We start from the raw sequence: 917,933 nt of genomic DNA on the forward strand, positions 1-917,933 counted from the left end.
CCGCATAGTCGACCAGCAGGCGGTTGACGTGGTGCTGCTTGGTCGAGGGACGCCCTGCCCGTTTCCCCACCGCGACGAGATTGGCGCCTGGCCGGGCGAGATCGAGGATCGCGCCAGAGGCAAGATCGTCATAGAGCACGACGTCGGCTTCGCGCAGCCGCGCGGCGCCCTTGAGCGTGAGAAGCTCGGGGTCGCCGGGCCCGGCGGAGATGAAGGAGACGAATCCGCTCACCGGTCCTCCGCGATCAGATGAAAGAAGGTGCCGGTGGCGTGGCCGCGCTGCGAGCCGGTCTCGGCGATGACTGCGCCAGTCGCATCATGCACGACCGCCAGCGGCGTATCAGGCTGGGCAAGAATGGTCGAATAGTGGAATTCGTGGCCGCGCAGGCGCGCGCCGGAGCGATGTCCCGGCATCGGCGCGGCGAGTTCGGCCAGACGATAACCGAGATGCATGCGGCGTTTGGCAAAGCTCGTCTCCAGGCCAAGCAGGCCTGTCATCTCGTGGCGGATTCCGTCCGCATCGGTCAAAGCGGTTCCCAGCACCATATAGCCCCCGCATTCGCCGTGCACCGGCCGCGTTTCGGCGAAGGCGCGCAGGCCGCTGCGAAAACGCGCATTGGCCGCGATCTTGCCGGCATGCAACTCGGGATAACCGCCGGGCAGCCAGCACACATCGGCGCTCGCGTCAGGCGCTTCATCGGAGAGCGGCGAGAATGTCGAGATCTCCGCGCCCGCCCGGCGCCAGGCTTCCAGCATATGCGGATAGACGAAGGAGAACGCCGCATCGCGGGCCAGCGCGATGCGCTGCCCCGGCGGTGTCACGTTCAGCCCATTCGCGGCAGGTTGCGGCGACCAGCTGGCAGCCGATCGCAGCACCGCATCGAGATCGACATGCTCGGCGACGAAGCGCGCGGCCTCGTCGATCAGCTTGCCGATCTCGCCCTGCTCTTCGGCCTGCACCAGGCCGAGATGTCGCTTCGGCAGGCTGATCTCGGCATGACGCGGCAGCGCGCCGAACACGGCAATGCCGGAATCGTTGAGCGCACGCCGCACGAGGTCTTCGTGGCGCGGGCTGGCAACGCGGTTGAGCACGACGCCCGCAAGGCGCACACCGGGGCGATAATCGCGAAGTCCCGCGGCGATCGCCGCCGCGGTCTGCGCCTGACCGGAAGGATCGATCACCAGCACCACCGGCCAGCCCAGCATCTCCGCAATGTCGGCGGTGGCACCGGTGCCGGAGACACCGCGCGCGGCGACGCCGTCGAACAGGCCCATCGATCCCTCGGCGAGCACGACATCGGCGTCCGCGCCGCGGCTGACGAGATGGGCGATGCCCCCGCGGTCCATCGCCCAGCTATCGACGTTGACGGAAGCGCGCCCCGTGGCGGCGGCGTGGAAGGCGGGATCGATGTAATCGGGACCGCTCTTGAAGCACTGCACGTTCAATCCGCGATTGCGCCAGGCGCGCGCGAGCGCCAGCGTCAGCGTGGTCTTGCCGACGCCGGAAGCCGGCGCGGAGATGACGAAGCCTGCCGCCATCACGAGGCCTCCGGAAAGCGTGGCTCGGCACCGACAGGCCGATAGCGACGATCGTAGTCGGCGGCATAGAGGCGGCTCTCGTCGAAATCCGCAGCGCCAAGCGTTCTGCCGACCAGAATGATCGCGGTGCGCTCCATCTCGGTGCCGACGGCAGCATCGAGCGTAGCAAGCGTGGCGCGGACGATGCGCTGGTCCGGCCAGCTCGCGCGCCAGACGATGGCGACCGGGCAATCCGCGCCATAACGCGGCGCGAGCTCGGCGACGACCTTGTCGAGCAGATGGATCGACAGATGGATCGCAAGCACCGCACCGGTCGCGGCGAATGCGGCGAGCTTCTCGCGCTCGGGCATCGCACTGGCGCGGCCGGGCGTGCGCGTCAGCACCACCGTCTGGGCGAGACCGGGCAGCGTCAGCTCAGCCTCCAGAGCGGCGGCGGCGGCGGAGAAGGACGGCACGCCAGGCGTCACGGTGAAAGGGATACCGAGTGCGCGCAGGCGGCGGAGCTGCTCGCCCATCGCCGACCAGATCGAGAGATCGCCGGAATGCAGGCGAGCGACGTCCTTGCCTTCGGCATGCGCGGCGGCGATCTCCGCGATGATCTCGTCGAGCGATAGCGGCGCGGTATTGACGATGCGCGCGCCCGGCGGGCAATGCGCCAGCACGCCTTCGGGGACCAGTGAGCCCGCATAGAGGCAGACCGGACAGGCCGCGATCAGGTCGCGGCCGCGCAACGTCAGCAAATCGGGCGCGCCCGGCCCTGCCCCGATGAAATGCACCGTCATGCGCCGTCTCCTTCCGCGATCGCGGCGGTCGCAGTGCGATCCCGCGAGACAACGCGTGTCGAGATCAGCCGTGCACGCGGCCCCGCCGCAGCGAGAGCTGCTGCTTCGGCGACCGATCCGATGCCGAACTTCTCCATCACGAGATTGGACCGGGTCGGCGTGGCTATCCTCGCCAACATGTCGGCCGGAACAGCCTTGATCGGCACGCCGCACTCAAGCGCGAGCTGCTTCAACGGCTCCGCGTCGGCCTTGTCGCTGACAGTTGCCATCGCAGTGAGGCCTTCGGGATCACCCGCAGCCAGCAGCGCTTCGCGCAGCGAAGCGAGAGTGACATCTCTCCTGAACCCAAACCCGGCCACCTTCATCGGACCGTACTCCACTGCACCACCGGCCGTGCCGCCTCCCAGGACCGATAACGGCCGAGCGGGCCAGCATAAGCGATGTCGACCCGCATCAGCTCGCCGCCGTGGCGCTGGTGCAGATCGCCGAGCAACGCTTCCGTCTCCAATGTGACCGAATGTGCAACCAGCCGTGTGCCCGGTGCAAGCCGCGACCAGATTGCATCGAACATCGCGATGTCGAGACCGCCGCCGATGAAGACCGCATCCGGTGCGTCCAGCGCAGCGAGCACTTCAGGCGCTTTCCCCGTCACAATGGTGATCCGGTGCACGAGCCCGAACGCAGCGGCATTCTTGCGGATATTCGCGACGCGATCCTCGCGCGGCTCGATTGCGGTCGCCGTCCCGCCGCACAGCGCCCACTCGACCGAGATCGACCCCGAACCGGCGCCGATATCCCACAGCCGTTCGCCCGGACGCGGCGCCAGCGCCGAGAGCGCGAGCGCACGCACCGGCCGCTTGGTGATCTGGCCGTCATGGACGAACAGATCGTCAGGACGCCCCGAGGCGTGGGGCATACCATGCGTGCCCTTCGCCTCAACGGCGACGGTGATCAGGTTTCCAGCGGGATCACCGGCGAAACCGTCGGCGCGATGTTCTTGGATGCTTTCGCGCGGACCACCGAGTGCGGCGAGCGTCCAGAAGGCCGAGGCGCCCCATCCGCGCTCGCTCAACCATTTTGCGAGATCGCTTGCCGCTTTCCCATCGCGCACGAGGCAGATGATGCGCGCCCCTCGCGCCAGATGCGGAACGAGACGTTCGAACGGTGCGGCGTGAAGCCCGAGGCAGACGGCGGATTCGAGCCGCCAGCCCAGCCGTGCGGCCGCAAGCGAGAAGGTCGACGGAGCGGAATGCGCGGTCCACTCGCCGGTCTGCAGCTTCTCGGCGAGACCAGCACCTGCGCCATGCCAGAACGGATCGCCGGAAGCGAGCACCACTGTCGGCCGGCCGCGGCTGCTCAGAACGACGTCGGCGTCGAACGGCACCGGCCACGGACGGCCGCGGCTGCCGACGCCGGCAAGCGCGAGATGCCGTGCACCACCGAAGACGGTTTCGGCCTCATTGAGCGCCTTTCGGCTTGCTTCGGACAGCCCGGCAAGGCCATCTTCGCCGATACCGATGATGGTCAGCCAGGGATCAGCCAAGGAATCAGCCATGACGCGCGCCCTCATTCTGGGCGGAACTGCCGATGCGAGCCTGCTCGCCGCGGCGATCGCGCGCGCAGGCATCGAGGCCATCTATTCCTATGGCGGCCGCACCCGCGCGCCTGCGGATCAGCCGCTGCCGACCCGCATCGGCGGCTTCGGCGGCGTGAGCGGGCTTGCCGACACCATCCGCAGCGAAGGCATTACGCATGTGATCGACGCGACGCATCCTTTCGCTGCGGAGATGAGCCGCAATGCGGTCGAGGCGTGCGCGGAAACCGATACGCCGCTGATCGCGCTGGAGCGCGCGCCTTGGACCGGGATGTCCGGCGACAATTGGATTGAGGTCGCGAATGTCAGCGCCGCGGCCGCGGCGCTGCCCGAGCCGCCCGCAAACGTGTTCCTCGCCATCGGCCGCCAGCATATCGCGCCGTTCGCGACGAAGCCGCAGCATGCCTACACGCTGCGTTTCGTCGATCCGCCGGAATCGCCGCTGCCCTTCGCCGCCGATGTGATCGTGTCGCGTGGACCGTTCACGTTGGACGGTGAATTGGAGATGATGCGCGAACGCGGCATCGGCTGGATCGTCGCCCGCAATTCCGGCGGCGATGGCGCGCGCGCCAAGATCGACGCGGCCCGCTTGCTCGGCCTGCCCGTGCTCATGATCTCGCGGCCAAAGCTGCCCGAGCGGCTGCGGGTCGAGAGCGTGGCCGAGATCATGCAATGGCTCGGTCATTCTACCCGCCTCGGCGCATAGACCCAGCGGCCGACGCGGCGCGTCTGCGAATTGCCGACGATCACCAGCGTGCGCATATCGGCCATCTCGGGCCGGGCTTCGTGCAGCGTGACAGTTTCGATCCTCTCGTCAGCTGTGCTGACCGCGCGCGCAAAAATCACGAGGCGCTCGCCGCAACCGGCGTCCTTCAGCACCGCGAGCGCGCGGCCAAATCCTTCGGGCCGACTTGCGGAGCGCGGATTGTACATCGCAATCGAAAAATCAGCTTCGGCGGCGAGCCGCAGGCGCTTCTCGATGACTGCCCACGGCTTGAGATTGTCGGAGAGATTGATGGCGCAGAAATCATGGCCGAGCGGCGCGCCCGCGCGCGCGGCAGCTGCCAGCATCGCCGTGATGCCAGGCAGCACGCGAATCGAAAGATTCCGCCATTGCGGCGCCTGTTCGAGCGCCTCAAACACGGCAGAGGCCATCGCGAAGACGCCGGGATCGCCGGAGGAGACGACGACGACCTGCCCGCCGTCTGCGGCAAGCCGCAGGGCTTCGCTCGCGCGCTGCAGCTCCTCGCGGTTATCCGAGGGATGCAGCTTGAGCCCAGCGCGCGCGGGCACGCGCGCGACATAGGGCGCATAGCCCAGAATATCGGTTGCGGAGGCCAGCGCAGCCGTGACCTCGGGCGTCACCAGAGCATCGCTGCCCGGCCCGAGGCCCGCGATGGTCAGCGTGCCCGTCATTCGGCGGCGTCCAGGTGCCGGCCCTTGCCGTGTACCAGCACGATCGCGAAGTAAGGACAGTCGGCGCCGTCGACCTCGGCAAGCCGCACCACGCGCTCGCCCGCCATGGTGCCGCACTCGACCAGCCAGGCATCATCGAGCCGGCCGGCTGAGCTGAGCGCGCGGCGCACCTTTGCGAGATTGCGCCCGGTCTTCATGACGACAACCGCATCGGAATCGCGCATGCGCCGCTCGAGCTCGTCCTCGGCCAGCGTTCCCATCAGCACGGTCGTCACGTCATCGCCGAGCGCGATCGGCTGCCCGACGCCGTTCCAGCAGCCGACCATGCCGGGAATGCCCGCAATCACCTCGATCTCGACACGGCCCTGCAGGCGTATGTGCAGATGCATGAAGGAGCCGTAGAAATAAGGGTCGCCCTCGCAGAGCACGACGACGTCGACCGCGCGCGAAAGCCGCGCCAGACGCTCCGCCCACTCGTCGTAGAAGCCCGCCAGCAGCTGCACGTACTCGGCGCTGTCGAAGGCGATCTCGGTGGTGACCGGATATTCCATGGGATATTCGGTGACATCGGCCGCCAGCATGCCCTCGACGATGCGCCGCGCCTGGCCCGGCCGGCCCTTCTTGCGGAAATAGGCGACGTGGCTTGCGGCGCGCACGGTGCGATTGGCGCGCACGCTCATCAGATCAGGATCGCCAGGGCCGAGACCGCAGCAGATGATGCGCCCCATCGCTATTCGCTCCGGCTCGCCAAGGCGTTCACGGCGGCAACGGTAATCGCGGAACCGCCGAGGCGGCCCTCGACCGTCAGCGCCGGCGCCGGCGGATCGGCCATCAGCGCGGCCTTGGATTCGGCAGCGCCGACGAATCCGACGGGACAGCCGATGATCGCCGCGGGCCGTGGGCAGTCACGGTTCTCCAGCATGTTGAGCAGATGAAACAGCGCGGTCGGCGCATTGCCGATCGCAACGATCGCACCATCGAGATGCGGCCGCCACAGCTCCAGCGCCGCGGCCGAACGCGTGTTGCGCATGGATTGCGCCAGCGCTGGAACGGCCTCGTCGCCGAGCGTGCAGATGACGGCATTGGCTGCCGGTAACCTCGCGCGCGTAATCCCTTCAGAGACCATGCGCGCATCGCACAGGATCGGCGCGCCTCGTTGCAGGGCGGCGCGCGCAGCGGTCGCCATGCCCTGCGTGAAGCGGATATGCGCCTCCAGGCCGACCATGCCGGCGGCATGGATCATCCGCACCACGATTTGTTCTTCGTCCGGCGTGAAGCGGGCAAGATCGGCCTCGGCGCGGATGGTCGCAAAGGACTGCCGGTAGATGGCCGCGCCGTCGGTCTCGTAAGTGTGCGGCATCAGTTTCCTCCCACGAGAATGGAGGGATCGCTGACGATGTCCGCGCCGTTCAGGCCGCGCAGCACCGGCTCGTCGCGGATCGAGCCGTCACGGACGAGATCGAAGCCGGCGCGGGTCGCCACCAGCGTGACCGCGGCCGTGCCGGAATGGGCACAGCCCTTGCCGCAGCCGGAGACGTGGAGCCGCGCATCGGAGGCGATGCGCGGGGCGAGCGCTGCTGCGAGCGCACGCGTATCGGCATGGGCTTCGCGGCAGCGCGGCGCGCCGCTGCAGGCGATGACGCGCAGCGCGGGATCAAAGGGCTCGGTGATCAGGCCCGGGGCGCTCGGCATCTCGCGCTCGCCTTCGCTCAGCACCATCCGCCAGGGCGTCATGCGCAGCGCATGTCCACAACCGGCGAACTGATGCAGCGTCGTATGCAGCATCTGCCCGAACGCGACGCCGACCATCGCGCCTTGCGGATAGTGCCCGGGACGCGAGGCGGCCATCACGGGCGCGGGCTCGGTCTCGCCGCGCAGCGATTGAGGCAATGCCGCGCCGGACGCGATGTGGGCCGCCATGCGCCCTCGCCCGCCTGTCGCGCCGCCGGAGACCAGGAACCAGCTTGCGAGCGCGAGCGCCGTGCTCACGGCTTCTCCGCGTGCGACGGAGCGGCCCAGCTTTGCGCCATCGGCCCGCACCAGGAGACGGCCTGTGCGATCGCGCTCGATGCGGATGTCGGCGGAATCGCCGGCGAGCACGCGCGAGGTCCCGTCATCGATGGCGAAGCCGAATTTCGTTGGAAGCGCGAGCGAATTATCCTCGAGCGCTTCTTCCAGCTCGGCGGCAAGCGATTGTGTCGCGTCGCCAGCGCGCCAGAACGGCGTGACGAGGATGTTGCGACGGGCTTCCGTGGCCGGATCGGGATCGAGCAGCGCCAATCGTGCAAGGCCGTCGATCAACGGTCGATGGCCTGCTTCACTGACGCCCCTGATCTGCAGATTGGCGCGGCTCGTCACGTCGATCAGACCATTGCCGTGTTGCCCGGCGAGCTCGGCAAGTCCGGAAATTTGCGGTGCTTCCAGCCGTCCACCGAACGGACGCACGCGCACCACGAGCCCGTCGCCCGAGAGCATCGGGCGCAGCGCGCCGGGACACCAGCCCTTGACCGTGGCCGCGCTCATGAGGCCTCCCGCAGCGCCGCGGCGATCGAATTGCGGCGCGTTTGCCAAAGCGCCGCATCGTGCAGGCGCGCAAAACAGGTTTCCATCGCGGCGAGCGCCGACGGATTTTCACGCGCCATGAAAGCGCGGACGTCATCATTGCCGAGCGTTGCATCGTAGTAGAGATCGAACAGATGCGGCGGCACGGTGCCGGCGAGATGCGCGAAAGCGGCCATGTGCTCCAGCGTCGCGGTGATTTCGGCGGCGCCGCGAAAGCCGTGACGCATCATGCCGGCGATCCAGGCCGGATTCGCGGCACGCGCACGGACGACACGCGCGATTTCCTCGGTCAGGGTGCGCGCATGCGGCTGCTCGGGACGCGTCGTGTCGAGGTGATAGAGCGCCGGCCCTGCCGCGCCGAGATGCGCGGCCGCGGCCGCAACGCCGGCTTCATGCGCGGCATAGTCGGCCGCGAGCAGCAGATCGGTCTCCGGCAAGTCCTGGACATGGACAAAGCCATCGGCCGCAGCGAGGCGCTGTTCGATGCCGGCGCGATTCGGCTGCATCTCGCCGTCGGCCGAGAACGCCCAGGACGATGCCGCCAGCCAGGCTTCACCGGCTGCCTCGCGGGTCTCCGGCGTGAAGGCATCAGGGATCGCGGATAGGCCCACGCCGTATTGTCCGGGGCGCGGCGCGAACACGCGGGAGGCGCGGTGGCGGTACGGATTCTCATCGCCCTCGTCCTCGCGCGCCGCAAGCGCTTCGGAGGCGGCCTCGAACAATTGCGCAAGGCCTGCGAAGACGTCGCGGAACAGGCCGGACACGCGCAGCGTCACGTCGATGCGGGGGCGGCCGAGCTCGGCCGGCGCGATGATGTCGTAACCGGTGACGCGGCCGGAGGCGTGATCCCAGCGCGGCGAAAGGCCGGCCAGATGCAGCGCCATCGCGAACTCCTCGCCCGCAGTGCGCATCGTTGCCGAACCCCAGAGATCGACGACGAGCCCCTTCGGCCAGTCGCCGTGATCCTGCAGATGGCGGCGCAGCAGCTCTTCGGCGAGTTTTATCCCCTGCGCATGTGCCGACGGCGTCGGCACGGAGCGCGGATCGACCGCAAAGAGATTGCGCCCGGTCGGCAGCACGTCTTGACGGCCGCGATAGGGCGAGCCCGACGGTCCCGGCGCAACGCGCTGGCCGGCAAGCGCGGCGCGCAGCGCTCCGCGCTCCGCCTCGCCGCAGGCGCCGCGGCCGAATACGTGCAGGCCGTCCCCGAATTGGCTTTCCTTGAGATCGCAGACGAAGCGATCAATCCGCGGAATGGCTTCGGCGGGCGCGGCCGAGGCATCCAAACCGAGATCGTCTTCGAGGCCTGCCACGCGCGCCTCGTCGCGGATCGCGGCAATCAGCCGTTGGCGGCGCGCGGGATCGAGACCATCAGCGGTCGAATATTCGTCGAGAAGTCGTTCGAGCCGGCGCAGGGCCTCCGGCACCGAGGATGTTTCCAGCGGCGGCGGCAGATGGCCGATGGTGACGGCGCCAATGCGCCGTTTCGCCTGCGCGGCCTCGCCGGGATCGTTGACGATGAAGGGATAGATGATTGGGAGATCGCCGATCAGGGCTTCCGGCCAGCAGTGCGATGACAGCGCCACGGATTTTCCGGGCAGCCATTCCAACGTGCCATGTGCGCCCATATGCACGACGGCATCGCAGGCCTGCTGCCGGAGCCAGAGATAGAACGCGACATAACCGTGGCGCGGCGTGCGGGCGAGATCGTGATAATCAATATCGCGCGTGGTCGCATCGCCGCGTTCCGGCTGAACCGCGATGATCGACTTGCCGCAAGCGACGGCCGCGAATTGAAACACGCCGTCCTGGCAGCTCGGATCATCCTCCGGCGCGCCCCAGGCTTGCGCGAGATCATCCTGCAAGACTTGCGGCAGGCGCGAAAGCGCCGCGCGGTAATCGGCAACGTCCCAGGTCAGTTGCCGCTTGAGCAGCGTCTCGCCAAGGGTGTGGACCGGCGCAACATCGAAGCCGGCCTCCGCGAGATCCGACACCAGCGCCTCGACCGAAGCCAGCGCATCGAGACCGACCGCATGCGCGATCTGATGCGGCCGGCCCGGATAATTGGAGAGCACGAGCGCAATGCGCTTCTCGGCTGCTGGCTTCTCCGCGAGGCCCCGCCAAGCCGCGACGCGCGCGGCGACGGCCGTCACGCGCCCTTCATCGGCGCCGTGCGCAAGACGCGAAAATTGCAGATCGGGGTCACGCATCCCCGCCGATTTGAAGCTCACCACGCCCGCGAACAGGCGGCCATCGACCTCGGGCAGCACCACATGCATCGCAAGGTCGCCGGGCGACAGGCCGCGCAGCGAGTCCACCCAGTCCTCGCGCCGCGCGGTGGAGAGCGCGACCTGAAACACCGGGCAGGATGCGGCGTCGAATGGTGTCGTGCCGTCGTCGCCCATGGCCGAGAACGCCGTTGCATTGACGATCGCCGCCGGAGGATTTTGCGCAAGATACGCGCGCAGCCAATCCGCAACGCCCGCAGCCTTCAGCGACGTGACGAACGCGCCACAAGTGTCAAATCCCTTCTGACGCAACGTCGCGATCAGGGCATCGACCGGGCCGGTGTCGGCAGCGGTGAGATAGGAGCGATAGAACGTCACCAGCGCGCGCGGCCTGCCCTCGCCGCCCACCGGCGCAGCAATGACACCACGCGCGGGATCGTAGAACCCCATCTCGGGCGCGGTCGTCTCGCCGATAACTGGCCCGGCATAGAGGCCCGAGGCCAGCGCGAGCTGTGCAATCGCGGCCTGCGCCGCGACCGGGCCGCCGGTGTCGCAGAGCACCTTGAGCCGGCGCAGCGTCGAGACCGGCAAGGTCGAGTATGCATCGAGCCGCGTGTCGTCACGGCCATCGGCCGGTAGCACGGCCAGCACAATGCCACGGTCCTTCGCAAGCTGTTGCAGGGCCGCAAGCCCATACGGCCAGTAGGACTCCCCGCCGATCAACCGCACCAGAATGCCGCGCGCCTGCGACAGCGTGCGCTCGATATAGGTGTCGACCGACAGCGGATGACGCAGCTCAGCAAGGTTCGCGAGCCGCAGCGTCGGCAGGTTCTCGCGGCCACGCCGCCAGCCGGCTGCGAACGCCGCGAGATCCGAATCCGAATACGAGAGCACCACGAGATCGGCCGGGTCCTGGCCGATATCCCTTGGCGTCGCGGTCTCCTCCAGACCGCGGCTCTCGCGGAAGACGACGTGCATCAGATACCTAGTCCTGCCTTGATGGCGGCCTCGTCGATATCGCCGTGCTCGCCGATCACGACGAGCTTCGACCGCCTGTGACCGGCACCCCACGGCTTGTCGAACTGGTGGCGCACGCGCTCGCCGACGGCCTGCAGCAGCAACCGCATCGGCTTGCCCGCGACCGCGATGTAACCCTTGGCCCGCAGCACGTTCTGCTCGCGTGCCAGCTTCTGGACGGATGCGACCAGCGCATCGACGTCGGCGACTTCAGGAAGGTCGACCACGACGGAGGCGAAGTCATCGTGCTCGTGCTCCTCCTCGCCGTCATGATGCGAGGGGCGCGCGGCGAGATCGTTCTCGGCGGCGGCGCCGAGACCGAGGATGACGCGCGCATCGATCGCGCCGTCGGTCACGGGGAGCATCGGCACGCGGCGTGGCATCTCGGCAATAATCGCCGCCTTGGCCGCTTCAAGCCCCGCCGCGCCCGCAAGATCGGCCTTGGTCAGCAGCACGATATCGGCGCAGGCGATCTGATCCTCGAACACCTCCGACAGCGGCGTCTCGTGATCGAGATTTTGGTCTGCCGCCCGCTGCGCTTCGACGGCATCAGGATCCGGCGCAAAGCGGCCGGCGGCGACGGCCTCGGCATCGGCAAGTGCGATCACACCGTCGACGGTGATGCGCGAGCGGATCTCCGGCCAGTCGAACGCCTTCAGCAGCGGCTTCGGCAGCGCCAGGCCCGAGGTCTCGATCAGGATGTGATCGGGCCGCACGGGCCGCGCCAGCAGTTTTTCCATGGTCGGGATGAAATCGTCGGCGACCGTGCAGCAGATGCAGCCATTGGCGAGCTCGATGATGTTCTCCTCCGGGCAATTGGCATCGGCGCAGGATTTCAATATCTCGCCGTCGACGCCCTCACTGCCGAACTCGTTCACGAGCACCGCGAGCTTCTTGCCGCCGGCATTGCTGAGCAGATGCTGGATCAGCGTCGTCTTGCCGGAGCCGAGAAAACCGGTGACCACCGTCACAGGGACTTTTGCGAGCGAGTTCATTCGGCGGCCTCCGGCACGACGGCAATGGGGGGAATGCGGGCAAGCGATTGCTTGCGGAATATTTCCGGCCGGCTGCGCCAGGGCACGAGACCATCCGGCGCCGCCGCATAAGCCGCGGCGCCCGCGACCACATCCCGCGCATTCGCATCCGACAGGCGGCCATAGACATACGACCAGCGGCCGGGCGCGCTGAGCGCGACCGAGCAGCCCTGATTGCAGGCCGACAGGCATTCGACGGGAACCACATTGACGCCCTCGGGCACGCCGGCGTCGAGGATCGCCCCATGCAGGCGCTTGCCGGGCGTCGCCTCGCCCTCGCCAGGCGTCTCGCCGGCACGGCAGGTGATGCAGACGTGAAGTGTGACGGTCATCGCCTCTTCCAGATAACAGCGGGAGGCGATGAGGCACACGGACCATTCTTCAGAAGGCCCGTTTCCCCGTCGCGGAACACCCCGTCCGCCGGTCCAAAACTCGTCCGCGCTGGCAGGTCTCCCGGCTTGCGGAGCAGGGTTTTGCCCTTCGATCCCCGCCTTCCCGATTCCCGCGGGAATCAGTGGCTTCGGGCATCTCTCCGGTCACGGTCGCGGGGGCGGCTGCATTTTGGACCCAAATCTTGCCGATTCGGACCCTATCGCATTCCCTCTTCGCCTGTCATAGGACAGGAACCAACGCCGGGCCACCATTTGCCGGTGGCCGCCACTTGTCAAGCCGAAGGACCGGGACCGATGACGCCTGAACCGGATACAAAAACGGCCGAGGAAACCGACGCCCGCCACGCCACGAAAATGGCGAAGAAGAAGGCCGCCCGCGACAAGATCATGGCGACCAAGAGCGGCGAAAAGGGCCTCATCATCGTCCACACCGGCGCCGGCAAGGGCAAGTCCTCCTCGGCCTTCGGCATGATCGTCCGCTGCGTCGCCCATGGCTTCCCCTGTGCGGTCGTGCAGTTCATCAAGGGCGCCTGGGATACCGGCGAGCGACGCCTGCTCACCGGCCATTTCGGCGACCTCTGCCAGTTCCACGCCATGGGCGAAGGTTTTACCTGGGAGACGCAGGACCGCGCCCGCGACATCGCCGCCGCGCGCGCCGGCTGGGAGAAGGCCAAGGAGCTGATCCTCGATGAGAGCTTGCGCATGGTCGTGCTCGACGAGATCAACATCGCGCTGCGCTACGACTATCTCGACATCGCCGAGGTCGTCGAGTTTCTGACCACCTCGAAGCCGCCGATGACGCATGTCGTCCTCACCGGGCGCAACGCCAAGGACGAGCTGATCGAGATCGCCGATCTCGTCACCGAGATGACGCTGGTCAAGCATCCCTTCCGCTCCGGCATCAAGGCGCAGGCCGGCGTCGAGTTCTGAGTTCGATGGCGCGCGCATTGATGATCCAGGGGGCCGGCTCGGACGTGGGCAAGTCGCTCATCGTCGCAGGCCTTGCGCGTGCCTTCACGCGGCGCGGCCTGCGCGTGCTGCCGTTCAAGCCGCAGAACATGTCGAACAACGCCGCCGTCACCATCGATGGCGGCGAGATCGGCCGCGCCCAGGCGCTGCAGGCGCTGGCAGCAGGCGTCGAACCGCACACCGACATGAACCCCGTGCTGCTCAAGCCCGAGACCGATGTCGGCGCGCAGGTGATCGTCCACGGAAAGCGCATCGCGACTGCGCGCGCGCGTGACTACGCCGCGATGAAGCCCTCGCTGATGGGCGCGGTGCTGGAGAGCTTTGAGCGGCTGAAGGCACGCGCCGATCTAGTGCTGGTGGAAGGCGCCGGCAGTCCGGCCGAGGTGAATTTGCGTAAGGCCGACATCGCCAATATGGGTTTTGCGCGCAAGGCCGACGTGCCGGTCGTGCTGATCGGCGACATCGACCGCGGCGGCGTCATCGCCCAGCTCGTCGGCATCAAGACGGTGATCGACCCCGACGATGCCGCGATAATCCGGGGTTTTGTCATCAACAAGTTCCGCGGCGATCCCACCCTGTTCGACGACGGCTACAGGCTGATCGAGCAAAAGACCGCGTGGCGCGGCCTTGGCGTGCTGCCCTGGTTCGCCCGCGCCGGCGAGCTGCCGGCCGAGGATGCGCAGGGCCTCAGCGATGCGCGCAAGCCGGGCCAATGCAAGATCGCCTGCCTCGCGCTGTCGCGGATCGCCAATTTCGACGATCTCGATCCACTCAAGCTCGAGCCGGGCGTCGATCTCGTGATGGTACGCCCCGGCGAAGCCATCCCCGGCGATGTCCGCCTCGTCATCATCCCCGGCTCAAAGTCCACCCGCGGCGATCTCGCCTTCCTGCGCGCGCAAGGCTGGGACATCGATCTGCTCGCGCATCACCGCAGGGGTGGCTATGTGCTCGGCCTCTGCGGCGGCTATCAGATGCTGGGACGCAGCGTCGCGGACCCACAGGGAATTGAAGGTCCCGCGGGCGACACGGCGGGGCTCGGGCTGCTGGATGTGGACACGGTGATGAGTCCGCAGAAGACGCTGACGCGGGTTACGGCTGTGCATGCCGCTACGGATCAGCCGATCGAGGCGTACGAAATTCACATCGGCCGTACCGATGGGCCCGATCGTGCGCGCCCGTTTGCGACACTGAACGGCGAGACCGAAGGCGCGATCTCGCGCGATGGCCGCGTGCAGGGCAGCTACCTGCACGGCCTGTTCACGTCGGATGATTTCCGCAAGGCGTACCTCGCAAAGCTCGACATTCCCGCTGGCAACGAGCCCTACCACGCCCGGGTCGAGAGTGCGCTCGATGCGCTCGCCGACCACATCGAAAAGCATCTCGACGTCGAAGGTCTGCTTGCGCTAGCGCGCTAGCACCTCGGCAAGGCGCATCCATTCGGCTTCGCTGCCGGGAAGCCCGAGCCGAAGCCATGTCGGCTTTTGCGCAAAGACGCGCGACCAGATCTGGCTTTGTGCCAGTCTGTCTTGCGCGGCGAGCGCGTCGGGTGTCTCGTAGAGACGGAACAGCGGCGTCCCCCCAAGCAGCATCCAGCCTTGCGCTTGCGCTATGGCATCGAGGCGAACACAGTCCCGGGCAAGTCGCGCTGACGTGGTCTCAGCCCAGGCGTCGTCGCGCAGCGCGCGACAGCCGATCGCGATCGCCGCTCCCGAAACCGGCCATGGACCCGACATCGACGCAAGCTTGCCAATGTCGGCGGCATTGCCGATCGCGAAGCCGAGCCGCAGGCCGGCAAGGCCATAGAACTTTCCGAACGAGCGCAGGATCAGCAGTCCCGGTCGATCGGCTTCCGATGCAAGCGACAGCTGCGAAACGGCGTCGACGAAGCTCTCGTCGATGACGAGGCGGCCGACGCGCGGCAGCAGTGCGAGCAGATCCTTTGGTGCACGATGCTGTCCGCCGGGGTTGTTGGGATTGACGATCACCGCAAGATCCGCGCCCGCCAGCGCGTCGAGTTCCCTGACCTCCTGGACATCCCAGCCTGCGGCCGACAGAACCCCTGCGTATTCATTGTACGTCGGTCCGAGGATGCGGGCGCGGCCGGTTCGTAACAGCCGCGGCAGCAATTGAATGGCAGCCTGCGCGCCGCCCATCGCAACGATCGGTGCGCTGGTGCGATAGGCATGCTGCGCCGCCTGATGCAGGGCGTTGATGTCGGATTGCGAGGGCAGCGCATTCCAATAGTGCGCATCGATCTCGCCGACGGGATAAGGCAGCCGGTTGATCCCTGTCGACAGATCGATCCAATCTTCCGCGCGTCCGCCGAAACGCTGCTGTGCCAGATCCAGATTTCCACCGTGCTCGCGCATGTCCCGTTCTTTCATGCGAAAGCCAGGATCGCAAGGGTGCCAGCGAGCAGCACCATGGCGCGGCGGTAGACCGTCAGTGCCTCGGCGATATCAGCGGCGCGCGGATCGCGCGCGCCCTCGTTGAGCCAAGGCTCGTCGGTCGCGCTGCCGTGATAGATGCGGGGGCCGCTGAGCCGGACGCCAAGCGCCCCCGCCATGGCCGCCTCCGGCCAGCCGGCATTGGGCGAGCGGTGACGCCGTGCGTCGCGCGTCATGCACGACAACGCCTCCGATCGCCGCGGCGCTAGCAGCACGAACAAAAATCCGGTCAGCCGCGCCGGAATGAAATTGGCGACATCGTCGATGCGCGCCGCCGCCCAGCCGAAGGCCTCGTGCCGCTCGTTGCGATGGCCGATCATGGAGTCCAGCGTGTTGATCGCCTTGTAGCCGAGGATGCCCGGCAGGCCGAACAACGCGCCCCAGAACACCGGCGCCACGATGCCGTCGGAGGCATTTTCCGCAAGGCTCTCGATCGCCGCGCGCGCGATGCCGGCTTCATCGAGCGCTGCGGGATCGCGGCCGACGATCCGCGAAACCGCGTCGCGCGCGGCGGCGATATCGCCAGCCAGCAATGGATTTGCGACGGCGGCCACGTGATCATGCAGCGAGCGCAGCGCAACCAGCGGCCAGGCCAGGATACCGACCAGCACGATTTGGATCCAACTCGAGGAAAGCAAGGCCTGAAGCGCGCAGCCGATCGCAACGGAAAATGCGATCACCAGGAGCGATCCGGCGACACCAGCAGCGCGGCGGAGCGCCGGCGGATCTGACCCGCGATTCCAGCCGCGATCAATTGCACCGATCAGCCGACCCAGCCAGGTCACGGGATGACCGATCCGCGCGAACAGCCAAGACGGCCAGCCCAGGAGGGCATCCACCGCCATCGCCACCACCATCGCGCCCGCAAAGCCCACACACGCCTCCTGTCCCGCCCCTGTTGCGCAAAGCGAAGGCAGAGTGCAAGCCCCCGCCCGGCTGATTTCGGCTTTGTCTTTGGCCGCGTTTGGTGATTAGTCAGGCTTACAGGAGACCTTTATGGCCGTCATCTTGATCACGGGCGGAGCGCGATCGGGCAAGAGCAAGCGTGCGGAAATGCGCACGCGCGCCTTCCCCGGGCGGCCCGTCTATGTCGCGACGGCTGAGGCGCTTGACAGCGAAATGGAAGCGCGGATCGCCAAGCACCGCGCGCGCCGCGGAACGGACTGGATCGAGCGCGAGGTGCCGCTCGATCTCGTCCCCGCGCTGATCGCGACCGACGGTGGCGGCGCAACGCTCGTGGACTGCCTGACGCTGTGGCTCTCCAACCTGATGCATGCCGAGCGCGACTGGGAGCGCGAAGTCGGAGAACTCGCCGCCGCCCTGCCCCGCCTGAAAAGCCCCGTCGTCTTCGTGACCAACGAAGTCGGTCTCGGCATCGTCCCCGACAACGCGCTGGCGCGCAGCTATCGCGACGCCGCCGGCATCATGAACCAGATCATCGCCGAAGCCGCCGACGAGGTCGAGTTCGTCGTCGCCGGTTTGCCCATGAAATTGAAATGATGCCGCGCTCCGAACTCTTCAAGGACATGGTCGCCGATCTCAGGATGGCGGCGTCGTTCGTCACGATCCTTCCCGTGGCATCGTCCAAGCCCGCGGCCGATGGCGCCGTCGCGCGTGCGACATGGGCGCTACCCGTGGCCGGACTGCTGGTCGGCCTTGCCGGCGCTTTCGTCTACAAGGTCGCCATCCGCTTCGGACTGACGCCGAACATTGCCGCCCTGCTCGCACTGGCCACGACCGCCCTCATCACCGGCGCGCTGCACGAAGACGGTCTTGCCGATACGGCCGATGGGCTCGGCGGCGGCCGCACGCGCGAGCGCAAGCTCGAGATCATGCGCGACAGCCGGATCGGGACCTACGGCGTCTGCGCGCTGATCCTGTCGTTCGGCCTGCGCTGGAGCGCACTCGCGGCGATCGCCGATCCCTTGCTGGTGGCATTTGCGCTTTGCGCCGCGCACGCCGCCGCCCGCGCGGGCGTGCCGGCCTTCATGTCACTGGTACCGCCAGCGCGGCCTGACGGGCTGTCGGCGAGCGCGGGATCGCCGCCGGGCCGCAGCGTCGCCATCGCCTTCGCTCTTGGAACGCTCGCGCTCGCTCTCGCGTTGGGGCCGGGCAAGGCGCTGGTCGGCCTGATCCTGCTGTCGCTCGCCGGCCTGTTGCTGGCGCGGCTTGCCGTGCGCCAGATCGGCGGGCAGACCGGCGACATCCTCGGTGCGTTCGAGCAGATCGGCGAGATTCTCATTCTGCTGGTCGCGGCATCCTTCCGGATGGGAGGCTGATCTCATGGTCGAGTTCGACGACACCTTCCGTCAGCACTTGCGCGAGCTGTTCGTGTGGCGCCGCGATGTCCGCCGCTTTCGAGCTGACCCGCTGCCGGCCGGCGCCATCGATCGCCTGATCGAGACCGCCTGCCTGTCGCCCTCGGTCGGCCTCAGCCAGCCCTGGCGCTTCGTCACCGTCGATGATGCTGCACGACGTCGCGCCATCATCGATGATTTCACGGCGTGCAACGCCGACGCACTGAATTGCTATTCCGGCGAACGCGCGGCCCGCTACGCCACGCTGAAACTGTCGGGCCTTGAGCAGGCCCCCGGTCACCTCGCCGTGTTCGCCGACAAGGCCAGCGACATCGGCCACGGCCTCGGCCGTGCGACCATGCCGGAGACGACCGAGTATTCCGTGGTCGCCGCCATCACCGCGATGTGGCTCGCCGCGCGCGCCGAGAGCATCGGCATCGGCTGGGTCTCGATCCTCAACCCGGATCGCATCCACGTCGTCCTCGACGTGCCCGATACCTGGAAGTTCATCGCCTATCTCTGCATCGGCTATCCGGAAGCCGAATGCGACCAGCCCGAGCTGGAGCAGGCGAAATGGGAGCACCGGCGCAGCGCGGACGAGTTTACGTTGCGGCGTTAAGCGGATCGCGCCTCAAGCTCGCCAGTCAGATACCAGCAGTCGATCCATCCTCTGTCATTGCGAGCGAAGCGAAGCAATCCAGGATCGCGAGGGCTCTTCGCAATGACGGCGGAGAGAGCGGCACAACCTTCCGCTACGACCTGCTCCTGCCGGCCACCGCCGCCACAGGCGCAGGTGGCTCCGGCTTCTGGAACATCAGCAGCGGGCGGAAGATGACGCGGCCATAGGCCTCGTAATGGTTCTGGGTCGAGACCGCCATCTTCAGTGGCGTCGCGTAATTTGCCTCGAAGGTCATGAACTGCGCATAGGTCCAGGAGAAACCGACGCCGACCGAGGCCATTTCGGTGACGCCGGGGAAGGTCGAATACACCGCACCCCAGTCGGTGAAGATGTAGGTGTCGAAACCCCTGAGCCATTGCGACCAGTTGTAGTGCAGCTCGGCGTTGAGATAATAGCCGCTGTCGCCGGAGGCCGCATTGGAGGGATAACCGCGTACGGTGGTGGGGCCGCCGATCGAGAAGATCTGATCGCCCGGCAGCAGCTTCTCCTGCGTGTACTGCCAGCTCGCCAGCACATTGGCGCTGAAGTTCTGGGGCCCTGCGGCGCTCGTCGCGATCAGCGAGCCGGTATAGGTGTTGAACGCGCGGTTGTTGCCGAGCACATAGTCATGCCACGCGACGTAGTTCACTGCCGGCGAGACCGTGATCGAATAGGTGTTGCCGGACTTGGTCACCGAGATTCCAGCCGTGGTCTTGTCGTAGTGGTCGTCGGTGACGGCGACCGTGGCAAAGCGGCTGACAGTCTTGCCCTCGGTCAAGGCCGCGTTGAGCAGCACCAGCCAGTCCTGCGTCACCCAGACCGGCTGGCTGAAATTGACAGCGGCCTGGCTCGAGCGACCGGTGACGTCGAGCGCGACGAACGGCCCCTGGACGATCTTGATCTTGCCTTCGGTATAGCTGACGCCGGCGCGGCCGCCCCAGGGATTGACCGGGATGCTGTAGGCGACATTGCCGTTGAGATTGCCGTCGGAGCGGACGCCGTAGAAGGTCAGGCGGTCGTCGACGCCGAACAATCCGTGGCGCTTGTAGAAGGCGCCGCCCTCCCAACGCCCGGTATTTTCGGAACCCTGATTGTCGGTGAAGAGCTGCAAGGTGTCGACCGGCGGCTCGATCACCGCGAACTGGAGGTCGGTGAGGCCGAAGCTCGTGCCGGGCTGCAGCAGCGCCTTGATCTGCACGTCGTTGGTCCGGTTGAACCAGATCACGTCGCGGTTGAGCTTTGGAACGTCGAGGACCTCGCCTTCGGGCTCCTTCACGCGATCGAGGATGTAATCGGTGCGAGTCTGCTTGTTGCCCTCGACGGTCGTCTTCTGCAGCCGTCCCTCGGTCAGCTTGACGCGGACGACGCCGCCCTTGGCATCCTGCTCGGGCAGGGTCGCGATGCCCGTGACGATGCCGCGCGCGGCATAGACCGCATTGATGTCGGCAACGAGCTGCAACAGCGAGGCGATGTCGACGTCCTTGCCGACATATCTCTTCGCGATCTCATCCAGCTCCGCCGGCGTGATGAACTTGGACTCGTCGAACGTGACCTTGCGCAGGCGAAATTTCGGCCCGCCTGGCTTCAGGAGCTGGGACTTTTCCCGCTCGCCGCCGATCACCGCCGGCCCGGTGAGCTTGGGCGGCGCGCTCTGCTGCTCGAGCTGCCGCCGCTGCCGGTCGACGTCGTTCTGGATCACGCCGGGATTGATCGACTGGGCGCGCGCAGAGGCGATGCAGCAAGCTGCAAGCCCGATCGCCAACGACGCCCCCAGAATCCGCATCCCGAATCCAATTACCATGCCTGTGCGAGACGGCCAACGGCCGGCTTTTCCGTTTCAACCGCCGCATCCTTCCAGCCCGGACGTCCCGCACGCTGCCCCTTCTGGCGCAGCTTGCGCATGTCGCTGAGCCCTTCGACGTTAACGGCGGGGCCGGAGCCGACGGCCTCGACCGGCCGTGGCGTCAGCAGCGCGTCGAGCCGCGCCTGGCCGGAGAGACCGAGCAGGTAGAAGGTCCCCCCATCCTTCTTCGCGAGCCAGGTCTCGATGCTCTCTTTGCCCTCGCCGTCGACCGAGATGTTGCGCGCCATGCTGGCACCGGTGAAGACATTGCAGCAGCTGTGGGTCGGGCCGTAATTGGTGACGGTCGCCGAGACGTCGCCGGTGTAGAACACCACATAGGCATTGCCGACATTGGCGTTGCCGAGCTGGCTCATCGTGAACACGCCGCCCGGCTGATACAGCTGCAGCGACGGCCAATTGGACGGCGCCGGCGTACGATTGTTCAGGAGTATCTGCTGGGTCGCCGTGGTGAGCATGAGTTGGCCCGGCACGTAGCCGTTCAGGATCGAGACGGCCGGCGCATCGGTCCAGAAGGTCGCGTCCACCACCCTGAACTGGTTGACGATGATGTGGTCGGGGTCGATCGAGATGTTGGCGGACTTCGCAACGCCGCCGTTGTAGCCGGTGACGTTCAGGATCAGCGGGACCGCCGGGTTCGAACGGATCTGCTCGCCCTTGACGTTGATCGTATCGGCCGCGAGGTCGAGCTCCCGCACGACGCTGACCCAGTTGATCGTCAAATCACCCGACGAGGTCATCTTGACGACGTCGCCGCTGATCCGGTCGAGCGAGACCGGTCCGACCACATCGAAATGCGTGTCGCCGTGGGCGGAGATCGATCCGCCGCGGAGCGAGCCCGTGTCGGACTTGATGTTGAGATCGCCGGCATCGCCCGGGATCCCCGTCGTGGTGAGCTGGCTGAAGACGACGTCGTTCACGGCATGCAGGGTCTGCGTGCCGCCGCTGATGGCGGTGCCGACGGTGATCCCTCCGGTCGTCGCGGTGACGTCGAGCGTGCCGCCAACGTTGAGATTATCCCAATGAACGACCGTGCCGCTGAGGACTGCATTGCCGGCGGTGGCCGTGAGGTTATGCCCGGTGTTCGCACCCGCCGCGATCAGTCTCGCCGAGCCGTGGGCCGAGACCGAGCCGAGCGTCGGCGCGCCGCCTGAAATCACGGTCTGCGCGAGGATGAAACCGTTGTCCGCGTTGACGTTGACGCTGCCGGCATCGCCATTGATGCCCGTCGCCGTCAACGCATTGAAGGTGACGTTGTCATGGGCGTGGATGGTCTGCGTGCCGCCGCTCTGCGCGGTCTGGAAGGTGATGCTGCCCTGCCCCGCGGTCGCGACCAGCGTCGTCCCGACATTGAGGACGTTCCAGTTGATCGGGCCGGCGGCAGTCAGCAGGCCCGAGCCCGTCGAAGCCGCGAGCGTGTTGCCGCTGATGGTCGTGGCCGCAACGAGGCTCGCGGAGCCATGGGCCGAAACCGAGCCCATCGTGGTCGCACCGCCCGAGGTCACCGTCTGCGCCAGGATGAAGCCAGTGTCGGCGGTGACGTTGATGCTGCCGGCATCGCCGTTGATGCCGGTCGCCGTCAGCGCGTTGAAGGTGACGTTGTCGCGGGCGCGAATGGTCAGCGTGCCGCCGCTCTGCGCGGTCTGGAAGGTGATGCCACCCTGGCTCGCCGTCGCACCCAGTGTCGTGCCGACGTTGAGGACGTTCCAGTTGATCGGGCCGGCGGCAGTCAGCAGGCCCGAGCCTGTTGAAGCCGCGAGCGTGTTGCCGCTGATGGTCGTGGCCGCAACGAGGCTCGCCGAGCCATGGGCCGAGACCGAGCCGTACGTGGTCACACCGCCCGACGTCACCGTCTGCGCCAGGATGAAGCCGGTGTCGGCGGTGACGTTGATGTTGCCGACGTCGCCGCTATTGCCGGTGGCCGCGAGCGACTTGAACGTCACATTCTGGGTCGCGTGGACCATCTGCGAACCGCTGCTGTCGGCTGTGCCGATGAGGATGCTGCCATTGTTCGCGACGGCGCGGAAAGATCCGCTCGCGCCGGTCGCCGTGCCCGCCAGCACCTGGTCGAGCCTCAGTCCGCCGGTGCCGATGATGTCCACACTGCCCTTCACCGCGGACAGCAGGCTCACCTCGGTGTCAGCGAGAACCTTGACGTAGATATCGCCGGCGCTCGCGCTCGCAGACAGCCGCGCGGCACTTAAGGTAAACCGCCCGGTCGCACTGCCGATGCCGTTCGATGCGCTCAGCGAGAGCTCGGCGCCCGCGCCGGAGGCGATGAACTTGGTCTGGCCGTCGCCATTGTCGATGATCGCACCGAGCGAGGCGACGCCGCCGGCGGTGACGATGATCGACGGGGCGTTCGAGGCGGCAGCGTAGGACAGCGAGGAGTTCAGCTGGCCGATCGTCGCATCGCCCGTGGTGGTCACCGAGATCAACCCGGGCGCGTTGATGGCCGAATAGGCGCCCATCGATAGCGTCGCGGCAACCAGCGTCACGCCGCCCGTGCTGCTGGTCGCAACCACCGGCGCCGCACTGGTGCCGGCCGCGAAGGTCATGCCGCGATTGGCGAGCAGCTGCATCAGGCCGTCGCTGGTGATGCCAGTATTGATGGTGAGCGCGCCGCGCGCCACGTTCAGCGTCAACGCGCCGCCGGCCGTCAGCGCCCCATAGGGGCCGCTGGTGCCGACCGCGAGATCGCCGGTGACCGCGAGGATGCTGACGTCGCCGACCGCCGAGCCGGTCACCGCGCCGGAGATGTTCACCTGCAGCGGCTGGAAGGCCCCGCCGTTGAAGCCGATGCTGCCGCCGGCGCGCAGGTCGAGGTCGGTGCCAAGGATGTGGATCGCGGAGCGGTCCGTGAAGCCGGCCTCGGCGTAGATGCTGCCGGTCGCGGCGAGGTGGATCGCATTGCCGGCGGCGATGTTGCCGAGGATGAGATCGCCGGTGGTCTGCTTCACATAGATGCCCTGCGCCGACGAGACCTGGTCGAGCTGGTCGTTGCCCGGATCGGCAAAAGCGATCTGAAGCGCGTTGGCGTTGGTCGCGGGATTGCTTCCGGCAGCGCCCGGCGCGCCGACATTGCCGTGCTCGGCGATCAGGGTCAGGTTGGCGATATCGCCCGAGATCACGGCCCCGCCCACATTGGCGGAGATGCTGGTCACGGCGTCGAGCTTGACGTCGCCGCGGCCGGTCACCTCGATGCCGTTGGTCTGCGCGGCCGTGACCGGGCCGTAATTGGCGGTGACGCCGCCGAGCGCGAGGCTGTTTTTGCTGCCGAGATAGACGTTGGTCAGCGCCTTGGCCGAGATCGCGATCGGGTTGTCGACGACGACGAGGTTCTGCTGCGACAGGCTGACCGTATAGGTTGTGACATGGGTCGTCGGATCCGTGACCGCGCCGACGGTGAGCTGGCCGGGGCCGGCGGTGGCCAGCAAACCCCTCTGCTCCGGCGTCAGCGACGAGGAATCGACGCTTGTGAAGGTGAAGGTCTGGGGCGCCGCCGAATTGCCGACCGAGCCGCGCGGCGCGTAGAGCATGATCTGGTTGGCGCTGACATTGGCGATGACGTTCTCGTCGATCGGCGGCGGTGCCGCACCGACGGCCGACGACGACACCGTGTAGGCGAGCTGGCTCTGGGTCCACTGCGAGCCCGCGGTGATGATGCTGTAGACCCGCTCGGTCGATGCGAGCGTGTAGCTGTAGTTTGCATTGTAAGCGCCAAGCGCCGTTTGCAACGCCGTGTTGCTCGGCATCCGCTGGCTGGTGGTCGCCACGCCGTCGAACAGCTTGGTGAACAGGGTTGCCGACAGCGAGCTGCCGAACACGGTCCCCAGCGGATCCGCGGGAGCGGCACCGAGCAATGTCGTCAGCGAGGTCTTGAGCTCGTCGGTGGTGATCTTGCCGAGCAGGAACTGATCCCTCAGGAACCGCGTCGTGGCCTCGGTCTTCATCTGCGTCGCGGTGACGTCGGCAGGGTCGATGCCGAGCTTGGCGGCCACCTGCGCCCGCAGCACCGTCTGCCCCACCGAGGTCGGGTTGTAGGTGCTGCCGTTCGTAAAGGCGATGTTCTTGAGCTGGAAATAGTCGTTGTAGGCCGACGTCACCATCGACTGATAGCTGTTGACGGCGTTGGTGGCGGCGTTGCCACTGACAAGGTCGAGGCTGGCCTGGACGTCCTGAAGATGCTGGCTCTGTGCCTGGGTCAGGCCGACCGCTGCCCGGCCGTTCAGGATGTTGGCCTGGTTGCCGTCGGAGCCGGCGGCCTCCAGGAACACCGGGCCACCGGTCGACTGGATCGTGCCTAGGCGGAGGTCGCCCTTGGACTGAATGATGTAGGTGCCGGTGGCCGAGGCGCTGTCGAGCACGCCGCCATCCACGCTGCCGCCCGCCTGAACCGTCCCCGTCGCCTGGATCACCAGCGGATTGATGTTGGTCAGGGTGGACGCGCCGTTGACCACCGCGCTCGTCGCGCCGATGGCACCGGAGGCGGAGTTGATCTCGATGTTCTTGCCGATCACGACGGGATTGGCGGGGTTGTAGGCGGAGGCCGAGTTGATGTCGCCGGTCGCCGACAGGAACACGTTGCCCTGCGGCGTGGCGCCTGCCGAATTCACCTTCACCTGGTTGATCGACAGCGAGCCGATGGCCGAAATCGCGATGTCGCGGTCGATCGAGCTGGCGGTCAGGCTGCCACCATAGATCTGCACCTGGACGGGCGTCCTGTTGGCGCCGAGCGTGCCGATGCCGCCGTCACCCCGAAGCGTCACGCTCGTACCCGAGATCACCGGGTTGTTGGCATTGGCGCCGACCGTGATGGACGAGTTGGCGCCGGTGGCGGCCAGCGTCGTCGTTCCCTGCTGGTTGTTGATCGACCCGTTGATGACGATGCCTGAGGTCGAATTGACCACGACGTCGCTGCTACTGCCACCGGTGAACTTGATGTTGATCGGGTTCGACGCCTTGACCGTGTTGGTCAGCGAGAGCGTCAAATGATCATAGATCGCCTGGTACCAGTTGTACTGGGCATCTGCGCCGCAGCACGCGTTGGAGTGGGTGTTGAGTCCAACGGGGCTCCCGTCCGGGTTCGTGCCCCCCGCCCAGTGATAGCTGCCGGTGGCGGTCGTGACCTTCTGGTAGTTGGTGCTCTGCGTGCCTGAAACCAGGCTGGTCGAGCGGGTCCAGCTCTCGCCGGTGGTCTGATTGGGCGTGAAGCTCCAGCCGTAGTCGAACTGCGTGCTGGTGGGTAGACGATCCAGCGTCGCGGTGTCGACCCATTGATAGAGCATGTTCTCCTTCGTCGCGTACTGGATACCCGCCGTACCGGTCCTCGCTGCAAGCATCGACGGGTCGATCGCGGCCGCAGTGACACTGTTGGTCTCGTACCGCGACACCTGCTGGCTGCTTGCAGCCTTGGGATCGTAGACCCACCACGTCGTCTTCCCCTTGAGCTGGTCGACGATCTCGACCACGCTCTGGGCAGTGACGCTGGTATTGATGGTGTTGGTGACGAGCTGGAGCCCGCTGGTGTTGTTGACGGTGACCGTGCCGGCGCCGCCTTTGATCTCGATGTTACCCTGGGTCTGTGTGCTGTCGGTCGAGGTCGAGATGATCTTGCCGTTGAGGTAGACGTAGCCGCCGGCGCCCTGCGCCACGCCATTCAGGATGAGCTGGTCGGTGAGAGCGTTGTACCTGACCCCGATCTTGGCGTCGCCGCTGGCCGACGCCGTCACGGAGCCCGAGATATCGTAATAGACGCCGTTGCGCGCATTGGCCTGGGCCGCGGCAAAGTCCGCGCCGCCGTTGCGGTTCTTGAGGCCGTTGCTGCCATAGATGGCATCGTACGCCGCGGCGCCGATGTCGACCGAGTAATTGCTGCTCGAGCCGGCCTGGATGGTGCCGTTGATGTTGATCACCGACGCCGAGATGATGACCGCCTGGCCGCTGATGGTCCGGGAGGCTGTCGCGGTGGCCGGCGAATTGGCGGTCTTCGGCGTGATCGCATCCGGCTGGATGTTGATCACCTGGAAGAAGCCCGAGCTGTCGCAGGCTGACGCACAGTTGAACGGCGTCTTGTACGGACCGCTATCGGTGTAAACGTTGCGGCCGTCATAAGTCGTTTTCTTCCACTGCGCGAGCACGACATTGGTCGAGTCCTGCGACTGCCCCTCGATGATCTTGAGGGTCGCGATGTCAGGCACGCTGCCGGCATCGGGAGTGCTGGTGTTCCCAGGCGTACCCCTGCCCACCGGCAGGAAGATCGATGAATAGAGCGAGGTGCCGTCGTAATACGTCATCAGCATGCGCGCGGTGAAGATCGTGCTGGCGTCGGCGTTGCCGACGGGTTGATACACGCCGTGGCTGCCGTCGGTGCAGCAGTAATAGAAATAGGGGTGATCGGTTCCCGAAGCGATATGCGGAGCGGTATAGTAGTCGCCGTAGGCGCCGAGATAGGTCGCCGCCGTCATCACCGCGGTCAGCGTGTCTTCCGGCCTGTTTTCAGTGGTGGCCCATTGCGAGGTGACGGCGCTGCCGCTGTCGTAGAAGCTCCCGATACCGCCGAGGAAGGTGAAGGTGCCTTTTGGCACCACGATCTGGACGGTCGCGGCACTGAGCGACTGCGATGCGACGACGCTGCCGAGATTGTTGATGATCTTGAGCAGGCCGTTCGCGTTGTTGACGGCGCCATTGAAATAGATGTCGGGCGTGCGGGTCAGCACGTTGCCGTTCTGGTCAATGCCTTGACCGGAGTCAGGATCCAGGCGGTTATAGGTGGCCGAGATGTCGATGACCGGTGTTGCGCTCGGCATCGCGGTGAAGGTCACATTGGAGTGCGAATCCGGGTCGACATGGTCGATCTGGCGGTAGGTGATGTTGCCTCCGCTCACGTCGGTGACCGTGAGGTTGCCGAGGCTCATGAAGTCGAGGCCCTTGTTCTCGATCTTGATCAAGGGCGAGCTGCGCGCAATCACCGCAGGCGCGGCCGGGTTCGTGCCGCTGTTTCCGGTCAGCTTCTGCGCCAGGATCGAGACGTTGCCGGCGGACACCAGCATGTCGCCGAACGCGAAGGCGTTGCCGGGTGCGTCGGAGGTGAACGGCGCCTGCTTGATCAGCGTGTCGATCTGGCGCTGGATGTCGCCGGTCGGATCGGTGCCGGACGGCGCCATCGTCGCGGGCGCCGTAGGCGTGGCCGCCGCGAGCTGGGAGCGTACTTGCGCCTCTGTCAGGCCCGTCAGCGACGCCAGCTGGTTGACCACCAGCTGGTACGGATTGAAGTTGCCGACCACAGTGTACTGGACCGTCTGGTGGTTCCAGCTCATCACCGGGCTGAAGTGATTGACGTCGGATACGGCCTCGAGGGTCAGCGCGGAGTAAGGGCTGGTCGTGCTCAGGGTCGGCGTGCTCGCGCCGAGCTCGATCGTGATGGTCACGTCGTTGTTGATGCCCGCCACCACCAGGCCGTTGAGCGCGACATCGCCGGTTCCGCTGGTGTGGCTGTGATTGTCGCTGTTCTTGGCGCTGAAGATGTCCAGATACGGATTGTAATTGCTGCCGTTGCCGGCGGCCGTGACCTGCCCTTGCGTTGCGCCCAGATAGATATTCCGCGCGCCGAGGATGCTCGAGGTCGGGGCCAGCGTCAGGCTCGTGCTGTCGTCGGCATTGGCCGTGCCGCGGTACAGCGTGGAGATCGGAATGGCGGTGTTGTTGTAGACGACCGTCGTCGCCGTCGCCTGCACGCTGCTGAAAACGAGGCCATCGCCGGACAGGCCGGCATACATGGTGATGTCACGCCAGGCCATGATCTTCGCGCCGGCGCCGACATTGACGGACTGGTTGGCGTGAACCCAGCTGTTGGTGCTGGCGCCGACGCCAGCGATCGCGCCATAGAGGCTGGCATTGGCGTTGGTCGCCGCCGCCATCTTCGCGGCCGTGCCAATATAGATCTTGCCGGCGCTGAACAGCTCGTGGGCGTTGATGTTGACCGCGAGCGTGGCGTTCGCCGTCATGTTGGATTCGGCGCCGCCGCCGGCGAAGAAGCTGGCGGTGGCAAGGCTCGCGGTGTCGTTGGTGTTCAGCGTGTTGTAGGCCTCGATGTTGATCACGGCCGTCGAGGTCCTGGGATCGTCGTTGAGGCTCAGCACCGTGCCGGCGCCGATATTGGTGGTGACGTTCTGCGTCACAAAGGACTCGCTGAGCGCGGCCGCCCCTGAGAACGAGCCGCCGGAACCCGAACGCGCGCCGCCGCCACCCTGGTTGACGATATCGTTGGCGATCACGACCATGTCGCCGGCCGCCGAATTGATGATCAGATGCGTCCCGATCTCGGCCGTGGTGGTGGAGTCGACGTCGTTCCGCGCCTTGCCGGCGGATACGCCGGCCGTGGACGCCTGATAGGCATCGCCGCTCGCCGCGTAATTCGTGGTGTGCTTGGCATTGATGCGGAGACCGCCGAAATAGAGCGTGTCATCAGCCGTGCCGCCGTCGAAGCGCGCGTTGGTCACGGCGGTCGAGCTGGTCGTTGCGACCGCGGCCGCGCCGGCATAGGTGCCGCCCGCGCCGACCGTCGCGTTGGAGACGTTGGTATCCGTGCCGGTGGCCGTGATCCGCAGGATACCGGTGTAATTGCCGTGATTCAGATTATCCATGTCGGCAGGCGCACCCAGATAGGCGTAGGTATGCGCGCTGGACGAGGTCTGCGCGACGGTGGCGCCGAGCGCCAGGAATCCGGTCGAAAGACCCGTCGCCTCGGCGTATTGGGCGCTGTCGTTTTCGGCCGCGATGCTCACATCGGCGTTGGGCAACGTAATCCCCGTCCCGCCATAGGCGCTCACGGTCGCGTTTTCCGACGCCTTGGCGTAGCTGCCCTGCGCGCCGATCAGCGAGCCGCCGCCGCCCGCGAGCGCCTTGGCCCACGTCGTCGTGCCGCTGGTCGGAACCAGCGCCATGGCGGTCACCGCAAGCGCACCACCCGAGAAGCTCGTGTTGTCGCCAACATCGGCAGTGACCGTGGCGCCGACCGTGGACTGGGCGATGGCGACGCCGACCGCGGCACCGCCGACCGAAACGCCGATCGCCTCGCTCGATAGATTGGGCGTGATCGAGGCCGACACCAGTGTGCCGACGCCGGTCGCGGATGTCGTGATCGAGGCACTGCTGCCGATCTCCGCCAGCACGGACGAGTTCTCGTGCGCCTCCGCATCCGCACCGACGCCCGCGACGATACCGCCGCCGAGCGCGGTGGCCGTCGTCGTCAGCGTGCCGGCACCGCTTGCGCCAACTGCCAGAGTCGCGACGTTGACGGTGGAGCCGTTCAGAACCCTCGCGGCGACCGAACTCGCTCGGCTTGCCGTCGCGACCGAAGCACCGACCGCCACGGCACCGCCGGTGACGCCACCGGTGAAGACGACCTGGGTCGTCGAATCCTGCGCCATGACGGCGGCGCCATTGCCGGTGCCGCCCGTGCCGGTGATCTGGCCGCCGAGCATGGCCACCACGGAGTTGCTGACATTGCCGACCGCGACAGCCGCCTGGGCGCCAAAGTAAAGCGCCGCACCGCCGGCGATGGCCTCGGTGTCGACGGTCTTGCCGGCATAAGGCCCGGTAGTCGCGTCCTTGACGACCGCCGCAACGGTGACAATCGGCGCCGAGACCGCCAAAGGCGTATCGGCGGCCACCAGCACGCCGGAGCCGTTGCGTCCGTAGTCACTCAGATTGGCGAGCACGGTGCTGTTGACGCTGGTGTAGCCGATGCCCGCACCGATGCCGACATTCTTGGCAAAGCCGGCGCCGAGCAGATACATCTTGGCCGCGTTGGCGCTGGTGGCGGCGACGTTGACCTGCGTGCCCGTGACGTTGCCGCCCGCGATCTGCGCGACGACGACGTCGTTGCCGCCGCTCAGCACATTGCTGACGTCGTAGGTCGAGCTGACATTGGCACTGTTCGGATTGCCGGCCGTGCCGCTGGCGACGGCGTTGCTCCCGTGGGTGTTGCTGGTGCCACTGTTGACCGACGCGATGGTGCCGCTGCCGCCCTGATTGAGCTGACCGGTCTGCTGGCCCTGGGTGTCGGCATCGGCGGTGTTGGTGCCGATGATGATGACGCCGACGGTCGCGCCGATGCCGACGCTGCCGCCGATGCCGGCGGTGACCGCGTAGGACAGCACCTCCTTAGTGCTGAGCGCATTGACGTTGATCGCGCCTGACGAGTTCAGATTGCTGTTCCAGCTCTCGGCAACGGTCCGGCTCTTGAACACGATGACGTTGGCTGCGGCGCCGACGCCGACGCCTCCCCCGCTGGCGCCGACCGCAAGTGCGCCTGCGATCTCCTTGATCGCCACGTCTTCGTTGGCGTTGATCGTCACCGCACCGGCCGTACCGCCCGTCACCCCCTGCAGCGTAGTGTCGTAGACGCCGGCGATGGTAGTGTTGTTGGCGACCTCAATGTTGGCCATGCCGGCGATAGCCGCCGTCCCGGTCGAGAGCGCGCCGCCGATCGCATAGGCCTCGAAACGGTTCTTGGTCTTGGCCTCGACGTCGAGCGCGCCGCTCAGATTGAGCGCGGTCGTGTGCGCCGCGCCGTTGCCCTGATAGCGGAACTCGTCGCCGACATAGGCCAGCGTCCGGTTCGAGGAGACCTGGACCAGGAACGCCGCGCCGATCGCGGCCTGGCTGCCATAGGCGCCGGAGCCGTTCGCGGAGAAGATGCCGGTGTTGTTGTTGGCGTTCACCGTCAGTGACGAAGCCGTCAGCGCGCCGCCGTCAACATAGGCTTCCGTGGTCGCCTGGAAGACGTTGAGCCCGACCGAGCCGGTGTTGAAACCGATCGCGATCGACGACGCATCCTGCTCCGCATTGGCCTTCACAGTGACGGCGCCGACCGTCTCGCTCGACGACTGCACGCCGCCGACAGTGGCATTCGTGATATAGGCCAAGGTCTCGCGCGACATCGTCGTCGAGATGATCGTCGCGCCACCGCCGCCACTGCTGCCGTAAGCGATGCCGGCGCCGAACGCGCCGGAATAGGAGAAGCTCGACGCGGCTACCTCGATCTGCGGCTTGAGCGTCGAGGAGGTCAGGCGCGTGTCGATGGCCGCGCTGTCGATATAGGCTCGCGTCGCCCCGCTCATCACATTGGTGATGGGGTTGATCATGATCGCGATGCTGGAACTCGCGGCAAGCGAGGCGACGTTGGTCACGACGGCCTGGTGCGAGCTCGCGACCACGGCAAGGCCGCGCACGGTGTCCTGGTTCTCGGAGAGGTCGGGCGTGGTGTCGGTCGGCGCATGGGCGGCGCCGAGATCGAACGCATGGACGAGCGTGCCGTTGTTGACCGACAGCGTATCGGACGAACTGGTTCCGAGCGCATCGACTTTGGTGTTGGCACCACTGATATAGGCTGCGGTGGTTCCGGTGATCTGGTTGGTCACCAGCGAACCCGCGCCGCCGGCCGCCCCCTTGCTGATCGACAAGGCACCGGCGAACACGGCCGCCTTGTCGTTGTTGCCGGCGATCACCCCGACATTGTTGGCGGCGGTGACGTCAGCGCCGTTGATGCCGTTGGTACCGGCGGCGGTGATGCTAGCCGTGACATTGGTCCCCATCAGATTGGTGGCGACCGAACCGGCCAGCCCGACCTGCGAGGACATCGCGACACCGACGGCGACCGTCGAGATGCTGGCATTCGAGTTCGCACCGACGGCAACGCTGCCCGAGGCCGTCAGCTTGGAGCCAGTGACGCCGGCACTGACATTGTTGGCGATGCTGCTGTAGACCAGCGCCAGGCCCGCGGCGCTGCCTTGCGACGCGGCGCCCGCAATGGCGGCGGTGCCGGTGATGCTGGAATTGTCGGTCGCGTTGACGGATATGTTGCGTCCGGTGACGGAGGATTGCGACGCGCTCGACAGGTTGTTGCCGATGGCGGCCGAAACGGTGTTGGCGATCGAGCTGATCGTTGTGCCGCCGACGCCGGCAAACTGGCCGGTCGCAAGGCCGAACCCGATCGTAACCGCCTGGATCTTCGAGGAATCGACCGCACTGACGCGGACATTGCCTGGGGCCGACATCAGCACGTTGGCTATGTAGGCCGAATGCGTGGTGGCGATGGTGTTGTAGACAATCGAGGCGCCCGCATTGTTCTTGCCGGCCTGGATGAGACCCGCAACGGAGACGATGCTAGCGCCGGGACCATTGCCCGTGCCGTCGTTGAGCGCGGCCGCGCTGAAGTCGATGCAGTTCTGCCCGCCCGTGCCGCCAGCGACCGTGCAGGTGTCGGTGGCGAGATGGTTGTTGTTCGACTTCTTGACGAGGTTGCCGAGCGCGGTGTCCAGCGCCGAGACGGCGCCGCTGTCCGCCAGCACCGTCACGCGCCCGACGTTGATGCTCACCGTCGCGCCGCTGTTGATGTAGGCCGTCGTGGTCGGCGAGATCTCGCTGACGACGATCGCGCCGGCAAGCCCGTTGGACCCCGCCCCGCCCGAGGCCGCGCCGGCCGCGATCACGCTGGCGCTGTCGGCCAGCACCAGCAGGGTGTCGTAGTTCGAGATCGAGGTGCTGCGGATATGCGCATCGGTCGCGTTGCCGCCGGTGGGATCGGCGATCGAAGCATAGGTCAGCCCGATGCCGACGCCAGCCTGGCCACCCGAGATATAGAGCGAGCCGCCACCGATCGCGATGTTCGTGGTCTGGTAGGCGTCGACCTCGAGCGCGCGGTTGACGCCGGAGGATTGGCCCGTGATCGTCGAACTCTCGATGTAGGCGTTGGCGCTGTCAGTGATGATGCCGACCGAGGCCGACAGCGACGCCGCATTGGATTTCGAGCCCGCCACGCCGAGGGCGACGACGGTCTCCCAGCCGCCATTGAGCGCCTGCACCGTCACCGAACTCTGGTTGTTCATGGTGGTGCCGTAGATATAGGCGAGCGTCGAATTGTTCGACATCGCCGCCGCGATCGCACCGCCGATCGCGGCCCCCGTGGCGGACCCTCCGGCCAGATTGAGCGCCGCAGAGCCGGAACCATTGTTGAGCATGGTGTCGTTGAGCGCCTGAACGATCGTGTTGGTCACCACCGCACCGATCGTGGTGTATTTGTTGACTGTCGTATTCTTGATGTAGGCGCTGGTAGCCAGCGAGACGTCGCTCACCGACGAGCTGCCGGCAAGATCGAGGCTGAAGCCGCTGGTGCTCGATCCCGAGGTCGAACCGATCTTGCCCGCCGCCGTCGTCACGCCGGCGGTGCCTCCGGTCGAGGCGGCGCCGGCAGCGCCTGCCTTGTCGGAGAAACTCGACGACGCCGGGTCGGAGACGGCTGCCGCGACGGCAGCAGCGGTGATGCGCCCCGAAGTGGTCGCGCTGAGTGTCAGATTGTCGACATTGACCGCCCCGCTTCCGCCGCTGGTGCCGGCGAACGGATCGTTGGCGCTGAACACGCCGGGCCGGATGTCGGAATGGTTGTCGCCGATATAGGCGGAGGTGTCGGTATTTGCGCCGAGATAGGCGACCGACAAGCCGACCGCCGAACCGCCGCTCCCGTTATAGCTCATCGCGCCGGACAGCGTCACGACCGACAAATCCTGCTGCGCCAGGATGCCGACGGTCGGTGCATAGACGGTCGCCTGGCTCGAGATCGACGCGTGCGTCGTGTTGTTCAGGAAACCGAGCGAAGTGATGCCGTTCAGCGCCAGCGTGCCGGCAGCCTTGCCGGACGACGGTGCGACGGCGACGAACTGGTCGGAAGTGATCGCGTTGACGGCGATGTCGTCCGCCGCACGCAGCGTCGCACGGTCCGAAACGCCGGCGATGGTATTGGTGTTGAACTGGACGAGATTGAGCGCTCCGCCGACCGAGGAGCCGCCCGAGGTGTTGCCGAACAGGAAGCCGAGCGTGCCGACATTGCCGGCGGCGTCGATCGACGCCGTGGTCGTGGTGGCCGCGATCTGGAGGCTGGCGTTGTAGGTATGGACGTCGCCATTGTCCATCCCGACCGACCAGCCGGTGCCACTGCCGCAGGCCGCGGTCGCGCAGGTTGCCGTCAGGCTCGCGCTGCCGGCCACCCACGCCGTGGTGTTGTTGTTCACGACGAAATGGTTCAGCGAGCCGGCGATGCCGATCGTGTCGCCGGCGTCCGCCGTGGCATTGGCGTAGCTGGTCAGGATGTTGCCGCCGACGCCGAGATTGCCGTTGAGGTGGCTCAGCACCGCGCCCAAACCATCCCACTTCAGCCAGGAAATGGTGATCGGCAGTTCGGTGGTGGCATCGACGGCGATGTTCGCCGCGTTGATCAGCGTGCCATTGCCGACATAGGCGTTCGAATTATGCGTGAAATTGCCCCAGGCGACGGCCGCGCTGATCGCGGTGCTCTCGCCGGACACCGGGTCCTTCGTGATCGCGCTGGACGTCGCATTGCTGCGAACGCCGCGATCAATGACATTGCTGGCAACGGCAACGTTGCCGCTGGCATAGATGCTCGGCGCGCCGCCGCTCGGATTCTGCGCGATCGCAGCGGTCGCGCTCTGGGTGCTGTTGGCCAGCGACAGCGCGCCTGCGACCTTGAAATCGAAGCTCAACGGCACCAGCGATCCCATGTGGTCCCTGATGATCGACGTCGGCGAGGTGACGGCGCGCAGTCCTCGTTCGATCGCCGCGATCAGTGCCGGCAGGCCGGCGATGGACGAAGCCATCGTGGAATTGAGCGTGGTGTCGGACGTCGCTTCGACCAGGACGGAGCCGTTCATCCGGTTGGCGGTATCGGTTCCGAGCGATGCGCCGAGCGTCGCGGTCGCGGACGTCGTGATGTCGCTGATGGCGAACGCGCCGCCGACAGCACCGCTCGCCCCCGTTCCGGGCGCCGCAACCGACGTTGCGCTGGTCGAGAACGAGTTGTTGTTGATCGCGCGCACCTTCAGGGTGCTGCCGCTCGTGTTCACCGTGCCGGCAGCAATATGCGCGCCGGTCTCGACGTTGGCGGTCGTCGTCACCGAGCCCTTGGAATAGGCCACCGTCGGGACGATCTGCGCGCTCGTCGATGCCGCGAGGGCAGAGACGGCGATGGTCGCATCGTTGAGCGCCTTGATCTCGAGGTTGCCGCCGGCGTTGATCGTCGCGCCCGAGGCGATGTTGGTGGTCACGTTGCCATCGATCTTACCGACGACCACACCGGCCGCGACCGGCGTGAGACTGCCGAGCAAGGTGGATGCGACCGCCGGATCCGACGCGGTCTCGGTGGCATGTGCGGAAATGGTGACGTCGCCGCGGCCGTTGATGTCGGCATGGCTGTTGATGTTGATCGTCGCGGTCGCGCTGGCCGCGACATAGCCGCCATTGAGCCCGAGCAGCGAGGCGGCGAGCGTCGAGCCGACGAGCGCGAGATCACCGACCGCAGAACCGTTCAGGAAACTCGACACGGCGGTCGAGGTCGCGGTGATCGAGACGGTACCACCGGTAATCTTGCCGTCGACCGTGATCGCCGTCGTGGCTGTGGCCTGACCGGACAGCTTGATGTCGCTCGCCGTTGCCGTCAGCGTGACGTTGCCGTCGGCGTAGCTGGTCCCACCGAAATTGACCGACTGCGCCAGGATCTGCGCACCATTCTTGATATCGATGTTCGGCGCGTCGATGATGACGTTGTTGGCGTTGCCGGTCGAATGGCCGGAGCCGTCGAGGCGGCGGGCATCGATCACCGCATGTGCGGCGAGCGTAATGGAATGATCGGCCTGAATGAGGTAATTGGCACCGGCGCTGAGCCCGGCGAGCGCAGCCGCGACGGAGCTGTTCGAAAGCGTCACGCCGGTGTCGCCCTGGGAGGCGTCGCCGACGACCAGGTCGGTCGGATCGATCAGCAGCGTGCCGGCCTTGCCGTTGGCCGCGCTGAGATTGACCTCGATGCCCCGGCCGATGTCGATGACGCCGTTCGCGCTGAAATCGACCAGACCTGCATTGCCGGTCTTCGCGCTGGCGTTGAACCTGGCCCCGCCCGTCACGGTCAGATTCTGCGCCGCCTTCAGACGGATCTCGCCGGCATCGCCGGTCTTGCTGGCGATATTCAGCCTGGCGTTCTTGCCGATATCGATGTTGTTGCCGGCCTGCACCGTGATGTTGCTCGGCGTCGAGGTCTTGCTGTGCGCGGTCAGGCGGCCGTTGACGCGAGCGTTGTTGACGGCGCCGATATGGATCGAACCGTTGCTGACGGTGATCGAGCTGGCGCTGCGCAGGCCCTTGGAATTGACGGATGCCGCGAACTTGGCGGCGTGGTCGAGATTGGCGATGTCGCGCTGGGTCGCGCCGCCAACGAAGACGTTCTGCCCGGTCAGACGCACGCCGTCCTGGGCATTGACCCGGCCGTAGATTCGGATGTTGCCGTCCGGCGAGACCGGGAACGAGCCCGCCATGAGATTGCCGACGGCCGTGCCGTTGATCGCGCCGCCGGGACCGATCAGGCTGTCGGTGAACTCCCGTGTCGGGGTCGAGACGTTGAGGCTGCCGACATTGACCACGCCGCTGCGGCCGACCACGAACCCCTTGGGGTCGGCGAAATAGACGTTACCGCCGATTGAGCCGTTCATGTAGGAGTTCAGCGTGCCGTTGACGTAGACCGGCGCGTCGCGAACGATGTTGACGAGATTTCGCGTCCCCGTCGGCAGTTGCAGGTTGACCGTATTGCCCTGCCCGACGCTGAACTGCGAGAAGGAGTTGAAGGCGTTGTTGCCCGAGACCGTCGACGTCGTGACGTTGGTGACGCTGCCGGAGGTCTGAAGGCTGGTCCCGGTGCGGCCGTCGGGAACGATGACGTTCGCCGTCTGCGCCTGAAGGCGGACGCTGAACACCGGCAGGAAGACCATCTGCATCGCGCAGAGCAGCGACATCGAACGGAACCGCGCCAGCCGGCGCAGCGTCGTCCGCTCGTCATCGTTTCGCGCCGCAGATGGTCCGCGCATGTCAGATCCTCGTCATCGGCATTGGCGCCGATCCACAACCGGGTGGGAGAATGTCGTGCGATCCCGACATCAGAACTGGCCGGGCGGCAGCTTGAAGATGTCGGGGCTCTTGGCGTCGGCCACGTAGAACAGCAGCAGGCTGGTCGGGGTCAGCACACGCTGGTTGTTCTCCTTGTTCTCGAACGTGCCCTGGAGGAGCAGGATCACCGAGCGATCCCTGGCGTCGCTGCCGCGGAACATCACGATGCCGCCGGCGACGGGCATGTTGACCGCGATGGAGTCGGGCTTGAAGCCTTCACCCATGAAATGGGCGCGCAGGATGTTGGCGTTGGAGAACAGCTTCTCCGGCGTGATCGCTGCGTCAGTCGCCTTCGACCAGACCGCGCCGACCTGAATCAGCGACTTCGACTTGTAGCCGAACACGTAGGAGAGCTCGGCGGTGCCGCCGTTCGGCAGCAACTCCGGAACGGACAGCAGAATGCTGTGCGTCAGCTCGGACGCGTTGTCCTGTGACTTGATGGCGTCGGGCTTGGCGTTGAAATCCTTCGTCATCGCCGCGCGCACATCGGCCTCGTTCATGCCGAACTTGGCGGAGCGGAAACCGTCAATCGCCTTGATCTTGTCGTCCGCGGCCGGTGTCTCGGCCGAATTCGCCCCGGCGGCGACGGGCGTGCCGGCTGCAGCGGGAGCGCCGGCCGCAGCCGCTCTGGGTGCCGGCGCAGCCTTCTGCTTCGGTACGGCGCCCTGGGCCGCGAGCGGTCCGGCAGCAATGACGGTGAGCAGGCCGACGACGGCCGGAATGAGATAGATTTTGCGCATCGAGAACCTTCGAAACAACTTGAAACAACGCTTCAAAAATCGGCAGCTGCGAAATCGCCTTCCGCGAACCGTCGTCGCAAACGAGACGGAAAATGTTGCAACGCGAAGGCGTTACAAGGCGTCACGAAGGAGACAACGCTCGAAACAGCGACTCTTTGGCAGCGTAGGAATACGGTATCGGGCTGCCAAACGCTGCGAATGAGCATTCATAAGCGCATTTTTTCATCAATTGTGGATGCCGGCCGTTCGCGCTAAGCATCCGCTCCGGGGCAAGCCACCATGCGAAGAGTTTCATGACCGAACGGCCTTCCGCTCTCGCGGTCGATCGCCGCGGGTTCATTCGCCTTGCGGGCGCAACCGCCGCGGGATGGGTTGCGCTCGGCGCAACGTCGGATCGCATGCGGATCGTCGGATCGCTGACCGCATTGCCGCTCGACGACGAGCTGACCCGGCGGAGCCTGATCGACAGCACGACCTCCCGCCTCGGTGGCCTCGTCGCCGGCTTGAGGCAGCGCGGCTGGGTCGAAGGCGTCAACTTCCGCCTCGAGCTCCGTTCGACCTTCGGCGCACCGGACCGGCTGAAGGCCGCGATTCAGGAATTGCTGGAGCTGAAGCCGGACGTGATCCTGACGGGGTCGACGGTCGAAACCGTGGCGGTCCTTGCCGCCACCAGGACCATCCCGATCGTCTTCGCGACCGCCAACGATCCCGTCGGCAATGGCTTCGTCGAAAGCCTTGCGCATCCCGGCGGCAACGTCACCGGCTTCACCAACAGCACCGCCGAGATGGGCGGCAAATGGCTGCAGCTGATCCGCGAGGCCGTGCCCGATCTTGCGCGCGTCGGTATCCTGTTCAACCCTTCGACCACCCCTCGCGGCGGGCGCTTCTTCCTCGACTCGATCGAGCAAGAGGCCGCCGAGTCCGGAGTGTCCGCAATCCCCGCCCCCGTCGACGCGCCGGCGGACATCGACGAAGCCGTCAGGCGCTTCTCCGAGCCGCCGAAGGCGGCGATGATTGCGCTGGTCGACAGCTTCCTGGTCGTCAACCGGAAGGCGGTCGTGGCGGCGGCCGCCAAGTATCGCGTGCCCACGATCTATCCGTTTCATTACTTCATGGACGCCGGCGGGTTGATGAGCTACGGGCCGACGCTGGAAGTGCGCTCGGCCGACTATGTCGATCTCATCCTGCGCGGCACCAAGGCCGGCGACCTGCCGGTGCAATCGCCGCGCAAATACGAGCTCTTGATCAACCGCACCGTCGCCCGCACGCTGGGATTGACCATACCATTCACGCTGCTCGCGCGCGCCGACGAGATCCGCGAGTGAACGAAACGGTCGACCAGGGACATTTGCGAACGCCTCCCGGCCGGCTGTTCCGCAAATATCTCTACTCGATCGTCGCCCTCGCCTTTGCCGCGCTCGCCATCAACACGGGCTTCGACGTCTGGTTCTCCTATCGCGAGCAGAAGCAGCTTCTGGCGGCGACCCAGCGCGAGCAGGCGGCGTCCGCTGCGATTCAGATCGGCCAATTCATCGGCCAGATCGAAAACCAGATCAGATGGCTCTCGCGCCTGCCGCCGGAGCTGTCGACCAACGAAGACGAACGCCTGAACGCCATCCGTCTCCTGCGCCTCTCCCCGGCGATCGCGGAAATCGCCGAGCTCGACTCGCACGGGCTTGAACAGATGCGTGTGTCCCGCCGTGTGGCAGACCGAATCGGCAGTAAAGCCGACCTCTCCGCCTCGCCCGCCTTTCGCGGAGCCAATGAAAGCCGGGCCTATTACGGGCCGGTCTACTTCTTCGGCGATACCGAACCCTTCATGACGCTCGCCACGCGGGGGATTGGCCGCAATCCCAATGTGATCGTCGCCGAGGTCAATTTGCGTTTCATTTGGGACCTCGTCGCCGGGATCAGGGTCGGCAACACCGGCAAGGCCTACGTGGTGGACCGCACGGGTATCTTGATCGCGCATCCCGATTTGTGGCGAGCCCTGCAACGCAGCGATCTCTCCGGCCATGCCGACGTCCGCGCCGCGCTCGACGGCGTGGGGCCGCCCTCCGGCGGCCTGATCAAGGAGGATCTGTCCGGCCAGCGCGTGCTGTCGACCTATGCGACGGTCCCCTCGCTCGGCTTGCTGGTGTTCGTCGAGCTGCCGCTCAGCGAGGCCTATGCGCCGATCTATGCGTCGATTGGCCGTTCGACCTTTCTCCTCGTCGTCCTGCTGGCCGGTGCGGTGCTGGTCTCTCTCTTTCTCAGCCGGCGCATGACGGGGCCGATCCAGCTGCTGACGCAGGGCGCACGGCGGATCGGGAGCGGCGATCTCGGCCTGCGGCTCGCGATCAAGACCGGCGACGAGCTGGAAGCGCTCGGCGACCAGTTCAACCGGATGGCCGCGCAACTGCGCTATTCCTACGCGACGCTGGAGCGCAAGGTGATCGAGCGCACCTCGGAGCTGGAGAAAGCGCGCGATCAGGCCCTTGCCGAGCACGATGCCGCCGAGCGCGCGCGCAGCGCGGCGGTGGCGGCCAATGAGACCAAATCGCGCTTCCTTGCCGTCGTCAGCCACGAGCTGCGCACGCCGCTGAACGGCGTCATGGGCGTGCTGCAGCTGCTCGACGACGGCAAACTCGGCGAGGCGCAGCGGCGCCACCTCACGACCGCGGCGGCATCGGGGGAGACGCTGATCGCGCTGGTCGATGCCATCCTGGAATATGCGCGCCTGGAGGCCAGCGCCGAAGCCCTGGAGCCGCGTAATTTCCACCTCGACCAGCTGATCGAAACGGCCGCCGACCTGATGCGGCCCCAGGCCTTCGGCAAGGGAGTGACCTTCGACCTTGCCTGCGATGCCTCGGTCAGGACCTCGGTGCACGGCGATCCTGTCAGGCTCAATCGAATCCTGCTCAATTTAATCGGCAACGCCATCAAGTTCACGCCATCAGGCGCGATCGCCGTCAACGCAGCCGCCGAGCGCCATGATGGTCATGTCCTGCTGCGCGTGACCGTTCGCGACACCGGCATCGGCATCGCCCCCGACATGCATGAGCGGATTTTTGAGGATTTCGTGCAGGCGGACGACAGCATCGCGCGGCGGTTCGGCGGCACCGGCCTCGGACTCGCGATCGCGCGGCGTCTCAGCCGTTTGATGCGCGGCGAGCTGACGGTGGAGAGCACGCCGGGCGCGGGTAGCACGTTCACACTCGAAGTGCCGCTCGATCCGGCCGTCAGCGGCATTGCCCAAGGTGCACTTCCGCCACCGTCGCGGCGCCTCCGCGTGCTGCTGGTCGACGACGACCCCATCAATTGCGAGGTCGGCGAAGCAATGCTGAATCGGCTCGGCCATCATGCCACGATCGCCAGAAACGGCGCCTCGGCCGTCGCACTCGCCCGCGATCACGCGTTCGACGTCATCCTGATGGACCTGCACATGCCCGACATGGACGGCGTCGAGGCGGCGTCGCGGATCGGCAAGCTCGGTCTGCCGAAAATGCCGCGCATCATCGCCGTCACCGCGGACGTGTCCTCCAGCGCACGCGAGCGGCTCGCCGACGCAGGCATTGTCCAGATCGTCAGCAAGCCGATCCTGATCAACGCGTTGCGCGAGGCGATCGAGGACGATCCGGAGGTCGCGCCGGCAGCCGTGCAACTCGCCGCGGGCGCCTTGATCGACCGGCACTATCTCGACGACCAGAAGGAGCTGCTCGGCGCCGCGCAAATCACAAAGCTCCACCACTTGCTGGAGGAGACCAGCGAAAAGCTGATCGACGACATCACCAAGGCTGCCGCGACCGGCGACCATAAACAGCTCGCCCGACACGCACATCAACTCGGCAGCGCCGCCGGCGCGCTCGGCCTCGTCCGCCTGTTCGAGCGCTGCCGCGAGATCGAGCTGGCGTCGCCTGCGATGTCGGCGCCTGAGTGCCAGAGTGCCGCGCGTGAGCTCGCTGCGCTGCGAGCAGCCTCGATGAGCGCGCTCGACGATCTGCTCCGGCCCGCCGAGCAGCGGTCGGTCAGCTAGATTTGCTCAGATCGAGCTCTTAGCGTTTTGCCCCCGAGCAGTCCAAGGCGGCTGAAATCGCACATTGACGTCTGAGAGTCCCCGGCGTTGAATGGAGTTTTCGACGTGGCGGAGGAGCTGCGGCGTCCCGTCGCCCGACAAGCGGTCGGTTAGCCGCTCCTGATCTTCGCCTTCGGGAAGTACAGTTTGGCTTCACCGACGCGCTGGGAGGTCGAGAGCCATGAGATTTCCAACTGCTCTATGCGTGGTCTCGTTGGCATTGCTCTCCGCGGCCGGGGCGCGAGCGCAAATCCAGGAGGGCCCGCCATCATGGGCCTACCCGGTCAACCCGCCCAATTTTCAACGCACGCCAGACGATGGCACGATCAGGCACGTTCCTGACAGCGCCGCCGGTTTTACGCTCACGCAAGTGCGCGATCTGTTCGCCGCGCCCGATTGGCATCCGGACGATCATCCACCAATGCCAGACATCGTGGCGAGGGGGAGAAAGCCGGAGGTGTTCGCGTGCGGCGTCTGCCACCGGGCAGACGGACCGGGCGGTCCTGAGAATGCCAGCCTATTTGGCCTCTCCGCGGAATACATCATTCAGCAAACGGCGGAGTTCAAGACGGGCCTGCGCACGAACTCGGTGCCTCGCGTCGCCACCGACCTGATGATCAAGTTGTCCAAAGCGGTGACCGATCAGGAACTCGCAGAGGCCGCAGCCTACTTCGCCTCCATCAAGCCCAGATCGAATATTGTCGTCGTAGAGGCCGAGGCGGTGCCAAAAACACAGGTGAGAGACCTGTTCCTGGCTCCGCTGGACGGCGCCGAGAAAGAGCCCATCGGCCAGCGCATCATCGAGATCCCGGAAAACGTTGAACACTTTGTCAGCCGAGACTCGCGCGCTCGTTTCATCGCCTACGTCCCGGTGGGCAGCGTCCAGAAAGGACGGACGCTGGCAACGAACAGCGATCCGCGCGTCCAGTGCGGGACCTGTCACGGTGCTGACCTCAGCGGGACTGCCATCGCGCCGGGGCTTGCGTCCCGTTCGCCCACCTACATGTTCCGGCAGCTCTATGACTTCAAATCGGGTGCGCGGAAGGGGGCCAATAGCGAACTCATGAAACCGGTTGTCGAGAATCTCGGCGTCGACGACATGATCGCGCTGGTCGCCTTTTCAGCGTCGCTCAAGCAATAACATTCTTCGGGGCTGTGCAGAGTGGGCCAGCCGGCGCGCTTCCTGCGCTCATGAGGGTCCGATTCTGGCCCAAAGCCACCCTAAGCGTTCGCTCCATGTCTGCGCGCGGACTTATTCCGGTTAACCGGCCAAGAAGGAGGTCAATCTCAACGACTCCGGTCGGTTCTTCAGCAGGTCGCCCGGCCGGCAATGTGCCGCCGGCCGAGCCAACACGCCACCCAAGGGATCAACTTCCTTCGTGTGGGACCTGTGACCATTGCGCTGTCACGAACCGGACGTTTTAACGACGAGCTTTATGTTCAGCAGGTTGACGCCCTTGAATGGGTTCGGCGCGCTTTCGATTGTTCCCGTGCCCGTGGCGTTCGCATAGGCACCTGTGCCCGACAGGATGGTGTATTCGCCCGTCGATTTGCCGTCTTTGGCCGAACCGGTGTAGCGCGCGGTAATCGAGCCTTCCTCGAATGTGTACGTGCTGTAGCCGAAGAAGGGGCCCGACCCTTTGAGCAGGTCCGAAGTATTGACGAACTCTTTCACTCCGATACGGCCATCGTTGAAGACGGCGACCCCAAAGAATTTGCCAGACACAACCGTCTGTCCCTCGACGTTTGCGGCCTCTATGACCTTGAGGTCGATCGGCTTCGTAACCAGCTTGAACTCAAGCACCCGCTCACCGGCTACGGCTGTTGACGCCGCGACGGCCAATGCCACGCCAGAAAGGAAAAGGGTGAGAGACTTCCGCATAGCTTCCTCCTGCGCTTGTTGAAATCAAGTCGAGAAGTGTGAGCTACTCATCGTGCCCGGCTCTTCGCGGTGGCACGGAAGAGAGCCCTCGGAACGCCCCGACAGCGGTTGAACTCTTTCTGTCCTGAGGCGCGAAGTCGGGACGCTAATATGAGTCCCAAGGCGCGGGAAGAAAGTTCAACTTTCCGGTGCGGTATAATCGTATCAAGCCACTGCGCGGACTCTCAGCAAAGGCACAACCATCATGGCCTTTGCTGGTAGCCGGACTTCATCCAGTCGTTCGCGGGAGAGCAATTCCGAGGAATCACTGTCAGCAACGTTGACAATAGAAGAACCCTTGCCGCTCACCCTTTCAAAGGAAATCCCCCGACTGTCCGCCGTGTAGCTCGCCTTCTTGACTCATCGCGAGAGATCGCTGCGAGCCGTTGCCCGGGCAGAGTCATGGCTTCCCGACCCAGCCTCAGCCCCCCTGCGCGCCGACTTCTTCATCGCGGCCAAACCGCTCAACGAGAAAGTCGATGAAGAGCCTGACCTTCACCGACAGGTGCCGCGTCGGCGGATAGACCGCATAGAGCGCGAGCGGCGGCGCAAAATAGTCTTCCAGGACTGCGCGCAGCTTGCCTGTCCGCAACGCGTCGGCAGCGATGAACTCCGGCAGCAGCGCGAGCCCCCTGCCCTTGATCGCGACGTCGCGCAGCACCTCGGCATTGTTCACGCACAGCGACCAGGCCGGCTGGATCCAGTGATCGCCGTCGGCGCTTGTTAGCTTCCACTGATTGCCGGTGAGCAGGTAGCCGTAGGTCAGCGAGGCGTGCTCGCGCAGATCCTGCGGGTGCTTTGGCGTGCCGTGACGTGCGAGATAGTCCGGCGAAGCGCAGATCATGCGCGCCACCGGCATGATTTTTCGCGCGATCAAGCTCGACGATTCCAGTTCCGCGATCCGCAAGGTCACGTCAAAACCGTCCTGGACGGGATCGAGCAGGTCGTCACTGAGCACGATCTGGAGCTGGAGCTCGCCATAGCGCGCCATGAAATCGGCGAGCACGGGCCCGAGCCGCATCGTGCCGAACGACATCGGCGCGTTGACGCGCAACAATCCGCGCGGCGCCGACTGCGCCTGCGTCACCGCCTGGTCGGCCGCCTCGACCTCCGAGAGGATGACGAGCGCGCGTTCGAAATAGCGCTGGCCGTTCTCGGTCGGGCTGGCATGCCGTGTGGTCCGGTTCAACAGCTGGACGCCGAGGCTCTCCTCGAGGTCGGCGATGTACTTGCTGATCGCCGAGCGCGACAGCCGCAGCTGCCGGCCAGCTTCCGCAAAGCTGCCGCTTTCCACCACCTTCACGAAGGCCCGGAGACTGCCGAGCTTATCCAAGGGCTGCTTCCGCCGATTGTTTCCAAATCATAGACATGGCCGTCATATTTGCATGGATTGTCTCCAATCCAAAGCGGAACGATATTTCCGGCCAGAGCAAGACGCTCCCCGAACTCTGGAGGACGACAATGTCTGGACTGCACCATGTCACCGCGATTGCCGGCGACCCCATCAGGAATTTCGGCTTCTACACGCGGGATCTCGGCCTGCGCTTCGTCAAGAAGACGGTCAATTTCGATGATCCCGGCACCTATCACTTCTATTATGGCGACGAGACCGGCCGCCCCGGCACCATCCTGACCTTCTTTCCGTGGGCGGGCGTTCCGGCCGGGCGCCGCGGCGTCGGCGAAACTCATCAGACCGCCTTCCGCGTGCCGCAGCGCTCGCTCGGCTACTGGACCCAGCGTTTCACCGAGAAGGGCATTGCCTACGAGGCGCTGGAGAAGCGCTTCGGCGAATCCGTGCTGCCGTTCACCGATCCCGATGGCATGGCGCTGGCGCTGGTCGCCATTCCCGGCGCCGAGAGCGAGCCCGGCTGGAGCAACGGCGACGTGCCGGCCGAGCACGCGATCCGCGGTTTCCATGGCGTGACCTTGCTGCTCGACAGCGCGGCGAAGACGGCCGCTGTCCTCACCGACGTGTTCGGCTTCAAGGAGACCGGCCGTGAAGGCTCGGTGATCCGCTTCAAGGCGCCCGACGATGTCGTGGGCAGCGTTGTCGACATCTACGAGGCCAAGGGCTTTTTGCGCGGCCATCAGGGCGGCGGCTCGGTGCATCACATCGCGTTCCGCGCGGCTGACGATGCCGAGCAGGGCAAGATGGCGCAAAGGCTCGTGAGCAATCACGGCCTGCATCCGACCGAGCAGAGGGACCGCAACTACTTCCGCTCGATCTACTTCCGCGAGCCCGGCGGCGTGCTGTTCGAGATCGCGACCGACATCCCCGGCTTCACCGTCGACGAACCCGTCGCGACGCTGGGACGTGACCTCAAGCTGCCTGTTTTCCTCGAAGCGCAGCGCAAGCAGATCGAGGGTGTTCTGCTGAATCTGGAAGAGACCGTGTCATGACCGAGACTGAATTCATCCATCGTTTCGAGCCCGCGGCCAGCGCGGGCTCTCCTCCGCTCCTCCTGTTGCACGGCACCGGCGGCGACGAGAACGACCTGCTCGGGCTCGGCAAGATGATCTCGCCGGGGTCCGCCCTGCTCTCGCCGCGCGGCCGCGTGCTCGAGCACGGCATGCCGCGCTTCTTCCGCCGTCTCGCCGAAGGTGTATTCGACGAGGACGACGTCCGCCGCCGCGCGAACGAGCTCGGCGAGTTCGTCAACGCGGCGCGGCAGCGCTACGGCATCGCCGCGCCGGTCGCCGTCGGCTTCTCCAATGGCGCCAACATCGCAGCCGCGCTGTTGCTGCTGAAGCCGGAGGTGCTTGCAGGCGCGATCCTGCTGCGCGCGATGGTGCCGCTGTCGGATCCGCCCAAGGCCGAGCTTGGTGGCAAGCCAGTCCTGCTGCTGTCCGGACAGGCTGATCCGATCGTGCCGGCCAGCAATTCGGCCAAGCTTGCGGCTCTGCTCTCGCAAGCAGGCGCGAGCGTGACCCACAGGGTCCTGCCGGCGGGCCATCAATTGTCGCAAGCCGATTTGACGCTCGCCCGCGACTGGATCGGCAACGTCGACGCCAAGGCAGCATGACCTGGCAGGCAGCGCATCGTTTCCAAACGGTGCGCCGCCGCCTTCACTCGAACCGCCCATCGTAGGTCGCACCCATACGGCCTTGATCGCGCCGAAGGGATGCTCGACTGTCTCACGTCGCGTCCGCATGGCGTCTGGAGTGGAATCCAGCCGCCTCTGAACTCTCAACAAGTGAGCATTTCGCTACTGGCAAACGCATTGCCTACGCGGTGGGCGTCGCGCCATGCGCTGAGTGCGATGGTACACCCCTTACGAAGTCTATGAATGCGCGCAACGGCGCCGGCACGAGACGTCGACCAGGATAGTAGAGAAAGGGCCCCGAAAAGCTCTGCCACCAGGGTTCGAGGACCGGCTCGAGCTGACCACTGGCGAGATGGGGACGAAGCCAGTCCTCGAAGAGGGTGACAATGCCGGTACCGGCGATGGCGGCGGCAACGGCGAGATCTGTCGCCGCCCCGACGCTGACCAGCAGCGGTCCTTTGGGTTCGACGCGAACGATTTCGCCCTCCCGTTCAAACTCCCACGGAGCCACCATCGCGCCGGACGAAAGACGACTGCCAAGGCAAGCGTGGTTGACGAGCTCGCGAGGATGATTGGGCCGGCCGTAGCGATCCAGGTAGCTTGGAGAGGCAGCGGTTGCAAAGCGCTGAACGCGAGGACCGATTGGAATCGCCATCATGTCCTGCTCCAGACGCTCGTCGTATCGGATGCCAGCATCACAACCAGCGGCCAGAACGTCGATAAAGCTATTCTCCGCAATCACTTCCAGCCGGATGTCAGGATAAGCGGCGAGGGAGATGACCTATGCCCAACACCGACCAAACTGCCAGCTTTGACCTCGGAGACCGCCGCGTGAAGCGGCTTGGCTACGGTGCCATGCAGCTTGCTGGCCCGCACGTGTTCGGTCCGCCCAGAGATCGCGCCGCCGCATTGGCTGTGCTGCGAGCGGCCATCGCGTCCGGCGTGAACCATATCGACACAGCCGACTTCTACGGCCCGCATGTCACAAACCAGTTGATCCGTGAGGCGCTGCACCCCTACCCCAAGGATCTCGTCATCGACACCAAAATCGGGGCTCGGCGTGGCGCGGACGCCTCATGGAATCCGGCCTTCTCGCGCGAAGAGCTCACCCAGGCGGTCCACGACAATCTGAAAAATCTCGGGGTCGACGCACTCGATGTCGTCAACTTTCGCGTCATGATCGACCGGCATGGCCCGGCCGAGGGCTCGATCGAAGCGCCGCTGAACGTCTTGGCCGATCTCCAACGTCAGGGCCTGATAAGGCATATTGGGCTGAGCAACGTGACCGCCACGCAGGTCGCGGAAGGACGCAAGATTTGCAAGATCGTCTGCGTGCAGAACCAATACAATCTGGCCCACAGGTCTGACGACTCCTTGATCGACGACCTTGCCCGGGACGGCACTGCCTACGTGCCGTTCTTTCCGCTCGGCGGGTTCACCCCCCTGCAATCGTCCACTCTAACCGATGTCGCTGCTCGCCTCGGTGCAACGCCTATGCAGGTCGCGCTTGCTTGGCTACTTCGTCGCTCACCTAACATCCTCCTTATCCCCGGCACTTCGTCCGTCGCGCATCTGCGCGAGAATCTCGCCGCGGCCGAACTCGATTTGCCGGATGATGCGATCGATGAGCTGAATGGCCTTGCCGGGAGCCCCGGTTGAGACGGTTTCCGGGCGCAGCATGGTGACAGTCCTGCCTCGTGCCAAACTGGGGCCGACCGTATGAAACTGGAAACGCAAGCGGGAAGTGGTCCTGCTGCTGGGCGGAACGGTGCCACCCGCGTCTCCCCCCGCTGTGGGCGGGGGGAGGTCGTTGCTCCCAGCGCAGCTCGCTCAGATGAGGAAGTCGGTCTGGTGCAGGCTCGCCGCCTGCACGCCGTCGAGCGTGATGGTATCGCTCGCCGACAGATGAATCACGGCGTCGCCGGCGGCATTGTCGCTGATCAGGCTCGACAGCGCCGCCCAATCCGCGAACCCGTAATCGTGCACATTGATCAAATCATGTTCGGTCACGGTGCTGCCGACCGCCTTGTTGCCCTGGTCGAAATCAGTGATCAGGTCATTGCCGGAGCCGGCGTTGAAGACGAAGGTGTCGCTGTTTCCTCCGCCCGAAAGCTGGTCATCGCCGGTGCCGCCGTTGAGGATATCCCTGCCGCCGGTGATCGAGCCCGGCGTCGCGGGGGCATAGACCTTCGCATCACCATACAGGAAATCATTGGTTGTCCCGCCCATGAGAATATCGTTACCGCCATGGGCATTGCCGGACATGGTCGGCGCATCACCGTAGAGCGAAGGGTGCGTAAGGTGGAGGGTGTCGGGGCTATCGGCCTTGAGCGTGAGAATGTCATCGCCCCCCTCGGCATTGTCGGTCAGCGAGGTCGCGGAATCTCCGTAGCCAAATCCACCGGTCCAGACGATGTCGGTGCCGAAGGTGAAGGTGATATTGTCGTTGCCGCCATGCGCATCACCGCTGATGGCGCCGATGGCGTCGCCGCTGGCTACCGCTGAGCCCTCCCTGGTGATCACGCTGATGTCGAGCGTGTCATTGCCGCCCTTCGCCGTGCCGCTCATGGAACCACCGGCATCGCCAGCATACACATTGTCGTAGTCTCGCCAACCCACCGCGCCGGTGATGGTGTCACTGCCGCCGTGCGAATTGCCCGACATGTCGCCGGCGACGTCGCCGAAAGCATGCACGTTGGTGTACATCGAGTCGGCCAGGACATTGATGGTGTCGTTGCCGCCGCGGGCGTCGTCAGTCATCGCCTGGGCATCGCCGGCCACGAGGGCTTCGTTCCAGCCGTAGTTGAAGTTGACCGTGAGCGAGTCGTTGCCGCCGTGGGACTGGCCATGCAGCGTCGTGCTGTCGTCGCCAAAGATCGTGACGTCTGCTTCGGGCTGGCTGATGGTCGCCGTCACGGTGTCGTTGCCACCCCAGGCGTCCGCGGTGGTCGGGAAGTTCGGATCGCCGTAGATGGTTTCGATTTGACCAAACTGGTCCAGCGTGACGTCGTAGGTATCGTTCGGCAGATGCTGCATGGCGTAACTCCCATTTCATTGTCGGAAACGGGCCTGACGCGTGCAGAATTTTCTTGCAAGACGCGTTGTTGACCACGCTTCACCGGCAGCGAATCTACCTTTGGTAGATGGCAGAGATTTGCAGGAATTCGGGAGAGAGTTTGATTGGGCGCATGGAACCGCGCTGACACCGCGAGGAACCTCGCCGCAGGTTGCGCATCCGTGAAACTCTGATGACCTGCAAAAGCGCGCTGGCGCACGCGAGCATGTCCGCCTGCTACGGCACCAGGCGGAACTTGCCTCCGTCCACCGTGATCAGGAAGGCGGAGCGCTCGTCGTACCCGTTGTGGTCGGTCGGACTCGTCGTCGACAGGCGTTGTCGAGATCGTGGTTTGCCCGACGGGTCAATGTCCAGCGCATTGCGCCAACCATCGAAGCTCGCAACACGCAAGCTATTGAAATCCCCGGCTGTTGTGCACCGGGTTGTTTTTCGGGCTCTTGTTTTGGACGTGCAAACGATTGGCCTCTCCCAATGGGGAGAGGCCAGATTGAAACGACAGGCTCGACTCGATCGAGCGCTCCTACTCCCAAGACCACGTCGAGAAATCGTTCTCGTATTGCGGGACGTCCTTCCAGACGCCCTTCAACTTCTTGTTGGTGATGGTGATGAGCTGCGGCTGGTACAGGTAGGCGGAGACGGCGTCGGTCGCGAGCATACGCTGGGCGTCGCCGAGCAGTTTTGCGCGGGCGGCCTCGTCCGGCGTCGATACGATCTGCTTGTAGAGTGCGTTGAACGCCTCGTTGTTGTAGCCGAGATAGTAGTCCGCCTCGGTGATCTTGACGAGATCGAACGGCTCGACATGGCTGATGATGGTGAGGTCGAAATTGTGCGGACCGTTGCCGGCGAACACCTGCGACAGCCATTGCGCCCATTCGACGTTCTCGATCTTGGCGACGATGCCGACCTTGGCGAGCTGGGCCGCGGCGATCTCGCCGCCCTGCCGCGCATAGGACGGCGGCGGCAGCTTGAGCGACACTTCGAGCGGCGTGGTGACGCCGGCTTCAGTGAGCAGCTTCTTGGCCTTCTCGGGGTCGTAGGGATTGATGCCGGTGGTGTCGACATAGCCGAGCGCCCCCGGCACATAGAAGCTGCCTATCGGCGTGCCGAAACCGTCGACGGCGCCGTCGATCATGGCCTTGCGGTCGATCGCGGCGAGGATGGCGCGGCGGACGCGGACGTCATCCAGCGGCTTCTTGCGGTGGTTGATCGCGACGATGGTCTTGGCCCTGGAGCCGCCGACCAATACCGTGAAGCGCGGATCGGCCTTGAACTGGGCAATGGTGCGCTGGGCCGAGACGCGCGGGAACGCATCGACGTCGCCCGAAAGCAGCGCCGCGGTCTGCGCGGCCGGATCGGAGATGAAGCGGATCGTCACCTTGGAGAGCTTGACCGCGGCGGCGTTGCGGTAGTCTGCCCATTTGGTCAAGGTGATCGAGGAGCCCTTGGCCCAGGCACCGAGCTGATAGGGCCCGGTGCCGACCGGCTGCGTGACGTTGGAGGCAGCGCTCTTCGGCTCGACGATCGAGCCGCCCGCCTGACCCAGCAGGAACGGCAGGTTCGGCTCGCCGTATTTCAAGGTGATCACGACCGTGTCGGCATCGGGCGCCTCGACCTTCTCGAAGGCCTGGTAGAGGCTCTTGTCCTTGTTGGTGCTGTTCGGCGCGGCGTTGCGCTCGAACGAGAACTTCACCGCGGCAGAATCGAATACCTCGCCGTTGTGGAATTTGACGCCCTTGCGCAGCTTGAACGTATAGGTCTTCAGGTCGGGCGAGGCTGTCCAGTTCTCCGCCAGCAAGGGCGAAACGGAGCCGTCCTCGTTGATCTTGGTCAGGGTCTCATAGATGTTGTAGAGCGTGACCTCGGCGATCGCGGCAGCGGCCGCATTGGTCGGATCGAGCCCCGGCGGCTCCAGCGCCATCGCCATGACGACGCTGTCCTTCTTGCTCTGCGCAAGCACCGGCAAAGGCGTTGCGACCAACGCGGCGGCAAATGCAACGATCGACAATTTCCTGAACATGCGTAACTCCCCGGCCAGTTCTGTTCTAAGCCTACGCCAATCCTGCTCCGGACACTAACCTTCCATGGCCGCCTGCGGCAACGCCATCACAGCCTCGGCCTTGTGGCAGGCGGCAAGGTGCCCCTCGCCCACCTTGCGTAACTCAGGCATGGCCTCGCGGCAATGCTGGTCAGCGAGCGGACAGCGCGCGACATAGGGGCATCCGGTCGCGGCCGCCGATTGCGAGGCGATCGCCTGGCCACCGCGCCGCCGCCGGCCGCCGCCGGCGCGCGCCCGCGGCACCGCCTCCAGCAGCGCCCGCGTATAGGGATGGGCGCAATGCTCGAACAGGTCTTCGGGCCGGCCCTGCTCGACGATCCGGCCGAGATACATCACCGCGACCTCGTCGCAAAGATAGTCGACGACGGCGAGGTCATGGCTGATCAGGATGTAGCTCAGGCCAAACTGCTCCTGCAGATCCTGCATCAGGTTCAGCACCTGCGCCTGCACGGAGACGTCGAGCGCGGAGACCGGCTCGTCGGCGACGATGAGCTTCGGCTGGGTGATCAGCGCACGTGCAATGGCGATGCGCTGGCGCTGGCCGCCGGAGAACTCGTGCGGATATTTCTCCATGTCGGCATCGCGCAAGCCGACCTGGCGCAGCACTGCGGCGACGCGCGCGCGAAAGGTGGTACGGTCGGCGTCTTCCAGCACGGTGAGCGGCTCGGCGACGATGCGGGCGACGGTCTGGCGCGGATCGAGCGATCCGTAGGGGTCCTGGAACACCATCTGGAAATCGCGCCGGGCGCGACGCAGTTCGTCGGCCGAGATGCGATTGAGATCACGGCCGAGCAGCGCGACCTGGCCCGACGTCGGCCGCTCCAGCGCCATCACCAGCCGCGCGAAGGTCGACTTGCCCGAGCCCGACTCGCCGACGACGCCGATGCTCTTGCCGGCGGCGACCTGCACGCTCACGCCATTGAGCGCGCGCACCTGCCCCGGCGGACGGAACAGGCTTTCCCTCGGCAGGGCGTAGCGCTGTTCGAGATCCTTCACGTCGAGAAGAGGCGCAGCGGTCATGCGGTCACCGCTCCAACGTTCTCAGCCATTGAGACATCCGTCCTGATGCAACGCACGAAGTGCCCGGGTCCGACGTCGACCATCCGCGGAAGCGCGGCGCGGCATTGATCGATCACGAACGGACATCGGTCGGAGAACGTGCACCCCGCCGCCAGATCTGCGAGCTCCGGCACGGTGCCCGATATCGTCTTCAGCCGCGTCCCCTTGCGCGCGCCGAGCTTCGGCCGGGCGCGAAACAGGCCCTGCGTATAGGGATGCCCCATCCGGCGAAACACCTCGTCGGTCGGCCCGCTCTCGACGACGGTGCCGCCATACATCACCATCATGCGCTGCACGTTCTCGGCGATGACGCCGAGATCGTGCGAGATCAGGATCATCGACATGCCGCGCTCCTCGACGAGATCGGCGATGAGGTCGAGGATCTGGCCCTGGATGGTGACGTCGAGCGCAGTGGTCGGCTCGTCCGCGATCAACAGATCCGGCTCGCAGGCGAGCGCCATGGCGATGGTGATGCGTTGGCGCTGGCCGCCAGAAAACTGATGCGGATAGGCATCGACGCGCCGCGCGGGATCGGGCAGCCCGACGCGGTCGAGCAAGGCGATCGCCTCCTTGCGCGCCTGCGCCGCCGAGTGCTTCTTGTGACGTCGCAGCGGCTCGGCGACCTGATGCCCGATCGTGTGCATCGGATTGAGCGCAGTCATCGGCTCCTGGAAGATCATACTGATGCGGTTGCCGCGCAGACGGCAATAATCCGCATCCGGCAATCGCGCGAGCTCGTTGCCGTCGAGCTTGATGCTGCCCGAGACCACGGCGCTATCGGGCAGCAGCCCCATCAGGGACATCGCCGTGACCGATTTGCCGCAGCCGGACTCGCCGACCAGCCCCAGTGTCTCGCCGCGCTTCAGGGCAAAGCTGACGCCGCGCACGGCCTGCGCCGGCCCGCGGCTGGTATTGAGGCGGACGCCAAGATTTTCAACCTCGATCAGCGGCATGACGCGTTGCTCGCCCATCGTCATCGCTCCCGTGCCAGTCTGGGATCGAGCAGGTCGCGCAATCCGTCACCGAGAAGATTGAGGCCGAGCACCGCGATCGCGATCGCAGCGCCCGGATAGACCGCGAGCATCGGCGACTGGAACAGCAGCGTCTGCGCATCGTTCAGCATCCGTCCCCAGGACGGCTGCGGCGGCTGCGTGCCGAGGCCGAGATAGGACAAAGCGGCTTCGGCGAGGATCGCGAGCGCGAACTGGATGGTGACCTGCACGATCAGGATCGACAGAATATTCGGCAGCACGTGCTCGATGGTGATGCGGAAGGCACCCTTGCCTGCCGCGCGCGCGGCCAGCACGAATTCGCGCGCCCAGATCGCGTTGGCGGAGCCGCGCGTCAGCCGGGTCAGCGTCGGGATCTGGAAAATGCCGATCGCGACGATCGAGGTGACCATCCCCGGCCCCACCACCGCGGCGAGCATGATCGCGGAGAGCACCGCCGGAAAGGCGAAGGTGAAGTCGGAGAAGCGCATGATGATCTCTTCGGTCCAGCCGCGCCGGGCCGAGGCGATCAGGCCCAGCGTGACGCCGAAACTTAGACCGATGCTGACGGCGATGACGCCGACCATGATGGTGGAGCGGGCGCCGGCGAGCAGCAGCGAGACGATGTCGCGGCCGAAGGAATCGGTGCCGAGCCAGTGCGCCGCCGAGGGCGGCCGCAGCTTCGAGGCGATGTCGATCTCGTAGGGCGACCACGGCGTCCACACCAGCGAGAGCAGCGCCGAGGCAAGCACCAGCAGGCTCAGCGAACTACCGAGCACGAAACTGCGATGGCGCAGCGCGCGGCCCCAGAAGGTCCTGGCCGGCAGGCGGCGTGTTGCGACCGGCGCGTCAATCGGAGTGGTCAGGGGGGTGCTCACAGGTCGTGGACCTTGATGCGGGGATCGATGAAGGCATAGAGCACGTCGACCACGAAATTGACGATGACGACCATGGTCGCCAGCAGCATCACGCAATTGCGCACCACGATCAGGTCGCGGTTGGCGATCGACTGGAAGATCAGCCGGCCGAGGCCCGGCAGATAGAACACGTTCTCGATCACGATAGTGCCGGCGAGCAGATTGGCGAATTGCAACCCCATGACCGTCATGACGGGGATCATCGCATTGCGCAGCACGTGGCTCCAAAGCACCTCGCGCTTGCCGAGCCCCTTCGCGCGGGCGGTGCGGACGAAGTCCTCGCGCAGCACTTCGAGGACGGCCGAGCGCGTGACACGCGCGAGGATCGCAGCCTGCACCACCGCGAGCGAGATCGCCGGCAGCAGCAGCGACTTGACGCCGAGCCAGATGCCTTCCTCCCAGCCGGAGAATCCCCCCGCCGAGAGCCATTGCAGCCGTACCGAGAACAGGAGAACCAGCAGGATCGCGAACCAGAAATTCGGCAACGCGATGCCGACCTGCGTCAGCGACATCACGCCGACGTCGCCGAGCTTGTTGTGGTTGGCGGCGGTGTAGATGCCGGCCGAGAGCGCCAGCGTCACCGTGATCGTCATCGCCATGATCGCGAGCGGAACGGTCAGCACCAGCCGCTCCGCGATCAGGCTGGCGACCGACGTGCCGTAGACATAGGAGTTGCCGAGATCGCCGACGAGGAGGCCCTTGATCCATTGCAGATAGCGAACCGCCAGCGGCTGGTCGAGCCCGAGCTTGACGGTGAGCGCACGCACTGCGTCTGGCGAGGCATCGGCGCCCATCAGCATCTGCGCGGCATTGCCGGGGAGCGCATCGAGCACCAGGAAAATGATCAGGGATGCGCCGACCAGCGTCGCCAGCAAGGTCAACAGACGTCGGAGGACAAATACGCTCATGCGCGCTCGGCTTCAGGGCTCAGCTGCGGCACGATCAACATGTCCGGGCGGCTGAGGCAAGCCTTTTGCACACAAGTCCTTTGCACCCGAGCCCTTTGCTGCATGCCCCTCTCCTCAAGCCGGCCAGCGGGACAGGAGGTCGTGCGAGGCTTCGAACAGTGCGCTGACACGCAGCAATTCCGCATCGGCACGGAAGCGGCCGACGAGCTGAAGCCCGATCGGCAGGCCGTCGCGGCCGAAGCCAGAGGGCAGGCTGACGGCGGGATGGCCGGTCATGTTGAACGGCATGGTCCAGGGGAACCAATGCGGCCGGACGCTGTCGAAATGCGCTCCGTCGATTTCGATGGTGCCGAACAGATCCTGCTTGATCGGCAGCGCGGTGCGCGTGAGCGTCGGCATCGCCAGGAAGTGTCCGCGCGCAAGCAGCGATTGCACGCGCCGAAACAGCGCGGTGCGCGCGAACATCGCCTCCTGATAGTCGACGCCGCTGACTTCGGTCGCAAGCGCGAGCTGCTTGAGGAAGGCCTCGCTCAGCTCGTCCTTGTGCTCGGCTGCGAGTTTTGCAAAGCGCGTGCGCCAGACCGTGTGGTTGATGGCGCGCCAGATCGGCTCGATGTCGAAACCGTCGCCGGAAAATTCCTCGAGCTCGGCGCCGAGCCCCGCCAGCCGGTCGAGGCTCGCCTTGAAGCTGGCTGCGACCTCGGCGGACACCGGACGGCCCGGCGGCGTCAGGCAGTACAGGATCCGCTGCCCGCGCAAATCGCCGCGCGGGGCGGCCGTGCCGATGAAATCGGGCACGGGAACGCCGATCGACCAGGGGTCGCAGGCATCGTCGCCTACCATCGCCTGCATCATCAACGCGGTGTCGGCGACGGTCCGCGTGGTCGGCGTGACATAGGTCTGGTTGCCGAACACATCCAGCGCCTGGCTGTGCGGGATCACACCGTTGCTCTGCTTCAAGCCGACCACGCCATTGCAGGCGGCGGGAATTCGCGTCGAGCCGCCGCCGTCGGTCGCGATCGCGAGCGGCGCGATGCCGCTGGCCACCGCCACCGCCGCGCCGCCGCTGGAGCCGCCGGAGGAACGGCACGCGTCCCAGGCATTGCGGGTGCGACCGAACAAAGGCGAATCCGTCAGGCACTTGCTGCCGAATTCCGGCGTCGTGGTCTTGCCGATCAGAATCGCGCCTTCGCTGCGCAGCCGCGCCACCGCGACGGCATCCTCGGTCGGCACATTGTCCTTGTAGGGAACGGCGCCAAAGGTGGTCTTGACGCCCTTGGTGTTGACGATGTCCTTGACGGTGACGGGGATGCCGTGGAGCAGGCCGAGCGGCTCGCCGGCCATTATTTTGCGCTCGGCGACGCGCGCCTGCGCCATCGCCTCGTCGCCACACAGCGTGATGAAACAGTTCAGCTCGGGCTGGAGCGCCTCGGCGCGCGCGAGCACGGCACTGATGATGTCGACGGGGGAAATCCGCTTTTCGGCGATGAGGCCGCGCAGTTCGGTTGCGGACAGCAGACAGGGATCGCCGTTCATCGTCACATCACGCTCCGAAGCGGGCCGTCGTTGGCCCAAAGCATTGACAGCGAGAATGACAGTTTTGTTAACTCGCCGTCCAATACGATTTTGGTCGCCAACCCATACGTTTTCGGTATGCCAATGGATCTACGCCGCCTCCGCTATTTCGTCGCTGTCGCCGAGACACGCAGCGTCGGCAAGGCCGCCGAGCGGCTACGGATGGCTCAGCCTCCGCTGTCCGTCCAGATCCGCAAGCTCGAGGCCGAGATCGGCGCGCCGCTGTTCCGCCGCGGCACCCGCGGCATGGACCTGACCGAGGCCGGCCAGGCGCTGCTGGCGCGTGCGAGCGAAGCTCTGGCGCTGGCCGTCGACGGCGCCGAAGCCGCGCGCGCGGTCGCCGCCGGCAAGCGCGGGCGGCTCTCGGTCGGCTACATGTTCGTCCTGGCGAATGCGATGCTGCCGCGGCTCATCCCTGAGCTGCGCCGCTCGGTTCCGGGCGTCGATCTCGACTTTGCCGAGCTCAGTGCATCGACGCGCGAGGCCAGACTGCTCGACCGCAGCGTCACGGTTGCGCTGTGCATGCCGGCCATCAACCATCCTGAGATCCAGGTGGCTCGGATCGGTGCGCAGCCATTTATGCTGGCAGTGCCGATCCGCTCGCCGCTCGCACGTCTCGGCGCCGTGCCGATGGCGCGGTTGCAGGGCCGTCCGCTGATCGCGTTGCCGCCTCCGGAGCAAGATCCCGCCTCCTCGGCGGTCGCGGCCCTGCTGCGCCGACATCAGATCGTGATGCCGATCGCGAGCCGGGTGGAGACGGTGCATTCGGCGATGAGCCTGGTGCTCGCCGGCGAAGGTCTTGCGATCGTGCCGGCCTGCGCCCAGCTCGGCGCGCCACGCGGCATCGTGTTCAGGCCGCTGCGCGATGCGGCCGATTCCATTGACATCGCGGTGTGCTGGCGGAGGGACTCCCAGAGCCCGCTGATCTCCAGGTTCATAAAATGCGCCGAGAAGGCCGTTGCGCGGATGTGAGGCGGCGCTACCAGCTCCAATTGATCTCACGGCTCCAGGGCGGATCGGCGCCCGGGCGGGTGCAGGTCAGGCCGGCGCAATTGGCGGCAAAGGACAGCGCCCGGCGGAGCTCGTCGACATTGATGTCTTTCAGTGCTTTCCGGGCAATGCGCTTCTGCTTGTGCAGGGCAAAGAGCAGCGCCGCCTGAAAACTGTCGCCCGCGCCGATCGTGTCGGCGACCTCGACCTTGGGCGCGGCGACCTCGATCTGCCCTGCCCCCGCGTGCCACGCGATCGCGCCGTTGTTGCCGCGGGTGATGACGACGAGGCTCGTGCCCTGCCCGAGCAGCGCATTCGCCCGCTGCTCGTAAGGCTCGTCGCCGAAGAGATAGGCGAAGTCGACGTCGGACATCTTGATGAGATCGGCGTGGCCAGCGAACTCGGCCATGCGCGCCATGTAAGCCGGCTTGTCCTTGACCAGATTGGGCCGGCAATTCGGATCGAAGGAGACCGTCGATGACGCCCGCGCGTCCGCGATCAGGGCTGTCGTCTCCGCCGCGCCCTGGTCGTTGACGAGCGTGGTCGAGCCGACATGAACGGCTTCCACATTCGCGAACGGAATCGTCCCGCGCTGGTAGGTCCAGTTCCGCGTCGCGGTTCCCGCGTCGTAAAAGGCGTAGTGCGTCTCGCCCGCGACGATGCGGACGAAAGCCAGCGTGGTCTGGTGATCACTGCGGGTGGCGAGATTGAGGTCGACGTTGGAGGCCGCCGCATGATCTGCGATCATCCGCCCGAACATATCGGTCGAGATGCCGCCGACGAATCCGGTGGGTGCGCCCAGCCGGGCCATGCCGATGGCAACGTTGAGACAGGAGCCGCCGACGGCCGGCATCACTGCCTCGCGTCCTTGCGCATTTCGCGTCGGCACGAAATCGATCAGCGCGTCACCGCAGGCAATCAGCATGTTCGTCAACCTCTCGCGATGTCGGCCATCGCCGCGCGGCTGCCGCGATCGACGTCGCGCAGGAGCTTATAGACCTCCCGTTTGCGGGTGTGAAACGCGGCCATGTCGGGCGCGGTCGGCTCGCTCTTCCGTCCCAGCGCCGACATCTTTGCCATGGTCTCGCCGATCGAGGCATAGGCGCCGCCGGCCACCGCCCCCAGCATCGCAGCCCCCAGCAGCACCGGCTCCCTGGTCTGAGGCAGCGCGACGGTGAGGCCTGTCGTATCCGCCATGATCTGCCGCACCAGCGGGCTGCGGCTCGCACCGCCCCCCATGATCATGATGCTGGAGCGAACGCCATGCGCGGCAAAAGCCTCGATCACCTCGGCGAGCCCATAAGCAAGCCCGCACAGGCCGGCGACGAACAGCCGCTCCATCGCGGCGATGTCGGTGTCGAGATCGAGGCCCGCGATCACCGCGCGCGTATCAGGGTCGGCATAGGGCGAGCGGTTGCCGATGAATTCGGGGAGAACATGGATGTCGCGGGCGAGCAGCGCGGCACGGCTGGCGCTGCCTGCGCGCGCGATGATGCGGCGCTCGAGGAAGTCGATGAGGTCGAGGCCCTCGCTGCGCGCCGCCGCGCTCGCCTCGGTGTGGCCCGGATGCGACTTGAGCAGATGGTCGATCGCCGCCCCCGCGGCCGACTGGCCGCCCTCGTTGAGCCAGAAATCAGGAACCATGCCGGAATAATAAGGCCCCCACACGCCGGGAACGAAGCACGGCTCCGTCGTCGTCGCCATGATGCAGGCCGACGTTCCCATGATGTAGGCAAGCCGGTCACTGACATCGCTCGCCCCGCCCGATCCGTCGCGGCCGCCGATCGCGCCAATGCCGCCGGCATGGGCATCGATCAGCGAAGCGCCGACCGGTATGCCCGGCGACAGGCCGAGCTCGGCAGCAGCTATACGGGTGAGCCCCGCACCGAGCCGCGTGCCGGGGGCGACGATCTCGGTGCCGATGCGGGCGTATTTCTCGTTGACGAAATCAGACAGGCCGATGCGCTTGAAGAATTGCGCGCTCCAGCCGCCGCGATCATGGGCGAGATAGTTCCATTTGCAGGTGACGGTGCAGGTCGAGCGCTGGAGCGAGCCGGTCGCGCGCCAGGTCAGATAATCCGCGAGATCGAAGAAGTGGCCCGCGGCGTCGAAGCTCGCGCGCAGATGCCGCTTCAGCCATAGCAGCTTCGGCATCTCCATCTCTGGCGAGATCGAGCCACCGACATAGCGCAGCACGGCGTCCTCGGTCTCGTTGATCAGCCGCGCCTCGGCGATGGCGCGATGATCCATCCAGACGATGACATTGCGTTGCTTGTCGCCGGATGCGCTGACCGTGAGCGGCTCGCCCTGCCTGTCGAGGACAACCAGCGAACAGGTCGCGTCAAAGCCGATGCCGCCGACGCTGTCGGGCGCGATGGCGGCTTCCGCCATCGCGGCCCGCACCGATGTCGCGCAGGCGTCCCAGATGTCCTGGGACGATTGCTCGACGATATCGCCGGCCTCGTGCCAGATCCGGATCGGATGCCGGGCGGTGGCCAAAAGCGTGCCGGCCTCGTCAAACACTCCGGCACGCGTGCTCGTGGTCCCCACGTCGACGCCGATATACGCTCGCGGCATTGTCGCTCCCGGTCGCTTTCCGTCAGCTTTGACGGTGAGCCTACCAGCAAGTATAGCCGCCATCCACCAGCACGATGCTGCCGGTCATCAGGCTCGCGGCCTCCGACGAGAGGAACAGCACGACCGAGGCGATCTCCTCGACCTGCCCCATCCGCGCCATCGGGGTTCCGCCGATCCAGGCGTCGTACATTTTGGCGTTACTCTTCACGAAAGCGTTGAGCGGCGTCTCGATATAGGTCGGCGCCACCGCATTGACGCGGATGCCGCGCGCGCCCCATTCGGCGGCCAGCGATTTGGTCAAATGATGCACCCCCGCCTTGGAGGCATTGTAGAAGCACTGCTCCTGCGGCTTGTTGACGATGAAGCCGGACATCGAGCCGACATTGACGATGGCGCCGCTTTTCGCCTTCAGCATGTGCTTGCCGAACTCGCGGCAGCACCAGAAGGTGCCGTTGAGATTGACGTCGATGACGTTGAGCCAGTGCTCGTCGGTCACGGTCTCCGCCGGGGTTTCGCTGCGGGCGATGCCGGCATTGTTGACGAGGATGTCGACCTTGCCATGGCGGGCGACAAGGTCGTTCGCGACCTCCGCCACGCGCTTGGTGTCGGTCACGTCCATGATCGCGGTCTCCACGTCAAAGCCCTTCGCCTTCAGGCTGGCCTTGGCGCTGTCGGCGACCTTGCTGTCGCGGTCGCCGATGATGACCCTGGCGCCGGCTTCGGCCAGCGCTTCCGCGCAACCAAGGCCGATGCCCTGCCCGCCGCCGGTGATGAACGCGGTCTTGCCGTTCAGCTTGAATTTTTCCAGGTACATGGTGATCTTTCCGTTTCTTGCCGTTTTCTTGTTAGTTCCGAAGCGCGTTGCCGCTCGAGTCGAAGCGATGAATGCGCGCGGGGTCCGGCACCAGCGACACATGGTCGCCGGCATGCAGGCTCAATTCACCGATATAGCGTGCGGTCAGCATCCCGAGCGGGCCGGCATCGACATAGAGGAAAGTGTCGCTGCCAAGATGCTCGGCCACCGCGATGGTCCCCTGCCAGCCTCCGGTGCCATCGCGGTCGATCTTGAGATGCTCCGGCCGGACGCCGATGGTGGCAGCACCACGTTGCAACGCGAGCTCGCCCGTGACGAAATTCATCTTGGGCGAACCTATGAAGCCGGCGACGAAGAGATTGGCCGGCCGCTCGTAGAGTTCCAGGGGCGAGCCATATTGCTCGATCTTGCCGCCGTTGAGCACGACGATCTTGTCGGCCATGGTCATGGCCTCGACCTGGTCGTGGGTGACGTAGATCGCGGTGGTGCCGAGCTGCTTCTGCAGCCGCGTCACCTCGATTCGCATCTGCACGCGCAGCGCCGCATCGAGGTTGGACAGGGGCTCGTCGAACAGGAACGCCTTGGGCTCGCGCACGATGGCGCGGCCAATCGCGACGCGCTGGCGCTGGCCGCCGGAGAGCTCGCGCGGCTTGCGATCGAGATAGGGCGTAAGGTTAAGCGTTGCGGCGGCGGCCTCGACCTTGCGGTTGATCTCGTCCTTGGCGAGGCCCGCCATCTTCAGGCCGAAACCGATATTGCCGCGCACGCTCATATGCGGATACAGCGCGTAGGACTGGAACACCATCGACAGCCCGCGCTTGGCGGGCGGCGTATCGACGACGTTCTTGCCGTCGATCAGGATCTTGCCGCCAGAGACGTCTTCGAGTCCGGCGATCAGCCGCAAGAGCGTGGTCTTGCCGCAGCCGGACGGACCGACAAACACCACGAAGGAGCCATCGGCAATCTCGAGATCGGCGCCCTTGATGATGTGCACGGGGCCGAAGGATTTCTGCACGTCCTGAAGTGTGATCTGACCCATGATCCGGCAGCCCCTCTACTTCACCGCGCCGAAGGTGAGCCCGCGCACGAGCTGCTTCTGGCTGAACCAACCGAGGACGAGAATGGGCGCGATCGCCAGCGTCGAGGCCGCCGACAGCTTTGCCCAGAACAGCCCTTCCGGGCTCGAATAGGAGGCGATGAACGTGGTGAGGGGCGCCGCGTTCGAGGTGGACAGGTTGAGCGTCCAGAACGCCTCGTTCCAGGCGAGGATCAGATTGAGCAGCATGGTGGAAGCCAGCCCCGGGATCGCCATCGGCGTCAGCACGTAGACGAGCTCGCGGCCGATGGTGGCGCCGTCCATGCGCGCGGCTTCAAGGATGTCGCGCGGGATCTCCTTGAAATAGGTGAACAGCATCCAGATCACGATCGGCAAGTTTCCGAGACACAGGATGAAGACGAGGCCGATGCGGGAATCGAGCAGGCCGAAGGTCTTGTAGATCAGGTAGATCGGCACCAGCACGCCGACCGGCGGCATCATCTTGGTCGAGAGCATCCAGAGCAGGATGTCCTTGGTGCGCTTGGTCGGCGAGAACGCCATCGACCAGGCCGCCGGGATCGCGATCAGAAGCGCAATCAGCGTCGAGCCGCCTGCGATGATGACCGAGTTCATGGCGTGGTGGAAATAGTCGCTGCGCTCCTGCACGGTCGCATAGTTTTCGGTAGTCCAGTGGAAGAACAGAAAGGATGGCGGGATGGCGAAGGCCTCCAGCTCGGTCTTGAAGCTCGCCAGCACCATCCAGAGAATCGGGAAGAAGATCAGGAAGCCGAACAGCCAGGCCACCGCCGTCGAGACCACCACCCGCCGCGTCGTCGCCATCCGTGCCATGCTTCAAGCCTCCAGATTGCGGCCGACGATGCGGACGAGGAAGAAGGCGACGACATTGGCGATCACCACCGCGACGAGGCCGCCCGCGGAGGCGCTGCCGACGTCGAACTGGATCAGCGCCTGCGAATAGATCAGGAAAGCGATGTTGGTGGTCGACAGCCCCGGGCCACCGCCCGTAGTGACATAAATTTCCGCAAAGACCGTGAGCAGGAAGATCGTCTCGATCAGGATCACCACGGTGATGGGCCGCGCCAAGTGCGGCAGCGTGATGTAGATGAAGGTCGAGACGGCGCTGGCGCCGTCCATCTCGGCGGCCTCCTTCTGCTCCTCGTCGAGCGACTGCAGCGCGGTGAGCAGGATCAGCGTCGCGAAGGGCAGCCATTGCCACGTCACGATCAGGATGACGGCAAACAGCGGCAAATCGTTGAACCAGTCGATCGGCGTCAGATGGAACAGCGAGGCGAGCCAGGCGAACAGGCCGGACACCGGGTGCATCAACAAATTCTTCCAGACCAGCGCGCTCACCGTCGGCATCACGAAGAACGGCGCGATCACCATCAGCCGCACGAAATTGCGGCCGATGACCGGCTGGTCCATCAAGAGCGCCAGGGGAATGCCGAGCAGGATCGTCAGCGCGAGCACGGAGCCGACCAGCACCAGCGTGTTCTGGAGCGAGGCCAGGAAGGCGGGATCGGTGAGGAAGTAGCGGAAGTTCTCCAGCCCGACGAATGATTCCGAGCCGGGATCGAGCAGGCTGTAATGCAGCGTCGAGAAATAGATCGTCAGCGCCAGCGGGACGATCATCCAGATGAACAGCAGCCCGACGGCCGGCGTCAGGAGCGAGCGCGCAAGAGTCTGCGTCTGCCGGGTTGCCATCAACGCTTCTCCACTGGCGGGAAGAAGGCGGCCATCCATGACGCTGGATGGCCGCAAGTCTGAGCTCAGGAGGAAGAGCTCGGGTTCACTTGATGTAGCCGGCGCGCTTCATCTCGCGCTCGGTCGCGGACTGCGCGGCGGTCAGCGCGGCATCGACCGTCATCGAGCCCGCAAGCGCGGCGGAGAATTGCTGGCCGACCTGGGTGCCGATGCCCTGGAATTCGGGGATCGCAGCGTATTGCACGCCGACATAAGGCACCGGCTTCACCGTCGGCTTGTTCGGATCGGCCGCGTCGATCGAGGCCAGCGTCAGCTTGGCGAACGGGGCGACCTTCAGATATTCATCGTTCTTGTAAAGCGAGGTCCGCGTGCCCGGCGGCACGTTGGCCCAGCCCTCCTTCGATGCCACGAGCTTGGTGTAGTCCTTGCTCGTCGCCCAGGCGATGAACTTCTCGGCGGCTTCCATCTTCTTGGATCCGGCGGGGATCGCGAGATTCCAGGCCCACAGCCAGTTGGCGTTCTTGCCGAGCCCGGTGTTGGGCGCGAGCGCAAAGCCGACCTTGTCGGCGACCTTGGAATCCTTCGGATTGGTGACGAAGGACGCCGCCACCGTGGCGTCGATCCACATCGCGCATTTGCCGGCGTTGAACAGCGCCAGATTCTCGTTGAAGCCGTTGGAGCTTGCGCCGGGAGGGCCGGCTTCCTTCATCAGATTGACGTAGGTCGTGAGCGTCGTCTTCCATTCCGGCGTGTTGAACTGCGGCTCCCATTTCTCATCGAACCAGCGCGCACCGTAGGAATTGGCCATCGCGGAGAGGAACGCCATGTTCTCGCCCCAGCCGGCCTTGCCGCGCAGGCAAATGCCATAGGTGCCGGCGCTCTTGTCGGTGAGCTTCTTCGCGGCATCGACTACGAAATCCCAGGTCGGCTTCTCCGGCATCTTCAGGCCGGCCTTGTCGAACAGATCGGTGCGATACATCACCATCGAGCTCTCGCCGTAGAACGGCGCGGCATAGAGCTTGCCGTCGGCGGTGACCGCGTCCTTGATCCTGGGCAAGAGGTCGGCGACGTCGTAATCGGCGCCGAGATTGGCGAGCGGCACCAGCCAGCCCTTCTTGGCCCAGATCGGCACCTCATAGGTGCCGATGGTGAGCACGTCGAACTGACCGCCCTTGGTGGCGATGTCGGTGGTGACGCGCTGACGCAGCACGTTCTCCTCCAACGTCACCCACTTCACGGCGATATCCGGGTACTTCTTGGTGAACTCGGCCGTCAGCCCCTGCATGCGGATCATGTCGCCATTGTTGACGGTGGCGATCGTCAGGGTCGTTTCGGCCATCGCGGGGACGGCCAACAACAGAACAGACGCGCCGCAGACGGCGCCCAAGACATGTTTCACGGTGACCTCCCTCAAACTCGCGTTTTGAGCATATGCCCACGCGTTGGGCGTATGTTCAACGCAAGGGAGGAGGATTGTCAAGCAGGCGCGAAGCCGTTTGCGCAACTTATGAGTGCTGCGGTGCGGGAGGGGTGGGAGGTCGTGCGTTGCAGAAGCGACGGTAGTTGTTCGGATCGAGCGCCGCGGCTTGCTTCACCTCTCCCGTTTGCGAGAGCGGGAGCCGTGTCCCTTTGCCGTGCGAAGCCCGCCTACCGCTCCAAAATCGCCCTTGCCGTCGTCTCGTCGGTAATCAGCCCGTTGATCAGCCCGCCGTTCAGCGCCGCCGCGATCGCCGGCACCTTGGCGGCACCGACCGCGGCGGCGATGGTCGTGGTCTTCGCCGGCACTTCCGGCGGGATGCTGGTGAGGCGCTTGTTGGTGCCGGCCTTGAGCAGGCGGCCCTTGGAATCATAGGCCCAGCCGGTGATCTCGCCGATGGCACCCAGCCGCATCATCTCGAACAATTCGTCGCGAGTGACGAAGCCGTCGACATGCACCTGCGCCTTTTGGTCCATCTGGCCGATACCGACGAGGCGCAAGTCCGCCTTGGCCGCGACCGCCTTCACCTTGGCGATCGGCTCGATGCGGACCATCTTGTTGCGCTCGTCCTCGGACGACATCAGGAACGGCAGCGGCATCGGATAGTGCCGCGCTCCCGTGCGGTCTGCGAGTCGGCCGACGGTGTCGTAAAAGCTCGCCGAACCGTCCGCGGAGATGGTGCCGACCAGCGAGACGATCTGATGATTGGGCCGGTCGATCGGGGTGACGCGCTCGACCGCAGCGCGCACCGCCCGGCCGGTGCCGAGCGCGACGATCACCGGCGTCTCCGAACGCAGCGTCGCATCGAGCAGATTGGCGCAGCGTTCGGCGATGCCTGCAGTGGCCTGCGGCGCGGCGGGATCAGCGGGCACCACCTCGCAATGAGCAAGGTCGAAACGCTCCTTCAGGCGCGCCGCAAGCTCCATGCAGGCGGCGATGGGATGTTCGAGCCGGAAGGTGATGAGGCGCTCGGCAAGGCACAGCGACACCAGCCGCTGCGCCGAGGCGCGCGAGACCTGCAGCATCTTTGCGATCTCGTCCTGGGTGTGACCGGCGATGAAATACAGCCAGCCGGCGCGCGCGGCATCGTCGAGTCGCGACTTGTCGTTCTCGGCGGCCATGCGGGCCTCACGCCTCCCAGAAATCGCTCATGCGCGCGAAGACCCGATCGGCCCCCGCCTCGGACAATATAGCCCGCCCGTCGCGTCCGCGGTAATGGCTGCCGCCGACAAATCCCCAGACGGTCATGCCGGCCGCCTTGCCGGCCTTGACGCCGCTGACGCTGTCCTCGATCACCAGCGTGCGCGCAGGTTGCACTCTCATCTTTTCTGCCGCGAGGAGAAAGAGGTCGGGCGCCGGCTTGCCATGCCGGACCATCTGCGCGGTGTAGAGCCGCTCGCCGAAATGCGCCCGCAGGCCTGTGACGTCGAGGGAGAGCGCGACGCGGTCGAGGTCGCTGGACGAGGCCACGCAAAACGGCACGGATAGGTCGGACATCACGCCGGCAATGCCGGGAATCGGCTCAAGCGAAGCTGCGAACGTCGACAGCACTTGCGACTTCAGGCGCGGCAGAAAGCCGTCGGGCACGATCTGCCCGAGATCGCGATAATGCTGCTCGATCGCCTTGGTGCTGCGCCCGAGAAAGAGCTCGAGCGCCTGCTCCTGGCTGAGCGCGATGCCGAACTCGGCCAGCACCTCGGACAGGCATCGGCAGCTCAACAGCTCGCTGTCGACGAGCACGCCGTCGCAATCGAAGATGATCAGATCGGGTCTTGGCTGGCCGCGGTCCATCCGGCCATACGATCATATACTCAAGCCATGAGCAATAGTTCACCGAGGGACCGGGCGCCGCGGGGGCGCGCCGGATGAGTGCGCGACCGGATTAGTGCGCGACCTGCCGGTAGATTGCCGGCAGCGCCGCGGGCAGCCGCTTGATGTTCCCGACGATGGCATAGCCGCCACGGCCGAACAGGGTCGGGAAATAGGATTGCGCGGTTGCGTCCACCGTGACGCCGAAGGCGGCGATGCCGAGCCGGCGCGCCTCCTGCACCGACTTGCGGGTGTCTTCGAGCGCGAAGCGGCCCTCGTAATGGTCGACATCGTTCGGCTTGCCATCGGTGAGGACGAGCAGCAGCTTCTTGCGCTGCGGCTGGCGGGCGAGCTCGGCCGCGGCGTGGCGCACCGCCGCGCCGATCCGCGTGTAATAGCCGGGCTTCAGCGCGCCGATGCGGCGCTCGACCGTCCCGCTCATCGGCTCGCCGAAGGCCTTGACCGTCTCGAGCCGCACCCAGGACCGCCGGCGCGAGGTGAAGGTGAGGATGCTGTGGTGATCGCCGCAGGCCGAAATCCCGTGGGTGAGCGCCAGCAGCGCCTCCTTCTCGACGTCGAGCACGCGATAGCCGTCGACCCAGGCATCCGTGGACAGCGAGACGTCGACGAGCAGCGTGACCGCGAGATCGTGCCCTTGCGGGCGCATCGCGACGTGGATGCGATCAAGACCGCTGCCGCCGCTGCCGGCGCGGAGGTCGCACCGCGCACGTACCAGCGCGTCGAGATCGAGGTCGTGTCCGTCGGCCTGAGCGCGCATCAATTCATGGCGCGGCCGCAACACCTCGAAGCGGCGGCGCACCTGGCGGATGTGCCGGCGCATGGCGTCGTCAGGCGTCCAGCTCTCACCGTGCTCGGAGGCCGCACCGGCCAGCACGCGGCAATGATCGGGCAGATAGGAGCCGCTGCGGTAATCCCATTCGGGATAGGTGAGGCCCGCGTTCAGCCGCGATGCATCGAGGGCTTCCGGCGGCAGGTCGAGGTCGAACTTGAACCGGCTCGCCGGCTTGCCGGTGCGGCGGCTGAGCGTGATCTCCTCGAGATCGTCGGCCGCCTTCTGCGCATCCTCGTCCTCACTGTCGTCGGCCGGACGGTCGACATTGACCATCTCGGCCATCGCGAGGATCTTCTCGAAGCGGTTGAGCACGAAAGGATCGCGGCGGCTGGCATTATCCTCACGCTCGCGGACGGCAAAGCGCTTGCGATTGTCCTGGGCCTCGGGCTCGGCGCCCGGCGCACATTCGTCCTCGCCCGCATGCGCGGGCGAGAGCTCGCGCGTCCAGCAATCCCCCCAGAGCGGGCACGGCAGGATCGAATGATAGCCCGGCGGCGCCTTGTCCGGCAGCGGGCCCGTCCCCATCATCGCCGGCCACAGTCTGCCCGCAGGGGCCTTTCCGGCGCCGAGCAAGGCCAAGACGATCTGCTCGACCTCCTGCTCGATGCGTGGCAAGGGGCGACGAGGCCGGGCCTCGGCGGTTGCCGCGGCGAGCTGAGCGTAATCGGCGACAAGCCCGGGGAATTGCGTGAGCACCCAGACCGCCGTCTCACTTGCCCGGCGCAACACCAGAAGATCCCGCCGCAGCGGATCGGCTTCCGTGATCGTCTCGATCGGTGCGGCTGCGAACCATGCCGCAAGCCAGCGATAGAGCGCCGCGTTCAACGCGCGGTCGGGAAAGATCGAGATTCGATCGGGCAGGAAAATGGTCGCGGCATCGCGACCCGGCTGCTCGAGGCGCTCGTCACCGAGGCCGATGCGCTGTCGCCAGCCGAGACGGTGCCCCGATTTTCGCGCGCCCGCGCTTGCGATCTGAACCCCAGTCTCGCCGCCGAGCGCGCGGAACATCACCGCGAGCCGGCCTCTCACCTCGGTCAGTGCAACGGCGTGATCATCGTGAACCGGATAGCTCGCGGTGCCGCCGACCATCCTGTGCCAGGCGCGGCCGACCGTCTCCTCCAGTTCGAGGAAGTCGAGCATGGGCGCGGCCTCACCCGATGACGGCGCGTGCGACGTCCAGCAGGGCAGCCTTCACGTCGGAATCGTCGGTCAGCGGTTCGATCATGCCGGCCAGCACGGCATCGGCAATCGGCGTGCCCGCGGCAATCAGGGTCGCGCAATAGACCACGAGCCGGGTCGAGACACCCTCTTCCAGATCGTGGCCCTTGAGCGCGCGCAGCCGGCCAGCCAGCCCCACCAGCGGCCGCACGCGCTCCGGCGACAGTCCGCTTTCGGCGGACACGACGGCGATCTCCTGCTCAGGCGGCAGGAAGCCGAATTCGATGGCGATGAAGCGCTGCCGCGTCGATGGCTTCAGCGCCTTCAGCAGCGTCTGGTAGCCGGGGTTGTAAGAGACCACGAGCATGAAGCTGTTCGGCGCCACCAGCTCCTCGCCGGTCCGCTCCAGGGGCAGGATACGGCGGTCGTCGGTCAGGGGATGCAGCACGACTGTGACGTCCTTGCGGGCTTCCACGACCTCGTCGAGATAGCAGATGCCGCCCTCGCGCACGGCGCGCGTCAGCGGACCATCGGTCCACACGGTGTCCCCGCCCCTGAGCAAATAGCGGCCGGTGAGATCGGCGGCGGTGAGATCGTCGTGACAGGCAACCGTGTGAAGCGGCAGGCCCAACCGCGCCGCCATATGCGCGACGAAGCGGGTCTTGCCGCAGCCGGTCGGCCCCTTGAGCAGAACCGGCAGACGACGCCGCCAGGCATGCTCGAAAAGCTCGCATTCGTTTCCGGATGGAACATAGGCCGGCAGCTCGGGCGCCGAGGTTACCGTGTGAAGGGCAGCTTTCATGATGTCTCTCCGGATTTTTCAGGAAGCAGGCGGCCGCGGCGAACCGCGGCCGCCCTTTCTCGTTTACTCGGCCGGCTGCAGCACGGCGGGAATGATCGCCTGCTTCTCGCGGCCCGGCACCAGCACGGCCCACACGAACATCAGCGCGGAGATCGCGACGAACACGCCGGAGCCGAGCCGGACCCAGTAGAACATCGCGAGCTGGTCCTGCACGTCCATGTAGCCCTGGCCGAGCACGCGCTGGAGATGGACCTGGACCACGCCGGCGAAGGTCAGCGCGAAGGTCATGGTCATCATGGCTGTGCACATGATCCAGAAGCTCGTCATGGAGAGCCATTGGTTATAGGGCGCGCGTCCCTTGATCTGCGGGATCGCATAGGCCATCACCGACAGGTTCAGCATCACATAGGCGCCGAAGAAGGCGAGATGGCCGTGCGCGGCGGTGACCTGGGTGCCGTGGGTGTAGTAGTTCACCGAGGACAGCGTGTGCAGGAAGCCCCAGACGCCGGCCCCTAGGAACGCCATCACCGAGCAGCCGACCGACCACAACAGCGCAGCACGGTTCGGATGCTTGCGGCCGGCCTTCCAGGTCATCTGCACGGTGAAGATCACCATGGTGAAGAACGGCGCGACTTCGAGCGTGGAGAACAGCGAGCCGATCCACTGCCAGTAACCGGGCGCGCCGATCCAGTAGAAGTGATGGCCGGTGCCGAGAATGCCGGAGAACAGGGCAAGGCCGATGATGACGTAGAGCCACTTCTCGACGACCTCACGATCGATGCCGTTAAGCTTGATCATGAGATAGGCGAGCACGGAGGCCATGATCAGCTCCCAGACGCCCTCGACCCAGAGATGGACGACGTACCACCAGTACATCTTGTCGACGGCAAGGTTCGCCGGGTTGTAGAAGGCGAACAGGAAGAAGATCGCAACGCCCCACAAGCCGAACAACAGGATGTTGGTGACCGTGGTCTTGCGGCCCTTCAGCGCCGTCATCGTGACGTTGAACAGGAACATCAGGCAGACGACGACGATGCCGACCTTGATGATGAAGGGCTGTTCGAGGAACTCACGGCCCTCGTGGTAGTGGAAGAGATAGCCGACCACGGCGACGCCGGCTGCGCCGAAGAACATCCAGAACTGGATCTTCGCCAGCAGCGGGCTATAGAGCTCATTCTCGGTCTCTTCCGGGAGCAGATAGTAGGTCGCGCCCATGAAGCCGATCAGCGACCACACGATCAGCGCGTTGGTGTGGATCATCCTGACGATGTTGAACGGCAGCAGCGTCGACAGCGTATTGGGTAGGACGTAGATGGTCCCGGCGAGCAGGCCGAACACGACCTGGGCCAGGAAGAGGGTCAGCGCGCCGTAGAAATACAGCATCGCGACTTTCTGGGTTTGGTACTTCATTTCGGGTTCTCTCTATCTTGAAAGAGGAAAGCTGTGCTCAGCCCGCCTTGTTCGGCGGCCAGCTCTGACGCTTGATCGTGCTGGTCCATTGCAGGAAGTCAGCGAGATCGTTGAGTTCCTGGTCGGTCAGGTTGAACTGCGGCATCTGCCGCCGGCCCTCCGCGCCCGAGGGCTGCGATTGCATCCAGGCCTTCAGCGTCTCGCGCGCGGCGGCCGGATCCTCGTTGCCGCCCCAGCGATCCCAGACGTTGCCGACCTCTGGGGCGAAATAGGCGCCCTCGCCCAGCAGCGTGTGGCAGTTGATGCAGGAGTTCTTCTCCCACACATGCTTGCCGCGGGCGACCGACGACGTCAGCGTCTTCGCGTCGGTCGAGGTCGTGGCCATGTAGTAATGGCTGTGCGCCGTCAGCCCTATGAAAATGGCGAAGAAGAAGGCCGAACCGCCGTAGAAGACATTTCGAGCGGCCGACTTGGTCAGGCGTTCAGCCATTGCCAATCCTTTCCGTTTGATTCCTGAGGAAGATGCGATCCTGCGCTTTATTGCCGATTGCCAGGGGGCACTCTTTGACGAAGCGCAAGCAGCGCGACGATGCGCAAGCGCCAGTCAGATCAAGGCAACGACGGCCGATGCGAGCCAGGCAAACAGCACCACGATGAAGACCCAGGCGCTGACGCTGCCGCGCCAAAGCGCCGGCGCTGAGCGAAGATCGAGGAAATCGAGCACGATACGGCGACCCTTGAGGGCGGCGAACGTCAGCAGCAGGGCATTGGCGAACAAGGCACGCGACACCAGCGGCGGGACCAGAATGGTCGCGAGCGCAAGGCCGATCAACACGATCCAGGTGATGTCGAGACGATCCGGAATCACGGGTGCACCAGATAGATGATGGGAAACATGACGATCCAGAGCAGGTCGACCATGTGCCAGAAAGCCGTTCCGGTCTCGACGCCCGCCGCTCGGGCACCCCGGGACACTACGGCCAGAATCACGATGCCGAGGCCGACATGCAGGAGATGGAAGCCGGTGAGGAGGAAGTACAGCGTGAAGAACGGGCTGGTCTCCAAGCCGTTTCCTAACGCGATCTCGCCGGCATATTCGAACAGCTTGACCGCGATGAAGACGACGCCAAGCGCCATGGCGCCGAACAGCCAGCCGCGCGCACGCCGGCTTTCGCCCGCCCGTGCAGCAGCCGCCCCGCGCGCGGCAGCCCAGCCGCTGGTCACGAGCACGATGGTGTTGATTCCGGCCAGCTGCGCATCGAGACTGGCCTGACCGGCCGCGAAGACCGCCGGGTGAAGCGCGCGCGCGATGACGAAAGCGCCAAGGAACAGGCCGAAGGCGGCGAGTTCGCTGAAGATCAGCACCCAGATCATGGGATCACCGGGAAGATCTTCCAGGATTCCCCAACCGGTTCCCTGTTGTTCGCAATCCGTTGCCGACATCTGGCTTCCGCATCAAGACGCCGAACAGATATCCCCCCGGCGCGATTCCAACTTTGTCCGGACAAATAGTGCAACCGGCCAGAGGCGGGTTTGCGCTATCGCAACCTCCCGCCCGCCTCACCGTCATAGGGTGGATGCATCCGGCGGTTCCGCAAAATGGCGAGCGATGCAATGAGCGATGCACAAATCGGGCTGATAACCGCGACCCCCATCATCATCGTGTTCGCCATCGCGCTGCGGCGAATGGGGGTGCTGTCGACCGTGGCGACCGTATCGGCGGTGACCCTCTCCGTCGCGATCGCGACGGTCCTGTTCACGACGCAATCACCGCTGCCGTAGCGCCGTAGGGTGGGCAAAGCGACCGCCGCAGGCGGACGCGTGCCCACCACTTCCCTTGATCGGAGACGAATGGTGGGCACGGCGCGTTGCGCCTTTGCCCACCCTACGGCATCGCCGTTGCGGCTACCGCCGCTGGTTATACACGTCGATACACACCGCCCCGAGCAGCACCAGGCCCTTGATCACCTGCTGGTAGTCGATGCCGATGCCGAGGATGGACATGCCGTTGTTCATCACGCCCATGATCATGGCGCCGACCACGGCGCCGCCGACGCGCCCGACCCCGCCATAGGCCGAGGCGCCGCCGATGAAGCAGGCGGCGATGACGTCGAGCTCGAAACCCAATCCCGCCTTCGGCGTCGCGGTGTTGAGGCGCGCGGCGAAGACGAGGCCGGCGAGCGCGGCCAGCACGCCCATGTTGACGAAGGTGAGGAAGGTCAGCCGTTCGGTCTTGACGCCCGACAGTTTTGCCGCCTTCGCATTGCCGCCGACCGCGTAGACTTGCCGGCCGATCACGGTGCGCCGGGTGACGAAGCCATAGAGCGCGATCAACGCGGTCATGATGACCAGCACGTTCGGCAGGCCGCGATGCGAGGCGATCAGATAGGTGAAATAGAGCACGGCGCAGGCGAGCAGAACGCTCTTCCCCAGGAAGAACGCGTAGGGCTCGACCTCGATGCCATGCGATTGCTCGCGCGAACGGCCCTTGGCACTGGCATAGACGAGCCCGAGCGCGAGCACGGCACCGATCAGCATGGAGGTCGGATGCAGCGTGCCGGCTTCGGGCAGCAGTTCCGGAATGAAGCCCGACGACAGCTTCTGGAAGGTCGCCGGGAACGGGCCGAGCGACTGCCCCTGCAGCACCGCGAGCGCGAGGCCCTTGAACACCAGCATGCCCGCCAGGGTCACGATGAAGGATGGAATGCCAAAGAAGGCCACCCAATAGCCCTGCGCCGCGCCGATCGCCGCCCCCAGCAACAGGCAGGCGATGAAGGCGAGCGTGTAGTCGATCTTGTAGGTCACCATCAGCACGGCGGCCACCGCGCCGACGAAGCCGGCGACCGAGCCGACCGACAGGTCGATATGGCCGGTGACGATGACCAGCAGCATGCCGAGCGCCATGATGACGATGTAGCTGTTCTGCAGCACCAGGTTGGTCAGATTGAGCGGCTGCAGCAGCGTGCCGCCGGTCATGACCTGGAAGAACAGCATGATCGCGATCAACGACATCAACATGCCGTAGTTGCGCAAATTGTTCTTGATGAAGCTGCCGTGCCGGCGCTCCTCGGGCAGCGATACCGTCTTGTCGGTCATGGCTGCATTCCTCCCATTTCCGCGGCCGCGGGCGCGGCGTTCCCAATGTTTCGTTCGTTGCGCATGATGGCGCGCATGATCTTTTCCTGCGTCGCGTCCGCACCCTTGAACTCGCCGACGAAGGCGCCGTCGTTCATGACGCAAATCCGGTCGCAGATGCCGAGCAGCTCGGGCATCTCCGAGGAGATCACCACGACGCCGCGGCCGGCTTCCGCCAGCTCGTTGATGATACAGTAAATCTCGTATTTGGCACCGACGTCGATGCCCCTTGTCGGCTCGTCCAGGATCAGCACCTTTGGGTCGGTCATCAGCCATTTCGACAGCACAACCTTCTGCTGGTTGCCGCCGGAGAGCTGGCCGGTCTCCTGGTAGACGTCGGAGCAGCGGATGCGCATGCGGGTGCGATAGTCGCTGGCGATCTTCAGCTCGGCGATGTCGTCGATCACGCGTTTAGGTGCGACCTGATCGAGGCTGGCGAGCGTGATGTTCTTGCGGACGTCGTCGGCCAGGATCAGGCCGAGCTGCTTGCGGTCCTCGGTGACGTAGGCAAGGCCGGCGTCGATCGCCGCCGCGACGCTCGGCAGCACCATGTCTCTGCCTTCGAGCCGGATGCTGCCGCTGATATTGGTGCCCCAGGAACGGCCGAACAGGCTCATGGCGAATTCAGTGCGGCCGGCGCCCATCAGTCCAGCAATGCCGACGACCTCGCCGCGCCTGACGCCGAAACGGACGTTCTTGATCACCTGCCGCTCGGGATGGATGGGGTGATAGACCGACCAGTTCGCGACGTCGAGCACAGGCTCGCCGATCTTCACGCTGCGCTCCGGGAAACGGTGAGCCATGTCGCGATTGACCATGCTGCGGATGATGCGGTCTTCCTGGATCGGCTCGGCGCGACAATCGATGCTGTCGACGGTGCGGCCGTCGCGGAGCACGGTGATGTGGTCGGCGACCTTGGCGACCTCGTTGAGCTTGTGCGAGATCAGGATCGAGCCGATGCCCTGCTCGCGGAACGCCATCAGGCGTTCGAGCAGCGCGGCGCTGTCGGCCTCGTTGAGGCTCGCGGTCGGCTCGTCCAGGATCAGCATCCGCACCCGCTTGGACAGCGCCTTCGCGATCTCGACAAGCTGCTGCTTGCCGACGCCGAGATCGGTGATCAGGGTGTCCGGGGATTCCTTCAGGCCGACCTGTGCCAGCAGATCACGTGTACGACGGTAGACCTTGTCGCGGTCGATGACGCCGAGCTTCGACGGCGGATGCGACAGGAAGATGTTCTCGGCGATCGACATCAGCGGGATCAGCGCCAGCTCCTGGTGGATGATGATGATGCCGAGCGCCTCGGAATCGTTGATGTCGCGGAAGCGCCGCTCCTCACCGTCGAAGACGATGGTGCCCTCGTAGCTGCCATGCGGGTAGACCCCGCTGAGCACCTTCATCAGCGTCGACTTTCCGGCGCCGTTCTCGCCGACGAGCGCGTGGATTTGCCCGGCGTGAACCGAGAAGTTGACGTCGCGCAGCGCCTGCACGCCGGCAAAGCTCTTGCTGACGTTGCGCATCTCCAGCATGGCGGTCATGGCGTCGTGTCCTTGGAAACTTTCGTGAATCCCTCCGCCGTCATTCCGGGGCGATGCGAAGCATCGAACCCGGAATCTCGAGGCTCCGGGGTCGCCCTTCGGGCGCCCCGGAACGACGGCACGAGAACTCTACTGGAACTGCGACTTCTTGTAGTAGCCGCTCTCAACCAGCACCTTCTCCCAATTGTCCTTGTAGACCACGACCGGCTTGAGCAGGTAGGACGGCACGGTCTTGACACCGTTCTCGTAGGTCTTGGTGTCGTTGACCGCGACCTGCTTGCCGGCCAGCGCGGCGTCGACCATGTCGGCGGTCACCTTGGCGAGGTCGCGGGTGTCCTTGAAGATGGTCGAGTACTGGTCGCCGCGCAGCATCGCCTTGATCGAGGGCACCTCGGCGTCCTGCCCCGAAATGATCGGCATCGGCTGATCGGCGCTGCCGTAGCCGACGCCCTTCAGCGAGGAGATGATGCCGATCGAGATGCCGTCATAGGGCGAGAGCACGGCGTTGATCTTCTTGTTGCCGTAGTAGGCGCTGAGCAGATTGTCCATGCGGGCCTGGGCAGTGGCGCCGTCCCAGCGGAGCGTCGCGACCTTGTCCATGCCCATCTGGCCCGAGGCGACGACGAGCTTGCCGCTGTCGATATAGGGCTTCAGCACGCTCATCGCCCCGTTGTAGAAGAAGTAGGCGTTGTTGTCGTCGGGCGAGCCGCCGAACAGCTCGATGTTGAACGGGCCCTTGCCGTCCTTCAGCCCGAGCCCCTGCTCGATCGACTGCGCCTGGAGCACGCCGACCTGGAAATTGTCGAAGGTCGCGTAATAGTCGACGTTCGGCGTGCCGCGGATCAGGCGGTCATAGGCGATCACGGTGATGCCTTTGGCCTTGGCCTGCTTGAGCACGTCGGACAGCGTGGTGCCGTCGATCGCGGCGATCACCAGGGCTTTCGCGCCCTTGGTCACCATGTTCTCGACCTGCGAGAGCTGGTTCGGGATATCATCCTCGGCATATTGCAAGTCGGTGTTGTAGCCGCGCTCCTTCAGCACCTTGACCATGTTGTTGCCGTCGTCGATCCAGCGCGCCGACGATTTGGTCGGCATCGCGATGCCGACGGTCGCCTTGTCTTGGGCGGAGGCGGTGAGGCCTGTGGCCATCGTCGCAGCGCCGGCCAGCGCCAGTGCGAGGAATGTCGTCTTCAGTTTCAGCATGTTTTACTCCCTTGGGTGTCAGACTGTTTCTTTATTTCGTCGAGAACGTCGTCGTGGGCTGCCTCCGGTCTCCTATGCGAGCTTGACGTCGGGCTCCGCGCGACCGCGCGCGGATGCCTCCAATAGAAACGTGCAACCGGCTTGCGGATCGGCGGCGCGCGCTGCCGCGTCCATATCCTGCCACGCTGACGTGACAAGGAGGCGCGACAGATCGGAACCGACGAAAGCCGGAGAGCTCGCCTGCTTCGCCGGCACGCTCAGTGAGCGCAGAGGCTCGCCTTGCGGAGAATAGACATCGATACGGCTCGCGCCCCAGCAGGCATTCCAGATCTTTCCGTCGGCATCGCACACCGAGCCATCGAGGCCGCCGATGCCGGTGTGGCGCAGCAGCACCTCCGGCTCGCCGCGCGGCAGGCCGGTCGCGGGATTGAGCGGGACTGCATAGAGCACGGCACGCGCAGTGTCGGTGAAATAGCCAATGGCGCCATCCGGCGAGAAGCAAATCGAGTTGGGAATGCTGATGCCGGGAAACAGCGTCGAGATCTTGCCGCGATGGAGCGCGTAGATCGCCCCCGCCTTCGGCTCGGCCTTCTTGCCCATGGTGCCGATCCAGAACGTGCCGGACTGGTGCACACGGCAATCATTGGAGCGCGTGGCAGGATTGTCCGCCTCGAGCGGACAGAACAGCGTCATGGCGCCGTCGGCAAGCTTGCGGATATACAGACCGTCCTCGGCGACGATCAACTGGCGCTCGGCATCGATGCGCCCGAGCGCGCTCGCCATCCGGCCGAGCGCATGGACGCGGATGCTGCCGCTGCCGAGTTGCGCCTCGAACAGCCGTCCTTCGCGGATGTCGAACCACCACGCCGTATCGGTGGTCACGTCATAGGTCGGGCCCTCGCCGAGATGGCAGGGATCGTCCGAGAGAACTGATGTCGGCACCTGTTCCATCATGACGTCCTCACACCGAAGCGATAGACCGTGTGGTGCCGATAGGCTCCGCCGGGATCGAGGCGCGGGCTCGGAAAATCCGGCCGGTTCGGCGCGTCAGGCCAGATGTGCGGCTCCAGGCACATGGCATCCGATTGCCGGATCAGCTTGCCGCCCTTCCCCGAAATCGTGCCATCGAGATAGTTGCCGGAATAAACCTGAACGCCGGGCTGATCGGTGAACAGCTCCATGACGCGCCCCGAGCGCGGTGCCTCCAGCCGGGCAGCAAGTGCGAGCTTGCCGTCGCGCGCGAGGCAGTAGGTGTGGTCGTAACCCCTGCCGCTCTGCAATTGCTCATCGCTCTGCCGGATGCGCTCGCCAACCTGCCGAGGCTCCCGGAAGTCGAACGGCGTGCCGGCCACCGCGCGCGGCGGTCCGGGCAGCGGAATGGCGGTGGGATCGATGGCGAGGAAATGTTCGGCGGCAACCGTCAGCCTGTGATCGAGAATGGGCGTGCCTGACGTTGCGCCTTCCAGATTGAAGAAGCTGTGGTTGGTCAGGTTGACGATGGTGGGACGGTCGGTCCGCGCCTCCATGCTCAACGACAATTCGGTCGGGCCGGTGACGCGATAGGTCAGGCGGACATCGAGCTGGCCGGGATAATTCTCCTCGCCATGCGGACTGACATAGGTCAGCGTCACCGCGGGCTCGGCGCCGTCGTCGATCTCCGCAATCTGCCAGAGCTTGCGGTCGAATCCATCGAGGCCGCCGTGCAGCGCGTTCGGCCCGTTGTTGACGGGAAGTTGCACCGTCTCGCCGTCGAGCGAGAACTGCCCCTTGGCAATGCGGTTGGCATAGCGGCCGACGGTGGCCCCAAGGAACTTTCGCTCCGCGAGATAGCCGGCGAACGCGTCATGGCCGAGCACGACGTCGTCATGACCGCCCTTCACATCCGGCGCAATCAGCGCCTGGATCACCGCGCCGTGGGTGATGATGCGCGCCTCGAAGTCGCCCTCGCCGCGCAGCACGATGCGCTCGACCTTGCGACCGTCAGGCAGTGTGCCGAAGATGTCTTTTGTGATTTTTGATGCGGCCATGTCTAATCCACAAACGGTTCGACGACGGTGCGCCTGCCGAGCAGGAAGGCGTCGGCAACGAGGCGAAGCGGCGTCAGATCGACGTCGCTTGCGCCGGTCGCCGCGAGCTCGACGAAGCGCCGGTAGAGCCCGCGATATTCCTCATCGGGCGCCTCGGCAAGCACCTTGCCGTCGACCTCCAACCGCGCGCCACCGCTGGACAAAGTCATCCGGCCCTGGTCGGTATCGACGAGGATATCCCAGCTCTGCGGTCCGGTCTGGCGGAAATCGAACTCGGCGGTGACAGCAAGGCCGTCGATGTCCGTCAGCGTCAGGTTCGCCGCAATCGGTGCCTGGCAATTGGCGGGAAACGCCAACTCGGCCGCGGTGACGAACACGGGCTTCGGCAGGATTTTGGTCAGGATCGACAGCGCGTTGATGCCGGGATCGAACACGCCGAGGCCGCCTGGTTCCCAGATCCAGCCCTGACCGGGATGCCAGACGCGAACATCCTCCTTCCAGCTGACGTGCACCGACTTGATGCGTCGCTCAGCGAGCCATTGCCGCGCGGGCTCGACCGCCGGCGCATGGCGCGAATGCCAGGTCGCAAACAGGGTGCGCTTTGCCTCTGCCGCCATCGCTACAAGCGGATCGAGCTCGGCGACACCGATGCCCGGCGGCTTCTCCAGCATGACATGCTTGCCGGCGGCGAGCGCCGCGGCAGCCTGCGCGCGACGCACCTGCGGCGGTGTGCAGAGCGAGACCGCATCGATCGGCGGTCCCTTTTCCAGCAGCTCCTCGATGGTCGCGAAATGCGGCAGTCCTGGCAGCGAGGCGTTACGGCTGGCAATGGCCGCCAGCGCCGCGCCCGGCACGGCGGCGATTGCGCCGACATGCTGGTCACGCGCGATCTTGCCGAAGCCGACGATGGCGATGCGAAGTTCCGTCACGATCCCTCTCCAGATTCCACGGAGGCCGGTGCGGTCTCGATGACCGTGCCCTCATGGCGATGCATGCCGTTATGAATGACGAAAATCATCGCCTCAGAGGCGGCCTCCGCATCGCCGGCCGCAATGGCATCGACGATCTTCTGGTGCCAGAGCAGCACCGTGTCGCGGTCTTCCAATTCGACCGGCGCACTCAGCAGGAACGAGGCGCGAAGCGCGGCCTCGATGACGTGACCGATCGAGCGCATGAACAGGTTGCCGGAGGCGCGCGCCACGGCGACGTGGAGTGCGAGGTCGGCATCGGCAAAGCCGACCGAATCGGACGCTTCGAGCCGCATGCGGTCCATGCTGCGCCGAAGCTCGGCCAGGTCCTCCTCCGACCGCTGCGCGGCCGCCAGCATCGCCGCGCGCGGCTCGACCGCGAGACGGATCTCGGCGAGGTCGTTGAGGAAACGCTTGTCGATGCCGGCGTCCAGATGCCAGGCCAGGACGTCGGCGTCGAACATGTTCCAGGCGGCGCGTTCGCGTACGACGGTGCCGACGCGCGCCTTGGTGGTCAGCAGGCCCTTGGCGACCAGGGTCTTCACGCTCTCCCGCAGCACCGGCCGCGACACGCCGAACATCGCGATCATCTCGGCATCACCAGGCAGGCGAGTACCCTCGGCGTAGCGGCCGGCGATGATGTCGATGCCGATCGAGCGGGCGACCTCCGCATGGTTGGAGTGAGCCCGCCGCGTCGGGATGACGACGATGCGCGATGTCATGTGGCGGCTCCTGCGCTCTTCGCCAGCGGCCGGCGCGCGAGCGCGACCAGTCCCTGCTGCAAGGCAACAAAGGCGAACAGCAAGATACCGGTCGCGATCTTGGTCCACCAGCTCGACAGCGTGCCGTCGAAATTGATGTAGGTCTGGATCAGGCCCTGGATCAGCACGCCGAGGAAAGTACCGATCACCGAGCCCTGCCCGCCCGTGAGCAGCGTGCCGCCGATCACGACGGCGGCGATGGTCTCGAGCTCGACGCCGACGGCGGAAAGCGAATAGCCGGCGCTGGTGTAGAACGAGAAGACAATGCCGGCGATGCCTGCGAGCAGGCTCGACAGCATGTAGATCTTCACCGTCATCTTGCCGACCGCAACGCCCATCAGGCTCGCGGTCGTCCGGCTGCCGCCGAGCGCATAGACGTTGGCGCCGAACCGGGTGAGATGCAGCAGCAAGGCTCCGCCGATCACGATCGCGAGCATGATGATCGCAATTGCCGTCAATCGCCCGCCACCCGGCAATCGCAAGGCGAAGTCCGACACGGTGGAATAGATCGGCGCGGTGATCGGTATGGATTCGGTGGAGAGCAGGAAGCTCGCTCCGCGCGCCAGGAACATGCCGGCGAGCGTCACGATGAAGGGTGGCAAATCAAAGACATGGATCACCGCGCCCATCGCCGCACCGAAGGCCGCCGAGAGTGCGAGGACGGCGACGAAAGCAACCAGCGGCGGCATGCCCCAGCGCTCGATCGCGAGCGCAACGAAGACCGTGGTGAAGCCGATCACCGAGCCGACCGAGAGATCGATGCCGCCGGAGATGATGACGAAGGTCATGCCGGCCGCGACGATGCCGAGGAAAGCGTTGTCGGTGAGGAGATTGCCGACGACGCGGGTCGAGGCGATGTTGGGAAACTGCACCGCGCAGGCTGCGAAGCCCGCGACCAGCACGATCGCCGTAATGAGGGCGGGCGGCAGACCTCTCATGCCTTCGTCCTCCGCAGCCGCGCAGAGATGCCGGCAAAGCCGGTCAGCTTCGGCGATTGCAACAACAGCACCGTGAGCACCACTACCGCCTTGACCAGCAGGTTGAACTCCGGCGGATAGCCGGACAAAAGGATGCCGGTGTTCATGGTCTGGATGATCAGCGCGCCGAGTACGGCCAGCACGAGGCTGAAGCGGCCGCCGAACAACGAGGTGCCGCCGATCACCACGGCCAGGATCGCATCGAGCTCGAGCCAGAGGCCGGCATTGTTCGCGTCTGCCCCCATGATGTCGGCCGCCGCGATCACGCCAGCCAGCGCGGCGCAGACGCCGCACCAGACATAGACCGACAGGATCATCGCACGGGTGCCGACGCCGGCAAGCTCGCTCGCCCGCGCGTTGCCGCCGGTCGCCTCGATCAGGAGCCCCAGCGCCGAGCCACGTACCACCGCGCCGGTGAGGATCAGCATGCCGAGCGTAATCACGACCGGTACCGGCAGGCCGAGCACCGAGCCATTGCCGAGCCAGACCAGATCCGGCGAGGAGAACGTCACGATGCGTCCCTCGGTGATGAGCTGGGCGATGCCGCGTCCGGCCACCATCAGGATCAACGTCGCCACGATCGGCTGCATGCCGAGTACCGCGACAAGGAAGCCGTTCCACAGCCCGCAAATCAGGCCCGCGCCGAGCGCTGCCGCCAGCACGACGGCCAGACTGTGAGTGTCGGCGAGGCTCGCCGCGATCGCGCCCGCGATCGCCATGACGGCGCCAACCGACAGATCGATGCCGCGCGTCGCGATCACCAGAACCATGCCGAGTGACAGCAGCGCCACCGGCGTGCCGCGGTTGAGCACGTCGATCAGGCTGCCGAACAGACGGCCGTCCTGGAGGCGCAGGTCGAAGAATTGCGGCGACACAACACGGTCGACCGCGAGGATGACGATCAATGCGAGGATCTGGGCAAGGCCGCGGCGCGGCAACAGCGCTGTCATGTGTGGGCCTCAAGCGCAACAGCGACGCTATCGGCGGCAATGGCCGCGAGAATGTTGCCGACGTCGACCGCGTCGCCCGCCAGCTCCTCGACATGGGCGCGGTCGCGCAGCACCACGACGCGGTCGGAATAGGTCACGATCTCATCGAGCTCGGAGGAGATCACGAGCAGCGACAAGCCGTCGTCGCAGAGCTCGCGGATCAGGCGGATGATCTCGGCATGCGCGCCGACGTCGATGCCGCGGGTCGGCTCGTCCAGCACCAGAAGCCGCGGCGAGGTCGCGAGCCAGCGCGCCAGCAGAACCTTCTGCTGATTGCCGCCGGACAACAGGCCGACGGGGCGCTCAGCATCGGGCGGACGGATGTCGAGCATCTTGACGTAGCGGCGCGCGATCTCGTCCTGCTCGCGGCGCGACAGCGGCCGATGCAGGCCGCGTTTGGCCTGGAGCGCGAGCACGATGTTCTCGCGCACCGTGAGCTCGGCAACGATGCCGTCGGTCTTGCGCTCCTCCGGGCAATAGCCGAAGCCGTGGCGTACGCCGTCGCGAGGCGACTGCAGCCGCACCGGCACACCTTCCACCCTCGCCTTCCCGCCATCGGCGCGCTCGGCGCCGAACACCAGCCGCGCCGTCTCGGTCCGGCCCGAGCCGAGCAGGCCGGCGAGACCGACGACCTCGCCATGGCGCAGCTCGAGATTGAACGGCGCGACATAGCCGGCCTTGCCGTAATTCTCGAAACTCGCGCAGATTTCGCGCACCTTGTGCTCGCCCACTGATGCGCGTGCGCTGGTGGTCTCGGCCAACTCGCGGCCGAGCATCAGCCGGATCAGCTCGAGGCGCGGCAGCGAGGCGGTCTCGCGCTCGCCGACGAGGCGACCGTTGCGCAGCACGGTGATGCGATCGGAGATCTCGTAGACCTGGTCGAGGAAGTGACTGACGAAGACGATGCCGATGCCGCGTTTCGCGAGCTGGCGCATGATGCCGAACAGGATCTCGACCTCGTGACGGTCGAGACTCGCGGTGGGCTCGTCCAGGATCAACACCCGCGCGGAGAGATCGACGGCGCGCGCGATCGCGGTGACGTGCTGCACGGCGACCGAATAGTTGCCGAGCGGCGCGGCGACGTCGATGTCGAGGCCAAACTCCGCAAGCAGCGCCTTGGCGCGGCGGCGCATCTCGCCCTCGCGCACGATGCCGAAGCGTATTGGCTGGCGATCGAGGAACAGGTTCTGCGCCACCGACAGGTTCGGCAGCAGATTGACCTCCTGGTAGACGGTGGCAATGCCCGCTGCCAGCGCTGCCTTGGCCGAGCGCGGCGCGACCTCTTCACCGCCGATCCTGACGATGCCGGCGTCGCGTGGGAATACGCCGGTGACGACCTTGATCAGCGTGGACTTGCCGGCGCCGTTCTCGCCGAGCAACGCATGGATCTCGCCGGCGCGCAGCGTGAAGTCGACCTCCTGCAGCGCGCGCACAGCGCCGAAGCTCTTGCTGATCCCGCGCACCTCAAGAAGGGGCAGAGCAGGATCGGGGCTGTTCTGCATGGCAAATTCGCTCCCACGGGTGCCCGCCATTGAAGCGGACACCCAGCCTAGTCGTTCGTGCAGCGGTTTCGAAGGGGGGCGACGGACCACCGGAAGCGGTCCGGCGCGGCGCCCGCCTCAGTAACCGAGGCCCTTCTTGCTGTCGTAGATCTTCTGCGGATCATCGGCGGCAGTATAGAGCTTGGACTCGGTCTGAATCCACTTCGGCGGAACCGTGCCCTTGCCCTTGAAGGCTGCGACGGCATCCAGTGCTGGGCCGGCCATGTTCGGCGTCAGCTCCACCGTGGCGTTCGCTTCGCCGGCAACCATCGCCTTGAAGATATCGGGGACCGCGTCGATCGAAACGGTGAGGATATCCTTGCCGGGCTTGAGGCCGGCTTCCTTCATCGCCTGAATCGCGCCCACCATCATGTCGTCGTTGTGGGCGTAGACCGCGCAGATGTTCTTGCCGCCGCCTTCGGCCTTGATGAAGCTTTCCATCACCTCCTTGCCCTTGGCGCGGGTGAAGTCGCCGGTCTGGCTGCGCACCACCTTCAGGTTCGCGTGCTTGGCGATGGCGGTGTCGAAGCCTTTCTTGCGGTTGGTGGCGACGCTGGCGCCGACGGTGCCCTGCAGCTCGACGATGTTGCAGGCCTTGGCGCCGACTGTCTTGGCCAGCCAGTCGCCGGCGACCTCGCCCTCATGCACGCTGTCCGAGGTGACCGCGGTGAGATAGAGCTCCTTGCCGGACGGATCGATGTCGCGGTCGAGCAGCACGACCGGGATCTTGGCTTCCTTGGCCTCCTTCAGCACCGAGTCCCAGCCGGTCGAGACCACGGGCGCGAGGAAGATCGCATCGACGTTCTGCGCGATGAAGGAGCGGATCGCCTTGATCTGGTTCTCCTGCTTCTGCTGCGCGTCGGCGATCTTGAGATTGACCTTGCGCTTGGCGGCCTCCTGCTTGGAGACCGACGTCTCGGCCGCGCGCCAGCCGGATTCCGATCCGATCTGCGAGAAGCCGATGGTGAGCTCGGCGGCATTCGCGGGCAGCGCGAGCAGCAAGGCGGCCGTGGCGCTGGCCGCAAAGAGGGCTTTGAGGATCATCAGGCGAGTCTCCCAAGATGTTATCCGGGGCGCCTATTGGTAACATGGCACCCGCAGGCCGGCCTTCGAGGCGGCGGGAGGGACTATTTCACGGAAGAAGAGTTCCGACTAGTCATATTATTTTACTATTTAGAGGAAATCGCGCCGAGCGGCGGCAGGCGGTTCTAAGACACGCCAAGCGCGATTTTGTTCCCCCGATGCAACGGGAAGATGAAGGAGGTTTGTAGGTGAGTCCAGCCACGGACAACCGTCATGGCCGGGCCTGTCCCGGCCATCCACGCCTTACCTCGCCTGACAAAGAACGTGGATGCCCGGGACAAGCCCGGGCATGACGGCCTCATAGACGTTCGCGTGGGAGGTCAGCTGCGAGACGTGAAGCGCTAAATCAGCTTCCGCTGCGCCAGGTTCTTCATCAACGCACCGATGCCGAAGGTCCAGGGCTCGCACTCGTCGCTGGTGCGCATGCGGTTGACGAGCTTGCCGAGCTGGGGCGCTGCGATCGTGACGATGTCGTCGCGCTTGTGGGTGAACCCCTGCCCCGGCGCATCGCGATCCTTGACCGGCGCGAACATCGTGCCGAGGAACAGCACAAAGCCATCAGGATATTGATGCACCTTGCCGATGGTCTGCTCGACCAGATCGGTCGGATCACGGCTGATCTTGCTGATCGAGGAATGGCCGTCGAGAACGAAGCCGTCCGCCCCCTTCACGTTCAGGCTGATGTCGAGCTTGCGCGCATCGTCGAGCGTAAAACTGTCGTCGAACAGGCGCAGCAGCGGTCCTATCGCGCAGGAGGCGTTGTTGTCCTTGGCCTTCGACAGCAGCAGCGCCGAGCGTCCTTCGAAGTCGCGCAGATTGACGTCGTTGCCGAGCGCGCCGCCGACGATCTTGCCGCGGCTCGACACGAACAGCACGAGCTCCGGCTCCGGATTGTTCCAGGTCGATTTCGGATGCAGGCCGGCATCCATGCCGGTGCCGACCGAGGACATGGTCGGCGCCTTGGTGAACACTTCGGCATCGGGACCGATGCCAACCTCGAGATATTGGCTCCAGGCGTTCTGGTCGATCAGCACCTGCTTCAGATGCATCGCCTGGTCGGAGCCAGGCTTGAGCTTCGACAAATCATCGCCGATCAGCCGCGTCACTTCCTTGCGGATCGCTTCGGCCGAGGCCGGATTGCCCTTTGCGCGCTCCTCAATCACGCGCTCCAGCATCGAGATGGCAAAAGTGACGCCGGCAGCCTTCAGCGTCTGCAGGTCCACGGGCGCAAGCAGCCAAGGTTTTTGGCGATCGCGCTGGTCCGGCGCCGTGTTGGCCACGATGGCGTCGAGATCGCCGATGCGCTCGCCCTTGGTCAGGCTCAGCGCCTTGGCCGGGTTGTCCTCTTCGCAGAGCGCGCTGATGGTCGGAAATCTTGCGGTGACGTCGAACACGCCGTCGCCACGGACGGCGACCACGGCCGGACCGTTCGCCTGCGGCAGCCAGACGCGGCCGGCGAGTGTGCCGCGTGTTCCGTCCTCAGGGAGAAGGTCTTTCACCGTCAATGTCGTCATGGCCGCGCCCTCGTTGTTTATCGGATCAGCCGCAGCCGATCACATTGGCGAAAACCAATAAACGTCTGGCGGGGGAAGTCCAGAGAGCGCGCCGCTCACTTGAACCAATGCACCAGTGCGATGCTGATGCCGAGCAGCAGCATCAGCGACAGCGTTACCGCGGCCGTCACCCGCCCGCCGACATTGGCGAGCACGCGTACGTCGACGCCGAGACCGAGAGCCGCCATCGACACCACGGTGAGAAAGCTCGTGATCTTGGTCACCGGACCAACCACCGTCCCCGGCACGATTTCGAGGGAACGCAAGGTCGCCAGCGCCAGAAAGCCGAGGATGAACCAGGGCACCAGGCGGAAGAAGCCAACATGGGTCTTCTTGGCATCGCTCTGCCAGCGCGAGGCGGCGAGCGACAGGCCGACCACGACCGGCCCGAGCATCAGCACACGCATCAGCTTCACGAGCGTGCCGATCTGTGTCGAGACGAGCCCGGCCGGGACCGTCGCGGCCAGCACCTGCGGCACCGCATAGACCGTGAGGCCGGCGAGGATGCCGTATTGCGTGGCAGACAATTGCAACAGCGGAATCAGCAGCGGCAGGCCGAGCACCATCATCACGCCAAGGATCGCTGTGAAGGAGATCGAGGATGCGATCTCGTCATTGTTGGCGCCGATGATCGGGGCCACGGCGGCAATCGCCGAATTGCCGCAGATCGAGTTGCCGCAGGCGATCAGGATCGACAACCGCGTCGACAGACCCAGCATCCGGCTGATGCCAAAGGAGACGCAGAGCGCAATCACCACGACCGCTGCGATCGACGCCAGCAGCGCGACGCCGGAGGCCGCGATGGCGGCGAAGCTGATCGAGGCGCCCAGCAGCATGACCGCGACTTCGAGGAGCTGTTTTGCGCTGAAGGCGATGCCGGCCTGCCAGCGCGGCGCGGGTTTCCAGAAGCTGCGCAGGGCCATCCCGAGCAGGATCGCCATCACCAGCGCCTCGACATAGGGATGCTCGAAAACGCCAAGCTCCGCCCTTTCGAGCAGGGCCGAGACACCGGCGACGGCGACACAGAGGAGGATGCCTGGAATCAGCGCGAAAATACGGCTCGCGGCGGTGGCCGGCTTGGCATCGGCCGGGCTGGATGCTTGATTCTGCGACACAAATCTCTCCCAGAGGAGAAAGATTTATACGCAGCGCCAGCTCAATGGGGAATAAGTTTTCGACATATCAGGGCCGAGGGAAGTTCTGTCCTAACCCGGAATAAACGGCCTCAGAAGATTAGGCTCTTGGCGAGCGAGGCCACACGGCTGAACCCGTCGTAAACGCCGGGTTCGAAGAACGCTGCACGCGCGAGCACGATTCCGGCCACGAGCGACCAGAACACCCCGGTGCCGACCCGCAACAGGAGCTTTGACGCGCGCGACTTCGGCTGGGCATCCGTCGCGGATACCAACTGCTCGCCAAAGGGCTCAAATCCAGTGCGTTCCATAGCAGGCCAATCCATCAATTCGTGGCTGAAATGTCGTCTTTTCGACCCCAAACAGCAATGGAAGCGATTGGCTTTTTTGGTCCCCCGCGGGGAAACTCCTTCCGCCGGAATGACCTCGGACAACCGCTTTCTTCTTCGGGCCTATTCGGACACCGCCCGCCCGGCTCAGAGGGCCAGATAACGCCGGCGGATGGCGTCGTTGGCCTTCAGCTCGTCGATTCCGGCGGCATAGACGATTTGGCCCTTGTCGATGACCGTGGCGTGGCTCGCGAGCCCCAGGCAGAAATGCATGTTCTGTTCGGCGATCAGCACGGTCGATCCGATGCTTCGAAGCTGCCGCAACAATTCGCCGATCCGCTGCACGATGATCGGCGCAAGCCCCTCGCTCGGCTCGTCCAGCAGCAACAGCGCAGGATTGCCCATCAGCGTGCGCGCGATGGCCAGCATCTGCTGCTCGCCGCCCGAGAGACGCCCGGCAATGCGATGGCGCAGCGGTTCCAGCAGCGGGAAGACCTCATAGATGCGCTTGATCGGCCATTCGTCCTGGCCCTCCGGCCCCCTCTTCTTCCCGATGACGAGATTGTCCTCGACCGTATGCTCCGGAAAGATCTGGCGGTCCTCCGGCACGAAGCCAAGACCGGCGCGCGCAATATGATGCGGCTTCCGGCCCGAGATCAGAGCACCGCGCAGGCTCACTTTGCCCCGTCGCGGCGGCGCCAGCCCCATGATCGCCTTCATGGTCGTCGATTTGCCGGCCCCGTTGCGGCCCAGGAGTGCCATGGTCTCGCCTTGCCGCACCGAGAGGCCGACACCGAACAGGATCTGGCTGGTGCCATAATAGACGTCGAGATCGGCGACCTCGATGACGACAGAGCTCATCCGGCCGCTCCTGCATGTTCGGTGCCGAGATAGGCTTCGATCACGGCGCTGTCGTTGCGGATCTCCTCGGGCGTGCCGGTGGCGAGGATGCGGCCGTAGCAGAGCACGACGATTTTTGGCGCAATCTTGAAGACGATGTCCATGTCGTGCTCGATGAAGACGACCGTGATTTTTTGCGTCTCCCAGAGCTCGCGCACCTTGTCGATCATGCGCCAGCGCTCCTCGGGGCCCATGCCGGCGGTGGGCTCGTCCAGCAGCAGCACCTTCGGTTCGAGCACCAGCGCCAGCGCAATGTCGAGCAGCTTTTGATCGCCATGTGACAGCGTCGCGGCCGTGCGATGGCGCTTGCCGGCAAGGCCCAGCAGCTCCATCACGTGCTCGGCGCGGTCGCGCGTCTCCGGCAGAGGAAAGCGCTTGTGCAGCACTGCCGAGGTGCGCTGGTCGGCACTGACGGCGGCTAACATGGTCTCCTGCACCGTCAGCGACTTGAAGATGCTCGCCACCTGGAAGGCGCGGCCGATGCCGTGACGGACGATCTCCGGCGGCGAGCGGCCGGCGAGGTCGACACCGTCGAGCAGCACCTGGCCGGTGTCAGGCTTCAACGCGCCGGTGATCAAATTGAAGAAGGTGCTCTTGCCCGCGCCGTTCGGACCGATCACCGCAGTGAGCGAACCGTCGGGGAAATCCAGCGAGACGTCGTTGGTCGCCTTCACGCCACCAAAGGATTTTGCGAGGTTGCGGATCTCCAGCATCGCTAGCGGCCCTCGCCTGCGTCACGCCGCTGCGAGAACCACTCGGCGACGAAATCCAGCAGGCCCTTGCGCAGGCCCAGCGCGAAGAACAGGATGACCACGCCGAGCACGATGCCGTGATACTCGGTGAACCGCGTCACGGTGTCGTTGAGCAGCAGCAGCAGCACGGTGCCGACCATCGGCCCCAAGAAGGTTGAAACGCCGCCGAGCATGTTGATGAAGATGCCTTCACCCGAGATGGTCCAATAGGCGAATTCCGGATAGGCGCCGGAAACGAACAGCGCCATCACCATGCCGCCCATCGCCGCGAACAGCGCCGCCAGCACGAACACGGTGAGCTTGGCGCGCCAGACGTCGATACCGAGAAAGCTCGCGCGCGCGGCATTGTCGCGGATCATCCGCAACGTGTAGCCGAACGGCGATTGCGCGATCTGCCGCATCGCGAGCAGCCCAAGGATCAACAGCGCGCAGCTCGCGATGTAGAGATGGACGTGGTTGGCCAGATCGATGCCGAGAAAGACGGGTCGCGGAATGCCGCCGCGCAGGCCCTGGTCACCGCCGGTGAACGAAGCCCAGGACAGGATGGTCGAGTGGATCAGCATCTGGAAGGCGAGCGTGACGAAGGCGAAATAGATCTCCTTCAGCCGCACGCAGATCGCGCCGATCACGGCCGCGATGAGCGCCGTGATCGCCAGCGTCGCAACGAAGGCGACCGGAATGGGCACGCCGAGCTTCTGCATGATCAGGCCGAAGCTGTAGGCGCCAAGGCCGAAGAACATGCCATGGCCGAACGAGGTCAGGCCGGTGTAGCCGACCAGGAGGTTGAGCGAGGTCGCGAACAGTCCGTAGGCGGAGCAGCGGATGACGAAATCGAGCAGCGCCTTGCTGCCCGTCAACAGCGGCAGGCTCGCCAGCACGGCAAAAGCGATCAGCGCGATCAGGACGTCGCGATAGCGTTGCAGCACCGAGCCACCGCGCACGGGTGCCAGCCCTTGCGCGTGTCCGGCCTCCAGCTCGGTCATGCCGCCTCCTTGCCGAACAGGCCGGTGGGTTTCGAGACCAGCACGATCACCATGAACAGATACATCAGGCCTTCCGTGAACAGCGGAAAGCCGAGCGAGCCGAACGAGCGGATCAGGCCGAGCAGCAACGCGCCGATCAGGGCGCCCAGGATCGAGCCCATGCCGCCGATCACGGTGACGATGAAGGATTCGATCAGCACCGAGAATCCCATCCCGGGCGTGAGCGAGCGCACCGGCGCGGCGAGCGCACCCGCGAGGCCCGCCAGCATGCCGCCGAGCGCGAACACGCCGCCATAGATCAGGCCCGTGTTGATGCCGAGCGCGGACACCATGCCGGGATTTTGCGCGGCGGCGCGGATCACCTTGCCGATGCGGCTGCGCGACAACCCGATGCCGAGCACGACAGCCGCAACGAGCGCAACGCCGATCAGCAGCAGATAATAAGGCGGCACCACGCCGCCGGCGATGAACAGCGGCATCACCTGGAACGCGGACGGCATGCCCATCGACTTGAATTCCGGCCCCCAGATCAGGCGCACGACATCGTCGAAGATCAGCACGAAGGCGTAGCAGACGAGGAGCTGCATCAAGACGTCCGCGCCATAGACGCGGCTCATGAAGACGCGCTCGAAGATCAATCCGAGAATGGCGGTGCCGGCCGCGCCCGCCAGCATCGCGAGCGCGAAGCTCCCGGTGAGCTGATAGGCGGTCATCGCGAAATAGGCGCCGAACATGTAGAAGGCGCCGTGGCTGAAATTGACCACCTTGAGCACGCCGAAAATCAGCGTCAGCCCGACCGCAACCAGGAACAGCAGCATGCCGATGATGAGGCCGCTGGTGGTCTGCGTCACCAGGCAGGCGGAGCTGGAGAGGCAGCCGGCAAGCGCGTCGAGATCCACGGGAGCACTTTCATTGCGGCGCGCCTGACACGGCGCGAAAATCAAACGAAAACGGCGAAGACGGTCGCCCGTCTCCGCCGCACATCAGATCAGGTGTAACCCTTGCTTTTCTTCCACTCGGCCTCCAACTCGAAGATCGTCTTCCAGTCGCCGGCCTTGACCTCCGGCACATACGGCTCCTGCGGGATCGTGGTGCCCCAGCCGATGGCGTAGCCGACCAGCGTGTGGTCGTCGCCGCGCATCGTCACGGTGCCGTCGGCACCGAACGGGCACTTGATGGCGAGGCCCTTCAATGCCTCCGCGATCTTCTTGCCGTCGGCGGAGTTCGCCTTCTTGGCGGCCTCGGCCAGGAACATCACGGCGGTCGCGTTCTGCCACGACCAGTTGGTCGGATACTCGTTATACTTCGCCTTGTAGGCATCGCCCCAGGCCGCGTTCTCCGGCGTGGTCGGAAAGGTCTTGATGTAGCGGTTGCCGGAGTGGATGCCCTTGGGCAGGTTCTTCACGACGGTGAGCGCGGTGTAGTCGGCCATGTTGACCGCGAACACCTCCATCTGGCTGAACATCGCGTAGATGTTGGCCTGGTCGATGTAGGAGGTGAGATCGCCGCCCCAGAGGCAGGAATAAAGCGCCTGCGGCTTGGCTTGGAGGATCTTCGTCACCACCTCGGTGTAGTCGGGCTGGAACAGCTTTGGCCAGGACTCGCTGATGATCTCCACATCAGGCGCGAAACGTTTCAGGTACAGCGTGAATTCGCCGGTGGTGTCGCGGCCGTAGGCATAGTCGGGCGAACAGGTCGCCCATTTCTTCAGGCCCTTGGCCTTGGCGATCGCGGCGGCGTAGCTGCCGCCGACGATGGAATCGTGGATGCCCTGGCGCACGCAGCGGAACGCATTCGGGATGTGCTGCTTCGGATCAGCCGTCAGCGAAGAGGCTTCCGAGCAGGTGTGGACGCAGAGCACGCCGAGATCGCGCGCGACCTCATGCACCGCGAAAGATCCGGAGGACGCCTCGCCGTCGAGCAGCAATTCGCAGCCGTCGGTGTTGACGAGCTCGCGCGCGACGCGGGCGGCTTCCTGCGGCTGGCCCTTGGAATCGCGGATCACCATTTCGATCTGCCGGCCGGCCAAGCCGCCGGCGGCGTTGACCTTCTCGACCTCGAGCATCACCGCATTGCGCGAGGACGTGCCGAGCTGCGCCACGCGGCCCGACAGGATCGTCGGCATGCCGATCTTGATGGTCTTGGCTTGCGCACGCGCCACCCAAGGCGCGGCAACACTCATCGCACCGGCGCCCATCAGCGCCAGCGTTGAACGGCGGCTGATGCCCGGCGTGCGGGTCCTCGTCATTTTTCCCTCCCTCTGTCGGGTCGGCGTGTCCTGATCCCTGTCGGAGATCGTCTCGTCTCCGTGCTCCCAAGGATTTCAGAGGGTGGGGGGTGACGTCAAGCCGAAGATGAATTACGAGTCAGAATTCATCGAGGGAGGAAGCGAGGCCGATGACCGGCCCAAGATCCGCAAAATGATCAATCTTTCGAGCTTCATCGCCTTTCATGCCCGGCGCACGCCGGACCGGCCCGCGCTGAAATATCGCGGCGAGGAGATCTCCTACGCGGCGCTCGATGCGCGTGTCCGAATGGTTGCAGGCTGGCTCGCCGCGCAGGGCATCAGCGCCGGCGACATCGTGGCGGTGCTGATGAAGAACAGCGCGGCGTTCCTGGAGCTGGTCTTCGCCACCAGCCATCTCGGCGCGGTGTTCTTGCCGATCAACTTCCGCCTCTCCCGCGAGGAGGTCGGCTACATCGCCGGCAATGCCGGCGCACGGCTTCTGATCGTCGACGAGGAATTGGCTGCGAATGCCGCGGGCACCGGGATTGCCGTGCTCGACGACGCCGCGCAGCAGAGCATGACGCATCTCGCAGGCGATGTGCCGCCCGCGCCGATCCATGGTCGCGCGCCATCCGACCTGATGCGGCTGATGTATACCTCGGGCACGACCGATCGTCCCAAGGGCGTGATGCTCTCTTACGATAATTTCTACTGGAAGTCGGCGGACCAGACGATCGCGCTGGGGCTCAGCGCCGAGACGCGACTGCTCGTCGTCGGCCCGCTCTATCACGTCGGCGCGCTCGACCTGCCCGGCCTCGCCGTGCTCTGGCATGGCGGCTTCATCCGCATCGAACGCAATTTCGAGCCGGAGACGACGCTCGCGGCGATCGCCGAGGACAAGCTCAACGCGGCATGGTTCGCGCCCGTGATGACCAGCGCGATGCTCACCTGCCCGACGCGTGAGCGCTACGACGTCTCCAGCCTGCAATGGGCCATCGGCGGCGGCGAGAAGACGCCGGAGCTGCGCATCCGCGCCTTCTCGCAACTTTTCCGCAATGCGCGCTACATCGATGCCTATGGCCTCACCGAGACCGTCGGCGGCGACACCTTCATGGAGGCCGGCCGCGAGATCGAGAAGATCGGCTCGACGGGGCGTGCGATTGCCCATGTCGAAATCGAGATCCGCGACGAGGACGGCAAGGTCTTGCCGGCGAACGTCAACGGCGAGATCTGCTTGCGCGGACCGAAAATCACGCGCGGCTACTGGAAGGATCCGGAGAAGACGGCGTCCGCCTTCTTCGGCGACTGGTTCCGCAGCGGCGACGTCGGCTATCTTGATGAGGATGGCTTCCTGTATCTGACCGACCGCAAGAAGGACATGATCATCTCCGGCGGCGAGAACATCGCCTCTTCCGAGGTCGAGCGCGTCATCTATGAAATGCCCGAAGTGCGCGAAGTCGCGGTGATCGGCCTGCGCGATGGGCGCTGGGGCGAACGGCCGGTCGCGATCGTCGTGCTGACCGAGGGCGCCAGGCTCGAGCTCCCTGCCCTCGCCGAGCATTGTCGCGCGCGGCTCGCGAGCTTCAAGGTGCCGAAAGAGCTGATCATTCGCGACAGCCTCCCGCGCAACCCGTCTGGAAAGATTCTCAAGCGCGTGCTGCGCGCCGAACTGGAGACCGTGGCATGACGCAAGGCCCCGCCACCGCGAAGATCACAAAGCTCAACCGCGTCGAGCGCAACGCCTGGACCAAGCAGAAGATCTTCGAGGCCGCCACCAAGGTCGTCGGCAAGCATGGCTATGCCGAAGCCTCCGTCGCCCGCATCACCGAACAGGCCGGCGTCGCGCAGGGCACTTTCTACAATCATTTCGAGAACCGCCAGGAGCTGCTCGACCAGCTGCTGCCGAAGATCGGCCTCGACATGGTCGAGTTCATCCGCGCCCGCACCGGCACTGCGGATGCGGCGCGGCAGGAGATCGAGCGCTTCGCCGCCTTCTTCGACTTCATCCGCGAGGTGCCGGAGTTTTTGCGCATCCTCAACGAGGCCGAATTCTTCGCACCCATCGGTTACCAGAAACATCTCGACAACATCTCGGTCGCCTATGTCCGCATCCTCCGCCGTGCGCGCCTTGCCGGCGGCATCGAGGATTTCAGCGACGACGAGTTCGAGGCGATCGTCCACATGCTGATGGGCGCGCGCGGCTATCTCAGCCGCCGCTACTCCTACTCGGCCGGCGGCGTCACCGCCGTGCCCGAGCACGTCATCTCCGCCTATCGCAAGCTGATGACGCGCGGCCTCTTCACCGCCTCCGGAGACCAGGACACGCCATGAACATCGAATCTCCGCACAGGCCGCTCGACCTCGCCTCGACCATCGCGGAAGGCGACATCCGCTGCCTCCTGATGGTGCTGGTGCATATGACCGGCGACGAGAAATGGCTCGCGGCGCCGTACTTGCCCAAGCGCGACATCCGCCTCATCCCCGATCCCGAGGCCGGCGTGCCCAAGGAGATCCAGGACGAAATCCGCGCCGCCGTGGTGAAGCTCTTCGCCGATGGTACGCCGAAGCCTGTCATCGCCGACCCTGGCGACGAGCTCCTGCTGAAGATGATGCGCGCCTGTCTCGGCGAGAATGTCGCGCCGGAATATGCCCCTCTGATGCGCGAGGAAATGGGCTTCGTATCGCGCGAGGCACGTTGGACCAAACGTCCTGCCGACGACAAGCTTGCCGACCAGCACGTGCTGATCGTCGGCGCTGGCGTCTGCGCCATTGCGCTCGGCGTGGCGCTCGGCCATCTCGGCATTCCCTACACCATCGTCGAGAAGAACGCCGAGCTCGGCGGCACCTGGTGGATCAACCGCTATCCCGGCTGCGGCGTCGACACGCCGAACCACTCCTATTCTTATTCCTTCGGCTCGGGGAATGCTTGGACGCGCTATTTCTGCCGGCGCGAGGAGCTGCTCGGATATCTCCAGAAAGTCGCCGACGAATACGGCATCCGCGAGCATCTGCGCGTCAACACCGAGCTGACCTCGTCGCGCTGGGACGAGGGCAAGCTGCGCTGGATCTCGACGCTCAAGACCGAGACCGGCGAGGAGACCTTCGAATCCACCGCGCTGGTCTCCGCCATCGGCCAGCTCAACGATCCCTCCCGCGCCCGCTTCAAAGGCGAGGAGGACTTCAAGGGAACGATCCTGCATTCGGCGCTGTGGTCGAGCGATATCAATCTCGACGGCAAGCATGTCGCCGTGATCGGCACCGGCGCAACCTCGATGCAGCTGGTGCCGTCGATCGCCGGCCGCGTCGCCTCGGTCGCCGTCTATCAGCGCAGCGCGCAATGGGCGCGGCCGGTGAAGGGTTATGCCGATCCGATCAGCGAGGGCGCGCGCTGGCTGCTGGCGCATCTGCCGTTCTATGTGCAGTGGTACCGCTTCAACATGTTCTGGCGCTATGGCGACGGCCTCTTGCCGTTCCTGCGCAAGGACCCGGCCTGGCCGCATCCGGAGCGCGCCGTCAACAAGGGCAACGACCGGCACCGCCAGGAGTTGACCGACTTCATCCTGTCGGAATTGCAGGGGCGGCCGGACCTGATCGAAAAATGCGTGCCGACCTATCCGCCCTACGGCAAGCGCATCCTGCTCGACAACAACTGGTTCAAGACGTTGACGCGGCCGAACGTGGAACTCGTCACCGACGCGATCGACCATTTCGATCGGGGCGGCATCGTCACCGCCGACGGCAGGCACCGCCCGGCCGATGTCATCGTGGTCGCGACCGGGTTCAAGGTGACGGAGATGGCGGCCCGCCTCAACATCAGCGGCCGCGACGGCAAGAATTTGCGCCAGGCATGGGCCAACGACAATCCGACGGCGTTTCTCGGCCTCACCGTGCCCGATTTCCCCAACTTCTTCTGCATGCTCGGCCCCAACTCCGGCCCCGCGCATGGCGGCAGCGTGATCTTCCAGTCGGAATGCCAGAGCCGCTACATCGCCGCCTGCCTAGCCGAAATGATCGAGCACGACGTCGCTGCCATCGACGTCCGCCCTGATGTGCTCGACGACTACGTCCGAAAGGTCGACACCGAGCACGAGACAATGATCTGGACCCATCCGGGCATGAGCACCTACTACCGCAATTCGAGTGGCCGCGTGTTTTCCGCGATGCCGTGGCGGTTCGTCGACTATTGGCGCATGACGCATGATCCGGATCTGGGGCAGTACAGGCTGACGAAAGCTTGAGGTCATTCGTCGGGACGAACTCAGGCTGAAGCTTGTCCCACATCGTCATTGCCAGCGCAGCGAAGCAATCCAGACCCTTTCCGCGGAGGGATTCTGGATTGCTTCGCTTGCGCTCGCAATGACGGCCTATTCAGGCCGCGAGCCCAGTCTCCACCGGCGCAAACTCCAGCCCGAGGCTCTCCGCCACCGCCTTGTTGGTGATGCGGCCGCGATGGACGTTCAGCCCGTTGCGCAAATGCGGGTTTTCCAGCACCGCGGCAAAGCCCTTGTTCGCGAGCATCAGGCCGAACGGCAGCGTCGCATTGTTCAGCGCCTGGCTCGACGTCACCGGTACCGCGCCCGGCATATTGGCGACGCAATAGTGCACGACGCCGTCGACCTCGTAGGTCGGGTCGCTGTGCGTGGTTGCGTGCGAAGTCTCGAAGCAGCCGCCCTGGTCGATCGCGACGTCGACCAGCACGGCGCCTGGCCGCATCGATTTCAGCATCGCGCGCGTGACCAGCTTGGGGGCGCTGGCGCCCGGCACCAGCACCGCGCCGATCACCACGTCGGCGGCGAACACCTCGTCCTCGACCGATTCGATGGTCGAGAAGCGGGTACGCACGCGTCCGGCAAAAAGATCGTCCAATTGGCGCAAGCGCGGGATCGAGCGGTCGATCACGGTGACTTCGGCACCGAGGCCCGCGGCCATGCGCGCCGCCTGCGTTCCGACCACGCCGCCGCCAAGCACGACGACGCGCGCCGGCTGCACGCCGGGCACGCCGCCCAGCAGCAGGCCGCGGCCGCCTGCCGAGCGCTTGAGCGCGGCGCCGGCGGCCTCGATGGCGAGGCGGCCGGCGACTTCGCTCATCGGGGCGAGCAGCGGGAGGTGACCGTTCGCGTCCGTGACGGTTTCATAGGCGATCGCGGTACAGCCGGAGGCAAGCAGGCCCTTGGCCTGCTCCGGATCCGGCGCAAGATGAAGATAAGTGAACAGGATCTGGCCTTCTCGGAGCTGGACCCACTCGCTCTTCTGCGGTTCCTTCACCTTCACGATCATGTCGGACTTGGCAAAGATATCGCGGGCGCTCTCGGCGATGGTGGCCCCTGCCCGCCGATACACCTCGTCGGGCGCGCCGATGCCGCCGCCGGCGCTGGTCTCGACCGTGACCTGGTGTCCGGCCGCGACATATTCGCGGACCGCGCCCGGGGTGAGCCCGACGCGATATTCCTGCACCTTGATCTCCTTGGGCACACCGACGCGCATCTTTTGGGCTCCTTTGCCAACGCCTTGATTCGGTTCCTCATCGTAGCGACGGGGCCGGTTTGGTTTCGTGCAAATATCCGCTAGTTTCGGCAGGCCCGCGCCGGTTTTCGGCGCCAAGCCGCCCTTTCACGCTGGAAACGAAACATTGGCCCTCGACCGGAAAGACCTCGCGATCCTCGCGGAACTCACGACCAATGCACGTGCCAGCCACACCGAGCTTGCCAACAAGGTAGGGCTCTCCAGCACGGCGCTGGCCCGGCGGCAGAAGGCACTGGAGGACGAGGGCTACATCCAGGCCTACCAGGCCGCACTCGATCTGGCCCAGTTCGGCCTCACCACCACCGTGCTGGTTCGCATCGCGCTGGAGAGCCAGAGCGACGACGCATTGAAGGCGTTCGAGGCCGAGGTGGTGAAATGCCCTTCCGTCGTGCGCTGCTTCCTGATGTCGGGAACCGACGACTACATCCTGATCGTGCTCGCACGCGACATTCAGGATTTCGAGCGCATCCACCGCACCGAGCTGTCCCGCCTGCCGCGCGTCGCACGCGTGCAATCGAGCTTTGCCCTACGCGACATCGTCAACCGTGCGGTGCCGACCGTGGTGTTCGGCGAAGCGAAGCGGTAGCCGGGGCCATCCCGCTCCACTGTCATAGAACTGTCATCGAATGTGCCGAGAGCTGTGCTTCTCGCACATTCGGGACAGACCATGGATTATTTCAAGCGCTTCAACTTCCTGTTCGCCGCACCAGTATTCGACGCCGACGATCTCGAAGGCGTCCGCTTCAACCAGATCATCGAGGAGATCCAGCGCTCCGGCTTCGAGGTGGTCCGGGCGCGCAAACTAGAAGATGCCGAGATGGCGGTGCAGACCGATGCCGCGATCGGGTGCATGGTGGTGGACTGGGGCAAGAAGGGCCTGGAGGGCAAGACCTCGGCGCTGATCAACCTGATGCGCCGCCGCGGCCTCGATTTCCCGATTATCCTGCTGATCCGGCGCAAGCGCTTCGAGGACCTGCCGGTCGAGGTGCTCGATTTCATCGACGGCTACGTCTTCCTGTCCGAGGAGACGCCGACCTTCATCGCCAAGAATCTGATCAGCCGGCTCAAACAATATGCCGAAACGCTGAAGACGCCGTTCTTCGGCGCCCTGGTCGACTATGCCGAGGAAGGCAACCAGCTCTGGACCTGCCCGGGGCATAATGGCGGCGTATTCTACAACCGCAGCCCGATCGGCCGGGTCTTCGTCGAGCATCTCGGCGAATCCGTGTTCCGCGACGACCTCGACAATTCCGTGCTCGATCTCGGCGACCTCCTCACCCATGAAGGGCCGGCGCTGAAGGCGCAGAAGGAAGCCGCGCAGATTTTTGGCGCGGAGAAGACCTATTTCGTGCTCAACGGCACCTCGACCTCGAACAAGGTCGCGCTCGGCGCCCTCGTTACCGACGGCGACCTCGTGCTGTTCGACCGCAACAATCACAAGGCCGCCCATCACGGCGCGCTGATGATCAACGGCGGCGTCCCGGTTTACGTGCCGACCATCCGCAACGCCTGGGGCCTGATCGGACCGATGCGCTGGGACGTGCTGGACGAGAAAACCTTGCGCGAGGCGATCCGCAATCACCCGCTGGTCACGGACAAGGAGGCTTGGCGCAAGGAGCGGCCGTTCCGCGTCGCCGTGGTCGAACAGTGCACCTATGATGGGACGATCCACAGCGCCGAGATGATCCTGAAGCGCATCGGCCATCTCTGCGAGTACATCCTGTTCGACGAGGCCTGGGCCGGATTCATGAAATTCCACCCGCTCTATGCCGGCCGTTTCGCCATGGGGCTGGCGAACCTTCCGCCGGAAGCACCGGGCATCATCGCGACGCAATCGACCCACAAGCAGCTTGCCAGCTTCTCGCAGGCCTCACAGATCCACATCAAGGACCGCCACATCCGCGGTCAGAAGCGGCGCGTCGAGCACCGCCGCTTCAACGAGAGCTTCATGCAGCACGCCTCCACGTCACCCTTCTATCCGCTGTTCGCCTCGCTCGACGTCGGCGCCCAGATGATGAAGGGCCGCTCAGGCGAAGTGCTGTGGGACGACACCATCCGCCTCGGCATCGAGCTGCGCAAGAAGATCCGCGCGATGCGCAGGGAGTTCGAAGAGAAGGAGCAGAACGCCGATTGGCGCTGGTTCTTCGAACCCTTCGTTCCCGACCGCGTCGCCATTCCCGATGTCGGCCGCCCCGGCGCCGTCCACAACGTCGCCTGGGAAACCCTCTCGACCGATGAACTCGCCACCAATCCCGCGCTGTGGCAGCTCTCTCCCGATACCAACTGGCACGGCTTCCCCGGCATGGCCGAGGGGTTTGCCATGACAGATCCGAACAAGCTGACGCTGCTCACCCCCGGCTTCGACCGCTCAGGTGCCTATGCCGAGCACGGCATCCCCGCCCCCGTTGTGGCGCAATATCTGCGCGAGAACCGCATCGTTCCCGAGAAGAACGACCTCAACTCCCTGCTCTTCCTGCTCACCCCCGGCGTCGAGGCGAGCAAGGCCGGCACGCTGATCTCCGGCCTGGTCGCCTTCAAGAAGCTGCACGATGACAATGCGCTGCTGTCCGACGTCATTCCGGAGTTCTACCAGCGGCGGCAGGCGCGCTATGCCGGCGTGCGCTTACGCGATCTCTGCGGCGAGATGCACCGGTTCTTCCGCACCGCCGACGTCAGCGCGCTTCAGGCGAAGCAGTTCATGCCCGAGCACATGCCTGAGATCGCGATGTCGCCTCGCGATGCTGCCCGCTATCTGTTCAAGAACGATGTCGACTACCTGCCGATCGAGGCCATCGCTGGCCGCATCGCGACCACGCCCTTCGTGGTCTATCCGCCAGGCATCGCCACCATCGTGCCCGGCGAGCGGTTGACCGAGCGGGCCAAGCCCATGGTGGATTATCTCAAGATGTTCGAAACCTGCTTCAACACGTTTCCGGGCTTCGACGTCGAGATCCAGGGCGTCTACAAGGAGATCGATGCCCAGGGGCGCATCGGGCTCTATACTTACGTCGTTGCCGAGTAGGTGCGAATGAACGAAACAGCTGCGCGCGCGAGCGACGAAGCCGTCCTGGTCAGGCCGTCACGCGACAGCGATGTCGAGGCAATGTTGGCGATCTACCGCCATCACGTCCGCAACGGCGTGGCGCGCGACATCGAGGGAACCGGCGCGCCCGAGCCGGACGATCTGCGCGACCGGCGCAAGAACCTCAAGCAGACCCGCCTGCCGCATCTGGTCGCAACGTTTCGCGGCGAGGTGGTCGGCTATGCCTATGCGGTGCTGTTCCGCAAGCGCCCGGCCTATCGCTACACGGCCAAGCATTCGATCTACGTCCACCACGAGCAACTCGGCCGCGGCGTCGGACGGTTGCTGCTGCAGGAATTGATCGATGCTTGTGCGGCGGCCGGCTTCCGCCAGATGATCGGCTATATCGACGCCGACAACGCGCCTTCGCTGGCGCTGCACGAGAAGTTCGGCTTCGCGCGCGCCGGCCTGCTTTGCGGCGTGGCCTATCGCCACGGCCGCTGGTCTGACACTGTCATGGTGCAGCGATCGCTCGGCGCGGGGACCACGGCGCCCCCGCCCGTCACGGCGCCGGGCCGGTAGACCTCAAGACGGAAAGTCGGCCGCTCGCACATGGATGCGGTCGGCATGCAGCGACCAGTGATGCAGGGCCTGGTCCTTGCAGAACCTGGCCTTCGCCCGCTCCCTGGCCTCGTCCTCGTCGGAGGCGTCGATTTCCAGCGTACCCTGGCAAATCTCGCTCTGCCGGCCGTACTCGCCGAGCACATCCTTCATGAACTTGACGACATAGGTTGACATGGGACCTCCCTGCTGCCCCGGCCGCACTCTAGTCCCATTTAAGCCGGACCGGGGAAGGAGATTTTGACGCGGATCAAAAGGCCGGCAAGGTTCCCGCCGCCCATTCCGGCGGCAGTCCGCCCTCATGTGGTTATATCGAGGAGCGACTCTGTCGTTTCCGCGTAAGCCTGAATGACTTTCGCATTGGCAATGAAGCTGTACTTGGCGGCCGCCAGCTGAACGAATTCGCTGGCGATATCGACATTCGGCGCTGCGACCAGCCCATCCTGGTTTGCGAAGGAAGCGCTTGGGTCTGATTGCGCGGTATAGCTCGGCGATACCGTCGACACCTTTGCGGTCGTGCCGCCCGGCGTCGAGCCGCTCGATTGGTCGACCTGATCGACGCGCAATGGCACGTAAGCCGCGGGAAACGTCGGAGCAATGCCCGGACTGCCTGTAACGGCCGACGGGCTCGACCCGCCCGAGGTCGGCAGCGGGCCGGTCGTTCGAACATTGGCGATGTTGCTCGCGGCCACGTTCACGCGCAAACTCGCCGCGGAAAGTCCGGATGTCGCAATCGAGAAGATGCTCATGGGCTTTCAACTACAGGACAAGTGATACGCGTTCACTTACCCGCTCGATAAGATGCGGCGCTTTGCCTTTCCGTCGTGGTAACCAATGATCGGAGCGCTGACCCTTCGCGCCCCTACCCCGGCGTCACGCCAAAAGCCTGCTTGAAGCGCTCCGCATAACGCGGCCAGACCTCGGGATTGATGATGCGTGGCGGGCGCTTGCCGTCGAGCGTGTCCAGCACCTGCTCGGCCGCGATCCGGCCCATGTTCTGCCGCGCCTCGATCGTGACGCCCGCGGTATGAGGGCTTGCCAGCACGTTGTCGAACTGGAGCAGCGGATGCTCCGGCGGCGGCGGCTCCTTGGACCAGACGTCGAGGCCGGCACCGGCGATGCGCTTGTCGCGCAGGGCCTGGAGCAGCGCATCCTCGTCATGGATGAAGCCGCGCGCCGTGGTGATGAAATACGCATGCGGCTGCATCAGCCCGAACTCGCGCGTGCTGATCATGTTGCGGCTGCCCTTGTCGAGCGGACAGGAGATCGAAACGAAATCGGCGCGGCGCAACAGCTCGTCGAGCTCGACCTTCTCGCCGCCCCGCTCCGCCATCACCTCGGCCGAGAGATACGGGTCATAGGCCAGCACCTTCATGCCGAGCAGGCCCTTGCACAGTGCGGCGATGCGGCGGCCGACATTGCCGAGGCCGATGATGCCGACGGTCTTGTGCTCAACCTCGTTGCCGACGAGGTCGTTGCGGTTGACGTCGCGCTCGCGGCGCAGGCGGCGGTCGGACTGGATGATGCGCTTGGACAAGGTCAGCATCATCGCCAGCGCGTGCTCGGCGACCGAATGGGCGTTGCCGCCGGACTGGTTGACTACGAGCACGCCCGCATCCGTGCAGGCCTCGACGTCGACAGGATCGAAGCCCGCGCCATTGCTGGAGACCAGCAGCAGGTTCGGCGTGCGCCTCAGGAAGGTGGCATCGACATGGAAATGAGGGGCGAGTTCGTCCCGGGCGGCGCCGATCTGGTAAACGTGCGCCGCATTCAGGATCGGCGCGTAGACATCTTCGGGGCTCCCGTTCTCGATGCGATCGAGCCGGACGTCGGGCCGCGCCTTCAGGATGTCGACATAGATCGGATTGGCCAAATAATTGGAGTAGAAGACGCGCTTGCTGTTGACGGACATCAGGACCCTTCCGGCTCTCCAGGGAGATCCGCAAGGTCGGCGCGATGCGCGCCCGTCCGTGCCCCCTCCCGTTTTCTCGTTGCCGCCGCTTATGACATGGCGGTGCCGACTACGACAGGCCGTTCAGCGCAGATCACGGTGCGGCCCGGACATGTTGACAATCCCGCCCGCTCCGTCAAGTTCGGCCGGTCGCGCGACGGAAAGAACCAAGAAGCATGCGCGGCCCAAGAAAATACGCCAAGGGAGAACGCAATGGCGATTGCGGAACAGCAGACGCAGGCGGGACAGGCGTCCAGCGACGGGAGCTGGCACGGCATCGTCCTGCAAACCCTGAAGCGGAACGAGATCAGCCTCATCCCTTACGTGCCCGACCGGGTGCTGACGCCCCTGATCAAGAACCTGCACGCCGATCCCTTCTTCACCACCTTCGCCACCGCCCGCGAGGAGGAAGCCGTCGGCATCGTCTCAGGCGCCTGGATGGGTGGGCGGCGCGGCGCAGTCCTGATGCAGACCTCCGGCTTTGCCACGCTCGCCAACGTGCTCGCCTCGCTCGCAGTGCCCTACCAGATCCCGCTGATCATGTTCGTGTCCGAGCGCGGCACGCTCGGCGAGTTCAATTACGGGCAATCGCTGGTTTGCCGCACCATGCGCCCGGTGCTGGATTCGCTGGCGCTGGAGCACCACACCATCACCCGGCTCGACGAGCTCGAATTCATCACCGACCGCTCGATCAAGCAGGCCGTCACGACACAGGCGCCGGTGGCGCTGATCCTCAACCCGCTGCTGACAGGCGGCAAGGTTTTCGACAAGTGAGCGGCACCATGAACACTGGCAACACCAAGGTGATGAACCGGTTCGATGTGACCTCGCGCCTGATCGGAAAGCTCGAGCACGAGGAAGCCGTGATCGGCGGCATCGGCAACACCAATTTCGACCTCTGGGCCGCCGGCCATCGTCCGCAGAATTTCTACATGCTGGGCAGCATGGGCCTCGCCTTCCCGATCGCGCTCGGCGTGGCGCTGGCGCAGCCCGACCGACGCGTCTTCGCGCTCGAAGGCGACGGCTCGCTGTTGATGCAGCTCGGCGCGCTCTCGACGATCGCGACGTTGAAGCCGAACAACCTCATCATGATCGTGATGGACAACGGCATCTATCAGATTACCGGCGCACAGCCGACGCCAGCGGCAAGCGTCGCGGACATCGTTGCCATCGCCGCAGGCTCCGGCCTCGCCAACAGCGCCTGGGCTGCAGACGAGGAGGATTTCGAGCGCCTGGTCGATGCGGCGATGTCCGCCGCCGCGCCGAGCCTGATCGCCGTCCGTATCGACGACAAGCCCGGCGTCGGCACCACAAGGCGCGATCCCGTACAAATCCGGGAGCGCTTCATGCACGGGCTTGGCGTGCGCGAGCCGCTTTAACATTTTGTCATTAACTACACAGCGATCTGATGGAGGGACTGTACCGGTCCGCTGCCAATCTGTGCTAAGCGAACCGGATGTCCATTTTGATACGTTCATTTGCCTGGCTGCTCGCGGCCGCCGTTACTTTCGCCACCCTCGGTCCCCCCGGCCTGCGGCCCCATTCCGACCTCGGCCAGGACGGCGAACATGCGCTCGCCTTCATCCTGGTGGGGCTGGCCTTCGGCCTCGCCTATCCGCGGCGGCGCCTGCCGGGCGCAGGAGCCGCGGTCGTCCTGATTGGCGTGCTCGAGCTGATGCAATTTTGGGCACCCGGACGCCACGCCCGGCTGGAGGACTTTCTGGTCGACGCGCTCACGGCCTGCTTCGGCTTTGCGCTCGCGGCGGTCACCGATTGGGCTATGACACGCTTTCGCGCAAGCGCCTCTGCAGCAAGCGAAGGCCCCGCGGAGTAGAACTCCGCAGGGCCCTTTCCCCTCCACGCCTGTGGCCGGCTTGGATCAGTCGATGATCTTGACCACCCGACGCGTGCGCGGCTCGACGATCACGCGGCGATCGTTCACGACCGCATAGCGATACTCGGTGTAGTTCGGTACGGGGCGGAGCACCACGGTCGGCGGAAGCGGCTCGCCTACCACGACGCGCTCCTCAACCACGACGGAATCGCTGCGAGGAATTCCGCCGAGGACCGCATTCGGAATCTCGAGGCCAGCGCCGACGGCCGCACCAACGGTGCCGCCAACCATGGCGCCGATCGGTCCGCCAATATCGCCGCCCGCACGCGCGCCGTCCCTGGCGCCTTGTTCGGTCGTCGACTGGGCAAAGGCTGCGCTCGACGCCAGCAGCGACGCTGCAGCCAACGTAATCGCAAGACGGGTTTTCATGTTGATTTGTCTCCAGTGATTGTCCTGCGCCTTCAACCACGGGGCCGGAGCATTGTTCCGGTTCCCCCGAAGCGAAGACGCCTCAAAAACTGGAGACTGTTACCGCGTAACAGTTCAGGCTGCGGCGATCTCGTGACCTGCCATCAGTTCCAGTGCCCGCACCATCGCGGAATGATCCCAGCCCTTGCCGCCATGCGCGGTACAGGCCGAGAACAATTGCTGCGCCACTGCCGTGCTCGGCAACGACAGGCCGAGCGTGCGCGCGCCTTCGAGCGCAAGATTGAGATCCTTCTGGTGCAGCTCGATGCGGAAGCCGGGATCGAAATTGCGCTTCACCATGCGCTCGCCATGCACTTCGAGGATGCGCGAAGAGGCAAAGCCGCCCATCAGCGCCTGCCGCACCAGCGCCGGATCGGCCCCGGCTTTCGATGCGAACAACAACGCCTCGCTCACCGCTTCGATCGTGAGCGCGACGATGATCTGGTTGGCGACCTTCGTCGTCTGCCCGTCGCCATTGGCGCCGACGCGGGTGACATTCTTGCCCATCTTGTCGAACACCGGCTTCATGGTGCCAAAGGCCCGCTCCGGCCCGCCGACCATGATGGTGAGGCTCGCCGCCTTGGCGCCGACCTCCCCGCCCGACACCGGCGCGTCGAGATAGTCCGCCCCGAGCGCCTCGATCTTCTTCGCGAACTCCTTCGTCGCCAGCGGCGAGATCGAGCTCATGTCGACGACGATCTTGCCCTTGGAGATGCCGCTCGCAACGCCGTCCTTGCCGAACAGCACCGCTTCCACATGCGGCGTATCCGGCACCATGATGATGACCGCATCCGCGCCCTCCGCGACTTCCTTGGCCGACTTGCAGGCAATGCCGCCGACCGCAATCAGCTCCGGCGCGACCGGCGCGACATCATGCAGGAGAACACGATGGCCTGCGCTAAGGAGATGGCCGGCCATCGGCCGTCCCATGGTGCCAAGTCCGATGAAGCCGATGTTGGTCATGTCTCATTCCTCCAGATTTGGGCCAAGTCGATCCACAAGCTCGGTGCACCTCTCCCGCTTGCGGGGGAGGTCGGCGCGTAGCGCCGGGTGGGGGCTCTATCCGCTTGGGGGCTTTCACCGCATCTCGATCGAATCTTTTCGCGGAGATACCCCCACCCCAGCCCTCCCCCGCAAGCGGGAGAGGGAGCGCACCGTCGCTGTGGGTGCATTCTCACGTCTCGAACGTCTGCGCCGCGTGCCACGAAAGCCCTTCCAGCGTCGTGGTGCGCGGCTTGTATTCGCAGCCGATCCAGCCGCGATAGCCGATCGCATCGAGGTGGCGGAACAGGAAGGGATAATTGATCTCGCCGGTGCCGGGCTCGTGGCGGCCCGGATTGTCGGCGAGCTGGATGTGGGCGATCTGGGGCAGATATTCCTGCATGGTGCGGGCGAGATCGCCCTCCATGATCTGCATGTGATAGATGTCGTACTGGACGAACAGATTGTTAGACCGCACCTCGGAGATCAGCTGTATCGCCTGCTCGGTGCCGTTGAGGAAGAAGCCGGGAATGTCGAGCGTGTTGATCGGCTCGACCAGCAGCTTGATGTTCTCGCGTGCCAGCGTGGAGGCGGCGAAGCGCAAATTTCCCACCAGCGTCTCGTTGAGTTCGCGCGGATCGGCATCGGCAGGCGCAATACCCACGAGGCAGTTGAGCTGCTCGCAATCGAGCGCCTTGGCATAGTCGATGGCGCGAAACACGCCGTCGCGGAATTCGGCGGTGCGATCGGGCAGGATCGCAATGCCGCGCTCGCCCCCGGCCCAGTTTCCGGCCGGCAGATTGTGCAGCACCTGGGTCAGGCCGTGGGCTTCCAGCTGCTCGCGCAGCTGCGCCTTGTCGAAATCATAGGGGAAGAGATACTCGACCCCGGAAAAGCCCGCCGCCTTCGCCGCTGCGAAGCGGTCCAGGAACGGCATCTCGTTGAAGAGCATGGTGAGGTTGGCAGCGAATTTCGGCATGATGAGGTCCTCTCCTATTCCGCCGGCTGCAGCACGCCTGGGCGCGCCCGCTCGACCTCGTCGAGCGGCAGGTCCAGCACCTCCTCGAACTCGACGATGTTGTCGATCTCCGTGCCCATCGCGATGTTGGTGACGCGTTCGAGGATGAACTCGACCACCACGGGCACGCGGTGCTTGGCCATCAATTCGCGCGCGGTCGCGAACGCGGCCTGCGCGTCCTTCGGATCGGTGACGCGGATCGCCTTGCAGCCGAGGCCTTCGGCGACCGCGACGTGGTCGACGCCGTAGACGCCGATCTCGGGCGCGTTGATGTTCTCGAAGGAGAGCTGAACGTGATAGTCCATCTCGAAGCCGCGCTGGGCCTGGCGGATCAAGCCGAGATAGGAATTGTTCACGACGACGTGGATATAGGGCAGATTGAACTGCGCCCCGACCGCGAGCTCCTCGATCAGGAACTGGAAGTCGTAATCGCCGGAGAGCGCGACGATGTCGCGATCCGGGCACGCGGCACGCACGCCGAGCGCGGCGGGCAGTGTCCAGCCGAGCGGCCCCGCCTGACCGGCATTGATCCAGTTGCGTGGGCGATAGACGCCGAGGAACTGCGCGCCGGCGATCTGCGACAGGCCGATCACGGTGACGTAGCAGGTGTCGCGACCAAACGCCTTGGTCATCTCCTCATAGACGCGCTGCGGCTTGATCGGGACGTTGTCGAAATGGCTCTTGCGCAGCATCGTCTTCTTGCGATCGCGGCAGGCCGCGGGCCACGCCTGGCGCTCGCGCAGCTTGCCTGACCGGCGCCACTCCCTGGCGACGGTGACGAACAGCTCGAGCGCAGCCTTCGCGTCCGAGACGATGCCGAGATCGGGATTGAACACGCGCCCGATCTGGGTCGGCTCGATGTCGACATGCACGAAGGTGCGGCCCTTGGTGTAGGTCTCGACCGAGCCGGTGTGGCGGTTGGCCCAGCGGTTGCCGATGCCGAGCACGAAGTCGGATTCGAGCATGGTGGCATTGCCGTAGCGGTGGCTGGTCTGAAGGCCGACCATGCCCGCCATCAGCACGTGATCGTCGGGTATCGCGCCCCACCCCATCAGCGTCGGGACAACAGGCACGTTGGCAATCTCGGCGAATTCGACCAGGAGATCGGAAGCGTCGGCATTGATGATGCCGCCGCCCGCGACGATCAGCGGCCGCTCGGCGGCGTTGAGCATCTCCAGCGCCTTCTCGACCTGCTTGCGCGTCGCGGTGGGCTTGTAGACCGGCAGCGGCTCATAGGTCTCATCGTCAAACTCGATCTCGGCCAGCTGCACGTCGAGCGGCATGTCGATCAGCACCGGCCCCGGCCGGCCCGAGCGCATCACGTGAAACGCCTGGCTGAACACGCGCGGCACCAGCGCCGGCTCGCGCACGGTCACCGCCCATTTGGTCACGGGCTTTGCGATCGACTCGATGTCGACGGCCTGAAAGTCTTCCTTGTAGAGCCGCGCGCGCGGCGCCTGCCCGGTGATGCAGAGGATCGGAATGGAATCGGCGATCGCCGAATAGAGCCCGGTGATCATGTCAGTGCCGGCCGGCCCCGAGGTTCCAATGCAGACCCCGATATTGCCGGCCTTCGCCCGCGTATAGCCCTCGGCCATATGCGAGGCGCCCTCGACATGCCGCGCCAGGATGTGCCGGATCGTGCCGCGCTTCTTCAGCGCCGAGTAAAGCGGATTGATCGCGGCCCCGGGAACGCCGAAGGCGGTGGAGATGCCTTCCTTCTCCAGAATTCGCACGGCAGCATCGATAGCTCGCATCTTCGCCATATCGGACCTCGCTCAAGTTGCGTCAGCGAGCGAGATCATCGGGTGCGCAGAAGCCGATCTCAACGAGATCGATTTTATTTTCCACGATGCGGCAGCCGCGGAAAAATAGCGGCGGTCTCAAACGGTTAGATCGAGAGTTGCATGAAAGCGGATCACTCGAACAGCGGCGCCAGTTCCATCTGCGGCACCAGCACCAGGCCCTTGTCGGTGATGCGAATTTCCGGAATGACCGATAGGGGAATCAAATTGAAGCCCATATAGGGGATGGTGCAGCCGGCCTCGGCCCATTCCTTCTTCAGCGCCTTGACCTCTTCGGCCACCTCCGTGACGCGCTTGTCCGAGAGAAGCCCCGCGATCGGCAGCGGAACCAGTGCCTTTACCTTGCCGTCGGCGACGACGCAGACGCCGCCCTGCTGGTCCTTGATGGCCGCGATCGCGACCTGCATATCGGGCTCGTTGGTACCGGCGACGATGATGTTGTGGCTGTCGTGTCCGACGCTGGAGGCGACCGCGCCGCGCTTGAGGCCAAAGTCCTTCAGCAGTCCGTAAGCGACGTTGCCGGCCGACTTGCCGTGGCGCTCGATGACTGTGACGAAGCACAGGCCGTAACGCGCGAACAGCGACGGCCAGTCCTTTGCTGGCTCGATCGCGACTTTGTCATGGATCAGCGTGATACCCGGCAACGCTGTTTTGATGGCATTGACGGTGCAGGCCTTCGCCGGCAGATCCGGCTTCAGCTTGACCTTCTCCGGCAGCTTCACGGTCGCGTAGGCTGCCTTTGGATATTGATAGCGGTGAGACAGCGCCTGATCGAGCAGCCCGGTGATCTCGCCGTTCTCGACCACGAGCTCGCCGCCATACCAGGTGCATTGTGGCTTGAGCTGGTCGTCCATCAGCACGAGATCGGCGCGGCGGCCGCCGCCGAGGCCACCGATGTCGCCGTCCATGCCGAAGCGCGTGGCGCCATGCAGCGAGCCCATCGACCAGGCCTGCTCCGGCGACATCCCCGCCTTCACGGCCTCGCGCACCACCCAGTCGAGACCGAACATCAGGAGATCGTCGGCGTCGCGGTCGTCGGTGCACACGGCCGTGCGCTTGTGCGAGGCGCCGAGCTCGGTGATGGTGCGGATCGCCTGTGGTAGCGAGTGCCAGGGCGTCGTCGGCGGACCACCGCGCAGGAATATCCAGACGCCGGCATCGAGCAGGTCGTCGGCGATGTCGCGGTCGATCGCCTCATGGGTATCCGTTACGCCGCTGGCCGCATAGGCCGCAACGAATTCGCGGCCGTAGACGTGGCCGGACACCGGACGTCCCCGCTTCAAGGCGGCAGCGAGGATGGCATGGCTGCGCTCGTCGCCCATCGTCACGGGCACGAAATCCATCTTTTCACCGAGCGCCACCGCCTCCGGCCAGCGGTCGAACAGACCGGCGATCTTGTCCGGTGTAAGGTCTCCTCCCGCCGTTTCGAGCTCGGCCGAAGTCGCAGGGACAGTCGACGGCACCGTCAAAAAGATCGAGAGCGGCGCCTCGCGCGCGTCTTCCAGCATCGCCTCCACGCCGGCGACATCCATGACGTTGCCGATCTCGTGGCTGTCGCAGAAGATCGTGGTGGTGCCGTTGAGCAGCGCGGCCTCCGCATAGGCGCAGGCCGTCACCATCGAGGATTCGATGTGGATGTGCGGATCGACCAGCCCGGGTGCGATGACGCCGCCAGCGGCATCGTAGAGCGCCACGTTGGGCCAGATCTTCGTTGCCGCGCCTGATGGCTTCACCGCCGCGATGCGCCCGCCGGTGATCCAGACCTCCCGACCGGGATGGATGCGTTCCGAATAGGTCGAGAGCACCCGCGCGCCGGAAATGACCAGATCTGGCGCGAGACGCGCGGACGCGACATCGGCGAGGCGCCGGGTCATCGCATGCAGCGGGGCGACGGTGAAGCGGGTGAGTTTGGTCATCGGGACCCTCGCGCGGCGTTACGGCCCGGCGATGGTTACGCGCTGCACCAAACCGGGCAAGTGCAAATATGACGGCACGCCCTGCTTACGCCTTGGGCGCCGCACCGCCTGCCGTTCCCGACCTGGCAGATCGGCGCGGGTTCCGCGTTCTCGCCGGCGGCGCCGCAGCGGGTTTGACCCGGATTCGCATCGACCGGCCCTTCGGCTCATCGATCTCGAACGAATTCGTCTTCCGCACCAGGTCGCTCAGCTTGCGGAAGCCGTAGGTCCTCGGATCGAAATCGGAAGCGAGATTGGCGAGCTGCCGTCCGACTTCACCGAGCGCGACCCAGCCGTCCTCGCTCTCCATCTGCGTGATGACCTTCTTGATGATGGGCGTGGCGGCATCGGGCGGCTGAAGCGGCGCTGAGCGTGAAGATGCGTCCTGGGCGGTCGCCGTGCCGGCAAGCAGGTTCTCCGTATAGACGAACCGTCGGCAGGCCTGCCTGAAGCTTTCGGGCGTCTTCTGCTCGCCGAACCCAAAGACATCGATGCCCTGCTCCCGGATGCGGGCCGCCAGACGGGTAAAGTCGCTGTCGGATGACACCAGGCAGAAGCCGTCGAACCGGCCGCTGTGAAGCAGGTCCATGGCGTCGATGACCAGCGTGATGTCCGACGCGTTCTTGCCCGTCGTATAGGCGAACTGCTGCTGCGGGATGATGGCGTGCTTCGACAGAATGTCGGCCCACCCCCTGGACCGCGCGTTGGAGAAGTCGCCGTAGATACGGCGGACGCTGGCCTCGCCGATCTTGGCGATCTCCTCGAACAGTCCGTCCGCGATTTTTGCCGACGCATTGTCGGCATCGATCAGGACGGCGAGACGGGGCGAACGAAGTTCTGACGGCATGGAATGTCCCCACGAGATGGACGCAGCATCACAAGATGCCAGCGCCGGGATGACTAATCTTCGGTCGCCTTGAACCGGCCCAGCCCCTTCAACACGAAGGGCGCCAGCAGCGCGATCAGTGCCAGCGCCAGCAGCGTCGCCGAGATCGGGCTCTGCAGCAGCGTCATGGGATCGCCGAGGCTGATCGCGAGCGCCCTGCGCAACTGGCTCTCGGCGATCGGGCCGAGGATCAGGCCGACCACGACGGGGGCGATCGGAAAATCGAACCGGCGCATCAAAAAGCCGAGCACGCCGAAACCGGCGAGCATGGACAACTCGACCACCGACGGTTTTGCGGCGATGGTGCCCATGGTCGCGAATACGAGGATGCCGGCATAGAGCCATGGCTGCGGGATCGCAAGCAGCCGCACCCACAGGCCGACCAGCGGCAGATTGAGCACCAATAGCATCACGTTGGCGATGAACAGGCTCGCGATCAGGCCCCACACGAGATCAGGCCGCTCGGCGAACAGCAGCGGTCCCGGGTTGAGGCCGTATTGCTGGAAGCCCGCCAGCATCATCGCGGCCGTCGCCGAGGTCGGCAGTCCCAGCGTCAAGAGCGGCACCAGCGTGCCGGCGGCGGAGGCGTTGTTGGCGGCTTCCGGCCCCGCGACGCCTTCGATCGCGCCCTTGCCGAACTCTTCGGGATGCTTTGTGAGACGCTTCTCGGTCGAATAGGACAGGAAGGTCGGGATCTCAGCGCCGCCCGCCGGCAGCGCGCCGATCGGAAAGCCGAACATGGTGCCGCGCAGCCACGGCTTCCACGAACGCTTCCAGTCTTCCTTTGTCATCCACAGCGAGCCGCGCACCGGCTCGAGCTTCTCCTCGCTGTGGTGGCGGCGCGAGGCGACATAGAGCGCCTCACCCACTGCGAACAGGCCGACCGCGAGCGTCGTCACCTCGACGCCGTCGAGCAGTTCAGGAACGCCGAACGCAAGCCGCGCCTGACCGGTCAGCTTGTCGATGCCGACGAGGCCAAGCGTCAGGCCGATGAACAGGCTGGTCAGGCCGCGGATCGGGGAATCGCCGAAGGTCGCCGACACCGTGACGAAGGCGACGCACATCAGCGCGAAGTAATCCTCAGGACCGAAGCGCACGGCGAAATCGACCAGCCACGGCGCGAGGAAGGCCAGGCCGATGGTGGCGATGGTTCCGGCGACAAAGGAGCCGATCGCGGATGTCGCAAGCGCCGGCCCGCCGCGGCCGGCCTTGGCCATCTTGTTGCCTTCGAGCGCGGTCGCCATCGAGGCGCTCTCGCCGGGCGTGTTGATCAGGATCGCGGTGGTGGAGCCGCCATACATGCCGCCATAATAGATGCCGGCGAACATGATCAGCGAGCCGCCGGGATCTAGCTTGTAGGTGACCGGCAACAGCAGCGCGACCGTCAGCGCCGGGCCGATGCCGGGCAGCACGCCCACGGCGGTGCCGAGGAATACACCGATCAGGGCATAGAGCAGGTTCATCGGCTGAATGGCGACGGCCATGCCGTGCGCCAGCGCCGCAAAAGTGTCCATCACAGCAGTCGCTCCAGCGGGCCGGTCGGAAGGCTCAGCGTCAACAACCGGTCGAACGCGAGATAGATCAGGATCGACATCACGAGGGCGATGATGCTGTCGACGAGGATGGCACGGCGGCCGAAGGCGGCCGATGTCGTCACGAACAGCGCCGACGTCGCCAGGATGAAGCCGCCGCCAAAGCCGATGATGGCGATCAGCAGCGCAAGACCGATGAGGATCAGAACCACGGGCACGGGATCGGCGCTCTCGCGCGCCGGCAAATTGCCGCGCAGCGCGTCGATGAAATTGCCGATCGCAAGCAGCGCAAGGCCGCTGGCGATCACGACAGGCATCGCCTCCGGCCCCATGCCGTACATCGCGGTGGAGGACAGGCCGCGCGCGTCGAAGACCAGCACCGCGGCGAGGCCTGCGAGCAGTGCAGCGATGACGATGCCGGCGCGATCGACGCGCCGCGGCGGCTGGGCCGGATCGCCCGAGGTCATGACTTGACCAGGCCGACCGATTTCAGCACGTCGGTGACCCGCACGGTTTCCTTCTTCAGGAAGTCGGCGAAGGCGTCACCGCCGAGATAGGCGTCTTCCCAGCCCTTCTGCTTGAGGATTTCCTTCCAGGCGTCCGACTTCACCATCTTCTCGACCGCATCGCTCAGGGTTTTGCGCTGCTCCGGCGTGATGCCGGGAGGCGCCACCACCGAGCGCCAGTTGGCGATCACGAGGTCGATGCCCTGCTCCTTGAAGGTCGGGATGTCGCTGCCCTGGATGCGCTTCTCCGAGGTCACGCCGATCGCGCGCAGCTTGCCGGACTTGATCTGCCCTTCATATTCGCTGAGGCCCGAAATGCCCGCGGTGACCTTGCCGCCGAGGATCGCCGCCAGCGACTCGCCGCCGCCGGAGAACGGGATGTAGTTGATCTTCTTGGCATCGGCACCGACCGCGCCGGCGAATAACGCCGCCATCACATGGTCGACGCCGCCGGCCGAGCCGCCGGCGAAAGTCACCTTGGCGATATCGGCCTTCACCGCGGCGGCCAGATCCTGCGCAGTCTTGATCGGCGAATTCGCGGGAACCACGATCACCTGGATTTCCTCGGTGAGGCGCGCGATCGGCGTCACCTGCTCCAGCGTCACCGGCGACTTGTTCATGGCGAGCGCGCCCACCATGACGAAGCCGTTGACCATCATCTGGTTGCCGTCGCCCTTGGCGCCGTTGACGAATTGCGCGATGCCGACGCTGCCGCCGGCGCCGGGAACGTTGGTGACCTGCACGCTGCGCGCGACGCCCGCGGCCACCAGCGCCTGCTGCATGGAGCGCGCGGTCTGGTCCCAGCCGCCGCCCGGGGCCGCCGGCGCCATCAGCTTGAGCTCGAGCTGCTGGGCAAGGGACGGCGTCGCTGCCGCAAGGGTCAGCGCGACGGCTGCGCCGGCAAGGCGCGCGGAAAATTGAAACATGAGGACGCTCTCCAGGCTCATGCGGACGTTTGCCGCATTGTGTCGTTTGGTCGCATATCAGCCAAAACGGCCGATGCTGTCCAGCGACAGTGCCCGGGTTCCCCAGTTAGCGCGGCGCCGGCATGACCCCGCCGAGCGCGACCGTCAGCTCGCCGGCGACCTCGCGCACGATTTGGCCGATTTCCGGCAGCCTGTCGTCGGTCAGGCGGCTGGTCATGCCCGAGACTGAAATCGCCGCGAGCGGCTCGGCACAGTCGTTGTAGACCACTGCGGCAATACAGCGCAGCCCCATGCAGGCCTCTTCATCGTCGAGCGCAAAACCCTGCTTGCGGATTTTTTCGAGCTCCTTGAACAGGTCGCTCGGCCGCACGATCGACTTCTCGGTCAGCCGGGGCATGCCGTGATGGCGGATGACGGCGCCGACGTCCTCATCGGAATAGGTTGCGAGCACGGCCTTGCCGACGCCCGACGTCACCATGGGGACGCGGCCGCCGACCAGGGTCAGCGAGCGCATGATCTCGCGGCTCTCCATGCGGGTCAGCACGATGATGAACTCGTCGTCGACCACGGCGAGATTGGCGGTCTCGCGGGTGAGATCGCGCAGCTTGCGCAAGTAAGGAATCGCCTGCGCGGAAAAATTGCGCCGCCGCGCAAAGCTCGCACCCACCGTGAAGGCGCGCGAGCCGACATGCCATTTTGATTGCGTGCGGTCGAACTGCACGAAGCGGCGGCTCTCCAGCGTCGCCAGCAGGCGGTGCACCGTGGAAGCCGACAGGCCGGTCCGCACCGCGAGATCGCTGAGGCGATAGCCTTCGTCGTCCTCGGCCAGCGTTTCGAGGATCGACAGCGCGCGATCGACGGACTGCACGCCGCCGTCGCGCGTGTCGTTGTCGGCCTCCGATGATCGAGGCTCGAGCGATTTGCGCCGGATCACGTTCTTGCTCATCGCGACCTGACAGTTGTCACCTCTCCCCGCGAGCGAGGAGAGGTGAAGTCTTCGTCTCAGAGCAGCCCTGCCCCGCGCGCCCATTTGTACTTGGCGCCGAGGACCTCGACCGGAAGCTCGGTCGAGTAGGCGTAGGCCGGGATGCCGTTCTGGTAGAGATATTCGGCGGCTTCCTCGACCTCGACGTCGCCCGCGAGCGAGGCGACGATCGGCTTCACGAAGCCCTTGGCCTCCATCTCCTTCTTCACCTCGACCATGTTGCGGGCGAACACCATCGGCGGCGTGACGATGGTGTGCCAGTAGCCGAGGATCAGCGAATGGATGCGCTCGTCCGAGAGGCCGAGCTTCACCGTGTTGACGTAGGTGATCGGAGGCTCGCCGCCGGTGATATCCACAGGATTTCCGGCAGCCCCGAACGGCGGGATGAACTTGCGGAAGGCCGCATCCAGATCCGCCGGCATCGACATCAGCGACAGGCCATTGTCGACGCAGGAGTCCGACAGCAGCACGCCGGAGCCGCCCGCACCGGTGATGATCAGCACGTTCTCGCCCTTCGGCGTCGGCAGCACCGGCACGCCGCGGGCGAATTCGAGCAGTTGCCGCAGCGAACGAGCGCGGATCACGCCGGACTGCGCCAGGACGTCCTCGTAGATCTTGTCGTTACCGGCGAGCGCGCCGGTATGCGACGAGGCCGCCTTGGCGCCCGCCGAGGTGCGGCCGGCCTTGAGCACGACGACCGGCTTCTTCTTGGAGACGCGCTTGGCGGCTTCCGCGAAGGCGCGGCCGTCCTTGAGGTCCTCGCAGTGCTGCGCGATCAAATTGGTGTTCGGATCCTGCTCGAAGAAGGCGAGCAGATCGTCCTCGTCGATATCGGACTTGTTGCCGAGGCCGACGATGGCCGAGACGCCCATCTTGGCCGAGCGCGAGAAGCCGATGATGGCCATGCCGATGCCGCCCGACTGCGACGACAGCGCCGCGTGGCCCTTGACGTCGTAGGCGGTGCAGAAGGTCGCGCAGAGATTGGCGGGCGTATAATAGAAGCCGTAGATGTTCGGCCCCATCAGGCGGATGTCGTATTTCTTGCCGACCTCGACGATCTCGGCCTGCAGCTCCGGCGCACCGGCTTCGGCGAAGCCCGACGGGATCAGCACCGCGCCCGGGATTTTCTTCTCGCCGCATTCGGTGAGCGCGGCCGCCACGAACTTCGCGGGGATCGCGAACACGGCCGTGTCGATCACGCCCGGCACGTCCTTGACGCTCTTATAGGCCTTGTAGCCGAGGATCTCGGCGGCCTTGGGATGGATCGGATAGATGTCGCCCTTGTAGCCGCCGTTGATGAGGTTCTTCATCACGGAGTTGCCGATCTTGCCGTCTTCGGCGGAGGCGCCGACCACGGCGACTGCCTTCGGCTGCATGATGCGGCTCATCGCCGCGACGATCTCCTCGGTCGGGCGCGGCTTCGGCTTCGGCACATAGGCGAAGTCGACGACGATGCGCACGTCGGCGGCGGTGGCGCCCTTCGCCGTCGCGAACACCGGATTGAGGTCGAGCTCGACGATTTCAGGGAAATCGGTCACGAGCTGCGAGACCTTGACGATGACATCGGCGAGCGCGTTGCGGTTCACCGGCTCGCCGCCGCGCACGCCCTTGAGGATCTCATGCGCCTGGATGCCGTCGAGCATCGAGAGCGCGTCTTCCTTGGTCGCGGGCGCGAGACGGAAGGTGATGTCCTTGAGCACTTCGACCAGCACGCCGCCGAGGCCGAAGGCGACCAGCTTGCCGAACGAACCATCGGTGATCGAGCCGACGATGACCTCGGTGCCGCCGGCCAGCATCTGCTGCACCTGGACGCCGTCGATCTTGGCGTCGGCCTTGTACTTCCTGGCGTTGCCCAGAATGGTCTCGTAGGCCTTTTCGGCATCTTCGGCGGTCTTGAGGCCGACGATGACGCCGCCCGCTTCGGTCTTGTGGAGAATGTCCGGCGAGACGATCTTCATCACCACCGGGAAGCCCATCGACGAGGCCATCTTGCCGGCCTCGCCCGCCGACTTCGCCACGCCCTCCTTCGGCACCGGAATGCCATAGGCGTCGCAGACCAGCTTGCCTTCCGGGGCCGTCAGGCTGGTGCGGTTGTCCGCCTTGACCTGGTCAAGCACCTTGCGGACGGCTTCTTTGGAATTGGACATGTGGCTTCTCCCTTGACCTCAGTTCGTTCTTTTCAAAGCGCGCGCGTGGTTTTGCGGCTGCCCGTGATGCTTGCCATTCGCCGCGCTCTGTTCCATTCCGCGGAACGGAGCGGCATAAGCGCCAGATTACTCCGCCGCCGTGGATCAAAAATGGCTGGCGATGGCATTTGGTATGCCAGAAGCCAACTTGTCAAGCTGCGGCATCGCTTAGAACGCCGCAAAAAATAGCCAGCTTGACATTCTGGCATGTGGTATGCCAAAAACTTTCCCGTTAATAATCCTGTAAAAGACGACTCCCACTGGAGGAGATTCGTCGTGTCACTGCGGAAACCAACCAAGGCGTTGCCGAACATGGCCGAGGCAGATATCGCAATCGTTCGTATTGCCCCGGAGAGCAGCTTCAAGAACAAGGCGTATGACGCCTTGAAGGAAGCCATCCTCAGGATGGACATCTATTCGACGCCCGAGCCGGTGATGCTCGACGAGCGCGCGCTGTCCGAACGTCTGGGTGTCAGCCGCACCCCGATCCGCGAAGCGATCGCGATGCTAGAGCAGGACGGTTTCGTGAAGACGGTGCCGCGCCGCGGCATCATGGTGGTGCGCCGGACCAAGAGCGAGATCGTCGACATGATCCGCGCCTGGGCGGCGCTGGAGAGCATGGCTGCGCGCCTCATCACCACCACTGCGCGCAAGAAGGACATCACGGCGCTGCGTGACTACTTCAAGGATTTCGGCAAGGACCGCCTGCCCGAGGATCACGTCGAGGAATATTCGCGCGCCAACATCGCCTTCCATCAGGCGCTGATCTCGCTGTCGGAATCGCCGGTGCTGGTCGATCTCACCAACGACCTGCTGCTGCACGTGCGCGGCTATCGCCAGCTGACCATCGGACGCAAGGACCGCACTGCGACCTCGCTGCCCGAGCATCTCGGCATGATCGAAGCACTGGAGGCACGCGACACCGAGCTCGCCGAAAAGCGTGCCCGCGACCACACTCTCGGCCTTGCCGCTTACGTCGAAGCGCACGGCCAGGAACTGTTTACGTAACCTAGCAACGTTCACCAGAAGGGCGAACAATTCGCCCCTCCAGGGAGACAAGGCCCATGCTGAATACCGCGACCAAGTCCGAGGCACCGGGCACCGAGCAGGAGCTGACGGATGGCTTTCATCTCGTCATCGACGCGCTCAAGCTGAACGGCATCAACACCATCTATAATGTGCCGGGCATCCCGATCACGGATTTGGGCCGCATGGCGCAGGCCGAGGGCATCCGCGTGATCTCGTTCCGCCACGAGCAGAACGCCGGTTACGCCGCAGGCATCGCCGGCTACCTCACCAAGAAGCCCGGCGTCTGCCTCACGGTCTCCGCGCCCGGCTTCCTCAACGGTCTCACGGCACTCGCCCACGCCACCACCAACTGCTACCCGATGATCCTGGTCTCGGGCTCTTCGGAGCGCGAGATCGTCGACCTGCAGCAGGGCGACTACGAAGAGATGGACCAGCTCGCGATTGCCAAGCCCCTGTGCAAGGCGGCCTATCGCGTGCTGCACGCCCAGGACATCGGCATCGGCCTGGCCCGCGCCATCCGCGCCGCGGTCTCGGGCCGTCCGGGCGGCGTCTATCTCGACCTGCCGGCCAAGCTGTTCGGCCAGGTGATGAGCGCCGATGCCGGCCAGAGGTCGCTGGTCAAGGTGATTGATGCTGCGCCCGCGCAGATCCCCTCGCCCGCTTCGGTCAAGCGTGCGCTCGACGTGCTCAAGGGTGCCAAGCGTCCGCTCATCATCCTCGGCAAGGGCGCGGCCTACGCGCAGGCCGACGAAGAGATCAAATCCTTCGTCGAGAAGAGCGGCGTGCCCTTCCTGCCGATGAGCATGGCCAAGGGCCTCCTGCCCGACACCCATCCGCAGTGCGCCGGTGCGGCCCGCTCGACCGTGCTGAAGGAATCCGACGTCGTCATGCTGATCGGTGCGCGGCTGAACTGGCTGCTCTCGCACGGCAAGGGCAAGAGCTGGGGCGAAGCGCCCAAGAAGTTCATCCAGGTCGATATCGAGCCGCGCGAGATGGACTCCAACGTCGAGATCGTCGCGCCCGTCGTCGGCGACATCGGCTCGGTCGTCTCCGCCTTCAACCAGGCGATGGCTTCCGGCTGGACCGCCCCGCCCGCCGAATGGACCAAGGCGATTTCGTCCAAGCGCGAAGAGAACGTCGCCAAGATGGCGCCGAAGCTCATGAACAACAAATCGCCGATGGACTATCACGGCGCGCTCGGCGTGCTGAAGAACGTCATCAAGGAGTACCCCGAGGCGATCCTCGTCAACGAAGGCGCCAACACGCTCGACCTCGCCCGCGGCGTCATCGACATGTACCGCCCTCGCAAGCGTCTCGACGTCGGCACCTGGGGCGTGATGGGCATCGGCATGGGCCAGGCGATTGCCGCCGCGCTCGAGACCGGTCACCCCGTGCTCGCAGTGGAAGGCGACTCGGCGTTCGGCTTCTCCGGCATGGAGGTCGAGACCATCTGCCGCTACAACCTGCCGATCTGCGTCGTCATCTTCAACAATGACGGCATCTATCGCGGCACCGACGTCAACGGCGCCAACGCCGATCCGGCGACGACGGTGTTCGTCAAGGGCGCGCGCTACGACAAGATGATGGAAGCCTTCGGCGGCGTCGGCGTGAATGCGACCTCGCCGGACGAGCTCAAGCGCGCCGTCAACGAAGCCATGAAGTCCGGCAAGCCGACGCTCATCAACGCGGTGATCGATCCGGCCGCGGGCTCGGAGAGCGGCCGCATAGGCAACCTCAATCCGCAGAGCGTTCTGCAGAAGAAGAAGTAAGTCCACCCCTCAACCCTTAATTCCCTGCGGTTGGCGGGGGCAGACACAGAGTACGGAGCAACACGATGACCAAAGCGCTTACGGGCGTTCGCATTCTCGACTTCACCCACGTTCAATCAGGACCGACCTGCACGCAGCTGCTCGCCTGGTTCGGCGCTGACGTGATCAAGGTGGAACGTCCGGGCGTGGGTGACATCACCCGCGGCCAGCTGCAGGACATCCCGAATGTGGACAGCCTGTATTTCACCATGCTCAACCACAACAAGCGCTCGATCACGCTCGACACCAAGAACCCCAAGGGCAAGGAAGTCCTCACCGAGCTGATCAAGAAGTGCGACGTGCTGGTGGAAAACTTCGGCCCCGGCGTGCTCGACCGCATGGGCTTCCCCTGGGAGAAGATCCAGGCCATCAACCCGAAGATGATCGTCGCCTCGATCAAGGGCTTCGGCCCCGGACCGTACGAAGACTGCAAGGTCTATGAGAACGTCGCCCAGTGCACCGGCGGCGCCGCCTCCACCACCGGCTTCCGCGACGGTCTTCCGCTCGTCACCGGCGCGCAGATCGGCGACAGCGGCACCGGCCTCCACCTCGCGCTCGGCATCGTCACCGCGCTCTACCAGCGCACCGTCACCGGCAAGGGCCAGAAGGTTACGGCTGCGATGCAGGACGGCGTACTCAACCTCGCCCGCGTCAAGCTGCGCGACCAGCAGCGCCTCGCCCATGGCCCGCTGAAGGAATACAGCCAGTACGGCGAAGGCATTCCGTTCGGCGACGCCGTGCCGCGCGCCGGCAATGATTCCGGCGGCGGCCAGCCCGGCCGCATCGTCAAGTGCAAAGGCTGGGAGACCGATCCCAACGCCTACCTCTATTTCATCACCCAGGCGCCGGTCTGGGAGAAGATCTGCGACGTGATCGGCGAACCCGGCTGGAAGACCCATCCCGACTACGCCAAGCCGCCGGCCCGGCTGTCGCGCCTCAACGAGATTTTTGCGCGCATCGAGCAGTGGACGATGACCAAGACCAAGTTCGAGGCGATGGAAATCCTCAACAAGGACGACATCCCCTGCGGCCCGATCCTGTCGATGAAGGAGATCATCGAGGACCAGTCGCTGCGCGCCACCGGTACCTTGGTCGAAGTCGACCACCCCACCCGCGGCAAGTACATTTCGGTCGGCAACCCGATCAAGCTGTCGGATAGCCCGAGCGACGTCGAGCGCTCCCCGCTGCTCGGCGAGCACACCGACGAGATCCTGCGCTCCGTGCTCGGCTTCAGCGACCACCAGGTCGCCGACATCCACAAGTCCGGCGCGCTCGACCCGCCGCAGAAGCAGGCCGCGGAGTAAGCAAGCTCGCTGCAAGCGCGAAAGGCCGCCGGTTTCGGCGGCCTTTTTGTTCGGGCCAAAGGAACCGAACCGCATACCGGCCGTTACTTCTTCGACCGGCATGCTCTCAGAAATGCGAACGTGCCGCCTCCACGGCGAGTGACCGAACCTCGCGCCAGACCCGCCCAACACTGAAGGATGATCCACCCTCCCGTTCGGAGGGTGACCAATCAATCCATATCGGCTTGCAGGCGGGAGGCGTCGCGTCAGGCGCTCCCGGGCTACGCCCATTGATCGAAGTGAGGTCGAAATGTTGAGAGATCAATCCTCTGATCGGGCCAAGCGCGAAGCCAACAAGGCGTTCAAGCCAGTCAAGACGCAGAAGCCGATGAACGACTATGCCAAGGACCAGCACTCCCTCAACGAGAACCGCGAGCGGCTCAAAGCGGAGCGATTGGCCCGCGAGGCGAAGTCGAAAGAGCAGCTTGAAAAAGAGCTGCTTGAAAAAGGCTTGCCCGAATAGGAAGCGTCTTGTCGCTGGTTACGATCTGCATCCGGCCGGCTGAAAACCGCCGTACGTTTTCCGGATCATGCTCTAGAGCATCGAGAGAAGGACGACGCCGTCCTCGAGCTCCCCGGACGCCAGCCGGGTCCGCGCGATGCGCTCAAACTCGGTGCGGTGCTTCTGAAGATAGCTGAAGGCCTGTTTCTGCGTTTGGAACGTGGTCGCGAGCCGGCACATCTGTCGGCCAGCGCCAAGCGCCAGAAAAAAGGTGATTGTGCCACCGCCGTCCGACTTGGCTCTAGGCACGACCCGCACTCTTCGGCATGTGACCGGTCCTCTCCAGATTTCATCGGTGGCGCTGCTGAAGTCGATTATTGCGGCGGCTTCCTCTTGCGCTTCGTCGGGGGCGATGCCGGCAACGATGCTCGAAGGGTCGCGTCGGCCGCTTCCTTGGCTTCGCGCAGTTCGCGCAGCCGCGCCATGTTCTTGCGAACGTCGACCGCCTGTTTTACGGCATCCGCCATGGCGCGCGCTCCTTCTTCAGCCGCCAATCGTTGGCGGTTGGAACGCGCGATACCTTCGGGTGACGGTTCTGCCGATTTCCTGGCGCTCATCCCTCACCCTGCTCCGAAAACAGACAAAACCCGCTCAATCCCTAGGATCGAGCGGGCAGCGTGGCCGTTTCAGTACATCCGTGAAACGGCACCAGGGAGCTCAGGCCAGCGAGAGATTCTCTGCGCTGACTTTGCCCCGCATCTTGTCGGTCTTGGCCTCGAAGTTGACCTTTTGGCCTTCAGCGAGACCCGCAAGACCAGCCCGCTCGACCGCGCTGATGTGAACGAACACATCTTGGCCGCCGTCGTCGGGCTGAATGAATCCAAAGCCTTTCTGGCCGTTGAACCACTTCACGGTACCTGTCGTCATTTTCTTCTCCAAAGCGCGCAAGCGCACATTCCGCGTGACGCTCACGCAGAACCAATTCAATTCGTCGATGTCTCTGGAAAAGGAGCCCGCGGGCGCATTCAACAAGGCACAGCGGCTGAACGAACAACTTTTAAGGTATACCTCACCGTCTCTACTTGCAAGGCTTGTCCAAGCTTAATTCCACCAGCACCTCGGCGGAACATTCCCAGGTTTGAGACGACTACGCGGGGCCTCCCTCTGGCGAAACGCTGAGGAGTTGAACGAGGAACGGCTGCGGAATTGTGGCTTCCGCTGACGAGGCGTAGACATTGGGGCTGATCTTGCTGCGCAGGATGGGAGGTCACCATGTCACTACTGGGCAAGGCCGCCGTCGCGATGTGGTGGAGCGTTCGCCCCGAACAGCGCAGCGAGTTCGGCGACTGGCATTCGCATGAGCACTTTCCGGAGCGGATGAGCATTCCCGGTTTCCGGCGCGGCTCGCGCTGGACCAGCACGACGGACGCAGAGGGCTTCTTCGTGCTCTACGAGCTCGAACAGTATGAGGTGCTCACGTCGAGCGGATATCTCGACCGGCTCAATGCGCCGACGCCGTGGTCGGCGAAGATGATGCCGCATCATCTCGGCATGGTCCGCAGCCAGTGCCGGGTGGCGTCGAGCTTCGGCGGCGGTGTGGCGACATCGCTGGCAACCATCAGGCTGTCGCCCCAGGCCGGACGGGAGACGGAGCTTCAAACGCGCCTCTCGGAAACGCTCAGCGCATTGGCGCTGCAGCCGGGGCTGACAGGCGCCCACCTCCTCTTCACCGACACGCCTCGCACGAGCGCGCCCACCACAGAGCAGCAGATCCGCGGCAGGGACGGCGCTGCCGACTGGATCGTCCTGCTGTCGGGTTACGATGCCGATGTGGTTGACGCCGGGGTCGCCGGCCAATTCTCGCCGTCGTCGCTTCACGCGGCGGGTGCTCGCGAGGATATCAAGATCGGCCGCTACAGGCTGACATTCACGATGACGCCACAGGATGTCGCAGCGATCTAGCAACCCGGCCAGAAGGACCGCCGACAAAAAAAACGAGATGCCATGTCGGATCGGCGGCTTCCCGGTCGTCCTCGTGACATGAAAGGGCCATAGACGCCAATCTCGGGCCCATCAATCACTGAGGATAACAACCATGCCCAGCACGATCCGCCTGCATCGCGTTCTCGCCACCAGCCCGCAAAAAGTCTATCGCGCTTTCCTGGAGGCCGATGCGATGGCGAAATGGCTGCCGCCGAATGGCTTTACCTGCACCGTGCATCATTTCGAGCCCAAGGTCGGGGGCACGTTCAAGATGTCGTTCCGGAATTTCACGACGGGCAACAGCCATTCGTTCGGCGGCGAATATGTCGAGCTCGTGCCCGGCGAACGTCTCCGCTACACCGACAGGTTCGACGACCCCAACCTGCCCGGCGAGATCGAGGTCACCGTGATCCTGAAGAAGGTCTCGGTCGGCACCGAGATCGACATCACGCAGGCCGGCATCCCCGACGTGATCCCGCCGGAGGCCTGCTATCTCGGCTGGCAGGAATCGCTGCGCAATCTGGCGAAGCTCGTCGAGCCCGAGATCAATCAGTAGCGGTGACGAAAGTATCGTAGTTGGTGTCGTAGGGTGGGCAACGGCGCACTTGCGCCGTGCCCACGATCTTTCTCGTACGGCGACAGACGCGTGGGCACGCTTCGCTCTGCCCACCCTACGGCACTGTTCGATCTGATGCGCCGCTCTACCCACGCGGTCATTCCGAGCGCAGCGAAGCAATGACGGACAATCGTCAAGCGCCCGCCTTCGCCTCCAGCCCGCCACCTGCCGTCCAGCGGTCCGGGTCGGGACTGTGCCCGATCAGCGCGAGGCCATAGGCGATCGACTCGAACTGATCGCCCGACATCAGCCGTTCGTTGCCGAACCGCTCGGCGAACAGTTTTCGGACGGCCGGCACGAAGGACGTGCCGCCGGTCAGGAACACCTTCTCCACCTCGCGCGCGGTGACGCCGGCTTGGGCCAGCACCTTGTCGACGGTGGCCCCCAGCCGGGCGATGTCATCTGCAATCCAGGATTCGAAATTTTTCCGCGTGATGGTCGATCCGATATCGACCCCGCCGCCCTTGAAGCGGAAATCCACCTCGTCCTGCGCCGACAGCGCAACCTTGGCATTTGACACTGCACGGTACAGCGAAAAGCCGAGGTCGAGATCGACGATGGTGATGAAATCCTCGAGCAGCTTCGGCTTCAGCGCGGTGCGTGCAAGCTCCCGCAGCTCACGCAGATCGCCGTTGCTCTTCATCATCGCGAGCTGATGCCAGCGCGCGAGGTTGGTGTAATGGCCGCTGGGGATCGGCAGCACCTTGTCGAACGAGCGGAAGCTGGAGCCCTTGCCGAGCCGCGGCGAGACGACGTGGTCGACGATGCGGTAGTCGAACGTGTCGCCGGCGATGCCGATGCCGGCGTGGCCGAGTGGCTCGGCGCGAAGGCTGCCGCCCGCGCGCGAGAAACGCATCACGGAGAAATCGCTGGTGCCGCCGCCGAAATCCGCGACCAGCACGGTGGCATCGCGCTCCAGACTCCGGGCAAAGGAGAACGCCGCGCCCACGGGCTCGTAGACGTAGCGCGCATGGCCGGCGCCCAGGCGCTCGAACGCGGCGCGGTAGCGCTGCATCGCCAGCGCCTCGTCGGGATTGCCGCCGGCAAAGCGCACGGGACGGCCGACCGTGATGGTCGAGGTCTCGAAGCCGAACCTGTCGCCGCCATGGCGCGCCAGCGTCCGCAGGAACGCCGCCAGAATATCCTCGAACTTGAAGCGTTGCCGGAACACTTGCGTGGTGTTGAAGCTGCTGCTCGCCGCGAACGTCTTGAACGACTGCAGGAAGCGGTAGACGTGGCGTCCTTCGAGGAACGTCTCGATCGCCCAGGGGCCGCCTTCGGCCTGGGCACCGGCGCCCGGCCGATCCTCCCAGAAGCACAAAGCCGACACGTAGACGCTGTGGCGCTGTCCGCCGTGATCGAAGCGGATGGCCTCGACCCGGCGGTCGTCCGCCGCAAGGGCGACGACCGTATTGCTGGTTCCAAAATCGATGCCGATCGAGACGGCGGGCGAGGCGCTCGACATGAACCACTCTGACAGATGATTGGAAGGGGGCAGACCACTAGCGGCTTTGACTTGCCCTGCCAAGCCTTGCCTGCAAAGCCTTGCCCTGCCAAGCCTTGCCCCGCAAAGCCTTGCCCTGCAAAGCCCTCGGCCATTGCGGCTCGCTTCAGGTTCGCGCGGTGGGCCCCGGTTTCCCCTTCAAGCGTATGGATATGCCTCTGGCAGGTACGCTTCGGCGTCCGGAGACGGCGTCTAAGCCGGAAAGCCCCGTTTGGAGGCCATTTAAGCCCGAACCGACCTCATTAACCCCGCATTATGCTGCAATGCGGGCCTTTGTATGCTGCTATGCAAACAAGCGCGTAGACAGTGGCATCTGGTATACATAGTTTCATCCCCAGACGAGACGCCAAGACTGATCGTCTCAAGAAAGGGAATTCCAATGTCCAAGACCGCTTCCGTCGCTTTCGCCCCCTCCTCCTCGCTGTTCAGCCGCTTCATGGCTGCGGTCGACCGTTTCCTGATGGCGAGCGCCGAGATCTCGAACCACAATGGCGACCTGCCGCGTTTCGGCCTGTAAGAAGGCCTTCCCCGCGCAGCCGAAACGGCGCGCGGCAGGCAACCGCAGACGATAGGTTTGATCAATGGCCCCCTCGTCGGGGCCATTTTCTTTTGGTCCCCGCTTCGGCCGCGAACACAACTGCGACGATTGGTCCGCCGATTTGGCCGGCCGTCCAATTGTGAGCCAGCTGGCATCTCGCATACCATTCGACAACCAAAACGATTGCACGACCAAGGTGCTAGATGGGGATGCAGAGCGCGGGACAGGAACGGCCAAGGACATGGCACGTTTGCCAATCAGGGCGGAGCCTTAGCCCAAAGGAGCGGATGTCGCGCCTTGTCCCCGCTCATAAACTTCTGGTTGGTGAGGCTGCAATGGGAGATCGACCGCAAAGGTGACCCCAAGCGTGTGAATCCAGATGGGCTGACGCGAGCTGGCAAAGAACGGCCGCGTTTCGACAGGGAGAGAAACGAGATGAAGTCATTCGTTCTGAATGTCGCTTTGGCGGCAATGGCGATGTCGTGCGCCGGCAGCACTGCAAGTTTTGCGGCCTGGGAGCCGGTTCGTCCGGTCGAGTTCATCGTGCCCGCGGGCACCGGCGGCGGCGCTGATCAGATGGCACGAACCATCCAGGGCATCGTCACCAAGCATAATCTCATGAAGCAGCCGCTGGTCGTCATCAACAAGGCCGGCGGTGCAGGCGGTGAAGGCTTTCTCGACGTGAAGACGTCGTCGGGCAATCCGCACAAGATCATCATCACGCTCTCGAACTTGTTCACGACGCCGCTGGCAACGGGGATTCCGTTCAACTGGAAGGATTTGACTCCGGTCGCGATGCTGGCGCTGGATGAATTCGTGCTCTGGGTGAATGCCGAAAAGCCGTACACCAGCGTCAAGGATTACGTCGACGCCGCAAAGAAGGCCCCAAGCGGCTCATTCAAGATGGGCGGCACCGGCTCGAAGCAGGAAGACCAGATCATTACGGTCGGCATCGAGAAGGCGATCGACGCGAAGTTCACCTACATCCCCTACAAGGGTGGCGGCGAGGTCGCGGTTCAGCTCGTCGGCAATCACGTCGATTCCACCGTCAACAATCCGATCGAGGCGGTCGCGCAATGGCGCGGCGGCAAGCTCCGTCCGCTCTGCGTCTTCGACGCCCAGCCGATGGCCTATGACGAGCCGATCGCAGAGGGCAAGGCCTGGAAGGATATTCCGACCTGCAAGTCGCAGGGCCTCGCGATGGAATATCTCATGCTGCGCGGCATCTTCATGTCGCCCAAGGCCACCAAGGATCAGGTCGAGTATTACGTTGAGCTGTTCAAGAAGGTTCGCGCCACGCCGGAATGGCAGGACTTCATGAAGAGCGGCGCCTTCAACACGACCTTCCTGACCGGGGCCGACTACGCCAAGTGGGTCGAGGCGGAGGAGAAGCGGCACGAGGGCTTGATGAAGGAAGCCGGTTTCCTCGCGCCGGGCAATTGATCCCGGGATTGACCCGCGACACCGATGACGGATGAGGACGCCGGTCGTCCTCCCGTCTGCTGCGAAACAGTCCGATTCCGCCTGGAGCTCCCATGACTGAACAATCCGAATCCGGCCCGACCCACAAGACGCTGGAGATCGGCATGGCGCTGTTGATCGGCGCCTTTGGTCTCGTCGTGATCTTCGGCAGCATCAAGGCCGGCATCAACTGGGGCGCGGAAGGCCCGCGTGCCGGATTCTTCCCGTTCTATGTCGGCGCCGCCATCGTCGGTGCGAGTGCCATCAACCTGTGGCACGCGCAGCGCGACGACGACGGCCGGCTGTTCGCGGCATGGGGACAGCTTCGCCAGGTCATGAGCGTCGTCGTGCCCACCGCGATCTATGTCGGTTCGATGCCGTTCATCGGCCTCTACATCGCCTCGATGGTCTTCATCGCCTGGTTCATGCGCTGGCTCGGCGGCTATCGCTGGCTGACGGTCATCGCGGTGGCAATCGGCATGCCGGTGGTGACCTATCTCGTTTTCGAGCGCTGGTTCCTGGTCCCGCTTCCCAAGGGGCCGTTCGAGGAGTGGCTCGGTCTGTAAGGGCCCACGCATTCATTCAATTGCTGCTGCAGGACGTATCGATATGGAAGAGTTGGCCAATCTATTTCACGGCTTCGCGGTCGCCCTGCAGCCCTACAACATCATGCTGATGATCATCGGCATCACGCTCGGGGTCATCATCGGCGTGCTGCCGGGGCTCGGGGGCGCCAACGGCGTGGCGATCCTGCTTCCCCTGACCTTCAGCATGCCGCCGACATCGGCGATCATCATGCTGTCATGCATCTATTGGGGCGCCTTGTTCGGCGGCGCCATCACCTCGATCCTGTTCAACATCCCCGGCGAGCCCTGGTCCGTGGCGACCACCTTCGACGGCTACCCGATGGCGCAGCAGGGCAAGCCCGGCGAAGCCCTGACGGCCGCCTTCACCTCCTCCTTCGTCGGCGCGCTGTTCGCCGTCATCATGATCACGCTGGTCGCGCCGCTGGTCGCGGGCTTTGCGCTGCGATTTGGTCCGGCGGAGAAGTTCGCGGTGTACTTCCTCGCCTTCTGCAGCTTCGTCGGCCTCAGCAAGGAGCCGCCGTTCAAGACCATCGCGGCGATGATGATGGGCTTCGCGCTCGCCGCGGTCGGCCTCGATTCGATCACCGGCCAGTTGCGGCTCACCTTCGGCGTCACCGAGTTGCTCAACGGATTCGACTTCCTGATCGCCGTGATCGGCCTGTTCGGGATCGGCGAGATCCTGCTGACCATGGAGGAAGGGCTCGCCTTCCGCGGCGGCAATGCCAGCATCAACCTTCGCGTCGTGCTTCAGACCTGGCGCGAGCTGCCGACCTACTGGATGACCTCGCTGCGCTCCTGCCTGATCGGCTGCTGGATGGGCGTCACGCCCGCCGGAGCGACGCCGGCATCCTTCATGAGCTACGGCATCGCCAAGCGGCTGGCGCGGCGCGGCAACAATTTCGGCAAGGGCGAGATCGAAGGCGTGATCGCGCCGGAGACGGCCGCGCATGCGGCGGGCACCTCGGCGCTGCTGCCGATGCTGTCGCTCGGCGTGCCCGGCTCGCCGACGGCTGCCGTGCTGCTCGGCGGCCTCCTGATCTGGGGCCTGCAGCCAGGTCCGATGCTGTTCGTCGAGCAGAAGGAATTCGTCTGGGGCCTGATCGCCTCGATGTATCTCGGCAATCTCGCCGGCCTCATCGTCGTGCTCACCTGCGTGCCGCTGTTCGCCGCGATCCTTCGCGTGCCGTTCGGCATCATCGCCCCGCTCATCCTGGTGCTGTGCGCGATCGGCGCCTATTCGGTGCACAACAGCACCTTCGACGTCATGCTGATGCTGGTGTTCGGCGTGCTCGGCTATCTCCTGAAGAAGTGCAACTACCCGCTCGCACCTCTCGTGCTCGCCATCGTGCTCGGCGACAAGGCCGAGGAAGCCTTCCGCCAATCGCTGCTGGGATCGCAGGGCTCGCTCGGCGTGTTCTTCTCCAACGGCCTCGTCAGCACCATCATGGCGCTCGGTCTGGTCGCACTGTTCTGGTCCGCGATCCAGGAAGGCTACAGCCGGCTGCGCATGTCGATGGCGTGAGGCGCGCGCGCCGGCGCAATCGGCGCCGGCGGCCGCCGCCGAAACCCGCCGCGCGGCCGAACTTCTGGAATACAGAATTCCAGGACTGAGCAGCCGCGCACCGATGTGCGAGGGGGCAGCGCGCTCCACCGACCCAGAAGCTGAAAATTGTGGATGCGCACGTTCCCGCAGCCGCTTGCGGCTTCGCCGCAACGCGGAAGACTTCTCACGAAATCAATGGGTTGATCGCAGGCCGGAAGCCGATTGAGCTTTACAATCGAGCAGCCATGGTGCATGTGAAGAATCCGCGATATTTCGCCGCACCCTCCAGTCCTTCGCTTGAATCTTGGCATAATGAATACCAGGATGCGAACCAGCGCACGCATAAAAATGATCGGCGCCTTCGGGAGGGTTTTTTATGACAGACATGGTGCAGTCAACAGCGGCCCCAAGCGTCGCGCGCGTCAGCGATGCCTATCGCTGGACGCAGTTGGCGGTTGGCGTCGCCGCGATGGTGATGATCGCCAATTATCAGTACGGCTGGACGTTCTTCGTCCCTGACATCCAGAAGAAGTTCGGCTGGGATCGCGCGTCGATCCAGTGGGCCTTTACGCTCTTTGTCCTGTTCGAGACCTGGCTGGTCCCGGTCGAAGGATGGTTCGTCGACAAATACGGTCCGCGCATCGTCGTGCTGGTCGGCGGCGTGCTCTGCGCCATCGGCTGGGCGATCAACGCCCAGGCCACCACGCTCAACGGCTACTATCTCGGCATGATCATCGCCGGCATCGGCGCCGGCGGCGTCTACGGCACCTGCGTCGGCAACGCGCTGAAGTGGTTTCCGGACAAGCGCGGTCTTGCGGCGGGCATCACGGCCGCGGGCTTCGGTGCGGGCTCCGCGCTCACCGTCGCGCCGATCCAGGCCATGATCAAGGACAGTGGATTCCAGACCACCTTCCTCTATTTCGGCCTCGGACAGGGCATCATCATCTGCATCCTCGCCTTCTTCCTGCTCGCGCCGAAAGCGGGTCAGGTGCCGAACGTGGTGGCCAATGCCAATCTGCTGCAGACCCGGCGCAACTACCAGCCGACCGAGGTGCTGCGTCAGCCGATCTTCTGGCTGATGTACTTCATGTTCGTGATCGTCGGCGCCGGCGGCTTGATGGTGACGGCCAACCTGAAGCCCATCGCGGCCGACTGGAAGGTCGACAACGTGCCGGTCACGCTGATGGCGGTGACGATGACGGCGGTGACCTTCGCGGCCACGATCGACCGCGTGCTCAACGGCCTGACGCGTCCGTTCTTCGGCTGGATCTCCGACATGATCGGCCGCGAGAACACGATGTTCATCGCCTTCGGCATGGAAGGTTTCGGCATCTGGATGCTCTACCTCTGGGGCCACGATCCGATCTGGTTCGTGCTGCTCTCGGGCTTCGTGTTCTTCGCCTGGGGTGAGATCTACTCGCTATTCCCCTCGACCTGCACCGACACGTTCGGCGCCAAGTTCGCGACCACCAATGCCGGCCTGCTCTACACTGCGAAGGGCACCGCCGCACTGCTGGTCCCGATCGGCAACTATATGCAGCAATCGTCGGGCACGTGGGACAGCGTGTTCATCATCGCGGCCGGCGCCAACATCCTGGCTTCGCTGCTCGCGATCGCGGTGCTCAAGCCGTGGCGCAAGGTCGTGGTCGCCAAATCGACCGTCTGACACGCTCCATCAAGCTCTTCGTCGAGCGGACGCCCGGCCTCACGGCCGGGCGTTTTCGTTTTGGCGACATCTTGCAGCGCCGGTCCCGCTCCAATGGAACCGCAGATTTTGTGACAATCCGCCGCAGATAGGGCTTGCATTCTGGAATATGGTATACCAAGCTCCGCGCCGCGCTTGCGACGATAAGCCACAACATTTGCGACACTGGGTCATCTTGCAATCCAAAGTCGTGATCAATCAGGCGCGTTGGGAGGTTCTTGATGATTTCCAGCACGGACGGCGCCGTCACGGCCGCGCCTCTTCGCACCGGTTTCCGTTGGCTCCAGCTCGTCATGGGCATCGTCTGCATGGCGATGATCGCCAACCTGCAATATGGCTGGACGCTGTTCGTCGATCCGATCGATGCGGCCCATCACTGGGGACGCGCCGCGATCCAGCTCGCCTTCACCGTCTTCGTCGTCACCGAGACCTGGCTGGTGCCGATCGAGGCCTGGTTCGTCGACAAATACGGCCCGCGCATCGTCGTCATGTTCGGCGGCGTGATGATCGCGCTGTCCTGGATTCTCAACTCCTATGCCGACAGTCTCACCTTGCTCTACGCGGCCGCGATCATCGGCGGCATGGGTGCGGGCGCGGTGTACGGCACCTGCGTCGGCAACGCGCTGAAATGGTTTCCCGACCGCCGGGGCCTTGCCGCCGGCGCGACCGCCGCGGGCTTCGGCGCGGGCGCCGCGCTCACCATCGTACCGATCGCGACCATGATCGCATCGAGCGGCTATCAGCACGCCTTCTTCACCTTCGGCATCGGCCAGGGCGTGATCGTGTTCGTGCTCGCCTTCTTCATCCAGCCGCCGCGGCTCTCGATCCCGCCGAAGAAGAAGCAGCTCAACCTGCCGCAGACCAAGATCGACTTCACCCCGCCGCAGGTGCTGCGCAGCCCTATTTTCTGGGTGATGTATCTCGTTTTCGTCATGGTCGCATCCGGCGGCCTGATGACCGCGGCGCAGATCGGCCCGATCGCGCACGACTTCAAGATCGCCGATACCCCGGTCACGCTGGCCGGCTTCCAGATGGCGGCACTGACCTTCGCGATCTCGCTCGACCGCATCCTCGACGGTTTCGGACGCCCCTTCTTCGGCTGGGTCTCCGACACGATCGGCCGCGAGCACACCATGTTCATCGCCTTCGGCACCGCGGCGCTGATGCTGCTGACGCTGTCGGCTTACGGTCATGTCCCGGTCGTGTTCGTGCTCGCGACCGCCGTGTATTTCGGCGTGTTCGGCGAGATCTACTCGCTGTTCCCGGCGACCTGCGGCGACACCTTCGGCTCGAAATTCGCGACCACCAACAACGGCATGCTCTACACCGCGAAGGGCACCGCCTCCCTGCTCGTCCCGCTCGCCAGCGTGATCTCGGCGACCTACGGCTGGAAGGCCGTGTTCGTGGTCGCGGTCGCCCTGAACGCGACGGCGGCGCTGACGGCGCTGTTCGTGATCAAGCCGATGCGCCGTTCCTTCATCCTCGGCAAGGAAGCCGAGAGCGCGAGCACAGCAACCGGCAGGGCCGAGACCACTGCAAAGACCGAGACGGCGTAGCCGCCACTGACATTGCAGGGATCAACAAGGGGCGCAGGGATGCGCCCCTTTCTTTTTCGCACCAAGCAAACGTCAGTATTGCTGTCGCAAGATTTTTCGGATCGCCCAAACCAGCGCTTGACGATTGGCATTATGTATACCACACTTCCTGCAACATTCACCCAGGGAGGTTGCAATGCTGGTCGGAGACATTCTGCGCAAGAAGACGCCGCGCGTTGTCACGGTGCGAATGAACGAGACGGTGGGTATCGCCGCCAAGCTGATGCGCGCCAACAACATCAGCGCTCTCGTGGTCAAGGACGTGGTCCGCTCCGAGGGCAATACCGCCGTCGGCATGTTCACCGAGCGTGACGTGGTGCGCGCCGTCGCCGAGCACGGCGCGAATGCCGTCAACGTCAAGGTCTCGCAGCTCGTCTCGGTGCAGCAGCTGGTGTCCTGCACCTCCAGCGATACGATCGAGCAGGTCCGGCATCTGATGAACCGGCATCACATCCGCCATTTGCCCGTCATCGACGATTACAGCCTCGTCTCCGTCATCAGCATGCGCGACATCGCAGCTGCCATGGACGAGGCCATCAACGGCACGCCGCAAGCGGCCGCCTAAAGCGACGCACACTTCCCCTGTGACTACCGGCCGGCTCGGACACGTTCGAGCCGGACCGGATCTTTCGTCCCAAAATTCCGGTCTCCCGCGAGGATTTCATGAAGATCTGCATCTACGGCGCCGGCGCAATCGGCGGATATCTCGGGGTTCAGCTTGCACGCGCAGGCGCCGATGTCAGCCTCATCGCGCGCGGCGCGCACCTTGCCGCAATGCGCGAGCGCGGCCTGACGCTGCTCGCGGGCGAGGAGAGGCACACCGTGCATCCGCGCTGCACCGACGATCCCGCCGAGCTCGGCGTGCAGGACTACATCATCATCACGCTGAAGGCGCATTCCATCACCGGCGTGATCGAGAAGATGCAGCCGCTGCTCGGGCAGCACACCCGCATCGTCACCGCCGTCAACGGCATCCCCTATTGGTACTTCTACAAGCATGGCGGTCAGTACGAGAATTCGACGCTGGAGAGCATCGACCCCGGCGGGCGGCAGTGGCGCGAGATCGGCGCCGAGCGCGCCATCGGCTGCATCGTCTATCCCGCCACCGAGATCGAGGCGCCAGGCGTGATCCGCCACGTCTACGGCAACAACTTCCCGCTCGGTGAGCCCTCCGGCGAGATCACGAGCGACGTGCAGCGCCTTGCCGATCTGTTCGTCGCGGCCGGGCTGAAGGCGCCGGTGCTCGACCGCATCCGCGACGAGATCTGGCTCAAGCTGTGGGGCAATGTCTGCTTCAACCCGATCAGCGCGCTGACCCATGCAACGCTCGACGTGATCTGCACCGATCCGTCCACGCGTGCGCTGTCACGCGCGATCATGGTGGAGACGCAAGCGATCGCCGAGACGTTTGGGGTCAAATTCCGCGTCGACGTCGAGCGCCGCATCGAGGGCGCCCGCAAGGTCGGCGCGCACAAGACCTCGATGCTGCAGGATCTCGAGCGCGGCCGCCCGATGGAGATCGACCCGCTCGTCACCGTGGTGCAGGAGATGGGCCGCATCACCGGCATCGCGACGCCCGCGCTCGATTCGGTGCTGGCGATGGTGACCCAGCGCGCCCGCATCGCCGGGCTCTATGACGGCGTCTCGACACCTTCAGATCCCCGCGCACTGGCGGTGGCGTGATGGCGGGCGAGATGAAGCAGTGGCTGCGCTTCCGGAATAATGGCGCGACCGGTTTCGGCACGCTGACGCCATCGGGCATCAGCGTGCACGAGGGCGAGATGTTCGGCCGCAACGCCGCGACCGGCAAGATTCTGGCGCTGTCGGAGGTCGAGCTGCTGGCGCCTTGCGCGCCCAGCAAGATCGTCGCGCTCTGGAATAATTTCCACGCGCTCGCCGCCAAGCTCAACCAGCCCGAGCCGCCGGAGCCGCTGTATCTGCTCAAGGCCACCACCACCATCACGACGCCCGGCGCCGTGATCCGCCGTCCCTCCTATTACGACGGCAAGACCACCTATGAAGGCGAGCTCGGCATCGTCATCGGCAAGACCTGCGCGCGTGTCTCCCCCAGCGAAGCCAACAGCTGCATCTTCGGCTATACCTGCGTCAACGACATCACCGCCAACGACATCCTGACCAGCGACCCCACCTTCCCGCAATGGGCCCGCGCCAAGGGCATCGACGATTACGGCCCGTTCGGCCCGGTCATCGCAACCGGCCTCGATCCGGCCAAGCTGATCGTCCGCACCATCCTCAACGGCGCGGAGCGGCAGAACTACCCGATCTCCGACATGATCTTCTCGGCGCAGGAGCTGGTCAGCAGGATCTCCCACGACATGACCCTGCTCCCCGGCGACCTCATCGCCGTCGGCACCTCGGTCGGCGTCGGCGTGATGAAGGAGCCGGTGAACACGGTCACCGTCGCGATCGACGGCATCGGCGAGCTCACCAACGAGTTTCGGCTGTAGCTGCAAACACCGGCCCGAAGCCCGGATGAGCGAAGCGATATCCGGGACGGCTCTTCGCTGTGGTCCCGCAAGTCGCTGCGCTCATGCGGGCTACTCACTTATTCTCGCTGCAGCGCGGCAAAATTGATCCGGCGCAAATCGCGCCGGCACGGCCGCCTTATCCTTCCCGGCAATCAGTTTCTGACGCCAGGGAGGACGCCATGACGAATGCAAGTAATGCACTTTTGTGGACGGCTCTGTACTTTGCTCTCGCGTTCGGTGCGATCTTCGCGGTCTGGTTCGCCGACAAGATGCGCTCGAACTTCCTCGAGAAATGATAGCGCGCACGGCGCAGCAGCCCGGATAAGCCAAGCGACATCGGGGACGACTCTTCGCATGGTCCCGCATGTCGCTCCGCTCGCGCGGGCTTCTAACGCTGCTCGATCCGCCATGGCCGGCCTTGTCCCGGCAAGCCGGGCATGACGCGTGTGCGGAACGTCTGTCCGGGAAAACCCGGCACCTTCCGCGCCGCCCCACCCATCGGCCAATGCAACCAGCCGTGGATCACGGCGCCCGAAACAGCCCACAAGCCTGCCCGCCCCTTGCGCTCGGTTCCGCTCTTGGCAATCATGGCGAAAATGTGTGCCGGCGTGTGGAATTCACGATGTGGCTGTTTTTCCTGATTGCCTGGTTCGGCCTGTTGGCCATCGTCGCGGTCGTCGCCCAGCAGGCGTTCGGTCACGACATCAGCCACCTGCCCGCTTGGTTCGCGGGCCTGCCGGTGCCGCAGCGCATCGCGACCGGAATATTCCCCGCCCTCGCGCTGACCCTGATCGGCGCTTCAGCCTGGCGGCTGTCGCGCCAGGACCGCAGCCTGAAGACGCTGCGTGACCGGCTGAAGAAAACCCGCGAGGACGTCGTCGTTGCCCACGCTCTGCAAAACCACTTGGATGCCACCGTCCAGCATTTGATCGAGAGCGACCCGAGGGAGGCGGTCTCTGCGCTGCACGACAAGCTGGGCGAGACCGAGCAGCGCGCGCTGCTCCAGCAGGGCCGCAACCAATCCACCGACATGCACGACCAGCTCGCCGAAATCCGCAGTCGCCAGCAGCACCTGCGCGACATGGTCGGCAAGGTCGCCGAGCAGCGCCGCGCGGTCGAGCCGGTCTTCACCGAGATCCGCGACCGCCAGAACCAGCTCGAACGCTCCCTGCACGATCTCGAGACCGACGACCGCAAGAACAACCTCGCCGATCGGCAGAGGGACATCGCGCGCGACGTGGCAGCGCTTCTGGGACGGGTGAACAGCGTCCAGGAGACATTTGCGACACTCAACCAGTACAAGGAGGATCTGGCGAAATCCCACGCCGAGCTGGTGCCGCTGCGTGCCTCGGACGCCGGCATCAACGCCCTGATCGGCGAGCTCAGCCTCGGCCACGAGCGCCTTGCCAAGACCATCGACGAGCTCGAGACCGGCGGCGAGACGCCGCTTGCCACGCGCGTCGAGACGTTGTCGAAGAACAAGATCGAGATCGAGCAGCGCCTCGCCCGCATCGACGACAGCTTCAACATTCTCAAAAGCATCCGGCTCGACTTCGAGGAGCTCGGCCAGCGCCAGGCGCAGCTCGAACGCTCGCTCGCCGATGTCGAAACGGACGCCGACGGCAAGACCCTTGCCGACCGCCAGAACGCGCTGAACGATTTCGTCCTGCAGTCACGCCAGCGCCTCGGCGCCCTGCAGGAGACGCTGGCGACGCTGAACGCCTTCAAGACGGAGCTGTCGAAGTCGCAGGCCGACCTCGTCCCGTTGAAGGCCCCAGTGTTCGGCATCGAGGCCTTGATCGCGGAGGTCGGTGCCACCCGCGATCTCCTCGCCAGGACCGTCGGCGAGATCGAGACGAATGGCGACGTCACCCTCGCCTCGCGTGTCGATGCGCTGACCCAAAGCAAGCGCGAGGTCGAAGACCGCCTCGCCCGCATCTTCGACAATTTCAACGCGCTCGATGCCTTGCGCAAGGACATCGGCGGCATCTTCTCGACGATCAGGAACAGTTTGAACCGGATCGGGTGAGAAGCCTGATAGCAGCACTCCGAAACATCCAGACACATCACATCTGCGCGCGTCAGAGATATGCCGCCAACATGTCGCGGGGGTGCCGCAACTTGGTCGCATTCGGACGTCCATCTCTGAGGCGTGTCTGGGGGGGCACGGCACTGCCGTGTTTGGACCAAACCTTCTAGGGGTATCAGCTGTGAAGAAGATTGTAATTGCTCTGGGTGCCACGCTTGCTCTGGTGACGGCTGCGAACGCTGCGGATCTGCCGCGCCGCCAGCCGGTACCTGTCTATCCGGCGGAGCAGGCGCCGATCGGCAAGATGCCGATTGGCAAGAGCCCGGTTGGAAAGGCCCCTATCGGCAAGGCGCCCGGCCCGGTCGCTGCGCGCTACTGACGCGCAACAGACCAAGCGCAAAACTGGCGTAAGCGGCCGACAGTCGAGGGGCACAGCGTGACGAACAAACCTGATCGATCGGGACCCTGCATCCTTGCGGGGTTCGCCCTCGCGGCCATGATCGCGTGTACGACGCCCTCGGCCTCCGCCCACGAAGCGAACAAGCGCGTTGCCGACGCCAACGCGCTTGCCACGAGCGACTCCACATCGCGGCCTCAGCCGCAGTCGACGCGGCGCTCCGTCGCGCGCGCGGAGAAAGGTCCCTACTACGTCGACTTCCGTGCGCGAACCGCCGCGAGCTGGGGCCACGCCTTCGTCTGGTACGGCAAGACCAGCGAGAAGGCGGTCGAGGTCGCCGGGCTCACGCCGGCCGGCGACACGCTCGCCTACGTGCTCGGCCACGTCACCTTCGTGCCGTCGGAAACCGGTGCGAGCTACGGCGATCTCGATCCGGAATATCTGACCGCGAGCTATCGCGTCTACCTGAACGAAGCCGACGCCAAGCGCGTGTTCGCCTACATCAAGAAGAAGCAGGCGAACTCGCCGGTCTGGAACGCCGAGACCATGAACTGCACCGGCTTCATCGGCGACATCGCCGAGTACATGGGCCTGGAAGTTCCCAATCGCTGGCAACGCCCGGAAAACTTCGTCAACCGCCTCAAGGAAATAAACGGCGGCCGCCAGATGGTGCGGCTGTCGGCAGAGTAGCCCGGCAGCCTGCACCACACGACGCCGTCATTGCGAGCGCAGCCCCTGCCCGTCGGGCAAAACACCCCGCCAAATCCTCCCTCTCGCCTGTCAAGCCCAGCCGCGTCAAATATTCCACTTTACCGAAATTCTGATTTGCCGTACAAGCAAGTCACCCTGGCCCGAGACAAGGGGCGGATCGCGATCGTCACGAACCGCGGACCGGGGTGCGATGGACGCGACGGCGTCGGGCGCGAGCAGCATTGCAGGGCGGGAAACCGTGAGCAAAGCGCTTTCCGCGCATACGACCCGGCGCCGACAGCGTCTTCGCATGGCTTCGGGCGTGAGCACACGCCAGCACTCGAAGTCCCAGCGAAGACGTGCGCGGACGGTCAAGTCGTGTGGTCCTGACGCCCGGGGTCTGTGCGTCAAGTCCTGCGGTGATGTGGCGGCCAACCGGCGCGCGCATCAATCACCCGCAAGGCGACGGGGGCAATAGTGCATCGCTCCCCGAGGAGAGCACGAAGTACGCCGTAAGCCATCGCGCAGGGAAGGCCGGGCGTTCGGCTCACCTGTGGTCCACCCCGTGTGCATCTTCGTAGCGCACGGACTTACGGGTGCCAGCCGGCGCCCGGCCTTCCCTGCGCCCTTGTCTTTCATGAGGGCAACGCGACGACGCAAAACTCGGGCGGAGATGCCGCGAGAGGGCGAAGGTGTGTCTAGTGTTTGAAGACCGGATCGAGGTTATCCGTGCCCCGGACGCAGCGCAGCGTCCCTTCGACGGTGCGCTGCAGAGCCGGGGCCCATCTTTCAGAGCCCTCGCTGAGCATGGGTCCCGCTCTGCGCCGCAACGTGAAGGACGTTGCAGCACATCCGGGACACGAGCCCCAGGATTATCCGCGCCACGGAATCCTCCCTCTCCCTGCATGCTCGCCCCGCCCCCACCGCACGCCCCGCTGATAGACTTTTACCACCCCCGGCGGCATCCTTCCGCCATCACCGACAACAGAGCCTGCGGGCCATCCTGGGGGAAACACAGCATGTTGCAGACACGGTTCACGAAACTCGTCGGCGTCGAGCACCCGATCGTCCAGGGCGGCATGCAATGGGTCGGCCGCGCCGAGCTGGTCGCCGCCGTTGCCAATGCCGGCGCGCTCGGCTTCATCACGGCGCTGACCCAGCCGACGCCGGAGGACCTGACCAAGGAGATCGCGCGCTGCCGCGACCTCACCGACAAGCCGTTCGGCGTCAACCTCACCATCCTGCCCGCGATCAAGCCGCCGCCTTATGCCGAATACCGCGCGGCCATCATCGAGAGCGGCATCAAGGTGGTCGAGACCGCCGGCAACAAGCCCCAGGAGCATGTCGATGAGTTCAGGAAGCACGGCGTCAAGGTCGTGCACAAATGCACCAGCGTCCGCCACGCGCTCTCGGCCGAACGCATGGGCGTCGACGCCATCTCGATCGACGGCTTCGAATGCGCCGGCCATCCCGGCGAGGACGACACGCCCGGCCTGATCCTGATCCCCGCCGCCGCCAACAAGATCAAGATCCCGATGATCGCCTCGGGCGGCTTTGCCGATGCCCGGGGCCTCGTCGCAGCGCTGGCGCTGGGCGCCGACGGCATCAACATGGGCACGCGCTTCATGGCGACCAGGGAGAGCCCGATCCACCAGCTCATCAAGGAGAAGATCGTCGCCAATGACGAGCGCGAGACCGAGCTGATCTTCCGCACCATGCGCAACACCTCGCGCGTCGCCAGGAACGAGATCTCGACCAAGGTCGTCGCGATGGAAAAGGAAGGCGCCAAGTTCGAGGACATCCGCGAGCTGGTCGCGGGTGCCCGCGGCAAGATGGTCTATGCGACCGGGAACTCCGACGAAGGCATCTGGTCGGCCGGCCAGGTGCAGGGCCTGATCCAGGACATCCCGACCTGCGCCGAACTCATCTCCCGCATCGTGCGCGAAGCGGAAGCGATCATCCGCAGCCGGCTCGAAGGCATGATCGTTCAGCCGCAACGCGAAGCCGCCGAATAATCACCGCAAGAAGCGAGAGCAATCCATGAAGGCTTACGTCTACGGCCCTGAGGGCGCTAGGATTTCCGACGTCGCTCAACCAAAACCGAAGGGCACGCAGGTGCTGGTGCGCGTCCGCGCCTGCGGGCTCAACCGCGCCGACACCGGCATGCGCAAGGGGCACGCCCACGGCGCGGCCGGCGGCGCCGGCACCGTGCTCGGCATGGAATGGGCCGGCGAGGTCGCCGAGCTCGGACCGGATGCCCAGGGCGTGAAGATCGGCGACCGCATCATGGGCTCGGGCGGCGCTGCGTTTGCCGAGTACACCCTCGCCGATCACGGCCGGCTGTTCCGCGCGCCCTCGAACATGAACTTCGAGGAAGCCGCCACCCTCCCCGTCGCGCTCGCGACCATGCACAACGCCGTCGTCACCGTCGGCGGCGTGCAGGCGGGCCAGAGCGTGCTGATCCAGGGCGCCAGCTCTGGTGTCGGCCTGATGGCGATGCAGATTGCAAAACTCAAGGGCGCAAAGCTCGTGATCGGCTCCTCGACCGATGCCACGCGCCGCGGCCGGCTGAAGGAGTACGGCGCCGACCTCGCCGTCGACAGCTCCGATCCGAAATGGGTCGAGGAGGTCCTGAAGGCGACGAACGGTGAAGGCGTCGACCTCATCGTCGACCAGGTCTCGGGCAAGGTGGCGAGCCAGAACCTCGCCGCGACCAAGGTGAAGGGCCGCATCGTCAATGTCGGCCGGCTCGGCGGCACCCATGCCGATTTCAACTTCGACCTGCATGCCGCGCGCCGCATCGACTATGTCGGCGTCACCTTCCGCACCCGCACCATCGAAGAGGTCCGCGAGATCTTCGAGGAGGTCAGGAAGGACATCTGGGGCGCGGTGGAATCGCGAAAACTGCAGCTGCCGATCGACAAGGTGTTCGCGTTCGACGACATCGACAAGGCGTTCGACCACATGGAGGCGAACAAGCACCTGGGGAAGATCGTGGTGACGGTGTGAGGGATACCGCGGTCCCGTAGGGTGGGCAAAGCGAAGCGTGCCCACGATCTGTATCCATCACTGACGAATGGTGGGCACGGCGCTTTGCGCCTTTGCCCACCCTACGAGACTAGGCACGACGCGGATTGCTCCTGCAAATCACTAGCGACTACTCCTGTGGATCATCACTTGATGTCCCGCGCTAGGCTGCTAAATCCCCCGCCATGACCTCCCAGCACAGCAAAACCTCGGTCGCCGCGATCTCCATCTTCGCCAGCGGCGGCATGGCGGCGGCCAAGTTCGCGGTCGGCATCGCGATCGGCTCGCTCGCGCTGATCTCCGAGGCCCTGCACTCCTCGATCGACCTGGTCGCGACCATCATCACCTGGGCTGTGGTGCGGGTGTCCGACAAGCCGGCCGACGAGGAGCACCATTACGGCCACGGCAAGCTGGAGAGCGTCTCGGCGCTCGGTGTGACCGCCCTGCTCTACGTGCTTGCCGGCGGCATCCTGGTCGAGGCCTACAGCCGGCTGCGCGAGGGAACCCCGCCGCCGACCATTTCGGCCGTGCCGTTCGTCGTGCTGGTGATCGACATCGTCGTCAATCTCTGGCGCGCCCGCGCCCTGCACCGCGCCGCGCGCGAGACCAGGAGCCAAGCGCTCGCCGCCGACGCGCTGCATTTCGCCTCCGACGTGATGGGCTCGTTCGCCGTGATCATCGGCCTGATCCTCGCCGCCCTCGGCTTCTGGTGGGGCGACGCGGCCGCTGCCGCCGCGGTTGCCGTGATGATCGCCCTGCTCGGCCTGCGCATGGCCGGCTCGACCGTGCAGACGCTGGTCGACCGCGCCCCGCAGGGTGCGCAGGAGAAGGCCACGGCCGCGATCCGCAGCGTCCCGGGCGTGATCGACGTCGAGCGGCTGCGCGTGCGCATGGTCGGCGCGACCACGTTCATCGACACCATCGCCAAGGTGCCGCGGACCTATCCGATCGACCGCGTCGAGGAGATCAAGCGCAGCGCGCAGGCCGCCGTGGACAAGGCATTCGGCGATGCCGACCTCACCTTCACCGCCGTCCCCGTCGCCCGCGACAACGAGACCGTGCGCGACCGCATCATGGTGATCGCGCATAATTCGGGCCTCGCCGTCCACCACGTCACGGTGCACGATCTCGGCGCCAAGCTGATCGTCAGCATCGACCTCGAGGTCGACGCCGGCATGCAGTTGGAGGCAGCCCATGACGTCGCCAACACGCTGGAGCGCAACATCCAGGAGGAGTTCGGCGCGGACGTCGAGGTCGACGTCCATATCGAGCCGCTGGAACCGGAACTGCCGTTCGGGGTCGATGCCGCGCCCGAACGCGTCCAGGCCATCGCCGCCGCGCTGACTGAATACGCCGCCGGCAGCGAGATAAACGACATCCATAATGTGCGTGTCCGCAACACCGACGCCGGCGAGATCGTCAATTTCCACTGCCGCGCCGCGCCGTCGATGAGCGTGATCAAGGTGCACGAGCACGTCGACGCCATCGAGCGCGCGCTGCGGCGCGCGTTCCCGAGCGTGAAGCGCGTGATCAGCCACGCCGAACCGCCGCGTGCGTGACTGGGAGCGCGCGAGGAGTCGCACGTTCTCGTTTCGGACTCCTCGCGCCCGTGCGTTTGCGGACGCGCGCTACGCAAACTGCGCACTGGATAAGAATAATTACGCGTTAACGATTCATTGACTCTCGACACCCCGCGAAAACTGGATTCAAATCGCTGTGATTCGGAAGCGATGTGGGGCTGCCTCCGAACTTCAGTTGCAAGCAGGTTTTTAGGGGGCCGAAGGCATGTCGCGTGCAGACGCCGCGAACGCGTGCGTCCAATCCGATTCGATCAAGGGATTGGCGCAATCGATCGCGAAACCTGCCTATCATCGGCTCTTGATTGCAGAGCCGGCGCTTCGTCGCGCCGTGCCGACGCTCATCATCGCGTTCCTGATCACGATCTGCCTCGGCGCGTTCGTGCAGGTCGTCGATCAGACGCGTCAGAAGCGGCTGGTGATCCGGCACGACATCTCGGCGCTGGCCGACCTGCTCGCCGAACGCATCGACCGCCTCACCTCGGCGCGACAGGAGCGGCTCAAGAACATCGAGAGCCTGCCGGCGCTGTTGCCGGATATGATCCCGTCCTGGGGCACGGCCTCGGGCCGCCACGTCATCGTCACCTCGGCCGGCGTCGATCGCCGTCTCCTCGCCCGCGTCCCGGTCGACAGTGACCCTTCCGGCAACGACCGCCTGCTCGATGCCATCACGACCGCACAATTGCTCGCGGCGCCGACGCGCGACGGCAACGTCTCCGACATGACGCTGCCGAGCGGCAACGCCGCGATGGCGACCTCGCGGCAGATCAAGTCGCTGCCCGGCTTCGTCACCGTGATCCAGGAGCGCAACGAGCCGATCTGGGGCTCCGACGCCGCGCTCTCGGTGACGCTGTCGGCGACGACCGGATTCGTCGTCCTGATCCTGGGCTTCGCCTTCCACTGGCAGTCCACCCGCGCCCGCGAAGGCGACCTCATCAACGACGCCGTGCGCGGCCGGATCGACACCGCCCTCAACCGCGGCCGTTGTGGGCTGTGGGACTGGGACCTGTCGCGCGGCCGGATATTCTGGTCGCAATCGATGTTCTCGATGCTGGGCCTCGACGGCCGCAACGAGCTCCTCACCTTCGGCGAGGTCAACGCGCTGGTGAAATCCGACGACATCGACCTGTTCGCGATCGCCGACCAGCTCATCTCCGAGAAGATCGACCACATCGACCAGACCTTCCGCATGCAGCATGTCGACGGCCACTGGATCTGGCTCCGCGTCCGCTGCGAGAAGACGCGCGGGGCGACCGATTCCAGCGTGCACCTGATCGGGATCGCCGTCGACATCACCGAGCAGAAGAGCCTCGCCGAGAGGACGGTGGAAGCCGACCTCCGCCTGCGCGACGCGATCGAGACAATTCCGGAGGCCTTCGTGCTGTGGGACGCGAGCGACCGCCTCGTGCTCTGCAACTCGCACTTCCAGCGCCTGCACAAGCTGCCCGACACCGCCGTGATCCCCGGCACCTCCTACGAGACCGTGCTCGAAGTCGGCCGCATGCCGGAGGTGCGCACCCGCCACAACGAGACCGCCGCCCAAGGCCCCGGCGCGCGCACCTTCGAAGCGCAGCTCGACGACGGCAGCTGGCTGCACATCAGCGAGCGCCGCACCAAGGACGGCGGCTACGTCTCGGTCGGCACCGACATTACCCGCATCAAGGAGCACGAGCAGAAGCTGGTCGACAACGATCTGCGCCTGCGCGCCACCGTCATCGACCTGAAGCGCTCCCAGGCGGCGCTGGAGCGCCAGGCGGTCGAGCTTGCCGACCTCGCCGAGAAGTACCAGCGCGAGAAGACCCGCGCCGAGGAAGCCAACCAGACCAAGTCGAAGTTCCTCGCCAATATGAGCCACGAGCTGCGCACGCCGCTGAATGCCATCATCGGCTTCTCCGAGATCATGGGCTCGGGCATGTTCGGCGAGCTCGGCAGCGAAAAGTACCAGGAATATTGCCAGGACATCCTGACCAGTGGCCACTATCTGCTCGAGGTCATCAACGACATCCTCGACATGTCCAAGATCGAGGCAGGCCGCATGAAGCTCGACATGGAAGAGCTCGACCTGGCGCAGACGCTCGCGGAATCCTTGCGGGTCGTCACCGGCCGTGCCCAGGACAAGCACCTGACGCTCGACGCCGACATCGCAAAATCCATCTCCGTCGTCGCCGACCGCCGCGCCACCAAGCAGATCATCGTCAACCTGCTCTCCAACGCGGTGAAGTTCACGCCGGACGGCGGACGCATCGTGGTGCGCAGCCGGCAGCTCGACGACCGGATCGTGCTGATGATCGCCGACACCGGCATCGGTATCGCGCCGCATTCGCTGGCGCGGCTCGGCCGCCCGTTCGAGCAGGTGGAGAGCCAGCTCACCAAGACCTATCACGGCTCGGGCCTCGGCCTCGCGATCGCCCGCTCGCTGGCGCAGCTCCATGGCGGCTCGATGCGGCTGCGCTCCAAGCTCGAGGTCGGCACCGTCGTGCGCGTGACCTTGCCACGCGACGCGATCAAGGCGGCGGCCGGGATATCGGCGGCAGCGTGATCCCTACAGCTGCAGCGACGGCGCGACTTCCCTCGCGACATTGACCAGCGCCGCGATCAGCGGCGTCATCGGATCGCGCTGCGGGATCACCATGCCGATGCTGTAATTGACGTCGGGATCGGTGATCGGGATCGAGCGCACCGTGTCGGACAGGCCGAGCGTCTCGGCGAGCTTGGCCGGCATCACGCTCGCCCAGCGTCCCGTCTTCACATGCGTGAACAGCACCAGCAGCGAATTCGAGGTCAGCGTCGGCGTCGCCTCCGCGCCGACGGAACGTAAGGCGCGATCGATGATGCGGCGGTTCTGCATGTCCGGCGTCAGCAGGCACAGCGGAACCTGCCCGACCTCGGTCCATGTCACCGTCTCGCGGTCACCGAACATGCCGTCCGGCGCAGTCAGAAGACGGTAGCTCTCATTGTAGAGCGGAATGGTGCGCACCTTGCCGATTGGCTCGTTCTCGATATAGGTCAGCCCCGCATCGACCTCGAGATTTTCGAGCAGCCCCAGCACCTCGGACGAGGTGGTGGACTGGATACGGAAGCGCACCTCGGGATGCCGGGCGCGAAACGGCGTCGTCAGCGCTGCGACCATGCCGAGCACGGTCGGGATCGCGGCGATGCGGATCTCGCCGGAGAGCTGATGCTTCAACCCGTTGATCTCGTCGCGCATCGCGCGGGCATCGCCGACGATCCGCCGCGCCCAGTCCAGCGCCCGCTCACCTTCGGGAGTGAACCCCTGGAAACGGGACCCGCGCTGCACCAGCATCACGCCGAGGATCTCCTCGAGCTGCTTGAGCCCGGTCGACATAGTCGGTTGCGTCACGCCGCAGACCTCCGCCGCGCGTCCGAAATGCCGCTCCTTCGCCAGCGCCAGCAATAGTTCAAGCTTGTCGATCAACCGGTCGTCCCCTCGGATTCCATCGTGGCATGCAAGCTAGCACGCCGGGCCTGCAGCAACACGCAAAAACCGGCAGCCGATACAACTTTCATTACCAATTCGCATCGGTCGATTGCGGTTGCAAATCGATCCGAATTCGCAATCGCAGCACGGGACAGCTTTATTGATCTGCGAATGATTCCAACTAGTTTGCACCGAGGAAACGCTCAGGTTGAGAACGAAGAATGACAGCGGTTTTTGAGCCTTGGAACGAGACGCGCGGCGCCGAAATCATCGCCGAACACGCCAACCAAGAGGGTGCGACGCTGGTCATCCTGCACGCGCTGCAAGAGGCGTTCGGCTACGTGCCGGAGGCCGCCATTCCCATGGTGGCGCAAGGGCTCAACCTGTCGCGCGCCGAAGTCCACGGCGTATTCACGTTCTATCATGATTTCCGCCACAAGCCGGCCGGCCGCCACGTGCTGAAGCTCTGCCGCGCGGAAGCCTGCCAGGCCGCGGGCGGCGATGTGCTGGCGGCGCGCGCCGAAGCAAAGCTCGGCGTGTCGCTCGGCAGCACCACGGCCGACGATCGCGTCACGCTGGAGCCGATCTACTGCCTCGGCCTGTGTGCGACCGCACCGTCCGCCATGCTCGACGGCCGCCTCATCGGCAGGCTCGATCAGAAGCGCCTCGATGCGTTGATTGTGGAGGCACAGCGATGAGCTTGCGTCTGTTCGTCTCACGCGACGCCGGCGCGATTGCCGTCGGTGCCGACGAAGTTGCTCTGGCGCTGGAGCAGGCTGCAGCCAAGCGCGGCGTGGCGATCGAGATCGTCAGGACCGGCTCGCGCGGTATGTACTGGCTGGAGCCGCTGGTCGAGGTAGCGACGCCGCAAGGCCGCATCGCGTTCGGCCCGGTCACTGAAGCCGATGTGCCGTCCCTGCTCGACGCGCTCGCGAGCAACACGCCGCATCTGTTGCGGCTGGGTGCGACCGAAGAGCTCCCCTGGCTGAAGCGTCAGACCCGCCTCACCTTCGCCCGCTGCGGCGTGATCGATCCGCGCTCGCTCGACGACTACCGCGCCCATGGTGGCTACAAGGGGCTGGAGCGGGCACTGTCGCTCGGCACGGATGCGATCCTCAACGAAGTCACGGCGTCGGGCTTGCGCGGCCGCGGCGGGGCCGGCTTTCCGACCGGCATCAAATGGAAGACGGTCACGCAGGCCAAGGCCGACCGCAAGTTCATCGTCTGCAACGCCGACGAGGGCGACAGCGGCACCTTCGCCGACCGCATGATCATGGAAGGTGATCCCTTCTTGGTGATCGAGGGCATGACCATCGCCGGCATCACCGTCGGCGCGACCAAGGGCTACATCTACATCCGCAGCGAATATCCGCATGCGGTGGAAGCGATGAACGCTGCGATCCGGGCTGCCAAGCGCGGCGGTTATCTCGGCGACAAGATCGGCGGATCCATCCACAGCTTCGACCTCGAAGTGCGGGTCGGCGCTGGCGCCTATGTCTGCGGCGAGGAAACCTCGCTGCTGGAGAGCCTCGAAGGCCGCCGCGGTATCGTGCGTGCAAAACCTCCGCTACCGGCGCATCACGGCCTGTTCGGCAAGCCGACCGTCATCAACAACGTGCTGTCGTTCGCGGCCGTCCCTTTCATCCTCGCCGAAGGCGCCAAGGCCTACGCGGATTACGGCATGGGCCGTTCGCGCGGCACGATGCCGATCCAGCTTGCCGGCAACATCCGCCAGGGCGGGCTGTTCGAGACCGCCTTCGGCGTGACGCTCGGCGAGCTCGTCGACGACATCGGCGGCGGCACGTTCACGGGCCGGCCGGTCCGCGCCGTGCAGGTCGGCGGTCCGCTCGGCGCCTATTTCCCTCGTGCCCTGTTCGACACGCCATTCGACTACGAGGCCTTCGCCGCGCGCGATGGCCTGATCGGCCATGGCGGCATCGTCGTGTTCGACGACAGCGTCGACATGCGCAAGCAAGCGCGCTTCGCGATGGAGTTCTGCGCCGTCGAATCCTGCGGCAAGTGCACGCCGTGCCGGATCGGCTCGACCCGCGGCGTCGAGACCATCGAGAAGATCATCAACGGCGAGCGCGTCAACGAAAACCTCGCGCTGGTCGAAGACCTCTGCAACACCATGAAATTCGGCTCGCTCTGCGCGCTCGGCGGCTTCACGCCCTACCCCGTGCTCAGCGCATTGAAGCACTTCCGGGAAGATTTCGCACCCGCACCGACCACGCTTCAAGCCGCGGAATAGGAGAACGACAATGTCTCTGATCGAAGAAATCGACTTCGGCACGCCGGCTTCCAAATCGGAAACGATGGTGACGCTGACCATCGATGGCAATGAGGTCACGGTGCCCGAGGGCACCTCGATCATGCGGGCCGCGATGGACGCGGGCCACCAGATCCCAAAGCTCTGTGCCACCGACATGGTCGACGCGTTCGGCTCCTGCCGTCTCTGTCTCGTCGAGATCGAGGGCCGCGCCGGAACGCCGGCCTCCTGCACCACGCCAGTGATGCCCGGCCTCGTCGTGCACACCCAGAGCGAGCGGCTGAAGAAGCTGCGCAAGGGTGTGATGGAGCTCTACATCTCCGACCATCCGCTCGACTGCCTCACCTGCGGCGCCAACGGCGACTGCGAGTTGCAGGATATGGCGGGCGCGGTCGGCCTGCGCGACGTGCGCTACGGCTATGACGGCGAGAACCACGTCTTCGCCAAATCGCGCGGCTGCTCCAACGACAATTGGATGCCCAAGGACGAGTCCAACCCCTATTTCACCTACGATCCCTCCAAGTGCATCGTCTGCTCGCGCTGCGTCCGCGCCTGCGAGGAGGTGCAAGGCACCTTCGCGCTGACTATCTCCGGCCGCGGCTTCGACAGCCGCGTCTCGCCGGGCATGAGCGAGAGCTTCCTCGGCTCCGAATGCGTCTCCTGCGGCGCCTGCGTGCAGGCCTGCCCGACTGCAACGCTGACCGAAAAGTCGGTGATCGAGATCGGCCAGCCCGAGCACTCCGTCGTCACCACCTGCGCCTATTGCGGCGTCGGCTGCACCTTCAAGGCCGAGATGCGCGGCGAGGAAGTCGTGCGCATGGTGCCCTACAAGGACGGCAAGGCCAATCGCGGCCATTCCTGCGTCAAGGGCCGCTTCGCCTGGGGCTACACCAACCACGGCGAACGCATCCTCAATCCGATGATCCGCGAACGGATCGAGGATCCCTGGCGCGAAGTGTCCTGGGACGAGGCGTTCTCGTTCGCGGCCGCCAAGATGCGCAGCATCCAGAAGACATACGGCCGCGATGCCATCGGCGGCATCACCTCGTCCCGCTGCACCAACGAAGAGACCTATCTGGTGCAGAAGCTGATCCGCGCCGGCTTCGGCAACAACAATGTCGACACCTGCGCCCGCGTCTGCCACTCGCCGACCGGCTACGGCCTCGCCACCACCTTCGGCACCTCCGCCGGCACGCAGGATTTCGACTCGGTCGAGGACACCGACGTCGTCCTCGTGATCGGTGCCAATCCGGCCTCCGCTCATCCCGTGTTCGCGTCCCGCCTGAAGAAGCGGTTGCGCCAGGGTGCCAAGCTGATCGTGATCGATCCGCGCCGCACCGAGATGGTGGAATCGCCGCATGTGAAGGCGCTGCACCTGCCCCTGATGCCGGGCACCAACGTCGCGGTCATGACCGCGCTGGCGCATGTCATCGTCACCGAAGGCCTCGTCAACGAAGCCTTCGTGCGCGAACGTTGCGACTGGAGCGAGTTCGAGGAGTGGGCGGCGTTCGTCGCGCAGCCCAAGAACAGCCCGGAAGCCACCGCGATCCTTACCGGCGTCAACCCGAAGGATCTGCGCGAAGCCGCGCGCACCTACGCCACCGGCGGCAACGGAGCGATCTATTACGGCCTCGGCGTCACCGAGCACAGCCAGGGCTCGACCACCGTGATCGCGATCGCGAATCTTGCGATGGTCACTGGCAATATCGGCCGTCCCGGCGTCGGCGTGAACCCGCTGCGCGGCCAGAACAACGTGCAGGGCTCCTGCGACATGGGCTCGTTCCCGCACGAGCTGCCCGGCTACCGCCACATCTCCGGTGACGCGGTGCGCGACCAGTTCGAGGCGCTGTGGAACGTCAAGCTCAACCCCGAGCCGGGCCTGCGCATTCCCAACATGTTCGATGCCGCGGTCGAAGGCACGTTCATGGGGATCTACGTGCAGGGCGAGGACATCCTCCAGTCCGATCCCAACACCAAGCACGTTGTGGCTGCACTGTCCGCGATGGAATGCGTCATCGTCCACGACCTCTTCCTCAACGAGACCGCGAACTACGCCCACGTCTTCCTGCCCGGCTCGAGCTTCCTCGAGAAGGACGGCACCTTCACCAACGCCGAGCGCCGCATCCAGCGCGTGCGCAAGGTGATGACGCCGAAGAACGGCATGGCCGACTGGGAGGTCACCATCGGCCTTGCCAGGGCGATGGGCTTCGAGATGAACTACAGCCACCCATCCGAGATCATGGACGAGATCGCGGCGCTGACGCCGACCTTCGCTGGCGTCTCCTACGCCAAGCTCGACGAGCTTGGTTCGGTGCAGTGGCCTTGCAACGAGAAGGCGCCGGAGGGTACGCCAGTGATGCATATCGACGGCTTCGTACGCGGCAAGGGCAAGTTCGTCGTCACCGAATATGTGGCCACCGACGAGCGTACCGGCCCGCGCTATCCGCTGCTGCTCACCACGGGCCGCATCCTCAGCCAGTACAATGTCGGCGCGCAGACGCGGCGCACCGAGAACGTGGTCTGGCACGCCGAGGATCGTCTCGAGATCCATCCGCACGATGCCGAACAGCGCGGCGTGCGCGACGGCGACTGGGTGCGGCTGAAGAGCCGCGCCGGCGAGACCACGCTGCGTGCGGAGATCACCGATCGCGTGGCGCCCGGCGTCGTCTACACCACCTTCCATCACCCGGACACCCAGGCCAACGTCATCACGACCGACTATTCGGACTGGGCGACCAACTGCCCCGAATACAAGGTCACGGCGGTCGAGGTCTCGCCCTCGAACGGCCCGTCCGACTGGCAGAAGGCCTATGACGCGCAGGCGCGGCAGTCCCGCCGCATCGCGCCAGCCGAGGCAGCGGAGTAACCGCATGCATGTAGCTGTCCAGGCGATTGATCGCGGAATCTGGCGCAACGGCGTCGCGTCCGAAGGAACGCGGTTCATTCCGGAGGAGACGCCGCTGGCGCTGACCTATAATGGCGGCACCTATGCCGTCATGATGGGGACGCCGCAGAACCTGGAAGATTTTGCCGTCGGCTTCAGCCTGAGCGAAGGCATCATCAAGTCGGTCGATGACATCAAATCGCTCGACGTCGTTCGCCTCGACGACGGCATCGAGCTCAGGATGTGGCTAACGGCGGAAGATGCGGCGCTCATCAGCGAGCGCCGCCGCCACATCGCGGGGCCCACCGGCTGCGGCATCTGCGGTATCGAGTCCATCGCTGAAGCCGTGCGCCCCGCGGCGGTCGTGCCGCAGGGGCAGAGCTTCACGCCGGAAGAGATCATGGCGGCGATGCAGGCGATCGCGCCGCTGCAATCGATCAATCTGCAGACCCGCGCGGTTCACGCCGCCGCGTTCTGGTCTACTACCGGCCACATCGTCGCGCTGCGCGAGGATGTCGGCCGCCACAATGCGCTGGACAAGCTCGCGGGCGCGCTGGCGCGCAGCCGCACGGATACGCGCGGCGGCATGGTGCTGCTGACGAGCCGCGTCTCGGTCGAGATGGTGCAGAAGGCCGCCGCGATCGGCGCGCCGGTGATGGTCGCGGTGTCCGCGCCCACCGCACTTGCAGTACGCACTGCGGAGGCCGCAGGCATCACGCTGATCGCCATTGCCCGCCAGGACGGGTTCGAAGTGTTTTCGCATGGTGACCGGGTCGCCGCTCGCCATGCCACGGAGGTTGCCGATGTCGCCTGACCGCCTGATCTACATGGCCAACCAGATCGGCAAGTTCTTCGAGAGCCAGGGCCACGGCAAGGCCGTGCCGGGGATTGCCGAGCACATCAAGAAGTTCTGGGATCCTCGGATGAAGCGCGCGATCTTCGCCCATCTCGACGCCGGCGGCGCGGGCCTGGAGCCTGACGTCCGCCAGGCGCTCAGCTCGTTGAAGGCGACGTCCCTTCCAGCAGCGCCCTGAACACGCGCCGCACCTCGCTCTGGGTCTCCTTCACACGCGCCTCCAGCGACGAGAAATCCGGCGCGTCGCCGGCGCGCGCCATCACACGCTGCAGATCGGTGCCGGCGGTTTCGGGCTTGAAGCGGTCGCTGACGCAAAGCCGCAGGATCTGCGTCAGGTCGTGATAGAGCCGCGCCGCGGCGCGCAAGATCTCGGTCTCCGATTGCGGAAGGACGCCGAGCCTGCATGCATTGTCCAGCACCTGCATCGTGCTGACGTCGAGGATCTCCGGCTTGTCGTGAGCGTGCACGAGCTGCAGATATTGCGCGATGAAGTCGATGTCGACCATGCCGCCGGCGGCATGTTTGAGGTCCCAGCAATCGGCCTCGCCCTTCTCCTGGGCGATGGCGCGCCGCATGTCGGCGACGTCGTTGGCGGTGATGGCGGAATCGCGGCGACGGGTCAGGACGTCGCGAATGACGTGTTCGATCCGTTCCCGGAATTCGGGCGAAGCCGACACCACGCGCGCCCGCGTCAGCGCCATATGCTCCCAGGTCCAGGCCTCGTTGGCCTGGTAATCCGCGAATGAGACCAGGCTCGAGGCGACGGGACCGGCGCGGCCTGAAGGACGCAGCCGCATGTCGATCTCGTAGAGCACGCCGTAATTGGTGCGCGTCGTGAACGCGCTGATCAGCCGCTGCGTGAAGCGCGCGAAGTAGTGCGCGCCCTGCAGCGATTTCGGTCCGTCCGAGTCCGGATTGTCGCTGTCGAAATCGTAGAGCAGGATCAGGTCGAGATCGGACGAGGCCGTCATCTCGCGGCTGCCGAGCCGGCCCATCGCGATGATCGCGGTCTCCTGTCCCTTGATCCGGCCATGCTGGGCCGCGAAGCGGTCGGCAACGAGGCCGTGCACGGTGTGGACGATGCCTTCGGCGACATCGGCAAAGGCCGTGCTGGCCTGCTGCGCCGACACGGTGCCGGAGAGGATGCGCGTGCCGATCAGGAACAGGCTCTCCTGCCCGAACAGGCGCAGGCGATCGAGGAACTCTTCGTATGAGCCAGCATCCTGCACGGTCGCAGCTAACCGTCCCGACAATTCCTGCCTGTCCGGCATGGCGCCGAAGAAGCGCGGATCGATCAGGCCATCCATGAGCTGCGGCTGCCGCGCCAGCATCTCGCCGAGCCGCGGCGCAGCGCCGAGCACCAGCGCCACCAGCGCGACGAGCTCGCGGTTCTGGCCGAGCAGCGTGATCAGCCGGCCACCGCGCTGGAGCGCCCCAAGGAATTGATCGAACGCCACGACGGCGCGATCCGGCTCCTCGGCATGGGCGAGGCCGTCGATCAGGGCCGGCACGAACTCGACGAAGGCGCTGCGCGTCGCCTCATTGCGGAACACGCGGTAGTCGCCGGTGATCCAGTCGCGCACCGTCTGCGCGACGGCGGCCGGCTTCTTGAACCCGAGCGTCGCCAGATGATGGAGCAGGCGCGGATCGTCGGGGCCTGCGCTGTAGTCGAGCGCGGGCAGCCTGGCCGTGCCGGTCGGATCGTCGCCTTCGAACAGCTTTTCGTAGTGCCCCTGCACGATCTTGAGCTGCCGCAGCAGCTCGCCCGCGAAGGCCTCGCGATCCGTATAGCCGAAGAAGCGCGCAAAACGCTCGACCGCGTCCTTGTCTTCGGGCAGCGCGTGGGTCTGCTCGTCGGCGATCATCTGGAGGCGATGCTCGACCCGGCGCAGGAATTCATACGCAATGGTCAACTCGTCGCGCGCAGCAGGGGTGATCCAGTTCCTGGACGCGAGAATGTCGAGCGCCCTCAGCGTCGGCCGCACCCGCAATTCCGGATGGCGGCCGCCGGCGATCAATTGCTGGGTCTGCGCGAAGAACTCGATCTCGCGGATGCCGCCGCGACCGACCTTGACATTGTGCCCTTCCACCGCGACCTCGCTCTGGCCGCGATAGGTCTGCATCTGCCGCTTCATGTCGTGGACGTCGGCGAGCGCGGCGAAGTCGAGATGCTTGCGCCAGACGAAAGGCGCGATCTCGGCCAGCAAGGCTTCACCCGCTTTGGCATCGCCGGCGCAGGCGCGCGCCTTGATCATCGCGGCGCGCTCCCAGGTGCGCCCTTCCCGCTCATAATAGTCCAGCGCGGCGTCCCTGGAGATCGCGACCTGCGTCGAGGATGGATCGGGACGCAGGCGCAGATCGACGCGGAACACATAGCCGTCATAGGTGCGCTGCTGCAGGATGCGCGCCATCCCCTGCGTGACCCGGACGAAGAACGGCTGCGGCTCGATATCGGGCGCGAGCGTCGTGGCATCAGGATCGAAGAACACGATGAGATCGATGTCGCTGGAATAGTTCAGCTCGCCCGCGCCCATCTTGCCCATGGCGAGCACGATCAGCCCGCAGCCTTCCTCGGGCGCCTCGGGATTGGGCGGCGTGAGCTTGCCACGTGCGGCTTCCTGCCGCAGCAGGTACTGGAGCGCCGCCTGCACCGAGGACACCGCGACGTCCGTGAGCGCCGCCGTCACCCGCATCACCGGCCAGACCCCGCCAATGTCGCACAAGGCGGTCAGGAGCGCGGCCTCGGCCTTCATGCGGCGAAGCAGCCGCATCACCTCGGCCTCGTCAGGGGCCGCGAGCACCGCCCCCCTCGCCTCCGCGATCAGGGCCGTCAGATGCGCATCCGGATCACATTCGAGCAACCGGATCAGGCGCAAGGCATCGGCGCGCACCAGATCGAACAGATAGGGCGAGAATTCCGCGATACCTGCCAGGATATCCTGCGCAAAGGGATGCGCCAGCAGCGTTTCGAGACGCGCCGATTGGGCCGGCTCGAGCTCGGACAGCCAGCTTTCAAGACGTCGTTCGTCGGTTGTGGAAGCGGCAATATGGGGAGCCTCCGCGAAGCGCGCGGCCAGCCTCTCACCATGCTTGTCCGCGTTTCCCGGCGCGGAGTGGTTCATGCCACCTTCTGTGGCACATCCGGTATTGGCGGAGCAACCCTGTCGCCGGCCCCGGCGCGCGCGGGCAGCACCAGCGTGGCGACGAGACCGGGCTGGGCATCGCCCAATTTCAACTCACCGCCGTGCAATGTCGCAACAGCAGAGGCGAGGCTGAGACCAAGGCCCGAGCCCGGCAGCGTGCGGCTCGCTTCCAGGCGAACGAATCGTTCGACAGCATGCGCGCGGTCGGCTTCGGGGATGCCGGGACCGCGATCGGTGACGCTGAGCAGCACCTTGTCGCCGTCGCGTCTGGCCTCGATCGTGATCGGCCTCGCGTCCATGCTGACCACGGTTCCACCGGTCTGTGCGACCGGCTTGCCGTATTTGATCGCATTCTCGACAAGATTGGCGAGCGCCTGGCTGATCAACTCGCGATTGGCGTGAACCGGTGTCGGCTCGCACCTGACCTTCAAGGTCATGCCGTCGTCCTCGGCCAGTGGCTCGTAGAGCTCGTGGATGCCGTTTGCGACATCGGCCGCATCGAAATCATCCATGTTGCCGCGCGCCTGCCCGGACTCCGCGCGCGCGATCATCAGCAGCGCGTTGAAGGTGCGGATCAGACCGTCGGATTCCTCGATGGTCCGCTCCAGCGCCGCGCGGTAATCGGCTTCGCAGCCCGATTTCGCCAGCGCCTCCTCGGCGCGGTTGCGCAAGCGCGTCAGCGGCGTCTTGAGGTCGTGGGCGATGTTGTCGGAGACCTCCTTCAAGCCAGCCATCAGCGCCTCGATCCGCTCCAGCATGGCATTGAGGTTTTCCGCGAGGCGGTCGAGCTCGTCGCCGCTACGCCCCACCGGTAGACGCCCGCTGAGATCGCCGGTCATGATGCGCTGCGCGGTCCCGGTCATCGCGTCGATGCGCCGGAGCACGCGGCGCGCGACGAAGATGCCGCCGCCGAGACCGAGCACGACGACGATCAGGATCGACCATTGCGCCGCCTTGGCGACGATGCCGAACAGGCGACGCCGCTCGGCGAGGTCGCGGCCGATCAGAAGCCGGAAGCCGTTTTCCAGTTCGGTGACGCGCACGAGCGCACGATGGTCGCGGTCATCGGCGTCCTCGATCCGCCGGTAGGCGGTCTCCGACCAGCCGCGCGTCGCCATCACGCCGGGTGCCAGCGAGCCGACATTGCCGGCGATCGCCTGCCCTGTGGGCGTCGTCACGAGATAGAGGTTGGCGCCCGGGCGTAGCGCCCGATATTCGATCGCGAGCACGAGGCCGCGCAGGCCGCGGCGGCCGTAGATCTCGGAGATCTCCGAGGTCTCGGCATTGACCGTCTGCGTGATTTCCTCGGTGATCAGCCGCCGCGTATTCCAGGCGAAATAGGCCAGCAGCGAGGCGGCGAACATCGCGAACAGCAGCAGATAGACCAGCGTCAGCCGGAACGCCGTGGTGCGGACGAGTTTACCGAATGCCGTCACGGATCATGTACCCGGCGCCGCGGATCGTGTGCAGCAGCGGCCGCTCAAAGCCCTTGTCGATCTTGGAGCGCAGCCGCGAAATGTGCACGTCGATCACGTTGGTCTGCGGATCGAAATGATAGTCCCAGACGTTCTCGAGCAGCATGGTGCGCGTCACCACCTGGCCGGCATGCTTCATCAGATATTCGAGCAGGCGGAATTCGCGCGGCTGCAGCGTCAGCTCGTCCTTGCCGCGGGCGACGCGGTGGGAGAGCCGGTCGAGCTCGAGATCGCCGACGCGGTAGAGCGTGTCCTCGGCAGGTCCCCCGCGGCGGCGCGACAGCACCTCGACCCGGGCCAGCAGCTCGGCGAAGGAATAGGGCTTTGGCAGATAGTCGTCGCCGCCGGCGCGCAGGCCCTTGATGCGGTCGTCGACCTGTCCGAGCGCGGACAAAATCAGCACCGGCGTGGTGTTGTCCTGCTCACGCAGCGCACCGATCAGCGACAGGCCGTCGCGCTTGGGCAGCATGCGGTCGACCACCAGCACGTCGTAATCGCCGTTCTCGGCCATGGCGAGGCCTTCCTCGCCGTCGGCGGCGTGGTCGGCAATGTGTCCGACCTCGCGAAACGCCTTCACGAGGTAGTCGGCGGATTCGCGGTCGTCTTCAATGATGAGGAGGCGCATCGTGCGTTCGGCGGCGGTCAAGGAGGTCAACCTTCTCTAAACATGGCGCGAGCGGCAATCGCATGCAAGCCGAGTGGGAGACTCTGGCATCGAGAAAAAGGCGGGCGGTGAAGCTGGGGGGACCTCACCGCCCTAGGCCTTCCGACGGAGGGGGGCGTAATTCCACCGGAAGGTAGAGAGGGGAAGCGAACGTTGCGCTGCTTCCCCGAAGGGCGCCGTCGGCGGGGGCGACTGATGCCGGCGACACCCTTCATCTCGTAGGCCTCCTGAAGCCTCAGCCCTTGGCGAGGGGCACCGCGACGAAGCGCGACTGGCCGCCGCTCTTCACGCGCATCAGGACGCTGTTCTTGTTGTCGGTCCGCGCCATGTTGATGGCGTCGCGGACTTCGCCGGCGGTGGCCACGCTCTTGCCGCCGACTTCGAGAATCACGTCGCCTTCCTTGAAACCGCGCTCGGCCGCGGCGCTCTTCGGATCGACCTCGGTGACCACGACGCCTTCCTTGCCGGCGCCGGCCACCGAATTGGCGGGGGCAACGGTCATGCCGAGCTTGGGCACGTCGGTGCCCTTGCTCGCACCCTTGCCGCTATCATTGTCGTTGTCGGCCTTGGCCTCGACCGTATTCGGCAGCTGGCCGAGCGTCATGTTCACGACCTTGTCCTGGCCCTTGTGCAGCACGTTGAGCTTCACGGTCGCGCCGGGCGCCATGCCACCGATGGTGCGGGCAAGCTCGCGGGCGTCCTTGACGGACTCGCCGTTGACCGCGGTGATCACGTCACCGGACTCGATGCCGGCCTTCGCGGCCGGACCGTTGGCCTGAGGCTCCGCCACCAGCGCGCCTTCAGCCTTCTTCATCCCGAGGCTGTCGGCGATGTCGGAGGTGACAGGCTGAATCTGCACACCGATCCAGCCGCGGCTGACCGAGCCCTTGTCCTTGAGCTGGGCGACCACGCTCTTGACGGTGCTCGCCGGAATTGAGAACGCGATGCCGACGCTGCCGCCGGAGGGCGAGTAGATCGCGGTGTTGACTCCCATCACCTCGCCGTTGGTGTCGAAAGCGGGACCGCCGGAATTGCCCTTGTTCACGGGCGCGTCGATCTGGATGAAATCGTCATACGGACCGTTGCCGATGTCGCGGCCGCTGGCCGAGACGATGCCGGCGGTCACGGTGCCGCCGAGACCGAAGGGATTGCCGACCGCGAGCACCCAGTCGCCGATGCGCGGCTTGGCGTCGGCGAGCTTGGCGAACGGGAAGTTCGAGCTGCCCTCGACCTTGATCAAAGCGAGGTCGGTGCGCTGGTCGGTGCCGATCACCTTGGCGGTGTAGGTCTTGCCGTCATCGGTGGTGACCTCGACCTTGTCGGCGCCGTCGACCACGTGGTTGTTGGTCACGGCAAAGCCGTCGGCCGAAATGAAGAAGCCGGAGCCCTGGCCCTGCACGACGCGGCCACGGCCGCCCTTCAGGCCCGGGAAACCATCCGGACCGCCGAAGCGGCGGAAGAAGCGCTCCATCGGCGAGCCCGGCTGGAACGGCGCGGAGGAATCATCGCCATCGTCGTTGCTCGCGGTCTTCTCCTTGATGTTGACCTTCACCGAGATCACCGACGGCTTCACACGCTCGACGATGTCGGCGAAACCGACTGGGCGTTCGACCTTGCGGACCTCGTTGTTGACCTGCGCATGCGCCGGGCTCGAGAACAGGTCGGCCGGCGAGGTCGAGGGGCTGAAGCCATAGACGGCGGCGCCGAGACCGGCGACGACCGAGGCCATCAGCGCGAACTTGCGCGCGGAAAACACCGACCGGCGCGGCTGCCGGTAGGACGGAAGGTTCGAGAGGTCGGGACGGTCGGTCATGCGGAGATCTCCAGGGCCTTGAAATCCATTTGGTGCCCGATGGCGGCACCTTACGGTCCTGAAGATGGGGGCTCCCGCCTTACCGTGCGCTGGCGGCGGGGTTAAACTTTTGTAATGAAGGGCTAGCTGCGATGCGGCAGTTCAGCGCACACCGAAAATTGTGGCCTCACAGGAACTTAACCGAGTTCCCGTGATGGCGTCGCAAGCGCGTTTTGGCGCGCTCAGCTTGCCCTGACGCTGACGATGAACTCGTCGACTTCGCGCTTCAGGGTCGCGGCCTGCTGCGACAGGTCGACCGCGGAATCCCGCGCCTCGGCGGCCATGCGGCCGGTCTGCGCGGAGGTCGAGGTGATCTGGACGATATGGTTGGAGACGTCGAGGGTTCCGTGCGCGGCGCTCTGGGCGCTGCGCGTGATCTCCTGCGTCGCGTTGCGCTGCTGGGCAGTGTCGACCTCGATGCCGGACATGATGGACGAGATCTCCGACAGCGTCTTGGAAATGCCGTCGATCGCGCCGCGCGTCTCCGCGGTGATGCCCTGTATGCTGGCGACATGAGAGGTGATCTCCTCCGTCGCCTTGCTGGTCTGATGCGCCAGATTCTTCACCTCGGAGGCGACCACCGCAAACCCCTTGCCGGCCTCCCCAGCCCGCGCCGCCTCGATGGTGGCGTTCAGCGCCAGCAGATTGGTCTGCGATGCGATCGCCTGCACGAGTTGCACGACCTCGCCGATCTTGTCGGCGGCATCGGACAGCGTGTGGATGGTGTCGCGGCTCTTCTCCGCCTGGGACGCCGCGCCCTCGGCGCGCTGCGTCGCGTCGGTGACGCGGCGGCTGATCGTGCCGATCGAGTTCGTCATCTCCTCGGCAGAACCGGCGACCGTCTGCACGCTGGCGCTGGCCTGGCCCGCCGCGCTCGCAACCGCATTGGCCTTGGTGCTGGTGTCGTTGGCGGTCCGCGACAGCGTCTCGGCGTTGCTCTTCAGATGCACCGCCGATGAGGCCACGCTGTCGACGACGCTGGCGACGAGGTCGTTGAAGCGCTTGATCCGGTCGTCCAGGAAATTCGATCGCTCGGCCTGGTGCTGGGCTTCGCGCAGCTGCTGCTCGGTGAGGTGGCGTCGCTCGAGCCCGTTGGTCTTGAAGACCTCCAGCGCACCGGCGAGCAGGCCGATCTCATTGGTGCGGCCGAGCCCCGGAACCGATGTTTGGAACTTCTGGTCCGCAACCTCGCGCATGGCATGCACGATCGCGGCCAGCGGACTGAGGATGCCATTGCGCACGGCGAACCAGGTGGTGAGGCAGATCGCGACGGCGACGACCGCGATCACGCCGCAGGCTATCAGGAAATAGGAGAACGCGGTCTGCGCCTGCTGGTAGATCTGCATGGCATGGTCGCGCGCGGGGCCGCTCAGTGCTGCGAAGTCCGCCGACAGGCTGGTGATCTCGTTGTTGAGATAGAGCACCGCGATGAAGCCGGTGCCGCCGCCGATGCCCAGCAGAAACAATAATGCAGCGACGACGGCGCCGACCAGGAAGCGGATCGTCAGATTGCTGTTCGCGAACATCGGGGGACTCAAAGGCTGGAATCGAATCTTGCGACAAGCTTCCAGACAAAGGTCAACAGAGCATGAAACAAGCTGCGCCCAGCGGCGTAAGTATCACTACGTAGGCTAGGACGACTTCGCATCATCGGACATCAACGCGGCGAGCCGCGCCTGTTCGTCCGCAGTGAGCGGCGGAGCAGGTATGTCTGCACCACTCCGCGAGCGACGGCGGATTTGCAGCCACAGCGCCAGGCCACCGCCGATCAGAAGCAGCGGCCCGAGCAGCCACAGCAGCAGGGTCTGACGTTCGAAGCGTGGCTTCAGCAGCACGAACTCGCCGTAGCGCGCGACCAGGAAGTCGAGCACCTGCGAGTTGCTGTCGCCGGCGCCGATGCGCTCGCGCACCAGGAGCCGCAGGTCGCGCGCCAGCGGCGCATCGGAATCGTCGATCGACTGGTTCTGGCAGACCATGCAGCGCAGCTCGCGCGACAGCTCCCGCGCGCGGGCTTCCTTGGCGGGATCCGGCATGATCTCATCGGGCTGCACGGCGTGGGCCGCAGGCAAGGCCAGCAGCATCAGCAGGACGAACGCGGCCATCATCCGGCGCATCGGATCACTCCGCCGGCTGGAGGCGCTGCTTGGCCCGCGCCGGCTTCGGCGCGCCGACCCGCAGCCGCCGGTCGGACAGCGACAGCACGCCGCCGAATGCCATCAGCACCGGCCCCCACCAGATCAGGAGCACCAGCGGCTTGTGATAGATGCGCACGGCGATGGCGCCCTCGGCATTGGCCTCGCCGAGCGAAATGTAGAGCTGGCTCGCGCCGCGCGTCAGCAGTGCGGCCTCGGTGGTCGAGGAGCCGCGGGTGGTGAAGCTGCGCTTGGAGGGCGTCATGACGCTGAGTGGCTTGCCATCGAGGCTGACGTTGAACTCGGCGATCATCTCGCGGTAGTTCGGGCCCTGACGCTGCAGCACCCCGTCGAGCTTCACGTCGAAGCCGGCGATGTGGGCGACGTCGTTCTGCTTCATGGTCGCGATATATTCGCTGTTCCAGGTGGTCTCGCAGACGATCCCGATCAGCGCGACGCCGAGGCCGGCATGCGCGAACGTCGTGCCCCAGGCCGAGCGCGGCAGGCCGCGCGCCCGGTGCAGCACCGTTGCAAACGGCAGCCGGACGAGCCCGGTCCGCTCGACGATGTCGGTGGCGGCACCGCCGATGACGAAGATGCCGAGCCCGATCGCGAGCGGCGCCAACGTGCTGCCGCCGCTGGCCCAGCCCCAGGCGATGGCGACGGCGACGAGCCCGGCGACGCCCGCCGCGAGCAGGCGCTGCGTGACGCCGAGCAGATCGCCGCGCTTCCACGCCAGCATCGGCCCGAACGGCACGGCAAGCAGCAACAGCGTAAACAGCGGCGCGAAGGTGAGGTTGTAGAAGGGCGCGCCGACCGACATCTTGAAGTCGGCGAGCATTTCCATCGCGAGCGGATAGAGCGTGCCGAACAGCACGACCGCGCAGGCCACGGTGAGCAGCAGATTGTTCAGCACCAGCGCGCCCTCGCGCGAGATCGGCGCGAACAGGCCGCCCTGCTTCAACGACGTGGCGCGGCCCGCGAACAGGGACAGGCTGCCGCCGATGAACAGGCAGAGGATCAGCAGAATGAACACGCCGCGGGTGGGATCGGTGGCGAAGGCGTGCACGGAGGTGATGACGCCCGAGCGCACCAGGAAGGTGCCGAGCAGCGACAGCGAGAAGGTCAGGATCGAGAGCAGGATGGTCCAGACCTTCAGCGCGTTGCGCTTCTCCATCACCAGGGCGGAATGGAGCAGCGCGGTGCCGGAGAGCCACGGCATCAGCGAGGCGTTCTCGACCGGATCCCAGAACCACCAGCCGCCCCAGCCGAGCTCGTAATAGGCCCAGTACGACCCCATGGCGATGCCGAGCGTGAGGAATATCCAGGCCACTAGCGTCCACGGCCGCACCCAGCGCGCCCAGGCTGCGTCGATCCGGCCCTCCATCAGCGCCGCGATCGCGAAGGAGAACGAGATCGAAAAGCCGACATAGCCGAGATAGAGCATCGGCGGATGCACGGCGAGGCCGATGTCCTGGAGCACCGGATTGAGATCGCGCCCCTCGATCGGCGGGGTGGCGATACGCAGGAACGGGTTCGACGTCACGAGGATGAACAGATAGAAGGCGCTGGCGACCCATGCCTGCACGGCAAGCACGTGCGCGCGCAGCGACAGCGGCAGATTATTGCCGAACGCCGCAACGAGCCCGCCGAACAACGCGAGGATCGACACCCACAACAGCATCGAGCCTTCATGGTTTCCCCACACGCCGGTGATCTTGTAGAGCAGCGGCTTCATCGAGTGGGAGTTCTCGTAGACGTTGGCGACGGAAAAGTCCGAGTTCACGTGCAGCATCACGAGAGCTACGAACGAGGCACCGACGAACAGGAGCTGCGCTAGCGCCGTGGATCGCGCCACATTCATGAGCGCGACATCGTTCAGGCGCGCGCCAATCAGGGGCACGATTGACTGGATCAGTGCGAGCCCAAGCGCCAGCACCAACGCGTAATGTCCGGATTCTGCGATCACCGCATTGCTCCCTGCGGATTGCCCTGTGCGGTCGTCGCCGCGGGCTTGCCCGCATCGGACGTCTTGCCGCTATCAGAGGGCTTGCCGCCGTAATCGTCCTTCCAGTGCCCCTGCTTCTTCAGGGCATCGGCAACGTCCTTGGGCATGTAGGTCTCGTCGTGCTTGGCCAGCACGGTATCAGCCTTGAACACGCCATGGGCGTCAAGCGCGCCCTCGGCGACGACGCCCTGCCCTTCGCGGAACAGGTCGGGCAGGATGCCCTTGTAGGCCACCGGCAGCTTGGCGTTGCCATCGGCAACCTCAAAGGTCACCGCGAGATTGTCGCCGCGCTGGAGCGAGCCGGGCTGTACCAGCCCGCCGAGGCGAAACCGCTTGCCGGGCTCGACGTGCTTCTCGGCGACCATGGTCGGCGTCGAGAAGAACACGATGGAGTCGCGAAGTGCGTTGAGCACCAGCGCGGCCGCGAGCGCGAGCACGACGAGCGAGCCGCCGATGATGGTCATACGTCGCTGCTTGCGCGTCATGGCGTATCCGTTCTCCGCGTCTCTTGTCCCGACATCGTCATCCGCCGAGCCCGAGAGTCCTGAGGCCTTCATCAAGTTGGCGCAGCCGCTCGGCGTCGCTGGCAACCGCCTGCCGGGCATCGGCCGATGCCCCCATGGCCTTGTCCCGCTCGCCCATCACGAGATAGGCGCGCACCAGCCGCAGCCATCCATCGACGTCGTCGCCGTTCTGCTTCAACCGGGTGGCCAGACGATCGACCATGCCGCGCACCATCGCGTTGCGATCGCCTTCGGCCATATCCTTGGACGCAGCAATCGTCTCGTCGGACAGCGCCGGCATCGTCCCGCCACCGACCCGCACCAGCGAGGACTGCACCAGGGCACGCCACGGCGCATCCGCGGGCGCTTTCGCAAGCAACGCGCGCCAGATCGTGGCTGCATCGTCCTTGCGGCCGTCCTGCTCGGCGGCAAGGCCGAGGAAGTAGTTCGCCTTGGGATCGTCCGCGTTCAGGGCGTGCGCACGCTCAAATTCCGCCTTGGCCTCGACGGTCACCACACCCCCGGCGGCAGCCGAGATCGCTTCGCCGAGATCGGACCGGCGTTCCGCGCTCTCGCCATTGTAGGTGAGCGAGTTGCGATAGGCGCGCACGGCATCGTCGAAACGGCCGAGCCGCTCCAACACCGGCGCAAGCACATTCCAGCCGCGCCCGTCGGTCGGATTCTTCTCCAGATGTTGCTGGACCTGCACGACGAGATTCTCGAGCGACTGCGCCACGCCGGACCCGGATCCACGCTCGCGCTGCGCCAGGGGAAAGTCCTGAAGCCGGGGCGAGCCGAGTGGCATGTAGACGCCGATCGCAACGAGCGGCAGGCCAGCGAGCGCCAGCACGGCCGCCGCGCGGCGCCATTTGAGATTCGATTTCGGCGCCACGACGGGCTCGCTGGCGGCCGCGGCGAGCAGCCTGCGGCTGATCTCGACGCGCGCAGCCTCGGCGTCCGGCGCAGGAATCAAGCCTGCGGCGAGATCACGCTCGATCTCGGCCAGCTGGTCCTTGTAAACCGCGACCTCGCTGCCCTGGTCTTGCGCGCGTCCATTGCGGCCAAGCGGCCAGAGCACGGCGAAAATCGCCGCGACCGTCATCAGCGCGAACACGAACCATAGCGTCATCTGGCAAGCTTCCGGCAGCGCACGAACCGCGCCCATAGGTGGCTTTACACCACGGCCGGATGATGCGGCAATTGACAATTGTCAATTTGGCGCGACCGCGCACGGTCTCGAAACGGTGAAAATCCAACGGCTTAGCCGATCTCGAAGTCCGTACTTTGCGCGGCGTCCTCACCGTGGCCGTTGAAGGCCCTCAGGAAGTATGTTCCCGGCTTGACTGCGTCCGGCAATCTGATGCGCAGCGCTCCGACGGGAACCGGGGATGCAACCCTCGTGATTGTCTCGGAGAGTTGCCGACCGCTTGCCTTCTCGACCAGCACCACTTTGGCGCCGACCATCAGTCTTTGATACTTGGCAACAATGATGCGGTTCTCAATTTCGATGGAGCTGATTACGGGTTTCATGCGCCCACAAATAGAAGTTCCCCGGACTTGCACGGGGACCGTACGGCGCACCACCGGCACCGTCAACCACAAATTGTGATCACGAAAATATGCGCTTAGGCTAGCTTGCGCGCGACGATTTACGCTCGCCGGTCGCTGCGTTCTCCGCGGCCCGGCTCATCAACGAGGCGTAATCATCGCCAAACAGCACCTGGCAGAAGCGAATCGCGGCCTGCACCTGCTGCTGCCGATAGGTGCGCACCTTGTGATCGGCGGCGCGCAGCGACTGCACCAATTGCTCGGTCGAGCGTTCGACATATTGCTGAAGGTCGGAATAGGTGCGCAGCGTCACCTCGTTGATCGCAAGCTCGCTCGCATAATTGCGGCAGGTCGCGACGAAATCGATCAGCGCCGCCGTTTCCTCCACCTCGGTGCTGTCGATCCGTGCGCCCGGCGGAATGTCTTTCTCGGGGCGCTGGCGCAGGATGCGGCGAACGCGGCCGGGAACGCTGTCGATCTCGGATTGCAGCGCATTGGAGATGTCGGCCCGGATCGAGGTCAATTGCTTGCCCCAGGCGGAATCGTTGCGCAGGTCGAGCTCGGTGCGCAGGCCGCGCACGCCGTCGTGCAGCGCCTTGAGGTTGCCGGCAACGTTGTCGAAATGGCCGCGCTTGATGTCCATGCGCAGGGTAGCGGCAACACAGGACAGGTCGTGCAGCGCGATCGTGACGGCAACGCCGTAAGGCGTCGCCGCGACGCGGATCTCGTCGTCGGACGCGGCAATCTTGATGGCGAGGCGGATGATCTGCCACGGGGCAGTCATCCGCTGCACCACGATCGACAGCGCGAAGGGCAGCATTTGCGGCGTCTGCAGGACCGGAATGTTGAGCGCCGACGTCACCGAGGCGATCTGCGGATCGCCGAAAGCGCGCAGAGTGCGCGGCAGCTTCTCGTTCAAGCCGGCGATGGCCTCCCGGACCTGAAGCACCGCTCCGATCGAATAGAGGTCCTCGATCACGTTGGGCGGGCCGACCCGGGCGAGCGCGCGCGACTTGTCGCCGCCGCCGGGACCGGTCAGCTCGAAAATGGCATCCGCAGCCACCCCCTGGAGCTTCTGCGCGAGGGCCTCGACCTGCCCCGCACTATCGGGGGGCATCCGCGCCAGCGCGGCCTCGAACTCGTTCACCTTGTCCGGTGCGCCGTCGCGGCCGAGCCATTGCCAGATCGGCTGCAGCGAAGTGCGGCGGATCTGGCCGACCCGCAGCGGGACGCCGGCCTCGATCAGGAACGGTTCCAGCGCCTGGAACAACAGCCGCGACAGATCGTCCGTGCGCGGCGGCGGGGCTTCATCGGCTTCCGACTTGCGGACGATCTTGCGCAACTGCTCGAGCACGAGGGTCGCGACAGCCCTATCCTGGCCGCGCTCGAGCGCGCGCTCGAACTCCCGCATCAGCAGCGCCTGCGCCTGCGGCGGGAGCTGCGCGAGATATTCCCTCAGCCGCTCGATCGATGTCTGGCTCATGCGCCCGGGTAATGCACGGTAAAATGGCGGACATGGGATGGGTCCGGCGCGATCATAGGAGGCCCCCACTTAAGAAGCCGTTTAGGACGTCGGAGCGAATCCCACAGGTTTGCTGCGGCCGGGCGTCGGTGAGGACGAATATCCCTGTCGGAACAACGGATTATACGCCCGGAAGGACCAGCTCGGCACGCAGGCCGCCGGTCGGCGCACCACCGAGCGAGAGGCTGCCGCCATAGAGCGCGGCGAGATCGACCACGATGGACAGGCCCAGCCCCGAGCCGGGCTTGGACTCGTCGAGCCGCTGGCCGCGCCGCGAGACCTGCGCCCGCTCGGCTTCCGACAGGCCGCGGCCGTCGTCATCGACGATGATCCGCAGCCGCGGACCCACCCCGGCCTGGTGCGGCGCTTCCACGAGGACCTCGATGAAGACGCGCGAGGCCGCCCATTTGCAGGCATTGTCGACGAGATTGCCGACCATCTCCTCCAGATCCTGCCGCTCGCCGCGAAATTTTGCCGACGGATCGGCCTTGGCGTCGACCATGATGCCACGGTCGCGATGGATCTTCTCCATGGTCCGCCGCAGCGCCTCGATGGCAGGCGCCACCTCCGTCACCGTCCCAACCACCGAGACCCGCGCCGCGATGCGCGCACGCTCCAGATGATGGGCGACCTGGTCGCGCATCACATCCGCCTGCTCCATCACCTTGGCCGCGAAGGGATCGGCGATGTGGGCGCCGGCCTCGTTGACGATGACCGAGAGCGGCGTCTTGATCGCATGGGCGAGATTGCCGACATGGGTGCGTGCGCGCTCGACGATTTCGCGATTGGCATCGATCAGCGCGTTGGTCTCGCGCGCCAGTGGCGCGATCTCGACCGGGAATTCGCCCTCGAGCCGCTCAGCCCGCCCAGAGCGGATATCGGCGATCGATTCCGAGATGCGCTTGAGCGGTGCGAGGCCGAAGCGGACCTGGAACACGGTCGTCAGCAGCAGCACGATGCCGAGCGCGGTGAAGGTGCCGCCGAGATAGTAGTCGAAACTGCGCGTCTCGTCGAAAATCTCGGTATCGTCGCCGGCGACGCTGACCAGAAATTTGCCGTCGGCGCCGAGATCGACGGGACGCTCGACCATGCGCAGATTCTGCCCCTCGGGCCCGTCGACATAGGCCAGCCGGATTCCGGCGGCGGTGAGCTCGGTGCCCTGCTCTTCCAGCTTCGGCAGCTTCTTGTCCCAGAGCGAGCGCGAGGAGCGCACCTCCGGCTTTTCGGTGTCGGTCCGCGTGATCTGCCAGTACCAGCCGGACAACGGCAGCTCGAACAGCGGCTCGCCGAGCGACTGGAACTGGCGGTCCGGCGGCTCGTCGGGGGTCGCGACCTCGGCGATGAGGGTGCGGAGATAGAGATTGAGCCGGCGGTCGAAGGCGCGCTCGGTGGCGTTCTTGTAGACCGACGACAGCACCACGCCGGTGATGGCCAGAATCACCACGAGCCAGGCGGTCGCCGACAGGAACAGGCGAGTCGCAAGCGAACTAGCGGCCATCGGAATGATCCGGGAAGGCGCAGGGTGGCGGGCGTCAGAACTCATGTCCCGGACCAAGGCCCCTGTCAGGCTGCCCGTCAAGCCCCGGAACGCCTCAGGCGGCCGGCGGGGTTAGGAGATAGCCGAGGCCGCGGACAGTCTGGATGATGTCGACGTCGAGCTTCTTGCGGATGCGGCCGACGAACACCTCGATCGTATTCGAGTCGCGGTCGAAGTCCTGGTCGTAGAGGTGCTCGACCAGCTCGGTGCGCGAGACCACCCGGCCGGAATGGTGCATCAGGTAGGCCAGAAGCCGATATTCGTGTGAGGTCATCTTGACGGGATTGCCTGACACGCTGACGCGGCCGGTCCTGGTGTCGAGCGTGACGGGGCCGCAGCTGAGCTCGCTCTGGGCATGGCCGGTCGAGCGGCGCAGCAGCGCGCGGATACGGGCCAGCACTTCCTCCAAATGGAACGGCTTTGCGACATAGTCGTCGGCGCCGGCATCGAAGCCCTGCACCTTGTCGCTCCAGCGGTCGCGTGCGGTGAGGATCAGGACCGGCATGGTGCGGCCGTTGCGGCGCCAGGCCTCCAGCACCGAGATGCCGTCCTTCTTCGGCAGGCCGATGTCGAGCACGACGGCATCATACGGCTCGTTATCGCCGAGATAGTGCCCCTCCTCTCCGTCGAAGGCGCGATCGACGACATAGCCGGCGTCGGTCAACGCCTTGGTGAGCTGGCGATTGAGATCGGGGTCGTCCTCAACAACGAGCAGGCGCACGCTTCTCTCCAGACATAGGCCGCATCAACACCGCCCCAGATGAGCAATTCCGGCGTGAACTGAATATGAACGCGGGGAACCGGGCGCGTTACTTTTTGGTCATATACGATGTGTCCGCAGCCCATGCGACTGCGCCCGCCATGCGACCGGACGAGCCGGCAACATGGCGGGCGCAGTGTGCCGCGTCCTGCGGCAGGTCGGAAGGTCCGCCCTTCCCGTGAATTCGGCCGTCAGGTCCGGAAGAACACGAACCAGATGACGGCGAGGATCAGGATCGCAAGCCCGGTCGAGATGGCGAGCAATGCGGCAACTGACGGCCCAGGTTCGCCCTGACGCGCCTCGGTTGGTGTTTCGACGATCTGACGCTGCTCTCGCGTGGTTGCCATGATGCCCTCAATCTCTGCGTGTCGCCTCCGATGACCGCGACCTTCTCGCAGCCGTGCATGCGGAGCCAACGCCCGATCCGATGTGATGTTCCGGCTTTTCCCACCCAATGGACCGCGACCCCACGCCCGGCGGCCGGTTAACGCAGTTGCAAGATTCAACGCCCGGCCTTGCTATGATTCGCTGTTTCCCGATGGTATCCTCATAAGTCTGTCCTTGTTGCGTTTGGAGTAGCCCATGGCCCCCCGCGCCAATTGGAAGGGTTTTCTGCGTTTGTCGCTCGTGACCTGTCCGGTCGCGCTCTATCCGGCCACTTCGGATACCGAGAAGGTCTCCTTCAACCAGATCAACCGCAAGACCGGCCACCGGATCAAGTATCTCAAGGTCGACGCCGAGACCGGCGACGAGGTGACGTCCGAGGACATCGTCAAGGGCTACAAGGTCGACACCGACACCTATATCGAAGTCACCAAGGACGAGCTCGACGACATCGCGCTCGATTCGACCCACACGATCGATATCGACGAGTTCGTGCCGAAGGCCGACATCGACAACCGCTATCTGATCCGCCCCTATTACCTCGTGCCCGACGGCAAGGTCGGCCATGACGCCTATGCGGTGATCCGCGAGACCATCCGCAGCATGGACAAGGTCGCGATCGGCCGCGTCGTGCTGACCAACCGCGAGCACATCATCGCGCTGGAGCCGCTCGAGAGCGGACTGATGGGCACGCTGCTGCGCTATCCCTACGAGGTCCGCAGCGAGACCGAATATTTCGACGACATCCAGGACGTGAAGCTGACCAGGGACATGCTCGACCTCGCCAAGCACATCGTCGAGAAGAAGTCCGGCGCGTTCGACCCCGAGCTGTTCGAGGACCATTACGAGACCGCGCTGATCGATCTCATCAACAAGAAGCGCAGCGGCGCCCCGATCACCGCCAAGGCCGCGCCGAAGAGCGGCGGCAACGTCATCAACTTGATGGACGCGCTGAAGAAGAGCATCGCGAGCGAGAAGGACGCCGCGCCTGCGGCGAAGGTCGCCAAAGAGACCGCGAAAGCCAAGAAGCCGAAGAAGCGCGTCGCGGGCCAGCGCGAGATGCTGCTGCCGATCGCCGGCAAGGGCGGCAAGGATGCTGCTGCGAAGACGGCGACCAGGGAAGCGACCAGGGAAACTTCGAAGAAGGCCGACAAGCCGGTGCGCGCGCCTGCTCGGGCGAAGAAGGCCGGCTAGCCGCATCCCCCCGCGATCGCGCCGTGATGCCACACCTCGCCGATCTGGCGGCCTGACATGCCCTGGTCGAGGGCGTTCGACGATCCCGTTCGCGTCAGCAACAAGCGCCAGCTGCTGACGCTTCAGGAGGCGGCCGACTACATCATGCGGCTGCCCGAGGACGTCCAGCACGAGCCGCGCTGGCAGACCGCCATCGAGACCTTGATCAAGGCGGCCGAGACCGGCGGCGGCTGGGTGATGTTCGCCCGCATCGCCATGTTGCGGGCGCTGAATGCGGACGACCGGCGCGGATGAGCGCCATGGTGTCCTCGCCGGCCCGTTGGCGAACAGGCTCAACAATTGGTTAAGCGGCGCCGCGATGACGCACTGACGGGCGCTGTGCCCGCGCAGCCCTGGGGTGGCTTGGCGATATCGATCCAGTTGCACGGATCGATGGAACCTTAATTTAATGAATGCCGTCGTATGAGCAGTGGCGCGCTCGCCCGGGCTTAATACTTTTGGCGCGCATGAAGACTTATTCGATCTATTTGCAAGTCCGATAGCGACGCGGCCATACGTTGGATCGGATGAACGGGAGTTGGCAATGCGTTTGCTTAGGTCCTTCCTTGCCGATGAGAATGGTGCAACCGCGATCGAGTACGGCCTCATTGCCGCAGGCATCGCGCTGGCGATCATAACGGCCGTGAACACCATGGGCGGCGCCCTCCTCAACAACAAGTTTGTCGCGATCAGCACGGGGATAAAGTAGCCCGCTCCCCGATTTGGCCGGCCAACATCGGCGATATCGCCACGGCATTCGACTTCCCCTGTCATTTCCAGACCGACGCGCCTGCAGCAGCGCGCCTGCGTGACGGCCCGCCGCAGCCCACCCATGTCCCGCGCGCGGGCCATGATCTGGGTCAACAGCATCAGGACGGCGACGTCTAAGCATGGAGGCCGGGTTTCCTCCCTGCCGGCCAGTCCATGCATCCAGACCTTCCGTACTCCCAATTGAAAATCCGCCGCGTCCGGCTCGATACCGGCCGCGAGAACGTTGTCGTCGTCTCCAGGCAGTCGAAGGCGCTGCGCGCGGAGATCTTCCGCGGCTTCAGCCGCGTCGAGCTGCGTCAGGGCAGCAAGGTCCTGCTGGCGACGTTGCTGATCACGGACGACGATACGCTGGTGGCCCCGGACGAGATCGGACTCTCTGAACCCGCGTTGCGGCGTTTCGGGCAAGGCGCCGGCACGCTGGTCACGGTGAGGCCCGCGGCGCCGCCGGAGAGCCTGGAAGCGGTGCGCGCGAAGATCCGCGGGCGAACCCTGAGCCCGGCCGAAATCGGCGCGATCATCAACGACCTCGCACATTATCGCTACTCGGACATGGAGATCGCCGCCTTCCTGATCGGATCGGCGAGCTTCATCACCAGCGACGAGTTGCTTGCCCTCACCGGGGCGATGGCGCAGGCCGGCACGCAATTGGTGTGGCCAACGCCTGTCGTCGTCGACAAGCATTGCATCGGTGGCATTCCCGGCAATCGCACCTCGATGGTCGTGGTGCCGATCGTCGCCGCCCATGGCCTGCCGATCCCGAAGACTTCTTCGCGCGCCATCACTTCGCCTGCCGGCACCGCCGACACGATGGAGGTGCTGGCGCGGGTGAATGTCGGCGTCGAGGAAATGAAGGCGATCGTCTCGGCCTGCAACGGCTGCCTGATCTGGGGCGGACACGTGAACCTGTCGCCGGCCGACGACGTCCTGATCTCGGTCGAGCGCCCGCTGAGCCTCGATACCCGCGAGCAGATGGTCGCCTCCATCATGTCCAAGAAGATCGCGGCAGGCTCGACGCATCTGTTGATCGACATTCCGGTCGGGCCGACCGCGAAGGTCACCAATGGCGTCGAGGCGATGCGGCTGCGCAAGCTGTTCGAATTCGTCGGCGACCGTTTCGGCCGCACGGTCGAGGTGATCACGACCGACGGAAGCCAGCCGATCGGCAACGGCATCGGGCCGGTGCTCGAGGCCAATGACGTCATGGCCGTGCTCGGCAACGACAAGGATGCGCCGCGCAACCTGCGCGAGAAATCGCTCCGGCTCGCCGCCCATCTGCTGGAATACGATCCGAAGCTGCGCGGCGGCGCCGGCTATGCGAGGGCGCGCGAACTGCTCGACAGCGGCGCGGCGCTGAAGCAGATGCAGAAGATCATCGACGCCCAGGGTCCGTCGACATGCAGCAGCGAGCTCGGATCGCTCAGCTTCGACGTCAAGGCGGCGCATGACGGCACCGTGTCCGCGATCGACTGCCTGCGTCTTAACCGCCTCGCCCGCACCGCCGGCGCGCCGCTCGACAAGGGCGCCGGTATCCGCCTGTTCAAGAAGATCGGCGATCGCGTCGAGCAGGGCGAGCCGCTCTATCGTGTCTACACGTTCGACCGCCCCGAGCATGATCTCGCCGCCGATGCCGCCACCGAGGAGACCGGGTTCGTCGTCAACGGTCATGACGCCCTGCAAGGCAAGTCGGCGCCGTGAGCACGATCGCGCTTCAGACCCTGCCCGGCGGCAGCGATACGGCAAAGCGCCTCGCGGCGCGGCTCGGGCTTGCCTGCAGCGAGATCGCCGTGCATCGTTTTCCGGACGGCGAGCTGCGCGTCGCCGTCGCGCCGGCGGCCGACATCACAATCCTCTATGCCCCGCTCGACCAACCCAACGACAAGCTGATCGCCCTGCTGTTCGCTGCGGAGGCGCTGCGACGCAACGGCGCGAAGCGGCTGGTGCTGGTCGCGCCCTATCTCTGCTACATGCGGCAGGATGCTGCATTTCATCCGGGCGAGGCCATCAGCCAGCGGGCCATGGGCAATCTGCTTGCAACGACCGTGGACCGTATCGTCACCGTGGATGCGCATTTGCACCGCACCCCCGATATCAGATCGGTCTTTCCGGGTATCGAAGCGGAGAACCTGTCCGCCATGCCAGCGATCGCGAACGCGCTGGCGACGAGCGGCATCGATCCCGCGACAATCGTGATCGGACCCGACAGGGAGTCCGAGCCCTGGGTGAACGACATCGCGAGCCGGCTGCGACTGCAGCACACGGTGGCGCAAAAGTCGCGGCACGGCGATCGTTCCGTGGCAATCAGTTTTGCCGATCCCGGCCTGCTCGCGGGACGGCCGGCGCTGCTGGTGGATGACATCGTCTCCTCCGGGACGACGCTGATGGCCGCGGCGAAGGCCCTGACGGCGATGGGCGCCACCGCCGTCGATGCGGTCATCACGCACGCGCTGTTTCCACCCGCGATGACCGTCGCGTTCGCCAGCGCCGGCATCCGGTCAATCCGCTCGACCGACAGCGTTCCGCATCCGACCAACGCGATTTCCCTCGACGAGAGTCTCGCGGCCGCCTTGCGGTCCGAGCTGACGACGACACTTCCTCCGGAGACGAGGCCATGAGCATCACCGTTCGATTTTGCGGCGCCGCCCGCACCGTGACCGGTTCGAGCTATCTGTTCCAGACCGCGACCGGCCGCTTCCTGGTCGATTGCGGCCTGTTCCAGGGCCAGAAGACGCTGAAGGAGCTCAACTACGGCGCCTTTCCGTTCCGCCCCGCCGATATCGATGCCGTGCTGCTCACGCACGCCCATATCGACCATAGCGGTCTCTTGCCGAAGCTCGTGCGCGCGGGATTCGACGGACCGATCCTGGCGACGCGCGGCACGATCGACCTCTGCTCCTACATGTTGCCAGACGCCGGCAGCATCCAGGAATCGGAAGTCACGCAGCTCAACCGTCGCAATGCCTCGCGCGGACGAAAGCAGGTCGCGCCGATCTACACGCAGGCCGATGCCATTGCATCGCTGCAATCGTTTCGCGCGGTCGACTATGAACGCTGGACCGACGTGATCCCGGGCGTCCGCGCGCGCTACTGGAACGCCGGCCATCTGCTCGGCTCGGCCTCGATCGAGCTCGAAATCGCCGAACGGGGCGCGCCACGTCCACTGCGCGTGCTGCTGTCCGGCGATGTCGGGCCGGAGGCCAAGCTGCTGCAGCCCGATCCCGAGGCGCCGGCCGATTTCGACTACGTCATCTCGGAATCGACCTACGGCGACCGGCTTCGCGAGGCCACCACACCTGAGCTCCGCCGCAAGCACCTCGCGGCCGAGGTGCGCGATGCCGCGACGGCCGGCGGCGCGCTGTTGATGCCTGCCTTCGCGGTCGAGCGCACCCAGGAGCTGATCGTCGATCTCGTCGACCTGATGGAGCACGGCGAGATTCCGACCGCACCAATCTTCCTCGATTCTCCGCTCGCGATCCGCGCCACCGAAGTGTTTCGCCGCCATGCCGAGAGCCTCGACCCGTCCGTCGATGCCGCGCGCCTGCTCAACTCGCCGCATCTCAAATTCACCGAGACCGCGGACGAAAGCAAGGCGATCATGCGCCTGTCCGGATTCCATATCATCATCGCCGCGAGCGGCATGTGCGACGCCGGCCGCATTCGCCATCATCTGAAGCGCTGGCTGTGGAACGAGCGCGCGACGGTGCTGCTCGCCGGCTTCCAGGCCAACGGCACGCTCGGCCGCTTCCTCCAGAACGGAGCCAAGGCCGTGCGGATCCAGGGCGAGGAGATCAAGGTCGCGGCTCGCATCCGCATGATCGACGAATATTCCGGCCATGCCGACGGCGCCGGCATCGCCAGCTGGATCGCGGCGCGCCGACCCATTTCCCGCGGGCTGTTCCTGGTCCATGGCGAGGAAGGCGCGATCGCGGGCCTCGCCGGACGCGTCGCCGAGCGCATCGTTCCGGCGGCCAGGGTCTACCAGCCGGTGCTCGACGATATCTACGAGCTCGCCGCGCCCGAACCGCGCGTGCTCGACGTCGATCACCGCCGGCGGCTCGCGCCGGAGGCCGTGACCCGTCTCGACTGGCACAACGAGATGTCGGAGCTCATGCTCGACATCAACGACAGGGTTGGGGCAGCCGCCGACGACCGCGCCCGCGGCGTCATCATCCGAAGGCTGCGCCGCGCGCTGGAGGAGAAGGCGTGACGGGACATGACGGCGCTGAAACGCGCCTCTCTCTTGTCCCGGACGCGCTGCAGCGTTCTTACGCTGCTGCGCAGAGCCGGGACCCAGACGGCTGCACATTCCGCCGGTGCATGGGCCCCGGCTCTGCAGCGCACCACGCCGCGGAGATGCGGCGCGCTGCGCTACGTCCGGGGCACGAGAACGCCGTTTGGCGATAGACATGGCTGCTCATCCTCGCGGCGCGTTTCGCCCGAGCTTTGCTATCCTCTTCCGCCCTTATCTCAGCAAGGGCGCGGGGAAGGCCGGGCGCCGGCTGGCACCCGAGGTCCCGCGTGTGCGAAAGAAACGCGCACGGGGTGGACGACAGGTGATGCCGGTCGCCCGGCCTTCCCTGCGCGATGGTTTTCACGGTGTCCTTCGTGCTCTCCCCGGGGAGCGATGCACTATTGCCCCCGTCGCCTTGCAGATGGCTGATGCACGCGCCCGGTCGGGCCGCCACATCACCGCAAGCCTTGACGCACAGACCCCGGGCGTCAGGACCACACGACTTCTCCGTCCGCGCACATCCCCATCCGCATCCCCGACGGCTGGCGTGCGCTCGCCATCGGGGCCGAACAAGGACGCTGTCAGCGCCGTGTCGTATCGCGCCTGTCGCTGCTCACGGTTTCCCGCCCTGCAGCCATCATCGCGCGCCGACGCCGTCGCGGCCACCGCATCCCGGCCCGCGTCTCGTGACGATCGCGAAACGCCCCTCGTGGCGGGCGGGATGTGTCGGCTTGTACGCCAAAGCAGAATTTCTGTAAATGCGAATATTTTGAGACGTAGCCATAGACCCACCGCTGGTGTGTTTTGCCCGACAGGCAACACACAAGCGATCGTAGCCCCCGATGCCGCGGAGCCGAATTCGAGCGCCGCTCCCACAGATGCATCTTCCCCGGATCCGGCTGCGGAACTTTGACCGCCATGTGAGTCCTGATAGTCTTCAGCACGGCGTGGCTCGACGAACCATGCTGTCAATCGATGGACCGGAGCTGTTGAAGATGCGGATGAGAAGCGTGACGCTCTTGGCACTCAGCCTCTTGCTTGCCGGCGTCTGGTCTCAGGACAGCGCGAGGGGACAGACCGCGCCGCCGGTTTCGCTTGCTCCGCCCAAGGCATCGCCGCCACGGGCGAATGCCAAAAATTCCCCGGCAGCGTCGGACAGGATCTCACCGACACCCCCGACTGGCGGACTTCCACAAGCGCCGAATTCTGCCGCCGACTATGACGGCTTCCGTGCCACCAGTGACGACAATGACACTCCGGATCGGACGACGCGACCGATCAGGTCGCGCGCGGCAAAGGGCTCCACGCCCAATCCGGATACGCAAGGCAACACGGCTCAGCAATTGATCGATCAGGAAGATGAGGCGTTGAAGCGCAAGCTGATGATCTGCCGAAACTGCAAGTAGGACGGAGCTTCCCGTCGGCCGGATGGAGCGAAAGCGAAATCCGGGGCCGGCGCAGCGGGTGCAGCTATCCCGGATTGCACTTCGCTCCCTCCGGGCTATGGCAGCGTGCTGCATAGCTGACCTACCGCCTCCTTCGCGTCCCGCACTTTACCCTCCCGCAATTTCCTGATCCTCTCTCTCCCCAACGCCGGACCAACCGGCCTGCCCAGGGAGAGACGCCATGAAGCTCGGCACCGCCATTGCGGAAATCATGCGGCGCGAGGGGATCGAGATCCTCTGCGGCTATCCCGTCAACCATCTGATCGAGCACGCCGCCAAGGCCGAGATCCGCCCTGTGATGGTGCGGCAGGAGCGCGTCGGCATCCACATGGCGGATGCGATCTCGCGGGTGACGTCGGGACGCAGCATCGGCGCGTTCTGCATGCAGCATGGGCCCGGCGCGGAGAACGCGATGGGCGGCGTCGCGCAATGCTTCGGCGAGTCCGTTCCCGTCCTGGTGTTGCCGATGGGCTATCAGCGCCGGCTGGCGCATATCGAGCCGAACTTCAATTCCAGCGAGGCGATGAAGCCCTTCGCGAAATCGTCCGAGCCGATCATTCTGGCGACCGAGGTCGCCAACATCTTCCGCCGCGCCTTCACCAAGCTGAAGAACGGCCGCGGCGGCCCCGTGATCGTCGAAATCCCCTCCGACATGTGGAACGAGGAGGTGCCGGAGCCGCTCGACTACACGCCGGTGCTGCGCACCCGCTACGGCGCCGACCCCGTGCATGTGAAGGAGGCCGCCTCCCTGCTCGTCAATGCGAAGCGGCCTGTGCTCTATGCCGGCCAGGGCGTGCATTACGCGCAGGCCTGGCCGCAACTGAAGCGGCTCGCGGAGCGGCTGGCGATTCCCGTCACCACCAGCTTAGGGGGCAAATCCTCGTTCCCGGAAACCCATCCGCTCTCGCTCGGCTCCGGCGGCCTCGCGGTGCCGCGCGCGGTGCCAAAATTCCTCGCCGAGGCCGACGTCATCCTCGGCATCGGCTGCTCGTTCACCGAAACGAACTTCGGCATCGCGATGCCGAAGGGCAAGACCATCATCCATTCCACGCTCGATCCCAATCATCTCAACAAGGATGTGGAAGCGAAAATCGGCCTCGTCGGCGACGCCGGGCTCGTGCTCGACGCGCTGCTGGAGGAGGTCGGCAAGTCCGTCACCGCGGACCGTGATGCCTCCGCGGTCGCGGCCGAGATCGCGGCCTCGCACAAGGAGTGGCTGGCGAAATGGATGCCGAAGCTCACCAGCAATGACGCCCCCTTGAGCCCCTATCGCGTGCTATGGGACCTGCAACACACCGTCGACATCGACAACACCATCATCACGCACGATGCCGGCAGTCCGCGCGACCAGCTCTCCCCGTTCTGGAAATCGACGAAACCCCTCACCTATCTCGGCTGGGGCAAGACGACGCAACTCGGCTACGGCCTTGGCCTTGCCATGGGCGCCAAGCTCGCAAAGCCCGACAAGCTCTGCATCAATGTCTGGGGCGATGCGGCGATCGGCTTCACCGGCATGGATTTCGAGACCGCAGTGCGCGAGCGCATCCCGATCATGTCGATCCTGCTCAATAATTTCTCGATGGCGATCGAGCTGAAGGTGATGCCGGTCTCGACCGAAAAATATCGCTCGACCGACATCTCCGGCGACTATGCCGCGATGGCGCGGGCCTTCGGGGGCTATGGCGAGCGGGTGACGAGGCCAGAGGACATCATCCCCGCGATCAAACGCGGCATCCAGAAGACGAAGGAAGGCATTCCGGTGCTGCTGGAGTTCATCACCAGCAAGGAGACGGAGGTGTCGCGGCCGGGGACGTGAGATGGGCCTCCGCCGCAACCGCTGGCTCAGGGCGCGGAAGATGTGATAATCCGGGCAGGTGCCGCGCGTGTCGCGGCATCGAGCCGGATCAGGAATGACGTCCCCTTCCAACGAAATCGAACAACTCGAGCGCCGATTGCTGTCGGCCGCAGCCGAGAACGCGCAGCTGCGCAGTGAGCTCGCGACTGCGCGGGATCGCCAAAGCGCCAGCGCCGAGATCCTGCGCACCATCGCGGCCTCGCCCTCCGATGCCCGGCCGGTCTTCGAGGCGATCGCGTCGAGTTCCAAGCGCTTGCTCGACGGCTTCTCCGCCACCGTGCTTCAATTCATCGGCGACGAGCTGCATCTCGTGGCGTTCACGCCGACCAGTCCGGAAGCGGACGAAGGGCTCAAGGCGTCGTTCCCGCGCAAGATCGCGGAGTTTCCGACCTTTGCGCTGGTGCGTGGCGGCGAGACGATCCAGTTTCCCGACAGCGAAGCCGCCGACGTGCCGCAGCTGAACCGCGATCTGGCGCGGCTGCGCGGCTTCCGCAGCGTGCTGTTCATGCCGCTGATGAACCGGGGCACCCCGGTCGGCATGATCAGCGTCACCCGCGCCCAGCCTGGCGCGTTCACGCCCGACCTCGTGCAGCTGCTCCAGACCCTTGCCGACCAGGCCGTGATCGCGATCGAGAATGCACGGCTGTTCAACACGACGCGCGAGGCACTGGAGCGCCAGACCGCCACGGCGGACATTTTGAAGGTGATGGCGGCCTCGCCCTCGGACGTGCAGCCGGTGTTCGAGGCCATTGCGGCCAACGCCAACCGGCTGATCGGTGGCTTCTCCACGGCCGTGCTGCGCTATGTCGACGGTGCTGCGCACCTTGCCGCCTTCACGCCGACAGATCCGGCCGGCGATCGTGTGCTGCAGGCCTCGTTCCCGGTGCCGTTCGCGCAGTTCCCGCCCTACCAGCTCGTGGCCAAGGGTGCGGCGGCGCAACTGCCCGACACCGAGCTCGAGCCGGCCGCCCGCGACATCGCCCGCGCCCGCGGCTATCGCAGCATGCTGTTCGCGCCGCTGATGAGCGAGGGCGAAGCGATCGGCATCATCATCACGACGCGCCGTGCGACCGGCGCCTTCACTGAGCATCATGTGCGGCTGCTGCAGACCTTCGCCGATCAGGCGGTGATCGCGATCAAGAATGTCAGCCTGTTCAATGCGACGCGGGAGGCGCTGGAGCGTCAGACCGCGACCGCCGACATCCTCAAGGTGATCGCGGCTTCGCCTGCCGACGTCACGCCGGTGTTCCAGGCCATCTCCGACAGCGCCAAGGCGCTGATCGGCGGACATTCCTCCGCCGTCACCCGCGTCATCGACGGCCTGCTGCACCTGGCGGCCTTCACCACCGACAACGAGGCCGGCAACGCGGATCTGCTCAGCTCATTCCCGGCGCCGCTGGCGGCATCCGGCATTCACAGCCGGGTGGCGACGAGCGGAAAGTTCGCATTCCGCAGCGACATGCAGAACGAAGGCGACCTCACGGACGCCATGAAGGAGCTCGCGCGCACCAGAGGCTATCGCAGCATCCTCGTGATCCCGATGCTGCGCGACGGCGTTGCGATCGGCACCATTGGCGTGACGCGGCCCGAGGCCGGTCCTTTCCCGGACAAGGCGATCGCCCTGCTCCAGACCTTTGCCGACCAGGCGGTGATCGCCATCGAGAACACGCGCCTGTTCAACGAGGTGCAGGCGCGGACGCACGAACTTGCAGAGTCACTGGAGCAGCAGACCGCGACATCGGAGGTGCTCAGCGTCATCAGCCGATCGGCCGGGGATCTCGCGCCGGTATTCGAGGCGATGCTCAGCAAGGCAATGCAGCTCTGCGGCGCCAGTTTCGGCGTGCTCAACACCTACGACGGCATGCAGTTCCGCACGGCCGCCACTTACGGCCTGCCGCCTGCCTACGATGAATTCCGGCGCAAGGCGCCCCTCAACTATGGTCCGGCCACTGCGCCGGCGCGTCTTTTGAAGGGCGAACCGTTCGTCGAAATCGTCGACCTGCTGGAGTCGGACGTCTATCGCAGCGGTGAGCCGAATCGTCGGGCGCTGGTCGATCTCGGCGGCGCCCGCTGCCTGCTCGCGGTGCCGTTGCTCCAGGACGAACGCGTGGTCGGCAACGTCATGATCTTCAGGCAGGAGAACCGACCCTTCTCGGAGAAGCAGATCACCTTGCTGAAGCAGTTCGCGGCGCAAGCCGTGATCGCCATCGAGAACGCGCGGCTGCTCGGTGAATTGCGTCAGCGCACCGAGAATTTGACCGAGTCGCTGCAACAACAGACGGCGACTGCCGACGTGCTCAAGGTTATCAGCCGCTCGGCGTTCGACTTGCAGGCCGTGCTCGATACGCTGGTCGAATCGGCCGCGCGACTATGCGAGGCCGATATGGCGGCGATTACCCGCAAATCCGGCAGCACCTATTTCCGGGCGGGCTCCTACGGCTTTCCAGCCAAATTCGTCGAATATGTAAGAGATCTTCCGGTCCGGCCGGATAGGCGTACCATCACGGGCAGGACTCTGCTCGGCGACAAGGTTGTTCATGTCACCGATGTGCTCGAGGACCCCGATTACTCCTTTGAAGGCCAGGAATTGAGCGGAAATCCGCGTAGCTTCCTGGGTGTACCCCTGCTTCGCGAAGGCAGCACTGTTGGCGCTATTGTTCTCGCACGTCGCGCGATCCGGCCGTTCAGCGAAAAGCAAATCGAACTCGTTACCAGTTTCGCCGACCAAGCCGTCATCGCGATCGAGAATGTGCGCCTCTTCGACGAAGTGCAGGACCGCACGCGGGAGCTTGCGAAGTCGCTCGACGATTTGCGCGCGGCGCAGGATCGGCTGGTCCAGACCGAGAAGCTCGCCTCCCTCGGCCAGCTCACCGCCGGCATCGCGCATGAGATCAAGAACCCGCTCAACTTCGTCAACAATTTTGCCTCGCTGTCCGCCGAGCTGACCGACGAACTGAACGAGGTGCTCGCGCCCGTGACGCTCGCCGGTGATGTCCGCAGCGAAGTCGACGAGCTCACAGGGCTTCTCAAGGACAATCTCGGGAAAATCGTCCAGCATGGACGGCGCGCCGATTCCATCGTCAAGAACATGCTGCTGCATTCGCGCGAGGGCGGCGGCGAGCATCGGTTGAGCGACGTCAACGCCGTAGTCGAGGAGAGCCTCAACCTCGCCTATCACGGCGCACGGGCCGAGAAGCCGCAGTTCGACGTGACGCTGAAGCGCGAGCTCGATCCGGCGGCAGGCTCGGCCGATGTGTTCCCGCAGGAGATCACCCGGGTGCTGCTGAACCTGATCGGAAACGGATTCCATGCGGTCGCCAGGCGCAAGGCGGAGACCGCGGCGACGGGTTACGAGCCGGTCGTGACCGCCGCGACCCGCGACCGCGGCGATCACGTCGAGATCCGCATCCGCGACAACGGCACGGGCATCCCGGACGAGGTGAAGGAGAAGATGTTCAATCCATTCTTCACCACCAAGCCGGCCGGTGAAGGCACCGGCCTCGGATTGTCGATGAGCCACGATATCGTGGTGAAGCAGCATGGCGGCACGATCGACGTCGCGACCACGCCCGGCGAGTTCACCGAATTCACGATTGTGCTGCCGCGCAAGAGCAGCTTTTCGGACAAGCCCTGAGGACAACTTCGCCCGGGAGGCGTTTTGATGAATCTGGCGCGGTTCATTCGGCGACAACTCCTCTCGCTATCCGGCGTCGGCCTCATGCTCGGTGCGCTGTTCTTCGCGGCTGCACTGACGCCGACGCTGATCCCCAGGAGCTATCTCACGCAAGGTGTCCTCGCCGGCGGCTGCTTTGCGATCGGCTATTTCGCCGGCGTGCTGTGGCGGCGGCTGTGGCACTATCTCGAGCTGCCCGAGCCTTCGGCGCGCGCCAGATCGATTGCGAATGCGCTGGCGGCAGTTGGTTGCCTGCTCGTCGTCATCGTCTTCCTGTGGCGCGCAGCCGAATGGCAGAACTCGATCCGCGCCGTGATGAAGATGGCGCCGGTCGAGACCGCGCATCCGCTCAAGGTCTGCGTCATCGCCCTGGTCAGTTTCGTCGTGCTGCTGGTGCTGGGACGGCTGTTCGCACTCCTCGCCCGCTTCCTCGCCACGCATACGAGGCGCGTCATTCCGCGGAAACTCGCCAACGTCATCGGCGTACTCGCCGCAGGCCTGCTGCTCTGGTCGATCGCCAGCAATGTCCTGATCAACACGGCGTTTCGCGCACTCGATTCGTCCTTCCGCGAGCTCGACGCCTTGCACGAGCCCGAGCGGCCGCAACCGACCGCCGCCGATCGGACGGGAAGCCCGGCGTCGCTGGTGAAGTGGAACGAGCTCGGACGCACGGGACGCCGGTTCATTGCCTCGGGTCCGAACGCAACCGAGATCAGTGCCGTCAGCGGAAGGCCGGCGCAGGACCCGGTCCGGGTCTATGTCGGCCTCGCCGGCGGCGCCACCGCGCAGGCGCGCGCCAGGCTTGCGCTCGAGGAGCTCAAGCGCCAGCGCGGTTTTGATCGCAAGATCCTGATCGTCGTCACGCCGACCGGCACCGGCTGGATCGACCCTGCTGCGATGGACACGGTCGAATATCTCCACCATGGCGACGTCGCCAGCGTTGCGATGCAGTACTCCTATCTCAACAGCCCGATGTCGCTGTTGTTTCAGCCCGAATACGGCGCGGAGGCGGCGCGCGCGCTGTTCGCGGAGATCTACGGCTATTGGACGACGCTGCCGAGGGACAAGCGGCCGAAGCTGTATCTGCACGGGCTCAGCCTCGGCGCCATGAATTCGGAGAAATCCGCGGAACTGTTCGAGATGATCGGCGATCCCATCGCCGGCGCGCTATGGAGCGGGGCGCCGTTCGAGAGCCGCCTGTGGCGCTCGATCACGGCGAACCGCAATCCGGGATCGCCGGCGTGGCTGCCGCAATTCCGCGACAACCGCTTCGTGCGCTTCATGAACCAGAACGGATCGACGGTTCCGGCAGACGCGCCGTGGGGTCCGATGCGCGTCGTCTACCTGCAATATGCCAGCGACGCGATCACCTTCTTCGCCTATCGCGATGCCTACCAGGCCCCGGCCTGGATGAGCGCGCCGCGCGGGCCGGACGTGTCCCCGGAGCTGCGATGGTATCCGATCGTGACGATGCTCCAGCTCGCCCTCGACATGGCGGTTGCGACCAACACGCCGATGGGCTTTGGCCATGTCTATGCGCCCGAGCATTATGTCGATGCCTGGATCGCGGTGACCGATGTCCATGACTGGTCCGCCGAGGGGCTGGCACAGCTCAAAGCGCAGCTTGCGGCGAAAGCCCGGAAGACGGGCGCGGGCAATATCGACGACGATTCCGACCGCGGCGGCTAGGCGCCTACTCCGCCATCTCCACCGGCTGCGCCGTGGCGGGACCGGCCAGCGGCCGCTCCTCCATCGCGATCAGGCACAGCGCGGCAATGGTCATCAGCGCGGTGGCGGCGCCGAACACGTAGCGGAACGCGTGGCGCATGTCCTCAGCGGGAATGGCGACGGCGCCCGCGGCGTGGTGCTCGCCGGCGAGCGGAACGTCGATGCCGAGCGCGATCAGCAGGATCGCGGCGAACGCGGCGACCGTGAACGAGGACATCAGCGAGCGGAAGAAGTTCATCGCGCCGGTGATGGTGCCGACCTGCGGGCGCGCCACCGAGTTCTGCAGCGAGACCACGCACACCGGGAAGGTGGTGCCGAGCCCGAGCGCGAACGCCGCCATCAGCGTGAGCAAGCCCCACAGCGGCAGAGTGGTGAGCGTGAGGCCGAGGCCGCACAGCGCGGCCCAGGACGTGCCGATGATGGCGACGCGCTTGTAGTGTTTTGCACGGGCCATGGTGCGGCCGGCGACGGCCGCGCCGACGGTCGAGACCGCCGCGAGCGGGATCAGCGCAAGGCCGGCCTCGCTTGCGGTGAGGTGGTAGACCGACTCGTAATAAAGCGGCAGCTGCACGGTGAGGCCGGTGATCGCACCGAGCCCGCAGCCGCCGGCGGTCAGCGCGAACGGCGCCACCGATCCGGTCAGCAGCTTCAACGGCAGGAACGGCTCGTCGGCCCGCCGGGCGTGCCACACGAAGCTGACGGCGAGCGCGACGGCGCCGCCCACCATCGCAAGCACGGTCGGCGACAGCCAGGGATAGCGCGTACCGCCCCAGGTCAGCACCAGCATGAAGACGACGGCGGACGCCATCAGCAAAACGCCGCCGAGCCAATCGACCTTGCGCTTGCGGTGGAACACCGGGATCTTCTTCATCTTCGGCAGCAGCATCACGATGGCCGCGGCCGCGAGCGGCAGGTTGATCCAGAAGATCATCGACCAATGCAGATGCTCGGCGAACACACCGCCGATGACCGGGCCCAAAATCCCGCCGACCATCCAGACGCTGGAGAAATAGGCCTGGTACTGGCCGCGCTCGCGCGGGGATACGACGTCGGAGATCACGGTCTGCACGACAGGCATGATGCCGCCGCCGCCGAGCCCCTGAAGGCCGCGCGCCAAAATCAGCATCGGCATGTTCGGCGCGATCGCGCACAGCACCGAGCCCGCCACGAACAGGCTGAGCGAGATGATGATCATGACGCGGCGGCCGTAGATGTCGCTGAGCGTGCCGAACACCGGCGCGACCGCGGTCGAGGCGAGCAGATAGGCGGTGATGACCCAGGAGAGATTGGAGACGTCCTGGAACTGGCGCCCGATGGTCGGCAGCGCGGTCGCCACGATGGTCTGGTCGAGCGCTGCCAGGAACATCGTCAGCATCAGGCTGATGACGATGGTGCGGACCTCGTCCTGTGACAGCGGCACCGGCGGCGCGATCGACGGCGCGTCATCGACGCTGATGACTTCGCTCGGAAGCCGGGACAGCTCCTCGGCGATATCGTCAGGCAAAGTCTGGATGTCGGCAGAACTGCTCTGCCGGTCGAACTTGTTCATCTCGCTCGGATGCCGTGTGGCGGCACAACGCCGCAAAGGATTCGTTCTATGCAGCCCAATGTAGACAGCAAAGTTTGTCCCGGGCAGGCACCGCGGCGCATGGGTGCATCCCGCCCCCGGGCCATCCCGAAGACGTGATCGCCGCGCAAGACCTGACGGCAGCTCAGTCCTTCGGACGTCGCTTCAGGCGGGCTCGTTTCGGCAGCAGCGCCGGCCATTGCACGATGTGGTCCTCGAGCTCCTCGTCCGGGATCTCGTCCTCGCTGCCTTCCACCCGTCCGCGCACGGAGACGCCGGCGTCATGCACCGTGTTTGGATCACCGGAGACCAGCGGATGCCACCAATAGAGATCGCGCCCTTCGGCGACCAGCTTGTAGCCGCAGCTCGGCGGCAGCCAGTTCAGGGTGCGGACATTGGCCGGCGTCAGGCGGACGCAGTCGGGAACCTTGTCGGAGCGATTCGGATAGTCCTTGCAGGCGCAGCTCATCCCATCGAGCAGCTTGCAGCCGATATGGGTGAAATAGATCTGCCCGGTGTCCTCGTCCTCGAGCTTGTTCAGGCAGCAGCGCCCGCAGCCGTCGCACAGGCTTTCCCATTCGCCCGCCGACATCTCTTCCAACGTCTTGGTTTTCCAGAAGAATCCTTCCTGGCCTGAAGGTCGTTTGGGAACTGCGGTCATGCGCCTCAACAAAAGTTCGAAAGAGCTACGGCTCGAGCCATCTAGGGCGTGCGGCCGGGGTGGTGCAAGCAACCGACCTTTGAGGCCCGTAATGATCCGGGGTCAATTAGGCCTGTTGTTCAAAATCGCGAGCGTGACCATTGGTTTATGGGCCCCGCTCGGCTAGAAGGAACAGCAAGCCCCTCGGATGCTGGCCGGGCGCCTTGGGTTTGCCGCAACATTCCCTCAAGACGTCTCGATGCCGCCCCCGGCCGGGTGCTTGAACGCTTTCGAACCAAGCCTCAAGGGTTCTAGGTGCGCCAGATCATACCACCGCATTGGAAGCAGAAGGTCCGGAATTTCTTCCTGGACCTCGATGCGCGCATCGACTCCTCGCTGTTCTCCTCGGCCAAGGGCATCCGCGAGCTCTACGAGCGCTACTCGACCTTCATGGACCGCTTCTATGTCGGGCGCTGGAAGCGCTGGGTGTTCATCGAGCCGCTGTCGGAGGCCGCCACCCTCGGCCTCGGCGGCCTGGTCGTGATGCTCACCCTCGCCATCCCCGCCTTCCGCGAGACCGCGGACGAGGACTGGCTGAAGAAGTCCGATCTCGCCGTGAGCTTCCTCGACCGCTACGGCAACCCGATCGGCAGCCGCGGCATCAAGCACAACGACTCGATCCCGCTGGAAGATTTCCCGGACGTGCTGATCAAGGCGACGCTGGCGACCGAGGACCGTCGCTTCTACGAGCATTTCGGCATCGACATCGCCGGCACCGCGCGCGCGCTCGTGACCAACGCGCAGGCCGGCGGCGTCCGCCAGGGCGGCTCCTCGATCACCCAGCAGCTCGCCAAGAACCTGTTCCTCAGCAACGAGCGCACCATCGAGCGCAAGGTCAACGAGGCCTTCCTCGCGGTCTGGCTGGAATGGCGCCTGACCAAGAACGAGATCCTCAAGCTCTATCTGGACCGCGCCTATATGGGCGGTGGCACCTTCGGCGTCGACGGCGCGGCACATTTCTACTTCAACAAGTCCGCGCGCGACGTGACGCTGGCGGAAGCTGCGATGCTCGCCGGCCTGTTCAAGGCCCCGACCAAATACGCCCCGCACATCAACCTGCCCGCCGCCCGCGCCCGCGCCAACGTCGTGCTCGACAACCTCGTCGATGCCGGCTTCATGACCGAGGGCCAGGTGTTCGGCGCCCGTCGCAATCCGGCCTTCGCGGTCGATCGCCGCGACGAGGCTTCGCCGAACTACTATCTCGACTACGCCTTCGACGAGATGCGCAAGCTGGTCGACACTTTCCCGAAGTCCTACACCGAGCGCGTCTTCGTGGTGCGCCTCGCCATCGACACCAACGTGCAGAAGGCCGCCGAAGACGCGGTCGAGAACCAGCTACGCCAGTTCGGCCGCGATTATCACGCAACGCAAGCGGCGACCGTGGTGTCCGATCTCGACGGCGGCATCCGCGCCATGGTCGGCGGCCGCGACTATGGCGCCAGCCAGTTCAACCGCGCCACCGACGCCTACCGCCAGCCGGGCTCCTCGTTCAAGCCCTACGTCTACACCACCGCGCTGCTGAACGGTTTTACGCCGAACTCGATCGTGGTCGACGGCCCGGTCTGCATCGGCAATTGGTGCCCGCAGAACTATGGCCATTCCTATTCCGGCTCGGTGACGCTGACGCAGGCGATCACGCGCTCGATCAACGTCGTGCCGGTGAAGCTGTCGATCGCGATCGGCCAGAAGGAGCAGCCGAAGGCGCCGAACCCGGCCAAGATCGGCCGCGCCAAGATCGTCGAAGTCGCGCGCCGCTTCGGCCTCAAGGCGCCGCTGCCCGACACGCCGTCGCTGCCGATCGGCTCGGACGAAGTCACCGTGCTCGAGCACGCGGTCGCCTACGCGACCTTCCCCAACCGCGGCAAGGCGGTGACGCCGCATTCGGTGCTCGAAGTGCGCACCGGCGCCGGCGACCTCGTCTGGCGCTGGGACCGCGACGGGCCGAAGCCGCGGCAGGCGATCCCCGCCTCCGTGGCCGCCGACATGGCGGGCATGATGAGCCACGTCGTCAGCGAAGGCACCGCGCGCCGTGCCGCGCTCGACGGCATTCCGACCGCGGGCAAGACCGGCACGACCAACGCGTATCGCGACGCCTGGTTCGTCGGCTACACCGGCAATTTCACCTGCGCGGTCTGGTACGGCAACGACGACTACTCGCCGACCAACCGCATGACCGGCGGCTCGCTGCCGGCGCAGACCTGGCACGACATCATGCTCGCGGCGCATCAGGGCGTCGAGGTCCGGGAGATCCCCGGCATCGGCATGGGCCAGAAGCTGCCGCCGCAGCATGTGAGCAACGCGCAGGCCAACGCGGCGCCGAAGGTGCTGGAGACCAAGCCGGGTCCGCCGCCGGTGCTGACCAAGCGCGGCGCCGACATCCTGGTGCGCGTCGAGAAGCTGCTGGATGACGCTGCCAAGACGGCGAAGAAATCGGCCGATGCCGACACCAAGGCGGCGAGGCCGCCCTCGGCGACGAGCGCGCTCGCCTTCCCGCAGAACTATGCGGAAGAGAATGCCAACGCCTCCGCCCCGCGCAAGAACTGATCGAAACAAGTGCGGCTGATCCTGATCACATTGACGGCCCTTCTGCTCGCGACGGTGGTCGGCTTGGGCGCGACCTGGATGACGACGACGCGCGGCACCGAGATCGGCGCGCTGACCATCGGCGCCTGGACCGCGCGCCCGCGCACCGGCACCGCCGACGTCGATCCCTATTCGCGCGCCACCATCGTGCGCAACGGCGAGCTGCCGATCGGCACCGGCGACGGCGTCGCCTTCACCGCCACCACCGACGACAAGAAGAAGGCGCTCGACGGCCGCTGCGACGTGATCGTCTCCGGCGTGACGCCGCCGGCGCGATTCTGGACGCTGACGCTGTACGACCGCAAGGGCCATCTCGTCGCCAATTCGCTTGCCCGCTACGGCTTCACCAGCCAGGAGATCGTGCGGCAGTCGGACGGTTCGTTCGAGATCCGCATCGCCTCGCGCTCGCGCGCCGGCAACTGGCTGCCGACCGGCGGCATCGAGCGCTACGCCCTGATGCTGCGGCTCTACGACACCCCGGTCGGCGTTGCCACGCGCACCCAGCGCGATGCGCCGATGCCCACCATCACGACGGCGGGCTGCTCATGATCCGCCTCTTGTTCACCGTCGTTGCCGGCGTGGTGCTGGGCCTCGTGGTCCACCTCGTCAGCGTGCTGGCGCTGCCGCGGATCGCGACGCAGGATGCCTATTCGCGACTGACGCCGATGACGAAGCTCAATGGCGTCAGCCAGCTTCCCCTCGCCGATCCGCAGACGTCACCGATGCCGTTCATGGACCCGGCCTTTGCGCTGGCGATCTGCCGGTATGACCTCACAAGCGGGCCGATCAAGCTGACGGTGCCGGTGAGCCAGGCCTACACCTCGGTGTCGTTCTACACCCGCAACGAGATCGCCTATTACGCCATCAACGACCGCTCGGCGGGCCGCAAGGTGATCGAGCTCGACCTGATGACGGAAGCGCAGCACAACGAGCTGCCCGAGGACGAAGAGGTCACCGCCGCCGACCGCCTGATCATCGATTCCCCCAGCACCACCGGCCTGATCGTGATGAAGGCGCTCGCCCCCGAGCCCGGCCTGATGCCGCAGGCGCAGGCGACGCTTGCGGCCGCGAGCTGCGGCCCGCAGACCGAGCCGCCGGCCAAGGCCGAGGCGCCGCGCGGCCGGCGCTGAGCGGGGCTGTTCAGGCGTTCGCAAAACAAAAGCGCGAAAACAACCCCATGCACAGTAGCGGATGCATCTCCTCAGATGCCGGAACTCGCCGTTTCGGCTTTCATCGCGGCCTGATGCATATCGATGACCGCCACCGCGATGAACGTAATCGCGACGCAGAAGGCGATGACGGCGAAGAACATGGTCGCACCGTAGTTGAGTGCGAATGTGCCGATATACGCGCTGACAATGGCCCCCGCTCGGCCGAAGCCGGCGGCCGCACCGACACCGGTCGACCGGACGTTGGTTGGATAGATGTGGGCCGCCAGCGCATAGAGAGAGCCCTGCGCGCCGAGCAGACAGAAGCCTTCGATGCACAAGAGAGCCATGAGCAGCGGCTGGGTTTCGGTCGATAGCGGTATCGATGCCAGGATCACTGCGCCGAAGGTTGCTGCGCCGGCAACAGTCAGGATCGCAACGCGCGTTCCATACCTGCCGATCGCCCAACCGGTGACGATGCAGCCACCGACGCCCCCGAAGTTGAACAGTGCCAGACCGAAGCTCGCCGTCTGCACGTCAAAACCCTTGCCGGTCAAAAGAGTGGGAGCCCACGCGTAGAGGACGTAGACCGGCAACAAACAGAAGAAGAACGCGATCCAGAGCGCCGTCGTCGTACGACGAAATCCGCCAGTGAACAATGCGGTGAGCGAAGCACGTTCGACACCGACGTCGCGCCGGTCGATGAAGGCTTTGGAAGCGGCAGCGGCCTGGTCCAGGATCCGAACGGATTTCGCCACCCTTTCCATGTCAGCGCCACGCGCCAATAGATATTGCGGCGATTCCGGCAGTGCGAACATCAGGACCGCTGCGACGATCACCGGCAACACGCCGCTGACCACGAAGAGCATGCGCCAACCATATTCGGGCTGCAGCTGAGCGGCGATCAGGCCACCAATCATGCCTCCGATGGGGATGCAGACAATGCCCAGCATCACGGAAAGACTGCGATTCCGCCTAGGCGTGAATTCTGCGGTCAACGCGGTCGCCGCCGGAAGGGCACCGCCAAGTCCAAGGCCCGCCAGGAAACGATACAAGCCGACCTCGCCGACACCATGAGCGACCGCAATCGCAAAGGTCGCCGCACCAAACAGGAAGACGGATGCGATGAGGGCAACCTTGCGTCCGAGCCAGTCGCCGACGACGCCCCCGATCGGCGTGCCGATCGTCATGCCCACGAAGCCCAACGCGAGGGCCGGAGCGAAATCGCTGCGCGTGACGCTCCACTCCTTGATCATCGATGGTATGGCGAAGCCGAGAATTTGATTGTCCAGACCGTCGAGGACGATGGCGAGAGCGCAGAGCAGGAGCACCTGCTTTCGCGAGGCGTTCCACGTCCCCTCCTCTGCGAGCGAACCGATGTCGATAACCCGCTGCTGCGGTGCGTCCAGGACCTGTGTCGTCACGTTCGTTCTCCCCCTTTTGTAAACGCTTTCGAATATCTCTGCTTGGGCGACCGCAACTCGGCCGCCCAATTCTCGCCAGGCAGTTTGGTCCGGGGCTCCAGTCAGGCAGCCGACGTCACGTCCGCCTCTTTCGCCTTCGACCGGGCGGCTTCCATTCGGGCCGCGCCCAACGTGTTGGCGAGCAGACACGCGATGGTCATCGGCCCGACGCCGCCCGGGACAGGCGTGATCGCGCCGGCGACCTCAATCGCCTCGTCGAAAGCGACATCGCCGACAAGCCTCTGGGTTCCTGAACCGGACTTGATGCGAGTGATGCCGACGTCGATGACCGTTGCGCCTGGCTTGATGAAATGACCGCGGATCAGGCCTGGAACGCCGGTTGCGACAACGAGGATGTCGGCTTGCCTGCAGCGCCGTTCCAGATCGGTGGTCCGAACGTGCGCGATGGAGACCGTGCACATCTCTTGCAACAGCAGCCGCGCCATCGGCCGGCCCACGACGTTCGATGCTCCCACAACCAGTGCTCCGAGGCCGGCGATGTTGTCGTGCACCGATTTGATCAAACGCAGGATGCCTAGAGGCGTGCACGGAACCAAGGCGCCTTCCATTCCGGCGGCCGTCCGCCCCACGTTCAACGGATTGAATCCATCGACATCCTTGTCGGGCCGGATAGCCGTCACGACGCGCGCGGCATCGATCTGAGGGGGCAACGGAAACTGAACCAATATCCCGCTCACCGCGGGATCGCGGTTCAACTGCTCGATCAAGTCGAGCAACAACCGCTCCGGCGTGTCCGCAGCGAGCACGAACCGGCGTGATCGCATGCCAACAGCTTCGGTCTGCCGCACCTTGTTCGAGACATAGACGTGGCTGGCGGGGTCGCCGCCGATCAGCACGACGGCCAACTCCGGGACCGCCGCGCCGCCGGCAACCAGGGCGGCGACGCCTTTGGCCACTTCATTCCGAACCTCGGCAGCGAGCGCCCTTCCATCGATGATGCGCGCGGACATGGGCAGGTCAGACCTTGGAGAGATCAGCGCGACGGTTGTCCTTCTTGTAGGGCGCCGGCGCCACCTTCGCGCGGATCTGCTTTTGCCGACGTCCGGGCTCGCCCCAGACCACGACGACCTCATTGCCAATCTCGGAATGATCGACGTCGATGGTGCAGAGCGACAACATTTCGCGGAAGAAGTAGCTATATCCCCGCGACGTCGTCACGCCGACGTCCTTTCCGCCACTCAGCACGCGGTCGGCGTACATGAAGCCGCGCTGGTCGCGAGGCATCTCCATGTACTGGTACGGGTCATGCTCCTTCTGAAAGAGGGAGGCGTGAACGTCGGCCACGTCGTCTCCGTTCCAGACGAGCGTGCGGATCACGCGCTTTGGATGGGCAACTTCGTCCTCGAGCGCCGCGCGTCCGATGAACTCATGATCGAACTTGATGTTCTTGGCCCAGCCCAGCTCGACCGGGCTCCGGTACCAGTCACGGACGTCGTCCGACTGGAAGCTGCCTGCGATGTTGAAGGTCGACGCGAACCCCGGCATCGCTGCGCGGAACTCATCCTGATACTCCTTCATGTCCTCGTCGAAGATCGCGGGCATGTAGTCGGTGACGATCGTCGGGAAGCAGGCCTCGAGATGGTTGATGAAGATCGCGCGGCCGCCTATCCGGCGCAGGCCGAACTCCTGGCCGGCAGCGACGATGGCGTCGTAGACGGCCGCCGCCTGCCCCATAGGCCCCTGAAGCTCGAAGCCGATCTCGCCAGACATGCCCTGTCGCAGCGCGAGCATCTTGCAACCGGCAATCTCGATCTCGCCCGAATGCATGAACTTGACGTCTCGCAGCGACTGCTTCGCGACTTTTTCAAGAAGCGCGAGCGACGTCGGCCCCTGGACTTGAAAATTGAACCAGTCATCGGCCGCGGACGTCACCCTGTAGTCGCCGTGCCGGCGGATGTAGTCGACCCAGAATGTGCCGCGACCGAACAACATGAACTCGTCTTCGGACAACCGCGTCAGGATGCCCTCGGCGATGACTTTTCCCTGCTTTGTCGTATGAACGACGTGCTTGGACTGACGGATGTCGAACTTCTGGAAGCTGTTGACGGAAGTATCCGAGAAAAGCTTCAGGGCGTCGGATCCCTTGAAGCGCCGCTCCCAGAGGAACGACCAGTCGCCGATCGCGCAGGTCTCCTTCCACGACATGCTCTCGTCGATCCAGTCCGTGTATTCGGGAAGGCCCCAACGCGAGGTGAAATAGCCTTCGGGTGTCTTGCGCATGCCCTTGGGGGTCAACATCGTCGTGCTCCGTTTCTCAATTAGAGAAGACGATCGTTCGATCGCCGTTGATGATGACGCGGTCCTCGAGGAAGAGATGGACCGCGCGCGAAAGGACACGCCGTTCGATGTCGCGCCCCTTCCGGACCAGATCGTCCGGCGTATCGCGGTGGCTGACCCGTTCGACGTCCTGTTCGATGATCGGCCCCTCGTCCAGATCGCTCGTCGCGAAATGCGCGGTCGCTCCGATCAGCTTCACGCCGCGCGCGTGCGCCTGGTGATAGGGTTTTGCGCCCTTGAACCCCGGCAGGAAGCTATGGTGGATGTTGATGCAACGGCCATGGAGATGGCGCGAGAGATCATCCGAGAGGATCTGCATGTAACGCGCGAGAACGACGAGATCGGCATTCGTCATCGCGACAAGCGCCTTGATCTGCGCTTCCTGCTCCATCTTGGTTTCCTTCGTAACCGGAAGGTGATGGAAAGGGATGTCGCCGACGAGACTGACGGCAAGGGCCGAACGCGGATGGTTGGAAACGATTCCGACGACGTCCATCTGAAGTTCGCCGAGCCTGTGGCGATAGAGGAGATCGCCCAGGCAGTGATCGAATTTGGAGACGAACAGGAGCACGCGCTTGCGTTCGGCCTGGGATCGGAGCTTCCACTCCATGCCGAACCTCCGGGCAATGACCTCAAGGCCTGCTCGCGCCTTCTGCGCGCCCCCTTCCGACAGTGTGACACCGACCCTCATGAAGAAGCGTTCGCTCATGATCTCGTCGACCTGCGCCGCCTCGATGATGTTGCCGCCGTTCTCGAACAGACAGCGCGAAACGTCGGCGACAATCCCCGGCACATCGCGGCACGACAGGGTCAGGATGTATTGAGAGCTTCCAGCAAGTTCAGGCTGCATCTACGGACGATTCCTCGCGCCACGCGCGGTCGTGGTCCGACGCACCGACGTGGTGAGCGGATGTGGGAAAGGTGAGAGTCTGACTGAGGCAGGGGACCGGACCAGCCTGTACGGCCGGCGACCTACGGCTTTGATTTCACTCCCAAAGTCGCCCCTGCGGGGGCGTTGCGGAGACCATCGCGCATAAAGCCGTCATTGAAAATCCGGCATTATTCAATACAAGCTATCAATGTGATGGATATCAGACGGCTCGACCTGAACCTTCTTCTGCTGCTCGACGGGCTCTTCCGCACCCAGAACCTGTCGGCGCTCTCCCGTGAGCTCGGAATGAGCCAGCCGATGGCCAGCACCGGTCTGCGAAAGCTGCGGGATTTCTTTGGCGATCCCCTGTTTCTCTCGACCGGGCGCGGCATGCGGCCAACGCCCTTCGCGGAATCAATCGCGGAGGCCGTGCGGACAGTGCTCTCCACCGTCGATCAGCAGATACTCCGCAAGCCGCGTTTCGTGCCGGAAGAGAGCGACCGCGTGTTCACGGTCACAACCTCGGATATTGGCGTCCTGATTTTCATCCCGCCGATCCTCCAACGCATTCGCAGCATGGCTCCCGGAGCGAGCTTGCGGTGCCTGCCGACGTCGCACGAGGATCTGGAAGACGCGCTCGAAAGCGGCGAGATCGATCTGGCGATAGGCTATTTTCCGGACCTCGTCGGTCCGAACATCGTGACAGAGGATCTGTTCGATCATCCCTTCACCAGCATCGTCCGAAAGGATCATCCAACGATCGGCGACACCCTCTCGCTCGAACAGTTTCTCGCCGCGGACCATATCGTCGTAAACCAGCAGGGGCGCAGTCAGGAGATCTTCGAAAGGCGCGTTCGCGAGCTCAAGCTGCAACGCCGCGTCGTGCTGCACCTGCCGCATTTCATGAGCGTGCCGCAATTGATTGCGACGAGCGACATGATCTCCACCGTGCCGTTCTCGCTCGGGGCCTGGTACGCGAACGCCGGGCTGAAGCTGCTGCCCCCGCCGGTCTCGATACCTCTCATCGAGCTGAAGCAGCACTGGCACCGGCGGATGGACAACGAACCCGCCGTGCGATGGCTTCAAACAATCGTGGCCGAGGAGCTCCGGGACCGCGACCCCGCGCTGGCGATGTCGGCCGATTATGCCAAGTCGCGCGCCAAAGCCGCGGCACCCGTCGCCGGGCGGTCTGCGACAACGATCGCCTCACGGCGGCGGTAACACCCCGCTGCCGAGCTGGACGATCTTCAACCCTCGCACGGTGGGACAGTGATCTCGTGCATCAGCGGGGAAAATGCAGTGAACGCGGTCTTGGCATTTAACGCTGCTGGAAAGATCAAGACCCTGAGCTGTGGTCCGCCAGCACCAACTCATGCGTCATGTCGTCTTTGACGCGGTGCGGCGCCGGCGACCATTTCATCCATATTCCGGTGCCAGACGCCAGTTCGCGGTGCGGGTGGCCGGTTCGTCGACCCAGGCTTCCCGCGCGAACCACGCGTGATCGGTGCGGCAGATCGGACACCGGGTGCGGGAGAAAAACACCGCGCGGCGTCCAAAGCTCTCGCGATCAGTCTTGATGCCGGTGGGAATCGCGTGTCCGGTTTGTGGACATTTGACCATGACCATTCCCATGTTGCCCTCCCTTGCGATTTGTCTTTGTTGTGGTTTGCAGAAAAGCACCGACCGGTTGGAATGCGCCTCTCGTCGGTGCGAGGCCTGATAGGCATCGCGCACCTTGTTGGTCGAGCATGGGGCAGTGGGGCGTGCTCGCTCAGTTGGGCGTGATCCAACCAGCCGGATCTCCTCTTCAAACGAATCCGAATGTGAAATTGAACGCGCTTTTAGCCGCCTGGGTGGAGGACCCTGGTGAAGTGCTTCCTGATCGGCTCACCCGTTTCCGTCGCGAGCTTCTGGGCAAGCCCCCACAACTCCCTGTTCTGGTCAGAGGCGGTGTCGAAAGCCTTGCGCGCGTGCGCCGCCGACAATGTATAGGCATCGGTCGCGGACTTGCTGCCGAACAGATGGACGAAGAAATCGAGCGCAGAAGCGGCATTGGCGTTTGAGATTTCGAACACCTTGAGCCCGTAGTCGGTCGTGCATCTCGCATTGCTCGAATAGGTCTCACGCAGCGTCTGCGTCATCTCTTCCGATGCGGCCTTGATCTTCTCGCAGCCTTCCCGTGCGCGGGCGAGGCCCTGCTCGGCAAGCTCGCGCCCCACGCCAGGCAACATGACCTTCGAGAAATCCAACCATGGCATCGCGAAAACGTTCGTTCCGTTCGGCGGCAGTTTCGTTTGGCTTTCAGTCACGCAACATTTCCTTTCTCAAGCGAAAGCATTCCTCGCAACGCTCGCTTGCGTCACGAGAGCTCACGCTCCGTGTTCGATCAGATTTTGGATGAGCCTTGATCCAGCCCCGACCCGGCACGACTTTGTGCTGCGAGAAGCGGGAAGTCGGTTCGGTTTGTGACTCTCGCTCAAACTTTTTTTGGGATTGTCAACACAGACGAAGGTATGTCGCGGAGTGACTGTGCATAACAGGGAAATCGCAAGGGGCAGGAAGTTCCTTCCTTAGCGAAGCCTTGCAAAGGAGCTTCGCGCTAGCTGCGTTGGGATGCGCTACGTTTGCGCAAGAACGGACATCACGCGACGTGCCGGCGACGGTAGCTTGCAAGCCTCGAGCCGCTACCCTTCTGCTTCACCCTGCCTATCGCTCACGGGCTACTTTCGGACCAAACGAAACCGGCGGAGTGTGCTGGCGGAGTTCCTGAACGGCCCCTTCAGTAGCTTGTGCTCATCATCGCGCCGATCGCGGTGAAGGGCATGGTTCGCGCAACTCTCTCACCGCAGCGTTTGCCGCGCCCCGGAAATTGGAACCCCTATGGTGTTACCCATACGCATTTTGCAATTGTGCCACACAGCGCTTGAATCTAAGTCCTGAATGATGGCGTAAGACAAAACGTCGCCTCGCGGCCGCGTGTGTTCGGAGTTTTATTTTTGAAACTGAGAGCTTACGCGGCTGGATTCGATTTCGGAGCGCGAGGCGTACGCGGTTTCAAACAAAGTTCGAGTTTGCCGTCCTGTGCCGCTCGAAATGCGGTTCGCGGTGGACTACGGTGACGCATCCCAGCGGAATTGGTAACCGACTTCTCGCAGCCCTACCGGTGGCAGATTTCGGTCTGCTTGCATCCGAGCTGGAGATGGTCGCGCTCGATCGGGACGCGGTCATCTCGCGGGCGGGTGACCAGACCGAGCACGTCCTCTTCCCTCATAGTGGGGCCATTTCGGTGATGATCGACATGGCGAACGGGCAGACGGTCGCCAGCGTTGCGATAGGGCGCGAGGGAGCAGTAGGCACCCTTTCCGTTCTGGGGCCGTCCCCTGCGGCCGTTACCGCCGTCGTTCGTGCAGCCGGCACCGCCTCGCGGATCCCCGTATCGCGATTCCACGCGGCTTTTAGCCGTAGCCCCGCGATCCGCCACGCTGTCCAGCTTCACTTCAAGGCGATGCTGATACAGCTACAAATCGGCGGAGCCTGCAATGCGCTGCATCCGGTCCAAGCCCGCATGGCACGCTGGCTGCTCCATCTTCACGACCGCGTCGACCACGACGTCCTCCCGCTCACGCAGGAGACGCTTTCGCAAATACTGGGTGTGCGACGGACGACGGTGACGCTCCTGATGCGCAATCTGCGTGCTTCCGGAGCGATCAGATCTGAACGGCGAGGCGAAATCGAGATCGACCCATCGCGGCTCGCAGCGGCGGCGTGCGAATGCCGCGACACCATGCGTCTCGAAGTCGACGATATCTTTTCTATCGATCCAGCCTGAACTCGCGTTTGGTTCTGCCGAGGCACATTTGAGCGTGACGATGACCGGTTTAGCCCGAAGTGCCGACGCCAAAGCGAGGATAGACATCCGGCGCCAGGGGCAGAGGTCGACAAGGCGCGCGGGCTGTTGCCGTCGCAGCGTCTGACTATCTCTCCTCGGTCGGATGCACCCATTTGTACGGCGTGATGCTTCGCGTGGCCGTCAGCTTGATCATGTGGACGGGCGGCGCGGAACGTCCCTTTCGGCATGACCGGCACTTGAGCGAGGCTTCCAGCTTCCAGATCGGCGTATCGCGGGGACGGCGGATTGCGTCGAGCGGCAGGCTCGCACGCGCCTTGCACCTGTTGCACTCGACCTCGAGCCAGCCCATGCCGCCGTTCAGGCATTGGCCGATCGTCGGCGAGGGCTGTGAGGGACCACCATAACCTTCCATGCGGACCGACCAGGCTTCGGCTTCGGCGCGGTCGGCCTCGCGAACGGCCTTTTTGGCCTCCTCGCGCGCGTGCTTGGCCGAAATTTCCGCACCCAGAATTCGGCCGCTCCAGATGACCTCGCGTGATTTGGTGCTCATGCCGTCATCAAAGCTGCGCCCGATGGCGCTGGCAAATTATCGATCGCTAGTAGGTTGAGCGCGCAATTCGATACTGCGGGTCGTGGGTGTGGAAAACTGAGGCTGAAGATCCCGTGGCGAAGCCGCGGCACCGGCGATGGCGGAGCGCCACCATCGAAAGTCGTCACGCCCGCGGGGGACAATCCGGCGTAGGGCTTCTATGCCGAAGCAAGTGGGCTCACGATGGCTGCTTGCCGGCATGGTCCCGCCGCGACCACAGCAGCGCCAGCGGCCCCAGCGCAATTCCGGCTGCCAGAACGATAAACACCAGCAGCCAGCCGTTCGCGCTCTGCGGACCGCCGGCCATGTCGAGTGCGACGCCGGTTCCCCATGCGCCGGCGGCTGACAAGCCGAAGCCGACCGTGGAATGCAGGGCCAGCGTTGCACCGCGATGCTCGGCGATTGCCGCGGCCGACATCCCTGCGGTCAACGCACCCGAATCTGCCGGCACCGTCAGGCCGTAGAGCATCAGCAGCAGCGCGAGCACCCATGCCGGCGCCGTTGCGTTGAGGCCGATCACGAGCGCGACGCTGGCTGACGCGATCATCACCACCGTGATGGCGCGATGCCGTCCGAACTTCAGGGCTGCCTCGTTGCCGAGGATGCTTGCGGGCATCGAGATCACCGCGAAGCAGAAGCTCATCAGCACGGGCGTCATCCAGGACGGCCCGCCCTGATGCGCAACGACGAAGGTCCAGAACCCGACCAGCCAGGTGCGAATGCCATAGAGCTCGAAGCAGTGCGCGCCGTAACCGAGGATGTAGCCGAGCGCCTCGCGATTGGCGAAGACAGGCGCGAAATTCAGCAGCCGCCCCGTCTTCGGGACAGGCCGGCGGCCCTCGATCAGGAGGCACGCAACCACCATCGCGATGGGGCCGACGCCGGTGACGTAGAACGCGGTCCGCCATCCCCAGCGATCGGCGAGGACTTGCGCAACCAGGAACGACAGGCCGACGCCGACCGAGAAGCTCGAGGTGTACAGCGTCACCGCCCGCGAGGTGTCGCCGGCAGGCAACCGGTCCGTCAGCGCCTTCAGCCCCGGCATGTAGGCGCCGGCGAAGCCCAATCCTGCGAGCGACCAGATCAGTGTGCCCGACCAGAACCCCTGGGCAAAAATGCCGAAGGCCATGGTCGCAAGTCCGCTAACGATGGAGCCCCACAGCAGCACGATCCGCGCGTCGATGCGATCGGTCAGCGTCGTCAGCACCGGCACCGCCAGCATGTAGCCGAACGCATAGCCGCTCGCCATCAGCCCGCCTTCGGCGGCAGACAGCCCCCACGCCGGCATCAGATGCTGCGCCAAATTCGCCGACAGCGTGACGTGCGGCAGCAGATTGCCGAGCTGGCCGATACACATCACCGCAATCAGCGCCCCCCCGCTCAAGCTCCGAATGCTCGCCTCCCCTCAGTCCCTATCTCGTCTGGTCTGCACGCAGCAACAGAAGCGCAAAAAACGCGGAGATAGAAGCCAGCGCGCTGATCCATAGCGCGCTGCTGCCAAAATGCTCCACCATCAGCCCGAGTGCGAGTGGCGCGAGCGCGCCGGTGGCCCGCGACGGCAACGAGATCATGCCGACCCGTCTGCCAAAGCCCGCCGGCCCGAACAACGCCAGGGGAAGCGTACCGCGGGCAATGGTGATGATGCCGTTGCCCGCGCCATAGAGCACCGTGAAAGTCGATGCGAGGAAGGGGCCGCCCGCGACCAATGCAACAACCCCGATCGGATTCATGAGCATGGCGAGCCGCGCCGACAACAGCGGATGAAACCGGCCGAGCCATCCTGCTTCCAGCAGGCGGGCACCGACCTGCGCGGGCCCGACCAGGGCTCCTGCGAGCAAGGCCTGCGCCGGCGTCGCGCCGAACGCGACCAGCATGGTCGGCAGAATGGCCGAGACACCCGAGCTGACGAAGCTTGCCGCCGCGAACATGTAAGCCAGCAGCACCATCGCGAACGTCTCGCTCTGCCGTCCGGATCTTTGGCTCGCGCCAGGATCCGATCGCGGCTGCTGGTCCAATGGAACGGCGCGCGGCAGCGACAGATTGAGCGGCAACGCCAGGCAGAGATGGATCGCCGCCCACACCTGGCAGGCGACGCGCCAGTCATACTCGGAGGCCAGCCACGTCGTGAGGGGCCAGCCAAGCGTGCTGGCGAAACCCGCGATCAGGGTGATGCCGGTGATGGTTCGCCGCGCGTTGCTGCCGTAGATGCGCGCAAGCGTCGCGAAGGCCGCTTCGTAAAGGCCCATGCCCATGCCGATCCCGAGCAACACCCAGGCCGCAACCAGCACCGCAATGCCATGAGCCACAGACAGGAGGAGCAAGCCTGCCACGAAGACGAGGTTCGAAACGGCAAGCAGACCGCGCCCTCCGAACGTATCGATGGCATGCCCCACGCGCGGCCCGAGCAGGCCGGAGACGACGAGCGCTCCCGACAGCGCGCCGAACACATAGGTCGGCGCAAGACCGAGATCGCGCGCAATCGGCGCGGCCAGGATGGCAGGGAGATAGTAGCTCGACGCCCACGCAATGGTCTGCGCGGTTCCGAGTGCGACGACAATGGCGAGCGGACCGGCCACCCGGTCCGCCGGGACCTGCGTCATGAGCAGCCGCACCCCGCGCGACCTGCCTTCTTGGCGGTTTCATCGTCAGCACAGCAGGCTGACGGCTCCTCCTTCGCCGGCCCGCCGCAGCATCCCGCTCCCGCCGTCTCGACACCGCCGCGCGTGCAGACGCCGGTCTCCGGCAGCACGAGCTCGACCCGTGCCGCAGCCGCCTTGTCGCCGGCGATGTCGGCGACGATCGAGCGGACCTGCTCGTATCCGGTCATCATCAGGAAGGTCGGCGCACGGCCGTAGGACTTCATGCCGGCGAGATAGAAGCCCGGCTCGTCATGCGCGAGCTCGCGCGCCCCGTGCGGCCGAACCGTGCCGCAGCTATGCTCGTTGGGATCGATCAGAGGCGCGAGCGCGGCCGGAGCCTCGATCGCCGGATCGAGCCGCAGCCGCAGCTCGGACAGGAACGAAAGATCGGGACGGAAGCCGGTAGAGACAATCAGTTCGTCCGCCACCACACTCTGCGCACCGCAGCAGCTGCCTGCCGAAATCCTGAGACGGCCTTCGGAGTCCGACAGATGCGTGACGCCGAAGCCTGTTTCGACCCTGATCTTTCCGGCAGCGACGAGCGCGGCGAAGGTGGAGCCCAGCTCGCCGCGCGCGGCAAGCTTGTCATTGCTGCCGCCCCCGAACGCCTTTGCGGGATCGGTGCCACGCAACAGCCATATCGCTTGCGTGCCTGATACCTCGCCCGCGAGCCGCACGAGATCGATCAGAGTGCCCAAAGCGGAATGGCCGGCACCGAGCACGGCAACGGTCTTGCCGGCATATCTGGCGCGCTCAGTGCCCTGCACATCCGGCATGCCATAGGCGATGCGGCCGGCGCGTTCGCGTTCGCCGATCGCGGGCAAACCGTTGCTGCCGGCGGGGTTGGGAGAGAACCACGTGCCTGACACGTCGATGACGGCATCGGCGCGAAGCACCTCGGGGCCTTTGCCATTCTGATAGCGAATTTCGAACGGCGCCTGCTCCCTGCCCTTCGTCTTCGCCTTGTCGAAGCCGGCGCGGCTGATCGCCGTGACCCGGCTCGACGTCCGGATCGCCTCACGCAGCGGCGTGCGCGTTGCGAGCGGGGTGAGATATCGGTCGATCAGCTCGCCGCCGGTCGGATAGGCGTGAGGGTCCGGTGAATTCCACCCCGTCGGCGCGAGCAGCCGCGCCGCCGCCTTGTCGACATTGTATTCCCACGGCGAGAACAGCTGGACATGCTGCCACTGACGGACCGCGTGGGCGGCTTCGGGCCCGGCCTCGAGCACGATCGGGGACATACCGCGCTCGAGCACATGCGCAGCTGCAGCGAGACCAACAGGCCCGGCTCCGATGATGGCAACCGTCTTGGCGTTCATTCCCACTTCTCCCATCTTTCTAGAATCATCGAATAATTGGCTCCGAAAAATCAGGCCGCCGTTTGTGTATTCTTGCATCCGACTTCGTCGGCGCAGCACTCCGAGGCCAGGAAATCCACCAAGCCCCGCATCGCGTCAAAGTTTGCGTGGCAGATCAGGGTCGTCGATTCCCTGACCTGGCTGACCAGCCCGACCGCAACCAGGGTCTTGATGTGATGCGACAGCGTCGAGGCCGGAATCTTCAGCTTGTCCTGCAGGCGGCCAACGGGCATGCCCGCGTGTCCGGCCCGGACCAGGGCCCGGTAGATTTGAAGCCGGGTTTGATTGCCCAGGGCCTCCAGACGTGCTGCTGCGTCGGCGATCTTCATGGTGCCAGGCTGCGCTCGTTCACGCCGGTCGTCAAACCATATTTCTAGAATATTCGAATTATCTTCCGACCGGCATGAATCAGATTCAGATTGACGGCCCGGCGATATTTCCATACATCTGGATATATGGAAAACGAAGAAGCCGTCCTCGCCCTCGCCGCACTGGCCCAACCGACCCGCCTGGAGGCATTCCAGACGCTGGTCAGGCACGAGCCCGAAGGCCTTGCAGCGGGCGACCTCGCCCGTCTGCTGGAAGTTCCCCAGAACACGCTGTCGGCGCATTTGGCGATCCTGACCCGGGCACGCCTCGTCTCCTCCGAGCGGCACAGCCGCTCGATCGTCTACCGCGCCAATCTCGGCGAATTCCGCGACGTCACGCTCTTCCTGCTGCGCGATTGCTGCGGCGGACGGCCGGAGGTCTGCGATCCCGTCGTCGAGACGCTGCAAGCCTGCTGCTCGCCAAAACGGAAGGAGCGAAGCCGTGCCTGACCAAATCTACAATGTGCTGTTTCTGTGCACCGGCAATTCGGCGCGATCCATCCTGGCCGAGTCGATCCTTTGGAAAGACGGCACCGGCCGCTTTCGGGCCTTCTCCGCCGGCAGCGCGCCAAAGGGCACGGTGCATCCGCTTGCGCTGCGCACGCTTGAGAGCACGGACTACCCCGTCGACGGGCTACGCTCGAAAAGCTGGCTGGAATTCGCGAGCGCCGATGCGCCCGTGATGGATTTCGTCTTCACCGTTTGTGACAACGCGGCCGGAGAAGCCTGCCCGATCTGGCCGGGCCAGCCGATGACGGCGCATTGGGGCATTGAGGACCCTGCCGCGACCGAAGGTTCCGAGCTGGAGAAGCAGGCGGCGTTCGTCACTGCGTTCCGACATCTCAAGAACCGGATCGACACCTTCGTGAACTTGCCGCTGAGGGGCATCGACAAGCTGTCGCTCGGCACCAGGCTGCGCGAGATCGGCCGCTCCGAGGGCGCGACGTCAGGCAGAAGCGACGTGGCGTGACAATGAGCATCTTCGAACGATACCTCACTCTGTGGGTTGCACTGTGCATCGTCGTCGGCGTCGCACTGGGACACGTCATGCCCGGTTTCTTCGGCGCGATCGCAGCCGCCGAGGTCGCCAAGGTCAACCTGCCGGTGGCGGTGCTGATCTGGCTGATGATCGTGCCCATGCTGCTGAAGATCGACTTCGGCGCGTTGGGCGAGGTGCGGAAGCATTGGCGCGGCGTCGGCGTCACCCTTTTCATCAATTGGGCCGTAAAACCGTTCTCGATGGCGCTGCTGGGCTCTTTCTTCATCGGCCACCTCTTCGCACCGTGGCTGCCGTCCGGCCAGATCTCGTCCTACATCGCCGGCTTGATCCTGCTGGCGGCGGCGCCTTGCACCGCGATGGTGTTCGTGTGGTCCAATTTGTGCGAGGGGGAGCCTCACTACACGCTGAGCCAGGTCGCCCTGAACGACGTGATCATGGTGTTCCTGTTCGCGCCGCTGGTGGGACTGCTGCTTGGCGTGGCCTCGATCAGTGTCCCCTGGGGCACGCTGCTGCTCTCCGTTCTGCTCTATATCGTGGTTCCCGTAATCGTTGCTCAGCTGTGGCGCAAGGTGCTGCTGCGCGGAGGCGACGACGGCTTCAACCGCGCCATGCGGATGCTGCAGCCTGTGTCGCTAGTTGCGCTCCTCGCCACATTGGTGCTGCTGTTCGGCTTCCAGGGCGAGCAGATCGTCCGGCAGCCACTCGTCATTGCCATCCTTGCCGTGCCGATTCTGGTGCAGGTCTATTTCAATGCGGGCCTCGCCTATTGGCTGAGCCGGCGGTTCGGCGTGGCCTGGTGCGTTGCGGCTCCGGCCGCTCTCATCGGCGCGAGCAACTTCTTCGAGCTGGCGGTCGCCGCCGCGATCAGCTTGTTCGGCCTCGACTCCGGCGCTGCGCTGGCGACCGTGGTCGGCGTTCTCGTCGAGGTCCCGGTGATGCTGTCCGTCGTCCGCATCGTCAAGGCGACAAGGGGCTGGTACGAGGCCGGCGCTGGCAAAGTCCCGACGGCCTTGGAAGCCCACCGGTGAGACATGGAGACCGACCATGAGCGTCACGATCTACCACAATCCCGACTGCGGTACCTCGCGCAACACGCTGGCGATGATCCGGCAGAGCGGCGCCGAGCCCATCGTCATCGAATATCTGAAGACGCCGCCGTCCCGCGAGAAGCTGCTCGAGCTCGTCAAGGCGATGGGCATTTCCGTCCGCGCGCTGCTGCGCGAGAAGGGCACGCCGTTTCGCAATCTCGGCCTCGATGATCCCAAATGGACCGATGACGAGCTGATCGATCAGATGCTCGCGCATCCCATCCTGATCAACCGCCCGATCGTGGTGACGGCGAAGGGCACGCGATTGTGCCGGCCCTCGGAAGCGGTCATCGATCTGCTGGATCATCCGGTCGGCCGGTTCGTGAAGGAAGACGGCGAAGTGGTCGGAGCGCGCTGAGCCGGCTCCGATGGCAGCAGCTGTCAGGCGACAGTAGGACGCAACTTCAAATCGCTTGCAGCGTTGAAGCCGCACCTCTCGAGAGCTATCGATCGGCAAGATCGATCCATCGGGAGGAACGCATGAGCACCATCACCGGCGGCTGTCACTGCGGCGCAATCCGTTACGAGGTCGAGGGCGACGCGATCGTGCATGCGCTGTGCCACTGCCGCGACTGCCGGCTTCACGCCGGCGCTCCGGTCGTCGGCTGGACGATGTATCCGGAGAGCGCTCTCAAGGTGACCAAGGGCGAGCCCAAGATCTACAATTCCTCGGAACACGGCCGGCGGCACTTTTGCGGCCATTGCGGCACCGGCCTGTTCTATGTCAATGCCGACATGCTGCCGGGGGTCATCGACATCCAGAGCGCGACTTACGATGATCCCGAGGCCGTGCCGGCGACGATGCACATCCAGGTCGCCGAGCGGCTTCGCTGGATGGAGCATGCGCACGAACTGCCGGCGTTCGAGCGCTATCCTCCCCAGCCCTAGCGGCGAGAGGCGATGCCGGCACAGCTTCGCATCAGCTCCTCGTGCTGGCCGTCTTGTCCAGCGCGGCACGCAGGCCATTCGCCAGCTTGACCGCGTCGTCGTTGGCCCAGAAATGCATGAAGAACAGCCGCGGCTGCTCGTCCAGCATGTGGCTGTGCAGCGCGGTCACCTCGATGCCGTGCGTGCGCAGCGCCACGATGACCGGGTTCACCTCGTCGCTGGTCAGGACGAAATCGCCGGTGATGGCGGCCTTGCCTCCTCCGGTCGGCTGGAAGTTGATGGCGATCGCAACGCCCATCGCACCGACGGGGGTCAGCAGCATGCCGTCCTCCGTGATCGGGTCGCGCCGCTTGACGTTGAACTGGTAGACGCCGCCGTTGGCCTGCCCCTTGACGCCGATGACCTGATCGAGCTTGGCGGTGTCGAGGTCGATGGCAGGCGGCGGGCCCGCCGGCGCCGCGACCGTCAAGGGAGTCTTGCTTTCGGCCAGCGCATCGTGGATCGCCGAGGCCAGCTTGACGGGATCGCCGTGTCCGGCGACGTGCATGTAAAACGTCGCCGGGCTCGCGCGCAGCAGATGATTGTGCACGGCGGTGATCTCCAGACCGCTCGCGATCATCTTCGCCATCACGGGATTGACCTCGGTCTCGAGGAGCACGAGATCGCCCATGACCATGGCACCGCCATGCGCGGGCTTGAACGCGAGCCAGCCGCCGAGCGCCAGCGCCGGCTTGATCGTCACCCCGTCCAGGGTCACGGTGAGATCGGTGCGGGGAAAGCCGTAGCGGTGGACGTCGTCCGCAACGGCGGGCTTGCGGCCCAGCGTCTCGTCAACCTTATTCCAATCGGGATCCTGCGCATGAGCGCCCGCGATGAGGCAGGCACTGACGCCGATCAGCGCCGAGATGATCTTTCGCATTGCTCTGCTCCTCAAGCTGGATTTCAGCCGTCAGCGTCTCACTTCTGCTCCTTGATCTGGCCGGCGCTGTCGACGACGAGCCGCACGTCCTTGCCGTTCTTCACGGCTTTTGCGGTCATGCCCTCGGCGGTCGATTTGATGTCGCTGACCTGCGTGTAGCCGGCCGCCTGGATTTTGGCGACGACCTCCTCTTGTGTCAGAGCGCGTGCGCTCGACAGCCCGCTGGCGATCGCCAGAAAGAGGATGGTGTGAAAGATGACCTTTGTCCGCATGACATTCTCCTGGCGTCTCCTGCCCCAGGGTCGTTTTCGGCGCGGCGCGACGGGACCACGCCAACGCGCTTCGGCGCCGCCGCTGCGCACGAATGGAAAATTACGATTTGTCTGATGAGATTGGGAAACGATGACATGCTGCGCCCTTGGTGATCAGGACGCGATGCTTGGGCATGTCGCCTCGCGGGGAGATCGCAAATCCCCGTCACGTCGAATAGAAACCCGGGTGGCCCAGCTGTCAACACGCGCATGGCCGAGGCGCGTCACGAAGAGTTCACTCGGAACGGAACCGCACCAACCGGCATCTTGAAACGACCGGACGATCTCATTAGGGTTCGTCACGTGGGGACGAAGCAGACTCCCCGTGAGACCCCGGTCCAAGCTCTGCGCAGCACGCCATTCGTGGAGCTTGCGCATGGACACCGAACGACACCCTTCCCCCCGCCAAACACTGGCCATCCTCTCACGCGGCGATGCCGCCGCGTGCCGCGACACGACGGCGCAAAACAGCCGCTTCGTCCGCGTCTTCGAGGCCCTCGCCGCCCTCGGCATCGACGCGCACCCCGTGATCTACGACGAAAGCTTCGCAGGTGCAGTCCGCGACCAATTGCTCGCGGCCGACGGCGTGCTGGTCTGGGTCGATCCGATCCACCAGGGCAAGACGCGCGCCGAGCTCGATCCCCTGCTGCGCGACGTCGCGGCGCAGGGACCGTGGGTGAGCGCCCATCCCGACGTGATCCTGAAGATGGGCGTCAAGGAGGTGCTTTACCGCACGCGTCACCTCGGCTGGGGCGCCGACACGCATCGCTATGACACCGCCGCGGCGTTCCGCGCCGAATTTCCCTCGCGCCTTCGGGCGGACGGCCCCCGCGTGCTCAAGCAAAATCGCGGCAATGGCGGCCAGGGCGTCTGGAAGGTCGAAGCGCTTCCGCACACGAACGAGACGGTTCGTGTACTCCATGCCCAGCGCGGGAGCCGGCCCGAGGACATCAGGTTCGACGAGCTGGTGGCGCGCTGCGCGCCGTATTTCGGATGGGGCGGCTGCATCATCGACCAGGCGTTTCAACCACGCCTGCCCGACGGGATGATCCGCTGCTACATGAGCGGCGCGAGGGTCGCGGGCTTTGGGCACCAATTGATCAAGGCCCTGATCCCGCCGCCGCCGGAAGGCCCCGACGCGCCCGAGGCGCAACCGGGGCCGCGCATCATGCACGGGCCTGATGCTCCGCCGTTCCAGGCGCTGCGAAGGTCGATGGAGGACGAATGGACGCCGCAGATGATGGAAACGCTCGGTATCGATGAATTGTCACTGCCGGTGATCTGGGATGCGGATTTCCTGTGCGGGCCGCCGGATGCGGCGGGCGCCGACACCTACGTGCTGTGCGAGATCAACGCGAGCTCCTGCTTTGCGATCCCCGAGGAAGCGCCAGCGGCGATCGCACGAACGGTGACGCACCGCCTGCTGCGGAGCCGGGAGGCACGGTCCGGCTGAGAGCCGGATGACGTCTCGCGATCCTATTCGGCGGCTTGCGGAGCGCGCATGCCGTTCTCCGTTTCAACGGCAGGCTGGTCGGCGAGCGCCGGTTGCTCGCCATCAGGCAGCCCCCGCCCCTTCACCAGCCCGAAGATCGCCGGGATCACGATCAGCGTCAGCAATGTCGACGAGATCATCCCGCCGATCATCGGCAGCGCGATGCGCTGCATGATTTCGGATCCCGCGCCGGTGCTCCACATGATCGGCAGCAGGCCCGCCATGATGGCGACCACCGTCATCATCTTGGGCCGGACGCGCTCGACCGCGCCCACCATGATGGCGTCATGGAGATCGCGCCGGGTGAAGACCCCGCCCTCGGCGTCGCGCCTCGCCTTCATCTCGGCCAGCGCGTGATCGAGGTAGATCAGCATCACGACCCCGGTCTCGGCAGCAACGCCGGCGAGCGCGATGAAGCCGACGGCGACCGCGACGGACAGGTTGAAGCCAAACCACCACATCATCCAGATGCCGCCGACCAGCGCGAAAGGCAGCGACAGCATCACGATCAGCGTCTCGGTCAACGCCCTGAAGTTCAGGTAGAGCAGCAGGAAGATGATCGTGAGCGTGACGGGCACGACGATCTTGAGGCGCGCCGCCGCGCGCTGGAGATATTCGTACTGGCCGCTCCAGACGACATAGGTGCCGGCGGGAAACTGGATGCTCTCCGTCACCGCGCGTTGCGCATCCGCGACGTAGCTGCCGATGTCGCGATCGCGGATGTCGACATAGATGTAGGTCGCCAGCTGGCCGTTCTCGGTCCGGATCGAGGTCGGCCCCCGCGCCGGCTCGACCTTGGCGACCTCGCCGAGCGGCACGGCACCGCCCGCCGGCATCGGCACCAGGATATCGCTCGCGATCGCCTTGGGATTGTCGCGCAGGTCACGCGGATAGCGCATGTTCACCGTGAAGCGCTGGCGGCCTTCCACGGTCGTCGTGACCGTCTGGCCGCCGAGCGCGGCCGCGATGGTGTCCTGAACGTCCTGGATCAAAATGCCGTAGCGCGCGAGCGCCTCGCGGTCCGGGACGATCTCGAGATAGTAGCCGCCGATACCGCGCTCGGCGTAGGCCGACGACGTGCCCGGGACAGTCTTGATCACCCGCTCGACCTGCCGCGCCAGCCGGTCGATCTCGACGAGGTCGGTGCCCATGACCTTGACGCCGACAGGCGTGCGGATGCCCGTCGACAACATGTCGATGCGGGCCTTGATCGGCATGGTCCAGGCGTTCGAGACGCCGGGGAACTGCAGCGCCTTGTCCATCTCCGCGATCAGGCTGTCGATGGTGACACCGGGACGCCACTGCTCTTTCGGCTTCAGATTGACCACCGTCTCGAACATTTCGGTCGGTGCCGGATCGGTCGCGGTCGCCGCCCGTCCCGCCTTGCCGTAGACGGAGGCGACCTCGGGGAACGACTTGATGATGCGATCCTGCGTCTGCATCAGCTCGGCCGCCTTGGTCACGGAGATGCCGGGCAGCGTCGTCGGCATGTAGAGCAACGTGCCCTCGTTCAGCGCCGGCATGAACTCGGTGCCGAGCTGCCGCGCCGGCCATGTCGTGACGGCGAGGATTGCGAGGCAGGCCAGGATCACTGGCGTCCTGGCGCGAAGCACGCCCTTGATCACGGGCCGGTAGATCCAGATCAGGAAACGATTGATGACATTTTTGCTCTCCGGGACGATCCGGCCGCGGACGAAGATCACCATCAGCGCCGGCACCAGCGTGACGGACAAGAGGGCAGCGGCGGCCATCGAGAAGGTCTTGGTGAACGCCAGCGGGCTGAACAGCCGCCCCTCCTGCGATTCCAGCGTGAAGATCGGCATGAACGACACGGTGATGATCAGCAGGCTGAAGAACAGCGCGGGGCCGACCTCCGCGGCGGCATCGATCAGGATCTGCACGCGGGACTGATCGGGCCTTGCCCGCTCGAGATGCTTGTGGGCGTTCTCGATCATGACGATCGCGGCATCGACCATGGCGCCGATCGCAATCGCGATGCCGCCAAGACTCATGATGTTGGAGCCGAGACCGAGCAGTTTCATGGCGCCGAATGCCATCAGCACGCCGACCGGCAGCATCAGGATCGCGACCAGCGCGCTGCGGACGTGCAGCAGGAACACCATGCAGACCAGCGCGACGACGATGCTCTCCTCGAACAGCGTGTGCTTGAGCGTGTCGATGGCCGCGTAGATCAGGTTCGAGCGATCGTAGACCGGGACGATTTCGACCGATTTCGGCAGGCTGCTCGCGATCTCCTTGAAGCGCTTCTTGACGTTCTCGATGACGTCGAGCGCGTTGACGCCGAAGCGCTGCAGCACGATGCCGCTGGCGACTTCGCCCTCGCCGTTCAGCTCGGTGATGCCCCTGCGCTCGTCCGGTCCGAGCTCGACATTGGCGACGTCGCGGAGCAGCACCGGCGTTCCGCCGGAGGTCTTCAGCACGATGTTGCCGAGATCGTTGATGCTCTTGATATAGCCCTTGCCGCGGATGACGTATTCGAACTCGGCGAGCTCGACGGTGCGCCCGCCGACATCGGCGTTGCTGGCGCGGATCGCCTCACGAATTTTTTGCATGCTGATGCCGCGATCGCGCATCCGCTGCGGGTCGAGCACCACGTTGTACTGCTTGACGAAGCCGCCGATGCTGGCGACCTCGGCGACGCCTTCGGCCTTGGCCAGCGCGAACTTCAGATTCCAGTCCTGGATCGTGCGGGTGTCCGCCAAGTTCAATTCCTTCGACAGGACCGCATACTGGTAGACCCAGCCGACGCCGGTGGCGTCGGGACCGATGGTCGGGGTGACGCCGGCAGGAAGCCGCGAAGCCGCGCCGTTCAAAAATTCCAGGACGCGCGAGCGCGCCCAATAGATGTCGGTGCCGTCCTCGAAGATCACGTAGACGAACGAGGCGCCGAAGAAGGAGAAGCCGCGCACGACTTTCGATTTCGGCACGGTCAGCATCGCCGTCGTCAAGGGATAGGTGACCTGGTCCTCGATCACCTGCGGCGCCTGGCCGGGATATTCGGTGTAGACGATGACCTGGGTGTCGGAGAGATCAGGGATCGCATCCAGCGGCAGATGGATCAGCGCATAGAGACCGGCGGCGGCCGCAAAACCGGTGCCGAACAGCACCAGCAGCAAATTGCGCGCCGACCAGGCGATGATGCGGGCGATCATTTGCGCTCTCCCGCCGCATGGCCCGCATCGGACGCCTGAGGCGCTCCTTCCGCAAAACCCTTGAGCGCGGCCTTCAGATTGCTTTCCGCATCGATCAGGAAGGTGGCGGATGTGACCACTGCCTCGCCGTCGGCAAGCCCGTCCCGCACCTCGATGTAGCCGCCGCCACGCCGGCCGAGCTTCACCTCGCGCGGCTCGAAGCGCCCTTTCCCCTTGTCGACGAGGACGGCCTGCCGCGCGCCGGTGTCGAGCACCGCGCTATCCGGTATCGCCAGCACGGGCGCGGCGTCGGCCGTGTCGATCTCGGCATCGACATACATGTCCGGCAGCAGCGCCGCATCGGGATTGGCAAGCTCGATCCGGACGCGAACGGTCCTTGTCTCCCGGTTCACCTGCGGATAGACCACGGCGATGTGGCCGCTGAAGATGCGGCCGGGAAAGCTCCGCGCGCGCACCGCCACGGACTGCCCCACCGCGATATGACCGAGATCGCGTTCGGCGATATCGACGAGGGCCCAGACGACCGAGGTGTCCGCAATCCGGAACAGCACGTCGCCGGGATTGGCGCGCATGCCTTCGATCGCGTTGCGCTCGAGCACGATGCCGTCGCGCGGCGCCGACCAATGGATGGTGACGGGCGCGAGGCGCGTCTTCTCCATCTCGGCGATGACCTGCTCGGGCACGTCGAGATTGACCAGCCGTTGCCGCGAGCCGCGGCCATACATCTCGACGCCGCCCACCGTCTTGGAGGTGATCGTCGCAAGATATTCCGCGGCCGCGGACGCAACCGCCGAACTGTAGATCTCCATCAGCGGCTGGCCCGCCTTCACGCGCGTGCCGGTGGTGACGTCGGCGACCTTCTGCACGAAGCTTTCGGCGCGCATCGCGATGACAGAGACGCGGCGCTCGTCGAGCTGGATCGTGCCGGGTGCCTTGACCGTGACGCGGATCGTCCGTCGCTCGACCGGCTCGGATTTCACGCCGGTGCGCTGGATCTTGCCCGGCGAGAGCTTGACCGTGCCGTCGTCGGCCTCGTCGCCTTCGTAGACGGGGACGTAGTTCATCCCCATCGGGTCCTTCTTCGGCACCGGCGAGGTGTCGGGCAGGCCCATGGGGTTGCGGTAGTACAGGATTTTTCGCGAGGAAGTCGCCTGCGGTGGCTTTGGTGCCGTCGCAGGCGCCTGACCGTCTTCATAGACCGGCAGATAATCCCGGCCACGGTCGTCCTGCTTCGGACTAGCGGACCAGAGTGGCGCGCCGCTGGGGTCACGATAGTAGAGCGGAGTTCGGTCCGCTTGAGCTGCAGCCGGGGTCGCCTCGGCATGAGCGGACCAGCGTCCGTGCGAGGACCAGTATGCGCCCACGGCCAGGCCACCGGCCAGCGCGAGAAGTGTCAGGAGACGCAGCGTCTTCATGGTGTGTCTTCGCGCGCTTGGCACGCGTCCATGTGAGGGGAAGGAGAAAATTCGGACGCCGCAAGCAGCGTCCGCACGCTCACTTGGTCGCCGTGACGATCACCTTGCCGGTGACGGTCTCGGACTCGCCCTGCACTTTCGCCGACAGCGTCACCTGATAGCGGCCGGCCATCGGCAGGTCCGTCCGGAAGGCGTAGACGCCCGGCTCCTGCGACGGAAGCGGCGCGACCGCCGATTCCATCTCGGCCATCCCGTCCGGGGCCATGTCGACGCGGGTCTTGAAGATGACGGCGTCCGCCACCGGCTTGCCGGTTTGCTTGTTGGTCAGGCGAATCGAGAGCGTGACGTCGTCGCCCTTCTTCATTTGCGCAGTGACGGGCTCGAAGGCGTAGTCACTGGGGCCCGCCATCGCGGCGGAGGCGGCAAGCGAAAGGGTGGCGGCGAGCGCCGCGGTGCTGAATTTGGAAAGCATTGTCCTGTCCTCATGATCTGATTTTTCGCCGTGGCGCATGAAGCGCGCACGTCAGTTGTCGTCGCGCGCAAACGTGCTGCGCGCGTTCGGCTGTTGCGAGATCAGATTCGAGGAGGTCGGAAGGGAGGACTGCTGCCGCGGACGGAGACGACCTGATCCTCGGGGATGGCGATCGTGCTCACCGCTACGGCGAAATGCCCGAAGACGACGGGCCTGATGGCATCGAGCGCGATGGTGCCGCCGACGCAGCAGAAACCCATCCCGCATTTGTAGCCGATAGTCTGGGAGGGCGTCCCCTTCATGTCGGGGGCAATCGTCCATCGCCATCCCGGCGTCGCTGCCCATCTGCATGGTCGCCGGCATATCGTCCGACGACATGGCAAGCCCGGATGCGGACGCGCCAACGGGCAGCATCGCCAGGGATATGGCGATTGCGAATGCCAGGATGGTACGGACGAGGCGCATCTTTATCGAGTTACCTTATCAAGGTCGCAGCGTAACTCTCGTAGCATATCCCAGTGCCGGTGGCGCTTGTTGATCCGGATCAAGCATTCGTGACCAGGGCCGGCCGGTACCGACCCTGCCGCCGGCCCGGGTCAGATCTTCGGGATCTTCGCGCGCTCGACCACGCCGGTCCATTTGGCGATCTCGGTCTCGATCAGCTTCTTCATCTCCTCCGGCGAGCTGCCGCGGACCTCGCCGCCGACGGCGGTCTCCAGACGCTGCCTGAGCTCGGGATCCCCGAGTGCGTCCAGCGTCGCGGCATTGAGCGCGGCGATGATGGCGGACGGCGTTCCCTTGGGCGCCAGCAGGCCAGCCCAGGTGCGCACGTCGTAGCCCTTGATGCCGGCTTCCTGCACGGTCGGGACATCGGGCAGCAACGCAGTGCGCGTCGGCGAGGTCACCGCCAGGCCACGGATCGCGCCGCTCTGGATCTGCGGGGCCAGCAGCACGGGCGTGCCGACGATGACGGGAACGTCACCACCGAGCAGCGCGGTGGTGGACTGCGAATCGCCGCGATACGGCACGTGCACGATCTCGATGCCGGCTGTGGCGTTGAGCAATTCTCCCGCAAGATGATGCGTGCTGCCGAAGCCGACCGATCCGAAGCTGAGTGAACCCGGCTTGGCCTTGGCCATGGCGATGAGCTCACCCAGCGATTTTGCGGGATAGTCGCTGCGCACGGCGATGACGAGCGCGTAGTAGACCAGCGTCGAAATCATCTCGAAGCTTTCGGCCGGCTGATAGGCGAGACTCTTGTAGGTCGCCGCGGAAATCGCGTGCGCACCGGTGACGAGGCCGAGCGTATAACCGTCGGGCGCCGCCTTGGCGACCGCATCCGCCGCGATGTTGCCGCCGGCGCCCGGCTTGGCCTCGACGATGATCGGCTGCCCGAGCTTCTTCGACAGCCCGTCGGCGATGATTCGCGACAACGTGTCGGCGGCGCCGCCGGCGGCAAAGCCATGCAGCAGGCGGATCGGACGCGACGGATAATTGTCCGCCCATGCAGGGGTCACCAGACAACCACCGAACAGAAAAATGGCCGCAGCAAGCCGCTTCATCCCTCGCATGGATGCTCTCCCTCAATTGTTATGTCGTTGGCCACAGCGCGTGCGGCGTCTTCAAGTCATGATCGCGCTAACGCGCGAACTCCGTGCATTCAGGCGACGGCGGCATACCCCAGACGTCACGCGGCAGCCCGACCCATATCTTCGGCCGCTGCGGGCGATCGCGATGCCAGGGACGCGGCTCGAAATAGCCGAGCTCCTCGTCCACCATCCGGTCGAGGTCATGAAACAACTCGACCAGATGCCCATCGGGATTGCGGTGATAGATCGCCGTGTTGTGCCCGGGGCCGTGACGCACCGGTCCCCAAAGCACCGGGAGCTTGTGACGCGCGAGATGGTCGCAGGCCCGATGCATGTGGTCGGGGCCCCGCAGTTCGAACGCAAAATGATGCAGACCGCGGCCAGGCGCGAGCGCAAAATTCAACGTGTGATGCTCGAAGCCGCTGCGCATGAAGACGAAGCGGTCCTCAATCCAGTCGGATACCCGCAGGCCCATCACCTTCGCGTAAAACTCCGAAGCGGCCTTGGGATCGGGCGTGCGAAGGGCGACATGGCCGAGCTTGGCGACAGCGAGGCCACCGATCCGCTCCTGCGCGGGCGTGGGCGTCCAGCTCTGGATCAGCTCGAAGCGCGTGCCCTCTGGATCCGTGAACGACAGCAGCCGGGACACACCCGGCAGGGGATCGCTCCGAAGCTCGGGCCGTAAGTCCGCCTGCTTCAGCGCGGCGCCCAGCGCCTCGATCTGGACCTCCGGGGAGATCTCAAAGGCGATGCTGCTCAGTGCGGCATCGCCGGGCTCGATCACGAGCGAGAGCTGCTCGGAATCGCTGGCGAGGAAAATGCGATTTCCATCGCGGGCAACGAGGCCAAGTCCGATCACGCCGCGATAATAGTCGAGCAGCCGCTCCGGATCGGGCGAGGTGAAGGTCGCGTGTCGCAGCCGGGTGAAGCGTGCAATGGGTGCTTGTGTCATCGTGCGGTCCATCCCCTCATGGAATCATGATGATCTTGCCGAGCGCGGAGCCCTGCTCCAGCAACGTATGCGCCTTGCTGACTTCGTCGAGCCTCAGTACCGCCGAGATCGCCGGCTTGATCGCATTGCGGCTCAAGGCCTCGATCACGCTGCGCATCAGGGCACGGCGTCCGTCACGATCGTGGTCGTAGATGTGGAAGGAGAAGCAGCGGATCGCCGGACAGATGTCGAGATGATCGCGCATCGCCGCCATCAGATTTTCTTCCGGCAAACCGGCGAAGGCGTTGTAGGACAGCAGCGTGCCCCATTTGCCGAGCGCGCCGAGATAAGAGGTGAACTCGGGCCCGCAGACGTGATCGAGAAAGAGGCCGACGCCCTCGCCATCCGTCAGTTCGCGGGTGCGCGCCACGACATCCTCGCTCCGGTAGAAGATGACGTGATCGGCGCCGTTCGCCTTGGCGAACGCGGCCTTCTCTTCAGTCGAGACCGTGCCGATGACGGTCATCCCGGCAAGCTTGGCCAGCTGCACCAGCGCCGTGCCGACGCCGCCGGCCGCGCCGATCACCAGCGCGCTTGCGGGCGCGCGCGGATGGCGGCACTCGTGCAGCAGTGCGTAAGCGACCTGGTAGTTCGACAAGCACACGGCCGCTTGCAGATCGACATTGTCCGGCAGCGCGTGAACGGCATCCGCGGGCGCGACCACGACGTCGGCATAGCAGCCGCCGCGCTGGGACAGATCGCGCGCGCTCAGCAGCACCTTCTGGCCGATGGCAAAGCCCTCGACGCCGGACCCGAGCGCGGAAATGCGCCCCGCGACGTCGTTGCCGGGATTGGCCGGCAGCGGCGGCATCCATTTGTAGACGCCGCGCCGGATCAGCACGTCGGGTTGACCGACCCCGAACGCCTCGGCCCGGATTTGCACCTGGCCGGCTCCGGGCAGAGGCACCGGAAGCTCGACCAATTCGAGTGCATCCGGCCCACCCGGCTGACGCACCAGCACCGCCCTCATGACTTCACGCGCTCCCTGGGACCATATTTTCGAAAATCATACCGTTTACGAAAATTATTGCAAGATGGTCGTTAGCGCGGCATGTTGAGGCATCGATTCAGCGACAGGTCCCATGCCCGAGAGCGCCGTCCGCCCCCGCAAGGAATTCGGCAAGACCATCGCCGCCGACATCACGCATCGGCTGCGCGAGGAGATCATTGCCTGCGCCCTTCCGCCCGGCGAGCCGCTGCGCTTCGACGTGCTGCGCGAACGCTTCGGCGCCAGTTTTACCACGCTGCGCGAGGCGCTGACCGCGCTCGCCGCCGAAGGCCTGGTCGATGCCCAGGAGCAGCGCGGCTTTCGCGTGGCGCCGGTCAGCCGCCAGGATCTGGTGGAGGTCACCGATGCAAGGGTGCTGATCGAGGTGGAATTGATCCGCCGCTCGATCGAGCGGGGCGATGACGATTGGGAAATCGCCGTGATCTCCACACTGCACCGATTGAAGCGGATCGAGCAGCGCGATCCCGAGCATCCCCTGCGCGATCCCGAGTGGAAGATCGCGCATCGCCAGTTCCACCAGGCGCTGGTCTCCGCCTGCGGCTCGGCGACGCTGCTCGCCATTCGCGCCGAGCTGTTCGACCGTGCCGAACGCTACCGGCATCTCTCCGCCAATTTCAGGCCGCGCCCGCGCGACAAGGCCGGCGAGCACCAGGCGATCATGCAGGCCGCCATCTCACGCAACGCGGATCTCGCCGTGCAGTTGATCGAGACCCATATCCGCTCGACCTCCGACAACGTCGCCAAATACGCCGGCCATCTGCTCGACGCCGAATAGGCGACCTGCATTTTCACGCGGCGGGCTTGCGCCCGGCCTAATTTTCGAAAATAATACATCAGATCGAAAATCAAAACCGTTAGGGCGAAATCATGAAGCTGCTGTCGTTCTTGGATGGAAATCGGGAAAGCTGGGGCGCCGTTGTCGAAAATCGCGTGGTGGATCTGGGCCGCGCCCTGCCCCAGTACCCCACGCTCGCGGACTTTCTCGGCAGCGATGACTACGCCAAGCGCGAGGCGATCGTCGCCGGGCACAAGCCCACGTTGGCGCTGAGCGACGTCAAATACCTGCCGGTGATCCCGCGGCCCGAGAAGATCGTCTGCGCCGTGCGCAATTATCTCGACCACCACAACGAAGCCGTGGCGTTCGGCATGAAGCGCGAGATCACGGAATTTCCGCCGATCTTCCTGCGGGTCTGGCGTTCCCAGGTTGCTCACAACGCGCCGGTGATCCGGCCGAAGGTCTCGGACAATTTCGATTGGGAGGGCGAGCTCGCCGTCGTCATCGGCAAGGGCGGCCGTCATATCAGCCAGACTGATGCATGGAATCATGTCGCGGGCTATTCGATCTACAACGACGTCAGCGTGCGCGACTGGCAGCGCCACGCCCAGCAGATCGCCTCCGGCAAGAACTTCGTCGGCACCGGCCCGTTCGGACCGTGGCTGGTCACGCCGGACGAGATCGGCGATCCCACGAAGCTCAAGCTGGAGACGCGCGTCAACGGCGCGACCGTGCAGTCCTCCGACACCTCGATGCTGATCTTCTCGATCCCGCGGCTGATCGAATATTGCTCGACGATCTTCGATCTCGTCCCCGGCGACGTCATCGCCACCGGCACGCCGGCCGGCGTCGGCTTCACCCGCAAGCCGCCGATCTTCCTCAAGCCCGGCGACGTGGTCGAGGTCGAGATCGAGAACATCGGCGTGCTCAGCAATCCCGTCGTGGACGAGGCCTAGCTTCAGCATGTCGTCCTACGATATTCGCAAGACCGCGCTCAGCGTCGAGACCATCTGGCATGAGCGCGGCCCACGACTGGAGAAGCCGCTGCTGGTCGGAACTGCCGTCGCGGTGATCTGCAATCCCTTCGCCGGCCGCTATGAGCCCGATCTGATGCCGTTCCAGGCGGCCTTGCGTGAGCTCGGACGCGAGCTCGCTGGCGCGCTGATCGCACAGCTCGGCGGTGCGCCGCGGATCGAAGCCTATGGCAAGGGCATCATCGTCGGCGAAGACGGCGAGCTCGAGCATGGCGCCGTCTGGCATGAAGCCGGCGGTCACGGCATGCGCGAGGTGCTGGGTCAACCCAAAGCAATCGTGCCGGCGGCGAAGACCATCGGCGGTCCGGGCACGCGCCTGATGGTGCCGCTCGGCCACATCCACGCCGCCTATGTCCGCAGCCATTTCGGCACCGCGGAGATGACGCTGTGGGACGCGCCGCGGCGCGACGAGATCGCCTTCGGCCTCGTGATGGCGACCGGCGGCCGCCCGCATGCCCGCATCGGCGGCCTCGAGGCGTCGGAGATCTCCGTGCATGACGGGCAGCGCTGAGCGCCGCCCGTCTCCGCGTCACAGGAAGCCGGTCGAGATCCACGGGATCGCCGCGACGATCAGCGTGCCGATCAGCAGGGCCACGATATAGCCGACGATCGGCTTGATACCCTCGTCGGGACTGATGCGGCTGATGGCGCAGGCCGCGTAATAGCCGACCCCGAATGGCGGGGCGAACAGGCCGATACCCATCGCGAGCACGACGACCATCGCGTAGTGCACTTCGTGCACGCCGACCTGGCGGGCGATCGGAAACAATAGCGGCCCGAACAGGACGATGGCGGGGATGCCTTCCAGCACGCTGCCCAGAATGACGAAGGCGAGGATCGTCACGCCGAGAAAGACAGGCGTTCCGCCCGGCAGCGCCGTCATGAACTTTGCAAGCGAGGCCGAGAAACCCGATTGCGTCAGAGCCCACGCCATCCCTGTCGCAGCGCCGATGATCAGCAGGATCGCGCCGGACAATGACGCGGTCTCCACCAGCATTGGGTAGAGGCGGCGCCAGGAGAACTGACGATAAATCAGGAGCCCGGTGAGCACCGAGTAGACGATGCCGATGGTCGAAACTTCGGTCGCGGTGGCGACGCCCTCGACCACCGCGGCGCGGATGACGAAGGGCAGCGCCATTGCCGGGATGGCAATGACGAAGGCGCGGGCGATCTCCCTCCCCGTGGCCCGCTTCACATGCGACAGGTCCTCGCCCCGGTATCGCCACCAGACCACGGCGCAGAGACCGATGGCGAGCACGATGCCGGGCAGCAGCCCCCCGGTGAACAACGCCGCGATCGACACGCCCGTCACCGAGCCGATGGTGATCAAGACGAGCGACGGCGGAATGGTCTCGGTCTGGGCCCCGGTCGCCGCGAGCAGCGCCACGAGATCACCGGGCCTGGCGCCGCGCTTGGTCATCTCCGGAAACAGCACCGGCGCCACGGCGGCCATGTCCGCCGCCTTCGAGCCGGAGATGCCCGACACCAGGTACATTGCGCCGACCAGCACATAATGCAGGCCGCCGCGCACGTGGCCGAGCAGGCTGGCGAGAAAGCCGACCATGGCCCGCGCCATGCCGGTCATCTCGATCAGCAGGCCGAGGAACACGAAGAGCGGCACGGCCAGCAGGATCAGATGGCTCATGCCTTCGTCCATGCGACCAATGATGACCGCATCGGGCGTGTTCGTCGTCAGCGCCAGATATCCGACGGTGGCAAGACCGAAGGCAAAGGCGATCGGCACCGCCGCCAGCACCATGGCGCCGACGATGACCACGAAGAAGATCAGCAGGTTGAGATTGCCGAGCGGTTTCAATACCGGCGCGATGAGGACGAGCGCGGCGATGATGCCGGCGACGAGCGCCCCAGCCGCGAGCAGGCTGCGCAGGCTCGAGATGCGGGCGAGCCGCAGGACCGCCGCGACCAGCATCAATCCGATGCCAACGGGTAACGCGGCAGCCCGCCAGCTGTTGACGATTTCGAGCGCCGGGGTCGTGACGAACACCTCGTCGGCCGCGAACTCGTAGGCAGGGTGGACCACCAGCAGCAGGAATGCCAGCGATGCCGCGGCGGCAACGACGTCCAGGAAGGCACGTGCGTCGGGACGGAGCATGCCGATGATGGCCGTCATCCGCATGTGCTCACCGCGCTGGAACGCGATCACCGATCCCAGCATGGCGAGCCACAGGAACAGGATGCCGGCAAGCTCATCCACCCAGATGATCGGAGCGTGAAAGACATATCGTCCGACGATGCCGGCCGACAAAACGACGATCTCGGCGAGCACCAGGAGCGCCGCCGGGATCGCAACCACATGACCAAGCACCCTGTTGGCCGCGACGGCCCAGCGGTGCACACCGGATTGAGGCGCCGCACCCGCGGCGCCCTGATCGATCCCAGGCATATGGTTGATCGCGGTCATGACAGCTTGCCCGCCGCTTTCTCGAGCTGAGTCCAGGCCTCATCGCCAAACTTGGCCCTCCAGTCGGCGTAAAAGCTGGTCTTCGCCAGGGCCTGGCGGAATGCGCCGCGGTCGACGTCGATGAACTGCATGCCCTTGGCGGTCAGGTCGGAGCGCAAGGACTCGCTGAGCTTGGCGACGTCCGCACGCTCGTCCTTGGCCGAGCGATCCAGCTCGCGTGTCACGATCTGCTGCACATCCTTCGGCAGCTTTTCGAAGGCGCGCTTGTTGCCGAGGATCCAGTAATTGTCCCAGACATGCCCGGTCAGGGAACAGGTCTTCTGCACCTCGTACAGCCGGGCCGTCGCGATGATCGGCAGCGGATTTTCCTGACCGTCGACCACCTTGGTCTGGAGCGCGGAGTAAACCTCGTTGAAATTGATCGGCGCGGGGCCTGCCCCGAGCGCCTGGAACAACGACGTCAGATTGGGAGCGGCCGGCACGCGCAGCTTGAAGTTCTTGAGATCGTCCGGCGTCCTGATCTCGCGGCCGGACGACGTGACGTGGCGGAAGCCGTTATCCCAGGGGCTCGACACCGCCATGATCGGCGTGCGCGCGATCTGCGCGCGGATATAGGCGCCGAGCTCGCCATCCATCGCCTTCCAGACCGCGTCATAGTTCGTGAAGAGAAAGCCGAGGTTGACGATGCCTGCGGCCGGCACCAGCGTCGCGAGGATCAGCGAGGACAGGTTGAAGAACTCGACGCCGCCGTTGCGGACCTGCGTCAACAGGTCGGTATCCGATCCGAGCTGGTTCGCCGGGAACAGATTGATCTCGAGCCGGCCGCTCGTCGCCTCGCGAATGCGGTCGGCAGCTTCCTTGGCGCGGATGTTGACGGGGTGCGTCGGATCCTGCCCCGTCGCAAGCTTGTAGGTGAATTCCGCGGCCGAGGCCGGGCGGGTGAGAATGGCACATAGCGGCACGGCGGCGCCGGCCATGAGCAACTTGCGGCGGCTGAGAGTTATCGGCTTGCGCAAGGTCATCGTTTCCTCCTGTCGAGCATGGATTGGTTGATCTAAAGGCGGCTCTTCACCGCCCGTGTTGCTGCTGGCCGGCTCTCGATGCGCCGGCATTGGACAGCAGCCGTCGTGCTTCGCAGCGGCGCTACGAAGCATGTCCGTCGTGGATCGGGAAGACGGGCTGCTAGCGCAGCCACTCCTTGATCTGCCGCTTCACTTCCGCCGTCGAGATGCCGTAGCGGTCGTGCAGCGTCGGCAGCGCGCCGGCGGCGAGAAACTCGTCGGGAAGTCCGATCTGCCGGAACGCGGGATGAACGCCCGCGCGCATCAGCAGCGTCGCCACGGCCTCGCCGAGCCCGCCGATCACGGTGTGATTCTCGGCGACGACGACGAGGCGGCCGGGCTTGCCCGCTTCGCGCAGGATCGCTTCGGTGTCGAGCGGCTTGATGGTCGGAACGTGCAGGACAGCCGCATCAATGCGGTCATCCGACAAGGCCTGGGCCGCCTCCAGCGCGCGCATGGTCATGATGCCCGAGGAGATGATCAGGACGTCGCCACCGTCACGAAGCAACGCAGCCTTGCCGAGCTCGAACCGGTAATTGTACTCGTCGAGCACCAGCGGCACCTGTCCGCGCAGCAGGCGCATATAGACCGGTCCGCGATGCGCGGCGATCGCCGGCACGACCTGCTCGATCTCGTGCGCATCGCAGGGATCGATCACCGTCATGTTCGGCATCGCGCGGAACAGGGCGAGATCCTCGGCCGCCTGGTGGCTGGGTCCATAGCCCGAGGTCAGGCCGGGCAGCGCGCAGGCGATCTTCACGTTGCGGTCTTCTTCCGCAATGGTCTGGTGGATGAAGTCGTAAGCCCGGCGCGACGCGAACACCGCGTAGGTCGTCGCGAACGGCATGAAGCCTTCGGCGGCGAGCCCCGAGGCTGCGGCGAACAGCAGCTGCTCGGCCATGCCCATCTGGTAGTAACGATCGGGAAAAGCCTGCGCGAAGATGTGCAGGTCGGTGTATTTGCCGAGATCGGCGGTCATGCCGACCACGTCCTCGCGGCTGCGGGCGAGCTCGACGAGCGCGTGGCCGAAGGGCGCGGGCTTGGTGCGCTGGCCCTCCGCTGCGATCGAGGCGATCATGGCCGACGTGGTCAGGCGCGGCTTTGCCGAGGGGGTCGATCCGGCGGACTTCATGGCTGGTCTCCCGCGTTCAGTGCAGACAGCGCGAGCTGCCATTCATGCGGCTCGACGCGAATGAAATGGTTCTTCTCACGCTGCTCCAGGAAGGGAACGCCCCTGCCCATCAACGTGTCGGCGACGATCATGCGAGGCTTCGGCTCGGCATGCGCCGTCGCGGCATCGAAAGCCCCCACCACTGCGTCGAGATCGTTGCCATCGACGCGCTGCACGAACCAGCCGAAGGCCTCGAGCTTATCGACCAGCGGCTCGAAGCCGAGCATCTGCTTGGAGGGACCGTCGGCCTGCTGATTGTTGACGTCGACGATTGCGATGATGTTGTCGAGCTTGTGATGGGCAGCAGACATGATGGCTTCCCATTTCGAGCCCTCGTCGAGCTCGCCGTCGGAGAACAGCGTGAAAATGCGCGCCGCCGATTTCTTGCGCTTCAGCCCGAGCGCCATGCCGACGGCAATGCCAAGGCCAAGGCCGAGCGAGCCGCCGGACATCTCCATGCCCGGGGTGTAGGAGGCCATGCCCGACATCGGCAGACGGCTCTCGTCGAAGCCATAGGTCGCGAGTTCCGCTTCCGGAATGATCCCGGCCTCGATCAGCGCCGCATAAAGTGCGATCGCATAGTGTCCGTTCGACAGCAGAAAGCGGTCGCGGCCTTCCCAGACCGGATCTTCAGCGCGAAAGCGCATCGCGTGGAAATAGGCCACCGCCAGCACGTCGGCGATGTCGAGCGCCTGGGCGATATAGCCCTGGCCCTGAACCTCGCCCATCAGCAAGGCGTTGCGGCGGATATTGCGGGCGCGCTGTGCCAGCGACGGTGCGTTCGGGAGTGTCGGTCTTGCCATGTATATCTCCTTCTCGCCTAGTGGATCAGCATGCCGCCGTTCACGTCGATGACCGCACCGGTGACGTAGGCCGACAGGTCCGAGGCGAGGAAGGTGTAGATGCCCGCGACGTCGGCGGCCTCGCCGAGGCGGCCGAGCGGTATGCCCTCGAGGATCTTCGTCCGCATCTCGTCGGTGAGCTTGCCCGCGGTGATATCGGTGCCGATCAGGCCCGGCGTCACGCAGTTGACGCGGATACCGTCGGGCCCGAATTCGCGGGCCATCGCCTTGGCGAGGCCGAGCACGCCGGCCTTGGCTGCCGAGTAATGCGGTCCGCCGAAGATGCCGCCGCCGCGCTGGGCGGAGACCGACGACATGCACGCGATCGACCCGCTCCTGCGCTTGCGCATATGCGGGATCACCGCCTGCGACAGGAACAGGATGCCCTTCAAATTGACGTCCTGGATACGGTCCCAATCTTCAGGGGTGATGTCGAGAAGCTTCACCGGCTGCGTCACGCCCGCATTGTTGATGAGGATGTCGATCTGACCGAATTTCGCGATGACCGCTTCAACGGTCTTGATGCAGGCCTGCTTGTCGGTGACGTCCAAGGCGAGGCCAAGATGCGGCTCGCCAGTGCCGGATTCGAGTCCGCGCGCGGCGGCTTCCGCGGCTGAACCGTCGATGTCGAGAATGGCGACCCGGGCGCCTTCGGCCGCAAAGCGGCGGGCCGTTGCAAGGCCGATGCCCCGCGGCGAGGCCGCTCCGGTGATGATGGCTGTCTTGCCGCGTAGCAGCATTGTGATCCTCCCTGAATGGCTGTTGCCGGCACCGACGGCGCCACTGTTCTTGACCCGTTGATTATGCCCCTGCCTCGTTTCCGACAAACGCGCTGTTGTCTTGCATAGGTGAATTTGGTTCACTCGTCGGATGCTGCTGTCCAGTATTATGATATCATCCATCCGCGCGTTCGAGGCGGCCGCACGCACCGGCTCGTTCCGGGATGCGGCGAACGAACTTCATTTGACGCCGAGCGCGGTGAGCCACGCCATCCGCAAGCTCGAAAGCGCGATGGGCACGATATTGTTCGAGCGGAGCGCCCGCGCCGTCCGTCTGACGCCGGCGGGCGAGAACCTGATGCGTCATGCCGGCGCCGCCTTCGACAATCTGCGCCGCGGGATCGAAGAGGTCGCGGGCCGCGGCCCGCAATTGCTGAGAGTGCACTGCGCGCCGAGCTTTGCCGCGCAGTGGCTCGCCCCGCGCCTTGCCCGCTTCATGGCCGCAGAGCCCCAGCTCGAGGTCCGGCTCGCCGCCAGCACGGAATATGCCCGGTTCAGCAACGACGATTTCGACATCGACATCGTCTACGGGCAGCCGAGAGCCGAGGGAGTCGAGGTCATTCCGCTCGGCGAAGAGACCGTGACGCCGCTCTGCACGCCCGAGCTCGCGAAGAAAATCCGCAAGCCGAAGGACCTGCTCGATCAGGTGCTGATCCGCTCGGAAGTGAAGCAGGTGCAGTGGCACCAATGGTTCACCGCCAACGGGCTCGAGGCGCCTGCCATTCATGGCATGCGCTTCGATCGCAGCTTCCTGGCGATTGCGATGGCGTCGAGCGGCCTCGGCGTGACGCTGGAGTCAACCCGGCTTGCCGAACGCGAGATCGCCACAAGGCGGCTGGTTGCCCCCCTCGCCGGACGCTCCGTCGACATCCGCTATATCGGCCACCATCTGGTGTTCCCGCGCGCGAGCCAGCAGCGGCGACCGATCCGCGTCTTCGCCGAGTGGATCACGCGGGAGGTCGCGGTTGCCGGCCCGGCTTCAAGCCGATCGAGAGTCAAGTCGACGGGCTGACGGCTCCGACCGCTCAATACGTGCCGCCGAAGCGTCTTTTCTGCTCAGCCCTTCGAAACCACCGCGCGCCCATAGGGCGGTTGTGCCTGGACCGGCGGATTGGCGGTCTGGGCGGCAAGCTCGCCGATCAGGCGGTCGGCGTCGGCGGCCATGCCGTCAGGGGCCTGGATCACCAGGCGTTCGAGCGCCCAGCGATAGGACGAGATGCGCTGCTCCAGGCATTGCTGCACCCACTGCACGATCAGCGAGTTCTCCTGCATGCGCGCGACCGCGTCGTCCCTCTCTCTCGGCGAGAGCGCGGAGACGCGCGCCATGCTGGCGTTGCGCTTCCTGTCGAGGTCGATGACGCGGATCGCGGATGCGAAGAACGGCTCGAAGCGGGTGATGTCGTTGCGGACGTCCTCGATCAGCTGCGCATAGCGCGAGGAATGCGAGCGGTGCGGCTCATCGATCAGCGTGCGGCCGTACATGGTGCGGTCGAACACGATCTTCTGCCGCCAGGGTGACGGCATCGCCTTGTAGTCGCCGAACACGCTCTTCCAGGCGGGGCGCGACAGCGGCGGCTCGATCATGGGATAGGCGAGGTCGCGCAGCTGGCGCTCCTCGTCGGTGAGCTGGAATTGCGAGGGTTTCAGACCGACGCTGGAGGTGACCTCCTCGCCGAGCCAGCGATGCATGTCGTCGCTGCGCATGTCGGCGCGGGTGCGGCCGAAATCGCCGCCGCTACAGGCACCGAGCGCAGCGCCAAGCATCGTGAGCAGCACGGCCGATCGGACAGACCGGATCTGGCGGATGGTGTCCGGCATTGCAAGAGCCCGGAATCAGCGACGGCGACGACGGCGCCCCGGCGCTGTGCCCTGCTCCGGCCCGTGATCGCCGCTGGTTTCGTCTGCCTCGCGCTCGATACGGATGACGGGAAGGATCAGGATCGTTCCCATGTCCGCGCGCGGAGCGACATCCCCCGACGAGCCCACCCGGCGACCGGCCGGAAATTCAATGATGGTCCCCATGTCAGCTCTCTTCAATTGCCGCGCGACCGAGCGCGCTCATGCAACATGCATTCATTAAGATCAGTTCATGGTTAACGGGGTGTAAACGTCGCGGTCGGACCGTAACCGCACGGGCCGCCCGCGACGTCCCGTTGCGGCACGAGATCGCTCCAAATCGAGCGTTCGGCTTCACGCCTCGTTTTCCTTAACGAGCCTTTAAAGGAGCCTGCGATAGGCTGGCGGGCAGTATCTCTTCCAGGTCGCGTATCTCTCCATGACCAAGTCGCTGTTTCCCGGATTCGACGGGCTGATGTCGCTCTCCCGTCGCGAAGGCGTCGATGTTCGGCCGACGCTGCTGCGCGTGCTGACCGACCTCTATGTGCAGACCCGCATCCACAGTGACGACGAGCAGCGCCAGTTCACCGAGCTTGCAACGCGGCTGATCGACCAGGTCGACGATGCGACCCGCGCGGCCATCAAGGCCAAGCTCGCGATCTATCCGTCGACGCCCGTCCCGGTTCTCCAGAAGCTCGGGCTGGTTGCCGCACATGAAGGCCGCAGGGTTCCACTGGCGCGTGAAATCCCCACGCCCGCACCCGCCCCCGCGCCGGCCCGCACGCCGACCGACGCCGAGCTGCGCATGGCCGCGAACATGGCGATGCAGCCGAAGGACGCCGCCGAGATCCACGACATGTTCTTCCGCGCCGGCGCCTCCGAGCGCGCGCTGATCCTGCACAACCTGGCGCAGACCCCGCTGAAGGCGGCGCCCCGCATTCCGACCGTGCGCGCCAAGCGCGCGATTCAGATCCTGGAGATGGCGGCGATCGCGGGCGACGTCGAGAATTTCACCCTCGAGCTCGGCGACAGCCTGATCCTGCCCTCGCGCGTCGCGGCCCAGATCGTCGACGATGCCGGCGGCGAGGCGCTCGCGGTCGCCGCGCGCGCGCTCGACATGCCGAGCCCCAACTTCCAGCGCATCCTGCTGTTCTTCAAGCCGGAGATCGGCACGTCCGTGAACGAGGTCTACCGGCTATCGCGGCTCTACGATCGTCTCAACGACCGCTCGGCGCTGGTGATGCTGGCAGCCTGGCGCGGCTCGACGCTCGCCGTCACCCGCGCAAAGTACCAGTCGTCACTGCATGACGGCGAACGCCAGCGCGCCCGCGCGGGCGCAAGCCAGACGCGGCCGGGCGTGCAGCCCGGCGCAATGCCGCCGCGCCGCACCGGCACCGACGGGTCGTCGGAGCGTTGAACAACTCGCGCTGAGGGAGATCCCGCGTCGTCCAAGCTCGTCATTGCGAGCGCAGCGCGCAGTCGTGCCCCGGACGCAGCGCAGCGCCCCTCCGGCGATGCGCTGCTGAGCCGGGGCCCATCTCTCCGCCTTCGTTGATGCAGCCTTATGGGTCTCGGCTCTGCACGGCAACGCTGGCGCGTCGCCGCTTGTCCGGGACACAGCTACGCCTTCGCAAGCTCGAGGAAATGCCGTCCGGCACGATCCTCGGTCTCGACGATCCAGGCGTCCGGATCGAAGCGGATTTCCTTCGTCAGCCGCTCCTCGATCGTGTGCTCGGGCAGAGGTTGCTGCGCGACCGGCACGAAGAAGCGATCGACGGGGCGGCCGTCGTCGTAAGAGGTCTGCGGCGCCGGCGCGTACAGCATCGCATGGCCGTCGAGCAGCGACACTTTCACGAACACCGCGCCCGCCTCCTCGGCACCGCGACGGCGCACCGCGCCGAACACGCCCTCGGTCTGGCACCGGCGCAGGTAAGCCGCCACCCATATGTTGGATTTCAAACGCATGAGTCGAACGATAGGCCAGCGTGACGCGCGCCGCCAGTCTCAGCGTCCGATTGTCACGCCTTGCTTACACCTTGCCCGCCGTTGATCTGGCGTGCGACGAGGTATGACAGCGGCATCGCAAGTGCGAATCCCACGGCGACCGCATAGGGGATGTTCCTGATCGCGTCGGCGGCGAAGCTCGGCACCATCAGCACGACGATCAGACTGACGCCCGCCAGCACCGTACCCAGCATGATCCAGACCAGAACCGAGACCTTGAACATGACAACCTCTCTTCTTCGTTGAAGATGAGCGATCATGTTCCCCGAAGCTGTCGGCCGTCATTGATCCCAAGCAAATCGCCCGCGCGCGGGCGCGGCGGCGCGCGATACCCGGAATTGATCGGCGTCAATGACAGCGGGCGGTGGGGTTATTCGACGGGATGGCCGATCGCGGCGCCGAGCTCGCGCAGCAGCCGGTCGGACAACTGGCCGGTGACCTGCATCTTGTGCTCGCGCTCGAACTTCTGGATCGCGGACTGGGTCTCGCCGCTCATCGTGCCCGTGATCTTCAAATTCCCGTAGCCATATTCGGACAGCGCGCGCTGAACGCCGGCGATACGCCGGGCGGCGGGGCTCTGCGGCACGGGAATCGGCGCGGGCGGACGCATGGCGGACGGCGGCGTCGAGGTCGTCGCCTTGACCAGATTGGTCATGGGATCACTGCCCGCGCGCGGCGTCGATGCGGTCGCCTCGACGGGTTTCTCCGGCGGCTTCTCGGCGGCTCGCTCGGCAGGTTTCGGCTCGGCGCGGAACTCCGTCGCGCGCGGCTCGAGCGGCGAGGTATCGGCGCCGACCGGGCGCGGCCGCGGCATTGGGTTCGACAGCGCCACGGAGGACGGTGCGGGAAGATTGATCACGGTGCCGAACATCGGCGCCGGATGGCGGCCGGTCTGCAGGAACAGCGCATTGGCAACGATCGCGCCGATCGCGGCGACGGCGACGAGACCGGCCAGCGTGTCCTTGGGGCTGTGCAGCAGCACGCGCATCACGAGGTTGCGCTCGGTCTCGACATCGACAACCGCGGCCTTGGCGCCACGGCGGCGCGGAGCGGCTTCGTCCTTGGTAGACTTCCTAGGCACTTTTCTTCACCAGAGCGGGTTGGTCCTGAGACTGGTCGTGAATTTGGTCCTGAAGATCCTGGCGCAGCACCGGCGTCAGCGTCGCGACCTTGCTTTCGACCGGCTTGACTTGCGGCGGCGTGTAGACGAGCGGCAGCCTGACGGTGACGGCTGTGCCCTCTCCCAAACTGCTTTGTACCGTCAATTCGCCGAGATGCAACGCCACGAGACTCTTCACGATCGAAAGTCCGAGGCCGGTTCCCTCGTGACGGCGCTGATAGGTCTTGCCCGCCTGGAAGAACGGCGCGCCGATGCGCTTGAGATCGTCGGGCGCGATGCCGACGCCGGTGTCGCTGATGCGCAGCGTCAGCTGCGAACCCAACACCGAAGCGGTCACGGAGACCTGACCGCCACGCTCGGTGAACTTGATGGCGTTGGCGACGAGATTGAGCACGATCTGCTTGAACGCCCTGGGATCGCCGGTCATGACGGGCAGATCCTGCGGCGCATCGGTGATGAGATCGATGCCGTTCTCCCGTGCCTTCAGCGCCAAGAGATTGCAGCAATGCAACAGCGAGGCCCGCGGCGCGAACGGCTCGGACGCGATCTCGAAATTGCCCGACTCCATCTTCGACATGTCCAGGATGCCGTTGACGACCGACAACAGGTGCTGGCCGGAATCGTTGATGAGCTGCGCGTATTCCTGGCGCTGGGCCGCACCCAGCATCAGGGTCTGCTCCTGCGCGATCATCTCGGAGAAGCCGATGATGGCGTTCAGCGGCGTGCGCAGCTCATGGCTCATGGTGGCGAGGAAGCGGGTCTTGGCGGCATCGGCAGCTTCCGCGGCGCTGCGCGCCTGATCCAGCGCCTGCTCGGACAGCTTGTGGTCGGTGACGTCGCGCATCACGGCGACGACCTCGGCCTCGCGCGTGACGTCACTGTGATAATTGTGGCCGATATCCCGGTCGAGCGGGCGGCAGCGCATCTCGACCCAGAGGAAATCGACCTGGCCGCGCTCCGAGCCGTCGGGCTCACGCCGCAGCCGGAACTCGATGCTGCGCACGTCGCCGCGCGCGGCATCGGAGAGCGCGGTGAGATAGGCCGGGCGATCGGCGACATGGACGCGGTCGAACAGGCCATGCCCCAGCAGTTGCGCCACCGGCATGCCGAGCATGGCTTCCGCCGCCGGCGAGATGAACTGCACCGCACCGTTGCGCTGATGCCGCGAGACGACGTCGCTCATGTTGCGGGCGAGCAGGCGATAGCGCTCCTCCTCGCGCGACAGCAGCGCAACGCTGGTGCGCGCCAGCGATTCCGCGCCGAAGGCAAGGCCGGCGGCATAGAGCGTCGCCGAGACGACGCCGCACGCCATCAGCACGCCGCGTTCAGCAGTGCTGGTGTCTGCAACCGGCAGCCAGCCGAGCTGGCCGACGAAAATCAGGAGTCCCGCACAGGACAGCGCGAGCAAGGAAGCAAAGGCCGCGACGCGGCGCGAGGCCGACAGCGCGGCTTCGAGGGGAACCACGACCAGCCAGACCGCGGCGAATGATTCGATGCCGCCCGTGGTGCCCGCGACCGCCATGATCAGGCCGGCGAGCGCCAGCGACGACAGCACATGGGCGCCTTCATAGCGGCCGGTGCGCGACAGGAACCAGGACAGCAGGATCGGCGCGATCAGCCAGGCGAACGCGGCGACCTCGACCGCGCTCGGCGCGCCGCGCATGGCGAGATAGACCGGGAATGCGGCAAAGGCGGCCAGGCTGCCGAGCAGCCGCGGCGCCATGAAGGCACGATGACGCGCCCGCATCAGCGCATCGTAACGCGCGGAGGGATGCAGCAGTGCATCGAGACAATCGCGGATGATACTCAAAACTGTCACGGGTCTCGCGCTTCGGCTCAATCGTCTTTGGAAGACGCGCCGCAACGCCTCCTTGTCGTTGAGCCACCGTGTCAGAGCGACCTTAAACGAGTGCTAAGGCGGCTCGGTGTGGGGCCGGACGCCGAGACATCGCGGGGCTTTTTAGACGATTTGGCGACGTCTTCGGCGAGGATGGTGAACACAGGGTTTCACACATCCCGGCATGGTTTCGAATTGGTGGATACGCATGCCAGCAGAATCACGGGCGCCGGCGTCAATCGAAAATTTACGACACCGTCGATCTCGAAGAATTTTGCGTAAATTTTCCGCGAATTAAGCTCAAGGCAATCACTTGCGATTTATCGAGAGTTGCTAGGTCGAAACGCGCGCGGACCATCGCCGCGGGCGGGATCTAACGAACAGGTCGATAAGATGCGCTTTCTGCTCCGCATCACATTCTGGCTCGGGCTGGTGCTGGTGCTCCTGCCCAGGGACAAGACGCCCGAATCGGAGAAGCTGCCCCAGATCGGTGCCGCCGACGCGGTGCAGGCTGCGACCGCGGCCGTCTCCGACATGACCCAGTTCTGCAAGCGCCAGCCGGCGGCCTGCGAGGTCGGCGGACAGGCCGCGACCATCATCGGCCAGCGCGCCCAGGACGGCGCGCGCAAGATCTACCAGATCATCAACGACAAGAAAGAACAGATCTCCAACGACAAGAACGAGAAGAACGACAAGAAGGCGCCCGACCATACCGGCTCGATCGCGATGGCCGGCGAAGGCGATGCCGCATCGACCGAGGCACCGCGCGATACCCTGAGCCAGGACGACCTCGCGCTGGAATGGCGCGGCCCGGCGGCGGCGAATTAGCGCCCAAACCCTATCGATTTCATCTCCTCGCATCCTTATATTGGCCCTAACGGGAACACGGGCCAACATGACGACGATCGACGAAATCAGGGACAATTTCGAGCTTCTGGACGAGTGGGACGACCGCTACCGGTACGTCATCGAGCTCGGCCGCACCCTGGAACCGATGCCCGAGGCGGAACACTCCGCCGAGAACAAGGTCAACGGCTGCGTCAGCCAGGTCTGGCTCCAGAAGCTGGTCGACCGCGGCCATGGCTCGCCGATCCTGAAATATCGCGGCGACAGCGACGCGCATATCGTGCGCGGGCTGGTCGCGATCGTGCTCTCGCTCTATTCCGGTCGCACGCCGCAGGAGATCATCGATACCGACGCGATCGCCGTGTTCAACGAGTTCGGCTTTCGCGATCATCTGACGCCGCAGCGCTCCAACGGCCTGCGCTCGATGGTCGAGCGCATCAAGACCGATGCGAAAGAGGCGCTCGCGGAAGCGTCGTAGCGATCTTCACGTGAGGAGCGCGTGCTTCGAGCCACGCAGCAAGAATTCGTAGGGTGGGCAAAGCGGAGCGTGCCCACGATCTGCGTGTGACTGGTTGAGAATTCGTGGGCACGTCGCGCAAGAGCGCGCCTTTGCCCACCCTTGTATTAGCGCGCCGGATTAGAATGGCCTGGTTCCGTGAGGAATGGCCCAGCCCGGGTGGCCGCCCGAGCTGGGCCGCCGATCGATCGGATCGATGCCCACCGAAGCCTTGAGGGCTGCGTTTTGTAGCAAGATCGCGGTCGGCACTTCATCGGGACCCGCATGGTTGAACGAACTTCAGGTTCGCATCACAAGGGAGGGTCGAGGAAGATGGCCAAACGTACACGATCTGTGCTGGAATCGATACCAGCAAAGATAAGCTCGACGTGGCGCTCGATGGCAGTTCGGAGGAGCTGCAGGTCAAGAACACGGCGGAAGGCCACCAGGAGCTGGTGGAGTGGCTGAAGCGCCACAAGGTCAAGCGGGTTGGGATCGAGGCAAGCGGTGGTTACGAGCAGGCGGCGGTCGCCGAACTGCGACGCCAGCGGTTTGTCGTCATCGTGTTTCAGCCGATCCAGGTCCGCGCCTATGCCACGTTCCATTTGCAACGGGCCAAGAACGACAAAATGGATGCCGCATTGATTGCGGCCTGCACCGCCGCGGTCAAGAAGATCCATCCCGCTCCAGACCCCCGGCTGCAGCCTTTTGCCGTGCATCTGACGATGATCGACCAGATCAAGGAGGACATCGCAAAGCTCAAGAATCGGCTGGAGAGCTGCCCTGACGAACGTATCCAGAAGTTCTGGAAGGAGCAGATCGCTCTGTTGGCCAAGCACAGACGAGCCGAGTTCAAGGCCCTGGTGGCAGCGATCCGCAAGCATCGCGATCTCGCCGCACGGCTCGATCTGATCTACAGCGTTGGCGGCAGCGGCTTGCCGACCGCGGTTGCCATCTTGATCAGGATGCCCGAGATCGGTCAGATCACCCGCGAGCAAGCCGCAGCCCTCACCGGGCTTGCGCCGTACGATGACGACAGCGGCAAGCATGTCGGCGCCCGCAGGATTGACGGCGGACGCCAGCGCTTGCGTCAGGCGCTCTACACCGCAGCTCTTCCGGCATCCTTCCGCTGGAATCCGCAGCTCATGGCCCTGTACAGCCGGCTGATCGCTGCCGGCAAGGGCCACAAGCGCGCGCTGGTCGCCTGTGCCAGGAAGCTGATCGTCATCATCAACGCCGTCGTCGCCCGCGGAACACCGTGGGTCGCCGAACCGCCCAGAACCGCGAGTGTGTCCGTCACCTGATCTCGTTTCTTTGTTCGATCAGGCGACCGTTTCTTCGTCCCGACCTGCCGTCAAGACGACGCCGCGCGCCGCGGCCGTCAAGGATGGCCGTCGCGCTCGTCTCACCTCACGTCGACTGCCGCCAGGCCACGCCTTGACGGCCGCAAGCACGGCGTCATGCTCGCGGAAATCGGGCGTGCTTTAATGGTTGCTACGAGAGCTGGCCGAGCGGACGAGCTACTTCCGCTTCCGCTGCTGCTGTCCGAGGCCCATCTGCTTGGCCAATTGCGAGCGCGCCACCGCATAGTTCGGCGCGACCATGGGGTAGTCGGCCGGCAGGCCCCATTTCTCGCGGTATTGCTCCGGCGTCATGTTGTACTGCGTGCGCAGATGGCGCTTCAGCGACTTGAAGCGCTTGCCGTCTTCCAGGCAGACCAGATAGTCGGGCGCGATCGACTTCTTCAGCGAGACGGCCGGCTTGGCCGGCTCGAGCGGCGCGGTCTCGGTGCGGCCTGACGACACCCGCACCAATGCGCCATGCACCTGGCTGATCAGGTTCGGAATCTCCGCCGCAGGCGTCGGATTGTTGCCGAGATAGGCCGACACGATGCTCGCCGTCAGCTCGATGAAATTCTTAGCCCCGGCATCCGACATGGGCCCGCCCTCTCTGCACCTTGCGCTTCACGGGATAGACGACGCCGAACCTTTCCGTGTCAACAATACGTTCGGCTGAAACAAGGGACTGACGAGGCGACGACGATTGCGGCGCTTGACTGCTGCGCGGCAGAGTTCAGGACCGCTGGTCGAGATGGGCACGCAACTCGTCGATCGACGCAAAGCGCATCATGCCCTCCGGCATCTGCGCTTCGATCGAGCCGTCGGAATAGAGCGAATAGGCCATGCCGTCGACGATGCCGGATTTGAGGACGGTCACGGGCGCCTGCTCGACGGGTGGTGGTGGGGGCGGCGGCTCGGGTGCAGGCGGCGGAGCGGCCTCCGCAAAGGTCGATGGCGAGCGCGGCGGCGGCCGGCGCAGGGCGGCCGGCGGCTCCGACGGACGCATGCGGTCCGGCTTCGGCCAGGCATCGTCAAAGCTTGCAGGCGGAGTATCCAGGGCCTCACCGGGCTCCGCAGGTAGCTGCGGCGGCGCGTCCTCGATGGCCTTCGCCTCCGCACGCTCCCGCTCCTTGCGCGAGGTCGAGGCGAACAACAGGTTGCGCCGGCGCGGCGCTTCCGGAGCCGCGGGCGGCGTTGGAGCTTCCGGCACCGGCGGAGCCTCGACGCGCGGACGCTCGCGCGCGGCAGCTTCGCTCTGCCACGGCGGCGGGCCTGCAGCAGGTGGCGGCGGCGGTGGCTGCTCGATCCTTCCTTCGGCCCTTCCCTCGATCCTTGCCGCCGCAGCGGCAGCCATCGACTCGGGCGCAGCGCCTGATGCGGCGAGGCCCGGCAGCACGGGCCTGACCCGAACCTCGGACGGCGCACCGGCCAGCCGACGCGCGAGGCCCTTCAGTTCCGTGACCACGACATAGAGGCCGGCCAGTAACATTCCGGAGCAGACGGCGATCGTGCCCGAGATTATGAGGGGGCTGCCGAGGCTGAACTCCCTGACGGAGAAGCCAAACAGGATCGAAAGGAAGCCCGCCACGACGGCGAAAATCCCCGCGATCAACAATGCCAGATTCATCGAACTCACCCCCGGTCGCCATCCACACGCGACAACCGCTACGCCACGATACCGTCATCCGGTGTTCCACGCCAACGAGGAATCGTCGGTAGCGTTCCTAAAGGGAAGGAAATCAGGGACTTATTCACATTCCCTTCAGCTACGGCTCGCTACTGCTTAGACTGCTCTCAAGTAACCGGAATTGCTGCGTCGCATCAGGAATTTAGCCATAATGCCCAATTACTTGGTAATGGAACTGCGCTATAGGGAGTCCGGGGAACAGGCCCGCGCGCACCAGCAGGGCCAAGAGGGGATTCCGGGGCACCGATAGCCATGACATCCATCACGACTTCGGCGATCGACACGCCTCTGCGGCGCTCGGTCGAACGGACTTGCGACGATCTCGCCATGCTGGTGCTGGCCGCGGTCGCGGTCGTTGCAGGCCTGACGTTCCGCGACTACGGCCTCGGCTGGGACGACTACACCCACGCTGAATATGCCGATTTGCTGCTGCGCATGTTCGGTTCCGGCTTCAAGGATACTGCGGCGCTCTCCTTCGCCAATCTCTACATGTATGGCGGCGGCTTCGACATGGTCGCGGCCCTCCTGCACAAAATCATTCCGCTGGAGCTGTTCGAGACGCGACGTCTGGTCGGCGCCATTGTCGGCGTGGTCGGACTTGCGGTGACGTGGCGGCTCGGCCGTCGCATCGGCGGGCCCCTTGCCGGTCTTGCCTCGCTGCTGCTGCTCGCGCTGTGCCCGATCTTCTACGGCCACATGTTCATGAATCCGAAGGATGCACCCTTCGCGGTGGCCATGATCATCCTGATGCTCGGCCTGGTCCGGCTCGCCGAGGAATATCCCAAGCCGTCGCCGCGCACGATCCTGATCGTCGGCCTGGGTGCCGGCCTTTCGCTGGGCTGCCGCGTTCTCGGCGGGCTCGCGCTGGTCTACGCCGTGCTCGGCTTCGTCCCGCTGTTCCTGGAGGAACTGCGCAGCGAGGGCCTGCGCGAGTCGGTCCGCCGCTTCGCCCATGTCGTCTATGTGCTGCTGCCCGGCTTGGCGTTCGGCTATCTCGTGATGGGCCTGATTTGGCCGTGGTCGATCATGGAGCCCGGCAATCCCTTCGAGGCGCTGACCTACTTCTCGCACTTCTTCGAGAAGCCGTGGAAGGAGATGTTCGACGGCGCGATCGTGTCCGTGCCGGACATGCCCTGGTCCTATCTGCCGACGCTGTTCGCGCTGCAGCTGCCCGAGGTGATGCTGGTGCTGATGGCCGGCGCCGTGGTCAGCACCTTCGCCATGCTGCCGCGAAGCGAGGTGCCGGCGCGGCGCAAGACCATCATGCTGATGCTGACGCTGGCTGCGACCCTGCCGCTCGCGATCGCGATGGTGAAGCGGCCGGCGCTGTACAACGGCATCCGCCATTTCGTGTTCGTGATCCCGCCAATGGCGGTGCTCGGCGGCGTCGCTTTCGCGTGGGCCATGGAGCGCCTGCGCGCCAATCACCGCACCTGGCAGCCGGTCGTGCTCGCCACGTTCTGCTTTGGCCTTGCGCTCTCGCTCGCCGAGATGATCCGGCTGCATCCCTATCAGTACACCCACTTCAACCATATCGCCGGCACCGTGCGCGGCGCCGACGACCGCTTCATGCTGGACTATTGGGGTCTCGCGCTGAAGCAGGCTTCGGATGAGCTGCGCGAGCAGATCGTCGAACGCCAGGAAGTGCCGCCGACCAATCGCAAATGGAAGGTCGCGGTCTGCGGTCCGCAGCGCCCCGCCCAGGTCGCGCTCGGGCCCGACTTCACCATCGGCTGGGATTCCAACGCGGCCGATTTCGCGATGACGCTCGGCGAGTTCTACTGCAAGGGCCTCACCGCGCCCGTGATGGTCGAGATCAAGCGCGACGACGTCGTGTTCGCCCGCGTCTACGACATCCGCGGCCGCAGCATTTCCAGCCTGCTCTCGATCCCGGCGCCGTAATAATTTTCTCTAGGGCGAAACCCGGATGAGCGAAAGCGACATCCGGGATTTCTCTCTGAGCGGCCCCCATGTCGCTCCGCTCATGCGGGCTGCGCTTGACTGCCGCGCGCTTGTCGCGCCTTGCTGCTTGCCACGAGCGGTACTACGCTCCCTCCCCGCAACAACGATGTTCGGAGAGATCAGCCATGTCGCCAGCGGAAGCGCGCCTGAAGGAAGTGCCGTCTGATATGACGGAGGCTGAGTGGCAGCAACGGGTCAATCTCGCCGCCTGCTACCGCCTTGTCGCGCTGTACGGCTGGGACGATCTGGTCGATACCCACATCTCCGCGCGGGTGCCCGGCCCCGACCATCATTTTCTCATCAACCCCTACGGGCTGATGTTCGACGAGATCACCGCCTCGAGCCTCGTCAAGGTCGATTTGCACGGCAACCAGCTCTCCGAGAGCGAATACAGCATCAACCCGGCGGGCTTCACCATCCATTCGGCGATCCACGAGGTGCGCGAGGACGCGATCTGCGTGCTGCATCTCCACACCCTCGACGGCACCGCGGTGTCGAGCAGCGCGGAGGGCCTCTTGCCGCTGAACCAGACCGCCCAGCTCGTCACCCACGACCTCGCCTATCACGACTATGAAGGCATCGCGCTCGATCACGACGAGCGGCCGCGGCTGCAGAAGGATCTCGGCGACCACAACCACATGCTGCTGCGCAATCACGGCACGCTCACCGTCGGCCGCTCGGTCGCCTCCGCCTTCGAGCGCATGTATCACCTCGAGCGCGCCTGCTCGATGCAGGTGCGCACGCGCGCGCTCGGCACGCCGGTCTATCCGGTCGACGATATTGCTATCGACAAGAACACCGAGCTGCTCGCCAACCGCGACCGCGCCGAGCTGCGCGCCACCAACCTCGTGTGGCCGCCGCTGCTGCGCAAGCTCGACCGCGAGCTTCCGGGCTACCGGTCTTGAGATTTTCGGGATTTGGTGTAGGGTAGCGCCCAACGAACCTCTACGCCTTTTGGAATGAAACGCCGCCCAATTCCGGGCGGCGTTTTTATTTTGGGGCGGTGGTCGCCACGACAACAGAGCCGTAGGGTGGGCAAAGCGGAGCGTGCCCACGTTCTTTCATAATCACTGAGAGATTGGTGGGCACGGCGCTGCGCGCCTTTGCCCACCCTAATGCAGCTCCCTACGGCCCCGTGCCCTACTTCACCTCCGCCAGCGCCGCGAGGATGCGGGCCCAGGAGCGGATGCCCTTCTGGAAGCTGCGAAGATCGTACTTCTCGTTCGGCGAATGGATGTTGTCGTCGTCCAATCCGAATCCGACCAGCAGCGAGTCGAGGCCAAGCGTGCGCTTGAAGTCGGCGACGATCGGGATCGAGGCGCCGGAGCCCATCAGCACGGTCTCCTTGCCCCATTCCTCCGTCAGCGCCTTGCTGGCGGCGGCGAGCGGCTTCATGTTCCAGTCGAGCGCGACAGCGGGCGCGGCGGAATGGTCGCCGAACTCGACCTTGCAGTCGCCGGGAATGCGCGCCGTCACGTAGTCGCGGAACGCCTTGCGGATCTTTTGCGGGTCCTGCCCCTCGACCAGGCGGAACGAGACCTTGGCCGAAGCATGCGACGGGATCACCGTCTTGGAGCCCTCGCCGATATAGCCGCCCCAGATGCCGTTGACGTCGCAGGTCGGGCGCGATGAGGCCTGCTCGATCAGCAGGCGTCCCTTCTCGCCAGCGGGGATCGACAGGCCGATCGGCTTGAGGAACATCTCCGGCGTCAGATTGAGCTTCTTCCACTGCTCCAGGATATCGGGCGGCAGGTCCTTCACGCCGTCGTAGAAGCCGGGAATGGTGATGCGGTTGTCGTCGTCGAACAGGCCGCCCAGAATTTTGGTGAGCACCCGGATCGGGTTCATCGCGCTGCCGCCGAACACGCCGGAATGCAAATCGCGATTGGCGGCGGTGATCTTCAGCTCTTCGTAGAGCAGGCCGCGCAGCGAGGTCGTGATCGCCGGCGTGTTGCGGTCCCACATGCCGGTGTCGCAGACCAGCACGTAGTCGGCCTTGAACTCGTCCTTGTTGGCCTCAATGAAGGGCACGAAATTCTTCGAGCCGACCTCCTCCTCGCCTTCGATCAGGAAGGTGATGTCGACCGGCAGCGAGCCCGTCACCTTCTTCCAGGCGCGGCAGGCTTCGACGAAGGTCATCACCTGGCCCTTGTCGTCCTCGGCGCCGCGCGCGACGATGATCTTGCGGCCGTCGGCATGATCGGTGACGACGGGCTCGAACGGCGGACGGTGCCAGAGATCGAGCGGGTCGACCGGCTGCACGTCGTAATGGCCGTAAAAGATCACATGCGGCCGTCCACCGGCACCGGTCTTGCCGACGATGGCGGGATGCCCGGCCGTCGGCCTCACTTCAGTGGCGACGCCGAGGCTCGCGATGTCCTTGGCGAGATGCTCGGCCGCCGCCTTGCAATCCCCGGCGAAGGCCGGATCGGCGGAGATCGACTTGATCCGGAGCAGCGCGAACAGGCGCTCCAGGCTGTTGTCGAAATCCTTGTCGATGTGGTCGAGCACGGATTGAAGCTGCGCATTGGCCATGGTTGTGGGTCCTGACATTCGAGTCTCAAGAGGTACCGGGTTTTAGCGCCGTCGCAGGCTCGGAGCCAGCCGCAACGGGCGGATGCCGGATGTGCCATGCAAGACTACCTGCAAGTACGGCGGTCGCGAGGAGATTGTTGCCCCAGGCCTGGAGGACAGTTGGAAACCACGGCAGCGCCAGCAGCATGAGAATGCCGGCCGCGCCGAGCGCGAGCCAGGTTCCGAGACGCACATTCGCCCGCTCGTCGAAGGCGGCGCGATGCATCAGCACCGTCATCGGGAAGAACAGCCACATGAAGTAGTATTGCCGTGCCAAAGGCGAGGCCACCGTGATCAGGCAGAACAGGATGGCGAGCTCCTCCGCATCCGAGCGCGCCGTTCGCCGTGCTTGCTGCGGCATGATCGCGACGAAGCCGAGCCCGAGCAAGGCCGACAGCACCAGCACGATCCAGTTCGCCGTCCTGTAGTCGACGTCGATGATGTTCATCGTGCGCGGCGGCTTGCCGGGATCCTCCAGATTGAAGTTGATCGGACGGACCAGGCGGTGCGTGACGGCGATGAGGGACTGGTTGACCCACGACCAGTTCTGCTCGTCACGCTGGCCAAAGCCCTTTTCCGAGCTCGTTCCGACCATGCCCTGATACCAGGTCGCAAGCTCGGCCGCGTTGCGCTCGAAGCCGCGGATCGGCGCCGGCACCACATAGAGAAGGATGCCGGTGAAGGCGACCGTGGCGGCAGCCGCCGCCCATTTCCGCCGCCAGACCAGATACGGCAGGACCGCGATCGGAAACACCTTGATGGCAGCGGCGAGCGCGAACATGAAGCCCGCAAGCCAGGGACGTTGGTGCCGCAAGCTCCAGAAACCGTAGAGCATCATGGCCAGCAGGACGAGGTTCGGCTGGCCGAGGTCGAACATGTCGAACACGAAGGGCACGGTGACGACGGCGGGCAGCGCCTCCAGCCAGCGGCCGGGGCTGCGCCCCGAGCCGGCCATGACCTGGGAGAACGTCCCGGTGTACCACCACGCTACGGCGTTCAGGATCGACAGGACGACATAGAGCGGGATCTTGCCGAACCAGCTCGGGATCGCCAGCAGGATCGCCGGCAACGGCGGATAGATGAACTCGAAGTACTCGACGGCCGTGGCGGGATAGAGTGGCTCACCCTGCAGGACCTGCTGCCCGGCCCACAGCCACAGCGGGTAATCCTTGGTCTTGCCGCTGCCGAAGATCTCGGGAACGAGCACGTCGGCGGCGAGCAGGACGCAGCAGAACAGAAACAGCAGATCCAGCGGCGCGCGCAGCGACAGGTGTCGGGGCGCGTCAGGCTTGGCTAACGGGGCGGGCGGGGTCACGGAGTGGTCCTGTGCGGCGGCGAACAGGACGTAGCAGACCGGCGCAGGCTTGGAGAGCCCCTCACCTGAAATTGTACCGGTGGTGGCCTCGGGCAACGGCAAGCGGAATTGCCCAAAGCGGCCTGCCTACCGCCGCAGCAATCCGCCGAGCGCGCCGCGAACCAGCGTACGGCCGATCGAGCCGCCGAGCTGGCCACCGACCGACTTGCCGATATTGGCGGCCATCCCGCCGATCACCTGGTTGGTGACCGATCGCGTCACGTCCCGCGCAATGACCTGGCCGGTCGACAGGCGGCCGCGCTTGACGTTGGTGCCGAAGATGGTGCCGACGATCGAGCCGATCTGGCCGAGAAGGCCGCCGCCATTTCCGCCAGCCGGGCCGTCCGCGGTGGCCGCCGTGCCGGCAATGCGCTTCTGGATCATCTCGTAGGCGGATTCTTCGTCGACGGCGGTGTCGTATTTGCCCTTCACCGGGCTCGCAGCCATGATCGCCTTGCGCTCGTCCGGCGTGATCGGCCCGATGCGAGCCGACGGCGGCCGGATCATCACCCGCTCCACCATCGCCGGCGTGCCGTTGCCCTCGAGGAAGGACACCAGCGCCTCGCCCTTGCCGAGCTCCATGATCACCTTGGCAGTGTCGAGCTTCGGGTTGGGCCGGAAGGTCTGGGCCGCAGCGGCGACCGCCTTCTGGTCCCGCGGGGTGAAGGCGCGCAGTGCGTGCTGCACCCGGTTGCCGAGCTGTCCGAGCACGCGGTCGGGGACGTCGACCGGGTTTTGCGTCACGAAGTAGACGCCGACGCCCTTGGAGCGGATCAGGCGGACCACCTGCTCGATCTTGTCCATCAGCGCCTTGGGCGCATCGTTGAACAGCAGATGCGCCTCGTCGAAGAAGAACACGAGCTTCGGCTTGGGCAGATCGCCGGCCTCGGGCAGCTCCTCGAAAAGCTCCGACAACATCCACAGCAGGAATGTCGCGTAAAGCCTGGGGTTCTGGAGCAGCTTGTCGGCCACCAGAATGTTGACCATGCCGCGGCCGTCGCGGTCGGTCTTCATGAAGTCCTTCAGCGTCAGCGCCGGCTCGCCGAAGAATTTGGTGCCGCCCTGGTTCTCCAGCACCAGCAGCTGGCGCTGGATGGTGCCGACGGTGGCCTTGGTGACGTTGCCGAACCCCTGCGCGGCCTTGCGGATGGCTGCGAGCGGATCCTCCTCCGCGTCCGCCCCCTTCTTCCCGCTATCGGGCACGATGGCATCGAGCAGCGCGCGCAGATCCTTCATGTCGATCAGGGTCAGCCCGGCGTCGTCGGCGACGCGGAAGGCAACGTTGAGCACGCCTTCCTGCACGTCGTTGAGGTCGAGCATGCGTGCGAGCAGAAGCGGCCCCATTTCCGTGACGGTCGCGCGCACCGGATGGCCCTGCTCGCCGAACACGTCCCAGAACACCGTCGAGAACTGATCGGGCTGGAAATTCAGCCCCATTCCGGAGGCGCGCTTGACGATGAAGTCTTTGGCTTCGCCGACCTCGGAGATGCCGGAGAGGTCGCCCTTGATGTCGGCGGCGAAGACCGGAACACCGGCGCGCGCAAATCCTTCCGCCATCACCTGCAGCGTCACAGTCTTACCGGTTCCGGTTGCACCTGTGACGAGGCCGTGGCGATTGGCGAGCGCCAGCGTCAGCCAGGCCTGCTCCTCTCCCTTGCCGACGAAGATCTTGTCGTCGGTATCGCCGAGCTTGCTGTCCTGTGCGGTCATTATTCTCTCTGATCTCTTCTTGCCGGGTTTCGCGTACCGAAACTCGAATGCTCCAGTTCCGTAGTTTAACGCATGTCGCGCACCGATTAAAACGGTTCAACGCGCTCCAAGCATGCGACATTGTCGGAAACAGACGGACGGTATCAGCCGAAAGTAGGAACGAGCTGTTCGCAACGCGGCAATTTTTCGCCGATTCCATCTCCGCTCTTGCACCGCTGCAACACCTTTCGCGCGTTCGAAGGTGAATCGCCACGGCGCGTGCGTTCATCGCTTGAATTTCACATCACACCGGCTCAAGATCATTTTCGAAAGAAATACTCCGGCAAGCAAACCGGCTGAGGGGCGGGCCTTATGGACGAGCTGATCGGGCGGCTGGCGACAAACGCCAGCATAGATAGTGCTGTCGCTGAAAAGAGCGTCGGCATTATCCTGGGCTTCCTCCGCAACGAGGGTCCTTCCGATAGCGTGCAGGCCCTGATCGACCAGATCCCTGGAGCGGAAGCCGCGATCGAGGCATCCAGGAGCGGCGGCGGACTGTCGCGGCTGATGGGCGGCGGCTTGATGGCGGTCGGCACGCGCCTGATGGGCCTGGGGCTCGGCATGTCCGAAATTCAAAACGTCGCCCGTGAACTTTTCCGCTTCGGCCGAGACAAAATCGGAGCAGATCAGATGGGCAAGATCGTTGCGGGGACGCCAGGCCTCAGCCAGTTCGCCTGAAGCTTTGGCAATTCATATCGAGTATCATGACATATCCGATCACCGAGATTGAGGGCCTGTCGGTCTTTGCCGCCAACAAGTTGAAGGCGCAAGGTATCCGCACCACCGACGGGCTGCTCGAGGCGGCCGGCACGGTGAAGGGCCGCAAAGCGCTTTCCGCCAAGACCGGCATCAGCGAGCAGCTGCTGCTGGAATGGGCCAACGTCTCCGACTACATGCGTATCCCCGGCATGGGCCGGGCCAAGGTCGGCCTGGTCCGCGCCGCCGGCGTCACCACCGTGCGCGAGCTCGCCTATCGGAATCCGGCAAGGCTCGCCCAGAGCATGCGCGACGCCAACGAGAAGAAGAAGCTGCTGCGCATCCTGCCTTCGGAGAAGTCGGTCGGCGACATCATCGCCAAGGCGAAGAAGCTGCCGCCGAAGATCACGTATTAGGGGTCTTTCGAGAACGGATTCCCGCGCCACCTTTTCGGTGTCGTCCCGGCGAACGCCGGGACCCATACCGCGGAATCTATCGGTCACAGACGGTGGCAGTACCGGACTACGAGTCTTCGCCAAACTTTACCCTGGGGGTATGGGTCCCGGCGTTCGCCGGGACGACAGCTGGGGTGATGCGCGAGAGTGCCACAATATCGATGCCGCCCGCCGACACCGCCATCCCGCCTTGACTCCCCCTCGCCGACCGCGCAAAGCCACCCACATGAATGCCTCGCCCTCCCCATCCGTCCCGCCGGCCGGCTCGGCCGGGCCAGATGCGCTGCGGAAACTGCTGGAACGACCGATCCCGGCGGTGATGGGCGTGCTCAACATCACCCCGGATTCCTTCTCCGACGGCGGCGAGTTCATCGGGCCCGAGCAGGCGCTCGCGCGGGCGCGGGCGATGATCGCGGATGGCGTCGACATCATCGATATCGGCGCCGAGTCCACCCGGCCCTACAAGGGTGCGAAGGCCGTCACGGCGGAAAGCGAGCTGGCCCGGCTCAAGCCGGTGCTGGCGGGCGTCGTGGCCCTCGGCGTGCCCGTGTCGATCGACAGCATGAAGGCGGAGGTGGTGGCCTATGCGCTCGACCAGGGCGCGGCGATCGCCAATGACGTCTGGGGTCTGCAACGCGACGCCGCGATGGCGCCGCTGGTGGCCGCAAGAGGCGTTCCCGTCATCGTCATGCACAACCGCGACGACGCCGATCCCGCCATCGACATCATCACGGACATGAAGACGTTCTTCCTGCGCTCGCTGGACATCGCCGCAAAGGCCGGCATCGCGCGCGAAAAAATCGTGCTCGATCCCGGCATCGGCTTCGGCAAGACCGCCGAGCAGAGCATGACCGCGCTGGCACGCTTGCGCGAATTCGAGATGTTCGGCCTGCCGATCCTCGTCGGTGCCTCGCGCAAACGCTTCATCGCCTCGGTGTCGCCGTCGGAGCCGAAGGAGCGGCTCGCCGGCTCGATCGCCGCGCATCTGATCGCCGCGCAACGCGGCGCGAAGATCATCCGGACTCATGACGTCGCCGAGACCCTGCAGGCGCTGCGGGTAGCGAACGCAATCGAGGGCAAGCAATGACCGATACGATCTTCGTCACCGGCCTGTCGATCCACGCCCGCCACGGCGTGATGGATCACGAGACCGAAGTCGGCCAGCGCTTCGTCATCGATCTCGAACTCTATACCGACCTGTCGGAGCCCTCGCGCAGCGACCGGCTCGCCGACACGGTGTCCTACGCCGACGTCGTGGCGACGACGACGGCGGCGTTCAAGAATACCAATTACAAGCTCCTGGAGCGCGCGGCCGGCGCGGTGGCCGACGCCATCCTGTCGCACTTCCCGCGCATCCGCGCCGTGAAGATCACCGTGCACAAGCCGCATGCGCCGATCGCCGCGATCTTCGACGACGTCGGCATCATGCTGACGCGCTCGCGGCACCCCTGATGGCAAGCGTGCTGATCGCACTCGGCGGCAATGTCGGCGATGTCCGCGCGACGTTCGCCAAGGCGATCGCCCATATCTGCGGCATGGCGCAAGCTGCGCTAATCGCGCGATCCTCGGATTATGCGACGCCGCCGTGGGGCGACGAGGAGCAGGCTCCCTTCATCAATGCCTGCATCGAGATCGAGACCGGCCTCGATCCGCACGCTCTGCTGTTCGTGCTGCAGAAGGTCGAGCAGAAATTCGGCCGCACGCGGGACAAGGAGCGGCGCTGGGGCCCGCGCACGCTCGATCTCGACATGATCGCCTATGACGATGTCAGCTTGCAGAAGCCGGATCTGACCCTGCCGCATCCGCGCCTGTTCGAGCGCGCTTTCGTGCTGGCACCGCTGGCCGAAATCGCGCCGGACCGCGTGATCTCGGGCATTCCAGTGCGTGACGGGCTCGCCAGCGTCTCGACGCAAGGCATTGAGCGGCTTCCGGATACCGGTTAACCAAAAACAACCGTTTGCAGGGGCGGCCCGCCGTGGCAATTTCGCCTGCGAATAACGATACGTTGGGAGCCCTTGGCCGCATGACCTCCGTGACCGACGACCTGCCGCTGGCGGCCGATTTTCCCAAGGCGAGCGTCGAGGACTGGCGCAAGCTGGTCGACGGCGTGCTGAAGGGCGCGCCGTTCGAGAAGCTGGTCGGCAAGACCTACGACGGAATCAAGATCGAACCGCTCTATCCGCGCGCCAAGGGCGTTGCGCCCGTGATGGGACGGCCGGCGGCGGCGCCCTGGCAAATCGTGCAGCGGATCGACCATCCCGATGCGGCGCTCGCGAATGCGCAGGCTTTGCAGGACCTGGAGAACGGCGCGACGGGGCTCGCGCTGGTGTTCGCCGGCGCCAATGGTGCTCGCGGTTTCGGTCTGGAACCGTCGGCCGAGGCCGTAGCAAAGGTGTTGAAGGACATCCATCTCGATGCCGGCATCGGCCTCGATCTCGAGATCGGTCCGCAATCGCGGATGGCCGCGATCCACGTCGCGGAATATGTGAAGAGCAATGGCCTCGATCCCGCCGCCTGCAATATTCGCTTCGGCCTCGATCCGCTCGCGGCCGGCGCGGTGTGGGGCCACAGCCCCTATACCTGGGAGGAGATCGCTCCCGCCGTCACCGGCGCGATCAAGGGCCTCGCCGGGCTCGGCTTCAAGGGACCGTTCGCGTCCGCCGACGGACGCGTGATCCACGATGCCGGCGGCTCCGAGGTGCAGGAGCTCGCCTTCGTGCTCGCCTGCGGCGTCGCTTATCTCCGCGCGATCGAAGGCGCCGGCATTCCGCTGGAAGCCGCGCAAGGCATGGTCTATGCGCGGCTTGCCGCGGATGCCGACCAGTTTTTGACCATGGCCAAATTCCGCGCGCTGCGGCTGTTGTGGGCGCGTATCGAAACAGCGTGCGGGCTGACGCCCAAGCCATTGTTCATCGCCGCCGATACGGCCTGGCGCATGCTGACGCAGCGCGATCCCTATGTGAACATGCTGCGGGCGACCATCGCGACATTCGCGGCAGGGCTTGCCGGTGCCAACGCGATCACCGTGCTGCCGCACACGCTGGCGCTCGGCCTGCCCGACCCGTTCGCACGCCGCGTGGCGCGCAACACGCAAGCCCTGCTGCTGGAAGAGAGCAACCTCGCCAAGGTCTCTGATCCCGCCGCCGGCGCAGGCGGCATCGAGACGCTGAGCGCGCAGCTTTGCGAGGCGGCCTGGGCGCTGTTCCAGGAGAGCGAGACAGCCGGCGGCGCCTTCGCCGCGCTTCAGCAAGGCGTATTCCAGAGCAAGGTCGCGGCCGCGCGAAAAGCGCGTGACGCCAACATCGCAAAGCGCCGCGACGTGCTGACCGGCGCCAGCGAGTTTCCGAACCTGCACGAGAGCGAAGCCACGGTGCTGAAGGCAACGCCGGTTGCGCTCGCGCCTTACGGGGAACAGAAATACAAGTTCGATGCGCTGCCGCCGATCCGGCTGGCGGAACCGTTCGAGGCGCTGCGCGACAAGTCGGATGCAGCACTCAAATCGCGTGGTGCGCGGCCAAAAGTGTTCCTGGCCAATCTCGGCACGGCCGCCGATTTCACGGCGCGCGCGACTTTCGCCAAGAGCTTCTTCGAGGCCGGCGGCATCCAGGCTGTCGACAGCGAGGGCTTTGCCGATCCGGCCAAGCTCGCCGCCGCCTTCAAGACTTCGGGCGCCGAGCTTGCCTGTCTTTGTTCCAGTGACAAGGTCTATGCGGAACACGCCGAAGCTGCAGCGAAGGCCCTGCAAACGGCCGGCGGGCGACATATCTATCTGGCAGGCCGCCCGAGCGAGACCGAGGCGGCGTTGCGGGCCGCCGGCGTCACGGGTTTTGTCTTCGCCGGAGGCGATGCGCTTGCCACGCTGCAAGACGCCTATCGACGGATGGAGCAGACATGACCGAACCAGGCAAACCAGTTCTCAGCGGCGGCTGCCAATGCGGGGCCGTGCGCTTTGGCGTCACGACGGCGCCAACCAGGATTTCGATCTGCCACTGCCGCATGTGCCAGAAGGCGGCCGGCGCGCCGTTCGCTTCCTTTGCCGACATCAACAAGACGGACTTTGCCTGGACCAAGGGGCAGCCGTCGTTCTTCCGCTCCTCCACCATCGCCGAGCGCGGCTTTTGCGCGGCCTGCGGCACGCCGCTGAGCTTCGGCCGCATCGGCGGCGACCGGATCGAGATCATGACCGGCGCGTTCGACCGTCCTGACCAGATCATTCCGACGCGACAGTTCGGCACAGAATCCCGTCTCGGCTGGGTGGTCGGCATCGCCAATTTGCCGAGCCAGACCACGCAACAGAATTACGGACCGGAGAAGATGGCAACCATCGTCAGCCATCAGCATCCGGATCATGATTGAGGATATGGTTGAAACCATGAGCCGCATTCCCAATTTCGCTGATGTCGCCTTCGAGCGCGCCACGACCGCCGCGCCGTCAGGCAGCGCCGAGCCGTGGCTGACGCCCGAGGGCATCTTAGTGAAGCCCGCTTATGGCGAGGCCGATCTCGCCGGGCTCGATTTCCTCGAGACCTATCCGGGCATCGCGCCGTTCCTGCGCGGCCCCTACCCGACCATGTATGTCAACCAGCCCTGGACGGTCCGGCAATATGCCGGCTTCTCCACGGCGGAGGATTCCAACGCGTTCTATCGCCGCAACCTGGCGGCCGGACAGAAGGGCCTCTCGGTCGCTTTCGACCTCGCCACCCATCGCGGCTACGACAGCGACCATCCGCGCGTCGGCGGCGATGTCGGCATGGCCGGCGTCGCCATCGATTCCATCTACGACATGCGCACGCTGTTCGCGGGGATTCCGCTCGACCGGATGAGCGTGTCCATGACCATGAACGGCGCGGTGCTGCCGATCCTCGCGCTCTACGTCGCGGCCGCCGAGGAACAGGGCGTGCCGCCGGAAAAGCTCTCAGGCACCATTCAGAACGACATTCTGAAAGAGTTCATGGTGCGCAACACCTACATCTACCCGCCCGCGCCCTCGATGCGGATCATCTCGGACATCTTCGCCTACACCTCGCAGAAGATGCCGAAATACAATTCGATCTCGATCTCCGGCTATCACATGCAGGAGGCCGGCGCGACGCAGGACCTCGAGCTCGCCTATACGCTCGCCGACGGCGTCGAATATCTGCGCGCCGGCCTTGCCGCGGGCCTGGATGTCGACCGCTTCGCGCCGCGGCTGTCGTTCTTCTGGGCGATCGGCATGAACTTCTTCATGGAAGTCGCCAAGCTGCGCGCCGCGCGCCTGCTCTGGGCAAAGCTTCTGAAGCCGTTCAACCCGAAGGACCCGCGCTCACTGTCGCTGCGCACGCATTCCCAGACCTCGGGCTGGTCGCTGACAGCGCAGGACGTCTTCAACAACGTGATGCGCACGACGGTGGAGGCGATGGCGGCGACACAAGGCCACACCCAGTCGCTGCACACCAACGCGCTCGACGAAGCGCTGGCGCTGCCGACCGATTTCTCGGCGCGCATCGCCCGCAACACCCAGCTGTTCCTGCAGCAGGAGAGCGGCACCACCCGCATCATCGACCCCTGGGGCGGCTCCTATTATGTCGAGCGTCTCACGCGCGACCTCGCGGCGAAAGCGTGGGGCCACATCCAGGAGGTCGAGGAGCTCGGCGGCATGGCGAAGGCGATCGAGGCCGGCCTGCCGAAGCTGCGCATCGAGGAAGCCTCGGCCAAGACGCAGGCCCGGATCGACGCCGGCAAGCAGGCGGTGATCGGCGTCAACAAGTACAAGCCCACCGACGAGGACAAAATCGAAATTCTGAAGGTCGACAACACCAATGTTCGTCGGCTGCAGATCGACAAGCTGACGCGGCTGAAGTCCGAGCGCAACCAGAACGACGTCGATGCCGCCCTCGCTGCGATCACGCGCTCGGCCGGCGAAGGCAACGGCAATCTGCTGGCGCTCGCGATCGACGCGGCGCGAGCGAAAGCAACCGTCGGCGAGATTTCGGACGCGATGGAGAAGGTGTTCGGCCGGCACCGCGCCGAGATCAAATCCATCACCGGCGTCTACAAGCGGGAGGCGTCCAGCATGGGCAATCAGGTCGAGAAGGTTCAGGCGCTGATCGATGCCTTCGAGGAAGCCGAGGGTCGCCGTCCGCGCATCCTCGTCGCCAAGATCGGCCAGGACGGCCACGACCGCGGCCAGAAGGTGATCGCGTCGGCATTCGCAGACATCGGCTTCGACGTCGACATCGGGCCGCTGTTTGCGACCGCCGACGAGGCCGCGCGACAGGCCGTCGAGAACGACGTGCACATCCTTGGCGTTTCCTCGCTCGCCGCGGCCCATCTCACCGCCGTGCCGGAGCTGAAGGCCGCGCTGAAGAAGCAGGGCCGCGACGACATCATGATCATCGTCGGCGGCGTGGTGCCGCCGCAGGACTACGACGCGCTCTATGCCGCCGGCGCCGAAGCGATCTTCCCGCCGGGCACCGTGATTGCGGACGCCGCCGAGGAGCTGATCCGCAAGCTGAATGCGCGGCTCGGGCATAGCGAGGCGGCGGAATAGCTTCGCCGTCTACTTCCCGACAAGAAGGAATTTGCGTGATGTTTTTCGCGCCCACGTTCATGCGCGCGCTCGCTGCTGCCGCAGTTTGCAGCGCATTGTTCGGTCCCGCCCACGCCGCCGACCCCAAGCCAGACGCCGTCATCAAGACCAAGAGCATCGAGGCCCGCGTGTTCCTCGACGACAAGATCAAGGCGGATGCGGCGCTGGCGGCGGATTGCCTGGCCGAGGGCAAGAAATGGCTCGACAAGAACGCCGCCGAAGCGGCCGCCTCGCGCAAAGCCGATCCGCAGTTCTTCAAGGACGGCGGCTGGGATTTCGAGCGCAAATATGAGATCCGCTCGGTCGTCGCCGACCGCTACGTCAGCATCCTCCGCAACGACTACATGAACACCCATGGCGCCCATCCCAATTCGAACGTGGATACGATCCTGTGGGACAAGGCCGACAACAAGCGCATCTCGATCCGCCCGCTCTTCACCGAGACCGCCGATAACGGGGCGACGATGAAGGCGATGGTGAAGGCCATCATCGCCTCGCTCCGCACCGAGAAGAAAAAGCGCGATGCCGGCGAGACCGCGACTGACGAATGGTTCAAGGGCGTCGCGCCGAGCCTGCTCAAGGTCGGTGCGGTGACGCTCGCGCCCTCGACCGAGGCGGGCAAGAGCTCCGGGCTGACCTTCCACTATCCGCCCTACGCCGTCGGCCCCTACGTCGAGGGCGAGTATGTCGCCTTCGTGCCGTGGGAAACGCTGAAGCCTTATTGGACCGCGGAAGGCGCGCGCATCTTCGGCGGCGCGCGGCCGAAGGGTGACGCCGAGGAGCCGTGAGCGGTCGCTAACTGGCCCGCGCCAGCGTCCGCGCAAGTGAGTCCGTCCAATCGGGAATCCAGGAGGCGAATAGCGCCTGCCAGCGATCGGCATCCGCCGGCTCGGTATCAAGGGAGACCGACCATTCGATGAGGGTACGATCGCCCTCGACGATCGGGCGCAGATGCATGGTGCCTTGATAGCGCGTCGGCGCCGGCGTCTGGCTTCCGTCATCTTGCGGATACGGCAGCGCTTCGAGACCGGCATAGGTCAGGGTATGCTGCCGGTCCGAGTGATCGACCAGGCGCTGGCGGATCCAGTTTCCGAGATAGCAGAAGCGTCTGACGGCGCCGACTTCATCGCCGCGCTTGTCGTCTTCGATCTCGCTCTCGCTCACGCCGTCGATGTAAGCGGGATAGTTGTTGAAGTCGCGGATCAGCGACCAGACTTCGTCCAGCGGGCGGTCCAGCACGGCGCTGTAATAAGCTTGGGTCATCGGTGGCTTGCCTTTGGATTTCGTTACGCGCAGAGGTTGGCGAATTGCGCGGGCAAAACCCACCCGATTTCCGACTGCCCATCCGATGGGCATGCTGTTTTCACACAACATGGCGATCTCGTTGGTAGCGCTACCTTGCGGGGGCGCTGCAAAGCCGACTAGAATGGCGCATTGAGAAGAGCACCCGACGTCACGGGCGCCGCTGGGAGGATTCAATGTCCAAGATTTCGCGCCGCACCTTTGCGGCTTCGACCGCCGCAGTTGCGGCATCCGCCGCTTTCGGCTTCAAGCCAGCGCTTGCGCAAGCCTATCCGGCCCGGCCGGTCACCGTGATCGTGCCATGGGGCGCGGGCGGCGGAACCGATGCGACCGCGCGCATCGTCGCAGCGCTGCTGGAAAAGGACCTCGGCCAGCCCTTCAACGTGGTCAACCGCACCGGCGGTTCCGGCGTGGTCGGCCATAGCGCGATCGCGACCGCACAGCCCGACGGCTACACCATCGGCATGCTCACCGTCGAAATCTCGATGATGCACTGGCAGGGCCTCACCGAGCTGACGCCGAAGAGTTACACGCCGCTGGCGCTGATGAACGAGGACCCCCCGGGCATCCAGGTCTCCTCCTCGTCGCCCTACAAGACGGTCAAGGAACTCGCCGAGGCGATCAAGGCGGCGCCTCCCGGCAAGTTCAAGGCCTCCGGCACCGGCCAGGGCGGCATCTGGCATCTGGCGCTGGTCGGCTGGATGCAGGCGATGGGCCTGCCCGCCAACCAGGTCGCCTGGGTGCCCTCGAACGGCGCGGCGCCTGCAATGCAGGATCTCGCCGCCGGCGGCCTCGACCTCACCACCTGCTCGGTGCCGGAGGCGCGCGCCATCATCGAGGCCGGCAAGGCCAGGAGCCTCGCCATCATGGCCCCCGCGCGCAACCCGATCTTCAAGGACGTGCCGACGCTGAAGGAAGCGATGGGCATCGACTATGCGACCGGCGCCTGGCGCGGCATCGGCGCCCCGAAGAACCTGCCGCCGGAGATCGCAACCAGGCTCACTGCGGCGCTGAAGAAGGTCTACGAGTCCGCTGAGTTCAAGGACTTCATGAGCAATCGCGGCTTCGGCACCGTGTGGGGCGATGCCGGCCAGTTCGCAGGCTTCATGGACAAGGGCGACGCCCAGATGGGCGAAGCGATGAAAGCGGCGGGCTTGAGCAAAGCGTGACGTTTCACATAGCTCACGCGTGAGATGACTTTGATTGATGGTCACGGCACTTCTTCAACCTCTCCCCGCTTGCGGGGAGAGGTCGGATCGCATCGCAGATGCGATCCGGGTGAGGGGGAGTCTCCGCAAATCCAATTCTCACCTCCCCCGCGGAGAGCCCCCCTCACCCCAACCCTCTCCCCGCAAGCGGGGCGAGGGAGAACATCGTACGTAGGACTTCTCCCATGCGTCTTCCCGACTCCGTTACGGGATCGTTTCTCGTCGTGCTTGGTGCTGCGGCTGCCTATGGCGGCTGGATCTTGCCGCCGGTGCCGGGCCAGCCGGTCGGCCCCAACGTGTTTCCGCTCGTGATCGGCAGCGGCCTTGCGCTGTGCGGGCTCGCGATCGTGTTCGGGATCGGCCATTCCTTCGAGGAGGAGGAAGAGCTGATCCCGCTGGAGGACGGCCAGGCGGCGGCCGCTCCACCGCCGCAAGGAAAACTCGAAGGCAAGCTCTACGGCCTGCGCGCCTTGCTGCCGCCGGCGCTGCTGCTGTTCTACGTCGTCGCCGCCGACCGGCTCGGCTTCATCATCACTGCGGCGATCATGGTCTATGTGACGTCCACCGCGCTCGGTGCGAAGTGGAAGCTGGCGCTGCCGCTTGCCGCGCTGTCGCCGTTCGCCATCCACCTCATCTTCGGCAAGCTGCTGCGCGTGCCGCTGCCTGCCGGCCTGCTGCCGACGCCCTGGTAATCCCCCATGCTCAAGACCCTGATTGAAGCATTCGCGCTGATCTCCACCTGGGAGGTCATCATCGCAATGTTCGCAGCCTCCGTGTACGGGCTCGTGATCGGCTCGCTGCCCGGCCTGTCGGCGACGATGGCGACCGCCCTGCTCGTCCCCGTCACCTTCTACCTCTCGCCGATCGCGGCGATCGCAACCATCGTCGCGGCGTCCTCGATGGCGATCTTCTCCGGCGACATTCCGGGCGCACTGCTGCGCATTCCCGGTACGCCTGCCTCGGCCGCCTATGCCGACGAGGCCTATGCCATGACGCGCAAGGGCCAGGCCGAGCTCGCACTCGGAGCCGGCGTCTGGTTCTCCGCCGTCGGCGGCATCGCCGGCGTGCTGTCGCTGATGATCCTGGCGCCGCCGCTCGCCGAGATCGCGTTGTCGTTCTCGACCTTCGAATATTTCTGGCTGGCTCTGCTCGGCCTGATGTGCGCCACCTTGGTGGCGCGCTCCTCCCCGGTGAAGGCGATCGCCGGCATGTTCCTCGGCCTGCTGGTGTCCTGCATCGGCATCGAGAATCCCGGCGGCGTGCCGCGCTTCACCTTTGGCCTCACCGATCTCTTCGGCGGCATCGAGCCGATCCCGGCGCTGGTCGGCGTGTTCGCGGTGGCGCAGGTGATGCGCGCGATGCTGACGCCGGAGCCGCCGCCGCTGCCGCGGCGAAAATTCGGAAGCATCATGGCGGGACAGTGGAGGCTGACCAAGCTGTATCACTGGCAGATGACGCGCGGGAACATCGTCGGCATCATCATCGGCGTGCTGCCCGGCGCCGGTGCCGACATGGCCGCCTGGGTCTCCTACGCGATGTCGAAGCGCTTCTCCAAGGAGCCGGAAAAATTCGGCACCGGCCATGTCGAGGGCCTGGTCGAGGCCGGCGCCAGCAACAATGCCAGCATCGCTTCGGGCTGGGTGCCCTCGCTGCTGTTCGGCATCCCCGGCGACACCATCGCCGCGATCGCGATCGGCGTGCTCTACATGAAGGGCCTCAATCCGGGCCCGACGCTGTTCACCGAGAAGGCGTCGAGCATGTACGCGATCTACCTGATGTTCATCATCGCGAACATCATGATGATCCCGCTCGGCATCGCCATGATCCGGGTCGCGGCCTACATCCTGCTGGCGCCGCGCTCCGCGATCATGCCGGTCATCATGCTGTGCTGCGCGGTCGGCTCGTTCGCGATCGGCAACAACATGTTCGGCGTCGTCACCGTCGCCGCCTTCGGCGTGATCGGCTACGTGATGGAGGCGAACGGCTATCCCGTCGCCGCCATGGTGCTCGGCATCGTCATGGGGACCATGGTCGAACAGGCCTTCGTCACCTCGCTGATCAAGTCCGACGGCAGTATCCTGCCGTTCTTCGAGCGCCCGGTCGCGGCGATCCTCGCCGCGATGGCGATCGGCGCCCTGCTGTGGCCGGTGATGGTGTGGGTCTGGCGCAAGATGAAACCGGTGCAGACGGCGGTGGCGACAAGCAGGTGATTCCGGGCGAGCGGCCCTCGCCTGCCCCGCCTCGGCGTTGTAAAGCAGGGCATGACTGAGAAGAAGGCCTCGCTGGACATCAAATCCCTCGCCCGCGACTTGCGCGCCGGCAGCCGCGCGGCGCTGGCGCGGGCCATCACGCTGGTGGAGAGCCGGCGCGGCGACCACCAGGCGCTGGCGCGCGAGCTGGTGCAGATGCTGCTGCCCGACACCGGCAAAGCGTTCCGCGTCGGCATCACGGGGTCGCCCGGCGTCGGCAAGTCCACCACCATCGATGTGCTCGGGACCTATCTGATCGAGCAGGGCCACAAGGTCGCGGTGCTCGCGGTCGACCCGTCCTCGGCACGCAGCGGCGGCTCGATCCTCGGCGACAAGACGCGAATGGCGCGGCTATCAGCATCCGACGATGCCTTCATCCGCCCCTCGCCGTCCTCGGGCACGCTCGGCGGCGTCGCGGCAAAAACGCGCGAGGCGATGCTGCTCTGCGAGGCGGCGGGCTTCGACGTCGTGCTGGTCGAGACCGTCGGGATCGGCCAGTCCGAGACCGCGGTCTGCGACATGACGGATTTCTTCCTCGCACTGATGCTGCCGGGAGGCGGCGACGAACTGCAAGGCATCAAGAAGGGCCTGGTCGAGCTCGCCGACATGATCGCGATCAACAAGGCCGACGGCGACAATCTCAAGCGCGCCAAGATCACCGCCGCCGATTATCGCGGCGCGCTGCATATTTTGGCGCCGCGGTCCGAACATTGGCACCCACCCGTCGTCACCTATTCGGCGCTGGCCGGCACCGGCATCACCGAGCTCTGGCAGAAGGTTCTGGACCATCGCAAGGCGATGAACGCGTCCGGCGATTTCGCCGCGCGGCGGCGTCAGCAGCAGGTGAAATGGATGTGGTCGATGCTGGAGCAACGGATGCTGGCGCGGCTGCGCAGCGAGGCCCCGGTTCGCAGCAAGGTCCGGAAGATCGAAACCGAGGTCGCCGACGGCCATCTCACGCCGGCCCTCGCCGCCGAGCAGATCCTGGAGTTGCTGCAATGAGCGAAAAGCTCCGCATTCTCCTCACCGGTTTCGGCCCGTTTCCCGGCGCGCCCTTTAACCCGACCCGGCCGCTGGTCGCGCGGCTCGCGCAACTGCGCCGTCCGGCCCTCGATGATGTCGCGCTCTCCAGCCACATCTTCCCGGTCACCTATGCCGCAGTCGACCGGCAATTGCCGGAGGTGCTCGCGAAGGTGAAGCCGGATGCGCTGTTGATGTTCGGCCTCGCCGCGCGCACGCCTTACCTGCGCATCGAGACCCGCGCCCGCAACGCCGTCACCATGCTCTGGCCCGATGCCGCCAACACCCGATCGAGCAAGCGCGGCATCGCCGGCGATGCCGACGCGATGAATTTCGGTCCGCACACGGCAAGGCTGCTGCGCGCCGCGCGCCTCACCGGCATCGATGCGCGCGCCTCGCGCGATGCCGGCGCCTATCTCTGCAACTATCTGAGCTGGCGCGCGATCGAGAATGTGAAGGCGGGCGGGCCGCAGCTTGCGGCGTTCATCCACATTCCCCTGCTCGCGCGCGGCGGTGCAGTGCGGCGCAAGGGCGCGCCGCGGATCACGCTGGACGAGCTGGTGGATGCGGGGGAAGCGATGCTGATGGAGATGGTGGCGTTGGCAAGGAAGGCAGGGAACAAGGCTTCGTAGGGTGGATTAGCGAAGCGTAATCCACCATTTTGGCTTCAGCACACACCGTAGTCGCGGTGAGATGGTGAGTTACGCCGCGCGGACTGCGCTTCGCGCAGCCGCGGGGCTAACCCACCCTACGGCACCGCCTCTGCGTAAACATTTAACCCTACCGCGAACTATCCTCACGACCCCGGTCGCCCTGCGCTACCTAGTCGGCGCGGACCCCCGCGTCCGCCGGAGGACGCGTCATGGACCTCAATCGCCGCCATCTCATCGGAGCTTCGACCGCAGGTATCGCGGGCGCCCTCGCCATGCCGGCCGACGCCGCGCGCGCGGCGCCGCTGACATCCCTGCTGGGCCGCGATGCCACGCAATACGGCGTGCGGCCCGGCAGCAGCGAGGATCAGACCCGCGCGCTGCAACGCGCGATCGATGAGGCCGCGCGGGCGCAGATGCCGCTGGCGTTTCCGCCCGGTATCTACCGCAGCGGGCTGCTCCGGCTGCCGAACGGCGCACAATTGATCGGCGTCCGCGGGGCGACAAAATTCGTCTTCACCGGCGGGGCATCGGCGATCCAGAGCGACGGTTCGGACTCCCTTGGCCTCACCGGCATCACTTTCGACGGCGGCAACATCCCGCTGCCGGCGCGGCGCGGGCTGATCAATGTCCTCGGCGGGCGCGATACGCGCATCACTGATTGCGAGATCACGAATTCAGGCGGCAGCGGCATCTGGCTCGAGCAGGTGTCCGGCGACATCTCCGGTAACATCTTCACTGACATCGCGGTGACCGCGGTGGTCTCGTTCGATGCCAGGGGCCTCAGCGTCTCCCGCAACACGATCATCGGCACCAACGACAACGGCATCGAGATCCTGCGCAGCGCGATCGGCGACGACGGCACGCTGGTTGCCGACAACCGCATCGAGAACATCAAGGCCGGCCCCGGCGGCTCCGGCCAGTACGGAAACGCCATCAATGCCTTCCGCGCCGGCAACGTGATCGTGCGCGGCAACCGCATCAGGAACTGCGATTACTCCGCCGTGCGCGGCAACTCCGCCTCGAACATCCAGATATCAGGCAACAGCGTCAGCGACGTGCGCGAGGTCGCGCTCTATTCGGAGTTTGCGTTCGAGGCCGCGGTGATCGCCAACAACACGGTCGACGGCGCGGCTGTCGGCGTCTCCGTCTGCAATTTCAACGAAGGCGGCCGCATCGCGGTGGTCCAGGGCAACATCATCCGCAACCTGATCCCGAAGCGCCCGATCGGCACCGCGCCCGACGACGACGCCGGCGTCGGCATCTACATCGAGGCGGATACCTCGGTGACCGGGAATTTGATCGAGAACGCGCCGTCCTACGGCATCGTCGCCGGCTGGGGCAAATATCTGCGCGACGTCGCGATCACGGGCAACGTGATCCGCAAGGCCCTCGCCGGCGTCGGCGTCTCCGTCGTGCCGGGCGCCGGCATGGCGCTGGTCAACAACAACATGATCTCCGAGACCCCGCGCGGCGCCGTGGTCGGCCTCGATCACGCGCGGGCCGTAACCTCGGATCTGTCAGCCGACGGCGCGCAACGATTTGCGCAGGTGGTGCTCGGCGGCAATGCAGTGCGAAGGTAGGCATCGGCCTGCAGCTGGGCCGTTCATCCTTCGAGGCTCCCCACGCGGCGCGTTGCGCCACGTGTCTCGCACCTCAGGATGACGGTGCAAGAGAGCCGGTTGCCTCTCCTCCATCCCCACCTTAACGGCTAGAACGCGTTCCTGAGCAGCGGGTACTTGGCTTCAAGGCCGTCGAGGCTAAAGGTGAATTCGACGACGCGCTCGGGGGCTGCGACGATTTCGGCGGCCGGCGGGGCGAACTGCGGCAGGAGCGATGCCATCGCAGCAGGCGCGGCGAGCGGTGACCTCACGGCAGGTGCGATCAGCGGCGCCCTCGCAGCCGGAGCCTTGAGCGGCGGCATCTCGGCAGGCGCGATGAACGACGCCATCGCAGCGGAGGCTGCGGGCGCGGCGAGTGGCGCGATCGGGGCTTCGGTGATCTCGGCGAGAACGTCCGGCTTCGGGTCGAGCCTGACCGGCACGGCGGTCTCGGGGGCGATGTGGACGGCCTTTGGGTGCAGGGTCTTGGGCTGCAAGATCTGCGCCTGCTGCTCGCGCGGAAACACACGGGGCATGGTCGCCGGCGACCAACCGAATGCCGGCGTCACGCTTGCAGCGGCCTCGGCGACGTCAGCACCGGTCGCAAGCGCGCGCCAGGTCTGGACCGCGCGCTTGGCTTCCTGGATATTTTCGAGGAATGCGATCTCTGAGTGATAACGGCGCCAGCGGCCGGTCTCGAACATTTCGGAGAGATGTTGCAGCCGCTGCTCGGCGAGAGCGCACCAGCGCGCCGCGACGTCGCGGCCAGCAACCACGGCACGCGCAGACGCGCAATCAGACTCTTGGCGATGTGTCATGAACCAGCCCGTCAGGGGAAAACACGGACGCGGGGGACGCAACGCACACGAATCAATTTAGACGCGACATGAATATTTTGTGGAAAAGTTTTGACTTGTCCAGCAACGACACGCCAGTCGTCGTCAATCACCGTAGTCGTGCGGAGATTTGCTGTGTTTTCGAGTCAAGCCTCGCACAAGCATAGCGGAGGTGCGACGCGCTGAGCGAACAGCCGACTCGAACACAGGGGCGTCCGATCAACCGCAAGCTGAACGAACGCGAAGGCTTCGAAGAACCGGATGCCCAAAAGAAAAGACCCGTCCGGGGGGACAACCGGACGGGTCAAGCCATATGGGCGCTTGGGGTGGATGGGCGCTCGCGCCTGATATGACTGATGGGGAGGGATGACCGCTCCCACATAATTTGGTCGTGGCAGCTGGCTGAACGTTCAATGCGGGGTTCGCTTTTTTGAGCTTGGACGTGCGCGCATCTTTGTCGCAGCCGCTATCGCGTCGCCGGCCTATCCGCCTGAGAAATCGTGGATTTATCGTCCGCACTCGACAGCGAGGGTTGTTCGATCGCGCGGGTGCCAGGCTCATCGCGACGCTTCCCGGCATCTTCACGTTTTGTTGTACCGGACGCAGCCGCGACCGGCGTCGCGCTGTCGGCGGGAACAGCCATGACCGCGGCAAACGCATCGGTCTGGCCGTCGCCGAAAAGCTCGTCACGCCCGGGGGAGCCGAGGTCGCGCGCGGTCTTCGCCAGCGTCATGCGCAGCGCCTCCGGCTTCAAGGTGTAATTGCGCTCGAGCAGCAACGCCGCGACGCCGGAGACATAGGCAGCCGAGAACGAGGTTCCCGACGTCATCTGGTACTTGCCGTCCGGCGCCGGCAGGAAGATGTCGACCCCGGGCGCCGAGACGGCGATGTAATTGCCGCGGTTGGATGCCGTAAACAGCCTGTCCTGCTGATCGGTCGCGCTGACCGCGATCACGTTGGGATTGGCGGCCGGATAGAGCGGCGGCGATTTTGCCCCGGCATTGCCGGCGGCGGCGATCAGCACGAGACCGCGCGCGGCGGTCGCCGCGATGGCGCGCTCGATCACGGCGTCCTTCGGACCGGCAAAGCTCATATTGACGATCTGCGCGCCGTGCTCGGCGGCGTAATTCAGCGACCGCAGGATGATGTAGGACGAACTCTCGGCGCCGCCATTGCTGCCACCGAAGGCACGGATCGCGATGATGCGCGCCTGGGGGGCGCTGCCCATCAGCCGGTCATGCGCCACGATGGCGCCGGCGATGCCGGTGCCGTGGACGTGCGGCCCCTCCGCGCTGCCGAGCGCATCGAAATTGTCGGCGACGGAATTGGCCAGCTCTGGATGCTTGGTGTCGATGCCGGAGTCGATCACGGCGACCGTGACGTTGGCGCCGTGCGCCAGCGTATGCGCCTGCGGCAGGCGGAGCTTTGTCAGTGCATATTGCGCAGGATCGCCTTCGCTGGGCGGCGTCGATTTCTGGTCCTGCAGCACATAGCGGAAGTTCGGCTGGAGCGAGCGCACGCTGCCGTCGGCCGCGAATTCGCGCCGCACCGCCTCGTACGGCCGGCCATCCGTGACACGAAACAGACCGAACGTAGCCCCGATCAGCGGGAAGCTCTCCGACGAGATCCGCGTCAAGCCGTGCCGGCGGGCCAACGCGTCAGCATCATCGGGCGACAATGTGCCGTCGATCTCGGCCACGAATTCGTTGGCGAAGCTGCGAAGATTGGCGGCGGCCGGCGTGGCGTTGCCGCGGCCCTTGCCGGCGCTCTTCTTGGCGGGTTTGCCCGAGCCACCGCCGCCGGCATTCGGCTGCGCCAGGCATTCGCCCTCGGCATCGCGATAGGGAGCGGTGCAGGCCGGATACAGGTTCGGCGAGTAGCGCGCATAGGGCAGCACCGTCGTCGTCGGCCGCAGGCGCGACGTCGTGGTGTGGGGAATGGTCGCCATCGTCCGCGGGCCGCGGTCGACGGACACCGCCCTGGCCGAGATGGTCGGAGCGATGCGCGGGGCGATGCTCGGAGAGATGGTCGGCGTTCGCATGGGCACGCTGATCGTCGGCGTGCGCATGATCGCCTGCGCCTGCGCAACCTCGACGCCGAGACAGGCGGCGATCAAAAGCGCCGCGCCGACCGATGAAGCGTAGGCCCCGGCGCGCACCCTGCTCTCGGACTTGCCTGTCATCGGATCAGCGGCGCGCTTAAGGCGCCGCGACGGCGAGGTTGACGAACTTCTCGCGCTGCATCTTGCCGAGCAGCGAGGCGAGTTCGTCCTGGCTCATCGCCTTGTCGAACTGGAGGCGGAACATGCCGCCCTTGGCATCGCCGATGATCGAGGCCTGATAGCTGTCGAGCAGCGCGGTGATGTCGGCGACGCGGGCCTCGGGCGTGAAGCGCACCAGCGCGCGCGCCGGCGGAACAGTCGTACCGAGTTCGCGTGTGATCGGACCGCTGGTCGAGAGCGAAGCGGTCTGGAAGGTCGCGGGCTGGTTCTTCATCAGCACGGCGCCGATGATTCCGGCTTGCAGCATCAGCGCGATGGCGCCGAGGCTCGCCGACCACGCCAGCGTGCGCGGCGACAGGCTCGCGAAGAAGGTCGAAATGCGCGCCGACAGCGGCAGCGAGCCGCTTGCCCGCGCAGGCTCGGCGTCGATCGAGGCGAACAGCTTCTGCAGCGCGCGCGCCGACGGAGCCCCCAAGCTCTCGTTCAGATGAATGGTCTCTTCGTACTCGCCGCGGATTGCCGCATATTGCCTGGCAAGCCCGGGATCGCGCGCCAGCGCTTCCTCGACCCGCCGCGCATCGCGTGCGTTCAGCGTGCCGGCCGCGTGCCACGGCAGCAGCAGTTCAATTTCACTGGGCTCTTGCTCCAGCATCTTCTTGCTCAAAGCCATCATGGCCAGCCTCGCTCAACGCCGGCTGCCTTCAGCAGTTCGGCCAGTTTCTTGCGCGCATAGAACAAGCGCGTCTTCACAGTGTTCTCCGGTATTCCGACGATTTCGGCCACCTCTTCCACGGACTTCTCGTGGTAGTAGACGAGATCGACGATTTCCCGATGGTCCGGCGAGAGGCCCGTCAGACACTCCCGCAACGCTTCACTGGTATCCTTTTTCTGCACCACCGTTTCCGGATTGTCGGACGTATCCTCGATCGCGTTGGCGGCGTCTTCGTCCAGCTCGAAATCCTTCCTGCGCCGGAGCGCAGACAGGGCCTTGAAACGGGTGATTGCCAGCAGCCAGGTAGAAACGGCGGATCGGCCCTCGAACTTGCCGGCTTGACGCCAGACGTCGAGAAACACCTCGCTGATGAGGTCTTCCGCCGCCTGCTCGTCCCGCACGAGCCTCAGCCCGAACCTGTAGACCCTGACATGGTGCCGCCCGTACAGCACCTGCATGGCGAGCCGGTCACCTTGGGCGATCCTGGCGATCAGGACCTCGTCCGAAGCCGCCTGTGTCACGCTCAATGCCCGTCTCGCAAAGTTGGTCGGGTCGGCGCGGCGGACGGTTCGACCGGGGGTGCAAAATTGTTCAGCGTACCGCAGTCATACGGTGGCCTATGTGACCTACCCCACATACGCGTATTTTTCTTGTCCCATCCGCGGCCGTCGGCCGCCTTCATCCAGATCGGTAACATAATACTGCGATACTTCCCTGCGGAATGCCTGTCCGGCACAGGCGGCCCGGCCTCGTCCGGTTCCATAGCAGCCCTGCACGACATATGTCTCGCCAAGCCCGGCTTAGGCTCGATCGCATCGCAAACGGATACCTGATCGCCGGCAAAATTTCTCCCGCCAGCCGACCGCCTTGTTCCGCGCTGCACGGTTCGGATTCGGTTTCCAAGGATACCAAACCTAAAGGCTTGCCACGTAGATTTTTACGCTGACATCACCATTGGCGGGACCATGAGCACGGCCGCGACGTCCTTTCCCGAGAGGAATGCCGCTGAGGTCGCGGATCTCGTGCTCACGCCCGAGGCGGCGGCTTCCGAAGTGCTGGCGCGCCGGGCCCGGCAGCGCCGCCAGATGTATATCGGCCAGGTGGCGAGCTATTCGCTGGGCGCCTCGGTCCTGCTGCTCTACGCCTATGGCGGCGCCGTCTCCATGGCCGTTCCATCGCTGTTCTGGCTCGGCGGCCTCCTGATCATCGGTACGTTCACCGTGCTCTCGGAAGCCGGCTTCGGCGACCGGTTCGAGGATCATTACCTCACCGTCTTCCAGATCTCGGCGCATATGGCGTTGCAGCTGCTGTTCCTGCTCGCAGTGCCGACGGTCGGGGTCGCGTTCATCGCCGTGCTGTTTCTGATCTTCGCGTTTGGCACGCTGCGGATGACCTCGAGCCAGGCGATGGTGACCTGGGGCCTTGCCACCTGCGGGCTCGCCCTGGTCTTCCTGGGCTCGGACCTGCCGATCGGACTGCCGGTTGAAACCCGCCTGGAGCGAACCGCATCGATGCTCTGCTTCGTGCTGGTGATCGGCCAGTGCGCCTTCCTCGGCCTGTTCGGCGCCACCCTGCGCAAGATCCTGTACCGGCGCAGCATCGAGCTGAAGGCCGCCTATCAGCGCATCGAGGAGCTGGCCGAGCTCGACGAGCTCACCGGCTCCTACAACCGCCGCTGCATCATGCGCCTGCTCGACGCCGAGATCGAAAAGTCGCGGCAGACATCGATGCCCTGCGCGATCGCACTGATCGATCTCGACTGGTTCAAGCGCATCAACGACGCCCACGGCCATCCCGTCGGCGACGAGGTGCTGCGCACCTTCGCGATCACCATGTTCGCCAACATCCGCCCGGCCGACTGCTTCGGCCGCTACGGCGGCGAGGAATTCCTCCTGCTGCTGCCGGACACGTCGGACGACGCCGCACAGCGCATGCTCGAGCGCTTGCGCGGTATCATCGCCGATCTCGACTGGAGCGCATTCTCCCTGAATATGCGGGTGACCATTTCCGCGGGCGTGGTGACGCTGCGCGACGTCGATACTGCCGACACGTTTCTCGCGCGCGCCGATCGCGCGCTCTATTCCGCCAAGGCGCAAGGGCGCAACCGCATTGCAACGAGCTGACCAATCCATTTTTTCCCGCTGCGACAGAACCCGCCGCCGGACCGAGCGCTCCAGGACAGGGCCATGAGATCCAGATCCGCAAAAACATCCGAGAATCTGCTCGAGGAACTGCAGGCTGCGCTCTCGCACGGCACGGTCGCGCGCCGGGTCGAGACGCTGCGCCGCGTCACCGATCTGTTCGTGGGCAATTCGGTGGACTATTCCGATGACCACATCCGCGTGTTCGACGACGTGTTCCAGTGCCTGATTGAGCAGATCGAGACGTCGGCCAAGGCGCTGCTCGCCGACCGCCTCGCACCGATCGCGGCCGCGCCACCGAAAATCATGCGCACGCTCGCGCTCGACGAAGTCATCGAGGTCTCCGGCCCCGTGCTGTCGAAATCGGAACGGCTGGACGAGACGACCCTGATCGAGATCGCGCGCACGAGGGGCCAAGCCCATCTCAAGGCGATCTCGCTGCGGCGGGTGCTGTCGGAAGCGCTGACCGACGTGCTGGTGACGCGCGGCAACGAGGACGTGGTGCAGTCGACCGTCGGCAATCCGGGCGCACGGCTCTCCGAGGGAAGCCTCACCGATCTCGTCACCCGCGCCGAACGCGACGACGACCTCGCCACCTGCATCGGTCAGCGGCCGGACCTGCCGCGCCATCACTATTTGAAGCTGGTTGCGAAGGCGTCCTTGAGCGTGCGCAGGAAGCTCGAGGCCGCGCATCCGGAGCTCGTGGACGAGGTGTCGAGCGTGGTGCAGGAAGTGGCCCAGAGGGTCCGCGCTGCCGCCATGACGAAGCAGACCGAGATGGCGCGCGCGCTGGTGAAGTCGCTGCACGAGGACGGCCGCCTCAACGAATTCCAGGTCACCAGTTTCGCCGAGCAGGGCAAGTTCGACGAAACCAATGCGGGGCTCGCGGCGCTCGCCGGCGTCGCGGTCGAGACCGCCGAGACCATGATGATCGAAAGCCGCACCGAGGGCGTGATGATCCTCGCCAAGGTCGCCGGCATGTCCTGGCCGAGCGTGCGGGCCATCATCGCGATGCGCGAGAAGCTCTCCGGCGGCTCGCAGACCGACATGCTGACGCTGCGCGACGTTTACGAGGCGCTGCGCTCATCGACCGCGCAGCAGGTGCTGCGCTTCCACCGCATGCAGCTGGGCACGACGCCGGCGGCGTGAGGCCCGGCGCGGTCAGTATCTCAGGACCCTCGCCCCGACCGCCGCGCCGATCGCCGTCACCAGCGCGGTCGCGAGCGTGTACCAGGTCGCGACGAACAGGGGCGAATCGTCGGTGCAGTGCGAGGCATAGAGCGTCGCGGCAAGGCCGGCCGACACCAGGCCGGCGAGCGCTCCGGCAAGCGCCGGGCGCGACGGCGCGCCATGGCGCAGGCCGAACAGCGCCCCCGCAAGCAGCGGCAGCGACATCGCCGGAATTGCGACCAGGCACACCCTGGAGTTCTTGCCCATCAAGCGCATCGTCATCGGCATGGCCGGCGCCATCATCGCCTCACTGCCGATCGCGACCGCGAGCAGCCCGACGGGAAGCAGCAGCAGCCAGCCCCAGCCGCGCAGCAGGGCCTCGGGACGCGACAGATGCAGGCTGACGATGATGGCGGGAATCGCGAGCGACAGCGTCACCGCGAACTTCATATCGAAGAACGGGTTGTGCATCGCGCTCATCACGTCGTGACGCACGCCGAGGAACGTCGCGAAGATCAGGATCGACAAGGGCGCGGCCACCAGGAGCGCCATGGTCAGCACCGCGCCGACGCGCGGCGCGCGATGCGCATTGTCGGCTGCGAGCGAACGGATGAGTTGATCGGTGTCCATGACTACTGGTCCCGCAGTTTAGTCGTCAGCGCCGCAAGTCCGCGATGCAGCGCGACGCGCACCGCGCCCTCGCTCATCGAAAACTTCGCCGCCGTATCCTTGATCGAGGCGCTCTCGACCGCGATCGACTGCAGCACGTCGCGCTGGCGCTGCGGCAGGGTGTTGAGCTGGGCTGCGACCTCGCCCGCGGAGGCGGTTTCCTCGGGCGCCTCGCCCGGCAGGGTTTCGGCGAAATCGTCGATATTGACGAAGACGCGCCTGCCGCGCCGGCGCAGCGAGTCGATCAGCTTGTTGCGGCCGATGGCAAACAGCCAGGGCGCGAAGGGGGCTTCGCTGTCCCAGGTGTGCCGCTTCAGATGCACCGCCAACAGAATCTCCTGCACGATATCCTCGGCCTGGTCGGGAGGCTGGCCTGCCCGTGCCAGGCCTCGCCTCGCTGCAGCGCGCAGCACCGGCGTGACCGCCCTCAACAGGCGATGATAGGCCGCATCATCGCCAGCCATGGCCGACCGCATCAGGCCGGTCCATTCGTCCTCACTTCCGCGCACGCGCGCCCCTCACCATGCAATTCGGCCGTCCGTTCAATTTGTTACGCGGGTTCGACGAAATCACGAATTCGTGATATGCCCTGGACCGCGCGACCGATCCGGCCGTAAACGTCTGCGACGGCTCATAACACCGATCGGCCCGTCCCGCACCCGGCGGCTGGCTTCAGGGGGTCCGGTCTGCCCCGGTTTTGCCCGTTGTGGCCCGAAGATTCCCATTTTCTGCCCCGCTGTCGTCACGCCCCGGGGTCTCTGTTCGTGTCCGGGACGGGCGGAATTGGGGAGATCATCACCATGATGAAAGCCAGCGGGCGCGCGGCCCTGATTGTTCTTGCCGGCCTTTTGTTGCTGTTCGGAGGCCTTGCACAGGCGGCCCCAAACTCGGCCACAAGCAATTCGGACAGCGCGGGCAAGCAGGCCGACGCGGCCAAGCCGAGCAAGCACCGGCGCCATGAGTCACGCCGCACCACCACCAGCGGCAAGACAGCACAGAAATCCGACGACAAGGCCGACAAGAACGCCGCTCCGGCCAAGGCCGACAACAAGGCCGACGAGACGAAGGCCGACAGCACGGCCGACAATAACGTCCCGGCCTCGACCCAGATGCCGCCAGCGGTCGCCAACGCCAATGCGCAGCTCGCCACCACCGACACCCCGACTGCGGCAGCGGCCTCGGCAATGACAGACCGCGCCAACACCAATGTCCAGGCAGCGGCCGATAATACCAACGCTGCGAACGCCGAGAGCCAGGTGGTCGCCCCCGATCAGCTCAACGACATCGACCGCGCCGCGCAACAGGACAACCCGCCCGCGCAGAAGGCGGTGATTGCCGCAACCGAGGCCCAGCCCCGGCCGGCACCGGTGATGGCAAGCACCCAGCAGAGCTCTGCCTGGGACCAGAGCTCCCTGATCGGCAAGATCTTCATCGGCGTCGGCACGCTGCTGACGCTGGCGTCCGCCGCCCGCATGTTCATGGCGTGATTGCGGGCCCGATCCTGGCCCGAGAGACCTCCCCGGAACGCGCATCTTGCTGCGTGTTCCGGCGGCCGTTAGCCCCTTGAAGCTCACCGCGCCAGCGGGCACATTGCCCGTCCAATCAAAAGCGTGGGTGGAGCATGAGCACGTTCGAACACATCATCGTCGAAAGCAAAGGCGCGGTCGGCATCATCAAGCTGAACCGGCCGAAGTTGCTCAACGCGCTCTCCTTCGGCGTCTTCCGCGAGATCGCAGCTGCCGTCGACGATCTCGAGGCCGATGACGCCATCGGCTGCATCGTCGTGACCGGCAGCGAGAAGGCCTTTGCCGCCGGCGCCGACATCAAGGAGATGCAGCCGAAGGGCTTCATCGACATGTTCTCCGAGGATTTCGCCGCGATCGGCGGCGACCGTATCGCGCGTTGCCGCAAGCCGACGGTTGCCGCGGTTGCCGGCTATGCGCTCGGCGGCGGCTGCGAGCTCGCCATGATGTGCGATTTCATCATCGCCGCCGACACCGCAAAGTTCGGCCAGCCCGAGATCACGCTCGGCACCATTCCCGGCATCGGCGGTACCCAGCGCCTGACACGCGCGATCGGCAAGTCCAAGGCGATGGACCTGTGCCTCACCGGCCGCATGATGGATGCGGCGGAAGCCGAGAGAAGCGGCCTCGTCAGCCGCATCGTGCCTGCCGACAAGCTGATGGACGAAGTGATGGCGGCGGCCGAGAAGATCGCCGCGATGTCGCGCCCTGCGGCCGCGATGGCCAAGGAAGCGGTGAACCGCGCCTTCGAGACCACGCTCGCCGAGGGCATGAGCGTCGAGCGCAACCTGTTCCACTCGACCTTCGCGCTGGAGGACCGCTCCGAGGGCATGGCGGCGTTCATCGAGAAGCGCAAGCCGGTGAACAAGAATCGGTAACGTCAGGGAACGGGTCAGGCTGGTGTAAGGCTCGGCCGCGTTCCCTCAGAACTCCTGTGACGCACCTGCAACAAGCACGGATTTCATGGGGGTTTCCCCCGCGGCAGTTTGCCTGCGGGACCTCGGCTGGTTAAACAGTTAAGAGGCCACCGTCGGCGGGGGCGGACAGCCGGGGTAAGCGGGATTACATGATTGGGCGTACCGCCAGAGCTGGTCGCGAGATGACGCGGCATCGATCGGGCGTGGGTCCTGTGCTTGCGACATGGACCACGCTGGCGCTGTGTTGCGCCCTGCCCTCCGCCGCCTGGGCCGAAGCCCTGCCGGAGGCGCTCGCCAAGGCCTACCAGACCAATCCACAGCTCAATGCCGAACGTGCGCGACAACGCGCCACGGACGAGAACGTGCCGCAGGCCCTCGCCGGTTACCGGCCGCAGATCGTGGCGAGCCTCAGCGCCGGCCTGCAATCGGTGCGCAATCTGCTGCCCGACAACACCATCCAGACCGGCAATTTGAAGCCATGGATCATCGGCGTCACCGTGACGCAGACCCTGTTCAACGGCTTCCGCACCGCCAACAACGTGCGGGCCGCCGAGCTCCAGGTGCAGTCGGGCCGCGAGGCGCTGCGCAATGTCGGCCAGGGCGTGCTGCTCGACGCGGTCACCGCCTACACCAACGTGCTCGCCAACCAGTCGCTGGTCGAAGCGCAGCGTTCCAACGTCGCCTTCCTGCGCGAGACGCTCTCGGTCACCCAGCGCCGTCTCAACGCCGGCGATGTCACGCCGACCGACAGCGCGCAGGCCGAAGCGCGCCTTAACCGCGGCCTTGCCGATCTCAACGCCGCCGAGGTCGCGCTTGCCGTCAGCCAAGCGACCTATGCGCAAGTGATCGGCAATGCGCCATCGCAGCTTCGGGCCGCCGAGGCCGTCGATCGCTATCTGCCGAAGAGCCGCGAAGACGCCATGACCATGGCAATCCGCCAGCATCCGGCGGTGATGGCCGCCAGCTTCGACGTCGATGTCGCCTCCACCAACATCCGCATCGCCGAAGGCTCATTGCTGCCGAGCGCCACCATCCAGGGCAACGCCAGCAAGAGCCGCAACAACGACCCGACGCTCGGCACCTTCGCCGAGGACCAGGCCTCGATCGTCGCCAATGTCACCGCGCCGATCTACGACGGCGGCCAGGCCGCCGCGCAGACCCGGCAGGCCAAGGAGATCACGGCGCAGAGCCGGCTCGTGCTCGACCAGGTCCGCAACCAGGCTCGCACGGCGGCAGTGAGCGCCTGGGTCGCCAATGAAGGCGCCAAGATCACCGTGTCGGCCTCGGAATCCGAAGTGAAGGCTGCGACCGTCGCACTCCAGGGCGTGCAGCGCGAGGCCGCCGGCGGACAACGCACCACGGTCGACGTCTTGAACTCGCAGGCCGATTTGATCCAGGCCAAGGCCCGCCTGATCGGCGCCAACCGCGACCGCGTCATCGCATCCTACACGCTGCTCAGCGCCATCGGCCATCTCGACGTCAAGACGCTCAGCCTGAACACGCCGGATTATTTGCCCGAGGTTCACTACCACCAGGTCCGCGACGCCTGGCACGGGCTGCGCACGCCGTCGGGGCAGTAGTTTCAATCTATCGGGCCGGTGCCCATGAAAAGCCGCCGCATCCATCTGACGGGCGCTTCGGGCTCCGGCGTGACGACGCTCGGCCGGGCGCTCGCGGGCCGGCTTCGTGACCGCGCCGCGCGAGATCCGGATGAAGCGATTGCGCGCCCGCGAGGCCGCCCATTTCGGCGCTGACGCCGTCGCGCCGGGCGGCTGGCGCCACGACGAGACCGAAGACTTCGTCGAATGGGCCTCTCATTACGAAGCGGGGGATCGCGAAGGTCGCAGTCTCGCCAAGCATGAAGCATGGCTCGCGGGCCTGCCCTGCCCGGTCGTGCGCGCGGACGGCTCACGTCTGCTTGCGGACATTGTCGAGCAGCTATGCAACGAAGCGCAGCTTCGATCCGGCTGATGTGGTACCGTCCCGGCACACTGCCAAATAAAACAACCAGGGAGAGAAACCGTGCTCGATCGACGCAGCGTCCTGCTTGCCTCCCTCGCCGCCGGAGTAGCCATGACCAACAGAGCCCACGCCCGCGCGGCGCAGCCTGCGACGCCGGTCAATTTCGACGTCCCCGCGCATGCCTGCGACTGCCACACTCACATTCATGGCGACGTCGAGAAGTTTCCGTTCTTCGCCGGGCGCGTCTACACGCCCGAGCCGGCAAGCCCCGAAGAAATGGCTGCACTGCACAAGGCGCTGCATATCGAGCGCGTGGTGATCGTCACCCCCAGCGTCTACGGCACCGACAATTCGTCGACCTTGTTCGGCATGAAGGCACGCGGCGCCAATGCGCGCGGCGTCGCCGTGATCGACGACAAGACGACCGAGGCACAGCTCGATGCGATGCAGGCGGACGGTTTCCGCGGCATGCGCTTCAATCTCGCAACCGGCGGCGTCAACGACCCCAATGTCGGCAGGTCACGCTTCACCACCGCCGTCGAGCGCATGAAGGCGCGCGGCTGGCACGTGCAGCTCTACACCACGCTTCCTATGATCTCGGCGATCAAGGACCTCGTCGAGACGGCGCCGGTACCTGTCGTGTTCGACCATTTCGGCGGGCTGGAAGCTTCGCTCGGCCTGGAGCAGCCGGGTTTCTCCGATCTCGCTGCGCTGGTGAAGTCCGGCAAGGCCTATGTGAAGATCTCCGGCGCCTACCGCTCGTCAAAGCTCGCGCCCGACTATCAGGACATGGCGCCTTATGCACGTGCGCTGATCGCGGCGAATCCGGACCGCATCGTCTGGGGCACCGACTGGCCGCATCCGGATTCGAGCCGTGTCGAGGGACGCAAGCCGACCGACATCGCGCCGCTCTATCAGATCGACGACGCCCGCCTGCTCAACCAGCTTCCGGTGTGGGCACCGGATGCCGATGTGCGCAAGAAGATCCTGGTCGACAACCCGGCACGACTCTACGGATTCTGACGGTCAGCGCGCGCGGCGCGAGAAGAACGAGATCAGGACCGGCAGCGTGACGAGGATCACGACCGGCGCCAGCATCATGCCGGTGACGACGACGACCGCGAGCGGCTTCTGCACCTGCGAGCCGATTCCTTCCGACAGCGCCGCCGGCAGCAGCCCGACGCCGGCGACGACGCAGGTCATCAGCACCGGCCGGAGCTGAAGCTCGCCGGTGCGCACCACCGCACTCATGCGGTCCATGCCCTCTTCGATGAGCTGGTTGAACTGCGACAGGATGATGATCCCGTCCATCACGGCGATGCCGAACAGCGCGATGAAGCCGATCGCCGCGGAAACGCTGAATGCCGTGCCCGATATCAAAAGTCCCAGCACGCCGCCGAAGATCGCCATCGGGATCACGCTCATCGCGAGCAGCGTGTCGGTCATCGAGCCGAAATTGAACCAGAGCAGCACGCCGATCAGCGCCAGCGAGATCGGCACCACGATCGACAGCCGCCGGATTGCGTCCTGAAGGTTGCCGAACTCGCCGACCCAGTCCATGTGCGAGCCGGGCGGCAGCTGCACCTGCTCGGCAATCTTCTGCTGCGCCTCGCGGATCGCACTGCCGAGGTCGCGCTCGCGCACCGAGAACTTGATCGGCAGATAGCGCTCCTGCTGCTCGCGATAGATGTAGGCCGCGCCCGAGACGAGGCTGATGGTGGCGACCTCGCTCAGGGGAATCTGCGTGACGGTGCCGTTCGGCCCGGGTGCGCCGATGCGCAAATTCTGGATCGCCTCGGCACTCCTGCGGTATTCCGGCGCGAGGCGGACGATGATCGGGAAGTGACGATCGGAGCCGGACTCGTAGAGATCGCCCGCCGTGTCGCCGCCGATCGCGACCTTGATCGTGGCGTTGATGTCGCCTGGCGCAAGGCCGTAGCGCGCGGCCTTGGCGCGGTCGATGTCGATCTGGACGGTCGGCTGGCCGAGCGAGGTGAACACCGCAAGGTCGGTGACGCCCTGCACCGTGGCCAGCACCGACTTGATCTTGTTGGCGGTGTCGGTCAGCGCCTGCAGGTCGCTGCCGAACAGCTTGATCGAGTTCTCGCCCTTCACGCCGGAGACGGCCTCGGAGACGTTGTCCTGGAGATATTGCGAGAAGTTGAACTCGACACCGGGGAAGCGATCGTCGAGCTGCTTGAGCAGTTGCGCGGTCAGCTCTTCCTTGTCGCGGGTCCCGGGCCACTGACTGATCGGCTTCAGCGGCGCGAAGAACTCGGCATTGAAGAAGCCGGCGGCGTCGGTGCCGTCGTCGGGACGGCCGTGTTGCGACACCACGGATTCCACCTCGGGCCGGGCGCGGATCACCTTGCGCATCTCGTTGACGTAGCTGTTGCCTTCCTGGAGCGAGATGGTCGGCGGCAGCGTGGCGCGAATCCAGAGATTGCCCTCTTCCAGCTTCGGCAGGAATTCGAGGCCGAGCATCCGGCTGAGCGCCACCGTCATCAGCACGAGGCCGACCGCACCGCCGAGCACGATGTTGCGGTTGGCGACCGCCCACTGCAGCAACGGCGAGTACAACCGGTGCAGGATCCGCATCACCCTGGTCTCGGTTTCCTCGACATGCGCGGGCAGGATGATCGCGGACAGCGCCGGCGTGACGGTGAAGGTCGCAAGCAGCCCGCCGGCCAGCGCATAGGCATAGGTGCGGGCCATCGGCCCGAAGATGTTGCCCTCGACGCCCGACAGCGTGAACAGCGGCAGGAAGGCCGCGATGATGATCGCCGCGGCGAAGAAGATCGAGCGCGAGACGTCGGCGGCCGCGCTGAGGATGGCGTGGCTCTTCATGCCGAACAGAGTCTCATTGGACATATGTTCGGTCTCGGACATCGGCGTCGTCTGGGTCAGACGGCGGAAGATCGCCTCCACCATGATGACGGTGGCATCGACGATCAGGCCGAAATCGATCGCGCCGACCGACAGCAAATTGGCCGATTCCCCCCGCAGCACCAGGATGATGACGGCGAAGAACAGCGCGAACGGAATGGTGGCGCCGACGATCAGCGCGCTGCGCAGGTCGCCGAGGAAGATCCACTGCAACAGCACGATCAAGAGAATGCCGACCACCATGTTGTGCAGCACGGTGTGGGTGGTGAGCTCGATCAGGTCGCCGCGGTCGTAGATGCGTTCGATGCGCACGCCGGGCGGCAGGATGCTGGAATTGTTGATGGTCTGAACGAGCTGGTGGACACGCTTGATGGTCGGCGAGCTCTGCTCGCCGCGGCGCATCAGGACGATGCCCTGCACGATGTCGTCGGACTCGTCGAGGCCGGCAATGCCGAGGCGCGGCTTCTGGCCGACGGTGACGGTGGCGACGTCCTTGACCAGCACCGGATTGCCGCCGGTCTGCGCCACCATGGTATTGGCGAGATCGTCGATCGACCGGATCAGGCCGACGCCGCGCACGACCGCCGATTGCTGGCCGATATTGACGGTATTGCCGCCGACATTGACGTTGGAATTGCCGACCGCCTGGAGCAATTGCGGCAGCGTCAGACCGTTGGCGACCAGCTTGTTGAAGTCGACCTGGAGCTCATAGGTCTTGCTCTTGCCGCCCCAGCCGGTGACGTCGATGACACCAGGCACGGCGCGGAAGCGGCGCTGCAGGATCCAGTCCTGGATGGTCTTGAGATCGAGCACGCTGTAGTTCGGCGGACCCACGAGACGGTAGCGGAAGATCTCGCCGATCGGGCTGAGCGGCGAGATCTGCGGCTGCACGTTGCCCGGCAGCGGCGCGAGCTGCGCCAGGCGGTTCAATACCTGCTGCAACGCCTCGTCATAGGTGTAGGCGAAGGAGAACTGGAGTTTGACGTCGGAGAGGCCGTAAAGCGAGATCGTGCGGATGGTCGTCAGGTTCTTCAGACCTGCGACCTGGGTCTCGATCGGGATCGTGATGTAGCGCTCGATCTCCTCCGCCGACAGCCCCGGGCTCTGCGTCACGATGTCGACCATCGGCGGGGTCGGATCGGGATAGGCCTCGATGTTGAGCTGGTTGAACGCGATGACGCCGCCGATCAGCACGGCGACGAACATCCCGACCATCAGGAAGCGCCGGTTGACGGCAAGGGCGACGAGACGATCCATCAGGTCTTCAATTTGTCTTCAGTTTTTTGGGTCGTCGATCAGCTGCCGGACGCCGCGCGGTCGATGAACAGGCTGCCTTTGGTGACGATCTGCTCGCCGGGTTTCAGATTGCTGGTGACCTCGACGAGGTTGCCGTTGATGAGGCCGATCTTGATCTGGCGCAGCTCGACCGACTTGTCCTCGCGCACGACCCAGATGCGGACCTTGTCGGCTTCATAGATCAACGCCTGCTTCGGCACAGCGGGCGCGGCGCGATCGCCGGCCGAGTAGATCGTGACGTTGGCGAACATCTCGGGCTTGAGCAGCCCGTCCTTGTTGTCGATGGTGGCGCGGACCTGCAGGCGGCGGGTGTTGGGGTCGATCGCGGCAGCGACGTAATTGATCTTGGCGGTCAAGGGGCGGCCCGGCAGCGCCATCACGTTGACGGTGATGTCCTGGCCGATGCAGACCGCGGCGGCGTCGCTCTCGCGCACGAAGGCGGTGAGCCAGACCGTGGAGAGATCGCCGACCACGAAGACTGGATCGCTGGCGCCGGAATTGACGTACTGGCCGGGGCCGATCTTGCGCTGCACGACCGTGCCGGAGATCGGCGAATAGATCGTGACTTCCGGATTGATGGCGCCTTTGTCCTGGAACGCCTTGATGGTCTCGTCGGTGAAGCCGAGGATGCGCAGCTTGTTGCGCGCGGCTTCCAGCGCGGTCCCCGAGGAGCGCATGTCGTTGCGCGCCTGAACCTGGGTCGCTTCGGCCTGCTGATAATCCTTCAGCGGAATGGCATGGCCCTCGTAGAGGTCCTTGGCGCGCTTGAACTGGATGTCGGAGAGCTCGAGCGCCGACTTCGCCTTGTTCTGCGAGGTCATCGCCGCGATGAAATCGTTCTGGGCCTGCACGGTGTCGGCGGCCTCGATCGTGAACAGCGGTTGGCCCTGCTTCAGCATCTCACCCGGCTTGGCCAGCAGCTTGGTGACGCGGCCGGCATAGGGCGAGAACACCGGTGTCGAGCGGTCCTCGTCGACGGCGACCTTGCCTTCCGTGACATATTCGGCGCGGAAGGCCTTGGCCTTGACCGGCTCGATCGTCAGCGTCGCCCATTCGGACGGCGTCGGCGTGAAGTTCTGCGCATTCCTGCGCGACTGGCTGGAGATCTCGGAGTGCTTCTTTTCCTTGGACCCGGAAGAGAGGAAGCCGTAGGCACCGGCGCCGACACCGGCAAGAGCTAGTAGAACTACGGATGTGATCACCCGTTGTTTTGTAAACACCTGCAATCGCTTGGTATTTTCAACTACCATGGAGCCCGGTCGTGTCTGCGACGATCTCGGCAGATGCCTGCCTTATCGGTTGCGCTAATAGTGCCGAATTGGGAGTTCAAACAACCTAAAAAACGCCGGGCGCCTTTCGGTTTGCGTTAAAATTTCGCGACATGTCAGCTTCACGTCAGCTTCGCGCCGGCCACTGTGCCGGATGACTGCCGAGCGGCATTGCCGGACGGCTCCATTGCGCCGGCGTCTTCGACAGCATCGCCGAATGGCGCACCGCCTTCAACATGCCGAAGCCAGATGGCACGCTCTCGATGAACGCAGCATGTACAGCGTCGCCCGTAAGATCCGGGGTGTTCAGTCCGCCATCGAGCCGGCCGAGATTCCAAAGCCAGCGCCCGGTCTGCGCCAGCGACACACGCACGTGCCAGCTGCCGCCTTCGCGCGCCTGACGCGCCTTGGCCATCATCGCGCCGAACGCCATCAGATAGCCGGTGGCGTGATCGAGCATCTGCGCCGGCAATTCCTTGGGGCCATCGAGACCGGCAGCGCGTCCCTCGGCGTGATTGAATCCGGTCGTGGTCTGCACGAGGGAATCGAAACCGCGCCGCTCGGCCCAGGGGCCGGCGTGGCCATAGGCCGACAGCGTCACATAGACGATGCCGGGATTGATCTGCGCTGCATCCTCGGGCGCAAAGCCGAGGGCGGCGAGCGCGCGCGGGCGATAGCCCTGCGAGAAGATGTCGGCGTCCCGCAACAGTTCGCGCAATTGCGCCCTGCCCGTCTCGCTTTTCAGTTCGATGAAGGTGGTGAGCTTGCCGCGGCCGGTGTCGATGGTGAGCCAGGGAATGGCGGGCAGCTCCGGCCCTGACACCAGCAGCACATCCGCACCATGCGCAGCGAGCGTGCGGCCGGCGACGGGCCCCGCGATGACTCGAGAGAGATCGAGCACGCGCAGGGCTGCAAGCGGACGATCGCCTTTTGGCCACGGCTTTGGCGGGGCCTCGCCGATCTTCTCGATCGAGAGCAGCGGCAACCCGGCGAGCGCACGCGCCTGCGGCAGCGCGGACCATTCGTCGTGGGAGCGCATGAGCGCGACGACGCCGCCCGCCGCGTAAGCCGCAGTCTCGAAATCCTCGCCCTTCCATTGCATCAGCGCGGCCTGCACCTTGTCGCGCTCCGCCTCGCAGCCGAGCACCTTGCAGACGGCGTCGCGATGATGCGGGAAATTGGTGTGGCAGCGAACGAAGCGATTGTCGCCGGTCCTGTAGACGCCGGCGATGGCGTCCCAGGCCGGGGGCGGCGGCTTGTCGTCGAGAAGCAGATAGCGCTCGGAGCGGCATTCGGCAACGGCGTGGCGCATGTCGACGGAGACATCCTGCGTCTGCCCGCAGCGCAGTCGCCAGATCTCCGCGGCGGCGAGGCCGGCCGCGGCGATGGTCGTCTGTCCGGCAATTGCGACGCGGAACGAGGACGGAAGCTGAGGCTCTTCGCCGCTCAGCCGTACGCGTTCGAGCGCTGGTGCATCGCCCCCGGCGGAGGTCCAGATGTCCTTGAGAATGTCGGCAGGGCTTTGCATGGCCGCTTCTCTCCCTTAGTTTTTCAAGCGACCATCCATTAGCCCATAAGGAAATGCAATGGCCGCCATCGACCCCCTTACCGCAGGCGCCGTGTTCATCGCAACGGCGGCCACAGACGCGGTCTATGTCATGTTCACCTCGGCCGTGATCGCGCGAAAACGCGTGCCGGCCGCGAACTGGAGTGCGGTCTGGTACCTGCTCTCCTCCTACGCCGTGATCAGCTACACCGAAAACGCCTTTTACGTTGCCTTCGCCGCGATCGGCTCCTGGGCCGGCGCTTATGCCTCGCTGACCTTCCTGCACCGCCCGCCCGGCGGCCCGCCGGTGGGCGCCGCGCCGGAGTGAGGAGGCCCCACCTCTCTCCACGTCATTGCGAGGAGCTCGCGACAAGATTGCGTGGCAATTTTGTGCTGATGCGACCAAGCCAGTCTATTTCCGCAGATGCATTTCCGGATTGCTTCGCTGCGCCCGCAATGACCATGTGGAGGCTTCTGGGCGTCTTCCGAAACAGCTACACTCCCGCGACCAACAAAAAGGAAACCCAACAATGGATCTCGGTCTCAAAGGCAAGAACGCCATCGTGCTCGGCGGCACGCGCGGCATCGGGCGGGCGATTGCGGAGACGCTCGCCGGTGAAGGCACCAATGTCGCGGTGTGCGCGCGCAATGCAGATCAGGTTGCGGCTACCGTTGCCGAGCTGAAGGCGAAGGGCGTCAACGCCACCGGCGGCCCGGTCGACGTGACCGACGGCGCAGCGCTGAAATCCTGGATCGAGGGTGCCGCAAAAGAGCTCGGCGGCGTCGACCTGTTGTTCTCCAACGCCGGCGCGATGGCGCAAGGCCACGATCCCGCATCGTGGGAGCAGAACTTCCGGCTCGACCTGCTTGGCGCCGTGCACGCGTTCGACGCCGCGCGGCCGTTCCTCGAAGCGAGCGGCGAGAGAAGCGGCGACGCCGCCTTCGTCATCATCTCCTCGATCTCGGCGGCGCAGGCGGACACGGCCAGTTCCTACGGCCCGATCAAGGCGGCGCTGATCCACATGGCCAAGGGGCTGGCGCGGCAATATGCAAAGAAGAAGATCCGCGTGAATGTCGTGTCGCCCGGCACGGTCTATTTCAAGGGCGGCGTCTGGGAGATGGTCGAGAAGAACATGCCCGAGCGTTACGCCGACGCGATGAAGCGCAATCCGACCGGCCGGATGGCCACGCCGCAGGAAATCGCGAGCGCCGCGGTGTTTCTGGCAAGCCCGGTGTCGGGGTTCACGACGGGATCGAATCTCGTCGTGGACGGCGCGATCTCGAACCGGGTGAATTTTTAAGGCGCGACGTCATCATCGAGGAGCTCGTAGGGTAAACAAAGCAAAGCGTGCCCACGTCTTCGCGACGAGCCGCAAAAGGAGGTGGGCACGGCGCTTACGCGCCTTTGCCCACCCTACGGCAGCCGTGCGTGTGGCAGCACTTCGCCCCACCCCTCAATGAAAATCCCGCGACGGCGGCAGGATGCGGACGTTGCGGGGGTGGCGGATTTTCTGCGCCGGCATGTCCGCAAGCGCGCGAGAGTCTTCGTTGAGCGGCTCGACCACGGTGGCACCTGCCGGCACCGGATGCTTGCGGCTCAGCGCGTCGTTGGCGAGGCCGACCAGATCATGCGAGCGATCGATCATGCGTTGGGCGATGAGATGCGTCACCTTCTCGGGACTGCTCTGGATATAGCCTTCGACCAGGATGAGGCGCGCGCCCATGACTTCTTTCCGGTACTGCTCCATGATCTTGGGCCACACCACGACATTGGCGATGCCGGTTTCGTCCTCCAGCGTCATGAACACGACGCCGCTGGCGCTGCCCGGCCGTTGCCGCACCAGCACCACGCCGGCGCAGCGGACGCGGCGACGCTCGTTCTCGTGACTGATATCCTTGCAGGCGACGACGCGCTCGCGCGAAAACATTTCGCGCAAGAATTCCATCGGGTGCCCCTTCAGCGATAGCCGGATGGTCTGGTAGTCCGCGACCACCTGCTCGGAACGCGGCATCACCGGCAGCGGTTGCGCGTGCTCGTCCGGCTGCTCGCGCGCGGTCGCCGCCTCGAACAGCGGCAGCGGCACGTCGTCGGGCAGCCGCCGCACCTGCCACAGCGCCTCGCGGCGGTCGAGCCCGAGCGAGCGAAACGCGTCGGCATCGGCCAGCAGGATCAGCGCGCGCTTGGGCAGGCCGGTGTCGCGGGCGAAATCCTCCAGCGAGGTAAAGGGGCGGCGGTTGCGGGCGGCGATGATGCGGTCGCCCCAGTCTTCCTGAGTGACATAGATCTTGCCTTGCCGCTTCGCCTGCTCCTTCTTGAGGGCCTCCTCATCGGGATCGAGCCAGTGGAAGCCGTCGATCTGGCGAAAGCCAAGGCGGACGGCACAATACCTGCCGTCAGTATTCTCCAGCGTGTTCTGCGCAAAACTACAGGACACGTCGATGTCGCGCACCTCGACGCCGTTCTTGCGGGCGTCGCTGACGATCTGTGCGGGCGCATAAAAGCCCATCGGCTGCGAGTTCAGGAGGCCACAGCAGAAAGCGTCGGGGTGATGATATTTCAGCCATGACGAGATGTAGACGAGCTGGGCGAAGCTCGCGGCGTGGCTCTCCGGGAAACCGTAGGAGCCAAAGCCCTTGATCTGGTCAAAGCAGCTTCTGGCAAAATTGGCATCGTAACCGCGCGCGACCATGTTGCCGATCAGCTTCTCCTCGTATTGGCCAATGGTGCCTACATTGCGGAAGGTCGCCATCGAGCGGCGCAGGCCGTTGGCTTCCTCGGACGTGAATTTTGCCGCCTCGATCGCGATGCGCATGGCCTGCTCCTGGAACAGAGGCACGCCCTTCGTCTTGTGCAGCACCTTGTAGAGTTCGTCCGCGGGACCATGCTCGGGCGATGGCGAGGGATAGGTCACCTTCTCCAGGCCGTTCCGCCGACGCAAATACGGATGCACCATGTCGCCCTGGATCGGACCCGGCCGCACGATCGCGACTTCGATGACGAGGTCGTAGAAGGTCCGCGGCTTCAGGCGCGGCAGCATGTTCATCTGGGCGCGGCTCTCGACCTGGAACACGCCGAGCGATTCCCCATCACACAGCATGTCGTAAACCTTGGGATCGTCCTGTGGAACGCTCGCCAGCACAAAACGCTCGCCTTTGTGGTCTGCGATCAGATCAAAACATTTCCGGATGCAGGTCAGCATGCCCAGCGCGAGCACGTCGACCTTCATCATGTTGAGCGCGTCGACGTCGTCCTTGTCCCACTCGATGAAGGTGCGGTCGTCCATCGCCGCGTTGCCGATGGGGACATAGGTGTCGAGCCGGTCCTGGGTCAGCACATAACCGCCGACATGCTGGGAGAGATGGCGGGGGAATTCGATCAGCTCGGTTGCAAGCTCGACTGCAAGGTTGATCATGGGATTTTGCGGATCGAGCCCGGCCTGCCTGACCTGCATATCGTTGAGGCCCTTGCCCCAACTGCCCCAGACGGTGTCGGCGAGCGCAGCGGTGACGTCCTCGGTCAGGCCCAGCGCCTTGCCGACGTCGCGGATGGCGCTGCGCGGGCGATAGTGGATGACCGTTGCGATGATCGCGGCACGATGGCGGCCGTAGCGGCGATAGACATACTGCATCACCTCCTCGCGCCGGGAATGCTCGAAATCGACGTCGATGTCAGGCGGCTCCAGGCGCTCCTTGGAGATGAAGCGCTCGAACAACAGATCGACCTTGGTCGGATCGACCGAGGTGATGCCGAGCACGTAGCACACGGCTGAGTTCGCTGCCGACCCCCGCCCCTGGCACAGGATGCTCTGGCTGCGCGCGTAATGCACGATGTCGTGCACGGTGAGGAAATAATGCGCGTATTTCAGCTCGGCGATCAGCGCGAGTTCTTTGTTCAACGTCGCGCGCAGCTTGTCGTCAATGTTCTCGATGCCGCCAAAGTATTTATCGACGCCCGCCCAGGTCAAATCCTCCAGATGTCCTTGCGCGGTCTTGCCCGGCGGCACCGGCTCATCCGGATACTGGTATTTGAGCTGGTCGAGCGAGAAGTCGATCTTCCCCGCAAAACGCATGGTCTCCGCGATCGCCTCGGGGACATCGCGGAACAGCCGCGCCATCTCCCTAGGTGTTTTCAGAAAACGCTCGGCATTGGCTTCCAGCTTACGCCCCACAGCCTCGATCGTGGTCTTTTCCCGGATGCAGGTCAGCACGTCCTGAAGCGGACGGCGGCCGGGATCGTGATAGAGCACCTCGTTGGTCGCGAGCAGCGGCACTTTTGCTTTGGCCGCGAGGTCATCGAGCCGTGCCAGGCGGCGCCGGTCGTCGCCGCGATAGACCAGGCTCGCTGCCAGCCACACGCCCTCGGCGCGGCTCGCCCTCAGCTTTGCAAGCACATCCAGCGCCTGCGCCGGCTCGAAGCGATGCGGCAACGTCAGGACCAAAAGCTGCCCCTCGGAGAATTCCAGGAGATCGGCAAAGGTGAGACGGCACTCGCCCTTCTCGATCCGCGTGATGTCGTCGCCGCGCTTGCCTTTGGTCAGGAGCTGGCACAGCCGGCCATAGGCGGCGCGGTCGCGCGGGTAGACAAAAATGTCGGGCGTGCCGTCGATGAAGACGATGCGCGCACCGATCAGCAGTTTCGGCTTGTGCAGCACCTTGTCATTGTCGAGCTCATTCCAGGCCCGCACCACGCCGGCGAGCGTGTTGTGGTCGGCGATTCCGATCGCGGGAATGCCGAGCTTGCTCGCCTGATGCACATAGGCGCGCGGATCCGAGCCGCCGCGCAGGAAGGAGAAATTGGTGGTGATGCCGATCTCGGCATAAGCGGGGCTATTCATGCGAAGAGACCGTGCACATACCAGCCGGGAGAAGCAGGCTCGCCGTCGCCGTCGAACACCTCCCCCTCGTAAAGTCCGTCGCGAAAAATCCAGAAGCGCAGGCCCTCGGCATCCTCGATGCGAAAGTAATCCCGGGTCAGCTGCTTGCCGTCCTGCCGCCACCATTCCATCGCGATACGCTCGGGTCCTTCCACCCGCACCACGGCATGCAGCGCGCGGCGCCAGGTGAACTGATGCGGCGGACCATCCGGCACGGCCGCGAATGGCACCTTGATCGGCTCCGGCTTGTCGAACAGCCTTAAGGGACGCAGCGGTGGCTCGCTTTCGGTCCGTGCCGGCCATTCGGCCTGCATGGCGGCGGCGAGATGATGCTGCGCCGGGGCGGCCAGCACCGCACATTCAGGGATATGGGTATCCTCAGGCAGGTGCACGACGACGCGCTTTCCGCCGATGCGCGCGGCAATGCGGTCGATCAGGGCGGCAAGCTCGTCATTGTCGTGGACATGGGCGTCGAGATCGCGCTGCTCCTGCACCACGATCTCGGTGCGGCTCGCCGACAGGCGAACCATATCGAAGCCAAAACCGGGATCGAGGGGATCGGCGAGCGCATCGAGACGCTCGCGGAACAGCCGGTCGATCACCGCGCTTCGCGTCACCGGACGTCCGGTCTCGACCATGATCGCGCGCACCACGCCGTCGGTGCGGAAGAACGCGGCTTCCAGCCGGCGCGCGCCCTTGCCCTGCTTCTCCATGGAGGCAATCAGCGTGTCCGCCAGCCGCGACAGCGTCATCGCGATCATGGTGTCGGTCGCGATCGGCTCGGCGAAACGCTTCTCCACGATATAATCAGGCAGCGGTTTTCGCGGATTGATCGGCGCATCGCCCTGCCCCAGCGCATGCGCCAGCAGCGTGGAGAACCGCGCTCCGAACCGCGCCGTGATCTCGCTCGGCGAGCGCGTGGCGACGTCGCCGATGGTCTTGAGGCCGGCGCGGCGCAGGCCGGTGGTGATGGCCTCGCCCGCACCGAGCGCGGACACCGGAAACCGGCTGATCGCCTCCGCCTCGCCGCCATCGGCAACGATGGTGCCCGTGGTCTGCCGCGTCAGCGTGCGCGCGCAGACCGAGGTGCCGGCGATTGCCGCGCTGACGGCAAAGCCTTGTCGGCCGAGCGCCCGAACCAGCGCTTGCAACAGCGCAGCCTCGCCGCCGAACAGATGCGCACAGCCGGTGATGTCGAGGAACAGCCCGTGCGGCGGATCGAGCGCGACCAGCGGCGTGAAGCGGTCGCACCAGTCGGCGATGTCGCTAAGCGTCTTCGCATCGGCCGCGACATCGGCGTCGAACACGCGCAAATCCGGGCACATCGCCCGCGCATTGGCGAGCGGCTGACCTACGTACAGGCCGAGACGCTCGGCAGCCTCGTCCAGCGCATGGATCACCAGCGCATTGTTGTCCTTGATGACGACGATGCTCGGCTCATTATTGGTTTTACCCAGCCCGGAGCTGTTGAAGAACCGCTGGATCCGGTCGATGGGCAGGCGTGGCAGCCACAGGCTGAGAATACGTCGACGGTTCACTGAACTGGCACTCATCACAATTCCATTCCATGATCCACCGGCCGCAGGGGCCATGACGATTACGCAAGAGTTCGGCATCGAAGCGCGGCGCGCCCCATGCGTCCCACACCGACCCCGGCGGCGAATGCGCCGCGCGCAGCATCCACCTGGTCTCCGCCGTCGAAGGCAGCGGCTGCGCCGCCATCCGCAGCATCAGGCCGGTGACGCCGGAGCCTTGCGCGGCCAGCGTCAGCTTGCGGCTCGCCACGAGATCGAACTGCCTGGTTTCGCCCCAGAGCTCGAGCACGACGGCGCCCAGCGCATCGCAGGCGAGCGCATCGGCCGAGGTACGCAGCGCGCTCTCGACATCGGCGGCGCGCACCATCACCACACGGCGCGGATCGAGGCCGAGCTCGGCGAGCCCGCTCATCGACAGCGCGCCTGCCTCTATCTCTGAAAAATCCTGCCGTACCCACAGCAGCGGCCGCTGCGCCGAGACGCGCCCGGCAAGCCCCATGACGAAGCCGGTCGCGGCCGTCCCCTGAGACCCAGTGCAAAACACCTCGTGGATCGCCGCGCGCGCGAGCCCGCCCTTCAGCGCGTTGTCGGCTTCGCTGTGACCGAGCGCGACGCGATCGTGCGGATGCACGACCGTCGCCGTCTCGATGCGCTCGATCTGGCCGCGCAAGGTCGCAAGCGCGCTTGTCCGTGCGCCGCTCATGCTCGCCGCTCCTTCAGGGGTGATTGCCGATGGCTCTCAAAAAGAGAACCAGCGGCTGGCTCATTTGTTCATGATATGTTCTAATATAAAGCTAACGGCGCGGAGAGAGTCAATCGAATTGGCGCGCAAGCGGATTCATGAGCTGAATCAAAGGGATTCCAAGATGGACGTACAACGCAAGCTGGAAATCCTGGCGGACGCCGCCAAATACGACGCGTCCTGCGCCTCCAGCGGCACGGAGAAGCGGGATTCCAGCGACGGCAAGGGCATGGGGTCGACCGCACCCGGCATGGGCATCTGCCATTCCTATGCGCCGGATGGACGCTGCATCTCGCTGCTCAAGGTGCTGCTGACCAACGCCTGCAATTACGATTGCCTCTATTGCGTCAACCGCGCCTCCTCGAACGTGCCGCGCGCCCGCTTCACCATCGACGAATTGGTCAAGCTGACGCTCGACTTCTACCGGCGCAATTACATCGAGGGCCTGTTTCTCTCCTCCGGCATCATCCGCAACCCCGACTACACCATGGAGCAAGTGGTGAGCGTCGCGCGAAAGCTGCGCGAGGAGCATCACTTCCGCGGCTATATCCATCTCAAGACCATTCCCGAGGCCGACGATGCGCTGATCGCGGAAGCCGGCAAATATGCCGATCGTCTCTCCATCAACATCGAGATGCCCGAGGAAACGAGCCTGCAGCAATTCGCGCCGGAGAAGGACGTGCGCGCGATCCGCCGCACCATGGGCCGGCTGCGGCTGAAGCTGGACGAGGCCGAGGAAGGCCGCAGCGCGAAGACCAAGGCAAAGCCGCAGCGCTTCGCGCCGGCGGGCCAAAGCACGCAGATGATCGTCGGTGCTGATGCAGCCTCCGACCACACCATTCTCCACACCAGCGCCAATCTCTACGGCGCCTACCGTCTGCGGCGCGTCTACTACTCCGCCTTCAGCCCGATCCCCGACGCCAGCCGCGCCTTGCCTCTGGTGCAGCCGCCGCTGCTGCGCGAGCACCGGCTCTACCAGGCCGACTGGCTGATGCGGTTCTACGGTTTCGACGTTGCGGAGATCGTCGACGACAGCGCGATGCTGCCGCTCGACATCGATCCGAAGCTGGCCTGGGCGCTGCGTCATCGCGACCGCTTCCCGCTCGACGTCAACCGCGCCAGCCGCGAGGAGCTGCTGCGCGTGCCGGGCTTCGGCACCAAGGCGGTCGAGCGCATCATTGCAACACGGCGCACCACCACGATCCGCCTCGCCGATCTCGCCCGCCTGCACGTGCCCCGCAACAAGGCGCTGCCGTTCATCGTCCTCAGCGATCACCGGCCCTCGCCGCACCGTCTTGATGCGGCCGGGCTGATCGAACGGTTCAAGCCGAAAGCAACGCAACTGGGATTTGGCTTCTGATGCAGTACATCACCCTCGACACCGAAACCCATTTCGACGGCTGGCGCAAAGCCGCGCGCAGCCTCGTGCTTCATCACGTGCAGCCCACCGATGTCACCTGGACCGTGCAGGGCGGCGAGGCGGAGTTGTTCGCGCCGCAAGCACCGTCTCCGATCCTCGAGGCGAACGAAGGCACCTTCAACGTATCAGGCAAATTCGTCGAGCTAGCCCAGGCCGCAATCCTGCACCGCGATATCCAGCGCTTTGCGATCCTCTATCGCCTGCTCTGGCGGCTGAAGGACAACCACGATCTCATCGAGGTCGCGACCGACCCTGACGTCGCGCAGGTCACGGCGATGGCTCGCGCGGTCCATCGCGACGAGCACAAGATGCACGCCTTCGTCCGCTTCCGCGAGATCGGACGCGAGCGCGCAGCACATTACGTCGCCTGGTTCGAGCCGGAGCATCACATCGTCGAGCTCGCCGCCCCGTTCTTCGCAAGACGCTTTGCCGACATGCCCTGGTCGATCCTGACGCCGGACCTCTGCGCGCATTGGGATGGCCACGCGCTCGCGTTCACGCCGGGCGTCAGCAAGAGCGAAGCACCGGGCGAAGACCGGCTGGAGGAAACCTGGCGGCGCTATTACGCCAGCATCTTCAATCCGGCCCGGCTCAAGGTGAAGGCGATGCAGGCCGAGATGCCGAAGAAATATTGGAGGAACCTGCCCGAGGCCTCGATCATTAAGCCCTTGATCGAGGACGCCGAACGCATGACCGGCGCCATGATCGCCAATGCGGCAACCGATCCGCACAAGCCTCAGAAGCGGCCGGAGGCTCCGATGAAACGCAAGCCAGCTGCCGACGATCTCGAAGCGCTCCGCGCGGAGGCCGCGCATTGCCGGGCCTGCCATCTCTACAAGGACGCGACCCAGACCGTGTTCGGCGAGGGCCCGAGATCCGCCAACATCATGCTGGTCGGCGAGCAGCCCGGCGACAAGGAAGACCTCGCCGGCCATCCGTTCGTCGGTCCGGCCGGCCAGATGCTCGACCGTGCGCTGGAGGAGGCCGGTGTCGACCGCAAGAAAGTTTATGTCACCAACGCGGTGAAGCACTTCAAATTCGTGCCGCGCGGAAAGATCCGCCTGCACCAGAAGCCGAATACGCCGGAGATCAAAGCGTGCCGGCAATGGTTCGAACGGGAAGTTTCGGCAATCCAGCCTGATCTGATCGTGGCGATGGGCGCCACCGCCGCGCAAAGCGTGTTCGGCAAGATCACTCCGATCGGCAAGACCCGCGGCCGGCTCATCGACCTTCCCGACGGACGCAAGGCTTTGGTGACGGTGCACCCGTCCTATCTGCTGCGGCTGCCCGATCCGGAAGCCAAGGTTCTGGAATATCAGCGCTTTGTCGACGATTTGAAGATCGTGGCCGGCTTGCAGAAGAAAGCCGCGCGGGCCGCCTAAATACTGGCAGGAAAACGGTTTTCAACCGCCGCTTGTCATCCAGCCTTCAAATCCATCGCGGACAATACCCTTACTTCAAAGTTAAGGGGCGTCCAGACATGACCGATGTTGCATTCGACCGCGCGGTAGCCGATCCCGCGCCGATCCAGCCGGCCTCGCGGCCAAATCTCGACAAGGGCTTCAATCCGCTGACGATGATCCTGTTCTTCGGCATCCTCGCCGCGGGGCTGCTGTTCGTCGCCTACAGCATCTATGTCGACGTCAACGCGACCGGCGCACGCGTGACGAGCTACCTGCCCTACATCCTGTTGTTCGTCGCGCTCCTGATCGCGCTCGGCTTCGAATTCGTCAACGGCTTCCACGACACCGCCAATGCGGTGGCGACCGTGATCTACACCCATTCGCTGCCGGCCGAAGTCGCGGTGATGTGGTCGGGCTTCTTCAACTTCCTCGGCGTGCTCATGTCCTCCGGCGCGGTCGCCTTCGGCATCGTCTCGCTGCTGCCGGTCGAGCTGATCCTGCAGGTCGGCTCCAGCGCCGGCTTCGCGATGGTGTTCGCGCTGCTGATCGCCGCGATCCTGTGGAATCTCGGCACCTGGTTCTTCGGCCTGCCCGCCTCCTCCTCGCACACGCTGATCGGCTCGATCATCGGCGTCGGCGTCGCCAACGCCGTCATGCGCGGCCGCGACGGCACCTCGGGCGTGGACTGGACCAAGGCGACCGAGATCGGCTACGCGCTGCTGCTGTCGCCGCTGTTCGGCTTCATCTGCGCCGCGACGCTGCTGCTGCTGCTCAAGTTCATCGTGCGCAACCCGGCCCTGTATGCTGCGCCCGAAGGCAACAAGGCGCCGCCGCTCTGGATCCGCGGCCTGCTGATCGCGACCTGCACCGGCGTCAGCTTCGCGCACGGTTCGAACGACGGCCAGAAGGGCATGGGCCTGATCATGCTGATCCTGATCGGTACCGTGCCGACCGCCTACGCGCTCAACCGCGCACTGCCGGAATCCCAGGTCGCCCAGTTCCAGAAGGTCTCGGATGCTGCTTCCAAGGTGATCGCGGCCAAGGGTGCCGGTCACTCGATCATCGGCGATCCCCGTCCTGCGGTGACCCAGTACATCACCTCGCACCACATCAGCGAAGGCACCTACCCCTCGCTGTCGGTGCTGGTGAAGGATGTCGGCGACCAGGTCGCGAAATACGGCTCGCTCAACAAGGTGCCGGCGGAAGTGGTCGGCAACACCCGTAACGACATGTACCTGACCTCGGAAGCGATCCGCTTCCTGATGAAGGACAAGGAAAACGAGCTCAACAAGGAAGAGGTCGCGACCTTGAACGCCTACAAGGGCGGGCTCGACAGCGCCACGAAGTTCATCCCGACCTGGGTGAAGGTCGCCGTCGCCATCGCGCTCGGCCTCGGCACCATGATCGGCTGGAAGCGCATCGTCATCACGGTCGGCGAGAAGATCGGCAAGAGCCATTTGACCTACGCACAAGGCGCCTCGGCCGAGCTGGTGGCCGCCGCTACGATCGGCGCCGCCGACGTGTTCGGCCTGCCGGTTTCGACCACGCATGTGCTGTCGTCGGGCGTCGCCGGCACCATGGCGGCCAACGGCTCGGGCTTGCAAATGGCGACCATCCGCAATTTGCTGATGGCCTGGGTGCTGACGCTGCCCTGCGCGATCATGCTGTCGGCCACGCTCTACGTGATCTTCTCGCGGATGTTCTGAGAAGAACGACACTCATCAACGCGAATGGCCGGGCTTGTCCCGGCCATTTGCATTCCAGGTTGTCATTCCGGGGTGGTCCGCAGGACCGAACCCGGAATCTCGAGATCCCGGGTTCGCCTCTGCGAGGCGCTCCGGGATGACGTCGGTAGTCACGCCGCCAGCGATTCCTCGACCAGCTTCACCCAGTAGGACGTGCCGAACACGATCGCCTCGTCGTTGAAATTGTAGGCGGGGTGATGCAGGCCGGCGCTGTCGCCGTTGCCGCAGAAGATGAAGGCGCCGGGTCGCGCTTCCAGCATGTAGGCGAAATCCTCGCCGCCCATCAGCGGCGGCATTTCGTGCACGTTGGCATCGCCAGCAACCTGCTTTGCAATGCGGCGCGCAACCTCGGTCTCCGCGGCGTGGTTGTTCACCACGGGGTAATTGCGGTGATAACGCAGGTCGATCTTCGCGCCGGTGATCTGCGCGACGCCCGCCACCACTTCATGCACGCGCTTCTCGACCAGCTTGCGCACCTCGGGCGAGAGCGTGCGGATGGTGCCCTTCAGTGTCGCGGTCTGCGGAATGACGTTGCGGGCGTTGCCGGCGTGGAATTCGCAAATCGAGATCACGGCCGATTCCAGCGGATCGACGCTGCGCGCGACGATCGACTGCAGCGCGGTAATCACCTGCGCACCGACCAGGACGGAATCCACGCATTTGTGCGGACGCGCAGCATGACCGCCGAGGCCCTCGATCATGATGTCGACCTCGTCGGTCGCCGCCATGATCGGGCCCGGCCGGATCGCGAACGAGCCGATCGGAATACCGGGGCCATTGTGCATGCCGTAGACCTGCTCGATGCCGAAGCGCTCCATCAGGCCGTCCTTGACCATGGCTGCGCCGCCGGCGCCGCCCTCCTCGGCGGGCTGGAAGATCACGACCGCATCGCCGGCGAAATTGCGGGTTTCGGCGAGGTAGCGGGCGGCCCCGAGCAGCATCGCGGTGTGGCCGTCATGGCCACAGGCGTGCATCTTGCCCGGGGTCTTGGAGGCGTAAGGCAGGTTGGTCTGCTCCTCGACGGGCAGCGCATCCATGTCGGCACGCAGGCCGATGGTCTTCAGCCCCTCGCCGGCCGGCTTGCTGCCCTTGATCACGCCGACCACGCCGGTCTGGCCGAGCCCGGTCACGACCTCGTCGCAGCCGAACTCACGCAGCCGGTCCGCAACGAATGCTGCAGTGCGATGAACATCGTACAGCAGCTCGGGATGCTCGTGGATGTCCCGGCGCCAGGCCTGAATATCGGGTTGAAGGTCGGCGACGCGGTTCACGATGGGCATGGAGGGTCTCGAGCTTTGTTGAAAATGCAGGACTGTCTACCATGCAAGCGCCAGTCCACCCAACTGCCGCGGGCCGAGGGTAACCCCTGTCCTCTCGTCATGGCCGGGCTTGGCGCCAGCTTGTCTTGGCCATCCACGTCTGACTATTAGGATAGAAAGTGCGTGGATGCCCGGGACAAGCCCGGACATGACGCGCTGGTTGGGTGGAAGCAGAATGCCGAGACGGCTCGAAGGTGAATTTGACTACATTGTCGTCGGAGCAGGTACGGCGGGCTGCATCGTCGCCAACCGGCTGTCGGCGGATCCCGGCAATCGCGTCCTCGTCCTCGAAGCTGGCGGCGACGACAACTGGATCTGGTTCCACATCCCGGTCGGCTATCTCTTTGCGATCGGCAATCCGCGCTCGGACTGGATGTTCAAGACCGAGGCCGAGCCCGGCCTGAACGGCCGTTCGCTCGCCTATCCGCGCGGCAAGGTGATCGGCGGCTGCTCGGCGATCAATGCCATGATCTCGATGCGCGGCCAGGCCGCCGATTATGATCACTGGCGGCAACTCGGCATGACCGGCTGGGGCTATGACGACGTGCTGCCGCTGTTCAAGAAGCTCGAGGATCACTTCCTCGGCGCCAGCGAGCATCACGGCGCCGGGGGCGGCTGGCGCATCGAGGCGCCGCGGCTGTCATGGGACGTTCTCGATGCCGTCGGGGATGCCGCCGAGGAGATGGGCATCAAGCGCATCCCGGATTTCAACACCGGCGACAATGAAGGCACCAGCTATTTCCACGTCAACCAGAAGCGCGGCCGGCGCTGGTCGTCGGCACGCGGCTTCCTCAAGCCCGCCTTGAGGCGCCCGAACCTGCGGCTCGAGAAGCATGTGCTGGTCGACCGCGTCATCATCGAGCGGGGCCGCGCCGTCGGCGTGCGCTTCATCCAGAACGGCGAGATGATCGAAGCGCGTGCGAAACGCGAAGTGATCCTGTCGGCCGGCTCGATCGGCTCGGTGCAGGTGCTGCATCGCTCCGGCATCGGCCCCGCCGACTGGCTGTCGCCGCTCGGCATCGACATCGTCATGGACAAGCCCGGTGTGGGGCGCAATCTGCAGGACCACCTCCAGCAGCGTGCGATCTACAAGGTCGAGGGCGTGCGCACGCTGAACGAGACCTATTACAATCTGTTCCGCCGCGGCCTGATGGGGCTCGACTACGCCTTCCGCCGCCGCGGTCCCCTGACCATGGCGCCGTCGCAGCTCGGCATCTTCACGCGCTCCGATGCGACACGCGCACGCGCCAACATCCAGTTCCACGTGCAACCGCTGTCGCTCGACAAGTTCGGTGATCCCCTGCACCGTTTCCCCGCCATCACGGTCAGCGCCTGCAATCTCCAGCCGACCTCGCGCGGCACCGTGCGGCTGCGTTCGGCGAGCCCCGACGAGAAGCCGATCATCGCGCCGAATTATCTGTCGACCGACGACGACCGCCAGGTCGGCGCCGACGCCATCCGCACCACGCGCCGCCTGATGCAGCAGAAGGCCCTGGCACGATATCGCCCGAGCGAATATCTGCCGGGTCCCTCCGTCGGCGATGACGACGCCTCGCTCGCAAAGGCTGCCGGCGATATCGGCACCACCATCTTCCACCCCGTCGGCACGGCGAAGATGGGCGCCGTAAGCGATCCGATGGCCGTGGTCGACGAGCGGCTGCGCTTCTATGGCCTCAGCGGCTTGCGCATTGTCGACGCCTCGATCATGCCGACCATCACGTCGGGCAACACCAACACGCCGACGGCGATGATCGCCGAGAAGGGCGCGGCGATGATCTTGGAGGATGCGAAGTAGCATCCTGTCGGCATGATCAATCCCCACCGCTTTTCAATCGGCCCTGCCGCCGCAGAGATCGCCATGCTGCAATGGGGCGAGAGCGGCAAGCCACCTGCCCTGCTCGTTCATGGCACCGGCTTCGTCGCCGACGTCTGGGACGAAGTCGCGCGCGAGCTTGCATCGACCTACACCGTCTATGCACTCGACCGCCGCGGCCACGGCGCCAGCCACAAGCCCGGCGTCTATCAGTTCCTGGACTATGCGGAGGATGTTTGCCGGGTGGTCGATGCGATCGGCTTGCGAGACGTCTACGGCATCGGCCACAGTGCGGGCGCGACCGATCTCCTGCTCGCGGCAAAACTCTTGCCCGGACGCTTCACACGCCTGTTCGTGATGGAGCCGACCATCATGGACCCGCGCGCGGCGCGCGCCGGAGGGTTGGACGAGGAATCCTTATCGCGAGTAGAGGGCACGCTACGTCGACGCGCCGAGTTCGACAGTGCCGATGCCGTCTTCGAACGCTATCGCACCGCGCCAGCGTTTGCAGATTGGACCGTGACCTCGCTTCGGGCCTATGTGCGCCACGGCTTCGTGCCGCTGGAGAATGGCCGGGTGCGGCTCTGCTGTACACCGGAGACCGAGGCGGCGATCCTGCGCCCGATCTACGAAGCGATGGCGCAGGTTTACGTTGGCGATGCCCGCGGTAATCCGTTTGGGTTGCTCGCCGAGATCGACTGTCCCGTGCGCGTCACGACCGCTGCGAAGTCGGGGCCGATCTATTGGGAGATGGCGCGGCGCGCGGTGGCGCTGATTCCGCAGGTCAGCACGATGGTGTTCGAGGACGCCGGGCATTGTGTGGCGCAGGAAGCGCCCACGGCCGTGGTGGAGGCTGTGCGAGAATTCGCGAAGTAGGTCTCGTGCCCCGGACGCGGCGCGCCACGCAGTGGTGCGCCGCTGAGCCGGGGCCCATCTCACCGCGTAACGTGAGGCCTTCCGGGTCCCGGCTCTGCAACGCATCACCAAGAGGTGCTGCGTTGCGTCCGGGACACGAGCCGCCCTCACGAAATCGTCATCACCTCCCGCGAATAAGTCCCCTCCTCCCCCAATCACCTCTCCGACGCCCAATTCCGGGCAAGCGGAGATGCGCGATGAGCGGACATGATCACGGCGACGACGGCGTCAGCCGCCGCAAGGTGCTGGAATGCATGACCTGGGCCGGCACCGGGGTGCTCTGGACGGTCACCGGCGGCGTGCCGCGCTCGCTCGGCATCATCGATTCCGCGCAGGCCGCGACCGCGGCCGTGCCCGGCATGAGCTTCCTCCAGATCAGCGACAGCCATGTCGGCTTCGACAAGCCGGCCAATCCCAACGCACTCGGCACGCTGGAGGAGGCTGTGGGCAAGATCAACGCGATGCCGGCCAAACCGTCCTTCATGATCCACACTGGCGACATCACCCATCTGTCCAAGGCCGCCGAATTCGACAATGCCGAGCGCATCATCTCGCAGAGCAAGCTCGACGTGCACTACGTACCGGGCGAACACGACTTCCTCGACGAGGAGGTGAAATTTTATCGCGAGCGTTACGGGCGCGGCACCAAGGGCCAGGGTTGGTACTCGTTCGACGCCGGCGGCGTGCACTTCATCGGCCTCGTCAACGTCGTCGACCTCAAGGCCGGGGGTCTTGGCAATCTCGGCGCCGAGCAGCTCGCCTGGCTCCAGGACGATCTGCGCGGCAAGTCGAAATCGACACCGATCGTGCTGTTCGCGCACATCCCGCTCTGGACCGTCTATCCGGAATGGGGCTGGGGCACCGAAGACGGCGGCCGCGCGCTGGAACAGGTGAAAGGCTTCGGCTCGGTCACCGTGCTGAACGGCCACATCCACCAGGTGATGCAGAAGGTCGAGGGTAACGTCACCTTCCACACCGCGCGCTCGACTGCTTTCCCGCAGCCAGCGCCGGGAGCTGCCCCCTCGCCCGGACCGATGAAGGTTGAGGACACAAAACTGCGCTCCATGCTCGGCGTTGCCAGCATCAACTTCAAGCAGAACGAGCAGCGGCTCGCGATCATCGACACGCCGCTCCAGGGCTAGGGTGGAAGCTGACAATGAAGACACTCAACCGCCGCGACTTCGGCGTCGATCTCGGACTTGCTCTGGCCGCGGCCATCCTGCTGCCCGCAACAAAGGCCCGTGCCGACGACATGGACATTCATATCGACAATTTCGTGTTCCAGCCGGCCGAGCTCAAGATCAAGACCGGCACCACCGTGACCTGGACCAACCGGGACGACATTCCGCACACCATCGTGTCGGTCGGCAAGTTCAGGTCCAAGACCCTGGACACCGACGACAAGTTCTCGTTCACCTTCATCAACGCGGGCGACTACAAATATTTTTGTTCGCTGCACCCGCATATGACGGGGATGATCAAGGTTGAGTAACGTCTCCAACCAAGGCATCAACGTCTTGCCCGGCCGGTGGTCCCACGCCGGCCGGGCTCCTGCGTCCCCGGCGACATCAGGCGAAACGGCAAAGCGAGCGGCGATGCCACCGACAAGCGACGATCCAGACAAGGCCCGGCGTTTTCGCGAAGCGGCGCTGCCCCATCTCGACGACGTCTACACGCTCGCGCGCTATCTGCTGCGCGACGCCTCCGATGCGGAAGATGCGGTGCAGGAGTGCTATCTGCGCGCGCTGAAGCACTTCGACAGCTATCGCGGGCCGGCGATGAAGCCATGGCTGTTCGCGATCCTGCGCAACGTCTGCAACGCAGAATACGCCCGTCGTGCGCACAGGCCCAGCGCGTTCGAGGATACGCCCGGCGCCGCCGAGCAGACGCCGATCTGGCAGGAGAGCGAGGCGAGCCCGGAGACCGAAGTGCTGCGCAGCCGCGATGCCGGCGCCATCCGCAAGCTGATCGAGGCGCTCGCCGAACCGTTCAAGGAAACCTTCGTGCTGCGCGAGATCAACAACCTGTCTTATCGTGAAATCGCAGAAGCCGTCGGCGCGCCCATCGGCACCGTGATGTCCCGCCTCGCTCGCGCCCGTGCCCTGCTGCGCGCGGCCTGGACGGCGGAAGAGGAGCAAGCGAAATGACCTGCGACGAAGCAAGGATCATGCTTCACGCGCTGCTGGACGGCGAGCTCGACGCCGGCCATGCGCGCGAGGTCGAAGCCCATATCGCGGGCTGCCCTGGGTGCGCTGCGGAATTGGCCGCACAGCGCGAAATGCAGCGCGTGCTTGCCGACACCGATTTGCGTTACGTCGCGCCCACCAGCCTGCGCAACAAGATCGAGGCCTCGCTGCCGAAGCCGCAGCCCCAGCCGAGCCGCCGCTCCGTGCTGCGCGGCTTTGCGATGGGCTCGGCGGTCTCCGCGCTCGCGGCAACCGGAATCGTCGCCATCGTGCTGCGCCAGGACGACCAGCAGCGCATCCTCTCGGAGGTCGTCTCCGCGCATCTGCGCTCGCTGCAGGCCGGCCACCTCACCGACGTGGTCTCGACCGACCAGCACACCGTCAAGCCGTGGTTCAACGGCAAGCTCGACGTCGCCCCGCCCGTGATCGACCTCACCGCGCAGGGTTTTAGGCTGGTCGGAGGCCGGCTCGACTATATCGACGCCCGCGCCATCGGCGCCGTCGTCTACAAGCGTCGCCAGCACGTGATCAACCTGTTCGTGGCACAGACATCGAGCACCGAGCACCAGCCGCCGAAGACCCAGACCATGCAGGGCTTCAATTGCCGCCGCTGGGGCGAGCGCGGCCTGAACTTCTGGGCCGTCAGCGACATCGGCGCCGACGAGCTCGCCGAGTTCGTCGACAAGTTCGAGGCGGCGATGAAGTCGAATGTGGAGGGATAGATTCGGCCCTACGACACGCCCATGGAATATTCGCTGTGCCGCTCTGCCAGATCAGAGAGACCGCGCAAGGTCGAAGGTGTGAACAGCTTGTGTACCGGGGTTCCGCAGAACGGACAGAAACTGAGAACGATGGCCGATGAGAGGGTGACGTTGGCAACATCACCCTCAATCCTTAGCCGCGCCCGCTGCGTCGACAGGAGATCTTCCCCGCTTTTCGTGACCGCGCGAGATTGAAGGTCAAATCGGAAGCCGCCGGGCTTTCGGGAAATGGCCACTGACATTCCACGCTCGCCTGCGTTCGCGACCAGATTTCCGAAGCCCTGACAACAAAACACCGAGCCGTCTCCAAATCGCCCTGCGCTTACCTATACTTGTTGGCGATCTCGACGATCGCAACTAAGCTTTGGCATTGAGCAAGTGAAATTTGGGCAGCCGATGGCCAAAAAAACTCAAGCCCATGCATCCTGGTGAAGTTCTGCGGGAAGAGTTTCTGATCCTGCTGGACATGTCCGCTGGCGCGCTCGCCAAGACCTGCGGCCTGCCGCGCACGCGAATCGGGCGGATTGCGAGTGAGCAGACTGGAATCACTGCCGACACCGCACTTCGGCTTGCGAAGGCGCTCGGCACGACGGCCGAGCTCTGGCTCAATCTTCAGAACGATTACGACATCCAGATCGCCAGGCGCGATCTCGGTAAGGCGCTCGATCGCATCGAGACAGTTAACAAGCCCAAGGCGGCCTGAGCGATCGACCTTACGCCGACCGTCGCACTGCGTTGTCCACCAACGTCTTGCCGAGCGACCAGATCGCGCCGGGGACCTTGTGGCTGCCGGCGATGACGTCGTCGAACGCCTTCTCGATCCAGCTGCAGTCTTCCTCGGTGATGGTGAGAGGCGGCAGCAGCTTGATGGTGTGGCTGCCGTGGCCGGCGACCTGGGTCAGGATCTTGTGATCCTTGAACAGCGGCACGGTGATGAGCTGGCAGAACAGGCCCTTGTTGGCCGTCTCCAGCACATTCCAGGAGGCGCGCAGACGCAGCGATTTCGGCGGGCCGAACTCGACGCCGATCATCAGGCCCTTGCCGCGCACTTCCTTCATCAGCTCATAGCCGGGCACCATGCGCGTCAGTGCGAGGCGCAGCTCGGCGCCGCGCTTGGCGGCAGACTCGATCAGCTTCTCGGATTCCATCACGTCCAGCGTGGCGATGCCCGCGGCCATCGCGAGGTCGTTCTTGGAGAAGGTGGAGCCGTGCACCACCGCGCGGTCCATCTGGTTGAAGATCTTGTCGAAGATGGCCTTGCGCGTCAGCACCGCGCCAACCGGCACGTGGCCACCCGACAGCGACTTCGACAGCAGCACCATGTCGGGCTCGACGTTCCAGTGCTCGACCGCGAGGAAACGGCCGGTGCGGCCCATGCCGGTCTGGATTTCGTCGGCGACGAACAGCGTGCCGTATTTCTTGCAGAGTGCGGCCGCGCCCGGCAGGAACTCGTCGGTGGGCATGTTGACGCCCTTGCCCTGGATCGGCTCGACCACGAAGGCTGCGACCTCACGCGAGGCAAGCGCCTTTTCCAGCGCGGCCAGATCGTTGAATGGGATCGAGGTGCAGCCGGGCAGCAGCGGCTCGAAGCCGGTGCGGAAATTCGAATCGCCCGTCAGCGACAGCGCGCCATAGGTCAGGCCATGATAGCCGTGGGCGCAGTAGACGATGCCCGGGCGGCCGGTGGCGCCGCGCGCGAACTTGATCGCAGCTTCGACGCATTCGGCGCCGGAATTGGCGAAGAACGCCTTGTCCAGATAGGGGACATATTTCAGCAGCCGCTCGGCGAGCACGCCGGCGAGCACGGAGACGTCGAACTGGACGAGGTTGGGCAGGTCGGCATCGAGCACGCTCTTGAGCGCGTCGCGCATGACCGGGTGATTGCGCCCGATCGCGAACACGCCAAAGCCGGACAGCAAGTCGAGATAGCGCGCGCCGTCGCGATCGTACAGATACTGCCCCTGCCCCTTCTGGAAGCCGACATCGTACCCGATGGTCTTGAGGACCCGAACGAACTGCTCGTTCAGATACCGATTATGCAGGGTGCTGCGCTGGGCCTGACGGTCCGCGAAAAGCTCAGACATGTCTGGATTTGGGCTGTGCATCCGTTACATACTTCGGTTGAGGGCCGTCTCGTCAACTGAAAAGGGACCGTTACTGAAAACGGTCTGTGCGGCCTTTTGCCCTTTTTCGGACCATCTTCGCAAGCACAGCTTTAGCCCATGTTGCACTGCCAAGGAACTATCATGCGTTTAGCCCTTTACACCGGACTAATACTGGCTGGCGGTTACACCTGCCTGACCCCGGCGCTCGCCGCCGATCCCACCGGCGACTGGCGGGTTGCCGACGGCGTCGCCAACATTCGCGTCGCCCAATGCAATGGCAGCATGTGGGGCGCCGTTTCCTGGGAAAAGCAGCCCGGCGGCCGCGACGAGAACAATCCGGATGCCTCGAAAAAGACCAGGCCGACACTGGGCATGGCGACGCTGATCGACATGAAGAAGAAGCCCGGCGCCGATCAGTGGGAAGGGCAGGTCTACAACGCCAAGGACGGCCAGCTCTATAGCGCGACCATCACGCCGGCCGGTGCCGACCAGCTCGAAATCAAGGGCTGCGTAATGGGCTTCCTCTGCGGCGGCGAGACCTGGACGCGAGTCGGACCGCCGATCCCCTCGAGCACCGCCAATGCCATGGCCAAGGGCGCGCCCAAGTCCACCGGCGCGGCACCGAAGGCTCAGGGCACGATGGGCGCGACAGCGGCGCCTGCTCCGGCTGCGGCGGCCCCGAAGAGCGCCACCGCCCCCGCAAAGCCGGGTCAGAAGGGTTCCGCCGACCCGGTCGGCGACATCTGCCTACTCCCTGAGATTGCGGGGTTTGCCCATTAGGGCCGGCTGGAACAGCAACACGGCGGCGAGCGTCGTCACCAGCGAAAGTGCCAATAGCTTGCCCATGCTGGACGTGCCGGGATGGCTCGACAGCCACAGGCTGCCGAACGCGGTCGCCGTCGTCAGTGCGCTGAAAAAGATCGCGCGCGTCAGGCTGGTCTGGAGCAGATTTGTCCTGCCCGAGCGCCAGGCCACGACATAGTAGATCTTGAAGGCGACGCCCACGCCGAGCAGCAGCGGGAACGCGACGATGTTGGCGAAGTTGAGCGGCAGGCCGATCAACACGCAGATCTCGAGCGTCACCGCGCCGGCAACCAGGAGCGGCACCAGCGTCATCAGCACGTCGACGAAGCGGCGCAGCGTGATCCACAGCAAGAGGCCGATCACCAGCAGCGCGTAGATGCCGGCGTGGATGAATGCCTTCACCACGGTGTCGCCGGATTTCAGGATCGAGACCGGCCCGCCGATCGCGGTCGGCTCGGCAACGAGCACCGCCGCCGCAAATCTGCGCAGCGTGTCGTTGTCGTTGGGATCGCCCTTGGGCAGCGCCTCGACGCGGATGATGCCGTCCTTGCTCTTCCAGGCGCTGACGAGATCGGATGGCAGTGAACTCAGGGTGACGGGCCCGGCCTGCATCGCGTTCCTGAGCTGGTCAAACACGACCTTCATCGGCGTGACGAACACGTCCTGCGCCTTGTTGCGCGTGGCCTCGTCGCCATTGGCGAGCTTTTCGAGCGCGTCTGCCAGACGGCGCGAGGCGATCGAGCCCGGCCCCTTCGCATCGCCCGCGGTCCGGCGCAGATTGTCGACCGAGGATTTCAGCGCCTCGACGTTTTCCTTGTCGGTCGGCGCCGCATCGATCTGATCAGGGTTGAGTGCGGGGTTCAGCACCTTGGCGCCCTGCGCGAGCAGCTTCAGCTTCGGCGGCTGATCCTGGGGCACGAAGCTGTTGAGCGACATCACCCGGAGCACCTCGGGGACCTTCTCGAGCTTCGCCTCGACCTGCCTTGCCTGCTCCTCGGACGTGGTCATCACGTTGATGGCATTGGCGCCGGTGTTGGGATCCTTGCGCAGGTCGAGGAAGGTCGCGATCGATTCCGCCCTCGGGTTGCGCAGGTTCATCGGATTGAAGTCGAACTTCATGAAATAGAGCAGCGGCAGCCCGGCGAGCGCCAGCAGCAGCGTGCCGCCCACGACCAGCACGCGGTGCTTCTCCAGAAAGTGATCGAGCGGCGCCAGGAAGGCGTAGCCGACCGGCTCCTTCTCGCCGGGCGGGTTCAGCAGCTTCAGCATGGCCGGCAGAACGGTGATCGAGGAGAGGAACGCCACCAGCATGCCGACGCCGGCGATCTGGCCCAGCTCCGCGATGCCCTTGTAGTCGGTCGGCATGAAGCAAAGGAAGCCAGCCGCAGTCGCCATCGCCGCGAGCGACAGCGGCACCGCCGAGCGCTTCGCCGCCAGCACCAGCGCGCCCGAAAGGTCGTTGTGCTTGAAGCGCTCCGAGCGGTAGCGGACGCTGTACTGGATGCCGAAATCGACGCCGAGGCCGACGAAGAGCACAGCGAACGCGATCGACAGCAGATTGAACGATCCGACCATCATCAGGCCGGCCGCGGTCGTCAGCGCGAGGCCGACGAAGAGATTGACGAACACCGCGAAGATGATCTTCGCCGAATGCAGCGCCAGCCACAGGATCAGCAGCACGACGAGAACCGTGCCGACGCCGTTGACGACGGCGCCTTCCTGAACCGTGGCGTATTCCTCGTTGGCGATCGGGATTGGGCCGGTCAGCCGCACCCGCGCCTGGTATTTGGTCGGAAAATCGAGATCGGCCGCGGCCTTGCGGATCGCGTCGGTGGCATCCTTGCCGGGCTCCAGCGCGTTGTAGTCGAGGATCGGCTTGAACTCGATGAAGGCGCGCTTGTCCGAATCCTTCAGCGGCTCGTCGCTGACGAGCTCGCGCCAGGAGAAGCTCGCATTGCCCTTGTTGAGCACGGTCTCGACCGTCTGCGCGATCAGGTTGAACGGACGCTCGGTGTTGTCGAGCTTGATCTGGCCGCGCTTGACGCCGGCAAGTCCCGTCTCCAGCGCGCCGGTCAGGCCGCGGATCGAGGGATCGCCAGCCATGATCTCGATCAGGGGCGCTGCAGATTCGAATTGGCTGGTGATCTTGCCGACCTCTTCGGTCGGCAGGAACAACAGTCCGTTCTTTTCGAAGAACTCGCCGCTGCCGAGTTGCTGCAGAGACTGGAAGTTGGTCTTGTCGTCCTTCAGCCTGGCATAGAGCGCGTCGGCCGCTGCGCTCGTCATCTCCGGGGTCCGGGCCTCGACCACAGCGAGGATCGTTTCGTTTTGATCGAACGCCTTGTCGAACTGCTGGTCACGCTTGCGCCAGTCGAGATTCTGGGAAATCAGCGAATTGATGTCGGTGTTGATGGCGAAGTGGCGCGCAGCGTAATAGCCCGCTCCCACCGACAGCAGGAGCCCGAGAACGACGACGAGGGAGGCAAACCGGGTGCAGGCCCTGACGATGGCAACGACTACGCTTTGCAGCACTTCTTTTCTTTCTGCGGTTAACAGCTTTGCCGGAAACGCCCGCTGTTTATCGGAGTTCCCGGGCGAAACCTATTGCTGTTTTGAGAGGCTCTCGCCGCCAGAAGGTTCGAGGTAAACGGCGGAAGACCGTGGCAAAATCATGCGGGGCGGTCGGTATAGCCGGGGAGTTGAGGCGGGAACGTGACAAGGGCTGGTCACTGATGTCGCTGGCTTGCATACACCCTCATCTCTACTATAATACCGTAAAATTGGCCTAGCGGGGAACCCGGGGCCATTCGGACTTTCCTTATCGCCGATTTTTTGACACAAAGTATTGCGCCTCCATGCGCCGGAGCCCCGACGGGGGTGGGTGGCTACCGCGTGCGCGGACCGATGGTGCGGATATTGCAACGCATTGGTCAGTATCGGGGTGCCGCCGGGAACTTGCGAAACGGATTGGTGCAACTTGCGTGATGGACGTCCAATGGAAGTTTATCTGGCGCAGCCGCGCGGCTTCTGCGCGGGCGTGGTGCGTGCGATCGAGATCGTGGAACGGGCGCTGGAGAAGTATGGCCCGCCCGTCTACGTGCGCCATGAGATCGTGCACAACAAATACGTCGTCGAGAGCCTGAAGAACAAAGGAGCCATCTTCGTCGAGGAGCTGTCCGAGGTCCCGCCGAAGGCGGTGACGGTCTTCAGCGCTCACGGCGTCGCCCGCAGCGTCGAGGAAGAGGCCGCCGCGCGCGACCTTCCCGTGCTCAATGCCACCTGCCCGCTGGTCACGAAAGTTCACAATCAGGGGAAGCGCTACATCACCAGGGGCCGCACACTTATCCTTATCGGCCATGCCGGCCACCCCGAGGTCGAGGGCACGATGGGCCAGGTTCCCGCCCCCGTGCTGCTTGTTCAAAGCGTTCAAGAGGTTACGGCATTGACGCTGCCGGCGGATACGCCAGTGGCCTACATCACCCAGACCACCCTGTCGGTCGACGACACCAAGGATATCATCGCGGCCCTTCAGACCCGCTTTACAGATATTCAAGGTCCGGATATCCGGGATATCTGCTATGCGACACAGAACCGCCAATCTGCGGTAAGGGACTTGAGCAAGCTGGTCGACGTGATCTTGGTGGTGGGCGCTGCCAATAGCTCGAATTCGAACCGGCTTCGCGAAATCGGCACCGAAGCCGGCGTCGCGAGTTATTTGATTGCCGACGGCAGCGAGCTCAATCCGGAGTGGTTGAAGAATGCCAGGACCGTCGGCATCACGGCCGGCGCTTCGGCGCCTGAGGTACTCGTGGATGACGTGATCGAAGCGATGCGGCGAATCGGACCGGTCAAGGTCCAGGTACTGCCGGGCCGCGAGGAAAACATCGAATTCCGGCTTCCGGCCCAACTGGCTGCGAGCTGACCCACCCGAATTCCAAGCCCAGAAAGAAACTTTGTAATGGCTATCCCCTTCTTCAAGGAAATGCGTATCGGCGGCTATCTGCTCAAGCAGAAAATGCTTGGCCGCAAACGCTATCCGCTCGTGCTGATGCTGGAGCCGCTGTTCCGCTGCAACCTCGCCTGCGTCGGCTGCGGCAAGATCGATTATCCGGATGCGATCCTCAACCGCCGCATGACCGCGCAGGAGTGCTGGGACGCGGCCGACGAGTGCGGCGCGCCGATGGTCGCCATTCCCGGCGGCGAGCCGCTGATCCACAAGGAGATCGGCGAGATCGTGCGCGGCCTCGTTGAGCGCAAGAAGTTCGTCTCGCTCTGCACCAACGCGCTGCTGCTTGAGAAGAAGCTCGACCTGTTCGAGCCCTCCCCTTACCTGTTCTTCTCCGTGCATCTCGACGGCCTGAAGGACCACCACGACAAGGCGGTGTCGCAGAAGGGCGTGTTCGACCGCGCCGTGTCCGCGATCAAGGCCGCCAAGGCGCGCGGCTTCACCGTCAACGTCAACGCCACCATCTTCGACGGCCATCCGGCCGAGGAGATCGCGAAGTTCCTCGACCTCACCGTCGAGCTCGGTGTCGGCGTCTCGATGTCGCCGGGCTACGCCTATGAGCGCGCGCCGGACCAGGAGCACTTCCTCAACCGCACCAAGACCAAGAAGCTGTTCCGCGACGTCTTTGCGATGGGCAAGGGCAAGAAGTGGAACTTCATGCATTCCGGCCTGTTCCTGGACTTCCTCGCCGGCAACCAGGAATACGAGTGCACGCCGTGGGGCATGCCCGCGCGCAACATCTTCGGCTGGCAGAAGCCCTGCTATCTGCTCGGTGAAGGCTACGCAAAAACCTTCAAGGAGCTGATGGACACCACCGACTGGGAAACCTACGGCACCGGCAAGTACGAGAAGTGCGCCGACTGTATGGCCCATTGCGGCTACGAGCCGACGGCGGCCACCGCAGCCCTCAACAACCCGCTGAAGGCGATGTGGGTGTCGCTGCGCGGCATCAGGACCTCCGGTCCGATGGCGCCGGAGATCGACATGAGCAAGCAGCGCCCGGCGCAGTACATCTTCTCGGCGGAAGTGCAGAAGCGCCTGTCGGAGATCCGCAAGGACGAGGCCGACGCTGCACAGGCCAAGGCGGCGCAGAAGGCTTCGACCGCGGCGTAAGCGGGACAATCAACTCTCACCACGAAGGCCCGGCCGCGATCGCGACCGGGCCTTCTCTTTTGTGGGTCGTTGTGCCGGCGGTCCGTGTCCCGGACGCACTGCAGCGCTCTTTGCGCTGCTGCGCAGAGCCGGGACCCAGCAGCCGCGTGCCGTGTCGATGCATGGGCCCCGGCTCTGCAGCGCATCGTCGAAGGGACGCTGCGCTGCGTCCGGGGCACGAGAGGAGATCGAGTCATTCTCCCTCGCCGTCATTGCGAGCGCAGCGAAGCAATCCAGAATCTTTCCGCGGAGACAGCCTGGATTGCTTCGCTGCGCTCGCAATGACGGAGTGTGCGGCAGCAGCTTGCTCTTGCCGTTCGCGCTCTCCATCGCAGACACACCTTCGCATTCCCGCGGCTTCTTTCGCCCGAGTTTTGCTGATCGTCGCCGCCCTCAACTGGACCAGAGGGCGCAGGGAAGGCCGGGCGCCGGCGGCACCCGCGGTCCGCGTGCATGGAAAACGCACACGGGGTGGACTACAGGTGTTGCCGGTCGCCCGGCCTTCCCTGCGCGGATGGTTTTAACGGTGTCCTTCGTGCTCTCCCCGGGGAGCGTTGCACTATTGCCCCCGTCACCTTGCAGCTGATCGATGTGCGCACCGGTTGGCCGCCACATCACCGCAAGCCTTGACGCCAGAACCCCGGGCGTCAGGACCACACGACTTCTCCGTCCGCGGACGGCCCTGCCTCAGTATCCGGGGCTCCATGTGCGTGCCCCCGACCATCAACAAGACCGCTGTGACCGCGCCGTGTCGTACCGCGTCGCGCATGACTCAACGGTCTCCCGCCCCTGTCATCGCCTTCCGCGCCGGCGCTACCGCGTCCACCGCACCCCGGCCCGCATCTCGTGACGATCGCGAAGCGCCCCTCTGGGAGGGCCGGGATGACCGCTAGATGCAACAAATCCGAAATTCTGGAAAGTGGAATACTTTTACGGGAAGGGATTGACGGGTGCTGGGGTGTTTTGCCCGACGGGTCATTTCGACCCGCCGCTTGCCGCGCCACTCGCCGCCATTCCACGCGCAGCACGAACCCAGCATCCATCGCGCGTGCCCTGCGGCCCTCCCGGATTCCGTCAGCAACTCGAAAAAACATCCCCCGACATCAATCGATAGGTTTCGCTTCGCTCTACCTATCCTCCCATCTAAGATCGCAGCAGGTTTCAATCCTGGAGTCCTGGCCTTGCGCGTCTTGTTTCTCATGCTGGCACTGCTGGTCGCAGGCCCATCCGCGAAATCCGATGCTCAGCCATTTCACGCAGGCGTCACGCGCATCACGGTGCAGGACACTATCCCCTTTGACGCATTGGTTGCGTATCCGACCGACGTGGCCGAACCTCCCTTTCAGGATGGCCCCCACATTGTTGCCGCTGGTCGTGACGCGCCGATAGCGGCCGGAGCACGTTTTCCGATCGTGCTTTTTTCGCACGGCGGAGGAGGAACGATCAAAGCGGGAGGCACTCCCCTGCCCTATGCCGATCTTTTGACGTCGTTGGCGCGAGAAGGTTTTGTCGTGGTCGCGCCGTTTCACCCGGGATCCAAGCGTCCTCGCGAGGCGCTCGAAGATCGACCACGCCAGATCCACAAGGCGCTCGATGCCATGTTGGCCGATCCCCGCTTCGCGACGCATGCCGATCCAACTCGCCTTGGCATGATGGGATTCTCTTACGGCGGCGCTGTCACACTGATCGTTGCGGGCGCAGCTCCCAGCCTGGCTCACTTGGCGACCTACTGCCGAGACCGCACAGACGACCCGTTGGCCTGCGACGGCGTCCCGACTGACGGCTCCCTGGCCAACGCCGTCGGCAGGAGATCGCCGGATGCGCTCGCCGTGAAAGCACTCGTGCTGTTGGAGCCGTGGGGCTCCTTGTTCGATCGGGACGGGTTAGCGTCGCTGGAAATGCCGACGTTGCTCTATCGTGCGGAGAGCAGTGCTCTCAAGGCTGACGGCAATATCCTCGCTCTTGCGGCGGGATTGCCTCGTCCGCCGCGGCAAGAGACCATACCGGGCGGCCATTTCATATTTTTCGGACCATGCCCTCCCGCGCTGGAAGCTGAGGCGCCCGCCGTCTGCAAGGATGCTCCCGGCGTCGACCGGGCAGCGGTCCACCGACGGATCAAGGTTGAGATCGGGGACTTCCTGCACCGGAATCTGTAGCTGGACAGGTCGAGCTTTTGGCGAAACCCACCCTCACCAATCGATGGGTTTCGCCGCAGCGAAACCCATCCTACGAGCCAAGAGTTTGCCGATGTTAGTAGCCGCCTATGAATTTGCTAAGGAGCGCTTGCCGGCGTCGCGCTTTCGAAGCGCAGCAAGAGCATTTTTCGCGATCTTGCCGGGGCCAATTGGAGGGGTCATTAACGCTCAATCGAATGCTCAGCCCCTTCCCGTCGGTCATGTGCAGGGAATAGGACATATCCTGACTTGCTCAGTTAGGCGGCGACAAGCTCAAACTGGTCGGGATATCGTCATGCGAGCAATAGCCGCCGCGCTGATCTCGTTTTCATTGCTTGCGTGCGGCATATCGCCTTGCGCCGCTCAGGAGGAGCAGAGCTTTCCCCATTTCATTTGGCAGGGAGATAAATCAACCGGGCTGGAAATCGCGGTGTCCAACGGCGAACCAACCCTTAATTTCTTTGATGTCGGCAACCTTTCGATGAACAGTCTCTATCTCGTTCAACAGGTTCTAGGTGACATCTCGCGAGCCGCCGGAAAGAAGGTCGATCGGAGCCTGGCGAGCGCTTCGATCGCAGTTTTTCATGGCACGAACGTATTCCTTCGCTTGAAGACTGACAGAGCCGCCTTCACGACCATGGGAATCCCGGAGGACGTTATTGATGATCTCAAGGGGCGAATTACTGATGACGCAAGGTGCCTCTCAAATGCTCGAACGGACGCCAAGGGCAATGTCATCTTCACTGTGATTCTCTTGTCCGAGAAATTCCATGATTGCCTGATCGGCGGGTTGTATTACTCATTTGGCGTCCGTGCGTCGAACGTCAGTATTGCGACGCTCCTTAGCGTTTGCATTCTATACGAGGGACGAAATCGCGGTCTTCGCGATCGCCAAAGTCTTTCCCGGGAAGCCCCGAAACTTCGCGATCTGTGCCTGGCCAAGGCTGAAGCGCACAGCCCGGATGGGTAGAGCGAAGCGAAGCGCATCCCACTTGTGTCGAGTTTCGCGAACCCGACATTTCTACTAATCGTCTCTGCTATGGTTTCGAGCCTCTCGTCGGGTGAGGCGCGCATCCGGGCAATCAATAGTCCCACGCGTGGAGACCTCGCGATAGATGAGCAGCCCAGCCCAAAGTTTCCGTTCACCCCACAGACTACTAAGGGCGGTTAGCAGTAGCAAAGTCAGTGTGTGCACCACGATCGTCGTGAGCAAGCGCTGCTGAACGAACACCCTGGTTTGCTCATCCCTGGGAAACATCTCCCAAGTCATGCGCTCCCAAAGGCCAACTCGGCGCGACGGTTTAAGACCTCGCATCCAAAGAGAGAGATGTGTGATCGCCAAAGTAATGAAGCAAGGAGATCAGCATGGTCCAGCCAGTCCGCGTCATTTGGCAAGCCTCTCCTGAAGCAATTGGCTGGGCGGCCTTCCCGAAGGACCCGCCCCACTCATCGAGATGCAAGCGGGGCACTCTCGAATAACCCGTCAGTCTCGTCGATGCTTATCCAAACACACTCGAAAACTCTGTGCAGGCTGAGAGCACGTGCCGACGGTTCAACCCGACATTTCCTGAACCGAGCGGTCCGCTGAACTTCACAAGGAGACGCTCCGGATGCTTTGGATTCGGTCTGGCATCCGTCGTCCATGACAAACGCCCAATTCTGGTCTTGATGGCTTCTTGACGTTCACAGGCTAGCGCAATCGAAGTGAACAGCGCACGCACGTCTTCGATGGACATATCCATTGCCGACGACTCTCCCAGATTGCACCAGAGCCGAAATCCTGGACCGAGAAACTCGACGTAAAAGCCATAGCCAGGGCCGACAAGTGAAATTCGCTGTTCTTTCATACGCGCTCTATGGGTCCATAGATTACGGCAAAACAAAAGGCCCGGTCACTCGACCGGGCCTTTTCATTATTCTCGGCTGGAAGCCCCCGCTCAGGCCGCCTTCGACACCATTACCTCGCTCTCGATCAGCTCCGTGCCGATCAGATAATCCCGGCAGCCCCGCAGGCTCCGCAGCGCGCGGTTGAAGTCGATGCCTGTCGAGACCAGCGCATGCAGGGTCGCCGGATTGCGCACGATGCCGCGCAGCACGGCGGCGAGGTCGATCTGGCCGTTCGGCTTGATCGCGGCACGGGCGAGCGCCGGCAGCGCGCGGTGGGCGGGGTCGCTGATGACGCGAACCGCGGCAAAGGGCAGCCCGGCTTCAGCGGCGTAGGCGGCCGCGATGTGGCTTTCCATGTCGACGGCAGAAGCCCCGGTCTCGGAATGCAGCGCCGCCTTGCAGGCGCGCTTGGTGACCACTTCCTCGGCACCGGCGAGGCTGCCACGCACCACGCGGCGGCGGCCCGAGGTCAGGCGGTCGATCAAATCGTCGCCGAGCGAGAGCCCTGCGGCCCAACGGGTGTCGCCGTCGAGCACCTCGGTCGCCAGCACGACGTCGCCGGAGCGCAGGCTCGGGTCGAGCCCGCCGGCCACGCCGAACGAGATCACGCCGCGAATCGTCTCTGGATCCACCACCGTCAGCAGCGCCCGCAACTGGGTCGGGCTGCTGGATGAACAAATAACGGCCATTCCCGGCCCGGCTGCGATGCGGGCCTCCTGAACCAGTCCGGTCACGATCAGTATCGGCCGCGGGTCGATGGCATTACCCACGGTAAAATAGTCCCCCGTCCCCAAAGTCACATTCCGACCCCTACCACCCTGCTGTTGGTGTTCCGCAAGTTCCGATACCGCGCCAGTGCCCACAACGGAAAGAACTTTGGGTAACCATGATACCGCAGATAGAACACGCGGGGGAAGCCTGTGGCGGTGTACCGCTGCTCGTCCCACAGTCCTTTTTTGTTCTGTGTTGCAATCAGGTACTCCACCCCGCGGGCGACGGCCGGGTGATCAACCTCGCCTGCCGCCATCAGGGCAAGCAAGGCCCATGCCGTTTGCGAGGCGGTCGAGGGGGCGGCCTCCCATCCCCGGTAGTCCAGCCGGTAGCTGACGGCGTCCTCGCCCCAGCCGCCGTCCTCGTTCTGGATCGAGGCCAGCCAGCCGGCGGCCTTCCGAATCATGGGGTCCTTGCGGTCGACCCCGGCCATGTTGAGGGCGCAGAGCACCGACCAGGTTCCATAGATGAAGTTCATGCCCCAGCGGCCGTACCAGGAGCCCTCGGGGTGCTGGGTCTTCCGCAAATAGGCGACCCCGTCAGCCACGTGCTTGCTGGTCTTCTCGGTCTCGCCGAGCTGGGCCAGCATCGAGATGCAGCGCGCCGTGACGTCCTCGGTCGGCGGGTCGAGCAGCGCGCCATGGTCCGAGAACGGGATGTTGTTGAGATAGTATTCGAGATTGTTGACGTCGAAGGCAGCCCAGCCGCCATCGTCGCTCTGCATGCCCTCGATCCACTCCCGGCCGCGATCGATCGCGGCGTCGTAGCCGGTCGCACCGTGCTCCCGGCGCATGCGGTCCATCGACATCACCACCACGGCGGTGTCGTCGAGATCGGGGTAATGCGCGTTGTTGTACTGGAAGGCCCAGCCGCCCGGACGCACGTCGGGCCGCTTCACCCCCCAGTCGCCCTTCACCTCGAGCTCCTGCTTCGGGATCAGCCAGTCGAGGCCCTGCTTGGCCGCCGGCACCGCCTTGTCGCCGCCAGCTTCCAGCAGCGCATGCGCCGTCAGCGTCGTGTCCCACACCGGCGAGACGCAGGGCTGGCAATAGGCTTCGTCGTCTTTGATCACGAGCAGCTTGTCGATGCCCCGGCGTGTGATCGCGCGCGGCGGGAAGTTCTCGTCCTTGCCGAGCGCGTCGTACATCATGACGATGTTGGCCATGGGCGGGTAGATCGCGCCCATGCCGTCCTCGCCGTTGAGCCGCTCCTCGGTGAAGGCGAGCGCCGCATCGATGGCGCGCTTGCGCAAGGCCTTCGGGAACATCGGCTCGATTACGCGCAGAATCGCGTCGAGCGAGCGAAACAGCACGAACCAGGCCATGCTCTGGTGCGGCGCCTTCGCGGTCATGCCGATCGAGCGCGGATCCTGCAGGAAGAGCTCGTCGATGCCGACGCCCTTCGGGTTCTTCGCGCGCGGCTTCAGCGCTGCGAGCACCATCAACGGCACCATGGTGGTGCGCGCCCAGTATGAGATCTTGTTGAGGTGGAACGGCGACCAGAACGGCAGCAGCACGATCTCGATCGGCAGCACCGGCACCGCGCGCCAACTCACCACGCCGTACATCGCAAGCAGGAAGCGCGTGAAGACGTTGCTGTTGACGGCGCCGCCGCGCGCGTGGATCGCCTCGCGCGCGCGCACCATGTGCGGGGCGTCGACGGAATCGCCGATCATCTTCAGCGCGAAATAGGCCTTCACGCTGGCGCTCATGTCGAACTCGCCGTCATGCACCAGCGGCCAGCCGCCATGGGCGCCCTGAATGCGGCGCAGGTAATTGGCGATCTTGGCTTCGAGCACGGCATCGACCGGCTCGGCGAGATAGTGGCGCAACAGGACGTATTCGGCCGGAATCGTGCAGTCGGCCTCGAGCTCGAACACCCAATGGCCGTCCGCCTGCTGGAAGTCGAGGACGCCCTGCGTCGCCGATGCAATGCTCGATTCCAGGATGCCCGATTGCAAGATGCCCGATTGAGGGGCTTCGCGGCTGGTCGCGTTCACGGAATCCATCTCGCTCGATTGCTCCGATAGTCGATTGAAATTGGCCGGGACGTCTGCCCGTCAGGGCCGCTTTGCGGCGAGAACCAGATCGGCGGCGCGATCACCGGACCGGACCGATCCCTCGATGGTTGCAGGCAATCCCGTAGCAGTCCAATCCCCCGCAAGGAACAGGTTTTTCAGCGCAGTGACCGGCCCCGGACGCAGGGCATTCTGCGCCGGCGTCGCCGCAAATGTGGCACGGCGCTCGCGCACGATCTGCCAAGGGGGCAATTGAGTGGACAGCTCGCCGGAAACGCCGCCGGCCTTGCAGACGTCGTTCCAGATCGTCTGCGCGAGTTCCTCACGCGGCATATCGACCAGACGGTCGCTGTTGCTGATGGTCACCGAGAACCGGTTCGGGAACGCGAACAGCCACTCCACGACGCCGCCGATCACGCCGAGGATGGGCGCCGAAGCCGGCGGCGGTGTGATCCGGAAATGCGCATTCACGATGGCGCGATATTCGGTCGGCGTCTTCACGCCCGGCAGCAGGTTCGCAGCAGCACGCGGCGGAACCGCCATCACGACGACATCGCCCTCCCCGATCTGAACGACATCCTCGCCGCCGAAATTCAGCGCACTGGCCTTGCCGTCAGTGCTCGTGAAGGACCGCAGCTCATGGCCGAGTTGAACGGTATGGCCACGGTCCTGCAGGAACTTCACGGCCGGCTCGATCAGAACGGCGCTGAGGCCGTCGCGCGCGATGAGGGGACGGCAGGCCTGTCCGCCGGCAAGCAGCGTCTCGCGCACGATGGCGCCGGCAAGCCCGGCCGAGCCCTCGGGCGGATCGACGTTGAGCGCCGCGAGCAGCAGCGGCTGCACCAGACGCTGATAGAGCACGCCTTCGCAAGGAATCGATTTGCCGACCAATGTGTCTTCCGACGCCCAGATCAGCGGCGCCAGCTTCAGATAATCGGTGAGGCCGGTGTCGGGCACGCGGCGGCCTTCGTCGAGCACCCAGGTCGGCAGACGACCATTGCCGAGATCGATCTGCCAGCGCTGCCCGGTCTTGATGTCGACGAAGGGAAACTGCGCACTGTCAGGGCCGACGAGGCCGGCCTCGCTGCCGATCGAACGCGCATAGGCGCGCGCATGGCTGTTGCCCGACAGCAGCAGATGATTGCCGTTGTCGATGGTGAGATTGGTGGCGCCGTCGAAATAGGAACGGCAACGGCCGCCGGCCTGCTGCGTCGCCTCGTGCACGGCGACCTTGAAGCCGGCATTGGCGAGCCGCACGGCGGCGGAGAGGCCGGAAATTCCGGCACCGATGATATGAGCTGTCTTTTGCATCAGATGAAAGCGTAGCGAAGCAGGATCAGGATACGTGTGACCTTCGACACACGCACCGGCTGGCGCGGCGCGTTGAAGCCGCGCGCAATCAGCAGATCCAGAATGGAATGATAGTATTTCGACATGATCCGCGGCGCGCGCACCGTGCGGCGCTTGTTGCGGTTCATGATCTCGTCCGACTTCTCGAAATGCGCCTTCGCACGCTGCGTCAGCGGCAGGCAGACCTTCGGCAGCGCGCGCTCGGCGATCACGCGGTTCGGATCGTCGGAGGTGATGCCGGCATGCAGCAGCGCCTCGCGCGGCAGATAGAGCCGGCCGAGGCCAGCGTCCTCGTCGATGTCGCGCAGGATATTGGTGAGCTGAAGCGCGCGGCCCAGATGATAGGCGAGCTGGATGCCGTCTTCCTCGGGCAGGCCGAACACCCGCACCGACAGCCGTCCGACGGCGCTGGCGACGCGATCGCAATACAGATCCAGCGTCGCCATGTCGGGCGCGCGGATGTCCTGCGGGACGTCCATCTCCATGCCGTCGACGATGGCGAGGAAATCCTCGCGCTTGAGGCCGAAGGTCTTCACCGAGCCGACGTAGTCCTTCAGCCGCGGCGGCGGATTGCCCTGATAGAGCGCGTCGATGTCGTTGCGCCATTCCTGAAGCGCGGCGAGCCGCTCCGTGCGCGGACCGTCGGAATCGGCGATGTCGTCGACCTGGCGGCAGAAGCTGTAGATCTGGAACATCGCTTCGCGCTGGTCATGCGGCAGGATGCGCATCGCGGCGTAGAACGAGCTGCCGGATGCGGTCGAGCCATAATTGGCGCCGGGCGAGGTCGCCTCAAGCGTCATGTGCAGTCCCCGGTCTGGAAATGGCCTTGCGTCCAATTGCGCGGCGGCCGACCTCGCCGATCATTCCGGCAAGGCTGAAGATGAGCAGTTCGAATTTGTTCAGGTGCACCCGCTCGCGCAGGGGATCGCGCACCTTCAAGAGGCGCACGATACGGTCGGCATAGGCCTGGATCACCGCGACGTCGACGCCGAGGCGGAAATCCCGGATCTCCGCAGCGAGCGCCCTGCCCTCGTCGAGCAGCACTTCATTGCGCACGGCCAGCGCCTGCAGGCAGGCCAGCATCGCCGGCGGCGACTGCGAAAGCCCGAGCTGCTCGACCGAAGCACCGTGTGCTGCCAGTGCATCGCGCGGCAGATAGACGCGGTTGAGCTCGCGAAAATCCTTGCCGCAATCCTGCAGGTGATTGTTGATCTGCAAGCCTGCACAGAGCGCATCCGATGCGGCCCAGGTCGAGGTGCTCTCGCCGTGGACATCGAGCATGAAGCGGCCGACCGGCATCGCCGAGTAACGGCAATAGTGGATGACCTCGTCCCAGTTCTCGTAGCGAAGCTTGGTCACGTCCATGCGGAAGGCGATGAGCACGTCGAGCGCATGGCGCGGCGCCATGCCGCGCTCGGCCAGTGCACGGCGCAAAATGACGGCCTCAGCCTGGGTGTCGCCCTTGCCGAGCAGTTCCGCCTCGAGCAGGTCGAGATAAGCGAGCTTCTGATCGGGCGGCAGGGTCGCGTGATCGGCAATGTCGTCGGCGGTGCGGACGAAATTGTAATACGCCAGGATCAGGGCGCGATGACGCGGATGAATGATCCAGGACGCGACGGGAAAATTCTCGTCGCGGTCACCTTTACCGGATCGCAATTCGCTCGCAGAGGTCATCGAGGGCTGGTTTACAATCGTTTGGACAGGAAGGGCTTCTTCGCTCGCGCGGGCTCATGCCGGCGATCCGCCGCGGCCCCCATATAGGGGAATACGGCCGCAAAACCAATCCTGTCTCTCGATGGCTGCCCTTCCGCGGATCGGGCCCGAAAAGGCGGCCCGGAGGCCGCCTTTTGTGGGCCAGTGGCCGAGCTTACTGGTTGTGGGTCTTCAGAACCTGGTCGCAGGCCTGCGAGATCTTGGCCCGGTTCTCCTTGAGGCAGGCCAGGATGGTGAAATCGCCCTGGTCGATGACCGGGCGGCAGAACTTCTGCACGTCGCGCGTGCAGGCCTTCTGCTCGGCGTCCGTGCCGCGCCCTGCCTGGGCAAAGGCCGCCGTCGAAAGGGATGCCGACAGCAGGGTGAGAGCGACGAGAAGCTTACGCATTGTATTCCTTCATTCTGACGGCAGAATCGCACCGGACCCGGACTGCACAGGGCGGAGGACCGGAACGGATTGTTCTGGTGGCAAGTCGCCGCGACAGGTGCGGCCTCAGAGAAGGCACAAGCACTGGCAAATGCGGCCAAATTGGCGCCACGCCCACCAAATCAGGTCTTCCCTGCGCCTTCATTGGCAGATGTAAGAGATTGATACTACGTCATAATTCGGAAGCACTGCGTTTTACTGCATACCTGTTGCAGAGCTGCATCTGTCCGCCCCGCCTTTCCCGCCGGAAACACGCAGAAACAGGGCAAATCGACCGGTCCGGGTCTGGCGAGAGGCGTCGTGAGCCGCCATCTCTGGCGGCCGGGCTTTGAACCTGACACTGGCTCGGAGCACTAAACTTTCGATGTGGCGAGACGTTATCACGCGTAAGCGGGCGTCGTTCCAAAACGGGATATTTGAGATGAAATTCTTTGGGCGATCTGGACTGGCAATCAAAGCGGCCGGCATCGGGGCGGCGCTGCTCTTCTCGGTTTCGGCAGGCCACGCTCAGTCGTCCGGCCCGTTTGCCGGTTTCGACGGCGCGTGGACCGGCACCGGCACGGTGTCGCTGTCCGACGGCTCCACCGAGCGGATTCGCTGCAAGGCCGACTACAAGGTCGCCGGCAGCGGCCTCAATTTGAAGCAGGCTCTGCACTGCGCCTCCGACAGCTACAAGTTCGACCTCACCAGCGACGTGACGAGCCAGGGCGAGCGCATCTCCGGAAATTGGAGCGAGTCCAGCCGCAACATCTTCGGCAATCTCCAGGGCACCGCCGGCGGTGGCCAGATCGACGTGTTCGTCGAGGCCAACGGCTTTGCCGCAAATCTGTCGCTGCGCACCAACGGCACCAAGCAGACGGTGCAGATCAGCTCCAAGGGCGAGATCCGCGGCGTCAACATCACGATGACGAAGGGCTGATTTCGTTCAGCTTGAATGGAATCATTAGTCGTCCGTGAAGAAGGACTAAGCCACTGATCGGGAATCTCGATTTGGGCTAAGGGGCATTTCCAGATTGCAAGGTTTTGATGCTTTGGGCGTCAGAACCTTGCGATTTGGTTTTCGTGGATTCCCTCGAAGCGGGAAGCATGATTCCTTGTCTGCATCGGAGGGAACGATGCGGCCGAAGAAGCACAAGACGACGGGATCGAACGATCTGTTCCGGGCTCGGCTCGACCAGATCATCAATATGAAGCACGAGCTGGTTCTGCTCGCCGGCAAGGTCGATTGGGACTGGATCGACGGCGAGATCGCGCCGCTCTACAGCGAGAACGGCAGGCCCGGGATCGAGACGCGCTTCATGATCGGTCTGCTGTTGCTCAAGCACATTTACGGGCTGTCCGATGAGGAGGTGTGCGAGCGCTGGGTCCATGACCCATACTTCCAGTTCTTCACCGGGGAAGAGTTCTTTCAGCACACGTTCCCGCACGAGCGCTCGGACCTGAGCCATTGGCGCAAGCGGCTTGGCGACAAGCTGGAGTTGCTGCTGGCCGAGAGCTTGCGGGTAGCGCACGAGGCCGGTGCATTACGCAGCCAGGACCTCAAGCGGGTTACGGTCGACACCACGGTGCAGCCGAAGGCCATCACCTTTCCGACCGATGCCAAGCTGCTGCATGCGGCCATCAAGGGGCTCAACCGCCTGGCGATCAGGCACGGCGTCAGGCTGCGGCAATCCTATGCTCGCATCGCCAAGGCCGCCGCGATGATGGCCGGCCGCTACGCCCATGCCAAACAGTTCAGGCGGCATCAGCGGCAGTTGCGTATCCTGCGTAGCCGGCTGGGCCGGATCATCCGCGACATCCGCCGCAAGATCGAAGGCCAGCCAGCACTGGAGCAGGCGTTCGCCCTCCCGCTCGGCCGGGCCACGCAGATCCGCTCGCAGCAGCAGCGCCAGCGCGGCTGGAAGCTCTATTCCTTCCATGCCCCGGAAGTGGAGTGCATCGGCAAGGGCAAGGCCAGCGCGCCTTACGAGTTCGGCGTGAAGGCCTCCATCGTCACCAACAACCGCCGGGCTCCCGGTGGCCTGTTCGTGCTGCACGCCAGCGCACTGCCCGACAACCCCTACGACGGTCACACCTTGCGGGACGTCATTGACCGCACCGAGACACTCACCGGCTGTCCGATCGAGCGGGCCTATGTCGACAAGGGATACCGCGGCCACGACGCACAAAATCCCCGTCGCGTCTTCATCTCCGGCCAGAAGCGCGGCGTTTTCGGTGTCATCAAGCGCGAGCTGCGCCGCCGCTCCGCCATCGAGCCCATCATCGGACACCTGAAGGCGGAAGGCCACCTCGGGCGCTGCTACCTCAAAGGCCGCGCCGGCGATGCCGCCAACGTCGTCCTCTCAGCCGTCGGACACAACTTCCGCCGCATCCTCGCCTGGCTGAGATATCTCTTGTGCCTGTTCCTGGCCCAGCTATGGCGCACGCTCGCCCGGCCAGCCTCGATCAATCCGGCTTCTTAACGGACGACTCATTAGCCCCCGGTTCTCGCGAGCCGGGGGCTTTTTGCTGGCATGAACTCACCCGGAACGGACTTGCCGAGATGGACCCGATACGCAGACATCTGCTCAAGGCCGCCGGGCTCTTCGTCGCCACTCGCGCCTTCGCCAATGATCAGCAGGGAGCGAACATGCAGCCTTCGTCCGTGAAGCCGCGTCACGTGCTCTGCTTCCTTGGAAAGAATGAAAGCCTGCTGCGACCGCCGAAGGCGGTGGCCGAGACGATCGCCGATTTGGGCTTCGAGATCGACCGCACCCATTCGCAAGCAAAGCCCGATCCGCACATGGAGCGGTCGTTCGGGGTGTGCTGGGACCGCGTCTTCCCGAAGGCATGGTCCGCATCCGACCAAGCGGCCGTGGCCAACCACAAATCAGTCCTCTACGTGCTGGGCCCGCCGATGGCTCAGCAGAAGACGGCCGCCTTTTCGGCCGCGGCCCTGCAGATCGTGGACGAGATGCTCGACGCGGGCGCCGTCGCGGCGAAGGGCGAGAGCGCCGGCGTCGCTCACGGCATCGCGCGGTGGCGAGGTCTCATGGATCAGGCGCGCAAGGGCGCCATAACCAGCCAGGGCCTCAGCATGACCCCCGCCGTCACCAAGGCCTGCCGCCTTGCCTTCGCCAAGCGCCCGCTCGCCGGTAACAGCTATTACGAGACCGTCGGCTATCACCTCGTCGGCCTGCCGGAGGTTTACGTCGCGAAACCGCGCGGCAACGAATGGTCCGCGGTGATGGCGATGGAGGAGATCGCCAACGCCATGGCCGAGCGCGGCATCGAGGCGACGCTGCGCGAGCGCAAGCTCACGCTCTCGCACGAGCAGGACTACGCCGAGGACGACTTCAAGTTCAATCCGTACGGGATCGTCCGGATCGAGGCGTGAGGCAGGGCAGCCTTAGCTGCCTCGCCGCTCAGATTGCCGGCTTGTCGGTCCCCTGCAGCTTGGCGTGCAGGTTGATCAGCCACATCGCGGTCGGCCGCAGGATGAAGAGGTCGGCGACCAGTGCCATCACCATCGAGAAGGCGCTGAGCCAGCCGAACAGCCGCAGCGACGGCAGGTCGGAGAACACGGTGACGACGAGGCCGCAGGCCAGCACCACCGTGGTCAGGATCAGCGCCGGGCCGACCAGCACGGTCGCCCGCTCCACCGCGAGCGCCGAGCCGACGCCCGGCTTGCTCTCGAGCCGGAGGCGGTTGAGGAAGTGGATGGTGGCGCTGAGGCCGAGACCGAACGAGACCGTAAGCGCGACGACGCTGGCGAATTGCAGGCCCTCGCCCATCGCCCACAGCACCGTTCCCGACATCACCACCGGGAAGATGCCCGGCAGGATGCAGGCGAACATCACCACCCAGGAGCGGAAGGCGAGGCCGATGAAGATCGCGACCAGCGCGAATTCGACGGTGAGCCCGCGGTTCAGCTTCTCGATCATGCTGGCCGAGTTGCGCGCCGCGATCGCGGCAAGGCCCGTCACCGCGACCTCGTAGCCCGGATGCTTCTTGCGGACGGCGTCGAGCTCGGCATCGAGCTTGTCGACGATCGGCAGGAGCTGGCTGGAATCCTTGTCCGGCACGCGGCCGGCGACCACGACCGCGTCCTGCTCGGCGTCAATGAAGCGCCGCACCAGATGCTCGGGAATGACGCTGACATATTCCTTCAGCGTCGCGACGTCGGCGCTGCCGGCCTTTTCCGCAAGCCAGCGGCGCAGGGTCTCGACCGACCAGACATTGCCGACACCGGCCGCCTTCTCCACGGTCGCATGCACGTCCGCGATGGTCTGCAGCGTCTCCGGCGAATAGAGCGATTCACCCTTGGGGAACTGGATCAGTACATTGACCGGGTTGGCGCCGGTGAGCTTGGCGTCGAGCCGGTTGCTGGCTGCGACCGCCTGACGCTTGTCCGGCACCTGGTCGGCAAGCCGGTAGCGCGGCTCCAGATTGGCGTAGATGACGCCGAGGCCGCCGACGAACAGCACTGCGATCAGGCTGAACAGGCCGGGCCGGCCCACCATCCGCACCGCGATCCAATAGCAGAAATTACGCAGCGCCTGGACGCCGGCATCCGCGCTCTGGAACTTGACCGCGAACGTCTTCTCGTTGCGCACGAGCAGCACGCCGAACACCGGCACCAGCGACAGCACCGCGACCAGCGCGATGATGGTGGCGGCGAGGCCCGCCTCACCGAACTTGCGGATCAGGTCCGAGTTGGAGAACTGCAGCGCGATGAAGGAAATGCCGGCGGTGCCGTGCGTCAGCACGCAGGCCGGGCCCACCACCAGCACCGCGTTCTTGAACGCGGTGAACTTGTCCTGGCCCGCGATCAGCCGGTCGCGCGCGGCGAAGGTGAGCTGCATCGAGTCCGAGAAGCTGATGACCATGATGAGCGGCGTCATCACGTTCAGGAACATGTTGAGATTGAAATTGGCCCAGCCGAGCGCGCCGAGCGCCAACAGGATCGCGATCATCGGCGGAAACGCCGCGGCGACCATGAACGAGATCTTGCGGAAGAAGATGATGGCGATGATGCAGCCGGCGAGAATGCCGAGGATGTTGTAGGTCAGCCCGTCGCGTTCGACGGCATTGCGGATCTCAAGCTGCATGACCGGCACGCCCGAGAGCTGCACGTTGAGACCGGTGTCGCTGAGATCCTCCTTCATCAGGGCGCGGATGTCGCCCACGGTCTTGGTCAGCTTGCTGGACGCCACCACCTCCGGATCGAGCGACAGCACGATCAGCGCCAGCGTGCCGTCTTCCGACAACAGCTTGCCGCGGATGATCTCGTTGTTTTTGACGGTCTCGATGAACTTGTCGTAGTCGGCGCCCTCGGGCAGTTCGGCCGGAAACAGCGCCGCCGGCAGCTTGCCCGGTGCCGGCGCCTGGCGTGCCGAGAAGAGCGAGACCAACCCGCGCGTGCCTTCGACCAGTTGCAGGTCGGTGACGAAGTCGCGCAGCTTCTCCAGATTGTTCCGGGCCAGCAGGTTCTTGCCCTCGACCACGACGAGGACGTCGAATTCCTCGGCCGGGAACTTCTTCGTGACCTCTTCATATTGATGGAATTCGCGACTGTCGGAGCGAAACAGCTGCGACAGCGAATCGTCGATCTTGATCCGGTGGATGCCGAACACGGCTCCGACGATCAGGACGAGCAGGACGATGCAGGAGACGATCGGCGCCCGGACGGCGATCAGCCCGATGCGCTCCAGCCCGAAGGCGATCGAGGACGTAGGTCCCTGCTCGACCTTGTCGACATGAACCTCATTCTCGCTGTGCTTTTCGAGCATGCCTTATCCAGTTCCTAAATCGGCTCGGGCTGAGAGCTTATTGCGCCCCGCGAACGGCTTGAAAACGCCATACCAATGGGAGGCTTGCCCTTTGAAAATGCGCGGAAAATCGCCGCGAGGGGTTTAGCAGGTGAACCGGTCTTTTCGCAAGCAGGCGAAGTGTGGCCGAATCGATCAAGAAGTGGCGATCTGGGCCGGGGATGCCCGTCATTCGGGCAATGCCGTGCCAATTCGACGCGGCGCGCGGTCCGCGCTCTCGTCCTTCAGCGCCACGCCGCTGACCTGCCGGGCCAGCCCCTCGCGGACCAGCCAGGCGATCTTGAAGGCGCCCTCGTCGTAGCTCAACCCGGCGTGATGGATATTGGACACGCAATTTCGCTCGGCGTCGGTGCGGCCGGGCTTCGGCGCAAAGGTCAGATAAGCGCCGAGGCTATCGGGCGCCGACAGGCCCGGCCGCTCGCCGATCAGCATCAAGGCCATGCGCGCACCGAGAATGGCGCCGATCTCGTCGCCGAGCGCGACGCGCGCGCCTGACGCGACGACGACATGGCCGACCGCGACGTCGTCCCCTTCCGCGAGCAGCGGCAGCAGGCGCCTCACCAGGGCCACCGCATGGGCGTGGACCGCCGCCGCGGACAGGCCGTCGCCAATCACGAGCGCAAGCCGGCACGGCGCCGAGGCCGCTCGCGCCAAAACCTCGGCCGAGCCAGGGTCGAGCCGCCGTCCCAGATCCGGCCGCCGCAGATAGTCCCTGCGGTCGACCGCCTGGCTCCTCACCTCGGTGACGGCAAGCCCCAGCGCGCCGAGATCGGCGACCATACGCGCTGCATCGAAGGCGGCATGCACGGCATCGCGGGCGCGGGCATGATCGAGCGTGAAATCGAGCAGCGCCTTGGTCGGCACGCTAGCGCCGCTGCGCCCGAGCGCCACGCGCGCGGGCGTGAACGCCCGCAGATCGAGGGTCGGACGGCGCGGCAGGGCCGGATCAGACATGTCGCATCATTCGGCGGGAACGGCGGCCTCGCGCAGCCGGATCGAGTAATTCGAGGCGTTCTGCCTGCCGCTGGAGGCCGCGCGCGCAAAGGTGATGAGATGGTGCGCGATCAGGGTGCATCCGATCAGGCCTTCGACATCGCCGCGCTTGAGGCGCCCCAGCGCGAACTTCCAGAACACGCGCTTGTAGTCACCGAGCACGCCGACCTTCCAGAAGATGTTGCGCAGCATGACGAGGCCACGCCTGATGTTGGCCCAGGTCTTCATCTCGTCCGGGGTCGGCACCTTGAGGCGGTGAACATAAACGTGGTCGCATTGATACTGGAAGCGCGCGTAGACCTTCTCGGGCGCATATGCGACCGCCATCGCGTGCTTCCAGGACGCGACGACCTCGTCATAGGGCAGCAGGAAGTCGACGTTGGAATCGCGGCCGTCGTCTTCGACCAGGCGCCCCTCGCGCTCCAGCCGGTCCCACAGCGGCGTCTTCGGCAGCGCCTGAAGCAGGTTGATCGTGAGCAGCGGAATCCGGGACTCCTCGACGAAGCCGAGCAGCGCCTCAGACGTATTCGGCTTGTCGGTGTCGAGTCCCATGATGATGCCGGAGACGACCTCCATGCCGTAGGAGTTGATGGTGCGCACGCCCTCCAGGATCGGGACCATCATGTTGTGGTCCTTCTGCATCGCCTTCAGCGCGTCGGGATCGGGCGTCTCGATTCCGCAGAAGATGGTGATGAAATAGGCCTCGCGCATCTTCTCGAGGATCTCGGGCCGCTTGGCGATGTTGAGCGTCGCCTCGCAGGCGAGCCGCACCACGTAGCCGGTCCGCTTCTGCCATTCGATCAGATGCGGCAGCAGATCCAGCGCCGCCTTGCGGTTGCCGATGAAATTGTCGTCGACGAAATAGACCGTGTCCGTCATGCCGCATTCGCGCAGGCGGTCGAGCTCGGCGATGATCTGCTCCGGCGCTTTGAGGCGTGGATTGCGGCCGTAGAGGCCGGGGATGTCGCAGAACTCGCACTGATAGGGACAGCCGCTGGAATACTGGATGCTGCCGAGCATGTATTTCTTCACGTCGGCAAGCTCGTAGGCCGGGATCGGAAACTCCGTCATCGGCACGCGGTCCTTGGTGGTGAGCACCACCTGTTCCTCAGGACGCGTGGTGTCGCGCGACAGGATCTCGATCAGCTGGTTGGTGGCATCGCCGAGCTCGCCGACATGGAGATAGTCGAAGGACGGATAATAGTCGGGACAGGCGCTGACGGAGGGACCGCCGAGCGCGACCGGCAGATCGAATTCATGAGCGCGGCGGCAGATGTCGTTCATCTGCTGGCGCTGGATGTGCATGCCGCTGACGAAGACCACCTCGGCCCACTCGAACTCCTCCCTGGTCGTGCGACGCAGGTTCTCGTCGACGAATTTGACCTGCCAATCCTGCGGCAGATAGGCCGAGATCAGCAGCAGCCCCTGCGGCGGCATGAAGGCACGGACACCATCGGTCAGGGGATAGGAATGCTCGAACGTCCCGAACGACGAGGTGTAGCGCGGAAACACACAGAGAATCCGCCGCGACGTTCCGTTACTTTCAGCTCGCATCAAAGCTCCCCCGCCACGCTCGACCTGGTTGCGGAAATAGCCAGCCAGACACATAGCGTAATGCTGCCGCCGGAATTTCTCAATATTGTGGCACAAGCATAATTCGGAGAGGGACCAATGGTTTCCTGAAGGCCTTAGGGAGCTTCCAGCCTCAGGCGATCAGCCGCGAGGCAAAATCGGGCAGCAGGCCTGCATCGCCGGCAAGTCGGAAATCGGCGCCAGTAATCCCTGCCTGCACCAGCCAGTCGTCGAATTCCGGCGCGCGGCGCAGACCGAAGACGTCCCGGACATAGAGCGCGTCGTGAAAAGACGTCGACTGGTAGTTCAACATGACGTCGTCGGCGCCGGGGACACCCATGATGAAGGTGACGCCGGCGGCTGCGAGCAGCGTCAGCAGATTGTCCATGTCGTCCTGGTCCGCCTCGGCGTGGTTGGTGTAGCAGATGTCGATCCCGAGCGGCAGGCCGAGCAATTTGCCGCAGAAATGATCCTCCAGCCCGGCGCGGATGATTTCCTTGCCATCATAGAGATATTCCGGGCCGATGAAGCCGACCACGCTGTTGACCAGCAGCGGGGCAAAGGCGCGGGCGACCGCATAGGCGCGCGCCTCGCAGGTCTGCTGGTCCACGCCGTGGTGGGCGCCCGCCGACAGCGCCGAGCCCTGGCCGGTCTCGAAATACATCACGTTCTGCCCGACCGTGCCGCGCCCCTGCGACAACCCGGCCTGCTGCGCCTCCTTCAGAAGCGCAAGGTCGATGCCGAAACTGCGATTGGCGGCCTCGGTGCCGGCGACCGACTGGAAGACGAGGTCGACCGGCACGCCCTGCCCGATCAGCGCCAGCGTCGTCGTGACATGGGTCAGCACGCAAGCTTGCGTCGGGATCTTCAGCCGCGTGATGATCTCGTCGAGCAGTCGCAGCAATTGCGCGATGACGGCCGGATCGTCGCTCGCGGGATTGATGCCGATGCAGGCATCGCCGGCACCCAGCAGGATGCCGTCGAGGATCGAGGCGGTGATACCCCTGGCATCGTCGAAGGGATGGTTGGGCTGCAGCCGCGTGCTCATCCGCCCCTTCAGGCCGATGGTGTTGCGGAAGGCGGTGGTGACCTCGCATTTCCGCGCCGCCAGGATCAGATCCTGATTGCGCATCAGCTTCGACACTGCGGCTGCCATCTCCGGGGTGATGCCGCCCGCCAGCTTGCGCAGGATTTCGGGCGTTGCGGCATCCGACAGCAGCCAGTCGCGGAAGGCACCAACCGTCAGCGACGCCACCGGCGCGAAGGCCTTCGCGTCATGGCTGTCGATGACGAGGCGGGTGACCTCGTCGGCCTCGTAGGGAATCACGGCTTCCTGCAGGAATTGGCCGAGCGGGACGTCGGCGAGCGCCATCCGCGCCGCGATCATCTGCTCGGCGGTGTCGGCTGCGATCCCGGCCAGCCGGTCGCCGGAGCGCGGCGGCGTCGCCCTGGCAAGCAGGTCGCGCAGGTCCGGGAAGGTGTGGGTCGTGGCGTCGATGGTATGGCGGTAGACCAAGGGTCTCTCCGGGGTGCGTCGGCCGGTGGCCGACCTAAGACTATCCTGAAACTCTACCTTCGGATCAAGACGCTGAAATAACTTGCCTTTCCTACGACCAAGGACGGAGGCAGCCAACGGCCGTGTTAACGCCGCATCCATCTTCGTTCTGCATAGTTTTGCATCAAATTCGAACCACCCCGCTCACCGGCCGCTTCAGGCCATTCCGGGCCCCTGAACACCATGACATCAGACCGATCTGGGAATGCCGCCAAGCTGGCTGGCCGTTTCACGCTTGCCACCAAGCTCTATGCGATCTTCGCGCTGTTCGCGCTGCTGACGGCTGCGATCGCGATGCTGTCCGACTACAACAGCCGCCGCGGCGCCGACCTGACCAGCGCGATCGAGACGGCGAACGCCGCAGCTCTGAACGTCGAGCGCGTCAACTCGCTGGTCTATGCGGTCGTGATGGAATCGCGCGGCGTCTACATGTCGACCGAGCCCGCCGTGGTGAAGAAATACGGCGAGGGCCTGCTCAAGTTCAACGCCCAGATCCTCGACGTCGTGAAGCGCTGGGAGACCATCGTCAAAGCCGACGATGCCGAGCAATTCGCCACCTTCAAGAAGCGCATCGAGCAGTTCGTCGAGTTCCGCAAGGAACTGGTGCGCCGCGGCGTCGAGATCAATGCGGCCGCGGGCCGCGAATGGGGCGACAACGATGCCAACCGCACCGTGCGCTCGGCGCTGAACAAGGATCTCGAGGCGCTGTCCAAGGTCTATGCCGAGCGCGCCAAACAGATCGCGCGCGAGACGGAGACCAATCGCACCCTCTCCTTCGTCCTGACCTGCCTCGGCGGCGTGGCGCTGGCCCTGGTCGTGATCGGCATCGTCATCATCGCCCGCTCGGTCGCCCGGCCGCTCGCCGCGATCACCGCGACCATCAAGCAGGTCGCCGACGGCACCGAGGATGTCGTGGTGCCGCACTCCGACCGCGCCGACGAGATCGGCGCGCTGGCACGCGCGATCCAGGTCTTCCAGGAGGCCATGGGCCGCAACCGCAACCTCGCCGCGCAGGTCTCGCAGGGCTCCGCCGCGCGCGAGGAGCGCGCGCGCCACATCGAACAGTCCGTCGAGGAGTTTCGCGGGGCGATCGGCGCGATCATGCGCGGCCTCAGCGACAACGCCTCGGTCATGCGCGAGACCGCGCAGACCATCACGCGCGTCACCGCGGATGCCTCCAGCCGCGCCGGCACGGCGGCCAATGCCACCGAGCAGGCCTCGCACAACGTCACGGCGGTGGCCGGCGCGGCCGAGGAACTGTCGGCCTCGGTCGTCGAGATCGGCCGCCAGGTGCGGCAGAGCGCCGGCGCGGTCGAGCAGACCGGCCAGCGCACCGAGAAGTCGATCTCCGAGATCGAGAGCCTCGCCGCGGCGACGCAGCGCATCGACGGCGTGCTCAATCTGATCCAGGCCATCGCCGAGCAGACCAATCTGCTGGCGCTGAACGCGACCATCGAGGCCGCGCGCGCCGGCGACGCCGGCCGCGGCTTTGCCGTGGTCGCTCATGAAGTGAAGACCCTCGCGGGCCAGACCGCCAAGGCCACCGCGGAGATCAGCGAGAACGTCTCGATGATCCAGGCCTCGACCCGCAACGCGGTCGATGCCGTGCGCGAGATCGGCGGCGCGGTGCGCGAGATCAACGAGGTCACCTCCGCAATCGCCGGCGCCATCGGCCAGCAGGACGCCGCCACGCGCGAGATCTCGTCCAACGCGCAAAGCGCGGCGCAGGGCAACGAGACGCTGGTCGCCAACATCACCTCGCTGCGCGACGCCATCGGCGAGACCGATACCGCCGCATCCTCGGTGTTGACGGCGGCGGGCAGCCTGACCGAGACCGCGGACACGCTGTCGCGCGAGGTGGAGAAGTTCTTCCAGAATTTGCGCGCGGGGTCGGGGGACGGCCGCATCGCCAGAGCGGGATGATCAAGGCGGGATGATTGGCGCGTCCGCCGCTGCAGGGGCCGCGGCGAGCCTGCTCCAGACAAAAGTGCGAAAACAACCCCATGCACAGTAGACGGGGTCAGCACTATCAATGGCCTGGCCTGCACGATGATTGCTGATTTTTCGAAGTCGTTCCCAAGCGGAAATGGACAGCGATGCTGAGCTTGTGCCCTTCGCCACGCCGGCGACGGCTCACAGCATCTAACAACGCCTAACGAGCTATCGGCCGGCCTCCACGCCATGTTGCAGAGCCAGACGAAGGAGTGTCCTGCCCCGCAGGCGCCGATCGCCTGAAGCCAGGAGGCACTCCGATGCCCATGTCATCCAATTTGCCATCCAATTCGTCATCCAAATCCGCAATCATCATCGACAGAGATCGGCGCGCGCTTCTCGGGACCGCTGCGATTGGAATTGCAGCGGCGATCTCCGCGAGCGTGTTTCCCTTTCACAGCGCGCTGGCGGCCGACGAGAGCGTCATTCGCCCGTTCCGTATCGACATTCCCGAGCAGGATCTCGTCGAGCTTCGCCGTCGTTTGCTGGCGACACGCTGGCCCGACCGCGAGACCGTTTCCGATCAGTCGCAGGGCATCCCGCTGGCGAAGCTCCAGTCGCTTGTGCACTATTGGGGCACGGGCTACGACTGGCGGAAGATCGAAGCGAAGATGAACGCGCTTCCGCAATTCGTCACTGCTATCGACGGGATCGACATTCATTTCATCCATGTCCGCTCCAGACATCCCAATGCGCTCCCTGTCGTGATCACCCATGGCTGGCCGGGATCGGTGTTCGAGCAGCTCAAGGTGATCGATCCGCTCACGGATCCAACGGCCCATGGCGGACGGCCTGAGGACGCGTTCGACGTGGTGATCCCCTCGATGCCCGGCTACGGATTCTCCGGCAAGCCGCGCGATACCGGCTGGGGCCCCGAGCACACCGCGCGCATCTGGGCAGATCTCATGAAGCGGCTGGGTTACACCCATTACGTCGCCCAGGGCGGCGATTGGGGTTCGCCCGTCTCCAGCGCGATGGCGCGGCTGGCGCCGGCAGGCTTGCTCGGCATTCACATCAACTTGCCGGCGATCGTCCCGCCCGACATCGCCGCGATCCTCGCCGCCGGCGGGCCTGCCCCGGCGGGACTGTCCGAGAAGGAACGCACCGCGTTCGAAGCATTCAGCGCGGCTGCCAGGATGGGCAACCGGTCGTATGCGGAGATGATGGGAACGAGGCCGCAGACGGTCGGCTACGGCTTGACGGATTCTCCTGCGGGGCTGGCAGCCTGGATGCTCGGTCATCCAGGGTTCTCGCATTGGAATTACGATGGCACCGACCCCGAGAAGTCCCGCGACGAGGTGCTGGACGACATCACGCTCTACTGGCTGACGAACAGCGCGGTTTCGTCGGCGCGACTTTACTGGGAATACAGCGGGCGCAGTCCCGCTCTCGCCGCCCCCGAGAAGACCGCGGAGATCTCGCTTCCCGTGGCCATCACCGTCTTTCCCGGCGAGAGCTATCAAGCCCCGGAGACCTGGGCCCGGCGCGCCTATCGCAACCTGACCTACTTCCATGAGGTCGACAAAGGCGGTCATTTTGCGGCCTGGGAGCAGCCTGAGCTTTTCTCCGCGGAGCTACGCGCCGCGTTCAAACCGCTTCGGCGCGCGAACTGACGCGCTCAGCGGCTCGACATGTCGATCAACGCGATTCCGCGAAAGCTTTTGCGGTTGCCAGATCGAGGCCGGAAGCCGGCGGCCGATTAGTCGATATAATTTGCTTGCATTCATCGATATGGGCCATGAATAGTGGCGGCCATGGCAAGCCAGGATTTCAACGATTTGCTGGCTTTCGTGGCCGTCGCCCGCGAGCGCAGCTTCACGAAGGCCGCGGCGAAACTGGGCGTGGTGCAATCGACGCTCAGCCATACGATCAAGCGCCTGGAATCGCAGATGGGGCTGCGGCTGCTCACGCGCACGACCCGAAGCGTCGGCCTGACCGAGGCGGGCGAGCGCCTTCAAAAATCAGTTGCGCCCCGCATCGAAGAGATCGAGCGCGATATCGCCGCGCTGATGTCGCTGCGTGACAAGCCGTCGGGCACGATCCGGATCACGCTCTCGGACCATGCGCTCGACACGGTCGTCTGGCCGAAGCTGTCGCCAGTCTTGGGAAAATACCCCGACCTCAAGGTCGAGTTCAGCCTCGACACGGCCTTCCGCAACATCGTCGAAGACGGCTTCGATGCGGGCATCCGCCTCGGCGAAAGCGTCGAGAAGGACATGATCGCGGTGCGCATCGGTCCGGACTGGCGGCTCGTCGCGGTCGCCTCGCCTGCCTATCTGAAGGAGCATCCGAAACCAAGACATCCGCAAGACCTGCTGAAGCACGTCTGCATCAAGCGGCGCGCGGCCGCAGGCGGCCACTACGTGTGGGAGTTCGCCAGGAACGGTCCCGACCTCCGGGTGCGCGTCGAGGGACAACTGACCTTCAACGATTCCCGGGCGATGATTGACGCCGCCCTCAAAGGTTTCGGCATCGCCTATGTCCCCGAGGACATGGTGACGCGGCATGTCCGATCCGGTGAGCTCGTCATCGTGCTCGACGACTGGTCGCCGAAATTCGACGGCTACTATATCTATTATCCGACCTCGCGGCAGAACTCGGCCGCATTCAAGGTGATCGTCGACGCGCTCCGCCATCACGAAGCGCGAGGAAGGCGCCGCTAGTTTGCCTCGGCGGCTTCATGCGCGGCGCGCTGGCGCCGCTGCCGCGTCGCTCAACGATTCGACTGGTATGACCGAGAGCCAATCAGCTCGCCGTCATTTCCCGTCGAGGAAAGCACGCACCTTGCTCACGGTCTGCGCCGGCTGCTCTTCCATGATCCAATGTCCGGAGCCGGTGACGATGCCGCCGTCAACCTTGGTGCCGACTTCGCGCATGATCGCCACTTGCTGATCGCCAAAGGACTTTTCAGCGCCGAGGGCCAGGATCGGTATGTTCAACTTGGTCCCGGCAAAAACCTTGTTGTCCGTGGCGTCTTTCCCGAACGCTGCGAACTGCTCGAAGGCGTAATGCATGTTGCCTGGCCGGGCGTAGAGTTTCGCATAATGGTTGCGGGTCGCTTCGTCGATTGCCTTGGGGTCGGCCGACAGCTCATTGTAGAACCGGTCGAGATAGATGCGCTCGCGGCCCTTGACCAGGCGGTCGACGTCAGGGCCGCGGAAGTTGAAATGCCACAGCATGGGGCTTTTCAGGATTTCGTCCCAGGGCCCGATGCCGGGCAGCGGCGCGTCGATGACGACCCATTTGGTGATGCGGTCGGGATGTTGCGCCGCGAGCGCATAGCCCACCATGTTGCCGATGTCGTGCGTCACCAGATCGGCTTTCTGGACGTTGAGCTTGTCCATGACCATGGCGATGTCGACGCCCTGGTTTTTCTTGTCGTAACCGGCTGCGGGTTGCGACGAGAGCCCCATGCCGCGCAGGTCCGGAACGATCACGGTGTGGTCCTTGTAAAGCGCCTTGGCGAGCGGCGCCCACATGTCGCCTGTATCGCCGAAGCCGTGCAGGAGCACGACCGCCGGTCCCTGTCCGCCAACGCGGACATGCAGGGTGACGCCGTTGACCGAGATGCGCTGGATTTTGAAATCCGCGGGAAAGGGCTCCACTGCGGCAAGCGCGGATGGGCCGCTGCAGATGATCAGGATCATCAAAATAGAGGCGAAGATTGCCGCAATGGATCGCGCGCCGGACGTCCGGCGGCTCGGGACGAAATTGCACATTGTTGACCTGCTCGCTCTTGTGCCGAGCGCAACAACGTCGGCAATGCACGCATTGAAGTGATCCCGTCATCCAAGCATACCATGCTACCTATGACCAGATACTTCCGCGCATTGGGCCAGTCCCGGAGAAACTGTCTGCCTATCCCATCACCCCCCCGCGCTTGATTAGCTCCTTGCCGACAGCAGCCAGATGCACCTGGTCCGGCCCGTCGCCGATGCGGATGAAGCGGGCGTAGACGTAAGCACGCGCCAGGAACGTGTCCTGCGAGACGCCAGCGGCGCCGTGGATCTGGATGGCACGGTCGATGACACGGGCGGCCATGCTGGGCACCACGATCTTGGCCGCCGCGATCAGGTCGCGCGCGGCCTTGTTGCCTTCGCGGTCCATCCTGTCGGCGGCTTGCAGCGTCAGGAGCCGCGCCTGCGCGATCTCGCAGAACGAGTTTGCGATGTCCTCGCGCACCGAGCCCTGCTCGGCAAGCGGCCTGCCGAAGGCCACGCGGGAGACGGCGCGCTGGCACATCAATTCGAGCGCACGCTGGGCGCAGCCGATCAGCCGCATGCAATGGTGGATGCGGCCGGGCCCGAGCCGCCCCTGCGCGATCTCGAAGCCGCGGCCCTCGCCGAGCAGCATGTTTTCCGCGGGCACGCGGACGTTCTCGTAGACGATCTCGGGGTGGCCGACCGGGGCGTCGTCATAACCATAGGTGAGCATGTCGCGGACGATGCGCACGCCCGGCGTGTTTCTGGGCACCAGGATCATGGATTGCTGGCGGTGACGGTCGGGATCGTCGGGCGCGGTCTTGCCCATCACGATCAGGATCTCGCAATCCTCGTTCATCGCGCCTGATGTGAACCATTTGCGGCCGTTGATGACGTAGTCGTCCCCGTCGCGCGTGATGGCACACTGGATGTTGGTGGCATCGCTGGAGGCGACCTGCGGCTCGGTCATCGAGAAGCCGGAGCGGATGCGCCCCTCCAGCAGCGGCTTCAGCCAGCGCTCCTGCTGCGCCCTGGTGCCGTAGTTGGCGAGCACCTCCATGTTGCCGACGTCGGGCGCCGAGCAGTTGAAGACCTCGGGCGCCCAGAGGATGCGGCCCATGATCTCCTTCACCGGCGCATATTCGAGATTGGTCAGACCCGGTCCGTGCTCGCCCGACAGGAACAGGTTCCAGAGCCCCTGCTCCCGCGCCAGCCGCTTCAGGTCCTGCAGGACGGCCGGCGTCCTGTAGCGCGCGGCCTCCGGCTTCACCTGCTCGTAATAGAGCTCCTCGACCGGCTCGACATGTGTCCGCATGAACTGCCGGACGCGCTCCTGGAGCTCCAGCGAACGGGCGGAGTGTTGAAAGTCCATTGGGTTCTCCTCTTCCCTTCTCCCCTTGTGGGAGAAGGTGGCGCGAAGCGCCGGATGAGGGGTTGTTTCAGCGAATGCCATTGTTAGAGGAGTGCGCGGAGATAGACCCCTCACCCGGCTTCGCTTCGCGAATCCACCCTCTCCCACAAGGGGAGAGGGTGCACCGTCTCTGCGGCTGCTCCTCACGTCCCCTTCAGCAATTCACTCGCCACCACCCAGTCGTTGCCGTCGAACTGGAGCATATAGCCATCCTTGATCGGGCGGAAATCCTGCGGCGTGGTATTGAGCGTGATGCCGGGCATCAGCAGCGACAGCGGCACGCTCTTCAGGTTCGCCGCCTGCGCCATGATGTTCTCGCGCGTCAGATTGTCCTTGCACTGCTTCAGCAGCACCACCAATGCCTCGGCGACGGTGTAGCCGTAGAGTCCGGCGACGTTGTTGACGTCGGCATTGGGCAGGCGCTTCTTCATGAAGTCGATATAGGCCGTCATCGCCGGATCGTTCTTCGGCGTCTCGACGAACGGTTTCAGCGACCCGAGCGAGAGCACGCCCTTGCCGGCCTCGAGACCCGCAGGGACCATCACGGTCGCCTTGTTGGCGCAGCCGGAGGCGAGGAAGCGCGTCGGCTGCCAGCCGACCTCGTGGGCTTTCCTGATCGCCTGCGCGCAGGCGCGCGGCGTCACCGAATAAATCATGAAGACGTCGGCCTTGGTGTTCGCCAGCGTCAGCACCTGGGAATCGACGGTGGGATCCGCGACCTCGAAGCTCGAGGCCATCGCGATCGCCTTGTCGGCGTCGGCGCCGAGCGCCTCCTTGACGCCGCGAAGATATTCCTTGCCGGCATCGTCGTTCTGGTAGAGCACGGCGAAGCGCGCGTTCGGGTTCTTGGCGCGGGCATAGGCGACGTCGATCGCGGCCTCGCTGGTGTAGTTCGGCGCCCAGGGCAGCGCCATCGACCAGGGCATGTTGGCCGGATCGTTCCATTTCGAGGCCGAGCTGATCAGAAAGAGCTGCGGCACCTTGTTGCTGTTGAGATATTTTGCGATCGCCGAGCTCGGCGCCGTGCCCATGGTCGCGAAGATGAAGGCGACGCCGTCGCCTTCGACGAGCCGCCGCGCCGCCTCCATGGTCTTGGGCGGCGAGAACGCGTCGTCCAGCGAGATCAAATTGAGCTTGCGGCCGCCAACCCCGCCCTTCTCGTTGACCTCGTCGAAATAGGCCGCGATCACCTTGCCCGTGATGCTGAGCGGCGAGGCCGGCCCGCTATAGGGCATGGTGTTGCCGATCTTGATCTCGGTGTCGCTGACGCCCGGACCGTAGGATTTTTGCGCGGAGACGGATGTGGACAGGCAGGCGGCAGCGAGCGCTGCGGCCAGGGCCAAGGCGGCTTTCATGGTATCTCCCCGGTGATCTCCGCGCGAGGCGGCCGCGCGGGTGCTGCTTTTTGTCAGCGCGTCAGATCAGCGGAGTTCCGCAAGATGGTCTTGCGTCGAGTTGCTGATGGCTCAGCCGCGCCGCTTCAAGCTGAAGCCCAGGCTGATCCAGCCCGCTCCCGCCATGATCAGGTCGATGCCGAGGAACAGGCCGAGGATATAGACGCTGTTCACCGGCCAGCGCGCGACGATCAGCAGGCCGAGCAGCAGCGTGATGACGGCCGACAGCGCCACCCAGACCCACGGGCTCTCGCGCTTCATGCTGAAGGCGAGAAACAGCCTGACGGCGCCCGAGGCGATCAGCGAGGCGCCGAGAAACAACGTCAGCAGGACCGCCGCGAACAGCGGATTCTCGAAGGTCAGGAAGCCCGCGATCACGTAGAGCACGCCGAGCAAGGCCCAGATCAGGAACTTGCCCCAGCTCTTCATCTGGAACGCGCCGATGATCTCGGTGACGCCCGCGACGATCATCATGGCGCCGACCACGATCACGCTCGCCACCGTCGCCATCACCATGCTGCCGAGCGCAATGAAGCCGGCGATGAGATAGACGACGCCGAGCGCGACGATCCAGCCCCATTTGGCATGCAGCGCCGCGATGCCGGAGCCGAGACTTGGGTGATGTGACGTGTCCGAAGCACTGGTCATGACGGCCACTCCTGCTTGCGTAGCCCGGGGGCACGCGCCAGAATAGCACGCATCGTGCCGGGACGACAGCCAGCAGAGCACCCGTACCGGCAGTAACATTGACGCAAATCAAGATCGACTGCGGCGCGTCAGCCGCGCGACCGCTCCATCTCGAGCTCGGCCTTGAGGTTGTCGAGATCGCGGTAGATCGAAGCAATCGCGAGCACGCGGCCGTCCTTGCGGTACTTCAACAGGCAGTCCTTGCCTCCGATGCTGCCGTCGATCGCGACCTCGTCAAAGCTCTCGGCGTGGCCGACATAGTTGATCGGCACGTCGTAGTGTTGCGACCAGAAGAACGGCACCGCGTCGAAGCGCTCGCGCTTGCCGAGCATGTTGCGCGCCGCGGTCTGGCCCTGGCGTTCGGCAACGACCCAATGTTCGACGCGGATGGTTTGCCGGGAATGCGGATCGGGCCAGCGCGCGATGTCGCCGGCCGCGAAAATGCCGGCGACACTGGTCTCGAGATATTCGCTCACGCTGACACCGCGATCCGCCGCAAGGCCGGCGTGCTCGGCCAGCGCAAGGCGCGGCTTGACGCCGATGCCGACCACGACGAGGTCGGCTTCGATGACAGCTCCACTCTTCAGCGTGGCGCGGGTGCCGTCGAGCTTTTCGACTGTGTCCTTGAGATGAAAGATCACGCCGTTCTCTTCATGGAGCGACCGCACGAAGTCGCCCATCTCGGAGCCGAGCACCTTCTGCATCGGCCGCTCTTCCGGCGCGACCACGTGCACCTCGATCTTGCGTGCCCGCAAGGACGCCGCGACTTCGAGGCCGATGAAACTGGCGCCGATTACCAAAGCGCGCCTGGCACTCTCCGCGGCCTTGATGATGGCGCGGCTGTCGGCGACGGAGCGCAAGGTGTGGACATGCGGCTGGTCGGCGCCCGGGATCTGCAGTTTGACGGGCTCGGCGCCGGTCGCGAGCAGCAGCCGGTCGAACGGAAGCCTGTCGCCATTGCCGAGCGTGACGTTGCGCGTCTTCGCATCGATGGCGGAGACGTCGGTGTTGAGCCTGAGATCGATGCCCGCGTCCTGATAATAGTCCTGACCCCGCAGCGGCAGCCAATCCTCCGGTGCGTTGCCCGCGAGATAATCCTTGGAGAGGTTGGGCCGGTCGACCGGCATCGCGCCGTCATCGCTGAGCATGGTGATGGCGCCGGCAAAGCCCTCGCGCCGGAGCGTCTCGGCGGCCGCGAAGCCGGCTGCGCCGCCGCCGACGATGACGAATTTCTCCGGTGTCGGCGCGTTGCGATGAGCGGTCGACGGCTTTGGCGCCTCGCGCTTGCGCCGAACGATGATGTCGTCCCGATCGCGCGCGACCTCCCACACCGCCAGCGCGTTCAGGGCCGGCGGGCGGGTGGCTTCGCCCGTGCGCAAGGAGAAGCAGGCGTGATGCCAGGGGCAGCGGATGGTGTCTCCCACCACCAGGCCCTCGGCGAGCGGCCCGTGGTAATGGCTGCAGGCCGGCTCGATCGCAAAGATCTCGCTGCCGGCCTGCACCAGCAGGACGTCCTCCTCGCCGACATGACCGAGCAGTTTGCCATCCCTGAACGCGGTCAGCGACACGCCTTTGCTCAGGTCGGGTCCGCTCGGCTTGTTGTCCTCGGTCATGGCGCCGTCTCCTTGAGCAGTCGCGGGTCAATCGTTCGAATTGGCGAGCCCCAACAGTTCCTGGCGCGTCAGCGCATTGTCGCGGAATACGCCCAGCATGCGGCTGGTGACGAGATCGGTCCCGGGCTTGTGCGCGCCGCGCGTCGTCATGCAGTGATGCGTCGCCTTGATGATGACGCCGACGCCTTCAGGCTTGAGCACGTCGTTGATGGTATTGGCGATCTGCGCGGTCATCTTCTCCTGGATCTGGAGGCGCTTCGCGTAGATGTCCACCACGCGCGCAAGCTTGCTGATGCCGACGACACGGCCCTGCGGGATATAGGCGACCCAGGCGCGGCCGACGATCGGCGCTATGTGGTGCTCGCAATGGCTCTCGAAGCGAACGCCGCGCAGCACGATCATCTCGTCATAGCCTTCGATCTCCTCGAAGGTCTTTTGCAGGATTTCCGTCGGATCCTGCGCATAGCCGGAAAAATACTCTTCGAAGGCACGTGCGACCCGGTCCGGCGTGTCACGCAGACCGTCGCGCGCGGGATCGTCACCGGCCCAACGGATCATGGTTCGGATCGCCTGCTCGACCTCCGGCCTGTCAGGCCGTTCGACCGGCGCCTGCGCCACCGCGACACGTTCCAGCTTGCGCACTTGTGACTTCATCGAGATCCTCCCCTGCAACGCGCCGCATACAGAAGCGGCTCCTCAGCTTGGACGGCTGCAGTCGCAAAAGGTTCCCAGGATCAGGAAAAATCGGAGGGATGGCAGACAAGCCGGCTGGCCGGGCGAGAAACGACCTTTATGAGGCCGCTTTCCGGACCTCGACCACCGCCTGCGCCCATTCGGCCGGCCGCTCCTGCGGCAGGTTATGGCCGGCATCGGCGAAGACACGCCGCTCGAATGGGCCCTCGAACTTGCGCGCGTGATGAGCGGTGCCGGGATTGACGCCGTCGCTGTCGCCGTCGATCGCGATGGTCGGGACGCGGATCGGCGGTTGGCCCGCGAGCTTCGCCTCGATCGCGGCATAGGCGGGGTCGCCCGCGACCAGCGCGTAGCGGTGGCGGTAGGAGTGGATCACGACATCGACGAAGTCAGGATTGTCGAACGACACCGCGCTCCGTTCGAACGTCGTGTCGTCGAACGCCCATTTCGGCGACCACATCGCCCAGAGCTGGCGGGCAAAGCCACGCCGGTTGCGCTCCAGCGCGCGGCGGCCGCGCTCGTTGTGAAAGAGATATTGATACCAGAGTGCCGCCTCTTCCGGCGGCGAGGCCGGCTCCATGGCGCGGGCGATGTTCTGGATGTTGTAGGAGTTGCCGGAGACGAGGCCGACCACGCGCTCCGGATAGAGCGCAGAGACCACGCAGGCCGCGCGCCCGCCCCAGTCATAGCCGCCGACGACGGCAAGCTTGATGCCGAGCGCGTCCATGAAGGCTAGCAGATCCGCGCCGAGCGCCGCCTGCTCGCCGGAGCGCGGCGTGTCCGCGAAGCGAAATCGCGTCGGCCCGTAGCCACGCAACCAGGGCACCAGCACCCGCGCGCCGGCCTCGGCAATGATCGGCGCGGTCTCGGCATAGGCGTTCACGTCATAGGGAAAGCCGTGGCCCATGATGCAGGGCCAGCCGTCGGGCGCACCGTATTCGCGATAGGCGATGTCGAGGATGTCCGTGGTGACGGTTTTTTGTTGCATGATTTGCTCACGGAGTTGTGCGGTCGTAGGCCGGATGAGCGAAGTGATATCCGGAATCTGGCGCGGCCGGCCACGGATGTCGCTACGCTTATCCGGGCTATAGGGCTATCTCTGCGGGCCTGATAGCGAGATGTCGCGCTCGGCGCGGAAGACATTGCTGTAGAGGTTGGCGATCCATTGCCGGCCGATCTCGGTCTTGTTGAGGTAACCGATCTCGGTCTGGATGTGCGGTGCGACGCTGTTCCAATAGAATTGTGGATAGCGGTTCACGATGTCGGCCGGTGAATCGTAGCCGAGCTGGCGATTGATGCCGACTTCCTCGAACTCGTAATAGAGCGCGTTGGCCTTGCGCAGATAGTTGGGATCGCCGAGCTGGCCGATGAAATCGGCGGCGCGCAGGATCGAGGCATCGACGTCATACTCATGGCCTTCCTGGGCCGGAAAGCGCGTTCCCTCGATAGCGCGGGCGATGCGTTCAGGATCGAGACCGGGAATGTGCTGCAGCCGCCGCGAGACATAGAGCTTCGAGCGGTCGACGTGATACATCATCAAGCTGGCGTCGGAGGCACCACGCGGCAACGAGATCTTGGTGTCGGCGGCATCGATGACGAAGCCGTCGATGTCATCCTCCTCAAACAGCCCGCGGACATAGCCGATATCGTGGGCGAGGCAGGCGATCAGGACATGGACGTAGTCCTCGGCCGTCAGGTGGGTATGGAGATTTCGGCCACTGAGGATCGAATGGCCCGCCAGCGTCACCAGCATCGTATGTTCGATATTATGGTAAAGGGCATCGCTGTTACCGATGCATTCCATCGCGGTGCGGGTTGCGCTCTCGACCATGCTTGCAGCGGTCTCGCCGTACCGACGCCGCATAAACGTACCCAGCAGCTTCTCCAGGGATTCAGCCGCCAGTCTCGGCAACGTCATCATGGATGCAGCCCCGCGTGTCGGTGGTGTCCCATGTCAGCTCCCGAAGTCTCGTTCTTGTCCTCGACGCAACGACCCAGCATAGCCCATCTTGGGCCGAGTGACCAAACCCCCGGGAACGCGATTACGGAAATATGTTACCGTTGTGCTATGCAAGATCGCGGTTGCGGTGAAGGCACGGCACACCCCGGCGGCGAGCCCGGCCGACGAGGCCGCGTTTATTCCACCATCACCACGTCCACGGCGACGCCGAGCTTCTGCTTCGGCGAGCCGACGATGATGCCGTCGACCGGCGAGACGTCCGAAAAGTCGCGCCCGACCGCAAGCACGATATGGTCGTTGGCAATCAGCAGATCGTTGGTCGGGTCGAAATCGACCCAGCCAAGCTCCGCCCCGCACCACAGCGACACCCAGGCATGGGTGGCATCGGCGCCTTGCAGGCGGGTCTGGCCCGGCGGCGGAATGGTGCGTAGGTAGCCGCTGACATAGGCCGCCGGCAGACCGAGCCCGCGTAGCCCTGCGATCATCACATGGGCAAAGTCCTGGCAGACGCCGTGTCGCTTGTCGAAGACCTCGTTCAGCGGCGTCGAGATCACCGTCGCCTTGGGGTCGTAGCGAAACTCGGTGCGGATGCGATGCATGAGATCGACCGCGCCCTCGAGGATGCCCGCGCCCGGCGCAAAGCTCATCCCCGCATAGGCGCTGACCGGACGCAGCACCGGCACCAGCGGGCTCCCGAAGACATAGCCGACCGGCGAGGACGGCCCGAGGCTGGTCGCCTCGAAGGCGATGTCGCGGATGCTCTCCCAGCTCGGGCTGCCCGCATCGCGCGTCGGCGGCTTACGTGACACGGAGACACGCGAACGCGAGTCGATCCGCAAATTGCGATGCGCCGCTTCGATCACCACACTCTCCGTCAGAGTGCCGAAGAAATCGCGCCGGACGTGGCGCTCGGCGGGACGCGGGCGGATATCGACCTTGTGCGAGATCAGCTCCTGGCCGCCGCCGCTCCTCGGCTCCAGCCGCAGCGTGCAGCGGGCGAAGCTGACCGGATTCTCGTACTCGTAGGTGGTGACGTGACGGATGTCGTAGATCACGCCAGCCCCGTCAGCTTTTCCGGCCGGGCGGCATTGGGGCCGTGCGGGAAGTAGTGCTGACCGATCGCCTCGGCGAGGCTGAGCAGGTCCTGCTCCAGCGCGAACAGCGACTTGACCTCGAGCTTCTCGGCCTCCGCGGTCGCCAGCATCGCCTGCATCGCCACCGCAAGGCGCTGCGGCTTCTCGATCAGGCCGTGCTCCTTCAGGCTCGGCAGCGCGGCGATGTGCTCGTTCAGCGTCGTCACCTGGAACGCCACCGAACGTGGATTGTAGCCGTCGAGCACGGCGAGGTCGCGCACCGGCGCCAGGATCGGCGCCAGCAGATAGCGCGAGCGATAGGTGATCTGGCAATCCACAAGCGTCAGCAGGATGTCGAGATCCTCATCGCCGGCCTCGTCATAGGCGAACTGGCGGGTGAAGCGCGTGGTGTTGATGGCGCGCTCGGTGCGGCGGCCGATGTCGAGAAAGCGCCAGCCGGCGGCGCGGTTCATGTTCTCCTGCGCCAGCCCTGCGAGGCTCGCGAGTTCCTGCAAGGTCAGCTCGGCCGCGCTCAGCACGCCGTCGTCGCCCTCGACCTGGTAGGCCAGGCGCTCGGCCATCTCGGTGATGACCTGCCAGGCATCGGGCGACAGCCGCTCGCGCAAGGAGGTCGCCGTGCGCTGCGCCGCGCGCACCAGCGACAACGCCGAGCCGAAACGTTCCGCGCTCTGCAACGCTTCGGCGGTGATCCGCCCGGGCGCGGCGCGCGAGGTTTGCGAGATCGCGCCCCAGGCCACCAGCAGGCGCTGGATGCGTTCGCCAGATTGCAGCGAGGCCGCGGTGCCCTTGTTGGGCCCGCTCGGCGAGCCCAAAGCGCGCACCAGCCGCAGCGTCGCCTCGGCGCGTTCGAGATAGCGGCCGAGCCAGAACAGATTGTCGGCGGCGCGGCTCGGCAGCACGCCGGCGATGCGGCGGATGCGGACCTTGTCGGTCGCCGGCAGCAGCGTCGCGGTCGAGACCTGCTTGTCGGAGACCACCCAGACGTCGGCGGCGCGCGCGCCGTCGCCCATCGACACCGCGCGCGCATCCGGCTGCTCGGCGATGCGACAGAAGCCGCCGGGCATGATGGCCCAGCCGTCGGGCGTCGCCGCCGCGAACACGCGCAGCACGAAGGGCCGCGGCGTGATCTGGCCCTGCTCCCACACCGGCATGGTCGACAGCCGCACCACCTCCTGGCCGACATAATCCATGCCGCGTGCGGCGATGGCGTCGATCAGGCGCTGGCGGTCGCTCGCATCCAGCTCGCTCGCGAGCACCGGTCCCGCGCTGTCGAAACCGGGCACGCCGCGCCGGTAGGCGCCTTCGATCGCGACCTCGTCGAGCCGCGACAGCACCTCCTCGCGCGCGCTGCGCTGGCCGCACCACCAGGTCGCGATGTGCGGCATCTTCAGCTCTTCGCCGAGCAGGCGGCGGCTGAGCGCCGGCAGGAAGCCGAGCAGCGCCCGCGCCTCCAGCACGCCCGAGCCCGGCATGTTGGCGACGACGACGCCGTCCTTGCGCAGCACGTCGATCAGGCCGGGCACGCCGAGATGCGAGGAGGCATCGAGCTCGAGCGGATCGAGCGAATTGGAATCGACCCGGCGCAAGAGCACGTCGAGCCGCTTCAGCCCGGCGACGGTTCGGATGTGGACGCGGTTGTCGCTGACCGCGAGATCGTCGCCCTCGACCAAGAGGAAGCCGAGATAGCGCGCCAACGTCGCATGCTCGAAATAGGTCTCGCTGAAGCTGCCGGGGGTGAGCACGCCGATCCGGGGCTCGTCGCGGTCGGCGCGCGCGCGCAGGCTGTCGCGAAACGCCTCGAAGAACGGCGCGACGCGCGGCACATTCATCGACTTGTAGAGGTCGGAGAAGGCGCGCGAGAGCACCAGACGGTTCTCCAGCGCGTAGCCCGCCCCCGACGGCGCCTGGGTGCGGTCGCCGAGCACCCACCAGCGGCCGTCGGGTCCGCGGCCGACGTCGGCGGCATAGATCGACAGATAGCGCCCGCCCGGCGGCGGCACGCCGCAGACGGGGCGGAGATATTCGGGACTGCCGGCAATCGCGGCCGCCGGCAGCGCGCCTTCCGCGACCAGCCGGCCCTCGCCATAGATGTCGCGCAGCACCAGTTCGAGCAGCTCGGCGCGCTGGGTGATGCCGGCGCAAAGCTGCTGCCAGTCGGCCTCGTCGATCAGGAGCGGCAGATGGCTGATCGACCACGGCCGGTCGGCGCTGTCGCCGGGCGCACGGTAGGTGACGCCGGCCTCGCGCAGATGGCGGTCGGCCATGCCGAAGCGACGCTCGATCTCGTCGGGCGCGAGCGCGCCGAAGGCATCGAAGAAGCGGCTCCAGACCGCACGCGGGGCGCCGTCGGGGCCCAGGAACTCGTCGGGGATGCCAGGCAAGCGGCGATAGTCGCGGACCCATTGGGCAAAGCGGCGCTGGCCCTCACGCTGGCCTTGCGCCCTACCCGCCTTGTCCTGCTCGGCTGCGCCCTCGCTCATGCGCCTCTCCCTGCCCCACCATCATACTCATTGCAGGAGCGGGGTCCGCAAGTCGAGGGTCAGCGGAAACTCATTTGTGCGTTCCTCGGGCGGCGGCTGGACCGGCCCCGGCGTATGGCCGTGGTCCTGGAAACGCGCCAGCCGCCGCGCCTCGGCCTCGTAGGTGTTGACCGGCTTGGTGTCGTAGCTGCGGCCGCCGGGATGGGCGACGTGGTAGACGCAGCCGCCGATCGAGCGGCCGTTCCAGGTATCAATGAGATCAAAGGTCAGGGGCGCATGCACCGGAATGGTCGGGTGCAGGCCGGAGGCCGGCTGCCAGGCCTTGAAGCGGACCCCGGCCACGGCCTCGGCGGAGCGGCCGGTCGAGGTCATCGGCAGGCGGCGGCCGTTGCAGGTGACGATGTGGCGGCCCTCGACAAAACCCTCCGCCTTGACCTGAAGCCGCTCGACCGATGAATCGACATAGCGCACGGTGCCGCCGGCCGAGCCCTCCTCGCCCAGCACGTGCCAGGGCTCCAGCGCCTGACGCAGCTCCAGCGTCACGCCGCCATGATGGACGCGGCCGAACGCGGGGAAGCGGAATTCGAGCTGGGCCAGATACCATTCCGGCTCGAACGGATAGCCGAACTGCTTCAGCTCGGTGAGAACGTCGAGAAAATCCTCCCAGATGAAATGCGGCAGCATGAAGCGGTCATGCAGCGCCGTGCCCCAGCGCACGAACTTGCCGGCCTGCGGCTCGCGCCACATCTTCGCGATCAGCGCGCGGATCAAGAGCTGCTGTGCCAGCGACATGCGCGGATCGGGCGGCATCTCGAGCGCGCGGAATTCGACGAGGCCGAGCCGGCCGGTCGAGCCCTCCGGCGAATAGAGCTTGTCGATGCAGATCTCGGCGCGATGGGTGTTGCCGGTGATGTCGACGAGCAGATGCCGGAACAGCCGGTCGACCAGCCATAGCGGCGTCTGGGTGCCCGGTGGCGGCACGTGCGCGAGCGCGATCTCGAGTTCGTAGATGCTGTCGTGGCGGGCTTCGTCGATGCGCGGCGCCTGGCTGGTCGGGCCGATGAACAGGCCGGAGAAGAAATAGGACAGCGACGGATGCCGCTGCCAGTGCAAGACCAGACTCTTGAGCAGATCAGGCCGGCGCAGGAACGGCGAGTCCTGCGGCGAGGAGCCGCCGACCACGACGTGGTTGCCCCCGCCGGTGCCGGTGTGGCGGCCGTCCACCAGGAAGCGGTTGGCGCCGAGGCGAATCTTGGCGGCATCCTCATAGAGCCCGACGGTGATGTCGACCGCCTCACGCCAATTCCTTGCCGGCTGGACGTTGACCTCGATCACGCCGGGATCGGGCGTCACCTTGATGACCTCGACCCGCGGATCGAAGGGCGGCGGATAGCCCTCGACATGGACCTGGAGCTGCATCTCTTCCGCCGTGGCTTCGAGCGCCGCGATCAGCTCGAGATAGTCTTCGATCCGCTCGACCGGCGGCATGAAGGCGCAGAGCACGCCGTCGCGGACTTCGATCGACAGCGCAGTACGCACCGGAACAGACGTGTTGAGATGCTCGGGCTCGACCCGCGGCGGCGATTCCGGGCGCGCCGGAAGGCTGAACACCGGCAGCTTGCCGCGCGCCTCCATCGGATCCCGCTCGATAATGTAGGGATATTGATTGGGCGGGACGTAGCCGAGCGAGCCGAGCGGCAAGCGCAGGCCGAGAGGCGAATCGCCGGGCATCAGGAACAGATGATTGCGCCGGAGAGCCCAACGCTCGCTGCGCCAGCGCGGCGACGCGTTCCAGCGCTGCACCGGCAGCACGAAGCCGCGCGGCGTGTTGAGGCCCTGCTCGAACACGCGCGCCATCCGCGCGCGCGCTTCCGGATCGGACAATTTGGAGTCGGACGGATCGACGTTGACGGGCAACTCGGCTTCCTTCTGGAGCCAGTAGGCAGTGTCCTCGTAAGCCGGGATGATGTAGCCGGGATCGAGCCCGAGCCGTGCCACCGTACCCTCCATGAAGGCCTCAGCATCCTTCGTCTCGGCGCGCCGCGGATTCCCGATCCTGGCGATCAGGTCGGCATTCTTCCAGATCGGCACCCCGTCCTTGCGCCAGTACAGGCCAAACGCCCAGCGCGGCAGGCTCTCGCCCGGATACCATTTGCCCTGGCCGTAATGCAGAAGGCCGCCGGACGCGAAGCGCGTGCGCAGGCGGCGGATCAGATCGTCGCCCAGCGCGCGCTTGGTCGGGCCGACGGCCTCCGTGTTCCACTCGGCAGCTTCGAGATCGTCGACCGAGACGAAGGTGGGCTCGCCCCCCATGGTGAGCCGCACGTCCTGCGCGGCGAGATCGCCGTCGACCTGCTCGCCGAGATCGTTGAGCCGCGCCCAGGATTCGTCGGAGAAAGGCTTGGTGATGCGCGGCGCCTCGCGAATGCGGCGCACGCTCATGTCGAAGGCGAACTCGACCTCGGCAAAGCCGGCGCTGCCGGAAATCGGCGCAGCCGAGCGGTAATGCGGCGTGGCGGCGACCGGGATGTGGCCCTCGCCCGCGAGCATGCCGGAGGTCGCGTCGAAACCGATCCAGCCGGCGCCGGGCAGATAGACCTCGGCCCAGGCGTGCAGGTCGGTGAAGTCGTTCTCCACTTCCGGCGGTCCCTCGATCGGATCGATGTCCGGGCGGATCTGGATGAGGTAGCCGGAGACGAAGCGCGCGGCGAGCCCGAGATGCCGGAAGGTCTGGATCAGGAGCCAGGCGGAGTCGCGGCAGGATCCGGCGCCCGAGGCGAGCGTCTCCTCCGGCGTCTGCACGCCCGGCTCCATGCGGATGATGTAGCGGACCTTCTTCTGAAGTTCGCGATTGAGCTCAACCAGGAAGTTGACGGTGTTCGGAGCGTCCTGCGGGATCGAATCGAGATATTTCGCAAACAGGCGATCGGGCTTGATGGTCTCCAGATAAGGCGCCAGTTCGGTCTTCAGGTCGTTCGGATAGTCGAACGGAAAGCTGTCGGCATAGGGCTCGACGAAGAAGTCGAACGGGTTGACCACGGTCATCTGCGCCGTGAAGTCGACCTCGATCTTCAATTCGGTCGTCTTCTCCGGGAAGACATAGCGGGCGAGCCAGTTGCCTTGCGGATCCTGCTGCCAGTTCACGAAATGGTTGGCTGGCGTGACCTTGAGCGAATAGCTCATGATCGGCGTGCGCGTATGCGGCGCCGGCCGCAGGCGGATGGTCTGCGGGCCGACGTCGATCGGGCGATCGTATTTGTAGTGCGTGACGTGGTGTAATGCGACGTAGATCGACACGGGGTGCGATGCTCCAGCAGCTTTTTTGAGCAGAACACCTGATGTCAGCGCGATCAAGCACTAACAACGGGCAGGGCGTGCCTAGGAAGTATCCCGTCAGCCCGGCGGGCGAACTACGATGTCGGAGTTTGGCGCTCTGAACCTTCCGCGACGCCATGGCCGGGCTTGTCCCGGCCATCCACGCCCTTCGCTGCAGTATCAAAGAACGTGGATGCCCGGGACAAGCCCGGGCATGACGACCTCTTGTGGGGCCACGCAATTACCCTCTTCGCGCGGCCCTACGCCGCCGACGTCAGCCGCTGCAAAAACTGCGTCACCTCGCGCCGGAGGGTCTCGACTTCGCCGTGGACGCGTTCGGAGGCGCTGTTGACGCGGCTGGCGACGCGCCCCGTATCGGCGGCGGCTTCGCTGATGCCTGACACGTTGGAGGACACTTGCGAGGTGCCGACTGATGCTTCCTGGACGTTGCGGGCGATCTCGCGGGTCGCGGTGCCCTGCTCCTCGATCGAGGCGGCGATGCTTGCGGTGATACCGTCGATCTCTGCGATGGTCTGCGCAATCGCCTCGACGGCTGCGACCGAGTTGGTGGTCGATTGCTGCATCTCGCCGACCTTGGCGCTGATCTCCTCGGTGGCCTTCGCGGTCTGGTTGGCGAGGCTCTTGACCTCGGAGGCCACGACGGCGAAGCCGCGGCCGGCCTCGCCTGCCCGCGCCGCCTCGATCGTGGCGTTGAGCGCCAGCAAATTGGTCTGCTCGGCAATTTCGCTGATCAGCTTGACGACGTCGCCGATCCGCAGCGCGGCATCCGCGAGGCTGCGAATCTCGCTGCCGGCACGATTGGCTTCATCGACGGCGCGCCCGGTGCTCGTGGTCGAGCCGGCCACCTGGCGGCTGATCTCGGCGATCGAGGATGCGAGCTGTTCCGCGGCGCTCGCCACCGTCGCAACGTTGTTCGACGCCTGATCGGACGCACTGCGCATGCCGGAGGTCTGACGGTTCGTCGTCTCCGCCGCCGCCGCCATCTGGCCGGCATCGGATTCGAGGTCGGTCGCGGCGCTCATCAGGCTGCCCGCGACTTCGTCGAGATGAGTGCCGAACTGCTTTGCGAGGCCGGCGATCTCGACCACGCGGCGACCGAGGCTGTCGGTGCCGGCATTGATGACGGTGGCCGAGCGGCGGAACGAACCGGGCAATCCGCGCGCGAGGATCTTGCGGAAATACTTGCCGCGGCTGGCATAGTCCATCGATGCCGAAGCCTCGCGGACGAAGGCGTCGGCGATGTCGAGCATGTCGTTGACCGACGTCTGGATGGCGCCGATCCGGCCGGCCTGGCGCTCGCTCAGGATCCGCGCTTCGAGATCGCCGCGCGCCGCCTTGCGGCAGACATCGGCGACCTCATCGACGGCCACCGCCGTGCGATGCTGACACCAGAGCGCGTAGCCGAGCAGCAGGATCGCCGCGCCGAGCGGCGCTGCACTGATGATTCCGGTCCAGCCGAGCAGCGAGAGGACGAACGCGATGCTGGCGAGAAGGCACGCGACTGCGGTCGCTCCCTGCGCCTTAGAGAGAGAGCACAAATTCATCGTAACCGACACCGTTTTGCTTGAGCAGACCGACCATCATTTCGAAGCTCGCACGCATGCCGTCCTTGGCATTGGCGTGGCGCGCCTCTTCCGCGCAGAGCGCCTTGTAGATCGGTTTGATTTTCTCGACCGGCGCCGGATCGGGCCTGCGTCGATTGGAATGATAGCCGATGATGTTGCCGTGATCGTCGAGCGTCGGGGTGACATGGGCGAACACCCAATAGTGGCTGCCATCTGCCGCTAGATTGACGACGTAGGCGAAGATTTCCTGCTTGGCCTGGAGCGTATCCCACAGCAGCTTGAAGACGCAGCGCGGCATGTCGGGATGGCGGATCAGGCTGTGGGGCGCGCCCATCAGCTGCTTCCAGGGGTATTTCGCCATGCGGAGAAAGACGTCATTGGCGTAGGTGATGCGGCCTTTGAGATCGGTCTTCGATACAATCAGCTCCTCCTCACCGAGGAGATTTTCCACCCCCGTGGGACGTATCGCTTGCATCGGTTCGATCCTTAAAGGCCGGCCCACCACGCTGTGGAGCCGCATCGCCCCCTGTCTACGGCAACAGTGTTAATCAGGTGTAAGCCGCGGATCCCTAGCGAAGGAACCTCGCCTCCGTATCATTACGTAGCGAACGATCGGTGCAATTCGCGCAACCACACGCGCCGCTCATCGGCCGCGCGTATCCCCCAATGACACGCAATTGCATGTGTGGTGCGCGAAGCGCGGCTACATCGTCGCGCCGAGCACCCAGGGCGCGAACTCGGCACCGCCGAAATCAAAGCTCTCGCTCTTGGTCGGCTGGCCCGAGGCCGTCTTGAGGATGAGATCGAAGATGCGCTGGCCGCATTGCTCGACGCTCTCCTCGCCTTCGAGGATGGTGCCGCAATTGACGTCCATGTCCTCTTCCATGCGCTTGTACATGGGCGTGTTGGTGGCGAGCTTGATCGAGGGCGCCGGCTTGCAGCCGAACACGCTGCCGCGGCCCGTGGTGAAGCAGACGAGATTGGCACCGCCGGCGACCTGCCCGGTTGCCGCGACAGGGTCGTAGCCGGGCGTGTCCATGAAGACGAAACCCTTCTTGGTGATGGGCTCGGCGTAACGCAGCACCTCGACGAGGTTGGTGGTGCCGGCCTTCGCCATCGCACCGAGCGATTTTTCAAGAATGGTGGTGAGGCCGCCGGCCTTGTTGCCGGGGCTCGGATTGGCGTTCATCTCGGCGCCTTCGCGCTCCGTGTATTCGTCCCACCAGCGCATCAGGTCTACCAGCTTCTCGCCGACCTCGCGGCTGACGGCGCGTCGCGTCAAGAGATGCTCGGCGCCGTAGGTCTCCGGCGTCTCCGACAGGATCACGGTGCCGCCGTGGCGCACGATGAGGTCGCTCGCAGCTCCGAGCGCGGGATTGGCCGATACGCCAGAATAGCCGTCCGAGCCGCCGCATTGCAGGGCCACGGTGAGCTCGCTCGCCGGCACCGTCTCGCGCTTAACCTTGTTGGCGTCAGCCAGCGCTTCGCGCACGAAGGCGATGCCTGCCTCCACGGTCTTGCGGGTACCGCCGACCTCCTGGATGTCCATCGCGCGCAGGCGTCCTGCGAGCTTCTGCTCCTCCATCAGACCACCGATCTGGTTCACCTCGCAGCCGAGGCCGAGCACGATGACGTGGGAGAAATTGACGTGGCGCGCATAGCCGCCGAGCGTGCGGCGGAGCAGCGCCAAGGGCTCGTTCTGCGTCATACCGCAGCCGGTCTTGTGAGTCAGCGCGACCACGCCGTCGACATTGGGGAAATCGGCCAGCGGATTGTCGCCGGTGAAGGGATTCTTCTTGAAGACGTCGGCGACGAGGCTTGCGACATGCGCGCTGCAATTCACCGAGGTGAGGATGCCGATATAGTTGCGCGTGGCGACGCGGCCGTCCGGGCGGCGGATGCCTTCGAAGGTCGCCGGCAGGTCGAAATTCGGCGTCGGCTTGACGTCGGCGCAATAGGCGTAGTCTTTTGAAAAGTCGCCCATGCCGATGTTCTGCACGTGCACGTGCTGGCCCGGCGCGATCGGAATGGTCGCAAAGCCGATGATCTGGCCGTAGCGGATGACGGGCTCGCCCACCGCGATCGGCTTGATCGCGACCTTGTGCCCGGAGGGGATGCGCTCGACCGTGGTCACGCCGTCGGCGACGACGGTGCCGGGGGGCAGGCTGGCACGCGCGATCACCACGCCATCATCGGGATGCAGGCGGATGACGGGGCTGATGGTCATGGATATCTCCTGTATCGAAATGATCGTGCCCCGGACGCAGCGCAGCGTGAAACGATGCGCTGCTGATCCGGGGTCTGGTTGTTACGTCATGCGCTTTGTTAGCGACTGGGTCCCGGCTCTGCGCTGCAGCGCTTTGCGCTGCAACGTGTCCGGGACACGAGATCAGGCCTTCCCGCCCGAATCCTTGCGGGTGGCATTGACCTGCATCTTGGCGTAGGTCGTCATCAGGCCGACCTCGTTCGAGAGCGTCACCAGCTTGAAGCCCATGTTGATGGCGCGCGCCGCGCCTTCGGCGCCGCTGCAATGGATGCCCGGGTTGAGGCCGCGCTTGCCGCATTCCTTGATGATCTTCTCGTAGATCGCGAGTATCTCGGGCTCGCTGCGGTCGAGCTTGGGCTCGAGGCCGTAGGAGAAGCCGAGATCGGACGGACCGATATAGACGCCGTCGATGCCTTCGACGTCGAGGATCGCTTCCATGTTCTCGACCGCGGTCTTGGTCTCCATCATCGGCAGCAGGATGGTGTCGGCATTCGCGGTCTTCTGGTACGAGCCCGCGGTGCCGTACATGCCGGCGCGGATCGGGCCGTTGGAGCGCACGCCCTGCGGCGGATATTTGGAATAGGAGACGAGGTTCCTGGCTTCCTGCGGCGTGTTGACCATCGGGCAAATCACGCCATAGGCGCCGCCGTCGAGCACCTTGCCGATGATGCCGGGCTCGTTCCAGGGCACGCGGACCATCGGCGTCACCGGATGCTTGTCCATGGCCTGGAAGCATTGCACCATCGACAGATAGTCCTGCACGCCATGCTGCATGTCGACGGTGACGCTGTCGAAGCCGCATTGCGCGATCATCTCGGCCGAGAAGCCGGAGGGTATAGCGAGCCACGCGTTGACCACGGCCTTGCCCGACTTCCAGATTTCCTTGACCTTGTTCGCCACGTTGCCTTCCTTCTTTGTTGTTTGGACCGTGTCATTTGGACCGTCGTCACCATGACGAGCGCCGCGACAGCACGACCCGCTGTTAGCGCGAACCGGGCCGCCGCGCTACGCTCGCAATGACGCAACGCCTATGCGGCCGCCTTCTGGCGCCGGGAATCGGCGCCTGATCGACCGCCAGCCTGGACCGCCATTTGCGCGAAAATGCGCATTCATGTCTATGGCTTGGAGCACCCGGACGGGCATATCTGCTGTCACTCCTCGGAACTTGCCTCCTCGGCGCCGCCGAGCTCTGCAAGACTCTGTTCGAGCGCGCCCAGCATATCCTGCAACTCAGCGAGCTTGCGCGCGCCAAAGCGCCGCGTGATCTCGGCATAGATCGCCTCCGAGGTCGGCGCCACCGAGGCCATCAGCTTCACGCCCTCTTTCGAGATCGAGACCATGCTGCGACGCTGGTCCGCCTTGGCGGTCTTGCGTTCGATCAGATTGCGCGCCTCGAGATCGCGCAGGATGCGCGACAGGCTCGGTCCCAGCAGGAACGCCGTGCGCGCGAGTTCCGTGACCTCGACGGCTTCAATGGCCGCCAGTGCACGCAGGATGCGCCATTGCTGCTCGGTCAAGCGGTGCTCGCGCAGCGAGGGACGAAACTGCCGCATCACCGCTTCGCGGGCCCGCAGCAGCGACATCGGCAGCGAGCGCGAGAAATCGCGCATCGGCACCTGTCTTGCGGTAGGTCCTGCGGCAGGCGCGCTTCCGTTGGCCGGATCAGCCGGTCTCTTCACCATGATGCCCTTTCAAACCGCAAAATGTTTGCAGTGCAGCAAGCCGAAATTGTGTTTGACGCATTCACTTAACATGTTAAGTATCTCCCGGCACCCCAATTTGTAAGATCACAAATGGCGCTTTCCAACGACGATATCCAAGCTTGCGCGAGGCGTCTGCACGAGGCGGAGAAGACCCGCGTGCAGATCCGGCAGCTGTCGCAGGATTTCCCCGGCATCACCATCAACGACGCCTACGCGATTCAGAGGGCCTGGGTCGACGTCAAGATCGCCGAGGGACGCATCGTCAAGGGCCACAAGATCGGCCTGACCTCGAAGGCGATGCAGAGCGCGCTCAATATCGACGAGCCCGATTCCGGCGTGCTGCTCGACGACATGTTCTTCGCCGATGGCGGGATCATTCCGACCGAGCGCTTCATCGCCACACGCGTCGAGGCCGAGCTCGCCTTCGTCATGAGCAAGCGGCTCGCGGGGCCGGGCTGCACGCTATTCGACGTACTCAACGCCACCGATTTCGTGGTGCCGGCACTTGAAATTCTGGACACCCGCATCGAGCGCGTCGATCCCAAGACCAAGGCGACGCGAAAGATCTTCGACACCATCGCCGACAATGCGGCGAATGCCGGCATCGTGCTCGGCGGGCGGCCGATCCGCCCGCTCGACGCAGACCTGCGCTGGATCGGCACGCTCTGCTTTCGAAACGGCCAGCTCGAAGAGACCGGCCTTGCCGCTGGCGTGCTCAATCATCCGGCGACCGCCGTCGCCTGGCTCGCCAACAAGATCGCGCCGCTCGGCCTTGCGCTCGAACCGGGTCAGGTCGTGCTTGCCGGCTCCTTCATCCGCCCGATCGAGACCCGCAAGGGCGACACAATTCAAGCCGATTATGGCGCCTACGGCTCGGTCAGCTGCTACTTCGCTTAGACGCATAAAAATACAGGGAGTGAAACCGCGGTGCCGCATTTCACGATTGAATATTCGGCCAATCTCGATGGCCGCCTCGATATCGCGGCGGTGTGCGAGATCGTGCGCAAGGCGGCGGTCGAGACCGGCATCTTCCCGCTCGGCGGCATCCGCGTCCGCGCCATCAGGTGCGAGCACTATGCGATCGCTGATAACAGGCAAGACTATGGCTTTCTCGACATGGTCCTGCGCATCGGCGAAGGCCGCGACCTTCCCACGCGCCAGAAAGCCGGCGAGCACGTCTTCCAGGCACTCTCCCGCCATCTCGATCCCGTCTTCGCTGCCAGCAAGTTCGCTTTGTCGTTCGACATGCAGATCAACGACAAGGACACCAGCTGGAAGCGCAACAACATCCACGACGCCCTGAAAGTGGAAGCCGCCCATGGATAAGCCCAGCCCGAAAGCCGATGTGTTCCAGGCCAACCGCGACCGCGTCGCGCCGCTGCTGAAGAAGCTGCGCACTGAGGGCATCGGTCACATGATCGACGGCAAGACCGTGGCCTCGATATCAGGCGAGACGTTCGAGACGAAGTCACCGGTCGACGGCACGACGCTCGCGGGCGTCGCGCGGGGCACTGCCGAGGACATCGACCGCGCCGCAACGGCCGCGGCGCTCGCCTTCAAGTCCTGGCGCGACATGGGCCCGGCGATGCGGAAGAAGCTGCTGCATCGCGTGGCCGACGCGATCGAGGACAATGCCGACGACATCGCGGTGCTCGAATGCATCGACACCGGCCAGGCCTATCGCTTCATGGCCAAGGCCGCGATCCGCGCCGCCGAGAATTTCCGCTTCTTCGCCGACAAATGCGCCGAGGCGCGCGACGGCCTCAGCACGCCGAGCGACGAGCACTGGAATATCTCGACGCGCGTGCCGATCGGCCCGGTCGGCGTGATCACGCCGTGGAATACGCCGTTCATGCTCTCGACCTGGAAGATCGCCCCTGCCCTCGCTGCCGGCTGCACGGTCGTGCACAAGCCGGCCGAGTGGTCGCCGGTCACCGCCAGCATCTTGTCGAGGCTCGTCAAGGAGGCCGGCGTTCCCGACGGCGTGCTCAACACCGTCCACGGTTTTGGTGAAGAGGCCGGCAAGACGCTGACCGAGCATCCCGCGATCAAGGCGATCGGCTTCGTCGGCGAAAGCGCGACCGGCTCGGCGATCATGGTGCAGGGTGCACCGACGCTGAAGCGCGTGCATTTCGAGCTCGGCGGCAAGAACCCCGTGATCGTGTTCGACGACGCCGATCTCGACCGCGCGCTCGATGCCGTCGTGTTCATGATCTACTCGCTCAACGGCGAGCGCTGCACGTCATCGAGCCGTCTCCTGGTTCAGGCCGGCATTGCGGACAAGTTCACCGAGAAGCTCACCGCGCGCGTGAAGGCGCTGAAGGTCGGCCATCCGCTCGATCCCTTAACCGAGATCGGACCGCTGATCCACGAACGCCATCTGGCAAAGGTGTGCTCCTATTTCGACGTCGCGCGCCAGGATGGCGCTGTGATCGCCGTCGGCGGCAAGGCCCATGACGGCCCGGGCGGCGGACATTATGTCGAGCCCACCTTGGTCACCGGCGCGCACGGCAAGATGCGGGTGGCGCAGGAGGAGGTGTTCGGCCCGTTCCTCACCGTGCTTCCCTTCAAGGACGAAGCTGAAGCCATCGCGATCGCCAACGACATCCGCTATGGCCTGACCGGCTATGTCTGGACCAACGATGTCGGCCGCGCACTGCGCGTCGCCGACGCGCTGGAGGCCGGCATGATCTGGCTGAACTCGGAAAATGTCCGCCATTTGCCGACGCCGTTCGGCGGCATGAAGGCCTCCGGCATCGGCCGCGACGGCGGCGACTACTCGTTCGATTTCTACATGGAAACCAAGCATGTCTCGCTGGCACGGGGCACGCACAAGATTCAGAAACTGGGAATTTGAGTCATTCCGGGGCGTGCGAAGCACGAGCCCGGAATCCATAACCACAAGCCGGGGTTATGGATCCCGGGCCTGGCCCTACGGGCCATCCCGGGATGACAAGCCGAAAGAGGGGAAACGCAAATGCCCGTACCGCAACACATCTTCGAGCCGCCGTTCAACATCATCCGCTCCAGCCACGTCGTGCTCGACGTGACCGATTTGAAGCTGAGCCGCGAGTTCTACGAGACTATTGTCGGTCTGCATGTTGAGGACGCCGACGACAAGGTCGTGTACCTGCGCGCCGCCGAGGAGCATCAGCATCACTCGCTGGTGCTGCGCAAGGCGGCGGTGCCCGCCTGCGCCCGGCTCGGCTTCAAGGTCGGCAACGACGGAGATCTCGACAAGGCCGCCGCGTTCCTGTCCGAGAACGGCCTTGCCTACGCCTTCGTCGACCAGCCGTTCCAGGGCCGGACCCTGCAGTTCACCGATCCCTTCGGCTTCCAGATCGAGCTCTATGCCTCGATGGACCGGCGGCCGCATCTGCTGCGCCGCTACGACCTCTACCGGGGCTGCCATCCGCAGCGGCTTGATCATTTCAACGTCTTCGCCGCCGAGGTGCAGGACACCGTGGAGTTCTACGCCCGGCTCGGCTTTCGCCTCACCGAATACGCCGAGGAGGATGGACCGAACGGGCGCATCGCCGCGGCCTGGATGCATCGCAAGGGCAATGTCCACGACTTCGCGATCACCAACGGCAAAGGTCCTCGCCTGCACCATTTCGCCTACTGGACGCCGACGGCGATGAACATCATCCATCTCTGCGACGTCATGGCGTCCCAAGGCTTTGTCAAGAACATCGAGCGCGGCCCCGGGCGCCACGGCATCTCGAACGCATTCTTCCTCTATGTCCGCGATCCCGACGGACACCGGCTCGAACTCTACACCAGCGACTATTTCACGGGGGATCACGACCACGAGCCGCTGCGCTGGTCGCTGCGCGATCCCCGCCGCCAGACGCTGTGGGGCGCCCCCGCGCCGCGCTCCTGGTTCGAGCAGGGCTCGCCGTTTAGCGGGCAGGCCGTGCGTGAGCCGAAGTTTGTCGCGGACGTGCTGGTGGCGGACTGATGCCCATGACCAGCCGAGCTTCTCTTCCTGTCGTCCCTGCGAACGCACTAGGGCATGCACATATCTGGTGCGGCGGATTGACTCGGGTTCGCCCTGGGGGTTCCAGAATCGGAGATCTATGTGATTCCTATTGCGGCACTCCATGGTTTGGACGGGGGTGCTGCGATGTTGTCACGGATTGACTGGACGCTGGGCCGGTTCGGGGATCGTCGTCTCGATAAAGGGGGGCGGCGCTCGCTGAACGCATGGTTGCGGGCAAAACTGTCTGCCTTCGGCAGCTCTCCAGGGGGAACCGCGCGCTGGAAGTGCGGTTCAACCGCTTTCTTGGCCATGACAAGGTGACGGTGGATCGGATCATCGAAAGCTGGAGCAATAGCACGGGCCCTGCCGTGGAAGGCCGCCACGTGCTGGCCATCCAGGACACCAGCGAGATCCACTTCAACACCACGCCGCAACGCCGGCGCGGGCTCGGAGAAATCGGCAAAGGCAATAACCACGGCGTGCTGCTGCACCCGCTGCTGGCTGTGGACGCCGACGACGGCAGCTGTCTTGGGCTTTTGAGCGGGCAGATATGGACGCGCGCAGGTCGCCGCACGACCTCGCATGATGATCGGGAATTATCGGACAAGGAATCGCAACGCTGGATATCGACTGCCGTGGCGGCAAGGCCGCTGCTCACCAAGGCCGCGGCGGTGACGGTGCTGGGTGACCGCGAGAGCGATATTTTTGCCCTTTATGCCAGCTCGGCCAAGCAACATTTCCACGTCATCGCGCGCAGCATGCATGATCGCAAGCTTGCCGACCGCAGCAGCCTGTATGAGGCCAGCGATGCCATGGCCGCGGTGGACCAGCGTATGATCCAACTGCCTGCGCGCGCCGCGCGGCCGGCTCGCCTGGCCCACCTCGAACTTCGCTTTGGCGCAATCGAGCTCGCCCGCCCGCAGAATAAGTTCTTGCACCATCTGCCGAAAAGCTTGCCGCTGGCGGTGGTCGATGTGCGCGAGATTAACGCCGAAACCGGCATAGAGCCGCTGCACTGGCGGCTTCTCACCTCTCACGAGGTCACCAGCATCGAGGACGCCTGGCGCATCGTCCAATGGTACAAGCAGCGCTGGATCATCGAGCAGTTCTTCCGCATCCTGAAGACACAAGGCCTCAAGCTCGAAGACAGTCAGATCGGATCCGCCGATCGGCTTCTCAAGCTGGTTGCGATCGCCGCCAAGGCGGCCGTCATCACCATCCAGCTTCTGCAGGCCCGCAATGGTGGTCGCCAGCCCATTCTCGCGGCCTTCGACAACGGCCAAATTGGCGCGCTCACAGCCCTCAACCGGCAACTCGAAGCCGCGAGCAAGCGACTAAAGAACCCACATCCGCCCGATAGTCTCGCTTGGGCCGCCTGGATCATCGGCCGTCTCGGCGGGTGGGATGGCTACCCATCGTCCAAGCCGCCGGGCCCGATCACCTTCAAAAACGGCCTCGAATACTTCAACGCCGTCGCAGCAGGATGGAGCCTCAGAGATATGTGCATGCCCTAGTGCGAACGCAGGGACCCATAACCACAGGGAGGAGTTTTGCGAAATTTGGTCGTTCGGGATCGTCACCGTGCGCTATCGATGGATCACGCGGTTTGGGTCCCTGCGTTCGCAGGGACGACAAGAGAGATAGACTGCCTATGAAACTCCCTCGCCTCGCTACCTATTCCGTCAAGGGCGATGCCCGTTATGGGGCCGTCCTCGAGGGCGGCATCGTCGACCTCTCCACACGTTACGCAAAACACTATCCGACGCTGCGCGAGGTGATCGCGGCCGGAAAGCTCGCGAGCCTCGCCGAGGAAGCCGCCAGCCGCGCGCCGGACCACGCGCTCGATGACATCACCTGGCTGCCGCCCGTGCCCGCGCCGGAAAAGATCATCTGCATCGGCGTCAACTATCCCGACCGCAACGCCGAATACAGGGATGGCCAGGACGCACCGAAATATCCGAGCATGTTCATGCGCTCGCCCCGCTCCTTCGTCGGCCACGAGACGCCGCTGGTGCGCCCGCGTGCGTCCGCGCAGCTCGATTATGAGGGCGAGATCGTGCTGGTGATCGGCAAGCAAGGGCGGCATATTCCGGAAAGCGCTGCGCTCGATCACATCGCCGCGCTGACGCTCTGCAACGAAGGCTCGGTGCGCGATTGGCTTCGGCATGCCAAGTTCAACGTGACACAGGGCAAGAACTTTGATTCCAGCGGCAGCCTCGGCCCATGGCTCGTGCCCTACCTGCAGGAATCGCAGATCGCCGATGTCAGGCTCACCACGCATGTCAACGGCGAGCTCAGGCAGGACGATCGCACCAGCCGGCTGATGTTCTCCTTCCGCTACCTCATCAACTATATCTCCACCTTCGCAACGCTCGTTCCCGGCGATATCATCGTCACGGGCACGCCGACCGGCGCCGGTGCCCGATTCGATCCGCCGCGTTACCTGAAGCCGGGCGATGTCATCGAGGTCGCGGCCGAAGGCATCGGCAGCTTGCGAAATGGCGTCGTCGACGAGGCCTAACAGGATTGGAATGATGCAATGACCACCCTCACCGGCGGCGAAGCGATCGTAAGCGGCCTGGTCGCCCATGGCGTCGACACCGTGTTCGGTCTACCCGGTGCGCAGGTCTACGGCCTGTTCGACGCCTTCCATCAGGCCCAGCTCAAGGTGATCGGCGCGCGGCACGAACAGGCCTGCGGCTACATGGCGTTCGGCTACGCGCGCTCCAGCGGCAGGCCCGGCGTGTTCAGCGTGGTGCCCGGCCCAGGCGTGCTCAATGCCAGCGCGGCGCTGCTCACCGCGTTCGGCTGCAACGAGCCGGTGCTGTGCGTCACCGGCCAGGTGCCGACGCAATTTCTGGGCAAGGGCCGCGGCCATCTGCACGAGATGCCGGACCAGCTTGCGACCTTGCGCACCTATGTGAAATGGGCCGACCGGATCGAATATCCCGGCAATGCGCCGACGGTCGTCGCGCGCGCCTTCCAGGAGATGATGTCGGGACGGCGTGGCCCGGCCTCGGTCGAGATGCCCTGGGACGTCTTCACCCAGCGCGCGGACACCGCCGCGGCGCAGGTGCTGGAGCCGCTGCCCGCCCCGCAGCCTGATCCCGATCTCGTGAAGCAGGCGGCCACGCAGATCAAGGCCAGCAAGGCGCCGATGATCTTCGTCGGCAGCGGCGCGATCGAGGCCGGCGAGGAGATCCTCGAGCTCGCTGAGATGATCGATGCCCCCGTCGTCGCCTTCCGCAGCGGCCGCGGCATCGTCTCCAACGCGCATGAGCTCGGCCTCACCATGGCCGCAGCCTACAAGCTGTGGCCGACAACCGACCTGATGATCGCAATCGGCACGCGCGCCGAGCTGCCGGCATCCGGCTTCCGCTGGCCCTATCAACCGAGCGGACTGAAATCCATTCGGATCGACATCGATCCGGTCGAGATGCGCCGGCTCGCCGCCGATGTCGCGATTGTCGCCGACGCCAGCGACGGGACCGCCGATCTCGCTGCAGCCGTGAAGAGGGCCGGCTATGCGAGGAGCCATGGCCGGCGCGGAGAGATCCGCGAGGCCACCGCGGCCGCGCAAGCGGAGATCCAGCGCATCCAGCCACAGATGGCGTATCTGAACATCCTGCGCGAGGTGCTGCCGGCGAACGCGATCGTCACAGATGAATTGTCGCAGTTCGGCTTCGCGTCCTGGTACGGCTTTCCGGTCTATGAGCCCCGCACCTTCATCACCTCGGGCTACCAGGGCACGCTCGGCTCGGGCTTTCCAACTGCGCTGGGGGCCAAGGTCGCCAATCCCGACAAGCCGGTGGTGGCCATCACCGGCGATGGCGGCTTCATGTTCGGCGTGCAGGAGCTTGCCACCGCCGTGCAATTCAACATCGGCGTGGTGACGCTGGTGTTCAACAACAACGCCTACGGCAATGTCCGCCGCGACCAGCGCGAACGTTTCGACGGCCGCGTGGTGGCATCCGATCTGGTCAACCCGGATTTCGTCAAGCTCGCGGAGTCCTTTGGCGTTGCCGCTGCGCGCGTCACAGCGCCCGATCAGTTCAAGGCGGCGATGGAAAAGGCGCTCAGCCATGGCGGGCCGTATCTGATCTCGGTCGAGGTGGCCAGGGATTCGGAAGTGAGCCCCTGGGCGTTCATCCACCCGCCGAAGCCGTAATTGCTGTCATTCCGGGATGCGCCGTAAGGCGCAGGCCCGGAATCCATACTCCCGATCGTTGTTATGGATTCCGGGCTCGCGCTACGCGCGCCCCGGAATGACGAAGACTACCGCGTCCTGCGAAACGTCAGATTGATCCGCTTCCGCCCGAGCAGCGCATGCTCGCCCTCCGCGAGCGGCGCAACGCCGTGATAGGCGAGCCGGCTGGCCCCGCCCCAGACCACGACGTCGCCATGCACCAGGCGGAAGCGGCGCGGCTTGTCGCTGCGGACGAGGCCACCGAACAGGAAGGTCGCGGGCAGGCCGAGCGAGACCGAGACGATCGGCGCCGCATAATCCAGCTCGTCCTTGTCCTGATGCAGCGACAGCCGCGTGCCGGGCTCGTAGCGGTTGACGAGGCAGGCATCGGGCGCGAAGTCTTGAAAGCCGCCCTGCTCCGCGGCGTGGCGCGCAAGATCGCGGAGCACCGGCGGCATTTCGGGCCATGGCGCGCCGGTGCGCGGATCGATGGGATCGTAGCGATAGCCGGTGTGGTCGGTGATCCAGCCACGCTCGCCGCAATTGGTCATCGCCACCGACATCAGATGGCCGCCGGGCGTGGTCATCCGGCGGAATGGCGATTGTGCCACGATGGCGCGCACGGCGGCGATCAGCCCGGTCTCGATCGGCTTGACGAAGCCGCGCAGCAGCACGGCGCCGTCCGCGATCTCCTCGCGCGACGGCTGCGCTTCGGCAACGCTATCGAACAAATCAGCCGTCAACGCTCCGCTCATTTGGCATCGTGAAAAATTACACCCAGTGTGTGGCGCTGGCCTGACCTGATCCGGCTGACGCCATGGCGCAGATTAACGCGGTAAGTGCCGCGTGTCCCCTGCACCGGGCGGTGATGCACAGCGAAGGCAACCGCATCACCCTGCGCCAGCGGCACGACCTCGGCGCGGGACTGCATGCGCGGCCGTTGCTCGGTCAACACGAATTCGCCGCCGGTGAAGTCGCGGCCCGGCTCGGAGAGCAGGATGGCGACCTGGAGCGGGAACACGTGCTCGCCATAGAGGTCCTGATGCAGGCAGTTGTAATCGCCCGCCTCATATTGCAGCAGCAGCGGCGTCGGCCGCGCCTGCCCCGCCTCGTGGCAGCGCTTGAGGAACGCGGCATGCGCTGTGGGATAGCGGATGTCGATCCCCATCGCCTCGTTCCAGCGATTGGCGACGCCTTGCAGATGCGCATAGAGCGCCGGGCGCAATTGCGCGATCAGATCGGGCAGCGGATAGGAGAAATATTTGTATTCGCCCCGGCCGAAGCCGTGACGGCCCATGACGATGCGGCTGCGGAAGTGCGTGTCGTCGGCGTAGAGCGCGGCAATCGCGCGGCACTGGTCCGGCGTCAGCAGGTGCTTGAGGACGGCGCAGCCCTGGGTGTCGAGTTCGGCCGTGATCTGCGGCCAGTCGAGGCCGTCGACGTGGGCGGTGAGGTCGGGAACGGAGGATTGGGCCGTTTTGCGTGCGGTCATTGTCATAACAATCACCCTGGCGGCCCGACGTTCACCCCGCCACCCGATTTCCGAGAACCGTCTCCGCGTCATTGCGAGCGAAGATCGATACCGAAGTCAAGCAGACCAGTTTCGTAGGGTGGGCAAAGGTGCTCTTGCGCCGTGCCCACGACTTCGTAAGACGTGGGCACGCTTTCGCTTTGCCCACCTTACGGGACCGTCGCTCGCGGACCTAGCCCCGCACCGGCAGTGTCACCACGTCATATCCATGCCTGATCGTCCGCTTCAGCACGGGATCCTCGAGCTCGAACTCGAAGCGCTCCGCTGGGCGGATGCCGCCCTTGGCTGCAAACGTGCCGCCGAACATGGCGCAACCGTCGGGGAATTTCCCTCCTTCGAAGCCGCGCGCGATGAGGTCCTTGACCGGCAGCATCGCGTCGAGCGTACCCTCCTGATAGAGCACGCGCTCGCCCTTGATGGTGGCGTAGGAGCGCAGGATCATCTTGTCCCAATGACCGATGACGTCCTCCAGCTCCCACAGCGTCAAGGCGATCGGCTTGTCGCACATCTGCTTGGACACCGTGACGTTGTAGGCCTCGACCTTGCGGTCGGTGTGGTCGGAGCCGCAGCCGACGAAGATGCGGCCCTGCCAGCCGATCAGCACGAACTCGACCTCGCCGGAGGAATCCCCGCCAGTGCATTCGATGCTGTCTTCCTGGGTCAGCCGCCGCGCCGAGGCGCGGTAGTAGATCGGCGTCGAGGCCGGCGGGGCGATGCCCATCTCCTGCAGCTCCTTGATGTGCTTGTCGCGCGCGACGGGGTCGCGGCCGGTCCACCCGGCGATGACCATCTGGTCGATCGCGAGCGTCAGCGGCGTGGTGGTATCCTGGGCATCGACGGTGAAAGTCAGGTCAAACACGAATGACGGCCTCCATGCCGGCAGCAAGTTCAAAAATACGATGGTCCGTTCCGCCCGCGCCCGCCAGCATCAGGCCGACCGGGACGTCGCCCTGGCGATGCGCCGGCAGCGAGATGGCGCAGCCGTCGATCATGTTGATCAGGGTGCAGTTGCGCAGCGCGCGCAGGTTTTCTCTGGTGAATGCCTTGTCGTCGGCGAGGTCGGCGATCTTCGGCGGCGTGTTGGGCGTGGTCGGCAGCACCAGCGCGTCATAGGGCGCGATGCGGGCGTTGACGCGGGCGATCAGCGAGCGGCGCTCGTTGAGGAGATCGATGTAATCGGCCGCGCTCTGCGCCTCGCCGCGCATGATCCGCACGGAGACGCGGGGATCATAGACATCGCCCTTGGAGGTGAGGAGATAGCGGTGCCAGGCGTAGCTCTCGGACGCGGCAAAGCCGCCCTTGGCGTTCATCGGGCCGATGTCGTGGAACTCCGCCATCTCGATGCGCTCGATGATGGCGCCATGATCGGAAAGCGTTTTCAGGGCGCGCTCGAACGTCTCGGCGACTTCAGCATCGAGGTCGTCGAGCGCGATTGTGGTCGGCACCGCCAGTCGCATGCCCTGGATCGGACGCGGCTTCAGCGGGGCGATCGGCTCGTTCGCGAGCACGGCGTCGAGTATGGCACAGCAACTGACTGATCGTGCCAGCGGCCCGATGCTGTCGAGCGAGAACGACAGCGGCACGGAGCCATCGAGCGGCACGCGCCGCTGCGTCGGCTTGTAGCCGACGATGCCGTTATAGGCCGCCGGAATCCGGCACGAGCCGCCGGTGTCGGTGCCGAGCGCGCCGTGGGCCATGCCATCGAGCACGGACACCGCCGCGCCGGCGGAGGAGCCGCCCGGCACATGGCCTTGGGCCCGGTTCCAGGCGCCCTTCGGCGTGCCGTAGTGCGGATTGATGCCGATGCCGGAATAGGCGAACTCGGTCATGTTGGTGCGCCCGATCACGACGAAGCCGGCCCTGCGCAGCCGCGCCACTGTCGCCGCATCCTGCTCGGCCGGCGGCGAATCGTCGAGCGCGCGGGAGCCGGCGCGTGTCACCTGGCCCTTGATGTCGAACAGATCCTTGATCGAGATCGGGATGCCGGCATAGCGCGATGGCGCCGCCTTGGCCTTGCGCAAGCCGTCCATCGCATCCGCCGCCGCGAGCGCGGCGTCCTTGTCGACATGGAGGAAGGTGCGCTGCCCCTCCCCGGCGGGATCGGCGATCCTGGCGATGCACGCCTCGACCAGCTTGCGGGCGGTGGTGCGGCCGCTTTCGAGGTCTTCGGCGAGCTTCGCCAGCGTCGGAAATTCGGGCATGTCTGTCTCACGGAATATTGTCGCGCGCAATCTATAGCGCTGCCTCAGTTCGACACAAGCATTGTGCGCATGATGGCATGCATGCGTATTGCTGGACCGTTGACGCACCATGGTCGATTGTCGCATCAAGCTTGAAACGGGCGGGCGTGAGCCTGCCTTATCAAGATTTGCTTTCTGGGAGGGCGTTCCGACATGGCCGAACCGCAGCGCGCGCGACCGAAACCGACGCCGGAAACCCAGCATTTCTGGGACGGCACCAAAGCGGGCGAATTGCGCCTGCAACGCTGCGACGCCTGCGCGCATGTCTACTTCCCGCCGCGCCCGTTCTGCCCGTCCTGCGCCTCGCGCAAGGTCAGCATCTTCAAGGCGAGCGGCAAGGGCTTCCTCTACAGCTACGTGATCAATCACCGTCCCGCCGCGCCCGGCTTCACGCCGCCATACGCGATCGCCGTGGTGGAGCTTGCCGAAGGGCCGCGGATGATGAGCAACATCATCGACTGTCCGCAGACGTCCGAGGCGCTCGAGCTCGACATGAAGCTCGAGGTCGCCTTCCAGGCGCTCGACGACAAGATCACCCTCCCCGTGTTTCGTCCGGCGAAGGGGTAAGCCATGCGCAAGAATCAGGTTGCCGTCGTCGGCGCGGCCGAGACCACCGAGCTTGGCGTCATCCCGAACGCCTCGCAGCTCCAGCTGCACGCGGATGCGGCGCTCAACGCGATCGCCGATGCCGGACTGAAGCTCTCCGACATCGACGGCTTTGCCACCGCGGTCGAGACGCCGCAGCAGGTCTGCCACTATCTCGGCATCAAGCCGACCTGGGTCGATGGCACCTCGGTCGGCGGCTGCTCGTTCATGCTGCACGTCCGCCATGCCGCGGCGGCGATCGAGGCGGGCTTGTGCAAGACCGTGCTGATCACCCATGCCGAGAGCGGCAAGTCGATGATCGGCAAGGCGCCGCGCTCGATCCCGGCGGACAGTCTGCAGGGCCAGTTCGAGGCGCCCTTCGGCGTCTACGGTCCGCCCAGCATGTTTCCGATCCCCGTGCTGCGGTTCATGAAGACCTACGGCGTCACGCACGAGCAGCTCGCCTCCGTGGCGGTGGTGCAGCGGGAATGGGCGGCGAAGAATCCGCGCGCGATGATGAAGGACCCGATCACGGTCGCCGACGTGCTCAATTCGCGCATGATCGCCTATCCGTTCCGCCTGCTGCAGTGCTGCCTCGTCACCGACGGCGGCGGCGCGCTGATCCTGACCTCGGCCGACCGCGCCAGGGATTTTCCGCGCAAGCCCGTCTACATCATGGGCACCGGCGAGAGCGTGGAAACGCCGATGGTCAGCCAGATGGAGACCTTCAACTCCTCGCGCGCGTTCAAGACCGCGGGCCCCCTCGCGTTCAAGGAGGCCGGCATCGCCCACGGGGACGTCGACCATCTCATGATCTACGATGCCTTCGCGCATCTGCCGCTGTTCGGCCTCGGCGATCTCGGATTCATGCCGCATGAGGAGACAGGCAAGTTCATCGCGGACGGCAACACGCGCCCGGGCGGCAAGCTGCCGCTCAACACCAATGGCGGCGGATTGAGCTATATGCATTCGGGCATGTACGGCATGTACGCGCTGCAGGAGAGCGTGCGGCAGATGCGCGGCATCGCGCCGGCACAGGTGCCGAATGCGAGGATTTCGGTGTGCCATGGCGTCGGCGGCATGTTCGCAGCGAGTGGCACGATCGTGTTTACGAACGAGAGGTAAGCGGCTGTCATTCCGGGGCGTCGCGTCAACGACGAGCTATGATGCGCAATTGCGCATCATAGCTCGCGCCAAGGGGCGCGCCCCGGAATGACGGCGGAAATTGGAACGGCAGCGGAGACCCCCCCATGAGCAAATCACTGCAAGACAAGGTCATCATCGTCACCGGCGCAGGCCGCGGCATCGGGCGCGAGATCGCGCTGCTCTGTGCGGCGGAGGGCGCCAAGGTCGTGGTCAACGATCCCGGCGGAGCCTCGGACGGCGCCGGCTCGAACGCTGCGCCTGCCGAGGAGGTGGTCGAGGAGATCAAGAAGCGCGGCGGCACGGCCGTCGCCAATTTCGAAAGCGTCGCGGAAGCCATCCCCGCCAGCAAGATCGTGAAGACCGCGACCGATCATTTCGGCCGGCTCGACGGCGTCGTCAACAATGCCGGCATTTTGCGCGACATGATCTTCCACAAGATGAGCGTGGAGGCGTTCGAGGCCGTCATCAAGGTGCATCTGATGGGCTCGTTCTATGTCAGCCACGCCGCGGCGCGGATCTTCCGCGAGCAGGAGTCGGGCTCCTTCGTGCACTTCACCTCGACCTCCGGCCTGATCGGCAATTTCGGCCAGGCCAACTACGCCGCCGCCAAGCTTGGCATCGTCGGGCTGTCCAAATCCATCGCTCTGGACATGGGCCGCTTCAATGTTCGTTCGAACTGCGTCTCGCCGTTCGCCTGGACGCGCATGATCGGCACCATCCCGACCGAGACTGAAGCGGAGAAGGCGCGGGTCGAAAAGATCAAGCAGATGGGGCCGGAGAAGATCGCGCCGCTCTGCGGCTATCTGATCTCCGATTCCGCCAAGGACGTCACCGGCCAGATCTTTGGCGTGCGCATGAACGAGATCTTCCTGTTCAGCCAGAACCGTCCGATCCGCTCGGTGCAGCGGAGCGAAGGCTGGACGCCGCAATCGATCGCGGAACACGGCATGCCGGCGCTGAAGGGCTCGTTCTACAAGCTCGACCGTTCCGCCGACATCTTCACCTGGGATCCCGTCTAGCCGCATTTCCGGCATTCCTGCCCTGCGATCTCCGGTTGTCTTGTCCGGAGATCGCCCCGGTTTACGCCTGATTGCGGGCGAATGGTCGCCTCCCAACGAAACTTTGGGAGGAAACCATGACAAGAATACTGACCAACTCCGACGACACGACTGCAGGCGGCGGTCTCGGCCGCCGCGCGCTGCTGCAGGGTGCAGCGACACTCGCCGCATCGACCCTGCTCGCCTCCAATGCCGACGCCCGCGACTTCGGCGCCAATGCCGAGCCGCAGCGCTATCCCGACCCCGACATCATCGCCATCGATCCCAAGCGCTTCAAGGCCAAGGTCGGCAACACCGCAATCAAGCGGCTCTACACCGGCTGCCTCTGGGCGGAAGGGCCGGCGTGGAATGCGCAGGGACAATATCTGGTCTGGAGCGATATCCCGGCCAACCGGCAGCTGCGCTATCTCGACGATGACGGCCATATCTCCGAGCAGTTCCATAAGCCGTCCAACGAGGCCAACGGCAATTCGTTCGACACCGAGGGCCGCCAGCTCAGCGCCGAGCGCACCCGCCTCGTCCGCTACGAGCATGACGGCTCGGTGACAGCGCTGGCCGAGCAGGCCGGTGGCAAGCCGCTCAACGGCCCGAACGATATGGTCGTGCATCCCAACGACAAGGCGATCTGGTTCACCGATCCCGGCTACGGCGCGATCAGCATCTACGAGGGCAAGCTCGCCAATACCGGCTCGCTGCAGCCGCACCAGAAGGAAGCCGTCTATCGCCTGGACACCCAGACCGGACAGGTGGCGAAGGTCGCGGACGAGCCGTTCAAGCCGAACGGCATCGCCTTCAGCCACGATTACAAGAAGCTCTATGTCTGCGACACCGGCATCACGCACTACCCTGAAGCCAAGAACGTGGTGTGGGCCTACGACATCGACGGGGCCAAGCTGTCGAACCCGAAGAAGCTGATCGACATGACGCTCGACGGCAAGTCGGGCTTCCCTGACGGCTTGCGCGTCGACACCGAGGGCAACATCTGGGTCGGCGCCGGCTGGGTCGGTCCCGGCTATGACGGCGTGCAGGTGTTCGCGCCGACCGACGGCGCGCGCATCGGGCAGATCCTGCTGCCCGAGACCTGCGCCAATGTCTGCTTCGGCGGCAAGAAGCGCAACCGCCTGTTCATGACCGCAAGCCAGTCGCTCTATGCGGTCTATGTGGAGACGCAAGGCGCGCATTTCTGTTGAGTGCCCCACTCTCTCCGCGTCATGGCCGGGCTTGACCCGGCCATCCACGCCTTACCGCGCGATGCCAAGAACGTGGATGCCCGGGACAAGCCCGGGCATGACGGCTGAGTATCGGGCAGCAACGTGGCCCGGTAGCTACCCCGTATTCCTCAGCCCCGCCGAAATGCCGTTGATCGTCAGTTGAATCCCGCGCAGCACCTGCTCGTCGGGGTTCTGCGCGCGATGCTCCTTCAAGAGCTCGACCTGCACGTGGTTGAGCGGGTCGAGATAGGGAAAGCGGTGGCGCACCGAGCGCTCCAGCAGCGGATTGCCCTGCAGCAGCCGGTCCTGCCCCATGATGTCCAGGAGCGTCTCGATGCAGGAATGCCATTCGCGGCGAATGCGGCCGAATATTTTTTCGCGCAAGGCTTCGTCGGGCACCAGCTCGGCATAGCGCGAGGCGATCGCGATCGAGCTTTTGGCGAGCACCATGTCCATGTTCGAGAGCAGCATGCGGAAGAACGGCCATTCCCTGTAGAGCTCCTTCAGGAACGGCATGCCCTTGTCGGGATGTTCAGTGATCCACTGCTCGACCGCGCTGCCAAAGCCGTACCAGCCCGGCAGCATCAGCCGGCACTGCGCCCATGAAAACACCCAGGGGATGGCGCGCAGATCCTCGATCGCCCGGGTCTTCTTGCGCGAGGCCGGACGGCTGCCGATGTTCAGCGTCGCGATCTCGTTGATGACGGTCGAGGACCAGAAATAATCGACGAAGCCGTCGGTCTCGTAGACGAGGCCGCGATAGGCTTTGAAGGCGAGGTTCGACAATTCGTCCATCGCGGTCAAATATTCGCGGCGCGGCGCGCTCTGGCGCGGATGCAAGAGACTTGCTTCAAGCGTCGCCGCCGCGAGGATTTCCAGATTGTTGCGGCCGACTTCGGCGTTGGAATATTTCGACGAGATGATCTCGCCCTGCTCGGTGATGCGGATCTGACCGTTCACGGCGCCGCCGGGCTGCGCGATGATGGCATCATAGCTCGGACCGCCGCCGCGGCCGACCGAGCCGCCGCGGCCATGGAACAGGCGCAGTCGCACGTGATGCCGCTCGAACACTTCGACGAGGTTGATCTCGGCCTTGTAGAGCTCCCAACCCGAGGTGACGAAGCCGCCGTCCTTGTTGCTGTCGGAATAGCCGAGCATGACCTCCTGCACGCTGCCGCGACTGTCGACCAGGCGGCGGTAATCGTGCAGCGACAGCATGCGGTCCATGATGCCGCTGGAGGCCTGCAGATCCTCGATGGTCTCGAACAGCGGCACGATGTTGATAGCGCTGCGGCCAGAGGGATGGACCAAGCCGACCTCCTTCAGGAGCACCGCGACCTCGAGCATGTCGGACATGCCCTTGCACATCGAGATGATGCATTGGGGAATGGCGTCCGAGCCGAACATCGCATGCGCTTCCGCGGCGGCATGGAAGACGTTGAGCTCGCCCATGGTCTCGTCGCTGTACTTGACGAAGGGCGAGACCAGCGCGCGCGTCGAGCGCAGCTCGTTGGTCAGCAGCGAGATGCGCGCCTCCTCGCCGAGCGCGAGATAGGACATGCCGGGATTGGCGGCGTCCATCAGCTCGGCGATGGTGCGTTCGTGCACCGCCGAGTTCTGGCGGATGTCGAGCCGGGCGAGATGGAAGCCGAAGCAGTCCACCGCGCGCCGCAGCAACCGCAGCCGGCCGCGGGCGATGACGCGGGCATTGTTGGAGATCAGCGAGCGGTGCAGCACGTCGAGATCGGCCTGCAGCTCCTTCACGCTCGCATATGGCGCGCCCTTGCCGACCGGCCGGCGCGTGATCTCGACCGCGAGCTTTTCCGCCGTCGCGGTCAGGCGCGCGTAGATGCCGGAGACTGCCAGACGATAAGGCTCGCCGCTCCGGTGCGGCGAGGTATCCGGCGAGCGTTCCGCCAGGTTGCGCAGCTCCTCGGAGACGTCGGCAAGATGCGCCGCGATCGACAATTCCGAGCCGAGCACGTGCAGCTCTTCCAGATAGAACTGCATTACCCGGCTCGACTGCAGCCGCAGCGTGCCGCGCATGACGTCGGCGGTGACGAAGGGATTGCCGTCGCGGTCGCCGCCGATCCAGCTGCCCATGCGCAGGAACGAGGCGAGCTCGGAAGCCGCCTGCTCGCCGCCCTCCTCCAGCCGGTCCTCGAGGGCGTTGACCAGCCGCGGCACCTCGCGCAGGAAGGTGTAGTCGTAGAACGACAGGCCGTTGGCGACCTCATCGAGCACGGTGAGCTTGGTGCGGCGCAAGAGATTGGTCTGCCAGAGCGTCAGCACCTCGCGGCGCAGCTGCTCGTCGCTGGCATCGGCCTCCTCCGCGGTCAGCGCCACGCGCTCGCGGCGGTCGAGCAGGCCGGCGACCTCCATCTCGCGGTCCATAGTGCTCTTGCGGCGGACTTCGGTCGGATGCGCGGTCAGAACCGGGCTGACCAGCGCGGACTTGAAGAAGCTGCGGAGCTGATCGGGCTTGATGCCGGCGTCCCTGGCATGGGCGAGCGTTTCCGCCAGCACGCCGGAGCTCTTGCCTGCGCTGCGAGCCCGCATCTGGCGGATGTTGTTCTGGTCCTCGGCGATGTTGGCGAGGTGGGAGAAATAGCTGAAGGCGCGGACGATCCGCACCGTCTCGGAGGTCGACATGCTGTCGAGGATCTGCTCGAGCTCGCGGCGGGCGAGCCGGTCCTCGTCGCGGTGGAAGCGGATCGAGGTCTGGCGGATGCGCTCGACCAGGTCGAACAATTCGGCGCCCTCCTGATCGCGCACGGTGTCGCCGAGGATGCGCCCGAGCAGGCGGATGTCGTCCCGCAGCCGCGCATCGGCCTCCAGCGCCTGGACGTCCTCGGGGCGGTTGGCGCGATGCTCGGCGCTGTCGGATGGTGCGGTCTGGAGGGACATGGCTCGCTCCTCTTCAAGAGCTCCTTGCGGCTCCTCAGTCCGGTGGAGTGTGCGATATTTTTCTACCGCAGTGCAAGACGAAGTTGGGGGCATTGCACACTGCCGGCCAAACTCGTGTCCCGGACGCGCTGCAACGCCTTAAGCGTTGCTGCGCAGAGCCGGGACCCAGAAAGCCGCACCGTCCCTGCCGCCTTCTGGGCCCCGGCTCTGCAGCGCACCACGCCGCGAAGGCGCGACGCGCTGCGCTGCGTCCGGGGCACGAGAGCTCTCTTCAACTGATAAAACACGCCTTCGCCTTCTCGCGGCGTATTCCGCCCGAGCTTTGCTGTCCGTTTCGCCCTCATCGAGAACAAAGGGCGCAGGGAAGGCCGGGCGCCGGCTGGCACCCAGGGTCCGCACGCGACAAGACGCACGCGGGGTGACCACAGGTGACGCCGGGACATCCCGGCCTTCCCTGCGCAATGGTTTTACGGCTTATGGCGCGCTCTCCCCGGGGAGCGATGCACTATTGCCCCCGTCGCCTTGCGGATCACTGATGTGCGCGCCCGGTCGGGCCGCTTCACCACCGCAAGCCTTGACGCACAGACCCCGGGCGTCAGGACCACACGCTTTTGCCGTCCGCGGACGTCCCTCCCCGGACAGTCGGAAGCTCGCGCGTGCTCGCTTCCAACGCCGTAAAGAAACGCTGTGACCGCGCCGTGTCGTGCCGCGGATCGCGATGGCTCGCAGGGGTCGCCCGCCCTGCCATCCCGTCACGCGCCGGCGCTGCCGCGTCCATCGCATCCCGGCCTACGTATCGTGACGATCGCGAAACGCCCCTTCGACGGGCCGGGATGGAATGCGGTTTAGCCGAAACGGAAAATTCGGTCAATCAGAATATTTTACAACCCCGTCCCTTGACCTGCATGTAGCGTGTTTTGCCCGTCGGGCAACGCGAGGGATTGGGGGCGGAGGGCCGCAACTGCCTGGACGCCGGGCTGCGGCTCGATAGGGGTTGAGCTCTGGCACTGCAAGCGGAAATGAAGACGACAGCCGCGCAGGTCTCCCTGGGGCCAGCAGCACACGTTCATGGGCGTATCGCATGCCGGGACATATTCCGCCGGAACGGCCGCACGAACATGGCGGCGAAGGCAAGAGCGACCAGCCGACCCGGTGTCGCCGAGCCCGGCTGCGTCGAGACCGCCAGCGGACTTGCAGCCACGACCGCCGTCAGGCCTTTCGACGCCTGGATCGTCAGCGCAGCCACCGACACGCCCGCGATCACATCCACGAAGTAATGCCCTCCGACCAGCGGGGTCGCGACGAGCATTCCCCCATTCAGCACCAGCAGGGCGGGACGCAGCCACCAAATGCTCCATAAGCTCCAGATGCTGAGAAGCGCCGTGGCAGCGTGAAAGCTCGGGAAAGTGAGGATGCCGCCGAGCTTCACGATGTTGAGAGCTCGCAACGCGCCATCGCGCAGCATAGGTATGTCGCTCGCCTGTCCTCCATATCCGTTCGCCTTGAACAGCTCGGTGTCGGAGGGCAGTCCGAACTCGAAATAGGTGCCGATCGCCGGAAGCAGGGAGGAGACGACAATCACCACGCACAACGCCAATGTCGACGCCATCACGAACTGCTGCAGACGGATATATTGACCCATCAACCCCAGTACGACCGGAACGCAGAAGGCCGGCACGAGGATCATTGCGTAGAAGAACTTGGCGTACAGCAGCAATTCCGGATGGGCCATCGCAAAATGGAAATATGCAGGCCAGTCCAGGCCGAGCAATCGGTCAAGCTCGGCAAATCTGGCGTCCTGCAGCGGCATCGCGGCGCCCAAGCCGATATACGACAGCGGCGCCGCACAGATCGTGACAAAACCCATCTGCGCAAATGCGAGCATGGTGAACGCCGGCCGCTCGCCCCAGCCCCACCGCATCAGCCACAACCCGGCAACCGCCAGCGCCGGCGCTGTGACGACCTCCGTCGTCATCAAGCCTTCCAGCGTGAAGGTTGTTACGGCAAGCCCGACGCAGAGCGCCAGCGCCCATCCAACCACAAGACTCCAGTTGACCAGTTGCAACCTGTTCGCGATCCGTCGTTCCGTGTGACCGACCAAGCGCAGCTGTTCCTTGACAGCACAATTTGCTCTCGCAAAAGGCGGCGCACTGAACATTCCAATCCCCATGCCAGCCCACGTGCAATTTCGGGTAATGCTCCCAGAAGTTTAGCGTCCACACCGTCCGGTTGCATCTCGCGACTGACGCCATCGTTATTATTGGTAAAAATTTTGTTTCCAAGCGTTGCTGGCAGCGTTCCGATAATGGGAATCGGCCTGGCGCAGGACGAGGCGCGGTCTCGGCGCTAGGGTCAAACGGAGTTGAGATACTGTTGAGGTGTCTGCTCAGGGGTCATCAGCCGACGACTCCACAAGCTATGCCGGCTTCCCCTCTACGCGCGGAGGCGGACATTGACGGATCCCCACCTCACGCCGGCACGATCATCTTGCCGATCGGCCACAGCGCGATGCCGGCGAGTTTCAAATGGGCCCAGGCGAAGGGGATGCCGATGATGGTGATCGCGAGCGCCATGCGGTCAATAAGTGGCCGAGCGCCAGCCACCAGCCGGCGAGCACGAACCAGATGTTGCCGATCAGCGCGTAGGATGGGTGGAGCCCTTGCGAAACCCATCATGCCTCGTCAACGGTCGGGTTGATGGGTTTCGCTCTCGCTCTACCATCCTACGAGCTCAATCTGTTCGCCGTCTCAATGGCCCTTGGTACAGCCGAATTTTGCAATCTTGGTACTGGTTTCATGACCAAGCGTAACGCATCTAACTGCTAGCGCCACGACCGAAGCGATCCCGATCGGCAGTTTCAGTGGGAGCCCCGGTCAATAGATCGCGGACACTTCCACACTGTCTGGCAGTTTTTGGATAGCCGTCGCGCTCACGCTGACTGCAATCGTTGCATCAGGAGACAATGACTGAGGAGATGATCCAATGAAGGCGATCGTTGTAACGGAACAGGCCGCGGGAACGGCGGGGATGAAGCTGGTGGACCGGCCCGAGCCGCAGGCTGCGATAAACGACGTCGTGGTTCAGGTTCATGCGTCGGGATTTGTCCCGACTGAGCTGACGTGGCCTTCGACCTGGACTGATCGCCTCGATCGCGACCGAACACCGTCGATCCCTGGACACGAGCTGGCCGGAGTGGTCACTGCTCTTGGCTATGGAACGACAGGGCTGGTGTTAGGACAGCGGGTGTTCGGCCTGGCGGACTGGTATCGCGACGGCACGCTGGCCGAGTATGTGGCAATCGAGGCGCGCAATCTTGCGCCGCTGCCGGGCGACGTCGACTTCACAGTGGGGGCGAGCCTGCCGATCTCGGGGCTGACCGCATGGCAAGGGCTGTTCCAGCATGGCCGTCTCAAATCGGGGCAGAGCATCCTGGCACACGGCGCGGCCGGCGCAGTCGGGTCGATGGTGACGCAACTCGCACGAGAGGCCGGCGCCTACGTCATCGGCACCGGACGCGCCGCCGACCGTCAGACGGTGCTCGACTTCGGCGCAAACGAGTTCGTCGACCTCGACAAGGACTCGCTGCAAGACGTCGGCAAGGTCGATCTGGTGTTCGATGTCATCGGCGGTGACATACAGAAGCGGTCGGTAGAACGCATTCGAGCCGGAGGAACACTGGTGACCATCGTCGGGCCGGCCGAGGCGCGGCCCTCCGATGGATTGGCGGTCGACTTCGTCGTCGAGTCGGATCGCGCCCAACTCAGTGAGATCGTCCAGCGGGTGCGGGATGGACGACTGCGGACGAACATCGGCAAGGTCTCGACCTTCGACGATGCGGTCGCCGCCTTAAATCCGACCGGGCGACGCAAGGGAAATACGATCATTCGCGTTCGTCCCTGAGGGAGCATGCTCATTGATGTCCGCAGCGCGTAGGATGGGGTGCACTTGCGAAACCCATCCTACGAGCCACGAGTTGGGCCTCACGCCGGCACGATCACCTTGCCGATCGGCCAGAGCGCGATGCCTGCGAGCTTGAGATGGGCCCAGGCGAAGGGGATGCCGATGATGGTGATCGCGAGCGCCAGTGCCGTCAATAAGTGGCCGAGCGCCAGCCACCAGCCGGCGAGCACGAACCAGATGATATTGCCGATCACGCCGAGCGGGCCCGTACCGATATCCTCGACACCGGTGACGTCGTAGCGGTTGACCGCCCGCGAACCGAACGGCAGCAGCGTGTAGACGGCGATGTTGAACGCCGCCCGCGCCCAGGGCAGGCCGATGATGGTGATCGCCATGATGACCGCGGCGATCACCCAGCCGAACGCCATCCAGGCGCCGCCGAAGAGGATCCAGAGGATGTTGAGCAGCATGGAAACGGGGGTCATGGGATGATCCGGGGGTGGATGATCCCGTGCATATAGGCATGAAATCTGTCTCTGCTAAGACGGCCCCGATTTCCGCTCCCCTCCAAGCTCATAATCCGTGACGCCGGCTGCGTTCGGCGCGCAGCGATGTGCCGACAAACCCAACATCCTCGATCCCGCGCGAGATCTCCTTTGAGCAGAGCCAAAGCGTCAGCGCGGCGGCGCCGATCGCGGCCAGCCCCGAGATGACAACAGGACTAGGGCAGAATGTGGCGAGTAAGTTGTCGAGCGGAACGGAGCCGGTGGGCCGGTGCGGGCTGCAAGACGATGCCAGGGCCCAACCGGACAGCATCACGGCGGCCGCGTTCACACCGGCCAAAATCGCCACGACGATCGCAAGGCCCTTCCTGACGGAGAGTGCGAGATCAATCGTCTTCACGACAGCGCAATACGCGGCCACGGCGACGAGAGCCGGGACCCATCCAGAACCCCCGGCTGCGATCGCCTGGGCCTGACCGCTCCAGGCCCACAGCGCAACGACGCACCCGAGCAGTGTCAGATTGACCTTCACGGCTTCGGGAAATTTGCAGCGAAGCACCCACACATTCGCTTTCTCGATCAGGTCCAGCACTGCGCAGGCGATCAGCCCGGCCGCAAAACCACCGAGATGCACGCCCCAGTCGATCCGCGAATTGCCGAGCGCAAACGCGACGTTCAATCCGATATTGATCGCGAAGAAGTCGAACCCGACCTCGAGCTTGCCGAGGATCCACAGGCAGAGCAGCGCGCCCAGGATGCCCGACGTGGCACCGGACGCGCCGACCGTCAAATAGGGCGTGGAATGGATACCGTTGCCGATGACGGCACCGAACACCATCGCGCAGAGATAGATGAGGAGGAAATAGGCCGGCCCGACCCGCCGCTCGAGATGGGCGCCCCACAGCACCAGGCACAACATGTTCATGGTGAGGTGGATGAAATTGACGTGCAAGAAGCCATAGGCGACGAGGCGCCAATATTCGTGCCGCGCGATCGCGGTCGCATACATGCCGCCGTAGCGATACAGCAACTCCGCCGGCGCCGCCGGACCACCCGCCTGGATGAAGCAGAAACCCGACGCGAGGACCGTCACCGTCATCAGCGTATAGACGGCGGCATGGGGGACTTCGAAAAAGCCAGGACTGGCACGGTATGAGGGCATGGACGATCGCAGGGGATTGGCGTGGGAACGCCAATCTAGCCGAGCCGCTCGATGATTGCTACTCCAACGCGTACCAGACGGCCCCGGCTACCGCCCCTCGAATTTGGGCTCGCGCTTCTCCATGAAGGCCTTCATGCCCTCGGCCATGTCCTGGGTTTTGAACAGCGGCAGGAGCTGGAGATAGACGTGGTGGACATGGTCGTGGAAATTCTCGTTGAGGCCCATCCGCATCATGCGCTTGGAGGCCTGCACCGCGAGCGGCGCGTTGGCGGCGATCTCGCGGGCGACCGCCGTGGCGCGGCTCATCAACTCGGCATCCGGCACGACCTCGTTGGCGAGGCCCCATTCCAGGCACTCGCGCGCGCCGAGCGTGCGGCCGGTGAAGATGAGCTCTGAAGCCTTGGCCCAGCCGAGCATGCGCGGCAATAGCCAGGTGCCGCCGGATTCCGGCACCACGCCGCGCTTGACGAAGGCGGCGGCGAGCTTGGCGGATTCCGCCATGATGCGGATGTCGCAGCCGAGCGCGGTGTCCATGCCGTAGCCGGCGGCGCCGCCGTTGACGGCGCAGATGGTCGGCTTGTCCATCGCCTGCAGCACCGTCGGCGGCGTGTTGCGCAGGTTGATCGTGGTCGGCGAGGACGCGGCGCTGAGGCCGTTGCCGTCACGCTCCTTGCGGAGGTCGAGGCCGGCGCAGAACGCCCTGCCCTTGCCGGTGAGGATCACGACGCGGACGTCCTTGTCCTCGTTGGCTTCGGTCAGGAGCCGCGCCAGATCGTTGAGCATCGGGCCGGAGATCGTGTTCATGCGCTCCGGCGCGTTCAGCGTGATGGTCGCGATGTGATCGGCGACTTCGTAGAGCACTTCGTTCGCGGCATCGGTCATGACAAATGTTTCCTCGTCCCTGATCTCGTAGGGTGGGCAAAGGCGCGCCTGCGCCGTGCCCACGATCTGTCAACGTATTCTGATCGAGATGGTGGGCACGCTCCGCTTTGCCCACCCTACGGGTCCTCGTCGAATTGTCAGATCTTCCGCCCCGCCTGCTCCCAATAGGGATCGCGCAGGCGGCGCTTGAAGATCTTGCCGGAATCCTCGCGCGGCAGGCCAGTGCGGATCTCGATGTGCTTGGGCACCTTGTAGTCGGCAAGATGCGCCTTCAGCGCGGCGCGAACACCTGCAGCATCCAGCGTGACGCCGGCTTGCGGCTCCACCACCGCCATCAGCGCCTCGCCGAACTCGGCATCGGGGATGCCGAACACGGCGCAATCATGCACGCCTGATACGGCGTGCAGCACGGACTCGATCTCGGCGGGGTAGATGTTGACGCCGCCCGAGATCACCATGTCGCGCTTGCGGTCGCAGATGAAGACGTAGCCGTCCGCGTCGATATAGCCGACGTCGCCCGAGGTGATGAAGCCGTCGCGGTCGATCTCGGCGCGCTTCTCCGGTTTGTTGTGGTAGGTGAAATCGGCGAGATCGGTCATGCGCGAATAGATCTCACCGATCTCGCCGACGCCGAGCACGCTTCCGTCCTCACCAAGGAAGCGCAGCTCGGCGCCGGGCGAGATTTTGCCGACGGTACCGGGCTTCTTCAGCGCGTCCTCGGAGGTCGCGAACGTCACCGCGCTGGATTCGGTCGAGCCGTAGAATTCGTAGATCACCGGCCCCCACCATTCGATCATGGCGCGCTTGACGTCGGCCGGACAGGGCGCGGCGGCATGGATGACGTGGCGCAAGGAAGAGACATCGTACTTCCTGCGCACCGCCTCCGGCAGCTTCATCAGGCGGATGAACATGGTCGGCACCATGAAGATCGTGTCGATTCTGTAGTGCTCGATCAGTTCGAGGAATTCCTCGGCCTCGAAGCGCGGCATCAGCACCAGCGCGCCGCCGAGCTTGCCGGCGCGGATGCCGAAGGAATTCGGCGCGGAGTGATAGAGCGGCCCCGGCAGGATCGCGCGGGCGCCGGGCTTGAGCCCGTAGATCATCGCGCGCATGCGCTCGCCGGCGGCCTGCTGCTCCGGCGTCGGCGCGTTGCGCCGCACGCCCTTGGGATGGCCTGTGGTGCCCGAGGTGTAGATCATGTTCATGGGCTGCGGCACCACGGGGCCGTCATAGGGCTGGAATTGCGCGAGCCAGGCTTCGAAATCGATGGCGAAGTCCGGCGTCTTCAGATGATCGGGATCGATCTTGTAGCTGGACAGGATCTCCGGCGGCGTCGGCACGCTGAGCACGGTGACGCCCTCAGGGATCGCATCGCGCAAGGCGTGCAGCATGTCGGCATGTCCGATCAGGACGGACGTGCCGGTGTCATCAAGGATGTAGGTGATCTCCTCCGGCTTGAAGTGCCAGTTGATCGGAACGCCATAGGCCCCGAGCCGCATCGCGGCGTAGGCGGCCTCTAGGAAGGCGATGTCGTTGCGCATCAGCATGCAGACGCAATCGCCTTGGCGGACACCGATCTTGGCGAGGCCTGAGGCGATGCGGTCGGCGCGGTTGGCGACCTCAGTGTGGGTTCGGCGGCGCTCGCCGGAGACGATGCCGAGGAATTGGGGCGTTTCGCTCATTGTTGTTTTCCGATCTTTCGTCGGGTTGAAGGGCATCGAACCAACCACGATCGTCATTCCGGGGCGCGCCTCTTGGCGCGAGCCCGGAATCCATACTCCCGATCGTGGTTATGGATTCCGGGCTCGATGCTTCGCATCGCCCCGGAATGACAGAAAGCTAATCCGCATACTTCGCCGCGCGCTTCTCCAGATTGGAGCGCACCGCCTCGGTCTGGTTCGCGCTGCCGATCAGCTTCTGCTGCTCGACCGACTCCGCGAGCAGCGCCGGACCCGGATCGACCGAGAGATTGTTCAGCAGTCGTTTTGCCGCGCGGATCGCATCGGGGCTCTTGCCGGCGATCTCGCGTGCGGTCTCCAGCGCCGCGGCGCGCGGGTCGTCGCAGATGCGCGTGGCGAGGCCGTATGTCATCGCCTCCTGCGCGGAGAAGATGCGCCCCGTATAGGTGAGATCGCGCAGGATGTCGTCGCGCACGAGGCTCGCAAGGATCGGCGTGCCCGCCATGTCAGGCACGAGGCCCCATTTGATCTCCATGATCGACATCCGCGCGTCCGCCGAGAGGAAGCGCATATCGGCGCCGAGCGAGAGCTGGAAGCCGCCGCCGAAGGCGACGCCGTGCACGGCCGCGATCACGGGAACCGGAAGCTGGCGCCAGCCCCACACCGCCTGTTGCGGGAAGTTCGCCTGGCCGTGCGTGCGCTTGGTGAGATCGCGATTTTCGCCACCCGGAATTCCGTTGCCGCCCTTCTCCTTCATGGCGGCAAAACGCCCCATGTCGAGCCCGGCGCAGAACGCGCGGCCTTCGCCTGAGAGCACGACGACGCGCACGCTCTTGTCCTTCGAAAGCCGGTCCGTTGCGGCGACAAGGGCCTCGAACATGGCCTGATCCAGCGCGTTCATCTTGTCCGCACGCACCAGGCGCACGTCGGCGACGCCTTCCGAGATCGAGATCGAGACGCGCTCTTCCATGGATGAATTCTCCCTTAGTTCTTGCCTGTTCTTGTTCAGTGCCGCTTTACAGGACGCCGGCGGCCGGATTTAGTCAATCGACCAATTAACTGACAATCCGTACGGGAGAAACAGCCATGTTCAAGGAAAATCTTCTCGCTGGACGGCGCATTCTCGTGACCGGCGGCGGCACAGGTCTCGGCAAGGCGATGGCAGCACGCTTCCTCCAGCTCGGCGCCGAGGTGCACATCTGCGGCCGGCGCAAGATCGTGTGCGACGAGACCGCAACCGAGCTGATGGATCTGTATGGCGGCCGCGTCACCAGCCACGGCGTCGACATCCGCAACGCGCTCGCGGTCGAGGAGATGGTGGAGACCATCTTCCGCGACGCGCCGCTGACCGACCTCATCAACAACGCCGCCGGCAATTTCATCTCGCGCAGCGAGGACCTGTCGCCGCGCGGCTTCGATGCCGTCGCCAACATCGTCATGCACGGCACGTTCTACGTGACGCAGGCGATCGGCAAGCGCTGGATCGCCTTGAAGCAGCCCGGCAACGTGGTCTCAATCACCACGACCTGGGTGCGTAACGGCTCGCCCTACGTCGTGCCGTCGGCGATGAGCAAGTCGGCGATCCATGCCATGACGATGTCGCTCGCGGCCGAATGGGGCCGCTACGGCATCCGCCTCAACACCATCGCGCCCGGCGAAATCCCGACCGAAGGCATGAGCAAGCGCATCAAGCCCGGCGACGAGGCCGGCGCGCGCACCAAGGCGATGAACCCGATGGGCCGCGTCGGCACCATGGAGGAACTGCAGAACGTCGCCGTGTTCCTGATCTCCGGCGGCTGCGACTGGATCAATGGCGAGACCATCGCCATGGACGGCGCGCAGGCGCTGGCGATGGGCGGCAATTTCTACCAGCTCCGCGACTGGAGCGACGACGACTGGAAAACCGCGCGCGAGAGCATCATGGCGCAGAACGAGAAGGATCGGGCGAAGCGGGGGTGATGTCGCGTTGCAACAGCGTGGGGGTGTAAGGGGCTGACGCTCTACCCTCACCCTCAACTGTCGTCCCCGCGAGGCGGGGACCCATAACCACAGGGAGAGGTGCGAGGCGAGGCTGGTCACTCCGAGTCTTCGCCAAATCCTTGCTGCGGCGTATGGGTCCCGGATCTGCGCGCGCTTGGGGCGCGCTTGTCCGGGACGACAACGGGGCCACCTTGTCTTCCCCCGCGGATGACGCCACACTCCCGGGCATAAGAACAAGACGCCACGGGAGAAACATGTCCACACAGCCATTGGCAACTCTTGCCGACATGGTGCGCGAACGCGCCAAGAGCCGCGGCAACGCCATCGCCTACGAGTTCGAGGGCCGCCTCACCAGCTTTGCCGAATTCGACGCGAGGACCAACAAGGTCGCCAACGCGCTGATTGCGATGGGCGTGAAGAAGGGTGACCGCATCGCCTATCTCGGCAAGAACAGCGACCTCTATTTTGAGCTGCTGATGGGCGCGATGAAGGCCGGCGTGGTGACGGCGCCGGTGAACTGGCGGCTCGCGGGGCCCGAGGTCGCCTTCATCGTCGAAGATTGCAAAACCACGGTGCTGTTCGTCGGGCCGGAGTTCATCACGCAGGTCCGCCAGATCAGGGATCAGCTGCCGGGCGTGCGCACGGTTATCACCACCGAAGGCGGCGCGCCGGAATGGCAGGACTTTGCGGCGTGGCGGGATGCGCAGAGCGGCGACGATCCCGGGGTGCCGATCGACACGAAAGACATCGCGATCCAGCTCTACACGTCCGGCACCACGGGCAAGCCGAAGGGTGCGATGCTGAGCCACGCCAACTTCCTCAACCTCGTGCAATCAGGCAATGCCGAGGACAAGCCGGAGTGGAACCGGTGGTCGACCGACGACGTCTCGCTGGTGGCCATGCCGGTCTTCCACATCGGCGGCTCCGGCTGGGGCGTGATGGGCCTCTATCACGGCGCCCGCGGCGTGATCGCGCGCGAGTTCGATCCGACCAAGGTTTTGGATTTCTTCGAGCTATCAGGCATCACAAAACTGTTCATGGTGCCGGCGGCGATGCAGTTCGTGGTGCGGCAGCCGCGCGCCAGGACGGTGGACTTTTCACGATTGAAATACATGCTCTATGGCGCCTCACCGATACCGGCGGCGCTGCTGAAGGAGTGCATCGAGGTCTTCAAATGCGGCTTCGTGCAGCTGTATGGGATGACCGAAACCACGGGCACCATCGTCGCGCTCCCGCCGGAGGATCATGTCGAGGGGCTGGAGCGGATGCGCTCGGCCGGCAAGGCGCTGCCGGGTATCGAGATCGCAATCCTCGACGTCGACGGCAAGCCGTTGCCGCCACGAGAGGTCGGCGAGATCGCGACGCGCTCGGGCTCCAACATGGCGGGCTACTGGAATTTGCCGGAGGCGACGGCGTCGACGCTGCGCAGCGACGGCTGGCTGCGCACCGGTGATGCCGGCTATATGGACGAGGACGGCTATCTCTACATCCACGACCGCATCAAGGACATGATCATCTCCGGCGGCGAGAACATCTACCCCGCCGAGGTCGAGAGCGCGCTGTGCGATCATCCCGACGTCGCCGAAGCCGCGGTGATCGGCGTGCCCGACGACAAATGGGGCGAGGCGGTGAAAGCGGTTGTCGTGATGAAGCCCGGCAAACAGGCGAGCGCCACCGACATCATCAACTTCACCCGGACGCGCATCGCCGGCTACAAGACGCCGAAGAGCGTGGAGTTCTTTCCGGCGCTGCCGAGGAATCCGAGCGGCAAGATTTTGCGGCGGCAATTGCGGGAGCCGTATTGGGCGGGGAAGGATAGAAGGGTGAATTGATCCCGCTGTCGTCCCGGACAAGCAAAGCGCAGATCCGGGACCCATAGCCCCAGGGAGAAGTTTGGCGACGACTCGGAGTTACCAGTTCGCGACAAACTTCTCCCTGAGGTTATGGGTCCCCGCGTACGCGGGGACGACTCGCGGAGAGAGAACGCGCGATAACAGTCAATGCTTCCCCGGCCCCATATAGCCGAACAGGAATCCCGCGACCTTCCGCATCTGGATCTCCTCGCTGCCTTCGGTGATCCGGTAGCGGCGGTGGTGGCGGTAGATGTGCTCGAACGGCTTGTGGCGTGAATAGCCCATGCCGCCGTGGACCTGCATGGCGCGGTCGGCGGATTCGCAGCAGAGGCGGTTTGCCCAGTAATTGCACATCGAGACGCGGTCGGAGAGCGTGCGCTCGATCTGCTCCTCGGTGAGCTGGTCCATCTCCCAGGCGGTCTTGCGGATCAGAAGGCGCAGCATCTCGGCTTGCGTGGCAAGCTCGACCAGCGGGAACTGGATCGCCTGGTTCTCGGCCAGCGCCCGGCCAAACGGTTTTCGCTCGCGCGCATACTTTACACTCTCGTTGATGCAATAGACGGCCGCGCCGAGCGAGCTCGCCGCCTGACGGATACGGTTCTGGTGGACAAAGCACTGCGCCAGCGACAGGCCGCGGCCGACCTCGCCGAACAGCGCGTCCTCCGGCACGAACACGTCGGTGAAGCTGACGCGCGGATGATCCGTCGGCATGTTGAAGGTCCACATGTACTCCTCGACCTTGACGCCGTGGCTTTTGGCCGGAACCAGGAAGCAGGTGATGCCGCGGGCATCGCCGTCATTGCCGCTGGTGCGCGCAAACAGCGCGCAGTGCGTCGCGACGTGCATGCCTGTGGTCCACATCTTCTCGCCGTTGATGATCCAGCCCTTGACGTTGTCGCGGGTCGCGGGCACCGCGCGCGTCTCCATGTGGGTGGCGTCGGAGCCGTGATGCGGCTCGGTGAGGCCGAAGGTGATGCGGTACTTGCCCTTGATCGAACCGTCGATCATCGCCTTCTGGTCGTCGCGGCCATAGCGGTCGAGCATGGTGACGACGGGGAAATTGCCGACGATGGAGTGCTCGTTCTGGAGATCGTTGTGCAGGCCGAGACCCTTCGCCGCAAAATGCTCGCGGATCACGGCCATCCAGAGGTTGGAGCCGTCCTTGCCGCCATACTGCCTGGATACCGGAAAGCGGAGATGCCCGGCGGCATCGGCGAGATCCTTGGCCTTGCGCAGCAGCGCCTCCCATTCATGGCGCGGCAGGCCGCCATTCTCGAAATCGGTGCGCGCCCATTCGCGGCGATGATCGAAGAAGCGGATGTTGTCGTCGGCCTCTTCCAGCGGCTTGATCTCGCGTTCGATGAAACGATCGAGCTCTGCGAGATAGGCGACGAGATCGGCAGGCAATGAGAAATCCACAGGTTCTCTCCCGGATTGATTTTATCGTTTTGCGTTAAGGCGCTAGGCGCGTTTCGGCTTCGTGCGATTAAGCTGAGAAGAGCGCGTGCAAGTCAAGCAAAGCGAGGCGTGTGACGCGCGCAAGGCGCATCAGCGCAATTCGATGGTGCTCCAGCGCCGACGCGCGGTAGTATGCGGTCAATATTCCTTGACGAGAAAATGCGGGAGCGCGCGATGGAGCTGAAATTCTCAAGAGTGGAACGCAAGGGGCCGGTCACGATCGTCACACTGTCGCGTCCCGAGGTCTACAACGCGCTGCACACCGACGCGCATTTCGAGCTGCAGAAGGTATTTGACGATTTCTCCGCGGATGCCGAGCAATGGGTCGCGATCGTCACCGGCGCCGGCGACAAGGCGTTCTGCGCCGGCAACGATCTGAAGTGGCAGGCGGCGGGGGGCAAGCGCGGCTGGGACAAGGGCGGCTTTGCCGGCCTCACCGCGCGCTTCGACTGCGACAAGCCTGTTATCGCAGCGGTGAACGGCGTCGCCATGGGCGGCGGCTTCGAGATCGCGCTGGCGTGCGACCTCATCATCGCCTCGGAGAATGCGACCTTCGCCCTGCCCGAGCCGCGCGTCGGCCTTGCCGCGCTCGCCGGCGGCCTGCACCGGCTGCCGCGGCAGATCGGGCTGAAGCGCGCCATGGGCATGATCCTCACCGCGCGCCATGTCAGCGCCAAGGAAGGTTTTGAGCTCGGCTTCGTCAACGAGGTCGTGCCGCAGGGCGAAGCGCTGTCGGGCGCGCTGCGCTGGGCGGACATGATCACCAAGAACTCGCCGATGTCGATCCGCGCGTCCAAGCAGGCGATCCAGAAGGGACTCGGCGTCTCGCTGGAGCAGGCGATCGAGGAACAGCGGGAGTATCCGGCGGTGAAGGCGATGGTGGCCTCGCAGGACTACATCGAAGGCCCGAAGGCGTTCTCGGAGAAGCGGCCGCCGAAATGGGTGGGGAAGTGACCGCGCTTTGCGCGGTCATTCCGGGGCGCGCCGACAGGCGCGAGCCCGGAATCCATCGGGCGGCAGAACGCGCGGATCAACGGATTCCGGGCTCGTCGCTACGCGACGCCCCGGAATGACGGGGCGCCGCCTACCCGCCCCGCCCCAGCTCACGCTTGTACGACGCGTAATTCGGCTGATCGACGGCGAGCTTGTCCATCGTGGTCGCCCACAGGTGCTCGGCAAGGCCCGGCGTTGCGAGGTCGACCTCGCCCTTGGCGATGCGCTCGGCGAGCGCGTGGTTGAGTTCGGTCACCGAGCCGTCGATGCCCAGCAGCGCGCGCAGGCGCGCCACTTCCTCAGCATCACTCCCCTCCTCCCGCGTCAGCTGTCGCGTGACGAGGTCGAGGATGTTGATGGCGACGCGCAGCTTGAAGGCCTGGTGACCGCTGATCAGCGGCGTGATGTCGTTGCGCAAGAAATCGGCGACCGATTTGGTCAGCTCGATCGGGGTCGGTTCGTCCTGCATGCGTCAGCTCCCGCGCGGCGCCAAGAGCCGCAACAGATCGATTTCGGTCTCGCTCGCGCGGCGGCCGATCATGGCGCGTTCCATGGAATGGTCAGGGCCCTCGCGAAAGCGCTGCATCATGCCGCCGCACATGATGCCCCAGCGCAGCGTGCCCATCACTTCCCAGAATTTGACGCGCACCTGATCGACCTTGCGGCCGGCAGCCTCGTAGCCCGCAAACAGCTCCTCGCGTGTGCCAAAACCGCCGACGGGCTTGTCGATCTCGCCGAAGCGCCAGGAGTTGACGCAGACCCAGCCGAGATCCTCCATGGGATCGCCGAGATGGGCGAGCTCCCAGTCGAGCACGGCGCGCACGCCATCGCGGCCGATGATGAGATTGCCGTTGCGGAAATCGCCGTGCACCAGCGTCTCCTCGGCCGACGGACCGGGATCGTTGTCGCGCAGCCAGCGCAGCGCCAGCTCGAATACCGGCTTGGGCCAGTTCAGGCTGCGATAGTCGCGCTCGAACTCGGAAATCTCCTGGGTCGCCGACCTGCTGCGCAGCTCGGGCAGCCTGTCCTTTGGCAGTCGATGCAGGCCTGCGAGAATGCCGCCGATCTGCCGCGCCAGATGCGGCCGCGCGGCCGCATATTCGTCATCGCGAAGAATCTTGCGCGCGATGGTCTCGCCCTCGATCCGCTGCATGATGAAGCCGGTGCCGAGATCATCTTCCGGCACGAGCACATGCATTACCCGCGGCGACGGCACGCCGGCCTCATAAGCGAGCTGCATCAGCTGCGCCTCAGCCGCAAGGCCCGCCGCGCGCGTCGGCGCTGCGCCATACCCCTTCGGCGAGCGGCGCAGGATTGCGCCGATCACGCCATCGGGATGCGTGATGTCGAAGCGCCAGGTTTCCTGGCTGGCACCGCCCGACAGTTTGGCCGCAGAGGTCGCGCCGGTCGCGCCGTTGCACCAGCGTTGGACGCTGCGCGAAAGCTCAGTCTCGATCATTTGCCTTTGAACTGCGCGGGACGCTTCTCCAGGAACGCGCCCACGCCCTCGCGGAAATCCTGGGTGTCGCCGGCGCGGAGCTGGCACTGGAATTCGAGGTTGAGCTGATCCTCGAAGGAATTTTCGGGACTGTCCCAATAGAGCTTGCGGATCAGCGACAGCGCCACCGTCGGGCCGCTGGCGAGATCGCGCGCGAGCTTCATCGCCTCCTCCATCAGCACACCGTCGTCATAGACGCGGTTGACGAGGCCCCATTCCAGCGCCTTCTCGGCCGGCAGCCGCTCGCCCATCAGCGACAATTCGATCGAGCGCGCCCGGCCGACGAGGCGCGGCAACAGCCAGGTCGAGCCGCAATCCGGCACGAGACCGATGCGGCGGAAAGCCTGCAGGAAGTACGAGGACCGCGCGCACAAAATCATGTCGCCGAGCAGCGCGAAGCTCATGCCGGCGCCCGCCGCCGGACCGTTGACCGCGGTGACGATCGGGCAATGCAGATTGCGAATGCAGCGCAGGAAGGGGTGAAAGCCGGTCTCCAGCGTCAGGCCGGCCTTGGTCTTCTTCGACTGGTTGTTGCGCCCTTGCAGATTGGCGCCGGTACAGAAGGCGCGGCCCGCGCCGGTCAGCACCACGCAGCGCACCTCATCCTTCTTCTCCTCGATCGCATCGAGCGCCTCGGCAAGACCGCCCAGCATATCCACGGAGACCGCGTTCATCACCTCCTGATGGTCGAGCCTGAGGACCGCGACCGAGCCATCGAAATCGAGCGTGACGTGTTTGAACTGCATGGTTTCCTCGTGAGTTGTGGCCTGCGTCAGTTTCGCAGACCGGAATTCGTTTTGTCGGGGCGCATATTTGATTTTTGGCGCGGTCTTGTCCATGGTGATCAGAGCATAGCAAGCAATCTTGCGCGCAGCGGCTGATGCGCCGCATCCCAAGATGTCTCGCCCAAAAACAGGAAACGCGGCATGAACCTTTTCGACCTCTCCGGCCGCGTCGCCGTGATCACCGGCGGTAATGGCGGTATCGGCCTCGGCATCGCGCGGGCGCTCGCCAGCCAGGGCTGCAATGTCTCGATCTGGGGCCGCAATGCCGACAAGAACAAGGCCGCGGCCGCGAGCATGGCGGGGCTATCAGGCAAGGTCGATGCCCGCGTCTGCGACGTCACCGATCCGGCCTCGGTCAACGCCGCGATGAAGGCGACGCTCGACATTTTCGGCCGGGTCGACGGCTGCTTCGCCAATGCCGGCATCGGCGGCGGCGGCCGGCGTTCCTTCATCGAGCGCACCGAGGAAGAATGGCGCACGATGTTTGCGACCAATCTCGACGGCGTGTTTCACGCGTTCCAGGCCGCGGCGAGACACATGACCGATCGCGCCAATGCCGGCGATCCCTTCGGCCGGCTGGTCGCGACCTCGAGCCTCGCCTCGATCTTCGGCACCGCGCGCAACGAGCATTATGCGGCAACCAAGGCCGCGATCAACGCGCTGGTGCGCGCGCTCGGCGTCGAGCTCGCCCGCCACGGCGTCACCGCGAATGCGATCCTGCCGGGCTGGATCAAGAGCGACATGACGTCGGGTCTCATGGCCAACGAAAAATTCGTCGCCAACGTGATGCCGCGGATTCCGGTGCGGCGCTTCGGCGAGGCATCCGATTTCGGCGGCATCGCGGTCTATCTGATGAGCAAGGCGTCGTCGTATCACACGGCCGATACGTTCGTGATCGACGGCGGCTATACGGCGTTCTGAGATTTCGCAGGGTGGGCGAAGGCGCTCTTGCGCCGTGCCCACCGTGAGCATTTTCGAATGTCGTGGTGGGCACGCTGCGCTTTGCCCACCCTACGGCTTCTCGTTTTGTCAGCGCAGAAGGGAATGGGCAAATGTTCTCACACATCATGATCGGCACCAACGACCTCGACAAGGCCAAGTCGTTCTACGACGACCTGCTGAGCACGCTCGAAGTGCGGCCGGCCAGGGTCGACGGCCACCGCATCTTCTACATCACCAAGACCGGCGTGTTCTCGGTGTCGAAGCCGATCAACGGCGAGCCGGCGACTTGCGCGAATGGCGGCACCATCGGCTTTGCCTGCAATTCACCGGAGCAGGTCGACAAATGGCATGCAGCCGGGATCGCGGCGGGCGCAAAATCGATCGAGGATCCGCCCGGCATCCGCCAGGGCCCCGGCGGCAAGCTCTATCTCGCCTATTTGCGCGACCTCGACGGCAACAAGATCTGCGCGATGCATCGGATGCCGAGCTGAGCTACACACTCGGTGTCGTCCCGGCGAAAGCCGGGACCCATAACCACAGGGAGAAATGAGGGCACGAAGCTCTCAACTCCGAGTCATCGCCAAACCACTCCCTGTGGCATCGCGACGAGCGCCAAGCGCTCGCGCGGAGGTCCCGGATCTGCGCTTCGCTTGTCCGGGACGACACCGGCGAGGGAGCGCCGCCCTCCACGCCATTCAAACAACATTTCAAACGACCCAGCGATATTCCATCGCGTGGCATGGCTGCGCGTGAAAAATGCGCGCTCGCACTTTGGCCGCGCTGCGACTATTCTCGTGACCAGAACGATCTCAGCGTCCCCGGGAGGAACAATGACAAAACACACCTATATTCCCCGCACCACCAACTACACCCTCAACCCCGGCGACGAGCTCAACGACCTCCGGATGTCGGACCAGGTCCGGCCGCTCTATGATCACGTCAAGAAGTTCATCCGCGACACCGTCGAACCGATGTCGATCGAGTTCGCCAAGGCGGGCGAAGGCAAGGAGGATCGCTGGAGCTTCACGCCGAAGCAGCTCGAGGTGCTGGAAAAGGCCAAGAACAAGGCCAAGCAGGAGGGCCTCTGGAACTTCTTCCTGCCCGACGATGAGACCGGCCAAGGCCTGAAGAATCTCGATTACGCCTATATCGCCTCCGAGCTCGGCAAGAGCCCGCTGGCGTCCGAGAGCATGAACTGCTCGGCGCCCGACACCGGCAACATGGAGGTGCTGGAGCGCGTCGGCACCAAGGAGCAGAAGGAGAAGTGGCTGAAGCCGCTGCTCAACGGCGAGATTCGCTCGGCCTATGTCATGACCGAGCCGAACGTCGCCTCCTCCGATGCAAAGAACATCTCGACGACTGCAAAGCTCGTCGGCGACGAATGGGTCATCAACGGCGAGAAGTATTACATTTCCGGCGTGGGCGATCCCCGCTGCAAGATCCTGATCGTGATGGTGAAGACCAATCCGGACGCGGCGCCGAGCAAGCAGCAGTCGCAGATCCTGGTGCCGCGCGACACGCCCGGCGTCGAGGTGCTCGGCCCGATGTACGTGTTCGGGCAGGACCACGCCCCGCGCGGCCACATGCACATGCGCTTCAACAATGTGCGCGTGCCCAAGGAGAACATGCTGCTCGGCGAAGGCCGCGGCTTCGAGATCTCGCAGCTCCGCCTCGGCCCCGGCCGCATCCATCACTGCATGCGCACCATCGGCAAGGCCGAGAAGGCGCTGGATCTGATGGTGCAGCGTGGCCTCACCCGCGAAGCCTTCGGCAAGAAGATCGCCCATCTCGGCGGCAACATGCAGATCATCGCCCAGGCGCGCTGCGAGATCGAGGCGATGCGGCTGATGGTGCTGAAGGCGGCCAAGGCGATGGACGTGCTCGGCAACAAGGAGGCCCGCGTCTGGGTCTCCATGGTCAAGGCCATGGTGCCGGAGCGCGCCTGCAAGATCATCGACCAGGCGATCCAGATGCACGGCGCTACCGGCATCTCGCACTGGACCCCGCTCGCCGAGATGTATCAGGACGTCCGCCATCTGCGCTTTGCGGATGGCCCGGACGAGGTGCACTGGATGGTTGTGGGACGCCACGAGCTGAGCATGGCGTGATCAGATGCCGTAGGGTGGGCAAAGGCGCTTCGCGCGCCGTGCCCACCATCTCTCTGTTGCAAGAAGTGCGTGGGCACGCTTTCGCTTTGCCCACCCTTGTATTAGCGCGCCGGATTAGAATGGCCTGGTTCCGTGAGGAATGGCCCAGCCCGGGTGGCCGCCCGAGCTGGGCCGCCGATCGATCGGATCGATGCCCACCGAAGCCTTGAGGGCTGCGTTTTGTAGCAAGATCGCGGTCGGCACTTCATCGGGACCCGCATGGTTGAACGAACTTCAGGTTCGCATCACAAGGGAGGGTCGAGGAAGATGGCCAAACGTAACACGATCTGTGCTGGAATCGATACCAGCAAAGATAAGCTCGACGTGGCGCTCGATGGCAGTTCGGAGGAGCTGCAGGTCAAGAACACGGCGGAAGGCCACCAGGAGCTGGTGGAGTGGCTGAAGCGCCACAAGGTCAAGCGGGTTGGGATCGAGGCAAGCGGTGGTTACGAGCAGGCGGCGGTCGCCGAACTGCGACGCCAGCGGTTTGTCGTCATCGTGTTTCAGCCGATCCAGGTCCGCGCCTATGCCACGTTCCATTTGCAACGGGCCAAGAACGACAAAATGGATGCCGCATTGATTGCGGCCTGCACCGCCGCGGTCAAGAAGATCCATCCCGCTCCAGACCCCCGGCTGCAGCCTTTTGCCGTGCATCTGACGATGATCGACCAGATCAAGGAGGACATCGCAAAGCTCAAGAATCGGCTGGAGAGCTGCCCTGACGAACGTATCCAGAAGTTCTGGAAGGAGCAGATCGCTCTGTTGGCCAAGCACAGACGAGCCGAGTTCAAGGCCCTGGTGGCAGCGATCCGCAAGCATCGCGATCTCGCCGCACGGCTCGATCTGATCTACAGCGTTGGCGGCAGCGGCTTGCCGACCGCGGTTGCCATCTTGATCAGGATGCCCGAGATCGGTCAGATCACCCGCGAGCAAGCCGCAGCCCTCACCGGGCTTGCGCCGTACGATGACGACAGCGGCAAGCATGTCGGCGCCCGCAGGATTGACGGCGGACGCCAGCGCTTGCGTCAGGCGCTCTACACCGCAGCTCTTCCGGCATCCTTCCGCTGGAATCCGCAGCTCATGGCCCTGTACAGCCGGCTGATCGCCGCCGGCAAGGGCCACAAGCGCGCGCTGGTCGCCTGTGCCAGGAAGCTGATCGTCATCATCAACGCCGTCGTCGCCCGCGGAACACCGTGGGTCGCCGAACCGCCTAGAACCGCGAGTGTGTCCGTCACCTGATCTCGTTTCTTTGTTCGATCAGGCGACCGTTTCTTCGTCCCGACCTGCCGTCAAGACGACGCCGCGCGTCGCGGCCGTCAAGGATGGCCGTCGCGCTCGTCTCACCTCACGTCGACTGCCGCCAGGCCACGCCTTGACGGCCGCAAGCACGGCGTCATGCTCGCGGAAATCGGGCGTGCTTTAATGGTTGCTACGGAAGATCGTAGGGCGGATTAGCGAAGCGTAATCCGCCGACTTTCGCGTGACGAAGATGGCGGATTACGCCTGCGGCTAATCCGCCCTACGCAGTGGACTCGCGGAGAGTGAGCACCGCCTACGTCGCCGCTTCGATCTTGTCCTGCGTCTTCGTCTCGAAATCGCTCGCATCGTGCCGCTCGTGCAGCTGGCTGGCGGGATCGCCCGAGACGCGGTTGACCATGCGGCCGCGCTTCACGGCGGGGCGCTGCGCGATCTGGTCGGTCCAGCGCTGCACGTTCTTGTAGTCCTGCACCGAGAGGAATTCGCCGGCGCCATAGACCAGCCCCTTGGCGAGCGCGCCGTACCAGGGCCACACCGCCATGTCGGCGATCGTATACTCCTTGCCCGCGAGATATTCGTTGTCGGCAAGGCGCCGGTCGAGCACGTCGAGCTGGCGCTTGGTCTCCATCGCGAAACGGTCGATGGCGTATTCGATCTTGGTCGGCGCATAGGCGTAGAAATGGCCAAAACCGCCGCCGAGATAGGGCGCGCTGCCCATCTGCCAGAACAGCCAGGACATCGCCTCGGTGCGGCTCTTGATGTCCTTCGGCAGGAAGGCGCCGAACTTCTCGGCGAGATAAAGCAGGATCGAGCCGGACTCGAACACCCGGATCGGCTCCGGACCGGAGCGGTCCATCAGCGCGGGGATCTTGGAGTTCGGGTTGATGTCGACGAAGCCGCTGCCGAACTGGTCGCCGTTGCCAATTCTGATCAGCCAGGCGTCGTATTCGGCCCCCTTGTGGCCGAGCGCCAGAAGTTCCTCCAGCATCACCGTGACCTTCACCCCGTTCGGCGTCGCCAGCGAATAGAGCTGGAAGGGATGCTTGCCGACCGGCAGCTCCTTGTCGTGGGTGGGACCGGCGATCGGGCGGTTGATGCTGGCGAACTGCCCGCCATTTTCCTTGTTCCAGGTCCAGACCTTGGGCGGCACGTAGGCGGGGGTGTCGGTCATGCGAGGGGCTCCGGCGGAAAGATGCGCCTGCATTAATTAGCCCGCGAATGGCCGATGACAAGCCCTCCGAGCTGCATTGCCGGGCGGGGCGTCTCACCGTTTCGTCATGGCAAGCTTCCTCCCCGTCATGCCGGGGCCGCAGGGGCGAGCCCGAAAATCCGTCGCGCCGCCGGGAACGCTCTGAAAAATGGATTCCGGGTTCTCGCTGACGCGAGCCCCGGAATGACGGCGTCACCCAGGACGCCGCGGCCTGCGGGTAGAGCGCGACGTCTACACACAAGATGCCTCGCCGAATCCGGCCTGTCATCGTGAGTGACGATCAGCTAGCGTCACCTTGCTTCGCGCACGAAAGCAACGAGAACGCGAAGGCCGCCGGGAGAGAGAGCCATGAAATCGCCGATCTGCGACATGCTGGGCATAGAATTCCCACTGCTGGCCTTCAGCCATTGCCGCGATGTCGTCGCCGCCGTCAGCCGCGCCGGCGGCTTCGGCGTGCTCGGCGCCACCGTGCACACGCCCGATACGCTCGAACGCGAGCTGAAGTGGATCGACGATCACGTCGACGGCAAGCCCTACGGCATCGACGTGCTGATCCCTGAGAACATCTCGACCGCGGGCGAGAAGGACGTCACCTGGAAGAGCCTGGAAGCGCGCGTGCCGCAGGAGCACCGAACCTACACGCGCGAGCTCCTGAAGAAGTACAATATCGAGCTGACGACCACGGAGGTCGCAGCCGATCAGCCGCAGCCGTTCGACGGAAAGACAGCGCTGCAGCTGCTCGAGGTGTCCTTCAATCATCCGATCCGCCTGATCGCCAATGCGCTGGGCGTGCCGCCGAAGGCCATGATCGAGATGGGCAAGAAGCACGGCGTCCCCGTTGCGGCGCTGGTCGGTGCCAAGGAGCACGCGCTGCGTCAGGTCGCGGCCGGCGTCGACATTCTCGTGGTGCAGGGCACCGAGGCCGGCGGCCATTGCGGCGAGGTCTCGACCATGGTGCTGGTGCCCGAGGTGATCAAGGCGATCAAGCCCATCCGCGACGTGCCGGTGCTGGCGGCCGGCGGCATCATGACGGGGCGGCAGATGGCGGCGTGCATGGCGATGGGCGCGGCCGGCGCCTGGACCGGTTCGGTGTGGCTTGCGACGGTGGAGGCCGAGACCACGGAGATCTTTCGCGAGAAGATGATCGCGGCCTCTTCCCGTGATGCAGTCCGCTCGAAAGGCCGCACCGGCAAGCCGGCGCGCCAGCTCCGCTCGGTCTGGACCGATGCCTGGGATCGCGCGCCGGACAGCCCTGGCGCACTGCCGATGCCGCTGCAAAGCGTCATCAGCCGCGACGCCTTCAACTCGATCGATCACGCGGCGGCGAGCGGTAACGCCAAGGCGCGCGACCTCGTCAGCTATTTCGTCGGCCAGGGCGTCGGGCTGGTCGACAGCGTGAAGTCGGCGGGCGCGGTGGTGCAGGAGTTCAAGGAAGATTTCGCCGAAGCCGTTGAGCACATGAACGCGCTGGTGGCGGAGTAGGTGTAGACCCTCATGGTGAGAAGGCGCGCAAGTGCCGTCTCGAACCATGAGAGCCCGCGGCCCATCCTTCGAGACACCTGCTTCGCAGGCTCCTCAGGATGAGGTCTGAGATGTCTGAGAGAGTGAAGAAGCAAGAACAATGGCGACCGTTTCCCCTGACCGCATCCCCGTCATCGTCGGCATCGGCGAGATCGTTGACCGTCCCAAGGAGATCACCGACGGCCTCGAGCCGCTCGACCTGCTGGAGCAGGCGCTGCGGCGCGCGGAAACAGATGCCGGCGCAAAGCTGCTGGGCGAGGTGCAGTCGCTCGATGTCGTCAACTTCCTGAGCTGGCGCTACCGCGATCCGGAGCAGCTGTTGGCGCAGCGCCTCGGCATCACGCCTTCGCATTGCTATTACGGCCCGGTCGGCGGCGAGAGCCCGATCCGCTACATCCACGAGGCGGCCAAGCGCATCGCACGCGGCGAATGCACCGTGGCCGCGGTCTGCGGTGCCGAGGCGCAGTCGACTGCAACCAAGGCCGAGCGCACTGGGGCAAAGCTGCCGTGGACGCCGTTCGCCCATGATGTCGAGGAGCCCAAGCGCGGTGCGGCGTTCCAGAAGCCGCTGGCGGTGAAGCTCGGCGTGTTCCGCCCCGTCACGGTCTATCCGTTCTACGAGGCCGCCTCCTCCGCGCATTGGGGCCAGACGCCGCGCGAGGCGATGGCGGAATCAGGCACGCTATGGTCGCGCTATTCGGAAGCCGCCGCGCAAAATCCCAATGCCTGGCTGAAGCGGCGTTATGCGCCGGAGGAGATCACGACGCCGACGGCGGACAACCGGCTGATCGCCTGGCCCTATAACAAGCTGATGGTCGCCAACCCCAGCGTCAACATGGGCGGTGCGCTGCTGGTCACCAGCCTCGCCAAGGCGCGTACGCTCGGTATCGCGGAGAGCAAGCTGGTCTATCCGCTCGGCGGGGCCTCGGCGGAAGAGCCGCGCGACTATCTCCTGCGCGACCAGTTCTACGAGAGCCATCCGCAGAACGCGGTGCTGAAAGCGGTGATGGACCTTGCCGGCGGCGATGGCAAAAACTTCGACGCCATCGAGCTCTATAGCTGCTTCCCCTGCGTGCCCAAGATGGCGCGGCGGACGCTTGGTCTCGGCGCCGACGTGCAGCCGACCGTGACCGGCGGCCTCACCTTCTTCGGCGCGCCGCTCAACACCTACATGACGCATGCGGCCTGCGCGATGGTGCGGCGTGTGCGTGACGGCGCAAAGCTTGGCCTGCTCTATGGCCAGGGCGGCTTCGTCACCAAGCATCACGCACTGGTGGTGGCGAAGGCGCCGCCGCGCGAGGCGCTGGCGCAGGAGACGAGCGTGCAAGGCGAGGCCGATCGCAACAAGCGCGCGGTGCCGGAGTTCATCACGGAGGCCTCGGGCAAGGGCAAGGTCGAGAGCTTTACGGTGCTCTACGGCCGCGGCGGCGAGGTCGAGCACGGCGTGGTGATGCTGCGGACGGAAGATGATAGGCGCACGCTGGCGCGGGTGCCGGCGAGCGATAGCGCGACGCTGGCGCATCTGCTGAACATGGATCGCACGCCGGTGGGATCGCTCGGGGAGATCGCCATGGCTGCGGACGGCGTGCCGGAGTGGCGCGTGGCGTGATCTCTCGTGTCCCGGACGCGGTGCGGCGCGAAGTGCCGCTCCGCAGAGCCGGGACCCAGAAAGCGACACTGTACTCTGAGGAGAGATGGGCCCCGGCTCTGCAGCGCATCACTGCGTGCTGCGCTGCGTCCGGGGCACGAGACCGCCCTACCCCTTCGGCGCCTGCTTTTCCGACGCGGTCGCCGGCTTGGCCTTGGCGCCGACCACGCGCACCGCATCGCCGTCCGAGAGGCCGTCCGGCGGCGCGGTGATGACGCGGTCGTCCGCTGATATGCCCGAGGCGAGTTCGATCTCGCGGCCGAGGTCGCGGGCGATGGTCACCGGCTTGAACAGCACCTTGTCATCAGTCCCGACGGTCGCGACGCGCAGCCCGTTGCTGTTGAAGATCAACGCGCTGGCGGGGATGCTGAGCGGCGCGGAATCGCGCTGGAGGTTGAGCTTGACGCTGGCATAGCCGCCGGGCATCAGCTCTCCGTTCGAATTGTCGAGCCCGAGTTGCATGCGCGTGGTGCCGGAGGCGACGTCGACGGCCTGCGAGGACGCCTCCACCGTCGCCTGGAACGTCCGGTTCGGATACTCCGGCAGCGCGATGGTGGCCTTGGCGCCGATCTTGATCGCCGGCACGTAGTTCTGGGGCACGTTGACGTAGACGCGCAGCTTGGTGATGTCGGAGATCACGAACATCGCCGGGCCCGAGCCGCCACCGGCATTGATCAACGCGCCGACATCGGTGTCGCGCGCGGTGACGACGCCGTCGAACGGCGCGGTGATCTTCTTGTAGCCGGCCAGCGCTTCCAGCCGCTCGACATTGGCTTTGCCCGAATTGACCGCGGCATTCTTGTTGGAGAGATCGGCGGTGCGCTCGTCGATCTCCTGCGCCGAGACGAAGTTGGAGGCGACCAGCGTCTTGCGCCGGTTCAGCGTCGCTTCCGACAGCCTGGCGCTGGCCTGCTGGCTGGCGAGGTCGGCTCTAGCCTGCAGCAGTTGCTGATCGAGGTCCGGCGCCTCGATCTCGGCGATCACCTGCCCGGCCTTGACGCGGGCACCGATATCGGCGCTCCAGCTCTTCAGATAGCCCGACACGCGGGCGAAGATCGGGGCGCGATAATAGGCTTCCAGCCGGCCCGGCAGATCGATGGTAGCATTGAGCGCCTTGGCGCTGGGCTGGGTTACCGCGACGCTGGGAACGGCCTGATCATCGGTCCATTCCTTCAATTGGGAGCCCTGCTCCTCGCGCGCGCGAATACCGGTGCCGACGACGAGGCCGGCCGCGATCAGCGCCACCACGCCGAAGATGCCCAGTTTCCGGTGCGACACCGGCGAGCGGGGTTCAGTGGGCGACATGCGAGGTCTCCAATGGGGCGGCGGCTTTGGCGCCTTGTTTCTTGTGGACCATGCTGAATACCACGGGAACGAACATCAGCGTGGCAAAGGTTGCAAAGATCAGGCCGCCGATCACGGCGCGGCCGAGCGGCGCATTCTGCTCGCCGCCCTCGCCCAGCCCCAGCGCCATCGGCGCCATGCCGATGATCATGGCGAGCGCGGTCATCAGTACCGGGCGGAACCGGACGAAGCCGGCTTCCAGCGCGGCGGCAATGGGATCACCGAGCTCCTCGTAGCGTTCGCGCGCGAAGGAGATCACGAGCACGCTGTTGGCGGTGGCAACGCCCATGCACATGATGGCGCCGGTGAGCGCGGGGACCGACAGCGTCGTCCCTGTCGCGAACAGCATCCAGACGATGCCGGCGAGCGCGGCCGGCAGCGCCGTGATGATCACGAACGGATCGGACCAGGACTGGAAGTTCACGACGATCAGGAAATAGATCAGCACGACGGCACCGAGCAGACCGAACAACAGGCCGGTGAAGGCGCTGTTCATGGTCTGCACCTGCCCGAGCAGCACTACCGAAGAGCCCTTCGGCACTTCCTTGGCAGTGTCGGCGATCACCTTGCGGATATCGGCGGCGACCGCGCCGAGATCGCGGCCCGAGGTCGTCGCAAAGATCTGCACCATCGACTGGATGTCGTATTGCGAGACAACCGCGCTCGAGCTCGAACGCCTGATGTCGGCGATGCCGCCGAGGATCGGCGACTGCGCATTGCCGGCCGCGGTGATCGGCAGCGTCTGCAGCGCGCTGAGCGAATCGATCTGGTACTGCGGCGTCTGCATCACGATCGAGTAGGACACGCCGTTCTCGGGGTTGAGATAGTAGGTCGGCGCCACCTGCGAGGAGCCGGCGAGATTGACCACGAGGCTGTTGGTGACGTCGCGCTCGGTCAGGCCGACATATTGCGCGCGGGTGCGGTCGACATCGATGTTGAAGGTCGGCGCGTTCGGCGACTGCTGGATCCGTGCATCGGCAACGCCTGGGATCCGGCGGACCTTGGCCAGCAGATTGTTGGCGTAAGCGAAATTGGCGGCGAGATTGGCGCCGCGGATCTGCAGGTCGATCGGCGCCGGCGCGCCGAAATTCAGGATCTGGCTGACGATGTCGGCGGGTAGGAACGCGAAGCTGACGCCGGGGAACAGTCGCGGCAGCTGCTCGCGCAGCACGCGTACGTGTTCCTCGGTCGGCTTGTGGCCTTCTCTCAGCTTGATCTGGATGTCGCCGTCCTGCGGGCCGATCACGCCGGTGTTGTTGTAGGTCATGTTGATGCCGGAGATCGGCATGCCGATGTTGTCGGTCATGGTCTCGATCTCGCCTGGGATCAGCTTGCGGACCGCTTTCTGCACGTCGGCGAGCTGGTTGGCGGTCTCCTCGACGCGGGTGCCGACCTGGGTGCGGACATGCATCAGGATGTTGCCGGCATCGACCGCGGGAAAGAAGTTGCGGCCGAGGAACGGCACCAGCGCGAAGGATGCGCCGACCACACAGAGGAAGCCGATCACGAACACCGCGCGGTGCGCCAGCGCCAGCCCGAGGAAGCCATGGTAGCCGCCGCGGATGCGCTCGAACCGTGCCTCGAAGCCACGCTGGAACCAGACGAGCGGATTGCGCGATTTCGGCGGCCCGCCCTCGTGATGGACATGCGCCTGCAACAGATAGTTCGCCATGGTCGGCACCAGCGTGCGCGACAGGATGAACGACCAGATCATCGCGAACATCACGGCTTCCGCCATCGGCACGAACAGGAAGCGCGCGACGCCCGAGAGGAAGAACATCGGCACGAACACGATGCAGATGCACAGCAGCGACACGAAGGCCGGCGTCACGATCTGGTTGGCGCCGTCGAGGATCGACTGCTCGACCGGCTTGCCCTGCTCCAGGTGGTAGTTGATGTTCTCGATCGTGACGGTGGCGTCGTCGACGAGGATGCCGACCGCGAGCGCGAGCCCGCCGAGCGTCATGATGTTGAGCGTTTCGCCGATCGCCGACAGCATGATGATGGCGCCCAGCACCGACAGCGGGATCGAGACCGCGATGATGATGGTCGAGCGCCAGCTGCCGAGGAACAACAGGATCATGACGCTGGTGAGCAGGGCCGCGATCACGCCTTCGACGGCGACGCCTTGAATCGCGCCGCGGACGAACACCGACTGGTCACCGATGAAGCCGATCTTGAGCGCGTCGGGGAGCTGGTCCTTGACGTCGATGACCTTCTGCTTGATGCCGGCGATGATGTCGAGCGTCGAGGTCGCGCCCGCCTTCAGCACCATCATCAGCACCGAGCGGTTCCCGTCGACATGGACGATGTTGGTCTGCGGCGGATTGCCGTCGCGCACGGTGGCGACGTCGCGCACATAGACCATGGCGCCGTTGACGGTCTTGATCGGGAGGTTACCGAGCTCGTCGATCCGAAGCGGCGAGTTGTTGAGCTGGATGTTGTACTCGAACTGCCCGATCTTCTGGGTGCCGACCGGCGTGATCAGGTTTTGCGCGGCGAGCGCATTGGCGACGTCCTGGCCGGACAGGCCGCGAGCCTGCAGCGCGGTGGGATCGAGGTCGATCTGGACCTGGCGCTGCTTGCCGCCGAATGGATAGGGGATCGCCGCGCCGGGCACGGTGACCAGCGGCGTGCGCAGATTGTTGATGCCGATATCGGCGAGGTTCTGCTCGGTCAGGCCGTCGCCCGACAGCGCCACCTGGATGATCGGCACGGTGGAGGCCGAGTAGTTCAGGATCAAGGGCGGCGTCGCGCCGGGCGGCATCTGCTTGATCAGCGTCTGCGAGATCGCGGTGACCTGGGCGTTGGCGGTACGGATGTCGACGTTGGGCTGGAAGAAGATCTTGATGATGCCAAAGCCGTTGTAGGAATTGGCCGTGATGTGCTCGATGTCGTTGACCGTCGTCGTCAGCGCGCGTTGGAACGGCGTGGTGATGCGGCCCGACATCTGGTCCGGCGGCAGGCCGGTGTACTGCCAGACCACGCCGATCACGGGAATGCGGATGTCCGGAAAGATGTCGGTCGGGGTCCGCAGCGCCGCGAGCGGTCCGATGATCAGCAGCAAGAGTGCCAGCACGACGAACGTATAGGGCCGGCTCAGGGCAATACGGACCAGAGCAATCATGCGCCAGGCAAATCCGGGTCAGATGAGAATACGGAATCTGCCCCCACGGCGATCCCCATTCCCCTTTACCCGAGCACCGCCGGAAACGCTAATAAGCAGAACTATCCTGCATTCACTTCCCTGCTACCGCACTGCGAAATCGACATCGCAGCTATGCGGCGGCCTGTCTCAGGCGGCGCGGACCGCGTTCAGGAACTTGCCGACCTCGAGCTTGAGGCGATTGGAGTCGCGGGACAGCATCTGCGCCGCCGACAACACCTGCGAGGACGACGCGCCGGTCTCGGCGGCCCCCCGCTCGACCTCGCCGACATTGGACGAGGCCTGCTGGGCGCCCTTGGCCGCCTGCTGCACGTTTCGTGTGATCTCCTGCGTCGCCGCCCCCTGTTCCTCCACCGCCGCGGCAATGGCCGCAGCGATTTCGGACAGCCGCGCGATGGTGCCGCCGATGTCGCGGATCGCCGCGACGGATTCCTGGGTCGCCGACTGAATGCCGGTGATCTGCTGCGCGATCTCACCGGTCGCCTTCGCGGTCTGCGCGGCAAGGGCCTTGACCTCGGAAGCCACCACCGCGAAGCCGCGACCGGACTCGCCGGCCCTCGCCGCCTCGATCGTTGCGTTGAGCGCGAGGAGATTGGTCTGCCCCGCGATCTGGTCGATCAGTTCGACGACGTCGCCAATCTTCGCGACCGCTCTCGACAATCCGTCGATATGCCCGTCGGTCAGCCGGACCTGATCAACGGCTTCGTTGGCCATTCGCGCCGAATCCTGCACCCGGCGGCTGATCTCGTTGACGGACGACGACAGCTGCTCGGTCGCCGACGCGACCGACTGGACGTTTGCGGAGGCTTCCTCCGAACCGTCGGCGACGGTGACGGCGAGCTTCTGCGCCCGCGCGGCCGTCACGTTCATCGCGCCGGCAGAGGCTTCCAGCTCGGTCGACGCCGAACTCACCGCGTCCACGATCTCGCCGACTGCAGTCTCGAATTGACCGGCAAGCCGGTGCATGTCGGCACGGCGCTGTTCGGCCGCGATCTGGTCCTGCCTGATCTTGGCGTCCGCGACCTCGTGCGCCTTCTGCTCGGCCTTGACCTTGAACGTCTCCACCGCGTGAGCCATGTCGCCTACCTCGTCCTTGCGGCCAAGCCCGGGGAGAACCACTGCGAAATTGCCGCCGGCCAATTCGTCCATCGCGGCCGTCAGTGCCGAGAGCGGACGCACGATCCTGGAAACCGCGACCCAGAAGCTCAGCAATGTGAGGCCGAGGCTCGCAAGCAGGATTGCAACGCTGATGATCAGGTTGGAGGCGCTCGCCTTCGCCTGTTCGGCGGCCTCCGTATCCGCCGCCGCGCCGATTGCATCCGCGAGCCCAAGAATGGAATTGATGGCCGTCGTCGCGCGGCTCACATAATCGCGGCCGCCGATCTTGTACTCGCCGCTCGGACCTGCGGCGAGGATTTCGGCACGCAGTGCGCCATAGGTCTGAAAGTAATCCTCATTCACCGACTTGATGGCTCGCGCGAGTGCTGCCGGAACGTCGGTGCGGTCGGCGATCGGGGCAACCGTCTCCCAGGCGAGCTCCACGTGGCCGCGGAAGGTCGCGATCCGGCCGATGCCGTCCGCGGCGAGCTTCGCGTGCGAACTGATCAACCCGCCGAGAAGCGCACGTTCGCGCCCGGCGTTTTCTGCCATCTCCGCTGTCAGGTGCCGAAGGCCGACGAGGCGTGCCATGGCCGCCGAAGGCGAACTGGTCAGCGTTTCCTGCGTCAGGCGCAGTCTGTTGGCGGCGACCTCGATCAGGTCGGTGATCGCCGGGGCAAAGGCCTTGACCACCTCGGTGTCCCGCTCCGACCCAGGCTTGGCCAGATTCGCATCGACCCTGCGGCGCAGGCTCTCGAAGCTTTGGAATGCCCGTTCGGCTTCCGAGATGCGTTGTTCAGCGCCCTTCATCGCCGTGACGCCACGCAAGCGCTGCACGGCATCGCGGAAGGCCCGATCCGACGTCGCGCGCACAGCATCGATTTCAGAGCGGCGATCGGCCGGAAGAACCTCGGGCGAATTCAGCGCCGCATTGGTCATGCCCCGCTCCTTCGCCCACTGCCCGGCGCTGTGCAGCAACGATTGCGAAATGCCGTTGAGGCCGACGAAGATCTCGGCCTCCTGACGGTCGTGGTAGGCGTGAATGGCCGTGTAGCCGGTGGCCGCCACTCCCATCAAGGCAAGCGCCGAAATGATGACCGGTAGGACCGTGCCAATTCTGAGATGCACCGCTGGCTTCCTTCTCCCGAGTGCCGCTTCCTCTGGACGAAGGAATCGACCCTCACGAGAGATACAAGAAGCCTGCAACGCGATGTTGTCTCACGTCAAAGTGCGGCCGCGCTGCCGGGGCGCCACCGCATATGCTTATCAAAACGTTGCCCGCGATAACGCGCGCGTGCAACGCTGGTACGTCGTGCTGTCCTCAGGCGGCGCGGACGGAGTTGAGGAACTTGCCGACCTCGAGCTTGAGACGATTGGAATCGCGGGACAGCATCTGCGCCGCCGACAGCACCTGCGAGGACGCCGAGCCGGTTTCGGAGGCGCCGCGCTGGACGTCGCCGACATTGGACGAGACCTGCTGGGTACCCTGGGCGGCCTGCTGAACGTTACGGGCAATTTCCTGGGTGGCCGCGCCCTGTTGCTCCACGGCCGCGGCGATCGTTGCGGCAATCTCCGACAAACGCGCGATCGTGCCGCTGATCTCGCCGATGGCACTGACCGAATCCTGCGTCGCCGCCTGAATGCCGCCGACCTGCTGGCCGATCTCTCCGGTGGCCTTCGCCGTCTGCTCGGCGAGCGCCTTGACCTCGGAAGCCACGACGGCGAAGCCGCGACCCGCCTCGCCGGCCCGCGCCGCCTCGATCGTGGCATTGAGCGCCAGCAAATTGGTCTGGCCGGCGATCGCATTGATGAGCTCGACGACGTCGCCGATCCGCGATGCGGCCCGCGACAATTCGCTGACACGTTCGGTGGTGGCATGCGCCTGGCTGACCGCCTCGCTCGCGATCCGGGAGGAGTCCTGCACCTGGCGGCCGATCTCGCGCACCGAGGACGACATCTCTTCGGCGGCCGACGCCACCGAGTGGACGTTGGTGGACGCTGCTTCCGAGCCGGATGCGACCACCGTGGCCAGCTCCTGCGCCCGGCCCGCGGTCGAGGACAGCGTCGAGGCTGACGCCTCGAGCTCGGTTGCGGCCGACGACACCGTCTCGACGATCTCGCCGATCGCGGCCTCGAAGCCGTCGGCAAGCTTGGTCATGTCGGCCTTGCGCTGCGTCTCGGCGCGGCGCTGCACCGCCTGCACCTCGTCGCGGCTGAACCGGATGATGGTCTGCACGGTCTGAAGGTTGCGCAGCGCCTCGCCGATCTCGTCGTCGCGCTCGATCACGATGCGGTTGTCGAGCTTGTCCTGCACGAGATTGACCAGGGTGTCGTTGAGCTGTTGCATCGGCCCCTGGATCGCACGCATGGTTGCAAGGCCCGCGAAACCGACGACGACGGCACCGACGACGGCCAGCGCCGACAGGATCAGGCTGGCCGAACCACCGGAAGCGAGCGCGCCGCCGATGCCGAGCCCGAGCATGAACAGCGCCTGGAGCGCCATGGTCGTGACGAGACGCGCCTTCAGCGTCCTCGTGAAGACGCTGAAACGGTCGAGCCACGAGCGGCGGCGGATGATGCCGGCGTCGACGCGATAACCATGCGCCTTCTTCTCGCGGATCGCGGCGTAGACCTCCTCGGCGAGCTTGCGCTGATCGGCCGGCAGTTTTGTGCGGATCGAGGTGTAACCCTTGAGCTGGCCGTTCTCCCGGATCGGCGAAGCAGTTGCCAGCACCCAGTAGAAGTCGCCGTTCTTGCGGCGATTCTTCACCGCGCCGAGCCAGGGCTTGCCGGCCTTCAGCGTGTTCCAGAGATTGTCGAACGCCTCCGGCGGCATGTCGGGGTGGCGAACGATATTGTGCGGCTGGCCCATCAGCTCGGCCGATGTGAACCCGGCCGCGGCGAGGAAGTCTTCGTTGAAGTAGGTGAGCTTGCCCTTGAGATCGGTGCGCGAAACGATCAGCGTCTCGTCGCTGACCGGATATTCGACATCAGTGACGGGAAAATTCTTGCGCATTGGGGCCCCCCAATGAATTGACTATTCGTTCATTCCAATTCGGACGGCCGCTGTTCGAGTCGTCTTGGCGTCATTCTCATAAAGCGAGTTTAACCAACGATGAAACGGAACCACCGTGCGTCTACGGGTGCTTCCCCTTGATGCTACCTGTAGGCAACATCATGCTACCGGCCGCAAAAAAGGAAACGAGCGGCGCTTTTGACGCCGCTCGTTCCTGGAGCGATAGCTGTGCGCGCGAACTTATGCCGCGCGGACGTTGGTCAGGAACTTGCTGACCTCATTCTTCAGCCGGCCCGAGTCGTTCGACAGCATTTGCGCCGCCGACAGCACTTGTGAGGACGCCGTGCCGGTCTCGGTCGCTCCGCGCTGCACGTCGGTGATGTTGGAGGAGACCTGCTGGGTACCTTGCGCGGCCTGCTGCACGTTGCGGGCGATCTCCTGGGTCGCCGCGCCCTGCTCTTCCACCGCCGCCGCAATCGCCGACGAGATTTCCGACAGGCGCTCGATGGTCGAGGAGATCTCCTTGATGGCGCCGACCGAGTCGTTGGTCGCCGCCTGGATGCCGGAGATCTGCTGGCCGATCTCGCCGGTGGCCTTCGCGGTCTGCTCGGCGAGCGCCTTCACCTCCGAGGCCACCACGGCGAAGCCGCGGCCGGCCTCGCCGGCACGTGCGGCCTCGATGGTCGCGTTCAGCGCCAGCAGGTTGGTCTGGCCGGCGATGGTGTTGATCAGCTCGACCACGTCGCCGATGCGGGACGCCGCCTTGGAAAGCTCGCTGACCCGCTCGGTGGTGGCGCGCGCCTGGCCGACGGCATCGCCCGCCATTCGCGCCGATTCCTGCACCTGACGGCTGATCTCGCCGACCGACGAAGCCATCTCCTCGGTCGCCGAGGCCACCGACTGCACGTTACCAGATGCCTGGTCGGATGCGGTGGCGACGACGGAGGCGAGCTCTTGCGCCCGCTCGGCGGTCGAGCTCAGCGATCCGGCCGAGCTTTCCAGCGCGCCGGATGCGGCGGACACCGTTTCCACGATGCCGCCCACCTGCGCTTCGAAGCTGTCGGCCAGCTCGTTCATGGTGCGCTTGCGTTCGCGATCGGCAGCGGCCTGGTCCTGGGCACGTTGCTCGATGCTGCGCTTGATGTCGTCCTGCATCGAGCTCAGCGACGTCGCGAGCCTGCCGACCTCGTCGGCCTGATCGATCTTGAGCTGCTGGTTGAAGTCGCCCTTGGCGATGCCGTCGGCGAAATTGGCGCAGTCCTGGATCGGCCGCGCGATCTTGCGTGCAGCGAACGAGATCAAGAAGATCGCCGCCAGCCCGATGACGAGGCCGACACCGAGCTGCCAGAACGTGCTCGACGTCGCGCGGGCACTGAGCGAGGCATCCAGCTGCCGTGCGGACGCCAGCACGACCTCGCGCGGGACCGAGATCACGACCGACCACGCATTCTCGGTGAGCCCGAAGCGGATCGGCGCATAGATATCGATGTTGGCGAACTTCGGATCGTCCTGCACTGCGCTTTTGCCGGCCTTGACGATGGCGAGGCTCTCGCTCCAGCGCGGATCGGCTGCCGAAGCGTTCTTGCCGATCACGTCCTGATTGGCGCTGTTGGCCACGATCAGGCCGGTATCGTTGAGGATCGCGACCTTGCCCTTGCCCTCGAACAGCGAGGCATTGATCTTGAGGGCCAGCTTCTGCACGAAGTCGAGATTGTAGTCGGCGCCGGCAACGCCGCGGAACTTGCCGCCGATCATGACCGGCACCGACATGGTCGCCAGGAAGACGGCCTTGCCCTGCACGATGTAGGGCAGCGGACCGAGGATGTTCTCCTTACCCGTCGTGTTCGGATTGATGTACCAGGCGCCCTTCACCAGACCGTTGGGATGCCGCTCGCTGCTGTCGTACTCGACCAGCGGCTGAACGGCGATGTCGCCGTTGGCATTGCGCGTCCAATAGGGCAGGAACCGGCCGGTATTGTCCGATCCAACCTCCTTGCGGCCCTTGAACGCCGCGTCATCGCCATCCAGCGCGCCGGGCTCCCAGGCAGAATAGGTACCGTTGAAAGCAGGATTGAGCTCGAGCACGTGGCGGAGCAGCGCGTTGAACTGAGCGCGCCGGGCTGCGATGGGGGTGCCGGTCTTCTCGTCTGCCAGCGTCGCGAACGCATGCGCGATGGTGCGCGCGGCATCAAATCCGACCTCCAACTCGGCCTTGATGGCGCTGGCTTCGGTGGCAGCGCGGTTCGTCAGGCTTTCCTTGGTCTGATTGTCGACCAGCTGCATGACCTCGTGGGTCACGTACTGGTTCATGCTCTGCGTGGAGAAGAGGCCGTAGCCGATCAGCACGACGCAGGTGACCGCGAGGCAGAGGCCGGCGATCAGGGCAATCTTCAACTGGATGGAGCGAATGGCAGAAAACGAAAACAGCTTCACGATGGGCCTCCGAAATGCTGCGAGGACTTTTAGTTCCCCGCGTTCGGAACCCGTAAAGATTTGGAACCGTATGACCCACGTGAAAAATAAGTCCGGGGCCGGGCGGTGCGCCAAAAGCAAAGAGCGGCGCCGATGACGCCGCTCTTGCGTAGTTTGATACCTGTCCGAAAGGATCAGGCCGCGCGCACGTTGGTCAGGAACTTGCTGACCTCATTCTTCAGCCGGCCCGAGTCGTTCGACAGCATTTGCGCCGCCGACAGCACTTGTGAGGACGCCGTGCCGGTCTCGGTCGCTCCGCGCTGCACGTCGGTGATGTTGGAGGAGACCTGTTGGGTACCTTGCGCGGCCTGCTGCACGTTGCGGGCGATCTCCTGCGTCGCCGCGCCCTGCTCTTCCACCGCCGCCGCAATCGCCGACGAGATCTCCGAGAGACGCTCGATGGTCGAGGAGATTTCCTTGATGGCGCCGACCGAGTCGTTGGTCGCCGCCTGGATGCCGGAGATCTGCTGACCGATTTCGCCGGTGGCTTTCGCGGTCTGCTCGGCGAGCGCCTTCACCTCGGAGGCCACCACGGCGAAGCCGCGGCCGGCCTCGCCGGCACGTGCGGCCTCGATGGTCGCGTTCAGCGCCAGCAGGTTGGTCTGGCCGGCGATGGTGTTGATCAGCTCGACCACGTCGCCGATGCGGGACGCCGCCTTGGAAAGCTCGCTGACCCGCTCGGTGGTGGCACGGGCCTGGCCGACGGCATCGCCCGCCATCCGCGCCGATTCCTGCACCTGACGGCTGATCTCGCCGACCGACGAAGCCATCTCCTCGGTCGCCGAGGCCACCGACTGCACGTTGGTCGAGGCTTCCTCCGAAGCGCTGGCAACGGTGGTTGCCAGCCTCTGGGAGCGGTCGGCGGTCGAGGTCAGTGTCGATGCGGAGGCCTCCAGCTGGGTCGAAGCCGACGACACGGTCTGGACGATCTCGCCGATCATGGTTTCGAATTCGCGGGTGATGTTGTCGACGCGGCGGCCGCGTTCGATCTTGGCTTCGGCATCCGTGGCCGCAGCCTCGTCGGCGGCTTTCTTGGCGATCAGCGCCTCCTTGAAGATCTGGAGCACGTCGGCCATGGCGCCGATCTCGGTCTTCTCGCCCCGGTGCGGGACTTCGGCGGAGAGGTCGCCCTTGCCCAGCGCCTGCATCGGCTCGATGATCGAGTTGATGCCCTTCGAGACGTCCTGGACGAGATAGAAGCCGACGCCGATGCCGATGATGACGGCGGCGCCGAGAATGATCGAGACCAGCATAAAAGCATAGGAGTAGCTGTCCGCGGCATCCTGAGCCGCCTGATCGCCACCCTTGGTGTTGAGCTCGATGTCCTTCATCAGGACCTCATCCGACGCAAGACCGATCTTGTTGACCGTCTTGCTGTTCAGTTCCTGGGCTTCGTGCGGGACCTTGCCGGCCTCCTTGCGCGAGAGCGCCATCACCTCCTCGGTGCCCTTCTTGTAGTCGTCCCAGAGTTTTGCCCACTGGTTGTAGAGCGCCCGCTCCTCTGGCGAGGTGATCATTGGCTCGTACCGGCCGCGGATCTTGGCGAGCGCCTCGATCACCGTCACACCCGTCTTCTCGTTGGCGAGCTTCTCGTCCAGCGTTTCGGAAAGCATGTGCTGGCGGACCACGTTGCGATAGGTGATGACGCTCGCACGAAGCTCGCCAAGCACCCGCACACTGGGCATCCAGCTCGTGGTGATGTCGATCGTGTTGGCATTCATCGACCGCATTTTCATGACGGCCAGGAGACCCATGCCGGCCATTGCGACCAGCAGGAACGCCACGACACTGATGATCTTGGCGCGGATGGAAATGGTGGCAAGCATAATCGGGTCTCTTTGTGCTGGCGCGGTGCGCGTCCGGAGGTATTACGAATCAACCAAAGGGAGCAGCACCAACATCCAACACCAGAGCACCTGCGCAGATGTTAACTACGACCCCGTACGAGTACGGAGCCTCAAAGAGATGAACACGTCGCTAAAAATGCTCTGCGCTCAGCGCATGAGCCTAAGCGCGTCGGAGAAAAATTCAGCGCCGCCGAAGTTTCCGGACTTCAGAGCGAGCAGCATGTCGGCTTGCGCGCCCACCGCATGCAGCACCGGGACACCTGCCGCGATTTCCACTCCGACGAGAAATCCGGGAATCTTCAACCGATCGACCACCGCACCGGAGGTCTCGCCGCCGGCAACGATCAGTCGCCGCACGCCTGATTTTACAAGGCTTTCCGCGATGTCGGCCATGGTCTGCTCGATCGCGTGGCCGGCCGCGTCGCGACCGTGCCGCGCCTGCAGTGCGGCGACCTGATCGGGCGTCGCGCTCGAGGCGATCAGCACCGGCCCCTCCGCAAGCCGCGGTCTCGCCCAGTCCAGCGCACGCTGCGCTTCGCCGCCCCCCGTAATGATACGGTCCGGATCGAGGTGAAGCACCGGCATGACGCGTTCGGCGTTGGCGATCTGCTGAAGCGTCGCCTGAGAGCAGCTCCCGGCGAGGCAGGCCGCCGGTCCGCCGACGGCAATGCCGGTCTCGCCGTTCGCCCCGGCCGATTTGACTTTACCCGTCGACACCAGCGCACGCGCGAGCCCGAGGCCGATGCCGGAGGCGCCGACCGACAGCCGATGTTCGGCGGCGACGAGGCCGATGGTCTCGAGGTCGCGGTCGAAGACCGCGTCGATGATCGCCGCGCCGATGCCCTTGCCCGCCAGCTCGGCCAGCCGCGCCCGCACGGCATCTGCGCCGCGCGTGACGGTGGCGAGGTCGACGAGACCGATCTGCGTCCTGCTCTGGCGCGCCAGCACGCGCACCAGGTTGGAATCGTGCATCGGGTTGAGCGGATGGTCCTTCAGCGGGCTCTCGTTGAGCGGCACCGCGCCGACGAAAAGGTTGCCCTGGTAGACGGTGCGGCCGGTCTCCGGGAAGGCCGGCGTCACCAGCACCGCACCTTCGCCGCCATCGGCACGCAGCGCGTCCATCACCGGGCCGATATTGCCGGCGTCGGTGGAATCGAAGGTCGAGCAGATCTTGAACAGCACGTGGCCGGCGCCGCGGCCGCGCAGCCACTGATCCGCCGCGCGCGAACGCGACACGGCAAGGCCGGCCTCGATCGAGCGGCTCTTCAGCGACACCACGACGGCATCGACCTCGGGCAGTGCGAGATCGTCCGCGGGCACGCCGATGGTCTGCACGGTGCGCAGGCCCGCGCGTGTCAGCGTGTTGGCGAGATCGGAAGCGCCGGTGTAATCGTCGGCGATGCAGCCCAACGCAAGTGTCACGGCTTCACTCCTGCATAAGGCTTGAACCAGGCAAGGCCGTCGGTGGTCTTGCCGCGCGGATTGTACTCGCAGCCGACGAAGCCGGCATAGCCGAGGCGGTCGAGCTCTTCGAACAGGAACGGATAGTTCAGCTCCTCCCCGTCAGGCTCGTTGCGCGAGGGGATGCTGGCGATCTGGATGTGGCCGACGATCGGCATCATCTCGCGCAGCCGCATCGTGACGTCGCCATGGATGATCTGGCAGTGATAGATGTCGAACTGGAGCTTGAGGTTCGGAAGCCTCAGCTCCTGGATCAGATCGCGCGCAAAGCCGAAATCGTTGAGGAAGTAGCCAGGCACGTTGCGCGCATTGATCGGCTCGAGCACGATATCGATGCCGTGCGGGGCGAAGAACTCCGCAGCCCATGCCACCGATTTGTAGAATGCCTCGATCGCGACGCGCTCGCCGCGGTTGGCGATGCCGGCCATCAGGTGCAGCCGCTTGACGCCGGTCGCCTTGGCGTAAGGCAGAGCGGTCTCCAGGCCCGCCTTGAGATCGGAGAAGCGCGAGGGGAGCGCCGCAAAGCCCTTCTCGCCGGCGTTCCAGTCGCCCGGCGGCAGGTTGAACAGCGCCTGGGTCAGGCCGTTGCGCTTGAGGCGGTCGCCGACCGCCTCGGCCGGATGCTCATAGGGAAAGAGAAACTCGACCGCGGTGAAGCCAGCCTGGGCTGCGGCATCGAAGCGATCGAGGAACGGCACCTCGGTGAACATCATCGAGAGATTGGCGGCGAAACGGGGCATTGGCGTCCTCTTCGTTACTTGTCGCCGGGCAGCTTGACGCCGGTGACCTGCGCATACATCCGCGCCACCGAGGCGTCGTCGTCCCGGCCCATGCCGGCGGCCGATGTCATCAGGAACATCTGGAGTGCGGCGGCGGAGACCGGCACCGGGAATCGCGCGCTGCGCGCCATGTCCTGGATGATGCCGAGGTCCTTGACGAATATCTCGACGGCGCTGCGCGGTGTGTAGTCGCCGTCGAGCACGTGCGGCATGCGGTTCTCGAACATCCAGGAATTGCCGGCGGAGGCCGTGATCACCTCATAGACCTTGCGGATGTCGAGGCCCTGCTTGGCGGCGAATGCCATCGCCTCCGAGGCGGCGGCGATGTGCACGCCGGCGAGCAGCTGGTTGATCATCTTGAAGGCGGCGCCCTGGCCGGCGGCATCGCCGAGCTCGTAGAGCTTTGCGGCCATGGCATCGAGCGCAGGCCGCGCCTTCGCGAACGCTGTGGGGCTGCCGGAGGCGAGGATCGTCAGCTCGCCTTGCGCGGCGCGCTGCGCTCCGCCGGAAATCGGTGCATCCAGATAATGCCGGCCGGTCGCCTCCAGCTGCTTGGCCAGGCGTCGTGCCACGTCGGGGTCCATCGTGGCGGAGGATACGAAGACGCTGCCTTCAGGCATGGTCTCGGCGGCCCCATCCTTGCCGAACAGGACGGCTTCCGTCTGCGCGGCATTGACGACGACGCTGACGACGATGTCCGCGCTCTTGGCCGCCTCGGCCGGCGTTTTGGCACCCGCGCCACCATCCTTGACGAAACGCGCCACCGCCTCGGCCGAAACGTCACAACCGGTGACGGCGTGGCCGGCGCGCTTCAGCGAGGTCGCCATGCCAAACCCCATCGAGCCGAGCCCGATGACCGCGATGCGCTGATTTTGTGACGTGGAGGCGGACATGCAACTAACCCTTGCGAACGTTTCCCGGACGGCCGGCTTTTGCGGCGGCTCGGCGAACCGATATCACGGCTTGGCCGCGCTGCCAAAGCGTGAGACAAGCGGGCATGACGGCCATGAAACCTGAAGCGAGCAACGAGACGCGGCTGCGCGAGGACATCTGCCGCTTCGGACGGTCCCTGTTCGAGCGCGGGCTGACGCCCGGCTCCTCCGGCAATATCAGCGTCAGGCTGGACGGCGGCGGCTGGCTGGTGACGCCGACCAATGCCTCGCTCGGTTTCCTCGATCCTGCGAAGCTGTCGCGGCTGGACGAGAGGGGCCGGCTGGTGTCGGGCGATGCCCCGACCAAGGAAGTTCCGCTGCACACCGCGCTCTATGACACGCGCGGCAGTGCCCGCGCCATCGTGCACCTGCACTCCACCCAGTCGGTTGCGCTCTCGATGCTGCCCGAGATCGACCCGCGCGCCGCGCTGCCGCCGATGACGGCCTATTATCTGATGAAATGCGGCGCCACCGCGCTCGTGCCGTACTACCGCCCCGGCGATCCCGCGGTCGCGGATGCGATCAAGGGCCTGGCGGGGAAATATTCATCGGTGCTGCTCGCCAATCACGGCCCGGTCGTTGCCGGCGACACGCTGGAAGCCGCGGTGTTCGCGACGGAGGAGCTGGAGGAGACGGCGAAGCTCTATCTGCTGCTGCGGGGGATGAACCCGCGCTATCTGTCACCGGAGCAGGTGGCGGATCTGGTGAAGGTGTTTGGGGTGACGTTGCCGGAGCATGGGCACGGTCATTGAACCACACCCACCGCCGTCATCCTGAGGTACGAGCCTTGCGATGCGATGCATCGCAAGGTGAAGCCTCGAAGGATGGGCTACGGGCGCTCGCGGCTCATTCTTCGAGGCGCGCAAGAGCGCGCACCTCAGGATGACGGCGGAGAGTGCGGCGACGGCGTCAACGCCTACAGCCCCAGATACGCCTTCCTCACGTCGGGATTGCCCCTGATCTCAGCCGCGGGCCCCTGCATCAGCACGCGGCCGGTTTGCAGGATGTAGGCGCGGTCGGCGATCTCCAGGCACTCGGCCATGCGCTGCTCGACGATCAGCACGGTCATGCCGGCGTCGCGGATGCGCTTCACCGCCTGGAAAATCTCGTCGACAAGCTTTGGCATGATGCCCTGCGAGGGCTCGTCCAGCATCAACAGACGCGGGCGCGTCATCAACGCGCGGCCGATCGCGAGCATCTGCTGCTCGCCGCCGCTTAGCGTTTCGGCGCGCTGCTCCAGGCGCTCGGCCAGGCGGGGAAACAGCTGGAAGACGAGATCGAGCGGCCCCTCGCGGTTCGCGTCACCGCGGTAGAGATAGCTGCCGAGACGCAGATTGTCGCGCACCGACAGGCGCGGGAACAGGCGGCGATTCTCCGGCACAAAGGCAATGCCGGTCGCCGTGATGTGGTGCTGCGCCATGCCGTCGAGGCGCTTGCCGTCGAACGTCACCGTGCCGGAACGCGGCCGCTCGGCGCCGGCGATGGATTTGAGCAGCGTCGATTTGCCCGCGCCGTTGGCGCCGGCGACGCAGACGATCTCGCCCTTCTGGACCTCGATCGAGATCGCGGAGATCGCGACCAGGCCCTGATAGGCGGTCGTGACTTCACGCACGCTGAGCATGACGATCTCCCAGATATGCGCTGATCACCTTGGGATCGCGAACGACATCGGCGGGCTTGCCCTCGACCAGCACCTTGCCGAGATCGAGCACGATGGCGCGATCGACCAAGGGCATCACGATCTCCATGACGTGCTCGACCATCAACACGGTGATGCCGGCATCGCGCACCTTGCGCACCAGCGCGACACCGGTCTGCGCTTCGGTCGGCGTCAGGCCGGTGAGGACTTCGTCGAGCAGCAGCAGTTTCGGTTCGGTCGCGAGCGCACGGGCGACTTCGAGACGGCGCTTCTCGGCGGGCACGAGGTCGCTGGCAAGCACGTCGGCGCGCGCGGCAAGGCCGGTGAACTCCAAGACCTCGTGCGCCTTGCGACGGGCCTCGCGCATCACGGTGTTGCGCACCAGCGCGCCGACGATGACATTGTCGATCACCGTCATGGTCTCAAAACTCTTGACGACCTGGAAGGTGCGGCCGACGCCGCGCTGGCAGCGTTCGGCCGCCGGCATGTGGGTGACGTCCTCGCCGTCGAAGAGAATCGAGCCTTGCGTCGGCGGCAGAACGCCTGCGATGAGATTGAACAGCGTCGACTTGCCGGCGCCGTTGGGGCCGATCAGGCCGACGATCTCGCCGCGGCCGACCGAGATCGAGACGTCGCTGTTGGCGACGAGGCCGCCGAACCGCTGCCAGACGCCGCGGGTTTCAAGAAGCGCGGTCATCGTGCGGCCCCCGTCTTCTTCCGGCGTGAAAACAGGCTGAGCAGTCCCCGCGGCAAGGCCAGCGAGATCAGGACGATCAGCGTGCCGTAGACGATGAGGTCGACACCGCGCCCGGAGCCGCCGAACTTGAAGCGGGTCAGCTCCGTCAGCGGGATCAGGATGGCGGCCCCTAACACCGGCCCCCACAGGGTGCCGATGCCGCCGAGCACGGCGGGCAGCGCCATCAAGAGCGAGAACTGGAAGCCCATGACGCTTTCAGGATCGATGTAGGAGACGAACTGGGCATAGAAGCTGCCACCCACCGCGACCAGGAAGGCGGAGACGGCGGCCGCGCCCATCTTGGAATTGAACACGTCGACACCGAGGCTCTCGGCCGCGTCCGGATTGTCCTTCACCGCACGCCACCAGAATCCCCATTTTGAGTTCTCCAGCCACCAGGTGACGAACCAGGCGAGGCAGCACAGCGCCAGCGCGAAATAGAAGTATGGCAGCTTGGTGCGCAGGAACTGGAATTTCAGCCAGCTGTCGCCGCGGATTGGAATGGTGATGCCCATCGCGGCGCCGGCCCATTCCCAGTTGTGGAACAGAAGCAAGCCGATCTCGGCGATGACGATGGTGGCGATCACGAAGTAATGGCCGCGCAGGCGGAAGAAGGGATAACCGAGCCCCATCGCGATCAGCGCCGACACGACGCCGCCCGCCAGCATGCCGAACCAGGGCAGCACGCCGAACTTCGTGAACAGCAGCTCGGTGGTGTAGGCGCCCAGGCCGAAATACAGCGCGTGCCCGAGCGAGATCTGCCCGCAATAGCCGGACAGGATGTTCCAGCTCTGCGACAGGCCCGCATACATCAGCGTCAGGATCAGGATGTTCTGGACGACGACGTCCTTCACGAACAATGGCGTCGCTGCGGCAATCGCGGCGAGCACCGCGGCGATGATGAGGTCGCGGCGGCGCCGCGCTGCAAAATCCTTGTCCATCAGATCGATCCGAACAGGCCGCGCGGCCGGATGAAGACGACCAGCAGATAGACCGCGTAGATGCCGACCGATTTCAGCGACGGCGGCAGCACCAGCGCGGTGGTCGCTTCGACGAGGCCGACGATGATGCCGCCGGCAAAGGCGCCGAACACGCTGCCGAAGCCGCCGAGCGCCACCGTGACATAGGCGATCAGCGCAAAGGACGCGCCGACATCGGGATAGATATAGAAGAAGCTCGCCATGATCGCGCCAGCGAGACCGACCAGCGCGGCACCAAGGCCCCAGCCGAACGCGAACACGCGGTTCTTGTCGATGCCGACCAGCGCGACCGCACCGGGATCTTCGCGGGTGGCTTCCAGCGCGCGGCCGAAATCGGTGCGATGGATGAAGAAGTAGAGGCCGGCAAAGGCGAGGATCGAGACCAGCGCACCGACCAGCTGCGGCTCCGGCAGGAAGATGCCGGCGACCGAGATGGTTTTGCCACCGAGCCAGGATTGCGGAATGCTGCGATAATCAGGCGTGAAGAAGAACTGCGCCAGGCCCCGCATCACGATGGCAAGGCCGAACGTGGTGAAGATCTGCACCATGCCGGCGTTGGCCTTGGCCCGCATGGCGAAGCGTACAATGAGCAAGTAGACCACCGCTCCGAAGATAAAGAGCGCCGCGGCGACCAACGGCGCCGAAAGCAAGGGGTCGATCGCGAAGAACGCGAACAGGAAGAAGGACAGGTACATCGCGATCATCAGGAACTCGCCATGAGCGAAGTTCGTGACGTCCATCAGGCCGAAGATCAGCGCGAGGCCGACCGCGATCAGTCCGTACAACAGCCCCATGAGGAGGCCGCTCGCGAGACTCTGGATAATGGCTTGCGCTGTCAAAAGTCTGTCCCCCGAAATAGATCCTCATCCCGAGGAGCGCGCTCAGGCGCGCGTCTCGAAGGATGGCCAGCCCTCGTCCTTCGAGACGCGGACTACGCCCGCTCCTCGGGATGAGGGCGGGAGCTGCATCCGAGCTCCCGCGTCCCAGTCTTACTTCATCGGCCAGACCGCCTCGGCGATCGCGGCCTGCGGGGGGAAGATCGTGACGAACTTGCCGCCGATATATTGCAGCAGCACCGGGTCCGCATCGTTGTTCTGGCCCATCTCGTCGAACTTGACGCGCTTCCAGGGCATGATGGTCTGCTCGCCCGGGATGTCGGTCGCGGCCAGCGCATCGCGGATCTTCTCGCCGTCGGTCGACTTGGCGCGGCTGATGGCGTCGGCGAGGATGATCAGGCCCATGAACTGGCGCGAGGTGAGGTCGTTGAAGTCCTTGCCCGACCGCGTCTTGAACATCTCGTTGATCTTGCCGACCATCGGGCGCTTCTGCGCGAGGTCGAGCGAGAAGGTGCCGCGCGAAATCACGCCTTCGAGCTTGTCGCCGACGGCATCATAGAGCGCCTTCTCGGAGAAGCCGGCGTCCTGCGCCACGATCGCATTCGGCTTGTAGCCGAGCTCGGCCATGGTCTTGACCAGGAGGATGCCGTCGGTGGTGTAGCTCGAGGGCATCAGCACGTCGGCATTCGCGGACTTGAGCTGCTGCACCTCGGCCGAGAGCGAGGGCGAGTTGGCGCGATACTTGATGTCGGTGACGATCTTGTAGGCGCGCTCGCCGGCGATCTTGGCCTGGGCGTTGCCGGAATCGGTGCCGAAAATGGTGTCCTCGTGGAACAGCGACAGCGTCTCGATCTTGGTGCCCTTCTTCTTCATGGCGTCGAAGAAGTCGAACATGGCGGCCGAATACATCTCGTCATGCGGCGCGGCGCGGAAATAGTACTTCAGGCCGCGGCGATGCAGGCTGGGCGAGGAATTGTCGGCGGACACAAACGGGACCTGGTAGCGCTCGCAGATCTGGCTCACCGTGACGGCGACGGCGCTCTGATAGGTCCCGATGATGGCTGAGACCTTCTCCTGCGTGATCAGGCGCTCGGCTTCGGCGCGGCCCTTCTGCGGATCGGCCTGGTGATCGGCGAACACGAGGCGGACCTTGGCGCCGCCGAGGCCCGGCAGGCCCTCCCCCTTCGCCAGCGGCAGGTCGAAATCGGTGTCCTTGTTGATGACCTCGAGCGCGGTCTCATAGGCCTTCTGCGCATCGACGCCCTGCTGCGCGCTGCCGCCGGAGAACGGATAGATGACGCCGATCACGACTTCGGAAGTCTGTGCGCGCGCCGCCAGCGGCACCAGTGCGGCAGTCGCGGTGGCTCCCAACAACACGTCGCGGCGAGTGATCGTCATGGCAAAGTCCCCTGTACTGAATTTCGGCTGATCGAATGAAGCGATTGATGGATGCAGTAAAGCCCTAACATGCAGCATACGCTGCCCATTAAATCACGGCCATGGTCCTGTTCTTGAGATCCGTCACCAGCATCAGGCCGGGCGAATGCGTGATCGCGAACGGGAGCTTGGCGGCGTTGATGACGGATTGCGGCGTCACGCCGCAGGCCCAGAACACCGGAATCTCGTCGTCGGCGACCGGCACCGGATCGCCGTAGTCCGGCTTGGCGATGTCCTTGATGCCGATCAGATGCGGATGGCCGAGATGGACGGGCGCGCCGTGCACGGCGGGATAGCGCGAGGTGATCTGCACCGCGCGGATCGCATCCGAAGGCTTGAACGGACGCATCGACACCACCATGGGGCCGGCGAACGGACCGGCCTCGCCGCAGGCGATGTTGGTACGATACATCGGCACGCGCACATTGCGCTCGATGTGCCGGATCGGCATGCCCTCGTCGAGCAAGGCTTCTTCGAACGAGAAGGAGCAGCCGAGCACGAAGGTCACGAGATCGTCGCGCCAATGCTTCGTCACATCGGTCGGCTCGTCGACGACCTCGCCGTCGCGCCAGACGCGGTAGCGCGGCACGTCGGTGCGGATGTCGAGATCGGCGCCGAGCGAAGGGATGTGCGGACTGCCGACATCGGACATGCCGATGATCGGGCACGGCTTCGGATTGAGCTGGCAGAAGCGATGAAAGGCGCTGGCATATTCCGCCGGCAGGATCGCCAGATTGCCCTGGACGAAGCCGGGGGCGACGCCTGCGGTGGAGGCGACCAGCCCTTGCCGGTAGGCAAGCCGCGCCTTGCGGCTCGGAAGGGCGTCGGGCGTTTCAGTTTGCTGCACTGCCACCAAAACAGTCATGTAATCGACCTGCCTATAAACTCGACAAAGACAGCCAACACCAAGCGTGCTATAAAGTCTAATCGTCCTTTCTAATCGATATCGATAAATCTATTTTATCGGCAAGGAAAATCCTTTCAATGCTGGACTTCAGGTCGATCGAGACTTTTCTCTGGGTCGTAAAGCTCGGCAGCTTCCGCGGCGCCGCAGCACGGCTCAATACGACCCAGCCGGCGATCTCCCAGCGCATCGCCCAGCTCGAGCGCGAGATGGGCGTCAAGCTGCTCAACCGCGACCACCGCGTCGCCTCGCCGACGCCGAGCGGCCGGCAGATGATGGTCTATGCGGAGAAGCTGATCGGCCTGCGCGCTCAGATGATGGCGGAGATCGGCGACCGCTCGGCGATGCGCGGCGTGATGCGGCTCGGCGTCGCTGAGACCATCGTGCACACCTGGCTGCCGCGCCTCGTGAAGAGCGTGAACCAGGTCTATCCGAATCTGTCGCTCGAGATCGAGGTCGACATCACGCCCAACCTCACCGCGCGCCTGCTCGCGCAGGAGATCGAGCTTGCCTTCGTGGTCGGACCGTTGTCGGCGTCGGGCGTGCATAATCGCGTGCTCGCAGATTACCCGATCGGCTTCCTCGCAAGCCCTTCGCTCGGCCTCGGCAAAGGCCGGGTGACACCGGCGGAGCTTGCGCGGTTTCCGATCATCACCTTCCCGCGCAAGACCAAGCCTTACGAGGTCGTGCGCGAGGTATTCGACCGGCCGGAGCTGCCGCCGATCCGGCTGCACGCGTCCGCATCGCTAGCGACCGTTATCCACATGGCGGTCGAAGGCCTCGGCGTCGCCGTGATCCCCGACGCGATCGTCGAGAACGAGCTCGCCGACGGGCGGTTACAGCTGCTCGACACCGATCTTGCGATCGCACCGCTGACGTTCACCGCTAGCTGGCTCGCCTCGCCCGACGTCGTCGCCGTGGAGCGCGTCGCCGAGCTTGCACGGCAGATTGCGCAGAGCAGCCTCGCAGTTGACGCGCCCGCGCTGGCGCGTCATTGAAAAAGGCGCCGGACAACCTTCAACGTCATTCCGGGGCGATGCGACAGCATCGAACCCGGAATCTCGAGATTCCGGGTTCGGCTCTTCGAGCCGCCCCGGAATGACAACTGAGAGACTGACCGCATGAGCCGAGCCGCCACCAATCTGCAAATCGATTCCGCCCGCCTCTGGGGCTCCATCCACGAGACCGCGCAATTCGGCGCGACGGCCAAAGGCGGTGTGCGGCGGCTAACGCTGAGCAGCGAAGACAAGCAGGTACGCGACTGGTTCCGCCAGGCCTGCGAGGACGCTGGTCTCGAAGTGCACACCGACGCACTCGGCTCACAATTCGGCCTGCGCAAGGGCCGCGACATGTCGAAGCCGCCCGTCGGCATCGGCTCGCATCTCGACACCCAGCCGACCGGCGGCAAGTATGACGGCATTCTGGGCACGCTCGGCGCGCTGGAGGTGATCCGCACGCTGAACGATGCCGGCATCGAGACCGAAGCGCCGATCTGCGTCGTGAACTGGACCAACGAGGAAGGCTCGCGCTTCGCGCCCGCGATGATGGCCTCCGCCGCCTATGTCGGCGACTTCACCACCGACGACATTTTGTCCCGCAAGGACGCCGAGGGCACGACCGTCGGCCAGGCGCTGGACAGCATCGGCTATCGCGGCGACAAGCCGGTCGGCTTCCAGAAGCTTGGCTGCTTCGTCGAATTGCACATCGAGCAAGGCCCGATCCTGGAGGCCGAGGGCAAGACCATCGGCGTGGTCGATTCCGGCCAGGGCGTGCTGTGGTATGACGGCAAGATTTCCGGTTTCGAGAGCCATGCCGGATCCACGCCGATGCCGCTGCGGCGCGACGCGCTGGCGACGCTGTCGGAGATCGTGCTGGCGATGGAATCCATCGCGAAGAAGCACGGACCGAATGCGGTCGGCACCATCGGCGAAGCCGTGATCGCAAACCCCTCGCGCAACGTCATTCCGGGCGAGATCGCCTTCACCATGGATTGCCGCAGCGCGGACGGCGCCATCATGGACGCGCTCGATCGCGATCTGCGCGCCGCAATTGCCGAGATCGCCGCGCGCCGCAAGGTCGAGGTCAAGATCGACCTGGTCTGGCGCAAGCCGCCGACGCATTTCGATCCCAAGCTGATCTCGGCGGTCGAGAACGCGGCAAAGACGCTCGGCTATTCCTCGCGCCGCATCACCTCCGGCGCCGGCCACGACGCCTGCAACCTCAACACGATCATGCCGGCGGCGATGGTGTTCGTGCCCTGCAAGGACGGCATCAGCCACAACGAGCTGGAGGATGCGACGCAGCCGGACTGCACCGCCGGCACCAACGTTCTCATGCATACCGTGCTGGCGATCGCCGGCGTCGCGTCCTGACCGGAGAGAGCCATGCGCGGAGTTTTCGTCGACGCCAATGAAGCGCTAGCCGTGATCATGGAACGGCTGGAGAAGCCCGGGGATCCCAAGGTGCGGATCCACCGGGATCCCGACATCAAGCCCGAGCAATATCCTGAGATCCTCGATGGCGCCGAGATCGCCATCGTCGATCACACCGCGCTGCCGACCGAGGTGGCGAAGAAGTGCGCGGGGCTGAAGCACGTCGTGTTCCTCGGCACCGGCGCGCGCAGCTACATGAACCCTGAGGAGCTGGCAGAACTCGGCATCTCCGTGCATCTGATCAAGGGCTATGGTGATACCGCGGTCGCCGAATCCGCAATCGCGCTGATGTGGGCGTCGGCCCGCGGCATCGCGATGATGGACCGCGAGATGCGCGTCGGCAACTGGCTGCGCGAAGACGGCATGCAGCTCACCGGCAAGACGCTCGGCCTGATCGGTTTCGGCGGCATCGCCGCCGAGGTCGCGCGCATTGCGTCCGGCGGCGGCATGAAGGTGATCGCCTGGAATCGCTCGCCGAAGAGCCATCCGGGCGTGGAATTCACCGATCTCGACAGCGTGCTGGCAAGGAGCGACGTCGTGTCGCTGCACCTGCTGCTCAACGACGAGACGCGCGGCATGATCACGCGCGAGAAGATCGCAAAAATGAAGCGTGGTGTCATCCTCATCAACACCGCCCGCGCCGCTGTCGTCGACGAAGCCGCCATGATCGACGCGCTGAAATCCGGCCACATCCGCCATGCCGGCCTCGACGTCTTCAACATCGAGCCGCTGCCTGGCGATCATCCGCTCACAAAACTGCCGAACGTGACGCTGTCGGCGCATTCGGCGTTCCGTACGCCGGAGGCGAGCGAGAACCTGATTGGCGCGGCGTGGGAGCACTGCCGCCGGATCGTGAATTCGTAGGGTGGGTTAGCCCTGCAGTAAGCGAAGCGCGTCTGCTTGGCGTAACCCACCTCTTTGGTTTCCGCGGAGACAGAAGTGGTGGGTTACGCCTTCGGCTAACCCACCCTACGCTCCCACCAAATCATGAGGGCAAGAGCAATAACAATGGCCGATTATCGCACCATCAAGGCAGAGCCGCTCACCAACGCCATTCGTGCCATCGTCAAGGCGGGCGGGTCTTCGGACCGCGAAGCCGAGCTCGTGGCCACCAATCTGGTCGAGGCCAACCTCAAGGGCCATGACTCCCACGGCGTCGGCATGATCCCGCGCTATGTCCAAAGCGTCACCAATGGCGGCCTCGCCGTCAACGCGCACGTCAAGATCGTGCTCGACACCGGTCCGCTCCTCACCCTCGACGGCCTCACCGGCTACGGCCAGGTGATCGGTCATGAAGCGATGGAGCTGGCAGCCGAACGCGCTAAGCGAAACGGCGTGTGCCTCGTCGGCCTCTCCAATTCGCATCACATCGGTCGCATCGGCCACTGGGCTGAGCAGTGCATCGACCACGGACTGGTCTCGATCCACTTCGTCAACGTCATTTCCCGCCCGATCGTGGCGCCCTGGGGCGGCAGCGATGCGCGCCACGGCACCAACCCGTTCTGCGTCGGCATCCCGCGCGCCGGCAAGGACCCGATCGTGCTCGACTTCGCCACCAGCAGGATCGCACAAGGCAAGACCCGCGTCGCCCACAACAAGGGCGTCGCGCTCGAGCCTGGCACCATCATCGACAATGAAGGCAAGCCCACCACCAACCCGCGCTACACCGTGATCCCGCCGCACGGCGCCATCCTCCCCTTCGGCGAGCACAAGGGCTCCGGCCTCGCGCTGGTCTGCGAAATCCTCGGCGGCGCGCTCTCCGGCGGGCAGGTGGTCAAGGGCCCCTCCGACGGCAAGTACAACGTCCTCAACGGCATGCTCTCGATCGTCATCGATCCCGGCAAGCTCGGCACCGGCGAAAACCTCGCGCGCGAAGTCGAGAGTTTTGTTGCCTGGCAAACCGGCTCGCCGCCTGCCCCCGGCGTCGACAAGGTCAGAATCGCCGGCGAGCCCGAGCGCGAGACCAAGAAGAAGCGCCTTGCCGAAGGCATTCCGGTCGATCCGACCACCTGGCAGGAGATCATCGAGGCCGGGAAGAAGTTCGGGCTGGATCAGACGGCGATCGAGGACATCGCTGGCTGATCGAGAATGAAATAGAAATCGTAGGGTGGGTTAGCCGCAGGCGTAACCCACCACCTTCTTCGCCGAGAGGTGGGTTACGCCAAGCAGATGCGCTTTGCGCATCTGCTTGGCTAACCCGCCCTGCGCATTCTCCGTCAATCCACCATATCCGCGACGGCCTTGCCGCAGGCCGTGGTGTCGGCGTTGCCGCCGAGGTCCTTGGTGCGGAGCGTGCGTTCGGCCAGCGTGCGCTCGATCGCCTCGACGATCGATTGGCCGGCTTCCTTCTCGCCGAGATGCTCGAGCATCATGGCGCCCGACCAGATCGCACCGATCGGGTTGGCGATGCCTTGGCCGGCGATATCAGGCGCCGAGCCGTGCACCGGCTCGAACACCGAGGGGAAATCGCCCTCGGGGTTGATGTTGCCTGACGGCGCGATGCCGATCGTGCCGGTGCAGGCCGGACCGAGGTCGGAGAGGATGTCGCCGAACAAATTGGAGCCGACCACGACGTCGAACCAATCCGGATGCAGCACGAAGTTCGCGGTGAGAATGTCGATGTGGTACTTGTCCCACTTCACACCCGGAAACTTCTTGGCCATCGCCTCCACGCGCTCGTCCCAATAGGGCATGGTGATGGAGATGCCGTTGGACTTGGTCGCCGAGGTCAAATGCTTCTTCGGCCGCGACTGCGCGAGCTCGAAGGCGAACTTCAGGATGCGGTCGACGCCGGTGCGGGTCATCACCGTCTGCTGGGTCACGAACTCGCGGTCGGTGTCGGGGAACATGCGGCCACCGACGGAGGAATATTCACCTTCGGTGTTCTCGCGCACCACCCAGAAATCGATATCGCCGGGCTTGCGGCCCGCCAGCGGCGACGGCACGCCGGGCATCAGCCGCACCGGGCGCAGGTTCACATACTGGTCGAACTCCCTGCGGAATTTGATCAGCGAGCCCCACAGCGAGACGTGGTCCGGAATCTTGGCCGGCCAGCCGACCGCACCGAAATAGATCGCATCGTGCTTGCCGATCTTGTCCTTCCAGTCATCGGGCATCATCTGGCCGTGCTTCTCGTAATAGTCCCACGACGAGAAGTCGAAATGGTCGAAATGCAGGGAGACCCCGTGCTTCTTCGCCGCCGATTCCAGGACGCGCAGGCCCTCAGGCATCACTTCCTTGCCGATGCCGTCACCGGGAATGACCGCGATCCGGTATTGTTTCTTGCTCATCGAGAACGTCCTTGGTTGGTCCGGCAGCCGCCGCCTTTTGACCGCACTGCAATGGACCAAACGCAGCGGCAGCGCAACGCTGCACTGCAATGTTGACCATGGCGCGGCCAAGCGCCTACTGATTTTATCCTGTTCCTATCCTGCGAGTAACCTCATGGATCTGCATCTGCGTGGCAAGCGCGTCCTGATCACGGGCGCGTCCAAGGGCATTGGCGCCGCAGCCGCCGAAGCGTTTGCCGAGGAAGGCGCACACCTCCTGCTCGCCGCCCGCGACGGCGACCAGCTCAAGGCGCTGGCCGAGCGCCTGCGCTCCGCCCACCAGATCGATGCCGCAACGAGCATCGTCGATCTTCGCAAGGCTGAGGATCTGGCGCGGCTCGCGAAGGAAGCGGCCGACATCGACGTGCTCGTCAACAATGCGGGCGACATCCCCGGCGGCTCGATCGACAAGATCGACGAGGCGACCTGGCGTCACGCCTGGGAATTGAAAGTGTTCGGCTATATCAACCTGACGCGGCAGATCTACGCGCAGATGAAGGCGAAGGGCGGCGGCGTCATCGTCAACGATATCGGCGCGGCCGGCGAAAAATTCGACGCCAACTACATCTGCGGCAGCGCCGGCAATGCCGCGCTGATGGCCTTCACCCGCGCGCTCGGGGGAAAAAGTCTCGCCGACAACATCCGCGTGGTCGGCATCAATCCCGGCCCCGTCGGCACCGATCGCCACGTCACCCTGCTGAAGACGCGGGCCAAGCACCAGTTCGGCGACGAGAACCGCTACAAGGAATCCCAATGAGCCTGCCGCTCGGCCGTCCCGCGCATGCGCGCGAGATCGGCGACCTCATGGCGTTCCTGGCGTCGGACCGCGCCGGGTATACGTCGGGTGTGATCTACACGGTCGACGGCGGCATCAGCGCTGGATGGGGTTAACTGACCTCGGGGACCGTCGTTCCGGGGCGATGCAAAGCATCGAACTATGGTGCGCGATTGCGCACCTGAGAACCTCGAGATTCCGGGTTCGCCCTTCGGGCGCACCGGAATGACAATCTAGAGCTAGGAGTACAATAATTGTCTCAAGACCTGATCCGTGAAACCGCCTGCGCCGTCGTCGACAAGCTGCGGTCCGGCGATGTCTCGCCGCTCGAACTGCTGGATGTCGTGGAGAAGCGCATCAGTGAAGTCGACGGCAAGGTGAACGCGCTGCCGATCCTGTGTTTCCAGCGCGCGCGGGACAGCGCCAAGGCCTTGATGCGGAAACCCGCCGGCGCGCGGGGGCTGCTCGCGGGCCTGCCGGTGCCGATCAAGGATCTGACCGACGTTGCGGGCGTACTGAACACGCAGGGCTCGCCGATCTTCAAGGACAATATCCCTGCCAAGTCCGACCTCATGGTCGAGAACCTCGAGGCCAACGGGGCGGTCGTCTACGCCAAATCCAACACGCCGGAATTCGGCGCCGGCGCCAACACCTTCAACGAGGTGTTCGGCGCGACCCTCAATCCCTGGGATACTTCAAAATCCGCGGCGGGCTCTTCCGGCGGCGCGGCCGTGGCGCTGGCCACCGGCATGGCCTGGCTGGCGCAGGGCTCCGACATGGGCGGCAGCTTGCGCAGCCCCGCGGCTTTCTGCGGCGTCGTCGGCATGCGCCCGAGCATCGGCCGCGTCGCGCATACCCCCAAATCCGGCATCGATCGCAATCTCGGCGTGGTCGGCCCGATGGCGCGCAACGTCGAGGATCTCGCGCTGCTGCTGGATGCGATGAGCGGCGACTACGCGGACGATCCGCTGTCGCTGCCGGCGCCCACGACCTCATTCCTGTCGGCGGCTCAGTCCGGCAAGAAGCCGAAGCGCATCGCCTATTCGCCCGATCTCGGCATTACGCCTGTCGATCCCGAGGTGAAGGCGATCACGCGAAAGGCGGCGGAACGCTTTGCCGAGGCCGGCGCCATCGTCGAGGAAGCGCATCCGGACTGGCGCGAGGCGCATGAATGCTTCCACGTGCTGCGCGCCTTCGATTTCGCGATCACCAAGGCCAATCTGCTGCGCACCAAGCGTGACCTGCTCAAGCCCGAGGTGATCTGGAACATCGAGGAAGGCCTCAAGCTCACGGTCGAGCAGCTCGAACGCGCCGAGGCCCAGCGCGTCGGCATGACTGCGCGGGCGGTCGAGTTCTTCAAGACCTACGATTTGTTGCTGACGCCCACCACGATCGTGCCGCCCTTCCCGATCGAACACCGCTATGTCGCCGAATGCGCCGGCAAGAGGTTCGACAATTACGTCGAGTGGCTCGGCATCGTCTACGCCATCACGCTCGCCTGCTGCCCCTCGCTGTCGTTGCCGTGCGGCTTCACGGCGTCTGGCCTGCCGGTCGGCGTGCAGGTCGTTGGCGCACCAAGGGGCGATGCGCAGGTGCTCGCGGGCGCGAAGGTGCTGGAGGATATTCTGGGCCTGCGCAACACGACGCCGATCGATCCGAAGGTGCAAAAGTAATCTCACTCTCGTGCCCCGGACGCAGCGCAGCGCCTCTTCGGCGGTGCGCTGCAGAGCCGGGGCCCATCCTTCCACGACTTCCCGTGCATCTTCTGGGTCCCGGCTCTGCGGCACAGCGCTGATGCGCTGCGCCTTGTCCGGGACACGAGATCCTCACGTTCGGCTCGTCGCCTCGAGGCTGCGGCTGTAGCGCGACATTGCGAAGCAGAAGATGAAATAGATCGCGGCGACGAAGATGTAGACCTCGACCGAGAACTGCTGCCAGGCGGGATCGATGATCGCCGTCTTCGCCGTCGTCAGCAGATCGAAGATGCCGATGATGAGGACGAGGCTGGTGTCCTTGAAGAAAGCGATGAAGGTGTTGACCAGCGGCGGAATGACATGACGGATCGCCTGCGGCAGGATGATCAGCCGGTTCTTGCGCCAATAGGACAGCCCCAGCGCATCGGCAGCCTCGTATTGCCCGCGCGGCACGGCCTGAAGGCCGCCGCGGATGACTTCGGCGAGATAGGCACCCGCAAACAGGATGATCGCGGTCTGTGCGCGGAGCAGCTTGTCGATATTGAATCCACTGGGCATGAACAGCGGAAACATCACGCTTGCCATGAACAGCAGGCTCACCAGCGGCACGCCGCGGATCAGCTCGACATAGAGCACGCTGAGCGAGCGGATCGCCGGCAGCTTCGAACGCCGGCCGAGCGCGACGAGAATGCCGAGCGGAAACCCGAATGCAAGGCCAAACGTCGCCAGGATCAGCGTGACCGGCAGGCCGCCCCAACGATCCTGCGAAACGAAGGAAAGGCCGAGCACGCCGCCCCACATCAGCACGCTGATCAGCGCGAGCGCTCCGATCCAGAGAAGGACCAGCTCGCGCCGCCACAAAGCGCGACGGGTGGAGAGGTAGAACAGCGCGATGAACAGCAATACCGACAGCGCCGGCCGCCACTGCTCGTCGAACGGATAGGTGCCGAACAGGATGAAGCGGTACTTTTCGGGAATGATCGCCCAGCAGGCGCCGAGGCCACGCACAGCGCGGCAGGCACTGGAATCGTTCGCCGGGGTCAGCCACACGGCATTGGCGATGCCCCACTGCACGAAACTGAAGATGCCCTTGGCGAGGATCGCCAGCAGCACGACGGTGAGGATACCGTTCGGGATCGACGAGAACAGATTGGTGCGCAGCCAGCGCAACGCCGGATTTCCCGTCTGCGGACGGCGGGCGGCGCGCGGCACTTCCGGCATGTCGGCGATCGCGGTCATGTTCAGCGCTCCACCAGCGCGATGCGCGAATTGTACCAGTTCATGAAGAAGCTGATGGAAAGGCTGATGGTCAGGAACACCGCCATGATTAGCGCGATCGCCTCGATCGCCTGCCCGGTCTGGTTCAGCGTGGTGTTGGCGATCGAGACCACGTCCTGGTAGCCGATCGCGACCGCGAGCGAGGAATTCTTGGTCAGGTTGAGATACTGGCTCGTCATCGGCGGCACGATGACGCGCAGCGCCTGCGGCAGGATGATCTGTCGCAGCATGAAGCTGCGGCGCAGGCCAAGCGCGTTGGCGGCATCCCACTGTCCGCGTGGCACCGACTGGATGCCGCTGCGCACGATCTCGGCAATGAAGGCCGAGGTGTAGGTGACGAGCGCGATCAGCAGCGCAAAATATTCCGGGGCAAGCGTCAGCCCGCCGACGAAATTGAAGCCGCGCAGCTCCGGCCATTCGATTGTCCAGGACACGCGAAGCAGTACTGACACCAGCACGGGCAACGCGAGGATGAAGCTCACCGCAAAGGGCCATACCGGCCGCGGCTTGCCGTCGCGCATCTGCTGCGCGATCAGCCATCGCCGGATGAGATAGACCACGGCAAGGCCGAACACCGCCGTGCCGAGCACCCAAAGCTGCGGCGGGCCAAGCGGAATGGCCGGCAGGATCAGGCCGCGATTTGACAGGAACACGCCCTCGATCGGCCGCCATGCCGCGCGCGCGGCCGGCAGCGCCTGCATCAGCACGTACCAGAACAGGAGCTGAAGCAGCAGCGGGATGTCGCGGAGCGTTTCGACATAGACGGCGGCGAGTCGTGACAGCAGCCAGTTGGCCGACAAGCGCGAGATGCCGATCAGCGTGCCCAGGATGGTCGCGAGCACGATGCCGATCACGGCGACGCGCAAGGTGTTGCCGACGCCGACGACGAAGGCCCAGAGATAGGTGTCTCTCGGATTATAGGCGAGCAGGCTGTCGGCGATCGGCATGCCGGCCTCGCGGCCGAGGAAGGCAAAGCCGGTGGTGATGCGGCGCGCCGAGAGGTTGGTGACGGTGTTGGACCAGAGAAACGCGATGACCGCGACCGCGATCCCGACCACCAGCACCTGCCAGAACAGGCCCTGCAGCTCGCGGCGTCCCCATGCGCCGAACAGGCGGCGGCGCGGCGGTCTCCGAGCGTCCGTGGTCACAGCGCAAAAATCCTTCTTGAAGAGCGACGATTTCCGGCCAGCGCACGTCAACTGTTGCACCAATCTATAATTCGTGCAACAAATGTTTCATGGCCGAGCCCGCGAAATCCTCGCCGCTGAGCGAACTGCGCATTGCATTGCCATCGCTGCCGATGCGGCTGCAGGAAGTCGGGCGCTTCGTCGCCGCCAACGATTACGACGCCACCACCCGCTCGATGCGCGACCTCGCGGCCGAAGCCGGCGCCGATCCCGCCGCGTTCACGCGGCTCGCCAAGGCGATCGGTTATTCGGGCTGGGACGAATTGCGCGCGGCGCTGACCGAGGCGCGGCGACCATCGCAGACTTCGCCCTTCTCCGGCCGCGCCAGAAGCCGCCGGCCCGGCCCAAATGCCGATGTCGCGCTGGTCACCGACAAGCTCGAGGCCGAGGCCGCCGGCCTGCCGCGCATTCCGGCGCAGCCGATTGCGGAGGCCGCGCGCTCCCTGCATGAGGCCAAGCGGATCTGGATCGCCGGCTATCGCAGCTGCCGCAGCGTTGCCGAGCTGTTGAACTACGAGCTGCGGCTGTTCCGCCCCGAGCAGGTGCAGCTCGTCGGCGTATCCGGTCCCGACGATCTCGATCTCGGCGCCTTCCGGCCAGGCGAGGCCGTCATCGTCATCGGCTTCCTGCCTTACACGCATGCGAGCGTCCGCGTCGCGCAAGCCGCCCATCACAGCGGCGCAACCCTGATTGCCATCGCGGACAGTCTCTCTGCGCCGATGGCCGAGGGCGCTGACCACGTGCTGCTGTTCGAGGCGGCCTCCTCTCCCGGTTTCTTCCCGAGTCTCACCGGCGCCATCGCGATCGCGCAGTCGCTCGCCGCGGTGACATTCTCGCTCGGCGGCGTGGCCGCGAAGAAGCGCCTGGAGACTACCGAGGCGCGGCTCACTGCTGCCTCCATCTACGTCTCAGAGAAAGGTTGATCCATGGCCGCTCGCACCAGCCGCGTGCTGCACCGCTCGCTCCGCGAGACGCCGCCCAAGGCGATCGGCGGCGAAGGCGTCTATCTCTTTGCCGAGGACGGACGCCGCGTGATCGACGCTTCCGGCGGCGCAGCGGTCTCCTGCCTCGGCCATCAGCATCCACGCGTGATCGCGGCGATGGCGAAGCAGGCCTCGACGCTGGCCTATGCGCATACTGCTTTCTTCTCGTCCGAGCCGGCCGAAGCGCTCGCCGAGACGCTGGTCGGCCACGAGCCCGGCGGTCTCGCTTACGCCTACTTCGTCAGCGGCGGGTCCGAGGCGATCGAAGCCAGCATCAAGCTCGCGCGGCAGTATTTCATCGAGCGCGGTGAGCCGCAGCGACAACATTTCATCGCACGGCGACAGAGCTACCACGGCAACACGCTGGGCGCCCTTGCGGCCGGCGGCAATGCCTGGCGCCGCGCGCCCTATGCGCCGCTGCTCTCGGCCGCCTTCAGTCATGTGACGCCGGCGTTTGCCTATCACGAGAAGCGCGACGGTGAATCCGATGCGCAGTTCGTGGCGCGCCTGGCGGCGGAGCTCGAAGCGGAATTTCAGCGGCTCGGTCCCAACACGGTCGCGGCGTTCCTCGCCGAGCCCGTCGTCGGCGCCACCGCCGGCGCGGTGACGGCACCGGACGGCTACTTCAGGGCGGTGCGTGAGATCTGCGACCGGCACGGCGCGCTGCTCGTCCTCGACGAAGTCATGTGCGGCATGGGCCGCACCGGCACCACGCATGCCTGGGAGCAGGAAGGGGTCGCGCCCGACATCCAGGCGATCGCCAAGGGCCTCGGTGGCGGCTACCAGCCGATTGGGGCGATGCTCGCGAGCGGCAGGATCATCGACACCATCCGCGCGGGCTCAGGTGCCTTTCAGCACGGCCACACCTATCTGGCACACCCCCTCGCCTGCGCCGCCGCACTGGCGGTGCAAGAGGTGATCCGCGAGGACGGCCTGCTCGAGCGCGTGAAGGAGCGCGGCAAGCAGCTCGAACAGCGCCTGACCGAGCGCTTCGGCAATCACCGCCATGTCGGCGATATCAGGGGCCGTGGCCTGTTCTGGGCGATCGAGCTCGTCGCCGATCGCGGCAGCCGCGCCTCGTTCGATCCCGCGCTCAAGCTCAATCAGAAGATCAAAGCGGAGGCCTTCGCCAATGGGCTCGGCTGCTATCCCGGCGGAGGCACCGTGGATGGCGTGCGCGGCGACCACGTGTTGCTGGCGCCGCCCTATATCGCCTCCGCAGAGGAGATCGACCTGATCGTCGACAAGCTCGGCACGGCCGTCGACAACGTGTTGCGTAGTGTCAATCACTGAGGGGAGTAGCATGATGAGGAAAGTGGTTATCGCAGCGAGCGTCCTCGCTGCATCGACGGTTGTCGCATCCGCCGCGACGCTCGATACGGTGAAGAGCCGTGGCACGCTGGTGTGCGGCGTCAGCGCCGGCTTTGCCGGCTTCTCGGCGCCCGACTCGCAAGGCAATTACAAAGGTCTCGACGTCGATTATTGCCGCGCGCTCGCTGCTGGCGTGCTCGGTGATGCCAGCAAGGTGCGCTACGTCTCGCTGACGGCGCAGAACCGCTTCACCGCCCTGCAATCGGGCGAGATCGACGTGCTCTACCGCAACTCGACGCAGACCTATCTGCGCGGTGTGACGCTGGGCCTGCGGCAGGGCCCGGTCAACTTCTACGACGGCCAGGGCTTTGTCGTGAAGAAGGACCTGGGCGTCAAGGACATCAAGGATCTCAAAGGCGCCACCGTCTGCGTGGCTCAAGGTACCACGCACGAAGTCACGCTCGGCGATTACGGCCGCGCCAACGGCATCGACTGGAAGCCGCTGGTATTCGACCGCGTCGACACCATGTACCAGACCTTCTTCGGCGGCCGCTGTGATGCCATGACCCAGGACGCCTCCGCACTCGCCGGCGCCGTGACCACCGCGGCGCCGAACCCGGCCGACTACGTCGTGCTGCCGCAGACGATCAGCAAGGAGCCGCTCGGGCCCTTCACCCGCAACGGCGACGAGGTCTGGAGCGACATCGTCACCTGGCTGCATTACGGCCTGATCGAGGCCGAGGAGCTCGGCGTGACGCAGGCCAATGTCGACGAGATGGCGAAGTCGCAGACGCCCGCGATCCAGCGCCTGCTGGGCGCCTCCGGCGACCTCGGCTCGCGGCTCGGGCTCGACAACAAATGGCTGGTCACCGCGATCAAGGTCACCGGCAATTACGGCGAGATCTACGAGCGCAATGTCGGCAAAGCAAGCCCGCTCAAGCTGGACCGCGGCCTCAATGGCCTCTGGAGCAAGGGCGGCTTGATGTACGCGGTGCCGTTCAAGTAGGGAGTTCACCTCTCCCCGCCTGCGGGGAGAGGTCGACCGCGCAGCGGTCGGGTGAGGGGGACTCTCCGCGAGTCCAACTCTCACCGTCCCCGCGGAGACTCCCCCCTCACCCCGCCCCTCTCCCCGCAAGCGGGGCGAGGGAGACGAGACATCCCATGCGCATCGCCCTGATCCACGCCCTCAAGCATTCCATCGCCCCGATCGAAGCCGCGTTTGCAAAAGCGTGGCCGGAGGCGCGGCTGATGAACCTGCTCGACGACAGCCTGTCGGCGGATCTTGCCCGGGACGGTGCGCTCAACGATGCCATGACCGATCGCTTCCTCGCACTCGGCGATTATGCGGCGGCGACCGGGGCGAACGGGATCCTGTTCACCTGCTCGGCCTTCGGCCCCTGTATCGAGGCGGTCGCACGCGCGCATGCGCCGATGCCGGTGCTCAAGCCCAACGAAGCCATGATCGAGCGCGCGGCGACGATGGGCAGGCGCATCGGCCTGTTGTCCACTTTCCCCCCGACCCTTGTGTCGATGCCGCCGGAGTTTCCGGCCTCCGTCCAAATCGTGTCGAAGCTTGCCGAGGGCGCGCTGGCGGCGCTCGACCGCGGGGACCGCGCCACCCACGACCGGCTGATCGTCGAAGCGTCAAAGGACCTGCGAGATTGCGACGTCATCGCGCTGGCGCAGTTCAGCATCGCAGCAACGGCACCGCTGGTCTCGGAAGCGACTGGCCGTCCCGTCGTGACCACGCCTGACAGCGCGGTCGACAAGCTGATGAAGCTGCTGAAAGCGAAGGCTTAGGCACCTGTCGCTTTCCGACGCCGCACGTCCTTGATGGCAGCGGCGAGCGCGGCCTTCGTTTCGCTGACGAAATCCTCGACCAGTTCCTCGCGGGTGGCATGCGCGGCCTCGCCGGTGAACAGGCCCTGCTCGGCCAGCATCACCACGCCGTGCAACGCCGCCCAGATCTTGAGCGCCTGGCGCTCGCGCAAATAGCCGACGGCGGGCACTTCCAGGGCTTCGATCACGAGCGAAAAGGTCTCGCGCGTAGCCTCGTGCAGCTCGCTGCCCTTGGCGGCCCATGCCACCGTGCGGGACGCGAACATCAGGCGGTAGATGCCGTTCCGTCGCAATCCGAATTCGAGCATGGCCTGCGCCAGCCGCGACAGTTTAGATTGCGTTGACGGTTTCGCCATCGCCTCCCGAAAGATCGCGCTGAGCTGCCGGAATGCCTCCGCCGTCACCGCCGCGAGCAATGCCTCGCGATCGGCGAAATGCCGGTACGGCGCCGGCTGCGAGACGCCGAGCTGCTTCGCCAGCGCCTTGATGCTGATCGCCTCGGCACCGCCCTGCTCCGCCTCACGCAATGCGGCCTTGATCAGAGCATCGCGAAGGTCGCCATGATGGTAGGTGTTCGCAGGCTTGCGGGCGAGTTGTGAGCGCATGGTGTGGCGAACCTATAAGTTTGCGCTTGACAGGGAAAGCCTGCCGCGAATGTAATAGCATATAACTTAAAGCCCACGGCAAATGCCGCGGACAAAAATCGACATGAGGAACGCGCCGCCCTGCGGGCCCCGCGCATACGACCGAGGATGCCGCCATGACAGAGCGACTGAGGGTTCACGTGGATCCCGACAAATGCCAGGGCCACGCGCGCTGCAAGGCACTCGCGCCGGAACTTTTCGAGCTGGACGAATACGGCAACGCCCACGAAGCCGGCGACGGCACGGTCCCGCCGGGACTCGAGGACAAGGCGTGGCTTGCCAAATCCAACTGCCCGGAAATCGCGATCGATGTGATCGAGGAGTAGTGCGGCCTCTGCCGCCCCGCGTCCTTTCAGCGAACACGAGCCAAGGGATTCCCTGCCATGTCCGACGCCAGTCCGCCCGCCGCCCATCCGCCCGTCACCGACTGGGTCCATGATTTCGACCATACCGATCCGCAATGGACGGAGGATCCCTTCCCGATCTGGGACGAGCTGCGCGCAGCGAGCCCGGTTGTGCACACCGAGCGTTTCCTCGGCTGCTACATGCCGACGACCTATGAGGCGGTACGCGAGATCGCCAACGACACCGAGCATTTCTCCTCGCGCCGCATCATCGTGCGCGACGTCCGTCCCGAGGTGGCGAGGAACGCCGCACCGCCGATCACTTCGGACCCCCCCGTGCACAAGCCGGCCAAGCAGCTGCTGCTGCCGCCTTTCACGCCGGACGCGATGAAGAAGCTGGAACCGCGGATGCGCGCGATCTGCAACGAGCTGATCGACGGCTTCATCGCCGATGGCAAGGTCGACGCCGCCGCACGCTACGCCAAATATATCCCGGTTCGGGCCATCGCCCACATGCTCGGCATCCCCGAGAGCGACAGCGATGTCTTCATCAACTGGATCCACATGATCCTCGAGCTGGGCATCAAGGACGAGAGCAAGCTGCTGCAGGCCGTGCAGGAGATGAGCGCCTATTTCAGGACGCATATCGAAGAGCGCAGATCGAGGCCGACCAGCGATCTCATCTCCTATCTGATGAACGCCAAGGACAAGGAAGGTCAGCCGCTGGAAGAGTCGCACGTGCTGGGCTCGCTGCGCCTGCTCCTGATCGCCGGCATCGACACCACCTGGAGCGCGATCGGTTCCTCGCTCTGGCACCTCGCTAAGACGCCGGGCGATCGCGAACGGCTGATCGCCGAGCCAGGACTGATCCCGATCGCAGTTGAGGAGCTGCTGCGCGCCTATTCGCCGGTGACGATGGCCCGCGAGGTGGTCAAGGAGACCACGATCTCGGGCTGCCCGGTCAAGGCGGGCAACATGGTGCTGCTGTCCTTCCCGGCCGCAAATCGCGACCCCAAGATGTTTCCGGACGCTGACAAAGTCGTGATCGACCGTCGCGAAAACCGGCACGCCGCCTTCGGCCTCGGCATTCACCGCTGCGTCGGTTCCAACCTGGCGCGCATGGAGATGCAGGTTGCGCTGGAGGAATGGCTAAAACGCATTCCAGATTTCCGACTCGATCCGGCAGGCGCCGTGACCTGGTCACAGGGCACGGTGCGGGGCCCCCGCCAGTTGCCATTCTTGCTCGGAAAGGCGATGTAGGCCTTTCCAGACAACGGAGAGGCCGGGCATGACCGAACAAGCAATCGAGCCGGCCTCCGACTACATCGACATCGCCGACGCCAAGCGGCGGATCAAGGCAATCTTCATCGGCTCCATCGGCAATCTGGTCGAATGGTACGATTTCTACGCCTATACGGCGTTCGCGCTCTATTTCGCTCCCGCCTTCTTCCCTGGCAACGACCCCGTCGTGCAGCAATTGAACGTCGCCGTCGTCTTTGCGGCGACGTTCCTGATGCGCCCCCTGGGCGGCTGGTTCTTCGGCTATCTCGCCGACCATTTCGGACGGCGCATCTCGCTCACGCTCTCTGTCGTCTTCATGTGCTTCGGTTCGCTGATCATCGCGCTGACGCCGACCTATGCCACGATCGGATTCGCCGCGCCGGTCATCCTCGCGCTTGCACGCGTCATCGAGGGCCTGAGCCTCGGCGGCGAATATGGCGCCAGCGCCACCTATCTCCGCGAGGTCGCAGATCCCAGGCACCGCGGCTTCTATTCGAGCTTTCAATACGTCACCCTGATCGGCGGCCAGCTCACCGCGATCATCGTGCTGCTGCTCCTGCAAAAGGTCTTCCTCACCCCACAGGAGCTGAAGGACTGGGGGTGGCGTATCCCCTTCGCGATCGGCGCAGCGCTGGCGATCTTCGCAGCGGTGATGCGGCGCGGCCTGCACGAGACGGAGGCGTTCGAGGAAGCCAGGAAGGTGGTGAAGCCGACCGGCTCGATCACCAATTTGCTGCGTTATCCGCGCGAGCTGCTGCTGGTGGTCGGCCTCACCGCCGGTGGCACCGCAGCGTTCTACACCTTCACCACCTACATGCAGACCTTCGTCAAGCTTTCGGTCGGGCTGACCGAGGACCAGACCACTTTCGTGATCTTCGGCACCTTGGTCTTCGCGACCATCCTCCAGCCGATCTACGGCGCGATCTCCGACAAGATCGGGCGCAAGCCGCTGCTGATCTTCTTCGGTGTCGCCGGCACGCTCGCGACCGTACCGCTGTTGATGACGCTGAAGGAGACCAAGTCGCCCTTCGTCGCGTTCGTCCTGATCTGCTGTGCCTGGCTGTTCGTCGCCGGTTACACCTCGATCAACGCCGTGGTGAAGGCCGAGCTGTTCCCGACCAATGTCCGCGCGCTCGGCGTCGGCCTGCCCTATGCCATCACGGTGTCGGTCTTCGGCGGCACCGCGCCGGCGATCGCGCTCTATTTCAAGAGCATCGGGCACGAGGAATGGTTCTACTTCTACCTCAGCGGCATCATCTGCCTGTCCTTGATCATCTATGCTACCATGCGCGACACCAAGCACACTTCGGCAATGCATCGGCACGAGTAGACCATGGCTGACGAGACGCCATCCGACAGCAAGCTGACGCGCACCAAGGAGAAATGGGCGCGCGAGGGCCGCTTCCTCACAGGGAAGATCACGCGGCCGGAGGACCAACGGCTGCCGCCCGGCCAGCACCTCACCAAGGACTGGCCTGTGCTCGATCTCGGAGTCGTGCCGCCGGTGTCACGCGAGCGCTGGCGGCTCGACGTCTACGGCGCGATCGAGAGCCCCGTGTTCTGGACCTTCGACGAATTCATCGCGCAGAAGCAGGCCCGGTTCACCTCCGACATCCATTGCGTCACCACCTGGTCGCGCTACGACAATGAGTGGGAAGGGCTTGCCACGCGTGATCTGCTCGCGGCCTGCCAGCCGCGCGAGGATGCACGCTTCGTGACGCTGCATTCCCATGACGGCTACACCACCAACCTCGCGCTGGAAGACTTTGCCGCCGAGGATGCGCTGCTCGCCCATAGCTGGTCCGGCCAGCCGCTGACGGAGGAGCATGGCGGCCCGGTGCGGCTGGTCGTGCCGCATCTCTATTTCTGGAAGAGCGCGAAATGGCTCCAGGCCATCGAATTCCTGACCGCGGACGCGCCGGGCTTCTGGGAGGTCCGCGGCTATCATAGTCGCGGCGACCCCTGGGCCGAGCAACGCTATTCCGACGATTAGAATTCAAGCAGGAACGAGGGGAAGCCCATGTCGACGGAGCGCTTTCAGTTCACGGGCGAAGGCGGACATCAGCTTGCCGCCGCGCTGGAGTTGCCGGACGGCGAGCCCGCGGCCTACGCGCTGTTTGCGCACTGCTTCACTTGCGGCAAGGATACGCTCGCCGCCAAGCGCATCTCGGTCGCGCTGGCAGCCAAAGGCATCGCGGTGCTGCGCTTCGACTTCACCGGGCTCGGCTCGAGCGAAGGCGATTTCGCCAATTCGACCTTTTCGTCCAACGTCGCCGATCTCGTCCGCGCAGCCGACCATCTGCGCAACGCCCGCAAGGCGCCGTCGCTCCTGATCGGCCACAGCCTCGGCGGCGCTGCGATCCTCGCGGCAGCCGGACATATCCCGGAAGCCAGGGCAGTTGTGACCATCGCGGCGCCATCCGATCCGGCGCACGTGACCGGCCTCTTCAGGGAGAATCTCGACAACATCCGCGCGCAGGGCGAGGTCGAGGTCTCGCTCGCAGGACGCCCGTTCCGGATCAAGCGCGAGTTCCTCGACGACATCGCCGAGCACGAGCTGATGAAGGACATCACGGGGCTGCACAAGGCGCTGCTGGTGATGCACTCGCCGGTCGACGACACCGTCGGCATCGACAATGCGACCAAGATCTTCGTTGCGGCCAGGCACCCCAAGAGCTTCGTCTCGCTCGACCATGCCGATCATCTGCTCGCCAAGCCCGCCGACGCGCTCTATGCGGCCGATCTGATCGCGGCCTGGTCGAGCCGCTACATCGACACGGCAAAGCCCGCGAAGGCGATGGATCTGCCTGAGGCGCCGCGCCAGGTCGTGGTCCGGGAGACCCGCAAGAGCAAGTTCAACCAGATCATCAGCGTCGGCCCGCATCAGCTTGTGGCAGACGAGCCGGTGGCTGCCGGCGGCGAGGACGCCGGCCCCGGGCCCTACGATTTCCTGCTCGCCGGCTTGGGCGCGTGCACTTCCATGACCATGCGTCTCTATGCCGACCGCAAATCGCTGCCGCTCGACCGCGTCACCGTTACGCTGAAGCATTCGAAAATCTACGCCAAGGATTGCGCGGAGTGCGACACGCGCGAGGGCATGCTCGACCAGATCGAGCGCGACATCGCAATCGACGGCGCGCTGGATGCCGAGCAGCGCAAGAAGCTGATGGAGATCGCCGACAAGTGCCCGGTGCATCGGACACTGACCTCGGAGATCCGCATCGTGACGAAGGCCGTGGGCTAGTGCGACTGCGCTAGAAGCACGATGCCATCGTCCGCAATGCCGCGCCGATCTCGTTCTCGCGCCAGGCCGCAAAACCGAGCAGCAGGCCATGATCCCGCGGCCGGTCCAGCGCAAGGCTGGACAGCGCCCGCGTTTCGACGCCCGCGGCAGCCAGTCGTTTGACTGCCGCCCGATCGGCGGTGCCGCGTTTGAGACGGGCGACGAGCTGGATGCCGCCCGCAGGCACTTCGACCGAGAGCATCTCGCCCAGATGGCGCTCCAGTCCTGCAACGAGGTGGTCGCGGCGCGCGTGATAGAGCCGGCGCATCCGGCGCAGATGCGCGAGGAAATGCCCGTCGGCGATGAACTCGGCCAGCGCTTCCTGGATGTGGCTCGCGGCAATCAACCCGATGTGCCGCTGCGCGATTTCCAACGTGCTGACCAATGCCGACGGCACGACGAGATAGCCGAGTCGGATATCCGATGTCATCACCTTCGAGAAGGTACCGACATAGAACACGCGGCCATGGGCATCGAGGCCTTGCAAGGCCGGCACCGGCCGGCTGTCATAGTGGAATTCGCCGTCATAATCGTCCTCCACGATCCAGGTCTTGCCGGGCCTGCACAGCCTGAGAAATTCGGTGCGGCGCGCCAGTGACATCAGCCGTCCGGTGGGATGCTGGTGCGATGGCGTCATGAAGATCAATTTCGGAGCCGCGAGACCCGGCATCCGCTGCATGCCCTCCGTGTCCAGCCTCATGCCGGTCACGCGCGCGCCGGAGGCGCGGAAAGCGGCGGCCGCGCCGGGATAGCCGGGATCCTCGACCCAGACCTCGTCGCCGGGGGAGATGAGAACTGCCGCGATCAAGGTCAGCGCGGCCTGCGCGCTCGGCAGGATCATGACCTGCTCTGCCGTGGCGCGAACGCCTCTGCTCGCGGCCAGATAATGCGCGAGCGCCTCGCGCAGGCGCGTTCGGTTGACGGGTCCGAGCTCGCGTTTGGCCGCACGCACGGCGCTGCGGCGCAGGCAGCGAGCCCAGATCTCGTTCGGAAACTCCCGCGCATCTCCAAGCCCTGGCCGCAACGGTCTGAGCGGCACCTGATAGGACATCGGCCAGTCGGTCTGCTTGAGCTGCGAGGCCCAGGGTGAAAGCCGCGGCTTGCCGGTGCGCACGCGCGCCGCAACGGCCTCCGCTCCTTGACGCCGTTCGCCGCCGTCGACGGTGACCACCGGACGGCGGCCGTGCGACGCCGCGAGATATCCCTCCGCGGCGAGCTGCTCGAACGCATAGGTGACGGTGTTGCGGGAAACGCCGAGATCGCTGGCGAGCCGGCGGCTTGAGGGGAGCGTGCGGCCTTTGCCGAGGCGGCCGGTCGCGATCAAGCCTCGGAGCTGGCTCGTCAGTTGAGCCACCAGCCCGTCGTCGCCGGCCCGCTTCAGGTCGATCAGGGCCGAGATCATATCGTCCGAAACTGGCACCTTGTTCCTTTCCGATCTGGCGCTTTTGTGGGTACCAGTGCGGATGCTATCGGCCGGACCGGACTGCTTCAAGGATCTTGCGATGAACTCCCTGTCCCCCCGCGCGGCCGTCGGCCTGTTCCTCATCGTCGTGCTGGCCTGGGGCGTGAACTGGTCGGTGACGAAGCAATTGGTGCAGCTCGTCCCGCCGCTGTGGAGCTCGGCGATCCGGAGCTGGATCGCGCTGGCAGGATTGTTTGTCATCCTCGGACTGAGCAACAATCTCGTGATTCCGGAGCGGCGCGACGTGCCGGTGGTCCTCAGCGTCGCGCTGCTGCACATGACGCTCTTCTCCATTCTGGTCGCGGCCGGCCTGCGCTTCCTGCCCGCGAGCAAGGGCATCGTGCTCGGCTACACCACGCCGCTCTGGGTCGCGATTGCGGCACCCCTGCTCGGGAAGGACATGCTGACCGCACCCAAGCTTGCCGGCGCCCTGCTCGGACTGATCGGCCTTGCCGTGATCCTGAATCCGTCCTCAATAGACTGGGGCAATGCCAACGTCGTGCTCGGCGCCGGCATGGTCATCCTGGCCGCGATCTCGTGGGCTGCGAACATCATCTATATCCGCGCGCATCGCTGGATCGCCTCCCCGCTCCAGCTCCTGTTTTGGCAAGTGCTCGTGGCCACGGTCGTGCTCTCGACCCTGGCGATGGTCATCGACGGGCTGCCACATGTGGAATGGTCGTGGCGGCTGGCTATGCTGTTCCTGTACTCCGGCCTGATCGGAACCGCGCTGGCCTATTGGGCGATGTCGATGGTCAACAAGAGCATCTCGGCGCTGACGACGTCGCTTGGCACCACCGGGACGCCGCTCGTCGGTATCGCCAGTGCGGCGATCCTGCTGGGCGAGCCCCTCGACTTGAGCCTCGCCGTCGCGGCCGGATTGATCGTCACCGGCATCGGACTTGCGACGCTCGGCGACCGGCTGTTGCGCGGTCAGGCCATCGCGAGCGGTTGAACCCGCAGCACGCCACGCAGACCCGCGGTCGTGCCGAGCAGGATGCCGGCGAGCGCGACGAACGAGCCCAGCGCCAGCGTCGACACGCCCGTGAGCCCCTGCCCGATCGAGCAGCCGAACGCCATCACGCCGCCGATGCCCATCAGCGCGGCGCCGCTGCCCGAGCGCAGCATGTGGCGCGGCGAGGAATAGCCTTCGAGCTTGAAGCGGCCGGTGGCGAGCGCGGTGATGAGGCTGCCGGCGAGGACGCCGGCGACCGTCGCAATGCCGAAATTGAGCGTCAGGCCGGTCGAGAGCATGGCGTATTGCAGCGCGTCCGCGATCGGCGCGATGAAGGTGAGCGAGGTCACCGGCACCGGATTGAAGTCGTCGGCACCGAGATAGCCGGTGACGAGCCAGCCCGCGGCAACGAGCAGGCCGACGATGATTCCCGCTGCGATCTGACCGGGCGAGCGGCGGAAGGCCGGATGCGCGAAGGCAAACAGGATCAGCACGACGACGAGCACGGCGGCAGCCAGCGCGCGCGAAAGAGCTTCAGCTGGGCCAAGCGTCGCCAGCAGCGACGGCAGCGAATTGGCGCTGACGGTGGTTTGCGAGGCCTGAACCAGCGCGATGCGCGCCGGTGCGATCAGACCCTTGAGGGTCATCTGCGCAGCGATGGCGAGCACGATCACGACGACGAAGGAGCGGAGATTGCCGCGGCCGAGCAGCACCAGGGCGCGCGAGCCGCAGCCGTTCGACAGCACCATGCCGTAACCAAACAGCACCCCGCCGAGGAACAGCACCGGCGCCGAGAACGTCTGCTGCAGGTAGATCGACTTGCCCAAATCGGCCATGCCGTTGCCGGCAAGGAACTGGCTGGCGGCGATCGCGACGGCGATCGCCAGCGCATAGGTCCGCGCCAGCCGCCCGTCTCCTTGCGCGAGCCAGCCGCGCATGCTGCTCATCAGGCAGAAGCCGCTGAGCAAACCGACGGCGCCGTAGACAAGGCCGATGGCGAGGCCGGCGAAGATGACGAGTGCTGCGGACGAATCCATGATTACGGCTTCAGGACCACGCGATCCCGCGAAGAGCCGGCGACCGCGACATACGCCTCCTTGGCGCGCTCCAGCGGATAGACGGCATTCGCCTTGATCGGGAACGGCTTCAGCTGGCCGCTTGCAAAGCCCGCGCCGAGATCGCGCAGCACCGCGCCAGTCGCGGCCGACGACAGGCCGAGCGTGTCGATGCCGACATAGGTGTGCTGGCCCCGGTAGAATTCGAGGATGTTGAACTGCACGATGCGGTCGATCGCGGCGATCAGGATCTGACGGCCACGCAATGCGAGCGACTTGTGCGCGGCCTGGAAATAGGGATCTCCGACGGTATTGAAGACGATGTCGGCGCCCTTGCCGCCGGTCAATTCGCGCACGCGCGTGGCGACGTCGGTCGCGGACGCGTCGATCACCTCGATGGGGGCATTGGTGTGGCCTTCGTAAGCCTCTGCCTTGCGTACCACGCCGATGACGCGCGCGCCCTGCCAGGTCGCGATCTGCACCGCGGCCTGGCCGACCTTGCCATTGACGCCGAACACCAAAACATTCTCGCCGTTCTTCGGCACGCCCGCGCGGCGAAAACCTTCCATCGCGGTAACGAAGGGCACGCCGATGCCGGCGGCCTCCTCCCAGGACACCGTCTTCGGCTTATCGACGACGGCGTCAGCTTCGACGACGAGATGGGTTGCGTGAGTGCCGTCGCGGCGGATGCCGAGATCCCCGGAGGAGCCGAACACCTCGCGGCCGACCGTGCCGGCCGGCCCGTCGATCACCACGCCGGAATAGTCGCGGCCCGGCGTGCGCGGGAATACGGCATAGGGCATCAACCCGGTCGCGGCCTTCACGTCGGAGGGATTGACGGCGGCGGCCTTCACCTCGATCAGGAGATCATTGGGGCCGCGCGTCAGCGTGTGACGCTCGACCACCGGCGCAACCGCCGCGGCGTTCTCGGCCTTGGCATTGAGGCGCACACAGCGCGCTTCGATGGTTTTGGTATCGGCTGGCGACATGAAAAGACCCGCGATTTCTCGCGGGCCTTGTCGCCTTTGGGGCCGATCAAGTCAATCGGTCAAGTCCGGTCAAATCAGTCCTTGGGCCGCTTATCGTAGAGGCGTTTGGCCTTGCCCAGCGAGCGTTCCAGCGTGGCGGGCGCGACCACCTGCACTCTGGAGGTGATGCCGATGGTGTTCTTGATGTGCGTCGAAATCCGGTCGGCATGGTCGAGAAGACCGCGGCCGTCCCAGCTTTCGGATCGCGCCTCCGCGATGATGGTCAGCTCGTCCATACGGCCTTCGCGGGTCAGTTCCAGGATGAAGTGGCCGCCGCACCAATCGGTCGCGAGCAGCACCTCCTCGATCTGGGTCGGGAACAGGTTGACGCCGCGCAGGATGATCATGTCGTCCGAGCGGCCCGTCACCTTCTCCATCCGCCGCATGCCCGGCCGCGCCGTACCCGGCAGCAGCCGCGTCAGGTCGCGGGTGCGATATCGGATCACCGGAAAGGCTTCCTTGGTGAGCGAGGTGAAGACCAACTCGCCCTTTTCCCCGTCGGGCAGCACGGCACCGGTCTCGGGATCGATCACCTCGGGGTAGAAATGATCCTCCCAGATGTGCAAGCCATCCTTGGTCTCGATGCATTCCTGGGCGACGCCGGGGCCGATCACTTCGGACAGACCATAGATATCGGTCGCGTCCATGTCGAAGGCCTCTTCGATCTCACCGCGCATCGCATTGGTCCAGGGCTCGGCGCCGAAGATGCCGACCTTGAGCGAGCATTGGCGCGGGTCGAGCTTCTGACGCTTGAACTCGTCGAGGATCGCCAGCATGTAGCTCGGCGTCACCGTGATGATGTCGGGCCTGAAATCGTTGATGAGCTGCACCTGCCGCTCGGTCATGCCGCCGGAGATCGGCACCACGGTGCAGCCGAGTTTTTCGGCGCCGTAATGCACGCCAAGGCCGCCGGTGAAGAGGCCATAGCCGTAGGCGTTGTGGATGATCATGCCGGTGCGGCCGCCGGCGGCGCGGATCGAGCGCGCCATCACGTCCGACCAGGTGTCGATGTCTCCTTGCGTATACCCCACCACGATCGGCTTGCCGGTCGTGCCGGAGGACGCATGCACGCGCACCAGCTTTTCGCGCGGCACGGCGAACATGTTGAAGGGATAGTTGTCGCGTAGATCCGTTTTCACCGTGAACGGGAATTTCGCGAGATCGGAGAGCTCGCGAAAATCGGACGGATGCACGCCGGCCTCGTCGAAGGCCTTGCGATAATGCGCCACGTTGTCATAGGCGTGCTTCAGCGACCAGGTCAGCCGCTGCTTCTGCAGCGCCATGATCTCGTCGCGCGAGGCGCGCTCATGCGCGTCCATCTCGGCGCTATAGGCGCTGCCGCCTTCCTTGAGTCTCGTCAAAGCCATCTTCGCTTCCCACCATTGATTAGTTTTTTCTTGATTGATTATTGGTTCTGCGTCGGCAGCCACGTGCCGGGAATGACACGCGAGTGTCCGCGGAATTCGGCGATGACGGTATCGCCTGCGGTAACTCGCACGTCATAGATGCCGGAGCGGCCGCCGCGGGTGACCTCGCACGCCTTCGCAACAAGGCGATCGCCGAGCCTGCCCGGCTTGATGAAGGTGATCTGCCCCTGCGCTGCGACCACGCGTTCGTTGTGCGAGTTGCAGGCAAAGGCGAAGGCGGAATCGGCGAGTGTGAAGATGAAGCCGCCATGGGCGATGCGCTGGCCGTTGACCATATCCGGCCGCACCGTCATCGCGAGCGTTGCATAGCCGGGGCCAATCTCCACGATCTCCATGCCGAGCCCTTTGGAGGCATCGTCCTCCGCCCACATCGCCTCAGCGCAGGCGCGGGCAACATCCTCGGGCGACAGGGCAGCTTTGACGTTCACGCGCTTCTCCCGGCCAGATGGTTTTCCATGATGTTCTGCTGGTTGGCCAAAACTGTCAAATAATGCGACGCATTTGCATCGCCGGCGTCTGAAGCACCTGCTCAGACATGGTCATAATCGACCACGACGCGCTCCGACGACGGTTTCGCCTGGCAGGTCAGGACGAACCCGGCCTTCAGCTCCCAGGGCTCCAGCGAATAGTTGATGTCCATCGGCGCCTCACCTTCGACCAGCTTGGCGCGGCAGGTCGAGCACATGCCGCCCTTGCAGGCGAAGGGCAGATCAACGCCGGCGCGTAGCGCCGCATCGAGGATCGCCTCGTCCTCGGCAACCGGAACGTCGCGGCGCTTGCCATCGATGATCAGCGAGGCGATTGCCTTCGGCGGCGCGTCGGGCGCGACCACCTTCTTCGGCCGCGGCTTGCCGCCGAACTCGGAGACGAAGCGCTCGACGTGGATACGCTCTTCCGCGATGCCGAGCTCGCGGCAGGTGGTCTCGATGTCCTCGCTCATGCCAAGAGGGCCACAGATGTAGAGATGGTCGACGCTAGCCGCCGGCACCAGCGAGCGCAGCAGCACCCTCACCTTGTCGCCGTCGAGCCGGCCATGCAGGATCGGGATGTCCTGCTCTTCGCCGGAGATAACGTGGAAGATGGAGAGGCGGTCGATGAAGCGGTCCTTGAGCTCCTCGAGCGCCTCGAGAAACATGATGTTGTCGGTCGTGCGGTTTCCGTAGAACAGGAAGAAGCGGCTGTCCGGCTCGCGCGCGAGCACGCCCTTCACGATCGATAGGATCGGCGTGATGCCGGAGCCTGCGGCGAAACCGACATGGATGCGTGCGCTATCCGCCGGCGGGACTGCACCGAAGCGCCCGGTCGGCGTCATCACGTCGAGCTCGTCGCCGCATTTGAGATCTTCGGCCGCCCAGTTCGAAAACGCGCCACCGTCGATCTTCTTCACGGCGATACGAATCTCGCCGTCATCAGGGCCGGAACAGATCGAATAGGAGCGGCGCACCTCCTCTCCGTCGAGCGTGGTGCGGAGCGTGAGGTACTGGCCGGGCGTGAAAGCGTAATCGCCGGCGAGATCGCCGGGGATGGCGAAGGTCATCGAGACGGCGTCGGACGCCTCGCGACGAAGGTCGCTGACGGCCAGGCGATGGAAGCGCGGTGCGGCTGCTGACATGATCAATGACACTTGAAATAGTCGAAGGGTTCGCGGCAGGACTTGCAGCGCCACAGCGCCTTGCAGGAGGTCGAGCCGAATTCAGACAGCAGCTCAGTGTTTTCCGAGCCGCATTGCGGGCAGCCCACCGCCTGTTCACCAAACAGCGCCCGGCGTGAGCTTGATGCCTGCGGCGGCGCGATGCCGTAGGCGCGCAGCTTTTGGCGGCCCTCCTCGCTCATCCAGTCGGTCGTCCAGGCCGGCGACAGCACGGTGCGGACTTTTGACCGGCGAAAACCGGCGCGCTCCAGCGCCAGCTCGATTTCCAGCGCGATCATGTTCATCGCCGGACAGCCGGAATAGGTCGGCGTGATCGCGACCTCGACGTGATCGCCGTCGAGGGAAACCTCGCGCAGCACGCCGAGATCGGCGATGGTCAGCACCGGAATTTCGGGATCGACCACGCTCGCCGCAGCGTCCCAGGCGCGCCGGCGCAGTTCGCTGTCACGATCGAGCAGGCTCACCATGTCAGGCCCGGAAAGGTGCGCTGCATCGATTGCAGCTCGGACAGGAGATGGCCGAGATGTTCGCTGTGCCGGCCCACGCGGCCGCCTTGCTGCATCCAGTCATTCTGCGGCAATACCAGCGTGGCTTCGCTGACGACATCGGAAAGCGTCTGCAACCAGCGACCACGCAAGGTGCCGGGATCGATCGCGATACCAGCATGGATCAGCGCGCGCTCGCCGTCGTCGACGGCAAACATCTCGCCGGTGAAGGCCCAGAGATGATCGATCGCGGCTTGCGCGCGGGCATGACTCTCATCGGTGCCGTCGCCGAGCCGGATGAGCCACTCCGAGGCGTGGCGCAAATGATAGGCGCTCTCCTTCTCCGACTTGGCGGCAATCGCTGCCAGTGTCGTGTCGCGCGAATTCATCATCGCGCGCCAGTAGAGGTCGGCGAACGCGGAATAGAAGAACTGCCGCACCAAAGTCTGGGAAAAATCGCCGTTGGGCTGCTCCACCAGCAGCAGATTGCGGTACTGCCTGACGTCGCGCAGATAAGCGAGCTTGTCCTCGTCGTTATCCCTGCCCTCGGCCTTGGCAGCGTAGGTGTAGAGTTCGCGCGCCTGACCGATCAGGTCGAGCGCGATGTTGGAGAGCGCCATATCCTCTTCCAGCATCGGCGCATGCCCGCACCATTCCGACAGCCTGTGGCCGAGGATCAGCGCATCGTCGGCGCGGCGCAGCGCGTAGAGCACCAGCGGCGTTTCGGAGACATCGATGTTGGCGACCGGCATCACATATGTCCCACTTCTTCCGGCACCTCGTAGAACGTCGGATGCCGGTAGATCTTCGATTCCGCCGGTTCGAACATCATGGCCTTCTCGGCGGGATCGCTCGCAGTGATCGCGGTCGACGGCACGACCCAGATCGACAGGCCCTCGCCGCGGCGGGTGTAGATGTCGCGGGCGGCTTGCAGCGCCATGGTGGCATCGCTCGCATGCAGCGATCCCACATGCTTGTGCGCGAGCCCATTGCGGCTACGAATGAAGACTTCCCACAGCGGCGTGTTCGGAGTGGCCATGTTGATCTCCCTATTCCGCGGCTTGTGCGGTCTGGCGATGCGTGCGCTTGGCGGCGTAGGCGGCGGCGGCTTCGCGTACCCAGGCCCCCTCCGCATGCGCCTTGCGGCGCGCGGCCATGCGGTCGCGATTGCAGGGGCCGTTGCCGGCGAGCACCTGCTTGAACTCGGTCCAGTCGATCTCGCTGTAACGCCAGTGCCCGTCGGCATCCTGAATCATGCCGGGATCGGGGATGGTGAGGCCGAGATATTGCGCCTGCGGCACCGTGGCATCGACGAACTTCTGGCGCAGCTCGTCGTTGGAGAAACGCTTGATCTTCCACTTGGTCGAGGTGTCGCTATGCTGGCTCGTGCTATCTGGCGGGCCGAACATCATCAGCACCGGCCACCACCAGCGGTTCAGCGCATCCTGCGCCATCGCCTTCTGCTCGTCCGAGCCGCGGCACAGCGTCAGCATGATCTCGTAGCCCTGGCGCTGATGGAACGACTCCTCCTTGCAGACCCGGATCATCGCGCGCGCATAGGGGCCGTAGGAGCAGCGGCACAGCGGGATCTGGTTCATGATCGCGGCGCCGTCGACCAGCCAGCCGATGGTGCCGATATCAGCCCAGGTCAGCGTCGGATAGTTGAAGATCGAGGAGTACTTGGCTTTGCCCGCGAGCATGGCATCGACCAGCTCCTCGCGCGATGAGCCGAGCGTCTCGGCCGCAGCATAGAGATAGAGCCCGTGGCCGCACTCGTCCTGCACCTTGGCGAGCAGCGCGGCCTTGCGGCGCAGGGTCGGCGCACGGGTGATCCAGCTGCCCTCAGGCAGCATGCCGACGATTTCGGAATGGGCGTGCTGGGAAATCTGGCGTGTGAGCGTCTTGCGATAGGCCGCCGGCATCCAGTCGTTCGGCTCGATGCGCTCCTCGGCATCGACGCGGGCCTGGAACTGCGCAGCCTTGGCTGCGTCCTCAAGACCGCGGTCGTCGGTCTCGGCCGTATTCAGCGCCTGGGTATACATGCGCATCCTCCCGATTTATTGGGAGGCAATATATAACAAAAGTTACGTCATGCAAGATATTTCTGTAACATAAAACTCAGGCCTCGAACCTCCTTTCCAGAAGCTTCCGCGCCGGCGGCAATGGCCCTTTCTCGTTGGTTCCATGTCCATCAAGCCATTGTTCGGAGGAGGCAAGCAGCGCGCGATAGATTTCGCCGCACAGGTTCCGTGCCGCCCTGCCCGGCCAGTTCGTCGGCAGCAGGATTTCGGGCAATAGCGGATCGCGCAGCACGACGCGGCGATAGTAGTGGATCAGGAGGATGCGCGCGGTAAACGCGTCGGCCTCGGACAAATCGGTGCCGCGGCCGATCGCGGCGCGCAGCGGCTCGAACGTCTTCATGAATTTCAGATAGGCATCCGCGGTGCGGTCCAGCGGCCAACTCGCACTGAGCAGGCGACGCCCGCTGTCATCCTCAGCCGAGACTTCGAGACGGATCGCGCCCCCGGCTTCATCCGGCACCGGCAGGCCCGACGGCGCGACCCAAACCCCCGGCAGCGGACTGCCGAAGCCGGCGTTACGGAGCGCTTCGCGCGAGACGTCGCGATCTCCGCCATTGCCGATCAGGAGCAGCTCGAAGCGTCCGGTCCAGTCGGATGGCGGCGGATCGTAGATGTGGCGTGTCGCGGCCTCGAAGGTCTGGCGGCCCTTCTCGGCAAGCCGATAGAAGCTGTTGCGGCCGACCTTTTCCCGCGTGAGCCAGCCATCGGCCGCAAGCCGCGACATCGTGGTGCGCACCACGCCGCTGTCGATGTCGAGACCGTCGAAGAATTCGAGCAGCGTGCCGAGCCACACCGAACCGCCGCGGGGCACGATGGCATCGCCGAACACGGTGATGACGATGGAGCCGGTGCGCGACGGTTCACGCTTGAGCTGGTCGATGATGCGGGAGAGCGGATGCGCCATGCGCGAGGCATAGCGCGTTTGATGCGGGCGCGACAATGGACGGGTGCGACGGCTTCTCTTCTCCTCCCCGCTTGCGTGGCCGCGACGAGCTTCGCTCGCGCTGAGAAGGTCGGGATGAGGGGGAGGTTCCGCGGGGACGGAGGGAGTCGGACTCGCGGCGTACTCACAGCGTCATGGCCGGGCCAGTCCCGGCCATCCACGAGCCTTTCACGCAGCACAAAGACGTGGATGCCCGGGACAAGCCCGGGCATGACGATCTCTGCTCAACGTTCAAATCCGATTGCCCTGCCGCACGCGGAAAGAGGCGATGATCACCGATGCGGATCGGGATAGGCCAAGCTGCGCCAGCCGCTGCGGTCGAATGGCCGCCACTGGCCTTCCTTTTGCGCGAGCCGGTCGGCCACGGCATAGACCGCGGCCGGGTGATGGCCCATGCCGCAATGGCTGCTCTCGATCTCGATGCTCTCGGTCTGCCCGCCCGATTTCTCCATGCAGCCCTGCCAGGCGCAGACGCCGTCAGTGCGGCTGAAGATGGCGGTGGTCGGCACCGGCGGTGGTGCCGCCAGATCGCCGCCGAACCGCGGATCGACCTCGTCCGACTTCCGACCGCTCGCCCATTCATAGACGCGCCAGGCATTGGTTGAACGGGGATCGCCGGCGAAGGGGCTACCAAGCGTGATCACCTGCCGCACGCGCTCGGGCATCATCTTGGCGAGCTGGCGCGCATAGAGGCCGCCAAGGCTCCAACCGACCAGGCTGATCTTGCGGCCATGGGTGTCGCTGAGCTCCTCGACCAGATCGACCATGGCATGCTGCACGCCCTCGCGAAGGCCATAGTTGCGGCCCTGGCGCCAGCCGCTCACCGCATATCCCTTACTGGTCAGAAACGTGCGCAACGCACGCGTGGATGCATCGGAGGCCACGAGGCCCGGCAGCACCAGCACCGGGTGCCCATCACCGCGCGGCGCAAGGCTCAGCAGCGGCAGCGCGCCGAGGAATGCGCCGAACTCGTGGATCGCGCGCCCTTCCATAAACATCAGAGTTCTCGACGGCGGACGCAGCGTCTGGGCAGTAGCGGTCATCAATGTTTCCCCTGAGAAGGCGCCGGGCGCGATACCGGCAAATGGGCATGAATTCCAATACGCCGGCTTCTTGATCGTTCCGCAGCGCAGCATGAATCAGCTAGGCGGCCGGTTCCGACATTCAAGCGGGAGAGTCGCGGGGCGACAATAGGCCCGCGCGTTAATGCTAACGTCCGTGGCGCAAAAGTCACAGCAATCGGAGCAGGAATTCTACGGAGTAGAGCGCGAGCCCGGCGAGCCCACCGATCAGCGAACCGTTGAAACGGATGTATTGCAGGTCGCGCCCGATGTTGATTTCGATCAGCGAAATCAACTGCGCCATATCCCATGCCTTGACCTGGTCGGAGATGAAGATGGAGACGCCACTCTTCTGGTCGGCGACGAAGCTGCGCAGCACCGTCACCAGCCCCTTGTTGATCTCGTCGCGCAGCTCGGCATCGCCGGCGAGCGCATCGCCGGCGGAAACGAACATGCCGGCGAGATGATGCTGTAGCACCTGCGTCTCGCCGCTCGCGCTGCGTTCGATGAAGGAGCGTGTGTTGGCCCAGACGGTGCGTGCGAGATCGGCAAGCTCGGGCCGCGCGAGGAGGTCGCGCTTCAAGCCGGCGATGCGGTCGATATAGGCCTGGTCAGTGCCGAGCCGGTCGACGAAGCTCAGCACCATGCGGTCGAACTCGCCGCGGAAGGGATGCTTGGGATCGCTGCGCACCTCGTTGAAGAAGGCGGTCGCGGACGCCACGATCTTGTTCACCAGAAACTTGTCGGCTCGGTAGAGCCGCAGCAGGGTCGGCAATTCCGCGCGCACCTTCTCGCGGATCATCCCCATCGTCTCTTTCTGGTTCAGCGTCTCGTGCATCACGCGCAGGAGATCGTCGAACAGGATCTGATGGCGCCCCTCCGCCACGAAACCGCGCAGCGTGCCGGCGGCGAGTGGCGCAAGGTCGATCGCCTGGAGCTGCGATGACATGCGGCGGATGATGAAGGTCATCAGACCCGAGCTCTCCGTCGCCGAGACGGCCTCCGGCAACAGGCGGAGCGCGAAGCGCGCGAGATCGTCGCTGCGCTTGCGGTCGCGCAGCCAGTCGGCGACGAAGGAGCCGAAATCGATCTCCTTCAGCTTGGCCTCGACCGGTCCCGCCTCGAGGAAATGCACCTGGATGAATTCGCCGAGCTTGTCGGCGATCCTGGCCTGGTTGCTCTGGATGATCGCGGTATGCGGGATCGGCAGGCCGAGCGGCCGCTTGAACAGCGCGACCACGGCATACCAGTCGGCGAGGCCGCCGATGGTCGCGGCTTCCGCGAAGGCGGCGATGAAGCCGAACACGGGATGCGCGTTCAGCAGCAACTTCGCGACGACGAACAGGGCAAGCGTCGAAGCCAGCACCAGCGTCGCCAGCGCTTTCACGCGGCGCAGCTCGGCCGCGCGTTCGGCATCGCCGGGAGTATCGAAGGAGAAGGCGGCGGGTGGGGTCATTGTAGATACTTAGCGTGTCGATCTCCGCGTGTCCCGGACGCGGTGCAGCGCAGAGCGATGCGCCGCAGAGCCGGGACCCAGCAAGCATCCGATGCAGGATGGCCCCCGGATCAGCAGTGCACCACACCCCTGGTCGATGCTTCGCATCGCCAGGGGCGGCTGCACTGCGTCCGGGGAACGCAAGAGGCAAAAACAAAGGCCCGCCGAAGCGGGCCTCAAATTGAGTTTTGACTCAGGGCGCCGGATCAGGCGGTCTTGTTGTAGACCTTGGCAAAATTGTCCTGAGCGGACTTCGCACCGTTGGCGGCGAGCTGGCCGAAATAGTCGGCGGTCGCCTTGGCGCGCGAGACGAACACTTCGCCGCGGGCGCGGAGCAGGCTCGACTGGATCTCGACGGCTTCGCTGACCGACTTGGCGGAAGCAAGCTTGTCGATGCTGGCGAAGAACGCCTGGGCGTCGTCATAGATCGCCTGCTGGATATTGCGGCTGATCTTGCCGGCCTCGGTGACGGACTCGGTCACCGCGTTCTCGACGGCGGCGGTCACGCGCTCGGAGCCAGCGAACACCTCTGCAGCACGGTCCTTGGCGGTGTTGGCGGTCTTCTTGACGAACTCGCGGGCGGCCTCGGGAACTTCCAGGTTCTGGATGTTCTTGAAAGCGTCCTTGAAGCCCTCGAAAGCGGTGTTGGTTTCAGTGGTCATGGGGTTCTCTCCATCCTCATTGGTTGAGCTATGGGCTCACCCCGTCCTCGATGGCCCGGGGCACGGCTTATATGGCATAGTTAATTGTGCGATGCAATATTATTATTGCACTGCGATATCACGAAACTGTGAACAGCCTTAACAGGAGGCATATGATGCCTCCCTGGCCAAGCAGGTTCCCGGAGAGCGGTCGGACCATCTCCCCAGTGCTGGAGACGGCGGTCCTAGTGCTGGACGGCGCCTGGGAGCCCGTAGGCCTCCATCTGGGCCTGGACCTGCGCGATGTTATGGCCGAGCACGACGATGTCGTGGGTCTTGCCGTCGACGTCCCGGACGTGATCTCGCAGCAACGCTTCGGCCTTGAAACCGAGGCTCTCGAACACGGCGATCGCGGCCTGCTGGTCGACCGTCATCTGAACCGAGAGTTTTTCCAGGCCCGCGCCGAGCGCGAGCGCGAAGGTCTCCTGCGACAGCGCCCGCCCTACCCCCTTCCCGCGCACATCGAGCGAGACGACCATGCGAATCTCGCCGACATGGGGCGACCAGGAGTGCGGATCGCGCACCAGCGTGCCGCAGCCGACGACCTTGCCGTCCCTGACCGCAAGCAGGCTCGTAATCGCGCCACGCTCGATCTCCTTGACCCAGGCCGACAGCACCTTCGGCTCGCTGATATTGCGCGGCAAAAACAACAAATCGTGGGTCGGCAGGCCCTTGCCGAAGGCGAGCACCGCGGCTTCATCCGCAGGCGACATCAAGCGAATCTCGATATCGCCGGCGTCGGTCTTGACGTGACGCGGATACGAACGCTGCTCGCTCATGTCGATCTCTTCCCTAGCCAGGAATCCAGTTTCGGCCATAGCCGCTTCACGGCGTTGGCTCCCGCGACGAGCGAGACGTGACCGCCCTTCAGCATCACCTCTTCCTTGTCCGCAGATCCGATCTTCGCGATCAGGTGCTTGGCGGCGTCATACGGCACGATGTGATCATGCTCGGCGACCGCATGCAGAATCGGCACCTTGATGTTGTCGAGCTTCGCAGGCCGGCCGCCGACCGACATGGTGTCGTTGAACAGCTTGTTGTCCCACATCAGGTCTTTGGTGATGGCGCGGAAATACTCGCCCGCCAGCGGCAGGGTGTCGGTCGCCCAACGGTCGAACATGCGGTAGGACTTGACGAACTCGTCGTTCCAGATGTTTTCCCAGAGCTGGATCTGGCTCACCGTGCGCGAGGCCGGACGCAGCATCTCGAACGAGGACAGGATCATCTCCGGCGGCACGTTGCCGACGCTGTCGACGAGGCGGTCGACGTCGAAATAGCGACGGTCGGAGAAATTCGAGAACAGCTTCATCTCGCGGAAGTCGATCGGCGTGGTGAAGCAGATCAAATTCTTCATCGGCCCATCCTTGTGGATCGCGCCGTAGAGCAGCGACAGCACGCCGCCGAAGCAATAGCCGATCACGGAGACGTCCTGCTCGCCGGAATCAGCTTGCACCCGGCGAACACAGTCCGGAATGAAGTCGAGGACATAGTCCTCCATCCGCAGACTCTTCTCCTCCGGCCGCGGCGCGCTCCAGTCGAGCATATAGACGTCGTAACCGCGCTTGAGCAGGAATTCGATAAAACTCTGGCCGGGGACGAGGTCGAGGATGTAGCCGCGGTTGGTGGTGGCCATCACGATCAGCACCGGCACGCGGTAGATCTCGTCCGACATGGGGCGATAATGATAGAGATTCATGGTGCCGCGCGAATGCAGCACGTCCTTGGGCGTCGATCCAAGTGATGGACCCGAGGTCGAGAAATATTCGACGCCCTTGATGCTGCGCTGGATGGCGCGCTGCACCTCGCTCTGGATGCGTTCCGGGATAGAAGCGAAATCAAGTCCGGGAGCTGCATTCATGCCTGCTCTCCGCCCTCAGACGGCGGGCGCTTGGTGCGCGGCGGCCGCAATGCGGAATCGCCCCCCTGAGACACGCCGGCACTTGCAGCCATCTGGTTCAGCAGCGACTTGATCTCACCGATCTGGACTTCGATAGCTTGCAGCCTTTCGGCAAGGCCTGTGACCTGCTCCCGACTCGGCAGGTTCATGGAGACCAAGTACTTCTCCATGAGTTCGCCGAGCTGCTTCTGAGCACCTGCAGCAACTCCCCCCGCACGGTTCATCGCCTGCGAAAACTCGGGCGACGACATGGCCTGGTTGGCGAAGGAGTTGAACCCCTTCTCCATCTCACCAACCATCTTTTGCCACATGGCGACCGGGTCACTGGTCTTGTCGGTCATCGGTGTCCTCCAGATGTCGAGAGCTTCGATGCTCTTCTTTTTCGCCATACCACACCGTTGCGCCGTGCCGGTCAACCGGCAAGCAGCGGCTCGGTGCCGCGCGCGGCTTTCATTGCAACGGGAAACCGTGCGATACAGCATCAGTCAAACGCTTGAGGGAACGCGCCCGTGAACGCCCATCAGCCGCCCCAGACAGTCCGCGCCAATGGCATCGAGATCTGCTACGAGATTTTTGGCAACGACAATGCCGAGCCGCTGCTGCTGATCATGGGATTAGGCGCCCAGATGATCCACTGGGACGATGCGTTCTGCGAGCAGCTTGCCGCACGCGGCTTCCGCGTGATCCGCTTCGACAATCGCGACATCGGCAAGTCGAGCCATCTGACGGGCGGCAAGCGGTTGACCCCGCTCGAGCTGCTTAAGCTGCGATTCTTCAGGATTCCCGTCGCGGCAACCTACAGGCTGATCGACATGGCCAAGGATACGATCGGGCTGATGGATGCGCTCGGCATCAAATCGGCGCATCTTGTCGGTGCCTCCATGGGCGGCATGATCGCGCAGGAGGTCACGCTGTCGTTCCCGCAGCGCGTGCGCTCGCTGACCTCGATCATGTCGACGACGGGCAGTCCGCGCGTGCCGCCGCCGACGCGCGAGGCGGCCGCAATGCTGATGGCGCCGCCGCCGCGCAGCAAGGAGGAGTTCATCGTCCGCTACGGCCAGACCTGGAAGGTGTTGCGCGCCGGGCATTTTCCGGAGGAGGAAGCGCTCGACCCGGAACGCGCCGAGCGCGTGTTCGCGCGCGGGCTCAATCCGGCCGGCGTCGGCCGCCAGCTCCGCGCGGTGCTCGCGTCCGGCAGCCGCAAGGAGCGGCTGCATGCCGTGCAGACGCCGACGCTCGTGATCCACGGTACCGTCGATCCCTTGGTGCGGCCTGAGGGCGGCAAGGACACGGCGGCGTCAATCCCGAACGCAAGATTGTTGATGATCGACGGTATGGGCCATGCACTGCCGATGCGGTTCTGGCCTGAGATCATCGGCGCCATCGACAAGTACGCGCATGGCGCGGCGGCGCAGGCAGCTTAACAGTTCTTCGCCATCCAGATCACATGGCGCGCACCGCCGCCCCTGCCGGTCGCGCGGACATTGACCTCGTTGACGTCGAAACCGGCGCTGCGAAGTCGCTTGGTGAAGGCCGGGTTGGGTCCCGACGACCAGACCGCGAGCATGCCGCCCGGCCGCAGCGCCGTCTTCGCCGCCTTCAGCCCGCTCGAACTATAGAGCGCATCATTGCCCTTGCGGGTCAGTCCCTCCGGCCCGTTGTCGACGTCGAGGAGAATGGCGTCGAAAGCCGACCGCTGCGCCCGGATGATTTCGCCGACATCGGTTTCCCGGATGCTCACCCGGGCATCATCGAGGCTCTCGCCGAACACTTCCGCCATCGGGCCCCGCGCCCAGACGACGACCGCCGGCACCAGCTCGGAGACCACGATCTTCGCCTTGGCGCCAAGCACCGCCAACGCCGCACGCAGCGTAAAGCCCATGCCCAATCCGCCGATCAGGACAACGGGCTTGGCGACCGTCTCGATCTGCTTCGCCGCGAGCGTTGCGAGCGCGGCTTCCGAACCCGACAGGCGGTTGTTCATCAGCTCGTTGGTGCCGAGCTTGATGGAGAACTCCTTACCTCGCCGCATCAGGCGAAGCTCTTCGTCGGAGCCGGGGATTTTGGCGGTGTCGATTTTTTCCCAGGGAATCATGAGGGACGTTTAGCATGATCGGGATTCGCAGGGTGGGTTAGCCGAAGGCGTAACCCACCTCTTTACTTTCCACGGGATCAGAAGCGGTGGATTACGCCGGCGGACTGCGCTGCGCGCAGCCGCGGGCTAATCCACCCTACGATCTCTGCCTACCCTCCCGCCCAGACGTCCAGCACATAGCGGTTCTTCGTCCCCATCTCCTCGATCCAGCGCGCACTGACGGCGGCGTCGCTGCCGCTCTTCTCGCGGTGGATCGCGACCAGTGCCGCTTTCACGTCCGGCTCCATCTTGCCGCCGTCGCCGCAGACATAGACGATCGCGCCCTGCTCGATCAGCGGCCAGACCTTGTCCTTCTGCGCGGCGAGCAGGTGCTGCACATAGGTCTTCGGTTCGTCCGCGCGCGAGAACGCAGTGAAGAGTTCCGTGATGCCGCTCGCCGCCAACGCCTTCAGCTCGTCCGCGTAGAGAAAATCCTGGTCGGGATGGCGGCAGCCGAAAAACAGCATCGCGGGTCCGAGGCTGGCGCCCTTCGCCTTGCGTGCGGCCCGTTCCTGAAGGAAGCCGCGGAACGGCGCAAGGCCCGTGCCGGGGCCGATCATGATGATAGGCACCAAGGGATCGTCGGGAAGCCGGAAGCCGGCCTTGGTCTCGCGTACGGTGGCGTAGATCGCATCGCCCGCGCGACGGTTGGCGAGATAGTTCGAACAGATGCCCTTGTAGGTGCCGCGGCCGGAGGCGGCCGGCCCTTCGACCACGCCGACCGTGACACTGCAGCGCGCCGGGTCGACCGACGGCGAGGACGAGATTGAGTAATAGCGCGGCGCCAGCAACGAGAGCATTTCGAGATAGACATGGAACGGCAACTCGCAGGCCGGATATTCGAGCAGAAGATCGAACACCGATTTGCGCCTGGCCAGGATCTCGCCCCGGTAACGCTCGAGCGGCTCAGCTTCCTCGCCGACGAAAGCCAGCAGCTTCGGCTTGGTGACCGGACAGCGGGTGTGCTCGGCCATGATCTGGATCTGCTTGCGCGTCGCCACCTGCTGCAGCTCGACGAACTCGCTGAGCAGGCGGCCGACGGACACGGCATCCCCCACCGGCAATTGCGCGCGGCGGCCCTCGGCGACCTGCAGCCTGATCTGATCGGCGGGCAGGAAGCCGAAGCGGCGCGCGACCGAATCCACTAGCGTGGGATCGTTGCGTGGCACGACACTCAAATGATCGCCGACGCGGTAGCTGGCGTTGGACGGCAGTTGCACCTCGATGTGGCGCGTCGAACGCTCGGAGGGCTTGGACCCGCCCTTGTTCTGAAGCTCGTCATTGACCAGCACTTTCATCGCCACCGCGCCGCCCTGGGCCACGATGGTGTTGACGGCGCTCACCGCCACCGGCTCGATCGCATAGAGCGGATCGTCCTCGGCGGTGCGGGTGAAGTTCCAGTCGATGCCGAATTCCTTGGTCGCGACCTGTGCCGCCGCCGGAAACCATTTCTGGAACTGGCCGTCGAGATCGCTGCGCGCATCGCCCTCGCCGCGCGGATAGACCGCGCGCGCGCCATGCGCCGACAATTGCTCGTCGATCAGACGCGGCACCGATTGATAGGTCGCGGCCCAGTCGCTGTTGCCGCAGCCGAACACGGCGTAGCGCACGCCGGCAAAGGCATCCTTCGGCAGGTCGCCGCCGAGCCATTTGACGAACTGCGTCGCGTTATCAGGCGGCGCGCCGTTATAGGAGGCGCAGATGATCAGAACGCCGCCCTCCTGCGGCAGCTTGCCGACGTAATCGTCGAGCGGGCCGAGATGCACGGCAAAGCCATTGATCTCGGCGAGATCAGCCATGCGCGTCGCCAGCTCCTCGGCGGTGCCGAGATTGGAGCCGTAAAGCACCAGCATCGGCGTGTTGTGGCCGGGCCGGGCGGTCGGCTGGCGCGGCGCCTTCGGCGCCGAAGTAGCGGCCGCGACTGGCCCGCCATAGGCGCCACGCTCGCGATCGACGCGCGGGCGCACCTTGATCTTGAAGCCTTCCGGCTTCATCGTCAGGGTTTCCTTCAGATGCATCTGGTAGCGCTGGTGGTCGATCAGCTTGAAGCGCTGCAGGATCATGCCGAGCGCGAGCGCGGCCTCGTGCATGGCAAAGCCGCGGCCAATGCAGGCGCGCTGGCCGTTGCCGAACGGCTTCCAGGCATTGACCGGCCGCTTGGCTTCCGCCTCGCGGCTGAAATTATCGGGATCGAACGCATCCGGATTCGGTCCCCAGACGCTGGGATCGCGATGCAGCGCGGTTACCAGAATGGTGGTGAAGGTGCCCTTGCGAAGCTTGTACTTGCCGCCGCCGAGCGTCTCGTCCTTGAGCGGCGAGATGCCATAGGCCGGCGCCGGCGGCCACAGCCGCAGCGCCTCTTTCAGGATCTGCGTGATGTAGGTGAGCTGCGTCACCTGCTGGTAGGTCGGCTTCGCGTTGACGTCGGGGCCGAAGACGCGGTCGACCTCGTCATAGGCCTTCTTGAGGATGTCCGGATGCTTGAGCAGCGCATAGAGCGTGTAGGACAACAGGCCGCTGGTGGTCTCGTGGCCGGCGATCAGGAACGTGTTGATCTGGTAGCGGATGTTGACGTCGTCGAGCTGCTCGCCGGTCGAACGATCGACGCCGGTCATCATCGCGGCGAGCATGTCCTTCTTGTCGTCGATCCCCTCCGCGCTCTTGCGGCGCTCGGCAATGATCTCGTCGACCATCTTGTTCATGAAGGCGACGTCTTCGGCGAGCGTCTTGCGCCGCTTCTGCATCCAGATCTGCTCGAACGGCAGGCCGCGTGTCATCATGATGGTTTCGAGCGAGCGCACCAGCGACTCGACGAAGGGATGGTAGTCGCGCCGGTAGAACGAATTGAAGCGATACTCGAAACCGCACAGGCCGATCGTATCCAGCGTCAGCGCCGTCATGTCGTGGACGACGTCGATCTCGTCGTCGGCGTTCAGCCGCTCCCATTTCTGGACGAGCTGCTCGGCGATATCGACCATGCTCGGATGGTAGGACTGCATGGCCCGGTTGCCGAACGGCTGGAGCAGGATGTTGTGCGCCTTGCTCCAATTCGGCTCTTTGGTGTCCGCCGTGAACAGCCCGTCGCCGCCAACCGCGCGTACGCGCCGCAGCGCACCGCGCACGGTCTTGTCGAAGCGCTTCTCATCAGACAGTTCATCGACGAGATCGTGGCCCGAGACGACCACGATCGGCGAGCCCATCATGTCGAGCCAAAAGATCGGACCGAGCTCCTTGGCGAGCCGCGTCAAATGCTGCACGGGGGCGGCCGAGTCCAGCGAAAGCATGTTGCCGACCACCGGCTTGGTCGGCGGATGCGGGATCGGGTCCAGACGGTTCTTGGATGACATTGACGTGCGTTTCCCCTGCCTTGCGTCATTCCGGGATGGTCCGAAGGACCAGACCCGGAATCTCGAGATCCCGGGTTCGACGCTACGCATCGCCCCAGGATGACGACTGCGTCGTCACCCAAACCGCCTTCTACGCCATTCGATCAGCTTGGCGCTGACCTCCTCCGGCTTCTCCTGCTGCGTCCAATGGCCACTGTCGCGGACCAGATATTTTTCGAGATCGGGGATCAGCTTGTCCATGCCATCGGCGGAAGACGGCGGCAACACCGCGTCGTTCTCGGCCATGATCATCAACGACGGCACCCGCACCGTATGATCGAGCCCTTCGGCGCGCGTCCAGTTGCGCGACATGTTGCGGTACCAGTTGATGCCTCCGGTAAAGCCGGTTCTGGTGAAATTGTCGACGAACACCTTCTTCTCTTCCGGCGACAGGATCGGCGTACGCGGATCATGCTTTGCGTCATAGCTGGCGATCATCTGCGGAAACGCCAGATTGACCCGCGGAGAAGCGCCGACGCCGGCAACCACCTCCTCTGCCGGCGCGTCGGCCGGGCGCGGCGCCGGCTTGCGCATGAACGCGTCAAAAGTCTGTTCGACGCGACTTCCGAAAATCCTGTCGGGCTCACGCGCCGGGTCCTGGAACTGCACGATGTACATCTTGTCGCCGAAGCGGGCGCGTAGGAGCTCGATCGGATCGGCCCAGGCACGGTTGGTATGCGGCGTGTTGATGCCGACCACGCCCGCCACCCGGTCGATGTGCCGCAACGGCATCTGCCAGACGATGAAGCCGCCCCAGTCGTGACCGACGAAGACCGCCTTGTCGATCTGCAAATGGTCGAGCAGCCCGACGAGATCACCGGTCAGGTGCTCGATGTCGTAATCCTCGACCGCCTCGGGCCGGTCGGTCGCGCCATAGCCGCGTTGGTCGGGCGCGATCACGCGGATGCCGGCCTCGCTCAGCGCTTTGATCTGGTGGCGCCAGGAGAAGGCCAGCTCGGGCCAGCCATGGCACAGCACGATCGGCGGCGTGTCCGTGATCGGGCCCGCCTCGTAATATCCCATGCGGATTCCGTTCGTGTGCACGAACTTGAGCTGTGGCATTTCAATCATCGAACCATTCCTATTCCGCAGCGCCCTTGATGTCGGTCGCCGGCGGCGCGTAGGCCGCCTCCAGCGCGGCGAACTCCTCCGGCAGCATGTCGCACATCACCTGCACATGTGGAATGATGTTGGCGCCGACGATGAAGCCGAAATCGAGCTGGTCGCGATAGCTCTGCACGGTAATGTTGAGCGCCTGCCCGTGCGTCGAGATCGACACCGGGAAGATGTGCAATAGCTCCGCCCCGGCAGCGTAAAGCGTCTGCCGCGGCCCCGGCACGTTGGACACGGTGATGTTGGCGGCTGGCGGCAGCACGTCCGACAGGTTCGAGCGGCTGTAGAGCAACGCCAGGATCTGCACCATGATCGGCGCGCCCAGCATCGAGATGTTGGAGACCTGGGGCATCAGCGCGCGCAAGGGGTGCGACATCTCCTTGGACTTGGTCGATTGCGCGATGATGGCTTCGAGCCGCGCCTTGGGATCGTCGATGTTGGTCGCGATCGCGCAGATCATGCCGAACACCTGGTTGTTGGCCTCGGTGTTGCCCTCCTCGCGCAGCGAGATCGGTACCGCCGCGGTCAGCGATTTCGCCGGCAGCGTGCTGTACTCCTTCAGGTAACGCCGGACCACGCCGGAGGCGAGCGCCAGCACGACGTCGTTTAGCTTGCCGCCGGCCTGCTTGGCCAGCGCCTTCGCGCGAGACAGCGGGATCGACACACCGGCGAAGCTTCGCTCCGACGAGATGGTCTTGTTCAGCATGGTCGGCGGCGACACCATGCTGGCAAGGCTCTCGCGCGATTTGGGATCGGCGACCTTGCCGAGCACATCGGAGACGCTCTTGACCATGGTCGGGATATTGCCCGCGAAGCGCACCGCGCTCTCGATCTGGTACATCGCGTTGTCGAACAGGATCGAGCCGATGTCGCTCTTGCCGGTGCGCGGCAATTGCAGGTTCTGGGCGGCCTTGCCGGCGTCGAGCGGCTGGTTGAAAAGCTGCTGGTAGGAATCCAGCAGGTTCGCCGCGATGTCGCGCGGCTCCTGTCCGGGCTTGCTGCCAGCCGCCGGCGGATCGACCTTCCGCGGGATCGGCGAGATGTCGTAGATCATGTTGGTCAGCGCCGCACCGGCACCGCCGTCGATGGCGGCATGGTGCATCTTGGAATAGAGCCCGACCTCGTTGTCCTTCATGCCCTCGAACACGTAGAACTCCCAGAGCGGGCGGGCGCGGTTCAACAGCTTGGCGTGCATCCAGCCGACGATGCGCTCCAGCGTGGCACGGTCGCGCGGCTGCGGCAGGCTGGCACGGAAGATGTGACGGTCGATGTCGAACTGATCGTCCTCGACCCAGGAGGGATGATCGATGTCGAGCGGCGCCTTCTCCAGCCGCGCCTTCAGGATCGGCACGATATGCAGGCGCGAGACGATCATCGCCTTGAAGTCTTCGAAGAAGTCGCCCTTGTAATCGTCGGGCAGGCGAAAGATCGCCATGCTCCCGACATGCATCGGCATCTCCGGCGTTTCCAGATAGAGAAACGACGCGTCCAGCGACGACAGCTTCTTACCGTCAGCCATAATTCCCTCCCGCAACAATTTTGACGGGCGCCTTCTGGCGCTTCTCGTCAGGCCGATATTGCCTGTTCCGGCGGGGCATATGCAATGGCAAACGGCCCGGCCCGGTCAAATGGCGAGAATTCCCCTTCCGGTTGCGCCAGCCGGTCCGCCACGGCCCATAGCGCCGCGGGGTTCACCCCGAGCCCGATATGGCTCGCCAGGAGCACTTCGATGTTCTCGGCACGGTCGGAGGGACGGAGCAGGCAGGTCCGCCAGTTCACGACGCCGTCGGCCCGCGAATAGATCGACGTCGCCGGCACCGGCAGATCGCCGGCGATCGCCTCGCGCGCCTCAGCAAGATCCTCGACCCGTTCGCCGGACAGCGCTTCGTAGAGCCGCGTCGCGTTGGTCGCCCGCACGTCATTGGCAAACGGGCTGCCGAGCGTGATGACATAGCGAACCATGTCGGGCGCCTGGAGCGCGAGATCGCGGGCATAGACGCCGCCGAGGCTCCATCCGACTAGGCTGACCTTGCGTCCGCTCGCAGCATGGATTTCGGCAAGACGGGCGCGCAGCGACTCCCGAATCCGCCCGAGGCCGCCGAGATTACGGCCCATCCGCCAAGCCTGTGCCTCATAGCCGAGCTCGCTGAGATAGCGCCGCATCGGGGCCATCGAGAGGTCGCTGGCGAGAAAGCCCGGCAGCGCCAGCACCGGATGGCCATCGCCCCTCGGCGCTCGCATCAGGATCGGCGACAGCAACAGGCTTGCATTGAACTCGAACAGGCCGCGCGCTTCTGCAAGCAGCAGGGCGAGGCCCGGCGGACGAAGCCCGCCCGGGGCCTGCCGCCCGTCTGGCCCGGACGGCATTATTTCTTCTTGTCGCTGCTGCGCGTGCCGCCGAGGCCCGCCATCGTGACGAACATGTCCTGAAACCGCTCCGCGATCTTGGGATCGAAGGTGAACCAGCTCTGGATCAGCGATTCCGGCGAGACCTTCTCGATGTTGCTGAGCACCTGCTGCTGCAGCTTGTCCATCACCGCCGTCTGCATCGGTCCCACGTCAGGCAAACCGAAGAACTGGCGGGCCTCGAGGGGGTGCAGTCGATTTCGATATTAACTTTCATGTCCCCTCCGGATGAGATTCGAGCGGCCTGCCGGCAGTATCGCCGCGAGTTGTGGTGCGACGCAAGCGGCCTGATGCAGGCGCGACATGCCGCGTCCCGCAATCGGCCGATATAGTCAACCAAAGTCGAAAGACGCGGTCCCCCATGCCAGGCGGCACGGTCAGCATTGCTGCACAGCGGTGCAACTTGGCGCGTTCCTTGCTGGAATGGCGCTTGCACCGGTCGAGAACTCTGGGCAACATGGATCAATCAGCCCTGCCGAACAATCAAAAATCATCGGCACGGCAGAGTGGAGAGGGTCAAGAATGTCAGTCGGTCGAAGTCTGTTTGCGGCGACGCTCGCCGGTACGCTTGCGTTGACGGTCGCGCCGGCGTCGAGCCAGACGCTGCGTTATGCCAACCAGGGTGACCTGAAATCCCTTGATCCCTATACGCTGAACGAAAGCACCACCCACGCCCATCTCGGTCACGTCTATCAAGGCCTCACCGCGCGCGACAAGGACCTCAAGATCATTCCGGCGCTGGCGGAAAGCTGGGAAACTCCGGAGCCGACCCGCTGGCGCTTCCATTTGCGCAAGGGCGTGAAATTCCATAACGGCGATCCCTTCACCGCCGACGACGTCGTGTTCTCCGCCGATCGCGTCCGCAAGAAGGGGTCCAATATGCAGACCCGCCTTGCGCCCGACGTCAAGGTCGTCAAGGTCGACGACTACACCGTCGACTTCGTCTTGCCATCGCCCAATCCCATCCTGCATAACTCGTGGGATGTCTGGTACATCATGGACAAGAAATGGGCCGAGGAGAACAACGTCGTCGATCCGACGCCGGTGGCGGCGACCACGCCGAGCTACGCCTCGCTCCACGAGAACGGCACCGGTCCGTTCACCATCGAAAGCCATCAGCCCGGCGTGAAGACGGTTTTCAAGGCCAACCCCAACTACTGGGGCAAGGTCGAGGGTAACCTGAAGGAGATCGTCTTCACCCCGATCGCTTCAGACGCAACCCGCGTCGCTGCGCTGCTCTCGGGCGAAGTCGACGTCATCGAGCCGGTGCCGATCCAGGACATCTCCCGCGTCGATTCCAGCCCCAACGCCCAGGTGCTGAAAGGGCCGGAGCTGCGCACCATCTTCATCGGCTTCGATCAGATGCGCGATGAGCTGCTCTACTCCAACATCAAGGGCAAGAACCCGTTCAAGGACGTCCGCGTCCGCGAAGCCTTCTACAAGGCGATCGACATCGAGCTGATCAAGAAGCGCGTGATGCGCGAGCTGTCGACACCATCGGCGCTGATGATCGCTCCGGAGTTGTTCGTGCTGTCCAAGGAGTTCACGCGGCCGAAATTCGACCCCGATGGAGCCAAGAACCTCCTGACCGAAGCCGGCTATCCCGATGGCTTCGAGGTCACGATGGATTGTCCGAACGACCGTTACGTCAACGACGCCGCGATCTGCCAGGCCGTCGTCGGCATGCTTGCCCGCATCGGCGTCAAGATCAACCTGCTGGCGCAGCCGAAAGCGCAGTACTTCGCCAAGGTGTTGAAGCAGGGCGGCTACCAGACCTCGTTCTACCTCCTGGGCTGGACGCCGAGCACGATGGACTCCCACAACGTGCTCTATGACATCATGGGCTGCCGCGACGACGCGAAATCCTCACGCGGCGAGGCCAATCTCGGCGGCTACTGCAACAAGGAGTTCGACGCCATCACCGACAAGGTGCTGGTCGAAACCGATACTGCCAAGCGCAACCAGCTGATCAAGCAGGCCTACGAAATCGGCAACAAGGACTGGTCCTACATCCCGCTGCACCAGCAGGCGCTGGCCTGGGGCGTGTCGAAGAAGGTCAACCTGCCGCAGCGCGCCGACAATCTGGTCATGTTCCATTGGGCGACCAAGAAGGAATAGCACCAGTTGAACACGAGGTCCCGGCGGCGTCAGGCATCCGGGACCTTTCCTTTTCCGGCTGACAAAGACGTCGACCGCACGCACACCCAAGGATAGTGGAAGGCATGCTCGCTTTCACTCTTCGCCGCGCCGTTCAGGCCATCGGCGTCATGTTCGCCGTCGGCATCATCGCCTTCTCGATGTTCCGTTTCGCCGGCGACCCCGTCAATCAGATCGTCTCGATCGACACATCGGCGGCCGAACGCGAAGCCGTGCGCAAGTCGCTCGGCCTCGACGATCCCGTGCCGGTGCAGTTCGTGCGTTATTTCGCCGACGCCGCGCAATTCAAGTTCGGCGTCTCCTACCAGTTCCGCCAGCCGGTCTCGACCCTGCTGATGGAACGCATGCCGGCCACGCTGGAACTTGCGATCTGCGCCACCGTGTTTGCAATGGTGTTCGGCATTCTGATGGGCGTCTATTCGGCGCTGAGGCGCGACACCGTGCTGGCCAAATTATTCCAGGCGGTTTCGCTGATCGGCATCTCATTGCCGACTTTCCTGATCGGCATTCTCCTGATCTATCTGTTCGCGGTGACATTGGGCTGGTTGCCCTCGTTCGGCCGCGGCGAGGTGGTCAAGCTCGGCTGGTGGAGCACGGGTCTGCTCACGCTGTCGGGATTGAAGGCATTGATCATGCCCTCGATCACGCTCGGCCTGTTCCAGATGACCCTGATCATGCGGCTGGTGCGCGCGGAGATGCTGGAAGTGCTGCGAACCGACTATATTCGTTTCGCCCGCGCCCGCGGGCTGACCACCCGCGCCATTCATTTCGGCCACGCGCTGAAGAACACGCTCATTCCCGTCATCACCGTGGCCGGCCTTCAGTTTGGCTCGGTTATTGCATTTTCGATCATCACCGAAACCGTGTTCCAATGGCCGGGCATGGGACTGCTGTTCGTGCAGGCCGTGCAAAACGTCGATATCCCGATCATGGCGGCCTATCTGCTGATGGTCTCCCTGATCTTCGTCACCATCAACCTGGTGGTCGACATTCTCTACACCGTAGTCGATCCGCGCCTGCGCGCGACCGTCGGCCGCGCTACATAAGGCCCCTGCATGTCCGACGCCGTCGCCTCCAATTCCGATAAGCAGAGCGCGCCGCCCGCGCATGCCGGTCGCAGCTGGCTCAGCCGCGCCCTCGACAGCGACATCTTCTACTCGTTCCGCCGCTCCAAGCTGACCATGGTGGCGGCGGCCATTACCGTGCTGCTCTTCCTGCTCGCGATCTTTGCATCGGCGCTCGCGGTGCAGAACCCGTTCGATCCGGCGCAGCTCCAGTTGATGAACTCGCGCATCTCGCCGCTCTGGACCGCCGACGGCCAAAGCCCGTTCCTGCTCGGCACCGACGAGCAGGGCCGCGACGTGTTCTCCGCCATCCTCTACGGGATGCGCATCTCGCTCGCCGTCGGCGTGGCCGGCGTGATCTTCGCCGGCGCGCTCGGTATCGCGCTCGGCCTGATCGCCGGCTATTTCGGCGGCGCGGTCGATGGCGTGATCATGCGGATCGCCGACGTGCAACTGACCTTTCCCGCCATTCTGATCGCGCTGCTGGTCAATGGCATTGCGAAATCGATCCTCGGCAACCGTCTGGATGCCACCAGCATGCTGGTGGTGCTGGTGATCTCGATCGGCCTCAGTTTCTGGGTCGGGTATGCAAGGACGGTGCGCGGCTCCGTGATGGTCGAGAAGAACAAGGACTACGTGGCCGCCGCGCAGCTGATCGGCCTGCCCGCGCCAAAGATCATGCTGCGGCACGTGCTGCCGAACACGATGGGCCCGATCCTGGTCATCGCCACCATCAACCTCGCACTGGCCATCATCACCGAGGCAACGCTGTCCTTCCTCGGCGTCGGCCTGCCCGACACCATGCCCTCGCTCGGCACGCTGATCCGCATCGGCAACAATTATCTGTTCGCGGGCGAATGGTGGATTGTCGCTTTCCCCGGCCTCGCGCTGGCCGGCTTGATCCTGTCGATCAACCTGCTCGGCGACTGGCTGCGCGACGCGCTCAACCCGAAGCTCCGATGAGCAAAACTTCGATAAGAGCGCCTCACCCATGACCGAGCCCATCCTCTCCGTTCGCAACCTTCAGGTGGAGTTCGCCTCCCGCCGCGGCACGCTGCGCGCCATCGACGGCGTCTCCTTCGACATCGCCAAGGGCGAGGTGCTGGGCGTGGTCGGCGAATCCGGCGCCGGAAAATCCGTGACCGGCCTCGCCGTGATCGGCCTGATCGACCCGCCCGGCCGGATCGCGGGCGGCGAGGTTCGCCTGGCCGGCCTGCGCATCGACAATTTGCCGCCGGAGGAGATGCGCCGCATCCGTGGCAAACGGATCGGCATGATCTTCCAGGACCCCCTCACCTCGCTCAATCCACTCTACCGGGTCGGTGACCAGATCATCGAGACGATCCGAACCCACCTGAACCTGTCCGAGACGGCCGCCCGCCGCCGCGCCATCGACCTGCTTGCCGAGGTCGGCATTCCCGCGCCGGAAAAGCGCATCGACGGCTACCCGCACGAATTCTCCGGCGGCATGCGCCAGCGCGTCGTGATTGCGCTGGCGATCTGCGCCGAGCCCGAGCTGATCATCGCGGACGAGCCGACCACCGCGCTCGACGTCTCCGTGCAGGCGCAGATCATCTCGCTGATCAAGCGGCTCGGACGCGACCACGGCACCGCCGTGATGCTGGTGACGCACGACATGGGCGTGATCGCGGAGACCTCCGACCGGGTCGCCGTGATGTATGCCGGCCGTGTCGCCGAGATCGGTCCGGTGCAGGATGTCGTCAGAAACCCGCTGCATCCCTATGCCAAGGGCTTGATGGGCGCGATCCCGACGCTGGCCGGCGACGACAAGCGTCTCATGCAGATTCCCGGCTCGATGCCGCGGCTGTCGGCGATCCCGCGCGGCTGCTCGTTCAACCCGCGCTGCGCCTTCGCGTTCGACCGCTGTCGTGTTGATCGACCGGAGCCGCTGCCGCGCGGTGCGCAATCGGTCGCCTGCCATCTCTATGACAGCGTGCCGGCGGAGAGCGCGGCATGAGCGCTTCCTTCGTCCAGGCCACAAATCTGCGCCGGGTGTTCGACGTCTCGAAACCCTGGCTCAACCGCATGCTCGAAGGCGGGCATCTCGAATATCTCAAGGCGGTCGATCACGTCACCTTCGACATCAGGAAGGGCGAGACGTTTGCGCTGGTCGGCGAGTCCGGCTCGGGCAAGACCACGGTGGCGCGGATGGTCGTGGGACTGCTGCCGCCGAGCTCCGGCGATGTCTTGATCGACGGCGTCTCGATGACGGATCCGCGGCAGGCGCCGGCGCGCAGGAAGCTGCGCCGCCGCATCCAGATGATCTTCCAGGACCCCTATGCGAGCCTGAACCCGCGCTTTCGCGTCGATGCCATCATCTCCGAGCCGATCCGCGCCTTCGACCTGATCCAGGGCGAGCGCGACATCCAGGCCCGCGTCGGCGAGCTGCTCAGCCTGGTCGGCCTGCATCCCGACGACCGGCTGAAGTTTCCGCACGAGTTCTCCGGCGGCCAGCGCCAGCGCATCGCGATCGCCCGGGCGCTCGCATCGGACGCCGAGTTCATCGTCTGCGACGAGCCGACTTCGGCGCTCGACGTCTCGGTGCAGGCGCAGATCCTGAACCTGATGCGCGACCTCCAGGACAAGTTCGGCCTGACCTACATGTTCATCAGCCACAACCTCGCCGTGGTCCGCCACATGGCGAGCCGCGTCGGCGTGATGTATCTCGGCCGCATCGTCGAGATCGCTGAAGGCAAGGAGTTGTTCGCACGTCCCCGCATGCCCTACACCAAGATGCTGCTGGGCGCCGTGCCTGATCTTGCCATGAGCGGCCGCCAGCGCATTCCGGTGAAGGGCGAGATCCCGAACCCGATCAATCCGCCGCCCGGCTGCGCCTTCAATCCGCGCTGCCCGCTGGCGTTCGATCTCTGCCGCAAGGAAACGCCGGAACTGATCGACGGCGTCGCCTGCCACGCCGTCAACACCGCGCCGGTCCCGGCGTGACGCGCGCGTGCCATGCCGGCAGCGCATTGGCGGCGCGACATCGCCTGTGATCAATTGCGCGCGCCGCAAATGAGGTAATCCATGGCCAGCATCGTCAATCCCGATCCGTTCACGACCCGCCCCGAGATCGAAGGCACGTTCGGGGTCGTCGCCACTACGCACTGGATCGCGACCGCCGTCGGCATGGCCATCCTGGAAAAGGGCGGCAACGCCTTCGACGCCGGCGTCGCTACCGCCTTCACGCTCCAGGTGGTCGAGCCGCATCTGAACGGCCCCGGCGGCGATGTCCCCATCATCGTCCACGACGTGAAGCGCGGCCGCACCGAGGTGATCTGCGGCCAGGGCCCGGCACCGGCACGCGCCACCATCGCGCATTACAAGAGCGAAGGCCTCGACATGGTGCCCGGCACCGGCCTGCTCGCGGCCTGCGTCGCCGGCACCTTCGAATCCTGGATGATGTTGCTGCGCGATTACGGCACGATGCGCGTGCGCGACGTGCTGGAACCCGCGATCGCCTATGCCCGCGACGGCTATCCGCTGGTCGAGCGCGCCTGCGCCACGATCCAGACCGTCGAGCAATTATTCCGCAAGCACTGGCCGACCTCCGCCGCGGTCTATCTCCCCAACGGCGAGGTGCCGAAGCCCGGCACACTATTTACCAACGAGACGCTGGCCGCGACCTACGCACGGATTCTCAGCGAAGCCGAGAGCGGCGGCGGTGGCCGCGACGCCGAGATCGAGCGCGCGCGCAAAGCCTGGTCGCAAGGCTTCGTCGCGGAAGCCATCGACAAATTCTGCCGCACCCAGGAGGTGATGGACGTCAGCGGCTCGCCGCATCGCGGCGTGCTTTCCGCCGACGACATGGCGCGCTGGCAGCCGACGGTCGAGGCGCCGCTCACCTACGACTATGGCCGCTACACCGTCTGCAAGGCCGGCGTCTGGAGCCAGGGTCCGGTGACGCTGCAACAGCTCGCACTGCTGAAGGGCTTTGCCCTCGACGGGCTCGACCCGACCGGGCCTGAGTTCATCCATCTCCAGATCGAATGCGCAAAACTCGCCTTTGCCGACCGCGAGAAATTCTACGGCGATCCCAAGTTCAGCGAGATCCCGATTACGACGCTGCTATCGGACGCCTATAACGACGAACGTCGTAAGCTAATTACCGAGAAGGCCTCGCTCGATCTCCGGCCCGGCGCGATCGAGGGCTTTGGCGGCGTCGTCAAGCTGCGCCGCGCTGAAGGCCAGCGCGAGGCCGTTGGCGCGCTAGGCGCCGGTGAACCAACCGTGGGGCGCTTCGGCGAGGTGCGCGGCGACACCGTGCATTTCGACATCATCGACAAAGCTGGCAACATGGTGTCTTCGACGCCGTCGGGCGGCTGGCTGCAATCCTCGCCCATCATTCCCGAGCTCGGCTTCTGTCTCGGCAGCCGCGCCCAGATGTTCGATTTGGAGGAGAACCAACCCGGTTCGCTCGCACCGGGCAAGCGGCCGCGCACAACGCTGTCGCCGACCATGGCGCTGCGCGACGGCGAGCCTTACCTCGCCTGGGGTTCGCCCGGCGGCGACCAGCAGGACCAGTGGATCACCCAATTCTTCCTACGCCACGTCCATTGCAATCTCAATCTCCAGGAAGCGATCGACGCGCCGGCCTGGCATTCCGAGCATTTCCCGATCTCGTTCTGGCCGCGTACCGCGCGCCCCGGCGTGCTCGTGGTGGAAAATCGCGTACCCAAGGCGACGATCGAGAACCTTCGTGAGCGCGGGCATATCGTGGAAGTCGGTCCCGACTGGTCCGAAGGCCGGCTCACCGCAGCCTCGCGCGTGGGTCGGCGCCGGCGCGCCGCCGCCAATCCGCGCGGCATGCAAGGTTACGCCGCGGGACGCTGAAGGCAGCACATGACCTGGTCGATCATCGCGCGAGACCCTTTCACCGGCCAGTTCGGCATCGCTGTTGCGACACGTTTTTTCGCCGTCGGCGCACGCGTGCCGTATATTGCCGCCGGCGTCGGCGCCATCGCGACGCAGGCCTTCGTCAATCCCTATTACGGCATCGACGGCGTCAAGCTGTTGCGGGAAGGCCTCAATGCGCGCGACGTGCTGGCCGCGCTACTCGCGACCGACGATGGCCGCGAGAGCCGTCAGATCCACATCATGGATGCGAGCGGCGAGATCGCCGCACATACCGGGCGCGACTGCGTCGACTGGTGCGGGCACATCGCAGGCAGCGGCTTTTCCATCGCCGGCAACATGCTGGCCGGCGCCGACGTGCTCGACGAGACCGCAAAGACCTATATCGCCAACGACAGCCTGCCCTTCCCGCGCCGCCTGCTCGCCGCGATGCGCGCCGGGGAAGCCGCCGGCGGCGACAAGCGCGGCAAGCAGTCTGCCGCGCTGTTGATTCACGGCGAGGAGGAATGGCCGGCGCTGGACATTCGCGCCGACGACCATCCCGATCCGCTCGGCGAACTCGAGCGACTCGAACACGTCAGCCACGAGCTCTGGGTGCATTTTCGCGATTCCATGCCGACGCGACGGAACCCGGCCGGCAATACCGACCGCGGCGTCATCGACGCCAGCATCCAAGCAGCGCGTGCAAGGCAATCATGAGCGCGAGCCCTCTCATCGAGATCAGGGACCTCCGCATCCGCTTCCACGGCGACGACGGCCGCATCACCCACGCGGTCGACAGTGTCGACCTCAGTGTCGCCAACGGCGCGACCCTCGGCCTCGTCGGCGAATCCGGCTGCGGCAAGAGCGTGACCTCGCTGGCGATCATGGGCCTGCTGCCGAAACAAAGCGCGGAGATATCGGGCGCGATCCGCTTCGACGGCCTCGACCTCCTGAAGACGCCGGACCAGACCCTGCGCAATCTGCGCGGCAACCGGCTCGCGATGATCTTCCAGGAACCGATGACCTCGCTCAATCCGAGCTTCACCATCGGCGACCAGATCATCGAGACCATTTTGCGCCACCGCGGCGGCTCGCGGAAAAGCGCGCGCGAGCGGGCGATCGAGCTGCTGCGCCGGGTCCACATCCCCTCGCCCGAGCGGCGCGTCGACGAATATCCGCACAAGCTCTCCGGCGGCATGCGCCAGCGCGTGATGATCGCGATGGCGCTGGCCTGCGACCCGCGCCTGCTGATCGCCGATGAGCCGACCACTGCGCTCGATGTCACCTTGCAGGCGCAAATCCTGGAGCTGATGCGGGAGTTGAAAGCGGCAAGCGGCGCCGCGATCATCCTGATCACGCACGATCTCGGCGTGGTCGCCGAGGTCTGCGACGAGGTCGCGGTGATGTATGCCGGCGAGATCGTCGAGCGCGCGCCGGTGGACGAATTGTTCTCGGCGCCGCAGCACCCCTACACCGTCGGCCTGCTCGGCTCGATCCCGCGACTCGACCATCGGGCCGAACAGCTTGCCACGATCGAGGGTATGGTGCCGAACATGGCGCAGCCGCCGGCAGGCTGCCGCTTCGCCGCGCGCTGCCCGTTCGTGCTGGACGCCTGCACCACGGCGCCGCCACCACTGATCGAAGTCAGCCCCGGCCACCTCTCGCGCTGCATCCGCGCGCCGCTCGAACGCCTGGTGTCGTGATGGCCACGTTCTCTCTTCCCGTTCCCCGGGGGCAGCGCAGCACAAGCGCAGCGCGGTGGTGCGCTGCTGAACCGGGGCCCATGTGGCGGCAGACTGGCTCCCGGTTCAGCGTCGCAACACTTCGCGTTGCGCCGCGCCCGGGACACGAGACTGAGTTTCGTCGGGATCACGAACGATGACCGCTCTGCTCGAGGTTACAGGCCTGGTCAAGCATTTCGTCGCCGAACGCTCGCTGTTCGGCCGGGCGCTGGCGCATGTCAAAGCCGTTGATGGCGTCTCCTTCTCGCTCGAGGCCGGCAAGACGCTGGCCCTGGTCGGCGAATCCGGTTGCGGCAAATCCACCGTCAGCCGCCTGGTGCTGCGGCTGATCGAGCCGGATGCGGGCACGATCCGGTTCGACGGCCGCGATCTTCTCTCGCTCGATCCCAATACGCTCCGCGCCTTCCGCCGCGAGGCCCAGATCATCTTTCAGGACCCCTATGCCTCGCTCAATCCGCGCATGACGGTCGGCCAGATCCTGACCGAACCGCTGGCATTGCACGATCTCGTGCCGCCTGTGCAGCGGCGCGCGCGCGTCGCGGAGTTGCTGCGGCTGGTCGGGCTGGAGCCGAGGCTGGCGCGGCGCTATCCGCACGAATTCTCCGGCGGCCAGCGCCAGCGCATCGCCATTGCTCGCGCGCTCGCGGTCGAGCCGAAGCTGATCATCTGCGACGAGCCGGTCTCGGCGCTGGACGTCTCGATCCGCTCGCAGATCCTCAATCTGCTGCGCGAGCTCCAGGACCGGCTCGGCCTCGCCTATATTTTCGTCTCGCACGACCTCGCCGTGGTCAAGCACATCGCCGACCACGTCGCGGTGATGAATCTCGGCCAGATCGTCGAGACGGCGGAGGCGGACGCGCTGTTCGCCTCGCCGCGCCACCCCTATAGCCGGGCGCTGTTGTCCGCGATCCCGCTGCCGCAGCCGAAGGTGAAGCGCGCGACCGTCCTGCTCGAGGGCGAGATCCCGAGCGCGCTCAACCCGCCTTCTGGCTGCCGCTTCCACACCCGCTGCCCGTTCGTGATCGAGCTCTGCCGCAACGAGGCGCCGGCACTTCTAGCTGACGGCACGGGCCACGCCGCCGCCTGCCACCGCACGGCGGAACTGCCGTCTGCCGACGCCATATTGCCGGCAGCCGGCGGGTTTTCGCCGGCGCTTGCAAAATTGGTCGCCGCCTTCAGCCAAAAGACGGAAGGCGCTGCCACCGCCGGGGTTGGTATACAAGGCACCGCGCCCACAACGACATAGCCGAAGCAATGGGGACTGTCCGATGAAGATGTTTCGCCTGGCCGCAACGGCCGCCGCCGTCCTGCTGTCGCTTGGAGCCGCGCAGGCCCAGACCACGCTGCGCATCGGCCTCGCCGAGGACCCTGACATCCTCGATCCCACGATGGCGCGCACCTATGTCGGCCGCATCGTGTTCTCCGCCTTCTGCGACAAGCTGTTCGACATCGACGAGAAGCTCAACATCGTGCCGCAGCTCGCGCTGTCGAGCGAAACCGCCGACGACGGCAAGGCGCTGGTCATCAAGCTGCGGCCCGGCGTGAAATTCCACGACGGCGAACCGTTCGACGCGGAAGCCGCCAAGTTCTCGCTGGAACGGCATCTGACGTTCCCCGGATCCTTCCGCAAACCCGAGCTCGCCTCGGTCGATCACATCGAAGTCGTCGATCCCCTCACGGTCAAGCTGGTGCTGAAGTCACCGTTCTCGCCGCTGCTCGCTCAGCTCACCGACCGCGCCGGGATGATGGTGTCGCCTAAGGCGGCGAAAGAGGCCGGCGACAAATTCGGCCTGCGCCCGGTCTGCGCCGGCCCGTATAAATTCGTCGAGCGCGTGCAGCAGGACCGCATCGTGTTCGAAAAGTTCGCGGACTATTGGAACAAGGACAACGTCTTCATCGACAAGATCGTGTTCCAGCCGATCGTCGATGCCACGGTGCGGCTTGCGAACTTGAAATCCGGCGGCCTCGATTTGATCGAGCGCGTGCTTGCCACCGACCTGAAGGAAGTCCGCGCGGATTCACGGCTGAAAGTCGCGACCGCCATCGAGCTCGGCTATCAGGGCATCACGCTCAACATCGGCAAGGACAAGGCCAAGGGGCCGCTCAGCCAATCCGCAAAGGTGCGGCAGGCGCTCGACCTTGCGATCGACCGCGACGCCATCAACCAGGTCGTATTCAACGGCGAGTTTCAGGTCGGCAATCAATGGGTCAACCCTGATCATCCCTACTATCAGAAATCCCTTCCGGTCCGTCCCCGCAATGTCGAGAAGGCCAAGGCGCTGCTGAAGGAAGCCGGCGCGACACCGCCGGTCAGCGTCGATTTCCTGGTGCCCAAGGGCGCGGAGACCGAGACGCCGGCGCAGGTGATCCAGTCGATGGCGGCCGAGGCTGGGTTCGACATGAAGATCCGCCTCACCGAATTCGCGACCGGGCTGAAGCAGGCCGAGGCCGGCGACTACCAGGCCTATATGCTCGCCTGGAGCGGGCGCGTCGATCCCGACGGCAACAGCTTCGTGTTCCTGCACAGCGGCGCGCCGCAGAATTACGGCGCGTGGAACAACCCGCAGGCCGACAAGGCACTGGAAGACGCGAGATCGGTCACCGATCCCGCCAAGCGCAAGGCCAGCTATGAGGCCCTGGCCAAGCTGGTCCAGGACGAAGAGCCGCTGCTGTACCTCTACCACCGCCGCATCATCATCGCGCACACGACCAAGCTCGAAGGCTACAAGCAGATGCCCGACGGCCTCGTGCGTGTCATCGGACTCAAGCTGAAGTGACGCCGCGAGAATGCTGAACTTCCTCGCCCGCCGCCTTGCGCAGATCGTGCCGACGCTGTTCTTCGTCTCGGTGCTGATCTTCTCGCTGCAGCAATTGCTGCCGGGCGATCCCGCGCTGGTGATGGCGGGCGAAGAGCGCGATCCCGCCGTGATCGAGCAGATCCGTCATCAGTACCGGCTCGATCAGCCGGTCCCGGTGCAGTACGCCTACTGGATCAAGGGCGTGCTCTCGGGCGATTTCGGCGAGTCGCTGCGCAACAAGATGCCGGTGCGCGAGCTGATCGCGCAGAAGCTGCCGGTGACGTTGCAGCTCGGCGGCATGGCGATCGTGATCGCGTTCCTGATCGGCATCCCCGCCGGCATCGTCGCGGCCGTGAAGAAGGGCTCGGCCTGGGACTACGGCGCGAACCTGTTTGCGCTGTGGGGCATCTCGACGCCGAACTTCTGGCTCGGGATCATGCTGATTTTCCTGTTCTCGATCGAGCTCGGCTGGCTGCCGGCGTCCGGCTACGTGCCGCTCACCGAGAACTGGCGCGCGAGCCTGGCGGCCACCATCATGCCGGCTTTCGTGCTCGGCAATGCCATTGCCGCGGTCCTGATGCGGCATACCCGCAGCGCCATGCTGCAGGTGCTGGAAAGCGACTACGTCCGCACCGCCCGGGCCAAGGGACTCCTGGAGCGCTCGGTGATCCTGAAGCACGCCATGCGCAACGCGCTGACGCCCGTCATCACGCTCGGCGCGCTCGAGCTCGGGACGCTGTTGTCCGGCGCAGTCCTGACCGAGCAGATCTTCTCCATCCCCGGCTTCGGCAAGCTGATCGTGGACGCCGTCTTCAACCGCGACTACGCCGTCGTGCAAGGCGTCGTGCTGGTGACGGCCACGATCTACATCACGCTGAATCTCGTTGCCGACATCGCCTATATCCTCGTCAATCCGCGGCTGCGGGGCTAGAGCATGACCGACGCCGCGCTGCCCGGCCCTCTCACGCAAGCCGACGAGCTGGATAGCCCGGCCCGCCGCGCGCGCCGGCGGCTGTTCAAGCGCAAGACGGCGATATTCGGGCTCGTCGTGCTCACGATGTTCATCGTGCTCGCCATGCTGGCCCCACTGATCGTGCCCTATGATCCCATCGCGACGAGCTGGAGCCTGGTGCGCAAGCCGCCCACCTCGGCGCACTGGTTCGGCACCGATGAGCTCGGCCGCGACATCTTCAGCCGGATCGTCTACGGCGCGCGCGCCTCGCTGCTCGCGGGCCTCATCTCGGTGGCGATCGCGCTCGGCATCGGCGTGCCGCTCGGTCTCGTCGCTGGCTATCGCGGTGGCTTCGTCGATGCGCTGATCAGCCGGATCACGGATGCGATGCTGGCCTGCCCGTTCCTGATCCTGGCGATCGCGCTGGCGGCGTTCCTCGGGCCGAGCCTCGGCAATGCCATGATTGCGATCGGCATCTCCGCAACACCGATCTTCACCCGCCTGACCCGCGGCCAGGTGCTCGTCGTCAAGGCCGAGGACTATGTCGAGGCCGCGCGCGCGCTCGGCAACCCGCCGTGGCGGATCGCGCTCTCGCATATCCTGCCGAACATCCTGCCCGCGCTGCTGGTGCAGGCGACACTGTCGATTGCCGCCGCCATCATCGCCGAAGCCGCGCTGTCGTTCCTCGGCCTCGGCCAGCAGCCGCCGGCGCCGTCCTGGGGCAGCATGCTCAACGCCGCGCAGCGCTTCCTGACCCAGGCACCGTGGATGGCGATCTGGCCGGGGCTTGCGATCTTCCTCGTGGTGCTGTCGCTGAACCTGCTCGGCGACGGCCTGCGCGACGCGCTCGACCCGCGGCAGCGCTAGATCACCGCTTCCCGCATCACGCGGCGGCAATCCATCTCGTATTCGAGATCGACCACCGGCGGGCGGGCGAAATGCCAGGTCAGGCCGGAGCGCAACGCGCCGCGGCGGACCAGTTCGTCGACGAGCGTATGGTGGAAATCGTGCACGGAATAGGCCTGCACCGCAGTGGTGTCGTTCCAGCCGAAGCCGAAAGCCGCCATCCGGCTTTCCATCTGCGACGTCGTGGTGAAGCGCACCTTCTCCCGCAGCCCCTCAGGGCTGAGGTCGCGATAGCGCACGGTGCGCTCGACATAGGTGCCGCTGCCCTCACGTGCCTCGGCGCCGCCTGATATCACGAAGGACGGCGCTTTCGAGCGGGTCGGACGCGTAAACGAGAACGCATAGAACGACGGCTCGGACGGCGGATCGATCTCGGGACAGACATTGCTGCGCGCCACCGGATTGGTGGTGCCGTCGAAGATGCCCCATTCGGACAGCGTCTTCACATAGTGCAGGTTGAACGCGCGAAAGCCCTCTTCGCTGAAGGCTGCCGGTGAACGCAGCTCGCAGGCACAGAATGCCGTCAACGGCCGCCCGGCCTCCTGGATGAATTTCGCCGCCAGCGCAAACCCTTCCGCGAGCGGGACCACACGGTCGAAGCGGACGCGTTCGATTTCGTAGCCGTCATCCGCGGCGGCGCCCGCCGAATACTGGAACACGGACGGAATGAAACGATAATTGCCGGCAGAGAAGTCACGCATCATGTCGAACCCCTATTCCAGTTGCATGCGAATGCCCTTGGCGCCGTTGAGCAGGCGCTTCAGGTGAAAGCCGGCCAGGGAATCGTCGGCGTGCATGCCGACCAGCGCGGCAAAGGCCGGCATGGCCGCGGCATCGCCGGCCTCCATCTTGGCGAAAGCCTCCGAATACAGTGCCGTTTCCGGCGCTTCGAACTTGCCCGGTGGCAGCGGCTCGAAGGCGCGCAACGGCTCGCTGCGTCCGCGCAGCATCAGCTCCCCCACGGGGCGGCCTTGAAAATTCTCGGCCGCCTCGGCGACGCTGGCGCTGACGCAAATGCGGGTGCCCAGATGCTTGTTGGCGGCCTCCAGCCGCGCCGCAATGTTGATGGAGTCCCCATAGGCGGTGTAGTCGAAGAAGCGATTGCCGCCGAAATTGCCGACCAGCGCTGGACCGGCGTGAATGCCGATGCGGGTGGCACCGAAGGACACACCCATGGCGCTCTGGCGCGCGCGAAAGTCCTGCGCCCAGGCGTCGAGCTCATGGGCGCAGGCGACCGCACGCGTGGCATAATCCGGCTGATCGCCGGGCGCATTGAAGAGCACCTGGATCGCATCGCCGATGATCTTTGCGACCGTGCCCTCATGGACGAAGACGATTTCGGTCATGCCGCCGACATACTCGTTGAGCAGCTTGCCCAACGTCTCGGGCGGCGCGCTCTCGACCAACGAGGTGAAGCCGGTAATATCGGTGAAGATGGTGGCGACATCGCGCCACTGAACTTCGATCCCCTCTCCGTCGCCGCTGGCGGCCAGACGCTTGGCGAGCTCGGGCGAGAAATGGCGCGACAGCGCGGCGTGGGCGCGCTCGGCTTCCATCTGGCGCCGCCGCACCTCGCGCAGCATCTCGATATGGCGGATGGTCTTCTCGATCGTGGCCTCCAGATCGGCGAAGTCGATCGGCTTGGTCAGGAAGTCGAACGCGCCGCGGTTCATGGCGGTGCGGATATTGCTCATGTCGCCATAGGCCGAGACGATGATGGTCGATTTCTTGTCCTCGGCCTCCTGGAGTTTCGCGAGCAGCGATAGCCCGTCCATCCTGGGCATGTTGATATCGGAGACCACCATGTCGACCTGCGGATTCTGCTCGAGCGAGGCCAGCGCCTCGAGACCGTCGCGAGCGAATATGATGGCGACCTGTCCGTCGCGGATCTGCCTGCGAAATTTTTGCAGGACCAGCGCCTCGAGATCCGGCTCGTCGTCGACGAAGAGGATGGTCGCGCTCATGCGGCTTGCTCGAGCCTCGTGTCGATCTCCTGCCGCAGCAAGGCAAAGTCGATCGGCTTGGTGAGGAGCCCGACGGCGCCGCGCTCGATCGCCTTTCGCCGCGTCTCGGCGTCGCCATAGGCCGTGATCATGATGACGGGAACGTCCGGATGCGCGGCACGCACCTTCGGCAGCATGTCGAGCCCGCTCATGCCGGGCATGTTGATGTCGGACAGGATCAGGATCAGCGAGGGATCGCGAACCTCGGCGGCCCGCTTGAGCGCATCGGGCGCGGAGGAGGCGAACTCCATCTGGAAGCGGCCGGCGCGCAGCTCGCGCCGGAATTGCTGCCGGAATAGCGCCTCGACGTCGGGCTCGTCATCGACGACCAGGATGTAAACGTTCACGACTTGCCTCCGGAAGTGCCCTCCGCCGCCATCGTACGCGGCAGGGTGATGATGAACTCGGTGAATACACCTTGCATGGTGTTCACGTCGATGGTGCCGCCGTGCTGCTTCACGACGATATCGTGGCTCATGGACAGGCCGAGCCCGGTGCCCTCGCCGACCGGCTTGGTGGTGAAGAAGGGGTTGAACATCTTCTCCTTCACCTCGGGCGGAATTCCGGTGCCATTGTCACGGATCCGGATCTCGACCCTGTCGCCGAGGTCCTTGGTTGCCGCGCTCAAGGTCGGCTCGAAGGCCTCACCCGCGCTCTCCTTGCGTTTGGCCGTGGCATAGAAGCCGTTCGAGATCAGGTTGAGGAAGACGCGCGTGATCTCCTGCGGATAGATCTCGACCATACCGGCAGCGGGATCGAACGTGCGCTGAAGCGTAACGTTGAAGGAGGGACGTTCGGCCCGCGCGCCGTGATAGGCGAGATTGAGGCTCTCCTCCACGACCGCATTGATGTCGACGGCTCGATGCTCGCCGGAACCTTCGCGCGAATGCAGCAGCATGTTCCTGACGATGGAATCGGCACGCTTGCCGTGCTGCACCACCTTCTCGAGATTGCTCCTGAGCATGCCAGTCAGCTCGTCGACCTCCTCCCTGGTCTTGCCGTCGAGCGCAGCCGATTGCAGGGCCTCCTTGAGCTCGTCGATCAGCTCGGTGGAGACCGCGGAGAAATTGTTGACGAAGTTGAGCGGATTCTTGATCTCGTGGGCGATGCCGGCGGTGAGCTGACCGAGCGAGGCAAGCTTCTCGGTCTGGATCAGGCGATCCTGGGCGGCGCGCAGATCGTCGAGGGATCGCGACAACTCTGTCGTGCGTTCCTGAACCTCCTCGAACAATCGAACATTTTCGATCGCGATAAGGGCTTGGTCTGCAAAGGTCGTGGCGAGTTCGATTTGCTTCTCGCTGAAGGGACGCACCATATGTCGCGTCAAGACGAACACGCCGATTGGCGATCCTTCTCGAAGCAGGGGGACACCGAGCATCGTACGCACATTGGACCGCCTTCGCGCGGATGAGGGTGCATAGTCCGGATCGGCCTGCACATCGGGGACGTGAACCGTCTTGGCTTCGAGCAGCGTACGCCCGACCACACTTCCCCGTTCTGGTAAAGAAGCAAAGGTCCGAAGCTTGCTTTCCTGCTCCGCATCGAGGCCGCAGCTTGCCGCCAAATAGAAAGCGCCATCGCGCGGTCGAAAGATCGTTCCCTCGTCGGCGTTACACAAGCGGGCGGCCGATCCGACGAGCGTATTCAGCACGGTTTGCAGATCGAACGCCGAGCGGCTGATGACCTTCAGCACGTCGGCGGTCGCCGTCTGCTGCTGGAGAGAGTCGCTCAATTCCGCTGTTCGCCGTTCGACCTTGTTTTCGAGATCGGCATAGGATTCCTGCAAGCGCGCGCCCATGTCGTTGAACTGGTCGGCGAGCCCTTCGAGCTCGTCGCCCGTCCGGATCGAGATGCGCTGGGAGAAGTCGCCACCGCCGATCCTTTCCGCGCCGCTGCGCAGCGCCTGGATCGGCCCGACCATGCGGCGCGCCAAAAATATCCCCGCAAGCACCGCGAAGATCGACGCCGCGAGCAGCACGATCGCAAGCCGCTGCAGCGAGGCGTAGAGCGATGCATAGGCCTCTTCGACCGGCAGCTCGACGAACATGGTCCAGTGCAACGGCTCGATCGGCGCCGATGCGGTCAAGACCTTCTGTCCCTGGATGTTGCGCGCTTCCTCGAGCGCGTTCGGCATGGTGCCGCCGGCAGCCTGGGCGGCGCGCACCTGCGCGAGGCCGGACATGTCGGTGTTGCGCAGCACGAGACTGATATCGGGATGCGCGATCAGGCGCCCTTCCGGACCGACGACATAGGCGTGCCCGTGCTGGCCGACCTTGATCTGCGAGACCACGTCCCAGATCAGCTTGAGATTGACCTCGGCAATGCTGACACCGGCATCCCTGCGCGCGCCGGCCAGGGCCAGCGTCATGTAGGGCTCGGACTCCCGGCGGAAATAGACCGGGCCGTAATAGACCTTGTGCGCGACCGCCTCGGTGAACTTCGGATCGTTGGATAGGTCGATCCCGCTCTCGATCGCGTCCATCGCCAGCCGCGAGACACGCAACCGTTCCTTGCCGGTCGAGTCCACCTGGGCAAGCTCGGTAATCCCGGGCACCTGGCGCAACAGCCGCAGCGCGTCGAACCGGCGCTGCTCGATCGAGCCCGCCGACCAGGGCAGTTGCGTGGTCCAGCCGAGCTGGCTCTCGATCTCCTTGACGAACTGGCCGATCTTGGCCGCGGCCGCCTCGGCCTGCTCATGCTGGACCCGGATCAGCGAAGCCTTGTGCTCGCGATAATAGAAGAAGACCTCGAACAGACCGTTGGCCAGCAGCGCGATGGCGACGACAGCCACGAACAGCGCGACATATTTGGTGAACAGCCGGGTCCTGATCCCTCGTCCCGTTCCCCCGCCGGCAGCGACGCCATCCGAGGCCACGCTCGGCAGCGTCCTGGCTTGCGGGGTGTCGGGATGGAGGGAAAGGCTCATCACCCGAAACCTAGCAAGAAGACGGGACCTTGTCTTTCGCAAGCGCGGGATAAGGCCCTCGCCCATCGAAACCGGCGCCCGGGCGCAACGAAAAAGGGCGGCAGCGGACCCGCCGCTGCCGCCCTCTGGATCGCTTGCGAGCCAGCGGCTTCAGGTCGGCCGCAGGGCCTTGGAGCCGAGGTCGAGCTCGTTGACCTGCTTGTTCCGCTCGGAATCGGCCGCCGCGCGATGGTCGGTCGCCAGCACCACGTAGACCGCGGGCAGCACGAACAGCGTGAACAGCGTGCCGATCGACATGCCGGCGACGACGACCAGGCCGATCGAGAAGCGGCTGGCCGCCCCCGCGCCGGTTGCGGTCAGGAGCGGGATCAGGCCGGTCACCATCGCGGCCGTCGTCATCAGGATCGGCCGCAGGCGGATGCGGGCTGACATTTCGATGGCAGAGCGGCGGTCGAGCCGCTCGTTGACCTGGAGCTCGTTGGCGAACTCCACCATCAGGATGCCGTGCTTGGTGATCAGGCCGACCAGGGTGAGCAGACCGACCTGGGTATAGATGTTCATGGTCGCCACGCCGAAGAACAGCGGGATCAGCGCACCGACGATCGCCATCGGCACCGAGATCATGATCACCAACGGGTCACGCAAGCTCTCGAACTGCGCAGCCAGCACCAGGAAGATGATGATCAGCGCGAAGCCGAAGGTGATCGCGAGCTGATTGCCTTCCTGCACGTACTGCCGGGAGTCCGCGAGATAGTCGTGGCTGAAGCCTTGCGGCAGCTTCTTGGCCTCGCTTTCGAGGAAGTCGACCGCCGCACCGACGGTCACGCCGGGCATCGGCACGGCCGAGAACGTCGCCGAATTGAGCTGGTTGTAGTGGGTCAGCGAATTCGGGGCGGTCTTGGTCTTGACTGAGACCACGGTCGACAGTGGCAGCTGCTGGCCCGTGTTGGTCGTCACGTAATAGCCACCGAGCGATTCCGGCGACAGCCGGCTGCTGCGCGGCACCTGCGGGATCACCTGATAGGAACGGCCCTCGAGATTGAAGCGGTTGATGTAGTTGCCGCCCAGCAGCACGGCCAGCGTGCTGCCGAGGTTCTGCATGTTGACGCCGAGATCCTGCGCCTTGGTACGGTCGATCGTGACCTCCACGTTCGGCTGGTTGTAGGCGAGATCGCTGTCGGAGACGATGAACATGCCGCTCTTGCGCGCAGAGTCCTTCAGCTTCTCCATCTGCTCGAAGACCGTCTGGAAACCCGCGGTGGAATTGATCACCATCTGCACCGGCAGACCGCCCGGTCCGCCCGGCAGCGGCGGCAGGTTGAACGCGAACGCCTGCACGCCCTCGATCTTGGAGAGTTCGGCCTGCACCAGCGGCTTCAGCTGGATCGCCGAACGTTTGCGCTCGTCCCAGGGCTTGAGCAGCATGCCGGCGATGCCGCCCTGCGGACCGTTGATGCCGTTCAGCACGAAGCGCAGATCGGTCTCGGGGAATTTCTCGAATTCCTTGTCGAGCTTCTCGCCATAGAAATCGACATAATCGATATTGGCGTATTTCGGCGCCTTGGTCACCGCGAACACGATGCCCTGGTCTTCTTCAGGCGCCAGCTCTTTCGAGGTGTGCATATAGAGGAAGCCGACGAGCCCGAGGATCGTGATCGCGAACAGGCCGGTAATCGCCTTGTAATCCAGCGAACGGTCGAGCCTGCGGCCGTACCATCGCGTCAGCGCGCCGAACACCTTGTTGACGAGCTTGGCGAAGCGGCCTTCTTCGGTGTTCTTGAGCAGCACCGAGCACATCATCGGCGACAGCGTCAGCGCGATCACGCCCGACACGATCACTGATCCCGCAAGCGTGAAAGCGAACTCGCGGAACAGCGAACCGGTGAGGCCGCCAAGGAAGCCGATCGGCGCGTACACCGCGGCGAGCGTGATGGTCATCGAGATGATCGGGCCGACGATTTCACGCGCCCCTTCCAGCGACGCCTGGACCGGCGTCTTGCCCTCCTCCAGATGGCGATGGATGTTCTCTACCACGACGATGGCGTCGTCGACCACGAGGCCGATCGCCAGCACCATCGCCAGCAGCGTCAGCAGGTTGAAGCTGAAGCCTAGCGCCAGCATCAGGGTGCAGACGCCGATCATCGACAGCGGAATCGTGACAACCGGAATGATGACCGAGCGGAGCGAGGCCAGGAACAGGAAGATGACCACGATCACGATGATCACGGCTTCGCCCAGCGTCTTCTCGACCTCGTCGATCGAGGACTGGATGAACTTGGTCGAATCGTAGGCAACCTTCATCTTCATCGACGGCGGCAGATTGCGCTCGAGCTCCGGGAACAGCGCGCGCACGCCCTTGACCAGAGTCAGCGGGTTGCCTTGCGGCGTCGCGTTCACGCCGATGAAGATCGCATGCTCGCCGTTGAAGGCGACGCTCGCATCCGTGCTCTGCGCGGCCAGCTCGACCGTGGCGATGTCCTCCATCCGGACGAAGCCGCCGTCCTTGGCCTTGACGATCATCTTCCGGAACTGGTTGACGTCAGTGAGGCTTGTGTTCGTGGAAATGTTGGAAACGATCAGATAGCCCTTGGTCTGCCCCGCCGCGGACTGGAAGTTGTTGGCCTGGATCGCCGCGGCGACGTCGGCCGGCGACACGTTGCGGCCCGCCATCTTCAAGGGATCGAGCCACAGCCGCATTGCAAAGGTCTGGCCGCCGAGAATGTCGGCCGAGGCGACGCCGTCGACCGTCGACAACACCGGCTGCACCACGCGCGTCAGATAATCCGAGATCGCCGAGCCCGACAGCTCTTCGGACGAAAAGCCGAGATACATCACGGCCGTGGTCTGGCCCGTGGTCTTGGTCACGATCGGGTCGTTGGATTCCTTCGGGATCAGATATTTGACCGAATTCGTCTTGGCCAGCACCTCGGTGAGCGCCTGGTTCGGATCGAAATTCAGCTTGATGTACACCTGGATCGTCGAGGTACCGAGCACCGAGGACGAGGTCATGTAGTCGACGCCTTCAGCCGAGGCGACGGCCTGCTCGATCGGCGTCGTGATGAAGCCCTGGATCAGGTCCGCGGACGCGCCGGGATAGACGGTCGTGATGTTGATGACCGTGTTCGAAAGCTTGGGATATTGCCGGATCGGCAGCACCATCGCCGCGCGCAGGCCGATCAGCAGGATCAGCAGGCTGACGACGACCGACAGGACCGGTCGCTTGATGAAAATGTCGGTGAAGCGCATCGCGGCGATCTCGATTTCTGTATCTCAAGGAAAGTGATCCGGCCGAGCCGGATCACTTGAATGCAGAGGGTCAGTAGCGCGGCGGCTGCGCCGGGATCTGCGGAGCCGGGTCGGTCGAAATCGACACCGCCGCGCCCGATTGCAGCTTGAGCTGGCCGACGGCGACGACCTTGTCGCCCGCCTTCACGCCCTTGATGATTTCGACGCGACCTTCGACCCGGTTGCCGGTCTGCACGAAGGTGCGCACCGCGGACAGGCTGGTCTTGCCGTCGGCTTCCTTCTTCTCGGTGATCACGAACACCGAGTCGCCGTACAGCGTGTAGTCGACCGCCGTCTCCGGAACGGTGATCACGGCCGGCTTGTCCGGCAGCACCACCGTGGTGGTCACGAACATGCCGGGCTTCAGGATCTTCTCCGGATTGGCGATCGTCGCCTGCACGCGGATATTGCGGGTGTCGGTCGAGATTTGCGGTTCGATCGTGGTGATCTTGCCTTCGAAGATGCGGCCCGGATAGGCATCGACCTTCAACTTGACAGTCTGGCCGACCTTGAGGCTGCCGGAATCCTTTTCCGTCACGGTGAAGTTGGCCCACAGCTCCGACAGATCGGTCAACGACACGATCGCCGTACCCGCCGTCAGATACTGACCGACCTCGACCTTGCGGACGCCGAGATCACCGGAGAACGGTGCGCGCACCAGCTTCTGCGAGATCAGCGCCTCGGTCTTGGCGATGCCGGCCTGCGCCTGGTCGTAGGCGGCCTGCGCGGTATCGACGGTCGCCTGCGGACCGAACTGGCGCGCGGCCAGCTGCTTGGCACGATCAAGCGACAGCTGCGCGACGGTCGCCTGGGCCTTGTAATTGGCAAGGTCGCCCTGCTCCGGCGCGTCGAACAGCTGGACCAGCGGCGTGCCGGCTTCGACGCGCGTGCCCGGCGCGAACTTGATCTCGGTGACGCGGCCGTTGACGTCGGCACTGACGTCGACCTGGTGCACGGCGACGAGGCCGCCGACCGCGGTGAGCAAGTTCGGCACCACCTCGGACTTGGCCTCTGCCGCGCTGACAGCGGTCGGCGGCGGCTTGTTGTTGGCGAAGAACTGCTTGATCATCTGGCCGCGGAAATAGTTGAACCAGACGAGGCCGCCGACCAGCACCGCCAGGAGCGTGCCGACGATGATGAACCAGAGCACCGGCCGGACCGGACGCTTGGGAGCCTTGTTGTCGATCGGTTCGCCCGAAATCTTGTGTTCGGTTACGATGTTCATGTCATGCACTCTCTGCAATCGCCGCCTTACCGGCATCCGCGGCCTGATTGTGGCCCAGATGCGAAGCAATTGCGGCGTCGTTAAGTCCGATACCCCTCAGGAGAAACTCACACAGCTGCCGCTCGAGGTCTTCAGCCTTGCCGTAAGCGAGGCAAGGCGTGGCGGGCAGCCTGGTCAGCGCCGCAGTCATCACCGAGTGATGCGCAAACCAGAACAGATTGAGCGGATCGCCGCTGCATAGCCGCGCGTCCCCGGCGGCAACGGCACGTTCGAGCGAGGAGACGAAGATCGCCCCGATCAGCGTCTCGATCTTGGCATACAGCAAACGGGCGAATTCGCCATCATCCAAGTGGCTGGTGGCCATCAGCCGCAGGCGCTGGGCCTCTTCCTGATCGGGACCATCAGCGATGTGCAGGAAATGCTCGACCATGCCGCGGATCACCTCGACCAGCGTGGCGGTCGAAGGCTCCCGCTCGAGAAGCTCGGTGAGCGCCGGGTCCGCCTCGCATTCGTCGCTGAGGATTTCGGCGTAGAGGGCCGCCTTGGACGGGAAATGCTTGAACAGCAACGCCTCGGAAATGGCAGCGGCGGCCGCCACGCTCTTGGTCGTGGTGCCGGTATAGCCATGTCGGGCAAAGCAGCGTTTCGCGGCTCCGAGGATCAATTGACGCCTCAGGTCGCTCGTCATACGCAATGAGCTCATGCTAGTGAGTAAGCACTCACCCACGCAAAAGTCAAGCACTATGTTGCATCGCAACCTGAGTGCGTCGTTAATTCAGTGGAAATTGCCCCCGCCTGCACGGTTTCCGTGCAGGACCTGGGCGCCGGTGGGAATGGGCAGGCCCGCCCTAGATTGGCTGGAAGCCGAGGTCGCCGCGGATCCGGTTGAGGATGTAAGTCCCATCCCGGCTTGGCAATATCCGCTCCAGGCTGGCGCTGTCGATCTTCATATTGGCAAAGCGAGGCCCGGCAGAGACGTCGTGAACGGCTTTGGCAAAGGCCTCGACCTCGGCCATGGTCGTGACCGCCCGACTATCCCCGATGCCGCAGGCCCTGGCGACGCCGACGAGGTCGGCGGCAGCGGAGGTGTGGCTGGTCTGGCCGCCCGTTTCGCCATAGGCCTCGTTGTCGAGAACTGCGATCGACAGGTTCGACGGCTTTTGCAGCCCGATGGTGGCCAGGCTGCCCATGCCCATCAGCATCTCGCCGTCGCCGGTGATGACCAATACCGGCAGTTTTGGCTGCGCCAGGGCGAGCCCCAGCCCGATCATCGCGGCGCCGCCCATGCCGCCCCAAAGGTAGAAATTGCGGGCGTGGTCGCCGGCCGCGCACATGTCGTTGGTCGAGGCCCCGAGGCCGCCGATCGCGACGACGTCCTTGCGGTTCGCGAGCAACGTGGACACCACCTGCCGACGGTCGAGGAGATTGTCCTTGCTCATTTGGTGAAAACCTTGGCGCCGATCAGGCGCTGCGACAGAAGGACGGCGGTAGGCGTGAGCGCGTTGTAGGCTTGCGACGCAGCGGCTTCGAGCACGGCCGGCACCTCGGCTGCGTTCGAGGCCCGCAGCACCTGGACACCCGACAGTTCGAACACGCCCTGCGTGGTCGATCCCATCGGCACCTGCCACGGATTGAACTCGCCCCACTCGCCGCGCATGGTCACCAGCGTGAGGAAGGGGAAGCGCAGGATCGGGATCAGCGACAGCATGTTGATGCAATTGCCGACGCCGCTCGACTGCATCAGCAAGACGCCGCGCTGTCCGCCGGCCCAGGCGCCGGCGAGAAGCGCCACGCCCTCCTCCTCCGTCGTGAGCGGAATGCCGCGCATGGTGGATGATGCCAGCACGCGCTGGATCAGCCTCGAATGGCCGGCATCCGGCACGTAAGGCACCTGCCTGATATCGAAGCGTTGCAAGGTCGCGAAAATATCGTCGGGCCAATTCGGCGCCGTGTCGGCAGCGTCAGCGCGTGCGTGCATTTTCCTGTCCGGTCGGCTAGCAAGGTGGGAAGACTGTAGACGCATGCATGCGCCGACCAGAACAACAAAAACGGCATAACGGCTTTAACCGGCGAGTATAACGGGATGAACGCAGATGCGAAGGCGCTGGCGGCAAGCTTCGACCTCGAGAAGCTGACGCCGGAATTTTACGACGACCCCTACCCGACCTATCGTGCACTGCGGGAGAACGAGCCGGTCAAGCGCCTGCCGAACGGCACCGTGTTCCTGACCCGTTATGACGATCTCGTCACCACCTACAAGAACACCAAGTCGTTCAGCTCGGACAAGAAGCGCGAGTTCGCGCCGAAATACGGCGACACCCCGCTCTACGAGCATCACACCACCAGCCTCGTCTTCAACGATCCCCCGGCGCATACCCGCGTACGTCGCCTGATCATGGGCGCGCTGTCGCCGCGCGCGATCGCCGGCATGGAGTCTGACATCATCAAGCTGGTGGACGGCTTGCTCGACGCCGTCGCGGCCAAAGGGGCTTGCGAGCTGATCGAGGATTTCGCGGCGTCCATCCCGATCGAGGTGATCGGCAATCTGCTCGACGTGCCTCATGAGGAACGCGGGCCGCTGCGCGACTGGTCGCTGGCGATCCTTGGTGCGCTCGAACCTGTGGTGTCGCCCGAGGTCGCCGCCCGCGGCAACAAGGCGGTGACGGATTTTCTCAGCTATCTTCAGACGCTGGTGGCACGCCGGCGCGACAAGCCGGGCAATCCCGAGCGCGATGTTCTGACGCGCCTGATCCAGGGTGAGGAGAATGGCGAGCGGCTGACCGAGAAGGAGCTGCTGCACAATTGCATCTTCCTGCTCAATGCCGGCCACGAGACCACCACCAATCTGATCGGCAACGGCCTCGTGGCGCTGGACCGCAATCGCGACCAGAAGCGGCGGCTGATCGGCAGTCCCGACATGATCAAGACCGCCGTCGAAGAGATGCTGCGCTACGAGAGCTCCAACCAGCTCGGCAACCGCATGACCACGGAAAAGGTCGAGCTCGGCGGCGTCACGCTCGATGCCGGCACGTCGGTGACGCTGTGCATCGGGGCGGCCAACCGCGATCCTGCGCAGTTTCCGGACCCTGAAAGCTTCGACATCGCGCGCACCCCGAACCGGCATCTCGCCTTCGCCACCGGCGCGCATCAATGCGCCGGCATGGCGCTGGCGCGGCTCGAAGGCGCGATTGCGATCTCGCGCTTCCTGGCGCGCTTCCCGGACTACGCCGTGAGCGGCCAGCCGGTGCGGGGCGGACGGGTGCGGTTTCGAGGCTTTTTGAGCGTGCCGTGTGCGCTTCGCTGAGGACTCGACACCAAAAACTGCGAAAACAACCCCATGCACAGTAGAGAACCCTCTGATACTTTTGGCAAATCAGATCGGGCTTCGCCACCGGAGGGGATGAAGACTTCCAAGGCGGCAAGTTGATACCCAGATCAAGCTGAGGCCGGCGGTGCAGTCGGTTGGCACCGCCCCGCGCAGCAATGGAGTGACGACAGATGAGCGCGTCGGTCATTGATTTCGTCGCAACGGAAGCACGCTTTGGGGCCCACAATTACGAGCCGATCGGGGTCGTCCTGTCGCGCGGCGAAGGTGTCTGGGTCTGGGATACCGAAGGCAACCGCTATCTCGATTGCCTCTCGGCCTATTCGGCGGTCAGCCAGGGCCACTGCCACCCCAAGATCCTGGCGGCGATGGTGGAACAGGCGCACAGGCTGACGCTGACCTCGCGGGCCTTCCACAACGACCAGCTCGCCCCCTTCTACGAAGAGATCGCGGCGCTCACCGGCTCCCACAAGGTGCTGCCGATGAACAGCGGCGCCGAGGCGGTCGAAAGCGCGATCAAGTCGGTGCGCAAATGGGGCTATGAGGTGAAGGGCGTGCCGGACGGCCACGCCGAGATCATCGTCTGCGCCAATAATTTCCACGGACGCACGCTGGGCATCGTCGGCTTTTCAACCGACCCCGACACGCGCGCACATTTCGGGCCGTTCGCGCCGGGCTTCAAGATCATCCCGTTCGGCGACGCCGCGGCACTGGCGGAGGCAATCACCCCAAACACGGTCGCCTTTCTGGTCGAGCCGATCCAGGGCGAAGCCGGTGTCATCCTTCCTCCGGCCGGCTATTTCAGTGAGGTGCGGGAGCTCTGCACCACCAACAACGTGATGCTGGTGCTCGATGAGATCCAGACCGGGCTCGGCCGCACCGGCAAGCTCCTCGCCGAACAGCACGAGGGAATCGAGGCGGACGTGACGCTGCTAGGCAAGGCCTTGTCCGGCGGCTTCTATCCGGTGTCGGCCGTGCTCTCGAACAACGACGTGCTCGGGACATTGAGGCCCGGCCAGCACGGTTCGACGTTCGGCGGCAATCCGCTTGCTTGCGCGGTGGCGCGCGCGGCGCTGCGCGTGCTGACCGAGGAAGGCATGATCGAGAACGCGGCCAGGCAGGGCGCGCGCTTTCTGGAAGGTTTGAAAGACATTCGTGCCAACACGATCCGCGAGGTGCGCGGACGCGGCTTGATGCTGGCGGTCGAACTGCATCCCGAGGCCGGCCGCGCCCGCCGCTACTGCGAGGCGCTTCAGGGCATGGGCATCCTCGCCAAGGATACCCACGAGCAAACGATCCGCATCGCTCCGCCGCTGGTGATCACAAGCGACCAGGTCGACTGGGCGCTGGAGCGGCTCGCCACCACCCTGACGCAGGATTTCTCCTGAGCGGCCTGCGTCGGAAGATCGCAATGCCGGCCGCGGCCAGCAACGAACGATTCCGCCAGCTGCGCGTTGAACGTCGTGGGCGATTACGAGCTGGGAGCGACAATCATGCTTCCGCATGGCGCTTGCCTTACGGCTGCTTTAGTTGGTGTCTCTGTGCTGGCGACGAGCGTCGGCGCGTTCGCCCAAGGACCCGGCCAGGGACATGGAAGGGGCGGACCTGCCGGTCCAGCCGCAGCGCCTGCACGGCCAGCAGCACCACCAGCCATGGCACGTCCGGCGGCGCCGCCAGCCATGGCACGTCCCGCCGCCCCGGCATTCCATCCACCGGCCATGCCGCAGCGACCGGCCATGGCGCCGCACCCGGCGCCCCACATCGCCGCACCGCCGCCGCGTCCGGGCCCCCGTTTTGCAGCACCACCGCCGCGAGCAGCCCCGCACGTGGCGGCGCCGCGACCTGAATTCCACCGGGCGCCGGCAGCACCACAACGTCCGGCCATGGCCTCGCGGCCGACGCCGCATATCGCCGCCCCCTCGCGCCCAAGCGCGCCATCGGCTGTGAGCGCGCGGCCGCCGCGACAGGAGCGGATGGAGCAGCGCGCGCAGCAACATCAGCAGCAGATCCAGCAGCGACAGCAAATCGTGCAGCAGCGGCAGCGCGAGACGCTCACACGTCAGAGCTCGGAACGGCAGAGCCGCATCGATCGGATGCAACAGCGCGTGCAGCAATTGCAGTCGCAGAAGCCGGAAGGCGTGCGGGCGCAACGTGCACAGGAGCGGACGCTGCAGACGCAGAACCGCCTGCTCCAGCGCGAACAGGGCATGCAGCAGCGCGATCAGGCGCGCCTGCAGCGGCTGGGCCCCGAGTCCACCACAGTTGGGCGAGCCGCCACTGCCGCCGCCGTGCAGGCGGCCGAGCGCGGGCGATTTGCCGAGCGCTTCCGCGAGCAGGCCCCTGCGCAAGCGCAGGCAGCGCTCACCACCCGCCAGAGCGGCTGGGCTCCCCGGCAGGCCTGGCGACACCGCCATCCCGCGGTGTTCGTGGCGTGGCTTGGGCCCGTGTTCTGGCCTTACGCTTACTCCGACATTTTCAACTACACGTTCTGGTCCTATGGCTACGAGCCCGGTTATTGGGCGTACGCCTATGACGACTTCGTCGACACCGTGTTCTGGGGTGGTGACGGCCCCTATTCCGCCTATGCCAGCACCAACCCGTATGACTATCCGCAAGCCGGTGGCGGCAGCCGCGCCCGTCCGCGCGCGAGCGTGAGCCCGCAAACGCTACAGCAATTGTGCGGTACACCGGACAAGGGCGTCACCGCCTGGCCGCTTGCCGATATCGCGAAAGCGGTGCGGCCGGCGCCGGAGCAACGCGCACTGCTCGACGAATTGAAAACCGCGGCGGCCAACGCTGCCGGCGTGTTCAAGGACTCCTGCGCGGAGACTTATGCATTGACTCCCCCTGGTCGCTTGCGCGCGATGATGAACCGCATCAGCGCGACGCTGGAAGCCGTCAAGATCGTGCGACCGGCACTGGAGAATTTTTACAACTCGCTCAGTGACGAGCAGCAGGCCAGCTTCAATGCGCTCGGTCCGAATATCGGCGAACACCCGCCGCAGCAGCAAGCCAACGTCGAGGGCTGCGGCGATCCGAAATCCGGCCTGACCCAGCTGCCGATCCAAAGGATCGAGGCTGTGCTCCACCCAGCCGGCAAGCAGAAGGAGGCGCTCGACCGCCTCAGTGAAGCGACAGCCAAAGGCGTTGAAGGCCTGCAAGCGGCTTGCCCGAACGATGTGCCGCTGACGCCGGTCGGACGGCTGGAGGCGATGCAGCACCGGCTCGAGGCGATGCTGACGGCCGCCAAGCTGGTAGAGCCTGCGCTGGACGAGTTCTATGCCACGCTGAGCAGCGAGCAGAAGGCGCGCTTCAACACGCTGCAACAGGTCGCGGGGCCGTGAGGACGGCATCGCGTTTTCTCGTTGCAATTTGCGCCGCGGTCGAACGAAGCGGGGTGACGTAATCGTCCTGCTTCAAAGCTCGACGAGACCATGCATGTCCCTACCGCGCACTCTCTGTGAGGGTGCAGCGGCCCGTAACGCAAGCGACAGCCTCGTTTCCGACCTCACGAGGAAATCGTCTTCCGCCCAGCCTAGTTCGCGCTTGGGATCGCGTTGCATTGCTGGAAGTGAGAAGACAACTCGAGATTAGCCAGATGATCCCAGTATTCCGCTTCTGCGAGCAGCTTCCATTTGTTCATGCTGTTGTACGCGGCCTGTTGGCGGCACAGTGAGCTCATCGCACGCAAACGCTGCACCTTATCCACTGCGGACCCTCCTTCACGCTTGCTTGTTTGCAAGCGCATTTGTGTTGTTACAGCTTCGCAGATCGAATTGACGGGTGATAGTCCCGTGTTTGACGGTGAATCAATGATAGCGCAATCGTCCGACTTTTCAGCGCTCGGCAAATTCGATCGCAAACCAGTTTGGCCCCGCGCATTGAATGAATTGCAGATTGTCCTTGGCGGTCTTTCGCCGCAATAAAGCATGCCGGTGCCTTCGGCAAAGCTCGCCAGCTATGTCATGCCGATCACGGCAATGGCCCCGACGGTTGCACGTCGGGGCCATTCAAGATCAACAGGCATGGGTACATCCGCCGTCCCTGCTGATCGTTGATGCCACTGATTACCGCATCCGATCTGGCACAGACTGTGGCGAGGCTGCGGCATCGGCATGATGACATTCTGCCTGAAAGCTGATGGTAGTCCACCACATCTTTGGTGGTACTCCGACCAGTTCGCTGCTTCGCCAGCGGGGCGAACTTGCGCTGGACGAGTTCTATGCGACGCCGACAGCGAGCAGAAGGCCCGCTTCAACGCGCTGCAACAGCTCGCAAGCCCGTATGGGCCGCACTCGTGGTAACTCTACACCACCGTCTTATGACGCGCGATGCAGGTCTGCAGCACCTCGCCCATTGGCTTGCTCCACCAGGCGTTGGAGAAGATCTCGATCTCGGAATAGCCAGCAAAGCCCTCCGCTTCGACCGCCGCACGCACTGATTTGATGTCGATGACGCCGTCGCCCATCATGCCGCGGTCGTTGAGGATGTCCTTTGTCGGCACCAGCCAGTCGCAGACATGGAACGCGAGCAGGCGATCCTTGCCGGCGCGCGCGATCTGGCTCATCAGCTCCGGGTCCCACCAGATGTGATAGACGTCGAGCGCGACGCCGAGCATGCCGCTGCGAGCGGGATCGAGCCGGTCGCAGATATCGAGCGCCTGCTTCGTGGTGTTAACGCAGGCGCGGTCGGCCGCGTAAGCCGGATGCAAGGGCTCGATCGCCAGCGGCAGGTTTGCCTGCCTGGCATAGTCGAGCATATCGGCGAGAGCTTCCTCGACCTGCCCGCGCGCCGCCGCGATGTCCTTCGACACCTCGCTGCCCGGCCTGGAATATTGCGGCAGGCCACCGACGACGAGGACGATGCAGGGCGCGCCCAGCGCCTTGGCTTCATCGACGCAGCGCCTGTTGTCGTCGCGCACCTCGCCTCTGCGCGATGCGTCCGAGGTGAACATGCCGCCGCGGCAATAGCCTGAGAGCTCGAGGCCGGCATCGCGCACCGCGCGCGCGGCGCGTTCGAGACCGACGGATGCGACCTGGTCGCGCCAGGGATCGATCGCGCGGATGCCTTGCTTTGCACAGGCGTTGATGATCTCGACCAGGTCACCCTGCTTGCGGACGGTCGCCGTGTTCAGCGACAGCCAGCGATGGTCGGACGAAAAATCGCGCATCAGGATTCGATACCGTGGGTGGCGAGCACGGTCTTCATCCGCTGCGTCGCGAGTTCAGGGTTGGCGAGCAGGCCGGCCTTGTCGGCCAGACGGAACAGCTCGGCCAGATGCAACGTGGAGCGCGTACTCTCCTGTCCCCCGACCATGGTGAAATGGTCCTGGTGGCCATTGAGATACGCCATGAATACCACGCCGGTCTTGTAGAACCGCGTCGGCGCCTTGAAGATGTGACGCGACAGCGGCACTGTCGGCCCCAGCACGTCATGGAAGCCGGCCTCGTCGCCAGCCGCCAGTCGCGACAGTGCGTAGGATGCCGCCGGCGCAATGGCGTCAAAAATACCAAGCAGCGCGTGCGAAAAACCCTGCTCGTCGCCGGCGATCAGCTCCGCATAATTGAAGTCGTCGCCGGTGTACATCTTGATGCGCTTGTCGAGGCGCCGGCGCATGTCGATCTCGCGCTGCTTGTCGAGCAGCGACACTTTTACGCCGTCGACCTTGGCGGCGTTGCCGTTGATGATGGCGACCGCAGTGTCCATCGCCTTGTCGAGATCCCCGGTGCCCCAATAACCCGTCAGCGCCGGATCGAACATGTCGCCGAGCCAGTGGATGATCACGGGCTGCGCTACCCCCGACAGCACGCGATTATAGACCTTGGCGTAGTCATCGGCGTTGCGGCCGAGTTTCGCCAGCGCGCGCGATGCCATCAGGATGATGCGGCCACCGACCTTCTCCACCGCCGAGATCTGTTCCTCGTAAGCGCGGATCACGTCGTCGAGGCTACTGGCATCCTCGACCGCGAGATGGTCCGTGCCCGCGCCGGAGAACACCAGCGCGTTGCGGCGCTTGGCGGCGGCGACCGAGCGCGTGATCAGCTCCAGCGAGGTCGGCCAGTCCAGCCCCATGCCGCGCTGAGCGGTGTCCATGGCTTCGGCAACGCCAAGACCGAGGTCCCAGACGTGCTCGCGGAAGGCGATGGTCCTGTCCCAGTCGACGGCAGCCGACAGCCAGGGATCGTTGTCCGCGAAGGGATCGACGACCGTGTGCACGGCCGAGAAGGCGATGCGGTTCAAGGGGCCTTCGAGCTTTGCGGGGAACGTGCGCGAGGCCGCGAGCCGGTAGGTCTCGATCGAGCGATCGGCCTTCGGCAATTTCAGCGACAATGATGACATGGGTTGGACGGGCTTGTTCATGATTTCGGACCTCTCCCCGTCATTGCGAGGAGCGGAGCAACGAAGCAATCCAGGCTCCTCTGCGGAAAGACTCTGGATTGCCTCGCTCCGCTCGCAACGACGGCTTGGCAGACATCGGGACTCTATCTATTCGATCTCACGCCTTGATCGGCGCGACGTCGATCCAACGCCGTTCCTTCCAGCTCTTGAGCGCGCATTCGGCAAGCTGCACGCCCTTGACACCTTCGAGCAGCGTGAACTTGTAGGGCGCGTCCTCGTAGACGTGGCGGATGAACATCTCCCACTGCTCCTTGAAGCCGTTGTCGTAGCTGACGTTGTCAGGCAGCTTCTGCCAGTCGCCGTAGAAATCGTGCAGCCGCTTCTCGTCGGGATTCCAGACCGGCCTCGGGGTAGCCTGCCGCGCCTGGATCATGCAGTCGCTGAGCCCGGCGACCGCCGAGCCATGCGTGCCGTCGACCTGGAAGGTGACGAGGTCGTCGCGATAGACGCGCGTCACCCAGGACATGTTGATGTGGGCGATGACACCGCCTTCGAGCTGGAAGGTCGCGTAAGCGGAATCATCCGCGGTCGCCTGGTACTTCTTGCCCTGCTCGTCGAAACGCTCGGGGATGTCGGTGTTACCGATGCAGACCACGCTCTGGACATTGCCGAAGAGGTTGTCGAGCACGTAGCGCCAGTGGCAGACCATGTCCAGAATGATACCGCCGCCGTCTTCGTCGCGATAGTTCCAGGACGGCCGCTGCGCTTCCTGCCAACCACCTTCGAACACCCAATAGCCGAACTCGCCGCGCACCGAGAGGATGCGGCCGAAGAAACCGGAATCGCGCAAAAAGGCGATCTTCTTCAGGCCTGGCAGGAACAGCTTGTCCTGCACCGTGCCGTGCTTGACACCCTTGGCATTGGCGAGCTTGACGACTTCGAGCGCCTCCTCGAAGTTCGTCGCGATCGGCTTCTCGCAATAGACGTGCTTGCCGGCATTGATCGCCTGGGTCAACAGGCCCGGGCGCGCCTGCGTGGTCGCGGCGTCGAAGAACATGGTGTCGTTCTTGTCGGCGAGCGCCGCATCGAGGTCGGTGGTCCAACGTGTAATGTTGTAGCGCTTGGCAAGCGCCTCGACCTTCTCGGCGCTGCGGCCGACCAGGATCGGATCGGGCATCACGCGGTCGCCGTTCTTCAGCCGTACACCGCCCTGCTCGCGGATCGCGACGATCGAGCGGATCAGATGCTGGTTGAGCCCCATGCGGCCGGTGACGCCGTTCATGATGAGGCCGAGGCGTTGGGTGGTCATGTCAAATGCTCCTGAAGTGATCTTGGCTGTTCGAGCGGGAGAAGCGCCGACCAGTCCGGATGGACCGACGTCGCAAAGCCCGTTGCATGAAGCGATCCCGTCAGGAGATCGCCGTCGTGAATGGAGAGCCGGATGCCCTGCCCGGTATCGGCGTAGAGATCGGGATCCGCGGCGGCGAACGCCTGCGCTTCAGCGAGAGGCGTGTCGCCAAAGCCGTCGACATAGTGATGGCCGTTGCGTTCGGCGTGGGTGACACCGAGGAAGGCGCCGAGCGCGAGGTCCTGCTGCACGGCGAGGCCGGCTTGGCAGGTGAGGTCCTCGCCGGTGACGAAGAACCTCTCGCCGTTCGCGCTCCATTTCGCGGCGCGCGTCGCGTTGATGATGGACTTGTAGAGCCCCTTGCAGGATTTCGAGGAAATGCCGCAATAGCCGAGCGCCCGCGCTGCCGGGAAGGCATCGTAGGAATCGTCGGCCTCGTCGATGATGAAACCGTGCGCGGCCAATGCGCCAAGCGGCGTTTGCCTCGTGATGTCGCGCGGCATCGGCTGCTCGACATAGAGCAAGCGCGTGGCGATCGGGCGTAGCGCTGCGTCGTGATCGAGCCGGTCCATCAGCGCCTGCAACGCAGCGAGGTCGGCATATTGCTCGTTGGCGTCGAGCGTCACCTTGTAGTCGTGTCCCAGCGTAGCGAGCTCCTTGCCGATGCGGGAGAGCCGCGCCGCGTCGGCTGCGGGATCGCCCGACAGCTTCAGCTTGAAGTATCGTGCACCGGAGTTCTCGCGGGCATCGGCGACGCCGCGCTCGCCTTCGACGGCATCATCAAGGCCTACGGTATGCCTGATGGCAACACGCTCCAGCGGTACCCGGCCGGAGAGAAAGGTGGTGATGTCCAATCCCACGAGGTCAGGTGAGAGTCGCGCATCGATGCCGGCGATGTTGCCGGCCATTCCATCGAAGAAGCTGGTTTCGGCGGCGCGCAGCAACGCATCGAGGATCGCCTTGTCGATCTCCGCCGGACCGTAAGCCGCGGCGAGCGGCGGAATGTTCTTTTTCGCACACGTCGCGACCTGCGCACCGATGCACGAGGCATGCAGATCGAACGCCGTCAAGAATCCGGTCCGTGCCAAATAGAGCCCGCGCGCAATCTCCAGCGAGCGGCGCAGGCCATCGACCGTCTGCGCCGGCGACAATTCCGGCCGCTTGTCGAACCATTTTGGCACCAGCAGCTCGGCGCTGGCGCCGACCGCGACGCCCCTGCCCTCGACCTCGATCTCGGCGCGCACGAACAGCTGCGGCGTCGCGTTGATCGTGATCGCGCCGAAGCGGAACGGCCGCGCGAACTGCACGGGACGTTCGAAGAAGGCGATGTCTCGCAGCTTCAGGCGCACGGGGATGGTCCTGGAAAGGTCGTCATGCCCAGGCTTGTCCCGGGCATCCACGTTCCTCGTCGCGCGGGGCAGGACGCGGATGGCCCGGACAAGCCCGGCCATGACGCTCTGGGAAGTAGAGCTTCTCCCATCGTCTCTAGTCCAATGCCCCTTGCGAGAAGAAATGCTTGCGGATGCGCTGCACGAGTTCGGTAAACACCGGATCGGCCATCACGTCGAGCGAGCGCGGGCGCGGCAGCGGCACGTCGTAGATCGCAGCGACCGCGCCGGGACGCTCGGTCATGACGAGGACGCGGTCGGCGAGGAACACGGCTTCCGGAATCGAATGCGTGATCAGCAGCACCGTCTTCCTGGTTTCGCGCTGAATCCGCATCAACTCGACATTCATGCGCTCGCGCGTCAGCGCGTCCAGCGCGCCGAACGGCTCGTCCATCAGCATGATCTTGGGGTCGTGCACCAGCGCGCGGCAGATCGAGGCACGTTGCTGCATGCCGCCGGAAAGCTGCCAGGGCAGCTTCTTCTCGAAGCCTTCGAGCCCGACGAGCTTCAACAGCGCCTTGGCACGGGCAAGATATTCGTCCCGCGGCAGCCGCTTCATGTCGATCGGCAGCATGACGTTGGACAGGATGTTGCGCCAGGGCAGCAGCAACGCGTTCTGGAAGACGATGCCGACATTGCCGTGCGGCGTCGTCACCTTCTCGCCCTCGACCAGGATCTCGCCCGCGGTCGGCGGCAGCAAGCCCGAGATCAGCTTGAGCAGCGTGGACTTGCCGCAGCCGGATGGCCCGACCACGACGAAGAACTCGCCGTCATTGATGTGGAAGTCGAGCGGACGCAGCGACGGCACATCGCCGTCGCGCGTCCGGTAGGTTTTGGACACGCCGGAGAGCTTGATGCCCGAGGCATCACCGGCCCGGTCGTTCACCAGTCTCAGATGCGCGGCCGGCTGGACGTCGATTGGTTTGGTCGCAGGGTTCATCGCAGCGCTCTCCCCCCGTCGTCCCTGCGAACGCAGGGACCCATACGCCGTGCCGGCGCGTCCGGGCACGCGGAGTGAGACCTTTCGTAACAATCGAGGCCGGTGGTAATGGGTCCCTGCGTTCGCAGGGACGAGGGCGAATATTGATCGCTCACGAGCCGCTCTTCGGCAGATAGTCGTTGGTGTAGAAGGCCTTCGGGTTGTCCTTGGCCTTGGCATCGAGGCCGCCATATTCGACCATCAGATTGACTGAGTCCGTCATGTTCTGGTCGGTGACCTGGAACGGCCGCTTGCTCTTGGTCTCCGCGGTCCGGTACAGCGGAATCGTCAGCTCAAAGCCCTGCGTCAGCGTGTCGATCTTGCCGCCCTTGGGGTTGGCATCGAGGATCGACTGTGCGGCGGCCTTCGGCTCCTTCTCGGCGGCTTCGACCGCCTTGGTCGTCGCCGACATGAAGCGGCGGACCAGATCGGCATTGGCTTTCACATAGTCGGCATTGGCAATGATGCCCGAGGAGACCATGTTGATCCCGTAGTCGGCGAACTTGATCGGGTAGACGTCCTTGCCGGTGGCGTCCTTGATCTTCATCGATTGGTCCATGACATAGCCGAGCAGCAGATCAGCCTGGCCGTTGATGACCGCGTTGAGCTTGGTCTGGCCGTCGCCTGCGACGGTCTGGAAGTCGCTCTCCTTCAGGCCTGTCTTCTTCAGGAACAGCGGCCAGATCTGGGTCATGGAATCGGCGGGCGTGATCGCCACCGTCTTGCCCTTGATGTCTTCGGGCTTTTTGATGTTCTTGTCAGCAAAACCCATGGCGGACATCGGTGAGGTCTGCAGCAGCACCCCGGTTGCAACGACAGGCGCGCCCTTGATGGCGGCGCGCATCATGGTGGGAACGTCGACATAGCCGAAATCGGCGGTCTTGGCGGCGACGGCCTGTGTGGTCGCAGCCGAGCCCCGGCCTTCCTGGATTTCGAGCTCGATGCCTTCGGCTGCGTAGATGCCCTTGGCCTTGCCGTAATAGAACGGCGCGTGCTCGCCGTAGACGTACCAGTTCAACATCAGCACGACCTTGTCGGCCGCCTGCGCCGGCACGGCCGCAAAAACCATCAGCGCCACTGATGCAGCCCCAATCAACCGCTTCATCGTCACTCTCCCTTGCCGTTGTTGTTTCGGCCGTTGGTGGCCGTTGTGCTTTAGTTAAGAGGCGAAAATCACGTCCTCGCGCTGGCTGACATGCCAGGGAATGACCAGCTTCTCGATCCGGTCGACGATCCAGAACAGGATCACGCCGAGCAGCGCGAGGATCACCAGGGCCGCGAACATCGTCGGCAGGTCGAACGTGCCGATCGAGCGTTGCATCACGTAGCCGATGCCGGAATTGGACCCAACGAACTCGCCGACGACGGCGCCGACCACCGCGAGCGTCACCGACACTTTGAGACCCGAGAAGATCGCCGGCAGCGCGTGCGGCAGATTCACCGCACAAAACACCTGGAAGCGGCTGCCCTGCATGGCGCGGGCGAGATCGACCATGTCAGGATCGACCGATTTGAAGCCCTGCACCGCCGAGACCACCACCGGGAAGAAGCCGAGCAGGAACGCCGAGATGACCTTTGGAATGATGCCGAAGCCGAACCAGACCACGAACAGCGGCGCGATCGCGATCTTGGGCACGGATTGCGAGAACACCAGCAGCGGATAGATGTAGCTCTCCACCGTCTTCGAACCCGCAATCAGCATCGCGACGGGAATGCCGAACAGAGCGGACAGCGCGAAACCGCAGACCGTCGCATAGGTTGTCGGCCAGGACTGGCGCAGCAATTCCGGCCAGTCGGTACGCAGCACCGCGACGACGTCGAGAGGCGACGGGATCTGGTAGGCAGGGATTCGGAACAGCCGGATGGCCAGATCCCAGGCCACGACGATGAAGACGAGGAACAAGAACGGCCGAACCCAGGCCGCATTCAGCACCTTGGAGATCGCATTTTGCGGCTTCGGCTCGGCCAATTTTCACTCCCGGCAGTCTTCTTCGTTGTGGAGAGAAATTAACCCGTTGGATAAATACTGTCCAGAGGATTTACTGTGACGTTTTGCGGCGGCGGTTCCCAGGTGCTTTGGAAATGGAACGGTCGCCTCCATGTCCCGGACGCGCTGCAGCGCTCTTGCGTTGCTGCGCAGAGCCGGGACCCAGGAGCCACGCGTCCCGTCGATCCATGGGCCCCGGCTCTGCAGCGCACCGCGAAGACGCGCTGCGCTGCGTCCGGGGCACGAGACCGCTCCACTCTCGACGTCATATCAGTGAAAGCGGGCAATAACGGCGGAGATTGAGAAAACGACGGACGATCCGTCCACCAATGCGCGGGACCAGACCGCCCTAAACCGTTTGCGCCACCGTGGCGCGCGACTTCGGCGCCTTCGCGATCTCGAACAGCGCGACCGACTGCCCGGTCAGCGCGGCCAGCACCAGGCCGACCATGTGCGCCAGCCGCTCGTCCTTGGCCTTTTTGTCCAGGAGGTCGCGGCCGAAGATCACGCTGAGGGTCGCCGAGTTCGAGAGATAGAAGAAGCAGAGCCCTGCGATCGAGATGTAGAGCTGCACCGGATCGACTGCGACTTGGAAATCGCCGCTGTCGACGCCGCGCCGGACCACGGTGCGGATCATCTCGACGAAGGGCGAGTGCATCGACTTGACCTTGGTCGAGCGCTTCAGGTGCTTTGCGCGCGCGAGGTTCTCGGTCTGAAGCAGCGACAGGAATTCGGGATTGCGCAGGAAGTAATTCCAGGTGAACTCGATCAGGCGCCGGATCGCCTCGGGCGGCTCGAGGTGCTCGAGATCGAGCCCGCGCTCCTCGCTGCGGATCTTGTCATAGGCGCCTTCGAGCACCGCGAGGTAAAGCTCGTCCTTGTTGCCGACGTGGTAGTAGAGCATGCGCTTGTTGGCGCCGGCCTTGGCCGCAATGCGGTCAACGCGCGCGCCGGCGAGCCCATGAGCGGAAAACTCCTGCTTGGCGGCTTCGAGAATGCGCAGCCGCATCCCCTCGGGATCGCGCTGCCATTTCAGAGTTCGCTTTGCCTTCGCCAAACCGGGTGCTCGCTGGGTGCTGTCGGTACGCGTGTAACACGCGGGCAGCCCGCCGCATAGTTTCGCGACAGTGAAAGCCAAGCAAGCCGGTTTCGTAGGGTGGGCAAAGGCGCTCTTGCGCCGTGCCCACGTCTTCGCATCAATTGGGCAAAGACGTGGGCACGCTTCGCTTTGCCCACCCTACGGGAGTCTTCGAACGGAGAAAGCGGCGCTTTCACTCCACCGGCTTCGGCGAGCGCTCCAGCAGGACCGTCTGAATGCCGCAGGTGCCGTTGCGCACCGTCATGATTCGCGTGCCGGGCTTGCGGCCGTTGCGGACCTCGGTGACGTCGAGGCCGGCGGCGATCAGGCGGGCGCGCGTGGCGTCGATGTCGGCGACCCGCCAGCTCAGGCCCCAGAGCCGGTCATGCGCAAGGTCGCCGCCGGCGACCGGCCGTCGGACCACCTCGACGATCAGATCGCCGCAGCGGAAGAACATCAGCTGGCCCCAATCCTGGTGCGAACGGTCGAGCGCCAAATCGAGCCCGAGCCGTGCGCCATAGAGCGCGGCAGCGCGTTCGGAATCCTCGGTGGTGACCACGACGTGGTCGAGTGCGTCGATCGGCGCGATGTCGGTCGCGGGGGAGAGCGGACGCTCGTCGGCCAGTTCGAGGAAGAACATGCGCACGCCGCGCGTGAGTTCCGTGGCGGCGCGCGTGCGCTTCCAGTGCAGGACGGCGCCCGACTCGTCATCGCTGCTTTCGACCTCGGCAACCGGATCCGGGCTCAAGGCCACCCGCTGCAGCCGCCGCTGCATCCTGCTCATGTCTGCGACACGAAAGCACAGGCTGGCGAGCACGCCCTCCTGGTCGTCGAGCAGCGCGCGCATGCGATCGGCCGTCACGCTGAAACCGCTCGGCGCCATCAATTCGATCGTCATGTTCTCGAGGGTGAACAACACGCGGTCGGCGCCCTCGCCGGAGTTCTGCCAGGCCGGCGCGCGGGCGAGCAGCGTCTGGTAGGCCGCCTTGGCTGCACCGATATCCCTGACCAGAGCGACGACGTGATCGAGGCCGGTGATCATATGTCCCCCTTTTGATCGACCCTTTTATTGACCTGGAACCAATGCGCCGAAACACGGCGTTTGTCCGGGCTTGGCATTGCCCGGTGATGGTCGTATTCCGGCCTCATGCTGACCTCAAGCGCTTGGGGCGGCAGATTTGCGAATAATTTCAGCGATCCCTGAGCGGAACCGGTGCTACAGTAAGCGCGCCGGCCTGGACCACAAAGCGCATGACGGACAAGCAATGCAGGCTCTCTTCATCGGACAGACCTATATCGACGTCGTCTTCATCACCGACCATATGCCGACCGGGGACGAGAAGCACGTGGCCTCGGACTACGCGGTCTCCTTCGGCGGCAACGCGGTGACGGCGGCGTTCTGCTGCGCCAAGCTCGGCATCGTGCCTGACCTGATCGCTACCGCGGCCAATGACTGGCTGGGGCGCATGTTCCAGGACATGTGCGCGAAATACGCGATCTCGCTGCACGGGCGGAAGGTGAACCAGTCCTCGCTCTCCTTCATCATGCCCAAGGACGGCAAGCGCGCCATCGTCCGCTGCCGCGACGACGAGCACATCCATCCCTTTCCGATGCTCAATCTCGGCGGCTGCCGCGCGCTGCACGTGGATGGTCATCAGCCGGATGCCGCGATCCACTACGCCAAGGTCTGCCGCGAGGCCGGCATCCTGACCTCGCTCGACGGCGGCGGCCTGCGCACCAACACGCATGAGCTGCTGGAATATATCGACGTTGCCATCGTCGCCGAGCGCCTGTGCGAGCAGATGGACCTGACGCCGGAGAAGATGCTCGACTATCTCAAGAGCCGCGGCTGCAAGATCGGCGGCATCACCATGGGCGAGAAGGGCCTGCTCTGGTACAACGAGACAGGTGCGGTCGAGATCATGCCGGCGATGCCGATCCCGCGCGAGCGCGTGATCGACACCAACGGCGCCGGCGACGTTTTCCACGGCGCCTATGTCTATTCCTACCTCGCTCATCCCGGCAAAAGCTGGCGCGAGCACTTTGATTTTGCCCGAGCCGCCTCGACCTTCAAGATCCAGCGCCTCGGCAACGAGGCCGGCTTGCCGACGCTCGTCGATATCGCCAAGGTTCGGCACGAGTTCGAGGTCAGGGTTTAGATCCAGATGGGGCGCGTTTTCGTCGCCGGCAGCATCAACATGGATGTGGTGGCGACCGCCGATCGCCACCCGCGCGTCGGCGAGACCGTCGCCGGCCGCGAGGTACTGTATTTTCCAGGCGGCAAGGGTGCGAACCAGGCGGTGGCGGCGTCACGGCTTGGCGCGCGGACCACGCTGATAGGGCGGCTGGGGAAGGATTCCTTTGGCGCTGAGCTAAAGACGTTCCTCGGCGCGCAAGGCATCGATCTCGGCTCGGTGCGCGACGCCGACACCCACACCGGCACTGCGATCATCACCGTCGCGGCCTCAGATAACACCATCGTCGTCATTCCCGGCAGCAATGCGAAGGTCGGCGCGGATGATGTGGCGGACGTGCCGCTGACGAAGGGTGATGTCGCGGTCAGCCAGTTCGAGATCCCGCTGCCGACGATCGCCGCGTTTTTCCGGCGCGCACGCGAGGCCGGCGTCGTGACCGTGCTCAACCCGGCGCCGGCGCAAAAGATGTCCGGTGAGCTGCTCGCGCTGGTCGACATCCTCGTGCTGAACGAGACCGAGCTCGGCTTCCTCGCCGGTGAGGAATTGTCCGACGGCGACGGGGCCGCGAAGATCTTCGATGTCGCGCGAAAACTTCAGGCGCGCGCGGACCAGAGCATCTGCGTCACGCTCGGCAGACGCGGCGTGCTTGCGCTTGCGGGGCGCGAAGAGGCCGCCGTGCCCGGGCGTGCCGTGAAGGCGGTCGATACCACCGGGGCCGGCGATTGTTTTGTCGGCGCGCTCGCCGCGCAACTGGCTGACGGTGTGCCCTTGCGTGCCGCCCTCGCCTTCGCCAACGCCGCCGCCTCGATCAGCGTGCAGCGCATGGGCGCGGGGCCGTCGATGCCGACGGCCAGGGAAGTTGCTGCTGTGTTGTCGGCGCCCTAAGCCAGCGCGCTCTTCAGGTCAAAGCTTTCGTCCGCAGCCTGCGCCGGCGTGATCGAGCGATTCATGCCCTGCAACCGCCGGCCGAACATGTGGTCACCGGCGCGGTTGATCGATTCGATGCCGAGCAGCGTCTCACCCTTGTAGCAGAACGCGGAGAACGCCCTGTTCGCGGCGCTGCCACGCAGCACGACGCGGTCGTAGCCGGTGGTGAGGCCTGAGATCTGGAGCTTGTCGTCGCCCTGGTCGCTCCAGAACCAGGGATGGCTGTCGTACGGCTTCTTGTCGCCGGTCAGCCGCGCGGCGAGGCAGCGGGCGTGGTCGGTGGCGTTCTGCACCGATTCCAGCCGCAGCGATCCGCCGAAGCGGGGGCTTGCGAACAGCGCGCAATCGCCGATCGCGGAGATGTCAGGGTCAGCCGTCGACAGATATTCGTCGACGATGATGCCGGCGGCGACCGGCAGCCCGGCCTCAGCCGCAAGCTCGATGTTCGGCAGCACGCCGACGCCGACCACGACGAGATCGGCGGGCAGATGCCGTCCGTCGCTCAGGGAGACCCCTGTGACCTTGCCGCCTTCTGCCTCGATCGAGGTCGCCTGCACGCCGAGATGGACGCGGATACCGGCCTCGCGATGGCGTTCCTGAAAATACTCCGACACCTCCGCCGTCACCGCACGCGCCATCACGCGCGGGGCAAGCTCGAGCACGTCGACCTCGAGGCCCTTGATCCGGGCGGTGGCCGCGAATTCGAGACCAATGAAACCGGCGCCGATCACCACGACCCGTGTCTTCGAGGGCATGATCGCACGCAGCGCATCGCTCTCGTCGAGGATGCGCAAATATTTCACGTCGGGCAGATTGGCGTTGGGCAGGTCGAGCAGCCGGTTGCGTGCGCCGGTGGCCAGCACGAGGTGAGCGTAGGCCAGCGTCTCGCCCGAGGCGAGCAGCACCTTGTGGCCGGCGCGATCGATCGACACTGCGCGGCCCGCGATCAGCTCGATCTTCTGGTCCTGATAAAATTTCTCCGGCCGGAACATCAGGCTCTCCGGCCCGGCCGAGCCCTTGATATAGGCCTTGGACAAGGGCGGCCGCTGATAGGGCAGATGCGCCTCGTCATTGATCAGGCAAATGCGCTGCGAAAAGCCCGCCTGGCGCAGCGATGCCGCGACCTGATAGCCGCCATGGCCGGCACCGACGATGATCACCGGACCGTCGCTCATTGGACAGCCCATTTCCGGAAGACACGAGCGTGACCCATGTCGTCTCCTCTCTCGCTGATTTTGGTTGCTGGCCTTACGAGGAGCCGGCGCTCGTGTCCGTCCCTTGGCGAAGGCGGCCCCATTTGAGCCTATCGTTTCGCCCCGCGCAAGGGCGGCGGTCGGGGATTGTCACTCCTCCGCTTCTGCGATTTAGTCGCACGAGCCACCTCATGCCGGGGATATTCCAGATGCCAGCTCCCATCTCCCTGCCCGATGATCCCGCCCTGCTGCGGATCGACGGCCCGATCGCGACCATCACGCTCAACCGTCCCGCCGCGTTCAACTCCATCAATCTCGCCATCGCGCAGAAGCTCGAGCAGCTCGCGGCCTATATCGAAGCCGCTGACGACATCAGGGTCGTCGTGCTCGAAGGCGAAGGCCGTGCCTTCTCGGCCGGCGGCGATCTGCAGACGATTGGTGCCGCCGCCGAAGCGGGCACGGTGACGCCCGTGGTCGGCGAGCTCTTGAAGCACTATCACGCCTTCATCGAGATCGTCAGGCGCATGCCGAAAATTTCGTTATCCAGCGTGCACGGCTCGGCGGCCGGCGCCGGCATGGGCCTCGCCCTTGTCACCGATCTCTGCATCGCCGCTGATGACGCCAAGTTCACACCCGCCTATGCCAAGATCGGAGTGTCGCCGGACGGCGGTTCGACGGTCGGCATCGTCGGCACGGTCGGCTCCCGCCGGGCGCTGCAGATCTTCCTGTCCGAGGACAACTTTACCGCGCAGCAGGCCTATGAATGGGGCCTCGTCGCCAAGATGGTCCCGGCGGCCGAACTGAAGGCGGCCACGCGAAAACTCGCCGAGCGTCTGGCGCAGAACCCGCCGGCTGCAATCGCCGGCACCAAATCGCTGGTCTATCAGGCCAACACCACGCCGGTGAAGCAGCAGCTCGATGCCGAGGAACACAAGATCATCATGGCGATGAACACGGAGGAATTTCGCAGCGCCGTGAAGAAATTCACGAGCAAGTCAAAGTGACGACACCAGCGCGTAAGTTCTACGGCCTTCGTCACGGCGCGACCGACTGGAATCGCGAGGGACGATTCCAGGGGCGGACCGACAATCCGCTGAATGAGGACGGCCTCCGGCAGGCGCACGAGGCCGTGGACATGCTGCGCGGCGCCGGCATCAGCCGAATCGTTGCAAGTCCCTTGGCCCGCGCAGCACGAACGGCCGAGATCATCGCGGCCGCGATCGCGGTGCCGCTGGCGATCGACGACGGCATCATCGAGTTCGACTTCGGAAGCTTTGAAGGCCTGCCTGTCCGCGACCTCATGATTAAGCACGGCGTCACGTCGGCGACGGGCCTCGTCTCGATCCTGCCGGCCGACGGCGAGAGCTGGGACGCCATGACGGAACGGTCGCTGGCTTGCGTCGCCGCGTGGCTCGACCGTCATCCCGGCGACGATCTCCTGTTCGTCTGCCATGACGCGGTGATGCAGGGAATGGCCAACGCGCTGTCCGGCAGCTACTTCAAGAACAGCCACGGCACGCCGTTTCGCTACGTCTGCGACGGCGCGCATTGGCGGGTCGAGCAAGTCGTTACTTTGGACAGATATAGCCCGTCCCCGCCGGCGACTTGAAGCAGCCGACCGATTCCGGCAGCACTTTCTGCGGCAGCCACAGCACCACGCTCGGGAAGTAGATCGCGAATGCGATCGTCCCCAGGAACACCAGATAGATCGGCAACGCAGCGCGTAGCGCTTTCGCGAAACTTATGCCGACGAATTTCGACGCCATCAGCAGCACCAGCCCGTAAGGCGGCGTGATCAGGCCGAAGGCGAGCGTGGCGATCAGCACCACGCCCAAATGGACGCTATTGATGTCACCGGCCTCCGTCAGTGTGTTGACCAGCGGCATGAAGATGATGATGGTCGGCACCGGTTCGATGAAGTCGCCGACGATGGTGAAAAGCAGCACCATCAGCAGCATGATCAGATGCGGATCGTTACCTGCCATCGAGGTGATGATTTCGGCGATGTAGCTCGCACCCCGCAGATAAGCGAGCATCCAGCCGAAGGCATTGGCTGCGCCGATGGTGACCAGCGGCAGCGAGAAGATTAGTCCGGCAATGCAGAAATCGTAAGGGATACTCTTGATGTGCCCGCGATTGAGCGCGGGGATCACGACCAGGACGATCCAGACCACGGCGACCACGCCGGCTTCGGTCGGCGTGAACCAGCCGGTCAGGATGCCACCGAGCAGGATCACCGGGATCATCAGCGGCAAGGCCGCATCGCCGGCCGCGAACACCACCTGCCGCAGCGGCGCGCGCGGCTTGCGCAGGCCGGAGGGGCCGAAGAAGTAGCAATAAAGCATCAGACCGAAGCCGATCATCAGGCCGGGCACCACGCCCGCCATGAACAGGCCGGCGATCGAGACGTTGCCGACCGCGCCATAGACGACGGCGGTAATGCTCGGCGGCACCAGCGCGGCGATTGTGGAGGCCGAGGCGATGATGGCGGCGATGAAGGCCGGATCATAGCCTTCGCGCTTCATCGGGCCGCCCAGCGCCCGGCTCATCACGGCGACGTCGGCGGTGGTCGAGCCCGACATTTCCGAGAAGAACATGCTGAAGACGACCACGACCTGCGACAGCCCGCCCCTGATGTGACCGACCAGCGATACCGAGAGATTGGCTATTCGCACCACCACATTCGCCGAACTCATGAGCTCGCCGACCAGCAGGAAGAACGGGATCGCCAGCAGCGCCTCGGAATCGACGCCGTCAAAGATCTTCTGGATGATGGCGGCGAGCGAGACGTCGGACAGGATCGCGCCGATGAAGACGCCGGCCATCAGCGAGAACGGCACCGGCACGCCGAGATAGCCGAACGACAGGAAGCAGACCGTCATCAACGCCAGGACAACAGGTGCGCTCATAGCTGCGCCCTCACCTGCGCGTCGGTGACGATGGGCGTTCCATCTTCCTCGGGCGGCTCGGGATGATCAAAGCCGTTGCGCAGGCCGTTGACCAGCTGCTCGATGGTGAACAGGCCGATCAGCACGCCCGAGAGCGGAATGATCGCGTAGAGCGAGGCGATCGGGGTGCCGGACGGCAACCGAAAGCTGCCGAAGCCGCGCAGATAATTCTGATAGCCGTACCAGATCAGGCAGAACGCAACCCCGAGCACGACGATGCGGATGATGACTTCGACGATCATGCGCGACGTTCCGTGCATCGCCTCGGAAATCGCGGTGAGATAGAGGTGGTCGTTGCGCCGGGTCGCAGCCGCCGTGCCGACAAAGATCGCGTAGATGAACAGCGTCGAGGTCACCTCCTGGAGCCACAGCCAGGGATGACCGATGGTCCGGGTGACGATGTCGGCGGTGACCGACAGCGAGAAGCCAAAGCAGAGCACGCCGCAGAGGATCATCAGCGCGAGCTCGAGCCAGTCGAGCCCGCGCCATTTCAGGTGGCGTTGGCGATGCACAAGCAGTTTGTCGGCGATGGCCATTAGTCCCCCGTCCCAAAGCTATCGGATGTGACAGCTGCGAAGCTGCCGATCACGCTCGGCCTGCATGGTTCGAGGCGCCCGCTTCACGGGCTCCTCACCATGAGGGTCTTAAAATCTCGCCGCGAAACGAGACCTCATCCTGAGGGCCCGCCGCAAGGCGGGCGTCTCGAAGGATGGCCGCAAGCGCCCTAGTTAATCGACCGGATCAAGTCCTTGACCTTCTCGGCGTGCGGGCCAAGCTCCTTGGCGAGCTTGTCGAGATAGGGATCGGCGACCGCCGTGAAGCTCTTCTTGTCGACGTTGTCGACGATCTTCACGCCCATCTTCTTCAGCTTTTCGGCCGCGGTGCGCTCCAGCTCGAACGCCTTCGCCGGCTCTTTGGTGCTGATCTCGTTGGCCGCGGTCTGCACCCAGCCCTTTTGCTCGGCCGAGAGGCTCTGCCAGAGCTTGTCGGAGATGAACACCAGCGCGTTGTTGGCCTCGTGCTCGGTGATGTTGAGGACCGGCGCGACCTCGTAATGCTTGTTGACGAGGTAGACGTTGATGCTGTTCTCGGCGACGTCGACGACGCCGGTCTGCAGGCTCGTGTAGACGCTGCCGAACGGCATGTGCACGGTCTGGGCACCGTAGGCCGGGAACATGGTGTCCTCGGTCGCCGTCGCCTGCACGCGGACCTTTGCGCCCTTGATATCAGCCACATTGCGGATCTCCCGCTTCGCGTACATGTGGCGCACGCCCTGCGAGCCGGTCGCGATCACATGCAGGCCCTGGGTGGTCTCGTCGATCATGGCCTTGAGCGCTTCGAACACGCGGGGATCCGCGAGGCCCTTGACCACGTGGTTCTCGTCGCGGAACAGATAGTGCAGCGACATCACACCGGCTTGCGGCGAGATCGTCGCGGTGTTCGCGGAGGAGATGATGGAGAATTCGACATCTCCGGCTTTCACGAGCTGGAGCACTTGCGGCTCCTGCCCGAGCTGCGCGCCCGGATACTGGTCGATGATCATGGTGCCTTTGCTCAACTCCTTGAGCTTTTCGGCAAAGATGTCGCCCGCGATGGAATAGCCGGTGTTGCGCGGCTGGTCGTAGGCGAAGCGATAGTGCTTCGCCTCCTGCGCCCCCGCCCCGGTCACGAACAGCACGGCGGCCGCAGCCGCCAACCCATGTAAGAATCCTGGCATGGATCGTGCAATCATCGTTTCCCCCTGTGTTATGCCCGCCGCTTGTGCGGTCTGAGCGTTCGTCGTTCGGTCAGCTTGTCTCGGTCTTCCCAGTCCTCTGCATGAAATCGAAGTCGCAGCCCTCGTCGGCCTGCATGATGGTCTCGTTGAACAGCCAGGCATAGCCGCGCCGCGCTTCATCGGGCGCAGCCGCCGGCTTCAATGCAGCGCGCCGGCGCTCCAGCTCGGCCGCATCGACCAGCAGCTCGATGCTGCGCTTGGCCACATCCAGGCTGATCATGTCGCCGTTCTTCACCAGCGCCAGCGGCCCGCCGACTGCGGATTCCGGGGTGATGTGCAGAACGATGGTGCCGAACGCGGTACCGCTCATGCGCGCATCCGAAATGCGCACCATGTCCTTGGTGCCGCCGCGCGCCAACTTCTTCGGGATCGGCAGGTAGCCCGCCTCCGGCATGCCCGGCGCGCCCTTCGGGCCGGCATTGCGCAGCACCAGCACGTCGTCAGCGGTCACGTCGAGATTGGGATCGTCGACCCGCAAGGTCATGTCCTCGACGGATTCGAACACGACGGCGCGGCCGGTGTGCTTCAACAGCTTGGGACTCGCGGCCGATTGCTTGATCACCGCGCCGCGCGGCGCGAGATTACCGTGCAGGACGGCGAGGCCACCTTCCGTCTTGATCGGATTGTCGCGCGGACGGATCGCATCCTGGCCCGGCACGTCCTCCGCATTGGCGACGACGTCGCGCAGCGTTTGGCCCGAGATCGTCTTGGCATCGAGATCGACGAGGTCGCCGAGTTGCGCCAGCAGCTTCGGCACGCCGCCGGCGTGATGGAAATGCTCCATATAGTGCTCGCCCGACGGCTTGAGGTCGACCAGCACCGGCACCTCCCGGCCGATCTGGTCGAACACTCCGAGATCGAGCCGATGCGGCGAGCGATGCGCCATCGCGGTCAGATGGATCAGGCCGTTGGTGGAGCCGCCAATCGCCTGGAGCACGACCTGCGCGTTCTTGAAAGACGCGGGTGTCAGAAGCTCGCTCGGCTTCGGCCCCTTGGTCTTGGCCATTTCGGCGGCAACCTTGCCGCTCGCTTCCGCAAGTCGGAAACGTTCGGCATGCGGCGCCGGGATCGTCGCGCTCATCGGCAGCGACAGGCCCATGGCTTCGATCATGCAGGCCATGGTCGAGGCCGTGCCCATCACCATGCAGGTGCCGACCGACGGCGCGAGGCGGCCGTTCACTGCTTCGATTTCGACATCGTCGATTTCGCCGGCGCGATACTTGCCCCAGAGACGGCGGCAATCGGTGCAGGCGCCCAGCACCTCGCCCTTGTGATGGCCGACCACCATCGGCCCGACCGGAATGACCACGGTCGGCAGGTCGGCGCTGATCGCGGCCATCACCTGCGCCGGAAGCGTCTTGTCGCAGCCGCCGATCACGATCACCGAATCCATCGGCTGGGCCCGGATCATCTCCTCGGTGTCCATCGCCATCAGGTTGCGTAGATACATCGAGGTCGGATGCGCAAAGCTCTCGGCGATCGAGATGGTCGGAAACACGAACGGCATCGCGCCCGACAGCATCACGCCGCGCTTGGCGGCTTCGATGATCTGCGGAACGTTGCCGTGACAGGGATTGTAGTCGCTATAGGTATTGGTGATGCCGACGATCGGACGCTCCAGCGCGTCGTCGGAATAGCCCATGGCCTTGATGAACGCCTTGCGCAGGAACAGCGAGAAGCCGGCATCGCCATAGCTCGTCAGACCCTTGCGCAACCCACTCATCATCATGCCACTCCTCAAGTTGCCATTGTGGTACAGCCTGAACGTGGATTGTCAATAAGCTTGGCCCATATTGTCGCATTTTCCGCCAATAAGCGCCCTCTTCGGCAGAAATTATTGACAATCTGTCCCTTGCCTGCTCCACAGGGCGAGCCGGCCAGACGCCGGGAGGCCGAAGGCATGTCCGACATTCGCACTGCAGACAGCACGCCGGTCCGGCGCGACGATCCGGACGACGTCGTCGCGCGGCTGGAGGAGGACATCATCTTCGGTCGCCTGCCGCCGGGCGCGCGCCTGACTGAAGACGCACTGATGTCGCGCTACGGCACCTCCCGCCACTTCGTGCGGCAGGCCTTGGTGGATGCGGAGCGGCGCGGCATCGTCCGCCGGGAGAAGAACGTCGGCGCCACCGTCCGGTTCTACTCGGCCGAGGAAGTCCGGCAGATCTACGAGGTCCGGGAGATGCTGACGCGGCAGGCCGCGTTGATGATCCCGCTGCCCGCGCCGCGAGTGCTGATCGACGAGCTCTCCGCGCTGCAACGACAATATTGCGCGAAAGCCGATGCGCAGGATCTGCGCGGCATCCACGAGGCCAATGACGCCTTCCACCTCGCGCTGTTCTCGGCCTGCGGCAATCCCTATCTGGTCCGCTCGCTCCAGGACTACATGAACCTGACCCTGCCGATGCGCGCCAAGAACCTCGCCGACCGCGAGGGGCTCGCGCAATCGCGGCGGCAACATGAGATGATGATCGAGCTACTCAGGGGACGCGACAGCTGGGCGCTGTCGCAGTTGTGTGTCGATCACATGCAGTTCAGCAAGAGTGATTACCTGGCGAGGATTGGAGGGGCTAGCGCGTAGACCGATCGAGCTGCCGTTGGAACGACGCTGAATATCCGTTCAGTACCGCCTCAACAGCCCACGATCCACGCTCGCCTCGCCATAATCGGCGCAGGCCCTTTTCGGGTTTCTGATCAAGTCCGTGCGGATGCGCCTGAAGGTCTTGCTCGCCGCGTCGGACACTTCAGGGCGGAATTTGCCGGGATCGTAGCTCTCGCCGTCGCGGGCCCTGATGGCCGCGGCATAGGCGTCGATCATGGCCATCGCGACGTCGGGACTGCCGAGCAGCCGGGCGCCGAGCTGAACGCTGCCGCTGCCATCGACCTCGTAACCGTCGCATCGCTGTTCGAGCACCACCGATGCCGTGACAAGCTGGTCGAGGAATGCCGCCTCGGCCTCGGTGAGGGGGGCGGCTAGCGTCGGTCTGGAAACCATCATCGCGAATATCGCGACTGACAATTTGATTTTCATTGCCGTGGCTTTCGCTGCCGCCTCTGCGGCGTCATCAACGCAATCGTTGCTGAATTCCGATCGCACAGATCGAAAGCCGAAAGGCTGGAGTACCATTGATCCACATCAAGGGGCGGGACACCAGAACAAAGCGGCGGCGCCGGCTGACCCGAACGAAAAACCACGTGCCGCTTGACAAGGCAGGGACGCATCGCGGACGGTCGCTAGGCAGCGCGTCCCGTCGCACGCATATCGGCCTCGCGTCGCAAAGCCGCACACTCAGCCTCGAACTTCCGAGAGCCTAGTTCGCCGGCCACGAGCCGCGCCGCATGAATTTCCGCCGAGGCGCCTCGAACGTCATCATGCGCCAATTGCAGCTTCGCGATCCGCAGCCTCAACCTGACGGCCTGCACTCGCCCGTCGATGCTCGACCACAATTGCCGGCCCAGATGCAGATGTCGCAGTGCTGCCTCATAGTCGTCGCGCGCATGCGCGAGGACCGACTGCGCTTCGTTCGTCAATGCCCGGATCGACGGCATCGGCCACCGGTCCGGACTTCCGGAGAGCTCCTCGATCAGTTCAAGCGCCTGCTCACGACGGCCCGTGTGCGCGGCCGCGAGTGCAAGATGTGCGAACAGGATCCCACGCCGCTGCAGGGTCCACCAGGACTTTCCGATCAGACTGCGCTCGAGGCTGGCGTAAGCCGCCTCCGCTTCACCGCGTTCCAGCAACAGCATGGCGCGACCGGGTTCCGGGCACCAGCCGAGCGCGTAAGCCTTTTCATAGGCCTCGAGCGCGTCGTCTTCATTGCCGATCGCTGCGTAAACGTCGCCAAGCACGCGATTGGCGTCGCCGATCGCCCAAGGCGCATCACCGGTGAGCCGTGCCAACGAGTCCTGAATTCGGAGCAAAGCTTCGCCGAGCGAGCCCCTGACACCGAGAACTTCTGACCGATGAAGCTGGCAGGAGCCGGACAATTCCATCCCGCTCTCGGTGCAATATTTCTGATAGCCCAGCGTCCACTGGTCGGCCCTCGCCCAATCTCCGAACATCCGCGCCGCCCACAGGATGTTGCAGTAGAGGATGCCTCCGACGATTGGATCGATATCGCCACTGGAGAGCGCCATCGCAGCGGCGAGGTCCTGATCCGCTAATCCAGCACGTGTATCGCCAAGACACAGCCGGTAGAACCCGCGATAAGCAAGACTCAGCGCCTCGATGCCAATAGCGTTCTTGTGCCGGACCGTGCTGTACGCGACATCAGCAAGTGAAAGCGCCTGTTCAGGCTCGCCCTCGAACGCGGCGACCTTCGACTTCATCCAGAGAATGAGCGCAGTCGTGGCGGGATCCTCGACTTCGGAGGCCCAATCTTCCGCCCGTGCCAGCCAGCCCTTGGCAATCGCCGCCTGGCCGCGCTCGAAGTGCAAGCCGGAGAGCGTGACGGCGTCGACGACGGCCAGCGGGACGTTGCCGGCCCTGGTATGGGCGGCAACTGCACGAGCCAAAAGAGGCAGGGCCGCATCGGCCTTGCCGGCGCATTGCAAGGCCAGCGCCCATTGGTGCAAGTCGGCGCCATCAAGCGGTTCGACGGTATCGGCTGCCTCGAACAACGCTGCGGCTTCGTCCCAGGCTTGCACGGCAGCGGCGCGTTGCGCTTGCGCCCGCACGTCCGGGGCCTGCTCGTCCGTCGTCTCGGAAGCGGCGACCTGCATCTCGGATACGCCGTCGATGCAGAAACGATATCCCCTGCCCGGCATGTTCCGGATGGCACTATCCATGCCACCCTTGCGCAGCACGCCACGCAGCATGCTCACCGCCCGCTGCAACGAATTGTCGGTGACGGTTACATCAGGCCAGAGGGTATCGAGCAGCTCTTCCTTGGTGACGACCCGATCCCGGTTGCGCGTCAGGTAGACCAGCAGATCGAACACACGCGGCTGCAACGCGACTTCCCGCTGCGCGTGGATGAGCGCACGGCCCTCTTCATCGAGCTCGAAGGGTCCAAACCTGAGGGTCATATCGTTAAGTCCAGGCGATGCGGAAAAGGTTCAGACAAGGATCAGGCAATGATCAGCCCGCGGTAAGGACGGTCAGCACCGGTCGCCTCTATAGCTCCTCACGGCCTGGGTCGCTTCCGCCCCGCAGGCAAAAACCCCGAGGAGATGTCTGATGGAACTCTATGTCATCCGCCGCCCGAGCGCCTGGGCAAATTTGAGCGAACTGGAAGCCGCCGGCGCGAGGTCCGCTCGGATCGGCAACGAGCAGATGTCCCACCGCGTCCGTTGGATCCGCAGCTATGTGGTCCATGAGGCCGACGGCCGCATCGGCACCTTCTGCATCTATGAAGCGCGCGATGGGGAGTCGATCCGCGAGCATGCACGGCGCGTCGGCATGCCGGGCGAGGAGTTCTACAAGGTTGCCACGACAGTGGTCGTCCGCGGCGATCCCACACCGCAGACGGCCGCCGCCGAATAGCAAATCAGCGCGGGCGCCGTCATCGACTCGTGATTCCACGAAAGGATAAGAAAATGTCCGTTCAGTCTCAGGCGCCGCCCGCACTGAGCCCCTCGCAGCGGTATCTCGCCGGCATCCTGTTGCGGCTTCGCCGGCTCATCAATCAGTCTGTCGCCAGCATGCTGGCGAACCGCGAGAAGGCCGCAATGCAGTTCGCGAAAGGTTGCGGCGGCACCACGGCCAGCGGTGATGGCACGGTTCGAGACACGCTTCACGATCAGAGGATTTGCATTTCCAGCAACAGCTTCAATTCGAGGAGATAGTCATGAATTCTTTCTTCCAATCCGACGCTTCCGAAGCCAAGACCTCCTATTTCAAGAATTTCAAACTCGGAAATTTCAAATCCAGAACCGCCGCGCTGGCGATCGGGACGATCGGGGCCGTCCTGATGTCGCTTGTTCTGGCTTCGGCTGCGACGACGTTCGGCGACCATCGCACCGAGGGCGTGAGCGGCGGCGCAATGGTCCAGAAAAGCCCCGGCAAATGCAAGGCCGCGACGGTTCCGACAGCCTTTGCAACCTGACGAAGGCGGCGGTGACACGCCCGCTGAAACAGCCGTTCAAGCTCTCACCACTGAACTGGAAACTCTATCATGTCCATCACCATGCAAAACGGACCTACACAGACGGCAAGCTCGCTCTTGGCACGAAGCTTCGTGCTCGGCTATGGCCTCCTTGCCTATCTCATCTTCTTCGGGACCTTTCTCTACGCCGTCGGCTTCATTTCGCGGTTCATCGTGCCCAAGACGATCGACAGCGGCGTGGCTGGTTCGACCGCACAGGCCCTCTTGATTGATCTCGCGCTGATGTCCCTGTTTGCCGTCCAGCACAGCGGCATGGCTCGCCAGGGCTTCAAGAAGCTGTTCGCCGCCTTCGCCTCACCCGCGCTCGAGCGCAGCACCTATGTGCTGCTGGCAAGCCTGAGCCTGATCCTGCTGTTCTGGCAATGGCGTCCCATCACCGCCGTGGTTTGGGAGATTGAGACGCCGGTGGCAGCCTACGCCGCTGTCGCCGGCAGCTTCGCCGGCTGGCTCATCGTGCTGTACAGCACGTTTCTGATCAGCCATTTCGAATTGTTCGGACTTACGCAAGTCGTCAGCCACTTTGCGGGGCGGCTCGCCGAGCCGATGAAGTTCAGGACGCCGGGCCTCTACCGCCTGATCCGGCATCCTATCTATCTCGGCTTCATTATCGCGTTCTGGTCGACGCCTACCATGACGCTCGGGCACATGCTGTTCGCGATGGTGACGACGGCCTACATCTTCGTCGGCATCTGGTTGGAGGAGCGCGACCTGATCACTCTTTTCGGAGATCAGTACCGACACTACAGGGAGAAGGTAGCGATGCTGCTCCCGGGCCTGTTCTGATCCGGCGCGAAGCTACGGTTTGAGCGGCCAAGCAGAGCTCGGCCGCTCTGGCCATGTCGAGCGCGCTCCCTAGCGCTTCTTCCAGTCGATGATCCGGCTCGGGTCCGCATCGAACTCCATGCTGCAGAACGTGCCGCCCTGGAAATAATCCCCGACCGGATCCGGCTTCAGCTTGGCCTGCTCGGCCATCGCGTGCTCGCGGAAATCTTCGGCGCGGCCGGTGGGGCGATAGCCGAGTTCATAGGCGCGGTGGTTGTCCCACCAGGCGCGCTCGTTGAGGGAGGCGCCGTAGAACACCTCGAAATGGATGTCGGGATGCTCGAGCCCGATGCGGCAGAGCTGCACGAGGTCATCGGGCTTGAGCCAGATGGCGAGCCGGCGCTGGTCGAGCGGCATGTCGCCGAAATTGCCGATGCGCAGGCACGTCACCTTCAGCCCGTGCTTGTCGGCGTAGAGCGCGCCGACGGCTTCGCCGAACACCTTGCTGACGCCGTAGCGCCCGTCGGGGCGCGGGGTCACGTCGGCGCCGATCCTGTGGTGTCGCGGATAGAAGCCGACGGCGTGGTTCGACGAGGCGAACACCACGCGCTTGACGCCCTTGCGGTACGCGGCCTCGAACAGATTGTAGCCGCCGATGATGTTGGCCTGGAGGATCTGGTCCCAGGTGCCTTCGACCGAATAGCCGCCGAAATGGATGATGCCGTCGACGCCCTCGCATATCGCCTCGCACTGCTCGAGATCGGCGAGGTCCGCTGCCTTGAACTTCTCGTTCGCGCCGAGATCGGCGGGCGGCTTGATGTCGGACAGCAGGAGATCCGAATAGATCGGCGGCAGCAGTTTTCGCAGGCTCGTGCCGATTCCGCCCGAAGCTCCCGTCATCAAAATACGCGGCATGTCTTCCCTCACCGTTGGTGACCGATTTGCCGTCACGTGTCCCTAATGATAGCAGGATTGTCCAGAGGGAACGAAACGTGAGAACCGACATGAATGAGGCATCGTCCCACACCCAGGAACGGCCAGGCTGGCGGCCGGCAACCTATTACCCCGACCCCGCGATCATGGCGCTCGATCCCCGCTTCGAAAAATACTGGTTGAAACTGTCGGCGGTGGAACGGCTGGCGACCGGCCTGCGCTGGGCCGAGGGACCGGTGTGGTTCGGCGACGGGCGTTATCTGCTCTGCAGCGACATCCCAAACCAGCGCATCATCAAATGGGAGGAAGAGACCGGCGCGGTCTCCGTGTTCCGCAAGCCCTCCAATTTCGCCAACGGCAATACGCGCGACCGCCAGGGCCGGCTCGTCACCTGCGAGCATGGCGGGCGGCGCGTGGTGCGCACTGAATACGACGGCAGCATCACCGTGCTGATGGATCAATTCAACGGCAAGCGGTTGAACTCGCCAAACGATGTCATTGTTAGATCGGACGGATCGATCTGGTTCACCGATCCGACCTTCGGCCTGCTCGGCAATTACGAGGGCTACAAGGCCGAGCCCGAGATCGACCCGAACGTCTACCGGCTCGATCCCGCGACGGGCAAGGCGACCATCGTCGCAGAGGGCGTGCTCGGGCCGAACGGGCTGTGCTTCTCGCCGGACGAGAGGATATTGTACGTCGTGGAATCCCGCGGCGTGCCGAACCGCAAGATCCTCGCCTATGACGTTTCGCCCGACGGCACCAAGATTTCCAACAAGCGCGTCCACATCGACGCAGGTCCCGGCACGCCGGACGGCATGCGCTGCGACATCGACGGCAATCTCTGGTGTGGCTGGGGCATGGGCGATCCCGAACTCGACGGCGTCGTGGTGTTCGCGCCCGACGGCGTGATGATCGGCCGCATCGCGCTGCCCGAGCGCTGCGCCAATCTCTGCTTCGGCGGCGTCAAGCGCAACCGCCTGTTCATGGCGGCGAGCCAGTCGATCTACGCGTTGTATGTGAACACGCAGGGTGCGCTCGGCGGCTAGCGCCGCACTCGTAGGGTGGGCAAAGCGAAGCGTGCCCACCACTGCTCGCTTGTGGCGTGATGGTGGGCACGTCGCTTCGCTCCTTTGCCCACCCTACGGCACCTCGCCTTGTCGCGACACGCCGCCCAAAGCAAAAACGCCGGAGCGGTTGCCCGCTCCGGCGTCATTCGTTCAACCACTAAAAACTTACGCCGCGTTGAAGCCGGCGACGGCCTTCACTTCGAGGAAGTCCTCGAGGCCATACTTGCCCCACTCGCGGCCGTTGCCCGACTGCTTGTAGCCGCCGAACGGCGCGGTGCGGTCATTGGGCACGCCCTGGAGGTTGACGTTGCCGGCGCGGATCTGGCGGCCGACGCGCTTGGCGTCTTCGACCGAGGCACCCGTGACGTAACCGGCGAGGCCATAGGGCGTGTCGTTGGCGATGTGCACGGCTTCGGCTTCGTCCTTGGCGCCGATGATGGTCAGCACCGGTCCGAAGATTTCTTCGCGGGCGATCGTCATGTCGGGGGTGACGTCGGCGAAGATGGTCGGGCGGACATAGAAGCCCTTGTTGACGCCTTCGGGAAGGCCCGGGCCGCCGGCGACGAGCGTTGCGCCCTCGTCGATGCCCTTCTTGATCAGGCCCTGGATCTTGTCCCACTGGCCGCGGTTGACGACCGGGCCGATGGTGGTGCCTTCGGCGCGGGGATCACCGGCCTTGGTCTTGTCGGCGACGGCCTTCGCGATCGCGGCGACGTCCTTCATCTTGGACAGCGGCACGATCATGCGCGAGGGTGCGTTGCAGGACTGGCCGGAGTTGTTGAACATGTGCATCACGCCGCCGGTCACCGCCTTCGTGAGGTCGGCGCCTTCGAGGATGACGTTCGGCGACTTGCCGCCGAGCTCCTGGCTGACGCGCTTCACCGTCGGCGCGGCGCGCTTGGCCACGTCGATGCCGGCACGGGTCGAGCCGGTGAAGGAGATCATGTCGATGTCGGGGTGCTCGCTCATGGCGGCGCCGACCTCGGGGCCGAGGCCGTTGACGAGGTTGAACACGCCCTTGGGCACGCCGGCTTCATGGAGGATCTCCGCGAAGATCAGCGCCGAGGTCGGGGTGAACTCCGACGGCTTCAGGATCATGGTGCAGCCGGCGGCGAGCGCGGGCGCGACCTTGCAGGCGATCTGGTTGAGCGGCCAGTTCCAGGGCGTGATCATGCCGACCACGCCGATCGGCTCGCGCAGCACCATGGCGGTGCCGACCGGCTCCTCGAAATGGTAGTTCTTGAGCACGTCGAGCGTGGTCATGAGATGGCCGAGGCCGGCGCCGGCCTGGAGCTTCTCGGCCATTGGCAGCGGCGCGCCCATCTCGTCGGACACGGCGGCGCCGATCTCCTTGAGGCGGCCCTTGTAGACCTCGATGACCTTGGTGAGCAGCGCGACACGCTCTTCACGGCTGGTCTGGGAGAAGGTTGCGAAGGCGCGCTTGGCGGCGGCAACCGCCTTGTCCACGTCGGCCTTGGAGCCCAGCGCAACCTCGTACATCGCCTCTTCCGTCGCGGGGTTGACCACGGCGGTGGACTTCTTGACGGCGGGATCGACCCAGGCGCCGTCGATGTAGAATTGCATGCGATTGACCATCGTTAACCTCTTCTTGGGGGCATGGTGGGGGCGTTTCGGCAGGCATCCTTGCACGAAAGCGCCGGCAATTGAACCCGCCATATGCGGGGCCAGCGTTGCGGCGGACGCGCGGAATATGGGCGGAGAGACGGGGCGAGGCAAGGCTCTGTCCGGTCGTCATTCCGGGACGCGCCCTCTTGGCGCGGGGCCGGAATCCATACTCCCGATGGTGGTTATGGATTCCGGGCTCGCGCTTCGCGCGCCCCGGAATGACAACCGAGTTTTTTCAATTACACCGCCATCTTCCGATGCAGCACCGGCGCGCCGGTGGTGAGGCTTTCGGCCGCATCGATGATGGCGTTCGCGTCGATGCCGTAGTGCCGATACAGGTCCGCGATCGTGCCGGTCTGGCCGAACTGCTCGACGCCGAGCGCCTCGACGCGGTGGCCGCGGACGCTGCCGAGCCAGCCGAGCGCTGACGGATGGCCGTCGATCACGGTCACGATGCCGCAGTCGCGCGGCAGCGGCGCCAGCAGTTTTTCGATGTGGCTGAGATGCTGCACGCCGCGGCGGTCGCGCCGCAATTTCCGTGCGGCGGTCCAGCCCGCATGGAGGCGGTCCGCCGAGGTGATCGCGAGCAGGCCGATGTCGCGCCGGCTCTCGCCGACGAAGCCCGTCGCCTCGATCGCTTCCGGCGCCACCGCGCCGGTATAGGCGATCACGACTTCGGCATTGGGGCCAGGCTTACGCAGCCAATAGGCGCCGTCGGTGATGCCCTGCGCAAGCTCCGGCGTCATGATCCGCTGCACCTGCTCGATGCTGCGCGTCGAGAGGCGCAAATACACCGAGCCGCCCTCGCCCGGATCGCGCTGCATGTGTTCAAAACCGAAAGCCATGATCACGGCGAGCTCGTCGACAAAAGCCGGCTCGAACGAGGCGAGCCCGTCCTGCGCCATGCCGATCAGGGGCGTTGCGATCGACTGGTGCGCGCCGCCCTCGGGCGCGAGCGTGATGCCTGACGGCGTCGCCGCCACCATGAAGCGCGCGTCCTGGTAGCAGGCGTAGTTGAGCGCATCGAGCCCGCGCTCGATGAAGGGATCGTAGAGCGTGCCGACCGGCAGCAGCCGCTCGCCGTTGATCTGGTGCGACAGCCCGAGCGCCGAGAGCATGATGAACAGGTTCATCTCGGCGATCCCAAGCTCGAGATGCTGGCCCTTGGGCGAAAAGTCCCAGTTGAAGGTGGAGGGAATTTTCTCGCTGCGGAATAAGTCCGCCTTCTCGGCGCGCGCGAACAAGCCGCGCCGGTTCACCCAGGGACCGAGATTGGTCGAGACCGTGACGTCGGGCGAGGTCGTGACGATGCGATTGGCCAGTTCGCTGTCGCCGCGGGCGATCTCATTCAGCACGAGACCAAAGCCCTGCTGGGTCGACATCTGCGGCGACGGCTTGAACGCGAGCTGCTGGGGCACCTCGACGACGGGCGCGGTTAGCCGGCGGCCGTCCTGGTTGAACGGCACGCGCGCGAGGAACGCGTCGAGCTCGGCGGCGGATTGCGCGAGGCCTTCATACTTCTCCCATTCATGCCCGGGCCGGATGTTCTGGCTGTCGCGATATTTTTCCATCTGCGCGACCGTCATCAGGCCGGCGTGATTATCCTTGTGGCCCTGGAACGGCAGGCCGACGCCCTTAATGGTGTAGGCGATGAAGCAGACCGGGCGATCGTGATCAATGGATTCGAACGCATCGAGCATGCTCGCCATGTCGTGGCCGCCGAGATTGGACATCAGCGCCAGCAATTCCTCGTCACTGCGGCTGTCGATCAGTTTCGTAATCGGCCCCTGGTCGCCGATCTCGTCGTGCAGATGTTTTCGGAACGCGGCGCCGCCCTGGAAGCAGAGCGCGGCGTAAAGCGCATTCGGGCAATTGTCGATCCAAGCTTTAAGCGCCTCGCCGCCGGGCTCGGCGAAGGCCTCGCGCATCAGGCGGCCGTATTTCACGATGACGACGTCCCAGCCGAAATTGCGGAACATGGTCTCGAACTTTTCCCAGAGCCCTTCGCGCACGACGGCATCGAGCGACTGCCTGTTGTAGTCGACCACCCACCAGGTGTTGCGCAGGCCGTGCTTCCAACCCTCGGCGAGCGCCTCCCAGATGTTGCCCTCGTCCATCTCGGCGTCGCCGACCAGCGCAATCATCCGCCCTTCGCGGCGATCCTTCATCCAGCGATGCGCCTTGACGTAATCCTGCACCAGCGAGGCGAACAGCGTCTGCGCGACGCCGAGGCCGACCGAGCCGGTGGAGAAATCGACGTCGTCGACGTCCTTGGTGCGCGAGGGATAGGACTGCGCGCCCTTGAAGCCGCGAAAGTTCTCCAGCTTCTCGCGGCTCTGCCGGCCGAACAAATACTGGATGGCGTGGAACACCGGGCTCGCATGCGGCTTCACCGCGACGCGGTCCTCGGGACGCAGCACGTGGAAATACAGCGCCGACATGATGGTCGCGAGCGAGGCGGACGAGGCCTGATGTCCCCCGACCTTCAACCCGTCGGCGTTGGGGCGGATGTGGTTGGCGTGGTGGATGGTCCAGGACGACAGCCACAGCGCCTTGCGGCTAAGCGCGGTCAAGGTGTCGAGGCGGGCGGTATCGACGGGCATGGCAAAGGCTCCCGGAAAACAGGTGGGGCGATGATACGCCTGCGAGGGGCGCCAAACTTCTCAATTTTTCGCGCAATACCTGATCATATTGGGATATCATACTAATAACTACCCAAAATATGCAGGTTTTATCCCAATGCCAGAGCTAGACGCCATCGACCGAAAGATCCTCGCATTGCTTCAGGCCGACAGCCGGCTGACCATGCAGGAACTCGCCGACAAGGTCGGCCTCTCGGTCTCGCCCTGCCATCGCCGGGTCAAGCTGCTGGAGGAGCGCGGCGTCATCAGCCGCTACGTTGCGACCGTGGACCAGAAGGCGCTCGGCCTGCATGTCAGCGTCTTCATCTCGATCAAGCTGGCGCGGCAGAAGGAGGAGGATCTCAACCGCTTTGCCCGCGCGATCTCGAAATGGGACGAGGTGCTGGAATGCTATCTGATGACCGGCAACCGCGACTATCTCCTGCGCGTGGTGGCGGCCGACCTCGCCTCCTACGAGACCTTCCTCAAAACCAAGCTGACCCGGCTCGACGGCATCGCCTCGATCGAGTCGAGCTTTGCGCTGAGCCAGGTGAAGTATTCGATCGCTCTGCCGGTGTGATAGCGGCGGCTGTCACATGGGTGCAATAGACGCCACCGATGGTCCTCGGCGACTGGCACCCGAGCCGAGAGAAGGACCCATGACCGCATCCGACCGCACCCCTGAAATGGCCAAACGCGAGCGCATTATTCGGGAAATGACCGACGATCTCGACGAAGAGCTGGAGATGGAGCTCGACGATGCGCGTCTCGACGAGCTCCTGGAGGAGACCGATACGCTGGGCCCGGCGGTCGACCGCAAGCTCTATTTCCGGGAGTTGCTGCGGCTCCAGGGCGAACTGGTCAAGCTCCAGGACTGGGTCCAGAGCGAGAAGAAGAAGGTCGTGGTGCTGTTCGAGGGCCGCGACTCCGCCGGCAAGGGCGGCGTGATCAAGCGCATCACCCAGCGCCTCAATCCGCGCATCTGCCGCGTCGCCGCGCTGCCAGCACCGAGCGAGCGCGAGCGCACGCAATGGTATTTTCAGCGCTACGTGTCCCATCTGCCGGCCGGCGGCGAGATCGTGCTGTTCGATCGCAGCTGGTACAACCGCGCCGGCGTCGAGCGCGTGATGGGCTTTTGCACCGACGAGCAATACCAGGAGTTCTTCCAGACGGTGCCGGAGTTCGAGCGGATGCTGATCCGCTCCGGCATCATTTTGGTCAAATACTGGTTCTCGATCACCGACGACGAGCAGCAGTTCCGCTTCACCATGCGCATCAAGGACCCCTTGAAGCAGTGGAAGCTGAGCCCGATGGACGTCGAGGCCCGCAGCCGCTGGGAGCTCTACACCAAGGCCAAGGAGACCATGCTGGAGCATACGCACCTTCCGGATTCACCGTGGTGGATCGTCGATGCCGTCGACAAGAAGCGCGCGCGGCTGAACTGCATCGCGCATCTGCTGAGCCAGATGCCATACCAGGAGGTCGCGCGGGTCCCGGTGGTGCTGCCGGCGCGCGTGCGGAACCCAGATTACCACCGCGGGCCGGTCCCGCCGGAGATGTACGTGCCGGCAAAATATTGAGAAAGGTTTCGTGGGTTGAGCAAAGCGGCTTGTCCGCCATAGCTCGAAGAGCGACGGCGGAAGCGTGCCCACCAATCTCACCAGGAACGCGGATGCATGGTGGGCACGGCGCTCTGCGTCTTTGCCCACCCTACGCAGTACCGTCATCGCCACGGCTGCACGATGATCTTGGTGTGGGCTTCAGGATTGGCGAGATCGGCGAAGGCCTTGGCGACGCCGTCGATGCCGACCTCGGCCGTGACCATCGCCGCCGCATCCACCTGCCCTTCCGCGATCAGCCGCAGCGAGCCTGCGAATTCGTCCGGCGTATAACCGAGCACGTATTGGACGTTGAGCTCCTTCATGATGCCGAGCATGGGTTCGCTCTTGTCGGTCTCCATGCAGACGCCGACCACCACGATCCGAGCATCGCGCGGCGCGCCTTCGAACACCTGCTGCAGCAGCCCGGGCACGCCGACGCATTCGAAGATGATCGCAGGCTTCAGCGCCGGCAGCATGAGCTGGAACGGCGGCCGCGCCGCCTTCTCGGCATCCGACATCTGCGCGTGCTCGGCCCAGGTCGCATAGGGCTGCGACACCCTGGGATCGACGACGATATCGGCGCCGAGCTTTGCCGCTAGCGCGCGGCGCGCCGGCGAATAGTCGGCGGCGACGATGGGGTGCAGCCCCTTGATCTTCAGCGCCGCGATCACCGCGAGCCCGACAGGGCCGCAACCGATGACGAGCGGCACCTCGCCGCCCCGGATGTTGGCTTTCGCCACGGCGTGAACGCCGACTGCGAGCGGCTCGGTCAAGGCCGCATGCTCCGGCGCAAGACCGTTGGGCACCTCGAGCAGGAGCGGCTCGCTCAAGACCATCTGCTCCGCATAGCCGCCGACGAGGTCGTTGGAATAGCCGATCCCCTTGATGCCTTCCGGCGTCACCAGCGCAGGCAGCGAGCAGACATGTGTCCCCGGTTTGAACTTGCGTTCCGTGCCGGGGCCGTAATCGACGATCTCGCAGCAGAATTCGTGACCGAACACGACGTCACGCGACAGATCCATCGGCGTGCGACCGGTCTTCCTGGCCATCTCCACCATCCGCGGCGCATGCTGGCGCGCATGCAGATCGGAGCCGCAGATGCCGCAGGCGAGCGTCTTGACCAGCACCTGGCCGGGGCCCGGCTTCGGATCGGCCATCCTGTCGACGACAATCTCGCCGTTCCTGAAAATCGCAGCGCGCATCCGGCTCCTCCCGCATTGTTGGAGCCGTTGATAGCACGTAACAGGGCGCGCGAACTTGCGTCAGGGGTTCGGGGAACGCTCTTCCAGCACCAGCAACTGGGCGCGGCGGATACGCTCGCGATGAGCGATGTAGAGGCCGCTGGCGACGATGAAGGCCGCGCCGACGACCGTCCAGAGATCGGGGACCTCGCCGAAGATGAAGAAGCCGAGAATGCTGACCCACAGCAACTGGGTGTAGGAGAACGGCGCCAGCACCGAGGCATCGCCATAGCGATAGGCCAGCACGATGATCCACTGGCCGACGGTGGAGGCGACGCCGATCACGATGCCGAGCCCGATCGCGGTCCAGCTCGGCGTGACCCAGACGAACGGCACCATCACGGAAAGGATCGCAACGCCCGTGAGCGCAGAATACGCCATCGTGGTGAGCACGGCTTCACGCCCGCTCATCATCCGCGTCAGGATCAGCGCGGCGGCCCAGCAGAACGCAGAGACGATCGGGAAGAACGCGGCGGCGTGAAACGCGCTCGAGCCCGGCCGCAGGATGATCAGCACGCCCGTCAGGCCGATCGCGGTCGCGATCCAGCGTCGCATGCCCACCGTCTCGCTGAGGAAGACGATCGAGAGCGCAGTGACGAACAGCGGCGAGACGAAGCCCGTCGCGGAGGCTTCCGCGATGGGAAGGAAGCGCAGGCCGGTGATGAAGAACAGCGAGGAGCCGAGCAGCGCGGCACCGCGCATCAGTTGCAGGCCGAGCCGCTCGGTGCGCATCGCATGGAGCGGAGAGCCCGGCAGCATCACCGGCGTGAACATCAGCGCGAACGTGACGAAGCGGATCCAGGTGATCTCGATCGACGGCAGGCTGGTCGACAGATATTTCGCGGTGACGTCGGAGCAGCCGAGGAAGATCGTCGACAGCAGCACCAGCGCAATGCCCTTGAAGGGATGGTCGACACGCGCGGGCGCGCGGCGAGCCGTCTGCTTCTTCTCCGGCACGGGCATGGGGATACTGTCGAGCCTTGCGGCTGCGGCGGGCGGCGGTGTCACGGCTGGAACCCGGGAAAATGCGATCGAGAACGGTGGTAAAAAACGACAAATGCGCCGCGTTCACAACTTCCGAAAACAGGATGCCGATATGCGCAGGCCGCCGCGCGCGTCAATGCTCCGTTAATAATGGGCGTTTGTGCATTACAGCATGGGCAGGCTGCGCGGCTTCGGCCCGCGCGGAAACGCCGCATCGAGCGCCGTAATCTCGTCTTTCGTTAGCGCGAGATCACCGGCCGCCGCATTCTCGCCGGCATGTTCGGGGGACGAGGCCTTCGGAATCGCGAACACCGTAGTCGCACGGGTGAGGAAGCTGAGCGCGACCTGACGCGGCGTCACGCGACGCGCCTCTGCGATGCGCTCCAGCACGGCACCGCCCTTGCTGCGCGCATCCGGAAAATCGTCGTGACCGAACGGCGAGTAGGCGACGACGGCGACGCCATGCTGCTCGCACCACGGGATCACCGCATGCTCGATCGCGCGTTCCTTCAGATGATAGAGCACCTGATTGCAGGCGATACGACCTTCGCCCGCGACGTCGAGAATTTCGTCGAGATCATCGGCATCGAAATTGGACACGCCCCAGGATTTGATCTTGCCTGATTTCACCAGCTCCTCGAACGCGGCGACGGTGTCTTCGAGCGGATAGGAACCGCGCCAGTGCAGGAGATAGCAATCGAGATGATCGGTCTTGAGCCGCTTCAGCGAACGCTCGCAGGCGGTGATGGTGCCGCGGCGCGACGCGTTGCTCGGCAACACCTTGGAGACGAGGAACACTTCATCACGGCGGCCCGTGATCGCATCGGCAATGACGAGCTCGGCATCGCCATACATCTCGGCGGTGTCGATGTGGGTCATGCCGAGATCGAGCCCGCGCTGAAGCGCCGCAATCGCGCGCTTGCGGTCGCCATGGTCGAGATACCAGGTGCCCTGCCCGATGACGGAGACTTTGGCGCCGGCTTTGCCGAAGAATTTTGTGTTCATGTTAGAGCTCACAGTCCGCCGATATCCGCAACCAGCACGCTGCCAGTCGACGACTCCGTGATATAGAGCCGATTCCCGCTTTCGCCACCGATCGCCACATTGGTGCAATTCGGCCCCTCGCACGACTTGATCCGCGCAAGCAATTCGCCGTTCGGCGCGAACACGAAGACGTGGCCGAGCGAAGCATGGCCGACGAACAGGCGACCCCTGGCGTCCATGGTCAAGCCATCGGGACCGCTGGTGCCGAACAGCGAGCAGAAGCGGCCAACCTTGGACACACTGCCGTCCTTCATGAACGGCAACCGCCACACCGCGTTGTCGCGCGTCATCGCGACGAACAGTACGGTTTCGGTGAGATCGAGCACCAGGCCATTCGGGCTGATGCCGGTGTCGATCAGGCAATCGAGCCGGCCGTTCGATGCGAGACGATACACGCGACCGCTGGGGTCGTGCAGGCCGGTCTGGCCCTGATCGGTGAAATAGATGTCGCCGTTGGAAGCAAGATGCAGGTCGTTGCAACCGCGGAAAGATTCTGAATTGCGCGCGGTCAGGACGGGCTTGATGCGACCGGCGTTGGGGTCGAGCTCCATGATGCCGTGCCTGTAGTCGGCCACCAGGATGCGCCCATCAGATGCGATCTTCAGTCCGTTCGGCCAACCCTCATATTCGATCACGAGCGACCATTCGCCATCAGGCGCGATGCGAAAGATGCGGCCGAAGGGAATGTCGACGATGTAGAGATTGCCGTCGCTGTCGAAAGACGGTCCTTCGATGAAGCTGTCGGTCGGCACATTCGGCCGGTTGGCGTCAGCCCAATCGGTCCGCACGCCCTTGCGGCGGAACTTTTCGGGCATCGCGGAGAAAAGCCTCGTCTCGATCAGGCGCGGCGGCGTTTCCAGGTACATCATTGTTGTTTTTGGGCGTGTTGAGGGGGAAGCCGCGGCACCATAGGGCACAATCGAGGGCGCGTCGATTGGGCCGGGGGAATGGCTGCGTCCACGCCACCCTCGCGTCCCGGACGCGCTGCAGCGTGAAACGCTGCTGCGCAGAGCCGGGACCCAGAAAGGCCAAACACTCGCTTCTAGATGGGCCTCGGCTCTGCAGCGCACCGCTACGCGCTGCGCTGCGTCCGAGGCACGAGGCCTACCCCACCGCGCCCGCGACCTTCGCCTGCTTCACCGGCGCCGTGTCCGTCGCTGCGATCAGGCGCTTCAGTTCCGGAATGCAGGAGCCGCAATTGGTGCCGGCCTTGAGCTTGGCGCCGATCTCGGCAGCCGAGCGCGCGCCGGCCGCGATGGTCTCGCAGATGGTGCCGCGGCCGACGCCGAAGCAGGCGCAGACGACCGGCCCGGTCGAGGCGGCGCCTTCGCCGGACTTGCCTGACAACAGCATGCGGCGCTGATCGTCGGTGACGAGGTCGGCCACGAACAGGCTCTTCACCACCTCCCAGTCGCCCGCATCATGCGCGGGGCCGACGAACAGGCAGGTCTCGATGCGATCGCCCGCGAACGACGCCGCACGATAGACCCCGCCGCCGAAGTCGCGATAGTCGGCGACGTCCTCGCCGGCGACGCTCTCGAGCCAGGCCGGCCAGCGCGAAAGGTCGGCGTTGTCGGCGAAGAGATAGCCGAAGCCGCCGGTGACCGTGACGCGGGTCCACAACAGGTTCGGCGGCAGATCGAGCTGCTTCCGCGACAGCGCAAAGCCGCGGAAGACGAATTCATAAGGCGCGATCGCGGCCGGCGTCGCCTTGGATTCCGGCTGCCCCGAGAACGGATCGGTGAAGGACTGCACCAGCGCTCCGACGCGGCCATGCGAGGCATTCATTGCGCTCCAATGGATCGGCGCGAACAATGTGCCACGCTGAGTGCCGTCACTGACGACGACCTTCAGGATGCACTGACCGTAGTCGGTGGTCACGCGGGCAAAGCCGTCGTGAACGATGCCGTATTTGCCGGCATCATCAGGATGGATCTCGACGAAGGGCTCCGGCAGATGCGCGCCCAGGCGCTGGCTGAGCCCCGTGCGCGTCATGGTGTGCCATTGGTCGCGGATGCGTCCGGTGTTGAGCCTGAGGGGGCGCGAGGCACCGGTCTCGCCGCGCAGCGACGGCACCTCCGGCGCAATGAACCGGCCCTTGCCGTCATTGGTGAAGAAGCCGCCCTTCGCAAAGAAACGCTCGCTCGACGCCTCGCCTTCGCGCACCGGCCACTGCACCGGCTTCAAGGCATCGAAGGCGTCGTCGGACAGCGAGGTCAGCGCGCCGATATCGAAATCGCGGCTGCCCTCGTTCTCGAACGCCGAGAGCGCGGCGTGCTCTCGGAAGATCTCGGCGGCGGATTTGTAGTTGAAGCTGTCGCCGAAGCCGAGGCGCTTGGCGGTCTCGCTGAGGATCCACCAATCGGGGCGCGCCTCGCCCGGCGCCGGCAGGAACGAGCGCTGGCGCGAGATGCGGCGCTCGGAATTGGTCACGGTGCCCGACTTCTCGCCCCAGGCGAGCGCCGGCAGCAGCACATGCGGACCGGCATCGACCGTGTCGTTGGAGAGCACGTTCTCGGACACCACGAACAGCTCGAGCTTCTTCAACGCCTCGCGCACGAAGTCCGCATCGGGCAGCGACACCGCGGGATTGGTGCCCATCACCCAGAGCGCCTTGACCTCGCCGCGATGGATGGCCTCGAACAGCTGCACCGCCTTCAGCCCCTCATGGGTGGCGATGCGCGGTGCCTTCCAGAACCGCCTGACACGATCGATGTCGGGCGGCGTGAAGCCCATATGCGCGGCAAGCATATTGGCGAGACCGCCGACCTCGCGGCCGCCCATCGCGTTGGGCTGGCCGGTGAGCGAGAACGGCGAGGCGCCGGGCTTGCCGATGCGTCCCGTCGCGAGGTGGCAGTTCAGGATCGCGTTGACCTTGTCGGTGCCCTGTGCCGACTGGTTGACGCCCTGCGAATACAGCGTGACGACGCGGTCCGTGTCGCGGAACATCTTGAAGAAGGTGGCGACATCCTGCTCCGAGAGGCCCGTCGCGAGCGCCGTCGCAGTGACGCTGCCGGCGATGCTGCGCGCACGCGCCAAGGCATCGTCGAAACCGCTCGTGTTCTGCGCGATGTAGTCCTGGTCCAGCGCACCATTGTCGGCGAGATGGACGAACAGGCCGGAGAACAGCGCGGTATCGGTGCCGGGCTTGAGGCCGAGGAACAGATCGACATCGCTCGCAGTGTCGGTGCGGCGCGGATCGATCACGATCATGCGCGCGCCACGCTCCCCACGGTTCTTCAGCATGCGCTGGAACAGCACCGGATGGCACCAGGCCGCGTTCGAGCCGACGAAGACCAGCAGATCGGCCTGATCGAGATCCTCATAGCAGCCGGGGACTGTGTCGGCGCCAAAGGCGCGGCGATGGCCGGCGACCGAGGACGACATGCAGAGCCGCGAGTTGGTATCGACATTCGCCGTGCCGACAAAGCCCTTCATCAGCTTGTTGGCGACGTAATAATCCTCGGTGAGGAGCTGGCCGGAGAGATAGAACGCGACCGCATCGGCGCCATCTCGCGCCACGATGTGCTGCATGCGATGGGCGACATGATCGAGCGCATCGCTCCAGGCGACGCGCTCGAGCACGCCCTTGCAGCGGATCATCGGATAGAGCAGACGGCTTTCGAGGCCAACGGTCTCGCCGAGCGCTGAGCCTTTCGAGCACAGCCGGCCGAAATTGGCGGGATGGTCAGGATCGCCAGCGATCGCCGCCCCGCCCATGCCGTCCGGCGTCGCCAGCACGCCGCAGCCGACGCCGCAATAGGGACAGGTCGTCTTGGTGGCACGAAGCGTGGGATCGATCGCCGTCATATCAAGCTGCCCTGTCACGCCGGCTCTATCAAGCCGCCTTGGAAGAACGCGCGAGCGCGCGACCAAACATCATGTCGGTCCGGATCGCCGCCACCTTGTCGCGATTGCGGATCAGCTCGAGATACCAGAGCGCATCGACGGTATCGCCGATCAGCACCGCGCCGGTGAGCCGGCCGTCGGCGATCACGAGCTTCTTGTAGGTGCCGCGCCTGCGGTCGGTCAGCACCAGGCTCTCGCTGCCCTCCCCGCCCATGAAATCGCCGGCGGAGAACACGCTGACGCCGGAGACCTTCAAATTGGTCGAGACCACGCTGCCCTGGTAGGCGGCGGGCCGGCCGGCCAGATGCCGTGCCAGCACCCTCGCCTGCTCATAGGCGGGCTCGACCAGGCCATAGCAGGTGCCGCGATGCTCGGCGCATTCGCCGAGCGCGAAGATGTCGGGCGATGCCGTCTGCATCAAATCGTTGACGACGATGCCGCGGTTGACCGCGATGCCGGCGTCTTTGGCAAGCGCCACGTTCGGCTTGATGCCGGCGGCGAAGATCACCGCGTCGGCCTCGATGCGGCTGCCATCGGCAAGCTCGACGGCCTCGACATGACCATCGCCATGGATGCGGGCGGTCGAGGCATTGAGCAGGATGCGGATGCCCTTGCGCTCGACCAGCATCTTGAGCAGGTCGGCGGCCGGCCCATCGAGCTGACGCTCCATCAGCCGGTCCATCAGATGCAGCAGCGTTACCGGCGCGCCGGCCTTGGCAAGGCCGTAGGCTGCCTCAAGTCCGAGCAGACCACCGCCAACCACGACGACACGCTTCTTCGCAGCGGCCAGCGTCAGCAAAAGGTCGACGTCGCGCGTATCGCGAAAAGTGTGCACACCGGCGAGATCGGCGCCCGGCAAATTGAGCCGCAGCGGCGTCGATCCGGTGGCCAGCACGAGCTTGGAATACTCCATGCTCTCCTCGCCCTCGATCTTGAGCTCGCGGCGGCCGGTGTCGATCTCGGTGACGCGATAGCCATAGCGGACCGTGACGCCACGATGGCGCCACCAATCGGCCGGCCGCAGCTCGATCTCGTGCGAGCCGGTCTCGCCGGCCAGCACGGAGGAGAGCAGCACGCGATTGTAAGCGAGCCGCGGCTCTTCGCCGATCACCGCGACCGCGTAGCGGCCGAGCGAGGTCTTGGCGAGCTCATCGACCAGACGCGCGGCCGCCATACCGTTACCGACGATGACCAGCGGTTCACTCACGAGGCATCTCCTATTCAGCGGCCTGCGCTTGCGCGCCATAGGCCTCGGACATCATGAAGCCGGACAGAACGCCGTAGGCGTCGGTCCAGGCCTTTGCCAATTCGGGCGTCCAGGCCTCGCCAAGGCCCTTCTCCAGGGTCCACAGCAAGGTCGCACCGACCACGGGATAGTGCTCGGCCGTGGCGCCGTAAGCGACGTGACGCTTGGCGAGCGCGGAGGCCGCGGGAAGAATCGTCTCCAGGTTCGACAGGCCGCTGACGACGGCGGCGAGCATCCCCATCAGCTTCTTGCGCTGCTCGGTCATATCCTCAGGGAACATCGCGCGCACGGACGGCGCCACCTCGAACAGGCGGTCGTAGAACAACACGGAGGCAGCTTCCGAAATTGGCGCGACCTTGGCGAAGCTCTGCTGGATGAGAGTGATCTGTTCGGGCGTCATGTGGTTCTCCTGTCTGTTTCGGTTTGCCTTGGTGCGCTTCGTTGCGAACAAGGTTCATGGGTCAAACGTCATCAGAGAGTCTTCTCCCCGCGTACGGGGAGAAGCGACATTCGTGCCAAGTGTCAGACCCGCGCCTCGGCGAGGCTTGAGGCGCCCTCACCCTGCGGGCCGCGACGCAGGTAGAACCACCAGGTCAAGCCGAGGCAGCTGGCGTAGAAGGCGAGATAGATCGCGAGCGCGAGCTGCGGGCCGCCGGTCAGGGCGATCGACTTGCCGAAACCGGTCGGGATCAGGTAGCCGCCGACGGCACCGATCGCGCCGATGAAGCCCACCGCTGCACCGCTCTCGATGCTCGCCGTCTTCAGCGCGAGCGCGCGCGCTGCCTCGCCCTTGCCGCGCACCCTAAACAGGTTCTCTTCGCGGAAGATCGAGGGGATCATGCGATAGGTCGACCCGTTGCCGATGCCCGTCGTCACGAACAGGAACAGGAACATCGACAGGAAGCCGATGAAATCCTTTTGCCCGACGAAGTAGAGCACGCCGACCGTTGCGCCTGCCATCACGATGAAGTTCCAGAAGGTGATGATGGAGCCACCGATCTTGTCGGCGAGCCAGCCGCCGAGCGGACGCGACAGCGAGCCGACCAACGGCCCCAGGAACGCGATCGCAATCGTGATTTGCGGGAACTGGGTCTTGATCAGCAGCGGAAACGCAGCCGAATAGCCGATGAAGGAGCCGAACGTACCGATGTAGAGATACGCCATGATCCAGGTGTGCTTGCGCTTGACGATCGCAAGCTGGTTCTTCACCGACGACTTCGCCGTAGTCAGATTGTTCATGAAGAACACGGCACCGAACACCGCGATCGCGATCGGCAGCACCCACATCAGGCCAGCATTCTGCAGGAAGATGCCGTCGACGGGGGTTGCCTGGAACAGGTTGAAGACGGCGAGCGTCATCAGGATCGGGGTCAGCAGCTGCACGCTGGAGACGCCGATATTGCCGCCGGCTGCATTCAAGCCGAGCGCCCAGCCCTTCATCCGGTCAGGGAAGAAGAAGGAGATGTTGGTCATGCTGGAGGCGAAATTGCCGCCGCCGAGACCTGCGGTCGAGGCGATCAACAGCATCAGCCAGAACGGCGTATCAGGCTGGCTCACGAAATAGGCAAGCGACAAGGTCGGGATGAACAGGATCGCCGCGCTGAAGATGGTCCAGTTGCGGCCGCCGAACGTCGTGACCGCGAACGTATAGGGAAAGCGTATCAGGGCGCCGATGAGCCCCGGCACAGCGATGAGCTGAAACAGCTGGTCGGTGGTGTAGTGAAAGCCTGCCTGCGGCAGCTTGGTAGTGACGATGCTCCAGATCAGCCAGACCGAGAAGCCGATATGCTCGGCCACGATCGACCAGATCAGGTTGCGTCGCGCGATCGTCTTGCCGGTCGCATTCCAGAACGCCTCATCTTCGGGGCGCCAGTCTGAAATCCAAGTAGGATTCTTCGTCATTGAGTATCCCTTCCAGGCTCACCGCTGCGTCGTTGCAGGCTCCGCCTCACATGGAGGCGCGCTCCGAGGCTTCACCCCGGTGGCGAGTTCACGATGCTGATTGATGATGTTGAGGGACGTCGTCGTTGGCGTCGCGCAAAGACATTTCAATTTCCGTGCCAGTTGCGCGCACACTGGAAATACAGTGATTTCAGGACGTTATTCGCATTGCCAGAAATTCTGGCAGGGCTTTTCCGCACGCTAAATTTGCGATTCGCTCAATCCTTGTGCGACGCACAAGGATTGAGCTAGATGTCGATTATTTGTGCGCAGGCATCCGCTTGCGTTAACTCTTCGTTACGCGGCCTCGACGAAGCGATGACGCTCGTAGAGGAATTCGAGCACGCGCTGGCGGCACTTCAGATAGGTGGTGTTGGTGGCCAGCTCGAGCCGCTTGCGCGGGCGCACCAGCGGCACCTCCAGCACCTCGCCGATCCGCGCGCTCGGCCCATTGGTCATCATCACGATGCGGTCGGACAGCAGCACGGCCTCGTCGACGTCGTGAGTGATCATTAAAATGGTGTTGCCGAGCTTCTGATGCAGCGCCATCACCGAGTCCTGCAAGTGAGCGCGGGTCAGCGCGTCGAGCGCGCCGAACGGCTCATCCAGCAGCAGCACCTTCGGCTCCATCGCCAGCGCCCGCGCAATGCCGACGCGCTGTTTCATGCCGCCGGAGATTTCGGAAGGACGCTTGTCCTTGGCATGGGCCATCTGCACGAGATTGAGATTGTGCATGACCCAGGCGTCGCGCTCGGCGCGGGACTTGGTCCTGGCAAAGACCTTGTCGACGCCGAGCCTGACGTTCTCGTAGACGGTCAGCCACGGCAACAGGCTGTGGTTCTGGAACACCACGGCGCGGTCCGGCCCCGGCGAGTTGACCTCGCGGTTTTCCAGCAGCACCCCGCCGGTGGTGGCGTTGGTCAGCCCCGCGATGATGTTGAGCAGGGTCGACTTACCGCAGCCGGAATGGCCGATGATCGAGACGTATTGACCCTTCTCGATCGTGAGATTGATCTCCTTCAGCACCTCCGTGGTGGCGGCACCGCGGGTAAAGACCTTGTCGATGTGGTCGAGCTTCAGATAAGCGGTCATGTGCCCTCTCCTCTCAGTTCAGCGCGGTGCCGCGGGTGACGAACTTGCCGAGACCCGCGATCAGGCGGTCCAGCACGAAGCCGACGATGCCGACATAGAACAGCGCCAGGATGATCTCGCTGATATGCGAGGAGTTCCATGCGTCCCAGATGAAGAAGCCAATGCCGACGCCGCCGATCAGCATTTCCGCGGCGATGATGGCGAGCCAGGACAGCCCGATGCCGATGCGCAGGCCCGTGAAGATGTAAGGCGCCGCCGCCGGGATCATGATCTTGGCGAAGAACTCGAGCGGGTTGAGCTGCACCACCGCGGCGACGTTGCGATAATCTTGCGGGATGTTGCGGATGCCGACCGCGGTATTGATGATGATCGGCCAGATCGAGGTGATGAATATGACGAAGATCGCCGAAGGCTGGCCGTCGCGGAAGGCCGCGAGCGACAGCGGGAGCCAGGCCAGCGGCGGAATGGTGCGGAGCACCTGGAACAGCGGATCGAGCCCGCGCATCGCCCAGACCGACTGCCCCACCAGCACGCCGAGCGCGATGCCGGCGATCGCCGAGAGCGAATAGCCGAAGGCGACGCGCTGGAGACTGGCGGAGAGATGCCAGAACAGGCCCTTGTCGATGCCGCCATGGTCGAAGAACGGATCGAGGATCAGCTCCTTCGTGTCCTTGAACACACGTGACGGCGGCGGCAGCGCCGAGCCGGCGCGACGGCAGACCAGCTCCCACACCAGCGTCAAAAGCGCGATCACGACCAGCGGCGGGATCACGCGCACGGCAGTTTCTCGCGCCATCCGCGCATAGGCTTCAGCGCGCGGCGGGCGCTTCGGTGTCAGCGCGACGACCGGTGCGGCAACGGCCGCAGGCGACGCGGTCTCGACCTCAATCTTCGTGGCAGGCATATTCATCGCAATATCTCTCCGGCTGCAAAGGACGATGCGGCCGCCCATGGGCGGCCGCTGGCTCCATCAGACTTCGACGCGCTTGATCGCGAGCGACTTCAGATAGGCTGCCGGATTTTCGGGATCGAACACCTTGCCGTCGAAGAAGGTCTCCTTGCCGCGCGAGGTGGATGTCGGGATGTCGGAGCTCGCGACGCCGAGTGTCTTGGCCGCATCCTTCCACATGTCCTCGCGGTTGACCTTGGCGATGAGCGCCTTGCTGTCGAAGCCGGCCTCGTATTTGCCCCAGCGAATGTCCTCCGTCATGAACCAGAGGTCGTGGCTCTGGAATGGATAGGAGGCATGGTCGCGCCAGTACTTCATGATGTGCGGCGAGTTCTCGACCACCTTGCCGGAAAGGCCGTAATCGAACTTGCCCTTGGCGCGATCGGCGATGTCCTCGACCGGGCAGTTGATCCACTGGCGCTTGGCCATGATGGTGGCGAGCTCCTCCTTGTTCTCCATCTTGTCGGCCCATTGCTGGGCTTCCATCACCGCCATCAGGATCGCTTTCGCAGCCTTCGGGTTCTTGTCGACCCAGGCCGCGCGCATGCCGAGTGACTTTTCGGGATGCTTGCTCCAGATCTCGCCGGTGTTGACGGCGGTATAGCCGATGCCCTGGTGCACCAGCTGCCCGGGCCAGGGCTCACCGACACAGAACGCATCCATGGTGCCGACCTTCATGTTGGCCACCATCTGCGGAGGCGGCACGGTGATGGTCTCGACATCCTTGTCCGGATCGATGCCGCCGGCGGCGAGCCAGTAGCGAACCCAGAGGTCATGCGTGCCGCCGGGAAAGGTCATCGCGACCTTGGCCGACTTGCCCTCGGCCTTCTTCTTCTCGAATGCCGCCTTCAGCAGCGAGGCATCGACGCCGACCTTGAGGTCGGCATATTCCTTGGCGACCGAGATGCACTGCGCATCGAGATTGAGCCGGGCCAGGATGTACATCGGCGTCGGCTGGTTGTTCTGCGTCACCTTACCGGCCGAGATCAGATACGGCATCGGGGTGAGGATATGCGCGCCGTCGATGCCGTTGCCCTCGGAGCCGAGCACGAGATTGTCGCGCGTGGTGCCCCAAGAGGCCTGCTTCTGCACGTCGACGTCGGGCATGCCGTATTTGGCGAACAGACCCTTGTCCTTGGCGACGAAGAGCGGGCCGGCATCGGAGAGCGCGATGAAGCCGAGCTTGGCGCCCTTGACCTCGGGGCCAGCGTCCTGCGCGAAGGCGCCGGCGGGAAAATTCAGTTTGGCGGCGGCGAGAAGTGCGGCGGTAGAGCCTGCGGCCTTCAACAATTGGCGGCGGCTGAGCCCATTGTCCGAGGGCCTGCGGGTGCGCTTGGTCATATGTCGTCCTTTGCGTCGTTGCAGAATTGATGGCGTCAGTGCACACGAGCAGCCCGTCCGTCCGGCGGCGCCGTCTTTGGCGCATGCGAACGCACGACGGGGGAGACCCCCGTCTGGTGGCGTCGGCAAGTCGGATGAGAAGTCTCGCGGGACGGCTTCAATGGCGTCGGCACGGAACTATTCAAGCTTCATGCCAAGCCCTTCATCGCCAAAAATGGCGGACAATGAAGGGGTTACGGTGACCGCGCCAGACTGCCGCACCCCCCGCTCCGCACGCGAAATTTGCGGCCTGCTCAATCCTTGTGCGTCGCACAAAACTTGTGCAGCAGCCCAGGCAAAAGGCTCGGGGCACGTCGGCAGCCAACCAAGCAGCAACACATCGTATTGAGATTGCTTGATCTTTCTCGTTGGCCCGAACGGCACGCGACTTGCTTCTCCTGGGCCGTCAACGAAGACTGCGGCTCGCCGCATTGTTGCAGCCTCTGGCGGCTGCATCCCGGAAGCTCACTGCTTCGCGGCCCTCACCGGCTCAGTCCTCGTGACGCGATTCTCACGGCTTCCAACTCTCCATACCGCTCGTGCGCGGCAAGCCAGCCCGCACGGCCAAAGATGTTCAGCCGCGCTCTCGCCAGGTGCGCGTCGACCTCTCTTACGAAGCAAAAGGAACCATTGATGTCGTATCTCGCGCCTTCGGAATTCGTCACCAAGATGGTGGATGCGGGCGAGTCCAAGATCTTCATGTCCACCCGGGATACCATCATCCGCGCCTACATGGCCGGCGCCATCCTCACGCTCGCCGCATGGTTCGCCGTCACGATCAACGTCAACACGGGTCAGCCGCTGGTCGGCGCGCTCTTGTTTCCGGTCGGCTTCGTCATGCTGTACCTCCTCGGCTTCGACCTCCTGACCGGCGTGTTCGTGCTCTCGCCGCTTGCCCTGATCGACAAGCGTCCTGGCGTCACGATCGGCGGCGTGCTGCGCAACTGGGGCCTCGTGTTCATCGGTAATTTCGCCGGCGCGTTCACGGTCGCCTTCATGATGGCCTTCGTCACCACCTTCGGCTTCACGCAGCCGCCGGACAAGGTCGGGACCGCCATCGGAATCATCGGCGAAAGCCGGACGCTCGGCTACGCCGCGCACGGTGCGGCCGGCATGGCGACGCTGTTCCTGCGCGGCATGCTCTGCAACTGGATGGTCTCGACCGGCGTCGTCGGCGCCATGATCTCGACCTCGGTCCCCGGCAAGGTCATCGCGATGTGGATGCCGATCCTGGTGTTCTTCTACATGGTGTTCGAGCATTCCGTCGTGAACATGTTCCTGTTCCCGTCCGGCCTGCTGCTCGGCGCGAAGTTCTCGATCCTCGACTATCTGATCTGGAACGAGATCCCGACCGTGCTCGGCAACCTCGTCGGCGGCCTCGCCTTCACCGGCATGACCCTCTACGCCACGCACGTCATGACCCTGCCGAAGCGCCAGGTCGACAAGGCTGCAAAGCCCCGCGTCGCCGCCTGATCGAATACGTCTCGACAGGGGAGCCTCGCCCGAGCAGGGTGAGGCTCCCCTCTCCTGGTGATGACGATGACCCGCGGACTCCTGATTTCGGTCGGCCAGCACTCCGACAAGGGCCGCAAGCCCGTCAACCAGGACTTTCACGGCGTCCTCATTCCAGAGGAGCCGCTGCTCGGCCTGAAGGGCATCTCGGCGGTCCTCGCCGACGGCATCTCCTCTAGCAGCGTGAGCCAGATCGCCAGCGAGTCGGCGGTCAAGAGCTTCCTGATGGACTATTACTGCACGTCGGAATCCTGGACGGTGAAGACCTCCGCCCGCCGCGTGCTGGACGCCACCAATTCCTGGCTGCATGCGCAGACGCGCAAGAGCCAATATGCCTATGACCGCGACAAGGGCTATGTCTGCACCCTCAGCGCCATGGTCATCAAGGCGACCACCGCGCGCATCTTCCATGTCGGCGACTGCCGCATCTACCGCGTCGCCGGCAAGGCGCTCGAGCAGCTGACCGACGATCACCGCATCATCGTGTCATCGGAGCAGACCTATCTCGGCCGCGCGCTCGGCATCAATCCGCAGCTCGAGATCGACTACCTGGCGTTCGAGGTCGAGGCCGGCGACACGTTCCTGCTGGCGACCGACGGCGCTTACGAATTCGTCGACGCGCGCTTCATCACGAGCGCGCTGAACGAGCACGCAGGCGAGCTCGACGGTGCGGCGAGGGCGATCGTCGAGGAAGCCTACCGGCGCGGCAGCGACGACAACATCACCGTCCAGATTATCCGCATCGACGCGGTGCCGCAGCGCGAGCCGGCCGGCATCTTCAATCAGACGTCACAATTGCCGCTGCCTCCGCTGCCTGAGCCGCGCGCGATGTTCGACGGCTACCGCATCGTCCGCGAGATCCACGGCAGCAGCCGCAGCCACATCTATCTCGCCGTCGATGCCGAGACCGAGGAGCCGGTCGCGCTCAAGCTGCCGTCGGTCGATTTGCGCGACAACGCCGCCTATCTCAAGCGCTTCCTGATGGAGGAGTGGATCGCGCGCCGGATCGACAGCCCTCACGTGCTGAAGCCGCTGTCGCAGTCGCGGCGCCGCAATTATCTCTATGTCGCGACCGAATTCGTCGAGGGGCAGACCCTGAAGCAGTGGATGACCGACAATCCGCGCCCCGATCTCGAAACCGTGCGTGGCATCATTGAGCAGATCGCCGCGGGCCTGCGCGCCTTCCACCGCATGGAGATGCTGCATCAGGATCTCAGGCCCGAAAATATCCTGATCGACAAGACCGGCACCGCGAAGATCATCGACTTCGGATCGGTCAGGGTTGCGGGCGTCGCGGAGGCTGCGCCACGGGACGAGGCCGACGAAATCCTGGGCACGGTCCAGTATACGGCGCCGGAGTATTTTCTCGGGCAAGGCGGCTCACCGCGCTCCGACATGTTTTCGCTTGCGGTGATCTGCTACCAGATGCTGACCGGAAAGCTTCCCTACGGCGCCCAGATTGCCAGGATCCGGCGCAAGGCGGACGTGCGGAGGCTCAAATATCGCTCCGCAGACGACGACCGCAATGTGCCGGCCTGGATCGACGGCGCGCTCCGCCGCGCGCTGCATCCCGATCCCTACAAGCGGCACGAGGACCTGTCCGAATTCGTCTTCGAGCTTCGCACGCCCAATCCAGCCTATCTGGACACGCGGATCACGCCGCTATTGGAGCGCAGCCCGCTGATGTTCTGGAAGCTGACCTCCGCGGCACTCGCCTGCGCCGTCGTCGTGCTGCTGGCGCTGCTGCACGCGCGCTAGGGCCGAAGCGTCAGCTTCTGGCGGTAATGCGGAAATTCTATCGAGGTCTCCCCTGGATCAATCTTTTGTCGGACGCGTTCATCGGCGCCGACTATCTGCCAGCGTAATAGCGCCTGCAGCCACTAGGACAATGATGATGACCGTGGCAAGCGCCTCCACCGAGGCAAAGGTGTCGTACCAGCTGTTCCAAAGCTCAAGCATGCGCTGGCCTCTATCGAGCGCCGCCCATCAGCGATAGACTACACTTTCTCAAAAGGACGCGCCTTCGCGCGCAAGCACAATGCTGCGTTTCGCCGCGTGCCTTTTGATCGCGCGGCAACGTGACCCATGCCGAAGATGTTGACCAACTGTGAAGTGGTTTACATCCTTGGGGTCTTGGCTCGGGCTAAAGTGGCGAAGGCTTCTTACTTTGAAGGAGGCATCCAATGCTCGCGGCAATCAGATGGAACTCCCGATATAACGCTCGCGAATGGGTGATGAAGGCTGGGGCGCTCGTCGTCCAACTCCGCGCACCGAATGCAAACCGACAGACCGGTGAAAGTAAGTCGAGGCGGCCACTCTGGAAGCACTTCGACGACACCCATCATTGGGACGCAACCGCGGAGGAATGGGTCCCAAACCCTGACCGGTGATCGCAACGCATTGTGCGCGCACCGGCCGAATTCGGAGACTTCAAGATGCCCGTTGCTGACGGGCCCGTCTAGCGGTGAGGCGGCGTCTTGACTTGCTCTGACATCCGTATCACGGACTGACGCAGTCGGCCCTACGGGGCTTGATCGTAGGCCTGCAGGATCCTGACAAAATCAGCCATGCTGGATCGATCTTGGCTTTCAGCCATAGCCGCAATCTGAGTATTGGACGCGGGCCCTGCCAGAACCGCATCAAGAGATCGGCGATGTTTCTCATGGCGTACTCTCTGCACCAACCATGGCAATAAGCATCAATTGAGCGGCAAAGCGCCCGCTAGTTCGGGAGAAGGGCCGGCGGGCGCTACGCCGCCGGCCTTGTCCCGCAACTGCCGGCTCACAGGGCCGGTTCCGTTGCTTTCCACTCTGGATGCATCGGTAACACCAAGCACTTGGTCGGCGCCATCGCGCGCAGGTATGAAGTGACCATACCTAGGTAGACTTGGGTTGGTGAATCGGGATCAGTCGACCAAGTGTAGGTTTAATCGCTGGTAGGTTGACGACTTGCGTGGATGGCCCAACTCGTACGCGTCCGCACTGCCCCGGCATTCCGGCGGGCCATCAGGCCCGCTCCACAGCCTTCACCCCGAGCGGCGTCGGCGCCATGCCGCCGCCGGGCTTGAGGTGGAATTCGTAGGTCATCAGATGCCACTGACCGTTCGCCTTGGAGCCGTCCGGCATCGCGGGATCGTTGCGCGGCTCGACCTTGGCGACGAGATCATCCTTGACCCCGAACACCACGTCGGAATCCAGATATTTGTCGCCGTCCATGAAGACGTGCGTGATCAGGGGCTCGTATCCCCTCGCGTTGACCAGGAAGTGCACATGCGCCGGGCGCATCGGATGACGCTTGGTCTGCACGATCATCTCGCCGACCGGGCCGTCGGTCGGGATCGGATAGCTGCATGGCAAAATGGTACGGAAGAAGAAGCGGCCGTCGTTATCGGTGATGAAGCGCGCCCGCGCCGAAGCGCCGACCTCGTCATAGTTCGGCTTCTGGGAATCGTAGAAGCCGTCATCATCGGCATGCCAGACGTCGACGGGGACATTGGCCAGCGGCTTGCCCTGGAGGTCGGTGACGCGGCTCTGCACGAACATCCGCTCGCCGGTTTGATTGTTCGGCGAGATGTCGGTGCCATGCGCGGTCACCTTGTGCTCGCCGACATAGAACGGGCCGAGCACGGTGGTCTGGGTGGCGCCGTCGCGGTCGCGATGGTTGACCGCGTCGACCAGCATGGAGACACCGAGCACGTCGGACAGCAGGATGAACTCCTGGCGGGTGTCGGTGCATTTCTGACCGGTGCGGGTCAGGAAATCGATGGCGTAGTCCCATTCCTCGAAGGTGAGACCCGTCTTGCTCACGTAATCGTGCAGCGACTTCACCAGTTCCTGGAGCAGGAATTTGGCGCGCGGATTGGGCGTGCTGTCGAAGCTTTTCACGACGGCCTGGGTGAGATCAGTCTCGTTGAACTGGGTCATGATAGTTTGCCCTGCGTTTTCTCATTGGCCCCGGGGGGCTTGGAGGCGTTCCAGGGGCCAGCCTACACCAGTCGGCCCGCTCGCGTTAAGCGCGAGCGGCTTGGAATGGGGCCGTCATTTGGCTATCAACGGACCGACAAAACTGCCCGGAGGAACTGATGCTCGCTCCCACCCCCGCCTCGCCCGAATCCGTCGGCATGTCCAAGGCCGCGCTCGACCGCATCGATGCGCATCTGAGGAAACGGTACATCGATGCCGGCCGCTTCCCCGGCACGCATCTTCTCGTCTACCGCCGCGGCAAGGTCGCGCACAGCTCGGTTCAAGGCTTTGCCGACGTCGAGCGCAAGCTGTCGGTCAAGGACGACACCATCTACCGCATCTATTCCATGACCAAGCCGCTCACCAGCGTCGCCTTCATGATGCTGGTCGAGGAAGGCCTGGTCGCGATCGACGAGCCCGTCGCCAAGTACATTCCGGAATGGAAGGATCTCGGCGTGTTCATCGCCGGCAACTCGCCGGCCTTTCTGACCCGGCCGCCGTCCCGGCCGATGCTGATCGTCGACCTCCTGCGCCACACGTCCGGCCTCACCTACGGCTTCCAGCAACGCTCCAATGTCGATGCCGCCTACCGCACCGAAAAGATCGGCGAGGTCGAGAAGTCGGGCACGCTCCAGACCATGATCGAGGCTCTGGCCAAGATCCCGCTGGAATTCTCGCCGGGCGAGGCCTGGAACTACTCGGTCGCAACCGACGTGCTCGGCTATCTCGTCGGCAAGATCTCGGGAATCCCCTTCGAGCAATTCCTGAAGCAACGCATCCTCGACCCGCTCGGCATGACCGACACCGACTTCCACGTGCCGGCCTCCAAGGCGCATCGGTTCGCGGCCTGCTATTCCGCAGATCCCGGTGGCGGCATGACCTTCCATGCCGGCCAGCGCCGCGAAGGCCTGACACTTCAGGACGATCCGACAACGAGCTCGTTCCTCACCCCGCCCTCCTTCATCTCCGGCGGCGGCGGCCTCTGCTCGACGGTCGCAGACTATCTCACCTTCTGCCGCGCACTGCTCAACGGCGGCGAGCTCGGCGGTATCAGGCTGATCGGACCGAAAACGCTGGCCCTGATGACCAGCAACCACATTCCGGGCGGCCGCGCCCTGCCCGAAGTGTCGCGCTCGCTGTTCTCCGAGGCCGCCTATACCGGCATCGGCTTCGGTCTCGGCTTCGCGGTGACCATGCGCCCCGCAGAGACGCTGATCGCCGGCAGCCCCGGCGAATACAATTGGGGCGGCGCGGCCACGACCTCGTTCTGGATCGATCCGGCCGAAGAGCTGATCGCGATCTTCATGACGCAGGTGCTGCCGTCGAGCGCCTACCCGATCCGGCGCGAGCTGCGCAGCATGGTCTACGCCGCGATCACCGAGAGCAATCTGTAACCAATCCAGCCGATCCCGCAGCCCACCGCCGCGGGATCGCGCCATCAGACGCTCATTTGAGCATCTCCGGCACGATCAGGCGCGGCAGGAACAGCGACACGCTTGGCCAGACGATGACGGCCGCGAGCACGAGCAGCATCGGGATCAGCATGATCACCGTGTCCTTCAGAGCATAGCGCAGCCGCACGCCGGCGATCGAACAGGCGATCATCAGACACAGGCCGTAGGGCGGCGTCACCAGTCCGAACGCCAGCGACACGATGGAAATGATCGCGAACTGGACCGGATGGAGATCGACGGACCTGGCCAGTGGTTCCAGCACGGTGCCGACGATGACTATCGCCGGGATGGCGTCGAGGAAGCAGCCCAACACCAGAAAGCAGAAGGCGATGAAGAAGCCGGCTGAGACAGTGCCCATGCCCCATGTCGAGACGTTGGCCAGCAGCTCCTGAGGGATCTTGTAGTAGGCGAGCAGCCAGCCGAACGCACTTGCGGTGCCGACGCAGAACAGAGCCACGCCGGCAAGGCGCCCGGTGTCGAGCAGGGCCTTGTACAATTCCCGTATGCCTGTCTCTCGATAGAAGAACGCCGACAGCGCGACGGAATATAGCACCGCGACGCAGGCGGACTCGGTTGCGGTGAACCAGCCGAGCAGAATGCCCCCAACGATGATGAAGGGCGTCATCAGCGCCGGAATTGACTTCCAGATGGCGCATCGCATCTCGACCCAGCTTGCCTTCGGATAGGTCGGGTAGCCGCGGCGCACTGCATAGACGTGCACCGTCGCCATCTGCGCGCCCGCGATCAGCAAACCCGGCACGATGCCGGCCAGATACATCGCCGCAATCGAGGTCGAGATCAGCCCGCCCCACACGATCATGAGGATCGACGGCGGGATGATGACCGCCAGGACCGCCGACACCGCAGTTATTGCAATCGAGAACGAGAGATCGTAGCCCTCCTTGGTCTGTGCATCGATGAATATCTTTGACTGGCTCGCTGCATCAGCGGTGGAGGAGCCCGAGATGCCGGCAAAGAATACCGACAGCACGACATTGATCTGCGCCAGCGATCCGGGCCAGTGCCCGACCATCGAGCGCGACAGCGCCACCAGGCGATCGGTGATGCCGCCGATGCTCATCAGGTTGGCCGTCAGCAGGAAGAACGGCACCGCGAGCAGGATGAATGAATTGTAGGCGTTGAAGGTTTCCTGCGCGAGCATCATCATCGAGAGATGAGGCTCGATCAGCAGAATCGGCACGCAGGCAAGGCCGAGCGCGAAGGCGACCGGCACGCGCACGATGAGCAGGCCGATGAAAACCCCGAACAGCACCATCGCGGCCTGTCCGGCGGAGAGTACATTGCCGCTCATCGCCCTGCCCCAACCAGAATTCGCATTTCATCGATGATCTGTTCACCCGCAAAGACGATCCACGTCACGCCGGTCACAGGCCAGGCGACGTGAATCAGCCAAAGCGGCAGATCGGCCAGCTCTGAAGTCCTGTTCCAGGCAAAGCGGGTGAACTCGAGGCCGGCCGATACGAACACCAGCGCCAGCGCCAGTATGCCGAGCCGCGCGAGGATTCGCACCGCGGCCTCCGACCGCCGCGACAGGTCAGGCCACACATCGACCTCGAAATGCTGCGCTTCGCGCACGCCGACCATGGCGCCGATCATGATCGTCCAGACGAACAGGAAGCGCGCCATCTCCTCCGTCCAGATGTAGGACGGAATGAAGGGCGTGTAGCGTGAGATGATTTGCAGCGTGACCGGAACAACCAGGACGCCGACGCAGGTGGCCAGCAGGAATTCCAGCAGCTTCGCATAGGCCGCCGATACGCGGCGCCACAGCGACGGTGTGGACGGGACGGGCATTTCAGACATTGGGGCTCCGTGCAGCAGCTCATCCGCCAGCTCCGGGCAAGAAGCGGGGCTTGCCCGGACGTGCTGTCGGCGGACGCAAAGACCTCAGACGACGTTGATCTTCTCGAAAATGCCCTCCGCACCGATTTCCTTGGCGTAGGTGGCCATCACGGGGTCGGCAAGCTTCTTCATGGCGTCCCGCTCCTCGAAGGGAACGCGCTTGAGCTTGCCGGCCTTCTCGAGCGTGTCGAGCTTGACGACCTCTTCGCTCGACTCGAGCTGACGGCCGTAGTCGCCGGCCTCCTTGCCGGCCTTCATGATCGCGTCCTGCAGCTCCTTCGGCAGGGTCTTCAGCGTCTTCACCGAGAAGCAGATCGGCCGGATCGACACGGCGTGCTGGGTCAGGTTGAGATGCGGAGCGACTTCGTAGAACTTCATCGCCTCGACGCCGGCCGCCTCGTTTTCGCCGGCCGATATCACACCGTTCTGGATCGCGTTGTAGATCTCATTATAGGCGATCACCGTCGGGCTCATGCCGACCGCCGCAAAGGTCTTCGACCAGATCGGCGCGCCCTGCACGCGAACCTTGAGTCCCTTGAGATCGGCGAGATTCTTGAGTGGCTTGTTGGCGAAGATGTTGCGGATGCCGCCGCCGGAATAGCCGATCAGGACGACCTCGGCCTTCGCCGCGACCTCGTCGGCGATCGGCGCCAGGATATTGGCTTCGACGACCTTGTTCATGTGCTCGATGCCCTTGAACACGAAGGGCGCGTCGATGAAGGGGGCAGCCTTGGCGAAGGTCGACATGTGAGCCGGCGAGACGATGCCGTAATCGACCGCCTTGCCCTGCGACATGTACTCGAAATACTGCTTCTCGAGGCCGAGCGAGGAGTTCCTGTGCAGGGTGAAGTTGACGGGCTTGCCGTAGTACTTCTTCACCAGCTCCTCGAACCGGAGCAGTGCCCGGTTGAAGGCGTGGTCGTCGTTGAACTGGACCGCGCCGTTCAGCGAGATCGGCGCTTGCGCCCTGAGGATCGACGGCATCCCAATCGTGGCCGCCGCAGTGGTCGCACCGATACCAGCGAGAAATGACCTTCGCTTCATCGTCTCCCCTCCCTTTGATGCTCCGGCCCTGTAGCCGGGCCGTGAGCGCAGCCGGTATGCGGCTTGCGAAATGGAAGCGTATGAAAAACGTCGGCCGGACGGAAGTCATTTCGCGTGCGCTGGAGGTACTCTTCGTCGCAGGGTTACGCCCGGCACACCTGCTGCACTGCAACTCGCGCTCCTGCCGGCGCGGCCAGTCCGTATGGGCGCAGTCGCACTCTCGTAGGAGGCGGACCACGAGCGGACCTGTGCGCTGCACGCACGGACCCGCTCGCCCGTTACTGCTGGCCTAGTGCATATGCCCGATCAGATAGATGCCGCCGCCGATCACCAGCACGGCCGGCACGGCCCACAAGATCATTACCGGCATTTGTCATCCTCCTCAGTTTGCTCCTCAGTTAGACGTGCAGACCTTCACGGTCTTCATGCCGCTTTCAGCTTCGGTCCGCGGTTTGTAGATCGTACCCGACGGGCTGACGACGGTCATCGTCATGTCCGTCGGCTTCTTGTCGACGACGGTGCACTTCTTCGTCTTGACGTCCTGCACGACGTAGAACTCGTCGGCTGCGAACGCGGGCAGGGACAATGCAGTTAGCATCAACGCTGCAGGCGCGGACATCCCGGACTGCGCTGCAACATCTCGTTTCCGAACCGCTCGCCATCTGCGAAAAACATGGCGCCACGCAAGTCTCGCACGTATGGTCTGCCCAAAATCATAATCCGGCGCCGCTGCGCCGGAACCGGGACGCCCGCGTTTGTCAAAGCTCACCCTGCCGGTCCGGCTCGCTCTTCTGGTGACGGGAACGATGTTGCCGCTGATCGTCTTTGCGGTTGGCATTGTGTTCTACAATTACAAGCAGGATCGAAGCGACGCGACCCGCCGAGTGCTGGAGAACGTGCGCAGCATGCGCCTCGTGCTCGACTCCGAGGTGCAGCGGATGACCGGCGGCTTGCAAGTGCTTGCACTGACGAATTCGCTTCGTAACGACGACTTCCAGAACTTCCGCCGCATCGCGCTCGGCTTCCTCGACCAATATGGCAAGGGCGGGCTGGTGCTGATCTCCGATCGCAAGGGCCGGCTGCTGTTTTCCTCCGCAACGGAAGACACCGCAAGCCTGCCGCCACGCGGCCATCTCGAGATCATCGAAAAGGTCTTTGCGACCAGGTCGCCGCAATATTCCGACCTGTTCACCGGCGCGATCAACGGGCGGCAGGTGCTCACCGTCGAGGTTCCGGTGTTCCGCGACGGCGAGGTGATCTACGACCTCTGCTTCAGCCCACCGATCAGCATCTTTCAGGAACTGGTGGAGAAGCAGCGGCCCGACCGGCTCTGGACGGTGACTCTGCTCGACACCAAGGGCATCGTGTTTGCACGCGCGCCGAACCCCAGCGAGACCTTCGGCAAACGCGCCTCGCCCTCGCTCTATGCCGAGATGTTCCGCCGCAGCGAGGCATCGCTCCCGACGGTGTCGCTCGACGGCATCGCTCTGGCCGCGGCCTACACACGATCGCGGCTGACGGGCTGGACGATCGCCGCCGGCGTCGACGAAAGCTCCCTGATCGCGCCGCTCTGGCGCAACATCGCGATCACCAGCCTGATCGGCGGCATCCTGCTGCTGACCGGCCTGACCTTCGCGGTCAGGATGGCAACCACGATCGCGCGCGGCGAGATGCTGCACAATCTCCTGATCGACGAGCTCAACCATCGCGTCAAGAACACGCTGGCCTTGATGCAGGCGATCGCGGTGCAGACCTTCCGCAGCGCCAGCCGGGACGAGCGGACGAAATTCGAGGGACGGCTCGGCGCACTGGCCGAAGCGCATAATCTGCTGAGCCAGGAGAAATGGGCGGGCTCCGAGCTGCGGGAGGTGATCGCCCGTGCGCTTCAGCCGTTCCTGATGAACAGTCCTGACCGCATCCGCATGGCCGGACCCGCGGTGCCGCTGTCGCCGCGGCTCGCCGTGGTGCTGTCGATGATCGTGCACGAGATCGCCACCAACGCCGCGAAATATGGCGCGCTGTCCAACGAGACCGGCCGGGTGACGCTGGACTGGGAGATCATCGCCGATGCTCCGAAATCGCGGCTGCGCCTGATCTGGACCGAGATCGGCGGACCGCCGGTGACCGCGCCGGTACAGCGCGGCTTCGGCTCGCGCCTGATCGAGCGCAGCGCACGCGACCAGCTCGGCGGCGAGGCCACCGTCGACTTCCTGCCGCGCGGCGTGGTCTGCACGGTGGTCTGTACGCTGGACGAGGCGCGGTAGCCGCTCCAGGCCTGGCGCCATATCGCAGCGCAATACAGCCTTCCTGCGACAATTGCGCTCGCCCCACGCAATCATCCGATGTTAAACATCGGATGATTGTGAAGCTGCCGGCGGGCGGCCAATACAAATGAACCGGCCGCGACAGGCCGGCGGGGAGAAACAAACCGGTGGCAAGAGCGCGGCCGAGCCCAGCCGACAAACCGATCAAGCCCGGCCGCATCCGCGCCGTGCTGACGACGCTCGGCCGCGAGATCGCCCAGGATCTCATCCCCGTCGGCACGACCCTGCCGCCGGAGCCGGAACTCGAAGCCCGTTTCGGCGTCGGGCGCGGCGTGGTGCGCGAGGCGATCAAGACGCTCGCCGCGAAGGGCCTCGTCAGCGTGCGACCGCGACACGGCACGCAAGTGCTGCCGCGCCACGAATGGAGCCTGCTCGATCGCGACGTGCTGAGCTGGCTCGTCGGCCAGGACGAACCGGATCGCGACCTCCTGCTGGCAATCCAGGAGGTGCGCTCGATCATCGAGCCTGCAGCCGCAGCGCTTGCGGCCGAACGCGCGACGAGGAACGATCGCTGGCGGATCGATACGGCCTTGGCCGCGATGCAGACCGCAAAGGACCAGGCCAGCGCCCTCGCAGCCGACAAGGCCTTTCATCTTGCCATCCTGGATGCGACCCATAACCCGGTGTTGCAGGGCTTTCGCAGCGCGATCGACACCATCCTGAGCACCGTCTTCACCGTCGCCGTCGGAAGCCCCGGGGGCTGGTTCAAGGATAATTTGCCGAACCACGTGGGGGCAGCGCGGGCTATCGAGAGCGCCAACCCCGAGAAGGCGCGCGCCGCGATGGAACGCCTGCTCGGCTATACCCGATTGAAGCTCTCGAACCGGAAGACGGTCATCGCCGCGGCAACTCGCAACGGGTCAGCCGTGCGCGCGGCCAGGACGTCGAGCGTCAAGAGCAGGAGGAAACGTCGTGGACCGTGACAGGAAGGGCTCGCCCCACATCCACGCTCCGCCCGGGATCGCGGTCGTGGCAACCGACGGGCGGCCGCGATCGCGCGAGACACGGTGACGATGTCAGGAATGATCAGCGTGAAATGCCGGCACAGGCATAGCTGAGCGTCAGGGAGGTCAAATGCAGGTGACGGGCAGTCTGAAAGGTCGATCGTCGCGATTGATCCGCAGCGTCAATTCGCTGGCGGGCGCTGCGATGTTCGTCGCGCCGCTGCTTGCGCTGGTGGCGATCTGGGCGATCGTCGTCCCGCTGTTCAACGTCAATCCGCGCGTGTTTCCATCGGTCGGTGCGGTCGGCGCGGCCGCCATGGAGTCGATCCGCGACGGCACGCTGTTCGCCCATGTCGGCGCCAGCCTTTTGCGCGTCGGCCTCGGCACGCTGATCGGCATCGCCACCGCCGTGCCGCTCGGTATCGCCATGGGCGTGAGCCCGACGGTGGCGGCCTTTCTCACGCCGCTGTTCCGCTTCTTCTCGGTGCTCGCCGGCATCGCCTGGATCCCGATCGCGACTTTATGGTTCGGCTACGGCTTCGGCGCGATCGTCTTCGTGATCTTCAACGCCGTGTTCTTCGTCGTCGCCTACAACACCCTGCTCGGCGTCAGGACCATTCCGCACACGCTGCGCAATGCTGCCGCCTCGCTCGGCGCCGGCCGCTGGGCGCTGCTGACCGAAGTATTGCTGCCGGGCGCGCTGCCCAACATCGTCACTGGCATTCGCACCGGCCTGGGCTTTGCCTGGCGCGGGCTGATCGCCGCCGAGATGATCGCGACCAATGTCGGGCTCGGCTACATGCTGTTCGTCGCACGCGATTTCTACCGCACCGAAGTGATCGTGTTCGGCATGATCGTGATCGGCGTGCTCTGGCTATTGATCGACCGTCTGCTGCTGGTCCCGCTGGAACGCGCGACCATCGAACGCTGGGGCTTGGTGAGGCGCGCATGAACCTGCTGCTGCAAATCTGGGGCGGCTATACCCGCCTGACCCGGCGCTGGCCGGGGATCGCGGCCATCATTCCCTTCATCCCGGTGCTCGCGCTGTGGACCGCCGTCAGCGAGGCCGGGGTGTTTCCGCGAGCGTTCTTCCCCGGCCCCGCCGATGTGCTGCGCGCGTTCTTCACGCTCACCTACAAGGGGATCCTGCCCGACTATCTTCAGGACAGCCTGATCCGGCTCGCAACCGGCGCCGCCGTCGGCATGGCGCTCGGCATTCCCTTGGGCATCCTGATCGGCACGAGCCGCTGGGCACACCGGATCTGCTGGCCGGTGCTGCTGTTCTTCCAGGCCATCGGCGACATTGCCTGGCTGCCGATCCTCTTGATCTGGTTCGGCTTCGGACTGACGACGATGACTTTCGTCATCGTCTACACCGTGCTGTTCCCGGTCGTGCTCAACACCGTGCTCGGGGTTGAATCCGTGCCGCGCGACCTCGCGCGCGCCGCCCTCAGCCTCGGTGCCTCGCGCGCGCGGGTGCTCTGGGAGGTGACGCTGCCGGGAGCGCTGCCCAACATCATCACGGGCCTGCGCAACGGCCTCGGTTATGGCTGGCGCGCGCTGATCGCGGTCGAGATGATCGTCGGCACATCGGGCATCGGCTTCATGATGTTCGATGCCCGCCGCGCCGGCTCTACCGTGGAGATTCTGCTCGGCATGATCATTCTCGGATTGCTCTGGTACATCGTGGACGCCTGGGTCCTCGCGCCGCTCGAGCGCGTGACCGGCCAGCGTTGGGGATTGGTGACATCATGAAGACGCTTTCGCTGCGCAATCTCGGCAAGACCTATTTCGATCCTTACGCAGGCGCGCATGTCACCGCCGTTCACGACGTCTCGCTGGACGTCGAGCCCGGCGAGTTCATCTCCGTGGTCGGCCCGTCCGGCTGCGGCAAGACGACAATCCTCAACATGATCGCCGGCTTCATCCCCTATTCGAAGGGGGACATCCTGCTCGACGGAAAGCCGGTGCACGGGCCCGGCCCCGAGCGTGGCGTCGTGTTCCAATCGTTCGCGCTGTTTCCCTGGAAGACGGTGCTCGACAATGTCGGCTTCGGCCCGAAGATGCGCGGCGTGCCGAAGGCCGAGCGCGACCGCATCGCGCGCGAATATCTCGCGCTCGCGGGGCTGTCGCACGCGGCGCACCGCTATCCAAACGAGCTCTCCGGCGGCATGCAGCAGCGCGTCGGCGTGGTGCGCGCACTCGCCAACAATCCCGACGTCCTGCTGATGGACGAGCCGTTCGCCAGCGTCGACGCGCAGACGCGCATGACGCTCCAGGAGGAGCTGACCCGGATCTGGCAGGAGCGCAAGCCGACGGTGATCTTCATCACCCATGACGTGCCCGAAGCGGTGTTTCTCGCCAACCGCGTGGTCGTGCTGTCGAAGGGACGCGTGCTCGACGAGATCGCGGTGGACCTGCCGCGGCCTCGCGTCTGGGACGACCTCGTCAAGGACGACCACTTCAAGCAGCTCTCGGCGCGGGTGCTCCAGATGGTGCGCGCGGCATGAGCATCGCCTCCGACGTCCTGCGCTCGCCCAAGGGCCGCATCGTGCTCGGCGCCATTGCCGCATGGGCGCTGTTTCAACTCTGGTTGACGGTTGCCGCGCCGGGAAAGATCTCGCCGGAGCTCACGGGCACATCGGAAAAAGTGAACGTGCAGATCGAGCTGCCGTTCACGCCGGAGCGCTTCCACGTGCTCGCATTCCAGCAATATGGACGCGTCTCGGGAACGGATGAGCATTCGATCGAGCTACGCGGCGTCAAACGAACGGACCTCAACGCCGTCGCCCGCCCCTATTGGGTGACGGCGGTGGGGCCGATAAAAGAGGGAGGCTGAGAATATGAAACGACTCTTGCTGCTCGGAATCGCGCTCTTGGCCGGCATGGTGCCGGCGAGCGCCCAGACCCCGACGAAACTGAAGGCCGGCATGGTCACCGGCATCGACCAGATCGGCCTGCCGATCGCACTCGAGCGCGGCTTCTTCGAGAAGTACGGGCTCGATGTCACGATCGCACGCCCCTACGCGACCGGCGTCGACGCGCTGAACGCACTGCAAGCCGGCGAGAGCGAGATCGTGCAGGTCGGCGTGCCCATGATCGGCGCCGTGCTGCGCGGCATGGATCTTGTCGCACTCGGCAATTACAGCGGCAACGCCACCAAGGCCGGCTCCGATGCCACCATGGCGATCATCGCGCGTGAAGGTTCAGGCATCGTCAAGGGTGACCTGTCGACGCTCAAGGGCAAGAAGATCGCGGCCTCCTTCGGCACGATCAATCATCTCTACATCCTGGCGACGCTGGAGAAGGCCGGGCTGAAGCCCGATGACGTGACGCTGGTCAACACGCCGCCGCCGGACATGACCGTCGCCCTGCTCGCCAAGGGTATCGACGCGTTCTCGGGCTGGGATCCCTGGCCGATCGTTGCAGGCAAGGATGTGCCCGGCGCGGTCGAGATCATCAGAGGCGGCGACGTGATTTCCTATATCGGCTTCAACGTCGCGCTTCGTCCCTGGGTGCAGGCCAACGGCGAGACCATCGAGAAATTCCTCGCTGCCGTCTCCGAGGCCGATCAATGGATGCGCAAGAATCCGAAGCAGGCGGCGCAAGTCGCCACACGCTGGATTCCCGGCCTCAAGCAGGACGTCGCCGAGGCTGCGATGCAGTTTAACATCCAGCAGGCGGACCGTCGGCTGTCGGCGAACAATTACCGTGCGCTGTGGAGCGCCGAGGATCGGCTCTCCCGCCTCGGCATCCTCAAATCGACCTTTGACGTCAATGCGCATATCGAGCCGAAGCACATTCTCAAGGTCATGAAGGATCGTCCCGAACTGTTCACCGACCTGCCGCCGATCCCGGAGACGGCGGCGATCTCGCCGGGCTACGTGTTCAAACCCTGAGCAACTGCACACGGGGACGCCGGCGCGATCAGCGCGCCGGCATTTTCCGGATCAAGCCCTACCCGATGGTCTGCAGCGCCGGGAACGTCTCCAGCAGCCAGATGCTCACATTCGAGACCGCGCCGGTGAGAAAGCCGATGCCGGTGATCACCATCAGGACGCCCATGGCGCGCTCGACATTGACGAGATGTCCCTTCATCCGCGCGAACAGTGCCGAGAACTGCTCGATCATCAGCGCGGCGATCAGGAAGGGAATGCCGAGACCGGCCGAATAGACCGCGAGCAGCCCCGCGCCCTTCGTCACCGTAGCCTCAGCGGCCGCGATCGAAAGGATCGCGGCGAGGATCGGGCCGATACAGGGCGTCCAGCCGAAGGCGAAGGCGAGCCCCATGATGTAGGCGCCCCAGAGGCCGACCGGTTTGGGGATCGGCAGCCGTCCCTCGCGCATCAACAGGCCGATGCGCGTCAATCCGAGAAAGTGCAGGCCCATGATGATGATGACGATGCCGGCGAGGATCGACAACTCCGCCGACCAGGCGCGGATCAGCCCACCGACCAGCGAGGCGCTGGCGCCGAGCGCGACGAACACCGTGGAGAAGCCGAGCACGAACAGGAGCGCCGACATCATGATCGCGCGCTTGGAGGCCGAGCCCGGCTCGTCGCTCTCGACATGCTCGATCGTGGCGCCCGTAAGATAGATCAGATAGGGCGGGACCAGGGGCAGGACGCAAGGCGAAAGGAAGCTGACGAGGCCTGCAATCAGCGCCGCCGGGATCGAAACATTTTGCATGATGCCGTCTGAGCCATCTCAGGCCCCGGTGCGGCGCGCCGGGAATGCGCGCGGCCCGGAGCCGAACCGGCTCTGGTGTAACCGATGCCGGAGAATGCGCAACAGAGGCGCATCAAACCAGGGCTCCTCCCGATGCCGCCTGCGATCACAGGTGCGGCATCGGGACGCGCACAAACCTCGCCAAAAAGCGAGATTCGGCGGCGCGGCTACTTCACCACGCGGAGCAGCGGACGCCGGGGCTGGTCCTGCGTCTGCTTGGAAGGGGACGGCGGCTCGCTCGCAGCGCTCCGCAGCATTTCGTCGCACAGTGCCTTGAGATCGGCACTGTCAATTCCTTTGAGTTTCATCCTGACGTCGAGGATGACAATGGACAGCAGCTCGGCCGACTCACGGCTGTCGCACGCGTTGAGAACCCTGCGGCACCCCTCGAGCGTTTCCAGCACCGACTGCAACTGTTCGTCTGAATGCGACACCGGCGTTCTTTCCGTTAATTCGGCCTGCGAGACGTGTTGGTGACGACCCCTTCGGCCCCCATGGAATACGGAGGATAGCACGAGGCCACAGCGCCTCTGAACCTGATTTCAGTGGGTTTCTGCCGCGGAACTGCGGTTCCGGCTAACATCGCCGCGCTGCTCCGTTGGCCATGGTCGAAACGGTCCGAGAGCAAACGCCCCGCGCCCTGTGATTGATCCATTGAGAGAGATGGCGCCGGCTTTCGCGCAAGCACACTCATTGCCGACAGCGCCTGCAATCCCGCAGCCATTTCACGGCTCGCAACGGCACTCACGCCACACCCCTCATCCGGGCAATGGCCTGCCCGATTCCCAACCCTTGGCAGCATTCAGATACCACCCACGAGGTAGTAAGGATGACGTTCAAAACTCATCATCCCCCAACCCGCAGTGGTTGTGGTTTGCGCCAGATTCTGCCAGTTTAGCTAACCGAAGGGACTTGTATGCACTCCTTGGCGGAAAGGGGCGTTCCTCTGGCGGAACGCCCAAAGACAAATCTCAGCGGCCTCTCTGATTGGGATGCCGCCCGCATATTCCTTGAAGTCGTCCGATGCGGGAGTTTCCGATCGGCGGCCGAGCGCCTGTCGCTGTCGATCAACGCCGTGCGCCGGCGAATCGACGATTTCGAACGCCAGACCGGCACCACACTCTTCACCCGCGACGTCCATGGCACCCATCTCACCGATGAGGGCGCGCTGGTGGTCTCCGCCGTCGAGCGCATGGAGGCCGCCACCTTCGACGTACTGCGCGCCAGCGATTCGATGGCCAACGCCCTGTCCGGCGAGGTGCGAGTCGCCGTTACTGAGGGGCTCGGCACGTTCTGGCTCGCCCCGCGCCTGGTTGAATTCCAGCAGGCCTATCCGAAGATCCTGGTCGACCTGCATTGCGCGATGCGCTCGGCCGACGTCTCGCGCCACGAAGCCGACGTCGCCATCCATCTGTCGCGTCCCTCGGCGCTCGACATCAAGCTGGTGCGGCTCGGTCGCATGCATCTGATGTTCTGGGCCTCCGAGAAATACATCGAGAAGCATGGCGCGCCGCGCTCGGCGGCGGAATTGATCAAGCATCGCCTGGTGCTGCAATTCGCCGACCAGCTTGCCGCCAAGGAATCCTTCGAGAGCTTCTTCCCGGGCGTATCGGAACGTGACCTTCTGGTCATGAAGACCAACGTCTCAAGCGCCAACTACTGGGCGGTCGCGAATGGCGCCGGCATCGGCGTCTTCCCGAGCTACGCCATTGCGCTTGGCGGGAGGTTGATTCCACTGGAGGTCGAGTTGAACCGACCGCTGGATATCTGGTTGTCCTACCATCCCGGTAGCGGCCGAATTCCGCGCGTGCGGCACATGATTGATTGGCTGATCGAAGCTTTCAGTCCGGCTCGCTTCCCGTGGTTTAAGGAAGAGTTCGTGCATCCGCATGAATTCAAGGACTCGTATATGGGCGAACCCCTGACCCAGCTCTTCGGGGGATTTTCAACCGAAGAACAAAGGTGAAAACGAAGATGAAAGCAGCGGCGAAAAGAATGAAGCAGCGCAGTGCTGGCAAGCCGGACATCGAGCTTGGCAAGCGGATTCGTCTGCGGCGCGTCGAGATGAAGATCTCGCAGGCCGAGCTCGGCGAGAAGCTTGGCGTCAGCTTCCAGCAGGTCCAGAAATACGAGAAGGGCGTCAATCGCGTCGGCGCGGCTCGTCTGCAGCAGATCGCTTCCGCCCTCGACGTGCCCGTGACCTTCTTCTACGACGGTGACAACAAGGCGCGCGAAGTCGAGAGCCTGCTGTTCCTCGATTCGGCCTTCAGCCTCCGCCTGCTGCGCGCCTACAGCAAGATCAAGGACCAGACCGTGCAGCGTCAGTTGGTCTCGCTGATGGAATCGATCGCGGCGAACGAGAGCTGAGACCGGTCGACGGTCTGGCCTTTGCGGCCGATCTTCAATCCGCCGCGTCGCGGGGACGCGGCCGGATTGAACGATCATATTCCGGCTCGCGCGCTTGCGCGCGGCCTTTGCGGGGCGGCACGACCGCCCCTTTTCTTTGCGCGCGCGACACTCGGGACGACGCGCCATGCAATCCCGGAACAGGCGGATGCAGACTCGCCCACCCTGCCGCGGTTGACCCCGGAAGCGCCAGCGCAGCACATTGCCCCTCGCACATGACGAGCGAGCAAGCGATGTCCGACATATTCAGCACGACCGGTACACCCTACGCGGACGGCAAGATTCTCCAGCACACCACCGACGGCGTCGGCGTGATCACCTTCAACAATCCCGACAAGCGCAACGCGATGTCGCTGGAGATGTGGGAGGGATTTGGCGAGGCCTTGACGAGCCTGCGCGACGACGAGACGGTGCGCGTCGTGGTCCTGCGCGGAGCCGGCGGTAAGGCCTTCGTCTCCGGCGCCGACATCAGCCAATTCGAGAAGACCCGCCACAACGCGGCAGCGTCCGAGGAATATGCCAGGCGCAGCGCCGCCCAGCGCGCACTGCTCGCAGACTATCCCAAGCCGACGATTGCCTGCATCGACGGCTTTTGCCTCGGCGGCGGCATGCAGGTCGCGATGCTCGCCGATATCCGCATCGCCGCGCACGACAGCCAGTTCGGCATTCCCGCGGCCAAGCTCGGCATCGCCTATGGCTTTGACGGCCTGCGGCACCTGGTTTCGCTGGTCGGCCCGTCCTGGGCGCGGCTTCTGATGTACACGGGCATGCGCATCGATTCCGCCGAAGCGCTGCGCATTGGCCTTATCGAGCGCGTGTTCCCGGTCGACGAGCTCTGGGGCGAGACCATGACGATTGCCGAGACGATCTCGCAGAACGCCCCGCTCGCGATCAAGGCCGCCAAGATCACCATCGCGCAGGTGCTGAAGGATGAGAGTCAACGCGACATGGATGCGATCAAGGCGATCGGCAATGCCTGTATGGACAGCGCAGACTTTCGCGAGGGCCGGCAAGCCTTCATGGAAAAGCGCAAGCCACAGTTCCAGGGGCGTTGAAGCTGAACCGACGTTCAGGAAGATTAAATTCCTCGTGCAGCTCCGCGCGGTAGCAACTAGTTGATCTGACGAAAGTTCTCCCGCCACAACGAGGGAGATCGCGATGACACTGAAATCTGCTGTTCTTGCTCTGGCTGCCATCGGCGGTGTAGCGCTCGCCTCGGGCGAGGCGCTCGCAGCCATGCCGAATGGCATCCCGCAGGCGGACAAGATTGCAAGCGGTCCGGCCGCTGACGTGGATCAGGTGCGCTGGGTGTGCAACCCCTGGGGCCGCTGCTTCTGGCGTCCGAACTATTACGGCGCCTACGGCTATTACGGCGGCCCGCGACGCTTCTACGGCCCGCGCCCGTGGGGCTGGGGCCATCGCCACCACCATTGGCGCCGCTGGTGAACGACAAAGGGGCCGCGAGGCCCCTTTTCTTTTGAGATGAACCGGCGCCGCGGCTCGGCTGCTTCTCAGAGCGCCGCCAGCACCGCTTTGGTGATGTCGGCAGTCCCGTTGCTGCCGCCGAATTCCATCGGCTTGATGCCGCCGGCATAGACCTGATCCACCGCACGCTCGATCGTCTCGCCGGCCTCCGCCGCGCTCTCGACGCCGTGCTTGTCGGCGAGCCAGTCCAGCATCATCGCCGCCGACAGGATCATGCCAGTGGGATTGGCCTTGCCCTGCCCCATGATGTCGGGCGCGGTGCCGTGGCAAGGCTGGAACACGGCATATTGGTCGCCGATGTCCGCCGACGGCGCCATTCCGAGGCCGCCGATCAGGCTCGCAGTGATGTCGGAGACGATGTCGCCGAACATGTTCTCCATCACCATCACGTCGAAATCCCAGGGACGCTTCACCAGCATGGCCGAGCAGGCATCGACATAGAGCCGATCGGTCTTCACGTCGGGATGCTTCTTGGCGATCTCGTCGAAAATGCCGCGAAAGAACGCGAACGCCTTGAACACGTTCGCCTTGTCGACGCAGGCAAGCGCGCCGGGCTTGCCGCGCGCCTTGCGCCGCTCGGCGAGGCGAAACGAGAAATCGAACAGGCGCTCGGATGTCCTGCGTGTGATCACCATGGTCTCGCGCGCGTCCTCATGGGTGACGACGCCCTTGCCCATCGAGGCGAACAGGCCTTCGGTCGATTCCCGGATCACGACGAGATCGATGCCGCGCGCATCAGCGCCGACGATCGGGCTCGGCACGCCCGGAATAAGGCGCGCCGGTCGCACGCCGGCATAGAGATCGAAGATGAAACGCAGCTCGATCTGCGGCGCGATCTCGGTATTGTCGGGGTAGCGCACCGACGGCAGGCCGCAGGCGCCGAGCAGGATTGCGTCCGCCTCCTCGCACAGCTTGATGGTCGAGTCAGGCATCGACTTGCCGGTGGCAAGATAATTGTTGGCGCCGGCGGGTGCTTCAGTGAAACGGAAGCGCAAATCCGATTTCTGCTCGATCTTGCGCAGCACCTCGACGGCCGGCGCCATGACTTCGGGACCGATGCCGTCACCGGCGAGCACGGCAATGTGGAAGGCGTTTTTTGCGGACATTTAAGGCCTCAAGGAAAGGAGCTAGCCAAGTCGTCATTGCGAGGAACTCTTGCGACGAAGCAATCCAGACTGTGTCCGCGGAGGGATTTCCGGATTGCTCCGCTGCGCTCGCAATGACGGAGGAGAGAGTGTTCGCTACGGCGTCAGCACCGTGCGCCCGACCACCGCGCCCTGCTGCAATTGCACCAGCGCATCGTTGGCCTTGGCGAGCGGCGCCGTGGTCACCGGGATCGGCGGCACCTTCTTGGTGCGGACGAGGTCGAGCAATTCCCGCGTCTCGCGCAGGTTTCCGACGTAGCTGCCCTGGATCGTCACCGCCTTGATCGGAATCAGCGGCAGCGCCCAGGTTGCGCCGCCGCCGAACAGGCCGACGATCACGAGTTTGCCGCCCTTGGTCAGGCAGTCGAATCCAAGCTGCGTCGTCGCGGCATTCCCGACGAGGTCGATCACGGCACGGATCGGCCCGCCCGCCTTCTTGGCGAGTTGCTCCAGCGCATCCGGCGCCTTCGGGTCGACGGTGGCGAGCGCGCCGGCCTTCTCCGCCGCCTCGCGCTTCCTGGCATCGATATCGACCATGATCGCGCCCGTGCCGCCCATGGCTTTCAAGAGCGACAGCGCCATCAGGCCGAGCCCGCCGGCGCCGAACATCACGATCGGCGTGTCGAAATGCTGCTCAACCTTTTTCAGCGCGCTGTAGGTGGTGACGCCCGAGCAGGCATAGGGCGCGGTCGTTGCGGGATCGAGTCCCCTGAGATTGAGCAGATAGCGCGGATGCGGCACCAGCATGTGATCGGAATAGCCGCCGTCGCAATAGACGCCGAGCGAGTGCGGCGTCAGGCACATGTTCTCGTCACCGGCGAGGCACGTCGCGCACTTGCCGCAGCCAATCCAGGGATAGACCAGCCCGACATCGCCGAGCTTGAGGTCGCCCTGGTCGGTCGGTTTCACGTCGGGGCCGAAGGCCAGGATTTCGCCGACCGTCTCGTGACCCATGGTCAGCGGCAGATTGATGCCGCGGTCCTTCAGCGAGAGCGGCTTGCGGCCATGGCCGAGATCGTAGCCGCCCTCCCAGATGTGGAGGTCGCTGTGGCAGACGCCGGCGGCCTTCACCTTGATCAGCACCTGCGTGCCCGAAGGCTGCGGCGTCGCCTCGTCGAACTCCTGCAGCGGCGCCTTGAAATCGGCGACCTTGAAACTCTTCATCGGCGTTCTCCCGGCATGCTTCTCGTTGTCGCGCCACCATGCCATGGCCGGCGAGGCGAGACAAACCGGTCTTAGTTCAGGTCAGCGGATGATGGCAAGCTGCGAACTGGCGAGGCCCGATTTCGCGCAACTCCGGTATCTCCGCGCTGCATCGCTTATCGGCGCGTGGGCAGCGGGTGCGGAAGCGGCAGCCGGACGGCGGCGCAATCGGCGATGGTGGCTCACCCGCCGCCACACTCTCGGCGGGACGCACATCCGGATCGGGCACCGGGATCGCCTGCAACAAGAGCCCGGTGTAGGGATGCGCTGGATTTGCGAACAATTGCTCCGACGGACCGACCTCGCAGAGCCGACCGAGATACATCACCGCGACGCGGTCGCTGACCGCTTTGACCACTGCGAGATCATGCGCGATGAACAACAGCGTCAGGCCGAAGCGTGCTTTCATCTCCTCCAGCAAATTGAGGATCTGTGCGCGGATCGAGACGTCCAGCGCCGAGACCGGCTCGTCGCAGACGATGAATTCCGGATTGAGGACGAGCGACCGCGCGATACAGATGCGCTGGCACTGCCCGCCGGAGAATTCATGCGGCAGGCGGCCCGCGACGAGATCAGGATCGAGCCCGACCGCGCTGAGCACCTCGTGAACCCTGCGCTTGCGCTCGGCGGCATCCTTGACGCCGGCAATGATGAGCGGCTCGGCCACGATGTCGCCGATGCGACGGCGCGGATTGAGCGAGGCGATCGGATCCTGGAAGATCAACTGCACGCGGCGGCGCATCTTGCGCAACGCCTCGCCCTCCATCGCGGTGAGATCTTCGCCGTCGAACAACACCCGGCCGGATTTGGCACGTCGCAATTGCAGCACCGCGCGCCCCAGCGTCGACTTGCCGCAGCCGGATTCTCCGACCAGCCCCAACGTCTCGCCGCGCGCGACCGCAAGGCTGACACCGGACACCGCATGCACCGTCTTGTTGCCGAGACCATATTCGACGACGAGATTGTCGACGTTCAGCAGCGGCTCAGCGCGCGCGGCAAGCTGCATCATGCGCCAACTCCCTCCGCCATCTGGATCGGGTGGAAGCAGGCATAGAGATGATCGGGCATCTCGGCGCTCTTCAGGTCGGGCTTGGCCTCATGACAACGGCTAGCGGCATAGCGGCAGCGAGGCGCGAAGGAGCAGCCCTTTAGCGGTCGTGTCGGATCGGGCGGACGGCCGGAGATCGCGGGCAGCGGGGTATGGGGCGCGGTCTCCAGCTTCGGGATCGCCGCCAGCAACGCTTCGGTGTAGGGCATGTGCATGCGCTTGAACAGCGCCTGGGTCGGGGCGCGCTCCACCACCCTGCCCGCATACATCACGGCGACCTCGTCGGCACGGCCCGCGACCACGCCGAGATCGTGGGTGATGATGATCATCGCCATGTGGCGGCGGCGCTGCTCGCGCGCGAGCAGATCGAGGATCTGTGCCTGGATGGTGACGTCGAGCGCGGTGGTCGGCTCGTCCGCGATCAGCAGCTTCGGTTCGCAGGACAACGCGATCGCAATCGCGATGCGCTGGCGCATGCCGCCGGAACATTGATGCGGATATTGCGCGAGCCGCTGCTCAGGCGCCGGGATTCCGACAGCCGCCAGCAGCTCGATGCTGCGCTTCCGTGCTGCGGGGGCATCGAGCTCGAGATGCTCCTGGATCGTCTCCATCAGCTGCGTGCCGATGGTCAGCACCGGGTTTAGCGAGGTCATTGGGTCCTGAAACACGACTGCGAGATCGCGCCCGCGCAAGCGACGCAAGGGTTCCGCATCGAGCCGCACCAGATCCTGGCCGTCGAACATCACGCGGCCCGTGAGCTTTGCCTTTTTCGGTAGCAGCTGAAGCACCGCGCGCGAGAGCATGGTCTTGCCGCAGCCGGACTCGCCGACGATGCCGAGCGTGCAGCCCGCCTCCAGCGACAGGTCGACATGATCCACGGCGCGCAGATTACCGCGCGGCGTCGGTAGCTCGACTGCAACGTCCTCGATGATCAAGAGCGGAGCGCTCACAGCGCCCCCTGACGCGGGTCGGTCAGCGCCCGCAAGGTATCGCCGACCAGATTGAAGGCCAGCACGGTGAGGAACAATCCGGTCGCCGGCAGGAACGCCAGCCGCGGCGCGACGTCGAGGCTGTCGCGCCCTTCGCCGATCATGCTGCCCCAGCTCGCCATCGGCGGCGGCACGCCGAGACCGAGGAAGGACAGCGCCCCCTCGACCACGATGGTGACGGCAACGCCGAGCAGGAAGAAGGCCAGCAGCGGCAGGATCACGTTCGGCAATAGCTCGCGCAGCAGGATGCGCGCATGGCTGGCACCTAACGCCTCGGCCGCGATCACGAATTCCCGCCGCGCCAGCGTCAGCGTCGCGGCCCGCGCCACACGCATGAAGGCGGGAATGCCGAGCACGCCGAGGATCAGGGTGAGGTTGGGGACGGACTGACCGAGATAAGCCGTCACCGCGAGCGCGAAGATCAGCGGCGGAAAGGCGAGCAGCACGTCCATGCTGCCGACCACCAGCGTCTCGAACCGGCCGCGGAAATAACCGGCGAGCAGGCCGAGCGCGCCGCCGAGCGTAAGGCCGATCATCGGCGCGATCAGCCCGACGGTCAACGACACGCGCGCGCCAAAAATCAGGCGGGCGAGCTCGTCGCGGCCGAGCCCGTCGGTGCCGAGCCAGTGCTCGGTGGAGAACGCCGCGCGGCGCTCCAGCATGTCCATGTCTACGGGGTTCTGCAGCGGCAGCACCGGCGCAAGGATCGCGAGCGCAAGGATGATCGCGAGCCAGGCGCTCGCGATCCAGAACAGCAGGCCGAGCCTGCGCTTGCGGCCGACCGGCACGGGCGCCGCCTCGTCCTGCATCGAGAGCTCAAGCGTGGCCATGGCGGATCCTGGGGTCGAGCACGGCGTAGAGCATGTCGACGATGAAATTCACGATGACGAAGCCGCAGGCAACCAGCAGCACGACGCCCTGGAGGATGACGAGGTCGCGGGTGTAGATCGCCCCGACCAGCAGCCGGCCGATGCCGGGCAGCGCAAAGATCGATTCCACGATCAGGGTGCCGCCGAGCAGGCGGCCGATATTGATGCCTGTGACCGTCACCAGCGTCAGCGACGAGGGCTTGAGCGCATGCACGAACAGGATACGCGCGGGCTTGAGACCCTTGGCCTTGGCGAGCGCGATATAATCCTCCTGCAAGGTCGCGATCATGTCGGAGCGCAGCACCCGCATGATTCCCGGCCATTCCGCCAGCGCCAGCGTCAGTGCCGGCAGCACGAAGAAGCGTAAATTCGCCAGCGGCGCCTCGGTGAACGGCACATAGCCCGTCGCCGGCAGCCAGTGCAGCTCGACCGCGAACAGATAGATCAGCAGGATCGCCACCAGGAACGACGGCATCGACAGCATCGCGAACGCGCTGCCGGTCATGAAACGGTCGAACGCGCCGCCGGCACGCGCGGCACAGGCGATCGCAACCGGGACGCCGATCAACAGTCCGATGAACTCGGCCATCAGCATCAGTTGGAGCGAGACCGGAATGCGCTCGGCGACCGCCTGCAACACCGTCTGCCCGGTGCGGAACGAGCGGCCGAGATCGCCCTGCAGGACGTGACCGAGCCAGCTCAGGTAACGCCACCACAGCGGCTGATCGAGCCCCATGTCACGGCGCAGCGCCGCGACAGTCTCCGGCGTTGCCTGATCGCCGAGGATGACGAGAGCGAGATCGCCCGGCAGCAGCGAGGCGATCAGGAAGGTCAACAGCGACACGGCGAGCAACACCGGCAGCATGCCAAGCAGCCGCCGAACGACGAAGTTCAGCATCGCGCCATCATTCCAGCCAGGTCCTCGATACGTCGATCACGCCGTTGTAGATCTTGGGGAAGCCTTTCAGCTTGGCGCTCGACAGCGCGTAATAAGTGTTCTGGAAGGTCCAGAACCAGATTGCCTCCTTGTTGATCAGGCGGCCGATGGCGCAGTAATCCTCGGTGCGTTGCCCAAGGTCGGCGGTGACGCGCGCGTGGTCCAGCAGCTTGTCGAGCTCCGGGTTTGAGTATCCGGCCAATGCCAGCGGGCTGCCGCTGCGGAAATTCGCGTACATCTGCGGGTCGGGATCGGCGAGATCGACGATGCGCCACGGCGTCATCTGGAACTGGCGGGTGAAGGCGCGTGACGGAATGGTCGCCTGATCGACCTGCTCGATCTCCATGTTGGCGCCGGCGCGCTTCCAGAATTGCTGAAGCACCTGGCCGATCATGCGGCCGCGCGGGGTTGCGGTCACCAGCATCTTGAACTCGACCGGCTTGCCGTAATCCTTGATCAGCGCCTTGGCCTTCTCGACATCGAACGGCAGCGCGCCGTCATCCTTGCATTTGACCCAGGAGCCATCGCCATAGGGATTGGTCGCGGGCCGGCTCAGGCCGTTGCTGATCGCCTGCGACATTTTCGGGCGGTCGAGCGCCATCACCAGCGCCTGACGCACGCGGACATCGTCGAACGGCGCGACCTTGGTGTTGAAGGCGTAGACCTGCGCGCCCGAGCCCTTGTAGGTGTGCACCGTGAGCTTGGAGTCCTTCTGCGCCTTCATGATGTTGTCGGCGTCGTTCTCGTCGTCCCAGATGATGTCGGCCTCGCCCGATTGCAGCGAGGCGAAGCGCGACTGCGCATCGGGCAGCGGCTTTAAGATGATGCGGTCGAGATAGGGACGGCCCTTGTCCCAGTAGTTGGGGTTTTTCTCCAGCACCATCCGGTCGCCTGCGGTCCATGATTTCAGGATGTAGGGACCAGTGCCGACGGGATTGCGATTGTAGTCGTCACCCTTCGTCTTCCAGGCGGTCGGCGACTGAATGACGTTGTTGGAGCTCTGGATGGTGATCACCGCCGGCCAGTTCACCGAGGGATCGGTCAGATTGAAGACAACGGTGGTTTCGTCCGGCGCCAGCACTTCCTTGACGTTGGTGATGTAGAAGGCGCAGCGGCATTTGTTGGCCGGGTCCTTCTGCCGGTCAAAATTCTCCTTGAAGGCCTGCGCATTGAACGGCGTGCCGTCGTGGAATTTCACACCCTCGCGGAGCCTGAAGGTCCAGCTCTTGTAATCGTCGGAATGGGTCCATGACATCGCGAGCTTTGGCGCGGCTTCGCCCTTGTCGTCGAGCGTGGTCAGCGTATCGAAGATCGCCGCGGCCGCGGTGAAGGTCGAGGTGTCGTAGACGCCGACCTTGAGCGGATCGAAGCCCGCGATCTCCAGCTCCTGGCCGACGGTGATGCTGCCGCCCGGCTTCTGCGCTTGCACCGGCCCGGCCAGCGGAAGGAGGGCAAATGCCGCAACAAGGAAAATCGGCGCGTGCTTGCGCGCCGCGGCAGCAATGTTCGTCATGGTTCCTCCCGGGATCCCTCGTCCGATGTTTCGGATCGTTGAATGACTGGGGACGAGATTGGCGACAAAAGCTCGCCACGGCAAGAGGAACGCGCGACAGATCACACGCCGCACGTGCGGCGTAATGGTGCTCAGCCTGTCGCGGCAGTTTTGCCTGTCGGAATTGATGCATCATCGGCGAGGCTGATCTCTTCGCGCAGGGCATCCGTATGCTCGCCGAGCACGGCCATCGTCTTGGCCGGCGTGGTATCGGCACCCGACATCCGGAATGGCAGGTTGAGCACCTGAAAGGAGCCGCCCTCGTCCCGCACCTCGGAGAGCGCCTGCCGGTGCGCAAGCTGCGGATCGGCCAGCGCCTCGGACACGGTGCGATAGGCCGAAGCCGGCACGCCGGCAGCCCCGAGCGCTGCGAGACACGCATCGGTCGTGAGCTGCCGCGACCAGGCCTCGACGCCGTCCATCACCTCGGCCCAATTCTCGCGGCGCGCGGCATAGGTCGCAAAGCGCGGATCGGAGATCCATTCGGGGTGACCGATCACGCCCATCAATCCCTGGAACGTCTTCTCGCTGGCGACCGTGATCATGACATAGCCGCTTGCCGTCTCGGTCGGGCCGAACATCGGGCGCGGCGGTGGCTTCACGGCGAATTGTGCGCTCTGCAATTCGGTCAGCGTCAGTGACAGCATCGATTCCAGCATCGACACGTCGATGTGCTGGCCAAGGCCGGTCACGGTCCGCTGATAGAGTGCGGACGCGATCGCGCCGAAGCCGTAGGTGCCGGTGACCACGTCGGCGTGATAGATGCCGCAATAATCAGGGCGATTGCGGCCGGGCTGGTAGGCCAGATGCGCCATATCATAGCCGGAGGCGGCATGGATCACCGGCGCATAGGCCGGCAGCTCGGCCGAGGGGCCGGTCTGGCCGTGGCCCGAGATCGAGCAATAGATCAGCTTCGGGTTGACGGTGCGCAGCCTGTCGTAGTCGAGCCGCAGCCGATGCATCACGCCGGGGCGAAAGTTCTCGACCAGGATGTCTGATGTCGCGGCCAGCCGGCGCACCGCCTCCTTGCCGTCCTCGGACTTGAGGTCGAGCACGACGCTCTTCTTGCCGACATTGAGCTGGCCGAACGCGGTGCTGCACCCCTTGCGCAGCGGCGGCCGGGTCCGCATGGTCTCCCCGCCGTCGGTCTCGATCTTGATGACCTCAGCGCCCATGTCGGCAAGCATCCGCGCGCAGTGAGGACCGGCGATGGTGGTGGAAAAATCCAGGACCCTCAGCCCGGCGAAGGTTTTTGTCGTCGTCCCCTCATGCTTATCTGCTAGCTGCATGCCTGCTCACGTCCTTGGGTCTTAGGAACTCTCGAAGTTCTCTGTTGTTGATGCGGCGACCCTAGAGGGCGGCGGCCGAGTAGGAAAGTGTTTACCGAACCGACACGCCGCGTGGGTGGGCTTTAAGAATTCCCGGACAACTGGACCCGTTCTTGCATAGTAGCGAACGGGATCGACAGAGGGCAGCTGTTCTTGAGGGTCTTGTTCGTCACCACGGAGTTGGACGACTTCGTCCGCGTCGGCGGCCTTGGAGCCGTGTCCGCTGCGCTGCCCCGCGCCCTTCGCTCCTTTGCCGATATCCGGATCATGCTGCCCGGCTATCGCGACATCATCGAGCAACTCACCCATATTCAGATCGTTGGGCGCAGCCCGGCCTTCGCAGAGATGCCGGCCTGCTCGCTCGGACGGGCAGCGACCAAGGACGGCCTGCCGGTCTACGTGCTGTTGTGCTCGCAACTTTACGACCGGCCCGGTAACCCCTATGGCGACGAGTCCGGGCGCGACTGGCCCGACAATGACATCCGCTTCGCGCGCTTTGCCTCTGCCGCCACTGAGCTGGCCATGGGCAAGCTGGACAAGAATTGGGCAGCTGACCTGATCCATGCCAATGACTGGCAGGCCTCGCTCGTGCCGGCCTATCTCGCCTGGCGCGGCTCCAAGCTGCCGTCGATCCTGACCATTCACAATCTTGCCTATCAGGGCCTCTTCCCGAAGGACTCGCTGCGGCGGATCGGCGCACCGGAGAGCTCTTTCCACATCGACGGTGTCGAGTTCTACGACCAGCTGTCCTTCCTCAAGGCGGGCCTCGTCTACGCCTCGCACCTCACCACCGTCAGCGGCACCTATGCGCGCGAGATCACCACCGCCGAATTCGGCTGCGGCCTGGAGGGCCTGCTCCGCCTGCGCTCGGACGCGTCCGAGCTCACCGGCATCCTCAACGGCATCGACGAGAGCTGGGACCCGCGCTCCTGCGCCCAGCTCGCCCAGCAGTTCGGCGCCGGCGACTGGGTCGGCAAGAGGGCCAATGCGGACTACGTCCGCAAGCAGTTTGGCTTAGCGGTCTCGCGCGGCCCGATGTTCGGCATCGTCGCGCGTCTCGTGCACCAGAAGGGCATCGATCTCGTGCTGTCGGCGGCCGACGAGATCGTCGATGCCGGCGGACAGATCGTGGTCACCGGCTCCGGCGAGCCGGCGCTGGAGCAGGCCTTGATCGACGCGCATCGCCGCCGCCCCGACGCGATCGGAGTTGTGATCGGCTTCAACGATGCCCAGGCCCGCCGCATCTTTGCCGGCAGCGATTTCACCCTGATGCCGTCGCGCTTCGAGCCGTGCGGGCTCAGCCAGATGTACGCCCAGCGCTTCGGCTCGCTGCCAATCGGTCACCAGACCGGCGGCCTTGCCGAAACCATCACCGACGGCGAGACCGGCTTCCTGTTCTCGAGGCCCTCGCGCGAGTCCTTCCTTGGCGGCGTCCGCCGCGCGTTCTCGGCCTTCATGGCGCAGGACCAGCTCGACACCATGCGCCGCAGCGCCATGGGGCGATCGTTCTCCTGGAGCATCTCGGCGGGAAGTTACAGCGCGCTGTACCGGAAGCTGGCTTCGGTGTGAGACAGAGGCGTATCTCTGTTCTCCGCCGTTGCGAGCGCAGCGAAGCAATCCGAGAGATCGGGCCTTTACCCCTTTCCGCGCACATCCATCTGCGGCCGCCCGATCCACGCCCTGTTGAGGCAGCGCGTCATCCAGTCGGGCTGCGGCTCGCCCCGCAGCCGCGCCTGCGCTTCCTGGTAGGGCCCGACATAGCGCAGCCGATCCGGCAATGTCGGATAGATGCGCCGGATCCATCGCAGCGCGTTGTCGGCCGATCTGAGCTCCCGCTCGCCGAGCTCGAACCCGAAGCCGGCGCGCAATCGTTCCGGCAGCAGGCTCGCCGTGAGCGAGCGATACCATCGTGGCGGCCGCAACCACGGACGCGCGCCGCTAAAAATCTGCGCCGCGATCTCGCGCGCCGCCGGGCTCACGGTCAGCGTGTCCGTCTGCACCATCGCCGCGGTGTAGGACGTAAAGCCCGACCAGTCCGCGGGCAGATCATCCGCCGTCAATCCGAACAATGCACCGAACGTCCGACTCTCGCTCCAGTAGCGCTCGCGCTCCTCCACGGAGAATGGCGGCAGAACCAGCTCGTGCGCCATCAGCGCCGTCTCGACCAGCGTCGCATGGACCCAACGCAGCGAGGGGATATCGTTGGCGCAGTAGCGCGAGCCTGCCGCAAAGGGACCGACCGTCTCCGGCATCTCTCCGACGATCATGCTGTGTCGTCGGTGCAGCTGCCGGGAGGACAGCAAGGCACGGTCGAGCGAGCCGAACACCATGGCAAAGACGATGTCGAAGGTGCGATGGAAGCGGCCAATCGGATCGGCCAGGGTTTTCGAATGCTCGGCGATGGCGGCGGCGACCCAGGGATGCGCCAGTTGCAGCAACAACGCGCGGCCGGCACCGAGAAAGATGACCGCCTCCCGGTCGATCCGCCAGGTCAGCGTATCAGGACCGAACACGCCCGCTACCGGCCCCGCCGCGTTGGCGCGGACCAGATCGAGCGTTGCCTCCAGATCTTTCTCAGCGACCAATTGCAAGCCTCGCGACGAACACGGGGCAACAATAGCCCAGACCTAGCCCTCGGGAAATCGCCACTGCGCAAGACAATCACGCGTAAAGCCCTCACTCCGCCGCAATCGGCATCTCCTCCATATGCTCGTGCAGCACCACCCCGGCGAGCGGATCGAATTCGCCGATCCAGGGCTTGCGTGCCAGGACCGATCGCGTGTGAGCGTAACCAGCGTGCCAACGCCGTGTGATCCCCGACGGACTGAAGTCGATATCCTTGGTATGGGTCTCGCGCTCAAGCTGCGGCGCCAGCAGCCGTACCACATGCATGCGGGTCGGACAGCCATAGCTCGTCAACTCTCTCACCGCGGGATCGCTGCGCTCGCTCTCCGGAAGCCGTGCCGCGAGCTGGTTGATGACATGGCGCAGGCGATGGGCCTGCTGCTGGCGCGCAATCTGGCTCGAAATGCGGCTGGAATATTGCACGTCCTTGTGCCGGTTCAGCACCTCCGCGATCGTGTTCGGCTCGGGTCCGACGGGATTCCACAAATGCACGGAGAAGATCAGCGAATCCCTGCGCGGATTGTCGTCGAACACCGCTTCCGTCGGCGTGTTCGACAGGATGCCGCCGTCCCAATAGAGCTCGCCGTCGATGCGCACCGCCGGGAAAGCCGGCGGCAGCGCGCCCGACGCCATTATGTGCTTCACCGTCAGTTCACTGTCGCGGCTGTCGAAATAGCGCATTTCACTGGTGCCGACATGAGCCGCACCGACCGTCAGGCGCGGCGCGCAGCGATTGGCGAGATCGAAATCGACGAGCTCGCTCAGCGTCTTCTCCAGCGGCGCGGTCGAATAATAGCCCGCGTTGTCGGCACCGAGCGGATAGGAATCGCCCGCATGCGCCAGTGGATTGGGCCGGAAGAAGCCGCGAATGCCGCCGGTGACCGTCGACCAATAAGCGAGCCTCTCGTTGAAGTCGGGAAAGGCGCCGCCCAGGGTCCAGACCGGGGCCTGCTCCATCCGCTTCCAGAATTCCTTCAGGCGCGCAAGCCGTTGCTCCGGCACGTTGCCGGCAATCAGGCTCGCATTGATGGCGCCGATCGAGGTGCCGATGACCCAGTCCGGCTCGATGCCGGCCTCGTGCAGCGCCTGGTAGACACCCGCCTGATAGGAGCCAAGCGCACCGCCGCCCTGAAGCACCAGCACGACCTGACCCGGGATATCCGCACCTTTGCCCTTCATGCCGTTCATGGTTCGCTCCTGGTGAGCCTGCACCGGCCGAATTTTCGTCGCACGCGGCGGCATTGTTACCCGCGATCATTTTAAGAGATGGCGGGATCTTTTGAAATGCCAGTTGGCTTCCAAGTCCATACGTCCGTGCTATCGCGCGTGGGATGTCATTTCTGGTTCCGATCGGCTAGATTTGAGGTCGATTTCGCTGGGAGCCGATCCATGGAAATGCACCAGGTCCGCTATTTCCTCGCGGTGGCGCAGCTGCTCAATTTCACGCGCGCGGCCGAGGAGTGCAACGTTACACAGCCCTCGCTGACACGCGCGATCAAGCAACTCGAGGCCGAGCTTGGCGGCGACCTGTTCCGCCGCGAGCGGCCGGCGGCGCAATTGACCGAGCTCGGCCAGCGCATGCATCCGCTCCTGAAGCAGTGTTTTGACGCTGCCGCCGGCGCGCGCTCGCTCGCCTCCTCGTTCAAAAGCGGAGAGGTCGGCGCGTTGCGCGTTGCCTTGACGCATTCGATCGACCTAGCGCTGCTCATTCCGCATCTCAACGAGATCAGGCGGCAATTCAACCAGCTCGAATTCCGCTTCCTGCGCGGGACGAGCCGCGAGGTCGGCGAGTTCTTGAAGAAAGGTGAAGCCGAGCTCGGCATCGCCGCCGAGATCGATGAGGCCTGGGAACGGCTCGACGCCTGGCCGCTGTTCACCGAGAGCTTCGAGCTCGTCTTTGGCGACGGACATCGGCTGGCCGGCCGCAGCAGCATCGAACTGGACGATCTGCGCTCGGAGCAACTGTTGAGCCGGACGTTCTGCGAGCATTCGCGCCGCATCTCCGCGAGCCTGCGCGAGCACGGCATCGAGCATGGCCACGAGATTTCGAGCGAGCGCGACCTGATCGAGCTGGTCGAGGCCGACATCGGCGTCGCCATGATGCCGCACACCTCGCCCCTGCCGCAGACACTGACGCGTGCCGCCGTCGCCGGCCTGGACGCCCGCCGCACCGTCAGCCTTTACGGCGTGGCCGGCCGGCAGCGCACGGCGGTCGCCAGCGCCGTGATGCGCATGCTGCGCGGCGCCGACTGGCGCGAGATCGCGGGGTAGCGAGAACGGTCTTCGATAAGGGGAGAACTTAGTTCTCCCTGCCCGCGCTCTCCAGCGCGGCGAGCAGATCGTCGATCTCCATGCGTTTGCGGAAATCGGGATCGACGAAGCGGGCCTTCACGATGCCGTCGCGGCCGACCACGAACACGGCCGGGATCGGCAGCATCCAGCCATCATTGCCGTGGAATTTCGCCATGTCCTGATAGGACAACAGGCGCTGGATCTCGGCACCGAGCCAGATCGCGAGATTGAGCGACAGCGCATAGCCGTTGTCGAGATCGGTCAGGACCGGAAACGGCGCGCCGGATTCAGCCTTGAGCTGGCGGGTAAATTCCAGCGTCTCCGGCACGACCGCAACAATCTGCGCACCCATGGCCTCGATGCGATCGAACGCCTGGACCACGGCACGGACATTGAGCCGGCAATAGGGACACCAATGGCCGCGGAAGAACATCACGGCGAGCGGGCCGCGCTGCAGCAGCGAAGGCAGCGTGACGAGACGCCCGGCCTCGTCCGGCAGCATGAACGCCGGCATCGCATCGCCCGGGTGAGGCGCGGTCTCGCCACCGCCGTTCCCGCCCAATCTCGCCACCAGGCGATCAACGGCCTCGCCATAGGCCGGAAAGACCGCACGGCTGGCATCGGCATAGGCGCGGAGCTGTTCGTTCAGCGTGCCGTCCATGTCGCGGCAGCGCTGGAAAGCAAGCCTGAGCTGTTCGGCATCGGCTGGCGAGAGAGATGTCATCTTCTGCTCCGGCATTCCCTTCAGCGAATATTAGTTTCCCGGTTCGGCCGCCCGCAAGGGGCGGCCGCGATGCCAGGCCGGCTCAGTTCACGTAGAAATTGCCGGTCGGATCGAGCCGTCCCGAGGCGGAGTACAGCGATCCGTTGCGCATGAAGAAGACGGTGTTGTCGGGCACCTTCTTGGCGTTCTTCATCATCGCCTCGTGGTTCTTCTCGGCCGGACCCATGGCCATCGCCGACATCTTGCCGGGGCCGCCATAGACATAGGCCATGCCGGCCTTGAAGTCCCAGGCGGCCTCCGAGAAGGCCGAGGTGGCGATGACCGCAAACGCGGCGGTGGTAATCAGGGTCTTGGACAATTTCGGCATGAGTGCTCCTCCGAATTGACGTGAACGCCCGCCAATCGGGCGCCGTGCCATCGGACGCCGGATACGCCGGAAGCGGAAATGCCGTTGCCCAATCGGATCGATAGCCGCCGCGCATCAACATAGCACCGCGCTATCGCATCGAGAGCAAGCCGGCATTTCAGGATCGACGCGATCTCGATGAAGCTCCCGTCATAGCCGCCGACCAGCGGGGTCGCGGCCAACGCAGGAGACCCTTCCATGTCTAGGAGCCACGCCCTGTCGCGTCCGATCTGGCCAGGCCTTGCCATTGCCGGCGCGCTCACGCTCTCGGCGCAGCCGGTCATCGCCGGCGAATGTCCGGCCGGCAAGATCAAACCGAACGCCCAGCAGATGGTCGACTACAAACCCGTCGGCGTTACCGACGTCACCCTTGGGGCGATAGACCTCGGCAAGCAGCCGGCACATCTCGAGGGGCGCGAGCTGCGCTTCCGCAAGCTCACGATCGAGCCCGGCGGCATCGTGCCCTGGCACAGCCATGACGACCGCCCCGCGTTGATCTTCGTGCAGCAGGGCGAAATCGTCGAATACGCCTCCAACTGTGTCGACCCGATCGTGCACAGGGCCGGCGACATCCGCCCGGAGGTGTACGGCACCTCGCATTGGTGGAAGAACCTCGGCAAGGAGACCGTCATTCTCTATGTCGGCGACATCCGCAAGGATCCCAACGATCGCCACATGTAACGAGCGCATTCCAGCCCCAGCGCACCGTTATGGATGAGGCGCCCGCGATCCCCATGCCGGGCGCCAAATCCTCACAGGACAATCACGCCATGACCGATCTTTCCGCACCGATCAACCGGCCGCGATGACGATGGAGGCGCACTCGCCGGGTCTGGCGCTACGCTCGCTCGTGATCGGCCTCACCGCGTTCCTGACCGTTGTCGATCTCTTCGCAACGCAGGCGATCCTGCCCTCGCTGACCCGCCATTACGGCGTCACGCCCGCAGCGATGGGCTTTGCCGTCAACGCCAGCACGTTCGGCATGGCCACAGCCAGCCTCGTGGTTGGCTTTCTCAGCCCGCATATCGACCGCCGGACCGGCATCCTGCTCAGCTTGATGCTGCTCGCACTCCCGACCAGCCTGCTGGCGATCGCGCCAAATCTCGCCGTGTTCACCGTCCTGCGCGTCGCACAGGGCCTGTGCATGGCCTCCGCCTTCGCGCTCACCCTCGCCTATCTCGGCGAGCAATGCAGCGCGATGGACGCCGGCGGCGCCTTTGCCGCCTACATCACCGGCAATGTCGCGAGCAATCTCGTCGGCCGGGTGATCTCGGCCGCCGTTGCAGACGGCCTGGGCCTTGCCTGGAACTTCTATCTGTTCGCAGCTCTCAATCTGGCCGGCGCGGTGCTGGTCTACTTCACGATTCGACGCCTGCAGCCGATGCATGCGATGATGCCGACTGCTTCGCCGCTCAAAGCCACCATCGCGCATTGGCGCAATCCGCGATTGCGCGCGGCCTACGGCATCGGCTTCTGCATCCTGTTCGCCTTCATCGGTACCTTCACCTTCGTCAATTTCGTTCTGGTCCGACCGCCGCTGTCGCTCGGCATGATGGATCTTGGCCTTGTCTATCTGGTGTTCCTGCCCTCGGTCGTCACGACCTTGCTGGCGGGACGGGTTGCCTCACGCATCGGAGCACGCCCGACGATCTGGGGCTCGCTCGCCGTTGCCGGCATCGGCCTGCCGCTGATGCTGACTGCGCGGCTGCCTGAAGTGCTCACCGGAATGGTGCTCGTTGCGGTCGGAACCTTCTTTGCACAGGCGGCGGCCACCGGCTTCGTCGGGAAGACGGCGACCGAGAACCGTGGGGTCGCCAGCGGCACCTATCTTGCGTGCTATTTCTGTGGAGGGCTCGTCGGCACAGCCGTTCTCGGCCGACTGTTCGATGCCTTCGGCTGGCACGCTTGCGTGACGGGCGTGGGCATAGCCCTTGCGGCCGCTGGCCTGCTCGCGCTGAACTTGAAGCGCTAGCGCTTGACTGGGGCTTCCTGCGGCGGCTCGTCATCGGCGATGGCGCGCCAGGCGGCACCATCGAGATCGTCGTACTGGCCGCTCCGGAGCGACCAGAGAAAGGCGACGAGACCGGCGCCGCCGAGCATCAACGCCAGCGGGACCAAAATGACCAGAATCTCCATTACACGATCTCCCGCGAGGTGCTGCGCGCCCGCAGCGAATTCAGCATGACCAGGATCGAGGATCCGCTCATGGCCGCAGCCGCGATCAGGGGCGTCACGACGCCACTGATCGCAACCGGCACCGCGAGCACATTGTAGCCGATCGCAAGCCAGAGGTTTTGCCGCATCAAATGCAGCGCCTTGCGCGAGGCGTCGATGGCCGCAACCACCGGAGCCAGCGGCCGGCCGAGGAAGACGAGATCGGCGGTGGCCTGGCTCAGATGCGCGGCCGAGATCGGCGACATCGAGACATGGGCTGCCGCGAGCGAAGGCGCGTCGTTCATGCCGTCGCCCACCATCAGCACCTTGGCGCCGCGCTGCTTCAATTCCTCGATCCGTGCGATCTTGTCGGCCGGCGTGACGCCGGCGCGCCATTCGGGGATTTCGAGCGCGTGAGCCGCGGCCTTCACCGCCGGCTCGCGGTCGCCGGAGAGAATCTCGATGCCGATATTGCGCGCCTTCAGCGCCGCGATCACAGCTTGCGCGTCCGGACGCAGGCCCTGGCGGACCGAGAGCACGAACCTCTCGCTGCCCTTGCTGAACGCGACGATGGAGGCTTCGGGATCGACGACGGTGCTGCCAACCAGCGCCTCCGCGCCGCAGAAGGAGGGTCGGCCAAGGCGAAGCTCGACGCCGTCCACGGTCGCACGGACGCCCTGCCCGGCCTCTTCGACCGCACCGACAACAGGCGATTTGGCGGCGGCGGCCTGCGCCACGGCGGCGGCCACCGGATGATGGCTCGACAGCGCGAGCCGGCCGGCGAGCTCGAAGATGTCGGCGGGGATGTTGGCGGCATTCATCACTTCGAGATCGGGCAGCGTCAGCGTGCCCGTCTTGTCGAAGATGACATGGTCGGCTTCGGCCAGCCGCTCGATCGCGTCGCCGGAATTCAGCAGCACGCCGGACTTGAACATTGCGCCGGAGGCGATGGTCTGCACGGTCGGAATGGCAAGCCCCAGCGCGCAGGGACAGGTGATGATCAGCACGGCGACGCCCGTCACGATCGCATCATGCCAGGACGCGCCGGCAATGACCCAACCGAGGATGGTGATGAACGCGGTCGCATGCACCACCGGCGCATACAGCCGCGAGGCGCGGTCGGCGAGGCGCATATAGCGCGAGCGCGCCTGGAGCGCGTTGTCGAGCAGCCGCGTGATCTCGGCGAGCAGCGTCGCCTCGGACGCGGCTGAAACCCGCACCCGCAGCGTGCCGGAGATGTTCATGGAGCCCGCATAGACCGGCGTGCCCTGCTCGGCCGTGACGTAGAGCGTCTCGCCGGTGATCAGGCTCTGGTCGATCTCGGAACGGCCCTCGATCACGGTGCCATCGACCGCGCAACGCTCGCCGGGCCGGAGCAGCACGATGTCGCCGGGATTAATCGCGGCCACCGGCACCTGCGATATCTCGTCGGGACCGATGAACTTGGCCGCCGTCTCCGCCTTCAGCGCGGCGAGATTGCCGGCGACTGCGCGGGTGCGCCGCCGCATGTTCTGGTCGAGGAAGCGGCCGACGAGCAGGAAGGTCAACAGCATGATCGCTGCGTCGAAATAGGCGTGTTCGGCGTGGTGGAAGGTCTCGACCACGGACATGCCGAGCGCCAGGATCACGCCGATCGAGATCGGCACGTCCATGTTGGTCGTCTTCGCCGACAGCGCACGCCAGGCCGAGCGGAAGAACGGCTGGCCGGCATAAGCCGCCGCCGGCAATGCGATCAGCGCCGACAGCCAGTGGAAGAAGTCGCGCTGCTCGGGCAGCATGTCCGAGACGTTGCCCGACCACACCGGGATCGACAGCATCATCACGTTCATCGTGGCGAACGCCGCGACACCGAGGCAGCGCAGCAGGAAGCGCGATTCGGCGACCTCCGCCACCTCCGCGCTCTCGGTCTCGAACGGATAGGCCTTGTAGCCGAGCTCCTCGAGGCGATCGATGAAACGGCCGGGGTCGAGCGTACCCGCCTTCCATTCCAGCGCGACGCGGCGATCGGTGAGGTTGACGCGCGCCAGCGTGACGTCGGGGATGGCGGACAGGCCGCGTTCGATCTTGGCCATGCAGCCGGCGCAGTGAACGCCTTCGACCGCGAGATCGATATGCTGGACGCCCTCGCCCGCGGTCCGGACGTAGTGCGAGAAATCCCGCGTGACGTGCATGTCGAAGTCCTTCAGTTCAGGATCACGCGGTTGCGCGACAGGAACACGCGCGTTCCCCGCGCCTCGCCCTCGATCACCAGGTCCCACTGGCCCGGCGCGACGGACGCGGCATCGCCGCGATAGAGGCCGATGCCGGCTTCGGTGAGCTCGACGGCGAGATCGGCGCGCTTGTCAGTCGGCCGCTCCAGCCGGCCGCCGAATTTCAGTCCGGCGATCGGCTGGCCGCCGGCATCGCGCGCCTCGACCTGAACCACCGCGCCGCCGTCGTTGCGGCGTTCGATATGGGCGTTGACCTTCCATTTGCGCGCGGCCTGGTCCTGCGCCGCCGAAATCTCGCGGTCGTAGGTCAGGCCCGCGGCATAGGGGCTGTCGACCTCGGTGCCGGGCAGCGTCGCGATCGCCAGCTTCATCATCGTGACGTTGACGCCGATCACGAGGCCGAAGAAGGCGACCAGCATCAGGAAGACCTTGGTTCCGGTCAGCGGCTTGGATGACATGACGGTCTCCTGGATTTACGGCGCGACGAAATTGTCGGTGGCGCTCGCGGCGACACCCAGTCCGATATCCATGACGTGGAAGCGGACCGGAATCGACTTCTCCGGATTGTTTTCGGCCGGCGCGGTGACGAGCAACCGCAGCTCGCTGGTGGAGTCGCGCGGGATCACGATGATCGGCCGATCCGGCGTCACCGAATCGACGCCGACGACGTGCATCGTGGGATTGGCTGGCCCCTCCACGTCGATGGCGATGGCGCGGTCGTAGCCGCTCTTGTTCAGCAGCCGCACCGTATAGGCGTTGCGGATCGAGCCGTCGCTGAGCTTGACCGCGACCGGATTGCGGTCATGCAGCACGTTGACGTCGAGCAGGCTGCGGGTCGCGAGCGTATAGACCATGAAGCCGCCGATCGCCGCGATGATCGCGCTGTAGACGATGGTGCGTGCCCGGACGATCCGGTAGATCGGCGCCTTGCCCTCCTGGCGTCGATGGATGTTGATGTCGTTGTCGTAGCCGATCAAGCGCTTCGGCCGGCCGATCTTCGTCATCACGTTGTCGCAGGCGTCGATGCAAAGGCCGCACTGGATGCATTCCATCTGCGGTCCGTTGCGAATGTCGATTCCGGTCCGGCAAACCGCGACGCACTGGTAGCAATCGACGCAATCGCCAACCTGCTCGCCGAGCGCGCGCAGCTCGGCGGCCTTCTTGACGGAGGTGCGCTTCTCGCCGCGGTCGTAGCGGTAGGTGACGTTCAGCGCCCATTCGTCGGTGAGCGCGGCCTGGATGCGCGGCCACGGGCACATATAGGTGCAGACCTGCTCGCGCATGTAGCCGGCGAGCAGATAGGTCGAGGCCGTGAGAATGCCGATCCAGATATAGGCGATCATCGGCCCCTGGAAGGTGACGAGCTCCTTCACCAGGGTCGGTGCGTCGTTGAAGTAGAGCACCCAGGCGCCACCGGTCCACCAGGCGATCATGAGCCAGATCGAATGCTTGAGCACGATCTCGGAGATCCGCTCGAGCTTCAGCGGGTCGGACGATTTGTCCTTCTTCATCCGCTCGCGCCGGTCACCTTCGATCAGACGCTCGACGGCATAGAACAGGTCGGTCCACACCGTCTGCGGACAGAGATAGCCGCACCAGATGCGGCCGCCGACCGAGTTCATCAGGAATAGCGCCACCGCGGCCACGATCAACAGGCCGGTGAAGTAGTAGACCTCCTGCGGCCACAGCTCGATGAAGAAGAAGTAGAAGCGGCTGTTGGGAAGATCGATCAGCACCGCCTGGCTGGGGGCGCCGAGGCCGCGGTTCCAGCGCACGAACGGCAGGAAATAATAGACGCCGAGGCAGATCGCCATCAGGCTCCATTTGATCCGGCGGAACGTGCCGGAGACGCTCTGGGGATAGACCTTCTTGTGGGCTGCGTAGAGCGGCCCGTTGTCATCATCCAATGTGAGGTCTTTGGGGTTCACGGTCTTGTTCATCGCCTGGAGCTTCTCGAAAAGGTGCGATTGAACCTAGACCCGACACCGCCGCGTCAGTTGATCCAGCTCAAACGGGGGCACTTTTGTTCACCCCCGTCTGCAGCGAGATCTGCTATTTTCCACCGCCCAGCGAATGAACGTAGACCGCCATTGCCTTGATGGTGGCGGGATCGAGCCGCCCTTCCCAGGCCGGCATGACGCCGGCACGGCCCTGGCTGATGGTCTCGATCAGGGCCGCCTCGTCGGAGCCGTAGAGCCAGATCTTGTCGGTCAGGTTCGGGGCCCCCATCTCCTGGTTGCCCTTGCCGCCGTCGCCGTGGCAGGCGACGCAATTCTCCGCAAAGATCTTCTCGCCCTTGGCGGCATCGAAGCCGTTACGGGTCGAAAGGCCCGCCAGCGACCGCACGTAGTTGGCGACCGTGACGATCTCGTCGGACTTCAGCACACCGTCCTTGCCGAAGGCGAGCATCTGGCCCTCATGGGTCTTGGCATGACCGGAGCGCGCGCCGAACTGGATGGTCTGCATGATCTGGTCGAGCGTGCCGCCCCACAGCCAGTCGTCGTCGTTCAGGTTCGGATAGCCCTTGGCGCCGGCGGCGCCGGAGCCGTGGCAGGGCGCGCAATTGTCGCCGAACACGGTCTTGCCCTTGGCGCGGGCGAGCGCCAGCAAGGCCGGATCCTTCTCGATGTCGGCGAGCGAGGCTGCGCCCAGCGCCGCCATCTTGTCACCGCGGATCTTCTCGAGGTTGGCGAGCTCGACCGCGACGTCGGCGCGCGAGGAGTAGCCGAACATGCCCGTAGTATTGCTTTGGATCAGCGGCCAGGCCGGATAGACGATCCAGTAGCCGATCGACCAGATGATGGTGAGGTAGAACGAGATCACCCACCAGCGCGGCAGCGGTGTGTTGAGCTCCTTGATACCGTCCCACTCGTGTCCGGTCGTGGACTTGCCGGAGACGGAATCGATGTCGCTATGATGATCGGTCATGGTCTCTCACTCCTCCCGCAACGGCAGGTGCGCTGCTTCGTCGAAGACAGCCTTGTTACGGGGCCAAAATGCGTAGGCGATGATCGCGAGAAAGATCGCGACGAACACCGGGGTCCAGATCGTCGTCACGAGCTCGGACGCTAGATTATGGACTGACAGGATAGCTTTCATCGTTCATGCCTTCTCAGCGAAGATTGGCTTTCTCGTTGTAGATCTTGAAGTCGACCAGCGTGCCGAGCATCTGCAGGTACGCAACCAGCGCGTCCATCTCGGTCGGCGTGCCGGCCTTGCCGTCGAAATTGCGCACGACGGCTTTGGCGTAGCGCTTGTTGAAGGCGTCGCCGCCGGAATTGTCCGGGTCGGCCTGGGCCTTCATGTCGGCGCCCGCGTTGGCGATCTGGTCGTCCGTGTACGGCGTGCCGACGGCCTTCAGCGTGCGCATGTGGTCGGCGATCGTGTCCGGGTCGACCTCGGTCTGGCTGAGGAACGGATAGCCCGGCATCACCGACTGCGGCACGATCGCGCGCGGGTTGGTCAGATGGGTGACGTGCCAGTCGTCGGAATACTTTGCGCCAACTCGGGCAAGGTCTGGACCGGTGCGCTTCGAGCCCCACTGGAACGGATGGTCGTACATGCTCTCGGCGGCGAGCGAGAAGTGGCCGTAGCGCTCGACCTCGTCGCGCAGCGGGCGGACCATCTGCGAGTGACAGAGATAGCAGCCCTCGCGAACGTAGACGTTGCGGCCCGCCAGCTCCAGCGGCGTGTAGGGCCTGACCCCGTCGACCTTCTCGATCGTGCTCTTGAGGTAGAACAGCGGGGTGATCTCGACGAGACCGCCGATCGCGATCACCAGCAGGATGCCGACGATCAGGATGATCGAGTTCTTTTCGAAGATTTGGTGGCGTGTCCAGAACGACATGGTGGAGCTCCTCATTCCGCCGGCTGAAGAGCGACGGGCATCTGGACTTCCGCCTCGCCGACGCGAACGGTCATCCAGAGGTTATAGGCCATGATCAACGAGCCGATCAGGAACAGCCCGCCGCCGGCGGCGCGGATGATGTAGAAGGGATGCATCGCCTCGACCGTCTCGATGAAGGAATATTCGAGGAAGCCGAGCGAAGTGTAGGCGCGCCACATCAGACCCTGGAGGATGCCGGACACCCACATCGCCGAGATGTAGAGGACGATACCGAGGGTCGCGACCCAGAAGTGCCAGTTGACGAGCTTCAGGCTGTAGAGCCCCTTGCGATTCCAGGCCCACGGCACCAGGCAGTAGAGCGCGCCGAAGGACACGAAGCCGACCCAGCCGAGCGCGCCGGAGTGCACGTGGCCGATGGTCCAGTCGGTGTAGTGGCTGAGCGAGTTGACCACCTTGATCGACATCATCGGACCTTCGAAGGTCGACATGCCGTAGAAGGCGACGGAGACGACGAGCATGCGCAGCACGGGATCGGTGCGCAGCTTGTCCCAGGCACCCGACAGCGTCATCAGACCGTTGATCATGCCACCCCAGGAGGGCATCCACAGCATGATCGAGAAGGTCATGCCGAGCGTCTGCGTCCAGTCGGGCAGCGCCGTGTAGTGCAGATGGTGGGGACCTGCCCAGATGTAGAGGAAGATCAGTGCCCAGAAGTGGATGATCGACAGCCGGTAGGAATAGATCGGCCGTTCGGCGCGTTTCGGGATGAAGTAGTACATGATGGCGAGGAAGCCGGCGGTCAGGAAGAAGCCGACCGCGTTGTGGCCGTACCACCACTGGAACATGGCGTCCTGGATGCCGCCCCAGGCGACGTAGGACTTCGAGCCGAACACCGAGACGGGAAGCGCCGGGTTGTTGCCGAGATGCAGCACCGCGATCGTCACGATGAAGGCGAGATAGAACCAGTTCGCGACGAAGATGTGCGGTTCCTTGCGCTTGATGACCGTGCCGAGGAAGACGAGCAGATAGGTCACCCAGACGATCGTCAGCCACAAATCGGCATACCATTCCGGCTCGGCATATTCCTTCGACTGGGTGACGCCGAGCAGATAGCCGGTGCCGGCGACGAGAATGAAGAAATTGTAGCCCACCACGACGAACCAGGGCGCGAGGTCGCCGGCGAGGCGCGCGCGGCAGGACTTCTGCACCACGTAGAACGATGTGCCGATCAGCACATTGCCGCCGAAGGCGAAGATCACGGCGGAGGTGTGCAGCGGCCGCAGCCGGCCGAAGCTGGTCCAGGGCAGATCGAAATTCAGCGCGGGCCAGGCCAGCTGAGAGGCGATGATGAGGCCGACGAGGAAGCCCGCGATGCCCCAGAACATCGCCATGAAGGCGGTGAACTTGATCGGCCCCATGTTGTAGTTGGGGCGGCCGTTGATCTCCGCCGGCGGCAGCGTAGCCGGCCGGTCGAGGTAGCGATTGACGATGACGAACACTGCGGCAAGGCTCGCTGCCGCACTGAGCGCGGCATGGAAGGCGAACGGCGCATCCAGCGCCTTGGCCGAGGCGATCACGCAGAGGAAGGCGGTGACTGCGAACACGACAGCCAGGCCGCTTTCACCGATGGACATGGATTTGGAAATGGAGGGCTGGCTCATGCGGATTCTCTCTGAAAGAACACAGCGCCAGAAACCACATTCACCCTCACTCGGAATTGATTGAAATCAAGACAGGCATTTAAGTTCTACGTAGCCGGCGATGATCCTTTTGGTTCCCCTTGAAATCTCGACCCGCGAGCACCCGGCGTGACGCGCAAACGGGAATAGCCTCCGTATAATCACGGAGGCGACAATGAAATCGATCAGGGATAGTCCGTCAGTCGCGCGCGGTCGCCTTCAGCGCCGCGATGACATCCTCGCGGGCGATGATTCCGACCAGCTTCTGCGCACCGTCGAGCACGATGATGCTCCTGATGCGGTGCTCCACCATGATCTGGAGCACGCGCGTCAGCCGCGTGTCGGGGCTGACATAGATGAACTCGGGCGTCATGACGTCGCCGATCTTGCGGCTCATCAGGTCGTGATAGCGGGGCAGCATCTGGCTCGGCGTGAAGGCGAAGCACTTCAGGATGTCGAATTTGGTGACGATGCCGACCACCTGCCCGTCGTCCTCGACCGGATAGGAGTTGAAATCATCGGTCTCGAACATCTCGCTGAGCTCGAGCAGGTCACGGTCGCGCTGCACCGCCTTGACGTTGCGCGTCATGTAGCCGTCGACGGTTTGTTCAAGAAATCTGTACACGGCGCGTCCTCCTCGATTCGATTCTGGCCGGCCGTCAGTGCGACAGCAGCACGCTGCGGGCGGTCTGCGTGACCAGATATTGGGTGACGCCTCCCAGGATCAGTTCACGAAATCTCGAATGACCATAGGCGCCCGCAACGATCAGGCCGGCATCGACGTCGCCGGCGACTTTCTCCAATTGCGCGGCGGCGGTTTCGTTCCGGGCGCCTTCGTAGATGCGCGCGGTCGCGGTGACGCCGTGGCGGGCGAGCCAGGCCGCAACGTCGGTGACGCCGGCCATCACGACCGAACGGTCGTCGTCGCGCTCCGGAATTGTGGTGATGGTGACGTCCCTCGCCTTGCGCAGCATCGGCAGCGCGTCGGACACGGCCCGCCGGGCCTCCGGCGTGTCCTTCCACGCCACCAGCACATTCCGCAGATCGAGCCAATTGACCCGATCGGGGACGACGAGAAGCGGACGGCCGGCCTGCATCACCAGGTCCTTGGGGCTCGCGAGCGCGAACGCATCGGAGAAGGCCGGGCTCTGCCCGCCGCTGACCACGATGTCGGCGCAGCGCGCCTGCGCCAGGACGAATCGCGCCGGAAAGTCCATGGCGCTGCGCCACTCCGCATATCCGCCGCGATTCCTGGTGGCGGCGCGGAACTGCGCCTCGAGGCCAGCCAGCCGCCGCTTGACCGAAGCTTCGCCCTCGTCGATCAGCGCTTGCGCCTCGGCGCCGTCGGTGAAATAGAGCGGCGGCGCGAACTGGGCCGCGGCGACCCCGACGATATCAGCCTCGAATCGTTCGGCGAGCTCGCCCGCGACCTGAAGACGCGCTTCGTTGGACTGGTCGAGCGCCAGGCTGACCATCACCGTCGCGTATGTCATCGGAATTCTCCAGTGCAAAGACTTTGGTGAAATTTACGCCTGCCTCCGCACATCGGGATGAGATAGATCAAGGAGGGCGCCGGCGCTCGACTTGCCGTCAATCGGCAAACCGACAGAACTTGCCTCCGGCCCGGCCTTAGGCGACATTAGGGGAGCGGTAACCGCGTCCGGAGCCGCCGCATCAGGATGAGGAGCATCATTTGTCGCCGACCCGCGTAACGCACTCGCAGGACGACGGTCGGGGCGAACGATTTCGCGTTCGGATCGAGGGGTTCGGCGTCGGCACCTGGGACCTCGACCTCGCGACACGGGAATTGGACTGGTCCGATACCGCCAGGGCTCTGCTCGGCGCCGAACCGGGTCAGCCGGCGAGCTACGATCTCTTCCTGTCGCGGCTTCAACCGACCGATAGGGAGCGGGTCGAGAGCGCAATCAAGCGCGTTTCCGAGCGTGGCGGCAGCTTTGACGTGTCTTTCAAGGTCGCGCACCCCTCAGGCAACGGGCAATGGATTCGCGCCCGAGCCGGACTCATTCGGGACGAAGCCGGCACGGCGCGTCATCTCAGCGGCATCTTTCTCGACATCGACGAGGAAAAGCAGGTGGAGGAGGCGCTGCGCACGCGCGAGACCCACCTCCGCTCGATTCTTCATACTATTCCCGACGCCATGATCGTCATCGACGGCCACGGCATCATGCAGCTGTTCAGCACGGCTGCGGAGCGCCTGTTCGGCTGGTCCGAGCACGAGGCGATCGGTCAGAACGTCAGCATTCTGATGCCGGAGCCTGATCGCACCCGCCACGACGGCTACATCGCCCGCTACCGCTCCACGAACGATCCGCACATCATCGGCATCGGCCGCATCGTGACCGGCAAGCGCCGCGACGGCACGACATTTCCGATGCACCTGTCGATCGGAGAGATGGAATCCGCCGGCGAGCCCTATTTCACCGGATTCGTCCGCGACCTCACCGAGCACCAGCAGACCCAGGCCCGGCTCCAGGAATTGCAATCCGAGCTCGTCCACGTCTCGCGACTGACTGCGATGGGCGAAATGGCCTCCGCGCTCGCCCACGAGCTCAATCAGCCACTGGCCGCGATCAGCAACTACATGAAGGGATCGCGGCGGCTGCTCGCCGGCAGCACCGACGCGAACACGCCGAAGATCGAAAGCGCGCTGGATCGCGCGGCGGAGCAGGCCTTGCGCGCCGGCCAGATCATCCGGCGCCTGCGCGACTTCGTCTCGCGCGGCGAGTCGGAGAAGCGGGTCGAGAGCCTGTCCAAGCTGATCGAGGAGGCCGGCGCGCTCGGGCTTGCCGGCGCGCGCGAGCAGAACGTACAGCTCCGCTTCAGCCTCGATCCCGACGCCGATCTCGTCCTCGCCGACCGGGTGCAGATCCAGCAGGTGCTGGTCAATCTGTTCCGCAACGCGCTGGAGGCGATGGCGCAGTCGCCGCGCCGCGAGCTCGTCGTCGCCAACACCCGCGTCGCCGACGACATGATCGAGGTGGAGGTCTCCGACACCGGCTCCGGCTTCCAGGGCGACGTCATTCCAAACCTGTTTCAAACCTTCTTCACCACCAAGGAAACCGGCATGGGCGTGGGACTGTCCATCAGCCGCTCGATCATCGAGGCTCACGGCGGCCGCATGTGGGCCGAGAGCAATGCATCGGGCGGCGCGACATTCCGCTTCACCTTGCCGGCGACCGCCGAGAACTGACTGACGAGAACCGATTCATGACGACCAAGGGACATGTCTACGTCATCGACGACGATGCGGCGATGCGGGATTCGCTGAACTTCCTGCTGGATTCCGCCGGCTTCGGCGTCACGCTGTTCGACAGTGCGCAGAGCTTCATCGACGCCCTGCCCGGCCTCGCCTTCGGCTGCGTCGTCTCCGACGTGCGCATGCCGGGACTCGACGGGATCGAGCTGCTCAAGCGGATGAAGGCGCAGCAAAGCCCGTTTCCGATCCTGATCATGACCGGTCATGGCGACGTGCCGCTCGCAGTCGAGGCGATGAAGCTGGGGGCGGTCGACTTCCTGGAAAAGCCGTTCGAGGACGACCGCCTCACCACGATGATCGAATCGGCGATCCGCCAGGCCGAGCCCGCCGCCAGGAGCGAGGCCGTCACGCAGGACATCGCCGCCCGCGTCGCCTCCTTGAGTCCCCGGGAGCGCCAAGTCATGGAGGGGCTGATCGCGGGCCTGTCCAACAAGCTGATCGCCCGCGAATACGACATCAGCCCGCGCACCATCGAGGTCTACCGCGCCAACGTCATGACCAAGATGCAGGCCAACAGCCTGTCGGAGCTGGTCCGCCTCGCAATGCGCGCCGGCATGCTCAACGATTGAGGCAAGTCGGATAGGGGCAAACGGGATTGAGGCAAGTCAAGGCCCCTTCCCGGCGCCGTGCTAGCCAAGCAGCATGATCGAGGTCGGTTCACATCATGAGCGGCCGTCGTCCTCAGCGCTCCCCACCGTCTACGTGGTCGATGATGATGCCGCCGTCCTGGGCTCTCTGCGGTTCCTGCTGGAAACCGACGGCTTTGCCGTGCGGACCTTCAGGAGCGGCACCGCGCTGCTCAACGCCGGCGGCGCGCGCGGGGCGGACTGCTACGTGATCGACTACAAGATGCCCGACATCAACGGCATCGAGTTGGCGGGCCGCCTGCGCGAGGCCGACCGCGGCGCCCCCGTGATCCTGATCACCGGCTATCCGGACGAGAACATCTCGACCCGGGCGGCCGCGGCGGGCGTCAAAGACGTGGTTTTGAAGCCGCTTCTCGACGAAAACCTGATCAAGCGCATCCGCCGGGCCATTCAGGACCGCCCCCGCGCGTGACCTACGGGATTCTACGTAGGTAGACCCCCTTAAGATATCGCTCGAAATTTTCGAAGCCCCCGATACCGCGTACCAAAGCGTCATCACAACGGAGATGGCGCAGATGCTCACCCAGACCCTCAACACCCAGGCGATCAACACCCAGATTGTTGGCAAGATCGCCCCAGGCCATCCCGTTACCGACCAGTTCGGCGCCATCACCGGCCATGTCGGCCTCGTCGCCACCGAGTTCTCCTACCGCAAGGACGAGGAGATCTATGGCGAGGACGAGCCGGCCGAATATGTCTACCAGGTCGTGTCCGGCGCAGTGAGCAGCTACAAGCTCCTGTCCGACGGCCGCCGCCAGATCGGCGCCTTCCATCTTCCCGGCGACGTGTTCGGCCTCGAATCCGGTCCGGCTCACCGCCTTGCTGCCGAAGCCATCATCGACACCACCGTGCGCCTCGTGAAGCGCGCCAGCCTCGAGAAGGCCGCCGGCACCGACGTCCAGGTCGCCCGCAAGCTCTGGGCCATGACCGCCTCGGAGCTGCGCCATGCCGAGGATCACATGCTGCTGCTGGGCCGCAAGACCGCGATGGAGCGCGTTGCGACCTTCCTGCTCGAAATGGACCGCCGCCTCGCCGTTGCCGGCATGATGGCGCTGCCGATGTGCCGCCGCGACATCGGCGACTATCTCGGCCTCACCCTCGAAACCGTGTCGCGCGCGCTGTCGCTGCTTCACGCCCAGGGGATTCTGGGCTTCTCCGGCGCCCGCCAGATCGTGCTGCGCAACCGCCAGCGCCTGCAACATCTCGACGCCTGATCTTCCTCCTCCCTACCCACTTGGCCGGCCGAACGCGTTTCGGCCGGCCATTTTCTTTGGGCCTCGAATCATGCCGTGCGCCGCGTCTCCGGCATCACGAACAGAATCAGCAAGAGCCCGGTCGCGGCAACGCCGGACAGCCCGATGAAGGCGGTCGCATTGCCGAACTTGTCGCTGACATAGCCTCCGAGCGCAGTGCTTAAGGACGCGCCGATGCCGATCGCAGTGCCGACGATGCCCTGCGCCAGGTTGAAATGGCCGCTGCCGAAGGCGACATCGGCCACGATCAGCGGAATCATCACCGCGAACACCGCCGCAGTGAGGCCGTCGAACACCTGCACTGCGACCAGCAGATACGGATCACGCACGGTCGCAAACAGCAGGCCGCGAATCGTCAGCGCGCCGAATCCGATCAGGAGCAACGGCCGCCGGCCCCACGCTTGCGCCTTGCGCCCGACCGTCGGCGACAGCAGCGCCACGATCGCTTGCGGAACGACGATGCAAAAGGCGACGAGCACCGTCGCCCATTGGGCGGACCGCGCCGTCACAGCGCTCGCCATCAGCGGCATCATCGCGGCATTCGCCAGCTGCAACAACAGCACGCTGAGGGCGAAGACGATGAGCGGCCGCTGCCGGATCAGGTGCCAGATATTGGTGTCGCCACGGTCCGCCGCTTCGCGCGGCATCTCGCCGTGGCAGCGCGCAATGTCGACCTCGTGCTCGCGGATGCGCGAGAGGGCGATCAGGGTCGGAATCGCGAGTAGGAATGTGACCAGGAAGACCGAGCGGCTCGACAGCAGATAGCCCGCGGTGCCCATCACCGCCGCCGCTACGCCGTTGCCGAGCGAGGCAAAGCGCGCGTTGCGGCCGAGCCGCTCGCCGATCGCGAGCGGGCCGACGAGGCCAAGGCTGATCGCCGCAATCGCCGGCCCCAGCACGCAGCTCGCCGCCGCATGCAGGGTGGCCGCGGCCACCACCACCGGAAAGATCGGCATCGCGGCATAGGCCAGCGCGCAAGCGCCGATGGTGGCGATCGCAAGGGCGGCGACCAGTCGCTCCGATTTGGCGGCATCGATGATCGCCCCGCCCGGCATCTGCCCGATCAACGCGACGATACCGCCGATCGACAGCACGAGGCCGATCTCGACCTCGGTCCATTTCTGGGTCGTCAGATAGACTGCGACGAAGGGACCGAATCCGGTCTGCACGTCGGCGAGGAAGAAGATGAACCAGTCGAGGCCACGCAGGCTCTGGCGCGACGGCGCAGGAATGCCCGCGGCCGATGGCGCGGTGACGTTGTCCTGCTCGGCGCGGCCGTCACGATCCGCATGGTTCGGCTTCCTCGACAACAGCACAGGCGGTCAGCCCTCCCGGCACCTCACTGGATCGCTTGCAGCGGTTGAAGGCTGCCGGACGCGCCGAGCACGACGATCGGCGTGTCTTCCTTGTATTCCGGCGCGGCCGCGACCTGCGCCTTGGTCAGTTCCAGCGTGATGCTGTCCTTCTTGTTGGCAATCTTGCCGAAGCGCAATGCGTTCCAATCCACCACGATCTTGCGGCTGCCGACCCCGAGAAATCCGCCGAAATCGATGGCCGCGGCGCGGACATGGCCGCCGCGGTCGACGATGACGTCGACGATGCGACCCATGTCCTCATCCGCGGCGCTACGCACGTCGCGGCCGAGCACGCCATGGGCCTCGCTCGCGCCGATGATGGTCACCGACGGCGGCGGCGCGGCGTCCTTCGGCGTGACCGGGACGGCCGAGGTCGGCGACGCTGCCGTCGGCGCTTTCGCCTCGCTCTGCCCTGCAGGCGGCTCCTCTGCGGCGCGCGACGTGGCCACCGCCAGGCCCGCGACGATGGCTATGCCAAGGATCAACGCTCCGATCGCACGCATGACACTCTCCCTGCGCGCCGCTAGCGCGCCAGCACGATCGACACCTGGATCTGGCCGCGCGTGCGCAAGACTTCCAGCGCCACGTCGTCGCCGTGTCGGCTGACACGAAGATCGACACTGGATTCGCCGAGCCTGAGATCGCGCAGGATCACCTCGTTGAGGAACGCCGGCAGATGCGGGTTGCGCAGGCGAATCTCGCTGCGCGCCACGTCGAACTCGATGCCGAGCGCCGCCTCCAGCAGCGTGAACGGCGTCGCGCTGGCCCAGGCCTGCGGCGCGCAGGCGACCGGATAGAGCGTCGGGCCGCGGCGCTTCTCGCGCCGGAAGCCGCAGAACAATTCGGGCAACCGGCGCAGGTCCATATAGGTGGCGGCGTCGAACAGCCCCTTGAAGACATGCGCGACCGAATGCTTGAGGCCGTAGCGCGCGAGCCCGAGCGCGATCAGCGCGTTGTCGTGCGGCCAGATCGACCCGTCATGATAGGACATCGGGTTGTAGCGCACCTCACCGACGGCGACCGTGCGGATGCCCCAACCCGAGAAGAAATGCGGCCGCATCAAATCGGCGGCGACGAGGCGGGCACGGTCCTCGCGGATCATGCCGCTGAACAGCACCTGGCCGGCGTTCGAGGTCCGCACCTTGCAGGGCCGCTTCTTGCCGTCGAGGGCGGGAGCGTAGCTGCCGAGCTCCTCGCACCAGAACGCCTTCTCGAAGCGCTCAGCCAGCGTCCTGGCTTCGGCCTCGAGCTTACGCGCACGGTCCGGCTTGCCGAGCCTCAGCGCGCAACGCGCAGCGAGCAGCTTGGCTGCGTAGACGTAGCCCTGGACTTCGGCGAGCGCGATATTGCCTTCCGCAAGCTGGCCGTCGGCATGGAAGATCGCATCGTACGAGTCCTTCCAGCCCTGGTTGGCGAGCCCCTTCTCGGTCGCGCGCTGGTATTCGACGAAGCCGTCCTGGTCCGGATCGCCGGGACCGTCGATCCAGGCCAGCCCCGCCTCGATCGCCGGCCATAGCTCGATCAAGGTCTTCTCGTCCCCGGTCCGCTCGAAATAGCTCCCGGCGAGCAGCACGAACAGCGCGGTCGAATCGACGCTGCCATAATATTGCGCGAACGGCACCTCGCGCAGCGCCGCCATCTCGCCGCCGCGCATCTCATGCAGGATCTTGCCGGGCGCGGCATCGGCGAGCGGATCTGTCGCCTTGGCCTGGAAATGCGCGAGCCGGCGCAACACGCCCTTGGCGACGCGCGGATCGACCCACAGCATCTGGAGCGCGGTGATCAGGCCATCTCGGCCGAACGTCGTCGAGTACCAGGGAATGCCGGCATAGGGATAACGCCCCTGCGGCGTCTCCGTCATCAGCATGTTGAGGTCGGCCATGGCCTGGCACAGCACCTCGTTGAAGATGTTGTTCGAGGTCTCGATGCTGGCGGCGCCCATCGTGGACCGGCGCATCTCGCGGCGATGGGCGAGCAGGCCCCTGAAGAAGCGTGCGGGCTTCTCCGCGACCGGCCGGTTGCAGGATACAGCGACGAACAGCGATTTGGATTCATGCGGGTCCAGCTCGATCTGCCAGGTCGCGGCATTCACCGACAGCCGCGTCGGACGCGGGTCGAAATGCAGGCCGGTGGTGCGCTCGGTGTCGTCGAGGCCGCGATATTCGAACAGGACGTCGGTCGGCCCGAGCAATTTGCTCGTGCCGGTCCCGCGGCGCGGGCGGCGCTCGCCGCGGACCTCGAACAGATCGGCAAAATCGTTGTCGAACAGCAACGTCAGCTCGAAACTGGCCCGCCCGTCGCCGTGGTTCTGCACGCCGATGCGCTGATAGGCCGTGCCGCGCCACAGGAAGATCGTGCGCACGATGTGCAGCAGGTCCTTCTGGAAGACGAGGCGGCCCTGACGGTAGATGTCGGGATTGGTGAGATCGACGGTGAGCGACGAATTATCGTCGCGCAGATTGGAGCCGAGCAGCAGCGGCTGGAGGTCGTCGAGCACGAGCTCCAGCCGTGCCAGATAGCGGGTGTCGTAGTGAAACAGACCGTCCGGCCCGCCGGCGGAGGCGCCGATGTCGCCATGGCTGTCGAGCACGATGAAGGTGTCGTCGTGCTTTAGGGACCGCCGCGGCCGGGCCGACGGCCCGGTCATGGGAATGTAGAAAGGCTGTTCCGCAACCTGTTCGGAGGTGCGCGTCACGGAGACGAATTGGGCTACGGCTTCGGCCGACATGAGCTGCTCCCCTGCGCTTGTTTCGAAACGCAACCGACTCGAGAACGCGACTGTGGGTTTACGCGGCGGCTTGCGCGAGCCGGCTCATTTCCCGCGTGACCAGCTCACGATATGGCCCGTGGCCCTGCATCAGACGCTCCGGCGAACCGTCCTCGATGATCTTACCATGCTTCAGCACCACCACGCGGTCGAAATTGCGCAGCGTCGCCAACCGGTGCGCGATCGCGATGACGGTCCGGCCGCGCATAAGGCGCGATAGCGCCTCGCGGATCGCTTCCTCGGACTCGCTGTCGAGCGCGGCGGTCGCCTCGTCCAGCAGCAGGATCGGCGCATCCTTCAGGAAGGCGCGCGCGATCGCGATGCGCTGGCGCTGGCCGCCGGACATCTTGACGCCGCGGTCGCCGACCATGGTGTCGAGGCCATCGGGCAGGCTCTCGACGAAATCGCAGCGTGCTGCGATCGCCGCGCGCAGCACCTCGTCATCGGTCGCATTCGGCCGACCATAGCGGATATTCTCGCGGATGGAACGGTGGAACAGGGAAATGTCCTGGGGCACCACGGAGATCGCCTCGCGCAGGCTCTGCTGCGTGACCTTCGAAATGTCCTGGCCGTCGATCGTGATGCTGCCCTCGTCGGTATCGTAGAAGCGCTGCAGCAGCGTGAACAGTGTGGACTTGCCGCCGCCGGATTGGCCGACCAGGCCGACGCGCTGGCCGGGCTGGAGCCGCAGGCTGAAGCGCTCGAAGATCTTCTCGCCGCCGGGATAGCCGAAGGTGACGTTATTGTACGCGATCGCGGCGCCGCTCTTGACCAGAGGCTCCGCCTCGGGATGATCACGCAATTCGTGCGGCACCAGCAGCGTGGCGATCGCCTCGGTCAGCCGCGCAACGTGCTGGGTTACGTCGACCAGCGCCACCGCAAGGTCGCGCGTCGCGCTCAGGATGGAGATACCGAGCGTACAGACCAGCACCACGTCGCCGGTGGTCGCCTCGCCCTGCTGCCAGAGCGTGACTGCCCAGGCCATCAGCGCGATCGTCAGAAGCACGGTCACAGCGGCATGCAGCAGCCGCAGCTTTTCCAGATAACGCAGGCTGCGGCTTCGCGCGGTCAGTTCCCGGCTCACGGTCGCGTCGAACCGCTCGTGCTCGTGGCCGATACCGCAGAAGGCCCGCACCAGGGGCATGTTGCTGATGACGTCGATCATCTCGCCGTCGACGACGGCGGCCTTGTCGGCGAAATCGTCATGCAGCGGCTTGCCCGCGGCGGCGAGGCGGAACATCGCAACCACCATGCCGCCGGCAATCACGATCAGGCCAAGCGCCATGTAAGGACTGACGGTTCCAATCAGGGCGATTGCCGCAATTGTGGCAATGCAGGGCGGCAAAACGTTCCAGACGAACATGTTCTCAACCGTGAACACCGCGTTCGACGTCGCGGTGATACGGCTCGTCAACATGCCGGGCATCCGGTCCGAGAAGTAGCTCGGCGCGTGTCCGGTCAGATGACGAAATATGTCACGTCGTAAGTCTCCCGTGACACGAACGAAGGTGAAGCTCGCCGTCCAGCTCGCGATCCGCCACAGGAAGTTGTCAGCGGCGATCAGCGACATGAGTAAAATGAATGCCAGCCATACGCCGCCGCCTTGCGAAGGACCCGCAGACAAGGCGTCGACAAGGGATTTGACCCCGTATTGGGTGCCTACGGAGCAGGCAACCGCCGCAACGACCGCGGCCAGGATCACCAGATGCGATGCCATTCGCATCCGAAGATAGCGCAAGACAAAGGCAAATGGCCTGCGCGCGTATCCAGAAAGATGATCCATTTGGCTATCGCCCCGTTTGCTGGTCTTCATTTTGTTACTGATCGACTGAACATCGACCAGTTCGCCTCGGTTCCCGGGCAACCTCATCACGACATGCGGATGCGGACGATCTGCGAAGATGTGATGGCAGCATCGCGACGAACACCGGACGTGTCGAATAAGTAACCTTTGGAGGAAGGAACTTCGCAAGTGCGGGAACGTTCCCTTGGCTGGCATTGCCGGTGCCGACAAGCGGGGGCTTTCTACGATCATGATCGCACAAAGGAGATGGTGAGATGCGCATCGCGCAGGTTGCTCCGTTGACGGAGGCTGTTCCACCCAAGCTGTATGGCGGCACCGAGCGGGTGGTGCATTGGTTGACGGAAGAGCTGGTGGCCCTCGGGCACGACGTGACGCTATTTGCCAGCGGCGACTCGCAGACATCAGCCAAGCTGGATGCGCTGTGGCCCAAGGCGCTCCGTCTCGACGGTTCCGTACGTGACCCCAATGCACTGCACATGGTGCTGCTGGAGCGTGTGCGGCAAAAATGTGACGACGAGGAGTTCGACTTCCTCCACTTCCATCTCGACTATTATCCGTGGTCGTTGTTCCACCGCCAGCCGACGCCATTCCTGACCACGCTGCACGGCCGGCTCGACCTGCCGGAGCATCAGCCGGTGTTCAACACCTTCTCGAAGATGCCCGTCATTTCGATCTCCAATGCGCAGCGACGGCCGGTGCCGCAGGCGAACTGGGTGACCACGATTCATCACGGTCTTCCGGAGAACTTGCTGACGCCGAAGCCGGCGAAACAGGAATATCTCGCCGTGCTCGGCCGCATCGCGCCCGAGAAGGGCGTCGACCGCGCCATCAAGATCGCGACCCATTGCGGCATTCCGCTGAAGATCGCGGCCAAGGTCGATCGTGCCGACCAGGATTACTACGACGAGCTGATCCGGCCGATGATCGAGAACAATCCGCTGGTGGAGTTCATCGGCGAGATAAGCGATCACGAGAAGTCGGACTTTTTGAGCGGCGCGCTCGGCCTTCTGCTGCCGATCGACTGGCCGGAGCCGTTCGGCCTTGTGATGATCGAAGCCATGGCCTGCGGAACGCCGGTGGTCGCCTTCAACCGCGGCTCGGTGCCGGAGATCATCGACGAGGGGCTGACCGGCTTCGTCGTCGAGGATGTCCTGAGTGCAGCCGGCGTCGTCAATCGCCTTCCGCAACTTGACCGCACTGCGATCCGCAAGCAGTTCGAGGCGCGTTTCACGGCGCGGCGAATGGCACTGGATTACCTCGCCGCCTATCGCAGCCTCGCCGAGGAACAGTCGCCGCGGATCAAGCTGGTGAGCAGCGCGGAGTAGGCTAGCCACAATCACAACTGTCGTCCCGGACAAGCGCGCCCTAAGCGCGCGCCGATCCGGGACCCATACTCCGCAGCATTAGTTTTGCGAAGACTCGGAGTTGCCAGCTCGCGCAAAAACGCAATCCTGTGGTTATGGGTCCCGGCTTTCGCCGGGACGACACTGGTATTGTTGCGAAAGCACCTACCTCACCACCGCCCGCTTCGGCTCCACGATCTCGAACATGCGCGGAAACTCGTCCATCAGGCCCATCAGCTCGGCGAGCTTCATCGGGTTGCCCGACAGCTTGACCTTGCCCGCAGCCACCGCCTCCGGAAAGCTCGTCAGCTTGGCGATCACCTCGTCGAGCGTTGCGCGCGCCAGCGTGAAGCTGGCATCGGCGCCCTCTGCCTGCACGCCCTCGCTATAGGTCAGCGCGCAGTTCTCCAGATTGAGCACGAAGGTCTCGCCGGTATCGGAAAAACTCCAGTTCAGCACGATGCGCTTGCCCTCGGCGTTGGGACCGTTGAGGCGGATGCCGAGCACGTCCCAGAGCTGGCTGGTGCGCAGCGCAGCCAGCGTCTCGCGCGGCATCGGGGGGCGCGCCGGCACCTTCGGCATGCCCTGGCGCAATTCCTGCGCGCCGAACAGATAGGCGTTACGCCAGGTCGCGCTTTCGGCGGCGTAGCCGAGCTGCTCCAGCGTGTCGGCGAGCAACGCGCGCGCTGCCGCATGGTCGGGCTCGGCGAAGACGAGATGGCCGAGCACTTGGGCGACAAAGCGGAATTCACCCTTATCGAAATCCGCACGCACCCGCGCGAGGATCGCATCCGCCCCGCCCATATACTCGACGTACTTCCTGCCTGACTCCACCGGCGGCAGCGGATCGAGATTGACCGGGTTGGCGTCGTACCAGCCGAGATATTTCTGGTAGATCGCCTTCACATTGTGCCGGATGTGGCCGTAATAGCCGCGGCCGTGCCAGGCGCCTTCCAGGCTCTTGGGCAGCTGGATCGTCTCGGCGATCTCGGCCGCGGTGAGGCCGTGATTCATCAGGCGGATGGTCTGGTCATGCGCAAATTTGTAGAGGTCGCGCTGCTGCCGGATCATCGTGCCGATGCGGTCAGCTCCCCACACCGGCCAATGATGTTGGCCGCACATCGCCTCCGCCTTGCCGTCCCAGAGCTGCAAGGCCTCGCCCAGATATTTTGACCAGGCCAGCGCGTCGCGCACGTCGGCACCGCGGAACGGCAACAGATTGTGGAAATTATGAGTGCAGTTCTCGGCGAGGTTCAACAGCCTGTAGCGCGGGATGAAGAAATGCATCTCCGCCCGTGCTTCGCTGTTCGGCGCCATCTGGAATTCGAACTCGACGCCGTCGATGACGCGCCTGTCGCCGGTCGCCATGATCAAATCGGTCGGGCGTAGCAGCGCAACTGATCCTGCCGCCATCGACTTACCGAGCCCGCAATCGACCTGCCCCCGCGTCCCCTTGGCGAGCAGCGGCCCGAACTGATACTGCGCCCGGCGCAGCATCGCGGGGCCTGCGATGATATTCTCGGAGACAGCGTGCTCCATGAACAGGTTCGGAGCGATGATCGGCACGCGGCCGGTGGCGAGCGCGTCGTCCTCCAGCACGCCGCGCGCGCCGCCCCAATGATCGGTGTGGGTGTGGGTGAAGATCACGGCAGCAACGGGCTTCAGGCCACGATGCCTAAAGTAAAGATCGAGCGCGGCGCGGGCGCCTTCGATCGAGGTCAGAGTGTCGACGACGATGACGCCGCTGTCGCCCTCGATCAGCGTCATGTTGGCGATGTCGAGCCCGCGTACCTGGTAGACACCGGGCACGACCTCGAACAGGCCGTGCTGCATGTTGAGACGCGACTGCCGCCACAGGCTCGGATTGACCGTAGGCGGCGCCTGATCGGTGGACAGAAAGCCGTAAGGCTCGAGGCTCCAGACCGTCCTCCCTTGCGGGTTCGTGATCGTCGCGTTCTCGATCGTTCCGAGGAAGCCACGCGCGGCGTCGTCGAAATCCCGCGTGTCGGAAAACGGCAGCGCGTTCAGCATCGTTGTTTGCTGCGCGACGACGGACGGCGTCGCGTCCTTCGGCTCGCTGTTCGAAATGTCCGTCATCGAGATGGCTCCCCTGATCTGGTGAGAGCCATCTAACCGCATCTCACAGCCGTTTGCCATTGATGGAGCGAAGCGCAGCCGGGTTCACTCTCCCCTGGAGGGGGAGGTCGCTTCGTGCAGCTCCCATCGCTACATCCCCAGCAATCGCGGCAGCCACAGCGACAGCCCGGGCCAATACGTCACCACCACCAGGAATCCCAGCATCGTCAACAGCCACGGCCACACCGCGACCGTGAGCTCGGTGATGCCCATCTTGGCGATGCCGGAGGCGACGTAGAGGTTGAGGCCGACAGGCGGATGGCAGAGGCCAACCTCCATGTTGACTGTCATCAGGATGCCGAAATGGATCGGGTCGATGCCGAGCTTGATCGCGACCGGAAACAGGATCGGGGCCATGATCAGGATGATCGAGGACGGCTCCATCACGTTGCCCGCCAGCAGCAGCAGCAGGTTGACGAGGAGCAGGAAGCCGATCCACCCCAGGCCCTGGTCGATCATCCATTGCGCCAGTGCTTGCGGCACATTTTCGTAAGTCATCAGGAACGAGAACAGGACGGCGTTGGTGATGATGTAAAGCAGCATCGCCGAGAGATTCGCCGACGACAGCAGCACCCGCGGCACGTCGCTCAGCTTCAGGTCTTTATAGATGAACACGGCGACGATGAAGGCGTAGACCGCACTGACGGCGGCAGCTTCGGTCGGCGTGAACAGGCCGCTGTAGATGCCGCCGATCACGATCACGATCAGCAGGATGCCCCAGATCGACTTGCGGAAGGCATCGAAGCGCTCGAACAGCGTTGCCTTCGGCATCCGCGGATAGTCGTTGCGCCAGGCCCGATAGAACGTCGTGGCGCCGAGAAGCGAGGCCAGGACCAATCCCGGCACGATGCCGGCGATGAAGAGCTTGCCGACCGAGCTGTTGGTGGAGACGGCGTAGAGAACCATCGGGATCGACGGCGGAATGAGAATTCCAAGCGAGCCCGACGTCGTGATCACGCCCGCGCCGAACCGCTTCGGGAAGCCTTGCGCGACCATCGCCGGCAGGATCACCGAGCCGATCGCCACCACGGTCGCCGGCGACGAGCCGGAAATGGCGGCAAACAGCGCGCAGGCGACCACCCCCGACAGCGCGAGACCGCCGTACCAATGGCCGACCAGCGAGGTCGCGAAGGTGATCATCCGCCGCGCCACCCCGCCATGGGTCAGGAAGTTGCCGGCGAGGATGAAGAACGGGATCGCCATGATCTCGAAGTTCTCGATGCCGGTGAACAGCTTCAGCGCTACCGATTCCGTGCGCACGTCGGTCAAGGTGAACATGAAGCTGAGCACGGTGAGACCGAGCGCGATCGAGATCGGCATACCCGTCAGCATCAAGGAGAGCAGAAGCGCGAACACGATGAGGACGCGCAAGCCCTGCGGCAGCGTGATGACATGGCCCGCATGCGCGAAGCACAGCGCGACGATCAGGACTGGCAGCAGCATCAGGATCCAGCCGAGCGGGCTGCGCTCGTCGCGGACGACCTGACTATGCGTGACCGGCGCCGGATGCACCGGATCCGCCTCGACCCCCTCGACACCCGCCATGTCGTGATGCGGCAGTTCGCCGGTGCGATGGAACGACCAGGCGACCTGCAGGAAGCGGAAGCACATCAAGCCGGACCCGAGCGGGATGGTGAGATACACCATCCACATCGGTGCTTCCAAATCGTTGGATTGCTGGCCGGTCTGCCACATCTGCCCCACGAACGCGGCGCCGAAATAGGCGACGATGGCGGTGAAGAGAGCGCCGCACAACAGACCGAAGGTGATGACGCGGCGGCGCGATCCGCCGGGCAGGATGTTGACCAGCACGTCGACGCCGACATGGATGCCGGTCCGCACGCCGTAGGCGGCACCGAACTTCGCCATCCAGATGAACATGTAGATGCAGAGTTCCTGCGCCCAGGACAAATCAAGCGCGGCAAGCCAGACGAATGCAGCGCGCGCCGGGACGGCGAGGAAGGTCAGGTTGCGGGCTTCCGCCCATTTGGCGATGTCGATCGACAGGCCGGCGCCGTAGCGGTGCAGCACGGCGACGAAGATGAGCGACGTCGCAGCCGCGATCATCGTCGCGATCAGCCATTCCTCGAGATGATCGAGCACACGATTCAGCACACGCAGCAACTTCGTCCCCCCAGCATTGGCTCGTCCATTCAAGAGCGAACGGCCGGGAGTGCGATCACCCCCGACCGTTGCTATTGTTCTTGTCAGGGCGCGGCCGTCAGTTCATCTTGACATCGAGTTCCTTGGCGACGAGATCGAGCACTTCCTGCCCGACCCGGCCCTTTGCCCATTTATAAGTCGGCTGCATCGCGTCCTGCCACGCCTTGCGATCGGCATCGGTCAGGTAATGCAGATTGGTCTTGCCTGTCTTCTTGATCTCGGCCAGCGCGTCCTCGTTCTCCTGGCGCGCGATCGAGTTGGTGTAGTCGGATGCCTCCGCCATCGCCTTGTCGAGTTGGGTGCGGATATCGGGCGGCAGGCCCGACCAGAACTTCGAATTGACGATGACCGCATATTGCAGATGCGCGTGATAGGAAACGGTGATGTCTTTCTGCACCTCGTAGAACTTCTGCGTCAAGTAATTGGACGCGGTGTTCTCGCAGCCGTCGACCACGCCGGTCTGCAAAGCCTGGTAGACCTCGGAGAACGCCATGATCTGAGGGATGGTGCCGACCAGGCGGAAATACTGGTCGGCGACCTTGGATCCCGAGATGCGGAACTTGAGGCCCTGGAAATCCGTCGGCTTTATCAGCGGACGATTCGAGGAGACCATGTGGAAGCCGTTGTCCCAGTAAGCGAGGCCGGTAATGCCCTTGGCCTCGAGCTTCTGGAATAGCCACTTGCCGATGGTGCCCTTGATCGCGCTGGAATAGGTTTGATCGTCCTTGAATAGCCAGGGCAGATCGAGCGCCTCGAACTCCTTGATACCAAGGGGCGCGAATTTGGCGGTCGAAGGGGCAAGCATGTGCACCGAGCCGAGCTGCAGCGCCTCGATCTCCTCTTTGTCCTTATAGAGTGTGGAGTTCGGGTAGACTTCGACCTTGACCTTGCCGTCGGTGTAGTTCTCGGCGAGCTCCTTGAACTTCAGCGCGCCCTTCCCCTTCGGCGTGTCGTTGGCGACGACGTGGCTGAACTTGATGACGATCGGAGTTTGGGCCTGCGCAACAACGGGGGCCAAAACGAGCGCGGCCGCCGCGACCGCGAGAAGCAGTTTGCGCATGAAGACCTCCCAACAACCTCGACAAACCGGGTGCTTTTTTTGTTTTCCGGTTTGAGTAGTGGCAGCAATCCGCAGGCCGAACAACTAGACCTAAGCCCAATTTGCCGCAGCCAAGCTATCTTGACGAGCGCTGTCTACGCAACCCGGCACCTGCTTCCATCCAGGGGAACGAGCGCTTATGTCGCATTGCGGCAGTGCATTAGCTCTTGCGCTGGGCGACCATGAAGAGACGGCGGAACGGAACAGGGTCTGCCCCGCCGCATTCTTCGGATAGGCCCTCGCAACCCGCGCGCCATAGGCGGCTTCGAATGCAATCTTCTCCTCGCCTGCGAGCACGTCGAGATAGCGCGTCAGCCAAGTCCCCTTGGTCCATTCCTTGACGGGGTTCTCGCCTTCCAGCACTTGCAGATATTCGGTCTCCCAGATGTCGATGTTGGCCGACATCGGCGCAAGAAGATCGTGATAGAATGCCGGGCCCTCGACCGGCGGCGGCGTCACGAGATGCTCGACCTTGGACCGCCACGGACCATCAAGCGCCGTCTCGCCGATCAGCACATGCGACGGCGCCAGAAAGTTGCGCGGCATCTGCACCGCGAGCATGCCGCCAGGCCTCACCTTCTCCATGACCGATGGAAACAGCGCCGCATGATTGGGCAGCCAGTGCAGTGCGGCATTGGAATAGATCAAGTCGTACTGCCCGGCGGGGCGCCAATGGCCGAGGTCCTCGTGGGACCATTCCACATCGGGTGCAGCCTTGCGGCCGGCGGCAACCATCTCGGCGGAGCCCTCGACGCCGGTCACGCTCGCCTCCTGCCAGCGCTCCTTGATGAGTTTTGTCACGTTGCCGGCGCCGGCGCCGAGATCGGCAATCTCGCGGGGGCCAAAATCCGGAATCCGCATCAAGAGGTCAACGGCGGGCCGGAGCCGGTGGCCGGAGAATTTTAAGTATTGCTGCGGATCCCAGACCATCGTCTCAACGCCTTTTTCTTTTTCGTGTTTCCTTCAACGTCGCTCTTGGTTACCACTGCTCCTCCCGCTCAGGCAATTCGCAAGGCGCGCGGGACGGGCAGGAAACGCACAGCAATAAGCAAGAACCAAACAAGAGAGCGTGTCACCATGGACCTCGGGCTCAAATCGAAAACCGCTGTCGTCACCGGCGCGAGCATCGGCATCGGCCGCGCGATCGCCAAGGGCCTCGCCGCCGAGGGCGTGCGCGTCGTCGGCGTGGCGCGGCGCACCGATCTTCTCGCCGAGCTGGTGAAGGAGGAAGGCTCCGGGCTGATCACGCCGCTCGAACAGGACGTCATGGCCAAGGATGCGGCGGAGCGGATCGCCGCCTTTGCGGTGAAGGAGCTCGGCCATGTCGACATCCTCATCAACAATGCCGGCGGCAGCCGGCCGCTGCCGGTCGATGCCCCCGACAGCAAATGGGACGAGGCGATCGCGCTGAATTTCACCAGCTACCGCCGCATCGCGCATGCGCTGCTGCCGCAGATGATCGAACGCAAATGGGGCCGCATCGTCAACATCACCGGCAAGTCCGAGCCGGAAGGCCTCAACGCGGCGTTCGCCGCCAAGGCCGCCGTGCACGCCTGGGCCAAGGGCCTGTCGCGCGAGATCGGCGAGCACGGCATCACCATCAACTGCATCCCGCCCGGCCGCATCATGAGCGAGCAGATCCGCCGCAACTACGCGCCTGACTATCGCGAGCGCTTTGCGGAAGAGGAAATTCCGGTCGGCTATTGGGGCGAGCCGGAAGACCTCGCCGCACTGGCAGTGTTTCTTGCCTCACCGGTGGCGCGGTACATCACGGGCACGGTGATCCCGGTGGACGGCGGGCTGAGGCGGTATCAGTTCTAGGGTTGGTCTCCTGAATCCACGGCCCGCGAACGCACGCCTTCTCCGGTTTGACGCCGGACCTCACGGCTTGACGTAACTCCAGCCCTGCTCCTGCAGCTCCATGACGCGGACGACGCCGGATTTGACGATCGTGGCCTGTGGAATCAGGGTTATGTCCTTGTTCTCCGCCTTGCGCATGTTTTCCTGCGTGTTGCCGCAGGCTTTAAAGGAGATTTCGGGATGGCTCATCGCGAGCACCTCGATGCGCGGCTTTACCGGCGAGGTGTCATCGCGCAGCATGTGAAGGCCAGGACCAAAGGTGACGACCTCGATCGACACCGGTTCACCGAGATCGCGATAGTACTGCGCGACGTTGCTCGCATTGTTGAGCGTGAGGTTCATCATCGCAGGGTCGTTGGAATTAACCTGCAGCACCAGCCGGTGCGACTTTTTCGCGCTCTCGGTTTTTGTAGCCTGAGCCATCTTCGTGCTGTTCGGAGGATCCTGCCTGATCGCGTGGTTCTGCCGCGGCTTGCTCACCTGCTTCTGTCCACCCGGATGCTTCGCGTTGCTCGCTTGGCTCTTCTCGCGCGCCTGCGGGATCCACTGGTTGTCCTGCTGCGCCTGCGCGCCTGGTCCGACCAGAAGCAGTATCGTCAAGCCTCCGATGAGTGCCATCGCCAACTTTGGATTGATCATCTCGTGTCTCCCATTTCCTGACCATCACCTACCCGGTCTGGCGATGGCATGTGGCCATTTGCATGCAGCCGCCATTTTCTTGCGCACGTTCTCGAATCCGCTGAGCAGGAATTGTCCGCCTTGCACCGGGCCAGTGCGGGTGAAAAGGCTCACGACGATGTGGCCGTCGTCGGGTAGTGAGCTCAACAACTTTACGACGTCGCCCCCGAAAGCGACGCCGGATCCGAATGACGGCGACGCTGCTGCGAGTTGCATTGGCGTATCCGCATTCAGCCGAAAGGAGATGACGTATTCGTTAGCGCTGCGTGACAGCGCCGGTCCGGCGACTATGACTTCCGTGCGGCCTCTGCGGCAGTGGATTGCGAGCTGCATCGCGGCGCCATCCGAGTTGCCGACAGAAGTGGCGGTGGCGGTGACGACCGGCAGATAATCGACTGGCGAAGTCGTCTCGCTGACGATCCAGCCAGCATCCCGGCTGCCCCGACTGGACGGTGGAATCTTGCGCGACAAGTCTTGCAGACATTCCAGCCGGGCTTGTCCCTCCATCGCCGAACAAGCCCTAAGTGTTTCCATGGGATCGCTCGTACTTTGCGCGTAGGCGATACCGCAGGCGACGTTGAAGGCGACAGCGAGCGGAGGAGCGGCAGTCTTCATGGCCTCGCCTGTACGCTGCGCGCTTTGCGATCCAGCCATTCCTGCGCGGCTTGGAAGCGGGTGAGACCCGGGACCGATGCCGCAAGATTGATCGACTGCCATTTCGGATCGAAGCCTGGTGCCTGCAGGCGGTCGATGCGCGAGAACAGGTACTCGACAAGGCGAGCCACGCGTTGGTAGCGATTGGAGCCGAGCGGCCAGTTGAAAGCGACAAGCGCTGTCGGGACCGCGATGGTCGAGACCCGCTCACCCTGCTTGATCAGATTTGGATACTCATTGGCGTCCAAGGTCGCGGGCAGATAATAGTCCTCGAACTTCTTGTCGTAACGGATCGGGAGGAACTTGAATCCAGCCTCCCAACGGCCCTTTACGAAGGCGTCGACGGGTTTCGACGTGATGAACACCACGGCCGACATTTCGCCTTTGCGCATCTGTTCCAGGGCAACCTGATGCGGGATGAATGTCTTTTCGACATCGATCCCGAGACGGCTGAAGATCAGTGGTCCTGAATAGGCGGCCGCGGTGCCCAGGGTGTTGAAGTTCACCTTCTTGCCGACAAGATCCTGCAGGCTTGTGATTTCAGGCCGCACAAAAATGTGCAGCTCGGATGGGAAGAGATTGAGCAGATAGGTGATGCGGCTTCGGATCTGCGGTGCCTGAATCTTATACTCCTCGAGCGCGTCGGAATTGATGATGGCAGTATCGACGCCGCGCAAATAGAGCAGCGCATTCAGATTGTCGGTGGCCCCCCGGGTGACGATCGGCAGGAGATGCAGGTCTGCTCCGTCGTCGACGACGCGAGCCATTTCTGCGGCGAGGCGGATCGGCGCGCCCTCGAGCAGGCCCCCGGCGAGCCCGACCGTCCAGGCGTTCATCCGGTCCTTTTCGTTCTCTTTCGGAAGCGGCCGTCGGTCGAGCTGTGCATCGGCCTTGGCATTTTTCGCCGTTTGCGCATCCAGGCAGGCCGTTTGAAGCATCATAGCGACCGGCACCAACCAAGTGAGCAGGAGCAATGAGCGTAACTTTGGCGCCTTCTTCATGTCGTTCCCTTCCGGCTCAGCCACCGCGAGCTTTCGTCTCTCGGACTGCAAGAAGCCCATTCTCAGGGTCGCAACGCATCCAGCCGTTCCTTCGCTTCGCGAATACCGGCCCTGTGTGCCTTCGCGTAGAGCTCGCGCGCCTTGGCCGCTTCGCCGCGAGTTCCATAAGTACCCCAGGCGGATAGAACCGCCGGATCGTAGGTCTCGGCGAGCATGAAACTTGCCTGCGCAACGTCTTTCTCAGCCGCGAGCTCGAGTACAATGCGTGCTGCACCGATATTTCCCTGATCGAGGAGCGCCCTGGCACGCGGGATCAAACGGGCCTCCGCCTCGTTCTGGGCGGCAGCGGTCGGTGGCTCCGCCACTTCCACGCTCCGCGTCGCCGGCAAGACCGGGGCGTCATTTGCTTGCTCGGCGAGGACGCGCTCATGGGTCGAGCGCCACCCCGGTGCAAGATCTCTCTCCCTGGCCTCGGTTTTACTCAGCTCCTGTTTCAGCGACTGTCGCAGTTCGCTGATCTCTTGTTTCGCTGCCTGGCCCTGCTGCCAGGTCGCATTTTCGGCCTCGCGCAGTTGCACGTTGCGTGCTTCGATCTCCCGGCGCACTTCGGCAAGTTCGCTCTCCAGCGCAGCGGCGTGCGCCTGAGCCTTTTCCAGAGCGCGGCGTTGTTGATCGGCATCGGCAGCTGCTGCCTGTGCTGCTTTGGCTTCCGTGACGAGAACGGCGTTCTTTTCCTGCTCTTGCTGCAGGGACTGCCGCAGTTCCGCAATCTCCAGCCCCGCCGCCTGGCTTTGCTCCGCGGTCGCAGCTTCCGTCATAGGCAAGCGGCGAGGCATTCCGGCAAGTTCGCTCGCGAGCGCGGCGGCGCGCGACTGCGCCTCGTGGCGTTCCTGCTCAGCGCTCGCCGCTGCTGCCTGTGCGGCGTTCACCTGCCTTGCGCGGACGGCGCTATTTTCCCGCTCGCGCTGCAGGGACTGCTCTAGTTCTGCGATCTCCCGCTGCGCCGCCTCTCTCTGCTGCGCGGCCACATCCTCCGCCTTCCGCGATCCTGCGTCGCGGGCATCGATCTCGCGGCGGATTTCGGCGACTTCGTTCGCAAGCGCAGCGTTGCGCGCTTGCTCCTGTTGCAGCGATTGCCGCAACTCGTCCGCCGCAATTTTTGCCGCGTGCGCGTGCTGGACCGCCTCGTCAAGTTCCCTGCGCGCCCCGTCCAGTTCACTGGCGCGCGCATTAGCGTGCAGAGCATCTCGATCCGGCCATGTCTCAGGCTGCACCATGCCTGCCGGCACCGTGTACGTCAGGGCTCCGCTTGCTTCGCGCTGAAGGAGCGCTTGCGACCCCGCCCCTATCTCCGGCCGTTGCTCGAAGCTGAGGGCACTCTCGCCGCCGATTTGCGTCGTTTCCGGAATTGCTCGTGCGCCGAAAGTGTCGAACACACCCAGTAAGGCCGCTCCAATCAGGATCGCGGGAAGCAAAATGACAGCCGCTGCGAGCGGAATGCCCAATGGCCCGCCCTCTGGGTCACTGTCCTCAGTTTCGGGAGACCAATGGGTCGGCTCGGCGTTGATTGGAGCGCCGTCTTTGGAGACCCATTTGCCTGCTTGAGGCGACCAGCGAGCGACGTCAACAGCCCCGGTCACATCTTCCACCCAGATGTCTTCTCCGTCCCTGGGTGCAGTATCAATCGGTCGGCGCATCGATCACGCCTCTTTAGATAACGGCTAGAGCGGCGCGCTTGCTCCGCCTGTTTCGCAGTCCAGCATGGAAGAAAAATCCTTAGATCGAAAGGACTTGGCAGGCACCATACCCACAATTAAATAATTAAATAAATTATATATTTTGAACCAAATGCGAAGTCAAATTAAATCAGCCTGGTACGGCAAGGGGGCGTCAAATCAGGCACGTCTGCTTCCTGTTGGCGTCGTCTTCATTATGCAGTCGGGTGCGTTGCCGCCCACGTGAACCAAAGCTCGTACATCGTATGGAATATGGGCAGGGCACGACGAACATGCGAAGCTGACGGCGTTTTCGCAGCGTCTCGGAGCTGAGGAGTGACCGATGCGCCTTGCATTGCCCTATTTGGGAATTGGCGTCTGTTTGTCTCTTGCGACCTGGTTGGCGTTGGGGCTTGTATTCGAGTGAGGGTTTTCCACCACGAGCGTTGATCTCCACGTCACTTAGCCCGCCGGTTTCTTACCAGCCGTCTTGCCGCGACCTCGCGCCGACAACAATGTCGGCGACAGCGCGCCAGCATCTTCCTTGCCTTCAAAGGCGGTCAATCGTGCTCGTGAGAGGCGCGCGCACGATCACTGACCCGCCGCCGGCTTCTTCAACCACCACCTGCGGATCAACAGGTACTGCATGGCGCAAGTCGCCCCTCCCGTGGCAGCAACCACTCCTGAAGAGCGGAAGAGCGAAACGAAATTGAACGGAAACGGATGAGTGAGCAGCGCGCCTGTCGTGCACCAGCGTCACAGCTCGGAAGGTCCGAGCCACGCCATGAACGCGCAGCGACACCCATCGACGAACGTTCAGCACTCAGCACGATGAGTTTCGCAAATGCTCTGCCATTTTGGCGCGTTAGGCGCTCGGGAAGGCACAACTCGGTTCCCCGCAAATCTGCGCCGTTCTGATGCCGGAACGCCGAGTCCGCCAACGCGTTTATCTCCTATATCGAAGGAGAAAATCATGAGCGTTGAAGGCAAGATCAAGGAAGGCGCCGGTTACATCAAGGAAGAGATGAACGAGCACGGCAAGGGTCCCGAGAGCCAGCGCAAGGCTCAAGAGGGACGCGATCTTCGCAATGAGGGCCGCATGGAAGACGGCAAGCCCCCGAAGACCACCAAGCCCGGCACCGGCCACTGATACGATCTCATCCAAACCGCCCCCGGCTGATGTCGGGGGCGGTTTTATTTCGAGGTAGAAAGAGTGCGTCAATCAGACCCGCTGACGGCCCTTTCCTTCAAACCCGCCAAGCCTGCATCAGCGAAGTAATGGCCGGTGGGCATGGACCCCCGCTCTATTCATCAGGGAACACGGCCTGCATCCCGCCGTTGCTCCAGCCCCACTGGAGGAAAGTTCATGTCCAAGACATCGCTCGCCGAGATCGCGAAGGAAATGGCCGACATCGACATCGCCATTCTTTCGACCCACACCGAGAACGGCGAAATCGCCAACCGTCCCATGAGCAACAACGGCGATGTCGCCTACGACGGCACGTCTTATTACTTCGCCTATGAACAGACCCGCACCGTATCGGACATCCAACGAAATCCGAAAGTCGCGCTCGGGTTTTCGTCGGAAGCGGGCCTCTTCTCGAAGGGGATCTACGTCGCCGTCGAGGGGACGGCCGAACTGATCCGGGACAAGGCGGCTTTCCAGCAGCACTGGACGAGCGATCTCGACAAATGGTTCGACCACGGCATCGATACGCCGGGCATCGTGCTGATCAGGGTCAAAGCCAACCGCATAACTTATTGGAAGGGCCGTGAAGAGGGTCAAGTTGCGCTCTGATCGGCTCCGTGACGGTGCGGCGATTCGTTGATTGGTTCTTCCGGAGCCGCGAAACAGGTGCCATCACCATCGCGCAGTGGCCGAATCTTCTTCTTTAGATCGTTATCGTTGCGGGCCTTCTGCTTTGGATCTGGCCTTCCGCAGGCAACGTCAGCGTCGGCTTGACGATCGTCGCGAAGGGCGGACTCGTCGTCTGGGGCGCCGACGAGGTCTTCCGCGGCGTGAATCCCTGGCGGCGCTGTCTCGGCGCTGCCGTAGTCGTCTATGAGTTCATGACACTTCTGCCGTGAACCCACGTACTTCAGTCCATCACCTGATCGGCGCCGATCAGAAAACTTTCGGCGATCACGAGGTCAAGAGCCTTGGCGGGCTGGCCGGGCAGCGGCACCGCGAGATATCGTAGGTCAGCGCTTGCCAAGCCGATAAGTGACCCGCCTTGATAGGCGTCGCACGTTCACCGGCATCCAAGTCTTTTTCAGGATCGCTGGGCCAGCGTTTTTGCCCGACGGGTCAACCTGATCGCAGCCGCGACTGCCGTCGCAATGCGGTTCGAAAATCCCTTGTCAATCAAGGGGACTTCTACTGTGCACGGGGTTGTTTTTCGGACTTTTGTCTTGGGCCCCGAGAAAAATGTGCAAGCACCGCTCACTCCGCCTGCAGGATCTCCGCAATCGCCGCCCCCGCCGCGATCGTGCCGAGCTTGCCGCCGACGTCCCGCGTCGCCCTGCCCTCGCCAATCGCCTTCGCCACCGCCGCCTCGATCGCGTGCCCAGCCTCTTCATAGCGGACCGCACCAGTCTTCTCGCCGTGCCAGGCCAGCAGCAGCGCGGTCGACAGGATCAACGAGACGGGATTGGCGACGTCCTGTCCGGCAATGTCGGGCGCCGAGCCGTGCGCGGCCTGCGCCATCGCGTAGCGCTCGCCGACATTGAGCGAGCCGCCGAGGCCGAGGCTCCCCGAAAGTTCGGCGGTAAGATCGGACAGGATGTCGCCGAACATGTTGGTGGACACGATGACGTCGAAACGATCGGGATTGCGCACCACATGCGCCATCATGGCATCGACCAGGATGTCGTCGACGCTCAGTCCTGGATAGGCCTTCGCCGTCGCGCGGCAGATCTCGAGAAACATGCCGTCGCCGATCTTGAGCACATTGGCCTTGTGCACGATGGTAAGGTGCCTCTGCCGCTTCATGGCGAGCCGGCATGCGGCATGCGCGATGCGCTCGCAGCATAGGCGTGTGATCCTTCGCAGCGAGATCACCACGTCGGGCGTGACCAGCATCTCGCCATTGCCCTGCTCCAGATTGCGGTCGGCGTAGAACCCCTCGGTATTCTCGCGAACCACGACGAGGTCGAAATCACCGAGGCGGCCGGGCCGCCCCGCATAGGTGCGCGCGGGCCTGATATTGGCGTAGAGGTCGAGGTTCTTGCGGAAGTACCTCGACGGATTGATCTCGCCACGCGCCTCGTCCTTGAAGTCGAACGTCGCAGTCGGGCCCAGGATCAGGCCGTCGGCGGCGCGGACGATGTCGAGCATCTCGGGGCGCACGGTCGTGCCTGATAGCTTCAGGCTCGCATGCCCGACCGCGTGCTCCTCCAGGCGCAAATTGAGCTGGAAGCGCTCGGAGGCGGCGCGCAACACACCCGTTGTGGCGGTCGTGATCTCAGGTCCAATGCCGTCACCGGGCAGAACGACGATTTGCATGGCGATCCCCTGATTTTTGCAGCAGCGGCGCGATCATACGGCAGCGCGAGGCGGCATCGCCCCACCTTCACGCATACACAGCATGCAAGCATATGCCTGTGGAACGCGGCCCCACCGTAGTACATGCGAAATGACCGATTTGAGCCGCGCCGCCGGAGCCACGCGCCAACGCAATGACGATCACGTTACCTGCCGCCGCGCGCGAGCCCGACCACACCATCTCTGACGGCCTCCCCGCCGCGCAGCGGCGCTGGGCGATCGCCGCGATCTTCACCGCGCTGGCGATGGCCTCGCTCGACACCGCGATCGCCAACATCGCCCTGCCCGCCATTGCCGCCGATCTGCATGTCTCGCCGGAGCAGTCGGTCTGGGTGGTCAATGTCTACCAGATCGCGCTGGTGGCGACGCTGCTGCCGTTGGGCGCGCTCGGCGAGATCGTCGGGCACCAGCGCATTTATCTCGGCGGCCTCATCCTGTTCACCATCGCCTCGCTGCTCTGCGCGGTGGCGTGGTCGCTGGAGAGCCTGCTGGTCGCGCGCACGCTGCAGGGGCTGGGTGCCAGCGGCATCATGAGCGTCAACACCGCGCTGGTGCGCTTCGTCTATCCCGGCCGGATGCTGGGCCGCGGTTTTGGGCACAACGCGCTGGTGGTCGCGACCGCCTTCACATTCGGGCCCACGATCGCCTCCGCCATCCTGGCCATCGGCCCATGGCCGTGGCTGTTCGCCGTCAACATCCCGTTCGGCCTCGTCGCCATCGGCATCGGCTTTGCGATGCTGCCGAAGACGCCGCGCGCCGATCACGGCTTTGATTTCCTCGGCGCGGTGCTGGCGTCGGCCTGCCTCGGCCTGTTCATCACCGGCATCGGCAGTGCCGCCCATAATCTGTCGCCGGTCGTCGTGGGCATCGAGCTGGTCACGGCCCTCGCGCTCGGCGTCATCCTGACGCGCCGCCACGCCGACCACCCGGCGCCGATGCTGCCGATCGACCTGTTCAGTCGGCCGATGTTCGCGCTGTCGGCCGCGACCGCGGTGTGCTCCTTCGCCGTGCAGGGGCTCGCCTTCGTCTCGCTGCCGTTCTATTTCGAGGACGTGCTCGGCCGCTCGCAGGTCGAGACCGGCTTCTTCATGACGCCGTGGCCACTGGTGGTCGGCATCATGGCGCCGATCGCTGGACGCCTGTCCGACCGCCACGCGGTCGGCCTGCTCGGCGGCATCGGCCTGGTGCTGCTCGGCCTCGGCATGGCGCTGCTTGCGACGCTTCCGGCCAACCCCGCCATTGCCGACATCATCTGGCGGATGGTGATCTGCGGCATGGGCTTCGGCTTCTTCCAGGCGCCAAACATGAAGGCGGTGATGTCAAGCGCGCCGCCGCATCGCAGCGGCAGCGCCTCGGGCATCGTCGCGACCGCGCGCCTGACGGGACAGACGACGGGGGCGGCCCTCGCGGCACTCTGCTTCGCGCTCGCCGGCCACGACGGCGCAACCGTCGCGCTGGCGCTCGGCGCCGGCTTTGCCGCACTTGGCAGCGTGATGAGCTTCCTGCGGCTGGCAGTGAAGTAGACCGAACGCGCGTCCGCGCCTCAATCGGCCGGCCCGCCTTCACGGAGCCTTCTGCGCGATGGGACGGCTCACGATTGCCGCGGCATCGAGCGGCTCGCATTTGATCGTCCGCGTCAGCCTTGGCGGACCGTTCCAGCCCGCAGTCTCGCTCAGGGGCACAAACGTGCCCCCTTGCGGCTTCAGGATGATCGGCTCCGACTTCAGGCAGAGATCGGGAAATGCGAGGCCATGGCCGCCGCCTTGGCTGAACCGTCCAACCAGCGTCTGGGAAGCCTGCATCCGCGTCGCCGGCGAGGCCCGCATCGTACGGTCGGGGTCGAACGCGCGATAGCACGGCCAATCGGTGTGGTTCGCTTCGAACTCATAGACGATCCGGCATGCCGCGCCAGCCGATTTCACGAATGGCGCATCCGACGGCGCGGCCGCATCGCGTTCGAAAACCAGGGTCTGCAGCGTCAACACTTCGGTCGTCGCGCGGGACACGTCGGGCCTGCCCGGTTCGACCGCTATCTCCCCACGCGAGAACACCAGCTTGGTCCTCGGTCGCGCCTCCCTGGTCTCCAGCACCAGCACGGGCCTCTCCGCCCACGAGCGGTCCAGCTCCACGTCACCATTGCCCATCGTCAGCCGCGCATTGCCAACGGAGGGGTTGTCCCTGGCGAAATCGATCGTGCGAAGGTGCACGCTCGACTTCGACGCCTCCAGGCTCAGGAATCGCAGATCGTCCACCTTGCGCGTGATCGGCATCATCGGATCGAAACGATCGTCGATGTTGAACCGGACGATCTTCTTCAGCTTGGCCGCAAGGGGCCCTTTGGCGGCGAGCGGTGGCGCCACGTCGATCACGAGCAGGGCACCGTCGGGCGAAAAGCTGTTGCCGAAGGCGCGCTGCCAGGCGGCAGTCAGCAGCGAATCCGTCCGCTGATCGATGTCCCGCGCGAAATAGATCTGCTGTCCGGCGCGAACCAGCGGAAAGTTCTGAAATGCACCGAGCGCCGCGCCCTTGCGAACCTCCGGTTCGGGGAAGGTGACGCATTTGGACTGGTCGTCGCCTCCGGAGTCCTCGACCTTCCTGGACGCAGAGCGGGAGCAGAAGCTCAGATGCTGCTCCTTTGTCTTCTGTGTGCTGATCGACGTCGCGTAGACGAAATCCGAACTTCCGGGCACCTCCATCGGAAGCGGAGAGGTCGCGAACATGTCGACCTCCACCCTGCTGAGCGACGGGCCGGCATCGACCGAGCAGAGATCCCGGGCCGGCAGGGTATTGGTGAGGAGACGCGCCGGATCGGCGCCGACGATGCAGGACATGCTGTCCTGCGGGTTGTTCCGGCTCATCCAGATCAGATGGTCCTTGCCCGCTCCGTCGACGAGGAGATGCGGCGCCGCGTGTCGACGGCGCGGCGGCAACCAGACCGGCATGGTTTCGGACAGCATGGGCTCGCGCTTGAGCAGCGCTTCCGGCAAGCGCATCACACCGACCGAGCGCAACTCGGCGCTGACGGCGTTGGGATCGGTCGTCCAGTCGAGAACGGGAACACTCGCGCAGGTGATGCAGGTCACCGCAAGATTGGAGCGGACGTTCTCGAACATGAGAATGACCTGATCGGGGTCGCTGCCGTATTTCGCCGGCGCGACCGCCTTGAACGGATGATCCACCACACGGCTGACCAGAAATCCGTTCGACCGCGACGGGTCCGAATCGAATTCGAAATAGGTCGATCGGTCCCAGCCGCGATAGGCGTCGTATCCGCCGAGGCTCACGCCTGCCAGAACCATCTTGGAGTCGGTCTGACAGCGCGCCGCGCTGCTCTCCTGGCTGCCGTTTCGTATGTAGAGACAGAGTCGAAAAGCCGCGTTCTGCAGAATGCGGTCGCAATCGTTCTGGTTATAGCCATAGGTCGCAAGGCCATGGCGATAGCACAGATCGTGAAAGACGCATGCCTGCCTGAAGCGCTGCAGGACGAGATGGCGCTTTTGGTTGGAATCCCTGCCGCCGTCGAAAAATATGTTGGCCCAGGGCGGCAGGCTGCAGTTCAAGCCCTCGCCGCTGCCACCGATGGTACTGACGACGTCCGGCCCCGATTGAAAGGCCGTGACGGTGGCGGGCATCTCACCATCGGTGATGTCGTCGACGTTCTTGTAGATGGAATCGGCGATGAAGGAAGGCAGATACGCGAGGACCAGCACCGCCACGACAATCAGCGCAACCGACCAGCGGATCACCTTCCTGAACATGGCCCAACCCCGCTAAAGCTTTTCCGGCAATGACGTCGGTCGCAACGGCAGACGAGCACGGAGCCTTGCGGGCCAATTCAAATGCCCGCGGAACGTCCAGACGCCGAAATCGCGGCAGGCGCGGTGTCGTCCTGATGACGATCAGCTTGAGGTTGTCATGCTGTCAAGCCGGGATCTCACACATGACAGCCAGTTTGCGCCCCGGACGGCACGCCGGGCAGAGCATCAAAGGGTCGACGGTTCCATCGACTCTCCGGATGTCAGGCCAGATGTCGAGCCTCGATCGCGCCTGCAGCCACGGCTGGACTCGGAATCTGTTCGTCCAGCGCCGCCAGCCGCTCATCGATGGCGGCGATGACCTTGCGCGAGAACGGTCCGAGATGGGCATAGGCGGCGATCATCTGGACCGCAATGCGCGCCGATGACGTGTCGCGCTTGGCGCAGTTCATGAATGTCTGCCACAGCGGCCCGCGCGCTTCGGGAAGCGCGGAGACGACACGATGCACGGTCTCCATCGCACCGAGCTTGGCGCGGATATCCCCTTCCGCGAGTTCGTGGCGCTGCCGCGAACGGTCGAGCAGCGTCATCAAGCGATCGACCCGTCCCGCATAGGCGGCCGGGCTGTAGACGTGCTCCAGCACGCGCTTGTAGTCCGTCAGGATGTCGCGCAGCGGGCGCACCGGATCGAAATTGATCCCGGCCGTGCACTGATCGGCGCCGATGGTCGGCGCCACATCGTGGCCCGCGTGGAGCCGGCCTTCGCGCTCCAGGCGGCGCGTCAGTTGCGTGTTCGGCAAGGCATAGAGCAGTCCGACCATGCTGACGGGAATCGCCGCTTCCTCGATGAAGTCGATCATGGCGTCCGCCATGGAGACCTTCTCGTTGTCGAAGCCGACGATGAAGCCCGCGGTGACGAGCATGCCGGCGGCGTAGATCTTGTGGATGCTCTCGGCGATGTTGCGCCGCGTGTTCTGCTTCTTCCGCATCGCGACCAGCGTCGCCGGATCCGGACTTTCGATGCCGACGAAGATGGCGAAGAAATTGGCCGCCCCCATCAGGTCCAGCAGTTCGGGATCGTCGGCGAGATTGACCGAGGCCTCGGTGGACAATTCGAAAGGATAGCCGTGGGTACGCTGCCATTCTGCGAGTTTCGGCAGGAACTGCCGCAGCGACTTCTTGTTGCCGATGAAATTGTCGTCGACGAAGTCGAGATGGCCGCGGTAACCCATCTGATAGAGCCTCTCGAGCTCGACGAACATCTGCTCGATCGTCTTGGTCCGCGGCACGCGGCCATAGAGCTCGATGATGTCGCAGAACTCGCAGGTGAAGGGACAGCCGCGCGAATATTGCACCCCGAGATAGAGATAGTCCTCGAACTTGAGCAAGTCGAAACGCGGCACCGGCGTCTTGGTCACGTCCGCCTGGAATTTCGGTGCGGTGAAGACGCCGCTCCGCGCGCCACCCTCCCAGGCCGCAATGAATTCGTCGATGACGCTCTCGGCCTCGCCGAGCACCCGGAAGTCGGCCCGCTCATAGATGTGGGGGCTTGAAGTCGGATCGGGACCGCCCACGACCACCGGCTTGCCGGCCGCGCGGCAGAGCTCGATCAGACGCAGCGTGTCGGCCTGCTGCGGCATCATCCCGCCGGTGAAGACGACGTCGGCCCAGGCGAGATCCTCGTCGTTGAAGGACGCCGTGTTGCAATCGATCAGCCGGACCGTCCAGCTTTCGGGCAGCATTGCGGCAACGGTGATCAGGCCCAAAGGAGCGGCCGGGCGCTTTACGCCCAATACCTTGCAGGATTCGCCAAAGGTCCAGAAGGACTCTGCCGAGAACAGCGGGTACAGCATCAGTACGTTGGGACTCGGCACGTTCATGGAACTCCTTCTGGCGTCGGCGCAGTGTACCAAAGCGCCTGCGTCTTGCACCCCGGCAAAAGGGACAAACTGTCGCCGTGGCCTCGACCGGCCATGGAACCGGCCTTCACAGCCGGGCGTCGCCTCAGACCCATGGATTGGCGCCCGCGGAAGGTCGACCGAATCAACCATGATGGAGGGCGAGACAAAACACCACCCTCCCCACAATCTTCCCTCGGAGGCGTAATTCTTCGCATTTCACCCCTCGGACTGTTGATTTGAACAGTTCCAGTTTGCCGGACACATTGCGCCCCTGAGTTCAATCGGTGGATTGGGCCAATCAGGGGACTGCGATGGCAAACCTAACAATCAACGGAAAAACCTTCACACTCGACGTCGAGCCGGATACGCCGCTGCTCTGGGCGATTCGCGAGAATGCCGGCCTGACGGGCACCAAATATGGTTGCGGCATTGCACAATGCGGCGCCTGTACCGTGCACATCGAAGGCGTCGCCACCCGCTCCTGCGGCGTCTCGGTCAGCGAAGCCGAGGGCAAGAAGATCACCACCATCGAGGGGCTCGCCTCCGGGGATACGCTGCACAAGGTACAGGAGGCCTGGATCGCCCAGGACGTGCCGCAATGCGGCTATTGCCAGAGCGGCATGATCATGGCGGTGGCGGCGCTGCTGAACGAGAAGCCGAAGCCCACCGACGCCGATATCGACGAGGCAATCACCAATATCTGCCGCTGCGGCACCTTCCAGCAGGTGCGCGAAGCGATCCACACGATCGCAAGCGCGTAAGGAAATCCCCACATGAATAAGCATATCTCGCCGCGGCTCAACCGCCGCGCCTTCGTCATCGGCAGCGCCACGCTCGGCGCCGGCCTTGCCATCGGTCTCGACCTCCCCTTCGGCGGGCCCGCCGTGGTCCGTGCGGCCGACGGCTCGCCCGAGATCGGCGCCTGGGTCGTGGTCAGGCCCGACGACACCGTCGTGATCCGCATCGCCCGCTCCGAGATGGGCCAGGGCTCGCTCACCGGTCTCGCCCAGCTCGTCGCCGAGGAGCTCGAATGCGACTGGACCAAGGTCACGACCGAATATCCGACACCCGGCCAGAGCGTTGCCCGCAAGCGTGTCTGGGGCGATTTCTCGACCGGCGGCAGCCGCGGCATCCGCTCCTCGCAGGACTATGTCCGCAAGGGCGGCGCCACCGCGCGCGTGATGCTGATCCAGGCCGCCGCCGACGCATGGAAGGTGCCGGCCTCCGAATGCGCGGCCGCGAACAGCGTCATCACCCATACGCCATCGGGCAAGACCACGACCTACGGCAAGGTAGCCGAAGCCGCCGCCAAGCTGACGCCGCCGGCGGACGTCAAGCTGAAGGATCCGAAGGACTGGAAGCTGATCGGCAAGGGCGTGAAGCGGCTCGACACCGTCGACAAGACCACCGGCGCCATGATCTACGGCGCCGACATCAAGCTGCCGGGCATGCTGAATGCCGCGATCAAGGATTGCCCCGTGTTCGGCGGCAAGCTGAAGAGCTTTGACGAAGCCAAGATCGCCAGCATGAAAGGCGTCAAGAAAGTCGTCAAGGTCGGCGATACCGCGGTCGCGGTCGTTGCCGACACCTGGTGGCACGCCAAGACCGCGCTGGAGGCGTTGCCGATCGTCTGGGACGAGGGCGACAACGCAAAAGTCTCCAGCGAGTCGATTGCGAAGTGGCTGGCCGAAGGCCTCAACAACGACCAGCCGGCCTATGTCGGCAACAAGAACGGCGACGCCAAGGCGGCGATTGCGAGTGCGGCAAAGAAGGTCGAGGCCGTCTACTCCTATCCCTACCAGAACCACGCCACGATGGAGCCGATGAACGCCACCGCGCTCTACACCGCGGACAAATGCGAGGTCTGGTGCGGCACGCAGAATGGCGAGGCGGCGTTCGCAGCGGTGCTGGAGGCTTCCGGCCTGCCGGCCGACAAGTGCGACGTGCACAAGGTGATGTTAGGGGGCGGTTTCGGCCGGCGCGGCCAGACCGACTATGTCCGCCAGGCCGTCATGATAGCCAAGCAGATGCCGGGCACGCCGGTCAAGCTGTTGTGGTCGCGCGAAGAGGACATGGCGCACGGCCGGTATCACCCGATCACCCAGTGCAAGATGACCGGCGCGTTCGACGCCGACAACAACCTGGTCGCGCTGCACTATCGACTGTCCGGGCAATCGATCCTGTTCTCGCTGCGCCCCGAAGCGCTGCAGAACGGCATGGATCCGGCCGCCTTCCAGGGCGTCGCCCAATCCGGCGAAGCCGCGTTCGGCTATTCGGTGCCGAACCTGCTGGTCGAGCACGCGATGCGCAACCCGCACGTTCCGCCCGGCTTCTGGCGCGGCGTCAACGTCAATCACAACGCGATCTACATGGAATGCTTCATGGACGAGCTGGCCCAGGCCGCGGGCCAGGACCCGCTCGAATTCCGCCGCAAGCTGATGGGCAACCATCCCAAGCATCTGGCGGTGCTCAATGCGGTCGCCGAGAGGATCGGCTGGAGCACGCCGGCGCCGCAGGGCGTTTACCGCGGCATCGCCCAGGTCATGGGCTATGGCAGCTATGTCGCCGGCGCCGCCGAGATCTCGGTGACCGACGGCAGCAAGATCAAGGTGCATCGCATCGTCGCCTCCACCGACCCCGGCTACGTCGTCAATCCGGCGCAGGTCGAGCGGCAGATCGCGGGCTCCTTCGTCTATGGCCTATCCGCGCTGTTCTACGGCGGCTGCACCGTCAAGGACGGCAAGATCGAGCAAACCAACTTCGACACCTACAACTCGATGCGCATCAACGAGATGCCGAAGGTGGAATCGGTGATGGTGCCGAGCGGCGGGTTCTGGGGCGGTGTCGGCGAGCCGACCATCGGCGTCGCCGCGCCGGCGGTGCTCAATGCGTACTTCGCCGCGACCGGCAAGCGCATCCGCTCGGTGCCGCTGCGGGACCAGAATATCACCTTCGCCTAAGAGCAGCCGCGGCGGCCTATCGGCCGCCGCGGTATTTTGCGGACAAAATTCATGAATGCGCCGGTGACACGGCGGAATGCCCTTCTCGGCATCACCGCCGCGGCCACATCGTTCGCCGTCCCCTCCATCCTGCGCGCGCAATCGGCAGGCCGCATCGTCGTGATCGGCGGCGGTTTTGGCGGCGCGGCCTGCGCGCGGGCGCTCAAGCGCGCGCAGGCGGGCTTGCAGGTGACGCTGATCGAGCCGAACAAGACCTTCACGTCGTGCCCCTTCAGCAACGAGGTGATCGCCGGCCTGCGCGAGATCGAAGCGCAGCAGTTCGGCTATGACAGGCTCGCCGCCGAGGGCATCACCGTCGCCGCTCAGGCCGCTACGGCCGTCGACGCGCAAAAGCGCAGCGTGACGGCCGCCGATGGCGCCACGTTTGCTTATGACCGCCTCGTCATTTCGCCCGGCATCGACTTCCACTTCGAAGCCCTGCCCGGCTATGACGACGCTGCATCGGAGAAAATACCGCACGCCTGGAAGGCCGGCGTGCAAACGCTGTTGCTGCGCAGGCAGCTGGAGGCAATGGCTGACGGCGGCACGGTCGCCATTGCAATCCCGGCCAATCCCTCGCGCTGCCCGCCCGCACCTTACGAGCGTGCCAGCCTGATCGCGCATTATCTGAAGACGAACAAGCCACGCTCAAAAGTGCTGGTGCTCGACGCCAAGGACGGTTTCTCCCAGCAGCGGCTGTTCGAGAAGGCGTGGAAGGAGCTCTACGGCGACATGATCGAGCGCGTCGCGCTGTCGCAAGGCGGCCGCGTGACCTCGGTCGATCCTGCAACCAGGACCATCATCACGGAGTTCGGCAACTACACGCCCGATGTCGCCAACGTCATCCCGCCGCAGCGCGCGGGGCGTATTGCCGCGATCGCGGGCGCTACGGATGCGACCGGCTGGTGCCCGATCGACCCCGTGACCTTCGAGTCGAAGCTCGTCAAGAACATCCACGTCATCGGCGACGCCTGTCTCGGCGGCGGCATTCCCAAATCGGCCTCGGCCGCAAGCGGGCAAGGCAAGGCTTGCGCCGCTGCCATCGTTGCTTTGCTCGCGGGCCGCGCGCCGGAAATGCCGCGGCTGACAGGCGTCTGCTACAATACCGTGGCACCTGGTTACGGCTTCTCCCTCGCCGGCAACTACCAGCCGAAAGGCGACATCTTCGCCGAGGTCGAAGGCGGCGCGACGAGCCCGGTCGATGCCCCGCGCGAATTGCGCGCCCGCGAGGCGACCGAAGCCGAGCGCTGGTTTCAAACCATCACGGCGGACACCTTTGGCTAAATCCTCCGTCCATGGCGTGGCGCTGATCGCCGCCAGTCTCGCCCTCGTCAGCGTTGCGCGCGCGGACGAACTCGCCTCCTACAAGGTAGCCGGCGACGGCATAGTGGAATCGCTCACGGGCACGCCAGGCGATGCCGTGCGCGGCCGCGCGCTGGTGCTGGCGCGCACCACGACCTGCATCCTCTGCCATTCCGGTCCCTTCCCGGAAACGCGGTTCCAGGGCGATCTCGCACCTGACCTCACAGGCGCCGGGAACCGCTGGTCGGTGAGCCAGTTGCGGCTTCGGCTGGTCGATGCGGCCCGCTTCAACCCGGAGACCATCATGCCGTCCTATTACCGCATTGACGGCTTCGTGCGGGTCGGGCGCAACTTCACCGGCAAGCCGATATTGTCGGCGGCGGAGATCGAGGACATCGTGGCTTTTCTTGCAACGCTTCGCGACTAGGACTGTTCATGCCAACCACGCGACGACAATTTTTGAGCCTCGCCGGAGGCGTCACTGCCGCCGGCACGATCCCGATCGTCACCCTGCGTCGGCTTCACGCGACCCCAGCGATGCTCAATACCGCGATCCGCAACGTCGTCGGCGAAGCGCCGATTCGCACCGGCAGGGTGAAGCTCGACATTCCGCCACTGGTCGAGAACGGCAACACCGTGCCGATGATGGTGAGCGTTGCAAGCCCGATGACCGCTGACGACCACGTCAAGAGCATCCACATCTTCAACGAGAAGAACCCGCAGCCGAACATCGGCAATTTCTATCTCGGCCCCTCCTGCGGCCGCGCCCAGGTCGCGACCCGCATCCGCCTCGCAGACACCCAGAAGGTGGTTGCGATCGCGCGCCTGTCCGACGACACGTTCTGGCAGGTCGCCGTCGACGTGGTCGTGACGCTGGCCGCCTGCACCGAGGAGATGAACTGATGGCCGCGCTCATCAACGTTCCCGCGAAGGCCAAGCGCGGCGACGTCATCGAGATCCGCACGCTGACCTCGCACATCATGGAGACGGGCTTCCGCCACACCGTGGAGGGCAAGCTGGTGCCGCGCGACATCATCACGAGCTTCACCTGCCGCTACAATGGCGCCGAGGTCTTTCGCGCCGACCTGTTTCCGGCGATCGCAGCCAATCCTTATCTGTCGTTCTTCACGGTCGCCAGGGAAAGCGGCAAGTTCGAATTCGAATGGATCGGCGACAACGGCTATTCGTCCACTGCGTCGGCGTCGATCACTGTCGAATGAGCGTTTGGCACGCGATAGCAGCAGCGGCCTTGTTCGCCGCGGCCCCAGCCCTGCTCGCCGGTGAAATCCCGCCCGATGCGCGCCGGTCCGGCTACTCGTTCATGGGCCCGGACACGCGCTCCATGCAGGATGACGACACCTCCAATCCGGGCATGCTGTTCGTGCTCGACGGCGAACAGCTCTGGACGAAGAAGTCCGGCAGCGCGGAGAAAGCCTGCGCGGATTGCCATGGCGATGCGCACAGCAGCATGAAGGGCGTCGCTACGCGCTATCCGGCCATCGACAAGACGCTCAGTCGCCCCGTCACGCTCGACCAGCGCATCAATCTCTGCCGCGCCAATCATCAGCAGGCGCCGCCACTGCCTTACGAGAGCCGCGACCTCCTGGCGCTGTCCGCCTTCGTTGCCCATCAATCGCGCGGTGTCGCGATCACCGCCGGCGACGATCCGCAAGCAAAGCCCTTCGTGGCGCAAGGCCGCGACCTCTTCATGCAGCGGGAGGGCCAACTCAACCTCGCCTGCACCAATTGCCACGACGACAATTTCGACAAGCGCCTTGCGGGCGCGCCGGTCACGCAAGGACAGCCGACCGGCTATCCGCTCTACCGCCTCGAATGGCAAACGCTGGGATCGCTGGAGCGGCGGCTGCGCAGCTGCATGAGCGGCGTCCGCGCCCAGGCCTATGATTACGGCTCGCCCGAGCTGGTCGCGCTCGAGCTTTATCTGATGTCGCGGGCGCGCGGCCTGCCGATGGAGACGCCGGCCGTACGGCCCTGAACGAGAACGGCTGGGATCACCCAGCCGTTCCGCAAGGAGCTTGACCTCGTTGACTACTCCGCCGGCGCGGCCGACATCTCCGGATGTGCGGCATAGTGTTCGCTGGCGCCGAGCTTGCTGGCCGCGAACAGGCCGGCGGCCATCGCAGCGTAGGCCAGCGCGACGGCGGGCGTGACACCGAATCCACCGCCAATGCCGACGGCCTCGCCATGCATGAAGCCGAAATAGGTCAGGACCGCACCGACCAGCGCGAAGCCTGATGCCTTCTCGAAGTCGCGCTCGATGATGAAGACGCCGATCGCGCCCAGGATGAGGCCGCCGAGGATGGAGCCGCCGCCCATGACTTCGAGCCCGTGGTAGAACACGCCCTGCTGCGGCAACGCTGCGATCGCGGCGGCCTTCACCGCGTCCGCCTTGTCGGCGGCCATGCCGCCGACGGTTGCCGCCGCATTCATGGTCGAGCCGAGCATCGTGTCGATCTGCAGCTTGGCCCAGGCCGCCAGATGCGGCGTCAGCGCCAGCACGATCGCGGGCGCGTGCTTGACCGGCGTGGTCTGGAACGCCTGCGCCCCGATCAGCATGCCGATGTAGAGCAGGATCGGCGAGATCGCGACCACGGGCACGAGCGCCAGCAGCACCGAGATGATGCCGAACCAGGCCAGCACGATCACCATGATGCCGGTTGCCGCGGAGTAACCGATGCGGCCGCCCATCGCCTTCCAGCCGGGATGGCCGATATAGACGGCGTTGATGAAGGGATTGCCCATCAGGCAGCCGATCAGGCTGACGACGCCGTCGGCCGTGAGTACCCGCGTGGTCGGATATTCGTCGCCGGCGGCTTCCGCGCTCTCGACATTGTCCATGGCTTCGACGAGGTCATAGATGCCAAACGGAATGGCGGTGACGAGGATGATGCCAAGGAATTCGAAGCCGGAAAAGACGTAGCCTACGGCGGGGAGCGGCACCGAGAAGCCGAAATTGGCAAAGGCATCGCCGACACCCTTGACGCTTAGTCCACCGAGACCGAGCCCGAACAGGTTCGAGCCCCATGCGATGATCATGCCGACGGCGATGGCGACGAGGCCTGCGGGAATGCCGCGCGGATATTTCACGCCGCCAAACCAGCTCACCAGGATGATGGCAAAGCAGACGAGGCCGATCTGCGGCGTCATGTACATTTCCAGCGCCGGCCGCATCGAGATGAAGGTGACGGAGACACCGGCGAGCGTGCCGAGCAACGCCGCGCGCGGCGTGATCTTGCGGATGAACGGCGCGATGAAGCCGCCGATCATGAGGATGAAGCTTTGGAAGAATACCCAGACGAGGCCGGCGGACCAGCCCTTGAGCGGATCGCCGGTCTTCAGCGTGATCGGCAGCATGATCACGAAGGTGACGATGAACATGTGCGGCACGCTGACGCCCGAGGGCAACGCGCAGACGTCGTTACGGCCGGTCTTCTGCGCCAGACGGTAGGCGAGGTAGGCGTAGTAGAAAGTCGAGAGGCACATCATCAGCCCGAGCGCGGGGAGGATGCGGCCGAACACCAGACTATCAGGCATCTTCAGGACGAAGCGCAACAGGCCCGTGAGCACCAGCATGTTGACGAGGATGTTGGTGCCGAAGCCGAAAAACGCATTCCAGTCGCCCGATGTCCATAGTGCCGGCTTGTACTCAGACGTATTGAACTCAGACTTGCCGGCCGTCCCCGTCAATATGCTCATGACAATACCCCTATGTGGTCGAAACCTTCATTGCCTCCAGAACCGCGGCCGAGGTTGCGACCCAGCCGAAGATGCCGCCCTGGGCCTTGATCATCTTCAGGCCCATCTCGTGAAACTCGGGGAAGTAGGACGCGCAGCCGTCCGACATGACGACGCAGCGGTAGCCGCGGTCATTGGCCTCGCGCACCGTGGTGTTGACGCACACTTCAGTGGTGACGCCGCACACCAGCAGATTCTCGATGCCGTATTTCTCCAGCACGTCGCCAAGCTCGGTGGCGTAGAACGCGCCCTTGCCGGGCTTGTCGATCACGATCTCGCTGTCGAGCGGGTAGAGCTCAGGAATGATGTCGTGGCCCGCTTCGCCGCGGATGAGGATGCGGCCCATCGGGCCGGGATCGCCGATGCGCAGGCTCGGCGCGCCGCGCTCGACTTTCGCCGGCGGCGCGTCGGAGAGATCGGGCAGATGGCCCTCGCGGGTGTGGATCACCAGCATGCCGGTGTCCCGCGCCGCCGTCAGCACCGCGCCGATCGGCTTCACCGCGCGCGCGAGCTGGCTGACGTCGTTGCCGAGCGTCTCGCCAAAGCCGCCGGGCTCCATGAAGTCGCGCTGCATGTCGATGATGAGAAGCGCGGTGCTCGGCCAGTCGAGCTTGATCGGCTCGGGCTCGGCGTTGATGACGCCCAATGTCGGCTTGCTCGAGTCCAGCATGACGCCCGCCCCTCGCGAGAACTCTCTTTGCCGGAGTTCTGCAAGCGCCGTGCCATTGTGTACAATTGCGATGGCGCGCCGGACGTTAGGGAATTCGTTGTGTGGTCAGAAGGTTACGTCGGCGATCGGCGTCTGCATATTCCCTGTGCGACGACTTCGCGGCGGGCATTTGCCTAGAGGATGGGCGGCCTCCGCCGTCATGCCGAGGCGACGCTCTCTCTTTTCCCTCTCCCCGTTCTTACAGGGAGAGGGTCGGGGTGAGGGCTGCCTCCGCAATCACGGTGAGAGACGGACTCGCGGAGAGTCCCCCTCACCCGGATTGCATCTTCGATGCAATCCGGCCTCTCCCCGCGAGCGGGGAGAGGCGAAGCACTCGCGGCTCGCCCCTACGCCCCATACAGCTGCCGATACTCTTCCTCGTACGGCGCATAGGAGTCCTTCATCGTCGCCATGTTCAGCAGCATGGTGGCCACCATCGTGCCCGCCTTGTCGAACACACGCGTCCTGGCCCAGGCGCTTTCGGTGCGGCGGCTGCCGGAAAGCGCGACGATCTCGCGCTCGACTTCGTAGTCCTCGTCGACGAAGAGCGGCCCCTTCACCAGCCTGATCTCCTGGTCGGCGAACAAGCCGACTGCCGGCCCCTTGGCAGGCAGCGGATCGTCCTTCGAGCGATACTGGAACAGCACGCTCAGCATCTCCATCGGGATGATCGGTCTGCCCCAGGGGTTGTCGACGCCCGAATAGTACGGCGAGTTTTCGGTGATGACGGCGAGCTTCTGCCGCAGCGAGAAGGGATAAAGGTCGCCCATGGTTTGATCAAACGCCATGCGGACCGTCTGCCGCTTGCCGGTCTGTGCCACCTTGACGTCGCGCAGGATGACGGGATCGGCGAGCGGCTTGAGCTCGGCGAGGCGCGCCTCCAGCGCGGTCGCGGCGTGCGGTTCGCCGACGGAGGCCGTGCCGCGCAGCACCTCCGTGCCATCGCGCTTGACCATTTGAATCTGGCACTGGCTCGTCCCGGGCAGTGGCTTCGACAGGATAGCTTGCACCTCCTCACCCTCATAGCAGACGCTGCGATAATGCGCGGACAGGCAGCCGGTCTCGAACCAGACGCGTCCCCACAGCTGCGCGCCGAGCGGGGCGAACTGGCTGAAATGCGTCGGGCCCTCGATGGTACCGCCCTTGAAGCCGAGCTTCTGCGCGGTGGCGTCGTCGTGAATGGACGCGTGCGCGTCGTAGGTTTGCGCTTGCAGCATCTGACGCGGCTGGCGCCACGGCCCGATCAGCGCCTCGGCCGTCGCTGTGATCTCGGTGTCGAATGCCTTTGCAGCCATGATGTTCTCCACTGGAAGCCATGACTAGCAGGAGCGCCACGGATGCGGCCAGCGATATTGACTTCGCCGGCCCATGCTCTTGACTGCGAGCTTCCGCTTCGCAAGGCCGCAAATCTCCCGCGGCGCAAAATCCCTCGCCGGACCAGGACAACAAGGATCCCCGACATGACGCTGTTGCAGGTCGAGCTGGACGACAAATACCGGCTCGAATCGAAGCGGATCTTCCTGTCCGGTACACAGGCTCTGGTTCGCTTGCCGATGTTGCAGCGCGAACGCGACCGGCTCCAGGGTCTCAACACCGGCGGATTCATCTCCGGCTATCGCGGCTCCCCGCTCGGCATGTACGACCACGCGTTGTGGCGCGCGAAGTCGCACCTCCAGCAGCACGACATCGCCTTCGTCCCTGGCCTGAACGAGGATCTGGCTGCAACCGCGGTCTGGGGCAGCCAGCAGGTCGGGCTGTTTCCCGGCGCCAAGGTCGATGGCGTGTTCGGCATCTGGTACGGCAAGGGCCCCGGCGTCGATCGCTCGGTCGATGCGCTCAAGCACGCCAATGCGGCCGGCACGTCACTCAATGGCGGAGTGCTCGCGCTGGCCGGCGACGACCATGGCTGCCAGTCCTCGACGCTGGCGCATCAGAGCGAGCAGGTGTTCGCGGCGGCGCTGATCCCCGTAATCAATCCGGCGACGCTGCAGGATTATCTCGATCTCGGTCTCTATGGGTTCGCGCTGTCGCGCTTCTCCGGCTGCTGGGTCGGCTTCAAGGCCATCAGCGAGACCGTGGAAAGCTCGGCGTCGATCGACAGCGACCCTGAACGCATCAGGATCGTGCTGCCCGACGATTTCGAGATGCCACCCGGCGGCCTCAACATCCGCTGGCCCGATCCGCCGCTGGAGGCGGAGCGGCGCCTGTTCGGCCCGAAAATGGCCGCAGTGCAGGCCTTCGCGCGCGCCAACCAGCTCGACCGCATCGTGCTCGATTCAAAGCCGGCGCGGCTCGGCATCGTCGCGACCGGCAAGGCCTATCTCGATCTGCGCCAGGCGCTGGCTGATCTCGGCATCACTGACAAGGACGCGCAGGATCTGGGCCTTCGCATCTACAAGGTCGCGCTGACCTGGCCGCTGGAGGAGAGCGGCGCCAAGCGTTTCGCCGAGGGTCTGCAAGACGTGCTCGTGGTCGAGGAGAAGCGCGGATTCATTGAAGACCAGCTGATGCGCATCCTCTACAATATCGATGCGTCCAGACGCCCGACCGTCACTGGAAAACGCGACGAGCGCGGCGCGCCACTGCTGCCGAGCGAAGGAGAACTGACGCCGACCATCGTCGCGGGCGCGCTGGTGGCACGGCTGCGCAAGCTCGGCCATCACAGCCCGGTGCTGGAGCAGCGGCTCGCGCGGCTGGAGGCCTTCGACAATCCGGTCACCGCCAACACGCAGATCAAGCTCGCGCGCACGCCGTTCTTCTGCTCGGGCTGCCCGCACAACACTTCGACGCGCGTGCCCGAAGGCAGCCGCGCCATGGCCGGCATCGGCTGCCACGGCATGGCCCTGAGCATGCCGACCCGCCGCACCGATCTGATCTCGCATATGGGCGCCGAGGGCGTGAACTGGATCGGGCAATCGCCCTTCACCACCGAGACGCACATCTTCCAGAATCTCGGCGACGGCACCTACACCCATTCCGGCCTGCTTGCGCTTCGCGCCGCCTCCGCCGCCGGCATCAACATCACCTACAAGATCCTCTACAACGACGCCGTCGCGATGACCGGCGGCCAGCCCGCCGAAGGCGCCTTCAATGTCGCGCAGATCGCGCATCAGGTCTGGGCCGAGGGCGTCAAGCGTCTTGCAATCGTCTCGGACGATCCGGGCAAGTACCCGCAAGGAAACTACTTCCCGCAAGGCGCGACCATCCACCATCGCCGCGAGCTCGATGCCGTCCAGCGCGAGCTGCGCGACATCAAGGGCCTCACCGTCGTCATCTACGACCAGACCTGCGCGGCGGAAAAGCGCCGCCGCCGCAAGCGCGGGCTCTATCCCGATCCCGCCAAGCGCGCCTTCATCAATGAGCTGGTCTGCGAAGGCTGCGGCGACTGTTCGCAGGCCTCAAACTGCGTCTCGGTGCAACCGCTCGAGACCGAGTTCGGCCGCAAGCGCCAGATCGACCAGTCGAACTGCAACAAGGACTTTTCCTGCGTCGAGGGTTTCTGCCCAAGTTTCGTGACCGTCCATGGCGGTTCGCTCAAGCGCATGAAGACTTCGGCCGTCGATTCAGGCCAGCTCTTCGCCGACCTGCCGCTGCCGCCCGCACGCGAGCTGGACGCGCCCTACAACATCCTCGTCACCGGCATCGGCGGCACCGGCGTCATCACCATCGGCGCGCTGCTCGGCATGGCCGCCCATGTCGACGGCCGCGGCTGCTCGGCGCTCGACTTCACCGGCCTGTCGCAAAAGAACGGTGCCGTGATGAGCCATGTCCGCATCGCACGGAGGCCGGAGGATATCTCCGCGGTCCGCATCACCACGGGCGGCGCCGACGTGATCCTCGGCTGCGACATGATCGTCTCGGCCGGCCCCACCGCGCTCAGCCGCGCCGAACGTGGCGTGACCAAAGCCTATATCAACGCCGATCTGCAGCCGACCGCGAGCTTCGTGCAAAATCCCGATCTCGACTTCGAGATGGGCACGATGCAGACGGTGCTGCGCGACGCCGTCGGAGACAAGAACCTCGATATCATCGATGCCACCGGCATTGCCGCCGCGCTGTTGGGCGACAGCATCGCGACCAACCCCTTCATGCTCGGCTTTGCCTTCCAGAAGGGCGCGATCCCGCTGTCGCTGGAAGCACTGCTGCGCGCCATCGAAATCAACGGCGCCGCGATCGAGATGAACAAGCTCGCCTTCACCTGGGGGCGCATGGCCGCCCACGACATGTCGCGGGTGCGCAGCGTGCTCCAGTTCAAGAGCCGTGCATCCGCGCCCGTGAAGTCGCTCAACGACATCATCGCCACCCGCGCGGCGTTCTTGACCAGCTATCAGGACAAAGCCTATGCCGGCCGCTACCTCGCGGCTGTTGCCAAGGTGCGCCAAGCCGAGAGTGCGGCTTCGCCAGCGTCAACCGAGCTGACCGAGGCCGTCGCGAAAAACCTGTTCAAGCTGATGTCCTACAAGGATGAGTACGAGGTCGCGCGGCTCTACACCGACGGCAGCTTTGCTAACAAGGTGTCCGAAAAATTCGACGGCGACTTCACCCTGAAATACCATCTGGCGCCGCCGATCTTCGCGAAGCGCGACAAGACGACAGGCCGGCTGCAGAAGCAGGAGTTCGGCGGCTGGATGATCCATGCCTTCCGCGTTCTCGCCAAGCTTAAATTCCTGCGTGGCAGCGCGCTCGATCCGTTCGGCCGCACCGAGGAGCGCCGGACCGAGCGGAAGTTGATGGCGGATTATCTGGCGATGATCGACCAGCGGATCGCCGGGCTGAAGGCGGAGCAACTCCCGCTGCTGGCGCGCCTCGCCCGCGTGCCGGAGACGATCCGCGGCTTCGGTCATGTCAAGGAGGCCAATATCAAGCTGGCAGCGGCCGAGACGGCGCGGCTGGAGGCGGAGCTGGAGAACAGCCGTTTTGCGGCGGCGGCGGAGTAGCGGTGAGGACGCAAGCTCTCTCCACGCGTCATTGCGAGGAGCTCGCGACAAAATTGCGCAGCAATTTTGCGCTGATGCGACGAAACAATCCAGACTGCCTCCACGAAGGATTCTGGATTGCTTCCGCCTTCGCCAAGGCTTCGGCGGACAAGTCGCTACGCGCTCGCAATGGCGCGGATATAGCGGGTGCGCTCCTCAGACAACCGCCTTCGCAGCACTCGGCGCTATCATCGCCCCCTCCGCCAGGTGCCGCCCCGCAATATACCCGAACGTCAGCGCCGGCCCTAACGTGATCCCCGGCGCCGGATAATTGCCGTTCATGATCGAGCCCATGTCGTTGCCGCAGGCGTAGAGGCCGGCGATCGGCGTGCCGTCCTCGCGCAGCACACGGGCTTGCGCATCGGCCTTCGTGCCGATCGCCGTGCCGAGATCAGCCGGATGGATGCGCATCGCGAACAACGGCGCGCGGACGATCGGCGCAACGCAGGGATTGGGCTTGTGACTGATATCGCCGAGGTGGCGCTGGTAGATGGTGCTGCCGCGGCCGAATTCGCCATCGCGCCCCTCCTTCGCGCCTTCGTTGTAGCTCGCGACCGTCGCCGCCAGCACCGGCGGCTGGACGCCGATCTTCGCCGCGAGCCCCGCGATATCAGGCGCCTCGACCAACTCGCCGCTCGCCACATAGCGCCGATAGCTGCGCGTGAACGGCTTGATGCGGCCGAGGCCGTAAGCCCACAGGAACCGGCGGTCGCAGATCAAATAGAACGGCCGGTCCGGCTCGCCATCGCCATGACGGAGCATGGCGAGCACGAACTCGTGGTGGGACAGCGCCTCGTTGACGAAACGCCGGCCCGCTGCGTTGACGGCGATCACACCGGGCTTGGCGCGGTCGGTCACAAGGTGCGGGAACACGCCGCGGCTGCCGTCGGCGCGGCGGAACAGCGAGGCCGGCACCCAATAGGCCGGGCTGGTCGCGTCCGTATTGAGCGCGGCACCAGTCGTTGCCGCGAGCCGAAGTCCGTCGCCGGTGCTGGAGGGGTTGGTCGCCGAGACAAATCCAGCCGCCGCCGGGAAGAAGCGCTTGCGCAAGCTCGAATCGTGCGAAAAGCCGCCGGTCGCCAGCACCACGCCGCGGCGCGCTGCGATGGGCCGATCGCGGGAGCCATGACGGATCACCACGCCGCTGACGCGTTCGCCCTGCATCGAGAGGTCTTCGACGTCGGCGCTGAAGAGAACTTCGACCTGCCGCGCCAGCAGCGAAGCATAGAGCTGCGCGGCAAGTGCGTTGCCGAGATGCAGCGACGTTCCGCGCGGGCTGCGCAGCCGCTGCAGCGCATATCGAGAGACCAGCCGCGCCGCGCGCATGGTCGAGCGCAGCGATTTTCCAACGCTGCGCAAATGCGGAACGTCGAGAGGATTGACCATCATCCCGCCGAACAGGGTGAACTCCGGCAGCGGTGGCCGCAATCGCGCAAAAGCGGCGCCGAGCCGCGTGCCAGCGAAACCGACCGGCTCCAGCACGCGGCCGCCAGACGTTGCGCCCAGCCGCTCCGGATAACAATCCGGACAGGTCTTCACCGGCTGGAGACGAACTTCCGTGTTGGCTTCGAGATAGGCGATCGCCTCGGGCCCGCGCGCGAGGAAGGCGGCACGCAGGCCGGCATTGGCGGGCTCGGGCACCGTGCTCGACAGATATTGGACGGCATCCGCGACGCTGTCGGAGAGCCCGGCCTCCTTCATCTTAGCATTGGCGGGGATCCAGACCATGCCGCCGGACCACGCGGTGGTGCCGCCGACGAACGCGGTCTTCTCGATCACCAGCACGCGCAGGCCCTGCGCAGCGGCAACGGCCGCCGCCGTCATGCCACCGGCACCGGCGCCGATGACAATGACGTCGTAGGTCTCATGCGCCGGCATCATGCGGCGGGTTTCCGGGGACGAGGCATGACACCGTCATACCTCGCCCGGAGGGGCCGACGCTAGCGCTGCGGCTTACGCTCGATCGGATCGATGTCGATCGCCCGCAGGCGGCCGAGCCGCAGCACGTCCAAGGCGAGGCGCCGGCCGATCCGGTCGCGATCGAGCACGCGGATCAGATCGTCGACGCCGTTGATCTCGACGCCGTCGAGCCTGATCACGACGTCGCCGGGCAACAGCCCCGCCTTCGCCGCCGGACCGTCCGGCTCGATCTGCGCGAGCAGCGCGCCCATCTTGTTTTCGATGCCGGCCAGCACCGCATGCCGCCGCGGCACCGGCGCGGTCTGTCCGGCGACGCCAATATAGGCGCGGCGGACATAGCCGTGGCGGATGATCTCCGACAGCACGAATTGCGCGGTATTGCTGGCAACCGCGAAGCAGATGCCTTGCGCGCCGTTGATGATGGCGGTGTTGATGCCGATCACCTCGGCATTCGACGACAGCAGCGGGCCGCCGGAATTGCCGGGGTTGAGCGCGGCATCGGTCTGGATCACGTCCTCGATGGTGCGGCCGCTGACCGAGCGGATCGAGCGGCCGAGCGCCGAGACCACGCCGGCAGTCACGGTCGATTCGAAGCCGAGCGGATTGCCGATCGCGATCACGAGCTGCCCGCGGCGCAAGGTCTTGGAGTTGCCGAGCGCGGCATAGGGTAAGTCGCGCACGCCATTGGCGCGCAGCAACGCGAGGTCGGTGTCGGGATCGACGCCGAGCACCTGGGCCTCGCCGACATGGCCCTCGACGTCGCGCAGCCGGATCTCCTTCGACGTGCCGACCACGTGGCTGTTGGTGAGGACGAGGCCATCAGGTGAGATCACGATGCCCGAGCCGAGTCCGCCGCGCTCACGGCCGTTCGGCACTTTTGGCCCGGTCTCGACACGCACGACCGCGGGGCCGACCCGGTCGGTCACATCGATCACGGCATTGGAATAGGCGTCCAGCAACGCCCGGTCATCGGCCGGCGCAGATGCCGTCGTTCGCGATGACGCGGCGTCATCGACGATATCTGAGGTGAAATCCAGCATGGCAAGAGTCCTTGAAGGCTCACACAGATGGTGGCCTGTGCCCGGCCGCGCAAGGTGCCAGCCGGGGGCGCAGGGCTGGACTGCCCAGATGGCTAGGGCGCCCGCCTGAGCGTACCGGCCCTCGCCTTCACCGGGTCGAGCAGCGACCAGTCCCCATCCGGAAGCACATGGCCCTTCGGGAATGGCGCCCGCAGTTCGATCCCCAGCGAACCCAGCACGCGGTCGTCGCGGTAGTAGCATTGCAGCACGACGCGGACGAGCGTCGCGGCGGCGACGCCGCCGTGTTTGCGAAACTCCTGCGCCACCGCATCGCGCCTGGCGGCATCGAGCTCGGCGAGCGGCGCTCCTGCCAGCCGCGCCAGATCATCCAGCGCGGCCGCGACCAATTTGGTATCGCGGCCAAGCGTTGCGAGCATATCTGCCTGGATCGCGGGATCGTCGGCGCCGGGCACCTTGTACTCGTCGCTGGCGGGAACGATCATCGCGGCGATGCTGCGGAGGTCGTCGCGTTGGGTGCGCGTGAGATTGTCTGCGGACATGGCGGCCTTAATCAAACAAATTGGCGAGGCGCTGCTTCATCTGGTCGGCGATGTAGAGCGCGAGGGCTTGGATGGTGGAGGTCGGGTTCACGCCGCCTGACGTGACAAAAATGCTGCCGTCGACGATGAAGAGATTCTTGACGTCGTGCGTGCGGCCCCATTCATTGACCACGGAGCTCTTGGGATCGGTCCCCATCCGCGCGGTGCCGAGCAGGTGCCAACCGCCCCAGGGGATCGGCGAGTTGATGCAGATATCGGTGGCGCCCGCGGTCTCCAAAACCTCCCGGCCACGCGCCAGCGCATGTTCCATCATCTTCCGGCTGTTCTCGCTGATGGTGTAGTCGATCTTCGGCGCGGGAATGCCGTGGCTGTCTTTCAGGACGGGATCGAGCGTGACGCGATTATGCTCCTCCGGCAGATCCTCACAGATCGCGGAAAATCCGAGCCGGTGGCCGTTGAGCTTGCGGAAGACGCGGTGATGATCCTCGCCCCAGGGCAGAATGCCCTTTTGCTCGCTGACGACAGCCTCAAACACCGGTCCGGCCCCGCGCACGAACTGAACGCCATAGCCGCGCACGAAGCCGCGCGAGGGGTCCGTGTCGTACCACTCCTTGCTCCACAGGCAGGTCGGCGGCGCGCGGTTGCTATCGGTCGGCTCCTTCACATAGCCGTAGATCTGCGCGTAGGGATGGAACATCAAATTCTTGCCGACGAGGCCCGACGAATTGGCAAGGCCGTTCGGAAAGCGCGAGGACGCCGAATTCAGCAATAGCCGTGGCGTGCCGACGCCGTTGCAGGCGATGATGACGACATGCGCGGGCTGGAACTGCTCGACGCCGTCCTTGTCGTAATAGACCACGCCCGAAGCCATACCGTTCTCGTCGGTGGTGATCTCGCGCACCCGGCAATGGGTGCGCAGCTCGACGCCGGCGCGGATCGCCTGTGGCCAATAGGTGATGTCTGTGGAGGACTTTGCGCCTTGCGCGCAGGCCGGCGTGCAGTGGCCGAGATTGATGCAGCGCGCGCGGCCCTCGTAATCCATCGTCGCGACCGTTGTATCCGACGGCCACCAGTGCCAGCCGAGCTTGTTCATGGCCTTGCCGATGATGGCGCCGGACAATCCGAGCGGCTGTTGCGGCATCGGCGGATGCGTCAGCGGCGAGAGCGGATCGCCTGACAAGCCCGACGTGCCCATGATCCGGTCGTTCTCCTCGAAGAACGGGGTCAGCGTGTCGTAGTCGATCGGCCAGTCGTCTGCGACGCCGTCCAGCGTCCGCACCTTGAAATCGGAGGGATGCAGCCGCGGCCAGTGCGCGGTGTACATCACCGTGGAGCCGCCGACCGCATTGTAGTTCACGACCTTGATCGGCGAATTGTCGTCGTTGATCGGATAGTCCTCGGGCCGGCCGCGGATATTCGGGCTCGACGACCACTCGCCGTAGAACTTGGCTTCCCAGTCGCGGCCGGTGCTGGGATATTCCGCCGGGTTCATCCAGCCGCCCTGCTCCAGGCAGAGAATGTGCATCTTGGTCTCGGCCAGCGACCACGCCACCGCCGCGCCCGAAGCGCCGGCGCCGATGATCAGCACGTCCACGGGGTCTTTCATCGCAACCTTTTCCTCCCGCCCTCGCCGCTTCCCGGGCGATTCGGCCTGCACGGTCCGCAAGGCCCGCGAACGATAGGGTCAGAGCGGGCGGGGAGTAAAGCCGCGGGGCCGGAATGTCGCACTTCGCAGGGTGCAGACCATTGGTATCGCCACATCCGGATGCTAGGAACAGGCGCACGAGCAATCGATAGCGAGACCGTATGTCCTTCCGAAATGTCTTTGCCGCCGCCCGCGCCTTTGCGCTCGTTTTGTTTTTCGCCTTGTCCGGAGTCCTGGCGTCGTCCGAGCCGGCTTCCGCGCTGACCGCCGCCGCGACAGTCCGCGACGGCAACTCCATCCAGCTTGGCGACGTTACCTACCGGCTCGACGGCGTCGACGCGCCCGAGCTCGACCAGGTCTGCATCGACGACCACGCCGATCCCTGGACCTGCGGCATCGAGGCTCGCGACCAGCTGGCGAAGCTGATCAACAAGCGCTCCGTGCGCTGTGACGATGTCGGGCCGGAGAAGAGTTTTGGCAAACGGCACCGGGCGATCTGCACGGCCGAGGGCGACAAGGCCAGCTTGAACGAACAGCTGGTCAAGCTCGGCTTTGCCGTTGCGCGGGAGCCGATCAAGGCGAACGTCAAGCCGGCCGTGGCCGAGGCCAAGTCAGCCGCCGCCGGGATCTGGAAGGGCTGTTTTGTTGCACCGCAAGACTTCCGCGCGGGCAAGAAGGACGGCGCACTGCTGGGCGCCGCCTGCCGCCCGGACCGCGACAAGGAAATTCGGGCCGTGCTGTTCCCGGAGGAGCTGACGATGCCACCGAGTTGCAGCATCAAGGGAAAGCTCGCGGTGCGCGCACGCGTCACCGGCAATATCGGCATCTATCATTTGCGGGGTTGCCCGAGCTACCCGGCGACCACCAAGCCGGACCGCTGGTTCTGCTCGGAGGACGACGCCCAGGCGGCCGGCTTCCGCAAGGCCTATAACTGCCGTCGGCCGAAGTGAATAATTCCCTCACGCATCCGTGAGTAGTAGTCCGGGACCGTATTGATCCGGAATTGAACTCCTTTGCAAGTTGCTGCACTCATAAAGGTAACGCAAGCGCTTGCGCGAGCGTTTCCTTGGCAGCAATCCGGCTCCGGCCCGATTGCCCTGCTCGGGCGTTTCCTCCCTAGACTTGGGCCGCTTGTCACAACAAGCGGCTCTTCTTTTTTGGGCGGTCTTTCACTGCATCCGCATGATCTGGTCCATCGGCGGCATGTTGGCGTTCAGATGCGCCATGATCCAGACCGTGCCGCCCACCACCAGGAAGACCACCAGCAGGCCGAAGGCCAGCGCCAGCACGTTGTTGGTGTTGTCGGGACCGGTCGTGATGTGCAGGAAGAACACCAGATGGACCCCCATCTGCGCGATCGCCAGCACGATCAACGCAACCGGGATGGAGGGCTGCCAGACCAGATCGGTGCCGGCGATGAAGAACGACGTCGCCGTGAGCAGCAGCGCCAGGACAAGGCCGACGACGTAGCCGAGAATACGGGTGCCGACACTGTGTTGCTCTTCCTCGCCCGGCGCGAGGTCGTGGTCGCTCCGCGCGTGGCTCTGATCGCTCATGCGGCACTCCCAAGCAAATAGACGACGGAGAACACCCCGACCCAGACGATGTCGAGCGCGTGCCAGAACAGCGCAAAGCACATCATCCGGCGCAGGACGTCGGCGCGAAAGCCTTTCGCAAACACCTGGGCCATCATGGTGAGGAGCCACAGCACGCCGGCCGAGACATGCAGGCCGTGGCAGCCGACCAGCGAGAAAAACGCGGTCAGGAACGCGCTGCGCGACGGGCCATAGCCGCGCGCGACGAGGTCGGCGAATTCGCGGAATTCGATCGTCAGGAATATGAGTCCCAACAGACAAGTCACGCCCATGCCGAGATAGAACCAGAACCGGTTGCGCACATCGGCGGCAATGCTGGCCATGCCGCAGGTAAAACTCGACAACAGCAGGCAGACCGTCTCGATCGCGACATTCCTCTGCTCGAAGATCTCAGAGCCCTTCGGGCCGCCGGCCGTCTGCCCAGACAGCACCGCATAGGCCGCGAAGAAGCAGGAGAACATCACGATGTCGGACAGCAGGAAGACCCAGAAGCCGTAGGCGGTCACGATCCGCTTCGAAGCGGGTCCGGGATGCTCGATGACGAGCCCGATGTGATGGGGATCGGCATGCGCATGGCCGGCGGTCGCGGTCATCGCCATCAGACCGGCCCCGCCATGCTGACGAGGCTGCGTCGTTCCTCGAGATTGATGCGGTCAATCGCGGCGACCTCCTGCGCGGGAATGACGTATTCGTCGTGGTCGCGCCAGGCGAACACGACGAAGGTCGCGAACGCGCCGATCCCGCCCAGGATCACCATCCACCAGATATGCCAGATCAGCGCAAAGCCCATGACGGTGGCGAAGAACGCGCAGACGAAGCCGGTCGGGGAATTCCGGGGCATCTCGATGTCCTGGTATTCCGGCCTGTCGCGTTCGAGCGATTGCTGCTGGGCATGGACTTTCATGTCCCAATAGGCGTCCTCGCCGCGCACGTCGGGATTGAAGGCGAAGTTGAACACCGGCGGCGGCGACGAGGTCGCCCATTCCAGCGAACGGCCGTCCCAGGGATCGCCGGTGCGGTCGCGCAGCGACTCGCGGTTGCGGATGCTGACCACGAGTTGCACGATCTGGCAGATCACCCCGATCGTCAGCACGGCCATGCCAATTGCTGCAACGATCATCCAGGGCCGCCACGCCGCGACGTCGTAATGCTGCATGCGCCGGGTCATGCCGAGCATGCCGGCAATGTAGAGCGGGATGAAAGTGATGAAGAAGCCGAGGAAGGTGAACCAGAACGCCAGCTTGCCCCAGCGTTCGTCGAGACGAAAACCAAACGCCTTCGGAAACCAGTATTCGAAGCCGGCAAAGGCGCCGAACAGCACGCCGCCGATGATGACGTTGTGGAAATGCGCCACCAGGAACATGCTGTTGTGAAGCATGAAGTCGGCCGGCGGCACCGCGAGCAGGACGCCCGTCAATCCGCCGACGATGAAGGTCACCATGAAGCCGACCGCCCACAGCATCGGCGTCGCGAAGCGGATGCGGCCGCCATACATCGTGAACAGCCAATTGTAGATCTTCACGCCCGTCGGCACCGCGATGATCATGCTGGCGATGCCGAAGATGGCATTGACGTCCGGCCCCGCGCCCATCGTGAAGAAATGATGCAGCCAGACCATGAAGGAAATGACGCAGATCGCCATGGTCGCAAGCACCATCGAGCGATAGCCGAACAGCCCCTTGCCGGAGAAGGTCGAGACCACCTCGGAGAAGATGCCGAAGGCCGGCAGCACGAGGATGTAGACCTCCGGATGTCCCCAGGCCCAGATCAGGTTCATGAACATCATGACGTTGCCGCCGGCCTCGTTGGTGAAGAAGTGGAAGCCGAGGTAGCGGTCGAGCAGCAGCATCGCGAGCGTGGCGGTAAGGATCGGAAAAGCTGCAACGATGAGGAGGTTCGAGGCCAGCGTGGTCCAGCAGAACATCGGCATGCGCAGGTAATTCATGCCCTTGGTGCGTAGCTTCAGCACCGTGGTGACGAGGTTGATGCCGGCCACCAGCGTGCCGACGCCGGATATCTGCAGCGACCAGGCGTAATAGTCGACGCCGACGCCCGGCGAATAGGACAGCTCCGACAGCGGCGGAAAGGCGAGCCACCCGGTGCGCGCGAACTCGCCGACCACGAGCGAGAGATTGACCAGCAGCGCACCGGTCGCGGTCAGCCAGAACCCGACCGAGTTGAGCGTCGGGAAAGCGACGTCGCGCACGCCGAGCTGCAGCGGCACGATCAGGTTCATCAGCCCGATCACGAACGGCATCGCCACGAAGAAGATCATGATGGTACCGTGCGCCGAGAAGATCTGGTTGTAGTGCTCCGGCGGCAGATAGCCCTGCGACTGGTAGGCGACGGCCTGCTGGATCCGCATCATGATGGCGTCGCTGCCACCGCGCAGCAGCATCACCGAGGCCAGCAGGATGTACATCACGCCGATGCGCTTGTGATCGACGCTGGTGATCCATTCGCTCCAGAGATAGGGCAGATGCCCCTTCACCACGACCCAGATCAGCACGCCCAGGATCGCGACCAGCACCACTGCGCCCGCGACCAGCGGGATGGGCTGATCGAACGGAATGGCCGACCAATCGAGCTTACCGAGCATCGTGGCCTCCACTGTGCGGACGGCCTGCATCGGAGAGCAGTTCCGGCCCCGGTCCCGGCGGAATGTGCTGGGTTGCGATCAGATCGAACAGCCGGGGATCGTCGAGACGGTAGGTCGGCCTGCCCTTCTCGACGCCCTGCTGCATCAGCTTCTTGTAGCTGTCCTCATTCAGCACGGCATCGGTCTTCGCCGTGGTCGCCACCCATTCCGGAAAGGCGAGCGGCGAGACCACGTTGACGTCGAACATCATGTCGGGAAAGCCGTCGCCGGAGAAATGCGCGGACAACCCCTGCAGCTTGCCTTCGTTGTCGGCGCGCAGGTTCAGCTTCGTCACCATGCCGTTCATGGTGTAGATCATGCTGCCGAGCTGCGGGATGAAGAACGTGTTCATCACGCTCGACGACGTCAGCTGAAAGTTCAGCTCGGCGCCGGCCGGCACCGTCAGCGTGTTGACGGTGGCGATGCGCTGGTCCGGATAGATGAACAGCCATTTCCAGTCGAGCGAGACCGCTTGGATGCGCACCGGGCTTCCAGTCCCCGGCACCGGTGCTGCGGGATCGAGTTGATGCGAGCCGATCCAGGCGACGCCGCCGAGCAGGATGACGGTGAGCGCAGGGATCGCCCACACCACCATCTCGACGCGGCCGGAATAGACGAAGTCAGGCTGGTAGCGCGCTTTTGGATTCGAGGCGCGAAACCAGAACGCAAAACCGAGAATCGCGAAAATGGTCGGCACCACGATCACGAGCATGATGAAGACGGAATCGACCAGAATCGTGCTGTTGGCCGCAGCCACGGGCCCTTGTGGGTCGAGCAGATTCATCGGCAAGCCACTGGCGGTTGGGAAGCCCCAAGACAGAGCCTAGCGCGGGAAAGGCTCCGCAACAAACGCGGCGACCTCAGAACGGTTCCTGAACCGCGAGGGCCAGCCATGCGCGTTGGGCCGGCGCAACATGCAAATCCATGCGATGTCAATGACATGAACGCAAAAGCCGCGCCCTTCTCGCCGGTCGGGGCGATTGCTAATCTGCACGAAAATAATGGGAAGTCCGGATCAGGGAGTGAACCGAAATGCGCTTGAAGGACAAGGTCGCCATCGTCGTCGGGGCCGGACAGAGCCCCGGCGAAGGCATGGGCAATGGCCGCGCCACCGCGCTGACCTTCGCGCGCGAGGGCGCAAAGGTCTTGTGCGTCGATCATCATCTGGAATCGGCGCAGGAAACGGTGGCGATGATCACCGCGAAACATGGCACCGCCGCGGCCTTCAAGGCCGACGTCACGAAGTCGGCCGACATCAAGGCGATGGTTAAGGACGCGCAGTCGCGCTGGGGGCGGATCGACGTGCTGCACAACAATGTCGGCGTCAGCCTGTCCGGCGGCGATGCCGAGCTGCTGCAATTGACCGAGGAAGCGTTCGACCGCGTCGTCGCCATCAATCTGAAGAGCTGCATTCTGGCGGCGAAAGAGGTGATCCCGATCATGCGCGCGCAGGGCAGCGGCGCCATCATCAACATCTCCTCGATGGCGGCGATCACGAATTATCCCTATGTCGCCTACAAGGCGACGAAGTCGGCGATGATCGCCTTCACCGAACAGCTCGCCTACCAGAACGCCGAATTCGGCATCCGCGCCAACGTCATCCTGCCCGGCCTGATGAACACACCGATGGCCGTCGACACCCGCGCCCGTGAATGGCACAAGACCCGCGCCGAGGTCGAAGCCGAACGCGACGGCAAGGTGCCGCTGCGTCGGAAGATGGGCACCGGATGGGATGTCGCCAACGCCGCGCTGTTTCTGGCGTCGGATGAGGCGAACTTCATTACGGGCGTGACGCTGCCGGTGGATGGTGGAGCCAGCGTGAGACGGGGGTAGGTCAGGCGAGCGCCTTTCTTACCCTCCCCTGGAGGGGTGCACCGTCACTGCGGCGCGTGCGTCACCCGCCAGATCGTGCCGTTGCCGTCCTCCGACACCAGCAGCGATCCATCCTTCGCCACGGCTACTCCCACCGGCCTGCCCCACACCTCCGTGTCGCTCACGACAAAACCCGTGACGAAATCCTCGTACTCACCCGTCGGCTTGCCGTCCTTGATCCGGATGCGGATCACCTTGTAGCCGGTGCGCTTCGACCGGTTCCAGGAGCCATGCTCGGCCGCGAAGGCGTCGCTCTGATACTCGGGCGGAAACTGCGTGCCCTGATAGAAGGCCATGCCGAGCGAGGCCGAGTGCGGCTGCACCAGCACGTCGGGGACCGTCACCTTGTCCTTGATGTCCGGCCGCGCACCGGCATGGCGCGGGTCCTCGTTGGCGCCGATATAGAACCAGGGCCAGCCGTAGAATGCGCCTTCCTTCACGCTGGTCACATAGTCGGGGACGAGATCGTCACCGAGGCCGTCCCGCTCGTTGGTCGAGCACCAGGGCAGACCGGTTTGCGGCTGAATTGCGAGACCAACGCAATTGCGGATGCCGGTGGCGTAGATCTTCCGCTCCTTGCCATCGGGATTGAAAGCCAGCACCGCCGCGCGTTCGGTCTCACTTGCCCAGGCCGCGCCGAGCGGTTGCGTTTTCGACCACGCCTCCATCCCGCCCGGCGGCGTGCCCAAACCTTCCGCAACGTTGCTGAGCGAGCCGACGGAGACCAGCATGCGCTTGTTGTCAGGCGTGAAGACGATGTCGCGGGTGGAATGGCCGCCGTCATGCGGCAGGCTCGGCACGATCGTCTCGGCCTTGCCGCGCGCCTTGAGATCGCCGGCCTGATAGGGAAAGCGGACGACGCTGTCGGTGTTGGCGACGTAGACCCATTGCGGATTGTCACCGTTCGGGAAGAAGGCGATGCCGAATGGCTGCCTCAGTCCGCTGGCGAACACTTCATTGGTCGCGATCTTGTTGCCCTCCCCGGCACGAAGCACGCGAATGGTGCCGGCCCGCGTCTCCGCGACAAAGACGTCGCCGTTCGGCGCCACCCGCACGATGCGCGGCGCGCGCAGGCCTTCGGCAAACAGCTCGATCTTGAACCCCGCCGGCACCTGAAGCGCAGCCTCGGCCGGGCGCGGCACCACGCGTGACGAGCTCGCAACCGAGCGCGTGGCGCCGGGCCTGACCAGATCCTGCGGCCGGATCAGCCTGACCGTGCCTGGCTTGTCGGCTTGCCAATCACCATAAGCGTCCTTGCCCTGCAACACCGGCTCGGCCTGCGCACCGGTAGCAATCAGTAGCCCCGCGGATATCGCGACGGACAAAATTCTGCTCTTCAAATTGTCCTCCCGGCCTGCAATCTCTCGAACATCGATACCACCGCGACACGTCGAAGCTCTGCCGCATCCCACGTCACCTGATGCCCGCACGATGTGCATCAGCTGCGCCCATCGTACTGGAAAACACCGCGGATAGGTGCGACACATTGTAAGGGCGGGGGTTGCGGTCATCAAAGCTGCGGCATCGCTGTCGCAATTGACGGGATGATCATGTGGGGATCCATCATATCGGAATGGGCGAGCCTGCTGCTGCGCTGGCTCCACGTGGTGGCGGCGATCGCCTGGATCGGCAGTTCCTTCTATTTCATCGCCCTCGACCTCAGCCTCAGGCCCAAGGGCAACCGAACGAGTGACCTGCCCGACGGCGTCCAGGGCGAAGCCTGGCAGGTCCATGGCGGCGGCTTCTACCGGATCATGAAATATCTGGTCGCACCCTCCCAGATGCCGGACGAGCTCACCTGGTTCAAATGGGAGGCCTACACCACCTGGCTGTCCGGCTTCGCGCTGATGGTGGTGGTTTATTATCTCGAGGCCGATCTGTTCCTGATCGACAAATCGATCCTCTACCTCACGCCGTTCCAGGCCGGCCTGTTCAGCCTTGCGAGCCTGGCACTGGCGTGGCTGCTCTATGAAGCCGCCTGCCGTACCGGCCTTGCCCAGCGCGAGCTGCCCTTCGCCATCGGCGGCTATCTGTTCCTGGTCGCACTGACCTATGCCTTCACCCATGTGCTGAGCGGCCGTGGCGCCTTCAACCAGATCGGCGCCATCATCGGTACCATCATGGTCGCCAACGTCTTCGCGCTGATCATCCCGAACCAGAAGAAGATCGTGGCCAGCCTGATCGCGGGACAGGTGCCGGATCCAAGGCTCGGCAAAGCCAGCAAGGAGCGCTCGGTCCACAATAACTACCTGACGCTGCCCGTGGTCGTGCTGATGATCAGCAACCACTATCCCCTGCTCTACGCCACGCGCTTCAACTGGATCATCGTCGCGATCATCCTGGCGCTGGGCCCCGTGATCCGCCACTTCTTCAACGAGCGCCACGCGGGGCGGAAATCGCCATGGTGGGTGTGGGGCGTCGCAGCAATCAGCGTGATTGCGATCCTCTTCCTCTCCGCCGCAGGACCGCGCGAGGTCAAGTCGGGCGCACTGCCGACACAGCCGACCCTTGCCGCGGTCGAGGAGATCGTGATGTCCCGTTGCAGCATGTGCCATGCCGCCGAGCCGGTCTGGGCCGGCATCGTGACCGCGCCGAAGGGCATCCTGCTCGATGCGCCCGAGCACATCCATCGCAACATCCGCCTGATCGGCCGGGTCGCGGCCTGGTCCAGCGCGATGCCACCGGGCAACATCACCGAAATGTCCGGCGAGGAGCGCGCGATCCTGGCCGCCTATCTCGAGCAGGCTCGCTGATGCTGCCCGCGCGGCGACAGATCATTTCGCGGAATGAAATTCCGCATCTCCTGCCGAATTGAAAATGACTTGACCGCCTATCCGGCGTAGACAGGACCGGCGGCTGCCGACGCGGCCCAAAGTCATTTGCATGCGCGGGGAAAGAACAGTGGCCCTCAAGAACATAATCGGTATCGACCACGCGGTGGTCATGGTTCAGGACCTCGACGAGGCTGCCGAGAATTATCGGCAGCTCGGCTTCACCGTCTCGCCGCGCGGCACCCACAGCGCGCATATGGGCACCGGCAATTACACTATCATGTTCGACCCTGACTATATGGAGCTGCTCGGCGTGCTCGCGGCGACCGAGCACAACGCGCCGGCGCGCGCCTTCCTCGACAAGCGCGGCGAAGGCATCGAGCGTATCGCCTTCACCGCGGTCGATTCCGCTGAAGGCGCGGAGGAGATCCGCGCACGAGGCTTGACGCCGATCGGCCCGACCGATTTCGAGCGTCCGGTAACCTTGCCCAACGGCACGGTCTCGGCGGCCAAATTCCGCACTTTCATGTGGCCGACAGCGGAAGCGCCCGGCGGGGTACGCATCTTCGCCTGCCAGCACAAGACGCGTGACACGGTTTGGATTCCCGAGTTGATGAAGCACGCCAATGCGGCGAAGCGGATCAGGCAGACGCTGATCGCAACGCCGGAGCCGGCAAAGGACGCCGCGCATCTCGGCAGGCTGATCGACCGCGAACCGACGGCCGAGGCCGACGGCGCGGTCACGGTGCCCTCCGGCGGCGATCGGGCCGACTTCGTCTATCTGACGCTGGACCAGCTCGCCAAACGCTATCCCGGCGTGCCGCTCGCGGGCCTTTCCGACCGCGGCGGCGCTGCGCTGGTGCTCGTCAGCGGCGATCTGTCCGCGACCGAGAAGGCGCTGGGGTCCGCCGCCGTGCGCAGCGGGGCTGCGCTCTGTGTGCCGCCGGCCAAAGCCAACGGCACCCTGCTCGCCTTCATTGCCGCCTGATTTGAACTAATTCTTTAACGCGTGTTTACCCGGCGGCTCTAGGATTCCCTGCAATCCAAGCCACCGGGACCCGACGCATGTTCAAAGAGGGATCGTCGATCGCCTATGACGCGCCGGCCGAATTGAAGAAGTGGCCGTCGCTGAAGGGCGAGAGGCAGAAGGACCGAGGTCCGCCCTATCTCGTCTACAACGGCACGCTCGCCGACTGCGTCCGCGAGCTCATGGGCAAGCCGATCAAGGGCATCTCGCTCTACGACATCATGACGAAGCCGCAAGCGGCCTTCGATCAGACCGTGCTGTCGCCGGGCGATGCCGCCGAGATGGCGATGCGCAAGGATTTCCCCAAGGACTAGCAAGAACTAATTCGCGGCGCGCCTGGCGGCCGTCTTGTCCTTCTGCATCGAGGAAGATTCCGTCGGCGCATCGAGGAAGACGACGGGCGTACCACGCTTGGTGTTGTCGCCGAGCGTGCGGGCGTCCCAATTGGTCAGCCTGACGCAGCCGTGGGACGCCGACTTGCTGACCCTGTCGGGCTCCGCCGTCCCGTGGATGCCATAGCCCTGCGCCGACAGCCCGATCCAGTACGATCCCACCGGATTGTTCGGGCCCGGCTTGATGTCGAATGGCTCCCTGGATTTAACGCTCTTGAACTTGTACTCGGGATTGTAGTGGTAGGTCGGCTTCTCGTTGGTGCTTGTGACCTTGAGTGTGCCACTCGGCGTCGGACGATCCGGGCTACCGATTGAAGCCGGGTAGAACGCGAGCAGAGCACCACTCCCGTCGAACGCTTTGAGCGTCCCCTGTTTCTTGTCGACCTCGAGCCGTGCAATGCGAGGCAGCTCTCTTCGCGCGGAAACATTCGCAACGACGATCGTCTCGCCGGCCTTGTCAAAGGATTTTCCCGGATTGAGCGCCTTGAGCAGATCCGCGCTCATGTGGAATTTCTCGGCGAGCCCCTCGAGCGCGCTGGTGTAGCTCAGCGCCTTCAGCGACCTCATCTGCTCGAGCCTGGCCGGCAGCTCCTTCAGGAAAGGTCCTTTTACGTCGGCCTCGTCGATCTTGTAGTCGACGACAATGGCTCCCTCGCTCGCTGCCGTCAGCTTGTCCCAGAGTTCGGGCGCAATTCCCTTCTCGGATGCGATACCGTTCTGCTCGGCAAATGCCTTCAGCGCCTTTTGCGCGTTCTCGCCGAGCTTGCCGTCGATCTCGCCGGGCGAGAATTGCGCACGATCGAGCAGGACCTGAAGCTTCAGCACCGATGCGTTGAGCTTGTCGGTGGCCGGCTGTTTTGCGGGCCGCGCGGCATCATTCACCGCTTTTGCATCGAGATTGCCCGCGAGCACCGGGCAGATGAGCCACAGCGACATCACCGCGCCAAGCATCCATCGCATCATGATCGCTCGTCCAATTCGAAAAATAGAGGTCCGCGAAACCGCGGGACGTTTCTGTTTGGGAACACCGTAGTAACACCGAAGGAACCGACGAGACCGCAGCTTTGCCGCAATCGGACGGTTAATAACTTCTTATCGCCGGCGCACCGCTGGCCGTTCATCCCCAGTTCGAGGTTGTCTCCGCAAATGCGATTTGTCATCGCGGCTTGCGCCGCGTTCTTGATTCTGATGTGCGACCTCGATCCGTCGGCGTCCCGGCAAACATCAACTTTCGACCGCGCCGTTATTCAAAACAATCGGGCCTCCCCACTTGTTCCGGTGGTCGAACTCTTCCTCGCAAGTGTGCAGGCCATCGAGCTCGCCAACGCGCGTGCCGCCTATGAGCAGGTGATCGAGCCGCCCCGCGCGGACGAGCCAGCCCTACAGGCGCCGGTTTCCCCGACCGAGCGATTTTGCCGCGCGCTTCGCGAGGCCGCCGAGGCCAGCGGCATTCCCGTGCCATTCTTTGCCCGCCTGCTCTGGCAGGAGAGCCGCTTCAAGTCCAACGAGGTGAGCCAGGCCGGCGCCCAGGGCGTGGCGCAGTTCATGCCTGGGACGGCCGCCGAAGTCGGGCTCGACGATCCCTTCGATCCCATGAAGGCGCTGCCCGCATCGGCAAAATTCCTGCGCAAGCTTCGCGACGATTTCGGCAATCTCGGACTCGCCGCGGCTGCGTATAATGCCGGTCCCGGCCGCGTTCAGAAGTGGCTCGCCAAGGAGAGCGAGCTGCCCCGTGAGACGCGCGACTATGTCCGCATCATCACCGGCACCAAGGCTGAGGACTGGACCGAGCGGTCGGAGGCGCTCGCGATCAGGATCGACCTGCCGCGCGAGGCGCCGTGCGAAGGCATCGGCAGCCTCTCCAAGGCCAAGGATGTCGCCTGGGTCCCGGTGAACCTGACACCCTCGGTCGCGACCATCATTCGCAAGGCCGAACAGCTTGCGGCGCGCCTGTCGACAAACCGCGCGCGCAAGCGGTTCGTATCCCTGCTCCACAAAAGCGCCTCGGCCCGTGGCAAGGCGAGGAGCATGATTGCAGCCCGCGCGGCGAAGGGCACCAAGGCTCGCGCCATCCGTATCGCGGCACGCGAACGTTCGGCGATCTGACGCACAAATCGAGAAGCCGCCCGGTGGGCGGCTTCCGACGGCGATGAACTAATCGATCTCCTCGATCACGCGTCGTTCGCGAGGCTCGATGACATAAGTCCGGGTATCGCGATGGATGTAGCGGTACTCCCGCAGGTCGGGCGCATCACGGTAGACCGTGCTCGGAAATTCCTCGACCTCGACGCTATCAGGGACGCGATCGCCGACATGGATCTCGGTGCGTGCGGTGCTTCCGGTGGTCTGCCGTTCGCTCCGGCCCTCGGGACGAGCTTTCGCATGCTTGCGGATCGCATCGCGATCGCGGTCAGAGAACTTGCTGGCGCTGCGCTCGCGGGCGGTCGACGTCGTCGTTGCCGTGGATTTCCCCGAATACGGCAGCACCGTCACGATCTTGTAGGTCGCAGGATCCACCACGACGATCTCATCCTTCACCAGCGCGAAGCTGTAGCCGCGATACTGCGGCACGATCTCGACGACATCAGGCGGAAGGGTCGAGAGGTGCACATCGCGCGGCACCACCGTGCCGACATTCAGCGAGAAATTGACGCTGGTCAGCGGCCGGACGTTCAGATGCGAGATCGAGGCGCTGATCTTCGTCTCCTGCTGGCGGTTCAGATTGACGTTGGTCTGCGCAGCCGCCTGAGAGTTGGTCCCAGACCGCTCGCCCTGCGCCTGATTGCCGGTTGGCGCCGTCGGTGCCTGCTGAGCCTGGTTGGTCCCGGATGCAGCGGGCGCCTGCTGCGCCTGATTGCTATTGGCCGGCGGCGGATTGGACCGATCCTGCGCCTGGTTCGTGTTTGCCGGCGGCGGGTTGGCGCCCTGCTGGGTCGCGGGCTGGTTGCCGGTCGTGTTCGAGCTTGCCGTGCCGCTCTGCGGCCGCGAGGTGTCCGTGCTGTTCGCAGCATTGGACGTGCCCGATCCGGAATTGGCAGCCCCGGAGGACGGCGCGGTGCTCTGCGTCGTCTGTGCCGAGGTTCCTGTCGACGGTGATTGCTGCGGCTGCGATGTGGTCTGCGGCGTGCCGGCCGCGCCGGATGGCGAGGTCGTCGCTGGCGCCGTGGAACTTGATTGGGATTGCGGCATCTGCTCAGACTTCGTGGTCGTGCTCGGCGATTGCGCGAAGGCGGCGTTCGCCAGCACCAGCCCTAATGCGGTGGTTGCCAACAGGCGGATCATGGTTCACTCCCTTTTATCAAACGAACGTTGGCTACTAACCTGCGCTAAAACGGCCGGTTCCACTTTTTCCCGAGACAAAGCGGACCGCTTCTGCACGGAACCTGCGATGCCATCGAAGAGTGCCGGGATCATCGCCTATCGCAAACGCCGGGCGATCGAGATCCTTCTCGTTCATCCCGGCGGGCCGTTCTGGCGCAACAAGGATCTCGGCGCCTGGTCGATCCCCAAGGGCGAGTATGCGGACGAAGAAGATGCGGAGACCGCCGCGCGACGGGAATTTGCCGAGGAGCTGGGATTCGAGCTGTCCGTGCCGCTGATCGCGCTTGGCGAGGTCAAGCAGCGCGGCGGCAAGCTCGTCACCGCGTTCGCCGCCGAGCTCGATATCGACGTGCACAGCATCCACAGCAACACGTTCGAGATGGAATGGCCGCCCCGCAGCAGCAAACGGCAAGTCTTCCCGGAGGTCGACCGTGCCGAATGGTTCACGCTCGAAGAGGCGCGGGAGAAGATCAACGCAGGACAACGCCCGCTGCTCGATCGGCTGGCGCAGCTGGCCGGCGGTGAATAGCGATGGAAACAGGTGCGCTCCCTACTCCGCCTTGATGTCCGCGGCAGCGACGACCTCGGCGAGCTCCTTGGTCTCCTTCGCGATCTTCGCGGCGTACTCGGCCGGGGTCAGCACGCTGACCACGCCCTGCGAACCGAGCTTGTCCGCGACCGCCGGATCCTTCGCGGCCGCGGCGATCTCCCGGTGCAGCGTCTCCAGGATCGGCGCCGGCGTCGACTTCGGCATGAAGAAGCCGACCCAGAACGAGATGTCGAAGCCGGGGAAGCCGGCTTCCGCGACGGTCGGCACATCGGGCAGCGCCGGCAGCCGCTCGGCCGACGACACCGCGAGCGCGCGCAACTTTCCGGCCTTGACCAGCGGCACGGCGGAGAGCGGATCGAACACGGCCAGCACCTCCTGGGCGAGGATGCCGACCTCGGCGGCCGAACCGCCGCGATAGGGCACGTGGATCAGCTTGATGCCGGCCCTCTGGCTGAGCAGCTCCATGGCGAGATGCGCAAGATTGCCGTTGCCGCCCGAGCCGTAAGCCAGCGCACCGGGTGCGGACTTTGCCGCGGCGACGAGATCGGCGACGGTCTTGACGTTCGCCGTCTTGGGATTCTCCGGATTGACCACGAGCACGAGCGGCGCCGAGACGACGGTGGTGAGCGGCGCGAAGTCCTTTTCCGGATCGTAGCGGATATCCTTGAATAGCCTCTTGTTGAGCGTGATGGTGGAGGAGTTGCAAGCGAGCATGGTGTAGCCGTCGCCTTCCGCATGCGCGACACCTTCGGCTGCAATCATGCCGTTGGCGCCGGCGCGGTTCTCGACCACGAAGGGCTGCCCGAGCTTGTTGCCCAGGCGATCGCCGATGATGCGCGCGACGACGTCGACCGGCCCACCGGCGCTGAAGCCGACCATGATTTTGACCGGCCGCACCGGATATTTCTGCGCCGAGGCCTGCGTCGACAGCGCAGCGGCGCACAATCCGGCGATGACGGCCAGCAGGCGGGCGGTTCGTTGCATTGGTTCTCTCCCCAGACATCAGCAGCGCCGCTTGTGCAGGCTTGTTGGTGCGACGCATGTGAAGATCATGAATAGCGGTCACGCCGGATTTCGCAATCGTGTTCGGGCGCCCGCATTCCGCCGCACGGCACGTGCGCGCCGCCTCCAAGCAAAAAATGCGAAAACAACCCCATGCACAGTAGACGGCCCCTGTCGGAACAAGGACTTACGCCAGGCCGCGAGCTTCGGATGTTACGAAACGATTTTGACTCGTCGGGCAAAACAGGGGCATAATGCCATCATCGCGATCCGCGTCAGCACCCGGCCTCCACGATCATGTGGGCCTCGCTTCGATCGCGCACAAGCCCAGCATCGACATTTCAAAACGCAATCGCCGCACGGCAACCGAGAGGGTCGGCTCGCACCAGAGGGGCCGGCTCGCGCATGCCGTGGGCTCGAAGGAGACATCGACATGACAACAGCCATGACACGCAACAGCACGACGCCAATCGTCAGGTACGGCAGCAGGCCCACCCCCCGGGTCAAGCTCACCGGACAACGGATCGCAATTCAGCATCCGGACGCGGAGACCGGCGAGCACTTGATGGGCGAGGCGCTCGGTGCCGTCGATCAAGACGCTCTGCATGGCATCCTCAAGCAATTGACGAAAGCCAGCGTGATCCTGCAGAAGCCCGATGAGGACAATCTCGCCTTCATGATCTCGATGATGAAAGGCATCGCGCCGCGGAATTCTCTCGAGACCATGCTGACGGCGCAGATGGTGTCCGTCCACGTCGCGACCATGCGCTTTGCCTGCCGTCTCGCCTTCGCCGAAGGCATCCCGCAGCAGGAGGGCATTTCGTGCACATTGACCCGGCTGGCCCGCACCTTCGCAGCCCAAATGGAGGCCCTCAACCGCCACCGCGGCAACGGCGAGCGTCCGATCACGGTGCAGAACCTGTCGGTACAGGACGGCGGCAGCGCGATCGTGGGGAATGTCGCGCAGCATGCGCATCTCATCGCTCCCGAGCCGGGCACCGCGATAGAGGCGGGACCGGTGCCGTCCGGCAACGCCGGCGAGCGCGAACGGGCCGAGGCCATGCAAGGCATCACCGCATGAGTGCCGATCGCATCCGCAACACGCGCGCGATGTCGGCGAGCGCGCGCTGCGGCGCCAGCACGCGCGGCGGCCTCGCCTGCCGCGCGCCGGCGGTGCGCGGCAAGCTCCGCTGCCGCATGCACGGCGGCGCGCCCGGATCGGGCGCGCCATGGGGAAACCGCAATGCCCAGAAGCATGGCGCCTTCACGCAGGAGCGGATCGCGGAACGAAGGACGATCCGAGAGCTGTTGGACGAGGCGGGGAAGCTGCTGGGGGAGCTGGATCCGGACTAAAAGGAAAGCAGGTAGATCGGAAGCGTCGAGGCGACAGATCGTTCAGAAGGACATGAGCGACACCGCCGCGCCCCTTGCCCACGACAATTCCAGGACGCATTCGCCCGCGCGAAGTGCTGCAGCGCCGGGCCACATCATCGGGTGCCAGCCGAAAAGCTAGCGCGGCGCGTTCGCCGGATCGACAGCGGAAATCTGCAGCCCTGCCTCATCCAGCGCCTGGGCAATCTGCTTCGCCAGCAGCTTGGCCTCTTCGGTCCCGATCTGCGTGTCGGGGTGTCCCTTGAAGAACGCGCAAATGGTCGTGGCGATGATGGTATTCACCTGGTGCAAATCATCCATTTGATGCACGCGAAGTTGCGAACGGATTCACCCGGAAGAGGTGGCGCATCGCGAACGCACAGGAAGAGCGGTCAACGCAGACCAAAGAACGACAGAATGGCTGCGATCACGACGACTAATCCTATGAGGTAAATCAGGCCGTTCATCGGAGTTCTCCTTTTCGATGGGGTAACCGAATCTATCCGGGGGACGTGAGTCCACCCTTGAGTCCATCCTTGGCGCTGCTCTGCTCCACGAGCTCGAGCTTTTCGAGCTGAACTTCCTTCTCTATGGCCGTCAGGGAGTTGCCGATCTTTTCGACGATCCTGACCAGATCGGCATCGGAGATCTTGAGGCGCTTTCGAACGGACTTGACCTGCTTTGCGTTCGCAAGATCAAGCGTCGTGCGAATGACCCGTGGCGGCCTTGAGCACAGCATGAGCAGGTCTCCTGACCAAGGTAAGAGCGGTGACGTCTCTTTTGTTCCGAATCTTCATCAGACCACGCGTACTGAATGACGGAATAGACGAGACGACGACGATAGGAGGCGCGATAGACAAGGGATGCGTGTCGGCGCAGAGAACTTCGACCGCGTCGACAGCGGGTCTCACAAGCGTAAGTTGATCTTCCCGGCTACGACCTCGGTCCCGCCTTGGCATTGTAGACTAATTGCGTCGCAGCGCCGGTCGTCTCAACCTCGCGGCGCGCTCGCCGCGCCTCGAACGGTTTCGAAGTTGGCGGGCTGCAGCGCGGCTCGTCTCTCCGCGATGGCGTTGCTCAACAGGCCGAGCACCAGACCGAATGCTGCGAGCTCCTCTTCCTCGATAGCGCCGTCGTCGTAGCATTCGAGCGTTTCAGCTATGATGGCGTCGGCCTCGCGCTGCAGAACCAGAAGCTCCTGGCTCGATCCCGCGGTTCGCGCGCTGGACACCATGGCCAGGATTCTCTTGCGGTGGTCGGTGGTCTCCTCTCTTTCGTCGCGATTCAAATAGCGACGCAACCAGGCAGCGGCCGAGCCGATCCCGGAGAGAAGCAGGAGCCCGAACCAGAAGTAATCGCCGTATCGGTCGAGGAAAGTACGTTCGTTTCCATCGATGACAGCCGCCGCTCCCCGATGCACCGGCAGCTCCGTGTCCTTGTCGACATCAGGCTTGGTGATGTGCGCAGCGCCCGGGACCTGCCTTGCAATCGCCTGGCGAACGGCAAAGAGCTGACGGAAAAAGGCAGCGACTGTCGTTTCAGGCAGAGACTTTCTCGCGACGATGAGGTGGCTGACGCTGACCGTTTCAACCTTGTCGCCCGGCCAGGCCGGATCCGCATTGAAGACGCTGGGCGGAATTTCCTCCGATTCATACCGTGGATGCTTCAGGGCGATCGCTTCCGACGTCTCGATGGCGAGAAATTTCGGCTCGCCGCGCAGGCGCGCCGTTGCAGCCACGGCATCGGACGTGACTTTGCTGTCGAGCGGCCCGACCGCCATGAATGCATCGATGGTAAGATCGCGTGCCAGCTCCTCAGTCTGGTCCGTGCCGACGTGTGTCACGACCACCTTGTCCGCTTCGACTCCGGAGGCGCTCAGGATGACGCGTAGCAACGCGGCGTTCACCGGGGTCCGGCCGATCACGCCGACGCGGCGCCCTGCGAGATCGGCGACCTCCTTGATTCTCGGCGCGAGCTTTCTCTTCGAGCCCTTGCCCGCAGATCCAGACGGAGCCCACAGCACGACGAAGTTCTTGCGCACGACGGCGACGGTCTGCGCCTCGGCAGGCATGTCCAGGTCGCCCCGGCCGACGGCGAGGTCGGTCTTGCCAGCCCCAAGCAGCGCGAGAGCCTCCACCGCTCCGTTGGTCTCGATCGGAAGCAGCCTGATCGTCCGACTTTCGTCGCCGAACGCATCGGCCATCGCCTGAATGACTTTGTAGTCGTCGCTGCCTGGTGGTCCAACGGCAATGCGGAGGGTGTCCGGCCGCAACGTATAATAGAGAGCGCCCGCCGCGGCGCCAAAGACAAGGAATCCCACGGCGAGAACCAAGAGCAAGGAATTGCTCCTCCTCCGCTCTCGGCGGGCCGCCTCGCTGGCCGTTTGACTTGTACTCTCGGATGAAGACATTGCCGCCGCTGGCCGCAGGTGAAGGCGCGTCCTGGCAGGACGCCACGTTTCCCCAAGGACAACGTCTGGCGGCCGTCCTGGTTCATAACCGCCGCCTGAGGCCGGCAATACGATCAGTCGCGTCGTCGTGTCGGCCCGCAGACAGGCGGCAAACGCCGTGCCGATTGCCGGCTGAAGCCACAATCCGGAATGAGGGGGGCGCGCTGCCGCCATTGGCGCCCGCCCCGCCATCATGTATCCCCACCCGAAACCCCCTCGGGACGGGACGCCCATGGCCACCAACGACGACGCGGGCATCGCCACCCGCGCGCTGATCTTCGCGCTGCTCGCCCTCGCCTGCGGCCACATGCTCTCCACCTTGCTGCGCACCATTCCGGCGGTCAGCCTCGACCTCATGGCGGCCGATTTCCATATCGAGCCGCAGGCGCTGGCGAGTCTCACCTCGATCTATCCCTTTGCCTTTGCCGCGGCTCAGATCCCGGTCGGGGCGGCGATGGACCGGTTTGGCGTGCGGCCGGTCTCGCTGAGCCTGCTCGCGGGGACCGTGGTCGGCGCGATGGCGTCGGGCTTTGCCACGGGGGCTGCGAGCTTTGCGGTCGGGCAGTTCATGCTGGGCGTTGCCACGTCGGGCATGCTGATGTGCCCGATGACGCTGGCGGCCAAGCAATTGTCGGCGGCGCGCTTCGGCCTGTGGTCGGGCGCGATCCTCTCGATCGGCAATATCGGCATGCTGTTGTCGTCGAGCCCACTCGCCTTCGTCGTCGACGCTTACGGCTGGCGCGCCGGGTTCTGGATGTCCGCGGCTGGCGGCGTCGCAGTCGCGCTCGCCGTGTTCGCGCTGGTGCCGCAGCAGCCGGCCGAGCACAAGGACGATTCCTCGCCGTTGTCGCAGATGATCGAGGTGCTCAGGCTCGGCCTTTCACGTCCGTTGCGAGGGCTGATTGCGCTCGCGCTGGTGTCGCTGGCAACTTCGCTGGTGCTGCGCGGCCTGTGGGGCGGACCGTGGCTGATGGACGTCAAGGGCTTGTCGCGGGTCGAGGCCGGCAATCAGCTCGGCGCGTTCACGCTGGCGATGATCGCAGGGCCCCTGTGCATCGGCATGATCGACCGCAGGCTCGGTCGTCGCCGCGCGCTGGTCGCGGTCACGCATATGGCCGGGGCGCTGCTGCTGGCGCTGATGGCGCTCGGGGCGCCGCATTACCCCGTGTCCGTTTTGTTCGGCGTGCCCGTGATGCCGCCGCAATACGACCTCGTCCTGTTCGTGCTGATCGGCCTTGCGACCTCCGCCCAGCCGCTGCTGTTCGGCATGTCCCGCCAACTCGTCGATGCGCAAGTGGCGGGCAAAGCGCTGGCGGCGGTGAACCTCGCCTTCTTCCTCGGCGCGGCGCTGATGCAGTCGGTGACGGGCGCGGTGGCGGCACTCGCCGGCCTGCCTGCGGTGCTGCTGTTCATGGCTGCCATGCTGGCATTCGGCGTGCTGATCTTTTTGACTTACACCTCGCCGCGTTCGTAGGATGGCGGGCCGGTCTGCCAAAGGAAATAATCATGCCCGTCGATACCAAAGCCGCCACCGACCGCCTCATGCGCTTCCTCGCCGTCGAGGGCGTGACCGGACAGGAGGCGGCGATCGGGCGTGAGCTCATGGCCGCGCTGAAGGAGAGCGGCGTGCCAGCAAAGGCGATCCGGCTCGACGACGCCAACACCCGCATTCCCGTGCCGACCGAGACCGGCAACCTGATCGTCGACCTGCCCGGCCGCGGCGCGCTGCACAACCAGCCGCGCATCATGTTCATGACCCACATGGATACCGTGCCGCTGTGTGCCGGGGCCAAGCCGAAGAAATCAGGCCGCAAAATCGTCAACTCCGCCAAGACCGCGCTCGGCGGCGACAATCGCTGCGGCTGTGGCGTGCTGGTGACGCTGGCGGCCGAGCTCGAGAAGCATAAGCTCGACCATCCGCCGATCACGCTGTTGTTCTGCGTGCGCGAGGAGAGCGGGCTCTATGGCGCGCGCCACGTCAAGCTGGACGAGCTCGGCTCGCCCGTGATGGCCTTCAACTATGACGGCGGCTCGGCCTCCAACGTCGTGATCGGCGCGGTCGGCGCCGATCGCTGGACCGTCGAGATCATGGGGCGCGCCTCGCATGCCGGCGTCGCGCCGGAGCGCGGCATCTCCTCGACCATGATCATGGCGCTCGCGCTCGCCGAGGTGAAGGCCGGCGGCTGGTTCGGCAAAGTGGTGAAGGGCAAGCGGCAAGGCACCAGCAATGTCGGTCCCGTCACCGGCGGCGAGGGCCGCCCCGCGGGCGATGCCACCAACGTCGTCACCGACTACGTGCATGTCCGGGGCGAGAGCCGCAGCCATGACGGAAAGTTCTTCAAGGAGATCACCAAGGCCTACAAGGCCGCGTTCGAAAAGGCGGCAAAGAAAGTGACGAATGCGCAGGGCAAGTCCGGCAGGGTCAAGTTCAAGGCCGAGACCGACTATTATCCGTTCCGCATGAAGGACAGCCAGCCCATCATCAAGCGCGCGGTCGAGGCTGTCTCCGCAGTCGGCGGCACTCCGAACGTCCGCACCGCCAATGGCGGCCTCGATGCCAACTGGATGGTCCGCCACGGCATTCCGACCGTGACCTTCGGCGCCGGCCAGAACGAGGCGCACACGATCGACGAGTGGATCAATCTCGACGAATACGACCGCGCCTGCGCGCTGGCCGTGCAACTTGCGACGATGCGGTGAGTTTCCGTCTGTAGGGTGGGTTAGCCGAAGGCGTAACCCACCACTGTTCGTCTCCGTGGAAGCACAAGTGGTGGGTTACGCCGAGCACATGCGCTTTGCGCATCTGCTCGGCTAACCCACCCTACGAACCAAAAACAAAAAGGGAGGCCACATGCCGCACATCGCAAATATCGAGACCGGGCTCTACCGGATCCCCCTCCCCGTCACGCTCTCCGACTCCACGCATGGCGAGATCGCCGCGTTCGAGCTGATCACCTGCCGCATCCGCGATGCCGACGGCGCCGAGGGCGTCGGCTACACCTACACCGTGGGCCGCAACGGCGGCGCTGTCGCCGACATCCTCAAGCGCGAGATCCCCGCGCTGATCGAGGGACGCGAGGCCGACGATACCGAGGCGATCTGGCATCACGTCTGGTGGGCGCTGCATTATGGCGGCCGTGGCGGGCCCGTGGTGCTGGCGCTCTCCGCGCTCGACATCGCGCTGTGGGATTTGAAGGCGCGGCGCGCCAAGCTGCCGCTGTACCAATTGCTCGGCGGGTTCGACGCGCGCGTGCCGTGCTATGCCGGCGGCATCGACCTCGATCTCTCCGTGGAGGCGCTGCTCAAGCAGACCGACGGCAATCTCGCCAAGGGCTTTCGCGCCATCAAGATGAAGGTCGGCCGGCCCGATCTCAAATCCGACGTCGCGAAGGTCTCCGCGATGCGACAGCACCTCGGCGACGGCTTTCCGCTGATGGTGGACGCCAACATGAAATGGACGGTCGAGGAGGCGATCCGCGCCGCCCGGGCCTTCGTTCCCTACGACCTCACGTGGCTCGAGGAGCCGATCATCCCCGACGACGTCGCCGGCCACGCGCGCATCTTGCAAGCGGGCGGCGTGCCGATCGCGGCGGGCGAGAATTTGCGCTCGCTGTGGGAGTTCAAGAGCTACATCGCCAGTGGCGCGGTGTCCTATCCCGAGCCTGACGTCACCAATTGCGGCGGCGTCAGCGCCTTCATGAAGATCGCGCGGCTGGCGGAAGCATTCAACCTGCCCGTCACCAGCCACGGCGCGCACGACATTACCGTGCACCTGCTCGCGGCCTGCCCGAACCGATCCTATCTGGAGGCGCACGGCTTCGGGCTCGATAAATATATCGAGCACCCGCTGGTGCTGCAGGAGGGCAAGGCACAGGCTCCGGACCGGCCCGGGCACGGCATCAGCTTCGACTGGTCGGGGCTGGCGAAGCTGGCGTGACACCCATTGGCCGTCATTCCGGGGCGCGACGAAGTCGCGAGCCCGGAATCCATCGGCCCCAGAGGTTGCTGCACGATGGATTCCGGGTTCGCGCCAAAAGGCGCGCCCCGGAATGACGAGGGAGAGACGGCGCGTGGCTGCACGCAAGGCATTCCAACGCGCTTGATGCATGCCGCGGATTATCCGCTATGGTGGCGGCAACCGAAATTTTGCGAGAGACCGCTGCCTTGACACCCGAGCTGCACCAGAAACTGACCGCGTGGCGCCGGCACCTTCACGCGCACCCGGAGCTGTCGCTTCAGGAGAAGGAGACCGCCGCTTTCGTGCAGGACAAGCTCACCGAGCTCGGGATTCCCTTCGAGGCGGGCATCGGCGGCCACGGCATCGTCGCGACCTTGACGCGCGGGCATGCGCGCAGCCGCGTCGGCTTGCGCGCTGACATGGATGCACTGCCGATCACCGAAGATACCGGGCTTGCCTACGCCTCCAGGACATCAGGCGTGATGCATGCCTGCGGCCATGACGGACACACCGCCTCGCTGCTCGGCGCCGCTGCGCTGCTCGCCGCCGACAGCAGCTGGAGCGGCACGGTCGATTTCATCTTCCAGCCGGCCGAGGAAGGTTTTGGCGGCTCGCGCGCGATGGTCGCGGCCGGGCTGTTCGACCGCTTTCCGATGGAACGGGTGTTCGGCTTTCACAATTGGCCGGGCCTTGCCGCCGGCACCATCGCCGTGCATGACGGCGTCGTCATGGCCTCCGGCGGACGCATCACCATCACCATCGAGGGCCATGCCGGCCACGCCGGCATGCCGCATCTGACGCGCGATCCGGTGATGGCGGCCGGTCATCTGATCGTGGCCCTGCAATCAGTGGTCTCGCGCAGCGTCGATCCGCTCGACACCGCCGTGCTGTCGCTCTGCACCATCGAAGGCGGCACCGCGCCGAACCAGATCGCCGGACGCGTCACCATCCGCGGCACGCTGCGGTACCACCGCGAGGCGGTCAAGGACACCATCCTCGACGGCATCGAACGGACCTGCGCCGGCATCGCGACCAGCTTTGGCGTCAAGGTGACGCCCGAGATCGTCTGGGGTGTGGGTGTGGTGATCAACACGCCCGCTGAAGCGGGCCTTGCGCGGATCGCCGCCGAGAAGGTGCAGGCCGAGGTGCGGCGCGACCTCGCGCCCAGCATGGCCGGCGAGGATTTTGCCCACTATCTCCAGCAGCGGCCGGGCGCCTTCGTCTGGATCGGCAACGGCGAATTGCGCGACGGCGCCGAGCTGCACGGCCCGCGCTACGATTTCAATGACGCGATCCTGCCGGTGGCGTCGAGCTGGATGGCGGAAGTCGCCAAGGCGGCGCTGGCGTCGAACTAGTTCACGAGATCTCGCGGGGCAACTTCCAATCCGACCGCGGTGCGAACGTCTCCTCGACGGGCGCCACGTGATATCCGGCAGGGAGAAGCCGGCCGCCCTCCTCGTCCGCGACCGGAACGTCGGGTCGGTCACGAGGCCCTCGATCAGGGCGGCTTCCCACACCTCCTTCTCGGTCGGAAAGGGATCGCCGATCTGCTTGTTGCCTTCGAACAGCGCGTACATCGGTTCCGGTCCTTGCGTTGGCGGGTTCACCAGCAACGTATCGGCTGCCTGGACGTTCCTCTCCGGCAAAGGCAACGGAGGGCACGGAAACAATGGCGCGCGTTCTGGTCGGAACTTCGGGCTGGCATTACGACTCCTGGCGCGGCCCGTTCTTCCCAGAAGGCGTAACGCTGAAGCAGCAGCTGCGCTACTACGCCGGACAGTTCGACACGACAGAGCTGAACGGTGTGTTCTACCGCACGCCGACGCCTGACGCGGTGAAAGGCTGGCGCGAGCAGACCGGCCGCGACTTCGTCTTCGCCTGGAAAGCGTCGAAATTCATCACGCACTGGAAGCGCCTGTCGGAGCGCTCCGTCAACAGCCTCGAGCTGCTGGAGGACCGCATCTCTCGGCTCGGCGGCAAGGCCGGCCCGATCCTGTTCCAGCTGCCGCCGCAATTCCAGGCGGATGCGGACCGCCTCGCGTCCTTCTTCAAGCTGTTGTCGCGGAAACGGCGTTACAGCTTCGAATTCCGGCATCCGAGCTGGTATCAGCCGCGCATCCTCAAAATGCTGGCGGACGAGAACATCTCGCTGTGCCTGTCCGACCATCACGACGCGCCGGCGCCCTGGAAGCGCACCGCGGATTTCGTCTATGTCCGCGGACACGGGCCGGGCGGGCGCTATCACGGGCACTATACCAGGGCGACGCTGGCGCAATGGGCGAAGCGCATCAAGTCGTGGAAGCGGCAGGGCTGCGACGTCTATGTCTATTTCGACAACGACCAGAAGAGCGCGGCGCCCGCGGACGCCAAGGCGTTGAAGCAGCTGCTCTAGATGACACCGCTTTGCCGAAGCGCCGCGATCGCAGCCGCGTCATAGCCGAGTTCGGCGAGGACGCGATCGGTGTGCTCGCCGAGCGTCGGCGGGCGGCTCGTGATGTCGCCCGGCGTTTCCGACAGCCGGACGGCGGCACGCGTCACCGGCGCGGGCTTCGGCAGGCCGGGATAGTCGACGTCCTGCAGGAAGCCGGCGGCGCGGATGTGCGGATGATCCAGCGCCTGTTGCGGTGAGAGGACCGGCCCGGTCGGAATCATGGCCTGGCCCAACGCATCGACGGCTTCCTGCGTGGTGCGCCCGGCGCACCAGCGCGCCATCCGCTCGCTGATGATGGCGCCATTGTTGCCGCGACTGATGTCGTCGGCAAAGCGGGCATCGTTCAGCCACACCTCCTCCTCGCCCATCAGCCGCGCCCAGCGCTTGAACAGCGGATGCCCGGTGACCTGGCACAGCACCCAGCCGTCCCGGGTGCGGTAGATATCGGCGGGCGCTGCGGTCTGGCCGAGATTGCCCGTCGGCACGCGATTGACGTTGATCACAGCCTGCTCGATCAGCGTCGCGTTGGTGAAGGACAACGCGGTTGCGAGCAGCGCGCCCTCGACGATCTGCCCCCGCCCGGATTTGCCGCGCTCGATCAGCGCGGCGAGCGTGCCGAACGCACAATGCAGCGCGGTGCCGAAATCGACCCAGTTCACCGCGGCGCGGTACGGCGGATCGCCAGTGCCGGTCATGTACACCGACCCCGACATGACCTGCCCGACGCCGTCGAAGCCGACCCGGTCGGACCAGGGTCCCGGGCCGCCGAACGCGGTTGCGGTCGTCAGGATGATGTCGGGCTTGATCGCCTTCAAGGACTCATAGTCGAGCTTCATCGCGCGCAGGGTCTGCGGCGGCAGATTGGCGACGACGACGTCCGCGGTCGCAACCAGCCGGCGCATCACCTCCTGCCCCTCCGGCTTCATCGGATCGAGCGTGATGCACTTCTTGTTGCGGTTGACCTGGAGGAACAGCGCGCCCTCGCCGCCTTCGCCGACCGGCGCCACGAACCGATCCTCGCTGCCCTCGCGCTTCTCCACGCGAATGACCTCGGCACCGAATTCGGCCAGCAAGGTCGCGCAATAGGGCCCGGCGATATAGCGCCCGAAATCGAGCACGCGCACACCCTCCAGAACTCCTCCCATCGATCCCTTCCCCGTTGTTGTCTGCAGATTACAGGGACTGGCTGCGAGGGCAAGTTGGGAAGCGGGATGCACGTGCGACTTTCATCATCGCATCGCGAACAGCTCCTGATGAAACCGCTGTTCGACGGGGAAGCCGTGCGCGCTAAGGTCTCGTCTGAGCGCTTCCCCGAAACCCGCCGGACCACAGAACCAGATGCTCGCCTCGCGCCATTGCGGTACGGCTTCGCGAATGCGTTCGCCGGTCAGTCGTCCGTGACGGGCGTCGATGAGGACGTGGAGACGAACATTCGCCGAGCGCGCATCTGCTGCGAGCTTGCCGAGGGCTTCCTCATCCACATCAGTGGTGGTGTGAAAGAGGTCAACCGCCTGCGCGACGGAGCAACCTGGAATATCCTTCGGCATGACCATCTGTTTCATGCGGGCAACGAAGGGCGTGATGCCGATACCACCGCCGATCCAGATCTGGTGCGAGCAATCGTCGTCGAAAGTGAAACAGCCATAGGGACCTTCCACCTTCACCTCCTGCCCGACACGGAGCTTCTCCCGCAGCCGGCTGGTGTGGTCCCCGAGTTCCTTGGTGATGAAGATGATCCTGGGCTCTGCGGCATTCCAGCACGAGGCGATCGTGTAGGGATGCGCGCCCTCGGAGACATCGGACGTGGCGAAGGCGAACTGGCCCGGCCTATGGCCCGGCCATCCATGGGGCACCTCGATCTCGGTCTCGATTGCCCTGACGCCGGGATAATATTTGAGCGCGGTGATCCTGCCGTGGACCTGGCGACGGGCGCCAATGCGCCGCAACAGCGCGACAGCCGCCGCCCATGTCCCGAACGCAAGCAGCGCCCCCACGATCCAGCCGAGCGGCGACATCCAGTAGCTGAACTTCATCAGCGTGACGGCGTGAAACACCAATACCAGATACGCGACGGCGAGGAGCCGATGCGTCTTGTAGAAGAGCCGATAGGGGAACATTTGAATGAGCGCCAAGGCAATCAGCACGACGGCGCCGTAGAAGGCCCACTCGCCCAGCCCCTCCGCCGGTCCATGCAGGCCCGCAAGGAAGGCCTCGATGGGATTCTCGATGGTGGGTCTTTCTCCACGCTGCGGTCGGGTCAGCAAACCCCAACCGACCGCCCATTTCGGGGCATTGGCCCAGAGCCAATGGATAATGGCAGTCACGAGGGCAGCGATACCGAGCCATTTGTGCAAGCGGTACATCTTGTCGAGGCCACCCAGCCACGCCTCCGGCCAACGTGGTCGCAGCGCGAGGATCATCGCCATGCTCATGCAAACGATCGCCAGGACGCCGCTCAGCTGCACCATCCTCTCGCGAAGTGGGAAGAAGGGGCCCGGCCCAAATGGCTGGGGCTCCGCAATCAGCCACAGGAGGACGAGAACCGCCAAGCCGCCCCAAAATACCCGTTTGAGCTTCTCCATGCCGTCGTTGCCTCACAACGTTACGGCGCCAGCTTGACCTGATCGCGCCGCGTTGCATTGAGCTGACTCAAGCCGGATCGTGATGAGCTGCAGGGCCTGGTCGAGGCTGAGCGTGAAGGATTCTCTTTCAGCTCGTCGCCTGACGACCGCCTGAAACCGCCCCGCGACGCATCCTGCGTCGCGGGGCCGCAGCTCATTCCGTTCAAGACTTTGCTCCAGCGCAAACTCCTGAATGCCGCAATCTCCCACCTGAGAGCAAAGAAGCTCTTCGGAGGAAATCCCGTGATCATCTCAACCAAATCGCTCATACCCGCAGCCCTCGCGCTCTGTCTCGTCCTGGGGCAGTCTGCTCTCGCCGCCGGACCACACACGCATGAAGGACCAACCACGACCGCCGGGCCGGTGCTCAACCACGGCAAGAAGTGGCCGACCGATGACGTCTTGCGCCGCGGCATGGACGACATCAGCCTTGCCATGAGGCAATCGCTGGCACCCATTCACGGCAAAGTGTTTACGCCTGCGCAATACGAGGCTCTGGCGAAGCGAATCCAGGCGCAGGTCGATGACGTCGTAGGAAACTGCAAGCTGCCCGAGCAGGCCGACCAGCAACTTCACCTTGTCCTCGAGCAGATCATCGACGGCGCGGCCAAGATGAAAGCCGGGACCAGCCGCGATCAAGGAGCCAATAAGATCGTGTGGGCGCTCGCTCAGTACGGCAAGTATTTTGACCATGCCGGCTGGCAACCGCTGGAGCATTGAGGTCGATTGCCGCTGCCGCCTATGCGGCCACGGCCTCGTAGATGTCCTCCTCCTGGGCCGTGTGCATGCGCACCAGCGTTTCGATCGCCTCGATCACGCGCTGAGCGTCGCGAATGAGGTAGCGGTCGATCTTCTCTGACGGCAGATCCTCCGCGATCCGGGCGAGCAGCCGCGCGAGATGCAGTATCTCGCGATGCGCACGGCTCATGGCAGAGAGTCCGTGGCGGTCGCGCAGCACCTCGTTGAGCTTCGGATAGACGCTGTCTTCATCCTCGCGTTCGTGCATCACGACGCTGCCCTGGACCAGTCGGTGGGCCTCGCCAATCAAAATCGCGGCGGATTCGGGCACCACATCGTCCAGCGCATCGACGATCTGCCTCAGGCGGTCGAGATCCCTAAGCAGGGCCTGATGATCGTGATGCAACGTCAGCCCCTGCTCCGCGGTGAGGCGCGGACCGCTCCTGACGAGGGGCGGATTGAGCGCCCGCAGCGCGTTCAGGATGACGGCAACATCGATCACCTCCTGAACGATCGCGGCGGGTACGGGATCGAGCCAGCCAAGGCTGGCCGCGACCATGGCTACCAATGACAGCCCCATCCCGACGAAGATGCTTTGCAGGGCAATGTGCCGCGCGCGCTGGGCGATGATGATCGCTTCGCCGACCCGATCGAGCCGATCCGTGAGAATCACCACATCTGCCGCCTCGGAGGAAGCGCTTGCACCGCGTGCACCGAGCGCGATCCCCGTGTCAGCCACGGCCAGCGCCGGGGCGTCATTGATGCCATCGCCGACCATGATGGTCGGATGCAGCCGCTGTTCGCTACGCACCGCTTCGACCTTGTCCGAGGGAACGCGATCGGCCAGCACGGCATCGAGATCGAGCGCCGCTCCGATGGCCTGCGCCGCCGCGGCGCGATCACCCGTGACCATCACCATCCGCGCGATGCCGGCGTCGCGCAGCAGCCGGATCGCGCGTGGCGTGTCGGCCCGCAATTCGTCGGCCAGCAGCAGCGCGCCGATCAGGCGGCCGTCCACCGCGACGAGGACGATCAGCGCCGAGCGCCACGAGGCACGTCGAATCGCCCGCAACGCCCATGGCGACAGCTCGGCTCGCGAGAGAAGCATCTCTCGCGAGCCCGCCACGACTTGGCGTCCGTCGATCTGGCCGCTGAGGCCGGAACCCATGGTCTCCTTGACATGTTCCGGCGGCTTCAGCTTGAGCCCCTTGGCGAGGGCCGCAGCGACGACGGCCTTCGCAAGCACGTGATGCGAAGCTTGCTCGAGCGACGCCCCGAGCGTGAGGACCTCATCCGGATCCTCGCCCGGCGCGACTTCTACGGACAGCAACCGCGCTCCGCCCACCGTCAGGGTACCGGTCTTGTCGAAGAGCACGGTGTGCGCATGGGCCAACGCCTCCAGCGCCTTCCCGCCCTTGACCAGGATACCGCGGCGGGCCGCTTGCGCCACCCCGGCGATGAAGGCGACAGGTGCGGCCAGAATTAAGGGACACGGCGTCGCCGCCACCAACACGGCAAGGCTGCGGGTTACGTCGCCGGAGATGTGCCATGCCACGAAGGACATGACGAGTGTCACCGGCAGGAAGATCAGCGCATACCGGTCGGCCAACCGCACAAAGGGAGCTCTCGCTGTTTGCGCCACAGTCACCATGCGCACGATGCCCGCATAGGTACTCTCGCTGGCCGCCGCGGTCACGGTCAATTGGAAGGTCTCGCCCGCATTCAGAGAGCCGGAAAGAACGGCGCTTCCGCGGGTCTTCTCTATCGGAATCGGCTCGCCAGTCACCGCGGACTCGTCGATCGCAGCGAAGGCCGACGCAACGACACCATCGACCGGCACGATCTCGCCGGCTTTAACCAGAAGCTCTTCGCCGACCGCGACGTCCTCGATCGGAACATCCTCGATCCGCTCGCCGGACTTGCGATGGACCTGCCGCGGCGCCCGATCAACCAGGGATCGCAGATCGTGCTCCGCCCGTGCGATCGCGATCTCCTCCAGGACATTGCCGCCGGAATACATCAGCGCGACCACGGCGCCTGCGAGCGGCTGTCCGAGCGCCAACGCCGCACTCATCGACAGCAGCGCGATCGCGTCTACTCCGACGCGGCCTCTCAGCAGGTCCTGGACGATCGAGGCCGCCAATCCTGCAATCACGGGCGCCGTGCCGAGCGCCCAGGCGAGATCGGCCAGATCAGGTCGGCCCGCGGCTCGCGCGAGAATACCCGCGGTCAACCCTGCGATTGCGATTGCAACCAAAGCCCATCGCAAGACCCGATCAAACGACATGGCTTGGCGCACCCGCCCTCCGGTATCCGCTCGCTATTGCTGCGGGACGGAGCTCTTGCTCCTGTGCATGAACGTCATCATCTCTTCGAAAGTGAGCCTCCCGTCCTTGTCGCGATCCATTGCCTTGAAGATCCGTTCGTGAGCGACTTGAAACTCGGGCAACGAGAGGGTCCCGTCACCATCGGCATCCATCAGCGCGAAGATGATGCGGAAGACGACCGGCGGCTCCATGGCGTCACCGCCCGTGCCATGCCCCTTCATTCCTTGTCCCATCATTCCGCGCCCCATCATTCCCATCATATCTCCACCGCGCATCGGACTCTGCCGCTCGGCGGACGGGCTGGCAGGAGAGCTCGATTGCGGCGACGCAGGCGTCTGCTCCTGTCCGGGATGATGACCTTGATGGTCCGCCGGCGATTGAGCCAACGCCGGCTGGCCCAAAGTGACGAACAGCAACGCTGCAGCAATGGTTCGACCTAGCATGGTGCTTCCTCCGGCCTTGGTGTGGGGCCTAAGAAAGTGTCGAACTTCTCCGATTTTACCTTGAGCCAAGTCAAGAAAGCGGCTTCTGCCCAGATGGCTTTTCGGCGCGGCTGACCTCGGTGCCGCATTCAGCCAGCGAGATCGCCCAAAACGGAACCTGCCGCCGGTTCTGCCGGCTGCTTTCTGCGATCTCCCGATCCCGAGGCGGAGTTCCCGCGGCCTAGCTGCCGCCCCTGCGGGCGCAGCCAATCGCCTCCGTCAGGACCTTGCGGTCGCCGATGTGATTGGCGAGCAGCAGGATCAGCCGTGCGTTCATCCGCAGCGCCTGCTCCTCGTCGAGGTCGCGCTGACTGTTGATCAGTTCGGCGTAGAAGTCGTCGGGATCGGCGATGTTGGGTGACAAATTGAGCGTCATGCTGCCAGCTCCTTCCGTCCGGCGGTGTCGTGCCCGGAGGCCCGCAACATCGCATCCGCGATGCTTGCCTCGTCGAATCCGGTCCAGCGTGCGGCGACGTATTGATCGGGGCGAAACAGGTAGGTGGTTCCGGGCGAAACGCCGTAGCGCGCGGCAAGCAGGCCGGAGGGATCGGCGATGTCGCGGCCGACGACAATGAGCTTCGCTTTGAGCGGCCCCACCGCGATCTCGGTCTTGTCGGTCTCCTTGCCAAAGGCCACGACCGTGAAGCCATCGCCGAGACAATGGAGGAACCAGGCGGGCTTGCCATCCACCGTGATCGGCGCATCGGCCGCATTGGTGCCGGGCCGCACGCCGCCCATCATCGCGTTGTCGTCAGGCGTATTGAGCGCCGACGTCGCATAGGGCGTCGGCGTCGAGAGCCGGCCGCTGTTGACCAGCGGGCGCGCAAAGCCGTGATGGCGGGCGAGCTCCAGCACCGCGTCACGGAAATAGCGGCTCACTCTCGTCTTCGGCGTGATGAAGTCGGTGGCGCGCGTCGAGTTCAGGATGTTGTCGTCGGCGGCATAGGCGCGCTCTTCGTGATAGCTGTCGAGCAGCGCTTCCGAGGCTTCGCCGCGCAGCACCATCGCGAGCTTCCAGGCGAGATTGTCGATGTCCTGGACGCCGGTGTTGGCGCCGCGCGCGCCGAACGGCGAGACCTGATGCGCGGCGTCGCCGGCGAACAGCACCCGGCCCTGGCGGAAATTGTCGATGCGCCGGCAGGCGAACTGATAGATCGAGACCCATTCGAGCGCGAACTCGGTCTCCTCGCCGAGCATGGCGCGGATGCGCGGGATCACCCGCTCCGGCCCCTTTTCCTCATCGGGATCGGCGTCCCAGCCGAGCTGGAAGTCGATGCGCCAGATCTTGTCCGCCTGCCGGTGCAGCAGCACGGACTGGCCGCGGTGGAACGGCGGATCGAACCAGAACCAGCGCTCAGTCGGGAAATCCGCCTTCATGGCGACGTCGGCGATCAGGAAGCGGTCCTGGAAGAACTGTCCCGTGAACTCGGCGCCGACCATCTTGCGCACGTCGGAATTGGCCCCGTCGCAGGCGATGACCCATTGCGCCTCCATGGTGAAGATGCCGTCGGGCGTTTCCACCGCCAGCGTCGCATGGTCGGCAGCCTGCTTCAGACTGATCAGCCGGTGCTTCCAGCGCAGCTCGATCAGCGGATTGGCCCTGCATTTGGCGACGAGGATCTCCTCCAGATGATATTGCTGCAGATTGATCATGGCCGGCCATTGGTGGTCGGCCTCGGGCAACAGATCGAACTCGTAGGACAGCTGGTCCTGGAAGAAGACCCTCCCGACATTCCAGCTCACCCCGCGGTCGACCATGGGCGCCGCGCAGTCGAGGCGGTCCCAGATCTCGAGCGGACGCTTGGCGTAGCAGACCGCGCGCGAGCCGATCGAGACGGTGTCGTTGTCGTCGAGCACCACGACCGGCTGGCCGCGCGCGGCGCAGTCGAGCGCCGCGGTCAGGCCGATGGGACCCGCGCCGATCACCACGATCGGATGCCGCTTCACGATCCCCTCGGCCTGCTCCTGAGAGCGCCGGTAACCGAACTTCGGATAGATGTAGCTCGCCATGTTCGCTTCCTGATGCGCGTGCCGGGGATCAATGCGCGTCCGCGAATTCCTTCTCGTGCATCCAGGCGGTGTGGCGCGGCGGGCGCTTGGTGCGCGACCATTCCTCGACCATCTCGTGCGCGACCGACTTCATGCGGTCGATCTGCTCGGGCATCGCGGTCCAGGCCGCGATTTCCAGGCGATGGCCGCTCGGGTCACGGAAATAGATCGACTTGAAGATGGTGTGGTCGGTGACGCCGACGACGTCGAGGCCGGCGGCCTCCGCGCGCGCCTTGGCCTCTTCCAGCTCGGCGAGGTCCTTGACCTGGAAGGCGATGTGCTGGGTCCACTCCGGCGTGTTGGGATCGCGGCCCATCGGCGGCGAATTCGGCAGCTCGAAGAAAGCGAGGATGTTGCCGTTCCCGGCATCGAGAAAGATGTGCATGTAGGGATCGGGCGCCTTGGTCGAAGGCACCCGATCCTCGGCAATGGCGCCGAGAAGATCCATGTTCATGACGGTCTTGTAGAACTCGACAGTGGCCTTGGCGTCGACGCAGCGATAGGCGACGTGATGGATCTTCTCGATTTTCATGGCGTTTCGCTCCCTGGACTTGCGGTTGCGAAATTAGTATCAGGTGTTACTATTTCCTGAATTTGATCTGGATCAATCCACTTCGAGGAATTTTTCGGGTGGATCGGCGGACGGGAATCGCGTGATGGGACGTTCGAGCGTGGCACGCGGGGAAGCGGCCAAAGTCGCAGCGGCGCAGGATGGCGTCGAGCTGGACCTGCAGCGATATTTTCCGTACCGGCTGGCACGCCTCGCCGAGCAGGTGTCTCTGGCGGTTGCCGAGGTCTATTCCGAGCGCTTTGCGTTGACACGGCAGGAATGGCGCGTGCTCGCCATCCTCGGCATGCGCCCGGAGATTGCGACCAAGGAGATCGGCCCGCTGACGACGCTCGACAAGATGCAGGTCAGCCGCGCCGTGCAGGGCCTGGAGGCGCGCGGCATCGCCGGCCGCAAGCACCATCCCGACGACCGGCGCGAGCTGATAGTCTCGCTGACCCCAGCCGGTCGCGCGCTTTATCGCAAGATCGTGCCTTACGCGCTGGCGCGGGAGACGAAGCTGCTTGGGGAGCTGACCGCCGAAGAAGTGGCGGTGCTCGACCGGGTGATGCGCAAATTGTCGGCCGCGCTGGCGTAGCTTCTCCCGCTCAACCCCACTTCATCTCGCCCTTGGCAACCTTGGAGCCGATATCGAGCGCGACGCCCATGCCGAGATTCGGGAAGCGGGCTTCCATGGCAGCCTTCAGCGCAGCGCTGTCAGCCGCCTTCGCCAACTCTTCGTCGAACGCGAGCAGATACGTCCTGGTGTGCTCGACAGCGGAAAGATCGACGGCGACGCCCGCCGCCATGTGACCCGGCACGACCAGGGACGGCTTGCGGGCCGCGATCTTGTCGAGGTTGGCGACCCAGGCTGCGCGCTGCTCCTTGGTCGGCGTATCGGCGGTCCAGACATGCACGCCGGAGAAGAGCATCACGCCGCCGAACACGGCATTCAAGGACGGAACGAAGAGATAGCGGCGGTTGGCGAGACCTTCGGCGTTGACGATTTCGATCGCCTCGCCGTCAATCGCAAGAGAAGCCCCATCGGACGCTTCCGGCAGAACGACATCGGCGAGCGTCTGCGGACCGTTCTCCTTGAGCTGCGGTCCCCAGACGGCGAGTTTCTTCTCCACATTCGCCTTGATGGCCGCGAGCGTCGCGGACGCCGCCAGCACCTTGGCATTCGGGAAAGCCTCGCGCACCGGCTTCAGGCTGAAATAATAGTCGGGATCGGATTGGCTGATATAGATGGTGGTGAGCTTCTTGCCACTCGCCTTGATCGCCTCGACGAGCGCGCGTCCGTCCGGATAGGAGAAGCCGCCGTCGATCAGCACCGCCTCGGTCGGACCGGAAAGCAGGACGGGCGCACGAAAAAATCCATTGGGGCCTGCGGGAAAATGTTTCCAGCTCAGCTTGGCCTCCGCGGCACGGCCGACGTCGGCGGCCGCGAACAATGCGGCGGCACCCGCGGCAAGGCTGGTCCTCATGATCTGTCTCCTCGACAACATGGCTCTCTCCATTGAACTCTGCAGGGAAAATCGGTTTGGGTGATCAGGCGGCACGAAGTTGTGCGGCCAGCAGATCGAACCGCCCGAACAGCATGCTGCCGTCGAGCAGCCTCCGCCCGGCGCCCTCGCCGACCACCAGAGCCGGCACGCCACCGGCCCCAAATCGCGTCATGTCGGCGCGCGCGGCCGCGATCCGCGCCTGGTAAGCCGCGATCAATGCATCGTCAGGCGCCCGCACGCGGCGTGCCGCATCGGCCAGTTGCGCGCCCTCGAGCACGTCGGCGACGACTTGAAGGCTGGAATTGTCGCGGCCATCGACGTAGCGGGCGCGCTGCAAGAGCTTGAGCGCCTCGAGCTCACGGGCCGGACCACCCAGGCCCACGGCGACGACGCCAAGGGTCGCTGCCGCCGAGTCGAACAGGCTGCCGGTATTGCCGAGAATGCCGGTGCGATAGGCCTCACTGAACGGCTGGCCGGTCAAGCGTGCGATGCGCTGGTCGTTCTGCCAGGCATAGGCGGCAAAATGCTGGTCCATGGTCCGCGCCGCAGGGCCCGCAAACAGGCCGGTCGGTGCCAGCACCAGGGTGGCATCGCCGTGCGCGGCAAGCTGCTCCAGCACCGGCGAGGCGCCGTAGCACCAGCCGCAGAGAGGGTCGAAGAGATAGGTGATTTGCATGATTTCGGGCCGCCAATGTTCGATGCAGAGAAACCTAGCGGCCGATCATTATTTGATAAATATCAGATAATGGTACATATTGTTTTCTATTAGCTAACAATGGCGACGACCGCATGGAAGCGATCAACCTCAACCGCCTCGCTTATTTCGCAGCCGTGGTCGATGCCGGCTCGTTCACACGCGCTGCCGAGCGCCTCGGCATCACCAAGACCGTCGTCAGCCAGCAGGTGGCACGGCTCGAAGCAGAATTGAAAACGGCTTTGCTGCTGCGGACCACCAGGAGGGTCGAGCCGACCGAAGCCGGCCGGTTGCTGCATGCCCGTTGCGTCATGATCCTGCGCACGGCGGAAGATGCCGTCGACGAGCTCGCGCAGACCAATGCCGAGCCGATGGGCATGCTGCGGGTCGCCGCGCCGAACGACTATGGCGCAACGATGATCGCGCCGCTGGCGGCGAAGTTTGCGCGAAAATATCCCGCTTGCAGTGTCGAGCTGATCCTGTCGGACACGCGAACGGACCTCCTCGCCAACCAGATCGACCTGTCGATCCGGGTCGGCTGGCTGAACGATTCAAGTCAGCAGGCCAGGCGGATCGGATCGTTTCGGCAATTGCTGGTGGCCGCACCGGACGTGGCAGCGGCGTTCCGGAGCAAGACGCCCGACGAGCTTGCGGCTCTGCCGTTCATTGCCAACGGCGCGCTCGACGAGCCGCTGGTCTGGCGCTTCACCAGACGCGATATCGACAGCCGCACGATCCGCATGCGGCAGTCGATCTCGATCAACACGACGCCTGCGGTGCTGGGCGCAGCCCTCGCCGGCGGCGGACTCTGCGTGCTGCCCGACTACCTGGTCGCGGAGCATTTCAAGTCCCGCCGGCTGGTCCATGTCCTGCCATCCTGGAGCTTGCCGGCCGGCGGGATCCATGCCGTGTATCCCGCGGCCCGGTTCCGGCCGCCGAAGATCACGGCGTTCGTGGCCATGCTGGTGCAGGAAGGCCGCGTGCTCGCCAGCAAATTTCCGGAATGAAAAAATTTCCGGAATGACACATGCGCGCCTGTTCACGCCGCCGATCGATCCGGCAGGCCGCCCCGCAGAGCGTCAAGCAGGCGCTGCTCGCGCTCGATCCGGGCGCGATAGAGCTCGCGTTCGCTCTCGCTTCTGGCACCGGCCAGCAACACGCGATAGTGCCCGATCACCTTCTCGCTGCCGCTGATGAGGAGGTTGCGGACGTCACTCATCGTTCCACTCCGGTCGTGGCAATCGCCGATGGCGCGTTTGGAACGGTGAATGCGGCCGGGAAGGCATCGGCGGCGAGAGCCTCGAGCGCGGTCTGCTCCTCGGCGAGGCGTCGTTCGATAAACTGGCGCTCAATGTCCGACAGCTCAGTCTTGAGCAAACGTCGATAACGAGAGAGGTTGTTGCGGTGCGCGCGGATGCGGGCGAAATCCTGATCGAGCATCGTCGTCACTCCTGACGGTCTTTCACGGTCCTTTTCGAATTAGCGGTGTCGGAAGAAGCATCTTCCGGCGCAAAAAATATTCAGGCTTGTTTTGCTGTCAAGATCCTCTTTCGCCGCTTCCTTGACGCCGCCGGGGTCCCCGAAAAAAATTTTGCGCGTCCCTCTTGCAAGGGACTTGTGGCACTCTAAGTCGTTTTTCGCCGCGAGAGCGGTGTGCCGGATGCCCGATGGGTCCGGCGCGGGCGCCGGGTCGGGGCCTTCGGATCCGTTTCCGATTCCCTAACGGCGCTCCTTCGTATCCATCTTGCTCTTTGGAGGACTTGGTATGAGGACCACCTTTGACTTCGCGCCGCTGTGGCGCTCCACCATCGGCTTCGATCATCTGGCCGACCTCGTCGACAGCACGCTGCGCCAGGCGGGCGAGGACAATTATCCCCCCTACAACATCGAGCGCTCCGGCGAAGACCAATACCGGATCACGCTGGCCGTGGCGGGCTTTGGCGTCAACGACATCAGCGTGACCGCCGAACAGAACGCGCTCACCATCGAGGGCCGGAAGCCGGACAGCGCCACGCGCGAATATCTCTATCAGGGTATCGCCGCGCGTCCGTTCCGCCGCGTGTTCAATCTCGCCGACTACGTCCAGGTCAAGCAGGCCGTTTTCCAGGACGGTCTCCTGGTCATCGATCTCCTGCGCGAGATTCCGGAGGCCATGAAGCCGCGCCGGATCCAGATCGCGGGTGCTGCGTCACCGCAGATCGAGCAGAAGAAAGCGGCTTAGGCCGGTCGAACGCGTTCGACAGCGACCACCATGGCGGATGGCGACCGGATCGCCATCCGCCGATCGGACCATCCCTTCGAAAGGAGTGTAGAGGGAGACAAGTGATGACCAATGCCAATGCGACCACCGGCGGTGTCGGCGCGCTGTTCCATCCCGCTGCGCATTATGCTTCGCCGAGCGCCGTCCTCGACGATGGCAAGCTCTCGACAGCGGAGAAGCGGATCATATTGTCATCGTGGGCTTCGGACATGTACGCCGTCGAATCCCATCCCGCGCTGCGCGAGATTCCCGGCATGGATCGGCCGATCCGGCTTGCGGACATCCTCACCGCGCTGCGCAAGCTCGATGACGACGACGACCCGCCGCCCGGCGGCGGCGTCCCGATGCGGCTGCGGCGGCCCTGGGCCGCCGCAACGCCGTAATCGAGACCAGCCAAAGGATCTGTACAAGGCCGGCTTCGCCAATTTCAGGGAAGCGGAGCTTCTGGCTGGGGCGGGAGGGATCGAACCTCCGAATGGCGGAATCAAACTCAGTTTGATTATCTAACGGTTTCAAGGCGAGTTTGGAAAAAATGGCCAAAACGCCTCTAGCAATTCCAATAACTTGGCGGACGTTTCCAAATAAGGAAGCAACCTTCACAGGGAGGATCAGTCCCGAAAAACCTGAGGCAGCAGATTCTCCCTTTGTCGGGACGACGGCGAGCAGGAGAGCAGTGGCTGCAGATGCTACAATTACCGACATCCCAAACAGACGGAGTGGGCAAACCGGCGGCTAGCTCTTTGATTCGCGGACTCGTCGACCTTGTCGGGCAGGCCGCACGTTGATCTTTGCAAGTTCGCGACGCTCGGCGTCCGACAACTGCCAATCCTCGCACTGACCGCAGAGCTGCCAGAAGACGTCATATAACTTGCTTCGAGCGACCTTGACGATTTCGGTGTCGTCGAAGTCGCGAGAGTTCAGGAAGATTGGCAAGGCAAAACTGGTCTGATCGCTTTCGAATTGAAACGTCAAACGGATGTCCTCGGCTCGTTCGTTCGGCGAAATCATCTCGATGCGTGCGACGCTTATCTTGAATTTGCCCATTGCCTCACCGGGTCGACTTTGATCGATCCTTCCATATGAAATATCACTTGCCACGGGCCAGTTCTTCCTGCCGCCATGGTCGCCGCCTCGGCTTGATCTCGATCGAGATCAGCACCAATGCAGCCGCGACAATCACCAGAATGCCAGCGAGGCTGAGCGCGATCTGCATCGCTAGCTCATCGGAGATGCTGGACAGGGCGATGTGGCTGGCAGGCGCCAGCAGAACGCCGCGCTTTCGATCTCCACCGTCATCCGCCGCGTGTAGGCGCTCGGCGCGGCCACATCCCCCTCAAGGTCGACACGTGCATCATTCTCTGGACGCCATCGCGTCGCTTCCTGAGCATCAGATGGATCGATCGAACTGATCGTTACCATCTCGAAGAGCCGCAGAGCGGCGGCGCGCAGGTGCCGGTCAGCGCTGCGGACGACACTGCTTCGATCGCCGCCCGCGTACCGCCGACGTCAATCAAGCTTGCATGAACGGTGCGCCTCTTTTGCTCGAATTGCTATCCCATTCTCGGGCTTGTCGAATCATTGACGAGATGCCTGCTCGAGTTCGATCGGGCAGGCGAGCACCGTCCCATCGTCTCCTGCTCTCTCGCTCAACGCGCGGAAGAGCGGCAGCCTCCTCGGCGACAGGATCTCAGACGGACAGCCTGTCTTACCATCCCGCAGCGAATCCCATGGATCGACAGAACGGAACCAGCGCCGAGCCGCGATTGCCGTGGTTCTGTCTGTCAGCACCCAGGCGGGTCGGTTGGACGCAGGGCAAAGCCTGTCCGCGCACTGCTTTGGCAATCTTATTTATGCCTGAGGCTCGTTGTTCGGCCCTTCGATCCCCATATATCCAAGTCTACCCTGGTCAGCCGTCGAGATTGGCCGGAGCGCGCGGAGACTTCCAACGAAAGGGCTCTGCATATGTTCAAATCTCAGCAGCATCGCGCAAGAACAACCGCGTCCGGCGAACTCGTCAAGGGTTCGACCAGCGCTGAGGAAAGCCACAAATTCAAGAGCTGGCGTGCCGGCTTCGTCTTGTTGACGGCGCACGGGCACAAGAATGAAGTCGGTCGCAACGAGCTGCCTTCAGCAAAGGATACGCCTAGCAATGCGAGATCGGGCGCCGCCGCTCTGTCGCGGTGGGAGAACGAGGGAGGCTCAGTTCGCGACGAACTGCCGACGTGACTAAACGCGGAAAAGTTGGAGGACTCGGCGCGTTCAACCGGCAACATCCTTTTATCGAGGTTCTGTTCTCGGACATTGCGGAAAGTGGCGAGGCCTTAGATCTAAGTGAGTTCGTGCGAGAGGTTTTGCCGGCATTTCACAGGCTGACTTGAGATCTGCACCGCGAGCTTGCCGCGAAAAAAAAGCACCGCCGAACAGGACTCGGTCGTGATATCAAGTGGGCTGATGTCACGCGTTTGGCCCCGGCGCTTGGTTTGGCCGCGCGGGATCAGTCCTTCCGGTCTATCTCGGATTTGTCGCGCAGAACCGCGTTCAGAAGCGCGCTATGAACCTCGATCTTTCCATTGTAGCTGATGAAGCCAAGCTTGCGGAACTTGTTCATGAAGAAGCTAACCCGTGATCGGGTCGCACCGATCATCTCGGCCAGCGTTTCCTGGCTGATGTTGACGCCAATGGGCTGAGAGCTGGCTTCCTTGCCGAAATTGGCCAGCAGAAGCAACAGGCGCGCCAAGCGTTTCTCGCTCGAATTGAAGAGTTGGTCGATCAGGTCTTCTTCAATCCGGCTATTGCGCGCGAGCAAATAAGCCATGAACAATTGAGAGAACTTCGGCTTGCCTTCGAGCGCTGCAATCATCGCCGTCTTCGATATTCTCGTGATGACACAGGCCTCCGTTGCCGTGGTAGTGGCAATACGCAATGGATGACCATTGAGGCAGCCCTCGCCAAAGAATTGTCCCGGCTCCAGAATCCCGACGACGCTTCCTTACCTTGGTCCGAAACGACCGTTAGCTTGATCTTTCCCTCTTGAATATAGAATACCGCGACCGCGACATCTCCCTGCGCGAACACGTTCTGACCTTTGCCAAATTTCGAAATCGATTTTGCTAGAGGCGGGCGCGTCACTGCGCAGATTTCCGCCGCGCGACTTGCCTGACTATCCACGCAGCTCCACAGCTTTGTTGCTACCAAGCGATTCGGCACAAGCCTTTGCAACCGCCGAGTTTGGCTCAGTGCTTCCCGGCATCGTGGCCCAACCGCCTTTTTCGACGAACTTGCTCTGATCCCATGCATAGGTCGCCTTCTTCATTTCGACCAGGTTCGCCGACGCATCAGCGGCTTGTCGAAACTTCTCAACGCAGATGGGTGTGAGAGCTGCGACGACAGCCGTAGCAGCACTATTCTTCGCGATGGTCTCGGCGGACCCACCCGTCACCCAGCCGCCCCAGCCGAACCCCACGATTGCCAGAGCAATCGCTCCGGCCACAGCTCCCCACAGTGCCGGCCGCACGGCAGCTTTTGTCTCCCTGGAGATTTCCATGATTTTCACCTTGAGTCAGAGGTATGTTGAGCTTCACCCGTTAAGGAGGCTAGACACGTCGAGCGATCGGCGTCTGTACCAAATTGCTCACACAGCGCGTGCGGACACTCGTTGGATGGCCTGGATGCATCTAATCCGGTCGGTTCGCTGCAGTCAGCGCCTGCGGCTGGCGCCCTATGTGGCGAGTATCTGTCACGCGATGCGCCGGAGCTACACGGCCTTTGTGAGATTCCCGGCTCTTTGCAGTTGAGCGCGGCGGTGCCCAACATTTTCGCCCGCTTTGTTCAAGGGGGCGCCCTAATTTCCGGTTCCGCGGGTCCTAGGAAACGGCCTCAGTGCGGGTGGCATCTGAGGCCGCTTGAAACCTTCCGCCGGGCATTGGGCAAAATGTCGACCGGTCGGCCGGCTTTGCTTTCGGAGATAAGTCACCGATTGCTGAGGACCAAGAACTCCCAAGGTCAATCGTTCCGTCCATTTGAAATATTGAGTGTCCTGACCAGGACTGGACTGAATATTCGAAAGGCTCGGGGTTGCCGCCTCCGCCAGACGTTATGAAATGAAAGAGGCCGCCAACTGGGGCGGCCTAGTACTCGTCCTTGTCGCTGTGATGAAGGTTGAAAGCTCGATCGTACCTGTCGCGGGCTTCGGTACCAATGCTGTATCGGCCGGGCCACCATGAATGTGGTGGACTGTAGTTGTCCTTCTCAGCGTCTTCTTTAGCTTTCTCGTCCAGTTTTTGAGGCGTCCAAAACGACATTGATTGATCTTTACCCACACCTTGGTCCTCCAAGTGGGACGACAATCCTGAGGGCTGGTACGAGCTCAGGCTGAAAGCCGTACTGACGTGTCAGTATTGCGGCCTCTGGCAAATTGAGCAGGGCAACCGCGACCAGGCGCAAGAAAATGCAGAAAGGCCGGCATCGCTGCCGGACCTTTCTTTTTCTTTGAACGCTGCACTTAGAAATCCATACCGCCCATGCCGCCGCCACCCGCGGGCACGCCGCCGCCGGCGTTCCTCTTCGGCACCTCGGCCACCATGGCTTCAGTGGTGATCAACAGAGCCGCGACCGAGGCCGCGTTCTGGATCGCCACGCGAACCACCTTGGTCGGGTCGATGATGCCCTTGGCGACCAGGTTGCCGTACTCACCAGTCTGCGAGTCGAAGCCGTAGGAGTACTGCTCCTTTTCCAGGATCTTGCCGACGATGACCGAGCCGTCTTCACCGGCGTTGATCGCGATCTGGCGGGCCGGCGCGGACAGCGCCTTGCGCACGATCTCGACGCCGGTCTTCTGGTCATCGTTCTTTGTGCGCAGCCCCTTGAGATGCTCGGAGGCACGCAGCAAGGCGACGCCGCCGCCCGGCACGATGCCTTCCTCGACCGCAGCCCGGGTCGCATGCATCGCGTCATCAACGCGATCCTTGCGCTCCTTCACCTCGACCTCGGTCGCGCCGCCGACGCGGATCACCGCGACGCCGCCAGCGAGCTTGGCAAGACGCTCCTGGAGCTTCTCACGGTCGTAATCCGAGGTGGTCTCCTCGATCTGCGCCTTGATCTGGGCCACGCGCGCCTCGATGTCGGCCTTCTTGCCGGCGCCGTTGACGATCGTGGTGTTCTCCTTGTCGATCATCACCTTCTTGGCGCGACCGAGCATGTTGAGCGTGACGTTCTCGAGCTTGATGCCGAGATCTTCCGAGATCGCCTGGCCGCCGGTCAGGATCGCGATGTCCTGCAGCATGGCCTTGCGGCGATCGCCGAAGCCCGGAGCCTTGACGGCCGCGACCTTCAGGCCGCCACGGAGGCGGTTCACGACGAGGGTGGCAAGCGCCTCGCCTTCGACGTCTTCTGCGATGATAATAAGCGGCTTGCCGCTCTGTACGATTGCTTCCAGGAGCGGAAGCAGTTCGTTCAGGCTGGAGAGCTTTTTCTCGTAGATCAGGATATAGGCGTCGTCCATTTCAACGCGCATCTTGTCGGCGTTGGTGACGAAGTAGGGCGAGATGTAGCCGCGGTCGAACTGCATGCCCTCGACGACCTCGAGCTCGGTCTCGAGCGATTTGGCTTCCTCGACGGTGATGACACCCTCGTTGCCGACCTTCTTCATGGCGTCGGAGAGGAACTTGCCGATCTCCGCATCGCCGTTGGCCGAGATGGTGCCGACCTGGGCGATCTCGTCGTTCGAGGTGACCTTCTTGGAGTTCTTGACGAGGTCGGCGACCACGGCGTCGACTGCCAAGTCGATACCGCGCTTGAGATCCATCGGATTCATGCCCGCGGCAACCGCCTTGGCGCCCTCGCGCACGATGGCTGCGGCCAACACGGTCGCGGTGGTGGTACCGTCGCCTGCGGCGTCGGCCGCCTTCGAGGCCACTTCACGCACCATCTGTGCGCCCATGTTCTCGAACTTCTCTTCGAGCTCGATTTCCTTGGCGACGGTGACGCCGTCCTTGGTGATCCGGGGAGCACCGAACGACTTGTCGAGGACCACGTTGCGGCCCTTCGGACCGAGCGTGACCTTTACCGCGTTGTTGAGAATTTCGACGCCGCGCAACATGCGGTCACGGGCATCGACGCCGAATTTGACTTCTTTGGCTGACATAGTGGTCTCCGTTTTCAACCGGTCAGATCCCAAAGACCCGCGCAACTGGCGAGCTCTCGAGGGATGAGATTTGAATTGCGGGCCTCATCCTTCGAGAACCCGGCTACGCCGAATCCCAGGGTAAGGAAAACTGACTGGCGCTTACGCGGCCTTCTTCTTGGCAGCGGGCAGATCAGTGAGAACGCCCATGATGTCGCTCTCCTTCATGATCAACAGCTCCTGGCCGTCGATCGTGACCTCGGTGCCCGACCACTTGCCGAACAGCACGCGGTCGCCGACCTGCACGTCGATCGGGATCAGCTTGCCGGCTTCGTCGCGGCCGCCGCGGCCGACGGCGGTGACTTCGCCCTGGGAGGGCTTCTCCTTGGCGGTGTCCGGAATGATGATGCCACCAGCGGTCTTGTCTTCGGCCTCAATGCGCTTGACCACGACACGGTCATGGAGCGGACGGAATTTCATGCGATTCTCCCTGGCTTTTTTGATTGTTTCTGGATTGGCAGTCGTAACGAGCTACGTGCTCGTAACCGGAGTCTTCCGCGTCCATCAAGACGTCAGTCTTCATTTCAAAAATTAGCGGCGATCAGATCGTAAGAACCCCTGCTGCCGCGGACGTACACCCTGGCAGCGGCGGCACAGATCACATCACGGTTGGAATCGAATGCGTTCAGGAAACCCGTTTCATTGGGGTGAGCGTCCGGTTGAAGTCGCCTCAGCGCGTCTTCCTCTATGAAAAACGATGCCTCTAGCGCGCTATCGTATCCCCAAAAACGCACGGCATGCCGCGTTCGGTCATATGAACGACTATAATTTGGAAACTCGATCATGGTGGGTCCGATCAAGTCCGCGCAAGGGCAAAAGATGTCGAAAGCGATCAGGCTGCGCTAAGCTGTAAATGGCTACTCTGGAATCGGACTACAACCTGCCCACGACATTAAGTTATGACCAGCCTCGCTATTCGGCGGAGCGTCACCATCCCCTCATATCACCGAGCGTCCCTGGCTATTATCGGTGACTGAGAGTGTTGCGCTCCCGCCGTTTTGAAAAGGCGGTTCCAAAGGTCGAATATCGATAGATTCAGTGTTAGTGGGTGGCTCGTACCTCCGGTATTGCTGCCGATCTTTTTCGGGCTGTTGATCGTCGCTGCAATAGTTATTCAATGGTAGTCCCCCTCGGCGGACCCGCGCCATCGACTCAAGCCAACAGCGAGTTGGCTCCGATGAAATGACTAACGAGCTGAATGTCAGGGCGGCGGCCCTTGGTGCGATCCTTTCACAAGCTACGACCGTCACGCGTACTGCGCTCAATCCAACAGGTGATCAGCTCGTCCTCAGGGACCGAGCGATCGTTGTGCGAAAATCGCGGACACCGTCCGGTGACCGATTTCGAGTTTCTGGAAGATGTTGTGAGTGAATCGTGGCGAACAAAGATAGCGAGGTCTCCAACGGACGGCGGAATCCACCTTTTCCAAATGGAGCAACGGCGACGGCAATTAATCGAGCAACATCAACTGGCTGGGGCGGGAGGGATCGAACCTCCGAATGGCGGAATCAAAATCCGCTGCCTTACCGCTTGGCTACGCCCCAACAGGCGACCTGGGGCCGGCGGAAGAACTGGCTACCGCAGATTCCCTTGGTCGCAGCCGGTCTATAGGGAGCGGCGCAGCATTTCAACCGCCTGGAGGGGCAAAATACCACAGCCCCGGGATCGGCCGCGCTACACTCTCTTTATGGGCCCGCGACGGCCCCGTTCTGACCGCCACCGTCCGGCCCCTCCCGCCCCATTGAGACCTCCCCCATTTCATGGGAATAGGGCGCCAAGACCTATCCACGGGAGTGAGCCATGACCTACCGCGCGCCGATTTCTGACATGCTGCTGTCGCTCAATCACGGCGCCGGCCTCAAGGCTGCGGTGGAGGCCGGTCATTACGGCGATTTCGACGCCGACATCGCCGCGGCCGTGCTGGAGGAAGCCGGCAAGTTCGCAACCGACGTCCTGGCCCCGCTCAACAAGGTCGGCGACGAGCACGGCATCAAGCTCAGCGACGGCAAGGTGACGACCGCGCCGGGCTGGCCGGACGCCTACAAGCGCTGGACCGAGGGCGGCTGGAACGCGGTGTCCGGCCCGGAGGATTTCGGCGGCCAGGGCCTGCCGATCGCGATCAATGCTGCGTGTACCGAGATCTGGAGCGCCTCGAACCTCGCCTTCGGCCTCTGCCCGCTGCTGACGGCGTCGGCGATGGAGGCGCTGGACGCGCATGGCAGCAGTGAGCTGAAGAAGATCTATCTCGAAAAGCTCGTCTCCGGCGAATGGACCGGCACGATGCAGCTCACCGAGCCGCAGGCCGGCTCCGACGTCGGCGCGCTGCGCACCCGCGCCGAGAAGCAAGCCGACGGCACCTATCGCATCAAGGGGACGAAGATCTTCATCACCTATGGCGAGCACGACATGACCGACAACATCGTGCATTTCGTGCTGGCGCGTCTGCCCGATGCGCCCGCCGGCACCAAAGGCATCTCGCTGTTCCTCGTGCCCAAGTTCATGGTCAATGCAGACGGCTCGCTGGGGCAGCGCAACGACATCTATGCGAGCGGCGTCGAGCACAAGCTCGGCATGCATGCCTCCCCCACCTGCACCATGACCATGGGCGATCATGGTGGCGCCATCGGCTTCCTCATCGGCGAAGAGAACCAGGGCATGCGCTGCATGTTCACGATGATGAATCAGGCGCGCCTTGGCGTCGGCCTGGAGGGCGTCGGCGTCGCCGATCGCGCCTATCAGCAGGCTTTGTCCTATGCGCAGGAGCGCAAGCAGGGCCGCGCCGTCGGCAGCAAGAGCGACGGCTCGGACGCGATCTTCGTGCATCCCGACGTCAAGCGCATGCTGATGCGGATGCGGGCGCAGACCGCCGCCGCGCGCACCATCTGCTACGCGACCGCGGTCGCGATCGACGTCTCGACGCGCGCCAGGGACCCCAAGGTGCGTGCAGATGCCGCCGCGCGCGCGGCGCTGCTGACGCCGATGGCCAAGGGCTATTCCACCGACATCGGCAACGAGGTCGCCTATCTCGGCGTGCAGGTGCATGGCGGCATGGGCTTCATCGAGGAGACCGGTGCGGCCCAGCATTATCGCGATGCCCGCATCACCGCGATTTACGAAGGCACCAACGGCATTCAGGCGATCGACCTCGTCACGCGCAAGCTCGCGGCCAATGGCGGCGCTGCCGTCTGGGCGCTGCTCGACGAGCTCGCAGCGACGGTGAAGAAAGTCGAAGCGTCGAACGATCCGGCTTTTGGCACCACGGGCGTCAAGCTGCGCGAAGCGCTGGAGGCCTTGACGCGCACCAGCAAATGGCTGCTGGAGCGCGTGACGTCCGCGCCGAACGAGGCGCTTGCCGGCGCGACACCCTATCTGCAGCAGTTCGGCTCAACGCTCGGCGGCTGCCTGCTCGCCTCCGAGGCGCTCGCCGCCAAGGCCGACGGCAACACGGACGCCGCGCGCTACGTCTCGCTGGCACGCTTCTTCGCCGAGAACATCAGTGTGCAGGCCGGCGCGCTCGAGCGCACCGTGACCGAGAGCGCGGAATCGGTCGCGGCGGCGGATGCGGTGCTGCTGGGGTAAGTTGGCCGCTCGTGTCCCGGACGCGCTGCAACGCGTAGCGTTGCTGCGCAGAGCTGGGACCCAACCCAAGGAAGCGATCGCGGTGACATGGGCCCCGGCTCTGCAGCGCACCGCTGAAGGAGCGTTGCGCTGCGTCCGGGGCACGAGAGTGCAAACCTGCGCTGCCTACGAAGCTGCGAGCTTTGCCGTTCTCCCCGGCCGCCACAACACGATGCCCGCCGCCACGAGATCAAGCACGACGCACATCGCAAACGCCATCGTGTAGTTGCCCGTCAAGCTGCGCACGAGGCCGACGATGCCCGGACCGAAGGCGCTGACGACGCCGCTGATCGAGGTCCCCAGTCCCATTGCGGCGGCGAAGGCGGCGGCGCCGATCTCGCGCTGGATGATCAAGGGCGGAAACGTGATCATGTTGCCGATCGAGAAGCCGTAGACGGCGCAGCACACCAGCAGCACGGTCGGGCTCGTGCTCTGCACGAGAACGAACAGCGCCGCCGCCTGGCTCGTCATCGACGCCGCGCAGGCGAGCCTGGGATCGAGCCGGTCGACGAACAGGCCGAGCGACAGGCGGCCGACCACCGCCATCGCCGCCATGATGGTGACCGCGCCGCCTGCGGCCGGGCGGCCGATCAGCGGCTCGAGAAAACTCACCTGGTGGATGATGAATCCCATCTGCGCCAGCAGTGCGATCGCGATCGGCAGCACCATGGTCCAGAACGCCGCGTTGGCGAGCAGCGCTTTGCGGGAATGGCTTGGCGCGGCCGCGCTCTCGCCGGAAGGGCGTCCGCCCGAAGCCGGCGAGGTCCCGGCAGGCCAGCCGATGAAGGTCACGACCACCGGCAGCACCAGCACCATCATCGCGAGCGTGGCCGCCAGCATGGCGGAGCGAAATCCGATGCTGCCGGTCAACGACAGCAGCAGCGGAACGAGGATGATGCCGCCGCAGGTCGCGCCGTTGAACGCGAGGCTGAGCGCGAGCCCGCGCCGGCGTTCGAACCAGGAGTTCAGCACGGTTGCGATGACCACGGTACCCATGCCGGTCCAGCCGACCGACATCAGCGCATAGGCGAGATAGAGCTGCCAGGGCGTCTGCATCAGCGCCAGCAGCACCGTCGAGGCGCCGAGCGCCGCCAGGCCGCACAGGATCAGCGACCGCAAGCCGATGCGGGCGAGCAGATCGTCGGTGAAGATGACGAGGACGGAGGTCAGGAGAAACGAGAAGGTGCTGGCCGCGGAGACCAGCGTGCCCGGCCAGCCATGGGCGCGCTGCAGCTCGGCGAGATAGACGCCCTGGCCATACAGGCCGAAGCCGAACATGAAGAAGGCCATCAGGAAGCAGGCCAGCACGACGCGCCAGCCGCGGTAGTGCAGCGAGGATTCGTCGACGCGGGTTGTGGCAATCATCAATCGGGCAATCGGTCACATGGAACCGCGCGGGATCGTGCACCACAACCACCGGTTTTTCAAATGAAACATTGTAGCCAATTGTTGCGGCGCGTTGGCGCCGAAAAGGTTGACTCAGCGCATTGGCACGCCTGCGGGATCATGTAGGCTGATGCTCGGCGAGACTCGCGAAGCGGCGAGCATCGCGGCGAGCGCAGGGGGCTCTCATGCCGAATGGCAATATCGTCGTCACCGAAGAGCGCGGAACGCGTGTCATCACCCTGCGCCGCCCGGGCAAGAAGAACGCGATCACCCAGGACATGTACCGGGAGATGAGCCACGCGATCGACACCGCGCAGAACAACCCCGACATCCGCTGCATGATCATCACCGGCGGCTCAGGCGTGTTCACCGCAGGCGATGATATCGACGATTTCATGCGCGCCGACACCGCGCGCCCCGAGACGTTGTCGGAAGGCGCCAAGTTTCTCTATTCGCTCGCCCTCAACGTCAAGCCGATCATCGCCGCCGTCGACGGCGCCTCGATCGGCATGGGCACCGTGATGCTGTTTCACTGCGACTACGTGCTGGCCTCGAACGCTGCGACCTTCTCCGCGCCCTACATCCATCTCGGCCTGGTGCCGGTCGGTGCCGCCAGCCTCTTGATGCCGAACACGATGGGATATCAGCGCGCCTTCGCGATGCTGGTGATGGGGCGAACTTTTTCCGCCGCGGAGGCTCACGCGGCAGGCTTCGTCAACGCCGTGGTGTCGCCCGGACATACCGAGGTCGAGGCGCGCAAGGTGGCGCGCGAAATCTGCCGGCTGCCGGCCGAGGCGGTCGCAACCTCCCGCAAATTGCTGCGCGCGCCCGCCGAAGAGCTCACCCGCCGCATCGACCAGGAAGGCCATCTGTTCGGCGAGCGGCTCAAGTCGGAGGAAGCGGTGGCGGCGTTCAATGCGTTTGCGAACCGGAAGAAGAAGTAGCGGCGCTCTTCCCCTTGTGCGAGACGGGCGATGGTCTGTCTCCGCGAGTTCGGCACCGTAGGGTGGGCAAAGGCGCACTTGCGCCGTGCCCACCATCAATCCCGAAGTCACGAGAGGCCGTGGGCACGCTTCGCTTTGCCCACCCTACGATACTGAGGTCGGAAGAAGGCCTGCACGTTCACGACAATCCTTCGTGAAATCTTCGCGCGGACCGACTAATCTTGTTCCATGCGATACCGATCCATCCTCGCCGCCCTCACTCTCGCCTTCGCCCTCCCCGCCTCGGCCCAGACCGCCGCGCCGGTCGAGCTGCGCGTGCTCGCGATCAACGATTTTCACGGCAATCTGCGGCCGCCGCCGGGCGGCATCCGCATCGCCGATCCCGAGGACGGAGCCAGGAAGGTGATGGTGGCGGCCGGCGGCGCCGAATACATGGCGACGCTGGTGAAGCAGCTGCGCGAGGGGCACAAGAACACGATCTTCGTCGCCGCCGGCGACCTGATCGGTGCGAGCCCGTTCCTGTCGGCGATGTTTCACGACGAGCCTTCGGTCGAGGCGCTTTCGCTGATGGGTCTAGCGATCAGCTCGGTCGGCAATCACGAGTTCGACGAGGGCAAGACCGAGCTGCTCAGGATGCAGAACGGCGGCTGCCATCCGGTCGACGGCTGCCAGGGGCCGCATCCGTTCACGGGCGCCAAATTCCGCTATCTCGCCGCGTCCACCATCGAGACCGCGACGGGCAACAGCGTGCTGCCGCCCTACGATATCCGGGAATTCGACGGCATCCCGATCGCCTTCATCGGGCTGACCTTGAAGGAGACCGCGGGCATCGTCTCGCCATCCGGCATCGCCGGGCTCGAATTCCGCGACGAAGCCGCGACGGTGAATGCGCTGGTGCCGCAGCTGAGGGCGCGCGGCGTCGAGGCGATCGTGGTGCTGATCCACCAGGGCGGCGAGCCCGCCGGCGACTACAATGAATGCCCTGCCATTACCGGGCCGATCGTCGACATCGTCAAAAAATTCGACCGCGCCGTCGACGTCGTCGTCAGCGGCCACACCCACCGCGCCTATGTCTGCGACATCGACGGGCGGCTCGTCACCAGCGGCGACAAATACGGCACGCTGGTCACCGCGATCGATCTCAAGCTCGATCCCGTAACCCGCGACATCGTCAATGCCAAAGCCGAGAACGTCATCGTCGCCAATGCCTCGCTGGCGAAGGACACGGAGCAGACCGCGCTGATCGAGGCCTATGACCGGCTCTCGGCGCCGATCGCCAACCGGCCGGCCGGATCGGTGACGCAGACGTTGTCACGCGTGCCGAACGAGGCCGGTGAAAGCGCGCTCGGCAACGTCATCGCGGACGCGCAGCTTGCTGCGACCAGGGACGCCAAGGATGGCAGCGCTGTCATCGCACTCACCAATCCGGGCGGCATCCGCACCGACATCGTCCCGAAGGAGAACGGCGCGATCTCCTTCGGCGATGTTTTCGCCAGCCAGCCGTTCCGCAACCGCCTCGTCACGATGACCCTGACCGGCAACCAGCTCAAGGACATGCTCGAGCAGCAATGGCTGGACCCGAAGCGGCCGCGAATTCTCCAGGTGTCGAACGGGTTCAGCTATTCCTGGGATGCGTCGAAGTCATTCGGCGAGCGCGTGATCGCCGACAAGATGATGCTCAACGGCAAGCCGATCGAGCAGGCCAGCGGCTACCGCGTCACCCTCAACGATTACCTCGCAGTCGGCGGCGATGGTTTTACCGTCGCCAAACAAGGCACGGCGCCGCAATATGGCGGCTACGACGCGGACGCGCTGTTCGCGTTCTTCCGGGCGCACGGACCGATCGGCCCGCTGCCGCTGAGCCGCATCCTGCGGGTGAATTGATCCGGATCAAACGGGCCAGAATGGGACGACCCTTTGCCATTCCCGTTCAAACGCATAGATTGGGATTTGCATTGCGTTTTGGCGCCGGATGCGCCAAGCGACGTCGAAAGCCCGCATCCATGAGGCCGACCTGATGAGCACGCTTCTCCTTTCCCACAAGGCCTGCCTCGACCATGTCACGCCGCCGGGACACCCTGAAAGGCCGGATCGCCTGCGTGCGGTGGAGGAAGCGCTGTCGCATGAGCGCTTCCAGTTCCTGGTACGCGACCAGGCGCCGGAGGGCGATCTCGATCTCGTCACGCTGTGCCACAACGAGCACTACGTCACCGAGCTGCGCCACATCGCACCGAGCAGCGGGCAGGTCTATATCGACGGCGACACCTCGATGTCCCCTGGCACGTGGGAAGCGGTGATGCGCGGCGTCGGCGGCGCGGTGGCGGCGACCGAAGCGGTGATGGCGGGCGAGCATCGCAACGCCTTCGTCGCGGTGCGCCCGCCCGGCCATCACGCCGAGATCGGCAAGCCGATGGGCTTCTGCTTCTTCGACAACGTCGCCATCGCCGCCCGCCACGCGCAGCGCAAATACGGCATCAAGCGCGCGGCCATCGTCGATTTCGACGTGCATCACGGCAACGGCACGCAGGACATCTTCTGGTCGGACCCGACCGTGATGTACTGCTCGACGCACCAGATGCCGCTGTTTCCGGGCACCGGCGCCACGGGCGAGCGCGGCGACCACGACACCATCGTCAACGCACCGCTCGCCTCCGAGGACGGCGGGCCGGAATTCCGCTCCGCGTTCGAGAATTTGATTCTGCCGCAGCTCGAAAAATTCAGCCCCGAGCTTGTCGTCATCTCCGCCGGCTTCGACGCGCATTATCGCGATCCGCTGGCTTCGCTGAATTTGCGCGCGGAGGATTATGCCTGGGTGACGCGCAAGCTGATGGATCTCGCCGACAAGTCCGCGGGGGGGCGCGTTGTTTCGGTGCTCGAGGGCGGCTATGACCTGCAAGGACTGAAAGAATCTGTTACGGCGCATGTCGGCGCCCTGATGGGCGCCTGACGACGCCCGCCACATTAAGCCCGCAAAACCCGCCTTCACTGCAAGGAAAGCGAATCGGGCAATCGGAAACGGATATGGCCGAAAATACTCAAGTCGACGTCTCCAGGCTTACCTTCGAGCGCGCGATCGAGGAACTCGAAACGATCGTGAAGCGGCTCGAGGACGGCAAGGTGCCGCTCGAGGAATCCGTGACGATCTACGAGCGCGGCGAGGCGCTGAAGCGCCGCTGCGAGGAATTGCTGCGCCAGGCCGAGGCGCGCGTCGACAAGATCACCACCGATGCCAGCGGCCAGGCCACCGGCACCGCGCCGCTGGACGTGCAGTAGGAAAGCCGAGACTTTCCCGCTCAGTCTTCTGATGGCAGCCCCGAAACGTCATCACGTGGCCGCCCGCATCGATTTCACGATCGCACGGCGCTATCCCGCTGAGCGCCGCGGTTCCGTGCAGGCGGATCGGATGCCGCCCCTTCCGGAAATCGGTCCTTCAGGACCAAAAAAAGATCTCATTCAGGCGAAAAAGCCTGCCAGGGGACCCGGCAAGGCTGGAACCCATTGTCCCGGGCCACGGTTAACCACTCTGGCCCGCCGGTTGCATCTGCATACCCCCAATCGGTCCTGCGGGTTGGCTTTGGCCCAAGCTTTGGTGTAAAGCTGCGCGGAGTGTGGCTTTTTGCAAGCCTTGCGTGGGCAGAGAATTCCGACGACAAGCGCTTCAAACTGCTAATGAAATTGGCTGGGACGGACGAAGCCGATCTAAGTGACAGGGATCACAGAGACTGAACCGGAGCGCACTTAAGCTTACCTAAGCTTGAAGACGGGGCCTTGCCCCATGCAGGTGGCTCCGACGGTTTGAGGACTCGCGCTGCGCCGATATTGTGCAAACCCATCGCGCACCGGAATGACCTTCCGGCGCTGACAAATTGGAAATCGCCGTGAACGCATACAGTAAAACGCCGCTTCTCGACACCATCCGGACGCCGGACGACCTGCGCAAGCTCAAGATCGAGCAGGTTCGCCAAGTCGCCGACGAGCTGCGGCAGGAGACCATCGATGCCGTCTCGGTGACCGGCGGTCACTTCGGCGCGGGCCTCGGCGTGGTCGAGCTCACCACCGCGATTCATTACGTCTTCGACACGCCGCGCGACCGGCTGATCTGGGACGTCGGCCATCAGGCCTATCCGCACAAGATCCTCACCGGCCGGCGCGACCGCATCCGCACGCTGCGCACCGGCGGCGGCCTGTCCGGCTTCACCAAGCGCAGCGAGAGCGATTACGATCCGTTCGGCGCGGCGCATTCCTCGACCTCGATCTCCGCCGGCCTCGGCATGGCGGTGGCGCGCGACCTCTCCGGCGGCAAGAACAACGTTATCGCCGTGATCGGTGACGGCGCGATGTCGGCCGGCATGGCCTATGAGGCCATGAACAACGCGGGTGCGATGAACTCGCGCCTGATCGTCATCCTCAACGACAACGACATGTCGATCGCGCCGCCGGTCGGCGCCATGAGCGCCTATCTGTCGCGGCTCTACTCCGGCAAGACCTATCGCACGCTGCGCGATGCGGCCAAGCAGATCAACAAGCGCCTGCCCAAGATCATCGCCAACCGCGCCAACCGCGTCGAGGAATATTCCCGCGGCTTCATGATGGACGGCGGCACGCTGTTCGAGGAGCTCGGCTTCTACTATGTCGGCCCGATCGACGGCCACAATCTCGACCATCTGCTGCCCGTCCTGAAGAACGTCCGCGACATGGAGACCGGCCCGATCCTGGTCCACGTCGTGACGCAGAAGGGCAAGGGCTACGGCCCGGCTGAAGCCTCCGCCGACAAGTACCATGCCGTCGTCAAGTTCGACGTCGCGACCGGCACCCAGGCCAAGGCCAAGCCGAATGCGCCGGCCTACCAGAACGTGTTCGGCCAGAGCCTCGTCAAGGAAGCGCAGAAGGACGACAAGATCGTCGCCATCACCGCGGCGATGCCGTCGGGCACCGGTGTCGACATCTTCAACAAGGCCTTCCCCGACCGCACCTTCGACGTCGGCATCGCCGAGCAGCACGCTGTGACCTTCGCCGCCGGTCTTGCCAGCGAAGGCTACAAGCCGTTCTGCGCGATCTACTCGACCTTCCTGCAGCGCGGCTACGACCAGATCGTGCATGACGTCGCGATCCAGAACCTGCCCGTCCGCTTCGCCATCGACCGTGCCGGCCTCGTCGGCGCCGACGGCGCCACGCATGCCGGCTCGTTCGACAACGCCTATCTCGGCTGCCTGCCGAACATGGTGATCATGGCGGCGGCCGACGAAGCCGAGCTCGTGCACATGGTGGCGACCCAGGTCGCGATCGACGACCGTCCGAGCTCGCTGCGCTATCCGCGCGGCGAAGGCCGCGGCATCGAGATGCCCGAGGTCGGCATTCCGCTCGAGGTCGGCAAGGGCCGCGTGATTCGCCAGGGCAGCAAGATCGCCCTGCTCTCCTTCGGCACGCGCCTCGCCGAATGCGAGAAGGCGGCCGATGAGCTCGCAGCCCACGGCCTGTCGACCACGATCGCCGACGCGCGCTTCATGAAGCCGCTGGATACCGAGCTGGTGCTCAAGCTTGCCCGCGACCACGAGATCCTGATCACGATCGAGGAAGGCTCGGTCGGCGGCTTCGGCTCGCATGTCGCGCAGTACCTGACCGATCAGGGTGTGCTCGACACCGGCATGGTCAAGTTCCGCTCGATGGTGCTGCCCGACGTGTTCCAGGACCACGACACCCCGGCCGCGATGTACGGCCGCGCCGGTCTCGACGCCAAGGGCATCGTCGCCAAGGTGTTCGAGGCGCTCGGCAAGGACGTCAAGGCCGAGACGGTCAAGCTGGCTTGATCGTGGCTTTCTTCACCTCTCCCGCTTGCGGGAGAGGTCGCGACAAAGGCGCGGGTGGGGAAGCGCAGTTTCGCCGCGATTCGAAGCTTGCCTGAATTTCTCCGAAGCAGTCAGTCATGAAGATCTATCTGGCAGGCCCCGACGTGTTCCTGCCGGATGCAATCGAGATCGGCCGGCAGAAGGTCGCGATCTGCGGTCGCTACGGGCTCACCGGCCTCTATCCGCTCGACAACGCCATCGACCTCACCGCGCCCGATGCCGCACGGCAGATCTTTTGCGGCAACGAGGCGATGATGGATGCGGCTGACGCCATCATCGCCAATCTCACCCCGTTCCGCGGCGCAGGCGCCGATCCCGGCACCGTCTACGAGCTCGGCTACATGGCCGGCCGCCGCAAATTGTGCCTGGCCTATTCCAACGACGGCGCCGCCTATGCCGACCGCCTCGGTCGCTTCATGGAGGTCACCTCCGAGGACGGGCGGCTGGTCGATGCGCAGGGGCTGACGGTCGAGGATTTCGGCCACGTCGACAACCTCATGATGATCCATGCCCTGGAGCTGCACGGCTGCCCGCTGGTGACGCCGGCCGCGATGCCAATCGACGTCTGGCACGATCTGGCCGCGTTCGAGACTTGCGTCCGGATGGCGGCCGCGCGATTGATCGCTACATAAGCGACAAGCCCTGTCCTGGAGAGTCGATTGTCCCCTGCCCGCAAGCGCGCAGATGTATTGCTGGTCGAGCGCGGCCTGTTCGAGAGCCGGGCGCGGGCGCGCGCGGCGATCGAGGCGGGCCTCGTCACCGCCGACGACAAGCCGGTCGCCAAACCGTCGGAGACGATTGCCGAGGACGCCGTGATCCAGGCCGAGCCCGCGCACCCCTACGTCTCCCGCGGCGGCGTCAAGCTCGCCGGCGCGCTGGAGCGGTATCCCATCGAGATCGAGGATCATGTCTGCCTCGACGTCGGCGCCTCCACCGGCGGCTTCACCGAGGTGCTGCTGGCGAACGGCGCGAGCCTGGTGTTCGCCATTGACGTCGGCACCAGCCAGCTGCATGCCTCGCTGCGCGACCATCCCAAGATCGTGTCGATGGAGGCGACCGACATCCGCAGCTATGACGGCAAGCGGCTGCCGGCACGGCCCGATGTCGTCGTCATCGACGTCAGCTTCATCTCCCTGAAGACCGTGCTGCCCGTGGCGCTGTCGCTGGCCGCAGCACCAATGAGCCTGCTGGCGCTGATCAAGCCGCAATTCGAGGCTGACAGGAAGCACAACAAGAAGGGCATCGTCCGCGACGCCGCCGTGCACCGGGAGATCTGCGACGACATTGCCGCCTTTGCCGCTTCGCTCGGCTGCACCGACATCGAGATCTTCCCCTCGCCGATCACGGGCGGCGACGGCAATATCGAATTCTTCCTGGGCGCGCGCCGTGGTTGAGCGTCTCACCATCGACCATGTCGGCCATCGCGGCGACGGCGTCTGCCTCGACGCCGGCGAAGCGATCTACGTGCCCTACACGCTGGGCGGCGAGACCGTTGAGGTCGATCACGTCGTAGGCAACCATCCCGACCGCCGCAAGCTGCTCGCGGTCGACGTCGCAAGCCGGGAGCGCATCGAGCCGTTCTGTCCGCATTTCGGCGTTTGCGGCGGCTGCGCCATCCAGCACTGGTCGACCGAGCCATACCACGCCTGGAAGCGCGGCATCGTGGTGGAGACGCTGGCGCAGGCCGGCATCGATTGCGAGGTGGCGCCGCTGGTCGATGCTCATGGCGCCGGGCGCCGGCGCGTCACGCTGCACGGCCGCTTCGGCACGCATGATATCCTCAAGGTCGGTTTCTCCGCGACGAGCTCACACGACGTCATCCCGATCCATCGCTGCCCGATCCTCGATCCCGCACTCGACGGCGCGCTCGACGCCGCCTGGGCGCTGGCGGAGCCGCTGACGTCCAGGATGCCGGTGACCAAGCCGCTGGACATTCAGGTCACCGCCACCGCCAACGGCCTCGATGTCGACGTGCGTGGCTCCGGCCCGCTGCCGACGCCGCTCGTCACCGCGCTGTCGCGCGTCGCCGAGCAGCACCGCCTGGCGCGGCTGACGCGGCATGGCGAATTGGTGCTGCAACGCCTGGCGCCGACAATAAAGATGGGCCGCGCAGAGGTGACGCTGCCGCCGGGCTCGTTCCTGCAGGCGACCGTCGCGGCCGAAGAGACGCTGGCAGCGCTCGTCGCGGAACGCATCGGCAAGGCCAAGGAGGTTCTCGACCTCTTCTGCGGCGTCGGGCCGTTCGCCTTGCGGCTCGCCGAAAAAGCGCGCGTCACCGCCTATGACAACGACGCCGGCGCTGTCGCAGCGCTGGCAAAAGCAGCGCGCACGCCGGGCCTGAAGCCGATCAAGGCCGAGCCGCGCGATCTGTTCCGCCGCCCCCTGGTGCCGCCGGAGCTGCGCGACTTCGACGCCGTGGTATTCGACCCGCCGCGCCAGGGCGCGCAGGCGCAGGCGCTGAAGCTCGCCGCGAGCAAGGTACCCGTCGTGGTCGCGGTGTCCTGCAACGTCGCAACCTTTGCCCGCGACGCGCGGCTGCTGATCGACGGCGGTTACAAGATCGACGCCGTAGTGCCGGTCGATCAGTTCCGGCACACGCCACATGTGGAGCTGGTGGCGCGGTTCAGCCGGTGACGTTGCACGCGCCCGCTCACCCTCGTCCGGGCCGCTATGCTGACGGCTCGAATTGCGGCTGCCATCGCAACAAATAGGACTGCAGCGAGCGCACCGCGATCGCCAGCAGGATGCCGACGAACATCATGACGAAGATCGCGACCATCATCTCGCTGGCATTGGCGCGCGCCTCCGCTTCGATGATGAGCTTGCCGAGGCCGCGCTCGGCGCCGATGAACTCGCCGACGATGACACCGATCAGCGCGAAGGACACCGCCGGCAAAAGCGAAGCGAACACCCAGGCAAGCGCGGACGGGATCACGACGGTACGCAGCACGGTGAATTCGCTGGCGCCGAGCAGACGGGCGGCCGCGATCTGGTCGCGGTCGACCGCCCGCGTTCCCTCGAACGTGTTGAAGAACACCACGAAGAAAACGACGAGCCATGCGGTCGCGATCTTGGAGAGGTCGCCGAGGCCGAAGATCAGGATGACGAGCGGCACCAGCGCAATGCGCGGTATCGAGTTGAGCGCCACGATGTAGGGCCCGAACACGCGGGCAAGGAAGTCCGAACGGCCGAGGATCAGGCCGGCCGCGATGCCGCTCGCTGAGCCGAACAGAAAGCCCCACCAGGTATTCTTCAGCGTGACGAGCGTGGCGAGCCACAGATTGTTGTCGTTGCCCCTGATGCAGGCGGCAAAGCCGCCGGCGTCAGAGAAGCAGCCGAGCCGCAGAAAGCTCTGCCAGATCAGCGACGGCTTGGCGACGAAATAGGGATCGAGGATTTTGGGCACGTAAGCCCTCGGCAGCAGCGCCTTGCTCCATTCAAAGCCCCACTGCCAGATGACGAGCACGGCCGCGAGAATGGCCAATTGCCAGAACAGGATTACGGTGCGGCTGTTGGACATGGTCAGTCGGCCCTGGTGCGGCGGAATTCTTCGCCGAGGGAGTGCCAGATGTGAGAATAGAGGCGGCCGAATTCGGCGCTCTCGCGCACGGAAACGGGATCGCGCGGCCGCGGGATGGCGACGTCGAAGTCCTCCTTCAGGCGCCCGGGCCGCGCCGAAAGCAGGATGATGCGGCTCGCCAGCGTCAAGGCCTCGCCGAGATCGTGCGTCACGAACAGCACGGTCTGCCGCTCGCGCTCCCAGATCTCCAGCAGCGTCTTGTGCATCTCCAGCTTGGTGTGGGTGTCGAGCGCGCCGAACGGCTCGTCCATCAGCAGGATCTCAGGCTCCAAAATCAGCGTGCGCATCAAGGCGACGCGCTGACGCATGCCGCCGGACAGCATGCGTGGAAAGCTCTGCGCAAAGCCCGAGAGCCCCGCCTTCTCGACCGCCGCAGCGACGCGCCCGGCGCGCTCGGCCTTCGGCAATCCCGCGATCTCCAGCCCATAGCCGATGTTCTGCTCCACGGTTCGCCAGGGAAACAGCGTATCGCGCTGGAAGACATAACCGACCCTGGGGTTGACCTTGCCGGTCTCGACGGTGTCCTGATCGATCAGGATACGTCCACCCGAGCGCGGCAACAGCCCCGCCACCATGTTGAGAATGGTGCTCTTGCCGCAGCCGGACGGGCCGAGCAGCGCGACGAACTCGCCCTGCTTGACCTCGAAGGAGACGTCATCCACTGCCACGAACTCGTGGCCGGACGCGTTGAAGCGCTTGGCAAGTCCCTGCACGGCGATGCGGGTGCGTGCCGCTGTCGCTTCATCCTCGTCGCGCGCGAGCGCAAGACCCTGGCCCGGCGCGGCGATCATTTGTACTTCGCCCTGGCTGCCTGGAGGAAGCTCATGTCGACGACATCCTCGTATTTGGTCTCGGGAATATCCGTGCCCTTGCGGTACCAGGGCTTGGCGCCGCGTTCGAACGCGGGCTTGTCGATGACACCGTCATAGGCCCAGGTCGACTTGTCGAAACCGAGCTCGGCGCTGACCGCATCGGGGTCGATGCCCGAGAAATACTTCGGCGTGACCAGCGCCTGCACCTCCGCGAGCGGCGCAGCTTTCACGAACGCCATGGCGCGGTAGATCGCATTGACATAGGCCTGCACCAACGCCTTGTCCTGCTCGACCGTGTCCTGGAGCGTGTAGATCACGAGCACGGGCAGCGCGCCGCCGAAATCCTTCTCGAACACGCCCGGCTTGGACGTGTCGTAGATCGTCCTGCCAAAGCCCTTCTTTTCGACCTCGACGATCCAGCTCGGCGGCGCCATGATGGCGTCGAACTGCTTGGTCTGGAGCGAGGGGAACATCGTGTTGGGCCCCCCGCCCGCGACCCAGTTCACCCTATCACCGAGCCCGCGCGCCTCGAACACATAGGTGCCGAACACCCAGGTGCCGGAGCCGATGGCGGTGGCGGCAACGATCGGCTTGGCACCGTCAGGCCGCTTGTAGTCGGCAAGCTTCTCGACCGAATTGATCCCGCTGTCGTAGAGGTCCTGCCGGACCATGATGTTGGCGTAGGAGCACACCATCTCGGTGGCGAGCAGGATCTTGCAGGGCTTGCCGCGGGCGCCGAGCTGAAGCGGGTGGCTGGCATCGCCGTGCGCGAACAGTGCCTGCCCCGCCGCCAGCGTCTGGCGTCCGAACGTCCCGGCATTGCCGGTGATGAGCTTTGAATCGAGCCCCTCGTCCTTGAAGTACCCCTTCAGCTCCGCAATCATGCCGATGGCGTAGACAGGCGACACCGGTCCGAAGGCGAGCGAGACCTGCTTGCTTTGCGCAAGCAATCGCTCCGGCAACAGCGATGCTCCGGCCAATGCGGAGCCCGCGATCAGCGCCTGGCGCCTGGTAATGCTCATATGCTCCTCCTCCCTTGTTTCTTGTCCGATACGCCGATCGGTCAGGACGGCGCGACCTTGATCGTCCCTGCCTGTCGCAGCGTGTCGATATCGTCCGGAGACATGCCGATCTCGCTCAGTATCTCGCTGCTATGCTCGCCGATCCCAGGGGGATCATAGCGGTTGGGCAGCCGCCTTCCGTCCATGGAAATCGGCAACAACGGCGTCTTGGCCTCGTTACCGTCGGGCAGCCGAATGGCGGTCAGGCCGCCGGACTGGTTGAGATGCGGATCATCGAAGAGATCGCCGGGCTTGTTGACCGGCGCATAGGGAAGATCGAGCTGCTCGAGGCGCGCGGCAAGATCGGCCTTGTCCCACGGCTTGAAGATCTTCGCGATCTCGGGGATCAGCCAGCCGCGATGATCGACGCGGTCGTTGCTCGTTGCAAAGCGCGGATCAACGAGCCAGGCTTCACGATCGAAGGCGCGGCAGAACGCCTCCCATTGCTCTTCACCGACGATGGTGACGAACAGCTTCGAGCCGTCCCTGGTGTCGAAGAGATCGTAGACCGGCCATGGGCTGTCCTTGATCGAATACGGGATCGACGGCTGGCCGCTGACCACTTCGCACATCATGGCCTGCGCCATCAGGAACACGTTGTTCTCGTACAGCGCGCTCTGGATGTAGCGCCCCCGGCCGGTCCGCTGCCGCTCGGCCAGCGCAGCCTGGATCGCGATCACGCCGAACATGCCGCCCATGACATCGTTGACCGAGGCCCCGGCACGCATCGGGCGGTCAGGCAGGCCGGTCATGTAGGCAAGGCCCCCCATCATCTGCACCACCTCGTCGAGCGCGAGGCGGTTCTCATAGGGTCCAGGCAGATACCCCTTGAGCGAGCAATAGATCAGGCGCGGCGCGAAGGCCGCGACGCTCTCGTAGTCGAGGCCGATCCGCTTCAACAAGCCCGGCCTGAAATTCTCGATCATGACGTCGCTGCTCTCGATCAGCCTGCGTGCGACGTCCTGGCCTTCCGCGGTCGACGTATCCAGCGCGATGCTGCGCTTGTTGCGGCTGTAGGTGGCGAAGAAACCGGCGGCTGGGCCCTTGAAAGTGCGGGTGCGGTCGCCCTTGGGCGGCTCGACCTTGATCACGTCGGCACCGAGATCGGCGAGGATCAAGCCGCAGCTCGGCCCCATCACCATCTGACTGAACTCGATGACACGAATGCCGGCGAGCGGGCGAAGCTCCGATGCCGTCTCACGCGCAACCGGCGTCATGCCGCGCTCCGCAGGACTTTGGGAATGCCGGCCTCGTGCAGATGCCCCGACAAGTGTTTTGCCGGGATATGTCGGGCGAGAATCTCGCGCGTCTGCATCAGACGGTCGAGGTCGATGCCAGTGGAGAGGCCCATGCGCTCCAGCATGAACACGAGGTCCTCGGTGACGATGTTGCCGCGCGCACCGGGGGCAAAGGGGCAGCCACCGAGGCCTGACACGGCGGCGTCGAAGCGGCGAATGCCGGCTTCGAGACCGGCGACGGCGTTGGCAAGGCCGGCGCCGAGCGTATCGTGCAGATGCAGCCGCAACGTCATTTGCGGCCCGACCTCGCGTCGCACGGCTGCAACGATCTGGCCGATCAGCTTTGGGGTGGCGTAACCAACGGTGTCGGCAAGCCCGATCTCGTCGGCACGGGCCTCGGCAAAGGCGCGCGCCACCCGGCACACCGCCGCTTCACTGACCTCGCCTTCGAGCGAGCAGCCGAAGGAGGTGGATATCGCGCCCATCAGTTGCAGACGCTGCCCCACGGGCCGGGCGTCGATCGCGGCGCGAACCGCGCGAAATCCCTCGATCTGCTCATCGACCGTCCGGCGCACATTGGCCTGGTTGTGCGTCTCGCTCGCCGAGATGACGAAATAGATGACGTCGACACCGGCGGCGATGGCACGCTCGGCGCCCTTCACGTTCGGCACCAGCGCACCGATGGTTGCCGACCTGTGCGTGAGCGCGTGCGCCATCACCGTATCGACATCGGCGAATTGCGGCACGACCTTTGGCGGCACGAACGAGCCGGCATCGATCTCGCGCACGCCGGCAGCAGCGATCGTGTCGATCAAGGCGCATTTGGCTTCGGTCGGAACGAAGATGTCGAGATTCTGCAGACCATCGCGGGGAGCGACCTCGCAAATATGGACATCCGGCGCGCGTGCCATCGGGCTCTCCCTGGATCGATTGTATATTGTTGCATAAAAGAACAATCCATGGGACAGTCTGTCAAGCCCTAAACTTTGCGTGCACTGCAATGACTGCATCCGACAGTTCCCGACAGCGCGGCACCCGAACCGACGGTTCCGAACGCGCCGAGCACCTCGCCGGCCTCATCATGGCGTTCGCCCGGCGCGAAGGCATGAAGGCCGGCGACCGCTTGATCGAACAAAGGCTTGCCGACGCGCTGGACCTTTCACGCGCGCCGATCCGGCTCGGCCTCAAGGCTCTGGAGGCCGCGGGGTTGGCGCGCGGCGAGCCGCATCGCGGCTTTGTGCTGGCCAAGAATCCCACAAGCGGCGCAGCCCAACCGGCGCTCGCCGCAGTCAGGCGCAACGAGCAGGTTTATGCGTCCGTCGCAGGCGACGTGCTCGCGAGCCGGCTGCCGACCGACGTTACCGAGGCGGAGCTGAAGCGCCGCTATGACGTCACGCGGGCCGAGCTGCAGCGGCTGCTGGACCGGATCGCTGCCGAGGGCTGGATCGCACGCCTGCCGGGCTATGGCTGGCGTTTCGCAGAGACGGTCTCGAGTCCCGAATCTCAAGCACAGGCCAAGGCGTTTCGTGCGGTGATCGAGCCGGCGGCAATCGCGCAGCCGGGCTTTGCCCTGCCGCAGGAAGTGATCGTACGTCTGCGCGAGCGCCAGCAGCGCGTCTTCGAAGGCGAGCTCGAGAAGATGACGATCGGCGAGATCTTTCACTCCGGCTGCGAATTCCACGAAGACATCATCCGCGGCGCCGGCAATCCCTTTTTTCTCGAAGCGCTCAGGCGCGTGAACTCGATCAGACGCCTGTTCGCCTATCGCAGCTTTGCCGACCGCGACGGCATGCGGCGTCACGTGCGCGAGCATCTGCGCCTGCTCGACATTCTGGAAACCGGGCGTTATGCCGAAGCGGCGGAACTGATGGCCAAGCACCTGCAACGGCCGCTGGTGGCGGGCTTGTCGTGATGCTCAAGCCAGGATTCCCTGGACCCGCCATCCGATCTTGATTCCGCTCAATCGTTCTGGCGCCCGTTGGTGCTAGAGGCTTGCTGTGCAAGGGCATGGAGCGGACGTTTGTGGTTGACCGGCGACAGTTCATCGGGGCCGCGCTCGGGTTGCCCGCGGCTGCGATCGCCGGCTTCCCTGCCGCAGGGGCAACGATGACCTATGACGAGGCAGTGACGACGTCTCGGGCTCCGCTGCAGGCCGTGCCGAGGGATCGCGAGCTCGTGCGCTTTGCCACCCTCGCCGCCAACAGCCACAACACCCAGCCGTGGATCTTCTCCGCTCGCGGCAACGAGATCGCGATTGCACCGGACTTCACGCGCCGCTGCCCGGCCGTCGATCCGGACGATCATCACCTCTTCGTCAGTCTCGGCTGCGCCGCCGAAAACCTCATCCTCGCCGCATCCACGCTGGGCTGGCGCGCCGATCCGGTCATTGAGGGCGACCGGATCGTCATCGCGCTCGAAGAAGCGCCGCCCGCCGCATCGGCGTTGGCGGCCGCGATTCCGGTCAGGCAATGCACCCGCGCGGCGTTCGACGGCAGGCCGGCCGCAACCGAGACCTTGCGCCAGCTCGAAAGCGCCTGCCGCGAACCTGATGTCGCGGCCATCCTGATGACCGAGCGCGCCGCGATCGCCGGGGTCACCGACTATGTGCTCGAAGGCAACTCCGTGCAAATGCGCGACAAGGCCTTCATGCGCGAGCTCGTGAGTTGGATTCGCTTCAACGAGACGGAGGCGCTCGCGACCATGGACGGGTTGTTCTCGCCCGCCTCGGGAAACCCGTCTCTGCCGTCATGGCTGGCACGGCCGCTGCTGAAGTTCTTCTTCACGGAGCGCAGCGAAAACAAGAAGTACCGGGAACAGCTCGCCAGCTCTGCGGGCGTCGTCGTGCTCGCGGCCGATCGCAGCGATACATCGCACTGGATTGCGGTCGGCCGCGCCTGCCAGCGCTTCGGCTTGCAGGCGACCGCGCTCGGGCTCAAATATTCCTTCGTCAACCAGCCGGTCGAGGTGGCGGCGCTGAGGCCGCAATTCGCGGCCTCAATCGGACTGGGCGAGCGGCGTCCCGATATCGTGATGCGTTTCGGGTACGGCCCGGACCTGCCGAAATCGCAGCGGCGTCCGCCGGAGCTTGTGATGCGATCCTAACGCCGAAGGCCGCCCAGGACCGGCGACTCGCCGGGCAGCATGTTCGATCTGATATCGCTGTCCATGCGACCCGAGTCCTGCTGGATGAAACCGGCGCCGAACGACAGACTGAGGTTGGAGGTCGGTTTGAACTCGACGCCCGCAAATGCGCTGGTGCCGGGTACCGCGCCCGACGTCAGCGGCGCCACCGAGCTGCCGATGCCATTGCCATATTTCAACGTCTCGAAGCCGGCAAAGAACGTCACGGGCAAGCCGCCAGCTGTCTTGGTGGTGTAGCCGAACTGCGTGCTGTCATAGGAGAGCGCGCTGAAATTGCCGGCAAGTCCGCTCTGACTAAGCCCGGTCTGACTCTGCCCGGTCTGACTGAGCCCGCTCCAATTGAGGTTGCCGCGCTGGCTGCCGACGAAGAAGCCATTCGCAAAATTAGTGCGCCCGCCTGCGTCACCGGCATTGAAGCTTGGAAAATTGCCGTAAGGATCCGAGCTCTGGCCATCGCTGCCGCCAAAGCCAAACGGTCCGCCCGGTATGACATACCTCAGCGGTGCAACTTGCGCATCAACGGAGGTGCCGCCGAGCCAGAGCACGGCGAAGATAGCTGCAAGACCGCATGAAGTTGCAAGGCGGGACATTCAGGTAACCTTCGAAAACCTCGCAAATCATACCCTCCGGCGATGAGGAATGCCAGCAAGGCTGCGCCGGCATCGCCTCAGCCGGGTTCCGGGATACCCATGCCGAAGGTGAGCTGATTGCCATCGGCATCAACGATGTCGAAATCGCGCATGCCGTAATCGCGATCCTCCGGCTGGTTGATGGCCTGGCGCCACGGCCGGACAATTCGGCATAGAGCTGGTCGACGTCGCGGACGAAAATGCAGAGGCCGCCCTGCCCGGGCAATCGTTTCGTCCTGGCCGCTGCAAGCAGATGCAGAGCGACAACGTCGCGGCAGAGGCAGGCATAGGACAAGGGCGCACACCATATTCGAAGGTGACCTCGAACCCGAGCACGTCGCGGTAATAGGCGAGGCTCGCGGCGATGTCGGAGACGACGAAAACGGTGGCGGAGCCGGCCATCATGGGATGTTCGTCGGTCATCTGTCCTCTCCAAGTCGCGAGCAATCTCCCGCACGCAGCCTAGCATGCGCGCCCGAGGTCTTGCACGGGTCGCGCCGCAACGTAAGCTGGTCATGAAGCGGGCCCTCTTGCCGCTGACGATGCCGCATCTGACGGAACGGACTGACGATGTCTGGCGGCTGATCGGCGATGGCGCCCTTGCGGCCGCCCGCGAAGTCTTGCGCAAGATCGAGGGGCAGTTGAAGGCGCTGCCTCAATGAAGCATGGAGAACTCGGTGACATCTGACGACCCGGTCGTATACGAGCGTCTCGACGACATCGCCCGCATCACGCTGCGCCGCTCGCCCGTCAATGCGCTGAGCCTCGAGATGATCCGCGCAGTTGTTGCCGCCTTCCGCCGCGCTGCGGACGACGACGGCGCACGCGTGGTCGTGCTGGCGAGCGCAATTGCAAAACGTTTTTCGGCGGGCCTCGACCTCGACATCCTGCTTGGCAGATCCGGCGCCGAGATCCGGGAATTCCTCCAGGCGCTCTATATCGACCTTTACGATGCCCAGTACGGGCTCGGAAAGCCCTCGATCGCCGCGGTCGGCGGCGCGGCGCGGGGCGGCGGCATGACCATGGCGGTGTCCTGCGACGTGGTGCTGGCAGCCGAGAGCGCGACGTTCGGCTATCCCGAGATCGACGTCGGCGTCATTCCCGCGATCCACTACGCGCATCTGCCGCGCATCGTCGGACGACACCGCGCCTTCGAGCTGCTGTTCACCGGCCGGGTCTTCAGCGCCATGGAAGCACGCGATCTCGGCGTGGTGAATCGCGTCATCGCGGATGCGGAGCTCGAGGCCGAGGTCGCGAAGCTCGCTGCGCAGTTCACCGGCAAATCAGCCGCGGTGCTGCGCATGGGCCGCGCGGCCTTCATGCGCCAGATCGATCTCGACTATCGCCGCAGCATTGCAAGCGCCGTGGACGATTTCTGCAACGTCGCGACGTCGGATGAGGCGCAGGAGGGCTTGAGGGCGTTCGTGGAGAAGCGGACGCCGAAATGGTGAGGACAGCAGGCCCCGCGCGTGTCGGGGCGCCGCGCGTTCAGGCGGTCCTGTCGACGGAGGACGACGTGTCGGCCGGCGGATATTTCGTCACCGGCACCATGAAGGATTTCGTGCCGACCTGGTAGATGACCTTGCCGTTCTGCCCGTCATCGGTCGCGATCTGCGTCTGCCCGAACATGATGACGTTCTTGTAGACGTAGCCGGTGCCCTGGCGCGTGACGCCGTCGGTGGTGACGCTGACCTGCGCTTCCTTGCCATTGACCGCGAGCACCTTGAAGCTCGCGCTCTTGCCGTTGGCGCTGGAATAGCCGCCCCAGCTTCCCATGAGGCGGCTGTCGGAAGCCGGCGGGGCCTGCTTCTCGAGATTCGCGGTCTGCTTGCCGGCGCCCCCGAAGGAGAACAGCATCACCATGTTCTTGCCGTCCTTGGTGCCGACCGTGACCCCGCCAAAAGTGATAAGTGTGCCCTGAACCTCGGCAAAGCCGCGCTCGGTGTGCCCGTTATGGGTGTACTCGACCTGCGCCCGGGCGCCGCGGATGTTCACGACCTTGAAGCCGACGGGCTGGTTGTTGCCCACCCAATTGCCCTTCCAGTCGCCGACCAGAGCACTCTGGTGATACAGCCGCTCGTTGGCGGGCGAAATCTGGTTGGTGCTCGATGTGACGGTGGCCATTGGACTGCTCGGAGACAGGTCTGACAAACCCGCTTTCGTTCGCCTCAGCAGATGTCAGGGTGCTGGCTCGAAACGGACAGAAACCACGCGATTAGGGACACGCGCCGGTTAACGATCGATTAATTTCAACTGCCGGGTGCGGTGGGGCAAATGATCTCATCTTCGGTAGGCGCGGGCATCGTCCGGACAACCCGAGTTCTAGAAGGCGAGCCTCAACCCGCCGCGCCCGCCATAAACCACACTCGAGTCCGACGCCTTCAGGTAGTCGCCAGAGACGAAGAAGCTGGCCGCGCCTCGGCTGAGCTCGAGGCCGCCTCCGCCCAGAACACCCCAGATCGTGTCGGCGCCCGGCGTTGCGAACGGAATGGCCTCGCCGAGCAGCGTGGCGTTCACCGCCGCACCGCCCACCCGTTGCGCGCCGAGCACGCCAACGCGGAGGCTCCCGGTGATCACCGCAAAGTCGGCGCTACGGATCGTTCCCGATAATTTCAGCTCAGCGCGCTCCTCGAGCTCCGACAGCCGGCGTCCGCCCACCGTCAGACTCGCCGTCGAAGCGCTCTCGTTGTAGCCGCCGAGGTTGCCGGCGAGATAGCGGATGCGTCCCACCGGGGTCAGCCGCCACGTCGTGCCGCCCATCTCGCCCAGCTCGATGTGACGCCCGAGACCGAGTTCGGGGATCGCGTACAAGCCGGCGTAGTCGCCCAGGGCAGTCTCGATCCCGGTCGGCGCCAGATTGTTGCTGACCACGCGGGAGCTATGTCCTGACAAGCGGCCGAGCTGGATCATCATGTCGAGGAAGGTGTCGCCGAACGTGCCGCGGGCGAAGGCGCCGCCGAACGCGACATCCGAGCTGACGCCGTTGAGATTGAGATCCTCCGTGCTCCGCATGGCGCCCGCGCCGACGAACGCGCCGAGACGAAAGAACGGATTGGCCTGCCAGTCTCCGCCGATGAAACCGCCCTGGAAGCGATTGACGGTGTGGAGCAGCGGGCCTGTTGCCGATTGATCTCGCTCGCCGGCGAAGCCGCGCGCCCACATGCTCACTCCGCCGCCATAGACGGCCGTCGGCCCCTGCGGCGTCATCACCGCGGCGAAGGCCTCGCGCGCGCCCTGCGCCGGTCTGACCCCCGTGGCGTAGCTCATCGCCGGTCTCGCAGCGGGCGGAGGCGGCTCCGCCAGCGGCAGCGCCGACGTCACCGCCGCGGAGAACGCCAGGATGTTGCGGTTGGTCGCCGCGAAAGGCGTGGGATCGACCGTGACGACCCGCGATCCCTGCACGATGTAAGGCCCCGCCGAAGTGACGGTCACGCCCGCGAGCGAGTTGAAAGTGTAATTGAAGTTGCCACCGCGGAAATCCACCCGATCGGCGCCGCCGCCGAGATCGATGCGGCCGATGATCCGGGAGCCGGCGAACGAAGTGAGCGTATCGGCCGCAGAACTTAAGGAAATCGCCAGGCTGCTGATATTCGCCGCCGCTATCAGGCCGGCATTGCTGATATCGGCCCTCAACGCATAGATCGCCGAAGCGCCGGGATCGCTGACCGACACCGTGCCGGTGTTGAAGAGCGTGAGATCGACGGTTGTGATCGCAATGCCCCGCCCCGCGATCGTGCCGGAATTGTTGATCGCGGCGATCCCGGCATCGATCGCAACCGCGTTGGAGAGGATCGCGCCGGAATTGTCGATAGTCGCCGAGCTCACCGAAACGGCGGAGACGCTTCCCGAGACGGTGCCGCTATTGACGAGCTTGACGCCAGAAAACGAAGCGATGCCGTAGGAGCCGCCGGAAATGCTGCCGCTGTTGGTGATGTCGCCGGCCCCGACGAGGTTGATGGCCCGCAAATTCCCGACGATCGAGCCGGAGTTGACGATGGTCGCGCTCGCGGCACTGAGGCCGTCGGAATTGCCGCGCACCAAGCCTGAATTCGTCAGCTTCAGGCTGCCGCTGAGATCGATGCCGGGGCCGCCGGTGGCGGTGATGGAGCCGGAGTTGGCGATGGTGGCCGTGGCGCCGTGAACACCTGACGTCACGCCGCTGATCGATCCGGAATTGGCCAGGGTGAGGGCCGTAACATCGATCGCCGCCGCGGTGGCCGCGGCGATCGAGCCCGAATTGGTGATGGCGGCGGTCGGTGCGAAGATCGCCGTCGTCTGCCCGCTGATCACGCCCGAATTGACCAGCGCGAGGTTGACGAATGCATCGATGGCGGTGCCGCCGGTGCCGCTGATCGTGCCCGAATTGACGATGTTGCCAACGTTGGTGAAGATGCCGAACTGGCCCGAAACGCTGCCGGAATTGTCGAGGTTCAAGGTGAAGCCGGAGGTCCCGATGCCGATGCTGGCGCCACTGATCGTGCCGCGATTGGCGATCGTTGCGCCCGCGGAATCGACGGCGGTGCCGCCGGACAGGATCGTGCCGCTATTGTCGATCGTCGCGCCGTTCACCGACAAGGCGGCATTGTCGCCATACACCAATCCGCGGTTCGCGAGCTTGACGGTGGAAAACGAGAGAATGCCGTAATTGCCGGAAATGTTGCCGCTGTTGGTGATGTCGCCAAAGCCGCTCAGGCTGATCGCCTGGCCGGACGTGCCGACGATCAAGCCGGAATTGGCAATGGTCGCAGTCGCCGCGCGGACACCGTTCTGGCTGCCTTGCACGGATCCCGAATTGGTCAACGTCAGGCTGCCGCTGAGATCGATGGCGGTGCCTCCGCTCGCGAAGATCAGGGCGGAATTGGTGATCGTGGCCGTGGCGCCGAGAACGCCGGACGTGACGCCGCTCACCGTGCCGCGATTCAGCAGGCTCCCGGTATTGAAGGTGATGCTCGCGGCACCCGCCGTGACCGTGGCGCCGGTGTCCACGGTGACGTTCAGATTGGTGAAGCCGGCACCGCCGTAGCCGCCCGCCGTCGCGCCAGTGCAGACGGCCGACACATCGTTCCCGGCCGCGGGCGTGCATGCGGCTTCGGCCCGTGCCGTCAGCAGCATCGAGACGGAAGCGCAGGCGGCGGCGATCGCCACGCAGCGTGCTGCTACGGCGCCAATTTTCGAAGCCATGTGTGCTGGGAATGATGCGGCAATTGCGTGTGCGAGATGGGAAACGAAGAGAAACGAACACTCAACTCTTAGGTTGCTTTGCAACGGCCGGCAATCGAGTTGGAACCGGGTCGAACGCGGCTCGCCCGGGTTGTGGCTAATCCGCCACAAAGCCGACTGCGACGCTACCGTCATCGCGATCGTCGCCACGAGACGGCAGCGAGCATTGGCGACGTAGCACGCCGCTCAGCGCCCCCAGCGGTCCGACCAGATCTTCTCGCCGATCAGGCAGTTGACGCGCGGCTCCTTGTCGGCGACGGGCATCACGGGGCGCTCCGGCGTGCGGCCGGCGACCTCCATCAGCAGCTTGGTGCGGATCGCCTCCTTGAACTTGTCGCGGTCCTTGATCGTGATGACGAAGGAGCCCGGACCGCCGATGACGCAGTCCTCGTAGTAGAAATCGAGATTGTCGATATCCATGGTCGAATAGGACGGCTCCTTGACCATGATCGGCAGGCCGTTGATGACGACGCCCTTCTCCAGCGCGGCGTCCCGCGCCACCGTGACCGGACCGCCATTGTTGTTGGGGCCGTCGCCGGAAATGTCGATCACACGGCGCAGGCCCCGATAGGGATCCTCGTCGAACAGCGGCATCGCGAACGTGATCGCACCGGAGATCGAGGTGCGCGAGGCGCGCCGGATCGGCGTCTTCATGATCTCGGCGGCGACTGCATCCGCCGTCTCCGGGCCGTCGATCAGCCGCCAGGGAATGATGATCTTCTGGTCGCTCGAGGCGGCCCACTCGAAATAGGTCACCGCGATCCGGCCGTTCGGTCCGAGCTTCAGCGCCTGAAGAAATTCCTTCGACTGGATCGCCTGCGCATAGCCTTCGCGCTGGATCGCGAGCTCGTCCATGTCCATGGAGTAGGACACGTCGACCGCGAGGATCAGCTCGACGTCGACCGTCTGCGCGTCCCTGTCGGCCGCAAACCGCTGCGGCTGGTTCTTTGGCGGTTCAAATTTTGGTCCTGGTGCCGCGATGCCCGCGACGTCCCCTCCGGCAAACATGCCGGCAACCAGCACAGCCCCGATCGAGAACAGCAAACGCATCGCAGTCTCCCGTCGTATGACGCGATGGTGACATGCAATCGCCGAGCCGCAAAGGGCGAAGATCGCTTGCGCTTCACATTCGAGTTAGGAAGCTGCGGGTCGGGACTGTGCACGCCCTTGCGCGAAGCTGCCGCCGTGTTGCCGCGCTCGCGCCGATGGAACGCGCCAGATTGCTCGCATCATCGGGGCTCGCGTTGCGCAAAGCCGGAACGACGAGCCGCGGGAGAGAGCGCCCCACCTACTTGTCCGGCCCGATTTCCATGCTAGGTTGGCCATACAGATGGGGATGGAGTCCCCCGATAACCGCCCGCCGGTCGATGACCGTGGTGGGCTGATGACTCCTGCTTGAGGAGGGGCAAACTTTGGGCCTCTGCCTTCGGCGGGAGCATGGACAAACCCGCCGATGGCGGGTTTTTTGTTGTCTGGCGACGAAAGCCGGGAGAAGGCGAAGACGTGACGACGACGACACCGAATGCTGCACGTAGCGCCCTACCCAGGGGGATCTGGGTGCTCGGCTTCGTCTCGATGCTGATGGACATCTCCTCCGAGATGATCCACGCGCTCCTGCCGGTCTATCTCGTCACCGTGCTCGGCGCTTCCACGCTCACCGTCGGCTTCATCGAGGGCATCGCGGAGGCGACGGCCTCGATCACCAAGATCTTTTCCGGCGCATTGTCCGACTGGCTCGGCCGGCGCAAGCTGCTCGCAGCGCTCGGCTACGGGCTCGCGGCCTTCACCAAACCGCTGTTCCCGCTTGCCCCCAGCGTCGGATGGCTGGTGGCGGCGCGCTTCATCGACCGCGTCGGCAAGGGCATTCGCGGCGCGCCGCGCGATGCGCTGATCGCCGATATCGCGCCTCGCGGCCTGCGCGGGGCGAGCTTTGGCCTGCGGCAATCGCTCGACACCATCGGCGCCTTCGTCGGACCGCTCGTGGCGATCGGCCTGATGTGGTGGACCGCTGACAATTTTACCGCGGTGTTCTGGGTGGCGGTGCTGCCGGCCTTCTTGTCGTTCGGCTTGATCGCGTTCGCGGTGAGCGAGCCGGAGCCGGATCCGAGCCGGGAGCCTGCAGGGAATCCGCTCAATCTCGCCGCGATGCGGCAGCTCGGCACGGTTTATTGGCGCGTCGTGGCCGTCGGCGTCGTCTTCACCCTCGCGCGCTTCAGCGAGGCTTTTTTGATCCTGCGGGCACAGAATATCGGGCTCAATGCGATGTGGGTGCCGGCGGTGCTGGTGCTGATGAACATCGTCTACGCGCTGTCGGCCTATCCGGCCGGCGTGCTCTCGGACCGGATCAACCGGACCGGCCTGCTCGCGCTCGGGCTCGTTTTCCTCGCGTGTGCCGATCTTGCGCTGGCGCTGCTGCCGAGCCTTGGCGGACTCGCACTCGGCGTCGCGCTGTGGGGGCTGCATATGGGACTGACGCAAGGCCTGCTCTCGGCCCTCGTCGCCGACGCCGCGCCGCCCAGCCTGCGCGGCACCGCGTTCGGCTATTTCAACCTGTTCACCGGCCTTGCCTTGCTGGCCGCGAGCGTGATCGCCGGCGCGCTGTGGGACGCCTATGGTCCGGCAGGAACGTTCTTTGCGGGGCTCGGCTTCGCGCTGGTCTCGCTCGTGGGACTATTGGCCGTCGGCAACGGTCTGGCAGCGGAGGACAAATGAGGATGAGAGGTCGTTCGTCGTGCTGAGCGGAGCAATCGCCATCATGGTCGGCAGCGTGCTCGGCGGCTGCGCACGCTATTTCGTTTCCGGCGTGATCGCGCGGCGGCTGGGCGAGACGTTTCCGTGGGGCACCATGACCATCAACGTCACCGGTGCCTTCCTGATCGGCATTTTCGGCGCGCTGGCGACCCATCCCGGCTCGGCCTTCGCCGCGCCCAATCCGTGGCTGTTCGCGGTGACGGGATTTCTCGGCTGCTACACCACGGTGTCCTCGTTCAGCCTGCAGACGCTGACGCTCGTGCGGAGCGGCGAACCGATGCATGCGCTCGGCAATGTCGTGTTCTCGGTCGGGCTCTGCCTTGCCGCCGTCAGCTGCGGTTTCCTCCTTGCGGACGGTCTGGGAGGCTAACGCGATGGCATTTGTCGAAGCGTTGGCCAGGCCGCGGCTTCACCTCGCCCCGCTTGCGGGGAGAGGTCGGAATCTGCGTGAAACGCAGATTCCGGGTGAGGGGGACTCTCCGCGAGTCCAACTGCCACCTCCCTCGTGGAGAGCCCCCCTCACCCCGACCCTCTCCCCGCGCGCGGGGAGAGGGAGAAGGGCTAGAGGCCGATGAACTCTCCCGCCGAGCGCTGGCGCACTGCGATGCTTTACGGCTGGGTTGCTGTCGGCAGCATCGTCGGCGGGCTGACGCGCTATCTCGTCGGGCTCGCGCTCGACACCGGGCCGGGCTTTCCCTTCGCGACGCTGTTCATCAACGCAACGGGCTCGCTGATCATCGGCTTCTACGCGACCTTGACCGGCCCCGACGGCCGTCTGCTGGCGCGGCCCGAGCACCGGCAATTCGTCATGACCGGGTTCTGCGGCGGCTACACCACCTTTTCGACCTTCAGCCTGGAGACCTTCCGCCTGTTCCACGGCGGCATGAGATACACCGCGCTCGCCTATATCGCGGCGTCGGTGATCTGCTGGCTGGTGTCGGTGTGGGCAGGCCATATGATGGCGAGCCGCTACAACCGCTTGACGAGGAACTGACCATGCAAATCCCCAATCAGGCAGTTTCGCTCCGGATCTTCATCGGCGAGAGCGACCATTTCGACGGCAAGCCGCTTTATGAAGCGATCGTGATGACCGCGCGCGAGCGGCACCTTGCCGGCGCCACCGTGCTGCGCGGCCCCATGGGCTTCGGCAAATCGAGCCGGCTGCATACGTCGAAGATCCTGCGGCTTTCTGAAGATTTACCGCTCTTGATCGAGATCGTCGACAGCGAGGACAACATCAACGCATTCCTGCCCATCCTGGATGGCATGATGTCGAGCGGGCTGATCACCTTGGAGAAGGTGCAGGTCCTGCAATATGGTGCGAAGGCCGCAGGCTGATCGCTGCGGCGGGGAACTCGAGCCCGCCGTGTCCGGGAGGCGGAATGAACAATACTGTCACCAAGCCGAAGACGCGGACCAGGACCAAGGTCGAGCGGCCGAAGCTGCACAAGGTCATCCTGATCAACGACGACTACACGCCGCGCGAATTCGTCACCATGATCCTGAAGGCCGAATTCCGCATGACCGAGGATCAGGCCTACAAGGTGATGATCACTGCGCACAAGCTCGGCGCCTGCGTCGTCGCCGTGTTCACCAGGGACGTCGCCGAGACCAAGGCCACCCGCGCCACCGACGCCGGCCGCGCCAAGGGCTATCCGCTGCTGTTCACGACGGAGCCGGAGGAGTAGCGGCGCTATCTGCCCGCTTCGGGTCAATTTTAGCGATCCGCGCTACCGCAGGTTCAATCTCCTGTGTCACCACAACGCGATGACAGTCGCACTGCGCAAACAGCTCGCGCTCGAGCCCGCCCGCCCCGAAACCTCGTTCGGTCCGTTCAAGCTCCTGCATGCCCTGCCCTGGCTGATCCTGGCGGCTGCAATGCGGGTGATCGCGTTCGGCGGCGGCGCCGTGGCACTGCCGGCCATCATCGTTTCCGACATTTCGGTGCTGCTGGCGTTCTTTGCGACGGCACGACAATCGATCGAGGCGGCCGGCGGCCAATCCTCGCTCGGCACGCTGACATTGGGCGACCAGTTCAAGCTCTCCTTCTCGATCCTGTGGCGGATCATGCTCGTGACGATCGCTGCGGCGCTCAGCGCCGCAGCGATCGGCTATGAGGCTTCGTATCATCTGATGGCAGGCCTCGACGGCATGGCATTCGACCAGTTCACCCATCCCGGTCGATTCTGGAGCGCATGGATCGCCGCACTCGTGCTGCTCATGATCGTCCGTGCCGAGCGCGACGACGGCAACGTCGCCCTGTTTGCCGCCATAGGCGAATTCGCGCGGCGCGGACTGTGGCTCGGCGCCGCCGTCATCGTCCTCGGCAGCGTCAACGTCGCCCTCGCCTATGGACAGGAAGCGGTGCGCAGCGCGATCTGGAATTTCTGGCAGACCTCGTCGGCGACCCAGTTCAGCAAGAACCTGATCTATTTCGTCTTCATCTTCAGCTTTGCCATGCTGCGGCTGTGGATCACTCTGACGATCCTGACGCTTGGGCTGAGGCAGTCGTATGTGCGCGCTGACTAGTTCCGCCGACGGTGCCGTCCGCTAGGCCATCACAACCGGCGTCTCCTCGCCGAGCCCGTACACGCGCTGCGCCTTGGAAAATCCCGCGATCGGAAACTCGCCGAGCTCGCGCCAGTCGTGGCGGCAGACATTGGCAAAACCTTCCGAGGCAACGACGGTCCGCCCCAGGCGGCCCGTGATCTTCTCGAGCCTTGCGGCAAGGTTCACGGCGGGACCAATGCAGGTGAAGTCGAGGCGGTTGCCGCCGCCGATATTGCCGTAGAGGATGTTGCCGACGTGCAGCGCGACGCCGAAGCGGAAGCGCTCGACGGCCTCGCCAACCGGAAAGGTCAGCGCCTCGACGCTGGCGCGGGACTCGCGCGCCGCTTCCAGCACGCGCGTGCAGACATGGGCGGCATCGCCGACATATTCGTCGATCGGGAACACAGCGAGCAGGCCGTCGCCCATGAATTTCAGCACTTCGCCGCCATGGCCGCGGATCGCGGTGACCTGACAGTCGAAATAGTGATTGAGGATCTCGACCACGGTCTCGGCCGGCAGCCGGTCCGACAGCGCGGTGAAGCCGCGCAGATCCGACAGCCAGATCGCGGCCTGCATGGTGTCGTTGTGACCGCGGCGGATCTGCCCGCCGAGGATGCGCGCGCCGGCGCGGTTGCCGACATAGGTGTCGAGCAGCATCTCGGCGGTGCGGCGCAGGCTGATGATCTCGCTGACGCGCGCCAGCGGCGTCACGATGGAGCGGATCGCCGCGATGTGGTCGTCGGTGAAGCCGCCGGGATGCCGTGTCACCCAGCTCGTCGCGTGGACCGAGCCGTCGAGAAACGGCATCGGCACCGCGATGTAGTCGGTCGCTCCTTCGGCGCGCAGGTCGTCGAGGATCGGAAACCGCTTGTTGTCGGGATCGCCGATGCGCCCCCTGACTTCGATCCCCTGCTCGAACACGATGCGGAGCGGGCTCGCGGCGAATTCGGGCGTATCGAGGATCTCGAAATCGACGGTGCCGACCTCGACCTCCTCGCCCTGCCGCCAGATGAAGTTGCGGCCGAAGATCTCCGGATGCAGCGTGCGGATGAAGATGCCGAACCGCCACAGCGGCAGGCCGGCGTCGACCAGATGCTCGCAGACGTCCGCGATCATCTCGGCCGGGGTGCCTGACGACCGCGCGCCGTCGATCAGCCAGTTGGTGATGCGCTGGAGCTCGGAGCTTTGCATGCCCGCATTTGCGGACGAAGTTGTAGCGCCGTCAAGCTGCGCGGTGGGCTAGTACCGCGACATCAACGCCCCACCTGCCCGCGATCGCGCAAAAAGTGGTCGGCGAGCACGCAGGCCATCATGGCTTCGCCGACGGGGACGGCGCGGATGCCGACGCAGGGGTCGTGACGGCCTTTCGTGAAGATTTCGGTCTCGGCCCCCTTGCGATCGACGGTGAGACGCGGCTGCAGGATCGACGAGGTCGGCTTCACCGCGAAACGCACCACCACCGGCTGCCCCGTGGAGATGCCGCCCAGCACGCCGCCGGCATGGTTGGACAAAAAGCGCGTGCCGTCATTGCCGGTGCGCATCTCGTCGGCATTCTCCTCGCCGGTCAATTCCGCCGCGCCGAAACCGGCGCCGATCTCGACGCCCTTCACCGCGTTGATGGTCATCATCGCGCCCGCCAGATCGGAATCGAGCTTGGCGTAGATCGGCGCGCCAAGGCCGGCCGGCACGCCTTCGGCGACCACCTCGATCACCGCGCCGATCGAGGAGCCGTTCTTGCGGATGCCGTCGAGATAGGTCTCGAAGAACGCGGCCTTGTCCTTGTCCGGGCAGAAGAACGGATTTTTGGCGATCTCGTCCCAGTCCCACTTCGCACGGTCGATCTTGTGCGGGCCGATCTGCACCAGCGCGCCGCGCACCTTCACGTCGGGCAGCACCTTGCGCGCGATGGCACCGGCGGCAACGCGCGTCGCGGTCTCGCGCGCCGAGGAGCGGCCGCCGCCGCGATAATCGCGCAGGCCGTATTTGGCTTCATAGGTGAAGTCGGCGTGACCGGGCCGAAACTTGTCCTTGATCTCGGAATAGTCCTTGGAGCGCTGGTCGGTGTTCTCGATCAGGAGCCCAATCGGCGTGCCGGTCGTCACCTGCACGCCGGTCTCCGGATGCGCCATCACGCCGGAGAGGATCTTGACCTGGTCCGGCTCCTGGCGCTGGGTGGTGAAGCGCGACTGGCCCGGCCGGCGGCGATCGAGGTCCTGCTGGATGTCGGCCTCGGTGAGCGGGATCATGGGCGGACAGCCGTCGACCACGCAGCCGATTGCCACCCCATGGCTCTCGCCGAAAGTGGTGACGCGGAACATGTGGCCGAAGGTATTGAAGGACATCGCTGCTCGCTGGCTCGGTTCCGGCGTGTGGTAACGCGCCCTCGATGGAGGGTCAAATGCGTACCACATTCGTCATGGCCGGGCTTGTCCCGGCCATCCACGTTCTAGCTGCCGCGAGCGCGAAAGTCCGTGGATGCCCGGGACAAGCACGGGCATGACGGCGGAGATTGCGGCGGCACCGTTAGCTATGCTTCTCCAGCCGGCCGTCGCGGAACACGTAGACGGCGCCCTGCTCGATATAGAGCTCGGCGGCACTGACGGGGGTCTCCAGGCCGAGTGACACCATCAGGGCCCGGCAGGTCCCGCCATGGGCGACCGCGACGATGTCGGTCCGCAGCTGGTCGTACCAGGCGCGAACGCGGACCTGCACGTCGGCATAGGTCTCCCCGCCGTCGGGGCCGACCGTCCATTTGTCGGCGAGGCGCCTGGCATAGACGCCGGGATCCTTCGCCTCGCTCTCGGCCAACGTCAGACCTTCCCAGACGCCATAGCCGATCTCGCGCAGGCGATCGTCGAGCGCGTAATCCGCCACCGGCAGCTCTAACTTGGCGCGCGCGAGTTCCATGGTCTGGCGCGCACGGCCGAGCGGGCTCGACACATAGGGTAACGCCGCCTTGTCGCGGCCCTCGCGCTTGAACAGATCGGCGAGAATGCTGCCGGCCTGCACGGCCTGACCACGTCCGCGCGCGTTCAGCGGAACGTCCTTGGTGCCCTGAAGCCTCCCGAGCGCATTCCACTCGGTCTCACCATGGCGAAGGTAATAGATCGTGGGCACGGGCATTCCGGATTTGAGGCTAGTCCTTGCCGCCGAACGAGATGTCCGGCGCGTCCGGGCGCTTCATGCCGAGCACGTGATAGCCGGAATCGACGTGATGCACTTCGCCGGTGACGCCGCGCGAGAGGTCGGAGAGGAAATACAGCGCACTGCCGCCGACGTCCTCGGTCGACACGTTGCGCCGCATCGGCGCGTTGGCCTCGTTCCACTTCAGGATATAGCGGAAGTCGCCGATGCCGGACGCCGCGAGCGTCTTGATCGGACCTGCCGAGATCGCGTTGACGCGGATGTTCTTCTCGCCGAGGTCGGCGGCGAGATAGCGCACGCTGGCCTCCAGCGCCGCCTTGGCGACGCCCATCACGTTGTAATGCGGCATCCACTTCTCGGCGCCGTAATAGCTGAGCGTGATCAGCGAGCCGCCGTCGGTCATCAGCTTCTCGGCGCGCTGCGCCACCGCCGTGAACGAGTAGCAGGAGATCAGCATCGACTTGGAGAAATTCTCCTGCGTGGTGTCGACGTAGCGGCCGTCGAGCTGTTCGCCATAGGCGATCGCGTGCACCAGGAAGTCGATCTTGCCCCATTTCTCCTTCAGCACCGCGAACGCGGCATCGATGGTCGCGGCATCCGTGACATCGCAATGGCCGAGCACGAGACCGCCGATCTCGGCGGCGAGCGGCTCGACGCGCTTCTTCAGCGCATCGCCCTGATAGGTAAAGGCGAGCTCGGCGCCGGCGGCGTGGCATGCCTTGGCGATGCCCCAGGCGATCGAGCGGTTGTTGGCAACGCCGAGGACCACTCCGCGCTTTCCTTGCATCAGACCCGAATTCTGCGCCATTTTTGAACGTCCCGTCGAACTCTTGGTGAGGTCTGGAGGTACACCAGCCCTCCCCTGCGGTACAGCCCTAATACGCTGCGTTAACGCTGTTTCGAGCGCCGGAATAGCCGTTCCGTTCGGGTGTTATGATCGCTATAGGCGCTCGCGCCTGATACCAGGACGTCAAGACCGCAATGAGTGCGTTTCGCCAGAGTGTGGAAGCCATGATCCCGGCGTTGCGCCGCTACGCCCGCGCGCTCACGCGCGACGCGGACGCGGCCGACGATCTGGTGCAGGACACGCTGGTGCGAGCACTGCGTTCGGAGCGATTGTTTCTCGGAGGCGACGTCAGGAGCTGGCTCTACACGATCCTGACCAACCTCAACAAGAACCGGCGGCGCTCGCTGGCGAGGCGGCCGCAGTTCATGCAGCTGACGGAGAACAACCCGGATGCCAGCGGCACCGAAGCCGAAGGACGCGACATCGAGAGGGCGCTGGCGACGCTCGTCGAGGAGCAACGCTCGGTGTTGCTCCTCGTGATGCTGGAAGGCATGAGCTACCGCGAGGTCGCCGACATCCAGGGCGTGCCGATCGGCACCGTGATGTCGCGCCTCGCCCGTGCCCGCGCCCACGTCAAGGCCTCGCTGGAGGGCGAGCGCCCGACGCTCAGGCGGGTGAAATGATGGCAGGGTTGATGCATCGCGTGTCATCCGCCAGCAGCATGAAGATGAGCTACGCGACGTCGAGCTTTGAACGACATTTAAGGCCACAGAGCCAGAGACGATTGATATGAACGACCGCAATATCCCAGTGACCGAGGACGAACTGCACGCCTATGTCGACGGCGAGCTGCCGGCCGAGCGCCGCGCCGACGTCGAGGCCTGGCTCGCCGCCCATCCTGAAGAGGCCGAGCGCGTGCAGTCCTGGCGCGCCATGGCGGAGATGCTGCACGCCCGCTACGATGCCGTCGCCCAGGAGCCGGTGCCGGCCCGGCTGGAGCTCGAGCGGCTGGAACGCCGCCCGCGGCAATGGCTCTATGGCGCCGCGGCGGCCGTGCTGGTCGCCTTCGTCGCCGGCGGCGCCGCCGGCTGGGTCGGGCATGGCGCCGCCAATGCCCCCTCCACCTTCCGGAGCTTTACCGCGGACGCGCTCGACGCCCACCGCCTCTATGTCGTGGAGGTCCGCCACCCCGTCGAGGTCGGCGGCAATGAGCGCGACCACCTGCAGGCCTGGCTGACCCGGCGCTGCGGCTGGACCGTGTTCGCGCCGAACCTGGAGGCGAGCGGACTGAAGCTCGTCGGCGGCCGGCTGTTGCCGGGACCGAACGGTCCGGCCTCGTTCCTGATGTATGAGGGCGCCTCGGGCGAGCGCTACACGATCTACACCGCCAAGACCGAGAATGGTGCGACGCAAATGCGCTACGCCAAAACGGACAAGGACGGCGCGCTGTTCTGGGCCGAGCGCGGCGTCGGCTACGTCGTCAGCGGCGGCGGTGATCGCGACCGGCTGACCCGGGTGGCGCAGGCGGTGTATGATCAGGCCGAGAAAAACGGCACCTAGACAGCCGCTCGAGGGCGGTGCCTAGATTCCGTCATTGAAAATTTGGAATGAAGACATCGGCGCGTCTCATTATCGCACCGGATGATCACGCGAAAATGAGCAGCGTTCGATCCGCCGATCGACGCGGGCGGCCTCGATTGGGGTTTTTGGTACCGCGCTGGTCCCCCTCTCGAGGCCGCACCTTTTTATCGGCTGCCCCGCCGGGCAACCGACACGTCTCGAACGTCAGCGTCGAAGCGCGAGCCGCGCTTCAGGCGTATGTTGAGCATCATCCTTTTGGGAAGAGAATGCTCCGATCGTCGGGATGACTCGGCTAGCGCCCTAGCCGAGCCCGCTACGTGGATTGTAGGGGTGTTGGTCCCGCCACTTCTCCATCAATGCTTCAAGCTCGGCGTCGTTCCCGTCCGGTAGCATAATCCTGATGGTGACGAAGAGATCCCCGGTTCCGCCAGATTTCGGCAATCCCTTACCTTTGAGGCGGAAGGTCCGGCCACTGGAGGTATTTTTCGGAACCGAAAGCTCCACGGCATTGCCGAGGGTGGGCACGCGGACCTTGGCTCCGAGCACCGCCTCGTAGAGCGTCACCGGCAGATCGATCCGCAAGTCGGCGCCCTCGACCTTGAAGTGGGCGTGCGGCGCGATGTTGATGGTGATCAGGAGATCGCCGGGCGGATGGCCCTGCGCGGACTCGCCCTGTCCCCGGAGCCGGATCTGCTGGCCCTCAGTGACGCCGGCCGGAATCTTGACGTTGAGCTCCTTGCCTGTCGGCAGCCGGACGCGCTTCTCGCCGCCCTTGACCGACTCTTCCAGCGAGACGGACATGGCGACATTCACGTCGAGATCGAGCCCGACGCCGCCGGTGTCGAATTCGAACTGCCCGGCGCCGCCGGCCCCAGGCCGGGCGCCGCGCATCCCGCCGCCGAACATGCTGTTGAGGATATCCTCGAACGCGCCGCCGCCCTGGCCGGGGCCGCCGCCGGAGCGGAACGTATAGCTTTCGAACCCGCCGGGGCCGGCGCGGCCGCGCGGCCCGCCACCGCCCGGAAAACCCTGGAAGCGCGGCTTGCCGTCGGCGTCGATCTCGCCGCGGTCGAACTGCTTGCGCTTGTCCTCGTCGCCGATGATCTCGTTCGCCGAGTTGATCTCGGAGAAGCGTTCGGCGGCCTTGGGGTCGTCCTTGTTGCTGTCGGGATGATGCTTCTTGGCAAGCTTGCGATAGGCGCTTTTGATCGCGGCAGCGCTGGCGCTCCGCGGCACCCCCAAGACCTCATAGGGGTCGCGCATCCGTCACGTCTCCTTCAAGAAATCGAATTGTTCAAAGGGCTCCCCGCCCCACCTGCAATCCATGTGGGGAGAGAGTGGCATTTTTGCAACTAGGGGCGCGCGCCGAATCCTAGCTCCGCCACGGCTTTAGCGTATGAATCTCCCAACGGCCACGGGTGCTTTGGCAGCCGGCGCCCTGGAGCCAGCTTTCGGTCGCCCCGTTGACGTAGCTCGCCAGGAAATCGCGGCATTTGCGGCCGTCCTCGGCGGCATAGGACTGCGCGATCGGCGTCACCGAACCGCGCGCGCCGGTCTCCGGATTCTCCCAATGCTGGCTGGAATCCCTGTCGCCCTTGCTGAGGACGTCGGAGGCGGCGTTGCGGGCGAAGGCGAGATCGGTCTCGGTCGGCGGGGCGTCCTTCGCCGGCCGCGCGATCGAACCGGTGAGGTCGCTGTCGTCGGCCTTGGCGTAGGCACTCTTGTCATTGCGGGAAAAGCTGCATCCTCCGGCACCGAGCCCGATGAGAATGATCGTCATGACAAAGCCGGACGGCCGGATCGCCGATAGGCCAACGCGTCCCCATGCCCTATATAGGGCGGTAGCGGACGACAACGCGTTTTGGGCCGCGGGACGCAACTCGGACTCCAGACATGACCGACACGACCTCGATGAAACACCAGACACCCTTAACATCCGGTGATTTCACCGCCGCCGACGAGCCATTTGCATTGTTCGAGGCCTGGCTGAACGAGGCGATCAAGAGCGAGCCGAACGATCCGAACGCCATGGCGCTCGCAACCGTCGACCCCGACGGCTTGCCTGACGTGCGCATGGTGCTGATGAAGGGCTTCGATACCGAGGGTTTTGTCTTCTACAGCCACATCGCCAGCCAGAAGGGCCGCGAACTCGCCGCAAATCCTAAGGCAGCGTTACTTTTTCACTGGAAGTCGCTGCGCCGTCAGGTCCGCATCCGCGGCAACGTGACGCCGGTGACCGAGGCCGAGGCCGACGCCTATTTCGCCACCCGGCCCAAGCAGGCCCAGATCGGCGCCTGGGCGAGCAAGCAGTCGCAGGAGCTGGAAAGCCGCTTCGCCTTCGAGCAGGCGATCGCGAAGGTCGCGGCCAGATACGTCATCGGCGAAGTGCCGCGGCCGCCGGGCTGGAGCGGCTGGCGCATCACGCCCTCGCGGATCGAGTTCTGGCACGACCGCCCGTTCCGCTTGCACGACCGCATCGAATTTCGCCGTGACGCGGCGGGCCAGAAGTGGTCCAAGACGCGGATGTACCCCTAAGCTTTAGGCCGACCTGAAAGATGTCCATGCCGCATTCGTCCAATGCGCCGCGCCGCACACTGCTCCTGACCGGAGCAAGCCGCGGCATCGGCCACGCCACCGTGATCCGCTTCTCCTCGGCGGGTTGGCGCGTCATCACCTGCTCGCGGCATCCGTTTCCGGAGGACTGTCCGTGGGACGCGGGGCCCGAGGACCACATCCAGGTCGACCTCGCCGACCCCGCAGATACCACGCGCGCGATTTCCGACATCCGCAACCGGCTCGAAGGCGGCACGCTGCATGCGCTGGTCAACAATGCCGCGATCTCGCCGAAGGGCGCGGGCGGCTCCAGGCTCGGCTCGGTCGACACCGATCTCGACACCTGGACGCACGTCTTCCATGTCAACTTCTTCGCGCCGATCATGATGGCGCGCGGGCTGATCGAGGAATTGAAGGCGGCCAAGGGCTCGGTCGTGAACGTCACCTCGATCGCGGGCTCGCGCGTGCACCCGTTTGCGGGCGCCGCCTACGCCACGTCGAAGGCCGCGCTCGCATCGCTGACGCGCGAGATGGCCTCCGATTTCGGCCGCGTCGGCGTGCGCGTCAACGCCATCGCACCGGGCGAGATCGACACCTCGATCCTGTCGCCCGGCACCGAGAAGATCGTCGAGCAGCAGATCCCGATGCACAGGCTCGGCACGCCCGACGAAGTGGCCAAGATCATCTACGTGCTGTGCACGGACACCTCGTCCTACGTCAACGGCGCCGAGATCCACATCAACGGTGGCCAGCACGTGTAGTCCGTTCGCGTCATTGCAGTGACGCAACAAGGGCGACAACCTCGCTCTCTCGTGTCCCGGACGCGTTGCGGCACGCAGTGACGCTGCGCAGAGCCGGGATCCAGGGGCGGCTCGGCACGCGGCGAGGTGGGCCCCGGCTCTGCAGCGCACCGTCCACATGGACGATGCTTCGCATCGCCGGGATGACGCTGCGCTGCGTCCGGGGCACGAGAACGGAGTGTGGCGCACATTGCGATGCTCCAGTGCATATCCCAGCTGCAGTGCCGTAGGGTGGGCAAAGGCGCGTAGCGCCGTGCCCACCAATTTCTCCAACATCACGATAGAAGACGTGGGCACGCTGCGCTTTGCCCACCCTACGATATCGAGTTTGTGGCACGCAGCTCAAGTAGCAGACACGGCATCGCGGCCTCGCGGCGCAATTCGCCCGAGCTTTGCCTGGTCTCGCTACCCTCTAAATCCAAGAGGGCGCAGGGAAGGCCGGGTGCTGGCTCGCACCCGCGGTCCGCTGCGCGAAAAGCACACGCAGAAAGAACCGCACAGCAGCATACAGGTGGTGCCGATCACTCGGCCTTCCCTGCGCAGTGGCTGGACGGCTTATGCCGTGATCTCCCGGGAGCCGACCATTCCTTCTGGCCTCCCTCGCCGTTCGAATTGACGATGCCGTCCACCCGGTTGGGCTCGCGCGCATCTTCGAACAGCTTGACCGTAGCAACGACGGCCAGGACCACACGGTTTTGCCGTACGCACGGCCCGCCATTTCGCCGCAGTTTTTCCAGCCCTGTCGACGAAGCCGGAAACATACAGACGAGACGAAGCCTAGCAGCGCCGTCGTCCGCACGAAGCCTCGGGCTCACAGGGACACCCCGCCCTGCCCGCACCTCTCGTGCCGACGCTGCCGCGTCCACCGCAAGCCCGGCTCGCGATGCGTGACGACACATGATCGCCCCTCTTGGTGAGCCGGGATGGGCAACACATACGCCGAAACCGAATTTCGGTAAAGTGGAATATTTTTGGCGGGATGGATTGACAGAGCGCGACACAGGCCCCGTTTTCGGCTGGATGGGCGGTTCAGTCGCTCTCTAGCGCACCCGCCAATCGGACGTCACAGCCGATTGTCCTGAAGAGAAAGGGAAGCAAGGCGATCCAGACAACGCCGCCGCAAGACCTGGATCGCCCTCGCCTTCCGTTCCTCAATCGATTCGAATCCGACGTGACCTGTCGCGCGGCCGCGGAGCGGCCGTGCTGAATGCGGTCGAGCAGTCGTCGTCGTTCTCACCGTCGAGCAGCGGAGCACCACAGTGCCGGCACATGCGTGCCGACATCGACGACGCCTTGCCGCTCGCCAGGACCTGACGATAGTTCGCCAGGTCGATGACGTTGCGGGGCGACGTTATGTGTTTTTCAACCATGGTTGTTCCTCGCGGCTACGCACTGCTTATCGCAGACAAGTTTCGCGCAAACGTTCAGCCCACCGCTCAAATTTTACCGGAGGAATTGCGGCACGGCGAACACATCACGGCGCGGCCTCAATCCCGATCTATTCTGCGACACGATTCACCGTGTCTGTACGACCGGCGTAAGGTCTCGGTAGCTATTTTCCGAGCGCGACGAGATCAGAGCCACTTCTTCCACTTGAAGAGCCAGTACGGAAGAATCGCGGCGACAAGCATCATCACCAGCGCCATCGGATAGCCGTGCGCCCATTCGAGTTCCGGCATCATCTTGAAGTTCATGCCGTAGATCGAGGCGATCAGCGTCGGCGGCATCAGCACGACGGCCATGACCGAGAACAGCTTGATGATGTTGTTCTGCTCGAGATTGACGACGCCGAGCATGGCATCGAGCACGAAGGTGATCTTGCTGGAGAGATAGGAGGCGTGGTCGGTCAGCGAGGAAACGTCACGCTGCATGGTCTTGAGCTGCTCGCGCATGTCCTTCGACCATTTCACGCCCTCCACCACCGCCGAAAGGAAGGTGACGACGCGGCCGATCGACACCAGGCTCTCGCGAACCTTCGAGGTCAGATCGCCTTTGCGGCCGATCGAGATCAGGATCTGGGAATACTGCTTGGCGTGACCGTGGCGCTCGCTCTCGGGCTCGAAGATGTCGTGGCTGACCTGGTCGATCTCGGCGCCGCAGCGCTCCAGGATGTCGGCGCAGCGGTCGATCACGGCGTCCAGCAGTTCCATCAGCACCATCTCGCCGGTAATGGAGGGCGTGCAGGAGCGGGCGAGCTTGGCCTCGACCAGGGCGAACGGCTTCGGCAGGTCGTAGCGCACCGTCACCAGGCGGTGGTCGCCGAGGATGAAGGTCACCGCCGTGGTCCGGGGCATGTCGGTATCGGAGTGGCACATCAGCGTCGCGGTCATGTAGCGGGCGCCGTTCTCGATATAGAGACGGCTGGAGATCTCGATCTCCTGCATGTCTTCCCGGGTCGGGATGGCGATGCCGGCGAGCCGCTCCACCGCCTTGTCCTCAGCCGCGCTCGGGTTGACGAGATCGATCCAGACCGCGCTTTCTGGCAACGCGGTAAGATCTTCGATGACAACCTTCTTCAGGACGGACTCTGAGGGAACAAACACCGAAAACATGCACGACTCCAGAGAACCTGCGACAGAATGACAGCCCTTAGCGCGATTCTGACAAGTTCACGATGACAACCACATTAACGGAGCGTTGGCATTTGTGGCGGTGCCATGGCTCAACTGTGGCACGAACTCGACAGTCCGGCCCCCTTTGGCCCAAAAATCTTCACGGGGCCGCAAAACTTGCGGCAGAAAAGCCACAGCTTGGGTCTCGCAGCGCGGGATAAGGCCTTCAGTGCTGGAATTGTGGCAGATTTCAACGATAATGGGATTAACGGAGTCGAGGAACTTGGGCGGTAAGCTCAGGCCTTCCGCACGGTATTGTTTTGATTGGAACCAAATCATGTCGTCGCTGAAAGTTAAGTTGGGAATTCTGGCCGCCGGCCTGATGCTGTCGGGCTGCATGCAGGCCACGCATTTCGAGGCGACCGACACCAAAGCCTTCAAGCCGAAGGATAAGGAACTGCTCGCCAAGGTTCGGTACGAGAACACCCCGGTTGCGGAGCCGTTCCGCCGCGCCATCGTCCAATACCACCGCAAGGAATCGCCCGGCTCGATCGTGGTCGATTCCGACAATCACTACCTCTATTACGTGCTGGATGGCGGCAAGGCGATCCGTTACGGCATCACCGTTGGCGAAGAGGCCATGGCCTGGTCGGGCATCGCCAAGGTGGGCAGCAAGACCGAGTGGCCGGCCTGGCACCCCACCCCCGGCGAAATTTCGCGCCTGGGCGTGCCGACCTATGTCGCACCTGGCCCGGACAATCCGATGGGCTCTCGCGCGATTTACCTCTATTCCGGCGGGAAAGACACGTTGTTCCGCATCCACGGCACCAACCAGCCGGAATATATCGGCGCCTCGATCTCGTCGGGCTGCATCCGCCTGACCAACGAGGACGCGATCGATCTCTATGACCGCGTCAAGCTCGGCACCCTCGTCGTGGTGCTCGAGCCGAAGCACGGCGATTCGCCCTACAATTCGCGGCTGGCGCTCGGCGGCAGCCAGACCGGCCAGGCGGGCAGCTACTGATCGCCTGCTGATCTCTGAGATCCAAAAGCGCCGGTTTCACCGGCGCTTTTTTGTTGCCGACTTGCGCGGCTGGGACTTGCTGCCTTCGGCCGCCGGCTTTTTCGCAGTCGTCCGTTAAGAAGCCGGATTGATCGAGGCTGGCCGGGCGAGCGTGCGCCATAGCTGGGCCAGGAACAGGCACAAGAGATATCTCAGCCAGGCGAGGATGCGGCGGAAGTTGTGTCCGACGGCTGAGAGGACGACGTTGGCGGCATCGCCGGCGCGGCCTTTGAGGTAGCAGCGCCCGAGGTGGCCTTCCGCCTTCAGGTGTCCGATGATGGGCTCGATGGCGGAGCGGCGGCGCAGCTCGCGCTTGATGACACCGAAAACGCCGCGCTTCTGGCCGGAGATGAAGACGCGACGGGGATTTTGTGCGTCGTGGCCGCGGTATCCCTTGTCGACATAGGCCCGCTCGATCGGACAGCCGGTGAGTGTCTCGGTGCGGTCAATGACGTCCCGCAAGGTGTGACCGTCGTAGGGGTTGTCGGGCAGTGCGCTGGCGTGCAGCACGAACAGGCCACCGGGAGCCCGGCGGTTGTTGGTGACGATGGAGGCCTTCACGCCGAACTCGTAAGGCGCGCTGGCCTTGCCCTTGCCGATGCACTCCACTTCCGGGGCATGGAAGGAATAGAGCTTCCAGCCGCGCTGGCGCTGCTGCTGCGAGCGGATCTGCGTGGCCCGGCCGAGCGGGAGGGCGAACGCCTGCTCCAGTGCTGGCTGGCCTTCGATCTTGCGGCGGATGTCGCGGATGATCCGGCCCAGCCGGCTACGCAGGATACGCAACTGCCGCTGATGCCGCCTGAACTGTTTGGCATGGGCGTAGCGGCCGGCCATCATCGCGGCGGCCTTGGCGATGCGAGCATAGGATTGCCGCAGCCTGACGCCGTGCCTGATCGCCAGGCGGTTGAGCCCCTTGATGGCCGCATGCAGCAGCTTGGCATCGGTCGGAAAGGTGATGGCCTTCGGCTGCACCGTGGTGTCGACCGTAACCCGCTTGAGGTCCTGGCTGCGTAATGCACCGGCCTCGTGCGCTACCCGCAAGCTCTCGGCCAGCAGCAACTCCAGCTTGTCGCCAAGCCGCTTGCGCCAATGGCTCAGGTCCGAGCGCTCGTGCGGGAACGTGTGCTGAAAGAACTCTTCCCCGGTGAAGAACTGGAAGTATGGGTCATGGACCCAGCGCTCGCACACCTCCTCATCGGACAGCCCGTAAATGTGCTTGAGCAACAGCAGACCGATCATGAAGCGCGTCTCGATCCCGGGCCTGCCGTTCTCGCTGTAGAGCGGCGCGATCTCGCCGTCGATCCAGTCCCAATCGACCTTGCCGGCGAGCAGAACCAGCTCGTGCTTCATATTGATGATCTGGTCGAGCCGAGCCCGGAACAGATCGTTCGATCCCGTCGTCTTGTGCTTCTTCGGCCGCATCGTTCCCTCCGATGCAGACAAGGAATCATGCTTCCCGCTTCGAGGGAATCCACGAAAACCAAATCGCAAGGTTCTGACGCCCAAAGCATCAAAACCTTGCAATCTGGAAATGCCCCTTAGCCCAAATCGAGATTCCCGATCAGTGGCTTAGTCCTTCTTCACGGACGACTTCGCAGGCGCCGCGGACTTCTCCACCGCCTCGTCGTCAGCTCCTTCCTTTTCTTCAGGCTTGGCCTCGGGCTTGGCCTCGGGCTTGACCTCGGGCTTGGCCGCGACCTCGCGCGGTGGCGCCTCCTCGGGGCGTTCCGCCGGCAGCAGCGGGGCGACCTGCGGCAGGGGATCCCAGACGTTCCACTGGCAGATCCGGTAGTCGTTGCGCCGCTGCGCCAAATCCAGATGGATATGGTCCTCATGGTACCAGTCCGAGCCCGGGCCGAGCACGGTGGAAAACCGCGCGCAGACCGAGTGCAGCACGCGCTCGCGCACCTCGCGCGACATGGTGCGGTCGGTGAGGCCGATTGACTGCCCATTGGCCAGCTTGATGCCGCGGACGTCGAGGGCGTTGGCCTTGCCGTGCTCAGACAGCAGCGCGCCGACGACGCGGTTGCGTCCGCGGCACTCGAACGAATCGAAATTGTCGAGTTCGCCAATGGTCGAGCCGAGGCTGGTGGCCAGCGGCGCCATGTCCTTGCGCAGCCAATCGGCGATCGCCGACGCCATGGTGCAGCGAAGGATCGCCGCCGGCTTGACCGTCACCTTGCGCTTGTCCGGCAGGACGACGGCTTCCAGCCGCACCAGATCCTCGCCGCCACAGGCGCCGGGGCCGCGGATATCCGGAATCGAGGGTGCGATCGCGATCTCCTCGGTCAGCGCGAGACGGCAGGCCGAGACCGGCTTCTGGGCCGGTACCGCAGCCTCGGCGGGCTTGTCGGCGCCGGGCTTGTCCGCCGAAGGCTTGCCGTCCGCCTCCGGCGGGGCCTCGTCCGATGCCTTGGGCGCCTCCTCGGGGCGCGGTCGCGGCAGCGGGATCCTGGCGGAATGAACCGCGGGGCGCGGCCGTGGTGCGGCGATACCGAAGATATCCAGCGGGGACGTATATTTTCGCGCCTCTGCCCTCTCGGCGAGCACGAGCGACAGCCCGAGCACAGCGGTAACCATTGCCGCGCCAGCGGACATATAGCCGCGACAAGACCATTTGCGGCGAAAGTCCGGCAGGCTAAAACTCATGACAATTCTTTGGCCCAACGCTGAGAGCGACAACGCGCCCAGCGACTTCTCGGAGGAACGTCGGAATGCTTGGTTTGATGCAAGATTGGCCCCTGCTCTGCCACCGGATCATCGAACACGCCGCCAAAATTCATGGCAAGCAGGAGGTGGTTACTCGCTCGGTCGAGGGACCGATCCATCGCACCAATTACGCCGAGATCCACAAGCGCGCGCTCAAGGTCTCGCAGATGCTGGAGCGCGACGGCATCAAGCTCGGCGACCGTGTCGCAACGATCGCCTGGAACACCTGGCGCCATCTCGAGGTGTGGTACGGCATCATGGGGATCGGCGCCATCTGCCATACCGTCAATCCCCGCCTTTTCCCCGAGCAGATCGCCTGGATCATCAACCATGCGCAGGACCGCATCGTGATGACCGACATCACCTTCGTTCCGGTCCTGGAGAAGATCGCCGACAAGCTGACGAGCGTGGAACGCTACGTCGTGCTCACCGACAAGGCGCACATGCCGCAGACGACGCTGAAGAATGTGGTCGCCTACGAGGACTGGATTGCGGAGGCCGACGGCAAATTCAAATGGAAGGACTTTGACGAGAACACGGCAGCGGCGATGTGTTACACGTCGGGCACGACCGGTGACCCGAAGGGTGTGCTGTATTCGCATCGCTCCAACGTGCTGCATGCGCTGATGGCCAACAATGTCGACGCGCTCGGCACCAGTGCGTCCGAGACGATGCTGCCGGTGGTTCCGCTGTTCCATGCCAATAGCTGGGGCATCGCCTTCTCCGCGCCCTCGCAGGGCACCAAGCTGGTCATGCCCGGCGCCAAGCTCGACGGCGCCTCGGTCTACGAGCTGCTCTCGACCGAGAAGGTGACGCACACCGCCGGCGTGCCCACCGTGTGGCTGATGCTGCTCCAGCACATGACCGCCAATAATCTCAAGCTGCCGGACCTGAAGATGGTGATCTGCGGCGGCTCGGCGATGCCGCGCTCGATGATCAAGGCCTTCCTCGACATGGGCTCGAACGTGCGTCACGCCTGGGGCATGACCGAGATGAGCCCGATCGGCAGCGTCGCGGCGCTGAAGCCACCGTTCCAGAACGCCACGGGGGATGCGCGGCTCGACGTGCTGCAGATGCAGGGCTATGCGCCCTTCGCGGTCGAGATGAAGATCACCGACGATGCCGGCAAGGAGCTGCCCTGGGACGGCAAGACCTTCGGCCGCCTCAAGGTCTCCGGCCCTGCCGTCGCCAAGGCCTATTACCGTGTCGAGAGCAGCATCCTCGACGAGGACGGCTTCTTTGATACCGGCGACGTCTCGACCATCGACGAGGACGGCTACATGCGGATCACCGACCGCTCCAAGGACGTGATCAAGTCCGGCGGCGAGTGGATCTCCTCGATCGACCTCGAAAACCTCGCGGTCGGTCATCCGGCCGTGGCGGAAGCTGCCGTGATCGGCGTGTTCCACCCCAAATGGGACGAGCGGCCGCTCCTGATCGTGCAGCTCAAGCAGGGTCAGCAGGCCACCCGCGAGGAGATCCTCAAATACATGGACGGCAAGATCGCCAAATGGTGGATGCCCGACGACGTCGCCTTCGTCGAAGGTATTCCGCACACCGCCACTGGCAAGATCCTGAAGACGGCGCTGCGCGACCAGTTCAAGGATTATCGCTTCCCGAACGCGGCGGCGTAAGCGCGCTCGGGGCCACCCTCCCCTGGAGGGTCCGGGACGAGCGGAGCTCGCCCGTGGGTCGGCTCACATGAAGCGAAGCGCAATGTGAGACGGGGTGGGGTGATCTCTCCACACGGTCACCGCCTCAAATGGAGACACTGTCACCCCACCCCGCTCGCGCTCCGCGCGATCGACCCTCCCCCTCCAGGGGAGGGTAAGTCCCTTGAATTTGCCCCCGCGCCGTGGTCTCAACGGCCCATCGTCGCGCCAGATCGGCCGGCATCGCCAACCCCGGCAGAGCTCACTCGATGGCCCGCAGGTTTTCCGCTCCCTATCAGTCGGAGCCCGTGTCCAGCCTCGCGAGCTGGGCGCGCAATCTGGCCGTGTTCGCGGTGGTGGCGGTGGTGGTCTCGATCATCATCGTCCGCTTCGATTTCCTGGAGCCGAAGCCGGCGCTCGCGACCTTCTTCGGCGGGCTCGCGATATCGGGCCTGTCGATCCTGTTCGGGCTCGCCGGCTTTGCCGCGATCTGGCAGAACGGCTCGCGCGGCATGGCGCGCATCCTGCTCGCTTTGCTCATCGACGGGGCGATCCTCGCCTATCCCGCCTATCTGGCCTTGCAATATCGCAAGCTGCCGGCGATCTACGACATCACCACCGACCCGATCGATCCGCCGCGTTTCGACGCGCTGGCGCGCCTGCGCACCGGCGAGGGCACCAACACCGCGGTGTATGCCGGGCTCTATTCGGCGGAGCAGCAGCGCCATTTCTACCCTGATATCGAGCCCGTCGAGCTCGAGATTTCCGTCGACCGCGCCTATGCGATCGCGCTGCAACTCGTCAACAAGCGCAAATGGATCGTCATCGACGAGCGCGCACCGCAGCCGCCGCGCCGCATCGGCCGTATCGAGGCGGTGGCGCGCACGCCGATCATGGGTTTTCGCGAGGACATTTCGATAAGGTTCGTGCCGGACGGCGATGATTCCCGCGTCGACATCCGCTCTGCCTCGCGCAATTTCGACAGCGATCTCGGCAGCAATGCCGCGCGCGTCAAGAAATTCATCGACGATCTCAACACCGCCGCCGATGCCGACGCGCTCAAGCCGGTGAAGAAGACGCCGGTGGCGCCGCCGAAGGCGCCGGCAAAGACGGTGAAGAAATAGCTGGCTGTCATCCGGGGCGTGCGAAGCACGAACCCGGAATCCATCGGGCGGCGGAGTTTGTCGATGAATGGATTCCGGGCTCTCGCTTCGCGAGCCCCGGAATGACGGCGAAGGCTACGCGCCAGCCATCCGATACGTCCCGCCAATCACGGGATCGCCCTCGGTCGCGACCACGCCGCGGGCGACCAGATCTTCCAGGTGCGCCAGCACGGAATAGCCGGCGGCCGTCGTCAGCCTCGGATCGATGCCGATATAGATCGCGCGGACCATGGTCGGGATGTCGGTCTCGCCCTTGGCGAGGCGGTGCAGGATCGAGGCCTCGCGCGCCTTGCGATGACGGATCAGGAAGCGCACGAAGCGCTGGCCGTCGGGGATCTCGGGGCCATGGCCGGAGAAGTAGAGATCCTCCTCGCGTGCGGCGAGCCGGTCGAGCGAGTCCATGTAGTCGATCATCGAGCCGTCGGGCGGCGCCACGATCGAAGTCGACCAGCCCATCACGTGATCGCCGACGAAGTTGAACTTTCGCTCCGGCCAGGCGAATGCCAGATGATTGGCGGTGTGCCCCGGCGTCGCCACGGCCTCGAGCCGCCAGCCGTCGCCTTCGACGACATCGCCATGGGCGACCTTGACGTCCGGTGCAAAATCGCGGTCGGCGCCGGATTCCGGATTGTGCTTCTCGCTCTCGAAACGCGGGCGCGAGGCGCGGTGCGGGCCCTCGGCATAAACCGGCGCGCCGGTCGCCTGCTTGATCCGCGCGGTGTTCGGTGAATGGTCGCGATGGGTGTGGGTGACGAAGATATGGCTCACCGTCTCGCCGCGCACGGCATCGAGCAGCGCAGCCGCATGGGCCGCATCCTCCGGACCGGGATCGATGATCGCGACATTGCCCTTGCCGACGATGTAGCTGACCGTGCCGGTGAAGGTGAACGGGCTCGGATTGTTGCAGAGCACGCGGCGCACGCCGGGTCGGACTTCCTCGACGATGCCGGCTTTGAGCGGAAAGTTGCGGTTGAACGGGACGTCGTCATTGTCGGACATGGCTTGCTCATACTGCTGACTTCGTCATGCCCGGCCTTGTGCCGGGCATCCACGTTCCTCGCGCGGCCTAAGACGTCGATGGCCGGGTCGTCTCGCGCGAAGACGCGCTTCGCGCTTTTGCCCGGCCATGACGTCGAAGAGTTTCCTGCCGCGGAACCTTACGAGCTCAGAAGAACGCCTGAATGCCCGTGATGGCGCGGCCCAGGATCAGCGCGTGGACGTCGTGGGTGCCCTCGTAGGTGTTGACCGTCTCGAGGTTATGGACGTGGCGCATCACATGGTACTCGATCGAGATGCCGTTGCCGCCGTGCATGTCGCGCGCGACACGGGCGATGTCGAGGGCCTTGCCGCAATTGTTGCGCTTCATGATCGAGATCATCTCGGGCGCGAACTTGCCCTCGTCCATCAGGCGGCCGACGCGAAGCGAGCCCTGCAGGCCGAGCGCGATCTCGGTCTCCATGTCGGCGAGCTTCTTCTGCACGAGCTGGGTCGCGGCGAGCGGCTTGCCGAACTGCTTGCGGTCGAGCGTGTACTGGCGCGCGCGATGCATGCAGTCCTCGGCCGCGCCGAGCGCGCCCCAGGAGATGCCGTAGCGGGCGCGGTTGAGGCAGCCGAACGGCCCCTTGAGGCCGGAGACGTTGGGCAGCAGCGCGTCTTCGGGAACCACGACGCCGTCCATCACGACCTCGCCGGTGATGGAGGCGCGAAGCGAGAGCTTGCCGCCGATCTTCGGCGCGGAGAGGCCCTTCATGCCCTTCTCCAGCACGAAGCCGCGGATCTGGTTGTCGTGCGCGGCCGATTTGGCCCAGACCACGAACACGTCGGCGATCGGCGCGTTGGAGATCCACATCTTGCTGCCCGTGAGGCGGTAGCCGTCCGCGACCTTCTCGGCGCGCGTCTTCATGCCGGCCGGATCGGAGCCGGCATCAGGCTCGGTCAGGCCGAAGCAGCCGACCCACTCGCCGCTGGCGAGCTTCGGCAGATACTTCTTGCGCTGGTTCTCGTCGCCATAGGCGTAGATCGGATACATCACCAGCGAGGACTGCACCGAGTTCATCGAGCGATAGCCGGAATCGACCCGCTCGATCTCGCGCGCGACGAGGCCATAGGCGACGTAGCTCGCATTGGCGCAGCCATATTCCTCCGGCAGCGTAATGCCGATCAGGCCGAGCTCGCCCATTTCGTTGAAGATCTCGCGATCGGTCGTCTCTTCGAGATAGGCCTTGGAGACGCGCGGCAGCAGCTTGTCCTGGGCATAGGCGCGGGCAGTGTCTCGCACCATGCGCTCGTCTTCGGTGAGTTGCTCGTCGAGCAGGAACGGATCGTCCCATTGGAAAGAAGCCGCAGCCGGCTTGTCCTTGGCCTGAGGGCGCACGCTCATGAAACGTCCTTTCGTCTGGTTCCGTCAGAAATTGCCCGACAAACTAAAGCGCCGCGGCAACAAGTGCAATTGCATCCTGGTTCGGTCATTCCGGATCGCGCAACGGCGCGAACCCAGCAACGGCGTCGTCAGCTCTCGAGCTGTTCGTTGGCGACGATCTCGATGCCGAAGCCCGACAGGCCCTTGTAGTCGTGCACCGAGGAGGTGAGATGCCGGATCGAGGTGACGCCGAGGTCGCGCAAGATCTGCGCGCCGACGCCGACCTCGCGCCACTGGCGGTTGCGGTCGGCCTCCGTCGCCGACTCGTCCGGCAGCGCCGCCACGGGGACACCGGCCGCGCCGTCGCGCAAGTAAACCAGCACCCCTCGGCCGGATTTCTTGAAATGCTCGAGCACGGCGGCCATGCGCTTGTGCCCGGTGAAGATGTCCTTGACGATGTTCGGCTTGTGAAAGCGCGTCAGCACGTTCTTGCCGTCGCCGACGCCGTTATAGACGAAAGCGACGTGGGCGATGGAATCGAACGGCGAACGGTAGGCATAGCCTTGCAAGGGTCCGATCGGGCTTTCGGTGACGAAGGTCGAGACCCGCTCGATCAGCTTCTCGCGCGCCTGACGGTAGGCGATCATGTCCGCGATGGTGACGTGCTTCAGCTTGTGCTTGGCCGCGAACTGCGCGACCTGCTCGCCCTTCATCACGCTGCCGTCGTCGTTCATCAATTCGCTGATGACGCCGACCGGCGGCAGGCCGGAGAGCTTGCAGAGATCGACGGCGGCCTCGGTATGGCCCGAGCGCAGCAGCACGCCGCCATCCTTGGCGATCAGCGGGAAGATGTGGCCGGGCCGGGCGAAATCGTTGGCGCCGACATTGGGATTGGACAGCGCGCGGCAGCAGGAGGCGCGCTCCTCGGCGGAGATGCCGGTGCCGCCATCAGGCTTGTAGTCGATCGACACCGTGAAGGCGGTGGTGTGCGCGGAATCGTTGTGGGCCACCATCGGATCGAGCCGCAGGCGGCGCGCGTCCTCGGTCGTCACCGGCGCGCAGACGATGCCTGACGTATGGCGGATGATGAACGCCATCTTCTCGGCGGTGCAGAGCGAGGCGGCGACGATCAGATCGCCCTCACCCTCACGGTCCTCGTCGTCGGTGACGACCACGAGCTCACCCCGGGCAAAGGCCTGCAAGACTTCCTGAACGCTATCGGGCATGTCCCAATCTCTATCGGTTATGCCGGGAGGCTTAGCCGGACTTGAGCCGGGGCGCTAGTGTCCTGGACGCAACCGCATATTCCGGGCAGCGGGCCATCGGAGGCCAGCCTTGCACCCCAGCCTTGCACCGAAGATACCAGGGATATAGGCGCAGACGGCCGGAGCGGAAGGCGGCCGAGCGCCGTCAGGGCAGCACTTCGCGGCGTTCGCCGAGCCGCTGGTCGAGCTCGGCGCGCTTGTCGGCCAGAAGGCCGGCCTGCGCGGCCTCAATGACCGTGAACAGCTCATGAGCGTCGCTGAGCCGGGTCACGGTGACGTAGCTTGCGCCGGCCGCATAGAGCTCGTCCACGTCCGACAGGAGATCGGCCGTGGCCACGATCAGGGCGGTCGGATTGAGCGCGCGGACGTGGCGGACCAGCTTCTCGTTGCTGGCGCCCTTCAGCAGCGAATCCGGCACGCTGAGGATGATCATCTCGGACTTGCCGACGCCGGCATGGAGCAGCGTATCCGCGCTGCTGATGTCGCCATAGATCACGTGCAGGCCGCGCGACAGCAACGTCTGGTACACATTGGGGTTGAAATCGACCACGGTGATCTGCTCGAGCAGCACCGGCGTCTGCCGTTCGATCTCGGCCAGCAGCGCGCTCGCCGCACGGAAAAAACCGAGGATGACGATACGGCGGGCCTCGCCATGGCCGCCCTCGTGCCCCTCCTCGGCATGGCCGTTGCCGTGATCGAGGTCGCGCAGGCCGATCCGCTTCAGGGGGCCGATCGCCCAGCGGGTGATCTCGTCGCTGCGGCTCATCGCAAAGGTCGAGAGCACCGCGAGCACCACGAAGGCGAAGGAGGCGGCATTCGCCGTCTGCGCTGCGATATGGTGATCGGCGACGCCGGTCTGGATCACCACCAGCGAGAACTCGGAGATCTGCGCGAGGTTCAGCGCCGGCAACAGGCTGGCGCGCAAGCCCTGCTTCATCAGATAGAGCGGCGTGAAGGTGGTGACGAGGCGGCTCACCACCGTGAAAGCCGCGATCATCAGCGCCAGCCCGATCACGGAGAGGCCGGGGACGGGAATGGTCATGCCGAGTGCGACGAAGAACAGGGTGATGAAGAAGTCGCGCAGCGTGGTGACCTTGGCGGTGACGTCGAGCGCGTAGGGAAAGGTCGAGAGCGAGACGCCGGCGATCAGGGCGCCCATCTCGCGCGACAGCGACAGCCGCTCGGCGGTCTCGGCGACGAGAAAGCACCAGGCCAGCGCGCCGAGCAGGATCAGCTCGGGCCGCCGGGCGATCTGGTGGAACAGCCGCGGCAGCACGTAGCGGCTGACCAGCAGAGCTGCGGCGACCAGCACCGCGACACGGCCGATCGAGAGCAGGATGACGCTGGCCTGCAGATTGGCGAGGCTCGGCTGCACCGCCAGAAACAGGATGGCGAAGATGTCCTGGAGCACCAGCACGCCGAGCGTGATGCGCCCTGGCAGCGTGTCGAGCTCGCGTTTCTCGTAGAGCACCTTGACGATGATGACGGTGCTCGACAGCGCGCAGGCGACGCAGAGATAGACCGCATCGAAGTGCCCGCCCCCGAGTGACAGGCCGATGCCGACGAAGAACAGGACCCCGAGCAGGCAGCCGCCGAGGAGCTGGCCGCCCGCCGCGAACAGGATCACCTTTCCCGCCCGCACGATCTTCTTCAGATCGATCTCCAGGCCGATCATGAACAGCATGAAGATCAGGCCGAGCTCGGAGATGACGCCGATCGATTCCTGCGAATGGACCCAGCCCGCGCCGAATGGACCTATGCAAAAGCCGGCGATAAGATAGGCCAGAATGAGCGGCTGCCGGGAGAAATGGGCGAGCAGGCCCAGCATCCAGGCAAATAGAATACAGAGAGTGATGTCGCGAATGAGCTCATGCATGCCAAATTGGTCCGTTTTGCCGCACCCTAGAGGCGGGTTGCGGCGCGGCAAGCGAGCAATTCGTCACATGCGAAAAGGGCTGTTCGCAGCAATGCTGCTATGTCCCCTCGCCTTTGCCGTGCCCGCCGTCGCACAATCCAAGGTCAATATTGAACAGAACTTTGCCGATTCCCTCACCGCGCAGCCGAAGGAGGAACTCGCAATCTCCGGTGGTTTCTACGTGCCTGCCTATTCCAGCGTCGCAATGAGCCAGGGCAAGCTGCGCGTCGACTTCTCGGTGACCTTGAGTGTTCACAACGCCTCCGAGACGCAAGCACTGGTGATCAAACGCATCGCCTATTTCGACACCGCAGGCAAGCAGGTCGAGAGTTATCTGAAGGCGCCGGTGGCCGTGAGGCCGCTGGCCACAGTCTCGATCTTCATTCCGACCGACGACGTGCGCGGCGGGACCGGGGCCAATTTCCTCGTCGACTGGGCCGCGACAGGCGAGATCGCCGAGCCCGTGGTCGAGGCCCTGATGGTTGGCGGCGTCGCCAATGCGCATTACGCTTTCATCAGCCAGGGCCGTCCGACTAGGACGGCCACAAAGAAGTGAGTCCGTCCGACCCGGACGGTTGGCAGGAAGTAAGGCCGTCCGACCCGGGCGGTTGGCCAGGAAACAAGATTGGCCGGCGCAACGCCGGCTGGCTCAACAAGAACAAAACGAGGAACACCCCCATGACGTCCAGCTTCGATTTCGCACCCCTGTTTCCGGCAGGGCTGCCGGCCCCTTCTGCGCGCTGGACGGGGCTTGCCAAATACAGTTTCGTGGGCGGCAACAACGATTCCGAGCAACTGCCGCTCGAGGGCCTGATCGAGGCGACCACCTCAGCGTTACAGCGCGAAGGCCGGTCGCTCGCGACCTACGGTCTGGCGCATGGCCCGCAGGGCTACCTGCCCTTGCGCGAATTCCTGGTGACGAAGCTCAAGCGCGATGCCGGCATCAACTGCACCGTCGACGATCTCCTGATCGTGTCCGGCTCGCTCCAGGCGCTCGACCTCGTCAACGCGACGCTGCTGACCCGCGGCGACACAGTGATCTTCGAGCAGGACAGCTATCAGGGCTCGCTGACCCGCCTGGCACGGCTCGGCGTCAATGTGGTCGGCGTCCCCCTCGACAAGGACGGCATGCGCATGGACGTGCTGGCCGCGACGCTGGCCGACCTGAAGAGCCGCGGGATCCGGCCGAAATACATCTACACCATTCCGACGGTGCAGAATCCGACCGGCAGCATCATGCCCGAGAGCCGACGCACTGAGCTGGTACGGCTCGCGACCGAGTATGGCGTGCCCATCTTCGAGGACGATTGCTATGCCGACCTCGTCTGGTCAGGGAAGCGCCCGCCGGCGATTCATGCGATGAGCCCGAACGGCGGCGTGATTCATATCGGCTCGTTCTCCAAGTCGATCGCGCCGGCGCTGCGCGTCGGCTTCATCGTGGCGCCCTGGGAGGTGATGTCGCGGATGCTGGCGCTGAAGACGGATGCCGGCTCCGGCGCGCTGGAGCAGATGGTGCTCGCCGCCTATTGCAAGCCGCATTTCGCAAGCCACGTGCCGGCCCTGACCAAGGCGCTGCGCACCAAGCTCGACACGCTGATGGAGGCGCTGAACGAGCAGTTCGGGACGGCCGCCGAGTTCGAGGAGCCCAAGGGCGGCATCTTCCTCTGGGTGAAGCTGCCCGACCAGGTCGATACGCTGAAACTCTATCAGGCCGCTCTCACCGCCGGAGTCTCGATCAATCCGGGGCCGGAATGGTCGACCAACAAGAGCCATGCCAGCTCGCGCCTCAGGCTGTGTTTTGCGAGTCCGACGCACCAGCAGATCCGCGAGGGCGTCGCCGTGCTGGCCGAGGTCTGCCGCAAGGAATTCGGGGTGCCGGCCCGGAGTGCCAATGTTGAGAAGCGGGCCTGAGGCCGCGGCCTCACGCCTCGACGTGAAACTCCACGTTGACTTGGCCGCTCCCGGAGGACGGAAAATAGTCGCAGAGCTGCTCGGCGGCGCCGCGGTAGTCGTACCAGCCAAGCGCGGCGAACAGCATGATGGTGTCGGCCATGCCGCCTTCGCCGTTGCACTTGGTGGCGTAATCCGGAAGCATGTCGAGGAATTCGCGATAGCGGCGGCTCTGCCACAGCTCGAGCACGCGCAGATCGACCTGACGGTTGAACTCGCTGGCGACCGACGTCCAGGCCTCGGGGCCCAGCTTCTTGTTCGGCCAGAGCCGATGCGAGAGCGAACCGCTGGCGATGATTGCGACGCGTTCACGGGATTCATCGATCGCGCGGCGGGTCGCTTCACCGAGGATCCGGCTCTCCTCGAAGGAGGTGAATAGCGGCGAGGCGACCGAGACGACCTTCGCGAAGCCGTCCCGGTTCAGGTAGTGCATCGGCACGACGGTGCCGTATTCGAGCCCGAGGCTGGCCACCTGATGGGCGATCACGTTCAGGCCGGCGTCCCCGGCCCTATCAGCGATGGCTTCGGCCAGGCGCGTGTCGCCCGGCAAATCGTAGCGCAGATCCTGGATCATCTGCGGCGCCTCGTGGCTCGTGAACGAGCCGCAATGCCGCGCATTGGCATTGATGTGGTAGCCGAAATTGGAGAGCCAGTGGGTGTCGAACACCACAAAGCAGGTCACGCCGCGCTCCTTCGCCCGCCGGCCGAGCTCGCGCAAAGACCTGACCGCCGGCTCGCGCGCATCGCGTAACGGGCTGCCGGGTTGCTCCGACAGCATCAGCGATGGAACGTGGGTGACCTTGGCCGCGAGTACGAGTTGCCCCATGGCGGTCACCCCGAAGCGTCAGGCCGCCTGTGGCTGGCTGCCGTGGATCGCGGAGGCCAGCCTCAGCAAGAGGACGATCGAGACGTTGCCCTTGCCGGCCTCGATCTGGGCGATATAGCGCTCGGAAATCCCGGAACGGCGGGCCAGCTCGCGGCGCGACAGGGCGCAGCGCATGCGCGAGGACCGCAAGCGATCGCCCAGCTCGGTCAGAAACGCGGTCTCGGAATAAGGCGGCACGGCGCAGCTCCCCGGCAGCACTTCGCCCGCAAAATCCATGACTTGATTCAGCATTGGTCTATCCAGGTTCGCCTTCGGGAAGCGCCATCCTACGCCGGAAAAGACCGGCCTCATTGACGCGGATCAAATTCGCGAGCGATCGGCGGCAGCCATGGACGGAAGCGGACGGGATGCTACACTTTGGAATTCTTCGAGGCGGGGTTTCTTCAGGACATGACGCGTTGTTTGAGCCGCTGGATCGCGGCTGCGATGCTGTGGGCGGCGATCACCTCCACGGCAGGTGCCGAGACACTGACCGCGACGGTCGAGCAATGGGGCCTGCTCGGCTCGTGGGCGGTCGATTGCGCAACCGGGCCTGACCGCGACAAGGGCGCGCTCCTGACTTACGAAATCCGGAAGGACGGCCGGGTGATGTACCGGCGCAATTTCGGCGAGGCCAGGGACGAGAACGAGGTGGTGTCGGCCAGGGTCAGCGCCGAGGGCCTGCTCAATGTGATGGTGTACTTCCCCTCGCTGCACCAGGCCCGTGAGTTCGGGCTGCTGCTGGCGAAGGACGGCAGCAGCCTGCGCGCGATCTACAATCGCAGCGAGCGCGGCGAGTACACGATCAGGGACGGCAAGTACGTCGCCACCGGCGCGCCGACGCCGGCGCAGCAACGCTGCGATTAGTCTCCTGAACAGCTGTTCAGAATTCTCCCGCGTTTCCTCCGGAACGTTCGCGCCAATGCGCGGTTTAAATGTGCATTCGATTGGAGGAGGACATCATGAAGAAGCTTGGTTATGTGGTTGCGGCCCTGGGTGCGCTCGTGATCGCGGCGCCGACGCTGGCGAGCGCGGAGACGGTGGTGATCAAGCGCGGCGGCTACCACCACCATCATCACGGGCCGTACGGCGCTCGCGCCGAATTCCGCGGCCATCGTGACCATGGTTGGCATCGTGGCTGGCACAATCGCGACAAGGTCGTGGTGATCAAGCGCAGCCATCGCCATCACAACTGGGACTAATCCAGAGCGCATATGGAAATGGCCCCTCACGGGGCCATTTCTCTTGCGCGCAGTCTTGTAGGGTGGGCAAAGCGACTTGTCCGCCATAGCTCGAGGAGCGACGGCGGAAGCGTCGCCCACCGCTTCCGTAGTGATCAAGGAGAAGTGGTGGGCACGGCGCAAGGGCGCCTTTGCCCACCCTACGATTATTCTGCGTTCGCAGGGCGTGTTGACGAAGCTAATCCCACGCCGGCGCGAAGCCCGGATTGACGCAGCGGCGATCCTTGGGCAGCGCCGCGATCTTGTTGCGGTCGGCATCGTCGAGCGTGATCTTCAGCGCATCGAGATTGGCTTGCTGGCTCTCCCGGCGCGAGGCCTTCGGAATCGCGGCGACGCCGTCCTGGTCGAGCAGCCATTTCAGCGCCACCTGCGCAGCGGTTGCGTTGTGCCTGGCGCCGATCTCGGCCAGCACCGGCTCCGAGGCAATGCGCCCTTGCGCGAGCGGACAATAGGCCACCAGCGGGATCGACTTCGCGGCGAGATAGGCCAGCACCTTCGATTGATCGAGCATTGCGTGATATTCGATCTGGTTGCAGGCGATCGGCACCCTGATGTCCTCGACCACGGTCTTGAGCAGCGCCGTGGTGAAATTGGCAACGCCAATCGCCCGCGTGCGCCCCTCCTGCTTCAGCTTCATCAATGTCTCGAACACCGCACCCCAGTTCGCCGCCTTCGACGGCCAGTGCACGAGATAGAGATCGACATGATCGAGCCTGAGCTTGTTCAGGCTCGCATCGAAGGCGCGGCGGATCGCGTCGGGGCCGAGGTTCTCATGCCAGACCTTGGTCGTGACGTGCAGCTCGCCGCGCGGGAGGCGAGCCGCGGCAAGGGCAGCGCCGATGGATTCTTCGTTGGCGTACATCTCGGCGGTGTCGATGTGGCGATAGCCGATCGACAGCGCGCTATCGACTGCGGCGCGGCAGGCATCGCCCTGCATGCGGAAGGTGCCGAGGCCGAGCTTGGGCATGCTGATGCCCTGGGTCTTCAGATTGTCCATGAACAGGCTCCTGTCGTTCAACCCGCTGGATGCACGCGGCGTTGCCGCGTGGGCAGACTCTTTGGTGATGGAAAAGAGGTGGCGGGAGTGAGGAGCATAGCCCGGCATGGGCAGCGCGGCCAATCAAGATCGGGTTAGCATTGCACGCACGATTCCTCTCAGCCGTCATGCCCGGGACGAGCCCGGCCATGACAACTGGGCTCATAATCGCCCCGCCCCTCACGAATGCTGTGCCACCACGGCAGGTCGTGCCTGCGGCTGCGGCTCGAGATCGACCGACCAGAGGTCGCGATTGTCCACGTCTTTCAAGGTCACAGTCATCACGCCGCTGGCACCGTCGATGTCGACGCGGCCGAAGAATTGCAGTCCGAAACACGGCGCCAAATTCTCGCCCTGCGCCGCGCTACAGCCGTTCTGGTACAGCGCGACCGGACCAAAGGTGTTGTCGAGCTCGCCCGGGCCCCAGGTGCCGGCGTGCAGCGGGCCAGAGACGAACTCCCAGAACGGCTCGAAGTCTTGAAACTGCGCCTTGCCGGGATCGTAATAATGCGCGGCGGTGTAATGCATGTCGGCGGTCAGCCAGACGATGTTGCGCACGCCGGCGCGCTTGATGGAGGCCAGAAGGTCGGCGATCTCGTGCTCGCGCCGGTCGGGCGGCCCATCGCCGAGCGCGACGGCATCCAGGCTGACCAGGCCGATCGGCAAATCGGCCGCGATCACCTTCCAGGTCGCGCGCGAGGCCGCGAGCTCGCGCTTCAGCCAGGCGAGTTGCTCGGCACCCAAAATCCAGCCGCGGTGATCGCCGCCCTTGTTCCAGCTGTCGTCGCGATAGCTGCGCATGTCGATCATGAAGACGTCCAGCAGCGGGCCGTAGGCGATCTTGCGATAGACCCGGCCTTGCCGCGCGCCGATATCGCGGATCGGCATGAAGTCGAAGAAGGCGCGGCGGGCGCGCGCGACCAGGCGCGGGGTGCCGTCGTCGTCATAACCGGCCTCGTCATGGCTGCCGGCCGGTGACCAGTCGTTGGTGACCTCGTGGTCGTCCCATTGCGCGAACATCGGCACCTCGGCGTGGAAGGCGCGAAAATTCTCGTCGAGATGGTTGTATCTGTAATTGCCGCGAAACTGCCCCAGTGTGTGCGCGACCTCGGACTTTTCCTCGGTCACGAGGTTGCGCCAGATCTCGCCGTTCGGCAGCCTCTGCTCGGAAGGAACCGTGCAGTCGGCGTAGATGTGATCTCCGGAGTGGATGAAGAAATCCGGACGGTTATCGAGCATGGTGCGATAGCTGCGATAGCCGCCGCGCGAAACGTCGATACCCCAGCCCTGCCCCGCGACATCCCCGGACCACACGAACGAGATCGACCGGCCCGCGGCCGGCGCGGTGCGGAAATGGCCGACGCGGCTTTCGCCGGCAATGCCGGCCGCGATGTCGTCGAAGCGCACGCGGTAGAAGATATCCTGGCCGGGCGGCAGATCGTTCAGCAGCAGCTTTGCGGTGAAATCCGCATCAAGCAGAGCGTCGCGCGAAGCTGACGCGATGATGGTCTCGAAGCTCTCGACGGTCGAGCATTCCACCTGCATCCGCGCGGGGCGGTCGGCGCGCGCCCAGATCACGGCGGAGTCCCCAGAGACGTCGCCGGACTGGATACCGCCCGCGATCTGCGGCCGATCGGCGGCGCGGCTGAGGTGTGGCGTTGCGAGCGTGCCGAGCGAGGCGACGGCGAGGCTGGAGGTCGAGCGGACCAGGAATTGCCGCCGGGTCCATGCGCGCGAAGCGCGGAGCGTTGCCATTCAGGAAACCTTCGTCGAATCGCGACGGAAGGTGCCTGCGCTCCTTGACTCCTACCCTTACGGTTTCTTGACCCCGCGCCTACGGTTTTGCGACGCGCCGATGACGCGCTCAGACCGGGTTAACGCTGCCAGTTGCAGATGCCGCCGGAGCGGCACGGCCAGGTCTGGATGCGGGTATCCCTCGCCTGCGCATCCAGCGGATTGCCGTGGCGATGCGCGAGTTTGGTCCGGGCTGCGCCGCGCGGCTGGGCAGGCCTGGCGTGCGCAACCTTCGGCTCGGCCGCACGGACGCGTTCGGCCGCAACCTTCTTCGGCGTGTCGACGGGTGCGGCGCGGGCCTGCGCCTCATTGCCGCCTCGCGCTTCCAGCGCAACCGGAGCGAAGTGCGTCTCGGGCCCGAGACGTTTCGGCGACAGCACGGCCTTGGAGAGATCGAGGCCGAGATATTCGTCTGGCTTGTAGTCGTCAGCGCGCGCGAAGCCGCCCCATGCGATCACGAGGGCAACGGCAACTGCAAAAGGAACGCTTTTCAGGACCACGGACGCCTCCTGAAATTGATTTTGAAAGGGATATTTTATCCTTATTTAGGAGGCCTCGCTTGCGATTCCAGCGGCCAAGTGCCGCCGTGGTTAAGAAGTTTAGCGGTGTCAAGCGACCTTTCGCGTCGCCGCCGTCCCATCCAGGAACCCCATCAAACGGCTACGGATGATCTGTTCCGCCTCGGTCATGATCCGATCGACGAGTTCCTTGCAGGAGGGGATGTCGTGGATCAGGCCGGCGACCATGCCGCAGCTCCACGCGCCGGCGTCCATCTGTCCCTCCAGCATGATCCTGGGATAGACGCCCGCGACCTGATCGTGGATGTCGTCGATCTTCAGCTTGTCGCCCTTCTCGCGCTCGATCTCGATCAGGCGATCGACATTGGCGTTCCTCAGCACGCGCTCGGTGTTGCGCAGGCTGCGCATGATCAGGCGGGTGTCGAGCTCGGTCGCGGCGACCAGCGCATTCTTCACGTTCTGATGCACGGGCGCTTCCTTGGTGGCGATGAAGCGCGTGCCCATGTTCATGCCGGCGGCACCCAGCGACAATGCCGCGACGAGGCTGCGCCCGTCCGCCATGCCGCCGGAGGCGACGAAGGGGATCTTCAATTCCTCCGCCGCGCGCGGCAGCAGGATCATGTTGGGAATGTCGTCCTCGCCGGGATGACCGCCGCACTCGAAGCCGTCGACGCTGACGGCATCGCAGCCGATCCGCTCGGCCTTGAGTGAGTGACGCACCGAGGTGCATTTGTGGATGACCTTGATGCCCGCCGCCTTCAGCGCCGGCATGTATTGTTCGGGGCTGCGGCCGGCCGTCTCCACCGCCTTGATGCCACCCTCGACGATGGCCGCGATGTATTCCGGATAGGGCGGCGCCGCGAAGGTCGGCAGGAAGGTGAGGTTCACGCCGAACGGCTTGTCGGTCATGTCGCGGCAGCGCGCGATCTCCTTGGCGAGCAATTCCGGCGTCTTCTGCGTTAGGCCGGTGATGATGCCGAGCCCGCCGGCATTCGACACGGCGGCGGCCAGCTCGGCAAAGCCGACGAAATGCATGCCGCCCTGGATGATGGGGTGCTCGATGCCGAACAGCTCGGTGATCGCGGTCTTCACTTAATTCGCCTCCCGGAATTTGCTCAGATCGGGTTCAGTCTAGCCGGACTTTTGCGCCGCGGTCACCATTTCTCTCCGACGGTGGATCTCCATTTCGAGGGTCCCCGAGGCCCACACCTCGCGAGGGCCCCGCTGCCATTCGTGAACGCCGGCTCAAAAAGAAGCGCGGCACAGTGCGTGCCGCGCTCGTCTCTGACGTCTCACGGGAAGCCCGCCTGTCTCAGTGCGTCTTCGTCTCGTGCCATTTCTCGAGATCGGGCTTCTCCTCGTCCGATCCCTGCTCCTTCTCCGGATTGCCCTTCCAGGGCTTGTCCGTCTGCCGGTGCGAACCCCAATCGTTCTGCTGCCGGGGATCGTCGTTAGGCCGTTCCTTGCTCATCGATCTCCCTTTCCGTGAACGTCAAGCAAAGGGAACACCATAATAGGAGTTGATGCCGCGCACCGCGGCATCATCACCCCAGTTCCAATCGCTTCGTTCGCCATATTTCGGCGCCCCTTCCAGTTCCTTGGTGGTGATGCCGGTGACATACCCGCCAAGCTCCGTGTCGTATTTCAGCGACTGCCAGGGCAACGGGTAGTGGTCGTTGCCGAGGCCCAGGAATCCGCCGAAGCCAAGCACGGCGTAGGACACCCTGCCGCTGACCTTGTCGATCATCACGCGTTCGATCGAACCGATCCGGTTGCGGTCGGCGCCGTAAACCGACGTTCCCTCGACCTTGTCGCTGCCGATCAGCCGTCCCATCTCGCTGCGGCCCAGCTCGCCTTGATTCAGCATCTCAATCCTCCACTCAGCCAATGTGAATCAACCGGATGAGCAAGCGATCGTTCCGGCGCCGATGTTCCCGGAAGTGGACCAGGAACATCGCAGGGAAGGAGCCGTTCTCTGAACTTCACGCACAACCGAGAGCCACGCGCGATGTCCCAGACCGTCTCCGACTTCATCGTCCAGCGTCTGCATCAATGGGGCGTGCGGCACATCTTTGGCTATCCCGGCGACGGCATCAACGGCGTGTTCGGCGCGATGAACCGGGCCCAAGGCAAGGAAGGCGAGATCGGCTTCGTGCAGGCGCGGCACGAGGAGATGGCGGCATTCATGGCCAGCGCCTACGCAAAATTCTCAGGGCAGCTCGGCGTCTGCATCGCGACCTCGGGCCCGGGTGCCTCGCATCTCATCACCGGGCTCTACGATGCGCTGCTCGATCACCAGCCGGTGCTGGCGATTGTCGGCCAGCAGGCCCGCAACGCTCTCGGCGGGCACTATCAGCAGGAGATCGACCTTCTCTCCATGTTCAAGGACGTCGCCGGTGCCTACGTCATGCAGGCATCCTCGCCTGCGCAAGTGCGACACTTGATCGACCGAGCCGTGCGGATCGCGCTGGCGCGGCGGGCCCCGACCGTGATCATCCTGCCCAACGACCTGCAGGAAGAGCCTTACGAGAGCCCGCCGCGTGCACACGGCACGCTGCATTCCGGCATTGGTTATAGCGCGCCCAGCATCATGCCACGTGAGGCCGATCTCGATCGCGCCGCGGAAGTGCTCAATGCCGGCAAGAAGGTCGCGATGCTCGTCGGCGCCGGCGCCCTTGGCGCCACCGACGAGGTGATCGCCGTCGCTGACCGGCTCTCGGCCGGCTGCGCCAAGGCGCTGCTCGGCAAGGCAGCACTGCCCGACGACCTGCCATGGGTCACCGGCTCGATCGGCCTGCTCGGCACCGAGCCCAGCTACAACATGATGATGGAGTGCGACACGCTGCTGATGGTCGGCTCTGCCTTCCCCTATGCCGAGTTCCTGCCGAAGGAAGGCGCGGCCCGCGGCGTGCAGATCGACATCGACGCCGGCATGATGTCGATCCGCTTTCCCATGGAGGTCGGCCTCGTGGGCGATGCCGCCGAGACGCTGCGCGCTCTGTTGCCGCGGCTGAAGCCCAAGAGCGACGGCGCCTGGCGCCAAAGTATCGAAGCTGACGTCGCGACATGGTGGAAGACGCTGGATGGCCGGGCACATCAGCCGGCGGCGCCCGTCAATCCGCAGCTCGTCGCCTGGGAATTGTCCCCGCGCCTGCCCGACCGTGCGATCATCACCAGCGATTCCGGCTCTTGCGCCAATTGGTTCGCCCGCGACCTGAAGATGCGCCGCGGCATGACGGCCTCGCTCTCCGGCGGCCTCGCCTCGATGGGCGCCGCAGTGCCCTATGCGCTCGCCGCCAAATACGCCCATCCGGACCGTCCGGTAATCGCGCTGGTCGGCGACGGCGCAATGCAGATGAACAACATGGCCGAATTGATCACCGCCGCGAAATACTGGCGCTCCTGGCGCGACCCGCGCTTCGTCGTCTGCGTCTTCAACAACGAGGACCTCAACCAGGTGACCTGGGAGCAGCGCATCATCAACGGCGATCCCAAATTCGAAGCCTCGCAGCGCATTCCCGACGTCTCCTATTCACGCTTCGCCGAGCTCATCGGCCTGCGCGGCATCTTCGTCGACACCCCACAGTTGCTCGGCTCGGCCTGGGAGCAGGCGCTGGCAAGCGAGATGCCCGTCGTGCTGGAGGTGAAGACCGATCCCGAAGTGCCGCCGCTGCCGCCGCATATCACGCTTCAGCAGGCCAAGAACTTCTCGCTCGCCCTCTTGAAGGGCGATCCGAACGAGAGCGGGATGATCAAGGGAGCAGCGCGGCAGGTGCTCGAAACGATCCTGCCCGGAAAGCAATGAGGTCAACCATGAGCGACTTTCGCGACATCCAGCACGGCGTCAACGATCCCGTCGATGGCGTCGATGTAAAATACCATTTCAACGACAACAAGACTCCGCACGAGCGCGCGCAGCGCCATGCCGATGTGCGTGCCGAAGCCACGGCCGTCGCCGCTGAGCCGTTTCTCCCCGAGCGGCTGCGACGCAAGCCGACCGATCCCATCAATCCGCGCACCGGGCGGAATCCGGCGGATTAATCGTTAGGAACCTCGGCGCATACGACGTGTTGATCGGCGCAATATCGCGCGGCAAGAGGCCGCGCGCCCACTCGGAGGGACCGAACCATGAGACGTACCATCATCGCCCTTGCCTGCGTGCTTGTCGCAGGGCCCGCGCTCGCCCAATCTCTTGGCGAGAAGACCGGCGTCAATTCGGCGCTCGGTGTCGCGCCAACGACTGCCGACTTCGTCAAGCAGGTCGCCATCAGCGACATGTTCGAGATCGAGTCGAGCAAGCTCGCTACGCAAAAGGGCAACGCGCAGGAGAAGAGCTTCGCGCAGCAGATGGTGACCGACCACACCAAGACCAGCACCGAGCTCAAGGGTCTCGTCGGTGACGGCAAGGTGCAGGCGACCCTTCCGACGGCGCTCGACAGCTCGCACCAGAGCAAGCTCGACAAGCTCAAGAGCGCGAATGGCAAGGACTTCAGCTCGGACTACAATTCCTACCAGGTGAGCGCCCATGAGGATGCCGTGTCGCTGTTCGAGCGCTACGCCAAGGGCGGCGACAATTCGGCGCTGAAGGATTGGGCCGGCAAGACTCTGCCGGCGCTCAAGCACCATCTCGACATGGCCAAGGAGCTCGGCAAGGCGCCGAGCGTCGGCCAGGCGAAGTAAACCTCGAACGAGGGCGCCGGCGTGGCCGGCGCCCCGCGGGCCTGGTGCCGACGCGGCCGAACCCAGGAACCTTCGTTGATTCCGGGCTTTACAAATTTGTCATGAAGAACATCTCGCCTGCGGACCGATGGCGCTCGTAACAGTCAAACCCACCCGGATCGATACGGCGATCGCGAACGAGATCGCGCACCACACCAACTCCGGCCTCGAGCATGCGGCCCAGACATTGACCTGGGGCGCCGACGAGCATGTGCTCATCGCGCTCGCCGCCGCGGGATGGCTCTACACCCGGCTGCGGCAACCGCAGCAGCGTCGCGTTGCAGATCACATTCTCATGGTCTCGCTGGCGACAGCCGTGCTGCCGCATGTTCTCAAATCCGTGTTCGATCAGACCAGGCCGGACCGGCTGACGGTGGCCGGCCACTGGCGCGGCGTCCCCTTCTCGGGGCGATCACGCGACGCATTTCCCTCCGGTCACGCCGTGCACATGGGCGCCCTCGCCTCGGCGGCCGACCTGTTGCCGCCTGCCCGGCGTCAGGCGGTCCGCTTCGTTGCCGTGGCGCTGTCGTTGACGCGCATCGTGGTGCTGGCGCATTGGGCCAGCGACGTGGTGGCCGGTTTCGCGCTCGGCGTCGCCGTCGAGCGACTGTTCAGGCCGTTCACGCTGGCGAAGCGGCGGTCCAAGGCCTCACGGATACGGCCATGACCGAATACCTCCTGCGCTTCATCGCCGGCGGCCTGATCGTCTCTGCCTTCTCCATCCTGGGCGACATGCTGCGGCCGAAGAGCTTTGCCGGCCTGCTCGGCGCGGCGCCGTCGGTCGCTCTGGCCACCCTCAGCATCGCCGTCGTCCAGCACGGCCCGCAATATGTCGCCGCCGAAAGCTGGACGATGATCTATGGTGCCATCGCACTCGGCTGCTACAGCATCGTCGTCTGCCATCTCCTGATGAGGTTTCATTTCTCCGCACTGCCAGCCACCATTCTCGCTTTTGCCGCATGGCTCGTCGTCGCCTTCGCTCTGCTCGCGGGTTTCGGAGGTGCTGCCTGATGCTGGTCAAGATGTCTGCATCGGCGCTGAAACAGACTCGGTGGTACGAGTACGGTATCCGCTTTCTGCTCGGCGGACTGGCGACGGTCCTCGCGGGAGCCGTGACCACAGGTTTCGGCGTCTCCGTCGGCGGCCTCTTCCTCGCGCTCCCCGCCATCTTCTGCGCCAGTGCAACGCTGATCGAAAGCCATGAGCGCCGCGCCAAGGAAAAGGCCGGCCTCAGCGGAGACAGACGCGGGCAGCAGGCCGCAGCGCTCGATGCCGCCGGTGCCGGCCTTGGGAGCATCGGTCTCGCAGCGTTCGCTGCAGTCTTTTATCTCGTGGTTTCGACAACCGTGATCGGCGCATTCGTCGCCGCCATCCTGGTATGGGCGGCCGTGTCGGTGTCGGCTTGGTGGCTGCGGCGAAAGCTTCGCATCACCTCGAGGACCGTGCAGACCAAACGCATGGGGCCATCAGCGAGGGGCCGCGGCCTCTTCCCGTAGCATCAGAAAGCCGTACATCTCGGCGGCCGTCTGAAGCTGATCGATGCGCGCAAGAACAATTTCGCGCTGGCGGCCGTCCGGCAGGCCCGACAGTTCATGCTCGAGCCGCAGCTTCTGCGCCCCGAGACGCTGTTCGAATGTATGTGGCTCAGATCGTCTTCGCATCTTCCGTCCTCGGTGGCTGCAGTCCCGGGCTGTTGGCCCAGCGCTCGACTTGTTCGATGACCTTCTGGTGGCTGGGACGCACCGGCTTGGGGGCTTCCGGCTCTTCGGAAAGCTTGCGAGGCAACCTGACTTCGTCCGTCATGGCTTCTCTCCCTTTCCATGAGAATGCGCCACCGCCGGAGTCGTTTCAATAATAAATCATTGATTTTGTTATATTTTCTTACTCATTCGGCGTCTTTCTCGACTCTTGTGGAACTCCCGCCAAGTTGGTTCGTTGAGTAACCTACTCAACCTGCTCAATTTGTGTGATCGACCATGAACGACCTTCGCGCCGAGCGCCTACAGGTCATGCTCACGCCGGAAGAGTTGGCCGCCGTTGACGATTTCCGGTTCAAACATCGCATGCCGACGCGGGCGGCAGCGGTCCGCGAACTGCTCAAGTTCGGATTGGCCGCCGTCGGCGTCGACGCGGCTGCGGGTGTGAAGTCGAGCAGCTTCGGCGTTTTCGGCCGCGGGCCCGACGGGCATACGCAGGAGGATCCCGAGAACGGCACCGGGGGCTGACCCACAGGAGCCGTTCATAAGCAAACGACCCCGGCACGGGGCGTGCCAGGGCCGTCTTGGAGATTGCTTCCGGCGCACCGGGGGCGTGACAACCGGGAGCAACCTGTCGACGCGTCGCGCGAGGATTCGTTCCTCGCGCTGACCGTTGCGTCTAGCCGCTCGGCGCGTCGCCGGAATCGTCCGGCGTCATGCCGGAGCCCGGCGTCTTGCTGTTGTCGTTGAGCTTGGGATCGCGCGTCGCCTCCCGCGACGGCGAGCCTTTCGAACCCGTCTTTTGCGGATCCGTCTTGTGCACGGACTGTGCGCGCTGCTTGTCGCGCGGCTGTTCCTCCGCCCGTTTGTCCTTGACGATGCCGTGGTCGGAATGGGCCATGATGTGCTTTCACCTCTCCTGATGTGTCGAAGCGCTTACGCACTGCGGCGTCGAATGTTCCGGCGAGGCGCTAGCTGTGCGCCGCGTGGACCGCAGCCGACGCATTCCCCAGATGAACCTGGCGCACCGTCGTCACCGTCGCGAACGCGACCGAGACACCAAAGGCGAGAATGAGTGAAAGAAGAGCCAGACGTGGAGCCATCACAAAACCTCCTTCTGGAAGCGAAAACCAACGCGATCGACTGTCCCCTGATCATCCTGGATTGGTCGCTTGCATTCCGTGAGCGGTCTCACACGCGGATTCACGAAAAGCAGAGCCCTCACGCATCCCGCTTTTGAGGGAAACGGACTACGAGAGGCGGAATTTCCCCGTCGAGCCAATCCTGCTCGTGGGCGAGCGCCGTCCAGGCGTCCGCCATGCGCGAAAAGCGCTTGTGGGCGGGTTGTCCCTCGGCGCGCTCGGCGAGCTGAAGACAGTTGTCGGCATTATCCCTGAAGATGTCAGACTGTTTCATATTGAAGACGTGGGGACGGAACTCTCGGGTCGCAACCCGCTTGCCGGATCGTAATGTTCAGGGAACTCCGCACGCCATTGGCTGTTTGATATCGATGCGAGTTCTTGTCGCGATCATCCTGGCATTCATCAGCACCGCAGCGCTTGCCGACAGCACCGGTGAACGAAAGTCTGGCGACCGCCCTCCGAGCGCAACCGACGTCATCAGCGGCCTTTATGATTTCAGCCGCTTCCAGCAGGGCCTCCTGGAGAGCACCGATCTGAAGGGCAACGCCGAGGTCAAGAACCTCGCCGCCTTGCGTGCCGAGGAAGCGGCCAAGCGCGACAAGGCGCTGAAGCAGATCCAGGAGGCGATCGGCGCGGAGCCGCGCATCGGCAAGACGACGTCGGTCAGCGCGGGCCTGCTGGTCGAGCCCGAAACGTCCGACGGACCGACTTACGTCCGAAGCTTCTATGCCTCGCAGATTCCCGAATATGAATCGGCCATTGACCTGCTCGAACGCTATTTGAAGGCGCCCGATAACGCGGCGCTCGCAACGTTTGCGCGCGAGCAGCTCCCGATGCTGCGCGCACAGGTCAAGGACGCCGGGCGCACCATGGCGGACAAGTAGCCCCCTCTATTTATTTGTCGTTCGGATGATGTTGCTGGCTCTGCGGTCGCACGGTGCGGTCGCTCTCCGGCATCCGGTCCCGGCCCGCATCCCCATTGTCGTCCTTGCCGCCCGAAGACGAGGTGCCGCTGCCGCTCGGGTTCGACCGGGTCGCCGCCCCCGTCGTCGGAGTATCCGCCCTCGGGCTGGCGGAGCTCGCGGCGGGATCGCCGGTCACCGCCCCGCGGCCGCTGGGCGCTCCGCCCTGCGCCAAGGCCGACCCGGCAAACAGCACGACGACGATCGCGGCAAGTCCTGCTTTCATATCCGTTCTCCATGTCTTTGCGGGCTAACCGCGAGGGTTGGCGCTCGTTCCGAAGGGTGGCGGGGACGAACGAGCGGGCCGCAGGATCGCGGACGCCAGCCCTTTTCGAATTCGGATGGAACCAATTCGGCGGATCGTGGTTATATTTGCCGGGCTGAGCAAAGCAGGTTCCATTTGCTGGCGCCGCAAGGTTGGCGCTTGATTTCGAATTTGGCTGACGCTCTATGTTGACCAATCGCGTCTGGCCATAGATTCGGCCGACACCTGCGGGGGAATCAGTATGAGCGACCTCGATCCCGGATCTGCATCACGGTCCGGTCGTCGCGTCCCAAAGCCAAAGCCCAACGGTGTATCGGATCCGGATTCCCGGGCCGAATTGCTGCTCGCCCTGCAGGCCATGCGCAGCGGCGATTTCTCCGTCCGCATGAGCGGCGACTATCTCGGCATCGACGGCAAGATCGCCGACACTTTTAATGAAATCATCGCCGCCAACCAGCGCATGGCGCAGCAGCTCGAACTGGTCGGCCAGGTGGTCGGCCGCGAAGGCAAAACGCGCCAGCGCGTGAAGTTCGGCCTCGCCTCGGGCTCCTGGGCCGACATGGAAGGCTCCGTCAACACGCTGATCGACGACCTGCTGTGGCCGACCCGCGAGGTGACGCGTGCGGTCGCGGCGGTGGCGCAAGGCGACCTGCTCCAGACCGTCAAGCTCGACGTTGACGGCCGTCCACTCCGGGGCGAATTCCTGCAGTCGGCGACCATCGTCAACACCATGATCAAGCAGCTCGGCGTGTTCACCTCCGAGGTGACGCGCGTGGCGCGCGAGGTCGGCACCGAGGGCAAGCTCGGCGGCCAGGCCCAGGTGCCGGAAGTGACCGGCGTCTGGAAGGACCTCACCGAGAGCGTCAACTCGATGGCGAACAACCTGACCAATCAGGTTCGCAACATCGCCGAGGTGACGATCGCGGTCGCCAACGGCGACCTCTCCAAGAAGATCACGGTCGACGTCCGCGGCGAGATCCTTCAGCTCAAGGAAGCCATCAACACGATGGTGGACCAGCTCCGCTCCTTCGCCTCAGAAGTGACGCGCGTGGCGCGCGAGGTCGGCACCGACGGCAAGCTCGGCGGCCAGGCGATCGTGCCCGGCGTCGCCGGCACCTGGAAGGACCTCACCGACTCCGTCAACGCGATGTGCGGCAACCTGACCGCACAGGTGCGCAACATCGCCAACGTCACCACCGCCGTGGCGCGCGGCGACCTGTCGCGCAAGATCACGGTGGACGTGCGCGGCGAGATCCTGGAGCTGAAGGACACCATCAACACCATGGTGGACCAGCTCAACTCGTTCGCCTCGGAAGTGACGCGCGTCGCGCGCGAGGTCGGCACCGAAGGCAAGCTTGGCGGACAGGCGCAGGTGCCTGGCGTTGCCGGCACATGGAAGGATCTCACCGACAACGTCAACTTCATGGCCTCGAACCTGACGGCGCAGGTCCGCAACATCGCCGACGTCGCCACCGCCATCGCGAGCGGCGACCTCTCGAAGAAGATCACGGTGAACGTCTCGGGCGAAATCCTTCAGCTGAAGGAGACGCTCAACACCATGGTCGACCAGCTCAACGCGTTTGCCGGCGAAGTGACCCGCGTGGCGCGCGAAGTCGGCACCGAGGGCCGGCTCGGCGGCCAGGCCAACGTGCTCGGCGTCGCCGGCACCTGGAAGGACCTCACCGAGAGCGTCAACTCGATGGCGTCGAACCTGACCGCGCAGGTTCGCAACATCGCCGAGGTGACCACCGCGGTCGCCGGCGGCGATCTGTCGAAGAAGATCACGGTGGACGTGCGCGGCGAGATCCTGGAGCTGAAGGACACCATCAACACCATGGTGGACCAGCTCAACGCCTTCGCCGGCGAAGTCACGCGCGTCGCGCGCGAGGTCGGCACCGAAGGCAAGCTCGGCGGCCAGGCCGTCGTGCGCGGCGTCGGCGGCACCTGGAAGGACCTCACCGACAGCGTCAACTCGATGGCCTCGAACCTCACCGGCCAGGTCCGCAACATCGCCGAGGTCGCGACCGCGGTCGCCAAGGGCGATTTGTCGAAGAAGATCACAGTGAACGTGTCGGGCGAAATCCTTCAGCTGAAGGAAACGCTCAACACCATGGTCGACCAGCTCAACGCCTTCGCCGGCGAAGTCACGCGCGTCGCCCGCGAGGTCGGCACCGACGGCAAGCTCGGCGGCCAGGCCGGCGTGCCCGGCGTTGCCGGCACCTGGAAGGACTTGACCGACTCCGTGAACTCGATGGCGGGCAACCTCACCGCCCAGGTCCGCAACATCGCCGAGGTCGCGACTGCGATCGCGGGCGGCGACCTGTCGCGCAAGATCACCGTGGACGTGCGTGGCGAGATCCTGCAGCTCAAGGACACGCTGAACACGATGGTCGACCAGCTCAACCGCTTCGCGGGCGAGGTGACGCGCGTGGCGCGCGAGGTCGGCACCGAAGGCCGCCTCGGCGGTCAGGCCAACGTGCCGGGTGTCGCCGGCACCTGGAAGGATCTCACCGACAGCGTGAACTCGATGGCGGGCAACCTCACCGCCCAGGTCCGCAACATCGCCGAAGTGACCACCGCCGTCGCGCGCGGCGACTTGTCGCGCAAGATCACCGTCGACGTGAAGGGCGAAATCCTCGAGCTCAAGAACACCATCAATACGATGGTCGATCAGCTCAACGGCTTCGCCGGCGAAGTGACGCGCGTGGCGCGCGAGGTCGGCACCGAAGGCAAACTCGGCGGACAGGCCGAGGTGCCCGGCGTCGCCGGCACCTGGAAGGACCTCACCGACAACGTCAACTTCATGGCCTCGAACCTGACGGCCCAGGTCCGCAACATCGCCGAGGTCGCGACCGCGATCGCAGGCGGCGACCTGTCGAAGAAGATCACGGTGGACGTGCGCGGCGAGATCCTGCTGCTCAAGGACACCTTGAACACCATGGTCGAGCAGCTGCGCTCCTTCGCCGCCGAAGTGACGCGCGTCGCGCGCGAGGTCGGCACCGAAGGCCGGCTCGGCGGTCAGGCCGTCGTGCCCGGCGTCGGCGGCACCTGGAAGGATCTGACCGACAACGTCAACCTCTTGGCCGCGAACCTCACCACTCAGGTCCGCAACATCGCCGAAGTGACCACGGCGGTCGCGCGCGGCGACTTGTCGCGCAAGATCACCGTCGACGTGAAAGGCGAAATCCTCGAGCTGAAGAACACCATCAACACCATGGTGGACCAGCTCAACGCCTTCGCCGGCGAAGTCACGCGCGTGGCGCGCGAGGTCGGCACCGAGGGCAAGCTCGGCGGCCAAGCGCAGGTGCCCGGCGTCGCCGGCACCTGGAAGGATCTCACCGATACCGTCAACTTCATGGCGGCAAACCTGACCGAGCAGGTGCGCGGCATCGTCAAGGTGGTGACCGCGGTCGCCAATGGCGACCTCAAGCAGAACCTCACCGTGAAATCGAAGGGCGAGGTCGCTGCGCTCGCCGACACCATCAACAACATGACCGAGACGCTCGCCACCTTCGCCGACCAGGTGACGTCGGTGGCACGCGAGGTCGGCGTCGAAGGCCGGCTCGGCGGTCAGGCCAACGTGCCGGGCGCGGCCGGCACCTGGAAGGACCTCACCGGCAACGTGAACCTCCTGGCGGCCAACCTCACCTCGCAGGTGCGCGCGATCGCCGAAGTCGCGACCGCCGTCACCAAGGGCGACCTGACGCGATCGATCCAGGTCGATGCCCGCGGCGAAGTCGCCGAGCTGAAAGACAACATCAACACGATGATCACGAATCTCCGTCTCACGACGGACGTGAACACCGAGCAGGACTGGCTGAAGACCAACCTCGCCAAATTCACCAACATGCTGCAGGGCCAGCGCGACCTCACCACCGTCGGCCGGCTCTTGCTCACCGAGCTGTCGCCGCTGGTGAACGCCCATACCGGCGTGATCTATCAGATCGAGAGCGAGGACAATCCGCAGCTCCTGCTGCTCGCCTCCTACGCCAGCGACGGCATCTATCCGTATCAGCGCGTGCTGCAGTTCGGCGACGGCCTGATCGGCCAGTGCGCGCTCGACAAGCGGCCGCGCGTGGTCGCCGACATTCCATCCGACGTGGTGCCGATCAACTCGGCGCTGTTCCGCGTCGCGCCGAAGAACCTCGTCGTGCTGCCGGTGCTGTTCGAGGGCCAGGTCAAGGCCGTGATCGAGCTCGCCTCGCTCGTCTCCTTCACGACCTCGCAGATGACGTTCCTGGAGCAGCTCACCGACTCCATCGGCATCGTGCTCAATTCGATCGAAGCGACGATGCAGACCGAAGGCCTGCTCAAGCAGTCGCAGCAGCTTGCCGGCGAGCTCCAGACCCAGCAGCGCGAATTGCAGCAGACCAACGACCAGCTCGAGCAGAAGGCGCAGCAGCTCGCCGAGCGCAACGTCGAGGTCGAGCGCAAGAACCAGGAGATCGAGCAGGCCCGCCGCGCCCTCGAGGAAAAGGCGACCGAGCTTGCGCTGACCTCGAAGTACAAGTCCGAATTCCTCGCCAATATGAGCCACGAGCTGCGCACGCCGCTGAACTCGATCCTGATCCTTGGACAGCAGCTCACCGACAATCCGGACGGCAACCTCTCGGCCAAGCAGGTCGAATTCGCCCGCACCATCCACGGCGCCGGCACCGATCTGCTCAATCTCATCAGCGACATCCTGGATCTATCCAAGATCGAATCCGGCACGGTGACGGTCGACGCCGAGGAAATCCTCACCGCGAACCTGCTGGAGACCGTCGGACGGCCGTTCCGGCACGAGGCGGACAACCGCAATCTCTCGTTCAAGATCGACGTCGATCCGAACCTCCCACGCAGCATCGTCACCGACTCCAAGCGCCTGCAACAGGTCCTGAAGAACCTGCTCTCCAACGCCTTCAAGTTCACCGCGGAAGGCGAGGTGCGCCTGAATGTCACCGCCGCGGTCGGCGGCTGGGGAACGGATCATCCGGTGCTGAACTCCGCGCCGGCGGTGATCGCGCTCGAAGTGTCCGACACCGGCATCGGCATTCCCGTGGAAAAACAGAAGCTGATCTTCGAGGCGTTCCAGCAGGCCGATGCCGGCACCAGCCGGAAATATGGCGGCACCGGCCTTGGGCTTGCGATTAGTCGCGAATTGGCAAGCCTGCTCGGCGGCGAAATTCATCTGCGCAGCTCGCCGGGCAAGGGCTCGTCGTTCACGCTGTATCTGCCGCTCAAATATTCCGGCCCGACGCTCGCACCGCGCGCCGCACCCGCGCCGCAGCAAAACAATCAGCCGCCTGCGCTGCAGCCCGCCGCCGCGCCGGAGCAGCAGCGCGTCATTGAGCAGCTTCCCGACGACCGGCTCAACCTCGAGCCTGGCGACAGCATCCTTCTGATCGTCGAGGACGACCCGCATTACGCGCGTGTACTGGTCGACCTCGCGCGCGACAAGGGATTCAAGGTCCTGGTCGCCGCCCGCGGTGCGGAGGCGCTGGAGCTTGCCAAGCAATACCAGCCGAGAGCAGTCTCGCTCGACGTGTTCCTGCCCGATATGCTCGGCTGGACCGTGCTGAGCCAGCTCAAGCACAATCCGCTGACCCGCCACATCCCCGTGCAGATCATCACGCTCGACGAGGACCGCCAGCATGCGCTGGCGCGTGGCGCGTTCTCCTTCGTCAACAAGCCGACGACGACCGAGGGCGTCTCGGCCGCGCTGACGCAGATCAAGGAGTATGCACGGCCGCGGCGCAAGCGGCTCCTGATCGTCGAGGACAACGAGGCGGAGCAGCTTTCGATCCGCGAGCTGCTGCACCACGACGACATCGAGATCGTGACGACGGACACCGGCGCCGGCGCGCTCTCGACGCTGCGGGAGGCGCCCTGCGATTGCGTGGTGCTCGACCTCAGGCTGCCCGACATGAGCGGTTTCGAGGTGCTGGACCAGATCCGCAACGACGAGGCGCTGTCCAACGTCCCGGTCGTCGTCTTCACCGGCCGCGAGCTTTCGGCGGAGGAGGATGCGGAACTCCACACCATGGCGCGCAGCATCGTGGTCAAGGGCGTGGAATCGCCGGAGCGCCTGCTCGACGAGACCGCATTGTTCCTGCACCGCGTGATCACGGAGCTTCCGGTCGAGAAGCAGCGCATGCTGGAGAAGCTGAACAGTTCCGACGAGGATTTGATCGGCAAGACCGCGCTGCTCGTCGACGACGACGCCCGCAACATCTTCGCGCTGTCGAGCGTGCTGGAACGGCGCGGCATGAAGGTGCTGACCGCCACGACCGGCCGTGAAGCCGTCACCCTGGTCGAATCCAATCCGGAGATCGCCATCGTTCTGATGGACATCATGATGCCGCAGATGGATGGCTACCAGACCATCGGCGTCATTCGCGAAAACCAGGCCTTCGCCCGCCTTCCGATCATCGCGCTGACCGCCAAGGCGATGAAGGGTGACCGGGAAAAATGCCTGGAGGCCGGCGCGTCCGACTATCTCGCCAAACCCGTCAACACCGATCAATTGCTACTTGCGATCCGCATGTGGCTGCACCGATGAGTTTGGATCCGCGAATGGACCACGAAAAGGTCAACATCCTCCTCGTCGACGACCAGCCGGCCAAGCTGCTCGCCTATGAGGTGATCCTGAAGGAACTCGGCGAGAACCTCGTGGTCGCTTCGTCCGGACGCGAGGCGCTGGAGGTGCTGCTCAAGACCGAGATCGCGGTGATCCTGGTCGACGTCTGCATGCCCGAGCTCGACGGCTTCGAGCTTGCCGCGATGATCCGCGAGCATCCGCGCTTCCAGAAGACCGCGATGATCTTCATCTCCGCCATCCAGGTCAGCGACATCGACCGGCTGCGCGGCTACGAGATGGGTGCGGTCGACTACGTGCCGGTCCCGGTCGTGCCGGAGGTGCTGCGCGCCAAGATCAAGGTGTTTGCCGAGCTCTACCGCAAGACCCGCGAGCTGGAACGGCTGAATCAGGAGCTCGAGGATCGCGTCCGCGCACGCACGGCGGAACTGGAGAACTCCACCGCGAAGCTGCGCGAAAGCGAGCAACGGCGCAGCATGGCCATCGCCGCCGGCAAGATGGGTTCCTGGGATTGGGACTGGATCAGCGGCGACTGGATGTGGGACGAGGGGCAATATCGCATCTTTGGCGTCGGCCCGGAGAGCTTCGAGGTCAATCCGGCCAACGTCCAGGCGCTGTTGCATCCCGACGACGTCGATCAGTTGCGCAAGGCGATCGCCGAATTCAACAAGGGCACGCGTGCCTATGAGACCGAGTTCCGCATTGTGCGGCCCGACGGCGAGGTGCGCTGGTGCGTCGGCACGGCGGCCGCGACGGTCGACGACAGCGGTCGCGTCGTGCGCGTGAGCGGTGTCACCGTGGACATCACCGAACGCAAGCGAGCCGAGGAACGGCAGAATTTGCTGGCGCGGGAAGTCGATCACCGCGCCAAGAATGCTCTGGCGCTGGCGCAGTCGATCGTCCGCCTCACCCGCGCCGACGAGGTCAAGGCCTATGTCAGCGCCGTCGAAGGACGCATCAATGCGCTGGCGCGCGTGCACACCATCCTGTCGCTGTCGAGCTGGCAGGGCGCGGAGCTCTCCAAGCTGATCGACGAGGAGCTTGCGCCCTATTCGCTCGGCGGCCAGATCATATTGGCGGGTCCGGAGGTCCAGTTGCTGCCGGCGACGGCCCAGACGCTGGCGCTCGCGCTGCACGAGCTCTTCACCAACTCGGCCAAGTATGGCGCACTCTCGACCAGGTCGGGACGGCTCACGATCGGCTGGCAGGTCGAGGACCAGCTGCTGACGCTGAGCTGGGAGGAATCCGGCGGTCCGCTCGTCATGACGCCGAAATCGCGCGGCTTCGGCACGCGGAGCCTGCTAGCGAGCGTCGAGTCCCAACTCGGTGGACAGGCGCAATTCGATTGGCGAGCCGAAGGACTGTTGTGCCGCCTCAAGGTGCCGCTGACACGCAAGACGGCGACGGCCGCCCCCGGAAAATTCGACGCCCCCAGCTCAGCCGAATTGCAACGCGCCTCGGGCTAAAGCGCGATGCGATCAGGATGAAGCGTCATCGCGCTTTGGTTTGTTGTTTGAGCATGATCTTTTCGGAAAACCGCTGCGCACTTTTCCGGATCGTGCTTTAGCCCGACGCCGCCATCCTGGTTTGCCGCGGCGGCCGCGCTTCCTCGGCGAGGCGTCCTTCGAGCCAGGCTTCCGTCTGAGCGAGATCGCGTAGCGCCCTCGCGTAGCGGCGGGCCGCACTTCGCTCCGCACCGCGCGGCAGTTTGCGGGCCTTGCGCAGCATGTCCGCAGCCGCGTTGCGATAGGCCAGTGAGCGGTAAAGAAAGACTACCTTACCCATACCGAATGTTCCCGTTTTGCTGACGCTCATCCTCGCAGGCCCGGCATGAACGTCGGATGAAGCCGGTGATGACAATTCCTTCATGCGTTTGGAACCGGCGAATATGGCCCGCGTTTGCATGTCAGTTCGGGATGCGGTTCCCATGCGCGCAAAAAAGTCGTCGGACCTGATCTCTCCCACCGGCCTCATCAAGCTGATGACGCATGCGATGATGGGCGCAGCCCTCGGCCTCGCCTTCAGCCTCACGCTGATCCTGTCCAATCCCGCCGTCGCCAAGCTGCTCGATCACGGCGGAAGCCAGGCCGCAATCATCTTCGCCCTGACATTGGTGACGACGTTCGCGATCGGCGCGACACTCACCGGCGTCGTGTTCATCCTCGCAGAGGACAAGCAATCTTGAAGCGTGCGTGCGGCCCGGCAGATACGTTTGTCGGGAACTCCTTCGGCAAATGGCGGTTGGCTGCCTGCGTCAATTTAACTCAGGGAGTTCCCCGCATGACAACGGCAAAACTCGTTCTCACCGCAATTTTGGCCACCGGCCTCGCCGCGGCGCCGCTCGCCGCACAGGCCAAGTCGCACAAGGCCAAACACGGATCATCGATGTCGTCCTCGCAGACCACGGGCGCCAACACCAAGGCCTCGAAGGGCGCGGATCCTTCCGGCCAGGGCGGCTCCGGTCCCGGCTCGGACCAGGGCGGCACCATGACGAACAAGAGCAGCAAGGGCATGAGCAATACCAAGTGAGCTCAGGCCGACATGACATCAAAAGCCCCGCGGCGACGCGGGGCTTTTTTTCTTGATGCGGGATCGGCAATCGAGCGCCACATCGTCGAGCGCCGGCGTCAGCTCGTTACGGGCGACGCGTTTCAGAGTTGAGCGGGCGGCTCGCAGCATTCGTCTTCACGAGTTGCTCGAGCTGCGCCCGCTTGCGTCCGATCAGAAGTTGGGCCGCAGCATCGTCGAGCCCCGCACGCTGCAATTGCCGGATGGCCGAGCCCAATTCGAGAATCTCGGCGCGCAACCTCAAGATCCGGTAAGTGTCCGGGTCCTCCTCCACGGCGCCCCCCAAAAGGTGTCAGCGCCGCGTGCTCGCGCGCTCGGGACCGACGGCTGTCTTCACGAGACGAAGGCGCACCCGGTCGCGAACGTCAGGCAGGACATCGCCGCCGCCAGCAGCCTTCCATTCGCCGATCAGCAAATTGACCTTCCGGCGCAAATCCATCTGCGCCAGGGCTTGCTGGACGCAATCGCGGTCGCCGTTGATGAGATCGCGCACGGAGGCCTCGACGCCGGCCATCTCAACCCTCAAGGCGCTGATTTTACGTCGAATTTCATTAATTCTGTTGTCCATGGCTTGTTAGAACAAAATAAGAACATATAGTCAAGTCACGATTTCAGGACGGAGAAGCGACATGCAGGTTCAGGGCAAATACGACGCCAGGGTTTTCCTCGCCGAGCAGATGACACGGACGCAGGGGCTGAGGTTGAAACGGCTGAGCGAAGAAGCGTATCAGCCCGCGCAATATGCGCGCGATCTGTCCTTCAGCGAGGCCGCACGTCGTATCCAGGTGCTGGAAGCCGAGATCGAGCTGGCGAATTCCTTCTAGGCTGCGCCTGGAACACTGTCCGCGTCCTTCGGAACCATGCCCGTGTCGAATGGTTCTCCCCGGCCAAGGGAGAACATGCATGGCACGCAAGGCAAAGAAGCGCAGCTACTCGCGCAGCGCCGGCAGCGATGTCGAGAGCGAGATGCGCCGCTACAAGAAGGGCACCGCCAAGAGCGGTCGCAAAGGCCGTGGCGGACGTGTGAAGAGTCGCAAGCAGGCGATCGCGATCGGACTGTCGAAGGCACGCAAGAAGGGGAAGAAGGTCCCGAAGAAGGCCGCCAAGAAGACCTCCAAGAAGAGGACGACCAAGAAGAGGACAACCAAGAAATCGTCGAAGCGCAAATCCAGCAAGCGCTGACGTTGGCCTGTGTCAGATCATGCTGCCCGGCATGAAGCAGCGGATCGAAACGCCGAACGCGGTCTTCACCGGCCACACCATGGTGCGGCCGGCCCGGTTCGGCTCGGTGATGACGGCTTCGTCCGGCACCTCGATCCACTCGCCGTCGAGACGCACGCGATAATGCCCGTTATGCGACTCCCAGTCGGGATCGGCGACGGCAAAACCATCCGCATCCGAACAGCACGGACCAAGGTGGCTGCGCAGGCTGTCGAACCATGGCTTCAGGGGTGAGTCCGCGTAGCGGCCGTCGTCCCGCCCGAGAGCGTTTCCGCCCCAGAGCACGAATGGCGCCACGAGTAGCGCCCTCCTCAGCGAGAGCTTCAATCGATCCATGTCGGCACCGATCAAATGCGAACCAGCGGCCAGTTCCGGAAACCGGCGGCAAGTTCGAAGTTCCACGCTTGCAACTGGTCCCGGTGGCATCGTTGCCGCCGGCGACCTGCACGAGTCGGAACTTTGATGAGCGAACACGGCTTTTTCGGACGAACCGCGTCATCGTCGCTGCCGTTAACGAGAATGTTATCGATCGCCTCCCGGGAGTCCTGAAGGCGAACGAAAAAGGCGGCCTCGAGGGCCGCCTTTCTTGATCCATGCCGATCGGCGTTCGCCTCAGGCGAGTGGTACCGCGACGAAGCGGGTCGCCTGCGCGCTTCTGACCTGCAACAGCACGCTGCGCTTGCCGGACGATTTGGCCTGCGCCAACTCCGAGCGGACGTCGCCGACATTGGCGACGGCCTTGCCGCCGACGTTGAGGATGACGTCGCCGGTCTGGATGCCCCGCTGCGCCGCCGGCCCTTGCGGATCGACTTCGGTGACGACAACGCCCTTCTGGCCAGCGCCCTGGACGTCACCGGCCGGAGCCAAAGCAAGACCGAGGCGCGGCGTGCCGGAGCCCGGCTGGTCCTTGCCAACATCGGCCTTGGCCTGCCGTTCGTTCGGCAGTTCGCCGAGCGCGAGCGTCACCGTTTTGCTGTCGCCTTTGTGGAAGACGTCGAGCTTCACTGAGCTGCCAGGCGCAAGAGTCGCGATCGTGCGGGCGAGGTCGCGGGAGTCCTTGATCGCGGTGCCGTTGACGGCGGTGATGACATCGCCCGCCTCGATGCCGGCCTTGGCCGCCGGGCTGCCATCCTGCGGATTGTCGACGATCGCACCGCGCGCCTCCTTCAGTCCGAGGCTGTCGGCAATCTCGGCGGTGACCGGCTGCACTTGCACGCCGAGCCAGCCACGGGTCACCGCGCCCTTGTCCTTCAGCTGCGCGACGACAAGCTTTGCGGTCGAGGCCGGAATGTCGAAGCCGATGCCGACCGAGCCGCCGGAGGGCGAGAAGATCGCAGTGTTCACGCCGATCACGTTGCCGCTCATGTCGAAGGCCGGGCCGCCGGAATTGCCCTTGTTGATGGGCGCATCGATCTGGATGAAGTCGTCATAGGGGCCGTTGCCGATGTCGCGGCCACTGGCCGAGACGATGCCGGCAGTCACGGTGCCGCCGAGGCCGAAGGGGTTGCCGACCGCGACCACCCAGTCGCCGATGCGCGGCTTCTGGTCGGAGAATTTGACGAACGGGAAGTCCTTCTTGCCGTCGACCTTGATCAGCGCGAGATCGGTCTTCGGATCGGTGCCGACGACCTTGGCGGTGTAGCTCGTGCCGTCATCCATGGTCACCTGCACCGACTCGGCGTGGTCGACGACGTGGTTGTTGGTCACGGCATAGCCGTCGGCGGAGATGAAGAAGCCGGAGCCTTCGCCCGTGATCATCTGATGGCGCTGGCGCGGCATGCCGTTCATGCCGCCCGGGCCACGGAAGCCGAACTGCCGCGAGAACTGGTCGAACGGGGTGTCCTCGTCCTGATCCATCCGGTTCTGCTGCAGCATCGCGCTCTTGTCGTTGTCCTGGTCGATCTTGACCCGCACCGAGATGACGGCGGGTTTGACCTTACTGACGAGGTCACCAAAGCCCGGCGGCGTCGCGGCGGATTCGGCGGCCTGGGTCGGGGTAATGAAGGAGCTCGGACCGAACGGCGAAGAGCCGGGAGCAGCCGCCAGCACGGCCACGCCGAGCGCGGCCACGGTGCCGAGCAGCGCAAGCCGGCGCGGCCTCAGGATCTTGCGGGACGTGGTGTCGGAATTGACGCGATCGTTCATGTCGAAATGTCCATGTTGGATAAGGTGTCGCCTTGCCTCCAACATGGCCATCGTCACCTTACGACGTCCCGTCCATCCGATTAAATCTTCGCAAAGAATGCGCGGGCCCCGGGAAAGTCGTCCCTGCGCATTTGATGCAGCTCAACGCGGGTCCTTCGGGCAGTGAAAAAATGCGGCCACCGGATGATGTTCATCGGAGGCGCGCCATGTACAAAGACATTCTCGTCCACATCCCCACCGAACGCCCCATGCGCTGCGCGATCGAAGGCTCGATTTCGCTCGCGGCGCGGTTCAACGCCCATCTCGACGCAGTCGCGATCGGCTATGTTGCGACCAGTGCGGCTTACGTGATGGAGGGCGGCGCTGCGGTCGCGGCCGTGTTCGAACTGGAACGCGAGCGCGCGGTAGAGCGGGCCGAGGCCGCGCTGGCGGTGTTTGGCATCGAAGCGGCGAACGCCGGCATCTCCTACGGCTGCCGCGCGCTCGGCGCGATCCCGGTAGACGCGGCCGGCTCGCTCGGCGAGATGGCACGGTTGCACGACCTCAGCGTCGTGCTTCAGCCAGATCCGGCGCAGGGCTCGTTCGACAACGACGTGCCGCGCGAGATCCTGTTCCAGGCCGGCGGCCCGGTGCTGTTCCTGCCCTACACCTTCCATGGAGCTTTCAAGGCGAACCGGATCGGCATCTGCTGGGACGGCAGCCGCCTCGCGGCCCGCGCCGTGCACGATGCCGCACCGTTCCTGGCGCGCGCCGATGAGATCGTGATCATCACCATCAACGAGGCCGATGCGGTCTCCGACGAAGCTTCAGCGAACGGTCTGGCAAGACATCTCGGCCGGCGCGGACTGTCGACCCGCACGGTCGGCCTGTCGGCGACGCGCGCCGACATCCAGCCGACCATCCTGTCGCTGGCGGCCGACGAGGGCCTCGATCTCCTGGTGATGGGCGGCTACGGCCATTCGCGGTTGCAGGAGCGCGTTCTCGGCGGCGTCACCCGCGCCATGCTGCAGGCCATGACGGTCCCGACGCTGATGTCGCATTGAGCCGGGCCGGCCCGGCGCCATCACGCCGCGACCGGGGTCTCCCACGTCGCGGGTACGGCGTCGCCCTCGTCGTGCTGCACATTGCACGCGTCGAAATGCGCCTTGAGCTCGACCTCGGCGAGATATTCGAAATGTTCGGCCTGGCCGAGGAGTTCCCAGTTCTGAAGCGGCCGGTAGGCCGCCTGCTGACGACAGAGGGACGCCAGCGCCCGGTAGCGACGTACGTTCTCCATGAGACCCTCCCTCGCATTCACTGGGCTTATTGCCCCGATTTGCGTCAGGCCGATGGCGGTTGTGCAAAAGATTTGCTGCGCCTAGCCTCGGCTCGCTGCTAGGAAATATATGTCCGGGCCAAAGTTCCAAATGAACCGCGCCTTGGACCCGAAGGCTAGGCGTAGAGCCGGCGCTCCACGGTCACGCCGACCAGGTCAAGATAGCGCTCGATCAGGGCGGGCCGACCGACCAGATAGCCCTGCATCTCCTCGCAGGCCTCCCGCGCCAGGAAGGCACGCTGCGCTTCCGTCTCCACCCCCTCGGCAATGACCGGGATACGCAGGGCGTGCGCGAGACTCAGGACCGCGCGTACGATCTCGGCCGATTGCGGCGTCGCCTCGAGATTGGAGATGAAGCTGCGATCGATCTTGATCTTGTCGAACGGGAACGACTGGAGATAGGACAGCGAGGAATAGCCGGTGCCGAAATCGTCCATCGCGATGCGGATGCCGAGCGCCTTCAGCCGCCGCAGCAGATTGAGCGCGCGGGTGAAATCGCCGATCAGCACGCCCTCGGTGATCTCGACCTCGAGCCGCGTCGGCGTCAGCCCCGTCTCCAGCAGGATCTGGTGGATCGAACGTTCGAGATCGCCGGCCTGGAACTGGATCGGCGACAGGTTGACGGCCACCTGCAGCGGCCGCGGCCAGGAAGCCGCCTCGCGGCACGCTTCGCGCAAGACCCATTCGCCGATCTGGACGATCAGCCCGTTCTCCTCGGCGAGCGGAATGAACTGGTCCGGCGGCACGAAGCCGCGAGTCGGATGGTTCCAGCGCAGCAGAGCCTCGAAGCCGATGACCTCGCCATCCACCCGCGCCTGCGGCTGGAAGTAGACCAGGAACTGGTTCTGCTCCAGCGCCAGTCGCAGGTCGTGCTGCAACAGCCTGCGGTCGCGCAGCTCCTGGTCCATCTCGGATTCGAAGAAGCGCACCCGGCCCCTGCCCTCGCGCTTGGCACGGTAGAGCGCCGAGTCGGCGTTGGCGAGCAGCGTGGCGGCATTCACGCCGTCGTCCGGATAAAACGCGATGCCGACGCTGAGGCCGACATGGGAGAGATAGTCGTCGACCTCCAGCTCCTGGCCGATGGTCTCGACCAGGCGTTCGGCGAGCGCCAGAACGTCATCGCGGCTGATGTCGTCGGGCATCAGGATCATGAATTCGTCGCCGCCGATACGGGCGACGAAGGCGCCGTCGGCTTCCTCGGCAAGCCGGTCCGCCGCCGCCCGCATCAGCAGATCGCCGACGGGGTGGCCGAACACGTCGTTGACTTCCTTGAAGCGGTCGAGATCGAGGCTGAGCACGGCAAAACTGGTCGCCGCCTCCTGCGCCCGCTCCAGCCGTTCGCCGAGCACGGCGTTGAAGGCGCTGCGGTTCGGCAGGTCGGTCAACGCATCATGATGCGCAAGATGGCTGATCCGCGCCTCGTTGGTGATCCTCTCGGTGACGTCCTCGATCACGCCGACCAGGTATTGCGGCGCGCCGCTGCCGTCCCTGACCAGCAGCTTGCGCGAATTGACGAGACGATCGCGGCCCTTCACGCCGACCTCGAGCAGATGCCCCTCCAGGAACATCGGCGCGCCGCTGTCGACGACGCGGCGATCCTGCTCGTTGACGACGCGGGCGATATGGTCCGGAAAGATCTGCTGCGGAGTCTTGCCCAGCATCGCCTCGCGCGGCATTCCGTAATACTCTTCGCCGGCGCGATTGAGCAGGACGTAGCGGGAATCCTTCGCATCCTTGGCAAACACCGCGATCGGGATGCTCTCGATGATGCTGTCGAGGAATTCGCGCGCCCGCAGCAGATCCTGTTCGGCGCGCTTGTGCGTCTGTTCGAGTTCCTCGATCATCAGCTTCATTGCACGGTCGGTGCGGCGGCGATCGCGATCGCCCTCCTCGTAGGCCGCACCGACGAGCTCGCAGAGCTTGGTCAGGTCGACCTGTCCGGACTCGTCCGTCGACTGGCGGATCTGTCTTGCGAGCAGCCGGTGCATGGTCAAGCTGCCGCCTCCGCGATGACGGTGACGGTCATGGTCTGGTTGTGCAGCTCGCAGCGGCCGGACGCGGCCGGCGGAGCGATCTCGCCATAGGAGTAGAACCCGATCCGGACGACGTCCTCGCCGAGCTCGGCGGCAACGGCATCCAGCTCGTCCTGCGTGCGCTGCCCCATCACCCTGCGGCGGCCGGTACAGCTCACCAGGATGGCAAGCTTGTCGCCGTCAACGCCCTCCGCAAGTGCACTGCGCGCCTGCCGGCCGGCCTCGCCAGCGCCGGCGGCAAGACTGTCGAAATTGGCGCGCATCAATTGCGCGGTGCATCCTTCCGGAATGTCGGCGGCGAATGTCAGGGTGCGGGCATTGCGATCCACCGCGAACACCGAGCGCACGATCTGCCGGTCCGGCTCGGCCTCATCGTGAATGCGCAAGGGGAATGCCAGACCCGAACCCGGCATCGCCTCGGCTTCTTCCTCCCCGAGATAGCGGGTGTAGAGGTCGAGCGGCGGCTCGCCGTCGAGTTCCACGACCACGGATCCTTCCGACTTCGTCACCTTGCGACGCGGGCCGAACACGTCCCAGCCGCCGGCACAGCCATGCGCGAAGCGGAACGAGGCGCCGTAGAATGCGATTGCGGCAACGCGGTTCGGCGACGGCTCGGCGTCGGCTCCGACGATCGTCTGTTCAAATCGGGTGCCGTCGCCGGCGAGCCCGCCGGTGACCGGCAAATCCGGCCCCAGAACCTCGGTGATTCCGGCAAGCAGTTCGCCCCCGTTCACCGCCAATCCGTCGGACAGGACAAACAGACCCGCCAGATCGGCCGCCAGCGCCTGGCGGGCAAGGCGCGCACCGCAGGCCCGCGACGCATCGCGGGTCTCGACGACCTCCTGCACCAACCGCACTTGCGTATGGGCGAAGCACAAGGCGACCGCGATGACTTCGTCATCGCAGATGTCGTCGCCGTGGATCTGGCCGCCGGTGCTGCAGCCGACGATATGGCTCTCGGGATAAAGACCGCGCAGCTCGCGATAACGTTGGCCGTCCGCCAGTTGCTCGCGGCTGCCGAAATAGAGCACGAGCTGGGACGGCTCGCGCAGGGCATCCGCTCCGCGCCAGCCATGGGCAGCATTCCAGTGACGATATTGAATGTGCATCCCACGCTCTCTGCAGTCCTTGAACCACAGATTGTGGAGGGGCGCATTGCGTCGCCGTTAATCACACGTCTACTTCGACACCGTTGGTTACCCCGGCATGAAAGCTAATGCCGACTCGCGCCGGATTCTCCGTAGGACTGCGGGAAAACTTCGGTTCCCTCCAAGCGATCGGCACGTCGGCGCAATCACCTGGTGAGGCCGCCCGTAATCTACCGGGTGCGCGCGCCTTCGCCGAGGCGCATCGGCTGCACGGCATTATCTTGCCGCTTTGGAACCCGGCCCGTCTCGGCGGCGACGCGGATGGCCTGGATATTCGCGGCATATTCGGCAACGCTCTTGCCGCGAAACACCGCGGAGCCCGCCACCAGCGTATCAGCGCCCGCTGCCGCCACGGCAGCGGCATTGTCGCGCGTGACACCGCCGTCAACCTCGAGCCGGATCGGCCGGTCGCCGATCATGGCTTTGATCCGTTCGATCTTCTCGAGCTGGGATTCGAGGAAGGACTGGCCGCCGAATCCCGGATTGACCGTCATCACCAGCACGAGATCGATGCGGTCGAGCACATAGGCGATCGCGCTCTCGGGAGTCGCGGGACACAGGCTGACACCGGCCTTCTTGCCGAGCGCACGGATCGCCTGCAGCGAGCGGTCGAGATGGGCGCCGGCTTCGGCATGAATCGTGATGACGTCAGCCCCGGCGTTCGCGAACGCTTCGAGATAAGGATCGACAGGCGCGATCATGAGATGCACGTCGAATATCTTCTTCGTCGTCGGGCGGATCGCCTTGATGACATCGGCACCGAAGCTGATGTTCGGCACGAAGTGTCCGTCCATGACGTCGCAATGGATCCAGTCGGCGCCGGCCGTGTCGATTGCGGCGATCGCCTCGCCGAGGCGCGCGAAATCCGCGGCCAGGATCGAGGGAGCGATGATGATCTCTCTGGTCATGGCTTTCCACTCCGCGCATCGGCGCCGCCGCTGAAGACACGGCTCGCCAGGACGTCCATGGGATCGATGGTTTCGAGATCGTCGACATCGAGCATACGGTCGAGGTCGGACACCAGGCGATCGGCCTGGCGCAAGCGGATGCGGTCGACGGCGTTGCGGATCGAACGCCCATTGGAGAAGAACGGCTGGGTCCGGCGCAGCGCGATGTATTTCTCGAACGCCTCGCGGGCCGCAGCCGAGAAGCGATAGCCCCGCTCCTTCAGCATCAGCTCGGCAATGACGAGCAGCTCGGCTTCGGCATAATCAGGGAATTCGATGTGATGGGCGATGCGCGAGCGGAAGCCGGGGTTGGACGCGAAAAAGCTCGTCATGCGCTCGCCATAGCCGGCGAGGATCACGACGAGGTCTTCGCGCTGGTTCTCCATCACCTGGAGCAGGATCTCGATGGCCTCCTGACCGTAGTCGCGTTCGTTGTCGGGGCGATGCAGATAATAGGCTTCGTCGATGAACAGCACGCCGCCCATCGCCTTCTTCAGGATCTCCTTGGTCTTCGGCGCAGTGTGGCCGATATATTGCCCGACGAGATCGTCGCGCGTCACCGAGATCACCTGCCCCCGCCGCACGAAGCCGAGCCCGTGCAGGATCTTGGCCATGCGCAGCGCGACGGTCGTCTTGCCGGTGCCGGGATTGCCGGTGAACGACATGTGCAGCGTCGGCGGAGCCGATGCCAGGCCCGCGCGCTGCCGGATGCGTTCGATCAGCAGCAGAGAGGCGATCTGGCGCACGCGGTTCTTCACCGGCTTCAATCCGATCAGCTCCTGCTCGAGCTGCTGCAGCGTGTCGGTGATCCCGGCCGCTTCGGCTTCCTTGCGGAGATCGAATTGGGTCTCGCCGGGCTCAGTCGTCGTTGCGTGGGGAACATCCAGCATCGTTACCTCGAAGAAAAGGAGCTTCGCCGCGGGGGAGCGGCGAAGCAGTGGTCCGCCAAGGATGCGGAGCAGGGAGAGCTCCGCGCGGAAGCGGATGGCTTACGTTGGCGCGTGCGCGGCCGGCCGGCGCACGGTGGTGTAACGGATCGCGCGGCCGCCGACTTCCTGCCGCACCAGCTCGAACTCCGCCTCATGCGGAGGCCTATTGACGAGGAAGGAGATCCGCACCGATTCCCAGCCATGGCTTGAATCGAAGCCGCTGATGCGGATGTACTTGTTGCCATACACCCTGCGGCACTCCGCGAGCTCCATCATCACGCCGGCGGCGTCCTGGAGGTCGAACATCGGCAGGCCCCACATCTCCCAATAGGTGTTGCGGGGATGAGGATCGTCGGTGAATTCGATATTCACCGCCCAGCCGTTGCCGAGGCAATATTGCACCTGCTTATAGATCTGATCGTCGGTGAGATCCGGCAGGAACGAAAAGCAACCCTGAGTGAGTTTCATGCTGCGTCTCCTCAAACGGTTTCGAGCGCGGTCGGCACGAAGTCCGGCGTGTCGGTGGATTGATAGTTGAACGTCACGTCCTTCCAGACCTCGAGCGCAGCCTTCAGCGGCGTGCAGGTCTCGGCCGCCCTGGCCAGGATCTCCGGACCTTCGTGGACGTAGTCGCGCCCCTCGTTACGGGCGAGGATCATCGCTTCCAGCGCCACGCGGTTGGCGATCGCACCGGCCGCAATGCCCATGGGATGGCCGATGGTGCCGCCGCCGAACTGCAACACGACGTCTTCGCCGAGCAGGTCGAGCAGCTGATGCATCTGGCCGGCATGGATGCCGCCGGAGGCGACCGGCATCATCTTGTTCAGGCTCGCCCAGTTCTGGTCGAAGAACAGGCCATGCTCGAGCTTGGTCGGGTTGAAGTCCTCGCGGCAGACGTCGTAATAGCCGCGCGTGGTGTTGGGGTCGCCTTCCAGCTTGCCGACCACCGTGCCGGCATGGATGTGATCGACACCCGCGAGCCGCATCCATTTGGCGATGACGCGGAACGACACGCCATGGCTCTTCTGCCGCGTATAGGTCGAGTGACCGGCGCGGTGCAGATGCAGGATCATGTCGTTGCGCCGCGCCCATTTGGCCATCGACTGGATCGCGGTGTAGCCGATCACGAGGTCGATCATGACGATGCACGACCCGAGCTCCTTGGCGAACTCGGCGCGCTCGTACATGTCCTCCATCGTGCCGGCGGTGATGTTCAGGTAGGTGCCCTTCACTTCGCCGGAGGCCGCCTGCGCGCGGTTCACGGCCTCCATGCAGTAGAGGAAACGGTCGCGCCAGTGCATGAAGGGCTGCGAGTTGATGTTCTCGTCGTCCTTGGTGAAGTCGAGGCCGCCCTTCAGCGCCTCGTAGACCACGCGGCCGTAGTTGCGGCCTGAAAGCCCGAGCTTCGGCTTCACGGTCGCGCCCAGCAGCGGCCGGCCGAACTTGTCGAGCCGCTCGCGCTCGACCACGATGCCGGTCGCCGGTCCCTGGAAGGTCTTCACGTAGGCGACAGGGAAACGCATGTCTTCCAGCCGCAGCGCCTTGAGCGGCTTGAAGCCGAACACGTTGCCGATGATCGAGGCCGAGAGGTTCGCGATCGAACCCGGCTCGAACAGGTCGAGGTCATAGGCGATGTAGGCAAAATACGAGCCCGGCGTGCCCGGCACCGGATCGACGCGGTAGCATTTTGCGCGATATTTCTCCGCCGCGGTCAGGCGATCGGTCCACACCACGGTCCAGGTCGCGGTCGAAGATTCACCGGCGACGGCCGCGGACGCTTCGATCGGGTCAACGCCTTCCTGGGGCGTGACGCGAAACAGCGCGATGACGTCGGTGTCCTTTGGCGTGTAGTCGGGCTCCCAATAGCCCATGCGCTTGTATTCCATGACGCCCGAGCGATAGCGCTCTTTGCCGCGGACCGTGCCGGTATGTGCGTTCATGTCTCTCTCCTGCTGTTTTCTCTGTTGTTTCCGATTGACTAGGCCGCAACGGGCTCGCGGGCATCGACGCGCGGATCGAGCTCGCCGGCGCGATAGCGCCGCGCCATCTCGCTCAAGGGAATGACCTTGATCTTGCTGGCATGGCCCGCGGTCCCGAACTGCTCGAAACGGTCGCGACAGAGCTCGCGCATCGCGTCCATCGCCGGTTTGAGGAATTTGCGCGGGTCGAACTCGGAACGCGTTTGCGCGGCGACCTTGCGGAACACGGCCGTCATCGCGAGGCGGCAGTCGGTGTCGATATTGACCTTGCGCACGCCGCTCTTGATGCCGCGGACGATCTCCTCGACCGGCACGCCCCAGGTCTGCGGCATCTCGCCGCCGAACTGGTTGAACATGTCCTGCAGCGGCTGCGGCACCGACGAGGAGCCGTGCATCACCAGATGCGTGTTAGGCAAGCGGCGATGGATCTCCTCGACCACGCGCATCGCCAGGATGTCGCCATCCGGCTTGCGGCTGAACTTGTAGGCGCCGTGCGAGGTGCCCATCGCGATGGCGAGCGCATCGACCTTGGTGGCACGAACGAAGTCGACCGCCTGGTCGGGATCGGTCAGGAGCTGGTCGTGGCTGACCGTACCCTCGACGCCGTGGCCATCCTCCTGCTCGCCACCGCCGTGCTCGAGCGAGCCGAGCACGCCGAGCTCGCCTTCGACGGAGGCGCCGACCCAGTGGGCGAGATCGACGACGCGGCGGGTGATCGCGACGTTGTAATCGTAATCGGCCGCCGTCTTGGCGTCGGCCTTGAGCGAGCCGTCCATCATGACGGAGGTGAAGCCATGGGCGATGGCGGACGCGCAGGTCGCTTCGTCATTGCCGTGGTCCTGGTGCATGCAAAGCGGGATGTCCGGATAGGTCCGCTCCAGCGCGTCGATCATGTGCGAGAGCATGAGATCGCCGGCGTAGCTGCGCGCGCCGCGCGAGGCCTGGATGATCACGGGCGCGTCGACCTCGGCCGCCGCCTGCATGATCGCGATGCCCTGCTCCATATTGTTGATGTTGAACGCCGGCACCGCATAGCCATGGCTGGCCGCGTGGTCGAGCAGTTGGCGAAGTGTGATACGGGCCACGAGAAGTCCTCCTTATTGTCGCTTGCGAGCGACCGCCCGGCGGGCGGCTTCCGCAATGCTTTGCGGTGTGATGCCGAATTCGCGGTACAGCACCGGCGCCGGCGCCGAGGCGCCGAAGCCGCGCATGCCGACGAATTCGCCCTCAGCGCCGAGCCAGCGCGCCCAATCGCCCTGCACGGCAGCCTCGATTCCGACACGCGGCGCGGTACCGAGCACGGTGGCGCGGTAGTCGTTCGGCTGCTCCTCAAACAGGGCGAAGCAAGGCGCGGACACCACGGCCGCACGAATGTGCTCGGTCGCAAGCAGGCGGGCGGCTTCCAGTGCAATCGACACTTCCGAACCGGTTGCGATCAGCGTCACGTCGCGTCCGCCGTCCGGCGAGACGACGAGATAGGCGCCGTGTGCGACGCGGTTTCTGCCGCGCGCATCGCTACGGAAGGTCGGCAACGCCTGCCGCGACAGGCACAGCACGGAGGGGCGGTCTTCGGAATTGAGTGCGCAATCCCAGGCTTCCAGCGTCTCCACCGCGTCGGCGGGACGGAACACCAGCAGGTTCGGGATCACCCGCAGCGCGGCAAGATGCTCGACAGGCTGGTGCGTCGGGCCGTCCTCGCCGAGGCCGATGGAATCGTGGGTCATCACATGGATGACGCGCAGCCGCATCAGGGCCGCAAGGCGGATCGCGGGCCGGCTATAATCGGAGAACGCGAGGAACGTGCCACCGTACGGGATGAAGCCGCCATGCAGAGCGAGGCCGTTCATCGCGGCGGCCATGCCGTGCTCGCGAATGCCGTAGTGGATGTAGTCGCCGGCGAACGTCCCGCGCTTGACGGGGACTTGCAGCTTGGCGTGCGTGAGGTTCGAATGCGTCAGGTCAGCGGAGCCGCCGACCAGGCCGGCAATCGTCCCGGCGATGCCGTCGAGCACCTGTTGCGAGGCCTGCCGCGTCGCGAGCTTCGGACGCTCGGACGCAAAGCGTTCGCGCAACTTCGCCGCGGCCAGCGCGTAGGCGGCCGGCAGGGCAACCGCCTTGCCTTCGACGAACATGTCGCGCTGCTCGGCCGTCGCGCATTCATAGCGATCGAGCCAGGCGAGCCGATCGACCTGGCCGCGTTGCCCGATCATCCGCCACGCTTTCTGGACCGTGACAGGCACCACGAAGGGCTGATAATCCCAACCCAGCGTCCGGCGCGCGGCCGCGGTCTGCTCGGTCCCGAGCGGCGCTCCATGGGCTTTCTCCGTGCCCTGCCGATCAGGCGCGCCGTAGCCGATGACGGTGCGGCAGGCGATCAGCGACGGTTTGGCGGTCTCCCGCTCCTCTGCGATCGCCTGCGCAATCGCTTCGGGATCGTGGCCGTCGATGCTGCGCACCGACCAGCCGGAGGCGGCGAAACGCGCGAGCTGGTCGTCGGACGTCGCCAGCGAGGTGGGCCCGTCGATCGAGATCCCGTTGTCGTCGAACAGCACGATCAGGCGGCCAAGCCCGAGATGCCCGGCGAGCGAGAGCGCTTCCTGGCTGAGGCCCTCCATCAGGCAGCCGTCACCCGCGATCACATAGGTGAAATGATCGACGAGGCCGTCGCCATGTCGCGCGTTGGCCATCCGCTCGGCGAGCGCCATGCCGACCGCGGTTGCGATCCCCTGCCCCAGTGGCCCCGTCGTCATCTCGACGCCCGGCGTGTGACCATATTCCGGATGGCCCGGCGTCTTCGAGCCCCATTGCCGGAATGCCTTGATGTCGTCGAGGCTGACGTCGCCGCCGGTCAGATGCAGCAACGCATAGAGCAGCATCGAGCCATGGCCCGCCGACAGCACGAAGCGGTCGCGGTCCGGCCAGTTGGGATGCGCCGAGTCGAATTTCAGGAAGCGCGAGAACAGCACGGTTGCGACATCGGCCATGCCCATGGGCAGGCCGGGATGACCCGACTGCGAGGTCTCGATGGCGTCGACCGCGAGGAAGCGGACGGCATTGGCGAGATCGTTGTGCGTGACCGCCGTGAGGTCGGCTTCGGCATGAACCGAGATGTTCATTGGATTCTCTCCTCGTCACTTCAAGCTGCGCTTGCGCTCGATCAGCTGCATGATCAGCGGCGTCAGGATCAGCTGCATCGCGAGATCGAGCTTTGCGCCGGGGCACACGATCGAGTTCGCGCGGGACATCCAGCTCTGCGGCAACATCGAGAGCAGATAGGGGAAGTCGATGCCGCGCGGGTTCTTGAAGCGAATCACCACCATCGACTCGTCCGGCGTCGGGATCCAGCGCGCGATGAACGGATTGGAGGTGTCCACCGTCGGCACGCGCTGGAAGTTGATGTCGGTCTCGGTGAATTGCGGGCAGATGTAGTGGATGTAGTCGGGCATCCGCCGCAGGATGGTGTCGGTGACGGCCTCGGTCGAATAACCCCGCGCACTGCGGTCGCGGTGCAGCTTCTGGATCCATTCGAGATTGATGACCGGCACGACGCCGATCTTGAGGTCGGCATAGCGCGCGACATTGACCTTGTCGGTGACGACGGCGCCATGCAGGCCCTCGTAGAACAACAGGTCCGAATTCTCCGGCAGCCGCTTCCAGTCGGTGAAGGTGCCGGGCGCCGCGCCATGCAGCGCGGACTCCTCGGCGTCATGCACGTAATGCCGCGTCGTCGCGGTGCCGGTCTCGCCATAGTCGCGAAACGCACGCTCCAGCTCCTCGAACAAGTTGGTCTCGGGGCTGAAATGGCTGAAATGCTTGTTGCCGCGATCGGCCTCCTTCGCCATCTGCGCGCGCATCTCGGCGCGGTCGTAGCGATGGAAGGCGTCACCCTCGATGTAGGCCGCGTTGACCTTCTCGCGGAAAAATATCTGCTCGAACGTCTTCTTGACCGAGGTGGTGCCGGCGCCGGAGGAGCCGGTGATGGAGATGATGGGATGCTTCCTGGACATCGGACGCCCTCCTTACAGCCGGAAGAATCCGCGCCGCGCGAACAGCGGCGCTGAGACACTGGCAACCAGCAGCGGATCGCAATGCAGTTCCTCGACGCGGCGCACCTCGTTGCTCGAGCCCATGATCAGCGGCACGCGCTGGTGCAGGCTCTGCGCCGAGAGATCGAGGATGCGCTCGCGCCCCGTCGTGGCGGAGCCGCCGGCCTGCTCGATGATCATGGCCATCGGATGCGCTTCGTAAGTCAGACGCAGGCGGCCGACGCCATAGCCGGCACGCGCGTCCGAGGGATAGAGGAAGATGCCGCCACGGGTGAGGATGCGATAGGCTTCGGCGACCAGCGAGCCGACCCAGCGCATGTTGAAATCGTGGTTGGCTGGCCCGTCGACGCCGGCGAGGCACTCGTCGACGAAGGCACGCACCGGCGAATCCCAGTGCCGGCGATTCGACGCGTTGATCGCGAACTCCTCGCAGGCCTCGGCAATCTGCGCGCCGCTGCGCGCGAGGCGGAAGCAACCCGCCTTGCGATCGAGCGTGAAGATGTCGACGCCTTCGCCGAGCGTCAGCACCAGCGAGGTCTGCGGCCCGTAGGTGACGAAGCCCGCCGCGAGCTGCGCCGAGCCGCGCTGATGGAAGGCAAGCGAGAGATCATCGGGGGCGGGCAGGATCGAGAAGATCGTGCCGACCGTCATGTTGATGTCGATGTTGGAGGAGCCGTCGAGCGGATCGATCGCGATGCAGATCTTCGCCTCACGATCGCCGATCTGGGCCTCGCGCATTTCTTCCGAGGCGAGCGCGGCGACCGGCAGCTTGCTGAGGCAGCGGCGCAGGATCGCGTCCGCCTGCACGTCGAGATCGCGCTGGACGTCGCCGTCGCTGTTGCGGCCGGTGGTCAGGCCGGAGGCGTCCGCGAGATCTCCGGTGGCGATCAGGTCAGCGATCTCAATGGCCGCTGCCGCGATGGCATCGACCGCGGCCGCCACGGCGAGCGCATGAGGTGCGGTCTCCGAATACCGTTGAAGGTGGTCGTCCAGCCTCAATTGCCCGGTCATCTGCGCATCCCCTTTGCCGGCGCCGTATCCAGTTCCCTCCCCTCTGGAGGTCGGTACGGTCGGTCCCGGCATCAGGAGATTGACAGGGGCGGCTTAATAAGGAAAATTTCTATTCATAATGAGTGTCAAAGAATTTTCTTATAATGGCCCCAGCCATGCGGCGGCCCAGCTCCGGCATCTGACGATCCGGCAGCTGCGCTCGCTTGCGGCGCTCTCGGCCAAAGGCAGCGTGACGGCGGCGTCCGGGCATCTCGGGCTGACCCAGCCGGCCGTGACCCAGCAACTCCGGCAGCTTCAGGATCTCGCCGGCCTGCCGCTGGTGCAGCGGACCGGCGACGGCATGCTGCTGACGGAGGCGGGCAAGGAGGTCTTGACGCTGGCCGAGCGGGTCGAGGCCGCCATCATGGACTGCCAGGGCGCGCTCGACCTGCTCGCCGGGCGGACCGGCGGCACCGTGCATCTCGGCGCGGTCTCGACCGCGAAATATTTCGTGCCGCATGCGATCGCGGCGTTCTCCAAGCGGTACCCCAAGATCGAGATCAAGCTCACCATCGGCAACCGCGAGGAGATCCGCGAGGCCATGCACGGCTACGACCTCGATTTCGCGGTGATGGGTCGGCCACCGGCCGACGTCACGGTCGACGTCCGCCAGCTCGGGCGCAATCCGCACATCATCGTCGCGCGCAAGGGGCACTGGCTGGAGAACGATTCCGGCCTCAACCTGACCGACCTCGTCCACGAGACCTTCCTCACCCGCGAGCCCGGCTCGGGCACGCGGACGCTGATGGAGGGCATGTTCCAGAAGTCCGATCTCGAGCCGATCATCGGCATGGAGATGAGCAGCAACGAGACCATCAAGCAGGCCGTGATCGCCGGGCTCGGCATCGCCTTCATCTCGGCCCACACCGTGGCGCATGAGCTCACCGAGGGCCGACTCATCGTGCTCGACGTCGCGGGCCTGCCGATCGTGCGGCAATGGTACGTGATCCGCCGCAGCGACAAGGTGCTGCTGCCGCCGGCGCAGGCGATGTTCGATTTTCTGGGCTCGGAAGGGTCGAACTATCTGCCCGACGTGCCCGAGTTCGGCGGACGATGATCCGCCCGCGCTCAGCTCATCAGCTTCATGGCAACCGTCGCCGCCAGAATCACGATGATCTGGAGCAGACGCTCCGTCGTGAAGATGCGGTTGAACGTGATCATCGCTTGCCCCGGCCGACGTGAGGGAGATTTCGGTCGGCCCGTTGCTAGCACAGGCGGGCAGCCAGACAACTCCGTAATTGCCACAGGTGCCGCTTGCCGCCGGCCTGTTGCGAGGAGACCGCACGTCATCCCCTCCCCGGCTGACGGTCGATCCACCACGCAACATCGCGCGCGGCGCCCTCCTGGAATCCGACGACCGGCACGCCTGCAGTCACGCCGCGGAGGCGGCGGACGTCGGCGGCAATGATCGGCTCGGCGTCGATGCCCGTTGCATCGACGGCGCCGAACCTGGCCAGATGGCGTGCTTCGAGGAGACCTGCGACATGCTCGATCACGCTGCGCAGGCTGCGCGTCTCGCCACTGGCGAGATTGACGACGCCGGAGAGCTCGCTGTCGAGCACGGCGGCGATCATCTGCGCGAGGTCATCGACATAGACGAAATCGCGAAGCTGCCCGCCATGCGAGCAATCGAAATGCAGTCCCGCGCGAAGGCTCCGGATCAGCGAGGGGATCAGGCGCGCCTCGGGCTCGTGCGGCCCGAACGGGACAAACACGCGGCCCCAGGCGGCGCCTGCCGCGATATAGGCTTCGGCCGTCGCGAGCTTGGCTTGTCCGTACAGTGTCGTGGGACGGCATTGACTCACCTGCTCCTCGCACGGGCCGCTCTGCGGTCCGTATTCGAGGCAGCTTCCGATGCCGAGGATGCGCTGGGTGCCGCGGGCTCGCGCACGTGACAACAGGTCAATGCTCGCCTCGGCCCACAACCGGTTGACGGGATCCTCGCGATAGCGGCCCGGCCGCACCTCCCATGCGAGATGAACGAGATGCGTCGGCCGCGATGCCGACAGCGCATGTGCGCGGCCGGCTTCGGTGAGGAGATCGGCCGCATGCCATGTCACACCGGCCACCGCCGATTGAGTCGCGCGCGCGACGCCGTGCACCTCGAAGCCGCGACCAGTCAGCACAGGCAACAGCGCACGACCGACGAATCCGGACGCGCCCGTGACCAACACCCGCCTCATGCGAGACACGGCAGCGCGCGGTCGCGCGCGGACAGAATAGGGTCGGCAAGCGGCCAGTCGATCGCGAGCGATGGATCGTCCCAGCGAATGCCGGCCGCGCCTTGCGCGTCATAGGGCACATCGATGCAATACATCAGCTCGGTGCCCTCAGTGAGCGTCTGGAAGCCGTGCGCGCATCCGGCGGGGATGAATACGGCATTGCCACGGCCGGCGGCGAGCTCGACCGAGCACCATTGTCCGTAGGTCGGCAGCGACCGGCGCAGATCGACGATCACGTCGAACGCGCGGCCGGCAACGCACCGCACCAGCTTGGCCTCCGGTCGGCCCATCTGATAGTGCAGGCCACGCAGCGTGCCGGCGCGCTCGTTATGCGAGAGGCTGTGCTGCGCGAAATGCGTCGGCAGGCCCTGCGCCGCGAAGGCCTCAGCATCGAACAGCCGGGCGAAGAATCCGCGCGCGTCGGTCTCCGGTTCGATGCCGATTTCAACCACGCCTGGCAGCGCCAATGCAGTGAACTTCATCCCGGGCCCCCGCACCGCGACGCCGCCGTTGCGAACGTCGGTTCACCGAAACGCCTTTTGGGTTGCATCATGCGCAACGTTGTCGGAGTTTCCGTGGCTTGGGAGAATTCACTAACAGCCGCGGCACGACGGCACAACGGGACGATCCGTTCATGGACAGGCACCGATGCCGCTTTTGCACGCGGGAGCTCGACGAGACCTTCGTCGACCTCGGCCTGTCGCCTTTGGCGAATTCTTATCTGCCGCCCGAGCGGGCCGATCCCGCCGAGCCGACCTATCCGCTACATGCCCGTGTGTGCCGCGCCTGCGGACTGGTCCAGCTTCCACAATTCGAGCCGGCGGCCAACATCTTCGAGCAGTATCTCTATTATTCGTCCTATTCCGAGAGCTGGCTGCTTCATGCGGAGAGCTATGCCGCCGAGATGATCGTCCGTGCGAAGCTCGGCGCAGCGTCCGAGGTGATCGAGATCGCCAGCAACGACGGATATCTGCTGCAATATTTCCTGCGCGCCGGCATCCGTGCGCTCGGAATCGAGCCGGCCAGCGGTCCGGCGGCCGCTGCGATCGCCAAGGGGATTCCGACCCGGATCTGCTATTTCGGCCGCGACGTCGCGACCGCGCTGCGCACGGAAGGCCACAGGCCCGAGCTGATCGTTGCCAACAACGTGTTGCCGCACGTCCCCGACATCAACGATTTCGTTGCGGGCCTGCGCATTCTCCTGCCCGAGACCGGGCGCGCCACGCTGGAGCTTCCGCATCTGTTGCACCTGATCGGAGCCATCCAGTTCGACACGATCTATCACGAGCATCTGTCGTACTTCTCGCTCGCGACCCTGGAGAGGGTCTTTCGCGCACACGCCTTGCGCGTCTTCGACGTGGACGAATTGCCGACGCATGGCGGCTCGCTCCGTCTGCATGTCTGCAGCGAGAACGCGCCTCGGAGCGCCTCGCTTGCACTCGAGAGCTTGCGCCGGCGCGAGACCCTGGCAGGGCTCGACCGGCCGGCGAGCTATCGTGATTTCCAGGCGAAGGTGGCGGCCAAGCGCGAGACGATCCGCGACTTTCTCGTCGCGGCGCGGCGCGCGGGCAAGTCGGTGCTGGCCTATGGCGCGCCTGCGAAGGGCAACACGCTGCTCAATTATTGCGACGTCACGCGTGAGCTGATTCCGTTCACCGTGGACCGCAATCCGCATAAGCAGGGCCTGCTGCTTCCGGGATCGCATCTGCCGATCCGTTATCCCGCCGCCCTGATCGCGGCCAGGCCCGATTACGTCTTCATCCTGCCCTGGAATCTGAAGGACGAGATCATCGCCCAGCTGGCGGAGGTTCGCGCCTGGGGCGGACAATTCGTGGTGCCCGCACCCGATCTGACGATCATATCGTGAGCGATGGTTAACAATCAGGCTGCGAGCGGAGCGGCGTAGTCCGCGCGCAACGCGAAATAGGCTTCCAGCTCCGACAACGCCCGCGCTTCCCAATCGCTCGCCTGCTCCAGCAGCGACCAGCTCTGGCCCGGGCGGAACGCAGCGGTCTGGCGATAAAGCGATGCGATGCCGCGATAGCGGCGCACATTCTCCAAGATGGCTTGACCGTTCATGTCCGAAAACTCCCTCGTCATTCCCGGGGGAGAAACTGCGGCCAAATCTTTTTCGAAAAGTTAGCGGCGCGCGGCAAGCTTGCGGATGGTTGCCGGACTGTTGCGCGGACGCAACGTGCACGGCCGGGCAAGGGCGAATTATTGCGGATTCGTTGCCGCGCTCTCGCCCGGGGACTTCAACCCGCCCTGGCGGACGATCCTCATGGTCTCGCGGCAGAGATCGGCGAGGCCAATCAGCAGCACCGCGAGCAGGCAGAACAGGTTGATGGAATCGGTATTTGCGTTGCTCAGCGCGTTGAACTCGAAGAAGGGCGGAATGAACGCCCACCACACCAGGGGAATGGTGAACAGCGCGGCAAACCCCGCCGCCGGCGTGCCCGCAACGATGCCGAGTATGAACAGGCCGGGCAGGAACGCTGCAAAATAGAGCTTTGCGCCGAGCGCAACGCAAATGCCCTGAAACGCAGCCGACATGGCGACAACGACGCATCCGAGCAGAAACGCCTGCCACGACCATGGCCGTACCCGCGGTACGCCAAACAGCCCCGCACGCCTCATCAGCCTCCCCCTGCCGCCCATTAACCGGGCCCGCTTGAGACCAAAGTACTACAGCAGCACCGGAATCGCGAGATGCAAATTGCATCACCCGGCTGCCTCCCGCGGCCTGGTAAACGGCCGCATCGCACAATTGCTGTGGCCGGCGGCTATTCGGTCGCCGCATAGAGCAAGCCGATGACGGGCAGAGCGAGGCCGATGGCCGATGCGAGCGTCCAGCCACCTTGCGCGAAAGCCCAGGCGCCGACCGCGGAGCCGGCCGCGCCGGCGGTGAAGAACGTCGCCATGTAGAGGCCGTTGAGGCGGCTGCGGTGCTCGTGCCCGAGCCCGAAGATGGCGCGGAAGCCCAGCACGACATTGCCCTGGACGCCGACGTCGATGGCAATTGCCGCCGCGACCAGACAGACCAGGTTCAGCATCGAGCCGGGCGCGCCGAGATAGGTCACGAGGAAGCCCCCGGCCGCGAGCAGCATCGCGACCAGCGTCGCGATGCGGCTATGGCCGCGATCGGCGAGCCGTCCGGCGATGGGCGCCGCGAACACGCCGGCCACGCCGGCCAGCGCAAACAGCGCGATGCCGCGCTGGGTGAAGCCGAACGCGTCGGCGAGCTGGAGCGGTGCCACCGTCCAGAACAGGGTGAAGCAGCCGAACAGGCTGGCCTGGTAGAGCGCCCGGCGCCGCAGCAGCGGCGTCGCCCGCACCAGATGCGGCATCGACAGCAACAGTTCGCCATAGTGCATCCGCGTCACCGGCTTGCGGTTCGGCAGCGTCATCCAGAGCACGGCCGTCAGCACGATCATCAGCGCGGCGGAGGCGAAGAACACCGCGTGCCACGACAGCGCCGAGGTGACGAAGCTCGACACCGGACGCGCCAGCATGATGCCGAGCATCAGGCCGGTCGAGACGTTGCCGACGACACGGCCGCGGATGGCTTCCGGCGCCAGATGCGCGGCATAGGGAATGATGATCTGAACCGCGACCGAACCGAGGCCGATGAACAGCGCGGCGATCAGGAACGGCAACGCATGGGTGGCGAACGCGGCGGCGAGCAGCGCCGCCGCGCCGAGCGTGATGACGGAGCAGATCAGGATACGGTTCTCGACGAGATCGCCGAGCGGCACGATCAGCAGCAGCCCGGTGCCGTAGCCGATCTGCGTCATGGTGACGATCAGCCCGCCAGCTGCGTGCGACAGGCCGAGCGCGGCGCTGATCGGGGCGATCAGCGGCTGCGCATAGTAGATGTTGGCCGCGATCATGCCGCAGGCCGCGGCAAGCACGAAGGTCAGGCGCTGCGACACCGCATCCGGTTCGGGTGCGGTCTCGATCGTGGCATTCATCGTCATGACGCATAGTCTCCGAGAAATCGGGAACGATCATTTCCTAATATGACACAAATTCAGGCGAGCAGTTTCATCGCGACGCCGACGAGGCGGGCTCCGTCGAGCGGCAGACGCGCCTTGCCGACGACACGCAGGCCCTGCGTGATGCAGATCATCAGCCGCGCGGTGTCGTCGGCCGCGACATGACCGGGAATCGAGCCGTCGACCTGCCCCTCGCGAATGAGGCCGGCGATGAAATCTTCGTTGGTCTCGAGCTGCGCGGCGACGCGGGCGGCGACGACGGAATCGACCGCCGACAATTCGACCGCACTGCCGACCACGAGGCAGCCGCGCCGTCCCTCGGCGCCCTGGGACTGCGCGACATAGGACAGCAGCACATGGCGCAGTCGCTCACGGCCGTTTTTGCCGTGCGCGGCGGCGCTGCGGGTCTGCTCCTGGCGCAGCGCCGTATAGCGCTCGAAGGCAGCCAGGAACACCGCATGCTTGTCGCGAAACGCCTTGTAGATGCTCCCCGTCGCCAGCCGCATCGCCGCGGTAAGGTCGCCGATGGAGGTCGCATGATAGCCGCGCTCACGAAACACCCGCACGGCGCGGTCCAGCGCCGTATCCATGTCGAATTCCCGGGGACGACCGGGCGGACGGGCGGCAGACGGCGATCGGCGGGCGGCTTTTTGCATTGCGGGATAATAGGGAATGATTGTTTCCTAATAAAGACAATTGGTTGTGATGGGGGAGATCGGGTGGTCGGATAAGCAGGCCCCGGGCCTCGTGTCCCGGACAAGCAGCAACGCGAAGCGTTGCGGCGCAGAGCCGGGACCCAGAAGGCGACAGGGCGCGATGCGGATGGATGGGCCCCGGCTCTGCAGCGCACCGCCCCGGACGATGCTTCGCATCGCCCGAGCGCTGCGCTGCGTCCGGGGCACGCGAGCGGAGTGCGGCGATCGCCCTCTCCACCGTCATCGCGACGAGCTCTAGCGACGAAGCAATGACGGTGTATGAGGCGATGGCTCGTTCTCCAAGTGCGCAGTGCCGTAGGGTGGGCAAAGGCGCATAGCGCCGTGCCCACGATCTCTCTCCATAAGCAACAAGACGTGGGCACGCTGCGCTTTGCCCACCCTACGATATCGAGTTTGTGGCACGCAGCTCAGCTCACAGACACGCCTTCGCGTCCTCGCGGCGGATTTCGCCCGAGCTTTGCTTCAACTCTCCACCCTCCAATCCAAGAGGGCGCAGGGAAGGCCGGGTGCCGGTTCGCACCCGCGGTCCGCTGCGCGAAATGCACACGCAGGAAGAACCGCACAGCAGCATACAGGTGGTGCCGATCACTCGGCCTTCCCTGCGCGATGGTCGGACGGCTTATGCCGTGATCTCCCGGGAGCCGAACTTTCCTTCTGGCCTCCCTCGCTCCCGCGAATTGGATGATGCAGTCTGCCCGGTTGGGCTCGCTCGCACCTTCGCAGGACTTGACCGTAGCAACGACGGCCAGGACCACACGGTTTTGCCGTACGCGTTCAGCGTCGCTCGTCCGCACGCGGTTTCGGGCTCACAGGGACTACCCGCCCTGCCCGCTACCATCTCGTGCCGACGCTGCCGCGTCCACCGCAACCCGGCTCGCGAAACGTGACGACGCGCGATCGCCCCTCAAGGTCAAGCCGGGATGGACGAAACATACGCCGAAACCGAATTTCGGTAAAGTGGAATATTTTTGGCGAGGCGCATTGACAGAGGGCGACACAGCCCTCTACCGCTCCGTCATCCTGCACGGTCGTCAGGATGGAGATCACCCCTTCCGCAACACCGGCATCCCATGCGCCGTCGTCGTCACGCCCTTCCGTTCCACGATCATCCCATAAGCCTGCGGCTGGCGGTGAAGGTCGAAATTGAAGGTGGTGCGCTTGTAGGAGTTGCAGAGGTCGAGATCGCAGCGCGCCAGCGCGATCTCGTCGCCCTTGGTCGTGCATCGCGCGATGATCTCGCCCGAGGGCGCGATGATGCAGCTGCCGCCGATGTGATCCACGCCCTCCTCGACGCCGGCCTTGGCGACGCCGACCACGAAAGTGCCGTTCTGGTAGGCGCCGGCCTGCATCACCAGATGGTTGTGGAACAGCGAGAGATCGTCATGCTCGGGCGCGGGCGGATTGTGCACCGGCGTGTTGTAGCCGATCAGCACCATCTCGACGCCCTGCAGGCCCATCACCCGGTAGGTCTCGCTCCAGCGACGGTCGTTGCAGATCGCCATGCCCATCACGCCGCCGAAGGCCTCGGTCACGCCAAAACCGCTGCCCGGCTCGAAGTAGCGCTTTTCCAGATGCTGAAATTTCCGCCACGGCTCGGGCTCGGCATGGCCGGGCAGATGGACTTTGCGATACTTCGAGACGATCGCGCCGCTCTTGTCGACCAGAATGGACGTGTTGTAGCGCCTGACGACATCGGCCTCGACCGTCAGTTCGGCATAGCCGAGATAGAAGCCGATACCGATCTCGCGGGCGAGATCGAACAGGGCACGCGTCTCCGGCCCCGGCATCTCGCGCTCGAAAAAACTGTCGATCTCGGCCTGATCCTCAAAATACCAGCGCGGAAAAAACGTCGTCAGCGCAAGCTCGGGATAGACGATCAGATCGCAGCCGCAGGCTTTCGCCTCGCGCATCAAGGCCATCAGCCGGGCGACAACTTCCGTCCTGCTCGCGGTCCTTGCGATCGGGCCAAGCTGGCCGGCTGCGATAGTTACGAATCTCGCCACGCCTCATTCCCTCGTCTTCCGGAGTGCATCGGGCCTGAGCCTATCTAGCAGCGCACCGCGCGCACAGGCCGGCTCGACCCATCGTCGCGATGAGGCACAATCAAATTCCATGCCTACGGGTATCATTGTGCAGCGGCCGGCGCCCGCGCATCAAAACGTTGCGAATCTGCAACGGTTCCCCGCGATCTGAAGCCGGACAAAACAAACTCCCATTCCGGCCACGAACCGCTCTCACAAGGCCGTGAGACTAGCAGGGGAACGACGATGCGTGCACAACGCGTTTGGAAAGTGAATGGAGATGCCAGCATCGGGCAGCTCCAGTCGAGACTGGACGATCTGAACAAGCGTCTCGGTCAACTCGAAAACCAGCATCCGGAGAGCTGGAAACTCGAGGAACTGAGAGCGAGCGCGCTCAGCCTGTCCCGCGAGATCGACGACATCCGCTGCGCCGAGGCGACGGCGGCATTGAGCGAGTTGCTGCGGAAGTAGTCACCCCTGGCGATTCGGCGTTGGCGCCAGCGAAACCCGTCGCTCCCTCTCAGTCGCGCGAGGAACCAACCTCTCTCGCCGTCATTTCCATGAGAGCATGGAGCACGATCATGACCAGGCACCTGACGCGAACCCATCTCGCGCGCGGCGTGGCCGGCGCGGTATCCACGCTGGTCCTGTGCGCGACGGCGGCCTTCGCCCTCGCGCGCCATTTCGCGCTGTAAGGGATTTCGCATGACGTCCGATCCCGAGGAGCAGGTGAGGCTGCAAGGTTTTGGCGAGATGACGCTACGCACGGCGATCGCGACGCTGACGGCGCTCGCGCCGCGGGAGCAATCGGAGGCTGCGATCTTCCGGGTGCGTGACGGCGTGCGTCTCGCGCAAAGCGAGATCGCCGAACTCGCGTCGAGCTGGGACATACCTGCGACGCCTGAAGTCAGGTCCCCAAGACTCGTCCCCGAACAGCACTGGCCCGACATCGTTCGCGGCATGGTGCGCGAAGCGCCGCTGCCGGCGCTGCTGGTGGCGTTTCTGGTGGGGGTGGTGGTGGCAAGGCGGTGAGGAACCCCACCGCCCGCCCGGGGACCCCGACCTATTCGTGACGATCCATCGCGGAGGTCGCCTTGGTGTCGCGCATCGTCAGATAGACCAGCAGCGAAACCGCGATGCAGCCGGTCAGATACCAGTAGAACCAGCTTTCGTGGCCGATCGACTTGAACCATAACGCGATCGATTCGGCGGTACCGCCGAAGATCGAGACGGTCAGCGCATAGGGCACCCCGACGCCCGTTGCGCGTACGCTGGTCGGAAACAGTTCCGCCTTCACCACCGCATTGATCGCGGTATAGCCCGACACGATCATCCAGGCGGCGGCGATCAGCAGGAAGGCGGAAAATGCATCGTGCGTGGCCTGCAGCGTCGTCAGCAAGGGAATGGTGAACAACGTGCCGGATACGCCGAAGCCGATCAGCAGCCATTTGCGCCCGATGCGGTCGGAGATCGCACCGTAGACCGGTTGCAGCACCATCGCGAAGACGAGGCTTCCCGCTGTCACCATGGTGGTCTGGTCGTCGGTCAGCTTCACCGACAGGCGGAGGAATTTCTGCATATAGGTGGTGTAGGTGTAGAACGCCGCCGTGCCGCCCATGGTCAGCCCCACCACGAGCATTAGCTCACGCGGGTAGTTCAGCAGCGCGCGGATCGAGCTGGATTTCTTCACCGCGGCCTGGCTGCTCTTGAAGGCGTCGGTTTCGTGCAGATTGCTCCGCATCAAGGCCGCGACGACCGCGAGCACGGCACCGAACGCAAACGGCACGCGCCAGCCCCAGGCCCGGATCTCCTCAGTCGAGAGAAACACCTTCTGCAGGAGAAGCAGCACGAGGATGGCGCAGAGCTGCCCGCCGATCAGGGTCACGTACTGGAAGCTGGAGTAGAAGCCGCGATTCTTCTCGTCGGCGACCTCACTGAGATAGGTGGCGCTGGTGCCGTATTCGCCGCCGAGGCTCAGCCCCTGCAGGACCCGCGCGAGGCCGAGGATGACGGGAGCGGCCAGACCGATCGAAGCATAAGTCGGTGTCACCGCAATGATCAGCGACCCGAAGCACATCATCACGACGGACAGCGTCAGCGCGTTGCGCCGGCCATAGCGATCGGCCAGATGGCCGAACATCCAGCCGCCGAGCGGGCGCACCAGGAAGCCCGCAGCAAACAGCAGCGCCGCATTGAGCTGCTGCACCACCTCGTCGCCATCAGGGAAGAACGCCTTGGCGAAATACAGGGAGAACGCCGCATAGGCGTAGAAATCGTACCACTCGACGAGATTGCCGACCGAGCCGACGAAGATCGCGCGCAACCGGCGCTTCATGTCGGTGATATCGGCACGCTGCTCCGTGACGGGCGCTCCGACAGTCTGAATTGTGGCTTCCTGTGAACTCACGACGTCCTCCGCAGATTTATTGGAAAACCGGATGGTTTCGGCGCTGCTTCAGCAACGGCCGTGCCAATCGGGAGCGGCACGCGAAAACGGCGGGAATTGCCGTAAATTGAGCAGTTTTTGAGGAGGACGACCACGCGAGGGCGGGAGCGTCGGCAAGAATCCGCCGATGCGAATGTCGACATCGGCGGATTTCCGCCGATCAATCGCCGGCTCAGGGCTCCTTGCGGCCGGGCCGCGCCAGCGCGTATTTCGCCATCTTCTCGTTCAGCGTCCGGCGCGGCACGCCGAGCTCCTCGGTGACGGCGGCAATCGACCAGTCATGCTCGCGCAAGGCGGCCTCGATCAGCGCACGCTCGTAGGCCGCAACGCGGTCGGCGAGCGACCGCTGCGGCGCTCCCGGTTCGCCGCGTCGAAGGATCTCGGCGACGCTGCGACCGGTCGCGACCAGTCCCAGCGCATAGCGTTCGGCGACGTTCTTCAGCTCGCGCACATTGCCAGGCCAGTCATGGGCGAGCAGCGCATCGAGATCGTCCGCCCGCAGCGGCGACATCGTGCGGCCCGCGCCCTGGGCGGCAGCGGCGGCAAAATGCTCGAACAGCAGCAGGACGTCATTGCCGCGCTCGCGCAGCGCCGGCAGGTGGACCTCCGCCGCCGCAAGACGGAAGTAAAGGTCGGAGCGGAAGCGCCCCTGGCGGCTGTCGGCCGCGAGATCACCCTTGGCTGCCGCGATGACGCGAACGTCGACCGGCAGCAGCTTGTTGGACCCGACCCGCTCGATCGCGCGCTCCTGCAGCGCCCGCAGGATCTTGGCCTGGAACGGAAGCGGCATGCTTTCGATCTCGTCGAGCAACAGCGTGCCGCCGCTCGCGTGCTCGAACTTTCCGATGCGGGCGCCACGTGCGCCGGTGAAGGCGCCGGCCTCATGGCCGAACAATTCGCTTTCGAACAATTCGGCCGGGATCGCGGCGCAGTTCACGGCAACGAAAGGCGCCTTCGCGCGCGGACCGAAATCGTGCAGGGCCCGCGCCACCACCTCCTTGCCGGTTCCGGTCTCGCCGGTGACGATAACGTCGCGATCGTGACCGGCGAGCTCGAGCACGCTGGCGCGCACCGCGACCATCGGCTTCGACAGGCCGATCAGGCGGGCATCGATCTCGCCGGGCGCGGCGAGGCGATCCGAGAGCTGGCGAAGCTGCAATTTCAACTGTCGCCGCTCGATCGCGCGGGTCATGACTGCCGAGAGCAGCTCGGGATCATGAGGCTTCTGCAGGAAATCGTAGGCGCCCTCGCGCATCGCAGCGACCGCCAGAGGCACGTCGCCATGCGCGGTCAGGAGCACGACGGGAATATCAGGATCGGCGCGGCGAATGTCGCGCATCAACTCGAGCCCGGATCGCTGCGGCATGCGAAAATCGGTCAGCACGGCGTCGGGCGGAGTTTCCTTCACGAGGCGCATGGCCTCGTCCGCGCCCGCGGCAACCCGGACCGTGAACCCGCCCAGCTCCAGCCACTGCCGCACCGAATTGCGGACGATCTCCTCGTCGTCGACGACGAGCAAGGACCCGCTCATGCCTGCAGTTCCGATTGCTGGAAAACCGGCGCGACATCCACGACCGGAATGACGACCTTGAAAGTCGAGCCTTTGCCCGGCGCGCTCTCCACCAAGATATCTCCTCCGAACTCCCTGACGATTCCGTACGAGATCGAAAGCCCGAGGCCAAGCCCCTCGCCGATCTCCTTGGTGGTGAAGAACGGGTCGAACAGCGATTTGAGGTGCTCGGGTACGATGCCGGCGCCGGTGTCGCCGACCTCGATCACAGCGCTGTCGTCGCGGCGGCCGAGCCGGACCTGGAGCACCCGCCGCTCGCAATCGCGCATCGCATCGATCGCATTCGACAGCAGATTGACGACGACCTGCTCGAGCCGGATCGGATTGGCAAGGCTATGGAGCGGCTCGGCAGGCGCCTCGCGCACCACCTCGATATGCTCGTGGTCGATGCGGTATTGCAGCAGGCGGACCGCATTGTCGATGACAGGCGCGAGCTCTACGGCGCTGCGCGTCCCGGTCTCCTTGCGCGCGAACATGCGCAGGTGATCGATCAGTGCCATCATGCGCTCGGCGATCGAAGACATCAGGTCGAGGTTGGCGGCCGCGCGATCGACCTCGTTGCGGCGGAGCAGGACGCGACTGCTCGCGACATAGGTGATCAGCGCCGCGAGCGGCTGGTTGATCTCGTGCGCGACGCCGGCAAGCGCCTGGCCGAGGCTCGCGAGCTTGGCGCTCTGCACCAGGCTTTCCATGGTCCGGCGCAGCTCTTCCGTGCGCTCGGCCACGCGCCGCTCGAGAACGTCATGCGCCTCGAGCTTCGCCCTGATGGCCTGCCGCCGCTGCCAGGCAACCAGCACGACCAGCAGCGCGGCGACGAGAGCCAGGACGCTCGCGATCGCGACGGTCGCCGCACTGCGCTTGGCATCCGCGACGTCCGAGAACAGGAGCAGCTTCCAGCCCTGGTCGTGCGGATGGACCTGAAGGGCGTATTCCCCGAGCTCGGCATTACCGCGACCGCGCGCGCGACCGATCTGGATGCGCTGCCGATCGCGCTCGGGCACGAAGATTGGAGCGGCGTCGATCGCCTGACCGAATTGCTGTGCGGCGTTCAGCTCTGCGAGCCGCTCCGCCGGCACCGGGAGCAGCGGACGATATTTCCAGTCCTCGCGGCTGGCGAGGAAGATCACGCCGTTCTCGTCCTCCATCGCCACGAGGTCGCCCGCCCGCGCCCAGTCGGACTCGAGCGAACCGAGATCGATCTTGACCACGGCGACACCGAGGGTTTTGCCGCCCTCCACGATCCGATGCGACAGGAAATAGCCGGGCTGTCCCGTGGTGGCGCCGACGGCGTAGTAATGGCCCTCGCCGGCGCGCATGGCGTCCACGAAATAGGCGCGGAACGCGTAATTGTGCCCGACGAAACTCGAATCCTGGTCGAAATTGCTCGCCGCCAGAGCGAGACCGGTGCTGTCGAGGACATACAGCTCGGCCGATCGAGCTCCCTGGTTGAGCGATTTGAGGTAGCGATTCGCGGCGGCGGTCGCCGATGCGTCATGGGGATCGCGGTAGAGCTCGCGGATGGGATCGGCGAGCGACAGAACCGCCGGCAAATAGCGATAGCGCGCGACGGTCGCGTCGAAGGTGCTTGCAATCAGCGCAAGCCGGTCATTGCCCTCCCGCTGCATGCGCGCAAACCCTGCATCCAGCGCGAGAACGTAGGCCAGCCAGCCCACCGCCGCGATCGCCGCAAGCGCGAGAGCGCCCGTCAGCGTGTGCCGCAGCAGAGCTGGACGAGGAGTTTGCATCTGGGCTCCGGACCGGGACGATATCGCTAGGTAGCATATCGCGCGACCGGCGCCCGAGGGGACCGCCGCGCGGAAAAGGGGCTGCTGGGGGAATGCCGAGCCGTCCGGTCGGTCGGGTCCGGCCCATGGGCCGCAACAAGCCATGCCGCCGTAACAGACCGCCCTGCCCGGCCAAATCGGCCGTGGACCCGATCCCGAAATCGTTGCAAAAAGGCGTTCCGAGGCGCCGGCGGCCGGTCCGCCAAGCCTCTGGAAAACGTCGACTTTTGGAAGAATGGTCGGAGTGGCAGGATTCGAACCTGCGACCCCTGCGTCCCGAACGCAGTGCTCTACCGGGCTGAGCCACACTCCGACAAGAAGGCGGCTTATAGCGGCGGGTTCGGCGCACTGCAAGCGGCCGGCATGAGGAATTTTGTCCCTGTGAAAACGGGTCTTGAAACGCTGATTTTACCGGCCGGCGAGGCCGGCGCCGAGGCTGCGGCCCGCACGCTGGCCTCCGGCGGGCTGGTCGCGTTTCCGACCGAGACCGTCTACGGGCTCGGGGCGGATGCGGCCAATGCCGCCGCGATCGCCCATCTCTACGCCGCCAAGGGGCGGCCGGCGTTCAATCCGCTGATCGCCCATGTCCCGGACATTGCCGCCGCGCGGCGGATCGGCCGGTTCGACGCGCGCGCGTTGAGGCTCGCGGAAGCGTTCTGGCCGGGACCGCTGACGCTGGTGGTGCCGAAGACGGAGGGCTGCGCGGTGGCCGAGCTCGCCACCGCGGGCCTCGACACGGTCGCGATTCGCATTCCCGCGCACAAGGTGGCGCAGGCGATCCTCCGCGCCTTCGGCAGCGCCGTGGTGGCGCCGTCCGCCAACATCTCCGGCCACGTCTCGCCGACGCTGGCGGCCCATGTCGTGAGCGACTTGTCGGGGCGGATCGACCTGATCGTGGACGGCGGGCCTGTTACGGTCGGCGTCGAATCCACCATCGTCGGCTGCCTCGAGGCACCGATGCTGCTTCGCCCCGGCGGGCTGTCGCGCGAGCGGATCGAGGCGGTGCTGGGCGCCCCCCTGGCGCGGCTGCCGGTGGAGGCCGAGAGCGACGACAGCCAGCCGCTGGCACCGGGCATGCTGGCCTCGCATTACGCGCCGCGCGCCAGCGTGCGGCTTCGCGCGCAGGACGTTGCGCCCGGCGAAGCGCTGCTGGCGTTCGGCTCTGAGCGCCTGCCTGGCGTCGATGCGGCCGTCGCTGTCATGAATTTGTCGCCCACCGGTGATCTCGATGAAGCCGCCGCCAATCTGTTCGGCTATCTTCGCGCCCTCGATGCGAAGGGGCCACGGGCCATCGCGGTGATGACGATCCCCGAAGACGATCTGGGCGAAGCGATCAATGACCGGCTGCGCCGGGCTGCGGTGGCGAGATAGCGCATGATCCGGACCCGAAGGGCCGCGTTGGCGAAAAGTGCGTAGCGGTTTTCCGATAAGATCATGCGCAAAAGATCAAGAGCGAAGTAGAGACGAGACAATGAACATCAATAAGCCTGCGATCCCTCCACTTGCGCCCGAGCTGATCGACCAATTTCGCAAGATCGTCGGCGACAAGCACGCGATCACCGATGCAACCGACATCGAGCCTTACGTCACCGAGGAGCGCAATCTGTTCCACGGCCGCTCGCCGCTGGTGCTGCGCCCGGGCTCGACGGCGGAGGTCTCCGCGATCTGCAAGCTCGCCTCAGAACACAAGATCGCGCTGGTGCCGCAGGGCGGCAATACCGGGCTCGTCGGCGGACAGACGCCGCACAATGGCGAGGTGGTGGTGTCGCTGCGGCGGCTCGACAAGATCCGCGAAGTCGACACGGCGTCCAACACCATGACCTGCGAGGCCGGCGTGGTGCTGCAGGTTGCGCAAGCGAAGGCGTCCGATGTCGACCGGCTGTTTCCGCTCTCGCTCGGCGCCGAGGGCAGCTGCACCATCGGCGGCAATCTCTCCACCAATGCCGGCGGCACCGCCGCGCTCGCCTATGGCGTGGCGCGCGAGATGGCGCTGGGGCTGGAAGTCGTGCTCGCCGACGGGCGCGTGCTGGGCGTGCTGTCGAAGCTGAAAAAGGACAACACCGGCTACAATCTGCACAATCTCTTCATCGGCGCCGAAGGCACGCTCGGCATCATCACGGCGGCGACGCTGAAGCTGTTTCCGAAGCCGCGGGCGGTCGAGACCGCCTATGTCGGGCTGAAGTCGCCAGCGGCGGCCTTGAAGCTGCTGACCATCGCGCAAAGCGAGGCCGCGAGCGCGCTGACGAGTTTTGAACTATTGTCGGAGATGGCGGTCGATTTCTCGGTGCGGCACGGCATCGACGTGCGCGATCCGCTCAGCGAGAAGCATCCCTGGTACGTGCTGATGGAGTTGTCGTCTCCCGGCGACGACGCCCGCACGCCGCTGGAGACGATCCTCGCCCGCGCCATGGAAGAGGAGATCGTCGACGACGCCGTGATCGCGGCCAACCTCAGCCAGCGCAACAATTTCTGGAAGCTGCGCGAGGAGATGTCGTCGGCGCAGAAGCCGGAGGGCGGCTCGATCAAGCACGACATCTCGGTGCCGATCGCCGCGGTGCCTGAATTCATCGCGGAAGCCAACGCCGCCGTGGTGAAGCTGATCCCGGGCGCGCGGCCGGTGCCGTTCGGCCATCTCGGCGACGGCAATCTGCATTACAATGTCAGCCAGCCGATCGGGGCCGACACCGCGGACTTCCTGGCGCGCTGGCACGACATGAACGCCGTCGTGTTCGAGATCGTGCTGCGCATGGGCGGATCGATCTCGGCCGAGCACGGCATCGGCGTGCTCAAGCGCGACGAGCTGCCCGACGTCAAGGACAAGACCGCGATCGAGCTGATGCGCGCCATCAAGGCGATGCTCGATCCGCTTGGCATCATGAATCCGGGGAAGGTGCTGTGAGCGCGTCGTTCTCGCCGGCTCCGCTTGCGATCGACGCCATCGGGGATGCCGATGTCGAAGAGGTCGTCGCGCTGTGGCAGCGCTGCGGCCTGACGCGGCCCTGGAACGACCCGCATGCCGACATCGCACTGGCACGGCGGCGCGATAACTCGACCGTGCTGGTCGGGCGCGACGCCGGCGCGATCGTTGCGACCGTCATGGTCGGCCATGACGGCCACCGCGGCTGGGTCTATTACGTCGCGGTCGATCCCGACGGCCGCAAGCGCGGCCATGGCCGCGTCATCATGGCCGCGGCCGAGGACTGGCTGCGCGCCGCCGGAATTTCGAAGCTGCAGCTCCTCGTCCGCCGCGAGAACGCGCAGGCCAATGCGTTCTACGGCTCGCTCGGCTTCGAGCTATCGACATCCGTGATGTTCCAGAAGTGGCTCGACGGCCGCTCCGCCACGCCAAGCAACTGAGATCAGGCAAATGACCATTTCCGACCGCGTCCGCATCAAGGACGTCCGCGTGCTCTCGGACGGCTGGACCACGCTGAAGACCACCACGTTCGAGTACCGGCGCGCCAGTGGCGAGTGGCAGACGCAGCACCGCGAGACCTATGAGCGCGACAACGCCGCCGCCGTGCTGCCGTATAATCGCGCTGGGCGTACCGTGATCCTGGTGCGCCAGTTCCGCCTGCCGGCCTTCATCCGCGGCTATGACGACCTGCTGATCGAGGCCGCCGCCGGCGTGCTCGACAACGCCGAGCCCGAAGAGCGCATCCGCGCCGAGGCCGAGGAGGAGACCGGCTATCGCCTGCACCACGTCCACAAGGTGTTCGAGGCCTTCATGAGCCCCGGCGCCATCACCGAGAAGCTGCATTTCTTCGTCGCCGAGTACGAGCCTTCGATGCGGGTCAGCGACGGCGGCGGCCTGGAGCATGAGGGCGAGGACATCGAGGTGCTGGAGCTCTCGATCGACGAGGCCCTGGCGATGATCGCCGACGGCCGCATCATCGACGCCAAGGCGATCATGCTGCTGCAATATGTGGCGCTGCATATTTTCAGGTGACGTGCTTACCCTCCCCCTCCAGTGAAGGGTCAGAGGCACCGCCCCACCTCATTCTGCAATTCAGGCCTGCGCCCCCCTTGCCCCCGTTGAGCAACCACAAAACTATCTCTAGTCTGTCGCCAACCAAGAACCAGGAGACGCGCCCATGTCCGCGCCGCGCGACGACGAATTCGGCTTTGCGCCCGACTATGACTCCCCCGTCCCCTACATGCAGCGCACCCGCGATTATTACGCGGCGATCGGCTACACCACCGCGTATCGCTGGGCGCATTACACCGAGGCGCCGTTCCAGCCGCTGAAGAAGCCGCTGGCAAAGTCGCGCGTGACCATCATCACGACCGCTGCGCCGTATGATCCCAGCAAGGGCGATCAGGGGCCGGGCGCGGCGTATAATGGCGGCGCCAAGTTCTACCAGGTCTATGACGGCGACACCTCGAAAGAGCACGATCTGCGCATCTCGCATATCGGCTACGACCGCAAGCACACCTCGGCGACCGACAACGGCACCTGGTTTCCGCTGCCGCAGCTGTTGAAGGCGTCCGCCGCCGGCCGCATCGGCGAGGTCGCCCCGCGCTTCTTCGGCGCCCCGACCAACCGCAGCCATCGCGTCACGCTTGACACGGATGCACCGGACATCCTGGCGCGCTGCCTTGCGGACAAGGTTGACGTCGCGGTGCTGGTGCCGAACTGCCCGGTCTGCCACCAGACCACCGCGCTGGTGGCGCGGCATCTGGAGCGGAACGGCATCCCGACCGTGATCATGGGCTGCGCCAAGGACATCATCGAGCACGCCGCCGTTCCGCGCTTCCTGTTCTCCGACTTCCCGCTCGGCAATTCCGCCGGCAAGCCGCACGACGTCGCCTCGCAGGCGCAGACGCTCGAGCTGGCGCTCAAGCTGCTGGAGAGCGCGAGCGGTCCGCAGACCACGATGCAGTCGCCGCTGCGCTGGAGCGAGGATGCCTCCTGGAAGCTCGACTACAACAACGTCGCCCAGCTTTCGCCGGAAGAGCTGGCGCGCCGCCGCGCCGAATTCGACAAGCAGAAGGAGATCGCGCGCGGCAACCGCGCCGCCTGACGTCCTCCGATAACGATAATCAAAAGGGGAGAGCGACGTGACGCGACCGTTCGAGGGCGTGAAGATTTTGGACTTCACCCAAGTGCTGGCCGGCCCCTATGCGAGCTACCAGCTCGCACTGCTGGGAGCCGATGTCGTCAAGGTCGAGCGGCGCGAAGGCGAGGACATGCGTCGCACGCCACTCTCACGAGAATGGGCCGAGCGCGGCCTCGCGCCGGCGTTCCAGGCCGTCAACGGCAACAAGCGCAGCCTGACGCTCGATCTGCAGAAGCCGGAGGCGATCGCGATCGTGAAGAAGCTCGCAGCGACCGTCGACGTCGTCATGGAGAATTTCCGCCCCGGCGTGATGGACAAGCTCGGCATCGGCTATGGAGCGCTGTCGGCGATCAACCCAAAACTGATCTATTGCGCGGTGTCCGGCTTCGGCCAGACCGGCCCGGATCGCCTGCGGCCTGGCTATGACGGCAAGATGCAGGCGCTGTCGGGCATCATGGCGATCACAGGCCATCCCGAGACGGGGCCGACGCGTGCGGGCTTTGCGGTCTGCGACGTGCTGTCGGGCGCCACCGCCGCGTTCGGCGTGTCGAGCGCGCTGTATCAGCGCGACCGCACCGGCAAGGGCCAGTTCGTCGATGTCTCCATGCTGGAGGCGACGATGGCGTTTCTATCGGGACAGATCGCGGACTGGTCGGTCGCCGGCCATCGCCAACAGCTCTCGGGCAATCAGGCGGTGAGCCGCAGGACCACGGCGAATTTGTTCAAGTGCGGCGACGGCCACATCCTGCTCGCCGTCAACAACGAGAAGCAGTACCGCGCGCTGATGGCTGCGCTTGGCCGCGAGGACACGCTGTCAGATCCGCGCTTTGCCGACTGGTTTTCCCGCAACGAGAACGAACCCGCGCTGCGCGCCATCATCGAAGCGGCGCTGGCGGCAAAACCGGCGCGCGAATGGGAAACGATCCTGGAGGACGCCGGCGCGCCTTGCGCCAGCATCTGGAAGGTCGAGGAGGTGATCGACCATCCGCAAATCAAGGCGCGCGGCGCGATCCAGCAGCTGGATACGCCCTACGGACAGCTGCGCTTTGCCGGCAGCGGCTTCAAGCTCGCCCATGGCGGCGGCAGGCTGGACCGGATGGCACCGGAGCTCGGCGCCGATACCGATGCGGTGCTGGGCGAGCTGGGGTTTGATGCGGCGGAGATCGCGGCGCTTAAGGCACGGGAGATTGTGTGACGCTCCAACAAAAAACTCGGCCGTCGTCCCGGACAAGCGTCAGCGCAGATCCGGGACCCATAGCCACAGGATTGGGTTTGGCGAAGACTCGTGGTTATCAGCCCGCGCCACAACTTCTCCCTGGGGTTATGGGTCCCGGATCTGCGCGCGCTTTGGGCGCGCTTGTCCGGGACGACGGCGGAGTGAATGGCGCCAGCTTGGCTAGAACAACGACCCCTGCCCGTCATCAGATGACGCCGCCGCTTTCCGCGCCGCCTTCTTTGGCTTCGCCGCCTCTGCTTCCGCCGCCATCTCCTCCGCGCTGATCGGCAGCAGCAACTGATCGTCGTCATTGGCGACGCGGTTGACGCGGGTGGAGACCGGGTGCCAGGCGAATTCGCCGATGCGCGGCGCCGTCATCAGCGGCAGGATCGCATCGACCTCGTCGCCCCTGATGTCGAGCCAGCGCTCGAAATCGCGCGGGCTGATGGTGACGGGCACGCGGTCATGCAGGGCGGCGAGATCCTCGCCCGCCGCGGCCGTGACGATCGCGACCGTGTCCAGCTCCTCACCGTTCGGCCCGGCCCAGGTCTCGAACAATGCGGCAAAGCCGAGCGGCGCACCGTCGGCGCGGTGGATGAAGAAGGGCTGCTTGCGGCCGTCCGCCACCTTCCATTCGTAATAGCCATCGGCCGGGATCAGGCCGCGCCGCCGGCGAATCGCGCGTTTGAAGGCGGGCTTCTCCAGCACCGTCTCGGAGCGCGCATTGATCAAGAGCGTAAAGCCCTTGGGGTCCTTGACCCAGCCCGGCAACAGGCCCCAGCGCATCAGGCGAAAATGCCGCGCGCCGTTCTCGGCCAGAACGACCGGAATCGGTTGTGTCGGGGCCACATTGTACCGGGGCGGGAAATTCGGCTGCTCGATGTAGCCAAACAGTTGCCGCAAAGCCGCGGGGGCCGAAGTTATGACGAAGCGTCCACACATCCCAAGGTGTCTATATAGGGTCCGTTCAGGTCCTTTTAACCCCGAACGTTAACACTGCGGCAGATGAGCTCAACGGCCTCCCAACCCGCGCGGACGCATGCACAGACGGGCCCCGAGGCCGCCGACTGGGCCGAGCGGCTGCGCGTGGCCAATATCAACCCGCGGACCGGGCTTGCCACCGACTATCTCAACCATTTCAATGAAGCCGTGATGCTGCTGGAAATGGTTCCGGACATGCCGGAATGCGCGGAAGATTTCTTGACCTGGTCGCCGCTGTCCTATGCCGAGCATTTCACGGCATCGAACTTCAAGGCGCGGGACCTGGCCATCGAGGCCTATGAGAAGGCCAACCCCAACGTGCGCGCCCAGTTCGACCACATCACCGATACCATGACCTCGATCCTGACAGCGGTCGGCTCGGCCATGCGCGAGGTCGAAAAGGACACGACCCGCGTCCGCCTCGCCGAGCAGGCCACGCTCTGGGTCAAGCCGCTGATCGCCGCCTGCGGCGGCATCATCAATGGCGGGGCGGAAGCCGACGTCGACACCATCATGGCGAACTGAGCTGTGGTTGCCGTCGTCCAGCCCACCCATCCCCAGCTCGCCGTCAGCGCCGCCATTTTCCGCGACGGCAAGGTGCTGCTGACCCGCCGCGCCCGGTCGCCCGCCAAGGGCTTCTATTCGCTACCGGGCGGCCGGGTCGAATTCGGCGAGTCGCTGCACCAGGCCCTGAGCCGCGAGGTCGACGAGGAGACCGGGCTCGACATCGCGATCGTCGGCCTCGCCGGCTGGCGCGAGGTGCTGCCGGCGGCGGCCGGCGCCGGCCATTATCTGATCATGTCGTTTGCCGCCCGCTGGGTAGCCCGGGAGACGGTCCTGAACGACGAGCTCGACGACTACCGCTGGATCGCCCCCGACGCTCTGGCGGACCCCGGAGACCTCAAGCTGACCGGAGGACTGGAGGAGGTCATCCAGTCCGCCGCGCGGCTGATTGGAGCCTAGCTGGCGCCGTGAGCTCCACCTCTCCCGCGAGCGGGAGAGGGAGCGCACCGCCCGTGTGGCTCACCTTGCTTCCCCGGCCCCGACGGGGCATACACCCCGCCGATGTCGACGCGATTTCTGGTCATTTTTGCCCTGATTCTCGCCTGCGCCTCCGGGCCCACGAGGGCCCAGGACGTGGCGGCGCCGTTCGACGCCGATTTGCAGCGGCTGGCCGAGATCCTCGGCGGGCTGCACTATCTGCGCGGCATCTGCGGGTCCAACGAGGGCAACAAATGGCGCAACGAGATGCAGGCGCTGATCGATGCCGAAACCCCCTCCGGGGAGCGCCGCACCCGCATGATCGCCGGCTTCAACCGCGGCTATAACGGCTTTCAGCAGACCTATCGGAGCTGCACGCCCGCCGCCACCGTCGCGATCCGCCGATACATCGAGGAAGGCTCGAAGATCTCGCGGGATCTCACGGCGCGCTACGCGAACTAGGTTCTCTCCACTGTCATTCCGGGGCTCGCGTAGCGAGAGCCCGGAATCCATTTCGCGGCAGTGTCTGCGGCACGATGGATTCCGGGTTCGCGCTACGCGCGCCCCGGAATGACAGCGTGGCTGGAACCCTGACATCGACTTTGTACACAGCCGTTAACCGTTCTTAAAGATGTGGCCTAGCGGTCGTTAATGCGCGTGCTACACCTCTCGCACAGCGCATCGCCGTGGATCGCGCCCCAGCCCCGATCGAGTTTCATGAGCCAGCCGATTTCCTACGCCCCCGACCGCGCGCCGCTGCCCGATCACGAGCAGAAGCAGGCCGCACTGAGTTATCTCAACGAGGCCTGGGCCGAAGCGCGCCATGAGGGCGTCGACGGCGACTGCCTTGCACAGGCGAGCCTGTTTGCGGCCTTCGCCGAACTCGTCGGCACCTACGGCGAGGACGCGGTCGCCAAGTTCGTCGAGGGTTTTCCCGGCCGCATCCGCAACGGCGAGTTCTCAGTCACGCTCGCAAGGCAGTAATCCCTCGTCACGAAAATGACCCCGCCACGCGGGCGGGGCCAGTCAACGGATGAATGACTTTGCGAACGGATTTGGCGAAAGCCTTCGCGAAGTCTGCCGCGTTTATCGCACGGAAGCCGCTTGCCGCGGACAAGCATTAGTCTCGCGGCGGCCGGGAGATGTTCCCGCGGCGATCAGGAACTTGCTCCCTCCCCTCACGGCTCGACCTTGAGCGTCGCTTTCATGTTGGGATGATAGCGGCAGTAATAGTCGATCACTCCCGCCTTCTTCAGAACCGATGTCGCCGACTTCTTCGGCGGCAATGTCACGTCGAAATCGCCATTCTTCGCCGTGGCGGTGTGGGCGAAGACGTCCTTGTTGATCCAATTGATGGTGTCGCCGACCTTGGCCGACACATCGGCCGGAGATATCTCGAGGTTCTCCATCGTGATCTCGATGGTCGCGGCGCGCGCCGGGGCGACCATCGCCGCAAGGACAAGTGCTATGGCGATCGAAGCCAGTCGCTCCGGCATCATTGCCTCCCCTATTTCAGCTCTGCCGCAACGTGCTCGGCGTGTTGCTGATGGCCCTGGAAGATCTTCAGGCCGGTCTGCAGCAGGCTCTTCAGCTCCGCATTGTTCGCCGACGGAATCAGCTGGGTCTCCAGCGCGCCGTTGACCGCCTTGTGGTAGGCGACCTCGTTGGCGACATAGGCCTTGTCGAAGGCGGCGCCACTGAGCTTGTCGAGCTCGGCCAGCTTGTCGCTCGCCTGCTTCGACAGCGACTTGCTGGTGTCGTTGTCTTCAGGCGTGACGTTCAGCTTCTTGACCAGCGCGAGCGCCTGCTTGTTGACCGCCTCGTGGTCGCGCAGCATGTCCTCGGCAAACGCCTTGACGTCCTTGTTCTGTGCCTTCTTCTGCGCCTGCTTGGCGGCGTTGATGTCGATCACGCCGGCGGTGTAGGCGATGTGGGCGATCTGGGGATCGGTGGGCTTGTCGGCTGCGCCGGCGCTTTGCAGCAGCGCGGGGCCAGACAACAGAATTGCCGCGGCGATCGCCGCGCTCCGTCGGGTGAACATGGCTCGATACTCCTGTGGTGCCGGACGCTGGCCGGCGCGTTGCTTCACAGGGATTGGATGCGAGTTTCGAGCAAACGTTCCCGAAAAATTACGCCCCGACGCCAAGGCGCCCCAGCACGGCCTCGGTCAGGCGCTCGCAGCGCTGTCCGGCGAACGGAAACGCGTCCATCACGACGGGGCCGATCTTCTTCTCGACGTTCTCGCGCAGCAGGGTGCGCGCACGATGCAGCCGCGTCTTGACGGTCTCCGGCTTGATGCCGAGCAGCCCGGCCGTCTCCTCCATGCTCATGGCCTCCATCACCCGCGCGATGAAGACCATGCGGTAGACGTCGGGCAATTCATCGACCGCGTGTTCGACGACGCGCTGGATCTCGCGTTGGGCCATGGATTTTTCCGGATCGGTTGCGGCGGACGAAAGGGGAAACTGGATGATCTGTGCTTCCAGCGTTGCCTCCGGCACCGATCCCAGCTCGACCTGCGGCTTCCGACTGCGCAAGCGTCCGAGCGCGTCGTTGATCGCAATGCGCGACAACCAGGTCGACAGCGCGGCTTCACCCAGAAAACCGTCGAGATGTGTGAAGGCGCGGACGTAGGTTTCCTGCACCACGTCCTCGGCCTCGCTGTCGCTGCGCAGGATGCCGCGGGCGAGGCGATAGAGCCTGCGGTTGTTGGCCTGCATGATCTCGCGGAGCGCGGCCTCGTCACGGCGCCGCGCGCGCTCGATCAGCTCGGATTCCGACGTCCTGAGGCCGGCGGACAGGCCGGCTGCGGTCCCTGGCATGGCGGGCACCTTATCTCCATTGGTTCCGGACATTGGATGCCGGCCGGGGGAAAAGGTTCCAGACTTTTCCCAAACCTAGTCCGTTTCGATCGGCAGCGCCGGATCCCTCGCCCATTCGCCCATCGAGGCGTCGTAGAGCGTCAGTCTGTCGTAGCCGAGCTGCGTCAGCAGGAACAGGTCGATCGTCGCCGAGATGCCGCCGCCGCAATAGCAGATTACATTCTTGTCGCGCGTGACACCCTGGGCCGTGAATTTCGCTTCGGCGTCCGCCAGGCTGGTCAGCGTCTTGTCGGCGTTGACGAGCGTTGCGGCTGATACGTTGACGCTGCCGGGAACGCGGCCGGGCCGGCCGTAGCGGCTCGGCTCGAGGCCGCGATGAAACTGCGGCCCGAGCGCGTTGACGATGACCGTCGAGGGATCGCCGATCCGCGCCTTCACAGTCGTCTTGTCGACGAAGAAGCCCGCGCGCGGCGCGGCCTTGAAGATGGTGGCCGGATATCCCCTCGGCGCGCCTGTCTCAATCGGCCGCCCCTCTTCCTTCCATTTGTCGAGACCGCCGTCGAGCACATGGGCATCGACGCCGAGCGAGCGCAGCATCCACCAGAACCGCGTCGCCCACATCATCGTGCCGATGCTGTAGAGCACGATGGTCTTGCTCGCATCGAGGCCGTGGCGGCCGAAGGCGGCCTCCAGCTGGGCGACATCGGGCATCATGAAGAACTGCTGCGCTGAAGCGTCTGAGAACTCGCCCTGCAGGTCGAGGAAATCGGCGCCCGGAATGTGGCCGGCCGCGAACGTCTTGTCGCCGGGGACTGCGCGGTACGGCACGTCGCTGCCGGGCGGAACAGGCTCGTTGTAGGTCGTGCAGTCGTAGAGGCGCAGGTTGGGATCGCCGAGCATGGCGGCGAGCTGCTCGGTCGATATGAGAGCGGCTGGCTGGGACATTGGACCTCTCCCAATTTGAGCTAGTGCGTCGTGGCACACTGTCATTTCCCGCGAAGGCGGGCAATCCAGTGTTCCAGAGGCAGCAGCCGTATCAGCCAACTATCGCCGCGGAGTACTTGATGCCCCGGTCAAGCCGGGGCATGACAGCAGAGGGAGAGGCTTGACCTACTCCTACTGCTTCAGCGTCTCCAGAAACCGCACCGGCTCGCCCTGCGAGGCCGTCACCAGCTCGCCCTGCCACATCACGCGGCGGCCGCGGATGAAGGTGCCGACGGGCCAGCCGGTGACTCGGACGCCGTCATAAGGCGTCCAGCCGGCTTTCGACGCCACCCATTTGTTGGTGATGGTCTCGCTGCGCTTCAAGTCGACGATGGTGAAATCGGCATCGTAGCCCGCGGCGATGCGGCCCTTGCAGGCCATGTTGTAGAGGCGCGCGGGGCCGGCGCTGGTGAGATCGACGAAGCGTGCCAGAGAAAGCCGGCCCGCATTGACGTGATCGAGCATCAGGGGCACCAGCGTCTGCACGCCGGTCATGCCGGAGGGCGAAGCCGGGTAGGTCTTCTGCTTCTCCTCCAGCGTATGCGGGGCGTGGTCGGAGCCGAGCACGTCGATGATACCCTGCTCGATGCCGCGCCAGATGCCGGCGCGGTGATCGGCGCCGCGCACCGGCGGGTTCATCTGAGCCAGCGTGCCGAGCCGCTCGTAGCACTCGGGCGCAACCAGCGTAAGATGGTGCGGCGTCGCCTCGCAGGAGGCGACGTCCTTGTGGTCGCGCAAAAACTCGATCTCTTCCTTGGTCGAGATGTGCAGCACGTGGATGCGCTTGCCGGTCTCGTGGGCGAGCTTGACGAGGCGTTGCGTCGCCATCAGCGCCGCGGTCTCGTCGCGCCACACCGGATGCGAGCGCGGATCGCCCTCGATGCGCAGCGACTTGCGGTCGTTGAGTCGGTATTCGTCCTCGGCATGGAAGGCCGCGCGGCGGCGAATCACCTGGAAAATGCGACGCAGGCTCTCATCGTCCTCCACCAGCAGCGCACCGGTCGAGGAGCCGATGAACACCTTGACGCCGGCACAGCCCGGCGCGCGCTCCAGTACCGGAAGGTCCTGCACGTTCTCGCGGGTGCCACCGATGAAGAAGGCGAAATCGCAATGCATGCGGTGATGGGCGCGCTTTACCTTGTCGGTGAAGGTGGCTTCAGTCACGGTGAGCGGCGAGGTGTTCGGCATCTCGAACACGGCGGTGACGCCGCCCATCACGGCGCTGCGCGAACCGGTCTCGAGGTCTTCCTTCTGCTCCAGCCCGGGCTCGCGGAAATGCACCTGCGTGTCCATCACGCCGGGCAGGATGTGCAGGCCCTTGCAGTCGATGACCTCCGCGGCCGAGGCCTGCGACAACGGCCCCAGCTCGGCGATGCGGCCGCCGGTGATGCCGATATCGCGAACATTCTCGCCGTCCTGGTTGACGACGGTGCCGCCTTTGAGGATCACATCGAAACGCTGGGTCATGGCTGAAGGCCCTTGTCATCCCCAAGCGCAGGGCTCGAGGTCTTGTCGTTTATGCCTCGCGGGCTTACGTTCCGGAGCAACATGTCGCAAGAGATTTTCGCATGAAATCAGCGTTTCTTCCCGACCGGGGCGTGGTCAAGGTCGCGGGCGAGGACGCGCGCAACTTCCTCAACGGCCTGGTCACGACCGACCTCGACAGGCTGAAACCGGGGCTGGGGCGATTCGGCGCGTTGCTGACGCCGCAGGGCAAGATCATCGTGGATTTCCTGATCACGGAAGTCCCCGCGGGTCACGGCGGCGGGTTCCTGATCGACTGCCCCAAAGCGCTGGCCGAGAGCTTCGCCACCAAGCTGAAATTCTACAAGCTGCGCGCCAAGGTCACGGTGGAAAACCTCGATCTCGGCGTGCTCGCCGCCTGGGACGGCCAGCCTGCGGCGCAGCCCGATCTTGCCTTCGCCGATCCACGCAACGAAACGCTCGGCTATCGCATCCTGATCCCCGAAGATCTCAAGCAGAAGCTCTCCGACCTCATCGGGGCCGAGCTGGTCGATGCGGCCGACTACGAGGCGCACCGCATCGCGCTCGGCGTGCCGCGCGGTGGGCTCGATTTCATGTACAGCGATGCATTCCCGCACGAGACCAACATGGACCGCCTTGCCGGCGTCGATTTCGACAAGGGTTGCTATGTCGGCCAGGAGGTCGTCTCGCGCATGCAGCATCGCGGCACCGCGCGCACCCGCAGCGTGAAGGTACTGCTCGATGGCCCCTCGCCCGAAGCCGGCGCGACCATTCTCGCCGGCGACAAGCCGGTCGGCACCATCGGCTCGACATCCGGCGGCAAGGGCATTGCCCTGGTGCGCATCGACCGTGTCGCCGACGCGCTCGATGCCGGCCAACCCCTCACCGCAGGCGGCCTCGCCTTGAAGCTGGCAGAACCTGACGTCGTCCGTATTCCTGCGAAGCAGCCCACCGCATGAGCCGAGCCCCTCGCCTGCATCCCGACGGAAAGACCCGCTGCCCCTGGCCGGGCGATGACCCGTTCTACGTTGCCTATCACGACACCGAATGGGGCGTGCCGGAATATGACGACCGCGCGCTGTACGAAAAGCTGATCCTCGACGGTTTCCAGGCCGGCCTGTCCTGGATCACGATCCTGCGCAAGCGCGACAATTTCCGCAAAGCCTTCGACGATTTCCAGCCGGAAAAGATCGCGCGCTACAATGCCAAGAAGGTCCACGCGCTGATGAACGATGCCGGCATCGTGCGCAACCGCGCCAAGATCGACGGCACGATCGCGAGCGCGAAGTCTTATCTCGATATCATGGAGAAAGGCCCGGGCTTCTCGCAGCTGCTGTGGGACTTCATGGGCGGAAAGCCGCTCGTCAATCATTTCAAGACCACCGCGAGCGTGCCGGCCTCGACGCCATTGTCGGTGCAAATCTCGAAGGAGCTGTCCTCGCGCGGCTTCAAGTTCGTCGGCCCGACCATCGTCTATGCCTTCATGCAGGCGACCGGCATGGTCAACGACCACCTCGTCGACTGCCACTGTCACGCCAGCTGCAGCAAGACGCAGCGCAAGCCGCGCCTCAAGGTCAAATGACGGCCAAGAAGACCGCACGCGACGTGGCATCCCGCGCCTGGCAGCGCATGCTGTCGGGCCGGCGGCTCGATCTGCTCGATCCCTCCCCGCTCGACGTCGAGATCGCCGACATCGCGCACGGGCTGGCGCGCGTCGCGCGCTGGAACGGGCAGACCGTTGGCACGCACATCTTCTCGGTCGCGCAGCACACGCTGCTGGTGGAGACCGTGATGCGGCACGAGATGCCGCGGGTCGACCAGCGCATGCGGCTTGCAGCCCTGCTGCATGATGCGCCCGAATATGTCATCGGCGACATGATCTCGCCGTTCAAGGCGGTGCTCGACGGCCATTACAAGGCGGTGGAGAAACGCCTGCTCGGCGCCATCCACATCCGCTTCGGCCTGCCGCCGGTGCTGCCTGAGGAGGTCACGCAGGCGATCAAGGCCGCCGATCGCGGGGCAGCCTATCTGGAAGCGACCGAGCTTGCCGGCTTCAGCGAGAGCGAGGCGCGGCGCCTGTTCGGCAAGGATCCCGGCCTCTCCGACAGCGTCCGGCGCGACTACCTTACGCCCTGGACCGCGGCGCGAGCCGAGAAGCAGTTTCTGGAGCGATTTGGCGCGTTGTTTGCGTAGGTCCCATAGGGTGGGCAAAGGCGCGCTTGCGCCGTGCCCACGTCCTTTCGCGTTTGCGACAAAGGTGGTGGGCATGCTTGCGCCTTCGCTCTTCGAGCTACGGCGGACATGTCGCTTTGCCCACCCTACGGCACCGGCTATAATCGCGGCAAAAAGGTCCGCCATGATCCACGTCTGCTCCCTCGCCGCGCTTCCCGAAACCGTCCGCCTCACCAGGGCCAGCCACGTGCTGACCGTGATGGCCAATGTCGAGCAGGTGGCGCGGCCGGTGTCCGTGCTGCCCGCCAACCATCTCAAGGTGTCGATGGACGACATCACCGAGGAGATGGATGGTTTTACCGCACCGTCCGAGACCCATATCGATCAGGTGCTGAACTTCGTGCGCGGCTGGGACCGTAGCGCGCCGCTGGTGGTGCATTGCTATGCCGGCATCAGCCGCTCCACCGCGAGCGCGTTCGCGGCGGTCTGCGCGCTCAATCCGAACCGCGACGAGCTCGAGATCGCCAGGAAGATCCGCGCGGCCTCGCCGATCGCCTCGCCGAACCGGCGCATCGTCGGCCTTGCCGACCGCGCCCTGGGACGCAACGGCCGCATGCTGCGCGCGCTCGACGAGATCGGCCCGGGCGCGATGATGGTCGAAGGCCGTCCCTTCGTGATCGAGCTCGAATGAGGCGAGAGTCGGATAGCAGCCGCAACGCCGCGCTCACTTTGATGCGCAGGCGCATCCACGTCGTCATGGCCGAGCTTGTCCCTGCCATCCACGAACTTTCTCGCGACACGAAGAACGTGGATGCCCGGGACAAGCCCGGGCATGACGAGTTTGTGGCAACTTCCTCGATCATCATCGCATGAGCGACACGCTCCTCACGCCGATCGAGATCGGCCTGACCGCGGCGATCGTCGCGATCGAGGGGCATGAGCCCCTCATCCTCACCGCGCGCGGCAGTGACGGGCTTGCCGGTCTGCCGTTCGGCCCGTTCGACGCGCTCGCGCATCGCACCTTCGACATCGGCCTGCGCGCCTGGGTCGAGGAACAGGCGGGCTTGCGGCTCGGCTATGTCGAGCAGCTCTACACATTCGGCGATCGCGGCCGCCATGCCGAGGCCAGCGACACCGGCGCGCATATGGTGTCGATCGGCTATCTCGCCTTGACGCGCGCGGTGGACGGCGAGCTTGCAGCCAATGCGGCGAGCTTCGCGCCATGGTATCGCTTCTTTCCCTGGGAAGACCGGCGCGAGGAGCCGCCCGCAATCATCGCCCGCGACATCATTCCGGCGCTGACCGAATGGGCGGCGGAGGAGACCCCGGACACGACGCGCGCACTCCCGCGCAAGGATCGCGTGCGGTTCTATTTCGGCCTCGACGGGGCGGCCTGGGACGAGGAGCGCGTGCTCGACCGCTACGAGCTGTTGTATGAGGCCGGGCTGGTCGAGGAGGCGCGGCGCGACGGCCGCCCTGCGGCATTAGCGCGCAAGACGCTTCCCCCGCTCGGGACCTCGATGCAGTTCGATCACCGCCGGATTCTCGCCACGGCGATCGCGCGGCTGCGTGCAAAACTGAAGTATCGTCCTGTCGTCTTTGAACTTTTGCCGCCCGAATTCACACTTACCGAACTGCAGCATACGGTCGAGGCAATCTCCGGCCGGCACCTGCACAAGCAGAATTTCCGCCGCCTGGTCGAAATGGAAGCCCTGGTCGAACCGACCGGGGTGATGTCGACACAGACGGGCGGACGGCCGGCGGCACTCTATCGCTTCCGGCGCGACGTGCTCCAGGAGCGGCCCGCGCCGGGCTTGCGCGTGCGCTCCCGGCGCTAACCCGACATACTACGTGACCGGCCCCTGCCCGCCGGTCGCCTGGAGGCTTTATGTTCGACGGCCCGTTTGACGTCTTTGCGTGGATCATTGCGATCGCCGCCTTCCTGATCGCGATCAAGGCCTCCAGCCAGGCGGCCGAGCTGCGCCGGCGACTGAATTCGCTCGAGGAGATGTTCTACGCGCAGCGGCAGGTGCAGCCGCCGCCGCTCATGCCGGTGCAGGAGCCAGCGCCTGCGCCCGCGACGACGGCCGCCGAGCCGCCGCCGCTTGCACCCGAAGCCGAAGCGGCACCGCCTCCACTCGTCACCGAAGAGCTTTCACCGCCGCCGCTCGAAGCGGGCCCTGCGGCTGCCGCACCACCTCCCGTGCCGGCCGCTGCGCCCGGCTTCGAGGAGCAGCTCGGCACCCGCTGGGTGGTGTGGATCGGCGGCCTTGCGCTCGCGCTCGGCGGCTTCTTCATGGTGCGCTATTCGATCGAGGCCGGCCTGCTCGGCCCCGGCGTGCGCGTGTTCCTGGGTGGCCTGTTCGCAGCTGCGCTGCTCGGGGCCGGCGAGTGGTCGCGGCGCAAGGAGAGCATTTCCAACATCCAGGCGCTGCCGATCGCCAACATCCCGGCGATTCTCACCGCCGCGGGTACGGCGGTGGCGTTCGCGACCATCTATGCCGCCTATGCGCTCTACGGCTTCCTCGTGCCCGCGACCGCCTTCGTGCTGCTCGGCATCGTGGCCATGTGCACGCTCGCCGCGGCGCTGCTGCATGGGCCGGCGCTGGCCGGCCTCGGCGTGGTCGGCGCCTTCGTGACGCCGCTCCTCGTCTCCAGCGGCAAGCCGGACTACTGGGCGCTCTACATCTATCTCGCCATCGTCACCGCCGCGAGCTTCGGCCTCGCGCGCATCCGGCTGTGGCGCTGGCTCGCGGTCACGACGATCGCCTTTGCCGTGCTCTGGATCTTCCCGGGTCTGGATAGCGAAGAGTTGCAAGTCGCGCCGCACGCCTTCCACGTCATCGCAGGCTTCGTGCTCGCCGCGCTGCTCGTCGTCTGCGGCTTCATGTTCGGCCCCAGCATCGAGGACGGCGAGATCGAGCCGGTCTCGTCGAGCTCGCTCGGCGCCTACCTGTTCGGCGCCATGCTGATCGTGCTGTCGAGCGTACATGCGGATCTGGCCCTGATCGCGTTCACGCTTCTCGTTGGCGCGACGCTTCTCGTCGCCTGGCGTGCGCCGGCGGCCACCGGCGCGCTCGGCGCGGCGGCAGCGACCGTCTTCATCGTATTCGCCGAATGGGCGGTGCGCGCCAATCCCGACATGCTGGTGCTGCCGGGCGGCGCGATGTCCGGTATCGGGCCGACCGCGATCGACAGCTCCGTAACGCTGCATCTGGTGATGGCCGCGATCTTCGCCATCGGCTTCGGCGTTGCCGGCTTCCTCGCGCAGGGCCGCTCGAACTCGGCAATCATTCCCGTGGTGTGGTCGGCCGCAGCCGTCGCCACGCCGATCGCGATCCTCATCGCGCTCTACGCCCGCATCGCCCATCTCGACCGCTCGATCCCGTTCGCGATCCTCGCGGTGCTGCTCGCAGCCGCCTTTGGTGCTGCGACCGAAGCGCTCACGCGCCGCGAAACCCGGCCGGGCGTCGCCGTCTCCACGGCCCTGTTCGCGACCGGCACGCTCGGAGCGCTGGCGCTGGCGCTGACCTTCGCGCTGGAGAAGGGCTGGCTGACGATCGCGCTGGCGCTGATGTCGCTCGGCACCGCCTGGATCTCGATGCAGCGGCCGATCCCGTTCCTGCGCTGGCTCGCCGCCATCTTCGCCGGCATCGTCACCGCGCGCATCGGCTATGATCCGCGCATCGTCGGCGACGCCGTCGGGACCACGCCGATTTTCAACTGGCTGCTCTGGGGCTATGGCCTGCCGGCGGCCTCGTTCTGGGCCGCGAGCATCTTCCTGCGCCGCCGCGCCGACGATGCGCCGCTGCGCATGGTCGAGACCGCGGCGATCCTCTTCACCGCGCTGCTCGCCTTCATGGAGATCCGGCACTTTGCGACCAATGGCCGGATGACCTCGCCGCCGTCGCTGCTCGAATTCGCGCTGCAAGTCTGCGTCACGCTCGCGATGGCGATCGGGCTGGAGCGCTTGCGGCTGCGCAGCCGCAGCATCGTGCACAATGTCGGCGCGGTCGTGCTGACGGCGATCGGCGGGCTCATCAGCGTTTTCGGCCTCTTGATCCTGGAGAACCCGCTGATCTGGCGCATCGACGTCGGCGGCGCCGTGTTCAATCTGCTGCTGCTCGGCTATGCGCTGCCGGCGGTGCTGATGCTGCTGCTGTCCTATGCGGTGGTCGGCGAGCGTGGCAAAGTCTACGCCAACACCATCGCCGGTGGCGCGCTCGTGTTCGCGCTCGCCTATGTCACGCTGGAGATCCGCCGCTTCTATCACGGCCCGATCCTCTCCACCGGCGGGACGACGGGCGCCGAGCAATACACTTATTCGATCGGCTGGCTCGCCTTCGGCGTGCTGTTGCTGGGCGTCGGCATTCTCGTCAACTCGGAGCGTGCACGGCTGGCCTCGGCTGCCGTCATCGCACTGACGATCCTGAAGGCCTTCGTCATCGACATGTCGACGCTGACAGGCGTCTACCGCGCGCTGTCGTTCATGTGCCTCGGCGTCGTGCTGGTCGCAATCGGCTGGCTCTACCAGCGCATCCTGTTCCGGCGGCAGGTCGCACCGCCGCCGGCTCCGCAGGCGACCAGCTGAATTATTTGAGCAAGATCTCTTCGGAAAACCGCTTTCACACTTTTCCGGATCATGCTCCTGAAGATCAGGCCGCGCGGACCGATTCCAGGAACTGCGCGACCTCGACCTTCAGGCGGGTGCTGTCGGTCGCCAGCGATTTCGCCGCCGAGAGCACTTCGCCCGAGGCCGAGCCGGTGTCGATCGCGCCGCGCTGCACGTCGGTGATGTTGGACGAGACTTCCTGCGTGCCGAGCGCGGCCTGCTGGACGTTGCGCGAAATCTCTTGCGTCGCGGCGCCCTGCTCCTCGACGGCGGCGGCGATGGCCGAGGACACCTCGGACAACCGCTCGATGGTGCCGCCGATCTCCTGGATGGCGCTGACGGATTCCTGTGTGGCCGACTGGATGCCGGAAACCTGCGCCCCGATCTCGCCGGTGGCCTTCGCGGTCTGCTCGGCCAACGCCTTGACCTCGGAGGCGACGACGGCAAAGCCGCGACCGGCTTCGCCTGCGCGCGCCGCTTCGATGGTCGCATTGAGCGCCAGGAGGTTGGTCTGGCCGGCGATGGTGTTGATGAGCTCGACGACGTCGCCGATGCGGGAGGCCGCCTGCGACAGCGCGTTGACGCGATCGTTGGTCCGCGCCGCCTGCTCGACGGCTTCCGCGGCCATCCGTGCCGAATCCTGCACGCGGCGGCTGATCTCGGTGATCGAGGACGACAGCTCTTCCGAGGCGGACGCCACCGCCTGGACGTTGGTGGAGGCTTCCTCGGATGCTGCCGCAACGACGGTTGCGAGTTCCTGGCCGCGCTGCGCCGTGCCGCTCAACGTGGCCGCGGAGGCCTCGAGCTCGGTCGAGGCCGACGACACGGTCTCGACGACCTCGCCGATCATGGCCTCGAAATTGCGCGTGATGGCATCGACGCGGCGGCCGCGTTCGATTTTGGCCTCGGCGTCGCGAGCAGCCGCCTCATCGGCGGCCTTCTTGGCGATCAGTGCCTCCTTGAAGATCTGAAGCGCATCCGCCATCGAGCCGATCTCGGTCTTCTCGCCGCGATGCGGCACTTCGGCCGAGAGGTCTCCTTCGCCGAGCGACTGCATCGGACGAATGATCGAGGCGATGCCGCGAGAGACGTCGCGCACGAGATAATAGGCTGCGCCGATCGCGATCACGACCGAGAGCACGATGATGCCGACCAGGACGCGGAAGATCGTGGCGTAACTGTCGGCCGCCTGCTTGGTCTCCAGCTCGGCGCCCTGGTTATTGAGCTCGATGCCCTTCTGAAGCAGGGGATCGGCGGCCTGAGCCATCTTGGCGACCTTGGTCTGCAACATCTCGTTGGCGTCGGTCGGGAAGCGGCCGACGCTCTTGCGCGACAGCGCCATGGTCTCCTGCACGCCGTTCAGATATTCGCCCCACGCCTTGCTCCATTGCTCATAGAGCGCGCGCTCTTCGGCGGCCGTGATCAGCGGCTCGTAGACCTTGCGCGTCTTCTCGATGCGCTCACGCAACGAGCCGAGGCGCTTCTCGGCGGCTTCCTTGCCTTCGGCGGTGTCCTGCATCAGGTGCAGACGCAGCGCGACGCGCAGCTCGTTGATGTCGGCGCGCATTGAGCCGAGCGCACGCACGCTCGGCAGCCAGCTCTCCGCGATCTCGACGGTATGAGCATTGATGTTCTGCATGGTGCCGATCGCCGTCACGCCGACGCCGGCGAGTGACAGCACGAGGACCGATAACACGGCCAGAAGCTTGAAGACGATCGACAACTTCGACATCACACAAATCCCGATGATATCCTGGCAGCACGCACGTCACCCGCGCCGCAGGCGTCACGGCGGACGACCGGGCGGAGGTCAGTTCAACAATGCTGGCTGGTTCTTATCCCGTAAGATTGCGCCCCATAATTGCAAGCAGGCGTTAACAGGAGCCTACGTAAAACTACGGGTCGGCCTCTTCGGACGCTATTTTCTCCGCAGCCGTGCTGCGACGCGAACACGACGCGCCGCCACATTCACCGGGCGGCGGCCGCCTCAGGCCGCCCGCACCGATTCCAGGAAACGCGCGACCTCGCTCTTGAGCCGGTTGCTCTCCTGCGACAGCGACTGCGCGGCCGAGTGCACCTGCGCCGAGGCAGCCCCGGTCTCGCCGGAGCCGCGCTGGACGTCGGCGATGTTCGACGAAACCGCGGAAGTTCCTTGCGCGGCGTGCTGGATGTTGCGGGAGATCTCCTGCGTGGCGGCCCCCTGTTCCTCCACTGCAGCAGCGATGGTCGACGAGATCTCCGACATCCGCGCGATGGTGTCGCCGATCTCCTTGATCGCGCCGACGGATTCGTCTGTCGCGGACTGGATCGCGCCGATGTGCTGACCGATTTCGCCGGTGGCTTTCGCGGTCTGCTCCGCAAGCGCCTTCACTTCGGTCGCGACCACCGCAAAGCCCTTGCCGGCTTCGCCCGCCCGCGCCGCTTCGATCGTCGCGTTGAGTGCCAGGAGGTTGGTCTGCGCGGCGATGGTGTTGATCAGCTCGACGACGTCGCCGATGCGGGAAGCGGCCTTGGTCAGCTCGGCGACGCGCGCATTGGTGCGCTGGGCCTGCCCGACGGCGACGTCGGCGACACGCGCCGATTCCTGCACCTGGCGGCTGATCTCGGACACTGAGGAGGTCAGCTCTTCACTTGCAGACGACACCGACTGCACGTTGGCGGACGCCTCCTCCGAAGCCGCTGCCACGGCGGTGGCGAGGCTGTTGCCGCGCTCGGCGGCGTGGGTCAGCGTATTCGACGACGCTTCGAGCTCGGTGGCCGCCGACGATACCGTCTCGATGATCTCGCCGACCGCGCCTTCGAACGTATCGGCGAGCCGTTGCATGTCGAATTTGCGCTGCTCGCGCCGACGCGCGTCCGCTTCGGCCTGCTCGGCGCGCAGCCGGTCGGCCTCGGCCATGTTGCTCCTGAACACCTCGACGGCACCAGCCATCTCACCGATCTCGTCCTTGCGGCCAACGCCGGGGATTGCGACTGACATGTCGCCCTTCGCCAAACCGGTCATCGCGCGAACCATGGCGATCAGCGCTGTCGAGATCGAGCGGCCGGTGAAGAAGGACACGCTCCCCACCAGCAGGATGGAGCATCCGAGTGCGACCCACATCCAGAGCTTGATCGAGGCCCGCATTGACTCTTCGGCGGCCCGCGCAGCGTCGTATTGCTGACTGACGGTCTTTTCGATCTCGTCGAGGACGGGCTCGATGGTGCGGAACTCCTTGGACATTGCCGAGCCGTGCGCGGTCAGATCCTGCGCGCCGGCTGCCCACGCCACGAAGTCGTCCTGGTATTTGGAGAGCTTCTTGCCGATATCGGCCTTGACGGCCGGCGGGATCGCCGAAGCCTCGACTTGCCCGGAGAATTCCGTCGCCGTCTTCTTCAGGGCGTCGAGATATTTCGGGTCGCGGCGCAACATGAAGTCTTTCTCGTGACGACGCATCGTCAGCATGCCGCTGGTGAGCCTGGGATCGTCGACCTCCTTGAGCTTGGTCTCGATGCCGTGCACCGCCGTGCGCAACGAGCCTGACAGCCCGAGGGTTTCGTTCAATCCAAGCCTGACCTCGGCCTGCTCGACGGCCGCGAATTCGCTCGCGTATCTCTCGAATCCGGTGCGGACCAGTGACGCCTTTTCTCCGACCGCCGCGTACCCTGCCGCACGCGCCGCGCTGCCGAGGCGATCAAGATTTCGGGTAATGTCGGAAGCAAGTTCGGCGTGACGCTTCGCATAGGATTGATCGCGGCGGAGCTGGAAATCCTTCTCGGCCCGGCGCGCTTCGAGCAATTGCTGCGAGATCCGCTGGTTCAGATCGGACAGCCGGCGCGCGTCTTCAGCAGCGTCGCGGGACGTGTCCTGAGAGAGGCTGCCAATCTGGTAGATCGTGCCGAAGGCGACGAGCCCAATGAGGCCGAACAGTCCGATCGCCATGACCTTGTGAGTGAGGCGAATGGAAATGCCGCTCATGAAAGTGCTCCAACGATTGAGACGCAATACGCGAAAGGCGACTCAGCGCCCCAAATATTGCGGGCATCATGACTGCGCCGCTTTTCCGGAAGGTTAACCCTGCGCGCATCGGTCGCGGCGTCGAGATACGCGCGCGAGCAACCGCCACGCATTCACGCGTGATGGTTGCAAGCAGGACCTGCCGAAAGACGCCACCGTCAGGCCGCGCGCACGGTGCCGAGAAACTTGCCGACCTCGAGCTTGAGGCGGTTGCTGTCGCCGGACAGCGATTGCGCCGCCGCCAGCACCTGCGAGGACGCCGAGCCGGTCTCGCTCGCGCCGTGCTGCACGTCGGTGATGTTGGACGACACCTGATGGGTGCCCTCCGCCGCCTGCTGCACGTTGCGGGAAATCTCCTGCGTCGCCGCGCCCTGCTCTTCGACGGCAGCCGCGATGGTCGAGGAAATCTCCGACAGTTTCTCGATGGTGTCGCTGATGTCCCTGATGGCGCCGACCGAATGCTCGGTCGCGGTCTGGATGCTGGCGATCTGCTGGCCGATCTCGCCGGTCGCCTTCGCGGTCTGCTCGGCGAGCGCCTTGACCTCGGAGGCGACAACGGCAAAGCCGCGACCCGCCTCGCCGGCGCGCGCGGCCTCGATGGTCGCATTGAGCGCCAGGAGATTGGTCTGGCCGGCGATGGTGTTGATCAGCTCGACCACGTCGCCGATCCGCGCCGCCGCCTTCGACAATTCGCCGACGCGGTCGGTCGTGGTGCGGGCCTGGCTGACCGCTTCGCTTGCGACGCGCGCGGATTCCTGCACCTGGCGGCTGATCTCCGTGATCGACGACGACAGCTCCTCGGTCGCCGACGCCACCGACTGCACGTTGGTGGACGCCTCTTCGGAGGCGGCAGCAACCATGGTGGTGAGCTCCTGTCCGCGCGCCGCAGTCGACGTGAGCGTCGACGCAGACGCTTCCAGTTCAGTCGCGGCCGATGACACGGTGTCGACGATCTCGCCGATCGCCGCCTCGAAGCCATCGGCCAGCTTGGACATCTCGGCCTTGCGTTGCGCGGCTGCAGCCTGATCCTGCCTGATCTTGGCCTCGGCCTCCTCGCGCGCCTTCTGTTCGGACACGATCTTGAACTTCTCGACAGCCGCCGCGACACCACCGACCTCGTCCTTGCGGCCGAGACCGGGCAGCACCACGGAAAAGTCGCCGCCGGCGAGCTTGTCCATGGCCACCGTGAGCGCGCGGATCGGCCGTGCGATGGTCAGGAACGACATCAGCCAGGAGCAGAGGAGGACGAGCGCCGTGAAAACGCCAATGACCATTGCGATATGCTCGCTGGACGCCATCTCCCGCGCGGAGGCCGCAACCTCCTCTTCGCTTCTGTGCCTGGCGACGTCGGCAATCTGATTGGCTGCCTGGTCCATCTCGCCTGCGATCGGCAACGTGACCTCGCGGGCGAGACGCGTCCCCTCATCGACGAGCTTGGCGAGGCGAGCAGCGGCATCCTCGCCCGTGAGAGCCAGGGCGGCACCGCGCACGGATGCGAGCTGCTGAGCTCCCTTGAGATAGTTCGCCGTGAGGACCTTGAGCTTCTCTATCCTCGCGCGGTTTTCCGGCACGTGCGAGAGCGTGAGCATTGCGTCGGCAACCTTCACCAAATGACCGGCGCGTTCGACCAGCGCGTCGCGCGCCTTCTGCAGTTCATCTGAATTATTGGCGAGGCGGATGTCGCGTGCGGCGAGCTGCATGGCGCGCGCCGCGAGCTTGGATTCGACTGCCTCGCGCGCCAGCTCCTGCTGCTCGGACGCCGTCTGGCTGGACCGGCGCACGTTGCCGTTTCCGATCACCTGACCCGCGATCATCGCGAGGACCAGGAGGATGCCGAGCGCCGATGAGATCGCCAGCTTGGTCCCAATCCGCAAATTCTGAACGAGGCTCAACATGGGCTTGCTTCCCCCTAGGGAATGCGCGGCCGAGTCATTGCCAGCCGCCCTCGGCGTTGACCGCCCTTGTCCGAAAAGTATGCGTTCGCCATTCCAATTTGGTTAACGCGACCTCCGGGCAACTACTGAATCGGTAGGAAAATCCCTTGAATTTCAGCACGGTATGCGCGCTTAACAGGTTAATCACACGCAGTGATAGGAGCCCCGCTCTGCTGCGTTACGCTCTCGCCGACGAGGCTGATGCGAAAGACCGGCTTCTTGTCCTCGTCGAGCAGCTCCATGCACCACTCGGCGTTCGGCTTCAGGCCGCGCGCGATGCCGCCGAGCAGATTGGCGCAGACCTCGGTCATCTCGGTCCAGGCGGCAGTGCGATCCTCGAACTCGTACGGCTGGTCGGCGGCGCCGGAATAGCGACCGGTGCTGATGCGGAAAAAGTACAGCGACATCGTTGAACCCTTTTATCGGGCCGCGCCCCCGGCCGACCGCAAACTGGGGCGCGAACAGCTACCAACGCATGAAAGCCGCCGTCCGTATGACTACGGCGCGGCGGCTCGGCGTTCGATGGACGTCTTCAACGACAAAGTGCGCGGAACCGACCGCGCAGCCCTCTCACTGGGTGGAACGGCGCAGCTCCAGCGGGCCCTCGTTCCTGGCGGGCTCCGACTTGATCTCCGACTTCACCGGCTCGAGCCGGCTGCTCTCGACACGCGGCGTCTCGACGCGCGCGGCGACTTCGGTGTTGGTCGCGCTGACGGAACCGGTGTGCTCTGTCCTGTGCAGCGAGCGCGGACGCGCCGCAGCGCGCGCCATCAGCATCTGGTTGCCACCCTGGTGATGGAAGTCGCAATAGGCGAAGCCCATCCCCGACACCGAGCCGCGGAAGCTGCGATCGTCGGTCTTTTCCAGGTTGAAACACGGCTCGAACGGAATGCCCTTGATCGAGGCGCAGACGTTCTGGCCACGGATCTGGAGCGTATTGCCGGGCAGGCGGAGATGCTTGACCGGGCCCGCGCCGGAGAACTGCACCGCGCCGGCGGCGCCGAGATCGTCCAGGATGCGGCCCGCGCCGCGGGTGCCGTCGAAACAGGTGAAGGCAAAGACCTTGCCCGCCACGAAGCGACGCGCCTCGTCGGCGTTCATGCTTCCGGCAAGGGCCGGCGCAAACGTTGCTGCCGCCGTGACAGCCCCCAACACAATACGCGCAAGCATGCTCAACTCCGAACCAACCCCCGCAGCGGGCGATGCCTTATCTCTTTACCCGCTGCTTACCATACCAACCATGGCGACATTGAAGCAGCTTGGTTGGTAAAGTCTGAACGCCGTTAGACAATTTTTACCACGATGCGACCGCGGACCTGGCCCGCCAGGATTTTCGCGCCCCACTCCGGCACCTCATCAAGAGGAATTTCGTGAGTGATTTCAGTTAGTTTGGTCCGATCCAGATCTGACGCCAGGCGCTGCCACGCGGCTTTCCGCGGCTCGATCGGGCACATCACGGAATCGATGCCGAGAAGGCACACCCCGCGCAAAATGAAAGGTGCGACAGACGACGGCAGGTCCAGGCCGGCGGCCAAGCCGCAGGCCGCGATCGCCCCGCCGTATTTCGTCATCGACAGCAGATTCGCCAGTGTGGTCGAGCCGACGCTGTCGACGCCACCCGCCCAGCGCTCCTTTGCGATCGGCTTGGCCGGCGCCGACAATTCGTTGCGGTCGATGATCTCGGCTGCTCCCAGCTGCTTCAGATAGTCAGCCTCCGAGGCGCGGCCGGTCGAAGCGATGACATGGTAGCCGAGCTTGGAGAGCACGGCGATCGCGACCGAGCCGACGCCGCCGGCGGCGCCGGTCACCACCACAGGGCCGCTCTTCGGCGAGAGACCGTGCTTCTCCAGTGCCAGCACCGAGAGCATCGCAGTGAAGCCGGCGGTGCCGATCGCCATGGCATCGCGTGCCGACAGGCCTTGCGGCAAGGCCACCAGCCAGTCGCCCTTCACCCGCGCCTTCTCGGCATAGGCGCCGAGATGGGTCTCGCCCATGCCCCAGCCGGTGCAGACGACCTTGTCGCCGGCTTTCCATTGCGGATGCGAGGATTGCTCGACCGTGCCGGCGAAGTCGATGCCGGCGATCATCGGGAAACGGCGCACCACCGGCGCCTTGCCGGTGAGCGCGAGGCCATCCTTGTAGTTCAGCGTCGACCATTCCACGCGGACGCTGACGTCGGCGTCCATCAGCTCGGCTTCATCGAACTGCGTCAGCGCGGCGGTGGTGCCCTTGTCCGCCTTGTCGATCCGGATCGCCTTAAATGTGGCCACGACTGAACTCCCTGACTTGTTTGTCGGGGATGTTTAGCCGATCACACAGGCTGCGCAACCGCCCGAACGACAGGTTTCTCCACGATCGGAAGGTTGATCAGCGCGGAAAGCACGCCGAACAGGATCGAGAGCCACCAGATCGGCGTATAGGAACCGAAGCGCTCGAAGACGATGCCCCCGAGCCACACGCCGAGGAAGCCGCCGACCTGATGGCTGACGAAGGCAAAGCCATACAGCGTCGCAAGCCAGCGCGTGCCGAACATCAGCGCCACCAGCGCCGAGGTCGGGGGCACCGTGGACAGCCAGGTCAGGCCGGAGACCGCACCGAAAGCGATCGCCGAGAACGGCGTGATGGGGAACGAGATGAAGGCGAGGGTTGCGAGCGCACGCGTGAAGTAGATGGCCGAGAGGATGTAGCGCTTGGGCAGCGAGTTCTGGAGATAGCCGACGCTGAGCGAGCCGATGATGTTGAACAGGCCGATCGCCGCGATCACCCAGCCTCCGGTTTGCGTCGAGATGCCGCGATCGACCAGGAAGGCCGGCAGATGCACGGTGATGAAGGCGAGCTGGAATCCGCAGGTGAAGAAGCCGAGCACCAGCAGCACATAGGAGCGGTGACCGAAGGCTTCGGCGAGCGCCCTGGTGATGGTCTGCTCATCCGCCGGCGTCGCACTGGCCGCAGTTGCAGCCGGCGGCGTCGAGAGCGCCAGTGACAGCGGGATGATCAGCAACATCAGGAAGCCGAACACGGAGAGCGCCTGCTGCCAGCCGAAATTGTCGATCAACGCGACGCCGATCGGCGCGAACAGGAACTGGCCGAACGAGCCCGCCGCCGTGCCGGCGCCGAGCGCGAGGCCGCGCTTCTCGGCGGGCAGCAGCTTGGTGAACGCCGACAGCACCAGATTGAACGAGCAGCCGGCAAGACCAAAACCGACCATGACGCCGGCGCCGATGTTGAGCGACAGCGGCGTCGAGGAATAGCGCATCAGCAGGAGGCCGCCGGCATAGAGCAGCGCGCCGACGCACATCACCCGGAACAGCCCGAAGCGATCGGCGACCGCGCCGGCGATGGGCTGGCCCAGTCCCCACAGCAAGTTCTGAAAGGCGATGGCGAGGCCAAACACGTCGCGGCCCCAGGAGAATTCATGACTCATCGGCTGCACGAAGAAGCCGAGCGCCGAGCGCGGACCGAAGCCGAGCATGCCGATCGCACAGCCGCACAGAATGATGACGGCGGGGGTACGCCAGCTGGAGGAACGTGAGGCCGGAGCGAGTTCGCCCACTGATGTCGACATGGTATTCCCTGTCTGTCATTTGGCGGACTCGCAAAGAGGCGCCGCGAACGCGTCATTTAATGCATTTGCATGAAAATCCCAAATCAAAAACGGTTGCATTCCACGAGGGGCTGCCGCGGGAGCATTGCGTTTCAATCTGGCCTCGCCCGGCGCGTCGGACGACGATCTGACGAGATCGTGTGCGTCAGGACCTAGCCGTCCTCGGCAGAGCGTGCTATTTGTGATTTACTCATATTGAGCATATATGAGGTTCGATGAAACCCACTCCGGCCCCTCGGCCGGATTACTCAGGCCCTACATATACTCATATTGAGTACAAATGACATGCCAGGGAGGCTTTGATGCCGATCACTGCAATCTACGGTCCAGACGATTTTGCCAACCGGCCGCAGGGCCATCTCGCGTCCTCTCCCCGCCCCGCACCGGCGCCCACAGCGCGCGCGCTGCCGACGCCCTCGCTGGAATGGACGGCGGAGGTCGAACACGCCACCGCCCCGCTCTACGAGCGCGTGAAGCACGTCATCCCTCCGATCGAGTGGCCGTTGATGGCGCCGACGATCAAGGCGATCAACGAGCTGAAGCGCGCGCGGGGCGCGGTGATCCTCGCCCATAACTACCAGGCGCCGGAGATCTTCCACTGTGTCGCCGACATCGGCGGCGACTCGCTCCAGCTCGCGGTCGAAGCCACCAAGGTGGAGGCCAATGTCATCGTCCAGTGCGGCGTGCACTTCATGGCGGAGACCTCGAAACTGCTCAACCCCGACAAGACGGTGCTGATCCCGGATTCGCGGGCCGGCTGCTCGCTGGCCGCCAGCATCACTGGCGCCGACGTGCGCCTGCTCCGCGAAAAGTTTCCGGGCGTGCCTGTCGTCGCCTACGTCAACACCTCCGCAGAGGTGAAGGCCGAGGTCGACATCTGCTGCACCTCGTCGAACGCGGTGCAGGTGGTCGAGAGCCTGAACGCGCCAAGCGTGATCTTCCTGCCCGATCGCTATCTCGCCACTTACGTGGCCTCGAAGACCGACGTGAAGATCATCGCCTGGAAAGGCGCCTGCGAGGTGCACGAGCGCTTCAAGGGCGAAGAGCTGCGCGCCTTTCGCGAGGCCGATCCGTCCGTGCAGATCATCGCGCATCCGGAGTGCCCGCCGGACGTGCTGGCGGAAGCCGACTTCACCGGCTCGACCGCGCACATGATCAATTGGGTGCGCGAAAAGCGGCCGCGGCGGCTGGTGATGATCACGGAATGCTCGATGGCCGACAATGTGCGCGCCGAGCTGCCCGACGTCGAGATGCTGCGCCCCTGCAATCTCTGCCCGCACATGAAGCGCATCACGCTCGCGAACATTTTGGACAGCCTGCTGACGCTCCGCGAGGAGGTGACGATCGATCCCGCCCTGGCGTTGCGTGCAAGGCGCTCGGTCGAGCGGATGATCAATCTGAAGAATTGAGGGCAACCCGCAGCGGCAACCACCGCTGTCGTCCCGGACAGGCGCAGCGGAGCGGAGCGCAGATCCGGGACCCATAACCACAGGAAGATGTGGTTGCGAAGGAAGGCAACACGCAGTTTCGCGCAACAATTTCTGCTGCGGCGTACGGGTCCCCGCCTTCGCGGGGACGACAGTGGAGTGAAAGGAAAGAACTATGACAAACACCATCCACAACCTCACCCGCACCGACGACATCGTCATCGTCGGCGGCGGCCTTGCCGGACTGTTCTGCGCCCTGAAGCTGGCGCCGCGGCCGGTGACCTTGATCTCGGCCGCGCCGCTCGGACAGGGCGCATCCTCCGCATGGGCGCAAGGCGGCATCGCCGCGGCGGTGGCCGAGGGCGACACGCCGGAAGCCCATGCCACCGATACCATCGCGGTCGGCGGCGGCCTCGTCGACGAGGTGGTCGCACTTGGGATCGCGCGCGAGGCCGCGCCGCGCATCCACGATCTCTTGAGCTATGGCGTCCCCTTCGATCGCGATCTCGAAGGCAGGCTCGCCGTGGGACGCGAAGCGGCACATTCGGCCCGGCGCATCGTGCATGTGCGAGGCGATGGTGCCGGTGCCGCGATCATCGCGGCCTTGAGCGAAGCGGTGGGCCGCACGCCCTCGATCCGCCTGGTCGAGGGGTTCGTCGCCGAGGCGCTGTTGGTTGAGGATGGCACCGTCGCCGGTCTTCAATTGCGCGAGGCCGGCAACTTCCAGGCAAATCCGTTCCTGCTCGCCTCGCGCGCGGTGGTGCTTGCCACCGGCGGCATCGGACATCTCTACGCCGTCACGACCAATCCAATGGAAGCCAGCGGCTCCGGCCTCGCCATCGCCGCGCGTGCCGGTGCCGTAATCGCCGATCCGGAATTCGTGCAGTTCCATCCAACCGCCATCATGGTCGGCCGCGATCCGGCACCGCTCGCCACCGAAGCGTTGCGCGGCGAAGGCGCGACGCTAGTCAATGGCGCCGGTGAACGCTTCATGGTTGCGCGCCACCCGCTCGCGGAGCTCGCGCCGCGCGACATCGTGGCCCGCGGCGTATTCGCCGAGATTGCGGCCGGGCGCGGCGCCTTCCTCGATGCGCGCCAGGCGCTGGGCGCGCGCTTTGCGGACAAATTTCCGACCGTGCATGCGAGCTGCATCGCCGCCGGCATCGATCCGGCCACGCAGATCATCCCGATTGCCCCGGCCGCGCACTATCACATGGGCGGCATCGCGGTGGACGGACGCGGCCGCAGCTCGATCGACGGACTCTGGGCCGGTGGCGAGGTATCGTCGACCGGCGCGCACGGCGCCAACCGGCTCGCCTCGAATTCGCTGCTGGAGGCGGTGGTCTACGCCGCGCGCATCGCCGACGACATCGCCGGCTGCTCGATCCCCGCGCCTGCCCGCCTCCCCGACGCACCGGTCGCGTCGCGCGGCGGCACGCCGGATGCTCTGGCCGGGAAGCGGCTGCGCGCGATGATGAGCGCGCATGTCGGCGTGATCCGCGAGAGCGACGGCCTCTCCGAGGCCGTGCACCACTTCGCTGCGCTCGAACGCGAGGCAACGAGCATCGCGCTGCGCAACATGGCGACGTCTGCCCTGCTCGTTGCCGCCTCGGCGTGGAGCCGCCGCGAGAGCCGCGGCGCGCATTTCCGCTCCGACCATCCGGCTGACGTCCCTGCGCAGGCGCAGCGAACGATGACGACGCTCACGGCGGCGCGCGAGATCGCGGAAAGCCTGAGCTCCCTGCCGCCCGTTGCGCAATCCATGATTGCCTGAAGGAGTTGTCCATGATTACCACCACCTCCCTGCTCTATCCCGACGCCTTCCTCTCGCCGCTTGCGATCGGCGAAGCCGTGCAGCGCGCGCTCGACGAGGACCTCGGCCGCGCCGGCGACATCACCTCGCTGGCGACAATCCCGGAAGCGACCAAGGCGCAAGCCATTCTGGTGGCGCGCCAGTCCGGCGTGATCGCCGGATTGCCGCTGGCACTCGCGACATTGCAACAACTCTCCTCCGACATCGACGTACGCGCGCATGTCCGTGATGCCGCACGCGTTGTCCGCGGACAGCAGGTGCTGACGATCTCGGGGCCTGCGCGCGCCATTCTCACAGCGGAGCGGACGGCGCTGAATTTCGTCGGCCGCCTGTCGGGCGTCGCGACGCTCACGGCCGACTATGTCGCCCGCACCGAAGGCACGAAGATGCGCATCTGCTGCACGCGCAAGACCACGCCGGGGCTGCGCGCACTGGAGAAATACGCCGTGCGCTGCGGCGGCGGCTTCAATCACCGCTTCGGCCTCGACGATGCGATCCTGATCAAGGACAACCACATCGCGGTCGCCGGCGGCATCTGTGCGGTGCTGGAGCGCGCCCGCGCCCATGCCGGCCATCTCGTCAAGATCGAGATCGAGGTCGATACGCTGGCGCAGTTGCGCGAGGTGCTCGATACCGGACTTGCCGACGCCGTGCTGCTCGACAACATGGACCTTGCGACATTGCGCGAGGCCGTGCGGATCAACGAGGGTCGTCTCCAGCTGGAGGCGTCCGGCGGCGTCACGCTGGACTCGATCGCGGCCATCGCGGCAACCGGCGTCGACTACGCTTCGGCGGGCGCGCTGACGCATTCGGCGCCGAACTTTGATTGCGCGCTGGATATTGAGATGTGAGATCACCGCTCTGAGCCCAGGGCTGGCTGCACCTCTCCCGCTTGCGGGGGAGGTCGGCGCGAAGCGCCGGGTGGGGGCTCTCTCCACACGGGGGGTCTCGCCTGCGGAAACACCCCCTCCCCAGCCCTCCCCCGCAAGCGGGAGAGGGAGCATACCTTCACTGCGGCAACGATTGATTGCCTCAGCGCCGCTCGCTCACGCCCATCTCGGCAGAGCTCTTGGCTTCCTGCGCGAGCTCGGCTGACAGCGCGGCGGTCTGGGCCGGGGTGCCCCAACTCGGTTCCTCGCTTCCGTCGCCCCAGGCGCGCGGGCGATAGAAGGTGTGCACGCCGGTCTTGTACATCTTCTTCATCTCGGCGACCCAGGACGGGCGCACCCAGTAGGCGTGATAATGCGTGGACTTGCCCACCTCGGGCAACCAGATCTGGCCGTCGAGCATCGCCTTCGCGATCTTCTTGGCGCGCTCCCACATCTCGGGCTCGCGGATCACGTCGGCGTTGTTGTCGCAGGCGAAGGTGAACTGGCAGGCGAGATGGCGGTGCTTGTTCTGATAGACCGCTCCGCACACGGTGTCGGGATATTTGCCCGAGAACACGCGGTTCATCACCACCTGCGCCACAGCCATCTGGCCGCGAACGGCCTCGCCGCGCGACTCGAAATAGACGGCTTCCGCAAGGCACTTCTCGGACTTCGCGCGCGACTTGTCGTCAAGCGCGAGACGCTCCGCCGGCGATCTGGCGCGCTGGTTGTCGGCGTTGACCTCACCCTTCGGCGCGACGCTCTCGCCGCTCTCGATATCCTTGGCGATGTCCACCGTCGGCGGCGATAGCGAGGCCGTCACCTTCATGTCGGGATCGGGCATCACGATCAGCGGCTCGGCGCCGGGCTGCCAGCTCTCGATGCTTTCGAGATTGCCGCCGAGCGAGGAACTGCCGAAGAACAGGTTGGAGGTCTTGACGCTGAAGGGATCCCGCACCGGCGTCGTCGGCGCAGTGGTCCGCTTAAGCGCCTCGAGCGGCTGCACCGCGAACGCGCGCGCGGCGTCGCTGGCCCGCGGTGGATTGGAATATTGCGGCAGCGGCGGCGCGCGGAGCGCTTCCTGGAGTTCGGGATCGAGGGCGGCCGCGGATTCCGGCGACATCGCCTGCGGCAGCGCCGCGGTCTTGGCGCCGAACACCGAGCTGTTCGACGTCGCGGGATCCTGCTGCGGCGGTGCCGCAGCGGGCGCGGCCGCCTCGGGAGCCTCGGTCGGCGCAACGGTCGCGAGGCGATCACCCTTCATGGAGCGATCGACCTTGGGAAAGTCGGAAGCCTGGTAGCGCGGCGCAGCCTGCAGCGCCGGACTGCGGCTGATCGCGCCGGTGACGTCGCGGCCATCGAGGCTCGCCAGGCGAACCATCGCGCTTTGCGGAACCGAGGTGCCGATGGGGCGGGAAAAACTGTAGGTGGCGAGCTGGATCGAGGACGCCGCGGAGAACACCTGCTTCTGCCAACGCTCGGCGACGCCGGGTTGGCGCGCCAGCAGAGAGGCAATATCCTGATAGCCGGTCTCTCTCGGCATCAATGCGAAGATGCAGAGACCGATGCCGAAGGACGCGAACCGCGCGCCCTTCGGATGGTTACGCAACACAGACATCGATACGCTCACGCTACGCTTACGCCAGAAAAATCGAAACGCAGTACATCCGTGCAATTCGATCTTTATCGTAAGTATCCAATTTAGGTTGCCGGGGCGTTAATCGGCGTTGCGCGTGCGGCACACTCAAGCGATTGCAGGTGTTTTCACGGGGTGATCGCGCACGGTGGTAAACCCGTCCTCACGCGAAGCGGTAAACAACCGGTCAACGCGAATGGTGAAGGAACTCTTGCTGGCGCGTATCATTACGGGACGCGTGTGTGGTTCCTTGTTGTCCGAACTTCCGCCTCGTCATTGGAGGAGCTGTTGCGACGAAGCAATCCGGGCTGCCGCCGTGGAGAGATTCTGGATTGCTTCGCTGCGCTCGCAATGATGGGTTGGCGAGAGCATCGAGAAAACGAAAAGAGGCGGGGTTTTGGCCCCGCCTCTTTCATCCAGCATTCTAGTTCTGCTTACGCCTGGCTGGCGATCGCCTTGCCGAGTGCGGCTTGCGCCGCTGCGAGACGGGCGATCGGCACGCGGTAGGGCGAGCAGGAGACGTAGTCGAGGCCGATGTTGTGGCAGAAGGCGACGGAAGCGGGATCGCCGCCGTGCTCGCCGCAGATGCCGACCTTGAGCTTCGGGCGGGTCTTGCGGCCGCGCGCGACGCCGATCTTGACGAGCTCGCCAACGCCTTCCTGGTCCAGCGCGACGAAGGGATCGACCGACAGGATGCCCTTCGCCACGTAGGGACCGAGGAAGCTCGCCGCGTCGTCGCGGCTGATGCCGTAGGTGGTCTGCGTGAGGTCGTTGGTGCCGAACGAGAAGAACTCCGCCGACTCTGCGATCTCGGCCGCGAGCAGACAGGCGCGCGGCAGCTCGATCATGGTGCCGACCTGATAGGTCAGCTTGGTGTTGGTGTCGCGCATCACCGCCTGCGCGGTCGCATCGATCCGCGCCTTGACGAGGTCGAGCTCCATCTTGGTCGCGATCAGCGGCACCATCACCTCGAGGCCGACGGCCTTGCCGGTGCGCTTCTCGGCTTCGACCGCCGCCTCGAAGATCGCACGCGCCTGCATCTCGGCGATCTCCGGATAGGCGATCGCGATGCGGCAGCCGCGGAAGCCGAGCATCGGATTGAACTCCGAGAGCTCGCGCGCGCGGTCAGCCAGGCGCCGCGGGTCGGTATTCATGGCGCGTGCCACTTCCTCGACCTCGGCGTGGGTATGCGGCAGGAACTCGTGCAGCGGCGGGTCGAGCAGACGGATCGTGACGGGCAGGCCCTTCATGATCTCGAACAGCTCGACGAAGTCGGCGCGCTGCATCGGCAGCAGTTTTGCGAGCGCCGCGCGGCGGGACTGCTCGTCCTCGGAGAGGATCATCTCGCGAACCGTGCGGATGCGGGTCTCTTCGAAGAACATGTGCTCGGTGCGGCACAGGCCGATGCCTTCGGCGCCGAACTTGATCGCGGTGCGCGCGTCGTCGGGCGTGTCGCCGTTGACGCGGACGCCGATCTTGCGGACCTGGTCGGCCCAGGCCATCAGCGTGCCGAACTCGCCGGACAGCTCCGGCTCGATCATCGGCATGCGGCCGGCGAGCACCTGGCCGAGCGAGCCGTCGATGGTGATGACGTCGCCGGTCTTGAAGGTGCGCGAACCGATGCTCATGGTGCCGCGGCCGTAATCGACACGGATGGTGCCGCAGCCGGAGACGCAGGGCTTGCCCATGCCGCGCGCGACCACCGCCGCGTGCGAGGTCATGCCGCCGCGCGTGGTCAAAATGCCTTCGGCGGCGTGCATGCCGTGGATGTCTTCCGGGCTGGTCTCGATGCGGACCAGAATGACCTTGCGCCCGTCGGCCTGAAGCTTGGCGGCCTCGTCCGAGGAGAACACGATCTCGCCGGAGGCAGCACCCGGGGATGCCGGCAGGCCGGTCGCAATCACGTCGCGCTTGGCGTTGGGATCGATGGTCGGATGCAGCAGCTGATCGAGCGAAGCCGGATCGATCCGCGTCACCGCTTCCTTCTTCGAGATCAGGCCTTCATTGGCGAGCTCGACCGCGATGCGCAGCGCCGCCTTGGCGGTGCGCTTGCCGCCGCGGGTCTGCAGCATCCACAGCTTGCCGCGCTCGACGGTGAACTCCATGTCCTGCATGTCGCGGTAGTGCTTCTCGAGCTGCGTGTAGATCCGCGTCAGCTCCTTGAAGGCCTCCGGCATCGCCGCTTCCATCGACGCCTTGTCGGAGCCCGATTCCTGGCGCGCCTCCTCGGTGATGTCCTGCGGCGTGCGGATGCCCGCCACCACGTCCTCGCCTTGCGCGTTGATCAGGAACTCGCCGTAGAGCTTGCTCTCGCCGGTCGAGGGGTTGCGGGTGAAGGCAACGCCGGTCGCCGACGTCTCGCCCATGTTGCCGAACACCATGGCCTGCACGTTGACCGCGGTGCCCCAGGATTCCGGAATGTCGTGCAGCTTGCGGTAGGTCACCGCGCGCGCATTCATCCAGGATGAGAACACCGCGCCGATCGCGCCCCAGAGCTGGTCGTGCGGGTCCTGCGGGAAGTCCTTGCCGGTCTCGCGCGCGACGGCGTCCTTGTACTTGCCGACCAGTTCGACCCAGTCCTCGGCGGTGAGGTCGGTGTCGAGGGTATAGCCCTGGCCGTCCTTGAAGGTGTCGAGGATTTCCTCGAAGTGATGATGCTCGAAGCCGAGCACCACGTCCGAATACATGGTGATGAAGCGGCGATAGCTGTCGTAGGCGAAGCGGCGGTCACCCGACAATTCCGACAGCGCTTCCACGGTCTGATCGTTGAGGCCGAGGTTGAGCACGGTGTCCATCATGCCCGGCATCGAGGCGCGCGCGCCGGAGCGCACGGAGACGAGCAGCGGGTTCTTGGCATCGCCGAAGATCTTGCCGGTCAACTTGCCGACATAGTCGAGCGCCTTCTCAACCTGCGACTGCAACTCCTTCGGATAGGATTTGTCGTGGGCGTAGAAATAGGTGCAGACCGAGGTCGGGAGGGTGAAGCCCGGAGGCACCGGCAGCCCGAGATTGGCCATCTCGGCAAGGTTCGCGCCCTTGCCGCCGAGCAGGTCGCGCATCTCCGTGCGGCCCTCGGCCTTGCCGTCACCGAACGTGTAGACCCATTTGCCGGCCTTGCCCGCGGCCGGCGCGGCCTTGGCTGATACAGCCTTCTTCGGCGCAGGCTTCGCAGCGACCTTCGGCAGAGCCGCCTTGGTCACAGCCTTCGCAGCCGGCTTGGAAGCAGCCTTTGCGGCAGTTTTGGCGACCGGCTTGGGCGCGCTCTTGGCAAGCGTCTTGCGGGCTGCCGGCGCGGCTTTCGCCTTGGCGGAAGACTTTGATTTCGCTGGAGTTTTATTGGGCTTCGAGGCGGCTTTGGCCATAGCTTGCACACAACCTGCGAGAGGAATGGGAATTCGCGGGCCTTACACCATTTTGGGCGGGCCCGCGCAAGTCGGACAGTTCCGGAAAATGAACCCCTAGAGGCGGAGCCATTTCAGGAGCCCAAGCCCGATCGCACCGTTCACAATAAGGAAGATCGCGACGATCAGGTTGAGAAGTCGCGGCATGATCAGGATGAGCACGCCCGCAATCAACGACAGGATCGGCGAAATGTGGGCGACGGTGATGTGCATGAATTTTCTTTCTGTGGAGGGGGGCGAATCGCGGGCGGATTATAGGCCTCCCGGTTCCGCGAGTAGAGACGCGCAAGACGTGATGCGAGTTCCGGCACCCACGAAAACTGCCTGAAATTGCCGCGAATGCGGCGGGCCTTTTCCTGGAACATTGCGAAGGGTGCATGCATTGGCCAACCGGTCGCGCCATTGGCGCGTCCGAAAATAAAATTCACGTCGAAGGAGTTGTCCATGCGGAACAGGATTCTCGCTCTTGTAGCGCTCGCGGCCGCGATCGGCTCGCCCCTTGCGGCGCAGGCGCAAAGCGGTGTCACCGTCGGACGCGCGCCCGCCGTGGTCGACAGCGGCCCAACCATCGCAGTCGAACAGCGGCCGGCCTTCCGCGAGTACGTCGTCGAGCAGCGTGTGCCCGCCTTCAGCATTCCCGATCGCATCATCGTCGGCACGACATTACCCGAGGCAGGCGTCACCTATTATGACGTGCCGCAACGCTTCGGCGCCACCACCTACCGCTACACCGTCGTGAACGGCGAAACCGTTTTGGTCGAGCCGCGCTCGCGCCGCATCGTCGAGGTGCTGGACTAGCACGGATCGACTGTTGGCACTGATCGACTAGATGTCCGGCGCGTCACTTCAATCAGGCTGGCGCGAGCAGTGTAATCGGACATCAGGCCCCGCCCGGTCTTCCCCCCGCCGGGCGGGGCTTTTTGCGCTGTCATTCCGGGGCGCGCCACTTGGCGCGAGCCCGGAATCCATACTCACGATGGTGGTTATGGATTCCGGGCTCGTGCTTCGCACGCCCCGGAATGACAGCGGTATTTGCCCCGCGAGCGCGACCTCAATCCTGGATCTTCGAGAAATCCGCCACCGCACGCGTGGCGCTGCGGATCTCGTTCAGCAGCTTGAGGCGGTTCTCGCGCACCTTCGCATCGTCGTCGTTGACGCGGACCTTGTCGAAGAACGCATCGACCGGCGGACGCAACTTGGCCATCGCGCTCATCGCGGCCGCGAAGTCTTCCCTGACGACGGCGGCGCTGGCTTCCGCCTGCACTTCGCCTATCGCCTTTGCCAGCGCCTTTTCCTCGGCCAGGCTGTAAAGCGCAACGTCGGGCGCGCCTTCGAAGCTGCGCTTGTCCTTCTTCTCCTCGATGCCAAGGATATTGCTGGCACGCTTGATGCCAGCCAGCAGGTTCTTACCGTCGTCGCTCTCGAGAAACTTTCCGAGCGCCTCGACGCGGCGGACGATCATCAGCAGGTCGTCCTGGCCGCCGAGCGCAAACACGGCATCGACGAGATCGTGCCGCGCGCCCTGCTCACGGAGCTGTACTTTCAGGCGATCAGCGAAGAAGGCGAGGAGGTCGCTCGGCAGCTTCTGCGCATCGGCCGGCTTCACCGACAAACCGGTGAGCGCAGATGTCGCCACCTTCATGAGCGACAGACGCAGCGCGTTCTCGGCGATCAACCTGATCACGCCCAGCGCCGCGCGACGCAGCGCATAGGGGTCCTTGCTGCCTGTCGGCTTCTCGTCGATGGCCCAGAACCCGACCAAGGTATCGATCTTGTCTGCAAGCGCGACCGCAACGCTGACCGGATCGGTCGGCACGCGATCAGTCGGTCCTTGCGGCTTATAGTGCTCCTCGCAGGCGGCGGCGACGGACGCGTCCTCGCCCTGGGCCAGCGCATAGTACTTGCCCATCAGGCCCTGCACTTCGGGGAATTCGCCGACGACCTCGGTGAGCAAATCCGCCTTCGCCAGATGCGCTGCGCGCGTCGCCTTCGCGACATCGGCTCCGACCAGTGCCGCAATCTCGGCTGCGAGCCGCTCGATGCGCTTGATCCGCGCTGCCTGCGTGCCGAGCTTCTCGTGGAACACGATCTGCTCGAACTTCGGCAGCCGATCTTCGAGTTTCGTCTTCAGGTCTGTCTCGTAGAAGAACTTCGCATCCGACAGGCGGGGACGGATCACGCGTTCGTTGCCTGATACGATGACCTTGCCGCCATCGGACGCCTCGATATTGGCGGTGAGGACGAACTTGTTGGTCAGCTTCCCGGTCTTGGGATCCTTGACCACAAAGCACTTCTGGTTGTTGCGGATGGTGGCGCGGATCACCTCGTCCGGAATCGCGAGATATTCCGCTTCGAACGATCCCATCATGACGACGGGCCATTCGACGAGGCCCGAGACCTCGTCCAGCAGCACCTGATCTTCGACCAGTTCGAAGCCTTGTGCGAAGGTCAGCTCCTTGGCGTCGGCGAAGATGATGTCCTTGCGCGCCTGCGGATCGAGGATGACCTTGGCGGCCTTCAACTTCGCTTCGTAATCTTCAAAACGGCGCACGGAAATCGCGTCCGGCGCCATGAAGCGATGACCGTAGGTGGTCTGGCCGGTCGCGATGCCGTCGACCTCGAACTTCACGACATCAGGCTCTTCGGTCTCGAGCCCGAAGGTCGCGGTGATCGCGTGCAGCGGACGCACCCAATTAAGCGAGCCCGGCTTGCCCGAGCGCGCGCCCCAGCGCATCGATTTCGGCCAGGGGAAGGTGCGGATGATGACCGGCAGGATTTCCGCGAGCACGTCGATCGCGTCGCGGCCAGGCTTCTCGATCAATCCGATGTAGAAATCACCCTTGGGGTCGCGCTGGATTTTTGCTTCATCCAGCGACTTCAATCCCGTCGCCTTCAGGAAGCCCTGCACAGCCGCGTCGGGCGCGCCGACTTTGGGCCCGCGGCGTTCGGTCTTGAGGTCAGGCTGGCGCGCCGGGATGCCGTGCACGGTCAGCGCGAGGCGGCGCGGCGTCGCGAACGCCTTCGCGCCCTCGTAAACCAGGCCTTCGGCGACGAGCTTGTCGGTGACCATGCGGCGCAGATCGTCGGCCGCCTTCGCCTGCATGCGCGCGGGGATTTCTTCGGAGAACAGTTCAAGCAAAAGATCGGGCATCAGGCCGCTCCGCCCGCTTCAGTATGGATCCAGGCCTCGCCGCAGGCCTTGGCCAGCTCACGCACGCGAAGAATGTAGCTCTGCCGCTCGGTCACGGAGATCACGCCGCGCGCGTCCAGGAGGTTGAAGACGTGACTGGCCTTGATGCACTGGTCATAGGCGGGCAGCGCCATCAGATGCGCCTCGCGCTTGCCGTCCTTCCAGCCGGCGTCGAGATATTTCCGGCAGGCTGACTCCGCCATCTTGAACTGCTCGAACAGCATCGCGGTGTCGGCGACTTCAAAATTGTGCTTCGAATATTCGCGCTCGGCCTGCAGGAAGACGTCGCCATAGGTGACTTTGGCATCGCCGTCGCGGCCGTTGAAGTTCAGGTCGTAGACGCGGTCGACGCCCTGCACATACATCGCGAGGCGCTCGAGCCCGTAGGTGAGCTCGCCCGCGACCGGCGCGCATTCGAAGCCGGCGACCTGCTGGAAGTAAGTGAACTGGCTGACTTCCATGCCGTCGCACCAGCACTCCCAGCCGAGGCCCCAGGCGCCCAGCGTCGGGCTCTCCCAATCGTCCTCGACGAAGCGGATGTCGTGCACGGCGGAATCGATGCCGATCGCGGCCAGCGACTTCAGGTACAGCTCCTGAAGGTTCGGCGGCGACGGCTTCATGATCACCTGGAACTGGTAATAGTGCTGCATCCGGTTCGGGTTCTCGCCATAGCGGCCGTCCTTGGGCCGGCGCGAGGGCTGCACATAGGCCGCGTTCCAGGGCTTCGGCCCGAGCGCGCGCAACGTGGTCGCCGGATGGAAGGTACCCGCGCCCATCTCCATGTCGTAGGGCTGCAGGATCACGCAGCCCTGCTCGGCCCAGAACCGCTGGAGCGCGAGGATGAAGCCCTGGAACGAGCGTTCCGGGCGCATATGGGCGGGCAATGAGGCGTCCATCGTCAGATCAGGCTCTCGCGGGGGGTTTTGAATCGCGCGGGACCGTATCGACGGCGGGAGTGGGAATCAAGGCAAAGGGGCGGATTCGGGCTTAACGGCCGCCGTAGAGTGACGGTGCCGTAGGGTGGGCAAAGCGAAGCGTGCCCCCCATCGTCGCCACGATTGCCGAAGGGAATGGTGGGCACGGCGCAAGAGCGCCTTTGCCCACCCTAGGGCACCTTACATGGGGCGCGCCTAACCCGGCCGATACGCTCCGGTCACGGGGTCACGTTTCAGGGTCTGGATGTTCCCCATATGGGCGGCCTCGGCGACGCGCGAGAGGCGCATCTCCTCCAGCTCCCGGTTGATCCTGACAGCAGTCTTGTAGGCCCAGCGGACCACGGCAAGCCCACCCAGGACGCCCGCGAAAGCGACGAACGGCGGCATCGGTCGATCCTCGTTGAGTGCTCAGCCCCCACGCACATTGTTGCGCAGTCGGGGCTGCGCCGCAATCGGCAGGCCAAGAGGCCAAATGGCGCGGGAGGGCTGCGCCTAGAACCCGAATTTCGCCCAGATCGCCCGCGTCTCAAGCGCCGAGATCAGATCGTCCGGCAGGCCGACCATTGATTCCATGGCCGAAAGCTGCCCCGCGCCGGGCGATTTCCGGCCCAGAAAGCCGGAGAGCAGCCCGGTCGGCTGCGCGATCACGGGGGTGAGAACCTTCTCGCCATAGCGGGCACGAAGAGTTGAGCGGAGATCGCCGATGCTGTCGGCGAGCCCCAGCGCGATCGAACTCTCGCCGGCCCAGTATTCGCCCGTGAACAGGGCGTCGTCCGCGCCCTTGAGGCGCGCGCCGCGGCTCTCCTTCACCAGGGAAATGAAAATCTGATGGATTTCGCGCTGGAGCGCCTTCAGCTTGGCGACGTCGTCGGGGTTCTCGGGGAGGAAAGGATCGAGCATCGCCTTGTGCGCGCCGGCCGTGTAAAGGCGCCGCTCGATGCCGAGCCGCTTGATCGCCTCCTGGAAACCGAAGCTGCCGCCGACCACGCCGATCGAGCCGAGGATCGAAGAGGGATCGCAGATGATCTCGTCGCCGGCGCAGGCGATCATGTAGCCGCCGGACGCCGCAACGTCCTCGACGAACACGAGCACCGGCAGCTTCTTCTCCGCCGCGAGCTGCTTGATGCGCAGGTAGATCTGGCGCGACTGCACCGGCGAGCCGCCGGGCGAGTTGATCACCAGCGCCACCGCCTTGGCGTGCCGATACGAGAACGCGCGCTCCAGCACCCGCGCGACGCCCGCCAGCGTCATGCCCGGGCGCAGCGGCGTCACCGCACCGATCACACCGGACAGCCGCACCACCGGTACGACCGCGGTACCGGGGCGGAAGCGCGCCGGCAGATATTGCATGAGCTTGTCGGCCAGGCCGGAACTCTCACGATCTTTCAATTGTTCGGCCATGCCGTTACCTCTGATTAACCATTTCTTATCACGCGACTGTCATTGGAAGTGCCTGGAACGTGTTTTGCAGATTTCCCGTTGGGAGGCTGCAATGAGGCAGCGGAGAACACCATGAAAATCTATCTGCTGATGCTGCTGATCGGTGCGCTGTTCATGGCGATCCGCTTGACGTCCCCGCAAGAGCAGCAGTCGGAATCGCTTCCGCAGTAAGCCGTCACGGTTCCATCAGCGGCAGGGCCGCTCTCCCCTCCAGAATCTCCGTCACCTCTTTTTTGGACACGCCTGACTCGTCGTTGAGCATGAGGCCCGGCAGCAATCGCGTCGGAGCCCGGCCGCCTTTGACCGCACGCACCAGCACGCGGATCGCGGGCCGCCCCGCCTCACCGTGAACCGGCAGGATCGAAAGGCTCCCGAAGCCGCGTGACAGCACCGCCAGGACATCGGCGATGCCATCTGCGCGCCAGATCAATGTCAGCACACCATTCGATCGGAGGATGCGCCGCGCTGCATGCACCCAGGCATGCAGGGTCTCCTCCGTCGCCACATGCGCGGTGTGACGCGCCTGATCCGGCGAGCCGCGATGCCGGGCCGGATCGTTGAAGGGCGGATTCATCAGCACCGCGTCGACGCTGTCGGGCGGCAGCCCGTTTGCCGCAAAGGCCGTGGCGTCGGCGGTGACATCGAGCAGGATGATCTCGGCGGCAAGCGCATTCGCGGCTGCATTGGCGCGCGCGAGCTCGGCCAGCTCCGGATTGATCTCGACCAGGCTCAGCCCGATACCAGCGACGCGCCGGGCCAGCGCCAGCCCGGCCGTGCCGATCCCGGCGCCGAAATCGACCACGCGGTCCCCGGGGCGGGCCTCCGTCGCCGCCGCAAGCAGAATGGCGTCGTGCCCGGCTCTGTGGCCACTCCGCTTCTGTCTCAGGCGCAATTGCCCGCCGAGAAAGGCGTCCTCGGTGATATCTGCGGCCTCACTCATCGCCGCGCAGTTCGTGGCTGAGGCCGGCCTCGGTGAGGAGCTCCCGCGCCTCCTGGGCGTCGTCCTCATGAACCAGGATCCGCCGCGGCAAAATGCCGAGCGAGCCCTCGATGATGCTCATGTTCTGGTCCAGCACCAGATGATGGATGTTGGCGCCGTCGAGCAGCGCGCCGATCGCCGACACCAGCACCATATCGTTGGTCCGAACCAGTTCACGCAAAACGCAGGTTTCCTTGCCTGAGAGGGGGCTAAAGCGGCAAATGTCAATGGTTCCGCGGGCCTTGCCGCATCCGCCGCCAGTTTCTATTGTCTTTCCGTCAGAATAGCCCCTCCGGGGCAAATATTGGAGACCGGCGTGGCCGTCATCGTACCTTTCGAAACTCCCGGCGCGTCGATCGAAGAGCTGGTTGCCCTTGTCGCCCCTGATATGGAGCGCGTCAACGCCACGATCCTGTCGCGGACCGGTTCGGACGTGACCATGATCCCGGAGGTCGCCAACCATCTGATCTCCTCCGGCGGCAAGCGGCTGCGGCCGATGCTGACGCTCGCCATGGCCAACCTCGCCGGCTACACCGGCGACGGCCACATCAAGCTCGCCGCCTCCGTCGAGTTCATGCATACCGCCACGCTCCTGCACGACGACGTCGTCGACGAGAGCGAGATGCGCCGCGGCAAGCTGTCGGCCCGCATGCTCTGGGGCAACGAGGCGAGCGTGCTGGTCGGCGACTTCCTGCTCGGCCAGGCCTTCCGCATGATGGTCGAGGTCGGCTCGCTCCGCGCGCTCGACATCCTCTCTGCGGCCGCCGCCACCATCGCCGAGGGCGAGGTGATGCAGCTGGCCGCCGCCAAGAACACCGCGACCACCGAGGACGAATATCTCGCCGTGATCCGCGGCAAGACCGCCGAGCTGTTCGCGGCGGCCTGCGAGGTCGGCCCCGTCATCGCCAACCGCCCCAAGGCCGAGCAGACCGCCTGCCGCTCGGTCGGCATGAATCTCGGCATCGCCTTCCAGCTCGTCGACGACGTGCTCGACTATGGCGGCAAGAGCGCAAAGCTCGGCAAGAACACCGGCGACGATTTCCGCGAGGGCAAGATCACCCTGCCCGTCGTGCTCGCCTTCCGCCGCGGCAACGACACCGAGCGCGCGTTCTGGATCCGGGCGCTCGAGCGCGGCGAGATCGGCGATAGCGACCTCGATCACGCCATCGGGCTCATGAACAAGCACCGCGCGCTCGAGGACACGCTCAGCCGCGCCCAGCACTACGGCGCCATGGCGGTGGACGCACTGGCGCTGTTCCCCTCCTCGCCGATGAAGAGCGCGCTGGAGCAGGTGGTGGCGTTCTGTCTGGCAAGGTCGCACTAGGCTTTTGCGTTTCGGCGCACCGCCAGCGAAACATCCGGTGTCGTCCCTGCGAACGCAGGGACCCATACCGCGTGATCCATCGATACAGTGTCGGTGCGAGTACCGATAACATCCGATCTTCGCCAAACCACTCCCTGTGGTTATGGGTCCCGGCGTTCGCCGGGACGACACCGGTGAGATAGGTCCGGACTATCTCCACATCGTCATTGCGAACGCAGCGACTTGTCCGCCGAAGCCTTGGCGAAGGCGGAGCAATCCAGAATCCCTCCGCGGAGACGGTCTGGATTGCTTCGCTTCGCTCGCAATGACGGAGTTCGGGGCAACAACACAGTCACTCTCGTGTCCCGGACGCGCTGCAACGCCCTTCGCGTTGCTGCTGCAGAGCCGGGACCCACGGGACATCCGCAGTCATCAGCAACATGGGCCCCGGCTCTGCAGCGCACCGCTGAAGAAGCGCTGCGCTGCGTCCGGGGCACGAGGTTGCCTAGTCACTTGCATTTTGCAAGTCACTCACCTACCTTCCCGCCATGCAACCCAAATCCCCCTCGATCCTGGAATGCCCGGTCGGCCGTGCCGTCGAGACGGTCGGCGAATGGTGGAGCATCCTGATCCTGCGGGATGCGTTTCAGGGTGCGACGAAGTTCGACGAATTTTCGCAAAGCCTCGGGATCGCTCCGAACATCCTGTCGCGGCGCCTCGCTCACCTCACCGCGAGTGGCATGTTCGTGCGGCGCCGCTATCATGAGCGGCCGCCGCGTTACGAATACGTTCTGACCGACAAGGCGCGGGATTTCTTTCCTGTGATCGCTACGCTGCTCGCCTTCGGCAACAAGCATCTCGCGCCCAAAGGTGAATCCATTCTGCTGGCGAACCGGAGCGACGCTCGCCCGTTCGATCCGGTCGTGGTCGACGCTACCGACATGCAGCCGATCACGCTCGCCAATACGGTCGTCGTCGCCGGTCCCCGCGCCAGCCGCGGCATGCGCAAGCGGATCGCTTCACTCAAGGCCATGAACCCGGCCGTCGCGCCGGCTGGAGAGTAATATGCGTCGTATCGTCGTGACGGGAATGGGCGCGGTGTCGCCGCTCGGCTGCGGTGTCGAAACCTCATGGCGCCGGCTGCTCGCCGGTCAAAGCGGACTGCGCCCGCTGCCCGAATGGGCGCAGGCGCTGCCGGCGCGCATTGCCGGACTCGTGCCCGACAAGGCCGACGATGCCGATGGCGGCTTCGATCCCGCGCAGGCCGCCGCACCAAAAGACCAGCGCAAGATGGATCGCTTCATCCTGTTCGCGCTGCTCGCGGCCGCCGAGGCGATCGCGCAGGCGAAATGGACGCCGCAGGATGCTGCCGCGCTGGAGCGCACCGCGACGATCATCGCCTCCGGCGTCGGCGGTTTCCCGGCGATGGCGGAGGCGGTGCGCATCACCGAGCAGCGCGGCGTGCGCCGGCTCTCGCCGTTCACGATCCCCTCGTTCCTGGCCAATCTCGCCGCCGGCCACGTCTCGATCAAATACGGCTACAAGGGCGCGCTCGGCACACCGGTCACCGCATGCGCCGCCGGCGTCCAGGCGATCGGCGATGCCGCGCGCATGATCCATGCGGGCGAAGTCGACATCGCGATCTGCGGCGGCGCGGAGGCCTGCATCGACATCGTCAGCCTCGGCGGCTTTGCGGCAGCGCGCGCGTTGTCGAGCTCCTTCAACGCGGAGCCGGCGCGGGCCTCGCGCCCGTTCGATCGGGACCGCGACGGCTTTGTCATGGGCGAAGGCGCCGGCATTCTCGTCATCGAGGAGCTGGAACATGCGCTCGCGCGCGGCGCCACGCCGATCGCAGAAGTGATCGGATACGGCACGACGGCGGACGCCTATCACATGACGTCCGGCCCGCCCGACGGCGACGGCGCCCGCCGCGCCATGGAGATCGCGCTTCGGCAGGCGAGCCTCGCGCCCGCCGATCTGCAGCACCTGAACGCGCATGCGACATCGACGCCCGCCGGCGACGAGAGCGAGCTTGGCGCCATCGCCGCGCTGTTCGGCCGCAACCGCGGCATCGCCGTCAGCGCGACCAAATCGGCCACCGGCCATCTGCTCGGCGCCGCCGGCGGCCTCGAGGCGATCTTCACCGTGCTCGCTTTGCGCGACCAGATCGCGCCGCCGACGCTCAATCTCGAAAACCCCGATGCGGGCGCTGACGGCATCGACATCGTCGCCGGCGCCGCGCGGCCGATGCCGATGCAACACGCAATCTCCAACGGCTTTGGCTTCGGCGGGGTCAATGCCAGCGTGATCTTCCGCCGCGCGGGCTAAACGAGAGCCTTGCAATCGCGGCACGCTGCGCTACGAAAACAGGATGATCGAAACGAATTTCTGGCTGTTCCTGGCCGCAGCCTGTCTCATTGCCGCCGTTCCCGGCCCCGGCATCTTCTACGTCGCGGCACGGACCTTGTCGGAGGGACGCGCCAGCGGCTTCGCATCGACCGCAGGCACGGCGCTGGGCGGACTGGTTCATGTCGTCGCGGGCAGCCTCGGCATCTCCGCCATCATCCTCGCCAGCGCCGAATTGTTCGCCGCCGTCAAATTCGTCGGCGCGCTCTACCTGGTCTGGCTCGGCATCAAGACCTTTCGCAGCGCCGGCCGCGCACTGTCGCTCGAGAGCGAGCCGGCCGGTGACAAGCGCGCATTCCGCGACGGCGTGCTGGTCGAGGCGCTGAACCCGAAGACCGCCGCGTTCTTCCTCGCCTTCATTCCGCAATTCCTCGATCCCGCGGGACCGAGCCCCACGCTGCAGTTCATTATGCTGGGTGCGATCTCGGTGGCGTTGAACACGCTTGCCGACGTCGTCGTGGTGCTGATGGCCTCCGCTACCCGCACGCAGCTGATCGGACGGCCGCACCTGATGCGGCGTCTCACCCAGGGCTCCGGCGTCTTCATTGCAGGCCTCGGCCTGTCGCTGGCACTGGTGCGGCGGCCGGCGAATGGATAGCGCCCCGATGCCCGCCCCGCAAAGCCGCTTCTACGAGTCTCATGGTCTACGGCTGCATTACGCCGATTGGGGCAATGAGGGCGCGCCGCCTCTCATCCTGGTCCATGGCGGCCGCGATCACTGCCGGAGCTGGGACGTCATCGCCCGGTCATTGCAGCCGCATTTTCATGTGGTGGCGCCCGACCTGCGCGGCCATGGCGATTCCGACTGGACCAGGGGCGGCAGCTACGCACTGACCGAATATGTCTACGATCTCGCCCAGCTCATCCGCACCATCGCAGCGTCTCAGGTGACCCTCGTCGGCCATTCGATGGGCGGCATGGTGAGCCTGATCTTTTCAGGGTCATTCCCTGAACAGGTCTCGAAGCTGGTCGTGCTCGACGGCGTGACGATGCTGCCGGACACGCCAAAGCCGCCGGCGCATGAGCGCATCGGCAAATGGGTGGTCCAGCTCGACAAGCTGCACGACCGCTCGCCGCGCCGCTATGCGACCCTGGCGGACACAGCGGCGCAGATGGTGCTTCACAACAGGCGCCTGTCCCGCGACCTCGCGCTGCATCTCGCCACGCACGGCGCACGGCAGAATGAGGACGGTACCTATAGCTGGAAGTTCGATCCCTATCAGCGCGCCTCGGCGCCGCACCGGCTCTGGCCGGACGACCACATCGCGCTGTGGTCGCGCATCACCTGCCCGACGCTGCTCTTGAACGCCGGCGAAAGTTTTCTCGCCGGTGCCAGAGCAGCAGGCCTGGAGCGTTATTTCCCGCAAGCGCGCGTCGAGACCATCGCCGGGGCGGGACACTGGCTGCAGCACGACAAGCCGCAGGAAGTGCTGGGCGAGATCCGAAAGTTTCTCGAGCTGACCGAGCAAAGCGCGGGTTAGCCGCACTGCCGTAGGGTGGGCAAAGCGAAGCGTGCCCACGCTTCCGTCTCCGTATCGGAAAGATGGTGGGCACGGCGCAAAAGCGCCTTTGCCCACCCTACGGCACCGTCCCCGGAGAGAGACTCAGCTCAACGTCCCCGCATGCACCCACCAGCCGGGGTGGTCGCGCCGGATCTTTTCGGCCGCGGCATGGGTATCGGCGGGCGAGCCGTAGATCGCAAAGCACGTCGCACCCGAGCCGGACATGCGGGCCAGCTTGACGCCGGCGGAGTCGCGCAAGGCCTCCAGCACGTCGCCGATCACAGGTTCGATACGCAGCGCAGGCGCTTCGAGATCGTTGGGAACGCTTTCGAGAACGTCGACCCAATCGGCGATCGACCCACCCTCCTCCGGCCAGGCCGGAGCTCGGAAGACCGAGGTAGCGCCGACCAGGAGCTCGCCGTTGCGCAGACCCAGCTGCTGGAAAACATCCTTGGTGGCCACAGGCACGCGCGGATTGACCATCACGCAGGGCATGCTCGGCAGTGCGAGCGGCAGCAGCTGCTCGCCGACGCCGGTCATGTCGCAGGCGCGCGAGAACAGGCACACCGGCACGTCGGCGCCGGTCGAGAGCGCGACCTTCTGCAGGCGAGGATCGTCGAGCGACAGATTGTTCAGACGCGCCAACAGCCGCAGCGCCGCTGCCGCATCGGCCGAGCCGCCACCGATGCCGGCGGCAACCGGCAGCACCTTGTCGAGCGCGAAGGCGCCGAGCTTCAGATTCGGCACCGCGTCGGCCAGAAGCTTGGCGGCCTTGAACACGAGATTGTCCGCGGTATCGCCGCAAGCCGCGGCAAGCGGTCCGGTGGTGGCGAGCTTCAGCTCGCCGCCCGGCTCCAGCGTAAGCCGGTCGGCGCAATCGGCAAACGCGACCACGCTTTCGAGATCATGATAGCCGTCGGCACGACGGCCGACGACGCGAAGGCTGAGATTGACCTTCGCCCGTCCTTCTTCAATCAACGCCGGCATTGGCGACACGCCCCCAACTTCAGTTCTTCGTCGTGCATGATCTCGTCGGAAAACCGCTACACACTTTTCGCTAGCGCGGCCCTTCGGGTCCGGATCATGCGCCAGACTAGCCGCCCTTGCCGTCGTCCTTCCTCTTTTCCGCCTGCGCGGCCGAAGAGTTCGAATTGTCGTCGGCGAGGCCATTGGCGATCTTGGCCTCGATCTTCGGCAGCTCTTCCGGCTCGGGCTTGAGATCGCGCGCGTGCGACCACTGGAATTTGGCTTCCAGCGTGCGGCCAACCCGCCAATAGGCGTCGCCGAGATGGTCGTTGATGGTGGGATCCTCGGGCTTGAGGTCGATCGCGCGCTCGAGGTTCTTCACCGCTTCTTCGTAGTTGCCGATGCGGTAATAGGCCCAGCCCAGGGAATCGACGATGTAGCCGTCGTCGGGACGCTGCTCGACGGCGCGCTTGATCATCTTCATGCCTTCGTCGAGGTTCACGCCCTGGTCGATCCAGGAATAGCCGAGATAGTTGAGGACGTGCGGCTGGTCGGGCTGGAGCTCGAGCGCCTTCTTCATGTCGGCCTCGGCCTTGGCCCACTGCTTGGAGCGCTCCTCGCAGATACCGCGATAATAGTACCAGACGCTGTTGGCCTTGTCGTTGCCGGGCGGCAGCACGTCGACGCCTTGCGAATAGGTCGCGCCGCAGTCGCCGAACCTCTTGCGGCCGCGCTCGATGTTGCCGAGCGCCATGATCGCTTCGAGGTCCTTGGCATCCTCCGATGTAACGCCCTTGAGGATCTTGATCGCCTCGTCGGTGCGGTCGGCGGAATCCAGATCGATGGCAAGCTGGATCTGCGCGTTGCGCTTGAGCGGCGAGGTCGACGGCACGCGCTCATAGACCTTGATCGCCATCTGCGGCCGCTTCACGGACTCGTAGAGATCGGCGAGCGAGAGCAGCGCCAGCGGATGGGTCGGCTGGAGGTAGAGCGAGAGCTGGAGATAGACCAGCGCCAGGTCCTCGCCGCCGCGGCGGGTCAGCGTGGCGCCGATGCCGTAGAGCGCCTCGGCGGCGCCGGCCTGGGCGGAATCGACCAGCGGCGGCATTTTCTTGCCGGCCTTGGTGTCGCGCAGGCCTTCCTGGATCAGCGGATGGCGCGCGAGCTTCTTGTCGAAGGCCTGATAGACGGTGGTCGCGGCGGCGGAATCCTTGTTGCGCGACAGCCAGCGCGCATAGGCCTCGGTCACGCGCAGCATGGAATCGTCGAGCTTGTAGGCGCGCTCGAAGCGGGTACCGGCGTCCTTCTCCTTGCCGGAGAGCTCGAGGATCATGCCGGCGTGAAGGTCCTTGAACAGCGGGTACCATTCGGGACCTGCCAGCTTGTCGATGGTGGCGACACCGCCCTTGGCGTCCCCGGCACCGTAGGCGGCCCAACCCGACAGCAGCGTGGCGACGAGATCGGTGATCGGACCGCGGATCGACTGGTTGATGTTGGTCTGCGCGGCTGCGTACTTCTTCACCTTGAGATCATGCACGCCGACGACGAGACGCGCGACGCGGTTGGTCTTGTCGATGGTGAGGACGCGCTCGGCGAGCTTGACCGCTTCGTCGATGTCGCCGTCGGCGACCGACGAGATGAAGGCGCGGTCGAGCAGCTCGTTGTTCTTGGGATCGGTGCGCAGGGCCGAGCGGTAGAACGCAGCGGCGGAGGCCGCGTCGCGCTCGACGCTGGCATGGCGGGCGGCGAGATAGCTACCGGCACCCGTGAGCGACTTCAGATCGTTTCGGGTCGGAAACTGCGCCGCCGTGTTCTCCGGGTGATCCGGCGTCTGCGCCAGGACGCTGCCGGGGACGGTCGCGATCGCTGTGCCCATGAGGGCGATGGCAGCAACAGTCCAGCGGTTGAAACGATTTGAAAACATCAGGGCTCGCCTTGAGTTGGTAGTGCCTGGGTTTGCAGCAGAGGGCCGTATCGCATGCGAACGCGGCCGGTGGCATCGGGACCCGGAACCGTCCGGCGGACAATGCCGCTTTTGGCGCTTCGCCGCAAGGATTCGGGCCGGACGATCCCCTCCGCACGCCTTAAATCGGCCAAGTGACCGGCCAAGAGCGGTCCCAAGACGCTGTCAGTATGGCCTTATCGTGGCCGCGACCGGTGGCCGCAGCGGTGTCCTCACGCGAACGTGCGCCGGATCACCCTCGTGATCAGGTCCTTTTGCTCGGCCGGCCCTTACATCGCCTCGTAGTTCGGACCGCCGCCGCCCTCGGGGGGAACCCAGGTGATGTTACCGTTGGGGTCCTTCACGTCGCAGGTTTTGCAGTGGACGCAGTTCTGGGCGTTGATCTGGAAGCGCGGGCTCGTGCCCTCCTCGACCCATTCATAGACGCCGGCCGGGCAATAGCGATTCGAGGGACCGGCGAACACGTCGTGCTCAGAGGTCTTTTGCAGGTTCATGTCGGTGACCTTGAGATGGACCGGCTGGTCCTCCTCATGATTGGTATTGGACAAGAACACCGAGGACAGCTTGTCGAACGAGATCTTGCCGTCCGGCTTCGGGTAGTTCTTCGGCGTGTGCTGCTTGGCCGGATCGAGCGTGGCGCGATCGGGTTTGGCGTGCGCCTGGGTGCCGAACAGCGAAGCGCCGAACAGCGTGTTGCACCACATGTCGATGCCGCCGAGTGCGACGCCCAGCACGGTGCCGAACTTCGACCACAGCGGCTTGACGTTGCGGACCAGGAACAGATCCTTGCCGACCGACGACGAGCGCCACGCATTTTCGTATTCGACGAGTTCGTCATTGGCGCGATCGGCGGCCAGCGCCGCCGCGACATGTTCAGCCGCGAGCATGCCGGTGCCCATCGCATTGTGTACGCCCTTGATGCGCGGCACGTTGACGAAGCCGGCCGCGCAGCCGATCAGCGCGCCGCCGGGGAAGCTCAGCCTCGGCACGGACTGGTAGCCGCCCTCGGTAATGGCGCGCGCGCCATAGGCGAGACGCTTGCCGCCTTCAAAGGTGCCGCGGATCGAAGGATGGGTCTTGAAGCGCTGGAATTCATCGAACGGCGACAGGTACGGATCGTCGTAGTTCAGATGCACGACGAAGCCGACGGCAACGAGGTTGTCGTCATAGTGATAAAGGAACGAGCCGCCGCCGGTCTTCAGGTCGAGCGGCCAGCCGAAGGAATGCTGGATCATGCCCTTCTGGTGCTTGGCAGGATCGATCTGCCAGACTTCCTTGAGGCCGATGCCGAACTTCGCCGGCTCGCTCTTGGAGTCGAGCGCGAACTTGGCGATGAGCTGCTTGGTCAGGCTGCCGCGGGCGCCTTCGGCGAACAGCGTGTACTTGCCGAGCAATTCCATGCCACGGGTGAAGGAGTCCTTCGGCTTGCCGTCCCGGCCGATGCCCATGTCGCCGGTGGCAATGCCCTTGACGTTGCCGGCGTCGTCATAGAGCACCTCGGCCGCGGCGAAGCCCGGATAGATCTCGACGCCGAGCGCTTCCGCCTTGCGCGCCAGCCAGCGGCAGACATTGCCGAGCGAGCCGATGTAGCAGTGATGATTGTCCATCAGCGGCGGCATCATGAAGTTCGGCAGCTTGATCGCGCCGCCGGCCGTCATCCAGTAGAAGCGGTCGTCCTTCACCTGCGTTTTCAGCGGGCAGTCGGAATCCTCGCGCCAGTCCGGAACGAGCTTGTCGAGCCCGGCCGGATCGATCACGGCACCGGAAAGAATGTGCGCGCCGACCTCCGAGCCCTTCTCCACCACGACGACGTTGAGATCGGCGTTGAGCTGCTTCAGCCGGATCGCAGCCGACAGGCCCGAGGGGCCGGCGCCGACGATGACGACGTCGAATTCCATGGATTCGCGCGGGGGAAGTTCTTCGGTGCTCATCTGATCTCAGCCCTTGAGACGGTCCTTGGTCATTTGCGCCCTCTTGTTTCCGATTTTTCCGGGTAGGACAACCACGGAAATGCGTTTCGCCGGCGTGCAAAGGGGTGCAAGGCGCCCTAAACTGGACTTCCCCGGTTCTGGTAGGCCAGAACCGGGGAAGTCCCATCTTTTTTGACGCGTTTTCTTCACGCGAACCGGGTGCCCACTTCGCTCGAAAACGCTATGCTATAATAGTCAGACTTTCCCATGATACCCGAACCCGCACCCACCGTCCGCGAGCTTCTTGCCTTCTATCTGGAGGCCGGCGTCGATTGCGCGCTCGCGGAGGAACCGATCGACCGCCTGGCGGAATTGGATGCCCCGCCGCCGGCCCCGCGCGTGGCGCCTCCGGTCGAGGCACCGCGGCCGGTCGCCGCGCCGGCGGTGATGCGCGGCGAGGCCGCACCTGCGCCCGACATCGCGATTGCCTCGGCGCGCGAGGCTGCGCGCACCGCGCCGACGCTGGACGCGCTACGCGAGCTGATGCAAGGCTTCGAGGGTTGCGCGCTGAAGCACACCGCGACGCGATTGGTATTTGCCGACGGCAATCCGCAGGCGCGCATCATGTTCGTCGGTGAGGCGCCGGGTCGCGACGAGGACATCGAGGGGCTGCCCTTCGTCGGGCGCAGCGGCAAGCTGCTCGATCTCATGATCGGCGCGATCGGCCTCAACCGCAGCACGGCCTACATCGCCAACGTGATTCCGTGGCGGCCGCCCGGCAATCGCACCCCGACGCCGCAGGAGACGCAAATCTGCCTGCCCTTCATCCAGCGCCAGATCGAACTGGTGAATCCCGACGTGCTGGTGACGCTCGGCAATCCCTCGACGCAGACGCTGCTCGGAACGCGCGAGGGCATCATGCGCACCCGCGGGCGCTGGTTCGACTACGAGACGGGGGCGCGCACCATCCGCGCGCTGCCGACGTTCCATCCGGCCTATCTGCTCCGCTCGCCGTCCTACAAGCGGCTGGCCTGGCAGGATCTGCGCGCGATCGCCAAGGTGCTGGCGGGCTAGCGAGCTCTCGTGTCCCGGACGCGGTGCGGCACGCAGTGACGCTCCGCAGAGCCGGGACCCAGAAAGCAACACAGTACGATGCGGCGGGATGGCCCCGGCTCTGCAGCGCACCGCCGAAGAGGCGCGGCGCAGCGTCCGGGGCACGAGACCTACGTCCTCACGTCCCCTTCGGCCGCACGATGGCCCAGCCGACGCGCAGGAGCTGCTGGCGACCGGTCACCAGCCATTCGAAGGCGCGCGGGACTTCCGGGACGATGCCGGGAAAGCGCTTGAGGATGTCCGGCGGCGGCGTGCCGGCGGTATCGGAAGCGCGCCAGACCACGACGCCGCCGGTCTCGCTGAATTTGGCCTGATTGATCCACGGCGTGCGCGCAGGGTCGGCGTCGATGAAGAGATGCGGCCGGCCGGAATGCAGCGTGATCAGGCTCGCAAGCGAGGTCTCGCCGGCCACCGCACGCAGGCGATGGTTGGTGCGGCGGGCAAAGCTCTCGTCGAAGAAGTCCGAGATCGCGCGCGCCGGCATCGAGGTCGCGATCTCGTTCGTGCCGGTCCAGGGCAGCAGCAGGACGGCGAGCACGACGCCGACGGCCGGCGCCACGACGGCGGCGGCCCAGACCGTCCGCAGCATCCGCGCACGGCGCATCGCGATGAGATCGCCGGCTGCGACCACCACGGCAAGCCCGGACACAACCAGCACGACGCCGGCGCCGCCGACGACGGAGTCGAGCCCGAGCAGGCCGGAGATGAGCACCGCACCCAGCGCCGGCGCCAGCGCGAAGAAATAGACGAAGTTGCGCGCCAGCGGCTCGACCGGTGGTCGGTAGATGATCGGCGGCTCCTCGCCCTTGCCGGCGAACAGCCCGGTGTTGAGGAATGTCAGCGCCGGGATCGCAGCGGCCCCGAGCACGAGGCCGCCGAACAGCCAGGCCGCATGCAGGGCGCGGGCATCCAGCTCCGCAACTTGCGGCAAGGCCGGCATCACCAGCGTCTCGGCGCGCATCAGCCAGACCGCGTAGGGCAGCGCCAGCACCGCGACGACAACAAGCGCGAACAGCGGATCGAGCGCGCGCAGCGTCCGGCGGCCGCCGGCGGTCGAGACCGCGAAGACGACGAGCAGCAGCAGCAGGAAGATCGCCGCAGGCGTCGTCAGCAGCAGGAGACCGGCCTCGATCGACCAGGCGAACCAGGCATTGCCGCGACGCTGGCCGATGATCTGCCAGGAGTGCAGCAGCAGCAGCGCCCAGAGCGGCCGGGCCAGGACAAGCGGGCCGAAGTCGAGCGCCGACGAGGAGAAGGCGAGCACCGTCATGGTCAAGAGCACCGCGAGCACCGCCTGCTGCGAGCCGACCACGGCGCGGGAGAGATGATAGAGCGCAATGAACGTCGCGATCTCGCAGAGCTCGGCGAGCACATAGACGCCGAACATGTGGCCGCCGGCGGCGCGATAGGCGATGTCGGCGAGCCAGACCGGCAAGGGCGGACCGAGATCGGTGCCGACCTGGTATTCGCGTCCGAAAGCCAGGAGCGTCGCAAGGCTGCCAGGCGGGCTGCGGTAGAACACCAGCGCCACGAACAGCCACATCGCGGCCTGCAGCAGCACGGCGATCCAGACGATCAGCCGCGGCCGGGCGCGAATGAGCTCGATGACCAGGGAGGTAAACCGCATGCAACGCCCGAAAGATGCAGCCAACCCGTCCAGCCGGCCCTATTCGCTCACAAACACTTTGATAAGGGGCGCTGCGCGTTGTGGCAACGACGGTTTCCTCGTCATGCCCTGGCTTGTCCCGCCTGGCTAACTCTAGAGATTCGCCGACGCGTCGATTTCGACGCTGGCTTCCACCGGCACCTCGACCTCGGTCACCGCAAACAGATCCGGCACCGGCTCGACGGTCCACGGCATGTGCTTGGCGCGTGCGGCCGCGACCGGGGCGAAGAAGCGGCGGTGATGGACGGAGGGGCCGAGGCGGTCGAGCGCGTCGAGGTGCTCGGGGACGGCGTAGCCCTTGTGCTGCTCGAAGCCGTAGCCGGGACAGTCCTGCGCCAGAGCGCACATCAGGCGGTCGCGCGTCACCTTGGCGATGATGGAGGCCGCCGCGATCGACAGCACGATGCCATCGCCGCCGATCACGGCTTCGCAATCGCAAGGAGTGTCGAGCCGGTCGCGGCCGTCGACGAAGACGTGCCTGGGCGCCTCCGGCAGTGCCACGACGGCGCGCTTCAGCGCCCACAATGAGGCGCGCAATATATTGTCGCGGTCGATTCGCGAGGGCGAGGCGACGGCGACCGAGACCTGGGCGGTGGCGCAGATCTTGTCGAACAGTTTTTCGCGCTCCTCCGCCGTCAGGCGCTTGGAATCGTCGATGCCGCGCGGGATGCGGTCGGGGTCGAGAATCACGGCTGCAGCCACCACGGGGCCGGCGAGCGGCCCGCGGCCGGCCTCGTCGCAGCCGGCGACCGGCCAGACGCCGCACTTGATCAGCGCGCGCTCGCGCCGGAAGCTCGGCGGTGCGACCGCGATGATGCCTTTCTTGCCTGCGGGAACGGTCGTTGTTTTGGTCGCAGGCGCTTTGCCGGCCTTGGCGGGCGCTGCCTTTTTCGCAGCGTCCTTCCTTGGCGCGTCTTTGGCCGGTGTCTTGGCGGACTTGTCCCGAATCATGGCGGGGATCGTGCGCAAGCGGCCCGGCCGGCGCAACCGGGAACCCGGCGCAATTCCCGTTATTCAGGCCGCCCTACTCCGCCAGATGCACCCGCCGGTCCTCGCCGACCTCGATGCCGGGTGCGACCACGACCTCCCAGGGATGGCCGTCGGGATCGGCAAAATAACCGGAATAGCCGCCGTAATCGGTCTCGTGCGCGGCCTTCGCGAGCTTTGCCCCCTTGCCGAGGGCAAAGGCCAGCACTGCATCGACCTCCTCTCGGGTCCGACAGTTCCAGGCGATCGTGATGCCGCGGAAGGTCGATGGCCTCGGCTGGTCCGGCAACGCCGCGTCGGCCGCGAGCTGATCCCAAGGATACAGCGCGAGCACCGGACCGCAGGTATCGTAGAACGCCACCGCCTCGCCGGTCGCCTTTAGCCGGCGCGAGAACCCGAGCGCGTCGTAAAAGGCGATGCTGGCGCGGATATCGCTGACACCGAGCGTGATGACGGTGAGCCGCGGCACCGGAGCCGAAACTTGCTTACTCATACGACACCTCTTCCACACTTCCCGCTCAGAACAGGCTCAGCTGATCGCCGTTCCGCTTCGGCCGGGCAAAATGATCCGTGGTCAGCTTGGAGCGCCTTTTGTTGAGGCCGAGCCTGTCGCAGGCGATCTCGAAGCGGCGGCCGATGGTCCAGGCCATCGGTCCGGTGCCCTTCATCCGCTCGCCCCATTTCGCATCGTAGTCGCGCCCGCCGCGCATGTCGCGGATCAGCGTAAAGACGTGGCGATAGCGGTCCGGATAGTTCGCCATCAGCCATTCGCGGAAGAGATCGCGCACCTCCAGCGGCAGCCGCAGCAGCACATAGGAGGCCTCCTTGACGCCGGCATGGGCGGCCGCGTCCAGGATGCGCTCGATCTCGGAATCGTTCAGCGCGGGGATCACGGGCGCGACCATCACGGTGGTCGGGATGCCGGCGTCCGAGAGCTGCTTCAGCGCTTCCAGCCGCTTCGGCGGCGTCGAGGCGCGCGGCTCCATGGTGCGCGCCAGCTTCGGATCGAGCGAGGTGACCGAGATGGCGACCTTGGCGAGGTTGCGCTTGGCCATCCGCGCGAGAATATCGATGTCGCGCACCACCAGCGCCGATTTGGTGACGATGCCGACGGGATGGCCGGCACGCTCGAGAACCTCGAGGATGCCGCGCATGATTTTGCGCTCGCGCTCGATCGGCTGATAGGGATCGGTGTTGGTGCCGATCGCGATCATCCGGGGCTCATAGCCGGTCGCGGCGAGCTCCTTCTCCAGCAGCGCCGGCGCCTCGGGCTTGACGAACAGTTTTGACTCGAAGTCGAGCCCCGGCGACAGGCCGAGATAGGCATGGGTCGGCCGCGCGAAGCAATAAACGCAGCCATGCTCACAGCCGCGATAGGGATTGATCGAGCGATCGAAGCCGATATCGGGGGAATCGTTGCGGGTGATCACCTTGCGTGAGGTGTCGACCCCGACACTGGTCTTGAACGGCGGCAGCTCTTCCAGGCTCTGCCAGCCGTCGTCGAAGGCGACGCGCGCCTCGGCCTCATAGCGGCCGCTGGCATTGGACTGTGCGCCCCGCCCTCGCCTGCGCGCGCGGTCGATGGCGACGCCAAGTTCTGGAAAGTCAGAGTCCACACCCGCCGGCTCGGAGGGCGCCTTGACCGGCGGGTGCTTGAGAGCATGAGACGATGCTGCTGGACTCATGAAGCGAGGATAGCACGACAACGGAACAAATCAAGAACACAAACAAAAAATGGGAAAACAACCCCATGCAAAGTAGGCGCCCAAATTTCGGGCGCGGTCCTTTGACCTCACGCAACACCCCCGTCATGACGATCTCGTTTGATGCCGGTCAGGGATCAATCGTCGCGGAACAATGTTGGTGACGATCGCCGGGTGAAGGTCAGCAGGAACATGACAAAACAACAACAATCGGCCGCGGCAAGCAGCAACCTCGACCTCCTCGATCGCTACTGGCGCGCCGCAAATTACCTCTCCGTCGGGCAAATCTACCTGCTCGACAATCCGCTGCTGCGCGAGCCCCTGCGGGCCGAGCACATCAAGCCGCGCTTGCTCGGCCATTGGGGCACGACGCCCGGCCTGAACTTCATCTACGCCCATCTCAACCGCGTCATCCGCGCGCTCGATATCAGCGTGCTCTATGTCTGCGGTCCCGGCCATGGCGGTCCCGGCATGGTCGCCAACACCTATCTGGAGGGCAGCTACAGCGAGATCTATCCCGACATCGCGCGCGACAAGGACGGATTGCGCAAGCTGTTCAGGCAGTTCTCGTTTCCCGGCGGCATTCCGAGCCACGCGGCACCGGAAACGCCGGGCTCGATCCACGAAGGCGGCGAGCTCGGCTACGCGCTGGTGCACGCCTACGGTGCAGCGCTGGACAATCCTGATTTGATCGTGGCTTGCGTGGTCGGTGACGGCGAAGCGGAAACCGGCCCGCTCGCTGCCTCCTGGCACTCCAACAAGTTCCTGAACCCCGCGCATGACGGCGCGGTGCTGCCGATCCTGCATCTGAACGGCTACAAGATCGCCAATCCGACCGTGCTCGGGCGAATGCCCAACAGCGAGATCCGCGATCTCTTCCGCGGCTTCGGCCACGAGCCGCTGTTCGTCGAGGGTGATGATCCCAAATTGATGCACCAGGCCATGGCGGACGCGCTCGACGTCTCGCTCGCCAGCATCCGCTCGATCCAGCAGCACGCACGGGACGGGCGCAAAAGCGTCGAGCGGCCGCGCTGGCCGATGATCGTGCTGCGCAGTCCGAAGGGTTGGACCGGTCCGAAAGAGGTCGACGGCAAGAAGGTCGAGGGTTTTTGGCGCGCCCATCAAGTCCCGGTGGCTGGTTGTCGCGAGAACCCGGCGCACCTCAAAGTTCTCGAAGACTGGATGCGCAGCTACGAGCCCGAAAAGCTGTTCGACCAGAGCGGCGCGCTCATTCCAGAACTTCAGGCGCTCGCGCCCGAAGGCATTCGCCGCATGGGCGCCAATCCGCATGCCAATGGTGGCCTGCTCAAAAAGGAGCTGAGGCTGCCGGACTTCCGCAGCTTTGCCATCGAGGTGCCGCAGCCCGGCGGCGCCATCGGGGAAGCGACGCGCGAGCTCGGCAAATTCCTGCGCGACGTCATCCGCCTCAATGCGAAGGAGCGCAATTTCCGCATCATGGGCCCGGACGAAACCGCGTCAAACCGGCTGGACGCAGTGTTCGAGGAGACCGAGCGGGTCTGGATGGAGCCGATCGAGCCCTATGACGTGCACCTCGCGCAAGACGGCCGCGTGATGGAAGTCTTGAGCGAGCATCTCTGCCAGGGCTGGCTCGAGGGCTATCTGCTCACCGGCCGCCATGGTTTCTTCTCCTGCTACGAGGCCTTCATCCACATCGTGGATTCCATGTTCAACCAGCACGCCAAATGGCTGAAGGTCACGCGCGATCTGCCATGGCGGCGCCCGATCGCCTCGCTCAACTATCTCCTGACCTCGCATGTCTGGCGGCAGGACCATAACGGCTTCAGCCATCAGGATCCCGGCTTCGTCGATCTCGTCGCCAACAAGAAGGCCGACATCGTTCGCATCTACTTTCCGCCCGATGCCAACACGCTGCTGTGGATCGCCGATCACTGCCTGCGGACCTACAACCGCATCAATGTCATCGTCGCCGGCAAGCAGCCGGCGCCGCAATGGCTGTCGATGCAGGACGCTGCCACGCATTGCGATGCCGGCATTGGCATCTGGAGCTGGGCGGGGACGGAAGATGCGGGCCAGGAGCCCGACGTGGTGATGGCCTGCGCCGGCGACGTCCCGACGCTGGAGACGCTCGCCGCCGTCGACCTGTTGCGCAAGGCGCTGCCGGATTTGAAGATCCGCGTCGTCAACGTCGTCGATCTCATGACGCTGCAACCGAAAGACCAGCATCCGCACGGCCTGTCCGACCGCGACTTCGACAGCCTGTTCACGCGCGACAAGCCTGTCATCTTCGCCTATCACGGCTATCCCTACCTGATCCATCGGCTGACCTATAACCGCACCAATCATGCCGGCATGCATGTGCGCGGCTTTGCCGAGGAAGGCACCACGACGACACCGTTCGACATGGTCGTGCTCAACGAGCTCGACCGCTACCACCTCGCGATCGAGGCGATCGAACGCGTGCCCGGGCTCGCGGCCAAGGCTGCGCAAGCGAAGCAGCAATTCCGTGACAAGCTGATCGAGCATTCGCGCTATGTGCGCGAGCACGGCGAGGACATGCCTGAGATCCAAGGCTGGGTCTGGCCTAACAGCTCCGGCGGCAATACCCCGGCCGAAGCCGGCGACTAGCCATGTCGGACACGGTCCTCGTCCTCAACTCGGGATCGTCGAGCATCAAGTTCGGCCTGTTCGAGATCTCGGCTGTTGAACCCCGCCTGCTCTGCAAGGGGCTGCTCGACGAGCACGAGGCAAAACCCCGGCTCGTGGTGAAGAGCCCCGCGGGCGAAGACCTGTTCGAGACAGCGAGCGAGGCGCCGGACGCCGACGGCGGCCATCTGTTCGCCGATGTGCTCGCGTTCATCGAGGACCGTTTCGGCGAACACCATCTGCGTGCCGTCGGCCATCGCATCGTTCACGGCGGGCCGGACTATTCAGGGCCGATCGCGCTGACCGACGACGTCACCGCGAAGCTGGAGGCATTGACGCCGCTGGCGCCGCTGCACCAGCCGCGGTGCCTCGCGCCAATTCGTGCGCTCGCGGCGATTCGACCAGCGCTGAGGCAGATCGCTTGCTTCGATACGGCGTTCCATCACGGCCTGGCGCCGCCGGCGAGCCGCTTCGCCATTCCGAGGCGCTACGAGGAACGTGGCGTCCGACGCTACGGATTTCACGGCCTCTCCTTCGAATATGTCGCGGGACGCCTCGCCGAGATTGCGCCGGAGCTCATCGCCAAGCGTACCGTCATCGCGCATCTCGGCAACGGCGCCAGCCTGTGCGCGTTGCGCAACGGCCGCAGCGTCGACACCACCATGGGGCTGACGCCGCTCGACGGTCTCGTGATGGGCACACGCTGCGGCACGATCGATCCCGGCGTGCTGCTCTATCTGCAGCAGCACGAAAAGATCTCGATCGAGGATGTCCAGCACCTGCTCTATCACCAGTCGGGCCTGCTCGGCGTCTCCGGCATCTCCGCGGACATGCGCACGCTGCTTGCGAGCGGCGAGATTGCCGCGCGAGACGCGGTCGATCTTTTCACCTTCCGCGCCGCGCAGCAGGTCGCGATGATGGCAACCACGCTTGGCGGCCTCGACTGTCTGGTCTTCACCGGCGGCATCGGCGAGCACGCCAAGGAGATCCGCAGCGCGATCGGCGAACGTCTCGCATGGATGGGCGTGCGCATCGATGCCGCGGCGAATGAGGAGACACGTGAGCGGATCAGCGGTAGCGATAGCGCAGTCGATGTGCTCGTCATTGCAACCAATGAAGAGCTGACGATCGCGCGCCATTGCGCTGCGCTGCTGCAGCAAGGCCATCCCAGCTGAAAGAACGTGTCAGTCTCGTAGCGTGGACAAAGCGACTTGTCCGCCGTTGCTCGACGAGCGAAGGCGGAAGCGTGCCCACCACGTCTGTCAATGTGGCGTCGATGGTGGGCAGGGCGCAAGTGCGCCTTTGCCCACCTACGATTCCTGACTCGTGTGGACAGAAGAGGGCACAATGGCACGCACGAACTAATGCGTCCCGGTCAGGATCTGAAAACACCCGATCGCGACCTCGATCACGATCAGGACCACGACCGCGATCTCCAGGCGGAGCGAGCGCTGGGTGTCGATGATGTCGGTCAGCGCGTTGGCGGTTTCCGACACCGCGGTGAGCTTGCGCTCGAGCGTGTCGAGGCGTTCTTTCAGCTCGTACTCGTCCTCGAGGCGCGAATAGAGCCGGTCGAGCTCGGGCTTCTCCCAGAGCACGTCGGGCTTCTCGGCGATCGCGACGCGCCCGGCGACGCGCTGCTGCACCAGCAGTGCATTGCCGATCAGTTGCAGGATGCCCTTGCGACGGCGCGGCGTGCGGCCGTGCTCGGCGAGCTCCCGCGCAAACGGCTCGATCACATCGAAGACCGCGGCGACGCGGCGCTCGTCGCGCGCGAGCGACGTACTCTTGGCGAGCGCGTCCGCAACCAGCAGCAGCCGGTCGTCGGAGAACTTTGCGAGACAGATCGGCCCGCCCGGCTGGATCGCTTCAGTGCTTTCATCCTTGCAGAGCTGTGCCTGCGCAATCTCTTCCTCGTACGGGCTGAACTCGCCGATTACCCGCGGCTTCAGGCTGTCGATCAGCACTTTCTCCTCGGACGGGAGCAGCCCGATCAGCACCACGACGCCGTAACGGAAGATCACGGCGAGGCCGGCATGGACACGGAAGGCGGCGGGCGTCGACGAGACCAGCGTGCCGATCTCGAGACCGGCGGCGTTGATGCGATCGCCCAGCATCAGCGCGCGGATCCGCAAGGTCGGCGCAGACTCCGGCTTCGGCGATGTCGAGGCCGTGCCAACAGCGAGTTGATCGGCGTTCACAGGAAGCCTCCGCCGCCACCAAAGTCACACATGTCCCGTTCGAACCTTTCTTGCAGGGCGCCCCGTCCCTGCAGGAGCCAACTACCCGCGCGCCGCGCAATGTCGCCGTAAAACTCCAGGTCAATCCCCCCGGGACGAGCTTGTGCCGAAACATTCGGCAACATCGCCAACCCGCGCGTGACACATTTGGCTGCGAGGACTGGCTGCAGTTTACCATCGCACGCCGAAGCGCGGCCGGAAAGTTGCACTCGGCAACGCCACGTGTTTATGACAACATCATAACAAGCTACGCTTCTCCCGAAGTGCAGACATTGAAGCCTCAATCATGCTGAGCGTCATCATTCCGACCGAAGGCGTCGAGCAGACCGCGGTGGCGACTCTGGCCGCGCTGGTCCCCGGGGCCGCCGCCGGCGTCATCCGCGAGGTGCTTCTGGTCGACGGCACCCGCAACGGCGTCATCGAGCGGGTTGCCGACGTCGCAGGCTGCCGTTTCGTCGGCTTCGAGGGATCCTCGCAAGGCGCCGCGCTCGCGGCCGGCGCGCTCCAGGCCCGCTCGCCGTGGCTGATGTTCCTGCCCGCAGGCGCCGTGCTCGAAACCGGCTGGATCGAGGAAACCACCCAGTTCATCCAGGCCGTCGCGACCAGCGGACGGGACCGCGCTGCCGTGTTCCGCTATGCGCGCTCGCCTTACGCCGATACCGGATTGCGCGACATCCTCCGGGCCGTGGTGCGGAGGGTGATCGGCCCGCTCGGCGATCAGGGCCTTTTGATCGCGCGTGATCATTACGACCGGATCGGCGGCTACCCGCCGCAGGCCCGCCGTTCCGAGGCACGGCTGCTCCGCCGGCTCGGCCGCTCGTCCCGGACCGTGCTGCGCAGCCAGATCGTGATGGTCGGCTGAAGCCACCTGATACTTGCCAAAGTCAAATAATTAATTGACAATGGCAAATATTGAGGTGCCGTCATGCCATCAAGCTCTTCCCCATTACCCCTTGCAATCGAGCAGGTCGCCGACGATCGCATCGCAGCGGTCCGCGCCTTCAACCGCTTCTATACCCGCAAGCTCGGTGTGCTCGACCAGCATCTTGGGAAGAGCCCGTTCTCGCTCAGCGAGGCCCGCGTGCTCTACGAACTCGCGCATCGCGACGAGCTGGCGGCAAAGGAGATCGGAATCGAGCTTGGCCTAGATCCCGGCTATCTCAGCCGCATCGTGCAGAGCTTCGACGAAAAGGGGCTGATCACGCGCAGGCCCCTGCCCGCAGATCGCCGGCAATACCAGCTCAGCCTCACCGCCAAGGGCCGCCAGACCTACGCCAAGCTGAACCTGAGCTCGCAAAACGAGGTCGCCGCAATGCTGGCTCAGCTTTCGGCCAGCGATGCAACGCGGCTCACGCAGGCCATGGCGACCATCGAGGCCCTACTGGAGCAACGTCGAACCCAGCCTGCGGCTTTCATGCTGCGCAGCCATCGCGTTGGCGACATGGGCTGGGTCATCTCCAGGCAGGCCGCCGCCTATGCCGCGGACTACAACTGGGACATCAGCTACGAAGCGCTGGTTGCCGAGATCTGCGCACAGTTCATCAAGAACTACGATGCCGCGCGCGAGCACTGCTGGATCGCGGAAGTGGGCGGCGAGCCCGTCGGCTCGATCTTTCTGGTCAAGGCCACCGACGAGATCGCCAAGCTGCGCCTGTTGCAGGTGGAGAAGAAAGCGCGCGGGCTCGGTGTCGGCCGTGCGCTGGTCGAGCAATGCCTCCAGGGCGCTCGCGAGCGGGGCTACGGCAAGATGACGCTGTGGACGCAGAGCATCCTGGTTGCCGCACGCGGCATCTATCAAAGCGCAGGCTTCAAGCTCGTGAAGCAAGAGAAGCACCACAGCTTCGGTGCCGATCTGGTCGGCGAGACCTGGGAGCGGGATCTGTAGCGCTGTCGCTACAAGTCAGGAATCGTAGGGTGGGCAAAGGCGCATGAGCGCCGTGCCCACGGCCCCTGCATTGCGGACAGAGATCGTGGGCACGCTTCCGCCGTCGCTCTTCGAGCTATGGCGGACAAGTCGCTTTGCCCACCCTACGATACTGATGATGCGGAGAGCCCCCCGAGAACGATCCGCCCTTACACCGTCGCGCCTTGCGCCTTCGGCCTTCGCAGATGCTCGTCCAGCCGCGGCATGATCTCGACGAAATTGCACGGGCGCGTGCGGTAGTCGAGCTGAGCGGCCAGGATGCCGTCCCAGCCATCGCGGCAGGCGCCGGGCGAGCCCGGCAGGCAGAAGATGTAGGTCGCCCCCGCGACGCCGGCGGTGGCGCGGCTCTGGATCGTCGATGTCCCGATCTTGGCGTGGCTCAGCATGTGGAAGGCGATGGAAAAACCGTCCATGCGCTTCTCGAACAAGGGCTCGATCGCCTCCGGCGTGACGTCGCGTCCGGTGAAGCCGGTGCCGCCGGTCGTGATGACGACGTCGATGCCGCTATCTGCGATCCAGCGGCGAACGACGGCGCGGATCGCCTCGACATCGTCGGTGACGATCTCGCGCGCGGCGAGACGATGGCCGGCCGCGGCTAGGCGGTCGGCAAGCGTCTGGCCGGACTTGTCATCCGCGAGCGCACGGGTGTCGGACACGGTGAGCACCGCGATGTCGAGCGGGATGAACTGTTTTGCTTCGTCGATGGAGGCCATGATGCGTCTCTCGTGTCCCGGACTAGGTGCGGCGCAACAGCGCCGCGCCGCAGAGCCGGGACCCATTTAGAGGCTTGGGAGACCGGCGGTGTGGGCCCCGGCTCTGCAGCGCACCGCTGAAGTAGCGCTGCGCTGCGTCCGGGGCACGGCAGCGAGACTACTACGTCCCGCCGCCGAACGTGTTGCAGGCCTGGACCGTGCCCTGCTGGTAGCCGGTCATGAACCACTGCTTGCGTTGCGCCGCCGAGCCGTGGGTGAAGGAGTCAGGCACGACGCGTCCCGTGGCCTGGCGCTGCAGCGTATCGTCGCCGATCGCGCTCGCCGTGGTCAGCGCGGCGTCGATGTCGCCGGCTTCCAGGAAGTTCGGACGCTTCTTCGACTCGCGATTGACCCAGACGCCGGACAGGCAATCGGCCTGCAATTCCACCTTCACCTGGAGCGCGTTGGCCTCCGCCTTCGAGCCCGCCTGCTGCTGCAGCCGCGTCACGCGCGGAATGATGCCGAGCAGGTTCTGGATGTGATGGCCGGCTTCGTGCGCGATGATGTAGGCTGTGGTGAAGTTGCAGGCGGACTTGCCGGAGCAGCCGCGGAAGCGCGTCTCGACCTCGCGGAAGAACGAGGTGTCGAGGAAGATGGTACGATCCGGCGGACAATAGAACGGCCCCATCGCCGACTCTGCCCGGCCGCAGCGGCCGCCATTGGTGACGTTGCGGAAGAGCACGACCTTCGGCCCGGTGTAGGACTGGCCCGAGGCCTGGAAGATCTCGCTCCAGCGGTCGTCGATCTCGCCGAGAATGCCGGAGATCATGCTGCCCATCTCGTCGGTCGGGGCGCCGCGCTTGGCGGTCGAAGACGACTGGCGATCGGTCTGGTAGCTCGGCGCCTGGCCGCCGCCGGTGAGGATCTCGGCGCCGCCGATCAGGATGCGCGGATCGATGCCGAAGGCGTAGCCGACGAGGCCAAGCACGATGATGGTGCCGATGCCGAGCCCGCCGCCGCCCATCGGAAGGCCGAACCCGCCTCCGCCACCGCCGCCTCCACCATCGTCGCGACGATCCTCGATGTCGTCGCTGCGGCGGAAATCATCGTAGCGCATGGCGGGTTTCCCTCAGTCGTCGATTGGCATCATTTGGGCGCAGAAGCGCGAAAGCTCAACGCGCCACACACGTAAAATTTCCGTTGCTTTTATCAATATCTCGCTCGGCAATTATTGCCTAGTGCGACAGCATGCCGATGCCAGCAATTTTTTCCGAGGGTCGAGCAATTTTTTCCGAGAGAAATTTGGCGCCTTTTTGGAGCCATGATCGCTCCCGCAACGCGACGAAACGCGAAATACACTGCAAAACACGGCGAGTGCGCGCAGTGAACCGCACGCGGGGAGCGATGCGAGGCCTGCTCACGAAAGCGGCGGGTTAAGTCGATTTTTACTTTGCCGCTTCATTGTAACGATCAGTCGGTTGTTTGGTCCCGCGTCGCCGACAGCGTCGCCTGAGTCAGAGTTCTTGAGTCATGGTAGTGTCGCGTCGCGGGGCGTCTGCAAGGGCGCCCCGCACAAATTTTGAGTCCGCTTCGCACAGCATCATCCTCGGTGATTGCGTCGCCGAGATGTCGAAGCTTCAGGCTGGTTCGGTCGACCTCGTGTTCGCCGATCCGCCCTACAATCTCCAGCTCAAGGGCGACCTCAAGCGCCCCGACGAATCCCATGTCGACGCCGTCGACGACGACTGGGACAAGTTCGATTCGTTCTCCGCCTATGACGATTTCACCCGCGCCTGGCTGCTTGCCGCCCGCCGCGCGATGAAGCCGTCGGCGACGATCTGGGTGATCGGCTCCTATCACAACATCTTCCGCGTCGGCGCGATCATGCAGGACCTCGGCTTCTGGCTCCTGAACGACATTGTCTGGCGCAAGTCGAACCCGATGCCGAATTTCCGCGGCCGCCGCTTCACCAACGCGCACGAGACCATGATCTGGGCCGCGCGCGACGAAAAGGCCAAGGGCTACACGTTCAATTACGAGGCGCTGAAGGCCGCGAACGAGGACGTGCAGGCACGTTCCGACTGGCTGATCCCGCTCTGCACCGGCGAGGAGCGCCTCAAGGGCGCCGACGGCAAGAAAGTGCATCCGACGCAGAAGCCGGAAGGCCTGCTCGCGCGCGTGCTGCTGTCCTCGTCCAAGCCCGGCGATCTCGTGATCGATCCCTTCAACGGCACGGGCACCACCGGCGCCGTGGCCAAACGCCTCGGCCGCTCCTATATCGGTTTCGAGCGCGACAAGACGTATGCCAAGGCTGCCGAAGCCCGCATCGCCGCGGTCGAGCCGCTGCCGGAAGCAAGCCTTGCCCCGTTCATGACCGCGCGCGAAGCGCCGCGGGTCGCGTTCTCCGAACTGATCGAGCGCGGCATGATCATGCCCGGCACGAAGCTGTTCGACGCCAAGAAGAAGCTCGGCGCGCTGGTCCGTGCCGACGGCGCCATCATGTTCGGCGACAAGGTCGGCTCGATCCACCGCATCGGCGCGGTGGCGCAGGGCGCCCAGGCCTGCAACGGCTGGACCTTCTGGCACATCGAGACCAAGAAGGGTCTCAAGCTGATCGACGAGCTGCGCGCCGAAATCCGCGCCGGCATGGCGGCGGAGTGATCCTCTCCGCCGTCATTCCGGGGCTCGCGAAGCGAGAACCCGGAATCCACCCAACCACAGCACATGCGGCCCAATGGATTCCGGGCTCGCGCAAGAGGCGCGCCCCGGAATGACAGCAGTGGTGGTTGAATGCCGCCCCCGCCAGGACTAGATTCGCCCGATCAGCCCCGTCCTGACGGTGGGCCCCATGCGACGACAGTCCGAGACATTGCTGCTGGTGCCGCTGCTGCCGATCTTCCTGCTCGGCATGTTTCCGATGTTCCTGATCGCCCTGCTCGGATTCTTCGGCCTCGCGCTGTTCGGCGTGCTCGTGATCTCTGTCGGGCTCGCCAGCAGCAACGAGGCGCACGACAATTTCAATCACGACGTCATCGTTCACGGCTACGCACGCGGATCGGAGCGCGCGGCGCGAGCCTCCGACATGCATCTGGCCACGCGGCTCGGGCTGCGGCTGGAAGCGGTCGGCGCCGCGATGGTCGTTACGGCGGCAATTGGCCTTTGTTACGCCGGCTGATCTGCGTGGCGCGCAGATACCGCCCGGCAAACTCGCCGGTTGCCCTCCCGCAACGGGTTCAGGCAAGACAGGCCGCACGGCAATGACGCTGCGTCCGCGCCTTGCAAAAACACTGGGGAGATCGATGCTCAAATTCTATTTCAACGGATCGCCGAACCCGACCAAGGTCGCGCTTTTTCTGGAGGAGTCCGGCCTGCCCTTCGAGCCGGTGAAGATCGACACCCGCAAAGGCGAGCAGTTCACGGCCGAATTCCTCAAGATCAATCCGAATGCCAAGGTCCCGGCGATCGACGATGGCGGCACCATCGTGTTCGACAGCAACGCCATCCTGCTCTATCTCGCCGAGAAGACCGGCAAGTTCCTGCCCGCCGCGAGCGTGCGCGGCGAGACGCTGTCATGGCTGATGTTCATCGCAACCGGCGTCGGGCCGTATTCGGGTCAGGCCGTGCATTTCAAGCATTTTGCGCCAAAGGACCAGAACCACGATTACGCCCATAACCGCTACCAGTACGAGACGGATCGCCACTACAAGGTTCTCGACGGTCACCTCAAAGGGCGCAGCTACATGGTTGGCGACAGCTATTCCATCGTCGACATGGCGCTGTGGGGCTGGGCGCGGATGCTGCCGTTCAAGCTCGGCGACGACGCCTTCGCGCGCTACCCCAACGTGAAGCGGCTGGTGGACGAGATCTCGGCACGGCCGGCGGCGGCACGCGCGATCGCGCTGAAGGACAAGTTCACCTTCAAGGCCGAGATGGACGACGAGGCCCGCGCCAACATGTTCAAGCACATGGCGACCAAGGTCGCCTGATCGCACCGCGCCGTTCTTTTCAGGCCACGCGCATGCGCGTGGCCTTTTGCGTTTGAGATTCAGGCGGCGTGGACCGAGTTCAGGAACTTGGCCACTTCGAGCTTGAGGCGGTTGCTGTCGGCCGACAGCGAGCGCGCCGCCGACAGCACCTGCGATGAGGCCGATCCGGTTTCGGAGGCGCCACGCTGCACGTCGCCGATGTTGGACGACACCCTCTGCGTGCCATGGGCCGCCTGCTGGACGTTGCGGGAAATCTCCTGCGTCGCCGCGCCCTGCTGCTCCACGGCGGCCGCGACCGTCGACGAAATCTCCGACAGCCGCTCGATGGTGCCACTGATCTCCCTGATGGAGCCGACAGATTCCTCCGTCGCGGCCTGGATGCCGGAGACCTGCTGGGCGATCTCGCCGGTGGCCTTCGCAGTCTGCTCCGCGAGCGCCTTGACCTCGGAGGCGACCACGGCAAAGCCGCGGCCGGCTTCACCCGCGCGCGCCGCCTCGATGGTGGCGTTCAGCGCCAGGAGGTTGGTCTGGCCGGCGATGGTGCTGATCAGCTCGACCACGTCGCCGATCCGCGCGGCGGCCTTGGAGAGCGCGCCGACGCGGTCGTTGGTCCTGCTCGCCTGACCGACGGCCTCGACCGCGATACGGGCGGATTCCTGCACCTGGCGGGCGATCTCCGACACCGAGGAGGAGAGCTCCTCGGTCGCCGAGGCAACCGCCTGCACATTGGCCGAGGCCTCCTGCGAGGCGCTGGCGACCTCCGTTGACAGGTCCTGGGCCCGCGAGGCGGTCGTGGTCAAGGTGCCGGCGGAGGCTTCGAGCTCGTTCGATGCCGACGACACGGTGTTCACGATCTCGCCGACCGCCTGCTCGAACTGATCGGCGAGCCTGACCATGTCCTTCTTGCGGCTTTCCGCCTGCCGCGCCTCGACCTCGGTCTGCTCGGCGCGCAGTCGCTCGGTCTCGACCATGTTGTCCTTGAACACCTGGATCGCCTTGGCCATGTCGCCGATCTCGTCGGTCTTGCCGCGGCCGGGGATCTCGACCTCGAGATTGCCGCCCGCGATCAGCCCCATCGCGCGCGTCATCGAGGCCAGGGGACCGACGATGCCGCGGGCGATCAGGAAGGCGACGATGCAGCCGAACAGGACGGCGAGGCCACCGGCGATCTCCTGAATGGTCGTGGTGCCCGCGATCACGGCTTCGGCGGTCGTACGCGATTCCTGATAGTCCTTCTTCAGGGTCGCTTCCGCGGCCTTGAGCCTGCCGACGCTGTCGACGATGAGGGGCGCGAGGCTCTTGTGGTAGATCTCGTCGGCCTGAAGCATCGCGGCGGACGTCGTCTCGAACGCCGATTTGTAGATTCCGAGCGAGGTCTTCACCGGCGCGAGCGTGGAGCGCAATTCCGCCGCCTGCGGGCTCTTTTCGAGAGCCGCGAGCCGCTGCGCCGCCCTGTCTACGCTCGCCCTGAAATTCGCGGGTCCCTGCGCGTCGCGCAGCGCCAGGAAACGCCAGTTCGCGACCCGAACAAGGAGGATCCTGGATTCGAGGTCGGCGACGAGGGCCGCGGTGTCTTCGTCGACGGCGGCGCGCGCCGCATCGACCAGCTTGCCCATCTTGACGGCCAGCTCCTCGCCGCTCGGCAGCAACGTCGCCTTGCCCGTTCTCGCCTCGTTGACGGCGTCGCCGAGATTGTCACGCAGGCGTCGCATCTTGGCAATGTCGTCGATGAGGCCGTTGTAGAGCGCTCGTCGATCCTCCGAGAGCGTCCCCTTGGCGCCGACCCGCAACAGCTCGGTCGCCGCGGTTTCCCGCTCTTGCGCCTCCTTCATCGCGGGCTCGTTGGCGTCGTAGACGTAACGCAGATTGGCCCGCTGGATCGCCTGAAGCTGGGTCGATATCTCCAAAACCCGCGCCGTGCTGTCCGAAAGTGCGGATTGTCTTGCGACCTGATCCTGCACCGCCCGCAAATTCCAGACGGCAACCACCGCCATCACGAGACCAACCACCACCAAGGCCATGAAGCCTGCGTACAGGCGTCCCCTGATCCGCAAACGAAACTTCGGCATTCCCACTGTCCACCCAGATGCATTTCACTTCGAGCGGCCGAACAATTCCGGCAAATCGTCACGACCACCCTGGCAGCCGCGTGTCTTTGCGACCCACGCTGCACTGCGACACAATGGGGGACACTCGTTAATTGAACCTTCAAATTTTTCGCGCGATCTGGATCTGCGGGCGCGAAAACTGCTGCTTTTGTCAGCAGCTATGCAAAGTTCGCGTACGAATCCCGAGCGGGATGCGCAGAGCTGCATGCGTTCACAGGACGAACGACTATTGGGCGCCAGCCTGCTGCAATTTGCCGAGCGCGTGCTCGACCACTTCCAGCGTGTACGGCTTCTGAACCACCGGCGCCGAGGCCAGATCCACCGGAAGCGGCGCGCGCTCGCCATAGCCGGTTGCGAAGATGAAGGGCACGCCGATCTCCTTCAGCTTCTGCGCCACCTTGATGCTGCTCTCGCTGCCGAGGTTGGGATCGAGCAGGGCAAAGCTCGGCCGGGTCCGCTCGATCGAGCGCAGCGCCTGGTCGACGGTCGCGGCGGTGTCGACATGACGCGCGCCGAGATCGAGCAGGATGACCTCCGCCGCCATTGCGATGATCAGATTGTCCTCGACGATCAGCGCGGTCTCGGAGATCCGGGGTCGGCTGGACTGCTGTTCCTCAAGACGCATGGCGGCTCCTGCTATCGACGGCACCAGCTCGACGAAATTGGGGGGAATGACGAACGTCGCCTGCACGCCCAGAAGGTCGAAGCGGATTTCGGCATCGCCCTTGAGATCGAACGGCACCGAGCGCTCGATGATCGTGGTGCCGAAGCCACGCCGCGACGGTGGCTGCACCGGTGGGCCGCCGCTTTCCTTCCATTCGATCACGAGGCTCGACGAGGGATCGAGGCGCCAGACCACCTCGACGCTGCCGGTGGAATCGGCGAGCGCGCCGTATTTGGCGGAATTGGTCATCATCTCGTGGACAACGAGAGCCAGCGTGGCAAACGCCTTGGGATCGAGCGCGACGTCCGGCCCGCCCATCTTCACCCGGCCTGCGCGCCCCCCGAGATAGGCGCCGGCTTCGGATTCGAGGAGGGTCCGCAGTGCCACCGGCGCCCAGTTCAGGTTGGTGATCTGGTCGTGGGCGCGGGCCAGCGCCTGGATGCGACCGCCGAGAACGCTCGCAAACTCCTCCACGCTCATCGCCGTGTCCTTGCTCTGCGCCACCAGCGCGCGGACCAGGCTCAGGATGTTGCGGACGCGGTGATTGAGCTCGGCGATCATCAGCTCCTGCCGCTCCTGCGCGCCGCGGCGCTCGCGCGCGGCGAGGTCGGACAATTGCAGGATCACTTCCAGCAGTGTGACGCGCAGACTCTCGGCGATGCGGATGTCCGCTGCCGACCACGGTTTCGACTGGCCCGCCACGGTCTCCTGCCAGAGCTCGAAGCTCTTGCGCGGCGTCAGGCGCGGCCCGTTCGGACCTTCGTCATAGATCTTGTCGGGAGCGCCGGCCCAGTTCACCGCCCGCGTGACCTCGCGCCGGAAGAAGATCAGGCAGTCGCGCGGGGTCCGTGAGATCGGAATGGCGAGAAAACCCGCCGCGCGGTCGCGAAAAGCCTGGCCAGCGGCATAGACCTTGGCGATCTCGGCGCTGGCGAAGATCCGGCCCGGCGAGGTCCGGTTGATGAAGGCGACGAGGTCCTTCACCTCGTCTTCGGTCGGCGTGTCTCCCTCGAGGGCGATCTTGTTGTCGGACCAGACCGCGACGCCGTCGCAGTCGATCATCTTGCGGTAATCGCCGAGAAAGTCGACGATCGCGCGGCGGCTGTGGTCGTGCGAAGCAGCGATCTCGATCAAGCGCTCCTGGACCTGGTGGGCCCGCGCCTCATAGGCGACATCGCCCTCGCGCTCGCGTCCCTCGACGATCCAGGAAAACATCTGCCCGAACAGCTCGGAGGCCGTACGCTTGTCGAACGAAATGTACCGCGGCGAATAATGATGACAGGCGAACAGACCCCACAGCTTGCCATCGCGCAGGATCGATACCGACATCGAGGCGGCCACCCCCATGTTGCGCAGATATTCGATATGGATCGGCGAGACCGAGCGCAGCACGCTCATCGAAAGGTCGAGCAATCCCGCATTGTGCGTGGCGGTCGACATCAGGGCAGCCGACCTGGCGTTGACGTCGGCAATGATGCGCAGCCAGTTGCGCTGGTAGAGGGCGCGCGCCTGCCTTGGGATATCCGATGCAGGATAACGCAGGCCGAGGAAGGATTCGAGCCCTGCTTCCGCGGTCTCGGCGATCACCTCGCCCGATCCGTCCGGGTGAAACTGGTAGACCATGACGCGATCGAATCCGGTCAGCACCTTGAGCTGACGCGCGGCCTCCCGCGCGAGCTCGGTCATGCCGCGCGTCTTGCGGATCCGTTCGAGCATCAGGCGGACGAGCTCGCCGGAATTGACGCCGGGCTCGTGGACGCTCGGCTCCGCCTCGACGATGAGGTAGACGCCGGAGAAATGGATCGACAGATCGTAAAGCGGTTTGCTGGCCTGGAGCTCGACGCCGAACAGGCGCTCGGTCGCATCCGGCCCACTCAAATAGTCGACGCGACCGCGGATGGTCTCGACAGCGGCTTCGGAGATGGCGCTCGTCAACGGCTGCTGGAGCAGATCGGCGACGTCGCTTCCGAGAAAGCTGCCGACATTGTCCGAGGCCATGCAGATCGTGAAATCCGAGAGCACAGCGAGCATGAAGCCAAACGGCTGCACGCTGCCGGGAATGTGGATCGGCTCGCGATCGCAATTGGTGAGATTGACCGCCTCGTTCATGCCCGCTCCGCCGCCCGCTCGAACGCGGCGAAGGCAACCCGCGCCGCCGCGATCACCTCGACCTCGTCGCAGGCCTCTTCGCCTTGAAGCTTCGACAGGAAACTCTGCCACAGGCGCTTGCCTGCCCCATGGCTGAGATAGCTGGTGGCCTCCGTCATGCGCAGGTCGGCGGCCTCCGCGACCTCTTTCAGCAGGAATCTTGCCCCGAGCCGAGAGCCCTCCAGCACGTACATCGTACCGAGCATGCCGCTGGGCGTCAGCGGCGGCACGGATACGACCGCTCCGGCCAGTCCGGAAATATCCTGGCGACGCCTGCCGCGACGAGCGCGGCCTCGAGCGGAAGAAGCGCGCCGGCGCTGGCTTGAAGAAAGCGGCGATAGCCCGCCAAGACGGTGAGATCGAACGACGAAAGTTGCGCATCGACCTCCCGGTGCGCATCCGCAGTCGCATCTCTCAGTCGCTCACGAAGTCCAGGGAAGCCAGGGTTCACCTGTGTCGAGACGTCCGAAACCCCAGCCAGCATGAAATTCCCACACGCGCGCAATGCCGGGGGCGCGATTGCCCCGGAAGCGAAGGAAACGCCGGCGGAATCCGAAGGTTCCGCCGGCACTGGAATATCTGGAGAGGCGCGGACCGTACCCTCGACTCTTTATTTCCGCCGGCGGGGCTTGTGCAGCTCGTACGCGATCTCCGCCCTGGTCATCCCGCAGTCCAGAAGCTCCCGCTCGCTCATGGCGGCGAGTTGATCCCGGGCCCGGGACCGTTCGCGCCTGATACGGACCGTTTCGACCAGCGCCCGCCACGCCCGCACGACCATCGCCGGCTCCGCCCGAGGAAACCCGCCGGCGGACGCGACGCGCAATCCACTCAGCTCGCAGCCCTCACCGGCGCCTGCGGAAAAGAACCGAGCGCCCGCTCGGTCAGGATCGAGTCGCAGTACTCGCGGATCTCCTTGATCTTGCCGTCCTCGAGACGAAACACCAGGCAATAGTCATTGTCGTAGCGCACGCCTTCGGGCGTGACGTTGTCGCCCTTTGCCTCCACGACGACCACATCGCCGTCGGCGATGAAGCGGTGAGCGACCGTGCGCGTGCGGTCGCGCAGGCGGGTGCGCACATAGCCGTGCAAATCGTTGAGGATCGACTCCTTGCCTGAGAAGGTGCGCGACCAGGAATACTGGCCGGTCACGACCCATTTGGCGTCTTCGGCAAGGCTTGCAGCGAACAGGGCTCGATCGCGCGCGTTCGGATCGGGATTGGCGGCGGCGGCGAAAATATCCTGCATCAGTTTCTTGTTGGCGATCGCATTCATGGCGGCATCTCCGTTTGGTGGGAACGCGGAGATGATCGCCGCAGCATCAGAATTCTTCAAATCGATAGAGAATATGATATCTATTCGCCTGATGAATTTGAATTCGCTTGACCTCAACCTGCTGACCGCGCTCGACGCCCTGCTGCGCGAGGCCAGCGTGAGCCGCGCCGCGCTGCGGATGGGCCTGTCGCAGCCGGCGGCCAGCCACGCGCTACAGCGCCTGCGCGACATTCTCGGCGATCCGCTGCTGGTGCGCACGGGCGCGCGGATGGAGCTGACGCCGCGGGCGCAGGCCCTGCGCGCGCCGCTGGCGCAGGCGCTCGATCAGGTACGCGGGCTGTTCGTGCCTGATGACTTCGACGCCGCACGCAGCGAGCGGCAATTCCGCCTGATGATGCCGGATCTCGCAGTCGAGCTGCTGATGCCGCCGCTGATGGAGAAGGTGACGCGGGCCGCGCCCAACGTCCGCATCGACATCGTGCCATGGCGGGGATCGGCGATTTTCCACGCCGAGTTCGCCCGCACCATCGACCTCGTGATCTCGATCGGCAACGCCTTCAAGGGCTTTCACCGCCAGCTGCTCTACGTCGACAGCGACGCGCTGGCGGTGCGGCGCGGCCACCCCTTGGCGGCGAAGCTGAAGCGGCGCGAGACGTTCCTGGGCGCGCGCCATGTCGGCGTGATCATCCGAGGCAGCAACGAGGATCTGATCGACACCTGGCTGCGCGCCAAGGGCATCGAGCGGCACATCTCGCTGGTCGTGTCAGGCTATCTCGAAGCGCTGCACGTCGCTGCCCGCACCGATCTCGTCGCCTTCGTGCCGCGCCGGCTGATCGCGGCACTGTCAAAACAGCTCGGCCTCGTCACCGTGACGCCACCGCTCGACCCCGGGATCGACGAGCAGTTCATGTTCTACCCGACCCGCGCCCAGATGGACCCCGGCTCGATCTGGCTGCGCCGACTGATGCTGCAGACGGGGCGGGAGCTGGAGAAGAAAGAACGGCGTGCTGGGTAGGACGCAGCTTCAACAGACACGGTGTCGTCCCGGACAAGCACAGCGGAGCGGAGCGCTGATCCGGGACCCATAACCACAGGATGCGGTTTGGCGAAGACTGCTCGTTCGGGATTGCTACCGATCGCAATCGATAGATTCCGCGGTATGGGTCCCGGGTCTGCGCTTGCGCTTGCCCGGGACGACACCGCGTATTTGTCACGCCTTCTGCGCGTCCATCACCTTGCGCACAGCGGGGCGGTCAGACATCCGCTTGAAATGCTCGGCGATCTTCGGGGTTGCGTTGATGTCGACGCTGTCGCCTTCGAGCCAGGTCGAGAGGGTGTAGAGATACGGATCGCAGATCGTGAACTGATCGCCCATCACCCAGGGCCCCCGAAACATCTTCTGATCGATCAGGGCGAAGCAGGCGGCCATGGTCTTCGGGACCATCGCCTTCATGTCGGCGAACGAGCTCTCCTGCGTCGCCCAGCGCGGACCGCGCATCTTGTGGGCATGATTGATGTGCACGGTCGAGCAGAGGTAGGAGTTGAACGACTGCACCTGGGCGAAGTCGAAGGGATCATCGAGCGGCGCGAGCTTCGCCTTGGGGAAGGTCTGCGCGAGATAGGCCAGCATCGCCGGCGTCTCGGTGAGGACGCCGCGATCCGTCACCAGCGCCGGCACACGCCCCTTCGGGTTGATCTTGAGATAGTCCGGGCTGTTCTGCTGGTTGTCCTTGAAGCTCAGCCGCTCGGCCGCGTAGTCGGCGCCGGCCTCCTCCAGGGTGATGTAGGTGGCGAGCGCGCAGGTGCCGGTGGCGTAGTAGAGCTTGAGCATGTCGGACCTCATGGGAAAGCCCGAGGTTAACGGCCCTCCGCCGCCCCGTCCATAGGGGACCTCTTCGCAGTTGCCCACCGCCGCCCGGCTGTGCGAAGACGCCGTCAATCGGAGGGGGATTTTGTCATGACCGTACTCATCGCCGGTGGCGGCATCGGCGGGCTGACGCTTGCGCTCAGCCTGCACCAGATCGGCGTTCCCGCAAAAGTCTTCGAAAGCGTCGCGGAACTGAAGCCGCTCGGCGTCGGCATCAACGTGCTGCCGCATGCGGTGCGCGAGCTGATCGAGCTCGGGCTGATGGACAGACTGGACGCCAGCGGGGTGCGGACGCGCGAGCTCGCCTATTTCTCCAAGCACGGCAAGCCGATCTGGAGCGAGCCTCGCGGGCTGGAGGCCGGCTACAAATGGCCGCAATTCTCGATCCATCGCGGCACGCTGCAACAGCTCCTGCTCGACACCGCGATCGAGCGGCTCGGCCGCGACAACATCCTCACCAGCCACCATCTGACCGGCTGGACCGAGACGGCAGACGGCGTGCGCGCCGACTTCATCGACCGGGCAACCGGCAAGGCCGCCGGGACTTACGACGGCGCGATCCTGATCGCCGCCGACGGCATCCATTCCGCCGCGCGCGAAAAGCTGTATCCCAATGAAGGTCCGCCGATCTGGAACGGCCGCATCCTCTGGCGCGGCGTCACGCCTTCCAAGGCCTTCCTGACCGGCCGCACCATGATCATGGCCGGCCATGAGATCCTGAAATTCGTCTGCTATCCGATCAGCAAGGCGCCGGACGCGGCGGGCAACCATCTGATCAACTGGGTCGCCGAGCGCCACATGCCGCCGACCTATCAGTGGCGGCGCGAGGACTATAACCGCACCGCGCGGCTGGAGGAGTTCCTGCCCTGGTTCGAGAGCTGGCAGTTCGACTGGCTTGACGTGCCCGGCCTGATCAAGAACTGCCCGCACGCCTATGAATATCCGCTGGTCGACCGCGATCCGGTCTCGCAATGGACCTTCGGCAAGGTCACGCTAATGGGCGATGCCGCGCATCCGATGTACCCGATCGGCTCGAACGGCGCCTCGCAGGCCATCCTCGATGCCCGCACCATCACCCGCGAGATTCTCGCGCATGGACCGACGACCGCGGCGCTGCTCGCCTATGAGGCCGAGCGCCGCCCCGCGACCACCGACCTCGTCCTGCTCAACCGCAAGAACGGACCCGAGCAGGTCATGCAACTGGTCGAAGAGCGCGCGCCCGACGGCTTTGAGGTCGTCACCGACGTGCTGTCGCAGAAGGAACTGGAAGACATCGCCGCCAACTACAAGCGCGTTGCGGGCTTCCAGGTCGAGGCGCTGAACGCGAAGCCGCCGATCGTCAGTGGAGATGCGAAGCGCGCGAGCGCCTGAAGGCGGGGCGGCAAGAGTTGTCCAACCGCCCCGCGTCCGTCACGGCCCATCAATATCCATACTGTCTGGAACACACCCAGTTGCCGTAGGCATCGTAGCAACGGTTGTTGTAGTAGCCGTATGCACCAGCCGCCGCCGCTCCGACTCCGACTGCCGCGGCTCCGTATGCGGCTCCCCGGTAGACGCCTCTACGCGCCGCAGTACGTGCGACGGGGTACCCTGCTATCGGCCGGGAGACGTGAGCGCGGCCGCCGTAGCGACCAGCGTGAACGGCACCGCCTCTGTAGTGCGCGCCTCCACCGTGAAATCCCCCTCCCCGATAGCCGCCACCTCCTCCGCGGCCGCCGCGCGCGAGTGCGTCATCGGGAACAAGGCTTGCGCCGACAAGTGCGGCCGCGGCCAAGCCAACCAGAGCATATCGAAACATGGGCGTCCTCCCGTCATTGGAGTGCCGGTTCTATCCGCAGGGTGATGCCGTCAACGGGACAGGCACTTGCCTCCATCATTTGGCGCGCCGTGCATGTCCAATTGACCTAGATCAACGCCTGTCTGTTTCAAAGACCCGGGATGGTCCAGCACTTTCAGGCCGAGGCTGAAGACCATGAGCGGCCGCAACCGCTCGCTGGTGCGCTTCGATCTAAGCCAATCCTTGGATGCGAGAGAAATTTGTCCATTCGATAGACGCGAATAACCGAGGCTGCGATCATGAAGTTCCGGGCGGGGTTGCTTGCGGCGGCTATCTTGCTGGCCGAAATGCACGCAAGTCATGCGGCGATACGGATCGCCGGCGATCGTGGCGGGCTAATCGACACCTATGTTGACAGATATGAACGCCTGCGCACTTCCGGAGAGACCGTCATCATCGATGGACTTTGTGCCTCATCGTGCACCATCGTTCTCGGTGCAGTTGCCGCTGACAAAATCTGTGTGACCTCGAAGGCCGCTCTCGGCTTCCACGCTGCTTGGGATTTCGGTCGGAAGGGAAGGACGATTACCGACCCTGACGCCACCAATTACCTATACTCCATGTATCCCGGGCCGGTGCAGCGCTGGATCGCGGCGCGCGGCGGGTTGAGGCCGCAACTCATCTTGCTGCGCGGCAAAGCACTTCGGGCGCTGTATAAGCCTTGCGCGCAGCACTCCGCGACACGGCCCCGACGGTAACGACTACCGCACCACCCTTGCCGCTTCCAGCAACCGCTCGGTCGCGCTTGCCGTTGCCAGCACCGTGCCGTTCTCCGCCATCAGCTTGGCCTCGACGAACGCAATCGTCTTGCCGAGCTGCGTCACCGTCGCCTCCCCGATGATCGGACCGGGCTTGGCGGGGCTGAGGAAATTCACGGTCATGCTGATGGTGGTGGTATAGAGCCGGCCCTCGCTCATCACCAGCACGGCCGGGCCCATGGTGTCGTCGAGCATGGCCGAGAGCATGCCGCCCTGGATGAAGCCCGCGGGATTGCAGAACTCCGGCTTGCCCTCGAAGCCGAGCTTGATCCAGCCCTCCTCGGGGCGGGCATCGAGCAGGCGCCATCCCAACAGCTCCGCACAGGGTGGCCTGGGAAAATTGTCGAGCGCGGTCTTGACCATTGGCAGCCTCCGTTTCGCACCCCGATAGCGTAGCGCTGCTGCCAGCGTGCTGTCAGGAGGACGAGCCCGCTGAAAGGTTGAGCGCGTGCGCAATGACCTTGCGCATGACATTGGGCAGCGCCTCGTCCGCAAGGGTGGCGAGCGGCACCCAGCGCATGCCCTCGGGCGCACGGGTGCGGGCTGCGGCCTTCGCCGTGTAGACCACCAGCTCCAGCGGAAAATGTGTGAAGACGTGGGTGACGACGCCCATTTTGCGCTGCCAGCGCGACAGCCCCTTCAGCGCCGGCGCCTGCAGCTTCGCCGCCGCGTCGTCCTGGCCGGCGAGCCAGTCCGAGCCGGGCACTTCGGTCATGCCGCCGAGCAGGCCCTTTTCGGGCCGGCCGCGGACCAGCAGATCCTCGCCGCGTGTGACGACGAAGGCCGCTCCGCGCCGCAACGTTCCGCTCTTCTTCGGCGCCTTGCGCGGAAAGGTCTCCTGCGTGCCTTGGAGGCGCGCCGTGCAATCCTCGTTCAGCGGACACAGCGAGCAGGCCGGCTTTTTCGGCGTGCAGATCGAAGCGCCGAGATCCATCAGCGCCTGCGCGCTGTCGCCGGCGCGGGAGTTTGCAAGCAGCGTCGCCGCTAGTTGCTGGATCAGAGGTTTCGCCTGCGGGAGCTGATCTTCAACTGCAAAGAGCCGCGACACCACGCGCTCGATATTGCCGTCGACCGGCATGGTGTGGCGATCGAAGGCGATCGCCGCGATCGCCGCCGCCGTGTACGGCCCGATGCCCGGCAGCGCACGCAGCCTCTCCTCGGTGTCGGGAAAGATGCCGCCATGCTCGCGCGTCACCGCGACCGCGCAGGCGTACAGGTTACGCGCGCGCGAGTAATAGCCTAGCCCGGCCCACATCCGCAGCACATCATCCTGCGAGGCCCGTCCGAGCGCAGTGACATCCGGCCAGCGCGCAACGAATTTTTCGAAATAGGGCCCGACCGCCTTCACCGTGGTCTGCTGCAGCATGATCTCCGACAGCCAGACGCGGTATGGGTCCGACGTCTCGCCGGGCGCGGCACGCCAGGGCAACCGGCGGCGGTGGCGGTCGTACCAGGCAAGCAACGCCACCGGGCGTGATGATGTCTCCGGCTGAGAAGGTTCCGGCTTCGGCTTACGGACAGATCTGGAGCTCATTCCTGCACTGTAACGGCAATGCACCGGCCTCTCTACGTCATGCCCGCGCTCGTCGCGGGCATCCACGCCTTTCTTCGAGGGAAGAACGGGATGGCCGGGACATAGGCGAGCGGAAGCGACGCCGTCCTTCGGACGGCTAAGCCCGGCCATGACGCGCCGCGGGTCTGTGGCCCGCCCGCCGAAGTGCTATAAGGACCCATGTCCAAATTCCCTCCCAAACCCAGTCCGATCAGCGCCAAGCCGCTGGGCATCCTGCTCAACGACGTCTTTGCCAAGGCCTATGCCAAGCAGGGCTTTGCGGCGCGCGAGTTGGTGACGCGGTGGGCGCAGATTGCAGGTCCCGAGATCGCGGCCCATGCCGAGCCGCTGAAGATGCAATGGCCGCGCCCGGTGGAGGGCCAGCCGCAGGAGCCGGCGACCCTGGTGCTGCGGGTCGAGGGGCCGATGGCGCTGGAGATCCAGCATTCCGCGGACGTGATCCTGGAGCGCGTCAACCGCTTCTTCGGCTGGAGCGCGGTCGGCAAGCTCGCCTTCCGCCAGGCTCCACTGTCGCGCCCGCGCCGACCGGTCCGGCCCGGCCCGCCCGATCCCAAATCGGTGGCCAAGGTGGCGGAGAGCCTGGGCGGTATCGAAGATGAACAACTGAAGACGGCGCTGGCGCGGCTGGGGGCCGCCATCAAGCGAAATTGAGCCTTATTTCGCGGCCAATCTGGACCCGTCTCTACCGCTCGCCATTGCCTCAAGCTACGTTTCAAGCTAGCGACAGGCCGCCCGGGCGGGAACCTCATAGACCCCCTGGGGCGACATTTTTGCCAATTCGGGAGCCGACCTTGATCATCACCCGCCGCGCCTTCACCACGATGCTGTCGCTGACCGGGCTTGCCGCGCTCGCCGGGCTGTCGCCGCTGCGGTTCATCTCGGAGGCCGCGGCTCAGTCCGCCGCCGACGTCACCAAGCCCGTGTCACTGCCCGACATGGCGCTCGGCCCGAACGATGCCGCCGTCACCATCACCGAATACGCCTCGATGACCTGCCCGCACTGTGCCGCCTTCAACGAGCAGGTGTTCCCGAAGATCAAGAAGGAATACATCGACACCGGCAAGGTGCGTTACATCTTCCGCGAGTTCCCGCTCGACATCAAAGCCGCCGCCGGCTCGATGCTGTCGCGCTGCATCGCCAATGGTGATGGGCCGAAATACTTCGCCGTCACCGACATGCTGTTTCGCCAGCAGAACGACTGGGTGGTGAAGAACACCACCGAGACCCTGACGCGGATCGGCAAGCAGGCCGGCCTCACCCAGCAGCAGGTCGAAGCCTGCCTGAAGGACCAGGCGCTGCTCGACAAGATCGCCGCAGACCAGAAATATGCCAGCGACGTTCTGAAGGTGGATTCGACGCCGACCTTCTTCATCAACGGCGAGAAGATCAAGGGCGAGGCCTCGTTCGAGGAATTCGCCAAGAAGATCAATCCGCTGCTGAAGAGCTGATTCGCTCGTCAAGATTCTGATTCGCATCTCGAAATCCGTATCTTTCCCGGCATAAATCCCTTGGGAAAAGCGGCTTTGGCCGGTTGCCCTCGCGGGGCACCGCGGCCATTGTCCAGCCGCATGAGGCGCCTCGCGCGACTCACCCGGATAGCGACACTGTCTTCCATGGTAGTGTCCCGGCAGGGGGATTCGCGCCTGCCAACAGAGATGCGTGCTTATGAAAATCACCCGCCTGCGCCTTCACGGTTTCAAGTCCTTCGTTGAGCCCACGGACTTCGTCATCGAGCCCGGCCTGACCGGCGTGGTCGGCCCCAACGGCTGCGGCAAGTCGAATCTCGTCGAAGCGCTGCGCTGGGCGATGGGTGAGACCTCGTACAAGTCGCTGCGCGCCGCCGACATGGACGCGGTGATCTTCGCAGGCTCCGGCAACCGTCCCGCGCGCAACCACGCCGAAGTGACGATGACGATCGACAATGCCGATCGCACCGCGCCGGCGGCGATGAACGACAGCCAGCTGCTCGAAATCTCCCGCCGCATCGAGCGCGAGGCGGGGTCGGTCTATCGCATCAACGGCCGCGACGTGCGCGCCCGCGACGTGCAGATCCTGTTTGCGGATGCCGCCACCGGCGCGCGTTCGCCGGCTCTCGTCCACCAAGGCAAGATCGGCGAGATCATCCAGGCCAAGCCCGAGCAGCGCCGTCGCGTGCTGGAAGACGCTGCCGGCGTCGCCGGTCTGCACGCCCGCCGCCACGAGGCCGAGCTGCGGCTGAAGGCGGCCGAAACCAACCTCACCCGCGTCGAGGACGTGATCGGCCAGCTCGCAGGACAAATGGAAGGCCTGAAGAAGCAGGCCCGCCAGGCCGTGCGCTACCGCGAGGTCGCGGCCAAGGTCCGCAAGGCCGAAGCTACTCTGTTCCACCTGCGCTGGGTCGGCGCGCATGCCGACGTCAACGAATCCGGCCAGACCCACGATCTCGCGGTGCGCGAGATGGCCGAGCGCACCCAGCACCAGGCCGAAGCCGCCCGCATCCAGGCGATCCGCGCCGCCGAAATGCCGGCGCTACGCGATGCCGAGGCGCGCGCCGCCGCAGGCTTGCAGCGCCTGACCAATGCTCGCGAGCTGCTCGACCGCGAGGAGGAGCGCGCCAAGGAGCGCGTCGCCGAGCTCGAGCGCCGCCTTGCCCAGTTCGAAGGCGATATCTCCCGCGCCCAGCAGCAGACCATGGACGCCGACGTCGCGCTGCAGCGGCTCGACACCGAAGATTCCGAGCTGAAGGAAGAGATCAAGTCGCGCGTCGAGAAGCGCTCCGGTGTCGACGAGCGCGTCGGCGAAGCCGAGGCGGTGTTGACCGAAACCGAACAGCAGTTCGCGGAGCTCACCACAGCGCTGGCCGACCTCACCGCCAAGCGCAACCAGCTCGAGGCCAACGTCCGCACCCACCGCGACAAGCTGGCCCGGCTCGACCAGGAGATCGCGAACGTCGCTGCGGAAGAGCAGAAGCTTGCCGCCGAGACTGGCGGCTTTGGCGATCTCGACGAGCTGACCGCGACGGTCGAGACCGCGGAGCAGACGCTGGCCGCCTCGGAAGCCGCGGCGCAAGCGAGCGAAGCCGCCCACGTCGCGGCACGCCAGACGCTGGAATCCTCGCGCTCGCCGCTGGTCGAGGCCGACAAGCGCGCACAGCGGCTCGAAACCGAGGCGCGCACGATCTCCAAAATCCTCAACGGCGAGACCAAGAATCTGTGGCCGCCGATCATCGACGGCATCACCGTCGACAAAGGCTTTGAAAAGGCCATCGGCGCCGCGCTCGGCGACGATCTCGATGCCCCGATCGACCCGTCGGCGCCGATGCGCTGGACCAATGTCGGACACACCGACGGCGATCCGGAGCTGCCGGAAGGCGCCGTGCCGCTCGCCAATCATGTGCAGGCGCCGGCCGAGCTGACGCGCCGTCTGGCCCAGATCGGCGTGGTGCCGCGCGAGCGCGGCGCCGAGCTGGTCTCGCAGCTCAAGACCGGCCAGCGGCTGGTTTCGCCCGAGGGCGACGTCTGGCGCTGGGACGGCTTCGTCGCCGCAGCGCATGCGCCGACCGGCGCAGCCCGCCGCCTCGCCGAGCGCGCCCGCCTCGTCGATATCGAGAACGAGCTGGAGCAGGCCCGCATCGACGCGCAGATCAAGCGTCAGGCGCTGGAGAACGCCGAGTCCGAGCTGCAGATGGCCGCGAGCACCGAAGGCGCCAGCCGCGAAGCCTGGCGCGCCGCGCAGCGCGAGCTCAACGTCGCGCGTGAACGCCATGCCACCGCCGAGCGCGAGATCAGCCGCCACGCCGCGCGCAAGGCGACGCTGTCGGAAGCGCACAGCCGTCTCGCCGCCGACCGCGCCGAGGCCGAGGCCGCCTACGAATACGCAGAAGCCGGCATCTCCGAGCTGCCGTCGAGCGAGGATACCGAGACTCGTCTGGCCGCGGTCCGCAGCGACATCGAAGGCCATCGCCGCATGGCCGCGCAGGTCCGCGCCGAGGCGCAGGCGCTGGCACGCGAGGCCGAGCTGGCAGACCGCCGCGTGCAGGCGATCCTGGCCGAACGCACCGAGTGGCAGAACCGCAAGGAGAGCGCGGCCTCCCACATCGACACCATCCAGGCCCGCATTGCCGAACTCACGATCGAGCGCAGCGATCTCGAAAACGCGCCGCAAGTGTTCGCCGAGAAGCGCAGCGCGCTGATCACCGAGATCGAATATGCCGAGAACGACCGCCGCGTGGCCGCCGACGCGCTCGCCACCGCGGAAAGCGCGATGGCGGAGACCGATCGCGTCGCCAAGCTGACGCTCGAAGCCCTCTCCAGCTCGCGCGAGGCCACCGCCCGCGCCGAGGAGCGCATGGAGGGCGCGCGGCGCCGGCTCGAGGACATCGAGCGCGAGATCCGCGACATGCTCGAGGTCGAGCCGCAGGCCGTCGCCGGCCTCGCCGAGATCGAGCCCGGCGCGGAGCTGCCGCCGCTGCACGACATCGAGGAAGACCTCGAAAAGATGCGCCGCGACCGCGAGCGCCTCGGCGCCGTCAATTTGCGCGCCGAGGAAGAGCTGCGCGAGGTCGAGACCCAGCACACCGGCCTCGTCACCGAGCGCGACGACCTCGTCGAAGCCATCAAGCGGCTGCGCCAGGGCATCCAGAGCCTCAACAAGGAAGCGCGCGAGCGTCTCCTGACCTCGTTCGAGGTCGTCAACAACCACTTCAAGCGCCTGTTCGTCGAGCTGTTCGGCGGCGGCGAGGCCGCGCTGCATCTGATCGAGAGCGACGACCCGCTGGAAGCCGGCCTCGAAATCATCGCCAAGCCGCCGGGCAAGAAGCCGCAGACGCTGTCGCTGCTGTCGGGCGGCGAGCAGGCCCTGACCGCGATGGCGCTGATCTTCGCGGTGTTCTTGACCAACCCTTCGCCGATCTGCGTGCTGGACGAAGTCGACGCACCGCTCGACGACCACAACGTCGAACGGTACTGCAACCTCCTCCACGAAATGACCGGCTCGACCGACACGCGCTTCATCATCATCACGCACAATCCGATCACGATGGCGCGGATGAACCGCCTGTTCGGCGTTACGATGGCCGAGCGCGGCGTGTCGCAGCTGGTGTCGGTCAGCCTGTCAGAGGCGGTGGACATCCTCGACCAGAACGTGGCTTGAGAAGATTGACCGTCATTCCGGGGCGATGCGCAGCATCGAGCCCGGAATCTCGAACCACAATCTCTGGATTCCGGGTTCGCGCTTCGCGCGCCCCGGAATGATGTGAGGTTGATGATGATCTCACCCACCCTCCCCGCCGAATTGAAAGCCGCCCTTGACGGCAGGCTGCAGGGCTTCTCCCGTACCGACGCCGCACAGCGTTCGCAGAAAATCTCGACCAGCTACCGCGCCGGCGGCGGCTCCGGCACCATCAAGTCGGACGCCGATGCGCTCGCCTATGCGCTCGCGCGCATGCCGGCGACCTACGCGGCCGTCGCCGCAAGCCTGAATGCGCTGACCGAGATCGCACCGGATCTGGCTCCGGAAACGCTGCTCGACGTCGGCGCAGGTCCGGGCACCGCGAGCTGGGCCGCTGCGGAGGCCTTTCCCTCGCTACAGGATTTTACGCTGCTCGACGCCAATGCCACTTTGAGCCGGCTCGCGCTCGAACTCGCGCGCGACAGCACGCGGCTGGCGGAATGCCGCTATCTGCCGGGCGATGCCGGCGGCAACCTCGCCGAGGTCGCGCAAGCGGATCTCGTGGTTGCGAGCTATGTCATCGGCGAGCTCAGTGAAAGCGAGCAGCGCGCGCTCGCCGCGGCCATGTGGGCGAAAGCGCGCCACGCACTGGTCGTGATCGAGCCCGGCACACCCGCCGGCACCGCGCGCATCCTCGCGCTGCGCCAGCAATTGATCGCGGCCGGCGCCTTCGTCGCCGCCCCCTGCCCGCACGAAAAACCCTGCCCGCTCACCGCGCCCGACTGGTGCCATTTCAACCAGCGCCTGCCGCGCTCGCAGGCACACCGGCAAATCAAGGGCGCGGAGGTGCCATTCGAGGACGAGCGCTTCATCTACGTCGCGCTGACCCGCACGCCGCCCGCCGTGCGCGCCGCGCGCGTGCTGGCGCCGCCGGATGTCGGCAAGGCCGAGATCACGGCCAAGCTCTGCACCGAGGATGGCGTCGCCATCACGAGGGTGCCTCGTCGCGACAAGGCCGCCTATGCCGGGGCACGCCGCTGGCGCTGGGGCGACGCCATTCTGTCCGAAAGTTAACCTCGTTCCGGACTTTTGCTTTGAACTCGGGCGGCTCCCCATTCGACCAAGCCTTACCTCTCCTCTGCGCCGGGCTCTCATCCTGCGCCAATTTGGTCTAGGCTAGCGCCCGCCTTCTTCCCCCTTCAGGAGTTCTCCATGTCGACCGGCTGGATCGTTCTCGGCGTCATCGTCGTCCTCGCGCTGTTCGCCTTCAGCGCCTACAACCGCCTGGTGGCGCTGAGCCAGCGCGTCGGCCAGGCCTTTGCCGATATCGACGTGCAGCTCAAGCAGCGCCACGACCTGATCCCGAACCTGGTCGAGACGGTGAAGGGCTACGCCTCGCACGAGCGCGGCACGCTCGACGACGTCATCAAGGCACGCAATTCGGCGATGTCGGCGCAGGGGCCGGCGCAGGTGTCCGCGGCCGAGAACCAGCTGTCCGGCGCGCTCGGCCGGCTGATCGCGCTGTCGGAGGCCTATCCCGACCTCAAGGCCAACGCCAATTTCCAGCAGCTCGCATCCGAGCTTTCCGACCTCGAGAACAAGATCGCGGCGAGCCGCCGCTTCTTCAACAACGCGGTCCAGGAATACAACACCGGCATCCAGCAGCTGCCCGCCGCTTTGTTCGCCGGCATGTTCGGCTTCACCAGGAAGGACTTCTTCGATCTCGGCGCCAGCCGCACCGAGGTCGAGGCCGCGCCGCAGGTGAAGTTCTGATCTTGAGCCGATAGGCCGGCAGGGCACCCGCGTCATGGCCGCGTATGGTCTCTACACGCACATCGCCTCGAACAAGTTTCGTTCGATGCTTCTGCTCGCCGGCCTGTTCATGCTGGTCTACGTGCTGGTCTATGCTGGCGCGTTGGTCGCCGAAGTCGTCATCAACGGCAATGAGACCGTCGTCTATTACCTGAGGCGCGCCCTCCACGATCTGATCGTGGCCGCACCGGTTGCGACGATCGTGGCGGCGGTCTGGGTCGTGATCGCCTATTTCTTCCACCAGTCGATGATCGACGCGGTGACCGGCGGCCACGACGTTACCCGGCAGGAGGAGCCGCGGCTCTACAATCTGCTGGAAAACCTCTGCATCTCGCGCGGCATTACCATGCCGAAGCTGAAGATCATGGAGAGCCCGGCGCTGAACGCGTTCGCGACCGGCCTCAATCCCAGGCAATATTCGATCACCGTCACCACGGGTCTGCTCGATGCGCTTGATGACAAGGAGATCGAGGCGGTGCTGGGCCATGAGCTGACCCACATCAAGAACGGCGACGTGCAGCTGATGGTGGTCGCCGTCATCATCGCAGGCGTGGTCGGCTTCTTCGGCGAATTGTTCTTCCGCCTGTTCACCAATTTCAATTGGAGCTCCGGCTCCGGCGGCTCATGGTCCTCGGGCTCCTCCTCCTCGTCGTCGCGGTCGTCCTCGTCATCGAGCGACAACAAGAGTTCCGGCGGCGGCGCGGTGATCGTCATCATCATCGCGATCGTGCTGATCGTGGTGGCCTGGCTGCTGTCCCAGGTTGTCAAGCTCGCACTGTCGCGTTCGCGCGAATATCTCGCCGACGCGGGCTCCGTCGAGCTGACGAAAGACCCCGATGCGATGATCTCGGCGCTGCGCAAGATCGAGAATCGCGGCGAGCTGCCCGGCGCGACCTCGGCCGTGATGGAGCTCTGCGTCGACAATCCCCGCGAGGGCTTTGCCGATCTGTTCGCGACCCACCCGTCCGTGCAATCCCGGGTCGACGCGCTCGTCAAGTTCGCCGGCGGCCACGATCCGGGCCCGCTGCCGCCGACCGAGGAGACGGACGAGCCCGAGGCGCAAGCTGACCCGCAGGACGCCCCACCGCCGCTGCGTCATGGCCCGTGGGACGATGCGGCCGCTCCGCCGCCCCTGCCCGCACCCGGCCCCTCCGGGACCGCGAGCAGCAACCCGGCGGGCAATCTCATGGGTCCCTGGGGCCGTCATTAAGCACGCGATGTCCTGCCACGCGCAGCGGGTTTCGCCGCGATTGGGAAAAACTTCGGGAATTGCCGTATCGGCATGCCAAGGAATTGAATTCTCCCTTGTTTCTGCCATGTTCGCGCCCAACAGCAGACTTGGGACATCCTTCGGACATCGATTTGGGGCCCGGCCGATTGCGACCCTCGCGATCGGGGGCGCGCGTTAGGGGACAGCAATGGCAAAGCCGGCAGTGGTTGTGGTGGGCGCGGACAAGGGCGGGGTCGGCAAGACCACGGTATCGCGCACCTTGCTCGATTATTTCTCGGCCAACAACGTGCCGACGCGCGCCTTCGACACGGAATCGCCGCGCGGAACCCTGAAGCGCTTCCACCCCGACATCACCGAGATCGTCGACATGACGACGACGGCCGATCAGATGAAGATCTTCGATACGCTCAACGCGACCAGCCCGTCGGTCACCGTGATCGACGTCCGCGCCGGCCTGCTCTCGCCGGCGCTGGCCTCGCTGCGCGACATCGGCTTCTTGGATGCCGCCAAGGCAGGCCAGATCACCTTCGCGGTGTTCCACATCCTCGGACCCTCGATCGCCTCGCTGGACGAGATCGCCGAAACCGCGGGCTTCATGACCGGCGCAAAATATTTCCTGGTGAAGAACTTCATCAACGACACCCAGTTCTTTCAATGGGACCAGGCGACCTACAATTCCTACTTCCACCGCATCAAGGACGCGACCGAGCTGACCATCCCCAAGCTCAACGAGATGGCCTATGAGCAGGTCGAGGTTTCGTCCGTCCCGTTCCTGAAATTCGTCGCCAACAAGGGCATCAGCGACGAGGCCGCGAACTATTCGTTCGTGCTGCGCGGCTATGTCCGGCACTGGCTGGCCAATGTCTGGAGCGAGTTCGACCGGATCCGGCTGACCGACATCGTCGGCTCGAAGCCCGCGACCCGCAACAGCGAAAAATAGTTGCGCAAGCAGGGCTGATACGGCTGGATTGGTCGCCAGGTTCGACTGATATAGCTGCCGATGCCCGCCACGCCCGTCTACATCATCTGCTCGTCCCGCCCGCAGGTCGGCAAGACACTGCTGGCGCGGCTGCTCGCCGAATTTCTGCTGCTCAAGAACGGCAACGTCGCGGCCTTCGACGTCAATCTGAAGGAACCGTCGCTGCTCGACTACCTGCCAAAGATCACGGAGACCGCCGACGTGATCGACACCTACGGCAAGATGCAGCTGATGGACCGCGTCATCGTCGATGACGGCATGGCCAAGGTGATCGACCTCGGCTTCCACGCCTTCGACGAGTTCTTCAAGATGACCGACGAGATCGGCCTCTTGAAGGAGGCCGCCCGCCGCCATGTCGCGCCTCAGATCCTGTTCGTCGCCGACACCGATCGCGCCTCCGCCCGCGCCCACGAGATGCTGCGCGGGCAGATCCCGCGGATGAACCTGATCACCGTGGACAATGAATATGTCGTGCGCGGCGAGCTGCCGGCCGCGATGGCCGGCGGCCGGCTGTTCCGCCTGCCTGCCTTGCCCGGCTTCCTCAAGACCTATGTCGACCGGCTGAACTTCTCCTTCACCGGCTATCTGCGCCAGGAGAAGGACGCCTCCACCGAGCTGCACCAATGGACCCGGCGGAATTACTTTGCCTTCCGCGAGCTCGAGCTCAGCCTGATCCTTCAGCGATCCTAGATAATTTCACCCGGATAATATTGACTGCGGGTTGGAGCGGGCTTATTGAGGCGGGCATCGGTATCCCCCTCAGCAAGGCCCGTCACCGTGAGCATCGACCGGAAAGCAGCGATTGCCGCCTACAAGGAGCGGAAGACCATTGCGGGCATCTTCGTCGTGCGTTGCGCGGTCTCGGGCGAGGCCTGGGTCGGCCAGGCGCCGAACCTGGAGACGATCCGGAACCGCATCTGGTTCTCGCTGCGCCAGGGCAGCCACACCTGCCGCAGCCTTCAGGCTGCCTGGAATGCGCATGGCGAGCCCGGCCTGACCTTTGGCGAATGCGAGCGCCTGGAGGATGAGGAAACCGCCTATGTCAGGAACGCGCTCCTGAAGGAGCGCCTGCTGCATTGGCGGGATGAACTGAAGGCCGAGGCGATCTGAAGATCGTGGCGACCTCTCAGTGTCCCTCGAACGTCATCAGCGTGCGCACCGGCACGTCCATGGCGCGCAGCTTGGCGGCGCCGCCGAGCTCGGGCAGATCGATGATGAAGCAGGCGGCGACGACGTTGGCGCCGATCTGGCGCAGCAGCTTCACCGCGCCTTCCGCGGTGCCGCCGGTGGCGATGAGGTCGTCGACCAGGATGACGCGCTCGCCGGGCTGGATGGCGTCGACATGCATCTCCATCTCGTCGATGCCGTATTCGAGCGAATAAGCGATGCGCACGGTGGTGTGCGGCAGCTTGCCCTTCTTGCGGATCGGCACGAAGCCGGCCGAGAGCTGGTGCGCCACCGCACCGCCGATGATGAAGCCCCTCGCCTCCATGCCGGCGACCTTGTCGATCTTGTTGCCGGCCCAGGGGTTGACGAGCTCGTCGACCGCGCGGCGGAACGCGCGCGCGTCCGCGAGCAGGGTCGTGATATCGCGGAACATGATCCCCGGCTTGGGATAGTCGGGAATGGTCCGGACGCTCGCCTTGATGTCGTGGTCAAAGGTCATTCGGTTCTCATCTCAGTTGTCATTCCGGGGCGATGCGTCAGCATCGAACCCGGAATCTCGAGATTCCGGATCTGGTGCTGACGCACCATCCCGGAATGACGAGGTGAAATATCCTGCACTCAATTCGCCCCAGCATCCAGCCGGAACGCATTCTCGACAATACGTAGTCCCACCTCATTGCTGAGCGACATCAGCGATTCCGGATGGAATTGCACGCCGGCGACCGGCAGCGTCTTGTGCTCCAGCGCCATGGCGACGCCGTCCTCGGTGCTGGCGGTGACGGACAACACCTCCGGCATGCTGTCGCGCTCGACAAAGAGCGAGTGATAGCGGCCGATGACGATCTCGTTCGGCAAATTGCGCATCAAGCGTCCGCCGCGCACCTGCACCCGCGAGGGACGGCCGTGCGCGGGATGGGTGAGCTGGCCGAGCTCGCCGCCGAAATATTCGCCGATCGCCTGCACGCCGAGGCAGACGCCAAACACCGGCAGCTTCTGCTCCAGCGCCGCGTCGATCGTCTTCTTGATCCCGAAATCTTCCGGTCTGCCGGGGCCCGGCGACAGCACCAGCAAATCCCATGTCTTCCGCTTGAGCATGTCGAGTGCATGCACATGGCGGACCACGGTGACGTCGGCGCCGACCTGGCGGAAATAATCGGCGAGCATGTGCACGAAGCTGTCGTCGTGGTCGATCAGCAGCACCCGCTTGCCCGAACCGGTCGCATCCGGCGCAAAAGTCGACAGCGGCTTTGGCGGATCGCCGCGCAGCGCCTGGAACAGGGCTGCGGCCTTGACCTGGCATTCGCGGTCTTCCGCGGCAGGATCCGAGTCGAACAGACAGGTGGCGCCGACACGCACTTCAGCCAGACCATCCTTCATGCGAATGGTGCGGATGGTGAGGCCGGTGTTGATGCTGCCGTCGAAGTTCACTGCGCCGATCGCGCCGGCATACCAGCGGCGCGGCGAGCGCTCGTGATCCTCGACGAACTGCATCGCCCACAGCTTGGGTGCGCCGGTGACGGTCACGGCCCACGCGTGGGTGAGGAAGGCGTCGAGCGCGTCGAAGCCGGGACGCAGCATGCCCTCGACATGATCGACGGTGTGGAAGAGCTTTGAATAGGTCTCGATCTGGCGCCGCGCCAGCACCTTGATCGTGCCGGGCACGCAGACGCGCGCCTTGTCGTTGCGGTCGACGTCGGTGCACATGTTGAGCTCGAACTCGTCCTTCTCCGAGTTCAGGAGCTGGCGGATCTGCTCGGCGTCGCCGATCGCGTCGGTGCCGCGCGCGATCGTGCCTGAGATCGGGCAGGTCTCGACCCGACGTCCGTCCGAGCGCACGAACATTTCCGGCGAGGCCGACACCAGGAATTCGCCCTCACCCAGATTCATCAGCGCGCCGTAGGGCGACGGGTTGATGACGCAGAGCCGCTGGAACACTTCGGCAGGCGAGCGATCGCAGGGCTCGGCGAACAGCTGGCCCGGCACCGCCTCGAACAGATCGCCGCGCGCAAACGCAGCACGCGCCGTCTCGACGGTGGCCTGATATTCGCCGGGCGCGTGATCGGCAAACCCCTGCCGCGGCGTCTTCAGATACGGACTCTCGGCGGTCTCGCGCGGCAGGCCCTCGGTCGACTTGCCCTTCCAGGCAAAATCGTAGCTCAGCACCACGCCGCGGCCGGTGGCGCGGTCATAGGCCAGCAGGCGGTCGGGCACGTAGAGAACGATGTCACGCTGGTCGCTCTCTCGTGCGCGCTTCTGCACGAGGTCCTCGATCTGGAACACGAGGTCGTAGGCGAAAGCGCCGAACAGGCCGAGCAACCCGTCGTCATTGGCCGAGAAGGCGGCAATGATATCGCGCACCAGCGACATCACGCTGGCACGCCGCGTGCGCTGGTCTTCCTCGACCGGCGCATCGCCGCGGATGATGTGACCGGCAAGGCGCGTGGCGGTCTTCTCGGAGAAGACGACGCAGGGCTCGCGCAGCACATCGCCGAGGAAGGCGATCAGCACCTGCCCGCGCGCGTTCAGCGCCTCCAGCTTGAAATTGACGCCAGATGTCTCGAGCTTGAGCGGGGGGTCGGAGAAGCCGAGATCAAAGCTCTCGTAGCGGCCGGGCACGGTCGTGCCCGAGGACAGCACCACGCCGCGGCGGCGGTCGAGCAGGTTGATCAGGTCGTCGAGCCTGTTGGCGCCGCCGGTAAACTGCTCCGCCACGCGCGTGATCGCCAGACCCGCGCGGGTCGCGTAGTCGCTTCTGGCCGGGAGGGCAAAGACTGTCCTGTTCATGTCGTCCTCTTACGAAACTTGCCGAGGGAACGCCACACAGGACAAACGAGAAGGCCGCCGCACTGTGCAGGCGACCTCAGACGATTTGGGAAAGGTAAATCGCACCGGCCACCTCTTAGGAGGTGCGCCACCAAAGACGGGCTGGGCAGGCTGCGGTGCTCATGGGCGGATACTCACCATGGCGCGGGGGCGGCGTCAAGGTGAGAAACCTACTCCCCGCGACCGGGGCGCGCAGCGTCCGGCTGCCGCTTCTGCTTGGCTCAGGGCTCCTCGGCCTGCGGCTCCCAGCCGAACCGGTTCTTCTTCCGATCCCATTTGAGGACGGAATAGCCGTCGCATTCCATGCATCCCCAAAGGACGAGCTTGCCGCCCTTGTCCTTCGAGAGAGCGGCGAACTGGCGGTTCGTGCGTATGGCGTCGACAAAGCGGATCTTCGGCTTCTCGCCGTCCGCCTGATCGAGGAGCAGCATGAACCTGCCCTTGGGACCCGCACACTCCTGAAACACGCCGACCACGGCGATCTGCTTCGTGGCGCCGCCGTCGAAGCGCCCCTCGATGGTAAAGGACATGCCGGCGCCCTTCATCGCGTCGGTGCCGTTCTCGAACATCAGCTCTTTGGGGATCAGGTCCTTGCGGAATTCAGTCGCCTTGCACCAGCTCTTGCGGATCTGGTTCGCGGGGATACCGCGAACCTCCGTCGTGAAGGGTTGGAATTCCGCGATGACCCACCAGGCCTCGGTTTTGAGATTACCGTTCAGCGTGACGAAGGCTTGTTGTCCCGGCGCCTGAGCTGCCGTCAGCAGCAGGACGCCAAGGACGATCACCGGTCGAACGATCGAGCCGAGCACGCGGCGCGTGAGAAACGATGTCGACATTCCCTCGCTGCCCCTGGTCGATTGCTCCCGTCTCAACCCAGATGCTTCCTGAAAAACTCCGTCGCCCTGCCCCAGGCGAGCTCGGCGGCCTCGCGGTCGTGCACGGCCTGGCGCTGCTCGTTGACGAAGGCGTGCTCGGCGTCATAGCGGAACAGCTCCAGCGACTTCCCGGCGGCCTTCATCGCCTTCTCGAAGCCGCCCACCAGCTCCGGCGTGCACCAATCGTCCTTGTTGGCGAAATGGGCCTGGAGCGGGATCTTGACGTCGGCGGGCTTGGCCGCCTGCTCCGGCGGGATGCCGTAGAACACGACGCCGGCCGCGAGCTCCGGCACATGCACCGAGCCGATGATGGTGACGGCGCCGCCGAGACAGAAGCCGGTCAGCCCGACCTTGGCGCCGTTACGCGACAGATATTGCGCGGCGCCGCGCACGGTCTGCGTGGTGGCGTCCATGAAGTCGAGCGAGTTCATCTCCTTGTTGGCGCTGTCCGTGTCGTGATACGGCACCACCTTGCCCTTGTAGAGATCGGGTGCCAGCGCGTCGAAACCGGCCAACGCGAAGCGGTCGCACAGGCCCTTGATCTGGTCCGACAGGCCCCACCATTCCTGGATCACGACCACGCCCGGCGCGTTGCCGCGCGCGGCATTGGCGAGATAGCCCGAGGCGTCCTTGCCGTCCGGGCGCTTGAAGGTGATGGCGGTTCCCATGGTGTCCTCCGATGAGATCTTGGGGGAGCGGTTGGTGGCATTTTGGCGGGTGCATGCGAACGACGCAATCACCGCGCAAACAAACTCTCGTGCCCCGGATGCAGCGCAGCGCGCCGCCCCTTGCGGCGTGACGCGCCGCAGATCCGGGGGTCCAGCTACGAGCATTCTGGGTCCCGGCTCGCGCTTCGCGCCTGCGGGACACGGACCCAACAAAAAAGCCCCCTTGCGGGGGCTTCTTCATTTCCCGTCGCATCAGAGCGCTCAGTGGGAGCTGGCCCAGACCTTCTTCTTGGTGAAGTACATCAGCCCCGCGAACAGGATCAGGAACACGAAGACCTGGAATCCGAGGCGCTTGCGCGCTTCCATGTGCGGCTCGGCGGTCCACATCAGGAAGGTGGTGACGTCCTTGGAATATTGCGCGACCGTGGTCGGCGAGCCGTCGTCATAGGTCACCTGGCCGTCGCTGAGCGGCTTCGGCATCTTGATGGCGTGGCCCGGGAAGTACTTGTTGTAGTACGAGCCCTCCGGAATGGTCACGCCTTCCGGCACCTTGTCCTCGAAGCCCTGCAGCAATGCCGAGACGTAGTCCGGGCCCTGCTCCTGGAACTGGGTGAAGAAGTCGAAGATGAACCAGGGGAAGCCGCGCTTATAGGAGCGCGCCTTGGTGATCAGGGAGAGGTCCGGCGGCGCCGCGCCACCGTTCGCCGCGCGAGCGGCCTGCTCGTTCGGGAACGGCGAGGGGAAATAGTCCGCCGGACGCCCCGCACGCTCGAACATGTCGCCGGCATCGTTCGGACCGTCCTTGACCTTGTATTCCGACGCGAAGGCCGCCGCCTGCGCCACCGAATAGCTGGGCCCACCGGGCTCGGCGAGGTTGCGGAAGGCCACATAGGACAGGCCGTGGCAGCTGGCGCAAACCTCCTTGTAGACCTTCAGGCCGCGCTGCAGCGCGCCGCGGTCGAACTTACCGAAAGGGCCGGAGAACGACCATTTGTTGCCCGGAGGCGTATCGCTGCCTTCAGACGCCTTCGCGCTGTCGACCGAGCCTGCGAACAACGAACCGGCGAGCGCCAGCATGATCGCGGTCGAAACCATCGGCGTCGATCGGCTGCCGGTCTTGGCCAGCACCGCATCCGAGATCGAGTTCGGCACCGGCCGCGGCTTCTCGATGCGCGAGAGCAGCGGCAGCACGATCAGGAAGTAGGCGAAGTAGCAGACCGTCAGGACCCGGCCGGCAATGACGTAGATGCCTTCCGGCGGCTGCGCCCCGAGATAGCCGAGCAGGATGCAGACCACGACGAAGATCCAGAAGAACTGCTTGGCCAGCGGGCGATACTTCGACGACCTCGTCTTCGCGGCGTCCAGCCAGGGCAGGAAGCACAGGATGATGATCGCACCGAACATCCCGATGACGCCGGCGAGCTTGTTCGGGATCGAGCGCAGGATCGCGTAGAACGGCAGGTAATACCATTCCGGCACGATGTGCGGCGGCGTCACGCCCGGGTTCGCCGGAATGTAGTTGTCGGCGTCGCCGAGATAGTTCGGCATGTAGAAGATGAACCAGGCGTAGAGCAGCATGAAGCAGGCGACGCCGAACATGTCCTTGATGGTCGCGTGCGGCGTAAACGGCACCGTATCCTTTTCCGTCTTCGGCTCGACGCCGTCAGGATTGTTCTGGCCGGCGACGTGCAGCGCCCAGACGTGGAGCACGACGACGCCCGCGATCAGGAACGGCAGCAGGTAATGCAGCGAGAAGAAGCGGTTGAGCGTCGGATTGCCGACCGAATAGCCGCCCCACAGCAGCGTCACGATGCTCTCGCCGACATAGGGAATGGCGGAGAACAGGTTGGTGATGACCGTGGCGCCCCAGAAGCTCATCTGACCCCAGGGCAGCACGTAGCCCATGAAGCCGGTCGCCATCATCAAGAGGTAGATGATGACGCCGAGGATCCACAGCACCTCGCGCGGCTCCTTGTAGGACCCGTAATAGAGGCCGCGGAACATGTGAACATAGACGGCGACAAAGAACATCGATGCGCCGACCGCATGCATGTTGCGCAGCAGCCAGCCGTAGTTCACGTCACGGACGATCAGCTCGACCGACTTGAAGGCGAGATCGGCATGCGGCGTATAGTGCATCGCCAGGATCACGCCGGTCAGGATCTGCATCCCCAGCATGAAGGAGAGGATGGCGCCGAAGGTCCACCAATAGTTCAGGTTACGCGGGGTGGGATAGGCAACGAACGAGGAGTGCATGAGGCCGAGGATCGGCAGGCGCCGCTCGATCCATTGCAGGGCGGGATTGCTCGGCTGGTAGTCGGATGGTCCGCTCATGATGCGATCCTGAGGAAATAGTACGACGAGACGGCGCGAAGCTTCGGACGAGGGTCCGAGGCTCAGCCGATCTGGATTTTGGTGTCGGAAACGAACTGGTACGGCGGCACCGGCAGGTTAGCGGGCGCGGGCCCCTGGCGGATGCGGCCGGACGAATCGTACTGCGAACCATGGCAGGGGCAGAAGAAGCCGTCGTAGCTGCCTTCATGAGCGATCGGGATGCAGCCGAGATGGGTGCAGATGCCGATCACGACCAGCCATTGATCATGGCCGGACTTGACCCGCGCCTCGTCGGTCTCGGGATCGGGCAGGCTCGCCACGTTGACGGCGCGCGCCTCGTCGATCTGCTTCTTGGTGCGGTGGCTGATGTAGATCGGCTTGCCGCGCCAGAACACCTTGATGTCCTGACCTTCGGCGACCGGACTGAGATCGACCTCGATCGGCGCACCGGCGGCGATAGTCGAAGCGTCAGGATTCATTTGGGAGATGAAGGGCCAGAGCGCGGCTGCGCCCCCTACTGCTGCAGCTGCCCCGGTTGCAACGAATAAGAAATCACGGCGTGTCGGATGGTCCGCCGAAGACGCTGTCGTCACGATTCCAACCCTTTCTTCTTACTTCTTACGCCACCGGTGGAACCGCTCCAGGAGCCCCCAAGGTCCCCGGAACAGTCTGCCGGCGCCCGCGGCCCCCCGCGGCGGCAGAACTTCGCTCATTCACCTCTAAACGGGTGAAACAGCAGTCCAGAATCGTTCTATTGGCACCCTTGCCGGGCGAGCGCAAGCCCGCTATCGGCGCGGGAGCGTGCCATGCACGAATTCCCGGGCAGGCGATGTTTTATTGAGACATTTCCGGCCCGCATCGCCCCCGATACAGCCCTCGCACAGCCCATGCAGATAGCGCTTTTCCAACCCGACATCGCCCAGAACACCGGCACGATTCTCAGGCTTTGCGCCTGCCTGGGCATCGCCGCCCATATCATCGAACCGGCGGGCTTCCCCGTCTCCGACCGCCTGTTCCGCCGGGCGGGAATGGACTACCTCGACCACGTCAGCCTTATCAGACACGACTCCTGGGCCAAATTCGAGGACTGGCGCGCCGCACATGGCTACCGCCTGCTGCTGTTCACCACGAAAGCTGCCACCGACTACCGCGATTTCCGTTACCAGACGTCGGACATCCTGCTATTCGGGCGCGAGAGCGCCGGTGTCACGGACGCGGTGGTCGAGGCCGCCGATGCCCGGCTGGTGATCCCGATCAAGGCGGGGCTGCGGTCGCTCAATGTCGCCATGACCGCGGCCATGGCCGCCGGCGAGGCGCTGCGGCAGATCCGGAACCCGCAAGCCCGATAGATTGAGGAGAGACGATTGAGTTACGCGGTCAAGGAAATCTTCCTGACCCTGCAAGGCGAAGGCGCCCATGCCGGGCGCGCGTCCGTGTTCTGCCGTTTTGCCGGCTGCAACCTCTGGAGCGGCCGCGAGGCGGACCGCCTTGAGGCCACCTGCAAGTTCTGCGACACGGATTTCGTGGGAACCGACGGCACCTTCGGCGGCCGCTACGGCTCGGCCGCGGAGCTCGCCGACACCATCGCCGCGCAATGGACTGCGGCCGCCGCCAACCGCTACGTGGTACTGACCGGAGGCGAGCCGCTGCTCCAGGTCGACGCCGCGCTGATCGAGGCGCTCCACGCCCGCGGCTTCGAGATCGGCGTCGAGACCAACGGCACCATCGCAGCGCCGGAGGGGCTCGACTGGATCTGCGTCAGTCCCAAGGGCGGCAGCGAGCTGGTGCTGCGCCAGGGCCACGAGCTGAAGCTGGTCTATCCGCAGGCCCTCGCCGCGCCCGAGACGTTCGAGGGCCTCGCCTTCGAGCGCTTTTCGCTGCAGCCGATGGACGGACCGGAGGTCATCGAGAACACCGCGCGCGCGATCGACTATTGCCTGCATCATCCGCAATGGCGGCTCAGCGTGCAGACGCATAAATCGCTCGGCATCAGATAGGACGCGACTGGGAATGCAGATGGACATGTCGACGATCGACGACCGCAAGACCCGCGCCCGCACCTGGTTCGAAGCCTTGCGCGACGACATCTGCGCCAGCTTCGAGCGGCTCGAGGACGACGCCCCGCAAAGCCTTTATCCAGGCGAAGCCGGCCGCTTCAAGCGCACGCCCTGGCAGCGCACCGACCATACCGGCGCGGCTGGAGGTGGCGGCGTGATGTCGATGATGCACGGCCGCCTGTTCGAGAAGGTCGGCGTGCACTGCTCGACCGTGCACGGCGAGTTCGCGCCCGAATTTCGCGCCCAGATCCCCGGCGCCGCGGACGATCCAAAATTCTGGGCCTCCGGCATCTCGCTGATCGCGCATATGCGCAATCCTAACGTGCCCGCCGTGCACATGAACACCCGCTTCGTGGTCACCACGAAAGCCTGGTTCGGCGGCGGCGCCGATCTCACACCGGTGCTCGACCGACGGCGCACCCAGGACGATGCCGACAGCATCGCCTTCCACGCCGCGATGAAGCAAGCCTGCAACCAGCCGAACGGGGTTGCCGACTACGACAAGTACAAGAAATGGTGCGACGAATATTTCTACCTGCCGCACCGCAAGGAGGCCCGCGGCATCGGCGGCATCTTCTACGACTGGCACGACAGCGGTGACTGGGACGCCGACCTCGCCTTCACCAAGGACGTCGGCCGCGCCTTCCTGAAGATCTATCCCGACATCGTCAGGCGCAATTTCGCGGCAGGCTGGACCGCCACGGACCGCGAGGAGCAATTGATCCGGCGCGGCCGCTATGTCGAATTCAACCTGCTCTACGATCGCGGCACCATCTTCGGGCTGAAGACCGGCGGCAATGTGGATTCGATCCTGTCGTCGATGCCGCCGGAGGTGAAGTGGCCATGACTGTTTCGAGGCCGCTGCCGCGCGCCATGCTGATCGACATGGATGACACCATCCTGTCGGCCTATGGCCGGCCCGAGATCGCCTGGAACACGATCGCGAACGAGTTTGCCGAAGAGCTGGCGCCGCTGCCGCCGGCGCAAGTCGCAACCGCGGTGCTCGCCTTTGCGCGGCAGTTCTGGTCGACTGCGGAGCCGATCTGGCGGATGAAGCTCGGCGAGGCGCGGAGGCTCACCGTGCGCGGCGGCTTCGCCGCGCTCGCCGCAAACGGCCATCGCGCCCTGCCCGACGATCTCGCCGATCGCATCGCCGACCGCTTCACCACCTATCGCGAGGAAGCAATCTTCGTCTTCCCCGGCGCGCATGATGCGATCGACGCGTTCAGGGCACGCGGCATCAAGCTCGCGCTGGTCACCAACGGCGCCGCCGACATGCAGCGCGCCAAGGTCGAGCGGTTCGAGTTGACTCATCGCTTCGACCATATCCAGATCGAGGGTGAGCACGGTTTCGGCAAGCCGGAGGAGCGCGCCTATCTGCACGCGATGGAGGCGCTGGGCGTTTCCGCAAGGGACACCTGGATGATCGGCGACAATCTGGAATGGGAAGTGGTGACGCCGCAGCGCCTCGGCATCTATTCGATCTGGATCGACGTGCACGGCGACGGCCTGCCCGAAGGCTCGACGGTCAGGCCCGACCGCATCATCCGCTCGCTGACCGAGCTGGTGCCGGAGCGGCCGTAACCGAGCCCGAAGACAAAATATCGAAAACAACCCCATGCACAGTAGGGCGCTGCTGCAATTACAACGGCTTACAGCACGCGCAAAATTAATTTCTGATTTTACGAAATGATTTGACCTGTCGGGCAAAACAGGCGCATGATGCCATCATCGCGACGCACGGGACGTACCCCCTGCGCACCCCATCCGAGAAGCGCCTTTGCCTCTCGCAATGGGACTGCTCCGGCTTGACACTCCATCATCGGCGTTTCAGCAGTCTGGCAGCGGATGCGCGCTGCCGCAGGACATCCACTGATCCCGCATCCCGTGATCGGCGCGTCATGCCGGCTTGTTAGCTTCTTAAGTCAATCAACCGAAAGGACCATCCATGGAACTGAAAGCCGGCGATATCGTCATGCTGAAATCCGGCGGCCAGCCGCTGACCGTCGCGAACGTGAAGGGCGACGACGTGATCTGTCTCTGGATGGGCGTCGAAGGCGACCTGTTTCGCGAGACGCTGCCGCTCGCCGTGCTCGAGCGCCTGGAAGAAGTGGACGAGGATGATGACGACGAGGACGACGAAGACGAGGAGTAGGCACACCTAAGACTGCATCCTCGTTAGATCGGAGCGCTTCGCTCCGGCTGCTCGTGATGTCCGCTTCTCCGCCAACAACGGCGCGGTAGCGGACATCGCCAGATGATTGCGGGACTTGCGATGAAGGCCTTTGTAGACAGCTCGTCTGATTTCGAATCATGCTGGGGCGCGCGTCGCTAAAGGCGATCATTCGCTCTCCAGCAGACAGGGGCGACAGTTTGACGCGACTGTGAGCCGCAATTTTGGACCGCGGTGGATATAGTCGAACGCAGCATCCACGCGCACCTGCGATGGAACAACGAACGTTCCGGCAGATAGCGTGACACCGTTCCGAATTTCCGCCACGTCGAGATGAGTGGCTGGCGCACATCGCGCCCCGGGGCTTCTATGCTCTGCGCGGCGCTCTCGCGGCCGCAATTTCCGCCCGCTCAAGTCGGCACCATCGCGAAAATCTAGCAGTAGAGATATCCGCCCGCGTCGGCTAAGCAATTGAGGACCAGCGGACGACCTCTCGCCACCTCGCAGTTTGGGGCAATGAACGCAAATGTTCCTCCTTGCCGTTCTCGTCCTTCCTTTCGCCGGAAGCTTCATTGCCGCCCTGTTGCAGGTCAATGCGCGCAACGCCGAGGCATGGCTCGCCGGAGGAGTTGCACTCGCCGCGTTCGGCCTCATCGCCACGGCTTATCCCGATGTCGCGAATGGTGGCGTCATCGGGTGGCGAACGGAGTGGGTGCCCGAACTCGGACTCGCGTTTGCGCTGAGACTTGATGGCTTCGCATGGGCCTTCGCAATGCTGGTCACCGGAATTGGCTTTCTGGTGGTGCTGTATGCCCGCTACTATATGTCGCCAAGCGATCCCGTTCCGCGCTTCTTTTCCTTCCTGCTCGCGTTCATGGGCGCAATGCTGGGGATCGTATTCTCCGGCAACCTGTTGCAACTGGTTTTCTTCTGGGAACTGACCAGCCTGTTTTCGTTCTTGCTGATCAGCTACTGGCATCACAATTCGGCTGCAAGGGACGGCGCACGAATGGCGCTGGTGATCACTTCGACCGGCGGACTTTGCCTCTTCGCCGGCGTGCTGCTGATCGGTCACATCGTAGGCAGCTATGACCTGGACAAGGTGCTCGCTTCCGGAGACGCGATCCGTTCGCACGCGCTCTATGTCCCTGCACTCGTGCTGGTCCTGCTCGGCGCGCTGACCAAGAGCGCCCAATTTCCGTTCCATTTTTGGCTGCCGCACGCGATGGCGGCTCCGACCCCCGTATCCGCTTATCTCCATTCGGCAACGATGGTGAAGGCCGGCGTGTTTCTTTTGGTCAGGCTCTGGCCGGCCCTGGGCGGATCGAACGAATGGTTGTGGCTGGTGGGATCGGCTGGTTTGATCACCTTTCTCTTGGGCGCATTTCTCGCGGTGTTCCAGCAGGATTTGAAGGGGCTGCTGGCCTACTCGACGATCAGCCACCTCGGCTTGATCACGCTCCTGACCGGACTGGATACGCCGTTCGGGCAGATCGCAGCGATCTTCCACATCATGAACCATGCCACGTTCAAGGCATCGCTGTTCATGGCCGCGGGCATCATCGATCACGAAACCGGCACTCGCGACATTCGCCGCTTGAGCGGTCTCTGGGCGTTCATGCCGATCACGGCGACTCTGGCCATGGTCGCCGCCGGGTCGATGGCCGGTGTGCCGCTGCTGAACGGATTCCTCTCGAAAGAGATGTTCTTCGCCGAGACGATCGAGATTCATGACAACTCGCTGGTCGATCGAGCGCTTCCCTATATCGTCACCGCCGCGAGCACTTTCAGCGTGGCCTATTCGCTCCGGTTCATTCGCGACGTGTTCTTCGGCCCGGCCCCGGTCGGCCTCCCGCGCACGCCTCACGAGCCCCCGCTCCTGATGCGACTTCCGGCCGAGCTTCTCGTGCTCGCATGTATCGTCGTGGGCATCGCTCCCGCGTTAACCGTTGCACCTATCCTCGATACCGCTGCTGGAGCAGTTCTCGGTTCCAGGATGCCGGAGTACAGCCTGAGAATATGGCATGGCTTTACCCCCGAACTGCTGATGAGCGTCCTGGCGATGGTGGGTGGGGTGGGCGTCTATGTGATGCTGCGCTCCTACCTCCTCGTCAACGAGGGACCGCCCTTGCTCGGCCGCTTCAGCGGCAAGCAGATCTTTGACTGGATGATGGTGACGTTATCCTGGCGACTTGCACGCTGGCTGGCGAGCAAGCTCGGGACGAGACATCTCCAGCCACAGTTGAGGATCCTGGCCGGCGTGGCGTTCGTCGCTGCCCTGCTGCCACTCTATTCACGTGGCATCATGCTGGCGAATCCCCTAGGGGCCAAGTTTGACCTCGCCTTTGCATTGCTCTGGGCGGTGGGCGCTGCCTGCGCCATCGGCGCTGCGGTCCAGGCTAAATTCCATCGTGTCGTCGCGCTGATCCTGCTCGGGACTGCCGGTCTCGTGACCTGCGTCAGCTTCGTGTGGCTGTCCGCTCCCGATGTCGCGCTGACGCAGATCGTCGTCGAGACGGTGACGACGGTTCTCCTGTTGCTCGGCTTGCGATGGTTGCCGAAGCGCGTCGCACCGGTCGGCGCGAGCCAGGCCGCCGGCAGGATTCGATGGCACCGCGTGCGTGACTTCGCTATCGCGCTCTTCGCCGGCGTCGGGCTGGCCACGCTCGCGCTGGCAGTGATGCAGCACCCGGCTACGGACAGCATCTCGCGATACTTCGTCGAAAACGCGTACACGAAAGGTGGCGGAACCAACGTGGTCAACGTCATCCTGGTGGACTTCCGCGGATTCGATACGATGGGCGAGATCACGGTGCTCGCGGTCGTTGCACTGACCGTCTACGCGCTCTTGCGCCGCTTCCGTCCGGCGCCCGAGAGCATTCCCGTTCCCGAACAGCAGCACGCGCAGGATAGCCACGACGAAGCGCATCCCGATCGACAGAAGGGAGACACTGCCAAGGATACAACGGAGACTGCGGCGCTGATGATGGGGCTGCTGTTTCCGGTGATCGGCGTCGTGGCGATCTTCCTCCTGTTGCGCGGGCATGACCTTCCAGGCGGAGGCTTCGTGGCAGGCGTCGCAATGGCGACCGCGTTCATCCTGCAGTACATGGCTCGCGGCACGGCATGGGTGGAAGCTCGTCTTCACGTCATGCCCGTGCGCTGGATGGGCTTCGGGCTTCTGTTGGCGGGGGGCACGGGAGCCGCCGCCTGCGTCTTCGGATACCCCTTCCTGACCTCGTACTTTGCGTATGCCGAGCTGCCTCTGGTCGGCCGTGTCCCGATGGCCAGCGCCTTCCTTTTCGACATCGGCGTGTTCTCGCTCGTGGTCGGTGCCACGGTGCTGATGCTCATCGCAATCGCGCATCAATCGTTGCGTCGCTACGGAGGTCCACTCCAGACCGGCCAGCGCTTGCCCGGCGAGCGGTCGAAGGAGGAACTGGTCTGATGGAGCTCGTGCTGGCGATCGGTATCGGTACGCTTGCGGCGTCCGGCGTGTGGCTGATCCTCCGGCCGCGCACGTTTCAAGTCATCATCGGGCTGTCATTGCTCTCTTACGCCGTCAATCTCTTCATCGTGGCCGTGGGGCGGGTGCGGAGCGGGGCTCCGGTGCTTATCGCAAAGGAGATCGGCGATGTCGCCAAGCATGCTGATCCGCTCCCGCAGGCGCTGGTGCTGACTGCAATCGTCATCAGCTTCGCGACCACCGCTCTGTTCCTGGTGGTTCTGCTCGCATCGCGCGGCCTGGCACGGACCGATCATGTGGACGGTCAGGAGCCGGAAGCGTGAGCGGCGCTGCAAGTCTGGTCATCGCGCCAATCCTCCTGCCTTTGCTGGCAGGTGCCGGCATGCTGCTGCTCAACGGAGAAAGACACCGAGCCATCGTGGCAGGCCTCAATGTCACCGGAACCGTTGCACTCGTTTGCATCGCGGTGATCTTGCTCGGAATGTCCGGTGCAGGAACCAGGGAAGTCTACCGTCTGGGCAATTGGCCTGCTCCGTTCGGAATCGTCCTCGTTCTCGATCGGCTGTCCGCCCTCATGCTGCTCCTGACCAACGTCCTGGCGCTGGCCACGGCGGTGTTCTCTCTTGCCCGTTGGCACCGGGCAGGCGCGCATTTCCATTCCCTGTTTCAATTCCTGCTGATGGGCCTCAACGGCGCCTTCCTCACCGGCGATCTTTTCAACCTGTTCGTGTTCTTCGAGCTGTTGCTGGCGGCATCATACGGCCTTCTGCTGCACGGTTCCGGCATTGCACGGGTGAAGGCGGGGCTGCATTACATCGTCGTGAACCTGGCGGCGTCGCTGTTGTTTCTGATCGGGGTCAGCCTGATCTACGGCGTCACCGGGACGCTCAACATGGCGGATCTCGCGGCAAGAGTGCCCGCCATCGCCGCCGAGAGCCGGGGCTTGCTCGAAGCAGGTGCGGGCGTGCTGGCGGTCGCCTTCCTGCTCAAGGCCGGAATGTGGCCTCTGAGCTTCTGGCTCCCGACGGCCTACGCAGCCGCAAGTCCGCCGGTGGCGTCGATCTTTGCGATCATGACGAAGGTCGGCGTGTATGTCTTACTGCGTCTGTCGCTTTTGCTTTTCGGCGAAGGCGCCGGCGCATCGGCCGGCTTCGGCAGCGACTGGTTATTGTGGGGCGGCTTGGCGACGACCCTGTTCGGAGCGATCGGCACGTTGGCATCGCAGGATACCGCACGCCTCGGCGGCTTTTCGGTGCTCGTATCCTCCGGAACGGTGCTCGCTGCCACGGGGATGGGACAGGTCGGCATCACCAGTGCAGCGCTCTTTTACCTGGTCAGCTCGACGCTCGGCATCAGCGCCTTCTTCCTTCTCGTCGAGCTCATCGAACGCGGCCGCGAACCTGGAGCGGACATGATCGCCGTCACCCGGGAAGCCTATGGAGAAGAGGACGAGACAGGCGAAGCGGAAGAGGACGTCGGCACCGCCATCGTAGCCACGATGGGCTTACTCGGCGTCGCTTTCATCGGCTGTGCGCTGGTCATCGCCGGGCTGCCTCCGCTGTCCGGCTTCATCGCTAAATTCGCGCTGCTCGCGGCGGCGCTCAATCCGACAGAGACGCATCAAAACGGCGCCGTTCCCGGCAGCGGATGGGCGCTCCTCGTTGTGCTGATCTTCTCTGGTTTCGCGACGTTGGTCGCGATGGCCCGCGCGGGAATCCGCATCTTCTGGGCCTCGCCCGATCGCACCGTGCCGCGCGTGCGCGTGATCGAGATGGCGCCGATCATGTTCCTGCTGATCATCTGCGCCGCCCAAACGGTCCTGGCCGGTCCCGTGATCCGTTTCATGCAGGCTACGGCACAATCTCTGCACGCGCCGGCGGGCTACGTCAGCGACGTCCTGGAGGCCGCCCCCGAAGGCAGCCGAAAAGCGGAGGGCAAATGACACGCTTTCTGCCCTTTCCGATCGTGAGCTTCTGCCTTCTCGCATTGTGGCTGCTGCTCAATCAAGCAGCCACGCTCGGGCACATCCTCCTCGGCTGCATGGTCGCGCTCGTCGGCGGGCGGATTCTCACCGTGCTGGAGTTACCGAGCGTGCTGGTCAGACGACCCCGCGTCATTCTGCGACTGTTGGGACTGGTCGCGGTCGACATCGTCCGCTCCAATCTGGCGGTTGGACAAATCGTTCTCGGTTTTGGACGCCGACAGCGAACGGCGGGTTTCGTGAAAATTCCCCTCGACATGCGCAACCCGTACGGGTTGGCCTCATTGGCTTGCATCATCACGTCGACCCCCGGAACGCTGTGGGTGAATTTCGACGCTCAGAAGGGTTCGTTGATGATCCATGTTCTGGACCTCGTCGATGAAAACGAGTGGATCCGCACGATCAAGGACCGCTACGAACGCCATCTGCTGGAGATATTCGAATGAGCCAGCTCATGCTGACCTACTCGCTCGTTGCCGCGCAAGTGCTGCTCGGGTTGGCGATCGGCTGCGGCGCCTTCCGCATCTTTCTAGGGCCGCGGGCACAGGATCGCGTCCTGGGCTTCGACACGTTGTCCGTGAACGCGATGTTGTTGCTTCTGACGTTCGGGATTCGATCCGGCGAAGCGCTTTATTTCGAGGCGGCTCTGGCCATGGCGCTGTTCGGCTTCGTCGCGACGGTTGCACTGGCCAAGTTTCTGCTCCGCGGCGAGGTGATCGAATGAACGGCATCGAACAATTGCCGCCCTGGGCTGCGGTTCTCACGGCAGTTCTTCTGCTCACTGGCGCGGCCGTCACGCTTGTCGGTTCGCTCGGCCTGTTGCGTCTCGGCACATTTTACGAGCGGGTCCATGCGCCGACGCTGGGGACGACGCTCGGCACCGTCTTCATCGCGGCCGCTTCGATGGTCTACTTCTCGGTCCTGCAGAGCAGACCGGTGTTGCACGAAATCCTGATTGTAGGGCTTGGCGTCGTGACCACCCCTATCGCGCTGACTGTGTTGGTCGGCGCAGCCCGATTCCGCGATACCGCCGAACAAAGTCCGCCAGCGCGCGAACCAGAGAATAATTAGGACAAAGCACACGGCGCCACAAACGACCACGCGCTGATTGCAGGCGGCTCTGCGGATCGGCCAAGGCCGGCTAAATGTCGCATTTGATTCTCGCGGCGAATGCCTACGTCTAGCGCGTGGATGATACCGAGCTGCGCGCGAGTTCGCCGCAACCTTCAGCCGGCCGTGCGACCCGAGCAATTGGCTCCGCGTTCGGCACGCGCCGCGCTTCCGAGGGGCGAGGCTTCAGACACGCCAGCAATGCGGGATGCCGCTCGGAAATCGGCTGCATCCCAAACAGAGGCCGTGATGACCAAAGTGCCACGAGATCGAATTCAGGGGAACCGGCTGCAGATCGGCCGGTGACCCGGGCGATTGCGGATCGCCCGGGTGCGGCAACTCGACGATTCCAAACCAAGCCGGGAGTTCCTCATGTCGGTATTTTCAGCGCTGCTCGTCCTGACCTCGTGGATGATGTTCATCTGGATTTGCGATCCCGACGGATTCCGCGCGGCATTTGCGCGCCGTCCGCCGCCGATTCCTCGCGATCCGAAAAGGTGACT

General features: G+C 64.9%; 814 protein-coding genes, 2 tRNA genes, 10 pseudogenes and 2 riboswitches (1 of these 828 only partly in view). Of the genes and pseudogenes, 356 read left to right on the plus strand and 470 right to left on the minus strand.

The genetic code is table 11. The features are described 5' to 3' along the window. The 5 genes in view from cobA to cbiT are tightly spaced (each overlapping or abutting the next) and all read right to left on the minus strand, a layout consistent with a single transcriptional unit that may run on beyond the window. A protein-coding gene (gene cobA / locus CIT37_RS26635) for a uroporphyrinogen-III C-methyltransferase (RefSeq protein WP_095426513.1) crosses the window boundary here: on the minus strand, window positions 1-232 show its beginning. The gene continues 500 nt to the left of window position 1, outside the view; only the first 232 of its 732 coding nucleotides appear in the window; the start codon lies at window positions 230-232; its stop codon lies off the left edge, out of view. Beyond that, window positions 229-1,539, minus strand: coding sequence for a cobyrinic acid a,c-diamide synthase CobB (locus tag CIT37_RS26640; protein ID WP_095426512.1), 1,311 nt, complete (start codon window positions 1,537-1,539; stop codon window positions 229-231). The genes cobA and CIT37_RS26640 overlap by 4 nt, the downstream gene beginning before the upstream one ends. Next, window positions 1,539-2,321 carry a precorrin-4 C(11)-methyltransferase gene (cobM, locus tag CIT37_RS26645; RefSeq protein WP_095426511.1) on the minus strand — a complete coding sequence of 261 codons (783 nt, stop codon included), beginning with the start codon at window positions 2,319-2,321 and terminating at the stop codon, window positions 1,539-1,541. Before cobM ends, CIT37_RS26640 begins: the two co-directional genes overlap by 1 nt. Further along, window positions 2,318-2,686, minus strand: coding sequence for a cobalamin biosynthesis protein (locus tag CIT37_RS26650; RefSeq protein ID WP_095426597.1), 369 nt, complete (start codon window positions 2,684-2,686; stop codon window positions 2,318-2,320). The genes cobM and CIT37_RS26650 overlap by 4 nt, the downstream gene beginning before the upstream one ends. Next, on the minus strand, window positions 2,683-3,864 hold the full coding sequence (cbiT, locus tag CIT37_RS26655) for a precorrin-6Y C5,15-methyltransferase (decarboxylating) subunit CbiT (RefSeq protein ID WP_095426510.1): 1,182 nt from the start codon (window positions 3,862-3,864) through the stop codon (window positions 2,683-2,685). Before cbiT ends, CIT37_RS26650 begins: the two co-directional genes overlap by 4 nt. Before the next feature lie 10 nt (window positions 3,865-3,874). On the opposite strand from cbiT, the gene CIT37_RS26660 reads away from it, so the two are divergent. Next, window positions 3,875-4,621, plus strand: a complete 747-nt coding sequence (locus tag CIT37_RS26660; RefSeq protein WP_095426596.1) for a cobalt-precorrin-6A reductase — start codon at window positions 3,875-3,877, stop codon at window positions 4,619-4,621. On the opposite strand, the gene cobJ is transcribed toward CIT37_RS26660, so the two are convergent. The 7 genes from cobJ to CIT37_RS26695 are packed head-to-tail and all read right to left on the minus strand — an operon-like array spanning window position 4,597 to window position 12,504. Then, complete coding sequence (gene cobJ, locus CIT37_RS26665; RefSeq protein ID WP_095426509.1) at window positions 4,597-5,331, minus strand: precorrin-3B C(17)-methyltransferase; 735 nt, start codon at window positions 5,329-5,331, stop codon at window positions 4,597-4,599. The two genes, CIT37_RS26660 and cobJ, sit on opposite strands and share 25 nt — an antisense overlap. Continuing rightward, entirely contained in the window at window positions 5,328-6,059 is a 732-nt protein-coding gene (locus CIT37_RS26670) for a precorrin-2 C(20)-methyltransferase (RefSeq protein WP_038970536.1), read from the minus strand. Before CIT37_RS26670 ends, cobJ begins: the two co-directional genes overlap by 4 nt. 2 nt (window positions 6,060-6,061) lie before the next feature. Continuing rightward, complete coding sequence (locus CIT37_RS26675; protein ID WP_028142444.1) at window positions 6,062-6,691, minus strand: precorrin-8X methylmutase; 630 nt, start codon at window positions 6,689-6,691, stop codon at window positions 6,062-6,064. Further along, on the minus strand, window positions 6,691-7,854 hold the full coding sequence (gene cobG / locus CIT37_RS26680) for a precorrin-3B synthase (protein ID WP_095426595.1): 1,164 nt from the start codon (window positions 7,852-7,854) through the stop codon (window positions 6,691-6,693). Before cobG ends, CIT37_RS26675 begins: the two co-directional genes overlap by 1 nt. Then, complete coding sequence (gene cobN / locus CIT37_RS26685; RefSeq protein WP_095426508.1) at window positions 7,851-11,099, minus strand: cobaltochelatase subunit CobN; 3,249 nt, start codon at window positions 11,097-11,099, stop codon at window positions 7,851-7,853. The genes cobG and cobN overlap by 4 nt, the downstream gene beginning before the upstream one ends. Continuing rightward, window positions 11,099-12,133 (minus strand): cobalamin biosynthesis protein CobW, encoded by a 1,035-nt coding sequence (gene cobW, locus CIT37_RS26690; protein WP_028142441.1) that lies wholly within the window; start codon window positions 12,131-12,133, stop codon window positions 11,099-11,101. Before cobW ends, cobN begins: the two co-directional genes overlap by 1 nt. Then, window positions 12,130-12,504 carry a DUF1636 family protein gene (locus tag CIT37_RS26695; protein ID WP_028142440.1) on the minus strand — a complete coding sequence of 125 codons (375 nt, stop codon included), beginning with the start codon at window positions 12,502-12,504 and terminating at the stop codon, window positions 12,130-12,132. Before CIT37_RS26695 ends, cobW begins: the two co-directional genes overlap by 4 nt. Window positions 12,505-12,598: 94 nt before the next feature. After that, window positions 12,599-12,818: riboswitch (cobalamin riboswitch) on the minus strand. A 40-nt stretch (window positions 12,819-12,858) separates the two neighbouring features. Between CIT37_RS26695 and cobO the strand changes: the two genes are divergently transcribed. Further along, window positions 12,859-13,494: a cob(I)yrinic acid a,c-diamide adenosyltransferase gene (cobO, locus tag CIT37_RS26700; RefSeq protein WP_028142439.1), complete on the plus strand. Its 636-nt coding sequence runs from the start codon at window positions 12,859-12,861 to the stop codon at window positions 13,492-13,494. A gap of 5 nt (window positions 13,495-13,499) precedes the next feature. Beyond that, a complete protein-coding gene (locus tag CIT37_RS26705; RefSeq protein ID WP_095426507.1) occupies window positions 13,500-14,948 on the plus strand; it encodes a cobyric acid synthase in 1,449 nt (482 codons plus the stop codon). On the opposite strand, the gene cobD is transcribed toward CIT37_RS26705, so the two are convergent. Together cobD and cbiB are read right to left on the minus strand one after the other, a co-directional pair. Continuing rightward, window positions 14,937-15,902: a threonine-phosphate decarboxylase CobD gene (gene cobD, locus CIT37_RS26710; RefSeq protein WP_161966553.1), complete on the minus strand. Its 966-nt coding sequence runs from the start codon at window positions 15,900-15,902 to the stop codon at window positions 14,937-14,939. The genes CIT37_RS26705 and cobD overlap by 12 nt on opposite strands. Window positions 15,903-15,913: 11 nt before the next feature. Beyond that, window positions 15,914-16,855 carry an adenosylcobinamide-phosphate synthase CbiB gene (gene cbiB, locus CIT37_RS26715; RefSeq protein ID WP_049806524.1) on the minus strand — a complete coding sequence of 314 codons (942 nt, stop codon included), beginning with the start codon at window positions 16,853-16,855 and terminating at the stop codon, window positions 15,914-15,916. A gap of 121 nt (window positions 16,856-16,976) precedes the next feature. On the opposite strand from cbiB, the gene cobU reads away from it, so the two are divergent. The 3 genes from cobU to bluB are packed head-to-tail and all read left to right on the plus strand — an operon-like array spanning window position 16,977 to window position 18,896. Next, on the plus strand, window positions 16,977-17,480 hold the full coding sequence (cobU, locus tag CIT37_RS26720; RefSeq protein WP_095426505.1) for a bifunctional adenosylcobinamide kinase/adenosylcobinamide-phosphate guanylyltransferase: 504 nt from the start codon (window positions 16,977-16,979) through the stop codon (window positions 17,478-17,480). Beyond that, window positions 17,477-18,259, plus strand: coding sequence for an adenosylcobinamide-GDP ribazoletransferase (gene cobS, locus CIT37_RS26725; protein WP_028142434.1), 783 nt, complete (start codon window positions 17,477-17,479; stop codon window positions 18,257-18,259). Before cobU ends, cobS begins: the two co-directional genes overlap by 4 nt. 4 nt (window positions 18,260-18,263) lie before the next feature. Beyond that, window positions 18,264-18,896, plus strand: coding sequence for a 5,6-dimethylbenzimidazole synthase (gene bluB, locus CIT37_RS26730; RefSeq protein WP_038970544.1), 633 nt, complete (start codon window positions 18,264-18,266; stop codon window positions 18,894-18,896). A 133-nt stretch (window positions 18,897-19,029) separates the two neighbouring features. On the opposite strand, the gene CIT37_RS26735 is transcribed toward bluB, so the two are convergent. The 3 genes from CIT37_RS26735 to CIT37_RS26745 form a co-directional block, all read right to left on the minus strand. Further along, complete coding sequence (locus CIT37_RS26735) at window positions 19,030-20,718, minus strand: ShlB/FhaC/HecB family hemolysin secretion/activation protein (RefSeq protein WP_028142432.1); 1,689 nt, start codon at window positions 20,716-20,718, stop codon at window positions 19,030-19,032. Between the two features lie 11 nt (window positions 20,719-20,729). Continuing rightward, the gene (locus CIT37_RS26740; RefSeq protein ID WP_095426504.1) at window positions 20,730-37,724 is read right to left on the minus strand and encodes a leukotoxin LktA family filamentous adhesin; all 16,995 of its coding nucleotides are present in this window, start codon (window positions 37,722-37,724) and stop codon (window positions 20,730-20,732) included. Window positions 37,725-37,793: 69 nt separating this feature from the next. Next, complete coding sequence (locus tag CIT37_RS26745) at window positions 37,794-38,543, minus strand: hypothetical protein (RefSeq protein ID WP_028142430.1); 750 nt, start codon at window positions 38,541-38,543, stop codon at window positions 37,794-37,796. Window positions 38,544-38,836: 293 nt separating this feature from the next. Here CIT37_RS26745 and CIT37_RS26750 point away from each other — a divergent pair, with 293 nt between their 5' ends. The 3 genes from CIT37_RS26750 (at window position 38,837) to CIT37_RS26760 (ending at window position 43,738) form a co-directional block, all read left to right on the plus strand. Then, the gene (locus tag CIT37_RS26750; RefSeq protein ID WP_095426503.1) at window positions 38,837-39,868 is read left to right on the plus strand and encodes an ABC transporter substrate-binding protein; all 1,032 of its coding nucleotides are present in this window, start codon (window positions 38,837-38,839) and stop codon (window positions 39,866-39,868) included. Further along, window positions 39,865-42,558 (plus strand): hybrid sensor histidine kinase/response regulator, encoded by a 2,694-nt coding sequence (locus CIT37_RS26755; RefSeq protein ID WP_038947904.1) that lies wholly within the window; start codon window positions 39,865-39,867, stop codon window positions 42,556-42,558. The genes CIT37_RS26750 and CIT37_RS26755 overlap by 4 nt, the downstream gene beginning before the upstream one ends. Window positions 42,559-42,802: 244 nt before the next feature. After that, window positions 42,803-43,738 (plus strand): c-type cytochrome, encoded by a 936-nt coding sequence (locus tag CIT37_RS26760; protein WP_244439126.1) that lies wholly within the window; start codon window positions 42,803-42,805, stop codon window positions 43,736-43,738. Window positions 43,739-44,002: 264 nt separating this feature from the next. Here the strand turns inward: CIT37_RS26760 and CIT37_RS26765 are convergent, their stop codons facing one another. Further along, window positions 44,003-44,479, minus strand: coding sequence for a hypothetical protein (locus tag CIT37_RS26765; RefSeq protein WP_028142426.1), 477 nt, complete (start codon window positions 44,477-44,479; stop codon window positions 44,003-44,005). A 460-nt stretch (window positions 44,480-44,939) separates the two neighbouring features. Further along, a complete protein-coding gene (locus CIT37_RS26770; protein ID WP_161966480.1) occupies window positions 44,940-45,851 on the minus strand; it encodes a LysR family transcriptional regulator in 912 nt (303 codons plus the stop codon). Between the two features lie 128 nt (window positions 45,852-45,979). Between CIT37_RS26770 and CIT37_RS26775 the strand changes: the two genes are divergently transcribed. Both CIT37_RS26775 and CIT37_RS26780 read left to right on the plus strand, forming a co-directional pair. Beyond that, entirely contained in the window at window positions 45,980-46,918 is a 939-nt protein-coding gene (locus CIT37_RS26775; protein WP_095426593.1) for a ring-cleaving dioxygenase, read from the plus strand. Continuing rightward, complete coding sequence (locus CIT37_RS26780; RefSeq protein ID WP_028142424.1) at window positions 46,915-47,541, plus strand: alpha/beta hydrolase; 627 nt, start codon at window positions 46,915-46,917, stop codon at window positions 47,539-47,541. The genes CIT37_RS26775 and CIT37_RS26780 overlap by 4 nt, the downstream gene beginning before the upstream one ends. 202 nt (window positions 47,542-47,743) lie before the next feature. Here CIT37_RS26780 and CIT37_RS26785 read toward each other — a convergent pair. Next, a pseudogene (locus tag CIT37_RS26785) lies at window positions 47,744-48,334 on the minus strand (LysR substrate-binding domain-containing protein); the annotation flags it as partial. A gap of 11 nt (window positions 48,335-48,345) precedes the next feature. On the opposite strand from CIT37_RS26785, the gene CIT37_RS26790 reads away from it, so the two are divergent. Then, window positions 48,346-49,221, plus strand: coding sequence for an aldo/keto reductase family oxidoreductase (locus CIT37_RS26790; protein ID WP_095426502.1), 876 nt, complete (start codon window positions 48,346-48,348; stop codon window positions 49,219-49,221). 171 nt (window positions 49,222-49,392) lie between these two features. Here CIT37_RS26790 and CIT37_RS26795 read toward each other — a convergent pair whose 3' ends face one another. The 8 genes from CIT37_RS26795 to CIT37_RS26830 form a co-directional block, all read right to left on the minus strand. Beyond that, window positions 49,393-50,598: a calcium-binding protein gene (locus tag CIT37_RS26795; protein ID WP_028142422.1), complete on the minus strand. Its 1,206-nt coding sequence runs from the start codon at window positions 50,596-50,598 to the stop codon at window positions 49,393-49,395. Between the two features lie 256 nt (window positions 50,599-50,854). After that, complete coding sequence (locus CIT37_RS26800) at window positions 50,855-51,028, minus strand: hypothetical protein (protein ID WP_154694138.1); 174 nt, start codon at window positions 51,026-51,028, stop codon at window positions 50,855-50,857. Window positions 51,029-51,158: 130 nt separating this feature from the next. Continuing rightward, window positions 51,159-52,655 (minus strand): ABC transporter substrate-binding protein, encoded by a 1,497-nt coding sequence (locus CIT37_RS26805; RefSeq protein ID WP_095426501.1) that lies wholly within the window; start codon window positions 52,653-52,655, stop codon window positions 51,159-51,161. Between the two features lie 54 nt (window positions 52,656-52,709). Continuing rightward, window positions 52,710-53,714: an ABC transporter ATP-binding protein gene (locus tag CIT37_RS26810; RefSeq protein ID WP_038947896.1), complete on the minus strand. Its 1,005-nt coding sequence runs from the start codon at window positions 53,712-53,714 to the stop codon at window positions 52,710-52,712. Further along, window positions 53,711-54,724 (minus strand): ABC transporter ATP-binding protein, encoded by a 1,014-nt coding sequence (locus tag CIT37_RS26815; RefSeq protein ID WP_028142419.1) that lies wholly within the window; start codon window positions 54,722-54,724, stop codon window positions 53,711-53,713. The genes CIT37_RS26810 and CIT37_RS26815 overlap by 4 nt, the downstream gene beginning before the upstream one ends. 2 nt (window positions 54,725-54,726) lie before the next feature. Then, window positions 54,727-55,620, minus strand: coding sequence for an ABC transporter permease (locus CIT37_RS26820; RefSeq protein ID WP_038947895.1), 894 nt, complete (start codon window positions 55,618-55,620; stop codon window positions 54,727-54,729). After that, window positions 55,617-56,567 carry an ABC transporter permease gene (locus tag CIT37_RS26825; RefSeq protein ID WP_028142417.1) on the minus strand — a complete coding sequence of 317 codons (951 nt, stop codon included), beginning with the start codon at window positions 56,565-56,567 and terminating at the stop codon, window positions 55,617-55,619. The genes CIT37_RS26820 and CIT37_RS26825 overlap by 4 nt, the downstream gene beginning before the upstream one ends. Window positions 56,568-56,681: 114 nt before the next feature. After that, complete coding sequence (locus CIT37_RS26830; RefSeq protein ID WP_161966554.1) at window positions 56,682-58,103, minus strand: amidase; 1,422 nt, start codon at window positions 58,101-58,103, stop codon at window positions 56,682-56,684. Between the two features lie 123 nt (window positions 58,104-58,226). Between CIT37_RS26830 and CIT37_RS26835 the strand changes: the two genes are divergently transcribed. After that, window positions 58,227-59,114, plus strand: coding sequence for a LysR family transcriptional regulator (locus CIT37_RS26835; RefSeq protein WP_028142415.1), 888 nt, complete (start codon window positions 58,227-58,229; stop codon window positions 59,112-59,114). 7 nt (window positions 59,115-59,121) lie between these two features. On the opposite strand, the gene CIT37_RS26840 is transcribed toward CIT37_RS26835, so the two are convergent. From CIT37_RS26840 to CIT37_RS26910, 15 genes are all read right to left on the minus strand, one after another. Continuing rightward, complete coding sequence (locus CIT37_RS26840) at window positions 59,122-60,057, minus strand: carbohydrate kinase family protein (protein WP_038947893.1); 936 nt, start codon at window positions 60,055-60,057, stop codon at window positions 59,122-59,124. Between the two features lie 5 nt (window positions 60,058-60,062). Next, a complete protein-coding gene (locus CIT37_RS26845) occupies window positions 60,063-61,709 on the minus strand; it encodes an FGGY-family carbohydrate kinase (RefSeq protein WP_095426499.1) in 1,647 nt (548 codons plus the stop codon). Between the two features lie 40 nt (window positions 61,710-61,749). After that, window positions 61,750-62,523, minus strand: a complete 774-nt coding sequence (locus tag CIT37_RS26850) for an SDR family NAD(P)-dependent oxidoreductase (protein WP_095426498.1) — start codon at window positions 62,521-62,523, stop codon at window positions 61,750-61,752. 31 nt (window positions 62,524-62,554) lie between these two features. Beyond that, on the minus strand, window positions 62,555-63,562 hold the full coding sequence (locus CIT37_RS26855) for an ABC transporter ATP-binding protein (protein ID WP_038947891.1): 1,008 nt from the start codon (window positions 63,560-63,562) through the stop codon (window positions 62,555-62,557). Window positions 63,563-63,577: 15 nt separating this feature from the next. Further along, window positions 63,578-64,408 (minus strand): carbohydrate ABC transporter permease, encoded by an 831-nt coding sequence (locus CIT37_RS26860; protein WP_028142410.1) that lies wholly within the window; start codon window positions 64,406-64,408, stop codon window positions 63,578-63,580. A 3-nt stretch (window positions 64,409-64,411) separates the two neighbouring features. Further along, complete coding sequence (locus CIT37_RS26865; RefSeq protein WP_038947890.1) at window positions 64,412-65,284, minus strand: carbohydrate ABC transporter permease; 873 nt, start codon at window positions 65,282-65,284, stop codon at window positions 64,412-64,414. Between the two features lie 85 nt (window positions 65,285-65,369). Continuing rightward, entirely contained in the window at window positions 65,370-66,623 is a 1,254-nt protein-coding gene (locus tag CIT37_RS26870; RefSeq protein ID WP_244439128.1) for an ABC transporter substrate-binding protein, read from the minus strand. A 308-nt stretch (window positions 66,624-66,931) separates the two neighbouring features. Further along, the gene (locus CIT37_RS26875; RefSeq protein WP_028142407.1) at window positions 66,932-67,882 is read right to left on the minus strand and encodes a sugar-binding transcriptional regulator; all 951 of its coding nucleotides are present in this window, start codon (window positions 67,880-67,882) and stop codon (window positions 66,932-66,934) included. A 7-nt stretch (window positions 67,883-67,889) separates the two neighbouring features. Then, a complete protein-coding gene (locus CIT37_RS26880) occupies window positions 67,890-68,552 on the minus strand; it encodes an HAD family hydrolase (RefSeq protein WP_095426497.1) in 663 nt (220 codons plus the stop codon). Window positions 68,553-68,643: 91 nt separating this feature from the next. Further along, on the minus strand, window positions 68,644-70,563 hold the full coding sequence (locus CIT37_RS26885) for a nitric oxide reductase activation protein NorD (RefSeq protein ID WP_095426496.1): 1,920 nt from the start codon (window positions 70,561-70,563) through the stop codon (window positions 68,644-68,646). A 10-nt stretch (window positions 70,564-70,573) separates the two neighbouring features. Continuing rightward, window positions 70,574-71,383 carry a CbbQ/NirQ/NorQ/GpvN family protein gene (locus CIT37_RS26890; protein WP_095426495.1) on the minus strand — a complete coding sequence of 270 codons (810 nt, stop codon included), beginning with the start codon at window positions 71,381-71,383 and terminating at the stop codon, window positions 70,574-70,576. Window positions 71,384-71,446: 63 nt separating this feature from the next. Further along, window positions 71,447-72,793, minus strand: coding sequence for a cbb3-type cytochrome c oxidase subunit I (locus CIT37_RS26895; RefSeq protein ID WP_038970565.1), 1,347 nt, complete (start codon window positions 72,791-72,793; stop codon window positions 71,447-71,449). Between the two features lie 37 nt (window positions 72,794-72,830). Continuing rightward, window positions 72,831-73,283: a c-type cytochrome gene (locus CIT37_RS26900; RefSeq protein WP_018315916.1), complete on the minus strand. Its 453-nt coding sequence runs from the start codon at window positions 73,281-73,283 to the stop codon at window positions 72,831-72,833. Window positions 73,284-73,397: 114 nt separating this feature from the next. Continuing rightward, window positions 73,398-73,658: a cytochrome C oxidase subunit IV family protein gene (locus CIT37_RS26905; protein ID WP_167456596.1), complete on the minus strand. Its 261-nt coding sequence runs from the start codon at window positions 73,656-73,658 to the stop codon at window positions 73,398-73,400. Continuing rightward, window positions 73,658-74,236, minus strand: coding sequence for a cytochrome c oxidase subunit 3 family protein (locus CIT37_RS26910; protein ID WP_028142401.1), 579 nt, complete (start codon window positions 74,234-74,236; stop codon window positions 73,658-73,660). Before CIT37_RS26910 ends, CIT37_RS26905 begins: the two co-directional genes overlap by 1 nt. Window positions 74,237-74,407: 171 nt before the next feature. Here CIT37_RS26910 and CIT37_RS26915 point away from each other — a divergent pair, with 171 nt between their 5' ends. Next, the gene (locus CIT37_RS26915) at window positions 74,408-74,575 is read left to right on the plus strand and encodes a hypothetical protein (RefSeq protein WP_085967637.1); all 168 of its coding nucleotides are present in this window, start codon (window positions 74,408-74,410) and stop codon (window positions 74,573-74,575) included. 123 nt (window positions 74,576-74,698) lie between these two features. On the opposite strand, the gene mmsB is transcribed toward CIT37_RS26915, so the two are convergent. From mmsB to CIT37_RS27010, 19 genes are all read right to left on the minus strand, one after another. Beyond that, entirely contained in the window at window positions 74,699-75,889 is a 1,191-nt protein-coding gene (mmsB, locus tag CIT37_RS26920) for a multiple monosaccharide ABC transporter permease (protein ID WP_095426493.1), read from the minus strand. Then, complete coding sequence (gene mmsA / locus CIT37_RS26925) at window positions 75,886-77,463, minus strand: multiple monosaccharide ABC transporter ATP-binding protein (protein WP_095426492.1); 1,578 nt, start codon at window positions 77,461-77,463, stop codon at window positions 75,886-75,888. The genes mmsB and mmsA overlap by 4 nt, the downstream gene beginning before the upstream one ends. A 129-nt stretch (window positions 77,464-77,592) precedes the next feature. Further along, window positions 77,593-78,666 (minus strand): multiple monosaccharide ABC transporter substrate-binding protein, encoded by a 1,074-nt coding sequence (gene chvE / locus CIT37_RS26930; RefSeq protein WP_038970571.1) that lies wholly within the window; start codon window positions 78,664-78,666, stop codon window positions 77,593-77,595. Window positions 78,667-78,738: 72 nt separating this feature from the next. Further along, complete coding sequence (locus CIT37_RS26935; RefSeq protein WP_161966555.1) at window positions 78,739-79,617, minus strand: SMP-30/gluconolactonase/LRE family protein; 879 nt, start codon at window positions 79,615-79,617, stop codon at window positions 78,739-78,741. Next, window positions 79,617-80,693, minus strand: coding sequence for an aldose epimerase family protein (locus tag CIT37_RS26940; RefSeq protein WP_095426490.1), 1,077 nt, complete (start codon window positions 80,691-80,693; stop codon window positions 79,617-79,619). Before CIT37_RS26940 ends, CIT37_RS26935 begins: the two co-directional genes overlap by 1 nt. A 2-nt stretch (window positions 80,694-80,695) precedes the next feature. Next, window positions 80,696-81,622, minus strand: a complete 927-nt coding sequence (locus tag CIT37_RS26945) for a Gfo/Idh/MocA family protein (protein ID WP_028142396.1) — start codon at window positions 81,620-81,622, stop codon at window positions 80,696-80,698. Beyond that, complete coding sequence (locus CIT37_RS26950; RefSeq protein ID WP_038947151.1) at window positions 81,619-82,383, minus strand: FadR/GntR family transcriptional regulator; 765 nt, start codon at window positions 82,381-82,383, stop codon at window positions 81,619-81,621. The genes CIT37_RS26945 and CIT37_RS26950 overlap by 4 nt, the downstream gene beginning before the upstream one ends. Beyond that, window positions 82,380-83,360: a galactofuranose ABC transporter, permease protein YjfF gene (yjfF, locus tag CIT37_RS26955; protein WP_095426489.1), complete on the minus strand. Its 981-nt coding sequence runs from the start codon at window positions 83,358-83,360 to the stop codon at window positions 82,380-82,382. Before yjfF ends, CIT37_RS26950 begins: the two co-directional genes overlap by 4 nt. Then, window positions 83,357-84,349: an ABC transporter permease gene (locus tag CIT37_RS26960; protein ID WP_028142393.1), complete on the minus strand. Its 993-nt coding sequence runs from the start codon at window positions 84,347-84,349 to the stop codon at window positions 83,357-83,359. Before CIT37_RS26960 ends, yjfF begins: the two co-directional genes overlap by 4 nt. After that, window positions 84,346-85,890, minus strand: coding sequence for a sugar ABC transporter ATP-binding protein (locus CIT37_RS26965; RefSeq protein WP_095426488.1), 1,545 nt, complete (start codon window positions 85,888-85,890; stop codon window positions 84,346-84,348). The genes CIT37_RS26960 and CIT37_RS26965 overlap by 4 nt, the downstream gene beginning before the upstream one ends. A 117-nt stretch (window positions 85,891-86,007) precedes the next feature. After that, window positions 86,008-86,973: a galactofuranose ABC transporter, galactofuranose-binding protein YtfQ gene (ytfQ, locus tag CIT37_RS26970; RefSeq protein WP_018315902.1), complete on the minus strand. Its 966-nt coding sequence runs from the start codon at window positions 86,971-86,973 to the stop codon at window positions 86,008-86,010. 380 nt (window positions 86,974-87,353) lie between these two features. Beyond that, on the minus strand, window positions 87,354-88,526 hold the full coding sequence (locus CIT37_RS26975; protein WP_028142391.1) for a fumarylacetoacetate hydrolase family protein: 1,173 nt from the start codon (window positions 88,524-88,526) through the stop codon (window positions 87,354-87,356). 95 nt (window positions 88,527-88,621) lie between these two features. After that, the gene (locus CIT37_RS26980) at window positions 88,622-89,680 is read right to left on the minus strand and encodes a YeiH family protein (protein ID WP_038947144.1); all 1,059 of its coding nucleotides are present in this window, start codon (window positions 89,678-89,680) and stop codon (window positions 88,622-88,624) included. 110 nt (window positions 89,681-89,790) lie between these two features. After that, window positions 89,791-90,132, minus strand: coding sequence for a hypothetical protein (locus CIT37_RS26985; RefSeq protein ID WP_240536282.1), 342 nt, complete (start codon window positions 90,130-90,132; stop codon window positions 89,791-89,793). Window positions 90,133-90,174: 42 nt separating this feature from the next. Continuing rightward, the gene (locus CIT37_RS26990) at window positions 90,175-90,888 is read right to left on the minus strand and encodes an ABC transporter ATP-binding protein (RefSeq protein ID WP_038970575.1); all 714 of its coding nucleotides are present in this window, start codon (window positions 90,886-90,888) and stop codon (window positions 90,175-90,177) included. Continuing rightward, the gene (locus tag CIT37_RS26995; RefSeq protein ID WP_038947140.1) at window positions 90,885-91,640 is read right to left on the minus strand and encodes an ABC transporter ATP-binding protein; all 756 of its coding nucleotides are present in this window, start codon (window positions 91,638-91,640) and stop codon (window positions 90,885-90,887) included. Before CIT37_RS26995 ends, CIT37_RS26990 begins: the two co-directional genes overlap by 4 nt. A 2-nt stretch (window positions 91,641-91,642) precedes the next feature. Next, window positions 91,643-92,662 (minus strand): branched-chain amino acid ABC transporter permease, encoded by a 1,020-nt coding sequence (locus tag CIT37_RS27000; protein ID WP_038947138.1) that lies wholly within the window; start codon window positions 92,660-92,662, stop codon window positions 91,643-91,645. After that, window positions 92,659-93,561, minus strand: a complete 903-nt coding sequence (locus CIT37_RS27005; protein ID WP_028142386.1) for a branched-chain amino acid ABC transporter permease — start codon at window positions 93,559-93,561, stop codon at window positions 92,659-92,661. The genes CIT37_RS27000 and CIT37_RS27005 overlap by 4 nt, the downstream gene beginning before the upstream one ends. 89 nt (window positions 93,562-93,650) lie before the next feature. Continuing rightward, window positions 93,651-94,910 (minus strand): ABC transporter substrate-binding protein, encoded by a 1,260-nt coding sequence (locus tag CIT37_RS27010; RefSeq protein WP_038947137.1) that lies wholly within the window; start codon window positions 94,908-94,910, stop codon window positions 93,651-93,653. Between the two features lie 172 nt (window positions 94,911-95,082). Here CIT37_RS27010 and CIT37_RS27015 point away from each other — a divergent pair, with 172 nt between their 5' ends. Genes CIT37_RS27015 through CIT37_RS27025 form a run of 3 tightly spaced genes read left to right on the plus strand, consistent with a single transcriptional unit; the run spans window position 95,083 to window position 99,127 of the window. Further along, the gene (locus tag CIT37_RS27015; protein ID WP_095426592.1) at window positions 95,083-96,576 is read left to right on the plus strand and encodes an AMP-binding protein; all 1,494 of its coding nucleotides are present in this window, start codon (window positions 95,083-95,085) and stop codon (window positions 96,574-96,576) included. After that, window positions 96,573-97,220: a TetR/AcrR family transcriptional regulator gene (locus CIT37_RS27020; RefSeq protein WP_028142383.1), complete on the plus strand. Its 648-nt coding sequence runs from the start codon at window positions 96,573-96,575 to the stop codon at window positions 97,218-97,220. The genes CIT37_RS27015 and CIT37_RS27020 overlap by 4 nt, the downstream gene beginning before the upstream one ends. Then, a complete protein-coding gene (locus CIT37_RS27025; protein WP_038947135.1) occupies window positions 97,217-99,127 on the plus strand; it encodes a flavin-containing monooxygenase in 1,911 nt (636 codons plus the stop codon). Before CIT37_RS27020 ends, CIT37_RS27025 begins: the two co-directional genes overlap by 4 nt. A 130-nt stretch (window positions 99,128-99,257) precedes the next feature. Here the strand turns inward: CIT37_RS27025 and ald are convergent, their stop codons facing one another. Next, window positions 99,258-100,373: an alanine dehydrogenase gene (ald, locus tag CIT37_RS27030; protein WP_038970577.1), complete on the minus strand. Its 1,116-nt coding sequence runs from the start codon at window positions 100,371-100,373 to the stop codon at window positions 99,258-99,260. 145 nt (window positions 100,374-100,518) lie between these two features. Between ald and CIT37_RS27035 the strand changes: the two genes are divergently transcribed. From CIT37_RS27035 to CIT37_RS27045, 3 genes are all read left to right on the plus strand, one after another. Continuing rightward, on the plus strand, window positions 100,519-100,998 hold the full coding sequence (locus CIT37_RS27035; RefSeq protein WP_028142380.1) for an Lrp/AsnC family transcriptional regulator: 480 nt from the start codon (window positions 100,519-100,521) through the stop codon (window positions 100,996-100,998). A gap of 81 nt (window positions 100,999-101,079) precedes the next feature. Then, entirely contained in the window at window positions 101,080-103,434 is a 2,355-nt protein-coding gene (locus tag CIT37_RS27040; RefSeq protein ID WP_095426487.1) for an Orn/Lys/Arg family decarboxylase, read from the plus strand. Window positions 103,435-103,440: 6 nt separating this feature from the next. Continuing rightward, window positions 103,441-104,016 carry a GNAT family N-acetyltransferase gene (locus CIT37_RS27045; RefSeq protein ID WP_028142378.1) on the plus strand — a complete coding sequence of 192 codons (576 nt, stop codon included), beginning with the start codon at window positions 103,441-103,443 and terminating at the stop codon, window positions 104,014-104,016. A 3-nt stretch (window positions 104,017-104,019) separates the two neighbouring features. On the opposite strand, the gene CIT37_RS27050 is transcribed toward CIT37_RS27045, so the two are convergent. From CIT37_RS27050 to CIT37_RS27060, 3 genes are all read right to left on the minus strand, one after another. Next, window positions 104,020-104,232, minus strand: coding sequence for a hypothetical protein (locus tag CIT37_RS27050; protein ID WP_018315882.1), 213 nt, complete (start codon window positions 104,230-104,232; stop codon window positions 104,020-104,022). 122 nt (window positions 104,233-104,354) lie between these two features. Next, the gene (locus CIT37_RS27055; protein WP_028142377.1) at window positions 104,355-104,804 is read right to left on the minus strand and encodes a flagellar basal body rod protein FlgC; all 450 of its coding nucleotides are present in this window, start codon (window positions 104,802-104,804) and stop codon (window positions 104,355-104,357) included. Between the two features lie 113 nt (window positions 104,805-104,917). Beyond that, window positions 104,918-105,967, minus strand: coding sequence for a hydroxyacid dehydrogenase (locus CIT37_RS27060; RefSeq protein WP_038947133.1), 1,050 nt, complete (start codon window positions 105,965-105,967; stop codon window positions 104,918-104,920). A 252-nt stretch (window positions 105,968-106,219) separates the two neighbouring features. On the opposite strand from CIT37_RS27060, the gene CIT37_RS27065 reads away from it, so the two are divergent. From CIT37_RS27065 to CIT37_RS27075, 3 genes are all read left to right on the plus strand, one after another. Next, the gene (locus CIT37_RS27065) at window positions 106,220-106,780 is read left to right on the plus strand and encodes a thiamine pyrophosphate-binding protein (RefSeq protein ID WP_028142375.1); all 561 of its coding nucleotides are present in this window, start codon (window positions 106,220-106,222) and stop codon (window positions 106,778-106,780) included. Between the two features lie 8 nt (window positions 106,781-106,788). Beyond that, on the plus strand, window positions 106,789-107,385 hold the full coding sequence (locus tag CIT37_RS27070) for a thiamine pyrophosphate-dependent enzyme (protein ID WP_161966481.1): 597 nt from the start codon (window positions 106,789-106,791) through the stop codon (window positions 107,383-107,385). A gap of 77 nt (window positions 107,386-107,462) precedes the next feature. Next, window positions 107,463-107,840, plus strand: a complete 378-nt coding sequence (locus CIT37_RS27075; RefSeq protein WP_028142373.1) for a VanZ family protein — start codon at window positions 107,463-107,465, stop codon at window positions 107,838-107,840. 45 nt (window positions 107,841-107,885) lie between these two features. Here CIT37_RS27075 and CIT37_RS27080 read toward each other — a convergent pair whose 3' ends face one another. From CIT37_RS27080 to CIT37_RS27130, 11 genes are all read right to left on the minus strand, one after another. Further along, the gene (locus CIT37_RS27080; protein WP_018315876.1) at window positions 107,886-108,269 is read right to left on the minus strand and encodes a DUF1236 domain-containing protein; all 384 of its coding nucleotides are present in this window, start codon (window positions 108,267-108,269) and stop codon (window positions 107,886-107,888) included. Between the two features lie 114 nt (window positions 108,270-108,383). After that, entirely contained in the window at window positions 108,384-109,271 is an 888-nt protein-coding gene (locus CIT37_RS27085) for a 2-hydroxy-3-oxopropionate reductase (RefSeq protein ID WP_038947130.1), read from the minus strand. A 211-nt stretch (window positions 109,272-109,482) separates the two neighbouring features. Beyond that, entirely contained in the window at window positions 109,483-110,268 is a 786-nt protein-coding gene (gene hyi / locus CIT37_RS27090) for a hydroxypyruvate isomerase (RefSeq protein ID WP_038947129.1), read from the minus strand. Between the two features lie 14 nt (window positions 110,269-110,282). Then, window positions 110,283-112,073, minus strand: a complete 1,791-nt coding sequence (gcl, locus tag CIT37_RS27095; protein ID WP_038974256.1) for a glyoxylate carboligase — start codon at window positions 112,071-112,073, stop codon at window positions 110,283-110,285. A 152-nt stretch (window positions 112,074-112,225) separates the two neighbouring features. Then, window positions 112,226-114,028 (minus strand): adenine deaminase, encoded by a 1,803-nt coding sequence (locus CIT37_RS27100; RefSeq protein WP_095426485.1) that lies wholly within the window; start codon window positions 114,026-114,028, stop codon window positions 112,226-112,228. Between the two features lie 85 nt (window positions 114,029-114,113). Beyond that, a complete protein-coding gene (locus CIT37_RS27105; RefSeq protein WP_028143048.1) occupies window positions 114,114-114,914 on the minus strand; it encodes an NYN domain-containing protein in 801 nt (266 codons plus the stop codon). 53 nt (window positions 114,915-114,967) lie between these two features. Next, window positions 114,968-116,467, minus strand: coding sequence for a tripartite tricarboxylate transporter permease (locus tag CIT37_RS27110; protein WP_028143047.1), 1,500 nt, complete (start codon window positions 116,465-116,467; stop codon window positions 114,968-114,970). After that, window positions 116,467-116,952 (minus strand): tripartite tricarboxylate transporter TctB family protein, encoded by a 486-nt coding sequence (locus CIT37_RS27115; protein WP_038947126.1) that lies wholly within the window; start codon window positions 116,950-116,952, stop codon window positions 116,467-116,469. The genes CIT37_RS27110 and CIT37_RS27115 overlap by 1 nt, the downstream gene beginning before the upstream one ends. Next, window positions 116,949-117,917 (minus strand): Bug family tripartite tricarboxylate transporter substrate binding protein, encoded by a 969-nt coding sequence (locus CIT37_RS27120; protein ID WP_038947124.1) that lies wholly within the window; start codon window positions 117,915-117,917, stop codon window positions 116,949-116,951. Before CIT37_RS27120 ends, CIT37_RS27115 begins: the two co-directional genes overlap by 4 nt. A gap of 106 nt (window positions 117,918-118,023) precedes the next feature. Then, window positions 118,024-118,863 (minus strand): IclR family transcriptional regulator, encoded by an 840-nt coding sequence (locus CIT37_RS27125; RefSeq protein ID WP_038947123.1) that lies wholly within the window; start codon window positions 118,861-118,863, stop codon window positions 118,024-118,026. Window positions 118,864-118,919: 56 nt separating this feature from the next. Beyond that, window positions 118,920-121,049 (minus strand): acetate--CoA ligase family protein, encoded by a 2,130-nt coding sequence (locus CIT37_RS27130; protein WP_095426484.1) that lies wholly within the window; start codon window positions 121,047-121,049, stop codon window positions 118,920-118,922. A gap of 351 nt (window positions 121,050-121,400) precedes the next feature. Between CIT37_RS27130 and CIT37_RS27135 the strand changes: the two genes are divergently transcribed. The 4 genes from CIT37_RS27135 (at window position 121,401) to CIT37_RS27150 (ending at window position 125,731) form a co-directional block, all read left to right on the plus strand. After that, window positions 121,401-122,096, plus strand: a complete 696-nt coding sequence (locus CIT37_RS27135) for a GntR family transcriptional regulator (RefSeq protein WP_161966556.1) — start codon at window positions 121,401-121,403, stop codon at window positions 122,094-122,096. 56 nt (window positions 122,097-122,152) lie between these two features. Further along, the gene (gene oxc, locus CIT37_RS27140; RefSeq protein ID WP_095426483.1) at window positions 122,153-123,886 is read left to right on the plus strand and encodes an oxalyl-CoA decarboxylase; all 1,734 of its coding nucleotides are present in this window, start codon (window positions 122,153-122,155) and stop codon (window positions 123,884-123,886) included. Between the two features lie 65 nt (window positions 123,887-123,951). Continuing rightward, window positions 123,952-125,229, plus strand: a complete 1,278-nt coding sequence (frc, locus tag CIT37_RS27145; protein ID WP_018315863.1) for a formyl-CoA transferase — start codon at window positions 123,952-123,954, stop codon at window positions 125,227-125,229. A gap of 289 nt (window positions 125,230-125,518) precedes the next feature. Then, window positions 125,519-125,731, plus strand: coding sequence for a hypothetical protein (locus CIT37_RS27150; RefSeq protein WP_028143041.1), 213 nt, complete (start codon window positions 125,519-125,521; stop codon window positions 125,729-125,731). Between the two features lie 72 nt (window positions 125,732-125,803). Here the strand turns inward: CIT37_RS27150 and CIT37_RS27155 are convergent, their stop codons facing one another. The 3 genes from CIT37_RS27155 to CIT37_RS27165 form a co-directional block, all read right to left on the minus strand. Continuing rightward, the gene (locus CIT37_RS27155; RefSeq protein WP_028143040.1) at window positions 125,804-126,028 is read right to left on the minus strand and encodes a hypothetical protein; all 225 of its coding nucleotides are present in this window, start codon (window positions 126,026-126,028) and stop codon (window positions 125,804-125,806) included. A gap of 56 nt (window positions 126,029-126,084) precedes the next feature. After that, the gene (locus tag CIT37_RS27160) at window positions 126,085-126,327 is read right to left on the minus strand and encodes a hypothetical protein (protein ID WP_028143039.1); all 243 of its coding nucleotides are present in this window, start codon (window positions 126,325-126,327) and stop codon (window positions 126,085-126,087) included. A 100-nt stretch (window positions 126,328-126,427) separates the two neighbouring features. Continuing rightward, on the minus strand, window positions 126,428-126,637 hold the full coding sequence (locus CIT37_RS27165) for a cold-shock protein (RefSeq protein WP_028143038.1): 210 nt from the start codon (window positions 126,635-126,637) through the stop codon (window positions 126,428-126,430). Between the two features lie 345 nt (window positions 126,638-126,982). On the opposite strand from CIT37_RS27165, the gene CIT37_RS27170 reads away from it, so the two are divergent. Together CIT37_RS27170 and CIT37_RS27175 are read left to right on the plus strand one after the other, a co-directional pair. Then, window positions 126,983-127,672 carry a hypothetical protein gene (locus CIT37_RS27170; protein ID WP_095426482.1) on the plus strand — a complete coding sequence of 230 codons (690 nt, stop codon included), beginning with the start codon at window positions 126,983-126,985 and terminating at the stop codon, window positions 127,670-127,672. 133 nt (window positions 127,673-127,805) lie between these two features. Further along, window positions 127,806-128,249, plus strand: coding sequence for an SRPBCC family protein (locus CIT37_RS27175; protein ID WP_028143036.1), 444 nt, complete (start codon window positions 127,806-127,808; stop codon window positions 128,247-128,249). A gap of 193 nt (window positions 128,250-128,442) precedes the next feature. On the opposite strand, the gene CIT37_RS27180 is transcribed toward CIT37_RS27175, so the two are convergent. Then, window positions 128,443-129,774, minus strand: a complete 1,332-nt coding sequence (locus CIT37_RS27180) for an Hsp70 family protein (protein WP_095426481.1) — start codon at window positions 129,772-129,774, stop codon at window positions 128,443-128,445. 418 nt (window positions 129,775-130,192) lie between these two features. On the opposite strand from CIT37_RS27180, the gene CIT37_RS27185 reads away from it, so the two are divergent. The 16 genes from CIT37_RS27185 to CIT37_RS27260 all read left to right on the plus strand — a co-directional run bounded on the left by CIT37_RS27185 (window position 130,193) and on the right by CIT37_RS27260 (window position 149,990). After that, window positions 130,193-130,330 (plus strand): hypothetical protein, encoded by a 138-nt coding sequence (locus CIT37_RS27185; RefSeq protein ID WP_162832240.1) that lies wholly within the window; start codon window positions 130,193-130,195, stop codon window positions 130,328-130,330. 456 nt (window positions 130,331-130,786) lie between these two features. Continuing rightward, window positions 130,787-131,794 carry a Bug family tripartite tricarboxylate transporter substrate binding protein gene (locus CIT37_RS27190; RefSeq protein ID WP_028143034.1) on the plus strand — a complete coding sequence of 336 codons (1,008 nt, stop codon included), beginning with the start codon at window positions 130,787-130,789 and terminating at the stop codon, window positions 131,792-131,794. 92 nt (window positions 131,795-131,886) lie between these two features. Further along, complete coding sequence (locus CIT37_RS27195) at window positions 131,887-132,378, plus strand: tripartite tricarboxylate transporter TctB family protein (RefSeq protein WP_038947116.1); 492 nt, start codon at window positions 131,887-131,889, stop codon at window positions 132,376-132,378. 43 nt (window positions 132,379-132,421) lie between these two features. Next, window positions 132,422-133,921: a tripartite tricarboxylate transporter permease gene (locus CIT37_RS27200; RefSeq protein WP_028143032.1), complete on the plus strand. Its 1,500-nt coding sequence runs from the start codon at window positions 132,422-132,424 to the stop codon at window positions 133,919-133,921. A 397-nt stretch (window positions 133,922-134,318) separates the two neighbouring features. Next, a complete protein-coding gene (gene oxlT, locus CIT37_RS27205) occupies window positions 134,319-135,608 on the plus strand; it encodes an oxalate/formate MFS antiporter (RefSeq protein ID WP_028143031.1) in 1,290 nt (429 codons plus the stop codon). A gap of 260 nt (window positions 135,609-135,868) precedes the next feature. After that, a complete protein-coding gene (gene oxlT / locus CIT37_RS27210; RefSeq protein ID WP_028143030.1) occupies window positions 135,869-137,203 on the plus strand; it encodes an oxalate/formate MFS antiporter in 1,335 nt (444 codons plus the stop codon). Window positions 137,204-137,378: 175 nt separating this feature from the next. Then, window positions 137,379-137,807: a CBS domain-containing protein gene (locus CIT37_RS27215; RefSeq protein WP_028143029.1), complete on the plus strand. Its 429-nt coding sequence runs from the start codon at window positions 137,379-137,381 to the stop codon at window positions 137,805-137,807. A 98-nt stretch (window positions 137,808-137,905) separates the two neighbouring features. After that, complete coding sequence (locus CIT37_RS27220; RefSeq protein WP_028143028.1) at window positions 137,906-138,925, plus strand: 2-dehydropantoate 2-reductase; 1,020 nt, start codon at window positions 137,906-137,908, stop codon at window positions 138,923-138,925. 11 nt (window positions 138,926-138,936) lie between these two features. Further along, the gene (locus tag CIT37_RS27225) at window positions 138,937-139,710 is read left to right on the plus strand and encodes a fumarylacetoacetate hydrolase family protein (protein ID WP_038947112.1); all 774 of its coding nucleotides are present in this window, start codon (window positions 138,937-138,939) and stop codon (window positions 139,708-139,710) included. Window positions 139,711-140,353: 643 nt separating this feature from the next. Then, a complete protein-coding gene (locus CIT37_RS27230; protein ID WP_161966482.1) occupies window positions 140,354-141,760 on the plus strand; it encodes a coiled-coil domain-containing protein in 1,407 nt (468 codons plus the stop codon). Between the two features lie 181 nt (window positions 141,761-141,941). Beyond that, on the plus strand, window positions 141,942-142,139 hold the full coding sequence (locus CIT37_RS27235) for a hypothetical protein (protein ID WP_018315845.1): 198 nt from the start codon (window positions 141,942-141,944) through the stop codon (window positions 142,137-142,139). 57 nt (window positions 142,140-142,196) lie between these two features. Then, complete coding sequence (locus CIT37_RS27240) at window positions 142,197-142,847, plus strand: hypothetical protein (protein WP_038947110.1); 651 nt, start codon at window positions 142,197-142,199, stop codon at window positions 142,845-142,847. Window positions 142,848-143,866: 1,019 nt separating this feature from the next. Further along, window positions 143,867-144,862 (plus strand): NAD(P)H-dependent flavin oxidoreductase, encoded by a 996-nt coding sequence (locus CIT37_RS27245; RefSeq protein WP_028143024.1) that lies wholly within the window; start codon window positions 143,867-143,869, stop codon window positions 144,860-144,862. 25 nt (window positions 144,863-144,887) lie between these two features. After that, complete coding sequence (locus CIT37_RS27250; protein WP_028143023.1) at window positions 144,888-145,856, plus strand: quinone oxidoreductase family protein; 969 nt, start codon at window positions 144,888-144,890, stop codon at window positions 145,854-145,856. Between the two features lie 203 nt (window positions 145,857-146,059). Beyond that, on the plus strand, window positions 146,060-147,433 hold the full coding sequence (locus tag CIT37_RS27255) for a cation-efflux pump (RefSeq protein WP_095426479.1): 1,374 nt from the start codon (window positions 146,060-146,062) through the stop codon (window positions 147,431-147,433). Between the two features lie 226 nt (window positions 147,434-147,659). After that, complete coding sequence (locus CIT37_RS27260) at window positions 147,660-149,990, plus strand: PAS domain-containing sensor histidine kinase (RefSeq protein WP_095426478.1); 2,331 nt, start codon at window positions 147,660-147,662, stop codon at window positions 149,988-149,990. A 3-nt stretch (window positions 149,991-149,993) separates the two neighbouring features. Here CIT37_RS27260 and CIT37_RS27265 read toward each other — a convergent pair whose 3' ends face one another. After that, window positions 149,994-150,887, minus strand: coding sequence for a LysR family transcriptional regulator (locus CIT37_RS27265; RefSeq protein WP_028143020.1), 894 nt, complete (start codon window positions 150,885-150,887; stop codon window positions 149,994-149,996). Between the two features lie 224 nt (window positions 150,888-151,111). Here CIT37_RS27265 and CIT37_RS27270 point away from each other — a divergent pair, with 224 nt between their 5' ends. Genes CIT37_RS27270 through CIT37_RS27290 form a run of 5 tightly spaced genes read left to right on the plus strand, consistent with a single transcriptional unit; the run spans window position 151,112 to window position 157,077 of the window. Then, entirely contained in the window at window positions 151,112-151,588 is a 477-nt protein-coding gene (locus tag CIT37_RS27270) for a formate dehydrogenase subunit gamma (protein ID WP_095426477.1), read from the plus strand. Continuing rightward, on the plus strand, window positions 151,585-153,141 hold the full coding sequence (locus CIT37_RS27275; RefSeq protein WP_095426476.1) for a formate dehydrogenase beta subunit: 1,557 nt from the start codon (window positions 151,585-151,587) through the stop codon (window positions 153,139-153,141). Before CIT37_RS27270 ends, CIT37_RS27275 begins: the two co-directional genes overlap by 4 nt. Window positions 153,142-153,151: 10 nt before the next feature. Continuing rightward, window positions 153,152-156,025, plus strand: a complete 2,874-nt coding sequence (gene fdhF, locus CIT37_RS27280; protein ID WP_095426475.1) for a formate dehydrogenase subunit alpha — start codon at window positions 153,152-153,154, stop codon at window positions 156,023-156,025. 4 nt (window positions 156,026-156,029) lie between these two features. Further along, entirely contained in the window at window positions 156,030-156,857 is an 828-nt protein-coding gene (gene fdhD, locus CIT37_RS27285) for a formate dehydrogenase accessory sulfurtransferase FdhD (RefSeq protein WP_095426474.1), read from the plus strand. Next, window positions 156,847-157,077 (plus strand): formate dehydrogenase subunit delta, encoded by a 231-nt coding sequence (locus CIT37_RS27290; protein ID WP_028143015.1) that lies wholly within the window; start codon window positions 156,847-156,849, stop codon window positions 157,075-157,077. The genes fdhD and CIT37_RS27290 overlap by 11 nt, the downstream gene beginning before the upstream one ends. Here the strand turns inward: CIT37_RS27290 and CIT37_RS27295 are convergent. The 14 genes from CIT37_RS27295 to CIT37_RS27360 all read right to left on the minus strand — a co-directional run bounded on the left by CIT37_RS27295 (window position 157,037) and on the right by CIT37_RS27360 (window position 174,390). Then, window positions 157,037-160,021, minus strand: coding sequence for a bifunctional [glutamine synthetase] adenylyltransferase/[glutamine synthetase]-adenylyl-L-tyrosine phosphorylase (locus CIT37_RS27295; protein WP_095426473.1), 2,985 nt, complete (start codon window positions 160,019-160,021; stop codon window positions 157,037-157,039). The two genes, CIT37_RS27290 and CIT37_RS27295, sit on opposite strands and share 41 nt — an antisense overlap. Next, a complete protein-coding gene (locus CIT37_RS27300) occupies window positions 160,018-161,478 on the minus strand; it encodes a sensor histidine kinase (RefSeq protein ID WP_095426472.1) in 1,461 nt (486 codons plus the stop codon). The genes CIT37_RS27295 and CIT37_RS27300 overlap by 4 nt, the downstream gene beginning before the upstream one ends. Next, window positions 161,462-162,142 (minus strand): response regulator transcription factor, encoded by a 681-nt coding sequence (locus tag CIT37_RS27305; protein ID WP_095426591.1) that lies wholly within the window; start codon window positions 162,140-162,142, stop codon window positions 161,462-161,464. The genes CIT37_RS27300 and CIT37_RS27305 overlap by 17 nt, the downstream gene beginning before the upstream one ends. 274 nt (window positions 162,143-162,416) lie before the next feature. Then, window positions 162,417-163,994, minus strand: coding sequence for a Do family serine endopeptidase (locus CIT37_RS27310; RefSeq protein ID WP_028143012.1), 1,578 nt, complete (start codon window positions 163,992-163,994; stop codon window positions 162,417-162,419). A gap of 221 nt (window positions 163,995-164,215) precedes the next feature. Continuing rightward, entirely contained in the window at window positions 164,216-165,559 is a 1,344-nt protein-coding gene (locus CIT37_RS27315) for a methyl-accepting chemotaxis protein (protein ID WP_095426471.1), read from the minus strand. 105 nt (window positions 165,560-165,664) lie between these two features. Further along, the gene (locus CIT37_RS27320; protein WP_038970597.1) at window positions 165,665-166,147 is read right to left on the minus strand and encodes a cytochrome c-type biogenesis protein; all 483 of its coding nucleotides are present in this window, start codon (window positions 166,145-166,147) and stop codon (window positions 165,665-165,667) included. A 4-nt stretch (window positions 166,148-166,151) separates the two neighbouring features. Next, window positions 166,152-168,134: a heme lyase CcmF/NrfE family subunit gene (locus tag CIT37_RS27325; protein WP_038947101.1), complete on the minus strand. Its 1,983-nt coding sequence runs from the start codon at window positions 168,132-168,134 to the stop codon at window positions 166,152-166,154. Next, window positions 168,131-168,658: a cytochrome c maturation protein CcmE gene (gene ccmE, locus CIT37_RS27330; RefSeq protein WP_095426590.1), complete on the minus strand. Its 528-nt coding sequence runs from the start codon at window positions 168,656-168,658 to the stop codon at window positions 168,131-168,133. The genes CIT37_RS27325 and ccmE overlap by 4 nt, the downstream gene beginning before the upstream one ends. A 37-nt stretch (window positions 168,659-168,695) precedes the next feature. Continuing rightward, the gene (gene ccmI, locus CIT37_RS27335; RefSeq protein ID WP_028143007.1) at window positions 168,696-169,805 is read right to left on the minus strand and encodes a c-type cytochrome biogenesis protein CcmI; all 1,110 of its coding nucleotides are present in this window, start codon (window positions 169,803-169,805) and stop codon (window positions 168,696-168,698) included. A gap of 131 nt (window positions 169,806-169,936) precedes the next feature. After that, entirely contained in the window at window positions 169,937-170,206 is a 270-nt protein-coding gene (locus CIT37_RS27340) for a hypothetical protein (protein WP_028143006.1), read from the minus strand. 100 nt (window positions 170,207-170,306) lie between these two features. Further along, window positions 170,307-171,707: a hypothetical protein gene (locus CIT37_RS27345; RefSeq protein WP_095426470.1), complete on the minus strand. Its 1,401-nt coding sequence runs from the start codon at window positions 171,705-171,707 to the stop codon at window positions 170,307-170,309. A 160-nt stretch (window positions 171,708-171,867) separates the two neighbouring features. Beyond that, window positions 171,868-173,244 (minus strand): ATP-binding protein, encoded by a 1,377-nt coding sequence (locus CIT37_RS27350; RefSeq protein WP_038947098.1) that lies wholly within the window; start codon window positions 173,242-173,244, stop codon window positions 171,868-171,870. A 94-nt stretch (window positions 173,245-173,338) separates the two neighbouring features. Beyond that, a complete protein-coding gene (locus CIT37_RS27355; protein ID WP_018315821.1) occupies window positions 173,339-174,004 on the minus strand; it encodes a response regulator transcription factor in 666 nt (221 codons plus the stop codon). A 230-nt stretch (window positions 174,005-174,234) separates the two neighbouring features. Next, window positions 174,235-174,390 (minus strand): hypothetical protein, encoded by a 156-nt coding sequence (locus tag CIT37_RS27360; protein WP_018315820.1) that lies wholly within the window; start codon window positions 174,388-174,390, stop codon window positions 174,235-174,237. Between the two features lie 235 nt (window positions 174,391-174,625). Here CIT37_RS27360 and ku point away from each other — a divergent pair, with 235 nt between their 5' ends. From ku to CIT37_RS27410, 10 genes are all read left to right on the plus strand, one after another. Beyond that, window positions 174,626-175,621 carry a non-homologous end joining protein Ku gene (gene ku, locus CIT37_RS27365; RefSeq protein ID WP_038947097.1) on the plus strand — a complete coding sequence of 332 codons (996 nt, stop codon included), beginning with the start codon at window positions 174,626-174,628 and terminating at the stop codon, window positions 175,619-175,621. Between the two features lie 57 nt (window positions 175,622-175,678). Beyond that, window positions 175,679-175,915, plus strand: coding sequence for a hypothetical protein (locus CIT37_RS27370; RefSeq protein WP_038947096.1), 237 nt, complete (start codon window positions 175,679-175,681; stop codon window positions 175,913-175,915). Window positions 175,916-176,204: 289 nt separating this feature from the next. After that, the gene (locus CIT37_RS27375) at window positions 176,205-176,369 is read left to right on the plus strand and encodes a Flp family type IVb pilin (RefSeq protein WP_018315817.1); all 165 of its coding nucleotides are present in this window, start codon (window positions 176,205-176,207) and stop codon (window positions 176,367-176,369) included. A 215-nt stretch (window positions 176,370-176,584) separates the two neighbouring features. After that, on the plus strand, window positions 176,585-178,126 hold the full coding sequence (locus CIT37_RS27380; protein WP_095426469.1) for a thymidine phosphorylase family protein: 1,542 nt from the start codon (window positions 176,585-176,587) through the stop codon (window positions 178,124-178,126). After that, on the plus strand, window positions 178,123-179,043 hold the full coding sequence (locus CIT37_RS27385; RefSeq protein WP_095426468.1) for a ribose-phosphate pyrophosphokinase: 921 nt from the start codon (window positions 178,123-178,125) through the stop codon (window positions 179,041-179,043). The genes CIT37_RS27380 and CIT37_RS27385 overlap by 4 nt, the downstream gene beginning before the upstream one ends. Further along, window positions 179,040-180,635 (plus strand): MBL fold metallo-hydrolase, encoded by a 1,596-nt coding sequence (locus CIT37_RS27390; protein WP_095426467.1) that lies wholly within the window; start codon window positions 179,040-179,042, stop codon window positions 180,633-180,635. Before CIT37_RS27385 ends, CIT37_RS27390 begins: the two co-directional genes overlap by 4 nt. A gap of 902 nt (window positions 180,636-181,537) precedes the next feature. Continuing rightward, entirely contained in the window at window positions 181,538-182,065 is a 528-nt protein-coding gene (locus CIT37_RS27395) for a hypothetical protein (protein ID WP_312015357.1), read from the plus strand. Window positions 182,066-182,285: 220 nt separating this feature from the next. Further along, a complete protein-coding gene (locus CIT37_RS27400) occupies window positions 182,286-183,920 on the plus strand; it encodes a thiamine pyrophosphate-requiring protein (RefSeq protein WP_095426466.1) in 1,635 nt (544 codons plus the stop codon). Window positions 183,921-184,014: 94 nt separating this feature from the next. Next, a complete protein-coding gene (locus tag CIT37_RS27405; RefSeq protein ID WP_095426465.1) occupies window positions 184,015-187,593 on the plus strand; it encodes a GAF domain-containing sensor histidine kinase in 3,579 nt (1,192 codons plus the stop codon). Between the two features lie 27 nt (window positions 187,594-187,620). Next, window positions 187,621-189,321, plus strand: a complete 1,701-nt coding sequence (locus CIT37_RS27410; RefSeq protein WP_161966483.1) for an alpha/beta hydrolase — start codon at window positions 187,621-187,623, stop codon at window positions 189,319-189,321. A 4-nt stretch (window positions 189,322-189,325) separates the two neighbouring features. Here the strand turns inward: CIT37_RS27410 and CIT37_RS27415 are convergent, their stop codons facing one another. Both CIT37_RS27415 and CIT37_RS27420 read right to left on the minus strand, forming a co-directional pair. After that, the gene (locus CIT37_RS27415; RefSeq protein ID WP_095426464.1) at window positions 189,326-190,909 is read right to left on the minus strand and encodes an MDR family MFS transporter; all 1,584 of its coding nucleotides are present in this window, start codon (window positions 190,907-190,909) and stop codon (window positions 189,326-189,328) included. 163 nt (window positions 190,910-191,072) lie between these two features. Continuing rightward, window positions 191,073-191,588 carry a YcgN family cysteine cluster protein gene (locus tag CIT37_RS27420; protein WP_018315810.1) on the minus strand — a complete coding sequence of 172 codons (516 nt, stop codon included), beginning with the start codon at window positions 191,586-191,588 and terminating at the stop codon, window positions 191,073-191,075. A gap of 294 nt (window positions 191,589-191,882) precedes the next feature. Here CIT37_RS27420 and CIT37_RS27425 point away from each other — a divergent pair, with 294 nt between their 5' ends. The 3 genes from CIT37_RS27425 to CIT37_RS27435 are packed head-to-tail and all read left to right on the plus strand — an operon-like array spanning window position 191,883 to window position 195,340. Continuing rightward, a complete protein-coding gene (locus CIT37_RS27425) occupies window positions 191,883-194,171 on the plus strand; it encodes a transglycosylase domain-containing protein (protein WP_018315809.1) in 2,289 nt (762 codons plus the stop codon). A 9-nt stretch (window positions 194,172-194,180) separates the two neighbouring features. Next, entirely contained in the window at window positions 194,181-194,759 is a 579-nt protein-coding gene (locus tag CIT37_RS27430; RefSeq protein WP_028142994.1) for a DUF1214 domain-containing protein, read from the plus strand. Next, a complete protein-coding gene (locus CIT37_RS27435; RefSeq protein ID WP_028142993.1) occupies window positions 194,756-195,340 on the plus strand; it encodes a DUF1254 domain-containing protein in 585 nt (194 codons plus the stop codon). Before CIT37_RS27430 ends, CIT37_RS27435 begins: the two co-directional genes overlap by 4 nt. A 71-nt stretch (window positions 195,341-195,411) precedes the next feature. On the opposite strand, the gene CIT37_RS27440 is transcribed toward CIT37_RS27435, so the two are convergent. The 4 genes from CIT37_RS27440 to purU all read right to left on the minus strand — a co-directional run bounded on the left by CIT37_RS27440 (window position 195,412) and on the right by purU (window position 199,969). Next, window positions 195,412-196,782, minus strand: coding sequence for an MFS transporter (locus CIT37_RS27440; RefSeq protein ID WP_161966484.1), 1,371 nt, complete (start codon window positions 196,780-196,782; stop codon window positions 195,412-195,414). A gap of 101 nt (window positions 196,783-196,883) precedes the next feature. Next, the gene (locus CIT37_RS27445; protein WP_095426463.1) at window positions 196,884-197,792 is read right to left on the minus strand and encodes a bifunctional 5,10-methylenetetrahydrofolate dehydrogenase/5,10-methenyltetrahydrofolate cyclohydrolase; all 909 of its coding nucleotides are present in this window, start codon (window positions 197,790-197,792) and stop codon (window positions 196,884-196,886) included. 7 nt (window positions 197,793-197,799) lie between these two features. Beyond that, entirely contained in the window at window positions 197,800-199,080 is a 1,281-nt protein-coding gene (locus tag CIT37_RS27450) for a glycine cleavage system protein T (RefSeq protein WP_038947857.1), read from the minus strand. Between the two features lie 16 nt (window positions 199,081-199,096). After that, window positions 199,097-199,969, minus strand: a complete 873-nt coding sequence (gene purU / locus CIT37_RS27455; RefSeq protein WP_038947856.1) for a formyltetrahydrofolate deformylase — start codon at window positions 199,967-199,969, stop codon at window positions 199,097-199,099. 234 nt (window positions 199,970-200,203) lie between these two features. Here purU and CIT37_RS27460 point away from each other — a divergent pair, with 234 nt between their 5' ends. Beyond that, complete coding sequence (locus tag CIT37_RS27460) at window positions 200,204-201,211, plus strand: LysR family transcriptional regulator (RefSeq protein WP_038971510.1); 1,008 nt, start codon at window positions 200,204-200,206, stop codon at window positions 201,209-201,211. 195 nt (window positions 201,212-201,406) lie between these two features. Here the strand turns inward: CIT37_RS27460 and CIT37_RS27465 are convergent, their stop codons facing one another. Both CIT37_RS27465 and CIT37_RS27470 read right to left on the minus strand, forming a co-directional pair. Beyond that, window positions 201,407-201,622, minus strand: a complete 216-nt coding sequence (locus CIT37_RS27465) for a hypothetical protein (protein WP_028142988.1) — start codon at window positions 201,620-201,622, stop codon at window positions 201,407-201,409. 209 nt (window positions 201,623-201,831) lie between these two features. After that, the gene (locus CIT37_RS27470) at window positions 201,832-202,299 is read right to left on the minus strand and encodes a phasin family protein (protein ID WP_240536376.1); all 468 of its coding nucleotides are present in this window, start codon (window positions 202,297-202,299) and stop codon (window positions 201,832-201,834) included. 806 nt (window positions 202,300-203,105) lie between these two features. On the opposite strand from CIT37_RS27470, the gene CIT37_RS27475 reads away from it, so the two are divergent. Continuing rightward, window positions 203,106-203,819 (plus strand): Crp/Fnr family transcriptional regulator, encoded by a 714-nt coding sequence (locus tag CIT37_RS27475; protein WP_028142986.1) that lies wholly within the window; start codon window positions 203,106-203,108, stop codon window positions 203,817-203,819. A 145-nt stretch (window positions 203,820-203,964) separates the two neighbouring features. Here CIT37_RS27475 and CIT37_RS27480 read toward each other — a convergent pair whose 3' ends face one another. The 5 genes from CIT37_RS27480 to CIT37_RS27500 all read right to left on the minus strand — a co-directional run bounded on the left by CIT37_RS27480 (window position 203,965) and on the right by CIT37_RS27500 (window position 208,755). Further along, complete coding sequence (locus CIT37_RS27480) at window positions 203,965-204,390, minus strand: hypothetical protein (RefSeq protein WP_028142985.1); 426 nt, start codon at window positions 204,388-204,390, stop codon at window positions 203,965-203,967. A 217-nt stretch (window positions 204,391-204,607) separates the two neighbouring features. Further along, window positions 204,608-205,786, minus strand: a complete 1,179-nt coding sequence (locus CIT37_RS27485) for an MFS transporter (RefSeq protein WP_038971511.1) — start codon at window positions 205,784-205,786, stop codon at window positions 204,608-204,610. A gap of 55 nt (window positions 205,787-205,841) precedes the next feature. Further along, window positions 205,842-207,029, minus strand: coding sequence for an MFS transporter (locus CIT37_RS27490; RefSeq protein ID WP_049801713.1), 1,188 nt, complete (start codon window positions 207,027-207,029; stop codon window positions 205,842-205,844). After that, window positions 207,026-208,387 (minus strand): NAD(P)-binding domain-containing protein, encoded by a 1,362-nt coding sequence (locus CIT37_RS27495; RefSeq protein WP_028142982.1) that lies wholly within the window; start codon window positions 208,385-208,387, stop codon window positions 207,026-207,028. The genes CIT37_RS27490 and CIT37_RS27495 overlap by 4 nt, the downstream gene beginning before the upstream one ends. A 50-nt stretch (window positions 208,388-208,437) precedes the next feature. After that, window positions 208,438-208,755 carry an ArsR/SmtB family transcription factor gene (locus CIT37_RS27500; protein WP_095426462.1) on the minus strand — a complete coding sequence of 106 codons (318 nt, stop codon included), beginning with the start codon at window positions 208,753-208,755 and terminating at the stop codon, window positions 208,438-208,440. A gap of 126 nt (window positions 208,756-208,881) precedes the next feature. On the opposite strand from CIT37_RS27500, the gene CIT37_RS27505 reads away from it, so the two are divergent. The 5 genes from CIT37_RS27505 (at window position 208,882) to CIT37_RS27525 (ending at window position 211,770) form a co-directional block, all read left to right on the plus strand. Further along, window positions 208,882-209,244 (plus strand): ArsR/SmtB family transcription factor, encoded by a 363-nt coding sequence (locus tag CIT37_RS27505; RefSeq protein WP_095426461.1) that lies wholly within the window; start codon window positions 208,882-208,884, stop codon window positions 209,242-209,244. After that, on the plus strand, window positions 209,237-209,764 hold the full coding sequence (locus CIT37_RS27510; RefSeq protein WP_095426460.1) for an arsenate reductase ArsC: 528 nt from the start codon (window positions 209,237-209,239) through the stop codon (window positions 209,762-209,764). The genes CIT37_RS27505 and CIT37_RS27510 overlap by 8 nt, the downstream gene beginning before the upstream one ends. Window positions 209,765-209,766: 2 nt before the next feature. Further along, on the plus strand, window positions 209,767-210,822 hold the full coding sequence (arsB, locus tag CIT37_RS27515) for an ACR3 family arsenite efflux transporter (protein WP_028142978.1): 1,056 nt from the start codon (window positions 209,767-209,769) through the stop codon (window positions 210,820-210,822). A gap of 16 nt (window positions 210,823-210,838) precedes the next feature. Continuing rightward, window positions 210,839-211,240: an arsenate reductase (glutaredoxin) gene (arsC, locus tag CIT37_RS27520; protein ID WP_038971515.1), complete on the plus strand. Its 402-nt coding sequence runs from the start codon at window positions 210,839-210,841 to the stop codon at window positions 211,238-211,240. A 122-nt stretch (window positions 211,241-211,362) separates the two neighbouring features. Continuing rightward, window positions 211,363-211,770 carry a GFA family protein gene (locus CIT37_RS27525; RefSeq protein WP_095426459.1) on the plus strand — a complete coding sequence of 136 codons (408 nt, stop codon included), beginning with the start codon at window positions 211,363-211,365 and terminating at the stop codon, window positions 211,768-211,770. Between the two features lie 31 nt (window positions 211,771-211,801). On the opposite strand, the gene CIT37_RS27530 is transcribed toward CIT37_RS27525, so the two are convergent. Together CIT37_RS27530 and CIT37_RS27535 are read right to left on the minus strand one after the other, a co-directional pair. Beyond that, window positions 211,802-212,689, minus strand: coding sequence for a DUF1259 domain-containing protein (locus CIT37_RS27530; RefSeq protein ID WP_095426458.1), 888 nt, complete (start codon window positions 212,687-212,689; stop codon window positions 211,802-211,804). Window positions 212,690-212,727: 38 nt separating this feature from the next. After that, the gene (locus CIT37_RS27535; protein ID WP_038971518.1) at window positions 212,728-212,961 is read right to left on the minus strand and encodes a hypothetical protein; all 234 of its coding nucleotides are present in this window, start codon (window positions 212,959-212,961) and stop codon (window positions 212,728-212,730) included. A gap of 415 nt (window positions 212,962-213,376) precedes the next feature. Here CIT37_RS27535 and CIT37_RS27540 point away from each other — a divergent pair, with 415 nt between their 5' ends. Further along, the gene (locus CIT37_RS27540; RefSeq protein WP_095426457.1) at window positions 213,377-214,453 is read left to right on the plus strand and encodes a Cj0069 family protein; all 1,077 of its coding nucleotides are present in this window, start codon (window positions 213,377-213,379) and stop codon (window positions 214,451-214,453) included. A gap of 23 nt (window positions 214,454-214,476) precedes the next feature. Here CIT37_RS27540 and CIT37_RS27545 read toward each other — a convergent pair whose 3' ends face one another. The 7 genes from CIT37_RS27545 to CIT37_RS27575 all read right to left on the minus strand — a co-directional run bounded on the left by CIT37_RS27545 (window position 214,477) and on the right by CIT37_RS27575 (window position 223,102). After that, window positions 214,477-217,665 (minus strand): efflux RND transporter permease subunit, encoded by a 3,189-nt coding sequence (locus tag CIT37_RS27545; RefSeq protein ID WP_095426456.1) that lies wholly within the window; start codon window positions 217,663-217,665, stop codon window positions 214,477-214,479. After that, window positions 217,662-219,080, minus strand: a complete 1,419-nt coding sequence (locus tag CIT37_RS27550) for an efflux RND transporter periplasmic adaptor subunit (protein WP_095426455.1) — start codon at window positions 219,078-219,080, stop codon at window positions 217,662-217,664. Before CIT37_RS27550 ends, CIT37_RS27545 begins: the two co-directional genes overlap by 4 nt. 79 nt (window positions 219,081-219,159) lie before the next feature. Further along, a complete protein-coding gene (locus CIT37_RS27555; protein WP_028142970.1) occupies window positions 219,160-219,552 on the minus strand; it encodes a FixH family protein in 393 nt (130 codons plus the stop codon). Between the two features lie 101 nt (window positions 219,553-219,653). Continuing rightward, on the minus strand, window positions 219,654-219,854 hold the full coding sequence (locus CIT37_RS27560; RefSeq protein WP_334262509.1) for a hypothetical protein: 201 nt from the start codon (window positions 219,852-219,854) through the stop codon (window positions 219,654-219,656). 294 nt (window positions 219,855-220,148) lie between these two features. After that, the gene (locus CIT37_RS27565; protein WP_095426454.1) at window positions 220,149-221,123 is read right to left on the minus strand and encodes a tripartite tricarboxylate transporter substrate binding protein; all 975 of its coding nucleotides are present in this window, start codon (window positions 221,121-221,123) and stop codon (window positions 220,149-220,151) included. Between the two features lie 67 nt (window positions 221,124-221,190). After that, window positions 221,191-222,093, minus strand: a complete 903-nt coding sequence (locus tag CIT37_RS27570) for a VOC family protein (RefSeq protein ID WP_095426588.1) — start codon at window positions 222,091-222,093, stop codon at window positions 221,191-221,193. Between the two features lie 16 nt (window positions 222,094-222,109). Beyond that, the gene (locus CIT37_RS27575) at window positions 222,110-223,102 is read right to left on the minus strand and encodes a zinc-dependent alcohol dehydrogenase family protein (protein ID WP_095426453.1); all 993 of its coding nucleotides are present in this window, start codon (window positions 223,100-223,102) and stop codon (window positions 222,110-222,112) included. Window positions 223,103-223,214: 112 nt separating this feature from the next. Between CIT37_RS27575 and CIT37_RS27580 the strand changes: the two genes are divergently transcribed. The 3 genes from CIT37_RS27580 to CIT37_RS27590 all read left to right on the plus strand — a co-directional run bounded on the left by CIT37_RS27580 (window position 223,215) and on the right by CIT37_RS27590 (window position 225,461). After that, on the plus strand, window positions 223,215-223,916 hold the full coding sequence (locus tag CIT37_RS27580) for a GntR family transcriptional regulator (protein WP_028142965.1): 702 nt from the start codon (window positions 223,215-223,217) through the stop codon (window positions 223,914-223,916). 92 nt (window positions 223,917-224,008) lie between these two features. Then, window positions 224,009-224,872 (plus strand): fumarylacetoacetate hydrolase family protein, encoded by an 864-nt coding sequence (locus tag CIT37_RS27585; protein ID WP_095426452.1) that lies wholly within the window; start codon window positions 224,009-224,011, stop codon window positions 224,870-224,872. Between the two features lie 7 nt (window positions 224,873-224,879). Next, a complete protein-coding gene (locus CIT37_RS27590; protein ID WP_038971523.1) occupies window positions 224,880-225,461 on the plus strand; it encodes an amino acid synthesis family protein in 582 nt (193 codons plus the stop codon). A gap of 18 nt (window positions 225,462-225,479) precedes the next feature. Here CIT37_RS27590 and CIT37_RS27595 read toward each other — a convergent pair whose 3' ends face one another. From CIT37_RS27595 to CIT37_RS27615, 5 genes are all read right to left on the minus strand, one after another. Further along, a complete protein-coding gene (locus CIT37_RS27595) occupies window positions 225,480-227,372 on the minus strand; it encodes a TRAP transporter large permease (RefSeq protein ID WP_095426451.1) in 1,893 nt (630 codons plus the stop codon). Continuing rightward, window positions 227,369-228,394 carry a TRAP transporter substrate-binding protein gene (locus CIT37_RS27600; RefSeq protein ID WP_095426450.1) on the minus strand — a complete coding sequence of 342 codons (1,026 nt, stop codon included), beginning with the start codon at window positions 228,392-228,394 and terminating at the stop codon, window positions 227,369-227,371. The genes CIT37_RS27595 and CIT37_RS27600 overlap by 4 nt, the downstream gene beginning before the upstream one ends. A gap of 160 nt (window positions 228,395-228,554) precedes the next feature. After that, a complete protein-coding gene (locus CIT37_RS27605) occupies window positions 228,555-229,565 on the minus strand; it encodes a transketolase family protein (protein WP_152103266.1) in 1,011 nt (336 codons plus the stop codon). Further along, window positions 229,562-230,407 carry a transketolase gene (locus CIT37_RS27610; RefSeq protein ID WP_095426448.1) on the minus strand — a complete coding sequence of 282 codons (846 nt, stop codon included), beginning with the start codon at window positions 230,405-230,407 and terminating at the stop codon, window positions 229,562-229,564. The genes CIT37_RS27605 and CIT37_RS27610 overlap by 4 nt, the downstream gene beginning before the upstream one ends. Window positions 230,408-230,424: 17 nt before the next feature. After that, the gene (locus tag CIT37_RS27615) at window positions 230,425-231,186 is read right to left on the minus strand and encodes an SDR family NAD(P)-dependent oxidoreductase (RefSeq protein ID WP_038947833.1); all 762 of its coding nucleotides are present in this window, start codon (window positions 231,184-231,186) and stop codon (window positions 230,425-230,427) included. 133 nt (window positions 231,187-231,319) lie between these two features. On the opposite strand from CIT37_RS27615, the gene CIT37_RS27620 reads away from it, so the two are divergent. Continuing rightward, on the plus strand, window positions 231,320-232,237 hold the full coding sequence (locus CIT37_RS27620; protein WP_095426587.1) for a LysR substrate-binding domain-containing protein: 918 nt from the start codon (window positions 231,320-231,322) through the stop codon (window positions 232,235-232,237). Between the two features lie 44 nt (window positions 232,238-232,281). Here CIT37_RS27620 and CIT37_RS27625 read toward each other — a convergent pair whose 3' ends face one another. Further along, window positions 232,282-233,043 carry a hypothetical protein gene (locus CIT37_RS27625; protein ID WP_038947832.1) on the minus strand — a complete coding sequence of 254 codons (762 nt, stop codon included), beginning with the start codon at window positions 233,041-233,043 and terminating at the stop codon, window positions 232,282-232,284. A 15-nt stretch (window positions 233,044-233,058) separates the two neighbouring features. Continuing rightward, the gene (locus CIT37_RS27630; protein WP_018315770.1) at window positions 233,059-233,247 is read right to left on the minus strand and encodes a hypothetical protein; all 189 of its coding nucleotides are present in this window, start codon (window positions 233,245-233,247) and stop codon (window positions 233,059-233,061) included. Between the two features lie 253 nt (window positions 233,248-233,500). Here CIT37_RS27630 and CIT37_RS27635 point away from each other — a divergent pair, with 253 nt between their 5' ends. Further along, a complete protein-coding gene (locus CIT37_RS27635) occupies window positions 233,501-234,478 on the plus strand; it encodes a DUF2336 domain-containing protein (protein ID WP_095426447.1) in 978 nt (325 codons plus the stop codon). A 203-nt stretch (window positions 234,479-234,681) separates the two neighbouring features. Here the strand turns inward: CIT37_RS27635 and CIT37_RS27640 are convergent, their stop codons facing one another. From CIT37_RS27640 to CIT37_RS27655, 4 genes are all read right to left on the minus strand, one after another. Further along, window positions 234,682-235,026, minus strand: coding sequence for a DUF1491 family protein (locus tag CIT37_RS27640; protein WP_028142953.1), 345 nt, complete (start codon window positions 235,024-235,026; stop codon window positions 234,682-234,684). 53 nt (window positions 235,027-235,079) lie between these two features. Then, window positions 235,080-235,289: a hypothetical protein gene (locus CIT37_RS27645; RefSeq protein ID WP_028142952.1), complete on the minus strand. Its 210-nt coding sequence runs from the start codon at window positions 235,287-235,289 to the stop codon at window positions 235,080-235,082. A 146-nt stretch (window positions 235,290-235,435) separates the two neighbouring features. Next, window positions 235,436-236,146 carry a peptidoglycan-binding domain-containing protein gene (locus CIT37_RS27650; protein WP_038947830.1) on the minus strand — a complete coding sequence of 237 codons (711 nt, stop codon included), beginning with the start codon at window positions 236,144-236,146 and terminating at the stop codon, window positions 235,436-235,438. Beyond that, window positions 236,139-238,004 carry a PAS domain-containing sensor histidine kinase gene (locus CIT37_RS27655; RefSeq protein ID WP_161966485.1) on the minus strand — a complete coding sequence of 622 codons (1,866 nt, stop codon included), beginning with the start codon at window positions 238,002-238,004 and terminating at the stop codon, window positions 236,139-236,141. Before CIT37_RS27655 ends, CIT37_RS27650 begins: the two co-directional genes overlap by 8 nt. Window positions 238,005-238,415: 411 nt before the next feature. Here CIT37_RS27655 and CIT37_RS27660 point away from each other — a divergent pair, with 411 nt between their 5' ends. The 3 genes from CIT37_RS27660 to CIT37_RS27670 all read left to right on the plus strand — a co-directional run bounded on the left by CIT37_RS27660 (window position 238,416) and on the right by CIT37_RS27670 (window position 240,668). Further along, window positions 238,416-238,850, plus strand: a complete 435-nt coding sequence (locus CIT37_RS27660) for a DUF5330 domain-containing protein (RefSeq protein WP_038947827.1) — start codon at window positions 238,416-238,418, stop codon at window positions 238,848-238,850. Between the two features lie 67 nt (window positions 238,851-238,917). After that, window positions 238,918-239,346: a SufE family protein gene (locus tag CIT37_RS27665; RefSeq protein WP_095426445.1), complete on the plus strand. Its 429-nt coding sequence runs from the start codon at window positions 238,918-238,920 to the stop codon at window positions 239,344-239,346. A 407-nt stretch (window positions 239,347-239,753) separates the two neighbouring features. Next, the gene (locus tag CIT37_RS27670; protein WP_244611286.1) at window positions 239,754-240,668 is read left to right on the plus strand and encodes an IS110 family RNA-guided transposase; all 915 of its coding nucleotides are present in this window, start codon (window positions 239,754-239,756) and stop codon (window positions 240,666-240,668) included. Between the two features lie 216 nt (window positions 240,669-240,884). Here the strand turns inward: CIT37_RS27670 and CIT37_RS27675 are convergent, their stop codons facing one another. Together CIT37_RS27675 and CIT37_RS27680 are read right to left on the minus strand one after the other, a co-directional pair. Further along, window positions 240,885-241,301 (minus strand): Ros/MucR family transcriptional regulator, encoded by a 417-nt coding sequence (locus tag CIT37_RS27675; RefSeq protein WP_028142947.1) that lies wholly within the window; start codon window positions 241,299-241,301, stop codon window positions 240,885-240,887. A gap of 136 nt (window positions 241,302-241,437) precedes the next feature. Further along, window positions 241,438-242,331, minus strand: a complete 894-nt coding sequence (locus CIT37_RS27680) for a hypothetical protein (protein WP_095425339.1) — start codon at window positions 242,329-242,331, stop codon at window positions 241,438-241,440. A gap of 312 nt (window positions 242,332-242,643) precedes the next feature. Between CIT37_RS27680 and CIT37_RS27685 the strand changes: the two genes are divergently transcribed. Then, the gene (locus tag CIT37_RS27685; RefSeq protein WP_028142945.1) at window positions 242,644-244,293 is read left to right on the plus strand and encodes a glycosyltransferase family 39 protein; all 1,650 of its coding nucleotides are present in this window, start codon (window positions 242,644-242,646) and stop codon (window positions 244,291-244,293) included. 185 nt (window positions 244,294-244,478) lie between these two features. Continuing rightward, window positions 244,479-245,258 (plus strand): class II aldolase/adducin family protein, encoded by a 780-nt coding sequence (locus CIT37_RS27690; protein WP_028142944.1) that lies wholly within the window; start codon window positions 244,479-244,481, stop codon window positions 245,256-245,258. A 235-nt stretch (window positions 245,259-245,493) separates the two neighbouring features. On the opposite strand, the gene CIT37_RS27695 is transcribed toward CIT37_RS27690, so the two are convergent. The 3 genes from CIT37_RS27695 to CIT37_RS27705 form a co-directional block, all read right to left on the minus strand. Continuing rightward, a complete protein-coding gene (locus CIT37_RS27695) occupies window positions 245,494-246,888 on the minus strand; it encodes a M20/M25/M40 family metallo-hydrolase (protein ID WP_028142943.1) in 1,395 nt (464 codons plus the stop codon). Between the two features lie 25 nt (window positions 246,889-246,913). Beyond that, the gene (locus CIT37_RS27700; protein ID WP_028142942.1) at window positions 246,914-248,242 is read right to left on the minus strand and encodes a glycosyltransferase family 87 protein; all 1,329 of its coding nucleotides are present in this window, start codon (window positions 248,240-248,242) and stop codon (window positions 246,914-246,916) included. Between the two features lie 126 nt (window positions 248,243-248,368). Continuing rightward, complete coding sequence (locus CIT37_RS27705; protein ID WP_028142941.1) at window positions 248,369-249,991, minus strand: helicase HerA-like domain-containing protein; 1,623 nt, start codon at window positions 249,989-249,991, stop codon at window positions 248,369-248,371. A gap of 351 nt (window positions 249,992-250,342) precedes the next feature. Between CIT37_RS27705 and CIT37_RS27710 the strand changes: the two genes are divergently transcribed. From CIT37_RS27710 to CIT37_RS27750, 9 genes are all read left to right on the plus strand, one after another. Continuing rightward, complete coding sequence (locus tag CIT37_RS27710) at window positions 250,343-250,708, plus strand: hypothetical protein (RefSeq protein WP_018315753.1); 366 nt, start codon at window positions 250,343-250,345, stop codon at window positions 250,706-250,708. 26 nt (window positions 250,709-250,734) lie between these two features. Further along, the gene (locus CIT37_RS27715; RefSeq protein ID WP_095425340.1) at window positions 250,735-251,142 is read left to right on the plus strand and encodes a DUF4332 domain-containing protein; all 408 of its coding nucleotides are present in this window, start codon (window positions 250,735-250,737) and stop codon (window positions 251,140-251,142) included. A 265-nt stretch (window positions 251,143-251,407) separates the two neighbouring features. Next, window positions 251,408-252,268, plus strand: a complete 861-nt coding sequence (gene folP / locus CIT37_RS27720; protein ID WP_028142939.1) for a dihydropteroate synthase — start codon at window positions 251,408-251,410, stop codon at window positions 252,266-252,268. Then, entirely contained in the window at window positions 252,265-252,633 is a 369-nt protein-coding gene (folB, locus tag CIT37_RS27725; RefSeq protein ID WP_027533885.1) for a dihydroneopterin aldolase, read from the plus strand. Before folP ends, folB begins: the two co-directional genes overlap by 4 nt. Further along, window positions 252,633-253,124: a 2-amino-4-hydroxy-6-hydroxymethyldihydropteridine diphosphokinase gene (gene folK / locus CIT37_RS27730; RefSeq protein WP_095425341.1), complete on the plus strand. Its 492-nt coding sequence runs from the start codon at window positions 252,633-252,635 to the stop codon at window positions 253,122-253,124. Before folB ends, folK begins: the two co-directional genes overlap by 1 nt. An 80-nt stretch (window positions 253,125-253,204) precedes the next feature. After that, window positions 253,205-255,076 (plus strand): methylmalonyl-CoA mutase family protein, encoded by a 1,872-nt coding sequence (locus tag CIT37_RS27735; protein WP_095425342.1) that lies wholly within the window; start codon window positions 253,205-253,207, stop codon window positions 255,074-255,076. Next, on the plus strand, window positions 255,073-255,537 hold the full coding sequence (locus CIT37_RS27740; RefSeq protein ID WP_095425343.1) for a GFA family protein: 465 nt from the start codon (window positions 255,073-255,075) through the stop codon (window positions 255,535-255,537). The genes CIT37_RS27735 and CIT37_RS27740 overlap by 4 nt, the downstream gene beginning before the upstream one ends. 16 nt (window positions 255,538-255,553) lie before the next feature. Next, the gene (gene scpA, locus CIT37_RS27745; protein ID WP_038947823.1) at window positions 255,554-257,710 is read left to right on the plus strand and encodes a methylmalonyl-CoA mutase; all 2,157 of its coding nucleotides are present in this window, start codon (window positions 255,554-255,556) and stop codon (window positions 257,708-257,710) included. 38 nt (window positions 257,711-257,748) lie between these two features. Next, the gene (locus CIT37_RS27750) at window positions 257,749-258,537 is read left to right on the plus strand and encodes an RsiV family protein (protein ID WP_028143171.1); all 789 of its coding nucleotides are present in this window, start codon (window positions 257,749-257,751) and stop codon (window positions 258,535-258,537) included. A 7-nt stretch (window positions 258,538-258,544) separates the two neighbouring features. Here CIT37_RS27750 and CIT37_RS27755 read toward each other — a convergent pair whose 3' ends face one another. After that, on the minus strand, window positions 258,545-259,123 hold the full coding sequence (locus CIT37_RS27755; RefSeq protein WP_244439130.1) for an SRPBCC family protein: 579 nt from the start codon (window positions 259,121-259,123) through the stop codon (window positions 258,545-258,547). A 104-nt stretch (window positions 259,124-259,227) separates the two neighbouring features. Between CIT37_RS27755 and CIT37_RS27760 the strand changes: the two genes are divergently transcribed. From CIT37_RS27760 to CIT37_RS27785, 6 genes are all read left to right on the plus strand, one after another. Beyond that, window positions 259,228-260,220 carry a tripartite tricarboxylate transporter substrate binding protein gene (locus CIT37_RS27760; RefSeq protein ID WP_028143173.1) on the plus strand — a complete coding sequence of 331 codons (993 nt, stop codon included), beginning with the start codon at window positions 259,228-259,230 and terminating at the stop codon, window positions 260,218-260,220. A 224-nt stretch (window positions 260,221-260,444) separates the two neighbouring features. Next, a complete protein-coding gene (locus tag CIT37_RS27765) occupies window positions 260,445-260,951 on the plus strand; it encodes a tripartite tricarboxylate transporter TctB family protein (protein ID WP_095424612.1) in 507 nt (168 codons plus the stop codon). 6 nt (window positions 260,952-260,957) lie between these two features. Then, on the plus strand, window positions 260,958-262,469 hold the full coding sequence (locus CIT37_RS27770; protein WP_028143175.1) for a tripartite tricarboxylate transporter permease: 1,512 nt from the start codon (window positions 260,958-260,960) through the stop codon (window positions 262,467-262,469). A gap of 51 nt (window positions 262,470-262,520) precedes the next feature. Then, on the plus strand, window positions 262,521-263,510 hold the full coding sequence (meaB, locus tag CIT37_RS27775) for a methylmalonyl Co-A mutase-associated GTPase MeaB (RefSeq protein WP_095424613.1): 990 nt from the start codon (window positions 262,521-262,523) through the stop codon (window positions 263,508-263,510). Further along, window positions 263,507-264,160, plus strand: coding sequence for a pyroglutamyl-peptidase I (locus tag CIT37_RS27780; protein WP_095424614.1), 654 nt, complete (start codon window positions 263,507-263,509; stop codon window positions 264,158-264,160). Before meaB ends, CIT37_RS27780 begins: the two co-directional genes overlap by 4 nt. 230 nt (window positions 264,161-264,390) lie before the next feature. Then, window positions 264,391-265,761, plus strand: a complete 1,371-nt coding sequence (locus CIT37_RS27785; RefSeq protein ID WP_095424615.1) for a TIGR03808 family TAT-translocated repetitive protein — start codon at window positions 264,391-264,393, stop codon at window positions 265,759-265,761. Window positions 265,762-265,889: 128 nt separating this feature from the next. Here the strand turns inward: CIT37_RS27785 and CIT37_RS27790 are convergent, their stop codons facing one another. From CIT37_RS27790 to CIT37_RS27805, 4 genes are all read right to left on the minus strand, one after another. Further along, entirely contained in the window at window positions 265,890-266,555 is a 666-nt protein-coding gene (locus CIT37_RS27790; protein ID WP_161966486.1) for a TIGR03809 family protein, read from the minus strand. 526 nt (window positions 266,556-267,081) lie between these two features. Next, window positions 267,082-268,797, minus strand: a complete 1,716-nt coding sequence (locus CIT37_RS27795) for a S8 family serine peptidase (protein ID WP_095424617.1) — start codon at window positions 268,795-268,797, stop codon at window positions 267,082-267,084. Window positions 268,798-268,813: 16 nt separating this feature from the next. Continuing rightward, a complete protein-coding gene (locus tag CIT37_RS27800; RefSeq protein ID WP_028143181.1) occupies window positions 268,814-269,509 on the minus strand; it encodes a hypothetical protein in 696 nt (231 codons plus the stop codon). Continuing rightward, a complete protein-coding gene (locus CIT37_RS27805; RefSeq protein WP_018315733.1) occupies window positions 269,506-270,075 on the minus strand; it encodes a sigma-70 family RNA polymerase sigma factor in 570 nt (189 codons plus the stop codon). Before CIT37_RS27805 ends, CIT37_RS27800 begins: the two co-directional genes overlap by 4 nt. Before the next feature lie 438 nt (window positions 270,076-270,513). Here CIT37_RS27805 and CIT37_RS27810 point away from each other — a divergent pair, with 438 nt between their 5' ends. After that, complete coding sequence (locus CIT37_RS27810) at window positions 270,514-271,671, plus strand: GGDEF domain-containing protein (RefSeq protein ID WP_095424618.1); 1,158 nt, start codon at window positions 270,514-270,516, stop codon at window positions 271,669-271,671. Between the two features lie 63 nt (window positions 271,672-271,734). Then, the gene (locus CIT37_RS27815; protein ID WP_095424619.1) at window positions 271,735-272,838 is read left to right on the plus strand and encodes a DUF2336 domain-containing protein; all 1,104 of its coding nucleotides are present in this window, start codon (window positions 271,735-271,737) and stop codon (window positions 272,836-272,838) included. A gap of 12 nt (window positions 272,839-272,850) precedes the next feature. Here the strand turns inward: CIT37_RS27815 and CIT37_RS27820 are convergent, their stop codons facing one another. Both CIT37_RS27820 and CIT37_RS27825 read right to left on the minus strand, forming a co-directional pair. After that, window positions 272,851-273,489, minus strand: coding sequence for an NrsF family protein (locus CIT37_RS27820; protein WP_095424620.1), 639 nt, complete (start codon window positions 273,487-273,489; stop codon window positions 272,851-272,853). 2 nt (window positions 273,490-273,491) lie between these two features. Further along, on the minus strand, window positions 273,492-274,037 hold the full coding sequence (locus CIT37_RS27825; protein ID WP_095424621.1) for a sigma-70 family RNA polymerase sigma factor: 546 nt from the start codon (window positions 274,035-274,037) through the stop codon (window positions 273,492-273,494). A gap of 291 nt (window positions 274,038-274,328) precedes the next feature. Here CIT37_RS27825 and CIT37_RS27830 point away from each other — a divergent pair, with 291 nt between their 5' ends. From CIT37_RS27830 to CIT37_RS27850, 5 genes are all read left to right on the plus strand, one after another. Further along, the gene (locus tag CIT37_RS27830; RefSeq protein ID WP_038971539.1) at window positions 274,329-275,015 is read left to right on the plus strand and encodes a hypothetical protein; all 687 of its coding nucleotides are present in this window, start codon (window positions 274,329-274,331) and stop codon (window positions 275,013-275,015) included. A 134-nt stretch (window positions 275,016-275,149) separates the two neighbouring features. Next, window positions 275,150-275,929: an enoyl-CoA hydratase gene (locus tag CIT37_RS27835; protein ID WP_028143187.1), complete on the plus strand. Its 780-nt coding sequence runs from the start codon at window positions 275,150-275,152 to the stop codon at window positions 275,927-275,929. Between the two features lie 221 nt (window positions 275,930-276,150). After that, the gene (locus CIT37_RS27840) at window positions 276,151-277,548 is read left to right on the plus strand and encodes a TolC family outer membrane protein (protein ID WP_038971540.1); all 1,398 of its coding nucleotides are present in this window, start codon (window positions 276,151-276,153) and stop codon (window positions 277,546-277,548) included. 106 nt (window positions 277,549-277,654) lie between these two features. Further along, on the plus strand, window positions 277,655-277,939 hold the full coding sequence (locus CIT37_RS27845; protein WP_370091933.1) for a P-loop NTPase family protein: 285 nt from the start codon (window positions 277,655-277,657) through the stop codon (window positions 277,937-277,939). 51 nt (window positions 277,940-277,990) lie between these two features. Continuing rightward, window positions 277,991-278,953, plus strand: a complete 963-nt coding sequence (locus CIT37_RS27850; protein ID WP_095424622.1) for an amidohydrolase family protein — start codon at window positions 277,991-277,993, stop codon at window positions 278,951-278,953. A gap of 3 nt (window positions 278,954-278,956) precedes the next feature. On the opposite strand, the gene CIT37_RS27855 is transcribed toward CIT37_RS27850, so the two are convergent. From CIT37_RS27855 to CIT37_RS27865, 3 genes are all read right to left on the minus strand, one after another. Further along, window positions 278,957-282,073: an efflux RND transporter permease subunit gene (locus CIT37_RS27855; protein WP_028143190.1), complete on the minus strand. Its 3,117-nt coding sequence runs from the start codon at window positions 282,071-282,073 to the stop codon at window positions 278,957-278,959. Window positions 282,074-282,111: 38 nt separating this feature from the next. After that, a complete protein-coding gene (locus tag CIT37_RS27860) occupies window positions 282,112-283,362 on the minus strand; it encodes an efflux RND transporter periplasmic adaptor subunit (protein ID WP_095424623.1) in 1,251 nt (416 codons plus the stop codon). A 145-nt stretch (window positions 283,363-283,507) separates the two neighbouring features. Next, the gene (locus CIT37_RS27865; RefSeq protein ID WP_095424624.1) at window positions 283,508-284,908 is read right to left on the minus strand and encodes a CoA transferase; all 1,401 of its coding nucleotides are present in this window, start codon (window positions 284,906-284,908) and stop codon (window positions 283,508-283,510) included. A 58-nt stretch (window positions 284,909-284,966) separates the two neighbouring features. Here CIT37_RS27865 and CIT37_RS27870 point away from each other — a divergent pair, with 58 nt between their 5' ends. Then, the gene (locus CIT37_RS27870; protein ID WP_008136644.1) at window positions 284,967-285,254 is read left to right on the plus strand and encodes a hypothetical protein; all 288 of its coding nucleotides are present in this window, start codon (window positions 284,967-284,969) and stop codon (window positions 285,252-285,254) included. Window positions 285,255-285,456: 202 nt separating this feature from the next. Next, complete coding sequence (locus CIT37_RS27875; RefSeq protein ID WP_038947803.1) at window positions 285,457-286,227, plus strand: SDR family NAD(P)-dependent oxidoreductase; 771 nt, start codon at window positions 285,457-285,459, stop codon at window positions 286,225-286,227. Between the two features lie 153 nt (window positions 286,228-286,380). Here the strand turns inward: CIT37_RS27875 and CIT37_RS27880 are convergent, their stop codons facing one another. Genes CIT37_RS27880 through CIT37_RS27890 form a run of 3 tightly spaced genes read right to left on the minus strand, consistent with a single transcriptional unit; the run spans window position 286,381 to window position 292,038 of the window. Then, window positions 286,381-289,761: an error-prone DNA polymerase gene (locus tag CIT37_RS27880; RefSeq protein WP_095424625.1), complete on the minus strand. Its 3,381-nt coding sequence runs from the start codon at window positions 289,759-289,761 to the stop codon at window positions 286,381-286,383. Continuing rightward, a complete protein-coding gene (locus tag CIT37_RS27885; RefSeq protein ID WP_038971545.1) occupies window positions 289,758-291,353 on the minus strand; it encodes a Y-family DNA polymerase in 1,596 nt (531 codons plus the stop codon). Before CIT37_RS27885 ends, CIT37_RS27880 begins: the two co-directional genes overlap by 4 nt. Next, window positions 291,250-292,038 carry an ImuA family protein gene (locus CIT37_RS27890; RefSeq protein WP_038947799.1) on the minus strand — a complete coding sequence of 263 codons (789 nt, stop codon included), beginning with the start codon at window positions 292,036-292,038 and terminating at the stop codon, window positions 291,250-291,252. The genes CIT37_RS27885 and CIT37_RS27890 overlap by 104 nt, the downstream gene beginning before the upstream one ends. A 163-nt stretch (window positions 292,039-292,201) precedes the next feature. On the opposite strand from CIT37_RS27890, the gene CIT37_RS27895 reads away from it, so the two are divergent. The 3 genes from CIT37_RS27895 to CIT37_RS27905 all read left to right on the plus strand — a co-directional run bounded on the left by CIT37_RS27895 (window position 292,202) and on the right by CIT37_RS27905 (window position 296,606). Beyond that, a complete protein-coding gene (locus CIT37_RS27895) occupies window positions 292,202-293,437 on the plus strand; it encodes a putative DNA modification/repair radical SAM protein (protein ID WP_038947798.1) in 1,236 nt (411 codons plus the stop codon). Then, window positions 293,437-294,879, plus strand: coding sequence for a UdgX family uracil-DNA binding protein (locus CIT37_RS27900; protein ID WP_095424626.1), 1,443 nt, complete (start codon window positions 293,437-293,439; stop codon window positions 294,877-294,879). The genes CIT37_RS27895 and CIT37_RS27900 overlap by 1 nt, the downstream gene beginning before the upstream one ends. A gap of 98 nt (window positions 294,880-294,977) precedes the next feature. Beyond that, on the plus strand, window positions 294,978-296,606 hold the full coding sequence (locus tag CIT37_RS27905) for an inorganic phosphate transporter (protein WP_038971548.1): 1,629 nt from the start codon (window positions 294,978-294,980) through the stop codon (window positions 296,604-296,606). Between the two features lie 149 nt (window positions 296,607-296,755). Here the strand turns inward: CIT37_RS27905 and CIT37_RS27910 are convergent, their stop codons facing one another. After that, entirely contained in the window at window positions 296,756-297,925 is a 1,170-nt protein-coding gene (locus CIT37_RS27910) for a M20 aminoacylase family protein (protein WP_038971549.1), read from the minus strand. A gap of 214 nt (window positions 297,926-298,139) precedes the next feature. Between CIT37_RS27910 and CIT37_RS27915 the strand changes: the two genes are divergently transcribed. From CIT37_RS27915 to CIT37_RS27940, 6 genes are all read left to right on the plus strand, one after another. After that, window positions 298,140-299,759 (plus strand): GMC family oxidoreductase, encoded by a 1,620-nt coding sequence (locus tag CIT37_RS27915; RefSeq protein WP_028143201.1) that lies wholly within the window; start codon window positions 298,140-298,142, stop codon window positions 299,757-299,759. 12 nt (window positions 299,760-299,771) lie between these two features. Continuing rightward, the gene (locus CIT37_RS27920; RefSeq protein WP_095424627.1) at window positions 299,772-300,653 is read left to right on the plus strand and encodes an alpha/beta fold hydrolase; all 882 of its coding nucleotides are present in this window, start codon (window positions 299,772-299,774) and stop codon (window positions 300,651-300,653) included. A 236-nt stretch (window positions 300,654-300,889) separates the two neighbouring features. Continuing rightward, the gene (locus CIT37_RS27925) at window positions 300,890-301,834 is read left to right on the plus strand and encodes a metallophosphoesterase family protein (protein ID WP_028143203.1); all 945 of its coding nucleotides are present in this window, start codon (window positions 300,890-300,892) and stop codon (window positions 301,832-301,834) included. A gap of 14 nt (window positions 301,835-301,848) precedes the next feature. Further along, window positions 301,849-302,184: a cupredoxin domain-containing protein gene (locus CIT37_RS27930; protein ID WP_028143204.1), complete on the plus strand. Its 336-nt coding sequence runs from the start codon at window positions 301,849-301,851 to the stop codon at window positions 302,182-302,184. 103 nt (window positions 302,185-302,287) lie between these two features. Next, complete coding sequence (locus CIT37_RS27935; RefSeq protein ID WP_028143205.1) at window positions 302,288-302,839, plus strand: sigma-70 family RNA polymerase sigma factor; 552 nt, start codon at window positions 302,288-302,290, stop codon at window positions 302,837-302,839. Continuing rightward, window positions 302,836-303,600, plus strand: coding sequence for an anti-sigma factor family protein (locus tag CIT37_RS27940; RefSeq protein ID WP_095424628.1), 765 nt, complete (start codon window positions 302,836-302,838; stop codon window positions 303,598-303,600). The genes CIT37_RS27935 and CIT37_RS27940 overlap by 4 nt, the downstream gene beginning before the upstream one ends. Before the next feature lie 8 nt (window positions 303,601-303,608). On the opposite strand, the gene CIT37_RS27945 is transcribed toward CIT37_RS27940, so the two are convergent. Next, a complete protein-coding gene (locus CIT37_RS27945; protein ID WP_152036359.1) occupies window positions 303,609-303,881 on the minus strand; it encodes a hypothetical protein in 273 nt (90 codons plus the stop codon). A gap of 176 nt (window positions 303,882-304,057) precedes the next feature. Between CIT37_RS27945 and CIT37_RS27950 the strand changes: the two genes are divergently transcribed. Further along, a complete protein-coding gene (locus CIT37_RS27950) occupies window positions 304,058-304,342 on the plus strand; it encodes a HigA family addiction module antitoxin (protein ID WP_095424629.1) in 285 nt (94 codons plus the stop codon). Between the two features lie 10 nt (window positions 304,343-304,352). Here CIT37_RS27950 and hpnO read toward each other — a convergent pair whose 3' ends face one another. Beyond that, window positions 304,353-305,744: an aminobacteriohopanetriol synthase HpnO gene (hpnO, locus tag CIT37_RS27955; RefSeq protein ID WP_018315705.1), complete on the minus strand. Its 1,392-nt coding sequence runs from the start codon at window positions 305,742-305,744 to the stop codon at window positions 304,353-304,355. Window positions 305,745-305,885: 141 nt separating this feature from the next. Between hpnO and CIT37_RS27960 the strand changes: the two genes are divergently transcribed. Beyond that, window positions 305,886-306,524 carry a DUF2147 domain-containing protein gene (locus tag CIT37_RS27960; protein ID WP_161966487.1) on the plus strand — a complete coding sequence of 213 codons (639 nt, stop codon included), beginning with the start codon at window positions 305,886-305,888 and terminating at the stop codon, window positions 306,522-306,524. Here CIT37_RS27960 and hpnN read toward each other — a convergent pair. Next, window positions 306,492-309,080 (minus strand): hopanoid transporter HpnN, encoded by a 2,589-nt coding sequence (gene hpnN, locus CIT37_RS27965; RefSeq protein ID WP_095424631.1) that lies wholly within the window; start codon window positions 309,078-309,080, stop codon window positions 306,492-306,494. The genes CIT37_RS27960 and hpnN overlap by 33 nt on opposite strands. Window positions 309,081-309,543: 463 nt before the next feature. Here hpnN and ispH point away from each other — a divergent pair, with 463 nt between their 5' ends. From ispH to CIT37_RS27985, 4 genes are all read left to right on the plus strand, one after another. Then, complete coding sequence (ispH, locus tag CIT37_RS27970) at window positions 309,544-310,470, plus strand: 4-hydroxy-3-methylbut-2-enyl diphosphate reductase (protein ID WP_028143209.1); 927 nt, start codon at window positions 309,544-309,546, stop codon at window positions 310,468-310,470. A gap of 36 nt (window positions 310,471-310,506) precedes the next feature. Beyond that, window positions 310,507-311,667 carry an adenosyl-hopene transferase HpnH gene (gene hpnH / locus CIT37_RS27975; protein WP_095424632.1) on the plus strand — a complete coding sequence of 387 codons (1,161 nt, stop codon included), beginning with the start codon at window positions 310,507-310,509 and terminating at the stop codon, window positions 311,665-311,667. A 1,220-nt stretch (window positions 311,668-312,887) separates the two neighbouring features. Next, the gene (locus tag CIT37_RS27980) at window positions 312,888-313,862 is read left to right on the plus strand and encodes an alpha/beta hydrolase family protein (RefSeq protein WP_095424633.1); all 975 of its coding nucleotides are present in this window, start codon (window positions 312,888-312,890) and stop codon (window positions 313,860-313,862) included. 91 nt (window positions 313,863-313,953) lie between these two features. Next, the gene (locus CIT37_RS27985) at window positions 313,954-314,850 is read left to right on the plus strand and encodes a hypothetical protein (protein WP_152036360.1); all 897 of its coding nucleotides are present in this window, start codon (window positions 313,954-313,956) and stop codon (window positions 314,848-314,850) included. 967 nt (window positions 314,851-315,817) lie between these two features. Here the strand turns inward: CIT37_RS27985 and CIT37_RS27990 are convergent. From CIT37_RS27990 to CIT37_RS28015, 6 genes are all read right to left on the minus strand, one after another. Then, the gene (locus CIT37_RS27990; RefSeq protein WP_161966488.1) at window positions 315,818-316,567 is read right to left on the minus strand and encodes a phosphorylase; all 750 of its coding nucleotides are present in this window, start codon (window positions 316,565-316,567) and stop codon (window positions 315,818-315,820) included. Beyond that, window positions 316,564-318,546, minus strand: coding sequence for a squalene--hopene cyclase (gene shc / locus CIT37_RS27995; RefSeq protein ID WP_095424637.1), 1,983 nt, complete (start codon window positions 318,544-318,546; stop codon window positions 316,564-316,566). Before shc ends, CIT37_RS27990 begins: the two co-directional genes overlap by 4 nt. A 51-nt stretch (window positions 318,547-318,597) precedes the next feature. Continuing rightward, the gene (gene hpnE / locus CIT37_RS28000; protein WP_095424638.1) at window positions 318,598-319,866 is read right to left on the minus strand and encodes a hydroxysqualene dehydroxylase HpnE; all 1,269 of its coding nucleotides are present in this window, start codon (window positions 319,864-319,866) and stop codon (window positions 318,598-318,600) included. Continuing rightward, entirely contained in the window at window positions 319,866-320,705 is an 840-nt protein-coding gene (gene hpnD / locus CIT37_RS28005) for a presqualene diphosphate synthase HpnD (RefSeq protein WP_028143217.1), read from the minus strand. The genes hpnE and hpnD overlap by 1 nt, the downstream gene beginning before the upstream one ends. Beyond that, entirely contained in the window at window positions 320,695-321,579 is an 885-nt protein-coding gene (gene hpnC, locus CIT37_RS28010) for a squalene synthase HpnC (protein WP_095424639.1), read from the minus strand. Before hpnC ends, hpnD begins: the two co-directional genes overlap by 11 nt. A 193-nt stretch (window positions 321,580-321,772) precedes the next feature. Next, window positions 321,773-322,006, minus strand: coding sequence for a hypothetical protein (locus tag CIT37_RS28015; RefSeq protein ID WP_028143219.1), 234 nt, complete (start codon window positions 322,004-322,006; stop codon window positions 321,773-321,775). Between the two features lie 460 nt (window positions 322,007-322,466). On the opposite strand from CIT37_RS28015, the gene CIT37_RS28020 reads away from it, so the two are divergent. The 3 genes from CIT37_RS28020 to CIT37_RS28030 all read left to right on the plus strand — a co-directional run bounded on the left by CIT37_RS28020 (window position 322,467) and on the right by CIT37_RS28030 (window position 325,421). Then, entirely contained in the window at window positions 322,467-322,964 is a 498-nt protein-coding gene (locus CIT37_RS28020; protein WP_028143220.1) for a hypothetical protein, read from the plus strand. 196 nt (window positions 322,965-323,160) lie between these two features. Further along, window positions 323,161-324,507, plus strand: a complete 1,347-nt coding sequence (locus tag CIT37_RS28025; protein ID WP_011084757.1) for an IS5-like element ISBj5_B family transposase — start codon at window positions 323,161-323,163, stop codon at window positions 324,505-324,507. Next, a complete protein-coding gene (locus tag CIT37_RS28030) occupies window positions 324,462-325,421 on the plus strand; it encodes a hypothetical protein (RefSeq protein ID WP_244611287.1) in 960 nt (319 codons plus the stop codon). Before CIT37_RS28025 ends, CIT37_RS28030 begins: the two co-directional genes overlap by 46 nt. Before the next feature lie 28 nt (window positions 325,422-325,449). On the opposite strand, the gene CIT37_RS28035 is transcribed toward CIT37_RS28030, so the two are convergent. The 4 genes from CIT37_RS28035 to CIT37_RS28050 form a co-directional block, all read right to left on the minus strand. Beyond that, window positions 325,450-327,816: an efflux RND transporter permease subunit gene (locus CIT37_RS28035; protein WP_028143222.1), complete on the minus strand. Its 2,367-nt coding sequence runs from the start codon at window positions 327,814-327,816 to the stop codon at window positions 325,450-325,452. Between the two features lie 207 nt (window positions 327,817-328,023). Continuing rightward, window positions 328,024-328,809, minus strand: a complete 786-nt coding sequence (gene eutC / locus CIT37_RS28040) for an ethanolamine ammonia-lyase subunit EutC (RefSeq protein WP_095424914.1) — start codon at window positions 328,807-328,809, stop codon at window positions 328,024-328,026. Window positions 328,810-328,815: 6 nt separating this feature from the next. Continuing rightward, complete coding sequence (locus tag CIT37_RS28045; RefSeq protein WP_028143224.1) at window positions 328,816-330,402, minus strand: B12-binding domain-containing radical SAM protein; 1,587 nt, start codon at window positions 330,400-330,402, stop codon at window positions 328,816-328,818. A gap of 151 nt (window positions 330,403-330,553) precedes the next feature. Then, the gene (locus CIT37_RS28050) at window positions 330,554-331,936 is read right to left on the minus strand and encodes an ethanolamine ammonia-lyase subunit EutB (protein ID WP_028143225.1); all 1,383 of its coding nucleotides are present in this window, start codon (window positions 331,934-331,936) and stop codon (window positions 330,554-330,556) included. Between the two features lie 222 nt (window positions 331,937-332,158). On the opposite strand from CIT37_RS28050, the gene CIT37_RS28055 reads away from it, so the two are divergent. From CIT37_RS28055 to CIT37_RS28065, 3 genes are all read left to right on the plus strand, one after another. Continuing rightward, window positions 332,159-333,898, plus strand: coding sequence for a methyl-accepting chemotaxis protein (locus CIT37_RS28055; protein WP_095424913.1), 1,740 nt, complete (start codon window positions 332,159-332,161; stop codon window positions 333,896-333,898). Between the two features lie 335 nt (window positions 333,899-334,233). After that, entirely contained in the window at window positions 334,234-335,580 is a 1,347-nt protein-coding gene (locus CIT37_RS28060) for an epoxide hydrolase family protein (protein WP_414645291.1), read from the plus strand. Between the two features lie 141 nt (window positions 335,581-335,721). Next, window positions 335,722-336,630: a LysR family transcriptional regulator gene (locus CIT37_RS28065; protein ID WP_095424911.1), complete on the plus strand. Its 909-nt coding sequence runs from the start codon at window positions 335,722-335,724 to the stop codon at window positions 336,628-336,630. 93 nt (window positions 336,631-336,723) lie between these two features. Here CIT37_RS28065 and CIT37_RS28070 read toward each other — a convergent pair whose 3' ends face one another. From CIT37_RS28070 to hpaR, 16 genes are all read right to left on the minus strand, one after another. Beyond that, complete coding sequence (locus tag CIT37_RS28070; RefSeq protein ID WP_095424910.1) at window positions 336,724-337,686, minus strand: alpha/beta fold hydrolase; 963 nt, start codon at window positions 337,684-337,686, stop codon at window positions 336,724-336,726. Between the two features lie 139 nt (window positions 337,687-337,825). After that, entirely contained in the window at window positions 337,826-339,040 is a 1,215-nt protein-coding gene (locus tag CIT37_RS28075) for an acyl-CoA dehydrogenase family protein (RefSeq protein WP_038947780.1), read from the minus strand. Between the two features lie 182 nt (window positions 339,041-339,222). Continuing rightward, a complete protein-coding gene (locus tag CIT37_RS28080) occupies window positions 339,223-340,434 on the minus strand; it encodes an ABC transporter substrate-binding protein (protein WP_038947779.1) in 1,212 nt (403 codons plus the stop codon). Between the two features lie 111 nt (window positions 340,435-340,545). Then, the gene (locus CIT37_RS28085; protein ID WP_026201537.1) at window positions 340,546-341,121 is read right to left on the minus strand and encodes an HdeD family acid-resistance protein; all 576 of its coding nucleotides are present in this window, start codon (window positions 341,119-341,121) and stop codon (window positions 340,546-340,548) included. 128 nt (window positions 341,122-341,249) lie between these two features. After that, on the minus strand, window positions 341,250-342,773 hold the full coding sequence (locus CIT37_RS28090; protein ID WP_095424909.1) for an FAD-dependent oxidoreductase: 1,524 nt from the start codon (window positions 342,771-342,773) through the stop codon (window positions 341,250-341,252). 27 nt (window positions 342,774-342,800) lie between these two features. Continuing rightward, on the minus strand, window positions 342,801-343,427 hold the full coding sequence (folE, locus tag CIT37_RS28095) for a GTP cyclohydrolase I FolE (RefSeq protein WP_095424908.1): 627 nt from the start codon (window positions 343,425-343,427) through the stop codon (window positions 342,801-342,803). 136 nt (window positions 343,428-343,563) lie between these two features. Continuing rightward, entirely contained in the window at window positions 343,564-344,454 is an 891-nt protein-coding gene (locus CIT37_RS28100; RefSeq protein ID WP_038947777.1) for an alpha/beta fold hydrolase, read from the minus strand. 105 nt (window positions 344,455-344,559) lie between these two features. Beyond that, window positions 344,560-345,387: a hypothetical protein gene (locus CIT37_RS28105; RefSeq protein ID WP_028143234.1), complete on the minus strand. Its 828-nt coding sequence runs from the start codon at window positions 345,385-345,387 to the stop codon at window positions 344,560-344,562. Window positions 345,388-345,602: 215 nt separating this feature from the next. Continuing rightward, the gene (locus CIT37_RS28110; protein WP_095424907.1) at window positions 345,603-346,481 is read right to left on the minus strand and encodes a transglutaminase family protein; all 879 of its coding nucleotides are present in this window, start codon (window positions 346,479-346,481) and stop codon (window positions 345,603-345,605) included. Next, window positions 346,478-349,000 (minus strand): circularly permuted type 2 ATP-grasp protein, encoded by a 2,523-nt coding sequence (locus CIT37_RS28115; protein WP_095424906.1) that lies wholly within the window; start codon window positions 348,998-349,000, stop codon window positions 346,478-346,480. The genes CIT37_RS28110 and CIT37_RS28115 overlap by 4 nt, the downstream gene beginning before the upstream one ends. Before the next feature lie 27 nt (window positions 349,001-349,027). After that, window positions 349,028-352,297, minus strand: coding sequence for a transglutaminase family protein (locus CIT37_RS28120; protein WP_095424905.1), 3,270 nt, complete (start codon window positions 352,295-352,297; stop codon window positions 349,028-349,030). 278 nt (window positions 352,298-352,575) lie between these two features. Then, window positions 352,576-353,880 carry a methyl-accepting chemotaxis protein gene (locus tag CIT37_RS28125; protein ID WP_161966489.1) on the minus strand — a complete coding sequence of 435 codons (1,305 nt, stop codon included), beginning with the start codon at window positions 353,878-353,880 and terminating at the stop codon, window positions 352,576-352,578. Further along, the gene (locus CIT37_RS28130; protein ID WP_028143239.1) at window positions 353,858-354,376 is read right to left on the minus strand and encodes a PAS domain-containing protein; all 519 of its coding nucleotides are present in this window, start codon (window positions 354,374-354,376) and stop codon (window positions 353,858-353,860) included. The genes CIT37_RS28125 and CIT37_RS28130 overlap by 23 nt, the downstream gene beginning before the upstream one ends. A 228-nt stretch (window positions 354,377-354,604) precedes the next feature. Continuing rightward, the gene (locus CIT37_RS28135) at window positions 354,605-356,128 is read right to left on the minus strand and encodes a D-arabinonate dehydratase (protein ID WP_028143240.1); all 1,524 of its coding nucleotides are present in this window, start codon (window positions 356,126-356,128) and stop codon (window positions 354,605-354,607) included. A gap of 162 nt (window positions 356,129-356,290) precedes the next feature. Then, a complete protein-coding gene (locus tag CIT37_RS28140) occupies window positions 356,291-357,067 on the minus strand; it encodes an HpcH/HpaI aldolase family protein (protein ID WP_008549964.1) in 777 nt (258 codons plus the stop codon). Between the two features lie 251 nt (window positions 357,068-357,318). Next, entirely contained in the window at window positions 357,319-357,849 is a 531-nt protein-coding gene (hpaR, locus tag CIT37_RS28145; protein ID WP_095424903.1) for a homoprotocatechuate degradation operon regulator HpaR, read from the minus strand. 111 nt (window positions 357,850-357,960) lie between these two features. On the opposite strand from hpaR, the gene hpaH reads away from it, so the two are divergent. The 7 genes from hpaH (at window position 357,961) to CIT37_RS28180 (ending at window position 366,020) form a co-directional block, all read left to right on the plus strand. After that, window positions 357,961-358,767, plus strand: a complete 807-nt coding sequence (hpaH, locus tag CIT37_RS28150; protein ID WP_095424902.1) for a 2-oxo-hept-4-ene-1,7-dioate hydratase — start codon at window positions 357,961-357,963, stop codon at window positions 358,765-358,767. A gap of 30 nt (window positions 358,768-358,797) precedes the next feature. After that, window positions 358,798-359,196 carry a 5-carboxymethyl-2-hydroxymuconate Delta-isomerase gene (locus CIT37_RS28155; protein WP_028143243.1) on the plus strand — a complete coding sequence of 133 codons (399 nt, stop codon included), beginning with the start codon at window positions 358,798-358,800 and terminating at the stop codon, window positions 359,194-359,196. Then, window positions 359,189-360,727 carry a 5-carboxymethyl-2-hydroxymuconate semialdehyde dehydrogenase gene (gene hpaE, locus CIT37_RS28160; protein ID WP_095424901.1) on the plus strand — a complete coding sequence of 513 codons (1,539 nt, stop codon included), beginning with the start codon at window positions 359,189-359,191 and terminating at the stop codon, window positions 360,725-360,727. The genes CIT37_RS28155 and hpaE overlap by 8 nt, the downstream gene beginning before the upstream one ends. A gap of 120 nt (window positions 360,728-360,847) precedes the next feature. Then, window positions 360,848-361,831, plus strand: a complete 984-nt coding sequence (gene hpaD, locus CIT37_RS28165) for a 3,4-dihydroxyphenylacetate 2,3-dioxygenase (protein WP_038947765.1) — start codon at window positions 360,848-360,850, stop codon at window positions 361,829-361,831. 245 nt (window positions 361,832-362,076) lie between these two features. Further along, window positions 362,077-363,366 (plus strand): IS4 family transposase, encoded by a 1,290-nt coding sequence (locus CIT37_RS28170; RefSeq protein ID WP_038951373.1) that lies wholly within the window; start codon window positions 362,077-362,079, stop codon window positions 363,364-363,366. Between the two features lie 137 nt (window positions 363,367-363,503). Beyond that, a complete protein-coding gene (locus tag CIT37_RS28175; protein WP_038947764.1) occupies window positions 363,504-364,373 on the plus strand; it encodes a fumarylacetoacetate hydrolase family protein in 870 nt (289 codons plus the stop codon). Window positions 364,374-364,391: 18 nt separating this feature from the next. After that, window positions 364,392-366,020: a thiamine pyrophosphate-dependent enzyme gene (locus CIT37_RS28180; RefSeq protein ID WP_038947763.1), complete on the plus strand. Its 1,629-nt coding sequence runs from the start codon at window positions 364,392-364,394 to the stop codon at window positions 366,018-366,020. A 107-nt stretch (window positions 366,021-366,127) separates the two neighbouring features. Here CIT37_RS28180 and alkB read toward each other — a convergent pair whose 3' ends face one another. From alkB to CIT37_RS28200, 4 genes are all read right to left on the minus strand, one after another. Continuing rightward, on the minus strand, window positions 366,128-366,781 hold the full coding sequence (alkB, locus tag CIT37_RS28185; protein ID WP_095424974.1) for a DNA oxidative demethylase AlkB: 654 nt from the start codon (window positions 366,779-366,781) through the stop codon (window positions 366,128-366,130). A gap of 8 nt (window positions 366,782-366,789) precedes the next feature. Further along, entirely contained in the window at window positions 366,790-367,536 is a 747-nt protein-coding gene (locus tag CIT37_RS28190) for a 2OG-Fe(II) oxygenase (protein WP_095424965.1), read from the minus strand. 205 nt (window positions 367,537-367,741) lie between these two features. After that, window positions 367,742-368,428 (minus strand): DUF2848 domain-containing protein, encoded by a 687-nt coding sequence (locus CIT37_RS28195; protein ID WP_095424966.1) that lies wholly within the window; start codon window positions 368,426-368,428, stop codon window positions 367,742-367,744. Continuing rightward, window positions 368,421-369,770 (minus strand): amidase, encoded by a 1,350-nt coding sequence (locus CIT37_RS28200; RefSeq protein WP_095424967.1) that lies wholly within the window; start codon window positions 369,768-369,770, stop codon window positions 368,421-368,423. Before CIT37_RS28200 ends, CIT37_RS28195 begins: the two co-directional genes overlap by 8 nt. 192 nt (window positions 369,771-369,962) lie before the next feature. Here CIT37_RS28200 and CIT37_RS28205 point away from each other — a divergent pair, with 192 nt between their 5' ends. From CIT37_RS28205 to CIT37_RS28220, 4 genes are all read left to right on the plus strand, one after another. Continuing rightward, window positions 369,963-370,376 (plus strand): Zn-ribbon domain-containing OB-fold protein, encoded by a 414-nt coding sequence (locus CIT37_RS28205; protein ID WP_038947757.1) that lies wholly within the window; start codon window positions 369,963-369,965, stop codon window positions 370,374-370,376. Between the two features lie 3 nt (window positions 370,377-370,379). Next, window positions 370,380-371,519, plus strand: a complete 1,140-nt coding sequence (locus tag CIT37_RS28210; RefSeq protein ID WP_095424968.1) for a thiolase C-terminal domain-containing protein — start codon at window positions 370,380-370,382, stop codon at window positions 371,517-371,519. Window positions 371,520-371,644: 125 nt separating this feature from the next. Beyond that, a complete protein-coding gene (locus CIT37_RS28215) occupies window positions 371,645-372,559 on the plus strand; it encodes an SDR family oxidoreductase (RefSeq protein WP_038947755.1) in 915 nt (304 codons plus the stop codon). A 116-nt stretch (window positions 372,560-372,675) separates the two neighbouring features. Continuing rightward, window positions 372,676-373,788: an SMP-30/gluconolactonase/LRE family protein gene (locus CIT37_RS28220; RefSeq protein WP_028143254.1), complete on the plus strand. Its 1,113-nt coding sequence runs from the start codon at window positions 372,676-372,678 to the stop codon at window positions 373,786-373,788. A gap of 135 nt (window positions 373,789-373,923) precedes the next feature. Here the strand turns inward: CIT37_RS28220 and ppc are convergent, their stop codons facing one another. The 3 genes and pseudogenes from ppc to CIT37_RS28235 form a co-directional block, all read right to left on the minus strand. Further along, a complete protein-coding gene (gene ppc / locus CIT37_RS28225; RefSeq protein WP_028143255.1) occupies window positions 373,924-376,716 on the minus strand; it encodes a phosphoenolpyruvate carboxylase in 2,793 nt (930 codons plus the stop codon). Between the two features lie 1,066 nt (window positions 376,717-377,782). Continuing rightward, on the minus strand, window positions 377,783-378,874 hold the full coding sequence (locus CIT37_RS28230) for a phosphatase PAP2 family protein (protein WP_161966490.1): 1,092 nt from the start codon (window positions 378,872-378,874) through the stop codon (window positions 377,783-377,785). A 310-nt stretch (window positions 378,875-379,184) separates the two neighbouring features. Next, a pseudogene (locus CIT37_RS28235) lies at window positions 379,185-379,354 on the minus strand (YccF domain-containing protein); the annotation flags it as partial. A 344-nt stretch (window positions 379,355-379,698) separates the two neighbouring features. On the opposite strand from CIT37_RS28235, the gene CIT37_RS28240 reads away from it, so the two are divergent. Beyond that, window positions 379,699-380,616, plus strand: coding sequence for an NADP-dependent oxidoreductase (locus CIT37_RS28240; RefSeq protein WP_038971586.1), 918 nt, complete (start codon window positions 379,699-379,701; stop codon window positions 380,614-380,616). 80 nt (window positions 380,617-380,696) lie between these two features. Here the strand turns inward: CIT37_RS28240 and CIT37_RS28245 are convergent, their stop codons facing one another. From CIT37_RS28245 to CIT37_RS28265, 5 genes are all read right to left on the minus strand, one after another. Further along, window positions 380,697-381,101, minus strand: coding sequence for a YccF domain-containing protein (locus tag CIT37_RS28245; RefSeq protein ID WP_028135280.1), 405 nt, complete (start codon window positions 381,099-381,101; stop codon window positions 380,697-380,699). 88 nt (window positions 381,102-381,189) lie between these two features. Beyond that, window positions 381,190-382,281: a rhomboid family intramembrane serine protease gene (locus CIT37_RS28250; RefSeq protein WP_038971587.1), complete on the minus strand. Its 1,092-nt coding sequence runs from the start codon at window positions 382,279-382,281 to the stop codon at window positions 381,190-381,192. Window positions 382,282-382,368: 87 nt separating this feature from the next. Continuing rightward, on the minus strand, window positions 382,369-383,163 hold the full coding sequence (locus CIT37_RS28255; RefSeq protein ID WP_095424970.1) for an enoyl-CoA hydratase/isomerase family protein: 795 nt from the start codon (window positions 383,161-383,163) through the stop codon (window positions 382,369-382,371). 137 nt (window positions 383,164-383,300) lie between these two features. Then, window positions 383,301-384,845, minus strand: coding sequence for an acyl-CoA synthetase (locus CIT37_RS28260; RefSeq protein WP_095424975.1), 1,545 nt, complete (start codon window positions 384,843-384,845; stop codon window positions 383,301-383,303). Between the two features lie 157 nt (window positions 384,846-385,002). Further along, window positions 385,003-385,812 carry a crotonase/enoyl-CoA hydratase family protein gene (locus CIT37_RS28265; RefSeq protein ID WP_038947745.1) on the minus strand — a complete coding sequence of 270 codons (810 nt, stop codon included), beginning with the start codon at window positions 385,810-385,812 and terminating at the stop codon, window positions 385,003-385,005. 116 nt (window positions 385,813-385,928) lie between these two features. Here CIT37_RS28265 and CIT37_RS28270 point away from each other — a divergent pair, with 116 nt between their 5' ends. Further along, window positions 385,929-386,801 carry an SDR family oxidoreductase gene (locus tag CIT37_RS28270; RefSeq protein WP_038947744.1) on the plus strand — a complete coding sequence of 291 codons (873 nt, stop codon included), beginning with the start codon at window positions 385,929-385,931 and terminating at the stop codon, window positions 386,799-386,801. Between the two features lie 275 nt (window positions 386,802-387,076). Next, a complete protein-coding gene (locus tag CIT37_RS28275) occupies window positions 387,077-388,654 on the plus strand; it encodes a fatty acid--CoA ligase (protein WP_095424971.1) in 1,578 nt (525 codons plus the stop codon). A 165-nt stretch (window positions 388,655-388,819) separates the two neighbouring features. Here CIT37_RS28275 and CIT37_RS28280 read toward each other — a convergent pair whose 3' ends face one another. Beyond that, the gene (locus tag CIT37_RS28280; RefSeq protein WP_038947742.1) at window positions 388,820-390,094 is read right to left on the minus strand and encodes an acyl-CoA dehydrogenase family protein; all 1,275 of its coding nucleotides are present in this window, start codon (window positions 390,092-390,094) and stop codon (window positions 388,820-388,822) included. A 213-nt stretch (window positions 390,095-390,307) separates the two neighbouring features. Between CIT37_RS28280 and CIT37_RS28285 the strand changes: the two genes are divergently transcribed. Continuing rightward, window positions 390,308-391,087, plus strand: a complete 780-nt coding sequence (locus CIT37_RS28285; protein WP_038947741.1) for an enoyl-CoA hydratase-related protein — start codon at window positions 390,308-390,310, stop codon at window positions 391,085-391,087. A gap of 130 nt (window positions 391,088-391,217) precedes the next feature. Here the strand turns inward: CIT37_RS28285 and CIT37_RS28290 are convergent, their stop codons facing one another. From CIT37_RS28290 to CIT37_RS28300, 3 genes are read right to left on the minus strand one after another with little or no spacing between them, the layout of a single operon-like run. Beyond that, window positions 391,218-391,595 (minus strand): DUF6285 domain-containing protein, encoded by a 378-nt coding sequence (locus CIT37_RS28290; RefSeq protein ID WP_028143266.1) that lies wholly within the window; start codon window positions 391,593-391,595, stop codon window positions 391,218-391,220. Window positions 391,596-391,598: 3 nt separating this feature from the next. After that, complete coding sequence (locus CIT37_RS28295) at window positions 391,599-392,585, minus strand: phosphotransferase family protein (protein WP_095424972.1); 987 nt, start codon at window positions 392,583-392,585, stop codon at window positions 391,599-391,601. Then, on the minus strand, window positions 392,582-393,370 hold the full coding sequence (locus CIT37_RS28300) for an enoyl-CoA hydratase/isomerase (protein WP_095424976.1): 789 nt from the start codon (window positions 393,368-393,370) through the stop codon (window positions 392,582-392,584). Before CIT37_RS28300 ends, CIT37_RS28295 begins: the two co-directional genes overlap by 4 nt. A gap of 180 nt (window positions 393,371-393,550) precedes the next feature. Between CIT37_RS28300 and CIT37_RS28305 the strand changes: the two genes are divergently transcribed. The 4 genes from CIT37_RS28305 to CIT37_RS28320 all read left to right on the plus strand — a co-directional run bounded on the left by CIT37_RS28305 (window position 393,551) and on the right by CIT37_RS28320 (window position 397,737). Continuing rightward, complete coding sequence (locus tag CIT37_RS28305; RefSeq protein WP_095424973.1) at window positions 393,551-394,330, plus strand: SDR family NAD(P)-dependent oxidoreductase; 780 nt, start codon at window positions 393,551-393,553, stop codon at window positions 394,328-394,330. A 131-nt stretch (window positions 394,331-394,461) separates the two neighbouring features. Further along, the gene (locus tag CIT37_RS28310; protein ID WP_028143269.1) at window positions 394,462-394,842 is read left to right on the plus strand and encodes a VOC family protein; all 381 of its coding nucleotides are present in this window, start codon (window positions 394,462-394,464) and stop codon (window positions 394,840-394,842) included. 339 nt (window positions 394,843-395,181) lie between these two features. Next, window positions 395,182-396,459, plus strand: coding sequence for an acyl-CoA dehydrogenase family protein (locus tag CIT37_RS28315; protein WP_028143270.1), 1,278 nt, complete (start codon window positions 395,182-395,184; stop codon window positions 396,457-396,459). Window positions 396,460-396,765: 306 nt separating this feature from the next. Further along, complete coding sequence (locus CIT37_RS28320; RefSeq protein ID WP_049801720.1) at window positions 396,766-397,737, plus strand: IS110 family RNA-guided transposase; 972 nt, start codon at window positions 396,766-396,768, stop codon at window positions 397,735-397,737. Window positions 397,738-398,050: 313 nt separating this feature from the next. Here the strand turns inward: CIT37_RS28320 and yghU are convergent, their stop codons facing one another. Continuing rightward, the gene (yghU, locus tag CIT37_RS28325) at window positions 398,051-398,926 is read right to left on the minus strand and encodes a glutathione-dependent disulfide-bond oxidoreductase (RefSeq protein ID WP_095425345.1); all 876 of its coding nucleotides are present in this window, start codon (window positions 398,924-398,926) and stop codon (window positions 398,051-398,053) included. 387 nt (window positions 398,927-399,313) lie between these two features. Between yghU and CIT37_RS28330 the strand changes: the two genes are divergently transcribed. Together CIT37_RS28330 and CIT37_RS28335 are read left to right on the plus strand one after the other, a co-directional pair. Further along, the gene (locus CIT37_RS28330) at window positions 399,314-400,447 is read left to right on the plus strand and encodes a nitronate monooxygenase (protein ID WP_095425346.1); all 1,134 of its coding nucleotides are present in this window, start codon (window positions 399,314-399,316) and stop codon (window positions 400,445-400,447) included. A gap of 139 nt (window positions 400,448-400,586) precedes the next feature. Beyond that, window positions 400,587-402,095, plus strand: coding sequence for an acetyl-CoA acetyltransferase (locus CIT37_RS28335; protein WP_095425347.1), 1,509 nt, complete (start codon window positions 400,587-400,589; stop codon window positions 402,093-402,095). Between the two features lie 147 nt (window positions 402,096-402,242). Here CIT37_RS28335 and CIT37_RS28340 read toward each other — a convergent pair whose 3' ends face one another. From CIT37_RS28340 to ltnD, 9 genes are all read right to left on the minus strand, one after another. Continuing rightward, the gene (locus tag CIT37_RS28340) at window positions 402,243-403,439 is read right to left on the minus strand and encodes an efflux RND transporter periplasmic adaptor subunit (RefSeq protein ID WP_038973710.1); all 1,197 of its coding nucleotides are present in this window, start codon (window positions 403,437-403,439) and stop codon (window positions 402,243-402,245) included. After that, a complete protein-coding gene (locus CIT37_RS28345; protein ID WP_038973709.1) occupies window positions 403,426-406,605 on the minus strand; it encodes an efflux RND transporter permease subunit in 3,180 nt (1,059 codons plus the stop codon). The genes CIT37_RS28340 and CIT37_RS28345 overlap by 14 nt, the downstream gene beginning before the upstream one ends. A gap of 168 nt (window positions 406,606-406,773) precedes the next feature. Continuing rightward, window positions 406,774-408,870, minus strand: a complete 2,097-nt coding sequence (locus tag CIT37_RS28350) for a methyl-accepting chemotaxis protein (protein WP_038973708.1) — start codon at window positions 408,868-408,870, stop codon at window positions 406,774-406,776. A 193-nt stretch (window positions 408,871-409,063) separates the two neighbouring features. Then, on the minus strand, window positions 409,064-410,758 hold the full coding sequence (locus CIT37_RS28355; RefSeq protein WP_095425348.1) for a methyl-accepting chemotaxis protein: 1,695 nt from the start codon (window positions 410,756-410,758) through the stop codon (window positions 409,064-409,066). Window positions 410,759-410,998: 240 nt separating this feature from the next. Beyond that, entirely contained in the window at window positions 410,999-413,191 is a 2,193-nt protein-coding gene (locus tag CIT37_RS28360; protein WP_109866615.1) for a methyl-accepting chemotaxis protein, read from the minus strand. 173 nt (window positions 413,192-413,364) lie between these two features. Continuing rightward, window positions 413,365-415,056, minus strand: coding sequence for a methyl-accepting chemotaxis protein (locus CIT37_RS28365; protein ID WP_028143383.1), 1,692 nt, complete (start codon window positions 415,054-415,056; stop codon window positions 413,365-413,367). A gap of 168 nt (window positions 415,057-415,224) precedes the next feature. After that, window positions 415,225-416,499, minus strand: coding sequence for a 3-oxo-tetronate kinase (otnK, locus tag CIT37_RS28370; protein WP_095426334.1), 1,275 nt, complete (start codon window positions 416,497-416,499; stop codon window positions 415,225-415,227). Continuing rightward, window positions 416,496-417,278 carry a 2-oxo-tetronate isomerase gene (gene otnI / locus CIT37_RS28375; protein ID WP_095426335.1) on the minus strand — a complete coding sequence of 261 codons (783 nt, stop codon included), beginning with the start codon at window positions 417,276-417,278 and terminating at the stop codon, window positions 416,496-416,498. The genes otnK and otnI overlap by 4 nt, the downstream gene beginning before the upstream one ends. A gap of 14 nt (window positions 417,279-417,292) precedes the next feature. Beyond that, entirely contained in the window at window positions 417,293-418,210 is a 918-nt protein-coding gene (ltnD, locus tag CIT37_RS28380) for an L-threonate dehydrogenase (RefSeq protein WP_028143386.1), read from the minus strand. A gap of 104 nt (window positions 418,211-418,314) precedes the next feature. On the opposite strand from ltnD, the gene otnC reads away from it, so the two are divergent. Further along, window positions 418,315-419,001: a 3-oxo-tetronate 4-phosphate decarboxylase gene (gene otnC, locus CIT37_RS28385; RefSeq protein ID WP_038947090.1), complete on the plus strand. Its 687-nt coding sequence runs from the start codon at window positions 418,315-418,317 to the stop codon at window positions 418,999-419,001. Window positions 419,002-419,165: 164 nt separating this feature from the next. Here otnC and CIT37_RS28390 read toward each other — a convergent pair whose 3' ends face one another. From CIT37_RS28390 to CIT37_RS28415, 6 genes are all read right to left on the minus strand, one after another. After that, the gene (locus CIT37_RS28390) at window positions 419,166-419,870 is read right to left on the minus strand and encodes an ABC transporter ATP-binding protein (protein WP_095426336.1); all 705 of its coding nucleotides are present in this window, start codon (window positions 419,868-419,870) and stop codon (window positions 419,166-419,168) included. Next, window positions 419,854-420,585, minus strand: a complete 732-nt coding sequence (locus tag CIT37_RS28395) for an ABC transporter ATP-binding protein (protein ID WP_028143389.1) — start codon at window positions 420,583-420,585, stop codon at window positions 419,854-419,856. The genes CIT37_RS28390 and CIT37_RS28395 overlap by 17 nt, the downstream gene beginning before the upstream one ends. Beyond that, on the minus strand, window positions 420,582-421,565 hold the full coding sequence (locus CIT37_RS28400) for a branched-chain amino acid ABC transporter permease (protein WP_028143390.1): 984 nt from the start codon (window positions 421,563-421,565) through the stop codon (window positions 420,582-420,584). The genes CIT37_RS28395 and CIT37_RS28400 overlap by 4 nt, the downstream gene beginning before the upstream one ends. Then, window positions 421,565-422,398, minus strand: coding sequence for a branched-chain amino acid ABC transporter permease (locus CIT37_RS28405; protein ID WP_240536472.1), 834 nt, complete (start codon window positions 422,396-422,398; stop codon window positions 421,565-421,567). The genes CIT37_RS28400 and CIT37_RS28405 overlap by 1 nt, the downstream gene beginning before the upstream one ends. A 195-nt stretch (window positions 422,399-422,593) precedes the next feature. Continuing rightward, window positions 422,594-423,838, minus strand: a complete 1,245-nt coding sequence (locus CIT37_RS28410) for an ABC transporter substrate-binding protein (RefSeq protein WP_026201530.1) — start codon at window positions 423,836-423,838, stop codon at window positions 422,594-422,596. Window positions 423,839-423,926: 88 nt separating this feature from the next. Next, window positions 423,927-424,742: a putative hydro-lyase gene (locus CIT37_RS28415; RefSeq protein WP_028143392.1), complete on the minus strand. Its 816-nt coding sequence runs from the start codon at window positions 424,740-424,742 to the stop codon at window positions 423,927-423,929. Window positions 424,743-424,861: 119 nt separating this feature from the next. On the opposite strand from CIT37_RS28415, the gene CIT37_RS28420 reads away from it, so the two are divergent. From CIT37_RS28420 to CIT37_RS28435, 4 genes are all read left to right on the plus strand, one after another. Then, on the plus strand, window positions 424,862-425,779 hold the full coding sequence (locus tag CIT37_RS28420; protein WP_018315615.1) for a LysR family transcriptional regulator: 918 nt from the start codon (window positions 424,862-424,864) through the stop codon (window positions 425,777-425,779). Between the two features lie 123 nt (window positions 425,780-425,902). Next, complete coding sequence (locus CIT37_RS28425; RefSeq protein WP_038972755.1) at window positions 425,903-427,153, plus strand: Zn-dependent hydrolase; 1,251 nt, start codon at window positions 425,903-425,905, stop codon at window positions 427,151-427,153. 12 nt (window positions 427,154-427,165) lie between these two features. Further along, window positions 427,166-428,077, plus strand: a complete 912-nt coding sequence (locus tag CIT37_RS28430) for an NAD(P)-dependent oxidoreductase (protein ID WP_095426337.1) — start codon at window positions 427,166-427,168, stop codon at window positions 428,075-428,077. A gap of 144 nt (window positions 428,078-428,221) precedes the next feature. After that, complete coding sequence (locus CIT37_RS28435; RefSeq protein WP_028143395.1) at window positions 428,222-429,295, plus strand: malate/lactate/ureidoglycolate dehydrogenase; 1,074 nt, start codon at window positions 428,222-428,224, stop codon at window positions 429,293-429,295. A gap of 134 nt (window positions 429,296-429,429) precedes the next feature. Here the strand turns inward: CIT37_RS28435 and CIT37_RS28440 are convergent, their stop codons facing one another. After that, window positions 429,430-430,503, minus strand: a complete 1,074-nt coding sequence (locus CIT37_RS28440; protein WP_028143396.1) for a tartrate dehydrogenase — start codon at window positions 430,501-430,503, stop codon at window positions 429,430-429,432. Between the two features lie 154 nt (window positions 430,504-430,657). On the opposite strand from CIT37_RS28440, the pseudogene CIT37_RS28445 reads away from it, so the two are divergent. Together CIT37_RS28445 and CIT37_RS28450 are read left to right on the plus strand one after the other, a co-directional pair. Further along, window positions 430,658-431,433 (plus strand): annotated as a pseudogene (locus tag CIT37_RS28445) (SDR family oxidoreductase). A gap of 138 nt (window positions 431,434-431,571) precedes the next feature. Further along, window positions 431,572-432,990, plus strand: coding sequence for an amidase (locus CIT37_RS28450; protein ID WP_038947086.1), 1,419 nt, complete (start codon window positions 431,572-431,574; stop codon window positions 432,988-432,990). A 153-nt stretch (window positions 432,991-433,143) separates the two neighbouring features. Here CIT37_RS28450 and CIT37_RS28455 read toward each other — a convergent pair whose 3' ends face one another. Continuing rightward, on the minus strand, window positions 433,144-434,250 hold the full coding sequence (locus CIT37_RS28455) for an amino acid ABC transporter permease (protein ID WP_095426338.1): 1,107 nt from the start codon (window positions 434,248-434,250) through the stop codon (window positions 433,144-433,146). 2 nt (window positions 434,251-434,252) lie between these two features. Continuing rightward, window positions 434,253-435,437, minus strand: coding sequence for an amino acid ABC transporter permease (locus CIT37_RS28460; protein ID WP_028143400.1), 1,185 nt, complete (start codon window positions 435,435-435,437; stop codon window positions 434,253-434,255). A gap of 89 nt (window positions 435,438-435,526) precedes the next feature. Here CIT37_RS28460 and CIT37_RS28465 point away from each other — a divergent pair, with 89 nt between their 5' ends. The 4 genes from CIT37_RS28465 (at window position 435,527) to CIT37_RS28480 (ending at window position 439,570) form a co-directional block, all read left to right on the plus strand. Beyond that, window positions 435,527-436,399: a MurR/RpiR family transcriptional regulator gene (locus CIT37_RS28465; protein WP_028143401.1), complete on the plus strand. Its 873-nt coding sequence runs from the start codon at window positions 435,527-435,529 to the stop codon at window positions 436,397-436,399. Between the two features lie 3 nt (window positions 436,400-436,402). Further along, window positions 436,403-437,752 (plus strand): aspartate aminotransferase family protein, encoded by a 1,350-nt coding sequence (locus tag CIT37_RS28470; protein ID WP_095426339.1) that lies wholly within the window; start codon window positions 436,403-436,405, stop codon window positions 437,750-437,752. Window positions 437,753-437,762: 10 nt separating this feature from the next. After that, window positions 437,763-438,776 carry an amino acid ABC transporter substrate-binding protein gene (locus CIT37_RS28475; protein WP_028143403.1) on the plus strand — a complete coding sequence of 338 codons (1,014 nt, stop codon included), beginning with the start codon at window positions 437,763-437,765 and terminating at the stop codon, window positions 438,774-438,776. Window positions 438,777-438,931: 155 nt separating this feature from the next. Continuing rightward, complete coding sequence (locus tag CIT37_RS28480; RefSeq protein WP_028143404.1) at window positions 438,932-439,570, plus strand: aspartate/glutamate racemase family protein; 639 nt, start codon at window positions 438,932-438,934, stop codon at window positions 439,568-439,570. Here CIT37_RS28480 and CIT37_RS28485 read toward each other — a convergent pair. Next, window positions 439,567-440,214, minus strand: a complete 648-nt coding sequence (locus tag CIT37_RS28485; RefSeq protein ID WP_028143405.1) for a TetR/AcrR family transcriptional regulator — start codon at window positions 440,212-440,214, stop codon at window positions 439,567-439,569. The genes CIT37_RS28480 and CIT37_RS28485 overlap by 4 nt on opposite strands. 155 nt (window positions 440,215-440,369) lie before the next feature. On the opposite strand from CIT37_RS28485, the gene CIT37_RS28490 reads away from it, so the two are divergent. Genes CIT37_RS28490 through CIT37_RS28510 form a run of 5 tightly spaced genes read left to right on the plus strand, consistent with a single transcriptional unit; the run spans window position 440,370 to window position 445,122 of the window. After that, entirely contained in the window at window positions 440,370-440,579 is a 210-nt protein-coding gene (locus tag CIT37_RS28490) for a ferredoxin (protein WP_007607931.1), read from the plus strand. A gap of 57 nt (window positions 440,580-440,636) precedes the next feature. Further along, window positions 440,637-441,857, plus strand: a complete 1,221-nt coding sequence (locus tag CIT37_RS28495) for a cytochrome P450 (protein ID WP_095426340.1) — start codon at window positions 440,637-440,639, stop codon at window positions 441,855-441,857. Between the two features lie 28 nt (window positions 441,858-441,885). Continuing rightward, on the plus strand, window positions 441,886-443,208 hold the full coding sequence (locus CIT37_RS28500; protein WP_095426341.1) for an MFS transporter: 1,323 nt from the start codon (window positions 441,886-441,888) through the stop codon (window positions 443,206-443,208). A 3-nt stretch (window positions 443,209-443,211) separates the two neighbouring features. Next, complete coding sequence (locus CIT37_RS28505; RefSeq protein ID WP_095426342.1) at window positions 443,212-443,871, plus strand: sulfite oxidase-like oxidoreductase; 660 nt, start codon at window positions 443,212-443,214, stop codon at window positions 443,869-443,871. Between the two features lie 27 nt (window positions 443,872-443,898). Beyond that, window positions 443,899-445,122 carry a bifunctional alpha/beta hydrolase/OsmC family protein gene (locus CIT37_RS28510; RefSeq protein WP_095426343.1) on the plus strand — a complete coding sequence of 408 codons (1,224 nt, stop codon included), beginning with the start codon at window positions 443,899-443,901 and terminating at the stop codon, window positions 445,120-445,122. A 10-nt stretch (window positions 445,123-445,132) separates the two neighbouring features. Here CIT37_RS28510 and pdxR read toward each other — a convergent pair whose 3' ends face one another. Then, a complete protein-coding gene (pdxR, locus tag CIT37_RS28515) occupies window positions 445,133-446,563 on the minus strand; it encodes a MocR-like pyridoxine biosynthesis transcription factor PdxR (protein WP_174719474.1) in 1,431 nt (476 codons plus the stop codon). 100 nt (window positions 446,564-446,663) lie between these two features. Here pdxR and CIT37_RS28520 point away from each other — a divergent pair, with 100 nt between their 5' ends. Then, window positions 446,664-447,578 (plus strand): DMT family transporter, encoded by a 915-nt coding sequence (locus CIT37_RS28520; protein WP_095426345.1) that lies wholly within the window; start codon window positions 446,664-446,666, stop codon window positions 447,576-447,578. On the opposite strand, the gene CIT37_RS28525 is transcribed toward CIT37_RS28520, so the two are convergent. The 16 genes from CIT37_RS28525 to CIT37_RS28600 all read right to left on the minus strand — a co-directional run bounded on the left by CIT37_RS28525 (window position 447,557) and on the right by CIT37_RS28600 (window position 461,743). After that, window positions 447,557-448,615: a YeeE/YedE family protein gene (locus CIT37_RS28525; protein ID WP_038972765.1), complete on the minus strand. Its 1,059-nt coding sequence runs from the start codon at window positions 448,613-448,615 to the stop codon at window positions 447,557-447,559. The genes CIT37_RS28520 and CIT37_RS28525 overlap by 22 nt on opposite strands. A 2-nt stretch (window positions 448,616-448,617) precedes the next feature. Further along, window positions 448,618-449,622, minus strand: coding sequence for a quinone oxidoreductase family protein (locus tag CIT37_RS28530; protein WP_095426346.1), 1,005 nt, complete (start codon window positions 449,620-449,622; stop codon window positions 448,618-448,620). A gap of 74 nt (window positions 449,623-449,696) precedes the next feature. Continuing rightward, window positions 449,697-451,028: a phenylacetate--CoA ligase PaaK gene (gene paaK, locus CIT37_RS28535; RefSeq protein WP_028143415.1), complete on the minus strand. Its 1,332-nt coding sequence runs from the start codon at window positions 451,026-451,028 to the stop codon at window positions 449,697-449,699. Window positions 451,029-451,066: 38 nt separating this feature from the next. After that, window positions 451,067-451,516, minus strand: a complete 450-nt coding sequence (paaI, locus tag CIT37_RS28540; protein WP_038947071.1) for a hydroxyphenylacetyl-CoA thioesterase PaaI — start codon at window positions 451,514-451,516, stop codon at window positions 451,067-451,069. 101 nt (window positions 451,517-451,617) lie between these two features. Further along, window positions 451,618-452,700, minus strand: a complete 1,083-nt coding sequence (gene paaE, locus CIT37_RS28545; protein WP_095426347.1) for a 1,2-phenylacetyl-CoA epoxidase subunit PaaE — start codon at window positions 452,698-452,700, stop codon at window positions 451,618-451,620. 2 nt (window positions 452,701-452,702) lie between these two features. Next, complete coding sequence (gene paaD, locus CIT37_RS28550; RefSeq protein WP_038947069.1) at window positions 452,703-453,206, minus strand: 1,2-phenylacetyl-CoA epoxidase subunit PaaD; 504 nt, start codon at window positions 453,204-453,206, stop codon at window positions 452,703-452,705. Continuing rightward, window positions 453,200-453,976, minus strand: a complete 777-nt coding sequence (paaC, locus tag CIT37_RS28555) for a 1,2-phenylacetyl-CoA epoxidase subunit PaaC (protein ID WP_028143419.1) — start codon at window positions 453,974-453,976, stop codon at window positions 453,200-453,202. The genes paaD and paaC overlap by 7 nt, the downstream gene beginning before the upstream one ends. Then, window positions 453,976-454,263 (minus strand): 1,2-phenylacetyl-CoA epoxidase subunit PaaB, encoded by a 288-nt coding sequence (paaB, locus tag CIT37_RS28560; RefSeq protein WP_028143420.1) that lies wholly within the window; start codon window positions 454,261-454,263, stop codon window positions 453,976-453,978. The genes paaC and paaB overlap by 1 nt, the downstream gene beginning before the upstream one ends. Window positions 454,264-454,273: 10 nt before the next feature. After that, window positions 454,274-455,266: a 1,2-phenylacetyl-CoA epoxidase subunit PaaA gene (gene paaA, locus CIT37_RS28565; RefSeq protein WP_161966492.1), complete on the minus strand. Its 993-nt coding sequence runs from the start codon at window positions 455,264-455,266 to the stop codon at window positions 454,274-454,276. Between the two features lie 76 nt (window positions 455,267-455,342). Continuing rightward, window positions 455,343-456,209: a phenylacetic acid degradation operon negative regulatory protein PaaX gene (gene paaX, locus CIT37_RS28570; RefSeq protein WP_095426349.1), complete on the minus strand. Its 867-nt coding sequence runs from the start codon at window positions 456,207-456,209 to the stop codon at window positions 455,343-455,345. 311 nt (window positions 456,210-456,520) lie between these two features. After that, window positions 456,521-457,291: an esterase/lipase family protein gene (locus CIT37_RS28575; RefSeq protein ID WP_038947066.1), complete on the minus strand. Its 771-nt coding sequence runs from the start codon at window positions 457,289-457,291 to the stop codon at window positions 456,521-456,523. Window positions 457,292-457,478: 187 nt separating this feature from the next. Beyond that, the gene (locus CIT37_RS28580) at window positions 457,479-458,765 is read right to left on the minus strand and encodes a DUF445 domain-containing protein (RefSeq protein ID WP_038947065.1); all 1,287 of its coding nucleotides are present in this window, start codon (window positions 458,763-458,765) and stop codon (window positions 457,479-457,481) included. A gap of 245 nt (window positions 458,766-459,010) precedes the next feature. After that, the gene (locus CIT37_RS28585) at window positions 459,011-459,466 is read right to left on the minus strand and encodes a phasin (RefSeq protein WP_028143425.1); all 456 of its coding nucleotides are present in this window, start codon (window positions 459,464-459,466) and stop codon (window positions 459,011-459,013) included. A gap of 224 nt (window positions 459,467-459,690) precedes the next feature. Next, window positions 459,691-460,284 (minus strand): GNAT family N-acetyltransferase, encoded by a 594-nt coding sequence (locus CIT37_RS28590; protein ID WP_161966493.1) that lies wholly within the window; start codon window positions 460,282-460,284, stop codon window positions 459,691-459,693. Continuing rightward, entirely contained in the window at window positions 460,281-461,363 is a 1,083-nt protein-coding gene (locus tag CIT37_RS28595; RefSeq protein WP_028143427.1) for a PHA/PHB synthase family protein, read from the minus strand. Before CIT37_RS28595 ends, CIT37_RS28590 begins: the two co-directional genes overlap by 4 nt. After that, the gene (locus tag CIT37_RS28600) at window positions 461,360-461,743 is read right to left on the minus strand and encodes a hypothetical protein (protein ID WP_095426431.1); all 384 of its coding nucleotides are present in this window, start codon (window positions 461,741-461,743) and stop codon (window positions 461,360-461,362) included. Before CIT37_RS28600 ends, CIT37_RS28595 begins: the two co-directional genes overlap by 4 nt. Window positions 461,744-461,911: 168 nt before the next feature. Between CIT37_RS28600 and CIT37_RS28605 the strand changes: the two genes are divergently transcribed. Beyond that, window positions 461,912-462,826 carry an alpha/beta fold hydrolase gene (locus CIT37_RS28605; RefSeq protein ID WP_095426350.1) on the plus strand — a complete coding sequence of 305 codons (915 nt, stop codon included), beginning with the start codon at window positions 461,912-461,914 and terminating at the stop codon, window positions 462,824-462,826. On the opposite strand, the gene CIT37_RS28610 is transcribed toward CIT37_RS28605, so the two are convergent. The 6 genes and pseudogenes from CIT37_RS28610 to CIT37_RS28635 all read right to left on the minus strand — a co-directional run bounded on the left by CIT37_RS28610 (window position 462,823) and on the right by CIT37_RS28635 (window position 470,658). Beyond that, window positions 462,823-463,497, minus strand: coding sequence for a spermidine synthase family protein (locus CIT37_RS28610; RefSeq protein WP_095426351.1), 675 nt, complete (start codon window positions 463,495-463,497; stop codon window positions 462,823-462,825). The genes CIT37_RS28605 and CIT37_RS28610 overlap by 4 nt on opposite strands. Before the next feature lie 149 nt (window positions 463,498-463,646). Next, window positions 463,647-466,883: a bifunctional cytochrome P450/NADPH--P450 reductase gene (locus tag CIT37_RS28615; RefSeq protein WP_095426352.1), complete on the minus strand. Its 3,237-nt coding sequence runs from the start codon at window positions 466,881-466,883 to the stop codon at window positions 463,647-463,649. A gap of 114 nt (window positions 466,884-466,997) precedes the next feature. Beyond that, a complete protein-coding gene (locus CIT37_RS28620) occupies window positions 466,998-467,993 on the minus strand; it encodes an alpha/beta fold hydrolase (RefSeq protein WP_028143432.1) in 996 nt (331 codons plus the stop codon). Between the two features lie 10 nt (window positions 467,994-468,003). Then, window positions 468,004-469,554: a WS/DGAT/MGAT family O-acyltransferase gene (locus CIT37_RS28625; RefSeq protein WP_095426353.1), complete on the minus strand. Its 1,551-nt coding sequence runs from the start codon at window positions 469,552-469,554 to the stop codon at window positions 468,004-468,006. Window positions 469,555-469,601: 47 nt separating this feature from the next. After that, window positions 469,602-470,402 (minus strand): esterase/lipase family protein, encoded by an 801-nt coding sequence (locus CIT37_RS28630; protein ID WP_038947054.1) that lies wholly within the window; start codon window positions 470,400-470,402, stop codon window positions 469,602-469,604. Beyond that, window positions 470,402-470,658, minus strand: a pseudogene (locus CIT37_RS28635) (DUF6489 family protein). The gene CIT37_RS28630 and the pseudogene CIT37_RS28635 overlap by 1 nt, the downstream one beginning before the upstream one ends. 305 nt (window positions 470,659-470,963) lie before the next feature. Here CIT37_RS28635 and CIT37_RS28640 point away from each other — a divergent pair. The 12 genes from CIT37_RS28640 (at window position 470,964) to CIT37_RS28695 (ending at window position 484,875) form a co-directional block, all read left to right on the plus strand. Next, a complete protein-coding gene (locus tag CIT37_RS28640) occupies window positions 470,964-472,559 on the plus strand; it encodes an ABC transporter substrate-binding protein (RefSeq protein WP_095426354.1) in 1,596 nt (531 codons plus the stop codon). A 104-nt stretch (window positions 472,560-472,663) separates the two neighbouring features. Beyond that, complete coding sequence (locus tag CIT37_RS28645) at window positions 472,664-473,644, plus strand: ABC transporter permease (protein WP_026201522.1); 981 nt, start codon at window positions 472,664-472,666, stop codon at window positions 473,642-473,644. A gap of 9 nt (window positions 473,645-473,653) precedes the next feature. After that, window positions 473,654-474,625 carry an ABC transporter permease gene (locus CIT37_RS28650; RefSeq protein WP_028143436.1) on the plus strand — a complete coding sequence of 324 codons (972 nt, stop codon included), beginning with the start codon at window positions 473,654-473,656 and terminating at the stop codon, window positions 474,623-474,625. A gap of 28 nt (window positions 474,626-474,653) precedes the next feature. Beyond that, a complete protein-coding gene (locus tag CIT37_RS28655; RefSeq protein WP_028143437.1) occupies window positions 474,654-475,640 on the plus strand; it encodes an ABC transporter ATP-binding protein in 987 nt (328 codons plus the stop codon). Then, window positions 475,637-476,626 (plus strand): ABC transporter ATP-binding protein, encoded by a 990-nt coding sequence (locus CIT37_RS28660; RefSeq protein ID WP_028143438.1) that lies wholly within the window; start codon window positions 475,637-475,639, stop codon window positions 476,624-476,626. Before CIT37_RS28655 ends, CIT37_RS28660 begins: the two co-directional genes overlap by 4 nt. Before the next feature lie 81 nt (window positions 476,627-476,707). Further along, window positions 476,708-478,513 carry a gamma-glutamyltransferase family protein gene (locus CIT37_RS28665; protein WP_095426355.1) on the plus strand — a complete coding sequence of 602 codons (1,806 nt, stop codon included), beginning with the start codon at window positions 476,708-476,710 and terminating at the stop codon, window positions 478,511-478,513. 9 nt (window positions 478,514-478,522) lie between these two features. Continuing rightward, the gene (locus CIT37_RS28670) at window positions 478,523-479,233 is read left to right on the plus strand and encodes a DUF1028 domain-containing protein (RefSeq protein WP_038972770.1); all 711 of its coding nucleotides are present in this window, start codon (window positions 478,523-478,525) and stop codon (window positions 479,231-479,233) included. Next, on the plus strand, window positions 479,230-480,219 hold the full coding sequence (locus CIT37_RS28675) for an ABC transporter ATP-binding protein (protein WP_095426356.1): 990 nt from the start codon (window positions 479,230-479,232) through the stop codon (window positions 480,217-480,219). Before CIT37_RS28670 ends, CIT37_RS28675 begins: the two co-directional genes overlap by 4 nt. A gap of 175 nt (window positions 480,220-480,394) precedes the next feature. After that, on the plus strand, window positions 480,395-481,504 hold the full coding sequence (locus CIT37_RS28680; protein WP_095426357.1) for an ABC transporter ATP-binding protein: 1,110 nt from the start codon (window positions 480,395-480,397) through the stop codon (window positions 481,502-481,504). A gap of 22 nt (window positions 481,505-481,526) precedes the next feature. Further along, window positions 481,527-483,035 carry an ABC transporter substrate-binding protein gene (locus tag CIT37_RS28685; RefSeq protein WP_038947049.1) on the plus strand — a complete coding sequence of 503 codons (1,509 nt, stop codon included), beginning with the start codon at window positions 481,527-481,529 and terminating at the stop codon, window positions 483,033-483,035. A gap of 10 nt (window positions 483,036-483,045) precedes the next feature. After that, the gene (locus tag CIT37_RS28690; protein ID WP_028143444.1) at window positions 483,046-483,987 is read left to right on the plus strand and encodes an ABC transporter permease; all 942 of its coding nucleotides are present in this window, start codon (window positions 483,046-483,048) and stop codon (window positions 483,985-483,987) included. Between the two features lie 3 nt (window positions 483,988-483,990). Further along, entirely contained in the window at window positions 483,991-484,875 is an 885-nt protein-coding gene (locus CIT37_RS28695) for an ABC transporter permease (RefSeq protein WP_095426358.1), read from the plus strand. On the opposite strand, the gene cnbZ is transcribed toward CIT37_RS28695, so the two are convergent. From cnbZ to CIT37_RS28740, 9 genes are all read right to left on the minus strand, one after another. After that, entirely contained in the window at window positions 484,872-485,618 is a 747-nt protein-coding gene (cnbZ, locus tag CIT37_RS28700) for a 2-amino-5-chloromuconate deaminase CnbZ (RefSeq protein WP_095426359.1), read from the minus strand. The genes CIT37_RS28695 and cnbZ overlap by 4 nt on opposite strands. A gap of 9 nt (window positions 485,619-485,627) precedes the next feature. Beyond that, window positions 485,628-486,878 carry an adenylate/guanylate cyclase domain-containing protein gene (locus CIT37_RS28705; RefSeq protein ID WP_095426360.1) on the minus strand — a complete coding sequence of 417 codons (1,251 nt, stop codon included), beginning with the start codon at window positions 486,876-486,878 and terminating at the stop codon, window positions 485,628-485,630. Further along, on the minus strand, window positions 486,875-487,264 hold the full coding sequence (locus CIT37_RS28710) for a response regulator (RefSeq protein WP_018315558.1): 390 nt from the start codon (window positions 487,262-487,264) through the stop codon (window positions 486,875-486,877). Before CIT37_RS28710 ends, CIT37_RS28705 begins: the two co-directional genes overlap by 4 nt. Then, complete coding sequence (locus CIT37_RS28715) at window positions 487,261-489,843, minus strand: sensor histidine kinase (protein WP_095426361.1); 2,583 nt, start codon at window positions 489,841-489,843, stop codon at window positions 487,261-487,263. Before CIT37_RS28715 ends, CIT37_RS28710 begins: the two co-directional genes overlap by 4 nt. A 150-nt stretch (window positions 489,844-489,993) precedes the next feature. Further along, window positions 489,994-493,089, minus strand: coding sequence for a MexW/MexI family multidrug efflux RND transporter permease subunit (locus tag CIT37_RS28720; RefSeq protein WP_095426362.1), 3,096 nt, complete (start codon window positions 493,087-493,089; stop codon window positions 489,994-489,996). A gap of 70 nt (window positions 493,090-493,159) precedes the next feature. Further along, window positions 493,160-494,353, minus strand: coding sequence for an efflux RND transporter periplasmic adaptor subunit (locus tag CIT37_RS28725; protein WP_028143450.1), 1,194 nt, complete (start codon window positions 494,351-494,353; stop codon window positions 493,160-493,162). Window position 494,354: 1 nt separating this feature from the next. Then, the gene (locus tag CIT37_RS28730; protein ID WP_028143451.1) at window positions 494,355-495,041 is read right to left on the minus strand and encodes a TetR/AcrR family transcriptional regulator; all 687 of its coding nucleotides are present in this window, start codon (window positions 495,039-495,041) and stop codon (window positions 494,355-494,357) included. Window positions 495,042-495,201: 160 nt separating this feature from the next. Then, on the minus strand, window positions 495,202-495,792 hold the full coding sequence (locus tag CIT37_RS28735) for a thiamine pyrophosphate-dependent enzyme (protein WP_095426364.1): 591 nt from the start codon (window positions 495,790-495,792) through the stop codon (window positions 495,202-495,204). Further along, complete coding sequence (locus CIT37_RS28740) at window positions 495,789-496,331, minus strand: phosphonopyruvate decarboxylase (RefSeq protein WP_028143453.1); 543 nt, start codon at window positions 496,329-496,331, stop codon at window positions 495,789-495,791. The genes CIT37_RS28735 and CIT37_RS28740 overlap by 4 nt, the downstream gene beginning before the upstream one ends. 105 nt (window positions 496,332-496,436) lie before the next feature. Between CIT37_RS28740 and CIT37_RS28745 the strand changes: the two genes are divergently transcribed. The 3 genes from CIT37_RS28745 (at window position 496,437) to CIT37_RS28755 (ending at window position 501,022) form a co-directional block, all read left to right on the plus strand. After that, a complete protein-coding gene (locus tag CIT37_RS28745) occupies window positions 496,437-497,657 on the plus strand; it encodes a cytochrome P450 (RefSeq protein WP_028143454.1) in 1,221 nt (406 codons plus the stop codon). Window positions 497,658-497,851: 194 nt separating this feature from the next. Then, the gene (gene rocD / locus CIT37_RS28750) at window positions 497,852-499,066 is read left to right on the plus strand and encodes an ornithine--oxo-acid transaminase (protein WP_038947040.1); all 1,215 of its coding nucleotides are present in this window, start codon (window positions 497,852-497,854) and stop codon (window positions 499,064-499,066) included. Window positions 499,067-499,651: 585 nt separating this feature from the next. Then, window positions 499,652-501,022 (plus strand): Spy/CpxP family protein refolding chaperone, encoded by a 1,371-nt coding sequence (locus CIT37_RS28755; protein ID WP_244611288.1) that lies wholly within the window; start codon window positions 499,652-499,654, stop codon window positions 501,020-501,022. Between the two features lie 191 nt (window positions 501,023-501,213). Here CIT37_RS28755 and CIT37_RS28760 read toward each other — a convergent pair whose 3' ends face one another. The 10 genes from CIT37_RS28760 to CIT37_RS28805 all read right to left on the minus strand — a co-directional run bounded on the left by CIT37_RS28760 (window position 501,214) and on the right by CIT37_RS28805 (window position 511,839). After that, complete coding sequence (locus CIT37_RS28760) at window positions 501,214-501,387, minus strand: hypothetical protein (RefSeq protein WP_162832241.1); 174 nt, start codon at window positions 501,385-501,387, stop codon at window positions 501,214-501,216. Window positions 501,388-501,984: 597 nt separating this feature from the next. Continuing rightward, window positions 501,985-502,848, minus strand: coding sequence for a sugar phosphate isomerase/epimerase family protein (locus CIT37_RS28765; RefSeq protein ID WP_095426366.1), 864 nt, complete (start codon window positions 502,846-502,848; stop codon window positions 501,985-501,987). Next, complete coding sequence (locus CIT37_RS28770) at window positions 502,848-504,038, minus strand: dihydrodipicolinate synthase family protein (protein ID WP_095426367.1); 1,191 nt, start codon at window positions 504,036-504,038, stop codon at window positions 502,848-502,850. Before CIT37_RS28770 ends, CIT37_RS28765 begins: the two co-directional genes overlap by 1 nt. Before the next feature lie 136 nt (window positions 504,039-504,174). Further along, window positions 504,175-505,326, minus strand: a complete 1,152-nt coding sequence (locus tag CIT37_RS28775) for a Gfo/Idh/MocA family protein (RefSeq protein WP_038947037.1) — start codon at window positions 505,324-505,326, stop codon at window positions 504,175-504,177. Continuing rightward, window positions 505,323-506,720, minus strand: a complete 1,398-nt coding sequence (locus CIT37_RS28780; RefSeq protein WP_038947036.1) for an enolase-like domain-containing protein — start codon at window positions 506,718-506,720, stop codon at window positions 505,323-505,325. Before CIT37_RS28780 ends, CIT37_RS28775 begins: the two co-directional genes overlap by 4 nt. 130 nt (window positions 506,721-506,850) lie before the next feature. Further along, a complete protein-coding gene (locus tag CIT37_RS28785; RefSeq protein ID WP_028143461.1) occupies window positions 506,851-507,693 on the minus strand; it encodes an ABC transporter ATP-binding protein in 843 nt (280 codons plus the stop codon). 151 nt (window positions 507,694-507,844) lie between these two features. Beyond that, a complete protein-coding gene (locus tag CIT37_RS28790) occupies window positions 507,845-508,837 on the minus strand; it encodes an ABC transporter substrate-binding protein (protein ID WP_028143462.1) in 993 nt (330 codons plus the stop codon). 54 nt (window positions 508,838-508,891) lie between these two features. Then, the gene (locus CIT37_RS28795) at window positions 508,892-509,701 is read right to left on the minus strand and encodes an ABC transporter permease (protein WP_028143463.1); all 810 of its coding nucleotides are present in this window, start codon (window positions 509,699-509,701) and stop codon (window positions 508,892-508,894) included. Window positions 509,702-510,068: 367 nt separating this feature from the next. Then, window positions 510,069-510,776, minus strand: a complete 708-nt coding sequence (locus CIT37_RS28800) for a TetR/AcrR family transcriptional regulator (protein WP_173015882.1) — start codon at window positions 510,774-510,776, stop codon at window positions 510,069-510,071. A gap of 214 nt (window positions 510,777-510,990) precedes the next feature. Beyond that, window positions 510,991-511,839, minus strand: a complete 849-nt coding sequence (locus CIT37_RS28805) for a VOC family protein (RefSeq protein ID WP_028143465.1) — start codon at window positions 511,837-511,839, stop codon at window positions 510,991-510,993. A 223-nt stretch (window positions 511,840-512,062) separates the two neighbouring features. Here CIT37_RS28805 and CIT37_RS28810 point away from each other — a divergent pair, with 223 nt between their 5' ends. Then, the gene (locus CIT37_RS28810; RefSeq protein ID WP_028143466.1) at window positions 512,063-512,956 is read left to right on the plus strand and encodes a sugar kinase; all 894 of its coding nucleotides are present in this window, start codon (window positions 512,063-512,065) and stop codon (window positions 512,954-512,956) included. A gap of 6 nt (window positions 512,957-512,962) precedes the next feature. Beyond that, window positions 512,963-513,877 (plus strand): ribokinase, encoded by a 915-nt coding sequence (rbsK, locus tag CIT37_RS28815; protein WP_095426368.1) that lies wholly within the window; start codon window positions 512,963-512,965, stop codon window positions 513,875-513,877. On the opposite strand, the gene CIT37_RS28820 is transcribed toward rbsK, so the two are convergent. Then, a complete protein-coding gene (locus CIT37_RS28820; protein WP_095426369.1) occupies window positions 513,874-515,094 on the minus strand; it encodes an NAD(P)/FAD-dependent oxidoreductase in 1,221 nt (406 codons plus the stop codon). The genes rbsK and CIT37_RS28820 overlap by 4 nt on opposite strands. A gap of 227 nt (window positions 515,095-515,321) precedes the next feature. Between CIT37_RS28820 and CIT37_RS28825 the strand changes: the two genes are divergently transcribed. Beyond that, on the plus strand, window positions 515,322-516,116 hold the full coding sequence (locus CIT37_RS28825; protein WP_161966494.1) for an enoyl-CoA hydratase/isomerase family protein: 795 nt from the start codon (window positions 515,322-515,324) through the stop codon (window positions 516,114-516,116). Further along, window positions 516,113-516,721, plus strand: coding sequence for a histidine phosphatase family protein (locus tag CIT37_RS28830; RefSeq protein WP_095426370.1), 609 nt, complete (start codon window positions 516,113-516,115; stop codon window positions 516,719-516,721). The genes CIT37_RS28825 and CIT37_RS28830 overlap by 4 nt, the downstream gene beginning before the upstream one ends. Here CIT37_RS28830 and CIT37_RS28835 read toward each other — a convergent pair. The 4 genes from CIT37_RS28835 to CIT37_RS28850 form a co-directional block, all read right to left on the minus strand. Continuing rightward, a complete protein-coding gene (locus CIT37_RS28835) occupies window positions 516,681-518,021 on the minus strand; it encodes a TRAP transporter large permease (RefSeq protein WP_095426371.1) in 1,341 nt (446 codons plus the stop codon). The genes CIT37_RS28830 and CIT37_RS28835 overlap by 41 nt on opposite strands. Continuing rightward, the gene (locus CIT37_RS28840) at window positions 518,018-518,596 is read right to left on the minus strand and encodes a TRAP transporter small permease (RefSeq protein WP_095426372.1); all 579 of its coding nucleotides are present in this window, start codon (window positions 518,594-518,596) and stop codon (window positions 518,018-518,020) included. Before CIT37_RS28840 ends, CIT37_RS28835 begins: the two co-directional genes overlap by 4 nt. Window positions 518,597-518,784: 188 nt before the next feature. Continuing rightward, on the minus strand, window positions 518,785-519,792 hold the full coding sequence (locus tag CIT37_RS28845) for a TRAP transporter substrate-binding protein (RefSeq protein WP_095426373.1): 1,008 nt from the start codon (window positions 519,790-519,792) through the stop codon (window positions 518,785-518,787). Between the two features lie 55 nt (window positions 519,793-519,847). After that, window positions 519,848-521,563, minus strand: coding sequence for an IlvD/Edd family dehydratase (locus tag CIT37_RS28850; RefSeq protein WP_161966495.1), 1,716 nt, complete (start codon window positions 521,561-521,563; stop codon window positions 519,848-519,850). A 174-nt stretch (window positions 521,564-521,737) separates the two neighbouring features. On the opposite strand from CIT37_RS28850, the gene CIT37_RS28855 reads away from it, so the two are divergent. Next, window positions 521,738-522,418, plus strand: coding sequence for a GntR family transcriptional regulator (locus tag CIT37_RS28855; protein WP_095426433.1), 681 nt, complete (start codon window positions 521,738-521,740; stop codon window positions 522,416-522,418). A gap of 39 nt (window positions 522,419-522,457) precedes the next feature. Here the strand turns inward: CIT37_RS28855 and CIT37_RS28860 are convergent, their stop codons facing one another. Together CIT37_RS28860 and CIT37_RS28865 are read right to left on the minus strand one after the other, a co-directional pair. After that, complete coding sequence (locus tag CIT37_RS28860) at window positions 522,458-522,868, minus strand: hypothetical protein (RefSeq protein ID WP_095426434.1); 411 nt, start codon at window positions 522,866-522,868, stop codon at window positions 522,458-522,460. 203 nt (window positions 522,869-523,071) lie between these two features. Beyond that, window positions 523,072-524,865 carry a winged helix-turn-helix domain-containing protein gene (locus tag CIT37_RS28865; RefSeq protein ID WP_028143477.1) on the minus strand — a complete coding sequence of 598 codons (1,794 nt, stop codon included), beginning with the start codon at window positions 524,863-524,865 and terminating at the stop codon, window positions 523,072-523,074. A gap of 151 nt (window positions 524,866-525,016) precedes the next feature. Between CIT37_RS28865 and CIT37_RS28870 the strand changes: the two genes are divergently transcribed. The 4 genes from CIT37_RS28870 (at window position 525,017) to mddA (ending at window position 526,727) form a co-directional block, all read left to right on the plus strand. After that, window positions 525,017-525,322, plus strand: coding sequence for a nickel-binding protein (locus CIT37_RS28870; RefSeq protein ID WP_028143478.1), 306 nt, complete (start codon window positions 525,017-525,019; stop codon window positions 525,320-525,322). A gap of 53 nt (window positions 525,323-525,375) precedes the next feature. Beyond that, entirely contained in the window at window positions 525,376-525,624 is a 249-nt protein-coding gene (locus tag CIT37_RS28875; protein WP_028143479.1) for a hypothetical protein, read from the plus strand. After that, on the plus strand, window positions 525,588-525,884 hold the full coding sequence (locus tag CIT37_RS28880; RefSeq protein WP_131233129.1) for a hypothetical protein: 297 nt from the start codon (window positions 525,588-525,590) through the stop codon (window positions 525,882-525,884). The genes CIT37_RS28875 and CIT37_RS28880 overlap by 37 nt, the downstream gene beginning before the upstream one ends. 69 nt (window positions 525,885-525,953) lie before the next feature. Beyond that, window positions 525,954-526,727, plus strand: a complete 774-nt coding sequence (gene mddA, locus CIT37_RS28885; RefSeq protein ID WP_038974296.1) for a methanethiol S-methyltransferase — start codon at window positions 525,954-525,956, stop codon at window positions 526,725-526,727. Window positions 526,728-526,796: 69 nt separating this feature from the next. Here the strand turns inward: mddA and CIT37_RS28890 are convergent, their stop codons facing one another. Next, a complete protein-coding gene (locus CIT37_RS28890; RefSeq protein WP_095426375.1) occupies window positions 526,797-527,621 on the minus strand; it encodes an NAD-dependent epimerase/dehydratase family protein in 825 nt (274 codons plus the stop codon). 89 nt (window positions 527,622-527,710) lie between these two features. Between CIT37_RS28890 and CIT37_RS28895 the strand changes: the two genes are divergently transcribed. Next, entirely contained in the window at window positions 527,711-528,688 is a 978-nt protein-coding gene (locus CIT37_RS28895; RefSeq protein WP_095426376.1) for an SMP-30/gluconolactonase/LRE family protein, read from the plus strand. Window positions 528,689-528,874: 186 nt separating this feature from the next. Here CIT37_RS28895 and CIT37_RS28900 read toward each other — a convergent pair whose 3' ends face one another. Next, window positions 528,875-530,305, minus strand: coding sequence for an aldehyde dehydrogenase family protein (locus CIT37_RS28900; protein ID WP_095426377.1), 1,431 nt, complete (start codon window positions 530,303-530,305; stop codon window positions 528,875-528,877). 269 nt (window positions 530,306-530,574) lie between these two features. Next, on the minus strand, window positions 530,575-532,938 hold the full coding sequence (locus tag CIT37_RS28905; RefSeq protein ID WP_095426378.1) for a thiamine pyrophosphate-binding protein: 2,364 nt from the start codon (window positions 532,936-532,938) through the stop codon (window positions 530,575-530,577). 136 nt (window positions 532,939-533,074) lie between these two features. Between CIT37_RS28905 and CIT37_RS28910 the strand changes: the two genes are divergently transcribed. After that, the gene (locus tag CIT37_RS28910; RefSeq protein ID WP_028144303.1) at window positions 533,075-533,536 is read left to right on the plus strand and encodes an Lrp/AsnC family transcriptional regulator; all 462 of its coding nucleotides are present in this window, start codon (window positions 533,075-533,077) and stop codon (window positions 533,534-533,536) included. A 79-nt stretch (window positions 533,537-533,615) separates the two neighbouring features. Then, complete coding sequence (ppk2, locus tag CIT37_RS28915; RefSeq protein ID WP_038971857.1) at window positions 533,616-534,536, plus strand: polyphosphate kinase 2; 921 nt, start codon at window positions 533,616-533,618, stop codon at window positions 534,534-534,536. 143 nt (window positions 534,537-534,679) lie between these two features. Here ppk2 and CIT37_RS28920 read toward each other — a convergent pair whose 3' ends face one another. The 11 genes from CIT37_RS28920 to CIT37_RS28970 all read right to left on the minus strand — a co-directional run bounded on the left by CIT37_RS28920 (window position 534,680) and on the right by CIT37_RS28970 (window position 548,244). Continuing rightward, window positions 534,680-535,759 (minus strand): zinc-binding dehydrogenase, encoded by a 1,080-nt coding sequence (locus CIT37_RS28920; protein WP_095426379.1) that lies wholly within the window; start codon window positions 535,757-535,759, stop codon window positions 534,680-534,682. Window positions 535,760-535,819: 60 nt separating this feature from the next. Next, on the minus strand, window positions 535,820-536,761 hold the full coding sequence (locus CIT37_RS28925; RefSeq protein WP_028144306.1) for a DMT family transporter: 942 nt from the start codon (window positions 536,759-536,761) through the stop codon (window positions 535,820-535,822). Between the two features lie 186 nt (window positions 536,762-536,947). Further along, on the minus strand, window positions 536,948-537,787 hold the full coding sequence (locus CIT37_RS28930) for an aldo/keto reductase (RefSeq protein ID WP_028144307.1): 840 nt from the start codon (window positions 537,785-537,787) through the stop codon (window positions 536,948-536,950). An 8-nt stretch (window positions 537,788-537,795) separates the two neighbouring features. Then, the gene (locus tag CIT37_RS28935; protein ID WP_095426380.1) at window positions 537,796-538,692 is read right to left on the minus strand and encodes an SMP-30/gluconolactonase/LRE family protein; all 897 of its coding nucleotides are present in this window, start codon (window positions 538,690-538,692) and stop codon (window positions 537,796-537,798) included. Window positions 538,693-538,930: 238 nt separating this feature from the next. Further along, entirely contained in the window at window positions 538,931-541,636 is a 2,706-nt protein-coding gene (locus CIT37_RS28940; RefSeq protein WP_095426381.1) for a nitrate reductase, read from the minus strand. A gap of 28 nt (window positions 541,637-541,664) precedes the next feature. Beyond that, window positions 541,665-542,882, minus strand: a complete 1,218-nt coding sequence (locus CIT37_RS28945; protein ID WP_167456578.1) for an NAD(P)/FAD-dependent oxidoreductase — start codon at window positions 542,880-542,882, stop codon at window positions 541,665-541,667. Window positions 542,883-542,892: 10 nt separating this feature from the next. Beyond that, window positions 542,893-543,321 (minus strand): globin family protein, encoded by a 429-nt coding sequence (locus CIT37_RS28950; protein ID WP_038947012.1) that lies wholly within the window; start codon window positions 543,319-543,321, stop codon window positions 542,893-542,895. 122 nt (window positions 543,322-543,443) lie between these two features. Beyond that, window positions 543,444-544,823: an MFS transporter gene (locus CIT37_RS28955; RefSeq protein ID WP_028144311.1), complete on the minus strand. Its 1,380-nt coding sequence runs from the start codon at window positions 544,821-544,823 to the stop codon at window positions 543,444-543,446. Window positions 544,824-545,159: 336 nt separating this feature from the next. Further along, window positions 545,160-545,954, minus strand: coding sequence for an ABC transporter ATP-binding protein (locus CIT37_RS28960; RefSeq protein WP_028144312.1), 795 nt, complete (start codon window positions 545,952-545,954; stop codon window positions 545,160-545,162). Window positions 545,955-545,967: 13 nt separating this feature from the next. Further along, the gene (ntrB, locus tag CIT37_RS28965; protein ID WP_028144313.1) at window positions 545,968-546,864 is read right to left on the minus strand and encodes a nitrate ABC transporter permease; all 897 of its coding nucleotides are present in this window, start codon (window positions 546,862-546,864) and stop codon (window positions 545,968-545,970) included. A 60-nt stretch (window positions 546,865-546,924) separates the two neighbouring features. Then, window positions 546,925-548,244, minus strand: coding sequence for a CmpA/NrtA family ABC transporter substrate-binding protein (locus tag CIT37_RS28970; RefSeq protein ID WP_095426383.1), 1,320 nt, complete (start codon window positions 548,242-548,244; stop codon window positions 546,925-546,927). Between the two features lie 672 nt (window positions 548,245-548,916). Between CIT37_RS28970 and CIT37_RS28975 the strand changes: the two genes are divergently transcribed. Both CIT37_RS28975 and CIT37_RS28980 read left to right on the plus strand, forming a co-directional pair. After that, window positions 548,917-549,756 (plus strand): formate/nitrite transporter family protein, encoded by an 840-nt coding sequence (locus CIT37_RS28975; RefSeq protein WP_028144315.1) that lies wholly within the window; start codon window positions 548,917-548,919, stop codon window positions 549,754-549,756. 60 nt (window positions 549,757-549,816) lie between these two features. Next, complete coding sequence (locus tag CIT37_RS28980) at window positions 549,817-551,553, plus strand: bifunctional protein-serine/threonine kinase/phosphatase (protein ID WP_161966557.1); 1,737 nt, start codon at window positions 549,817-549,819, stop codon at window positions 551,551-551,553. Window positions 551,554-552,800: 1,247 nt separating this feature from the next. Here the strand turns inward: CIT37_RS28980 and CIT37_RS28985 are convergent. After that, on the minus strand, window positions 552,801-553,718 hold the full coding sequence (locus CIT37_RS28985) for a dioxygenase family protein (protein WP_028143051.1): 918 nt from the start codon (window positions 553,716-553,718) through the stop codon (window positions 552,801-552,803). Between the two features lie 158 nt (window positions 553,719-553,876). Between CIT37_RS28985 and CIT37_RS28990 the strand changes: the two genes are divergently transcribed. Beyond that, entirely contained in the window at window positions 553,877-555,151 is a 1,275-nt protein-coding gene (locus tag CIT37_RS28990) for a serine hydrolase domain-containing protein (RefSeq protein WP_038947007.1), read from the plus strand. Window positions 555,152-555,203: 52 nt separating this feature from the next. On the opposite strand, the gene CIT37_RS28995 is transcribed toward CIT37_RS28990, so the two are convergent. From CIT37_RS28995 to CIT37_RS29010, 4 genes are all read right to left on the minus strand, one after another. Next, on the minus strand, window positions 555,204-556,523 hold the full coding sequence (locus CIT37_RS28995) for a TRAP transporter large permease (protein ID WP_095426385.1): 1,320 nt from the start codon (window positions 556,521-556,523) through the stop codon (window positions 555,204-555,206). Beyond that, the gene (locus CIT37_RS29000; protein ID WP_028143054.1) at window positions 556,520-557,035 is read right to left on the minus strand and encodes a TRAP transporter small permease; all 516 of its coding nucleotides are present in this window, start codon (window positions 557,033-557,035) and stop codon (window positions 556,520-556,522) included. Before CIT37_RS29000 ends, CIT37_RS28995 begins: the two co-directional genes overlap by 4 nt. Window positions 557,036-557,119: 84 nt before the next feature. Further along, window positions 557,120-558,118, minus strand: a complete 999-nt coding sequence (locus CIT37_RS29005) for a TRAP transporter substrate-binding protein (RefSeq protein WP_018322778.1) — start codon at window positions 558,116-558,118, stop codon at window positions 557,120-557,122. Between the two features lie 394 nt (window positions 558,119-558,512). After that, window positions 558,513-558,737 (minus strand): hypothetical protein, encoded by a 225-nt coding sequence (locus CIT37_RS29010; protein ID WP_038947004.1) that lies wholly within the window; start codon window positions 558,735-558,737, stop codon window positions 558,513-558,515. A 187-nt stretch (window positions 558,738-558,924) separates the two neighbouring features. Here CIT37_RS29010 and CIT37_RS29015 point away from each other — a divergent pair, with 187 nt between their 5' ends. The 7 genes from CIT37_RS29015 (at window position 558,925) to CIT37_RS29045 (ending at window position 565,285) form a co-directional block, all read left to right on the plus strand. Then, window positions 558,925-560,382: a sensor histidine kinase gene (locus CIT37_RS29015; protein WP_095426435.1), complete on the plus strand. Its 1,458-nt coding sequence runs from the start codon at window positions 558,925-558,927 to the stop codon at window positions 560,380-560,382. Between the two features lie 167 nt (window positions 560,383-560,549). Beyond that, the gene (locus CIT37_RS29020; protein WP_095426386.1) at window positions 560,550-561,365 is read left to right on the plus strand and encodes a FadR/GntR family transcriptional regulator; all 816 of its coding nucleotides are present in this window, start codon (window positions 560,550-560,552) and stop codon (window positions 561,363-561,365) included. 151 nt (window positions 561,366-561,516) lie between these two features. Then, a complete protein-coding gene (locus CIT37_RS29025; protein ID WP_038947001.1) occupies window positions 561,517-562,338 on the plus strand; it encodes an ABC transporter permease in 822 nt (273 codons plus the stop codon). Continuing rightward, the gene (locus tag CIT37_RS29030; RefSeq protein ID WP_095426387.1) at window positions 562,335-563,141 is read left to right on the plus strand and encodes an ABC transporter permease; all 807 of its coding nucleotides are present in this window, start codon (window positions 562,335-562,337) and stop codon (window positions 563,139-563,141) included. The genes CIT37_RS29025 and CIT37_RS29030 overlap by 4 nt, the downstream gene beginning before the upstream one ends. Further along, window positions 563,138-563,896 carry an ABC transporter ATP-binding protein gene (locus tag CIT37_RS29035; RefSeq protein WP_028143059.1) on the plus strand — a complete coding sequence of 253 codons (759 nt, stop codon included), beginning with the start codon at window positions 563,138-563,140 and terminating at the stop codon, window positions 563,894-563,896. The genes CIT37_RS29030 and CIT37_RS29035 overlap by 4 nt, the downstream gene beginning before the upstream one ends. Beyond that, a complete protein-coding gene (locus CIT37_RS29040) occupies window positions 563,893-564,225 on the plus strand; it encodes a hypothetical protein (protein ID WP_028143060.1) in 333 nt (110 codons plus the stop codon). The genes CIT37_RS29035 and CIT37_RS29040 overlap by 4 nt, the downstream gene beginning before the upstream one ends. A gap of 4 nt (window positions 564,226-564,229) precedes the next feature. Continuing rightward, entirely contained in the window at window positions 564,230-565,285 is a 1,056-nt protein-coding gene (locus tag CIT37_RS29045; protein ID WP_028143061.1) for an ABC transporter substrate-binding protein, read from the plus strand. Between the two features lie 58 nt (window positions 565,286-565,343). Here the strand turns inward: CIT37_RS29045 and CIT37_RS29050 are convergent, their stop codons facing one another. Together CIT37_RS29050 and CIT37_RS29055 are read right to left on the minus strand one after the other, a co-directional pair. Continuing rightward, complete coding sequence (locus CIT37_RS29050) at window positions 565,344-566,075, minus strand: cytochrome c biogenesis CcdA family protein (RefSeq protein ID WP_038947000.1); 732 nt, start codon at window positions 566,073-566,075, stop codon at window positions 565,344-565,346. A gap of 206 nt (window positions 566,076-566,281) precedes the next feature. Beyond that, window positions 566,282-566,548, minus strand: a complete 267-nt coding sequence (locus tag CIT37_RS29055) for a hypothetical protein (protein WP_028143063.1) — start codon at window positions 566,546-566,548, stop codon at window positions 566,282-566,284. 482 nt (window positions 566,549-567,030) lie between these two features. Between CIT37_RS29055 and CIT37_RS29060 the strand changes: the two genes are divergently transcribed. The 4 genes from CIT37_RS29060 to CIT37_RS29075 all read left to right on the plus strand — a co-directional run bounded on the left by CIT37_RS29060 (window position 567,031) and on the right by CIT37_RS29075 (window position 569,966). Continuing rightward, window positions 567,031-568,080 (plus strand): LysR family transcriptional regulator, encoded by a 1,050-nt coding sequence (locus tag CIT37_RS29060; protein WP_095426388.1) that lies wholly within the window; start codon window positions 567,031-567,033, stop codon window positions 568,078-568,080. Between the two features lie 29 nt (window positions 568,081-568,109). Next, window positions 568,110-568,481, plus strand: a complete 372-nt coding sequence (locus CIT37_RS29065) for a helix-turn-helix domain-containing protein (protein WP_020608151.1) — start codon at window positions 568,110-568,112, stop codon at window positions 568,479-568,481. A 272-nt stretch (window positions 568,482-568,753) separates the two neighbouring features. Then, window positions 568,754-569,575 (plus strand): enoyl-CoA hydratase, encoded by an 822-nt coding sequence (locus CIT37_RS29070; protein WP_028143065.1) that lies wholly within the window; start codon window positions 568,754-568,756, stop codon window positions 569,573-569,575. Window positions 569,576-569,678: 103 nt separating this feature from the next. Further along, window positions 569,679-569,966, plus strand: a complete 288-nt coding sequence (locus CIT37_RS29075; protein WP_028143066.1) for a hypothetical protein — start codon at window positions 569,679-569,681, stop codon at window positions 569,964-569,966. A gap of 65 nt (window positions 569,967-570,031) precedes the next feature. On the opposite strand, the gene CIT37_RS29080 is transcribed toward CIT37_RS29075, so the two are convergent. The 8 genes from CIT37_RS29080 to CIT37_RS29115 form a co-directional block, all read right to left on the minus strand. Next, window positions 570,032-571,111, minus strand: a complete 1,080-nt coding sequence (locus CIT37_RS29080; protein ID WP_095426389.1) for an isocitrate/isopropylmalate dehydrogenase family protein — start codon at window positions 571,109-571,111, stop codon at window positions 570,032-570,034. Window positions 571,112-571,246: 135 nt separating this feature from the next. Continuing rightward, the gene (locus CIT37_RS29085) at window positions 571,247-572,314 is read right to left on the minus strand and encodes an alcohol dehydrogenase (RefSeq protein WP_095426436.1); all 1,068 of its coding nucleotides are present in this window, start codon (window positions 572,312-572,314) and stop codon (window positions 571,247-571,249) included. Between the two features lie 76 nt (window positions 572,315-572,390). Continuing rightward, window positions 572,391-573,362, minus strand: coding sequence for an ABC transporter ATP-binding protein (locus CIT37_RS29090; RefSeq protein ID WP_028143069.1), 972 nt, complete (start codon window positions 573,360-573,362; stop codon window positions 572,391-572,393). Further along, window positions 573,359-574,351 carry an ABC transporter ATP-binding protein gene (locus CIT37_RS29095; RefSeq protein ID WP_028143070.1) on the minus strand — a complete coding sequence of 331 codons (993 nt, stop codon included), beginning with the start codon at window positions 574,349-574,351 and terminating at the stop codon, window positions 573,359-573,361. The genes CIT37_RS29090 and CIT37_RS29095 overlap by 4 nt, the downstream gene beginning before the upstream one ends. After that, window positions 574,348-575,220, minus strand: a complete 873-nt coding sequence (locus CIT37_RS29100; RefSeq protein ID WP_038946996.1) for an ABC transporter permease — start codon at window positions 575,218-575,220, stop codon at window positions 574,348-574,350. The genes CIT37_RS29095 and CIT37_RS29100 overlap by 4 nt, the downstream gene beginning before the upstream one ends. Then, entirely contained in the window at window positions 575,207-576,157 is a 951-nt protein-coding gene (locus tag CIT37_RS29105) for an ABC transporter permease (RefSeq protein ID WP_095426390.1), read from the minus strand. The genes CIT37_RS29100 and CIT37_RS29105 overlap by 14 nt, the downstream gene beginning before the upstream one ends. A gap of 7 nt (window positions 576,158-576,164) precedes the next feature. Further along, window positions 576,165-577,709 carry an ABC transporter substrate-binding protein gene (locus CIT37_RS29110; RefSeq protein ID WP_095426391.1) on the minus strand — a complete coding sequence of 515 codons (1,545 nt, stop codon included), beginning with the start codon at window positions 577,707-577,709 and terminating at the stop codon, window positions 576,165-576,167. A gap of 131 nt (window positions 577,710-577,840) precedes the next feature. Further along, window positions 577,841-579,037: a CaiB/BaiF CoA transferase family protein gene (locus CIT37_RS29115; protein ID WP_095426392.1), complete on the minus strand. Its 1,197-nt coding sequence runs from the start codon at window positions 579,035-579,037 to the stop codon at window positions 577,841-577,843. Window positions 579,038-579,229: 192 nt separating this feature from the next. Here CIT37_RS29115 and glgA point away from each other — a divergent pair, with 192 nt between their 5' ends. Beyond that, entirely contained in the window at window positions 579,230-580,645 is a 1,416-nt protein-coding gene (gene glgA / locus CIT37_RS29120) for a glycogen synthase GlgA (protein WP_095426393.1), read from the plus strand. Between the two features lie 65 nt (window positions 580,646-580,710). Here the strand turns inward: glgA and CIT37_RS29125 are convergent, their stop codons facing one another. Both CIT37_RS29125 and CIT37_RS29130 read right to left on the minus strand, forming a co-directional pair. Beyond that, on the minus strand, window positions 580,711-581,661 hold the full coding sequence (locus tag CIT37_RS29125; protein ID WP_161966496.1) for an oxygenase MpaB family protein: 951 nt from the start codon (window positions 581,659-581,661) through the stop codon (window positions 580,711-580,713). Window positions 581,662-581,752: 91 nt separating this feature from the next. Beyond that, window positions 581,753-582,889, minus strand: coding sequence for a DUF3734 domain-containing protein (locus CIT37_RS29130; protein WP_028143077.1), 1,137 nt, complete (start codon window positions 582,887-582,889; stop codon window positions 581,753-581,755). A gap of 201 nt (window positions 582,890-583,090) precedes the next feature. Here CIT37_RS29130 and CIT37_RS29135 point away from each other — a divergent pair, with 201 nt between their 5' ends. Further along, window positions 583,091-583,972, plus strand: coding sequence for a LysR family transcriptional regulator (locus CIT37_RS29135; RefSeq protein WP_028143078.1), 882 nt, complete (start codon window positions 583,091-583,093; stop codon window positions 583,970-583,972). A gap of 28 nt (window positions 583,973-584,000) precedes the next feature. Here CIT37_RS29135 and CIT37_RS29140 read toward each other — a convergent pair whose 3' ends face one another. After that, on the minus strand, window positions 584,001-584,717 hold the full coding sequence (locus CIT37_RS29140; protein ID WP_028143079.1) for a peroxiredoxin-like family protein: 717 nt from the start codon (window positions 584,715-584,717) through the stop codon (window positions 584,001-584,003). 82 nt (window positions 584,718-584,799) lie between these two features. Beyond that, window positions 584,800-585,084 (minus strand): hypothetical protein, encoded by a 285-nt coding sequence (locus CIT37_RS29145; RefSeq protein WP_028143080.1) that lies wholly within the window; start codon window positions 585,082-585,084, stop codon window positions 584,800-584,802. A 237-nt stretch (window positions 585,085-585,321) separates the two neighbouring features. Here CIT37_RS29145 and CIT37_RS29150 point away from each other — a divergent pair, with 237 nt between their 5' ends. Both CIT37_RS29150 and CIT37_RS29155 read left to right on the plus strand, forming a co-directional pair. Further along, window positions 585,322-585,804, plus strand: coding sequence for a cupin domain-containing protein (locus tag CIT37_RS29150; RefSeq protein WP_095426394.1), 483 nt, complete (start codon window positions 585,322-585,324; stop codon window positions 585,802-585,804). Window positions 585,805-585,893: 89 nt separating this feature from the next. Beyond that, a pseudogene (locus tag CIT37_RS29155) lies at window positions 585,894-587,095 on the plus strand (MFS transporter). On the opposite strand, the gene ccoS reads toward CIT37_RS29155, so the two are convergent. From ccoS to CIT37_RS29205, 10 genes are all read right to left on the minus strand, one after another. Continuing rightward, window positions 587,092-587,259 (minus strand): cbb3-type cytochrome oxidase assembly protein CcoS, encoded by a 168-nt coding sequence (gene ccoS, locus CIT37_RS29160; RefSeq protein WP_008138466.1) that lies wholly within the window; start codon window positions 587,257-587,259, stop codon window positions 587,092-587,094. The pseudogene CIT37_RS29155 and the gene ccoS overlap by 4 nt on opposite strands. After that, window positions 587,259-589,448: a cation-translocating P-type ATPase gene (locus CIT37_RS29165; RefSeq protein ID WP_028143082.1), complete on the minus strand. Its 2,190-nt coding sequence runs from the start codon at window positions 589,446-589,448 to the stop codon at window positions 587,259-587,261. Before CIT37_RS29165 ends, ccoS begins: the two co-directional genes overlap by 1 nt. Window positions 589,449-589,459: 11 nt before the next feature. Further along, window positions 589,460-589,945 carry a FixH family protein gene (locus tag CIT37_RS29170; RefSeq protein WP_095426396.1) on the minus strand — a complete coding sequence of 162 codons (486 nt, stop codon included), beginning with the start codon at window positions 589,943-589,945 and terminating at the stop codon, window positions 589,460-589,462. Window positions 589,946-589,960: 15 nt separating this feature from the next. Continuing rightward, the gene (gene ccoG, locus CIT37_RS29175) at window positions 589,961-591,427 is read right to left on the minus strand and encodes a cytochrome c oxidase accessory protein CcoG (protein ID WP_095426397.1); all 1,467 of its coding nucleotides are present in this window, start codon (window positions 591,425-591,427) and stop codon (window positions 589,961-589,963) included. 112 nt (window positions 591,428-591,539) lie between these two features. Continuing rightward, entirely contained in the window at window positions 591,540-592,415 is an 876-nt protein-coding gene (ccoP, locus tag CIT37_RS29180) for a cytochrome-c oxidase, cbb3-type subunit III (protein WP_028143085.1), read from the minus strand. Window positions 592,416-592,421: 6 nt separating this feature from the next. Continuing rightward, window positions 592,422-592,586: a cbb3-type cytochrome oxidase subunit 3 gene (locus tag CIT37_RS29185; protein ID WP_018322742.1), complete on the minus strand. Its 165-nt coding sequence runs from the start codon at window positions 592,584-592,586 to the stop codon at window positions 592,422-592,424. Window positions 592,587-592,599: 13 nt separating this feature from the next. Continuing rightward, a complete protein-coding gene (ccoO, locus tag CIT37_RS29190) occupies window positions 592,600-593,334 on the minus strand; it encodes a cytochrome-c oxidase, cbb3-type subunit II (protein WP_018322741.1) in 735 nt (244 codons plus the stop codon). 11 nt (window positions 593,335-593,345) lie between these two features. Then, the gene (gene ccoN / locus CIT37_RS29195; RefSeq protein ID WP_028143086.1) at window positions 593,346-594,995 is read right to left on the minus strand and encodes a cytochrome-c oxidase, cbb3-type subunit I; all 1,650 of its coding nucleotides are present in this window, start codon (window positions 594,993-594,995) and stop codon (window positions 593,346-593,348) included. 217 nt (window positions 594,996-595,212) lie between these two features. After that, complete coding sequence (locus tag CIT37_RS29200; RefSeq protein WP_028143087.1) at window positions 595,213-595,638, minus strand: CBS domain-containing protein; 426 nt, start codon at window positions 595,636-595,638, stop codon at window positions 595,213-595,215. Window positions 595,639-595,672: 34 nt separating this feature from the next. Beyond that, window positions 595,673-596,506 (minus strand): universal stress protein, encoded by an 834-nt coding sequence (locus tag CIT37_RS29205; protein ID WP_028143088.1) that lies wholly within the window; start codon window positions 596,504-596,506, stop codon window positions 595,673-595,675. Between the two features lie 200 nt (window positions 596,507-596,706). Between CIT37_RS29205 and fixL the strand changes: the two genes are divergently transcribed. The 4 genes from fixL (at window position 596,707) to CIT37_RS29225 (ending at window position 600,151) form a co-directional block, all read left to right on the plus strand. Then, a complete protein-coding gene (fixL, locus tag CIT37_RS29210; protein ID WP_028143089.1) occupies window positions 596,707-598,224 on the plus strand; it encodes a sensor protein FixL in 1,518 nt (505 codons plus the stop codon). Window positions 598,225-598,241: 17 nt separating this feature from the next. After that, window positions 598,242-598,859, plus strand: a complete 618-nt coding sequence (gene fixJ / locus CIT37_RS29215) for a response regulator FixJ (RefSeq protein ID WP_028143090.1) — start codon at window positions 598,242-598,244, stop codon at window positions 598,857-598,859. Between the two features lie 73 nt (window positions 598,860-598,932). Further along, on the plus strand, window positions 598,933-599,349 hold the full coding sequence (locus CIT37_RS29220) for a response regulator transcription factor (protein WP_028143091.1): 417 nt from the start codon (window positions 598,933-598,935) through the stop codon (window positions 599,347-599,349). A gap of 103 nt (window positions 599,350-599,452) precedes the next feature. Beyond that, window positions 599,453-600,151 (plus strand): helix-turn-helix domain-containing protein, encoded by a 699-nt coding sequence (locus CIT37_RS29225; RefSeq protein WP_038946979.1) that lies wholly within the window; start codon window positions 599,453-599,455, stop codon window positions 600,149-600,151. 68 nt (window positions 600,152-600,219) lie between these two features. On the opposite strand, the gene CIT37_RS29230 is transcribed toward CIT37_RS29225, so the two are convergent. The 4 genes from CIT37_RS29230 to CIT37_RS29245 are packed head-to-tail and all read right to left on the minus strand — an operon-like array spanning window position 600,220 to window position 606,095. Further along, entirely contained in the window at window positions 600,220-601,506 is a 1,287-nt protein-coding gene (locus tag CIT37_RS29230; protein ID WP_095426398.1) for an MFS transporter, read from the minus strand. Between the two features lie 23 nt (window positions 601,507-601,529). Beyond that, window positions 601,530-602,048 carry a PRC-barrel domain-containing protein gene (locus tag CIT37_RS29235; RefSeq protein WP_028143094.1) on the minus strand — a complete coding sequence of 173 codons (519 nt, stop codon included), beginning with the start codon at window positions 602,046-602,048 and terminating at the stop codon, window positions 601,530-601,532. A 20-nt stretch (window positions 602,049-602,068) separates the two neighbouring features. Then, window positions 602,069-604,273, minus strand: coding sequence for an amylo-alpha-1,6-glucosidase (locus tag CIT37_RS29240; RefSeq protein ID WP_028143095.1), 2,205 nt, complete (start codon window positions 604,271-604,273; stop codon window positions 602,069-602,071). A gap of 58 nt (window positions 604,274-604,331) precedes the next feature. Then, window positions 604,332-606,095: an ABC transporter ATP-binding protein gene (locus CIT37_RS29245; protein WP_028143096.1), complete on the minus strand. Its 1,764-nt coding sequence runs from the start codon at window positions 606,093-606,095 to the stop codon at window positions 604,332-604,334. Between the two features lie 275 nt (window positions 606,096-606,370). Between CIT37_RS29245 and CIT37_RS29250 the strand changes: the two genes are divergently transcribed. Further along, window positions 606,371-607,441: a glycosyltransferase family 4 protein gene (locus CIT37_RS29250; RefSeq protein ID WP_028143097.1), complete on the plus strand. Its 1,071-nt coding sequence runs from the start codon at window positions 606,371-606,373 to the stop codon at window positions 607,439-607,441. 183 nt (window positions 607,442-607,624) lie between these two features. Here the strand turns inward: CIT37_RS29250 and CIT37_RS29255 are convergent, their stop codons facing one another. From CIT37_RS29255 to CIT37_RS29275, 5 genes and pseudogenes are all read right to left on the minus strand, one after another. Beyond that, entirely contained in the window at window positions 607,625-609,556 is a 1,932-nt protein-coding gene (locus CIT37_RS29255) for an alkyl/aryl-sulfatase (RefSeq protein WP_095426399.1), read from the minus strand. A 129-nt stretch (window positions 609,557-609,685) separates the two neighbouring features. Continuing rightward, window positions 609,686-610,927: a TRAP transporter large permease gene (locus CIT37_RS29260; protein ID WP_049801726.1), complete on the minus strand. Its 1,242-nt coding sequence runs from the start codon at window positions 610,925-610,927 to the stop codon at window positions 609,686-609,688. A gap of 306 nt (window positions 610,928-611,233) precedes the next feature. Further along, a pseudogene (locus CIT37_RS29265) lies at window positions 611,234-611,662 on the minus strand (TRAP transporter small permease); the annotation flags it as partial. Window positions 611,663-611,816: 154 nt separating this feature from the next. Then, window positions 611,817-612,818, minus strand: a complete 1,002-nt coding sequence (locus tag CIT37_RS29270) for a DctP family TRAP transporter solute-binding subunit (protein WP_038946977.1) — start codon at window positions 612,816-612,818, stop codon at window positions 611,817-611,819. Window positions 612,819-613,017: 199 nt separating this feature from the next. Continuing rightward, window positions 613,018-613,787: pseudogene (locus tag CIT37_RS29275) on the minus strand (methyltransferase domain-containing protein). Window positions 613,788-613,934: 147 nt separating this feature from the next. On the opposite strand from CIT37_RS29275, the gene CIT37_RS29280 reads away from it, so the two are divergent. Further along, on the plus strand, window positions 613,935-614,678 hold the full coding sequence (locus CIT37_RS29280) for an SDR family NAD(P)-dependent oxidoreductase (protein WP_095426400.1): 744 nt from the start codon (window positions 613,935-613,937) through the stop codon (window positions 614,676-614,678). Between the two features lie 60 nt (window positions 614,679-614,738). On the opposite strand, the gene CIT37_RS29285 is transcribed toward CIT37_RS29280, so the two are convergent. From CIT37_RS29285 to CIT37_RS29300, 4 genes are all read right to left on the minus strand, one after another. Continuing rightward, window positions 614,739-615,356, minus strand: a complete 618-nt coding sequence (locus CIT37_RS29285; protein WP_244611290.1) for a DsrE family protein — start codon at window positions 615,354-615,356, stop codon at window positions 614,739-614,741. A 24-nt stretch (window positions 615,357-615,380) separates the two neighbouring features. Then, on the minus strand, window positions 615,381-616,010 hold the full coding sequence (locus CIT37_RS29290) for a hypothetical protein (RefSeq protein WP_028143104.1): 630 nt from the start codon (window positions 616,008-616,010) through the stop codon (window positions 615,381-615,383). Further along, complete coding sequence (locus CIT37_RS29295) at window positions 616,007-617,050, minus strand: TAXI family TRAP transporter solute-binding subunit (RefSeq protein ID WP_038946970.1); 1,044 nt, start codon at window positions 617,048-617,050, stop codon at window positions 616,007-616,009. Before CIT37_RS29295 ends, CIT37_RS29290 begins: the two co-directional genes overlap by 4 nt. 62 nt (window positions 617,051-617,112) lie before the next feature. Continuing rightward, complete coding sequence (locus tag CIT37_RS29300) at window positions 617,113-618,699, minus strand: coiled-coil domain-containing protein (RefSeq protein WP_095426401.1); 1,587 nt, start codon at window positions 618,697-618,699, stop codon at window positions 617,113-617,115. 1,039 nt (window positions 618,700-619,738) lie between these two features. Here CIT37_RS29300 and CIT37_RS29305 point away from each other — a divergent pair. From CIT37_RS29305 to CIT37_RS29315, 3 genes and pseudogenes are all read left to right on the plus strand, one after another. Then, window positions 619,739-619,915 carry a hypothetical protein gene (locus tag CIT37_RS29305; RefSeq protein ID WP_162832242.1) on the plus strand — a complete coding sequence of 59 codons (177 nt, stop codon included), beginning with the start codon at window positions 619,739-619,741 and terminating at the stop codon, window positions 619,913-619,915. 216 nt (window positions 619,916-620,131) lie between these two features. Further along, the gene (locus tag CIT37_RS29310) at window positions 620,132-620,563 is read left to right on the plus strand and encodes a pyridoxamine 5'-phosphate oxidase family protein (protein WP_028143108.1); all 432 of its coding nucleotides are present in this window, start codon (window positions 620,132-620,134) and stop codon (window positions 620,561-620,563) included. Between the two features lie 14 nt (window positions 620,564-620,577). Then, a pseudogene (locus CIT37_RS29315) lies at window positions 620,578-620,853 on the plus strand (hypothetical protein). A 355-nt stretch (window positions 620,854-621,208) separates the two neighbouring features. Here CIT37_RS29315 and CIT37_RS29320 read toward each other — a convergent pair. Further along, window positions 621,209-622,270, minus strand: coding sequence for an isocitrate/isopropylmalate dehydrogenase family protein (locus tag CIT37_RS29320; protein WP_095426402.1), 1,062 nt, complete (start codon window positions 622,268-622,270; stop codon window positions 621,209-621,211). Between the two features lie 173 nt (window positions 622,271-622,443). Between CIT37_RS29320 and CIT37_RS29325 the strand changes: the two genes are divergently transcribed. Continuing rightward, the gene (locus CIT37_RS29325) at window positions 622,444-623,832 is read left to right on the plus strand and encodes an MFS transporter (protein WP_038946964.1); all 1,389 of its coding nucleotides are present in this window, start codon (window positions 622,444-622,446) and stop codon (window positions 623,830-623,832) included. A gap of 39 nt (window positions 623,833-623,871) precedes the next feature. On the opposite strand, the gene CIT37_RS29330 is transcribed toward CIT37_RS29325, so the two are convergent. Further along, a complete protein-coding gene (locus CIT37_RS29330; RefSeq protein ID WP_095426403.1) occupies window positions 623,872-626,067 on the minus strand; it encodes a hypothetical protein in 2,196 nt (731 codons plus the stop codon). 260 nt (window positions 626,068-626,327) lie between these two features. Beyond that, on the minus strand, window positions 626,328-627,944 hold the full coding sequence (locus CIT37_RS29335; protein WP_028143113.1) for a B12-binding domain-containing radical SAM protein: 1,617 nt from the start codon (window positions 627,942-627,944) through the stop codon (window positions 626,328-626,330). Between the two features lie 332 nt (window positions 627,945-628,276). On the opposite strand from CIT37_RS29335, the gene CIT37_RS29340 reads away from it, so the two are divergent. From CIT37_RS29340 to soxA, 7 genes are read left to right on the plus strand one after another with little or no spacing between them, the layout of a single operon-like run. After that, window positions 628,277-628,726, plus strand: a complete 450-nt coding sequence (locus CIT37_RS29340) for a (2Fe-2S)-binding protein (protein WP_028135089.1) — start codon at window positions 628,277-628,279, stop codon at window positions 628,724-628,726. Window positions 628,727-628,738: 12 nt separating this feature from the next. Next, the gene (locus CIT37_RS29345) at window positions 628,739-630,925 is read left to right on the plus strand and encodes a xanthine dehydrogenase family protein molybdopterin-binding subunit (protein WP_095426404.1); all 2,187 of its coding nucleotides are present in this window, start codon (window positions 628,739-628,741) and stop codon (window positions 630,923-630,925) included. A 51-nt stretch (window positions 630,926-630,976) separates the two neighbouring features. Next, window positions 630,977-632,248 carry an NAD(P)/FAD-dependent oxidoreductase gene (locus CIT37_RS29350; protein ID WP_095426405.1) on the plus strand — a complete coding sequence of 424 codons (1,272 nt, stop codon included), beginning with the start codon at window positions 630,977-630,979 and terminating at the stop codon, window positions 632,246-632,248. Continuing rightward, on the plus strand, window positions 632,241-632,693 hold the full coding sequence (gene soxX / locus CIT37_RS29355) for a sulfur oxidation c-type cytochrome SoxX (protein ID WP_038946958.1): 453 nt from the start codon (window positions 632,241-632,243) through the stop codon (window positions 632,691-632,693). The genes CIT37_RS29350 and soxX overlap by 8 nt, the downstream gene beginning before the upstream one ends. Window positions 632,694-632,701: 8 nt before the next feature. Then, window positions 632,702-633,169, plus strand: coding sequence for a SoxY-related AACIE arm protein (locus CIT37_RS29360; RefSeq protein WP_038971818.1), 468 nt, complete (start codon window positions 632,702-632,704; stop codon window positions 633,167-633,169). Then, complete coding sequence (gene soxZ, locus CIT37_RS29365) at window positions 633,169-633,486, plus strand: thiosulfate oxidation carrier complex protein SoxZ (protein WP_038971817.1); 318 nt, start codon at window positions 633,169-633,171, stop codon at window positions 633,484-633,486. The genes CIT37_RS29360 and soxZ overlap by 1 nt, the downstream gene beginning before the upstream one ends. After that, window positions 633,483-634,262: a sulfur oxidation c-type cytochrome SoxA gene (soxA, locus tag CIT37_RS29370; protein ID WP_161966497.1), complete on the plus strand. Its 780-nt coding sequence runs from the start codon at window positions 633,483-633,485 to the stop codon at window positions 634,260-634,262. The genes soxZ and soxA overlap by 4 nt, the downstream gene beginning before the upstream one ends. Before the next feature lie 53 nt (window positions 634,263-634,315). Here the strand turns inward: soxA and CIT37_RS29375 are convergent, their stop codons facing one another. The 3 genes from CIT37_RS29375 to CIT37_RS29385 form a co-directional block, all read right to left on the minus strand. Continuing rightward, entirely contained in the window at window positions 634,316-635,983 is a 1,668-nt protein-coding gene (locus CIT37_RS29375; RefSeq protein WP_028143121.1) for a hypothetical protein, read from the minus strand. 10 nt (window positions 635,984-635,993) lie between these two features. After that, complete coding sequence (locus tag CIT37_RS29380) at window positions 635,994-636,692, minus strand: cysteine hydrolase family protein (protein ID WP_028143122.1); 699 nt, start codon at window positions 636,690-636,692, stop codon at window positions 635,994-635,996. A gap of 386 nt (window positions 636,693-637,078) precedes the next feature. Continuing rightward, window positions 637,079-638,026 carry a hypothetical protein gene (locus CIT37_RS29385; protein ID WP_161966498.1) on the minus strand — a complete coding sequence of 316 codons (948 nt, stop codon included), beginning with the start codon at window positions 638,024-638,026 and terminating at the stop codon, window positions 637,079-637,081. Between the two features lie 165 nt (window positions 638,027-638,191). Here CIT37_RS29385 and CIT37_RS29390 point away from each other — a divergent pair, with 165 nt between their 5' ends. Further along, window positions 638,192-641,668, plus strand: a complete 3,477-nt coding sequence (locus CIT37_RS29390) for an indolepyruvate ferredoxin oxidoreductase family protein (protein WP_095426408.1) — start codon at window positions 638,192-638,194, stop codon at window positions 641,666-641,668. Window positions 641,669-641,863: 195 nt separating this feature from the next. On the opposite strand, the gene CIT37_RS29395 is transcribed toward CIT37_RS29390, so the two are convergent. The 4 genes from CIT37_RS29395 to CIT37_RS29410 all read right to left on the minus strand — a co-directional run bounded on the left by CIT37_RS29395 (window position 641,864) and on the right by CIT37_RS29410 (window position 646,812). Then, window positions 641,864-643,588, minus strand: coding sequence for an FAD-dependent oxidoreductase (locus tag CIT37_RS29395; RefSeq protein ID WP_095426409.1), 1,725 nt, complete (start codon window positions 643,586-643,588; stop codon window positions 641,864-641,866). A gap of 59 nt (window positions 643,589-643,647) precedes the next feature. Further along, a complete protein-coding gene (locus CIT37_RS29400) occupies window positions 643,648-644,667 on the minus strand; it encodes a S1C family serine protease (protein ID WP_028143126.1) in 1,020 nt (339 codons plus the stop codon). A 92-nt stretch (window positions 644,668-644,759) separates the two neighbouring features. Continuing rightward, window positions 644,760-645,206: a hypothetical protein gene (locus CIT37_RS29405; protein WP_038946952.1), complete on the minus strand. Its 447-nt coding sequence runs from the start codon at window positions 645,204-645,206 to the stop codon at window positions 644,760-644,762. Between the two features lie 7 nt (window positions 645,207-645,213). Beyond that, window positions 645,214-646,812 carry a GMC family oxidoreductase gene (locus tag CIT37_RS29410; protein ID WP_038946951.1) on the minus strand — a complete coding sequence of 533 codons (1,599 nt, stop codon included), beginning with the start codon at window positions 646,810-646,812 and terminating at the stop codon, window positions 645,214-645,216. Between the two features lie 200 nt (window positions 646,813-647,012). Between CIT37_RS29410 and CIT37_RS29415 the strand changes: the two genes are divergently transcribed. Next, window positions 647,013-647,801 (plus strand): thermonuclease family protein, encoded by a 789-nt coding sequence (locus CIT37_RS29415; RefSeq protein WP_038946950.1) that lies wholly within the window; start codon window positions 647,013-647,015, stop codon window positions 647,799-647,801. A 219-nt stretch (window positions 647,802-648,020) separates the two neighbouring features. Here CIT37_RS29415 and cyoD read toward each other — a convergent pair whose 3' ends face one another. Genes cyoD through CIT37_RS29435 form a run of 4 tightly spaced genes read right to left on the minus strand, consistent with a single transcriptional unit; the run spans window position 648,021 to window position 651,868 of the window. Then, window positions 648,021-648,407 (minus strand): cytochrome o ubiquinol oxidase subunit IV, encoded by a 387-nt coding sequence (gene cyoD, locus CIT37_RS29420; protein WP_018322693.1) that lies wholly within the window; start codon window positions 648,405-648,407, stop codon window positions 648,021-648,023. Continuing rightward, a complete protein-coding gene (locus CIT37_RS29425; RefSeq protein ID WP_038946948.1) occupies window positions 648,404-649,045 on the minus strand; it encodes a cytochrome (ubi)quinol oxidase subunit III in 642 nt (213 codons plus the stop codon). Before CIT37_RS29425 ends, cyoD begins: the two co-directional genes overlap by 4 nt. After that, window positions 649,045-651,045 (minus strand): cytochrome o ubiquinol oxidase subunit I, encoded by a 2,001-nt coding sequence (gene cyoB, locus CIT37_RS29430; protein WP_028143132.1) that lies wholly within the window; start codon window positions 651,043-651,045, stop codon window positions 649,045-649,047. The genes CIT37_RS29425 and cyoB overlap by 1 nt, the downstream gene beginning before the upstream one ends. Beyond that, window positions 651,035-651,868 carry a cytochrome ubiquinol oxidase subunit II family protein gene (locus CIT37_RS29435; protein ID WP_028143133.1) on the minus strand — a complete coding sequence of 278 codons (834 nt, stop codon included), beginning with the start codon at window positions 651,866-651,868 and terminating at the stop codon, window positions 651,035-651,037. The genes cyoB and CIT37_RS29435 overlap by 11 nt, the downstream gene beginning before the upstream one ends. 248 nt (window positions 651,869-652,116) lie before the next feature. Between CIT37_RS29435 and CIT37_RS29440 the strand changes: the two genes are divergently transcribed. Next, complete coding sequence (locus tag CIT37_RS29440; protein ID WP_038946946.1) at window positions 652,117-652,917, plus strand: SDR family NAD(P)-dependent oxidoreductase; 801 nt, start codon at window positions 652,117-652,119, stop codon at window positions 652,915-652,917. 44 nt (window positions 652,918-652,961) lie between these two features. Here CIT37_RS29440 and CIT37_RS29445 read toward each other — a convergent pair whose 3' ends face one another. Further along, window positions 652,962-654,296: a PQQ-dependent sugar dehydrogenase gene (locus tag CIT37_RS29445; RefSeq protein WP_028143135.1), complete on the minus strand. Its 1,335-nt coding sequence runs from the start codon at window positions 654,294-654,296 to the stop codon at window positions 652,962-652,964. Between the two features lie 210 nt (window positions 654,297-654,506). Between CIT37_RS29445 and CIT37_RS29450 the strand changes: the two genes are divergently transcribed. The 3 genes from CIT37_RS29450 (at window position 654,507) to CIT37_RS29460 (ending at window position 657,068) form a co-directional block, all read left to right on the plus strand. After that, window positions 654,507-655,709, plus strand: coding sequence for a urate hydroxylase PuuD (locus CIT37_RS29450; RefSeq protein WP_161966499.1), 1,203 nt, complete (start codon window positions 654,507-654,509; stop codon window positions 655,707-655,709). 148 nt (window positions 655,710-655,857) lie between these two features. Continuing rightward, window positions 655,858-656,715, plus strand: coding sequence for a VOC family protein (locus tag CIT37_RS29455; RefSeq protein ID WP_095426411.1), 858 nt, complete (start codon window positions 655,858-655,860; stop codon window positions 656,713-656,715). A gap of 77 nt (window positions 656,716-656,792) precedes the next feature. Beyond that, a complete protein-coding gene (locus tag CIT37_RS29460; protein ID WP_095426412.1) occupies window positions 656,793-657,068 on the plus strand; it encodes a hypothetical protein in 276 nt (91 codons plus the stop codon). A gap of 6 nt (window positions 657,069-657,074) precedes the next feature. Here the strand turns inward: CIT37_RS29460 and CIT37_RS29465 are convergent, their stop codons facing one another. Next, window positions 657,075-658,109 (minus strand): L,D-transpeptidase family protein, encoded by a 1,035-nt coding sequence (locus CIT37_RS29465; protein WP_095426413.1) that lies wholly within the window; start codon window positions 658,107-658,109, stop codon window positions 657,075-657,077. A gap of 183 nt (window positions 658,110-658,292) precedes the next feature. Here CIT37_RS29465 and CIT37_RS29470 point away from each other — a divergent pair, with 183 nt between their 5' ends. Further along, window positions 658,293-659,252, plus strand: a complete 960-nt coding sequence (locus tag CIT37_RS29470; RefSeq protein ID WP_095426414.1) for a lytic transglycosylase domain-containing protein — start codon at window positions 658,293-658,295, stop codon at window positions 659,250-659,252. 48 nt (window positions 659,253-659,300) lie between these two features. Here the strand turns inward: CIT37_RS29470 and CIT37_RS29475 are convergent, their stop codons facing one another. Continuing rightward, complete coding sequence (locus CIT37_RS29475; RefSeq protein WP_095426415.1) at window positions 659,301-660,428, minus strand: DUF1236 domain-containing protein; 1,128 nt, start codon at window positions 660,426-660,428, stop codon at window positions 659,301-659,303. 106 nt (window positions 660,429-660,534) lie between these two features. Here CIT37_RS29475 and CIT37_RS29480 point away from each other — a divergent pair, with 106 nt between their 5' ends. Next, entirely contained in the window at window positions 660,535-660,996 is a 462-nt protein-coding gene (locus CIT37_RS29480) for an NUDIX hydrolase (RefSeq protein ID WP_028143141.1), read from the plus strand. Window positions 660,997-661,017: 21 nt separating this feature from the next. Here the strand turns inward: CIT37_RS29480 and CIT37_RS29485 are convergent, their stop codons facing one another. Continuing rightward, window positions 661,018-662,001, minus strand: a complete 984-nt coding sequence (locus tag CIT37_RS29485) for a Bug family tripartite tricarboxylate transporter substrate binding protein (protein WP_095426416.1) — start codon at window positions 661,999-662,001, stop codon at window positions 661,018-661,020. 451 nt (window positions 662,002-662,452) lie between these two features. Here CIT37_RS29485 and CIT37_RS29490 point away from each other — a divergent pair, with 451 nt between their 5' ends. Next, a complete protein-coding gene (locus CIT37_RS29490) occupies window positions 662,453-663,100 on the plus strand; it encodes a hypothetical protein (RefSeq protein WP_167456579.1) in 648 nt (215 codons plus the stop codon). Then, window positions 663,097-663,372, plus strand: a complete 276-nt coding sequence (locus CIT37_RS29495; protein ID WP_095426418.1) for an HGGxSTG domain-containing protein — start codon at window positions 663,097-663,099, stop codon at window positions 663,370-663,372. The genes CIT37_RS29490 and CIT37_RS29495 overlap by 4 nt, the downstream gene beginning before the upstream one ends. Before the next feature lie 156 nt (window positions 663,373-663,528). Here the strand turns inward: CIT37_RS29495 and CIT37_RS29500 are convergent, their stop codons facing one another. The 3 genes from CIT37_RS29500 to CIT37_RS29510 form a co-directional block, all read right to left on the minus strand. Next, entirely contained in the window at window positions 663,529-663,711 is a 183-nt protein-coding gene (locus CIT37_RS29500; RefSeq protein ID WP_038971801.1) for a hypothetical protein, read from the minus strand. A gap of 178 nt (window positions 663,712-663,889) precedes the next feature. Beyond that, complete coding sequence (locus tag CIT37_RS29505) at window positions 663,890-664,129, minus strand: DUF3606 domain-containing protein (RefSeq protein WP_049801728.1); 240 nt, start codon at window positions 664,127-664,129, stop codon at window positions 663,890-663,892. A gap of 252 nt (window positions 664,130-664,381) precedes the next feature. Further along, window positions 664,382-665,800 (minus strand): TAXI family TRAP transporter solute-binding subunit, encoded by a 1,419-nt coding sequence (locus CIT37_RS29510; protein WP_095426419.1) that lies wholly within the window; start codon window positions 665,798-665,800, stop codon window positions 664,382-664,384. Window positions 665,801-666,071: 271 nt separating this feature from the next. Between CIT37_RS29510 and CIT37_RS29515 the strand changes: the two genes are divergently transcribed. From CIT37_RS29515 to CIT37_RS29535, 5 genes are all read left to right on the plus strand, one after another. Beyond that, window positions 666,072-667,313: an MFS transporter gene (locus CIT37_RS29515; RefSeq protein ID WP_028143147.1), complete on the plus strand. Its 1,242-nt coding sequence runs from the start codon at window positions 666,072-666,074 to the stop codon at window positions 667,311-667,313. A 32-nt stretch (window positions 667,314-667,345) separates the two neighbouring features. Continuing rightward, window positions 667,346-668,539, plus strand: a complete 1,194-nt coding sequence (locus CIT37_RS29520; RefSeq protein ID WP_038971797.1) for a M20/M25/M40 family metallo-hydrolase — start codon at window positions 667,346-667,348, stop codon at window positions 668,537-668,539. Window positions 668,540-668,690: 151 nt separating this feature from the next. Then, window positions 668,691-669,776, plus strand: a complete 1,086-nt coding sequence (locus CIT37_RS29525) for a mandelate racemase/muconate lactonizing enzyme family protein (protein WP_028143148.1) — start codon at window positions 668,691-668,693, stop codon at window positions 669,774-669,776. Between the two features lie 227 nt (window positions 669,777-670,003). Continuing rightward, complete coding sequence (locus tag CIT37_RS29530) at window positions 670,004-671,152, plus strand: amidohydrolase (RefSeq protein ID WP_161966500.1); 1,149 nt, start codon at window positions 670,004-670,006, stop codon at window positions 671,150-671,152. Between the two features lie 314 nt (window positions 671,153-671,466). Beyond that, complete coding sequence (locus tag CIT37_RS29535; protein WP_038946928.1) at window positions 671,467-672,189, plus strand: DUF72 domain-containing protein; 723 nt, start codon at window positions 671,467-671,469, stop codon at window positions 672,187-672,189. Here CIT37_RS29535 and CIT37_RS29540 read toward each other — a convergent pair. Then, a complete protein-coding gene (locus CIT37_RS29540; protein WP_038946927.1) occupies window positions 672,186-673,373 on the minus strand; it encodes a CaiB/BaiF CoA transferase family protein in 1,188 nt (395 codons plus the stop codon). The two genes, CIT37_RS29535 and CIT37_RS29540, sit on opposite strands and share 4 nt — an antisense overlap. An 84-nt stretch (window positions 673,374-673,457) precedes the next feature. Then, window positions 673,458-674,810, minus strand: a complete 1,353-nt coding sequence (locus CIT37_RS29545; RefSeq protein WP_095426421.1) for a ferredoxin reductase family protein — start codon at window positions 674,808-674,810, stop codon at window positions 673,458-673,460. 282 nt (window positions 674,811-675,092) lie between these two features. Between CIT37_RS29545 and CIT37_RS29550 the strand changes: the two genes are divergently transcribed. After that, window positions 675,093-675,569: a hypothetical protein gene (locus CIT37_RS29550; protein ID WP_244611291.1), complete on the plus strand. Its 477-nt coding sequence runs from the start codon at window positions 675,093-675,095 to the stop codon at window positions 675,567-675,569. 19 nt (window positions 675,570-675,588) lie between these two features. Here the strand turns inward: CIT37_RS29550 and CIT37_RS29555 are convergent, their stop codons facing one another. From CIT37_RS29555 to CIT37_RS29575, 5 genes are all read right to left on the minus strand, one after another. Further along, window positions 675,589-677,874 carry a heavy metal translocating P-type ATPase gene (locus tag CIT37_RS29555; protein WP_095426422.1) on the minus strand — a complete coding sequence of 762 codons (2,286 nt, stop codon included), beginning with the start codon at window positions 677,872-677,874 and terminating at the stop codon, window positions 675,589-675,591. Between the two features lie 33 nt (window positions 677,875-677,907). Beyond that, complete coding sequence (locus tag CIT37_RS29560; RefSeq protein ID WP_404516395.1) at window positions 677,908-678,330, minus strand: EF-hand domain-containing protein; 423 nt, start codon at window positions 678,328-678,330, stop codon at window positions 677,908-677,910. 247 nt (window positions 678,331-678,577) lie between these two features. Continuing rightward, window positions 678,578-678,772 (minus strand): DUF2783 domain-containing protein, encoded by a 195-nt coding sequence (locus CIT37_RS29565; protein ID WP_028143156.1) that lies wholly within the window; start codon window positions 678,770-678,772, stop codon window positions 678,578-678,580. Next, on the minus strand, window positions 678,769-680,406 hold the full coding sequence (locus CIT37_RS29570; RefSeq protein ID WP_095426424.1) for an FAD-dependent oxidoreductase: 1,638 nt from the start codon (window positions 680,404-680,406) through the stop codon (window positions 678,769-678,771). Before CIT37_RS29570 ends, CIT37_RS29565 begins: the two co-directional genes overlap by 4 nt. A gap of 28 nt (window positions 680,407-680,434) precedes the next feature. After that, window positions 680,435-680,977 (minus strand): VOC family protein, encoded by a 543-nt coding sequence (locus CIT37_RS29575; RefSeq protein WP_038946921.1) that lies wholly within the window; start codon window positions 680,975-680,977, stop codon window positions 680,435-680,437. Window positions 680,978-681,101: 124 nt separating this feature from the next. Here CIT37_RS29575 and CIT37_RS29580 point away from each other — a divergent pair, with 124 nt between their 5' ends. Then, window positions 681,102-681,590 (plus strand): MarR family winged helix-turn-helix transcriptional regulator, encoded by a 489-nt coding sequence (locus CIT37_RS29580; protein ID WP_038946918.1) that lies wholly within the window; start codon window positions 681,102-681,104, stop codon window positions 681,588-681,590. Between the two features lie 10 nt (window positions 681,591-681,600). Here the strand turns inward: CIT37_RS29580 and CIT37_RS29585 are convergent, their stop codons facing one another. Together CIT37_RS29585 and CIT37_RS29590 are read right to left on the minus strand one after the other, a co-directional pair. Continuing rightward, window positions 681,601-682,500, minus strand: coding sequence for an MBL fold metallo-hydrolase (locus CIT37_RS29585; protein WP_038946917.1), 900 nt, complete (start codon window positions 682,498-682,500; stop codon window positions 681,601-681,603). A gap of 43 nt (window positions 682,501-682,543) precedes the next feature. Beyond that, entirely contained in the window at window positions 682,544-683,176 is a 633-nt protein-coding gene (locus CIT37_RS29590) for a DsbA family protein (protein WP_038971792.1), read from the minus strand. Window positions 683,177-683,289: 113 nt separating this feature from the next. Here CIT37_RS29590 and CIT37_RS29595 point away from each other — a divergent pair, with 113 nt between their 5' ends. Next, window positions 683,290-684,201 (plus strand): LysR family transcriptional regulator, encoded by a 912-nt coding sequence (locus tag CIT37_RS29595; protein ID WP_038946915.1) that lies wholly within the window; start codon window positions 683,290-683,292, stop codon window positions 684,199-684,201. Between the two features lie 32 nt (window positions 684,202-684,233). On the opposite strand, the gene CIT37_RS29600 is transcribed toward CIT37_RS29595, so the two are convergent. Both CIT37_RS29600 and CIT37_RS29605 read right to left on the minus strand, forming a co-directional pair. Continuing rightward, the gene (locus CIT37_RS29600; protein WP_028143162.1) at window positions 684,234-684,413 is read right to left on the minus strand and encodes a hypothetical protein; all 180 of its coding nucleotides are present in this window, start codon (window positions 684,411-684,413) and stop codon (window positions 684,234-684,236) included. Beyond that, window positions 684,410-684,634, minus strand: coding sequence for a hypothetical protein (locus CIT37_RS29605; protein WP_038946914.1), 225 nt, complete (start codon window positions 684,632-684,634; stop codon window positions 684,410-684,412). The genes CIT37_RS29600 and CIT37_RS29605 overlap by 4 nt, the downstream gene beginning before the upstream one ends. Window positions 684,635-684,959: 325 nt before the next feature. Here CIT37_RS29605 and CIT37_RS29610 point away from each other — a divergent pair, with 325 nt between their 5' ends. Further along, window positions 684,960-685,415 carry an Hsp20 family protein gene (locus tag CIT37_RS29610; protein ID WP_038971791.1) on the plus strand — a complete coding sequence of 152 codons (456 nt, stop codon included), beginning with the start codon at window positions 684,960-684,962 and terminating at the stop codon, window positions 685,413-685,415. A gap of 104 nt (window positions 685,416-685,519) precedes the next feature. Next, complete coding sequence (locus CIT37_RS29615) at window positions 685,520-685,837, plus strand: hypothetical protein (RefSeq protein ID WP_038946913.1); 318 nt, start codon at window positions 685,520-685,522, stop codon at window positions 685,835-685,837. 349 nt (window positions 685,838-686,186) lie between these two features. Here CIT37_RS29615 and CIT37_RS29620 read toward each other — a convergent pair whose 3' ends face one another. Together CIT37_RS29620 and CIT37_RS29625 are read right to left on the minus strand one after the other, a co-directional pair. Further along, on the minus strand, window positions 686,187-686,498 hold the full coding sequence (locus CIT37_RS29620) for a hypothetical protein (RefSeq protein WP_028143165.1): 312 nt from the start codon (window positions 686,496-686,498) through the stop codon (window positions 686,187-686,189). Between the two features lie 43 nt (window positions 686,499-686,541). Continuing rightward, window positions 686,542-686,667, minus strand: coding sequence for a hypothetical protein (locus CIT37_RS29625; RefSeq protein ID WP_256379438.1), 126 nt, complete (start codon window positions 686,665-686,667; stop codon window positions 686,542-686,544). Window positions 686,668-687,416: 749 nt separating this feature from the next. On the opposite strand from CIT37_RS29625, the gene CIT37_RS29630 reads away from it, so the two are divergent. Both CIT37_RS29630 and CIT37_RS29635 read left to right on the plus strand, forming a co-directional pair. Continuing rightward, window positions 687,417-687,680 (plus strand): hypothetical protein, encoded by a 264-nt coding sequence (locus CIT37_RS29630; protein WP_028143166.1) that lies wholly within the window; start codon window positions 687,417-687,419, stop codon window positions 687,678-687,680. A 29-nt stretch (window positions 687,681-687,709) separates the two neighbouring features. Next, a pseudogene (locus CIT37_RS29635) lies at window positions 687,710-687,832 on the plus strand (signal transduction histidine kinase); the annotation flags it as partial. 116 nt (window positions 687,833-687,948) lie between these two features. On the opposite strand, the pseudogene CIT37_RS29640 reads toward CIT37_RS29635, so the two are convergent. The 6 genes and pseudogenes from CIT37_RS29640 to CIT37_RS29665 form a co-directional block, all read right to left on the minus strand. After that, window positions 687,949-688,583: pseudogene (locus CIT37_RS29640) on the minus strand (Crp/Fnr family transcriptional regulator). Window positions 688,584-688,614: 31 nt separating this feature from the next. Continuing rightward, window positions 688,615-688,998: a hypothetical protein gene (locus CIT37_RS29645; RefSeq protein ID WP_028143167.1), complete on the minus strand. Its 384-nt coding sequence runs from the start codon at window positions 688,996-688,998 to the stop codon at window positions 688,615-688,617. A 957-nt stretch (window positions 688,999-689,955) separates the two neighbouring features. Then, window positions 689,956-691,596, minus strand: a complete 1,641-nt coding sequence (gene groL / locus CIT37_RS29650) for a chaperonin GroEL (RefSeq protein ID WP_095426425.1) — start codon at window positions 691,594-691,596, stop codon at window positions 689,956-689,958. A gap of 141 nt (window positions 691,597-691,737) precedes the next feature. Further along, window positions 691,738-692,055 carry a co-chaperone GroES gene (locus CIT37_RS29655; RefSeq protein ID WP_038950533.1) on the minus strand — a complete coding sequence of 106 codons (318 nt, stop codon included), beginning with the start codon at window positions 692,053-692,055 and terminating at the stop codon, window positions 691,738-691,740. Window positions 692,056-692,159: 104 nt separating this feature from the next. Then, window positions 692,160-692,420, minus strand: a complete 261-nt coding sequence (locus tag CIT37_RS29660; RefSeq protein ID WP_080670259.1) for a DUF1488 family protein — start codon at window positions 692,418-692,420, stop codon at window positions 692,160-692,162. A 684-nt stretch (window positions 692,421-693,104) separates the two neighbouring features. Further along, window positions 693,105-693,179: transfer RNA gene (locus tag CIT37_RS29665), tRNA-Gln, on the minus strand. A 256-nt stretch (window positions 693,180-693,435) separates the two neighbouring features. On the opposite strand from CIT37_RS29665, the gene CIT37_RS29670 reads away from it, so the two are divergent. Next, window positions 693,436-695,214, plus strand: coding sequence for an acyl-CoA dehydrogenase family protein (locus CIT37_RS29670; RefSeq protein ID WP_028144217.1), 1,779 nt, complete (start codon window positions 693,436-693,438; stop codon window positions 695,212-695,214). Window positions 695,215-695,379: 165 nt separating this feature from the next. Here the strand turns inward: CIT37_RS29670 and CIT37_RS29675 are convergent, their stop codons facing one another. Next, on the minus strand, window positions 695,380-696,618 hold the full coding sequence (locus tag CIT37_RS29675; protein WP_095426426.1) for an MFS transporter: 1,239 nt from the start codon (window positions 696,616-696,618) through the stop codon (window positions 695,380-695,382). Window positions 696,619-696,824: 206 nt separating this feature from the next. On the opposite strand from CIT37_RS29675, the gene CIT37_RS29680 reads away from it, so the two are divergent. The 8 genes from CIT37_RS29680 to CIT37_RS29715 all read left to right on the plus strand — a co-directional run bounded on the left by CIT37_RS29680 (window position 696,825) and on the right by CIT37_RS29715 (window position 706,063). Continuing rightward, window positions 696,825-697,583: an enoyl-CoA hydratase-related protein gene (locus CIT37_RS29680; protein WP_028144215.1), complete on the plus strand. Its 759-nt coding sequence runs from the start codon at window positions 696,825-696,827 to the stop codon at window positions 697,581-697,583. A gap of 228 nt (window positions 697,584-697,811) precedes the next feature. After that, window positions 697,812-699,467: a bifunctional metallophosphatase/5'-nucleotidase gene (locus CIT37_RS29685; protein WP_028144214.1), complete on the plus strand. Its 1,656-nt coding sequence runs from the start codon at window positions 697,812-697,814 to the stop codon at window positions 699,465-699,467. A gap of 133 nt (window positions 699,468-699,600) precedes the next feature. Further along, window positions 699,601-700,530, plus strand: coding sequence for a histone deacetylase family protein (locus CIT37_RS29690; protein WP_028144213.1), 930 nt, complete (start codon window positions 699,601-699,603; stop codon window positions 700,528-700,530). Between the two features lie 74 nt (window positions 700,531-700,604). Further along, the gene (locus CIT37_RS29695; protein WP_008132970.1) at window positions 700,605-700,856 is read left to right on the plus strand and encodes an exodeoxyribonuclease VII small subunit; all 252 of its coding nucleotides are present in this window, start codon (window positions 700,605-700,607) and stop codon (window positions 700,854-700,856) included. A 605-nt stretch (window positions 700,857-701,461) separates the two neighbouring features. Next, on the plus strand, window positions 701,462-703,390 hold the full coding sequence (gene dxs, locus CIT37_RS29700; protein ID WP_028144212.1) for a 1-deoxy-D-xylulose-5-phosphate synthase: 1,929 nt from the start codon (window positions 701,462-701,464) through the stop codon (window positions 703,388-703,390). A gap of 116 nt (window positions 703,391-703,506) precedes the next feature. Next, a complete protein-coding gene (locus CIT37_RS29705; protein ID WP_028144211.1) occupies window positions 703,507-704,061 on the plus strand; it encodes a nucleoside 2-deoxyribosyltransferase in 555 nt (184 codons plus the stop codon). Window positions 704,062-704,088: 27 nt separating this feature from the next. Further along, window positions 704,089-704,823, plus strand: a complete 735-nt coding sequence (locus CIT37_RS29710) for a TlyA family RNA methyltransferase (protein ID WP_028144210.1) — start codon at window positions 704,089-704,091, stop codon at window positions 704,821-704,823. Further along, on the plus strand, window positions 704,816-706,063 hold the full coding sequence (locus tag CIT37_RS29715; RefSeq protein ID WP_028144209.1) for a class I SAM-dependent RNA methyltransferase: 1,248 nt from the start codon (window positions 704,816-704,818) through the stop codon (window positions 706,061-706,063). The genes CIT37_RS29710 and CIT37_RS29715 overlap by 8 nt, the downstream gene beginning before the upstream one ends. A gap of 34 nt (window positions 706,064-706,097) precedes the next feature. Here CIT37_RS29715 and CIT37_RS29720 read toward each other — a convergent pair whose 3' ends face one another. Genes CIT37_RS29720 through CIT37_RS29740 form a run of 5 tightly spaced genes read right to left on the minus strand, consistent with a single transcriptional unit; the run spans window position 706,098 to window position 711,031 of the window. Further along, the gene (locus CIT37_RS29720) at window positions 706,098-706,949 is read right to left on the minus strand and encodes an ABC transporter permease (protein WP_028144208.1); all 852 of its coding nucleotides are present in this window, start codon (window positions 706,947-706,949) and stop codon (window positions 706,098-706,100) included. Between the two features lie 2 nt (window positions 706,950-706,951). Then, window positions 706,952-707,800 (minus strand): ABC transporter ATP-binding protein, encoded by an 849-nt coding sequence (locus CIT37_RS29725; protein WP_028144207.1) that lies wholly within the window; start codon window positions 707,798-707,800, stop codon window positions 706,952-706,954. Further along, window positions 707,797-708,843 carry an ABC transporter substrate-binding protein gene (locus tag CIT37_RS29730; RefSeq protein WP_028144206.1) on the minus strand — a complete coding sequence of 349 codons (1,047 nt, stop codon included), beginning with the start codon at window positions 708,841-708,843 and terminating at the stop codon, window positions 707,797-707,799. Before CIT37_RS29730 ends, CIT37_RS29725 begins: the two co-directional genes overlap by 4 nt. Window positions 708,844-708,884: 41 nt before the next feature. Next, a complete protein-coding gene (locus CIT37_RS29735) occupies window positions 708,885-710,099 on the minus strand; it encodes a CaiB/BaiF CoA transferase family protein (RefSeq protein ID WP_028144205.1) in 1,215 nt (404 codons plus the stop codon). Then, window positions 710,096-711,031: a hydroxymethylglutaryl-CoA lyase gene (locus CIT37_RS29740; protein WP_028144204.1), complete on the minus strand. Its 936-nt coding sequence runs from the start codon at window positions 711,029-711,031 to the stop codon at window positions 710,096-710,098. Before CIT37_RS29740 ends, CIT37_RS29735 begins: the two co-directional genes overlap by 4 nt. Window positions 711,032-711,120: 89 nt before the next feature. On the opposite strand from CIT37_RS29740, the gene CIT37_RS29745 reads away from it, so the two are divergent. Further along, window positions 711,121-712,032 (plus strand): GntR family transcriptional regulator, encoded by a 912-nt coding sequence (locus CIT37_RS29745; protein WP_244611292.1) that lies wholly within the window; start codon window positions 711,121-711,123, stop codon window positions 712,030-712,032. A gap of 95 nt (window positions 712,033-712,127) precedes the next feature. Next, complete coding sequence (locus CIT37_RS29750; RefSeq protein WP_095426441.1) at window positions 712,128-713,222, plus strand: Acg family FMN-binding oxidoreductase; 1,095 nt, start codon at window positions 712,128-712,130, stop codon at window positions 713,220-713,222. On the opposite strand, the gene CIT37_RS29755 is transcribed toward CIT37_RS29750, so the two are convergent. After that, window positions 713,219-713,851, minus strand: a complete 633-nt coding sequence (locus tag CIT37_RS29755; RefSeq protein ID WP_038950553.1) for a hypothetical protein — start codon at window positions 713,849-713,851, stop codon at window positions 713,219-713,221. The genes CIT37_RS29750 and CIT37_RS29755 overlap by 4 nt on opposite strands. 129 nt (window positions 713,852-713,980) lie before the next feature. Continuing rightward, window positions 713,981-714,313, minus strand: coding sequence for a VOC family protein (locus CIT37_RS29760; protein ID WP_244611293.1), 333 nt, complete (start codon window positions 714,311-714,313; stop codon window positions 713,981-713,983). A 92-nt stretch (window positions 714,314-714,405) separates the two neighbouring features. On the opposite strand from CIT37_RS29760, the gene CIT37_RS29765 reads away from it, so the two are divergent. Together CIT37_RS29765 and CIT37_RS29770 are read left to right on the plus strand one after the other, a co-directional pair. After that, complete coding sequence (locus tag CIT37_RS29765) at window positions 714,406-714,552, plus strand: hypothetical protein (RefSeq protein WP_154694139.1); 147 nt, start codon at window positions 714,406-714,408, stop codon at window positions 714,550-714,552. Between the two features lie 15 nt (window positions 714,553-714,567). Next, a complete protein-coding gene (locus CIT37_RS29770) occupies window positions 714,568-715,341 on the plus strand; it encodes an enoyl-CoA hydratase/isomerase family protein (RefSeq protein ID WP_049806705.1) in 774 nt (257 codons plus the stop codon). Window positions 715,342-715,378: 37 nt separating this feature from the next. Here the strand turns inward: CIT37_RS29770 and CIT37_RS29775 are convergent, their stop codons facing one another. From CIT37_RS29775 to CIT37_RS29785, 3 genes are all read right to left on the minus strand, one after another. Continuing rightward, on the minus strand, window positions 715,379-716,014 hold the full coding sequence (locus CIT37_RS29775; protein ID WP_028144198.1) for a hypothetical protein: 636 nt from the start codon (window positions 716,012-716,014) through the stop codon (window positions 715,379-715,381). 198 nt (window positions 716,015-716,212) lie between these two features. Next, complete coding sequence (locus CIT37_RS29780; RefSeq protein WP_210210276.1) at window positions 716,213-719,035, minus strand: autotransporter outer membrane beta-barrel domain-containing protein; 2,823 nt, start codon at window positions 719,033-719,035, stop codon at window positions 716,213-716,215. A gap of 261 nt (window positions 719,036-719,296) precedes the next feature. Then, on the minus strand, window positions 719,297-720,160 hold the full coding sequence (locus CIT37_RS29785) for a DUF1194 domain-containing protein (RefSeq protein ID WP_028144196.1): 864 nt from the start codon (window positions 720,158-720,160) through the stop codon (window positions 719,297-719,299). Between the two features lie 273 nt (window positions 720,161-720,433). Beyond that, a riboswitch (Fluoride riboswitch) is annotated at window positions 720,434-720,511 on the plus strand. A 102-nt stretch (window positions 720,512-720,613) separates the two neighbouring features. Between CIT37_RS29785 and CIT37_RS29790 the strand changes: the two genes are divergently transcribed. The 6 genes from CIT37_RS29790 to CIT37_RS29815 all read left to right on the plus strand — a co-directional run bounded on the left by CIT37_RS29790 (window position 720,614) and on the right by CIT37_RS29815 (window position 724,390). After that, a complete protein-coding gene (locus CIT37_RS29790) occupies window positions 720,614-721,822 on the plus strand; it encodes an MFS transporter (protein WP_028144195.1) in 1,209 nt (402 codons plus the stop codon). A gap of 19 nt (window positions 721,823-721,841) precedes the next feature. After that, window positions 721,842-722,231, plus strand: a complete 390-nt coding sequence (crcB, locus tag CIT37_RS29795; protein ID WP_028144194.1) for a fluoride efflux transporter CrcB — start codon at window positions 721,842-721,844, stop codon at window positions 722,229-722,231. Window positions 722,232-722,432: 201 nt separating this feature from the next. Continuing rightward, window positions 722,433-722,855: a fluoride efflux transporter CrcB gene (gene crcB / locus CIT37_RS29800; protein WP_038950557.1), complete on the plus strand. Its 423-nt coding sequence runs from the start codon at window positions 722,433-722,435 to the stop codon at window positions 722,853-722,855. 2 nt (window positions 722,856-722,857) lie between these two features. Next, the gene (locus tag CIT37_RS29805; RefSeq protein WP_028144192.1) at window positions 722,858-723,199 is read left to right on the plus strand and encodes a putative PII-like signaling protein; all 342 of its coding nucleotides are present in this window, start codon (window positions 722,858-722,860) and stop codon (window positions 723,197-723,199) included. Between the two features lie 44 nt (window positions 723,200-723,243). Next, window positions 723,244-723,549 (plus strand): ATP-dependent Clp protease adapter ClpS, encoded by a 306-nt coding sequence (clpS, locus tag CIT37_RS29810; protein WP_038950558.1) that lies wholly within the window; start codon window positions 723,244-723,246, stop codon window positions 723,547-723,549. A 79-nt stretch (window positions 723,550-723,628) separates the two neighbouring features. Beyond that, the gene (locus CIT37_RS29815) at window positions 723,629-724,390 is read left to right on the plus strand and encodes a hypothetical protein (protein WP_174719464.1); all 762 of its coding nucleotides are present in this window, start codon (window positions 723,629-723,631) and stop codon (window positions 724,388-724,390) included. A gap of 21 nt (window positions 724,391-724,411) precedes the next feature. Here the strand turns inward: CIT37_RS29815 and CIT37_RS29820 are convergent, their stop codons facing one another. The 4 genes from CIT37_RS29820 to fabI all read right to left on the minus strand — a co-directional run bounded on the left by CIT37_RS29820 (window position 724,412) and on the right by fabI (window position 728,363). Next, a complete protein-coding gene (locus CIT37_RS29820) occupies window positions 724,412-725,602 on the minus strand; it encodes an adenylate/guanylate cyclase domain-containing protein (RefSeq protein WP_095426428.1) in 1,191 nt (396 codons plus the stop codon). 62 nt (window positions 725,603-725,664) lie between these two features. Continuing rightward, on the minus strand, window positions 725,665-726,753 hold the full coding sequence (aroC, locus tag CIT37_RS29825) for a chorismate synthase (protein WP_095426429.1): 1,089 nt from the start codon (window positions 726,751-726,753) through the stop codon (window positions 725,665-725,667). 181 nt (window positions 726,754-726,934) lie between these two features. Next, window positions 726,935-727,534, minus strand: coding sequence for a histidine phosphatase family protein (locus CIT37_RS29830; RefSeq protein ID WP_028144188.1), 600 nt, complete (start codon window positions 727,532-727,534; stop codon window positions 726,935-726,937). A gap of 13 nt (window positions 727,535-727,547) precedes the next feature. Continuing rightward, window positions 727,548-728,363: an enoyl-ACP reductase FabI gene (fabI, locus tag CIT37_RS29835; protein ID WP_092259949.1), complete on the minus strand. Its 816-nt coding sequence runs from the start codon at window positions 728,361-728,363 to the stop codon at window positions 727,548-727,550. Between the two features lie 173 nt (window positions 728,364-728,536). Between fabI and CIT37_RS29840 the strand changes: the two genes are divergently transcribed. Beyond that, entirely contained in the window at window positions 728,537-729,025 is a 489-nt protein-coding gene (locus CIT37_RS29840; protein WP_028144186.1) for an RNA polymerase sigma factor, read from the plus strand. Between the two features lie 106 nt (window positions 729,026-729,131). Further along, window positions 729,132-729,902 (plus strand): anti-sigma factor family protein, encoded by a 771-nt coding sequence (locus CIT37_RS29845; protein ID WP_028144185.1) that lies wholly within the window; start codon window positions 729,132-729,134, stop codon window positions 729,900-729,902. 321 nt (window positions 729,903-730,223) lie between these two features. On the opposite strand, the gene CIT37_RS29850 is transcribed toward CIT37_RS29845, so the two are convergent. Next, entirely contained in the window at window positions 730,224-731,186 is a 963-nt protein-coding gene (locus CIT37_RS29850) for a DnaJ C-terminal domain-containing protein (RefSeq protein WP_028144184.1), read from the minus strand. A gap of 109 nt (window positions 731,187-731,295) precedes the next feature. Further along, entirely contained in the window at window positions 731,296-731,703 is a 408-nt protein-coding gene (locus CIT37_RS29855) for an RT0821/Lpp0805 family surface protein (RefSeq protein WP_161966502.1), read from the minus strand. Window positions 731,704-731,816: 113 nt separating this feature from the next. Here CIT37_RS29855 and pdxH point away from each other — a divergent pair, with 113 nt between their 5' ends. Together pdxH and CIT37_RS29865 are read left to right on the plus strand one after the other, a co-directional pair. Continuing rightward, window positions 731,817-732,458, plus strand: coding sequence for a pyridoxamine 5'-phosphate oxidase (pdxH, locus tag CIT37_RS29860; RefSeq protein WP_018322567.1), 642 nt, complete (start codon window positions 731,817-731,819; stop codon window positions 732,456-732,458). Between the two features lie 26 nt (window positions 732,459-732,484). Next, a complete protein-coding gene (locus CIT37_RS29865) occupies window positions 732,485-733,237 on the plus strand; it encodes an SDR family NAD(P)-dependent oxidoreductase (protein WP_028144182.1) in 753 nt (250 codons plus the stop codon). A 1,190-nt stretch (window positions 733,238-734,427) separates the two neighbouring features. Here the strand turns inward: CIT37_RS29865 and CIT37_RS29870 are convergent. Both CIT37_RS29870 and CIT37_RS29875 read right to left on the minus strand, forming a co-directional pair. Then, complete coding sequence (locus CIT37_RS29870) at window positions 734,428-734,646, minus strand: hypothetical protein (RefSeq protein WP_038972668.1); 219 nt, start codon at window positions 734,644-734,646, stop codon at window positions 734,428-734,430. 204 nt (window positions 734,647-734,850) lie between these two features. Then, window positions 734,851-735,828 (minus strand): magnesium transporter CorA family protein, encoded by a 978-nt coding sequence (locus tag CIT37_RS29875; protein ID WP_028144018.1) that lies wholly within the window; start codon window positions 735,826-735,828, stop codon window positions 734,851-734,853. 337 nt (window positions 735,829-736,165) lie between these two features. On the opposite strand from CIT37_RS29875, the gene CIT37_RS29880 reads away from it, so the two are divergent. Beyond that, window positions 736,166-736,852, plus strand: a complete 687-nt coding sequence (locus CIT37_RS29880) for a L,D-transpeptidase (RefSeq protein WP_018321707.1) — start codon at window positions 736,166-736,168, stop codon at window positions 736,850-736,852. 114 nt (window positions 736,853-736,966) lie between these two features. Here the strand turns inward: CIT37_RS29880 and CIT37_RS29885 are convergent, their stop codons facing one another. Beyond that, on the minus strand, window positions 736,967-738,313 hold the full coding sequence (locus CIT37_RS29885) for an IS5-like element ISBj5_B family transposase (protein ID WP_011084757.1): 1,347 nt from the start codon (window positions 738,311-738,313) through the stop codon (window positions 736,967-736,969). A 147-nt stretch (window positions 738,314-738,460) separates the two neighbouring features. After that, window positions 738,461-739,540 (minus strand): extensin family protein, encoded by a 1,080-nt coding sequence (locus tag CIT37_RS29890; protein WP_095426975.1) that lies wholly within the window; start codon window positions 739,538-739,540, stop codon window positions 738,461-738,463. 65 nt (window positions 739,541-739,605) lie between these two features. On the opposite strand from CIT37_RS29890, the gene CIT37_RS29895 reads away from it, so the two are divergent. Both CIT37_RS29895 and CIT37_RS29900 read left to right on the plus strand, forming a co-directional pair. Then, window positions 739,606-741,234 carry a fatty-acid--CoA ligase gene (locus CIT37_RS29895; RefSeq protein WP_038950567.1) on the plus strand — a complete coding sequence of 543 codons (1,629 nt, stop codon included), beginning with the start codon at window positions 739,606-739,608 and terminating at the stop codon, window positions 741,232-741,234. 287 nt (window positions 741,235-741,521) lie between these two features. Further along, window positions 741,522-742,376, plus strand: a complete 855-nt coding sequence (locus tag CIT37_RS29900) for a DUF1499 domain-containing protein (RefSeq protein ID WP_028144022.1) — start codon at window positions 741,522-741,524, stop codon at window positions 742,374-742,376. Window positions 742,377-742,490: 114 nt separating this feature from the next. On the opposite strand, the gene CIT37_RS29905 is transcribed toward CIT37_RS29900, so the two are convergent. The 4 genes from CIT37_RS29905 to CIT37_RS29920 form a co-directional block, all read right to left on the minus strand. Continuing rightward, window positions 742,491-743,414, minus strand: a complete 924-nt coding sequence (locus CIT37_RS29905; RefSeq protein WP_095426974.1) for an MBL fold metallo-hydrolase — start codon at window positions 743,412-743,414, stop codon at window positions 742,491-742,493. 166 nt (window positions 743,415-743,580) lie between these two features. Beyond that, on the minus strand, window positions 743,581-744,795 hold the full coding sequence (locus CIT37_RS29910; RefSeq protein WP_028144024.1) for an acyl-CoA dehydrogenase: 1,215 nt from the start codon (window positions 744,793-744,795) through the stop codon (window positions 743,581-743,583). A 128-nt stretch (window positions 744,796-744,923) separates the two neighbouring features. Next, the gene (ribB, locus tag CIT37_RS29915; RefSeq protein WP_038950571.1) at window positions 744,924-746,000 is read right to left on the minus strand and encodes a 3,4-dihydroxy-2-butanone-4-phosphate synthase; all 1,077 of its coding nucleotides are present in this window, start codon (window positions 745,998-746,000) and stop codon (window positions 744,924-744,926) included. Between the two features lie 184 nt (window positions 746,001-746,184). Continuing rightward, a complete protein-coding gene (locus CIT37_RS29920; RefSeq protein ID WP_028144026.1) occupies window positions 746,185-747,915 on the minus strand; it encodes a cation:proton antiporter domain-containing protein in 1,731 nt (576 codons plus the stop codon). Window positions 747,916-747,982: 67 nt separating this feature from the next. Between CIT37_RS29920 and CIT37_RS29925 the strand changes: the two genes are divergently transcribed. Both CIT37_RS29925 and CIT37_RS29930 read left to right on the plus strand, forming a co-directional pair. Then, complete coding sequence (locus tag CIT37_RS29925) at window positions 747,983-748,510, plus strand: DUF3124 domain-containing protein (RefSeq protein ID WP_161966503.1); 528 nt, start codon at window positions 747,983-747,985, stop codon at window positions 748,508-748,510. Between the two features lie 122 nt (window positions 748,511-748,632). After that, window positions 748,633-749,865: an aminotransferase-like domain-containing protein gene (locus CIT37_RS29930; protein ID WP_095426972.1), complete on the plus strand. Its 1,233-nt coding sequence runs from the start codon at window positions 748,633-748,635 to the stop codon at window positions 749,863-749,865. Between the two features lie 10 nt (window positions 749,866-749,875). Here the strand turns inward: CIT37_RS29930 and hpaD (CIT37_RS29935) are convergent, their stop codons facing one another. Together hpaD (CIT37_RS29935) and CIT37_RS29940 are read right to left on the minus strand one after the other, a co-directional pair. Further along, window positions 749,876-750,730 carry a 3,4-dihydroxyphenylacetate 2,3-dioxygenase gene (gene hpaD, locus CIT37_RS29935; protein ID WP_095426971.1) on the minus strand — a complete coding sequence of 285 codons (855 nt, stop codon included), beginning with the start codon at window positions 750,728-750,730 and terminating at the stop codon, window positions 749,876-749,878. Window positions 750,731-750,748: 18 nt separating this feature from the next. Then, window positions 750,749-751,021 carry a helix-turn-helix domain-containing protein gene (locus CIT37_RS29940; protein WP_161966504.1) on the minus strand — a complete coding sequence of 91 codons (273 nt, stop codon included), beginning with the start codon at window positions 751,019-751,021 and terminating at the stop codon, window positions 750,749-750,751. A gap of 159 nt (window positions 751,022-751,180) precedes the next feature. On the opposite strand from CIT37_RS29940, the gene CIT37_RS29945 reads away from it, so the two are divergent. Together CIT37_RS29945 and CIT37_RS29950 are read left to right on the plus strand one after the other, a co-directional pair. Continuing rightward, window positions 751,181-751,636 carry a hypothetical protein gene (locus CIT37_RS29945; protein WP_028144030.1) on the plus strand — a complete coding sequence of 152 codons (456 nt, stop codon included), beginning with the start codon at window positions 751,181-751,183 and terminating at the stop codon, window positions 751,634-751,636. 95 nt (window positions 751,637-751,731) lie between these two features. Beyond that, the gene (locus CIT37_RS29950; RefSeq protein ID WP_028144031.1) at window positions 751,732-751,971 is read left to right on the plus strand and encodes a hypothetical protein; all 240 of its coding nucleotides are present in this window, start codon (window positions 751,732-751,734) and stop codon (window positions 751,969-751,971) included. 217 nt (window positions 751,972-752,188) lie between these two features. On the opposite strand, the gene CIT37_RS29955 is transcribed toward CIT37_RS29950, so the two are convergent. The 6 genes from CIT37_RS29955 to CIT37_RS29980 all read right to left on the minus strand — a co-directional run bounded on the left by CIT37_RS29955 (window position 752,189) and on the right by CIT37_RS29980 (window position 757,225). Further along, window positions 752,189-753,007 (minus strand): aldo/keto reductase, encoded by an 819-nt coding sequence (locus CIT37_RS29955; RefSeq protein ID WP_095426969.1) that lies wholly within the window; start codon window positions 753,005-753,007, stop codon window positions 752,189-752,191. Window positions 753,008-753,226: 219 nt separating this feature from the next. Then, on the minus strand, window positions 753,227-754,801 hold the full coding sequence (locus tag CIT37_RS29960) for an alkaline phosphatase D family protein (protein WP_095426968.1): 1,575 nt from the start codon (window positions 754,799-754,801) through the stop codon (window positions 753,227-753,229). Between the two features lie 119 nt (window positions 754,802-754,920). Continuing rightward, a complete protein-coding gene (locus tag CIT37_RS29965) occupies window positions 754,921-755,340 on the minus strand; it encodes a hypothetical protein (RefSeq protein ID WP_028144034.1) in 420 nt (139 codons plus the stop codon). 108 nt (window positions 755,341-755,448) lie between these two features. Further along, window positions 755,449-756,450, minus strand: a complete 1,002-nt coding sequence (locus CIT37_RS29970) for an NAD(P)H-dependent flavin oxidoreductase (RefSeq protein WP_028144035.1) — start codon at window positions 756,448-756,450, stop codon at window positions 755,449-755,451. 220 nt (window positions 756,451-756,670) lie between these two features. Further along, complete coding sequence (locus CIT37_RS29975) at window positions 756,671-756,829, minus strand: hypothetical protein (protein ID WP_018321727.1); 159 nt, start codon at window positions 756,827-756,829, stop codon at window positions 756,671-756,673. Window positions 756,830-756,850: 21 nt separating this feature from the next. Next, window positions 756,851-757,225 carry a PRC-barrel domain-containing protein gene (locus tag CIT37_RS29980; RefSeq protein ID WP_028144036.1) on the minus strand — a complete coding sequence of 125 codons (375 nt, stop codon included), beginning with the start codon at window positions 757,223-757,225 and terminating at the stop codon, window positions 756,851-756,853. Between the two features lie 141 nt (window positions 757,226-757,366). Here CIT37_RS29980 and CIT37_RS29985 point away from each other — a divergent pair, with 141 nt between their 5' ends. The 6 genes from CIT37_RS29985 (at window position 757,367) to CIT37_RS30010 (ending at window position 761,573) form a co-directional block, all read left to right on the plus strand. Further along, on the plus strand, window positions 757,367-759,163 hold the full coding sequence (locus tag CIT37_RS29985) for a thiamine pyrophosphate-requiring protein (RefSeq protein ID WP_028144037.1): 1,797 nt from the start codon (window positions 757,367-757,369) through the stop codon (window positions 759,161-759,163). An 8-nt stretch (window positions 759,164-759,171) separates the two neighbouring features. Next, window positions 759,172-759,399, plus strand: coding sequence for a hypothetical protein (locus CIT37_RS29990; RefSeq protein WP_028144038.1), 228 nt, complete (start codon window positions 759,172-759,174; stop codon window positions 759,397-759,399). 87 nt (window positions 759,400-759,486) lie between these two features. Next, entirely contained in the window at window positions 759,487-760,038 is a 552-nt protein-coding gene (locus tag CIT37_RS29995; RefSeq protein WP_095426967.1) for a DUF4142 domain-containing protein, read from the plus strand. 127 nt (window positions 760,039-760,165) lie between these two features. Beyond that, the gene (locus CIT37_RS30000; protein ID WP_095426966.1) at window positions 760,166-760,744 is read left to right on the plus strand and encodes a phosphatase PAP2 family protein; all 579 of its coding nucleotides are present in this window, start codon (window positions 760,166-760,168) and stop codon (window positions 760,742-760,744) included. Continuing rightward, a complete protein-coding gene (locus CIT37_RS30005; protein ID WP_028144041.1) occupies window positions 760,741-761,088 on the plus strand; it encodes a DUF3147 family protein in 348 nt (115 codons plus the stop codon). Before CIT37_RS30000 ends, CIT37_RS30005 begins: the two co-directional genes overlap by 4 nt. Then, the gene (locus tag CIT37_RS30010; RefSeq protein WP_038972659.1) at window positions 761,088-761,573 is read left to right on the plus strand and encodes a hypothetical protein; all 486 of its coding nucleotides are present in this window, start codon (window positions 761,088-761,090) and stop codon (window positions 761,571-761,573) included. Before CIT37_RS30005 ends, CIT37_RS30010 begins: the two co-directional genes overlap by 1 nt. 148 nt (window positions 761,574-761,721) lie before the next feature. Here CIT37_RS30010 and CIT37_RS30015 read toward each other — a convergent pair whose 3' ends face one another. Continuing rightward, window positions 761,722-761,880 carry a hypothetical protein gene (locus tag CIT37_RS30015; protein WP_018321736.1) on the minus strand — a complete coding sequence of 53 codons (159 nt, stop codon included), beginning with the start codon at window positions 761,878-761,880 and terminating at the stop codon, window positions 761,722-761,724. 173 nt (window positions 761,881-762,053) lie between these two features. On the opposite strand from CIT37_RS30015, the gene CIT37_RS30020 reads away from it, so the two are divergent. Then, window positions 762,054-762,302 carry a hypothetical protein gene (locus CIT37_RS30020; protein ID WP_028144042.1) on the plus strand — a complete coding sequence of 83 codons (249 nt, stop codon included), beginning with the start codon at window positions 762,054-762,056 and terminating at the stop codon, window positions 762,300-762,302. Window positions 762,303-762,453: 151 nt separating this feature from the next. Here the strand turns inward: CIT37_RS30020 and CIT37_RS30025 are convergent, their stop codons facing one another. From CIT37_RS30025 to CIT37_RS30035, 3 genes are all read right to left on the minus strand, one after another. After that, window positions 762,454-762,675, minus strand: coding sequence for a hypothetical protein (locus CIT37_RS30025; RefSeq protein WP_028144043.1), 222 nt, complete (start codon window positions 762,673-762,675; stop codon window positions 762,454-762,456). A gap of 70 nt (window positions 762,676-762,745) precedes the next feature. Continuing rightward, window positions 762,746-762,877, minus strand: coding sequence for a hypothetical protein (locus CIT37_RS30030; RefSeq protein ID WP_256379439.1), 132 nt, complete (start codon window positions 762,875-762,877; stop codon window positions 762,746-762,748). 118 nt (window positions 762,878-762,995) lie between these two features. Then, window positions 762,996-763,190, minus strand: coding sequence for a hypothetical protein (locus CIT37_RS30035; protein WP_028144044.1), 195 nt, complete (start codon window positions 763,188-763,190; stop codon window positions 762,996-762,998). A 94-nt stretch (window positions 763,191-763,284) separates the two neighbouring features. On the opposite strand from CIT37_RS30035, the gene CIT37_RS30040 reads away from it, so the two are divergent. Next, window positions 763,285-763,800 (plus strand): DUF4142 domain-containing protein, encoded by a 516-nt coding sequence (locus CIT37_RS30040; protein WP_095426965.1) that lies wholly within the window; start codon window positions 763,285-763,287, stop codon window positions 763,798-763,800. Between the two features lie 10 nt (window positions 763,801-763,810). On the opposite strand, the gene CIT37_RS30045 is transcribed toward CIT37_RS30040, so the two are convergent. Then, window positions 763,811-764,104, minus strand: a complete 294-nt coding sequence (locus tag CIT37_RS30045) for a hypothetical protein (protein ID WP_028144046.1) — start codon at window positions 764,102-764,104, stop codon at window positions 763,811-763,813. 280 nt (window positions 764,105-764,384) lie between these two features. Here CIT37_RS30045 and CIT37_RS30050 point away from each other — a divergent pair, with 280 nt between their 5' ends. Beyond that, window positions 764,385-770,684 (plus strand): HAMP domain-containing protein, encoded by a 6,300-nt coding sequence (locus CIT37_RS30050; protein WP_028144047.1) that lies wholly within the window; start codon window positions 764,385-764,387, stop codon window positions 770,682-770,684. 14 nt (window positions 770,685-770,698) lie between these two features. Next, window positions 770,699-772,186 (plus strand): HWE histidine kinase domain-containing protein, encoded by a 1,488-nt coding sequence (locus CIT37_RS30055; RefSeq protein ID WP_028144048.1) that lies wholly within the window; start codon window positions 770,699-770,701, stop codon window positions 772,184-772,186. A 97-nt stretch (window positions 772,187-772,283) separates the two neighbouring features. On the opposite strand, the gene CIT37_RS30060 is transcribed toward CIT37_RS30055, so the two are convergent. Next, a complete protein-coding gene (locus CIT37_RS30060) occupies window positions 772,284-772,505 on the minus strand; it encodes a hypothetical protein (RefSeq protein ID WP_028144049.1) in 222 nt (73 codons plus the stop codon). 142 nt (window positions 772,506-772,647) lie between these two features. Between CIT37_RS30060 and CIT37_RS30065 the strand changes: the two genes are divergently transcribed. Both CIT37_RS30065 and CIT37_RS30070 read left to right on the plus strand, forming a co-directional pair. After that, entirely contained in the window at window positions 772,648-772,905 is a 258-nt protein-coding gene (locus CIT37_RS30065; protein ID WP_028144050.1) for a hypothetical protein, read from the plus strand. Between the two features lie 95 nt (window positions 772,906-773,000). Next, window positions 773,001-773,249 carry a hypothetical protein gene (locus tag CIT37_RS30070; protein WP_028144051.1) on the plus strand — a complete coding sequence of 83 codons (249 nt, stop codon included), beginning with the start codon at window positions 773,001-773,003 and terminating at the stop codon, window positions 773,247-773,249. A 106-nt stretch (window positions 773,250-773,355) separates the two neighbouring features. Here the strand turns inward: CIT37_RS30070 and CIT37_RS30075 are convergent, their stop codons facing one another. Together CIT37_RS30075 and CIT37_RS30080 are read right to left on the minus strand one after the other, a co-directional pair. After that, on the minus strand, window positions 773,356-773,562 hold the full coding sequence (locus CIT37_RS30075; RefSeq protein ID WP_028144052.1) for a hypothetical protein: 207 nt from the start codon (window positions 773,560-773,562) through the stop codon (window positions 773,356-773,358). 18 nt (window positions 773,563-773,580) lie between these two features. Then, a complete protein-coding gene (locus CIT37_RS30080) occupies window positions 773,581-773,802 on the minus strand; it encodes a hypothetical protein (RefSeq protein WP_095426964.1) in 222 nt (73 codons plus the stop codon). A gap of 115 nt (window positions 773,803-773,917) precedes the next feature. On the opposite strand from CIT37_RS30080, the gene CIT37_RS30085 reads away from it, so the two are divergent. Then, window positions 773,918-774,112, plus strand: a complete 195-nt coding sequence (locus CIT37_RS30085; RefSeq protein WP_018321749.1) for a DUF3072 domain-containing protein — start codon at window positions 773,918-773,920, stop codon at window positions 774,110-774,112. Between the two features lie 79 nt (window positions 774,113-774,191). Continuing rightward, window positions 774,192-774,470, plus strand: coding sequence for a DUF6496 domain-containing protein (locus tag CIT37_RS30090; protein ID WP_095426963.1), 279 nt, complete (start codon window positions 774,192-774,194; stop codon window positions 774,468-774,470). A 12-nt stretch (window positions 774,471-774,482) separates the two neighbouring features. Here CIT37_RS30090 and CIT37_RS30095 read toward each other — a convergent pair whose 3' ends face one another. Together CIT37_RS30095 and CIT37_RS30100 are read right to left on the minus strand one after the other, a co-directional pair. Next, entirely contained in the window at window positions 774,483-774,845 is a 363-nt protein-coding gene (locus CIT37_RS30095) for a hypothetical protein (protein WP_028144056.1), read from the minus strand. A gap of 276 nt (window positions 774,846-775,121) precedes the next feature. Further along, window positions 775,122-776,654, minus strand: a complete 1,533-nt coding sequence (locus CIT37_RS30100) for a Do family serine endopeptidase (protein WP_161966505.1) — start codon at window positions 776,652-776,654, stop codon at window positions 775,122-775,124. A gap of 206 nt (window positions 776,655-776,860) precedes the next feature. On the opposite strand from CIT37_RS30100, the gene CIT37_RS30105 reads away from it, so the two are divergent. Next, the gene (locus CIT37_RS30105; RefSeq protein ID WP_028144058.1) at window positions 776,861-777,697 is read left to right on the plus strand and encodes a universal stress protein; all 837 of its coding nucleotides are present in this window, start codon (window positions 776,861-776,863) and stop codon (window positions 777,695-777,697) included. Between the two features lie 20 nt (window positions 777,698-777,717). On the opposite strand, the gene CIT37_RS30110 is transcribed toward CIT37_RS30105, so the two are convergent. From CIT37_RS30110 to CIT37_RS30160, 11 genes are all read right to left on the minus strand, one after another. Beyond that, window positions 777,718-777,930, minus strand: coding sequence for a hypothetical protein (locus CIT37_RS30110; protein WP_038951145.1), 213 nt, complete (start codon window positions 777,928-777,930; stop codon window positions 777,718-777,720). A 155-nt stretch (window positions 777,931-778,085) separates the two neighbouring features. Beyond that, on the minus strand, window positions 778,086-779,957 hold the full coding sequence (locus CIT37_RS30115) for a putative bifunctional diguanylate cyclase/phosphodiesterase (protein ID WP_240536467.1): 1,872 nt from the start codon (window positions 779,955-779,957) through the stop codon (window positions 778,086-778,088). Window positions 779,958-779,959: 2 nt separating this feature from the next. Beyond that, a complete protein-coding gene (locus tag CIT37_RS30120; protein ID WP_095426962.1) occupies window positions 779,960-781,111 on the minus strand; it encodes an FIST signal transduction protein in 1,152 nt (383 codons plus the stop codon). 209 nt (window positions 781,112-781,320) lie between these two features. Beyond that, the gene (gene rpe / locus CIT37_RS30125) at window positions 781,321-782,058 is read right to left on the minus strand and encodes a ribulose-phosphate 3-epimerase (RefSeq protein ID WP_095426961.1); all 738 of its coding nucleotides are present in this window, start codon (window positions 782,056-782,058) and stop codon (window positions 781,321-781,323) included. Beyond that, window positions 782,055-782,987, minus strand: coding sequence for a CbbX protein (gene cbbX / locus CIT37_RS30130; protein ID WP_028144063.1), 933 nt, complete (start codon window positions 782,985-782,987; stop codon window positions 782,055-782,057). Before cbbX ends, rpe begins: the two co-directional genes overlap by 4 nt. A gap of 99 nt (window positions 782,988-783,086) precedes the next feature. Continuing rightward, a complete protein-coding gene (locus CIT37_RS30135; RefSeq protein WP_028144064.1) occupies window positions 783,087-783,494 on the minus strand; it encodes a ribulose bisphosphate carboxylase small subunit in 408 nt (135 codons plus the stop codon). Window positions 783,495-783,505: 11 nt separating this feature from the next. Continuing rightward, window positions 783,506-784,966 carry a form I ribulose bisphosphate carboxylase large subunit gene (locus CIT37_RS30140; protein ID WP_028144065.1) on the minus strand — a complete coding sequence of 487 codons (1,461 nt, stop codon included), beginning with the start codon at window positions 784,964-784,966 and terminating at the stop codon, window positions 783,506-783,508. A 38-nt stretch (window positions 784,967-785,004) separates the two neighbouring features. After that, a complete protein-coding gene (fba, locus tag CIT37_RS30145) occupies window positions 785,005-786,090 on the minus strand; it encodes a class II fructose-bisphosphate aldolase (protein ID WP_028144066.1) in 1,086 nt (361 codons plus the stop codon). Between the two features lie 12 nt (window positions 786,091-786,102). Further along, the gene (gene tkt, locus CIT37_RS30150) at window positions 786,103-788,121 is read right to left on the minus strand and encodes a transketolase (RefSeq protein ID WP_028144067.1); all 2,019 of its coding nucleotides are present in this window, start codon (window positions 788,119-788,121) and stop codon (window positions 786,103-786,105) included. A gap of 15 nt (window positions 788,122-788,136) precedes the next feature. Continuing rightward, window positions 788,137-789,012 carry a phosphoribulokinase gene (locus CIT37_RS30155; protein ID WP_018321765.1) on the minus strand — a complete coding sequence of 292 codons (876 nt, stop codon included), beginning with the start codon at window positions 789,010-789,012 and terminating at the stop codon, window positions 788,137-788,139. Window positions 789,013-789,024: 12 nt separating this feature from the next. Next, entirely contained in the window at window positions 789,025-790,062 is a 1,038-nt protein-coding gene (locus tag CIT37_RS30160) for a class 1 fructose-bisphosphatase (RefSeq protein WP_095426960.1), read from the minus strand. 118 nt (window positions 790,063-790,180) lie between these two features. On the opposite strand from CIT37_RS30160, the gene CIT37_RS30165 reads away from it, so the two are divergent. Then, entirely contained in the window at window positions 790,181-791,158 is a 978-nt protein-coding gene (locus tag CIT37_RS30165) for a LysR family transcriptional regulator (RefSeq protein WP_028144069.1), read from the plus strand. A gap of 229 nt (window positions 791,159-791,387) precedes the next feature. Here the strand turns inward: CIT37_RS30165 and CIT37_RS30170 are convergent, their stop codons facing one another. Then, window positions 791,388-792,284, minus strand: coding sequence for an NAD-dependent epimerase/dehydratase family protein (locus CIT37_RS30170; protein WP_095426959.1), 897 nt, complete (start codon window positions 792,282-792,284; stop codon window positions 791,388-791,390). After that, window positions 792,281-792,805, minus strand: a complete 525-nt coding sequence (gene rfbC, locus CIT37_RS30175) for a dTDP-4-dehydrorhamnose 3,5-epimerase (RefSeq protein WP_028144071.1) — start codon at window positions 792,803-792,805, stop codon at window positions 792,281-792,283. The genes CIT37_RS30170 and rfbC overlap by 4 nt, the downstream gene beginning before the upstream one ends. A gap of 152 nt (window positions 792,806-792,957) precedes the next feature. Between rfbC and CIT37_RS30180 the strand changes: the two genes are divergently transcribed. Continuing rightward, window positions 792,958-794,190, plus strand: coding sequence for a class I SAM-dependent methyltransferase (locus CIT37_RS30180; protein WP_095426958.1), 1,233 nt, complete (start codon window positions 792,958-792,960; stop codon window positions 794,188-794,190). Between the two features lie 14 nt (window positions 794,191-794,204). Here the strand turns inward: CIT37_RS30180 and CIT37_RS30185 are convergent, their stop codons facing one another. The 5 genes from CIT37_RS30185 to CIT37_RS30205 all read right to left on the minus strand — a co-directional run bounded on the left by CIT37_RS30185 (window position 794,205) and on the right by CIT37_RS30205 (window position 799,037). Further along, entirely contained in the window at window positions 794,205-794,402 is a 198-nt protein-coding gene (locus CIT37_RS30185) for a hypothetical protein (RefSeq protein ID WP_028144073.1), read from the minus strand. A 138-nt stretch (window positions 794,403-794,540) separates the two neighbouring features. Beyond that, window positions 794,541-794,960 (minus strand): DUF4118 domain-containing protein, encoded by a 420-nt coding sequence (locus CIT37_RS30190; RefSeq protein WP_095426957.1) that lies wholly within the window; start codon window positions 794,958-794,960, stop codon window positions 794,541-794,543. A 146-nt stretch (window positions 794,961-795,106) separates the two neighbouring features. Continuing rightward, entirely contained in the window at window positions 795,107-796,300 is a 1,194-nt protein-coding gene (locus tag CIT37_RS30195; RefSeq protein WP_095426956.1) for an MFS transporter, read from the minus strand. A gap of 53 nt (window positions 796,301-796,353) precedes the next feature. Next, window positions 796,354-796,908 (minus strand): TetR/AcrR family transcriptional regulator, encoded by a 555-nt coding sequence (locus tag CIT37_RS30200; RefSeq protein WP_244611294.1) that lies wholly within the window; start codon window positions 796,906-796,908, stop codon window positions 796,354-796,356. A 1,169-nt stretch (window positions 796,909-798,077) separates the two neighbouring features. Then, entirely contained in the window at window positions 798,078-799,037 is a 960-nt protein-coding gene (locus CIT37_RS30205) for an N-carbamoyl-D-amino-acid hydrolase (RefSeq protein ID WP_095426953.1), read from the minus strand. Window positions 799,038-799,301: 264 nt separating this feature from the next. On the opposite strand from CIT37_RS30205, the gene CIT37_RS30210 reads away from it, so the two are divergent. Then, on the plus strand, window positions 799,302-799,526 hold the full coding sequence (locus CIT37_RS30210) for a hypothetical protein (protein ID WP_028141616.1): 225 nt from the start codon (window positions 799,302-799,304) through the stop codon (window positions 799,524-799,526). Between the two features lie 234 nt (window positions 799,527-799,760). Then, entirely contained in the window at window positions 799,761-800,087 is a 327-nt protein-coding gene (locus CIT37_RS30215) for a hypothetical protein (protein ID WP_028141617.1), read from the plus strand. 31 nt (window positions 800,088-800,118) lie between these two features. Here the strand turns inward: CIT37_RS30215 and CIT37_RS30220 are convergent, their stop codons facing one another. The 4 genes from CIT37_RS30220 to CIT37_RS30235 form a co-directional block, all read right to left on the minus strand. Further along, entirely contained in the window at window positions 800,119-801,390 is a 1,272-nt protein-coding gene (locus tag CIT37_RS30220) for an MFS transporter (protein WP_028141618.1), read from the minus strand. 283 nt (window positions 801,391-801,673) lie between these two features. Next, window positions 801,674-803,032 (minus strand): sigma-54-dependent transcriptional regulator, encoded by a 1,359-nt coding sequence (locus CIT37_RS30225; protein WP_028141619.1) that lies wholly within the window; start codon window positions 803,030-803,032, stop codon window positions 801,674-801,676. Beyond that, window positions 803,029-804,816 carry a sensor histidine kinase gene (locus tag CIT37_RS30230; RefSeq protein ID WP_049801734.1) on the minus strand — a complete coding sequence of 596 codons (1,788 nt, stop codon included), beginning with the start codon at window positions 804,814-804,816 and terminating at the stop codon, window positions 803,029-803,031. The genes CIT37_RS30225 and CIT37_RS30230 overlap by 4 nt, the downstream gene beginning before the upstream one ends. 275 nt (window positions 804,817-805,091) lie before the next feature. After that, window positions 805,092-805,168: transfer RNA gene (locus CIT37_RS30235), tRNA-Pro, on the minus strand. Between the two features lie 50 nt (window positions 805,169-805,218). Here CIT37_RS30235 and CIT37_RS30240 point away from each other — a divergent pair. The 6 genes from CIT37_RS30240 to CIT37_RS30265 all read left to right on the plus strand — a co-directional run bounded on the left by CIT37_RS30240 (window position 805,219) and on the right by CIT37_RS30265 (window position 811,110). Beyond that, window positions 805,219-806,226 (plus strand): L-threonylcarbamoyladenylate synthase, encoded by a 1,008-nt coding sequence (locus CIT37_RS30240; RefSeq protein ID WP_161966506.1) that lies wholly within the window; start codon window positions 805,219-805,221, stop codon window positions 806,224-806,226. Window positions 806,227-806,326: 100 nt separating this feature from the next. Continuing rightward, window positions 806,327-807,754 (plus strand): FAD-binding oxidoreductase, encoded by a 1,428-nt coding sequence (locus CIT37_RS30245; RefSeq protein ID WP_095426951.1) that lies wholly within the window; start codon window positions 806,327-806,329, stop codon window positions 807,752-807,754. Continuing rightward, complete coding sequence (locus tag CIT37_RS30250) at window positions 807,751-808,212, plus strand: GNAT family acetyltransferase (protein WP_161966507.1); 462 nt, start codon at window positions 807,751-807,753, stop codon at window positions 808,210-808,212. Before CIT37_RS30245 ends, CIT37_RS30250 begins: the two co-directional genes overlap by 4 nt. Window positions 808,213-808,222: 10 nt before the next feature. Beyond that, window positions 808,223-808,804 (plus strand): NUDIX domain-containing protein, encoded by a 582-nt coding sequence (locus tag CIT37_RS30255; RefSeq protein ID WP_095426950.1) that lies wholly within the window; start codon window positions 808,223-808,225, stop codon window positions 808,802-808,804. A 145-nt stretch (window positions 808,805-808,949) separates the two neighbouring features. Beyond that, window positions 808,950-809,879 (plus strand): glycine reductase, encoded by a 930-nt coding sequence (locus CIT37_RS30260; RefSeq protein WP_028141624.1) that lies wholly within the window; start codon window positions 808,950-808,952, stop codon window positions 809,877-809,879. Between the two features lie 37 nt (window positions 809,880-809,916). Further along, window positions 809,917-811,110, plus strand: coding sequence for a CaiB/BaiF CoA transferase family protein (locus CIT37_RS30265; RefSeq protein WP_095426949.1), 1,194 nt, complete (start codon window positions 809,917-809,919; stop codon window positions 811,108-811,110). A gap of 201 nt (window positions 811,111-811,311) precedes the next feature. Here the strand turns inward: CIT37_RS30265 and CIT37_RS30270 are convergent, their stop codons facing one another. Further along, window positions 811,312-812,073 (minus strand): SOS response-associated peptidase, encoded by a 762-nt coding sequence (locus CIT37_RS30270; RefSeq protein ID WP_095426948.1) that lies wholly within the window; start codon window positions 812,071-812,073, stop codon window positions 811,312-811,314. A gap of 63 nt (window positions 812,074-812,136) precedes the next feature. Between CIT37_RS30270 and CIT37_RS30275 the strand changes: the two genes are divergently transcribed. The 4 genes from CIT37_RS30275 (at window position 812,137) to CIT37_RS30290 (ending at window position 814,077) form a co-directional block, all read left to right on the plus strand. Next, complete coding sequence (locus CIT37_RS30275; protein WP_018323385.1) at window positions 812,137-812,637, plus strand: hypothetical protein; 501 nt, start codon at window positions 812,137-812,139, stop codon at window positions 812,635-812,637. A 3-nt stretch (window positions 812,638-812,640) separates the two neighbouring features. Continuing rightward, entirely contained in the window at window positions 812,641-813,075 is a 435-nt protein-coding gene (locus CIT37_RS30280; RefSeq protein WP_095426947.1) for an NUDIX hydrolase, read from the plus strand. Window positions 813,076-813,177: 102 nt separating this feature from the next. After that, entirely contained in the window at window positions 813,178-813,555 is a 378-nt protein-coding gene (locus CIT37_RS30285) for a TIGR02301 family protein (RefSeq protein WP_038972104.1), read from the plus strand. A gap of 255 nt (window positions 813,556-813,810) precedes the next feature. Then, on the plus strand, window positions 813,811-814,077 hold the full coding sequence (locus CIT37_RS30290) for a hypothetical protein (RefSeq protein WP_018323382.1): 267 nt from the start codon (window positions 813,811-813,813) through the stop codon (window positions 814,075-814,077). Window positions 814,078-814,271: 194 nt separating this feature from the next. Here CIT37_RS30290 and CIT37_RS30295 read toward each other — a convergent pair whose 3' ends face one another. The 5 genes from CIT37_RS30295 to CIT37_RS30315 form a co-directional block, all read right to left on the minus strand. Beyond that, window positions 814,272-814,592: a cupredoxin domain-containing protein gene (locus CIT37_RS30295; RefSeq protein ID WP_028141630.1), complete on the minus strand. Its 321-nt coding sequence runs from the start codon at window positions 814,590-814,592 to the stop codon at window positions 814,272-814,274. 8 nt (window positions 814,593-814,600) lie between these two features. Next, entirely contained in the window at window positions 814,601-815,134 is a 534-nt protein-coding gene (locus tag CIT37_RS30300; RefSeq protein ID WP_028141631.1) for a DUF4142 domain-containing protein, read from the minus strand. Between the two features lie 88 nt (window positions 815,135-815,222). Then, a complete protein-coding gene (locus CIT37_RS30305) occupies window positions 815,223-815,915 on the minus strand; it encodes an RNA polymerase sigma factor (protein ID WP_038951206.1) in 693 nt (230 codons plus the stop codon). Window positions 815,916-815,990: 75 nt separating this feature from the next. Continuing rightward, window positions 815,991-816,860, minus strand: a complete 870-nt coding sequence (locus tag CIT37_RS30310; protein ID WP_028141633.1) for a sulfurtransferase — start codon at window positions 816,858-816,860, stop codon at window positions 815,991-815,993. 171 nt (window positions 816,861-817,031) lie between these two features. Beyond that, window positions 817,032-818,366: a dihydroorotase gene (locus tag CIT37_RS30315; RefSeq protein ID WP_038972105.1), complete on the minus strand. Its 1,335-nt coding sequence runs from the start codon at window positions 818,364-818,366 to the stop codon at window positions 817,032-817,034. A 101-nt stretch (window positions 818,367-818,467) separates the two neighbouring features. On the opposite strand from CIT37_RS30315, the gene ygfZ reads away from it, so the two are divergent. From ygfZ to CIT37_RS30350, 7 genes are all read left to right on the plus strand, one after another. After that, entirely contained in the window at window positions 818,468-819,343 is an 876-nt protein-coding gene (gene ygfZ, locus CIT37_RS30320; RefSeq protein ID WP_028141635.1) for a CAF17-like 4Fe-4S cluster assembly/insertion protein YgfZ, read from the plus strand. Further along, window positions 819,340-819,966: a DNA-3-methyladenine glycosylase I gene (locus CIT37_RS30325; RefSeq protein WP_028141636.1), complete on the plus strand. Its 627-nt coding sequence runs from the start codon at window positions 819,340-819,342 to the stop codon at window positions 819,964-819,966. Before ygfZ ends, CIT37_RS30325 begins: the two co-directional genes overlap by 4 nt. Beyond that, window positions 819,963-820,577: a YfbR-like 5'-deoxynucleotidase gene (locus CIT37_RS30330; RefSeq protein ID WP_095426946.1), complete on the plus strand. Its 615-nt coding sequence runs from the start codon at window positions 819,963-819,965 to the stop codon at window positions 820,575-820,577. The genes CIT37_RS30325 and CIT37_RS30330 overlap by 4 nt, the downstream gene beginning before the upstream one ends. A gap of 163 nt (window positions 820,578-820,740) precedes the next feature. Then, window positions 820,741-821,247 carry a tyrosine phosphatase family protein gene (locus CIT37_RS30335; RefSeq protein ID WP_028141638.1) on the plus strand — a complete coding sequence of 169 codons (507 nt, stop codon included), beginning with the start codon at window positions 820,741-820,743 and terminating at the stop codon, window positions 821,245-821,247. Next, entirely contained in the window at window positions 821,244-821,429 is a 186-nt protein-coding gene (locus CIT37_RS30340) for a hypothetical protein (RefSeq protein WP_095426945.1), read from the plus strand. Before CIT37_RS30335 ends, CIT37_RS30340 begins: the two co-directional genes overlap by 4 nt. After that, window positions 821,426-822,394 carry an NUDIX hydrolase gene (locus tag CIT37_RS30345; protein ID WP_028141639.1) on the plus strand — a complete coding sequence of 323 codons (969 nt, stop codon included), beginning with the start codon at window positions 821,426-821,428 and terminating at the stop codon, window positions 822,392-822,394. Before CIT37_RS30340 ends, CIT37_RS30345 begins: the two co-directional genes overlap by 4 nt. A 50-nt stretch (window positions 822,395-822,444) precedes the next feature. Continuing rightward, window positions 822,445-825,147, plus strand: a complete 2,703-nt coding sequence (locus tag CIT37_RS30350; RefSeq protein ID WP_095426944.1) for a DUF2339 domain-containing protein — start codon at window positions 822,445-822,447, stop codon at window positions 825,145-825,147. A gap of 64 nt (window positions 825,148-825,211) precedes the next feature. Here the strand turns inward: CIT37_RS30350 and CIT37_RS30355 are convergent, their stop codons facing one another. From CIT37_RS30355 to CIT37_RS30385, 7 genes are all read right to left on the minus strand, one after another. Further along, entirely contained in the window at window positions 825,212-826,900 is a 1,689-nt protein-coding gene (locus tag CIT37_RS30355) for a methyl-accepting chemotaxis protein (protein ID WP_028141641.1), read from the minus strand. Between the two features lie 255 nt (window positions 826,901-827,155). Next, on the minus strand, window positions 827,156-829,126 hold the full coding sequence (locus CIT37_RS30360; protein WP_095426943.1) for a methyl-accepting chemotaxis protein: 1,971 nt from the start codon (window positions 829,124-829,126) through the stop codon (window positions 827,156-827,158). A gap of 197 nt (window positions 829,127-829,323) precedes the next feature. Beyond that, entirely contained in the window at window positions 829,324-831,060 is a 1,737-nt protein-coding gene (locus tag CIT37_RS30365; RefSeq protein ID WP_095426942.1) for a methyl-accepting chemotaxis protein, read from the minus strand. Window positions 831,061-831,239: 179 nt separating this feature from the next. Then, complete coding sequence (locus tag CIT37_RS30370; RefSeq protein ID WP_028141644.1) at window positions 831,240-831,506, minus strand: DUF6894 family protein; 267 nt, start codon at window positions 831,504-831,506, stop codon at window positions 831,240-831,242. A gap of 163 nt (window positions 831,507-831,669) precedes the next feature. Beyond that, entirely contained in the window at window positions 831,670-832,269 is a 600-nt protein-coding gene (locus CIT37_RS30375) for a hypothetical protein (protein WP_028141645.1), read from the minus strand. Window positions 832,270-832,382: 113 nt separating this feature from the next. Beyond that, window positions 832,383-833,369: an acrylyl-CoA reductase (NADPH) gene (acuI, locus tag CIT37_RS30380; protein WP_095426941.1), complete on the minus strand. Its 987-nt coding sequence runs from the start codon at window positions 833,367-833,369 to the stop codon at window positions 832,383-832,385. Window positions 833,370-833,410: 41 nt separating this feature from the next. Continuing rightward, complete coding sequence (locus CIT37_RS30385) at window positions 833,411-834,664, minus strand: MFS transporter (RefSeq protein WP_028141647.1); 1,254 nt, start codon at window positions 834,662-834,664, stop codon at window positions 833,411-833,413. Between the two features lie 341 nt (window positions 834,665-835,005). On the opposite strand from CIT37_RS30385, the gene nadA reads away from it, so the two are divergent. From nadA to nadC, 3 genes are all read left to right on the plus strand, one after another. Continuing rightward, window positions 835,006-836,112, plus strand: coding sequence for a quinolinate synthase NadA (nadA, locus tag CIT37_RS30390; RefSeq protein ID WP_095426940.1), 1,107 nt, complete (start codon window positions 835,006-835,008; stop codon window positions 836,110-836,112). 193 nt (window positions 836,113-836,305) lie between these two features. Further along, a complete protein-coding gene (locus CIT37_RS30395) occupies window positions 836,306-837,904 on the plus strand; it encodes an L-aspartate oxidase (protein ID WP_095426939.1) in 1,599 nt (532 codons plus the stop codon). An 11-nt stretch (window positions 837,905-837,915) separates the two neighbouring features. Beyond that, the gene (gene nadC, locus CIT37_RS30400) at window positions 837,916-838,794 is read left to right on the plus strand and encodes a carboxylating nicotinate-nucleotide diphosphorylase (RefSeq protein WP_095426938.1); all 879 of its coding nucleotides are present in this window, start codon (window positions 837,916-837,918) and stop codon (window positions 838,792-838,794) included. 181 nt (window positions 838,795-838,975) lie between these two features. Here the strand turns inward: nadC and CIT37_RS30405 are convergent, their stop codons facing one another. The 3 genes from CIT37_RS30405 to CIT37_RS30415 form a co-directional block, all read right to left on the minus strand. Beyond that, window positions 838,976-840,430, minus strand: a complete 1,455-nt coding sequence (locus CIT37_RS30405) for a cell wall hydrolase (RefSeq protein WP_161966508.1) — start codon at window positions 840,428-840,430, stop codon at window positions 838,976-838,978. Window positions 840,431-840,882: 452 nt separating this feature from the next. Beyond that, a complete protein-coding gene (ppdK, locus tag CIT37_RS30410; RefSeq protein WP_161966509.1) occupies window positions 840,883-843,810 on the minus strand; it encodes a pyruvate, phosphate dikinase in 2,928 nt (975 codons plus the stop codon). Between the two features lie 96 nt (window positions 843,811-843,906). Next, window positions 843,907-844,062 (minus strand): DUF3096 domain-containing protein, encoded by a 156-nt coding sequence (locus CIT37_RS30415; RefSeq protein WP_080670142.1) that lies wholly within the window; start codon window positions 844,060-844,062, stop codon window positions 843,907-843,909. A 231-nt stretch (window positions 844,063-844,293) separates the two neighbouring features. On the opposite strand from CIT37_RS30415, the gene CIT37_RS30420 reads away from it, so the two are divergent. Then, window positions 844,294-844,647, plus strand: a complete 354-nt coding sequence (locus tag CIT37_RS30420) for a DUF1236 domain-containing protein (protein ID WP_028141653.1) — start codon at window positions 844,294-844,296, stop codon at window positions 844,645-844,647. 253 nt (window positions 844,648-844,900) lie between these two features. Here CIT37_RS30420 and glyS read toward each other — a convergent pair whose 3' ends face one another. From glyS to CIT37_RS30450, 6 genes are all read right to left on the minus strand, one after another. Continuing rightward, the gene (gene glyS, locus CIT37_RS30425) at window positions 844,901-847,000 is read right to left on the minus strand and encodes a glycine--tRNA ligase subunit beta (RefSeq protein ID WP_028141654.1); all 2,100 of its coding nucleotides are present in this window, start codon (window positions 846,998-847,000) and stop codon (window positions 844,901-844,903) included. Next, window positions 847,000-847,935: a glycine--tRNA ligase subunit alpha gene (locus CIT37_RS30430; protein WP_028141655.1), complete on the minus strand. Its 936-nt coding sequence runs from the start codon at window positions 847,933-847,935 to the stop codon at window positions 847,000-847,002. The genes glyS and CIT37_RS30430 overlap by 1 nt, the downstream gene beginning before the upstream one ends. A gap of 234 nt (window positions 847,936-848,169) precedes the next feature. After that, entirely contained in the window at window positions 848,170-848,361 is a 192-nt protein-coding gene (locus tag CIT37_RS30435) for a hypothetical protein (protein WP_028141656.1), read from the minus strand. A gap of 105 nt (window positions 848,362-848,466) precedes the next feature. Further along, window positions 848,467-849,375, minus strand: coding sequence for a S49 family peptidase (locus tag CIT37_RS30440; RefSeq protein WP_028141657.1), 909 nt, complete (start codon window positions 849,373-849,375; stop codon window positions 848,467-848,469). Window positions 849,376-849,589: 214 nt separating this feature from the next. Further along, complete coding sequence (locus tag CIT37_RS30445; RefSeq protein WP_095426935.1) at window positions 849,590-850,354, minus strand: tRNA1(Val) (adenine(37)-N6)-methyltransferase; 765 nt, start codon at window positions 850,352-850,354, stop codon at window positions 849,590-849,592. Next, entirely contained in the window at window positions 850,347-850,574 is a 228-nt protein-coding gene (locus tag CIT37_RS30450) for a putative signal transducing protein (RefSeq protein WP_018323354.1), read from the minus strand. Before CIT37_RS30450 ends, CIT37_RS30445 begins: the two co-directional genes overlap by 8 nt. Window positions 850,575-850,709: 135 nt before the next feature. Between CIT37_RS30450 and CIT37_RS30455 the strand changes: the two genes are divergently transcribed. The 5 genes from CIT37_RS30455 (at window position 850,710) to CIT37_RS30475 (ending at window position 855,583) form a co-directional block, all read left to right on the plus strand. Beyond that, on the plus strand, window positions 850,710-851,717 hold the full coding sequence (locus tag CIT37_RS30455; RefSeq protein WP_026202916.1) for a polyprenyl synthetase family protein: 1,008 nt from the start codon (window positions 850,710-850,712) through the stop codon (window positions 851,715-851,717). Between the two features lie 527 nt (window positions 851,718-852,244). Further along, window positions 852,245-852,760, plus strand: coding sequence for a winged helix-turn-helix transcriptional regulator (locus CIT37_RS30460; RefSeq protein WP_028141659.1), 516 nt, complete (start codon window positions 852,245-852,247; stop codon window positions 852,758-852,760). A 1-nt stretch (window position 852,761) separates the two neighbouring features. After that, the gene (gene fabF / locus CIT37_RS30465; protein ID WP_095426934.1) at window positions 852,762-854,024 is read left to right on the plus strand and encodes a beta-ketoacyl-ACP synthase II; all 1,263 of its coding nucleotides are present in this window, start codon (window positions 852,762-852,764) and stop codon (window positions 854,022-854,024) included. Window positions 854,025-854,067: 43 nt separating this feature from the next. Next, complete coding sequence (locus CIT37_RS30470) at window positions 854,068-854,700, plus strand: LysE family translocator (protein WP_028141661.1); 633 nt, start codon at window positions 854,068-854,070, stop codon at window positions 854,698-854,700. A gap of 7 nt (window positions 854,701-854,707) precedes the next feature. Beyond that, window positions 854,708-855,583 (plus strand): alpha/beta fold hydrolase, encoded by an 876-nt coding sequence (locus CIT37_RS30475; protein ID WP_049801736.1) that lies wholly within the window; start codon window positions 854,708-854,710, stop codon window positions 855,581-855,583. Window positions 855,584-855,706: 123 nt separating this feature from the next. On the opposite strand, the gene CIT37_RS30480 is transcribed toward CIT37_RS30475, so the two are convergent. From CIT37_RS30480 to CIT37_RS30490, 3 genes are all read right to left on the minus strand, one after another. Continuing rightward, entirely contained in the window at window positions 855,707-856,591 is an 885-nt protein-coding gene (locus CIT37_RS30480; RefSeq protein WP_028141663.1) for a 4-(cytidine 5'-diphospho)-2-C-methyl-D-erythritol kinase, read from the minus strand. A 106-nt stretch (window positions 856,592-856,697) separates the two neighbouring features. Beyond that, a complete protein-coding gene (locus tag CIT37_RS30485; protein ID WP_028141664.1) occupies window positions 856,698-858,494 on the minus strand; it encodes a tetratricopeptide repeat protein in 1,797 nt (598 codons plus the stop codon). Window positions 858,495-858,802: 308 nt separating this feature from the next. Further along, a complete protein-coding gene (locus tag CIT37_RS30490) occupies window positions 858,803-860,464 on the minus strand; it encodes an electron transfer flavoprotein-ubiquinone oxidoreductase (protein WP_028141665.1) in 1,662 nt (553 codons plus the stop codon). Window positions 860,465-860,710: 246 nt separating this feature from the next. Here CIT37_RS30490 and CIT37_RS30495 point away from each other — a divergent pair, with 246 nt between their 5' ends. Continuing rightward, on the plus strand, window positions 860,711-861,517 hold the full coding sequence (locus CIT37_RS30495; protein WP_038972127.1) for a uracil-DNA glycosylase: 807 nt from the start codon (window positions 860,711-860,713) through the stop codon (window positions 861,515-861,517). Between the two features lie 157 nt (window positions 861,518-861,674). Here the strand turns inward: CIT37_RS30495 and CIT37_RS30500 are convergent, their stop codons facing one another. The 4 genes from CIT37_RS30500 to CIT37_RS30515 form a co-directional block, all read right to left on the minus strand. Continuing rightward, entirely contained in the window at window positions 861,675-863,183 is a 1,509-nt protein-coding gene (locus CIT37_RS30500; RefSeq protein ID WP_095426932.1) for a glycosyltransferase family 39 protein, read from the minus strand. A 132-nt stretch (window positions 863,184-863,315) separates the two neighbouring features. Continuing rightward, window positions 863,316-864,173 carry a ribonuclease HII gene (rnhB, locus tag CIT37_RS30505; RefSeq protein WP_038948292.1) on the minus strand — a complete coding sequence of 286 codons (858 nt, stop codon included), beginning with the start codon at window positions 864,171-864,173 and terminating at the stop codon, window positions 863,316-863,318. Between the two features lie 73 nt (window positions 864,174-864,246). Next, complete coding sequence (locus tag CIT37_RS30510; RefSeq protein ID WP_038948293.1) at window positions 864,247-864,702, minus strand: VOC family protein; 456 nt, start codon at window positions 864,700-864,702, stop codon at window positions 864,247-864,249. A gap of 25 nt (window positions 864,703-864,727) precedes the next feature. After that, entirely contained in the window at window positions 864,728-865,894 is a 1,167-nt protein-coding gene (locus CIT37_RS30515; protein ID WP_028141670.1) for a PA0069 family radical SAM protein, read from the minus strand. 210 nt (window positions 865,895-866,104) lie between these two features. Here CIT37_RS30515 and CIT37_RS30520 point away from each other — a divergent pair, with 210 nt between their 5' ends. Beyond that, on the plus strand, window positions 866,105-868,519 hold the full coding sequence (locus CIT37_RS30520) for a phosphoketolase family protein (protein WP_161966510.1): 2,415 nt from the start codon (window positions 866,105-866,107) through the stop codon (window positions 868,517-868,519). Between the two features lie 2 nt (window positions 868,520-868,521). Continuing rightward, entirely contained in the window at window positions 868,522-869,712 is a 1,191-nt protein-coding gene (locus CIT37_RS30525) for an acetate/propionate family kinase (protein WP_095426924.1), read from the plus strand. Window positions 869,713-869,898: 186 nt separating this feature from the next. On the opposite strand, the gene CIT37_RS30530 is transcribed toward CIT37_RS30525, so the two are convergent. Then, window positions 869,899-870,738 carry an RMD1 family protein gene (locus tag CIT37_RS30530; RefSeq protein WP_095426923.1) on the minus strand — a complete coding sequence of 280 codons (840 nt, stop codon included), beginning with the start codon at window positions 870,736-870,738 and terminating at the stop codon, window positions 869,899-869,901. A gap of 325 nt (window positions 870,739-871,063) precedes the next feature. Here CIT37_RS30530 and CIT37_RS30535 point away from each other — a divergent pair, with 325 nt between their 5' ends. Together CIT37_RS30535 and CIT37_RS30540 are read left to right on the plus strand one after the other, a co-directional pair. Continuing rightward, window positions 871,064-871,639 carry a glycosyltransferase family protein gene (locus CIT37_RS30535; RefSeq protein ID WP_028141674.1) on the plus strand — a complete coding sequence of 192 codons (576 nt, stop codon included), beginning with the start codon at window positions 871,064-871,066 and terminating at the stop codon, window positions 871,637-871,639. Between the two features lie 63 nt (window positions 871,640-871,702). Beyond that, complete coding sequence (locus CIT37_RS30540) at window positions 871,703-872,662, plus strand: bifunctional helix-turn-helix transcriptional regulator/GNAT family N-acetyltransferase (protein WP_095426922.1); 960 nt, start codon at window positions 871,703-871,705, stop codon at window positions 872,660-872,662. 188 nt (window positions 872,663-872,850) lie between these two features. Here CIT37_RS30540 and moaB read toward each other — a convergent pair whose 3' ends face one another. Further along, complete coding sequence (moaB, locus tag CIT37_RS30545; protein WP_028141676.1) at window positions 872,851-873,414, minus strand: molybdenum cofactor biosynthesis protein B; 564 nt, start codon at window positions 873,412-873,414, stop codon at window positions 872,851-872,853. A 160-nt stretch (window positions 873,415-873,574) separates the two neighbouring features. Then, window positions 873,575-874,510, minus strand: coding sequence for a KPN_02809 family neutral zinc metallopeptidase (gene ypfJ / locus CIT37_RS30550; RefSeq protein ID WP_028141677.1), 936 nt, complete (start codon window positions 874,508-874,510; stop codon window positions 873,575-873,577). 413 nt (window positions 874,511-874,923) lie between these two features. Between ypfJ and CIT37_RS30555 the strand changes: the two genes are divergently transcribed. The 3 genes from CIT37_RS30555 (at window position 874,924) to CIT37_RS30565 (ending at window position 877,379) form a co-directional block, all read left to right on the plus strand. Further along, entirely contained in the window at window positions 874,924-876,054 is a 1,131-nt protein-coding gene (locus CIT37_RS30555) for a site-specific DNA-methyltransferase (protein WP_028141678.1), read from the plus strand. Window positions 876,055-876,241: 187 nt separating this feature from the next. Then, window positions 876,242-876,568 (plus strand): hypothetical protein, encoded by a 327-nt coding sequence (locus tag CIT37_RS30560; protein WP_028141679.1) that lies wholly within the window; start codon window positions 876,242-876,244, stop codon window positions 876,566-876,568. 124 nt (window positions 876,569-876,692) lie between these two features. Continuing rightward, entirely contained in the window at window positions 876,693-877,379 is a 687-nt protein-coding gene (locus tag CIT37_RS30565; protein ID WP_095426921.1) for a glutathione S-transferase family protein, read from the plus strand. Between the two features lie 59 nt (window positions 877,380-877,438). Here CIT37_RS30565 and CIT37_RS30570 read toward each other — a convergent pair whose 3' ends face one another. From CIT37_RS30570 to CIT37_RS30595, 6 genes are all read right to left on the minus strand, one after another. Continuing rightward, complete coding sequence (locus CIT37_RS30570) at window positions 877,439-879,448, minus strand: methyl-accepting chemotaxis protein (protein ID WP_161966235.1); 2,010 nt, start codon at window positions 879,446-879,448, stop codon at window positions 877,439-877,441. Window positions 879,449-879,713: 265 nt separating this feature from the next. Then, complete coding sequence (locus CIT37_RS30575) at window positions 879,714-882,260, minus strand: HWE histidine kinase domain-containing protein (protein WP_095426919.1); 2,547 nt, start codon at window positions 882,258-882,260, stop codon at window positions 879,714-879,716. Continuing rightward, the gene (locus CIT37_RS30580) at window positions 882,257-882,529 is read right to left on the minus strand and encodes a biliverdin-producing heme oxygenase (RefSeq protein ID WP_334262514.1); all 273 of its coding nucleotides are present in this window, start codon (window positions 882,527-882,529) and stop codon (window positions 882,257-882,259) included. Before CIT37_RS30580 ends, CIT37_RS30575 begins: the two co-directional genes overlap by 4 nt. Continuing rightward, window positions 882,517-882,783: a heme oxygenase-like domain-containing protein gene (locus tag CIT37_RS30585; RefSeq protein WP_334262515.1), complete on the minus strand. Its 267-nt coding sequence runs from the start codon at window positions 882,781-882,783 to the stop codon at window positions 882,517-882,519. The genes CIT37_RS30580 and CIT37_RS30585 overlap by 13 nt, the downstream gene beginning before the upstream one ends. 126 nt (window positions 882,784-882,909) lie before the next feature. Then, a complete protein-coding gene (locus CIT37_RS30590) occupies window positions 882,910-883,077 on the minus strand; it encodes a YjiS-like domain-containing protein (protein WP_080670146.1) in 168 nt (55 codons plus the stop codon). Between the two features lie 50 nt (window positions 883,078-883,127). Further along, a complete protein-coding gene (locus tag CIT37_RS30595) occupies window positions 883,128-883,571 on the minus strand; it encodes a nuclear transport factor 2 family protein (protein WP_028141684.1) in 444 nt (147 codons plus the stop codon). Between the two features lie 91 nt (window positions 883,572-883,662). Between CIT37_RS30595 and CIT37_RS30600 the strand changes: the two genes are divergently transcribed. Continuing rightward, window positions 883,663-884,586, plus strand: coding sequence for a LysR family transcriptional regulator (locus CIT37_RS30600; RefSeq protein WP_095426918.1), 924 nt, complete (start codon window positions 883,663-883,665; stop codon window positions 884,584-884,586). 195 nt (window positions 884,587-884,781) lie between these two features. Here the strand turns inward: CIT37_RS30600 and CIT37_RS30605 are convergent, their stop codons facing one another. After that, the gene (locus CIT37_RS30605; protein ID WP_095426929.1) at window positions 884,782-885,402 is read right to left on the minus strand and encodes a glutathione S-transferase family protein; all 621 of its coding nucleotides are present in this window, start codon (window positions 885,400-885,402) and stop codon (window positions 884,782-884,784) included. A 126-nt stretch (window positions 885,403-885,528) separates the two neighbouring features. Between CIT37_RS30605 and CIT37_RS30610 the strand changes: the two genes are divergently transcribed. Further along, the gene (locus CIT37_RS30610) at window positions 885,529-886,809 is read left to right on the plus strand and encodes a flavin-dependent oxidoreductase (RefSeq protein ID WP_095426917.1); all 1,281 of its coding nucleotides are present in this window, start codon (window positions 885,529-885,531) and stop codon (window positions 886,807-886,809) included. Between the two features lie 705 nt (window positions 886,810-887,514). Further along, the gene (locus tag CIT37_RS30615) at window positions 887,515-887,973 is read left to right on the plus strand and encodes a Clp protease/crotonase-like domain-containing protein (protein WP_028141689.1); all 459 of its coding nucleotides are present in this window, start codon (window positions 887,515-887,517) and stop codon (window positions 887,971-887,973) included. A gap of 3 nt (window positions 887,974-887,976) precedes the next feature. Here the strand turns inward: CIT37_RS30615 and CIT37_RS30620 are convergent, their stop codons facing one another. Together CIT37_RS30620 and mutY are read right to left on the minus strand one after the other, a co-directional pair. Further along, window positions 887,977-888,396 (minus strand): PaaI family thioesterase, encoded by a 420-nt coding sequence (locus CIT37_RS30620; RefSeq protein WP_038948304.1) that lies wholly within the window; start codon window positions 888,394-888,396, stop codon window positions 887,977-887,979. Between the two features lie 52 nt (window positions 888,397-888,448). Then, window positions 888,449-889,567, minus strand: coding sequence for an A/G-specific adenine glycosylase (gene mutY, locus CIT37_RS30625; protein ID WP_095426915.1), 1,119 nt, complete (start codon window positions 889,565-889,567; stop codon window positions 888,449-888,451). Window positions 889,568-889,765: 198 nt separating this feature from the next. Here mutY and CIT37_RS30630 point away from each other — a divergent pair, with 198 nt between their 5' ends. From CIT37_RS30630 to CIT37_RS30670, 9 genes are all read left to right on the plus strand, one after another. Then, window positions 889,766-890,257: a DUF721 domain-containing protein gene (locus CIT37_RS30630; RefSeq protein WP_095426914.1), complete on the plus strand. Its 492-nt coding sequence runs from the start codon at window positions 889,766-889,768 to the stop codon at window positions 890,255-890,257. Between the two features lie 140 nt (window positions 890,258-890,397). Then, window positions 890,398-891,054, plus strand: coding sequence for a DsbA family protein (locus CIT37_RS30635; protein ID WP_038972146.1), 657 nt, complete (start codon window positions 890,398-890,400; stop codon window positions 891,052-891,054). 217 nt (window positions 891,055-891,271) lie between these two features. Next, on the plus strand, window positions 891,272-894,736 hold the full coding sequence (smc, locus tag CIT37_RS30640) for a chromosome segregation protein SMC (RefSeq protein WP_095426913.1): 3,465 nt from the start codon (window positions 891,272-891,274) through the stop codon (window positions 894,734-894,736). A gap of 111 nt (window positions 894,737-894,847) precedes the next feature. Next, window positions 894,848-895,828 carry a small ribosomal subunit Rsm22 family protein gene (locus CIT37_RS30645; protein ID WP_161966236.1) on the plus strand — a complete coding sequence of 327 codons (981 nt, stop codon included), beginning with the start codon at window positions 894,848-894,850 and terminating at the stop codon, window positions 895,826-895,828. A gap of 138 nt (window positions 895,829-895,966) precedes the next feature. Next, a complete protein-coding gene (locus CIT37_RS30650) occupies window positions 895,967-896,527 on the plus strand; it encodes a LemA family protein (protein ID WP_018323315.1) in 561 nt (186 codons plus the stop codon). Between the two features lie 34 nt (window positions 896,528-896,561). After that, window positions 896,562-897,776, plus strand: coding sequence for a M48 family metallopeptidase (locus CIT37_RS30655; RefSeq protein ID WP_095426911.1), 1,215 nt, complete (start codon window positions 896,562-896,564; stop codon window positions 897,774-897,776). Between the two features lie 208 nt (window positions 897,777-897,984). After that, complete coding sequence (locus CIT37_RS30660; protein WP_028141697.1) at window positions 897,985-898,737, plus strand: P-loop NTPase family protein; 753 nt, start codon at window positions 897,985-897,987, stop codon at window positions 898,735-898,737. Between the two features lie 60 nt (window positions 898,738-898,797). Next, entirely contained in the window at window positions 898,798-899,466 is a 669-nt protein-coding gene (locus CIT37_RS30665; RefSeq protein ID WP_095426910.1) for a P-loop NTPase family protein, read from the plus strand. A gap of 87 nt (window positions 899,467-899,553) precedes the next feature. Continuing rightward, window positions 899,554-899,886: a GIY-YIG nuclease family protein gene (locus CIT37_RS30670; protein ID WP_028141699.1), complete on the plus strand. Its 333-nt coding sequence runs from the start codon at window positions 899,554-899,556 to the stop codon at window positions 899,884-899,886. 16 nt (window positions 899,887-899,902) lie between these two features. On the opposite strand, the gene CIT37_RS30675 is transcribed toward CIT37_RS30670, so the two are convergent. The 6 genes from CIT37_RS30675 to petA all read right to left on the minus strand — a co-directional run bounded on the left by CIT37_RS30675 (window position 899,903) and on the right by petA (window position 907,236). Continuing rightward, on the minus strand, window positions 899,903-900,442 hold the full coding sequence (locus CIT37_RS30675) for an adenine phosphoribosyltransferase (protein WP_018323310.1): 540 nt from the start codon (window positions 900,440-900,442) through the stop codon (window positions 899,903-899,905). A gap of 119 nt (window positions 900,443-900,561) precedes the next feature. Then, the gene (locus CIT37_RS30680; protein WP_095426909.1) at window positions 900,562-902,727 is read right to left on the minus strand and encodes an anthranilate synthase component I; all 2,166 of its coding nucleotides are present in this window, start codon (window positions 902,725-902,727) and stop codon (window positions 900,562-900,564) included. A 260-nt stretch (window positions 902,728-902,987) separates the two neighbouring features. Beyond that, window positions 902,988-903,602: a hypothetical protein gene (locus CIT37_RS30685; RefSeq protein WP_240536435.1), complete on the minus strand. Its 615-nt coding sequence runs from the start codon at window positions 903,600-903,602 to the stop codon at window positions 902,988-902,990. Window positions 903,603-903,634: 32 nt separating this feature from the next. Then, window positions 903,635-904,309 carry a dienelactone hydrolase family protein gene (locus tag CIT37_RS30690; protein WP_095426928.1) on the minus strand — a complete coding sequence of 225 codons (675 nt, stop codon included), beginning with the start codon at window positions 904,307-904,309 and terminating at the stop codon, window positions 903,635-903,637. 261 nt (window positions 904,310-904,570) lie between these two features. Beyond that, on the minus strand, window positions 904,571-906,643 hold the full coding sequence (fbcH, locus tag CIT37_RS30695; protein WP_095426908.1) for a cytochrome b/c1: 2,073 nt from the start codon (window positions 906,641-906,643) through the stop codon (window positions 904,571-904,573). 62 nt (window positions 906,644-906,705) lie between these two features. Next, the gene (petA, locus tag CIT37_RS30700) at window positions 906,706-907,236 is read right to left on the minus strand and encodes a ubiquinol-cytochrome c reductase iron-sulfur subunit (protein WP_028141703.1); all 531 of its coding nucleotides are present in this window, start codon (window positions 907,234-907,236) and stop codon (window positions 906,706-906,708) included. 294 nt (window positions 907,237-907,530) lie between these two features. On the opposite strand from petA, the gene CIT37_RS30705 reads away from it, so the two are divergent. The 12 genes from CIT37_RS30705 to CIT37_RS30760 all read left to right on the plus strand — a co-directional run bounded on the left by CIT37_RS30705 (window position 907,531) and on the right by CIT37_RS30760 (window position 917,931). Continuing rightward, window positions 907,531-907,992: a tRNA (cytidine(34)-2'-O)-methyltransferase gene (locus CIT37_RS30705; protein ID WP_028141704.1), complete on the plus strand. Its 462-nt coding sequence runs from the start codon at window positions 907,531-907,533 to the stop codon at window positions 907,990-907,992. 15 nt (window positions 907,993-908,007) lie between these two features. Continuing rightward, window positions 908,008-908,640 (plus strand): 7-carboxy-7-deazaguanine synthase, encoded by a 633-nt coding sequence (gene queE / locus CIT37_RS30710; RefSeq protein ID WP_028141705.1) that lies wholly within the window; start codon window positions 908,008-908,010, stop codon window positions 908,638-908,640. 19 nt (window positions 908,641-908,659) lie between these two features. Continuing rightward, window positions 908,660-909,547, plus strand: a complete 888-nt coding sequence (gene hemF, locus CIT37_RS30715) for an oxygen-dependent coproporphyrinogen oxidase (protein ID WP_095426927.1) — start codon at window positions 908,660-908,662, stop codon at window positions 909,545-909,547. Continuing rightward, the gene (locus CIT37_RS30720) at window positions 909,544-910,284 is read left to right on the plus strand and encodes an HAD family hydrolase (protein ID WP_038948312.1); all 741 of its coding nucleotides are present in this window, start codon (window positions 909,544-909,546) and stop codon (window positions 910,282-910,284) included. Before hemF ends, CIT37_RS30720 begins: the two co-directional genes overlap by 4 nt. Before the next feature lie 364 nt (window positions 910,285-910,648). Continuing rightward, window positions 910,649-910,855 (plus strand): YodC family protein, encoded by a 207-nt coding sequence (locus CIT37_RS30725; protein WP_028141708.1) that lies wholly within the window; start codon window positions 910,649-910,651, stop codon window positions 910,853-910,855. Between the two features lie 544 nt (window positions 910,856-911,399). Continuing rightward, window positions 911,400-914,321, plus strand: coding sequence for a monovalent cation/H+ antiporter subunit A (locus CIT37_RS30730; RefSeq protein WP_095426907.1), 2,922 nt, complete (start codon window positions 911,400-911,402; stop codon window positions 914,319-914,321). Further along, window positions 914,321-914,662 carry a Na+/H+ antiporter subunit C gene (locus CIT37_RS30735; protein ID WP_028141709.1) on the plus strand — a complete coding sequence of 114 codons (342 nt, stop codon included), beginning with the start codon at window positions 914,321-914,323 and terminating at the stop codon, window positions 914,660-914,662. The genes CIT37_RS30730 and CIT37_RS30735 overlap by 1 nt, the downstream gene beginning before the upstream one ends. A 59-nt stretch (window positions 914,663-914,721) precedes the next feature. Further along, window positions 914,722-916,281, plus strand: a complete 1,560-nt coding sequence (locus tag CIT37_RS30740) for a monovalent cation/H+ antiporter subunit D (protein ID WP_049824189.1) — start codon at window positions 914,722-914,724, stop codon at window positions 916,279-916,281. Further along, window positions 916,278-916,766: a Na+/H+ antiporter subunit E gene (locus tag CIT37_RS30745; RefSeq protein ID WP_028141711.1), complete on the plus strand. Its 489-nt coding sequence runs from the start codon at window positions 916,278-916,280 to the stop codon at window positions 916,764-916,766. Before CIT37_RS30740 ends, CIT37_RS30745 begins: the two co-directional genes overlap by 4 nt. Next, window positions 916,763-917,044, plus strand: coding sequence for a K+/H+ antiporter subunit F (locus CIT37_RS30750; protein WP_028141712.1), 282 nt, complete (start codon window positions 916,763-916,765; stop codon window positions 917,042-917,044). Before CIT37_RS30745 ends, CIT37_RS30750 begins: the two co-directional genes overlap by 4 nt. After that, on the plus strand, window positions 917,041-917,391 hold the full coding sequence (gene mnhG, locus CIT37_RS30755; RefSeq protein ID WP_038948315.1) for a monovalent cation/H(+) antiporter subunit G: 351 nt from the start codon (window positions 917,041-917,043) through the stop codon (window positions 917,389-917,391). The genes CIT37_RS30750 and mnhG overlap by 4 nt, the downstream gene beginning before the upstream one ends. A gap of 369 nt (window positions 917,392-917,760) precedes the next feature. Continuing rightward, window positions 917,761-917,931: a hypothetical protein gene (locus tag CIT37_RS30760; protein WP_154694107.1), complete on the plus strand. Its 171-nt coding sequence runs from the start codon at window positions 917,761-917,763 to the stop codon at window positions 917,929-917,931. Window positions 917,932-917,933 lie beyond the last annotated feature (2 nt).

The sequence above is a fragment of the Bradyrhizobium ottawaense genome, from assembly GCF_002278135.3.
GTDB lineage: Bacteria > Pseudomonadota > Alphaproteobacteria > Rhizobiales > Xanthobacteraceae > Bradyrhizobium > Bradyrhizobium ottawaense.

Bases quoted from the DNA above. Each gene is read 5' to 3' on its own strand.
- CIT37_RS30140 (WP_028144065.1), bottom strand. From the start codon at position 784,966: ATGAACGCACATACCGGCACGGTCCGCGGCAAAGAGCGCTATCGCTCG.
- CIT37_RS27820 (WP_095424620.1), bottom strand. From the start codon at position 273,489: ATGGACACCGATCAACTCATCCGTTCGCTCGCAGCCGACAATGCGCAT.
- CIT37_RS27590 (WP_038971523.1), top strand. From the start codon at position 224,880: ATGTCGTCCTACGATATTCGCAAGACCGCGCTCAGCGTCGAGACCATC.
- CIT37_RS29675 (WP_095426426.1), bottom strand. From the start codon at position 696,618: ATGATTGCCACAACCCGCGTCGACGAATCCTCGCTGCACTACCGCGGC.
- CIT37_RS28465 (WP_028143401.1), top strand. From the start codon at position 435,527: ATGGCCGAGCCCGCGAAATCCTCGCCGCTGAGCGAACTGCGCATTGCA.
- ccmE (WP_095426590.1), bottom strand. From the start codon at position 168,658: ATGACGCGCAAGCAGCGACGTATGACCATCATCGGCGGCTCGCTCGTC.
- paaX (WP_095426349.1), bottom strand. From the start codon at position 456,209: ATGGCGCATCCGCTCTCCCGCATCATCGACCAGCTCAAGCGTGAACCG.
- CIT37_RS28775 (WP_038947037.1), bottom strand. From the start codon at position 505,326: ATGACCACCCAACGCCTCGGCCTCATCATGAACGGCGTCACCGGCCGC.
- CIT37_RS29980 (WP_028144036.1), bottom strand. From the start codon at position 757,225: ATGCTGAATCAAGGCGAGCTGGGCCGCAGCGAGATGGGACGGCTGATC.
- CIT37_RS28070 (WP_095424910.1), bottom strand. From the start codon at position 337,686: ATGTGCAATTTCGTCCCGAGCCGCCGGACGTCCGGCGCGCGATCCATT.
- CIT37_RS26935 (WP_161966555.1), bottom strand. From the start codon at position 79,617: ATGGAACAGGTGCCGACATCAGTTCTCTCGGACGATCCCTGCCATCTC.
- CIT37_RS28275 (WP_095424971.1), top strand. From the start codon at position 387,077: ATGTCCACACAGCCATTGGCAACTCTTGCCGACATGGTGCGCGAACGC.
- CIT37_RS26995 (WP_038947140.1), bottom strand. From the start codon at position 91,640: ATGCTGGAGATCCGCAACCTCGCAAAATCCTTTGGTGGCGTGAAGGCG.
- CIT37_RS28690 (WP_028143444.1), top strand. From the start codon at position 483,046: ATGCTGAACTTCCTCGCCCGCCGCCTTGCGCAGATCGTGCCGACGCTG.
- CIT37_RS27110 (WP_028143047.1), bottom strand. From the start codon at position 116,467: ATGGACACTTTTGCGGCGCTGGCGCACGGCATGGCCGTCGCCATTCAG.
- cobG (WP_095426595.1), bottom strand. From the start codon at position 7,854: ATGAGCGCGGCCACGGTCAAGGGCTGGTGTCCCGGCGCGCTGCGCCCG.
- yghU (WP_095425345.1), bottom strand. From the start codon at position 398,926: ATGACCGACACCCCCGCCTACGTGCCGCCCAAGGTCTGGACCTGGAAC.
- CIT37_RS28435 (WP_028143395.1), top strand. From the start codon at position 428,222: ATGGCCGATTATCGCACCATCAAGGCAGAGCCGCTCACCAACGCCATT.
- CIT37_RS30500 (WP_095426932.1), bottom strand. From the start codon at position 863,183: ATGCGGTTTACCTCCCTGGTCATCGAGCTCATTCGCGCCCGGCCGCGG.
- CIT37_RS26790 (WP_095426502.1), top strand. From the start codon at position 48,346: ATGCCCAACACCGACCAAACTGCCAGCTTTGACCTCGGAGACCGCCGC.
- CIT37_RS29185 (WP_018322742.1), bottom strand. From the start codon at position 592,586: ATGAAAGCTATCCTGTCAGTCCATAATCTAGCGTCCGAGCTCGTGACG.
- CIT37_RS28405 (WP_240536472.1), bottom strand. From the start codon at position 422,398: ATGGGGCTGTTGTACGGACTGATCGCGGTCGGCCTCGCGCTGATCTTC.
- CIT37_RS28735 (WP_095426364.1), bottom strand. From the start codon at position 495,792: ATGAGCAAGGACAATCTCCTCGACCGTCGGCAGGTGGTGTCCACGTTG.
- CIT37_RS30630 (WP_095426914.1), top strand. From the start codon at position 889,766: ATGTCCAAATTCCCTCCCAAACCCAGTCCGATCAGCGCCAAGCCGCTG.
- CIT37_RS29930 (WP_095426972.1), top strand. From the start codon at position 748,633: ATGACGTCCAGCTTCGATTTCGCACCCCTGTTTCCGGCAGGGCTGCCG.
- CIT37_RS29900 (WP_028144022.1), top strand. From the start codon at position 741,522: ATGGCCCGCAGGTTTTCCGCTCCCTATCAGTCGGAGCCCGTGTCCAGC.
- CIT37_RS27435 (WP_028142993.1), top strand. From the start codon at position 194,756: ATGATCCGCCTCTTGTTCACCGTCGTTGCCGGCGTGGTGCTGGGCCTC.
- CIT37_RS28715 (WP_095426361.1), bottom strand. From the start codon at position 489,843: ATGAGCCTTTCCCTCCATCCCGACACCCCGCAAGCCAGGACGCTGCCG.
- CIT37_RS27945 (WP_152036359.1), bottom strand. From the start codon at position 303,881: ATGTCAGTGGCCATTTCCCGAAAGCCCGGCGGCTTCCGATTTGACCTT.
- CIT37_RS27660 (WP_038947827.1), top strand. From the start codon at position 238,416: ATGCGCTTTCTGCTCCGCATCACATTCTGGCTCGGGCTGGTGCTGGTG.
- CIT37_RS27290 (WP_028143015.1), top strand. From the start codon at position 156,847: ATGTCGCCTGACCGCCTGATCTACATGGCCAACCAGATCGGCAAGTTC.
- CIT37_RS27615 (WP_038947833.1), bottom strand. From the start codon at position 231,186: ATGCTGCTACGCGGCAAGACAGCCATCATCACCGGAGCGGCCTCGCCG.
- CIT37_RS28810 (WP_028143466.1), top strand. From the start codon at position 512,063: ATGCAGGCTCTCTTCATCGGACAGACCTATATCGACGTCGTCTTCATC.
- CIT37_RS27795 (WP_095424617.1), bottom strand. From the start codon at position 268,797: ATGACAGGCAAGTCCGAGAGCAGGGTGCGCGCCGGGGCCTACGCTTCA.
- CIT37_RS28525 (WP_038972765.1), bottom strand. From the start codon at position 448,615: ATGGATTCGTCCGCAGCACTCGTCATCTTCGCCGGCCTCGCCATCGGC.
- CIT37_RS26900 (WP_018315916.1), bottom strand. From the start codon at position 73,283: ATGGCTGAACGCCTGACCAAGTCGGCCGCTCGAAATGTCTTCTACGGC.
- CIT37_RS27585 (WP_095426452.1), top strand. From the start codon at position 224,009: ATGAAGCTGCTGTCGTTCTTGGATGGAAATCGGGAAAGCTGGGGCGCC.
- CIT37_RS27935 (WP_028143205.1), top strand. From the start codon at position 302,288: ATGCCACCGACAAGCGACGATCCAGACAAGGCCCGGCGTTTTCGCGAA.
- CIT37_RS26990 (WP_038970575.1), bottom strand. From the start codon at position 90,888: ATGAGCTCTGTCGTCATCGAGGTCGCCGATCTCGACGTCTATTATGGC.
- CIT37_RS27765 (WP_095424612.1), top strand. From the start codon at position 260,445: ATGCGTCTTCCCGACTCCGTTACGGGATCGTTTCTCGTCGTGCTTGGT.
- CIT37_RS27295 (WP_095426473.1), bottom strand. From the start codon at position 160,021: ATGAACCACTCCGCGCCGGGAAACGCGGACAAGCATGGTGAGAGGCTG.
- CIT37_RS29150 (WP_095426394.1), top strand. From the start codon at position 585,322: ATGTCTAGGAGCCACGCCCTGTCGCGTCCGATCTGGCCAGGCCTTGCC.
- CIT37_RS28305 (WP_095424973.1), top strand. From the start codon at position 393,551: ATGAACCTTTTCGACCTCTCCGGCCGCGTCGCCGTGATCACCGGCGGT.
- CIT37_RS28320 (WP_049801720.1), top strand. From the start codon at position 396,766: ATGGCCAAACGTAACACGATCTGTGCTGGAATCGATACCAGCAAAGAT.
- CIT37_RS29400 (WP_028143126.1), bottom strand. From the start codon at position 644,667: ATGCTGGATTTCACCTCAGATATCGTCGATGACGCCGCGTCATCGCGA.
- CIT37_RS30405 (WP_161966508.1), bottom strand. From the start codon at position 840,430: ATGTCTGTGTTGCGTAACCATCCGAAGGGCGCGCGGTTCGCGTCCTTC.
- CIT37_RS30445 (WP_095426935.1), bottom strand. From the start codon at position 850,354: ATGAGTGAGGCCGCAGATATCACCGAGGACGCCTTTCTCGGCGGGCAA.
- CIT37_RS29410 (WP_038946951.1), bottom strand. From the start codon at position 646,812: ATGAAAGACCCCGTGGACGTGCTGATCATCGGCGCCGGCGCTTCGGGC.
- CIT37_RS27350 (WP_038947098.1), bottom strand. From the start codon at position 173,244: ATGGCCGCTAGTTCGCTTGCGACTCGCCTGTTCCTGTCGGCGACCGCC.
- CIT37_RS30240 (WP_161966506.1), top strand. From the start codon at position 805,219: ATGAGGAATTTTGTCCCTGTGAAAACGGGTCTTGAAACGCTGATTTTA.
- CIT37_RS27665 (WP_095426445.1), top strand. From the start codon at position 238,918: ATGACGACGATCGACGAAATCAGGGACAATTTCGAGCTTCTGGACGAG.
- CIT37_RS29905 (WP_095426974.1), bottom strand. From the start codon at position 743,414: ATGTCCGACAATGACGACGTCCCGTTCAACCGCAACTTTCCGCTCAAA.
- CIT37_RS27895 (WP_038947798.1), top strand. From the start codon at position 292,202: ATGGACGTACAACGCAAGCTGGAAATCCTGGCGGACGCCGCCAAATAC.
- CIT37_RS29815 (WP_174719464.1), top strand. From the start codon at position 723,629: ATGACAGTCGCACTGCGCAAACAGCTCGCGCTCGAGCCCGCCCGCCCC.
- CIT37_RS28220 (WP_028143254.1), top strand. From the start codon at position 372,676: ATGACAAGAATACTGACCAACTCCGACGACACGACTGCAGGCGGCGGT.
- CIT37_RS30060 (WP_028144049.1), bottom strand. From the start codon at position 772,505: ATGGGTAAGGTAGTCTTTCTTTACCGCTCACTGGCCTATCGCAACGCG.
- CIT37_RS27840 (WP_038971540.1), top strand. From the start codon at position 276,151: ATGACGCGGCATCGATCGGGCGTGGGTCCTGTGCTTGCGACATGGACC.
- ku (WP_038947097.1), top strand. From the start codon at position 174,626: ATGGCCCCCCGCGCCAATTGGAAGGGTTTTCTGCGTTTGTCGCTCGTG.
- CIT37_RS27255 (WP_095426479.1), top strand. From the start codon at position 146,060: ATGACCTCCCAGCACAGCAAAACCTCGGTCGCCGCGATCTCCATCTTC.
- CIT37_RS30565 (WP_095426921.1), top strand. From the start codon at position 876,693: ATGCTCAAATTCTATTTCAACGGATCGCCGAACCCGACCAAGGTCGCG.
- CIT37_RS29510 (WP_095426419.1), bottom strand. From the start codon at position 665,800: ATGTCTTCATCCGAGAGTACAAGTCAAACGGCCAGCGAGGCGGCCCGC.
- CIT37_RS28240 (WP_038971586.1), top strand. From the start codon at position 379,699: ATGAAGGCGATCGTTGTAACGGAACAGGCCGCGGGAACGGCGGGGATG.
- mddA (WP_038974296.1), top strand. From the start codon at position 525,954: ATGTCCATCACCATGCAAAACGGACCTACACAGACGGCAAGCTCGCTC.
- CIT37_RS29225 (WP_038946979.1), top strand. From the start codon at position 599,453: ATGCTCACCCAGACCCTCAACACCCAGGCGATCAACACCCAGATTGTT.
- CIT37_RS29990 (WP_028144038.1), top strand. From the start codon at position 759,172: ATGAGCGACTTTCGCGACATCCAGCACGGCGTCAACGATCCCGTCGAT.
- CIT37_RS29600 (WP_028143162.1), bottom strand. From the start codon at position 684,413: ATGAGTGACGTCCGCAACCTCCTCATCAGCGGCAGCGAGAAGGTGATC.
- CIT37_RS29520 (WP_038971797.1), top strand. From the start codon at position 667,346: ATGCCCGTCGATACCAAAGCCGCCACCGACCGCCTCATGCGCTTCCTC.
- CIT37_RS30540 (WP_095426922.1), top strand. From the start codon at position 871,703: ATGCCATCAAGCTCTTCCCCATTACCCCTTGCAATCGAGCAGGTCGCC.
- CIT37_RS30215 (WP_028141617.1), top strand. From the start codon at position 799,761: ATGACGTCCGATCCCGAGGAGCAGGTGAGGCTGCAAGGTTTTGGCGAG.
- cyoB (WP_028143132.1), bottom strand. From the start codon at position 651,045: ATGCTCGGTAAGCTCGATTGGTCGGCCATTCCGTTCGATCAGCCCATC.
- CIT37_RS29745 (WP_244611292.1), top strand. From the start codon at position 711,121: ATGACTGCATCCGACAGTTCCCGACAGCGCGGCACCCGAACCGACGGT.
- cobS (WP_028142434.1), top strand. From the start codon at position 17,477: ATGATGCCGCGCTCCGAACTCTTCAAGGACATGGTCGCCGATCTCAGG.
- CIT37_RS30650 (WP_018323315.1), top strand. From the start codon at position 895,967: ATGTCGACCGGCTGGATCGTTCTCGGCGTCATCGTCGTCCTCGCGCTG.
- CIT37_RS28175 (WP_038947764.1), top strand. From the start codon at position 363,504: ATGAAACTCCCTCGCCTCGCTACCTATTCCGTCAAGGGCGATGCCCGT.
- CIT37_RS27810 (WP_095424618.1), top strand. From the start codon at position 270,514: ATGAGCACGGCCGCGACGTCCTTTCCCGAGAGGAATGCCGCTGAGGTC.
- CIT37_RS30690 (WP_095426928.1), bottom strand. From the start codon at position 904,309: ATGGGAACCGCCATCACCTTCAAGCGCCCGGACGGCAAGGACGCCTCG.
- CIT37_RS26830 (WP_161966554.1), bottom strand. From the start codon at position 58,103: ATGAACGGCGATCCCTGTCTGCTGTCCGCAACCGAACTGCGCGGCCTC.
- CIT37_RS29040 (WP_028143060.1), top strand. From the start codon at position 563,893: ATGAGCATCGCCTCCGACGTCCTGCGCTCGCCCAAGGGCCGCATCGTG.
- CIT37_RS29240 (WP_028143095.1), bottom strand. From the start codon at position 604,273: ATGTCGGCCGAAGCCGTAGCCCAATTCGTCTCCGTGACGCGCACCTCC.
- ypfJ (WP_028141677.1), bottom strand. From the start codon at position 874,510: ATGCGCTACGATGATTTCCGCCGCAGCGACGACATCGAGGATCGTCGC.
- CIT37_RS28520 (WP_095426345.1), top strand. From the start codon at position 446,664: ATGAACTCCCTGTCCCCCCGCGCGGCCGTCGGCCTGTTCCTCATCGTC.
- CIT37_RS30730 (WP_095426907.1), top strand. From the start codon at position 911,400: ATGTTCCTCCTTGCCGTTCTCGTCCTTCCTTTCGCCGGAAGCTTCATT.
- cobD (WP_161966553.1), bottom strand. From the start codon at position 15,902: ATGCGCGAGCACGGTGGAAATCTGGATCTGGCACAGCAGCGTTTCGGC.
- CIT37_RS29450 (WP_161966499.1), top strand. From the start codon at position 654,507: ATGTGGGGATCCATCATATCGGAATGGGCGAGCCTGCTGCTGCGCTGG.
- CIT37_RS30000 (WP_095426966.1), top strand. From the start codon at position 760,166: ATGGCGCTCGTAACAGTCAAACCCACCCGGATCGATACGGCGATCGCG.
- CIT37_RS27530 (WP_095426458.1), bottom strand. From the start codon at position 212,689: ATGCGAAAGATCATCTCGGCGCTGATCGGCGTCAGTGCCTGCCTCATC.
- CIT37_RS28500 (WP_095426341.1), top strand. From the start codon at position 441,886: ATGACCGAACAAGCAATCGAGCCGGCCTCCGACTACATCGACATCGCC.
- CIT37_RS27535 (WP_038971518.1), bottom strand. From the start codon at position 212,961: ATGCGGACAAAGGTCATCTTTCACACCATCCTCTTTCTGGCGATCGCC.
- CIT37_RS28870 (WP_028143478.1), top strand. From the start codon at position 525,017: ATGGAACTCTATGTCATCCGCCGCCCGAGCGCCTGGGCAAATTTGAGC.
- CIT37_RS29305 (WP_162832242.1), top strand. From the start codon at position 619,739: ATGAGCGTTGAAGGCAAGATCAAGGAAGGCGCCGGTTACATCAAGGAA.
- CIT37_RS30560 (WP_028141679.1), top strand. From the start codon at position 876,242: ATGCGACGACAGTCCGAGACATTGCTGCTGGTGCCGCTGCTGCCGATC.
- CIT37_RS28645 (WP_026201522.1), top strand. From the start codon at position 472,664: ATGCTCGCTTTCACTCTTCGCCGCGCCGTTCAGGCCATCGGCGTCATG.
- CIT37_RS28290 (WP_028143266.1), bottom strand. From the start codon at position 391,595: ATGCAGGACGAACCGACCCCGATCGAGCTGACCAAATCGGTCGCCGAT.
- CIT37_RS27480 (WP_028142985.1), bottom strand. From the start codon at position 204,390: ATGAGCACCAAATCACGCGAGGTCATCTGGAGCGGCCGAATTCTGGGT.
- CIT37_RS27780 (WP_095424614.1), top strand. From the start codon at position 263,507: ATGAGCGAAAAGCTCCGCATTCTCCTCACCGGTTTCGGCCCGTTTCCC.
- CIT37_RS27345 (WP_095426470.1), bottom strand. From the start codon at position 171,707: ATGAGCCAGACATCGATCGAGCGGCTGAGGGAATATCTCGCGCAGCTC.
- CIT37_RS28485 (WP_028143405.1), bottom strand. From the start codon at position 440,214: ATGCGCTCACAACTCGCCCGCAAGCCTGCGAACACCTACCATCATGGC.
- CIT37_RS28600 (WP_095426431.1), bottom strand. From the start codon at position 461,743: ATGACCGACAAGACCAGTGACCCGGTCGCCATGTGGCAAAAGATGGTT.
- CIT37_RS27575 (WP_095426453.1), bottom strand. From the start codon at position 223,102: ATGAGGGCGGTGCTGGTGCGTCAGCCGGGTGGGCCGGATGCACTCGAA.
- CIT37_RS29330 (WP_095426403.1), bottom strand. From the start codon at position 626,067: ATGTTCAGGAAGGTGATCCGCTGGTCGGTTGCGCTGATTGTCGTGGCG.
- CIT37_RS26885 (WP_095426496.1), bottom strand. From the start codon at position 70,563: ATGCTCGACTTCCTCGAACTGGAGGAGACGGTCGGCCGCGCCTGGCAC.
- CIT37_RS27130 (WP_095426484.1), bottom strand. From the start codon at position 121,049: ATGTCCAATTCCAAAGAAGCCGTCCGCAAGGTGCTTGACCAGGTCAAG.
- CIT37_RS28670 (WP_038972770.1), top strand. From the start codon at position 478,523: ATGACCTGGTCGATCATCGCGCGAGACCCTTTCACCGGCCAGTTCGGC.
- CIT37_RS28105 (WP_028143234.1), bottom strand. From the start codon at position 345,387: ATGATGACGTTGCCGAGACTGGCGGCTGAATCCCTGGAGAAGCTGCTG.
- purU (WP_038947856.1), bottom strand. From the start codon at position 199,969: ATGCAGCCTGAACTTGCTGGAAGCTCTCAATACATCCTGACCCTGTCG.
- CIT37_RS28190 (WP_095424965.1), bottom strand. From the start codon at position 367,536: ATGACAATGACCGCACGCAAAACGGCCCAATCCTCCGTTCCCGACCTC.
- CIT37_RS30735 (WP_028141709.1), top strand. From the start codon at position 914,321: ATGGAGCTCGTGCTGGCGATCGGTATCGGTACGCTTGCGGCGTCCGGC.
- CIT37_RS27040 (WP_095426487.1), top strand. From the start codon at position 101,080: ATGGATTATTTCAAGCGCTTCAACTTCCTGTTCGCCGCACCAGTATTC.
- hpaD (WP_095426971.1), bottom strand. From the start codon at position 750,730: ATGGGGCAACTCGTACTCGCGGCCAAGGTCACCCACGTTCCATCGCTG.
- CIT37_RS29680 (WP_028144215.1), top strand. From the start codon at position 696,825: ATGCCGAATGGCAATATCGTCGTCACCGAAGAGCGCGGAACGCGTGTC.
- CIT37_RS27925 (WP_028143203.1), top strand. From the start codon at position 300,890: ATGAGCGGACATGATCACGGCGACGACGGCGTCAGCCGCCGCAAGGTG.
- CIT37_RS30095 (WP_028144056.1), bottom strand. From the start codon at position 774,845: ATGGATCGATTGAAGCTCTCGCTGAGGAGGGCGCTACTCGTGGCGCCA.
- CIT37_RS28615 (WP_095426352.1), bottom strand. From the start codon at position 466,883: ATGTCATCCAAGAACCGTCTGGACCCGATCCCGCATCCGCCGACCAAG.
- CIT37_RS28655 (WP_028143437.1), top strand. From the start codon at position 474,654: ATGACCGAGCCCATCCTCTCCGTTCGCAACCTTCAGGTGGAGTTCGCC.
- mmsB (WP_095426493.1), bottom strand. From the start codon at position 75,889: ATGACCGACAAGACGGTATCGCTGCCCGAGGAGCGCCGGCACGGCAGC.
- CIT37_RS28205 (WP_038947757.1), top strand. From the start codon at position 369,963: ATGGCCGAACCGCAGCGCGCGCGACCGAAACCGACGCCGGAAACCCAG.
- CIT37_RS28180 (WP_038947763.1), top strand. From the start codon at position 364,392: ATGACCACCCTCACCGGCGGCGAAGCGATCGTAAGCGGCCTGGTCGCC.
- mutY (WP_095426915.1), bottom strand. From the start codon at position 889,567: ATGAGCTCCAGATCTGTCCGTAAGCCGAAGCCGGAACCTTCTCAGCCG.
- yjfF (WP_095426489.1), bottom strand. From the start codon at position 83,360: ATGAGAGGTCTGCCGCCCGCCCTCATTACGGCGATCGTGCTGGTCGCG.
- CIT37_RS26775 (WP_095426593.1), top strand. From the start codon at position 45,980: ATGTCTGGACTGCACCATGTCACCGCGATTGCCGGCGACCCCATCAGG.
- CIT37_RS29485 (WP_095426416.1), bottom strand. From the start codon at position 662,001: ATGCAACGAACCGCCCGCCTGCTGGCCGTCATCGCCGGATTGTGCGCC.
- CIT37_RS29875 (WP_028144018.1), bottom strand. From the start codon at position 735,828: ATGTTTTCGGTGTTTGTTCCCTCAGAGTCCGTCCTGAAGAAGGTTGTC.
- meaB (WP_095424613.1), top strand. From the start codon at position 262,521: ATGACTGAGAAGAAGGCCTCGCTGGACATCAAATCCCTCGCCCGCGAC.
- CIT37_RS27785 (WP_095424615.1), top strand. From the start codon at position 264,391: ATGGACCTCAATCGCCGCCATCTCATCGGAGCTTCGACCGCAGGTATC.
- CIT37_RS29385 (WP_161966498.1), bottom strand. From the start codon at position 638,026: ATGGCTGCAAAGGCATTCGACACCGAGATCACAGCGACGGCCGAGGCG.
- CIT37_RS29695 (WP_008132970.1), top strand. From the start codon at position 700,605: ATGGCCGAAAATACTCAAGTCGACGTCTCCAGGCTTACCTTCGAGCGC.
- CIT37_RS26965 (WP_095426488.1), bottom strand. From the start codon at position 85,890: ATGCAGAACAGCCCCGATCCTGCTCTGCCCCTTCTTGAGGTGCGCGGG.
- CIT37_RS30300 (WP_028141631.1), bottom strand. From the start codon at position 815,134: ATGTTCACCCGACGGAGCGCGGCGATCGCCGCGGCAATTCTGTTGTCT.
- CIT37_RS29595 (WP_038946915.1), top strand. From the start codon at position 683,290: ATGGAAGCGATCAACCTCAACCGCCTCGCTTATTTCGCAGCCGTGGTC.
- CIT37_RS27495 (WP_028142982.1), bottom strand. From the start codon at position 208,387: ATGAACGCCAAGACGGTTGCCATCATCGGAGCCGGGCCTGTTGGTCTC.
- CIT37_RS27690 (WP_028142944.1), top strand. From the start codon at position 244,479: ATGTCGCCAGCGGAAGCGCGCCTGAAGGAAGTGCCGTCTGATATGACG.
- CIT37_RS26940 (WP_095426490.1), bottom strand. From the start codon at position 80,693: ATGGCCGCATCAAAAATCACAAAAGACATCTTCGGCACACTGCCTGAC.
- bluB (WP_038970544.1), top strand. From the start codon at position 18,264: ATGGTCGAGTTCGACGACACCTTCCGTCAGCACTTGCGCGAGCTGTTC.
- CIT37_RS30050 (WP_028144047.1), top strand. From the start codon at position 764,385: ATGAGCGACCTCGATCCCGGATCTGCATCACGGTCCGGTCGTCGCGTC.
- CIT37_RS30610 (WP_095426917.1), top strand. From the start codon at position 885,529: ATGACCGTACTCATCGCCGGTGGCGGCATCGGCGGGCTGACGCTTGCG.
- CIT37_RS27595 (WP_095426451.1), bottom strand. From the start codon at position 227,372: ATGACCGCGATCAACCATATGCCTGGGATCGATCAGGGCGCCGCGGGT.
- CIT37_RS26870 (WP_244439128.1), bottom strand. From the start codon at position 66,623: ATGGCCGAAACGACCCTGACGATCGCCACCGTCAACAATGGCGACATG.
- CIT37_RS27340 (WP_028143006.1), bottom strand. From the start codon at position 170,206: ATGAAACCCGTAATCAGCTCCATCGAAATTGAGAACCGCATCATTGTT.
- CIT37_RS27865 (WP_095424624.1), bottom strand. From the start codon at position 284,908: ATGCAAAGCCCTGCCGACATTCTCAAGGACATCTGGACCTCCGCCGGG.
- CIT37_RS30645 (WP_161966236.1), top strand. From the start codon at position 894,848: ATGATGATCTCACCCACCCTCCCCGCCGAATTGAAAGCCGCCCTTGAC.
- hpnE (WP_095424638.1), bottom strand. From the start codon at position 319,866: ATGCAAAAGACAGCTCATATCATCGGTGCCGGAATTTCCGGCCTCTCC.
- CIT37_RS27890 (WP_038947799.1), bottom strand. From the start codon at position 292,038: ATGAGCGGCGCACGGACAAGCGCGCTTGCGACCTTGCGCGGCCAGATC.
- CIT37_RS27215 (WP_028143029.1), top strand. From the start codon at position 137,379: ATGCTGGTCGGAGACATTCTGCGCAAGAAGACGCCGCGCGTTGTCACG.
- CIT37_RS26960 (WP_028142393.1), bottom strand. From the start codon at position 84,349: ATGACAGCGCTGTTGCCGCGCCGCGGCCTTGCCCAGATCCTCGCATTG.
- CIT37_RS29625 (WP_256379438.1), bottom strand. From the start codon at position 686,667: ATGCAGATCGCGCTCAGCCTCGCTGGCATTCTGGTGATTGTCGCGGCT.
- CIT37_RS29090 (WP_028143069.1), bottom strand. From the start codon at position 573,362: ATGATGCAGCTTGCCGCGCGCGCTGAGCCGCTGCTGAACGTCGACAAT.
- CIT37_RS27770 (WP_028143175.1), top strand. From the start codon at position 260,958: ATGCTCAAGACCCTGATTGAAGCATTCGCGCTGATCTCCACCTGGGAG.
- CIT37_RS29830 (WP_028144188.1), bottom strand. From the start codon at position 727,534: ATGCCCGTGCCCACGATCTATTACCTTCGCCATGGTGAGACCGAGTGG.
- CIT37_RS30005 (WP_028144041.1), top strand. From the start codon at position 760,741: ATGACCGAATACCTCCTGCGCTTCATCGCCGGCGGCCTGATCGTCTCT.
- CIT37_RS28865 (WP_028143477.1), bottom strand. From the start codon at position 524,865: ATGACCCTCAGGTTTGGACCCTTCGAGCTCGATGAAGAGGGCCGTGCG.
- CIT37_RS30665 (WP_095426910.1), top strand. From the start codon at position 898,798: ATGCCCGCCACGCCCGTCTACATCATCTGCTCGTCCCGCCCGCAGGTC.
- CIT37_RS27815 (WP_095424619.1), top strand. From the start codon at position 271,735: ATGAGATCCAGATCCGCAAAAACATCCGAGAATCTGCTCGAGGAACTG.
- CIT37_RS29645 (WP_028143167.1), bottom strand. From the start codon at position 688,998: ATGGAAATCTCCAGGGAGACAAAAGCTGCCGTGCGGCCGGCACTGTGG.
- CIT37_RS30740 (WP_049824189.1), top strand. From the start codon at position 914,722: ATGCTGCTGCTCAACGGAGAAAGACACCGAGCCATCGTGGCAGGCCTC.
- CIT37_RS29725 (WP_028144207.1), bottom strand. From the start codon at position 707,800: ATGATCGCCGCGCCGGGCCAGGGTCTTGCGCTCGCGCGCGACGAGGAT.
- frc (WP_018315863.1), top strand. From the start codon at position 123,952: ATGACCAAAGCGCTTACGGGCGTTCGCATTCTCGACTTCACCCACGTT.
- CIT37_RS29705 (WP_028144211.1), top strand. From the start codon at position 703,507: ATGAAGATCTATCTGGCAGGCCCCGACGTGTTCCTGCCGGATGCAATC.
- CIT37_RS30535 (WP_028141674.1), top strand. From the start codon at position 871,064: ATGCTGAGCGTCATCATTCCGACCGAAGGCGTCGAGCAGACCGCGGTG.
- CIT37_RS27905 (WP_038971548.1), top strand. From the start codon at position 294,978: ATGACCGATGTTGCATTCGACCGCGCGGTAGCCGATCCCGCGCCGATC.
- CIT37_RS30490 (WP_028141665.1), bottom strand. From the start codon at position 860,464: ATGAGCACCGAAGAACTTCCCCCGCGCGAATCCATGGAATTCGACGTC.
- CIT37_RS30435 (WP_028141656.1), bottom strand. From the start codon at position 848,361: ATGCCGCCGTTCGTCGCTTTCGCGGGCGTCCTGGGTGGGCTTGCCGTG.
- CIT37_RS28055 (WP_095424913.1), top strand. From the start codon at position 332,159: ATGACATCAGACCGATCTGGGAATGCCGCCAAGCTGGCTGGCCGTTTC.
- CIT37_RS29270 (WP_038946977.1), bottom strand. From the start codon at position 612,818: ATGCGCAAACTGCTTCTCGCGGTCGCGGCGGCCGCGCTCGTTTTGGCC.
- CIT37_RS30680 (WP_095426909.1), bottom strand. From the start codon at position 902,727: ATGAACAGGACAGTCTTTGCCCTCCCGGCCAGAAGCGACTACGCGACC.
- CIT37_RS29115 (WP_095426392.1), bottom strand. From the start codon at position 579,037: ATGCAGCTAGCAGATAAGCATGAGGGGACGACGACAAAAACCTTCGCC.
- CIT37_RS28895 (WP_095426376.1), top strand. From the start codon at position 527,711: ATGAATGAGGCATCGTCCCACACCCAGGAACGGCCAGGCTGGCGGCCG.
- CIT37_RS29100 (WP_038946996.1), bottom strand. From the start codon at position 575,220: ATGGCCACGCTTGAGCTCTCGATGCAGGACGAGGCGGCGCCCGTGCCG.
- CIT37_RS29080 (WP_095426389.1), bottom strand. From the start codon at position 571,111: ATGTCCGCAAAAAACGCCTTCCACATTGCCGTGCTCGCCGGTGACGGC.
- ribB (WP_038950571.1), bottom strand. From the start codon at position 746,000: ATGCCCGATAGCGTTCAGGAAGTCTTGCAGGCCTTTGCCCGGGGTGAG.
- CIT37_RS29140 (WP_028143079.1), bottom strand. From the start codon at position 584,717: ATGACATCTCTCTCGCCAGCCGATGCCGAACAGCTCAGGCTTGCTTTC.
- CIT37_RS30495 (WP_038972127.1), top strand. From the start codon at position 860,711: ATGATACCCGAACCCGCACCCACCGTCCGCGAGCTTCTTGCCTTCTAT.
- ccoP (WP_028143085.1), bottom strand. From the start codon at position 592,415: ATGACCGATCATCATAGCGACATCGATTCCGTCTCCGGCAAGTCCACG.
- CIT37_RS28620 (WP_028143432.1), bottom strand. From the start codon at position 467,993: ATGATTGAAATGCCACAGCTCAAGTTCGTGCACACGAACGGAATCCGC.
- CIT37_RS27485 (WP_038971511.1), bottom strand. From the start codon at position 205,786: ATGTGTATCGGCCAGCTCGGCAATCTGCTGCCGCACGTCACGCTGTCG.
- CIT37_RS28970 (WP_095426383.1), bottom strand. From the start codon at position 548,244: ATGACCAAGCGCACCCGCAGGCCCTCGGACAATGGGCTCAGCCGCCGC.
- CIT37_RS30070 (WP_028144051.1), top strand. From the start codon at position 773,001: ATGACAACGGCAAAACTCGTTCTCACCGCAATTTTGGCCACCGGCCTC.
- CIT37_RS30590 (WP_080670146.1), bottom strand. From the start codon at position 883,077: ATGGTCGTGCGGGCGTGGCGGGCGCTGGTCGAAACGGTCCGTATCAGG.
- CIT37_RS30195 (WP_095426956.1), bottom strand. From the start codon at position 796,300: ATGACGATGAATGCCACGATCGAGACCGCACCCGAACCGGATGCGGTG.
- CIT37_RS29310 (WP_028143108.1), top strand. From the start codon at position 620,132: ATGTCCAAGACATCGCTCGCCGAGATCGCGAAGGAAATGGCCGACATC.
- CIT37_RS28475 (WP_028143403.1), top strand. From the start codon at position 437,763: ATGATGAGGAAAGTGGTTATCGCAGCGAGCGTCCTCGCTGCATCGACG.
- CIT37_RS29480 (WP_028143141.1), top strand. From the start codon at position 660,535: ATGCCATCGAAGAGTGCCGGGATCATCGCCTATCGCAAACGCCGGGCG.
- mmsA (WP_095426492.1), bottom strand. From the start codon at position 77,463: ATGACCGCCATGCTGGAGATGCGCAACGTCAGCAAGAGCTTTGCCGGC.
- CIT37_RS30335 (WP_028141638.1), top strand. From the start codon at position 820,741: ATGATCCACGTCTGCTCCCTCGCCGCGCTTCCCGAAACCGTCCGCCTC.
- CIT37_RS28505 (WP_095426342.1), top strand. From the start codon at position 443,212: ATGGCTGACGAGACGCCATCCGACAGCAAGCTGACGCGCACCAAGGAG.
- CIT37_RS28125 (WP_161966489.1), bottom strand. From the start codon at position 353,880: ATGAATTTGTGCTCTCTCTCTAAGGCGCAGGGAGCGACCGCAGTCGCG.
- CIT37_RS27605 (WP_152103266.1), bottom strand. From the start codon at position 229,565: ATGAAGTCCGCCGGATCGACCCCCTCGGCAAAGCCGCGCCTGACCACG.
- CIT37_RS28905 (WP_095426378.1), bottom strand. From the start codon at position 532,938: ATGCCCGTCGATACCGCCCGCCTCGACACCTTGACCGCGCTTAGCCGC.
- CIT37_RS28890 (WP_095426375.1), bottom strand. From the start codon at position 527,621: ATGCCGCGTATTTTGATGACGGGAGCTTCGGGCGGAATCGGCACGAGC.
- CIT37_RS29070 (WP_028143065.1), top strand. From the start codon at position 568,754: ATGTCCGACATATTCAGCACGACCGGTACACCCTACGCGGACGGCAAG.
- CIT37_RS27080 (WP_018315876.1), bottom strand. From the start codon at position 108,269: ATGAAAACCCGTCTTGCGATTACGTTGGCTGCAGCGTCGCTGCTGGCG.
- otnI (WP_095426335.1), bottom strand. From the start codon at position 417,278: ATGCCCCGTTTCGCCGCCAATCTCTCGATGATGTTCACCGAGGTGCCG.
- CIT37_RS27450 (WP_038947857.1), bottom strand. From the start codon at position 199,080: ATGTTGACCCCCAAGGGCATGCGCAAGACACCCGAAGGCTATTTCACC.
- CIT37_RS30285 (WP_038972104.1), top strand. From the start codon at position 813,178: ATGTCGACGCGATTTCTGGTCATTTTTGCCCTGATTCTCGCCTGCGCC.
- oxlT (WP_028143031.1), top strand. From the start codon at position 134,319: ATGACAGACATGGTGCAGTCAACAGCGGCCCCAAGCGTCGCGCGCGTC.
- CIT37_RS28170 (WP_038951373.1), top strand. From the start codon at position 362,077: ATGGTTGCGGGCAAAACTGTCTGCCTTCGGCAGCTCTCCAGGGGGAAC.
- hpaH (WP_095424902.1), top strand. From the start codon at position 357,961: ATGGCGCTTTCCAACGACGATATCCAAGCTTGCGCGAGGCGTCTGCAC.
- arsC (WP_038971515.1), top strand. From the start codon at position 210,839: ATGAGCGTCACGATCTACCACAATCCCGACTGCGGTACCTCGCGCAAC.
- CIT37_RS28685 (WP_038947049.1), top strand. From the start codon at position 481,527: ATGAAGATGTTTCGCCTGGCCGCAACGGCCGCCGCCGTCCTGCTGTCG.
- CIT37_RS27305 (WP_095426591.1), bottom strand. From the start codon at position 162,142: ATGCGCCTCCTCATCATTGAAGACGACCGCGAATCCGCCGACTACCTC.
- CIT37_RS28340 (WP_038973710.1), bottom strand. From the start codon at position 403,439: ATGTCGCCCACTGAACCCCGCTCGCCGGTGTCGCACCGGAAACTGGGC.
- CIT37_RS28745 (WP_028143454.1), top strand. From the start codon at position 496,437: ATGAACGCAGATGCGAAGGCGCTGGCGGCAAGCTTCGACCTCGAGAAG.
- CIT37_RS28725 (WP_028143450.1), bottom strand. From the start codon at position 494,353: ATGAACATCGTAACCGAACACAAGATTTCGGGCGAACCGATCGACAAC.
- CIT37_RS30355 (WP_028141641.1), bottom strand. From the start codon at position 826,900: ATGTCGAAGTTGTCGATCGTCTTCAAGCTTCTGGCCGTGTTATCGGTC.
- hemF (WP_095426927.1), top strand. From the start codon at position 908,660: ATGGACATGTCGACGATCGACGACCGCAAGACCCGCGCCCGCACCTGG.
- CIT37_RS27320 (WP_038970597.1), bottom strand. From the start codon at position 166,147: ATGCGCCGGATGATGGCCGCGTTCGTCCTGCTGATGCTGCTGGCCTTG.
- CIT37_RS27490 (WP_049801713.1), bottom strand. From the start codon at position 207,029: ATGACGCAGGTCCCGGCGGACCGGGTGGCCGGTCCGCTCGCCATTGTC.
- CIT37_RS28020 (WP_028143220.1), top strand. From the start codon at position 322,467: ATGAAATTCTTTGGGCGATCTGGACTGGCAATCAAAGCGGCCGGCATC.
- CIT37_RS26670 (WP_038970536.1), bottom strand. From the start codon at position 6,059: ATGGGGCGCATCATCTGCTGCGGTCTCGGCCCTGGCGATCCTGATCTG.
- rnhB (WP_038948292.1), bottom strand. From the start codon at position 864,173: ATGATTCGGGACAAGTCCGCCAAGACACCGGCCAAAGACGCGCCAAGG.
- CIT37_RS29030 (WP_095426387.1), top strand. From the start codon at position 562,335: ATGAACCTGCTGCTGCAAATCTGGGGCGGCTATACCCGCCTGACCCGG.
- CIT37_RS26865 (WP_038947890.1), bottom strand. From the start codon at position 65,284: ATGGCAACCCGGCAGACGCAGACTCTTGCGCGCTCGCTCCTGACGCCG.
- CIT37_RS28090 (WP_095424909.1), bottom strand. From the start codon at position 342,773: ATGACCGAGGACAACAAGCCGAGCGGACCCGACCTGAGCAAAGGCGTG.
- CIT37_RS29380 (WP_028143122.1), bottom strand. From the start codon at position 636,692: ATGCTGGACTCGAGCAAGCCGACATTGGGCGTCATCAACGCCGAGCCC.
- CIT37_RS27400 (WP_095426466.1), top strand. From the start codon at position 182,286: ATGAAGCTCGGCACCGCCATTGCGGAAATCATGCGGCGCGAGGGGATC.
- CIT37_RS30090 (WP_095426963.1), top strand. From the start codon at position 774,192: ATGGCACGCAAGGCAAAGAAGCGCAGCTACTCGCGCAGCGCCGGCAGC.
- paaA (WP_161966492.1), bottom strand. From the start codon at position 455,266: ATGTATACCCAGGCGCTGAATACGGCCGAGACCGACGACCGCGGTCTT.
- CIT37_RS27230 (WP_161966482.1), top strand. From the start codon at position 140,354: ATGTGGCTGTTTTTCCTGATTGCCTGGTTCGGCCTGTTGGCCATCGTC.
- fixJ (WP_028143090.1), top strand. From the start codon at position 598,242: ATGACGACCAAGGGACATGTCTACGTCATCGACGACGATGCGGCGATG.
- CIT37_RS27070 (WP_161966481.1), top strand. From the start codon at position 106,789: ATGAACACTGGCAACACCAAGGTGATGAACCGGTTCGATGTGACCTCG.
- CIT37_RS29535 (WP_038946928.1), top strand. From the start codon at position 671,467: ATGGCGCGCGTTCTGGTCGGAACTTCGGGCTGGCATTACGACTCCTGG.
- CIT37_RS30270 (WP_095426948.1), bottom strand. From the start codon at position 812,073: ATGTGTGGACGCTTCGTCATAACTTCGGCCCCCGCGGCTTTGCGGCAA.
- CIT37_RS26950 (WP_038947151.1), bottom strand. From the start codon at position 82,383: ATGACATCGCGCATCGTCGTCATCCCGACGCGGCGGGCTCACTCCAAC.
- CIT37_RS28975 (WP_028144315.1), top strand. From the start codon at position 548,917: ATGTCGTATCTCGCGCCTTCGGAATTCGTCACCAAGATGGTGGATGCG.
- CIT37_RS28250 (WP_038971587.1), bottom strand. From the start codon at position 382,281: ATGCCCTCATACCGTGCCAGTCCTGGCTTTTTCGAAGTCCCCCATGCC.
- CIT37_RS28395 (WP_028143389.1), bottom strand. From the start codon at position 420,585: ATGACCGCGCTTCTTGAAACCCGCGGCGTCTGGCAGCGGTTCGGCGGC.
- CIT37_RS27800 (WP_028143181.1), bottom strand. From the start codon at position 269,509: ATGATGGCTTTGAGCAAGAAGATGCTGGAGCAAGAGCCCAGTGAAATT.
- CIT37_RS30360 (WP_095426943.1), bottom strand. From the start codon at position 829,126: ATGAGCGGCATTTCCATTCGCCTCACTCACAAGGTCATGGCGATCGGA.
- CIT37_RS30190 (WP_095426957.1), bottom strand. From the start codon at position 794,960: ATGAGGCGTGCGGGGCTGTTTGGCGTACCGCGGGTACGGCCATGGTCG.
- mnhG (WP_038948315.1), top strand. From the start codon at position 917,041: ATGAACGGCATCGAACAATTGCCGCCCTGGGCTGCGGTTCTCACGGCA.
- CIT37_RS28530 (WP_095426346.1), bottom strand. From the start codon at position 449,622: ATGTCGCCAGCCGATACCAAAACCATCGAAGCGCGCTGTGTGCGCCTC.
- CIT37_RS27915 (WP_028143201.1), top strand. From the start codon at position 298,140: ATGCCGAGACGGCTCGAAGGTGAATTTGACTACATTGTCGTCGGAGCA.
- CIT37_RS27185 (WP_162832240.1), top strand. From the start codon at position 130,193: ATGTCCAAGACCGCTTCCGTCGCTTTCGCCCCCTCCTCCTCGCTGTTC.
- CIT37_RS29785 (WP_028144196.1), bottom strand. From the start codon at position 720,160: ATGCGTTTGCTGTTCTCGATCGGGGCTGTGCTGGTTGCCGGCATGTTT.
- CIT37_RS27695 (WP_028142943.1), bottom strand. From the start codon at position 246,888: ATGGCCAATGCGCAGCTTCAATCCGTGCTCGACCACATCGACAAGGAT.
- CIT37_RS29925 (WP_161966503.1), top strand. From the start codon at position 747,983: ATGCGAAAAGGGCTGTTCGCAGCAATGCTGCTATGTCCCCTCGCCTTT.
- CIT37_RS30705 (WP_028141704.1), top strand. From the start codon at position 907,531: ATGCAGATAGCGCTTTTCCAACCCGACATCGCCCAGAACACCGGCACG.
- CIT37_RS30045 (WP_028144046.1), bottom strand. From the start codon at position 764,104: ATGAAAGCAGGACTTGCCGCGATCGTCGTCGTGCTGTTTGCCGGGTCG.
- CIT37_RS27835 (WP_028143187.1), top strand. From the start codon at position 275,150: ATGAGCACGTTCGAACACATCATCGTCGAAAGCAAAGGCGCGGTCGGC.
- CIT37_RS27985 (WP_152036360.1), top strand. From the start codon at position 313,954: ATGTTAGTAGCCGCCTATGAATTTGCTAAGGAGCGCTTGCCGGCGTCG.
- CIT37_RS30745 (WP_028141711.1), top strand. From the start codon at position 916,278: ATGACACGCTTTCTGCCCTTTCCGATCGTGAGCTTCTGCCTTCTCGCA.
- CIT37_RS29390 (WP_095426408.1), top strand. From the start codon at position 638,192: ATGACGCTGTTGCAGGTCGAGCTGGACGACAAATACCGGCTCGAATCG.
- CIT37_RS27245 (WP_028143024.1), top strand. From the start codon at position 143,867: ATGTTGCAGACACGGTTCACGAAACTCGTCGGCGTCGAGCACCCGATC.
- CIT37_RS29945 (WP_028144030.1), top strand. From the start codon at position 751,181: ATGACGCGTTGTTTGAGCCGCTGGATCGCGGCTGCGATGCTGTGGGCG.
- CIT37_RS30170 (WP_095426959.1), bottom strand. From the start codon at position 792,284: ATGAGGCGGGTGTTGGTCACGGGCGCGTCCGGATTCGTCGGTCGTGCG.
- CIT37_RS26910 (WP_028142401.1), bottom strand. From the start codon at position 74,236: ATGTCGGCAACGGATTGCGAACAACAGGGAACCGGTTGGGGAATCCTG.
- CIT37_RS29880 (WP_018321707.1), top strand. From the start codon at position 736,166: ATGTCGTCGCTGAAAGTTAAGTTGGGAATTCTGGCCGCCGGCCTGATG.
- CIT37_RS28650 (WP_028143436.1), top strand. From the start codon at position 473,654: ATGTCCGACGCCGTCGCCTCCAATTCCGATAAGCAGAGCGCGCCGCCC.
- CIT37_RS29765 (WP_154694139.1), top strand. From the start codon at position 714,406: ATGAAGCGGGCCCTCTTGCCGCTGACGATGCCGCATCTGACGGAACGG.
- CIT37_RS27150 (WP_028143041.1), top strand. From the start codon at position 125,519: ATGTTGAGAGATCAATCCTCTGATCGGGCCAAGCGCGAAGCCAACAAG.
- CIT37_RS28075 (WP_038947780.1), bottom strand. From the start codon at position 339,040: ATGGACTTTCAACACTCCGCCCGTTCGCTGGAGCTCCAGGAGCGCGTC.
- CIT37_RS26750 (WP_095426503.1), top strand. From the start codon at position 38,837: ATGACCGAACGGCCTTCCGCTCTCGCGGTCGATCGCCGCGGGTTCATT.
- CIT37_RS28585 (WP_028143425.1), bottom strand. From the start codon at position 459,466: ATGACCACTGAAACCAACACCGCTTTCGAGGGCTTCAAGGACGCTTTC.
- CIT37_RS27880 (WP_095424625.1), bottom strand. From the start codon at position 289,761: ATGAATAGCCCCGCTTATGCCGAGATCGGCATCACCACCAATTTCTCC.
- CIT37_RS27545 (WP_095426456.1), bottom strand. From the start codon at position 217,665: ATGATCGCCCGCATCATCGCCTGGTCGGCGCGCAATTTGCTGCTGGTG.
- CIT37_RS30470 (WP_028141661.1), top strand. From the start codon at position 854,068: ATGATCGAAACGAATTTCTGGCTGTTCCTGGCCGCAGCCTGTCTCATT.
- CIT37_RS30720 (WP_038948312.1), top strand. From the start codon at position 909,544: ATGACTGTTTCGAGGCCGCTGCCGCGCGCCATGCTGATCGACATGGAT.
- CIT37_RS29340 (WP_028135089.1), top strand. From the start codon at position 628,277: ATGGCAAACCTAACAATCAACGGAAAAACCTTCACACTCGACGTCGAG.
- CIT37_RS29135 (WP_028143078.1), top strand. From the start codon at position 583,091: ATGGAAATGCACCAGGTCCGCTATTTCCTCGCGGTGGCGCAGCTGCTC.
- CIT37_RS26845 (WP_095426499.1), bottom strand. From the start codon at position 61,709: ATGCCGCGAGCGTATATCGGCGTCGACGTGGGGACCACGAGCACGCGT.
- CIT37_RS29460 (WP_095426412.1), top strand. From the start codon at position 656,793: ATGTTCAAAGAGGGATCGTCGATCGCCTATGACGCGCCGGCCGAATTG.
- CIT37_RS27000 (WP_038947138.1), bottom strand. From the start codon at position 92,662: ATGACCGAGCTGGAGGCCGGACACGCGCAAGGGCTGGCACCCGTGCGC.
- CIT37_RS29130 (WP_028143077.1), bottom strand. From the start codon at position 582,889: ATGAACGGCATGAAGGGCAAAGGTGCGGATATCCCGGGTCAGGTCGTG.
- CIT37_RS29405 (WP_038946952.1), bottom strand. From the start codon at position 645,206: ATGTCCGCAGACAATCTCACGCGCACCCAACGCGACGACCTCCGCAGC.
- CIT37_RS29360 (WP_038971818.1), top strand. From the start codon at position 632,702: ATGCCAACCACGCGACGACAATTTTTGAGCCTCGCCGGAGGCGTCACT.
- CIT37_RS30315 (WP_038972105.1), bottom strand. From the start codon at position 818,366: ATGACCCAGCGTTTCGATGTGATCCTCAAAGGCGGCACCGTCGTCAAC.
- CIT37_RS30310 (WP_028141633.1), bottom strand. From the start codon at position 816,860: ATGTCCCAGCCAGCCGCTCTCATATCGACCGAGCAGCTCGCCGCCATG.
- CIT37_RS29260 (WP_049801726.1), bottom strand. From the start codon at position 610,927: ATGCTGACGGGTATGCCGATCTCGATCGCGCTCGGTCTCACCGTGCTC.
- CIT37_RS28625 (WP_095426353.1), bottom strand. From the start codon at position 469,554: ATGGCTGACGGTAAGAAGCTGTCGTCGCTGGACGCGTCGTTTCTCTAT.
- CIT37_RS29505 (WP_049801728.1), bottom strand. From the start codon at position 664,129: ATGCTGTGCTCAAGGCCGCCACGGGTCATTCGCACGACGCTTGATCTT.
- fabF (WP_095426934.1), top strand. From the start codon at position 852,762: ATGCGTCGTATCGTCGTGACGGGAATGGGCGCGGTGTCGCCGCTCGGC.
- chvE (WP_038970571.1), bottom strand. From the start codon at position 78,666: ATGCTGAAACTGAAGACGACATTCCTCGCACTGGCGCTGGCCGGCGCT.
- CIT37_RS26890 (WP_095426495.1), bottom strand. From the start codon at position 71,383: ATGAAAGCTGCCCTTCACACGGTAACCTCGGCGCCCGAGCTGCCGGCC.
- CIT37_RS28825 (WP_161966494.1), top strand. From the start codon at position 515,322: ATGCCAGCTCCCATCTCCCTGCCCGATGATCCCGCCCTGCTGCGGATC.
- CIT37_RS30180 (WP_095426958.1), top strand. From the start codon at position 792,958: ATGGACAGGCACCGATGCCGCTTTTGCACGCGGGAGCTCGACGAGACC.
- CIT37_RS26740 (WP_095426504.1), bottom strand. From the start codon at position 37,724: ATGCGCGGACCATCTGCGGCGCGAAACGATGACGAGCGGACGACGCTG.
- CIT37_RS28490 (WP_007607931.1), top strand. From the start codon at position 440,370: ATGACAGAGCGACTGAGGGTTCACGTGGATCCCGACAAATGCCAGGGC.
- paaK (WP_028143415.1), bottom strand. From the start codon at position 451,028: ATGGCTTTGACGAGACTCAAGGAAGGCGGCAGCGCCTATAGCGCCGAG.
- CIT37_RS27375 (WP_018315817.1), top strand. From the start codon at position 176,205: ATGCGTTTGCTTAGGTCCTTCCTTGCCGATGAGAATGGTGCAACCGCG.
- CIT37_RS29010 (WP_038947004.1), bottom strand. From the start codon at position 558,737: ATGTCCGCGCCTGCAGCGTTGATGCTAACTGCATTGTCCCTGCCCGCG.
- CIT37_RS27920 (WP_095424627.1), top strand. From the start codon at position 299,772: ATGATCAATCCCCACCGCTTTTCAATCGGCCCTGCCGCCGCAGAGATC.
- CIT37_RS26835 (WP_028142415.1), top strand. From the start codon at position 58,227: ATGGATCTACGCCGCCTCCGCTATTTCGTCGCTGTCGCCGAGACACGC.
- CIT37_RS28300 (WP_095424976.1), bottom strand. From the start codon at position 393,370: ATGCAGTTCAAACACGTCACGCTCGATTTCGATGGCTCGGTCGCGGTC.
- CIT37_RS26695 (WP_028142440.1), bottom strand. From the start codon at position 12,504: ATGACCGTCACACTTCACGTCTGCATCACCTGCCGTGCCGGCGAGACG.
- CIT37_RS27635 (WP_095426447.1), top strand. From the start codon at position 233,501: ATGACCAAGTCGCTGTTTCCCGGATTCGACGGGCTGATGTCGCTCTCC.
- CIT37_RS30555 (WP_028141678.1), top strand. From the start codon at position 874,924: ATGGTAGTGTCGCGTCGCGGGGCGTCTGCAAGGGCGCCCCGCACAAAT.
- CIT37_RS27405 (WP_095426465.1), top strand. From the start codon at position 184,015: ATGACGTCCCCTTCCAACGAAATCGAACAACTCGAGCGCCGATTGCTG.
- CIT37_RS28610 (WP_095426351.1), bottom strand. From the start codon at position 463,497: ATGATTCCCTGGGAAAAAATCGACACCGCCAAAATCCCCGGCTCCGAC.
- CIT37_RS29995 (WP_095426967.1), top strand. From the start codon at position 759,487: ATGAGACGTACCATCATCGCCCTTGCCTGCGTGCTTGTCGCAGGGCCC.
- CIT37_RS28330 (WP_095425346.1), top strand. From the start codon at position 399,314: ATGAAATCGCCGATCTGCGACATGCTGGGCATAGAATTCCCACTGCTG.
- smc (WP_095426913.1), top strand. From the start codon at position 891,272: ATGAAAATCACCCGCCTGCGCCTTCACGGTTTCAAGTCCTTCGTTGAG.
- CIT37_RS27170 (WP_095426482.1), top strand. From the start codon at position 126,983: ATGTCACTACTGGGCAAGGCCGCCGTCGCGATGTGGTGGAGCGTTCGC.
- CIT37_RS30440 (WP_028141657.1), bottom strand. From the start codon at position 849,375: ATGGCCGAACAATTGAAAGATCGTGAGAGTTCCGGCCTGGCCGACAAG.
- CIT37_RS27505 (WP_095426461.1), top strand. From the start codon at position 208,882: ATGGAAAACGAAGAAGCCGTCCTCGCCCTCGCCGCACTGGCCCAACCG.
- CIT37_RS29440 (WP_038946946.1), top strand. From the start codon at position 652,117: ATGCGCTTGAAGGACAAGGTCGCCATCGTCGTCGGGGCCGGACAGAGC.
- CIT37_RS29660 (WP_080670259.1), bottom strand. From the start codon at position 692,420: ATGATCGAGTTTCCAAATTATAGTCGTTCATATGACCGAACGCGGCAT.
- CIT37_RS27410 (WP_161966483.1), top strand. From the start codon at position 187,621: ATGAATCTGGCGCGGTTCATTCGGCGACAACTCCTCTCGCTATCCGGC.
- CIT37_RS27360 (WP_018315820.1), bottom strand. From the start codon at position 174,390: ATGGCAACCACGCGAGAGCAGCGTCAGATCGTCGAAACACCAACCGAG.
- CIT37_RS28730 (WP_028143451.1), bottom strand. From the start codon at position 495,041: ATGACGAGCGACCTGAGGCGTCAATTGATCCTCGGAGCCGCGAAACGC.
- CIT37_RS26825 (WP_028142417.1), bottom strand. From the start codon at position 56,567: ATGAGCGTATTTGTCCTCCGACGTCTGTTGACCTTGCTGGCGACGCTG.
- CIT37_RS27100 (WP_095426485.1), bottom strand. From the start codon at position 114,028: ATGACCAAACTCACCCGCTTCACCGTCGCCCCGCTGCATGCGATGACC.
- CIT37_RS27750 (WP_028143171.1), top strand. From the start codon at position 257,749: ATGTTTTTCGCGCCCACGTTCATGCGCGCGCTCGCTGCTGCCGCAGTT.
- nadC (WP_095426938.1), top strand. From the start codon at position 837,916: ATGATTACCACCACCTCCCTGCTCTATCCCGACGCCTTCCTCTCGCCG.
- CIT37_RS30035 (WP_028144044.1), bottom strand. From the start codon at position 763,190: ATGAAACAGTCTGACATCTTCAGGGATAATGCCGACAACTGTCTTCAG.
- CIT37_RS26795 (WP_028142422.1), bottom strand. From the start codon at position 50,598: ATGCAGCATCTGCCGAACGATACCTACGACGTCACGCTGGACCAGTTT.
- CIT37_RS30395 (WP_095426939.1), top strand. From the start codon at position 836,306: ATGACAAACACCATCCACAACCTCACCCGCACCGACGACATCGTCATC.
- CIT37_RS28215 (WP_038947755.1), top strand. From the start codon at position 371,645: ATGAGCAAATCACTGCAAGACAAGGTCATCATCGTCACCGGCGCAGGC.
- scpA (WP_038947823.1), top strand. From the start codon at position 255,554: ATGAGCCGCATTCCCAATTTCGCTGATGTCGCCTTCGAGCGCGCCACG.
- CIT37_RS30305 (WP_038951206.1), bottom strand. From the start codon at position 815,915: ATGCCAGGGACCGCAGCCGGCCTGTCCGCCGGCCTCAGGACGTCGGAA.
- CIT37_RS28115 (WP_095424906.1), bottom strand. From the start codon at position 349,000: ATGAGCGAGGGCGCAGCCGAGCAGGACAAGGCGGGTAGGGCGCAAGGC.
- rocD (WP_038947040.1), top strand. From the start codon at position 497,852: ATGAGCGCGTCGGTCATTGATTTCGTCGCAACGGAAGCACGCTTTGGG.
- CIT37_RS28400 (WP_028143390.1), bottom strand. From the start codon at position 421,565: ATGGACAAGGATTTTGCAGCGCGGCGCCGCCGCGACCTCATCATCGCC.
- CIT37_RS28850 (WP_161966495.1), bottom strand. From the start codon at position 521,563: ATGATGAGTGGGTTGCGCAAGGGTCTGACGAGCTATGGCGATGCCGGC.
- CIT37_RS27015 (WP_095426592.1), top strand. From the start codon at position 95,083: ATGATCAATCTTTCGAGCTTCATCGCCTTTCATGCCCGGCGCACGCCG.
- CIT37_RS26875 (WP_028142407.1), bottom strand. From the start codon at position 67,882: ATGGCCGCCGAGAACGACAAGTCGCGACTCGACGATGCCGCGCGCGCC.
- CIT37_RS27075 (WP_028142373.1), top strand. From the start codon at position 107,463: ATGTCCATTTTGATACGTTCATTTGCCTGGCTGCTCGCGGCCGCCGTT.
- CIT37_RS28430 (WP_095426337.1), top strand. From the start codon at position 427,166: ATGCGCGGAGTTTTCGTCGACGCCAATGAAGCGCTAGCCGTGATCATG.
- CIT37_RS27710 (WP_018315753.1), top strand. From the start codon at position 250,343: ATGGACGAGCTGATCGGGCGGCTGGCGACAAACGCCAGCATAGATAGT.
- CIT37_RS26855 (WP_038947891.1), bottom strand. From the start codon at position 63,562: ATGGGTCAGATCACACTTCAGGACGTGCAGAAATCCTTCGGCCCCGTG.
- CIT37_RS29045 (WP_028143061.1), top strand. From the start codon at position 564,230: ATGAAACGACTCTTGCTGCTCGGAATCGCGCTCTTGGCCGGCATGGTG.
- CIT37_RS29220 (WP_028143091.1), top strand. From the start codon at position 598,933: ATGATCGAGGTCGGTTCACATCATGAGCGGCCGTCGTCCTCAGCGCTC.
- CIT37_RS26840 (WP_038947893.1), bottom strand. From the start codon at position 60,057: ATGCTGATTGCCTGCGGTGACGCGCTGATCGATTTCGTGCCGACGCGA.
- cyoD (WP_018322693.1), bottom strand. From the start codon at position 648,407: ATGAGCGATCAGAGCCACGCGCGGAGCGACCACGACCTCGCGCCGGGC.
- ppc (WP_028143255.1), bottom strand. From the start codon at position 376,716: ATGTCCCTCCAGACCGCACCATCCGACAGCGCCGAGCATCGCGCCAAC.
- CIT37_RS30510 (WP_038948293.1), bottom strand. From the start codon at position 864,702: ATGAGTAAGCAAGTTTCGGCTCCGGTGCCGCGGCTCACCGTCATCACG.
- CIT37_RS29170 (WP_095426396.1), bottom strand. From the start codon at position 589,945: ATGTCATCCAAGCCGCTGACCGGAACCAAGGTCTTCCTGATGCTGGTC.
- CIT37_RS30210 (WP_028141616.1), top strand. From the start codon at position 799,302: ATGCGTGCACAACGCGTTTGGAAAGTGAATGGAGATGCCAGCATCGGG.
- CIT37_RS29255 (WP_095426399.1), bottom strand. From the start codon at position 609,556: ATGACGGACATTTCGAACAGCGAGCCGAAGGACGCGACGCCGTCCGTC.
- CIT37_RS29060 (WP_095426388.1), top strand. From the start codon at position 567,031: ATGCACTCCTTGGCGGAAAGGGGCGTTCCTCTGGCGGAACGCCCAAAG.
- CIT37_RS26705 (WP_095426507.1), top strand. From the start codon at position 13,500: ATGGCGCGCGCATTGATGATCCAGGGGGCCGGCTCGGACGTGGGCAAG.
- CIT37_RS28925 (WP_028144306.1), bottom strand. From the start codon at position 536,761: ATGCCCGTGCCGGAGAAGAAGCAGACGGCTCGCCGCGCGCCCGCGCGT.
- CIT37_RS30515 (WP_028141670.1), bottom strand. From the start codon at position 865,894: ATGAGTCCAGCAGCATCGTCTCATGCTCTCAAGCACCCGCCGGTCAAG.
- CIT37_RS28065 (WP_095424911.1), top strand. From the start codon at position 335,722: ATGGCAAGCCAGGATTTCAACGATTTGCTGGCTTTCGTGGCCGTCGCC.
- ald (WP_038970577.1), bottom strand. From the start codon at position 100,373: ATGCGCGTCGGTGTGCCCAAGGAGATCAAGGTGCAGGAATATCGCGTC.
- CIT37_RS27960 (WP_161966487.1), top strand. From the start codon at position 305,886: ATGCGTTTAGCCCTTTACACCGGACTAATACTGGCTGGCGGTTACACC.
- hpaR (WP_095424903.1), bottom strand. From the start codon at position 357,849: ATGGTGAAGAGACCGGCTGATCCGGCCAACGGAAGCGCGCCTGCCGCA.
- CIT37_RS26735 (WP_028142432.1), bottom strand. From the start codon at position 20,718: ATGCGGATTCTGGGGGCGTCGTTGGCGATCGGGCTTGCAGCTTGCTGC.
- CIT37_RS29110 (WP_095426391.1), bottom strand. From the start codon at position 577,709: ATGACGAACATTGCTGCCGCGGCGCGCAAGCACGCGCCGATTTTCCTT.
- moaB (WP_028141676.1), bottom strand. From the start codon at position 873,414: ATGGCCTCCATCGACGAAGCAAAACAGTTCATCCCGCTCGACATCGCG.
- CIT37_RS30420 (WP_028141653.1), top strand. From the start codon at position 844,294: ATGCGGAACAGGATTCTCGCTCTTGTAGCGCTCGCGGCCGCGATCGGC.
- ccmI (WP_028143007.1), bottom strand. From the start codon at position 169,805: ATGACGCTATGGTTCGTGTTCGCGCTGATGACGGTCGCGGCGATTTTC.
- CIT37_RS28630 (WP_038947054.1), bottom strand. From the start codon at position 470,402: ATGCCGTCCGGGCCAGACGGGCGGCAGGCCCCGGGCGGGCTTCGTCCG.
- CIT37_RS29250 (WP_028143097.1), top strand. From the start codon at position 606,371: ATGCGCATCGCGCAGGTTGCTCCGTTGACGGAGGCTGTTCCACCCAAG.
- CIT37_RS28245 (WP_028135280.1), bottom strand. From the start codon at position 381,101: ATGACCCCCGTTTCCATGCTGCTCAACATCCTCTGGATCCTCTTCGGC.
- folK (WP_095425341.1), top strand. From the start codon at position 252,633: ATGGCAAGCGTGCTGATCGCACTCGGCGGCAATGTCGGCGATGTCCGC.
- CIT37_RS26675 (WP_028142444.1), bottom strand. From the start codon at position 6,691: ATGCCGCACACTTACGAGACCGACGGCGCGGCCATCTACCGGCAGTCC.
- CIT37_RS28510 (WP_095426343.1), top strand. From the start codon at position 443,899: ATGTCGACGGAGCGCTTTCAGTTCACGGGCGAAGGCGGACATCAGCTT.
- CIT37_RS28995 (WP_095426385.1), bottom strand. From the start codon at position 556,523: ATGAGCGGCAATGTACTCTCCGCCGGACAGGCCGCGATGGTGCTGTTC.
- CIT37_RS29865 (WP_028144182.1), top strand. From the start codon at position 732,485: ATGCCGCATTCGTCCAATGCGCCGCGCCGCACACTGCTCCTGACCGGA.
- CIT37_RS29885 (WP_011084757.1), bottom strand. From the start codon at position 738,313: ATGCGGCCGAAGAAGCACAAGACGACGGGATCGAACGATCTGTTCCGG.
- CIT37_RS29840 (WP_028144186.1), top strand. From the start codon at position 728,537: ATGAGTGCGTTTCGCCAGAGTGTGGAAGCCATGATCCCGGCGTTGCGC.
- CIT37_RS30750 (WP_028141712.1), top strand. From the start codon at position 916,763: ATGAGCCAGCTCATGCTGACCTACTCGCTCGTTGCCGCGCAAGTGCTG.
- CIT37_RS27500 (WP_095426462.1), bottom strand. From the start codon at position 208,755: ATGAAGATCGCCGACGCAGCAGCACGTCTGGAGGCCCTGGGCAATCAA.
- ntrB (WP_028144313.1), bottom strand. From the start codon at position 546,864: ATGAATATGCCTGCCACGAAGATTGAGGTCGAGACCGCGTCGCCTGCG.
- paaE (WP_095426347.1), bottom strand. From the start codon at position 452,700: ATGTCAGCAGCCGCACCGCGCTTCCATCGCCTGGCCGTCAGCGACCTT.
- CIT37_RS30605 (WP_095426929.1), bottom strand. From the start codon at position 885,402: ATGCTCAAGCTCTACTACGCCACCGGCACCTGCGCGCTCGCCACCTAC.
- CIT37_RS27390 (WP_095426467.1), top strand. From the start codon at position 179,040: ATGAGCATCACCGTTCGATTTTGCGGCGCCGCCCGCACCGTGACCGGT.
- CIT37_RS29735 (WP_028144205.1), bottom strand. From the start codon at position 710,099: ATGACGCCGGTTGCGCGTGAGACGGCATCGGAGCTTCGCCCGCTCGCC.
- CIT37_RS29000 (WP_028143054.1), bottom strand. From the start codon at position 557,035: ATGTCTGAAATGCCCGTCCCGTCCACACCGTCGCTGTGGCGCCGCGTA.
- CIT37_RS27560 (WP_334262509.1), bottom strand. From the start codon at position 219,854: ATGAAGGGGACGCCCTCCCAGACTATCGGCTACAAATGCGGGATGGGT.
- CIT37_RS27830 (WP_038971539.1), top strand. From the start codon at position 274,329: ATGATGAAAGCCAGCGGGCGCGCGGCCCTGATTGTTCTTGCCGGCCTT.
- arsB (WP_028142978.1), top strand. From the start codon at position 209,767: ATGAGCATCTTCGAACGATACCTCACTCTGTGGGTTGCACTGTGCATC.
- CIT37_RS28720 (WP_095426362.1), bottom strand. From the start codon at position 493,089: ATGCGCTTCACCGACATTTTCATCAAGCGACCGGTCCTGTCGGTCGTC.
- CIT37_RS27275 (WP_095426476.1), top strand. From the start codon at position 151,585: ATGAGCTTGCGTCTGTTCGTCTCACGCGACGCCGGCGCGATTGCCGTC.
- CIT37_RS30525 (WP_095426924.1), top strand. From the start codon at position 868,522: ATGTCGGACACGGTCCTCGTCCTCAACTCGGGATCGTCGAGCATCAAG.
- ccoG (WP_095426397.1), bottom strand. From the start codon at position 591,427: ATGAACAAGACCGTGAACCCCAAAGACCTCACATTGGATGATGACAAC.
- hpnC (WP_095424639.1), bottom strand. From the start codon at position 321,579: ATGACCTCTGCGAGCGAATTGCGATCCGGTAAAGGTGACCGCGACGAG.
- CIT37_RS28085 (WP_026201537.1), bottom strand. From the start codon at position 341,121: ATGACCAGTGCTTCGGACACGTCACATCACCCAAGTCTCGGCTCCGGC.
- CIT37_RS28665 (WP_095426355.1), top strand. From the start codon at position 476,708: ATGGCCAGCATCGTCAATCCCGATCCGTTCACGACCCGCCCCGAGATC.
- CIT37_RS27885 (WP_038971545.1), bottom strand. From the start codon at position 291,353: ATGAGTGCCAGTTCAGTGAACCGTCGACGTATTCTCAGCCTGTGGCTG.
- CIT37_RS28875 (WP_028143479.1), top strand. From the start codon at position 525,376: ATGTCCGTTCAGTCTCAGGCGCCGCCCGCACTGAGCCCCTCGCAGCGG.
- CIT37_RS28415 (WP_028143392.1), bottom strand. From the start codon at position 424,742: ATGACTGTTTTGGTGGCAGTGCAGCAAACTGAAACGCCCGACGCCCTT.
- CIT37_RS29910 (WP_028144024.1), bottom strand. From the start codon at position 744,795: ATGAGCGTGCGCCCTCAGGCCAAGGACAAGCCGGCTGCGGCTTCTTTC.
- CIT37_RS28345 (WP_038973709.1), bottom strand. From the start codon at position 406,605: ATGATTGCTCTGGTCCGTATTGCCCTGAGCCGGCCCTATACGTTCGTC.
- CIT37_RS28045 (WP_028143224.1), bottom strand. From the start codon at position 330,402: ATGCGAGCTGAAAGTAACGGAACGTCGCGGCGGATTCTCTGTGTGTTT.
- CIT37_RS30105 (WP_028144058.1), top strand. From the start codon at position 776,861: ATGTACAAAGACATTCTCGTCCACATCCCCACCGAACGCCCCATGCGC.
- nadA (WP_095426940.1), top strand. From the start codon at position 835,006: ATGCCGATCACTGCAATCTACGGTCCAGACGATTTTGCCAACCGGCCG.
- pdxR (WP_174719474.1), bottom strand. From the start codon at position 446,563: ATGATCTCGGCCCTGATCGACCTGAAGCGGGCCGGCGACGACGGGCTG.
- tkt (WP_028144067.1), bottom strand. From the start codon at position 788,121: ATGAACATCTCGGTTCATGCCGAAGCCGACCTCACGGCGGTCACGCAC.
- oxc (WP_095426483.1), top strand. From the start codon at position 122,153: ATGCTGAATACCGCGACCAAGTCCGAGGCACCGGGCACCGAGCAGGAG.
- CIT37_RS30245 (WP_095426951.1), top strand. From the start codon at position 806,327: ATGAACATCAATAAGCCTGCGATCCCTCCACTTGCGCCCGAGCTGATC.
- CIT37_RS29525 (WP_028143148.1), top strand. From the start codon at position 668,691: ATGCCGCACATCGCAAATATCGAGACCGGGCTCTACCGGATCCCCCTC.
- ppk2 (WP_038971857.1), top strand. From the start codon at position 533,616: ATGACCGCATCCGACCGCACCCCTGAAATGGCCAAACGCGAGCGCATT.
- CIT37_RS29570 (WP_095426424.1), bottom strand. From the start codon at position 680,406: ATGGCGAGCTACATCTATCCGAAGTTCGGTTACCGGCGCTCTCAGGAG.
- CIT37_RS28365 (WP_028143383.1), bottom strand. From the start codon at position 415,056: ATGCTTGCCACCATTTCCATCCGCGCCAAGATCATCAGTGTCGTGGCG.
- CIT37_RS30290 (WP_018323382.1), top strand. From the start codon at position 813,811: ATGAGCCAGCCGATTTCCTACGCCCCCGACCGCGCGCCGCTGCCCGAT.
- CIT37_RS30725 (WP_028141708.1), top strand. From the start codon at position 910,649: ATGGAACTGAAAGCCGGCGATATCGTCATGCTGAAATCCGGCGGCCAG.
- CIT37_RS30275 (WP_018323385.1), top strand. From the start codon at position 812,137: ATGAGCTCAACGGCCTCCCAACCCGCGCGGACGCATGCACAGACGGGC.
- CIT37_RS29165 (WP_028143082.1), bottom strand. From the start codon at position 589,448: ATGCACGTCACGCGGGATTTCTCGCACTACGTCCGGACCGCGGGCGAG.
- ytfQ (WP_018315902.1), bottom strand. From the start codon at position 86,973: ATGATCCTCAAAGCCCTCTTTGCGGCCAGCGCCACGGCCGCCTTGCTG.
- CIT37_RS27055 (WP_028142377.1), bottom strand. From the start codon at position 104,804: ATGAGCATCTTCTCGATTGCGACATCCGGACTTTCCGCGGCGAGTTTG.
- CIT37_RS30615 (WP_028141689.1), top strand. From the start codon at position 887,515: ATGAAGTTCCGGGCGGGGTTGCTTGCGGCGGCTATCTTGCTGGCCGAA.
- glyS (WP_028141654.1), bottom strand. From the start codon at position 847,000: ATGCCCGATCTTTTGCTTGAACTGTTCTCCGAAGAAATCCCCGCGCGC.
- CIT37_RS29760 (WP_244611293.1), bottom strand. From the start codon at position 714,313: ATGACCGACGAACATCCCATGATGGCCGGCTCCGCCACCGTTTTCGTC.
- CIT37_RS29605 (WP_038946914.1), bottom strand. From the start codon at position 684,634: ATGCTCGATCAGGATTTCGCCCGCATCCGCGCGCACCGCAACAACCTC.
- cobW (WP_028142441.1), bottom strand. From the start codon at position 12,133: ATGAACTCGCTCGCAAAAGTCCCTGTGACGGTGGTCACCGGTTTTCTC.
- CIT37_RS28935 (WP_095426380.1), bottom strand. From the start codon at position 538,692: ATGTACCTGGAAACGCCGCCGCGCCTGATCGAGACGAGGCTTTTCTCC.
- CIT37_RS29740 (WP_028144204.1), bottom strand. From the start codon at position 711,031: ATGGCACGCGCGCCGGATGTCCATATTTGCGAGGTCGCTCCCCGCGAT.
- CIT37_RS28900 (WP_095426377.1), bottom strand. From the start codon at position 530,305: ATGGTCAATCGCATGCAATTCTACATCGACGGCGCCTGGGTCGATCCC.
- CIT37_RS30155 (WP_018321765.1), bottom strand. From the start codon at position 789,012: ATGTCCAGGAAGCATCCCATCATCTCCATCACCGGCTCCTCCGGCGCC.
- CIT37_RS30570 (WP_161966235.1), bottom strand. From the start codon at position 879,448: ATGCCGAAGTTTCGTTTGCGGATCAGGGGACGCCTGTACGCAGGCTTC.
- CIT37_RS30585 (WP_334262515.1), bottom strand. From the start codon at position 882,783: ATGCTGGCTGGGGTTTCGGACGTCTCGACACAGGTGAACCCTGGCTTC.
- CIT37_RS29285 (WP_244611290.1), bottom strand. From the start codon at position 615,356: ATGATCAATCCAAAGTTGGCGATGGCACTCATCGGAGGCTTGACGATA.
- pdxH (WP_018322567.1), top strand. From the start codon at position 731,817: ATGACCGACACGACCTCGATGAAACACCAGACACCCTTAACATCCGGT.
- CIT37_RS30350 (WP_095426944.1), top strand. From the start codon at position 822,445: ATGTTCGACGGCCCGTTTGACGTCTTTGCGTGGATCATTGCGATCGCC.
- CIT37_RS28920 (WP_095426379.1), bottom strand. From the start codon at position 535,759: ATGCGCGCTGCGATTTTCAGGAACGGCGAGATTGTCGTCGACAGGATG.
- CIT37_RS27065 (WP_028142375.1), top strand. From the start codon at position 106,220: ATGGCGATTGCGGAACAGCAGACGCAGGCGGGACAGGCGTCCAGCGAC.
- CIT37_RS27010 (WP_038947137.1), bottom strand. From the start codon at position 94,910: ATGACGAGGACCCGCACGCCGGGCATCAGCCGCCGTTCAACGCTGGCG.
- CIT37_RS30120 (WP_095426962.1), bottom strand. From the start codon at position 781,111: ATGCACATTCAATATCGTCACTGGAATGCTGCCCATGGCTGGCGCGGA.
- CIT37_RS27120 (WP_038947124.1), bottom strand. From the start codon at position 117,917: ATGTTTCAATTTTCCGCGCGCCTTGCCGGCGCAGCCGTCGCGCTGACC.
- CIT37_RS29085 (WP_095426436.1), bottom strand. From the start codon at position 572,314: ATGAAGAGTTTCAAGGTCGCCGATTTCAAGGCGCCGCTGCAGGAGTTC.
- CIT37_RS29350 (WP_095426405.1), top strand. From the start codon at position 630,977: ATGAATGCGCCGGTGACACGGCGGAATGCCCTTCTCGGCATCACCGCC.
- CIT37_RS29490 (WP_167456579.1), top strand. From the start codon at position 662,453: ATGACAACAGCCATGACACGCAACAGCACGACGCCAATCGTCAGGTAC.
- CIT37_RS26660 (WP_095426596.1), top strand. From the start codon at position 3,875: ATGACGCGCGCCCTCATTCTGGGCGGAACTGCCGATGCGAGCCTGCTC.
- ltnD (WP_028143386.1), bottom strand. From the start codon at position 418,210: ATGTCCGCCTCCACGTCACAAAATCAGCGCATCGCGGTCATCGGGCTC.
- CIT37_RS29920 (WP_028144026.1), bottom strand. From the start codon at position 747,915: ATGCATGAGCTCATTCGCGACATCACTCTCTGTATTCTATTTGCCTGG.
- CIT37_RS28390 (WP_095426336.1), bottom strand. From the start codon at position 419,870: ATGCTCAGCGTGCGTGAAGTCACGACCGCCTATCAGGGCCTGGTCGCG.
- CIT37_RS27900 (WP_095424626.1), top strand. From the start codon at position 293,437: ATGCAGTACATCACCCTCGACACCGAAACCCATTTCGACGGCTGGCGC.
- CIT37_RS28470 (WP_095426339.1), top strand. From the start codon at position 436,403: ATGGCCGCTCGCACCAGCCGCGTGCTGCACCGCTCGCTCCGCGAGACG.
- CIT37_RS30030 (WP_256379439.1), bottom strand. From the start codon at position 762,877: ATGGCTCCACGTCTGGCTCTTCTTTCACTCATTCTCGCCTTTGGTGTC.
- CIT37_RS30575 (WP_095426919.1), bottom strand. From the start codon at position 882,260: ATGAACGAGGCGGTCAATCTCACCAATTGCGATCGCGAGCCGATCCAC.
- CIT37_RS30080 (WP_095426964.1), bottom strand. From the start codon at position 773,802: ATGGCCGGCGTCGAGGCCTCCGTGCGCGATCTCATCAACGGCGACCGC.
- CIT37_RS27930 (WP_028143204.1), top strand. From the start codon at position 301,849: ATGAAGACACTCAACCGCCGCGACTTCGGCGTCGATCTCGGACTTGCT.
- CIT37_RS27570 (WP_095426588.1), bottom strand. From the start codon at position 222,093: ATGACACAAGCACCCATTGCACGCTTCACCCGGCTGCGACACGCGACC.
- CIT37_RS30430 (WP_028141655.1), bottom strand. From the start codon at position 847,935: ATGGACGCCTCATTGCCCGCCCATATGCGCCCGGAACGCTCGTTCCAG.
- CIT37_RS27260 (WP_095426478.1), top strand. From the start codon at position 147,660: ATGTCGCGTGCAGACGCCGCGAACGCGTGCGTCCAATCCGATTCGATC.
- CIT37_RS29655 (WP_038950533.1), bottom strand. From the start codon at position 692,055: ATGAAATTCCGTCCGCTCCATGACCGTGTCGTGGTCAAGCGCATTGAG.
- CIT37_RS27190 (WP_028143034.1), top strand. From the start codon at position 130,787: ATGAAGTCATTCGTTCTGAATGTCGCTTTGGCGGCAATGGCGATGTCG.
- CIT37_RS29975 (WP_018321727.1), bottom strand. From the start codon at position 756,829: ATGAGCAAGGAACGGCCTAACGACGATCCCCGGCAGCAGAACGATTGG.
- CIT37_RS28035 (WP_028143222.1), bottom strand. From the start codon at position 327,816: ATGCTCGAAAAGCACAGCGAGAATGAGGTTCATGTCGACAAGGTCGAG.
- CIT37_RS28255 (WP_095424970.1), bottom strand. From the start codon at position 383,163: ATGACCGATGCCGCGAACGAAGTGCTCTACGAAGTCGCCGATCACATC.
- CIT37_RS28335 (WP_095425347.1), top strand. From the start codon at position 400,587: ATGGCGACCGTTTCCCCTGACCGCATCCCCGTCATCGTCGGCATCGGC.
- CIT37_RS29540 (WP_038946927.1), bottom strand. From the start codon at position 673,373: ATGGGAGGAGTTCTGGAGGGTGTGCGCGTGCTCGATTTCGGGCGCTAT.
- CIT37_RS27060 (WP_038947133.1), bottom strand. From the start codon at position 105,967: ATGTCCGTCAACAGCAAGCGCGTCTTCTACTCCAATTATTTGGCCAAT.
- soxZ (WP_038971817.1), top strand. From the start codon at position 633,169: ATGGCCGCGCTCATCAACGTTCCCGCGAAGGCCAAGCGCGGCGACGTC.
- hpnO (WP_018315705.1), bottom strand. From the start codon at position 305,744: ATGCACAGCCCAAATCCAGACATGTCTGAGCTTTTCGCGGACCGTCAG.
- aroC (WP_095426429.1), bottom strand. From the start codon at position 726,753: ATGTCCTTCAATACCTTCGGCCACATGTTCCGCGTCACCACTTTCGGC.
- CIT37_RS29845 (WP_028144185.1), top strand. From the start codon at position 729,132: ATGAACGACCGCAATATCCCAGTGACCGAGGACGAACTGCACGCCTAT.
- CIT37_RS29025 (WP_038947001.1), top strand. From the start codon at position 561,517: ATGCAGGTGACGGGCAGTCTGAAAGGTCGATCGTCGCGATTGATCCGC.
- cobO (WP_028142439.1), top strand. From the start codon at position 12,859: ATGACGCCTGAACCGGATACAAAAACGGCCGAGGAAACCGACGCCCGC.
- CIT37_RS29775 (WP_028144198.1), bottom strand. From the start codon at position 716,014: ATGGCCACCGTCACATCGAGCACCAACCAGATTTCGCCCGCCAACGAG.
- CIT37_RS30110 (WP_038951145.1), bottom strand. From the start codon at position 777,930: ATGGAGAACGTACGTCGCTACCGGGCGCTGGCGTCCCTCTGTCGTCAG.
- CIT37_RS27105 (WP_028143048.1), bottom strand. From the start codon at position 114,914: ATGCCGTCAGAACTTCGTTCGCCCCGTCTCGCCGTCCTGATCGATGCC.
- CIT37_RS28285 (WP_038947741.1), top strand. From the start codon at position 390,308: ATGGAGCTGAAATTCTCAAGAGTGGAACGCAAGGGGCCGGTCACGATC.
- CIT37_RS26860 (WP_028142410.1), bottom strand. From the start codon at position 64,408: ATGGCACGGATGGCGACGACGCGGCGGGTGGTGGTCTCGACGGCGGTG.
- CIT37_RS27125 (WP_038947123.1), bottom strand. From the start codon at position 118,863: ATGAGCAAGAACGTGATCCGGCGCAAATCGCTCGAGCCTCGATCATCG.
- CIT37_RS30065 (WP_028144050.1), top strand. From the start codon at position 772,648: ATGCGCGCAAAAAAGTCGTCGGACCTGATCTCTCCCACCGGCCTCATC.
- CIT37_RS28580 (WP_038947065.1), bottom strand. From the start codon at position 458,765: ATGACCCCACCCGCCGCCTTCTCCTTCGATACTCCCGGCGATGCCGAA.
- CIT37_RS29495 (WP_095426418.1), top strand. From the start codon at position 663,097: ATGAGTGCCGATCGCATCCGCAACACGCGCGCGATGTCGGCGAGCGCG.
- CIT37_RS29565 (WP_028143156.1), bottom strand. From the start codon at position 678,772: ATGACGCTCAATTTGTCACCCAACATCGCCGATCCCGACGACTTCTAC.
- CIT37_RS29465 (WP_095426413.1), bottom strand. From the start codon at position 658,109: ATGATGCGATGGATGCTTGGCGCGGTGATGTCGCTGTGGCTCATCTGC.
- folB (WP_027533885.1), top strand. From the start codon at position 252,265: ATGACCGATACGATCTTCGTCACCGGCCTGTCGATCCACGCCCGCCAC.
- cbbX (WP_028144063.1), bottom strand. From the start codon at position 782,987: ATGCTGGATGTTCCCCACGCAACGACGACTGAGCCCGGCGAGACCCAA.
- CIT37_RS30220 (WP_028141618.1), bottom strand. From the start codon at position 801,390: ATGAAGCGCCGGTTGCGCGCGATCTTCGTCGGCTCGGTCGGCAATCTC.
- CIT37_RS27860 (WP_095424623.1), bottom strand. From the start codon at position 283,362: ATGGTAGTTGAAAATACCAAGCGATTGCAGGTGTTTACAAAACAACGG.
- CIT37_RS30010 (WP_038972659.1), top strand. From the start codon at position 761,088: ATGCTGGTCAAGATGTCTGCATCGGCGCTGAAACAGACTCGGTGGTAC.
- CIT37_RS30225 (WP_028141619.1), bottom strand. From the start codon at position 803,032: ATGAGCGGGTCCTTGCTCGTCGTCGACGACGAGGAGATCGTCCGCAAT.
- CIT37_RS30325 (WP_028141636.1), top strand. From the start codon at position 819,340: ATGAGCCGAGCCCCTCGCCTGCATCCCGACGGAAAGACCCGCTGCCCC.
- CIT37_RS30520 (WP_161966510.1), top strand. From the start codon at position 866,105: ATGACAAAACAACAACAATCGGCCGCGGCAAGCAGCAACCTCGACCTC.
- rpe (WP_095426961.1), bottom strand. From the start codon at position 782,058: ATGACCAGAGAGATCATCATCGCTCCCTCGATCCTGGCCGCGGATTTC.
- CIT37_RS28740 (WP_028143453.1), bottom strand. From the start codon at position 496,331: ATGCACGCACGCGCTGACGCTGCCGACACGGCGCCGAATTGGCCCGAC.
- CIT37_RS29950 (WP_028144031.1), top strand. From the start codon at position 751,732: ATGAAGAAGCTTGGTTATGTGGTTGCGGCCCTGGGTGCGCTCGTGATC.
- CIT37_RS29850 (WP_028144184.1), bottom strand. From the start codon at position 731,186: ATGCGCGACCCCTATGAGGTCTTGGGGGTGCCGCGGAGCGCCAGCGCT.
- soxA (WP_161966497.1), top strand. From the start codon at position 633,483: ATGAGCGTTTGGCACGCGATAGCAGCAGCGGCCTTGTTCGCCGCGGCC.
- CIT37_RS26895 (WP_038970565.1), bottom strand. From the start codon at position 72,793: ATGAAGTACCAAACCCAGAAAGTCGCGATGCTGTATTTCTACGGCGCG.
- fdhF (WP_095426475.1), top strand. From the start codon at position 153,152: ATGTCTCTGATCGAAGAAATCGACTTCGGCACGCCGGCTTCCAAATCG.
- CIT37_RS29575 (WP_038946921.1), bottom strand. From the start codon at position 680,977: ATGAAAATCGAGAAGATCCATCACGTCGCCTATCGCTGCGTCGACGCC.
- CIT37_RS29500 (WP_038971801.1), bottom strand. From the start codon at position 663,711: ATGGATGATTTGCACCAGGTGAATACCATCATCGCCACGACCATTTGC.
- CIT37_RS29205 (WP_028143088.1), bottom strand. From the start codon at position 596,506: ATGACATACGCGACGGTGATGGTCAGCCTGGCGCTCGACCAGTCCAAC.
- hpaD (WP_038947765.1), top strand. From the start codon at position 360,848: ATGCCCGTACCGCAACACATCTTCGAGCCGCCGTTCAACATCATCCGC.
- CIT37_RS27180 (WP_095426481.1), bottom strand. From the start codon at position 129,774: ATGTCGAGCGCCTCGCCCGCCGTCTCGATCGGCATCGATTTTGGAACC.
- CIT37_RS28440 (WP_028143396.1), bottom strand. From the start codon at position 430,503: ATGAGCAAGAAACAATACCGGATCGCGGTCATTCCCGGTGACGGCATC.
- CIT37_RS28790 (WP_028143462.1), bottom strand. From the start codon at position 508,837: ATGAAGCGGTTGATTGGGGCTGCATCAGTGGCGCTGATGGTTTTTGCG.
- CIT37_RS27445 (WP_095426463.1), bottom strand. From the start codon at position 197,792: ATGTCCGCGCGCATCATCGATGGAAGGGCGCTCGCTGCCGAGGTTCGG.
- CIT37_RS29425 (WP_038946948.1), bottom strand. From the start codon at position 649,045: ATGGCGATGACCGCGACCGCCGGCCATGCGCATGCCGATCCCCATCAC.
- CIT37_RS29670 (WP_028144217.1), top strand. From the start codon at position 693,436: ATGACCTACCGCGCGCCGATTTCTGACATGCTGCTGTCGCTCAATCAC.
- CIT37_RS28805 (WP_028143465.1), bottom strand. From the start codon at position 511,839: ATGATCACCGGCCTCGATCACGTCGTCGCTCTGGTCAGGGATATCGGT.
- shc (WP_095424637.1), bottom strand. From the start codon at position 318,546: ATGGATTCCGTGAACGCGACCAGCCGCGAAGCCCCTCAATCGGGCATC.
- CIT37_RS28980 (WP_161966557.1), top strand. From the start codon at position 549,817: ATGACGATGACCCGCGGACTCCTGATTTCGGTCGGCCAGCACTCCGAC.
- CIT37_RS29855 (WP_161966502.1), bottom strand. From the start codon at position 731,703: ATGACGATCATTCTCATCGGGCTCGGTGCCGGAGGATGCAGCTTTTCC.
- ccoS (WP_008138466.1), bottom strand. From the start codon at position 587,259: ATGGAGATTCTGGTCATTTTGGTCCCGCTGGCGTTGATGCTCGGCGGC.
- CIT37_RS28590 (WP_161966493.1), bottom strand. From the start codon at position 460,284: ATGAGCGAGCAGCGTTCGTATCCGCGTCACGTCAAGACCGACGCCGGC.
- CIT37_RS29395 (WP_095426409.1), bottom strand. From the start codon at position 643,588: ATGATGCCGGCGCATGAGACCTACGACGTCATTGTCATCGGCGCCGGT.
- CIT37_RS27870 (WP_008136644.1), top strand. From the start codon at position 284,967: ATGGCCGCCATCGACCCCCTTACCGCAGGCGCCGTGTTCATCGCAACG.
- hpaE (WP_095424901.1), top strand. From the start codon at position 359,189: ATGGATAAGCCCAGCCCGAAAGCCGATGTGTTCCAGGCCAACCGCGAC.
- CIT37_RS27550 (WP_095426455.1), bottom strand. From the start codon at position 219,080: ATGAAGACGCTGCGTCTCCTGACACTTCTCGCGCTGGCCGGTGGCCTG.
- CIT37_RS26810 (WP_038947896.1), bottom strand. From the start codon at position 53,714: ATGACCGCTGCGCCTCTTCTCGACGTGAAGGATCTCGAACAGCGCTAC.
- gcl (WP_038974256.1), bottom strand. From the start codon at position 112,073: ATGGCGAAGATGCGAGCTATCGATGCTGCCGTGCGAATTCTGGAGAAG.
- CIT37_RS27680 (WP_095425339.1), bottom strand. From the start codon at position 242,331: ATGAATCTGGCATTGTTGATCGCGGGGATTTTCGCCGTCGTGGCGGGC.
- CIT37_RS29985 (WP_028144037.1), top strand. From the start codon at position 757,367: ATGTCCCAGACCGTCTCCGACTTCATCGTCCAGCGTCTGCATCAATGG.
- CIT37_RS30055 (WP_028144048.1), top strand. From the start codon at position 770,699: ATGGACCACGAAAAGGTCAACATCCTCCTCGTCGACGACCAGCCGGCC.
- CIT37_RS28315 (WP_028143270.1), top strand. From the start codon at position 395,182: ATGACAAAACACACCTATATTCCCCGCACCACCAACTACACCCTCAAC.
- CIT37_RS29145 (WP_028143080.1), bottom strand. From the start codon at position 585,084: ATGCCGAAATTGTCCAAGACCCTGATTACCACCGCCGCGTTTGCGGTC.
- CIT37_RS28765 (WP_095426366.1), bottom strand. From the start codon at position 502,848: ATGCGCGATTTTTCGTCCGACCATCGCTGGCTGTCGCTGAACACGGCG.
- CIT37_RS26650 (WP_095426597.1), bottom strand. From the start codon at position 2,686: ATGAAGGTGGCCGGGTTTGGGTTCAGGAGAGATGTCACTCTCGCTTCG.
- CIT37_RS29940 (WP_161966504.1), bottom strand. From the start codon at position 751,021: ATGCTGAATCAAGTCATGGATTTTGCGGGCGAAGTGCTGCCGGGGAGC.
- CIT37_RS27415 (WP_095426464.1), bottom strand. From the start codon at position 190,909: ATGAACAAGTTCGACCGGCAGAGCAGTTCTGCCGACATCCAGACTTTG.
- CIT37_RS29610 (WP_038971791.1), top strand. From the start codon at position 684,960: ATGAGGACCACCTTTGACTTCGCGCCGCTGTGGCGCTCCACCATCGGC.
- CIT37_RS28845 (WP_095426373.1), bottom strand. From the start codon at position 519,792: ATGATTGCACGATCCATGCCAGGATTCTTACATGGGTTGGCGGCTGCG.
- CIT37_RS28080 (WP_038947779.1), bottom strand. From the start codon at position 340,434: ATGAAAGCCGCCTTGGCCCTGGCCGCAGCGCTCGCTGCCGCCTGCCTG.
- fdhD (WP_095426474.1), top strand. From the start codon at position 156,030: ATGCATGTAGCTGTCCAGGCGATTGATCGCGGAATCTGGCGCAACGGC.
- CIT37_RS28860 (WP_095426434.1), bottom strand. From the start codon at position 522,868: ATGAAAATCAAATTGTCAGTCGCGATATTCGCGATGATGGTTTCCAGA.
- CIT37_RS29470 (WP_095426414.1), top strand. From the start codon at position 658,293: ATGCGATTTGTCATCGCGGCTTGCGCCGCGTTCTTGATTCTGATGTGC.
- CIT37_RS28130 (WP_028143239.1), bottom strand. From the start codon at position 354,376: ATGCAAGCGATACGTCCCACGGGGGTGGAAAATCTCCTCGGTGAGGAG.
- CIT37_RS27050 (WP_018315882.1), bottom strand. From the start codon at position 104,232: ATGTCAACCTATGTCGTCAAGTTCATGAAGGATGTGCTCGGCGAGTAC.
- CIT37_RS29235 (WP_028143094.1), bottom strand. From the start codon at position 602,048: ATGCGTGCGATCGGAGCGTTGATCCTTGGCATAGCCATCGTCGCGGGC.
- folP (WP_028142939.1), top strand. From the start codon at position 251,408: ATGAATGCCTCGCCCTCCCCATCCGTCCCGCCGGCCGGCTCGGCCGGG.
- CIT37_RS29685 (WP_028144214.1), top strand. From the start codon at position 697,812: ATGCGATACCGATCCATCCTCGCCGCCCTCACTCTCGCCTTCGCCCTC.
- CIT37_RS29555 (WP_095426422.1), bottom strand. From the start codon at position 677,874: ATGTCGTTTGATCGGGTCTTGCGATGGGCTTTGGTTGCAATCGCAATC.
- CIT37_RS29720 (WP_028144208.1), bottom strand. From the start codon at position 706,949: ATGTCCAACAGCCGCACCGTAATCCTGTTCTGGCAATTGGCCATTCTC.
- CIT37_RS27465 (WP_028142988.1), bottom strand. From the start codon at position 201,622: ATGGGAATGGTCATGGTCAAATGTCCACAAACCGGACACGCGATTCCC.
- CIT37_RS29955 (WP_095426969.1), bottom strand. From the start codon at position 753,007: ATGGACAATCTGAAGACCCAGGGCATCAGCATGCCCAAGCTCGGCCTC.
- CIT37_RS27025 (WP_038947135.1), top strand. From the start codon at position 97,217: ATGAACATCGAATCTCCGCACAGGCCGCTCGACCTCGCCTCGACCATC.
- CIT37_RS28675 (WP_095426356.1), top strand. From the start codon at position 479,230: ATGAGCGCGAGCCCTCTCATCGAGATCAGGGACCTCCGCATCCGCTTC.
- CIT37_RS28200 (WP_095424967.1), bottom strand. From the start codon at position 369,770: ATGCCCGAATTTCCGACGCTGGCGAAGCTCGCCGAAGACCTCGAAAGC.
- CIT37_RS30370 (WP_028141644.1), bottom strand. From the start codon at position 831,506: ATGTCGCTGTACTTTTTCCGCATCAGCACCGGTCGCTATTCCGGCGCC.
- CIT37_RS30025 (WP_028144043.1), bottom strand. From the start codon at position 762,675: ATGGCCCATTCCGACCACGGCATCGTCAAGGACAAACGGGCGGAGGAA.
- CIT37_RS29620 (WP_028143165.1), bottom strand. From the start codon at position 686,498: ATGGGCAAATTCAAGATAAGCGTCGCACGCATCGAGATGATTTCGCCG.
- CIT37_RS26975 (WP_028142391.1), bottom strand. From the start codon at position 88,526: ATGACGACATTGACGGTGAAAGACCTTCTCCCTGAGGACGGAACACGC.
- CIT37_RS28660 (WP_028143438.1), top strand. From the start codon at position 475,637: ATGAGCGCTTCCTTCGTCCAGGCCACAAATCTGCGCCGGGTGTTCGAC.
- rbsK (WP_095426368.1), top strand. From the start codon at position 512,963: ATGGGGCGCGTTTTCGTCGCCGGCAGCATCAACATGGATGTGGTGGCG.
- CIT37_RS30040 (WP_095426965.1), top strand. From the start codon at position 763,285: ATGCGAGTTCTTGTCGCGATCATCCTGGCATTCATCAGCACCGCAGCG.
- eutC (WP_095424914.1), bottom strand. From the start codon at position 328,809: ATGTCTGATCCGGCCCTGCCGCGCCGTCCGACCCTCGATCTGCGGGCG.
- CIT37_RS28910 (WP_028144303.1), top strand. From the start codon at position 533,075: ATGCCAGAGCTAGACGCCATCGACCGAAAGATCCTCGCATTGCTTCAG.
- CIT37_RS29105 (WP_095426390.1), bottom strand. From the start codon at position 576,157: ATGCTGAACTTCGTCGTTCGGCGGCTGCTTGGCATGCTGCCGGTGTTG.
- CIT37_RS27195 (WP_038947116.1), top strand. From the start codon at position 131,887: ATGACTGAACAATCCGAATCCGGCCCGACCCACAAGACGCTGGAGATC.
- CIT37_RS30200 (WP_244611294.1), bottom strand. From the start codon at position 796,908: ATGGATACGGCGCTGGACCGCGCCGTGCGGGTGTTTCGTGAGCGCGGC.
- CIT37_RS26815 (WP_028142419.1), bottom strand. From the start codon at position 54,724: ATGGGCGAGCAACGCGTCATGCCGCTGATCGAGGTTGAAAATCTTGGC.
- CIT37_RS30620 (WP_038948304.1), bottom strand. From the start codon at position 888,396: ATGGTCAAGACCGCGCTCGACAATTTTCCCAGGCCACCCTGTGCGGAG.
- CIT37_RS29015 (WP_095426435.1), top strand. From the start codon at position 558,925: ATGTTGCCGCTGATCGTCTTTGCGGTTGGCATTGTGTTCTACAATTAC.
- hpnH (WP_095424632.1), top strand. From the start codon at position 310,507: ATGGCTATCCCCTTCTTCAAGGAAATGCGTATCGGCGGCTATCTGCTC.
- oxlT (WP_028143030.1), top strand. From the start codon at position 135,869: ATGATTTCCAGCACGGACGGCGCCGTCACGGCCGCGCCTCTTCGCACC.
- CIT37_RS28960 (WP_028144312.1), bottom strand. From the start codon at position 545,954: ATGACCGCTTATCTGAAGCTCGACCACATCGACAAGGTCTTTACCCGC.
- CIT37_RS27200 (WP_028143032.1), top strand. From the start codon at position 132,422: ATGGAAGAGTTGGCCAATCTATTTCACGGCTTCGCGGTCGCCCTGCAG.
- CIT37_RS27640 (WP_028142953.1), bottom strand. From the start codon at position 235,026: ATGCGTTTGAAATCCAACATATGGGTGGCGGCTTACCTGCGCCGGTGC.
- CIT37_RS28755 (WP_244611288.1), top strand. From the start codon at position 499,652: ATGGAGCAGCGCGCGCAGCAACATCAGCAGCAGATCCAGCAGCGACAG.
- CIT37_RS30255 (WP_095426950.1), top strand. From the start codon at position 808,223: ATGACCATTTCCGACCGCGTCCGCATCAAGGACGTCCGCGTGCTCTCG.
- CIT37_RS28785 (WP_028143461.1), bottom strand. From the start codon at position 507,693: ATGAACCCTGCGACCAAACCAATCGACGTCCAGCCGGCCGCGCATCTG.
- CIT37_RS27165 (WP_028143038.1), bottom strand. From the start codon at position 126,637: ATGACGACAGGTACCGTGAAGTGGTTCAACGGCCAGAAAGGCTTTGGA.
- CIT37_RS30685 (WP_240536435.1), bottom strand. From the start codon at position 903,602: ATGTCGACATCGTTTCTCACGCGCCGCGTGCTCGGCTCGATCGTTCGA.
- clpS (WP_038950558.1), top strand. From the start codon at position 723,244: ATGAACAATACTGTCACCAAGCCGAAGACGCGGACCAGGACCAAGGTC.
- CIT37_RS27740 (WP_095425343.1), top strand. From the start codon at position 255,073: ATGACCGAACCAGGCAAACCAGTTCTCAGCGGCGGCTGCCAATGCGGG.
- CIT37_RS29245 (WP_028143096.1), bottom strand. From the start codon at position 606,095: ATGGATCATCTTTCTGGATACGCGCGCAGGCCATTTGCCTTTGTCTTG.
- CIT37_RS29005 (WP_018322778.1), bottom strand. From the start codon at position 558,118: ATGAAGCGAAGGTCATTTCTCGCTGGTATCGGTGCGACCACTGCGGCG.
- CIT37_RS30085 (WP_018321749.1), top strand. From the start codon at position 773,918: ATGCAGGTTCAGGGCAAATACGACGCCAGGGTTTTCCTCGCCGAGCAG.
- CIT37_RS29050 (WP_038947000.1), bottom strand. From the start codon at position 566,075: ATGCAAAATGTTTCGATCCCGGCGGCGCTGATTGCAGGCCTCGTCAGC.
- CIT37_RS27760 (WP_028143173.1), top strand. From the start codon at position 259,228: ATGTCCAAGATTTCGCGCCGCACCTTTGCGGCTTCGACCGCCGCAGTT.
- CIT37_RS28950 (WP_038947012.1), bottom strand. From the start codon at position 543,321: ATGACGCCCGAACAGATCACTCTCATCCAGCAGAGCTTCGCCAAGGTC.
- CIT37_RS30165 (WP_028144069.1), top strand. From the start codon at position 790,181: ATGAGTGTCAAAGAATTTTCTTATAATGGCCCCAGCCATGCGGCGGCC.
- cnbZ (WP_095426359.1), bottom strand. From the start codon at position 485,618: ATGATGCGTGACTTCTCTGCCGGCAATTATCGTTTCATTCCGTCCGTG.
- CIT37_RS30160 (WP_095426960.1), bottom strand. From the start codon at position 790,062: ATGACCGGGCAATTGAGGCTGGACGACCACCTTCAACGGTATTCGGAG.
- CIT37_RS28270 (WP_038947744.1), top strand. From the start codon at position 385,929: ATGTTCAAGGAAAATCTTCTCGCTGGACGGCGCATTCTCGTGACCGGC.
- cobJ (WP_095426509.1), bottom strand. From the start codon at position 5,331: ATGACGGGCACGCTGACCATCGCGGGCCTCGGGCCGGGCAGCGATGCT.
- CIT37_RS28420 (WP_018315615.1), top strand. From the start codon at position 424,862: ATGCTGGACTTCAGGTCGATCGAGACTTTTCTCTGGGTCGTAAAGCTC.
- paaB (WP_028143420.1), bottom strand. From the start codon at position 454,263: ATGGCCACTCCGAACACGCCGCTGTGGGAAGTCTTCATTCGTAGCCGC.
- CIT37_RS28930 (WP_028144307.1), bottom strand. From the start codon at position 537,787: ATGAACACAAAATTCTTCGGCAAAGCCGGCGCCAAAGTCTCCGTCATC.
- CIT37_RS28990 (WP_038947007.1), top strand. From the start codon at position 553,877: ATGCTCGCTCCCACCCCCGCCTCGCCCGAATCCGTCGGCATGTCCAAG.
- CIT37_RS30480 (WP_028141663.1), bottom strand. From the start codon at position 856,591: ATGCCGGCGTTGATTGAAGAAGGACGGGCGAAGGTCAATCTCAGCCTT.
- CIT37_RS27175 (WP_028143036.1), top strand. From the start codon at position 127,806: ATGCCCAGCACGATCCGCCTGCATCGCGTTCTCGCCACCAGCCCGCAA.
- CIT37_RS28820 (WP_095426369.1), bottom strand. From the start codon at position 515,094: ATGAGCGACGGTCCGGTGATCATCGTCGGTGCCGGCCATGGCGGCTAT.
- CIT37_RS28770 (WP_095426367.1), bottom strand. From the start codon at position 504,038: ATGAACAAGCCCGTCCAACCCATGTCATCATTGTCGCTGAAATTGCCG.
- otnC (WP_038947090.1), top strand. From the start codon at position 418,315: ATGACGGCCATGAAACCTGAAGCGAGCAACGAGACGCGGCTGCGCGAG.
- CIT37_RS30230 (WP_049801734.1), bottom strand. From the start codon at position 804,816: ATGCAAACTCCTCGTCCAGCTCTGCTGCGGCACACGCTGACGGGCGCT.
- CIT37_RS27625 (WP_038947832.1), bottom strand. From the start codon at position 233,043: ATGCCGGACACCATCCGCCAGATCCGGTCTGTCCGATCGGCCGTGCTG.
- CIT37_RS29035 (WP_028143059.1), top strand. From the start codon at position 563,138: ATGAAGACGCTTTCGCTGCGCAATCTCGGCAAGACCTATTTCGATCCT.
- CIT37_RS28680 (WP_095426357.1), top strand. From the start codon at position 480,395: ATGACCGCTCTGCTCGAGGTTACAGGCCTGGTCAAGCATTTCGTCGCC.
- CIT37_RS29515 (WP_028143147.1), top strand. From the start codon at position 666,072: ATGGCCACCAACGACGACGCGGGCATCGCCACCCGCGCGCTGATCTTC.
- CIT37_RS30385 (WP_028141647.1), bottom strand. From the start codon at position 834,664: ATGTCGACATCAGTGGGCGAACTCGCTCCGGCCTCACGTTCCTCCAGC.
- CIT37_RS28060 (WP_414645291.1), top strand. From the start codon at position 334,234: ATGTCATCCAATTTGCCATCCAATTCGTCATCCAAATCCGCAATCATC.
- CIT37_RS27630 (WP_018315770.1), bottom strand. From the start codon at position 233,247: ATGGGGACCATCATTGAATTTCCGGCCGGTCGCCGGGTGGGCTCGTCG.
- CIT37_RS29335 (WP_028143113.1), bottom strand. From the start codon at position 627,944: ATGAACGTGCCGAGTCCCAACGTACTGATGCTGTACCCGCTGTTCTCG.
- CIT37_RS28480 (WP_028143404.1), top strand. From the start codon at position 438,932: ATGCGCATCGCCCTGATCCACGCCCTCAAGCATTCCATCGCCCCGATC.
- CIT37_RS30675 (WP_018323310.1), bottom strand. From the start codon at position 900,442: ATGACCTTTGACCACGACATCAAGGCGAGCGTCCGGACCATTCCCGAC.
- CIT37_RS29690 (WP_028144213.1), top strand. From the start codon at position 699,601: ATGAGCACGCTTCTCCTTTCCCACAAGGCCTGCCTCGACCATGTCACG.
- CIT37_RS28030 (WP_244611287.1), top strand. From the start codon at position 324,462: ATGGCGCACGCTCGCCCGGCCAGCCTCGATCAATCCGGCTTCTTAACG.
- CIT37_RS27910 (WP_038971549.1), bottom strand. From the start codon at position 297,925: ATGCCCATCGTGAACCGCGTCGCCGACCTTCAACCCGATATTCAGGCC.
- CIT37_RS28210 (WP_095424968.1), top strand. From the start codon at position 370,380: ATGCGCAAGAATCAGGTTGCCGTCGTCGGCGCGGCCGAGACCACCGAG.
- CIT37_RS30185 (WP_028144073.1), bottom strand. From the start codon at position 794,402: ATGAACGGTCAAGCCATCTTGGAGAATGTGCGCCGCTATCGCGGCATC.
- CIT37_RS30020 (WP_028144042.1), top strand. From the start codon at position 762,054: ATGAACGACCTTCGCGCCGAGCGCCTACAGGTCATGCTCACGCCGGAA.
- rfbC (WP_028144071.1), bottom strand. From the start codon at position 792,805: ATGAAGTTCACTGCATTGGCGCTGCCAGGCGTGGTTGAAATCGGCATC.
- CIT37_RS27045 (WP_028142378.1), top strand. From the start codon at position 103,441: ATGAACGAAACAGCTGCGCGCGCGAGCGACGAAGCCGTCCTGGTCAGG.
- CIT37_RS29475 (WP_095426415.1), bottom strand. From the start codon at position 660,428: ATGATCCGCCTGTTGGCAACCACCGCATTAGGGCTGGTGCTGGCGAAC.
- CIT37_RS30135 (WP_028144064.1), bottom strand. From the start codon at position 783,494: ATGAAACTCACTCAGGGTTGCTTTTCGTTCCTGCCGGATCTCACCGAC.
- fabI (WP_092259949.1), bottom strand. From the start codon at position 728,363: ATGGCGCAGAATTCGGGTCTGATGCAAGGAAAGCGCGGAGTGGTCCTC.
- CIT37_RS28695 (WP_095426358.1), top strand. From the start codon at position 483,991: ATGACCGACGCCGCGCTGCCCGGCCCTCTCACGCAAGCCGACGAGCTG.
- CIT37_RS27565 (WP_095426454.1), bottom strand. From the start codon at position 221,123: ATGCGAGGGATGAAGCGGCTTGCTGCGGCCATTTTTCTGTTCGGTGGT.
- CIT37_RS29435 (WP_028143133.1), bottom strand. From the start codon at position 651,868: ATGAATCTGCTCGACCCACAAGGGCCCGTGGCTGCGGCCAACAGCACG.
- CIT37_RS26915 (WP_085967637.1), top strand. From the start codon at position 74,408: ATGAGCGATGCACAAATCGGGCTGATAACCGCGACCCCCATCATCATC.
- CIT37_RS29895 (WP_038950567.1), top strand. From the start codon at position 739,606: ATGCTTGGTTTGATGCAAGATTGGCCCCTGCTCTGCCACCGGATCATC.
- CIT37_RS27580 (WP_028142965.1), top strand. From the start codon at position 223,215: ATGCCCGAGAGCGCCGTCCGCCCCCGCAAGGAATTCGGCAAGACCATC.
- CIT37_RS27160 (WP_028143039.1), bottom strand. From the start codon at position 126,327: ATGAGCGCCAGGAAATCGGCAGAACCGTCACCCGAAGGTATCGCGCGT.
- CIT37_RS27675 (WP_028142947.1), bottom strand. From the start codon at position 241,301: ATGTCGGATGCCGGGGCTAAGAATTTCATCGAGCTGACGGCGAGCATC.
- CIT37_RS27315 (WP_095426471.1), bottom strand. From the start codon at position 165,559: ATGTTCGCGAACAGCAATCTGACGATCCGCTTCCTGGTCGGCGCCGTC.
- CIT37_RS28265 (WP_038947745.1), bottom strand. From the start codon at position 385,812: ATGGAAGAGCGCGTCTCGATCTCGATCTCGGAAGGCGTCGCCGACGTG.
- cobU (WP_095426505.1), top strand. From the start codon at position 16,977: ATGGCCGTCATCTTGATCACGGGCGGAGCGCGATCGGGCAAGAGCAAG.
- CIT37_RS29960 (WP_095426968.1), bottom strand. From the start codon at position 754,801: ATGGCAACGCTCCGCGCTTCGCGCGCATGGACCCGGCGGCAATTCCTG.
- CIT37_RS27525 (WP_095426459.1), top strand. From the start codon at position 211,363: ATGAGCACCATCACCGGCGGCTGTCACTGCGGCGCAATCCGTTACGAG.
- fbcH (WP_095426908.1), bottom strand. From the start codon at position 906,643: ATGAGCGGACCATCCGACTACCAGCCGAGCAATCCCGCCCTGCAATGG.
- CIT37_RS27685 (WP_028142945.1), top strand. From the start codon at position 242,644: ATGACATCCATCACGACTTCGGCGATCGACACGCCTCTGCGGCGCTCG.
- CIT37_RS29280 (WP_095426400.1), top strand. From the start codon at position 613,935: ATGGACCTCGGGCTCAAATCGAAAACCGCTGTCGTCACCGGCGCGAGC.
- CIT37_RS28495 (WP_095426340.1), top strand. From the start codon at position 440,637: ATGTCCGACGCCAGTCCGCCCGCCGCCCATCCGCCCGTCACCGACTGG.
- CIT37_RS30600 (WP_095426918.1), top strand. From the start codon at position 883,663: ATGAATTTGAATTCGCTTGACCTCAACCTGCTGACCGCGCTCGACGCC.
- CIT37_RS27420 (WP_018315810.1), bottom strand. From the start codon at position 191,588: ATGACCGCAGTTCCCAAACGACCTTCAGGCCAGGAAGGATTCTTCTGG.
- paaD (WP_038947069.1), bottom strand. From the start codon at position 453,206: ATGGTGAGCCTGCTCGATCGTGACAGCGAACTGCGCCGGCGCGCCTGG.
- CIT37_RS30115 (WP_240536467.1), bottom strand. From the start codon at position 779,957: ATGCACCGGCTGCTCGCAAGACAGATCCGCCAGTCGACGGACGAGTCC.
- CIT37_RS30485 (WP_028141664.1), bottom strand. From the start codon at position 858,494: ATGTTTTCAAATCGTTTCAACCGCTGGACTGTTGCTGCCATCGCCCTC.
- CIT37_RS27020 (WP_028142383.1), top strand. From the start codon at position 96,573: ATGACGCAAGGCCCCGCCACCGCGAAGATCACAAAGCTCAACCGCGTC.
- CIT37_RS30595 (WP_028141684.1), bottom strand. From the start codon at position 883,571: ATGAATGCGATCGCCAACAAGAAACTGATGCAGGATATTTTCGCCGCC.
- CIT37_RS28310 (WP_028143269.1), top strand. From the start codon at position 394,462: ATGTTCTCACACATCATGATCGGCACCAACGACCTCGACAAGGCCAAG.
- CIT37_RS29750 (WP_095426441.1), top strand. From the start codon at position 712,128: ATGGAGCGGACGTTTGTGGTTGACCGGCGACAGTTCATCGGGGCCGCG.
- CIT37_RS30100 (WP_161966505.1), bottom strand. From the start codon at position 776,654: ATGAACGATCGCGTCAATTCCGACACCACGTCCCGCAAGATCCTGAGG.
- CIT37_RS30340 (WP_095426945.1), top strand. From the start codon at position 821,244: ATGAGGCGAGAGTCGGATAGCAGCCGCAACGCCGCGCTCACTTTGATG.
- CIT37_RS27610 (WP_095426448.1), bottom strand. From the start codon at position 230,407: ATGGCAAGACCGACACTCCCGAACGCACCGTCGCTGGCACAGCGCGCC.
- CIT37_RS30475 (WP_049801736.1), top strand. From the start codon at position 854,708: ATGCCCGCCCCGCAAAGCCGCTTCTACGAGTCTCATGGTCTACGGCTG.
- hpnD (WP_028143217.1), bottom strand. From the start codon at position 320,705: ATGACGCTTGAGGCGACCTCGCCCGGCGCCAATTATGGCTCGACCGCA.
- CIT37_RS28840 (WP_095426372.1), bottom strand. From the start codon at position 518,596: ATGGCCATCGCCGACAAACTGCTTGTGCATCGCCAACGCCACCTGAAA.
- ygfZ (WP_028141635.1), top strand. From the start codon at position 818,468: ATGAAATCAGCGTTTCTTCCCGACCGGGGCGTGGTCAAGGTCGCGGGC.
- CIT37_RS27380 (WP_095426469.1), top strand. From the start codon at position 176,585: ATGCATCCAGACCTTCCGTACTCCCAATTGAAAATCCGCCGCGTCCGG.
- CIT37_RS29415 (WP_038946950.1), top strand. From the start codon at position 647,013: ATGTCCTTCCGAAATGTCTTTGCCGCCGCCCGCGCCTTTGCGCTCGTT.
- CIT37_RS30330 (WP_095426946.1), top strand. From the start codon at position 819,963: ATGACGGCCAAGAAGACCGCACGCGACGTGGCATCCCGCGCCTGGCAG.
- CIT37_RS26780 (WP_028142424.1), top strand. From the start codon at position 46,915: ATGACCGAGACTGAATTCATCCATCGTTTCGAGCCCGCGGCCAGCGCG.
- CIT37_RS27855 (WP_028143190.1), bottom strand. From the start codon at position 282,073: ATGGATCGTCTCGTCGCCCTTGCCGTCAACCGGCGCTTCCTGATGGTC.
- CIT37_RS28410 (WP_026201530.1), bottom strand. From the start codon at position 423,838: ATGACGATCACTCGCCGCGACGTGTTGTTGGGAGCCACCGCGACTGCC.
- CIT37_RS28595 (WP_028143427.1), bottom strand. From the start codon at position 461,363: ATGAATGCAGCTCCCGGACTTGATTTCGCTTCTATCCCGGAACGCATC.
- CIT37_RS28835 (WP_095426371.1), bottom strand. From the start codon at position 518,021: ATGAGCGCACCTGTTGTCCTGGCGTTGATGACGGTCTGCTTCCTGTCG.
- cobN (WP_095426508.1), bottom strand. From the start codon at position 11,099: ATGCACGTCGTCTTCCGCGAGAGCCGCGGTCTGGAGGAGACCGCGACG.
- paaC (WP_028143419.1), bottom strand. From the start codon at position 453,976: ATGCCGGTCGCCAACATCGATGTCTCCGAAACGCCGCTGGTGCTCTAC.
- CIT37_RS27250 (WP_028143023.1), top strand. From the start codon at position 144,888: ATGAAGGCTTACGTCTACGGCCCTGAGGGCGCTAGGATTTCCGACGTC.
- CIT37_RS29630 (WP_028143166.1), top strand. From the start codon at position 687,417: ATGTTCAAATCTCAGCAGCATCGCGCAAGAACAACCGCGTCCGGCGAA.
- CIT37_RS28100 (WP_038947777.1), bottom strand. From the start codon at position 344,454: ATGCAACAAAAAACCGTCACCACGGACATCCTCGACATCGCCTATCGC.
- CIT37_RS27135 (WP_161966556.1), top strand. From the start codon at position 121,401: ATGGCCGAGGCAGATATCGCAATCGTTCGTATTGCCCCGGAGAGCAGC.
- CIT37_RS28705 (WP_095426360.1), bottom strand. From the start codon at position 486,878: ATGAGCGCGACCATCCTCTTCGTCGACGACGAGCCGGATCTCGAGGCG.
- CIT37_RS28260 (WP_095424975.1), bottom strand. From the start codon at position 384,845: ATGAGCGAAACGCCCCAATTCCTCGGCATCGTCTCCGGCGAGCGCCGC.
- CIT37_RS27875 (WP_038947803.1), top strand. From the start codon at position 285,457: ATGGATCTCGGTCTCAAAGGCAAGAACGCCATCGTGCTCGGCGGCACG.
- CIT37_RS27270 (WP_095426477.1), top strand. From the start codon at position 151,112: ATGACAGCGGTTTTTGAGCCTTGGAACGAGACGCGCGGCGCCGAAATC.
- CIT37_RS29320 (WP_095426402.1), bottom strand. From the start codon at position 622,270: ATGCAAATCGTCGTTCTGCCCGGTGACGGCATTGGACCTGAGATCACG.
- CIT37_RS27220 (WP_028143028.1), top strand. From the start codon at position 137,906: ATGAAGATCTGCATCTACGGCGCCGGCGCAATCGGCGGATATCTCGGG.
- CIT37_RS27540 (WP_095426457.1), top strand. From the start codon at position 213,377: ATGGACACCGAACGACACCCTTCCCCCCGCCAAACACTGGCCATCCTC.
- CIT37_RS28015 (WP_028143219.1), bottom strand. From the start codon at position 322,006: ATGCGTAAGCTTCTCGTCGCTCTCACCCTGCTGTCGGCATCCCTTTCG.
- CIT37_RS29065 (WP_020608151.1), top strand. From the start codon at position 568,110: ATGAAGCAGCGCAGTGCTGGCAAGCCGGACATCGAGCTTGGCAAGCGG.
- CIT37_RS27460 (WP_038971510.1), top strand. From the start codon at position 200,204: ATGGATATCAGACGGCTCGACCTGAACCTTCTTCTGCTGCTCGACGGG.
- CIT37_RS26880 (WP_095426497.1), bottom strand. From the start codon at position 68,552: ATGGACCGCGGCCAGCCAAGACCCGATCTGATCATCTTCGATTGCGAC.
- CIT37_RS27755 (WP_244439130.1), bottom strand. From the start codon at position 259,123: ATGTTGTGTGAAAACAGCATGCCCATCGGATGGGCAGTCGGAAATCGG.
- CIT37_RS28355 (WP_095425348.1), bottom strand. From the start codon at position 410,758: ATGCGCAAGAATTTTCCCGTCACTGATGTCGAATATCCGGTCAGCGAC.
- CIT37_RS29615 (WP_038946913.1), top strand. From the start codon at position 685,520: ATGACCAATGCCAATGCGACCACCGGCGGTGTCGGCGCGCTGTTCCAT.
- CIT37_RS26805 (WP_095426501.1), bottom strand. From the start codon at position 52,655: ATGTTCAGGAAATTGTCGATCGTTGCATTTGCCGCCGCGTTGGTCGCA.
- CIT37_RS27310 (WP_028143012.1), bottom strand. From the start codon at position 163,994: ATGACCGACCGTCCCGACCTCTCGAACCTTCCGTCCTACCGGCAGCCG.
- CIT37_RS28940 (WP_095426381.1), bottom strand. From the start codon at position 541,636: ATGACGGCGATCGATCCCACGCTTCGTGCCACCAAGACGACCTGTCCC.
- CIT37_RS29590 (WP_038971792.1), bottom strand. From the start codon at position 683,176: ATGCAAATCACCTATCTCTTCGACCCTCTCTGCGGCTGGTGCTACGGC.
- CIT37_RS28575 (WP_038947066.1), bottom strand. From the start codon at position 457,291: ATGACCGCTACTGCCCAGACGCTGCGTCCGCCGTCGAGAACTCTGATG.
- CIT37_RS29325 (WP_038946964.1), top strand. From the start codon at position 622,444: ATGACGATCACGTTACCTGCCGCCGCGCGCGAGCCCGACCACACCATC.
- CIT37_RS26640 (WP_095426512.1), bottom strand. From the start codon at position 1,539: ATGGCGGCAGGCTTCGTCATCTCCGCGCCGGCTTCCGGCGTCGGCAAG.
- CIT37_RS28955 (WP_028144311.1), bottom strand. From the start codon at position 544,823: ATGACGAAGAATCCTACTTGGATTTCAGACTGGCGCCCCGAAGATGAG.
- CIT37_RS29375 (WP_028143121.1), bottom strand. From the start codon at position 635,983: ATGAGCATATTGACGGGGACGGCCGGCAAGTCTGAGTTCAATACGTCT.
- CIT37_RS30260 (WP_028141624.1), top strand. From the start codon at position 808,950: ATGTCCGCGCCGCGCGACGACGAATTCGGCTTTGCGCCCGACTATGAC.
- CIT37_RS30365 (WP_095426942.1), bottom strand. From the start codon at position 831,060: ATGTTGAGCCTCGTTCAGAATTTGCGGATTGGGACCAAGCTGGCGATC.
- groL (WP_095426425.1), bottom strand. From the start codon at position 691,596: ATGTCAGCCAAAGAAGTCAAATTCGGCGTCGATGCCCGTGACCGCATG.
- CIT37_RS28295 (WP_095424972.1), bottom strand. From the start codon at position 392,585: ATGATCGAGACTGAGCTTTCGCGCAGCGTCCAACGCTGGTGCAACGGC.
- CIT37_RS27705 (WP_028142941.1), bottom strand. From the start codon at position 249,991: ATGACCGCACAGGACAGCAAGCTCGGCGATACCGACGACAAGATCTTC.
- CIT37_RS27085 (WP_038947130.1), bottom strand. From the start codon at position 109,271: ATGACCAACATCGGCTTCATCGGACTTGGCACCATGGGACGGCCGATG.
- CIT37_RS28025 (WP_011084757.1), top strand. From the start codon at position 323,161: ATGCGGCCGAAGAAGCACAAGACGACGGGATCGAACGATCTGTTCCGG.
- CIT37_RS29730 (WP_028144206.1), bottom strand. From the start codon at position 708,843: ATGAGCATTACCAGGCGCCAGGCGCTGATCGCGGGCTCCGCATTGGCC.
- CIT37_RS30660 (WP_028141697.1), top strand. From the start codon at position 897,985: ATGGCAAAGCCGGCAGTGGTTGTGGTGGGCGCGGACAAGGGCGGGGTC.
- CIT37_RS29075 (WP_028143066.1), top strand. From the start codon at position 569,679: ATGACACTGAAATCTGCTGTTCTTGCTCTGGCTGCCATCGGCGGTGTA.
- CIT37_RS27645 (WP_028142952.1), bottom strand. From the start codon at position 235,289: ATGTTCAAGGTCTCGGTTCTGGTCTGGATCATGCTGGGTACGGTGCTG.
- CIT37_RS29755 (WP_038950553.1), bottom strand. From the start codon at position 713,851: ATGTCCCGCCTTGCAACTTCATGCGGTCTTGCAGCTATCTTCGCCGTG.
- ccoN (WP_028143086.1), bottom strand. From the start codon at position 594,995: ATGAGCCAGCCCTCCATTTCCAAATCCATGTCCATCGGTGAAAGCGGC.
- CIT37_RS29545 (WP_095426421.1), bottom strand. From the start codon at position 674,810: ATGGAGAAGCTCAAACGGGTATTTTGGGGCGGCTTGGCGGTTCTCGTC.
- CIT37_RS27115 (WP_038947126.1), bottom strand. From the start codon at position 116,952: ATGACCTCGGGCGATCCGGCCCAGCCGCCGCGGCGCGTCGATCGCGCC.
- CIT37_RS27735 (WP_095425342.1), top strand. From the start codon at position 253,205: ATGACCTCCGTGACCGACGACCTGCCGCTGGCGGCCGATTTTCCCAAG.
- CIT37_RS26745 (WP_028142430.1), bottom strand. From the start codon at position 38,543: ATGCGCAAAATCTATCTCATTCCGGCCGTCGTCGGCCTGCTCACCGTC.
- crcB (WP_038950557.1), top strand. From the start codon at position 722,433: ATGAACTCTCCCGCCGAGCGCTGGCGCACTGCGATGCTTTACGGCTGG.
- hyi (WP_038947129.1), bottom strand. From the start codon at position 110,268: ATGCCGAAATTCGCTGCCAACCTCACCATGCTCTTCAACGAGATGCCG.
- CIT37_RS30015 (WP_018321736.1), bottom strand. From the start codon at position 761,880: ATGACGGACGAAGTCAGGTTGCCTCGCAAGCTTTCCGAAGAGCCGGAA.
- CIT37_RS28985 (WP_028143051.1), bottom strand. From the start codon at position 553,718: ATGACCCAGTTCAACGAGACTGATCTCACCCAGGCCGTCGTGAAAAGC.
- CIT37_RS30415 (WP_080670142.1), bottom strand. From the start codon at position 844,062: ATGCACATCACCGTCGCCCACATTTCGCCGATCCTGTCGTTGATTGCG.
- CIT37_RS27225 (WP_038947112.1), top strand. From the start codon at position 138,937: ATGAAGCAGTGGCTGCGCTTCCGGAATAATGGCGCGACCGGTTTCGGC.
- CIT37_RS29870 (WP_038972668.1), bottom strand. From the start codon at position 734,646: ATGGTTGAAAAACACATAACGTCGCCCCGCAACGTCATCGACCTGGCG.
- ccoO (WP_018322741.1), bottom strand. From the start codon at position 593,334: ATGTCGTTCTGGACACGCCACCAAATCTTCGAAAAGAACTCGATCATC.
- CIT37_RS28855 (WP_095426433.1), top strand. From the start codon at position 521,738: ATGTCCGACATTCGCACTGCAGACAGCACGCCGGTCCGGCGCGACGAT.
- CIT37_RS28425 (WP_038972755.1), top strand. From the start codon at position 425,903: ATGAGCCGAGCCGCCACCAATCTGCAAATCGATTCCGCCCGCCTCTGG.
- CIT37_RS30345 (WP_028141639.1), top strand. From the start codon at position 821,426: ATGAGCGACACGCTCCTCACGCCGATCGAGATCGGCCTGACCGCGGCG.
- CIT37_RS30375 (WP_028141645.1), bottom strand. From the start codon at position 832,269: ATGCTTGCGCGTATTGTGTTGGGGGCTGTCACGGCGGCAGCAACGTTT.
- CIT37_RS29290 (WP_028143104.1), bottom strand. From the start codon at position 616,010: ATGAAGACTGCCGCTCCTCCGCTCGCTGTCGCCTTCAACGTCGCCTGC.
- CIT37_RS27950 (WP_095424629.1), top strand. From the start codon at position 304,058: ATGCATCCTGGTGAAGTTCTGCGGGAAGAGTTTCTGATCCTGCTGGAC.
- CIT37_RS26850 (WP_095426498.1), bottom strand. From the start codon at position 62,523: ATGTACCTGGAAAAATTCAAGCTGAACGGCAAGACCGCGTTCATCACC.
- ispH (WP_028143209.1), top strand. From the start codon at position 309,544: ATGGAAGTTTATCTGGCGCAGCCGCGCGGCTTCTGCGCGGGCGTGGTG.
- CIT37_RS28230 (WP_161966490.1), bottom strand. From the start codon at position 378,874: ATGTTCAGTGCGCCGCCTTTTGCGAGAGCAAATTGTGCTGTCAAGGAA.
- CIT37_RS27395 (WP_312015357.1), top strand. From the start codon at position 181,538: ATGCATCTTCCCCGGATCCGGCTGCGGAACTTTGACCGCCATGTGAGT.
- CIT37_RS29585 (WP_038946917.1), bottom strand. From the start codon at position 682,500: ATGTTGTCGAGGAGACAGATCATGAGGACCAGCCTTGCCGCGGGTGCC.
- CIT37_RS29580 (WP_038946918.1), top strand. From the start codon at position 681,102: ATGGGACGTTCGAGCGTGGCACGCGGGGAAGCGGCCAAAGTCGCAGCG.
- cobM (WP_095426511.1), bottom strand. From the start codon at position 2,321: ATGACGGTGCATTTCATCGGGGCAGGGCCGGGCGCGCCCGATTTGCTG.
- CIT37_RS27940 (WP_095424628.1), top strand. From the start codon at position 302,836: ATGACCTGCGACGAAGCAAGGATCATGCTTCACGCGCTGCTGGACGGC.
- CIT37_RS27370 (WP_038947096.1), top strand. From the start codon at position 175,679: ATGCCCTGGTCGAGGGCGTTCGACGATCCCGTTCGCGTCAGCAACAAG.
- CIT37_RS30655 (WP_095426911.1), top strand. From the start codon at position 896,562: ATGGCCGCGTATGGTCTCTACACGCACATCGCCTCGAACAAGTTTCGT.
- CIT37_RS29805 (WP_028144192.1), top strand. From the start codon at position 722,858: ATGCAAATCCCCAATCAGGCAGTTTCGCTCCGGATCTTCATCGGCGAG.
- CIT37_RS29345 (WP_095426404.1), top strand. From the start codon at position 628,739: ATGAATAAGCATATCTCGCCGCGGCTCAACCGCCGCGCCTTCGTCATC.
- CIT37_RS27715 (WP_095425340.1), top strand. From the start codon at position 250,735: ATGACATATCCGATCACCGAGATTGAGGGCCTGTCGGTCTTTGCCGCC.
- CIT37_RS30295 (WP_028141630.1), bottom strand. From the start codon at position 814,592: ATGATGCCGGAGCGACTGGCTTCGATCGCCATAGCACTTGTCCTTGCG.
- CIT37_RS27600 (WP_095426450.1), bottom strand. From the start codon at position 228,394: ATGACCTTGCGCAAGCCGATAACTCTCAGCCGCCGCAAGTTGCTCATG.
- CIT37_RS28135 (WP_028143240.1), bottom strand. From the start codon at position 356,128: ATGACCATCAGCCCCGTCATCCGCCTGCATCCCGATGATGGCGTGGTG.
- CIT37_RS28640 (WP_095426354.1), top strand. From the start codon at position 470,964: ATGTCAGTCGGTCGAAGTCTGTTTGCGGCGACGCTCGCCGGTACGCTT.
- folE (WP_095424908.1), bottom strand. From the start codon at position 343,427: ATGAAGTCACAAGTGCGCAAGCTGGAACGTGTCGCGGTGGCGCAGGCG.
- CIT37_RS26765 (WP_028142426.1), bottom strand. From the start codon at position 44,479: ATGCGGAAGTCTCTCACCCTTTTCCTTTCTGGCGTGGCATTGGCCGTC.
- CIT37_RS27555 (WP_028142970.1), bottom strand. From the start codon at position 219,552: ATGCTTTCCAAATTCAGCACCGCGGCGCTCGCCGCCACCCTTTCGCTT.
- CIT37_RS28455 (WP_095426338.1), bottom strand. From the start codon at position 434,250: ATGACCGCGATCGCCGACATGCCGGAAGTGCCGCGCGCCGCCCGCCGT.
- CIT37_RS29890 (WP_095426975.1), bottom strand. From the start codon at position 739,540: ATGAGTTTTAGCCTGCCGGACTTTCGCCGCAAATGGTCTTGTCGCGGC.
- CIT37_RS30460 (WP_028141659.1), top strand. From the start codon at position 852,245: ATGCAACCCAAATCCCCCTCGATCCTGGAATGCCCGGTCGGCCGTGCC.
- CIT37_RS29820 (WP_095426428.1), bottom strand. From the start codon at position 725,602: ATGCAAAGCTCCGAGCTCCAGCGCATCACCAACTGGCTGATCGACGGC.
- CIT37_RS29295 (WP_038946970.1), bottom strand. From the start codon at position 617,050: ATGAAGAAGGCGCCAAAGTTACGCTCATTGCTCCTGCTCACTTGGTTG.
- ppdK (WP_161966509.1), bottom strand. From the start codon at position 843,810: ATGGCCAAAGCCGCCTCGAAGCCCAATAAAACTCCAGCGAAATCAAAG.